The organism is Humibacter soli, assembly GCF_054779035.1.
This window is the reverse complement of sequence record NZ_BAAGYX010000001.1, coordinates 1,987,602-2,832,420: the sequence shown is the minus strand read 5'-3', so window position 1 is coordinate 2,832,420 and position 844,819 is coordinate 1,987,602. Positions and strand designations below refer to the sequence as shown.

The 844,819-nt window shown below is 67.7% G+C and carries 757 protein-coding genes, 6 tRNA genes, 5 pseudogenes and 1 riboswitch (1 of these 769 running past the window's edge); of the genes and pseudogenes, 459 read left to right on the top strand and 309 right to left on the bottom strand.

What is annotated here, in order from left to right:
- A pseudogene (locus tag ACYVDN_RS13145) lies at positions 1-118 on the top strand (carbohydrate ABC transporter permease); the annotation flags it as partial.
- 173 nt (positions 119-291) lie between these two features.
- On the opposite strand, the gene ACYVDN_RS13140 reads toward ACYVDN_RS13145, so the two are convergent.
- Positions 292-1,230 (bottom strand): 5'-3' exonuclease, encoded by a 939-nt coding sequence (locus ACYVDN_RS13140; protein ID WP_460572161.1) that lies wholly within the window; start codon positions 1,228-1,230, stop codon positions 292-294.
- Positions 1,231-1,430: 200 nt separating this feature from the next.
- Here ACYVDN_RS13140 and ACYVDN_RS13135 point away from each other — a divergent pair, with 200 nt between their 5' ends.
- The 12 genes from ACYVDN_RS13135 (at position 1,431) to ACYVDN_RS13080 (ending at position 12,147) form a co-directional block, all read left to right on the top strand.
- Entirely contained in the window at positions 1,431-2,357 is a 927-nt protein-coding gene (locus ACYVDN_RS13135; RefSeq protein WP_460572159.1) for a TroA family protein, read from the top strand.
- A 28-nt stretch (positions 2,358-2,385) separates the two neighbouring features.
- Entirely contained in the window at positions 2,386-3,483 is a 1,098-nt protein-coding gene (locus tag ACYVDN_RS13130) for a metal ABC transporter ATP-binding protein (protein WP_460572157.1), read from the top strand.
- Positions 3,480-4,397, top strand: coding sequence for a metal ABC transporter permease (locus tag ACYVDN_RS13125; protein WP_460572155.1), 918 nt, complete (start codon positions 3,480-3,482; stop codon positions 4,395-4,397). The genes ACYVDN_RS13130 and ACYVDN_RS13125 overlap by 4 nt, the downstream gene beginning before the upstream one ends.
- Positions 4,397-4,780, top strand: coding sequence for a Fur family transcriptional regulator (locus ACYVDN_RS13120; RefSeq protein ID WP_460572153.1), 384 nt, complete (start codon positions 4,397-4,399; stop codon positions 4,778-4,780). The genes ACYVDN_RS13125 and ACYVDN_RS13120 overlap by 1 nt, the downstream gene beginning before the upstream one ends.
- A 194-nt stretch (positions 4,781-4,974) precedes the next feature.
- Positions 4,975-5,211 carry a 50S ribosomal protein L28 gene (gene rpmB, locus ACYVDN_RS13115; protein ID WP_210895839.1) on the top strand — a complete coding sequence of 79 codons (237 nt, stop codon included), beginning with the start codon at positions 4,975-4,977 and terminating at the stop codon, positions 5,209-5,211.
- Complete coding sequence (gene rpmG / locus ACYVDN_RS13110; RefSeq protein WP_146321261.1) at positions 5,211-5,378, top strand: 50S ribosomal protein L33; 168 nt, start codon at positions 5,211-5,213, stop codon at positions 5,376-5,378. The genes rpmB and rpmG overlap by 1 nt, the downstream gene beginning before the upstream one ends.
- Positions 5,379-5,380: 2 nt before the next feature.
- Entirely contained in the window at positions 5,381-5,686 is a 306-nt protein-coding gene (gene rpsN / locus ACYVDN_RS13105) for an uS14 family ribosomal protein (protein WP_460572151.1), read from the top strand.
- Between the two features lie 543 nt (positions 5,687-6,229).
- A complete protein-coding gene (locus tag ACYVDN_RS13100; protein ID WP_146321257.1) occupies positions 6,230-6,517 on the top strand; it encodes an HU family DNA-binding protein in 288 nt (95 codons plus the stop codon).
- A gap of 217 nt (positions 6,518-6,734) precedes the next feature.
- Positions 6,735-8,780, top strand: coding sequence for a cytochrome c oxidase assembly protein (locus ACYVDN_RS13095; RefSeq protein WP_460572149.1), 2,046 nt, complete (start codon positions 6,735-6,737; stop codon positions 8,778-8,780).
- On the top strand, positions 8,777-10,060 hold the full coding sequence (locus ACYVDN_RS13090; RefSeq protein ID WP_460572147.1) for an ATP-dependent DNA helicase: 1,284 nt from the start codon (positions 8,777-8,779) through the stop codon (positions 10,058-10,060). The genes ACYVDN_RS13095 and ACYVDN_RS13090 overlap by 4 nt, the downstream gene beginning before the upstream one ends.
- A 177-nt stretch (positions 10,061-10,237) precedes the next feature.
- Positions 10,238-11,578 carry a serine hydrolase domain-containing protein gene (locus tag ACYVDN_RS13085; RefSeq protein WP_460572145.1) on the top strand — a complete coding sequence of 447 codons (1,341 nt, stop codon included), beginning with the start codon at positions 10,238-10,240 and terminating at the stop codon, positions 11,576-11,578.
- Between the two features lie 50 nt (positions 11,579-11,628).
- Positions 11,629-12,147, top strand: coding sequence for a DinB family protein (locus ACYVDN_RS13080; RefSeq protein WP_460572143.1), 519 nt, complete (start codon positions 11,629-11,631; stop codon positions 12,145-12,147).
- A 100-nt stretch (positions 12,148-12,247) separates the two neighbouring features.
- On the opposite strand, the gene ACYVDN_RS13075 is transcribed toward ACYVDN_RS13080, so the two are convergent.
- From ACYVDN_RS13075 to ACYVDN_RS13060, 4 genes are all read right to left on the bottom strand, one after another.
- On the bottom strand, positions 12,248-13,429 hold the full coding sequence (locus ACYVDN_RS13075) for an OmpA family protein (protein WP_460572141.1): 1,182 nt from the start codon (positions 13,427-13,429) through the stop codon (positions 12,248-12,250).
- Between the two features lie 67 nt (positions 13,430-13,496).
- Positions 13,497-14,366 (bottom strand): hypothetical protein, encoded by an 870-nt coding sequence (locus ACYVDN_RS13070; RefSeq protein ID WP_460572139.1) that lies wholly within the window; start codon positions 14,364-14,366, stop codon positions 13,497-13,499.
- Positions 14,367-14,376: 10 nt separating this feature from the next.
- Positions 14,377-14,781, bottom strand: coding sequence for a hypothetical protein (locus ACYVDN_RS13065; protein WP_460572137.1), 405 nt, complete (start codon positions 14,779-14,781; stop codon positions 14,377-14,379).
- Between the two features lie 126 nt (positions 14,782-14,907).
- Positions 14,908-15,609, bottom strand: a complete 702-nt coding sequence (locus tag ACYVDN_RS13060; protein ID WP_460572135.1) for a hypothetical protein — start codon at positions 15,607-15,609, stop codon at positions 14,908-14,910.
- Between the two features lie 121 nt (positions 15,610-15,730).
- Here ACYVDN_RS13060 and ACYVDN_RS13055 point away from each other — a divergent pair, with 121 nt between their 5' ends.
- Complete coding sequence (locus ACYVDN_RS13055; RefSeq protein WP_460572133.1) at positions 15,731-16,204, top strand: hypothetical protein; 474 nt, start codon at positions 15,731-15,733, stop codon at positions 16,202-16,204.
- A 48-nt stretch (positions 16,205-16,252) separates the two neighbouring features.
- On the opposite strand, the gene ACYVDN_RS13050 is transcribed toward ACYVDN_RS13055, so the two are convergent.
- On the bottom strand, positions 16,253-18,655 hold the full coding sequence (locus tag ACYVDN_RS13050) for a cation-translocating P-type ATPase (RefSeq protein WP_460572131.1): 2,403 nt from the start codon (positions 18,653-18,655) through the stop codon (positions 16,253-16,255).
- 155 nt (positions 18,656-18,810) lie between these two features.
- A tRNA-Gly gene (locus tag ACYVDN_RS13045) sits at positions 18,811-18,884 on the bottom strand.
- A 286-nt stretch (positions 18,885-19,170) separates the two neighbouring features.
- Here ACYVDN_RS13045 and ACYVDN_RS13040 point away from each other — a divergent pair.
- From ACYVDN_RS13040 to ACYVDN_RS13020, 5 genes are all read left to right on the top strand, one after another.
- Positions 19,171-19,422: a type II toxin-antitoxin system Phd/YefM family antitoxin gene (locus ACYVDN_RS13040; RefSeq protein WP_460572129.1), complete on the top strand. Its 252-nt coding sequence runs from the start codon at positions 19,171-19,173 to the stop codon at positions 19,420-19,422.
- The gene (locus ACYVDN_RS13035; protein ID WP_460572127.1) at positions 19,419-19,679 is read left to right on the top strand and encodes a type II toxin-antitoxin system YoeB family toxin; all 261 of its coding nucleotides are present in this window, start codon (positions 19,419-19,421) and stop codon (positions 19,677-19,679) included. Before ACYVDN_RS13040 ends, ACYVDN_RS13035 begins: the two co-directional genes overlap by 4 nt.
- A gap of 379 nt (positions 19,680-20,058) precedes the next feature.
- The gene (locus tag ACYVDN_RS13030) at positions 20,059-20,763 is read left to right on the top strand and encodes an alpha/beta hydrolase family protein (protein WP_460572125.1); all 705 of its coding nucleotides are present in this window, start codon (positions 20,059-20,061) and stop codon (positions 20,761-20,763) included.
- 488 nt (positions 20,764-21,251) lie between these two features.
- The gene (locus tag ACYVDN_RS13025; protein ID WP_460572346.1) at positions 21,252-22,145 is read left to right on the top strand and encodes a formylglycine-generating enzyme family protein; all 894 of its coding nucleotides are present in this window, start codon (positions 21,252-21,254) and stop codon (positions 22,143-22,145) included.
- 182 nt (positions 22,146-22,327) lie between these two features.
- Positions 22,328-23,869, top strand: coding sequence for an arylsulfatase (locus ACYVDN_RS13020; protein WP_460572123.1), 1,542 nt, complete (start codon positions 22,328-22,330; stop codon positions 23,867-23,869).
- Between the two features lie 104 nt (positions 23,870-23,973).
- Here the strand turns inward: ACYVDN_RS13020 and ACYVDN_RS13015 are convergent, their stop codons facing one another.
- Complete coding sequence (locus ACYVDN_RS13015) at positions 23,974-24,792, bottom strand: CE1 family esterase (RefSeq protein ID WP_460572121.1); 819 nt, start codon at positions 24,790-24,792, stop codon at positions 23,974-23,976.
- Between the two features lie 202 nt (positions 24,793-24,994).
- Between ACYVDN_RS13015 and ACYVDN_RS13010 the strand changes: the two genes are divergently transcribed.
- Entirely contained in the window at positions 24,995-25,312 is a 318-nt protein-coding gene (locus ACYVDN_RS13010) for a hypothetical protein (RefSeq protein ID WP_460572119.1), read from the top strand.
- 53 nt (positions 25,313-25,365) lie between these two features.
- Here the strand turns inward: ACYVDN_RS13010 and ACYVDN_RS13005 are convergent, their stop codons facing one another.
- Together ACYVDN_RS13005 and ACYVDN_RS13000 are read right to left on the bottom strand one after the other, a co-directional pair.
- Positions 25,366-26,052, bottom strand: a complete 687-nt coding sequence (locus tag ACYVDN_RS13005) for a hypothetical protein (protein WP_460572117.1) — start codon at positions 26,050-26,052, stop codon at positions 25,366-25,368.
- Between the two features lie 154 nt (positions 26,053-26,206).
- Positions 26,207-27,901 carry a CocE/NonD family hydrolase gene (locus ACYVDN_RS13000; RefSeq protein WP_460572116.1) on the bottom strand — a complete coding sequence of 565 codons (1,695 nt, stop codon included), beginning with the start codon at positions 27,899-27,901 and terminating at the stop codon, positions 26,207-26,209.
- A gap of 185 nt (positions 27,902-28,086) precedes the next feature.
- Here ACYVDN_RS13000 and ACYVDN_RS12995 point away from each other — a divergent pair, with 185 nt between their 5' ends.
- From ACYVDN_RS12995 to ACYVDN_RS12985, 3 genes are all read left to right on the top strand, one after another.
- Positions 28,087-28,719 carry a TetR/AcrR family transcriptional regulator gene (locus ACYVDN_RS12995; protein ID WP_460572114.1) on the top strand — a complete coding sequence of 211 codons (633 nt, stop codon included), beginning with the start codon at positions 28,087-28,089 and terminating at the stop codon, positions 28,717-28,719.
- 96 nt (positions 28,720-28,815) lie between these two features.
- Positions 28,816-29,220, top strand: coding sequence for a VOC family protein (locus tag ACYVDN_RS12990; RefSeq protein WP_460572112.1), 405 nt, complete (start codon positions 28,816-28,818; stop codon positions 29,218-29,220).
- Positions 29,217-29,498, top strand: a complete 282-nt coding sequence (locus ACYVDN_RS12985; RefSeq protein WP_460572110.1) for a winged helix-turn-helix transcriptional regulator — start codon at positions 29,217-29,219, stop codon at positions 29,496-29,498. Before ACYVDN_RS12990 ends, ACYVDN_RS12985 begins: the two co-directional genes overlap by 4 nt.
- Here ACYVDN_RS12985 and ACYVDN_RS12980 read toward each other — a convergent pair.
- The 3 genes from ACYVDN_RS12980 to ACYVDN_RS12970 are packed head-to-tail and all read right to left on the bottom strand — an operon-like array spanning position 29,495 to position 33,256.
- Positions 29,495-30,967 carry an MFS transporter gene (locus tag ACYVDN_RS12980; protein WP_460572108.1) on the bottom strand — a complete coding sequence of 491 codons (1,473 nt, stop codon included), beginning with the start codon at positions 30,965-30,967 and terminating at the stop codon, positions 29,495-29,497. The two genes, ACYVDN_RS12985 and ACYVDN_RS12980, sit on opposite strands and share 4 nt — an antisense overlap.
- Before the next feature lie 48 nt (positions 30,968-31,015).
- Entirely contained in the window at positions 31,016-31,672 is a 657-nt protein-coding gene (locus ACYVDN_RS12975) for a GrpB family protein (RefSeq protein WP_460572106.1), read from the bottom strand.
- A 12-nt stretch (positions 31,673-31,684) separates the two neighbouring features.
- Positions 31,685-33,256, bottom strand: a complete 1,572-nt coding sequence (locus ACYVDN_RS12970; protein ID WP_460572104.1) for a molybdopterin-dependent oxidoreductase — start codon at positions 33,254-33,256, stop codon at positions 31,685-31,687.
- Between the two features lie 55 nt (positions 33,257-33,311).
- On the opposite strand from ACYVDN_RS12970, the gene ACYVDN_RS12965 reads away from it, so the two are divergent.
- Genes ACYVDN_RS12965 through moaA form a run of 8 tightly spaced genes read left to right on the top strand, consistent with a single transcriptional unit; the run spans position 33,312 to position 38,899 of the window.
- Positions 33,312-33,575 carry a MoaD/ThiS family protein gene (locus tag ACYVDN_RS12965; RefSeq protein WP_460572102.1) on the top strand — a complete coding sequence of 88 codons (264 nt, stop codon included), beginning with the start codon at positions 33,312-33,314 and terminating at the stop codon, positions 33,573-33,575.
- A gap of 39 nt (positions 33,576-33,614) precedes the next feature.
- Positions 33,615-34,139 (top strand): cyclic pyranopterin monophosphate synthase MoaC, encoded by a 525-nt coding sequence (gene moaC / locus ACYVDN_RS12960; protein ID WP_460572100.1) that lies wholly within the window; start codon positions 33,615-33,617, stop codon positions 34,137-34,139.
- Positions 34,136-34,639 carry a MogA/MoaB family molybdenum cofactor biosynthesis protein gene (locus ACYVDN_RS12955; RefSeq protein ID WP_460572098.1) on the top strand — a complete coding sequence of 168 codons (504 nt, stop codon included), beginning with the start codon at positions 34,136-34,138 and terminating at the stop codon, positions 34,637-34,639. The genes moaC and ACYVDN_RS12955 overlap by 4 nt, the downstream gene beginning before the upstream one ends.
- 60 nt (positions 34,640-34,699) lie before the next feature.
- Complete coding sequence (locus tag ACYVDN_RS12950) at positions 34,700-35,107, top strand: TOBE domain-containing protein (protein ID WP_460572096.1); 408 nt, start codon at positions 34,700-34,702, stop codon at positions 35,105-35,107.
- On the top strand, positions 35,104-35,916 hold the full coding sequence (modA, locus tag ACYVDN_RS12945) for a molybdate ABC transporter substrate-binding protein (RefSeq protein ID WP_460572094.1): 813 nt from the start codon (positions 35,104-35,106) through the stop codon (positions 35,914-35,916). Before ACYVDN_RS12950 ends, modA begins: the two co-directional genes overlap by 4 nt.
- On the top strand, positions 35,913-36,698 hold the full coding sequence (locus tag ACYVDN_RS12940) for an ABC transporter permease (protein ID WP_460572092.1): 786 nt from the start codon (positions 35,913-35,915) through the stop codon (positions 36,696-36,698). Before modA ends, ACYVDN_RS12940 begins: the two co-directional genes overlap by 4 nt.
- Positions 36,695-37,813 carry a sulfate/molybdate ABC transporter ATP-binding protein gene (locus ACYVDN_RS12935; protein ID WP_460572090.1) on the top strand — a complete coding sequence of 373 codons (1,119 nt, stop codon included), beginning with the start codon at positions 36,695-36,697 and terminating at the stop codon, positions 37,811-37,813. The genes ACYVDN_RS12940 and ACYVDN_RS12935 overlap by 4 nt, the downstream gene beginning before the upstream one ends.
- Positions 37,814-37,864: 51 nt before the next feature.
- Positions 37,865-38,899 carry a GTP 3',8-cyclase MoaA gene (gene moaA / locus ACYVDN_RS12930; RefSeq protein WP_460572088.1) on the top strand — a complete coding sequence of 345 codons (1,035 nt, stop codon included), beginning with the start codon at positions 37,865-37,867 and terminating at the stop codon, positions 38,897-38,899.
- 21 nt (positions 38,900-38,920) lie between these two features.
- Here the strand turns inward: moaA and ACYVDN_RS12925 are convergent, their stop codons facing one another.
- Positions 38,921-40,588 carry a ThiF family adenylyltransferase gene (locus tag ACYVDN_RS12925; protein ID WP_460572086.1) on the bottom strand — a complete coding sequence of 556 codons (1,668 nt, stop codon included), beginning with the start codon at positions 40,586-40,588 and terminating at the stop codon, positions 38,921-38,923.
- A 100-nt stretch (positions 40,589-40,688) separates the two neighbouring features.
- Between ACYVDN_RS12925 and ACYVDN_RS12920 the strand changes: the two genes are divergently transcribed.
- The 4 genes from ACYVDN_RS12920 to ACYVDN_RS12905 all read left to right on the top strand — a co-directional run bounded on the left by ACYVDN_RS12920 (position 40,689) and on the right by ACYVDN_RS12905 (position 43,681).
- Positions 40,689-41,975, top strand: a complete 1,287-nt coding sequence (locus ACYVDN_RS12920) for a molybdopterin molybdotransferase MoeA (protein ID WP_460572084.1) — start codon at positions 40,689-40,691, stop codon at positions 41,973-41,975.
- A gap of 121 nt (positions 41,976-42,096) precedes the next feature.
- Positions 42,097-42,690, top strand: coding sequence for a molybdopterin-binding protein (locus tag ACYVDN_RS12915; RefSeq protein ID WP_460572082.1), 594 nt, complete (start codon positions 42,097-42,099; stop codon positions 42,688-42,690).
- On the top strand, positions 42,687-43,427 hold the full coding sequence (locus ACYVDN_RS12910) for a ferredoxin reductase domain-containing protein (RefSeq protein WP_460572079.1): 741 nt from the start codon (positions 42,687-42,689) through the stop codon (positions 43,425-43,427). The genes ACYVDN_RS12915 and ACYVDN_RS12910 overlap by 4 nt, the downstream gene beginning before the upstream one ends.
- Entirely contained in the window at positions 43,427-43,681 is a 255-nt protein-coding gene (locus ACYVDN_RS12905; protein ID WP_460572077.1) for a DUF6510 family protein, read from the top strand. The genes ACYVDN_RS12910 and ACYVDN_RS12905 overlap by 1 nt, the downstream gene beginning before the upstream one ends.
- 40 nt (positions 43,682-43,721) lie before the next feature.
- On the opposite strand, the gene ACYVDN_RS12900 is transcribed toward ACYVDN_RS12905, so the two are convergent.
- Positions 43,722-44,477: an SDR family NAD(P)-dependent oxidoreductase gene (locus tag ACYVDN_RS12900; RefSeq protein WP_460572075.1), complete on the bottom strand. Its 756-nt coding sequence runs from the start codon at positions 44,475-44,477 to the stop codon at positions 43,722-43,724.
- Positions 44,478-44,608: 131 nt separating this feature from the next.
- Between ACYVDN_RS12900 and ACYVDN_RS12895 the strand changes: the two genes are divergently transcribed.
- Positions 44,609-45,247, top strand: coding sequence for a TetR/AcrR family transcriptional regulator (locus tag ACYVDN_RS12895; protein WP_460572073.1), 639 nt, complete (start codon positions 44,609-44,611; stop codon positions 45,245-45,247).
- Here ACYVDN_RS12895 and ACYVDN_RS12890 read toward each other — a convergent pair.
- Complete coding sequence (locus ACYVDN_RS12890) at positions 45,228-45,710, bottom strand: DUF6790 family protein (RefSeq protein ID WP_460572071.1); 483 nt, start codon at positions 45,708-45,710, stop codon at positions 45,228-45,230. The genes ACYVDN_RS12895 and ACYVDN_RS12890 overlap by 20 nt on opposite strands.
- 110 nt (positions 45,711-45,820) lie before the next feature.
- On the opposite strand from ACYVDN_RS12890, the gene dcd reads away from it, so the two are divergent.
- Genes dcd through ACYVDN_RS12875 form a run of 3 tightly spaced genes read left to right on the top strand, consistent with a single transcriptional unit; the run spans position 45,821 to position 47,941 of the window.
- Complete coding sequence (gene dcd, locus ACYVDN_RS12885) at positions 45,821-46,444, top strand: dCTP deaminase (protein ID WP_460572069.1); 624 nt, start codon at positions 45,821-45,823, stop codon at positions 46,442-46,444.
- A gap of 4 nt (positions 46,445-46,448) precedes the next feature.
- Positions 46,449-46,970 (top strand): hypothetical protein, encoded by a 522-nt coding sequence (locus ACYVDN_RS12880; RefSeq protein WP_460572067.1) that lies wholly within the window; start codon positions 46,449-46,451, stop codon positions 46,968-46,970.
- Positions 46,967-47,941: a Gfo/Idh/MocA family protein gene (locus ACYVDN_RS12875; protein ID WP_460572065.1), complete on the top strand. Its 975-nt coding sequence runs from the start codon at positions 46,967-46,969 to the stop codon at positions 47,939-47,941. Before ACYVDN_RS12880 ends, ACYVDN_RS12875 begins: the two co-directional genes overlap by 4 nt.
- A 6-nt stretch (positions 47,942-47,947) precedes the next feature.
- Here the strand turns inward: ACYVDN_RS12875 and ACYVDN_RS12870 are convergent, their stop codons facing one another.
- The gene (locus ACYVDN_RS12870) at positions 47,948-49,267 is read right to left on the bottom strand and encodes an MFS transporter (protein WP_460572063.1); all 1,320 of its coding nucleotides are present in this window, start codon (positions 49,265-49,267) and stop codon (positions 47,948-47,950) included.
- Between the two features lie 71 nt (positions 49,268-49,338).
- On the opposite strand from ACYVDN_RS12870, the gene ACYVDN_RS12865 reads away from it, so the two are divergent.
- Complete coding sequence (locus tag ACYVDN_RS12865; protein WP_460572061.1) at positions 49,339-50,550, top strand: ROK family transcriptional regulator; 1,212 nt, start codon at positions 49,339-49,341, stop codon at positions 50,548-50,550.
- 213 nt (positions 50,551-50,763) lie between these two features.
- Here the strand turns inward: ACYVDN_RS12865 and ACYVDN_RS12860 are convergent, their stop codons facing one another.
- The gene (locus ACYVDN_RS12860) at positions 50,764-51,822 is read right to left on the bottom strand and encodes a LacI family DNA-binding transcriptional regulator (RefSeq protein ID WP_460572059.1); all 1,059 of its coding nucleotides are present in this window, start codon (positions 51,820-51,822) and stop codon (positions 50,764-50,766) included.
- A gap of 258 nt (positions 51,823-52,080) precedes the next feature.
- Between ACYVDN_RS12860 and ACYVDN_RS12855 the strand changes: the two genes are divergently transcribed.
- From ACYVDN_RS12855 to ACYVDN_RS12825, 7 genes are read left to right on the top strand one after another with little or no spacing between them, the layout of a single operon-like run.
- Positions 52,081-54,753: a glycoside hydrolase family 27 protein gene (locus tag ACYVDN_RS12855; RefSeq protein ID WP_460572057.1), complete on the top strand. Its 2,673-nt coding sequence runs from the start codon at positions 52,081-52,083 to the stop codon at positions 54,751-54,753.
- Positions 54,754-54,807: 54 nt separating this feature from the next.
- Positions 54,808-56,496: an ABC transporter substrate-binding protein gene (locus ACYVDN_RS12850; protein ID WP_460572055.1), complete on the top strand. Its 1,689-nt coding sequence runs from the start codon at positions 54,808-54,810 to the stop codon at positions 56,494-56,496.
- Entirely contained in the window at positions 56,484-57,527 is a 1,044-nt protein-coding gene (locus tag ACYVDN_RS12845) for an ABC transporter permease (protein ID WP_460572053.1), read from the top strand. The genes ACYVDN_RS12850 and ACYVDN_RS12845 overlap by 13 nt, the downstream gene beginning before the upstream one ends.
- Positions 57,527-58,492: an ABC transporter permease gene (locus ACYVDN_RS12840; RefSeq protein WP_460572051.1), complete on the top strand. Its 966-nt coding sequence runs from the start codon at positions 57,527-57,529 to the stop codon at positions 58,490-58,492. Before ACYVDN_RS12845 ends, ACYVDN_RS12840 begins: the two co-directional genes overlap by 1 nt.
- On the top strand, positions 58,485-59,507 hold the full coding sequence (locus ACYVDN_RS12835) for an ABC transporter ATP-binding protein (RefSeq protein WP_460572049.1): 1,023 nt from the start codon (positions 58,485-58,487) through the stop codon (positions 59,505-59,507). Before ACYVDN_RS12840 ends, ACYVDN_RS12835 begins: the two co-directional genes overlap by 8 nt.
- Positions 59,504-60,487 carry an ABC transporter ATP-binding protein gene (locus ACYVDN_RS12830; protein WP_460572047.1) on the top strand — a complete coding sequence of 328 codons (984 nt, stop codon included), beginning with the start codon at positions 59,504-59,506 and terminating at the stop codon, positions 60,485-60,487. Before ACYVDN_RS12835 ends, ACYVDN_RS12830 begins: the two co-directional genes overlap by 4 nt.
- A gap of 8 nt (positions 60,488-60,495) precedes the next feature.
- The gene (locus ACYVDN_RS12825) at positions 60,496-61,287 is read left to right on the top strand and encodes an alpha/beta fold hydrolase (RefSeq protein ID WP_460572044.1); all 792 of its coding nucleotides are present in this window, start codon (positions 60,496-60,498) and stop codon (positions 61,285-61,287) included.
- Here ACYVDN_RS12825 and mraY read toward each other — a convergent pair.
- Positions 61,266-62,363, bottom strand: a complete 1,098-nt coding sequence (gene mraY / locus ACYVDN_RS12820; protein ID WP_460572042.1) for a phospho-N-acetylmuramoyl-pentapeptide-transferase — start codon at positions 62,361-62,363, stop codon at positions 61,266-61,268. The two genes, ACYVDN_RS12825 and mraY, sit on opposite strands and share 22 nt — an antisense overlap.
- A 95-nt stretch (positions 62,364-62,458) precedes the next feature.
- Here mraY and ACYVDN_RS12815 point away from each other — a divergent pair, with 95 nt between their 5' ends.
- Positions 62,459-63,727 (top strand): alpha/beta hydrolase family protein, encoded by a 1,269-nt coding sequence (locus tag ACYVDN_RS12815; protein WP_460572040.1) that lies wholly within the window; start codon positions 62,459-62,461, stop codon positions 63,725-63,727.
- A 20-nt stretch (positions 63,728-63,747) separates the two neighbouring features.
- Here ACYVDN_RS12815 and ACYVDN_RS12810 read toward each other — a convergent pair whose 3' ends face one another.
- From ACYVDN_RS12810 to ACYVDN_RS12795, 4 genes are all read right to left on the bottom strand, one after another.
- Positions 63,748-64,047, bottom strand: a complete 300-nt coding sequence (locus ACYVDN_RS12810) for a helix-turn-helix transcriptional regulator (protein WP_460572038.1) — start codon at positions 64,045-64,047, stop codon at positions 63,748-63,750.
- Entirely contained in the window at positions 64,047-64,328 is a 282-nt protein-coding gene (locus ACYVDN_RS12805) for a type II toxin-antitoxin system RelE/ParE family toxin (protein WP_460572035.1), read from the bottom strand. The genes ACYVDN_RS12810 and ACYVDN_RS12805 overlap by 1 nt, the downstream gene beginning before the upstream one ends.
- Before the next feature lie 165 nt (positions 64,329-64,493).
- A complete protein-coding gene (locus ACYVDN_RS12800) occupies positions 64,494-65,294 on the bottom strand; it encodes a sugar phosphate isomerase/epimerase family protein (RefSeq protein ID WP_460572033.1) in 801 nt (266 codons plus the stop codon).
- Between the two features lie 34 nt (positions 65,295-65,328).
- Positions 65,329-67,569 carry a glycoside hydrolase family 3 protein gene (locus ACYVDN_RS12795; protein ID WP_460572031.1) on the bottom strand — a complete coding sequence of 747 codons (2,241 nt, stop codon included), beginning with the start codon at positions 67,567-67,569 and terminating at the stop codon, positions 65,329-65,331.
- Between the two features lie 65 nt (positions 67,570-67,634).
- Between ACYVDN_RS12795 and ACYVDN_RS12790 the strand changes: the two genes are divergently transcribed.
- From ACYVDN_RS12790 to ACYVDN_RS12665, 26 genes are all read left to right on the top strand, one after another.
- Positions 67,635-68,276, top strand: a complete 642-nt coding sequence (locus tag ACYVDN_RS12790) for a TetR/AcrR family transcriptional regulator (RefSeq protein ID WP_460572029.1) — start codon at positions 67,635-67,637, stop codon at positions 68,274-68,276.
- 226 nt (positions 68,277-68,502) lie between these two features.
- A complete protein-coding gene (locus tag ACYVDN_RS12785) occupies positions 68,503-71,310 on the top strand; it encodes an MMPL family transporter (RefSeq protein ID WP_460572027.1) in 2,808 nt (935 codons plus the stop codon).
- A gap of 1 nt (position 71,311) precedes the next feature.
- The gene (locus tag ACYVDN_RS12780; RefSeq protein WP_460572025.1) at positions 71,312-73,090 is read left to right on the top strand and encodes a YhgE/Pip domain-containing protein; all 1,779 of its coding nucleotides are present in this window, start codon (positions 71,312-71,314) and stop codon (positions 73,088-73,090) included.
- Positions 73,091-73,142: 52 nt separating this feature from the next.
- Positions 73,143-73,445, top strand: a complete 303-nt coding sequence (locus ACYVDN_RS12775; RefSeq protein ID WP_460572023.1) for a putative quinol monooxygenase — start codon at positions 73,143-73,145, stop codon at positions 73,443-73,445.
- A gap of 13 nt (positions 73,446-73,458) precedes the next feature.
- Positions 73,459-74,091 (top strand): metallophosphoesterase, encoded by a 633-nt coding sequence (locus ACYVDN_RS12770; RefSeq protein WP_460572021.1) that lies wholly within the window; start codon positions 73,459-73,461, stop codon positions 74,089-74,091.
- A 199-nt stretch (positions 74,092-74,290) separates the two neighbouring features.
- Positions 74,291-76,162: an Hsp70 family protein gene (dnaK, locus tag ACYVDN_RS12765; protein ID WP_460572019.1), complete on the top strand. Its 1,872-nt coding sequence runs from the start codon at positions 74,291-74,293 to the stop codon at positions 76,160-76,162.
- A gap of 2 nt (positions 76,163-76,164) precedes the next feature.
- Positions 76,165-76,872: a nucleotide exchange factor GrpE gene (locus ACYVDN_RS12760; protein ID WP_460572017.1), complete on the top strand. Its 708-nt coding sequence runs from the start codon at positions 76,165-76,167 to the stop codon at positions 76,870-76,872.
- Positions 76,873-77,008: 136 nt separating this feature from the next.
- Positions 77,009-78,004, top strand: a complete 996-nt coding sequence (locus ACYVDN_RS12755) for a molecular chaperone DnaJ (protein WP_460572015.1) — start codon at positions 77,009-77,011, stop codon at positions 78,002-78,004.
- An 82-nt stretch (positions 78,005-78,086) separates the two neighbouring features.
- The gene (locus ACYVDN_RS12750; RefSeq protein ID WP_460572013.1) at positions 78,087-78,521 is read left to right on the top strand and encodes a MerR family transcriptional regulator; all 435 of its coding nucleotides are present in this window, start codon (positions 78,087-78,089) and stop codon (positions 78,519-78,521) included.
- A 56-nt stretch (positions 78,522-78,577) separates the two neighbouring features.
- On the top strand, positions 78,578-79,273 hold the full coding sequence (locus tag ACYVDN_RS12745; protein ID WP_460572011.1) for an SGNH/GDSL hydrolase family protein: 696 nt from the start codon (positions 78,578-78,580) through the stop codon (positions 79,271-79,273).
- A 47-nt stretch (positions 79,274-79,320) separates the two neighbouring features.
- Positions 79,321-79,593 carry a glutaredoxin family protein gene (locus ACYVDN_RS12740; protein WP_460572009.1) on the top strand — a complete coding sequence of 91 codons (273 nt, stop codon included), beginning with the start codon at positions 79,321-79,323 and terminating at the stop codon, positions 79,591-79,593.
- A 243-nt stretch (positions 79,594-79,836) separates the two neighbouring features.
- Complete coding sequence (locus ACYVDN_RS12735) at positions 79,837-81,222, top strand: LLM class flavin-dependent oxidoreductase (protein ID WP_460572007.1); 1,386 nt, start codon at positions 79,837-79,839, stop codon at positions 81,220-81,222.
- Between the two features lie 313 nt (positions 81,223-81,535).
- Complete coding sequence (locus tag ACYVDN_RS12730) at positions 81,536-82,792, top strand: class I SAM-dependent methyltransferase (protein ID WP_460572005.1); 1,257 nt, start codon at positions 81,536-81,538, stop codon at positions 82,790-82,792.
- Between the two features lie 296 nt (positions 82,793-83,088).
- A complete protein-coding gene (locus tag ACYVDN_RS12725) occupies positions 83,089-83,820 on the top strand; it encodes an NAD(P)H-hydrate epimerase (RefSeq protein WP_460572003.1) in 732 nt (243 codons plus the stop codon).
- A gap of 110 nt (positions 83,821-83,930) precedes the next feature.
- Positions 83,931-84,413 carry an SRPBCC family protein gene (locus tag ACYVDN_RS12720; RefSeq protein ID WP_460572001.1) on the top strand — a complete coding sequence of 161 codons (483 nt, stop codon included), beginning with the start codon at positions 83,931-83,933 and terminating at the stop codon, positions 84,411-84,413.
- Positions 84,406-84,909: a MarR family winged helix-turn-helix transcriptional regulator gene (locus ACYVDN_RS12715; RefSeq protein ID WP_460572000.1), complete on the top strand. Its 504-nt coding sequence runs from the start codon at positions 84,406-84,408 to the stop codon at positions 84,907-84,909. The genes ACYVDN_RS12720 and ACYVDN_RS12715 overlap by 8 nt, the downstream gene beginning before the upstream one ends.
- Before the next feature lie 78 nt (positions 84,910-84,987).
- Positions 84,988-88,440: a DEAD/DEAH box helicase gene (locus ACYVDN_RS12710; RefSeq protein WP_460571998.1), complete on the top strand. Its 3,453-nt coding sequence runs from the start codon at positions 84,988-84,990 to the stop codon at positions 88,438-88,440.
- A gap of 72 nt (positions 88,441-88,512) precedes the next feature.
- On the top strand, positions 88,513-88,860 hold the full coding sequence (locus tag ACYVDN_RS12705) for an ArsR/SmtB family transcription factor (protein ID WP_460571996.1): 348 nt from the start codon (positions 88,513-88,515) through the stop codon (positions 88,858-88,860).
- The gene (locus ACYVDN_RS12700) at positions 88,860-89,381 is read left to right on the top strand and encodes an SRPBCC family protein (protein ID WP_460571994.1); all 522 of its coding nucleotides are present in this window, start codon (positions 88,860-88,862) and stop codon (positions 89,379-89,381) included. The genes ACYVDN_RS12705 and ACYVDN_RS12700 overlap by 1 nt, the downstream gene beginning before the upstream one ends.
- A gap of 1 nt (position 89,382) precedes the next feature.
- Positions 89,383-89,943, top strand: a complete 561-nt coding sequence (locus ACYVDN_RS12695; RefSeq protein WP_460571992.1) for a dihydrofolate reductase family protein — start codon at positions 89,383-89,385, stop codon at positions 89,941-89,943.
- A 94-nt stretch (positions 89,944-90,037) separates the two neighbouring features.
- Positions 90,038-90,484, top strand: a complete 447-nt coding sequence (locus ACYVDN_RS12690) for a MarR family winged helix-turn-helix transcriptional regulator (protein ID WP_460571990.1) — start codon at positions 90,038-90,040, stop codon at positions 90,482-90,484.
- 139 nt (positions 90,485-90,623) lie between these two features.
- Complete coding sequence (locus tag ACYVDN_RS12685) at positions 90,624-92,069, top strand: MATE family efflux transporter (protein ID WP_460571988.1); 1,446 nt, start codon at positions 90,624-90,626, stop codon at positions 92,067-92,069.
- Between the two features lie 120 nt (positions 92,070-92,189).
- Positions 92,190-92,525: a YciI family protein gene (locus ACYVDN_RS12680; RefSeq protein WP_460571986.1), complete on the top strand. Its 336-nt coding sequence runs from the start codon at positions 92,190-92,192 to the stop codon at positions 92,523-92,525.
- A 2-nt stretch (positions 92,526-92,527) separates the two neighbouring features.
- Positions 92,528-93,790, top strand: coding sequence for an RNA polymerase sigma factor (locus ACYVDN_RS12675; protein ID WP_460571984.1), 1,263 nt, complete (start codon positions 92,528-92,530; stop codon positions 93,788-93,790).
- Between the two features lie 109 nt (positions 93,791-93,899).
- Entirely contained in the window at positions 93,900-95,057 is a 1,158-nt protein-coding gene (locus tag ACYVDN_RS12670) for a hypothetical protein (protein WP_460571982.1), read from the top strand.
- A gap of 543 nt (positions 95,058-95,600) precedes the next feature.
- On the top strand, positions 95,601-96,347 hold the full coding sequence (locus ACYVDN_RS12665) for a PadR family transcriptional regulator (RefSeq protein ID WP_460571980.1): 747 nt from the start codon (positions 95,601-95,603) through the stop codon (positions 96,345-96,347).
- A gap of 93 nt (positions 96,348-96,440) precedes the next feature.
- On the opposite strand, the gene ACYVDN_RS12660 is transcribed toward ACYVDN_RS12665, so the two are convergent.
- Positions 96,441-96,878, bottom strand: coding sequence for a YchJ family protein (locus tag ACYVDN_RS12660; protein WP_460571978.1), 438 nt, complete (start codon positions 96,876-96,878; stop codon positions 96,441-96,443).
- Complete coding sequence (locus ACYVDN_RS12655; protein ID WP_460571976.1) at positions 96,875-97,243, bottom strand: hypothetical protein; 369 nt, start codon at positions 97,241-97,243, stop codon at positions 96,875-96,877. Before ACYVDN_RS12655 ends, ACYVDN_RS12660 begins: the two co-directional genes overlap by 4 nt.
- Positions 97,244-97,384: 141 nt before the next feature.
- On the opposite strand from ACYVDN_RS12655, the gene ACYVDN_RS12650 reads away from it, so the two are divergent.
- Positions 97,385-98,749, top strand: coding sequence for an O-acetylhomoserine aminocarboxypropyltransferase/cysteine synthase family protein (locus ACYVDN_RS12650; protein ID WP_460571974.1), 1,365 nt, complete (start codon positions 97,385-97,387; stop codon positions 98,747-98,749).
- 172 nt (positions 98,750-98,921) lie between these two features.
- A complete protein-coding gene (locus ACYVDN_RS12645; protein ID WP_460571972.1) occupies positions 98,922-100,283 on the top strand; it encodes an LLM class oxidoreductase in 1,362 nt (453 codons plus the stop codon).
- Between the two features lie 98 nt (positions 100,284-100,381).
- Here ACYVDN_RS12645 and ACYVDN_RS12640 read toward each other — a convergent pair whose 3' ends face one another.
- On the bottom strand, positions 100,382-102,034 hold the full coding sequence (locus tag ACYVDN_RS12640; RefSeq protein ID WP_460571970.1) for a SulP family inorganic anion transporter: 1,653 nt from the start codon (positions 102,032-102,034) through the stop codon (positions 100,382-100,384).
- A gap of 218 nt (positions 102,035-102,252) precedes the next feature.
- Between ACYVDN_RS12640 and ACYVDN_RS12635 the strand changes: the two genes are divergently transcribed.
- Complete coding sequence (locus ACYVDN_RS12635; RefSeq protein WP_460571968.1) at positions 102,253-102,717, top strand: hypothetical protein; 465 nt, start codon at positions 102,253-102,255, stop codon at positions 102,715-102,717.
- A 120-nt stretch (positions 102,718-102,837) separates the two neighbouring features.
- On the opposite strand, the gene ACYVDN_RS12630 is transcribed toward ACYVDN_RS12635, so the two are convergent.
- Positions 102,838-103,668, bottom strand: a complete 831-nt coding sequence (locus tag ACYVDN_RS12630; protein WP_460572344.1) for an EamA family transporter — start codon at positions 103,666-103,668, stop codon at positions 102,838-102,840.
- Positions 103,669-104,088: 420 nt separating this feature from the next.
- Positions 104,089-104,460, bottom strand: coding sequence for a hypothetical protein (locus ACYVDN_RS12625; RefSeq protein ID WP_460571966.1), 372 nt, complete (start codon positions 104,458-104,460; stop codon positions 104,089-104,091).
- A 201-nt stretch (positions 104,461-104,661) separates the two neighbouring features.
- Here ACYVDN_RS12625 and ACYVDN_RS12620 point away from each other — a divergent pair, with 201 nt between their 5' ends.
- Positions 104,662-105,795: a glycoside hydrolase family 3 N-terminal domain-containing protein gene (locus ACYVDN_RS12620; RefSeq protein ID WP_460571964.1), complete on the top strand. Its 1,134-nt coding sequence runs from the start codon at positions 104,662-104,664 to the stop codon at positions 105,793-105,795.
- Between the two features lie 248 nt (positions 105,796-106,043).
- Here the strand turns inward: ACYVDN_RS12620 and argG are convergent, their stop codons facing one another.
- The gene (gene argG / locus ACYVDN_RS12615; RefSeq protein WP_460571962.1) at positions 106,044-107,480 is read right to left on the bottom strand and encodes an argininosuccinate synthase; all 1,437 of its coding nucleotides are present in this window, start codon (positions 107,478-107,480) and stop codon (positions 106,044-106,046) included.
- A 119-nt stretch (positions 107,481-107,599) separates the two neighbouring features.
- On the opposite strand from argG, the gene ACYVDN_RS12610 reads away from it, so the two are divergent.
- Positions 107,600-108,112 carry a glycine cleavage system transcriptional repressor gene (locus tag ACYVDN_RS12610; RefSeq protein ID WP_460571960.1) on the top strand — a complete coding sequence of 171 codons (513 nt, stop codon included), beginning with the start codon at positions 107,600-107,602 and terminating at the stop codon, positions 108,110-108,112.
- Between the two features lie 71 nt (positions 108,113-108,183).
- Positions 108,184-108,396, top strand: coding sequence for a DUF4287 domain-containing protein (locus ACYVDN_RS12605; RefSeq protein ID WP_460571958.1), 213 nt, complete (start codon positions 108,184-108,186; stop codon positions 108,394-108,396).
- Positions 108,397-108,472: 76 nt separating this feature from the next.
- Here ACYVDN_RS12605 and ACYVDN_RS12600 read toward each other — a convergent pair whose 3' ends face one another.
- A complete protein-coding gene (locus tag ACYVDN_RS12600) occupies positions 108,473-108,856 on the bottom strand; it encodes a sigma-70 family RNA polymerase sigma factor family protein (RefSeq protein ID WP_460571956.1) in 384 nt (127 codons plus the stop codon).
- 104 nt (positions 108,857-108,960) lie between these two features.
- On the bottom strand, positions 108,961-109,839 hold the full coding sequence (ppk2, locus tag ACYVDN_RS12595; RefSeq protein ID WP_460571954.1) for a polyphosphate kinase 2 family protein: 879 nt from the start codon (positions 109,837-109,839) through the stop codon (positions 108,961-108,963).
- A 205-nt stretch (positions 109,840-110,044) separates the two neighbouring features.
- On the opposite strand from ppk2, the gene ACYVDN_RS12590 reads away from it, so the two are divergent.
- Entirely contained in the window at positions 110,045-111,208 is a 1,164-nt protein-coding gene (locus ACYVDN_RS12590) for an inorganic phosphate transporter (protein ID WP_460571952.1), read from the top strand.
- A 23-nt stretch (positions 111,209-111,231) separates the two neighbouring features.
- Positions 111,232-111,618, top strand: coding sequence for a hypothetical protein (locus ACYVDN_RS12585; protein WP_460571950.1), 387 nt, complete (start codon positions 111,232-111,234; stop codon positions 111,616-111,618).
- Between the two features lie 63 nt (positions 111,619-111,681).
- On the opposite strand, the gene ACYVDN_RS12580 is transcribed toward ACYVDN_RS12585, so the two are convergent.
- The 5 genes from ACYVDN_RS12580 to ACYVDN_RS12560 all read right to left on the bottom strand — a co-directional run bounded on the left by ACYVDN_RS12580 (position 111,682) and on the right by ACYVDN_RS12560 (position 115,624).
- Positions 111,682-112,278 carry an acetyltransferase gene (locus tag ACYVDN_RS12580; RefSeq protein ID WP_460571948.1) on the bottom strand — a complete coding sequence of 199 codons (597 nt, stop codon included), beginning with the start codon at positions 112,276-112,278 and terminating at the stop codon, positions 111,682-111,684.
- Positions 112,279-112,319: 41 nt separating this feature from the next.
- Entirely contained in the window at positions 112,320-112,622 is a 303-nt protein-coding gene (locus ACYVDN_RS12575) for a hypothetical protein (protein ID WP_460571946.1), read from the bottom strand.
- A 148-nt stretch (positions 112,623-112,770) separates the two neighbouring features.
- The gene (locus tag ACYVDN_RS12570; RefSeq protein WP_460571944.1) at positions 112,771-113,898 is read right to left on the bottom strand and encodes a DNA-3-methyladenine glycosylase 2; all 1,128 of its coding nucleotides are present in this window, start codon (positions 113,896-113,898) and stop codon (positions 112,771-112,773) included.
- 57 nt (positions 113,899-113,955) lie between these two features.
- Positions 113,956-114,930: an NADP-dependent oxidoreductase gene (locus tag ACYVDN_RS12565; RefSeq protein ID WP_460571942.1), complete on the bottom strand. Its 975-nt coding sequence runs from the start codon at positions 114,928-114,930 to the stop codon at positions 113,956-113,958.
- Positions 114,931-114,985: 55 nt separating this feature from the next.
- The gene (locus ACYVDN_RS12560; protein ID WP_460571940.1) at positions 114,986-115,624 is read right to left on the bottom strand and encodes an HD domain-containing protein; all 639 of its coding nucleotides are present in this window, start codon (positions 115,622-115,624) and stop codon (positions 114,986-114,988) included.
- A 96-nt stretch (positions 115,625-115,720) separates the two neighbouring features.
- Between ACYVDN_RS12560 and ACYVDN_RS12555 the strand changes: the two genes are divergently transcribed.
- Positions 115,721-116,737, top strand: coding sequence for a GlxA family transcriptional regulator (locus ACYVDN_RS12555; RefSeq protein WP_460571938.1), 1,017 nt, complete (start codon positions 115,721-115,723; stop codon positions 116,735-116,737).
- A gap of 17 nt (positions 116,738-116,754) precedes the next feature.
- On the opposite strand, the gene ACYVDN_RS12550 is transcribed toward ACYVDN_RS12555, so the two are convergent.
- Both ACYVDN_RS12550 and ACYVDN_RS12545 read right to left on the bottom strand, forming a co-directional pair.
- Positions 116,755-117,393 carry an HD domain-containing protein gene (locus tag ACYVDN_RS12550; RefSeq protein ID WP_460571936.1) on the bottom strand — a complete coding sequence of 213 codons (639 nt, stop codon included), beginning with the start codon at positions 117,391-117,393 and terminating at the stop codon, positions 116,755-116,757.
- Between the two features lie 51 nt (positions 117,394-117,444).
- Entirely contained in the window at positions 117,445-118,083 is a 639-nt protein-coding gene (locus ACYVDN_RS12545; protein ID WP_460571934.1) for an HD domain-containing protein, read from the bottom strand.
- 131 nt (positions 118,084-118,214) lie between these two features.
- Here ACYVDN_RS12545 and ACYVDN_RS12540 point away from each other — a divergent pair, with 131 nt between their 5' ends.
- Together ACYVDN_RS12540 and ACYVDN_RS12535 are read left to right on the top strand one after the other, a co-directional pair.
- Positions 118,215-118,610 (top strand): DUF302 domain-containing protein, encoded by a 396-nt coding sequence (locus ACYVDN_RS12540; RefSeq protein ID WP_460571932.1) that lies wholly within the window; start codon positions 118,215-118,217, stop codon positions 118,608-118,610.
- A 150-nt stretch (positions 118,611-118,760) separates the two neighbouring features.
- Positions 118,761-120,917: an ATP-dependent Clp protease ATP-binding subunit gene (locus tag ACYVDN_RS12535; RefSeq protein WP_460571930.1), complete on the top strand. Its 2,157-nt coding sequence runs from the start codon at positions 118,761-118,763 to the stop codon at positions 120,915-120,917.
- An 18-nt stretch (positions 120,918-120,935) separates the two neighbouring features.
- Here the strand turns inward: ACYVDN_RS12535 and ACYVDN_RS12530 are convergent, their stop codons facing one another.
- Complete coding sequence (locus ACYVDN_RS12530; protein ID WP_460571928.1) at positions 120,936-121,442, bottom strand: MarR family winged helix-turn-helix transcriptional regulator; 507 nt, start codon at positions 121,440-121,442, stop codon at positions 120,936-120,938.
- A gap of 148 nt (positions 121,443-121,590) precedes the next feature.
- On the opposite strand from ACYVDN_RS12530, the gene ACYVDN_RS12525 reads away from it, so the two are divergent.
- The 8 genes from ACYVDN_RS12525 (at position 121,591) to ACYVDN_RS12490 (ending at position 131,690) form a co-directional block, all read left to right on the top strand.
- Positions 121,591-122,964: an MFS transporter gene (locus ACYVDN_RS12525; protein ID WP_460571926.1), complete on the top strand. Its 1,374-nt coding sequence runs from the start codon at positions 121,591-121,593 to the stop codon at positions 122,962-122,964.
- Positions 122,965-123,052: 88 nt separating this feature from the next.
- Positions 123,053-125,521 (top strand): GMC oxidoreductase, encoded by a 2,469-nt coding sequence (locus ACYVDN_RS12520; protein WP_460571924.1) that lies wholly within the window; start codon positions 123,053-123,055, stop codon positions 125,519-125,521.
- Positions 125,522-125,552: 31 nt separating this feature from the next.
- Positions 125,553-127,433: a metallophosphoesterase family protein gene (locus ACYVDN_RS12515; protein ID WP_460571922.1), complete on the top strand. Its 1,881-nt coding sequence runs from the start codon at positions 125,553-125,555 to the stop codon at positions 127,431-127,433.
- On the top strand, positions 127,426-128,475 hold the full coding sequence (locus tag ACYVDN_RS12510) for an esterase/lipase family protein (protein ID WP_460571920.1): 1,050 nt from the start codon (positions 127,426-127,428) through the stop codon (positions 128,473-128,475). Before ACYVDN_RS12515 ends, ACYVDN_RS12510 begins: the two co-directional genes overlap by 8 nt.
- On the top strand, positions 128,472-129,413 hold the full coding sequence (locus ACYVDN_RS12505) for an acetoacetate decarboxylase family protein (RefSeq protein WP_460571918.1): 942 nt from the start codon (positions 128,472-128,474) through the stop codon (positions 129,411-129,413). Before ACYVDN_RS12510 ends, ACYVDN_RS12505 begins: the two co-directional genes overlap by 4 nt.
- Entirely contained in the window at positions 129,410-129,907 is a 498-nt protein-coding gene (locus ACYVDN_RS12500) for an anthrone oxygenase family protein (RefSeq protein ID WP_460571916.1), read from the top strand. The genes ACYVDN_RS12505 and ACYVDN_RS12500 overlap by 4 nt, the downstream gene beginning before the upstream one ends.
- Positions 129,904-130,353: a hypothetical protein gene (locus ACYVDN_RS12495; RefSeq protein WP_460571914.1), complete on the top strand. Its 450-nt coding sequence runs from the start codon at positions 129,904-129,906 to the stop codon at positions 130,351-130,353. Before ACYVDN_RS12500 ends, ACYVDN_RS12495 begins: the two co-directional genes overlap by 4 nt.
- The gene (locus ACYVDN_RS12490; RefSeq protein ID WP_460571912.1) at positions 130,350-131,690 is read left to right on the top strand and encodes a patatin-like phospholipase family protein; all 1,341 of its coding nucleotides are present in this window, start codon (positions 130,350-130,352) and stop codon (positions 131,688-131,690) included. Before ACYVDN_RS12495 ends, ACYVDN_RS12490 begins: the two co-directional genes overlap by 4 nt.
- Positions 131,691-131,716: 26 nt before the next feature.
- Here ACYVDN_RS12490 and ACYVDN_RS12485 read toward each other — a convergent pair whose 3' ends face one another.
- Entirely contained in the window at positions 131,717-132,238 is a 522-nt protein-coding gene (locus tag ACYVDN_RS12485; RefSeq protein ID WP_460571910.1) for a GNAT family N-acetyltransferase, read from the bottom strand.
- Between the two features lie 195 nt (positions 132,239-132,433).
- Between ACYVDN_RS12485 and ACYVDN_RS12480 the strand changes: the two genes are divergently transcribed.
- The 3 genes from ACYVDN_RS12480 to ACYVDN_RS12470 are packed head-to-tail and all read left to right on the top strand — an operon-like array spanning position 132,434 to position 134,098.
- A complete protein-coding gene (locus tag ACYVDN_RS12480) occupies positions 132,434-133,186 on the top strand; it encodes an SDR family NAD(P)-dependent oxidoreductase (RefSeq protein WP_460571908.1) in 753 nt (250 codons plus the stop codon).
- A 58-nt stretch (positions 133,187-133,244) separates the two neighbouring features.
- Positions 133,245-133,592, top strand: a complete 348-nt coding sequence (locus tag ACYVDN_RS12475; protein WP_460571906.1) for an ArsR/SmtB family transcription factor — start codon at positions 133,245-133,247, stop codon at positions 133,590-133,592.
- 2 nt (positions 133,593-133,594) lie between these two features.
- Positions 133,595-134,098 (top strand): SRPBCC family protein, encoded by a 504-nt coding sequence (locus ACYVDN_RS12470; RefSeq protein ID WP_460571904.1) that lies wholly within the window; start codon positions 133,595-133,597, stop codon positions 134,096-134,098.
- Between the two features lie 127 nt (positions 134,099-134,225).
- Here ACYVDN_RS12470 and ACYVDN_RS12465 read toward each other — a convergent pair whose 3' ends face one another.
- From ACYVDN_RS12465 to ACYVDN_RS12455, 3 genes are all read right to left on the bottom strand, one after another.
- The gene (locus tag ACYVDN_RS12465) at positions 134,226-134,834 is read right to left on the bottom strand and encodes a nitroreductase family protein (RefSeq protein ID WP_460571902.1); all 609 of its coding nucleotides are present in this window, start codon (positions 134,832-134,834) and stop codon (positions 134,226-134,228) included.
- Between the two features lie 321 nt (positions 134,835-135,155).
- On the bottom strand, positions 135,156-136,697 hold the full coding sequence (locus tag ACYVDN_RS12460; RefSeq protein ID WP_460571900.1) for a serine dehydratase alpha family protein: 1,542 nt from the start codon (positions 136,695-136,697) through the stop codon (positions 135,156-135,158).
- Between the two features lie 88 nt (positions 136,698-136,785).
- Entirely contained in the window at positions 136,786-137,856 is a 1,071-nt protein-coding gene (locus ACYVDN_RS12455; RefSeq protein ID WP_460571898.1) for a threonine aldolase family protein, read from the bottom strand.
- A gap of 130 nt (positions 137,857-137,986) precedes the next feature.
- On the opposite strand from ACYVDN_RS12455, the gene ACYVDN_RS12450 reads away from it, so the two are divergent.
- The 5 genes from ACYVDN_RS12450 (at position 137,987) to ACYVDN_RS12430 (ending at position 142,136) form a co-directional block, all read left to right on the top strand.
- Positions 137,987-138,898, top strand: coding sequence for an SPFH domain-containing protein (locus ACYVDN_RS12450; RefSeq protein ID WP_460571896.1), 912 nt, complete (start codon positions 137,987-137,989; stop codon positions 138,896-138,898).
- Entirely contained in the window at positions 138,895-139,092 is a 198-nt protein-coding gene (locus tag ACYVDN_RS12445; RefSeq protein WP_460571894.1) for a type II toxin-antitoxin system antitoxin, read from the top strand. The genes ACYVDN_RS12450 and ACYVDN_RS12445 overlap by 4 nt, the downstream gene beginning before the upstream one ends.
- 73 nt (positions 139,093-139,165) lie before the next feature.
- Entirely contained in the window at positions 139,166-139,990 is an 825-nt protein-coding gene (locus ACYVDN_RS12440) for an ABC transporter ATP-binding protein (RefSeq protein WP_460571892.1), read from the top strand.
- A complete protein-coding gene (locus ACYVDN_RS12435) occupies positions 139,983-140,774 on the top strand; it encodes an ABC transporter permease (RefSeq protein WP_460571890.1) in 792 nt (263 codons plus the stop codon). Before ACYVDN_RS12440 ends, ACYVDN_RS12435 begins: the two co-directional genes overlap by 8 nt.
- A 78-nt stretch (positions 140,775-140,852) precedes the next feature.
- Positions 140,853-142,136 (top strand): glycosyltransferase 87 family protein, encoded by a 1,284-nt coding sequence (locus ACYVDN_RS12430; protein WP_460571888.1) that lies wholly within the window; start codon positions 140,853-140,855, stop codon positions 142,134-142,136.
- A 69-nt stretch (positions 142,137-142,205) separates the two neighbouring features.
- Here the strand turns inward: ACYVDN_RS12430 and ACYVDN_RS12425 are convergent, their stop codons facing one another.
- Positions 142,206-143,624, bottom strand: a complete 1,419-nt coding sequence (locus tag ACYVDN_RS12425; protein ID WP_460571886.1) for a DUF6421 family protein — start codon at positions 143,622-143,624, stop codon at positions 142,206-142,208.
- A gap of 171 nt (positions 143,625-143,795) precedes the next feature.
- On the opposite strand from ACYVDN_RS12425, the gene ACYVDN_RS12420 reads away from it, so the two are divergent.
- The 3 genes from ACYVDN_RS12420 (at position 143,796) to ACYVDN_RS12410 (ending at position 147,315) form a co-directional block, all read left to right on the top strand.
- Complete coding sequence (locus ACYVDN_RS12420; protein ID WP_460571884.1) at positions 143,796-144,917, top strand: calcium:cation antiporter; 1,122 nt, start codon at positions 143,796-143,798, stop codon at positions 144,915-144,917.
- 500 nt (positions 144,918-145,417) lie between these two features.
- Entirely contained in the window at positions 145,418-146,299 is an 882-nt protein-coding gene (locus ACYVDN_RS12415) for a lysozyme family protein (protein WP_460571882.1), read from the top strand.
- 251 nt (positions 146,300-146,550) lie between these two features.
- On the top strand, positions 146,551-147,315 hold the full coding sequence (locus tag ACYVDN_RS12410; protein WP_460571880.1) for a DNA alkylation repair protein: 765 nt from the start codon (positions 146,551-146,553) through the stop codon (positions 147,313-147,315).
- A 1-nt stretch (position 147,316) separates the two neighbouring features.
- On the opposite strand, the gene ACYVDN_RS12405 is transcribed toward ACYVDN_RS12410, so the two are convergent.
- Positions 147,317-147,523 (bottom strand): hypothetical protein, encoded by a 207-nt coding sequence (locus ACYVDN_RS12405; protein WP_460571879.1) that lies wholly within the window; start codon positions 147,521-147,523, stop codon positions 147,317-147,319.
- 80 nt (positions 147,524-147,603) lie between these two features.
- On the opposite strand from ACYVDN_RS12405, the gene ACYVDN_RS12400 reads away from it, so the two are divergent.
- From ACYVDN_RS12400 to ACYVDN_RS12380, 5 genes are all read left to right on the top strand, one after another.
- On the top strand, positions 147,604-148,926 hold the full coding sequence (locus ACYVDN_RS12400) for an ABC transporter substrate-binding protein (RefSeq protein ID WP_460571877.1): 1,323 nt from the start codon (positions 147,604-147,606) through the stop codon (positions 148,924-148,926).
- A 12-nt stretch (positions 148,927-148,938) separates the two neighbouring features.
- Positions 148,939-149,898, top strand: coding sequence for a carbohydrate ABC transporter permease (locus ACYVDN_RS12395; protein WP_460571874.1), 960 nt, complete (start codon positions 148,939-148,941; stop codon positions 149,896-149,898).
- Positions 149,895-150,779, top strand: a complete 885-nt coding sequence (locus ACYVDN_RS12390; protein WP_460571872.1) for a carbohydrate ABC transporter permease — start codon at positions 149,895-149,897, stop codon at positions 150,777-150,779. The genes ACYVDN_RS12395 and ACYVDN_RS12390 overlap by 4 nt, the downstream gene beginning before the upstream one ends.
- A gap of 34 nt (positions 150,780-150,813) precedes the next feature.
- Positions 150,814-151,578 carry a VOC family protein gene (locus tag ACYVDN_RS12385; RefSeq protein ID WP_460571870.1) on the top strand — a complete coding sequence of 255 codons (765 nt, stop codon included), beginning with the start codon at positions 150,814-150,816 and terminating at the stop codon, positions 151,576-151,578.
- Between the two features lie 63 nt (positions 151,579-151,641).
- A complete protein-coding gene (locus ACYVDN_RS12380) occupies positions 151,642-152,013 on the top strand; it encodes a tautomerase family protein (protein ID WP_460571868.1) in 372 nt (123 codons plus the stop codon).
- Here the strand turns inward: ACYVDN_RS12380 and ACYVDN_RS12375 are convergent.
- Genes ACYVDN_RS12375 through ACYVDN_RS12360 form a run of 4 tightly spaced genes read right to left on the bottom strand, consistent with a single transcriptional unit; the run spans position 152,010 to position 158,122 of the window.
- A complete protein-coding gene (locus ACYVDN_RS12375; RefSeq protein WP_460571866.1) occupies positions 152,010-153,227 on the bottom strand; it encodes an ROK family transcriptional regulator in 1,218 nt (405 codons plus the stop codon). The genes ACYVDN_RS12380 and ACYVDN_RS12375 overlap by 4 nt on opposite strands.
- A gap of 50 nt (positions 153,228-153,277) precedes the next feature.
- Positions 153,278-155,821, bottom strand: a complete 2,544-nt coding sequence (locus ACYVDN_RS12370) for a GIY-YIG nuclease family protein (protein ID WP_460571864.1) — start codon at positions 155,819-155,821, stop codon at positions 153,278-153,280.
- A 4-nt stretch (positions 155,822-155,825) separates the two neighbouring features.
- The gene (locus ACYVDN_RS12365) at positions 155,826-157,457 is read right to left on the bottom strand and encodes an Eco57I restriction-modification methylase domain-containing protein (RefSeq protein WP_460571863.1); all 1,632 of its coding nucleotides are present in this window, start codon (positions 157,455-157,457) and stop codon (positions 155,826-155,828) included.
- Positions 157,454-158,122, bottom strand: a complete 669-nt coding sequence (locus ACYVDN_RS12360) for a DNA methyltransferase family protein (protein ID WP_460571861.1) — start codon at positions 158,120-158,122, stop codon at positions 157,454-157,456. The genes ACYVDN_RS12365 and ACYVDN_RS12360 overlap by 4 nt, the downstream gene beginning before the upstream one ends.
- 70 nt (positions 158,123-158,192) lie before the next feature.
- Between ACYVDN_RS12360 and ACYVDN_RS12355 the strand changes: the two genes are divergently transcribed.
- Positions 158,193-158,471 (top strand): helix-turn-helix domain-containing protein, encoded by a 279-nt coding sequence (locus ACYVDN_RS12355; protein WP_460571859.1) that lies wholly within the window; start codon positions 158,193-158,195, stop codon positions 158,469-158,471.
- Between the two features lie 73 nt (positions 158,472-158,544).
- Entirely contained in the window at positions 158,545-159,381 is an 837-nt protein-coding gene (locus ACYVDN_RS12350; protein WP_460571857.1) for an SDR family oxidoreductase, read from the top strand.
- Positions 159,382-159,420: 39 nt separating this feature from the next.
- Here the strand turns inward: ACYVDN_RS12350 and ACYVDN_RS12345 are convergent, their stop codons facing one another.
- Positions 159,421-160,236, bottom strand: a complete 816-nt coding sequence (locus ACYVDN_RS12345; RefSeq protein ID WP_460571855.1) for an alpha/beta fold hydrolase — start codon at positions 160,234-160,236, stop codon at positions 159,421-159,423.
- A 216-nt stretch (positions 160,237-160,452) separates the two neighbouring features.
- Positions 160,453-161,304: an exodeoxyribonuclease III gene (locus ACYVDN_RS12340; RefSeq protein ID WP_460571853.1), complete on the bottom strand. Its 852-nt coding sequence runs from the start codon at positions 161,302-161,304 to the stop codon at positions 160,453-160,455.
- Positions 161,305-161,422: 118 nt separating this feature from the next.
- Here ACYVDN_RS12340 and ACYVDN_RS12335 point away from each other — a divergent pair, with 118 nt between their 5' ends.
- From ACYVDN_RS12335 to ACYVDN_RS12325, 3 genes are all read left to right on the top strand, one after another.
- Positions 161,423-162,091, top strand: a complete 669-nt coding sequence (locus tag ACYVDN_RS12335; protein ID WP_460571851.1) for an HAD family hydrolase — start codon at positions 161,423-161,425, stop codon at positions 162,089-162,091.
- Positions 162,092-162,293: 202 nt separating this feature from the next.
- Positions 162,294-163,133: a phosphosulfolactate synthase gene (locus ACYVDN_RS12330; RefSeq protein WP_460571849.1), complete on the top strand. Its 840-nt coding sequence runs from the start codon at positions 162,294-162,296 to the stop codon at positions 163,131-163,133.
- Positions 163,126-163,524: a VOC family protein gene (locus ACYVDN_RS12325; RefSeq protein ID WP_460571847.1), complete on the top strand. Its 399-nt coding sequence runs from the start codon at positions 163,126-163,128 to the stop codon at positions 163,522-163,524. The genes ACYVDN_RS12330 and ACYVDN_RS12325 overlap by 8 nt, the downstream gene beginning before the upstream one ends.
- Positions 163,525-163,542: 18 nt before the next feature.
- Here ACYVDN_RS12325 and ACYVDN_RS12320 read toward each other — a convergent pair whose 3' ends face one another.
- Positions 163,543-165,420 (bottom strand): DUF2207 domain-containing protein, encoded by a 1,878-nt coding sequence (locus tag ACYVDN_RS12320; protein WP_460571845.1) that lies wholly within the window; start codon positions 165,418-165,420, stop codon positions 163,543-163,545.
- 78 nt (positions 165,421-165,498) lie between these two features.
- Between ACYVDN_RS12320 and pyrE the strand changes: the two genes are divergently transcribed.
- Both pyrE and ACYVDN_RS12310 read left to right on the top strand, forming a co-directional pair.
- Positions 165,499-166,047 carry an orotate phosphoribosyltransferase gene (gene pyrE / locus ACYVDN_RS12315; RefSeq protein ID WP_460571843.1) on the top strand — a complete coding sequence of 183 codons (549 nt, stop codon included), beginning with the start codon at positions 165,499-165,501 and terminating at the stop codon, positions 166,045-166,047.
- Positions 166,047-168,560, top strand: coding sequence for a septum formation family protein (locus tag ACYVDN_RS12310; RefSeq protein ID WP_460571841.1), 2,514 nt, complete (start codon positions 166,047-166,049; stop codon positions 168,558-168,560). Before pyrE ends, ACYVDN_RS12310 begins: the two co-directional genes overlap by 1 nt.
- Here the strand turns inward: ACYVDN_RS12310 and ACYVDN_RS12305 are convergent.
- Positions 168,507-169,532: a hypothetical protein gene (locus tag ACYVDN_RS12305; RefSeq protein ID WP_460571839.1), complete on the bottom strand. Its 1,026-nt coding sequence runs from the start codon at positions 169,530-169,532 to the stop codon at positions 168,507-168,509. The two genes, ACYVDN_RS12310 and ACYVDN_RS12305, sit on opposite strands and share 54 nt — an antisense overlap.
- A 109-nt stretch (positions 169,533-169,641) precedes the next feature.
- Entirely contained in the window at positions 169,642-170,442 is an 801-nt protein-coding gene (locus ACYVDN_RS12300) for an HAD-IIA family hydrolase (protein WP_460571837.1), read from the bottom strand.
- 227 nt (positions 170,443-170,669) lie between these two features.
- Here ACYVDN_RS12300 and ACYVDN_RS12295 point away from each other — a divergent pair, with 227 nt between their 5' ends.
- The 3 genes from ACYVDN_RS12295 to ACYVDN_RS12285 all read left to right on the top strand — a co-directional run bounded on the left by ACYVDN_RS12295 (position 170,670) and on the right by ACYVDN_RS12285 (position 172,161).
- A complete protein-coding gene (locus tag ACYVDN_RS12295; protein ID WP_460571835.1) occupies positions 170,670-170,936 on the top strand; it encodes a hypothetical protein in 267 nt (88 codons plus the stop codon).
- 71 nt (positions 170,937-171,007) lie between these two features.
- A complete protein-coding gene (locus ACYVDN_RS12290; protein WP_460571833.1) occupies positions 171,008-171,688 on the top strand; it encodes an RNA methyltransferase in 681 nt (226 codons plus the stop codon).
- Between the two features lie 140 nt (positions 171,689-171,828).
- On the top strand, positions 171,829-172,161 hold the full coding sequence (locus ACYVDN_RS12285) for an SdpI family protein (protein ID WP_460571831.1): 333 nt from the start codon (positions 171,829-171,831) through the stop codon (positions 172,159-172,161).
- 24 nt (positions 172,162-172,185) lie between these two features.
- Here ACYVDN_RS12285 and ACYVDN_RS12280 read toward each other — a convergent pair whose 3' ends face one another.
- Positions 172,186-173,073, bottom strand: a complete 888-nt coding sequence (locus ACYVDN_RS12280; protein ID WP_460571829.1) for a metallophosphoesterase family protein — start codon at positions 173,071-173,073, stop codon at positions 172,186-172,188.
- Positions 173,074-173,236: 163 nt separating this feature from the next.
- Positions 173,237-174,016, bottom strand: a complete 780-nt coding sequence (locus ACYVDN_RS12275) for an SDR family NAD(P)-dependent oxidoreductase (RefSeq protein ID WP_460571827.1) — start codon at positions 174,014-174,016, stop codon at positions 173,237-173,239.
- Between the two features lie 424 nt (positions 174,017-174,440).
- Here ACYVDN_RS12275 and ACYVDN_RS12270 point away from each other — a divergent pair, with 424 nt between their 5' ends.
- A complete protein-coding gene (locus ACYVDN_RS12270) occupies positions 174,441-175,061 on the top strand; it encodes a hypothetical protein (RefSeq protein WP_460571825.1) in 621 nt (206 codons plus the stop codon).
- A gap of 122 nt (positions 175,062-175,183) precedes the next feature.
- On the opposite strand, the gene ACYVDN_RS12265 is transcribed toward ACYVDN_RS12270, so the two are convergent.
- From ACYVDN_RS12265 to ACYVDN_RS12250, 4 genes are read right to left on the bottom strand one after another with little or no spacing between them, the layout of a single operon-like run.
- Positions 175,184-177,124, bottom strand: a complete 1,941-nt coding sequence (locus ACYVDN_RS12265; RefSeq protein WP_460571823.1) for a YhgE/Pip family protein — start codon at positions 177,122-177,124, stop codon at positions 175,184-175,186.
- On the bottom strand, positions 177,121-177,927 hold the full coding sequence (locus tag ACYVDN_RS12260) for a hypothetical protein (RefSeq protein WP_460571821.1): 807 nt from the start codon (positions 177,925-177,927) through the stop codon (positions 177,121-177,123). Before ACYVDN_RS12260 ends, ACYVDN_RS12265 begins: the two co-directional genes overlap by 4 nt.
- Complete coding sequence (locus tag ACYVDN_RS12255; protein WP_460571819.1) at positions 177,924-178,577, bottom strand: TetR/AcrR family transcriptional regulator; 654 nt, start codon at positions 178,575-178,577, stop codon at positions 177,924-177,926. Before ACYVDN_RS12255 ends, ACYVDN_RS12260 begins: the two co-directional genes overlap by 4 nt.
- A 58-nt stretch (positions 178,578-178,635) precedes the next feature.
- Positions 178,636-181,332, bottom strand: a complete 2,697-nt coding sequence (locus tag ACYVDN_RS12250) for a DUF4062 domain-containing protein (protein WP_460571817.1) — start codon at positions 181,330-181,332, stop codon at positions 178,636-178,638.
- A 150-nt stretch (positions 181,333-181,482) separates the two neighbouring features.
- Here ACYVDN_RS12250 and ACYVDN_RS12245 point away from each other — a divergent pair, with 150 nt between their 5' ends.
- Positions 181,483-181,989 (top strand): DUF3151 domain-containing protein, encoded by a 507-nt coding sequence (locus tag ACYVDN_RS12245; protein WP_460571815.1) that lies wholly within the window; start codon positions 181,483-181,485, stop codon positions 181,987-181,989.
- Between the two features lie 63 nt (positions 181,990-182,052).
- Here the strand turns inward: ACYVDN_RS12245 and ACYVDN_RS12240 are convergent, their stop codons facing one another.
- Entirely contained in the window at positions 182,053-182,286 is a 234-nt protein-coding gene (locus ACYVDN_RS12240; RefSeq protein WP_460571813.1) for a three-helix bundle dimerization domain-containing protein, read from the bottom strand.
- 111 nt (positions 182,287-182,397) lie between these two features.
- On the opposite strand from ACYVDN_RS12240, the gene glgX reads away from it, so the two are divergent.
- Entirely contained in the window at positions 182,398-184,479 is a 2,082-nt protein-coding gene (glgX, locus tag ACYVDN_RS12235) for a glycogen debranching protein (protein WP_460571810.1), read from the top strand.
- A gap of 64 nt (positions 184,480-184,543) precedes the next feature.
- On the opposite strand, the gene ACYVDN_RS12230 is transcribed toward glgX, so the two are convergent.
- The 9 genes from ACYVDN_RS12230 to ACYVDN_RS12190 all read right to left on the bottom strand — a co-directional run bounded on the left by ACYVDN_RS12230 (position 184,544) and on the right by ACYVDN_RS12190 (position 197,932).
- Entirely contained in the window at positions 184,544-185,311 is a 768-nt protein-coding gene (locus ACYVDN_RS12230) for an SDR family NAD(P)-dependent oxidoreductase (protein WP_460571808.1), read from the bottom strand.
- Between the two features lie 14 nt (positions 185,312-185,325).
- The gene (locus ACYVDN_RS12225) at positions 185,326-188,046 is read right to left on the bottom strand and encodes a glucosidase family protein (protein WP_460571806.1); all 2,721 of its coding nucleotides are present in this window, start codon (positions 188,044-188,046) and stop codon (positions 185,326-185,328) included.
- Positions 188,043-189,287, bottom strand: a complete 1,245-nt coding sequence (locus ACYVDN_RS12220) for an MFS transporter (protein WP_460571804.1) — start codon at positions 189,285-189,287, stop codon at positions 188,043-188,045. The genes ACYVDN_RS12225 and ACYVDN_RS12220 overlap by 4 nt, the downstream gene beginning before the upstream one ends.
- Before the next feature lie 52 nt (positions 189,288-189,339).
- Entirely contained in the window at positions 189,340-190,893 is a 1,554-nt protein-coding gene (locus tag ACYVDN_RS12215; protein WP_460571802.1) for a GMC family oxidoreductase, read from the bottom strand.
- Between the two features lie 39 nt (positions 190,894-190,932).
- A complete protein-coding gene (cydB, locus tag ACYVDN_RS12210; RefSeq protein WP_460571800.1) occupies positions 190,933-191,988 on the bottom strand; it encodes a cytochrome d ubiquinol oxidase subunit II in 1,056 nt (351 codons plus the stop codon).
- A gap of 13 nt (positions 191,989-192,001) precedes the next feature.
- Entirely contained in the window at positions 192,002-193,411 is a 1,410-nt protein-coding gene (locus ACYVDN_RS12205; RefSeq protein WP_460571798.1) for a cytochrome ubiquinol oxidase subunit I, read from the bottom strand.
- A 300-nt stretch (positions 193,412-193,711) separates the two neighbouring features.
- Complete coding sequence (locus ACYVDN_RS12200; protein ID WP_460571796.1) at positions 193,712-195,604, bottom strand: amino acid ABC transporter ATP-binding/permease protein; 1,893 nt, start codon at positions 195,602-195,604, stop codon at positions 193,712-193,714.
- Positions 195,601-197,433, bottom strand: a complete 1,833-nt coding sequence (cydD, locus tag ACYVDN_RS12195) for an ABC transporter ATP-binding protein/permease (RefSeq protein ID WP_460571794.1) — start codon at positions 197,431-197,433, stop codon at positions 195,601-195,603. The genes ACYVDN_RS12200 and cydD overlap by 4 nt, the downstream gene beginning before the upstream one ends.
- A 160-nt stretch (positions 197,434-197,593) precedes the next feature.
- The gene (locus tag ACYVDN_RS12190; protein WP_460571792.1) at positions 197,594-197,932 is read right to left on the bottom strand and encodes a YciI family protein; all 339 of its coding nucleotides are present in this window, start codon (positions 197,930-197,932) and stop codon (positions 197,594-197,596) included.
- A gap of 434 nt (positions 197,933-198,366) precedes the next feature.
- Here ACYVDN_RS12190 and ACYVDN_RS12185 point away from each other — a divergent pair, with 434 nt between their 5' ends.
- The 3 genes from ACYVDN_RS12185 (at position 198,367) to ACYVDN_RS12175 (ending at position 201,634) form a co-directional block, all read left to right on the top strand.
- A complete protein-coding gene (locus ACYVDN_RS12185) occupies positions 198,367-199,173 on the top strand; it encodes a methyltransferase domain-containing protein (RefSeq protein ID WP_460571790.1) in 807 nt (268 codons plus the stop codon).
- 309 nt (positions 199,174-199,482) lie between these two features.
- The gene (locus ACYVDN_RS12180) at positions 199,483-200,769 is read left to right on the top strand and encodes an adenylosuccinate synthetase (RefSeq protein WP_460571788.1); all 1,287 of its coding nucleotides are present in this window, start codon (positions 199,483-199,485) and stop codon (positions 200,767-200,769) included.
- Between the two features lie 43 nt (positions 200,770-200,812).
- The gene (locus ACYVDN_RS12175; protein WP_460571786.1) at positions 200,813-201,634 is read left to right on the top strand and encodes a phosphatase PAP2 family protein; all 822 of its coding nucleotides are present in this window, start codon (positions 200,813-200,815) and stop codon (positions 201,632-201,634) included.
- Positions 201,635-201,643: 9 nt separating this feature from the next.
- Here ACYVDN_RS12175 and ACYVDN_RS12170 read toward each other — a convergent pair whose 3' ends face one another.
- Positions 201,644-202,792 (bottom strand): citrate synthase family protein, encoded by a 1,149-nt coding sequence (locus ACYVDN_RS12170; RefSeq protein WP_460571784.1) that lies wholly within the window; start codon positions 202,790-202,792, stop codon positions 201,644-201,646.
- A 62-nt stretch (positions 202,793-202,854) separates the two neighbouring features.
- Here ACYVDN_RS12170 and ACYVDN_RS12165 point away from each other — a divergent pair, with 62 nt between their 5' ends.
- Genes ACYVDN_RS12165 through ACYVDN_RS12150 form a run of 4 tightly spaced genes read left to right on the top strand, consistent with a single transcriptional unit; the run spans position 202,855 to position 206,422 of the window.
- On the top strand, positions 202,855-204,123 hold the full coding sequence (locus ACYVDN_RS12165) for a citrate synthase (RefSeq protein WP_460571782.1): 1,269 nt from the start codon (positions 202,855-202,857) through the stop codon (positions 204,121-204,123).
- Positions 204,124-204,127: 4 nt separating this feature from the next.
- Positions 204,128-205,135, top strand: a complete 1,008-nt coding sequence (locus ACYVDN_RS12160; RefSeq protein WP_460571780.1) for a lactonase family protein — start codon at positions 204,128-204,130, stop codon at positions 205,133-205,135.
- A gap of 17 nt (positions 205,136-205,152) precedes the next feature.
- Entirely contained in the window at positions 205,153-205,479 is a 327-nt protein-coding gene (locus ACYVDN_RS12155; protein WP_460571778.1) for a chorismate mutase family protein, read from the top strand.
- 16 nt (positions 205,480-205,495) lie between these two features.
- Positions 205,496-206,422 (top strand): SDR family NAD(P)-dependent oxidoreductase, encoded by a 927-nt coding sequence (locus ACYVDN_RS12150; RefSeq protein ID WP_460571776.1) that lies wholly within the window; start codon positions 205,496-205,498, stop codon positions 206,420-206,422.
- A 32-nt stretch (positions 206,423-206,454) separates the two neighbouring features.
- Here ACYVDN_RS12150 and ACYVDN_RS12145 read toward each other — a convergent pair whose 3' ends face one another.
- Positions 206,455-206,925, bottom strand: coding sequence for a MarR family winged helix-turn-helix transcriptional regulator (locus ACYVDN_RS12145; RefSeq protein WP_460571774.1), 471 nt, complete (start codon positions 206,923-206,925; stop codon positions 206,455-206,457).
- Positions 206,926-207,061: 136 nt separating this feature from the next.
- On the opposite strand from ACYVDN_RS12145, the gene ACYVDN_RS12140 reads away from it, so the two are divergent.
- Positions 207,062-208,495 (top strand): MFS transporter, encoded by a 1,434-nt coding sequence (locus ACYVDN_RS12140; protein ID WP_460571772.1) that lies wholly within the window; start codon positions 207,062-207,064, stop codon positions 208,493-208,495.
- 28 nt (positions 208,496-208,523) lie between these two features.
- Here ACYVDN_RS12140 and purL read toward each other — a convergent pair whose 3' ends face one another.
- The gene (gene purL / locus ACYVDN_RS12135) at positions 208,524-210,902 is read right to left on the bottom strand and encodes a phosphoribosylformylglycinamidine synthase subunit PurL (RefSeq protein WP_460571770.1); all 2,379 of its coding nucleotides are present in this window, start codon (positions 210,900-210,902) and stop codon (positions 208,524-208,526) included.
- A 57-nt stretch (positions 210,903-210,959) separates the two neighbouring features.
- Entirely contained in the window at positions 210,960-211,994 is a 1,035-nt protein-coding gene (locus ACYVDN_RS12130) for a LacI family DNA-binding transcriptional regulator (RefSeq protein WP_460571768.1), read from the bottom strand.
- 91 nt (positions 211,995-212,085) lie between these two features.
- Between ACYVDN_RS12130 and ACYVDN_RS12125 the strand changes: the two genes are divergently transcribed.
- The 4 genes from ACYVDN_RS12125 to ACYVDN_RS12110 all read left to right on the top strand — a co-directional run bounded on the left by ACYVDN_RS12125 (position 212,086) and on the right by ACYVDN_RS12110 (position 217,220).
- A complete protein-coding gene (locus ACYVDN_RS12125) occupies positions 212,086-213,003 on the top strand; it encodes a carbohydrate ABC transporter permease (protein WP_460571766.1) in 918 nt (305 codons plus the stop codon).
- The gene (locus tag ACYVDN_RS12120; protein WP_460571764.1) at positions 213,003-213,932 is read left to right on the top strand and encodes a carbohydrate ABC transporter permease; all 930 of its coding nucleotides are present in this window, start codon (positions 213,003-213,005) and stop codon (positions 213,930-213,932) included. Before ACYVDN_RS12125 ends, ACYVDN_RS12120 begins: the two co-directional genes overlap by 1 nt.
- 57 nt (positions 213,933-213,989) lie before the next feature.
- Positions 213,990-215,339: an ABC transporter substrate-binding protein gene (locus ACYVDN_RS12115; RefSeq protein ID WP_460571762.1), complete on the top strand. Its 1,350-nt coding sequence runs from the start codon at positions 213,990-213,992 to the stop codon at positions 215,337-215,339.
- Positions 215,340-215,426: 87 nt separating this feature from the next.
- On the top strand, positions 215,427-217,220 hold the full coding sequence (locus ACYVDN_RS12110; RefSeq protein WP_460571760.1) for a glycoside hydrolase family 35 protein: 1,794 nt from the start codon (positions 215,427-215,429) through the stop codon (positions 217,218-217,220).
- Between the two features lie 46 nt (positions 217,221-217,266).
- On the opposite strand, the gene ACYVDN_RS12105 is transcribed toward ACYVDN_RS12110, so the two are convergent.
- The 3 genes from ACYVDN_RS12105 to ACYVDN_RS12095 all read right to left on the bottom strand — a co-directional run bounded on the left by ACYVDN_RS12105 (position 217,267) and on the right by ACYVDN_RS12095 (position 219,091).
- Positions 217,267-217,794 carry a hypothetical protein gene (locus tag ACYVDN_RS12105; protein WP_460571758.1) on the bottom strand — a complete coding sequence of 176 codons (528 nt, stop codon included), beginning with the start codon at positions 217,792-217,794 and terminating at the stop codon, positions 217,267-217,269.
- Between the two features lie 326 nt (positions 217,795-218,120).
- On the bottom strand, positions 218,121-218,816 hold the full coding sequence (gene purQ / locus ACYVDN_RS12100; RefSeq protein ID WP_460571756.1) for a phosphoribosylformylglycinamidine synthase subunit PurQ: 696 nt from the start codon (positions 218,814-218,816) through the stop codon (positions 218,121-218,123).
- Positions 218,816-219,091 carry a phosphoribosylformylglycinamidine synthase subunit PurS gene (locus tag ACYVDN_RS12095; protein WP_460571754.1) on the bottom strand — a complete coding sequence of 92 codons (276 nt, stop codon included), beginning with the start codon at positions 219,089-219,091 and terminating at the stop codon, positions 218,816-218,818. The genes purQ and ACYVDN_RS12095 overlap by 1 nt, the downstream gene beginning before the upstream one ends.
- Positions 219,092-219,274: 183 nt before the next feature.
- On the opposite strand from ACYVDN_RS12095, the gene ACYVDN_RS12090 reads away from it, so the two are divergent.
- The 4 genes from ACYVDN_RS12090 to ACYVDN_RS12075 all read left to right on the top strand — a co-directional run bounded on the left by ACYVDN_RS12090 (position 219,275) and on the right by ACYVDN_RS12075 (position 223,844).
- Positions 219,275-220,063, top strand: a complete 789-nt coding sequence (locus ACYVDN_RS12090; protein ID WP_460571752.1) for an HAD family hydrolase — start codon at positions 219,275-219,277, stop codon at positions 220,061-220,063.
- Between the two features lie 271 nt (positions 220,064-220,334).
- Entirely contained in the window at positions 220,335-220,889 is a 555-nt protein-coding gene (locus tag ACYVDN_RS12085; protein WP_460571750.1) for a PadR family transcriptional regulator, read from the top strand.
- Between the two features lie 69 nt (positions 220,890-220,958).
- Positions 220,959-222,479, top strand: a complete 1,521-nt coding sequence (locus tag ACYVDN_RS12080; protein ID WP_460571748.1) for an efflux MFS transporter permease — start codon at positions 220,959-220,961, stop codon at positions 222,477-222,479.
- Positions 222,480-222,536: 57 nt separating this feature from the next.
- Positions 222,537-223,844, top strand: a complete 1,308-nt coding sequence (locus ACYVDN_RS12075) for a hypothetical protein (RefSeq protein WP_460571746.1) — start codon at positions 222,537-222,539, stop codon at positions 223,842-223,844.
- Here ACYVDN_RS12075 and ACYVDN_RS12070 read toward each other — a convergent pair.
- Positions 223,808-224,719: a phosphoribosylaminoimidazolesuccinocarboxamide synthase gene (locus tag ACYVDN_RS12070; RefSeq protein WP_460571744.1), complete on the bottom strand. Its 912-nt coding sequence runs from the start codon at positions 224,717-224,719 to the stop codon at positions 223,808-223,810. The two genes, ACYVDN_RS12075 and ACYVDN_RS12070, sit on opposite strands and share 37 nt — an antisense overlap.
- A 307-nt stretch (positions 224,720-225,026) precedes the next feature.
- Here ACYVDN_RS12070 and ACYVDN_RS12065 point away from each other — a divergent pair, with 307 nt between their 5' ends.
- Both ACYVDN_RS12065 and ACYVDN_RS12060 read left to right on the top strand, forming a co-directional pair.
- On the top strand, positions 225,027-226,289 hold the full coding sequence (locus ACYVDN_RS12065; protein ID WP_460571742.1) for an FAD-binding oxidoreductase: 1,263 nt from the start codon (positions 225,027-225,029) through the stop codon (positions 226,287-226,289).
- Between the two features lie 60 nt (positions 226,290-226,349).
- Positions 226,350-226,937 (top strand): hypothetical protein, encoded by a 588-nt coding sequence (locus ACYVDN_RS12060; protein ID WP_460571740.1) that lies wholly within the window; start codon positions 226,350-226,352, stop codon positions 226,935-226,937.
- A gap of 10 nt (positions 226,938-226,947) precedes the next feature.
- On the opposite strand, the gene purD is transcribed toward ACYVDN_RS12060, so the two are convergent.
- Positions 226,948-228,243 carry a phosphoribosylamine--glycine ligase gene (gene purD / locus ACYVDN_RS12055; RefSeq protein WP_460571738.1) on the bottom strand — a complete coding sequence of 432 codons (1,296 nt, stop codon included), beginning with the start codon at positions 228,241-228,243 and terminating at the stop codon, positions 226,948-226,950.
- A gap of 71 nt (positions 228,244-228,314) precedes the next feature.
- On the opposite strand from purD, the gene ACYVDN_RS12050 reads away from it, so the two are divergent.
- Both ACYVDN_RS12050 and ACYVDN_RS12045 read left to right on the top strand, forming a co-directional pair.
- Complete coding sequence (locus ACYVDN_RS12050) at positions 228,315-228,677, top strand: sterol carrier family protein (protein WP_460571736.1); 363 nt, start codon at positions 228,315-228,317, stop codon at positions 228,675-228,677.
- A gap of 78 nt (positions 228,678-228,755) precedes the next feature.
- Positions 228,756-229,277 (top strand): hypothetical protein, encoded by a 522-nt coding sequence (locus ACYVDN_RS12045; protein WP_460571734.1) that lies wholly within the window; start codon positions 228,756-228,758, stop codon positions 229,275-229,277.
- 84 nt (positions 229,278-229,361) lie between these two features.
- Here ACYVDN_RS12045 and ACYVDN_RS12040 read toward each other — a convergent pair whose 3' ends face one another.
- The 3 genes from ACYVDN_RS12040 to ACYVDN_RS12030 all read right to left on the bottom strand — a co-directional run bounded on the left by ACYVDN_RS12040 (position 229,362) and on the right by ACYVDN_RS12030 (position 232,555).
- Positions 229,362-229,880, bottom strand: coding sequence for an RDD family protein (locus ACYVDN_RS12040; protein ID WP_460571732.1), 519 nt, complete (start codon positions 229,878-229,880; stop codon positions 229,362-229,364).
- Between the two features lie 189 nt (positions 229,881-230,069).
- On the bottom strand, positions 230,070-231,530 hold the full coding sequence (purF, locus tag ACYVDN_RS12035; RefSeq protein ID WP_460571730.1) for an amidophosphoribosyltransferase: 1,461 nt from the start codon (positions 231,528-231,530) through the stop codon (positions 230,070-230,072).
- 119 nt (positions 231,531-231,649) lie between these two features.
- Complete coding sequence (locus ACYVDN_RS12030; RefSeq protein ID WP_460571728.1) at positions 231,650-232,555, bottom strand: sigma-70 family RNA polymerase sigma factor family protein; 906 nt, start codon at positions 232,553-232,555, stop codon at positions 231,650-231,652.
- 97 nt (positions 232,556-232,652) lie between these two features.
- Here ACYVDN_RS12030 and ACYVDN_RS12025 point away from each other — a divergent pair, with 97 nt between their 5' ends.
- Positions 232,653-233,504, top strand: a complete 852-nt coding sequence (locus ACYVDN_RS12025) for an SDR family oxidoreductase (protein ID WP_460571726.1) — start codon at positions 232,653-232,655, stop codon at positions 233,502-233,504.
- 132 nt (positions 233,505-233,636) lie between these two features.
- Here ACYVDN_RS12025 and ACYVDN_RS12020 read toward each other — a convergent pair whose 3' ends face one another.
- The gene (locus ACYVDN_RS12020; protein WP_460571724.1) at positions 233,637-234,146 is read right to left on the bottom strand and encodes a carboxymuconolactone decarboxylase family protein; all 510 of its coding nucleotides are present in this window, start codon (positions 234,144-234,146) and stop codon (positions 233,637-233,639) included.
- Between the two features lie 47 nt (positions 234,147-234,193).
- On the opposite strand from ACYVDN_RS12020, the gene pdxR reads away from it, so the two are divergent.
- The 7 genes from pdxR to ACYVDN_RS11985 all read left to right on the top strand — a co-directional run bounded on the left by pdxR (position 234,194) and on the right by ACYVDN_RS11985 (position 240,985).
- Positions 234,194-235,615 (top strand): MocR-like pyridoxine biosynthesis transcription factor PdxR, encoded by a 1,422-nt coding sequence (gene pdxR, locus ACYVDN_RS12015; protein ID WP_460571722.1) that lies wholly within the window; start codon positions 234,194-234,196, stop codon positions 235,613-235,615.
- 145 nt (positions 235,616-235,760) lie between these two features.
- Positions 235,761-235,967, top strand: coding sequence for a hypothetical protein (locus tag ACYVDN_RS12010; RefSeq protein ID WP_460571720.1), 207 nt, complete (start codon positions 235,761-235,763; stop codon positions 235,965-235,967).
- Between the two features lie 73 nt (positions 235,968-236,040).
- A complete protein-coding gene (purM, locus tag ACYVDN_RS12005; RefSeq protein ID WP_460571718.1) occupies positions 236,041-237,150 on the top strand; it encodes a phosphoribosylformylglycinamidine cyclo-ligase in 1,110 nt (369 codons plus the stop codon).
- 217 nt (positions 237,151-237,367) lie between these two features.
- Positions 237,368-238,417: an ABC transporter ATP-binding protein gene (locus tag ACYVDN_RS12000; protein WP_460571716.1), complete on the top strand. Its 1,050-nt coding sequence runs from the start codon at positions 237,368-237,370 to the stop codon at positions 238,415-238,417.
- Entirely contained in the window at positions 238,414-239,157 is a 744-nt protein-coding gene (locus ACYVDN_RS11995) for an ABC transporter permease (RefSeq protein WP_460571714.1), read from the top strand. Before ACYVDN_RS12000 ends, ACYVDN_RS11995 begins: the two co-directional genes overlap by 4 nt.
- Positions 239,154-240,374: a sensor histidine kinase gene (locus tag ACYVDN_RS11990; protein WP_460571712.1), complete on the top strand. Its 1,221-nt coding sequence runs from the start codon at positions 239,154-239,156 to the stop codon at positions 240,372-240,374. The genes ACYVDN_RS11995 and ACYVDN_RS11990 overlap by 4 nt, the downstream gene beginning before the upstream one ends.
- On the top strand, positions 240,371-240,985 hold the full coding sequence (locus tag ACYVDN_RS11985; protein ID WP_460571710.1) for a response regulator transcription factor: 615 nt from the start codon (positions 240,371-240,373) through the stop codon (positions 240,983-240,985). Before ACYVDN_RS11990 ends, ACYVDN_RS11985 begins: the two co-directional genes overlap by 4 nt.
- 195 nt (positions 240,986-241,180) lie before the next feature.
- On the opposite strand, the gene ACYVDN_RS11980 is transcribed toward ACYVDN_RS11985, so the two are convergent.
- Positions 241,181-241,375 carry a DUF3073 domain-containing protein gene (locus ACYVDN_RS11980; protein WP_460571708.1) on the bottom strand — a complete coding sequence of 65 codons (195 nt, stop codon included), beginning with the start codon at positions 241,373-241,375 and terminating at the stop codon, positions 241,181-241,183.
- 154 nt (positions 241,376-241,529) lie between these two features.
- Here ACYVDN_RS11980 and ACYVDN_RS11975 point away from each other — a divergent pair, with 154 nt between their 5' ends.
- Positions 241,530-242,594 carry an NAD(P)-binding domain-containing protein gene (locus ACYVDN_RS11975; RefSeq protein WP_460571706.1) on the top strand — a complete coding sequence of 355 codons (1,065 nt, stop codon included), beginning with the start codon at positions 241,530-241,532 and terminating at the stop codon, positions 242,592-242,594.
- A 127-nt stretch (positions 242,595-242,721) separates the two neighbouring features.
- Here the strand turns inward: ACYVDN_RS11975 and ACYVDN_RS11970 are convergent, their stop codons facing one another.
- Genes ACYVDN_RS11970 through ACYVDN_RS11955 form a run of 4 tightly spaced genes read right to left on the bottom strand, consistent with a single transcriptional unit; the run spans position 242,722 to position 248,023 of the window.
- Positions 242,722-244,614 carry a glycogen debranching N-terminal domain-containing protein gene (locus ACYVDN_RS11970; RefSeq protein WP_460571704.1) on the bottom strand — a complete coding sequence of 631 codons (1,893 nt, stop codon included), beginning with the start codon at positions 244,612-244,614 and terminating at the stop codon, positions 242,722-242,724.
- A gap of 55 nt (positions 244,615-244,669) precedes the next feature.
- Positions 244,670-245,572: a carbohydrate ABC transporter permease gene (locus ACYVDN_RS11965; RefSeq protein WP_460571702.1), complete on the bottom strand. Its 903-nt coding sequence runs from the start codon at positions 245,570-245,572 to the stop codon at positions 244,670-244,672.
- 8 nt (positions 245,573-245,580) lie between these two features.
- Complete coding sequence (locus ACYVDN_RS11960; protein WP_460571700.1) at positions 245,581-246,768, bottom strand: carbohydrate ABC transporter permease; 1,188 nt, start codon at positions 246,766-246,768, stop codon at positions 245,581-245,583.
- A gap of 4 nt (positions 246,769-246,772) precedes the next feature.
- Complete coding sequence (locus ACYVDN_RS11955; RefSeq protein ID WP_460571698.1) at positions 246,773-248,023, bottom strand: sugar ABC transporter substrate-binding protein; 1,251 nt, start codon at positions 248,021-248,023, stop codon at positions 246,773-246,775.
- A gap of 430 nt (positions 248,024-248,453) precedes the next feature.
- Here ACYVDN_RS11955 and ACYVDN_RS11950 point away from each other — a divergent pair, with 430 nt between their 5' ends.
- Complete coding sequence (locus tag ACYVDN_RS11950) at positions 248,454-249,464, top strand: LacI family DNA-binding transcriptional regulator (RefSeq protein WP_460571696.1); 1,011 nt, start codon at positions 248,454-248,456, stop codon at positions 249,462-249,464.
- 181 nt (positions 249,465-249,645) lie between these two features.
- Here the strand turns inward: ACYVDN_RS11950 and ACYVDN_RS11945 are convergent, their stop codons facing one another.
- Positions 249,646-251,853, bottom strand: a complete 2,208-nt coding sequence (locus tag ACYVDN_RS11945; RefSeq protein ID WP_460572342.1) for an APC family permease — start codon at positions 251,851-251,853, stop codon at positions 249,646-249,648.
- Positions 251,854-252,096: 243 nt separating this feature from the next.
- Here ACYVDN_RS11945 and ACYVDN_RS11940 point away from each other — a divergent pair, with 243 nt between their 5' ends.
- On the top strand, positions 252,097-252,348 hold the full coding sequence (locus tag ACYVDN_RS11940) for a hypothetical protein (protein WP_460571694.1): 252 nt from the start codon (positions 252,097-252,099) through the stop codon (positions 252,346-252,348).
- 84 nt (positions 252,349-252,432) lie between these two features.
- Here the strand turns inward: ACYVDN_RS11940 and ACYVDN_RS11935 are convergent, their stop codons facing one another.
- Positions 252,433-253,065, bottom strand: a complete 633-nt coding sequence (locus tag ACYVDN_RS11935; protein WP_460571692.1) for a PadR family transcriptional regulator — start codon at positions 253,063-253,065, stop codon at positions 252,433-252,435.
- Complete coding sequence (locus ACYVDN_RS11930; RefSeq protein ID WP_460571690.1) at positions 253,062-253,934, bottom strand: DUF4097 family beta strand repeat-containing protein; 873 nt, start codon at positions 253,932-253,934, stop codon at positions 253,062-253,064. Before ACYVDN_RS11930 ends, ACYVDN_RS11935 begins: the two co-directional genes overlap by 4 nt.
- 227 nt (positions 253,935-254,161) lie before the next feature.
- Here ACYVDN_RS11930 and ACYVDN_RS11925 point away from each other — a divergent pair, with 227 nt between their 5' ends.
- Both ACYVDN_RS11925 and ACYVDN_RS11920 read left to right on the top strand, forming a co-directional pair.
- Entirely contained in the window at positions 254,162-254,518 is a 357-nt protein-coding gene (locus tag ACYVDN_RS11925; protein ID WP_460571688.1) for a YciI family protein, read from the top strand.
- A gap of 91 nt (positions 254,519-254,609) precedes the next feature.
- Positions 254,610-255,404: a MerR family transcriptional regulator gene (locus tag ACYVDN_RS11920; protein WP_460571686.1), complete on the top strand. Its 795-nt coding sequence runs from the start codon at positions 254,610-254,612 to the stop codon at positions 255,402-255,404.
- A 146-nt stretch (positions 255,405-255,550) separates the two neighbouring features.
- Here the strand turns inward: ACYVDN_RS11920 and yczE are convergent, their stop codons facing one another.
- The gene (gene yczE, locus ACYVDN_RS11915) at positions 255,551-256,300 is read right to left on the bottom strand and encodes a YczE/YyaS/YitT family protein (RefSeq protein ID WP_460571684.1); all 750 of its coding nucleotides are present in this window, start codon (positions 256,298-256,300) and stop codon (positions 255,551-255,553) included.
- Between the two features lie 62 nt (positions 256,301-256,362).
- On the opposite strand from yczE, the gene yczR reads away from it, so the two are divergent.
- Complete coding sequence (gene yczR / locus ACYVDN_RS11910) at positions 256,363-257,790, top strand: aminotransferase-like domain-containing protein (RefSeq protein ID WP_460571682.1); 1,428 nt, start codon at positions 256,363-256,365, stop codon at positions 257,788-257,790.
- Between the two features lie 129 nt (positions 257,791-257,919).
- Positions 257,920-261,225, top strand: a complete 3,306-nt coding sequence (locus tag ACYVDN_RS11905) for an efflux RND transporter permease subunit (RefSeq protein ID WP_460571680.1) — start codon at positions 257,920-257,922, stop codon at positions 261,223-261,225.
- 193 nt (positions 261,226-261,418) lie between these two features.
- Here ACYVDN_RS11905 and ACYVDN_RS11900 read toward each other — a convergent pair whose 3' ends face one another.
- A complete protein-coding gene (locus ACYVDN_RS11900) occupies positions 261,419-263,749 on the bottom strand; it encodes an arylsulfatase (protein WP_460571678.1) in 2,331 nt (776 codons plus the stop codon).
- Between the two features lie 432 nt (positions 263,750-264,181).
- Here ACYVDN_RS11900 and ACYVDN_RS11895 point away from each other — a divergent pair, with 432 nt between their 5' ends.
- Positions 264,182-266,284, top strand: coding sequence for a DEAD/DEAH box helicase (locus ACYVDN_RS11895; protein WP_460571676.1), 2,103 nt, complete (start codon positions 264,182-264,184; stop codon positions 266,282-266,284).
- Positions 266,285-266,483: 199 nt separating this feature from the next.
- On the opposite strand, the gene ACYVDN_RS11890 is transcribed toward ACYVDN_RS11895, so the two are convergent.
- The 5 genes from ACYVDN_RS11890 to ACYVDN_RS11870 all read right to left on the bottom strand — a co-directional run bounded on the left by ACYVDN_RS11890 (position 266,484) and on the right by ACYVDN_RS11870 (position 271,476).
- Positions 266,484-267,200, bottom strand: a complete 717-nt coding sequence (locus tag ACYVDN_RS11890; RefSeq protein ID WP_460571674.1) for an AAA family ATPase — start codon at positions 267,198-267,200, stop codon at positions 266,484-266,486.
- A 234-nt stretch (positions 267,201-267,434) separates the two neighbouring features.
- The gene (locus ACYVDN_RS11885) at positions 267,435-267,851 is read right to left on the bottom strand and encodes a GlcG/HbpS family heme-binding protein (RefSeq protein WP_460571672.1); all 417 of its coding nucleotides are present in this window, start codon (positions 267,849-267,851) and stop codon (positions 267,435-267,437) included.
- A gap of 44 nt (positions 267,852-267,895) precedes the next feature.
- Positions 267,896-269,056 (bottom strand): aldolase/citrate lyase/malate synthase family protein, encoded by a 1,161-nt coding sequence (locus ACYVDN_RS11880; protein WP_460571670.1) that lies wholly within the window; start codon positions 269,054-269,056, stop codon positions 267,896-267,898.
- Between the two features lie 9 nt (positions 269,057-269,065).
- Positions 269,066-270,076, bottom strand: coding sequence for an aldolase/citrate lyase/malate synthase family protein (locus ACYVDN_RS11875; protein WP_460571668.1), 1,011 nt, complete (start codon positions 270,074-270,076; stop codon positions 269,066-269,068).
- Positions 270,073-271,476: an FAD-binding oxidoreductase gene (locus tag ACYVDN_RS11870; RefSeq protein WP_460571666.1), complete on the bottom strand. Its 1,404-nt coding sequence runs from the start codon at positions 271,474-271,476 to the stop codon at positions 270,073-270,075. Before ACYVDN_RS11870 ends, ACYVDN_RS11875 begins: the two co-directional genes overlap by 4 nt.
- A 238-nt stretch (positions 271,477-271,714) precedes the next feature.
- Here ACYVDN_RS11870 and ACYVDN_RS11865 point away from each other — a divergent pair, with 238 nt between their 5' ends.
- The gene (locus tag ACYVDN_RS11865) at positions 271,715-272,953 is read left to right on the top strand and encodes an AGE family epimerase/isomerase (protein ID WP_460571664.1); all 1,239 of its coding nucleotides are present in this window, start codon (positions 271,715-271,717) and stop codon (positions 272,951-272,953) included.
- Here the strand turns inward: ACYVDN_RS11865 and ACYVDN_RS11860 are convergent.
- Positions 272,950-273,732 carry a DeoR/GlpR family DNA-binding transcription regulator gene (locus ACYVDN_RS11860; RefSeq protein WP_460571662.1) on the bottom strand — a complete coding sequence of 261 codons (783 nt, stop codon included), beginning with the start codon at positions 273,730-273,732 and terminating at the stop codon, positions 272,950-272,952. The genes ACYVDN_RS11865 and ACYVDN_RS11860 overlap by 4 nt on opposite strands.
- 143 nt (positions 273,733-273,875) lie before the next feature.
- On the opposite strand from ACYVDN_RS11860, the gene ACYVDN_RS11855 reads away from it, so the two are divergent.
- The 7 genes from ACYVDN_RS11855 to ACYVDN_RS11825 all read left to right on the top strand — a co-directional run bounded on the left by ACYVDN_RS11855 (position 273,876) and on the right by ACYVDN_RS11825 (position 281,202).
- Complete coding sequence (locus ACYVDN_RS11855) at positions 273,876-274,787, top strand: carbohydrate kinase family protein (protein ID WP_460571660.1); 912 nt, start codon at positions 273,876-273,878, stop codon at positions 274,785-274,787.
- Positions 274,784-275,716 (top strand): aldolase, encoded by a 933-nt coding sequence (locus ACYVDN_RS11850; protein ID WP_460571658.1) that lies wholly within the window; start codon positions 274,784-274,786, stop codon positions 275,714-275,716. Before ACYVDN_RS11855 ends, ACYVDN_RS11850 begins: the two co-directional genes overlap by 4 nt.
- Before the next feature lie 203 nt (positions 275,717-275,919).
- Complete coding sequence (locus ACYVDN_RS11845; protein ID WP_460571656.1) at positions 275,920-277,239, top strand: ABC transporter substrate-binding protein; 1,320 nt, start codon at positions 275,920-275,922, stop codon at positions 277,237-277,239.
- Positions 277,236-278,201, top strand: coding sequence for a carbohydrate ABC transporter permease (locus ACYVDN_RS11840; RefSeq protein ID WP_460571654.1), 966 nt, complete (start codon positions 277,236-277,238; stop codon positions 278,199-278,201). Before ACYVDN_RS11845 ends, ACYVDN_RS11840 begins: the two co-directional genes overlap by 4 nt.
- A gap of 11 nt (positions 278,202-278,212) precedes the next feature.
- A complete protein-coding gene (locus ACYVDN_RS11835; RefSeq protein WP_460571652.1) occupies positions 278,213-279,028 on the top strand; it encodes a carbohydrate ABC transporter permease in 816 nt (271 codons plus the stop codon).
- A gap of 36 nt (positions 279,029-279,064) precedes the next feature.
- Positions 279,065-280,201: a Gfo/Idh/MocA family protein gene (locus tag ACYVDN_RS11830; RefSeq protein ID WP_460571650.1), complete on the top strand. Its 1,137-nt coding sequence runs from the start codon at positions 279,065-279,067 to the stop codon at positions 280,199-280,201.
- Positions 280,202-280,209: 8 nt separating this feature from the next.
- On the top strand, positions 280,210-281,202 hold the full coding sequence (locus ACYVDN_RS11825; RefSeq protein WP_460571648.1) for a Rossmann-fold NAD(P)-binding domain-containing protein: 993 nt from the start codon (positions 280,210-280,212) through the stop codon (positions 281,200-281,202).
- 5 nt (positions 281,203-281,207) lie between these two features.
- On the opposite strand, the gene ACYVDN_RS11820 is transcribed toward ACYVDN_RS11825, so the two are convergent.
- The 5 genes from ACYVDN_RS11820 to ACYVDN_RS11800 form a co-directional block, all read right to left on the bottom strand.
- A complete protein-coding gene (locus ACYVDN_RS11820) occupies positions 281,208-282,212 on the bottom strand; it encodes an Ldh family oxidoreductase (RefSeq protein ID WP_460571646.1) in 1,005 nt (334 codons plus the stop codon).
- Positions 282,209-283,210: a hydroxyacid dehydrogenase gene (locus tag ACYVDN_RS11815; protein ID WP_460571644.1), complete on the bottom strand. Its 1,002-nt coding sequence runs from the start codon at positions 283,208-283,210 to the stop codon at positions 282,209-282,211. The genes ACYVDN_RS11820 and ACYVDN_RS11815 overlap by 4 nt, the downstream gene beginning before the upstream one ends.
- Before the next feature lie 2 nt (positions 283,211-283,212).
- On the bottom strand, positions 283,213-284,640 hold the full coding sequence (locus tag ACYVDN_RS11810) for an NAD-dependent succinate-semialdehyde dehydrogenase (protein WP_460571642.1): 1,428 nt from the start codon (positions 284,638-284,640) through the stop codon (positions 283,213-283,215).
- 66 nt (positions 284,641-284,706) lie between these two features.
- On the bottom strand, positions 284,707-285,870 hold the full coding sequence (locus tag ACYVDN_RS11805) for a UxaA family hydrolase (protein WP_460571640.1): 1,164 nt from the start codon (positions 285,868-285,870) through the stop codon (positions 284,707-284,709).
- Complete coding sequence (locus ACYVDN_RS11800) at positions 285,849-286,157, bottom strand: UxaA family hydrolase (protein ID WP_460571638.1); 309 nt, start codon at positions 286,155-286,157, stop codon at positions 285,849-285,851. The genes ACYVDN_RS11805 and ACYVDN_RS11800 overlap by 22 nt, the downstream gene beginning before the upstream one ends.
- A 131-nt stretch (positions 286,158-286,288) precedes the next feature.
- Here ACYVDN_RS11800 and ACYVDN_RS11795 point away from each other — a divergent pair, with 131 nt between their 5' ends.
- Positions 286,289-287,038 (top strand): FadR/GntR family transcriptional regulator, encoded by a 750-nt coding sequence (locus ACYVDN_RS11795; protein WP_460571636.1) that lies wholly within the window; start codon positions 286,289-286,291, stop codon positions 287,036-287,038.
- A gap of 204 nt (positions 287,039-287,242) precedes the next feature.
- On the opposite strand, the gene ACYVDN_RS11790 is transcribed toward ACYVDN_RS11795, so the two are convergent.
- A complete protein-coding gene (locus tag ACYVDN_RS11790; RefSeq protein ID WP_460571635.1) occupies positions 287,243-288,541 on the bottom strand; it encodes a YeiH family protein in 1,299 nt (432 codons plus the stop codon).
- A 70-nt stretch (positions 288,542-288,611) separates the two neighbouring features.
- On the opposite strand from ACYVDN_RS11790, the gene ACYVDN_RS11785 reads away from it, so the two are divergent.
- Positions 288,612-289,520: a LysR family transcriptional regulator gene (locus ACYVDN_RS11785; RefSeq protein ID WP_460571633.1), complete on the top strand. Its 909-nt coding sequence runs from the start codon at positions 288,612-288,614 to the stop codon at positions 289,518-289,520.
- 294 nt (positions 289,521-289,814) lie between these two features.
- Here ACYVDN_RS11785 and ACYVDN_RS11780 read toward each other — a convergent pair whose 3' ends face one another.
- From ACYVDN_RS11780 to ACYVDN_RS11760, 5 genes are all read right to left on the bottom strand, one after another.
- Entirely contained in the window at positions 289,815-290,282 is a 468-nt protein-coding gene (locus ACYVDN_RS11780; RefSeq protein WP_460571631.1) for a MarR family winged helix-turn-helix transcriptional regulator, read from the bottom strand.
- A 9-nt stretch (positions 290,283-290,291) separates the two neighbouring features.
- On the bottom strand, positions 290,292-292,148 hold the full coding sequence (locus tag ACYVDN_RS11775; protein WP_460571629.1) for an MFS transporter: 1,857 nt from the start codon (positions 292,146-292,148) through the stop codon (positions 290,292-290,294).
- Positions 292,149-292,305: 157 nt separating this feature from the next.
- A complete protein-coding gene (locus ACYVDN_RS11770; protein WP_460571627.1) occupies positions 292,306-292,983 on the bottom strand; it encodes a copper resistance CopC family protein in 678 nt (225 codons plus the stop codon).
- Entirely contained in the window at positions 292,980-293,708 is a 729-nt protein-coding gene (locus ACYVDN_RS11765) for a YcnI family copper-binding membrane protein (protein ID WP_460571625.1), read from the bottom strand. The genes ACYVDN_RS11770 and ACYVDN_RS11765 overlap by 4 nt, the downstream gene beginning before the upstream one ends.
- Positions 293,709-293,942: 234 nt before the next feature.
- Positions 293,943-294,545 (bottom strand): hypothetical protein, encoded by a 603-nt coding sequence (locus ACYVDN_RS11760; RefSeq protein ID WP_460571623.1) that lies wholly within the window; start codon positions 294,543-294,545, stop codon positions 293,943-293,945.
- A gap of 82 nt (positions 294,546-294,627) precedes the next feature.
- Here ACYVDN_RS11760 and ACYVDN_RS11755 point away from each other — a divergent pair, with 82 nt between their 5' ends.
- The 4 genes from ACYVDN_RS11755 to ACYVDN_RS11740 all read left to right on the top strand — a co-directional run bounded on the left by ACYVDN_RS11755 (position 294,628) and on the right by ACYVDN_RS11740 (position 299,223).
- Positions 294,628-295,146 carry a helix-turn-helix transcriptional regulator gene (locus ACYVDN_RS11755; RefSeq protein WP_460571621.1) on the top strand — a complete coding sequence of 173 codons (519 nt, stop codon included), beginning with the start codon at positions 294,628-294,630 and terminating at the stop codon, positions 295,144-295,146.
- Positions 295,143-296,567 (top strand): MFS transporter, encoded by a 1,425-nt coding sequence (locus tag ACYVDN_RS11750; RefSeq protein ID WP_460571619.1) that lies wholly within the window; start codon positions 295,143-295,145, stop codon positions 296,565-296,567. Before ACYVDN_RS11755 ends, ACYVDN_RS11750 begins: the two co-directional genes overlap by 4 nt.
- A gap of 249 nt (positions 296,568-296,816) precedes the next feature.
- Positions 296,817-298,649: a DNA helicase RecQ gene (recQ, locus tag ACYVDN_RS11745; RefSeq protein WP_460572339.1), complete on the top strand. Its 1,833-nt coding sequence runs from the start codon at positions 296,817-296,819 to the stop codon at positions 298,647-298,649.
- A gap of 64 nt (positions 298,650-298,713) precedes the next feature.
- Entirely contained in the window at positions 298,714-299,223 is a 510-nt protein-coding gene (locus tag ACYVDN_RS11740; RefSeq protein WP_460572337.1) for a putative immunity protein, read from the top strand.
- 236 nt (positions 299,224-299,459) lie between these two features.
- On the opposite strand, the gene ACYVDN_RS11735 is transcribed toward ACYVDN_RS11740, so the two are convergent.
- From ACYVDN_RS11735 to ACYVDN_RS11725, 3 genes are all read right to left on the bottom strand, one after another.
- Positions 299,460-300,284, bottom strand: coding sequence for an MBL fold metallo-hydrolase (locus ACYVDN_RS11735; protein ID WP_460571617.1), 825 nt, complete (start codon positions 300,282-300,284; stop codon positions 299,460-299,462).
- Positions 300,285-300,481: 197 nt separating this feature from the next.
- Positions 300,482-301,096, bottom strand: a complete 615-nt coding sequence (locus ACYVDN_RS11730) for a YdeI/OmpD-associated family protein (RefSeq protein ID WP_460571615.1) — start codon at positions 301,094-301,096, stop codon at positions 300,482-300,484.
- The gene (locus tag ACYVDN_RS11725) at positions 301,093-301,647 is read right to left on the bottom strand and encodes a DUF1697 domain-containing protein (RefSeq protein ID WP_460571613.1); all 555 of its coding nucleotides are present in this window, start codon (positions 301,645-301,647) and stop codon (positions 301,093-301,095) included. The genes ACYVDN_RS11730 and ACYVDN_RS11725 overlap by 4 nt, the downstream gene beginning before the upstream one ends.
- A 54-nt stretch (positions 301,648-301,701) precedes the next feature.
- On the opposite strand from ACYVDN_RS11725, the gene ACYVDN_RS11720 reads away from it, so the two are divergent.
- Entirely contained in the window at positions 301,702-302,670 is a 969-nt protein-coding gene (locus ACYVDN_RS11720) for a DUF4436 domain-containing protein (RefSeq protein WP_460571611.1), read from the top strand.
- Positions 302,671-303,167: 497 nt separating this feature from the next.
- Complete coding sequence (locus tag ACYVDN_RS11715; RefSeq protein ID WP_460571609.1) at positions 303,168-305,288, top strand: acyl-CoA dehydrogenase family protein; 2,121 nt, start codon at positions 303,168-303,170, stop codon at positions 305,286-305,288.
- Between the two features lie 69 nt (positions 305,289-305,357).
- Here the strand turns inward: ACYVDN_RS11715 and ACYVDN_RS11710 are convergent, their stop codons facing one another.
- The 4 genes from ACYVDN_RS11710 to ACYVDN_RS11695 form a co-directional block, all read right to left on the bottom strand.
- Positions 305,358-305,804 (bottom strand): SRPBCC family protein, encoded by a 447-nt coding sequence (locus ACYVDN_RS11710; RefSeq protein WP_460571607.1) that lies wholly within the window; start codon positions 305,802-305,804, stop codon positions 305,358-305,360.
- Positions 305,805-305,899: 95 nt separating this feature from the next.
- On the bottom strand, positions 305,900-306,241 hold the full coding sequence (locus tag ACYVDN_RS11705; protein ID WP_460571605.1) for an ArsR/SmtB family transcription factor: 342 nt from the start codon (positions 306,239-306,241) through the stop codon (positions 305,900-305,902).
- A 28-nt stretch (positions 306,242-306,269) separates the two neighbouring features.
- Entirely contained in the window at positions 306,270-306,734 is a 465-nt protein-coding gene (locus tag ACYVDN_RS11700) for an SRPBCC family protein (protein WP_460571603.1), read from the bottom strand.
- A gap of 355 nt (positions 306,735-307,089) precedes the next feature.
- Positions 307,090-308,403, bottom strand: a complete 1,314-nt coding sequence (locus ACYVDN_RS11695; protein ID WP_460571601.1) for an ion channel protein — start codon at positions 308,401-308,403, stop codon at positions 307,090-307,092.
- A gap of 151 nt (positions 308,404-308,554) precedes the next feature.
- On the opposite strand from ACYVDN_RS11695, the gene ACYVDN_RS11690 reads away from it, so the two are divergent.
- The 3 genes from ACYVDN_RS11690 to ACYVDN_RS11680 all read left to right on the top strand — a co-directional run bounded on the left by ACYVDN_RS11690 (position 308,555) and on the right by ACYVDN_RS11680 (position 311,354).
- Positions 308,555-308,905 (top strand): hypothetical protein, encoded by a 351-nt coding sequence (locus ACYVDN_RS11690; RefSeq protein WP_460571599.1) that lies wholly within the window; start codon positions 308,555-308,557, stop codon positions 308,903-308,905.
- 65 nt (positions 308,906-308,970) lie between these two features.
- On the top strand, positions 308,971-309,804 hold the full coding sequence (locus ACYVDN_RS11685; protein WP_460571597.1) for an ABC transporter ATP-binding protein: 834 nt from the start codon (positions 308,971-308,973) through the stop codon (positions 309,802-309,804).
- Positions 309,786-311,354, top strand: a complete 1,569-nt coding sequence (locus ACYVDN_RS11680; protein ID WP_460571595.1) for a transporter — start codon at positions 309,786-309,788, stop codon at positions 311,352-311,354. Before ACYVDN_RS11685 ends, ACYVDN_RS11680 begins: the two co-directional genes overlap by 19 nt.
- Positions 311,355-311,398: 44 nt before the next feature.
- On the opposite strand, the pseudogene ACYVDN_RS11675 reads toward ACYVDN_RS11680, so the two are convergent.
- From ACYVDN_RS11675 to ACYVDN_RS11660, 4 genes and pseudogenes are all read right to left on the bottom strand, one after another.
- Positions 311,399-311,617: pseudogene (locus tag ACYVDN_RS11675) on the bottom strand (type II toxin-antitoxin system RelE family toxin); the annotation flags it as partial.
- Positions 311,614-311,790, bottom strand: coding sequence for a type II toxin-antitoxin system Phd/YefM family antitoxin (locus ACYVDN_RS11670; protein ID WP_460571593.1), 177 nt, complete (start codon positions 311,788-311,790; stop codon positions 311,614-311,616). The pseudogene ACYVDN_RS11675 and the gene ACYVDN_RS11670, both read right to left, overlap by 4 nt.
- Before the next feature lie 115 nt (positions 311,791-311,905).
- Positions 311,906-312,919, bottom strand: coding sequence for a malate dehydrogenase (locus ACYVDN_RS11665; protein WP_460571591.1), 1,014 nt, complete (start codon positions 312,917-312,919; stop codon positions 311,906-311,908).
- A gap of 269 nt (positions 312,920-313,188) precedes the next feature.
- Positions 313,189-313,764 carry an HhH-GPD-type base excision DNA repair protein gene (locus ACYVDN_RS11660; protein WP_460571589.1) on the bottom strand — a complete coding sequence of 192 codons (576 nt, stop codon included), beginning with the start codon at positions 313,762-313,764 and terminating at the stop codon, positions 313,189-313,191.
- A gap of 170 nt (positions 313,765-313,934) precedes the next feature.
- Between ACYVDN_RS11660 and ACYVDN_RS11655 the strand changes: the two genes are divergently transcribed.
- On the top strand, positions 313,935-314,600 hold the full coding sequence (locus tag ACYVDN_RS11655; RefSeq protein ID WP_460571587.1) for a VOC family protein: 666 nt from the start codon (positions 313,935-313,937) through the stop codon (positions 314,598-314,600).
- Between the two features lie 26 nt (positions 314,601-314,626).
- On the opposite strand, the gene ACYVDN_RS11650 is transcribed toward ACYVDN_RS11655, so the two are convergent.
- The gene (locus tag ACYVDN_RS11650) at positions 314,627-315,346 is read right to left on the bottom strand and encodes a hypothetical protein (RefSeq protein WP_460571585.1); all 720 of its coding nucleotides are present in this window, start codon (positions 315,344-315,346) and stop codon (positions 314,627-314,629) included.
- Between the two features lie 88 nt (positions 315,347-315,434).
- Between ACYVDN_RS11650 and ACYVDN_RS11645 the strand changes: the two genes are divergently transcribed.
- The 5 genes from ACYVDN_RS11645 to ACYVDN_RS11625 all read left to right on the top strand — a co-directional run bounded on the left by ACYVDN_RS11645 (position 315,435) and on the right by ACYVDN_RS11625 (position 321,226).
- Positions 315,435-315,953 (top strand): MarR family winged helix-turn-helix transcriptional regulator, encoded by a 519-nt coding sequence (locus ACYVDN_RS11645; protein ID WP_460571583.1) that lies wholly within the window; start codon positions 315,435-315,437, stop codon positions 315,951-315,953.
- Positions 315,954-316,016: 63 nt separating this feature from the next.
- Entirely contained in the window at positions 316,017-316,472 is a 456-nt protein-coding gene (locus ACYVDN_RS11640) for a universal stress protein (protein ID WP_460571581.1), read from the top strand.
- 103 nt (positions 316,473-316,575) lie between these two features.
- The gene (locus ACYVDN_RS11635) at positions 316,576-317,643 is read left to right on the top strand and encodes a LacI family DNA-binding transcriptional regulator (RefSeq protein WP_460571579.1); all 1,068 of its coding nucleotides are present in this window, start codon (positions 316,576-316,578) and stop codon (positions 317,641-317,643) included.
- A 235-nt stretch (positions 317,644-317,878) separates the two neighbouring features.
- Complete coding sequence (locus ACYVDN_RS11630) at positions 317,879-319,192, top strand: ABC transporter substrate-binding protein (RefSeq protein ID WP_460571577.1); 1,314 nt, start codon at positions 317,879-317,881, stop codon at positions 319,190-319,192.
- A gap of 3 nt (positions 319,193-319,195) precedes the next feature.
- Positions 319,196-321,226, top strand: a complete 2,031-nt coding sequence (locus ACYVDN_RS11625) for a GMC family oxidoreductase (protein WP_460571575.1) — start codon at positions 319,196-319,198, stop codon at positions 321,224-321,226.
- Between the two features lie 4 nt (positions 321,227-321,230).
- Here the strand turns inward: ACYVDN_RS11625 and ACYVDN_RS11620 are convergent, their stop codons facing one another.
- Both ACYVDN_RS11620 and ACYVDN_RS11615 read right to left on the bottom strand, forming a co-directional pair.
- The gene (locus tag ACYVDN_RS11620; RefSeq protein WP_460571573.1) at positions 321,231-322,595 is read right to left on the bottom strand and encodes an MFS transporter; all 1,365 of its coding nucleotides are present in this window, start codon (positions 322,593-322,595) and stop codon (positions 321,231-321,233) included.
- Positions 322,592-325,564 (bottom strand): alpha-mannosidase, encoded by a 2,973-nt coding sequence (locus tag ACYVDN_RS11615; RefSeq protein ID WP_460571571.1) that lies wholly within the window; start codon positions 325,562-325,564, stop codon positions 322,592-322,594. Before ACYVDN_RS11615 ends, ACYVDN_RS11620 begins: the two co-directional genes overlap by 4 nt.
- 148 nt (positions 325,565-325,712) lie before the next feature.
- On the opposite strand from ACYVDN_RS11615, the gene ACYVDN_RS11610 reads away from it, so the two are divergent.
- The 5 genes from ACYVDN_RS11610 to ACYVDN_RS11590 all read left to right on the top strand — a co-directional run bounded on the left by ACYVDN_RS11610 (position 325,713) and on the right by ACYVDN_RS11590 (position 328,473).
- Positions 325,713-326,132, top strand: a complete 420-nt coding sequence (locus ACYVDN_RS11610) for a pyridoxamine 5'-phosphate oxidase family protein (protein WP_460571569.1) — start codon at positions 325,713-325,715, stop codon at positions 326,130-326,132.
- Between the two features lie 16 nt (positions 326,133-326,148).
- The gene (locus ACYVDN_RS11605) at positions 326,149-326,835 is read left to right on the top strand and encodes a histidine phosphatase family protein (RefSeq protein WP_460571567.1); all 687 of its coding nucleotides are present in this window, start codon (positions 326,149-326,151) and stop codon (positions 326,833-326,835) included.
- Positions 326,836-326,899: 64 nt separating this feature from the next.
- Positions 326,900-327,457 carry a DUF3090 family protein gene (locus tag ACYVDN_RS11600; protein ID WP_460571564.1) on the top strand — a complete coding sequence of 186 codons (558 nt, stop codon included), beginning with the start codon at positions 326,900-326,902 and terminating at the stop codon, positions 327,455-327,457.
- Positions 327,454-328,254, top strand: coding sequence for an SCO1664 family protein (locus tag ACYVDN_RS11595; protein ID WP_460571562.1), 801 nt, complete (start codon positions 327,454-327,456; stop codon positions 328,252-328,254). Before ACYVDN_RS11600 ends, ACYVDN_RS11595 begins: the two co-directional genes overlap by 4 nt.
- A 45-nt stretch (positions 328,255-328,299) precedes the next feature.
- Positions 328,300-328,473: a hypothetical protein gene (locus tag ACYVDN_RS11590; RefSeq protein ID WP_460571560.1), complete on the top strand. Its 174-nt coding sequence runs from the start codon at positions 328,300-328,302 to the stop codon at positions 328,471-328,473.
- Positions 328,474-328,515: 42 nt separating this feature from the next.
- On the opposite strand, the gene ACYVDN_RS11585 is transcribed toward ACYVDN_RS11590, so the two are convergent.
- Genes ACYVDN_RS11585 through ACYVDN_RS11575 form a run of 3 tightly spaced genes read right to left on the bottom strand, consistent with a single transcriptional unit; the run spans position 328,516 to position 331,014 of the window.
- Complete coding sequence (locus ACYVDN_RS11585) at positions 328,516-329,289, bottom strand: Clp protease N-terminal domain-containing protein (RefSeq protein WP_460571558.1); 774 nt, start codon at positions 329,287-329,289, stop codon at positions 328,516-328,518.
- Between the two features lie 31 nt (positions 329,290-329,320).
- Positions 329,321-329,824 (bottom strand): ATP-dependent endonuclease, encoded by a 504-nt coding sequence (locus tag ACYVDN_RS11580; RefSeq protein WP_460571556.1) that lies wholly within the window; start codon positions 329,822-329,824, stop codon positions 329,321-329,323.
- A 38-nt stretch (positions 329,825-329,862) separates the two neighbouring features.
- On the bottom strand, positions 329,863-331,014 hold the full coding sequence (locus ACYVDN_RS11575; RefSeq protein WP_460571554.1) for a pyridoxal-phosphate-dependent aminotransferase family protein: 1,152 nt from the start codon (positions 331,012-331,014) through the stop codon (positions 329,863-329,865).
- 171 nt (positions 331,015-331,185) lie between these two features.
- Between ACYVDN_RS11575 and ACYVDN_RS11570 the strand changes: the two genes are divergently transcribed.
- The gene (locus ACYVDN_RS11570; protein ID WP_460571552.1) at positions 331,186-331,923 is read left to right on the top strand and encodes an IclR family transcriptional regulator; all 738 of its coding nucleotides are present in this window, start codon (positions 331,186-331,188) and stop codon (positions 331,921-331,923) included.
- Positions 331,924-331,932: 9 nt separating this feature from the next.
- On the opposite strand, the gene ACYVDN_RS11565 is transcribed toward ACYVDN_RS11570, so the two are convergent.
- Complete coding sequence (locus tag ACYVDN_RS11565; protein WP_460571550.1) at positions 331,933-333,168, bottom strand: MFS transporter; 1,236 nt, start codon at positions 333,166-333,168, stop codon at positions 331,933-331,935.
- An 82-nt stretch (positions 333,169-333,250) separates the two neighbouring features.
- Positions 333,251-333,523 (bottom strand): hypothetical protein, encoded by a 273-nt coding sequence (locus tag ACYVDN_RS11560; protein WP_460571548.1) that lies wholly within the window; start codon positions 333,521-333,523, stop codon positions 333,251-333,253.
- A 121-nt stretch (positions 333,524-333,644) separates the two neighbouring features.
- Here ACYVDN_RS11560 and ACYVDN_RS11555 point away from each other — a divergent pair, with 121 nt between their 5' ends.
- Positions 333,645-334,220 (top strand): TetR/AcrR family transcriptional regulator, encoded by a 576-nt coding sequence (locus tag ACYVDN_RS11555; protein ID WP_460571546.1) that lies wholly within the window; start codon positions 333,645-333,647, stop codon positions 334,218-334,220.
- 124 nt (positions 334,221-334,344) lie between these two features.
- On the top strand, positions 334,345-335,112 hold the full coding sequence (locus ACYVDN_RS11550) for a Rossmann-fold NAD(P)-binding domain-containing protein (RefSeq protein ID WP_460571544.1): 768 nt from the start codon (positions 334,345-334,347) through the stop codon (positions 335,110-335,112).
- 113 nt (positions 335,113-335,225) lie between these two features.
- Here ACYVDN_RS11550 and ACYVDN_RS11545 read toward each other — a convergent pair whose 3' ends face one another.
- The 3 genes from ACYVDN_RS11545 to ACYVDN_RS11535 all read right to left on the bottom strand — a co-directional run bounded on the left by ACYVDN_RS11545 (position 335,226) and on the right by ACYVDN_RS11535 (position 337,577).
- On the bottom strand, positions 335,226-336,257 hold the full coding sequence (locus ACYVDN_RS11545) for a DNA topoisomerase IB (protein ID WP_460571542.1): 1,032 nt from the start codon (positions 336,255-336,257) through the stop codon (positions 335,226-335,228).
- 107 nt (positions 336,258-336,364) lie between these two features.
- Positions 336,365-336,592 (bottom strand): hypothetical protein, encoded by a 228-nt coding sequence (locus tag ACYVDN_RS11540; protein ID WP_460571540.1) that lies wholly within the window; start codon positions 336,590-336,592, stop codon positions 336,365-336,367.
- A 22-nt stretch (positions 336,593-336,614) separates the two neighbouring features.
- Positions 336,615-337,577, bottom strand: coding sequence for a quinone oxidoreductase family protein (locus ACYVDN_RS11535; protein WP_460571538.1), 963 nt, complete (start codon positions 337,575-337,577; stop codon positions 336,615-336,617).
- 83 nt (positions 337,578-337,660) lie between these two features.
- On the opposite strand from ACYVDN_RS11535, the gene ACYVDN_RS11530 reads away from it, so the two are divergent.
- The 3 genes from ACYVDN_RS11530 (at position 337,661) to ACYVDN_RS11520 (ending at position 340,194) form a co-directional block, all read left to right on the top strand.
- Entirely contained in the window at positions 337,661-338,278 is a 618-nt protein-coding gene (locus ACYVDN_RS11530) for a TetR family transcriptional regulator (protein WP_460571536.1), read from the top strand.
- Positions 338,279-338,360: 82 nt separating this feature from the next.
- Complete coding sequence (locus ACYVDN_RS11525; RefSeq protein ID WP_460571534.1) at positions 338,361-339,125, top strand: response regulator transcription factor; 765 nt, start codon at positions 338,361-338,363, stop codon at positions 339,123-339,125.
- The gene (locus ACYVDN_RS11520) at positions 339,118-340,194 is read left to right on the top strand and encodes a sensor histidine kinase (RefSeq protein ID WP_460571532.1); all 1,077 of its coding nucleotides are present in this window, start codon (positions 339,118-339,120) and stop codon (positions 340,192-340,194) included. The genes ACYVDN_RS11525 and ACYVDN_RS11520 overlap by 8 nt, the downstream gene beginning before the upstream one ends.
- A 25-nt stretch (positions 340,195-340,219) precedes the next feature.
- Here ACYVDN_RS11520 and vanX read toward each other — a convergent pair whose 3' ends face one another.
- From vanX to ACYVDN_RS11505, 3 genes are read right to left on the bottom strand one after another with little or no spacing between them, the layout of a single operon-like run.
- The gene (gene vanX, locus ACYVDN_RS11515) at positions 340,220-340,828 is read right to left on the bottom strand and encodes a M15 family metallopeptidase (RefSeq protein ID WP_460571530.1); all 609 of its coding nucleotides are present in this window, start codon (positions 340,826-340,828) and stop codon (positions 340,220-340,222) included.
- Positions 340,825-341,865, bottom strand: a complete 1,041-nt coding sequence (locus tag ACYVDN_RS11510) for a D-alanine--D-alanine ligase family protein (RefSeq protein ID WP_460571528.1) — start codon at positions 341,863-341,865, stop codon at positions 340,825-340,827. The genes vanX and ACYVDN_RS11510 overlap by 4 nt, the downstream gene beginning before the upstream one ends.
- On the bottom strand, positions 341,858-342,874 hold the full coding sequence (locus tag ACYVDN_RS11505) for a D-isomer specific 2-hydroxyacid dehydrogenase family protein (RefSeq protein ID WP_460572335.1): 1,017 nt from the start codon (positions 342,872-342,874) through the stop codon (positions 341,858-341,860). The genes ACYVDN_RS11510 and ACYVDN_RS11505 overlap by 8 nt, the downstream gene beginning before the upstream one ends.
- 212 nt (positions 342,875-343,086) lie before the next feature.
- Between ACYVDN_RS11505 and ACYVDN_RS11500 the strand changes: the two genes are divergently transcribed.
- A complete protein-coding gene (locus ACYVDN_RS11500; protein ID WP_460571526.1) occupies positions 343,087-343,641 on the top strand; it encodes an LbetaH domain-containing protein in 555 nt (184 codons plus the stop codon).
- A gap of 382 nt (positions 343,642-344,023) precedes the next feature.
- Here the strand turns inward: ACYVDN_RS11500 and proS are convergent, their stop codons facing one another.
- On the bottom strand, positions 344,024-345,445 hold the full coding sequence (gene proS, locus ACYVDN_RS11495) for a proline--tRNA ligase (RefSeq protein ID WP_460571524.1): 1,422 nt from the start codon (positions 345,443-345,445) through the stop codon (positions 344,024-344,026).
- Positions 345,446-345,707: 262 nt separating this feature from the next.
- Here proS and ACYVDN_RS11490 point away from each other — a divergent pair, with 262 nt between their 5' ends.
- On the top strand, positions 345,708-348,587 hold the full coding sequence (locus tag ACYVDN_RS11490) for a lamin tail domain-containing protein (protein ID WP_460571522.1): 2,880 nt from the start codon (positions 345,708-345,710) through the stop codon (positions 348,585-348,587).
- 1,924 nt (positions 348,588-350,511) lie between these two features.
- Here ACYVDN_RS11490 and ACYVDN_RS11485 read toward each other — a convergent pair.
- Positions 350,512-351,165, bottom strand: coding sequence for a fasciclin domain-containing protein (locus tag ACYVDN_RS11485; RefSeq protein WP_460571520.1), 654 nt, complete (start codon positions 351,163-351,165; stop codon positions 350,512-350,514).
- Positions 351,166-351,380: 215 nt separating this feature from the next.
- On the opposite strand from ACYVDN_RS11485, the gene ACYVDN_RS11480 reads away from it, so the two are divergent.
- The gene (locus tag ACYVDN_RS11480; RefSeq protein WP_460571519.1) at positions 351,381-353,093 is read left to right on the top strand and encodes a cytochrome c biogenesis protein DipZ; all 1,713 of its coding nucleotides are present in this window, start codon (positions 351,381-351,383) and stop codon (positions 353,091-353,093) included.
- A 30-nt stretch (positions 353,094-353,123) separates the two neighbouring features.
- On the opposite strand, the gene ACYVDN_RS11475 is transcribed toward ACYVDN_RS11480, so the two are convergent.
- A complete protein-coding gene (locus ACYVDN_RS11475; RefSeq protein WP_460571517.1) occupies positions 353,124-353,927 on the bottom strand; it encodes an anti-sigma factor in 804 nt (267 codons plus the stop codon).
- A complete protein-coding gene (gene sigK / locus ACYVDN_RS11470; RefSeq protein WP_460571515.1) occupies positions 353,924-354,541 on the bottom strand; it encodes an ECF RNA polymerase sigma factor SigK in 618 nt (205 codons plus the stop codon). The genes ACYVDN_RS11475 and sigK overlap by 4 nt, the downstream gene beginning before the upstream one ends.
- A 121-nt stretch (positions 354,542-354,662) precedes the next feature.
- Between sigK and ACYVDN_RS11465 the strand changes: the two genes are divergently transcribed.
- On the top strand, positions 354,663-355,076 hold the full coding sequence (locus ACYVDN_RS11465) for a DUF4383 domain-containing protein (protein ID WP_460571513.1): 414 nt from the start codon (positions 354,663-354,665) through the stop codon (positions 355,074-355,076).
- 18 nt (positions 355,077-355,094) lie between these two features.
- Positions 355,095-355,628, top strand: coding sequence for a hypothetical protein (locus ACYVDN_RS11460; RefSeq protein ID WP_460571511.1), 534 nt, complete (start codon positions 355,095-355,097; stop codon positions 355,626-355,628).
- A 667-nt stretch (positions 355,629-356,295) separates the two neighbouring features.
- Here ACYVDN_RS11460 and ACYVDN_RS11455 read toward each other — a convergent pair.
- From ACYVDN_RS11455 to ACYVDN_RS11435, 5 genes are read right to left on the bottom strand one after another with little or no spacing between them, the layout of a single operon-like run.
- Positions 356,296-357,369 (bottom strand): ABC transporter ATP-binding protein, encoded by a 1,074-nt coding sequence (locus tag ACYVDN_RS11455; protein WP_460571509.1) that lies wholly within the window; start codon positions 357,367-357,369, stop codon positions 356,296-356,298.
- Entirely contained in the window at positions 357,366-358,187 is an 822-nt protein-coding gene (locus tag ACYVDN_RS11450; RefSeq protein WP_460571507.1) for an ABC transporter permease, read from the bottom strand. Before ACYVDN_RS11450 ends, ACYVDN_RS11455 begins: the two co-directional genes overlap by 4 nt.
- Positions 358,184-359,113, bottom strand: coding sequence for an ABC transporter permease (locus ACYVDN_RS11445; RefSeq protein ID WP_460571505.1), 930 nt, complete (start codon positions 359,111-359,113; stop codon positions 358,184-358,186). The genes ACYVDN_RS11450 and ACYVDN_RS11445 overlap by 4 nt, the downstream gene beginning before the upstream one ends.
- 19 nt (positions 359,114-359,132) lie before the next feature.
- Positions 359,133-360,302 (bottom strand): ABC transporter substrate-binding protein, encoded by a 1,170-nt coding sequence (locus tag ACYVDN_RS11440; protein ID WP_460571503.1) that lies wholly within the window; start codon positions 360,300-360,302, stop codon positions 359,133-359,135.
- Positions 360,303-360,351: 49 nt separating this feature from the next.
- Positions 360,352-360,516 carry a hypothetical protein gene (locus ACYVDN_RS11435; RefSeq protein WP_460571501.1) on the bottom strand — a complete coding sequence of 55 codons (165 nt, stop codon included), beginning with the start codon at positions 360,514-360,516 and terminating at the stop codon, positions 360,352-360,354.
- Between the two features lie 157 nt (positions 360,517-360,673).
- Between ACYVDN_RS11435 and ACYVDN_RS11430 the strand changes: the two genes are divergently transcribed.
- Both ACYVDN_RS11430 and ACYVDN_RS11425 read left to right on the top strand, forming a co-directional pair.
- Positions 360,674-361,450 carry a GntR family transcriptional regulator gene (locus ACYVDN_RS11430; protein ID WP_460571499.1) on the top strand — a complete coding sequence of 259 codons (777 nt, stop codon included), beginning with the start codon at positions 360,674-360,676 and terminating at the stop codon, positions 361,448-361,450.
- The gene (locus ACYVDN_RS11425; RefSeq protein ID WP_460571497.1) at positions 361,447-361,581 is read left to right on the top strand and encodes a hypothetical protein; all 135 of its coding nucleotides are present in this window, start codon (positions 361,447-361,449) and stop codon (positions 361,579-361,581) included. Before ACYVDN_RS11430 ends, ACYVDN_RS11425 begins: the two co-directional genes overlap by 4 nt.
- Before the next feature lie 141 nt (positions 361,582-361,722).
- Here the strand turns inward: ACYVDN_RS11425 and ACYVDN_RS11420 are convergent.
- From ACYVDN_RS11420 to ACYVDN_RS11410, 3 genes are all read right to left on the bottom strand, one after another.
- A tRNA-Phe gene (locus tag ACYVDN_RS11420) sits at positions 361,723-361,798 on the bottom strand.
- A gap of 62 nt (positions 361,799-361,860) precedes the next feature.
- Positions 361,861-361,934, bottom strand: a tRNA-Asp gene (locus ACYVDN_RS11415).
- Positions 361,935-361,965: 31 nt separating this feature from the next.
- Positions 361,966-362,038: transfer RNA gene (locus ACYVDN_RS11410), tRNA-Glu, on the bottom strand.
- Positions 362,039-362,248: 210 nt separating this feature from the next.
- On the opposite strand from ACYVDN_RS11410, the gene ACYVDN_RS11405 reads away from it, so the two are divergent.
- Positions 362,249-363,487, top strand: a complete 1,239-nt coding sequence (locus ACYVDN_RS11405) for a peptidoglycan DD-metalloendopeptidase family protein (protein WP_460571495.1) — start codon at positions 362,249-362,251, stop codon at positions 363,485-363,487.
- Positions 363,480-364,877: a C40 family peptidase gene (locus tag ACYVDN_RS11400; RefSeq protein WP_460571493.1), complete on the top strand. Its 1,398-nt coding sequence runs from the start codon at positions 363,480-363,482 to the stop codon at positions 364,875-364,877. Before ACYVDN_RS11405 ends, ACYVDN_RS11400 begins: the two co-directional genes overlap by 8 nt.
- A 213-nt stretch (positions 364,878-365,090) precedes the next feature.
- Here ACYVDN_RS11400 and ppa read toward each other — a convergent pair whose 3' ends face one another.
- Positions 365,091-365,582, bottom strand: coding sequence for an inorganic diphosphatase (gene ppa / locus ACYVDN_RS11395; RefSeq protein WP_460571491.1), 492 nt, complete (start codon positions 365,580-365,582; stop codon positions 365,091-365,093).
- A 435-nt stretch (positions 365,583-366,017) separates the two neighbouring features.
- On the opposite strand from ppa, the gene tilS reads away from it, so the two are divergent.
- From tilS to ACYVDN_RS11315, 16 genes and pseudogenes are all read left to right on the top strand, one after another.
- The gene (tilS, locus tag ACYVDN_RS11390) at positions 366,018-367,058 is read left to right on the top strand and encodes a tRNA lysidine(34) synthetase (protein ID WP_460571489.1); all 1,041 of its coding nucleotides are present in this window, start codon (positions 366,018-366,020) and stop codon (positions 367,056-367,058) included.
- A gap of 296 nt (positions 367,059-367,354) precedes the next feature.
- Positions 367,355-367,906 carry a phosphoribosyltransferase gene (gene hpt, locus ACYVDN_RS11385; protein WP_460571487.1) on the top strand — a complete coding sequence of 184 codons (552 nt, stop codon included), beginning with the start codon at positions 367,355-367,357 and terminating at the stop codon, positions 367,904-367,906.
- Between the two features lie 98 nt (positions 367,907-368,004).
- Entirely contained in the window at positions 368,005-370,008 is a 2,004-nt protein-coding gene (ftsH, locus tag ACYVDN_RS11380; RefSeq protein WP_460571485.1) for an ATP-dependent metallopeptidase FtsH/Yme1/Tma family protein, read from the top strand.
- Between the two features lie 25 nt (positions 370,009-370,033).
- Positions 370,034-370,606 (top strand): GTP cyclohydrolase I, encoded by a 573-nt coding sequence (gene folE, locus ACYVDN_RS11375; RefSeq protein WP_460571483.1) that lies wholly within the window; start codon positions 370,034-370,036, stop codon positions 370,604-370,606.
- On the top strand, positions 370,603-371,493 hold the full coding sequence (gene folP, locus ACYVDN_RS11370; protein WP_460571481.1) for a dihydropteroate synthase: 891 nt from the start codon (positions 370,603-370,605) through the stop codon (positions 371,491-371,493). Before folE ends, folP begins: the two co-directional genes overlap by 4 nt.
- Positions 371,490-371,876 (top strand): dihydroneopterin aldolase, encoded by a 387-nt coding sequence (folB, locus tag ACYVDN_RS11365; protein ID WP_460571479.1) that lies wholly within the window; start codon positions 371,490-371,492, stop codon positions 371,874-371,876. The genes folP and folB overlap by 4 nt, the downstream gene beginning before the upstream one ends.
- Before the next feature lie 17 nt (positions 371,877-371,893).
- The gene (gene folK, locus ACYVDN_RS11360; protein ID WP_460571477.1) at positions 371,894-372,466 is read left to right on the top strand and encodes a 2-amino-4-hydroxy-6-hydroxymethyldihydropteridine diphosphokinase; all 573 of its coding nucleotides are present in this window, start codon (positions 371,894-371,896) and stop codon (positions 372,464-372,466) included.
- Entirely contained in the window at positions 372,463-372,936 is a 474-nt protein-coding gene (locus tag ACYVDN_RS11355; protein WP_460571475.1) for a DUF3180 domain-containing protein, read from the top strand. Before folK ends, ACYVDN_RS11355 begins: the two co-directional genes overlap by 4 nt.
- A 72-nt stretch (positions 372,937-373,008) precedes the next feature.
- The gene (locus ACYVDN_RS11350; RefSeq protein WP_460571473.1) at positions 373,009-373,467 is read left to right on the top strand and encodes a helix-turn-helix transcriptional regulator; all 459 of its coding nucleotides are present in this window, start codon (positions 373,009-373,011) and stop codon (positions 373,465-373,467) included.
- A 9-nt stretch (positions 373,468-373,476) separates the two neighbouring features.
- Positions 373,477-373,881, top strand: a complete 405-nt coding sequence (locus tag ACYVDN_RS11345) for a VOC family protein (RefSeq protein ID WP_460571471.1) — start codon at positions 373,477-373,479, stop codon at positions 373,879-373,881.
- 180 nt (positions 373,882-374,061) lie between these two features.
- Positions 374,062-374,544, top strand: coding sequence for a PH domain-containing protein (locus tag ACYVDN_RS11340; RefSeq protein WP_460571469.1), 483 nt, complete (start codon positions 374,062-374,064; stop codon positions 374,542-374,544).
- Between the two features lie 7 nt (positions 374,545-374,551).
- Positions 374,552-376,258: a PH domain-containing protein gene (locus ACYVDN_RS11335; protein WP_460571467.1), complete on the top strand. Its 1,707-nt coding sequence runs from the start codon at positions 374,552-374,554 to the stop codon at positions 376,256-376,258.
- Positions 376,258-376,965, top strand: a pseudogene (locus ACYVDN_RS11330) (Rossmann-like and DUF2520 domain-containing protein); the annotation flags it as partial. The gene ACYVDN_RS11335 and the pseudogene ACYVDN_RS11330, both read left to right, overlap by 1 nt.
- A 167-nt stretch (positions 376,966-377,132) precedes the next feature.
- Positions 377,133-377,984 carry a 4-phosphopantoate--beta-alanine ligase gene (gene panC / locus ACYVDN_RS11325; protein ID WP_460571465.1) on the top strand — a complete coding sequence of 284 codons (852 nt, stop codon included), beginning with the start codon at positions 377,133-377,135 and terminating at the stop codon, positions 377,982-377,984.
- A 158-nt stretch (positions 377,985-378,142) separates the two neighbouring features.
- Entirely contained in the window at positions 378,143-379,705 is a 1,563-nt protein-coding gene (lysS, locus tag ACYVDN_RS11320; protein WP_460571463.1) for a lysine--tRNA ligase, read from the top strand.
- Between the two features lie 227 nt (positions 379,706-379,932).
- Entirely contained in the window at positions 379,933-380,763 is an 831-nt protein-coding gene (locus ACYVDN_RS11315; RefSeq protein ID WP_460571461.1) for an endonuclease domain-containing protein, read from the top strand.
- A gap of 202 nt (positions 380,764-380,965) precedes the next feature.
- Here ACYVDN_RS11315 and ACYVDN_RS11310 read toward each other — a convergent pair whose 3' ends face one another.
- Positions 380,966-381,886, bottom strand: coding sequence for a cytochrome c oxidase assembly protein (locus tag ACYVDN_RS11310; RefSeq protein WP_460571459.1), 921 nt, complete (start codon positions 381,884-381,886; stop codon positions 380,966-380,968).
- Positions 381,887-382,084: 198 nt separating this feature from the next.
- On the opposite strand from ACYVDN_RS11310, the gene ACYVDN_RS11305 reads away from it, so the two are divergent.
- The 3 genes from ACYVDN_RS11305 to ACYVDN_RS11295 all read left to right on the top strand — a co-directional run bounded on the left by ACYVDN_RS11305 (position 382,085) and on the right by ACYVDN_RS11295 (position 385,286).
- On the top strand, positions 382,085-382,306 hold the full coding sequence (locus tag ACYVDN_RS11305) for a hypothetical protein (RefSeq protein ID WP_460572348.1): 222 nt from the start codon (positions 382,085-382,087) through the stop codon (positions 382,304-382,306).
- 135 nt (positions 382,307-382,441) lie between these two features.
- A complete protein-coding gene (cls, locus tag ACYVDN_RS11300) occupies positions 382,442-383,905 on the top strand; it encodes a cardiolipin synthase (protein WP_460571457.1) in 1,464 nt (487 codons plus the stop codon).
- Positions 383,906-384,017: 112 nt separating this feature from the next.
- Positions 384,018-385,286: a hypothetical protein gene (locus ACYVDN_RS11295; protein WP_460571455.1), complete on the top strand. Its 1,269-nt coding sequence runs from the start codon at positions 384,018-384,020 to the stop codon at positions 385,284-385,286.
- A gap of 25 nt (positions 385,287-385,311) precedes the next feature.
- Here ACYVDN_RS11295 and ACYVDN_RS11290 read toward each other — a convergent pair whose 3' ends face one another.
- Positions 385,312-386,349 (bottom strand): pirin family protein, encoded by a 1,038-nt coding sequence (locus tag ACYVDN_RS11290; protein WP_460571453.1) that lies wholly within the window; start codon positions 386,347-386,349, stop codon positions 385,312-385,314.
- Positions 386,350-386,516: 167 nt separating this feature from the next.
- On the opposite strand from ACYVDN_RS11290, the gene ACYVDN_RS11285 reads away from it, so the two are divergent.
- The 4 genes from ACYVDN_RS11285 (at position 386,517) to ACYVDN_RS11270 (ending at position 391,033) form a co-directional block, all read left to right on the top strand.
- Positions 386,517-386,951, top strand: a complete 435-nt coding sequence (locus ACYVDN_RS11285) for a hypothetical protein (protein WP_460571451.1) — start codon at positions 386,517-386,519, stop codon at positions 386,949-386,951.
- Positions 386,952-387,111: 160 nt separating this feature from the next.
- The gene (locus tag ACYVDN_RS11280) at positions 387,112-389,628 is read left to right on the top strand and encodes an ATP-dependent Clp protease ATP-binding subunit (RefSeq protein WP_460571449.1); all 2,517 of its coding nucleotides are present in this window, start codon (positions 387,112-387,114) and stop codon (positions 389,626-389,628) included.
- A 67-nt stretch (positions 389,629-389,695) separates the two neighbouring features.
- Complete coding sequence (locus tag ACYVDN_RS11275; protein WP_460571447.1) at positions 389,696-390,238, top strand: amino-acid N-acetyltransferase; 543 nt, start codon at positions 389,696-389,698, stop codon at positions 390,236-390,238.
- Positions 390,239-390,376: 138 nt separating this feature from the next.
- Positions 390,377-391,033, top strand: a complete 657-nt coding sequence (locus ACYVDN_RS11270) for a hypothetical protein (RefSeq protein ID WP_460571445.1) — start codon at positions 390,377-390,379, stop codon at positions 391,031-391,033.
- Between the two features lie 67 nt (positions 391,034-391,100).
- Here the strand turns inward: ACYVDN_RS11270 and ACYVDN_RS11265 are convergent, their stop codons facing one another.
- From ACYVDN_RS11265 to ACYVDN_RS11255, 3 genes are all read right to left on the bottom strand, one after another.
- A complete protein-coding gene (locus ACYVDN_RS11265) occupies positions 391,101-391,460 on the bottom strand; it encodes a hypothetical protein (protein WP_460571443.1) in 360 nt (119 codons plus the stop codon).
- A gap of 149 nt (positions 391,461-391,609) precedes the next feature.
- Positions 391,610-392,962, bottom strand: coding sequence for a DNA repair protein RadA (gene radA / locus ACYVDN_RS11260; RefSeq protein WP_460571441.1), 1,353 nt, complete (start codon positions 392,960-392,962; stop codon positions 391,610-391,612).
- Between the two features lie 144 nt (positions 392,963-393,106).
- Positions 393,107-393,871: an SGNH/GDSL hydrolase family protein gene (locus tag ACYVDN_RS11255; RefSeq protein WP_460571439.1), complete on the bottom strand. Its 765-nt coding sequence runs from the start codon at positions 393,869-393,871 to the stop codon at positions 393,107-393,109.
- Positions 393,872-393,943: 72 nt separating this feature from the next.
- Here ACYVDN_RS11255 and ACYVDN_RS11250 point away from each other — a divergent pair.
- A tRNA-Ser gene (locus tag ACYVDN_RS11250) sits at positions 393,944-394,030 on the top strand.
- A 312-nt stretch (positions 394,031-394,342) separates the two neighbouring features.
- Here the strand turns inward: ACYVDN_RS11250 and ACYVDN_RS11245 are convergent.
- Complete coding sequence (locus ACYVDN_RS11245; protein ID WP_460571437.1) at positions 394,343-394,492, bottom strand: hypothetical protein; 150 nt, start codon at positions 394,490-394,492, stop codon at positions 394,343-394,345.
- Between the two features lie 77 nt (positions 394,493-394,569).
- On the bottom strand, positions 394,570-395,730 hold the full coding sequence (locus ACYVDN_RS11240; RefSeq protein ID WP_460571435.1) for a tyrosine-type recombinase/integrase: 1,161 nt from the start codon (positions 395,728-395,730) through the stop codon (positions 394,570-394,572).
- Positions 395,731-396,198: 468 nt separating this feature from the next.
- Between ACYVDN_RS11240 and ACYVDN_RS11235 the strand changes: the two genes are divergently transcribed.
- On the top strand, positions 396,199-396,504 hold the full coding sequence (locus tag ACYVDN_RS11235) for a hypothetical protein (RefSeq protein WP_460571433.1): 306 nt from the start codon (positions 396,199-396,201) through the stop codon (positions 396,502-396,504).
- 216 nt (positions 396,505-396,720) lie between these two features.
- On the opposite strand, the gene ACYVDN_RS11230 is transcribed toward ACYVDN_RS11235, so the two are convergent.
- From ACYVDN_RS11230 to ACYVDN_RS11220, 3 genes are all read right to left on the bottom strand, one after another.
- Positions 396,721-397,392 (bottom strand): DUF6338 family protein, encoded by a 672-nt coding sequence (locus ACYVDN_RS11230; protein ID WP_460571431.1) that lies wholly within the window; start codon positions 397,390-397,392, stop codon positions 396,721-396,723.
- Positions 397,393-397,487: 95 nt separating this feature from the next.
- On the bottom strand, positions 397,488-399,707 hold the full coding sequence (locus tag ACYVDN_RS11225; RefSeq protein ID WP_460571429.1) for a S8 family peptidase: 2,220 nt from the start codon (positions 399,705-399,707) through the stop codon (positions 397,488-397,490).
- Positions 399,697-400,830: an AAA family ATPase gene (locus tag ACYVDN_RS11220; protein ID WP_460571426.1), complete on the bottom strand. Its 1,134-nt coding sequence runs from the start codon at positions 400,828-400,830 to the stop codon at positions 399,697-399,699. The genes ACYVDN_RS11225 and ACYVDN_RS11220 overlap by 11 nt, the downstream gene beginning before the upstream one ends.
- A gap of 968 nt (positions 400,831-401,798) precedes the next feature.
- Here ACYVDN_RS11220 and ACYVDN_RS11215 point away from each other — a divergent pair.
- Positions 401,799-404,546, top strand: a complete 2,748-nt coding sequence (locus ACYVDN_RS11215) for an AAA family ATPase (protein ID WP_460571424.1) — start codon at positions 401,799-401,801, stop codon at positions 404,544-404,546.
- Here the strand turns inward: ACYVDN_RS11215 and ACYVDN_RS11210 are convergent.
- From ACYVDN_RS11210 to ACYVDN_RS11165, 10 genes are all read right to left on the bottom strand, one after another.
- Positions 404,531-404,935 carry a hypothetical protein gene (locus tag ACYVDN_RS11210; protein WP_460571422.1) on the bottom strand — a complete coding sequence of 135 codons (405 nt, stop codon included), beginning with the start codon at positions 404,933-404,935 and terminating at the stop codon, positions 404,531-404,533. The two genes, ACYVDN_RS11215 and ACYVDN_RS11210, sit on opposite strands and share 16 nt — an antisense overlap.
- A gap of 351 nt (positions 404,936-405,286) precedes the next feature.
- Positions 405,287-406,702, bottom strand: a complete 1,416-nt coding sequence (locus tag ACYVDN_RS11205) for a DUF2130 domain-containing protein (protein ID WP_460571420.1) — start codon at positions 406,700-406,702, stop codon at positions 405,287-405,289.
- Between the two features lie 61 nt (positions 406,703-406,763).
- The gene (locus tag ACYVDN_RS11200; RefSeq protein ID WP_460571418.1) at positions 406,764-409,913 is read right to left on the bottom strand and encodes a type I restriction endonuclease subunit R; all 3,150 of its coding nucleotides are present in this window, start codon (positions 409,911-409,913) and stop codon (positions 406,764-406,766) included.
- Positions 409,910-410,623: a TIGR02391 family protein gene (locus ACYVDN_RS11195; RefSeq protein WP_460571416.1), complete on the bottom strand. Its 714-nt coding sequence runs from the start codon at positions 410,621-410,623 to the stop codon at positions 409,910-409,912. The genes ACYVDN_RS11200 and ACYVDN_RS11195 overlap by 4 nt, the downstream gene beginning before the upstream one ends.
- Positions 410,620-411,738 carry a restriction endonuclease subunit S gene (locus ACYVDN_RS11190; protein WP_460571414.1) on the bottom strand — a complete coding sequence of 373 codons (1,119 nt, stop codon included), beginning with the start codon at positions 411,736-411,738 and terminating at the stop codon, positions 410,620-410,622. Before ACYVDN_RS11190 ends, ACYVDN_RS11195 begins: the two co-directional genes overlap by 4 nt.
- Entirely contained in the window at positions 411,731-413,296 is a 1,566-nt protein-coding gene (locus ACYVDN_RS11185) for a class I SAM-dependent DNA methyltransferase (RefSeq protein ID WP_460571412.1), read from the bottom strand. Before ACYVDN_RS11185 ends, ACYVDN_RS11190 begins: the two co-directional genes overlap by 8 nt.
- An 89-nt stretch (positions 413,297-413,385) precedes the next feature.
- The gene (locus ACYVDN_RS11180; RefSeq protein WP_460571410.1) at positions 413,386-415,230 is read right to left on the bottom strand and encodes an AAA family ATPase; all 1,845 of its coding nucleotides are present in this window, start codon (positions 415,228-415,230) and stop codon (positions 413,386-413,388) included.
- Positions 415,227-416,126: a hypothetical protein gene (locus ACYVDN_RS11175; protein WP_460571408.1), complete on the bottom strand. Its 900-nt coding sequence runs from the start codon at positions 416,124-416,126 to the stop codon at positions 415,227-415,229. The genes ACYVDN_RS11180 and ACYVDN_RS11175 overlap by 4 nt, the downstream gene beginning before the upstream one ends.
- A complete protein-coding gene (locus ACYVDN_RS11170; protein WP_460571406.1) occupies positions 416,123-417,136 on the bottom strand; it encodes a hypothetical protein in 1,014 nt (337 codons plus the stop codon). The genes ACYVDN_RS11175 and ACYVDN_RS11170 overlap by 4 nt, the downstream gene beginning before the upstream one ends.
- On the bottom strand, positions 417,121-417,510 hold the full coding sequence (locus ACYVDN_RS11165; RefSeq protein ID WP_460571404.1) for a hypothetical protein: 390 nt from the start codon (positions 417,508-417,510) through the stop codon (positions 417,121-417,123). The genes ACYVDN_RS11170 and ACYVDN_RS11165 overlap by 16 nt, the downstream gene beginning before the upstream one ends.
- Positions 417,511-418,505: 995 nt before the next feature.
- On the opposite strand from ACYVDN_RS11165, the gene ACYVDN_RS11160 reads away from it, so the two are divergent.
- Positions 418,506-421,337, top strand: coding sequence for a DUF5979 domain-containing protein (locus ACYVDN_RS11160; protein ID WP_460571402.1), 2,832 nt, complete (start codon positions 418,506-418,508; stop codon positions 421,335-421,337).
- A gap of 84 nt (positions 421,338-421,421) precedes the next feature.
- On the opposite strand, the gene ACYVDN_RS11155 is transcribed toward ACYVDN_RS11160, so the two are convergent.
- Entirely contained in the window at positions 421,422-422,234 is an 813-nt protein-coding gene (locus ACYVDN_RS11155) for an AraC family transcriptional regulator (protein WP_460571400.1), read from the bottom strand.
- Positions 422,235-422,364: 130 nt separating this feature from the next.
- Here ACYVDN_RS11155 and ACYVDN_RS11150 point away from each other — a divergent pair, with 130 nt between their 5' ends.
- The gene (locus ACYVDN_RS11150; protein WP_460571398.1) at positions 422,365-423,213 is read left to right on the top strand and encodes a phytanoyl-CoA dioxygenase family protein; all 849 of its coding nucleotides are present in this window, start codon (positions 422,365-422,367) and stop codon (positions 423,211-423,213) included.
- Positions 423,214-423,387: 174 nt separating this feature from the next.
- On the top strand, positions 423,388-423,687 hold the full coding sequence (locus ACYVDN_RS11145; RefSeq protein WP_460571396.1) for a hypothetical protein: 300 nt from the start codon (positions 423,388-423,390) through the stop codon (positions 423,685-423,687).
- 82 nt (positions 423,688-423,769) lie between these two features.
- Here ACYVDN_RS11145 and ACYVDN_RS11140 read toward each other — a convergent pair whose 3' ends face one another.
- The 6 genes from ACYVDN_RS11140 to ACYVDN_RS11115 form a co-directional block, all read right to left on the bottom strand.
- Positions 423,770-424,876, bottom strand: coding sequence for an ABC transporter ATP-binding protein (locus ACYVDN_RS11140; RefSeq protein WP_460571394.1), 1,107 nt, complete (start codon positions 424,874-424,876; stop codon positions 423,770-423,772).
- Positions 424,877-424,973: 97 nt separating this feature from the next.
- A complete protein-coding gene (locus ACYVDN_RS11135; protein WP_460571392.1) occupies positions 424,974-425,663 on the bottom strand; it encodes a maleylpyruvate isomerase family mycothiol-dependent enzyme in 690 nt (229 codons plus the stop codon).
- Between the two features lie 199 nt (positions 425,664-425,862).
- Positions 425,863-426,240, bottom strand: a complete 378-nt coding sequence (locus ACYVDN_RS11130) for an MmcQ/YjbR family DNA-binding protein (protein WP_460571390.1) — start codon at positions 426,238-426,240, stop codon at positions 425,863-425,865.
- A 175-nt stretch (positions 426,241-426,415) separates the two neighbouring features.
- Positions 426,416-427,573 carry an MFS transporter gene (locus tag ACYVDN_RS11125; protein WP_460571388.1) on the bottom strand — a complete coding sequence of 386 codons (1,158 nt, stop codon included), beginning with the start codon at positions 427,571-427,573 and terminating at the stop codon, positions 426,416-426,418.
- A gap of 157 nt (positions 427,574-427,730) precedes the next feature.
- Positions 427,731-428,552, bottom strand: coding sequence for an isocitrate lyase/PEP mutase family protein (locus ACYVDN_RS11120; RefSeq protein ID WP_460571386.1), 822 nt, complete (start codon positions 428,550-428,552; stop codon positions 427,731-427,733).
- 95 nt (positions 428,553-428,647) lie between these two features.
- Entirely contained in the window at positions 428,648-429,373 is a 726-nt protein-coding gene (locus ACYVDN_RS11115; RefSeq protein ID WP_460571384.1) for a LysE family translocator, read from the bottom strand.
- A gap of 17 nt (positions 429,374-429,390) precedes the next feature.
- On the opposite strand from ACYVDN_RS11115, the gene ACYVDN_RS11110 reads away from it, so the two are divergent.
- A complete protein-coding gene (locus tag ACYVDN_RS11110) occupies positions 429,391-429,927 on the top strand; it encodes a CGNR zinc finger domain-containing protein (RefSeq protein WP_460571382.1) in 537 nt (178 codons plus the stop codon).
- A 79-nt stretch (positions 429,928-430,006) separates the two neighbouring features.
- Here the strand turns inward: ACYVDN_RS11110 and ACYVDN_RS11105 are convergent, their stop codons facing one another.
- Positions 430,007-430,987 (bottom strand): DNA-3-methyladenine glycosylase family protein, encoded by a 981-nt coding sequence (locus ACYVDN_RS11105; RefSeq protein WP_460571380.1) that lies wholly within the window; start codon positions 430,985-430,987, stop codon positions 430,007-430,009.
- Positions 430,988-431,111: 124 nt separating this feature from the next.
- Between ACYVDN_RS11105 and ACYVDN_RS11100 the strand changes: the two genes are divergently transcribed.
- Both ACYVDN_RS11100 and ACYVDN_RS11095 read left to right on the top strand, forming a co-directional pair.
- Complete coding sequence (locus tag ACYVDN_RS11100) at positions 431,112-431,570, top strand: hypothetical protein (protein WP_460571378.1); 459 nt, start codon at positions 431,112-431,114, stop codon at positions 431,568-431,570.
- A 4-nt stretch (positions 431,571-431,574) separates the two neighbouring features.
- Positions 431,575-432,210, top strand: a complete 636-nt coding sequence (locus ACYVDN_RS11095; RefSeq protein WP_460571376.1) for a TetR/AcrR family transcriptional regulator — start codon at positions 431,575-431,577, stop codon at positions 432,208-432,210.
- A gap of 11 nt (positions 432,211-432,221) precedes the next feature.
- On the opposite strand, the gene ACYVDN_RS11090 is transcribed toward ACYVDN_RS11095, so the two are convergent.
- Positions 432,222-432,842: a TetR/AcrR family transcriptional regulator gene (locus tag ACYVDN_RS11090; protein ID WP_460571374.1), complete on the bottom strand. Its 621-nt coding sequence runs from the start codon at positions 432,840-432,842 to the stop codon at positions 432,222-432,224.
- Positions 432,843-432,930: 88 nt separating this feature from the next.
- Between ACYVDN_RS11090 and ACYVDN_RS11085 the strand changes: the two genes are divergently transcribed.
- A complete protein-coding gene (locus ACYVDN_RS11085) occupies positions 432,931-433,842 on the top strand; it encodes a ferritin-like domain-containing protein (RefSeq protein ID WP_460571372.1) in 912 nt (303 codons plus the stop codon).
- Here the strand turns inward: ACYVDN_RS11085 and ACYVDN_RS11080 are convergent.
- Positions 433,808-434,521, bottom strand: a complete 714-nt coding sequence (locus ACYVDN_RS11080) for a TetR/AcrR family transcriptional regulator (protein WP_460571370.1) — start codon at positions 434,519-434,521, stop codon at positions 433,808-433,810. The genes ACYVDN_RS11085 and ACYVDN_RS11080 overlap by 35 nt on opposite strands.
- Positions 434,522-434,570: 49 nt before the next feature.
- Positions 434,571-435,455: a LysR family transcriptional regulator gene (locus tag ACYVDN_RS11075; RefSeq protein ID WP_460571368.1), complete on the bottom strand. Its 885-nt coding sequence runs from the start codon at positions 435,453-435,455 to the stop codon at positions 434,571-434,573.
- A gap of 138 nt (positions 435,456-435,593) precedes the next feature.
- Between ACYVDN_RS11075 and ACYVDN_RS11070 the strand changes: the two genes are divergently transcribed.
- From ACYVDN_RS11070 to ACYVDN_RS11050, 5 genes are read left to right on the top strand one after another with little or no spacing between them, the layout of a single operon-like run.
- A complete protein-coding gene (locus ACYVDN_RS11070) occupies positions 435,594-437,006 on the top strand; it encodes an MFS transporter (RefSeq protein WP_460571366.1) in 1,413 nt (470 codons plus the stop codon).
- A 48-nt stretch (positions 437,007-437,054) separates the two neighbouring features.
- The gene (locus tag ACYVDN_RS11065; RefSeq protein WP_460571364.1) at positions 437,055-438,680 is read left to right on the top strand and encodes an amidase; all 1,626 of its coding nucleotides are present in this window, start codon (positions 437,055-437,057) and stop codon (positions 438,678-438,680) included.
- Positions 438,677-440,074, top strand: coding sequence for a dihydroorotase (locus ACYVDN_RS11060; RefSeq protein WP_460571361.1), 1,398 nt, complete (start codon positions 438,677-438,679; stop codon positions 440,072-440,074). Before ACYVDN_RS11065 ends, ACYVDN_RS11060 begins: the two co-directional genes overlap by 4 nt.
- Positions 440,071-441,504, top strand: coding sequence for an amidase (locus ACYVDN_RS11055; protein ID WP_460571359.1), 1,434 nt, complete (start codon positions 440,071-440,073; stop codon positions 441,502-441,504). Before ACYVDN_RS11060 ends, ACYVDN_RS11055 begins: the two co-directional genes overlap by 4 nt.
- A complete protein-coding gene (locus tag ACYVDN_RS11050; RefSeq protein ID WP_460571357.1) occupies positions 441,501-442,382 on the top strand; it encodes an HpcH/HpaI aldolase/citrate lyase family protein in 882 nt (293 codons plus the stop codon). Before ACYVDN_RS11055 ends, ACYVDN_RS11050 begins: the two co-directional genes overlap by 4 nt.
- Before the next feature lie 48 nt (positions 442,383-442,430).
- Here ACYVDN_RS11050 and ACYVDN_RS11045 read toward each other — a convergent pair whose 3' ends face one another.
- The 4 genes from ACYVDN_RS11045 to phnF all read right to left on the bottom strand — a co-directional run bounded on the left by ACYVDN_RS11045 (position 442,431) and on the right by phnF (position 445,827).
- Positions 442,431-444,020, bottom strand: a complete 1,590-nt coding sequence (locus ACYVDN_RS11045; RefSeq protein ID WP_460571355.1) for an MFS transporter — start codon at positions 444,018-444,020, stop codon at positions 442,431-442,433.
- Between the two features lie 10 nt (positions 444,021-444,030).
- Positions 444,031-444,468, bottom strand: coding sequence for a VOC family protein (locus tag ACYVDN_RS11040; protein WP_460571353.1), 438 nt, complete (start codon positions 444,466-444,468; stop codon positions 444,031-444,033).
- Between the two features lie 287 nt (positions 444,469-444,755).
- Entirely contained in the window at positions 444,756-444,986 is a 231-nt protein-coding gene (locus tag ACYVDN_RS11035) for a hypothetical protein (RefSeq protein WP_460571351.1), read from the bottom strand.
- Positions 444,987-445,092: 106 nt separating this feature from the next.
- Positions 445,093-445,827 (bottom strand): phosphonate metabolism transcriptional regulator PhnF, encoded by a 735-nt coding sequence (phnF, locus tag ACYVDN_RS11030; protein WP_460571349.1) that lies wholly within the window; start codon positions 445,825-445,827, stop codon positions 445,093-445,095.
- Between the two features lie 170 nt (positions 445,828-445,997).
- On the opposite strand from phnF, the gene phnG reads away from it, so the two are divergent.
- From phnG to ACYVDN_RS10980, 10 genes are read left to right on the top strand one after another with little or no spacing between them, the layout of a single operon-like run.
- Positions 445,998-446,492, top strand: a complete 495-nt coding sequence (gene phnG, locus ACYVDN_RS11025) for a phosphonate C-P lyase system protein PhnG (protein ID WP_460571347.1) — start codon at positions 445,998-446,000, stop codon at positions 446,490-446,492.
- The gene (phnH, locus tag ACYVDN_RS11020) at positions 446,489-447,271 is read left to right on the top strand and encodes a phosphonate C-P lyase system protein PhnH (RefSeq protein WP_460571345.1); all 783 of its coding nucleotides are present in this window, start codon (positions 446,489-446,491) and stop codon (positions 447,269-447,271) included. The genes phnG and phnH (ACYVDN_RS11020) overlap by 4 nt, the downstream gene beginning before the upstream one ends.
- 1 nt (position 447,272) lies before the next feature.
- The gene (locus tag ACYVDN_RS11015) at positions 447,273-448,382 is read left to right on the top strand and encodes a carbon-phosphorus lyase complex subunit (protein ID WP_460571343.1); all 1,110 of its coding nucleotides are present in this window, start codon (positions 447,273-447,275) and stop codon (positions 448,380-448,382) included.
- Positions 448,379-449,266 (top strand): alpha-D-ribose 1-methylphosphonate 5-phosphate C-P-lyase PhnJ, encoded by an 888-nt coding sequence (locus ACYVDN_RS11010; RefSeq protein ID WP_460571341.1) that lies wholly within the window; start codon positions 448,379-448,381, stop codon positions 449,264-449,266. Before ACYVDN_RS11015 ends, ACYVDN_RS11010 begins: the two co-directional genes overlap by 4 nt.
- Positions 449,263-450,057 (top strand): phosphonate C-P lyase system protein PhnK, encoded by a 795-nt coding sequence (gene phnK, locus ACYVDN_RS11005; RefSeq protein WP_460571339.1) that lies wholly within the window; start codon positions 449,263-449,265, stop codon positions 450,055-450,057. Before ACYVDN_RS11010 ends, phnK begins: the two co-directional genes overlap by 4 nt.
- A 7-nt stretch (positions 450,058-450,064) precedes the next feature.
- A complete protein-coding gene (gene phnL / locus ACYVDN_RS11000) occupies positions 450,065-450,895 on the top strand; it encodes a phosphonate C-P lyase system protein PhnL (protein WP_460571337.1) in 831 nt (276 codons plus the stop codon).
- A complete protein-coding gene (locus tag ACYVDN_RS10995; protein ID WP_460571335.1) occupies positions 450,892-451,623 on the top strand; it encodes a DUF1045 domain-containing protein in 732 nt (243 codons plus the stop codon). The genes phnL and ACYVDN_RS10995 overlap by 4 nt, the downstream gene beginning before the upstream one ends.
- Positions 451,620-452,810, top strand: a complete 1,191-nt coding sequence (locus tag ACYVDN_RS10990; RefSeq protein ID WP_460571333.1) for an alpha-D-ribose 1-methylphosphonate 5-triphosphate diphosphatase — start codon at positions 451,620-451,622, stop codon at positions 452,808-452,810. Before ACYVDN_RS10995 ends, ACYVDN_RS10990 begins: the two co-directional genes overlap by 4 nt.
- The gene (locus ACYVDN_RS10985; protein WP_460571331.1) at positions 452,807-453,598 is read left to right on the top strand and encodes a phosphonate metabolism protein/1,5-bisphosphokinase (PRPP-forming) PhnN; all 792 of its coding nucleotides are present in this window, start codon (positions 452,807-452,809) and stop codon (positions 453,596-453,598) included. Before ACYVDN_RS10990 ends, ACYVDN_RS10985 begins: the two co-directional genes overlap by 4 nt.
- On the top strand, positions 453,595-454,299 hold the full coding sequence (locus ACYVDN_RS10980) for a GntR family transcriptional regulator (protein ID WP_460571329.1): 705 nt from the start codon (positions 453,595-453,597) through the stop codon (positions 454,297-454,299). The genes ACYVDN_RS10985 and ACYVDN_RS10980 overlap by 4 nt, the downstream gene beginning before the upstream one ends.
- 238 nt (positions 454,300-454,537) lie before the next feature.
- On the opposite strand, the gene ACYVDN_RS10975 is transcribed toward ACYVDN_RS10980, so the two are convergent.
- From ACYVDN_RS10975 to ACYVDN_RS10950, 6 genes are read right to left on the bottom strand one after another with little or no spacing between them, the layout of a single operon-like run.
- The gene (locus tag ACYVDN_RS10975) at positions 454,538-455,812 is read right to left on the bottom strand and encodes an alpha-D-ribose 1-methylphosphonate 5-triphosphate diphosphatase (protein ID WP_460571327.1); all 1,275 of its coding nucleotides are present in this window, start codon (positions 455,810-455,812) and stop codon (positions 454,538-454,540) included.
- A complete protein-coding gene (locus ACYVDN_RS10970; RefSeq protein WP_460571325.1) occupies positions 455,809-456,705 on the bottom strand; it encodes a phosphonate C-P lyase system PhnL family protein in 897 nt (298 codons plus the stop codon). The genes ACYVDN_RS10975 and ACYVDN_RS10970 overlap by 4 nt, the downstream gene beginning before the upstream one ends.
- Positions 456,706-456,716: 11 nt before the next feature.
- The gene (locus tag ACYVDN_RS10965) at positions 456,717-458,573 is read right to left on the bottom strand and encodes an alpha-D-ribose 1-methylphosphonate 5-phosphate C-P-lyase PhnJ (RefSeq protein ID WP_460571323.1); all 1,857 of its coding nucleotides are present in this window, start codon (positions 458,571-458,573) and stop codon (positions 456,717-456,719) included.
- 16 nt (positions 458,574-458,589) lie between these two features.
- A complete protein-coding gene (locus ACYVDN_RS10960) occupies positions 458,590-459,735 on the bottom strand; it encodes a carbon-phosphorus lyase complex subunit PhnI (RefSeq protein WP_460571321.1) in 1,146 nt (381 codons plus the stop codon).
- A gap of 1 nt (position 459,736) precedes the next feature.
- A complete protein-coding gene (phnH, locus tag ACYVDN_RS10955) occupies positions 459,737-460,501 on the bottom strand; it encodes a phosphonate C-P lyase system protein PhnH (RefSeq protein WP_460571319.1) in 765 nt (254 codons plus the stop codon).
- Positions 460,498-460,947, bottom strand: a complete 450-nt coding sequence (locus ACYVDN_RS10950) for a phosphonate C-P lyase system protein PhnG (RefSeq protein WP_460571317.1) — start codon at positions 460,945-460,947, stop codon at positions 460,498-460,500. The genes phnH (ACYVDN_RS10955) and ACYVDN_RS10950 overlap by 4 nt, the downstream gene beginning before the upstream one ends.
- Before the next feature lie 215 nt (positions 460,948-461,162).
- On the opposite strand from ACYVDN_RS10950, the gene phnD reads away from it, so the two are divergent.
- From phnD to ACYVDN_RS10910, 8 genes are all read left to right on the top strand, one after another.
- A complete protein-coding gene (gene phnD / locus ACYVDN_RS10945; RefSeq protein WP_460571315.1) occupies positions 461,163-462,170 on the top strand; it encodes a type 2 periplasmic-binding domain-containing protein in 1,008 nt (335 codons plus the stop codon).
- Positions 462,171-462,229: 59 nt separating this feature from the next.
- On the top strand, positions 462,230-463,129 hold the full coding sequence (gene phnC / locus ACYVDN_RS10940) for a phosphonate ABC transporter ATP-binding protein (protein ID WP_460571313.1): 900 nt from the start codon (positions 462,230-462,232) through the stop codon (positions 463,127-463,129).
- Positions 463,126-464,904, top strand: a complete 1,779-nt coding sequence (locus tag ACYVDN_RS10935; protein WP_460571311.1) for a PhnE/PtxC family ABC transporter permease — start codon at positions 463,126-463,128, stop codon at positions 464,902-464,904. Before phnC ends, ACYVDN_RS10935 begins: the two co-directional genes overlap by 4 nt.
- Before the next feature lie 333 nt (positions 464,905-465,237).
- Entirely contained in the window at positions 465,238-467,568 is a 2,331-nt protein-coding gene (locus tag ACYVDN_RS10930; RefSeq protein WP_460571309.1) for a chitobiase/beta-hexosaminidase C-terminal domain-containing protein, read from the top strand.
- 77 nt (positions 467,569-467,645) lie between these two features.
- The gene (locus ACYVDN_RS10925; protein WP_460571307.1) at positions 467,646-468,659 is read left to right on the top strand and encodes a LacI family DNA-binding transcriptional regulator; all 1,014 of its coding nucleotides are present in this window, start codon (positions 467,646-467,648) and stop codon (positions 468,657-468,659) included.
- A gap of 219 nt (positions 468,660-468,878) precedes the next feature.
- Positions 468,879-470,180, top strand: a complete 1,302-nt coding sequence (locus tag ACYVDN_RS10920; RefSeq protein WP_460571305.1) for a S53 family peptidase — start codon at positions 468,879-468,881, stop codon at positions 470,178-470,180.
- A gap of 199 nt (positions 470,181-470,379) precedes the next feature.
- Positions 470,380-471,054: an HAD family hydrolase gene (locus ACYVDN_RS10915; protein ID WP_460571303.1), complete on the top strand. Its 675-nt coding sequence runs from the start codon at positions 470,380-470,382 to the stop codon at positions 471,052-471,054.
- A 94-nt stretch (positions 471,055-471,148) separates the two neighbouring features.
- Positions 471,149-471,511 (top strand): hypothetical protein, encoded by a 363-nt coding sequence (locus tag ACYVDN_RS10910; protein WP_460571301.1) that lies wholly within the window; start codon positions 471,149-471,151, stop codon positions 471,509-471,511.
- A gap of 7 nt (positions 471,512-471,518) precedes the next feature.
- Here the strand turns inward: ACYVDN_RS10910 and ACYVDN_RS10905 are convergent, their stop codons facing one another.
- Both ACYVDN_RS10905 and ACYVDN_RS10900 read right to left on the bottom strand, forming a co-directional pair.
- A complete protein-coding gene (locus tag ACYVDN_RS10905; RefSeq protein WP_460571299.1) occupies positions 471,519-471,902 on the bottom strand; it encodes a response regulator transcription factor in 384 nt (127 codons plus the stop codon).
- A 202-nt stretch (positions 471,903-472,104) separates the two neighbouring features.
- Positions 472,105-472,737: a ScbR family autoregulator-binding transcription factor gene (locus ACYVDN_RS10900; protein ID WP_460571297.1), complete on the bottom strand. Its 633-nt coding sequence runs from the start codon at positions 472,735-472,737 to the stop codon at positions 472,105-472,107.
- A 139-nt stretch (positions 472,738-472,876) separates the two neighbouring features.
- Between ACYVDN_RS10900 and ACYVDN_RS10895 the strand changes: the two genes are divergently transcribed.
- The 4 genes from ACYVDN_RS10895 (at position 472,877) to ACYVDN_RS10880 (ending at position 479,130) form a co-directional block, all read left to right on the top strand.
- On the top strand, positions 472,877-473,677 hold the full coding sequence (locus ACYVDN_RS10895) for a response regulator transcription factor (RefSeq protein ID WP_460571295.1): 801 nt from the start codon (positions 472,877-472,879) through the stop codon (positions 473,675-473,677).
- A 410-nt stretch (positions 473,678-474,087) separates the two neighbouring features.
- A complete protein-coding gene (locus tag ACYVDN_RS10890) occupies positions 474,088-476,136 on the top strand; it encodes a sensor histidine kinase (RefSeq protein WP_460571293.1) in 2,049 nt (682 codons plus the stop codon).
- Positions 476,137-476,309: 173 nt separating this feature from the next.
- Positions 476,310-477,125 carry an AfsA-related hotdog domain-containing protein gene (locus tag ACYVDN_RS10885; protein ID WP_460571291.1) on the top strand — a complete coding sequence of 272 codons (816 nt, stop codon included), beginning with the start codon at positions 476,310-476,312 and terminating at the stop codon, positions 477,123-477,125.
- 457 nt (positions 477,126-477,582) lie between these two features.
- Entirely contained in the window at positions 477,583-479,130 is a 1,548-nt protein-coding gene (locus ACYVDN_RS10880) for a serine hydrolase domain-containing protein (RefSeq protein ID WP_460571289.1), read from the top strand.
- Between the two features lie 4 nt (positions 479,131-479,134).
- On the opposite strand, the gene ACYVDN_RS10875 is transcribed toward ACYVDN_RS10880, so the two are convergent.
- The 3 genes from ACYVDN_RS10875 to ACYVDN_RS10865 form a co-directional block, all read right to left on the bottom strand.
- Entirely contained in the window at positions 479,135-480,352 is a 1,218-nt protein-coding gene (locus tag ACYVDN_RS10875; protein WP_460571287.1) for a cation:proton antiporter, read from the bottom strand.
- 68 nt (positions 480,353-480,420) lie between these two features.
- Positions 480,421-481,014 carry an NADPH-dependent FMN reductase gene (locus ACYVDN_RS10870; protein WP_460571285.1) on the bottom strand — a complete coding sequence of 198 codons (594 nt, stop codon included), beginning with the start codon at positions 481,012-481,014 and terminating at the stop codon, positions 480,421-480,423.
- Between the two features lie 70 nt (positions 481,015-481,084).
- Positions 481,085-481,708 (bottom strand): TetR/AcrR family transcriptional regulator, encoded by a 624-nt coding sequence (locus tag ACYVDN_RS10865; RefSeq protein WP_460571283.1) that lies wholly within the window; start codon positions 481,706-481,708, stop codon positions 481,085-481,087.
- Between the two features lie 58 nt (positions 481,709-481,766).
- Here ACYVDN_RS10865 and ACYVDN_RS10860 point away from each other — a divergent pair, with 58 nt between their 5' ends.
- Positions 481,767-482,474, top strand: a complete 708-nt coding sequence (locus ACYVDN_RS10860; protein WP_460571281.1) for a DUF998 domain-containing protein — start codon at positions 481,767-481,769, stop codon at positions 482,472-482,474.
- On the opposite strand, the gene ACYVDN_RS10855 is transcribed toward ACYVDN_RS10860, so the two are convergent.
- Positions 482,378-483,241: a helix-turn-helix domain-containing protein gene (locus tag ACYVDN_RS10855; RefSeq protein WP_460571279.1), complete on the bottom strand. Its 864-nt coding sequence runs from the start codon at positions 483,239-483,241 to the stop codon at positions 482,378-482,380. The two genes, ACYVDN_RS10860 and ACYVDN_RS10855, sit on opposite strands and share 97 nt — an antisense overlap.
- Before the next feature lie 101 nt (positions 483,242-483,342).
- Between ACYVDN_RS10855 and ACYVDN_RS10850 the strand changes: the two genes are divergently transcribed.
- Entirely contained in the window at positions 483,343-484,032 is a 690-nt protein-coding gene (locus ACYVDN_RS10850; protein ID WP_460571277.1) for a Rossmann-fold NAD(P)-binding domain-containing protein, read from the top strand.
- Between the two features lie 28 nt (positions 484,033-484,060).
- On the opposite strand, the gene ACYVDN_RS10845 is transcribed toward ACYVDN_RS10850, so the two are convergent.
- The 7 genes from ACYVDN_RS10845 to ACYVDN_RS10815 all read right to left on the bottom strand — a co-directional run bounded on the left by ACYVDN_RS10845 (position 484,061) and on the right by ACYVDN_RS10815 (position 490,033).
- Complete coding sequence (locus tag ACYVDN_RS10845) at positions 484,061-484,888, bottom strand: alpha/beta fold hydrolase (RefSeq protein ID WP_460571275.1); 828 nt, start codon at positions 484,886-484,888, stop codon at positions 484,061-484,063.
- On the bottom strand, positions 484,878-485,531 hold the full coding sequence (locus ACYVDN_RS10840; RefSeq protein WP_460571273.1) for an SRPBCC family protein: 654 nt from the start codon (positions 485,529-485,531) through the stop codon (positions 484,878-484,880). Before ACYVDN_RS10840 ends, ACYVDN_RS10845 begins: the two co-directional genes overlap by 11 nt.
- A complete protein-coding gene (locus ACYVDN_RS10835; protein WP_460571271.1) occupies positions 485,528-485,902 on the bottom strand; it encodes an ArsR/SmtB family transcription factor in 375 nt (124 codons plus the stop codon). Before ACYVDN_RS10835 ends, ACYVDN_RS10840 begins: the two co-directional genes overlap by 4 nt.
- Positions 485,903-485,975: 73 nt before the next feature.
- Positions 485,976-487,616 carry a SulP family inorganic anion transporter gene (locus tag ACYVDN_RS10830; RefSeq protein WP_460571269.1) on the bottom strand — a complete coding sequence of 547 codons (1,641 nt, stop codon included), beginning with the start codon at positions 487,614-487,616 and terminating at the stop codon, positions 485,976-485,978.
- The gene (locus tag ACYVDN_RS10825) at positions 487,613-488,548 is read right to left on the bottom strand and encodes an HAD family hydrolase (protein WP_460571267.1); all 936 of its coding nucleotides are present in this window, start codon (positions 488,546-488,548) and stop codon (positions 487,613-487,615) included. Before ACYVDN_RS10825 ends, ACYVDN_RS10830 begins: the two co-directional genes overlap by 4 nt.
- A 312-nt stretch (positions 488,549-488,860) precedes the next feature.
- Positions 488,861-489,199: a hypothetical protein gene (locus ACYVDN_RS10820; RefSeq protein WP_460571265.1), complete on the bottom strand. Its 339-nt coding sequence runs from the start codon at positions 489,197-489,199 to the stop codon at positions 488,861-488,863.
- Between the two features lie 99 nt (positions 489,200-489,298).
- Positions 489,299-490,033 carry a glutamine amidotransferase gene (locus ACYVDN_RS10815; protein ID WP_460571263.1) on the bottom strand — a complete coding sequence of 245 codons (735 nt, stop codon included), beginning with the start codon at positions 490,031-490,033 and terminating at the stop codon, positions 489,299-489,301.
- 109 nt (positions 490,034-490,142) lie between these two features.
- Here ACYVDN_RS10815 and ACYVDN_RS10810 point away from each other — a divergent pair, with 109 nt between their 5' ends.
- Entirely contained in the window at positions 490,143-490,388 is a 246-nt protein-coding gene (locus ACYVDN_RS10810; protein ID WP_460571261.1) for a hypothetical protein, read from the top strand.
- Positions 490,389-490,549: 161 nt separating this feature from the next.
- Here ACYVDN_RS10810 and ACYVDN_RS10805 read toward each other — a convergent pair whose 3' ends face one another.
- The gene (locus ACYVDN_RS10805) at positions 490,550-491,467 is read right to left on the bottom strand and encodes an aminoglycoside phosphotransferase family protein (protein WP_460571259.1); all 918 of its coding nucleotides are present in this window, start codon (positions 491,465-491,467) and stop codon (positions 490,550-490,552) included.
- Between the two features lie 76 nt (positions 491,468-491,543).
- Here ACYVDN_RS10805 and ACYVDN_RS10800 point away from each other — a divergent pair, with 76 nt between their 5' ends.
- The gene (locus tag ACYVDN_RS10800) at positions 491,544-492,455 is read left to right on the top strand and encodes an SDR family oxidoreductase (RefSeq protein WP_460571257.1); all 912 of its coding nucleotides are present in this window, start codon (positions 491,544-491,546) and stop codon (positions 492,453-492,455) included.
- Positions 492,452-494,140, top strand: a complete 1,689-nt coding sequence (locus tag ACYVDN_RS10795; protein WP_460571255.1) for a class I adenylate-forming enzyme family protein — start codon at positions 492,452-492,454, stop codon at positions 494,138-494,140. The genes ACYVDN_RS10800 and ACYVDN_RS10795 overlap by 4 nt, the downstream gene beginning before the upstream one ends.
- A gap of 141 nt (positions 494,141-494,281) precedes the next feature.
- Here the strand turns inward: ACYVDN_RS10795 and ACYVDN_RS10790 are convergent, their stop codons facing one another.
- From ACYVDN_RS10790 to ACYVDN_RS10780, 3 genes are all read right to left on the bottom strand, one after another.
- The gene (locus ACYVDN_RS10790; RefSeq protein WP_460571253.1) at positions 494,282-495,763 is read right to left on the bottom strand and encodes an aldehyde dehydrogenase (NADP(+)); all 1,482 of its coding nucleotides are present in this window, start codon (positions 495,761-495,763) and stop codon (positions 494,282-494,284) included.
- A 99-nt stretch (positions 495,764-495,862) separates the two neighbouring features.
- Positions 495,863-496,717: a fumarylacetoacetate hydrolase family protein gene (locus ACYVDN_RS10785; RefSeq protein WP_460571251.1), complete on the bottom strand. Its 855-nt coding sequence runs from the start codon at positions 496,715-496,717 to the stop codon at positions 495,863-495,865.
- 27 nt (positions 496,718-496,744) lie between these two features.
- On the bottom strand, positions 496,745-498,460 hold the full coding sequence (locus tag ACYVDN_RS10780; protein ID WP_460571249.1) for an IlvD/Edd family dehydratase: 1,716 nt from the start codon (positions 498,458-498,460) through the stop codon (positions 496,745-496,747).
- A gap of 263 nt (positions 498,461-498,723) precedes the next feature.
- Between ACYVDN_RS10780 and ACYVDN_RS10775 the strand changes: the two genes are divergently transcribed.
- A complete protein-coding gene (locus tag ACYVDN_RS10775; RefSeq protein WP_460571247.1) occupies positions 498,724-500,085 on the top strand; it encodes a S1C family serine protease in 1,362 nt (453 codons plus the stop codon).
- A 243-nt stretch (positions 500,086-500,328) separates the two neighbouring features.
- Here the strand turns inward: ACYVDN_RS10775 and ACYVDN_RS10770 are convergent, their stop codons facing one another.
- On the bottom strand, positions 500,329-501,105 hold the full coding sequence (locus ACYVDN_RS10770) for a DNA-formamidopyrimidine glycosylase family protein (RefSeq protein WP_460571245.1): 777 nt from the start codon (positions 501,103-501,105) through the stop codon (positions 500,329-500,331).
- Positions 501,106-501,167: 62 nt separating this feature from the next.
- The gene (locus tag ACYVDN_RS10765; protein ID WP_460571243.1) at positions 501,168-506,009 is read right to left on the bottom strand and encodes a DEAD/DEAH box helicase family protein; all 4,842 of its coding nucleotides are present in this window, start codon (positions 506,007-506,009) and stop codon (positions 501,168-501,170) included.
- A 203-nt stretch (positions 506,010-506,212) separates the two neighbouring features.
- Here ACYVDN_RS10765 and ACYVDN_RS10760 point away from each other — a divergent pair, with 203 nt between their 5' ends.
- Both ACYVDN_RS10760 and ACYVDN_RS10755 read left to right on the top strand, forming a co-directional pair.
- Positions 506,213-506,917, top strand: a complete 705-nt coding sequence (locus ACYVDN_RS10760; protein ID WP_460571241.1) for an alpha/beta fold hydrolase — start codon at positions 506,213-506,215, stop codon at positions 506,915-506,917.
- A gap of 108 nt (positions 506,918-507,025) precedes the next feature.
- On the top strand, positions 507,026-507,655 hold the full coding sequence (locus ACYVDN_RS10755) for an NUDIX hydrolase family protein (protein ID WP_460571239.1): 630 nt from the start codon (positions 507,026-507,028) through the stop codon (positions 507,653-507,655).
- A gap of 10 nt (positions 507,656-507,665) precedes the next feature.
- Here ACYVDN_RS10755 and ACYVDN_RS10750 read toward each other — a convergent pair whose 3' ends face one another.
- Positions 507,666-508,175, bottom strand: coding sequence for a GNAT family N-acetyltransferase (locus tag ACYVDN_RS10750; protein WP_460571237.1), 510 nt, complete (start codon positions 508,173-508,175; stop codon positions 507,666-507,668).
- Between the two features lie 149 nt (positions 508,176-508,324).
- On the opposite strand from ACYVDN_RS10750, the gene ACYVDN_RS10745 reads away from it, so the two are divergent.
- From ACYVDN_RS10745 to ACYVDN_RS10735, 3 genes are all read left to right on the top strand, one after another.
- The gene (locus ACYVDN_RS10745) at positions 508,325-508,807 is read left to right on the top strand and encodes an FBP domain-containing protein (RefSeq protein ID WP_460571235.1); all 483 of its coding nucleotides are present in this window, start codon (positions 508,325-508,327) and stop codon (positions 508,805-508,807) included.
- 212 nt (positions 508,808-509,019) lie between these two features.
- Entirely contained in the window at positions 509,020-510,699 is a 1,680-nt protein-coding gene (gene pgi, locus ACYVDN_RS10740; RefSeq protein WP_460571233.1) for a glucose-6-phosphate isomerase, read from the top strand.
- Positions 510,700-510,750: 51 nt separating this feature from the next.
- Complete coding sequence (locus tag ACYVDN_RS10735) at positions 510,751-511,584, top strand: SDR family oxidoreductase (RefSeq protein WP_460571231.1); 834 nt, start codon at positions 510,751-510,753, stop codon at positions 511,582-511,584.
- 72 nt (positions 511,585-511,656) lie between these two features.
- Here ACYVDN_RS10735 and ACYVDN_RS10730 read toward each other — a convergent pair whose 3' ends face one another.
- A complete protein-coding gene (locus ACYVDN_RS10730) occupies positions 511,657-513,315 on the bottom strand; it encodes a DEAD/DEAH box helicase (RefSeq protein WP_460571229.1) in 1,659 nt (552 codons plus the stop codon).
- Positions 513,316-513,606: 291 nt separating this feature from the next.
- Between ACYVDN_RS10730 and ACYVDN_RS10725 the strand changes: the two genes are divergently transcribed.
- Together ACYVDN_RS10725 and ACYVDN_RS10720 are read left to right on the top strand one after the other, a co-directional pair.
- Positions 513,607-515,877: a HelD family protein gene (locus tag ACYVDN_RS10725; RefSeq protein ID WP_460571227.1), complete on the top strand. Its 2,271-nt coding sequence runs from the start codon at positions 513,607-513,609 to the stop codon at positions 515,875-515,877.
- A gap of 43 nt (positions 515,878-515,920) precedes the next feature.
- Positions 515,921-516,730 carry a 2-phosphosulfolactate phosphatase gene (locus tag ACYVDN_RS10720; RefSeq protein ID WP_460571225.1) on the top strand — a complete coding sequence of 270 codons (810 nt, stop codon included), beginning with the start codon at positions 515,921-515,923 and terminating at the stop codon, positions 516,728-516,730.
- Positions 516,731-516,813: 83 nt separating this feature from the next.
- On the opposite strand, the gene ACYVDN_RS10715 is transcribed toward ACYVDN_RS10720, so the two are convergent.
- Positions 516,814-517,908: a zinc ribbon domain-containing protein gene (locus ACYVDN_RS10715; RefSeq protein ID WP_460571223.1), complete on the bottom strand. Its 1,095-nt coding sequence runs from the start codon at positions 517,906-517,908 to the stop codon at positions 516,814-516,816.
- Positions 517,909-518,047: 139 nt separating this feature from the next.
- Here ACYVDN_RS10715 and ACYVDN_RS10710 point away from each other — a divergent pair, with 139 nt between their 5' ends.
- The gene (locus tag ACYVDN_RS10710) at positions 518,048-518,350 is read left to right on the top strand and encodes a DUF427 domain-containing protein (protein WP_460571221.1); all 303 of its coding nucleotides are present in this window, start codon (positions 518,048-518,050) and stop codon (positions 518,348-518,350) included.
- A 9-nt stretch (positions 518,351-518,359) separates the two neighbouring features.
- On the opposite strand, the gene ACYVDN_RS10705 is transcribed toward ACYVDN_RS10710, so the two are convergent.
- The gene (locus ACYVDN_RS10705) at positions 518,360-519,346 is read right to left on the bottom strand and encodes a hypothetical protein (RefSeq protein ID WP_460571219.1); all 987 of its coding nucleotides are present in this window, start codon (positions 519,344-519,346) and stop codon (positions 518,360-518,362) included.
- Between the two features lie 96 nt (positions 519,347-519,442).
- Here ACYVDN_RS10705 and ACYVDN_RS10700 point away from each other — a divergent pair, with 96 nt between their 5' ends.
- Positions 519,443-520,087 (top strand): TetR family transcriptional regulator, encoded by a 645-nt coding sequence (locus tag ACYVDN_RS10700; RefSeq protein ID WP_460571217.1) that lies wholly within the window; start codon positions 519,443-519,445, stop codon positions 520,085-520,087.
- On the opposite strand, the gene ACYVDN_RS10695 is transcribed toward ACYVDN_RS10700, so the two are convergent.
- Both ACYVDN_RS10695 and ACYVDN_RS10690 read right to left on the bottom strand, forming a co-directional pair.
- The gene (locus ACYVDN_RS10695; protein WP_460571215.1) at positions 520,084-520,731 is read right to left on the bottom strand and encodes a CGNR zinc finger domain-containing protein; all 648 of its coding nucleotides are present in this window, start codon (positions 520,729-520,731) and stop codon (positions 520,084-520,086) included. The two genes, ACYVDN_RS10700 and ACYVDN_RS10695, sit on opposite strands and share 4 nt — an antisense overlap.
- Positions 520,732-520,900: 169 nt before the next feature.
- Positions 520,901-521,362 carry a SprT-like domain-containing protein gene (locus tag ACYVDN_RS10690; protein ID WP_460571213.1) on the bottom strand — a complete coding sequence of 154 codons (462 nt, stop codon included), beginning with the start codon at positions 521,360-521,362 and terminating at the stop codon, positions 520,901-520,903.
- Positions 521,363-521,552: 190 nt separating this feature from the next.
- On the opposite strand from ACYVDN_RS10690, the gene ACYVDN_RS10685 reads away from it, so the two are divergent.
- Positions 521,553-522,311 (top strand): LamB/YcsF family protein, encoded by a 759-nt coding sequence (locus ACYVDN_RS10685; protein ID WP_460571211.1) that lies wholly within the window; start codon positions 521,553-521,555, stop codon positions 522,309-522,311.
- Positions 522,308-523,918, top strand: a complete 1,611-nt coding sequence (locus tag ACYVDN_RS10680; protein ID WP_460571209.1) for a 5-oxoprolinase subunit B/C family protein — start codon at positions 522,308-522,310, stop codon at positions 523,916-523,918. Before ACYVDN_RS10685 ends, ACYVDN_RS10680 begins: the two co-directional genes overlap by 4 nt.
- Before the next feature lie 10 nt (positions 523,919-523,928).
- Here the strand turns inward: ACYVDN_RS10680 and ACYVDN_RS10675 are convergent, their stop codons facing one another.
- Positions 523,929-524,786 carry a spermidine synthase gene (locus ACYVDN_RS10675; protein ID WP_460571207.1) on the bottom strand — a complete coding sequence of 286 codons (858 nt, stop codon included), beginning with the start codon at positions 524,784-524,786 and terminating at the stop codon, positions 523,929-523,931.
- A gap of 165 nt (positions 524,787-524,951) precedes the next feature.
- Between ACYVDN_RS10675 and ACYVDN_RS10670 the strand changes: the two genes are divergently transcribed.
- The 30 genes from ACYVDN_RS10670 to ACYVDN_RS10525 all read left to right on the top strand — a co-directional run bounded on the left by ACYVDN_RS10670 (position 524,952) and on the right by ACYVDN_RS10525 (position 563,200).
- Positions 524,952-525,500, top strand: a complete 549-nt coding sequence (locus tag ACYVDN_RS10670) for a hypothetical protein (protein WP_460571205.1) — start codon at positions 524,952-524,954, stop codon at positions 525,498-525,500.
- Positions 525,501-525,659: 159 nt separating this feature from the next.
- Complete coding sequence (locus ACYVDN_RS10665; RefSeq protein ID WP_460571203.1) at positions 525,660-526,880, top strand: sensor histidine kinase; 1,221 nt, start codon at positions 525,660-525,662, stop codon at positions 526,878-526,880.
- A 63-nt stretch (positions 526,881-526,943) separates the two neighbouring features.
- Positions 526,944-527,657 (top strand): response regulator transcription factor, encoded by a 714-nt coding sequence (locus tag ACYVDN_RS10660; RefSeq protein WP_460571201.1) that lies wholly within the window; start codon positions 526,944-526,946, stop codon positions 527,655-527,657.
- Between the two features lie 305 nt (positions 527,658-527,962).
- A complete protein-coding gene (gene rpoB, locus ACYVDN_RS10655; protein WP_460571199.1) occupies positions 527,963-531,490 on the top strand; it encodes a DNA-directed RNA polymerase subunit beta in 3,528 nt (1,175 codons plus the stop codon).
- 59 nt (positions 531,491-531,549) lie between these two features.
- On the top strand, positions 531,550-535,431 hold the full coding sequence (rpoC, locus tag ACYVDN_RS10650) for a DNA-directed RNA polymerase subunit beta' (protein ID WP_460571197.1): 3,882 nt from the start codon (positions 531,550-531,552) through the stop codon (positions 535,429-535,431).
- Between the two features lie 464 nt (positions 535,432-535,895).
- Positions 535,896-537,047, top strand: a complete 1,152-nt coding sequence (locus ACYVDN_RS10645) for a hypothetical protein (protein ID WP_460571195.1) — start codon at positions 535,896-535,898, stop codon at positions 537,045-537,047.
- 36 nt (positions 537,048-537,083) lie between these two features.
- Positions 537,084-537,560, top strand: a complete 477-nt coding sequence (locus tag ACYVDN_RS10640) for a DUF6121 family protein (RefSeq protein WP_460571193.1) — start codon at positions 537,084-537,086, stop codon at positions 537,558-537,560.
- 170 nt (positions 537,561-537,730) lie between these two features.
- Positions 537,731-538,216, top strand: coding sequence for a PadR family transcriptional regulator (locus ACYVDN_RS10635; RefSeq protein ID WP_460571191.1), 486 nt, complete (start codon positions 537,731-537,733; stop codon positions 538,214-538,216).
- 1 nt (position 538,217) lies between these two features.
- Positions 538,218-539,159: a permease prefix domain 1-containing protein gene (locus ACYVDN_RS10630; RefSeq protein WP_460571189.1), complete on the top strand. Its 942-nt coding sequence runs from the start codon at positions 538,218-538,220 to the stop codon at positions 539,157-539,159.
- A 104-nt stretch (positions 539,160-539,263) separates the two neighbouring features.
- Positions 539,264-540,319, top strand: a complete 1,056-nt coding sequence (locus ACYVDN_RS10625) for an ABC transporter ATP-binding protein (protein WP_460571186.1) — start codon at positions 539,264-539,266, stop codon at positions 540,317-540,319.
- A complete protein-coding gene (locus ACYVDN_RS10620) occupies positions 540,316-541,131 on the top strand; it encodes an ABC transporter permease (protein WP_460571184.1) in 816 nt (271 codons plus the stop codon). Before ACYVDN_RS10625 ends, ACYVDN_RS10620 begins: the two co-directional genes overlap by 4 nt.
- Before the next feature lie 224 nt (positions 541,132-541,355).
- Positions 541,356-545,861, top strand: a complete 4,506-nt coding sequence (locus ACYVDN_RS10615; RefSeq protein ID WP_460571182.1) for an FtsK/SpoIIIE domain-containing protein — start codon at positions 541,356-541,358, stop codon at positions 545,859-545,861.
- Positions 545,862-546,014: 153 nt separating this feature from the next.
- The gene (locus ACYVDN_RS10610; protein ID WP_460571180.1) at positions 546,015-546,557 is read left to right on the top strand and encodes a hypothetical protein; all 543 of its coding nucleotides are present in this window, start codon (positions 546,015-546,017) and stop codon (positions 546,555-546,557) included.
- A 218-nt stretch (positions 546,558-546,775) separates the two neighbouring features.
- A complete protein-coding gene (locus ACYVDN_RS10605; protein ID WP_460571178.1) occupies positions 546,776-547,102 on the top strand; it encodes a hypothetical protein in 327 nt (108 codons plus the stop codon).
- Positions 547,086-548,723: a putative T7SS-secreted protein gene (locus ACYVDN_RS10600; protein ID WP_460571176.1), complete on the top strand. Its 1,638-nt coding sequence runs from the start codon at positions 547,086-547,088 to the stop codon at positions 548,721-548,723. The genes ACYVDN_RS10605 and ACYVDN_RS10600 overlap by 17 nt, the downstream gene beginning before the upstream one ends.
- A gap of 37 nt (positions 548,724-548,760) precedes the next feature.
- Positions 548,761-549,354, top strand: coding sequence for a hypothetical protein (locus ACYVDN_RS10595; RefSeq protein WP_460571174.1), 594 nt, complete (start codon positions 548,761-548,763; stop codon positions 549,352-549,354).
- Positions 549,351-549,980: a hypothetical protein gene (locus ACYVDN_RS10590; protein ID WP_460571172.1), complete on the top strand. Its 630-nt coding sequence runs from the start codon at positions 549,351-549,353 to the stop codon at positions 549,978-549,980. Before ACYVDN_RS10595 ends, ACYVDN_RS10590 begins: the two co-directional genes overlap by 4 nt.
- A 26-nt stretch (positions 549,981-550,006) precedes the next feature.
- On the top strand, positions 550,007-550,636 hold the full coding sequence (locus ACYVDN_RS10585) for a DUF3592 domain-containing protein (protein WP_460571170.1): 630 nt from the start codon (positions 550,007-550,009) through the stop codon (positions 550,634-550,636).
- Positions 550,637-550,703: 67 nt separating this feature from the next.
- Positions 550,704-551,003, top strand: coding sequence for a WXG100 family type VII secretion target (locus ACYVDN_RS10580; RefSeq protein WP_460571168.1), 300 nt, complete (start codon positions 550,704-550,706; stop codon positions 551,001-551,003).
- A 158-nt stretch (positions 551,004-551,161) separates the two neighbouring features.
- Positions 551,162-551,842, top strand: a complete 681-nt coding sequence (locus tag ACYVDN_RS10575; protein ID WP_460571166.1) for a hypothetical protein — start codon at positions 551,162-551,164, stop codon at positions 551,840-551,842.
- On the top strand, positions 551,835-552,593 hold the full coding sequence (locus ACYVDN_RS10570; RefSeq protein WP_460571164.1) for a hypothetical protein: 759 nt from the start codon (positions 551,835-551,837) through the stop codon (positions 552,591-552,593). The genes ACYVDN_RS10575 and ACYVDN_RS10570 overlap by 8 nt, the downstream gene beginning before the upstream one ends.
- Positions 552,594-552,943: 350 nt before the next feature.
- On the top strand, positions 552,944-553,318 hold the full coding sequence (gene rpsL, locus ACYVDN_RS10565) for a 30S ribosomal protein S12 (protein WP_460571162.1): 375 nt from the start codon (positions 552,944-552,946) through the stop codon (positions 553,316-553,318).
- Positions 553,318-553,788 carry a 30S ribosomal protein S7 gene (gene rpsG / locus ACYVDN_RS10560; RefSeq protein WP_460571160.1) on the top strand — a complete coding sequence of 157 codons (471 nt, stop codon included), beginning with the start codon at positions 553,318-553,320 and terminating at the stop codon, positions 553,786-553,788. The genes rpsL and rpsG overlap by 1 nt, the downstream gene beginning before the upstream one ends.
- Positions 553,789-553,938: 150 nt before the next feature.
- Positions 553,939-556,053, top strand: a complete 2,115-nt coding sequence (gene fusA, locus ACYVDN_RS10555) for an elongation factor G (protein ID WP_460571158.1) — start codon at positions 553,939-553,941, stop codon at positions 556,051-556,053.
- 189 nt (positions 556,054-556,242) lie between these two features.
- Positions 556,243-557,436: an elongation factor Tu gene (tuf, locus tag ACYVDN_RS10550; protein WP_460571156.1), complete on the top strand. Its 1,194-nt coding sequence runs from the start codon at positions 556,243-556,245 to the stop codon at positions 557,434-557,436.
- 278 nt (positions 557,437-557,714) lie between these two features.
- Positions 557,715-558,254 carry a hypothetical protein gene (locus ACYVDN_RS10545; protein WP_460571154.1) on the top strand — a complete coding sequence of 180 codons (540 nt, stop codon included), beginning with the start codon at positions 557,715-557,717 and terminating at the stop codon, positions 558,252-558,254.
- Positions 558,255-558,321: 67 nt separating this feature from the next.
- Positions 558,322-560,145: a DUF4012 domain-containing protein gene (locus ACYVDN_RS10540; RefSeq protein ID WP_460571152.1), complete on the top strand. Its 1,824-nt coding sequence runs from the start codon at positions 558,322-558,324 to the stop codon at positions 560,143-560,145.
- A 113-nt stretch (positions 560,146-560,258) separates the two neighbouring features.
- Positions 560,259-560,540, top strand: a complete 282-nt coding sequence (locus ACYVDN_RS10535; protein ID WP_460571150.1) for an LPXTG cell wall anchor domain-containing protein — start codon at positions 560,259-560,261, stop codon at positions 560,538-560,540.
- A 286-nt stretch (positions 560,541-560,826) separates the two neighbouring features.
- Positions 560,827-562,329: a sugar transferase gene (locus ACYVDN_RS10530; RefSeq protein ID WP_460571148.1), complete on the top strand. Its 1,503-nt coding sequence runs from the start codon at positions 560,827-560,829 to the stop codon at positions 562,327-562,329.
- A gap of 67 nt (positions 562,330-562,396) precedes the next feature.
- Complete coding sequence (locus ACYVDN_RS10525; RefSeq protein ID WP_460571146.1) at positions 562,397-563,200, top strand: phosphatase PAP2 family protein; 804 nt, start codon at positions 562,397-562,399, stop codon at positions 563,198-563,200.
- A gap of 2 nt (positions 563,201-563,202) precedes the next feature.
- Here the strand turns inward: ACYVDN_RS10525 and ACYVDN_RS10520 are convergent, their stop codons facing one another.
- The 6 genes from ACYVDN_RS10520 to ACYVDN_RS10495 all read right to left on the bottom strand — a co-directional run bounded on the left by ACYVDN_RS10520 (position 563,203) and on the right by ACYVDN_RS10495 (position 569,671).
- Positions 563,203-564,474 (bottom strand): hypothetical protein, encoded by a 1,272-nt coding sequence (locus ACYVDN_RS10520; RefSeq protein WP_460571144.1) that lies wholly within the window; start codon positions 564,472-564,474, stop codon positions 563,203-563,205.
- A 228-nt stretch (positions 564,475-564,702) separates the two neighbouring features.
- A complete protein-coding gene (locus ACYVDN_RS10515) occupies positions 564,703-565,713 on the bottom strand; it encodes a glycosyltransferase family 2 protein (RefSeq protein WP_460571142.1) in 1,011 nt (336 codons plus the stop codon).
- Complete coding sequence (locus ACYVDN_RS10510; protein ID WP_460571140.1) at positions 565,701-566,354, bottom strand: PIG-L deacetylase family protein; 654 nt, start codon at positions 566,352-566,354, stop codon at positions 565,701-565,703. Before ACYVDN_RS10510 ends, ACYVDN_RS10515 begins: the two co-directional genes overlap by 13 nt.
- Positions 566,351-567,529, bottom strand: coding sequence for a polysaccharide pyruvyl transferase family protein (locus ACYVDN_RS10505; RefSeq protein ID WP_460571138.1), 1,179 nt, complete (start codon positions 567,527-567,529; stop codon positions 566,351-566,353). The genes ACYVDN_RS10510 and ACYVDN_RS10505 overlap by 4 nt, the downstream gene beginning before the upstream one ends.
- Complete coding sequence (locus tag ACYVDN_RS10500) at positions 567,529-568,320, bottom strand: glycosyltransferase family protein (RefSeq protein WP_460571136.1); 792 nt, start codon at positions 568,318-568,320, stop codon at positions 567,529-567,531. Before ACYVDN_RS10500 ends, ACYVDN_RS10505 begins: the two co-directional genes overlap by 1 nt.
- Position 568,321: 1 nt before the next feature.
- Positions 568,322-569,671, bottom strand: a complete 1,350-nt coding sequence (locus ACYVDN_RS10495) for a PLP-dependent aminotransferase family protein (RefSeq protein WP_460571134.1) — start codon at positions 569,669-569,671, stop codon at positions 568,322-568,324.
- Here ACYVDN_RS10495 and rfbG point away from each other — a divergent pair.
- Together rfbG and ACYVDN_RS10485 are read left to right on the top strand one after the other, a co-directional pair.
- Positions 569,591-570,793, top strand: coding sequence for a CDP-glucose 4,6-dehydratase (gene rfbG, locus ACYVDN_RS10490; RefSeq protein ID WP_460571132.1), 1,203 nt, complete (start codon positions 569,591-569,593; stop codon positions 570,791-570,793). The genes ACYVDN_RS10495 and rfbG overlap by 81 nt on opposite strands.
- On the top strand, positions 570,790-571,350 hold the full coding sequence (locus ACYVDN_RS10485) for a dTDP-4-dehydrorhamnose 3,5-epimerase family protein (RefSeq protein WP_460571130.1): 561 nt from the start codon (positions 570,790-570,792) through the stop codon (positions 571,348-571,350). The genes rfbG and ACYVDN_RS10485 overlap by 4 nt, the downstream gene beginning before the upstream one ends.
- A 44-nt stretch (positions 571,351-571,394) precedes the next feature.
- Here ACYVDN_RS10485 and ACYVDN_RS10480 read toward each other — a convergent pair whose 3' ends face one another.
- Entirely contained in the window at positions 571,395-572,543 is a 1,149-nt protein-coding gene (locus tag ACYVDN_RS10480; RefSeq protein WP_460571128.1) for a hypothetical protein, read from the bottom strand.
- Positions 572,544-572,594: 51 nt separating this feature from the next.
- Positions 572,595-573,785, bottom strand: coding sequence for a glycosyltransferase family 4 protein (locus tag ACYVDN_RS10475; RefSeq protein ID WP_460571126.1), 1,191 nt, complete (start codon positions 573,783-573,785; stop codon positions 572,595-572,597).
- Positions 573,786-573,854: 69 nt separating this feature from the next.
- Here ACYVDN_RS10475 and ACYVDN_RS10470 point away from each other — a divergent pair, with 69 nt between their 5' ends.
- Complete coding sequence (locus ACYVDN_RS10470) at positions 573,855-575,021, top strand: glycosyltransferase family 4 protein (RefSeq protein ID WP_460571124.1); 1,167 nt, start codon at positions 573,855-573,857, stop codon at positions 575,019-575,021.
- Here ACYVDN_RS10470 and ACYVDN_RS10465 read toward each other — a convergent pair.
- Complete coding sequence (locus ACYVDN_RS10465) at positions 574,967-578,212, bottom strand: glycoside hydrolase 5 family protein (RefSeq protein ID WP_460571122.1); 3,246 nt, start codon at positions 578,210-578,212, stop codon at positions 574,967-574,969. The genes ACYVDN_RS10470 and ACYVDN_RS10465 overlap by 55 nt on opposite strands.
- Before the next feature lie 254 nt (positions 578,213-578,466).
- On the opposite strand from ACYVDN_RS10465, the gene ACYVDN_RS10460 reads away from it, so the two are divergent.
- The 3 genes from ACYVDN_RS10460 (at position 578,467) to ACYVDN_RS10450 (ending at position 581,370) form a co-directional block, all read left to right on the top strand.
- Positions 578,467-579,237, top strand: a complete 771-nt coding sequence (locus tag ACYVDN_RS10460; protein WP_460571120.1) for a ferredoxin--NADP reductase — start codon at positions 578,467-578,469, stop codon at positions 579,235-579,237.
- 148 nt (positions 579,238-579,385) lie between these two features.
- Positions 579,386-580,342 (top strand): CE1 family esterase, encoded by a 957-nt coding sequence (locus tag ACYVDN_RS10455; protein ID WP_460571118.1) that lies wholly within the window; start codon positions 579,386-579,388, stop codon positions 580,340-580,342.
- Positions 580,343-580,386: 44 nt separating this feature from the next.
- Positions 580,387-581,370 (top strand): glycosyltransferase family 2 protein, encoded by a 984-nt coding sequence (locus ACYVDN_RS10450; protein ID WP_460571116.1) that lies wholly within the window; start codon positions 580,387-580,389, stop codon positions 581,368-581,370.
- Here the strand turns inward: ACYVDN_RS10450 and ACYVDN_RS10445 are convergent.
- Positions 581,359-582,273, bottom strand: a complete 915-nt coding sequence (locus ACYVDN_RS10445; RefSeq protein WP_460571114.1) for a glycosyltransferase family 2 protein — start codon at positions 582,271-582,273, stop codon at positions 581,359-581,361. The two genes, ACYVDN_RS10450 and ACYVDN_RS10445, sit on opposite strands and share 12 nt — an antisense overlap.
- A gap of 134 nt (positions 582,274-582,407) precedes the next feature.
- Here ACYVDN_RS10445 and ACYVDN_RS10440 point away from each other — a divergent pair, with 134 nt between their 5' ends.
- The gene (locus ACYVDN_RS10440) at positions 582,408-583,358 is read left to right on the top strand and encodes a glycosyltransferase family 2 protein (protein WP_460571112.1); all 951 of its coding nucleotides are present in this window, start codon (positions 582,408-582,410) and stop codon (positions 583,356-583,358) included.
- Between the two features lie 8 nt (positions 583,359-583,366).
- Here the strand turns inward: ACYVDN_RS10440 and ACYVDN_RS10435 are convergent, their stop codons facing one another.
- Genes ACYVDN_RS10435 through ACYVDN_RS10425 form a run of 3 tightly spaced genes read right to left on the bottom strand, consistent with a single transcriptional unit; the run spans position 583,367 to position 586,687 of the window.
- On the bottom strand, positions 583,367-584,185 hold the full coding sequence (locus ACYVDN_RS10435) for an ABC transporter permease (RefSeq protein ID WP_460571110.1): 819 nt from the start codon (positions 584,183-584,185) through the stop codon (positions 583,367-583,369).
- A 2-nt stretch (positions 584,186-584,187) separates the two neighbouring features.
- Positions 584,188-585,411, bottom strand: a complete 1,224-nt coding sequence (locus tag ACYVDN_RS10430; protein WP_460571108.1) for an ABC transporter ATP-binding protein — start codon at positions 585,409-585,411, stop codon at positions 584,188-584,190.
- A gap of 28 nt (positions 585,412-585,439) precedes the next feature.
- The gene (locus tag ACYVDN_RS10425) at positions 585,440-586,687 is read right to left on the bottom strand and encodes a hypothetical protein (RefSeq protein ID WP_460571106.1); all 1,248 of its coding nucleotides are present in this window, start codon (positions 586,685-586,687) and stop codon (positions 585,440-585,442) included.
- 185 nt (positions 586,688-586,872) lie between these two features.
- Here ACYVDN_RS10425 and ACYVDN_RS10420 point away from each other — a divergent pair, with 185 nt between their 5' ends.
- The 3 genes from ACYVDN_RS10420 (at position 586,873) to ACYVDN_RS10410 (ending at position 589,895) form a co-directional block, all read left to right on the top strand.
- Complete coding sequence (locus ACYVDN_RS10420; RefSeq protein ID WP_460571105.1) at positions 586,873-587,799, top strand: class-II aminoacyl-tRNA synthetase family protein; 927 nt, start codon at positions 586,873-586,875, stop codon at positions 587,797-587,799.
- 28 nt (positions 587,800-587,827) lie between these two features.
- Complete coding sequence (locus ACYVDN_RS10415; RefSeq protein WP_460571104.1) at positions 587,828-589,552, top strand: hypothetical protein; 1,725 nt, start codon at positions 587,828-587,830, stop codon at positions 589,550-589,552.
- A gap of 88 nt (positions 589,553-589,640) precedes the next feature.
- Complete coding sequence (locus ACYVDN_RS10410) at positions 589,641-589,895, top strand: acyl carrier protein (RefSeq protein WP_460571102.1); 255 nt, start codon at positions 589,641-589,643, stop codon at positions 589,893-589,895.
- A gap of 53 nt (positions 589,896-589,948) precedes the next feature.
- On the opposite strand, the gene ACYVDN_RS10405 is transcribed toward ACYVDN_RS10410, so the two are convergent.
- Positions 589,949-591,181, bottom strand: coding sequence for an ATP-grasp domain-containing protein (locus ACYVDN_RS10405; RefSeq protein WP_460571100.1), 1,233 nt, complete (start codon positions 591,179-591,181; stop codon positions 589,949-589,951).
- 200 nt (positions 591,182-591,381) lie between these two features.
- On the opposite strand from ACYVDN_RS10405, the gene ACYVDN_RS10400 reads away from it, so the two are divergent.
- Positions 591,382-592,656: an ATP-grasp domain-containing protein gene (locus tag ACYVDN_RS10400; protein WP_460571098.1), complete on the top strand. Its 1,275-nt coding sequence runs from the start codon at positions 591,382-591,384 to the stop codon at positions 592,654-592,656.
- A gap of 37 nt (positions 592,657-592,693) precedes the next feature.
- Positions 592,694-593,866, top strand: coding sequence for an acyl-CoA dehydrogenase family protein (locus ACYVDN_RS10395; RefSeq protein WP_460571096.1), 1,173 nt, complete (start codon positions 592,694-592,696; stop codon positions 593,864-593,866).
- Between the two features lie 67 nt (positions 593,867-593,933).
- Here the strand turns inward: ACYVDN_RS10395 and ACYVDN_RS10390 are convergent, their stop codons facing one another.
- Positions 593,934-594,314 (bottom strand): holo-ACP synthase, encoded by a 381-nt coding sequence (locus tag ACYVDN_RS10390; protein WP_460571094.1) that lies wholly within the window; start codon positions 594,312-594,314, stop codon positions 593,934-593,936.
- A 142-nt stretch (positions 594,315-594,456) separates the two neighbouring features.
- Here ACYVDN_RS10390 and ACYVDN_RS10385 point away from each other — a divergent pair, with 142 nt between their 5' ends.
- From ACYVDN_RS10385 to ACYVDN_RS10365, 5 genes are all read left to right on the top strand, one after another.
- Entirely contained in the window at positions 594,457-595,509 is a 1,053-nt protein-coding gene (locus ACYVDN_RS10385; RefSeq protein WP_460571092.1) for a glycosyltransferase family 4 protein, read from the top strand.
- Positions 595,510-595,540: 31 nt separating this feature from the next.
- Entirely contained in the window at positions 595,541-596,719 is a 1,179-nt protein-coding gene (locus ACYVDN_RS10380) for a glycosyltransferase family 4 protein (RefSeq protein ID WP_460571090.1), read from the top strand.
- Positions 596,720-596,787: 68 nt separating this feature from the next.
- Positions 596,788-598,224 (top strand): O-antigen ligase family protein, encoded by a 1,437-nt coding sequence (locus ACYVDN_RS10375; RefSeq protein ID WP_460571088.1) that lies wholly within the window; start codon positions 596,788-596,790, stop codon positions 598,222-598,224.
- A gap of 31 nt (positions 598,225-598,255) precedes the next feature.
- Positions 598,256-602,446, top strand: a complete 4,191-nt coding sequence (locus ACYVDN_RS10370) for a glycosyltransferase (protein WP_460571086.1) — start codon at positions 598,256-598,258, stop codon at positions 602,444-602,446.
- Between the two features lie 44 nt (positions 602,447-602,490).
- A complete protein-coding gene (locus ACYVDN_RS10365; RefSeq protein WP_460571084.1) occupies positions 602,491-603,588 on the top strand; it encodes a glycosyltransferase family protein in 1,098 nt (365 codons plus the stop codon).
- Positions 603,589-603,622: 34 nt separating this feature from the next.
- On the opposite strand, the gene ACYVDN_RS10360 is transcribed toward ACYVDN_RS10365, so the two are convergent.
- A complete protein-coding gene (locus tag ACYVDN_RS10360; protein WP_460571082.1) occupies positions 603,623-604,261 on the bottom strand; it encodes a low molecular weight phosphatase family protein in 639 nt (212 codons plus the stop codon).
- A gap of 2 nt (positions 604,262-604,263) precedes the next feature.
- The gene (locus tag ACYVDN_RS10355; protein WP_460571080.1) at positions 604,264-606,003 is read right to left on the bottom strand and encodes a polysaccharide biosynthesis tyrosine autokinase; all 1,740 of its coding nucleotides are present in this window, start codon (positions 606,001-606,003) and stop codon (positions 604,264-604,266) included.
- Positions 606,004-606,874: 871 nt separating this feature from the next.
- Here ACYVDN_RS10355 and rpsJ point away from each other — a divergent pair.
- From rpsJ to truA, 31 genes are all read left to right on the top strand, one after another.
- Positions 606,875-607,183 (top strand): 30S ribosomal protein S10, encoded by a 309-nt coding sequence (gene rpsJ / locus ACYVDN_RS10350; protein ID WP_005050520.1) that lies wholly within the window; start codon positions 606,875-606,877, stop codon positions 607,181-607,183.
- Positions 607,184-607,193: 10 nt separating this feature from the next.
- Entirely contained in the window at positions 607,194-607,853 is a 660-nt protein-coding gene (rplC, locus tag ACYVDN_RS10345) for a large ribosomal subunit protein uL3 (RefSeq protein ID WP_460571073.1), read from the top strand.
- A 4-nt stretch (positions 607,854-607,857) separates the two neighbouring features.
- Positions 607,858-608,508 carry a 50S ribosomal protein L4 gene (gene rplD / locus ACYVDN_RS10340; protein WP_460571071.1) on the top strand — a complete coding sequence of 217 codons (651 nt, stop codon included), beginning with the start codon at positions 607,858-607,860 and terminating at the stop codon, positions 608,506-608,508.
- Positions 608,508-608,807 (top strand): uL23 family ribosomal protein, encoded by a 300-nt coding sequence (rplW, locus tag ACYVDN_RS10335; RefSeq protein WP_460571069.1) that lies wholly within the window; start codon positions 608,508-608,510, stop codon positions 608,805-608,807. Before rplD ends, rplW begins: the two co-directional genes overlap by 1 nt.
- Positions 608,808-608,824: 17 nt before the next feature.
- Positions 608,825-609,664: a large ribosomal subunit protein uL2 gene (rplB, locus tag ACYVDN_RS10330; protein ID WP_460571067.1), complete on the top strand. Its 840-nt coding sequence runs from the start codon at positions 608,825-608,827 to the stop codon at positions 609,662-609,664.
- A 13-nt stretch (positions 609,665-609,677) separates the two neighbouring features.
- Positions 609,678-609,959, top strand: coding sequence for a 30S ribosomal protein S19 (rpsS, locus tag ACYVDN_RS10325; RefSeq protein ID WP_022900930.1), 282 nt, complete (start codon positions 609,678-609,680; stop codon positions 609,957-609,959).
- A 25-nt stretch (positions 609,960-609,984) separates the two neighbouring features.
- Positions 609,985-610,383: a large ribosomal subunit protein uL22 gene (rplV, locus tag ACYVDN_RS10320; RefSeq protein WP_460571065.1), complete on the top strand. Its 399-nt coding sequence runs from the start codon at positions 609,985-609,987 to the stop codon at positions 610,381-610,383.
- The gene (rpsC, locus tag ACYVDN_RS10315; protein ID WP_460571063.1) at positions 610,383-611,141 is read left to right on the top strand and encodes a small ribosomal subunit protein uS3; all 759 of its coding nucleotides are present in this window, start codon (positions 610,383-610,385) and stop codon (positions 611,139-611,141) included. Before rplV ends, rpsC begins: the two co-directional genes overlap by 1 nt.
- A gap of 2 nt (positions 611,142-611,143) precedes the next feature.
- Positions 611,144-611,563 (top strand): large ribosomal subunit protein uL16, encoded by a 420-nt coding sequence (rplP, locus tag ACYVDN_RS10310; RefSeq protein ID WP_460571061.1) that lies wholly within the window; start codon positions 611,144-611,146, stop codon positions 611,561-611,563.
- The gene (rpmC, locus tag ACYVDN_RS10305) at positions 611,563-611,889 is read left to right on the top strand and encodes a large ribosomal subunit protein uL29 (RefSeq protein WP_460571059.1); all 327 of its coding nucleotides are present in this window, start codon (positions 611,563-611,565) and stop codon (positions 611,887-611,889) included. Before rplP ends, rpmC begins: the two co-directional genes overlap by 1 nt.
- Positions 611,889-612,239: a small ribosomal subunit protein uS17 gene (gene rpsQ / locus ACYVDN_RS10300; protein ID WP_460571057.1), complete on the top strand. Its 351-nt coding sequence runs from the start codon at positions 611,889-611,891 to the stop codon at positions 612,237-612,239. Before rpmC ends, rpsQ begins: the two co-directional genes overlap by 1 nt.
- 33 nt (positions 612,240-612,272) lie before the next feature.
- The gene (gene rplN, locus ACYVDN_RS10295; RefSeq protein ID WP_022900924.1) at positions 612,273-612,641 is read left to right on the top strand and encodes a 50S ribosomal protein L14; all 369 of its coding nucleotides are present in this window, start codon (positions 612,273-612,275) and stop codon (positions 612,639-612,641) included.
- A 4-nt stretch (positions 612,642-612,645) separates the two neighbouring features.
- A complete protein-coding gene (gene rplX, locus ACYVDN_RS10290) occupies positions 612,646-613,008 on the top strand; it encodes a 50S ribosomal protein L24 (protein ID WP_460571055.1) in 363 nt (120 codons plus the stop codon).
- Entirely contained in the window at positions 613,008-613,601 is a 594-nt protein-coding gene (rplE, locus tag ACYVDN_RS10285; RefSeq protein WP_460571053.1) for a large ribosomal subunit protein uL5, read from the top strand. The genes rplX and rplE overlap by 1 nt, the downstream gene beginning before the upstream one ends.
- Before the next feature lie 193 nt (positions 613,602-613,794).
- Positions 613,795-614,193, top strand: a complete 399-nt coding sequence (gene rpsH / locus ACYVDN_RS10280) for a 30S ribosomal protein S8 (RefSeq protein ID WP_460571051.1) — start codon at positions 613,795-613,797, stop codon at positions 614,191-614,193.
- Between the two features lie 4 nt (positions 614,194-614,197).
- Complete coding sequence (gene rplF / locus ACYVDN_RS10275; protein ID WP_460571049.1) at positions 614,198-614,734, top strand: 50S ribosomal protein L6; 537 nt, start codon at positions 614,198-614,200, stop codon at positions 614,732-614,734.
- 2 nt (positions 614,735-614,736) lie between these two features.
- Positions 614,737-615,096 (top strand): 50S ribosomal protein L18, encoded by a 360-nt coding sequence (gene rplR, locus ACYVDN_RS10270; protein WP_460571047.1) that lies wholly within the window; start codon positions 614,737-614,739, stop codon positions 615,094-615,096.
- Positions 615,097-615,122: 26 nt separating this feature from the next.
- Positions 615,123-615,806, top strand: a complete 684-nt coding sequence (gene rpsE, locus ACYVDN_RS10265; protein WP_460572333.1) for a 30S ribosomal protein S5 — start codon at positions 615,123-615,125, stop codon at positions 615,804-615,806.
- Complete coding sequence (gene rpmD / locus ACYVDN_RS10260; RefSeq protein ID WP_210416002.1) at positions 615,806-615,988, top strand: 50S ribosomal protein L30; 183 nt, start codon at positions 615,806-615,808, stop codon at positions 615,986-615,988. Before rpsE ends, rpmD begins: the two co-directional genes overlap by 1 nt.
- 2 nt (positions 615,989-615,990) lie before the next feature.
- A complete protein-coding gene (gene rplO, locus ACYVDN_RS10255; RefSeq protein WP_460571045.1) occupies positions 615,991-616,653 on the top strand; it encodes a large ribosomal subunit protein uL15 in 663 nt (220 codons plus the stop codon).
- A 112-nt stretch (positions 616,654-616,765) separates the two neighbouring features.
- The gene (gene secY / locus ACYVDN_RS10250; protein WP_460571043.1) at positions 616,766-618,088 is read left to right on the top strand and encodes a preprotein translocase subunit SecY; all 1,323 of its coding nucleotides are present in this window, start codon (positions 616,766-616,768) and stop codon (positions 618,086-618,088) included.
- Complete coding sequence (locus tag ACYVDN_RS10245; protein ID WP_460571041.1) at positions 618,085-618,720, top strand: nucleoside monophosphate kinase; 636 nt, start codon at positions 618,085-618,087, stop codon at positions 618,718-618,720. Before secY ends, ACYVDN_RS10245 begins: the two co-directional genes overlap by 4 nt.
- 8 nt (positions 618,721-618,728) lie before the next feature.
- Positions 618,729-619,562, top strand: coding sequence for a type I methionyl aminopeptidase (gene map / locus ACYVDN_RS10240; RefSeq protein ID WP_460571039.1), 834 nt, complete (start codon positions 618,729-618,731; stop codon positions 619,560-619,562).
- Between the two features lie 70 nt (positions 619,563-619,632).
- Positions 619,633-620,496, top strand: a complete 864-nt coding sequence (locus tag ACYVDN_RS10235; RefSeq protein ID WP_460572331.1) for an aminodeoxychorismate lyase — start codon at positions 619,633-619,635, stop codon at positions 620,494-620,496.
- Between the two features lie 171 nt (positions 620,497-620,667).
- The gene (gene infA, locus ACYVDN_RS10230) at positions 620,668-620,889 is read left to right on the top strand and encodes a translation initiation factor IF-1 (RefSeq protein WP_021759551.1); all 222 of its coding nucleotides are present in this window, start codon (positions 620,668-620,670) and stop codon (positions 620,887-620,889) included.
- 90 nt (positions 620,890-620,979) lie between these two features.
- Complete coding sequence (rpmJ, locus tag ACYVDN_RS10225; RefSeq protein ID WP_022900911.1) at positions 620,980-621,096, top strand: 50S ribosomal protein L36; 117 nt, start codon at positions 620,980-620,982, stop codon at positions 621,094-621,096.
- Positions 621,097-621,251: 155 nt separating this feature from the next.
- On the top strand, positions 621,252-621,626 hold the full coding sequence (gene rpsM / locus ACYVDN_RS10220) for a 30S ribosomal protein S13 (RefSeq protein ID WP_460571036.1): 375 nt from the start codon (positions 621,252-621,254) through the stop codon (positions 621,624-621,626).
- Positions 621,627-621,662: 36 nt separating this feature from the next.
- Complete coding sequence (gene rpsK / locus ACYVDN_RS10215) at positions 621,663-622,061, top strand: 30S ribosomal protein S11 (RefSeq protein WP_022900909.1); 399 nt, start codon at positions 621,663-621,665, stop codon at positions 622,059-622,061.
- A gap of 127 nt (positions 622,062-622,188) precedes the next feature.
- The gene (locus ACYVDN_RS10210; RefSeq protein WP_460571034.1) at positions 622,189-623,178 is read left to right on the top strand and encodes a DNA-directed RNA polymerase subunit alpha; all 990 of its coding nucleotides are present in this window, start codon (positions 622,189-622,191) and stop codon (positions 623,176-623,178) included.
- A 64-nt stretch (positions 623,179-623,242) separates the two neighbouring features.
- The gene (gene rplQ, locus ACYVDN_RS10205; RefSeq protein WP_460571032.1) at positions 623,243-623,827 is read left to right on the top strand and encodes a bL17 family ribosomal protein; all 585 of its coding nucleotides are present in this window, start codon (positions 623,243-623,245) and stop codon (positions 623,825-623,827) included.
- Between the two features lie 108 nt (positions 623,828-623,935).
- On the top strand, positions 623,936-624,868 hold the full coding sequence (gene truA, locus ACYVDN_RS10200) for a tRNA pseudouridine(38-40) synthase TruA (RefSeq protein WP_460571030.1): 933 nt from the start codon (positions 623,936-623,938) through the stop codon (positions 624,866-624,868).
- Between the two features lie 22 nt (positions 624,869-624,890).
- Here the strand turns inward: truA and ACYVDN_RS10195 are convergent, their stop codons facing one another.
- Genes ACYVDN_RS10195 through ACYVDN_RS10185 form a run of 3 tightly spaced genes read right to left on the bottom strand, consistent with a single transcriptional unit; the run spans position 624,891 to position 628,480 of the window.
- Entirely contained in the window at positions 624,891-626,243 is a 1,353-nt protein-coding gene (locus ACYVDN_RS10195; RefSeq protein ID WP_460571028.1) for a DUF6716 putative glycosyltransferase, read from the bottom strand.
- Positions 626,244-626,294: 51 nt separating this feature from the next.
- Entirely contained in the window at positions 626,295-627,167 is an 873-nt protein-coding gene (locus ACYVDN_RS10190; protein ID WP_460571026.1) for an N-acetylneuraminate synthase family protein, read from the bottom strand.
- Positions 627,164-628,480: a cytidylyltransferase domain-containing protein gene (locus tag ACYVDN_RS10185; RefSeq protein ID WP_460571024.1), complete on the bottom strand. Its 1,317-nt coding sequence runs from the start codon at positions 628,478-628,480 to the stop codon at positions 627,164-627,166. The genes ACYVDN_RS10190 and ACYVDN_RS10185 overlap by 4 nt, the downstream gene beginning before the upstream one ends.
- 330 nt (positions 628,481-628,810) lie before the next feature.
- Here ACYVDN_RS10185 and rplM point away from each other — a divergent pair, with 330 nt between their 5' ends.
- From rplM to ACYVDN_RS10160, 5 genes are all read left to right on the top strand, one after another.
- Positions 628,811-629,257, top strand: a complete 447-nt coding sequence (gene rplM, locus ACYVDN_RS10180; protein WP_460571022.1) for a large ribosomal subunit protein uL13 — start codon at positions 628,811-628,813, stop codon at positions 629,255-629,257.
- A 50-nt stretch (positions 629,258-629,307) separates the two neighbouring features.
- Positions 629,308-629,802: a 30S ribosomal protein S9 gene (gene rpsI, locus ACYVDN_RS10175; protein ID WP_460571020.1), complete on the top strand. Its 495-nt coding sequence runs from the start codon at positions 629,308-629,310 to the stop codon at positions 629,800-629,802.
- A 26-nt stretch (positions 629,803-629,828) separates the two neighbouring features.
- The gene (glmM, locus tag ACYVDN_RS10170) at positions 629,829-631,190 is read left to right on the top strand and encodes a phosphoglucosamine mutase (RefSeq protein ID WP_460571017.1); all 1,362 of its coding nucleotides are present in this window, start codon (positions 629,829-629,831) and stop codon (positions 631,188-631,190) included.
- 115 nt (positions 631,191-631,305) lie between these two features.
- Positions 631,306-631,539, top strand: a complete 234-nt coding sequence (locus tag ACYVDN_RS10165; RefSeq protein ID WP_460571015.1) for an AbrB/MazE/SpoVT family DNA-binding domain-containing protein — start codon at positions 631,306-631,308, stop codon at positions 631,537-631,539.
- On the top strand, positions 631,523-631,939 hold the full coding sequence (locus ACYVDN_RS10160) for a type II toxin-antitoxin system VapC family toxin (RefSeq protein WP_460571013.1): 417 nt from the start codon (positions 631,523-631,525) through the stop codon (positions 631,937-631,939). Before ACYVDN_RS10165 ends, ACYVDN_RS10160 begins: the two co-directional genes overlap by 17 nt.
- On the opposite strand, the gene ACYVDN_RS10155 is transcribed toward ACYVDN_RS10160, so the two are convergent.
- The gene (locus tag ACYVDN_RS10155) at positions 631,936-632,364 is read right to left on the bottom strand and encodes a hypothetical protein (protein ID WP_460571011.1); all 429 of its coding nucleotides are present in this window, start codon (positions 632,362-632,364) and stop codon (positions 631,936-631,938) included. The genes ACYVDN_RS10160 and ACYVDN_RS10155 overlap by 4 nt on opposite strands.
- A 349-nt stretch (positions 632,365-632,713) precedes the next feature.
- Here ACYVDN_RS10155 and coaA point away from each other — a divergent pair, with 349 nt between their 5' ends.
- The 9 genes from coaA to ACYVDN_RS10110 all read left to right on the top strand — a co-directional run bounded on the left by coaA (position 632,714) and on the right by ACYVDN_RS10110 (position 641,463).
- Positions 632,714-633,655, top strand: coding sequence for a type I pantothenate kinase (coaA, locus tag ACYVDN_RS10150; RefSeq protein WP_460571009.1), 942 nt, complete (start codon positions 632,714-632,716; stop codon positions 633,653-633,655).
- A 185-nt stretch (positions 633,656-633,840) separates the two neighbouring features.
- Positions 633,841-635,688, top strand: coding sequence for a glutamine--fructose-6-phosphate aminotransferase (glmS, locus tag ACYVDN_RS10145; protein WP_460571007.1), 1,848 nt, complete (start codon positions 633,841-633,843; stop codon positions 635,686-635,688).
- Between the two features lie 33 nt (positions 635,689-635,721).
- On the top strand, positions 635,722-636,093 hold the full coding sequence (locus ACYVDN_RS10140; RefSeq protein WP_460571005.1) for a holo-ACP synthase: 372 nt from the start codon (positions 635,722-635,724) through the stop codon (positions 636,091-636,093).
- Complete coding sequence (alr, locus tag ACYVDN_RS10135; RefSeq protein WP_460571003.1) at positions 636,090-637,214, top strand: alanine racemase; 1,125 nt, start codon at positions 636,090-636,092, stop codon at positions 637,212-637,214. Before ACYVDN_RS10140 ends, alr begins: the two co-directional genes overlap by 4 nt.
- Positions 637,201-637,713 (top strand): tRNA (adenosine(37)-N6)-threonylcarbamoyltransferase complex ATPase subunit type 1 TsaE, encoded by a 513-nt coding sequence (gene tsaE, locus ACYVDN_RS10130; protein WP_460571001.1) that lies wholly within the window; start codon positions 637,201-637,203, stop codon positions 637,711-637,713. Before alr ends, tsaE begins: the two co-directional genes overlap by 14 nt.
- Positions 637,714-637,770: 57 nt before the next feature.
- Positions 637,771-638,391: a tRNA threonylcarbamoyladenosine biosynthesis protein TsaB gene (gene tsaB / locus ACYVDN_RS10125; RefSeq protein WP_460570999.1), complete on the top strand. Its 621-nt coding sequence runs from the start codon at positions 637,771-637,773 to the stop codon at positions 638,389-638,391.
- Positions 638,388-639,941, top strand: a complete 1,554-nt coding sequence (tsaD, locus tag ACYVDN_RS10120) for a tRNA (adenosine(37)-N6)-threonylcarbamoyltransferase complex transferase subunit TsaD (protein WP_460570997.1) — start codon at positions 638,388-638,390, stop codon at positions 639,939-639,941. The genes tsaB and tsaD overlap by 4 nt, the downstream gene beginning before the upstream one ends.
- A 213-nt stretch (positions 639,942-640,154) precedes the next feature.
- Positions 640,155-640,652 (top strand): DUF4190 domain-containing protein, encoded by a 498-nt coding sequence (locus ACYVDN_RS10115; protein ID WP_460570995.1) that lies wholly within the window; start codon positions 640,155-640,157, stop codon positions 640,650-640,652.
- A gap of 106 nt (positions 640,653-640,758) precedes the next feature.
- Positions 640,759-641,463: a DUF4190 domain-containing protein gene (locus tag ACYVDN_RS10110; protein WP_460570993.1), complete on the top strand. Its 705-nt coding sequence runs from the start codon at positions 640,759-640,761 to the stop codon at positions 641,461-641,463.
- A 25-nt stretch (positions 641,464-641,488) separates the two neighbouring features.
- Here the strand turns inward: ACYVDN_RS10110 and ACYVDN_RS10105 are convergent, their stop codons facing one another.
- Positions 641,489-642,676 carry a class I SAM-dependent methyltransferase gene (locus tag ACYVDN_RS10105; protein ID WP_460570991.1) on the bottom strand — a complete coding sequence of 396 codons (1,188 nt, stop codon included), beginning with the start codon at positions 642,674-642,676 and terminating at the stop codon, positions 641,489-641,491.
- Positions 642,677-642,814: 138 nt separating this feature from the next.
- Here ACYVDN_RS10105 and groES point away from each other — a divergent pair, with 138 nt between their 5' ends.
- The 7 genes from groES to ACYVDN_RS10070 all read left to right on the top strand — a co-directional run bounded on the left by groES (position 642,815) and on the right by ACYVDN_RS10070 (position 649,699).
- Positions 642,815-643,111, top strand: coding sequence for a co-chaperone GroES (groES, locus tag ACYVDN_RS10100; protein ID WP_170024899.1), 297 nt, complete (start codon positions 642,815-642,817; stop codon positions 643,109-643,111).
- Between the two features lie 225 nt (positions 643,112-643,336).
- On the top strand, positions 643,337-644,326 hold the full coding sequence (rarD, locus tag ACYVDN_RS10095; protein ID WP_460570989.1) for an EamA family transporter: 990 nt from the start codon (positions 643,337-643,339) through the stop codon (positions 644,324-644,326).
- 55 nt (positions 644,327-644,381) lie between these two features.
- The gene (locus ACYVDN_RS10090) at positions 644,382-644,762 is read left to right on the top strand and encodes a hypothetical protein (RefSeq protein ID WP_460570988.1); all 381 of its coding nucleotides are present in this window, start codon (positions 644,382-644,384) and stop codon (positions 644,760-644,762) included.
- A 281-nt stretch (positions 644,763-645,043) separates the two neighbouring features.
- On the top strand, positions 645,044-646,546 hold the full coding sequence (guaB, locus tag ACYVDN_RS10085) for an IMP dehydrogenase (protein ID WP_460572329.1): 1,503 nt from the start codon (positions 645,044-645,046) through the stop codon (positions 646,544-646,546).
- 344 nt (positions 646,547-646,890) lie between these two features.
- Positions 646,891-648,087, top strand: a complete 1,197-nt coding sequence (locus ACYVDN_RS10080; RefSeq protein WP_460570987.1) for a thiolase family protein — start codon at positions 646,891-646,893, stop codon at positions 648,085-648,087.
- Positions 648,084-648,827: an enoyl-CoA hydratase/isomerase family protein gene (locus ACYVDN_RS10075; protein WP_460570985.1), complete on the top strand. Its 744-nt coding sequence runs from the start codon at positions 648,084-648,086 to the stop codon at positions 648,825-648,827. The genes ACYVDN_RS10080 and ACYVDN_RS10075 overlap by 4 nt, the downstream gene beginning before the upstream one ends.
- On the top strand, positions 648,824-649,699 hold the full coding sequence (locus tag ACYVDN_RS10070; protein WP_460570983.1) for a 3-hydroxyacyl-CoA dehydrogenase family protein: 876 nt from the start codon (positions 648,824-648,826) through the stop codon (positions 649,697-649,699). Before ACYVDN_RS10075 ends, ACYVDN_RS10070 begins: the two co-directional genes overlap by 4 nt.
- Before the next feature lie 13 nt (positions 649,700-649,712).
- Here the strand turns inward: ACYVDN_RS10070 and ACYVDN_RS10065 are convergent, their stop codons facing one another.
- Positions 649,713-650,096: a PaaI family thioesterase gene (locus ACYVDN_RS10065; RefSeq protein WP_460572327.1), complete on the bottom strand. Its 384-nt coding sequence runs from the start codon at positions 650,094-650,096 to the stop codon at positions 649,713-649,715.
- A 210-nt stretch (positions 650,097-650,306) separates the two neighbouring features.
- Between ACYVDN_RS10065 and paaZ the strand changes: the two genes are divergently transcribed.
- The gene (paaZ, locus tag ACYVDN_RS10060) at positions 650,307-652,388 is read left to right on the top strand and encodes a phenylacetic acid degradation bifunctional protein PaaZ (protein WP_460570981.1); all 2,082 of its coding nucleotides are present in this window, start codon (positions 650,307-650,309) and stop codon (positions 652,386-652,388) included.
- Positions 652,389-652,408: 20 nt separating this feature from the next.
- Here paaZ and ACYVDN_RS10055 read toward each other — a convergent pair whose 3' ends face one another.
- The gene (locus ACYVDN_RS10055; RefSeq protein WP_460570979.1) at positions 652,409-653,098 is read right to left on the bottom strand and encodes an aspartate/glutamate racemase family protein; all 690 of its coding nucleotides are present in this window, start codon (positions 653,096-653,098) and stop codon (positions 652,409-652,411) included.
- A 95-nt stretch (positions 653,099-653,193) separates the two neighbouring features.
- On the opposite strand from ACYVDN_RS10055, the gene ACYVDN_RS10050 reads away from it, so the two are divergent.
- Entirely contained in the window at positions 653,194-653,559 is a 366-nt protein-coding gene (locus ACYVDN_RS10050; RefSeq protein WP_460570977.1) for a hypothetical protein, read from the top strand.
- On the opposite strand, the gene ACYVDN_RS10045 is transcribed toward ACYVDN_RS10050, so the two are convergent.
- From ACYVDN_RS10045 to paaI, 3 genes are read right to left on the bottom strand one after another with little or no spacing between them, the layout of a single operon-like run.
- The gene (locus tag ACYVDN_RS10045) at positions 653,545-654,153 is read right to left on the bottom strand and encodes a TetR/AcrR family transcriptional regulator (RefSeq protein ID WP_460570975.1); all 609 of its coding nucleotides are present in this window, start codon (positions 654,151-654,153) and stop codon (positions 653,545-653,547) included. The genes ACYVDN_RS10050 and ACYVDN_RS10045 overlap by 15 nt on opposite strands.
- Positions 654,154-654,187: 34 nt before the next feature.
- Positions 654,188-655,495 (bottom strand): phenylacetate--CoA ligase, encoded by a 1,308-nt coding sequence (gene paaK, locus ACYVDN_RS10040; protein ID WP_460570973.1) that lies wholly within the window; start codon positions 655,493-655,495, stop codon positions 654,188-654,190.
- A gap of 26 nt (positions 655,496-655,521) precedes the next feature.
- Positions 655,522-655,923: a hydroxyphenylacetyl-CoA thioesterase PaaI gene (paaI, locus tag ACYVDN_RS10035; protein ID WP_460570969.1), complete on the bottom strand. Its 402-nt coding sequence runs from the start codon at positions 655,921-655,923 to the stop codon at positions 655,522-655,524.
- 97 nt (positions 655,924-656,020) lie between these two features.
- On the opposite strand from paaI, the gene paaA reads away from it, so the two are divergent.
- From paaA to ACYVDN_RS10000, 7 genes are all read left to right on the top strand, one after another.
- Complete coding sequence (gene paaA / locus ACYVDN_RS10030) at positions 656,021-657,010, top strand: 1,2-phenylacetyl-CoA epoxidase subunit PaaA (protein WP_460570965.1); 990 nt, start codon at positions 656,021-656,023, stop codon at positions 657,008-657,010.
- Positions 657,010-657,321, top strand: coding sequence for a 1,2-phenylacetyl-CoA epoxidase subunit PaaB (gene paaB / locus ACYVDN_RS10025; RefSeq protein WP_460570961.1), 312 nt, complete (start codon positions 657,010-657,012; stop codon positions 657,319-657,321). The genes paaA and paaB overlap by 1 nt, the downstream gene beginning before the upstream one ends.
- Positions 657,318-658,139, top strand: coding sequence for a 1,2-phenylacetyl-CoA epoxidase subunit PaaC (paaC, locus tag ACYVDN_RS10020; RefSeq protein WP_460570957.1), 822 nt, complete (start codon positions 657,318-657,320; stop codon positions 658,137-658,139). Before paaB ends, paaC begins: the two co-directional genes overlap by 4 nt.
- On the top strand, positions 658,139-658,648 hold the full coding sequence (gene paaD, locus ACYVDN_RS10015) for a PaaD family protein (protein ID WP_460570954.1): 510 nt from the start codon (positions 658,139-658,141) through the stop codon (positions 658,646-658,648). The genes paaC and paaD overlap by 1 nt, the downstream gene beginning before the upstream one ends.
- Entirely contained in the window at positions 658,648-659,802 is a 1,155-nt protein-coding gene (paaE, locus tag ACYVDN_RS10010; protein WP_460570949.1) for a 1,2-phenylacetyl-CoA epoxidase subunit PaaE, read from the top strand. The genes paaD and paaE overlap by 1 nt, the downstream gene beginning before the upstream one ends.
- Positions 659,803-659,851: 49 nt before the next feature.
- On the top strand, positions 659,852-660,616 hold the full coding sequence (locus ACYVDN_RS10005) for an enoyl-CoA hydratase/isomerase family protein (RefSeq protein ID WP_460570945.1): 765 nt from the start codon (positions 659,852-659,854) through the stop codon (positions 660,614-660,616).
- Between the two features lie 267 nt (positions 660,617-660,883).
- Positions 660,884-661,489 (top strand): HD domain-containing protein, encoded by a 606-nt coding sequence (locus ACYVDN_RS10000; protein WP_460570940.1) that lies wholly within the window; start codon positions 660,884-660,886, stop codon positions 661,487-661,489.
- A 29-nt stretch (positions 661,490-661,518) separates the two neighbouring features.
- Here the strand turns inward: ACYVDN_RS10000 and ACYVDN_RS09995 are convergent, their stop codons facing one another.
- From ACYVDN_RS09995 to ACYVDN_RS09960, 8 genes are all read right to left on the bottom strand, one after another.
- A complete protein-coding gene (locus tag ACYVDN_RS09995) occupies positions 661,519-662,865 on the bottom strand; it encodes a dihydrolipoamide acetyltransferase family protein (protein ID WP_460570936.1) in 1,347 nt (448 codons plus the stop codon).
- A gap of 5 nt (positions 662,866-662,870) precedes the next feature.
- On the bottom strand, positions 662,871-663,890 hold the full coding sequence (locus tag ACYVDN_RS09990; RefSeq protein ID WP_460570931.1) for an alpha-ketoacid dehydrogenase subunit beta: 1,020 nt from the start codon (positions 663,888-663,890) through the stop codon (positions 662,871-662,873).
- Positions 663,887-665,044 carry a pyruvate dehydrogenase (acetyl-transferring) E1 component subunit alpha gene (gene pdhA / locus ACYVDN_RS09985; protein WP_460570926.1) on the bottom strand — a complete coding sequence of 386 codons (1,158 nt, stop codon included), beginning with the start codon at positions 665,042-665,044 and terminating at the stop codon, positions 663,887-663,889. Before pdhA ends, ACYVDN_RS09990 begins: the two co-directional genes overlap by 4 nt.
- 292 nt (positions 665,045-665,336) lie before the next feature.
- Positions 665,337-665,807: an Lrp/AsnC family transcriptional regulator gene (locus ACYVDN_RS09980; RefSeq protein WP_460570923.1), complete on the bottom strand. Its 471-nt coding sequence runs from the start codon at positions 665,805-665,807 to the stop codon at positions 665,337-665,339.
- 52 nt (positions 665,808-665,859) lie between these two features.
- Entirely contained in the window at positions 665,860-666,597 is a 738-nt protein-coding gene (locus tag ACYVDN_RS09975; RefSeq protein ID WP_460570919.1) for an aminoglycoside phosphotransferase family protein, read from the bottom strand.
- A 7-nt stretch (positions 666,598-666,604) separates the two neighbouring features.
- Positions 666,605-667,060, bottom strand: a complete 456-nt coding sequence (locus ACYVDN_RS09970; protein WP_460570916.1) for a DUF1707 SHOCT-like domain-containing protein — start codon at positions 667,058-667,060, stop codon at positions 666,605-666,607.
- A gap of 55 nt (positions 667,061-667,115) precedes the next feature.
- A complete protein-coding gene (locus tag ACYVDN_RS09965; protein WP_460570911.1) occupies positions 667,116-668,711 on the bottom strand; it encodes an FUSC family protein in 1,596 nt (531 codons plus the stop codon).
- Positions 668,712-668,786: 75 nt separating this feature from the next.
- Positions 668,787-669,947 (bottom strand): MalY/PatB family protein, encoded by a 1,161-nt coding sequence (locus ACYVDN_RS09960; RefSeq protein ID WP_460570907.1) that lies wholly within the window; start codon positions 669,945-669,947, stop codon positions 668,787-668,789.
- 90 nt (positions 669,948-670,037) lie between these two features.
- Here ACYVDN_RS09960 and ACYVDN_RS09955 point away from each other — a divergent pair, with 90 nt between their 5' ends.
- The 9 genes from ACYVDN_RS09955 to ACYVDN_RS09915 all read left to right on the top strand — a co-directional run bounded on the left by ACYVDN_RS09955 (position 670,038) and on the right by ACYVDN_RS09915 (position 679,316).
- Positions 670,038-670,328 carry a DUF2277 domain-containing protein gene (locus tag ACYVDN_RS09955; protein ID WP_460570903.1) on the top strand — a complete coding sequence of 97 codons (291 nt, stop codon included), beginning with the start codon at positions 670,038-670,040 and terminating at the stop codon, positions 670,326-670,328.
- A gap of 116 nt (positions 670,329-670,444) precedes the next feature.
- Entirely contained in the window at positions 670,445-671,566 is a 1,122-nt protein-coding gene (locus ACYVDN_RS09950; protein ID WP_460572325.1) for a GuaB3 family IMP dehydrogenase-related protein, read from the top strand.
- A 113-nt stretch (positions 671,567-671,679) separates the two neighbouring features.
- Positions 671,680-673,329: a glycerol-3-phosphate dehydrogenase/oxidase gene (locus ACYVDN_RS09945; RefSeq protein ID WP_460572323.1), complete on the top strand. Its 1,650-nt coding sequence runs from the start codon at positions 671,680-671,682 to the stop codon at positions 673,327-673,329.
- 150 nt (positions 673,330-673,479) lie between these two features.
- Complete coding sequence (locus ACYVDN_RS09940; RefSeq protein WP_460570900.1) at positions 673,480-673,992, top strand: cation:proton antiporter regulatory subunit; 513 nt, start codon at positions 673,480-673,482, stop codon at positions 673,990-673,992.
- Positions 673,993-674,042: 50 nt separating this feature from the next.
- On the top strand, positions 674,043-675,410 hold the full coding sequence (locus ACYVDN_RS09935; protein ID WP_460572321.1) for a cation:proton antiporter: 1,368 nt from the start codon (positions 674,043-674,045) through the stop codon (positions 675,408-675,410).
- A gap of 67 nt (positions 675,411-675,477) precedes the next feature.
- Entirely contained in the window at positions 675,478-676,317 is an 840-nt protein-coding gene (locus tag ACYVDN_RS09930; protein ID WP_460570896.1) for an SURF1 family protein, read from the top strand.
- 4 nt (positions 676,318-676,321) lie between these two features.
- Positions 676,322-676,858 carry a DUF3817 domain-containing protein gene (locus ACYVDN_RS09925; protein WP_460570894.1) on the top strand — a complete coding sequence of 179 codons (537 nt, stop codon included), beginning with the start codon at positions 676,322-676,324 and terminating at the stop codon, positions 676,856-676,858.
- Positions 676,854-678,437: a glutamine-hydrolyzing GMP synthase gene (guaA, locus tag ACYVDN_RS09920; protein ID WP_460572319.1), complete on the top strand. Its 1,584-nt coding sequence runs from the start codon at positions 676,854-676,856 to the stop codon at positions 678,435-678,437. The genes ACYVDN_RS09925 and guaA overlap by 5 nt, the downstream gene beginning before the upstream one ends.
- 72 nt (positions 678,438-678,509) lie before the next feature.
- Positions 678,510-679,316 (top strand): ZIP family metal transporter, encoded by an 807-nt coding sequence (locus tag ACYVDN_RS09915; RefSeq protein ID WP_460570892.1) that lies wholly within the window; start codon positions 678,510-678,512, stop codon positions 679,314-679,316.
- Between the two features lie 11 nt (positions 679,317-679,327).
- Here ACYVDN_RS09915 and ACYVDN_RS09910 read toward each other — a convergent pair whose 3' ends face one another.
- Genes ACYVDN_RS09910 through mftR form a run of 3 tightly spaced genes read right to left on the bottom strand, consistent with a single transcriptional unit; the run spans position 679,328 to position 682,373 of the window.
- On the bottom strand, positions 679,328-680,176 hold the full coding sequence (locus ACYVDN_RS09910) for a class I SAM-dependent methyltransferase (protein WP_460570890.1): 849 nt from the start codon (positions 680,174-680,176) through the stop codon (positions 679,328-679,330).
- Positions 680,173-681,762, bottom strand: coding sequence for a Rossmann-fold NAD(P)-binding domain-containing protein (gene mftG / locus ACYVDN_RS09905; protein WP_460570888.1), 1,590 nt, complete (start codon positions 681,760-681,762; stop codon positions 680,173-680,175). The genes ACYVDN_RS09910 and mftG overlap by 4 nt, the downstream gene beginning before the upstream one ends.
- Positions 681,759-682,373, bottom strand: a complete 615-nt coding sequence (gene mftR, locus ACYVDN_RS09900; RefSeq protein WP_460570886.1) for a TetR/AcrR family transcriptional regulator — start codon at positions 682,371-682,373, stop codon at positions 681,759-681,761. Before mftR ends, mftG begins: the two co-directional genes overlap by 4 nt.
- Before the next feature lie 77 nt (positions 682,374-682,450).
- Here mftR and mftE point away from each other — a divergent pair, with 77 nt between their 5' ends.
- The 13 genes from mftE to mftD all read left to right on the top strand — a co-directional run bounded on the left by mftE (position 682,451) and on the right by mftD (position 694,289).
- On the top strand, positions 682,451-683,212 hold the full coding sequence (mftE, locus tag ACYVDN_RS09895; RefSeq protein ID WP_460570884.1) for a mycofactocin biosynthesis peptidyl-dipeptidase MftE: 762 nt from the start codon (positions 682,451-682,453) through the stop codon (positions 683,210-683,212).
- Positions 683,209-684,639, top strand: a complete 1,431-nt coding sequence (mftF, locus tag ACYVDN_RS09890; protein ID WP_460570882.1) for a mycofactocin biosynthesis glycosyltransferase MftF — start codon at positions 683,209-683,211, stop codon at positions 684,637-684,639. The genes mftE and mftF overlap by 4 nt, the downstream gene beginning before the upstream one ends.
- A gap of 98 nt (positions 684,640-684,737) precedes the next feature.
- The gene (gene mftA / locus ACYVDN_RS09885; RefSeq protein WP_460570880.1) at positions 684,738-684,839 is read left to right on the top strand and encodes a mycofactocin precursor MftA; all 102 of its coding nucleotides are present in this window, start codon (positions 684,738-684,740) and stop codon (positions 684,837-684,839) included.
- Complete coding sequence (mftB, locus tag ACYVDN_RS09880) at positions 684,829-685,122, top strand: mycofactocin biosynthesis chaperone MftB (protein WP_460570878.1); 294 nt, start codon at positions 684,829-684,831, stop codon at positions 685,120-685,122. The genes mftA and mftB overlap by 11 nt, the downstream gene beginning before the upstream one ends.
- A complete protein-coding gene (gene mftC / locus ACYVDN_RS09875) occupies positions 685,119-686,411 on the top strand; it encodes a mycofactocin radical SAM maturase (RefSeq protein WP_460570876.1) in 1,293 nt (430 codons plus the stop codon). The genes mftB and mftC overlap by 4 nt, the downstream gene beginning before the upstream one ends.
- A gap of 165 nt (positions 686,412-686,576) precedes the next feature.
- On the top strand, positions 686,577-687,392 hold the full coding sequence (locus tag ACYVDN_RS09870) for a mycofactocin-coupled SDR family oxidoreductase (protein WP_460570873.1): 816 nt from the start codon (positions 686,577-686,579) through the stop codon (positions 687,390-687,392).
- Positions 687,393-687,448: 56 nt separating this feature from the next.
- Positions 687,449-688,312 carry a mycofactocin-coupled SDR family oxidoreductase gene (locus tag ACYVDN_RS09865; protein WP_460570871.1) on the top strand — a complete coding sequence of 288 codons (864 nt, stop codon included), beginning with the start codon at positions 687,449-687,451 and terminating at the stop codon, positions 688,310-688,312.
- 78 nt (positions 688,313-688,390) lie between these two features.
- Positions 688,391-689,224, top strand: a complete 834-nt coding sequence (locus ACYVDN_RS09860) for a mycofactocin-coupled SDR family oxidoreductase (RefSeq protein ID WP_460570869.1) — start codon at positions 688,391-688,393, stop codon at positions 689,222-689,224.
- 36 nt (positions 689,225-689,260) lie between these two features.
- The gene (locus ACYVDN_RS09855) at positions 689,261-690,097 is read left to right on the top strand and encodes a mycofactocin-coupled SDR family oxidoreductase (RefSeq protein ID WP_460570867.1); all 837 of its coding nucleotides are present in this window, start codon (positions 689,261-689,263) and stop codon (positions 690,095-690,097) included.
- 105 nt (positions 690,098-690,202) lie between these two features.
- Positions 690,203-691,015, top strand: coding sequence for a mycofactocin-coupled SDR family oxidoreductase (locus tag ACYVDN_RS09850; RefSeq protein ID WP_460570865.1), 813 nt, complete (start codon positions 690,203-690,205; stop codon positions 691,013-691,015).
- A gap of 39 nt (positions 691,016-691,054) precedes the next feature.
- Positions 691,055-691,969 carry an AAA family ATPase gene (locus ACYVDN_RS09845; protein WP_460570863.1) on the top strand — a complete coding sequence of 305 codons (915 nt, stop codon included), beginning with the start codon at positions 691,055-691,057 and terminating at the stop codon, positions 691,967-691,969.
- Between the two features lie 24 nt (positions 691,970-691,993).
- A complete protein-coding gene (locus tag ACYVDN_RS09840) occupies positions 691,994-692,947 on the top strand; it encodes a vWA domain-containing protein (RefSeq protein ID WP_460570861.1) in 954 nt (317 codons plus the stop codon).
- Between the two features lie 139 nt (positions 692,948-693,086).
- Entirely contained in the window at positions 693,087-694,289 is a 1,203-nt protein-coding gene (mftD, locus tag ACYVDN_RS09835) for an alpha-hydroxy-acid oxidizing protein (RefSeq protein WP_460570859.1), read from the top strand.
- Positions 694,290-694,769: 480 nt separating this feature from the next.
- Here mftD and ACYVDN_RS09830 read toward each other — a convergent pair whose 3' ends face one another.
- Positions 694,770-695,627, bottom strand: coding sequence for a Bax inhibitor-1/YccA family protein (locus tag ACYVDN_RS09830; protein ID WP_460570857.1), 858 nt, complete (start codon positions 695,625-695,627; stop codon positions 694,770-694,772).
- Between the two features lie 146 nt (positions 695,628-695,773).
- On the opposite strand from ACYVDN_RS09830, the gene ACYVDN_RS09825 reads away from it, so the two are divergent.
- Entirely contained in the window at positions 695,774-696,793 is a 1,020-nt protein-coding gene (locus tag ACYVDN_RS09825; RefSeq protein ID WP_460570855.1) for a PI-PLC domain-containing protein, read from the top strand.
- Positions 696,794-696,872: 79 nt separating this feature from the next.
- Positions 696,873-698,363 carry a carboxylesterase/lipase family protein gene (locus tag ACYVDN_RS09820; RefSeq protein ID WP_460570853.1) on the top strand — a complete coding sequence of 497 codons (1,491 nt, stop codon included), beginning with the start codon at positions 696,873-696,875 and terminating at the stop codon, positions 698,361-698,363.
- A gap of 64 nt (positions 698,364-698,427) precedes the next feature.
- On the opposite strand, the gene ACYVDN_RS09815 is transcribed toward ACYVDN_RS09820, so the two are convergent.
- Positions 698,428-699,138: an alpha/beta fold hydrolase gene (locus ACYVDN_RS09815; RefSeq protein WP_460570851.1), complete on the bottom strand. Its 711-nt coding sequence runs from the start codon at positions 699,136-699,138 to the stop codon at positions 698,428-698,430.
- A 54-nt stretch (positions 699,139-699,192) separates the two neighbouring features.
- Positions 699,193-699,975 (bottom strand): class I SAM-dependent methyltransferase, encoded by a 783-nt coding sequence (locus tag ACYVDN_RS09810; RefSeq protein ID WP_460570849.1) that lies wholly within the window; start codon positions 699,973-699,975, stop codon positions 699,193-699,195.
- 77 nt (positions 699,976-700,052) lie between these two features.
- Here ACYVDN_RS09810 and ACYVDN_RS09805 point away from each other — a divergent pair, with 77 nt between their 5' ends.
- Entirely contained in the window at positions 700,053-702,542 is a 2,490-nt protein-coding gene (locus ACYVDN_RS09805) for an ATP-dependent helicase (RefSeq protein WP_460570847.1), read from the top strand.
- Positions 702,543-702,764: 222 nt separating this feature from the next.
- On the top strand, positions 702,765-703,697 hold the full coding sequence (gene murQ, locus ACYVDN_RS09800; protein WP_460570845.1) for an N-acetylmuramic acid 6-phosphate etherase: 933 nt from the start codon (positions 702,765-702,767) through the stop codon (positions 703,695-703,697).
- 18 nt (positions 703,698-703,715) lie between these two features.
- On the opposite strand, the gene ACYVDN_RS09795 is transcribed toward murQ, so the two are convergent.
- Entirely contained in the window at positions 703,716-704,075 is a 360-nt protein-coding gene (locus ACYVDN_RS09795) for a nuclear transport factor 2 family protein (RefSeq protein WP_460570843.1), read from the bottom strand.
- A 210-nt stretch (positions 704,076-704,285) separates the two neighbouring features.
- Between ACYVDN_RS09795 and ACYVDN_RS09790 the strand changes: the two genes are divergently transcribed.
- On the top strand, positions 704,286-704,495 hold the full coding sequence (locus ACYVDN_RS09790; protein ID WP_460570841.1) for a hypothetical protein: 210 nt from the start codon (positions 704,286-704,288) through the stop codon (positions 704,493-704,495).
- 48 nt (positions 704,496-704,543) lie between these two features.
- On the opposite strand, the gene ACYVDN_RS09785 is transcribed toward ACYVDN_RS09790, so the two are convergent.
- Entirely contained in the window at positions 704,544-704,924 is a 381-nt protein-coding gene (locus ACYVDN_RS09785) for a hypothetical protein (protein ID WP_460570839.1), read from the bottom strand.
- 50 nt (positions 704,925-704,974) lie between these two features.
- Positions 704,975-705,784, bottom strand: coding sequence for an oxygenase MpaB family protein (locus ACYVDN_RS09780; protein ID WP_460570837.1), 810 nt, complete (start codon positions 705,782-705,784; stop codon positions 704,975-704,977).
- A 264-nt stretch (positions 705,785-706,048) separates the two neighbouring features.
- Here ACYVDN_RS09780 and sucC point away from each other — a divergent pair, with 264 nt between their 5' ends.
- Both sucC and sucD read left to right on the top strand, forming a co-directional pair.
- Positions 706,049-707,212, top strand: coding sequence for an ADP-forming succinate--CoA ligase subunit beta (gene sucC / locus ACYVDN_RS09775; protein ID WP_460570835.1), 1,164 nt, complete (start codon positions 706,049-706,051; stop codon positions 707,210-707,212).
- A gap of 33 nt (positions 707,213-707,245) precedes the next feature.
- On the top strand, positions 707,246-708,148 hold the full coding sequence (gene sucD / locus ACYVDN_RS09770) for a succinate--CoA ligase subunit alpha (protein ID WP_460570833.1): 903 nt from the start codon (positions 707,246-707,248) through the stop codon (positions 708,146-708,148).
- 155 nt (positions 708,149-708,303) lie between these two features.
- On the opposite strand, the gene ACYVDN_RS09765 is transcribed toward sucD, so the two are convergent.
- Entirely contained in the window at positions 708,304-708,525 is a 222-nt protein-coding gene (locus ACYVDN_RS09765; protein ID WP_460570831.1) for a tautomerase family protein, read from the bottom strand.
- A gap of 229 nt (positions 708,526-708,754) precedes the next feature.
- On the opposite strand from ACYVDN_RS09765, the gene ACYVDN_RS09760 reads away from it, so the two are divergent.
- Positions 708,755-710,278, top strand: coding sequence for a hypothetical protein (locus tag ACYVDN_RS09760; protein ID WP_460570829.1), 1,524 nt, complete (start codon positions 708,755-708,757; stop codon positions 710,276-710,278).
- Positions 710,279-710,380: 102 nt separating this feature from the next.
- Positions 710,381-711,817, top strand: a complete 1,437-nt coding sequence (locus tag ACYVDN_RS09755; RefSeq protein ID WP_460572317.1) for a cell division protein PerM — start codon at positions 710,381-710,383, stop codon at positions 711,815-711,817.
- Between the two features lie 123 nt (positions 711,818-711,940).
- Here ACYVDN_RS09755 and ACYVDN_RS09750 read toward each other — a convergent pair.
- Positions 711,941-713,149, bottom strand: a pseudogene (locus ACYVDN_RS09750) (MFS transporter); the annotation flags it as partial.
- Between the two features lie 355 nt (positions 713,150-713,504).
- On the opposite strand from ACYVDN_RS09750, the gene purN reads away from it, so the two are divergent.
- The 3 genes from purN (at position 713,505) to ACYVDN_RS09735 (ending at position 716,708) form a co-directional block, all read left to right on the top strand.
- Positions 713,505-714,101, top strand: coding sequence for a phosphoribosylglycinamide formyltransferase (purN, locus tag ACYVDN_RS09745; protein ID WP_460570827.1), 597 nt, complete (start codon positions 713,505-713,507; stop codon positions 714,099-714,101).
- Positions 714,098-715,696, top strand: a complete 1,599-nt coding sequence (gene purH / locus ACYVDN_RS09740) for a bifunctional phosphoribosylaminoimidazolecarboxamide formyltransferase/inosine monophosphate cyclohydrolase (protein WP_460570825.1) — start codon at positions 714,098-714,100, stop codon at positions 715,694-715,696. Before purN ends, purH begins: the two co-directional genes overlap by 4 nt.
- Positions 715,697-715,823: 127 nt before the next feature.
- A complete protein-coding gene (locus ACYVDN_RS09735) occupies positions 715,824-716,708 on the top strand; it encodes an amidohydrolase family protein (RefSeq protein WP_460570823.1) in 885 nt (294 codons plus the stop codon).
- A gap of 329 nt (positions 716,709-717,037) precedes the next feature.
- Here the strand turns inward: ACYVDN_RS09735 and ACYVDN_RS09730 are convergent, their stop codons facing one another.
- Positions 717,038-718,399: a hypothetical protein gene (locus tag ACYVDN_RS09730; RefSeq protein WP_460570821.1), complete on the bottom strand. Its 1,362-nt coding sequence runs from the start codon at positions 718,397-718,399 to the stop codon at positions 717,038-717,040.
- Between the two features lie 34 nt (positions 718,400-718,433).
- On the opposite strand from ACYVDN_RS09730, the gene ACYVDN_RS09725 reads away from it, so the two are divergent.
- The 6 genes from ACYVDN_RS09725 (at position 718,434) to ACYVDN_RS09700 (ending at position 757,310) form a co-directional block, all read left to right on the top strand.
- Positions 718,434-750,152, top strand: a complete 31,719-nt coding sequence (locus ACYVDN_RS09725) for a hypothetical protein (RefSeq protein WP_460570819.1) — start codon at positions 718,434-718,436, stop codon at positions 750,150-750,152.
- 123 nt (positions 750,153-750,275) lie between these two features.
- Complete coding sequence (gene ddaH / locus ACYVDN_RS09720) at positions 750,276-751,484, top strand: dimethylargininase (protein WP_460570817.1); 1,209 nt, start codon at positions 750,276-750,278, stop codon at positions 751,482-751,484.
- Between the two features lie 486 nt (positions 751,485-751,970).
- On the top strand, positions 751,971-753,041 hold the full coding sequence (locus ACYVDN_RS09715) for a Glu/Leu/Phe/Val dehydrogenase family protein (protein WP_460572315.1): 1,071 nt from the start codon (positions 751,971-751,973) through the stop codon (positions 753,039-753,041).
- A 219-nt stretch (positions 753,042-753,260) separates the two neighbouring features.
- Positions 753,261-753,401: a hypothetical protein gene (locus ACYVDN_RS09710; RefSeq protein ID WP_460570815.1), complete on the top strand. Its 141-nt coding sequence runs from the start codon at positions 753,261-753,263 to the stop codon at positions 753,399-753,401.
- A 220-nt stretch (positions 753,402-753,621) separates the two neighbouring features.
- The gene (locus ACYVDN_RS09705; protein ID WP_460570813.1) at positions 753,622-755,496 is read left to right on the top strand and encodes an ABC transporter ATP-binding protein; all 1,875 of its coding nucleotides are present in this window, start codon (positions 753,622-753,624) and stop codon (positions 755,494-755,496) included.
- Positions 755,496-757,310 (top strand): ABC transporter ATP-binding protein, encoded by a 1,815-nt coding sequence (locus tag ACYVDN_RS09700; protein ID WP_460570811.1) that lies wholly within the window; start codon positions 755,496-755,498, stop codon positions 757,308-757,310. The genes ACYVDN_RS09705 and ACYVDN_RS09700 overlap by 1 nt, the downstream gene beginning before the upstream one ends.
- A gap of 220 nt (positions 757,311-757,530) precedes the next feature.
- Here the strand turns inward: ACYVDN_RS09700 and ACYVDN_RS09695 are convergent, their stop codons facing one another.
- The 6 genes from ACYVDN_RS09695 to ACYVDN_RS09670 all read right to left on the bottom strand — a co-directional run bounded on the left by ACYVDN_RS09695 (position 757,531) and on the right by ACYVDN_RS09670 (position 765,019).
- A complete protein-coding gene (locus ACYVDN_RS09695; protein ID WP_460570809.1) occupies positions 757,531-758,541 on the bottom strand; it encodes a LacI family DNA-binding transcriptional regulator in 1,011 nt (336 codons plus the stop codon).
- A 103-nt stretch (positions 758,542-758,644) separates the two neighbouring features.
- Entirely contained in the window at positions 758,645-760,978 is a 2,334-nt protein-coding gene (locus tag ACYVDN_RS09690) for a discoidin domain-containing protein (RefSeq protein ID WP_460570807.1), read from the bottom strand.
- Between the two features lie 213 nt (positions 760,979-761,191).
- Entirely contained in the window at positions 761,192-761,539 is a 348-nt protein-coding gene (locus tag ACYVDN_RS09685; RefSeq protein ID WP_460570805.1) for an MGMT family protein, read from the bottom strand.
- 9 nt (positions 761,540-761,548) lie between these two features.
- On the bottom strand, positions 761,549-761,998 hold the full coding sequence (locus tag ACYVDN_RS09680) for a GNAT family N-acetyltransferase (protein WP_460570803.1): 450 nt from the start codon (positions 761,996-761,998) through the stop codon (positions 761,549-761,551).
- 204 nt (positions 761,999-762,202) lie between these two features.
- Entirely contained in the window at positions 762,203-764,404 is a 2,202-nt protein-coding gene (locus ACYVDN_RS09675; protein WP_460570801.1) for an NADP-dependent isocitrate dehydrogenase, read from the bottom strand.
- Positions 764,405-764,593: 189 nt separating this feature from the next.
- A complete protein-coding gene (locus tag ACYVDN_RS09670; protein ID WP_460570799.1) occupies positions 764,594-765,019 on the bottom strand; it encodes a hypothetical protein in 426 nt (141 codons plus the stop codon).
- Between the two features lie 223 nt (positions 765,020-765,242).
- Here ACYVDN_RS09670 and ACYVDN_RS09665 point away from each other — a divergent pair, with 223 nt between their 5' ends.
- Positions 765,243-766,463, top strand: coding sequence for an ROK family transcriptional regulator (locus ACYVDN_RS09665; protein ID WP_460570797.1), 1,221 nt, complete (start codon positions 765,243-765,245; stop codon positions 766,461-766,463).
- A gap of 7 nt (positions 766,464-766,470) precedes the next feature.
- Here ACYVDN_RS09665 and ACYVDN_RS09660 read toward each other — a convergent pair whose 3' ends face one another.
- Both ACYVDN_RS09660 and ACYVDN_RS09655 read right to left on the bottom strand, forming a co-directional pair.
- On the bottom strand, positions 766,471-767,775 hold the full coding sequence (locus ACYVDN_RS09660; protein ID WP_460570795.1) for a 6-phospho-beta-glucosidase: 1,305 nt from the start codon (positions 767,773-767,775) through the stop codon (positions 766,471-766,473).
- Entirely contained in the window at positions 767,772-768,524 is a 753-nt protein-coding gene (locus ACYVDN_RS09655) for a DeoR/GlpR family DNA-binding transcription regulator (protein WP_460570793.1), read from the bottom strand. Before ACYVDN_RS09655 ends, ACYVDN_RS09660 begins: the two co-directional genes overlap by 4 nt.
- Positions 768,525-768,728: 204 nt before the next feature.
- Between ACYVDN_RS09655 and ACYVDN_RS09650 the strand changes: the two genes are divergently transcribed.
- Positions 768,729-769,724, top strand: a complete 996-nt coding sequence (locus ACYVDN_RS09650) for a carbohydrate kinase family protein (RefSeq protein WP_460570791.1) — start codon at positions 768,729-768,731, stop codon at positions 769,722-769,724.
- Between the two features lie 14 nt (positions 769,725-769,738).
- Here the strand turns inward: ACYVDN_RS09650 and ACYVDN_RS09645 are convergent, their stop codons facing one another.
- Positions 769,739-770,737 carry a Gfo/Idh/MocA family protein gene (locus tag ACYVDN_RS09645; protein ID WP_460570789.1) on the bottom strand — a complete coding sequence of 333 codons (999 nt, stop codon included), beginning with the start codon at positions 770,735-770,737 and terminating at the stop codon, positions 769,739-769,741.
- Positions 770,734-771,720: a Gfo/Idh/MocA family protein gene (locus ACYVDN_RS09640; protein ID WP_460570787.1), complete on the bottom strand. Its 987-nt coding sequence runs from the start codon at positions 771,718-771,720 to the stop codon at positions 770,734-770,736. The genes ACYVDN_RS09645 and ACYVDN_RS09640 overlap by 4 nt, the downstream gene beginning before the upstream one ends.
- A gap of 313 nt (positions 771,721-772,033) precedes the next feature.
- Between ACYVDN_RS09640 and ACYVDN_RS09635 the strand changes: the two genes are divergently transcribed.
- From ACYVDN_RS09635 to ACYVDN_RS09595, 9 genes and pseudogenes are all read left to right on the top strand, one after another.
- Positions 772,034-773,377, top strand: coding sequence for a type 2 periplasmic-binding domain-containing protein (locus ACYVDN_RS09635; RefSeq protein ID WP_460570785.1), 1,344 nt, complete (start codon positions 772,034-772,036; stop codon positions 773,375-773,377).
- 10 nt (positions 773,378-773,387) lie between these two features.
- Positions 773,388-774,332 carry a carbohydrate ABC transporter permease gene (locus tag ACYVDN_RS09630; protein WP_460570783.1) on the top strand — a complete coding sequence of 315 codons (945 nt, stop codon included), beginning with the start codon at positions 773,388-773,390 and terminating at the stop codon, positions 774,330-774,332.
- Positions 774,333-774,334: 2 nt separating this feature from the next.
- Complete coding sequence (locus ACYVDN_RS09625) at positions 774,335-775,171, top strand: carbohydrate ABC transporter permease (protein WP_460570781.1); 837 nt, start codon at positions 774,335-774,337, stop codon at positions 775,169-775,171.
- A gap of 72 nt (positions 775,172-775,243) precedes the next feature.
- Positions 775,244-778,258, top strand: a complete 3,015-nt coding sequence (locus tag ACYVDN_RS09620; protein WP_460570779.1) for an alpha-mannosidase — start codon at positions 775,244-775,246, stop codon at positions 778,256-778,258.
- A 263-nt stretch (positions 778,259-778,521) separates the two neighbouring features.
- Positions 778,522-779,658: pseudogene (locus ACYVDN_RS09615) on the top strand (DUF222 domain-containing protein); the annotation flags it as partial.
- The gene (locus ACYVDN_RS09610) at positions 779,656-779,964 is read left to right on the top strand and encodes an HNH endonuclease signature motif containing protein (protein WP_460572313.1); all 309 of its coding nucleotides are present in this window, start codon (positions 779,656-779,658) and stop codon (positions 779,962-779,964) included. The pseudogene ACYVDN_RS09615 and the gene ACYVDN_RS09610, both read left to right, overlap by 3 nt.
- A gap of 118 nt (positions 779,965-780,082) precedes the next feature.
- Entirely contained in the window at positions 780,083-781,540 is a 1,458-nt protein-coding gene (locus ACYVDN_RS09605; protein WP_460570777.1) for an acyltransferase family protein, read from the top strand.
- 5 nt (positions 781,541-781,545) lie between these two features.
- A complete protein-coding gene (locus ACYVDN_RS09600) occupies positions 781,546-783,522 on the top strand; it encodes an FUSC family protein (RefSeq protein WP_460570775.1) in 1,977 nt (658 codons plus the stop codon).
- Positions 783,523-783,711: 189 nt separating this feature from the next.
- Positions 783,712-784,329, top strand: coding sequence for a bifunctional 4-hydroxy-2-oxoglutarate aldolase/2-dehydro-3-deoxy-phosphogluconate aldolase (locus ACYVDN_RS09595; RefSeq protein WP_460570773.1), 618 nt, complete (start codon positions 783,712-783,714; stop codon positions 784,327-784,329).
- 129 nt (positions 784,330-784,458) lie between these two features.
- Here the strand turns inward: ACYVDN_RS09595 and ACYVDN_RS09590 are convergent, their stop codons facing one another.
- A complete protein-coding gene (locus ACYVDN_RS09590) occupies positions 784,459-786,114 on the bottom strand; it encodes an amidohydrolase (protein WP_460570771.1) in 1,656 nt (551 codons plus the stop codon).
- A gap of 162 nt (positions 786,115-786,276) precedes the next feature.
- Between ACYVDN_RS09590 and ACYVDN_RS09585 the strand changes: the two genes are divergently transcribed.
- Entirely contained in the window at positions 786,277-787,878 is a 1,602-nt protein-coding gene (locus ACYVDN_RS09585; protein ID WP_460570769.1) for a beta-N-acetylhexosaminidase, read from the top strand.
- A gap of 81 nt (positions 787,879-787,959) precedes the next feature.
- Here ACYVDN_RS09585 and ACYVDN_RS09580 read toward each other — a convergent pair whose 3' ends face one another.
- The 6 genes from ACYVDN_RS09580 to ACYVDN_RS09555 all read right to left on the bottom strand — a co-directional run bounded on the left by ACYVDN_RS09580 (position 787,960) and on the right by ACYVDN_RS09555 (position 794,329).
- Entirely contained in the window at positions 787,960-788,787 is an 828-nt protein-coding gene (locus tag ACYVDN_RS09580) for an SDR family oxidoreductase (protein ID WP_460570767.1), read from the bottom strand.
- Positions 788,788-788,826: 39 nt separating this feature from the next.
- The gene (locus tag ACYVDN_RS09575) at positions 788,827-789,678 is read right to left on the bottom strand and encodes an enoyl-CoA hydratase/isomerase family protein (protein WP_460570765.1); all 852 of its coding nucleotides are present in this window, start codon (positions 789,676-789,678) and stop codon (positions 788,827-788,829) included.
- Between the two features lie 109 nt (positions 789,679-789,787).
- Positions 789,788-790,729, bottom strand: a complete 942-nt coding sequence (locus tag ACYVDN_RS09570) for a carbohydrate ABC transporter permease (RefSeq protein WP_460570763.1) — start codon at positions 790,727-790,729, stop codon at positions 789,788-789,790.
- Entirely contained in the window at positions 790,726-791,700 is a 975-nt protein-coding gene (locus ACYVDN_RS09565; protein ID WP_460570761.1) for a carbohydrate ABC transporter permease, read from the bottom strand. The genes ACYVDN_RS09570 and ACYVDN_RS09565 overlap by 4 nt, the downstream gene beginning before the upstream one ends.
- Before the next feature lie 28 nt (positions 791,701-791,728).
- A complete protein-coding gene (locus ACYVDN_RS09560) occupies positions 791,729-793,054 on the bottom strand; it encodes a type 2 periplasmic-binding domain-containing protein (protein ID WP_460570759.1) in 1,326 nt (441 codons plus the stop codon).
- 162 nt (positions 793,055-793,216) lie between these two features.
- Entirely contained in the window at positions 793,217-794,329 is a 1,113-nt protein-coding gene (locus ACYVDN_RS09555; RefSeq protein ID WP_460570757.1) for an ROK family transcriptional regulator, read from the bottom strand.
- Positions 794,330-794,545: 216 nt separating this feature from the next.
- Here ACYVDN_RS09555 and ACYVDN_RS09550 point away from each other — a divergent pair, with 216 nt between their 5' ends.
- From ACYVDN_RS09550 to nagB, 3 genes are read left to right on the top strand one after another with little or no spacing between them, the layout of a single operon-like run.
- A complete protein-coding gene (locus ACYVDN_RS09550; protein WP_460570755.1) occupies positions 794,546-796,162 on the top strand; it encodes a glycoside hydrolase family 3 protein in 1,617 nt (538 codons plus the stop codon).
- Positions 796,159-797,067, top strand: coding sequence for an ROK family protein (locus ACYVDN_RS09545; RefSeq protein ID WP_460570753.1), 909 nt, complete (start codon positions 796,159-796,161; stop codon positions 797,065-797,067). Before ACYVDN_RS09550 ends, ACYVDN_RS09545 begins: the two co-directional genes overlap by 4 nt.
- Positions 797,068-797,095: 28 nt before the next feature.
- Positions 797,096-797,875, top strand: a complete 780-nt coding sequence (gene nagB / locus ACYVDN_RS09540) for a glucosamine-6-phosphate deaminase (RefSeq protein ID WP_460570751.1) — start codon at positions 797,096-797,098, stop codon at positions 797,873-797,875.
- Between the two features lie 295 nt (positions 797,876-798,170).
- Here nagB and nagA read toward each other — a convergent pair whose 3' ends face one another.
- From nagA to purU, 3 genes are read right to left on the bottom strand one after another with little or no spacing between them, the layout of a single operon-like run.
- On the bottom strand, positions 798,171-799,325 hold the full coding sequence (nagA, locus tag ACYVDN_RS09535) for an N-acetylglucosamine-6-phosphate deacetylase (RefSeq protein WP_460570749.1): 1,155 nt from the start codon (positions 799,323-799,325) through the stop codon (positions 798,171-798,173).
- Complete coding sequence (locus ACYVDN_RS09530) at positions 799,322-799,684, bottom strand: YrdB family protein (RefSeq protein WP_460570747.1); 363 nt, start codon at positions 799,682-799,684, stop codon at positions 799,322-799,324. The genes nagA and ACYVDN_RS09530 overlap by 4 nt, the downstream gene beginning before the upstream one ends.
- A gap of 60 nt (positions 799,685-799,744) precedes the next feature.
- Positions 799,745-800,623, bottom strand: coding sequence for a formyltetrahydrofolate deformylase (gene purU, locus ACYVDN_RS09525; RefSeq protein ID WP_460570745.1), 879 nt, complete (start codon positions 800,621-800,623; stop codon positions 799,745-799,747).
- Between the two features lie 103 nt (positions 800,624-800,726).
- On the opposite strand from purU, the gene ACYVDN_RS09520 reads away from it, so the two are divergent.
- Complete coding sequence (locus ACYVDN_RS09520) at positions 800,727-801,983, top strand: MFS transporter (protein WP_460570743.1); 1,257 nt, start codon at positions 800,727-800,729, stop codon at positions 801,981-801,983.
- A gap of 9 nt (positions 801,984-801,992) precedes the next feature.
- On the opposite strand, the gene ACYVDN_RS09515 is transcribed toward ACYVDN_RS09520, so the two are convergent.
- The 5 genes from ACYVDN_RS09515 to ACYVDN_RS09495 form a co-directional block, all read right to left on the bottom strand.
- Positions 801,993-803,930: a sigma-70 family RNA polymerase sigma factor gene (locus tag ACYVDN_RS09515; RefSeq protein ID WP_460570739.1), complete on the bottom strand. Its 1,938-nt coding sequence runs from the start codon at positions 803,928-803,930 to the stop codon at positions 801,993-801,995.
- Positions 803,931-804,365: 435 nt separating this feature from the next.
- Positions 804,366-805,151 (bottom strand): DeoR/GlpR family DNA-binding transcription regulator, encoded by a 786-nt coding sequence (locus ACYVDN_RS09510; protein WP_460570737.1) that lies wholly within the window; start codon positions 805,149-805,151, stop codon positions 804,366-804,368.
- Positions 805,148-806,002, bottom strand: coding sequence for a class II fructose-bisphosphate aldolase (locus ACYVDN_RS09505; protein WP_460572311.1), 855 nt, complete (start codon positions 806,000-806,002; stop codon positions 805,148-805,150). The genes ACYVDN_RS09510 and ACYVDN_RS09505 overlap by 4 nt, the downstream gene beginning before the upstream one ends.
- A gap of 17 nt (positions 806,003-806,019) precedes the next feature.
- The gene (locus tag ACYVDN_RS09500) at positions 806,020-807,105 is read right to left on the bottom strand and encodes an ROK family protein (RefSeq protein ID WP_460570735.1); all 1,086 of its coding nucleotides are present in this window, start codon (positions 807,103-807,105) and stop codon (positions 806,020-806,022) included.
- Positions 807,102-808,034 carry an SIS domain-containing protein gene (locus tag ACYVDN_RS09495; protein WP_460570733.1) on the bottom strand — a complete coding sequence of 311 codons (933 nt, stop codon included), beginning with the start codon at positions 808,032-808,034 and terminating at the stop codon, positions 807,102-807,104. Before ACYVDN_RS09495 ends, ACYVDN_RS09500 begins: the two co-directional genes overlap by 4 nt.
- A 277-nt stretch (positions 808,035-808,311) precedes the next feature.
- On the opposite strand from ACYVDN_RS09495, the gene ACYVDN_RS09490 reads away from it, so the two are divergent.
- The 4 genes from ACYVDN_RS09490 (at position 808,312) to ACYVDN_RS09475 (ending at position 812,271) form a co-directional block, all read left to right on the top strand.
- A complete protein-coding gene (locus ACYVDN_RS09490) occupies positions 808,312-809,283 on the top strand; it encodes an aldo/keto reductase (RefSeq protein ID WP_460570731.1) in 972 nt (323 codons plus the stop codon).
- Between the two features lie 49 nt (positions 809,284-809,332).
- Positions 809,333-809,463, top strand: a riboswitch (ZMP/ZTP riboswitch).
- Positions 809,464-809,507: 44 nt separating this feature from the next.
- Positions 809,508-810,833 carry a serine hydroxymethyltransferase gene (gene glyA, locus ACYVDN_RS09485; RefSeq protein WP_460570729.1) on the top strand — a complete coding sequence of 442 codons (1,326 nt, stop codon included), beginning with the start codon at positions 809,508-809,510 and terminating at the stop codon, positions 810,831-810,833.
- Positions 810,834-810,841: 8 nt separating this feature from the next.
- Positions 810,842-811,717 carry a bifunctional methylenetetrahydrofolate dehydrogenase/methenyltetrahydrofolate cyclohydrolase gene (locus tag ACYVDN_RS09480; RefSeq protein ID WP_460570728.1) on the top strand — a complete coding sequence of 292 codons (876 nt, stop codon included), beginning with the start codon at positions 810,842-810,844 and terminating at the stop codon, positions 811,715-811,717.
- Between the two features lie 65 nt (positions 811,718-811,782).
- Positions 811,783-812,271, top strand: a complete 489-nt coding sequence (locus tag ACYVDN_RS09475; RefSeq protein ID WP_460570726.1) for a YbaK/EbsC family protein — start codon at positions 811,783-811,785, stop codon at positions 812,269-812,271.
- Positions 812,272-812,310: 39 nt separating this feature from the next.
- Here the strand turns inward: ACYVDN_RS09475 and ACYVDN_RS09470 are convergent, their stop codons facing one another.
- Complete coding sequence (locus ACYVDN_RS09470; protein WP_460570724.1) at positions 812,311-812,712, bottom strand: RidA family protein; 402 nt, start codon at positions 812,710-812,712, stop codon at positions 812,311-812,313.
- A gap of 25 nt (positions 812,713-812,737) precedes the next feature.
- Here ACYVDN_RS09470 and ACYVDN_RS09465 point away from each other — a divergent pair, with 25 nt between their 5' ends.
- Both ACYVDN_RS09465 and ACYVDN_RS09460 read left to right on the top strand, forming a co-directional pair.
- A complete protein-coding gene (locus tag ACYVDN_RS09465) occupies positions 812,738-814,102 on the top strand; it encodes an alanine racemase (RefSeq protein ID WP_460570722.1) in 1,365 nt (454 codons plus the stop codon).
- Positions 814,103-814,104: 2 nt separating this feature from the next.
- On the top strand, positions 814,105-815,769 hold the full coding sequence (locus ACYVDN_RS09460) for an N-acyl-D-amino-acid deacylase family protein (RefSeq protein WP_460570720.1): 1,665 nt from the start codon (positions 814,105-814,107) through the stop codon (positions 815,767-815,769).
- On the opposite strand, the gene ACYVDN_RS09455 is transcribed toward ACYVDN_RS09460, so the two are convergent.
- Genes ACYVDN_RS09455 through galT form a run of 3 tightly spaced genes read right to left on the bottom strand, consistent with a single transcriptional unit; the run spans position 815,766 to position 818,605 of the window.
- Entirely contained in the window at positions 815,766-816,305 is a 540-nt protein-coding gene (locus ACYVDN_RS09455; RefSeq protein WP_460570718.1) for a gamma carbonic anhydrase family protein, read from the bottom strand. The two genes, ACYVDN_RS09460 and ACYVDN_RS09455, sit on opposite strands and share 4 nt — an antisense overlap.
- A 21-nt stretch (positions 816,306-816,326) precedes the next feature.
- Entirely contained in the window at positions 816,327-817,487 is a 1,161-nt protein-coding gene (galK, locus tag ACYVDN_RS09450; protein ID WP_460570716.1) for a galactokinase, read from the bottom strand.
- A complete protein-coding gene (gene galT, locus ACYVDN_RS09445; protein WP_460570714.1) occupies positions 817,484-818,605 on the bottom strand; it encodes a galactose-1-phosphate uridylyltransferase in 1,122 nt (373 codons plus the stop codon). The genes galK and galT overlap by 4 nt, the downstream gene beginning before the upstream one ends.
- A 57-nt stretch (positions 818,606-818,662) precedes the next feature.
- Between galT and ACYVDN_RS09440 the strand changes: the two genes are divergently transcribed.
- The 3 genes from ACYVDN_RS09440 to ACYVDN_RS09430 are packed head-to-tail and all read left to right on the top strand — an operon-like array spanning position 818,663 to position 821,540.
- Positions 818,663-819,505 carry a DeoR/GlpR family DNA-binding transcription regulator gene (locus tag ACYVDN_RS09440; RefSeq protein ID WP_460570712.1) on the top strand — a complete coding sequence of 281 codons (843 nt, stop codon included), beginning with the start codon at positions 818,663-818,665 and terminating at the stop codon, positions 819,503-819,505.
- A 40-nt stretch (positions 819,506-819,545) separates the two neighbouring features.
- Positions 819,546-820,502, top strand: coding sequence for an aldose 1-epimerase family protein (locus ACYVDN_RS09435; RefSeq protein ID WP_460570710.1), 957 nt, complete (start codon positions 819,546-819,548; stop codon positions 820,500-820,502).
- Between the two features lie 30 nt (positions 820,503-820,532).
- Positions 820,533-821,540: a zinc-binding alcohol dehydrogenase family protein gene (locus tag ACYVDN_RS09430; protein ID WP_460570708.1), complete on the top strand. Its 1,008-nt coding sequence runs from the start codon at positions 820,533-820,535 to the stop codon at positions 821,538-821,540.
- Between the two features lie 69 nt (positions 821,541-821,609).
- Here the strand turns inward: ACYVDN_RS09430 and ACYVDN_RS09425 are convergent, their stop codons facing one another.
- The 3 genes from ACYVDN_RS09425 to ACYVDN_RS09415 are packed head-to-tail and all read right to left on the bottom strand — an operon-like array spanning position 821,610 to position 825,586.
- A complete protein-coding gene (locus ACYVDN_RS09425) occupies positions 821,610-823,574 on the bottom strand; it encodes an acyltransferase family protein (protein ID WP_460570706.1) in 1,965 nt (654 codons plus the stop codon).
- A 60-nt stretch (positions 823,575-823,634) separates the two neighbouring features.
- Positions 823,635-824,390, bottom strand: a complete 756-nt coding sequence (locus tag ACYVDN_RS09420) for an NADPH-dependent FMN reductase family protein (protein WP_460570704.1) — start codon at positions 824,388-824,390, stop codon at positions 823,635-823,637.
- Positions 824,387-825,586, bottom strand: coding sequence for an LLM class flavin-dependent oxidoreductase (locus tag ACYVDN_RS09415; protein ID WP_460570702.1), 1,200 nt, complete (start codon positions 825,584-825,586; stop codon positions 824,387-824,389). The genes ACYVDN_RS09420 and ACYVDN_RS09415 overlap by 4 nt, the downstream gene beginning before the upstream one ends.
- A gap of 228 nt (positions 825,587-825,814) precedes the next feature.
- Here ACYVDN_RS09415 and ACYVDN_RS09410 point away from each other — a divergent pair, with 228 nt between their 5' ends.
- Entirely contained in the window at positions 825,815-826,384 is a 570-nt protein-coding gene (locus tag ACYVDN_RS09410; RefSeq protein WP_460570700.1) for a class I SAM-dependent methyltransferase, read from the top strand.
- Positions 826,385-826,438: 54 nt separating this feature from the next.
- Here ACYVDN_RS09410 and ACYVDN_RS09405 read toward each other — a convergent pair whose 3' ends face one another.
- Positions 826,439-827,272, bottom strand: coding sequence for a quinone oxidoreductase family protein (locus tag ACYVDN_RS09405; protein ID WP_460570698.1), 834 nt, complete (start codon positions 827,270-827,272; stop codon positions 826,439-826,441).
- A 190-nt stretch (positions 827,273-827,462) separates the two neighbouring features.
- Here ACYVDN_RS09405 and ACYVDN_RS09400 point away from each other — a divergent pair, with 190 nt between their 5' ends.
- Complete coding sequence (locus ACYVDN_RS09400) at positions 827,463-827,903, top strand: MarR family winged helix-turn-helix transcriptional regulator (protein WP_460570696.1); 441 nt, start codon at positions 827,463-827,465, stop codon at positions 827,901-827,903.
- A 15-nt stretch (positions 827,904-827,918) separates the two neighbouring features.
- Here ACYVDN_RS09400 and ACYVDN_RS09395 read toward each other — a convergent pair whose 3' ends face one another.
- From ACYVDN_RS09395 to ACYVDN_RS09370, 6 genes are all read right to left on the bottom strand, one after another.
- Positions 827,919-828,875 (bottom strand): alpha/beta hydrolase, encoded by a 957-nt coding sequence (locus tag ACYVDN_RS09395; protein ID WP_460570694.1) that lies wholly within the window; start codon positions 828,873-828,875, stop codon positions 827,919-827,921.
- Positions 828,850-829,374, bottom strand: a complete 525-nt coding sequence (locus tag ACYVDN_RS09390) for a beta-class carbonic anhydrase (protein ID WP_460570692.1) — start codon at positions 829,372-829,374, stop codon at positions 828,850-828,852. The genes ACYVDN_RS09395 and ACYVDN_RS09390 overlap by 26 nt, the downstream gene beginning before the upstream one ends.
- A 10-nt stretch (positions 829,375-829,384) precedes the next feature.
- The gene (locus tag ACYVDN_RS09385) at positions 829,385-830,314 is read right to left on the bottom strand and encodes an alpha/beta fold hydrolase (RefSeq protein WP_460570690.1); all 930 of its coding nucleotides are present in this window, start codon (positions 830,312-830,314) and stop codon (positions 829,385-829,387) included.
- Between the two features lie 11 nt (positions 830,315-830,325).
- Positions 830,326-831,504 (bottom strand): epoxide hydrolase family protein, encoded by a 1,179-nt coding sequence (locus tag ACYVDN_RS09380; RefSeq protein ID WP_460570688.1) that lies wholly within the window; start codon positions 831,502-831,504, stop codon positions 830,326-830,328.
- Between the two features lie 113 nt (positions 831,505-831,617).
- Complete coding sequence (locus ACYVDN_RS09375; protein ID WP_460570686.1) at positions 831,618-832,616, bottom strand: Gfo/Idh/MocA family protein; 999 nt, start codon at positions 832,614-832,616, stop codon at positions 831,618-831,620.
- Positions 832,617-832,690: 74 nt separating this feature from the next.
- Positions 832,691-832,763, bottom strand: a tRNA-Lys gene (locus ACYVDN_RS09370).
- Positions 832,764-832,881: 118 nt separating this feature from the next.
- Here ACYVDN_RS09370 and ACYVDN_RS09365 point away from each other — a divergent pair.
- Positions 832,882-833,520 (top strand): DNA-directed RNA polymerase subunit beta, encoded by a 639-nt coding sequence (locus ACYVDN_RS09365; protein WP_460570684.1) that lies wholly within the window; start codon positions 832,882-832,884, stop codon positions 833,518-833,520.
- Positions 833,521-833,740: 220 nt separating this feature from the next.
- On the opposite strand, the gene pstB is transcribed toward ACYVDN_RS09365, so the two are convergent.
- The 8 genes from pstB to ACYVDN_RS09325 form a co-directional block, all read right to left on the bottom strand.
- Entirely contained in the window at positions 833,741-834,520 is a 780-nt protein-coding gene (pstB, locus tag ACYVDN_RS09360) for a phosphate ABC transporter ATP-binding protein (protein ID WP_460570682.1), read from the bottom strand.
- Between the two features lie 34 nt (positions 834,521-834,554).
- Entirely contained in the window at positions 834,555-835,661 is a 1,107-nt protein-coding gene (gene pstA / locus ACYVDN_RS09355) for a PstA family ABC transporter permease (protein ID WP_460570680.1), read from the bottom strand.
- Positions 835,658-836,851 carry a phosphate ABC transporter permease subunit PstC gene (gene pstC / locus ACYVDN_RS09350; RefSeq protein WP_460572309.1) on the bottom strand — a complete coding sequence of 398 codons (1,194 nt, stop codon included), beginning with the start codon at positions 836,849-836,851 and terminating at the stop codon, positions 835,658-835,660. The genes pstA and pstC overlap by 4 nt, the downstream gene beginning before the upstream one ends.
- Before the next feature lie 91 nt (positions 836,852-836,942).
- Positions 836,943-838,061, bottom strand: a complete 1,119-nt coding sequence (locus ACYVDN_RS09345; RefSeq protein WP_460570678.1) for a phosphate ABC transporter substrate-binding protein PstS — start codon at positions 838,059-838,061, stop codon at positions 836,943-836,945.
- A 245-nt stretch (positions 838,062-838,306) separates the two neighbouring features.
- Positions 838,307-839,251: an NUDIX hydrolase gene (locus ACYVDN_RS09340; protein WP_460570676.1), complete on the bottom strand. Its 945-nt coding sequence runs from the start codon at positions 839,249-839,251 to the stop codon at positions 838,307-838,309.
- Positions 839,248-841,428 carry a polyphosphate kinase gene (locus ACYVDN_RS09335; protein ID WP_460570674.1) on the bottom strand — a complete coding sequence of 727 codons (2,181 nt, stop codon included), beginning with the start codon at positions 841,426-841,428 and terminating at the stop codon, positions 839,248-839,250. The genes ACYVDN_RS09340 and ACYVDN_RS09335 overlap by 4 nt, the downstream gene beginning before the upstream one ends.
- Positions 841,429-841,563: 135 nt before the next feature.
- Complete coding sequence (mshD, locus tag ACYVDN_RS09330; protein WP_460570672.1) at positions 841,564-842,451, bottom strand: GNAT family N-acetyltransferase; 888 nt, start codon at positions 842,449-842,451, stop codon at positions 841,564-841,566.
- A gap of 4 nt (positions 842,452-842,455) precedes the next feature.
- On the bottom strand, positions 842,456-843,127 hold the full coding sequence (locus ACYVDN_RS09325; protein WP_460570670.1) for a response regulator transcription factor: 672 nt from the start codon (positions 843,125-843,127) through the stop codon (positions 842,456-842,458).
- 106 nt (positions 843,128-843,233) lie between these two features.
- Here ACYVDN_RS09325 and ACYVDN_RS09320 point away from each other — a divergent pair, with 106 nt between their 5' ends.
- From ACYVDN_RS09320 to ygfZ, 3 genes are all read left to right on the top strand, one after another.
- Entirely contained in the window at positions 843,234-843,515 is a 282-nt protein-coding gene (locus tag ACYVDN_RS09320) for a hypothetical protein (protein ID WP_460570668.1), read from the top strand.
- A gap of 127 nt (positions 843,516-843,642) precedes the next feature.
- Positions 843,643-844,278 (top strand): nitrobindin family protein, encoded by a 636-nt coding sequence (locus tag ACYVDN_RS09315; RefSeq protein WP_460572307.1) that lies wholly within the window; start codon positions 843,643-843,645, stop codon positions 844,276-844,278.
- 5 nt (positions 844,279-844,283) lie between these two features.
- On the top strand, positions 844,284-844,819 hold the start of the coding sequence (gene ygfZ / locus ACYVDN_RS09310; RefSeq protein WP_460570666.1) for a CAF17-like 4Fe-4S cluster assembly/insertion protein YgfZ. The gene runs 628 nt beyond the window's last position; 536 of the gene's 1,164 nt are visible here — the first part of the coding sequence; its start codon is at positions 844,284-844,286; its stop codon lies beyond the right edge, outside the window.

The window sequence follows — 844,819 nt, the reverse complement described above, 5'->3', positions numbered from 1 at the left end:
CTGGGGACTCGTCATGGCCGTCGCCGTCATCATGATGCTCCCACCCATCATCATCTTCTCCGTCCTCAACCGCTTCTTCTCCGTCGGCGGCATCGGAGGATCCCTTGCCGGACGCTAAACCCACCACCGGACCCGCCCGGGCCCCGTCCGGCGGCACCCGTTTGGAAGTCGAATAGTGTCAACGCTCGGGCGCGGATTCGCGCCTTTTGACTTTCAAACGGAGTTTGCCCTTGGCCCGCCGGCAGTGTGAGACCGTGACGTCGACGAGCCGCAACGCGACACCGTTGCGGCTCAGGCCGACGTCGCGGCCACGGTGAGCGCCTTCAGGGCGCGATCCAGCGAGCCGCCGAGGCCGTAGCGGTCGCCAAGGGTGCGCACGGATGCCTCCGCGGTGGCATCCAGAGGGCGGATCGCGGCGTCCACCTCGGGCAGCGTCACGCGCTCGCCCACAGCGATGACGGGGACCGCGCGCTCCAGGTACTCCGACGCGGCGGCCAGCTTCGTCCTCACCCCGGCCGCCATCGCGGTGGACGCGTCGGTCGCCGCGGCGAGGATTCCGTCGAGATCGCCGAACTCTCGCAACAGGCCGGCCGCAGTCTTCTCCCCGATACCCGCAACTCCGGGCAGGCCATCGGACGGGTCGCCACGGAGAGCGGCGAACGCCGCGTACTGGCGGGGCGAGATGCCGTACTTGGCGTGAACGACGTCATCCGTCACGAGCTCGAGCTTGCTCATGCCCCGAGCGGTATAGATGATGCGCACGCCCGTCGCGTCATCCACGAGCTGGAAGAGGTCGCGGTCACCGGTGATGACGTCGACCGGCTGTGCCGAGCGCCGGGCCAGGCATCCGATCACGTCGTCTGCCTCTGCCTCCTCCGCACCGACGACCGGGATGCCCAGCGCGCCCAGCAACTCGCGGATGACCGGCACCTGCACAACCAGTCCAGCCGGCGTCTCCTCGACATCCACACCGCCGGGCACCGCCTGCTCGACGCGGTGCTGCTTGTACGTCGGGATCAGGTCGACCCGCCAACGGGGACGCCAGTCGTCGTCCCAACAGGCGACGATGTCCGTCGGCTCGAAGTCCGCGACCAGCCTGGCGATGATGTCGAGGAGCCCGCGAACGCCGTTGATCGGCATCCCGTCGGGCGAGGTCACGCTCTCGGGAACCCCGTAGAACGCGCGGAAGTACAGAGAAGCGGTGTCGAGCAGCATCAGTCGGCCGGCCATGCTGTCGATCCTCGCACTACCCGCCGTCGCTCGCCTCCCGTCCGCGCCTCCCGTCGCCCGCGTCCCCTCGCGGGACAGCCGGTCACGGGCCCGTGTGCACGGTCGTTGCTGTGTTTGAGTATCATTATCAATAAGCGTCGACGGAAGTCGGCGCCACACAACAACCCCCGACGCTCACCCGAGCTAGACAGGCACCAATCATGAAGCGCTCCGTCTTCGCCCTTCCCGTCGTGGCAGCTGCCGCCGCACTCGCCCTCGCGGGATGTTCCGCAGCAGGCGCCGACACTGCGTCATCCCACAGCACATCCGGCCCGATCGCGGTCGTCGCCTCCACGAACGTGTGGGGCGATATCGCCAAGGATGTCGGCGGCGACCGCGTCTCGGTCACCTCGATCATCGACGACCCCAACAAGGACCCGCACGACTACCAGGCCAGCGCGCGCAACCAGCTCGCCATCTCCGATGCGCAGCTCGTCGTCACCAACGGAGGCGGCTACGACGACTTCGTCACCACGATGGTGAAGGCTGCCGGCACATCGCCGACCGTGTTGAACGCCGCGACCATCTCCGGCTACGACCAGCACCCGTCGACCGGCGACTTCAACGAGCACCTCTGGTACGACTTCCCGACCGTCGACAAGGTTGCGCAAGAGCTCGCCGCCGCGTACTCCAAGGCGCGTCCGGCAGACGCGGCGACGTTCCATGCGAACGAGAAGAAGTTCGAGGCGTCGGTCGCGAAGCTTGCTGCGACCGAGGCGCAGCTGAAGCAGAAGTACGCGGGCAAGGGTGCGGCCATCACCGAGCCGGTGCCGCTCTACATGCTGAACGCGATCGGCCTCGACAACAAGACGCCGCAGAAGTTCAGCGAGGCGATCGAGAACGGCACGGATGTCGCACCTTCGGTCCTCGAGCAGACCCTCGGGCTCTTCTCATCGCACGCAGTCGCGCTGCTCGCCTACAACGAGCAGACCACCGGCCCGCAGACCCAGCAGGTGCTGACCGCAGCCAAGTCGGATGACGTGCCTGTCGTGCCCGTCACGGAGACTCTCCCGAGCGGCAAGACCTACCTGACCTGGATGGCCGCGAACCTCGACAACATCGGGGCCGCGCTCGCGAAATCGCAGTGAGCCTGAAGGGAGTGAGGCTGGTGCAGCGATGACTGCGACGGGAACGCGAGAGCGCGGAGGTGGCGTAGGGTCCGAAGTCGTGACGACATCCGCGCAGCCGACGGACGCGACGTCCGAGGTCGCAGACCCCAGCGTGCGCGCCGCGTCCCTCGAGACGGTCCTGCGCCTGCGTGATGCGACTCTCGGCTTCGCGAACCGGCCGCTCTGGTCCGGTCTCGACCTCGACGTGCACGCCGGTGAGTTCATCGCGGTGCTCGGTGCGAACGGATCGGGCAAGACGAGTCTTCTCAAGGTCATCCTCGGACAGCAGCGGCTGCTCTCCGGTTCGGTCGAGTTCGTGGGCGGGCCCGTGACGCGCGGCAATCGGCGCATCGGGTACATCCCCCAGCAGAAGCTCGCAGACGAGGACACCCCGCTGCGTGCCCGCGACCTCGTGGGCCTCGGGCTGGATGGGCATCGGTGGGGCATCCCGTGGCCGTCGAAGAAGCGGCGGCAGCGCATCGACGGACTGCTCGATGCGGTCGGTGCCACTCCTTATGCGAACGTTCCGATCGCAACGCTCTCCGGCGGTGAGCAGCAGCGGCTGAGGGTCGGTCAAGCGCTCGCCGGCGACCCTCGCCTGTTGCTCTGCGACGAGCCGCTGCTGTCCCTCGACCTCGCCCACCAGCGTGCGGTCAGCGAGCTCATCGACCGTCACCGCCGCGAACGCCAGCTCGGCGTGCTTTTCGTGACGCACGACGTGAACCCCGTGCTCGACCTCGTCGACCGCGTGCTGTACCTCGCCGGCGGACGGTTCCGCATCGGCACCCCCGACCAGGTGCTGCGCAGCGAGGTGCTCAGCGAGCTCTACGGCTCCCCCGTCGACGTGATCTGCACCCGGGGCCGCATCGTGGTGGTCGGCACCTCGGATGCCCCAGGTGCACACCCCGACGGGTCGCACGCCCACCACGACGAGCAACACGACCCGGGCCACGACGCCGAGTTCGTTCCCGACGCAACAGCGCCATTTGCGCTCAGCAGCGCCACTTCGGCTGGCGCAATCAAGCGCAAGTGGCGCGGTAGTGATGCCGTCGATGGTGCCGGGCGCGGTACTGACGACAGCGATGACGAGAAGGAGGAGCAGTGAACACCGTCGACTGGTGGTCGCAGATCTTCAACTTCACCGACTACGGGCAGCTCCTCGTGCTGTTGCGCAACTCGATCCTGGCGGGCGCCGTGCTCGGCATCGTGGGAGGCCTCATCGGGGTGTTCGTGATGTCGCGCGACATGGCCTTCGCGGTGCACGGCATCAGCGAGCTGTCATTCGCCGGGGCATCGGCCGGGCTGCTGTTCGGGGTCGGCGTCGTGCAGGGTTCGATCATCGGATCGCTGATCGCGGCCCTGCTCATCGGACTGCTCGGCTCCCGAGCACGAGAACGCAACTCGATCACGGCGGTGCTCATGCCGTTCGGGCTCGGGTTGGGCATTCTCTGCCTGGCCCTCTATCCAGGTCGCTCTGCGAACAAGTTCGGGCTGCTCACCGGTCAGATCGTCGCCATCGACAATCCGCAGGTCGGCGCGCTGCTGGTCATCTCGGCCATCGTACTGGTCGGCCTCGCGGTCGTGTGGCGTCCGCTGATCTTCGCGAGCGTGGATGCCGACGTCGCCTCGGCGCGCGGCGTTCCGACCCGCGCCTTGTCGATCGTCTTCATGCTGCTGCTCGGCCTCGCCGTCGCGGTGTCGGTGCAGATCGTCGGTGCGCTGCTGGTGCTCTCGGTGCTCGTCACCCCGTCGGCCGCGGCGCTCAAGGTGTCGTCCTCCCCGCTGTGGGTACCGTTGCTCGGCGTGATCTTCGGCGTGGTGTCGATGGTGGGCGGCATCATGCTGGCCCTCGGCGGCACGGTGCCGATCAGCCCCTACGTCACCACGATCTCGTTCCTGATCTACGTGGTGTGCCGCGTGATCGCGTGGGCTCGAAAGCGCCGTGGCATCAGCGGACGACGGATGCCCGCGCCGGCGCTCGCACCTCAGCACGCGCCGGCACCGGTGGAGGTGCCGTGATGAAACGAAACACCTGGCAGCGGGAGGCGGTGCGTGAGGCACTGGCATCCAACGACGGGTTCGTGAGCGCGCAGAGCCTGCACACCGGGCTCCGCGAACATGGATCGCCGATCGGACTCGCCACCGTCTATCGTGCGCTCGCCGACCTGGCGTCGGAGGGCGAGGCGGACTCGCTGCAGTCAGAGGGCGAGGCCCTCTATCGCGCGTGCTCCACCGGTCACCACCACCACCTGATCTGCAGGCGATGCGGAACGACGGTGGAGATCGCGGCGGATGACGTCGAGCAGTGGGCCCAGCGCGTGGCATCCGAGCACGGCTTCACCGATGCCCGCCACGTCGTCGACGTCTTCGGCCTCTGTGCTGCCTGCACGGCCGGCGCGTAGTCTTGCGCCCCCGTCCCCGCCGGGCCGATTTGAGCTGACGCGGCGCGTCGCGTAAACTATCTCTTCGTCTGTGCAGACTCCTCTGCGCAGTTCGCGCACACAATCCCCTCTTACGCGAAAGCGGCGTGCGATTGTGCGCGTCGACAAGAGATCTTGGGAGAGGCATCCGCCTCTCGGTATTGATGGAGGAACCAATGGCAGCAGTGTGCCAGGTGACGGGAGCCGTACCCGGCTTCGGTCACAACATCTCGCACTCGCACCGGCGTACCAAGCGTCGTTTCGACCCGAACGTTCAGAAGAAGACGTACTACGTGCCGTCGCTTCGCCGTAACGTCACCCTGAACGTGAGTGCCAAGGGCATCAAGGTGATCGACGCCCGTGGCATCGAGGCAGTGGTCAAGGACATCCTTGCCCGTGGGGAGAAGATCTGATGGCCAAGCAGCAGGACATCCGCCCGATCATCAAGCTCCGCTCGACGGCAGGCACCGGTTACACCTACGTGACCAAGAAGAACCGCCGCAACGACCCCGACCGTCTCGTGCTCAAGAAGTACGACCCCATTGTGCGCAAGCACGTCGAATTCCGCGAGGAGCGGTAAGCATGGCAAAGAAGAGCAAGATCGCGCGCAACAAGCAGCGCCAGGATGTCGTCGACCGCTACGCCGAGAAGCGCGTGGAGCTGAAGAAGGCCCTGATCAACCCGAACTCCACCGACGAGGAGCGCGAAGCCGCCCGCGTCGGTCTGCAGAAGCTGCCGCGCAACGCGTCGCCGGTGCGTCTGCGCAGCCGCGACGCCGTCGACGGTCGCCCCCGCGGCGTGCTGACCAAGTTTGGCATCTCGCGCGTGCGCTTCCGCGACATGGCCCACCGCGGTGAGCTTCCGGGCATCACGAAGTCGTCCTGGTAAGCCGGGAAGTCATTCGCCTAGAAAGGGCGTCGTCCTCTGGACGGCGCCCTTTCCGCATCCCCGGCCTGCAACCCGCGCGCCCGCCCATCCCTTTCTCCGCGAGCCACCACTCCTCGTCGAGCCACCCCCTTCTCGCCGAACCACCACCTTCTCGCCGAACCACCACCTTGTCCGCGCGGTTTCGGTGGTGGTTCGACGGCAGAGTGGTGGTTCGGCGAAGGTGGTGGCTCCGCGTGGGTGACGGGGCTGTGGGGCGTGGGTGACGGGGCTGTGCGCCATGGCGCCGCGCCGCACGGCGAGATGAAGCCCCCACCTGTGCATAACCCGCCCGAATCTGTGCATAACCCCGCCGAGAACGTCGTGTCGCATCGGGAACGGCCCGAGATCCGGTCGAAAAGCCCGGAAATCCGCGGAATTACGCGGCTGGATGGTACCGTGAGGGCGGTTTACGGGGCACTTCCGTGAACCGAAACCATGCGGCTCTAGCCGTGAACTTCAACACCAATCGCTGCTCAGCAGCAGAACGTCCGAGGAGGACACTCAATGGCTGACAAGTCGCTGAACAAGACCGAGCTCGTTGCAGCAGTCGCTGCGTCGACCGGTCAGAGCCAGGCCGCCGTGGGGGCTGTGGTCGACGCTTTCTTCGCGACCATCGCCGAGACCGTCGCAGGTGGGGGCAAGGTCACCATCCCGGGCTGGCTCGCCGCAGAGCGCACGTCGACGGCTGCTCGCACTGGTCGCAACCCGCAGACCGGCGCCGAGATCAAGATCCCGGCCGGTCACCGCGTCAAGCTGACCGCGGGCAGCAAGCTCAAGGCTTCCGTCAAGTAGTCTCAGCACCTCACGAAGAGGGGATGCCGGTTCGCCGGCACCCCCTCTTTCGCATTCCGGGCCGTCTTCGCGTTACGGGCGCCCTCTTCGCGTTCACGCGCGTCCTCCTTGCGAAACCAGTTCCTTCTTCGCGTTCACAGCGCCGACTGAGAGTTCGACCTCCACAGGCGTCGGCGGTCTCGCCGGACGTCAAGGAACGCGCGACTACTCTTGATGGGTGAGCAGAGTACAGCGCGTCGCGGGTCCCGTCGCGCTGGTGGTCTTCGCTCTCATCGCGATACTGGTCGCGCTGGCATACGGTGGCGGGGCGGCCGCTCCCGCCTTGCTCGACCCGGGGCCCGTCGTGCGCTGGGGACTCCCCATCGCGAACCTGTTCGTCAACCTCAGCGCGGCCGCCATGATCGGCGCACTCGTCTTCGCGTGCTTCGGCCTCAGCCCGAACGAGCCCGAATACGACAGGGCACTGGATGTCGCGGCAGCCTCGGCTGCGATCATGACCATCGTCAGTGCTATCACGGGCGTGCTGACGTACCTGAACGTGACCGGCTCTCCGCTCGCGTTCATCCAGTCGTTCAGCGACGGCATCAGTGAGTTCGCGACGCAGATCTCCATCGGACAGGTGTGGCTGGCGATCACGCTCATCGCCGCAGTCACCACCGTGCTCTGCTTCGCGGTGCGCAACCACACCGCGCTCGTCTTCGTCACGATCGTGGCCCTCTTCACCCTGCTGCCGATGGCGCTGAGCGGTCACGCGGCAGGCACCGCCGGCCACGATCAGGCGATCACCTCGCTCGGTCTGCACCTGATTTTCGCCTGCGTCTGGCTCGGCGGGCTGCTCACCCTCGTGCTCATCCGCAAGGCGCTCCACGGCGAACGTCTCGTCACCGTTCTCGAGCGCTATTCGACGTTGGCGATCATCTCGTTCGTCGTGGTCGCGTTCTCCGGCATCATCAATGCCGATCTGCGCATCGGCACCCTGCAGAACCTCTTCACCGCATACGGCGTGCTCGTGCTGGTGAAGACGCTGGCTCTCGTCGTGCTCGGCCTCTTCGGCATGTTCCAGCGCCGATACCTGATCGGCCGACTCGGCCGCACGGGCGGACGCCGATTCTTCTGGTGGATGGTCGCAGCCGAACTCGCCTTCATGGGCATCGCAGAGGGAGTCGCCGCCGCGCTCGCCCGCACGCCGACACCCATCGCCGACGTGCCGGTGTCCGCGCCGACGCCGGCGGAGGTGCTGACCGGCGAGCCTCTCCCCGCTCCGCTCACCCTCGCCAGATACATCTTCGGGGTGAACGTCGACCCGCTCTGGCTTATCGGATGCTGCTTCGCCATCTTCTTCTACCTCGCCGGCGTCGTTCGCCTTCACCGTCGTGGCGACAAGTGGCCGATCGGCCGCACGATCTCGTGGGTGGCGGGCATCCTGGCGCTGCTCTGGGTCACGAACGGCGGCATCAACGTCTACGAGAAGTACCTCTTCTCCAGCCACATGCTCGCCCACATGCTGCTCACCATGGCGGTGCCGTTGCTGCTCGTTCCGGGCGCACCCGTCACCCTCGCGCTGCGTGCGATCAAGAAGCGCACGGACGGGTCCCGTGGCGGACGCGAGTGGATCATGCTCATCGTGCACTCGAAGGTGGCCGCCTTCCTCACGCATCCGATCACGGCGGCAGTTCTGTTCGCCGGGTCGCTCTGGGTGTTCTATTACTCCCCGCTGTTCAGTTGGGCGACCACCGACCACATCGGGCACGAATGGATGATCATCCATTTCTTGATCGTCGGATACCTCTTCGTGCAGTCGCTGATCGGCATCGATCCCGTGCCGTACCGGTTCCCGTATCCGCTGCGGCTCGTGCTGCTGCTCGGCACGATGGCGTTCCACGCCTTCTTCGGGCTCTCGATCCTCACCACCAACGGGCTCTTTCTCGCGAACTGGTTCGGCGCCATGGGCCGAACGTGGGGAGCCACCCCGCTCGGCGACCAGCAGCTGGCCGGCGGCATCGCCTGGAGCATCGGCGAGATCCCTACCGTGGTACTCGCGATCATCGTCGCCGTGCAGTGGAGCCGCAGCGACGCGAAGGAGACCAAGCGCCGAGACCGCAAGGCGGATCGCGACGGTGAAGCCGACCTGATGGCGTACAACGCGATGCTGCAGCGCATGGCCTCCAGCGATCCCGACGATCGAGCCGCGCCGTCGCGCGAGCAGACCGATGGCGCGACTCCTCGATCGAAACCGGATGTCGCGAAGGAGCCCCAGCGTTGAGCGCTCTCACCCTGACCGCGGAGCAGTCCGCCGTGTTCGACGCGATCGAGCACACCAGGGACCACGTGTTCGTGACGGGGCGAGCGGGCACCGGAAAGTCCACGCTGCTGAACCACCTGAGCTGGAACACCGAGAAGCAGCTCGTGATCAGCGCTCCGACCGGTGTGGCCGCGCTCAATGTCGGCGGGCAGACCATCCACTCGTTGCTGCGTCTGCCGATCGGCGTGATCGCCGACCACGACCTCGACCAGCCGCGCGAGCTCGTCACCCTGCTGAACTCCATCGACACGCTCGTGATCGACGAGGTCTCGATGGTGAACGCCGACCTGATGGATGCCATCGACCGCGCCCTGCGCCAGGCGAGGCAGCGCAAGCTCGAGCCGTTCGGCGGCGTGCAGATCGTGCTGTTCGGCGATCCGTACCAGCTCGCGCCGGTTCCCGGCGACTCCGAAGAGCGTGCGTACTTCGCCGACCACTACCGTTCGATGTGGTTCTTCGACGCGAAGGTCTGGGAGCAGACAACGCTGCGCAGGTTCGAGCTCAGCGAGATCCACCGTCAGCGCGAGCTGGACTTCAAGCTCATGCTCAACGCGGTGCGGCACGGACGGGTCACCAAGGAGATCGCCGACCGACTGAACGGCATGGGCGCTCGTCCGGCACCGGATGACGGAACCATCACCCTCGCCACGCGCAACGACTCCGTGAATCGCATCAACGCCTCCGCACTGGCCAAGCTGCCAGGCCGCGCCCTCACCGCGAAGGCAGAGGTCAACGGTGACTTCGGCGCCCGCAACTACCCGGCCGACGAGACCCTGGAGCTCAAGGTGGGAGCGCAGGTGATGTTCCTGCGCAACGACACCGGCCAGGGCGGAGACGGTCCTAGATGGGTGAACGGCACCATCGGCACGGTCGTGCGCATCGACTCGACGGTGTTCGTGGATGTCGACGGCGACGTTCATGAGGTCGATCCGGCGGTCTGGGAGCGCTACAGGTACACCTACAACCCGCTGACGAAGAAGCTCACCAAAGACATCGCGGCAGACTTCACGCAGTTCCCGCTGCGGCTGGCGTGGGCGGTCACCATCCACAAGTCGCAGGGCAAGACCTACGACAGGGCGATCGTCGACCTCGGCGCGCGGGCATTCAGCCCCGGCCAGACCTATGTCGCGCTGAGCAGGCTCACCTCGCTCGAGGGCCTTTACCTGACCCGACCGCTGCGGCCCAGTGACGTGCTCGTCGACCGCGACGTCGACCGCTTCATGAGCAACCGCGAGGCCTGACCTTCATCGGATGCCGCGCTGTGGTCGCACATGTGGTCCGACCACAGCGCCATGCGTGTCATCACAATGGATGATTTCTCGACGGACGTTGCCGTCTCGTTACCGTTCGCTGCCTGTCAGCGGCGCGGGCGCGCTTAGAGTGAAGAGGAGGACCGGGGGGACCGTTGGGGGAATGCCATGTCGTGGCCTAGGGGGCGCAGCCGCACACTGAGGCTGATCGTCGCTGCCTCCGCCATGGCCGTCGCGACGGCACTTGCGCTCTCGGGGTGCACCCAGGGCGGTGACGCGTCGTCGACGCCGTCGCAGACATCCAACACGCTTCCCTCCGCCGAATCGAACTCGATCAAGGCGGCCGTCACCGACGCCATGAAGCTCGTCGGTGCACCTGGCGCGATCGTGGGCGTGTGGGCGCCATGGGCAGGCGACTACGAGGCGGGCCTCGGAACCACGACCCTCAAGGGCAAGGAGCCCGTGACCCCGAACATGCCGTGGCGCGTCGGCTCGGTGACCAAGTCGATGACCTGCACCGTGCTGCTCTCGCTCGTGCAGAAGGGCGAGGTCGCGCTCAACGATCCCGTCTCGAAGTACCTGCCCCGAGTGGTCGGAATCGACGGGCTCACCCTCGGCCAGCTCTGCCAGAACACCTCGGGCCTCGGCGACTACATGCACGCGCTCGGCCCGCAGTTCGTCGACAACCCGCAGCGTCCGTACGTGCCGATGGAACTTCTCTCCGACGGAATGGGCGAGCCCCGTGCCGGCGCCCCCGGCGAGCGCTGGGCGTATTCGAACACCGGGTACATCCTGCTCGGCATGGCGCTGCAGGCCGCGACCGGCCAGGACTGGCAGTCGCTGTACAACAGCGAGGTCTTCGGTCCGCTCGGCATGTCGTCGTCGAGTCTGCCGAGCGGAACGAGCATCCCTGGCTCGGCCCTGCACGGCTACGCCACCTCGCTGGACGCCGTCACCGGGGCTTCCCAGTGCGGAACCGTGATGGATGACACACAGCTCGCCCCGAGCGCGACGTGGACGGCCTCCGGCGTGGTCTCCTCGCTCTCCGACCTGAAGACGTTCGCGCAGTCGTTCGCGTCGGCGTCCCTGCTGAACGGCGACGCGAAGAAGGCGGCGTGGACGACGGTGCCGGTAGCGTCCGATGCCGCGACATGGCAGACCTACGGAATGGGCGGCATCCAACTCGGCCCGATGCGCGGACACGACGGAGCGGTCCCCGGCTTCATCACGTCGATGCTCAGCGACCCCGCGTCCGGCCTCACGGTCGTCGTGATGCTCAACAACTCGACCTCGGGCGCCGACTACGCACAGGCGCTGGCGATGCGGATCGCCGCAATCGCCGCCGCGTTCAAGCCCGCTGCCGGTCAGAAGGCGCCGACCATCAAGCTTCCCTGGACCGCTGACGCCGCCGCCGCGACAGTTGATCGACTCGCGGTGTGTCGTGCGGCCGGTACCAAGCCCACAACGGCAGCGGGCCCCGCCGGTTACCACTCGCTGCCTTCCAACTAGGTCGATCGGCGAGCGTGACCGCACCTGCCGGGCGGTCATAGGCTCTACCCATGCCGATCGTTCCGGAGACCAAGAGCTGGACCTGGGTGCTCGAGCGCCCCTGCCCCGAGTGCGGGTTCGATGCGAGCACGGTTGCGTTCGCCGACATCCCTGCGCTCACCAGGGAGAACATCGTCGCCTGGCCGCCGGTGCTCGAGCGGGACGACGTGCGGGTGCGGCCCGACGACAGCACCTGGTCCCCGCTGGAGTACGCCGCCCATGTTCGCGACGTGTTCCGAGTGATGGCCGGTCGGCTTCGTCTGATGCTCGACGAGGATGACCCCGAGTTCGAGAACTGGGACCAGGACGCCACCGCCGTCGCCGAGCGCTACGACGAGCAGAACCCCGCCGAGGTCGCGTTCGATCTGCAGGAGGCCGGCCTCGCGATCGCGGACGAGTTCGAGCGCGTGCCCGACACGGAGCTCGGTCGCAGCGGCCGTCGTAGCGACGGATCAGTCTTCACCGTCGAGACGCTCGCCAAGTACTACATCCACGACCCGGTGCACCACCTCTGGGACGTCACCCACTGACGGGTCGGTCACGTCACGTCCCGTCTATTGCGCCACTTGCGCTCTATTCGGCCACTCTTGCTGGCGCAATAGAGCGCACATGGCGCGGTAGCGGGCTGGATCAGCCGCAGAGCGGGACGCCGGGAGACGTCAGGATGACCGAGCGATTCTGCTCGGCGAGGGCATCAGAGTACTTGCCCGAGGCATCCGTCTCGGTCTTGAACCCGCACCACTCGTGACCGACGCCTGCCGTGGCGAGCAGTGACGCGGAGACGCCGAGGGTCACGAGTGCTTGCTTGACGGCATCCGCCCGCGATTTCGACAGCACGAGATCGGCCGTGTTGGTGGTCGCCTGGTCCTTCGACGCGGTGCCGGTGATGGTGATCAGCTGGCCGTTCTGCTCGATGGACGGCACGAGTCCCGCCAGCACCTGCTGCGCCTTCGACGGGTCGGAGAACGTCGCGGTGTTCTTCACGAACAGCAGATCGCTGTCGCGCACCACGATCGGCTTCGACCAGTTCGTGTTCGTCGCTGTCGCGGGCACCGGAACGGCGGTCACAGCTGGCAAGCCGGGTGCGGCCGAACCCGACGCCGTCTCGGGAAGCACGGAGAGGGTGCCGCCCGCGGCCGTGATGATCGCCGCCCAGATGGCCTGGAGGTTGCTGCGGGCGGTGATCGTCAGTGGTTGCTGGTCGCCTGCGACATCTCCGAGCCCCGACCAGTACACGGTCACCCCGGAGAGGTCGGTGGGCAGCTCGCCCTTGGACTTCAGATCGGCGACGACCTGCGACGGGTCGGCGGTGAGCAGCCCGGTCACCGCGAAGTTCAGCGGGTCGACGGTCTGCAGGCCACTCCCGGCCACCATCACGCCCATCGAGTTCTTGCCGAGGCTCTTGGCTGCCTGGTCGATGGAGTCGAGGAAGTCGACCTCGCCGTTGGATGCCTTCAGTCCGTTGATGTAGCTCGTCACCTGGGTGAGCTTGTTGCCCTGGTCGCTGCGGCAGACGATCGCGTCGTTGGCGGTGGATCCGAGCAGCGTGGTTCCCATCGCCTGAGGCTTGCCAGACGGGATGACGATGGTGACGCTGCCGTTCGTCTCTCCCGCGGCCTTCAACTGGGCGGTCGCCGAGGCGGGCAGCTGGGTGGCAGGAGCGTTCGCCGTGCTGCCGGCGACGACGCCGATGTTCCTCTTGTCGGATTGGCTGCACGGACCGGTGCTCGACGACGAGGAGCATGCCGCGAGTGCCGCAGCCACCAGGCCGGCTGCGACGATGGGTGCGACGATGCGGAGTGGGGAGCGCACAGGGTTGTTGTCCTCTCGGTGACGGGGAGCGACGGGGACGGGCAGTAGAGGGGGCGTCGACTCGGGATCAGTCGGCGGAGCCTGCCGGGGCGGCCGTCGGCGCGGGCGTGAGGTTCTCGCGTGGTTCGCGGCGCAGCTGCAGCTCGTGGATGATCTGGCTGGTGCCCTGCGGATCGCGCTGCCGTTGGGCGAGCTTCACAGCGAGTCGCGCGCGAAGCTGCTCGAGGTCGTAGCGCAACGTCTCCTGAGCCAGCGCGTAGCGTTCGACATCGGCCGGTTCCTGCGCGGCCTGCTGAGCGATGGCATCCGCCGCCTTGAGCTGCTCGGCGAGCAGCCGGTCGCGATACCGGCGCAGCTGCGCGACACGACGCCAGCCGCGCTCGACGGCGGTGACCAGCGGGCGGGTCGTGAGCCACGCGGTGACAAAGCTCAGGGCGCCGGAGGTGACGAGCACGCCGAGCATGAGGAACGCCATGATCGTGTCGGGCGCGGTCCAGGAGAAGCCGACGGCAGTCGTCTGCTGCTGGCCCACGAGTCCGGTGAGGCCGCCGGCGTTCTGCGCGTCGAGTCCCGCCTTGATGCGGGCGAGGGTGATGACGAGCAGGATGGCAACCCACAGGATGCCCAGCCCGATCACCACGCTGACCCAACCGCGCGTGGTGATGCCGCTCTCGATGCGTCGCACGAGCACGGCCACGATGTGCGGGATCGTCACGATCGCGGCCGAGATGCCCGCCGTGATGATGTACATCATCGTGCCGATCGAGCCGTACTGACTGTCGTTGCGCAGCAACAGTGTGAGCGTCTGGGACAGCAGGTAGTAGTCGACGGCGATCATGCCGATCAGCAGCACGTAGACGAACACGTGCGTGACGGGCGAGAGCCGGCCGAGCCGGGGTCCGCTGCTCGGCGGCTTCATGACGATGTCGCGTGCCATGGTCATCCCCCTACGCGTAGCTGTGGAACTTCGGGTCGCGATCGGCGAGCTTGCGCTCGAGCATCGCGGCGTCCGCCTCTGCCTTGACGAGATCGGCGTGTGCGGCGTTCAGGGCGCCGTTCACGAGCTCGACCCTGGCGCGGGCGATGGTCTGCAGCGACTCGATGGTCGAGGCGTGCCTGGTGCGCTGTCGCGCGAGATCGGAGAGGCCGGCGTTCTCGAACGCCGAGATCTCGTGCTCGAACACGTCGAGCGTCTCCACGTCGAGCGAACGCCTCATGCGCCAAAGACGCCAGCGCAGCCTGCGAGAGAGTCGCCGCACCTTGGGCAACGTGTACTCGACGGCCTCGAGGCCGAACGCGTCGTGCGTATCGACCACCGCGACCACGGCGCCCTGTCGATTGCGTGCCGCCATGTTTCCCTCCCTGCTTTCCCGGTCGCATCTGCGACCCGGCCCCCTTGACCCGTGGCGAGACGCGCCGCGGCTCATCAAGCTTGCTGGCTGCTCCCTGCCGTTTGCTGAACGATAGATGGGCGTCGGCTATGGCTGACGCGGCGAACCCGCCTGTGGGCCGGCGTCGAGCGCCGCACCGCCGAAGATGTCGCTACCGTGCCAGAGCTCGAGGGCGCGGTAGTTGTCGTCCACCGTCAGCCACGTTGGACGCTGCAGCGCCGGCGGCCGATCGCTGATGTTCTCCGCTGCCGGATGCTTCCGACGCAGGGTGCCCCAGTACAGAGCGACCTTCTCGTCCGAGTAGTCGAAGTAGCGGCGAGCCCGCAGCCTCGCGACGGTGAAGCGCGTGTGGATGATCGCCTTGAGGTGGTCCGATCGGCGAAGGTCTCGTTGGATGCGCCGCTCCAGACGACGAATGTCTTCGTGTGCCGGACTGGTGTCATCCTGCGCAGCGGTCGCCGCCGCCCGTTCGAGGGCGCTGGTGCGATCCACGTACTCGCGCTGCTCGCGCGCGACGGTCTCGGAGAGCGCCTCGTACTCGACCCACTGGCTGCGCACGTCGGTGAGGAAGCGCTGCGCCTCCCGCTGGGTGTAGGTCGCGGCGTGCGCTTGCAGCACCTGCACGGTCGGGGTCGGCTCGCCGACCGGCTCCGCCTCGTAGGCTGCCCGTGGAACTCCGGCGCGGGCATCCCGCTTGGCGAGGCGGTTCAGGTGGGCTCGAGTGAACACGCCGACGCGGAGCGGCGAGCGGGGCGAGCGCGGCGGGCGAAGAGCGCGGGCGTCGGACACAGGGGTCCTCCTTACGGATTCGAGGAGTAACACAGTAGGGCGCTCTTCCGACAGTCCGCCTTGAACGGGATGTGCGAAAGGTTCCCTGTCCAGGCCTTCGCGCGCGTCATAAAGTGTGACCATGACCACGGGAATGCCCGCGAGCCCCGCGCCCAAAGCACGTCGTCGGCACAAGCCGCCGACCGAGCTGATCGTGATCGTCGTGTTCACGTATGTGGCGGGATTCCTCTCCATCGGGGTGGGTCTGCTGTTCATCCTGCTGCGGTACGTGGCCGACATTCCGAGCCTCGGCGGGCAGTTCGGGGTGACGCTGATCGGCGCCGGCGTGATCCTGCTCGGGCTGTTCATCCTCGCGCTCGCGTCGGCACTGAGCCGCGGCAAGCACTACGCGCGCGTGCTGCTGACGATCGTGCTCGGAATCGAACTGCTGCTCGCCGTCGCGTCGCTCATCGTCGACGCGGACTATGTCTGGCCCGAGGTGCTGCTCATCGTCGTGAGCGTGCTGATCATCCTTGCGCTGTGGCTCGGGCGTCCCCGCCAGTACTTCGCGCACGTGAGCGAGCGCGAGGCCGAGGCGCGCAAGACCGGGTTGTGAGCTGGGTCGGGTTGTGAGCAGGTCCGCCGGCCGCGCGTTGTGCGAGGATCAGTAGTCGCCGGTGCCCCCGTGGCGGCGCACATAGCGACGGTGGATGAACCGCACGATCTCGATGCCGACGATGGACACGAACGAGATCCCGATCACGAGCAGCGTGTCGGTCAGCGAGGGGTCGACGAGACCTAGGAACTCGCGGATGATCGGCACCGCGTAGACCAGCACGAGGCCCAGCATCATGGCGCCGATGATCACGATCTTCCAACCGTCGATCGGACGTGACAGCACGACGAGAACCCACAGCCCGACGATCGTGAGGATGAGGGTCGCGCCGGTGCGCAGCTCGTCCTGCGGGATGCCGGCCCCGGTCGCCGCCGCCGAGTACCACCACAGCATCAGGCCGATGATCACGCCGGCCGGGATGGCGAAGCTCAGCGACCGCCGCAGGAACCCGGGGATGTACCGCCGGTTGTTCGGCATGAGCGCGAGGAAGAAGGCAGGGATGCCGATCGTGAGGCCGTCGATCACGGAGAGCTGACGAGGCAGGAACGGGAACTGCATGATCGTGACGCCGAAGATTACCGCGAGCACTGTGGCGTAGGCGGTCTTGGTGAGGAACAGCATGGAGACGCGCTCGATGTTCGCGATCACCTGCCTGCCCTCGGCGACCACGCCTGGCAGGTGCTCGAACTTGCCGTCGAGCAGCACGATGCGGGCGACCGCCTTCGTCGCCGCGGAGCCGGACTCCATGGCGATGCCGATGTCGGCCTCCTTGATGGCCAGCGCGTCGTTCACGCCATCGCCGGTCATCGCCACGGTGTGACCCCGCGACTTGAGCGCCTGCACGATCCCCTTCTTCTGATCCGGGGTGACGCGTCCGAAGACCGTGTGCTGCTCGAGCAGCTCGGCGAGGGCGGCCGGGTCGTCGGGCAGTTCGCGTGCGTCGAACCCGCTCTCGACATCCAGTCCTACCTCGCGGGCGATCGCAGCGACGGTCTGCGGGTTGTCGCCAGAGATGACCTTGACGTCGACGCCCTGCGACGCGAAGTAGCCGAGCGCTTCGCCTGCGTCGGACCGCACCTGCTCGCGGAAGGTGAGGAGCGTGACGGCGTGCAGCTCGTCGGGCAGCGACTCGGCCTCGAGTTCGTCGTGGCCGAGGGTGTGGCGCGAGTGACCGAGCACGAGTGTACGGCGACCGGTTGCCGCGAGCTCCGCTGATCGCGCGTGGAGCCAGTGGTGATCCCCGCTGGGGAACACCATCTCGGGGCCGCCGAGCACCCAGGTGCCGCGGGCTGCGTCGTCGAACGACACAGCGCTCCACTTGCGGGCGGAGGAGAAGGGGATGCGCGCGACGGGCTCGAGGGCACCGCCGGTCTCGTATGCGGCGGCGAGGCACCGCGCTGTGGCGTTGGCGTCGGGTTCGGCGCCGTACCAGGCGAGGGCGTCGCGCCAGCCGGAAGGGGCGTCATCCACCACAGGATGTGCCGCGTCGAACACGATCTCGCCCTCGGTGAGGGTGCCCGTCTTGTCGAGGCAGATCACGTCGACCCGCGCCAGGCCCTCGACCGCCGGCAGCTCCTGCACCAGCACCTGGCGAGCGGCGAGCTTCACTGCACCGACGGCGAAGGCGATGCTCGTCATCAGCACGAGTCCGAGCGGGATCATCGCGATGACGGCTGCGATAGCGTTGACGGCAGCTTGCCGCCACTGGCCGCTCTGGATCGCCTCCGGCCAGCCGCCGAAGACGAACATCTGGGCGTTGAGCACGAGGAGCGCGACCGGTCCGATGATGTAGGCCTGGAACTTCAGCACCTGGTTCACCGAGCGACGAAGCTCGCTCGAGACCAGTGAGAAGCGCTTCGCCTCGCTGGCCAGCTTGTTGGCGAACGAGTCAGCGCCGACGCGGATGACCCGCGCTGCCCCCTCGCCGCCGACGACGATCGAGCCGCTGAGGGTCTCATCGAGAGGCTGTTTGTCCACGGCATCCGATTCGCCGGTGAGCATCGACTCGTCCACCTGCAGCCGCGACGACGAGAGCACGAGGCCATCCGCCGCGATCTGGTCGCCGGCACGCAGGATCAGAATGTCGTCGAGCACCACCTCGGAGACCGGTACCTCGTGCATCGTCCCGTCGCGCAGCACCCGCGCGTTCGGCGCGTGCAGCAGGGCCAGCTTGTCGAGGGCGGCCTTGGCGCGGAACTCCTGCACCGACCCGATGATCGTGTTCGCGATGGCGCTCAGGCCGAAGAGGGCGTCCTGCCACCTGCCGAGCACGAGCAGCACAGTGAAGCACGCCACGATGATGCCGTTGAACAGCGTGAAGACGTTGGCGCGGATGATGCTCCACGCCGAACGGCTCGTCGGGTCGGTGTAGGCGTTGGTCTTGCCGGCGGCGACGCGGTCGGCGACCTCGGTTTCGGTGAGGCCGTGGAGCACGTCATGCGTGTCCGTCATCCTCGATCGCGTCCCCCGTTTCGCGCCGACACCGCGGCAGAGAATGGATGCCGTCGCGCACGTCGACCGCGATTTGGAGCCTACTGGACGCCGGTGCCGAACCGGTGGGTTCGCTGACGGGTTCGCGGGTGCGTCGCGGTGCCGGATGGGGCGAGTGGAGCCGATGACGGGAATCGAACCCGCGCTGTCTGCTTGGGAAGCAGAAGTTCTGCCATTGAACTACATCGGCGAAGCCTTGAAAACACTGGGATCGTGGCTCTAGCGAAGCCTTGGTTCCCACATAGCTATGGCGTCCTTGTTACAGGAGCCACAGCCATCTTACGGGTATCCAAGGTCCGCGCCCGGCGTCAGGATACCCGCGGGCTCGTCGAGCTCAGGTAGAGCAAGGTCGAGTTCGGATTCTAAGGAGAGGTTTCAACTCCCGCCGTGCCGCCGGCGAGCATGTTGCAACAGCGGATCCGTGTGGCCGCCGGAGTGGAGTGGTACGATATTGCGTACCACTTGAGGAGGTAGTCGTGTCAGCGATCACAGCGTCGGAAGCCCGCAAGAGCCTGTTCGGTCTCATCCAGCAGGTCAACGACGACCACACCGCCGTCGAGGTCGTCTCACGACATGGCAACGCCGTCATCCTGTCGAAGGACGATTACGACGCGATGACTGAGACCGCGTACCTGCTGCGCAACTCCACCGGAGCCCAGCGGCTCGTCGAGGCGATCGAGCGCGCCCGTCGGGGCGAGTTCGAGCAGCACGATCTGCTCGACGCGTGAGCCGCAGTCTCGCGTTCGACCGCAATGGGTGGGAGGACTACCTCTACTGGCAGACCCAGGACCGCAAAACGCTGAAGCGAATAAACCAGCTCATCACCGACGTCCTACGCGACCCCTTCACGGGCATCGGCAAGCCCGAACCCCTCAAACACATCCTGACCGGTGCATGGTCACGTCGAATCGATGACGCAAACCGCCTCGTCTACTACGTCACCGACGAGCACATCATCATCCTGCAAGCACGGGACCACTACTAACCCGACGCTCACCCCACAGGAGAACGCAAGCGGATCGCCTATCGCGCGTTGACTTTGTGCCCTACCACGAGCCTTACAAGGCCGCTGCCGACCCCACCACAATCAACTTGCCGCCTTGGTTTCGCCCGGGCCGCCCCGGTGAGGTGCCTCCCGGGGCTCATCCTCGGTCACCAAGAAGGTGACGGCGTTGGCGCGACAGGTGGCGCGGGGTGTAGCTCAGGACGCGGTCGCCACCGGCGAGGGAGGGCTGCGACACTCGCCCTCGCTGTAACGTCGGCCGCTCCGCCCTGGGCGATCATGATGGTCGACGCGGCGCGCTGCTCCGGGCTTGCTTCGTCGGCGACAGCCTCTGAGCGTCCGCATGCGAGATGATGCGGGGGTGGATGAATCCGCTTCGATGCGGTTGACCGTCGCGCTGCCGGCGGCCGAGGTGGACGTGTCGGCCGAGTTGCATCTCCAGGCTGACCCCTGGGCCGCGATCGGCGTTGCGCACGGCGCCGGGACGCGCATGGAAAGTCCGTCCCTCGTCGGCTTCGCCGGGGCGTGCGCGAGTCTTGGCCTTGCCGTCCTGCGCTTCAACTTCCCCTACTCCGAGGCGGGCAGGCGAGTGCCGGGCCCCGCTTCCCACGCGATCGTGACATGGGCTGCGGTCGACGAGTTCCTGCGCGATCAGATCCCGGGCGTCCCGATCGTCGCCTGCGGCCGCTCGTACGGCGGGCGTATGGCGTCGATGGCCGCGTCCGAAGGCGTCATCGCCCCTGATGCGCTCGTCTACCTCGGCTACCCCCTTCATCCGCCCGGCCGGCCGGAGAATCCGCGTGTCGAGCACCTGCCTGCGATCGCCGCACCGCAGCTCTTCCTCTCCGGGGAGACCGACCCGTTCGTCGCCCCGCACGAACAGCTCACGGACGCGGTCGCGACGTGCCAGGACGCCACACTGGAGTGGATACCGGGCGACCATGGCTTCGTCGTCAAGGGCGCCAAGCAGCCTGCGGCCGAGATCGGTGCGGGGTTGGCGGCACGGACCGTCGCCTTCCTGCGCGCCCGCCTCGGTGCGTCGGCCAGTACGCCTGACCGGAGTTGATGGGCACTGTGCGGTCAACCCTCACTACTTTGTGAGATGTGCACATGTGATCGCTGCCCCGAGCAGTAGTTGAACATGTCTCCAGTGGACGCGGCAGCAGTGGATCGAGTGGCGGCTCTCGCAGGCGCCCCAATAGGAATGGTCGCTTAGCCAGGCAGATTCACTGCCCCATGACGAGATGGTCCGCGGCATGGTGAGCGTGAACTTCGCTGCCCCAAAGTGCCGTGTCGCGCTCGCGCGCGCTGTTCGAGCCGATAACAGCGATGCAGCGACCAAAGACGAAGAATCAGTTCGCGCCCGTCCGCACCTGGCCCTGCTGCAATACACAATGTTCGCCCAGCCCGTTTCGCCAGTGCCGACTCAGCTGGCTGCTGAGCTGCTTCTGAATGGGGGCGGGGAACGACGTCTGCAGATCCGTCGGGCGAGGTGCTGCCTGGGCGCGCGCGAATGCCCCGGGCGCTACGTTGGCTGTCGTGGTGGAACGGGACATGGTGTTGTTGCCTGGCGGCACATTCCGGATGGGGTCGGAGAAGTTCTACGCCGACGAGCGCCCGATGCACGAGCGTGAGGTCGTTTCGTTCTGGGTCGATCGCTACGAGGTGACGAATGAGGACTATGCCGAGTTCGTCGACGACACGGGGTACGTCACGGTCGCGGAGCGCGAGCTCGATCCGGCGAAGTTCCCCGGTGCTGATCCAGCGGACCTGGTTCCGGGGTCCATGGTCTTCACGCCCACCTCGGGCCCGGTCGATCTGCGTGATTGGCGCAATTGGTGGCGCTGGCAGCCGGGGGCTTTTTGGCGCAAGCCGTTCGGGCCGGGGTCCTCGTTGGAGGGGCGGATGCAGCATCCGGTCGTCCACGTCGCGTACGAGGACGTCTCCGCGTATGCCGCGTGGGCCGGGGCGCGCCTTCCGACCGAGGCCGAGTTCGAGTACGCCGCTCGTGGTGGACTCATCGGTAAGGATTTCGCATGGGGTGACGAGCCGTATCCTGGCGGCGCGGCGATGGCTAACTCCTGGCTGGGCCACTTTCCCTACGACAACCAAGGAGTGGGCAGCACGGCGGACGTCGGATCGTATCCGGCCAACGGGTTCGGTCTTTTCGACATGACCGGCAACGTGTGGGAGTGGACGAGCGACTTCTACACCCCGCGTCATCTCAGGTTGTCGGACAAGCCGGTGAATGCCGGGAAGCGAGAGAACCTGCTTGCCGTGGCCAGCGCGCAAGAGGGATTTCCCGACATCCCGCGCCGTGTGCTCAAGGGCGGGTCGCACCTGTGCTCACCGGAGTACTGCCTGCGGTTCCGTCCCGCGGCACGTTCGCCTCAGGCTGAGGACACCGGGATGTCGCATATCGGGTTCCGCTGCGTGCGAGACCACTGACCGAGGGGCCCTTCCAGTGCCGGTAGAGAGCCGGCTACCGATGATTCCTACGAATGGCGACCTGTCGCCCCGCGCGGGTGATCTGCCGGCGTCCAGGCCTGGTCGAACGCTGGCCTGCCTAGACTTCGAGCATGGTTCGACGGTGAGCACCGTCGAGGGGTGCGGTCGACAGGGGGACTGTGATGCCGAACGGCAAGCCGAACATTCTGGTCATCTGGGGGGACGATATCGGGATCTCCAACCTGTCCTGCTACAGCGACGGGTTGATGGGGTACCGAACGCCGAACATCGACCGCATCGCGAACGAGGGCATCCGGTTCACGGATTCCTACGGTGAGCAGAGCTGTACCGCAGGGCGTTCTTCGTTCATCACGGGTCAGAGCGTGTTCCGGACCGGTCTGAGCAAGGTCGGTGTGCCGGGCGCTGACATCGGGCTCAGTGCCCAGGACCCGACGATCGCGGAGCTTCTGAAGCCGTTGGGGTACGCGACAGGCCAGTTCGGCAAGAACCACTTGGGCGATAAGAACGAGTTCCTGCCGACGGTGCACGGGTTCGATGAGTTCTACGGCAACCTCTATCACCTGAATGCCGAGGAGGAGCCGGAGTGGCCGAACTGGCCGTCGCAAGAGGACTTTCCCGAGTTCAACGCGATGGCCCGTCCGCGGGGTGTGATCCACTCCTGGGCGACCGATGAGGACGACCCAACGGTCGATGGTCGGTACGGGCCGCGAGGAAAGCAACGCATCGAGGACACCGGGGCGTTGACGAAGAAGCGCATGGAGACCGTCGATGAGGACTTCGCCGAGGCAGCACAGGACTTCATCGGCCGCGCAGTCGATGCGGACACGCCCTTCTTCGTGTGGATGAACACGACGCACATGCACTTCCGCACCCACACCAAACCGGAAAGCATCGGTCAGGCCGGGCGGTGGCAGTCCAACTACCACGACACGATGATCGACCATGACAAGGTCGTGGGCTCACTGCTGGACCAACTCGATGAGCTCGGGATCGCCGAGGACACGATCGTGATCTACTCCACCGACAACGGGCCGCACATGAACACCTGGCCGGATGGCGGCATGACCCCGTTCCGCAGTGAGAAGGACACCAACTGGGAAGGTGCCTTCCGGGTGCCTGAAATGATCAGATGGCCGGGCCACATCGAGGCGGGAAGCATCTCGAATGAGATCGTTCAGCACCACGACTGGCTGCCGACGTTTCTCGCCGCAGCCGGTGACACGACCACCGTCGAGGAGCTGAAGTCAACGAAGACGATCGGCGACAAGAACTACAAGGTGCATATCGACGGGTACAACCTGTTGCCCTACCTGACCGGAGAGGTCGCCGAAAGCCCTCGCAAGGGAATGGTGTACTTCTCCGACGATGGCGACGTGCTGGCGCTGCGATTCGACAACTGGAAAGTCGTGTTCATGGAGCAACGTGTCAAAGGGACGCTGCAGATCTGGATGGAACCGTTCGTCCCGCTCCGCGTTCCCAAGCTGTTCAATCTGCGCACCGATCCGTTTGAGCGCGCGGATCAAACGTCGAACACCTACTTCGAGTGGGTCCTTGAGAACGATTACCTGATCCTGGCCGCCACCACGGTGGTCAGCCGCTTTCTCGCCACCTTCGCCGAGTTCCCACCACGACAAAAAGCAGCGACTTTCAGCATCGACCAAGCCGTCGAGAAACTTCAGTCCTTCCTGGCCGGAAAGGACTGAACGACATAGCCCGCACAATGTCCTCGTCATCGAGCGCCGCACATTTCGCCAACCGGCCCGACGAGGTGGCGGGCCGTCCCAGGCCGCACGTGAGGGCCCCGTGGTCAGGGACGTGGATGCGCGGCGAAGAAGGCCATGATCTCCGGCGCCGCATCGAACCCCTGGGCGTCGGCCAAGGGGATCTGATGGTCCATACCGTCGATGGTGACAACCTCGACGTTTCGACCATCCGCGCAGTCTGCGATCGAGCGGTGGATGCTCCCGCTCTGCGTCACTGTTGGTGGTCCGCAGTCGTCGGACTTGCGCCACGGCGCGTCCGACTCGGGGTCGAACGCCACGTCACCGTCGGTCAGTCCGTGAATATGCAGCACCGACGCCGCGGCGGGATGGTCGCAGGTGGTCTCCACATCACCGGACATCGGCGCGATCGCGGCGAACAGCTTCGCCTCGCAGCCGAGCCGGTACGTCATCATCGCCCCGTTGGAGAATCCGGTGGCGTAGACCCGTTTCGGGTCGATTCTCGTACGCGCCTCGACCTGCTTGACGACCGAGGTGAGGAATGCGACGTCGTCGGTACCGTTGTCTGCCGCGTCGCCGCAACAGCCACCGGCATCCCATGAGCCGTCGAACCCGTCGGGGTAGACGGCGACGAACCCATCTTTGTCCACGAGCGGATCGAAGCCGTAGCCCATCGCCAACGCGCCGTTTCCGGGGTACTCGTGCAGGACCAACACCAGCGGCGCAGGCACGACGAGATGATCCGGCACGTGGACGGTCACCAGCCGGCCGCCCTTCATGGTGAGGGCGTGGATCCCGGGCTTGAGCGGCGGTGCGGCGGGAGCGGGCGCCGAGCATCCGGCGAGCACACTGCTGAAGAGCAGGATCATCAGCACGGCGGCGACCGCACGCAGCTTCGCAGGCATCACTGAACTCCACTCTCAGGCGTTGGTTCGGGCCTAATCGTGGAGTGCCCGAAGAGCCGCGTCAAGCATTGGCTGCCCGGGCGCCGTGGACTCGTGGAGGGTGTGACGCCAGGCATGATCGTGCTCGGCACATCGAGTAGGGATGCGAACCGTCCTTGTCAAGGCCGAGCGCTCATCGCCACCTGAACCTAATGTGGTGCGGATGAAGCAGCTGGTTGTGGCGGGTGCTGCGTTCTTGCTGGGTGATGACGCGGCGGACACGGTAGTGGACTACGTCACGGTGCTCACCAGGCTCTCCAGCGCGGACGCGATCGAGCTCAGAGCACGCACCATGGATGGTCGCGAGACAACGATCTACTTCGTCGTGAACTCTGCAACCTCCGTGCTCGCTCAAAGTGTGTCGGAGGACGGTCCGGAACCCGACAACCGCGCTCCGGTCAACTACATGCGTCAAGCGATTCAACGCATCGACCCCAGCACGGAGTCCTACCTCTGGGGACCGGAGTCGGCGGACGAGTAGGCGCGGACGGACGGCCTTGCCATGGCGTTGACGCTGATCGGGGCGGGCACCCGTCAGCCGAATTGGGCGACGGCGTGAGCGATGACCAGGGCCAGCATGACGAATCCGGTGAACGACTCGAGTGCCATCAGCGCCTTTGCCCTGGTCGTGAGCGGCATCGTGTCGGTCGGGCTGAACGCCATGGCGTTCGTCAGCGAAAAGTAGAGGTAGTCGACGAACGTGGCGGCCCAGTCGCTCTTCGCCGATGATCCGATCGCTACCTCGACGACCGTGTCGTGGTCTTCGTCCTGGGGAAATCTGAAATCCGCCTTCTGCAGCTTCGATCTCGGCTGGGTGGCGCGCGCGACCGGACCGCCTCGGTCCAGGCACCAATACAGCACGGCGAATGCGATCACGTTGGTGGCCCACACCTGCAATGAGGCGAGCAGGAGAGTTCCGCCCTGGTTGGACTTGTGGGTGAGTTGGAGGATCAGCAGCACGAGCGTGACCTGGTTAGCCGCGACGATCAGGAGCGCAAGGCCGACCTCGCAGAGGCGGGACAGGCGGGTCTCTCTCGTGTAGTGGTGCGGATTGAGGATGATCAACGGAATCAGCACCAGCACGCCGATCGCGACCACCACGTATCGCTGAACCTCGAAGAGGCCGCTCGGCAGGAACGTGTAGAGCGCGAGCGCGACGAGCACGGCGATGACGACCGGCCAGCGGTGTTCGGGTCGCGCGGTTCTTTCCTCACGATCCATGCGCACGTCCTCCGTCCTCGAGGCACCACCCGATCTCGCCGGAGCGGTACCCACCAGAGGAGGACGCTATTCGCTCCGAGCTGCGGGAGGAATCCCTTGACACGCTGCCCGCGGGTGCCGCGCACTGAGGCGAGCGTGACGCAGCAGGTTACGGTCACGGGCGAGTTGCCGGGATGACGGGGATCTCGAGGGTGGAGGCGTGTGCGGGAGTCCATACGATCGTCGCGTTGCCGTTCCTGCTCGGCTCGTAGTGGGTGGGGAAGTGTCCGAAGAAGGGGTTGCGGGGTTGGAGGTAGCGACCGGCAACCATGAGTCGTAGGCTCTCGCCGGCCCTGAAGAGCGTCGAGGAAGAGCTGAGCGGGATCACGATTTCCATCAGTTCTCCGTCACGGACCGGCAGGAGGGTGCGGAAGGTGTGTTCCGGCTGGTGCGGCAGGCTGAGCTCGGTGTCGAGTTCTCGCAGGGCGAGGCGCAGTCTGCCCTGGGCGACGTGGTCGCGGCCGTACCCGTATGAACCCTCGAACGGGATGGGAGTGCCGTTCGTCCGCTTCTCGATCCCGACGAAGAGGCGTGGGTCGTTGGCGCCCTCGGTGGACAGGTGGACGCGTAGTGTCATCGGGCCGCTGAGTTCGGTGTCCTCCTCGAAGCGGTAGTCGAATGCGGCCGCGTTGCTCTTCAGGTCGAAGGTGACGCCGCCGTTGTCGGTCGGTGCGGTCGTGGTGAGTTCTCCGTTCGGTCCCAGGTGCAGTTGACGCCATTCGGTCCGTGCCAGTGGCCACTCCTGTTCGGCGCGGACCTGGATGATGTGGCTGCCACGGTCGCGTACTTCCAGGCGCATGGGCGGCAACTCGGGCACGTCCTCATGGCGGAGGTAGCGGTCGAAGAAGGCGAGCTGGTGTCGGCGGGCGTCATCGCCGTAGAACGTGGCCCATTTCGGGCCACGGTGCGCGTAGGCGTGTCGGTGTTCAGAGCCGACCTTCTGGAAGGCTCGCATCGAGCCCACGCTGTGCAGGTTGTCGTCGGAGAAGCTCGTGCACTCCAGGATCGGCACGGTGATCTTGGGCAGGTCTGGAGTGAGTTTGTCCCACCACTCGTCGCGGAGCGGATGCTTCTTGCGCTCGATGGCGACGTTGGTGTTGAGTTTGGCGACCTTGTTGGTGAGGAAGAGCCAGATTCGAGCGAAGCCGTCCTCGACGACGCCGCCGGGGGTGAAGAAGTCGCGGTATGCGTCGGTGAAGCCCTCCCACGGGCAGATGGCCTTCAGGGCGGGGGGATTGAGGGCGGCAACCTTGTATTGAGAAAGCGCGAGGTAGGACACTCCGAGCATTCCGACCTGCCCGCTCGACCAGGGCTGAGCGGCCGCCCACGCGATGACCTGCGAGATGTCGTCGGCCTCCTGGTCCGAGAGGAGATCGCCGCGGCCTTCCGAGTGACCGCCGCCGCGGGTGTCGAGATTGATGACCGCGTAGCCGTGCTGCGCCCACCAAACGGGGTCAGGGGCCTCCCAGCTGGTCTGATCGGAGATCCGCAGCGGTGCCGGCTGGTTCATGATTCGGAACTGCGGGTTCAGCGACCACTTGCCGCGCTTGAGCTTCGGAACAGAGTCTTTGCCGTATGGATGCGCAGACAACAGAACCGGGAGCGGGTCGTGTACGCCGGCCGGGCGGAACAGGTTCAGGCGCAGGGTGACACCGTCGCGCATCTTCACGGGAACGTCCTCGTCCTTCCGGACGTCGGTGCCCATCTCGTAGACGGTCACCGGTGGGTGCAGGGCCGCCCTGCGCCGGCTTGTGGCGTAGGCCGCCTTACCTGGACGCTTCCATGGCTTGTCGATCGAGGGGTTCTTCATGATGGAGCCTTCCAATGTGATATTGAGTGACGTTCTGTAGCTCTTGAGCGGCACTCTATATCACAGAAGCGATGCTGTCCATATGAATATGAGCGTCGCTCTAGATCATGATGTAGAGTGCATCCATGGCCGTGGATCCAACCGCTGATAGCGACAGTCGCAGCCGTCAAAAGCGTGTGGGCGAGATGCTCCGGGAAGACACTCGCCAACGGTTGCTCGAGGCCGCCGCAGTGGAGTTCCCGGCTCACGGTTACGCGGCGACCACGGTGACCCGACTCGCCGCGGCAGCAGGCGTGTCCTTGCAGACCCTGTACCTCGCCTGGGGCAGTAAGCGTGCCCTGCTCCGCGCATACATGGAGACTGCACTCGCTGACGGCGCCAGCTCACCCGAAGATGCGGCTCAACGATTCCCCGCCGACATGCCGCCGCGTGAACGCCTTGACGAACTCGCAACCCTCGTCAGCGAGATCGCCGAACATGCCTCGACCGGATGGACCCTCTACCGCGACGCAGCAGCCGTCGACCCCGAGATAGCCGACGACTGGAACGAGCTGCAATTACTGCGACACGGTCTGTTCACTCGCATCATCGGCGCCATCCCCGACCAGGCCCTTGCGCCCGGCCTGACCAGGGAGTCCGCGATCGACACCGCCTGGGCGATCGCCAGCCCTGAATCCTTCGAACTCCTCACCCATCGCCTCCGCTACACCAACCACGAGTTCACCGCCTGGATGAAACGAACCCTCCCCGCAGCACTCCTCGCGCCTCCTACGTCCATCGCAGAGTACTCCGCTGTCACCCAGCCGCCCCGCCACTAAGGACTTCCCATCGCTGACTGCTGACGTGGTGCAGGCATTATGGATGGTCGCGAGACAACCCTTGACACGGCACTTCTATTTTAGAAGTATCAACGCATGAGCCTTTTCATCACCTGCCCGGTCGAGAGCGTCGAGCGCGCGACGGCCTTCTACGCAGCTCTCGGCTGGACCCTCAACGCCGAGATGTCCGATCACAACGTGTCCTGCTTCTCGATCGCACCCGAGCAGTACGTCATGCTCGGCAGTCGCGAGATGTACGCGAGCGTCGGCGCCACCGAGGAACGGGTGGGTGGGCCAGACACACCCTCGAAGGTGACGGTCTCGTTCGACCTCGCCAGCCGCGAGGCGGTCGACGAGCTCGTCGACCGCGCCGCAGCAGCAGGCGGACGGGTCGGGGACACGGATGACTACCCGTTCATGTACCAGCGCCAGTTCGACGACCCCGATGGGTACCACTACTCGCCGTTCTGGATGAAGCCGGACGCCGATCAACCAGCGTGAGCGATCTCAAGGCCGCCCTCGACATCCTCGGCCCACGGTGGGCACTTCTTATCGTGGAGCGCCTGCTCGACGGGCCTCAGCGATACGGCGACCTCCAACGTGACCTCGGAGCCGGCACGGCCATGCTCGCGACCCGCCTGCGCGAGCTCGAGGAGGCAGGGGTTCTCTACCGCCTGCCCCTCCGGCACAACACGCGGGCCTACGCGCTGACAGAACGCGGGCTCGCCTTGCGCGAGGCCATCCTCGCGCTCGGGCGCTGGGGTGCCGAGGTGGTCTAGGCGCTCGCGGCACGGCGCGCGTCACTGCCTGACGGCCGGCCAGGATCCTTGCGGTTCACAGGTCCGTTGAACAGGCGCACGACCTCTTCGACCGAATGGCCTTTCGTCTCCGGCAGGAAGAAGTAGACGAAGACCACCCCGATGACGCACAGGATGGCGAAGATGATCATCACCCATCCCAGCCCGATCCCCACTTGCAGGATGGGAAAGACCAGCACGAGCGCGTAGTTCGCGAGCCAGTCCGCCGCGGCGCCAAGACCCGAAGCGCGGCCGCGAACAGCCGTGGGGAAGACCTCGCCCTGGAGCAGCCATCCGGTCCCGCCGATACCGATCGCAAAACATGCGATGAACAGCGAGAACGCCACCAGGATGACCACGAGCTGCGGCACACCGCTCATGAACGACGCACCGTATGCGCCGATGAGGAGGAACACGGTCATCCCGGTGTAGGCGCCGATGGCGAGCCGTCGACGTCCGACGCTGTCGATGAAGCGGAACGCGAAGTACGTGGCGACGACGTTCACGACGGCGAGGATGCCCGCCGCGTACACGCCGAAGACCTCGGACTGAACCGCCGACGTGCCCGGGTGCGCGAAGTACGGGGTGAGCAGGTGCGGTCCGTAGTAGAACGCGACGTTGATGCCGGTGATCTGCTGCAGAACGAAGAACACGCAGACGATGAGGAGCGCGCGCCGCACCGGCTTCGTCCACTGGGTCTGCCCGACGGTGCGTTCCTTCTCCTCGTGCACAGCGAGCGCTTCGGCGTGGACTTGCTCCGGCGTGACATCCAGCCCGAGAGCGCCGAAGGCCTTGACGGCCTTCTCCTCCTTGCCGCGTTCGAGGAGCCACCTGGGTGACTCGGGCATGCGGGCTCGCATGACGAGCGAGACGATCGCGGGGATGAACCCGATTCCGAGGAGGATGCGCCAGTCGACTGTGGATGCCGACCCCGGTGCGATCAGCAGCACGATGACCGCGATCACGTATGCCGAGAGGATGCCGATGGTGATCATCCACTGCTGGATGATGGCCAGCGAACCCCGTCGGCGCTTCGGAGCGAACTCGGAGATGTAGGCGGTGGCGATAGCCGAGTCGGCGCCGATGGCGATGCCGATGATGAGTCGTCCGACGGTGAGCGTGACCGGCTCGAACGCGAATGCCGAGATGAGCGAGCCGACCGCGAACAGCCCGGAGTCGATGAGCAGGAGCGACTTGCGCCCGAATCTGTCGGTGAGTGGACCCGCGGCGAGTGCCCCCACGAATGAGCCCAGCGACGCCCCGGCGACGATGATGCCGATCGCCACGGGGCCGAGGGCGAACGGGAGGAAGACCAGCGCCGAGCCGATGTTCGAAGAATCGAATCCGAACAGGAACCCGCCGATGGTAGCCAGCACGGCCAGGTAAATGTAGAACCGGCCGATGTCTCGTGTGTCGAGCGTCTCAAGGAGCCCGGGCTTCGTGCTCTCCATGAACCGGACGCTACGCCCATACCCCCAACTCGGGGGACATTGCCATCCCTATTCGGGTCGGGGCGCCCATCCTTCCGCGGGCCACGCGGGGTGGGCCTGGGGCGGCGCGGCGAAGATGCGGCCGTAGATGTCGTCGATGACGGTGTTCTTGTCGAGGTTGTAGGAGTCAGGGTTGTCGGCGGTCTCGACCGCCAGTCGCCGCTTCGCCGCGGCGTACAGCTCGCGGTCGTCGTCGTGCGTGCGGAGCCAGTCGCGGAACAGCAGGTGCCGGAGGGGCTCGGGCGAGCCGGCTTGGAAGACGTGGAGGTTCACGCCGCCATCCGCGCGCACCAGCATGCGGTGCCCGTTCCACCACGGTTCGCGCAGCACGTGGCGATACCCCGCTGCCTCAAGTGCGGGCACGTATGCGGCCTCGTCTGCCGGATCCGCGACCTGCACGTCGACGTCGATGATCGGTTTCGCCGGTAGCCCGGGAACGGAGGTCGAGCCGACATGCTCGATGCGGATGATCGTCCCTCCGAGCGTGCCGATGATGAGCTGTGCTGCACGCGCATACTCCGACGGCCACGAGGGGTCGGGTTCGACGATGACGATCGGCTCCGTGCCCGGGGCGTTGTCGCCGACCCAGCGGGCGAGTTGGTGGTCCTCGTCGCCGACGCGGCGCTCGACCAGCTCGGGCGGATAGGAGTCAGGGTTGATCGGCACTTCTGAATCCTGTCACCGAACGGTGACGTCGATCGTGTGCCATCCCGTCGCGCCGGTCGGAGGCGGCGGCGCGACGACGGAGGTCTGCGTCTCGCCGTCCGCGTTCGTGGCACGCACCTGAAGCGTGTGGTGGCCGCTCGCGGCATCCCACTCCAGCACCCACTGACGCCAGGTGTCGGCCGATACTGTGTCGGCGAGGCGGGCCTGCTGCCACGGGCCGTTGTCGACGCGCACCTCGACGGCGCGGATGCCGGTGTGCTGGTCCCACGCGACCCCGGCGACGGCGTAGCGTCCGGCCGCGATCGATCCGCCGTTTCGTGGTCGATCGATTCGGGACTCGGTCTTGATCGGACCCTTCGCCGCCCATCCCTTGTCGGTCCAGTACCCCATCGCCCGGTCGAAGCGGGTCACCGTGAGCTCCGTGAGCCACTTGGTCGCAGAGACATACCCGTAGAGCCCTGGCACCACCATCCTGACCGGGAAGCCGTGCTCGAGCGGCAGCGGTGAACCGTTCATGCCGACCGCGATGAGCGCGTCGGTGCCGATGTCCGTCAGCACATCGAGGGGAGTGCCAGCGGTGAAGCCGTCGACACTGCGGGACAGCACCATGTCGGCGGATGACTCCGGTTTCACCCTGCTCAGCAGCTTGCGCACCGGATATCCAAGCCAGGTGGCGTTTCCCACCAGGTTGCCGCCCACCTCGTTGGAGACGCACGCCAGGGTGATCGTGTGCTCCTCCAGCGGCAGCGCGAGCAACTGCGCGAAGGTCAGGGTGAGCGGTTCGCCGACCATGCCGTCGATCGTCAGCTTCCACGTGTCGGGGTCGACCGCCGGAATCTGCAGCGCCGTGTCGATGCGGTAGAAGCCGGCGTTCGGTGTGACATACGGCGTGAGGCCGCTCAACCGCAGATCGCTGCCTTGAGGGATGGCCGGTGCCGGCTTCACCGGCTTGGGGAGTCGTACCAGTGCGCGGGCGGAGGTGACCGCGATGCTGCCGGCGTTGATGACGCGCGCGATCGTTCCTGCGACCACGGCGACAGCGCCGACGCCGATGCCGAAGGCGAGGAACGACCGACGGGAGGGAGCGCCGCTGCCCGGCACGCGCGACGGCTGGGAGTCGCGCATCCAGGTGCGCAACCGGTCGAGCAGCGTCACGAGCACATACACGCCGACCAGGGTGCCCGCGACCGTGGGGAGCAGCCACCAGTAGTTCGCATCGGCGCGCGTCATGACCGCGACCAGGGCGATCGCCCCGACCGCACCCAGAAGGACGGCGCCGAACGGACGCCTGAACAGCTCGAGGATGCCGGCCAGACCCGCCACGATCAGCACGACAAGTCCGAGACAGACGAAGAGGACGACCTTGTCACCGGTGCCGAACAGCGAGATGACCAGCTCTTTGAACCAGGCTGGTGTGAGATCGATCACCCACGAGCCGACCGCGAAGAGCGGTGAGGATGGCGCGCCGACGAACGCTGCAGCGACTTCGGACACCGCCCAGCCCGCGACCGCCGCGACGAGCCCGCACGCCGCCGCCGTGAGGTACAGAACGCGACCGCGTGGAGCGAGTGCGACGGTCGACATGAGCCACAGCATAGGTCGGCGGCCCGATGGAAGAGCCGTGGGCGAGAATGAGTGAATGGCATTCGCAGCAGAGGGTACGCACGTGAGCGTGCGTTACTTCGCTGCCGCCGCAGAGGCGGCGGGGCGCGAGGAGGAGGCCCTCTCCGTCGAGCCCGCGACCGTCGGCGCGTTGCGCCAGCTTCTCACGGAGAGATACGGCGAGCCGATGACACGGGTGCTGGCATCCGGCTCCTTTCTCGTCGACGGTGTCGCCACCCGTGATGCGTCGCGGATCGTCGAAGCGCGCGTGGATGTGCTGCCTCCGTTCGCCGGCGGCTGAGACGCCTGCGAACCGATGCTCACGGGGCAGGATGGTGGGATGACCACCTCCCCCGACGAAAGGCCGAACCTCACCCACGTGCGAGAGGACGGCACCGCCCACATGGTCGACGTGGGCGAGAAACCGGTGACCGCCCGTCGCGCGAGTGCCGAAGCGACGCTGATCACCCGGCCGGATGTCGTGGCGGCGGTCTTCGACGGGTCGCTACCGAAAGGTGAAGCGGTCGGCACGGCCCGGATCGCCGGCATCATGGCAGCCAAGCAGACCTCGTCGCTCATCCCGCTGTGTCATCCGATCGCGCTGACGAACGTCGACGTCGAGCTGACGGCCGCAGGTGACCGCGTGTTGATCACCGCCTCCACGGCGACCACGGCGCAGACCGGCGTCGAGATGGAGGCCCTGACGGCGGCGAGTGTGACGGCGCTGACTCTGTACGACATGATCAAGGCGGTCGACCGGGAGGCGGTCATCACCGACATCCGCGTGGTGGAGAAGCACGGCGGCCGAAGCGGCGATTGGCGCCGCGCAACCATGGCCAAAGAGGTAGATGAGGGCGACCGATGACGGATGGCGTTCGCCGCGCTGTCGTCATCGTCGCGTCGACCTCGGCGGCAGAGGGGACGGCGCAGGATGCCACCGGCCCGGTTCTCGTGCGCTGGCTCGCCGACCGTGGCTGGACGGTCACAGGCCCGGTCATCGTCGCGGATGGCGAACCGGTCGCTGCAGCGCTGCGCACGGCGATCGAGGACAGCGTGACCCTCGTGCTCACGACCGGAGGAACGGGGCTTTCCCCGGACGATGCGACACCAGAGGCTACGAGTGCCGTCATCGACCGCGAAGTGCCCGGCATCGCCGAGGAGCTGCGGAGGAGAGGCGCTGAGCACACGCCGCTCGCGTTGCTCTCGCGCGGCGTCGTCGGGGTCGCCGATCGCACGCTGATCGTGAATCTTCCCGGCTCATCCGGGGGTGTGCGCGACGGTCTGGAGGTACTCGACGGGGTGCTCGACCACGCTGTTGCGGTGATCGGTGGCGCGGCACGTCACGGCGACCGATCGGTCCCCTGACTCGAATACGCAATAAAGAGGTCACATCTACCCGCGGATGCGGCGCTAACGTCATAGTTCATGACGCAATATCGCATCAGCGAAGCGGCCGAGCTGCTCGCCGTCAGCGACGACACGGTACGTCGCTGGATTCGTGACGGACTCGTGGCAGGGTCCACCGACGACGCCGGCAAGCAGGTGATCGAAGGGCCGGAGCTCGCCAGATACGCGGTGGAGGTCGCAAAGGCGCCCGCGGACACGACGGGCGTGCTGCGCAGTGCACGCAACCACTTCGTCGGCATCGTGACGAAGGTCGTCAGCGACACCGTCATGTCCCAGGTCGAGCTGCAGTGCGGCACGGCCCGCGTCGTGTCTCTGATGTCCACCGAGGCCGTCCGTGACCTCGGGCTCGAGGTCGGCTCCCGTGCCGTCGCCGTCATCAAGGCGACGATGGTGGTCGTCGAAGCCGCGAAAGAGGAGAACGAATGAACCGCAGAATGCTCGTCGGCCCGGCCGTGCTGATCGCCGCCGCGGTGGCACTGACCGGATGCGCCGCGCAGGGCACCGGAGCGGGATCCGCATCGCATTCGGCCTCCGACCCCACCTCGAACGAGGCTCTGAGCGGCGACCTGACCGTCTACGCGGCCGCATCTCTGACGGCTTCGTTCAACGAGCTGGCGGCGAAGTTCCACGCCGCCCACCCGAACGTCACCGTGAAGCCCATCGACTACGACGGCTCGCAGATCCTCGCGACCCAGATCGTGCAGGGCGCGCCCGCAGACGTGTTCGCCTCGGCGGATCAGCAGACGATGGCCACCGTGCAGAAGGCGGGTCTGACCGCATCCACACCCAAGGTCTTCGCGACGAACACCCTCGAGATCGCCGTGCAGCCTGGCAATCCGGAGAAGATCACGACCCTCTCGCAGCTGGCGGACCCGGGCATCCAGACCGTGCTGTGCGCGCCGGCGGTCCCATGCGGCGCAGCGTCACAGACGCTGCTGAAGGCAGACGGCGTGAAGGTCACTCCGGTGAGCGAGGAGCAGAACGTCACCGCCGTCGTCACCAAGGTGTCGACGGGTGCGGCTGACGCCGGACTCGTCTACGTCACCGACGTCAAGGCAGCGAAGGGAAGCGTTGCGGGGGTGGTGATTCCCGATGCTGACAAGGCCATCAACAAATACCCGATCGCCGCGGTGAAGAACGCGCCGGACGCCGCGATCGCCAAGGCGTTCGTCGCGTACGTGCTCTCCCCCGCCGGACAGAAGGTACTGCACGCGTACGGCTTCGGGGCTCCGTGAGCGGTCCGCGCTGGTTGATCGTGCCGGCCGTTGTCGGGTTGGCGCTGATCGTCCTGCCGCTGGTCGCGCTGATCGCGAAGCTCGATTGGGCATCCGTTCCCGCCGCGATCGTCTCGCCTGAGGCACTCTCCGCGTTGTTTCTCTCCCTGTTGACTGCCGCGGCCGCGACGGTGGTGTGCGTCGTGCTCGGCGTGCCGCTCGCGCTACTGATCGCACGCACCACGTCGCGGGTCGCGGGAGTGCTGCGCGCCGTGGTCACACTTCCTCTCGTGCTTCCGCCGCTCGTCGGTGGGATCGCGCTGCTGTTCCTGCTCGGGAGGACCGGCCTGGTCGGTGCGTCGCTCGACGCTGTGGGCATCCGGATTCCGTTCACTACAGGGGCGGTCGTCATCGCCCAGTCGTTCGTGGCCATGCCGTTCCTCGTCATCGCGGTGGAGGGTGCGTTGCGTTCGGCAGGTGTGCGGTACGAGCAGGTGGCGGCGACGCTCGGCGCATCGCCTTGGACGACGTTCCGTCGCGTCACGCTCCCGCTCGTCGGGCCGAGCCTGATCGCCGGTATCGTGCTCTGCTTTGCGCGGGCACTCGGCGAGTTCGGGGCAACGGCTCTGTTCGCCGGCAATCAGGAGGGCGTCACGCGCACGATGCCGCTGGCCATCTACACCGCGTTCAACGGTGGTGGGGTCGGGCAGAACACCGCCATCGCGCTCTCTCTGCTCCTGGTCGTCGTGGCCGTGCTCGTGCTGCTCGCGATGCGGAGTTGGAGAGGGGATGTCGGGCTGTGAGCGCTTTGGTGGGGCATCCTGATTCCGGTCTCGTCGTCGATGTGTTGACAGGACGAGGTGCCTTCGAACTCGAGGTCGCGTTGCATGCTCCGGAGGGACACGTGCTCGCCGTGCTCGGCCCGAACGGAGCGGGCAAGTCGACGCTGTTGGATGTCGTCGTCGGGCGACTGCGGCCGCAGCGAGGCGGCGTGCGCATCGGCGAGCGCGTGCTGGCCGATGTCGGCTCGGGCGTGCATGTCGCGCCGGAACACCGCCGAGTCGGCCTGCTCAACCAGGCTCCGTCGCTGTTTCCCCACTTGTCTGCACTTGAGAACGTCGCCTTCGGCCCGCGTGCTGCCGGAGCGTCGCGTCGCGAGGCTCACGTCGACGCCGCACGGATGCTGGACGAGGTCGGGCTGCGCGGCTTCGAGCGCGCTCGACCGGCACGGCTCTCCGGCGGGCAGCAGCAGCGTGTCGCCCTTGCCCGTGCGCTTGCCGCTCGACCGGACGTGCTGCTGCTCGACGAGCCGTTCTCGGCGCTCGATGTGACCACAGCAGCCGACATGCGGATGCTCACGGCAGAGACCTTGCGAGATTCGGGCACCACGGCGGTGATCGTCACGCACGACGTGGTCGACGCCCTTTCCCTCGCCGATTCCTGCGTCGTGCTCGATGCAGGACGCGTCATCGACGGCGGACGTATCGACCAGGTGCTGGGGATGCCGCGATCACCGTTCGTGGCGGCGCTCGCCGGCATGAACCTCGTCGCGGGCACGTTAGTCGGAGACGGTGTGCTGCGAACGGATGACGGGTGGATGCTCCGAGGCCGAGAGTCCGAGCCGTTGCGTGCCGGAGTCAATGCCGTCGCGGCGTTCGCACCGTCATCGGCACACCTCGTTCCGGCGGGCGAGGCGGGCGTGCCTGGTGAGGCGACCACGTTGAAGGGCACCGTCGATCGATGGGAACGCGGCGTCGGCGGCGTGCAGGTTCGTCTCGTCGGAGGGCTCGCTGTCGACGTGAACCCCGCCGAGTTCGCGACGCTCGGACTCAGACGCGGCGAGGAGGTTCGGCTGCGCGTCCTCGCTGATGACGTCGCCGTGTATTCAGCCGATCGTGGTGCATCCATGCCCGCCTGACGTTTCCCGAGCGAGTCAACGATCCCGGCGCCGTGAGGTTACGGTGAACGGATGACCGCGGAACGCATCGGAGGCCGCATCGGCGATCTGCGTGGTCGTGCGCTGCGCGACCTGCGCATCTCGCTGACCGATCGCTGCAACCTGCGTTGCGTCTACTGCATGCCTCGGGAACTCTTCGGCCCGGACCACGTCTTTCTCCCCGCCGACCGCCTGCTCACATTCGACCAGATCGAGCGCATCGCTCGCGTCGCAGTGGACGGAGGCGTGACGAAGCTGCGGTTGACGGGCGGTGAGCCGCTGCTGCGCGCTGGCGTGACCGATCTCGTCGCACGGCTGAGTCGTTTGCGCCGTCCCGACGGGGGCGCCGTGGACCTGGCGCTCACGACGAACGGAACGGCTCTCGCTCATCTCGCACAACCGCTCAAAGAGGCAGGACTCGACCGGGTGACCGTCTCACTCGACAGCCTCGACGACGGGGGTTTCGCCCGGATCAGCGATACCAGGATTCCGCTGGCGCGAGTGCTCGACGGCATTCACGCGGCTCAGACGGCCGAGCTTGCCGTCAAGGTCAACACCGTGGTGCGCCGAGGTCTCAACGACGGAGAGATCGTGTCGATCGCGGAGCACTTCCGCGGCACGGGCGTGACGGTGCGCTTCATCGAATACATGGACGTGGGAACGACGAACGGATGGCGGCTCGACGACGTCGTCCCGTCGGCCGAGGTGATCGGACTGATCGGACGACGGCATGCGCTCGTGCCGGTCGAGGAGCGCGGAAGCGCGACGGCGTCGCGATTCCGCTATGCGGACGGATCGGGCGAGATCGGTGCCATCTCCAGCGTCACCGAGCCGTTCTGCGGTGCATGCACCCGGGCGCGACTGTCGGCGGACGGACGGCTGTTCACGTGTCTTTTCGCCTCGGACGGCGTCGACCTGAGGCCCGCGGCATCCCAGAGCGACGAAGCCGTCGCCGATGTGCTGTTCGGCGCGTGGCGCAGGCGTGACGACCGCTACTCCGAGTTGCGCGGCGCCGAGACGGCAGATCGTGATCGCACCAAGGTCGAGATGTCGTTCATCGGCGGCTGAGCCGACCGAGGCCCATCCGATTCAGCGCCCGGCCATGGCGGCCGAAGCGGGACCGGCGCTCCCGTGGTCCAAGCCGACCCACTCCGAGGTGCCGTCATCGAACCGCTGCCGCTTCCAGATCGGCACTCCCGCCTTGATATCGTCGACCAGCTCTGCACAGGCCTTGAAGGCCTCCGCGCGGTGCGCCGACGCCACGGCCGCAATGAGCGCGACATCGCCGACGGCGAGCTCACCCACCCGATGCGACGCAGCCACCCGCAATCCCGTCGCGTCGGCCACTCGACGGCAGCACTCGTAGAGGAATCGCTCCGCGTCCGGGTGCGCCGAATACTCCAGCGCTGTCACTCGCCTGCCACCGTCGTGGTTTCGCACCACGCCGAGGAACACGACGACTGCGCCATCCGACTCTGCGCCGACGGCGTCCCGCACCGCCGACTCGTCGAGCGGCTCCTCGCTGATCGTCGCCAGGACGACCGGGTCGTCGTGCTCGACGTCCGTGGCGTTCGTGCCGTGTGCCGCGAGCGCGGCGTCGAGGGCGAGGATGCCGCCGTCGAGGGATGACAGGCCTGGTGCGCCGGCCTCGGCGAGCGCCAGTACCGCACGTCGCGAGCGCACTCCGACCGTGCACACCACCACGACCTCGGCACCATCACGCTTCGCGGCCGCGAGCCGAGCAGCGTGCTCGGGCAGTCGCAGAGATCGCCGCTCGAGCTCGTCCATCGGCACGCACAGTGCATCGGGGAGGGACCGCAGCGCACGCTCCTCCGGGGTGCGCACGTCGACCAGCACGGGCGGATGCGCCGAGCTGAGCCGCGACAGAAGGAAGCCCGCGGTGACCGTGGCGACCGCATCCTCTCGTTCGCCGAGCCCCCCGGCCGAATACACGTCGTCGGTCAGCCCGATGACCGCCTTGGTGTCCGGACTGCTCTCGAACGGGACCTCGCGAACGCGCGCCGTTCGGGCGTCGTAGGCGAGCATGCGCCCGACGAGCGGCGTGCCGACCGCGGTGATGAGCTTCACGACCTCGGCCACGACGAGTCCGCCGATGACGGAGCAGACCGACGGGAGCACGCCGCCGACGGCGCAGTCGAGCACGTCGTCCGGATCGGGCGGTGTCGGGAAGAGGTCGCGATAGGTCGGTCCGGTCGGCCATGACACCCCGACCTGGCCGTCGTAGCGCAGTACGGCTCCCCAGACGAGAGGGATCGACGCGAGCACGGCGGCGTCAGAGCTGAGGTATCGGGTGGCGAAGTTGTCGCTGCCGTCGATCACGACGTCGTAGTCCCGAAGGATGCGCTCGGCGTTGTGGACGTCGAAGGGCACTGCATTGCCGATGAAACGGATGTCCGGGTCGATCTCCGCCACCGTGTCGGCCATCGAATCGACCTTGAGCCTGCCGACGTCCGACATGCCGTGAGCGGTCTGCCGGTGGAGGTTGGAGAGTTCGACGACGTCGGGATCCAGCACTCCGATGGTCCCGACGCCCGTTGCAGCCAGCGCGGGGACGATGGCGCTTCCGAGCCCGCCGGCTCCGATCACCAGCACCCGTGACGCTGCCAGAGCTCGTTGTGCGTCGGGGCCGAAGCCGGGCAGGACGATCTGTCTGCTGTACCGTTCCCGGGCATCCGGCGTCAGATCGTCGCCGACCAGATGCGGAGCGTCCGCGCGCGCTGAATCGGGCGGGACCATCGTTCGCCTCCTGCTGGTTCGTGGCGTTCCCCGATCCTACGAGGCGGGGCGAGGAATCGCGCCGCCGCGCTCGCCGTCGCAGCACGCCTACCGTGGTGACATGACAGCTTCCGAATCTCGTGACGTCGAGCCGCTCACCGTCGAGGAGTGGCAGGAGCTGGTTCTTGCGGCGTTCGAACCCTCTGCGTCGGAGAGGGTGCCGCTCGCCGAGGCGCTCGGGCGCACGATCTCAGCGGATGTTCGCACCAGACATCCCGTTCCGCTCTTCGACAACTCCTCCATGGACGGCTACGCCGTGCGGTTCGAGGATGTGCGTGCCGCATCCGCCGACAGAGCGATCGAGTTGACCGTCGTCGCCGATGCGCCTGCTGGGTCGGGGGCCGATCCCGACCTGCCGGCAGGTTCAGCCGTTCGGGTGATGACCGGGGCGCCGGTCCCCTCCCTCGCCGATGCCGTCGTTCCGGTCGAAGACACGGCCGAGCACCGCGAGTCGGGTCGGTGGGTCGCGCCTTCGGACGACTCACCCGTTGTGCACGTCGTAGCGTCGCCGGTGCCTGGCCGGTTCATCCGTCGCGTCGGTGAGGATGCCATCGAGGGCGCCGTCGTCCTGTCGGCTGGAAGCGTCGTCACGTCACGCGGTCTTGCCTCAGTCGCGGCTGCGGGTCTCGGCAAGGTGCAGGTGGCGAGACGTCCGCGCGTTGCCGTCGTGTCGACGGGGAGCGAACTCGTCGAGCCCGGGCAGGAGCCGGCACGCGGGATGATCCCCGATTCGAACACCTCGCTGCTCAGCGGACTCGTCGCCGAGGCAGGCGGGGTGGTCACTCAGCGCTCCATGGTGGGTGACGATCCGGGACCACTGCTCGACCTGCTCGACGCACTCGACCCGAGCGCGGTCGACGTGGTGCTGCTCTCCGGCGGCGTGAGCGCAGGAGCGTTCGACGTGGTGAAGGAGGCCCTGTCGGGGCCTTCCGTGAGGTTCGCACGACTGGCGATGCAGCCGGGGAAGCCTCAAGGCTTCGGGCGCCTAGGGCAGGGCATCCACGTGTTCTGTCTCCCCGGCAACCCGGTGAGTGCCGCGGTGTCGTTCGAGTTGTTCATCCGTCCCGCGCTCGCGAGGATGCTCGGCCGCAGAGTCGAGCTGCCGGCCGCGCTGCGCGGTGTCGCCGAGGTCGGTTGGTCATCGCCCGTCGGCAGGCGACAGTACATCCCGGTCGTCGTGCGGCGTGATGAGGTGACGAACGGCATCGTCGTACGGCCGTCCGCGGCCGGAGGCTCCGGCTCCCATCTCGTGGCCAGTCTCGCGGCAGCTGACGGACTGGCGGTCGTGTCCGAGCGGACGGCCGAGGTTGGTCCGGGTGATCAGGTCGATGTAGTCCTCTTTGCTTGATTGGTTCCTTCGCCGATCCGGTCCAGTGCCTTCTTCGGTGTTCCGTTGCCGTCGCCACTCGGGAATACTGGTGAACGGCGAGGTCCACTGTGGCTCGTCGAATGGGAAGGCGGCACGGCACATGGCGCTGATCACTCGCGGATTCGGCAGCAGGTCGCACGGGCGAGACTCCCGTCTGCCTCCCGGGCAGACTCAGGTCGAGGACTGGCCGGTCCTCACGGCGGGCGCAACGCCGCAGGTCGCGCAGGACATCTGGGAGTTCACGGTCACGACGGAAGGCGGCAAGACCACTCGGTGGGACTGGGACTCGTTTCGTGCACTCGGGCTCGAAGACTTCACGGTCGACATCCACTGCGTGACGCACTGGTCGAGGCTCGGGATGTCGTGGCGCGGCGTGCCACTGGACACGGTCTTCGAGCACGTCGACACCTCGTACGACTACGTCATGGCGCACAGCTATGGCGGATACACCACCAACGTTCCGCTCGATGAGCTGCTGGACGGAAAGGCCTGGATCGCCTTCGAGGCAGACGGCAAGCCGCTCGAGGCGGAGCACGGCGGCCCAGCTCGTCTGGTGGTTCCGCACCTGTACTTCTGGAAGAGTGCCAAGTGGGTGAATGGGCTCGAGATGATCCCGAGGAACCAGCCCGGATTCTGGGAGGAACGCGGCTACAGCCTGCACGGTGATCCCTGGAACGAAGAGCGCTATTCGTGATCGCGCACGCGTCGTGGCACGTCGCCACCGTGTCTGCAACCCGTCCAGAGACGCCGAACGCGCGGCGGATCGTCCTCGACGTCGCTGACTGGCCCGGTAACACGGCCGGGCAGCACGTCGACATCCGGCTCACCGGCGAAGATGGTTACCAGGCGAGCCGGTCGTACTCGATCGGCTCGTCGGGAGACGCGCCGTCGATCGAACTCGCCGTAGACCGGGTCGCCACCGGTGAGGTGTCGCCCTTTCTCGTGGATGACCTGATGGTCGGCGATCAGCTGGAGGTGCGCGGACCGCTCGGCGGCTGGTTCGTGTGGAAGCCCGATTCCGCGCACCGACCCGTTCAGCTCATCGCGGGCGGCTCCGGCGTGGTGCCTCTCGCAGCGATCGTGCGCGCGCACCGAGCAGCGTCGGATGTCACGCCCATCCGACTGCTGTACGCGGTGCGCACTCCCGACGATGTGTTCTTCCGCACGGAGCTCGAACAGGCGGCGGCCGATACCGGTCCGACGGGCGTGCGCGTCGACTACGTGTTCTCCCGGCGTGCGCCAGACGACGCAGCACGACCGACGGGTCGACTGACGCGGGAACTCCTCGCAGACCTCGTTCTGCCGCCTGAGCAGAATCCGTTGGTCTATGTGTGCGGATCGACACCGTTCGTCGAGCGCGTGCTCGGCTGGTTGCAGGAACTCGGGCACGAGGTCGACGATGTGCGTGCCGAGCGGTTCGGAGGTTCGTGATGCAGAAGCTCGATGGCAACGTGCTCGCCGGTCCGATGTCTCAGGTGATGACCGGGGATGCGACGTCGGCCCGCGGCCGGTGCGTGCACTGCGGCGACGTCGCAGCCCTCGCGCAGGCCGTGGTCTATTCCGACGGCGGCTGGTACGTTGCGCGGTGCAGGCGGTGCGACAACGTGCTGCTCACGATCGTCGAGGCCGACGACGACGTTCGTCTCACGATGACGGGTATCACCGCGTTCACCATGTCGGTGTGACGAGGTACGAGCTTCGGCGTCGTCGGCCCGTTGAGGAGCGTCAGACGACCGACCAGCCGCCGTCGCTCGGGAGGATGGCGCCGTTGACGTTCGCCGAGTCGTCGCTCAACAGCCAGGTGATCGCGGCGGCGAGCTCCTCGGGCTGAGCGGCGCCGGGGATGTTCGTCTGCATGATCGGCCCGACGACACCAGCTGCGAACTCCGACTTGAACGGCGCCTCGATGTTCGTCATCACGGCGCCGGGAGCGACCGCATTCGCACGGATGCCCTGCTTGCCGTAGAAGAAGGCGATCGACTTCGTGAGGCCGACGACCCCGTGCTTCGATGCGGTGTACGAGACGCCTGCGGCTGATGCCTTCAGCGCGGCTTCCGATGCGACGTTGACGATGGCGCCCTTGCCGGCATCCAGCATGCGGGGAAGCACGGCGCGAGCGAGGCGCATCGGGCCGGTCAGGTTGACGTTCAGCACCCGCTCCCAGGTGGCGTCGTCGACCTCGGCCGGCGGGAGGAAGGCGTCCATGATGCCCGCGACGTTGGCGAGTCCGTCGATCGTGTCGCCTGCCGCAGCGATGATCGCGTCGATCGTCTCGGCGGATGCGACGTCACCCGTCACCGTCGTGACGTCGAAGTCGCTCAGCTCCTTTTCGAGGTCAGTGAGACGGTCGGCCACCACGTCGGTGCCGATCACTCGAGCGCCCTCGCGCGCAAGCCGGGTCGCCGTCGCCTTTCCGATGCCGCTGCCCGCACCCGTCACGATGATCGTCTTGCCCGAGAACCGGGCCGAAACCTCTGCCATCAACGACTCCTTCATCTGTCGTGCGCTCGCACATCCCGTGCGCCGCGCCTCGTTCGTTCTCATTGGTCGAACGTTCGATGCAATTGTAACACTCAGTGCCATAAATGGTTGTGCGAGCCTAGACTGTCGTGATGGAACGCTCAGCGGCACCCGTACCGGCTTCGACGCCCAACGAGGTCGCCTCGCGGCGCGGGCGTCCCGTCGAAGTGCAGCCAGACCAGATCGCGCTGGCAGCGCTCCGGCTGTTCGACGAGCGCGGCTACGCTGCCGTGTCGATGGATGACGTCGCTCGGGCCACCGGAGTGAGTCGTCGCACCGTGTTCCGCTACTTTCCGCGCAAGGCCGACCTCGTGTGGTCGGGCGCGGCCGAGGCGCAGACCGACATCCGCGCCGGCCTCGCGGAGACCCCGGACGACGCCACGACGATCGACGCCGTGCGGACGGCGTACGCGAGGGCGCTGGACTTTCCGGTGGAGCAGTGGGAGGCGACGCGTCGCCGGTTGTTGCTCATCCAGGGGCATCCTGCGCTCTACGAGACGGTGCGCGGACAGCTGGATGAGCAACGCGCGCTGCTGCTGTCGTTCATCGCCCAGCGCGAGGGCCTCGAACCCGGGTCGCTGCGCGCCCACGTGCTGACGGATGCCGTCTCGGCGGCCTCGTTCTCGGCGCTCGTCTGGTGGGCCTCAGCAGGCGACGAGCGACCGCCCGCCGAGGTGGTCGACGCCGCGCTCTCCGAACTGCAGAAGGCCTTCAGCTCACAAGGCTCGTGATCGCGAACACCAGCAGCAGGGCCCCGACGAGAAGGTCGGTGATGCAGGCCACCCATTCCTTGCTGCCCTTGCCCTGCTTGAAGATGTGGCGGATGCCGGCGGCGAACAGGAACACCCCGCCCGCCAGGGCGGCTGCGGCCGTCCAGCCGCCGTGCGTCGTGCCGCCGGCCCACGGTGCGACGATGCCCACCACGCCGAACGCCAGGTTGGCGAATCCGAGCTCCTGAACGACGTGATTCGTGCCCTCGTTCGCCTCGTTCCCCAGGATGTTCTGCGCTGTGAACGACGGGCGCACGATCTGGCTCACCCCGGCGAGGAAGAGCCGCACTCCCATCGCCCAGAACACGAACCACTTGCCGATCAAGGCGAGGGCGTCCGGCGTCCATCCCGAGGCGAACCCCTCGATCAGTACCGACGCGATCGGCAGCACGAGCATGAGACCGATGACCATCACCCAATACATGCGTCCCCCTTGACGTGACCAGTGCGTGACTTCGGACTGAGGTGAGCGTATCGCCGCCGGGCCTCGACACGGGCGAGACGGCCCGGATGGGGGTCGGATAGTCTGGCAACGTGCTGCTCTCTGATCGCGACATCACGGCCGAACTCGGCGTAGGGCGCATCGCGCTGGAGCCTTACGAGCCCGAGATGATCCAGCCGTCGAGCATCGACGTGCGTCTCGACCGCTTCTTCAGGCTGTTCGACAACCACAAATACGCGTTCATCGATCCCGCGCAGGACCAGCCGGAGCTCACCCACCTCGTCGAGGTGGATGGCGACCAGCCGTTCATCCTGCACCCTGGCGAGTTCGCGCTCGGGTCGACCTTCGAGCGCGTTACCCTGCCCGACGACATCGCGGCGCGGCTGGAGGGCAAGAGCTCCCTCGGGCGCCTCGGTCTTCTGACGCACTCGACCGCAGGGTTCATCGATCCCGGCTTCACCGGCCACGTCACGCTCGAGCTGAGCAATGTCGCGACCCTGCCGATCAAGCTCTGGCCCGGTATGAAGATCGGCCAGATGTGCTTCTTCAGGCTGTCGTCGCCCGCCGAGAAGCCCTACGGCTCCGCCGCATACAGCTCGCGGTATCAGGGGCAACGGGGACCGACCGCATCCAGGTCCTTCCTGAACTTCCACCGCACCGACGTCAGCGGCTCGACCGCTGGCGAACCGGCCGCGGCGAGCCCTTCGAGGGGATGACGTCATGACGGATGACCCGCACGGCAGCCCGCAGTTCGCCGACGCTCTCATCAGCGCGGGACCATCGCGGGAGCATCCGAAGCGGATGACGCGATTCGGCCAGCTCGTCGGATCGTGGACCGTGCACGGTACCCGGCTCGACGAGTCGACCGGTGAGTGGTTCGACCGCGACTTCACGTGGATCGTGCAGTGGGTGATGGACGGCCGTGCGGTCGAAGACCTCGAGGTCGTCGACACCGCAGAAGGGCCCGTGACCGCGGCGATCGCGCTGCGGGTGCACGACCCTGCGGCCGGGCTCGTGCGGGTGAGCTACTTCTCCCCGACGACGAACCAATACGCGAACCTCGTCGCGCAGGGCTGGCGTGACGGCATCCGCGAAGACGGGTCGCAGAACGACGGCAGGCCCATCCGCTGGAACTTCAGCTCGATCACCGACGAGTCCTACGAATGGGACGGCTGGGTCAGCGACGACGAGGGCGCCTCATGGAAGCTGGTCGAGCACCTCGAGGGCGCCAGGCTGCGGTGACCGTCGCCATCGTCGGACCGGGCACGATCGGCGCGGCGCACGCCGCCGCCTGGCGCGAGGTCGGCGCTGAGGTGTCGCACCTCGTCTCGCGTCGACCGGACGCCAGGCTCGCGGATGCCCCGCACGCCGTCACCGTCACCGACTACGCGACAGTGCTCGCCGACCCGACCGTCGACATCGTCACGATCTGCACGCCGACGCCCACTCACCGCGAGTTCGCGATCGCGGCCCTTCGCGCGGGCAAGCACGTGCTGCTGGAGAAGCCGATAGCACTCACCATCGATAACGCTCAGGCCATCGCACGAGAGGCCGAGGGGAGCGACGGCGTGCTGATGGTGGCGCACGTCGTGCGGTTCTTCGACGGGTACGCGCGAGTTCGCCAGGCGGTGGCGGATGGCCATGTCGGGCATCCACTGCACGTGCGCGCCGAGCGCGCCATCGCCCCACCCGACACGCCGTGGTGGTACGAGGAGGACCGCTCCGGCGGGGTTGCGGTCGACCTGGGCATCCACGATCTCGACCAGGCGAATCTCTTGCTGGGCGAGCCGATCGCGGTGCGGGCGACGGCGACGGATGCCCTCGGCCCGGTCGAGACCACCGTCGAGTACGCCGGCGGCGGCCTCGCCCAGGTGCTGAGCCACGCACGGATGCCTGCGCACACCCCTTTCGCCACGTCGATCCGTGTGCTCGGCGACGCGGGGCTCGTCGAGCACCGTCACACCGGCGGGCAGCACGCGACCGACGCGTACCTGTTGCGGGGCACGGACGGAGTGAGCGTGGAGGACCGGGACGGACACGAGGCGGATGCCCGCGACCCCTACGCGACGCAGGCCGCACACTTTCTGGAGTGCGTGGCATCCCCCTCGGCGTCGACCGTGGCGCCGACGGCCGACGCGATCGTCGCACTCAGGGTCGCGCTCGCCGCGCGGGACTCCCTGCACGCGGGCGGCGACTGGCTGCGGCTGGACTGAGCCGGCTCAGGGGGTTCGGGGCTGCGTCTTCACCGGAAGGAGCAGCAGAAGGCCGACGAAGATCACGAGCACGATGCCGAGGACGCCCCAGTACTGCGCGCCGCCGATCGCGATGAAGAGCGTGAACATCGCAGGAGCGATGAACGTCGCCGCCCGTCCGGTCGTCGCGTAGAGCCCGTAGATCTCACCCTCGCGGCCAGGCGGGATGAGTCGGCCGAGGAAGGTACGGCTGCACGACTGTGCTGGACCGACGAAGAGGCAGAGGGCGAGGCCGAGTGTCCAGAACACGATCTGCCCGTTGGCGTGCAGCAGGAACACGAGCGTGCCGCACACGACGAGGCCGATGAGGGACGTCACGATGACGGGCTTGGCGCCGAGGCGATCGTCGAGCGCGCCGACCGCGATGGTGGAGATGCCGGCGACCACGTTCGCGGCGATGGCGAAGATGATCACCTCGCCGGCCGAGAACCCGAAGGTGCCGGCGGCGAGCACGCCGCCGAACGTGAACACCCCGGTCAGACCGTCGCGGAAGACCGCGCTGGCGACCAGGAAGTAGACGGTCTGCCTGCTCGACTTCCAGAGCCTGGCGATGTCCCTGCCGAGCACCGCGTACGAGCGGAAGAAGCCCACCTTCGGGCGTCCGACGGACTCCAGTGCCGTGTTCTCCGGCACGGCGAAGAGCACAGGAAGAGCGAATACCGCGAACCAGATCGCGGCGATCAGCATCGAGACGCGCACCGAGAGGCCGTCTGCACTCGTGACGCCGAACCACCCGACATCCGGGCTGATGAATCCGAAGTAGACGATGAGCAGCAGCACGATGCCGCCGACGTAGCCCATGCCCCAGCCGAGGCCGCTCACCTTGCCGATGTTCTTCGAGGTGGAGACCTGACGCAGCATGCCGTTGTAGTTGACGCTGGCGATCTCGTAGAAGACCGTGCCGACGGCCACCAGCCCCATGCCGAACAGCGCGAACTGCGGCGCGGCCCTGACGAAGAACATCAGGGCGAGGCAGACCACGACGACGGCGGTGTTCACGCCCAGCCACAGCTTGCGGTGGCCCGTGGTGTCGGTGCGCTGGCCGAGAACCGGTGCCAGCACCAGCACGACGAGGCCGGCGAGCGTGATCGCCAGGCCGAGCTGCGCCGAGAGGTTCGCCGGGTCGCCGAACGACTTTCCGGTGAGATACACGGTGAACACGAACGTGGTCGCGACCGCGTTGAACGCAGCAGAGCCCCAGTCCCACGAACCCCAGGCGAGCACTCGGCCGAAGCCCGTGCTGCGGGGAATCAGGGCGACGTCGGTCGCGGTCACGTGGTCGGTCATGCGCACACCCTAGGGCATCGCGGGGAACAGCACGCACTTACTCCCTCTAGACGTTCGCTTAGCATGGGTCGATGCAGACTGTTCGCTCCACGACGGTGCGCGACCTGCGCACGAGGAACAGGTCGCGCACGCTCAGGGAGCTCTACCTGCACGGCCCACTCACCTACCAGGAGCTGGCGTCGGCCTCCGGCGTCAGCCTCGCCACCGTGTCGAACGTGGTCGGCGACCTGCTGCGCACCGGCGCGATCGTGGAGGTCGGCTCTGAGGGGTCCAACGGCGGGCGCCCGCGCGGGCTGTTCCACGTCAGGCCGGATCACGGCTACGTGATCGGCGTCGACGTCGGCGAGACCGCCGTGATGGTGGAGCTGTTCGATCTGGGAATGCAGGCGCTGGCATCCCACAGGTCCCTCACCCGGCGCATGAGGCTCGACCCCGCTGAAGTCGTCGACAGGGTGATCGAGGGCATCGAGGCCGTCGTCGCCGAGGCAGGCATCGACGAGGCGAACGTGCTCGGGGTGGGTGTCGGCGTTCCGGGGCTCGTCGAGCAGGACGTGGTGGACGGACAGGATGACGGCGCCATCGTCTACGACCAGAGCATGGGCTGGGGTGTCGTGCAGATGGAGCGCATGCTGCGCGAACGCACGTCCCTGCCCATCACGGTCGACAACGGCGCGAACACCCTCGGACAGGCCGAGCGCTGGTTCGGCGCGGCCCGCGAACAGGACGACACGATCATCGTGCTGCTCGGCGCAGGCGTCGGTGCGAGCATCCTCTCCGGTCCCGGCCGTGGCTCTGGCACGATCGCGGCAGAGCTCGGGCACACGAAGGTGGTGGCCGGCGGTCGCGTGTGCGTGTGCGGCGCGAAGGGATGCCTGGAGGCCTACGCGGGAGCCGACGCGCTCGTCTGCCGGTACGACCAGCTCAAGCAGCGCGGCGCGGGGAATCCGCGCGAGGTCGAGGAGCGGATGGCGGCCATCCTGTCGGCCGACGACGACGATGCCGCGACCTGCGTGATCGATGAGTTGGTGGAGTACCTGGGCGTCGGCCTGGGCAACCTCGTCAACCTCTTCACACCGGAGCGGATCGTGATCGGAGGATGGCTGGGACACGCGCTCCCCGACGCGGTGCTGCCGCGCATCCGCGACGCCGCCGGCCTGAACGCGCTCGCGCGCCCGTTCGAGCGGCTCGAGGTCGTGCGGGCGCAGCTCGGCACGGATGCCGTCGCGCTCGGCGCCGCCACCCTGCCCGTCGCCGCGTTCCTCGCCAGCGGCGGGGTGCGGTAGGGACATCCCCCGGGGCTGTCCGTCCCGCTCGGCACCAACCCGCTCCGTCGTCCCACGTGGCACGGACCCGTTGCGAGAACCGGAGGATGCGGCGAAAACCGGAGGTTTTCTGCGGTATTCGGCGCGAGAGCGCGACCACTCCTGTTTTCGGGGGCGGGTGGAGGTCGGCGGAGCGGGTGGTGGGTGGCGGGGTCGGCGCGGGCGGGTGCGGGGTCAGCGGCGGGGGGCCGTGCTCTTGCGGATGACGAAGGCGGGGTCGAGCAGCGCGTGCTCGGTCTGCTCCTCGCCGCCCTCGACGCGGGCGACCAGAAGCTCGATGGCACGGCGGCCGACGGAGCGGAAGTCCTGCTGCACCGTGGTCAGAGGCGGGTTGTAGTACGGGGCGTCATCCCCGTCGTCGAATCCGACAACGCTCACGTCGTTCGGCACCGAGAGCCCTCGCTCGCTGAAGGCGAGCATCAGGCCGAGCGCCATCTGGTCGTTGCTGGCGAAGACGGCCGTCAGGTCGGGGATGCGCGCGAGCACCTGGCCGGCTTCGTATCCGGATTTCGCCGTCCAGTCGCCGACCATCGGCATCGGTACTTCGGCGCCGGCGGCCTCCAGCGCTGCGCGCCATCCGGCGAGGCGGTCCTGGGTCTGCATCCACTCCGCGGGCCCGCGCACGTGGAACACCGTCTCGTGGCCGAGCCCTAGCAGGTGCTCGGTCGCCGTGCGGGCCCCGGCGAACTGGTCGATGCCCACCGTGGAGAAGTCTCCGCCGCCGCCCTCGATGGCGACGACCGGGAGGTGCGGGGGGACGGATGCCAGGGCATCGGCCGTCGCATCGATCGGGGCGATCACGAGCAGACCAGCGATCGACTGCTCGGCGAGACGGCCGACGGTCGCCTGCACGGACGTGCGGTCGACGGCATCCACGGCGCCGATGCCGACGAAGTATCCGAGCTCGCGGGCGCTGTGCTCGATGCCGTACAAGGGGGTCAGGCCCTCGCTGTCGGCGACGTCGAGCACGAGCACGCCGAGGGTGCGCGACCGGCCGGTCACCAGGGTGCGTGCCGCGTTGCTGGGGCGGTACCCGAGCTCGTCGACCGCGCCGAGCACGGCCAGCCTGGTTGCCGGACGCACGCTCGGATGCCCGTTGAGCACCCGAGAGACGGTCTGGTACGACACGTTCGCGAGGGCGGCCACGTCGACGATCGACGGCGGCCTGCCCGCTCGGGCCGAGACATCTTTGGCGCGGGTCGTCGCGGGCTCAGCGCCCTTGCTGGTCGTCATGCGTCACCCCCGGCTCGATGGTAGAGCGCAGCGGGGCGTTGGATGCCCGGCGATGGGTCGATTCCCCATGAGTGAACGTTTCCTTTCGCCGAACGATGATGCTGATTTCCATTCTATCCGCTGAATCAGGGGAATTCGAGACCAAGTGCCGCTGGACAAATCGAATGAGTGCGCCTACCGTGTGAACGTACACATTTGGCGAGAGTCACTCGCCGTATGTACGTGCTCCCTCAAGGATGAGGAGACGGGAACCCGAAGATGCGTAAATCCACGACACTGAGCGTGCTGTTCGCCGCCGCCCTCGCGGCCGTCGCTGCATGGGGCACCGCCGCGCCGGCCGCAGCTGCAACAGCGACCGGATCGGGCGACGCTGCCGCGAGCTCTGCGACGCACCGGGCAGCCCTTGCCGCGACGTCGACGAAGCAGACCTCCGACGCCACACCGCCGATGGGGTGGAACAGCTACAACGCCTACGCGTGCGACAACGGCGCCCATAACATGGAGGCCGTCGGGAGGTTCATCCACGACTCGGGTCTCGAAGCCGACGGCTACACCTACGTGAACAGCGACGGTTGCTACGACGACCTCGAGAGCCTGGGCAGCCCGAACACCTACGGCATCTCGGCGCCGACCGCGCAGAACGCCGAGACCTGTGGGGCGATCAACGGCAGGCTGCCGGATGGCGAGCTCTACGTGAACTCCTACGACTTTCCGCCCAGCACGCCATGCGCCAACGACGGGTTCGCACTCGTCGCAAACGACCTGCACTCCATAGGACTCAAGCTCGGCGTCTACCTCGATGCAGGCAACAACTGGAACTGCGAGGAGATCCCCGGCAGCTATGGCTTCGACAGCACGGACGCCGCGACTCTCGCGTCGTGGGGCGCGGACTACGTGAAGCTCGACTGGGGCTGCGGCGACACGTTGGTGCCGCCCGCGAGCAACGCGCCGACCGGATACACCGGCATCGACGCGGCACCGGGAAACCAGGGATTCGGTGGCCCGACGTTCTCGACGAACCCGGCGTACGACACGAACCAGGAGCAGACCCAGATCAGGATGTACACGGCCCTGGTGAACGCGATCCGCGCACAGAAGCGGCCGATCACCGTGAGCATCGCGGGCGCGGGCACCATCGACTCGCAGACCTGGGGTCTCGCTCTCGGCGACCTCGACCGTCCGACGGGTGACGCCAACGCGAACTTCACCGCGACCGGCAAGCACGCAGCGGGCAGCGTCGTCGGCATCGTCAACGCCGACGCGCAGACCTACGAGTCGCTGACCGGGCCCGGCCACTGGGTCGACCCCGACGCGATGGAGGTCGGCAACGGCTCACTCACTCCCGCGGAGGACCGCTCTGAGATGTCGATGTTCTCCGAGATGGCCGAGCCATTGCTCATGTCGACCAACCTCTGCCCTGGCAACTGCGGTCCCGACACCACTCCGGCGACCAAGGCGCAGCTCGACCTCGCGGTGTCGGTCTTTGGCAACAAGCGCGTTATCGCGGTCGACCAGGATGCCCTCGGTGCGCCGGCGCACATCGTCGGCACCTTCGACGGAACGCACCTGACGATGACCAGGCAGCTGAAGAACGGCGACGTCGCAGTGACGATGTTCAACGAGAGCACCACGGATGCCGCGACGATGTCGGCAACGGCAGCAGACCTCGGTCTGCCAACCGCCTCGAGCTACAGCGTGCAGGACCTCTGGAGCGGGGCGACGACGACCTCGACCGGGACGATCTCCGCAACCGTGGCGCCCACCGAGACCGTGATGTACCGCATCACCCCCGCGAAGGGCTCGACGCACGGAGTCGGGTCCGGCGGGCAGGGCCTGGGCCAGAACGGCCAGGGCCAGAACGGCCAGGGCCAGAGCGGCAACGGCCACGCCCAGAACAACGGCGGCTCATCCGGAAAGGTCGACGGGGCATCCGACACGCACTCCAGCACCACAGTGCCCGCGAACCTGACCTCGGTGTCGTGCGCGACCGCCGGCAGCTGCGTCGGCGTCGACGAGTTCGGTGCAGCGGTGACCTTCGACCCGGCGCATCCCGCCAGGGCGAAGCGGCTGAACCTCGACAACGGGCAGTCGCTGGCATCCGTCTCCTGCCCGACGGGCTCCGCACAGTGCACGGCGATCGACGGGCGCGGCGTCGCGTTCACCTTCGCAGCATCAGGAAAGGGTCACGTCACGCGGCTCACGGTCGACCCGAACGGCCGGCCGACAGCGATCGACTGCGTCAGCGCGCGCCAGTGCACCGTCGTGGACGGCAAGGGCGTCGAGATCACGTTCAACCCGTCGACGGGAAGGATGATCGGCCACGGGTCATCCGTCGATCCGTACACCTACCTCGCCGCGGTGGCGTGCTCCTCTGCCACCCAGTGCACGGCGGCCGGCGGTGGCGGCAACAACGGCGACACCGAGGTCACCTTCGATCCGACGACGGGTGCGGTCGGTCCGGCAGGGGTCACGACGCTCGACCCCGACACCGTGAACGGCGTCTCCGCGGTCGCATGCCCGACGCTCGGCCAGTGCACGGTGGTCGACGGCGCAGGCAACGAGGTGACATTCGCACCGGCATCCGGCACAGTGGTCGGCGGTGGACCCGTCGCTCTCGAGGGTGACGCGCTGCCCGCTGGACTCGGTGTGATGAAGTCCGTAGCCTGCGCGGATGCCGACCATTGCGTCGCCGTCGACCTCAGTGGCAACGCCGTCGCCTTCGACCCGGCGACGGGAGCGACGGGAGGGACCGTGACGATCGACCCGAGCGGAAGAGGGCTCGAGTCGGTGACGTGCCTCACGGCATCGAGCTGCGTCGCCGTCGACCTCGGCGGCCGCCAGGTCTCCTTCTCCCCCGGCGCCACCGCCGGCTCGGCCCGCTCGGCCCTCATCGATCCCCCGGTGCGCTGGACCTCGCGCATCAGGGTCTGAGCGCGGCTGCCATCCCCTCTCCGTATGCCCCACCATCCCGACGGGAAGAATGCAATGCGAACCCTCACCAAGTACCTGGTCTCCGTCGTCGCGGCGACATCCCTCCTTGCCCTGGCGGCGTGCAGCAGTGATTCGAGCACGGACACCAACGCCGGCTCGGGCGGACAGCACACGGGCGGCACCCTGTACCTGGTGGCTCAGTCCGCCGGCGGCACGCTCGACCCGCAGGTGAACTACACGTTGCAGTACTGGCAGCTGTACCAGGGCACCTACGATGGCCTGCTCACCTACGCCAGGGTCGGCGGCAAGAAGTCGGAGGACATCGTGCCCGACCTCGCGACCGCGCTGCCGAAGGTGTCGTCGGACGGCAAGACCTACACGTTCCAGCTGCGCAAGGGCATCAAGTTCTCCAACGGCAAGACCGTGACGACGGCGGATGTCGTCGACTCGTTCCAGCGCCTGTTCAAGGTCTCGAGCCCGAACGCCGGGTCCTGGTACAACGTGATCGTCGGTGCCGACGCCTGCCTCAAGACTCCGGCATCGTGCACGCTCGACGGAGGAGTCGTCGCCGACGCCTCGACGAACACGATCACGTTCAACCTCACGCAGTCCGACCCGGAGTTCGCTGCGCAGGTCGCCATGCCGTTCGCCTCGGTGCTGCCGGCCGGAACGCCGGGCAAGGACGAGGGGACGACACCGATCCCCACGACCGGCCCGTACTACTTCGCGAGCTATTCGCCGAACAAGGCACTCGTGATGAAGCGCAACAAGTACTTCACGTCGTGGTCGCCGCAGGCGGCGCCCGTCGGGTATCCGGACGAGATCGACGAGACCTTCGGTCTGACGGCCGAGGCCGAGGTGACGGCCGTCGAGAACGGGCAGGCGGACTGGATGTACGACACACCGCCTGCTGACCGCCTCGGTGAGATCTCGTCGAAGTACGCGTCGCAGGCCCACGTGTCTCCGCTGACGGCCATGTGGTACGTCGCTCTCAACTCCAACATCGCACCGTTCAACAACGAGAAGGCCCGCCAGGCCATCAACTGGGCGGTCGACCGTTCGGCGATGGTGAAGCTGTACGGCGGCACCTCGCTCGCGGCGCCCGCGTGCACCATCCTTCCCCCAGACTTCCCAGGCCACACCGACTTCTGCGACTACACGAAGGGCGGAGGAACGACCTGGACGGCGCCCGACGTCGACAAGGCCAAGCAGCTCGTGCAGCAGTCCGGCACGGCGGGGCAGTCCGTCGGCGTTGTGGTGCAGAACGACAGCGTCAACAAGGGCATCGGGCTCTACCTGGTGAGCCTGCTGAACCAGCTCGGCTACAAGGCGACCCTCAAGGCGCTGTCGAACAACATCCAGTACAACTACATCCAGAACACCGGCAACCACGTTCAGTTGAGCCTCACGCAGTGGTACCAGGACTACCCGGCGGCGTCCGACTTCTTGCAGGTGCTGCTGTCGTGCGCGTCGTTCCACCCGAACAGCGACAGTTCCATCAACATCTCGGGCTACTGCAACCCCGGCCTCGACGCTCAGATGACGAAGGCGGACAACGAGGGTCTGACCGATCCGACGGCGGCCAACGCGAGCTGGGGCGACATCGACAAGGCGTACATGACCGAGTCGCCGCTCGTGCCGCTGTTCAACCCGAAGCTGATCGACTTCACCTCGAACCGGGTCTCGAACTACCAGTTCAGCGACCAGTACTACATGCTCGTGGACCAGCTGTGGCTGAAGTGAGCGTCGCGATCGCGGCGTCGGAACGCGGGACGCCACGATCGCGACGGTCGGCCGGGCCGTGGCGCGTCGCCTTCACCCAGATCGCGCACAACCCGGTCGCCATCGGGTCGGCCATCGTGCTGGTCGTCATCATCGCGCTCTGCCTTCTCGCGCCGCTCTACGCACAGCTCATCGCGCACACCGATCCGTTCCAGTCGAACGTCAACGGCACCACGGTGATCGACGGTCAGAAGGTCGCCATCCTTCAACAGCAGACGAAGGGGCTGGGTCTCGGCGTCGAGCCGATCGGGCCGACCTGGAATCTCGGCGGCTTCTTCCTCGGAGCCGACAGCCAGGGCAGGGATGTCTTCGCCCGACTGCTCTTCGGCGGCCGAACGACCCTGCTGATCGGGTTCTCCTCCGCGGTGATCTGCTGCGCGCTCGGCGCCCTGGTGGGCATCGTCGCCGGCTACTTCGGCGGTCCGATCGACTGGGTGCTCTCGCGGCTGATGGACATCGTGTGGGCGTTCCCGGTCTACCTGCTCGCGATCTCGCTCTCCGTCGTGCTGCTCACCGGCGGCCTGAAGCTGGGCCCGATCGTGATCGGTCCGTCGAACCTTCTGCTGCCGATCATGATCATCGCGCTCATCTACGTGCCGTACGTCGCGCGTCCCATTCGCGGTCACGTGCTCTCGCTGAGGAACCGTGAGTTCGTGAAGGCCGCCATCGGGCTGGGAGCGAGTGACTGGCGCATCCTGCGTCGCGAGATCCTGCGCAACGTGCTGCCGACCGTGATCGTATTCATCCCGCTGATGGCGGCGCTCAACATGCTCACCGAGGCCGCACTGTCGTTCCTCTCGATCGGCGTGCAGCCGCCGAACGCCAGCTGGGGAACGATCATCAACGACGGCCTCGACCTGCTGTACACGCGGCCGACGGTCGCGCTCGCACCCGGCATCATGCTCGTCATCACGGCGGTGGCCCTCAACCTGCTGGGCGACGCCGTGCGCGATGCGCTCGATCCGAAGGCGAAGCTGCGAGGTGCCGCCTGATGCTGTTCGTCGCCAAGCGGCTCGGCTCAGCCGTTCTCGTCATGTTCGCCATCAGTGTCGTGGTGTTCCTGATCTTCTTCGCCACGCCGGGGGTCGACCCTGCAGCGCGGCTGGCCGGTCGCGGGGCATCCCCCGAGGTGCTCGCCCAGGTGAAGCACGCGTTCGGCTTCGACCAGCCCTTGCCTGTGCGCTACGTGCTGATGATGGATCACCTCTTCGTCACGAGGGACCTCACGTCGTACGTGAACATCGGCGACCGCGTCGTGCCGCAGATCATGGCAGCCGCGCCCGTCACTCTGTCTCTCGTACTCGGGGCCGCGATCATCTGGATTCTGCTCGGCCTGGGCGGAGGCCTGCTCGCCACGCGTTTCCGGGGCAGCGTCGTCGACCCGGTCATCATGATCATCGGCATCGCGGCGGTCTCGCTCCCGGCGTACTGGGTGGGCGAGGTGGTCAACCTCGTCACCCAGGACCGGCTCCACGACTCGGTCTTCTCGTGGGTGCCTCCGCTCGGCTACGTGCCGTTCTCTCAGGACCCCGGGCAGTGGGCGTTGCACCTGCTGCTGCCCTGGATGACCCTCGCGCTGCTCTACGGCGGCATCTACGCCCGCGTCCTTCGCGCCGAGCTCGTCACGGCGATGGGCGAGGACTACGTGAGAACGGGCAGAGCGAAGGGGCTCTCCGAGCGGCGCATCCTGCTGCGGCACGCGCTGCGCGGCTCGCTCTCCCCCGTCGTGTCGCTCTTCGGGCTCGACCTCGGGTCGCTGGTCGGCGGTGCCGCGCTGCTCACCGAGGTGGTCTTCGGCCTGCCCGGCGTCGGCAAGCTCACCTGGGACTCGCTGCAGAACCTCGACCTGCCCGTGATCATGGCGTGCGTGCTCTACGCGGCGTTCTTCGTCGTGGCCGCGAACGCCGTTGTCGACCTGCTCTACGCCGTGATCGACCCGAGGGTGCGCCGTGCCTGAACGCGAGAGGGAAGCCATGACCCCGTTGCTCGAGGTGGATGACCTGCGGGTCGCCTTCCGCACCAGGGACGGTGTCGTGAACGCCGTCAACGGGCTCTCGTTCTCGGTCGGTCGCGGCGAGGTGCTCGGCATCGTCGGCGAGTCGGGCTCCGGCAAGTCGATGGCGATGTACTCGATGATGGGACTGCTCGACAACCCGAACGCCTCGGTCACCGGGTCGGCCAGGTTCGAGGGCACCGAGCTGATCGGGATGCCCCTCCCGAAGCTGAACCGGCTGCGGGGCAGCAGCATCGCGATGATCTTCCAAGACCCGATGACCGCGCTGACGCCGGTGTACACGGTGGGATGGCAGATCGTCGAGCAGATCCGCACGCACGAGAACGTGTCGTCGCAGGCCGCGTGGAAGCGCGCCGTCGAGTTGCTCGACGAGGTGGGCATCCCCGACGCCGCACGGCGCGCGAAGTCGTACCCGCACGAGTTCTCCGGCGGCATGCGGCAGCGGGTGATGATCGCGATGTCGCTGGCGTGTCATCCGTCGCTCCTGATCGCCGACGAGCCGACGACGGCGCTCGACGTGACGACGCAGCGGCAGATCCTGGAGCTCATCCGCGAGCTGCAGGCCAGGTACGGGTCGTCGGTCATCATGATCACGCACGACATGGGCGTGATCTCCGAGATCGCGGATCGGGTCATCGTGATGTACGCGGGACGAGCGGTCGAGCTGGGTGGCAAGTCGCAGGTGGTGCGCACGCCCCGGCATCCGTACACCTGGGGCCTGCTCGGCGCCATACCCCGGCCTGGGCAGCGCAGACAGCGGCTGTCCACCATTCCGGGCCTGCCCCCAGGGCCGCACGACGATCAGACGGGATGCCCGTTCCGAGCCCGCTGCCGCTTCGCCATGGAGCAGTGCAGCGAGCTGCCGCCGCTCACGGCGACCGCGGGCGATGCCGAGCACCTCGATGCGTGCTGGCTGCCGGGCGACGCCAGGCAGTCCCTGCGAGAGGAGATCGCATGAGCGACGACATCATCCTGTCCGCCGATTCAGTGGTGAAGCAGTTCGCCCTGCGCGGCAAGCAGAAGGGAACCCTCACTGCGGTGGACGGCGTGAGCCTTCAGGTCAGGAAGGGCGAGACGCTCGGCATCGTCGGCGAGTCCGGCTGCGGAAAGTCGACGTTCGGGCAGTGCCTCACTCGGCTGATCGACGTCACCAGCGGCACGATCCGGTTCGAGGGGACCGATATCTCCAGGATGTCGCGCCGGCAGCTTCGGCCGGTGCGCAGTCGCCTGCAGATGGTGTTCCAGGACCCGTATTCGTCGCTGAACCCGAGGATGCGCGTCGCTGACATCGTGGCCGAGCCCCTGCGCATCCACAAGACGGGCGATCGACGCGCCATTCGATCCAGCGTCGCCGATCTGCTCGAGCGAGTGGGATTCGACGCGAGCATGGCGGAGCGGTTCCCTCACGAGTTCTCCGGCGGCCAGCGGCAGCGCATCGGCATCGCGCGGGCGCTCGCTCTGAATCCGAGCGTGCTCGTCGCCGACGAGCCGGTCTCGGCCCTCGACGTCTCTGTACAGGCGCAGGTGCTCAACCTGCTCTCCGACCTGCAGGAGGAGTTCGGGCTGACCTACGTGTTCATCGCGCACGACCTCGGCGTCGTCGAGCACATCTCCGACCGCGTCGCCGTGATGTACCTGGGCGAGATCGTCGAGCTGGCCGAGGCCGAGTCGCTGTACGCGTCGCCGGCGCACCACTACACGGCGGCACTGCTGTCGGCCATTCCGCAACTCGACGGGGAGCCGGAGCGCGAGCGCATCGTGCTCACCGGCGACGTGCCGAGCCCTGCGAACAAGCCGACGGGATGCCCGTTCAACCCGCGCTGCCCCGCCGCGACCGAGATCTGCCGCACCGAGCGGCCGGTGCTGCAGCACGTGGGTGACAGAGCCGTCGCCTGCCACCATCCGCTGCCGCTGCGCGTGCTGTCGAGCGCGGAGTAGGCGGCATCGTGGGCTACATCACGGTGTCGGGGGTCGACGTGTATCACGAGGTGGCCGGGGATGGCCCGCCTCTGGTTCTGCTGCACGGCGGATACTGTTCCATCGAGACCATGCGGGCGCAGATCCGGGACCTCTCGGAGGGCTTCCGCGTCTACGCGCCGGAGCGGCCGGGGCACGGGCGCACCGCCGACCGGGAAGGACCCATCACGTACGACGGGATCGTGCGCGACATCCTCGACTATATGGATGCCGTCGGTCTCGACGACGCTCACCTGCTCGGCTTCAGCGACGGCGGCATCGCCGGTCTGCTGCTCGCCATCGACCACGCGCGACGGGTGCGCTCCCTCGTCGCGGTCGGGGCCAACCTCGACCCGTCGGGGCTCGTGGAGGGTGACGACGCGATCGACAAGTCGGGGGCGGACGGGCACCTGCCCGCAGATCCACTGGTGCGCGAGCTCGAGGAGCGGATGCAGGCCGACTACGACCGGCTCAGCCCGGACGGGCCGGAGCACGCGGAGGTCATTCGGCAGAAGCTCGCCCGACTGTGGCGCGACGAGCCGTTCATCCCGGTCGAACGACTGCAACAGGTGACAGCGCCGACCCTGGTGATGGCGGGCGACCGAGACTCGATCACGACGGAGCACACGGTCGGCATCGCCGAGGGCATCCCATTGGCGCAGCTCTGCATCGTGCCCGGCTCGAGCCATCTGGTGATGATGGAGCGGCCAGACCTGGTGGACCGGATCGTGACGGAGTTCCTCACCGGGGTTGCGAGCCGTCAGCCCAGCCATTCGAGGTAGAACACCCCGAGGCCGAGCGCGACGAGCAGGCCGGCGATGGTCCAGAACCGCACGACGATCGTCACCTCGCGCCATCCCATCAGCTCGAAGGTGTGGTGGATCGGGGTCATCAAGAAGATGCGTCTGCCGCGGGTGGCCTTGAAGTAGGTGCGCTGGATGATCACCGAGCCCGCCTCGATGACGAACAGGCCGCCGATCAGGAGGAGCAGCAGTTCCGTGCGGGTCTCGATCGCGAGGGCGCACAAGGCGCCGCCGAGTCCCAGCGATCCCGTGTCGCCCATGATGATCTTCGCCGGGCTGGTGTTCCACCAAAGGAAGCCGAGGAGTCCGCCGCAGATCGCTGCGGCGACGATGGCGAGCGAGAGCGGGTCATCCGTCGTGTAGCAGGTGGCCCTGGCGCCCGTCCCCGTGCAGTCGGACTGGTTGAACTGCCAGAACCCGATGAAGATGTACGAACCGATCGCGAGAATGGATGCCCCCGTCGCGAGCCCGTCGAGTCCGTCCGCGAGGTTCACCCCGTTGGTCGCGGCGGCGGCGAGCAGGTTGATCCAGGCCAGGTAGAGCACGATCCCGATCAGGGGAACGGCGGTCGCGATCTTCGCCAGATCGAGCACAGGGATGTCGCGCACGGCCGAGATCGCCATCGACGCCGGGGTTTCGCCGTCCGCGTTCGGAAACTGCAGTGCGAGCAGGCCATACACCGTCGCGACGATCACCTGCCCCGCGATCTTCGCCCAGCCGCCTAGGCCGAGGCTGCGCTGATTGCGCACCTTGAGGAAGTCGTCGACGAAACCGACTGCGCCCATGCCGACCAGCATCAGCAGCACGAGCAGGGATGGTGCGGAGATGCCGTCGCCGTCGTTCAGGAGAGCAGAGACGAAGAACCCGAACAGCGTCGCCAGGATGATGACGATGCCGCCCATCGTCGGAGTGCCACGCTTCGCATGGTGCGACTCAGGGCCGTCATCCCGAATGAACTGCCCGAACCCCAGCCTCGTGAACAGCCGGATGAACAACGGCGTCAAGAAGAGCGAGAAGGCCAAGGAGAGGGCGCCTGCGGTCAGTAGCGTCCTCACGATGACGACTCTGGCAGGAGCCGGGGCAGCACAGTGGTCGGCACGGCGACGAATGTGTCGTTCGTTGAGTGGATGTCTGACCGTAGAATCTCCCCATGATCGGCTGGGGGCGAGCCATCGGCATAGTCGCGGTCGCCGCTGTCGCGGCGGTCGCGATCGTGATCGCGCCGCTTGCTGCCCGGGCTGTGCCGAACACCGAGCTCGAGAAGCTCTGGACGATGACACCCAAGCAGGCGCAGGCGTACCTGCAGAAGCATCCGGAGACCGCTGTCGACCTCGCGAACTCCGACAGCTCGTACGTCGACGAGATCTGGCACAGCGCGACTCCAGCGGAGCGGCGAAGCGCAGTGCGTGCGGCGCCCGAGCTGATCGGCAACCTCGAGGGTGTCGACTACGCCTCGCGCGACCGGGCGAATCGGGCGTATCTCGCGGCCGCGCTGGTCGCCGCGAAGAAGCGGGTCACGGCGCGTGCGAACGACGAGACCGCGACGTTCCGGCTCAAGGCGCTCAAAGCCGTGAAGGCGTCGCTTCGGACCTCAGGGTCGACGCGCAGATACCTCGTTGAGCTCACGCCGGCCCCGCGCCCCCTCGCGGCGGTCGCGGTAGGGGACCCGGACACCGCCGCGCAGGTCACGTTCGACGTGCCCGGCATGGGCACGTACTCCGACGACATGCAGCTGTGGGCGCAGGCTGCGCAGAACGTGTACGACGAGCAGGGGAAGGCCGGTGCCCCGGCGGACCGGTCGGTAGTGGCCTGGATCGGGTACGTCACGCCGCCTCCCGGCATCGACGCGACGCTCGGTGAGTACGCCGCGCGTGGTGCTCCGCGACTCGTGTCAGCGATCCAGGGCTTCATCGCGGCGAGGAACGGAGCGACGGATGTCGATCTGAGCGTCATCGCGCACTCGTACGGCACCACGACGGCGGCGGATGCGCTGGCATCCGTTCGCCTCGGCGTCTTCGCGTTCGTCATGCTCGGATCGGCGGGCATCGAGGAGGCCATCAGGAACGTGCGCTCGCTTCACGCTCAGCACGTCTACGCAGGCGAGGCGGCGGGCGACACCCAAGCGCAGTGGGGACGTACCTCGCGCCGCGACCCCCGTGCACCGTCGTTCGGCGCGACGATTCTGAACGTGGAGGGCAATGGCAGCAGACTGCCGGTCACGAACCACGAGCCGATCAAGCACTCCAACTGGAACAACGACCCCACGTCGGCCGCCTACGCGAAGTTCACCCAGATGGACGCGCTGGCCAGAAAGTACGGAGAGCACGTGACGACCTTCGGCTACCTGGATGCCGGCACCGAGTCGCTTGCGAACGCGGCGACCGCGACCGTGCAGAATCCAACCCGCAAGCTGACCTGAGTCGCGGCGGTGCCGTCGAGTCAGGCGGCGGTGTTGATGGGGGTAATGCTTGAAACGTCCACGTCGCGGGTCCGCCATAGGTCGTAGTTGGTCTGGAGCGTCAACCAGAAGCGTGGCGTCGAGCCGAATGCCTTGGCGAGTCGGGCGGCCATCTCCGGACTGAGATGGCTCGTTCCGTTGAGCAATCGGATGATCGTCGACGGTGCGACGCCGAGACGACCGGCAAGCTCCCGGCCGCTCATACCGAGCGGCTCGAGGTAGACCTCGGTAATGAACTCGCCCGGGTGCGGCGGGTTGAACATGGGGTTGAGCTCGTCCATCAGTGGTAGTCCTCGTAGTCCAGCACGTAGGCGTCCCCGTTCCGGAACTCGAACGTGATTCTCCAATTCCCTGTGACGGTGATGGACCACCGCCCTGTCATCTCGCCTTTCAACGGATGCAGTCGCCAGCCCGGCGCCTGCGGGACTTCGTCGATGCCATTCGCGGCGTCGAGCGCAGCCAACTGCATCCGAAGCCGTTTCGCGTGCGCTGCCTGAACGCCCGCGGTGCTTCCGGTCTCGAAGAAGAGCCGTAGCCCTTTGTGCCGGAAGGACTTGATCACCTTTGTCATTGTAGCGTGATGCGCACCGCGAATCATCCGCAGCGCGAATTCCGACTTCGGGCCTGAATCGTCGAATGTGCCGCCCAACACGGTGAAGCGCCGGGGCCTCCTTGAGGGAGAACCCCGGCGCTTCGTGCCCTGTGGTGCGGGCCAGATGTCAGGACGTCAGGCGTCGTTCTCCGCAAGCCACGCGAGGGACTGCGCGATGCCGTCGAAGACGTCGCCTTTGTAGGCGTCGAACTCGACGACTCGCAGCGCGTTCGGTGCGGCCTGAAGGATCGCCTTCACGTCGACGTCGCCCTGTCCGGCAGGCATCTGGTTCTCGAAGGCGGCCTTGAGCGCCTCGGGAACGATCAGCGCGCTCTCGCTGCTGGGCAGCACGTTGAGGATGTCGTCGGTGATCTTGCCGTCCTTGATGTGCAGGGCGCGCACGCGGTCACCGAGCGAGCGGAGCACGGCGGGGGCATCCGCGCCGCCGACGGTCGCCCAGAAGGTGTCGACCTCGAGCACGGTGTCGGGACCGAGCAGCTCGATGAACAGGTCGTAGACCGGGCGGCCGTCGACCTTGTTCGTGAACTCCCACTGGTGGTTGTGGTAGCCGAACTCGAGGCCGCGAGCCTTGGCCTGCTCGGTGAGCTCGTTCACGCGGTCGGCGATGCGGTGCACGTCGTCGGCGGTCTGCCACCGGTCGGTCGGGATGAACGGGTCGATGACCGTCGTCATGCCCAGTTCAGCCGCGGCGTCGAAGATCGAGCCCGCGTCATCCGAGTCGATCACGGGCGCATGTCCCGTCGGGGCAGTGAGGCCGGTCGCCGCGAACGCGCGCACGTAATCGGCGGTGCGCAGGTGGAACGCGTACGGCTCGACCTTGGTGAACCCGATCTCGGCGACGCGGGCGACCGCACCATCGAGGTCGGCGTCGATCGCATCGCGCACCGAGTACAGCTGGACGGAGGGGTTGGACACTGAGTGCTCCTTCGTTGTGATGGTGGATGTCGCGTCAGGCGTCAGCCGCGACGGTGAACTCTGCGTGTGCCCGGGCACCGGCGTCGCCGCCGACCCAGACGTCGAAGACCGTGGCATCGAGCACCCAGTCCTGCGTCGCTGCACTCCAGTATCGGCGCTCATCGGGTCCGACCTCGAATGCGACCGTCTTCGTCGCTCCTGCTTCGATCTCGACGCGACGGAACGCCTTCAACTGCCGCAGCGGCCTCGACGACGTGCCGTACCGCTGGTGCAGGTAGAGCTGCACCACCTCGACGCCGTCGCGCTCGCCCGTGTTGGTGACGTCGACGGAGACGGCGATGGTTCCGTGCGGCCCCGTGCTTTGCGCACCGACGGTCACGTCGCCGTACGCGAACGAAGTGTAGGTCAGGCCGTGGCCGAACGGATAGAGCGGGGTGCTCTCCTCGTCCCAGTAGCGGCGGCCCTGGTCATCCGGTGCGTGCGAGCGGGTCACGGCGTGGTGGATCGGAACCTGGCCGACCGTGCGAGGCCAGGTGAAGGGCAGCTTGCCGGCCGGCGCGGCGTCGCCGAACAGCAGGCTCGCGACCGCCGATCCGCCCCGAGTTCCGGGGTACCAGGCGTCGAGGATGGAGGGAACATTCTCTGAGACCCAGCGGATGTCGAGCGGGCGCCCGTTCATGAGGACCAGCACGACCGGGGTTCCGGTGGCCACGACCGCCTCGAGCAGCCGCTGCTGATCGCCGGGCAGCGAGAGGTCCGACCGGGAGGCGTTCTCGCCGATCATGTCCTGCTGCTCGCCGAGCACCAGGACGGCGACATCCGCCTCGGTTGCGGCGGCGACGGCGCGGTCGAACGCTGCCTCCGCGTCGAAATCGGCGGGAGCGCTGGGGCTGCTGTCGCCGAACATCTCGAACATCGACGGGAACGTGCGCTTGGGCTCCGCGACTCCCGACTCGTAGACGACGGATGGCCCACCGGCGAGCCGCTCACGGATGCCGTCCACGATCGTCACAGTCTCATCGAGGTCGAAGTCGAACACCCACGGCCCGATGGTGTCGCGCTTCGAGCCGGCGAGCGGGCCGAGCACGGCGACCTTCTGCACGGCGTCGGCGTTCAGCGGCAGGAGCCCGCCCTCGTTGCGCAGCAGCACGGCTGCACGCTCCGCAGCTCGCTGGGCTTCGTCGCGGTGCGCCGGGTCGGCCAGCACCTCGCCGGCCTTCTGCACGTCGACGTATGGCTGCTCGAAGAGTCCGAGCTTCTCCTTGACGATGAGGATGCGTCGCACGGCCTCGTCGAGACGCGCGACGTCGACCCGTCCGTCACCCACCGCAGCCACGAGACTCGCGAAGGCGGGCTGGAAGATGGCCATCTCCATGTCGACGCCGGCGTTCACGGCGCGCACCGCGGCGTCGGCATTGTCGGCGGCGAAGTGGTGAGTCGTGAGGTCTCGTGCGGCGTTCGCGTCGGTGACGACGAAGCCGTCGAAGCCGAGGGCGTCGCGCAGTACCTCGGTCAGCAGCCAGTGGTTGCCGGAGGCCGGCACGCCGTTCAGGTCCATGTACGCCGACATGATGTTGCCGGCGCCCGCGTCGATCGCGGCCTTGAACGGCGGGAGGTAGGTGTTCCAGAACTCCTGGTCGGAGAGGTCGACCTCGTCGTAGTCGCGTCCGCCGAGCGCGGCCCCGTAGCCCGCGAAGTGCTTGGGCCCTGCGACGATGCGTTCCGGCGCACCCAGCTCTTCGCCTTGGAACCCCCTGACCTGCGCGGCGGCGACCATGGCGCCCAGCAGCGGGTCCTCACCCGCGCCCTCGATGATGCGTCCCCAGCGCGGGTCGCGGGCGATGTCGACCATCGGAGCGAACGCCCAGTGGATGCCCACCGCTCGGGCCTCTCGTGCTGCCACCGACTGGGCGCGTTCGATGGTGTCGGCATCCCACGACGCGGCGAGCGCGATCGGAACGGGGAAGATGGTGCGCAGCCCGTGGATGACGTCGAATCCGAACAGCACGGGGATGCCGTGCGCGTTGCCCTCGATCGCGAGCTTCTGCAAACGGTTCGTCTGCTCGGGGTCGGTGACGAACAGCAGCGATCCGACGCTGCCGTCTGCCAGCGCAGCCTCGACCATCTTCGGCTGCGCGGCCATGCCGGGGTCGGCGCCCTCTTGGCCGGCCGGAATGGAGAAGTAGAAGTACTGGATGAGCTGTCCGACCTTCTCCTCGGAGGTGAGCTCGGCGAGCAGTGCGTCGACTCGCGACGACGCGGCGTTGTCTGTCATTCGGGTTCCTTCGGTGGGCGTTCTGGGTGGGTGGTGGCGACGATGGGGCGGCCTACGATGTCAGGATGAGCGACGGCGGTACCCCCGAGGGAGCGACCCCGCGACGGTCGTACGCGAAGGGCATCGCACGCCGCAGGCAGATCATCGAGAGCGCCATCGCCGAGTTCGCCGACCACGGGGTCGACGGAACCTCGCTGCGGACGCTCGGGGACGCGATCGGCGTTTCGCACGCCACCCTGCGCCACTACTTCGCGTCGCGAGACGAGCTGCTCGTCGAGGTGTACCGGGCGCACGAGGAGAGCTCCGTCGGCGCGGCGTTCGACGCGGAGGTCTCCGACGAGGTGACGGCCGTCGAGGCGATGGCGCTCAGCGCCGACCGCAACCGGTCGATCCCCGGGCTCGTGCGGCTCTACGCGACGCTCTCCACTGACGCGCTGCAGGAGGGGCATCCGGCGTCCGAGACGTTCATCCGCGAGCGGTTCGAGCGGCTGAGGAACATGCTGGCCGAGCGGATCCGCAGTGACCAGGCCGCCGGGCTCATCGCAAGCGACATCGACGCGATGGATGCCGCAGCACTCGTCATCGCCGCGTCCGACGGGCTGCAGGTGCAGTGGCTGCTCTCCCCCGACACCGTCGACGTGCGACGTTCGCTGGCGTTGCTCGAGCGCATCCTTCCGGCCGCTGACGGAGAGCGCGCGGGCGCCTGACCTCGCCGTCGTCGTCATACCGGCACCCCTCGTCGTCGCTGCATCCGGCCGCCACGCACGATGCTACACAACAAAACCTGCCGTTGTAAGGTTTTTGTCGACCGGTGTCGTGCGACTGGGGACGGTGGGTCGCTGAGGGGGCTGAGCGCGTTGCCCCGCATTCGGGGGCAGGCGGCGGCTTGCCGGGGCGGCCTACATTCACAGGGTCACGGCTAGGGGGCCGAGCATGTCGTCCTTTCTCTACAGCGTCGGTCGATGGGCCTTCCGGGCCCGCGCACTCGTGGTTGTCTGCTGGCTGGTAGTGCTCGCGGCAGCGATAGGCTGTGCCGCTCTGTTCGGCACCGGAACCCAGAACACCTATGCGATCCCCGGAACGGAGTCGCAGCAGGCGCTCGACGCGCTGGCACGCACCTTTCCGCAGATGAGCGGGGCGACGGCGCAGATGGTGGCCGTGGCGCCGAAGGGCTCGTCGGTGAAGGACTCGACGTTCGAGTCCGCGATCGACGACAGCGTGAAGCGGCTCTCCGCGCTGCCTCAGGTCGCCTCCGTCACGTCCCCCTACTCCTCGACGTCGAGCGCGAACATCAGCTCGGACGAGTCCGCAGTCATCGTGCCCGTGCAGCTCGCGGTGGTGCAGAGCCAGGTCGCGCCATCCACCGCCGACGCGTTGCAGGCTGAGGCCCACCGGCTGCAGACGCAGCTCCCCAGCGGGTCGCAGGCCGCCATGGGTGGACAGCTGTTCTCGCAGACCGCGGCAGGGATCAGCGTGACCGAGCTGCTCGGCATCGCCGTCGCGTTCGGCGTGCTCGCCCTCACGTTCGCCTCACTTCTCGTCGCGACGATGCCGCTCGTGACATCTCTGCTCGGGGTCGGGGTGGCACTGTCGGTGATCCTTGCCCTGACGTCGGTGACGACGATCACCTCCACGACCCCGCTCCTCGCCCTGATGCTCGGTCTTGCCGTCGGCATCGACTACGCGTTGTTCATCACCTCACGACATCAGGACCAAGTGCGCAGCGGCATCGATCCTGAGGAGTCCGCCGCCCGCTCGGTCGCAACGGCGGGATCGGCTGTGGTGTTCGCCGCCGTCACCGTGATCATCGCCCTCGTCGGGCTCAGCGTTGCGGGCATCCCTTTCCTCACGACGATGGGAGTGGCCTCTGCCGGTGCCGTGGCGCTCGCCGTGCTGGTGTCGCTCACCCTCACCCCGGCACTGCTCGGGTTCGCGGGATGGCGCGTGGTGCGCCGTCGGTATCGGCCGGGCGAATCCGCTCGGATGCCGCGCTCGAAGCGCGCGCGGGAGCGCAAGGCGCGCAGGGACGCGGCGGCCGCGCTCGGCGAGACCGATCGTCCGCCGCGCTTCTTCGTCGGCTGGGTGCGCGGTGCGACCAAGTGGCCGGTGCTCACGATCGTGGTCATCGTCGCAGCACTCGGCATACTGACTGTGCCCATCACGCAGCTGCGGCTCGCGCTTCCCGACGCCGGATCGCTCCCCGCCGGAGAGCCCGGCAGGGTGACGTACGACCTCATCGACGAGCACTTCGGCCCCGGATACAACGGTCCGCTGATCATGACCGGCTCGGTCATCCAGAGCAAAGACCCCGTTGGACTCATGAACGACCTCGGTGCGAGCATCGCGAAGGTGCCTGGAGTGGTGGCCGTTCCGCTCTCCACCCCGAATCAGGACGGCGACACCGGGGTCGTGCAGGTCATTCCGAACGGCTCGCCGGACTCCGTCGCGACCGAGCAGGTGGTCGCGCGGCTGCGCGCGATGCACGACACATTCCAGAAGCAGTACGGCGTCGACCTTGCGGTGACCGGGTACACGGCTGCCGGAATCGACGTGTCGGAGAGGCTCGGGCAGGCGCTGCTGCCGTTCGGCATCCTGGTCGTCGGGCTGTCGCTCGTGCTGCTCGCGATGGTGTTCCGATCCATCGTCGTGCCCGTGACGGCCGCGCTCGGCTACCTGCTCTCGATCGGAGCCGCCTTCGGCATCACGAGCCTCGTCTTCGAGAGCGGGTTCCTGGCCGGGCCGCTCGGCGTGGAATCGCTCGGGTCGGTGATCAGCTTCATGCCGATCATCCTGATGGGCGTGCTGTTCGGGCTCGCCATGGACTACGAGGTGTTCCTGGTCAGCCGCATGCGCGAGGACTATGTGCATCACGGCGAGCCGAAAGAGGCGATCACCAGGGGTTTCCTCGGCTCCGCCAGGGTGGTCACCGCCGCGGCGATCATCATGTTCGCGGTGTTCGCCGCGTTCGTTCCCGAGGGCGATGCCTCGATCCAGCCCATCGCGCTCGGCCTCGCGGTCGGCGTGGCGATCGACGCGTTCGTGGTGCGGATGACGCTCATCCCCGCCGTGCTCACCCTGTTCGGAAGAGGCGCCTGGTGGATGCCGCGAGCGCTCGACCGGGTTCTTCCGCACTTCGACGCCGAAGGCGAGGGCATCGCGAACGAGATCGCGCTCGCCGGCTGGCCGGACGACGCGGACGAGCTCGCCGTCGCGGCGGAGGATGTCACGATCGAGAAGTCGGGTCTCGAGCTCGTCTCCGGGTTCACGGCGCGGGTTCCGTACGGCGGGGTGCTCGTGGTGCGATCGGATGACCGTGTCGCGGGCGCCGCGCTCGTTGCTGCGCTCTGCGGGCGTGCTCCCGTGACATCCGGGCGGCTCAGGGTCGACGGCCGGGTGCTCCCGTCGCGTTCCGGTGCGGTGCGAAGCCACTCGGGCGTGGTGACCCTGCGTGGGGCATCCGACCCGCTTGGCGCCGTTCGCCTCGTTCTGGGCGACGACGTCACTCTGATCGGCCTCTGCGATGTCGAGGGGATCGTCGACGCTCGGGACCGTGCTGCTGTTGCGGACGTGCTGCGGAGAGCCCGCGCCGCGAGCGGAGGGCGACTGACCGTTGTCGCGTCCTGCTCGCCGGATGCCGACGTGGATGACGTCGTCGGACTCGACGGGGTGCAGGAGTCGACCCTCGGGGCGTGGTCAGGCGTTCCCGATACCGCCGCTGCGATGGAACCGGAGGTGAGCTGACATGCCGCGGAATCCGCTCTCTGCGATGTCGGGCACCGAGCGCCCGGGAGGGGCGCTGGTCGCGTCGGTGCTGCTCCTTCCCCTGCTCGTCGGGGTGCTGCTCATGTGGGGGCTCTCGACGCCCGCTCTCCATCTCGACCGGGTGCAGGCGGCGATCGTGAACGACGATGTGCCCGTCACGATCAACGGCACGTCGAGCCCGCTGGGGCGCCAGTTCGCCGCGGGACTGATAGCCGGTTCGAGCCCGAACGAGGATGCCCCGGTGCAGGCGACCAAGGTCGGTTCCAACTTCGACTGGGTCTTGACGAACGACCAGGATGCGACCGACGGCCTGGCAGACGGTCGGTACGCGGCCGTCGTGACGATCCCCGAGTCGTTCTCCACGTCGATCAGCTCACTGTCCGGCCCGGCACAGAGCGCAGTGCAGACACTGGTGCAGGTGAAGACCAGCCCGACCTCGGCGCTGCTCGACCCCGCGCTAGTGCAGGCCGTCACGGCCACGGCGACCACCCAACTCAACCAGCAGATCATCGACCAGTACCTGCAGGGCGTCTACCAGGGGTTCAACTCGGTGCACGACCAGATCGCGCAGGCGTCGACGGGCGCGAGTCAGGTGGCGTCGGGCGCCGACTCGGTATCCAGTGGCGCGCAGCAGCTGAACTCGGGTGCACAGTCGCTGTCGTCCGGACTCGACACGCTCTCGTCGCAGTCCGCGAGCCTGCCCTCACAGACGGCACAATTGGCCGACGGCGCTGCACAGGTCAGTGCCGGCACGCAGGGAATCTCGTCATCCCTCTCCGACGCGGTCACCTCGTTCACCGGTGTCGTCGCCCAGATCTGCCAGCGTCCAGGCCCGCTGTGCGACCAGGCGACCGCAGCGCTCGGCAAGCTGCAGGGCGCGGCGTCGAGCGCCGGCCAACTGGCCTCGGGTGCCGACGCCGTGGCATCGGGCGCATCGGCGCTCGCCGACGGGATGCCCCAGCTGGTGAACGGCATCGACCAGGCCGCCTCTGGGGCATCGTCGCTCGCCAGCGGTGAAGCCAACCTGGCCTCCGGCGCCCAGCAGGTGGCGAGCGGTGCGGATCAGCTCGCCGCCGGGCTGGGGCAGGCCGTCGACAAGATTCCGTCGTACTCCGACTCGGACATCCAGGTGCTGTCGTCGACAGCGTCCCAGCCGGTGGTGGTCGATCCGCGCTCGGCGCCTTCGGGCATCCAGGCCGTGCCGCTTTTCACGGTGCTCGGCTTGTGGATCGGCGCACTCGTGCTGGCTCTGGTGCGCAGGTCGGTCCCCGAGTCCCGGCTGCTCACGAGCGCGTCGTCGCTCGCCCTCGCGGCGCGGTCGGTCGGCATCGGCGCCGCGCTGGGTGCTGCCCAGGGTGTGGTGCTCGGTTCGGTGGTGGTCATCGGGCTGGGCCTCGCTCCGGCGACGTGGGTCGGATACGTCGGGGTCGCCGCTCTCGTCGGCGCCGTGTTCGCCGTGGTGAACCAGGGACTCGTCGCCGTTCTCGGTGCCTTCGGCCGTCTGCTCGCCGTGCTGATCGGTGTCGTGGCGCTCGCCGTCGGCGTCTCGTCCACCGTGCCGGCCGGCCTGGTCTCGATCGCCTCCGTGCTGCCCACTTCGCCGGCGCTCGCCGCGCTTCGAGGGGCGGTGACGGGTGAGCCGGCGCTCGCCATCCAGGCCTGCGTGCTCGTCGTGCTCTGGGGGGTCATCGGGGTGGCGCTCGTGCTCGCGGGCGTCGTCGCACGGCGTCGGCTTCGGTTGCGGGCCCAGGCGGCATGACGGCGAGCAGACAGCGGCCTCAGCGACGGCGGTCCTCGGTACGGTGGTGACCATGATCTTCGCGAACGTCGGCACGCTGGGCGCGGTTCCCGGCAAGCGCGACGAGCTCGTCCGGCACCTCACGCAGCGCAGCGATGCTCTCGCCGGCATCGGCTGCCGTGCGTATGAGGTGGGAGTCAATGACGACGAGCCCGACACGGTGTTCGTGATGGAGCTCTGGGAGAGCGCCGAAGCGCATCGCGCGTCGCTCGCGTTGCCCGCCGTTCAGGCGTCCATCGCAGCGGCGCGCCCCTTGCTGTCGGGGGTGTTCGGCGGATTCCGGTTCGACGTCGTTGGATCGCCGCTGCGCGACTGAGCCCGTCGCGGTCATGAGCGAGTACCCGTTGTTCGACTTCGACCAGGTCGACTTCGTGACCTCGGACACGCACTTCAGCCATGCCCGCATCAGCGAGCTGGCCGGTCGGCCGTTCTCCACGGTCGAGCAGATGGATGACGAGCTCATCCGCCGCTGGAACAGGTTGGTCCGCCCCGACGACGTCGTGCTCCACCTCGGTGACCTCGCGCTCGGGCCCATCGCGGAGTCCCTGCCGCTCACAGCCGCGCTGAACGGGCGGCGGCTGCTGGTGCCCGGCAACCACGATCGGGTCTCCGCCGCGACGCAGAGCCAGAAGATGGTCGAGAGGTTCAGGCCGCTCTACGAGGCCGCAGGGTGGGAGATCCTTCCCGAGATCGTCGAAGGGACCCGCCATGGGCACAGGCTGCTCGCCAGCCACTACCCCTACCGAGGCGACTCGCAGGAGGAGGAGCGGTACCGCAGCCTGCGACCGAGGGATGACGGACTTCCGCTCATCCATGGGCACATCCACGCCCGCGACCATGGCGCCGACGGCAACCAGTTCCACGTCGGAGCGGACGCGTTCGACTACGCGCCGATCCCGTTCTCGGTGATCGACGGTTGGCTGGATGGTCGCGGGAATACAGGGGTATCGGTTCAAAGTTGATATGAGTGCGCTCAACTTTTGGGGTTTGAACTTGACAGTCATCCAGCCCCTCGCATAAGTTGAGTCTGCGAGGCTCAAGTCTTTCGAGCTTCGACCACAGACTTCGACCACGGTTCTAGAACACACAGGCTTCGGCCGCGGGCGCACACGGCGCCGGGCCATCAGGGTGTCACGCACTCGAGGAAGGGAAACACAACACATGTCACGAGCAGTAGGTATCGACCTCGGAACGACCAACTCCGTCGTCTCGGTTCTCGAGGGCGGCGAGCCCGTCGTCATCGCGAACGCCGAGGGCTTCCGCACCACCCCGTCGGTGGTGGCGTTCACCAAGGACGGCGAGGTGCTCGTCGGCGAGACCGCGAAGCGCCAGGCAGTCACCAATGTCGACCGCACCATCTCGTCGGTCAAGCGCCACATGGGCACTGACTGGACGCAGGAGATCGACGGCAAGAAGTACACCGCGCAGGAGATCTCGGCGCGCATTCTGCAGAAGCTCAAGCGCGACGCCGAGCAGTACCTTGGCGACACGGTGACGGATGCCGTCATCACCGTCCCGGCGTACTTCAACGACGCCGAGCGCCAGGCCACCAAGGAGGCCGGTGAGATCGCGGGCCTCAACGTGCTGCGCATCATCAACGAGCCGACCGCTGCTGCCCTCGCATACGGCCTCGACAAGGGCAAGGAAGACGAGCTCATCCTGGTCTTCGACCTCGGTGGCGGAACCTTCGACGTCTCCCTGCTCGAGGTGGGCAAGGACGACGACTTCTCCACGATCCAGGTGCGCGCCACCGCCGGTGACAACCGCCTCGGCGGCGACGACTGGGACCAGCGCGTCGTCGAGTGGCTGATCAAGAAGTTCAAGGACACCACCGGCGTGGATGTCTCGGGCGACAAGATCGCGCTGCAGCGTCTCAAGGAGGCCGCTGAGCAGGCGAAGAAGGAGCTGTCGAGCTCCATGTCGACCAGCGTGCAGCTGCCCTACCTCTCGCTGACCGAGAACGGCCCTGCGAACCTCGACGAGACGCTCACCCGTGCTCAGTTCGAGCAGATGACGAGCGACCTGCTCGACCGCACGAAGAAGCCGTTCCAGGACGTGATCAAGGAAGCCGGCATCAAGGTCGGCGACATCGCGCACGTCGTGCTGGTCGGTGGTTCGACGCGCATGCCGGCCGTCTCCGACCTGGTGAAGCAGGAGACCGGTGGCAAGGACCCCAACAAGGGCGTCAACCCCGATGAGGTCGTCGCCGTCGGCGCCGCGCTTCAGGCCGGCGTGCTGAAGGGCGAGCGCAAGGACGTCCTGCTGATCGACGTCACCCCCCTGAGCCTCGGCATCGAGACCAAGGGCGGCATCATGACCAAGCTCATCGAGCGCAACACGGCCATCCCGACCAAGCGCAGCGAGACCTTCACGACGGCAGACGACAACCAGCCGTCTGTCGCGATCCAGGTGTTCCAGGGCGAGCGCGAGTTCACCCGCGACAACAAGCCGCTCGGCACGTTCGAGCTGACCGGCATCGCACCGGCCCCGCGGGGCATCCCGCAGGTCGAGGTCACCTTCGACATCGACGCGAACGGCATCGTGCACGTCTCCGCGAGAGACAAGGGCACCGGCAAGGAGCAGTCGATGACGATCACCGGCGGCTCGTCGCTGCCGAAGGACGACATCGAGCGCATGGTGCGCGAGGCCGAGGAGCACGCGGCGGAAGACAAGAAGCGTCGCGAGTCCGCCGAGGTGCGCAACAGTGCCGAGCAGCTGGTCTACTCGATCGAGAAGCTCATCAAGGACAACGACGACAAGCTTCCGACCGACGTGAAGGATGACGTGCAGGGCGACGTCGACGCGTTGAAGTCGGCTCTCGCGGGCGACGACGACGAGGCCGTGAAGACGGCGTTCGACAAGCTGAACGCCAGCCAGCAGAAGCTGGGCGAAGCCATCTATCAGTCGGCGCAGGCTGAGGCATCCGCTCCTCAGGGCGACGCCTCAGACGAGTCGGGCGAGTCGGAGTCGTCGGCGTCGGATGACGACGTGGTCGACGCCGAGGTCGTGGACGACGAGGATGAGAAGAAGTAGTCATGGCGAAGAACGACGATCCTTCGACGGGCTCAGGGCCCGGCGACGAGCACGAGGAGCCGGTCGTCCGCGACAAGCGGCGGGTCGACCCCGACACGGGAAAGGTTCGTCAGCCTGACGGCGACGCGACGCAGGACGACGCGGCGGGGTCGAGGGACTCCGCCGCCGGGTCCGACGACCTCGAGCACGAGCAGGTGATCGACACCGGCGAGGGCTACGAGGGGCCGGATGTCGAGACATCCCTCTCCGACGCGGACCTGGACTTCCTGTCAGGGCAGTCCAACGCGGAGGAGCTCGCGGCCGAGCGGCTCGCCGACCTGCAGCGCGTGACCGCGGAGTACGCGAACTATCGCAAGCGCACCGAGGCGAACCGCGAGGCGGAGAAGGAGCGCGCCGTCGCCGACACGGCGAAGGCGATCCTTCCCGTGCTCGACGACCTCGATCGCGCCGAGAAGCACGGCGACCTGGAGGGTGACAGCCCGTTCGCGACGATCGCCGCGAAGCTGCGTGCCGCGGCATCCGAGAAGCTCGGCCTCACCACGTTCGCGGTCGCAGGCGAGCCCTTCGACCACAACGTGCACGAGGCGATCTTCCAGCAGCCGACCCCGGGCGTCACCGAGCCGACCGTCATCGACGTCGTCGAGGTCGGCTACACACTCGGCTCCACGCTGGTGCGGGCCGCCAAGGTCGTCGTCGCGGTTCCGGCCTAGGCGAAACGACCGATCCAGCCACACCGATTCACCCGGCTATAGCGCCACTTGCGCTCAATAGCGCCACCCCAGCTGGCGCGGTAGAGCGCAAGTGGCGCAATAGCGGGATCGAGATCATCAGGAAGGGAGGTGCCGGGTGGCCAGTCAGGACTGGTTCGACAAGGACTTCTACAAGGTGCTCGGCGTCTCCAAAGACGTCTCGCAGGCCGATCTGAAGAAGACGTATCGCAAGCTCGCGCGCCAGTATCACCCCGACTCCAACCCCGGTGACGCCAAGGCCGAGGCGAAGTTCAAGGAGATCAGCGAGGCCTACTCCGTGCTCTCCGACGAGGAGGAGCGTAAGGAGTACGACCAGATCCGCGCGATGGGCTCCGGCGCACGGTTCACGGCGCCCGGCGGCGGCAATGGCGCTGGCGGCTTCGAGGACGTCTTCGGCGGCATGTTCAACCAGGGCGGCCGCGGGCAGAGCTACACGTTCCAACAGGGCGGTCAGTACGACGACCTGCTCGGCGGCCTGTTCGGAAGCGGTCGGTTCGGCCAGACGACCGGCGGATATCGCGGCTACGGCGGCCCGACACCCGGGCAGGACGTGTCTGCGACAACGACCATCGACTTTCAGACGGCGGTCACCGGCGAGACCGTGCACCTCACCGTCGACGGCGAGACCGTCAAGGTGCGCATCCCGGCAGGGGTCGCCGACAAGCAGCGCATCCGCGTGCCCCGCAAGGGGAGACTGTCGCCGGATGGCGGCGAGCGTGGAGACCTCTACCTCACGGTGACGGTGCGCAGGCATCCCGTGTTCGAGCGCGATGGCCTGAACCTCCGCGTGAACGTGCCCGTCACGTTCGCGGAGGCGACCCTCGGCGCCACCATCGAGGTGCCGACGCTGAGCGGCGACACCGTGCGCCTGAAGGTCGCACCAGGGACGCCGAGCGGCCGCGTGCTTCGCGTGAAGGGCCGTGGCGTCACCACGAAGAAGGGCACGGGCGACCTGCTCGCAGTCGTGCAGATCGTGGTGCCCTCGCACCTCAGCAAGGACGGCGAGGAAGCGCTGAAGGCGTTCGAGGCGACTCTTCCCGACGAGAACCCGCGCGAAGACCTGCTCGCGAAGGCCAGAGCCGCCGCGCGGTGACGCGAGGTCGGCGTGCCGACGCGTGAGACCCTTGGCCGAGAGAGTTGGCTCGGCCGTGGGAGTCACCTGAGCGCACGAGTTGATGGGGGTGGTGAACGTGGAACTGGATGAGACGACTCCGGTCTTCGCGATAGCCGCCGCCGCCGAGCTGGCGGGCATGCACCCGCAGACGCTGCGCCAGTACGACCGGCTCGGACTGGTGAGCCCTCGACGCACGGCTGGGCGCTCGCGTCGGTACTCGATGCGCGACGTCGTGCAGCTGCGCGAAGTGGCGCGACTCGGTGCTGAGGGTGTGAGCCTGGAGGGCATCCGGCGCATCCTCGAGCTCGAGAACCACGTCAGCCGGCTGACGGACCGCGTGCGCGAGCTCGAGTCTGCGCTCGCCGATGAGATGCTCAACCGCCCCGGGCGCCGCGTGTTCGCGGCCGGCTCGGAGGGCGAGGTCGTCTCTCTTCGTGCCGGCACCCGGGTGCGCCGCAGCAACCAGGTGGTCGTCTGGCGTCCGCTCGACCGCTGATCCCTTTCAATGCAGGTGCGCAGCCTGTGGAGAAGTTCGTGTTCTAGGGTCCCCGCATGAAAAGACGGACGCCCACTGCAGCCGCCTGGCTGGGCGTGTCTGCGGCCTTCCTGGTGCTCGGCGGCTGCGCGCTCGCGATCGCGGCGTCGCTGTCGGCTGATGTGCACGCGCATCCGGTCACGGCCGATCCGCCCGCTGACGCCGGCACGGTCGTCGCGATCGGGGACTCGATCATGGATGGCCACGGCCTCGAGCCGGCTCAAGCCTGGCCCGCCGTAGTCGCCGGCTACAACGGATGGCACCTGGTCAACCTCGCGACCGACGGCGCCGGATTCGTCACCAGGGGGAACGACGGCTCGATCTTCGCCGACCAAGTGGAGGAGGCCGTCGAGCTCGACCCGTCGATGGTGGTCATCTCGGGAAGCAGCAACGACCTCGGTGTGCCCGAGTCCGACGTGCAGGAGTCGATCATCTCCGCGATGGACATGCTGCGGCACGACCTGCCGCACGCGACGATCGTCGCCGTCAGCCCGGTCTGGAACGAGAAGGAGCCGCCGGCCCAACTCGACAGCATCAACGACGACATGGAGTCCGCCGTGAAGTCGGCGAACGGAATCTACATCAGCATCGGCAAGCCGCTGCTCGGGATGCCGGGCTACCTGCAGTCGGACGACGTGCATCCGACCGTGGACGGCCAGCTCGTCATCGCCGCCGCCGTCGAAAAGGGCCTGGAGTCGGCGCACATCGTGTAGGCGGCCCCGCCCGGGCAGGGCTCAGGCATTCCGCCTACGCTGAAGTGATGCCCGCGAACCTCACCGAAGCTCCTGTCGACCGCATCACGATGTTCGGCGCCGCCTGGTGCGGTGACTGCCGTCGCTCGAAGGCGCTGCTCGACCGGGTCGGCGCCGACTACGAGTACATCGACCTCGAGGCGACGCCCGAGCAGGCGGACCTCGCCCACGCGATCAGCGGACGCACGAACATCCCCGTCGTCGTTTTTCCCGACGGCACCCACTTCGTCGAGCCGACCGACGCGGAGCTGCAGCAGAAGCTGGACGCCCTCCCCGCGTAAGCCCGGCGTCCCGCGCCTGCGCGCCCGCGCGCACCGCGAATCGCCGAGCCACCACCGGCTCGCCGAGCCACCACCTTGTCCGCGCGGATAGCGTGGTGGCTCGACGGCTGGGTGGTGGTTCGCTGCTCGCGCTGCGGGATGAGGTCCCGCCGGCCCTACCCGACCGGCGAGAGTGGCGGCGCTATGTGACGTAATGTTGCGGCTCTTTGCGATCCGTACATCTCCCTCGGCGAGCATGGACGGATGCCACGACAGATCCGCTTCAACGCCTTCGACATGAACTGCGTCGCCCACCAGACCTCCGGTCTGTGGAAGCACCCGGATGACCGGGCCGACCACTACAAGGACCTCGAGTACTGGACCGAGCTCGCGAAACTGCTTGAGCGCGGAAAGTTCGACGGCATCTTCATCGCCGACGTGCTCGGCACGTACGACGTGTACGGCGGAACCAACGAGGCCGCGATCCGCAACGGTGCGCAGGTGCCGGTGAACGACCCGCTGCTGGTCATTCCCCCGATGGCATATGTCACGGAGCACCTCGGATTCGGGGTGACCGCCGGAACGGCGTACGAGCATCCCTATCCCTTCGCACGTCGCATGTCGACGCTCGATCACCTGACCAAGGGCCGCATCGGCTGGAACGTCGTGACCGGCTACCTGCCCTCGGCCGCACGCAACATGGGTCACGACGACCAGATGGAGCACGACGACCGCTACGCCCACGCCGATGAGTACCTCGAGGTGCTCTACAAGCTGTGGGAAGGCTCGTGGGAAGACGACGCGGTCGTGAAGGATGTCGACAACGGCGTCTTCACCGACCCCGCCAAGGTTCACGAGATCGGCCACAAGGGCACGCACTTCACTGTGCCGGGCATCCACATCGCTGAGCCGTCGCCGCAGCGCACCCCGGTGATCTACCAGGCTGGGGCGTCCTCACGTGGTGTGAAGTTCGCGTCGGAGAACGCCGAGGCGATCTTCATCGCCGGCCCGACCAAGGACGTCGTCGCCGCGACCGTGAAGAAGATCAGGGACGGCCTCGAGGCTGCAGGCCGCGACCGCTACGCCGCGAAGATCTACACGCTGCTCACCGTCATCACCGATGAGACCGAGGAGAAGGCGCAGGCCAAGTACCAGGACTACCTCAGCTACGCCAGCGAGGAGGGCTCCCTGGTCTTCATGTCCGGCTGGATGGGCATCGATCTGTCCACCTACGCGCTCGACGAGCCGATCGGAAACGTGAAGTCGAACGCCATCCAGTCCACGGTCGCGGGCTTCCAGGAGGCGAACCCCGACGGCAAGGAGTGGACCGTCGGTGACATCGCCCGTCACGGCGCCATCGGCGGGCTCGGACCGTTCGTCGTGGGATCCGGCGAGCACATCGCCGACCTGCTCCAGCAGTGGGTGGAGGAAACCGACGTCGATGGTTTCAACCTGGCATACGTCGTGACGCCCGGCACGTTCGAGGACATCGTCGAGCACGTCATCCCCGTCCTGCAGGAGCGCGGCGCATACCCGACCGAGTATGCAGAGGGCACGCTGCGCAACAAGCTCCACGGTGAGGGCGACCGTCTTCCGGATGACCACCGCGGCGCCAACTACCGCGTCGGGCAGTTCCCCCGGAACGTCTGAGCGGTCGGTCCCCGGCAACCGCGCCACTTGCGCGCTATTGCGCCACTTGGGTTGGCGCGGTAGAGCGCACGTGGCGCAAATGCGTGGTCGGGCCCTGCTGGCCCGCGTGGCCCGCGCATAACTCCTGCAGATTCCCGGCAGTCCTCTGCGGCTGCCGCGGAATCTCGGGGTCGGCTTCTGTCCGGCCGGCCGAATTGCAGGAGTTATGCACGCACGGGGTCGGGCTATGCGGGGTCTGTGTACGCGCGGGTCCGGGGTATGCGCCCGGTCTGTGGCCCGGGCCTCGGCCGTCGGCCGGCCGTAGGCTGGGCGGGTGGCTCAGTTCGAGTGGGCACGGCTGCGCCGGTGGCCGGATGCCGAAGCCGGGAATCTCTTCGCCTCCGATGCCGCCGACCGGCTGATCGCCGACACTGCGACGGATGTGCTCGACGGGGTGATCTCGGGTGGGGTGGCTCGCGACGGGGTGATTCGGGACGGGGTGATCTCGGGTGAGGCGACTCGCGACGGGGTGACTTGGGACGGGGCGACTCGGGACGACGTGGCCGTCGTCGGCGACTCGTACGGGGCCTTGACGCTGTGGGCCGCCAGCACGGTGTCAGAGGGCGGCGTCATCCGGGTGCACCAGGATGCCGTCCTGGCCGAGCGCGCGCTCGACGCGAACGCGGAGCGGCTGGGGCTCAGCGGCGCCTACCGGTCATACGGCCTCGACGTCGACCTGGTACGGGGCGCACGGGTCATGCTGCTGCGCCTGCCGAAGAGCCTCGACGCCCTCGACGAGATCGCGGGCGTCATTGCTGCGAACGCCGATCCGGCCGTAACCGTCTTCGCTGGTGGAATGCAGAAACACCTGACCGTGGCGATGAACGACGTGCTGGCGCGCCACTTCGAGCGTGTCGACGTCGGGCTCGCACGGCAGAAGGCGCGGGTGCTGACGGTGACCGGACCGAAGACCGACGTCGCACAGGCGAACGCTGCGGCCGCAGCGACGACTGCGGAGCCATGGCCGCGGCGGCAGTTCCACCCCGACATCGCACCCGGCGTGTGGGTGTGCGCACACGGCGGGGCGTTCGCGGGAACGCGCATCGACATCGGCACGAGGTTCTTGCTGAGCCACCTCGACGAAGCGCGGCCGGATGCCCAGGTCGCCGTCGACCTCGCCTGTGGCACCGGCGTGCTCGCGACGACCCTCGCACTTCGCAGACCCGGCGTGCGGGTGATCGCGACAGACCAGTCGGCGGTGGCGGTGGCATCCGCTCGGGCGACCGCAGAGGCGAACGGCGTGGCGGATCGAATCGAGGTGCGCAGGGAGGACGCGGGAGACGGCATCCCGGACGCCTGCGCCGACCTCGTGCTGCTCAATCCTCCGTTCCACAACGGCTCAGCCCTCGACCTACGCGTCGGACGGATGCTCGTAGCCGCCGCCTCCCGCATGCTGGCACCCGGCGGCGAGCTCTGGACGGTCTACAACTCGCACCTCGACTACAAGCCCGTGCTGCGCGACCAGGTAGGACCGACCCGGCAGATGGACCGCAACGCGAAGTTCACGATCACGGTGTCGACGCGGCGCTAGTCCTTCCGTGGGTTGAGGATCGCGCGGAGTGGGCGTTCCTTCCGTGGGTTGAGGAGCGCGCGGAGCGGGCGGTCCTTCCGTGGGTTGAGGAGCACGCGGAGTGGGTGTTCCTTCCGTGGGTTGAGGAGCGCGCGGAGCGAGCGTCTCGAAACCCCTCGCAGCGCCGTGGGTGTCGGGTTTCGAGACGCGCACGACTGCGTCGTGGGCTCCTCAGCCGGCGGAAAGGGACGCGCACGACTGCGTCGTGGGCTCCTCAACCGGCGGTGGCGTCGGCACGCCCGAACGGGGCGGCGCGCGTGGCGCCACGAGAGGGTGCGCAGGGTATCGTCGCGAACGTGATCCGCGGATATTCGGCCGAGCAGGTGCGTGCTGCCGAGGAGCCGCATCTCGCGGCTGGCGAACCTCTGATGGCGCTTGCGGCGGCGGGGCTCGCGGGCGTCATCCGCGAGGAGATCGCCGAACTGGACGATCCCGGTGCGCGAGCAAGCGTTCTGCTCCTGGTCGGCTCGGGAAACAACGGCGGCGATGCGCTGTTCGCAGGGGCGGAGTTGGCGGCATCCGGATTCCTGGTCGCGGTCGCGGAGCTCGGGACCCGCACGCACGCTGAGGGCCTTGCTGCTGCGCTCGAGGCAGGCGCGTCGATCGTGGAGCTCGGCGATGACCCGGTGGGTGCAGTCACCGATGCCGCCATGAACGCAGATGTGCTCGTCGACGGCATCCTGGGCACGGGCGCGTACCGAAGCCCCGCGCTGCGCGGGCTCGCGCGCGAGGTCGTGGCGGCGCTGCGACCCCTTGCGGCATCACCGCGGCGACGTGTAGTCGCCGTCGACCTGCCGAGCGGAATCGACCCCGACACCGGAGCGCTGCCCGACGAGATCGTGCTCCCTGCCGACGTGACCGTCACGTTCGGCGCGTACAAGGCGGGGCTGCTGCGCAATCCCGGAGCGATGTACGCCGGTCGCATCGTGCTCGTGGACATCGGGCTTCTGCCCGACCTGGAGGGGATCGAGCCCGTCGTCCTCGGCTGAACTGCGTGAGATCCTTGCCATTTAGTCTGTGCACGGATAATCTGTGTACAGATCATCACGCGGACACGGGATGCCCGGCACGCGGATGACGCGGACGAAGGGACAGCACCATGTGGAGCACCGAGTACACGGCGGAGGCCGACCTGCAACCGGAGGCGGTGTGGGCAGCACTGCGAGCGCTTCACGAGGGGCGACTCACCTATGAGGGCGCTGACGACTTCGCGCTGCACGGACCGTTCGCCGTCGGCACGCGCGTGTCGGTGACGCCGGCGGGCCAGGAGACCTTCGACTCGACCATCGTCGACCTCGTCGAAGGGCGCACGTACGCCGATGAGACGATCTTCGGCGACCTGACGCTCACGTTCCGTCACACGCTCGAGGCGACGGAGGGCGGAACGCGCGTGACGCATCGGCTCGAGATCGATGGCGTCTCCGCCGACGAGATCGGGCCGGAGCTCGGCGAGCAGATCGCGGGGGACTTCCCCGAGTCGATGGCGCAGCTCTTCGCGGCGGCGGCGAGCCCCGAGCTGTACGTGATCGGCGAGCAGGCCCACGACGGGGAACCGGCACGGAACACCGGCACGGATGACTGAGCCCGACGAGGTCCCGACACCCCGGGCATCCACGACGGAGAGCACCGGCGGAACCCGCTTCAGCGGCGGCCCGGGCGAGAGCCCCGGCTTTCTCCTCTGGCGGGTGACGGGCGCGTGGCAGCGGGCGATGGCGTCAGCTCTGACTCCGCTCGACCTCACGCACGTGCAGTTCGTGCTGCTGGCCTGCGCGTGGTGGCTCGGCGGGTCCGGCGAGTTGCCCAACCAGGCGCGCGTCGCCGCACAGGCCGGGGCCGACGTGAAGATGGCGTCGGAGGTGTTCGCACGCCTTGTGGCGAAGGGGCTGCTGACGCGGGAACCCGACCCGTCCGACTCACGGGCCAAGGTGGTGCGCGTCACCGCCGAGGGGGAACGGATCGCGCGCCGGGCGGTGGCCGTCGTCGAGGAGGCGGATGCCCGGTTCTTCGAACCCGTCGATGCCGACTCTCTGCTCCCCGCACTTCGACTGCTCGGCGGCATGGAGGCGCCCGGCGCGTAGAGGCGCGACCGCGCGAACCGTGTCCGGTGACACGCACCGACGCGCCACGCTGTCGGCGCCCCGTGAGAGCATGTGCGGGTGCCCGGCTCCTGGTTTCCGCTCGTGGAAGTGGGGGCGGTGCGGGAGTTCGTCGGAGAGTCGGTGCTGCAGCGGGCGCGGTCGTACGCGCGCGACGCCGTGGCCGACCTGGCCTGGAAGTCCGGAACGCTCGAGGCCGAGGTCGCGGGAACGTCGAGCCGTCCGTACCGCTGCTGGGTGACGCTCGTGCCGTCGGCCGGGCCGGGATCGAGCTATCGCCCGACTGCGAGCGGATGCACCTGCCCGGTCGGCGCGAGGTGCAAACACGTGGCGGCGGCCTTGCTGGCGAGCCGCGAGCGTCACGGTCATCCTGCGACGAAGCCCGCCGGCGATCGCGCCGGATGGCGCTCTGCCGTGCTCGCGCTGACCTCCGACACCGACGCCGCCCGCGAGTTCACCCCTCTCGCCCTGATCGTCGAGGTGCGCGAACGGGTGCGACGTCGTTCGCAGGGGCGTTGGTCGCGCACGACCGACACGTTCCAGTCCGCCACACGGGCGTCGGATCGGCTGGAGCTCACCGCCCGGGTCGGTGCTCCGGGCAAACGGGCCTGGGTGAACGCGCAGGTCGGCTGGGGAAGCCTCAACTACCGCACCTACGAGTTCGGCTACGACCCGGTTCAGCTGCGTTGGTTCGTCGAGTTCGAGACGCTCGCCCGCGCAGCTCCCGGCCGCTACTTCACGGGCGACGGCACGCGGATGACGCTCGGCGAGTTCGCCAGCCCCCTGCTGTGGAGATTGCTGGCTGATGCACCGACCCGCGGCATCCGCATCGTCTCCGGCGACAAGAACGGCACGGTCGCGGTCGCCGGGGGCGCCGAGTTCGAGCTGGCCGCCGGCACCAGGGATGACGGCGCGATGACCCTGCGGCCGCGGATCGTCGTCGACGGTGCCCAGGTGGATGCGACAGCCGTGCATCCGATCGGCGATCACGGCATCGCGGTGGTCACCTGGCAGACAGGCGCGACCCCGTCGGGCACGGAGCCGGGACCGGCGGTCATCCTCGCGGCGACCGCGACCCCGCTGACGCCCGAGCTGCTTGCGCTGGCTCGCGGCGAGGTCATCGACGTGCCCGCCGAGGAGGTAGCTGAGTTCACGCGCGACGCATATCCGGCGCTCGCGAGGACAGTCGGCGTGCGTCCGGAGGACCCGTCGACGCGACTCCCCGAGCTCGCGCCGCCGACGCTCGTGCTCACGGTCGAGTTCAAACGCAAGCAGACGATCGCGCTGAAGTGGGCGTGGGAGTACGCGACGGGCGGCAGCGCTCGGTCGTTCCCCGCGGCAGAACGCGTGAACGACCGGCGGCGGGATGAACGTGCCGAACGTGCCATCGCCGAGGAGCTGCTCGCGCGGGTTCCGCTGGCCGACGCGCGCCCACCCGAGGACGGCGGGGTCGGCGACGCACACGTCGCGACCGCTCCCGTCCCGACGAGTCCGACGCCGGCGGGAGCACTCGCCGATCGAGTGCTGACCGGCATCGACGCCGCCGAGTGGGCCGCGAAGGTGCTGCCCGAGATCGAAGCGCTCGACACGCTGGGGGCCGAGGGGCACGCGGCGGGAGGCATCCGGGTCGACGTCGTCGGTGAGCGCGTCGACTACACGGAGTTGACAGAGACGCCGGAGCTCACCGTCACGACCGTGCCGACCGACCAGCGCGACTGGTTCGACCTCGGCGTGCTCGTGACGGTCGCAGGCCGCACGATCCCGTTCATGCCGCTCTTCACCGCGCTCGCCACCGGCCGCCAGAAGCTGCTCCTCGTCGACCACAGCTACCTTTCGCTGAAGCAGCCCGTGTTCGACCGCCTCAAGGAGCTGCTCGCCGAGTCGGAGGCCCTCGCGGAGTGGGAGACCGGGCCGCGGATCAGCCGATACCAGGCATCCCTCTGGTCCGACTTCGAGGATCTCGCCGACGTGTCGCGCCCGGCCGTCGAGTGGCGCGAGAGCGTCGAGGGTCTGTTTGCGCTGACGACGGATGTCCCCGCCCTCGTGCACCAGGCGCCGCTGCCGACCGGCCTCGCCGCCGAGCTCAGGCACTATCAGCGTGAGGGATACGACTGGCTCGTGTTCCTCTGGGAACACGGCCTCGGGGGTGTGCTCGCCGACGACATGGGACTCGGCAAGACCCTCCAGACCCTCGCGCTGATCGCCCATACGCGTGAGATCGCCACGGGTGGGGCATCCCTGCTCCATCGCGCGTTCCTCGTGGTCGTGCCGTCGTCGGTGGTGGCGACCTGGGTCGGTGAGGCGGCGAGGTTCACGCCGGGACTGCGCGTGGCATCCGTCACCGCGACGCGGCGCAAGCGCGGCACGACGCTCGCCGACGCGGTCGAGGGCGCCGACATCGTCATCACCACATACGCGGTCTTCCGGCTCGACAACGCCGACTTCGCCGCGCTGCGGTGGAGCGGGCTCGTGCTCGACGAAGCGCAGTTCGTGAAAAACCACGCCTCGCAGGCGCACCGGCTCGCGCGCGACCTGAACGCGCCGTTCAAGCTCGCCGTCACCGGTACTCCCCTGGAGAACAACCTGCACGAGCTCTGGGCGATGTTCTCGATCGTGGCACCCGGCCTGTTCCCGTCTCGTCGGATGTTCACCGAGGAGTACGTGAAGCCGATCGCGGCGGCCCAATCCCCGGTTCACGGCACGGATGCCGCATACGGTGCAGGCCGCCTCGCACGCCTGCGCCGTCGCATCCGCCCGCTCATGCTGCGTCGCACGAAGGACCTCGTCGCGCCGGAGCTGCCGCCGAAGCAGGAGCAGGTGCTGCGCATCGACCTCGACCCGAAGCATCGGCGCATCTACGACACCTGGCTGCAGCGCGAGCGGCAGAAGGTGCTCGGCCTGCTCGCCGATCTCGACCGGCAGCGCTTCATCGTCTATCGTTCGATCACGCTGCTGCGCATGCTCGCGCTGGATGTCGCACTCATCGACCCTGACGCGGGAGACGTGCCCTCCGCCAAACTCGATGCCCTGATCGAACGGCTCGGCGACCTTGTCGCGGAGGGACATCGTGCGCTGGTGTTCAGCCAGTTCACGTCGTATCTGCACCGGGTCGAAGAGCGGCTCGACGGTGCAGGCATCGCCTACGCATACCTGGACGGGTCGACGCGACGGCGTGCGGATGTCATCCGCGGGTTCCGCGAGGGCGATGAGCCCGTCTTCCTGATCAGCCTCAAGGCCGGCGGGTTCGGGCTCACGCTCACCGAGGCGGACTATGTCTTCCTGCTCGACCCGTGGTGGAACCCGGCGGCCGAGATGCAGGCGATCGACCGCGCCCACCGCATCGGACAGTCGAAACAGGTGATCGTGTACCGCATGGTCGCCAGCGACACGATCGAGGAGAAGGTGGTGCGGCTCGCCCAGCAGAAGGCGGAGCTCTTCGATGCCGTCTTCGACGACGACGGCGCGTTCTCCTCGACGCTGTCGGCAGACGACATCCGCGCGCTGCTGGCGTAGTTCGGGTCATCCTTGACCTCCGTGACGGCTGCTCGTACATTTAACGCATTCGTTAAATGAGTGGAGATGGGTGTGGCCGGCACGGATCAACTCAGCGCCGTCTTCGCGGCGCTCGCGGACCCGACTCGGCGGGCCATCCTCGCCGACCTCGCGGAGCGCGACGCCACGGTGACCGAACTCACGGAGCCCCTCCCCATGTCGATGCCCGCTGTGTCGCGTCACCTCAAGGTGCTGGAGAGGGCCACGCTGATCTCGCGTACGCGATCGGGCAAGTGGCGAGCCAGCCACCTCGAAGCGGCACCTCTGCGCGAGGCCGCCGACTGGATCGAGCGCTACCGCAGGTTCTGGGACTCGTCACTCACCCGCCTCGACGCACACCTCGCCGCCGTGCAGGCCGAGGCAGACCACAAGGAGCCCTGATGCAGACAGAAACTCCGCAGCTCGACATCTCGCGGGTCGTCGACGCGCCGCGAGACCTCGTCTATCGGGCGTTCACCGATCCGGAGCATTTCGCCGCCTGGTGGGGTCCGGTCGGCAATTCGCTGCCGCGTGACGAGATGGACTTCGACGTGCGCTCGGGCGGTCACCAGCGATGGACCGAGCTCTCCGCGGCCGATCCCGGCGTCCGTGTGCACGTGAGCCTGGACCTCACGGATGTCACGCCTGGCGAACTCCTCGACGGTCTGATGCACGTCGCCGGCCGACTCCCCGACGGCATCGCGCCGTTCGAGACGAGGGTGCGGATCGAGTTCCACGACGAGGCGGACGGGCGAACGCGTCTCGAGATCCGCCAGTGGCTCCCGGCGCACCAGGCGAGCAATGCCCTGCAGGGGTGGCGTGAATCGTTGGGCAAGCTGGACGCCGCGCTGATGGCGACCCCGGGCGCGCCATCCGGAACCGAGCCGTCCGGAACCGAGCCATCCACCACGGGGGTGCGGTGAGATGTCCAAGCTCATCTACGTGACGAACGTCTCGCTCGACGGCTACATCGAGGACGAACAGGGGTCCTTCAACCTCTTCCCGCCGGACGACGAGGTGTTCGCGGCTCACACCGAGGGCATCCGCTCGGCCGGCACGCTCCTCTACGGACGACGCCTCTACGAGACGATGGCCCCCTGGGAGACCGATGCCGCCCTAGCCGCGCAATCCGAGCTCATGGCAGAGTTCGCGGCAGCCTGGCAGGCGGCGGACAAGATCGTCTTCTCCACGACTCTGACTCAGCCATCCACAGCCAGGACTCGGATCGAACGACACTTCGACGCCGGCCTGGTACGGGAGCTGAAGGCCGCGGGCACGAGTGACCTCACCGTCGGCGGCGCGAATCTGGCAGCACAGGCGATCGCGCACGGGCTGGTCGACGAGTGTCGGCTGTTCGTCTGGCCGAGCATCCTCGGCGGGGGTAAGCCGGCTCTGCCGAGCGGATCGCGTGTCGACCTCGAGCTGCTCGACGAGCACAGGTTTGCGAACGGCGTCGTGCGTCTGCGGTATCGCCTGCCGGCATGACTCGGCGGGTTCCGGCTTTCCGCCTCACGACACGACGACGGCAAATTCAGTTAGAGGCTTGATAGTTAGATCTCTAACTGTTAGAGTCTTGACTATGAACGAACCGGAGCTCGAAGGTGCCAGCGGCCTCCAGCTGCTGCGCTGGATCGGCTGGGCGCAGCGCAAGGCCGCAGACGACTGGATCCGCGAACGCGGAATCAGCTTCGAGCAGGGCTTCGTGCTGGGCTACCTGGCGCAGGAGCCCGGTGCGATCCAACGCGACATCGCGCGGATGACCCGCACGAGCGCCGCGAGCGTGTCGAGCATGCTGCAAGGGCTCGAGCGCCGCGGACTCGTGGAGCGCCGCACGGAGGCCGGCGACGAGCGCAGCAAACGTGTCTACGCGACATCGGAGGGCGCAGAGCTGATCGCCGGATTCGAAGAAGCGATGGTCGCAGCGGATGAGACGATCCTCGCGCCGCTGAGCAAGGCCGAGCGAGCCGAGCTCGATCGCATGCTGAAGAAGATCACCGCGGAGCTGCCGCCGCCCAGCCGCGACTAGCTCCCACCCCGAACCACCAACTCACACCGCCGGCCCCGTCGGCGTCATCCGTCGCGCCCGGGCAACCCCGGCTCCGCTCCGCACCGCCCACTGCAGTACCGCACGGCGGCGCCCCGCCATGCCCTCGAAGGGAGCAATCATGAGCACCACCACTGAAGACATTCCCCAGAACTCCACCGCGGCGGGCACCAACCGCTGGTACCTGTCAGCCGCGCCGATCGTGCGCGCGCTCGTTCACCTCTGCGTGCCGATGGCCGCCGCGATGGTCGTCGGCGCCGTCTACAACGTCATCAATGCCGGATTCATCGGCTCGCTGCACGACTCCGCACTGCTCGCCGCCATCACCTTCGGCACCCCGTTGCTCGGCCTGGTCATGGCGGTCGGCGGCGTGTTCGGCGTCGGTGGAAGCGCCCTGATCTCCCGGCTGCTCGGCTCGTCCGAGCACGACGCGTCGCAGGCCGGTGAGATCAAGCACGTCTCGTCGTTCTCGCTCTGGGGCGCCGTGATCGCAGGGGCAGTCCTCGGCGCCATCGGTCTCCTGTTCCTCAATCCCCTCGTCGCGGTGCTCGGAGCGGATGCCGCAGCCACGTCGGCGACGACGGCCTACGTCGCCGTGATGCTCGCTTTTGTCCCCGTGCTTGCCGCCGCCTTCTGTCTGGAGCAGCTTGTGAGGGCCGAGGGTGCTGCGCGCCAGTCGATGATCGGGCTCATCGCGTCGACGGTCGCGAACCTGGTGTTCGATGTGCTGTTCATCCTGGTGCTGCACTGGGGCGTCGCCGGCGCGGCGCTCGCGCTCGGCCTGTCGAACCTGGTCGCCGTCGCCTACTACGCGTGGTGGCTGCAGACGCACAGCGAGCACGTCAGCCTTGCGCCGCGCTGGTTCACCCTGCGTGCGAGCATCCTGAAGCCCGTCTTCGGGGTGGGCTCGGGCGAGCTGGTGCAGTCCGCCTTTCTGATCGTGACGAGCCTCGTGCTCAACAACCTCGCCGCCGCATACGGTGACGGGCCGCTGGCGGCAATGGGTGTCGCTGTGCGTATCGCCCAGGTTCCCGAGTTCCTGATCATGGGCGTCACCATCGGTGTGCTCCCCCTGCTCGCCTATTCGTTCGGAAAGGGAGACGGCACGCGGCTCTGGTCGGCGATGAGTACCTCAGCGGTTGCGGTCGGCGGGATCGCCCTGGTCTTCTCGGTCGTCGTCTTCGCCTTCCGCGACCAGGTCTTCTCGATCTTCTCCTCGGACCAGTCCCTGCTCGCGATCGGCGTGACCATCCTCACCGCGCAGCTCGTCGCCATGATCGGCAACGGGTTCACCGGGCTCATCACGTCTCTCTTCCAGGCGACCGGGCGTGCAACAGCTGTGGTCGTGATGTCGATGGCGCAGGGAATCCTGTTCATCCCGATCGTCATCCTCGGCAACCTCTGGTTCGGACTGCCCGGCATCATCTGGTCCCTGACCGTCACCGAGCTCATCGTGCTCGTCATCGGTGTCGCGACGTGGCTGGTGTCCCGTCGGGCGATCGCGCGAGGTCTTGCGCAGGGCAGTGAGGAGCGTGCAGACCAGACGCTCGAGCAGGCCGAGGCCTGACATCCGAAAGTCGCGACCGAGGCTGTCGATCTCACCGAGAGGTGCGCGTCGGTATGAATGAGCCCCAATCCGGGCCCGATCGACAGGTTCGATCGCGACAGAAGAGACGAGGATGACCTCATGGCCGAATATCTGCTCCTGATCAACACCGCCGAAGCGGTCTACGCCCAGCCCGACCTGGACATGGGCGCTGATCACGACGCGTTCCGTGCGCGGCACGCCGACGTGATCCTCGGCGGAGCCGGACTGTTCCCCTCCGACACCGCCACCACAGTCCGCACCAACGAGTCGGGCGACGTCGTCGTCACCGACGGCCTGTTCGCCGAGAGCAAGGAGGTCATGGGGGGCTACTACCTCATCGACGTTCCGGACCTCGACGAGGCGATCGCCATCGCCAAGGACGTGCCGTTCTACGGCGGGGGCATCGAGATCCGTCCCGTCATGGTGCGGAACTGACCGTGGCCGCCGGCACGAACACCAGCTCGGAGGTGGCAGCGGCAGTCGCCGACGCTCACCGTCGCGAGTGGGCGTTCGTGCTGGCGGCGACGGTGCGCGTCACCCGCGACCTCGACGACGCTGAGGAAGCGGTGCAGGATGCCTACGCCCGCGCCCTCGAGACGTGGCCGATCCGGGGCATCCCGGCCAACACCGGTGCGTGGCTGACCACCGCGGCGAAGCGTCGAGCGCTCGATCTGCTGCGCAGAGCGGATGTCTCGCGCCGAGCCCTCCCGAAGCTCGCGGGAGCCGATCCCGGACTCGTCGACGAGAACGGACCGGTTGCGGATGACCGACTCCGACTTATCTTCACGTGCTGCCACCCTGCCCTGGCGTTCGAGTCGAGGGTCGCACTCACCCTCAGGATGGTCTGCGGCCTCAGCACCACCGAGGTGGCGCGCGCCTTCCTCGTCTCCGAGCCGACGATGGCAGCGCGGATCACCCGGGCGAAGCGCAAGATCGCTGCTGCGGGCATCCCGTACGCTGTGCCGGCTGCGGCGGACATCCGCGAGCGCGTCACCGGAGTGATCGACGTCGTGCACCTGGTCTACACGACCGGCCACACGGCTCCGGAGGGTGCGACGCTGTCCCGACGCGAGCTGACCGAGCGCGGTATCGAGCTCGCCGAGCTGCTGCGACTGCTGCTGCCCGACGACCGCGATGTTGCCGGGCTGCTCGCGCTGATCTACCTCACCGAGGCTCGGCGTGCGGCGCGAACCGACGCCGACGGCGACGAGGTGATGCTCGAATACCAGGACCGATCGCGCTGGGATCGCACCTACATCGACAAGGGGCTCGGGCTTCTGGCGACCGCGGTGGACGGCGCGGCGCCATCGCGGTTGACCCTGCTTGCGGCGATCGGCGCCGTGCACGACTGCAGCCCTACGTGGGAGCAGACCGACTGGCGGCGCATCGCGCTGCTCTACGACACGCTGCTCGCGGTGTGGCCGTCGCCCGTCGTCGAGCTCAACAGGGCGATCGCGATCGGCTTCGCGGATGGCCCGCAACACGGCCTCGATCTGCTGGACGCACTCGCGGCGGAGCCGACCCTCGTGCGGTATCCGTATCTGCAGGCTGCGCGCGGCGGAATGCTGACCCGGCTCGGACGAGGTGACGATGCTGTGCAGGCATATGACGAGGCAATAGCGCTGTGCGGCAACGATCGTGAGCGAGAGCAGCTGCGTCTACAACGCGACGCGGCACACCGATTCCCCACATTAGGGTGACTTCCAGATAACGGACCGATAACATGGTCTGCATTGTGCCGCCGACCCGCGTCACAAACCCGCCCCCGAAACGTCTCTGCCCCTGAGCACCTGCCCCCGGAAAGCCTCTGTGTCGAATCCGCCGTCCGAACTGCGCCCGCTAGAGGGCTCGGCCGCGACGACGAATGCGGATGAGCCGCAGGCCTTCCTCAGCCGCAGAGAGCGTCGGGCGTACGAAGAGGCGCAGCGGCTCGCTAACGAGGCCGCTTCGGGTGCTTCCGGCGCGAAGCAGGCACGTGCCCTCGAGGCGACGCAGGGTGCGACCACCGATGTGAGGGCGACGGATGCCAGGCTCGACGAGCCTCGTCGGTCATCCCACGGCTCCCGGTCCCACCGAGTGCAGGCGATCGAGGCTGCTCCCCAGACCGGTCGAGTTCGGCTGCAGCCCCAGGATCTGACCGCCGCTCCGCAGGTCGCGCCGCGCACATCGACTCCCCCACGGCGGGTCGTTGCGCCGGTCGCCGCTCCCGCGGAGAAGCGTCGCCGGTTCTCGCCCGCGAAGCTCATTGCGAAGCTCGGCATCATGGTCACCGCGATCGGACTGGTCGCGACCACGGCGGTTCCCGCCTACGCGCGGCTCGACGTGCCGACCGTCGTCGACATCGCGGCCGGGCGAACGCAGACGCTCGCGGTCGGCACGGTGGCCGACGGCACCGTTGCGCGCGACGACTACGGGGCGCACACCCAGTCAGCGGCGCTCGACTCGACGCTCGGAACCGTCGTCGCGCCCGAGGTTCAGGCGCTCGCGCAGCAGCTCATGACCGCCGTGGCGCAGGGTCGGCTGGTGGGGAGCACGCCGGACCATATCCCCGAGATCCGCTACCTCGCCGAGGGCCAGGTGGTGCCGGATTGCGGCATCGACTATCGCGTGCTGCAGACCATCGCGTTCGCGCTCACCAAGTTCAACTCCGTCGGCATCAGCGACATCAACCGGCTCTGCACCGGACAGATCGAGGGCGCCGGTGTCTACTCGCCCCACTACACGAACGGCGGGGGCCACGCCGTCGACTTCTACCTGCTCGACGGGCACTCGCTGAGCGGTGGCGACCCGTACTCGTTGCAGCTCATCCAGGATCTGGATGCCGTCGTACCCACCGACTCCACCGTCGGCCAGCAGGAGTGTCGCTCGACCATGTCGTTCGCGCACTTCCAGCAGATCGATGACACGTGCAACCACGTGCACATCGACTTCGGCAACGCAGAGGGCACCAGCCTCCTAGGCGGCTGACGCGCGCTTTCGCCTCCTTCCCCGTGCGTTGAGGAGCGAGAGCCGGAGGCCGCGTCTCGAAACCCCGCCCAGTACGACGCCTGCCAGGTTTCGAGACGCGCCGCTGCGGTGCTCCTCAACCAGCGGGGCGAGATGCTTCGTCGTCGCCATCCGCTCCCGGCCCCGGCTTCTCGTTTCGATTGCAGAAAACGCGGTTCGTCTCTTCGGGAACAGCGTTATTTGCACTTGAAACGGCGTCTGGGGTGTGAAGGGGCGGGACGGGCGAGGACGGTGTGACCGGTTTCGAGACGCTCCGCTGCGCGGTGCTCCTCAACCAGCGGGACGTGAGAGTGCCTGGGCCAGGACACCGTTTCAAAGTCACACAATGCGAATCGCGAGGCCGAGGTTCGCGTTATTTGACTTCCAAACGGGTTGCGACTGCGACTGCGACGGCGACTGCGATCGCGACGGCGCGTGACCCCCACGTCCGCCGCGAGTCTTGCGGAATAGTTCTTAACGATATATCGTTGACGTGTCTTAGATAGTCCAACGATAGGAGTTCTCATGCGAGACGACTACTTCCCCGGTGACGCGCATCGTCGCCATCACGCATATCAAGATCGCGCCGAGAGGTGCGGTCGCGGCCAGGGGCCGCACCGGTTCCACCACGATGACGCCCGCGGTGCCGAGCACCACGGTGCAGGCAACGGCGGACCCCACGAACACCCCGAAGGCGGCCACGGGCCTGGGCCCCGCGAGCAGGGCGGCTACGGCTACCCGGGTGGCTACGGTCGCCGCGGGTTCGGCCCGTCGTTCGACCCGCGCGGCTTCGACCCAGCGGCATTCGCCCCGTTCGGACCTCGCGGTCGCAAGCGTGCGTCGCGCGGAGACATCCGGGCGGCCATCCTGAGCCTGCTCGCCGACGGTCCGAAGAACGGCTACGCGCTCATCAAGGCGATCGCCGAGAAGACCGACGGCCTCTGGAAGCCGAGCCCCGGCTCGGTGTACCCGACGCTGCAGCAGCTCGTCGACGAAGAGCTCGTCGAGGCGACCGGTGACGGCCGCCGCACCGACTACGAACTCAGCGAGGCGGGCAAGGCCTACATCGCCGAGCACCAGTCGGAGCTCGACGCCGCCTGGCAGGCCACCCCCGGTCGCACGGAGACGGATGCCGCGCTGCACGAATCCATCGGCAAGCTGATGGGCGTCGTGCACCAGTTCCGCTTCGCAGCCAACGAGGAGCAGCGCAAGCAGGCCGCCGAGAAGATCGACGAACTGCGTAAGGCGCTCTACCTGATCCTGGCCGAGTGACCCGGGATGGCGGAGTGAATGAACGGATGCCCGGGCAGCAGTTTTCCGGGCGCTGATGCCCCGACCGCGGATTCCCCGGCCGGGGCATCGCCGTCAGCTCAGGATGTCGCCGTCGACGTAGAACCAGCGGCCGCCCTCACGGCGGAAACGGCTGCGCTCGTGCAGCACACCGCCGTCCCGATCACGGCCCAGCCGCGGCAACACCCGCCAATAGGCGCGGAACTCCACCTCACCCGAATCGTCGTCAGCGCCTCCGCGCGTGGTGTCGAGGATGTCCAGCCGTCGCCACTGCAGCTCGGCGTCGAGCTCCAGCTCCGCCGGCCGCGTCGACGGGTGCCACGTGTTCAGCAGGTAGGCGGCATCCCCGACGGCGAAGGCCGTGTAGCGCGAACGCATCAGGCGTTCGGGCGTAGGGGCGACATCCTCACCACGCAGCAGGGGCGCGCAGCACTCCTCGAACGGCCGGCCGCTGAGGCACGGACATCCATCGCCCGGCCGCACACCGCTGTGGCGCTCGGGACCAGCGCTCACTCCTTCTCGCGCAGCCAGTGCGACCGGCGGAACGTGCGACCCCACCACGCCGTGAGCCCCTCGCCCTGATACTGGGTGGGGTCGGCGGACAGCACGGCGCTGCCGTCCGGCTCGGGCAGCGACGGAACCTCCGACTCCTCGAACGACGTCGTCACTCCGGCCGTCGTGATGGTCGTGACGTGGTCGGCATCCACGAAGCGCACGCCGTGCGCGGTCTGAACGACGAGCCCGTCGAAGAGGTCGAGCGAGGCTTCCTGCAGCACGTGCTCGACGGTTCCGATGCGCTCGCCGTCTTTCGTGGTCACGACCGCTCCCTTCTGGAGTGCGCCGTAGGCGATGGGCTCGGGTGCTGTGGGATGTGCCACTGCGGCTCCTTCTGCTCGGATGCGTGAGACGTGGGATGCGCGCCGGTTCGGATGCGTGCGACGCAGCGAGCATACGCCGCGTCGGTAACACAGGTTCATGGCGATGCAGGGGATTCGGCCTACCGCGCGCACCATGGACCGGTGACAGCAACACCAGCCTTCCCTTCCCGCGGCGTGCTCGACGACGAGCAGCTGGGCTTCGCCACCGCGCAGATCCACGCCGGAACCGAGCCGGATGCCGCCTTCGGGTCGCGCATCCCGCCCATCTATGTGAGCGCCGGCTTCGTCTTCGACGACTTCGAGCACGCACGTGACCGCTTCGCCGGTGACGACGACGGATACACCTACTCCCGCGTCGGCAACCCGACGACGTCGTCGGTCGAACGACGCCTCGCCGCGCTCGAGGGTGCTGCGGAGGCGATCGTCGTCGCCAGCGGACAGGCCGCGCTGTCTGTGGCATTCCTGGGCATCCTGCAGGCCGGCGACCACGTCGTCTCGGCCAGCAGCATCTACGAGGGCAGCCGGGGCCTGATCCGCGACAACCTCGGCCGTCTCGGCATCGAGGTCGACTTCGTGACCGACGCGGAGGACCCGGATGCCTGGCGCCGCGCCCTGCGCCCCACGACGAAGGCGATCTTCGGAGAGCCCATCCCGAACCCGAAGAACGACCTGCTCGACCTCGAGGCCGTGGCGGCGGTTGCGCACGAGGCAGGCATCCCGTTCATCGTCGACAACACGCTCGGCACCCCTTACCTGCTCCGGCCGATCGAGTTCGGCGCGGACATCGTGGTTCACTCGGCGAGCAAGTTCCTCTCCGGACACGGCGCGGCGCTCGGCGGTGCGATCGTGGATGCCGGCCGCTTCGACTGGGGCGCCCGTCCTGAGGCGTTCCCGCACCTGAACTCGCCGCAGCGGGCGCTCGGCGGCAAGAGCTACGTCGAGGCCTTCGGACGCGCGGCCTACGCGGTGTACGCGCGCGAGGTCGTCGCATCGCGGTTCGGTCCGACGCTGTCGCCGTTCAACGCCTTCCTGCTGCAGCAGGGCCTCGAGACGCTGTCGCTGCGCGTGGCCGCGCACTCCGCCAATGCGCTCGCCGTCGCCGCATGGCTGCAGGTGCAGTCAGAGGTCGTGTCGGTGGACTACTCGGGATTGGCATCCAGTCCCTATCACGAGCTCGCGGGCAAGTACCTGCCGCGCGGGCAGGGCAGCGTGTTCTCGTTCACCCTCGTCGGCGGCGAAGACGAGGCACGTGCCTTCTACGACGCCCTGCGACTGTTCAGCCGGATGACCCACCTCGGCGACGTGCGGTCGCTGGTGCTGCATCCCGCGTCCACAACCCACGCGTTGCTCACCGAAGACGAGCGGCTGGCCGCCGGCATCGGCCAGGGCCTCCTGCGCCTCTCGATCGGCATCGAGGATGCCGACGACCTGATCAAGGATCTCGCGAGAGGACTCGAGGCCGTGCGGGAGCTGCGCGACGAGAGGCTCGCCCTCGCCGCGAGCTGAGGGTCGAGGACGGCTGTGGACGGGTGCGTCTCTCGTGGGTTGAGGAGCACGCCGAAGGCGAGCGTCTCGAAACCCGCTCGTCGTCAGCCGCTGGGTTTCGAGACGTGCACGGCTTTGCCGTGAGTTCCTCAACCATCGGTACAGACATCAGCAGCCCAGAAGGGAACACCCCATGACACGACAGCAGCACTTCGGCTGGTTCTTCTCGCGCGGCTTCGGCCCGCAGGCGTGGGGTCGCCCCGACTGGCGATGGGGGTACGACTGGACAAAGCCCGACCTCTATCAGCACTCCGTGCGCGAGCTCGAGCAGGCCGGCCTCGACCTGGTCATCATGGAAGACGCCATCTCGATCGGCACGCCCGAGACCCTCGACCTGCGCGTGCGCTCCGCCTACGGCGGCCCCAAGCACGACCCTCTGCTGCTCGCGCCCTACCTCTTCCAGGCCACGAGCCGCATCGGCATCGTTCCGACCATCAACGCCGGCGCTACGCCGCCCTACCTCGCCGCGCGCCAGGCCGCGACCCTACAGCACCTCAGCGACGGCCGGTTCGGCATCAACGTCGTCACCGACGTGAAGTCCGCACGGCACTTCGGGCTCGAGGAGCTCTCGCATGACGCCGCGTACGACCGCGCTCAGGAGTGGCTCGACGTCGTGCGCGAGCTCTGGCACAGCTGGGACGACGGCGCCTACATCGCGGATGCCGCCACCGGACGTTTTGCGGACGGGTCGCGCATCCGTGCGACGAGCCACGATGGCGAGTACTTCAAGGTCGCTGGGCCGTTGAACGCGATCCCGTTCGGCTCATCGACCGGACCCGGCCTGTCGGAAACCTTCGGCACGAACAACGGCGACCCCGCGATCGTCTCCCCAGGCGGATCGGGGCGCGGGCTGGGATTCGCGGGCGCGAACTCCGACGTGCAGCTCGCGCTCGCCCCGCTGAACGTCGACGCCGTGCGGGCATACCGCGCGAAGGTCGTGGAGGCCGCCGAGGCGGCCGGGCGGCGGGCATCCGACATCAAAACGCTCTTCGTCTTCAAGCCGGAGATCGTCGCGAGCGAAGACGAGGCGCGGCGGGTGGTCGAAGCGTCGCGTCACCCATCGGACGACGAGCTCCGCGCAGTGCTGCTCGGCCAGTCGAGCGACTCCGAGACCGACCTCACGGGGCTCGACCTCGACGAGCCGCTCGACCCATCGGTGTTCGGTCCGCACGTGTCGCGCGGCACGATCAACGGGCTGCTCGGAGGCGCGCCGAGCTTCGACGCCCAGCCGCTGCGCGATCTGCTCGCGAAGAAGGCGCGCAAGGGTGCCGTCGAAGATCGCACGGGGTTCGTCGGAACGGCGGGACAGCTCGCGGACTTCATCGAGGAGCTGGGTGAGGATGCCGGCAACGACGGCTTCATCTTCTCCGGCGACCTGCACCCCGTGACCGTGCACCGCATACTCGACGACCTGGTGCCGGAGCTGCGGCGCCGTGGAATCCTGCGCACGTCGTACGCCCCTGGCGGCCTGCGGGCGAACCTCACCGACTTCTAGGCCAGTCCGCGGTGGACGCGCGCCTGCGGCGTGCTCCTCACCCCGCGGACGCGGTGGTTGCGCGCTTGGGGTGCTCCTCGACCCGCGGTGGGTGCGCTTCAGTGCTCGCCGGCGAGGGCGGCCAGCGCCGCGCGGTTCGTGTCGTAGAACGTCTCATCGTCGAGGATGCCGAGCTGGCGCATCCTGTCGACGAGCGGCGGGCGCGCGCGGCTGAACCCGAGGGTGACGTTGCGGTCGTGCAGCCACTTCCTGAGGGAGTCGAAGCTCTCGGCGGCGGTCACGTCGACATCGGTCACGGACTCCAGGTCGAGCACGACATGCGTCACCTGCGGGTCATCCCCGGCAATCACCGCACGCTTCACCGCGTCTGCGAACACCGTGCCGTTCGCGAAGAACAGCGGTGCCGCCAGGCGGATCACGACGACGCCCGGCGCGGTCTCTTCGCCGCTCGGGGCGGTGTCCAGCAGCGAGTGCTGCGGGTTGTCGTCGGCGGCGAGAACATCGATCGCGGGCTTCGAGGCACGACTCACCAGGTTGATGAGGGCGAGCACGAACGAGACGACGATGCCGGGGATCGCGCCGATGAACAGTGTCGAGAGAAAGCAGACGGCCCCGATCACGAACTCGAACTTGTCCTGTCTCCAGAGCTGAACGAAGTCGCGGATGCCCAGGAGAGGCAGAACCGCGACGGCGACGATCGCCCCGATCGCCGGCGAGGGGACCTCCTCGAGCAGCGCGGTGCCGAACAGCACGAGCAAGAGGGTGGCGACAGCTGCGACCAGCGACGGCAGTTGGGTTCGCGACCCCGCCTGATCCATCGCGGCCGTTCGCGACGTGGATGACCCCACCACGAATCCGCCGGTGGCGCCCGCTGCGATGTTGGCGACGCCGAACGCGAAGAGGTCCTGGTTCGGTTCGGTGCTGTAGCCGCGCTTCTCGCCGTAGCTCCGCGCGACGAGGAGACCCTCCGCCATGGTGACCAGCAGAAGCGCGATCGCCGACGGCACGAGGTTCATCCACTGGGTCCACGACAGCACGGGCCAGGTCAGCTGCGGTGGTCCGGCCTCGACCTTGCCGAGAACGGCCACGCCTGCGTCATCCAGGTTCGTCACGACGGTGACGAGCGTGGCGAGCACGAGCACGATGAGCGCCCAGGGAACGATGCGCGCGATGCGCCTGCCGACCATGAGAATGACGACGGCGACTGCCGCGATCAGCACGGACCACCAGTTGAGCGTGCCGAGGTTGCCGAACAGCTGCCCGACCTTGTCGACGAACTCGGCGCCGGAGTCGATCTTGACGCCCAGCATCTTCGCGATCTGGCTGATCAGGATGTCGAAGGCCAGTCCTCCGACGAAGCCGACCAGGATCGGCTTCGACAAGAAGTTCGCCAGGAACCCCAGTCTGAACACCGCGGTCAGCAGGAACAGCACGCCGCAGATGATCGCCTGCGCGAGGGCCATCGTGATGTAGCCCTGGCTGCCGGCCGCCGCGAGGCCGCCGATGGATGACGCCACGAGAGCGGCTGCAGCGGCATCCGGCGACGCCACGAGCTGTCGCGACGATACCGTCAGGGCGTAGATCGCCGCAGGCACGATGAGGGCATAGAGCCCGGCGGTCGGTGGAAGGCCGGCGATCTGCGCGTATCCGATGTTGAGCGGCACGGCGATCGCCACCAGGGTGACGCCGGCGAGCAGCTCGCGTACGAGGTTGCGGGGGGTGAGCCCGGTAAGGGGTCGCACGATGCGCATCGGTTCGCTCCTCGTCGTTCGCACAGCCCGGCGGAACGGATGACGCAGGCCCGTCATCCAGGCCGACCGGCGTCCTCGCGAGTCCCATTGTGTCCCATGCCTGGTCATCCGTGGCGGGGCGCCCCGCGACACCGCACCGCGTGGCCACACCGCGTCCCCGCGTCCCGGGCGCCCACCGCCCGTCACTCGGCAAGCCTGGACCCGGGTAGGGTTCACGTGTGCCAGAGCCCGAACCGCACGTCGACGTGCTGCGCCCACTGCCCGTGACGCGTCGCGGCTATCTCGTGGGTGGCCTGTTCGTCGCCGCGATCGGCGTGTTCCTCGTCGTGGTCGGAATTGTGCTGCGCTTCGAATCGACGCTCATCTGGCTCATGGCGGCGATCGGCGTCGTGCTCTTCGTCTACGGGCTGGTGGTCGCGGTGCGCGGACGAGCGCTCGCGGTCGAGCTGACCCCGGATGCCGCGGTCGTGCACGGACTGCTCGTCACGACGAGGGTGCCGCGGGCGAGCATCCAGAAGGTCACGAACCGGCCATCCCTCGAGTGGACGGATGCCGCAGGTCAGGCCCACAGCACTCGCATCACGGCGCTCAACTTGGGCAACCGCGCGGGCACCGCCCCGGCCGTCGTGAAGCATGTCGACGAGGAGTACCTGCGGCTCAAGGCCTGGGCGCGCGCCCGCTGAGGGCGGTCCGTTGGCTGGCCTCCGAGGCTCAATTGCGCCACGTGCGCTCTATCGCGCCAGCCGAAGTGGCGCAATAGCGCGCACATGGCGCGGATGCCGGACGGTGGCTGTCGGGGCGCTCTACGCCACCTCGGCCGCTGACTCCGGGGCCGGTTCGTGCCCGCGGGCGGACCACACGGCCCCGATACTCGCGCAGATGACAAGCCCCACGGCGATCGCGCCGACCCAGTCGAAGGTCTGCCCAAGAAGAACGAGTCCCGCGATCGCGGCGATCGCCGGCGCCAGGCTGGTCAGGATGGCGAACGTCGCGTGGTGCAGGTGTCGCAGCGCGAGCAGGTCCAAGCCGTACGGCATCGTGGAGGACAGCAGCGCGACGGCTGCCCCGAGCAGAAGCACCTCCGGGCGCAGCAGCACAGCCCCCGCCGAGGCGATACCGAAGGGAGCCGACGCCAACGCGCCGATCGCCATCGCGATAGCGAGGCCGTCGAGCCGGGCGAAGCGCCGTCCGGTCTGGCGCGACAACAGGATGTAGAACGCCCACGCGACACCGGCCCCTGCCGCCAGCAGCACTCCGACCGGGTCCAGCTGGCCGAAGCTGCCCTCGCCGAGCAGCGCGACTCCGAGCGCTGCGAGCCCCGCCCACAGCCAGGCGATCGCGCGCCGCGCGGCGACGACAGAGAGAACGAGCGGTCCGAGCACCTCGATCGTCACGGCGGCCCCGAGCGGGATGCGATCCAACGACAGGTAGAACAGCGCGTTCATCAGCGCCAACACGAGCCCGAACCCGATCACGGTCATCCACGCGGCGCCGCGAATGCCACGCAACCGGGGACGCGCGATCGGCAACAGGATGACCGCCGAGAACAACACCCGCAGAAAGACCATCCCGAGGGCGCCCACCTGCGGAAAGAGCAGCACCGCGATCGACGCCCCGACCTCCTGGCACATCATGCCGGCGACCACGAGCCCCGCGTACCGGGAGCCGCCAGCGGTCCGGGGATCTGTCACCGTTCGAACCTACTGCGCGCGGTGCGCTGTGCCGTCCTGTGCGCCGGTCCCGCCCGGCGTATCGCTGTTCGCTGGGCGGATGGTTGCGACCGGCGGCGACACAGCCCCGCCTATCTGGAGCGCGGCGCGATTCGGAGCCGTCGCTTCGCCCCATGGCGGGCGTCGATCGCGTGCGGCCTGTTTCGGCCGGATGCCGAAGTCTGCCCCCGTTCGAAGCCGACCACCCTTTCGAAGTCTGCCCCGTTCGAAGCCGACCACCCTTTCGAAGTCAAAAGATGCGAACCGAGCAGGGGACGTTCGCGTTATTTGACTTTGAAACGGCGCTGCGAGGGGCGCGACAGGTGTGCTGTGGCCGTTGCGCCCTCAGGCGTCTCCTCGCCAGAGTCGGGTGCCGCTCGGAGGCTCGCCCCGCAGCCGGGTCAGGGCGTCGACGAGGGGCTGCAGCGACGCAGTCTCCGCTCGGAAGCGATACACGCTGCGCGCGATCGTCACCGTGAGGATCCCCGTGCCCGCGCTGTCCAGAAGTTGGGCATCCACACCGCCGTCGAGCAACAGAAAGTCGGGTGCGTCGTGCGGGTCCCCCGTGGCGAACACCAGCCACTCCTCGGTGAGGCCCAGCTCGCCATCCACCCAGCGCCCCCCTCGCAGTGCGGATGACGGCACCTCCTCCACGACCAGGTACTGGTTGCGCGGCAGAACGTTGGCGACGTGTGCGCGCCGGATCGGCTCGGTCATGCTCGTCCCATGAGCGTCATGGGCGAAATCCTAGGACCGCGCGCTTCGAACCCAGCCGTCTACTCATCTGCGCAGCCACGGAATACACCCCTTGACACCCGAATAGGGGCGGTGGGAGCGTTGGCGAGGCTCCGCAGAGTGGCGGAACCGTGAGGAGTGAACATGAATCGGGAACCATCTCTTCCATCCGACCGTTCGGGGATGTCCCGCCGAACGGTGCTGACCGCCGGCGTCGGGGCCGTCGCCGGCATCGCGCTCGCGAGTGCGGGCGTCGTCGGAGCCGGTGTCGTGCCTGCCGCCTTCGCCACACCACCCTGGTGGGCCAAGCTGTCGTCGAGGCAGCAGGCCGGCCAACGGATCATCTTCTCGTATTCAGGCGCCGTCCCGCCGCAATCCCTCTTGGATGCCATCGCAGCCGGCACCGTCGGCGGCGTGATCTTCTTCGGCGAGAACATCCTGAGCCTCCCCCAGATCGCCGACGTCGTCTCGCAGCTGCGTGCTGCACAGGCATCCTCACCCGTCAAGGAACCGCTGCTCTTCATGACCGACCAGGAGGGCGGCCTCATCCGCAGGCTCCGCGGCCAGGAGCCCGTGCTCTCGGAGAAGCAGATCGGGCTCGCCGCCGACCCGGATGCCGCCGCCACGGCCGCCGGCGCCGGTGCCGCCGCTGCGCTCCGCAACGTCGGCATGAACCTCAACCTCGCTCCTGTGCTGGATGTCTTCCGCACGCCAGGCAACTTCGACGACCAGTTCCAGAGGTCGTACAGCTCGGATCCCGTGATCGCGGGCCGCCTCGGCGCGGACTTCGTGCGGGCGCAGCAGGGAGCCGGAGTCGCCGCGACCTCGAAGCACTTCCCCGGCCTCGGCGCGGCGACGGCCGCCGAGAACACCGATCTCGGACCGGTGACCCTTACACAGCCCCTTGCGGAGTTGCAGGCTGTTGACGAGTCGGCCTTCTCGCCGGCGATCGCGGCGGGCGTGCAACTCGTCATGACGTCGTGGGCGATCTATCCCGCGATCGACGCGACGTATCCGGCGGGCATCTCGTCCGCCATCGTCGAGGGCGAGCTGCGGGGACGTCTCGGGTTCAACGGTGTGACGATCACCGACGCGCTCGAAGCCGGCGCCCTGAACGCGTTCGGAGCCACCGGCAACCGCGCGCTGCTCTCCGCACAGGCCGGCATGGACCTGCTGCTGTGCTCGGCTCGCGACATGCAACAGGGCATGGATGCCCTCGACGCGATCACCGCGGCGGTGGACGACAAGACCCTGAACCCCGGCCACTTCAAGCAGTCGCTGAGCCGGGTGCAGTCCCTGCGCTCCAGCCTGTTCTGATCGACGGGGTGTCGCGCCTCCTGACCGCGGGTTGAGGAGCTCGCGGCGCAGCCGCGCGCGTCTCGAAACCGCACCACTCACCGTCGGTTGAGGAGCACCGCCTAGCGGCGCGTCTCGAAACCTGTAGTCCGCTCGGGCTGGGTTTCGAGACGCGCGCCTGTGGCGTGCTCCTCAACCCACGGTGACGCGTGCGCGTGTGTGGCGTGCGCTTCTAGCCCACGGTGAGGCCGATCGCGGCCGAAGCCGTATCAGTCGGTGCCGAGGTCGAAGGCGGCGGCCTCGTTGGCCTCGTTCAGCTCGGCGAGGTCGGTGGTCTCGTCATCCGATGCGTCTCCGGCGCTGATCTCGGCGGACTCGCCGCTGCCGAGATCGCCGACGAGCAGCGCCGTCGCGCCGCCGATGACACCGGAGGCCGAGTACTGCTCGAGCCTGGCGCGCGAGTCGGCGATGTCGAGGTTGCGCATCGTGAGCTGCCCGATGCGGTCCTCGGGCTCGAACGCGGCGTCTCCGACGCGCTCCATCGAGAGCTTGTCGGGGTGGTAGCTGAGGGCCGGGCCCGTGGTGTTCAGGATCGAGTAGTCGTCGCCGCGACGCAGCCGCAGTGTGACCTCGCCGGTGACGGCCGAACCGACCCAGCGCTGGATGCTCTCGCGCAGCATCAGGGACTGCGGGTCGAACCAGCGGCCCTCGTACATCAGGCGCCCGAGGCGGCGACCCTCGTTGTGGTAGTTCGCCACCGTGTCTTCGTTGTGGATCGCGTTCAGCAGTCGCTCGTAGGTGATGTGCAGCAGCGCCATGCCCGGAGCTTCGTAGATGCCGCGGCTCTTCGCCTCGATGATGCGGTTCTCGATCTGGTCGCTCATGCCGAGGCCATGGCGTCCACCGATCGTGTTCGCCTCCAGCACGAGCGCAACCGGGTCGTCGAACTCGACGCCGTTCAGCGCAACAGGACGGCCCGCCTCGAAACGCACCGTGACGTCTTCTGAGGTGATCTCGACGTCGTCGCGCCAGAACGGAACGCCCATGATCGGCTCGACGATGGTCATCCCCGTGTCGAGGTGCTCGAGCGTCTTCGCCTCGTGGGTGGCGCCCCAGATGTTGGCGTCGGTCGAGTACGCCTTCTCGACGGATGCCCGGTACGGCAGATCACGAGCCTGCAGCCACTCGCTCATCTCGGTGCGCCCGCCGAGCTCGGAGACGAAGTCGCGGTCGAGCCACGGCTTGTAGATGCGCAGCCGCGGGTTGGCCATCAGGCCGTAGCGGTAGAACCGCTCGATGTCGTTGCCCTTGTAGGTGGACCCGTCGCCCCAGATCTCCACACCGTCGTCGAGCATGGCGCGCACCAGCAGCGTTCCGGTCACAGCGCGGCCGAGCGGGGTGGTGTTGAAGTACGTCTTTCCGCCCGAGCGGATGTGGAAGGCGCCGCACTGCAGAGCGACGAGACCCTCCTCGACGAGCGGGAGCTTGCAGTCGACGAGTCGCGCGAGCTCGGCGCCGTATTGTGCAGCACGGCTGGGAACGGCATCCACATCGGGTTCATCCGGCTGACCGAGGTCGGCGGTGTAGGTGCAGGGCACCGCGCCCTTCTCGCGCATCCAGGCGACGGCGACGGAGGTGTCGAGACCTCCGGAGAAGGCGATGCCGACGCGTTCGCCGACGGGGAGGGATGCGAGCACCTTGGACATGCCTACAAGGATATGTGCCGCGCGTGCGCCCATTCGCCCTCGTTCGGTCCATGAGGACAGCCCGTTCGGTGCACTCGGTGGGGAGGGCGAGTGGGAGAGGCGCGGCCTATGCTCGGGGTATGACCAGGCTGGTGCTGACCGTCGTCGGAGACGATCGAGCGGGGCTCGTGCAGTCCGTCGCGGATGTCGTCAGCGAGCACGGCGGCAACTGGGAGACGAGCGAACTCGCCGAACTCGCGGGAGCCTTCGCCGGCATCGTGCTCGTCTCGGTTCCCGATCTGCGCCTGGACGAACTGACAAGGGCGCTGGAAAATCTCGACGGCCTGCTGCGCATCACCGTGCACGGCGGCGGCGCGGTGGTGGATGCCCGCCCGGGTACGCGCTTCACGTTCAGCGTGCTCGGCAACGACCGGCCGGGCATCGTTCGCGATGTGACGGGCATCCTGACCAGGCACGGCATCACGATCGACCTCTTCTCCAGCCAGACACGGGAGGCTCCGATGGCCGGCGGAACGCTCTTCGAGGCGACCGTGACGGCCAGGATTCCGGACGACACGGACGTGTCGCAGGCCATCGCCGACCTCGAACTGCTGGCCGGCGAGATCCAGGTCGACCTGAGTGTCGCCGAATAGCTCCGCTCGCTCGGCGGAAGCGTCTCGCCCCCGTCTCGTGTGCGCCAGCCCAAGCCTGCGATACTTGCGGCATGTCTGACGAGAAGGTGACCGGACCCGCCTCGTACTTTCCGTCCATCGAGAAGAAGTACGGACACCCCATCGACTATTGGATGGCCGAGCTCGACAAGGTCCCCGACCTGAAGCACATGGAGCAGGTCGCCTACCTGAAGGACAACTTCGGCATGGGACACGGCCACGCGAACGCGCTCGTCGGATGGCACAGGTCGCACCAGGCATCCTGAGCCCCTGCCGCCCTCCTTCCCGAGCGGAAGCCGTCCAACCCACAATTCGCTGACTGGCGAGTGGTCGAGTGGCGGGCTACACGTGGTGCCAGCGGCGCAGTTGCTCGGGATGGAGCCGGATCCACACCACGCTGACGAGGTGCGCCGAGAAGTCGATCGTGATGGCGGCGATCGCCTGGCCGCTCCGACGCAGCATCAGCCCCGCCTGCGCGTTGACGGCGTCTTCTTCCACGACGACATCCGGCTCGGTCGCGAGGCCGTGGATCAGGGCCATCAGCGCATCGTCGACGCCGCGGATCACCCTGAGCATCGGGAATGCATCGCCGCCATCGATCACCACGGCGACGTCGGGTGAGAGCAGCGTGCGGAGCCGCGCGGAGTCCCCGTCGACGGCCGCCGCACGAACCTCGTGCACGGCGCGGTGATGAAGTGGAGCGATGAGTCTCGATGTGGATGGCATGACGTCCTCCGCCCGGCGAGATCGATTCGCCGACCCCTCCAGCATGCGCGACCGCACGCGAACTTGGGGCTCGCTCACAGGAAACAGACGAGTCGTCCCGAGGATCAGAACTCTTCGCCGACGCCGATGACCGCGGATGCCGGCCCGACGATCAGCGGGTCGAGGTCGCCCACCAGCTCGTGGTCCTTGTTCTCGTAGTCGAAAAGGCTCAGTACGTGCCGCATGGCGCCGAGCCGTGCACGTTTCTTGTCGTTGGACTTCACGACGGTCCAGGGCGCGCGTCGCCGATCGGTGCGGGCGAACATGCGTTCCTTGGCGCTGGTGTAGGCATCCCACTTGTCGAGCGACGCGAGATCCATGGGCGAGAGCTTCCACTGTCGCACCGGGTCGATCTGGCGGATCGCGAACCGGGTGCGCTGCTCCGATCGGGTCACCGAGAACCAGAACTTCACCAGATCGATGCCGTCATCGACGAGCAGCCTCTCGAAGGCGGGCACCTGCTCGATGAAGCGGTCGTACTCTTCGTCGGTGCAGAAGCCCATCACGCGCTCGACGCCGGCGCGGTTGTACCAGGACCGGTCGAACATGACGATGTCGCCCGCCGCCGGAAGGTGCTCGACATAGCGCTGGAAGTACCACTGCGAACGCTCGCGCTCTGTCGGCTTCTCGAGTGCGACGACGCGAGCTCCGCGCGGGTTGAGGTGCTCGGTGAACCGCTTGATGGTGCCGCCCTTGCCGGCCGCATCGCGCCCCTCGAACACGATCACAAGGCGGCGATCGGTCGCCTTGATCCACTTCTGCAGCTTCAGCAGCTCGATCTGCAGCAGGTGCTTGTCGCGCTCGTAGAGTTCGCGGTCAAGGCGTGCGTCGTACGGGAAGTCCTCGCGCCAGGTGTCGATCGCGGCGCCGTCCGGCGAGAGCAGCACGGGGTCGTCGTCATCGTCGTCCAGAACGGTGAAACCAGGCGTCGCAAGCGTGTCCACGCGGTGAGGGTACGCAGGACGAAGTGAATCGCAGGTGAACGCGTCGACACGACCCTGCCCAGTCGTCGGTCGACCAGCCTGTTCACGGACCGTTCACGGCACGTTGCGACGGGATCAGCCCGGCCGCCGTAGTGTCGCTGGCCAGTGCCCTTGCGACGGCTGTCGAGGCTGCGCGACAGACGCCCCAACACCATTGGAGAGTCGGATGGATGTCTTGATCCCGGTCCTGCTCGTGATCGCCGCGTCGATCTTCTTCGACTTCACGAACGGGTTTCACGACACCGCGAACGCCATGGCGACCTCCGTCGCCACCGGGGCACTGCGTCCCAAAGTGGCGGTGCTGATCTCCGCCGTGCTCAACCTCGTGGGTGCTTTCCTCTCCACTGCCGTGGCGAAGACCGTGTCGGAAGGCATCCTGAACGAGAGCGCTAACACAGGGCTGCCGAACATCACTGTGCCGCTGATCTTCGCGGGACTCGTCGGCGCCATCCTGTGGAACCTCGGTACCTGGCTGCTCGGTCTGCCGTCGAGCTCGACGCACGCGCTCTTCGGCGGTCTGATCGGGGCGGCGATCATCGGCGCCGGCGTGAACTCGGTCAACTGGGTGGGCGTCGTCTCCAAGATCATCCTGCCGGCGGTGCTCTCACCGTTCATCGCGGGGGCGGTCGCGCTGGTGGCGACCTTCCTCGTCTATCGCATCACGCGCATGGCGACGGCAGCCGGATCGACCACGGCATTCCGGCGCGGTCAGACCGTGTCGGCCTCGATGGTCTCGCTTGCGCACGGCACCAATGACGCTCAGAAAACGATGGGCATCATCACGCTTACCCTCATCGTCGCCGGATATCAGCAGGCGGCAACGGGTCCCCAGATCTGGGTCATCTTGCTTTCCGGTCTCGCGATCGGGCTCGGCACCTACCTCGGCGGCTGGCGGATCATGCGCACCGTCGGGAAGCGCATCACAGACGTGCGCGCGCCACAGGGCTTCGCCGCCGAGACGAGCTCTGCAGCGACCATCCTCACGTCGTCGGCTCTCGGCTTTCCGCTTTCGACGACTCAGGTCACGTCGGGTGCCGTGGTCGGCGCCGGACTGGGCAAGAAGCTGGCATCGGTGCACTGGGGCATGGTGAGCAAGATCGTCACGGGGTGGGTCATCACCCTTCCCTCCGCCGCAGTGGTGGGCGCACTGGCCGCGTGGCTAGCCAGCACCGGTCCGATCGGGCTGGCGATCGTCGTAGTCGCTGCCGTGCTGGCAGCGGTCGGCATCTTCGCGCTGTCCCGTCGCAAGCCGGTGACAGCCGAGAACGTCAACGATGTCTCGGATGACGCGGATCGCCGCCTCGCCACCGCCCTCGGCGCCGAGAACTAACCAACGATTTTCACGGAGACACGATGATGCAGACCCTGAGCGTGTTGATCTCGAGCAAACTGGCCTCGAGTCCGTTGGCGGCGACCGGCCAGTCCGCTGCGGCGGCTCCTTCGCCGGCAGGCTGGCTCGGCGTCGACTGGGGTTCGATCCTCCTGGTCTTCGTCGCCGGTATGGCGGTGACGGTCGTCATCACAGTGTCGTACGCATTCGGCACCCGCTTGCTCGCGGTGGGCGCTCCCGACGTGGTCGTCCCTGCGGGTTCGGAGCCCGACAGCCCTGACGCCGTGCAGCCGCCGCGCACTACGCAGCGACCTGTGGTGGCCACGATCGGAGCTTGGCTCTGCTTCGCTGTCGGCATTGTCGCGGCGGCATACGGTCTTTACCTCGTCATCCCCGCCTTCCACAGCTGAGGGAACCCACTGCCGGTGTCGACGGCGAAGCAGCTCGGGGCATGCATTCATGGATCGCCCCGATCATGGGTGCCGCAGGGTGAGCCATTCCTCGTCGATCCGGTATCCGACCGACGCGTTCGCCGCCATGCTCGCGACATTCTCGCTCGACCCGCCCGTGCGGAAGCGCGTCACCCCGGAAGCCAGCAGTGCCAAGACGGACGACGCCTTGACCGCGGTGCCGAGTCCGCGCCCACGCCAGTCGCGCCTGACCACGGTGAAGTCGGTCTCCGCCGAAGGAAGGTCGATGTCGACGTAGGTCACTGCGGCGAGGTCGTTCTCTGCAGTGAGGGCCCCGAACGCGCGTCGTGTTTCCGACGTGGCAGCCGTCTGCTGCGTGAGCGCCGCATGTCCCGTCGCCGGACCTCCCGGATAGTCGTCGATTGTCGCCGCGTCGAGGGCGAGCACAGCCGTGACGTCGCTGTTCCCGAGCTCGCGCAGCTGCCCGTGGTGGCGTGCTCTGGCCACGAGCTCTCTGAGCCGGTTGGCAAGCCGATCGGTGTCCGCCCCGCCGGCGTCGAGCTCGGCGCCCCACGATCGCGCCGTCAGCCGCCATCCCTCGTTCATCAGGGTGCCGACTCGCGGATCATCCGATCGCAGCACGCGTACGTCAATCGCCACCCGTCAAGCTTGGCAGGGTCGGCTTCGGTGCGGCCGACGCGTTATCTGTCGTCGCCGTCGCCACCGAAGGTGCGGCGGAACAGTGTGCGAACGTCGCCCTCGAGCCCCTCGACCTTGCGCTCGACGCTCTCCAGTCGACGTCCGACCCCATCGATTCGGATACCCATCGCGGTGAACTGTGTCGTCATCTCACCGCGGAGCGCCTTCATCTCGGTGCGGAGTCCGCCGATTTCGGTGCGGAGTACGCGGATGACCATGGTGGACATGAGCGTCATCATGCCGAACACGGCGACGGGGAGCGTGGCGATCACGGTCCAGGCCTGGGCTTCGGTCAGGGTGAACACCTCGTCATCTTCTCGCTGATGTCTCGAGGATTCCAAGAATCGAAAGCCTCGGTCTCCACGCCAGCGAGATCTGTGGGGTGTACGCACCGGAGGCCCGCTGGGGAGGAGCAGCGCCGGTTACGGCGGTGGCTCAGCGGGCTCAGCAGCCTCAGTCGGGGAGCCGGTTGATGGGGTGCTGTCCGGTGGCCCAGAGGTACTGCACCGCGTATGCACGCCAGGGGCTCCAGGCCATGGAACGGCGACCGAGGGCTCCTGCGGCTTCGGGGAGGCCGAGCGTCTTGGCGGCGAGGCGGATGCCCAGGTCGGTGGCGAGGAACGCGTCGGGGTCGCCGAGAGCACGCATCGCGATGGACTCGATGCTCCACGGACCGAGTCCCGGCAGCTTCGCGAGCGCCTCGCGCGCCGTAATGCTGTCGGCGCCGGCGCTCAGGTCGATGTCGCCGCGGGCGAGCGTCGCCGCGAGCGTGGTCAGCGTGACGCGGCGCGTTCGCGGCATGGCAAGGGTCTCCGGATCGATGTCCGCAAGGGCATCCGGTTCGGGAAACAGGTGGGTGAGGCCCCCGACAGGGTCGTCGATCCTCTCGCCGTGCGCCAGTACCAGTCGTGATGCGTGCGTGCGTGCGGCGGCGGTCGACACCTGCTGGCCGAGGACGATGCGAACAGCGAGCTCGTTGCCGTCGACCGTGCGAGGAACTCGACGCCCCGGGCTCTCGGCGATCAACGGGGCGAGCACGGAGTCGCGGGCAAGCAGCTCGTCGACGGCCACAGGGTCGGCGTCGAGGTCGAGCAGCCAGCGCGACCGGCTGATGGCCACGGGCAGGTCACGAAGATCCGTGAGGGTCAGCTGGCAGGCGATGTGGTCAGGCATCGGGCGGAGGGAGACGATGCCCCAACCGTTGCGCAGTCGAAGGGTGCGCCGATACGCGCCATCCCGCCACTCTTCGACGCCCGGCACGGCGGTCGCGGCGAGGTGTCCGAACAGGTTCGAGGGCGCCAATGGCGCCCGGAACGGCAGGCGCAGAATGAGCGTCCCGGAGGAGACGGCCTGAGGATGACGCTTCACCCGTGCGCGCAGCTCGCTCGGGCTGAGGGAGAAGACCTCGCGGACCGTGTCGTTGAACGTGCGGATGCTGCTGAACCCGGCCGCGAATGCGACATCCGCCATCGGGAGCGTGCTGGATTCGATCAGCACCCGCGCGGTCTGTGCCCGCTGGCCACGGTCGAGCGCGAGCGGCCCAGCACCGAGCTCAGCGACCAGCTCGAAATCCTCATGCACTCACGACAGTCTGGCTCATCGGATGACGGCCTCCTAGCGAAAATCCGACATGACCCTTCAGCCCTCCCGCACTCGGAGCACTGTCTTTCCCGGCGCTTTCGCGGCGCTCCTGCTGGCGTAGGCCGGCGCTCCCTCGGCCAGCGGAAAGGTCTCGGCGATCGCAACCGCGGTGTCGCCGGCGGCGAGCACCTCGGCGAGCCGACCGAGAGCTGCGGCATCCGCGGCCACGACGAAGAACCGTGCGTCGACCCCGTACTTCGCGGCCAGGTCCGTCGACGGCGGCTCCTGCAGAGTGACCAGGCGACCGCCCTGACGCACCGCCGCGTAGAGCCACTCGGGCGTGCCCGCGCCCACTGAATCGATCGCGCCGTCGAAGCTCGCCGCCGCGAGGTCGTCCGTCTCGCTGCCGACGAGCGCGGTCGTCGCACCTAGCTGCCGTACGCGATCGGCGGCCTCGGACGAGCGCACCGTGGCGGTCACGTCGATGCCTCTGCGGTGCGCGAACTGCACGAGGAATGCGCCAACACCACCGGTGCCACCGCGGATCAGCAGGCGTCCGCCCGGTTCGATCCCGAGGTGGTCATCCAGTGCCTCCATCGCCGTCAGCGCTGGCAGAACGGCGGCAGCGGCGGCGGCATCCGTGATGTTCGTTGGCGTGTGCGTGATCGAGGATGCCGGCACGAGCACGTACTCCGCGGCTGCGCCGTCCCGGTTGAACGGCACGAGGCCGAAGACCACGTCGCCGACGGCGAATCCCGTTGCGTCCGGTCCGATCGCGACGACAATGCCCGAGAACTCGTGCGACGGGATGATCGGGGTGCGGTCCGCGCCGTCGGCCTCCCAGGTGTCGGGCCAGGTGAGCTCGTCGAACGTGATCCCTGCCGCGGAGACTCGCACCAGCACGTCCGTCCCCGTCGGGTCGTGCGGCACAGGAGCGTCCTCGTAGACGAGCTGCTCGGGGCCGCCGCGTGCGTGGGCGCGGAGCGCCTTCATCTGTGCGGGGCGCGACTCGGGGGTGTCACTGATGGTCATTCGTGTGCCTTCTTCGTGATGGGGATGGTGGCAAGTGCGCGTGCGAGCGTGGGGATCATGCCGCCCACGGCGAGTTCATCACCCGGTCGACCATGCTCGCGCGGCGGAAGTCGGGAACGAACCGCTCGAGAACATCGGCGTTGACCGTGCCGTAGGTGGTGTCCGGTCGATGCTTCAGCCCGTCGTGGAAGGCGCGCATGAAGCCGTTCTTGAAGTCGCCGCGGGGGTGGGCGGCGACGATCTCGTCGATCGTCTCGGGCGGGAGGTCGTCGAAGCGCACTCCGAGCGCGTCGGTGAGCACGCCCAGATTCGTGAGCGCGATCTCGGGTGCCATGCGACCGGGGATGCCCGGCGTCGTGTGCAGCGCGATCGCCGACCACACCAGTGCGGCGTCTTCAGGACGTGCACCGTGGTCGAGGAGGAAGCGCTGGGCGTTGTCGGCGCCGTCGACCTCGAACCGCTGCACCGCGTCGGTGGCCGGCGTGTGAAGACCCGTGTCGTGGAACATCGAGGCGACGTACAGCAGCTCGGGATTCGGTGAGAGCCCGAGCGTGCCGGCGTGCAGCGACGCGAACAGGAACACCCGCCGCGAGTGGTGGAAGAGCAGCGGACTCGAGGTCTCGGCGACCTGGCGCGTGGCGTCTACTGCGAGCGCGGTGTCGGGTATCTCGATCCCTGCGATGATTTCGGACATGGGTGCTTCGCTTTCTGAGCGGTGTGTGGTGGCGGACTTTTCGTCCTGCCTCAACGGTGCGCCGCGCCCGGTGCCCTGTGCCGCACGGGTTCGGTCATGAATCACCCGATTCCGGACATCCGTGAGCGCAAACTGCGTGGCGGCCCCCACCGGGTCGGGATCCTGGTCTTCGACGGCGTCAAGCTGCTCGACGTCGCAGGGCCGGCCGAGGTCTTCGCCGAGGCGAACCGTCTTGGTGCCGAGTACGAAGTCGAACTCGTCTCGGCCACCGGCGAGGACGTCACCACCTCCGTCGGGATCAAACTCGACGTCACGACCTCCGTCGCGGACTTCGAGCCGGCGGGCACCCTGCTGATCGCGGGCGGCGACATCTACCCGAGCACGCCGGTCTCCCCCGAGCTCTCCGCCGCCGCCCGAGAGCTCGCAGGCAAGTCGACCAGGGTCGCGTCGATCTGCACGGGGGCGTTCATCCTCGCTGCTGCAGGCGAACTCGACGGCAAACGTGCCACGACTCACTGGCGCGTGGCATCCCAGTTGGCGAGGCGGTACCCCGAGGTCACCGTCGAGCCCGATGCGATCTACATTCGTGACGGCAACACGTACACCTCCGCGGGGGTCAGCGCCGGCATCGACCTCGCTCTCGCCCTGGTCGAGGAGGACCACGGCGCCGAGCTCACCCGTGATGTGGCGCGAATGCTGGTCGTATATCTGCAGCGCGCCGGCGGTCAGTCGCAGTTCTCGGTGCCGCTCGCGGTCGACCCGCCGAAGACGCCTGCGCTGAGGCAGGTGATCGAGCTGATCACGGATGACCCGGCAGGCGACTTCTCCCTCGCTGCGCTCGCAGCGCGACTCAACGTCAGCCAACGACACTTGACGCGTCTCTTTCACGAGGAGCTCGACACCACTCCGGCGCGCTACGTGGAGTCCGTTCGGCTCGACATCGCGAAGGCGCTGCTGAGCCAGGGCCACACCGCCACCGAGGCGGCTGCGCGCGCGGGTTTCCCGAGCTACGAGAGCCTGCGCCGGGTGTTCGCCCGTGAGCTCCACATGTCGCCCGCGGCGTATCAACGCCGGTTCCGCACTGCCCTCCGGCACGCAGCCACCGAGGCCTAGTGCAGAGCGGAGCGGCGCTACTCCGGCCAGGCGCTGTTCAGGATGACGTCGACGAAGTCCTCGCGGACGAAACCGGGTGCATACCGCGCCAGCACATCGGCGTTCACGTTGCCGAACGTCGACTCCGGGCGGTGCTCGTTGCCGTCCGTGAAGGCCTTCAGGATGCGGGTCTTGAACAGCGGGCGGGGGTGGGCGGCGACGATCTCGGCGCGCTCCTGCTCGCCGATGTGCCGATACCAGATGCCGAGCACGTCGGTCTCGACGCCTCCGGTGACGAGCGCCACCTCCGGTGAGAGGAACTCGGACACGCCGGGCGTCGTGTGCAGCGCGATCGACAGCCACGTGTTCTCCGCACGACCGGGTTCGACGCCGCGCTCCAGGAGGAAGTCGCGGGCGGCGTTCGCACCGTCGACCTCGAATCGCAGCCGCGACGAGCGGTACCCGGCAGTGAGGCCGATGTCGTGGAACATCGCTCCCGCATAGAGCAGTTCCGCGTCGACATCCAGTCCGCGCTCGCGGCCCATCAGCGAACCGAAGAGGAATACGCGACGCGAGTGGTTGAACAGCAGCTCATCCTCGGTGTCACGAATGTAGTCGGTGATCTCCCGCACGAGAGCGGTGTCGGGAATCTGGATGCCTGCGATGGTCTCGATCACTGAGGTGTCCCTTCTCTTCTTCGGTCAGTCGGGGCTCGTTCAGTCGGTGGCTCACTCTGCCCACGGCGAGTTCATGACGCGCTCGACGAGATTGATGCGCCGGAATCCGGGCGAATGGTGTTCTAGGGCGTCGGCGTTGATCGCGCCGTACGTCGTGTCGGGGCGGTGCTTCACGCCGTCGTGCAGCGCGCGGATGAACCCCTGCTTGAAGTCGTCGCGAGGATGCACGGCGACGATCTCTCTCACCGCATCGGCCGGCAGCTGATCGAGCCCGAAGCCGACCACGTCGGTCAGCACTCCGAAGCTCGTCAGCGCGATCTCCGGCCGCATGCGCCCTGGGATCTCCGGCGTGCTGTGCAGTGCGACCGCTTGCCAGGCGATGTCGGCCGAATCGGCGGAGAACCCGTGCTTCAGCAGGAAGTGCCTGGCGTGGTCTGCGCCATCGATCTCGAAGCGCTGAACCTTCTCCGGGTAAGGGGTCTGCAGCCCGACGTCGTGGAACATCGATGCGACGTACAACAGCTCGAGGTCGGGCTCCAACCCCAGTCTCTGGGCGTGAAGGGCGGCGAACAGAAACGTGCGCCGTGAGTGGTCGTAGAGCAGCGGGCTCGACATCCCTTCGACGAGGCGGGTGGTGTCTGCCGCTGCCTCGGTCTCGGGAATCTGGATGCCTGCGATGTTGTCGGTCATGGGGATTTGCCTTCTTTCTCCTTTCTACGGTGCGTCCGGACTGTCCGTCCCCATCGCCGCGATCCGGCCAGGAACTACCCGATTTCGGACATACCGTCGACGCCTCGGCCCGCAGGACGCATGATGGGCGCATGACCGATGGCGGCACGCTCACCCTCAAACACAGCGACAAAACCTTCGATGAGGTTCTGACGGCACTCCGCGCGGCCGTGGAGCGGCGCGGCATCACGGTGATGGCCGAGATCGACCATGCGGCGGCGGCGCGCGACGTCGGACAGCAGCTGGCGGAGGAGACCGTCGTGATCTTCGGGAATCCCGCCGTGGGCACCGCGATCATGACCGCCGATCCGCGCGCCGGCCTCGATCTGCCGCTCAGGGTGCTCGTGCGTGAGCAGCAGGTCGGTGCCGAGCTGGTCTACCGCGATCCTCGTTCGCTCGCCGACGAGTTCGACGTCGGGGCAGCGATCGACACGTTGGAGACCCTGGCGCACGTGCTCGACGCGATCGCGTCGGACGCGATCGCGTAGCAGCACCGATTCCGGAATACCCGTCGCGCCATCGAAGTTGAGCCATATAGACTCAAGTTTGTAGGGGCATTCTTCGGTGGTCGTCGACGACGTCAACGTCGTCCGATCCGGGGTGGATGCCGCGCCACCGTGAAGGGGAAAGAGACACAGATGGCGAACATGCAGGGCGCACCCTCCAGCCAGGAGGAGCAGAAGAGCGCGCTCGAACAGTACGGGATCGACCTCACCGCGCTTGCCAAGGCGGGCAAGCTCGACCCGGTGATCGGGCGCGACTCCGAGATCCGCCGCGTCAGCCAGGTGCTGACCAGGCGCACCAAGAACAACCCGGTGCTCATCGGCGAGCCCGGCGTGGGAAAGACTGCCGTCGTCGAGGGCCTCGCTCAGCGCATCGTCGCGGGAGACGTCGCCGAGTCGCTGAAGAACAAGCGGCTCGTCTCGCTCGACATCTCAGCGCTGGTCGCGGGCGCCATGTACCGCGGGCAGTTCGAGGAACGCCTCAAGGCCGTGCTCAAGGAGATCGACGAGTCGAACGGACAGGTCATCACCTTCGTCGACGAGCTGCACCTGCTGATGGGCGCGGGCGGCGGAGAGGGGTCGGTCGCGGCAACCAACATGCTCAAGCCGATGCTGGCCCGCGGCGAGCTGCGTTTGATCGGCGCCACCACGCTCGACGAGTACCGCGAGTACATCGAGAAGGACGCCGCGCTGGAGCGCCGCTTCCAGCAGGTGTACGTCGGCGAACCCAGCGTCGAGGACACCATCGCGATCCTGCGCGGGCTCAAGGGGCGCTACGAGGCCCACCACGGCGTGACGATCTCGGATGCCGCACTCGTCGCATCCGCAGCGCTCTCCAATCGCTACATCACGTCGCGCCAGCTGCCCGACAAGGCGATCGATCTGATCGACGAGGCGATGAGCCGGCTCAAGATGGAGATCGACTCGTCCCCTGTCGAGATCGACCAGCTCAAGCGTCAGGTCGACCGCATGAAGCTCGAGGAGCTCGCCCTCAAGAAGGAGAAGGACGATGCCTCGAAGGAGCGTCTCGCCAAGCTGCGCGAGGAGCTCGTGACGCACGAGCGAGACCTCGCCGACCTCGAAGCCCGGTGGGCCCGCGAACGCATGAGCCTCAACCGTGTCGGCGATCTCAAGAAGAAGCTCGACGAGGCCGTGACGGAGCGCGACCGTGCGCTGCGCGAGGCCGACTACGCCAAGGCGTCCAAGCTCGAGTACGAGACGATCAAGCAGCTGGAGCGCGACCTCGCCGAGGCCGAGCGCGCCGAGAACGCGCCCGGTGAAGAGCGCATGGTGAACGAGCAGGTCACCGAGGAAGACATCGCCGCAGTGATCGCGGCCTGGACGGGCATCCCAGTCGGCCGCCTGATGCAGGGCGAGGTCGAGAAGCTGCTGCACCTGGAGACGGAGCTCGGCAAGCGGCTGATCGGCCAGAAGCGTGCCGTGCACTCGGTGGCGGATGCCGTGCGTCGGTCGCGAGCAGGCATCAGCGACCCGAACCGTCCGACCGGCTCGTTCCTGTTCCTCGGCCCGACCGGCGTCGGCAAGACCGAGTTGGCGAAGGCGCTCGCCGAGTTCCTCTTCGACGACGAGCACGCCATGGTGCGCATCGACATGTCGGAGTACGGCGAGAAGCACACCGTGTCGCGCCTGGTCGGTGCCCCTCCCGGATACATCGGCTACGAGCAGGGCGGCCAGTTGACCGAAGCGGTGCGTCGTCGGCCGTACGGCGTCATCCTGCTCGACGAGGTCGAGAAGGCGCACCCGGAGGTATTCGACATCTTGCTGCAGGTGCTCGACGACGGACGTCTCACCGACGGACAGGGACGCACGGTCGACTTTCGCAACACCATCCTGATCCTCACCTCGAACCTCGGGTCGCAGTTCCTCGTCGACCCGTCGCTGACGTGGGCGGAGAAGGAGGAGGCTGTGCAGGCGCTCGTCCGCCAGGAGTTCAAGCCCGAGTTCGTCAACAGGCTCGATGACATCGTGGTGTTCTCCGCGCTCAGCGAGGAGGAGCTCGGCGAGATCGTCTCGCTGTACATCGACCGGCTGCAGGCGCGGCTGCACGAGCGCCGCCTCGAGCTGGGCGTGACGCCGGATGCCCGTGCCTGGCTCGCCGAGCGTGGCTACGACCCGATCTACGGGGCACGCCCGCTGCGCCGTCTGATGCAGCACGAGATCGACGACCGTCTCGCGACGGCGCTGCTCGACGGGCGCATCCGCGACGGCAGCGTCGTGCGGGTCGACCTCGCGATCGACGGCGACCACCTGGAGGTCACCCCGGTCGAGTGACCGGGGTGCGGCCGACCGCTACGCGTCGACGTCGTCGAGGCGCGCGATCACCACTTCGAGGAGGCGGGCGAGCTCGCCCCGCTCGGCGTCGCTGAGGTCTTGCAGCACGTCGGACTCCACGACGTCCGACCCGCGGATCGCGAGGCCGAACAGCTCCCACCCCTCGTCGGTGAGGCTCACGAAGATACGGGTGCGGTTGCCGGCATCCGGGGTGCGCTCGACCAGTCCGCGCTCGGCGAGCTTGTCCAGCCGATGCGTCATGGATGACGGAGCGACGTTCGTCAGATCGGCGAGCTGGCTCGGGGTGAGCGGCTCACCGGCCTTCGCGAGGGCCGTGACCACCGACCATTCCCCGGCGGCGAGGTCGAGGTCGGCGAGCTGCCGCGCGTACCACTGGTCGAGCTTCTTCGTGAGGCTCTGAACGGCCGTGATCACTCGTTGCACAGACTCCTCGCCGCCCGCCGCGACGTAGGTGGCGACCGCCTGACGATGCAGTTCGGGGGCACTCGGGGTCTTTTTCGGCATACGGGAATTCTCGCACGCCTTCTTCGGTTGCTAATATTTCGATATCGAACACTTCAGGTTCGAAACGTAAGTCGTCGAAGTTCCGCATCGTCAGAGTTCCGCACGAGCCTCGTGCCCGACGACCAGAGACCCAAGAGGGGGTGCCATCATGCGCGCGATGCTTCTCGTGCTCGCGTCAGCCATCGGATCGCTCGGGTGGGGAGCCGTACTCCCCTTCCAGTACGCGTATGCGGCGGATACCCGCGGATGGGGCGCTCTCGTCGCGGCCGGAGCCTCCTCGCTGTTCTCGGTCGGCGCTCTCGTCGCCGCGCCGGTGGCAGGCAGGCTCGCCGACCGGTTCAACCCCGTGGTCGTGGTCGTCGTCTCGCAGCTGATCGGTGCTGCGGCCGTCGGATCGCTCGTCTTCGTGAACCAGCCGGGGCCGTTCCTCGCCGGAATGCTGGTGTTCGGACTCGGGCTCTCCGCCGCGGTGCCCGCCAAGCAGGTGCTGGCGCTGAGGTGGTCATCCCATGCGGATCGCCGCAAGATCTTCGCGTACAAGTTCACCGGAGAGTCGCTCGGCATGGCCGCCGGCGCCTTCCTCGCCGGTCTGGTCGTCGACCTGAACCGCACGAACGGGCTCGACATCGGCTTCGTGATGGCCGCGGCCGGCTTCGTGCTGTCCTCCGCGATCATCGCGGTCGCCGGGGCGCGGGTCTGGTCGCGCGGACCGATGCCGGAGGTCGTGGACGAGGTCGTTGCGGTGAACGTCGCCGGTGCGGATGACGAGGGTCGGGCATCCGCTCGCGCTCTCGGCGCCGTCGACGCCGAGACCGGGGCCATCGCCGTCATGGACCGCGAAGACGCCGACCCGGGCAGGCGGCGCTTCGGTGGCGCGCTCCGAGCGATCTTCGCCGAGCCGGCCATGCGCTGGACGGCCGTCGTGACGATCACGCTTGCGCTGGGCTTCTATGCCCAGTTCGAGTCGGGACTACCCGCCTATGCGCTCACGACGCTGAGGCTCGACCCCTCCGCGATCGGCACCGCGGCGGCAGTGAACTGCCTCGTGATCGTCGCGATCCAAGTGGTCGTCGTGAAGCTCACCGCCAAGCGGACTGCGCCCGCGCTGCTGATGGCGGTCGGCGGCATCTGGGCGGTCTCGTGGGTCATCCTGTCCGTCGCGCAGTTCATGCCTGGCATCGCGTCGGCACTCTTCGTGATGACGTTCGGCGTCTTCGCGGTCGGCGAGACGATCTACAGCCCCGTGCTCAACCCGCTCACGGCGTCGCTGGCGCCGAAGGGCATGGTGGGGCAGACCCTCGGCACGGTCGCGGCGCTGCAGACGGCGTTCTCCGCGGCGGGCCCGCTGGTGGCGGGGGTGCTGCTGGGTGCAGGGCTTGCCGACGTGTTCCTGGTCATCCACCTCGTGATCAGCCTGTTCGCGGTGTTCGCAGCGTGGCGGGTGAAGCGTGCGCTGGTCGCGCGTGGCCCACGTGAGCACGCCGCCGAATCCGACGTGCGACATCCGGCTCCGGCAATGTGATTGCAGGGCGCCACCGCCCGGGCGTACGATGACGATCACCCGAAGCTATGAGCTTCTCAAGGTTTGTCTGTGCCTGGGGGGTCCCGTCATGGGGGATTCAGTCGAGTACGCCGACGCGGTGATCGTGGGGTCGGGTTTCGGGGCATCCGTCGCCGCGTATCGGCTGGCGGATGCCGGCAAATCCGTCGTTCTGATGGAACGCGGCCGCCCCTACCCGCCCGGGTCGTTCGCGCGCACGCCCGCGGAGTTCGGCCGCAACTTCTGGGACCCGAGCGAAGGGCTCTTCGGCCTCTTCGACACCTGGACGTTCCGCGGTCTGGAGGGACTCGTCTCGAGCGGCCTCGGCGGCGGGTCGTTGATCTACGCGAACGTGCTGCTGCGCAAGGATCCCGCCTGGTTCGTGAAGTACTCGCCACTGCCGGGCGGAGGATACGAGAACTGGGCGTTCGGGCGGGATGACCTCGACCCGCACTACGACCGTGTCGAGGCCATGATGGGGGCGACGCGGTATCCGTACCACGACACTCCGAAGACGGAGGCGGTCGAGAGCGCGGCGCGCGCGGCTGGACTCAGCGCGGAGCGTCCGCCCCTCGCCGTCACCTTCGCCCTACCCGGCCACGATGCGCAGCCCGGTCGTGAGCTCCCGCTTGCGGCCTACGGAAACCTCCACCACGCAACGCGCCTGACGTGCACACTGTGCGGAGAGTGCGACATCGGCTGCAACAGCGGTGCGAAGAACACCCTTGACCACACCTACCTCTCGGCGGCCGTCGCGGCACACACTCCTGCAGACGTGCGAACCCTGCACGAGGTGCGCGGCATCCGGCGGCTGGATGACGGGGCGTGGGAGGTTCGGTACGTCATCCACGATCCGGGCGAGGCGGTCGCGACCCGTCATCTTGACGAACGCGTGATCAGGGCGTCGAAGGTCATCCTCGGTGCAGGCACCTTCGGTACGACTTACCTGCTGCTGCGCAACCGCGCGGGCCTGCCCGGCCTGAGCGACGCGATCGGCACCCGGTTCAGCGGCAACGGAGACCTGCTCGCCTTCCTGCTCGATGCGACGAAGGCAGTCGCGGGCGAGAAGCAGCCCTACCCGATGAACGGCAGCCGGGGGCCGGTGATCACCACTGCGGTGCGCGTCGCCGACGAGCTCGACGGCGACGGCGCACCGGGTCGTGGCCACTACGTGGAGGACGCCGGGTTCCCCGGCTTCATCGACTGGCTGATGGAGGTGTCGCAGCTGCGGCAGGCCGTTCCCCGCTTTGCACGGCTGGCGGCACGCATCGTCGAGAACCGGCTGTTCGCCGAGGGGCGCACGAACCTCTCGTCCGACCTCGCCGCCGCGTTGGGATCCGGCGTCTTCTCCGAGACCTCTGTGCCGCTGCTGGGCATGGGAAGGGACGTTCCCGATGGCGTGATGTCGATCCACGACGACAACCTCGCCGTCGACTGGACGCTGGCCACCAGTGAGAAGTACTTCGCCGGCGTGCACGACACGATGAGGGCGCTCGCCGAGCAGATGGGTGCCGACTTCCAGGACAACCCGCTGTGGTGGGCGAAGCGCGTCATCACCGTTCATCCGCTCGGCGGTGCGCCGATCGGAGCCAACGATCGCGAGGGGGTCTGCGACCCGTATTCCGAGGTGTACAACCAGCCGGGACTGTACGTGGTCGACGGCGCTGCGATGCCCGGTCCGGTCGGTGCGAACCCTTCGCTGACCATCGCGGCGCTGAGCGACCGTGCGTGCGACAGGATGCTCGAGACGGCGTGGAACGCACCGAACGCTCGCACCCGCGGCGCCAAGGGGCGGGCCACATCGTCGAAGGCGGCAGCGACGGGCGCAGCATCGGCAGCCGAAGCACCGACTGCCGCACCACCGGAGGCGCCGACCGTCCCGACGCCAGGGAGCACCTCCGTCGCCTTCACCGAGGAGATGAAGGGACACTTCACGCTCGGCGACGGCGACCCCCGGTCGGCGGCGGCCACCGCGCGGCTTCGGCACGAGGACATGATGTTCCACCTCACGATCACCGCCACCGACATCGACGCATTCACGGCGGATCCTGTGCACCCGGGAACCGCGGTCGGCTACCTCGACGCCGATCTGCTCGGCGGCCGTCTCGTGGTCGAGCGCGGGTGGTTCAACCTCTTCGTGCATCCGACGGGCGATTCGGGCAGAAGGATGCTCTACCGACTGCATGTCACGGGTGAGGGCGGCAACCCGATGACGTTCGTCGGATACAAAGACGTGCACGACGACCCAGGCTTCGACGTCTGGGGCGACACAACCACGCTGTACGTGCAAGTCCTGTCCGGGCACCTCGACCCGGACATCCCGCAAGAGACCGCTGATCTCACCGGCCTGCTCGCAGCATCGGACAACCGGGTGCTCGGGGCGGGGGTGCTGCACATCGAGCCGCTGGACTTCGCACGTCAGCTGACCACCTTCACGACGTCCGGTCCGCTCGGCTTCGCTGCGATCGAACGGTTCGGCGGGCTCTTCCTCGGCGAGCTCTGGTCGACCTACGCGGGCATCGCCCACGCCAGGCGGTGACGTCATGCGCGAGGGGGCGAAGCGGCACGGGATGACGCAGCGTGACCTCTCACGCGACGAACACGAGCGCGAGCTCGGCTTCAAGCCGCGGCCCGCCGTGCGCTGGCTCTCGCTCTCGCAGCTCGTGAGCGCCGGACTGCAGGTGGGCACCGCGACCCTGTTCGCCGACTTCTCGGATCGCAGGGAGAGCCAGGCCATCTTTCCGCAGCGCGTCATTCCACTGCCGCAGTCCGACGAGAACGTGGAGCTGTGGCTCGACTTCGCCGCAGACCTCGGCGATGGGTTCGACGCGACGCTCACCGTTGCATCCCTGCTCGGACGGCCCGAGCTCGCGATCACGACGCCAGAGGGCGGCACCGTGACGCTTCCACGGGGCGCCGCGCTCGTGCTGGGCGGGGACGAGGTGTACCCGACGGCGTCGGCCGAGGCGTACGAGGACCGCATGCTCGGGCCGTACCGGGCGGCTGCGCCGGCGGGCGAGCATCCGGATGCCCTCCTCTTCGCACTCCCCGGCAACCACGACTGGTACGACGGACTCACGTCGTTCCTGCGCATCTTCACCCGTCGGCAGGTGGTCGGGTCGTGGCAGACCGTGCAGTCGCGCAGCTACTTCGCGCTCAAGCTGCGGCCGGGATGGTGGCTGGTCGCGCTCGACAGCCAGCTGGGCGAATACATCGACGGGCCGCAGCTCGACTACTTCGACGAGGCGCTTCGCGACCTGAAGCCGGGCGACTCGATCGTGTTCTGCTCGGCGTCGCCGACCTGGGAGACCACGGCCTACGACGCGGACGCTTTCAACTCGCTGCACTACTTCGCGGAGAACTACCTGCTGAACAGAAGGGATCCCGACACGGGCGCCCTCATGCCGACAGGTGCCGAGATCCGGCTGTGGCTGAGCGGTGACCACCACCACTACTCGCGGTACGAGGAACGGCCTCCCGGCGCGCAGGGCGCTCCCGTGGCACACGACCCGCGGGCGACGCAGCTGATGGCCTGCGGGCTCGGCGGCGCCTACCTGATGGGCACCGACAGGCTGGCCGAGTCCCTCGAGCTGCCCCCGAGGGACTCGCGCATGAAGACCAAGAGCAGCACGGTCACGGACTACGACCGCGGCGAGGTGCGGTTCCCCGACCCCGCGCTCGAGAGGCGGTTGCACTGGGCATCCGCGAACCCGTTCTCGAAGTACTGGCTGCCGACCAGGAACCCGTGGTTCGGCACCGGGATGAGCGTGTTGTACCTCGTGCTGTTCGTCGTGCTCGCAGGCATCAACGCCGGCGTGCACGGCACGTCGCTCGGCTGGGCCGTGAAGCAGGCGACGGTCGCGGATGCCGCATGGCTGGTGGCATGGGCGGTCGCTCTGCCCGTCATCGTGCTTCTGGTCGTGTGGGTCGTGAACGCACTCCGCACCGGAAGGCGGCCGGGCGGCGGGCAGGTGATCGTCGGGGTCCTCGTGCAGCTCGCCCTGGTCTGCGGCCTGTTCATCGGCATGCGCTCGCTGCCGTGGTGGGACCACGTGTGGCTGGCCGTGCCGCTCCTGATCGTCGCCGTGCTCGGGTATGTGATCGGCAGCGAGGCGTTCGCCCTGTTCGTCTGCCTGGTACCGCCGGGTTCGATCGGCGACTACAAGATGACGGGGCTCGCCTACGAAGACGGCAAGGGCTTCGTGCGCATGCACTTCACGGCCGAGGGCGACCTCGAGCTGTATCCGATCCTGGTCGACGAGGTGGTTCACGAGTGGACGCTCGTGGATGACGAACCGCGCGGTCTCAAGCCCGCCCCGGCGTCGGGCCTTCCCCAGCCGCGTCTGCTGGAGCATCCGATCCGCATCGCGCGACACGGGTTCGGCTCGACCGGCACCGACGCCCCGGCGACAGCGGAGAGAGCAGAGAGAGCGGAGCCGACGGATGCCTGACCTCACGACTCGCGCAGACCACGTCACCGAGCTCGTACCGCTCACCGCCCGCGACGGCCGGCCGCTCACGCTCGTGCACGTGACCTCCTCCCGACGCCCGGACCCCGGCCGAGGACCCGTGCTGCTCGTGCACGGAGCAGGGGTGCGCGCCGAGATCTTCCGGCCCCCTATCCCCCGCACGCTCGTCGACGCCCTTCTCGACGACGACTGGGACGTGTGGATGCTGAACTGGCGCGCCTCGATCGACCTGCCGCCCGTTCCGTGGACCCTCGACGAGGCCGCGGCGTACGACCACCCCGCTGCGGTCGACGCCGTGCTTGCCGCGACAGGCGCGGAGTCCCTGCCCGCTTTCGTGCACTGCCAGGGCTCGACCTCCTTCACGATGGCGGCAATCAGCGGGCTGGTGCCGCAGGTGACCACGGTCGTCACGAACGCGGTGTCGCTTCACCCCGTCGTGCCGACCTGGTCGCGCCTCAAGATCAGGGTCGCCACCCCCACCGTCGCGAAGCTCACGCCCGACGTCTCGCCGCGCTGGGCGTACAAGTCGCAGGGGTACTTCTCGCGCATCGTGCGCACGGGGGTGCGCGCCACCCATTGGGAGTGCGGCAACGCGGTGTGCCACATGGTGAGCTTCGCGTACGGCAGCGGGCATCCTGCCCTCTGGTCGCACGCGAACCTCGACGAGGCCACCCACGACTGGATCACCGGCGAGTTCGCCGGGTCGCCGGTGTCGTTCTATGAGCAGATGTCACGGAGCGTCGGCGCAGGACATCTCGTTCCGGTGGACGAGGCGACGGGCATCCGTGACGACCTCGCGCAGGTGGCGCCGCAGACCGACGCACGCTTCGTGTTCCTGGCCGGTCTCGACAACCGCTGCTTTCTGCCGGAGAGCCAGCGGCGCAGCTTCGAGTTCTTCGACAAGCACCGCCCCGGAAAGGATGCCTACCGCCCGCTCGCCGGCTACGGGCACCTCGACCCCATCTTCGGCAAGAACGCCTGGCGTGATGTGCATCCGCTGATCCTCGAGGAGTTGAGATCGTGAACCTGCTGCTCCCGCCGCTGCGTGCGGCGATGAACCTCATGCCTTCGGCCATCCCGGCACGGCAGCGCCGCATCGCGGGAACGGCGGCGACGGTCGACGGCATCGATTACGTGATGCCCGTCAATTCCGAGCCGTCGCCGGTGCTGATGGCCGCCTTCCCCACCGATGCGCGACAGGCCGCCGCCCTGCTGCCCGGCGAGGAGCTCCACCCCTTCCTCATGCCGAACGGCCGCGCCCTGCTCGTCGTGACGGTCATCGATTACCTCGCCACCGACATCGGCTCGTACATCGAGTACTCGCTGGCGATCGCCGTCACTCACACGGCCGGCGCTGCGCCGCCGCTCCTCCCCCTGCTGCTGCGCAACACGTTCCAACTCGGCCAGTACGTCGTCGACCTGCCCGTCTCGACCGAGGTGTCGGTCAAGGGCGGCAAGGGCATCTGGGGTATGCCGAAGCATCAGGCGAGCCTCGACTTCCGGGTGACGGAGGGCAGTGTCTCGAGCGCCTACGAGCTCGACGGCGAGCCGGGATGCCTGATCCAGATCAAGCGTCCACCGGCGACGCGGCTGCCGCTGAAGATCGGCGCGGTGAACTTCTGCTCGTTCCGCGGCATGCTCTACAAGTCCACGATCTATTTCGCCGGAACCGCCGACATCGCGCTCGGACGCAACGCGAAGGCCCGCCTCACGTTCGGGTCTTTGCCGCAGGTGGCGGCGCTCGCCGCCCTCGACGTGTCCCCGAGCCCGATCTTCACCATGTACATGCCCGACTCGCACGGCGTGCTCGACGACCACACCGAGCAGTGGTTCCTGTTCGGAAAAGGCGAGGCGCCAGCATCCGGCGAGGGGCTGCAGAGCGTGGTGAACCTCGGCTACGGGCAGGAGTGGCCGCCAGCGCCGAACCGGGCGAGCGCCGAGCTCGAGAACCAGACGTCATGACCACCTGGTGGGGTGTGCTCGCCGTCGTCAACGCCGGAGTCACGCTCTTCGGCGCGACCATCTACCTCGGCACGTTGTGGGTCGTCGAGCTCTTCTTGAGGCCGACCTGGTCGTCGCTCACCCTCGACTCGGTCGAGGTGCGGTTCACGATGCCCATCAAAGCCGCGACCACGTTCTTCCGCGCGGCCGTCATTCCCCTCCTCGTCAGCGGGCTGCTGCTCGTCTGGTCGTCGTGGGGCAATCCGGCAGCCACGGTCTGCGCCGTCGTCGCGCTCGCCTGCTACGTCGCGATCGCGCTCTGGTTCCAGTTCGTCATGCTGCCGATCAACACGGCGGTGATGGCCGGAACGGCCGCAACAGACGACGAGCTGCGCGAGCAGATCCACAAGTGGGCATCCATGAACGTCGCACGGTTCTGGATGGCTGCCGGGTACTGGTTGGCCTCTGCCGGCTTTCTCGTCACGACCGGACAACTCTGGGAGGCGCTGTCATGACTGCTTCGACGACCGAAAGGGATGTCGCTCCCTCGCTCTCCCGCGATCCGTTGCGCATCATCGCGTTGGCGATCGGCGTGATCACCATCATCTCGGGCGCTGCGCAGGTCGTCGCTCCCTGGTTCGTGCTGGGCATCATCGGCGCCGACGTCACCGCGACGACGAATCAGCTCTTCGCCACGGTCGGCGCGTTCATGGTGATCGTCGGCGGTGCCCTCACGCATGCGACCATCGTCGGCGGTCCTCAGCCGATTGTGCTGCTGTGGAGCGTCATCCAGAAGGTGGTCGCCGTCGTGCTGGTCGTCGTCGGCGTCATCGCCGGAGTCTTCGGCCCTCTCGCCCTCGGCGTGGCGAGCTTCGACCTGCTCTCCGCCGTACTGATCGCCGTCTTCGCCGTCGTGAACATGCGCAGGTGGGCGGCACGGCGGGTGGCACCCGGCCCATGAGATCGCTTGTGTTGGCCGGTGGCGGCATGCGGGTGGCCTGGCAGACGGGAGTGATCGCGGCGCTCGAGGAGGAGGGCATCCGGTTCGACCACATCGACGGGTCATCCGGGGGCATCATGACCGCCGGCATGATGCTCTCCGGGCTGAGCGCGCCGGAGATGCTCGAGCGGTGGCTGCATGTACACGTGCCCGACTTCTCGTCGATGCTGCCGCTCAAGGACTACCTGACGGGACCGTGGAACCTGCCTGCGCTCAGCGGCCCCGAGGGCATCGTCGACAAGGTGTTCCCCGCGCTGGGCATCGATGTCGACGCCATCCGCTCATCACCGCTGCAGGGTACGTTCAACGTCACCGACTTCACCGAGAAGCGGTGCGTTCCCATCGACGCGCACGATATCGACGCCGAGCTGATGGCGGCCGGAATGAGCCTGCCCATCTTCACCACACCGCTCCGGCGAGACGGAAAGGTGTGGACGGACGCCGCGTGGATCAAGGACGCGAACGTGGAGGAGGCGCTGCGTCGCGGGGCCGACGAGGTGTGGCTCGTGTGGTGCATCGGGAACTCGCCGTACTGGGGCGATGGGCCGCTCGAGCAGTACGTGCACATGATCGAGATGAGCGCGGCAGGCGGACTGCTGGCCGACTTCGCGTGGGCTGAGGCGGGCGGGCGCGAATTCGTGCTGCACGTTGTGAAGCCCGAGCATCCGCTGCCACTGGATCCCGAGTTCTACACCGGCCGCATCGACGCGCACGCCCTGATCGGCATGGGGTACCGCGATGCCAGGCGCTACCTCTGCGGCCGAACGAGCGCAGGCGTCGCCCCGGACGTGAACGCAACGGCGATGACAGATGCCCCACCCGGCGCCCGCTGGCGGGAGCGGCTCACCGGTGACGACGTCGTGCTCACGCTCACCGTCGAGCTGCCGTCGGACGTCGCCTCGCCCGGTTCGGTCACGGGCACGTTACGCCGCGGACCGAAGCCCGAGTCGGCGCCGGCCGCGCTGTTGGCGCGCGGCGAGGTCGAGATCGACCCGGATGCCGACACCTGGACATATCGCGGGGCCTTCCGCGACCGCGGTTCGACGACCGAGCACGAGCTCGCCGTCGTGCGCCGCCTCGGAAGCGGAGGTGTGGCCGCACTGCACGACGCGATGACCGCTCGCCTGCTGATCGACGGCGTCGATGACCGAGAGCTGCACCTGCGCACCGCCGACGCCCTCGCGATGGTGGAGTCGCTGCAGTCCACCTCGGCTCACGGGCTGATGGCCCGCGCAGAAGCTGTGGCCGCGGTCGCGGGCAGAGGACTTCACGCCCTGGTCACCGGCGACGTCGAGTAGGCGCCAGACCGAGTCAGTGCGTGGTGTCAGGCGGCGACGTCGACGTGCGGCGTGACGACCAGACGGCCGTCGTGGCCGGTCACGGTGAAGCCAACGCGCTCGAGAAAGCCGCGGCAGTCCTGCGTGCCGGCGCCGGCGGGAAGCCAGATGCGACATCCGTGCTCCTCGGCGATGCGCGCAAGGCGTCGCATCGCGCTCGTGCCGATGCCCTTGCCGCGATACTCCCGGAGCACGCAGAGTTGCACGAGCTGCAGACCACGGCCGCGCATCACCGTGAGCAGCCGACCGCAGAGCACCCCGTCGTACTCGATCGCCAGGTCGACGGCATCCGGGAACTGCGCCCGATTGCGCATGTGCTGCTCGACGTACTGCATCGACGCGAGCGCGTCACGCGTCTCGGCGTCGGCGGCGAGAGTCGCGATCTCGTCCGCGCAGATCTGTTGGAACAACCGGAAGAGTGCGGGCCCGTCACTGTCCACGATCGGGCGATACCGCAACTCGCCGCGGCGCAGCTTTGCGCGCGGCGTCCCCAGGTTTTTGTCCCCCATGTCGTCGCTCCCCCAGCGTTCACCGACAAAGTATGCTCGCCACCCTATGGCTGTCGGGCAGTCGAGCGGAAGAGCCGAACCAGCCCGATTTCGGAGAATTGCGAACGTGACCGGCGTGTCGCGGGTGGATGCCCGCGTGTCGGGTTGTACCTCCGTACGAACTCACCCGGTGAGAGGTGGCCCTAGGGTCAGAGGATGGAAGAGGATGACCGCCCCGTCGCGATCGTGACCGGTGGCTCTCGCGGCATCGGTGCAGCGATCGTGCTGCGGCTGGCGCGGGCGGGATACGACGTGGTCGCCACCTATCGGACCGACGCGGACGCTGCCGAGCGGGTGGGGGCATCCGCTCGGGAATCAGGATCGACGGTGGAGTTCGCGCGGGCGGACCTCGGTGAGGATGCTGGCATCGAGGTTCCGTTCGCGGTGGCACGGGAACGGTTCGGGCGGCTCGACGCGGTCGTGAACAACGCCGGCATCACGACGAGGTTCGCACCACTCGCGGAGACTCCCGTCGACGAGATCAGGCGCACGATCGATGTGGACTTCACGGCCACCGTGCTCACCTCGCGTCTCGCGGTGCAGGAGTTCGTTCGCACGGGCACGGCAGGAGTGATAGTGAACCTCTCGTCGGGAGCCGCGACGATCGGCAGCCCCGGCGAGTATCCGCACTACGCGGCAGCGAAGGCCGCTGTCGACGCGTTCACCTTGGGACTCGGCAAGGAGGTCGGGCCGCTCGGGATCCGTGTTGTCGCGGTTGCTCCGGGTCTCATCGCCACGGAGCTGCACGCGGCGACGGGCGACCCGGGTCGGATCGAGCGCATGACGTCGGGCATCCCGCTTGGGCGTCCAGGAGAAGCGGACGAGATCGCGGCTGCGGTCGAATGGCTGCTTTCCCCAGGTGCCTCCTATGTCACGGCCACGACGTTGCGGGTGGCCGGCGGCCGGTGAGGGCGGACATAAAGCTCAAACTATTTGCATGATGGCGTAATTACGTTATCGTGTAAGTATGTCTGAGAGTGAAGCGAGCGATCCGCTCAGCGCGGTGTTCTTCGCCCTCGCCGATCCGACCAGACGCTCGATCCTCGGGCGGCTGGCGAACGGGCCCGCCAGCATCGGCGAGCTCGCTGCTCCCTTCAACCTCTCGCTGGCGACCGTTTCGAGGCACATCACCGTGCTCGAGCGCGCCGGTTTGGTGGGCAAGGAGCGCAACGCGCAGTGGCGCACCGTGCACCTGGAGACCGTGCGGCTCGAGCAAGCGGATGCCTGGCTCGCGCCCTACCGCGCGTTCTTCGAGCAGCGGATCGACGCGCTCGATGCCCATCTGAAGTCGATGACGACAACAACGGAGGAATGACCATGTCGACGACACTCTTCGGCCAGACCCTGACCGAGACGAACCGCAGCTTCACGCTCACACGCGTGCTTCACGCCTCTCCCACCGAGGTCTATCGTGCCTGGACGGAGGCGGCCCGCCTCACCTGGTACTTCAACCCCAGCCGACCCGTTCCCGACGAGCCGATCGTCGTGGATGCCCGACCGGGCGGCACCTTCCGCGTGATGATGGACGAGGAAGACGGCAAGCGCTACTGGTCGGGCGGCCGGTACCTGGAGCTCGTGCCCGGCGAGCGGATCCTGTTCGAGTGGGGTGCCAGCGGCGGATGGCCCGACCTCGACGAGATCCCTGCCGAACGGCGCATTCACTGCACGATCGCGCTCGCTCCCGTGGGCGACGGGTCGATGACCGAGCACGTCTTCACGTGCGCGTTCCCGGCATCCATGACCGACGAGGAGATCGCATCCTGGGTCGCCGTAGGCATGCGCGAGGGATGGGCCATCACGATCGACCGCCTCACGGCATGACCGTCATGACCTGAGCGTCATGGCCTGAGTCGTGTGGCCGCGGCTCTGTTGCGTAAACCTCGTCGCCGACGCGGCCGCTCTCGGGACTACGCCCGACGGAGCGCTCGCCGCGCCGGCGACGTGCATGTTACGCGTTGACGAGGAGGATCTCGTCGAGCGGAAGGCGCGTGCGAGGTGCACGCTCGCGGTCGCGGCTGTCCTCAGGCAGAACGTCGAGGTCGCCCAGCACTCCGACGGCGGTGACGCTGACCGGCTCGAAGCGGTCCTCGACACCGAACGCGGCACGGATGCCGTCGACGTCGAAGCCGCCCATCTGGTGCACATGCAGGCCGTCGTGGTGCGCCTGCACGCTGAAGTGCGCGAGTGCCTGACCGAGGTCGTACTGCGCCCAGCGCATCGGCCTGCCCTCGGCGTTGACGGTCTCGGCGAGTGCGACGATGAGGGCTCCCGCGTTCACGGCCCACACCTGGTTGAAGCCGGCAAGGGTCGCGGCGATCGAGTCGAACTCCGGTGTACCGCGGCGGGCCACGATGAAGCGCCACGGCTGCGTGTTCGCCGCGGAGGGCGACCAGCGCGCGGCCTCGAGGGCGGCGACGAGCCTGGTCTCGTCGAGGGCGGCATCCACGTTGTAGGCGCGCGGGCTGTAGCGATTGGCGAGCACCTCGTGGATCGGGGTGCTGGTCTGCGCAGGGCTGTGCGGCTTCGAGGTGTGGGCGTTGTCGAGCGTCAGAGACACAGGGGCTCCTTGGGATCGTGCGAATGGGGATGTCGGCGACGCTGCCGCTGCCGCGTTCTCACGCGACCGTTACATGCGAACGCATGTGCAGGGCGCCCTATTCCGAATCCGCCAGACCCGATCCGGCCCGGCCCACTCCCGCTCGCCCACTCCCGCCCACTCCGCCCACTCCGGCCCGTCCCAGCTACAGCGCCACTTGCGCTCTATTGCGCCAGCCGAAGTGGCGCAATAGAGCGCAAATGGCGCAGTTGGGCAGACGGTCGGGGTCGCCGGGCCGGCCGTGCAGTCGGGCCGTGCAGTTGGGTTGGAAGGGGACGGCCCTCAGCACTCGATGACGTTCACCGCGAGGCCCGCTTCGCTCGTCTCCTTGTAGCTGGTCGACATGTCGATGCCGGTCTGGCGCATGGTCTCCACGACGGTGTCGAGCGACACATAGTGCGATCCATCGCCGCGCAGTGCGAGGCGGGCAGCGGTCACCGCGGTGGATGCCGCGATCGCGTTGCGCTCGATGCACGGAATCTGCACGAGTCCGCCGACCGGATCGCAGGTCAGTCCGAGGTGGTGCTCCATCGCGATCTCCGCAGCGTTCTCGATCTGCCGGTTGGTGCCGCCCATCACGGCGGTCAGCCCGCTGGCGGCCATGGCGCACGCCGAGCCGACCTCGGCCTGGCATCCGCCTTCCGCGCCGGAGATCGACGCGTTCGCTTTGAACAGGCCGCCCATGGCCGCGGCCGTGAGCAGATACCGGCGGATGCCCCGCCGTCGGTTCGCCTCGACGATGGCCGCCTCATCGAGGAGCTCCTCGTCGGGCTCTTCACTGTCGAGGCCGTCGCCGGGCTCGTCCCCTCCGCCGAGCTCGTGCTGTGCGTGACCCCCGAAACCGAGCAGGGCACTGCCGACCAGTTCTCCGTACGGGGTGACCGCGTTGCCCGCGCCGAGACCGGAGTCGGCGAGAAAGCGCCACCAGTACATTCCGACGGCCGGAACAATGCCCGCAGCGCCGTTCGTCGGCGCCGTGACCACACGGCCGCCGGCAGCGTTCTGCTCGTTCACCGCCAGCGCGAACGCGCCGAGCCACTCCTCCGGGAGCGGGTCGTGGCCGTCCCGTTCCGACTCCTCCAGCTGCTCCCGAATGGACGCCGCCCGCCGCTTCACGTTCAACCGGCCCGGCAGCGTGCCACCGGTGTGCAGGCCCGCCTGGACGCATCCCGCCATCGCATCCCAGATGCGGTCGAGCCCGGAGGCGACCTCCTCTTCGCTGCGCAGCGCCTCTTCGTTGTGGCGTGCGGCCTCGGCGATGGTGATGCCGCGCTCGTCGCACAGCTCGAGCAGTTCGTCGGCCGAGCTGAAGGCGAGAGGGAACGGATGCGCTGCGACGCGCGAAGGTTCGCCTTCGCGCCGGATGAACCCACCGCCGATCGAGTAGTACGTCTCCTCCGAGACGACGTCGCCTGCGGCATCCCGCGCGGTCAGAGTCATCGCGTTCGGATGCCCAGGCAGTCGTGTGCGCGGTGCGAACGCGACGCACTCCCTCTCGAACGGCACGGGGTGGGTGCCGTCGAGTCGGAGCGCGCGGCCGTCGGGCCAGCCCGTCCAGGCGGCGCGCACGACGTCGGGGTCGACCGTCTCCGGTTCGAGCCCCTGGAGGCCGGCGACCACCGCGTCGGGTGTTCCGTGGCCGATGCCGGTCGAGCCGAGGGATCCGTACAGGATGCACGACACGGCGTGCATCCGATCGAGCAGCCCCTGCTCGCGCAGTCGTGCCGCGAAATCGCGGGCAGCCCGCATGGGACCGACGGTGTGGGAGCTCGAGGGTCCTACACCGATGGAGAACAGCTCGAACGCCGAGACGTATGCGCTCACCGATCCAGCGTAATCGGTGCGGCAGCGGGGTTTCGAGACGCTCGCGACTACGTCGCGTGCTCCTCAACCGACGGGAGGCGAGGGGGCGTCAGGCGGCGAGCGCCTCCACGACCGCCGCGACGAAGCCGTCGACATCCTCTTCGGTGGTGTCCCACGAGCACATCCAGCGCACCTCGCCGCGGGCGGCGTCCCAGTCGTAGAACCGGTACTGCTCGCGCACCCGGTCGGCCGCGTCGTGCGGAAGCGCGGCGAACACGCCGTTCGACTCGGTCGCCTGCGTGAACGACAGCCCGGGCGCGCGACCGGATGCCACGGCCTCCTCCAGCGATGAGCGAAGCCTCGTGGCCATCGCGTTGGAGTGCTGGGCGCTGCGCAGCCAGAGCCCGTCGGTGAGCAGTGCGATCAGCTGAGCGGAGATGAACCGCATCTTGGAGGCCAGCTGCATGTCGAGCTTGCGCAGGAAGTTCAGGCCGTCGGAGGCCTCCGGATTGAGCACGACGACGGCCTCGCCGAACAGCAGGCCGTTCTTCGTGCCGCCGAAGCTGAGCAGGTCGACGCCGGCGCTCGAGGTGAAGGCACTAAGCGGGGCATCCAGGTGCGCAGCGGCGTTGGAGATGCGGGCGCCGTCCATGTGCACGCGCATGCCGAGCGAGTGGGCGTGGTCGGTGATGGCGCGCACCTCGTCGACCGTGTAGCAGGTGCCGAGCTCGGTGGTCTGCGTGATCGAAACCGCCAGCGGCTGCGCACGGTGCTCGTCACCCCAACCCCACGCCTGCTTGTCGATCAGCTCCGGGGTGAGCTTGCCGTCCGGTGTTTCGACCGTCAGCAGCTTGAGCCCGCCGACACGCTCGGGAGCGCCGCCCTCATCGGTGTTGATGTGTGCGGTACCCGAGGTGACGACCGCGCCCCAACGCGGCACCATCGACTGCAGTGCCGTGACGTTGGCTCCCGTGCCGTTGAACACGGGGAACACCTCGACCTGGGTGCCGAACTGCTCGGCGAACACCTCGTGCAAGCGCTCGGTATAGGCATCCTCGCCGTAGGAGATCTGGTGCCCGCCGTTCGCGGCGGCGATCGCGTCGATAATCTCGGGATGAGCGCCCGCATAGTTGTCCGAGGCGAACGCGCGTGATTCGGGGTCGTGCAGTCGTGTGGTCATCGTTCACCATTGTCGTCCGTCGCAGGCAGGTTCGCAGACCGTGCAGGCGACCGCAGCACAATCACTTCCGCGCCGCCCTCCGCCCCGCCCGCGTAGAGTGATATCACTTTAGGATCGGGGAGGGGATGACATGGGGGATGAACAAGGTCGGTCGGACTCGGCGCCGTTCGCGCACTCCGGATCGCGGGTGACCGTCGAAGAGCGCCCGGCGTGGTCGGTGAGCGGCGGCTACGGCGTCGCGGCGATCGCGGTGCTTCTCGTGATCGGCATCGTGCTGATCGTGACGGGGCAGCCGAGATTCCTCGCGGCTCCCATCGTGCTGATCATCCTTGTGGTCGGTTCGCTGGTCGTCGTGCAGCCCGGCGAGACCAGGGTGGTGCAGTTCTTCGGCGGGTACGTCGGCTCGGTACGTCGCACGGGGATGTCGCTGGTGGCGCCCTTCTCCACGCGACGCAGGGTCAGCGTGCGCATCCGCAATTTCGAGACGCGTCACCTGCGGGTCAACGATGCAGAGGGCAACCCCGTTGAGATCGCGGCGATCGTCGTCTGGCAGGTCAGCGATACGGCGAAGGCCGTCTACGCGGTCGACGACTATGCCGACTTCGTATCGGTGCAGGCGGAGTCCGCCCTTCGGCAGATCGCGACGACGTATCCGTACGACCCGGCCGGAACGGGCGAGATGTCGCTGCGCGACTCCACGGATGTCGTCGCAAGCGAGCTCTCCCACGAGGTGACGGCACGGGTGGCGGTTGCGGGCATCGAGATCGTCGAGGTGCGCATCAGCCACCTGGCGTACGCGCCGGAGATCGCCCAGGCCATGCTCCGACGGCAGCAGGCAGGAGCCGTCGTGCAGGCGCGCTCGCGCATCGTCGAGGGAGCGGTCGGCATGGTGGAGATGGCGCTCGACCGCCTCAACGAGAGCGACTACGTCACCCTCGACGACGAACGCAGGGCCGCCATGGTGAGCAACCTGATGGTCGTGCTCTGCAGCGACCAGCCGGCAGCACCCGTCGTCAACACCGGAACGCTGTACTCGGCATGAACGCCGAACGCAAACAGGTGCTGCTGCGCCTCGACCCCGCCGTGCACGACGCCATCTCGCGCTGGGCGGCAGGTGAACTGCGCAGCGTGAACTCGCAGATCGAGATCCTGCTGCGCGACGCTCTGAAGAAGGCCGGACGGCTGCCGAAGGATGTCGCACCGCTGCCACGGCGTGGCCGGCCGCCGCGAACCTGAAGATCCCCGCAGCCAGCCTGATCGCCGATCGATCCCCGTTCAACCCTCGTCGTAAAGTGATATCGTTTTTTGCGTGACAGGGAATGAACCCTCGCCGGCGTCGATGGAACCAGAACCGGAGCCGACACCCGTGCCGGAGCCGGCACTCCAGGTCGCCGGTCTGACGGTCGCGTACGGGCCGAAAGTCGCCGTCGACGGGATCGACTTCCAGATCGAGCGCGGTGAGATCTTCGGGCTGCTTGGCCCGAACGGCGCGGGCAAGACCAGCGCGCTCGGTGCCATCGAGGGCCTGATCAGCCCCCGGGCAGGCACCGTGCTCGTGGACGGCATCGACGCGCGGCAGCACCCGATCGACGCCAAGGCTCGGCTCGGCGTGCAGTTGCAGTCATCCAGCTTCCAACCGGAACTGAGCATCGAGCAGATCGCCATGCTCTACGGCGGGCTCTACGGAGCGAGGCTGACCACGGCGCAGGTCAGGGACGGGCTGGAAGACATCGGCCTCGGCGAGGAGCGCGGCAAGCGCTTCAAGCAGCTCTCCGGCGGGCAGCAACAGCGACTCGCGCTCTACATCGCGACCATCCACGACCCGCAGATCCTGCTGCTCGACGAGCCGACGGCCGGGCTGGACCCGCAGTCGCGGCGCTCCCTGTGGAGCCGTATCGAGCGCATGCAGAAGGCAGGCACCAGCATCCTGCTGACGACGCACTCGATGGAGGAAGCCCAGGCGGTCTGCCACCGGGTGGCGATCATCGACCACGGCAAGCTGCTCACGGTCGGAACCCCGACCGACCTCATCGAACACCACAGGGACGATCCCCGTGTGCTCGACGTCGCGCACGGCGAGGTGACGCTCGAGGATGTGTTCATCGGCCTGACGGGAAGTGACCTTCGTGACTGAGACTGCGGCATCCACCACCTCGCCGCCCGTCGGTCGTCCGCCGCTCGGGATCGCTCTTCGATCGCTTCTGCGCGCCGACACGATCGTGCTGCTGCGCAGCAGGGTCGCGACCATTCTGAGCCTTGCGCTGCCCGTGGTGATCCTGATCGCGACGGGCATCGGGGGCCGCACCGGGCAGCGACTGGGCGGATCCGACCTCGTCATCGCGCTCGCGCTGACGCTCGGACTTCTCACCTCGTGCCTGCTCGGCTACAGCCTCACGCTCGCGCACGATCGCGAGGTCGGCGTGCTCAGAAGGCTGCGCGTCACACCGGCGCCCACCTGGGCCATCATGACGAGCCGCATAGGGGTGCAGGTGGTGACCAACCTGGTGTCGTCGCTGATCGTCGTGATCGTCGGCGTCATCCTGCACGGCCTCACGTTCGACCTCGCGCAGTACGTGTTCATCGTGTTGATCGCCGGACTCGGCGCAGCGGTGATCCTCGCGATCGGGCAGGCGATCGTCGGCCTCGTGCCGTCGACCGGTGCGGTGAACGCGATCGGGCGCATCCTCTTCATCGTGCTCGTGCTGCTGGGCATCCTCGGCAGCTCCGGAATCCTCGGCGACACCATGAAGACCGTCGCCCTGTGGACGCCGGTCGGCGCGCTGATGACCATGTTCGCCACTGTGATCGGTGGAACACCGTGGGTCGACCAGGACTGGTACGGGCTCATCGCGTGCATCGGCTACGTCGTGGTGTTCGCCTTCATCGGCATCCGCTGGTTCCGCTGGGAGAGTCGCTGAGTCGCCCCACGTGAAGGTCCACACAGGATGAGCGGAACCTGACCGGTTTTCGCTGCCGGGCCTGCCTACGATGCGTCCATGCCCCTCTCCCGCGTCGCGAGTGGCTCGCTACTGCGACAGCGGCTGATCGCGGCGAGCGACTCGCGCGTCGCTCTCTGGTGCGCCTTCGGCGTGGTCCACGTGGCTCTCGCGGTGCTCGTGTTCACAGCGGATGGCACGCGTCTCGGCGACGTGCTCTCGCACTACCTGCCGTGGGCGGAGCGCGCGGTTCACGGGCACGGAGTGGTGGGCATCCACTCGGCATGGGTGTATCCGATCGCCGCGATCGTTCCCGTCGTGGTCCCCATGCTGTTCGGCGCGCACGCCTACGGGGCGATGTGGGTGCTGATGATCACGGTGGCGGATGCCGTCGTCGTGTACCTGCTCAGCTATCGCAGGCTGCGGCCGCGCATGGTCGCCGCGTGGTGGTGGCTCGCGTTCCTCCTTCTGCTCGGGCCCATCTCGATCGTTCGTCTTGATGCCGTCTCGGCCGTGATCGCGATCGTCGCCGTCCTGTGGCTGGCGTCCCGCCCGCGGGTGGCGGTGGTGCTGCTCACCATCGCCACCTGGATGAAGGTGTGGCCGGCTGCGCTGCTGCTTCCCGTCCTTGTCATGGTGCGGGGGCGCTGGAGAACCATCGTCGCCATGGTCGCGACGACCGTGGCGATCGTCGCCGTGCCGCTCCTCGTGGGGGCCGGCGCCAACGTGCTCAGCTTCGTCGGCATGCAGGACTCGCGAGGGCTGCAGGTCGAGGCGCCGATCGCGACGTGGTGGATCTGGTCGGCCGCGCTCGGCCGTCACGGCTTCTACGTCGAGTACATGCGGGCGCTCAACACGTACCAGGCGGCAGGGCCGGGCAGTGCCCTGGTCGGCGATGTCATGACGCTCCTGCTGGGCGTGGCCATCATCGCGATCGCGTTGCTGGGCATCCGCGCCACCCGCCGCGGCGACGCCGATGCCCTCCCCGCGCTGATGCTCGCCTGCGTCACCGCGCTGATCGTGTTCAACAAGGTCGGGTCGCCGCAGTACATCACGTGGCTCGCCGCCCCGGTCGTGTACGGCATCGTGCAGAACCGACGTGAGTTCAGGATGCCCGCCCTCCTCGTGCTCGCCGCGGCAGTACTCACCCAGTCGTTCTATCCGTACCTGTACCACTTCGTGATCACGGCGGCTCCGCCCGTGCTCGCCCTGGTCGCCTTGCGCAACGCGGCGCTCTGCTGGCTGCTGGCCTGGGCGGTCGTGCGCCTCTGGCGCGGTGCGCCCGTCGACGTGGCTCCTCTGCCGACACCCGAGCCGCACCGGGCGACTTCGCTCGTCGAGTAGCACGCCGCACAGCCCGGTCTCGATACGCGTCGACCTACGGTCGGCGCTACTCGACCAGCGGAGGCCGCGCTACCTGCCCGTGATGCCCTTCGTCGACTCGATGGTGTCGCCCATCTTCTTGTTCAGCGCCTCGTAGAACATCGAGAGCGGGAACTCGTCGTCGAGCACGGCGTCGGTGTAGCCCTTCGGCGCGCCTGCGAGCACCTCGTCAGGCAGCCCTTTCGCCCAGACGGACGCCGGGTTCGGCGCGAGCACACCGCTCACGAGCTCGTACGCTGCGAGCCAGTGCGCCGTCTTCGGGCGGTCGATCGACCGCCAGTAGAGCTCGTTGATGGCATCCGACAGAGCGACAACCGCGTCACCGACGGCATCCCAATCGATGGAGAGCTGGGTGTCGGTCCAGTCGAGCACGTGGTGCTGGTGCAGCCACGCGAACAGCAGCTGACCGCCGAGGCCGTCGTAGTTGCGCACGCGAGTGCCCGTGATCGGGAAGCGGAAGATGCGGTCGAACAGGATGGCGTAGCGCACGAGCTTCGCGTGCTCGAGAATGCTCGCCTGGTCATCCGACAGCTCCTCGACCGGGAGCGCGCCCAGCGTCTGCTCCAGCCGGAACGCCTCCCGGTAGGCCGTGAGGTCGCAGCGCAGCTCTTCGAGGGAGTACAAGAAGTAGGGCATCCGCTGCTTGATCATGAACGGGTCGAACGGCAGATCGCCTCGCATGTGGGTGCGGTCGTGGATGATGTCCCACATCACGAACGTCTCTTCGATGAGCGACTGGTCGTCGAGCAGCCGGGCCGCGTCGTCTGGCAGGTCGAGCTTGGTGATGTCGGATGCCGCCCGCACCACGACCCGGTAGCGAGCCGCCTCACGGTCCTGGAAGATCGCACCCCACGTGAACTTCGGCAGCTCCCGCATGGCGACGGTCTCGGGGAACAGCACGGCGGAGTTGGTGTCGTACCCGCTCGTGAAGTCGATGAGCCGCAGCGAGACGAACAGCTTGTTGCCGTAGTCGGTGCGCTCCAGCTCCGCGACGAACTCCGGCCAGATCGTCTCGACGATGAGGGCCTCGAGGTGGCGGTCGGGCGAGCCGTTCTGCGTGTACATCGGGAACACCACGAGGTGGCGCAGCCCGTCCACACGATTCTGCTGAGGCTGGAAGGCGACGAGGGCGTCGTAGAAGTCCGGGATGCCGAAGCCGTCGTGCGCCCAGCGCATGAGGTCCGCCCGCACCGCCGCGAGGTAGTCGGAGTCGTGGGGGAAGAGCGGTGCAAGGTCGTCGATGGACGCGACGATGGTGTCGACGTGCGTGCGGGCATCCGCGTGCCGTGCGGTGTCGGGAATCGAGCCGTCCTTGACCTGGTCGGCCTGGATGCCCGTCGCGGCGTCCTTCAGTGCCAGCCATGCGGGGTCGGCGGTGATGTCTGCGAGACGGGCGCCCGCATCCGCGTCGAGGGCCTCGTCGGCGCCGGTGGGAAGGGTGATGGACATGACAAGGCCTCCTCTTTACGGTGATTGTCTTGCGTCTGATTCGAGGGTAACGACGAAGTTCGGGGTCGAGTTCGCCGATGTGCGGCTCCACGTTGTGCATTCTTACGGATTCACGCAATGGTTTTGCGCTGGATGGATCGGAGCCGCGATCTGCGCTGACATGATGGAACGGTGACGGCCTTACGTGCGATCGGCAGGTGGGTGCCTGTTGCTGTACCCGTGCTCGCGGCGATCATCCTGGTGATCGCATGGGGCTCGAAGCCCGGCATCGCTGTGGCGGTGCTTCTCGCCATCGTTCTCGCCGCCACCGTGCTCACCGCAGTGCATCACGCCGAGGTGATCGCCCACAAGGTCGGGGAGCCGTTCGGCTCGCTCATCCTCGCCGTCGCGGTCACCATCATCGAGGTGGGGCTCATCGTCACGCTCTCGGCCGGCGGCGACGAGCATGCGGCGACGCTCGCCAGGGACACCGTGTTCTCGGCGTTCATGATCACCACGACCGGTGTGATCGGGCTGTCGATCCTGATCGGCGCGATCAAGTTCGGCACGGTGCGCTTCAACTCGGAGGGCTCAGGCGGTGCACTCGCCACCCTCTCCACCCTCGCGGTGCTCTGCCTCGTGGTGCCGGACTTCACCGAGACCTCGGGGCCGCGGTTCTCGCCGACGCAGCTCACGTTCGCGGCCGTCGCCTCGCTGGCCCTCTACGTGCTGTTCGTCATCACCCAGACGATCTCGCATCGCAAGTTCTTCCTGCCCGTGCCGGTCAACACTGCGCCCGTCGACACGCGCTCCTCCGCGCAGGACGACGAGGATGGCGAGCACTCCGAACCTCCGACGATGGGCGCCACCATCCTCAGCCTCGTGCTGCTGGTCGTCGCGCTCGTCGCGGTGGTCGGCCTGGCGAAGCTGGAGTCACCGTCGATCGAGGGCGGCGTGGTTGCCCTGGGGCTGCCGGAGTCCGTCGTCGGTGTGATCATCGCGTTGGTCATCCTGCTGCCGGAGAGCATCTCGGCGATCAGGGCAGCCCAGCGCAACCACATTCAGACCAGCCTCAACCTCGGACTCGGATCGGCGATGGCCAGCATCGGGCTCACGATTCCCGCGGTGGCGGTGGCGTCGATCTGGCTGCCGGGACAGCTGGTGCTCGGGCTCGGAGCCACGCAGATCGTGTTGTTGCTGCTGTCGATCGTGGTGAGCATCCTCACCGTCGTGTCGGGGCGCGCGACCATGCTGCAGGGCGGCGTTCACCTGGTGATCTTCGCCGCGTTCCTGTTCCTCTCGGTCTCGCCGTAGTCCTTCGTCGTTGCCGTGCACGATGCGGCTCCTGTGAGCGCGGCGTGCGCGTTTTCCGTTCCTGTGACCAATGGGGCAGAACGCCCGGTCTGCGACTTGCGGTTTTGAGGCAACTCTGATTTTCGGGCCGAAAACCGCGTGATTCCGCGGCAAAATCGCCCTCAGTGCCCTTGGAGGGTCTGTGCACACCCTGTCCAGAGCGATTGCGTAGCGTGGCGGAGTCGCTCGCGCGATACCGACTGGATCCCCCCGGGTCGAGGTGTTGCGAGGGCGACCGCCCCGAACCCGACAGGTGCGATCCGTCGCATCAGCGGGGCTTGCGACCGGCCCGCCTCTGCGTGCCGTCGATGCCTGCTGCGCTCCCCCCGGCGTAGCGGTGAGGGGTGTCCAGCCCGCCCGGATGAGCCTGCGTGAATGCGCTGTGCGGCATCCGTTGCCTGGTCGAGCGTGCGCGCAAACCCGGGTTGACGATGCGGGGCAGCACAGAGCATTGGAACCCTTTGACCTTCCTCACCCGTCTCACCCCCGACAACCTCAAGAACTCCCTTCGAACCCTCGGTCAGAAGACCTCGCGCCGCAGTCGTGTCGTTATGATCTCGGCCACCGCCGTGGTCGCCGCGGGCGCCCTCGTCACACCGCTGGCCGTGCAGAGCGCGCAGGCCGAGCCGGCCAGGAAGCCCGCCGCGGTCGACACCGACAAGAGCGGCTGGACTGCCCCGGGCGCCGGCGAGCACTTCGCCGCTCAGGCATCCTTCGGAGCCCTGGCCCTCGCCCAGGAGACGCGGGGCAAGGTGCAGGGCCGTGCCAATCCGGCCGGCCTCGACACCGCCATCCACGCTCTTCAGGCCAATTACTCGTCCAACGCGAAGACGTTGACCACGCTGACCAACGCGGCCGAGACCGCCGTGTTCGAGGCGAACAAGGCAGCGGCTGCGCATGACGCCGCCGTCGCAGCCGCCAAGGCAAAGGCCGAGGCGGAGGCTCGGGCACGGGCTGCCGCCGCCGCCGCAGCTGCAGCGGCCGCCGCTCAGGCGCAGGCCGCAGCGCAGGCTCAGGCGCTGGCGGGGTCGAACACCGTCAGCGGCGCTCAGGCCACCGCGCAGTCGATGATGGCGAGCCAGTACGGCTGGGGCGCCGACCAGTTCCAGTGCCTCGTCAGCCTCTGGGATCGCGAGTCGGGCTGGAACTACCAGGCCTACAACGCGGGCAGTGGCGCTACGGGCATTCCGCAGGCGCTCCCCGGATCGAAGATGGCGAGCGCCGGCAGCGACTGGGCCACCAACGCCGCGACCCAGATCGCCTGGGGCCTCTCGTACATCGCCGGCTCGTACGGCACCCCGTGCGGGGCATGGGGTCACTCCCAGTCCACCGGCTGGTACTGACCCACCTCCTGCGCCGCTGGTTGAGGAGCACGCCGCAGGCGAGCGTCTCGAAACCTCACGTCCTCGTGGCGAGGGTTTCGAGACGCTCGCGGCCGCGCCGCGTGCTCCTCAACCCACGGGGGACGCTCGCGGCTGCGCCGCGTGCTCCTCAACCCGCGGGGACGCTCGCGGCCGCGCCGCGTGCTCCTCAACCCGCGGTGGACGCGCGGTGAAACGTGGCGAGTGTCGGCAGTGCACGGTTGACTTGACACATGGCATCCGTCGCGTCGTCCTCCACGAACTCCGCAGAAGACGTCATGGTGGCGCTCGCCGCGGTGTCGAATGCGGACGACATCCCCGTGCTGCAGCGGTTCTTCAAGACCGGCCAGGGCGAGTACGGCGAGGGCGACGTCTTCATCGGCGCGCGCGTGCCCGCCGTCAGGGCTGTGGTGAAGCGGCTGAAGCCTTCGCTCGAGGCGATCACCGGCCTGCTCGAAAGCGACGTGCACGAGCATCGTCTCGCCGCACTGATCGCGCTGAACACGTTGTTCGCTGCCGCCTCCGCCGGGCGAACCCGCGACGACGACGAGCGTGAGCGGCTGGCCGCGTTCTATCTCGGAGCTGTTCGGGCCGGTCGCGTGAACAACTGGGACCTCGTGGATGCCTCCGCCGAGTTCGTGCTCGGCGAGTATCTCTTCGACCTTCCGCGGTTCATCCTCTTCGAGCTCATCGAGTCGCCCGATCTCTGGTGGCGTCGCGTCGCCATGCTCTCGACGTTCGCGTTCATCAAACGCGGCGACGCCTCGACGACGCTCGAACTGGCGTCCCTGCTGCTGGATGACGGCGACCGACGAGACCTCACCCAGAAAGCCGTCGGGTGGATGCTCCGCGAGGTCGGCAAGCGCGTCGATCGTGAGCTGCTCGTCGGCTTCCTCGACGCGAACGCGGGCCGCATGCCTGCCGTCATGCTCTCCTACGCCACCGAGCATCTCGACGCCGAGACTCGTCTCGCGTACCGGGCGCTGCGCCGCGGTTGAGTCAGGCCGGATCGAGGTCGTCCGGGTAGACGATCTCGATCTCGGTGATCGTGCGAGGGAAGTCCTTGCGGTTGTCGGTGAGAAACCGTTCCGATCCAGCCGCGATAGCGGTCGCGAGGTGCGCCGAATCGGCCGCGCGTAGTCGGTAGGACACCGAGAGCACCGGTGCGAGGCGTGCCGTCGCCTTGTCGGACGTGGTGTCCTTCATTGACAAACTTCCTTACCTTCAGATAGAAAGTAGAAACTGACAGCACTGACCAGCACCGACTCAACGAGGAGTAGTAGAGAATGCCAAGCAATCGCGGGTCCTCCTTTTTCACCAACGCGGCCGACACCCAGCTCAGCCGGCGCGGCCTTCTGAAGGCGACGGGTGCGGGCGCGGCGGCGGTCGGGCTGACGAGCCTGCTCGCGGCGTGCTCCGGCGGAGGCGGCTCGTCCTCAGGCGGAAAGACGACGGTGCGCATGTGGACCTGGTACACGGACATCAAAGACGCACTGCCCAAGGTGATCGCCGACTTCGAGGCCAAGAACCCGAACATCACGATCGAGAACCGCATCTTCGGCACGCCTGACCAGTACCTGCCGGCGCTGACGGCGGCGGTCTCGGGCGGAGACGTACCAGAGATCTTCGCCCCGCACGTCAGGGCGATCACGTACGGACAGCAGGGCATCTCCGCCGACCTGAAGAAGGACCTCGGCAGCGACTTCCTGAAGCAGTTCTTCCCGGCGACGAACCAGGAGTACACGTCGGACGGAAAGCAGTACGCGGTCGGCTTCGAGGCGCAGACCTTCGGTATCTTCTACAACCCCGACCTCTTCGCTGCCGCCGGAGTCGATGGTGAGCCCGAGACCTGGGATGACCTGATCGAGGTCGCCGCAAAGGTGAACGCCACCGGCAAGTCCTCCGTGGCGTTCAGCGCGAACCCCGGCACGAGCGCCCTCGACTTCTTCCTGCCGCTCATCACCCAGGTCACCGACGACCCGACCTGGTACCTCAAGCTCGACCAGCTTCAGAAGGGCTACACGTACACCAGCAAGCCGGTGATCGAGGCGCTCCAACTGAACGACAAGATCGTGAAGGCAAAGGTCTTCCAGCCGTCGACGACGGGTACGGGCGGAGACCAGGCGCAGCAGCTCTTCTTCACCGAAAAGGCTGCGATGTTCTTCGCCGGATCGTGGACCCCATCGGGCCTGATCACGAACGCGCCCCCCGCGTTCGTGAAGAAGTACAAGATCATGAAGACCCCTGCGATCTCCAGCGGGGCCAGGCACTGGACCGCGGATCAGGCGGGTGCAGGGCTGGCTGTCGCAGATGGCAAGAACAAGGACGCCGCCCTCACATTCCTCAAGTACCTGTACCAGCCAGAGGTCTACTCCACGCTGATGAACGCGGCCAACGCCATGCCATCGACCTCGGCAGCCACCGAGAGAATCCAGAACGAGCAGGTCAAGCTGATGGCCACCTGGCTGCCGGACGGATGCCCGCACATCCCGTTCGGTCCGGGATCGTCGGCCGCAGGAGACCCGCTGCAGAAGATCTTCGACCAGACCGCTTCGCCGGCCGAGGTCGCGAAGATGATGCAGACGGCGGTCGAGAACGCCAAGGGCTGAGCCGTCGATCGCATGACTGCCTCATCATCGACACTGTCCGTCGGGGCGCGGTCACGGCCGCGCTCCGGCGCCCGGCTCTGGAAGCTGCAGCGCTCCGAGCGCGTCGCCGGCTACGGATTCGCCTTCCCGATCGCAGTGCTGTTCGCCGTGTTCGTCGGCTGGCCGATCCTGTTCGCCATCTACCTCAGCTTCACCAGGTGGAGCGGCTTCGGGGTGCCGCAGTTCATCGGGGTCGACAACTACACGCGCATGCTCAGCGACCCGGTCGCCTCGGTGGCGTTCGTGAACACCATCGTGTGGGCGCTCTCGGTCACCGTGCTGCAGACCGTCATTCCGCTGGTCGTCGCCGTGCTGCTGAGCCGAGTGTGGAACGGCCTCAGCGTCGTCGTCCGAACCCTGCTGTTCATCCCGGGCATCGTCTCGTTCGTGGTCTCCGGCGTGCTGTGGAAGCTGATCTACGACCCCAACCTCGGCACCCTCAACAACCTGCTCGAATCCATCGGGCTGGGTGCCCTGAAGCAGGACTGGCTCTCGAACCCGGCGCTCGTGCTGCCGTGCATCCTCGTCGTGTCGCTGTGGGGAGCGCTGGGGATGAACATGCTCATCTTCTTCGCCGGCATTCAGGGGGTCGACGTCTCGCTGTACGAGGCGGCGCAGGTCGACGGTGCGTCGGCGTGGCAGCAGTTCCGCTACGTCACCATCCCGAGCCTGCGGGTGGTCACGGCGATCGTCGTCAGCCTCAACCTGATGAACGGGTTCAAGATCTTCGACCTGATCTTCGTGATGTCGTCAGGCGGCCCGAACCACGCTTCTGAGGTGCTCGGCACCTATCTGTACAGTCTGGCGTTCGGCTCGACCTCGGGGTCCATACCCCAGCTCGGGTACGGAAGCGCCTTCAGCGTCGTCGTCATGTTGCTGTGCGGCGTTGCCGTGCTCGTGCAGATCGTGCTGTCGAGGAGGGCGAGCCGATGACCACCGTTGCAACGCGTGCAGGCGCATCGTCGCCGACACGAGCGAGGGATGCCCGGCGCAGGCGCTTCCCGACGGCGAAGTCGTTCGTCGCGTTCATCCTGCTGGCGATCGCGGCCTTCACGATGTTCCCGTTCGTGTGGCTCATCCTGACCTCGATCCGTCCTGCGAACACCGTGTTCAGCGGAGGCTTCTGGCCGACATCGGTCTCGTTCGACGCCTACGTGAAGGCCTGGAACTCGACGGACTTCGGCCTGCACTTCGCCAACAGCATGTGGATCACGCTGGTCACGGTGATCGGCGTCGTGGCGTTCGCATCGCTCTCGGGCTACGCCTTCGCCAAGCTGCGGTTCCCGTTCAAGAACCTCATCTACGTGCTGCTGTTGGCGACGCTCATGATGCCGGCGACGTCGTTGATCATCCCGCTCTACCTGCAGTTGAAGGACCTCGGCCTGCTCAATACTCAGGCGGGACTGATCGTGCTCTACGTCTCGAGCTCCGCGCCGTTCTCGATGTTCTTGATGCGTGCGTTCTTCGAGACACTTCCGGACGAGCTCGTTCAGGCCGCCCGCATCGACGGGGCGGGCGAGTTCGAGATCTTCTGGCGCATCATGCTGCCGCTCGCGCGGCCGGGGCTCGCGACGGTGATCATCTTCCAATTCCTCGCGACCTGGAACGAGTTCATCTACGCGAACACCGTGCTGCAGAACACCGACGAGCTGCCGCTCCAGCCCGTGCTCTTCGGGCTGGTCGGGCAGTACCAGACGGACTGGCCGACGCTGTGCGCGGGGCTCACGATGTCCATCGTGCCGGTCATCCTCGTCTACGTCTGGATGCAGCGGCAGTTCGTCGCGGGCATGACGCTCGGCGCAGTCAAGAACTGATCCATCCCCCAACCCCACCATCAAGAGGAGAAGCATGCCCATCGAGAACATCCAGCTCAACGTCGCCGACGTCGCACGTTCTGTCGAGTTCTACCGCGATCACCTCGGCGCAGTCCCGGTCGGAGACGCGACGGACGAGCGCGCGTTGCTCGACGTGGTGACCGCGACGATCGAGCTCGTGCGAACGGCGCCGGGCGCGGAGTCAACGTGGTCGAGTGACGATCTGCAGCGGGGCTTCCGTCACGTGGGGTTCAAAGTGGACGACCTGGATGCCCTCGCCGGGCGTCTGCGCGACGCCGGAGTGCCCTTCCACCTCGACCCGCTCGAGGCAGAGGGGGACGTGCGCATCACGTTCTTCTTCGACCCGGACGGCACGCTGCTGGAGCTCGTCGAGCGCGACCTGAACTATCACACCGTCGTCGACGACGAGCTGGTCGCGGCGGAGTACGCGCTCGGTACTCCCGAGCGTCCGCGATTCGACCACATCGCGCTCACCGTCGGCGACTTCGAGGCGACGCGCGACCACTACCTGCCGTTCGGGTTCCGCCACCACGGCACCATCCGGCAGCCGCACGATCCCCGTGGCTTCCGCATCGACTACCTCAAGGGCGGCGACACCGTGCTCGAGGTCTTCACCTACGAGACGGCCACGACGGTGCCCACCCCGCAGACCGATGCTCCCGGGTATGTCGCTGCACGCCTCGCCGGTGCAGCGACGGGCGACGTCGTCGTCGGCGAGGGCACGGATGGCGCGATCTACGCCGACTCCGACGGCTTCGCCTACAGCGTGCGCAGCTGACGTCGTCGTCGCCGCTCCGCATCAGCACTCATTCACTCACGCACACCCCAGAAGGAGACATCCATGCCCCTCGTCCGCATCGACCTGCACGCGAGCCTCGCCGACAAGCGGCAGGCGATCAGCGCAGCGGTCCACGACGGACTCGTCACCGGGCTGCCGATGCCTGCCGACGACCTGTTTCAGATCTTCCGGCTGCACGAGCCTGGCGAACTGGTCTACACGACGACGTTCCCCGATGCCGCTCGCACCGACATCGTCTACATCCAGATTCTGCTGGCGAACATCTACCAGCCCGAGGACAAGAAGCGCATGTACGACGCCGTCGTCGGCAAGCTCGTCGAAGCCGGCATCAAGCCGGACAACGTGCTCATCGCCGTGACCGAGAACGCCGGATCGGATTGGTTCGCACCGTCGAAGGACTGGGTAGCGAGCTAACCCCGCAGGTGGTGCGGCGTGAGGTGGCTGTGCAGCACGACGGATGCCGCCCCTTGCGCCGCGGCCCCCGGCCCCGTCTCCCCCATCGTCACCTCGACGGTGTGCACCGCCCGCATGAAGGCGAGGCGGTCGAGCAGGTCGCGCACGACCTCGAGATAGATCGGCCCCGCCGTCGCGAACCCTGGACCGGCCAGGTAGATGCGCTCCAGGTCGAAGATGTTGGTCAACCCGAGCACTGCGGTCGCCACGTAACGGGCGGAGCGCCTCACCAATGCCTCTGCGGCCTCATCTCGGTTCATCGCGGCCGCGGCGATCGTCGCGAACGACGTGCGCACATCCTCGCCCTCGCGATCCTGCAGCCCGAGTCGCTCCCAGAGCTCGGAGTCCTCTCGGGCGTTGCGCACCACTGCCGCCGGCGCCGCAAGAACCTCGAGGCAGCCGGTCGCTCCGCAGTAGCATTCCGGCCCGTCGACATCGAGCGGCAGGTGACCGATCTCGCCGGCATTGGAGGACGCTCCGCGATACACGTCACCGTTGACGAGCAAGCCGCAGCCGATGCCGGTCGCCATGTAGATGGTCGCGAAGTCGTGGGCGGTCGACACCCTGCTCGACCAGAACTGGCCGAGGGCTGCGCAGTTGGCGTCGTTCTCCAGGATGACCGGCATTCCGGTGGCGTCTCCGAGCGTCGCCTCGATGGCGAACTCCTCCCAGTCGCCCGACTGTCGCGACGATCGCAGGACGCCTCCAGAGGCATCCAGCCGCCCTGCGCCGGACACGCCGACCCCGATCACATCGGCGCGAGCGATGGCGTGTCTGTCGAGGAACCGATCGATCTCCCTGGCTGTCCGGTCGATCACGGTCTGCGGCTTGCTGCGGCCGGCGCCCGCGATCGAGTGACTGTACAGCACAGTGCCGTTGATGTCGCAGAGCACGAGCGAGATGCGCGCGTAATCGAGCGAGACGCCGAGCGCGTAGCGGGATGCCGTATTCAACTCGAGCAGCACAGGGCGCTTGCCGCCGGTCGACTCCGCGAATCCGGCCTCGACCACGAGCCGGTCGATGATCAGGGCGCGCACGATCTTGGAGATGGTCGCCTCGGTGAGACCGGATTTCTCAGACAGTTCGATGCGGCTGACCTGACCGCTGGAGCGGATGAGGTCGAGGATGGCACTACGCGTGTCGGCGGAGGACGCCCCTTTGAGTCGACGAGCCATGAGAACCACCGATCCAAGACATTACTTACCTTAACGAAGTATATTGATGCTCATGCGAGTTGCCTGACTTCGACGACGGTGTCGTACAGCCCGTAGCGCCGGAGTCCCTTGTGCGAGTCGATTCCGGTGTACGAGAGGGAGGCATCCTCGTAGCGGCGGAAAGCGAAGACGGCCTGGTTCATGTGGCCCGCGTTGAAGACGCCGAGCGAGACGAGCAGGTTGAAGTCCTCGACCGTCAGGCCGGTGACCGTGCGGAACAGATCGGGTTCGATCTTGGTGATGACGTCGTAGAGCGTGTTCTCGCGAAAGTCGGTCAGGTACATGAACGCCGGAATACGTGTGGCGAACTTGATCAGCTTCTCCTGAATCTGCTTGCTCTTGGATTTGTAGTCCTTCTCCTCGTCCGTGAGGCCCTTCTTCTCGGCCGGCGTGATGTCGTCGCCCTTCTGCCGCTTGGCATCGGCGACCGATTCGCTCTTGTTGACGACCGTCTCGAAGATCCCAGACCCCAACGCTCTGAAGCCCTCGATGTTCATGACGGCCTTCATCGCCGCATCGCTCGCCATGATCTTCTTCAGCGTCAGGTTGTCGACGTTGACGAGCACGGCCGACTCCCATTTGCGGGCGAGCAGGGTAGCCGAGGTTCCGGCCATCGCGATGTCGAGAATCCCCGCGGCATCCACCTGCGTCATGTGCGATCCGTCGTAGGCGAGAACGGGCAGGAACCCGACGAGTTCCTCGACGGCGCGCTCTGGGTTGGGGCTCTCCGGAGCGAGACCTCGCCCGTATTCGCTGATCTGACGCAGCGCCCGGGTCGGCGCGAAGTCGAACACGAAGCAGACCGGCTTGAAGATGGTCTCCTCGTGAGGATCGTCACCATTCGGATTGCGGATGGCCCACGGTGACTGCACACGGAATGCCGCCTGAAAGTAGGTCTCGGGTGACTGCAGGTTGCGCAGCATGAGGATGGACGACCACTGCGGCACGGTCACGCCGGTCGTGAGCTTGCCGACGGTGAGCGTGATCGTCTTGGTGTCGAAGCCGCTGCCGATCGCCGCGCGAACCGGTGGGAGCGCCTCGAGTCCGACCCCGATTCCTGGTGCTGACACGTTGATCACGCGATAGTCACGCCAGAAGGCGTTCTGCGGCTCGGCCAGTAAATTCACCATGGCGGCGCAGGACGCCTGTCGTGGCAGCATCCAGAGCGAGTGCTGCAGGTACGGAAGCAGCCGGGTGTCCGAGTACGGGAACGGTGGTCGGGTGCCCGCCTTGAGTGCATCGACCTGCGTCGGCAGAGAGGAGCCGCGAATGATGTCGAGCCATTTCTGCACGTCATCCTTATGCACGAATTCGGCGTTCGAGCCGGAGCCTTTCGCCTCGAAGAATGCGTTCAGATCGAACTCGTCGAATTCGCCCTGGTGCGCGATCGAGATGAGCTCGTCGGGCATCTGGTAGGTGAGCAGACGCATCTGCGGAAGCGTGGCGTAGGGATTGGGAGCGTCAGGATGTCGGACAGTGAACTCTGCTTTCGCACGCTGTTCGTCCGTGTAGGTCCAGTTGAAGATCTGCTCCTCGATGAAGCGGCCCTCGCGGAGCACCTTGAACGGGGTGCCGGAGAGGTAGAGGTAGGCGCGGGCCTTGATGGGCACGAAGGCGTCCTCGTCCGCACTGTTCTGCTCCAACTCCTCTGCGAAGGTCTCGAGATCTCTGCCGAACTCCTGTTCCGTCTCCTTCTTCTTCGTCGCGTCGTCCTCGCCTTCGAAGAGCTCCATCGCGGTGTCGCGCCAGGCGCCGAAGTGGTACTCGTCGAAGACGACCAGGTCCCAGCTCAGCTCGGTGAGCCAGCGATGCTTGCCCTTGAAGTTGCCTGCGGCATCCCGACCCATGAGGTCTTGGAACGAGCCGAAGAACACCAGCGGCAGGTCGGGGTCGACGGATGCCGGGTCACCGCCCGTCTTGCGCGACAGGTACTGCCATCCATCGAAGTCGACATGCGTCTTGAGGTCGGTGTCCCAGGCATCCTCCACCGCCGGCTTGAACGTGACGACCAGGATGCGCGCGGCGCCGAGCTTCTTGGCGAGCTGATAGGTCGTGAACGTCTTGCCGAAGCGCATCTTCGCGTTCCAGAGGAACTCCGGAACGGCATCGGCGTCGTCCTGCCACACGGACTCGAAATAGGCGGCGGTGCGTTCGACGGCGACGCGCTGCTCGTCGCGCATCGGAAAGTCCGCGTGGTGGGTGCCGGTATACGACGTGCCGGTGCGGAGTTCGGCGATCGCGGTTCGCACGTCTTCGACGGAGCAGCGCATCCACTCCAGGGTCGGGTTCTCGAAGCCCTTCTCCTTGAGCCGGTCGCGCACGTCGAAGTCGCGGAAGACGCTTCCGTCCGGTCGGTCAGCAGGTTCGTCGAGCTCGATCGTGTAGTTGGCGATGGCGGCCGTCTTCACCTGCTGCTCGATGCGGGTCTTCACCTTCTGGGTCGTCATGCCGACCTTGAGCAGGCCGGCGTGAGGGTCGTCGGCGATCGAGTAAGCGTAGATGCGCAGCCGGGTCGCGGGCTTTTCGGGGAGAAGGTCTTCGATCGGTGTGGGCATCGGCTTAGACGGTGTCGTCATCCATCGGGCGCACCATGCTCTCGATGAAGGCGATCTCTTCATCTGAGATGCCGTACTTCGCGTAGAGGTCCGCATCCGTCCATGCGCGCGAGAAGTCCTGCGTCGGAACGAACGTGTACACCCGCGGCGTCGCGTCCTGCGTCGCCTTGTGCAGCAGCACGAGGAACCTGAAGAAGCGGGTGCGGATGTACGACATGACGTTCCGCGCGACGTCGCTCGTCTCGAAAGGGCCGATGTACATGTAGGTCCACGACGAGATCGAGCCCGGCTCACCGAGAAACGGACGGCCGAGGATCGAGTGCGGGAAGGCGTCGCTGCCGCTACCGGCGCGAGGGACGAAGACCTTCCAGAGGTCGACGACATGCAGCTCTTTGGTCTGGCTCGCTCGAGGGAGGTAGCCGATCCCGCCGTTGCGGTAGACCTTCAGGTCGCCGGAGCCGGTCGGAGACGAGGAGCCCCTGAACGTCGAGTCGAGCCCGAATGCGCCGATCGGGCTCACGAGGCGTACGAACTGCTTCGCGTGCGGCAGCGTGAGGGTGTCCGTGTCGTCGGCGAACTCCACCTCGGCGACCTTGCGCAGGATCGAGACACCCTGGTTGTAGCGCACGAAGACGTCTGTCCCCGGTTCGACGAGGCGCCTGGTCGCAGTGGAGACCTTCTCGCCCTTGTCGTGGGTCGTCACGCGCACAGGGCCGGGCGAATCGCGGTCCCAGAGCCAGTAGGAGATGCCGCCCTTGATCTGGGTGCCAGGGAACACCTCGTTGGAATCGGGGAAGTCCTCGATGACGCGAAGTCGGGCATCCTTCAGCATCGACTGCCGGTAGGTGTCGAGGCCCATGCCGCCGGAAAACCAGCGCGACGGGGTGACGTTGACGATGTAGCGCGGCTCGAGCTTCTTCGCCTGCTCGACGAAGAGGTTGTAGAGCGGCTTCGCCTGCACGCCCGCGCCGCCGGAGCTCCCGGTGCTCAGCTGATACGGCGGATTGCCGATGATGACGTCGAACTGCATATCGGCTCCAAACATGCGCGCGAGCCGCGCCTTGATGTCGGTGGTGTGGATGAACGCGTAGGCGTGGGTCTCGAGGTCGTCCGCCCGGTCGTATGCCGCCTTGGCGGCGCCGCAGTACGCGCACCTGTCGCCGGCCCAGACGTGATCGGTGCGCTCGAACCAGATGTTGCCCCAGTCGCGGTCGAACGAGGTCGCGACGGAGTGCGGACCCCTGGCATCCTTCGAGCAGTAGACGCTCCGCCTCGCCAGCATCGCGGTGAGCCGGGTGATGCCGATGCCGTGGACCTGCTTCGTGAGTATGTGGTCGACACGGGTTGCGAGGTCGGGGATCGCCGTCTCGAGACCCCTGCTCAGCCGCGAGACGATCTCGCGCAGGAAGACGCCCGACTTGGTGAACGGGTCGAGGAACGTCACCGTGGGATCCGCCCAGATGTCCGTGCCGCCGTTCGACTCGGCCCAGGCGAATTCGAGCGTGTCCAGCATCTGGTTCGCCAATTCGGGCGGAGTGAACACCTCGTCGTTGGAGAGGTTGGCGATGCAGGTGAGCACGTCGGGGTTGTGACCACGCAGTGCGAACGGCGCCTTGGTCGCGGGAGCGTCGGTCATGCGGCGATCTCTCGCGCGGTGAGTGGTGGATAGGTGCGGATCGGTCTGAAGACGTCGTGCTCGTCGAGTGCGCCGAAGAGGGTGCCCCGAATCGACGCGCGCTGGGTGAGGTGGTCGTAGCGGAAGTCACGGCGCTGGTACTTGCCGCGACCGAGGTATCCCCACTCAGGGAACGTGATCGGGATGCCCGACGCATCCGTCAGCTGCAGCGCGTCACCCTGCACGATGTTGACGGCGAGCACCGCTGCGGCCGCTCTCGTCCACACGTCATCAGTCGGCGGGTCCTCCGTCGTCGCTCGATCCGGCCCGTCGAGGAAGCGAGAGAAGGTCGCCGACAGATTCGCCCGGCATTCGGCGGCATTGTCGGCGAGCAGCTCGATGCCGTAGACGCACATCAGTGCGAAGAGCGCATAGTGCTTCTTCTCGAAGTCGCTCCCGCCGTGGCGCGCCTGCACGGCGGCGAGCTTTCGTTGGAGCACCGGAACCAGAAAGTTGCCCGATCCGCAGGCGGGCTCGAGGAAGCGGGAGTCGATGCGGTCCGTCTCGGGTCTGACCAGGTCGAGCATGTCGCTGACGAGCCATGCGGGCGTGAAGACCTCGCCGTGGTCGGCGACGCGGCGCTTCGACTTGACGAGCCGTTCCGACGGCGCGGTCTGCGAGGTCATGACAGAAGCGTACAAGTACCCGGACACATTCGCCCTGGTACACGTGACCGGGCATCATGATGCTTGAGCGGTGTCCCGCGTCCCCTCCGCCGCTGCAGCCCACATCGGGCGCCTCATGGTGGAGCGTCGGCTCGCGCTGGGCGAGACGCAGGACGAGGTCGCGGTGAACAGCGGGATCGACTCGTCGAACATCCGTGCCTACGAGAGCGGGCGGGCGATGCCCAACGTGCAGTCGCTGGTGCGGGTCGCCGTGGCCCTCGACCTCGAACCGGGCGAGCTTCTGCGGGGCCTCACCCCCGACCTCTTCGCCGTGAACGACGAGGACGGGCGGCGGCGGCGCCCGCGCTGACGGCCGCAGCCATCACCCGGGCTGGGGTGACCGGTGCGTCGTCGCGTCGCGGGCGACCCGCGACAATGGAGGGATGTCACGAACGGTACGAGGCGCGCGCATCCTGATCACGGGGGCGGCGAGCGGCATGGGCCGGCTCTACGCTGAGCGCGCCGTGCTGGAGGGTGCGAAGTCGGTCATCCTGTGGGACGTCGACAAGACATCCCTCGCAACCCTCGCCGAGGCGCTGCGCACGGTCGCCGATCCCGGAACCGCCGTGTACGAGTACACGGTCGACCTCAGCGAACTCGGTGCCATCGCGCAGACGGCTCATCGCGTGCGCAAGGAAGCCGGCGACCCGGACATCCTGATCAACAACGCCGGCATCGTGCGCGGTTCGCTGTTCTGGCACCACGACAACGGCGACGACACCCGCAAGATCATGCAGGTCAACGCGCTCGCGCCGATGTACGTGACGAGGGAGTTCCTGCCGGCGATGCTGAGGGACGGCTACCGCGCCAAGCGCATCGTCAACGTCGCGTCGGCCGCCGGGCTGCTCTCGAACCCGCGCATGAGCGTGTACACGGCGTCGAAGTGGGCAGTGATCGGGTGGAGCGACTCACTGCGGCTCGAGCTGCAGCGTGAGGACCACACCAACGTCAAGGTCACCACGGTGGCTCCGAGCTATGTCGACACGGGCATGTTCGCAGGCGCTCGCGGACCCCTGCTCACCCCGGTCATGCGGCCGGAGTACGTGGTTGATCGCGTGTGGGATGCCATGCTCGCCGGTCGTCCGCTGCTGATGCTGCCGAAGTCGGTCGCGCTGGCCAAGGCGCTCAAGGGCATCCTGCCGGTCAGGGCATGGGATGTCGTCGCCGGCCCCGTCTTCGGTGTCTACTCCTCCATGGACGACTTCACCGGCCGTCGCTGAGCCCGCTCCGCCCGCGAGCCCTTTCTCGTGGCGTGAGACCTACAGTCCGTGCTTGGCCAGCCAGCCGGTGAGAACGTCGTTGAACTCCTGCGGATGCTCGACGCTCGGCAGGTGCGCCGTGTCGCTGAAGATGTACCCCTCGGCCCCGCGCACAGTGTCGACGAGGAACTGCTGGGCCGCCAGTTCGAATGACAGGTCGAACTCGCCCACTGTCGCGAGGAGTGGCACGTCGAACTCGGCGATCCGCTCGTACGCAGGAGGCTCGAGCGGGATCGAGACAGGCGCCTCGCCGCGGTGCGTGGCGTTGGGTCGGTGCAGCGCGTAGGCGGTCGCGACGAATTCGGGGTCGAGATCCGCCTCGCTGCGCGTCGGGGCGATCGCCCACAACGCGGTCTCGAGCTCGGTGAGACGGGGCCAGTCCTGGTCCTCGTATGCATCGTCGAGGGCGTCGAACCCGGCATCCTCTTCGTCCGTCAGCTCGGTGTCGGGGAACCCGCCGGGATTCGACCCGACGGTGACGATCCCGGCGACGCGGTCGGGCGACTCAAGCGCGAGGTCGATGGCGATGCGCCCGCCGCGCGACGCCCCGACGATGCTCGCGCGCTCCACGCCGAGATGCTCGAGCACGTCGCGTGCGTCGTCGCGGTCGCTGAACCGGACGTCGTCCGTCGAGGTGCGGCCGAACCCGCGGCTGTCGAACCGCACGACGAAGTGGTCGGCGGCGAGGGCGGGCACGAGCGGATCCCACATGCGCAGCGACGCGATGCCGGCATGGATGAGCAGCACGGCCGGAGCGGATGCCCGCCCCTCGGCTTCGTAGTACAGCTCAGCTCCAGGCACGCTCACGTGAGGCATGCCCCGAGCCTACGGCGAGGCCGCTGTCGTCTCTACCGCGTGGCCGCCGCTGTCTCTACCGTGCCCGTCGTCATCCGCACCGTCGGCCGTCGTCATCCCTACCGTCGGCCGTCGCCATCCGTTACGGCCGCCATCGCTCTCGCGCCACTTGCGCGCTATTGCGCCAGTCTGGTTGGCGCAATAGCGCGCACATGGCGCTGTTGCCCGTGGGCGAGGTCAGCCGAAGATCATCGGGCGGTCTTCGTCTTCATCGTCTCCGCGCACCGAGAGGTCGAGGTCGACCAGCACGGGCACATGGTCGCTGGGCGCCTCGCCCTTGCGCTCGTTGCGGTGGATGCTCGCATGCGTCACCAGGTCGGCGAACGGCTGCGACCCGAGGATGAAGTCGATGCGCATGCCCTCGTTGCGCGGGAAGCGCAGCTGCTTGTAGTCCCAGTAGGTGTATCCCTCTGGTTGATAGGGACGCACCACGTCGGCGAGACCGAGGGTCTCGAACTCGGCGAACGCTTCGCGCTCGGGCGCGGAGATATGAGTCGAGAGGCCGGGCAGCACGGTGGGGTCGCCGTTGTCGGCATCCGTCGGCGCGATGTTCCAGTCGCCCATCAGTGCGAGCGGCTGGTCGGGGTTGTCGGCGAGCCAGGTGCGAACATCGGCCGCGAGGGTGGCGAGCCAGTCGAGCTTGTACGCGTAGTGCGGGTCATCCAGCGAGCGGCCGTTGGGCACGTAGAGGCTCCAGAGCCGCAGACCGGCGACGGTGATGCCCATCGCCCGTGCCTCGACGGGAAGGTCGGCGCCCTCCTGGCCCTTCGCGAACCCGGGCATGCCCTCGAACGAGGTGACGAGATCTTCGATGGGCAACCGCGACGCGAAGGCGACGCCGTTCCATTGATTGAGGCCGTGGATGGCCAATTCATAGCCTGCGTCTTCGAAGGCCTCGCGCGGAAACTGCTCCGGCTTGCACTTGATCTCTTGCATCGCGAGCACGTCGACGTCTTCGCGCACGAGCCACTCGACGGTGCGACCCACACGGGCGCGGATGGAGTTGACGTTCCAGGTGGCCACACGCATGCCGCAAATCTATCGGCTGCCACCGACACCGCGTCGCGGGCCGGTGCGCTCGCCGTGCTCGCGCGGGATGACCGGTAGGTGGGGCGACCCGGGGCGCGGCGGGTGCCAGGATCGAAGCATGCCCCAGTCACAGGATGCCCCCACTCGTCGCGTAGACGCCGTCATCCTCGATATCGGCGAGACCGTGCTCGACCGCACGCGGGAGTATGCCGCGTGGGCACGCTTCTTCGGGGTGCCCGCGCACACGTTCTCGGCGGTGTTCGGTGCCATGATCGCCAGGGGCAGCAAGGTCGCCGAGGTTGTGCAGTCGTTCGCACCCGACACGCCATACGCCGACCTGCTCGAGGCTCGCCGGGTGGCCGGCCTCGAGGTCGGCATCGAGGAAGCCGACCTCTACCCAGACGTTCGAAGCGCGATGGCCGAGCTCGCGGCATCCGGAATCGTGGTCGGCATCGCGGGCAACCAGCCGGCGCGCACCAGCGAACGGCTGCAGGCACTCGACCTCGGCGCGGCCTTCATCGCGTCGTCGACCGACTGGGGCGTGGCCAAGCCATCGGCCGAGTTCTTCGTTCGCGCGGCGACAGAGGCCGGCTCGTCACCGGAGCGCACCGTCTACGTCGGCGATCAGATTCGCAACGACGTGCTGGCACCTCGCGCGGCGGGCCTCGAGACCATCCGCATCCGCCGCGGCCCATGGGGCTTCATAGAGCGCGACGACGAGGCGGAGAAAGGATGCCTGGCCGTCGTCGACTCGCTGAACGAGCTTGCGGGCATCCTGGTCCGCTGACCATGTTCCCCTGACCCATGTGCCGCCACCTTTCCCGACCGGGCTGCTGACTCGGGTCGTGCGCAGCGCTGCGCCGGACCGGACTCCGTCGCCGCATGCATGGCGGAGGCATAGACTCCGGCTAGGAAACATAAGGGCTGCACGACGAAGGTGGGCTCGACGCGTCTCCCGGTGCACTGCCGGTGGACGCCAGGAGGATCCAATGCACGGAACATCGCTCGCGCTTCCCGCGCGCCAGACCAAGCCGCGAGCACGCGGTCGAACGATGATGATCGACGGCGGCATCCCTACCGCCCAGTTCATCGACATCATCGAGAGCCACCGCGACCTCGTCGACGTCGTCAAGTTCGGCTGGGGCACCGCGCTCGTCACGGCGCAGCTGCAGAAGAAGATCGACGCGGTTCACGCGAACGACGTCGACTTCTACTTCGGCGGAACCCTGTTCGAGAAGTACGTGTCGCAGGACCAGTTCGACGAGTGGCGTGCCTTCGTCGACGGCTTCGGCGCGCGAACCGTCGAGATCTCCAACGGCACGATCGCGCTGTCGAACAGTCGCAAGGCCGACTACATCGCCCGTGTCGCCGGCGACTACAAGATCTACAGCGAGGTCGGCTACAAGGAGTCGGAGCGCTCGGAGACCATGCGGCCCGAGCTCTGGGTCCGCTACATCAACGAAGACCTCGCCGCCGGCGCAGACACCGTGATCACCGAGGCCCGCGAGAGCGGCAAAAGCGGCATCGCAAGAGCGAACGGCGAGGTGCGATACGGGCTGATCGAGGAGATCCTCGAGTCGGGCATCGACGTGAACCGCATCATGTTCGAGTCACCGACGAAGGACCTTCAGACCTACTTCGTGCGCCGGGTCGGGTCCGACGTGAACCTCGGCAACATCGCCCACTCCGACCTCGTGCCGCTCGAGACGCTCCGGCTCGGCCTGCGCAGCGACACGCTGCTCGCACTCGACGCCGCCATCGATCCCGACCTCGTATCCGCCGACGGGCCGACCGCCCCCGAACTCCAAGGAGAAGACACCAATGCGTGAACCTCGCGACGCTTTCCACCTCGCCATCCCCGCTCGTGACCTCGACGAGGCATACGACTTCTACGTGAAGGGACTCGGCTGCAAGCTCGCGAGGCGCTACGACGACCGCATCACCCTCGACTTCTTCGGCGACCAGGTGGTGTGCCACCTCTCGGAGAACTACGACCTCAACCCGAGCATGTATCCGCGGCACTTCGGCGTCACGTTCCGTGAGGCGGATGACTGGCGCAGGCTCGTCGCCCTCGCGCGCACGCGCGAGCTGGAGTTCTTCGAGGAGCCCTTCCACCGCTTCGAGGGCCGCGTCGAAGAGCACGAGTCGTTCATGCTGAAGGACCCGTCGGGCAACCTGCTGGAGTTCAAGTACTACGCGGATCCCCGCATGATGTACTGACTCGCGGTCCGGCGCGCCCTACCAGCCGCCGCCCCCGCCGCCTCCACCGCCGCCCCCGGAGAAGCCGCCGCCGCCCGAGCCGCCGAACGAGCTCGAGCTTCCGCTGCTCGACGATGGCGTGGTGGCGAAGCTCGAGCTGGAGACCGCTGTCGACAGGTAGGCGAGGCCGATGAACGGCGCCGACCCGTCGTACCAGCCGGGCGACTGCTCGCCGGTGGTGGCGTAGCGGTCCTGCAGCACCTTCACCCACTGCTCGGAGACGCCGAGCACCATCGCGTACGGCAGCACCTTCTCGTAGAGCTTGACCACCGCTGTCGAGTCCTGAACGTCGATGCGCTCGGCGGTCTGGGGCGACTGCAGGAACTTCAGGCGGTCGGCCTCCGCGAGCTCGATGTACACGCGCAGGCCCTTGAGGTGATCTCGCACCTCCGCTCCCTGGTCGGTGACGCGGGCGCGGGGCGCCATCAGGAACAGGAGCACGAATGTCCCGATCGCCACCGCGAGATCCGGCACGACCACCCACCACACGCCTGCCTTGTTCATCGCGGCGAGGATGAGATGCCCGATCGACACCACGATGAGCAGGAACGCGAGCGGGAACATCCATCGGTTCGCCCGCACCTTCGGCTTGGCGCGCAGTCCGAGCTCCGTGACGCGAGCGGGAGCGGATGACCGCTGTGCGGCTATCGCGTCGCCCAGAGTCCGATCGGTCTGATCAAGCACCCGGTTGTGGCCGACTGCGGGCTTCGGGAACAGAGCGCCGAGAAGCTTCTTCTCGGACGTGTCGAGCCCGGACCACTCCGTGTTCTGAAGTGTGACCGAGTATCGGGAGCTGGCAGGGGCATCCTGCTTCTCCGAGATGGTGATGTACTTGCGCACCGCGAGCCCGACGAGCTCCGCGGAGAACGCGGTGCTGCCCCTGCGCAAGAAGTCTGCGGCGAGCATCGGCCAGACGCCTGGCGGGGCGTCGTACTCGGCCACGATGATGCCGCGACCCTTGGCATCCCGATACGGTCCGGTGCGCAGATAGATGACCCAGGCCAGCAGCCCGAGCAGGGGGAGGAAGAGCAGCCACGGGATGACCGTCCACTGCCACGCCTGGCTCGCATGCTGCGGCTCCGCGAAGGCGCTGTTGTCGAACCCGATGGCGACGGTCAGGGAGTAGTACGGGTTGAGCTGCTGTACCGAGGAGACGATGGTGTCGCCGTCGCGGCTGATGGTGCACGGCTGCGCAGACGCGGACGGCTCCGACGCCGATGGATAGCACGCCATCTGCCCGGTCAGATCGCTCGAGATGGCGTCGTGCAGACGGATGCGCGCCGAGGTGTCGCCGATCGACGTGTCCCATCCGGTTCCGTTGATGTCCCAGTAGAGCTCGGCGTCACCGGTGTCGGAGAAGTGCCGCACCACGTTGTCGAGGGTGTAGTGCAGCACGTAGGTCTTCGCGCCGTGCACGTAGGTGTTCTTGTCGCCGATGCGCAGCACGAGCATGTCGTCGCCGTAACCGGCATCGCTGGAATCGACCGTTGCGTACGGCTGAGCGACACCCGCACCGTCGGTGATGCTCGTCACGTGGGGGTGCAGCGCGATGTCGTCGTTGTACGTCGGGATGGCCCGCTCGATGCCGTGGTTCACATCGGCGTCGGGGAACCGCACGCTGATCGTCTCGGTGACCTTCATGCTCGACGCCTTGTTCGAGTCGCGGTACAGGTCGTAGACACCGTCGAAGCGATCGATGGTGAGGGATGTCACCGGGTCATCTGCGAAGACGCTCACGGCGGGCCATGTCGTTGTCGATGTCGGGGCGTGAGCCTGCGCCATCGCGGGGGCTGAGCCGGCAGCGCCGAGGGCGGCGACGGCGAGAAGCAGAGCGGCGGATGCGTGGCGAAGGCGCATGAGCCCAGGCTAGCCGGGGTGATCTCCTGCACTCGCGACAGAGGAAGTGGACAGAACGGGTCAGTAGTCTTGTTGCTTGTGACCGACACGCGCCAGCAGCTCATCGACTACATCAAGGCCGACGCCGTCTTCCACGGTGACTTCACCCTCACCAGCGGCAAGAAGGCCTCCTTCTACGTCGACCTGCGCAAGGTGAGCCTCGACCACAGGGTCGCTCCCCTGATCGGACAGATCATGCTCGACCTCATCGTCGATATCCCCGACGTGGACGCCGTCGGCGGGATGACCATGGGCGCCGACCCCATCGCGGCGGCCGTGCTGCACCAGGGTGCCGCCCGCGGGCTCGCCTATGACGCCTTCGTCGTGCGCAAGGAGCCGAAGGACCACGGCCGTGGAAAGCAGGTCGAGGGTCCCGAGCTGGCCGGAAAGCGCGTGATCGTGCTCGAAGACACCTCGACGACGGGCGGGTCTCCGCTGAAGGCGGTCGAGGCGCTGAAGAAGGTCGGCGCCGAGATCGCGGCCGTCGCCGTTGTCGTCGATCGCAACACGGGAGCGCGTGAGGTCATCGAAGAGGCCGGCTACCCGTACTACGCGGCCATCGGACTGGAAGACCTGGGCCTGGCGTAGTGACAGCGGGCTTCGGCAACGGAAACGACGGATCCGACGACGACATCTCCTCGTTGTTCGGGGGCCTCGACGACGATTCCGACGCGGATGACGCTGCCGCACGCCCCCCCAGGCGCGGTGAGCATCCTCCCGTAGTCGAGTCGGGGGATGACGCCCCGGCGACCCCCGCGGACGATGCGACTCCGGCCGACCCCGTCGTGCCTTCGCGCGCCGCCCCTGCGGTGCCGCCCGCTCCTGCGGTGCCGCCCACCCCGGCCGTGGCGCCCACCACGGCGGTGCCGCCGCCGACGCCTGCTGCTCCGGTCACCCCGCCGCCCACCGTTCCTTTCACGCCGCCCGCTGCGGAACCGACCTTCGACATCCCCGAACTGCACATGCCCGTGCGGCCCCGGCCCGAGCCGGAGCCGCGTGGCCCGTCGACGTCGATTCCCGGTGAGACCGGCCGAGCGTTCTTCTGGGGTCTGACGCCGAACGACGAGCCGGATCCGCTCGTACACGGGGCCAAGGAGCACGACGAGCAGGCTGAGCCTGCGGCGACGAACCCGCCGAGGACGCGTGGTCTGGTGCCGCCGACCGTTCCACTCGCGCCTTATGTGCCGGTCGCCTTCAAGGAGACCGCTGTGGAGACGCCGCCCGCGGCGCCTGAGCCGGTGGCACCAGAACCCGCGGCTCCCGCCGAGCCGGCGCCGCCAGTCGTCCCGTCGGCGACGCCGGTGGTCTCAACGCCGACTCCGGCCGAACCGAATCCGCCCGCACCAGCGGAGCCGAACCCTGCCTCACCGGTCGAACCGAACCCGGTATCACCGGTCGAGCCCGGTCCGACGACGGCGGCACCGTCGTCACCGCACGAGCCGCCCGTGAACCAGCCGCTGCCCACGGTGTCGCTGCCGTGGCTGCAGCCCGCCGATCCGTCGCTGCCCGACCCGGTCGACGCTGAACCGCCCACCTTCGAGCCTCCGCGGCCGACCGACGTGACGGATCCGGTCGGGTACCGATTCCCGTGGGAGATGCCGAGCCAGTCCCGGCCCGTGCCGGAACTCGAACCGGAGCCCGAGCCTGAGCCTGAGACCCGCCAGGAGCCGGACGCTCGACAGGAGCCGGAGCAGGATTCGCAGACGACGATGTTCCCGTCGCCGGCGTCTGCTGCGTTCATTCCGCCGGCGCCACCAGCCCCGGCCGAATCCGCGATCCCGCCGATCGTGGAGCCTCCCGCGGAACCCGTTCTTCCGGCGGAATCCGCCCTTCCCTTCGCGCCTGTCGTTCCTGCCGTGCCCGTCGTTCCTCCCGAACCCGTCGTCCCGGTCGAACCGCCGCCTCCGCCCTCGTCGTGGTCGCTCTTCGGCGATGTCGCCGACCATCAGGCATTGTCCGAGCCGACGCCGGTCGTGGACGACGCGGCAGCACATCCCACGTCCAACCCGAGCGAGCTCCCGCCCGGCTCGCCCATCGAAGGCGCGGCAACGCCCGACGGGCAAGCGGTCTCGAACGGCGAACCCGCCTCGTCCGACGCACCACCAGCAGCGGCCGACCAGACGGCGCCACTGATCGACGAGCGGCCGCAGTCCGACATCTTCGCAGCATTCGCCGCCATGTCCGCTGCGACGAACGTGCCGGGCACCTCGGCGGGCGAAGCGGCAGCATTCGACTTTCCTCAGGATGACGACGACGCCGAGCCGGATGCCGCAGTCGACGACGGATCGGACGCCGCCTCCGCCGGCGCTGCGACCGCCGCCGCCGCCGTGGGATCCGGCTCGGCGGTAGGCGCCGGCACCGCGTACCGACGTCGGGCGGGCGGACGCCGTGCCGCGCGTGAGGCGCAGTCGCAGTCAGCCGCTCCGGGTATCCGGGGTACCACTGGCTCCGGCGGGTCGGGATCCGGAGGCTCTGGCGGCCCCGGGGGAAGCGACATCGACGAGGGCGGCCCCTCCCCCCGAGCGCAACGGATCATGCTGATCGTCGCGGGAGCGATCCTGCTCGTTCTCCTGATCATCGCGATGTTCATCGTGGGGCGCGCCGTGTCGAGTCCGGCTCCCTCTCCGACCCCCACCCCTTCGGCGACGACCGCCAAGCCGACTCCCACCCCGACGCCGACTCCCACCCCGACCGTCGCGGCGACGGGCCCAGTGGCGCCTGGCGAGCATCCTTGGGATGCCCTGCGTGGCGGCGAATGCCTGCAGCCGTTCACCACGCCGTGGGCCAACACCTTCACCGTCGTCGACTGCGCCACCCCGCACGCGGCCCAGATGGTCTATACCGGGGTGTTCTCCACCGATCCCAAGGCGGCGTTCCCCGGCGCCGATCAGCTCGCGTCGCAGATCAACGTGCTGTGCTCGAGGCCGGGCATCCTGAACCTCGACGCGGCCGCTCAGTACACCGACGCGCAGATCCAGGGCGCCTATCCCGTCACCGCCGAGCAGTGGAACGCCGGGCAGCGCTCCTACTACTGCTTCGTGAACCTCTCATCTGGCCAACCGATCACGGGCAGCCTTGCCGGGCCAGGTCCGCAGCAGTAGCGACTCGTCGCGCGATGAGGCGGCACGCTCGCGCAGGCGGCGTACGCAGATCACCGCGAGCACTCCGAGGGTGATGAGCACGATCACGACCTGTTCGACGACCGCCGCCGGGCCGGTGGGGATCGCGTGAAGCAGGATGCCGACACCGCAGTACGTCAGGATCGCGCCTGAGGCGAAGCCGAGGGCATCCGGCCGGGCGCGGAATGCGAACAGGATGCCCGCGCCGAGCACCACGATCATCGCGGCGACCGTGACCCACGGCGACAGCGTTTGCAGCAGGTCGAATGCCAGCTGGAACGCGGCGCTCAGTACGAGTCCGGCGACGAGTGAGACCACGAAGCCCGCGCGCGGGCGCTGCTGCTCGGTCGACGCGCGCCCTCGAAGAACCGTGAAGGTCAGGATGACGAGCGCGAGTGCGACCAGCGCGCTGACCCCCAGCTGCCATCCGCTCGCCATGAACCCGCCTGACCACCACGACACGACGAAGATGGCGGCCCCGCCGAGCACGTAGAGCACCGCGGGAACGGCGAGCCAACCGGCGTGGCGCACCCAGGGCTGCTCTCCGAATGCGCCCTCCATCACGGCGATCGGCGATCCGATGCTCCACACGACGTGCAGCGTGAGCACGAGGATCAACCACGGTCCGCCCGTGCCAAGCAACGGGATGTATCCGTACGCGAGCAGATGTTGCCCCACGTAGTCCGGGTTGAACAGCGACTGCGTCGCGATGCCCTCCTCGAGCACCCCGAAGGCGAGGGCGAGCGTCAGGATGCCCGGCCATCCGACTCCGGCCCGCCTGCCGAGCTCGCGGATCAGCACCGCTGCCGAGCCGTAGAACGCGGTGAACAGGATCAGCTGGGGGATCTGCTGCGAGGCGGGCGCCATGCCGCCGAGGTATTGATCACCGAGCAGGAACTCGGCAGTGACGGCGGATGCGACCGCCAGCGACAGTGTGCGCAGGAACGTCTTCATGCGGCCAGGTTGACGCAGGCGAGCCCGCCGACCATGCGGCATCCGTCACGAACGCGTCACGGCATCCGTAACGCGCACCCCGTGACATTCGTCACTGCGTGCCGTGTGGCTAAAAGGAGTCGGACTCCACGGGGTCGGACGAGACCAGTTGGTACACGCCGTCGAGAACCTCGTCGGGCCTGAAGGGGTACTTCTCGATCTCGGCCTTGTCGCTGATGCCGGTCAGCACGAGCACGGTGTGGAGCCCGGCTTCGATTCCGGCGACGATGTCGGTGTCCATGCGGTCGCCGATCATCCCGGTGTTCTCGGAGTGGGCGCCGATCTTGTTCATCGCCGAGCGGAACATCATCGGGTTGGGCTTGCCGACCACGTAGGGCTCGCGACCGGTCGCCCTCGTGATGAGCGCGGCGATCGCGCCGGTGGCGGGGAGCGGCCCGTCGGCGCTCGGTCCTGTGGCATCCGGATTCGTCACGATGAAGCGCGCGCCGCCCACGATCAGGCGGATTGCCTTGGTGATCGCCTCGAACGAGTAGTTGCGGGTCTCGCCGACCACGACGTAGTCGGGGTTGGTCTCGGTGAGGATGAACCCCGCTTCGTGCAGCGCCGTCGTGATGCCGGCCTCACCGATGACGAACGCGCTGCCGCCGGGGATCTGCGACTTGCAGAACGACGCGGTCGCGAGGGCGGATGTCCAGATCGACTCCTCGGGCACGTCGAGTCCGGAGGCGCGCAACCGGGCCGCGAGATCGCGCGGGGTGAAGATCGAGTTGTTGGTGAGAACCAGAAACGGGGTGCCGGTGTCTCGCCACTGGTCGATGAGCTGTGCTGCGCCGGGCAGCGCCTCGTTCTCGTGGACGAGCACGCCGTCCATGTCGGTGAGCCAGCACTCGATCTCGTCGCGGTTCGCCATGTTCGCCCTTCGTCGTGTCGTCCCAGGGTAACGGCGCGGAGGATCGGTCAGGTTTCGGGGCGATTGATGACCGCTGAGCGTTCGCGCCGCGACGTTCTCGGCCGCCGCGGCTGTTCCTCCCCACTCTGCTGATCCGAACGTTGTTCACGTGCTACCGCGACCGCAGGCTGACGTGGACCGGCGGCGCCCTAGCCTGGCGAAACACCGCATGGGATGCTGAGGAGGTGATGACACTGAACGACGCACAGACCTGGACCATCATCGGGGTGCTGGTCGCGGGATTCGCAGCGTTCCTGACAGTGATCATGACGATGTTGAACCGCACGCTCGCCGCCGAGCTGCGAGCGATCCGGTTCGAGATCGCGGCGGTCACGACCAGGGTCGACGGAATGGGCGCCGAGATCAGTTCACTGCGAACCGAGATGGCAAGGCGACTCGACCTTCTCGACGCCGAGGTGGCCAACCTCGCAAGGAAGGTTTTCGGCCAGCACTAGGCCGTGCCGCCGAGCCGTGGCTCGCAGGATGACGGCGGGCGCTCCCTTGCGACGTGTCTAGGCTGAACCCCGTGCCGCACGCCGAACCCGCTCCCGATCCGGCTTCCACTCCGGAGCAGTCGACCGAGCAGTCGACGCACGGTGTCGGGCCCTGGCCCGGCGGACCTCACGCGTGGCCGAGCGACGACCGCTACGACCCCGAGCTGCTGGCGAACGGCGATACCCGCAACGTCGTCGACGGGTTCAGGTATTGGCGCATGGAGGCGATCGTCGCGGAGCTGGATGCCCACAGGCATCCCTTCCATGTCGCCATCGAGAACTGGCAGCACGATATGAACATCGGGTCGATCGTGCGAAGCGCCAACGCGTTCCTCGCCGAGGCGGTGCACATCGTGGGGCGTCGCCGCTGGAACAAGCGCGGCGCCATGGTCACCGACCGCTACCAGCACGTGGTGCATCACGACACGGTGGCAGAGCTCGTCGCGTGGGCCCGCGATGAACGGATGCCCATCATCGCCGTCGACAACGTCCCGGGCAGCGTGCTGATCGAGACCTTCTCCCTGCCGGAGCGTTGCGTCCTGCTGTTCGGACAGGAGGGCCCGGGTCTCTCTGAGGAAGCGATCGCGGCGGCGGATGCCGTGGTCGAGATCGCCCAGTTCGGCTCGACCCGGTCGATCAACGCGTCGGCCGCGGCCGCGATTGCGATGCACGCCTGGATCGTGCAGCACGCGGGCGTCGCGGGTGGCGAGTGAGCCCACCACCACCAAGTGGTCGCCACTTGTGGTGGATTCGTGGGTGGCCATCCCGCAACAACTGGCGACGACTTGCGAGTGCGCCGGGCGGAGGGACGGAGAAATAGACGAGCGGATGGGGTGCGGTGTAGCGTGCTCACGTGATCATCGGAGCCGTCATCGTGGGAATCCTGTCGGTCGCGATCGTGGTGTTGATCCCGTTGTGCGCATCCGGGCGCATTCCCCGTAACCCGTACATCGGCATCCGCATGCCGGCGTTCTTCGTCTCGGACGAGACCTGGAAGGCGGGTCATCGTGCCGCTGTGCTGCCCTGCATCTGCGGGGCCGTCGTCGGCATCATCGGGAGCGTTCTCGTCATCGCGGTGCCGACGTTGGCGAACGTCTGGTTCGCCGTGGCCGCGGGCGGGGTGCTGGTCGGCGTGATCATCGGCGCCGTCGTCGGCATCCGCGCGGCGGAGAGCGTCTCGTCGTAACCGAGGCCGATACTCCGCTGTCGGTTACTCCGTCGCGGGAGCCTCGGTTGCGACAGGCGGCGGAACGGGTGCGCCGAACGCCTCGGCGATGCGCTGGATGCCCGCGGCATCCAGCTCGAACACCAGCTCGCCGTCTCGCTCGCTCGGCGCCGACACGATCGACACCTTCGGCGCGCCAGAGGCCGGCAGATCGATCAGCGCGAACCCCGCGCCGATCGTTGCCCGTTCCATGTCGGATGGCGCTGTGACATCCGACGTGTTGGTGACGCCCGGCGCCACAACGACCGGGATGCCCCGCTCGAGCGTCACGAGCGAGTGGTGGTAGTGCCCGCTGAGCACGATCCGCGCATCGGATCCCTCCAGCACGTTCAGCAGCGCGTGCGGGTCGTCCAGCTCGAGCAGGCGCAGCAGCGGAGTCACGGCACGGGTCGGCGGGTGGTGAAGCACCACGACCGTGCCGAGCTCTGCCGGCTCGGCGAGCACCTCGGCCAGCCACGCCAGCTGTTCCGCTGAGATCGAGCCGTATGCCGCGCCAGGCACCGACGAGTCGAGGGTGACGATGCGGTAGCCGCCGAGTTCGAGCACGCGTCGACGCTCGCCGAGCACCTCGCCGAAGGCATCCGGCAGATCGTGATTGCCCATCGCGTAGACCACCTCGGCGCCGCGCTCGGCGGCCCACGGTGCGATCCGATCGCGGAGTCGCAGGTAGGACTCAGCGGTGCCGTCGTCACTGAGGTCGCCCGACAGCACGACGAGGTCGATCCCCTCGATCTCGGATGCCTGCGCGAGCACCCGGTCGAATGCCGCCGTGGTGTCGACGATGCCGTAGTGCAGCGTTCCGTCGCCGTAGAGGTGCGTGTCGCTGATGTGCAGAATGCGGAGCGCGCCGCTCCGGTCATGGGATGCCGTCACGCGGGCCACGATATCGGCGACTGAGCTCAGAGGAAACCGAGCCCGAACCCCGCGCCCGCTTCGAGACCCCGTTTCACAGTCACAAGATGCGAATTGCCGGGCGAACGTGCGCGTTTTTTGACTGTGAAACGGGTCTTGGGCGGGTGGGTGGTGGGTGCACCAGCTAGCGGTGGCCGCCCAGTACGTGCTCGAAGACCGTGCGGGGGCCGGCGAGGCCGCCGCCGTCCACAGGGAGGGTGACGCCGGTGATCCACGATGCGTCATCGGATGCCAGGAACGCGATCGCGGAAGCGATGTCGGCCGGCTCCCCGATCCGGCCGAGCGGATACAGCACCGCAAGACGATCCGGGTCGTCCTGCCAATCCCAGGTGCGGGTGCGCACGGTGCCGGGCGCGACCACGTTCGCACGCACGCCGTAGGGCCCGAGCGAGACGGCGAGGTTCTTGGCCAGGAGTGTCAGGCCGGCCTTCGCAGCGCTGTACGCAGGCTCACCCCACGCGGCGATGCCGTTCACCGAGCTCACGATCACGATCGAACCGCGACTCTCGACGAGCGCGGCTCTGCAGGCACGGATGACCCGCACCGGCCCCTGCAGATTCCAGTTGACGATGTCGTCCCAGTGCCCGTCATCGAGGTCGTCCTCGGTGACGTGCTCACCGCCGGCCACGCACGCCAGCGCGTCGATGCGGCCGAAGCGCTCCAGGGCGCCGCCGACCGCGGAATCCACGGAGGACGTATCGAGCACATCGCACGCGAAGACTGCCGCACGCGCATCAGGCGCTTCGACGTCGACTCCTCGCTCCGCGAGCCGCCGAGTCGCGGTCTCGGGCTCGAGGTCGAGGATGGCCACCCGCGCACCCTCGTCGAGCAGTCGCTCGACCGTCGCCCAGCCGATCCCGTTGGCACCACCGCACACGACGGCCACTCTGTCGTCGAATCTCATGCGCACACGCTAGCGCGGGCATCCGCCATCGCGACCGCCGGAAGCCGTTTCGTGTGCAGAAAACGCTGTTCCGCTCGGCGCGAAGAGCGTTTTCTGCATACGAAACGATGGAGCTGGCGGCTGAAGTCGGTGGGAGGCGATGGATGCAGGAGTGGGATGCACGGTGTCGCCGGCCCAGCGAGTCATCCGCGGGAGCTGGTTGGGGTGGCAGGTGTCGGGCGTCGGGTGGCAGGTGGCAGGTGGCTGGCGGCAGGTGGCCGGTGGCCGGTGGCCGGTGGCCGGCGGTCGGCGGCGGGTGGCGGGAGTCCTGGGGTGCGGTGTCGTGCGGTGCGCGGACGACGCTCGCCTGCTGATGCGGCGACACGGGAGGGGGCCCGGCGATAGCCTGGGCGGCGGAATCGGGTGCGAGACGGTGGGGTGTCGGATGGGTTTCTTCAGCAAGATCAACGAGGCGTTCGGGGGGACCGACTCCGAGCTGATGAACAACGGGATCCCCGGGGTCGCGCGCATCACGAGCCTGGTGCCGTCGGGCGGCACCGTGCAGATCGCCGGCGGACTCGTGGAGCGCACCTGCGACCTTCAGCTCATGGTGATGCTGAACGGGGCGGTCCCCTATGCGGCCGCAGCGCGACAGCGTCTCCCTGAGGTCTACCTCGCCCAGATCGCAGCGTCGACCGTGGCCGTGCGGGTCGACCCGAACAATGCTCAGCGGGTCGCCATCGCCGTGGGCGCGCCGCTCCCCGAGGTGCGCCTCGCGCAGTCGACCGGGCCTGGGACGGCGGCCTACATCCGCGAGACCGGACGCGACGGCACCGCCGTGATCGTCGCCTTCACGCCGCTCGGGTACATGAACTACCTCGGGCATCCGATGCACGCCTTCACGTGGACGGTCGTCGACGGCGCCCCGCAGCCGTACCAAACGCAGTCCGCATCGGCCGTGCCGCCCGAGGCGCTCCCGTTGCTGTATCCGGGCTCGAAGGTGCACGTCAAGATCGGCGCCCAGCCGCACGAGGTCGTTGCCGACTTCGACAAGGGCGCCGCCTGACGCAGCGGAAGAGGGGTTTCGAGACGCTCGCCGTCGGCGTGCTCCTCAACCAGCGGGAGGTTTCGAGACGCTCGCCGTTGGCGTGCCCCTCAACCAGCGGGAGGGGTGACGGCAGGGGTGGCTCAGCCGATCAGGCTGGGCTGCAGGTCGCGCAGGGTGCGTCGGTGGGTCATCCGGATGACCCCGACCGCCGTCACCGCCAGTGAGATCACCAGCCACACGGCCAGGAACCCCGCGTCTCCCCACGCCAGCGACGAGCTTCCGCCGTACATCGTCTGTCGTATGCCGTCGACGGCATACGACATCGGTAGCCCATGGTGCAGTACGGCGAGCGGGCCTGGCAGCGTCTGCCACGGGAACGTGCCGCCCGCGGTGACGAGCTGCAACACCATCAGCACGAGGCCGAGGAACTGTCCGACGCTGCCCAGCCAGACGTTGAGGGCGAGGATGACCGCCGCGAACGTCACCGACGCGAGCGCCATGATGCCGAACGTGCCCACCGGGTTGCTCACCCCGAATCGCAGGGCACCCGCGACGATCGCATACAGCCCGATCATCTGCACCACGCCGAGAAGTGCCGGCGTGAGCCATCCCGCCAACGTGATGCGGAACGGTGAGCGCAGCGCCGTGATCGCACGCCGCGATACCGGCTTCACGATGAGGAACAGCGCGTAGATGCCGATCCATGCCGACAGCGCCATGAAGAACGGGGCGAGCCCTGCGCCGTATGTTCCTGCGTTCGTGACCTTGGAATTGTCGAGCTTCACCGGGTCCGCGATGGTCTTCGCCTGCGCCGCGCGCTGCTCGGCCGTGCTGGCGGGAATCTGCTTCACGCCGTCATCGAGCCCGCTCTGGAGCTTGGACGTGCCGTCGGCGAGCGTGCCGAGGCCTTCATGGAGTGAAGCGGCGCCGGCAGCCGCCTTGGCCGAGCCGTCGGCCAGCTGGGATGCCCCACTCGCCGCCTGCTGAACGCCGTTCGCCAGCGCCGGAGCAGATGCGGCGAGCTGCGACGCCCCGGCCGCCACCTGTTCCGACCCGTTCGACAGCTGGTTGATCTGACCGACGGCACTCTGCACCTGCGCGTTGCCGTCGGTGACCTTCGTGCCGAGAGCGTCGAGCTGGGCGAGGATCTGCTGCTGCGTCGCCTGGTCGATGCCGTGGGCGTTCATCTCGTCGATGATCTGTGCGCGAACAGAGGGCACCGCATCCGCTGCCTGCTGCGCCAGCGAGCCGGCCTGGTCCGCCACGCCGGCCAGCTGCTGGTTGCCGTCGGCGACCTGTTGGGCGCCCGACGCGAGCTGGGCGGTCTGCGAGGGAAGCGACGCCGTCTGCGACGCCATGGTGTTCAGGCCGTCACGGAGAGTGGCGGACCCGGTGGCCAGCTGCGAGGTGCCGTCCGCAAGGGTCGCCGCGCCGCTCTGGGCGGTCTGCGTGCCATCCAGCAGCTTGCCGGCGGCATCCGCCGCGGTGGACAGGCGGGAGCGGATGTCCGACAGGGCCACCAGGAAGCGGCTCGCCGCCTCCTGGTTGACCTCCTGCACGATGGAGGTGCGGATCGTCTGGGCGGCCTGCTGCCCGATGGTCGAGGCAAGGTAACTGTTGGTGTCGTTGGTCGTGAGAGTGACGGTGGCGCGCTGCGGGTCATCCGTCGAGGCGCTCGCGAGCTGCTGCGAGAAGTCGGCGGGGAACGTGATGGCGAAGTCGTACCGTTGGTCGTCGAGGCCCTTGGCCGCGGCGGATGCCGAGACGATGTGCCAGTCGAAGGTGCCGTCATCCACGAGACGGTTCGCGACCTTCTTGCCGTAGTTCACCGCGGTGTCGCCGCCGGTCGTGTCGCTGGCTGTCGTCGCGGTCGCGCCGGTGCCGCTCGTCGTTGTGCCCTCGTCCGCGACGACGATCGCCGCGGGAATCTGGTCGAGCTTGCCGTACGGGTTCTGGTTCGCCCAGAGGTAGAGGGCGCCGTAGATGACGGGCACGCACATCAGCGCGATCAGCGCGATCGAGGCCATGCGGCTGGCGGTGAGGCGGCGCAGCTCGGCCGCGATCATCTGGGGGACTTTCATTCGGCACTCGATTCGGGAGCGGTCGGGCCAGCGGATTCGGGAGCGGTCGTGTCAGCCGACCCGAGAGCGGCGGAGTCGCTTTGCTCGGAGGCGGTGCGGATGACCGGCACGGGCCGCGTGATCACGTCGGGGAGGTCGAGGAACGACACGTCGGAGTCGTCGCGCGTCGGGTCGGCGTCGGGAGTGGCATCGTCCCACGACGTCTCGAGGCGCTCGACGAGCGAGTTCGCGGCGATCGCGGCCGCGGAGGCGTCCCCGGCGATGACCAGCACCGCAAAGCCGCGCGACGCCACATCGAGGGCGATGCGCCACCAGGCGTTCGGGTCGCCGCCGTGCCTGTCCGGCGCGGTGATCACCACGCCGCGGACGCCGTCGCGCAGCAGCGCGAGCTCGACGAGCAGCCGGATGCGCACGGTCGGCGGCACCTGCCCGATCGCGTCGCGCGCGTGGGCGGCGACGCCGAGCGAGGCCAGCATGCGCTTTGTCGCGGCGGGCCCGGAGGGCCGACCGGCGAACATCAGCTCCTCGGAGGTGACGCCGGCGACCGTCACGTTCGGCGCGGGGTCGCACACGTCCGGGGCGTCGACCAGGGCGATGGAGCGACGGATGACGCCGGCATCCTCGCTGCCGTCGATCGTGACCGTTCCTGCTCCCGGCTTCATGCGGCCCGACGCGATCAGGCCCAGCACGCTCGGCCGTTGCTCCGTCTCCGCGCGAGCCAGCACAGCCTCGCCGGTGCCGTACGTGAGCGACACCGAGTCGAGTGCGGGGCGCTTGGAAACGCCGCTCAGGGTGATCCTCATCGGTCGGATGCCTCCTCGTACGCCAGCTCCGGGGTGCCGGCGATCAGCTCGTCCGCCTCGCGCCAGCCGAGTCCTGCGACGCTCAGCGCCGCGACCATCACCAGAGTGTGTCCTGCGCGGTCATCCAACCCGTCGTGCGTGGCCTCTGCCAGCACATCGAGCGCCACGCGCTCGATCAGCCGCGCGAGCCGGTCGGGGGCGATGTCGCCGCGCAGCACGGCCTCGTCCACCCCACGCCGCACGGTCGCCCGCAGCTTGGCCCTCGCGGGTTCGAGCGCCTCGGCGACGAGTGCCACGTGCGGGCCGCGCACCGCGAACTCCGCGGTGACGCTCGCGTGCTGCACCTCGCGCCACAGCGTCGCTCCGTAGAGGGCGATCTCGACGCGGGGGTCTGCATGCTCGATGGGAAGGATGGATGCCGCCATCCGCGCCGCCCCGAGCGTGAGCACCTCGCGCACGAGGTCGTCGCGCGTGGCGAAGTGTCCGTAGACCGCGCGTCGGGTCAGCCCCGCTTCTGCGGCTATCGTCTCCAGTGAGCCGTCGACGTCTCGATCGAGCACGCGGACGGCCGCGGCGATGAGTGCCGCACGATTCTCTGCCGCGTCCTTGCGGGGCGCGCGGGCGCGCGGCTGCTGGATGGTCGGTGGCATGTCCCCAGCATACTAAGTTGCACACATGTGTGCAAAATAATCTGGCGATCTCCCAGCTTTACTTGCCGATCAGCGCCGCAGCGGCTGCCTCCTGCTTCTCCGGCGGAAGCGCGAGCCGCATGACGTCAGATGCCCGCATCCGCCTGCCGCGCTCCTCGGCGTCGCGCATCAGGTCGGGGAACGCCGTGCGCAGCGGCTCGAGGTATCTCTGGTGATAAACGAACAGCGGGGTGTCGTACATGCCCGACTTCTGCCGCATCTCCTGTGCTGCGCCGGCCAGGATGCCCGCCCTCTCAGCCTGCCCTCGAACGGCCGCGATCGCACAGAGCCCCTCGATGCCGTACGCGGCACCCTCCAGGTGCCCGAGGGTGGCGGAGACGTAGGCGGCGTCGACGAAGGCCGGCTCGGCCTCGTCGAGCCGGCCCTGGAACAGCAGCAGGCGGGCGACATGGTGCTCGGTGATCGTGATCGCGAAGGCGTCGTGGGTGCGCCGCGATACCTCGGCACCGTGCTGATAGTGCTCGAGCGCCGCGTCGTTGTCGCCCTCGACCATGTCGATGCGGCCCATGGTGACCCAGGCGACGGCTTCGCCCCAGCCATCCCCGAGCCGCTGGAAGATCTCGATCGCCCTCGTCAGCTCCGCGCGGGCCCGGGCGCGATCTGAACCGGGGATCTGTGCTCGCGTCATCGCCACGGTGCCGAGCACGACCGCCGTGCCGTCGTCGTCGCCGAGCGACTCGAACACGGCACGAACCTCGTCCAGCCCGTCGGCCACCTCCTGTGTCGGCCCCTGCCACATGCCCATCCACAGCACGTAGAACCGGGCGATGGCCGCCGCCCGCTCCGAGATCTCGTCGTCCGAGTCGAGCAGCTCCTGCATCCAGATGCGCACCTCGCCGAAGAACCCGCCGATCCACCAGAAGACGAGCAGGTTCCACGCGAAGGCCGTGGCGCTGTCATCCTCTCCCGTGTAGACGAGGTGGCGCACCGCTGTTCGCAGGTTGGACCGTTCGCGCTCGAGCCTGGCGAGGGCATCCACCTGTCCTGCACCCTTGAGCTCCGGCCCGAGCTGTTTCGCGAGCCGCAGGTAGTACCTGGCATGCGCGCTGCGCACCTCGGCCTCCTGACCGGTCGCCCTGAGCTGCTCGAGGGCGTACTCCCGCACGGTGACGAGCATCGAATACGAGGGATGCCCCTCGACCTCGTGCTGCCTGACCAGTGAGTTGTCGACGAGGATGTCGAGCCCTTCGATCTCCGTGCCGCCCCACTGCCGCTCCGTCCCGAGTGCCTCGACCGCCTCGAGTGAGAACTGCAGTGAGAACACTGCGAGGTCGAACATCAGCGCGCGTTCCCGCTCGCCGAGCAGGTTCGCGCTCCACTCGATCGTGCTGCGCAGAGTGCGCTGACGCTCGGGCAGGTCGCGAGGCGCTCCGACCAGCAGCGGGAGCGTCTTGTCCAGTCGCTCGAGCATGCCCTGCGGCGTGAGCACACGCATGCGCGCGGCGGCGAGCTCGATCGCGAGCGGAAGGCCCTGCAGCGTCCCGCAGATGCGAGAGACGGTGTCGGCGTTCGACTCGTCGAGAGTGAAGTCGGGACGTACTGCGGATGCCCGCGCCGTGAAGAGCTGCACGGCACCCGACATCCGTGCGTCGTCGAGGCTGGCTCGACCCTCCACGACGCTGAGCCCCTCGACGTCGTAGACGCGCTCACCGCGCACCCTGAGCACCGTGCGGCTCGTCACGAGGAACTGTGCGTCTGGCGCAATGGCGTACAGCCTCACCAGGGTCGGACCGGCCTCGACGATCTGCTCGAAGTTGTCGAGCGCGATCAGCACCCGCTTCCCTGCGAGCGCGATGCCGAGGCGGTCTTCGAGCGATACCTCGCCGGTGTCGCGCACGCCGAGCGTGTAGGCGATGGTCGGCAGCAGCAGCCTGGGCTCCAGCACGTTCTCGAGCGGCACGAAATAGGCGCCGTCGGCGAAGTCGTACCTCGCCCGGTCGAGCACCTCAAGCGCGAGTCGGCTCTTGCCGACCCCTCCCGGACCGACGAGGGTGATCACCCGGTGCGGGCCCTCACGCAGCAGAGCGGCGACCTCCGCGACCTCGCGGTCGCGCCCGATCAGTGGGGAGACTGCCTGCGGAATCGGCCGGGCTGCGCTCAGCGGTGGAGGTTCGGTCGGCGTCGCGGGCGGTGCAGTAGTCGGCACCGCGGGCGGCACGTCGGAGACGTCGTGCGCGATGCCTCGGGATGCCGCGGCCGCGGGACTCGCGTCGCGGCTGTCGTCGAAGCGCTCCGCGAGGAGCGTCGCCAGATCGGATGACAGCAGCTCGGCGAGCTGTCGGTCCGTGGAGAACGAGATGTAGGAGGCGTTGTCGTCGCTGCGGATGCGGTCGATCAGGTGCTTCAGCCGCTCGTCGCGCCGATCGGATGCCTTGATGTAGATGAGCTTGGGCATGCGCGGGTCGGCGAGGTTGTACTCGTCCTCGAGCCCTGAGACCTCCTCGCCTGGCGCGACCCAGCCGTAGCTCTCCCAGTAGATGCCGACGAACACGTCGCTCTGGTCGAGGTACGCGCGATACAGCGAACGAGGTGGATGGGGTCTGGCGCCGAGCTCGAACATCACGGGCGCGAGCCGCAGGCGCTTGATTGCCGTGCGAACGGCCTTGCGCTCTGGCTCCAGCTCGCGGAGAGTCGAGCTCACGAACACCCGCAGCCGTTGATCGGGCGTGCGGATGGCCCCTCGCACCGTTGCCATGCTCCATTATGAGACCCTGAGAATCTCTCAGACAAAGGGTTGGTTGCGCCGGGTGCGAGACCGGGCAGTGCGTCCCGAGCCTGTGATTCCATCCAGCAGTGTGACGGGAGGTCTCAGAGCGACCGGCGGCCCCGGCGATACGATGACGGAATGACCGCCGAAAGCCTGCTTCCCGAGCCTGAGCATCAGCCAGAGATCCGCCTTGACGTCGAGCGGAACACGGTCATCGAGCTTCTCGACGCCGGCGGGGAGCCGAGCGTTCTGAAGCTGGTCGTGGCCCGGTATCCGCGGTCCAGCCTCGCATGGGCGAAGCTCTCCGACGCGACGTTCGACCCCGACTCGCCTCTCGAGTCCTACGCGTACGCGCGGGTCGGCTATCACCGCGGGCTCGACGCCCTGCGTGCCGCCGGGTGGAAGGGTCGCGGCTCGATCCCGTGGTCGCACGAGCCGAATCGGGGCGTCCTGCGCTCGCTCTACGCCCTGCGCAGAGGGGCTGCGGCGATCGGCGAGACCGACGAGGTCGAGCGCCTCACCGAGTTCCTCAACGACGCCGACCCCACGGCCGCTGCCGAGATCGAGGCGTCGCGCACCGCACCCATCCCGGTGCACAACCCGGCGCCACCGACCGAGACGATCGTCATCCGCGGCGAGGACTGAGCGCTCCGGGACGCACCCCGCTACTCGACCAGCGGAGGTTGCGCCATTCGATCGGCGGAAGAGTCACAGCAGGTCGCCCTGCTTCGCCTTCTCCGACCGCAGGCTCTGCTTCACCGCATGCTCGACGAGAACGGGGATGTGCTCGCGCAGCTTGGCATTGCGAAGTTGCTCGTACTCCCGGGCGACGAGCTCACGGATGAACGCCTGATTGACCTCGGGATGCTTCGCGATCAAGCGATCGGCGACGTCGTCGATAGCCTTCCGCTCCGCGTCGTCTTCGGCGCCGTCCTCAGACATGGGCACAGTCTCCGCACTCGCATGGTGCGATGTCAATGAATTTTTCGTGCGAGACGGCCGAACGCTCGCCTGGCCCTGCCGCACGCCCCACCCCGTCGATAGCCTGAACCCGTGCAGGTCACGATTCGTCCAGGTCGTCCTTATCCGCTCGGTGCCCGCGTCATGCGTGGAAGCGTGAACTTCGCGATCGCCGCGCCAGACGCCACAGGCGTCGAGCTGTGCCTCTTCGATCCGGAAGGCAACGAGACACGCGTCGAGCTGCCGGTCTGCGAGGCAGGCATCTGGCACGGTCTCGTCACCGGCATCGAGCCGGGGCAGCGCTACGGCTACCGCGTGCACGGCGACTGGGATCCCGCGCGGGGCAAGCGGTTCAATCCGGCCAAACTGCTGCTCGATCCGTACGCCCGCGCGATCGACGGCGAGGTCACGTTCACCGCCGCGGCATACGGGCACGACGCGAGCGACCCGAGCAAGCCCGACTCTGCCGATTCGGCGTCGGTGATGCCGCGCAGCATCCTGGTGGCCGATCCGGAGCCTGTGGACGACGCGGTGGATGCCCCGCAACGCCGCTCCCTCGCGGACTCGGTCATCTACGAGGTACACGTGAAGGGCTTCACTGCCACCCACCCCGACATTCCGGAAGACATTCGCGGCACGTACGCAGGGCTCGCACACCCAGCGGCCATCGCCCACCTCACCGCGCTCGGCGTCACAGCGGTCGAGCTGCTGCCGGTGCACCACAGCGTTCCAGAGGCGTTCCTCGTCGCGGAGGGCCTCACGAACTACTGGGGATACAACACAGTCGGGTACTTCGCCCCGCACGCCGCCTACTCGTCGGCGGTGCGACAGGGTACGCTAGGCGGCCAGGTGGCCGAGTTCCGCGATATGGTCGCGGCGCTGCACGGAGCAGGGCTCTCGGTCATCCTCGACGTCGTCTACAACCACACGGCAGAGGCAGGCGCCGACGGCCCGACGATCTGCTTCCGCGGCATCGCCAACGAGCACTACTATCGGCTCTCACCCTCCGACCTGAGTAGCTATGTCGACACGACGGGCTGCGGCAACTCGCTCAACGTCGGTGACCCGATCACGCTGCGCCTCGTGATGGACTCGCTGCGGTACTGGGTGACCGAGATGGGGGTCGACGGCTTCCGCTTCGACCTCGCTCCGAGCCTCGCACGTGCTGATGGCTCATTCTCGTCGGTCGCCGCGTTCTTCGACCTCGTCGCGCAGGACCCGGTGCTCGCACAGGTCATCCTGATCGCCGAGCCGTGGGATGTCGGGCAAGGCGACAGCTACGATCTCGGCCGCTTCCCTGCGGGCTGGAGCGAGTGGAACGGCCGCTTCCGCGACACGGTGCGCGACTTCTGGCGCAGTCACGAGGGCATGCTCCCCGACCTCGCCCAGCGCCTCACGGGTTCGCCCGACCTCTACACGCGCCACCGTCGCGGACCGGATGCCTCCGTCAACCTCGTCACCGTGCACGACGGGTTCACGCTGGCCGACCTCGTCTCGTACGACCGCAAGCACAACGAGGCGAACGGCGAAGGCAACAGGGACGGCACGGACGACAACCGATCCTGGAACAGTGGCGTAGAGGGGCCGACCTCCGACCCGGAGATCCTCGCGCTTCGTGCGAGCCAGCGGCGCGCCATCCTCTCGACGCTCCTGCTGTCGCGCGGGGTGCCGCTCCTGCTCGGCGGCGACGACATCGGACGGACGCAGGGCGGCAACAACAACGCGTACTGCCTCGACAACTCCGTCACCTGGTGGGACTGGACCAACGTGGACGACGACCTGCACGCGTTCACCGCGCAGCTCGTACGACTCAGACACGGTCATCCCGTGCTGCGGCGCACGCGATACCCCGACCACCCGGATGCCGTGCGCTGGTTCACCCCCGGCGGCGACCCGATGACGGATGGCGACTGGTCGGACACCTCGGCGAAGAGTGTCGCGCTCGTGCTGTCCGGCGGCATCGACCCGGATCACGACGATACGGGCGCACCCCTGGTCGATGACGACCTGGCGCTGCTCGTGAACGCCTGGTGGGAGCCGCTCGACTTCGCGCTGCCGTGGGCCGACGAAGTCAAAGTGGAGTCGGACAGCTTCGACCCGAAGCGCGCGGGCACGGCCGCGTCGGGCACCATCACGGTCGGGCCTCGATCCCTGATGCTGGTCGCCCTGAGCTGATACCGCTGGTTGAGGAGCACCGCTGCGTCGCTTCGCGCTCTCCTCAACCAGCGAGGGCAGCGACCTACAGGCCGGGGCTCGAGTGCATCAGGCCGCCGTCGACGAAGACCGTCGTGGCGTTGAGGTAGGAGCCGCCGTCCGAGGCGAGGAACGCGATCACCTTCGCGATCTCCTCGGGCTGAGCCATGCGCCCGAGCGGGATGGCGGCGTCGAGCGTCTTCATCTTCTCGGGGTCGGCCATCGTCGAGGTGTTGATGGGGGTCGCGACGGCACCCGGTCCGACGTTGACGATGCGCACACCGTGCGGGCCGAGCTCCTGACCTGCCGTGCGGGCGAGCATGCGAGCGCCGCCCTTCGACAGGCAGTACGCCGTGTTGCCCGGCATCGGCCAGTCCTCGTGCACGGAGCTGACGTTGAGGATGCACCCGCCGTCGCCCTGCGCGATCATCTGCTTCGCAGCGATCTGCGTGCCGAAGAACGCGCTCTTGAGGTTGACGTCGAGCACGAAGTCGTACTGCTCTTCGGTCGTCGTCAGAACGTCGGTGCGTGTCTCGACACCGGCGTTGTTGACCATGATGTCGAGGCGGCCGAACGTCGACACCGCAGTGTCGACGAGCTTCTGAAGGTCTGCGACCTTGCTGACGTCGGCCTCGACCGTCGCCACCTTGTCGCCGAGAGCGACGAGCTGCTGCTCGAGCTCGTCTGCGGCCTCCGGGTGGGTGACGTAGTCGATGACGACCGATGCGCCCTGGGCGGCGAGCTCCAGCACGATGGCCTTGCCGATCCCGCTGTTGCCGCCCGTCACGATCGCGACTTTTCCGTCGAGGTTCATGGTGCTGCTCCTGTTCATTTCTTCTTACCGGTCTTCTTCTGTGCCGCCTTGGCCGCCTTCGCGGCCGTAGGGGTGGTCATGATGAGGTGGGCGACCAGGGCCGTCCATCCCGTCTGGTGTTCGGCTCCCAGGCCCATGCCCGTGTCGCCGTGGAAGTACTCGTGGAACGGCAGGTTGTCCTTCCACCGGGGGTCCGTCGCGAGCAGGTCGTACCAGCCGTGCACCGGACGGCGCCCGTCTTCCCCTGGGAGGAAGATCGAGACGAGCCGCCGAGCGATGTCATCCGCCGACGCCGCGAGCGTCTGCCTGTTCCCGGACCCGGCAGGGTAGTCGGTGGCGAACTCGCCCGGCGACAGCTTGTCGTAGTCGCGCAGCGCCTCGACGAGCAGCACGTTCAGGGGCATCCACACCGGCCCGCGCCAGTTGGAGTTGCCGCCGAAGAGGTCTGTGGTGGACTCCGCAGGCTCGTAGTCGACGGTGGCGATGTTCGATCCGACCTGCATCGAGAACGGGTGCTCCCGGTGCCACGCCGAGATGGCCCGGATGCCGTAAGGCCCGAGCAGCCCCGACTCGTCGAAGAGGTTGCCGAGAAGTCGCTCCAGCCGCTCCGGTGGCACGAGGGCGAGCAAGCGGTGCCGTACGCCATCGATGTCGCGCGTGTGGAACAGGTGCGCGTCCTCCGGGTGGTTCGACAGCCACCACAGACCTCGTGCCCTGAAGTCGGGCAGAGCCTCTGCGACGCCCTCCACGTCGTAGGCGAGCGCCGCCCGCAGCGGAACGAGACCCACCAGGGATTTCACCTTGACGGGGATGTCGACGCCGTCCGAGCGGTGGAAGACGTCGTAGTAGAACGCATCCTCGTCATCCCACATGATGCCCGCGTTCGCGGCGGTGGCGATGGTGGTGAAGTGCTGCAAGAACTTCGTCGCGATGTCTTCGTACGCGTTGTCGTGCATCGCGAGCCGGAGGGCGATGTCGAGCAGGTCGAGGGCGTACATCGCCATCCAGCCCGTCGAGTCGGCTTGCTCGAGATATCCGACATCCGGGGACAGCGTCGAGCGGTCGAGCGGCGAGATGTTGTCGAGGCCCATGAAGCCGCCCTCGAACAGGTTGTCGCTCTCCTTGTCCTTGCTGTTGACCCACCAGGTGAAGTTGAGCAGCAGCTTGTTGAACACCCGCTCCAAGAACTTGAAGTCCGACCGGCCGTCGATCTCGAAGACCCGCACTGCGGCCCATGCGTGCACCGGCGGGTTGACGTCGGAGAAGTTCCACTCGTAGGCGGGCAGCTGGCCGTTCGGGTGCATGTACCACTCGCGCAGCAGCAGGATGAGCTGGTCCTTCGCGAACTCGGGATCGATGTGGGCGAGGGTGACGCAGTGGAACGCGAGGTCCCATGCAGCGAACCATGGGTACTCCCACGGGTCCGGCATGAGAATGACGTCGTGGCTGTCGAGGTTGGTCCAGCTGCCGTTGCGGATGCGTCCGCGTCCCGCCGGCGGCGGCGGGTAGCCGGGGTCGCCCTCCAGCCAGCGCGCGACGTCGTAGTGGTAGAACTGCTTGCCCCAGAGCAGGCCGGCGAACGCCTGCCGTGCGACCCGGTATTCCTCTGAGCGCCGGCCGGCCGGGATCGTCGCGCTGTAGAACGCGTCGGCCTCTGTTCGGCGCAGCTTGAGGATGTCGTCGTACTCGGCGGTGACGATCGCCTCGTCAGGCGTCGAGTCTTCTGGCTCGTCGTCGGAGGGTGAATCGACGCCGACCAGGCGTACCCGCACGCGCGCCGATCCGCCGGCGGGGACCGTCAGCGTGTAGTGGAGGGCGGCCTTGGTGCCCGTCTGCTCGGGGTTGACGGTCTGCGCACCCTGCACGATGTGGTCGTTGATGCCGTCCTTGGGGAACTCGGGTGAGTCGTCATCGCCGTAGAGACGCGACGTGTTGGTCTCGTTGTCGCAGAACAACAACTCGGGGTCGCCCTCACCACTGAATACGAGCGATCCCGACCGCGGGCTCTGCCCCTTGACCCGGCCGCCGTCGGCACGGAGCACCGGCTTGCCGTCGTTGCCCGGATTGCCCCACGACCAGGTGTTGCGGTACCAGAGCGTGGGCAGCACGTGGATGGTCGCCTCCTCGGGCCCCGCGTTCTCCACCGTGATGTTCATCAGCAGGTCGTGCGGGCCGGCCTTGGCGTAGTCCACCGTCGCGACCCAGTACCGGTTGTCGGCGAAGGCGCCGGTGTCGACCAGCTCGTACTCTGGGTCGAGCTTGCCCCTGCGAGCGTTCTCCTCGACGAGGTTCTCGTAGGGGAAAGCGCCCTGCGGGTAGTGGTAGCGCCACGTGTTCCAGGAGTGCGTCGGGGTGCCGTCGAGGTACCACCAGTACTCCTTGACATCTTCGCCGTGGTTTCCCTGCGGGCCGGTCAGGCCGAACATCCGCTCCTTGAGAATGGGGTCGACGCCATTCCAGAGCGCGAGCGAGAGGCACCACGACTGACCGTCGTCGCAGAAGCCGGCCATACCGTCTTCGTTCCAGCGGTACGTGCGCGAGCGGGCATGGTCGTGGGGGAAGTAGTCCCACGCGTTGCCGTCTGTGCTGTAGTCCTCGCGCACGGTTCCCCACGCGCGCTCGGAGAGGTAGGGCCCCCAGTCGCGCCACTGGGCTTCGGCGGCCTCCGCGAGGCGGATGCCTTCTGCGGTGCGCGCGGCAGAGCTGTGGGAGGGAGGGATCTTCGGCATGGTCATGACTCCTTGGGACTGGTGGCGACGGAGGGAGTGAAGCGTATGGCGCGTCCGCGGGAGATGGTGATCGCGGTGGCGGCGAGCAGCACCCCGACGCCTGCACCGACCACGTACACGGAGCCGATGGTCATGCCGGTCGCGGCGGTGAGCGGCGCCACTCCGAACGCGGCGATGCCGTAGCCCACCTGGTATCCGGCGATGAGTTCGCCCGACGAGGTCGATCCCCAGCGGGCGAACTCACGCTCGGCGAAGCTCACCGAGAGCGGGAGCATCGCCGAGCAGGCGAGGCCGGCGGCGGCATAGGCGAGCACGGCGGCGGTGGGAGCGCTCGCCGAAGCCACGGCGAGACTCGAGAGGGCGATCAGGAAGGGCAGCAGGATGTAGACGGCCCACGACGGGACGCGCGCAGGAAGTAGCGCGACGATGACACGGCCGATGGTGACGAACGCCCAGAACGCGGCAAGGGCGGCAGATGCGGTCGCGACCGGGAGCTGACGCTCGCCGGAGAGGTAGAGGCTCGACCAGTTGCCGAACAGGGTCTCGCAGACGCCGTAGAGCACGACCGCCGCGACGTACCACCAGAAGCGGGCCGGCAGAGGCGGGCGACGTGCGCCCGCCGTTGCCTGCGATGCCGTCGGGGCCGGCGAGCCGGGGTCGAGCCGGATGCACCAGGTCGCCACGAGCGCGACGACGAGCGCCGCCGAGACGAGGAGGGGAAGGATCCACCAGTCCGGCAGCAGGATGGCGATCAGAACGGGTGCGAGCGCCGTTCCAAGGCCGAGCATGACGTTCAGCGTGAGAACGCTGCGGTCCTCACGTCCGGGCCGGAGCGCCGCGGCGAACTGGTTGAGCGACGACACGCACGCGCCGAACCCGATGCCCAGGCATCCTGTCGCGAACAACAGGATGACGTAGGCGAGGGTCGACGGCGCCGGCCAGAGGCTGACGACCAGGAGGAGCATGGCGAGCAGGTTGGCGACCAGACCGATGCCGAAGACGCGCTGCAGCGACCACGTGCGGGCGAGCACGGGCGTCAGCGCGGCAGCCGTGATCGCGAGGATGACCTGCGGGGCGAACATGAAGCCGTACTGCGTCGCCGAGAGGGCGTAGCCGCTCGACGAGGTGAGCACGGATGCTGCGGCGGGGAAGCAGACCAGCGCGAGTCCCTGCGCGAGCCCAGCGCCGTACACGAGAGGGGAGGCGCCGCGCGCCCCCCTTCCCGCGTGTACCGTGGCGTCGCTCATGTCAGCCCAGCGTCCATGTCAGCCCAGTGTTCATCTCAACCCTGCACTCATCTCAACCCAGTCGCTCCAGCAGGTGATCGCCGACGCGGAGAGCGTTCGCGGCGGCGGTGAGCGCCGGGTTGACCGCGCCGATCGACGGGAAGAAGCTCGTGTCGACGACGTACAGGTTGTCGAGCTCGTGCGCCTTGCAGTTCGTGTCGAGCACGGACGTCGCGGGGTCGGTGCCGAACCGTGCGGTGCCGGCCTGGTGCGCGCATCCAGCGATCGGCACCTCGTTCTTCATGTACGCGTTGCGCTCGACGATGTTGTGCTCGTCGAAACCGAGGTGGTTGAGGCGGTGCTTGATGCGGTGGTACAGCTCGTCGAGCGGCTTGCGGTTGTTCTGCGTGTAGCTCAGCGTGATGTTGCCGTCGTCGGCGAGCGTCACCCGGTTGTCGGGCAGCGGCAGGTCCTCCGTCGACAGCCAGAAGTCGACGGCGTGGGTCGCCAGCTCGGTGAGGGCGAAGGTCGGAGCCAGCTTCGTCTCGATCGGCTTCTCCCCTCGGTACATCGGGGCCGAGCTCTTGCCGACCATCTGGATGTTGCCCATCGGGTACGGGAACTCGTCGTCGCCGAAGTAGTAGTCGTTCACGGCGAGCGTCTTCTGGAAGCGCGTGTCGTTGCGCTCCTTCGAGATGGCGAGGAAGGCGATGCTGTTGTGGAACATGTAGTTGCGGCCGACCTGGTCGGAGCCGTTCGCAAGCCCGTTCGGGTGCTTGTCGTTCGCGCTGCGCAGCAGAAGCTTCGCGGTGTTCGCTGCGCCCGCCGACACGACGACGATCGAGCCGGCGAAGTGCTGCTCCTCGCCGTCGACGGTGGCGACGACCTCGGTGACGACGCTTCCTGCGTCATCCGTCACGAGTCGCGTGACCTCCGCCTTGCGCACGAGCGTCACGTTCGGGTGCTCGATCGCTGGGCGAACGGCGACGACCTCTGCGTCTGACTTGGCGTGCACGAGGCACGGGAACCCGTCGCAGGTCGCGCAGCGGATGCACCCGCCGAAGGCCATGTCGGCCTCGTTGAGCATGACGCCCGCCGGTGCGTGGAACGGGCGAAGGCCCGAGCTCGTGAGGTCGTCGAAGAGCTGCTGGATGCGCGGCTCGTTCGACACAGCAGGCCACGGGTACGGCGCGCTGGTCGGCGGCTCAGTCGGGTCCTCGCCTCGAACGCCGTGCACCTGGTAGAGCTCCTCGGCCTGCGTGTAGTACGGCTCGAACGCGTCGTACGGGAGCGGCCAGGCGGGCGAGATGCCGTCGTAGTGCTTCAGCTCGCCGAAGTCCTCAGCGCGCAGCCGGTACAGTGCGGCGCCGTAGAGTTTGGTCGCCCCGCCCACGTTGTAGTGCACCTGAGGCTGGAAGGCCTTGCCCTTTTCGTCGTACCAGGTGTCCTTCGAGACGTACCTGTTGCGCACGAACACCTCTGTGGCATCCCAGTTCTGCGTCTCGCGGGGCAGCCAGTCGCCTCTCTCGAGAATGAGGATGCGCTTGCCGGATGGCGCCAGCCGGTGGGCGAGCGTGCCTCCGCCCGCTCCGGAACCGATGATGATGACGTCGTACTCGTTGTTCATGCGGATGCCTTTCCTAGCGGGATGAGGGATCGAAGCGGCCTACGCCGAGCTGCTCTCCGACGGGAGGGTCGCGGCGGGGGCCGTGCTCTCCGACGGGACGGTGACCGCGGGCGCCGTGACCCGACGGCGGAAGACGATGTAGCTCCACACCTGGTACGCGATGACGATGGGCACCATGATGAGCGCTGCGATGCTCATGACCTGCAGCGAGTAGTGGCTCGACGACGAGTTCGTGACCGTCAGGGTCGCCGCAGAGTCGGTCGTGGAGACGAGCAGGTTCGGGTAGAGGTGAGCGAAGAGGGTCACCATGGTGCCGCCGATCATGACGGTCGTCGCGATGAACGCGAGGCGAGACGCCTTGCCGGTGAGGCCCGTGAAGCAGGCGATGATCGCGCCGAGGATCGGAAGGGCGGCGGCCAGGATGCCCCAGAAGCCGTTCGGCGCGAGCACCACCGTCCAGACCGCGACGACGACGGCGAGCACGGCCGCAGGAATGACGAGGACTCTCATGGCGCGGCGTGCTCGAGAGAGCACGGTGTCGGTGGTGCGCAGGGTGAGGAAGGCGGCGCCGTGCAGCAGGCACAGCACGACGAGCGTGATGCCGAGCACGATGCCGAACGGGGTGAGCAGGTCGGCGAACGAGCCGGTGAAGTCGCCGTTCACATTGACGGGCAGACCGGCGAGCAGGTCGCCGAGGCCCAGCCCGATGAGCAGAGGGGCGAAGATCGAGCCGATCGTGAGCGTCCAGCTCCAGGTCGCGCGCCATCCGGCGCCCTGGAACTTGTTGCGGAACTCGAACGAGACGCCGCGCAGGATGAGGGCGGCGAGCAGCAGGAAGACCGCGAGGTACAGCGCAGAGAGCCAGGTCGCGTACCAGCCGGGGAAGGCGGCGAACATCGAGGCGGCGGCCACGATGAGCCAGACCTCGTTGCCGTCCCAGACCGGTCCGATCGTGTTGATCACGACGCGGCGCTCGATGTCATTCCTGCCGATGATCTTGTGCAGGGCGCCGACGCCGAAGTCGAACCCTTCGAGAACGAAGAAGCCGGTCCAGAAGAAGGCGACGATGACGAACCACAGCGTTGGAAGCACCATGAGCCGGCTCCTCTCAGTACGTCAGCGACGGCGTCGCGTCGCTCGATCGGTCCTGGTCGTCTGGCGAGGACTCGGCTGGTTCATCCGGGATGCCGCGCCGAGCGTGGCGGATCATCAGCACCGTCGCGACGATCCCGATGGACAGGTAGAGCACGCCGAGGATGATCAGGCTCGCTATGATCTGCGCCGCCGACCCCGACCCCGATAGCCCGTTCTTGGTCAGCATCAGACCTTGCACGATCCACGGTTGGCGGCCGTTCTCGGTGAGCAGCCATCCGGCGGTGGCTATGAAGAACGGCGTGACCATCACCCAGCTGGAGATCCAGAGGAACACCCGGGCTGACGGAAGCTTGCGCCGCCACATCAGGAAGAGGCCCCATGCGCCGAAGATCGCGAGCAGCGTGCCGCCGTACGCCATGACGCGCATCGACCAGTATTGGATCGCGACCGGCGGGATGTAGTCGCCTTGGCCGAACTGCTGGTTGTACTGCTCGTTGAGCGGAGTGAGGCCCTGCACCTTGCCGTTCCAGGTGCCGGTGGCGAGCACCGAGAGCAGGTGCGGGATCTCGATGATCTTGGTCGGCGGGTCGCTGGCCGTCCAACCGCCGATCTGAAGCACGGAGAACGAGCAGGGCTGGCAGGTCGTCCAGTTGGCCTCTGCCGCCGCGATCTTCATCGGTTGGTAGGTGGTCTCGTTGATGCCCAGGCGTCCGCCGACCGGGAACTGCACGAGTGCCGCGATGAAGACGATCACGATGGCCAGCTTCGCCGTCGACGTGAATTCGGCGACGTTCCGCTTCTTGCGCAGGTGCCATGCGGAGACCGCGAGCATCAGGCACCCGCCGAAGATCAGGGCGGCCAGGATGACGTGGATGTAGCCCCAGATGAAGACGGGGTTCGTGAACAGGGCGCCGATCGAGGTGAGCTCTGCGCGGCCGGTCTGCGAGTTGACGGTGTAGCCGGTCGGGTTCTGCATCCAGGAGTTGGCGGCGATGATGAACACGGCGGAGAGGCACGCGCCGACCGGGACCATCCAGGCGGTCAGCAGGTGCAGGCCTCGCGGCAGCACGCCGAAGCCGAAGAGCCAGAGGCCGAGGAATGTGGACTCCAGGAAGAAGGCGACGAGACCTTCCATGGCCAACGGCGCACCGAAGACGTCGCCGACGAAGCGGGAGTACTGCGACCAGTTGGTGCCGAACTCGAACTCCTGCACGAGGCCGGTGACCACGCCGACCGCGACGGAGATGAGCATGAGGCCGCCGAAGAAGCGCAGCACGCGCTTCAGCTCGGGAGTGCCCTTGCGGTGCCACCTCGTGTGGAGGATGGCGACGAGGATGGCCATGCCGATCGTCATGGGCACGAAGAAGAAGTGATAAATGCTCGTGAATGCGAACTGCATCCGCGCCAGGTCTAGATCGCTCATGCGTCGCCCCACCTCTAGTGCACGCCCGCGTCCCCCGCGAACTCCTGCGGCCGGCACCCCGCTGGGTATCGGCGCGTGGATTCAACGCTACTGGCGGCCTCCGCGGCGGCTTCATTCACAAAAGGTGAATGTTCGGTGGCCGAGACGGAGCGCGTCTCGGCTGAGATTGCGCGGATTCTGGGCTGAGGCTGAGCGGCTCCTCGGCCGAAAGCGAGCGGCCTCTGGGCTGGGGCGAGTGGCTTCTGGGCTGGGGGTGGGCGGCTTCTGGGCTGGGGCGAGTGGCTTCTGGGCGTCGGTTCGCTATCCGATGAGGCGGCCGGACTCGATTCGTACCTCACGGTCGACGAGGTCGCGCCGCACGTCGACATGCGAGATGAGCACGATCGCGCGGTCGGTGGGGACGGCGCCGAGCAGATCCGCGAGCAGGGCGTCCGATGCCGCGGGGTCGACGCCGGCGGTCGGCTCGTCGAGGACGAGGACAGGGAATTCCGCGAGCAGGGCGCGGGCGAGCGCGATGCGCTGTGCTTGGCCGCCGGAGACGAGCCGGCCGCGCTCGCCGACGCGCGCGTCGAGTCCGCCGCGTTCCTGCGCCCATTCGGCGAGTCCGACGCGGTCGAGCGTGCGCAGCAGGTCGTCGTCCGAGGCGGTGTCGTGCGCGAAGAGCAGGTTCTGCCGGATGGACTCATCGAAGAGATACGGCGTCTGCTCGCACAGGCCTACCGTGCGCCTTACGTCGTCGGACGCGAGGGATCTGGTTTCCACACCGCCGATCTCGTACGTGCCGTCGTGCTCGAGGAAGCGCACGAGCGCGTGTGCCAGCGTCGTCTTGCCCGCGCCGGTCGGCCCGGTGACGAGCACGCGCTCGCCGGGCGCGATGGCCAGGTCGACGTCGATGAGGCGCCCCGCGTCCGCGTCGAGCGGAGCATCGGCGGTGTTGGTGTTGGTGTTGGTGTTGGTGTTGGTGTTGGTGCCGGTGCCGGCGGAGTCGCGGGACGTCACGGCGATAGTGCCGGCGGTCACGGCGGCGGTTCCCGCTGTGTCGTCCTCGGCGCCCTTTCGTGCCGGCCACTGTGCCGACATGCCCCTGAGCACGATGCCGGACCCCAGCGCCGGGCCGATGCCCGTTGGCGACATCGTCTCCCGTGGAAGCTCAGCGGGGACGGTGGTGGGGACCGTCTCCGCGATGCGCTGCGCGGCGCCGCGCACTTGCCGCCAGGACGCGAGTGCGAGCGGCACGGGTCCGAACACCTCGAAGACCGCCATCGGCAGCAGTACGACGACGGCGAGCTCGGGCCCGGTGAATCCGACGGTGCCCGAACCGCCGATGACGAGGCCGGGCATGGCGACGGCGAGCGCGGCGAGAGATGCCGCTCCCGCGAGCAGCGACACCGCACCCATCGTCAGACCCTGGGCGGTGGCGCGCCGCACGGTGGCCTGACGCAGGGCTTCGTCTGCCCGTCGCACACGGTCGGCGGCGGCATCCGTCGCGTCGTACGCGGTGAGCACCTCGAGCCCCGTCAACTCATCAAGGAGTGCGTCGGTCAACCGTGAACGCAGAGGCGCGAGGGCGCGCTCGGCGCGCGCTCCGGAAGCCCAACCGAGCCAGACGGCCAGCGCGAAAGCGGCGATGAGGCAGACGGCGAGCGCCACGGCGGCCGGCACGGAGAGGAACGCCACGAAGACGATGCTCCCGAGCGCCGCGAGCCCAGCGACGACCAACGGCTGTACGACCCGAAGCGGAAGATTCTGCAACTCGTCGACGTCGTCGACGAGGTTGGAGAGCAGCGCGCCACGCTTGGTGCGGCCGAGTCCGTCAGGCGCGAGCGGCACGAGACGGCGAACGAGGCCGGCCCGCACGGTCGCAAGTCGGCCGAGTGCGGCGTCGTGGCCGGAGAGTCGTTCGAGATAGCGGAACACTCCACGGCCGATGGCGAAGGCGCGCACAGAGACGACCGCGACGGAGAGGTAGATGAGCTCTGGTTGCTCCGACGCTCGCACGATGAGCCAGGCGCTCGCGGCCAGCAGTGCGATGGCGCTGCCCGCCGTGCCGAGTCCGGCGAGCACGGCCCATACGAACTTGCGCGCGGGGGGCTGCGCGGAGCGCAGGATGTCGCGCACCTCCGCACGTGACGCGCTAGCACGCCCTGCCCGGTCCGTGCCGGCAGCTACGACGCTCGTCCTCGGGGTGCTCATGCTGGCTCCCGTTCGGACGTGCCGTGGACCGCGGCTGAGTTGGGGTCGTCGATCCCGAGGTATTCGGCGGGATCGATCGGAGTGTGGATGTCTGGATCGCGCCGCGTGCGGGTCGCGGGATCGAGGCGGACCACGCGGTCGGCGATGGCCCGCGCGGAGGTGCGGTGCGAGATGAGCAGAACGCCGGCTCCGGCATCCGCTTCGGCGCGGAGCGTATTCCACAGTGCGGTCTCGGTGGCGGCGTCCAGTGCGCTCGTCGGCTCGTCGAGCACGAGGACGCGCGCCCGTGCGCTTCGGAGCCGGTAGAGCGCCCTCGCGACCGCGACTCGCTGAGCCTGCCCGCCGGAGAGGCCGGCCCCGCCTGTGCCGACCTCAACGGATGCGTCGATCTCAGATGCCTGTGCCGCGGCAAGGCACGCGACGGCCAAGGCGTCGTTCGGCTCGTGGCCGCCGATGGTGACGTTGTCGCGCACAGAGCCGGACAGCAGTCCCGGACGCTGCCCCGCCCAGGCCATTGCGCTGCGAGCGTCGGCCGCGGGGGCGCCGTCGACGAGGATGCTTCCGTCGTGGTCTGCGAAGCCGAGGAGCGCGTCGATGACGCTCGACTTTCCCGCGCCGCTCGGTCCTTCGAGAAGCACGATCTCACCCGATCGGATGGCGAGATCGACCGGCCCGATCGTGATGGCACCCCGCGGTATGTGCAACTCTCTCGTCTCGAGGATCGGCACCGCCGTGTCGGAGTCCGCTGGGCCGGGCTCCGCTGGGCCGGGCTCCGCGACGTTGGGCGGGGCGAGGGGGTCGAGAGTCGAAGAGGTGGGTGGAATGTCTGCGGCGGCATCCAGAACGGCGAAGATCTCCTCGGTAGCGGCGACACCCTCGGACGCGGCATGGAACTGCGCACCGACCTGCCGCACGGGCAGATACGCCTCAGGAGCGAGCAGCAGCACGACGAGGCCGACCTCGAGCGGCATCTCCCCGGCGAGGAGCCGGAACCCGATGGTGACGGCCACTATGGCGACCGAGATGCTTGCGAGGAACTCCAGCGCGAAGCCGGAGAGGAACGACACCCGCAGCACGGTCATCGTCTCGCGTTTGTAGGAGGCAGTGACCCGCTCGATCGAGTCGGCGGCGCGGTGCTGCCTGCCGAAGATCTTCAGGGTGCCGAGTCCTCCGACGGTGTCGGCGAACCGGGTGGCGAGCCGTCCGAGTGTGGCGTATTGCCTGCGCTGCACGGCGCGGGTGGCAAGTCCGATGAGCACCATGAAGATCGGGATCAACGGCATCGTCACGATGACGGTGATGCCGGAGATCGGGTCCAAGATCAGGATGGTGAGGACGAGCAGCGGCGTAGCGATCGCCGTCGCCACCAGTTGCGGGAGGTATCGGCCGAAGTAGGCGTCGAGCGCCTCGAGGCCGTGTCCGGCGGTGACGGCCATCGAGGCTGCGCTGCGCTGGGCCAGCCATCCTGGCCCGAGTTTCTCGATCGCGGCGACGAGAGCAGATCTCAGCTGTAGCGAGGCGCGCGCTGCACCCTGCGCCGACATCCGTTCGGAAACGACGATGAGGCATCCGCGCGCAGTCACGAGCACCATTGCCAACGCGATCAGCGGGAGGATGTCGCCGAGCGGCGCCCCGTGGATCGCGGAAACGAGCGCACGGGTGAGCAACCAGGCGAAGCCGATGACGACAGCGGTCTGAACGACTACCAGCACGCCCGAGCGTATGAAGAAGCCACGGGTCGCTCTGCTGTACCTCAGGAGTCTGCGGTCGATCGGGCCGGACACGGAACGACGCGGAGCTGCCTTTGCTGCGTCATCCGTCTCGTCCATGCACCCGATCCTGCCTGAGTGACGCGCGGTGCGTGATGTGCGAGGCACTCGATGTGAACGAATTCGATTCGGCGGCGCCTGTGGACGCAATCAGGTGACCACGACGCGTATCGGGCGGTGGATGCCCCATGAGGGCGCGAGGTGGATGGCGCGACGCGAGTCAGCTCGCCGGGTCGTACATGAACTCCCGGAGCTCCTGAGCGCAGCGGCACGAAGCGGCGATCTTGCGAGCCCATTCCTCGGCCGAGGCGCGGTCGGGTAGCTCGAGCACGGTGAATCCGCCCTTGATCGTGCTGCCGGGGTAGGTCTCGGAGCTGACGGTGCCGTCTGCGTGCACCAGAACGGGGTCGACGGACTCTTCGATTCCGCCGCCGAAGACGTAGACGCCGGCTGCCTTGGCCTCCTCGATCACTGCGTGGGATTCTGCGGCGACGACCGGAAACTCCTCTTCGGTGAGCACCATGGCCTCGCTGGGGAAGGAGATGAGGTACTTGGTCATGGCTCCATCGTCGTCTCGGGGATGCGCGCGGGCAAGGCGTCGGGGTCGCCATGCACCCCACCAGGTGCAAAGTGATCGCCAGTTGTTGAGGGGTGGCCACCCACGAATCCACCACAAGTGGCGACGGCTTGGTGGTCCGGGGCGGGTGGGGTGAGGACGAACGCGGGGGCAAAGACTCCCGCCGACATGGAGAGCGCGGTGGCTCGGGGTTCAGCAGCAGGGCGAAGGTGTGGTTCATTCCGCCTGCTTGGCTCGACCCATCCCGAACGCCGCGTCTAGGTGGCAGGGCCCGGTATGACCTCGTCGCGTGATCGCCGCGAAGGCGCCGGAGCGATCGGCGCAGATGGTGCGGCGCCTCCTGCCCTGGTCCGGAGGGCGGGTCGTGGGAGGGCGAGTCACGGGAGGGGCGGGCGACCGCTCGATAGGGTGGCCCGATGGCGACGGACTGGGCAGGCATGGCGCCGGCATACGCCGCGTCGTTCGGGCGGCTGTGCAGCGGGACGGTCCCGGCGATCATCGACGCTGCGACTGTCGTGCCCACGGGCGGGAAGGCGCTCGACGTCGGCACGGGAATCGGCACAGTGGCCGCGGCGCTGGACGCTGCGGGATTCGACACCATCGGTGTGGATGCCGACGAAGGCATGGTGGGCTTCGCATCGGGCGCACACCGGGGGTCGAGGTTTGTCGAGGGTGCGCTGCCCTCGCTGCCGTTCGTGGACGGCGAGTTCGACCTCGTGGTGGCGAACTTCGTGGTGAACCACACGCTCAAGCCGCGGGCTGCCGTGCGAGAGCTGGCCCGGGTAGCGAAGGCGGGCGCGGTCGTGATTGTCGCGATCTGGCCGGCCGTACCGGTGAGCCCGATGAACGGGCTCTGGGGTGATGTGATCCGGGATTCAGGCGCCGTTGTGCCCACGGGCACACGGCTGCCGGCACAAGACGACTTCGAGCGAAGCAGGGACGGCCTCGGCGCGCTGCTCGCCGAGGCGGGGCTCGCGGACGTGCGAGTGGATGAGCCGTCGTGGGACTTCACGATCAGTGCGGCAGATCTCTGGCGAGGCGTCGAGGCCGGAATCGCGAACATCGGTGCCACGTATCGGCACCAGGACGAGTCCGGTCGCCGAGCGATGCGCGGAGCGTACGGCGCCCGCACGGGATGGGGCGACCTCAGCTTGCCCGCCTCAGCACTCGTCGGCGTGGCGCGTGCCGGTGTGGCGCGTTCCAGTGGGACCGAGGCTCGCTGACGGCCATCGTGGGGCGACTGGGTGCGCGGTGGCTGGGTGCACGGCGGCTGGGTGCGCGGTCGCTGGGTGCGCGGCGGGTGGGCGCGCAGCGGCTGGTTACGCGAGGGCTGGGTGCGCGGGTGCGGCTGGGGTTGGCGCCGGTGCGCCGATAGGCTGGACAAGTCGCGGCGTCGTGAACGCAACCCGCTCTGCGAGGCGGCGGCGTGTACGTCGCCGAACCCGGCCACATGGTCTGCCGACCGCGGCGCGCCGGGCGGGGACCGGCGCGCCAGACAGCGCGGACCGGCGCCAGATAAACAAGGAGCTGCAATGCCCGCAAGTGTGATCGTCGGCGCCCAGTGGGGTGACGAGGGCAAAGGCAAGGCAACCGACCTTCTCGGCGGCCGCATCGACTACGTCGTCAAGTTCAACGGCGGCAACAATGCGGGCCACACGGTCGTCATCGGTGACGAGAAGTACGCATTGCACCTACTGCCGTCGGGCATCCTGACCGATGGGGTCATCCCGGTGATCGGCAACGGCGTGGTCGTCGACCTCGAGGTGCTGTGCGAAGAGCTCGACGGACTGGTCGCCCGCGGTGTGGATGTCTCACGCCTCGTCATCTCGTCGAACGCGCACATCATCACGCAGTACCACCGCACGCTCGACAAGGTGACGGAGCGCTTCCTCGGCAAGCGGCAGATCGGCACCACAGGGCGCGGCATCGGGCCGACCTACGCAGACAAGATCAACCGGGTGGGCATCCGCGTGCAGGATCTCTTCGACGAGGGCATCCTGCGCCAGAAGGTCGAGGGTGCGCTCGACCAGAAGAACCACCTGCTCGTGAAGGTCTACAACCGCCGCGCGATCACGGTGGACGAGATCGTCGATGACCTGCTCTCGTACGCCGAGCGAGTGCGTCCGATGGTCGCCGACACCTCGCTTCTGCTCAACAGGGCCCTCGACGAGGGCAAGCAGGTGCTGTTCGAGGCTGGACAGGCGACGATGCTGGATGTCGACCACGGCACGTATCCGTTCGTCACGTCATCCTCATCGACCGCCGGAGGCGCGGCCACGGGCTCCGGCGTGGGGCCGAACCGCATCGACCGCGTGATCGCGATCGTCAAGGCGTACACGACACGTGTCGGCGCAGGCCCGTTCCCGACCGAGCTCGACGACGAGCAGGGCGAGTGGCTGCGTCAGCGCGGAGCCGAGTTCGGCACCACCACCGGACGTCCCCGCCGCACGGGCTGGTACGACGCACCGATCGCCCGTTACGCGAGCCGCATCAACGGCGTCACCGACTTCGTGCTCACCAAGCTCGACACGCTCACGGGCCTCGAGCGCATCCCGGTCTGCGTCGCCTACGACGTGGACGGCGTGCGGTTCGACGAGGTGCCGTCGTCGCAGTCCGACTTCCACCACGCGGTGCCGATCTACGAGGAGTTCCCCGGATGGAGCGAGGACATCCAGGGCGCCCGGTCCTTCGACGACCTGCCGGCGACCGCGCAGGACTATGTGCTGGCGCTCGAGCGGATGTCGGGCGCACGGTTCTCCGCGATCGGTGTCGGCCCCGCCCGCGACGCCATCGTGGTCCGTCACGACCTGCTGAACTGAACCTTTGCGCATCTCCACAGGCGGGAGATGAAACGGTAGACCGGTGACGGCAACGGTTCGGACACGTGGCTTCGTGGTGGCGGCCATCGTGCTGGCTGCTGCGTTCGTCGTCACCTACCTCTTCTTCGTGCGCACCTACGTGGGCCAGATCGTCGACGAGCGCGCCTTCAACGGCGCAGCCGACCAGCACGCGCTCATCGTCAGGCTCTCCGGCGCGTTCCTCGGAAACGTCGCATACGTGGCGATCGGCGGCGGTCTCATCCTGACGCTCCTCATCGGCGGAATCACGCGTCGCCCGAAGCACATCGTGGTGGCACTGGCATCCGCAGTGGTCGCGCTCGGCTTCGCCGAACTGTCGAAGTACGTGTTCCTGAGCAGGGCGCAGACCGGTGCGACGGATGTCTTCAACAACTCGTTCCCATCCGGTCACGCCACCGTGGCCGCCGCAGCAGGCCTCGCGGTGTTCCTCGTCTCGACGCCGAGGTGGCGCCCGCTCGCTGCCGTGCTGGGCGGCGGATTCGCGGTGCTCACCGGCATCATGGCCGTCATCAACCAGTGGCACCGGCCCAGCGACGTGGTTGCCGGGTTCATGCTCGTCGGCGTGTGCGGATGTCTCGCAGGTGCGACCCTCGTGCTCTGGCACGTCCCTGCCGCGACACGAGCCGCGCGATCGCTGACAGCCCTCTGGTGGATCAGTGGAGCCTCTGCCTTCGTGTCGCTCGTGGCTTTCGTCTTCGTCTACCAGGCTGTGCAGCAGCACGGCAGCCACCAGGAGATCGCCTACATCGGCGGCAGCGCGGCCATCCTCGCGATCGGAAGCGGTTTCGCGGCGGCCGGGAATCGGCTGTTCCGCAACGTGTCGTGATCGGCTGAGTCAGGCGGCCGACACGTACCGCGACGACGGTCGGATGATCTTCGGGTCGCGCGCCTGTTCCAGCACGTGCGCACTCCAGCCGACGATGCGCGCCATGGCGAAGGTCGGCGTGAACAGCTTGCGAGGGATGCCGCACTGCTCGAGCACGACGGCAGCGTAGAACTCCACATTGGTGTGCAGGTCGCGGCCCGGCTTGTACTCGTTCAGCAGTCGCTCAGCGGTCTGCTCGTACTCGATGGCGAGCTCCACCCTCTGGCCACCGAACTCGAGCGCCACCTGTCTGAGCAGGAGTGAGCGCGGGTCGACGGTGCGGTAGACCGCGTGGCCGAAGCCCATCAGGCGTCGGCCGGCGGACAACTCGCCGCGGATGAACGGCTCGATGCGCTCTGGCGCGCCGACGGCATCCAACGCCTCCAGAGCCCGGCTCGGCGCACCGCCGTGCAGCGGGCCCGAGAGCGCACCGAGCGCACCGACGACGCAGGATGCCAGGTCAGCCCCGGTCGAGGCGATCACGCGCGCGGTGAACGTCGACGCGTTGAACCCGTGGTCGAGCGTGGCGATGAGGTAGGCGCTGAGGGCGCGGATGGCCCGGGCATCCGGCTCCCGCCCCGTCACCTGCAGCAGGTAGTCGGCCACGACGCCGAGGTCATCCCGCGGCTGCCGCACGACGGGGTCGAGTCCTGCTCGCGCGCGAGGGAAGGCGGCGAGGATGCCCGGAGCGGCCGCTGCGATCGCGAGTGCCTCCTCGACCCGCTCATCCTCGTTCAGGTCGTAGATCGGCCGGGATCCGCGTGCTGCGGCCAGCACGGGCAGGGTCGCCTGCAACCCACGGAGGGGATCGAGCGCGGTGCCACCGGCGATCGCGGTGGCGGCAGTTGTGCCGACGAGCTCCTGGACGGCGGAGGGGAGCCGCCTCAAAGGCGCGATGCGCGCGCGGAACGCGGCGGCGGCATCCGCGTCGGGCAGTGTGCCGAGCACGAGAAGCTGCCAGGCGCGCTCGAAGTCGCCTGCGCGGGCGAGCTCGATCGCGTCGTGACCGCGGTAGTGGTAGCGGCCCTCAGTGCCGAGCACGTCGCCGACGGACGTCTCCGCGACGACAACTCCGGCGAGGCCGCGCGGTGCATCCAGAGTGGGGCTGATGGTGGTCATGACTTCAGGGTGAGACTTGATCACCGATTCGTCAACGTTGATTGGATCAATATGATGGTGAGATGGATGACGCACTTCCGCGACTGACAGCGGCACAGGCTGCGGCTCGGCTCGGGGTGAAGCAGCAGACCCTCTACGCCTATGTCTCCCGCGGGCTTCTGGGTCGCGAGCGGGACGCCAACGGATCCAGCTTCGATCCCCTCGAGATCGAGGAATTCGCGAGCGGCCGCCGAGCCCGTGCAACGCCGAGGCCCGACGGGCGGACTGCTCAGGGTGCGCCGCTCATGGTGCTCGACACCGACATCGCCCTGATCGAGGACGACGAGCTCTACTTCCGCGGCGTGCCGGCGGAGACCCTCGCGAGGTCGGCGTCGTTCGAATCCGTCGCACGGTGGCTGTGGGATGACGAGCGCGGGCCGGTGCCGCAGCAGGCGCAGCAACGGGCATCCAGCTTCGTCGCCGACCCGGATGCCGTCAGCTCTGCCGCACCAGCCCTCGCGTTCCTCCCCGCCGCTGCGACGCACCTCGACCGCATCCAGGCCTCCGTGCCGATGCTCGGAGCAGCGGATGCCACCCGACACGACCTCGACCCGGATGCCGTGCGCGCGGCGGGCGTTCGCCTGATCGCCGGCGTCGTGGACGTGCTCGGCGGAGGGACGGAAGCCGCTGTACGCACCGCGGGCGAAGGATCGACCATCGCCGACCGGCTGTGGAGCGCGCTTCAGGCGCGGGACGCCGACGCCGCAGAACTGCACGCCCTGAACGCCGCGCTCGTGCTGCTCGTCGACCACGACCTCGCGGTCTCGACGCTGGCGGTCCGAGCAGCCGCCAGCGCCCGCGCCACCCCCTACGCCGCCGTGTCGAGCGGACTCGGCGCGCTGGACTCCGCACTGCACGGCAACGCGAGCGTCGCCGCGGCCGAACTGATCGGCCTGGTGCTCGACGGCACGGATGCCCGCACCGCCGTCGCCCAGACCGTCGCACGCACCGGCCGCGCGGCCCCCGGGTTCGGACAGCCCCTCTACAGCGGCACGGATGCCCGAGCTCGGGCGCTCCTTCCCCTCATCGCCGAGCTCCCGGGCTGGCAACCGGTCGCCGCAGCAGTCGACGATCTCGCTGCCGAGGTCGTCGGGCACACCGGTCGGCATCCGAACGTCGATCTGGCATTGGCCGCGCTGGTGCTCGCGACCGGGCTGCCCTCCGACGCCGGAGTCGCGATCTTCGCCGTATCCCGCATGGTCGGATGGATCGCGCACGCGCTCGACGAATACGGTCGTCGCCCGCTTCGGCTACGTCCGAGGGGTCACTACGTCGGTCCGCTGCCAGACTAGAGGGATGACCTCATCGCTCTGGCTCGGCACGTACACGGGGGACTCAGGCGGTCACGGCCGTGGCATCGGCCGCGTCTCACTCGTCGACGACGGCGGGATCACCGCGGTGCGCACCGCCGCGACGGTCGACTCGCCGTCGTTCGTCGCAACGCACCCGACGCTCCCCGTCGTCTACGCGGTCGAGGAGTTCGCCGGACGCATCGCCGCCTTCCGGCTCACGTCCGCCGGGGACTTGGAGCCGCTCGGCGACGCCCATCCGGCAGGCGAGGCCGTCTGCCACGTCTCCGTGGCGCCCGACGGGGCCTTCGCGGTCGCGACCTGCTGGGGCGACGGGCGCGTGCTGGTGTACGAGCTCGACGAGGAGGGGGCGATCGTCGCGCGAACGGAAGCCCAGGCATCCGTCGATCCCTACCGCGAAATCGCCGAGGAACCGCGCCGCAGCAGGGCGCACACCTCGCTGTTCCTGCCGGACGGGCGCGTACTGACGACCGACCTCGGACACGACACCGTGCGCATCTGGCGCGCAGAGGGTGCGACGCTCGTGCCGGTCTCCGAAACCGTGCTGCCGTTCGGCAGCGGCCCGCGGCACCTGGCGCTGCACCCGGATGGCCAGGTCTACGTGATCACCGAGCACTCGATCGAGGTCGCCGTTCTCGATGCACAGACCCTGGCGCTGACGGATGTCGTGCCCGCGATCGTGCCGTACGAGCGCAACGGCCACGCGGGAGCCCACATCTCCTTCGACGGCGGGAGCCATCTGCATGTGACGGTGCGCGGCGCCAACGTCATCGGCGTGCTCGAGATCGCGGATGGCGGCACGCGTCCGACGGTCGTTGCGGCGGTCGACTGCGGTGGCAACTGGCCACGTCACCACCTGCAGGTCGGCGACAGACTGTACGTGGCCAACCAGCTCAGCGAAGACATCGCCGTCTTCAGGCTGATGGACGGGATGCCCGTCCTGGAGACCACCGTCGGCACCGGGTCGCCGACGTGCCTCGTGCCCGTGGCCTGACCGGATAACCTCGTCACATGCCCGAGAACGACCAGCAGGATGACCGCACGCGCGCGATCGAGACGCTTCACGGCATCCGCGAGAGCATCGACAACATCGACGCGGCGCTGATCCACCTGCTCGCCGAACGCTTCAAGTTCACGCAGCAGGTCGGCGGGCTGAAGGCCGAGCACGGACTGCCTGCCGCGGATCCCGACCGGGAGCGCGAGCAGATCAAGCGACTGCGTGCCATCGCGGTCGAGAGCCACCTCGACCCCGAGTTCGCCGAGAAGTGGTTCAACTTCGTGGTCGCCGAGGTGATCCATCACCACGTGCGGGCCGGCGCAGCACCCGCGACAGACTGACCGGCGCGGTCGACCCATGAGCTCAGCGCGTCTGCGTGACCAGAGGGGCAAGACCGCCGTGGTCACCGGCGCGAACTCCGGCATCGGCTTCTTCACCGCCGTCGGGCTGGCCGCCGCAGGCGCACATGTCGTGCTCGCGTGCCGCCACCCGGAGCGAGCGGATGACGCAGCACGCGCCATCCGCGCCCGCTCGGCAGCCGACGGTGTGACCGCATCCACCGAGGTGCTGCTGCTCGACACGTCCAGCCGTGCCAGCGTCGCTGAGGCTGTTGCGAACCTCGCCGCCCGCGAGCACGTCGACATCGTCGTCGCGAACGCCGGCGCAGTGCATCCGCCCCGAACCCGTGAGACCACCGTCGACGGAGACGAGCTCGTGCTCGGCACGAACGTGCTGGGGTATTTCGCGCTGCTGGCCGGCATCATGCCGGTGTTGCGACGCTCGCCTGGTGCACGCGTCGTGAGTCTCGGCAGCATGGCCACGCGCCTCAGCACGCTTCTGCTCGACGACCTTCAGTTGGAGCACAACTACACGCCGTGGCGGGCGTACGCGCAGTCGAAGATCGTGCTGGAGTCGATCGGGTTCGAGCTGGATCGCAGGATGCGCGCCGCCGAGCTCTCGGCGCGAAGCATCGTTGTGCATCCCGGCTACTCGATCAGCGGACGCACCCCGCGCGTTCCCGGTGTGAACGAGCCGAGCCGAGGAACCGTCTTCGTCGACTCGCTGCAGGCTCCGTTCACGCAGAGCAAGCAGGACGGAGCCCGGCCGGTGCTCGCGGCGGCGACACGAAGGGATGCCGTCGGCGGCTCCTACTGGGGGCCACGGTGGCGGGTCAAAGGCGAGCCGGCACGGCAGGATCCGAGCCGGGTGTCGAGCGATCCAGAGGTCGCGCGCCGGGTGTGGGAGTTCGCCCAGGAGGCGACGGGAGCAATCTTCACCGTGTGAGGGTTTCGAGACGCGCCGCTTCGGGGTGCTCCTCAACCCGCGGTGGGGCGGGCGTCGTCAGCCGTGCCACCACGAGTGGGCGGAGGGAGGGCTCCGGAGAGCGCCTCGAGCGCGGGCAGCACCTCGATGATCGCGGCCCTCTGGGCGTCGTCGAGACGCTCGAGACCGTCGGCGATCACCTGACCCTTCTGCTGCTTCACGCGCTCGTGGGTCTCGCGGCCCTCTGTCGTCAGGCGTACGAGCGTGACCCGCAGATCGGTGCGGCTCGGCTGTCGTTCGATGAGTCCGAGCTCGTCGAGGTGGCCGATCACACGGGAGACCATCGTGGGGTTCAGGCCCTCGAGGGTCGCGACATCCGTCAGCGACATCGGCTCACGGAAGGCGATCAGGCTCAGCACGGATGCCTGGGTCGGCGTCAATCCCTCGTGTCGCGCCGACGCGTTGAACTGGCGCGACAGGCGGTTGACGACTCCGCGGAGCCGTGCCGTGGCGTCGACATCCATGCTGTCTTCCCTTTTCGTGTCGATGGGTCGCTAGTCGAGGGTATCGGTCGGCGGCGTCAGTAATTGCTTGCCGGCAAGCATATACTCGGGTGGGTCGACCATTCGATCCATTCTCGTCACCAAGGCGGCCCACCACATGACTCGTGAACGTTCGGACGCACCGCCGGAGGTCGCGCCCGTTCACGTCGGCGAGCCGCGGGGGGTCGTGACAGAGGAGCGCACTCACAATCGCGGGCTCATCTTCGCGATCGTCGCGATGGCCCTCTTCATGGCAGCCGTCGACGGCACCATCGTCGCGACAGCGCTCTCGACGATCCAACACGAGCTGCACGCAGGCATCGAGTGGAGCGGCTGGATCATCACCATCTACGCCCTTGGACAGATTCTGATCATGCCGCTGGCGGGCAAGCTCGCCGACATGTACGGCCGCAAGCGCGTCTTCCTCATCGCCGCGGTGCTGTTCACGGTGTCCTCCCTGTGCTGCGGCCTGGCTGGGAACATCTACGTGCTCGTCGCCCTTCGGGCCGTTCAGGCCATCGGAGGCGGCGCCTTCATGCCGTCGGCGAGCGGAATCGTCTCCGACCACTTCGGCCGCGACCGGGACAGGGCGCTCGGCATGTTCTCGAGCATCTTCCCGATCGGCGGCATCGTCGGCCCCGTGCTCGGCGGCATCTTCGTCGTGACGTGGTCGTGGCGAGGCATCTTCCTCGTCAACGTTCCGATCGGCATCGCGCTGATCATCCTCGGCCTCATCTTCATTCCGCGGGGGATCGAGCGGAAGGGCGGACGCCTCGACTTCGTCGGCGTCGGCCTGATGGCCGTACTGCTTCTCGGAGCGATGCTCGGCGTCACCTATCTCGGTGACAAGGGCACCTCGATGCTCAGCGCGGGCTTCATCGTGCCAGAGGTCATCGCGCTCGCCGCCGGTGTCGGGTTCGTGCTGCACGCGAAGTATGCGGTGGCGCCGTTCATCCCGTTGCGGCTCCTCTACGGTCGCGGCTTCGGCGTGATGAACACGATCAACCTCATTCTCGGATCGGCGGCGCTCGGCTTCGGTGCGCTCGTACCGCTCTATGCGGAGGACCGCTTCGGAATCCCGGTGCTGCAGGCAGGCACCCTGCTCACGGCGAGGGCGATCGGCATGGTTCTGGTCGCCGGCCTCGCCACCATGGCGTTGCGGCGCACCGGCTACCGCAAGCCGATGGTCCTCGGCTTCTCCATCGTGATCATCGGGCTCCTCGGCCTCAGTCTCGTTCCGCAGGGGGCATCGCCGTACTGGTGGCTCTCCGTCGCGGGAGCGATCACCGGCATCGGAATGGGGCTCGCGATGCCCGCCGCCAACAACGCGACCATGCACCTCGCGCCCGAGAACATCTCAGCGATCGCCGGCCTGCGCGGCATGTTCCGTCAGACCGGCGGCATCATCTCAGTGTCGATCGTGACGGCGGTGCTCGCGCGAAGCGCCGACCAGGGGATGGCTCTCGCCATCTCCTTCATCGTGCTGGCCGGACTTCTGCTTGCCGTCATGCCGCTGATCCTGATGGTGCCGGATCAGCGGGGCAGCTGGTGAGGCGCCGGCACCCTCCGCGGAGCGGGGCTCAGGCGCCCGGCGTGTAGTACTCCTCGGCGGAACCCTGTCCGACGACGGGACCGAAGTGCTCGGCGAGGGTCGCCTGGTGGGATGCCCGCAACTCCTCCAGACCCACGGTGAAGACATCCTGCACCTCGAGCACGGGCTGCTGGCCCACCACCGCGTCCGTGACGCCGATGCGCAGCACGGGGTAGCCCCTGCCCTCGCACAGCCCGCGGAACTTCACGTCGTCCTCGCGCGGTACCGAGACGATGACGCGCCCGGTGGACTCGGAGAACAGCGCGGTAGCGGCATCAACGCCGTCGCGATCCATGATCTCGGTGAGCCACACCCTTGCGCCGACGCCGAAGCGCAGCACGCTCTCGGCGAGTGCCTGCGCGAGGCCGCCGTCTGAGAGGTCGTGCGCCGACGCGATGAGGCTCTCCAGCGACCCGGCCTGGAGTAGTTCGCCCAGTCGCTTCTCGCCGTCGAGGTCGACCGCCGGCGGCAGTCCGCCGAGGTGGCCGTGCACCGAGCCTGCCCACGCCGATCCGTCGAGCTCCTCGCGGGTTACGCCGAGCAGGTAGATGTTGTCGCCCGCGTCCTGCCACCCGGAAGGGATGCGCCGCGCGACGTCGTCGATCACGCCGAGCACGCCGGCGACGGTGGTCGGGAAGATCGGGGTGGCCCCGGTCTGGTTGTAGAACGACACGTTGCCGCCGGTGACCGGGATGCCCAGCTCGAGGCAGGCATCCGACAGGCCCTCGACGGCTTCGGAGAACTGCCACATCACCTCGGGGTTCTCCGGCGAACCGAAGTTGAGGCAGTCGGTGACCGCGGCAGGCACGGCTCCCGTGACGGCGACGTTGCGGTACGCCTCCGCAAGGGCGAGGCGTGCGGCCTGACGCGGGTCGAGCTGGCCGTAGCGTCCGTTGGCGTCGGTCGCGATGGCGAAGCCGAGGCCGCTCTGTTCATCGACGCGGATCATGCCGCCGTCGTCCGGGAACGACAGCGCGGTGTTGCCGCCGACGTAGTAGTCGTACTGGTTCGTGATCCAGCTCTTGTCGGCCAGGTTGGGCGAGCCGACCAGCGCGAGGAACTGCTCGCGCAGCTCGGCGCGGCCCTCCTCCGTTGTGCCGTCGGGCCGGGGCAGAGCTGAGGCGGAGGACGCCCGAAGCGCGTCGATCCACGACGGATACGCGACGGGGCGGTCGTACACGGGGCCGTCCACCGCGACCGTGCGAGGGTCGACGTCGACGATCTTCTCGCCGTGCCAGTCGATGATGAGCCGCCCGGTGTCGGTCACCTCGCCGAGAACGCTCGTCTCGACATCCCACTTCGCGGTCACCGCGAGGAACGCGTCGAGCTTCTCAGGCGTGACGACCGCCATCATGCGCTCCTGCGACTCCGACATGAGGATCTCCTCCGCCGTCAGAGTCGGGTCGCGCAGCAGCACGGCGTCGAGCGAGATGTACATGCCCCCGTCGCCGTTGGAGGCCAGCTCGCTCGTTGCACACGAGATGCCGGCAGCGCCGAGATCCTGGATGCCCTCGACGAGCTTCTTCTCGAACAGCTCCATGCAGCACTCGATGAGCACCTTCTCGGCGAACGGGTCGCCGACCTGCACGGCCGGGCGCTTCGTGGGACCGCCGGATGCGAAGGTGTCGGACGCCAGAATGGATGCCCCGCCGATGCCGTCCCCGCCGGTGCGCGCACCGAACAGCACGACCTTGTTGCCCACGCCCGAGGCGTTCGCCAGGTGCAGGTCCTCGTGGCGGAGCACGCCGACGGAGAGGGCGTTGACGAGCGGGTTTCCCTGGTACACCGGGTCGAAGTAGGTCTCTCCGCCGATGTTCGGCAGGCCGAGGCAGTTGCCGTAGAACGAGATGCCGCCCACGACACCGTGTACGACGCGAGCCGTGTCGGCCTCGTCGATCTTGCCGAAGCGCAGCTGGTCCATCACGGCGACCGGGCGGGCGCCCATCGAGATGATGTCGCGCACGATGCCGCCGACGCCGGTCGCTGCGCCCTGGAACGGCTCGATGTAGCTGGGGTGGTTGTGCGACTCGACCTTGAACGTGACGGCCCAGCCTTCGCCGACATCCACGACTCCGGCGTTCTCGCCGATGCCGACCATCAAGTTCTTCTTCATCTCGGGCGTGACCTTCTGCCCGAACTGCCGCAGGTACTTCTTGGAACTCTTGTACGAGCAGTGCTCGCTCCACATCACGGAGTACATCGCGAGCTCGCCGCTGGTGGGCCGGCGGCCGAGGATCTCGCGGATGCGCGCGTACTCGTCGTCCTTCAGCCCGAGCGCCGCGTATGGCTGCTCCTTCTCGGGCGTCACGGCGGCGTTGTCGACGGTGTCGAGGCCGGTGGCGGCGGGCGTGGTAACGGGCTCGGTCACGCGGCAGACTCCTCAGGGATCACGGGCGCAGAACCCCTCAAGTCTAGGTCGTGACCCTCAGTGCTCTGTCGGGGCCGCGGTGCTGGAGCGCACCACGAGGTACGTCGGTACGACGAGCGTTCCCACCTTGCCCGGTCCGTCCTCGATCTCCGCCAGCAGCGTCTCGACGCTGCGCTGTCCGACGGCCTCGAAGTCCTGGTGCACGGTGGTCAGCGGCGGCCAGAACGACTCGGCCTCCGGCATGTCGTCGTAGCCGACGACGCTGATGTCGCCAGGCACGTCGCGGCCGAGCTCGTGGAAGGCGCGCATGAGGCCGAGGGCCATCTGGTCGTTGGCGGCGAACACCGCCGTGACGTCGTCGCGAGCACCCAGCTCGAGGCCCGCCTGGTAGCCGGCCATCGTCGACCAATCGCCGTGCCGCACGGGAGGGATGGTGCGTCCGGCGCGGGTGAGAACCGAGCGCCACTCGTCGAGCCTGCGGGTCGCCGAGTACGACGGCTCCGGCCCTGCCAGATGCCACACGGTCTCGTGTCCGAGGTCGAGCAGGTGCTGCGTCGCGAGCCGCGCGCCGCCCGCCTGGTCGTTGTCGACGACCGGGTAGTCGGAACGCGTCACCGAGTCGACGACCACAACGGGCAGTCCTGCTGGCAGCTCGACGACCGCCGCGTCCGCCAGGTGCGCCTCGATGACGATCAGGATGCCGTCGACGCCGTGCTCCAACAGCCGGTCGAACGCTGCGCTCACGTCGTGTTGGGTCGGCTTGCCGACCAGCACAAGGGTGAGCGAGTAGCCGCTGTCGGCCGCCGCGGATGCCACGGAGTCGAGCATGCGCATGTTGCCGTACGACGACAGCGTGAACATCGCGACGCCGATGCTCTGGAAGCGGCCAGAGCGCAGCGCCCTCGCTGCCTTGTTGGGTCGGTAGCCGAGTGCCTGCATCGAGTCGAGCACTCGCTTGCGGGTCGAGTCCTCGACGTTCTGCAGCCCGTTCGCGACGCGGGACACGGTCTGCGAAGAGACGCCGGCGTGCTTGGCCACGTCTTGCATCGAAGGGCCCCTGCCCGGCAGGCCGCCTCGTCGCTCCTCCGTCATCGATTCACCCTCGTCTCGCGCATGTTGACGTGAACATGTTAGGGTACAGCGACGATGTTCACGCAAACATCGGAAAGAGAGTTCTCCACACATGACGACGTTGTCTGCCGCACGGCGAAACGGCACGGCATCCGGCCCCCGGCGAGATCGCAGGGACTGGAAGGGCTGGGCCTTCATCGCACCGTTCGCGATCGTGTTCCTCGCCATGATCATCGTGCCCGTCGGCTACGCGATCTATCTGAGCCTGTTCCGCGACCAGATCATCGGTGGCAACGCGTTCGTCGGCTTCGCGAACTACGTGCAGGTGCTCACCGACCCGAAGTTCTGGAACGCACTCGGACGGGTCACCCTGTTCCTGGTCATCCAGGTGCCGATCATGCTCGTGCTCTCGATGATCGCAGCGCTCGCCCTCGACAGCGCTCGTTTGCACGGCGCGGGCATCTTCCGCATCCTGATCTTCTTGCCGTACGCCGTTCCCGGTGTCGTCGCGGCGCTGATCTGGGGCTTCATCTACGGCCCCCAGTTCGGGCTGAGCGCGAACCTCAACGACCTGCTCGGCACGAGCATCAACCCGCTCTCCCCCCAGTGGATCCTCGCCTCGATCGGCAACATCGTCACCTGGGAGTTCATGGGCTACAACATGCTGATCTTCTACGCGGCGCTCAAGGTCATCCCGACCGAGCTGTACGAGGCGGCCGAGATCGACGGCGCAGGAGCCATCCGCACCGTGTTCAGCATCAAGATCCCCGCCATCCGGGGCGCGATCGTGATCGCCACGATGTTCTCGGTGATCGGAAGCTTCCAGCTCTTCAACGAGCCTCAGCTGCTCAAGCCGCTGGCGCCGAACGCGATCAGCACCTTCTTCACCCCGAACATGTACGCCTACAACCTGTCGTTCGCTGGGCAGCAATACAACTTCGCGGCAGCCGTCGCCATCGTGATGGGCATCATCACCGCCGTGATCGCCTACGTCGTGCAGCTGCGCGGAACGAGTCAGGAGAACCGCTGATGACCACCGCAACCACTCGCACGGCGACCCGTGCACCGTCGCGCGCGGCCCGCCGGTCGCGCTCTGCCTCGAAGAACACGGCACCGCGATCGAAGAAGTCGATCGTTCTCACCATCGTCATGGTGCTGTTCGTGATCTACTCGATCGTTCCGCTGCTCTGGCTCATCTTCAACGCCACGAAGACCCAGGGCCAGCTGTTCTCGTCGTTCGGACTCTGGTTCGGCAACACCATCGTGCTCTTCCAGAACATCGGCCAGACGTTCACCTACGACCACGGCATCTTCCTGCAGTGGTTCGGCAACACCCTGTTCTACGTCGTCGTCGGCGCGGGTGGCGCAACGCTGCTCGCGACCATCGCGGGCTACGGCATGGCGAAGTACCGGTTCCCTGGCAGGCGTGTGGTCTTCGCCGTGGTGCTCGGCGCCATCGCCGTGCCCGGTACGGCCCTCGCGGTTCCGACGTTCCTGCTGTTCAGCCAGGTCGGCCTCACGAACACGCCGTGGGCGGTCATCCTGCCGTCCCTGATCAGCCCGTTCGGCTTCTACCTCATCTGGGTGTACGCCTCAGAGGCCGTTCCGACCGAGCTGCTCGAGGCCGCCCGCGTGGACGGCGCAGGCGAGTTCCGCACGTTCTTCACGATCTCGATCAGGCTGCTCGGGCCCGGCATCGTGACGGTGCTGCTGTTCGCGATCGTCGCGACCTGGAACAACTTCTTCCTGCCGCTCATCATGCTGAGCGATCCCAACCTGTACCCGTTGACGGTCGGCCTCAGCCAGTGGAGTGCCCAGGCCAACGGCGTCTCGGCCGCCCCGATCTACAACCTCGTGATCACGGGCTCGCTCATCATGATCATCCCCGTCGTCGTGATCTTCCTCGTGCTGCAGCGCTTCTGGCAGTCCGGCCTCGCAGCAGGAAGCGTCAAGCAGTAGATCTCACCTCCCAGGGCGTCCTGCCCTACTCCTCCCAAAGAAGCGAAAGGAAACCCCATGAAGAACGGACTTCGCTCCGCTCGGACCTGGCGGCGCATCTCCACAGTGATCGCGGCCTCCGCCCTGGTCGGCGGCGCGCTCGTCGCGTGCTCGTCGAGCGGCAGCTCGTCAGGCGGCAGCTCGGATGACGTCGCGTCGGCGCTCGCCAAGGGCGGCACCATCACCTACTGGACCTGGACCCCGTCGGCCAAGGACCAGGTCGCCGCGTTCGAGAAGGCGTACCCGAAGGTGCACGTCAACCTCGTGAACGCCGGAACGGGCAACGACGAGTACACCAAGCTCCAGAACACGATCAAGGCGGGCTCCGGTGCTCCGGATGTCGCGCAGATCGAGTACTTCGCGCTCCCCCAGTTCGCCCTCGGAAAGTCGCTCGTCGACCTGAACTCGTTCGGCTTCGACAAGCTCAAGAGCGACTACGCGAGCGGCTCGTGGAACGACGTGAACTTCGGCGGCGGCCTCTGGGGTCTTCCCCAGGACTCCGGCCCCATGGCGCTGTTCTACAACAAGTCGGTCTTCGACAAGTACGGCCTCACCGTCCCCACCACGTGGGATGAGTACGTCGCCGACGCCAAGAAGCTGCACGCGGCCAACCCGAACTCCTACATCACCTCGGACACCGGAGACCCCGGCTTCACCACGAGCATGATCTGGCAGGCAGGCGGCCACCCGTTCACCACGGACGGCACCAAGGTCAGCATCAACCTGCAGGACAAGGGCTCCAAGCAGTACTCCGCGATGTGGAACCAGCTCGTCGAGCAGAAGCTCGTCGCACCGATCGCCGGCTGGAGCGACGACTGGTTCAAGGGTCTCGGCAACGGCACCATCGCCACCCTCGTGACCGGCGCCTGGATGCCCGGCAACTTCGAGGCCTCGGTGCCCGACGGCTCAGGCGACTGGCGCGTCGCTCCGATGCCGACCTACGACGGTCAGGCCGCCAACGCCGAGAACGGCGGAAGCTCGCAGGCCGTCATGAAGCAGAGCAAGAACCAGGCGCTCGCCGCAGGGTTCGTCAAATGGCTGAACGACAGCAAGGACTCCACGGGCATCTTCGTGAAGTCCGGCGGCTTCCCGTCGACCACCGCCGACCTCGAGTCCAGCTCGTTCCTCGATCTCGCGCCCGCCTACTTCGGCGGTCAGAAGATCAACCAGGTGCTCGTCGCCGGTTCGAAGAACGTTCTGCCCGGTTGGTCGTACCTGCCCTACCAGGTATACGCGAACAGCATCTTCAGCGACTCGTTCAGCAGCGCATACACCAACGGCACGAGCCTCGACCCCGCGCTTCAGTCGTGGCAGAAGGCGCTGGTCAGCTACGGCAACCAGCAGGGCTTCACGGTCACCGGCAAGTAAGAGGCACAGCACACAGCACGATCCATCAGGAGTCGGTCGGCCGCACGCTCGGCCGACCGACTTCTGTCATCACGAAAGCACCATCGCATGAGCACTTTCGGTATCGAGGGGGACGACTTCGTTCTCGACGGCCGTCCCTTCCGCATCCTCTCGGGCGCCATCCACTACTTCAGGGTGCACCCAGACCACTGGGCCGACCGGGTGGCTAAGGCCAAGAGCATGGGTCTCAACACCATCGAGACCTACGTTCCGTGGAACTTCCACGAGCCGGAACCGGGCGTGTGGCTGGAGACCGGGCGGCATGACCTCGCGCGGTTCATCCGCGTGGTCGCCGATGCCGGCATGTACCTGATCGTGCGACCTGGACCGTACATCTGCGCGGAGTGGGACAACGGCGGGCTCCCCGCCTGGCTGTTCCGGGATGCCGAGGTGGGTGTCCGACGCAGCGAGCCGAGGTTCGTCGCCGCAGTGACGGGCTACCTGCAGCGTGTGCTGGGGATCGTCGCGCCGCAGCAGATCGACCGGGGAGGTCCGGTCATCCTGGTGCAGGTCGAGAACGAGTACGGCGCGTACGGCGACGACCACGACTACCTGCGCGAGCTCACCGACGTGACGAAGGCAGCCGGCATCACGGTGCCGCTGACCACCGTCGACCAGCCGACGGACGCCATGCTCGCCGCGGGCACTCTTCCCGACCTGCTCACGACCGGATCGTTCGGATCACGCGCAGCGGAGCGCCTCGCCGTGCTGCGCAGGCACCAGCCGACCGGTCCGCTGATGTGCTCGGAGTTCTGGGACGGCTGGTTCGACGACTGGGGCGCGCACCACCACACGACCTCCGTCGAGCAGTCCGCGGCAGACCTCGACGAGCTGCTCGCCGCCGGGGCGTCAGTGAACATCTACATGTTCCACGGCGGCACCAACTTCGGTCTCACGAACGGCGCCAACGACAAGGGCGTCTACAAGCCGATCGTGACGAGCTACGACTACGACGCGCCGCTCAGCGAGTCCGGCGATCCGACGGCCAAGTTCTGGGCGTTCCGCGAGGTCATCGCACGCTACGCGCCGGTGCCCGACGAGGTGCCGGATGTCGCGCCGGCCGCACCCGCGTTCGAGGCATCCATCGACCGCGTCGTGCCGTTGACGGCTGTGGCCGAGCGACTCGGCATGGCGCACAGCAGCACCACTCCGCCCACGCTCGACGAGCTCGGGCACTACAGCGGCTTCGCGCTCTACTCCACCCACGTCGACCTTCACGCGGATGCCGTTCTCTCGCTCACCGAGATGCGCGACCGGGCCCAGGTGTTCGTCGACGGGCGTCCGATCGGGGTTCTCGCTCGCGACCATCACGAGAGCACCCTCGTCGTGCCGGCGGGAGCGGGGCTCCTCACGCTGCTCGTCGAGGACCAGGGCCGTGTCGACTACGGTCCGAGGATCGGCGAGCCGAAGGGGCTGATCGGCCCTGTGTTGCTCGGGGGTGAGCAGCTCACCGGCTGGGACGTGCGCCCGCTGAACTTCGACGCGCTGTCGGGGGTGCTGGATGACGCCCGCGCGTCAGGCAGTGGCGGGACGGCGGCAGCGAACGCGTCCTCGGAGGCCGGTGGCGTGCGCGGCCCCGCGTTCGCCCGCGCCCGATTCGACCTCGACGGAGACCCCGCCGACCTCTTCCTCGACACCTCCGGGTGGGGCAAGGGCGTCGTCTGGGTGAACGGCTTCAGCCTCGGCCGCTACTGGTCGCGAGGCCCGCAGCAGACGCTCTACGTTCCCGGTCCGGTGCTGCGGCACGGCGAGAACGAGATCATCGTGTTCGAACTGCACTCGTCGGTGCGCGAGACGATCGAGTTCGTTCCAAGGGCGGAGCTGGGGCACACTGAGGCGTAGGGCGCTACGCAGCATCCGGTGGGGGCGGCACGTGCCGATTCGGTGGCTACGTACTCGCTGGGGCATCCGTGCCGCGGTCCGGGCGCGGGAACGTCGCGCGCATGTGGTCGGAGTCCAGGTAGTCGGCCACGCCGATCAGGATCAGGCTGAACACGATCTGCTCCGTGACCATCCAGAGCGGGTACAGCCCGGGGATCGCCGCCAGCACCAGCGTGATCACCGGGAAGATCTTGCTGAACAGCCGAAGCCGCGAGTACCCCCAGTAGTAGCCGAGGGATGCGCGCCACGCGAAGTAGAACAGCGTGGCGGTCATCCCGAGCACGACGACCGTGCGCATCCACACCGACCACTGCACAGGGATGCCGTCCGCCGCCAGCACCAGAGCGATGACGACGGCGGCGATGCCGATCGCGAACTCGACGACCAGGAGCCAGACGATCGCGACGAACGCTCTTCTGGTGCGCGGATGTGCGAGCAGCTCGGCATCGATGCGCAGATCGGAGTAGCGCCCGCCCGCCAAACTGTCGAGTCGACGGAACAGCGGCTCCAACCGCTCAAGCAGCGCGTTCGCCATCGCGTCCTCCTCCGGTGCCGGCATATTCGAGACACCCTGTCTCTATCGTAGGCGCCAGTCCCTGTCGGCGCCCTGTGCGTCGTCGCCCGCGCCGGTCACCGTCGCCCGCACCGTCGCTGTCGTCTGTCGTCGTCTCGCACTAGCGCCACTTGCGCTTAACTGCGCCACCTGTACTGGCCCAATTGAGCGCAAGTGGCGCTAGTGCGAGACCAGCGCGTGAGCGCTGGCGTACGAGTGCGAACGCCGGCTTGCGAGTGCGAACGCTGGCTTGCGAGCGCGAGCGCCGCGTGCGAGTGTGCGGGCTCGGGCTCGGACCGTGGTGCGGGCTACGCGGCCTGCAGGGCCGCGATCGCCGAGGTGAAGAACGTCAGCCCGTCGACGCCGGAGCGCATCGCTGCCCTGGTGTCGGGGCCGAAGCCGGGCTCCGTCGCGTGCTCGGGGTGCGGCATCAGGCCGACGACGTTGCCGCGCTCGTTCGTGACACCTGCGATGTCGTTGATCGACCCGTTCGGGTTGACGCCCAGGTAGCGGAACGCAACGCGCCCATCGCCCTCGAGTCGCTCGATCGTCTCGGCGGAGGCGACGTACTCGCCCTCGCCGTTCTTCAGCGGGATGACGATCTCCGCGCCGGTCTCGAACCCGTTGGTCCACGCGGTCGAGGCGTTCTCGACGCGCAGGCGCTGGTCGCGGCGGATGAACGCGCCGTGGTCGTTGCGGATCAACCCGCCGGGAAGCAGGTGCGCCTCGGCCAGCATCTGGAACCCGTTGCAGATGCCGAGCACCGGCATCCCCTTGTTCGCGGCGTCGATGACCTCGCTCATGATCGGCGAGAGGCTGGCGATCGCACCGCAGCGCAGGTAGTCGCCGTAGCTGAACCCACCGGGCAGCACGAGCGCGTCGACACCCGCGAGGTCGTGATCGCCGTGCCACAGCGCGACGTCCTCGGCGCCTGCCGCGCGAACCGCACGTCGGGCATCCCTGTCGTCGAGGGAACCCGGAAAAGTGATGACGCCGATGCGCATCAGGCGACCTCGACCGGCTGGGCGCTCTGGGCCTCGACCACCGTCACGCCGACGACGTCTTCGATGACACCGTTCGACAGCACGTCGGCGGCGATCTCCCGAACGGATGCCAGCAGCTCGTCGGTCACAGGCGCATCCGTCGTCAGCTCGAAGCGCTTGCCCATGCGCACGTCGAACGTGCCCCGACCCGTGCGGGCGAGGGCGCCGGCGATGGCCTTGCCCTGAGGATCGAGCAGCTCTGCCTTCGGCATGACGTCGACGACGATGGTGGGCATGGCGAACCCCCTGAAGGTTGCGGGACGGATGCCGCAATTCTACCGGTGCCTGGATCGGTGATCGCTCGACATCCGTTCACCTCGCCGCAACCGGCGGCTGGTCGGGCGTTCCCGGCGCCTGCCTAGTCTGTGTAGCCGGCGAGCGCCGTCTCTGCGTCGCCGGCAGGGCCGAGGGAGTCTTCGATGAGCACACACGACGTCGTCGTCAGCAGACGCGCGGCGGAGCAGTCCGCCTTCCACGACCTCGACAACCTGCCCGACGAACAGCTCGACGACTTCGACGAGGTCGAGGAGATCGAGGTCGAGCTCGTCGTACTCGCCCTCGCCGGAACCACCGTGGTGGATGACGGACTCGTCGAGCACGCATACGAGCGGGCGATGGACCGCGCGGGCATCGCGACCGCAGCAGAGGAGCGTGTCGCAGCACTCGCGTTCGTGCGCGAGAACATCGGTCGTGCGAAGTGCGACGTGTTCGCCGAGCTCGCCTCCGACGACGACCAGGCCGGACGTGCTGTCAGCGAGTTCGAGGGCGCGTTCTCCGAGCTGGCAGAGCGCGAGGGGCTCGAAGCTGTCCCCGGCGCCGAGCGCACCATCCGGGTGCTCCGCGAGAGCGGCGTTCGCGTCGCGCTCACCACCGGCCTGACGAGGCGCACGATGGAGACGATCCTCGGCGCGCTGTCGTGGGAAGGCCTCGCGGATGTCGTGCTCTGCTCAGACGACGTCGGACGCGGACGGCCGTTCCCCGACATGGCCCTCACCGCGTTGCTGCGCACAGGGGCATCCTGCGTCGACTCGATGATCGTGGTCGGCGACACGATCTCGGACATCGAGAGCGGACTCGCGGCCGGCGCAGGCGTCACCGTCGGAGTGCTCACCGGATGGCACGACGAGCGCGCACTCATGCTCGCGGGCGCCGACGCCGTGATCGACAGCATCGCGGATCTCCCCACGCTGCTCGGCCTCCCCGCCTGACGCCTCCCCGCCCCGGCCCCGGCTTGTCCGGGCACCCCACGGCGCATCTCGCCGTGCGAAAACCGGAGAGATCGCACTCTTCCTTCGAATACCGACGAGGTTCTCCGGTATTCGATGCCATCGCCGGTTTTCGGTGCGCTGGATAAGCGGGCGGAGGTGCGTGAGCGGACGGATGGATCTGGCCGCTTGCATTCGGCGTACTCCGTGCGTAATATTCCACGTGGAATAATTGGCACGGAGTAATCGACCCAAGCAAGCGAGAGGATGACGCATGTCGGCACTGACCCCCTTGGCGATCGCCGTGCTCGGCCTCCTGCTGGAGCGCCCGATGCATCCGTACGAGATGTTCCAGACGTTCATCACCCGGTCGGAAGACCACATCGTCAAGGTGCGGCCCGGGTCGCTCTACCACGCGGTCGAGCGCCTCGAGCGCGACGGCCTCGTGCGTGCCATCGGCACCGAGCGCGAGGGCAACCGACCCGAGCGCACCACCTACGAGATCACGGATGTCGGACGCGACCGCATGCTCGAGCGTGTCACCGAGATGCTCGGCGAGTGGAAGTACGAGTACCCGGAGTTCCCAGTGGCGATCGCCGAGGCGCACAACCTGCCGGCCGATACCGTGATCCGGCTCCTCGAGCGGCGGATGCTCGCACTGGGCGCCCAGCTCAAGCTTGTCGGTGGTGCGGTGGATCATGTCGAGGGCAAGCAGCTCGAGCGCAAGTACTGGCTGGAGGCGTCGTACCTGCGGGTCATCGTCGAAGCCGAAGCGGCATGGGTGCAGAACCTTCTCGACGAACTCAGGAACGGAACCATCGAGTGGTGACTGTCGATTCGACATCCGCTCATACGTCGTAACTGACGTACCCCACGACGCAGCACTGAAGGAAAAAACATGGAAAAGCAGACTCGTCCATGGCCGGCGCTCTGGGCGCTCGTCATCGGATTCTTCATGATCCTGGTCGACACCACCATCGTGTCGGTCGCCAACCCCAAGATCCTCGAGGGTCTGAACACCGACATCAACTCGGTCATCTGGGTCACGAGCGCCTACCTGCTCGCCTACGCGGTGCCGTTGCTGGTCACCGGACGTCTCGGTGACAGGTTCGGCCCCAAGAACATCTACCTGATCGGCCTCGTGCTGTTCACCGGCGCCTCGCTGTGGTGCGGTCTCTCCGGATCCATCGAGCTGCTCATCACAGCCAGGGTCGTTCAGGGCATCGGTGCGGCGCTGATGACGCCGCAGACCATGGCCGTGATTACCCGCACCTTCCCGCCGAACAGGCGCGGTGCAGCGATGGCACTGTGGGGCGCGACCTCCGGCGTCGCCATGCTGGTCGGCCCACTGCTCGGCGGCGTGCTCGTCGACGGCCTCGGCTGGCAGTGGATCTTCTTCATCAACGTGCCGGTCGGCGTGATCGGCTTCATCGCGGCCGCCATCCTGGTGCCGAAGCTCCCGACGCATCAGCACTCGTTCGACATCCTCGGCGTCATCCTGAGCGCCGTCGGCCTCTTCCTCGTCGTCTTCGGCATTCAGGAAGGCGAGAAGTACGACTGGGGAACCATCACCGGACCGATCACCGTCTGGGGCTTGATCATCACCGGCATCGTCGTGCTCGCGGGCTTCGTGGCGTGGCAGGCCTTCAACAAGGGCGAGCCGCTGATGCCGTTGAAGCTGTTCCGCGACCGCAACTTCTCGCTGGCCAACCTCGCTATCTCGACCGTCGGATTCACCGTGACGAGCATGACGCTGCCGCTGATCTTCTTCGCTCAGCTCGTGCTCGGGTTCACGCCGACGCAGTCGGCGCTGCTCATGGTGCCGATGGCCGTCGTGGTCATCCCGCTGGCGCCCGTCGTCGGACGCCTGGCCGACCGCGTGCATCCGCGGTACCTCTCCTTCACCGGGTTGTTCCTGATGGCCGTGGGGCTTCTCTGGTACTCGGCATGGATGAACCCGGATGTCGACCTGTGGCCCCGCCTGCTCATCCCGAGCCTGGTGCTCGGCGTCGCGAACGCGTTCATCTGGGCACCCCTGTCGGTCACCGCGACGCACAACCTTCCGCCGGCCCAGGCCGGTGCAGGGGCCGGTGTGTACAACACCGTGCGTCAGATCGGCAGCGTGCTCGGAAGCGCGGCGATCGCGGCCTTGATTCAGGCGCGGCTCACGGCCAACGGCCTGCACTCGAGCTCGTCGGGCGCGGAGTTCAGCGGCGCCAAGCTGCCGACCTTCGTGCAGCAGCCCTTCACGGATGCCATGGCCCAGTCCATGCTCATGCCCGCGATCGTCGCCCTCGCCGGTGCCATCGTCGTGCTGTTCTTCGTGCGACCGCGTGACAACTCGGCGTGGTCGGCGACCCATGGCACCCCGGTCGCCGTGAAGCAGGATGACCGGCCGGTCGCGCCCGTCGCGGAGTAGCAGCGAAAGAGGCTGCTGATCTAGTCTGCCGTCGACAATCCCCGTATCGTCTACCCCGTGCGTATACGGGGGAAGGCGCTGGCGGTCGCGATCGCGTGTGGTGCCCTGGTGATCACAGCGGCCGCGCCCGCCTCGGCGGTGCCTGCGGGAACGATCGGCTCGTTCCCGACCTGGACGATGTCGGGCTCGCCCAACTCGTTCACGGGTACCGCCTCGTTCACGAACCCCACCGATGCGAACGCGACCGTCTCGACCGACTCCGTCTCGCTCACGGCACCGAGTGGCGAGTCGGCGTATCTCGGTGCGAACACGGCCTTCGGTCAGGAGTTCGGGTCGACTCGCAAACAGCCCTATCTCACGCTTCGGCCGCGCACCGGTGCTCCTGCCCCGACGCCGCCGTCGACCAGCACGCCCCCGCCGTCGACGACCACCGTGATGTTCAACGCGGCTCCGACGGCGGGATGGGGGTTCGCCGTCGGCGACATCGATGCCGATTGGGTGTTCATCCAACCGCTCGATGCATCGGGAAACCCGCTGCCCACGGCTGACCTCGGCGAGCAAGGCGCGGGGAACTACTGCGAGAACGCATCGCCGAAGCCGTCTGCCTGTGCCGGCGCCACGGCACCCTACGACGTGCCGAACTGGGTTCCGGGGCCGGCCTCGCAGACAGTTGCATACGGCGCATCGTCGATCACGTACACACCGGGAACGGTGTACGGCAACGTCAACGACACAGCGGGGGCATACGTCTGGTTCATGCCGTCGGCGGCGGTGCGGGGAATCAAGCTGCTCTACGGCGCGCTCTCGGGCAGCCCGAACTATCAGCTCTGGCTTGCCCAGCCGGCGCCGGCCACCACGATCACCGGCCAGATCGCGCTTGGAGGGGCGGACACATCGCAGCCCGTTCCCCCTGGAACGAGCGTTGAACTGCAGTCCGCCGACGGAACCCCCGTGCAGGCCATCGACGATGCACCCGTCACTGTTCCCGTGAACAGCGACGGTACCTACGAGATCGTCACCGAACAGCGGGACGAATATCAGATCGCCGTTCTGCCCCCGGCCGGGTACGAGACGCCGGCACCGATCGTCGTGCCGGCGCTGGCCGCGGAGGTCACCGCTCCCGAGATCGTGATGGCGCCGGTGCCGGCGTCGTCGGCTCCCGTCGGGGCGACCGCACCCGCTGCGGCGACCGGGAACACGACGACCGCGACGACGGGAGAACTGGCCGATTCAGGCTCGGACGCGATCGATGGCGTCTGGACGGCAATCGCCCTAGTCGCCGCAGGTCTGCTGCTGTTCGCGCTGCGTCAACGTCGCGCGCTCACTCCTCAGTCGCCTGTGAGGCGCTCGAGGAGCTCGCGGTAGCGGGCAGCGGTGCGCTGCACGATGTCGTCGGGGAGGGCCGGCGGAGTGCCGTTCTTGTCCCAGTTCGCCGCCAGCCAGTTGCGCACGATCTGCTTGTCGAAGCTCGCCATGCGCTCGGCGGGAGTGGTGCCGGTGCGCCAGGCCGAGGCATCCCAGTAGCGGCTGGAGTCGCTCGTCAGCACCTCGTCCGCCAGGGTCAGCTCACCTGTGGAGCGGTCGGTGCCGAACTCGAACTTGGTGTCGGCGAGGATGAGGTCGCGCTCCTCGGCGATGGCGGCCGCGCGCCGGTACACGTCGAGGGATGCGTCGCGAAGGGCGGCCGCGACGTCGGCGCCGACCAGTTCCTCGGTGCGCTCGAAGCTGATGTTCTCATCGTGCTCGCCCTGCGGTGCCTTGTACGCCGGGGTGTAGATCGGCTCCGGCAGGCGGTCTCCGTCGGTGAGCCCGGCCGGGAGCGGCACACCGCACACGCTCTGGGTCCGCTGGTACTCGAGCCATCCGGTGCCGGTCAGATATCCACGCACGACGCACTCGATCGGATACATGTCGAGCGGCTTGACGAGCATCGCGCGCCCGGCCACGGCAGACGGGATGCGGTCACCACCGTCGAGACGGTGGTCGGCGAGCAGGTGGTTCGGCACGTCATCCAGTCGGTCGAACCACCAGAGGGACAGGGTCGTGAGCAGCTCACCCTTGCCAGGGATGCCCGGCTCGAGCACGAAGTCGAACGCGCTCACGCGGTCGCTCGCGACGACCAGCAGCGCGTCGGCCGTGGCGAGCGTGGCGCCATTCGGCACGTAGAGGTCGCGCACCTTGCCGGAGTACGCGTGGGTCCAGCCGGCCAGTGCTCCGTATGGCGGGGTCGTCGCAGTCACCGTCCCATCGTAGAGGCGGGCGGGAGGCGAGCGGGCGGGAGGCGAGCGGGTGGGAGGCGAGCGGGCGGGCGGCGAGGTAGGGGTCACCCGCCGGTGCATAACTCCTGCAGATTGCGGACCGCGGCTCGAATCCCCGCGTGATACCGCGATACGGTGAGCGGCGCCGCGCGAATTGCAGGAGTTATGCACATCGGCCGGGCGGGCCGGACCGCCGGCGGGTCGGGACGGACTGTGGCGTAGGGTGCCGGGACGTGCATAATTGTTCGTAATCACAACAAACCGGGGTGGACCCGATAGGAGAGGCGACGTGGCCGAATCGGCAGGAACGAACTGGGCGGGCAACTACACGTATCGGTCGGCGGGGCTCGTGCATCCGTCATCGGTGGAGGATGTCCAGCGCGCCGTCACCGACGCCCTCGAGGCCGGCACCACCGTGCACGCCCTCGGCACGCGGCACTGCTTCAACGACATCGCGGACTCCGCAGGGACCCAGCTCGCGATGACCTCGCTGCCGCCGCGCTTCGAGCTGGACGAGGCCGCCCGCACCGTCACTGTCTCCGCCGGTGCGCGCTACGGCGACATCGCCGAGCAGCTGCACGCCGCAGGCTGGGCGCTCCCCAACCTCGCGTCGCTTCCGCACATCTCCATCGCGGGCGCCATCGCCACCGCCACCCACGGCTCCGGTGAGCGCAACGTCAACCTTGCGGCCGCCGTCGCAGGGCTGGAGCTCGTCAACGGAACAGGTGAGCTGGTCGCGCTCCGCAGAGGTGACGCGGACTTCGCCGGCGCCGTCGTGGGTATCGGCGCCCTGGGCCTCCTCACGAGCGTCACCCTCGACATCGTGCCCACCTTCGAGGTGGCGCAGACCGTGTACACCGGCCTCGACTGGGACACCGTGCTCGACAACTTCGACGCCATCACCGCGTCGGCGTACAGCGTCAGCATGTTCACCGACTGGGTCGGCGGCGTTCAGCAGGTCTGGCTCAAGCGCAAGGTCTCGGAAGGTCCTGCCCCCGAGACGGTCTTCGGAGCGGCGAAGGCGACAGAGAAGCGGCATCCGCTGCCCGGCGTCGACGCCACGGCCTGCACCGACCAGTTCGGTGTTCCCGGACCCTGGTACGACCGGCTGCCGCACTTCAAGCTGGCGTTCACGCCGTCGAACGGCGAGGAGATCCAGAGCGAATACCTCGTGCCGCGCGAGCGGGCGGCCGACGCCATCCGGGCACTGCTGCCGCTGGCCGAGCAGATGGCGTCGGTGCTGCAGGTGACGGAGCTGCGCGAGGTCGCCGCCGACGACCTGTGGCTCAGCTCGTGCTACGAGACCGATGTGCTGGCCCTCCACTTCACCTGGAAGCGCGAGCAGGCCGCCGTCGAGGCCGTCCTCCCCGCGATGGAGCAGGCGCTGTTCCCGCTCGGCGCACGCCCGCACTGGGGCAAGCTCTTCATCGACGCAGACGGCGTGGTGCCATCGCTGTACCCGAGGTTCGACGACTTCCGCGCTCTGGTGGCGAAGTACGACCCGAAGGGCGTCTTCCGCAACGCATACCTGGAGCGCGTGCTCACCTACTGAGTCGTCTCGGGTGGCGGTCCCATCGATGGGGCTGCCGGCCTCGGCTCTAGGGTGAGAGGCATGGCTTCAGGCAGCGGCACAGACGCGAACGCCGCAGCGATCGAGCGCATACGAGCCGGGTTGGTGGATGCCACTGCCCGGCTCGCTGCGGCCGGCGCACGTACCGAGGCGCTCGCCGAGTACGAAGCCCCCGGCCGGGTGCTGCTCATCCCGCGGGCCGAGCGGCTGCGGCCCATCGGTCGGGTGTGGCGGCTCGGCGTCATCCTGCTCGGCGTGACCGGCGGCCGTGCGGATGGCGGCGGGGATGACCACGGCGCGGATGCCCCGCCGACCGTCTACGCGACGGGCTCCGTCACCCGCTCGCACGAGCCCGGACGCCCGACGTACCAGGCCGCGTCCGCCGAGCGCAGACGCCAGCTGCGGGTCGCGGCGTATCGCGGACGTTTCGCACAGGGCGAGTCCGTGAACTACGACGCTGAGCCGATCGCGCTCGACGAGAGCCTCGTGGGGTCATCCGGAGTGCTTACGGTCATGGACGGACACGCCCTCGTTCGCTGGTCGCCTTCCGACCCGGGTGCCACGACCGACTTCGACGGTTACGTCGCCGACCGCGTCGGCCTGCTGGTCGACCCGCCAGCCGGCGCCTAGAGCCGCCGCCCTAACCCGCGGCGGATGCCGCGACAGCGGCCGCGATGTCGGTGCGGTACTGGCCACCATCGAGCTTGATCGCGTCGATCGCACGGTAGGCGCGCTCGCGAGCCTCGTCGAAGGTGGAGCCGAGCGCCACCGCGGTCAGCACGCGGCCTCCCGTCGCGACGAGCGACTCGGTCGCCCAGCTCGAGGTGGCATCCGCGCTCAGCGTCTGCACCTCGGTGGCTGCGTGCAGAATCTGCACCTCCGGATCTGCGGATGCCGCGTCGAGGCCGAGCAACGCGTGTCCCGTCACCGGTGCGACCGGGTACCCCTCGCTCGCCAGCACGACGCCGACCGCCACGTCGAGCGCGAACTCGGGCCGAGGCACGCCGCCGAGCTCGCCGGTCGCTGCGCCATAGAGCAGTCCGGAAAGCGGCGTGAGCAGCCGGGGCAGCACGACCTGGGTCTCGGGGTCTCCGAAGCGTGCGTTGAACTCGATGACGCGCACGCCGGCATCCGTCACGATCAGGCCGCAGTAGAGCAGTCCGACGAACGGGGTCTGCTCGGCGGCCATCGTGCGCACGGTCGGAAGCGCGACGGTCTCGAGCACCTCGTCGACGAAGCCCTCGTCGAGCCACGGCAGCGGCGAGTACGCGCCCATGCCTCCCGTGTTGGGCCCCTCATCGCCGTCCAGCAGGCGCTTGTAGTCCTGAGCAGGGGCGAGCGGCAGCACGTGCTCGCCGTCGCTGAGCACGAAGAGCGACACCTCCTGCCCCTCGAGGAACTCCTCGACCAGCACTGTTCCGTGCTCCAGCCACTCCGTCGCGTGTGCAAGCGCCGCAGACCGGTCCTCGGTGACCAGAACACCCTTGCCGGCGGCCAGGCCGTTCGCCTTCACCACGTAGGGGGCGCCGAACCTGTCCAAGGTCGCTTCAGCTTCAGCGAGCGTTCCGACGACCTCAGCGCGACCGGTCGGTACTCCGGCGGTCTCCATGATGCGCTTCGCGAAGGCCTTCGAGCCCTCGAGCTGCGCGGCGGCCTTGCTCGGGCCGAATACCGCGATGCCGCGCTCGCGGAGGGCATCCGCGACGCCGGCGACCAGGGGCGCCTCCGGTCCGACGACGACGAGCTCCACTCCGTGCGCCTCGGCGTACGATGCAACGGCGACGCCGTCGAGCGGGTCGACACCGATGGTTCGCACGTCGGCGGCGATGCCGGCGTTGCCGGGGGCGGCGGTGATGTCGTGGTCGGCATCCTCGGCGAGCAGCGCGCGGATGATGGCGTGCTCCCGCGCGCCGGAGCCCAGAACGAGAATCCTCATTCCGCCCATGGTAGTCAGGGCGGGTCGGGCGCCCGAGGGTGTCGTCGGTGGCGACGGCGAGAATGGGATGCATGGCACGGGCACGCATCTCTGAGCTTGACGGCATGACGGCGGTGTCGACGGCGTTGCAGGCATCCGCCACGCGCGATGCCACGGCGACCGCCGTGCGCTACCTGCTGCAGGCGCTCGCCGACAAGGTGCCGGGCAACACCGTCGAGGTGCGCATTCCGCCGTTCGGCGCTGTGCAATGCGTCGAGGGGCCTCGGCACACGAGAGGCACTCCGCCGAACGTGATCGAGATGGATGCCGCAACGTGGCTCTCCCTCGCGACGGGCAGCGCCACGTGGGCCGACGCCGTGGGGTCGGGAGCCGTGCACGCCTCAGGCACGCGGGCCACCCTCGAGCCGTACCTTCCGGTGAATCGGCCCCGCTGATTCGTGGGCGCGTCGTGTCGCTGTGCACCGGGATGACAGCGGAGCAGACGTACAACGACGGTGCGCGACAATGGATACGTGCCACGCGATTCCCACGACCCCGTCACGCCCGCCGTCGACTCCGCCGACAGCCCGGCCGACGACGAGCTCGTCGTAGCCGACGATTCGGAGCAGGCGTCGAGCGAGGCATCCGACGACGAGCCGATCCGCGAAGAGGTCTCGATCGAGTCGGCGCACGAGGTGCGCGTGCGGCGCACGCCGCGGTACGGCCGCTTCATGATCCTGGGCGGCGCCGTGTTCGCAGTTGCGGCCTTCATCGCGACGTATTCACTGCCGCAGGAGGCGGGATACGACCGCAACGTGGTGTTCGGGTTCGTGCTGCTGGGCGCTGTCGCCATCGGAGTCGGACTCGGAGCCCTGGCAGCGATCGTGGCCGCCGCAGCGACGAAGCACACCGAGCGCACCGTCGTCGCCGACCGTATCGACGTGCGCCAGGTCGACGGCCCGGCCGACGACGAGGCGCAGCCCGACCTGGGCGAGCTGCCTGCGAAGGTCGAGGGCGACGAGTCCGCCGAGCGACCGAATCCGCCGAGCGCGTAGCTGACGCGGCGGGGCGGGGTTTCGAGACGCACGCCTTCGGCGTGCTCCTCAACCGGCGGGAGACGCACGCCTTCGGCGTGCTCCTCAACCGGCGGTACGGCTGACCCGGGTGCCTGACGCCGCGTCGTAGGGAGTGCGCCCGCGGCGCACGAACAGGGCGACGATGTAGACGATCGGCAGGGCGTATGCCGCGATCGTGATCACCCACACCCAGGGCGGAATCGCGTCTGAAGTGCTGGCGGAGTAGATCGCGATCACGGCCGCATGTCCGATGGTCCAGGGCAGTGCCACCTTGAGGGCGTTGCGCAGCAGGGCGACCCAGAAGGATGGCCGCGCCACGTCGCGCGCCTGCACGCGGAGTCGGAGCATCCGCTTGCCGAGTGTGGCTTGCCATCCGCTCGACTCGAGCGCGGCTAGGGTGAGAGTCACCGGAACGACGATCGTGGCGGCGGCGATCACGTTGAGCGTGACGTCATCGACGTTGCGCGTGACGCCGGCGAGATACAGCGGAACACCGACCGCCGCGACGACGCCGGCCCACACGAGGATGCACACCCAGTCGATGAGCCAGGCGACGAGTCGCCGCCAAGGATGCCGCTGCACCCGTCGACCCTACAAGCCCCAAGTCCCGCGGATGCCTCAAGCATCCGCCCGGCGCACCCCCGGCGAGCCGACCAACCGGCCACACGGACAACGCAACCCGCTCCACGATTCGGCGGCTTCGCCGGCGAACCACGCCCGGCCGATCGCCCAGACGACCGCGGCGCGCCGGGCGGGGACCGGCGCGCAAAATCAGGACAGTTGCGTGCGCTCGACCCACTCGAGGTACTCGGGCGTGACCGTGCCGGTGACATAGTCGCCGGTGAAGCAGCTCATCTCCAGATCGGTGACGAGGCTCTGGCCGTCGAGGATGGCATCCTTCATGTCGCGCACCTCTTGGTAGATGAGGCTGTCGGCGCCGAGTTCGACCGCGACCTCGGGGATCCTGCGCCCTGCGGCGATGAGCTCTTCGCGGCTCGGCATGTTGATGCCGTACACGTGCGGGAAGCGCACCGGGGGAGCCGCTGAGGTGAACGTCACCTTGTTGGCGCCGGCCGCCCTCGCCATGTCGACGATCTCTTTCGAGGTCGTTCCGCGCACGATCGAGTCGTCGACGATGAGCACGTTCTTGCCGCGGAACTCGCTCGACATGGCGTTCAGCTTCTGCCGAACGCTCTTCTTGCGCTGCGCCTGCCCCGGCATGATGAACGTGCGGCCGACGTAGCGGTTCTTGTAGAAGCCCTCGCGGTATTCGATTCCGAGCTTCTGGGCGACCTGGGATGCCGCGGGTCTCGACGAGTCGGGAATAGGCATCACCACGTCGATGTCGCCGGTCGGTGCGTAGCGGGCGATCGTGTCGGCGAGCCGGTTGCCGAGTCGCAGGCGTGCCTCGTACACCGAGATGCCGTTCATGACGGAGTCCGGACGTGCGAGGTACACGTACTCGAACGAGCACGGCACCAGAACGGGGTTCTTCGCGCACTGCTTCGAGTACAGCTCGCCGCTCAGAGTGATGAAGACTGCTTCGCCCGGTGCGACATCCCGAACGACCTCGTAGCCGAGCGCTTCGAGCACCACGGACTCCGATGCGACGATCCACTCGTCGCCGACCAGTCCTGCGGGCTTGCGGCCGAGGATGAGCGGGCGGATGCCGAACGGATCGCGGAACGCCAGCAGCCCTTGGCCCGCGATCATCGCGATCGCCGCGTATGCGCCTTCGACCCGCTCGTGCACCTGCGAGACGGCCTTGAACACCTGCTCAGGGTCGAACTCGAGGCCGGAGATCTGTCCCTGCAACTCCGTGGCGAGCACGTTGAGCAGCATCTCGGTGTCGCTCGTGGAGTTCACGTGCCTGCGGTCGATGTGGAAGAGCTCGTCGGCGAGCTCGCGCGTGTTCGTGAGGTTTCCGTTGTGCACCAGGATGATGCCGTACGGCGCGTTCACGTAGAACGGCTGAGCCTCCTGCTCGTTCGCCGCGTCGCCCCTCGTGGCGTACCTGGCGTGCCCGAGTCCCATCGTGCCGAGCAGCGAGCGCATGTCCCTGGTGCGGAACGCCTCGCGCACCTGGCCCTTCGCCTTGTGGATGTGGAACGTGCTGCCCTCGGCTGTCGCGATTCCGGTCGAGTCCTGACCACGGTGCTGCAGAAGAAGGAGGCTGTCGTAGACCAGTTGGTTGACCGCCTCGGTCGAGACGATGCCGACGATGCCGCACATGCTGGAAGTGTGCTCCTGAGGGTGGGGATTGCGCCCGCGATTCCGGGTCCGTCCAGTCTCTCATGCGCGCGCCTGGGCGTCGGCTGGTCGAAACCTGAGCAGGATGTCGGAGCCTGGCGTCAGCTGAGCAGATCCTCCGGCAGCAACCCGGGCAACCGCTCGGGGTCGGCGATCACCTGGATCTCGACGACCCGGTCATCCACGACCGTGAACGCCATGACCGAGATCGGACCGTGCGGCCCGACGATCGCGACCCCGGCTGCGTCGTTGATCCACGCCGGGCGGCGATACGGAGACAGCGACGTGAACATGACGGCCTGGCTCGCGATGGCCCGCGGTCCGCGCAGCACGGCGGTGGCCGATGCCCGCAGCGCGCCGCCGTCCGACCGCAGCACGACGTCGGGATGCAGCACCTTGAGCAACCCGTCGAAGTCGCCCTCCCGTGCGGCGGCGAAGAACGCGTCGACGGCCGCGCGCTGCCTGCGTCGATCGGGGTCGGGGGTCGGCGCGGTTCGCACCTTGGCCCGTGCGCGACTGGCGAGTTGGCGTGCCGCTGCCGGCGTGGAACCGAGAATGTCGGCGATCTCGTCGAACGGCACCGCGAACGTGTCGTGCAGCACGAACGCGAGGCGCTCGTCCGGCGTGAGGGTCTGCAGAACGATGAGCATCGCCAGTCCGATCGACTCGGATGCCACTGCCTCGCTCTCGGGCGTGCGCTCGGCCGACACGATTGTCGCGTCGGGAATTCGCGTCGTCTCTGCCGCCGACGGGTCGGTATCCAACGGCGTCTCCCTGCGGGTGGCCCTGGAGCGCAGCATCATCAGGCAGACGCGGCCGGCCACCGTGGTGAGCCAGGCGTCCAGGTTGCGCACGTCGGCGACATCCGCCCGCGACGCCTTCAGCCAGGTTTCCTGCACGGCGTCGTCGGCATCCGCGAAGGACCCGAGCATGCGGTAGGCGAGCGAACGGAGCCGTGGCCGCATCGCCGCGAATGCATTGTTCAGTCGGCTGGGCGTGTCGGTCACCTGTCACATTCTGCTCGGCCCGCGCATCGTGAGTGTGTAGGCAGAACGAGAAGCAGGATCGCAGAGCAGAACAACAGAAACAGAGAGGCATCAGACCATGACACCGTCCATCCCCGATCAGGGTGACTCCACACCGCTCGAAGCCGACAGCGGCACAGGGCTTGTGCTTGTGACAGGAGGGGCCGGCACGCTCGGGTCGCTCGTCGTCGAGCTGTTGCGTCGGCACGGGCATCCTGTGCGTGTCGTCAGCCGTCGCGGAACGGGGCCGCGCGACGACGTCGAGTACCTGAAGGGCGACCTCGACACGGGCGAAGGCATTCAGGATGCCGTCGCCGGAGTCGCCACTGTCGTGCACTGCGCGGGCAGCCAGAAGGGCGATGGCGACAAGGCGCGCAACCTGGTCGCTGCGGCTCGCACGGCCGGCGTGAGGCACCTCGTGTACATCTCGGTGGCGGGAGCGGATCGCATCCCCGTGCACTCGAGGGCGGATCACGCGATGTTCGAGTACTTCGCACAGAAGCGCGAGGGCGAGCTGGCGATCGAGTCGTCCGGCATCCCGTTCACCACGCTACGAGCGACCCAGTTCCACACCCTCGCGTTCGTCGTCGCGGAGGCTGCGGCGAAGTTGCCGGTCATCCCTCTTCCGAAGCGGATGCGCGTTCAGCCCGTCGCCGCCGAAGAGGTCGCGGAGCGACTCGTCGCGCTCGCCGAGGGTGAGCCTGCGGGGTACGTGCCGGAGTTCGGAGGGCCGGAGGTGCACACGTCCCACGAGCTGGAGCGCGCCTACCTGAAGCGCGTCGGCAAGCGCCGCTGGATCGTCTCGATCGGGCTGCCCGGCAAAGGCGCGAAAGCGGTGCTGAGCGACGCGATCCTGTCGAACGGGGCCGAGCGTGGTGTGCAGACGTGGGAGCAGTACCTCCAGGGGCGGATCGGGGTGGCGAACCAGTAGGGAGTTGCTGGCGGTCCCGCGCCGGCAATTGCGCCATGTGCGCTCTAGTGCGCCACTCCGGCTGGCGCACTAGAGCGCACGTGGCGCAGCAACGAGGCGGTCCTGCTGGAGGCGACCCGCCGGCGCAGCCGCTCAGCGCGCCAGGCGCGGACGCCAGCAGCGAGCGGTCACCCCGATCTCGTTCCAGGCGTTGATGGAGACGAGCAAGGCGAGGAGTGCCGCGACCTGCTCGTCGCTGTAGTGGGCGCGAGCCTCAGCGACCACGTCGTCGGGCACGTGCGTCTCGGAGAGGCGGGTCACCGCGTCCGTGAGGGAGAAGGCTGCGCGTTCGGCCGCGGTGAAGAAGTTCGACTCGTGCCAGACGGCCACGGCAGCGATGCGCTGCAGCGGCTCGCCCGCGGACTGCGCCGCGCTCGTGTGGGTGTCGACGCAGTACGAGCATCCGTTCAGCTGGGATGCCCGCAAGCGCACGAGCTCGCGGATGCCCAGGTCGATGCCGGTGCGGTCGAGCTCCGCGATCGCGGCGTCGTCCAGCGCGCTCACCGCACGGGAGAAGGCTGGGACGAGGCCGTCGAAATCGAGGCGACGAGCGGGGGCGATGGCGGTGGCTGTGATCGTGTTGCTGCTGGTGTTCTCTGTCATGCCCATCACGCTACGGACCACGTGGACCCTTGCTAATGTCCAATGACATGAGAAACGACTGGGCCAATTCCGGATTGGATCTCCACCTTGCGATCGACCCGCGCCGCAAGGCCGCGTCGCTCGAGGATGCCGTGCGCACGGCCATCCGCGACGGACGGCTGGCGACGGGAACCCGGCTGCCGGCATCCAGGAGCCTGGCGCGCGATCTCGGCATCGCGCGCAACAGCGTGGCGGAGGCATACTCGCGGTTGGTGGCGGAGGGGTGGCTCGAGGCACGCGTCGGGTCCGGCACGAGCGTCGTCGATCGCACGTTCGCGCCCGCCGCAGAGACGCGACCGCCGGCCGAGCGCACGTTCCGGCTCGACCTGCGTGGCGGCATCCCGGATATCTCCGGTTTCCCGCGCGCGGCGTGGGCCGCCGCGGTGCGCACCGCGCTCGCGAACGCGCCGGCGCCCACGCTCGGCTACCAGGATCCGCGCGGTGTCGAGGTCGCGAGGGCGGCGCTCGCCGCGTACCTCGCCCGTGCCCGGGGGGTCTGGGCATCGCCGGACCAGCTCGTCATCACCCCTGGCTTCGGCGGTGCGCTCGGGCTGGTCACGCGTGCGCTGGCGAGGAGGGGCGCGCGTCGCATCGCCGTCGAGGAGTATGGGCACGCGCTGCACCGAGAGATCCTCTCCGACGCGGGACTGCTGCCGGTGTCGTTGTCGGTGGATGACCAAGGAGCAGTCGTCGACCGTCTCGACGAACTCGGCGTCGACGCGGTTCTGCTGACGCCTGCGCACCAGTTCCCGACCGGCGTCGCGTTGAGCGCCGCCCGCCGCGCCGCCGTCGTGCGCTGGGCGGAACGCACGGGTGGCATCGTGATCGAGGACGACTACGACGGCGAGTTCCGCTTCGACCGGCGAGCGATCGGCGCGCTGCAGGCGCTGGCGCCGCAACACGTGGTCTACGCGGGAACGGCCAGCAAGGCACTCGCACCGGCGATCGGCCTCGGCTGGTGCGTTCTTCCCTCTGCGCTCGTCGAGCCGGTGCTCGAGCAACGACGTCTCGCCGGCGGGGCGACGGATGCCATCACCCAGCTCGCGCTCGCGGCGTTCATCGACGCGGGAGGGTACGACCGCACGGTGCGGGCATCCCGCCTGCGCTATCGCGCTCGCCGCGAGCATGTGGAAGAGGTGCTGCACGAGCGGATGCCCACCGCCCGCCTCATCGGCATGGCCGCCGGGCTGCACTCGTTGCTCGACCTCCCCGATGGCGTCGAGGAAGCGGATGTCGCCGAGCGGGCGGCATCCTCAGGTCTTCGTCTCGAAGGGCTGCAGACCTACTGGGCCGGCGGCACGGACGAGCCGTCAACGCGTCGCCCCGCCATGGTCGTCGGATTCGGAGCCCCGCCGGACGCCCGCTTCGAGGAAGCCGTCGGCGTCGCTGTGGCAGCCATCGCCGCCGCGGCACTAGGCGCTGCGGGTTGAACTCTGCGCCCACAGTTTCCAACCCCGTGAAGCTGTGCACCACTGAGGCGGCTTGGAGCCTGCCGTCCGGCCGATGTCCGTAGCGTCAGCAGTGGCGGCTCGCCGAGGTGGTGGGCAGAATGGCAGGGTGTTTGTGTCCCCTGACGTGATCGGCATGATCGTCGCGCTGTTCGCCTTCACCCTGACGGTGCTGGGCGGCGTGGCGGGAATGCTCGCCCGGCAGACGAGGGTGATGGATGCGCGGCTGGCGACGCTTGATGCTGACGTGGCCGGCATCAAGGAAGAGCTCGTCGGCATCAAGGTCGCGATCGCCCGGCTCGAAGGGCCCTTTCCGCACTTTCAGCGGCCGTAAGGCTACCGGTACCGATCGCCTCGACCGAGCGCACGCAGGGGAATGCGGTCCCCGCCGCACTTAAGCTGTTCTGGTGACCGAGAACTCCACCAGCACGTACCGCGAGGCCGGCGTCGACACGGCGGCGGGCGACCTCGCCGTCGAGCTCATGAAGTCCGCGGTGGCCAAGACCCATGGGCCGGAAGTGCTGGGCGGCGTCGGCGGCTTCGCCGGCCTGTTCGACGCATCGGCACTGCGTTCCTACCGTCATCCGCTGCTGGCGACCTCGACCGACGGGGTCGGCACCAAGGTGGCGATCGCACAGGCCCTCGACAAGCACGACACCATCGGGCAAGACCTGGTCGGCATGGTGGTCGACGACATCGTCGTGGTCGGTGCCCGCCCGCTCTTCATGACGGACTACATCGCGTGCGGCAAGGTCGTCCCTGAACGCATCGCCGACATCGTGCGCGGCATCGCCGCGGCCTGCTCCGAGGCGCGAACCGCGCTCGTCGGAGGAGAGACGGCCGAGCATCCGGGGCTCCTCGGTCCCGATGATTACGACGTCGCCGGCGCGGCGACCGGTGTCGTCGAGGCGGACGCCGTGCTCGGCCCTGAGAAGGTGCGGAACGGCGATGTCGTGCTCGCGCTCGGCAGCTCCGGTCTTCACTCGAACGGCTACTCGCTGGTGAGGCACATTCTCGCCAAGCGCGACATCGCGTTCACCGATCGGCTCGATGAATTCGGCGGTGTCGTCGGCGAGACGCTGCTCGAGCCCACCAGGCTGTACACCGCGCCGCTGCTGAGGGTGCTGGCTTCGCCGAGCGGGGCATCCGTGCACGCCCTGTCCCACGTCACGGGTGGCGGCATCGCGGCCAACCTCGCCCGCGTGCTGCCGCGCGGGTCCTGGGTGGATGTCGACCGCTCGACCTGGTCACCTTCGCCGGTGTTCCGCGTGCTGAGCGACCTCGCCGGCACGACGCTTCAGAGCGCCGAGGGCACCTGGAACCTCGGCATCGGCTTCTTCGCCGTCGTCGAGGCGAATGCCGCGGCATCCATCGTCTCGACCCTCGCGGTCGACGGCATCCCCGCGTGGCAGGTGGGCGCGGTCTCCACGAGCGAGCACGACCTCGCCGGCTACGAGCAGGGCGCCAAGGGCGTCGACGGCGGCGCCGTGCAGCTGGTTGGGGATTTCGCCGACTGAGCGGGCTGGGCGCGCCGCGGCCCAATCTCGGAGATTCGCCGCGACACGCCGTCCCCGGAGGCCGACACGCCGGGGTAAGCCGCATATCTCCGATTTCCGGCAGGCACAGGCCGGGGGGCCGGCAAGTGGTGGACGGAGCCTGGCGGCGTCTGGGTGACAAATGTCACCTCCGCGACGTGATGGGCGACGGATGCGCAGGCATCCAGGTTCCGCTTCGATGGGAAGCGTGAACACGACACCAGCCACCGGGGCCCCGACTGCACAGCGCAGCGAGCCCGCGGCCATCCGCCTCACGGGCCTGAGCAAAACGTTCGGGCCTCTCACCGCGGTCGACGGCATCGACCTCTCCATTCAGCCCGGCGAGGTCGTCGCGCTGCTCGGGCCGAACGGCGCGGGCAAGTCCACGACGATCGACATGGTGCTGGGACTCGCTACGCCCACCGCCGGGGAGGCCGAGCTGTTCGGCGGCACACCCCGCGCGGCGATCGAGACCGGCCGCGTCGGCGCCATGCTGCAGGGCGGCGCGTTGCTGCCGACCATGACCGTCGCACAGTCGGTCGCGCTGATCGCCGCGGCGCACAGGCATCCGCTCAGTGTGCAGGAGGCGCTCGAGCGAGCCAAGTGCACCGAGATCGCCAAGCAGAAGGTGAGCAAGCTCTCCGGTGGGCAGATGCAGCGGGCGCGGTTCGCGGTCGCCATTGTGTCGAACCCCGACCTGCTCATCCTCGACGAGCCGACCGCGGCGATGGATGTCGAGGCGCGTCGCACCTTCTGGCAGTCCATGCGGGAGTTCACGGATGCCGGTCGCACTGTCGTCTTCGCCACCCACTACCTCGACGAGGCGGATGCCTACGCGGACCGCATCGTGATGATGTCGGCTGGGCGCGTGGTCGCCGACGGGACCCCTGGTGAGGTGAAAGCGGTCGTGAGTGGCCGCCGCATCCGGGCATCCTTCGACTTCGCGTGGAGCGCCGAGATCGAGGCCGAGCTGTACGAGCTGCCCGGAGTGCGCAGCGTCGACCACCGCGGCGACGTGCTCACCGTGGTGAGCGACGACTCGGATGCCGCCCTTCGCACCCTGCTGTCGCACCACGCCGACCTGCACGACATTGAGGTCACGGCGCATTCGATGGATGACGCCTTCCTCGCCCTCACCCAGGCCCGCGACACCCCGCCGGCCCCGGAACGCGCCGCAGGCGCGCATCTCGAAACCGCAGACACCAGCCTGAAAACCGCCGACACCGCGCTGATCGGAGACCGCTCATGAGCATCGCATACCTGGGACTGGAGTCCCTCCGTCAGCTGAAGAACGTGCGCAACACCGTCTTCACGTTCGTCGTGCCGCTCGTCATGCTGCTGCTTTTCGGCAGCATCTACGGGGCGGGCGGCCAGGTCGACCCGTCGACGGGACTCCCGTGGATCGTCGTCACCACCGTGCAGATGGCCGGCTACGGCGGCATGATGGCTGCGCTCGGTCAGGCCTTCACGATCGTGACCGAGCGATCCGTCGGCTGGAACCGCCAGCTGCGGCTCACCCCGCTCAGCGGCATGGGCTACCTGATCTCCAAGGTCGTTGCCGCGTTGGCCGTAGCACTGGTGAGCATCGTTGCGCTGATCGTCATCTCGGTGATCGTCTTCCACGCGTCGCTGAGCCCGGCCGGGTGGGCCATGGCCGCGCTCGGACTGTGGCTCGGGGTCATCCCGTTCGCCTTCATCGCCGTCCTGATCGGGCAGTTCGCCAAGCCGCAGTTCGCACAGCCGCTGTTCATGGTGATCTTCCTCGGCATGGCGATCCTCGGCGGGCTGTGGGTTCCGCTGTCGGTCATGCCGTCGTGGATGACCAACATCGCCCAGGTCGTGCCGTCGTACTGGCTGAACCGGCTCGGCCAGATGGGCGCCCATCTCTCCGGCGACGTGATGGAGCCCGCGCTGGTGCTGCTGGCCTGGACCATCGTGCTCGGCGCCTTCATCGTCTGGCGTTACCGCCGCGACGCTGCCCGGCAGTGAGCGCCACCTCTACGCTGAACACCATGGCGAGCGGCAGCGGTGCAGTCGCGGCGGACGGACATCCGTTCGCCGCGGCGTGGCGGGATGCCGTCGCCCGGGTGTTCGCACCGGGCGCCCGCAAGTGGTACTTCGGCTCGCTCTGGGGGCTGGCGTATCTCTCGATCCCGATCATCCTCACCTGGGCGAGCGGGGCAGACCCGGTCACCGGAACTCTGCTGACGATCCACATCGTGGTGCTCGCCGCCGCCTACGTCGTGCTCCCACCACTCTTGTGGGGCCGGCGTTGGCAGGTCGCGGCGGTGGCATTCGCCGTCTTCTTCGCCTACACCTGCCTCGCGTTCCCGCTGATCGGCGTCAACACGATCTGGCTGTGGATGTACGTGCCGATCATGGCCGCGATGAGCTGGCTCCCCACCGCCCTCACCGTGACCGTCATCACTGTGGTGGTTGGCGCGCAGCTCGTCGTGCTCGCGGCGACCGACTCGTTCGTCGAGTACTGGTACGCGGCGGCGTTGACGGCGTCGATCTCGATCATGATGTTCGCGTTCGGTCAGCAGATCAAGGCGATCAGACGCCTGCGGGATGCCCAGAGCGAGATCGCGCGCCTCGCCGTGGTGGACGAGCGGGAGCGTTTCGCCCGTGACATGCACGACGTGCTCGGGCACTCGCTCACCGTGGTCACGGTGAAGAGCGAGTTGGCGCGCAAGCTCGTCGCGCGCGATCCGCGTCGCGCCGAGGAAGAGCTCGCGGACATCGAGCGGTTGTCGCGGTCCGCGCTCGCCGACCTGAGGGCATCCGTCGCCGGCTACCGCGCCATGACGCTGGAGACCGAGCTCTCGGCAGCACACGCAGCGCTCGTCGCCGCGGACATCGTGCCGCATCTGCCGTCATCCGGCGATGTCGTCGCCCCTCAGTTGCGCGAGGCGTTCGCCTGGGTGCTGCGCGAGTCCATCACGAACGTGGTGCGGCACTCCGCTGCGAAGAACTGCTGGGTCGGTCTTGAGCGACGCGCCATCATGATCGGCGACGATGGCAGAGGGATGCCGGCGACGGCGAGCCGCGCAGCGAACGGCACGCACGGTGATGCGCCGGGCGGAGCGCAGAGCAACGGACACGGGCTCGCCGGCATGAGGGAACGCGCCGCAGCGGTCGGCGCAACGTTGACGATCGAACCGAGCGAAGACGGCGGCACGCTGATCGCGGTGAGGGCTGAATGAGCGACCCGATCCGGCTCCTGCTGGCCGACGACCAGGCACTCGTGCGCGGAGCTCTCGCCGCACTGCTCGAGCTGGAGAGCGACCTCACGGTGGTGGCGCAGGTCGGGCGCGGCGACGAGGTGCTGGATGCCGCGCGCGACTCGAATGCCCAGGTGGCCCTGCTCGATGTCGAGATGCCGGGGCTGGACGGCCTTGCGGTCGCCGAGCTGCTGCACAAGAGGCTGCCGCAGTGCCGGTCGCTCATCGTCACGACGTTCGGCCGACCCGGCTATCTGCGCCGGGCGATGGAGGCCGGCGCGAGCGGGTTCGTCGTGAAGGACACCCCTGCGGCTCAGCTTGCGGATGCCGTGCGTCGCGTCGCCCAGGGTCTGCGAGTCGTCGATCCGGCGCTCGCGGCCGAGTCGCTGGCATCCGGAACCTCACCGCTCACCCAGCGTGAGACCGAGGTGCTGCGGGTGGCGCTGCGTGGCGGCTCCGTCAACGAGATCGCCAGGGAGCTGCACCTCTCGGAGGGCACGGTGCGCAACCACCTTTCAGCGGCGATCGGCAAGACCGGGGCCCGCAACCGAGCGGATGCCGCGGCCCAGGCCTCAGCGAACGGCTGGCTCTAGCCACCACCCGAGCGTCGAGCCACCACCCGAGCGTCGAGCCACCACCGAAACCGCGCGGCGAAGGTGGTGGCTCGACGACAAGGTGGTGGTTCGCGGGAGGATGCCGCGCCGGTGGACGTCGCGGGCCGCGCAGCGCAGACGGCGCAACGCAAAGCGCGCACCCCGATGGGATGCGCGCCGCGATGTGCTCGAGGCTCAGCCCGCCGAACGCTCCTGGTAGTCGTCTGAGCGACTCTCGGGCTCGTAGTCCTCCCACGCCGCATAGCGGTCGTCGTTGTGGGAGTGACCGGTGAGCTCGCGCTCCAGCTGGTCGTAGTCGACCGACGGGCTGTAGGACTTCAGCTCGCGCGCGATCTTGGTGTGCTTTGCCTTCTGACGGCCGCGCCCCATGCGAGACCCCCTCACGATGACAGGCCCGGGGCGGATCACGCTCAACCGGGTGGGAGAACAGGGATTGAAAACTAGCGACCAGTTTAGCATGCAGGCCATGCTCAGCCTGGGTAGTCGTTCACAGTCATGCGTGATGGGATATATCGTGTCCCCAGTGTCTGAACGCGCCCAGGTGGTGGTCATCGGCGCGGGTCAAGCTGGGCTCGCCGTCGCGTATTACCTCAAGCGTTTTCAGCTGGAACCCGGCGTCGACTTCGTGATCTACGACCGCGGCCCTGGCACGGGCGGTGCATGGCAATTCCGATGGGACGCCCTCCGCCTCGGCAGTGCACACAAGGTGCACGACCTGCCGGGTATGCAGGAGCTCGGCATCAGCTTCGACACCGCCGATCGCACTCTCCCCGCCAAGGACATCGTCGCGGGCTACTACCGCCGCTATGAGGATCACTTCGGTCTTCAGGTGCGTCGTCCGGTCACTGTCTCATCTGTCGTCAACCAAGGCGCTGACCTCGTCGTGCAGCACTCCGAGGGTGAGACGGCGGCTCAGGTTCTGGTGAATGCGACGGGAACGTGGGGCTCGCCGTTCGTGCCGTACTACCCGGGCGCATGTACATTCCGCGGACGGCATGTACACACCAACGGGTACATCTCCGCCGAGGAGTTCCGCGGTCAGAACGTCGTCGTGGTCGGTGGCGGAACCAGCGCGGTCGGCTTCCTTCTCGAACTCGAGAATGTGGCGGATGTCGTGTCGTGGGCATCCCGTCGCCCCATCGACTTCACCACGGAGCCCGAACCGACGATCGAGGGTGGCGTCGCGGCGGTGCGCGAAGCGGACGCCGCAGCACGCGCCGGCCGAGCCCTCCCCAGCATCGTGAGCACCACCGGCGTTCCGCTCACCCGCAAAATCGCGGCAGGCATCTCGCGCGGGCTGCTCAAGGAGCGCCCGATGTTCGAGCGCGTCGAGCCGGACGGCGTGCGTTGGGGCGACGACTCCTTCACCCCGGCGGACGCCATCATCTGGGCCACCGGGTTCCGCCCGGAACTGCGTCACCTCGCTCCGCTCAAGCTGCGCGAGAAGCAGGGCGGCGTCACCGTCGAGTCCGGACAGGTCTGGACCGACGCCCGCATCTTCCTCGCCGGCTACGGCCCCTACGCGTCGACGATCGGTGCGAACCGCTCCGGCCGCATCATCGCGCGCCACATCATGGCCCAGCTCTGACGTCGCGCTCCGCTGCGCCCCTACTCCCGGCGCCCCGGAATACCGAAGGGTGCGACGAATACCGACGTATTCATTCGGTGTCCGCGCGGAGAGCGCGATCACTACGGCGCTCGGGCGGCAGAGGGTCTCAGCCCCGATGGGGCCGGAGGCCCTCGCGGACGGCCAGCACCTGGATGGCGGCGGCGGCCGACCACGCCTGCGGACGGCATGCCGCGGGATAGGGCGCCGGCGCAGGGGTGTCTGAGGCGGCGTCGCCGGAGTGAAGCTCGGGCATCCTGAAGTCGAAGCGCTCCGCCGCGCGAAGCAGCCCCTCGATCAGGCCCTCCGCTCGCTCGGGCATGCCGGCGCGGGCGAGGCCCCTGATGGCGATGGCGGTGTCGTGCGTCCACACGGAGCCGCCGTGGTAGCTGAGCGGCCAGAATCCGGCCGCGTCGGTCGACAGCGTGCGCAGGCCGAACCCCGAGTCCAGCCGTGGCGACGTGACGAGGTCCGCGACGATCCGCTCTTCGTCAGCAGACAGGATGCCCGTGCCGAGCAGATGCCCGATGTTGCTGGTGAGCGAGTCGACGGGCCGCTTGCGGGCATCCAGCGCGACGGCCGGATATCTGCCGCTCGGTCCGTCGACCCAGAACTCTTCGCGGAAGCGCTCCTTCAGGCGATGGGCCCAGTCGCGCCATCCGTCTGCATCCCGACCGAAGCGCTCGAGCAGGTCCGCGCCGTGCATGGCGGCCTCGTAGGCGTAGGCCTGCACCTCGCAGAGCGCGATCGGGCCCTCGGCGAGAGTGCCATCGCGCCACTGGATCGAGTCGCCCGAGTCCTTCCACCCCTGGTTCGCGAGTCCGTGTCCGGTCGTGTCGACGTACTCCAGAAAACGGTCGCCGTCGCTGTCGCCACTGTCGCGCATCCAGGCGAGGGCGGCCTCCAGGTGGGGCAACAGCGGCAGGATGTCCGCGTCGGGCGCACCCCAGGCCCACGCGTCGTGCAGCAGGCACACCCACAGCGGGGTCGCGTCGATCGTGCCGTAGTACAGCGGCGGCAGCGTGACGCCCTCGGGAAGGGCGAACGAACCGGCTCGCAGCTCGTGCATGATCTTGCCGGGCTGCTCGGCGGTCCGGGGGTCGTCGCGCGTCCCTTGGAATGCGGCGAGCACGCGCAAGGTCGACAGTGCGGGTTCGACCGACACCGGCAACAGGAACCGTGCGGCCCAGATCGAGTCCCGGCCGAAGAGGGTGAAGAACCACGGTGCCCCCGCGGCCAAGAACTCGTCATCGGATGACCGTGCCGTCGTCATCCGCAGCGCGTCGAGGTCCGAGAGGGCCGCCGTCACCCAGCGGTCCAGCCGCCGGTCACCGGTCCGGGCGGCGAAGCCCTCCCACACCGGCGGTCGGGAGGTTCCGGCCACGACGGGCGACGCGTCCGTCATCGCAACCCTCCAGCCGAGCTCGACCGTGCCGTGCGGCGGCACCTCGATCGACCACGCGACCTCGGTGTCGGCGCTCGCCGTGCTCACCTTCGCGCCGGGCGCACGCAGCACAGCGGTCGTCGTGGCGTTCGACCACGTGACGCCATCCTCGCTCGCCGTCGTGCTCCACTGGCGCGCCAGATGGATGCCCGCCTTCACGTCCTGCATCGGTGTGAACGCCGGCGCGAGTGCCACCTCGACGCGAGCCGGCAGGGATACCCCGCGTGCCGATCGCACGACGATGCGCTCCTCGACGGCATCCGTCGTCGCGACCCGCTCGCGGTCGATACGCACCCGCGGGTCGGCGCCTTCCCCGTCGAGACCCCGCACCACCCCGGTGAAGGTCGTGACGGATGCCCCGCGCGGCGCAACCGAGATCCACTCGGGCCGCTCGCCGTCCACGGTCAACGTCACGCCCGAGATCACCCGCACATCCCCGTGGTACAGGCCGTGGATGTCCGCGGCACCGACATCTCCCGTGTGGTCGGACCACACTTGGGTCGGCGCCCGCAGCACGATGATCTGGTCGTTCAGCAGCGGCTGGCGGTTGTGGGGCATGGCTTCCTTCGGAGGTCGGTCTGCGAGTGGGCGTGAGGCTGACGCTGTGGCGGCGCTACTCCTTCACCGCGCCCTCGCTGTTGTTCATGATGCGGCGCTGGAAGACGAAGAACATCGCTGCGACGGGGATGGTCATGATCGCGGCGGCCGCCAGCTTGAGCGGGTACTGGTTGCCCTGCCCGAGCTGTCCGCTGGTCAGCGAGGCGACGCCTTTCGTCAGCGTTGTCAGCGACGGGCTCTGCGCAGAGATGATGAATTGCTCCAACTCGTTCCACGAGCCCTGGAACGACAGGATGATGATCGTGATGAGCGCGGGCCGCGCCATCGGCAGCACGACCGACCAGAACAGGCGGAACGTGCCTGCGCCGTCGATGCGGGCTTGCTCCTCGACGCTCACGGGGATGGACTCGAAGAACCCCTTCATGATGAAGACGCCCGCGGCGTCGACGAGCAGCGGCAGGATCATGCCGGTGTACGAGTCGTAGATGCCGATCTGGTTGATCACCAGGAACTTCGGGATCATCAGTACAACGGCCGGTACGGCCATCACGGCGACCAGGCCCGCGAACACCACGTTCCGACCGCGGAAGTGCAGCCTGGCGAGCGCGTATCCGGCGAGGGAGTCGAAGAACACCCTGCCGAGGGTCACGATGATCGTCACGATCGCGGAGTTCATGAACCAGATCGGGAAATCCGAGTTGGCGAAGAGCTCTTTGAGCGCCGCCGTGCTCCACGGCACGGGAATCAGCGCGACCGGATTGGCCGTGGCGTCCGCGTCGGTCTTGAAGGCGGTCGTGACCTGCAGCAGGAACGGATAGATGTAGACGATCGCGAGCACGACGAGGATCGCGTAGATCACCGAGGTGGCGATGATGGCCCTGCGCGAGCGCGGTCTGCGCCTGCGGCGCCACGGTGTTCCCGTCGCGGCCGTCGTGATCGGCAAAGTTCTGACATCCATGCCGGCGCTCATCGCACGCCTCCCTGAAGCGTCGTCTCTCGCTGGGTCGTGGTGTTCGGCAGATAGGGGCGCATGCGACGCTTCGAGACCTTGCGCTCTCGCAGAATCCAGCGCTGCAAGATCGTGAACGCCACGATGATGACGAACAGGATGAACGCGATCGCCGCGCCCTGGCCCCACGCCTGGTTCGTGAACGCTGACGTGTACGAGAGGTAGGCGGGCGTCAGCGTCGTGTTCGCCGGGGCGCCCTGAGTGCCGGTGTAGATCTGGTCGAAGACCTGCCAGCATCCGATCAGCCCGAGGGTGAGCACCGTGAACAGCGTCGGGCGCAGCTGTGGAAGGGTGATGCGCCAGAAGCGCTGCCACCCGTTCGCGCCGTCGATCATCGCAGCCTCCTGGATGTCGCCGCCGAGGTTCTGCAGCGCGGCGATGAACAGCAGCATGAACGTGCCGCTCGTGGTGAAGATCGCCATCAGGATGAACGCCGACATCGCCACGGACGGGCCGGCCAACCAGTCCCACCAGGTGATGCCGAGGAAGCCGCTCGAGGTGAGCGCGGCGGGTCCGGTCTGCACTCCGAACAGGCCGAGGAACAGGTGCACTATGCCGTCCGGATCGTTGAACCAGTTCGGCCCGTTGATCCCGACCCAGGAGAGCGCCTTGTTGATCGCGCCCGTCGTGCTGAACAGGAACAGCCACAACACGGTGATCGCGACGGAGCTCGTCACGGACGGAAAGTAGAACGCCGTGCGGAAGAAGCCGCGCCCTCGCAGCACCGCCCGGTTGACCATGACGGCGAGGAACAGCGCGACGGCGGTCTGGATCGGCACGACGAGCACCACGTACCAGGCGTTGTTGCGCAGCGACGTGCCGAAGTTCTGCTCAGCGAGGCCGCCGCCGCTGAGGATGGTCTGGTAGTTCGCCGTGCCGACGAAGTGCACATTGCCCGAGAACGGGCTGCCGTTGCCTCCCCAGTCGGAGAAGCTGACCCACAGCGCCATCAGCACGGGGATGACGAGGAAGAGCCCCAGCAGGATGAGCATCGGGGCGGTGAACAGCCACCCCGACGCCGCCTCACCGCGCCGGATGCCCGAGTGTCCGGAGCGGGGATGCCGGCGACCCGGCTTCCCCGAGCCCGGATGCCCGGGGTCGGTGCTCCCGGCGCCGGCGCGATGAGGTCGGATTGTGGTGGTCATGGCACTACTTCAGCAGCGCCTGGAGGTTCTTCTGGGTCTGGTCGAGGATCGTCTTCGGATCGCTCGTCTTGAGGCTCTCGAGCTGCGAGTCGAGGTTGGTGACGACATCCGCAGAGCCCTTCGCCGTCGGCACACCCTTCGCGTACGCTGCGCCGTCGAGGAATGCGGCCGCCGCGGGGTTCTCGCTCTTCCACTCCGATGCAGCCGACTTGATCGACGGCATCACGCCGAACGCCTTCGAGAAGGCGAGCTGGTCCTGCTTGGTGGTGAGCTGCTCGACCAGAGCGAGGGCCGCCTTCTGGTTCGGGCTGTCAGCGGAGATGCCCCAGCAGTTGGTGAACTGAAGGGTGCCCGTGCCCGCCTGACCGGCAGGCAGCTGCACGACCGCGTACTTCACGTTGGGGAAGTCGCTCGACAGCTCGCCCTGCACCCAGTTGCCCTCGACGGTCATGGCTGCCTTGCCCGATCCGAGCGCTTGGCCGCCATCACCCTCACCGAGGTCTTTCGCGGTCTTCATGACTCCTTCGTTGAGCAGCTTCTTCAGGTAGGTGAGTGCGTCGACGTTGGCCTGGCTGTTCGCGGTCGCCTTGGTGCTGTCCGCGTTCATCAGGTTGCCGCCCGCCTGCACCATGAAGGCGCCCATGCGCTCGTACTGGCCGTTCATGCTGAGCCCGATGTGACCAGACGTGGTGAGCTTCTTCGCCACCGCTTCGAGCTGGTCCCAGGTCTTCGGATAGTCGGAGGCGGTCAAGCCTGCCGCCTTCCACATGTCGGTGTTGATCACGAGCTGCAGCGTCGAGAAGTCCTTCGGTGCGCAGTAGAGCTGCCCGTCGTAGGTGAACGACTTCACGAGGCTCGGGTAGAAGTCGCTCTTGTTGGAGAGCTTGTCGCCGTAGGAGAGCAGATCTCCGTTGGAGGCGTAGCCGGCGAGGGATCCCGTGGAGAGGTAGAACACGTCGGCCGGCTTCTTGGCGGCGAATCCCTGGGCGAGCTGCTGATCGAGGTTGTTGGCGGCGAGCACCTTGGCATCTGTGCCGGAAGACTTCGACCAGTCCGACACCGCCTTGGTGACGGCCGTGGTCTCCGCCGGCCCGCTCGAGCCGATCAACACGGTCAGCGGCTTCTTCGATGACGAGAGCGCTCCGCTCGTCGACGTGCTGTTGCCGCTGCCGAACCCGGAACCGCAGGCGCTCAGAGCGAAGGCGGTTGCCACCGCGAGCGCTGCGGATGCCAGCCATCGTGTGCGTCTTTGCATGGTGTGACTCCTTGTGTGTTCTCTTGTGTGCACGGACATGTGTGCCTTGTGCGCAGGGACCGCGCGAACGCGTTTGGGGGGCGAAGCGCGGCGTTAGAACGATCAAAAATCAACCCGAAACCAGATTTGATCGTTCAAATTCGTGTACTGTCAAGCTAACCCCGCGGCGGATGACTGTCAAGGAGCGCCGACGGCCCGTGGCTCGCACCCCGAGCCCGGACTCGACGCCACACCTGACATCCACCCGACGCTGTACCTGACCGCGAGACTGCATCTCCACGCCGAGACGCAGGAAGAACCCACCGCGATGGTGTGGGGATGCGGTCTCGCGGGTGGAGGGCGCGGGCCTTGGGGACGTAAGGGCCGCCGGCGCCGACTGGATGTCGGGGTCGTAGGGATGCCGGAACGCCGGCGGACGAGAGGAGTGCCGATGTCGCGACTACCCACCGTGCACGACGTCGCGCTGGCCGCCGGGGTCTCCCGGCAGACGGTCTCGAACGTGCTGAACTCCCCCGCGATCGTTCGCCCCGACACCAGGGAGCGGGTGCTCGAGGCGATCGACCGACTCGGATACCGCCCGCACGCCTCCGCCAGACGACTTCGCACGCAGAAGAGCTCGACCATCGGCATCCGCCTCGATCCCATGCTCGACGGCATCTCGGGCTCGGTGCTCGACAGGTTTCTGCACGCCCTCACCGAGCAGGCGGATGACGTCGGCCTGCGCATCCTGCTCTTCACCGCCACCGGGCCGGAAGACGAGATCAGACAGTTCGGACGACTGTTAGATGGCTCCGACGTCGACGCCTTCGTGCTGACCTCGACGTTCCACGGCGACCCGCGCACCGAGTGGCTCATCGAGCACGAGCAGCGGTTCGTCACGTTCGGACGGCCGTGGGGCATCGACGACATGAACGACCCGCGGCACGCGTGGGTAGACGTGGATGGCCGCGCAGGGGTGCGTGCAGCGACCGAATCGCTGCTGCAACGAGGGCTCAGGCGCATCGGCTTCGTCGGCTGGCCGGAGGGCTCCGGCACGGGCGACGAACGCAGGGGCGGCTGGGTCGACGCGATGAGCGAGGCTGGGCTCGCCGAGCAGCTCCCGACGTTGCACGAAGAAGCCGTCGACACGGTCGCGGCAGGCAAGGATGCCGCAGCACGACTCCTCGCGCGCGTTCCCGACCTCGAGGCGGTGGTCGCTTCGAGCGACAGCCTTGCGCTCGGGACCGTGGTGGGAGAGAAGGCGGCGGTGCCCGTCGTGGGATTCGACAACACGCCTGTCTCGGCGGCGATGGGATTCTCCAGCGTGGATCAGCGACTCGGCGAGGTGGCCGAGGGCGTGCTCGCCCTGCTGGAGGGTGCGGCGGATGACACCACGCGCCACCGCCTGGTGACACCCGAACTCGTGCTCAGGTCGCCCCCGCATGTCCTACCGGAGGGGTGACCTCTTCCCCTCGCCTCGCTCTTCCCGGCGCCTCGCTCTTCCCGTGCGCATAACTCCTGCAGATTCGCGGCGAGGGCCCGGATCCCGCCCGGATTTCCGCGGTAGTGCCCAGCGGTCTCCTGCAATTTGCAGGAGTTATGCGCGCGAGGGTGCTCGTCTCCGGGCTGGACGCCGGGAGGACTCAGCGGCGGCCGACGCGCGTGGGGGTCGGCTTGTCGCCCTTCTTGCCGCCCTGCTGGGTCTTCGTGCCGTCGGGCTGACCTGGCTTGCCGGCGGACTTGCCCGCCGAACCCGGGTTCTGCTGGGTGGACTGCTCGTCGCCCTGGGCGCGGCGCGCAGACTCTGCCGTCTGGGGCGCCGACTGCGAGGCATCCCTTCGTCCCCGCGACGCGCTGGTGGCGGCCGCCGGTGCGAGCGGCCTGCGGGGGATGGCGCGGATCGGCTCTCCGCGTCGGTCCTGCCCGGGGAGCGGACGCGAGCGGCGACCGTAGATGAGCTCCGAGGAGTCGAGCAGCCACGGCACGAGCGCGATCGTCACGCCGTGCACCATCATCAGCTGCCGAGAGATGCGCCGCGCCCTGTGGTTGTGCAGGAACGACTCCCACCAGTGCCCGACGATGTACTGCGGCAGGTACACCGTGGTGACCTCGGAGCCGTGCTCCTCGCGACGGTGCTTGATGTACTTGATCAGCGGAATACCGAAGTCGCGGTAGGGCGACTCGATGATCGTGAGCGGCACGTGGATGTTCATGTCGTGCCACTGCTGCTGCAGGACGTCCGTCGACTCTTCGTCCATCGAGATGTGCACGGCCTCGATCGACTGGTGCCGTGCGGCGATCGCGTAATCGAGCGCCTTCAGAACCGGCTTCTGCATCTTGCCCACCAGCACCACAGCGTGGTCGCCGCTCGCACCGAACGTGGTGGTCGGGTCGACCTCGACCTCCTTGGCCACGTCGCGGTAGTAGCGGTTCACGCCGAGCATCAGCAGGAACAGGATCGGCATCATGATGAACACCAGCCACGCACCGTGCGTGAACTTGGTGATCGTCACGATGATCAGCACCGTGAAGGTGAGTAGAGCGCCGAACGCGTTGATCGACATGCTGCGGATGATGGTGCCGCGATCCTTGGCCTCGCGCCGGGCATCCTTGTCTCTCAGCATCGTGATCCAGTGCTTCACCATGCCGGACTGGCCGAGCGTGAACGACACGAAGACGCCGATGATGTAGAGCTGGATCAGGTTGGTGAGGTTCGCCTCGTAGATGACCAGCAGGATGATCGCCGCGAGCGCCAGCGCGATCACACCGTTCGAGAACACCAGGCGGTCACCGCGTGTCGACATCGCCTTCGGTGCGTAGGACTCGCGGGCGAGCACCGAGCCGAGCAGCGGGAACCCGTTGAACGCCGTGTTGGCCGCCAGCAACAGCACGACGGCCGTCGCGGCTTGTATCACGTAGAAGGCGATGGAGCCGTTGCCGAACGTCGCAGACGCCAATTGTGCGATGAGGGATGGCTGTGGCTGGGTGCTGCACTGCGTCCAGCCGATCAGGTCACAGGGGTTCTCGACGTAGTGCACGCCGCTGATCAGCGCGATCGCCATCAGACCCGCGAACAGGAAGATCGCGATGCCGCCCATCAGCAGCAGGGTCGTGCGCGCGTTGCGGATCTTCGGGGTGCGGAACGCGGGCACCCCGTTGGCGACGGCCTCGACGCCGGTCAGGGCGGAGCATCCGCTCGAGAACGCGCGCAGCAGAAGCAGCACGGTGCCTGCCTGCACGATGCTCTCCGGCTTGACCGCGTACTGCGCCGACTCGGCGACCGGCGGGTATCCGAGTGCGGTGCGCACGATCGCCGTCACGATCATGATGCCGATCGAGGCGATGAAGACATACGTGGGGATGGCGAAAGCCTTGCTCGCCTCGCGAACTCCACGCAGGTTCATGGCGGCGATCAGGATGACGAAGCCGACGGCCAGCTCGACGCGGGCTCCGTTCAGGAACGGCAGCGCCGAGATGATGTTGTCAACGCCGCTCGCCACCGACACGGCGACAGTCATCACGTAGTCGACGAGAAGGGCGGACGCCACCACGAGTCCGGCCTTCTCGCCGAGGTTCTTGTGGGCGACCTCGAAGTCGCCGCCCCCGGAGGGATACGCCTTCACCAGCTGGCGGTACGACGCGACCACCGTGAGCATGAGCACGACGACCGCGAGAGCGATCCACGGTGAGAAGGTGAGGAACGCTGCACCGCCGATGAGGAGCACCATCATGAGCTCCTGCGGCGCGTACGCCACAGACGACAGCGCGTCGCTCGCGAAGATCGGCAACGCCAGATGCTTCGGGAGGAGCTGCCCCTCGAGCCTCTCGCTGGGTAGAGGTTCCCCGATCAGCCACCGTTTAGCGGTGCGACCGTCTAACCCGGGGACCTTCCCCTCATTTGTCACGAGGGACGACACTACTACCTGCCTAATGACTGTCAAGTCAGCGCGTCTGGTCGCCGAGCGAACCCCCAGCGTAGTAACGGCAGACCCTACGATTCGTCCGTTTTCCGGCACCTTTCGTGACCGGATGACGCTGCCATGCGCGGACGAGTGCGCGGCGCCTTTCCGGGACCCAAGGCTCAACCTGGCGCCATGCCACGAGACAAAGGTGGCGCAACGGTCCACACGCACGGCTTGACCCACGCGGCCGAGTGGCTGGACGACAAGTTGATCCCGCTTTTGGGACCACCGCCGCTCGGCCCCTACGACGCTGAGTCACCGCACGCGACGACGTGTCCGCTCTGCGGTCAGCCGCTCGCCGGTCATCGCACGGAGAAGGAGGAGGGGCGCGTGTTCCTGCACTGCCCCACCGGAACCGTGACCGAGACCGGGCGGGCCGCTTGACCGCGTAACGGTGCACGCCGTCCGCGATCGCGACGCCGCAGAACCGACAGCGCAGAGCGACTGCGCGAAGCCGCTACGCCTGGCTCAGAGCGAGAGCCGGCGCATGAGGCCGTCGCGCACCTTGGCCAGGTCGCCTCGCAACTCGCCGACCACGGCATCGGGAATGCCGCCCAGACCGGATGCCCGGCGAAGGTCGGCCCGCACCTGCTGACGGAACTCGTTCAGCACGATCTCCGCCTCTCGCAGCGCCAGCCGCGACTCGGCCTGCAGGTCGAACACCCTGGACTGCGCGTCGGCCCCGCGTCTGGCCCGCTCCCTGGCATCCTCCTTCGCCTCGCGCGCTGCAGAGGCGAGGTCGGCGCGAAGGCTCTTCATCGCCTCGGTGACGCCCGCGCGCACCTCGTCGGCCATGCGGCGCAGCGAGTCGGTGACCTCGTTCTCGATGTCGTCGAGCTCGGATGCCCGTGACGTGAGTTCTGCCCGGCCCGCGTCGGTGATCGCGTACACCGTCTTGCGGCCGACGGTGGTCTTCGTGACCAGGCCCTCTTCTTCCAGCTTCGCCAGCCGCGGATAGATCGTGCCTGCACTAGGGCTGTACGTGCCGCCGAACCGGTCGCTCAGCGCCTGGATCAGCTCGTAGCCGTGTTTGGGCGACTCGTCGAGCAGGCTGAGCAGGTAGAGCCGCAGGCTTCCGTGTGAGAACACCGCGGGAGTCATGCTGCGCCGTTCGCGGCATCCGTGCTCGTCTGGCGGGCGCTCGCGTCGTGCACGTTGGAAGCCGCCGGGCGTCGCACCACCGAGAGGTTGCCCGACACCGAGTTGACCGACATGTCGACCCAGCGGCCCTCGAGCGTTCCGGTCTCGTGGGTGAACGTCTTGCCCATCGACCCGCGCACGATGGTCGTGCCGTCGAGGTGGGCGACGCCACTGACCGTGTTGATGCGGTAGCGCACGCCGAGCCCGTCATCGATGCGTGCGGTGACGTCGCCGGAGACCGTGTTCGTGCTCACGCTGTATGGCACGTCGAAGAGGTCGAGGTAGACGTTCGCGCTGACGCTCTCGACCGAGAATTTCGGCACGCTGCCCGAGACCGTGATATCGCCCGAGACGGTGTGAGCCGTGATCTCTCCGCGGTGGTCGCGCGCTGTCAGCTCTCCGCTGACGGTGTTGAGGTCGAGGTCGCCGATCAGGCCGTCCGCCGTGATCTCGCCGTTGACCGTGTTGAGCTTGGCGTCCGTGACCAGTCCGCTGATCAGGGCCGTTGCGGACACCACACCGAGCTTGAGCGACACGTCGCGCGGAACGAGGATGGTGACATCCGCCCGCGCCTTGCCTCGCCAGGAACGGAACACGTCGATGAAGTTGTCCCACCGCCACTGCGGGTGGTCGACCTCGAGCGTGTCGCCGTCGATGGAGATCTTGATCTCCTTGCCCTCGACGTCGTTCACCTCGACGCGGGCCGTCGGCTCGTCGTGTCCGATCACGTCGACCTGTCCGCCGACCAGGCTCACCTTGAGCTTGCGGACCACCTCGAAATCGATGGTCTTGCTCTCACCTGGCATCACGAGCCAGCGTTCCTGTGCCATGGTTTCCACCCTTCCCAACGCTTGCTCGATCGAGATATATCGCGACCGATGAGAACACGATATATCGCGTTCCGCATTTCTGCAACAGGCGTAGGAAATTGCAACTCTTGCGCAGGCGTCCTGCATCGCACAGGCTGGCGTCGACGGGTCGGAGACTGCTGGTGCGTCAGGAACGTGGGATGACCACTCTCGGCGCTGTTGCAGCCATGAGTACGGAGGTGTGAGACGTGGACGAGCCCCTGATGCTGCGCGACATCGACGACGACGAGATGCGAACTCATCTCTCCGAGACCCGCGGCTACACCGTCGTTCTGCTGCACCCCGGGCCGAACTATCACGCTCCCGATGCTCGCGCGATCATCTGGGAGCACGGTCGACGCAACATGCAGCTGCGCGACGCGGGAGTGCTCGTTGTCGTGTTGCCGGTGCGCGACGGCGGCGAGCTGGCGGGTGTCGGCATCTTCGACGCCTCCGTCGAGAAGACGACCGCGATCATCGACGGCGATCCGGCAGTGGCAGCCGGTGTGCTCACTGCCGAGCTGCACGAGGCGTCCGGATTCCCGGGCGACGCACTACCGCGCTAGCGCGCCGAAGTCCGCCCGTTCATCTAACGATCGCTTCGGAACGATCGCCGTGCTTGACATTGACGCGACGTCAACGTTTACCGTCGAAGACATGACGGATGACGCGGATGACGGCGGAGCTGTCGAGCACGAACGCTCGATCCAGCAGCTCGCCAGGCTGACCGGGACGACGAGTCGCACGCTGCGGCACTACGACGACGTCGGACTGCTGCCACCGAGCCGCATCGGCTCGAACGGCTACCGCTACTACGACGGCGCGGCGCTCGTGCGACTGCAGCGCATCCTGCTGCTGCGCGGGCTCGGGCTCGGACTGCCGGCCATCGCCGACGTGCTGGAGCGACAGACCGACGCGGTCGGCGCGCTGCAACACCATCTCGACTGGCTGAAGGCCGAGCGGGACAGGCTGGCGCGGCAGGCGGCATCCGTCGCATCCACCATCGAGGCACTGAAGAGAGGAGAGCCGATCATGGCAGAGACAGCATTCGACGGATTCGATCACACACAGTACAAGGAAGAGGTCGAGGAGCGCTGGGGCAAGGCCGCGTACGCGAAGAGCGATGCGTGGTGGCGCGGAATGAGCGACGCCGAGCGTGCCGAGTGGCAGCAGCGGCAGCAGTCGCTGAGCTCCGACTGGCAGAATGCCGCCGCGCGCGGCATCGACCCCGCCGGCGACGAGGCGCAGGCGCTCGCCGCGCGCCAGGCCGAGTGGCTGGGCAGCGTGCCGGGAACGCCGGGGAGTGAGAGCGGCCGCCCGACGAAGCAGTACTTCATCGGGCTCGGCGAGATGTACGTCGCCGACGAGCGATTCGCCGCCCACTACGGCGGGGCGGAAGGGCCCGCGTTCGTGCGCGACGCGATGCGCGTCTACGCCGAGCGCGAGCTGTAGGGCGTCCCGTCCCGTCTGCCCTCCCGCATCTCCGTGGGTTGAGGAGCACGCGGCAAAGCCGCGAGCGTCTCGAAACCCGTCGTCCGCGCGGGCGGGTTTCGAGACGCGCGCCTGCGGCGTGCTCCTCAACCAGCGGTGGTGTCGCGCTACCGACGGGCGAACGGCCACGAGTCGCCCTGCGCTGTTCGGGCGCGGGATGCGGCATCCGACTCGACGACGCGATCGAGCTCGGATGCCGCTCCCGTGTCGCTGTCGTCGTCGGTGTTCATCCCGCGTGACGGCACCCGCAATGCGAACAGCGGAATGGTCACGTGCACGAGCGGCCCGATGAACACGACCACCGCGAGGGTGCCCCAGCCGACGTTGCCGCCGAGCAGCCATCCGATCAGCAGCACGCCCGCCTCGATCACCGTGCGAACCAGCCAGATCGGCCGGCCGGTGCGGGCGTGCAAGCCGGTCATCAGCCCGTCGCGCGGGCCGGGGCCGTGCTGCGCTCCGATGTAGAGGCCGGACGCGATGGAGATCAGCACGAGGCCTCCGGCGAACAAGAGGATGCGCGCCCAGAGTTCCTGCGGCTGCGGGATCGCCCACAGGCCGAACTGCGCGGCCGGCCCGATGAGCAGCACGTTGAGCACGGTGCCGATACCAGGACGCTGTCGCAGCGGGATCCAGAGCACGAGCACGGCGAGCCCAACGATGTTGGTCACGAGGCCGAACGGGATGCCCGTGTGCAGCGTGATCCCCTGTGCGAGCACATCCCACGGCTCGATGCCGATGTGGGCCTGCATCATCGCGGCGATCGCGATGCCGTAGAGGAAGAGACCGATGAGCAGCTGTGTCATGCGCACAGCGCGCGTCGCCGGCCGACGGTGCCACCTCTCGAGAATCTGCTGCATGAAAGAGATCCAATCCCACGATTGGCCTAGTACAACAGTGCCAATCCGCATATTGTGGACTGATGGCATCCACTCCGATCGGATCCAAGACCCTCATCGGCCTGCTCGGCGAATGGCGCACCGACGCTGCGGCGTACGAGGCTCTCGCCGACCGCATCCGTCTGCTGCTCATCGACGGCAGGCTCCCGGGCGAGAGCCGGCTCCCGGCCGAACGCGACTTCTCCGAGCGACTCGGTGTGAGTCGCACGACCGTCGCGGCCGCGTACCAGCGGTTGCGCGAGCTCGGCCTCGCTCAGAGCGTGCGTGGTTCCGGCACCGTGGTCGGACTCGGCTCGTCGCCGGCATCCACTCCCATCGCAGATGGGCTGCTCGACCTCGTCAAGGCGGCGCCTCCCGCCACCAGGCTGCTGCCGGAGGCCCTTTCCAGGGCGGTGCGCGACCTGCCCGCCTACCTGGTGGGCTCGGGCTACGAAGCCCTCGGGCTCCCCTCGCTGCGTTCCGCCATCGCAGACCGCTTCACCGAGCGCGGCCTGCCGACCGACGCCGACGAGATCCTCGTGACCACCGGAGCGCAGCAGGCCATCAACCTCGTCGCCCGGGTGTTCCTCACCCGCGGCGATCGTGTGCTCATCGAGTCGCCCACGTACCCGCACGCGTACGACGCATTCCAGGCGGCCGGAGCGAGGTTCGTCACCGTTCCGGTGTCGACCGACACGGAGGCGGGATGGGACGTAGGGGCGCTCGTCGCCGGCATCCGTCGCGCGAGCCCTGCCCTCGCGTACGTCATGCCCGACTTCCAGAACCCGACGGGTCGCGTCATGCCGGCGTCCGTGCGCAGGGAGCTACTGGACGCTACGGGCGCACAGGGCACGCTCGTGATCGCGGACGAGACGCCCGCGGAGCTGGCAATCGACCCGCACGTCGTGATGCCGCCTCTTGCGGCGGGCGCGAAAGGCGTCTCCGTGATCACGATCGGCTCGGCGAGCAAGACGATGTGGGGAGGGCTGCGCATCGGCTGGATCAGAGCAGAGCGCCAGCTGATCCGAAGGATGCTCTCCACCAGGGCGAACATGGACCTCGGAACGCCGATCCTCGAGCAGCTCACGACGTCGTACCTGATCGAGCGGATGCCCGAGATCCTCGCAGAACGCCGCGCGACTCTTGCCGCTGGCCGCGACGCCCTCGTTCGCGAGCTGGCTGAGCATTTCCCGAACTGGACGGTTCCGCACATGACCGGCGGCCTCGCCGCGTGGGTGGGGATCGGCGAGCCCGTCAGCTCCCAACTCGCGCTCGCGGCCCGTTCGCACGGGCTGCTCATCACCGCCGGCCCGCGGTTCGGGATCGACGGGGCGTTCGAGCGCTTCCTGCGCTTTCCGCTCACCTCGGCGCCCGACGCGATGTCGCGCGCCGTGGCGACTCTCGTGACGGCGTGGCCGGAGGCATCCAGGCAGCCGTTCGGCGAGCAGGGCGGCCTGAGCGCCGTCGTCTGATTCGACGGTCTGAGCGGTGCGTGGTTGACAAACGTCAACCACACAGCGAGGAGTGTGATAATCGCACAGTTCGGCGGAGTTGCCGACGTCCTGCACATCGCGTCGCCACCGACCTGAAATGGATCCAGCGTGCACTCCCTTGCCGTTCTGAGCATGAAGAACCGAGCGCTCATCGCGCTCGTCACGATCGTGGTCGCCGTCTTCGGTGCCATCGCGTTGACCAACCTCAAGCAGGAGCTGACGCCGTCGATCGACTTTCCCGAGCTGGTGATCGTCACCAGCTATCCCGGCGCATCGCCGAAGGTCGTCGAGAACGACGTGAGCTCGCCCATCGAATCGGCCATCCAGAACGTGCCGAACCTCGACAGCACCTCGGCAGTGAGCAGCACGAACCAGTCGCTCATCACCGCCAAGTTCACCTACGGCTCAGACCTCGACACGGCCGAGCAGAAGATCAACCAGGCCATCGGCAACATCTCCTCGAGGCTGCCCTCCACGGTGCAGCCGCAGGTCTTCGCAGGCAGCATCTCCGACCTCCCCATCCTCGAGCTCGCCGTCACCAGCAACGAGAGCCGCAAGCAGCTCGCCGCCGACCTGAACCGCCTGGTGCTGCCCGACATCACGAAGATGGATGGCGTCGCCTCGGCTCAGCTCATCGGTGAAGTCGGCCAGCGGGTCACCATCACACCCGACCCGGCCAAGATGGCGGCCGATGGCGTGAGTGTGCAGTCGATCCAGAGCTCGCTGCAGCAGAACGGCGTGCTCACCGGCGCTGGATCCATCACGAGCGACGGCAAGACGCTCTCGGTGCAGGCGGGCGAGACCGTCACCTCGGTGGACCAGATCGCGGCGCTTCCCCTGGTCCCATCGGCATCGGCCGGTGGGGCGAGCGCGGCTGCGAGTGGCGGTGCGGCTGCGGCCGGTGGTGCAGGTGCGGCCGCGGGCGGCTCCGGTGGGGCATCCTCACAGGAGGCGGCGGCAGCCGCGGCTGCAGCGGCGGCCGCGACCCCGACGGTGTACACGATCGGCGACGTCGCGACGGTGGCCATCACGGATGACCCCATCACGTCCATTTCGCGGGTCAACGGCAAGCCTGCGCTGACCATCGCGGTCACGAAGACCCCGACCGCGAACACCGTCGAGGTGTCGAACGCGGTCAAGCACCAGATTCCGAACTTCGAGAAGTCCGTCGGTCACGGCGCGACGTTCACGAGCGTGTTCGACCAGGCGCCGTTCATCCAGCAGTCCATCAGCTCGCTGGCCGAAGAAGGCGCGCTCGGGCTGTTGTTCGCCATGGTCGTCATCCTGATCTTCCTGTTGTCGATCAGGTCGACCCTGGTCACGATCATCTCGATCCCGACCTCGGTGCTCATCACCTTCATCGCCATGTGGGCGAGCGGCTACACGCTCAACATCATCACGCTCGGCGGTCTGACGATCGCGATCGGGCGCGTCGTCGACGACTCGATCGTCGTCATCGAGAACATCAAGCGACATCTCGTGGCCGGTGTCGACCGGGCGAAGACGATCGTGGATGCCGTGCGCGAGGTCGCGGGCGCGATCACCGCGTCCACGATCACGACCGTCGCCGTCTTCCTGCCGATCGCCTTCGTTGGCGATGTCACAGGGGAGCTCTTCCGACCGTTCGCCGTCACCGTGACGATCGCGCTGCTGTCGTCCCTGCTGGTGGCGCTCACCATCGTGCCGGTGCTCGCGTACTGGTTCCTGCGGGCGCCGAAGCCGAAGGTGAAGAAGGGTGAGACGGCGGAGGAGCTGGCGGATGACGAAGCCAGCCACATGTCGATCGGTGATGCCGTTGCGAGCGGACACGACGAGCTCGAGCATCCTTCCCGTCTGCAGAAGGGCTACCTGCCCATCATCAACTTCACGCTGAAGCACTCGGCGGTGACGATCATCGTCGCCGTTCTGGTGATGGGCGGAACGCTGGCGTTGGCGCCGCTGATGAAGACGAACTTCCTCGGCTCGAGCGGACAGAACACGCTCACCGTTACCCAGTCCTTCCCGCCGGGCACCAGCCTGGAGGCCGAAGACGCCGCGGCGACCGTCGTCAACAAGAAGCTGCAGTCCATCGACGGTGTCGAGACGGTGCAGCTCTCCATCGGAACGTCGGGCAGCGCACTCGCCGATGCGTTCGGCGGAGGGGCGAACAGTGCGACCTTCTCGATCACGACGGATGAGAAGGCCGACCAGGACGCGCTTCAGTCCACCGTGCAGAAGGAGCTGAAGGGGCTCGACGTCGCTGGCGACATCACGGTCTCGTCGAACGCCGGTTTCGGCGGCTCCAGCAGCATCGAGGTGGATGTCACCGCATCGAACCAAGCCGATCTCACGAAGGCGACGGACTCGGTCGTCTCGCAGCTCGACAAGCTGAGCTCGGTGAACCAGGTGACCAGCAACCTGAGCCCGACGCTGCCGTACATCGCGGTCACCGTGAACCGCACGACCGCCGCCCAGTACGGCCTCAGCGAGGTCGCGGTGGGATCTCAGGTGTCGCAGGCGATGCAGCCGACCCAGGCCGGCACGGTGTCGATCAACGACACGTCGCTCACCGTGTACATCGCGGACAAGAACCAGCCGACGACCGTCGACGAGCTGAAGAACCTGCCGATCCAGACCACGCGCGGGCCGCAGCCGCTCTCCACTCTCGCCGACGTGCACGACGCGAAGGGTCCGGCGACGGTCACGACCCAGAAGGGTCTCCAGAGCGCGACCATCACCGCCAACCCCGTGGGCAACGACCTCAGCAAGGCCAACACCCAGGTGTCGCAGGCGGTCGCGAAGGCGAACCTTCCGACCGGGGCATCCGCATCCATCGGCGGCGTGACGGCAAGCCAGGGCAGCGCCTTCTCGCAGCTCGGCATCGCGATGCTGGCGGCCATCCTGATCGTCTACGTCGTCATGGTGGCCACGTTCAAGTCGCTGCGTCAGCCGCTGCTGCTGCTCATCTCCATCCCGTTCGCGGCCACCGGCGCCATCGGGCTGCAGATCATCTCGGGTGTTCCGCTCGGTGTGGCATCCCTCATCGGCGTTCTGATGCTGATCGGCATCGTGGTGACGAACGCGATCGTGCTCGTCGACCTCGTGAACCAGTACCGAACGAAGGGGCTGTCGGTTCCGGAGGCCGTGCGGCACGGTGCGTCACGCCGTCTGCGTCCGATCCTCATGACGGCGCTGGCGACGATCTTCGCCCTGCTGCCGATGGCGGTCGGGCTGACGGGTCAGGGCGGGTTCATCTCGCAGCCGCTGGCCATCGTCGTGATCGGCGGACTGGTGTCATCCACCGTGCTCACGCTCGTCGTGCTGCCGACCCTGTACAACCTCGTGGAGGGTGCGCGCGAGCGGCGCATGGCGCGCAAGGCGGCGAAGCGCGGCGACGGCGGGACTCCAGCCGAGGTACCCGCTCTGGTCGAGTAGCGCGTTCCCCGTGGGCCAGGAGCGAGCCGAAGGCACGCGTCTTCCCGTGGGTTGAGGAGCGAGCCGAAGGCCCCGCGTCTCAAAACCCCGAGCTGGTGGGGTTTCGAGACGCGCGCGGCGGTGGCGCGTGCTCCTCAACCCACGGGATGGACGCGCGCGGTGGTGCCGCGTGCTCCTCGACCCGCATGGGTCGTCAGTCGCGCGACATCGCGGCCTGGAAGTCGCTCTCCAGGTTCACGTAGGAGTCGTCGCCGATGCTGATCTCGACCACGGTGATCGTTCCTCCCGTGAACGCGAACTCCGGCGAGTACTCCTTCGAGACCGAGTCGTCGGCGTCGCGGCCGACGGAGAGGCCGTCGCCGACCAGCGCGAACTGGCCGTTCTGCGTCTTCCACGGTGCGTTCGCCACTGCCTGGTCATCCACGTGCAGGATCGCGGTGCCGAGGGCCTCGTGATGGTCGCCGAGCCCGGACTTCTGGAACTCCGCGCCCAGCACGTGCTTGCCGACGGTGAGGTCATCCGGTGACACGAGCTGCTGCTCCGGCGGGATGCCGATGAAGTTGTTCACGTACCAGAGCTTGTGGTTCTTGATGAACAGCGAGTGACCTCCGAAGCGCGACCCTGTCGAGAAGATCACCCCTTCGGCGTCCGGGTCGGTGAGCTCGACCTGGGCGAGGATCTTGAATGACCGTCCGCGAACGGGCGCCGCCGCGAACTCCGGTACGGCCGTCGCGCCCGGGTAGTAGCGATACATGCCGTCGGACGGAAGGTCTGCCATCGGGAGGTTGGCGATGAGTTCCGCCACGGACCGATTGTCCAGCGGGAGCACGTCGTACTTGCCGGCCTCGACGTACCAGAGTCGCTCCAACTCCTTCACCTTGTCGGGGTACTGCTCGGCGAGGTCGTTCTTCTCCGCTCGATCCACCTCGGAGTGGTAGAGCTCCCACGTCTCGTTGATGTAGTCGGATGCTGTCGCACCCTGCATTGGGGCGCGCTGCGCGACGATGTGCCACCCGTCGTGCCAGAGCGCCCTGGTGCCGAACATCTCGTAGTACTGGATCTTCTTCTGCGTAGGAGCGTCGGCGGCTTCGAAGGTGTACTTCATCGAGACGCCGGGGAGCGGAGTCTGCTCGAAGCCCTGCACCCGGTCCGGCATCTCGACGCCGGTGCACTCCAGGATGGTCGGCACGATGTCGATCGCGTGGTGGTACTGGTTGCGCACCTCGCCGCGAGCAGCGATGCCCTTCGGCCACGAGATCACCAGAGGATCGGCGACGCCGCCCTGGTAGGTGTATCGCTTGAACATCTTGAACGGAGTGGAGAACGCGGAGGCCCATCCCGTCGGGTAGTGGTTGTACGTGTCGGGGCTGCCCAGCTGGTCGATCATCGCCAGGTTGTGCTCGATGTCGTCGGGGTAGGCGTTGAACAGCTTGTTCTCGTTGACCGATCCGTTGGGGCTGCCTTCACCGGACGCGCCGTTGTCTGCGCAGTACATGATCACGGTGTTCTCGAGCTGGCCGAGCTCTTCCAGGTGGTCGATGATGCGCCCGACCTGGGCATCCGTGTACTCCGAGAATCCGGCGTAGACCTCCGCCATGTGCGCGAACAGCCTCTTCGCGTCGTCGTCCAGCTCGGCCCACGGGCGCACGTGGTCCATCTCCGTTGCGGCATCGCCGGGCAGCGGGTTGATGTCGGAGAACTGGGTGTCTTCCGGCACGATGCCGCGCTCGATCATCCGCGGCAGTACCCACTCGCGGTAGGCCTCGTATCCGTCGTCGAACTTGCCCTTGTACTTGTCGATGTACTCCTGGGGCGCGTGGTGCGGGGCGTGGTTCGCGCCGGGGCAGAACCAGAGGTACCAGGGCTTGTTCGGAGCCGTCGTCACGCTGTCGGTGATGAAGCTGATGGCGTGGTCGGCCAAGTCCTTCGAGAGGTGGTAGCCCTCCTCGGGAGAGTACGGCTGCTCGACGTAGTGGTTGTCCTCGACCAGGGTCGGATACCAGTTGTTGGTCTCGCCGCCGATGAATCCGTAGAACCGGTCGAAGCCTCGGGCGAGCGGCCAGTTGCGCTTCGTCGCACCCATCGACCACTCGTCGATGGGCACGTTGTGGTTCTTGCCGACCCAGAAAGTGTTGTACCCGTTCTCACGGAGCACTTCGCCGACCGTCGCGTTCTCCATCGGGATGTGGCCGGTGTGGCCGGGGAATCCCATCGCGCCCTCAGCGATCTGAGCGAACCCGTTCTGGTGGTGGTTGCGTCCAGTCAGCATGCAGGAGCGGGTCGGGGAGCAGAGTGCCGTGGTGTGCCACTGGGTGTAGGTCAGGCCGTTGTCGGCGAGCCGCTGCATGGTCGGCATCTGGATGCGACCGCCGTACGGCGACCAGGCCGCCATGCCGGTGTCGTCGTAGAGCACGACCAGAACGTTCGGCGCGCCCTCCGGCGCCGGCTTCTCCCGGAAGGGTGTCCAATCGGGAACCGAATCCCGCACATCGAGATTCACGACTCCCTTGAACGGCTCGGCCATGTCTGCTTCCTCCCCCTCAGCCCGCGGCCCGGTGTCGCAGGGCAGTTGTTCCTCATAGAACCAGGGCCGCCGTCTTCAGGGAAGACCTCGGGCGGATTGATCGTCGATGCGGCCTCGGCGGGTGTCGGTGTGCACAGCGCTAGGCGCACAGCACACTGCCAGCCGCGCATCCTGTACCCTTGATAGGTCGGCTCTGGACACCGCGCGGTGCGCGGATGGGTTTGTAAGTCCGTTGGGCCGGTTCCGCTGGTGCATTCGCACCGACAGCCCCGATCGACGCGGCAGCGGATGACCACTGTATGCCTGTGTCGAATGAGATTCAGGGGCCCTCACGGTGGCGGCGAGCTCTGCCGTCTGCCCAAGGTTCTGCAAGGACGCGACGCTGTGTCGCGGGTTCTGCCATGCACACCGAGAACAACCCAGAGAACGATCATGCCCAAGAACAAGAAATCTGCCGGTCGACCGAACTTCGACCCGAGCTACGCCAAGAAGTCCGGCCACAAGCCGTACGCGAAGTCGGGCTCCAAGCCCGGCAGCCGTAGCGCCGGCCACCGCGGCTACCGCCCGGAGGACGCGGACTCCACCAAGAAGCGCCGCTGGACGGCCGACGAGCGCGCAGCCCGCGGCCTCGCCGCCGAGCGCCCGCGCGGGGGCTCGCAGGGCGAGCGCTCCCGCGACGACCGCCCGCGCGACGACCGTCCGTACCGCGGCCGCGACGAGCGCGCATCCCGTTCGTACGACTCGTCGACGCGCTCGGCACGCAGCGGCGACCGCCGCCAGTATGAGGACCGCCCGCGTCGCGACTACGGTGACGACCGTCCGCGTCGCCAGTACAGCGAGGACCGTCCGCGTCGCCAGTACGACGACGATCGTCCGCGTCGCCAGTACGACGACGCTCCTCGTCGCCGCAACGACGATGGCCCGCGCCGTTCCTACCGCGATGACGCTCCGCGCCGCGAGCAGCGTGACGACCGTCCGCGCCGTGGATACAACGAGGACCGTCCGCGTCGCGAGTACAGCGAGGACCGTCCCCGCCGCGAGTACAGCGATGACCGTCCTCGCCGTGACTACGGTGACGACCGTCCGCGCAGGCAGTACAGCGAGGACCGCCCGCGTCGCCAGTACGACGATCGTCCCCGCCGGACCCACGACGACGAGCGCCCCCGCCGCTCGTACAGCGAAGACCGCCCCCGCCGTCGCTTCGACGACGACCGCCGCACGGATGCCCCGCGCGAACGCCGCGAGTCCTCGTTCTACCCGAACCGCGACGAGCGCCCTGCGTTCACCTCGAACGACGACGTCGTGCTCGAGCGGCTCGAGGCGGAGGCCATCCAGGCGTCCGACGTCGACGGTGTGACCTTCGGCGACCTCGGCCTCGGCGGCAACATCGTGCGCGCCCTCGCCGAGCTCGGCGCGGAGTCGCCGTTCCCGATCCAGGCAGCGACCATCCCCGACGTGCTCTCCGGCCGCGACGTTCTCGGCCGCGGCCGCACGGGAAGCGGCAAGACGATCGCCTTCGGCGCGCCGCTCGTCGAGCGCCTCATGCAGCTCTGGGCCGAGTCCGGTCGCGCCAACGGCAAGCGCACCATGGGCCGCTCGCCCCGCGCGCTCATCATGGCGCCGACCCGCGAGCTCGCCCTGCAGATCGACCGCACCGTGCAGCCGATCGCGCGCAGTGTCGGCCTCTTCACCACGCAGATCTACGGCGGCGTGCCCCAGGCTCGCCAGGTCGGTGCTCTTCGTCGTGGCGTCGACATCGTGATCGGAACGCCCGGTCGCATCGAGGACCTCATCGAACAGGGACACCTCGACCTCAGCGAGGTCGTCGTCACGGTTCTCGACGAGGCCGACCACATGTGCGACCTCGGCTTCCTCGAGCCGGTGCAGCGCATCCTGCGTCAGACGAGCGACGGCGGTCAGAAGCTGCTGTTCTCGGCGACTCTCGACACCGGTGTCGCCGCACTGGTGAAGGAGTTCCTCGTGGAGCCGGCTGTGCACGAGGTTGCCGGTGAGGATCAGGCATCCGGCACCATCGACCACCGCGTGTTCGTGATCGAGCACCGCGAGAAGAGCGCGATCGTCGAGCAGCTGGCCGACCGCGACGGCAAGACGCTCATCTTCGCGCGCACCCGTGCCTTCGCGGAGCAGCTCGCCGACCAGCTCGACGACGCGGGAATCCCCGCTGTGTCGCTGCACGGCGACCTGAGCCAGTCGCGCCGTCAGCGCAACCTCGACAAGCTCTCGAACGGTCGGGTCTCGGTGCTGGTCGCGACGGATGTCGCCGCGCGCGGCATCCACGTTGATGACATCGACCTGGTCATCCAGGCCGACGCCCCCGACGAGTACAAGACGTACCTGCACCGCTCCGGCCGCACGGGTCGCGCGGGCAAGCCCGGAACCGTCGTGACGCTGATCCCGCGTCAGCGTCGTCGTCGGATGACCGAGCTGCTCGGCCGCGCCGAGATCGAGGCCGCCTTCGAGGAGGTCGTGGCAGGAGACGCCCGCATCAGCGATGTGATGGTCGTCGCGGAGTAGTCTCCGGCCTCCTGGCCCGCGCCACTGCTCGCACCGGCGTCCCGCACTGAAAACAGCCGAAGTCCTCCAGAACAGGAGGACTTCGGCTGTTTTCGTTGCGAGAGCGCGATTCCTGCTGTTTTCGGAGCAGGTGACGGGGAGTGGGGCTCGGAGGAGGTGACGGGGAGTGGGGCTCAGGGGAGGTGACGGGGAGTGGGGCTCAGAGGAGGTGGCGCAGGTAGCGCTCGGGGGCGTCGAGGTACGAGCGCCAGTGCTGAACGAGCTCCAGGTCATCCCATGACGTCTGGCGCAGTCCCCAGTCGCCGATCTCCAGGATGTTCGCGTCCGGCAGCGCGGCGAGCACCGGCGAGTGCGTGGCGCAGAGCACCTGCCCGCCCTCGTCGACGATGCGCTGCAGGGTCGCGATGAGGGTGAGCGTCGAGCTGAACGAGAGTGCGGCCTCCGGCTCATCGAGGCAGTAGAACCCCGGCGAGTCGAAGCGGGTCTCGAGGATGGCCAGGAACGACTCCCCGTGGCTCATGTTGTGGAAGGCGGGGTCCCGCGGGCTGGGGTGGCCTTCGAGGTATGTGTAGAACGAGTGCATCGTCTCTGCGCGCAGGAAGAATCCCCAGCGGCCCGCTCCGATGCCGCGTTGCAGCTGCAGCCACTCCGACAGCGGGGACTCGCTGCGCCGCGTGCTGTGCTGGGCGAAGGCCGACCCGCCCTCCGGCGAGAATCCGTACGCCATCGCGACGCCCTCGACGATGGTGGACTTGCCCGAGCCGTTCTCTCCTACCAGGAATGTCACGCCCGGCGGGAGGCGAAGCCCGTCATCCAGCAGCTGCGACACAGCAGGCACCGTGCGCGGCCAGGTGCCCGGCCGGTCATCCGCATCGTCTCGACGACGGATCGCCACGACGGGCGGCTGAAAGTCCACGTGCGGAGTCTGCCAGACACCCCTGTCGCCCACCCCCCGGGGCACCCCCACCCCGGTCACCCCACGCGAGAACCGGAACATGCACCGAGAACCGGAGAATTCCGTCGGTTTCGTAGCGAGAGCGCGATCACTCCGGTTTTCAGAGCCGGTGGAAGTCCGCATGCGAGCCGGTGGATGTCCGCGAGTGGGGCCGGTGGATGTCGGCGGTTGGGGCGTGGCGCGGCGGGGCGCGACCTACGCGTCGGCGCCGACGGCCTGGAGGACGGCTCGGGCGATCGTCTCGTCCTGGTCGGGGGTGCCGCCCGCGACGCCCAGGCCGCCGAGCAGGCGTCCCTCGAAGACCAGAGGGAAGCCACCCTTGATGTTGGTCAGCAGGTTGCCGGAGCCCAGCGGAAGCATGACCGCGAAGTCGCCCTGCATCCATCCGCTCGGACGACGCGTGGATGACGCCGTCTGCGCCTTGCGCCTGCTGGTCTCCGCGCTGTGCGGCGTCGTCCCGTCCGCGCGGGCGTATGCGACGACGGCCATCGCCGGATCCGTCACCGTCACGGCGACGTTCACCCCCGCCCTTGCGCCTTCGTCGATGGCGGTCTGCACGATGTGGAGGGCGAGTTCGTGGCTGATCGACACGGTCTCGATGGCTTGCTTCACTGTTGTCTCCTGCTGTGTCTGGTCGGTCACGTGTGTCTGGTCGGTCACGCGTCGCGTCGCTTCGCCTCACGCCGGCGGCGATGAAGGATGAACTCCGTGTACCCGTTCGGCTGCGCGGCGCCTTCGAACACCAGGTCGCATGCCGCCTGGAAGGCGATGCTGCCCTCGAGGTTCGCGGTCATCGGACGGTAGGCGGGGTCGTCGGCGTTCTGGGCATCCACGATCGCTGCCATCCTGATGAGGGATGCCCGCACGTCGTCCTCGGAAACGATGTCGTGGCGCAGCCAGTTGGCGAGCAGCTGGCTCGAGATGCGCAGCGTCGCGCGGTCTTCCATCAGCGCCACATCATGGATGTCCGGCACCTTCGAACACCCGATGCCCTGATCGATCCACCGCACCACATAACCGAGCAGGGATTGCACGTTGTTGTCGACCTCTTCGCGGCGTGCTGCCTCGTCCCACGTGGCGGGATCGCCGAGCGGGACGGTGAGGAGTTGGTCGAGGGTTCCGCGGCGTGCCCCTGCGAGCTCATCCTGCCGTGCACGCACGTCGACGCGCAGGTAGTGCAGCGAGTGCAGGGTGGCTGCAGTCGGCGACGGCACCCACGCGGTAGACGCCCCTGCGCGGGGATGGCCGACCTTCTGCTCGAGCATCTCGACCATCTGGTCGGGCGCGGCCCACATGCCCTTGCCGATCTGGGCGTGGCCGGGCAGACCGACCTCCAGTCCGATGTCGACGTTCTGGTCCTCGTACGCGAGCATCCACGGCTGCGTGCGCAGATCGCCCTTGCGGACGATCGGGCCCGCCTCCATCGACGTGTGGATCTCGTCGCCCGAGCGGTCGAGGAAGCCGGTGTTGATGAAGACGAGACGGCTGCTCGCCTCGCCGATCGCCGCCTTGAGATTGGCGCTCGTGCGGCGTTCCTCGTCCATCAGACCGAGCTTGATGGTCTCGGGAGCGAGGCCGAGCAGCCGCTCGACACGCTCGAAGATGCGCACCGTGAACGCGACCTCGGCGGGCCCGTGCATCTTGGGCTTCACGATGTAGAGCGACCCCGTCGCGGAGTTGCGCTTGGGGTTCGCAGGGTCGAGCCCGGGCACCGCGCACAGGGTCGTCATAACAGCGTCGAGGATGCCCTCGCCGATCTCCGCGCCGTCGGCGTCGAGCACCGCGTCGGTCATCATGTGGTGTCCGACGTTGCGCACGAACAGTAGCTAGCGGCCGCGAAGAACGAGATCGGATCCGTCGGGGGAGACGTAGTGTCGGTCATCCGCCAGCCGTCGGGTGAGGGGCTTGCCGCCCTTCTCGAAGGTCTCGGTGAGGTCGCCCCGGTTCAGGCCGAGCCAGTTGCGGTACGCGAGGACCTTGTCGGAGGCGTCGACGACGGAGACCGAGTCCTCGAAGTCGATGATGGTGGTGAGTGCAGCCTCGGCGATGACGTCGCTGACGCCCGCTGCGTCTGCTGACCCGATCGGAGAGCCCGCGTCGAAGCAGATCTCCCAGTGGATGCCGTTGCGGCGGAGCAGCACCGCCTCTGGATGACCGGCCTCGCCTCGCACACCGCGGAGGGCCCGTGGCCTGCGGAGACCCGTCGCACCGGAGGGCGTGGTGACGACGAGGGCGCCGTTCTCGACGGCGTACCCGGTGGCGTCGGCGTGGCTGCCGTTCTCGAGCGGGAAGAACTCGTCGAGCAGCTCGCGCACCGCGGCGATCACCTGTGCGCCCCGGTCCGGGTCGTATCCGCCGGGCTTCGCCGCCCCCGGCAGCGCGTCGGTGCCGTAGAGGGCGTCGTACACCGATCCCCACCGCGCGTTCGCAGCGCTCAGCGAGTACCGGGCGTTCGTGATCGGCACGACGAGCTGCGGCCCGGCGAGTTCGGCGATCTCGGGGTCGACGTCGGCGGTGGTCACCGTGACGTGTTCGGGCTCCGGCAGCAGATATCCGATCCGCTCGAGGTGGGTGCGGTACTCGGTCGCGTCCCAGTCGCCGCCGTGCTGCCGGTACCAGTCATCCAACTCGGCCTGCAGCCGGTCGCGATCGGACAGCAGACGATGGTTGGTGGGCATGAGGTCGGTCAGGATGCCCTCGACGCCGCTCCAGAACCGGGCCGGGGTCATCCCGCTCGCCGCCAGGCCGCTCGCCGGCAGAGCCTCGTTCGCGACGAAGTCGTGCAGCTCACGGGCGAGCTGCAGCCCTCCGATGCGGATGCGGTCGTCTGCTGTCATGCGCGGGTCTCCTCGAAGATGGTGCCGGGGTTGAGCAGGTGCTCCGGGTCGAGCGCCGTCTTGATGCGCTGGGCGAGCTCGAGCGCGTCGTCGCCGATCTGGCGGGAGAGCCATGGGCGCTTGAGTCGTCCCACGCCGTGCTCGCCCGTGATGGTGCCGCCGAGGTCGATCGCCAGGGTCATGACCTCGCCGTAGGCGTTGGATGCCCGTGCCTCGTGCTCGGCATCCGTGGGGTCGACCACCACGAGGGGGTGGGTGTTGCCGTCTCCGGCGTGGGCGATGAAGGCGATCTCGACCCGGTTGCGTGCCGCGATCTCCTCGACGCCGTGGATGAGGTCGGCGAGCCGGGGGATCGAGACGCCGACGTCTTCGAGCAGCACCCTGCCGCGCTGCTCGACAGCAGGGATCGCAACCCGGCGGCCGTGCTCCAGTGCGGCGCCGACCTCAGGGGTCGTCTCGTAGGCCGAGATCGGGTCGCGCCTGGCGAAGGCGTCGAGCATGAACGCGATGTCCTTGCCATCGGGGTCTGCGTCATCGCTGCCTGCGAGCACGAAGGCCGCGGCATCCCGATCGAGTCCGATTCCGAGCATGTCTTCGACGGCGTTCACCGCCGTGCGGTCCATGTACTCGAGCATGCTGGGGCGGATGGAGCAGGCGATCTCGGCGATGGCCTCCGCAGCGTCCTCTGTGGTGCGGAACCAGGCCGCGAGGGTGCGATGCGGCGGCTGAGCCGGGAGGAGCCGCAGGGTGATCTCGGTGATGATGCCGAGGGTGCCCTCGCTGCCGACGAACAGCTTGACGAGGTCGAGGCCGGCGACATCCTTGATCAGCGGGCCACCGAGACGCACGGCACGCCCGTCGGCGAGCACGACCTCGAGCCCGAGCACATAGTCGACGGTCACGCCGTATTTCACGCAGCACAGACCGCCGGCGTTGGTGGCGATGTTGCCGCCGATCGAGCAGATCTCGTAGGACGCGGGGTCGGGCGGGTACCAGAGGCCGTGAGCGGCGACGGCCGCCTTGAACTCGGCGTTGAGCAGCCCGGGTCGCACAACGGCCATTCGTGTCTGATCGTCGATGGATACCTCGCGCATGCGCTCCGTCGTCAACACGATGCCGCCGGTGACGGCGCTGGCCCCGCCGGAGAGCCCGGTTCCGGCGCCGCGGGGGACGACGGGCACCTGGTGCCGAGCGGCCCAGCGCATCACCGCCTGCACCTCGGCCGTCGAGGTCGGTCGGGCCACCGCGATCGGCACGCCGGCGTCCGGGTCGGCTGCACGATCACGGCGGTACGGCTCGACCCCGTCGCCGAGGATGAGCCCGTCGGGCGACAGCTCAGCCCTGAGCTCCTCGATGCGCGGGTCCGTGGCGCGTCCGTCACTGCTCGGGTGCTCTGTCACGTCTGTCTCCCGTTGATCTCCCATCGAACCTATTCCTGGTTTATTCCGCGATGTGGAATTCAAATAGCGCGATGTGGACTTGAGCATAGAGTCGCGGCACCGTGGATGCAACGCGGAGGGGGCGACTAGTGGCTATGAATGGTGAGTTTCAAACATGAATGATTGTTTTCCAACACTATGGGGTTAGGCTCGAACCGGCGCCGGCTGGCGCGGCTACTTCTGCGAAGGGACTCACACGATGACATGGTTGCGCAGCGCCTCGCACGCCCACTGGCTGGAGACGGAAACCGACCGCATCTTCGACTTCGGTCGACGATCCAGAGTTGCGACCGGGTTCGGATGGCTCGACAACAACGGATCTGTCGTCACCGAGAAGCCGACCCAGCTCTGGATCACCGCTCGCATGACGCACAACTTCTCCCTCGCGGCCCTCATGGGCCGACCGGGAGCGAATCAGTTGGTGGACCACGGCATCCGTTCTCTTCAGACCGTGTTCCGTGATGATGAGTTCGGCGGATGGTTCGCAGCCGTGGATGACGCGGGCGTCGTCGACGACTCGAAGTCGGGTTACGCGCACTCGTTCGTACTTCTCGCGGCCGCGAGTGCGGTCGCCGCCGGCAGGCCGGGAGCGCGCGAGCTGCTCGACGATGCGCTGGTCGTGGCAGATGGAAGGTTCTGGGACCACGACGCGAACATGTGCTTCGACTCGTGGAACCGCGACTTCAGCATGACTGAGCACTATCGAGGCGGCAACGCGAGCATGCACTCCGTCGAGGCCTACCTGATCGTGGCGGATGTCACGGGCGAGGTTCGGTGGTTGGAGCGGGCTCTGCACATCGCCGAGGTGCTCATCCACGGGTTCGCACGCAACAACGGCTATCGGGTGTTCGAGCACTTCGACCCGGACTGGAACCCACTGCCGGAGTACAACACCGACAACCGGGCGGACCGGTTCCGTGCCTACGGCAGCACCCCTGGGCACTGGACGGAGTGGGCGCGGCTGCTGCTTCATCTCGGGGCGGGGCTTCAGGCGCGGGGCATCCAGGCGCCCGACTGGCTGCTCGAAGACGCACGCGGCCTCTTCGACGCGGCGTGCCGCGACGCGTGGGAGCCGGACGGTCATCCCGGATTCGTCTACTCCGTCGACTGGCAGGGCAGACCGGTGGTCACCTCTCGCATCAGATGGGTTCCCGTCGAGGCCATCGGGGGAGCCGCCGCCCTCTACAAGGCCACGGGGGACGAGCGCTACGCGCAGTGGTACGAGCGCATCTGGGACCACGTTTACGAGCACTTCATCGATTACGAGAACGGCTCGTGGTGGCAGGAACTCGACGAGAACGGAACGGTCTCCTCGAGCGTCTGGGACGGCAAGGCAGATATCTACCACCTGATGCACTGCCTGATCATCCCGAGGCTACCGCTCGCGCCGGGCCTGGCGCCGGCGCTAGCCGCGAACCTGCTCGACGCCGAGCGCTAGGGGGTCAGGAGCAACTCGACGTCTGCGGCCTCGAGCGCCCTCGTGACCTCCGGTCCGGGATCACGATCGCAGACGACGACGTCGATCTCGTCCCACGAACAGAGTCGCACGGGCGCGAACGACTCGAACTTGCTCGAGTCCAGGAGCACGACTACTCGGTCGGCTGCGGCCATCAGCGCGAGTTTGCTCGGTCGCTCGATGTCCGCGGCGACGTACAGGCCTTGTTTGTCCGCCGCCCCTGCCCCCAGGAACAACGTGCGGAACCTCAGGCCCTCGATCGCCGCGACGGCTGCGGGGCCGACGAATGCCTGGCTCGCCCGGTAGAGGTCGCCTCCGACGGCGACAAGATGTATCCGGTCTCGCTGTGCGAGTTGCAGAATGACCGGCACCGATCCCGTGACGACGCTGCCGAGAAACCCGGCGGGCAGTGCAGCCGAGACCTCGAAGGTCGTGGTGCCCCCGTCGATACCGATGGTGTCCTCGTCGGCGACAAGGCCTGCGGCCACCTCTGCGATGGCGCGCTTCGCGGGCGCGTGCTCGACGGCGCGAACTTCGTAACCGCTGGCGGTCGCCGGGCCGGGCGGAAGGCTCGCGCCCCCGTGCACGACCCGAACGGCGCCGGTTTCCTGCAACTTGCGCAGGTCGCGTCGCACGGTCATGTCAGAGACGTCCAGCTGACTGGCCAGTGAGGAGACCGTCTGGAACCCCGTGAGACGAAGCGCATCGAGAAGCCTTTGATGCCGTACGCCAACCTCGCGCACCCCACGCACCTGCGCCATGCCCCGCCGTCCCTTCGCGTGCCAGCGTAGCCCGGCGTGGTGGCGTCTTCACGTCATCCGCCTGCCAACGCACAAACATGTTGCATTCTCACCATTAATGGTGAAATATGACCATATCGTAATCCACTAGGAAGGGACCTGGGATGACGGCTCCGATCGTCTTCGTCGGTGTGGCGACCTACGACGCCATCAGCCTCGTGCCTCGGTACCCCCGTGCGAACGAACGTGTGGAGGCCACCGCAGTCGTGTTCGCCGGTGGCGGGCCGGCCGCGACCGCAGCCGTCGCAGCGCGCAGACTCGGCGCGGCCGTCGAGCTCATCGCTCCGGTCGGCGACGACCCTGTGCACGATCTCATCGCCGAAAGCCTTGAACGCGAGGGCGTCGGTCTGCACCTGCAGCTCGACGCGGAACGCGCCTCCCAGGCCAGTGCGATCATCTGCGCGTCCGACCAGTCGACCCGCGCGATCACAACGCTCAACATGCGACCGTTTTCCCTCACGGAGCGCCATGCCGAGCTCGTACGCGGCGCGGAGTGGGTGCATGTCGACCACCTCGGCTGGCCGGCCGTCGCGCGAGCCCTCTCGAGCGTGCCGGCGGACCGCCGTCCCAAGATCAGCGTCGACGCCGGGCATCCGATCATCGGCGACGCAGCCCTGTGCCGCCCCGCCGAAACCGCCCTCTTCGTGCCGCCGTTCGAGAACCTCGTCGCGAATGAAGGCGAGAGCGACCCCGACGTGCTCCGCCGCGTCGGAGCCGACGCCGTCGTCGCGACCAAAGGCGGATCCGGTTGCGTCGGGCTCTCGCCGGACGGCCGCTTCCATTCCATCGGCGGAGTGATCGTGCCTGAACTCGGCAGCACGCTCGGCGCAGGCGATGTGTTCCACGGTGCGCTTGCCGCGGCCGAGCCCTTCGATCACGCCATGCGGTTGGCGAACGTCGTCGCCGCCCTCAGCTGTCGGGGAGTCGACGGCCGCAGCCGCATTCCCGACCTTGCCGAAGCCGACGCCTTCCTGACCGCGACCACAACGAACCCTCCTGAGGAGAGATCCCGATGACCGATGCCGACACGACGACCGACCGCACCGCCCCGCTCAGACGCGAATCCGGCGCATTCGCGATGCTGGCCGTGGACCAGCGCGAGGCCATGCGGCTGATGTTCGCAGGCGACGCCGCCCCCAACCCCGACGGCTCGGTGCCGCAGGCGGTGCTCGACGTCGTTCCGGATGACACCCTGATCGACTTCAAGCTGCGAGCGGCGCGAGCGCTGACTCCGTTCGCCTCCGCTGTGCTGCTCGACAGACAGTTCGTGTGGGACCGTGCGATCGCGGAAGGCGTCATCGATCGGGCGTGCGCGCCGATCATCAGCGCGGATGAGTTCATCCCCGGCAGCGGCGAGGCGGTCAACCGGGTGAGGATCGACGAATCGGTCGTTCCCGCCGACGCGGTGACGCAGGGCGCAAAGGCCTTGAAACTGCTCGTCATCTATCGCGAGGACGAGTCCGCCACAGAGCGCGTGGCCATGGTGCGCGACTTCGTCGGGCGATGCGACGCCGCCGGTGTCGCGAGCATCATCGAACCCGTCTGCAAGGCTCCGCGAAGCGGTGGCGGATGGGACTGGGACGCGGGAGTGCTTGCGGCCGCCCACGAGCTCGGTCATCTCGGCGCCGACCTGTACAAGGCCGAGGTGCCGCTCAAGGGAAAGGGTGGCGACGACGAGATCCGAGAGTCCTGCGCAGCGCTCGACGATGCGATCGCATCGCCGTGGGTGGTGCTCTCCAGCGGTGTGGCCCCTGATGACTTCCCCCGCGCTGTGCGTCTCGCGTGCGAGGCCGGTGCATCCGGCTTCCTCGCCGGGCGCGCGGTCTGGCGAGCGTGCATAGGCGCACCCGATCTCGATGCCGCACTCCGCGACGACGCGGTGCCCCGCCTGCAGAGGCTCGTCGCTGTCGTCGACGACGTCGTGTCATCGCGTTCCGGCAATTAGCCCGACCGTGTCGACAAGAGGTCTGACCAATGTCAACTCGCAATCCGATCTTCACCACTATGCGGAGTAACACGAAAAGAACGAAATGAATCCAGCGGTGGTAAGACCTCTTGCCATTCACAATGACACATAGCTACCATCGCAGGGAACCGCGAGAATCCACCCCCGTCGCACACGCGAGATCCACTCAAAGGAGAGAAATCATGAGCGTCATGAAAGACCCGACTCGCACTCAGATCACACGCAGACACCTGCTTCAGATGGTGGGTGCGGGAGCCGCCACTGCCGCCCTCGCGGGCTGTGTCGGACCCGGTAGCGTCAAGCCCGCGTCGAGCGCCGCGGCTACCGACGCCTTCAGCGGCAAGGCAGCCGGCACCGTCAACTTCTATCACTACCGGGGCCAGGACAAGGACGCCTTCAGCGCTCTCATCCAGCGATTCGAGAAGAAGTACCCGGCCATCACCGTGACGCAGACGATCACCACGTCGACCGACTACAACGCAAACGCACTGCAGAAGGTCAAGGCCGGCGGCGTCGGCGACGCGCTCCCCGCGCTGCGCGGGCCGCAGTTCGCGAGCTTCGTGCAGGCTGGCGTCTTCACCAGCCTGGAGGGTCAGCCGATCGTCGACAACTACGACAAGGCGCTCCTGCTCGCGGGCGCCAACAAGGGCACGCAGTGGGGTCTGCCGTATCAGATCCTGCTTCTCCAGCCCCTGCTCAACGAGGACCTCTTCGACAAGGCGGGGGCCGAGTTGCAGCCCACCACCTGGGACGGCTTTCTCAACGTCTGCGAGAAGCTGAAGTCGAAGGGGATCACGCCCATCGCATTCCCCGGTGGCGACGTCGGGAACAACCCACAGATCTTCAGCTCGATGGTCTTGGCCGACGAGCCATCCGTCGACGCGTGTGCGGGATTCGATACCGGCAAGCAGAAGGTCACGGATGACTGGTTCATCCAGGTGCTGAAGAAGTACCAGACGCTCGGTCAGTACTTCCAGCCGAACTTCATGGGCACCTCCCTCAATTCGGCCGATCAGATCTTCGCCAGCGGACAGTCCGGCATGCTCTCGACCGGCAGCTATGACATCGCGACAACGCGCACCCTCGGTGGCAAGTTCCCGATCAACACGATCTTCCCGGTGACGCTGGCCAAGGCCAACCCGGACTGGTATAAGGGCGTCTACAACGCGACGTTCATCTTGGGCGTCAACTCACAGAGCAGCGTTAAGCCTGCAGCTCTCCAGTGGCTCGAGTTCCTCTCCGAGACCGAGAATGCCTCGTACTACGCCAACACGACGGCGCAGTGGACGACGGTCAAGGGCGTCACCTACGAGAACCCCGACCTCAAGAAGCTCAGCCCGCTCTTCAAGGAGAAGCTCTCGCTCGGCGCTCGCTATCAGATCTTGAACAGCAACATCGCCACCGCCGTCTATGCATCGTGCACGAACGCCGCGCAGGGGATGAATGTCGAGCAGGCGGCTGAGAACGCGCAGAAGATCATCGACCAGGCGCTCACGCAATGACTGAAGCACGTGCCGGGGTCGCGCGCGGGAGGGTCAGTGTCACCGGCGGCGCGGATCGAGTCGCGCCGCACCGCCGGCGACGCAGTCCGACTCGCGTGCACTGGACCATCTATCTCTTCCCCGTTCCGGCCCTCGCGTTCACGGTGGCCTTCCTCCTCCTTCCGCTTGTGCAGTCGTTCGAGTACGCGGCAACGAACTGGAACGGCTACAGCGCCGCGTTCGACTGGGTGGGCATCCACAACTTCGTCAACGCGTTCGTTAACGACACGTTGTTCGTGAACTCTCTGGCCAACACGCTGAAGTTCGCGCTTGTGGTCGTCATCGTGCAGACCGCGCTGTCGCTGCTGCTGGCAGTGCTCCTGGTGCGCAATACCCGTCCGGCGGTGTGGCTGCGCTCGCTGTACTTCTTCCCGACCATCCTCTCGGCGGTCGCCATCGGCTTCATCTGGCAGTTCATCTACGACCCGACCTTCGGGCTCATGCGCTCGTTGCTGCACTCGGTGGGCCTCGGAGCGTTGTCAGGGAGCTATCTCGGGAGCCCGACCTTCGGCATCTACCTGGTGGCGCTTACTCAGGTGTGGGCGCACGTCGGTCAACTGATGGTCGTCTTCATCGCGGGCCTGCAGCTGATCCCCCGCGAGCTCTACGAGGCGGCCGAGATGGACGGCGCAGGCAAGTGGCACCAGTTCCGCAGCATCACGTGGCCGATGATCGCGCCGGCCATGACGATCGTCGTGGCCTACACGACGATCCAGTGCTTCAAGGCGTTCGACCTGATCCTCGGCATCGCCGGTCAGCCGACGCCGCTCAACCTCGACATCCTCTCGACGCGCATCTACTCGTCCTTCGCGAACGGCCAGTACGGCTACGCGTCAGCGGAATCCATCATCTTCATGGTCGTGATCGGAATCGTCATCTTCGCTCAGCGATGGATTCTTCGGCTCACGCAGGCTTCGGACTAAGGGAGTTTCGCATGGCTGGAAAATGGGGTCGGCGTGTCGTTCTCCTCGTCTACGCCGTCATCATCATCGTTCCTCTCGTCATCGTCGTCTTCGGCGCGTTCAAGTCGACCCAACAGCTTTTCGCGTCGCCGTTCGGCTTGCCGACGAGTCCCTCCCTGAAGAACTTCGACTCGCTCTTCACCACCGCCAACATGGGCGTTGCGTTCGTCAACAGCGTGATCGTGACGGTCTCGACCCTGGTCATCACGATCGTGGTCGGCAGCCTCGCCGCCTACGGTGTTGCGCGGATCAGGGGATGGAAGGGATGGCTGATCTGGGGCGCTCTCGTGCTCGGGATGAGTATCCCCGCCCAGACCAGCTTGGTGCCGCTCTACGTGATGTTCGAGCAGATGCATCTCACTAACACGCTCCAAGGGCTCATCCTGGTTGAGACCACGCACGCGATTCCGGTCGCGGTGTTCATCCTCGGCGGGTTCATGCGCACGCTTCCGCGTGAGGTGTACGAGGCATCGGAGCTCGACGGATCGAGCACGTGGCGCACCTATCGAGAGATCGTCCTGCCGCTCTCGACCCCGTCGATCGCGGCCACGACGATCTTCCTGTTCGTGATCGTCTGGAACGACCTGTTGTACCCGCTGATGTTCACCTCGAGCCCGAGCGTTCAGACCCTGCCGATCGCGATGCTGAGCTTCCAGGGCGAGTTCCAGACCAACTATCCGGCCATCTTCGCCGGCGTCATCATCGCGTCGATTCCGGTCGTCGTCGCCTACGTCTTCCTGCAGCGGTACTTCGTCGCAGGCATGACGGCGGGTGCGACCAAGGGCTGACACGGCGACGGAAACCACCCCAACTGAAAGGACACCATGCCAGTACAGACCACACTGAGGACCGCGATCGTCGGCCTCATCCAGGGCCTCGAGAACGTCTACACCGTACTGAACCATCCGCGGTACACCCTTGTCGCCCTATGCGATGTCAATCGCAGGCCGTGGGAGTGGCTGACCGGCGAGCGTGACATCAAGAAGGAAGCCGAAGAGGCCGCGGTCTACGCGCACCACATCACGTGGACCGAAGATGCCCGCAACCACCCCGACTTCGGGGCGGTCGAGTTCATCGAGGACTACGACGCCGTGCTCGCGCGCGACGACATCGACGCGGTCATCCTGATCCTCCCTGACAGCCTTCACCGCGATTTCGCCGTGAAGGCGCTCGAGGCGGGAAAATACGTGCTCTCCACGAAGCCGCTCGCGACGACGATCGAGCAGGGATTCGAGATCGCCGACGTCGCCCGCGAGCACCCGAACCACTTCTTGCTGGGGTATCAGCTCACGTACAGCCCCTTCACGACGGGCATCCTCGACATCATTCGCAGCGGCGAGATCGGCACCCCGCACATCGTGCGGTTCGACTACAACCGCGGCCCATGGCGTCCGGTGCACCGCAAGAAGTACACCGAAGTCGACGGCTCCATGATCAAGGAGGGCGGTCACTGGCTCGACCTCTTCTACCGGCTGAGCGGAGAGCTTCCCTTCAAGGCGATGGCGGGGTTCGCCGCCCTCGACAAGCCCGAGAACGACTTCGAGTTCGAGGACGACGGGGTGCTCATCATCGACTTCGAGGGATTCAGGGCTGCGCACAGCTTCACGTACTTCAGGCGCGTTGCGACCACGCCTGAGGACTTTCTCCTCGCAGGGGAGAAGGGAACCATTCGCGGCACGTTCGCCCGGTACACGGTCGAGACGGATAACGGCGTCCGCGAGGTCGAGGTGCCGCCGAACGTGCTGCCTCACCAGCACCACACCGGCTACTACGAGATGCACGACGAGTTCGCAGCCATGGCGCTCGACGACCGAGCACCGTACACGGGATGGGAGACCAGCCTTGAGAACATGCTCATGAGTCACGCGGCCCAGCTGGCGGTCGCCGACGGCCGGGTCGTGACGCGCGAGGAACTGGCCGAGCTCGACTGGCGCCTGCGGTACGCGAAGATAGGTGGCTGAACGCACGAATGACCGGTCGCAGGCTGCTCTTCCTGGGCGGAACGGGGACTGTCAGCGCCTCCTGCGTTCGGCAAGCCGTTCGGGACGGACACGACGTCACGGTCGTCAATCGCGGCACCGGACGGCGCCCGCTCCCTGAAGGAGTGCGGCGCGTCGTCGCGGACATCCGTGACAAAGAGTCGATCGTCAGGAGTCTGCGACGGTGTCATTTCGACGCCGTCGCAGACTTCCTCTCGTTCACCCCCGACGATGTTCGGTCCACGCTGGACTGCGTCGAGGGGATGCTCGACCAGTACGTCTTCGTGAGCTCGGCTTCGGCATACGAGAAGCCGCCGAAGCGGCTGCCGATCACCGAATCGACCCCGTTGCGCAACCCGTACTCGCCATATGCGCAGAACAAGATCGCTTGCGAGGACCATGTGATGGGCGCGTTGCGCGACCGTGGGCTGCCCGCAACGATCGTGCGCCCTTCTCACACCTACGACGAGCAGCTCCCGCCGACGATCGGCCGATGGACCGACATCGCACGCATGCGGATGGGTCTGCCGATCGTCGTCCCGGGCGACGGCACCACTCTGTGGACGATTACCCACGCTGACGACTTCGCGGTGGGTTTCGTCGCATTGCTCGGCAATCCGGCCGCCGTCGGAGAGGTGTATCAGATCACAGGTGACCACGCCCCGACGTGGAATCGAATCTATCGTTGGCTAGCGGAGGCGGCGGGCGTCACGGAACCTGTCGTCGTGCACGTCGCCTCGGAGACTCTGATCGCGTTCCAGCCCGAGCTCGAAGCGAAGCTCCTGGGCGACAAGGCGCATTCGATGGTTTTCGACAACACCAAGATCCGCTCAGTCGCGCCACAGTTCCGGCCGTCCGTGACGTTCGATGTAGGGGCGCGGCAGATCGTGGAGTACTTCGACACGCTGCCCGAATCAGACCGCATCGATCAGGCGTTGGACGCGCTCTTCGACGCGGTGATCGAGCATGTCCGGCAACGGTGAGCCGTTCAGCTCGCACGCCACGCCCTGAGCTCCTCGAGGAGAGAACCGTCCACGCTGAGCTCCGTGTCGGGGGCGACATCCTCTGGCAACGTGCGGGCTGCACCAGGAAGTCGACCGCCATCGTCCACTAGCGTCGCGAGGCGGTCGAGACGGGCCTGTACCGCGCCTGGACTGTCGAATCTGTTCGGGTCGATCGTGATCAGGGTGTGGCCGATGCGCTGGGGCGACGCGTCGTCGTCCTCGTCGAACATGTCGGGCACGTCGACGGCAAGGTTCGGCCCGGCGAGGCCGCCCGACATCGCCTCTACCATGAGTGCGAGCGCATACCCTTTGGGGCCGCCCAGCGGGGCGAGCAGGCCGTGTAGCGCCTCCTGCGGATCCGTAGTCGGACGGCCGTCAGCGTCGAGCGCCCACCCTTCGGGAAGTGACTCACCGCTGGCCGCACGGGCCGCGATCTTCCCGCGGGCGACTGCGCTCGTCGCCAGGTCGACGATGGTGGGACGCGGACGCGTCGGGATTCCCGCTGCCAAGGGAGAAGTCGAGAGGATCGGGTGTGAGCCGCCCCATGCAGGCATCACCGCGGGGCCGTTCGAGAAAGCGAGAGTGAGGTGGCCGCTGGCAAGACCGGGCACCGTGTAAAGGCCGAGGGCGCCGCAGTGACCCGAGTCGGAGACCGTGACGACCGCCACGCCGAACTCCGTCGCCCGCTCGACCGCGATGTTCGCGGCGCGCCAGAGCTGAGCGTGGCCGAGTCCGCCGCCTCCGTTGAATGCGACGACGGGTCCGGTGTCGTATCGGATCTCCAACGACGCTCTCGGGGGATACCCGCCCGCCGCCATGCGCCGCAGGTAGTGCGGAAGTCTCAGTAGCCCGTGAGAGGCGATGCCCCAGACATCCGCCATCACGATGCAGCGAGCGGTGAGGACGGCATCGCCGTCTAGCATGCCCTGGGCCGCCAGCAGGCCCCTGGCGAGCCGTTCCGCCTCGGCCACCGTGATGATCGCCTTCATCGTCGTGCCGCCTTCACCGCACCGACGGCGGATGCTGCCTCGGCACCGGACAGGACGGCTTCGATGTCATGAGCGAGCACCTCGAGGATGCGCTCCTGGCTCTGATCGGTGATGCCGGCGATGTGCGGGGTGAGGATGACATGGTCGAGCGCCTCCAGTCGTCCGAGCTCGGGGGGCTCGACCGCGCGAACGTCGAGAGCTGCACCGCCCAGACGGCCGTTCTCGAGCGCGTCGGCGAGCGCATCTTCGTCGATCACCTCGCCTCTTCCGACGTTGATCAGGATGGCATGCGAGGCGAGCCCGGCGAGCAGTTCGGAGTCGACGAGGCCGTTGGTGTCTTCCGTCGCCGGGAGGTGGCACGAGAGCACGTCGGCGCGCGCGATGACCTCGTCGAGGGATGCAAGTCGGATTCCCGCGGCCGCCAACCGGCTGTCGGCGGGGTCGAGATATGGGTCGTAGGCGAGCACGCTCATCCCGAGGGCACTCGCGAGGCGGCCGCACGCTCGCGCCGTTGCCCCAGCACCCAAGAGACCCCAGGTTCCGCCGGAGAGTTCGCGACCAGCCCTGCGGTTCCATCGGCCGGCACGACTCTCCCTGTCGAGTTCGAGGGTGTGGCGTGAGAGCGCGAGCGCGAGGCCGAGCGTGTGCTCGGCGACGCTCACGGCGTTCGCCCCGAGGGGAGCGGACACGACGATGTCCAGTCGATCGGCAGCGGCGACGTCGATGTTGTCCAGCCCAACGCCTGCGCGGGCGATCACCCGGAGCGCGGGAGCCGAGGCAAGCAGGTCTGCAGAAACTCTCGTTCGGTTGCGGACCACGAGGGCGCGGACCGACTCGACAGCGGCGGGCAGTTGCGGGTCATCCCAGAGCGAAGGGCTGCGGGTGACAGACCAGCTGGCGGCGAGTCGCTCGAAGGGCTCGCCCCAGACATCTTCGGTGATCAGCACGTCGGTGGCCACAAGAGCGTCATCCCTTCTGTACTTCTCGGCGTCCGACACGGTCAGACGCCGATGGCGAGGTAGCGGGTCTCCTGGAACTCCTCGAGACCCACATCCGCGCCTTCTCGCCCGAGCCCGGACTGCTTGGTGCCGCCCATCGGGGCGAAGCACACCGTCGGCAAGGGGTTGTTGATGCCAAGGATGCCCACGTCGAGTCGCTCCGAGAGGCGCCACACGCGGGATTGGTCGCGAGTGTAGAAGTATCCGGCGAGACCCATCTCGGTGTCGTTCGCACGGGCGACGACCTCGTCCTCATCGTCGAAGCGGAAGATCGCGGCGGCGGGGCCGAAGACCTCCTCTTTGGCGAGCGCGACGTTGTCCGGCACGTCGACGAGCAGGGTGGGGGCGGCGAAGGATGGCCCTGGAAGGTCGAAGTCGCGGGTGATCTTCGCGGCGCCCGCGTCGATGGCCTCGGCGATCATCCCCTCGACGGAGCGCACCCGGTTGGCGTCGATGCACGCCGCGAGGTCGGGCACGGTCGTCGCGCAGCCGTCTCCCACCGTCATCTCATTCACCCTTGCCGAGAGCTTCTCGGTGAACTCGTCGACGATCGCGGAGTGCACGAAGAATCGGTTGGCACCGATGCAGGACTGGCCCGTGTTGCGGAACTTGGCGATCATGGCGCCTTCGACAGCGGCATCCAGATCCGCATCGTCGAAGACGATGAAGGGGGCATCTCCGCCGAGCTCCATCAGCGGACGCACGACCCGCTGGCTCGCCTTGGCGATGATCGAACGGCCGACGCCGGTCGACCCGGTGAACGTCACGACGCGTACGGCCGGATGCTCGAGATAGGCGTCGGTGATTGCGGACGCCGGTCCGTGCACGAGGTTGACGACGCCGTCAGGGATGCCGGCGTCGACGATGCACCGGATCATCTCGGTGACAGCGAGTGGCGCCTTCTCCGAGACGCGCGCCACCACGGTGCAGCCCGCCGCGAGAGCCGGCGCGAGCTTGCGTGCCTGGATCGAGCAGGGGAAGTTCCATGGGGTGAGAGACGCGACGACCCCGGCGGGACGGTGGATCGTCAGGTGCCGGCTCGCTGGACTCTCGTTCGGGTGGAGTGCGCCCGACGGGCGCCGCGCCTGCTCGGCGAACCAGCGGAAGTATTCCGCCGAGAAGCGCACCTCGCCGACTGCCTCCGGCAGGCGTTTGCCTGCCTCTCTGGCGAGCAGCAGCCCGATCTCGTCCGACCGCTCCGTGATGAGGTCGGCGGCGCGTCGCAGGATGTCGCCGCGAGCCCGCGCCGGTGTGTCGGCCCAGCCGGGGAACGCCGCGGCCGCCGCGTCCGCCGCTGCCCGGGCGGTCGACGCATCGCCGTAGCCGATAGTGCCGACCACACTTCCGTCGACCGGATTGCAGACCTCGCGCTCGTCGGGGAGCATGACCCACGCCCCGTCGATCAGATTCGTCGCCAGTGATTGGGCCACACCGTCCTCCTTGTTCATGTCGAAATGGAAGATGGGGCCGGGGAAGCTCATCCCGGCCCCATCACATCAGGCGCTCTGGTACAGACGCGTGAACACGTACTCGCGGTGGCCCATCGCCTCCGCGCCGGTGAGCCTTCCCCGGATCGTGCGGTCGATGACGGACATCAGTCGGTCGCCCGCCTCGGTCAGCGAGTAGTCCCTGCGAAGGAGGCCGGAGCAGTCGAGGTCGATGTGTTCGGACATCGTCTCGGCGGTGATCGGGTTCGCCGTCAGCTTGATGACGGGCTCGATCGGGTTGCCGATCACGTTTCCCTGACCAGTCGGGAAGAGGTGGATCGCAGCTCCGGCCGCCGCCATCAGGGTGATGCACTCGGCTGCCGCTGACGAGGTGTCCATGAAGTAGAGGCCGGGGCCGGATGACGGGACCTCGGCCGGCTCGAGGGCGCCGACGACGGGCTTCGACCCGGTCTTGGCGATGTTCCCCATCGCCTTCTCCTCGATCGTGGAGAGACCGCCTCGGATGTTCCCCTGCGTGGGCTGCGAGCCGAGCAGGTTGGCGCCGGTGCGGTCGATCATCTCGATGTATGCGTCGTAGATGGACTGGAACTTCGCGCGGACCGCGTCATCGACGCAGCGCTCTGCGATGAGGTGCTCTCCGCCGGTCAGCTCGCTCGTCTCACCGAAGAGCACCGTACCGCCGGCATCCACCCAGCGGTCCACTGCCTCGGCGGTCGTCGGGCAGGAGCCGAGGCCGCTCGTGGTGTCGGACTCTCCGCATTTGATCGACATCATGATCTCGCCGCGATCGACTGCGGACCGCTCGAGCTCGGAATCCTCCTGCAGGAAAGCTGCGGCGACCCGCGCCGCGCGCTCGATGGTCTTGAGGTCGCCGTTGCGCTCGATGGAGAAGCCCTGCACGCGCTTCCCTGTCTTGGCGATGCCCTCGACGACCCGGTCCGTCCAGTTCGGCTCGATGCCGATCACGACGACCGAGGCGACATTGGGGTTCGACCCGGTGCCGATGAGGGTCTGGAACGTCAGCTCGAGGTCGGGCCCGAACTGGAGGCGACCGTAGGCGTGCGGCAGTGCGAGGGTGCCGGGCACCACTCGCGCGACGGCCTCAGCGGCCGCATTCGAAAGGTCGTCGACCGGCAGGATGACCGTGTGGTTGCGGATGCCGACCGATCCGTTCTCCCGCCGAAAACCGGTCAGGCGATGCTGTTCTGCCACCGTGCGCTCCTTACGTTGTGGACGTGTACGTAGCTCCCCTTCGAGATGGGCTGGGTCGCGACACCGACCTGCAGTCCGTACTCCGTGATCGCCTGCCCTTCGGCGATGTCGACGAGCGCGAGCTTGTGCCCGAGCGGCACCTCGTCGAGCACGTCGACGACGATCGAGGCCGGCCCGTGAAGGTAGCCGCCTGTGTAGGAACCAGGTACCAGGTCTCTGATGGCCACTGCGACGACATCCCCGTCGTCATGGGCCAGGAACCCGGCAACTGATGCGTTGTCGGACATCAATTACTCCTTGGCTAGAGGTCTTACCACTGACGGATGCGATGGTAGCACAAGAGCGGCGAGTCGAGAACTGACCCCGGATGCCCGTGGTAAAGTGGCCAGGCCAGTTGCCCGGATGAAAGCAGGATGCTGTGGCCTCTTCCGTGTGGAAACCCGTTCGTCAGGGCAACGTCTCCGATCTGATCGCCGAGCGAATTCTCGAGGTGATCGAGAGCGGAAGCCTGAGGCCGGGCGACCGGCTACCGCCCGAGCGCGAGCTCGCGACTCTGCTCGGAACGAGCCGTCCCTCCCTGCGGGAGGCGATGCAGCGGCTCAAGGCGCAGGGTCGAGTCGATGTGCGGCATGGAACGGGCGTCTTCGTCGCGGAGAACCCGACGACACGCAGCCTGCAGTCAGCGGTGGCCAACGAACAGATGACGCTCACCGAGCTGTACGACATGCGCGAAGTGCTGGAGCTGCCGGCGGCGGCGTGGGCTGCAAGCAGCCGTCGGCCGGAGAAGCTGGCACAGGTTCAGGCCGCCTTCGACGCACTCATGCGTGCGTCGGAACGAGATGAGATCGACTGGCGAGAGCTCCAGACCTTGGACGCGGCCTTCCACATGAGCATCGTCGAGGCGGCGGGCAACCGGTTCCTGATTCGCACGCTCGGCGTGCTGCAGCAGATCCTCGCGGAGGGCATGGAGACGACGCTGCAGATCCCCGGACGACTCGAGCAATCCAGAGAGGATCACCAGCGCATCCTGAACGCCGTGCTTGAGGGTGACCCGGTGGCAGCGCGTGAGGCCGCTGCCCGGCACGTCGACGGCGCGCGGCGGGCGGCACTCTCCCGCGTCACCCGTCAGCTGGCCGACCGCGAGGGCAACCAGGCCGAGGGCGCCTGACCCACTTCTTCCTCGGCGCTCCCTCCACCCTTTCGGCTCCGTCATTCCGCTCTTCCCTCCGCTGGATTTCGGAGTTCTGCGGCGACGCGCCGGGGAGGCCCCTCGACACGCCGGGCATCCCTGCAGATCTCCGATTTTCAGCACCGGCTCGCGCGGGGCACGGCTCGCGCGGGGCGCGGGGCCGTGAATGTGGGCACCCCACGCTCAGATGGTGCCGGTGAGCACCTGCAGGCCGAGGCTGGTCAGCGCGACGAGCGCCCAGAGCAGTCCGCCCAGCAGTAGCGGGCGGTGCCCCGCCGTGCGGATGGTCGCCCAACGTGTGCCGAGACCGATACCGGTCAACGCCATCGTGATCATGAAGGTGCTCAGTGTCGACAGAGGAGCGTGCCACGACGCCGGGATGAGCCCGAGCGTGTCGAGCGCGCTCGCAGCGAGGAACCCGACGAGGAACAGCGGAACGACCTTCTTCCAGGGCACGCTCCGCCAAGTGGACTTCCGAGGCCGCGCGGCCGGCGCGGCGGCAGGGGCCGGCCCGGCGGCGGGGTCGGGGGTGGGGGCAGGTGACGCGGCGGATGCTGAAGCGGGGGCGGATGCTGACGCGGCGGATGCCGAAGCGGGCGCTGAGGCTGAGGGCCGGGCATCCACCGCGGGCATTGTCGCCGGCTGCAATCGCGCCTGCCGGCGAGCGGTGGTGAAGGCCAGCACCAACGAGATGGGGATGATCATCAGCGTGCGCGTCAGCTTCACGACCACGCCGTAGGAGGCGGCGGCCTGCCCGTACACGGTCGAGGCGGCCACGACCGACGACGTGTCGTTGATCGCGGTGCCCGCCCACAGGCCGAACGCGTGCTGCGACAGACCCATCAGGTGCCCGAGTGCCGGAAAGAGAAGCACGGCGGCGATGTTGAACGTGAAGATCGTGCCCATGGCGTAGGCGACTTCCGCCTCGGTCGCGCCGATCACCGAGGTGGTCGCCGCGATGGCCGACGCCCCGCAGATTCCGGTGCCGACGCCGATCAGCGTGCGGATGTCCCCGTTGACCCTGAGCGCCTTGCCGATCAGCCAGGCTCCGAGCAGAGCGACGGCAAGGGTGCCGAGCATCACCGGAAGGGATGTCGCGCCGACGGTCAACACCTGCCGCAGCGAGAGCCCCGTGCCGAGCACCACGACGCTCGCCTGCAGAACCCGCTTGCCCGCGATGGCGGCGCCGGGGCCGATGGCGGACGGGCCCCGAAACACGGCGGCAACGATCACGCCGAGCACAATGCCGAACACCGGTGCGCCGACGACGGGTGCGAGGGTGCCGAGCCAGGTCGCCACCGCGGCGATCACGATGACCACCGCGAGGCCAGGCACGAGGCGGAGCCCGCGGCGCTGCCACCAGCGCAGGTCGGAGGCAACGGATGGCTCCGAAGCGGTCTCCTTCGTGTCCGCGCCCGCGGGGGTGTTCTTCGTGCCGGACGACGACGCGACGGGCTCGTCCGATGGGTGTTCCTCTGGCATAGCTTCCAGACTCGGCGACCGTGCGCAATCGGAGAAGACCCGGTTCCGGTCATCGACATAAGATCGCCTTATGCCCAGGATGATCGACCAGTACCCCGACATCGCGGGACTGGCGCTGCTCGCCGAGGTGAGCGCCGCGGGCAGCGTCGGCGCCGCGGCTGCGCGGTTCGGCATCAGCCAGCCGGCGGCCAGCCAGCGCATCCGTGCGCTGGAACGCGCGCTCGGGGTCATCCTTCTCGATCGCCGTGCGACGGGTTCCCGCCTGACCACAGCGGGCTCGGTCGTGCTCGACTGGGCCGCACCGCTTCTGACCGCCGCTTCCGAGTTCACCGCTGGGGCCGCCACGCTCTCGGCCGAGGGTGCCAACCACGTGCGCATCACGGCCTCGCTCACCGTGGCGGACTACCTGCTGCCGAAGTGGCTGCAGTCGCTTCGCAGGCTGTTCCCGGACGTCTCCGTGTCACTGCAGGCCGGCAACAGCGAGGTAGTCGCCAGGGCGGTGCGCGGCGGCGCGGCGGACATCGGCTTCGTCGAGGGGCCGGAGGCTCCGAGCGGGCTGCGCTCACGCGCGATAGCGGATGACGTGCTGGTCGTCGTCGTCGGGGCATCCCATCCGTGGGCGCAGCGGATGACTCCCATCACAGCAACCGAGCTCGCACACGCACCGCTGGTGCTTCGCGAGGAGAGCTCGGGAACCCGCGGCGTGCTCGACCACGCCCTCGCCGAGTTGGGACTGGCGCCGGAGCCGATCATGGAGCTCGGGTCGACCATGTCGATCAAGCTGGCGGTGCGCGACGGTGCGTACGCCACCGTGATCAGCAGGCTCGCTGTCGAGGCGGAGCTGGCCACGGGGGAGCTCGTCGAGGTTCCGGTAGGAGGCGTCGACCTGGGTCGCAGGATCCGCGCCGTCTGGCGCCGTACCTCCCCGCCGCGAGGTCTCGCCGGAGCGCTCCTCGCGATCAGCGCCGTCGCTGAGTGAGGACCGACTCCACCTCGCGGGTTGAGGAGCACCGAGAAGCGGGGCCCACCGTGGGTTGAAACCCCGTCGCGGCATTCGACGCGGTGCGGTTTCGGGACGTGCGCCTGTGGCGTGCTCTTCAACCCGCGGTGGGACGTGCGCCTGTGGCGTGCTCTTCAACCCGCGGTGGGACGTGCGCCTGTGGCGTGCTCTTCAACCCGCGGTGGGACGTGCGCCTGTGGCGTGCTCTTCAACCTACGGTGGGACGTGCGCCTGTGGCGTGCTCTTCAACCCGCGGTGGGGCGGCGGTATGCGTTAGCGACCCGCGACCGCCTTCTCGGGCACGTACGCCGCGGTGATCTCCAGGGCGCCGAGCGCCGCCGCCACGGTCGCGAGCTGCTCGTCATCCAGGCCTGCAAGCAGCACCGAGATGCGTTCCGACCGCTCGGCGCGTGCCGCGTGCACCGCAGCGGCGCCGGCGTCGGTGGCGCTGACGAGCGAGGAGCGTCCGTCGAGCGGATCGGCCTCGCGCCCGACGAGCCCGCGCGACTCGAGCTCCGCGATCACCCGGGTGGCGCTGGGGGCGGCGATCGACTCGAGCCGGCCCAGGTCTCCAGGGCGCAGCGGACCCTTGCGCACGATGCTCGACAGTGCGGAGAGCTGCGCCTGGGTCAGGCCCTCGCCGACCGGTCGGATGCGGCGGTTGATCCGTCCGATCGCCACAGCAAGCCGGGCGGCCGTCTCGGCGCGGTCCAGTGGCGCCGGTTCGGATGTGGCGGACATCCCTCGATCCTAATCCGCGGCTCTGCCGCGTCCAGCGGTGTCGATGCTCGGCGACGAGGCTTCGGTCGCCGTCACGACCACGGGGGTCGATGCGGTGCGAGGAGCCGTGCTCGAGGCCGAGCCGTGCTTGTGGCTCGAGTGGGGCAGGTGCGTCGGGGTGGTGTCGACGTGAACGTACTTCTTGCCCCGGCTGAACGATGCGATGGCACCGATCAGCGACATGATCGCGGCGGCGGTGAAGACGACGACCAGGCCGTTGTGGAACGCATCCTGGATGAGCTGCGGGAAGAACTCCTTGCCGGTGAGTGTCGCGGCGTCCGCCGCGGGCAGCTTGGCGAGCACGCCCGTCGGTCCGAGCAGGCTCTGGATCGGGTTGTACCCGAGGAACGCGGCGAACACGCTGCCGACCGGCGGAAGCTCCGCGATCTTGTGTGCCGCGGCCGCCGGCACACCGTGCGAGGTCAGACCGTTGTAGAGGGCGCTCGGCAGCGAGGCGGCGAGGCCGGCGATGAGGAGCGAGAAGAACAGGCCGATCGACAGCGACGTTCCGGCGTTCTGCACCGTGCCCGCCATGCCGGATGCCGAACCCCGCTGATTCGCCGGCACGCTGTTCATGATCGCTGTGCGGTTCGGGGCACCGAACATGCCGGAGCCGATTCCGGAGAGGCCGGTGATGATGGCGAACTGCCAGTACTCGAAGTTCACAGGGATGAGCAGCAGAAGCACGAACGTGATGGCGACGAGCACCAGGCCGGCGGTCGCGAAGAAGCGAGCGCCGAAGCGGTCGGAGAGCACACCGGAGAGCGGTCCGGCGATCAGGAACCCGATCGTGATCGGCAGCATGTAGATACCGGCCCAGAGTGGCGTGTCCACATAGTTGAAGCCGTGCAGCGGGAGCCAGATGCCCTGCAGCCAGATGATCAGCATGAACTGCAGTCCGCCGCGTCCGATGGAGGCGAGAAGTCCCGCCAGGTTCGCCATGGCGAAGGCGCGGATTCTGAAGAGCCGCATGTTGAACATCGGCGCCTTGGAGTGCAGCTCGATGAACGTGAACACGACGAGCAGCGCGATACCGCCGACGATGCCGCCGATGACCCACGGGTTCGTCCAGCCCGTGGTGCTCCCGCCATAGGGCTGGATGCCGTACGTGATCGCGGTCAGCAGCGCCGTCAGACCGACGGCGAATGTGATGTTGCCCGGCCAGTCCAGCTTGCCCGGGTTCTTGGTGCCGACCTCCTTGAGGGAGATGTACGACCAGATCGTGCCGATGATGCCGATCGGAACACTCACGAAGAAGACTGCCCGCCAGTCGATCACGGCCAGCAGACCGCCGACGATCAGGCCGATGAAGCTACCCGCGATGGCGGCGACCTGGTTGATGCCGAGCGCCATGCCGCGGCGGTTGGAGGGGAAGGCATCCGTCAGGATCGCTGTCGAGTTGGCGAACAGCATCGCGCCGCCGATGCCCTGCACGAACCGCCATGCGATGAGCCACATCGCGCCTGCGCCGCTCGTGAACGGGTCGAAGGCCAGAGCGATCGAACCGAGCGTGAAGACCACGAAGCCGAGGTTGTAGATGCGCACCCTGCCGAACATGTCGCCCAGGCGGCCGAACGTGACGACGAGCACAGCGGTCACGAGCATGTACCCCATGAGCATCCAGAGCAGGTAGCTCACGTTGCCGGGCTCGAGGGGGTTGAGACGGATGCCCTTGAAGATGGCCGGCAACGAGATGATGACGATCGACGAGTTGATCGTCGCCATCAGCATTCCGAGCGTGGTGTTGCTCAGGGCGACCCACTTGTAGCGGGGGTGGTCCTTGGTGAAGAGGGCGCGGGAGGGCGGCGGTGTGGTGGCGGTGGTCACGTGACTCCAGGAACGTTACGACAGAATTAGTTGCTTGCCGTGAAGCAACTATACTCCGATGCTCGCGTTCTCGTGCCCATCCGCCGGTCGAGTAGCGTGCCGGGTCTCGATACGCGTCGACCTTGCGCCGGCGCTACTCGACCAACGGAAGTGGGTCTCAGTCCTCCTGGCTCTTGCGGCGGGTCAGCACGATGACGAGCACCGCGACCAGGGCGAGCACCACGATCGCGACGGCGATCACCACGACGACGACGATCGCGCTGGAGCTCACCGTCCCCTCTGGAGTGCCAGCGCCCGCGGTCGCCGCTGCGGTCGATCCTGCGCCCTTGCACGGGCTGACGGATGAGCCGGCAGCCTCCTTCGTTCCGGCCGGCGGTCGATACGTGAAGGTGATCGAGTCCGAGACGACGTGGCCGTCGGCCGACACGATCTGCCACGTCGCCTTGTAGACACCGGGGCCGCCGAGGGCGACGGGGGCCGACACGTTGCGATCGCTCACCGTCGGGCATCCTGTCTCGAAATGCTTCGAGCCGGAGCCCGGCCCCGTGACCTGCAGCAGCGCAGAGGGGCCGGTCTTCGAGAGGTCGAGCACGACGTCGTCGAAGGTGAGGCTCACCTCGTGCGGCGGCGTGGTCACCGTGGACCCGGCCTTGGGGGTGCTCGCAACGAGGTAGTCGTGCGCGCTCGCCGGGGCCGCGACGAAGACGCCGAGCAGTGCGGTCGCGCCGAGCGCGGCCGCGGCCGCCAGGGCAGCGAGCCGCGCGTGCACGACGGAGCGGCGCTGACGCGGAGCGGCAGTCCGTGCCTGCGTGGTGGCGTTCCTCGCGCGCATCATGCCTTCCGTCTGGTCAGCGCGAGAACCGCGATGACGAGCGCGATGGCACCGAGCGCCAGGCCGCCGATTCCGAGCCCGATGCCGACGGCATCCGTCGACGACAGGTCGACCGTCGTCGAGTTGTCGTCACCGCTGGGGGACGTGGTCACCGTGGGAACCGAGGCGACCTGCGATCCGGGCGGCGGATCGTTGATGTAGAGCGTCGGCGCTGGATGCTCGGGCTCCTGTCCCGATGCAGGCGTCGGCTGATCCCACTTCACGACCGTGCCATCCGAATAGGTCTGCGTCGCCGGCAGCTCGACCTTGCCGGTGTTCGGCACGATGCCTGCTGACACGCTGAACTGCTGGAACTGACCAGGCGCGATCTGCACGCCGTGGTCGGCGGTCCACACGACCTTCGTCGGAGCCTCCGTCACTGTGGCGCCCGCGATCTTCACGGGCTTCGCGAGCTTCGACGTGGTCACTACGGCCGACCAGCCGGGCACGGGCTGATACGAGACAGAGGTGAACGGCGTGGTGGTCGGAAAGTCGACCTCGAGCTTGACCGTGCCGGCTGTCGCCGACTCGGTAGGAACGCGGAACGTCAGCACGGCGTAGCTTCCGGCCGCCGCCTGGTCCGGGTCGACGCGAACGTGCGCGCTCGCCGCCAAGGGTGCGGCCAGTGCGAGTGTTGCTGCGACGATGACGGCCGCTCCAGCGGTCGCGAGTCTTCTTCGTATTGTCATTGCTCTCTTCATATGCCTGCTCGCGCATATCTCCGCGCGGGCGTGGAAAGTGGGGTGGGTGAAGGCCGCGGCTGTCTCACGCCGCGCATCCACTGGAATCGCCGAATGGCCCACCAGACTCCGGGCCTCTTCGTGTCGCATCCAGGCGGCGGTAGCGACGGAACGGGACCAGAATTCGGGGCAGGCGGCGAGGTGCGCTCGGGCATCACCCGAGGCGGGATCCGGGATGCGCGGTCAGGCCGCGAGCGCGAGCGTCGGTGGACCGCGGTGACGCAGTGAGCCGAGCACCAGCCTCGGCGTACGAAGGGTGAGGGGGCGCGTCTGCACGGGCATCCGCACCGCTGACGGCATCGGGACGACGACGATCCTGCTGATCGAGGTGACCAGCAGCGCCGTGAAGTTGGCGAGCGCGGTGAGGGTCCCCTCGCCGTGTCGCAGCGCGATGACGGTCACGACCGCCGCGGCGGCATGCGAGATCAGCATGGCGGCACTGTCGTCGTGCATCGCGACGGCGTGACCTGCGGTGAGTCCGATGTGCATGCCGGCGTGCAGGTGCCCGGCCGGTGCCGTGAGCATGGTGCCGGTCGAATCTCCGCCCAGTCCGAACAGAAGGTGCAGCAGCAGCTGGCTGACACCGACGGATGCCGCCTGGCGCCAGAGCGCCATGTGCCGCCCGGCCAGCGCGATGCAGAGCGGAGTCGCGAACGCGAGCGAAAGCGCCACGGCAAGCGGCGAGGGGAGTCCGCCACCCGCGGCGTCGTGGAAGAGCGCGGCGACGAAGACGGCGAAGCCCGCGGCCGCGATGCCGCGGAGAGTGCGGATGCCGCGTGGTGTCATGCCGGTCCTCAATGCGAGTGGGTGACATCCAGGCTATGACATGATGTGTTCATCCAGTTGTACCTATGTCAAACTGGACTACATGTCCTACATCGACATCGTCGTTCTCCGCCACCTCAGTGCCCGGCCGACGCACGGCTACGAGTTGCGCAAGAACGTGGAGCGCACCACCGGCTTCACCTTGCACAACAACGCGCTGTACCCGGCGCTCCGCAGATTCGAAGAGGCGGGCGCTGTCGTCAAACGGGTAGAGGAGCAGAGCGGCAGGCCCGCTCGCATCGTGTACGAGATCACGGATGTCGGCCGAGAGGTCCTGCATGACCTCATCGCCGACCTCCCCATGGATCAAGCGGGAGACGACCTCGAGTTCCTCACCCGCATCGGCCAGTTCGATCTCATCGAGCCGGACGAGCGTGCCGAGGTCGTGCGGCGGCGCATGGAGGCACTGCGAGCGCAAGTCGCCCACCTGGACGAGGTCGAGGCCCGCGCGCACAACGACGTCTGGGGACTCGTCGTGCTGCACGAACTCGTTCGTCGGGCGGAGCAGGAGTTGGCCTGGCTCGATTCGCTCGACCTCGGAGTCTCCGCGGCAGGCTCATGACGACGGATGCCCGGACCCGCCTCGGCGCGACGGTGCAGTTCGCGCTCCTTGCCGGTCCGCTGCTGACGATGCTCGACTCCAGCATCGTCAACGTCGCCGTCGCTCCCATCGCGCGAGAGCTGAATGCGGGCCTCGGCGAGGTGCAGTGGGCGGTCAGCGGGTACCTCCTCGCGCTCGGCGTCGGTCTGACGACGACTCCTTTCCTCTCGCGACGCTTCGGCGTCATCCCGGTGTATCGCGTCGCACTGGTGGCGTTCACCGTGGCATCCGTGCTGTGCGCGGTGTCGCCGTCGATCGGGGCGCTGGTCGCGGCCCGTGTCGTACAGGGCCTCGCCGGAGCTCCGCTGGTGCCGCTGGCGATGAGCATGCTCCTCGGCGGCTCCGGCGCGCGAAGCGCCGTGTCGCCGGTCGCGGGCGTTCTGCTGTTCCTCGGCCCCGCGATCGGGCCGACCATCGGCGGGCTCCTCATCGGGGCGGGCGGCTGGCGGTGGATCTTCCTCATCAACCTTCCGATCGGATGTCTCGCGGCGCTCGCCGCGTGGCGCCTCCCGTCGGGCCTGGCGCCGACCCCGCCCGATCGTGCGGCGCGCTTCGACGCGGTGGGATGGCTGCTCCTCGCTCTCGGCCTCACTGCGCTGCTCTACGGCGCGAGCACGGGAGGCACGGCGGGATGGGGCGCTCCCGCCACCGTCGTTGCGGTCACGGTGGGGGCGGTCTTGCTGGTGGCGTATGCGCTCGTTGCGCGTCGCGCCCGACATCCCGTCGTCGACCTCAGGCTGGTGCGCACGCGAACCGGATGGCTTTCCCTCCTGCTCTGCGGCATGGCGACCGTCGTCACGTACGTCACCGTTTTTCTGCTGCCGGTGTTCGCGCAGCAGGTGCGGGGCGTATCCGCGCTCGAAGCGGGCTGGGCGATGCTGCCGCAGGGCATCCTCACCGGCCTGAGCATGGGGCTGGGTGGGCGGCTGCTGCGATGGTGGAGCATTCGCTGGACCGTCATCGCCGGCTTCGGACTGCTCGCGCTCGCCGGGACAGGCGTGCTGTTCATCCAGGCGTCAACACCGCTCTGGCTGATCTCGCTCGTGCTCGCGTGCCGTGCAGCCGCCCTCGGCCTCGTCGTCACGCCGCTGCTGACGGCCATGATCGAGCCGCTGCCAGAGCATGCCCTTCCCGATGCGAACAGCCTGTTCAGCATCTGGCAGCGCGTGATCGGCTCGTTCGGCATCGGCCTTCTGGCGTCGTTGTACGCGACGTCGGCGGATGTCGCGGGTCCGGTTTCGGCGCTGCACGAGGTGGGTGCCGTCTTGGTCGTGATCTGCGTCGCCGCCGCTCTCGGGGCGATCGCACTCCCAGGGACTCGACTTGCCAGTCTCTCCCGCGATCGCCCTGTGGAGAACCCTCCCTCCCCCGCCAGCCCGTGAGGACGCCATCGCGTCGTGGGGTCCGCGTACCCTGGACCGGTGAGCATCCCCGACCGCTTCGATCCCGTCCCGCTGGACGGCGGTTCGTGGGGTACAGACGACGACGTGCCGCCCGACGACGAGTACGGGCCCGAGTTCCTGTCGGGTGGCGGCGGCAGGGCTGATCGCGGGTCGAGCGGCGGCGTTGGCGACGCGCCCGATGTCGTCGACGACTTCGAGGCGCGATTGGAACAGACATCCGTGCGCCGCATGGTCGGCGCAGAACCGCTCGACGTTCTGCACACCGTGTGGGGATACGACGCGTTCCGGGGCGAGCAGGGCGAGATCATCGACCGGCTCATCGATGGGGGCGACGCCGTCGTGCTGATGCCGACCGGCGGCGGCAAGAGCCTCTGCTACCAGGTGCCGTCGATCGTCCGCGAGGGCACGGGCATCGTGATCTCTCCGCTCATCGCGCTCATGCACGATCAGGTCGAGGCTCTCACGGCCGTCGGTGTTCGGGCCGCGTTCCTGAACTCGACTCAGGATGCCGGCGAGCGGGCATCCGTCGAGCGCGCCTACCTGCACGGTGAGCTCGACCTCTTGTATGTGGCTCCCGAACGGCTGGCGTCGGAGCAGACCAAGCAGCTTCTCGGCCGGGGACGCATCGCCCTGTTCGCGATCGACGAGGCGCACTGTGTGTCGCAGTGGGGTCACGACTTCAGGCCGGACTACCTCGGGCTCTCCGAGCTCGCTCAGCGGTGGCCGGAGGTGCCGCGCATCGCGCTCACCGCGACGGCCACCGAGGCGACCCACAAGGAGATCACCGAGCGGCTGCGGCTGCAGAACGCGCAGCACTTCGTCTCGAGCTTCGATCGGCCGAACATCCAGTACCGCATCGTCGAGAAGAACGACGTGCGCCGTCAGCTCGTCGACTTCATCCAGGGGGAGTTCGCCGGCCCGGCAGACGGTGGTCCGGCTTCCGGCATCGTCTACGCGCTCAGCCGCAACTCGGTGGAGCAGACCGCCGAGCACCTGAAGAAGCAGGGCATCGACGCCATGCCGTATCACGCTGGTTTGGATGCCGGCACTCGCGCCCGCACGCAGTCCCGCTTCCTGCGGGAAGACGGCGTCGTCATCGTGGCGACCATCGCCTTCGGCATGGGCATCGACAAACCCGACGTACGGTTCGTCGCGCACATCGATCTGCCCAAGTCGGTCGAGGGCTACTACCAGGAGACGGGCCGCGCCGGTCGCGACGGCGAGCCGGCGGTCGCGTGGCTCGCGTACGGGCTGCAAGACGTGGTGCAGCAGCGCCGCATGATCGAGCAGTCACCTGGCGACCTCGCGCATCGTCGTCGCATGTCGGCGCACCTCGATGCCATGCTGGCTCTTTGCGAGACGGTGCACTGCAGGCGGCAGAACCTGCTGCAGTACTTCGGTCAGCCCTCGGAGCCGTGCGGCAACTGCGACACCTGCCTCAACGCGCCCCAGACCTGGGACGGCACCATCGCAGCACAGAAGCTCCTCAGCACGGTGGTGCGCTTGAAGCGCGAGCGCAACCAGCAGTTCGGGGCTGGGCAACTCGTCGACATCCTGCGGGGCAAGCGCACGCCGCGGGTCGAGCAATATCGGCACGACGAGCTCAGCACCTGGGGCATCGGCGACGACCTCAGCGAGCAGCAGTGGCGCGGCGTGGTGCGGCAGCTGCTCGCGCAGGGGCTGCTCGCGGTGAACGACGACGGCTACGGCACGCTGATCATCACGCCGGCCAGCGCCGAGGTGCTGAACGGATCGCGCACCGTGCTGCTCCGACAGCAGGCCGACCGCCCTGCTTCGCGCTCCCGTGCGGCGAAGGCGAGTATCGCGGAGCTGCCGGATGCCGCGCATCCGCTGTTCGAAGCCCTCCGTGCCTGGCGCGCCGAGCAGGCGAAGCAGCAGGGGGTCCCGGCCTACATCGTCTTCGGTGACGCCACACTGCGGGGAGTCGCGGCGGCGCGCCCAGAAACGCTCGACGAGCTCGCCCAGATCTCCGGCGTCGGCGCGAAGAAGCTGGAGACCTACGGCGAGCAGCTTCTCGCCGTCGTCGCCGCGGCCGCCTGACTCCGGAGCCGATGTCGTGGCATCGTCACAGACCCTCAGCGAAGCCGATCGGCGTCGCTGAGGGCTGTGGGCGGCCGACTGCGCGGAACGCGTTCTACCGCTGTTCGAGGCCGAGGCGCCGGACGACGATCGCGCCCGAGACGGCATCGAGCGTGCGAGGGCGTTCGGCCGTGGGGAGCTCGACACGGCCGGCGAGGTTCGGCGACGGTTCGTCGCGGGTCGTGCGATCCACTCGGTGAAGAGTCCCGCGGCAAGGGCGGCCGCGCACGCCGCGGGGCAAGCCTCGGGCGTTGCGCACATGGGCGCGCATGCCCTGGGTGCGGCGGCGTACGCGGCGAAGGCTGCCGCTCAGGCTGCGCCCGACGCAGAGGTCGGCCGGGCGGAAGAAGTTCGGTGGCAGCTCAGGCGCATGACGATCGACGTCCGAGAGGCCCTGCGCCTGTTGCCGCCACTCGGCGACGACTCGTCAGGACCCCTGGGTCCCGGGCTGCTCACATCCGGCATGCTCGCCGCGACCATCCGCGAGATCCAGGCGGACCTGTCGCGACCGCAGACTGCCGATTCCTCAGACTGATCCGTCAGCCCGCCCACTCCCCCCGCACCCGTACCGTTTCGAGCACCCGTACCGTCTCGATTGCCCGTCCCCTTTCGAGCACCCGTACCGTTTCGATTGCCCGTCCCGTTTCGAGCACCCCTACCGTTTCGATTGCAAAAAACGCGGTTCCCGCGCTGGTCAAGCGCGTTTTTTGCAATCGAAACGACATCGCGAGACGGGCGCGCTCAATGGGGAGCCGCACGCACTCGTCGCCGCTACGTCAGGTCGTCGTGATCGCCGCGCACCCACTCGATGTAGTGGTCGGCCGAGCCGCGGACGACGGCGTGGGCATCCGACGGCACGCTCCGGCCGAAGTTGTTGTAGAGCCGGTCGAACCGCAGTGCCAGCGCGCTCGACGCGACCCGCTCGACGACCGCCGCGGAGAGCGGTACGAGGTTGGGGAAGCTGCGCATGAACGACACCGACGTACCGTTCGGGTTCGGGAAGATCGCGTCGCCCGCGAACAGCACGCCCTTGCCATCCGCGCCGGCGTCCCACAGCAAGGCGGTGCTGCCCTTGAAGTGCCCACCGAGGGTGTGCAGCGTGAGGCCCGTGGCGAGTTCGAGGGACCCCTCGAACTCCCGGATGCTCGCGTCCGGCCTGCGCACCCACTCGGCGTCCGCGGCGTTGACGTACACCGGTACGTCGCCCAGTGCTCGGGACCACGACACCTGTGCGCCGTACATGTGCGGATGGCTGGCGACGATGCCGATCACCGGACCGTGCTCGAGCACGCGTGCCGCGGCATCGTCATCGACGTAACCGATCGGGTCGAACAGCACGTTGCCGCCAGGCGTGGTCGCCAGCATGGACTGCTGGCCGATGCCCACCGACGGCTGACTGGTCAGGGCGATGAGGCCGGGCTCGATCTCCTCGACCGCGACTCGGATGCCGGCGGCACGCAGCTCATCTGCCGTCGTCCAGGCCTGGCCGGTGCGTGGCACCCACTGCCGGTCATCGCTGCAGATGATGCACTCGGCGGGTGGCGTAGGAGTGTCGGCGTGCTCGACGCCGCAGGTCGCGCAGATCCAGATCGTCATATCAGTCCATCTCCTCCGCGGGGGTTCCCGGCTGCTCAACTCGCCTCAATTGCGGGTGTTCGCGGCTGTCGCCGCTCAACCCGCTGCAATCGGCTCGGCGATGAAAGCAAGCTTTCACCGCTCTCGCCTCAATTGCGGGTGTTCGCGGCTGCCGCCACTCAACCCGCTGCAATCGGCTCGGCGATGAAAGCAAGCTTTCACCGCTCTCGCCTCAATTGCGGGTAAATCGTGTCGCCGCGCTCCAGCATCGCGACATACTCCGTGATCTTGCGCGCCCTCGTCTCCGCCCGCTTCACGTTGCCGATGCGGAACAGGATGGCGAACCTGTTCTGACTCGTCAGCGTGGCGAACATCGCGGTGGCCTCCGGACTGGCCGCCAGAGCCGCGGCCAGATCGTCAGGCACCTCGATCGTGCTCGATCCGGCGTAGGCGGCATCCCACCGGCCGTCCGCCTTGGCGCGCTCCACCTCGGCGCGACCGGCGTCGGTCATCCGGTTCTCCGTCTCGAGCCGGGCGATGTGCTCCCTGTTTCGTTGCGACCAGATGCTCTTGGCCGTGCGCGGGGTGAAGATCTGCACCCACTCCGTGTCACTCATGCCTTGCTTGCGCCCGTCGATCCAGCCGAAGCAGAGCGCCTCGTCGAGCGCCTCCGCGTAGCGGATGCCGGCGGCGGAGCCCTTCGCCAGAACGAGTTGCACGCCCTTGCTGCTCGCGTGGTTCGCTTCGAGCCACACGCGCCAGGCATCCGCGTCGGCGACCCGCAGCACGGGGCGCTCGGACGAGGAGGAGCCGCCCGAGGTCGCCGGGCTCACAGCAGCTTTCCCAACGTGTTCAGGTTGCGGCTCGTGGTGAGGGCCTTGCCGCGGGCGGTGCCGAGTCGCTTGCCGACGACGCTGTCGAGGGTGTGGCCGCGTTCGACCGTCCAATAGAGCACCGATCCGCCGTCGGCGATCTGCTCCAGTGCCGGATCGAGCTCGAGCTCGAGCGCATTGTGGACGATCTCGTCGAGCTCCGCGGGACGCTCGGTTCCCACTCCGCCCGGCGCGGCGCCGATCAGGAAGACGACATAGCGATGCCAACCGTCACGCGCTTCGAACTGATACGCATCGATCGTCGCTGCAAGCGCATCCGTGTCGAGCACGTGCGCTCTCGCGTCGTACTCGAAGCGGTCGCCGAGCGCCTTCTCGATCTGCGACCGCAGAGCCGAGGCCCCGCCATCCGCCTCGAACACCACGTTGCCGCTTGCGAGCACGGTCTTCACGCTCTCGTATCCGAGCGAGCGGAACACATCGGCCAACTCTGCAGACTTGATCGTGCGGCCGCCGACGTTGACGCCACGCAGCAGGGCGATGAAGCGGGTCATGAGATCCAGCATGGCAGTGCCCACCGACGTTCGGCGCGCCGTAGGCTCTCACGCGTGGGGGACGGCGCGAACACCGACGCGAGTGACGACTCGACGCGCACGAATCCTCTGCGACGGCGACCTCGCGTCTCCCGACTGCTCATCATCATCGTCGGATCGTTCATCGTCGTGTACGCGGTCGTCGTCACTCTCTACGCGCTGAGCGGCCGGGTGGAGGGGTTCGGACCGACGGAACCGGAGCCGGCTTCCGGTGGCGTCACCGTCGTGCTCAAAGTCGAACGGGTGGATGCTGCGGCGCAGCGCATCGGCATGAACGTCGCTATCGACCCGTCGGACTCCCTCTACACCGGCGATCACTTCTCCCTTTCCACCGACATCCACGTGATCGTCTCGCCCGTTCAGGGCAGCCAGGCGATCGTCTTCAAGGCGCAATCGGCTCCGTCCACTCAGCCGGTCGAGCTGCTCACGAGCGGCGAGATCGAGAACTGGCCGTTCGACGTCTACCGCGCGAACCCCATGACGGTCCTCGCGTACGTCGTCTCCGACGGGGTCGCGCGCCCGATTCCCACGCATGTCTGGCTGACCGGCGGGGTTCCGGGGTGGACCGTCGACGCGCAGCAGATCGGCAAGGCGCCGGCTGAGATGCCGCAGACGCTGCCGGAGGCTCTCAACACCACGCCGACCATCGATCTGTGGGCGCCTCGCTCCGGCAGCACGATCGCCTTCGCCGTCGTGCTGCTCGCCCTCCTCGTCACCATGCCGTGTCTCGTGCTGTACGTGGCGATCATGGCGTTCCGCGGCAAGCGCAAGCTCGAGCCGTCGTTCATGGGGTGGATGGGCGCAATGCTCTTCGCCACCATCCCGCTCCGCGGGTTCCTGCCCGGATCGCCCCCGATCGGCTCCTGGATCGACTTCACCGTCGTGCTCTGGGTCGTCTTCGGCCTGATCGCCGGGCTCGTGATCTATGTCGCTGCGTGGTCGCGCTGGTCGCGTCCGAACCAACCGCCTCCCGGCGGCCCCTGAAACCTTCCTCGGCCTCAGCCATCTCCCTCGGCTTGGCCCTCTCCGTCGGCCTCAGCCCGCTCCCTCGGCTTGGCGGCCGACCCGGTTCATAACTCCTGCAGATCTGCTGACGCCGGGCCGGCGTCCCGCGTGATTCCGCGGCCGCGGATGGCGGCCCGTCCGTTTTTGCAGGAGTTATGCGCGCCCGGGGTGGTGCAGGGACCCGGCGGGGGCTGGATCGGCGGGGGCTGGCCCGGCCGGGGCCGGCGGGGCCGGGGTCGGCAGGCCCGGGCGGGGGCTGGTGGGCGCGGTTGCGCAATCCCACAGGCATCCGGCGGTCGCCCCGAACCGCGTTTGTCGCATCCGTACGGCGAACTGGCCGCTCACAGACTGCCGACCTACCGTGATGGGAAGAAACGGGATGTCTGCCCGCTGCACCGCGCGCGGCATTCCGTGAACTCGCCGCTGCCGCACCCGCCGGCATGTCCCCGACCAACCCCACGGAAGAAGGCCTTGCGATGGTTGACACCGCCTCGACGCCCGCGACCGAGCGCACCACGCGCCCTCAGCGCACTGACTACACGGCTCAGACCGGCCCGATCGACGTCGATGCGCCGCCCGCGACCATGGATGTCGCCGAGCTCGGCCGTCGGCTGATGGGCACGTGGGCCGACATCCGCATCGCCGCTCGCGAGCTGGCCAAGAACCCCGACATGCAGCGCATCGAGGGGCTCAGCCTCGACGAGCACCGCACCAGGGTCTTCGGCCAGCTGAAGCTGCTCGTCGAGAACGGACAGGTGCATCGGGCCTTCCCGAAGTCACTTGGCGGAGGCGACGACCACGGTGGCAACATCGCCGGGTTCGAAGAGCTCGTCACCGCCGACCCGTCCCTGCAGATCAAGAGCGGCGTGCAGTGGGGCCTGTTCGGTGCCGCCGTGCTGCACCTCGGCACAGCGAAGCACCACGAGAAGTGGCTGCCGGGCATCATGAGCCTCGACGTGCCAGGCGCGTTCGCCATGACCGAGACGGGTCACGGATCGGATGTCGCATCCATCGCCACCACCGCCACCTACGACCCCGCCACCCAGGAGTTCGTCATCGACACTCCGTTCCGCGGCGCGTGGAAGGACTACCTCGGCAACGCGGCGAAAGACGGCATCGCCTGCACGCTCTTCGCACAGCTCATCACCAACGGCGTCAACCACGGGGTGCACTGCTTCTACGTGCCGATCCGCGACGCGGCGACGGGCGAGTTCCTCCCGGGAATCGGGGGAGAGGATGACGGCCTCAAGGGTGGTCTGAATGGCATCGACAACGGGCGCCTGCATTTCACCGGTGTGCGCATCCCGCGCGAGAACCTGCTGAACCGCTACGGCGACGTCGCGGAGGACGGCACGTACACCAGCCCGATCGCGAGCCCCGGCCGCCGCTTCTTCACGATGCTCGGCACCCTGGTGCAGGGTCGCGTCTCGCTCGACGGCGCCGCGACGCTCGGCGCCGCGATGGGTCTCACGATCGCGATCACCTACGGCAACCAGCGCCGCCAGTTCACGGCGGGCAGCGACACCGACGAAGAGGTTCTGCTCGACTACCAGCGTCACCAGCGGCGGCTCATCCCTCGCCTCGCCACGACCTATGCGCAAGCCTTCGCACACGACAAGCTCCTGGTGAAGTTCGACGAGGTGTTCAGCGGCAAGGCCGACTCCGACGAGGACCGCCAAGATCTCGAGACACTGGCTGCGGCGCTCAAGCCGCTGTCGACGTGGCACGCGCTCGACACTCTGCAGGAGGCGCGCGAGGCATGCGGCGGAGCGGGGTTCCTCGCCGAGAACCGCATCACGGGCCTGCGCGCCGATCTCGACGTGTACGTCACGTTCGAGGGTGACAACAACGTGCTGCTGCAGCTCGTCGCCAAGCGCCTGCTGACCGACTACTCGAAGAAGTTCGCGAAGGCGGATGCCGGTGCGCTGGCCCGCTACGTCGTGGGTCAGGCCGCCGACCGTGCCTACCACGGCAGCGGACTCCGCCGACTGGCTCAGACGGTCGCCGACTTCGGCTCGACGGCGCGCTCGGTCGGCCAGCTGCGCGACCCGGAGACCCAGCGAGAGCTGCTCACCGACCGCGTGGAGACCATGATCTCCGAGGTCGCCACGCGCCTGCGCAACGCGAACAAGCTGCCGAAGGACAAGGCCGCCGACCTCTTCAACTCGCAGCAGAACGAGCTGATCGAGGCTGCTCGCGCCCACGGCGAGCTGTTGCAGTGGGAGGCGTTCACCGAGGCGCTCGACACGGTACAGGATGCCGGCACCAAGCAGGTGCTGACGTGGCTGCGTGACCTCTTCGGGCTGGGACTCATCGAGAAGCATGTGGCATGGCACATCATCCATGGCCGTCTGTCGCCCCAACGCGCCCAGGCCGTCTCGGCGTACATCGACCGGCTCGTCGCCCGACTTCGCCCGCAGGCGCAGAGCCTGGTGGATGCCTTCGGGTTCGAGCAGGAGCACCTGCGCGCGAAGATCGCGAGCGGTGCCGAGGCGGAGCGTCAGACCGAGGCGCGCGAGTACTTCCGGCAGCAGCGCTCCTCCGGCACCGCCCCGATCGAGGAGAAGGTGCTGCACAAGGCCCAGCGGGAGGGCTGAGCCGCCGCGCCGCCTTCCCGCGAGGGTGGCTGGGTGGCGCGCCCGGCCCGCCGCTGCGTGCGGCAGCGCTCAGTGCCAGTCGCTGACCTTCAGGTCGTCCGGTGCTGGCGCGCCGGCGCCGGTCTCGAGCAGTTCCTTGAGGCTGACCAGGAAGGTCGCCCACTTCGTGCTGCAGTGGGACATGAATTCGACCTCCTCGCGCCATCCGCGGTGGGCGAAGAGCACGATGGTGAAGTCCTCGGCGTCGTGCAGGTCGAAGCCGATCGTGGTGCCGATCCACTCCTGGGGCCCGTCGATGACTTCCCAGAGCACGCGCTCGCCGGGGACGAGCTCGACGACCTTCATGTCGAAGCCGCCCTGGTCGAAGCGGAACGCGACGACCCCGCCGACGCGATCCGGCTCGCCCGTGGTGTCACGGGTCCACCAGCCGCTCAGGCCGTCGAGGGTGGTGAGTGCCGCGTAGGCGGCGCCGCGCGAGGAACCCTTCGCTCCGACGCGGTGGATGATGTCGACCATGATGCTTCCTTTCGTGTTGTGCGGGCGCGCTGGTGCGCCCCGCGTGCCGCGTGCAGGCGGCGGGTGGTGAGGCGTACTGGGTGGGGCGGTGCCGGTCAGCGCTTCCGTTCGCGCTGGATGCCCTCGGCGATGCGCTTGATGCGGTCGAGCCGGGCATCCCACGCCGCTCCGACCGCCTCGAGCTGTGCGGCCGCGCGGGCGAGCTGAGCTCGATCGACCTCGAAATGACGCTCCCGGCCGACCGTCGTACCGTGCACCAGTCCGACGCCGTCGAGCACGACGAGGTGCTTGGCGACGGCCTGGCGCGTGATGGGGAAGTGCTCGCTGAGCGAGGTGGCGGTGCCCGGGCCCGACGCGAGAAGGATGTCGAGCATCCGTCTCCGCGTCGGGTCGCCGATCGCCGACCAGAGCTCCTCGTCGATCGTCGGCTCGTTCACAGCGTCTCGCTCATCGGGGATTGCTCGCTCATCGCAGGCTGACCGCCCTTGGCGCGTAGTCGACCAGGCGGGGCAGGAAGTGGTCCCAGCCCTCGACGTGGCTGAGGTAGGCCGCTTCGAGCACCGCGACCTCCCAGCCCTGCTCGCGAAAGCCGATCTCGGTCATCCGCAGCGCGGTGCCTTCGCCGGACGGCGTCAGCTCGAACGTGACGAGAAACGAGTTGCCTCGCTCGGGCTCGGCGCCGAGCGGATACGCCCAGCGGAACGCGAAGAGCCGCGGCGGGTCGGACTCGACGACGGTCATCGGCTGCACCATCGCTCCGTCGTCCCCGTGTGCGTTCCAGCGCAGCTCGCCGGTTCCGCCGACCGCGGAGTCGAGGTCCGCGTCGTCCGGCCACCACTCGCGCAGGTGCTCCGGCCGGCTGACGACCTCGAAGACGATGTCGGGTGTCGCGTCGATGTAGATGTCGCGTTCGATGCTGCCGTACTCCACGGGTCCTCCTCGGATGTGCAACTAGTGGTTGCGTATCACTGTACGTCGACATGATCGGATGCGCAACAATGAGTTGCACGTCGCGCCGAGTCGCCCGCCGGTCTCCGCCGCTGGTTGAGGAGCTCGCGGCGTCGCCGCGCGTCTCGAAACCCGTACCCGTAGCGTTGGCGGTTTCGAGACGCGCACCTACGGTGTGCTCCTCAACCAGCGGGAGGGAAGGACGCACACTGCGTGCACTCGTCAACCAGCGGGAGGGAAGGGCGCGCACTGCATGCACTCGTCAACCGGCGGGAGGGAAGGGCGCGCCCTCCGCGCGCTCCTGGACCAGCGGGAGGGGGAGGACGCACAGTGCGTGCTACTCGACCAGCGGAGTGGGTCCGGCTTTCAGCCCGCTCTTCGGCCGGATCTCGAACGGCGGCGCGTTCCTGATCAGCAGCCACGTCGGCAGCGTGATGACGCACAGGATCGGCAGCAGCGTCAGGTCGCTCGTGAGTGCGACGCCGAGGAACAGCGGGATCCAGCCGTCGTGCGTCTCGACCATCACGATGCCCATGGCTCCGCACGCGATCGCGAGCCCGAGCGGCATGCCGGGGATGACGGCGTGGCCGAGCAACCCGATGGCCACCCCGATGAACACGGCGGGGAAGATGCGGCCACCGCGGAACCCCGCGCTCGCCGCGACGAGCAGCGCGACGATCTTGACGATGGCGAAGAGCGCGAGTGTGCCTGCAGAGTACTTGTCGGGATGCTCGATGAGCTCACCGGTCTGCTGCAGCCCCTTGAAGAGGGTCAGCGGACCGCCGACGATTCCGAGCAGGCCGAGCACGAGGCCGCCGAGGGTCGTCATGATCACCGGGTTCCTCAGCGCATGGAAACCGCGGTGCAGATACGGAAAGACGAACGCCCCGGCGATGCCGACCCCGGCCGAGACCGCGGCGACCAGGATGCCCGTGACGAGGTCGATCGCATGTGGCGTGCCGTACGGCGTCACGTGGAACGCCAGTCCTGGCGACCCGAGCAGGTGCATCGTCAACGATCCTGCGGCAGCTGCAGCGATCGGCAGAAACAGCTTGTCCCACAGCGACCCGTGACCCCTGATCGCCGCCACGGTGCTGGTCAGCACCAGCGCGGCGGCCACGGGGGTGCCGAAAAGTGCGCCGATCGTGCCTGCGGAGGCGATCAGGATGATCAACCCTGGCGGAATCCTCGTGGCGAAGCGTGCGGCAGCGGCGACGGCGAGCGCAGCGTTGATCGCGATGATCGGGTTCTCCGGTCCGAGGCTCACACCACCGGCCAGACCGAGCAGCACGACGAGGGCGATGCTCGGGAGCGTGCCGATCGGCGGTGGCGGCGACGAGAGACCGGTGGTCGCGGAGTCGGGACCGCCGTGTCCCGGCATCAGCCAGACCACGAGTCCGACGGCGAATCCGGTGACGGTCAGCACCGTCAGGATCCACCACGGATTGTTCGTGCCGATGCCGATCGCGTGGGGCAGATCGGTCCAGAGCGCCGTTTCGAGCCACTCCGAGAGCGTGTCGAGGAGCCACAGCACGAAGCCGGACGCCACCCCGATGACGATCGCCGGAATCGACAGCAGAAGCAGCACTCGGATGCTCGGTGTCGCGTCATCCGCCGCCGTAGCCCGCCTGCCCGCACCCGCGTCTGTCATGGTCGCCCCTCGCCCGGCCGGTCCTCGCAGGGCTGTCGGCGCCGCGTTCCGGATGCGACATACCGTAACGACTCTTCGGCCTCGTCGGGGGCTCCTGTGCGTGCCCTCGACCGCCGACGTCGCGTGGTAGACAGCGCCGTAGACTCGCTCCATGACCACACCATCAGCGAATCAGCCGCCGATCGTGTGGGACATCGTCCTCTCGATCGTGGTGTGGGTGATGACCGGTGCGCTGATCGGCATCGCGACGTTCGTCGCGCTGTTCGGGCTGGCCTTCATCGACTACTGCCCGCCGGCGTCGTGCAGTGCCAACGGTGCGCTGTTGTCGCTGATGGTCGCGGGCGTGGCATCCGTGGTGGTCGCGCTCGCCGGGCTCGCCGGCGGCCTGGTGCTCATCGTGCAGCACCGCATCTCGTGGTGGGTCACGGTCGGCGCCTTCGTGCTGTGCCTGGCCTGCTGGGTGGCGGGCTTCGTGGGCGCAGCCAAAGCGGTGGGCTGGTAGGCGGCGCCCGACCTGCGGGAGGATGGGGCGCGAGACGTGCTCACGACGACAGTGCGAAGGACCAGATGACCGACGTGAACCCGCCGACTCCGCCTCGGCCGACTCCTCCGACATCCACCCCCGTCGCTTCGCCGGATCCGGATCCGGCCGCTGCCCTGTCGATCCGCACGCTGTACAAGTCCTTCGGTCAGAAGCGCGCGGTCGACGGCATCAGCCTCGACGTTCCCGCCGGAAGCTTCTACGGCCTGGTCGGCCCGAACGGTGCGGGCAAGACCACCACGCTGAGCATGGCGACGGGTCTGCTGAGACCCGACGCCGGCGTTGTGACCGTGCACGGAGTGGATGTCTGGCAACGCCCCCTCGAGGCGAAGGCGCAGGTCGGCGTGCTCTCCGACGGCGCCCGCCTCTTCGACCGCCTCACCGGCGAACAGCTCGTCATCTATGCAGGCCTGCTCAGCGGAATGGACCGCCCGACCGCGGTCTCGCGCACCGCTGACCTGCTGCAGCTCCTCGACCTTCAGACGGCGGCCGGAACGCTCGTCGTCGACTACTCGGCTGGCATGACGAAGAAGATCGCGCTGGCCTGCGCCATGGTTCACGCGCCGCGGCTGCTCGTGTTGGATGAACCGTTCGAGTCCGTCGATCCCGTCTCGGCGGCGAACATCCGCGACATCCTCGGCGGGTTCGTACGCGGAGGCGGAACGGTGATCGTCTCCTCCCACGTCATGGACCTCGTGCAGCGCATGTGCGATCACGTCGCGGTCATCACGAACGGCCAGGTCGTCGCATCGGGCACGGTCGACGAGGTGCGGGCCGGTGCCGACCTCGAGGACCGCTTCGTCGAGCTCGTCGGCGGACGACGCGTGCAGGAGGGTCCCGAGTGGTTGCGACGCTCGTAAGGCTGCGTCTGCTCGTTCTGCGCAACAGCCTCAAGCGCAGCGTCGGACAACTGATCGCCGTGATCATCGGCGGTCTGTACGGGCTGTTCGTGCTCGGCCTGGTCGTTTTCGGGCTGTTCGCGCTGAACTTCGCGCCGGTCGAGGTGCTGCGCACCGTCGTGGTGCTCGCCGGCTCGGTGCTGACCCTCGGGTGGGCCATCGTGCCGATCTTCCTGCCGATCGAGCAGACCCTCGACGCTCCGCACCTCGCGGTCTACCCGATTCCCCTGAACACCCTCCTGACCGGACTGCTCATCTCCGGCGTCGTCGCGATCCCCGGTGCCATCACGATGATCGCGTCGGTCTTCACGTTCGGATCGTGGTTGCGGATGCCCGGCGTGGCCGTTCTCGCACTGGTGTGCGGCATCGCGGGCGCCCTGTTGTGCGTGATGCTCTCCCGTGCTGTGACGTCGGCGGCGACCGGGCTGTCGTCGGGGCGGCGGTTCCGCGAGGCGGCGGGCATCCTCATCTTCATTCCTCTGGTGCTGCTCGGTCCGATCATCGCCGGAACCGCGTCAGGGCTGCAGCACTCCAAGGATGTGCTGCCGAATCTGGCCGACGCGATGTCGTGGACCCCGCTCGGCGCCATCTGGGCCATCCCTTCGCAGGTGGCGCTCGGGGACCCGCTCGGGGCCGTGCTGCGGGCGCTGATCGGGCTCGCAACGATCGCCGTCGTGTTCCTGGTGTGGCGCTGGGGGCTCGCCCGTGCGCTCGTCACTCCGGTGCACGCGACCTCGCGGGTGCGCGCTCAGGGCAAGCTGGGGCTCTTCGGCCGGTTCCCCGACACCCCGGCAGGTGTCATCGCCGCGCGCTGCCTCACCTACTGGTTCCGCGATCCGCGTTACCTGCGGCAGCTCGTCATCATCCCTGTGCTGCCGCTGCTGTTCTGGTTCTACTCGTCGATCAGCCATGCGACGTTCCTGCTGCAGATCTCGGGTCCGCTCGTCGCGTTCGTGCTCGGCGGCGCACTCATCGCCGACGTCTCTTACGACTCGACGGCGTTCGTACTGCACATGAGCAAGGCGGTGCCCGGTCGTGCCGATCGGTGGGGACGGGCATCCGCCGTCCTGATCTTCGGGCTTCCGGCGGTCGTTGCGATCACCCTCATCACGGCGACGGTTGCAGACAGCTGGATGCCCGCGCCTGCGCTCCTCGGCCTCGCCATGGGTCTGCTGCTCGGTGGCCTCGGCGTCTGCTCGGTCACCTCGGCCGTCGTGGTCTTCCCCGCGCCTGCACCGGGGGACAACCCGTTCAAGACGCGTCCGGGCGCGAACACGGCGCTGCTCGGCTCGACCTTCATCACGTGGGGCGCGCTCGCGGTGATCAACCTGCCGGAGATCGTGCTGCTCATCGTCAGCCTCACGACGGGGCAGCAGCTCTGGGGCTGGATCTCCCTCGTGGTCGGCATCGTGCTCGGCCCGATCACGCTCACGATCGGTGCGCGGCTCGGCGGGCGCATCCTCGACCGGCGCGCGCCCGAGCTGCTCGTGCAGCTGCAGAAGGACGCGTGACTTCGCCAGCGCCACCGCTCATGCACGTCCCTGCGATGGCCGTGCGTGACCACGACCACGAGGAGCACATCGTCGTGCACGGTGTAGACGATGCGGTAGCCGCCAGCGCGCAGACCGGGCCGGCCACGTAGCGCCTTGGCACCGGGCGGCCGAGGGTCTTGGCCGAGCAGCTCTATCGCTCCACGGATGCGGTCGCGGTCCTGGTGGTCGATTCGCTTCAGCGCGCGTACCGCCGCGGGTCGCAGCTCGACCCGGTAGCTCACGTCCAGCCCAGGTCTGCCCTGACCCGGGCCCAGGGGATGTTCTCGCCTTCCTCCGCAATCGCTTCGTCGTAGGCGGCGATGTCTTCGACCTCTTCGACTGCTTGCAGCATTCGCTCATAGGCCTCGGGGCTGACGACCACCGCCGCCGGGCGCCCACGACGCTCGATGATCATCTAGCTGATGCACATGTTCACCTCTGCGAGTTGTGGGCCCTTGTTGTTGCCATGCGGAGAGGTGACGACACGACGCGACCACAATGAGGGGCCAGGCCCCAGTGGATGTGTGGCGCTACAGGAGGCCGAGTGCCCGCACGGCGTCGCGCTCCTCGACGAGCTCCGTGATGGAAGCGTCGACGCGAGCCCGCGATCGCGCTTCGACGGCCAGGTCGGGCACGACGACCCACTCGCCATGCTCCGCTCGCACCGGCAGCGAGCACACCAGTCCCTCCGGCACGCCGTAAGCCGCCGCGACCTCGGCGTTCGGCCCGCTCGTGGTGACCCCCGCCGACGTCCAGCGCCCGCCGGTGCCGTTCACCCAGTCGTGCACGTGATCGATGGCCGCGCTGGCAGCGGATGCCGCACTCGACGCCCCGCGCACCTCGATGATCTGCGCGCCTCGGCGCGCCACCCTCGGCACGAACACCTCGTCGAGCCATTCGGTGTCGACCAGCTCGGGAATCGGACGGCCGTCGAGGGTGGCGTGCGAGACATCCGGGAACTGAGTCGCCGAGTGGTTGCCCCAGACGACGACGCCGTCGATCGAGGCGACAGGGGCATCCAGCTTCTCCGCGAGCTGCGCGACTGCGCGGTTGTGGTCGAGCCGGGTCATCGCGGTGAAGCGCTCGGCAGGCACGTCGGGCGCGTGCGACGCGGCGATGAGAGCGTTCGTGTTCGCCGGGTTGCCGACGACGAGCACTCGGATGTCGGATGCCGCGTGCTCGTTGATCGCAGCTCCTTGCGGCGCGAAGATCGCAGCGTTGGCCTCCAGCAGGTCCGCACGCTCCATGCCTGCGGATCGCGGGCGTGCCCCGACCAGCAGCGCGACGTTGGCGCCGTCGAAGGCCTTCGACGCGTCGTCCGTCACCTCGATCGACCGCAGCAGGGGGAACGCGGAGTCGAGCAGTTCGAGAGCGGTGCCCTCAGCTGCGCGAAGGCCCTGAGGGATCTCCAGGAGGCGAAGGCTCACGGGAGTATCGGGCCCGAGCAACTGCCCTGAGGCGATGCGGAACAGCAGCGCGTAGCCGATCTGCCCTCCTGCTCCGGTGACGGTCAGGGTGACGGGTTCGCGGGAAGCGGCGGCCATGCGGCCAGCCTACGGCTGGGGCCCGCGCGGTGCTGGATGCAGGAAATCCCCGAGCACGCGAGACGGCGTACTCGGGGATCCTGGGCGCGGCTTCAGAAGAGCCGCTCGCCTGCCGAGGGGTTTTGGGGGGATATCCCCCGGCCAGGGCTTCAATCTATGGACACTACCGGGATGAACGCTGAAATAACTCTGACGCCACACTGATAGAAATCTATGTGCTCACTGAGAGGAGTGAGGATGCCTGCCGGCGCGTCGCCGCTGGCTCGACCTCACGCGGTGCGTGCGGCCGTCTTGATGGCCTTCTTGGTCTCGCGGACCCGTGCGAGCGACGCCTCGTCCACGATGTCGGCGACCGAACGGTACGACCCCTCTTCGCCGTACGCACCGGCGGCCTCACGCCACCCGGCGCCGTCGAATCCGTACTGCTTGCCGAGCAGCGCCACGAAGATGCGCGCCTTCTGGTCGCCGAAGCCGGGAAGCGCCTTCAGTCGCTTGAACACCTCGCGACCATCGGGTTCGTCGCGCGTCCAGATCGTCGAGGCGTCGCCGTCCCAGTCGTCGACGATCGCGCGGCACACGGCCTGGATGCGCCCCGCCATCGATCCCGGATACCGGTGGACGGCCGGCGGGGTGGAGCAGAGCTTCGCGAAGGCATCCGGATCCGCGTCGGCGATCGCGGCGGCATCGAGCCCGCCCATGCGGTCCCGGATCTTCTCCGGTCCGCTGAACGCGGTCTCCATCGCCACCTGCTGGTCGAGCAGCATGCCGATGAGCAGGGCGAGCGGGTCGGCCGACAGCAGTGCGTCGGCGGCGTCGTCTCCGGTGATGTGCAGGGTGCCGGTCATGCGGTCCATCCTCGCACTCGCCACCGTCGCGCGGGCGGCGGGATGACCGTTCCCGTGCGGCAGAGACCACGTTGTGCACAGCCGATTGACGATGTCGGTGGTGAGGTCTTGCATGGGGGTGACCGGCGTCGGCATGCAGAGCGTGCGCCGGTGCGCATAGGGAGGCATCCATGGTCCAGGCGATCTCGACCCGACAGTTCCACGACGCAGTGCCTGGGGATGACTGGCATCGTGTCTACGGCGGCGCGACCGCCTACTTCGCGACGGGTTCGTTCGCCACCGGCCTCGAGCTCGTGAACGCGGTCGGCGAGCTCGCCGAGGCCGCGAACCATCACCCCGACGTCGACCTGCGCTACGGCGCCGTGGTCGTGCGCCTGCAGACGCACGAGGCGCACGGGCTCAGCGACCGCGATGTCGCGCTCGCCCTGCAGATCTCGGAGGTCGCACGCGGGCTGGGCATCGCCACGGAGTCCCGCCAGCTCCACACCGTGCAGATCGCGATCGATGCGCTCGACATCCCGAAGGTGCTGCCGTTCTGGGAGGCCGTGCTGGCGTACGACCGGCGGGGGGACGAGGTCCTGGTCGACCCTCGCAGGCTCGGGCCGTCGGTGTGGTTCCAGCAGATGGACGCCCCACGGCCCCAGCGCAACCGCATCCACATCGACCTCGCGCTGCCTCGTGCGGAGGCGCAGGGCCGCATCGCTGCAGCGCTCGCCGCTGGCGGCGCCGTGGTGAGCGATGAATTCGCGCCGCACTGGTGGACGCTCGCCGACCCCGAGGGCAACGAGATCGACGTCGCGCCGTGGGTCGACGACACGAACCCCGAGGACACCTGAACTCGCTGGCTTTCAGCTCCAGCGCGCTACTCGACCAGCGGGGTCAGGGCGTGGTTCCGCGTGATGTCGCGACGGTCCCTCGGCAGAAGGAACCCGACGACGATGAGCCAGAGCAGCCCGGCGAACCGGCCGATCGGCAGCAGGATGCTCACCGGCGGCCAGATCAGTGCGAAGAACGAGAGCTCCGAGACGGCCGCGATCACAAGTCCGGTCCACGCGAACCAGCGGGGTGTGAGCCGCAGGACCAGCGACGGCACCGCGGCGCCGGCGATCAGCAGTCCGATGCCGCCGACGAAGCCGACGCCACCGAGCGCGTAGGCCAGGTACGCGAACGTGTGAACAAGAGCCGGGCTCATGCCGGTGACGGATTGACCGAGCACCCAGGTGACGAGGCCGGACGTTCCGAGGAAGACGGAGGCGGCGATGCCGCCGTAGTAGCCGATCGACGGACCCGGAACGCGGATGCCGAGCCGCAGCATCCGTGCGTACGTGGTCGCCGCGTAGATGCCGAGCGGCACAGACGCGCCGAACGTGAAGAACCCGGCGAGCGTGGCGGCGACCGGGTCGTGCGTGTAGTACGCGGCAACCTCCGACGTTGCGCCCAACGGCGAGGGCAACGTGCCTCCCGCGATGGCCGCGCTGATCGCGATGCCCGCGAGCGTGAGCACGGTCGTCACGATGGCGAGGATGCCCGGGTTGGGTCCGTCTGGACGACGCACCGCACGGGTGGTGGTGGGCGATGTCATGGTCTCGCTCCTTCCCGGTGTTTGCAGTACTTACGACACGTAATGATTACATTTCAGAATTATTCTGTCAACGCTGTATTCTTGAAGCGTGCCATCCCATCGACCAGCGCGCATCGGCTTCCTGCTCAGCCAGCTCGGCGCCCACGCGTCCCGCCGCTTCGACGAGCGCGTCGCAGAGCTCGGCCTCACCGCGCAGCAGGCAGGGGTGCTGCGCATTCTCGGCAGGCAGCCGGGCGTCAGTCAACGGGATCTCGCCGACCGGCTCGGGCTCGTGCAGAGCCGTATGGTCGCACTCATCGACGGTCTCGAACGGGACGGTCTCGTGGCTCGCACTCGCAGCGAGGTCGATCGGCGCAGCTACCGGCTCACCCTCACCGACCAGGGAACGGCAAGGCTCGACGAGCTTCGCGCCGTTGCCGAAGCGCACGAGGCAGAGCTCGCCGGGCAGCTCACCGCCGGCCAGCGCGACGAACTCTACGGCCTGCTGCGCTCGCTCGCGGGGTCTCTCGACGTCGACGTCGAGGTTCACGAGGGGTACCGCGCCTTCCGGGAACAGCAACCGGAGGCCGGGGCCGTAGACAGGACAGCGGGGCGCAGGGCGCAGTAGTCCATCGGGCGATCGAGCGGCGAGGTCCGTGCGCACCAGTGCACCGCGGGCCATGCTGGAGGCATGACCGATACAACGCCAGCAACGGACGCCACCGAACAGCCCACCGGACCGCGGATCCTCGTCGGAGTCGACGGCTCCGATCCATCGCTCGACGCACTGCGGCAGGCCGCGCGATTCGCCCCGCTGCTCGGTGCGAGCATCGAGGCCGTCACCACGTGGACGTATCCCGTGATGACCGGGCCGTTCGCGATGGCCGAGGCTCCGTCGTTCGAGGACTTCGCGAAGGAGACGCTCGAGCAGGCTCTGAAGGACGCCTATGGAGACGATCGCCCTGAGAACCTGCTCGCAGAGGTGCGGTTCGGCCACCCCGCACAGGTGCTCATCGACCTCAGCGAGGGCGCAGAGATGCTCGTGCTCGGTTCGCGAGGGCGCGGCGGCTTCGCCGGCCTGCTGCTTGGATCGGTCAGCTCCGAATGCGCTTCGCACGCGAAGTGCCCCGTGCTGATCGTGCGCTGACGCCGGCCGTGCGCCGTGGTCCGTTCGCGGGCTGAGAGGCGATCGTCGCCGGGCGGTGGACGCCTCCGACCGCTCGGCGACGCGAAACGCTAGGGTTCCTCATATGTCGGCCCGAGTGACCATCAGAGATGTGGCACTCGCCGCCGGGGTCAGCAAAGGAGCGGCATCCAACGCCCTCAACGACCGCCCCGGCGTCTCCGACGAGACTCGCGAGCGCGTGAAAGAAGCGGCGCGACAGCTCGGATGGTCCGCGAATCGGATCGCGCGGGCTCTCTCGGGCTCGCGGGGTGATTCGATCGGGTGGGCGATCGTGCGCAGCGCCAAGACCCCGGCGATCGACCCCTATTTCACGGAGCTGTTCTCGGGCATCGAGCTGGAGCTCGAGTCCGGCGAGCTGTCCCTGGTCGCCAAGTTCGTGGCGGATCGCGAAGCAGAGGCGGCGCTCTATCGGCGATGGATGTCGGAGGGTCGGCTCGCCGGAGTGCTGGTCTCCGACATCAATGTCGACGAGCCCCGCTTCGCCCTTCTCCAGGAGCTCGAGACCCCCTTCGTCGCGTTCAGGAGCACTGTCGCCGGCGAAGGCGCGATGCCTGCCGAGCTGCGGGTGACGACCGTGCCGGAGGGATGGCAGGTTCCGACGGTGTGGTTCCAGGAGCGCGGCGCGGTCACCGCCCTGCTCGACCACGCCCTGTCGTTCGGGCACCGCCGCATCGCCTGGATCAGCGGTGATCCTGCGAAGGCAGCCGTGCTGCTGCGGGAACGTGCCGCCGATAGATGGGCCGGCACCAACGGCGTCACGGTGAACACGGTGTACACGGACTACAGCCCGAGCTCCGGTGCGCAGCGCGCCGTCGAACTCGTTCGCGAGCGGGTCGCGCCGACGTTCATCGTGTTCGACAGCGACGTGATGGCTCTCGCCGGTTTGTCGGCCCTCAGTGCGGCCGGCCTGGCGGTGCCGCGGGATGTCTCGGTGGCGTCCTTCATCGACTCGACGCTCTGCGAGGTCGCCCTGCCACCCATCACCGCGCTCGCCCATCCGGTCGTGGAGTACGGGCGGGTGTTCACGCGGCGGCTCGTCCAGCTGATCGACGACGGCAAGGGCGCTGATGCGTGGCTCGACCCGCCGACCCTGGTGCGTCGCGCGAGCGTCGCCTCCGCGCCGACGGAGTGACGTAGCGCCGGCGGTGGCACAGCGTCTCGCGGTCCATCTTCCGTTCGCACCCACCAGCACCGGCACCCCGCGACCCGCAGCCAATCACCCTCCGGAACAGAACAAAACCGGTTCGGGTGTTGACTACTAAACCGGTTCTGTAATACCGTCGGGCGCGAGTCCGATGCCGATCCGGCAGACGAGGCCGTGACGCACGGACCGTGACACGACATCGCCGCAAACGAAGGAGTTTGACATGCAAACCGGTGCAACCAGCAGTCTGAGTCGACGCGGCTTCCTCGCCGGCAGCGCCGCGGTGGCGGTCGGTTTAGGCCTGAGCGCCTGCAGCGCCGCCTCCAGCGGCCCGAAGAGCACGGGCGGGCCGATCACCTTCTGGGACATGGTGTGGGGAACGGGTACGACCTACACGGCCAAGGCGCGCGGCATCGCGAACGGGTATCAGCCCAAGGGCAGCGACCGCGGGGTGAAGTACCAGTCCATACCGTGGGCGAACTGGAACCAGACGTTCACGTCGGCTGCGGCATCCAAGACCACGCCCGCCGTGGCGTCCGGTGCGGCGTTCCTGCCGTTCTACCTGCTCGAGCAGGGCTCCGTCGTCCCCGCCGACAACCTGGTCAAGACGCTGGACAAGAACGGCACCAACGACTTCCTGCCAGGCCTGCTCCAGCAGATGAAGACCAGCAAGGGATACGCCGCACTGCCGTGGTCGATGGACCTCCGCGTGCTGTGGGTGCGCAAGTCGTTGCTGGAGAAGGCCGGCGCCGACATCCCGACCGACTGGGACTCGTTCATCAAGGCGGGCGAGGCTCTGCAGAAGCAGGGGCTGGTCGGCCTCGGTCTCGCAGCGGGCACGACCACCACCGACGCGCAGCACACGGTGTCGGCGCTGATGATCAACAACGGAGGCGGCATGTTCGACGAGAACGGCAACCTCGACTGTGTCACCGATCGCAACATCGAGACTCTGGACTTTCTGAACGAATGCGTGAAGAAGGGCATCATCGACCCCCACGCGATCGGCTACACGAACACGAACCTCGCGGATGACTGGACATCCGGTCGCGTCGCGATGGGGTTCAACCAGACCGGGCTCGACAAGACCTTCAAGCCGGACGAGCAGTCCGACCTCGAGGTCATCGATCCGCTGAAGGGACCACACGGAGACACCGGAACCGTGTACTACATCAACCCGCTCATGATGTTCGACACGTCGCCGTCGCAGGATTCGTCGGAGGCCTTCCTCGCTTGGTATCTCGACCAGATCCACCAGTACTGGACCAGCGGGGTCGAGACGGACCTACCCGTCAAGAAGAGCATCACGAAGCTGCCGGTGATTCAGAACGACAAGAACCTCGTGAAGTCGGTCGACGTCTGGCAGCCGATCGGCAAGACGATCGGAGCGCGCACGGACCACGCCTTCGCGGCGCTGAACACCGTGGACGGCGGCTCCGCTACCGCGACGTTCGTGCAGCAGATCGCCCAGGGCCAGCAGTCGTCGAAGCAGATCCTCCAGACTCTGCAGTCGTCGCTCGAGTCGGTCATCAAGTAGCCCGTGGGCGTCGAATCCGAGGTGGATGCCGTTCTCCGCGACGGCGCGTTGGTCACCCTTGTCGATCTGGTGGTTCCTGCCGACGACTGGCCGTCTGCGTTCCAGGCGGGGGCTACGGCGTTTCTCACCGGGATGCTCAACGAGAGGCCGGAGTGGGCGGGGCGCATCCGCTCCCTTCTCGACGCCGAACGGCCGACGGAGCACCCCGAATGGGAGTGGTTCGCCCAGCTCGTCAGCGGCGGCTTCTACGCCGACCCCGCCAATGGCGGCAACGCCGGCGCTGCATCGTGGCGGATGGTGCAGTGGCGCCCTGAGCCCGTCGGCGGCTGGCCCGCCCTGGCGCCGGAGTCCGACAAACGGCACGTGCTTGCTGGCCCGGGATGGCTTCGCCCTCGGTACGACGCCATCGTGATCGGTTCTGGCGCTGGCGGTGGCGTCGCGGCCGCCGAGTTGGCGAAGAGCGGGCGCGAGGTGCTCGTCGTCGAGGCCGGATCGTGGCCGACGACCGACCGGCTCGACTCCGACCACCTGCGCAACCCGCGCTCGGACTGGGGCCTCCCGGTGCTGAGCGGCCCCGTCGACGCCTCACCGCGTGTGCTCAGCAACGAATCCGGTGACCACCTGCTCGGGCCGTCCGACGCTGGATGGGGCAACAACGCCTTCACCGTGGGAGGTGGCACCCGGGTCTACGGCGCCCAGGCGTGGCGGTTCTCGCCGATCGACTTCCGCATGGCGACGACATACGGAACGCCGCAGGGGAGCGCTCTCGCCGACTGGCCGTTCGGCTACGAGGAGCTCGAGCCCTACTACCAACGTGCGGAGTGGGAGATGGGGGTGAGCGGCTACGACGAGGCGAGCCCCCACGACGGCCATCGCTCGGGGCCCTACCCCATGCCGCCCCTCCGCGGCGGGGTTGCCGACACCGTGCTGGGCCGAGGTGCCGCAGCACTCGGCATCCCGACGGTGCCGCCGCCGCTCCTCATCAACTCCAGGCAGTACCTCGGCAGGGCGGCGTGTGCCCAGTGCGCCATGTGCGTCGGCTTCGCCTGCCCAGTCGGCGCCAAGAACGGCAGCCAGAACACGACACTGGCTGAGGCACTCGACACCGGCAGGTGCACCATGATCGTCGAGGCATCGGCGCAGCGGTTGCTCACGGATGACCGGGGTCGGGTGGACGGCGTTCGCATCGCGGGCATCCGCGACGGCTCCGTCTGGACGGCAGAGGTGCGCGCCGACGATGTCGTGCTGGCCGCAGGGGCGATCGAGTCCGCCCGTCTCCTGTTGAACAGCCCGACCGACCGCGAGCCGAACGGCATCGGAAACGACGCCGACCAGGTCGGCCGCCATCTGCAGGGTCACCTCTACGGCGGCGCCACAGCGATCTTCGACCGCGATGTCGTCGATCTGCTCGGCCCTGGTCCGTCGATCGCGACGACGGCGTACCGGCACGGCAACCCCGGCATCGTCGGCGGAGGGATGATCGCGAACGAGTTCGTGCCGACGCCGTCGAACACCTACCGGTACCTGGTCGCCGCGGGGTTCATCCCGTCGTTCGGCCTGGAGTCGAAGGCCGGCATGCGCGCGTTGGCGAACCGGATGATGCGGGTCATGGGACCCATTCAAGAGGTCACCTCCAGCTCGTCTCGGGTGCGGGTCGCCCACGATGTGACCGACGGGTTCGGGGCACCGGTCGCACGGCTCAGCGGCGGAAACCACGACGAGGACTACCGGGCTCGCGACTTTCTCACCGACCGTGCGGCGGAGTGGCTGCGGGCATCGGGCGCCAGCGCCGTCGTGCCGCTCAGCAGAGATCGGAGCCGCTGGGCCCCGAGCTCGGGTCAGCATCAGGCCGGCACCTGTCGAATGGGGGATGACCCCGCGCGCAGCGTCGTCGACCCGGTCGGCCGGGTCTGGGGGCACGACAACCTGCGCATCGCGGATGCCTCGGTGCACGTGACCAACGGCGGGGTGAACCCGGTGCTCACGGCGATCGCGAACGCCTACCGCACGATGGACAAGATGCTGGCGGAGTAGCGCGTCAGGCCGCCTGCATGAGAACCGGTGCGCGTCCGCCAAGGCGGTAGAAGAAGAACGGCACGGCGGAGAGCAGGCAGCTCGCGGCGGGCACCAGTGTGATGCCGATGAACACGGCGTTCTCCATCTCGGGGGTCACCGTGACACCGTCCTGGTATCCCGCGGCGACGATCACGAGACCGAAGGCGAGCACGGACAGTGCCGTCATGATCTTGGAGACGAACGTCAGGGTGGCGAACGAGATGCCGTCGTTGCGCACGCCGGTGCGCCTCTCGACGTCGTCGACGGCATCCGCGATCATCGTCGCCTGCACCACGAGGAACGCGCCGAGCGTCAGGCCGGTGAGGAAGATGAACACCGTGATGGCGACGATGCTGTCGTAGCCCACGAAGTACATCGCGACGTACAGCACTGCTGCGGCGAACGAGCTGCCGATCGCAACCGTGCGGCCGGTCATCCAACGCATCAGCAGCGGCGTGGCGAACGAGGCGATGACCAGACCGGCGATGATGGCCCCACCGATCAGGGTGAAGAGGTTCTCGTCGTGATACGCGATCACGACGAACACGGCCCCGCCCGCCTGCACGATGTAGCGGCCGAAGCCCAGCACCGATCCCAGCAGCACCATGAGCAGGGGAGTGTTGTGCGCAAGGGTGGTGAAGAGCTGTCGGAAGCTCAGCCGGGTGCGCGCCGCCTTCGACTGCCGTTCGCGCCCGAAGAAGAAGGCGAGCAGGTAGAGCGACATGCCGACGACGGCGACGAGCCCCACCGCGAGCGACCAGCCGGCGCCCGTCGTGGTCGGGCCGAAGCTGAGCGCGCCTGCGAGCCATGGCATGCCGAGCGTCGCGAGCCCGAGCGAGATCGCACCGAACGCGCGCACGTTCGAGACGACGCGATTGCGGATGACCGGCTCGGCGAACGCCGACCCGATGAGCCCCCACAGCGGAACGTCGCAGGCGGTGTACGCGAGGCCCCAGAGCAGGTAGACGACACCGAAGTAGACGAGCTGCACGCTCTCCGCCGTGTCGGGCACGGTGAAGAGCAGCGTGGTGAGCAGGGCGACGGGCGCGGCGGAGAACAGGATGTACGGTCGCAGCTTGCCCCATCGCGTATGCGTCATGTCGATGATGCTGCCCATCACGGGGTCGCTGACGGCGTCGAACACCTTCGCGACCGCGATGATGCCGGTCGCGATCCCGATGCCCGACGTGCTGAGGTGGGCGAACTGCAGCAGGTAGACGAGCATGAACGTCGTGACCGTCGTCAAGATCGCGTTCTGGCCGAATCCGGCGGCCACGATCGCCGTTCGCTGCACACGCGGCGATGGGATGCTGCCGGCGTCGCCCGCCGAGATCGTCTGCTCGGTCATGTCGTCTCCAGCAGGATCGTCTTGATCTCGAAGGGGCCGAACGAGAGCCGCTCGAGATCGATCGGGCCGATCGGCTCCTCCATGAGATTCGTCTCCATGGCGGGGCCATGGGCGAATCCGGTGCTCAGCGAGGTCGCCGTCGTGCACCCGAGGCTTTCGTAGAGCCGCAGCACGACGCCGCGTGTGTTCTGCGCCGGCTTGATCGTCTCGATGACGACGCCGGCGTCGGAGGTTCTCGCCATGCACTCAAGAGTGCGCCCACCAACGGGCAGCAGCGGGTTGTTCAGGCGGTAGCCGTCGCGGATGACCGGCCTGAGGTCCCCGCTCTCGAAGGCCCGGAACGCGTACGTGAAGTGGTGCGTGCCCCTGTCGGCTGTCTTGTCGGGGAACGTCGGCGATCGCAGCAGGTTGATGCTGAGCAGCCCGTTCTTGGCGCGATGCCCGTACTTCGAGTCATTCAGAAGGGCGAAGCCGCCCTTCGCGTCCTCGGTCGCGATCCACTTGTGGGCGCACGTCTCGAACTGGGCGAGCTCCGTGGGGTTGTTCTCCGTCGTCGGGCGGGCGATGTGGCCGAACTGGATCTCCGAGACCGCCGTCGGCCCGAAGTGCGTCGGCCGGAACTCGGCGCGGAGCATCTTGCGTCGCTCGTGCCAGTCGACCGTCGTCTCGATGCGCACCAGGTCGCTGCCGGCTTCGAGCACGATGCGTTGGGAGATGGATGACCGTCTGGTGCGGAACGTGTGGTGGCGCACCGCCGTTGGGCCGTCGACTTCGGCACGGACATCCGTCGCCGTCAGCGTGCGCGGCGTGCGCTTGGTGTAGCCGGCGCCGATGTCCCACGCGTCGAAAGGGAACTGGAACGGATCGCGGTGCAGAACGAGCCGGTTGAGTCCGGATCCTGCGTGCTCGTGTCCATGCGTGTCGCGGAACGACACGATCTCGCCCGTCGGCCCGAACCGCAGGGTGATGAGCCCGTTCGTGAGGGTGTCGTCGGTGTCGCCGAGCTCGGGGTAGGACGACCTCGCGGGGGTGAGCGGTGCGGAGGCGTACGGTTCGGCATCCACCTCGTGCCACCGGCCCGCGACGCGCACGTGCTCGCGTCGCGGAAAGCCGGAGAGGTTGAGCACGGATGGCGCGGGGGAGGCCGGCAGCCGTTCGGTGAGCGAGGCGGTGAAGCCGTCGAGCGTGCCCTCGACGCGTTCGTACAGCTCGATCGCCTCGCGGTTGACGCGGGTGATCGACGACCCGGGCAGTACGTCGTGGAAGTGTGTGAGCAGCACGTCGCGCCAGAGCGGTTCGAACGTCGCGCCGTCGTCTCCCACCGCCGCAGCCACCGCCTCTGCATCGTGCAGCTTGCGCTCGATCAGCCGGTTGCGACGCTTGAGCTCGGCCTGCACGGTGTACGTGCCCTGGTGAGTCTCGAGGTAGAGCTCGCCGGTGTGCGTGTGCTCGACGGGCATCCGTTCGAGGCGGCGGAAGAAGTCCGTCGCGGTGGAGTACTCCACCTTGGGTAGACCGCGCAGGCTGTGCTCGCGCTCGGTGACCTCGAGGTGGATCTCGCCCGGTCCACCCCCGCCGTCGCCCGACCCGTAGACCAGCAGCGCCGTGCCGAGCGCCTTCTCCGGATACCGCCGCAGCCCGGTGAGCAGGTTGTCGGCTGCTGCCCTGCTGTTGTAGTCGCCCTCCGGTGGCATGTGCACGAGCACGCTCGACCCGTCGATGCCCTGCCAGGTGAAGGTGCGGTGCGGGAAGACCGTCACCTTGTTCCACGCCAGCTTGATGGTCATGAACCAGTCCATGCCGCTCTTCGAGAGGAGCTGAGGCAGGTTGCCGCTGTAGCCGAAGGTGTCGGGCAGCCAGCACAGGCGCAGCTCGTCTGGCGTGCGGCCGAACTCCTCGGCCAGGAAGCGTCGGCCGACCAGCGCCTGACGCACCAGCGACTCGCCGCCCGGAAGGTTGGTGTCTGTCTCGACCCAGAACGAGCCCTGCAGCTCGAGCCGTCCGCCGTCGACGGCCTGCTTCAGCCGTTCGAAGAGGGCAGGATGCTCGTCCCTCATCCACTGCAACTGCTGCGGCTGGCTCGTGCCGTACACGTATCCGGGTCGCTCAGCGAGGTTGCCGAGCGCCCGCGCATAGGTGCGAGCAGCCTTGCGGCGGGTCTCCCGCCACGGCCACAGCCAAGCCATGTCGAGGTGGCCGTGCCCGACCGCGCTGTAGACGAAGTCGCTCGTCGATTCCACGGCAAGGAGGGGTGCAAGCTCGGCGCGGGCGGCCTGCGCATCGCCGGCGGTGAATCGGCGCCATGCTCGGTCGAGTCCGGACCGCAGTTCGGCACGGAGGTGGTCATCCTCGGTCGCCGCGGCGAGCACCACGAGGGTCAGGTAGTCGTAGTAGAGGCCGTACGCGATCGGGTCGCGTCTGGCGAGCATGGCGCCGTGAAACCGACCCCGACCGATCGGGTAGAGCAGCCATCCGTTGTAACCGAGATCGACATAGAAATCGACGGTTCCACCGCTGGTGTCGACACCACGAACAGGACGGAATCGGCCGCCGCTGTGCGGCAAGTCGCCCTGCTGGAACACCGTGCTGACAGCGTCGAGCACCTCGCCATCCGCCGAGTAGACGAGCCCTTCGCCGCCGATGCCGAGCAGGATGACGAGGTCATCGTCCTCTGCCTCGAGGGTCCTGGGCGCAGAGGTACGGGCCCCCGCCGAGGTCTGGGCAGGCACGGCGCCGTGCACGTGCAGCCACGCGCAGTCACCCGTGCGCCCCCACACCGCACCCGGTCGAACGGGCGCGAACGCGTCGCGGTCGAGCTCGGCGAAGGGGATCGGCTCAGGGGAGGCGATCAGCTCGGCATCCAAGCGGCCGATCGAGGTGTAGACGTGTTTGCGAATGCGCGTGAGCCGGCGGTACTGCCGTGGCTGCTGGGCCGCCAGCCCGACCAGCCAGTCGGCGAAACCGAACACGTGCGCCTCCTGCCGCGCGCCCGGCCGTCGGGTCGGATTGCCTCGATGCCGCGCCGCTTGCGACCAGCCTATGGGGGACAGGGTGAGGCACCGGGCCCTAACCTGGGATGGTCGGGGATGGCCCCTGAGAACCGGGCGAGGGGGACGCATGGACGACAGGACCGATCGGGCGCGCACCGGTCACGTCTCGGTTCTGAGTGAAGACGACTGCTGGCGGTTGATGGCGACCCAGGAACTGGGCCGTCTCGCCATCGCCGCGGATCGCATCGAGATCTTCCCAGTCAACTTTCTCGTGCACGAGAGGGCCGTGTACTTCGCCAGCGCTCCCGGCGCGAAGCTCGCCGAGTTGATCGGCCGCCCGGAGGTCGCGTTCGAAGCGGATGGCGAACACGAGGGACTGCTCTGGAGCGTGGTGCTCAGGGGTCGAGGTGTGAGGCTGGCCGCCGACAGCGACATCGAGAGCTCGGGCATCCTCACGCTGCGCGGCTGGCATCCGACCGTGAAGCACAACTACGTGCGCATCGCGCCCGGCGAGATCACCGGCAGGGCATTCCGCAGGGCCGCCTGAGAATACGCTTGCCTGCATGGGCACGGTGATTCTCGTTCGGCACGGCCGCACCGCTGCCAATGCGCGCGGCATCCTGGCGGGTAGAACGGCGGGGGTCGCCCTCGACAAGACCGGACGAGGACAGGCAGAGCGGATGGCCGAGCGGCTGGCCGTCGTGCCGCTCGTCGGCGTGGTGTCGAGCCCACTGGAGCGATGTCGTGAGACATCCCGCGCCATCCTCGACCGGCAGCAGGAGAGTCCGGCGCTGCGCATCGAGCGCGGGATCACGGAGTGCGACTACGGGGAATGGCAGGGGCGCCCGTTGAGCGAGCTCGCACGGGAGCCGCTCTGGGCACAGGTGCTGCGCAACCCGGCGTCCGTCGTCTTCCCGGGAGGCGAGTCCATGGCGGGCATGCAAGCGCGTGCCGTCGCCGCCATCCGATGCCAGGACGACGCGTTCGTGGCGCAGCACGGGCCAGGTGCGGTCTGGGCGGCGGTGAGCCACGGCGACCCGATCAAGTCGATCCTGGCCGACGCGCTCGGCATGCACCTCGACCTGTTCCAGCGCATCACCGTCGGGCCGGCATCCGTCTCGATCGTTCGATACGGCGACGGCCACCCCGAGGTGGTCGTGACCAACACCGACGCGGGCGACCTCTCCTGGCTGCGGGAGACCACACCGCGAACGGATGCCCCGGTCGGCGGCGGCTCGCACGGCCACTGACCGCAGGGGACGGTGACTGACGGCGGGGCTCACGCGAGCGGGCCCCGCCTCTTAAGATGGGGCCATGCCCACGGTCGTCCACGGATTCGACTGGCCAGACCGCGTCGTCGTCGGCACCATCGGTCATCCAGGATCACGCACGTTCTACCTGCAGGCCCGCGAAGGTCGCAGGGTGATCAGCGTGCGCCTCGAGAAGGAGCAGTCGGCGGCGCTCGCCGAAAAGATCGAGCAGATCCTCGACGAGCTGATGGCCGAGGATGGCAACCCGCTCGGCATCCCGGCCGAAGCGATGCCCGAGCTGGTCGACACCGCACCGCTGGAGCCCGTCGACGAGCAGTTCCGCACCGGCGTGCTCGGAGTGGGATGGGACCCCTCGACGGCACAGGTGATCGTGCAGGCCTCGTCGTTCCCCGAACTCGACGACGACATCGACCTCGAGTCGGTCGATGTCTCGGAGCTCGAACCCGACGAGGCGATGCAGGTGCGGATGCCCGTCGGCACCGCCCGCGCATTCGTGCACGCCACCCGCGAGATCGTCGCCGCAGGGCGTCCGTCGTGTCCGCTCTGCGGGCAGCCGATGGACCCGGAGGGCCACGTGTGCACGTTCTCCGACGAGCCGTGACCACCTCCGACGTGGATGCCGGGTCGGGCGACCTCGGTCGTGGTGAGCTCAGCGGCGAGCTCGAACTGCTGGGCCGCATCACCGTGGCATCCAACGAGACGTTCCTCGCCAGCGTCGACGGCATCCAGGTCGTCTACAAGCCATCGGCAGGGGAGCGCCCGCTCTGGGACTTCCCCGACGGCGACCTCGCCGAACGTGAGGTTGCCGCATACCTCGTCTCGCAGGCCATCGGCTGGAACATCGTGCCCCGCACCTGGATGCGCGACGGGCCGTTCGGACCGGGCATGGTGCAGCTCTGGCAACAGATCGACCCTGAACAGGATGCCGTCGACGTCGTCCTCGCCGACGCCGTACCCGACGAGGGATGGCGACTCGTGTTCGAGGGCATCGACGAGGAAGACCGCCCCGTCGCGCTCATCCACGAAGACACTGCGACTCTGCGACACATGGCCGTGTTCGACGTGATCGTGAACAACGCCGACCGCAAGGGCGGGCACATCCTCGCCATGCCAGACGGCCACCGCTTCGGAGTCGACCACGGCCTGACGTTCCACGCCGAGCACAAACTCCGCACCGTGCTGTGGGGCTGGGCAGGCGACGCGCTTCTGGATGACGAACTCGACGGCATCCGCCGCGTGAAGGCAGGCCTCGACGGCGAGCTCGGAGCAGCGCTCGCCGAACTGCTCGACGCGGAAGAGCTCGACGTCCTCGCCGCACGCTGCGACAGGATGCTCACCCGCCGCCGCTTCCCCGCCCCCAGCGGCGAGATGCCCGCGACGCCTTGGCCGCTGTTCTGATGTGCGCGCCGGTCCCCGCCCGGCGCGCCGCCGTCGGGTAGGTGCATGGGTGCGTTCGGCACCGGCATAGCCGCCGCCTTGTGGAGCGTGTCGCCTTCGCTGGTTGAGTTGCACCTGCCGCAGGGCGTCGCGTATCGAGACCTGTCCGTTCCGCTGGTCGAGTGGCGCCGGCTGCAGGTCGTCGCGTATCGAGACCTGTCCGTTCCGCTGGTTGAGTAGCGCCGCCCGCGGGCGTCGCGTATCGAAACCCGCCGCCGACGACTACTCTGCGGTGGCGCGCTTCGTGTGCTCGGCCAGGAGTTGCTCGATGTGCTGCTTCAGCGGATCGACGCCGAGTCCGAGGCCGGTGAGCGGCTCTGCAGTCGGACCGGCTGCCGCAGCGGAAAGCAGCAGGTGCTCGGTGCCGATGTAGTTGTGGCCGTAGTGCAACGCGATGTCCAGACTGCGCGCGATCAGCTCCTTCGACTCATCATCGAACGCCACCGTGCGCACCTCGGCAGCAGGTGCATCCGCGTCGGACGCCGACACGTCGGACCGCGGAAGACCCAGCGCATCCAGCACCGCTCCGCTCGCCACACCGAGCCTCTCGATCGCGCGGGCCGCGATGCCCTCAGGTTCGCCGAGCAGTCCCGCCACGATGTGCCGAGGCTCGACCGGCACTGGAGTCGCCGTTTCGTCCGAAGATGACCCATCCTGCGCAGCCAGCGCGCGGGCCGCCACCAGGGCAGCGCGGGCTCGGGCCGCGAAGCGTGAGAACAGGCGCTCGGAACCACCGGGCACGAGGTCGACTGCACGGGTGACGAATCTCTTCTGGGCCGCCTGCTTCGTGACGCCCATGCTCTCGCCGATCTGACTCCACGAGGCGCCGGAACGCCGAGCCTGATCGACGAAGTGTCCGATGAGCGAGTCCGCCTGATCCTCCAGGCGGGTCGAAACGCGAACCGCGTCCGACAGGTGAGCCAGAGCGTCCCCGTCCGGATGCACCGCACGGACGAACGCGATCAGGTTGTCGAGCGAGATGGGGAATTGTTCCATGCGTCAACTCTAGGTTGACGCAGATGCATCGTCAACCCTGTGTTGACGCGGCGTCCCCGCTCGCCGCCTCCAGCAGCTCGCGGATCGGCATCGGGACCGCCTCGAGCGGCATCGCCTCGGCCAGGAGCTTCGCGTAGCGTGCCTTGTTGCCGCTGCGGCCGCCGAAGAAGCGGGCGAGCTGGGCTTCGACCGCGCGGTCGCGCTGGGCGGGCTGGTGCTGCATGCGGCGAAACGACTCGACCTCGTGCTGCGCGGCGATCACGGCCTCGACCGCTGGAACGCCGAGCGCGCGGATCAGCTCACCCTCCAGATCGGGATCGCAGACGAACACCCTGTCGAGCACCCGTTCGAAGTCGGCGCGCTGGTCGACATCCACGAGCCCTAAGAGTCGTTCTCCGACGAACTCCTCGGCCCCGCGTCGTGCGCCCTTCGACCCGCCGACGGCGACGACGGGAGGGAGCGAGAGCCCGAGCCTGCTGCCGAAGGTCTCGAGAGCGATCCTGTCGCTCTCGCCCTCGACGAGGATGACGGTCATGCGCGCTCCCGCCTGTCGTGCCCGCCGGGTGCCGAAGGTCAGGCGTGTTCGATGGCGTCGGCGAGGGCCGTGAGGATGAGTGCGACGGAGTCCGGCGAAGCGTTCGGCCCCATCAGCCCGATGCGCCAGACCGAGTCGGCGAAGCGGCCGACGCCGGCGCCGATCTCGATGTCGTACCGGTCGAGCAGGTAGCCCCTGACGGCCTTGGAGTTCACGCCCTCCGGAACACACACTGTCGTCAGGCTGGGCAGCCTGAACCCCTCGGCCGCGAAGAGCTCCAGGCCGAGGCCCTCGAGTCCATCTCGGAGCTGAGCCCCGGCGAGCTCGTGACGGCGCCACACATTCGGCAGTCCCTCGGCGAGGATCCTGGACAGTGCCGCGTGCAGCGACATCACCATCGCGATGGGTGCCGTGTGGTGGTAGGTCCTCGCCGCGCCGGATGCCGCCCCGACGTATCCGCCGAGCAGGCCAACGTCGAGATACCACGAGCGGGGGTCGACGACGCGTCGCTCGAAGGCGGCGTCCGACATCGTGAAGGGTGCGAGCCCCGGAGGCACGCCGAGGCACTTCTGCGTTCCGCTGTAGCCGATGTCGACGCCCCAGTCATCCGCCGCGACCTCGACACCGCCGAGCGAGGTCACCGCGTCGACGATGAGGAGGGCGTCGCCCTTGCCTGCGCCGAGCGGTGCGAGGTCCGACAGCACGCCGGTCGAGGTTTCCGCGTGCACCGCTGCGATCACCTTCGGCGCGGGATGAGCATCCAGCACGCGCTGCACGTCGACAGGCTGCCCCCACTCGTGGTCGACGCGAACCACCTCGGCGCCGGTGCGCCGTGCGACCTCGCACATGCGCTCGCCGAACAGTCCGTTGACCGCGACGACCACCGCATCGCCGGGGTTCACGGAGTTGACGAAGGCGGCCTCCATGCCGATGGATCCGGTGCCGCTCAGCGGCAGGGTGCGCGCGTTCTCGGTACCCCACACTCGGCGGAGTGCGTCGCACGTGTCATCCAGAATCTCGATGAAGAGCGGGTCGAGGTGGCCCAGGAGCGGTTGGCTGAGTGCGAGGGATGCCTCGGCGTACGCCTCGGTGGGTCCGGGGCCGAACAGGTGACGACGGCGAAGCGGTCGCGACACGATGACGCCCTCGCCCTCGCGAAAGGACGTGCTCGTTCCCTGGGTGAGTGTCATGATCGTTCCATCCCTCTCGGCGGGCATCCCGATGCTTCCTGGCCGGCGACTCGACCACCATCATTCCACACGGCTATTCCACACTATGGAATGATGATTCCGTTATGCGGACCGAGAGTAGCACGTGAGCTGACCACGTCAACTGCGGTGCTGTTGCGGAAGGGGAGCCACATGAGCGGGGATGTTCAATCGGTCGTTCGCGCCGCGCTGGTGCTGGAGCGACTTCGCCAAGACGGTCCTCTCGGCGTCAACGAGCTCGCCGAACGGCTCAAGCTGCCAGGAGGAACGGTGCACCGACTGGTGCGCACCCTGGTGTCGATCGGTCTCGTACAGCAACTCGGCGATCGCCGGTACGGGCTGGGCGTGCGACTCGTCGCCCTGGGAGCCGCAGCCAACACCGTGCTCGGACAGCGTGCTCGCCCGGTGCTGGTCGAGCTGGCGCACTCGGTGGAGGAGTCGGCGAACCTCGCCATGCTGAGCGGCGCGCGCGTCGAATACATGGCACATGTGGCCGGCCCGCTCGCCATGCGCATGTTCACCGAAGTGGGCAGCCGGGTGCCGCTGCACTCCACCGGGGTGGGCAAGGCGATCCTCGCCGGCCTCGACGATGCTGCCGTGCGCGACATCCTCGACCGTCAGGGCATGCCGCCCGCCACGGCGAAGACCATCGTCGACCCCGATGCGTTCCTCGCCGAGCTCGCCGTCATCCGCACCCGTGGATTCGCGATGGATGACGAGGAGATGGAACTCGGCGTGCGATGCGTCGCCGCCGCCTTCCATGGCCCGGCCCCGATGGCGGTCTCCATCTCGGGGCCGTCCGGCCGGCTGCACGCCGACGCGCTCGACCGTGCGGCGAGCAAGGTGATGCTGGCGGCGCGAGAGCTGGACGCGATCTTCGCCGCGGGCTAGCCGCGGGCGCTAGGCCCCTGCTGGGTCCGCGGTCGACACCTCGGGCGGCCGGTTCCCCAGGCCCTTGAAGGCGCGGGAGCCTGCGAGCACCAGCAGGAGCGGCAGCGCCGAGGTGCACGCGACGACGGCGAAGGCGGTGTGCGGCCCGGCCGCGTCGTTGATGAGGCCGCCGAGGAACGAACCGAGCGACATCCCGCAGATCACCAGGGTGTTCAGCCACGCCAGCGCCTCGGTCACGATCGCCGGCGCGACGATCTCGTGCGCCACGTGATTCACAGAGATCATCAGCGGAGCGATCGTCGCTCCCGCGAAGAAGCCGAGCGGGTAGAACCACCAGATGGTCGGGGCGAACGCGAGGGATGCCCAGGTGACGAAGAGCGCGAGCGAGGTTCCGACCAGCATCTGCCGGGAGCTGAGCCTGGTGGACAACGCGCCGAAGATGAACCCTCCCGATGCGCTGCCGATCGAGTACGCGGTGAGCACGGTGCCCGCGAGTTCTGGCACGCCGCTGGACGTGGCAAGCGAGACGATCGACAGGTCGTTGATGCCGAAGCCGATGCCCGTTGCGAAGCTCATCACGAGCAGGATGAGGAACGGCGCCGAGCGCAGCAGCTGGCCGGGACGGTGGGCGTGCTCCGTCCTCGGCAACGGCTTCGCGTCGGGCATGGCCCGCAGGAAGAGGGCGCCGAGCGGGCCCAGGATGCCCGACAGGACCAGTCCTCCCGCCGGGGCGATGCCCGCGGCGAGGAACGCCGCCACCGCGGGGCCGAACACCCAGACGATCTCATCCGCGACCGCCTCGATGGCGAACGCCGTGCGCAGCAGGAAGCCGTCCTCGACGAGTGTGGACCACCTGGCGCGCATGAACGCCCCGACCGGAGCGACGGTCACGCCGCAGAACACCGACATGATGACGAGTCCCACCATGGAGCCGAGGTATCCGCAGAGGATCGCGCCCGCGATGGCGATCGGGTGCGTGATCGCGGATGCCAGGAGCAACTGCCGTTGCCCCCGGCGGTCGGCGACGCGTCCGGCGAGCGGCCCGATGAGGCCCATCGAGGCGATCGCGAGCCCGGAGGTGAGACCGCCGAGCGCGTAGGAGCCGGTTGCGGCATGGGTGAAGTAGAGGAAGCCGAACCCGAGCACCGCGATCGGCGTGCGCGCGAGGAGCCCCGCGGCCACCATCAACGTGCGCGAAGGAGTGGAGAGCAGCTTGCCGTAGGCGCGGAACCCTGGCTCGCTCACGAGACGATCCGCGTGTTCAGCAACAGCCCCAGCGCCATCTCGTCGACTCCTTCTTCGTCATCTCCGAGACGACCGAATCATCCTATTCGTACGCGGCGAGCAGCTCCCACCGATCACCGTCGCGCACGACGTCGACCACGTGAACGTCTTCGGGATCCGTCACGCAGGTGACCTGGAATCGCCACCCTCGCAACGGCCTCAGGGGATGAGTGAGGGCGGGATGCAGCACCTCGTCCCCTGGCAGCGGGGTGGGCGAGTCCGTGACCACATATCGTCTGCCTTGCCACACCATTCGCACCGGCCGACCGCCATCCATCCACAGCGCCACCGAGTCGGCCGCATGAAGAACGCCCATGACCACCTCCCACCGAACAGTGATTCGAGGGCTTAACCGTACAACATTCGAATCTATGTACCAATGGGCAAAGGAGCAGATAATATGTCGTGCAACATACATAAGGGATGGGATCCGAACGATGCCACGGCGAAGCGATGCCCGACAGAAGATGATCGACGCGGCGCGAGGGCTGATCCGCGAGCGCGGCCTGACCGCCACGGCGATGTCGGACGTGCTCGAACGCAGCGGCGCGCCCCGAGGCTCGGCGTACTTCCACTTCCCGGGCGGCAAAGCCGAGCTCGCGGTCGAGGCCGCGGCGTCTCACGCCCACGAGCAGGTCGAGCTGATCGACAAGCTGGCCGCAGATTCCTCTTCAGCTGACGGGCTCATCGAGCGATACGTCGACGCGGGCCGTGAAGGGATGATCGCAAGCGGCTATTCGCGGGGGTGTGGCATCGCGCCGCTCGTCATCGACGGGATGTCCGATGCGGACTCGATCTCCGAGGCCGGCCGCCGCGGATTCGCGGAGATGACCGACAGGTTCGCGTTCCATCTCCTCTCGTTCGGCGTCGAGCGCTCGTCTGCCCGGTCGCTCGCCGAAGCGGTGATCGCCGGCGTCGAGGGTGCCATGATCACCTCGCGTGCCTCGCGCAGTGCTGATCCTTGGGCATCCGTCGACGCGTCGCTTCGCGTGTACGCGAAGTCCCTCTCCTGAGTCTCTTTGTTCTGCGCCGAGGCGGCGGTGTTCAATCTTTCTATGTATAGTGACCGACATAGTAAAGATCGTGATGACGGGATCGCGACCGCTGGATCGGATCGTTGGGTGAAGGGACTTGACCATGGCACGTGTGCTCATCACGGGAGCATCGCGAGGCATCGGACGCGGCATCGCTGAAGAGCTGACGAGTCGCGGGCACGAGGTGATCGCCACCGCGCGGGACCTCTCCTCGCTGGACGAGGTCCCCGCCGCACAGCGACTGCAGCTGGATGTCACGGATCAGGCCTCGGTCGATGCCGCCGTCGCGGCGGCAGGGCAGATCGACGTGCTGATCAGCAACGCGGGTGCGACCGTTCGCGCCCCGCTCGAGACGGTGCCACTGGAGGAGGTCATCCGCCTCTTCGAGCTGAACACCTTCGGAGCCATCCGAGTCGCGCAGGCGGTTCTGCCGCAGATGCGACAGCGCGGCTCAGGTCGGCTCGGCTTCGTCTCGAGCGTTCAGGGACGGGTGGCGATCCCGCTGATCGGCCCCTACTCGGCATCCAAATGGGCGCTCGAAGGCTTCGCGGAGGGGCTCGCCATCGAGGTGCGTCACTTCGGTGTGGAGGTGCAGATCTTCCAGCCGGGGGCGGTCTTGTCGGGCGGCAGTGAGCGCGCGAAGGTCTTCCTGGGCGAGGATGACCCCTACTTCGCCTTGTTCGAGCAGGTCGCTGCCTTCCGTACCGCCCCGGTCACCGTGGAGCACGTCGCGAACGTCGTCGCCGACGCGCTCGAGGCGCCCGATGTGCTGTTCCGCATCCCGATCGGCGAAGCTGCGGCGGCTCAGCTCGCGGCACGCAAGGCGGCCCCTGAAGACGAGCCGTTCGTCGCCGCGCCGATCGACTGGTGACGACGACGACGGTGCACCGGCCTGCTAGCGTGCCACGGCGTGCTCGCGTTGGCGCCGATCTGCAGGCGCCGCCTGAGCCGATGTCCTCCTGCGCCTGCGTTCCTCGCAAACGCTCAGTGAGACGTTGTCTGCAACTCCCGCAGCACGGCGGCTTGAACGGCGTCGTCCCGGTTGATGAGGGCGAAGTCGTCAGTCCCGGACTCGTCGATCGCGGCGCCGACGGCCGTTTTCACGATCGCGGACGACCCGATGCGTTCGGCGTCGGGATGCACGTACGAGGCTCGCGCGACGGTCGGGGTGTCTCCGAGCAGCTGCGCAGCCCCGTCGTACGCGTAGAGGGCGACGTTCCGGCGCGTTCTCTGCGGATCTGCCAGGCGTGCGCCCGCGAAGATCGTGCACGCGGCGACGGTGGCGCCCCAGGTTCGGAAGACCTTGGCGGTCGCGGCGCACCCGCCGTAGGTGTGCAGGTAGGAGTTCACGGTCGCACTGTCGACCAGGCGCCAGACAGGAGGATCGAGAAGGGCGAACACCCGTCCTTCCGGATGCGGCTCCTGGCGCAGGAGCCCACCGACGACGGCGGCGGTCCGGTCATCCTCGACCGTGATCCGATGCGGAATGTGCTCCTTGCCGACGAAGGTGAACGTCATCTGCGGGCCACCGACCTCGACGTGCTCTCGCCGCAACGTGGTCAGGCCGTACGTGTCGTTGTCGCGTGCGTATCGCTCGTTCCCGACCCGGAACAGCCCGCGGTCCAACAGCCGCACCACCGCTGCGGTCGATCGTGCGACCTCAGCGGAGTCGGTCGTCGCGGCATCCCGCAGGTGTCCCTTCACCGCCTGGCGGATCGCCGGAAGCGCAGCAGCGAACTCGACCATGCCGGTGAACTTGTCCCGCTCGGCGTCGGCTCGCGCTTCGTCCGAGTAGCGGTACTGGGTGCGGCCCCGAAGATCGACTCCCGTCGCTTGCACCCGGCTGCCGGCATCCGACGACGCCCACACGTTGGTCCATGCGGGTGGGATGACCAGCCGTGCGAGTCTCGCCAACTCGGCCGGCTCGGTGAGCCGCTCCCCCGAGGAGTCGACCCATCGCTCCGGCCGAGTACCCAACCGGTGGTACCCGTACGGTCTGATCACGTGACGGTACATGGCGATGCTTTCCGGGCGGCTTCACCGTCAACCTACTAGGCGGCGCCGACAGGCATGTACGCGGACCACCTGCAGGTGACCGACTCATCGACCTTCAGGTGGTCGACTCAGCGATCGGCGCGGACGAGGCGCGCGATGCGGTTCTGCCAGGCGACGAGCACGCGAGGCGGGTCCTGGTGGTGGCGGTTGGGGCTCCGAAGAGCTGTTCCCTGGTGGCCCGTGCCGTGCGCTCGACGTGCGGCCTGACGGCTTCGGGTGTTGGCTCCGTTCGAGTGCTCGGGAACGCCGGGCATCCGGTGCGTGAGGGCGTGAAGAACGTTCGTGACAGTATTCATGGCGATTATCTCCTATCGGTGTTCAGTCGGGGATGATGACGAGTCGGCGTCCGCGCAGGTCGTTGCGCGTCCAGGCTTCTGCGATGCTGCTGAGGGGCATGGTCTCCACGGCGATCGTCAGCTCGCGGCCGCGCACCCAGTCGACGACCTGCTGGTAGGCGGCACCCATGCCCGCGGCGGCACCCCTGGCGGCGCCGTAGACCTCGAGCCCAGACGTTCGCAGCGAGTCGGCGGTGAGACGGATGTCCCGGCCGGCGGCCTCACCGATCTGAACGAGTCGGGTCGGCGTGCCGAAGGAGAAGCTCGCGGGGATGAGCGCACGGGTGAGCAGCTCGGTCGGACGCCCCCAGAGGTAGTCGATGACGACGTCGTAGCCGTCGCCGGCTTCGTCGGCGAACGCTTGGATCAGCGCGTCGTCGTCGACGGCGGTGTTGATCGTCGCGTCGACGCCGAGCTCGCGTAGCTTCTCGAGCGCATCCTCGTCACGCCCCGTGGCCACGATCCGATCGGCCCCGAGCAGCCGCGCGATCTGGATGGCGAGCCGTCCTGCGACTCCGGTGCCGCCCTGCACGAGCACGGTCTCTCCGGGCTTGATGCCGGCGGCGCTGCTCAGGCCCAGCATGCCGCTGATTGCCGACGACAGCGCTGCGGCGACGGCCGGCGCGATCCCCTCGGGGATCGGCGCGGTGTACGCCGCGGGCACGGCGACGCGCTCAGCCAGGGCGCCGGCCGGCGGCTTCAGCCCGCCGAAGCCGACAAGTGTGCCGTCCGGAAGGCGCCCGATGCCGTCGAAGCAGGGAACTGCCGGCAGTGCTGCTTGAAAGTCGGCCGAGGTGTAGTGAGTGCCGGCGACGATGGCGCGGTCCACGTTCTCGACCGCCACCGCCTCGACGGTCAGCACGACCTCGCCGTCGTGTGCGTTCGGCTCCGGCCAGTCGCGGTACTCCGGGATGCCTCCGCGGAGTTCGACCACTGCTGCTTTCAACGCTCAATCCTCTCTTACAGTGTTAGAGAACGAGATATGTCTAACATTGTTAGAGACGATGCGCAAGACCCGAGGGGACGACGATGCCGCTGAACCGGGGGCGTGTGCTCGACGAGGCGCAGCAGCTCGTCGACGACGACGGGTTGGACAAGCTGAGTCTGCGCGGCCTCGCCACCCGGCTGAACGTGCAGGCGCCGACGCTCTACTGGCACGTGAAGAGCAAGGCGGAGCTGTTGGATGCCCTCGCCGACGCGATCATGGACGAGGCGATCGCCGCGACGCCTCAGCCCGAGGATGACGGCGACGGGCGTGCCTGGCTGCTCGAAGCGCTCGGCGCGTTGCGCTCCGCCCTGCTGAGCCATCGTGACGGGGCGCGCGTCGTCTCCGGATCCCGCGATTCGCTCCGACGCGGAGACTTCACCGAGCTGGCGATGGCGACCCTCGTCCGGCACGGAATGGACCTTCAGCGCGCACGCCTGCAGGTGCTCGTCGCCGAGCGGTTCACGGTCGGCTGGGTCCTCGAGGAGCAGGCGCCTCCTCCCGATGGTCAAGGGCCGGCCCCGGAAGAGCTGCTGGCCCGATTCCCTGTCGCGACCAAGGCCATCGGTGACTACTTCAGCGGCACCGGCCGCACGCGCGACGACCTGTTCCGAGACGGAGCGCGGCTCGTCCTGCAGCTCCCCGCGCCGACGGCGGAGTAGCTCGACGGCGTGGTGAACCGTTCGGCCCATGACCGAGATCGCATACGCGGGCGATATGCGGTGATGCGTAGGATTCCTGCCGATGCGTGTTTTGGTGGTGGAGGACGAGCCTCTGATGGCCTCCGCGATCCGTGATGGCCTGCGTCTAGCGGCGATCGCCGCGGACGTCGCCGGTGACGGTGACACCGCGTTGGAGCTGCTGAGCATCAACGGCTACGACATCGCGGTGCTCGACCGGGACATCCCCGGGCCCTCCGGTGATGAGATCGCTGCGAGCATCGTCGCGTCCGGATCGGGGATGCCCATCCTGATGTTGACGGCAGCGGATCGGCTGGATGACAAGGCGTCCGGGTTCGGAGTCGGGGCGGACGACTACCTCACGAAGCCGTTCGAACTCGCAGAGCTCGTCATGCGGTTAAGGGCGCTCGACAGGCGGCGCGCGCACATGAGGCCGCCGATCAGGGAGCTGGCCGGTCTGCGACTGGATCCGTTCCGCCGGGAGGTCTACCGCGAGGCCCGCTACGTGGCGTTGACCCGCAAGCAGTTCGCCGTGCTCGAGGTACTCGTCGAGGCGGAGGGTGGTGTGGTCAGCGCGGAGGAACTGCTGGAGCGCGCCTGGGACGAGAATGCCGATCCCTTCACGAACGCCGTCCGCATCACGATGTCGGCGCTGCGGAAGCGTCTTGGTGAGCCATGGGTGATCGCGACCGTGCCGGGTGTCGGGTATCGCATCGACATCCCGCACGCCGACAGCCCTCGCTCCGACAGCCCTCGCTCCGACAGCCCTCGCTCCGACGTCCGTCATTCTGACGTTGACCCGGCTGAAAAGGACGCCTCGCATGAATAGGGAGCCGGGGATGAGCGTGCGGCTGAAGCTCGCGCTGAGCTACGCCGCCTGCGTCGTGATCGTCGGCGTGCTCCTTCTGGCCGTTGTGTGGGTCTTTCTCCTGCGCTACGTTCCGCCGAATGCCGTCCCCACCATCGGGGGATTCACGCCCGGTCGGGATGACCTCATCCGGGCATTCGTTCCGGCGGCGGCCTGGGCCATGGTCTTCCTCCTGGTGTTCGGCTCCTTGGGCGGCTGGCTCCTCGCGGGCAGGATGCTCCAACCGCTGTCGAAGATCACTCGTGCCACTCGGATCGCCGCCGGCGGATCCCTCTCGCACCGCATCGCGTTGAAGGGGCGCGACGACGAGTTCCGCGAACTGGCTGACGCGTTCGACGTCATGCTGGCGCGCCTTGAGGTGCAGGATGCCGAACAACGCAGATTCGCGGCGAACGCATCCCACGAGTTGCGCACCCCGTTGGCGATAACTCAGACCCTTCTCGACGTGGCCAGGAGCGACCCGGAGCGCGACTCAGACGAGCTGATCGAACGGCTCAGGGTGGTGAACGACAGGGCGATCGACCTGACCGAGGCGCTGCTGCTGCTGAGCCGCGTCGAGCAGCGATCGTTCGTCGCCGAGGATGTCGACCTTTCACTTCTCGCGGAGGAAGCGGTCGAGACGTTGCTTCCGCTGGCCGAGAAGCACGGCATCGAGCTCGAGGTCTCAGGAGAGGTGGCGCCCACGGTCGGTTCGCCTGCGCTCCTCCTGCAGATGGTGACGAACCTTGTGCACAACGCGATCGTGCACAACCTCCCCGATCACGGGATCGTGCGGGTGAGCACCTCTGCCGACATCGACACTGTGACCGTGATCGTGGAGAACACGGGCGAACAGCTGAGCGCGCAGTTGGTGTCCACGCTCACTGAGCCGTTCCAGCGCGGGAGGGCCCGTGTGCACCGCGACCACGCCGGAGTGGGCTTGGGGCTTGCGATCGTGAAGAGCATCGTGTCGGCCCACGACGGGACGTTGTCGCTCGCCCCGCGCGCCGAAGGAGGCCTGCGTGTGACTATCGAGCTGCCGGCACAGTGAGCGCGCCCGCGTCGGGCATCCGCTGCTAGTCGATCGGAAAGTCGTAGTACGTGTGCGGATGGGGCTCGTTCCGCAACGTGTAGTGCCACCACTCGGCCGGATACGACACGAAGCCACTGCGCTCCATGACGGACCGCAGTGCGTCCCTGTTGCGCGCCTCGAGGTCGCCGATTCCTGCGGCTCCGTGGTGGGAGCACCGATCCATCAGGTCGTGACCTCCGCCCATCGCGGTCAGCGCACCCGTTGCCAGGTTGTAGAGAGTCAGATCGACGGCGCTGCCCCTGCTGTGCCCCGACTTCGTCGCGACGTATCCGAGGGTGAACATGTCGGAGCGTTCGATGTTCGGGTAGTGGCGCTGTTTGGTCATCCCGTCCTCCGGCTGCCTCGACCACCGTACGAAGTCGTCGACCGCTCGCTGCGGACGGTAGCCATCCCAGAGGAGCAGCCCGAACCCGCGGGCTTCGGCTTCTTCCGCGGCTCGTGAAAGGGCGCTGCAGAGCGCCGTGGTGCCGACGACCCGGTTCGCACGATACCCGTCGACGGGCTTGCCGACGAAGTTGTCCCAGGTCGCATACTTGGCGTCCCACCGGATGCCGGGGACCAGGTCATCCACGTAGACGAAGTCCTCGGTCATCGCGACTCTCCCCTCATCGCGAACGAGATGAGGCGGTCAAGGAGGTCCGGAAGCGGGATGCCGGCAGCCGCCATCATGCGCGGGTACCGGCTGTACGACGTCATGCCCGGGAACGTGTTGACCTCGTTCAGGATGACCTCGCCGGACTCCGTGACGAACAGGTCGACGCGCGCCAGGCCTCGGCACCCCAGAGCTCGGTAGACCACCCGTGCCGTGTGCTGAACGCGATCCCGCAGAAAGGGAGGGATGTCGGCAGGCACCACGACGGTCGAGTTCTCCGACTTCCTCTCCGGCTCGTCTTCCTGGTGGATGCGGAAGAACCCGTGCGAGAGCCGGATCTCGTCGACCTCGCCGACGATCAGGCCGTCCGTCGTCTCGAGCAGCGCGCATCCGATCTCACGACCCACGACGGCTTCTTCGATCAAGACCTTGCTGTCGAACTGCTGCGCCGTCGCTACCGCACCCTGGAGCTCTTCGCTGCGGTCGACGCGGGTGACGCCGAAGGATGACCCAGAACGCGCCGGCTTCACGAAGACCGGGTAGGTGAGTCGTTCCGGATCGCAATGCCCGTCACCCGTCACCGTGCGGAACTTCGGGGTCGCGACCCCCGCGCTGCGCGCCACGAGGTAGGTCAGCGATTTGTCCATCGCGAGTGCTGAGCTCGTCACACGGCATCCCACGTACGGGATGCCGGAGAGCTCCAACAGGCCCTGGATCGCACCGTCCTCGCCGAACCGGCCGTGCAGCACGGGCAGAACGGCGTCGAGTCGGATGGTCCTGTAGCGGCCGCCATCCCGCAGCATCAGGCCGTGAACCTCGCGATCGGGGGAGAGGACCACGGGAGGGCGATCGGAGCCGTCCCCGTCCTGGCCGGGGCTACTGCAGAGCCTCCAGTCGCCATCCCGCGTGATCTCGATGAAGACCGGATCGTACTTGGCGGGATCGAGGTTGCGGGCGATCTCCCGTGCCGACTTGATGGAGACGGGATTCTCTTCCGACATGCCGCCGAAGAGCACCCCGAGCTTCAGCTCAGGCATGCCGGCTCCGTTCGAACTCGATGCAGTTGCGAAGCGTGTTGGTCACTGTGTCGCTCAGCGCGTTCTCCGTGTAATACGCCGTGTGCGGGGTGACCACGACGTTCGGCATGCGAAGCACCCTGCGGAGTGTCTCGTTCTCGATCGACCGGCCCCGGCGATCGGTGTAGAAGATTCCGTCCTCGCCCTCGACGACATCAAGCCCCGCTCCGCCGAGTCGGCCGTCCTCGAGGGCGTCGACGAGGGCTTCGGTGTCGATGAGTGCGCCCCTGCCGGTGTTGATCACGAATGCGCCGGGTTTCATCAGCGCGATCCGGTCGCGATTGAGCAGGTGGAACGTCTCCGCGGTCAGCGGGGTGTGCAGGGTGACGATGTCGCTCCGGCTCAGCAACTCGTCAAGGTCGACGTGCTCGGCGGCCGACTTCGCCGTGCGGTCGTGGGTGAGGATGCGACATCCGAACGGACGCAACCGGTCGACGACCGCGCTGCCGATGCGGCCGGTGCCGACGACGCCGACCGTCAGGTCGTGCAGCTCTTTGCCGCGCACGCCGGCCAGCCGGAAGTCCCCGACCTCGGTGCGCGTGATGACGGATCGCGCGTTGCGCAGAGCCATCAGCATCAGCATCACCGTGTAGTCGGCGACGCCGTCCGACGAGTACTCGACGCCTTCCACCGTGATGTCGAGCTGCCTCGCGACGTCGACGTCGATGTGATCGGTGCCCGCGCTTCGCGTGGAGATGAAACGGATGCCCGCGTCCGCCAACCCCTGAAGCGTTGAGCGAGACACCGGAGCCTTGTGGCTCACACTGATGCACCGGTTGCCGCTGGCGAGGTCGATGGCGGACCCCGATGCGGCCAGGTCGGTCATCCTCAACGTCACGCCGAACTGCGGCGCCAGCTGCCGGAAGAGAGCCTCCTCGTCGGGTGCGCAGTCATAGACGGTCAGGCCGACGAACGGCTCAAGGGTGGCCGCGTTCCACGGCCGCCGATCACGTCGGCTCGAGTTCCGCATCCAGGACGGGCCGCGTGAGAGCACGGAACTGTCCGTCCCGATCGATGCCGATTCGCTGTGGGTCATGCATCCAGTGCACCGGGACGGCCGTTGCCAGGGCGTATCCGATTATCGATACGTCCGCGATATGCGCGGGCATCCTCAGCGCGCTCGCGTGCGACACGCCTGCATCAGCGATGGGCGACCGGTGTCGACCGAGAGGATTGTCGTCGATGCGAAACGAACGTCTCATCCCCAGGCGCACTCCCGAGTCGAGGGCGGCAACCGAGCGCACGCAGGTCGTCATGGACCTGACCTCGCGCCTCAACGTGCTTCGCCACAACGATGTCGAGGGGCGCGCCGCGATTCTTCGCGAGATCTTCGGCCGGGACGTGCCAGAGACGCTGACCCTCTTTCCGCCGTTCTACTGCGACTTCGGCCTCAACCTGGAGTTCGGGGAGCACGTCTTCGTGAATCAGAACTGCTCGTTCTTCGACATGGGCGGCATCTCGATCGGGGACCGCGCGCTGATCAGCCCAGGGGTGACGCTCGCCACGGCGGGTCATCCCGTCGACCCCGCGAAGCGATTCGACGGGATCACCGTCGCACCGATCGTCATCGAGGCGAATGTCTGGATCGGAGCCAACGCCACAGTCGCCCCTGGGGTGACCATCGGAGCCGGGGCCGTCGTCGCGGCCGGCGCCGTCGTGGCGAAGGACGTGCCCGCAAACTGCGTCGTCAGCGGCCACGGCCACATCGTGCGTCGGGACTTCGGCGTGACGCCGTAGGCAGCCAGAGCCTCGGCTGGATTTCGCGTCGGGTGCATCAAAGCCGACAGATTCGGCACCTTAGAAGTAGGAGTCCTTCAGCCGATGAGTCGACTCCGTTCAACCCGACAGCTGCACCCAGCAGCAGGCGATCGGAGACCACCATGGCAGCGCGTAGCGACCCGACGGCCGATGGCAGGTGGATCGTGTGCTGTGTCGAGTGCGACCTACTTCCCTCCGACGACACGGCAACCGACTATGAGACAGCGGAGCGCGAAGCTGCCGTTCACAACGTCCACGTCCACACCCGGTTCGACGGGCCCGAGTGGGAGGAGGTCCTGGTGTGGTCGAGCGAGCACGTGTCCACGGGCCTCATGGCGCGACAGGCCCGTGCGTCTTCGATCTAATAGCTGCGGGCGACGATCGCGTACAGCTCCTCCGTGGTGTCGGCGGTCGGCAGCTCGCCGTCCGGCGTTTGAAGACAGCGGACGGTGATTGCGTTGGCAGCGAGCTCGTCTTCGCCACTCTCCCCGAGCGTCGCGTAGGGGATCCGTGCGAAGCCGCTGGCCGCGGCGGCGACGGCATCCGCCACCGTGTCGACGTCGGCGGTGCTGCCGTTCAGGCGCTGCGTCGCCTGCGCGAACATTTCTGCCTGTATGTCATCGAGCAGCGCGGGCACGGATGCGCTCAACCGATCGAGCGGCAGCGTCGCCTTCGCGGGCTCGTCACGGCGTGCGATCGTGGCCTGCTGGGCATCCAGATCCCGCGGGCCGACCTCGATGCGCAGGGGGACGCCCTTGAGTTCCCATTCGACGACGCGGCGGCCGAAGCCCGGGGTGCTGCGTGCGTCGAGTCGCACCCGCACGCCGGCATCCGTCAGCTCATCGACGATCGCGGATGCCGCCGCCACCGTTCGCTCGTCGTCTTTCACCGCGATGACGACCGCCTGTATCGGTGCGATTCGTGGAGGAATGCGGAGCCCGCCCTGATCGCCGTGCGACATGATCAGGCCGCCCATCATGCGGGTGCTCGCACCCCACGAGGTCGTCCAGCACGTCTGCACCGTGCCCGAGGCATCCGTGTAACCGATGTTGAAAGCGCGCGCGAAGTTCTGGCCGAGCTCGTGGCTCGTCGCCATCTGCAGCGCCTTGCCGTCGCCCATCATGGCCTCGCAGGTCATGGTGTTGATCGCACCGGCGAAACGCTCCCTGGGGCTCTTCACCCCAATGAGGACGGGGATCGCGAGCGTGTCCTGCAGAAAGTCGCGGTAGACCTCGAGATGGATGCGGCGTGCATAACTCGTGGCGTCCTCTGCGGTCGCGTGCGCGGTATGGCCCTCCTGCCAGAGGAACTCGGTCGTGCGCAGGAACAGCCGCGGCCGCAGTTCCCAGCGCACCACGTTCGACCACTGGTTCAGCAACATCGGAAGGTCGCGGTGCGACTGCACCCACTTGGCCATCAACTCGCCGAAAACCGTCTCGCTCGTCGGGCGAACCACGATCGGCTCGCTCAGCTCCTTACCGCCGGCGTGCGTGACCACAGCGAGCTCGGGGCTGAACCCCTCGACGTGCTCAGCCTCACGTTCCAGGTACGACTGCGGGATGAAGAGAGGGAGGTAGACGTTCTCCGCGCCGGTGCGCTTGATGCGGGCATCCACGTCGGCCTGCATCCGCTCCCAGATCGAGTACGCATACGGTCGGATGACCATGGTGCCGCGCACCGGACCGTTGTCGGCAAGCTGTGCCTTCTCCAGCACGTCCTGATACCAACGAGGGAAGTCATCGCGCACCGACGCCAGAACGCCGGAGCCGCCTCTTTCAGCCATCCCCCCACGATATGGGGAAACCCACCGGCGTTCGCACGAAGGGTGCAACCGCAGGTGTCTGGCTGTTGAAGTCGCGTTTACTCACCGTTTCCCTCGTCGTCGCCTGCGGTTAGCGGGCGCTGCTTCCCTGATGAGGTTGTGTCGACTCTCCGCTGGAGAGTCGAGTCGTCTCAGGCATGCGGGAGTCTTGGTGAACTCGTTATCTCTTAGCCCAATGGGCAGCGCGCGGCGGTTGACTCGAAAGGTCGCACTGATTTCTGCGGTGGCAATCGCGGCCGTGGCTTCGGGCACGTTCACCGCCGTCGCGGCACACGCTGCTCCCTCGGGTTCGGGTGAGATTCGCATCACCGAGCTCGCCTACGGCGGCAAGATCAGCTCCAGCACCGGCGACGGGGAGTACGTCGAGCTGACGAACATCGGTTCGGGAACCCAGAGCTTCGCGGGCTGGACCTACACGGGCAAGCCGGGAACGGCCCCGTTGGCGCTGGATGACTTCGGTACTCTCGCGCCTGGCGAGTCGGCCATCATCACGGATGTCACACCCGGAGAATTCCGCACCGAGTGGTCGCTGCCGAACTCGCTCAAGATCATCGACGACAGCGCCAACGGCAACTCCACCACGCTCGACAAGGGTCCAGACACGCCGACCGTCTACGACGGGACCGGCACTGTTGTCGACTCCGTCTCCTACGCGGCCGGGTTCTTCTCCGGCAAAGGCGTCTCCGCGTGGCCCGATGCCGCCGCCCTCGGCGCGAAGTCGGGTACGGCCGGGTGGAACATCTCGACGGTCGGCGATGCGGAGGGCTCGCGGACGAGCGCTTCGGGCGCGGTCGGCTCGCCGGGCGTCACGAGCTACGGCACGAGGACGGCAGACATCCGCATTACCGAGCTCGCCTACGGCGGCCTGATGAGCAATGCCAGCGGTGACGGGGAGTATGTCGAGCTGACGAACGTCGGTACGGCGCCGCAGAACTTCACGGGCTGGACCTACACCGGCAAGTCCGGTTCGGGCACGCTGCCGCTGGACGCGTTCGGATCGGTGGCTCCCGGGCAGTCCGTGATCATCACAGACGTGGATCCCGCGTCATTCCGCACCGAGTGGAATCTGCCCGACTCGGTCGAGATCGTTCAGGATGACGCAAACGGGTCCAAGGTGACCTTGGACAAAGGCCCTGACACTCCGACCGTTTATGACGCCACCGGCGCTGTCGTCGACTCGGTCGCGTACGCCGCCGGTTACTTCCCGGGCAAGGGCTACTCGGCATGGCCGGACTCGGCCCACGTCGGCGCGAAGGGCGACACCACCGGTTGGACCATCTCGACGGCTGGCGACGCGGAGAACTCGGCCACCAGCGCGTCGGGCGCCGTCGGCTCGCCCGGCAGCTACGTCTCGGCTGCCGCCGGAGCCAGCACCGGCGGCGGTACCCCGGGCGGCGGCAACCCCGATGGGCAGCCCTTCCCCGGCCCTGCCGGCACCGAAGCGAACGCGTCCACCTACAACTTCGGTCAGAACCTCTCCGGCCTGTTCTACGTCGCAGGCGCTACCAGCTCGCAGGACTACATGTGGGGCGTTGAGAATGGCGACTCCGGCGCACCGCTGAACACCGGCGGGTCGACTCTCTGGAAGCTGACTCAGGACCAGAACGGCAAGTGGAGTCCTGCCGACAGCAGCTGGGATTCGGGCGTCAGGCTCCACTACCCCGACGGCAGCGGCCAGCCCGACTCTGAGGGTGTCACCGCGGTCGGCGGCCAGGTGTTCGTCTCCACTGAGCGCGACAACGACAACAACGGCGTCTCGCGCACCTCGATCCTGCAGTACGACCCCAGCGCGATCTCGGGCGGCTCCTGGAACGCCACCCGCGAGTGGAACCTGGAGCCCGACTTCAATCTGCCGACCGCAGATGCGAATCTCGGCCTTGAGGCCGTGACCTTCGTGCCGGACAAGTATCTGGTCGCCAACGGCTTCAAGACGGATGCCGGAGCGCTTTACGATCCGAGCGCATACGGAGACCACTTCGGCGGCGTCTTCTTCGCCGGCCTCGAGGCCAACGGCAACATCTACGCCTACGTACTGCAGGCCGACGGCGGGTTCCACCGTCTCGCTGAGTTCTCGAGCGGCTTCAACCAGATCATGGACGCCACGTGGGATCCGGCCCAGGACGCGCTCTGGCTGGATTGCGACAACGGATGCCAGGAGCAGACGTCGATCGTCAAGCTGGACACGACCAAGGGTGACCCGAACCAGGGCCACTTCGAGCTCGACAAGATCTACAACGCTCCCGACGGCATGGCGACCACGCTCAACAACGAGGGATTCACCCTGCAGCCGGCGAGCGAGTGCGACTCGACGACCAACACGCGCTCGGCATGGTGGTCCGACGACAACAACGACTCCAACATCGCGTTGCGCACGGCCAAGGTGAACTGTGTCACCCCGATACCCGGCCAGGTCGGAGCGACCGTCTCTGTCGCATACACCCAGCAAGGCAAGGCGGCACCGGCGGTCACGAACGGGGCCGGCGCGTACACCACGCCGCTGACCGCGCACTTCACCTGCACCGACGTGGACGCGGTTCTGAACCAGGCCTGCCCGGCAGCGGTCGACATCACGACCAGCCAGCCGGCGACTACTGTCGAGACCCTCACGGACACTCTTGGCAAGGTCTATCAGGCCCAGATTCCGGCGATCACGATCGCGAGCGGAACCACGACCACCCCGTCGTCCGCGACGTTGTCACTGTCCGCCGGCTCGGGCAAGGTCGGTGACATGATCACCGTCTCGGGCACGAACTTCACTCCGGGTGACCAGGTGTCGTTCGAGTTCCACTCGACCCCGGTCGACCTGGGAACCGCTAAGGCAGGATCGGACGGAACCGTGACGTTCAGCTTCGCAGTGCCGCAGGTGGACCCTGGTGCCCACTCGATCACCGCATCGATCAATGGCGATGTCGTCTCCTCGGCTGCGTTCACTGTTGCCGCCGCGTCGAACACCGCCTCATCGAGCACGCAGGCCGATGCCCTCGCGTCGACCGGCTCCGTCATCAGTCTCACCGCGATCATCGCCGCCGTCGCACTGCTCGTAGCAGGCTTCGTCTTCCTGATGCTTCGCCGACGGAAGACGGACAAGGTCACCGAGATCTAGACGAACGCACCGACCGTCACACGGATCTGACCGGATCGGAGCATCCAGGCTGAACGGACGGAGGCCCACCCTTTTCGCGGGGTGGGCCTCCGTTGCGTGCCATGATTCCCAGGGTCTCAGCGTTGCACCCGGAAACGCAAAAACCCCCGGCCACCCGGGGGGTTCTATTGGTGGCACCGACCGGCATCGATCCGGTGATCTTTCGATTTTCAGTCGAAACTGGCGCTCTTGTGATACCAGGCGGAGAGCCCAAAAGCCGCGTGATTACGCGGATTTTGAGTGATCTTGGCACCACTTGAATGCAGTCGGTTTCGGCACAGTTTGTAGTCAAAATGTAGTCACGCCGAGTTGGCGCGAGACAGGTGCGGATAGGGCCCGCTTGTCGATTCCATCGAGGGGTCGCGCTTCCAGTATCAAGGAACTGATCGAGAGGGTGTGGCCGCGAGGGGTGGCCCTAGTGGCCGTCCCCCCAGCTATTCGTGGACGCCCGCAGTCCCTGTAGCGATCGTGCCGGTACGTGTCGACCAGCGCCGCGGCGAGGTGGCGATGTGAAGCTTCGACCCGTGTTTCATCATCTGATTGATGGGCTTCACCTGCGGGGTCGTATCACCATCCGTCGTAGCGTCGCGCGGGAGACGAAATGCGGCCGCACGCGAAGCGAGTGTTCACGGGGTGCGAATCCGATTCCATGGAGCCCCTTCGTGATGATCGCGTCCCTCCGCTTCGAGAGCTTTGGGACCGGGGCGACGAAATCTGATCCGAGCTTCGCAGGGTATGGACGACCGGCAAGAGCCACCCAGATGGCTGCAATGGACCACCGTCGTAGGAACAACCAGTCGGATGCAAAGAATGCGGAAACGAAGTACAACGCCAGTGCGGACAAGCCACAAATCAACATCCAGATCTCATCTGTACTGACCAGAGACACGACATACAGCACCACAGACACGAAGAGACCTACGCACGCCCAGCCGAGGCGCGATGCGTACCACGGGCACATCGACTTCGCGACGATGTAAAGTCCGCGATCGTCGAGGAGCCTCTTTACCGCGGAGTACGGCGGGGTGCCAGGTACCAGGGACCTGAGCAACTCCGCGAGTGCTTTCGCCTGTCCCCGCGATGAAACCGCTTGACCCCAGAGTGTGAGGAGGGTGCCGATGGCCACAGCAACGCCCAACATGGCGAGCAGGTTGGTCTGCCACCACGGCGATGTTTGCTGCGCTGCAACCACCATCAGCACATGCACATCATAGGCACAGGATGAGCAAATCTCGCCTATCTGTCACCGAGGCGTCGCAGACCCCAAACGCAGTCTTTCGGAATCACCCCGACCATCCGTGCCGTCTAGTTGTCTCGATCCGTTGTTTTGGACCGAGACGCGTCCTCTCCTTGTTCTCCTTCGTCCCGTCGCGCCTTCGCCGTCCTCGTCTTTGAAGAACGTTTCTCCGGCCACTCATCGCCGGCGCTCGACTACTGGGCTGGGCTCGATGCGGCCGAAGTCGGTCAGATGATGCGGGACTGGCCGGGACGCAGAACCGTCTTCATCTCATTTCGGTGGAGTCTGGATGGCGAGCGCCGTTGAGAGAGACCGAGGTGACATCGGCCGGTCCGTTCAGCCCTTCCTTCCGCAGCCAGAGGTGGTCGCGTTGAGCGCGCTCTTGATCAGGCCCGAACAGGTCCACGTGAAAGCCGCGCCCTAGGGAGCCATCGACTCGGGGTATTGCAGCAGGTGCGGGCGGACTACACCGTCGTACCGGAGAGCGACAGACGGAAGTAGTGGGATAGGTGGGGCGTATCGTGGCCGGTCGGCAGCTTGGCGTTGGCGAGGCGTGCGCGGCTCTCTGGAGTATTTCGCCGCGCACGCGCTGCCGGTTGATCCCAGAACCGAGCCCCGATCAAACCCGGATCCCCGCGGGCCGCCGAATCAGCTTGCCGGCGGCATCAGCACCGTGTCGATGAGGTACACGGTCGCGTTCGCCGTGTGGACGCCACCGCACACCACGGCCGCATTGTTCACCTTCATCGTGTCGCCGTTGCCGGTGACAGTGAGGTCTTGACCCTCGACGGTAGCGTGCGAGCCGTCGATGGCGTCGGGAGCGATCTGCCCCGCCACCACGTGGTAGGTCAGCACCTTCTTCAGGGTGTCAGCACCAGCGGGCGTACCGAGGGAGGCGAGCGTGGCCGGATCCAATTTCGCGAACGCGGAGTCGACAGGGGCGAAAACCGTGAACTGGCTGCCGTCGAGTGTGTCGACGAGGTTCACGCTGCTGTTGAGCTTTCCGGAGACGGCCTTCACCAGGGTGGTCAGCATCGGATTGTTCGACGCCGCGACCGCGACCGGGTCCTGTGACATGCCTTTGATCGAGCCGGCACCGCTCGGGACCTGCTTGGCGTAGGCGGCACATCCCGGTCCGACCAGGTCGGCAGCAGGGTCGGCGGAAGCCGTTGCGCTGGACTTCATGTCTTTCGTCGGACTCGCTTGCCCTGAGCTCGTGCCGCTGCCGGAGCATCCTGCTAGGCCGAGCACCGCAAGTGCTGCGATTCCCACTGCCACGGTGTTGCGCTTCATGATTCGCATTGGAATCTCCTTCGTCCGCTGTGCATGTGAGACCGCGGCTTCGCGGCCCTCACCGCGTTGTTCGGAGCTCAGGGCCGATCGGTTTGGATCGCATCGAGATCCGGCGGCAACAGCTCGGCGTCGGCTCTTGAATCGATCGCGAACACGATGCGGCTCAATCCGCAACACGCCCCTGCGCCGAATACCTGCCGACACCGACACACAGGAGGGCCGACGTGTATCTGACACTCACGCTCATCGGATTTCTCGGCGGGCTCGTCACCGGCATCTCGCCGTGCATCCTGCCGGTCCTTCCGGTGATCTTCTTCTCGGGCGGCGTGCAGTCCTCCAGCGCGACAGCGGCCGCCCCCGTCTCGCGGTGGCGGCCATACCAGGTCATCCTCGGCCTCGTCGTGAGTTTCAGCGTCTTCACGCTCGTCGGGTCCCTGCTGCTGGCGCTGCTGCACCTTCCACAGGATGTTCTGCGCTACGCCGGCATCGTCGTGCTCGTGCTGATCGGGATCGGCCTGATCGTCCCTCGTTTCGAGGCGATTCTGGAGAAGCCGTTCTCGTGGATCCCGCAGCGCAACGTCGGCACGAATCGCGGTGGCTTCGTGCTCGGAATCGCACTGGGCGCCGTCTACGTTCCGTGCGCCGGCCCTGTTCTGGCTGCAATCACGGTCGCCGGCTCGACGGGCAGGATCGGCCCGGAGACCATCGTGCTCACGCTGTCGTTCGCGATCGGCGCAGCCATTCCGCTGCTGATCTTCGCCTTGGCGGGACGTGGCGTTGCCAACCGGGTGAGATCGTTCCGGGTCCATCAGAAGGGCATCCGGATGACGGGCGGCATCCTGATGATCGGGCTCGCCGTCGCACTCACGCTCAACCTTCCGCAGCTGCTGCAGACCCTCGTGCCCGACTACACCGCCGGACTGCAGAACGGGTTCTCCACGTCGAAGCAGGTCTCGAAAGCGCTCGACCTCGGTGGCATCGTCAACGCTCAGAACAAGAACCTCTCGAAGTGCGGCAACGATGAGACCGAGCTGCAGTCGTGCGGGACCGCACCCGATATCACGGGCATCCAGCAGTGGTTCAACACTCCAAACGACAAGCCGGTCACTCTGAAGAGTCTGCGCGGCAAGGTCGTGCTCATCGATTTCTGGGCCTATTCGTGCATCAACTGCCAGCGTTCGGTACCGCACGTCGTCGCATGGAACAAGGCATATGCGAAAGACGGGCTGCAGGTGATCGGCATCCACTCGCCCGAGTACGCCTTCGAGAAGGTCGTAGACAACGTGAAGTCGGGGGCGAGTCGACTCGGGATCACATACCCGGTTGCAATCGACAACGACCTCTCCACCTGGACGAACTATCGCAACCGCTACTGGCCCGCTCACTATCTGATCGATGCGAAGGGTGTCGTGCGCAATGTGCAGTTCGGAGAAGGAGACTACGCCTCGACGGAATCGATGATCCGTACCCTCCTGAAGGATGCCAACCCAGGCATCCACCTTCCGGCACCGACCGAAGTGAAAGACGACACCCCCACAACACCCACCACGCCCGAGACGTACCTCGGCACGACGAAGCAGGTGAACTACAGCGGCAAACAGGTCTATTCGACGAAGACCGCGTCGCCGTTCACGCTGCCGTCGTCGCAACCGAAGAACACCTTCGCCCTCGAAGGTCGATGGTCGCTGCAGACCCAGTTCGCGACACCGCGCGACGAGGATGCGCGCATCCGGCTGACGTACACGGCCTCCCGTGTGCAGATGGTGCTGGGCGGCAAGGGCACCGTCACGGTGAGTGACGGCGACCATAACGTCACCCTGCACGTGTCTGGGGTTCCGCGCGAGTACACGGTTCGCGCGCAGAGCACATCGTCGACGTCGACACTCACCGCCACTGTCTCGCCAGGCGTCGACGCGTACTCGTTCACCTTCGGATGACTCGACGTGACGGCCACCGCCGCCACGGGGTCAGCTGACGATCGTGACGACCGGCTTGGTCGTCGGCTGTTCCGACCCGCCACGGGGCTCGACCGTCAGGCCAACAGTGTCGCCCTTCTGCAGCGTGCCCGCCAGCACCTGCCAGGCTCCGGACATCAGCCCGGCCGACGTCGCGTCACCATTGCGGATGTACCACAACTGGTACGTGTGCCCGTCGGGAGCCGCGCTCAACCCGTCGACGATCATGGCCGACTTGCCGAGAGATTCCGACCAGACGAGGGTGGCCGTGCCGCCGCCGGTGACGGGGCTTGTGGCGCGCTGAGCATCCGGCGCAGACGTGATCTGTGCCAGCGAGTCGGCCTGTGTGCTGACGACGGCATGCTGCGAGATGCCGAAGCCGACCGCCGCTCCGCCGGCGAAGATCACGACGGCTGCTGCCGCCGCGATGACGATGGCGGCCGGTCTCCTGTACCAGCGAGCTGCGGCTCGTCGTTCGGACGGCCTGGGGGGCGGCGGCGGTGCGTCGTCAGGATCGACAACAGTGCCGGCATCCGTCCCGACCTCGGACTGGGCAGACTGCTGCTCGGTGACGGCGATTTGCGTCATGAGACGTGCTTTGAGATCTGACGGGGGCTGCGCGAGCGGAGGCGCGGCGTTCAGTACGTCGGCGACCGCGCTGAACTGCTCGCGTTCGCGTGCCGCGTCGTCCGATTCGCCGACAAGGTGTTCGTAGCGCGCCCGTTCTTCGGGTGTGAGCGAGCCGAGAGCGTAACCGGCGGCCAGATCGCGTGCTCCGTCGACTTCGTCGGAGTGCGCGTCATCTCGTTCGCTCATGCCGTCACCCCCAACTCGTCCCTCAGCCGAATCATGCCATCGCGCAACCGAGTCTTGACTGTGCCGATGGGCACGACTAGCAGCTCGGCGATCTGCGCATGGGTGTATCCGCCGTCATAGGCGAGCGCGATCGCCTGACGTTGCACGTCGGACAACCGCTCCATCGCCCTCGCCACCCGCTCACGCTCCACCGAGAGCTCGGCTGTCTCTGCCACGTCGTCTTCCACCCGGTAGTCGCGGATGCCGACCCGCAGATCGCGATCGCGTGCGGACTGCGCCGATCGGATGCGATCGATCGCCCTTCGCTTCGCCATCGTCATGATCCATCCGATCGCTCTCCCCTTATTCGGATCGAAGGTCGGTGCGGATTGCCAGACTTCGAGGAAAACCTCCTGGGCGACTTCTTCGGACTGCGCACTGTCGATCAGCAGCCGCTGAATGGTCCCGAGCACTCGAGGGGCGATCACGTCGTAGAGTTCGCCGAATGCGGCCTGATCGCCGGCACCCACACGCAGTAGAAGCGTCTGCGCCGGGTCGACGGTGTCAGACGCCTCGCCGGCCGGCTCGGCTGTCGGGTCGGAGTGCACGGGCTCCAGCATCGCAGGTCTCGGCATCGTCGAGACAGGGGTGGACATTGTCGACCGAATCGCGGACTGACGAAATCCGGCAAACCTGGTGCCTCCGAACCACCAGCACAGGCGAACGACATCGCCAACGATTGCTAGGAGGCATTCCATGAAGTCATCCCCGAATCGCATTGTCGCGACCGTCTTCGGCGCGGTCTACCTGTTGGTCGGCGTGCTCGGCTTCTTCGTGACGTCGGGTGTGGGGTTCGTCTCCACTCATGGGGGACTGTTGCTGGGTATCTTCGAGGTGAACCCGTTGCACAACGTGGCCCATCTTCTGATCGGCGCGGCACTGCTGATCGCCGGCCTGACCTCCGTCATCGCGGCGAAGACCGTGGACATCGTCGTCGGTGCCGCCTATCTCCTGCTCGGAATCGTCGGGTTCTTCATCGCGAGCACGCCTGTCAACGTGCTCGCACTGAATACCCCCGACCACTTCCTGCACCTCGCGAGCGCCCTCGTGCTGCTGGCGGTCGGACTGAGCGCCGATCGAGTGTCCAGCCATGCGGCGGCCACGGCCTGACGAGTCATGCGCGGACTGATGCGAACGTGGCCGGCGCTGTGTGCTCTTGGCGCCGGCCTTGTTCACCTCGCCGTTGCGGCGTCGTCGCCATGGTGGTGGGCTCTGCCGCTGATCGCGGCCGCCGTGGTCGGGCTGGCATGGTCGCTAGCGTTCCTGATCCGCGACGCTCCGGTCCTTCCACAAGGCATGCTGGCGGTCGCACTCGTACCTGTCGCCGCCCTCGGCGTGTCGACCACGATCGACATCATGGTGGAGCATGACTCGACCATGGCGATGGGCTCGGGGATGACCATGGCGGTCGCACCGCCGATCTTCCCGCTGATCGCCGCCTCGACGCTCGACCTGGTCGTCGCCGCATTCTGCGCCATGTATCTGCGGCGGATTCGCGCCGTGTCGGCCTCAACGAAGACCGCGTCGACCGCAGGGGGTGCGGGGCCGCTGCGCACGATCACCGGGATACTCCTCGGTGCGACACTCGTCGCACTGATCACTGTGCCCGCGATGGGATCCACCGATGTCGGGCACCAGGCGAGTCAGCACATGACGATGTGAGTGCGCCGCGACCCTGACGGTGCGTGTCGCCCAAGCGTCCGCAGAATGAATGAGCACACGAACGTGGAGTCGACCTGGGCATCCGTCGCGCCACGGCATCTTAGATCGCCGAGAGCACGGAATCGGGTCTTCAGCGATCGGTGCGACGCATCCAATATCCCGGACGGCGCCTTTCGTGCGTGTACCCGATGACGACGATTTCGTCGTCGAGCTAGAGATAGATGACCTGGAACGGGAAGCCGGCAACGCCGCGAGAGTAGACCTGTGGCCTGCTCGGCTTGTCGCCACAGAAACTCCAATCGATGGTTGGATCGAGGATTGCTCTCGATCGCTGTGTCGACGGCAGCCATGAAGGACTCGCCCGACCCAGATCGAAGACGAGCGAGGTGTCGTATTACTCCTCGATGCCGGGGAACCACACCCGTCCGGAAAGGCGGGTGGTGGTTCCCACAGGCGAGCCCGCGTGCAGGCGCAGTGTGCAAGTCCTTGAATGGCTGGAAACGGAGGACGAAGACGGTCACTCCCAGGCAGCGCATCCATCAGATTTCGCGCCAATCTATTGCATTCTCTAACGTCGTATAACGTCGTATATACGGACTTTTAGGGGGTCACAGATGCCGGAGGCGAACCCGTTCGAGCGGGCGAACCACCGTTCGCTTGAGGACTCCTAGTCCCGCGGCGCTACAGAGACCGGGCGCCCCTTGAACCGCAGTGCGACGGCGTCGCCCGGCTCCGGCTGATCGCTCACGTCATGCTGCACCGCGACGATGGCCTCGTCGACCAGACGCACGAAGGTGCGACGCAGCGATCCGAGGAAAGTCGTCGACACGACGGTGGCGGACAGGCCGGCATCCGCGAACGCGATGTCCTCGGGGCGCACGAAGGCTGTCACGGGCCCGGGCGTCGGGGCATCGCCGAGCACGTTGAGCGGCTGGCCGTAGACGGTCACCACTTCCCCGACGACGGTGCCCTCGAGCTTGTTCGACAGCCCGACGAAATCCGCGACGAATGCGGTGCGCGGCGTGAGGTAGAGCTCTTCAGGGGTGCCGATCTGCTCGATGTTCCCTGCTCGCATCACGGCGACGCGGTCGGCGACGGCAAGCGCCTCTTCCTGGTCATGGGTGACGAACAGCGTCGTGATGCCGAGGTCCTTCTGGATGCGGCGGATCTCGTCGCGCAGGCTGACACGGACCTTCGCGTCGAGAGCTGAGAGGGGCTCGTCGAGCAGCAGTACGCGCGGGCGGGTCACGAGGGCGCGCGCGAGCGCCACGCGCTGCTGCTGGCCGCCTGAGAGCTGGTGCGCGAAGCGCTGCGAGAGGTGCCCGAGGCCGACCATCTCGAGGCCCTCGGTGGCGCGCACTGCCCGCTTCGCACGAGCGACGTGGCGCATCCGCAAGCCGAACTCGACGTTCTGCTGCACGGTCAGGTGCGGGAACAGCGAGTACGACTGGAACACCATGCCGATGTCGCGCTTGTTGACGGGTACGGTCTCGACGTCGATGCCGTCGATGCGGATGCTTCCCGCGTCGATCCGCTCGAGTCCGGACAGGGCGCGCAGCGCCGTGGTCTTCCCGCAGCCCGAGGGCCCGAGTAGTGCCACGAACTCACCTGGCTCGAGCCGCAGGTTGATGCCGTCGAGCGCCCGGCTGCCCGAATACTCCTTGACCACGCCCTCGAGCTCGACGGCGATGCCGGTGTTCGAAAGTCGCTCGGTCGACGAGATTTCAGCGGTGCTGGTCATGATGAGGCCTTTCGGGCACGGCGGATCGACCCGAGGGAGCCGATGAGCACCAAGAGGAGGAACACGAAGATGAGTGCGGCGAGCGCGAAGGCGGTCGCGACATAGGGGTCGGTCTGCTGCAGCAGGAACAGCGCTGTCTGAAAGGTGTTCTGGCTGAGGAACGCGGCGATCGTGTATTCACCGAGCACCACGGAGACAGTGAGGAGGGCGGCGGTGAGAATGCCGCGGCGCAGGTTCGGCAGAATTACGTGCCACAGTGAGCTGAACCAGTTGGCTCCGAGCGAACGCGACGCCTCGTTGAGGGTCGTCAGGTCGAGCGCCGAGATGTTCGACTGGATCGGGCGGTACGCGAACGGAAGCGCGATGATCCCTATCGCGAACGCGAGCGTCCATGTGGAGTTCCCTGCCGTGCGCCAGATTGCCTGGTAGACGGGGATGAATCCGATCGCCAGCACGACCGTGGGGATCGTGATCGGCAGCAGGCAGATGAACTCGATCGTCTGCCGCATCTTCGGGAATCGGAGCGACGCGAGGATCATCGTCGGCAGCAGGATCACGAGGACGATGGCGACGGTCACGAGTGCGATGACCAGCGAGGCTGTGAGGCCCTGGAAGAGCTGGTCGTAGATGTACTCCTGGGCAGGGTCGATGATCGCCTTGAGGTGGATCAGCGTGAATCCGGACGTGCTGTCGACGGGACGGAAGATGAACAGCGTCATGGCGTACAGCGGAAGCACGAACGCGATGGCCGCGATCACCAGGATGATGGTGCTGGTCACCCGGCTCGGCACCGCTCCGGTGCGCGGCGTGCGGCTCATCGCTCCCACCTTCGCGAGCGGCGCTGCAGCAGCGAGTAGAGCCACATGATGACGACCATGATCACGATCATTCCGAGGGCGAGGACGCCCGGCGTGTTGGCGACGTTCGGGATCGTCTCGCTGCTGAGCTCCTGCTTCATTGCAAGCGGCACCAGGACTCCCGAGTTGATGAGCGCCGCCGCCGTTGCGAAGGACGAGAACGCGTTGGCGAACAACAGGATGAGGCTTCCGAAGAAGGCGGGTGCGAGCACCGGGAATGCGACGCGCAACCAATAGGTGAACCGGCCGCCGCCGAGGGTCGCGACGGCCTCGCCCCACTGCGGCTTGAGCCCCTCGAGGGCAGGCATGAAGCTCAGCACCATGAGCGGGATCGAGAAGTAGAGATACGGGTAGATCAGACCGGACACCTGGTACAGCAGCGGGCCGGCCTTCTTGTCGAAGGCGAGGTCGTTGATGTCGAAGTGCAGGTAGTGCTGCAGCCAGAGCGTCAGAAGACCCTGCTGACCGATGAGGGCGATGAAGGCGAAGGCGAGCATGACGCCGCCGAACTGCGCGAACACGCTGCTGAGCGAGTCGACCACGTTGCGCAGCAGGCCGTTCGGCTTCGTGCCCAGCATCGCCACGCAGATGACAGCACCGATGACGGCGCTCACGGCGGCGACCAGCGCCGACAGCCAGACCGAGTTCCAGAACGCCTTGAGGATGAAGGGGTCCTTGAAGGCGGCGAAGTTGTGCAGGGTGAAGGCACCGCTGCCGTCCAGGAATCCGCTCGCGACGGCCCAGACCGTCGGAATGGCGAGGAAAATCAGGATGTAGACGGCGAAGGGCGTGAAACCGAACACGGCACCCGAGCGGCGCCGGGGCTTGAGAGCCCCGGCACCGTGGGTAGTGCCGGCTGACGCGATCGCGCTCGAGGCAGCGGTCATGAGCCGAGGTGTCGCTTCGCTATCCGACAGCCTTGGACCAGCCGGCGGTCAGCGCCGCCGCGGCCTTGGTGGCCTGGTCGTCGGTCAGCTGGACGAGGCCGGCCGGCGGGGTGCCGACGTCCTTCTGAGCGGTCTTGTCGACCGTGCCGTTCTTGGCCATGGCGTCGAGAGTGGCCGGGTAGGCGCCGGCCTGGTAGTAGAGGTTCTGCGCGGTGGGCGAGTAGATGAACTCCTCCCAGAGGCGCGCGGCGGCCGGGTCGGCAGCGTTCGGGCTGACGGCCTGGTTGTAGTACGAGCCGAGCGAGCTGCCGTGAAGGATCACGGTCTTCCAGTTCGGGTTGCCCGACGAACCGGCCGCGGGGCCCCACGCCACGTTGTTGTACGACCACTGGATGACGACCGGGGTCTCACCCGAGTTCACCGTCGCTTGCGTCGGAAGCGTCGTCAGGTAGTTGCCCGCCGACTTGAGCTTGCCGAACCAGTCGATCCCGGGCTGCACGTTGTCGGCCGAGCCGCCCGACTGGAGCGCCGCGAGGTAGACGGCCGAGGCGGCCTCGTTCGCCTGCGTCGGGTCGCCCTTGATCGCGACCTTGCCCTTGTAGTCCGATCCAAGCAGGTCCGAGAGCGACGTCGGGGCGGTCTTGATCTTCGACGAGTCGTAGCCGATCGACATGAGACCGGTGTAGTCGTAGACCCACTTGCCGTCGGGGGCCTTGAAGTCCGCGGGGATGTCCGACCAGTTCTGGACCTTGTACGGGGTGACCAGGCCGAGGTTCTGGTTGAGGACAGCCGTGCCGACGTCGAGCGTGTCGGGCGCGGTGCTCTGGCCCACGGTGGACTTGACCGCGTTGAACTCGTCAGCCGACGAGCCGTTCGGGTTCTCGTCGTTGATCTTGATCTGCGGGTACTTCTTCTCGAACGCGGCGATGATCTTGCCGTAGTTCGCCCACGAGGGCGGGTCAGCAATCAGGTTGAGGTGGCCCTCTTTCTCGGCCGCCGCGGCGAGGCAGTCGAGGCCGCCGAAGGCGTCAGCCGAGGTGGCCTTGGACGCCTGAGCTGTGGTCAGGGTCTTGCAGTCCTTCGCGGAAAGACTGGATGCGCTGCTGTTGCTTGAGCATGCGGTCAGCGCAACGGCTACCGCAGCCACCAGCACGAGGCCAGAGGCCGCGCGGCGGAGCTTGCTGTTCATTGTTCTCCTTGGTTGCAGGGGGATGTGGAGGTGTAAGTCGAGAACCGGGTCAGTCGAGAACGGATGCCACGAGCCCAAGTGCCGTCGTCATGCCGATGCCGCTGGTGACGGACACGGCGGTGACGCTGGGCGCAGGGGTTGCGACCAGGTAGGTCCCCTTCGGGCCCACGGCGACGTCGTAGTGGGCAGCGGTATCGCCGAGCACGGAAGTCACGACTGCCACTGTGGACGATCCGGACAGCCCGATTCCACGAAAACCGGCACTTGTCATGAGAAGTTCAATCGCTAGACCGTGAGGGTAACGATGCGTGAACAACCCTCGTCTCGGGCTTGCGGCACAAGTTCGGGCCACTTGTATTAACACCGTGCGAGTGCCTCTACACGCCGTCGTCGCCGACGCACTCCGCGAGCGCATCCGCTCCGGGGACCTGGCGATCGGTGCCCCGCTTCCGTCCGAGTCCGACCTCAGCGCGCTGTTCGGCGCGAGCCGCGGACCCGTGCGCCAGGCGCTCGCTCAATTGCGCAACGAGGGACTGATCGAGACGAGCCAAGGCCGGGTTCCGACCGTGCTCGGGCGACCGCTGGCGCACTCGATCGACGACTTCTTCTCGTTCAGCGCATGGGTGCAGGCGACCGATCGGACGCCGGGGCAGCACACCATCGAGCTCGCGTGGCGGGTGCCTCCCACCGACGTCGCCGCGAAACTGGAGATCGCGGCGTCCGATCGCGCCGTCGTCGTCGTTCGACTCCGCTCGATCGACGGCATCCCGGTCATGCTCGAGCGCAGCTGGTACATCTCCGAGGTCGGCCGCGAGCTCTTCACCTTCGACCCGGACGAAGGCTCGATCTTCGGCACACTCATCGAGCGCGGGGTGGCGCTCGACGTCGGAACCCACACGATCGACGCGGTAGCGGCCGACGAGCTCGACGCCGTGCAACTCGACGTGCCTCTCGGTTCGCCACTGCTACGGGTCGAACGCGTCACGTCGACCAACGCCGGTCTGGTGCTCGAATACGCCGAGGACCGCTATCGGACGGACCGGGCCAAGCTCGCCATGCGCAACTCGCGCAGCACCTCGGCCGTGTCGCGACCAAGCATCGCCCGCCTCGCGCCCGCGCTGGCACCCCCGGACAGAAGCGCCACATGAGCGTCCGTCTCGCGTCCTTCGACATGGCCGGAACCACCCTCGCCGAGCAGCGCATCGTCTACGACGTGCTGCGCTCGACGGTCGAGAAGGTCACCGGCCGCACCAACGACGATGCGCTGCTCGCGAAGTGATTCGGCCATCTCTCGTGAACAGCCGGTCTGCAGCGCTACGGCGACGCCGCGTCGCAGTCAGTTGTAGTCAAACGCCTCACGGAGGTGCCATCCGTCGAGACGAAAAAACCCCCGAATCCCAGTGGGATCGGGGGTTTTGCTTGGTGGCTCCGACCGGCATCGATCCGGTGACCTTTCGATTTTCAGTCGAACGCTCTACCAACTGAGCTACAGAGCCGAGACATCCATACGGATGCCCACTGGAGAAGAAGCCCTCCATATAGAAGGGCTTCTCCAGCGCGACCCTGACGGGACTTGAACCCGCGACCTCCGCCGTGACAGGGCGGCACGCTAACCAACTGCGCTACAGGGCCTTGATGTGTATTCGATTTTCCAGTGTAGTCGTGACCCCAACGGGATTCGAACCCGTGCTACCGCCGTGAAAGGGCGGCGTCCTAGGCCACTAAACGATGGGGCCGTCTGCGCCCGTGACGCCTGACTACCGAGGGTCAAGCCTAAAGGAACCCTCGGCAATTGCCAAACCGAGACCGGCGGGCTCCGGCATCCGGCGCATCCGAATCCCGCGACGGGCCCGGAATGGCGCGGAAACCTGCCGAACCGAGCGTTACGGTGGCTCGAGTTCCGAGCATGTCGACCGGCGGCCGGCGGCCAGCCGAGGAAGCGAACGATGACGCGAGACCCCCGCAAGCGACGGCGCGCGCGCCTTGGAGTCGTGCTCACAGGCATCCTGATCGCTGCCCTTTGCGGCGGCATCGCTCAGCCTGCCTATGCCGACGAGTACCCGAGCTGGCAGGACGTGCAGAACGCCAAGGCGAACCAGGCAGCGGCGCAGGCCGAGGTGACCAAGATCCAGGGGCTCATCTCCAACCTCCAGACCAGGGTGGAGCAGACGCAGGCCGCTTCGGTGCAGGCCGGCGAGGAATTCAACCAGGCGCAGCAGAAGTTCGACCTCGCTGATGTGAAGGCGCAGACGTTGCAGTCGCAGGCATCCGATCTGACCAAGAAAGCGACCGACGCCACGACGCAAGCCGGACGTCTCGCCGCCGAACTGTACCGGTCCGGTGGCGAGAATCTCACGGCCAACCTCTTTCTGAGCGGCTCGAAGAACCCGAAGGATGCCGACAAGCTGCTCGATCACCTCGGTTCGGCCTCGAAGCTGGTCGAGAACACCAGCGGCATCTACGCGCAGGCGGAACAGGCGCGCAACACGGCGAAGGCCATGAGCGATCAGGCGAACGCCGCGCGCACCGAGCGCGAGAAACTGCGGATCGACGCCGAGGCCGCGCTGAAGCGTGCGGTCGCGGCGGCTACTGCCGCGAGGGAGGCGCTCACCACTCAGCGGGCGAAGTCCGTCGTGCTCAAGGCCCAGGTGGCCGCTCTGCAGGACAAGACGAAGACCACGGTCGCCGGCTATGAGAAGGGCGTCGCCGCCCGTGCCGCCGCCGCTGCAGCCGCGCAGAGCGGCGCCGGTCTACCTGGAGGGTTCGTCGGTCCCCAAGGCTGGGCTGTGCCAGCGTACGGGCCGATCACCGACGGGTTCGGACCACGTGTCGCGCCGTGCGACGGGTGCTCTACGTTCCATGAGGGCGCCGACATCGGAGCATCCTGCTACTCCACCATCTACGCCGCATTCTCCGGTGTCGTGAGCTATGCGGGGCCCAACGCTGGATACGGCAACTTCATCCTGCTCGACAACGGGGGTGGTGTTTCGACGGCGTACGGACATATCGTGAACGGAGGCACCCTGGTCGGCATCGGCCAGAGCGTAGGGGCGGGGGAGCCGATCGCGAAGGTCGGCTCGACCGGCAACTCGACCGGGTGTCATCTGCACTTCGAGGTGCGGATCAGCGGGAGCGCGATCGATCCGATCCCGTTCATGGCGCAGCGGGGGGCACCACTTGGCTGAGAACACGAAGCGCGCTTCAGAGCGCGAGCATTCGGGCGCGCGGTCGCGATCCGCTGCAGGCAAGACCGGACCCATCCGTCCCATTGCCGTCGGTGCTGCTGCGGTCGGCGTCATCACGGCCTCGATCGGAATCGTCGCGCCGCCGGCGCACGCCGACGAGTATCCGAGCTGGAACGACGTGCAGCACGCGAAGCAGAACGTCCAGGCTCAGCAGGCGCTTGTCGACAAGATCACCGGCCTGGTCGCCGAGCTTCAGTCCAATGTGGATGCCGCAAACAAGGCAGCCGACATCGCCGCGGAGTCCTACCTCGAGACCAAGATCAAGTTGGATGCCGCCACGACGACCGCTCACGATCTCGCCTCGAAGTCGAAGGCTGCTGAGAAGACGGCGAAGACCTCGGCGATGCGGGCGGGCCTTCTGGCGTCTCACCTGGCGAAGGCCGGCGGGGACTCGTCGATCAACCTGCTGCTCTCGGGCGGCAAGGTCGACGAGTCGAACCAGCTGCTCTACCAACTCGGCACGATGAGCCAGCTCACCGAGCAGTCGACGACCATCTACCGGCAGGCCGTGAGCGACAAGAACGCCGCGGACTCGCTCGCAACACAAGCCGCATCGGCCGAGAAGACCAGGGAGTCGTTGGCGGCGGATGCCAGCACGGCGCTCGACAAGGCGAAGGCTGCGGCGAACGACGCGCAGTCCGCCCTCTCGCAGCAGCAGTCGAAGGAGACGGAGCTCGTGTCGCAGCTCGCGACGCTGAAGAACACGTCGGAGCAGGAAGCGTCGCAGTACCTCGTCGGGAAGCAGAAGGCCGAGGAAGCTGCGAAGGCGGCCGAGGCTCAGAAGGAGGCGGCTGCGGCGCAGCAGGCAGCGGCTCAACCGCCGGCGTCGGGTGGCGGCTCAGCGAGTAACGGGGGCGGTCAACCGGCCGGCGGCTCTTCCGGGGGCGCACCTCAAGGTTCCGGCTCCTCGGGAGGCGGGCCGGCTCCGTCCGGCGGCGGGTCGGCGGGGGCGCCCAACAGCAGCGCCGTCGAGACCGCGATCGCGTACGCATATGCGCACATCGGCGCCCCGTACGACATCGGCGGCCAGGGGCCGGTCTACTACGACTGCTCAGGGCTCGTGATGATGGCCTACAGTGCTGCAGGCATCTACGTGGGCGACCACAGTGTGACGTCGCAGTTCTACACGGCGCAGGGACGAGGACAGCTCGTCCCGCTCAGCCAGCGCCAGCGCGGCGACATCATCTTCTGGTACGACGGCGGCTTCTACCACGACGCCATCTACCTCGGCGGCGACCAGATCATCGCGGCTCGCGACTACGGTGAGCCACTCGCGGTGCAGTCCCTCTGGGGATCCCCGTACCCCTACGTGGCCCGTCCCTCGGCCTGACCCCGGTCGCGCCGTGCGCCGGCGTCGTGCCAGCTGCGACAGCCCCGGCCGGGGACGGCTACCGCAAGGACGACGACGGTACCGCCAGGCGCGCCCTCGACCACGTCGGTGCAGTGATAGGCCTGGGGGTTCGGCGGCGTCTGCGCCGAACCGATCGCAACCACGTGTCCGGCCGACTGCAGCGCGCCGGGCGGGACCGGCGCGCAAGACAGCTCAGTGCTTTTCTGCGGCGAGCCTTGCGATGGCTTCCTGCACGAGCTTGTCGGCGTCGGCGGCGTTGCCCCAGGCATCCACCTTCACCCACTTGCCGGGCTCCAGGTCCTTGTAGTGCTCGAAGAAGTGCTGGATCTCCTTGCGCGTGTACTCGGGGATGTCCTCGACATCCTGAATCCACGTCCACCGCGGGTCCTTGTACTGCACGGCGATGATCTTGTCGTCGCCGCCCGCCTCGTCGCTCATGTGCAGAACGCCGACCGGGCGCACCTTGACGCCCACGCCGGGGAACAGTGGGTAGTCGAGCAGCACGAGCACGTCGAGCGGGTCGCCGTCCTCGCCGAGGGTGTTCTCGAAGAAGCCGTAGTCGGTGGGGTAGCTGAAGTTCGTGTACAGCACGCGGTCGAGGAAGACGCGACCCGTCTCGTGGTCGACCTCATATTTGTTGCGGCTGCCGCGCGGGATCTCGATGATTGCGTCGTAGTCGGCCATGCGAGTGCTCCATTCGTCGATGCGGCCACGCCGCCCCACCAATCTACCCATCCCCGCCCGCCCAACGTGGGCGCCCCCGTGGTCCCGACGCGGTCGCCCCGGCGCCGCCCAACGTGGGCGCCCCGGCCTCGACGCGTCGCCCCGTGCGACCCGAAGTCGTCGCCACTTGTCGTGGCATCCATCGGGGGAAACCCGCACAAAGTGGCGACGCGATGGGATAACCCCATCCGGGCGTCGCACCGACGCTGGTCCTCCATCCCAAGTGGTCGCCACTTGTCGTGGCATCCCGCGCGGCGAACCCGCACGAAGTGGCGACGACTCGGGGGTGGTGGGTCCAATGGGCCCACGCGCGCGGATGACCCACGTATGGATGACCCAACCCACGCATGGATGACCACGCGCATGGATGACCCACGCATGACCTAGCGTTGGGGGATGACCGAAGCCGAGCGCCGACCACGGCTCACCCCGCCGATCGCGGACGTCCGGCGCGCGGTGCGCGGTGCGTTCGCCTCTGCAGGGCTCGACCAGGGCGCCTTCGTGCTCGTCGGCCTCAGCGGCGGGGCGGATTCACTCGCGCTGGCAGCAGCGGCGGGCTTCGAGGGGCCTCGGGCGGGCATCCGCGTCGGGGCGATCATCGTCGACCACGGGCTGCAGGATGCCTCAGCCGAGATCGCCGACCGCGCACGCGAACAAGCGGTGGCCCTCGCACTCGATCCGGTGGTCGTCACGAGCGTCGAGGTGCCCCCGGCGGCCGAGGGCGGCGGCCCCGAGAACGCCGCACGGGATGCCCGCCGCGCAGCCTTCGCCGAAACACTCACCACGACAGGTGCGACCCATGTGCTGCTCGGGCACACCCTCGACGACCAGGCGGAGACCGTGCTGCTCGGCCTGGCACGCGGTTCTGGTGCCGCGAGCCTGCAGGGCATGGCCCCGGTCACCGACACGGTGTTGCGGCCGTTGTTGGGCATCCGCCGCGAGACGACCAGGCAAGCATGCCTCGACGCTGGCCTCACGCCGTGGGATGACCCGCACAACACCGACCCCTCTTATACGCGCGTGCGCGTCAGGACCCAGGTCCTTCCCGCGCTGGAGCGAGAGCTCGGACCGGGCGTCGCCGAGGCGCTGGCGCGCACGGCGGAGCAGCTGCGCGAAGACGCGGAAGCCTTCGACGAGATGATCGAGGAGGTCATCGAAGACATCTGCGCGCCGGCCGAGGCGGGAATCGCGGTTTCGGTGGGCGCGCTCGAAGCCAATCCGCCGGCGTTGCGCAACCGGATCATCCGGTACGTCGTCTTCAGCGAGTTCGGCATCGCGTTGGAGCGTGTGCACGTGCTCGCCGTCGCCCGTCTGGTCACCGACTGGCACGGCCAGAAGCCGCTCGACCTTCAAGGCGGAGTGAGTGCGGCGCGATCCGGTGGGTACGTCGTGTTCTCCACGACCGGGTCGACCTCGGTGCTGCCCCACGAGCACTGACCGGCACCGTGACCTCCGCTGGTTGAGGAGCGTGGCGAAGCAACCTGTTCGGAGACCGCACCTGGCGGCGGGGGTTTCGAGAGGCGCGCCTTCGGCGAGCTCCTCAACCAGCGGTTGGGGAGGGCAGGGGCGGGCACGGCAATATCCGACCGCCGAGACGGCGGTCGGCGCTGGGCCCCACGAGCCGGTTCCGGGCGGCGCTGTTCCGCCGTCCGGCCGAGCAAGAGGGAGCGTCGCGGCGAAGGCCAGAAATGGCCTTCGCTTAAAGCTCCAGCGCGCATGCGAGGATTGGCTTCATGCTTCCCGAAGACATCGAAGGCGACCTCACCCAGGTGCTCGTAACCGAGGAGCAGATCAAGGAGCGGCTCGATCAGCTCGCCACCGAGATCGATGCCGAGTACGCAGGCAAGGACGTGCTGCTCGTCGGCGTTCTCAAAGGCGCCGTCATGGTGATGGCCGACCTGGCGAGGGCGCTGACCATCCCGATCAACATGGACTGGATGGCCGTCAGCTCGTACGGCGCCAGCACGAAGTCGAGCGGTGTGGTGCGCATCCTGAAGGACCTCGACTCCGAGCTCGCCGACCGCCACGTGCTCATCGTCGAGGACATCATCGACTCCGGCGTCACCCTGTCGTGGCTGCGCGAGAACCTGCTCTCGCGTGGACCGGCATCCGTCGAGATCTGCGCGCTGCTGCGCAAGCCGGATGCCGCCAAAGTCGAGGTGGATGTCAAGTACGTGGGGTTCGAGATCCCCAACGACTTCGTGGTCGGTTACGGCCTCGACTTCGCCGAGCGGTATCGCAATCTGCGTTCCGTCGGAGTGCTCGCTCCGCACGTGTACGAGTAGGGTCTCTGCGTCCACAGGGTTTTGCTGAGGAAGCATTAGCACGCCGTCGGCGAACACGCAGATTGCCTCCAGCACCGTAGCGGTACCCTGACAGCACCATGAACCTGAAAAAGATCTTCCGTGGCCCCATTCTGTGGATCGTGCTTGCGGTCGTCATCGTGTGGATCGGCTCGAGCCTGATCACGATGTCGGGCTACAAGGGGATCACCACCGAACAGGGCCTGCAGCTGCTGAAGGACGGCAAGGTCTCGACGGCCACCATCGTCGACACCGACCAGCGAGTCGACATGACCTTGACCAAGCCTGACGGCAACAACGGCACCGAGGTGCAGTTCTACTACGTCAGCCCGCGCGGCAAGGATGTCGTCAACGCGGTCACCGACGCGAACCTCGCCAAGGGGTACAACGACCAGGTTCCCCAGCCGAGCTGGTGGCTGTCGGCGTTGAGCATCCTGCTCCCCGTCATCCTGATCGGCGCCTTCTTCTGGCTCATGCTCTCCGGCATGCAGGGCGGCGGCAACAAGGTCATGCAGTTCGGCAAGTCGCGGGCGAAGCTCGTCTCGAAGGAGAGCCCGAAGGTCACCTTCGACGACGTCGCCGGCAGCGACGAGGCCATCGAAGAGCTTCAGGAGATCAAGGACTTCCTCAAGGAGCCGGCCAAGTTCCAGGCCGTGGGTGCACGCATCCCCAAGGGTGTTCTGCTGTACGGCCCTCCCGGTACCGGTAAGACGCTGCTCGCTCGCGCCGTTGCGGGTGAGGCGGGCGTGCCCTTCTACTCCATCTCGGGTTCGGACTTCGTCGAGATGTTCGTCGGTGTCGGCGCGAGCCGCGTTCGCGATCTGTTCGACCAGGCGAAGCAGAACGCGCCGGCCATCATCTTCGTCGACGAGATCGACGCAGTGGGTCGTCACCGTGGCGCAGGCCTCGGCGGCGGACACGACGAGCGCGAGCAGACGCTGAACCAGCTGCTCGTCGAGATGGACGGCTTCGACGTCAAGACGAACGTCATCCTCATCGCGGCGACGAACCGCCCCGACATCCTCGACCCGGCGCTTCTGCGCCCCGGTCGCTTCGACCGTCAGATCGGCGTGGATGCGCCCGACCTGCTGGGCCGCAAGAAGATCCTCGAGGTGCACGGCCGTGGCAAGCCGCTTGCCGCCGGTGTCGACCTCGAGGTCGTCGCCCGCAAGACGCCGGGCTTCACCGGTGCCGATCTGGCCAACGTGCTCAACGAGGCCGCGCTGCTCACCGCGCGCTCGAACGCGCAGCTGATCGACAACCGCGCTCTTGATGAGGCCATCGACCGTGTGATCGCCGGCCCGCAGCGCCGCACCCGTGTGATGAAGGACCAGGAGAAGCTCATCACCGCGTACCACGAGGGCGGTCACGCGCTCGCTGCTGCGGCGATGCGGCACACCGACCCGGTGACGAAGATCACGATTCTGCCGCGCGGTCGCGCCCTCGGCTACACCATGGTGCTTCCCCTCGAGGACAAGTACTCCGTCACCCGCAACGAGCTGCTCGACCAGCTCGCCTACGCGATGGGCGGGCGCGTCGCCGAAGAGGTCGTGTTCAAGGACCCGACGACCGGCGCGTCGAACGACATCGAGAAGGCCACGGGCATCGCCCGCAAGATGGTCACCGAGTACGGCATGAGCTCCGACATCGGGTCGGTCAAGCTCGGCCAGTCCTCCGGCGAGATGTTCCTCGGTCGCGACATGGGTCACCAGCGCGACTACTCGGAGCGCATCGCGGAGCGCGTCGACTCCGAGGTGCGGGCGCTCATTGAGAAGGCGCACGACGAGGCGTGGCAGGTCATCAACGACAACCGCGAGATCCTCGATTCGCTGGCGCGTGAGCTGCTCGAGAAGGAGACGCTCGACCACCACCAGATCGCCGAGATCTTCAAGAACGTGAAGAAGCTGCCGGAGCGTCCGGAGTGGGTGTCCGCCGACAACCGCGTCTCGCCGGGCATCCCGCCGATCGCGTTCCCGGAGCCCGCGACGGCGCCGATCGATCCGGGCATCGTGGATGGCGACATCGATTCCTCGCCCAAGCCGAAGCGTTCGCGTCAGATCAAGCCCCGCCCGGCTACGGCGTAGGCCAAGGGCGTAGGCACAGACGCAGATGGCCGTCGACCGCGCGCGTATCGAAGCGGCCGTCGCCGAACTTCTCGCCGCGATCGGCGAGGACGTGACGCGGCCGGGTCTCGAGCAGACTCCGGCCCGCGTCGCGGCGTCGTACGACGAGTTCTTCGGAGGCCTGGCGCTCGACCCGGTCGAGCCGCTTCGCGACAACGTGCCGCTCGGCGAGAGCGATCCCGAGACGGTGTTGCTGCGCGACATCCACTTCCGCTCGATGTGCGAGCATCACCTGCTGCCGTTCGAAGGTGTCGCGCATCTCGCCTACCTGCCCGGCGACCGCGTCGTGGGGCTGGGCAGGCTGCCGAAGGTCGTGGAGATCCTCGCCGCGCGGCCACAGGTGCAGGAGCGGCTCACGGAGGAGATCGCCGACACGATCGTGCAAGGCCTGGACCCGCGTGGTGTGCTCGTCGTGCTCGATGCGAGGCACGCCTGCGTGACCAGTCGCGGCGCTCGCCAGTCGGATGCCACAACGGTGACGATCGCAAGCCGCGGGCAGCTCAGTGACCCGGTCGTGCGTGCCGAGCTCATCACCCTGATCGGCCGAGGCGTGAAGTGACGCGCATCATGGGCGTCCTCAACGTGACGCCCGATTCGTTCAGCGACGGCGGACGATGGGCGTCGACGGATGCCGCGATCGACCACGGTGCGGAGCTCGCGCTGCAGGGGGCCGACATCGTGGACGTCGGCGGGGAGTCGACCCGTCCGGGCGCCGAGCGGGTGCCCGTTCCCGCTGAGCTGGGGCGGGTGCTGCCCGTGGTGCGAGAGCTGGCCGCGCGGGGCATCCGCGTCAGCATCGACACCATGAACAGCGAGACGGCCAGAGCCGCCGTCGACGCGGGGGCGACCCTCGTCAATGATGTCTCGGGCGGGCTGGCCGACCCTGCGATGGCGCCGTTCGTGGCCGAGAGCGGTGTGGACTACATCGTGATGCACTGGCGCGGGCACAGCGATCGCATGAACGACCTCGCCACCTACACGGATGCCGCACGCGAGGTCCGTGAGGAGCTGCTGCGACGCGTGGACGACCTTCGCCAGAAGGGTGTCGCGGTCGAGCACCTCATCATCGACCCAGGGCTCGGCTTCGCGAAGAACGCCGATCACAACTGGGACGTTCTGCATCACCTGCGGGAGTTCGAGGCGGCGGGACTGCCAGTGCTGGTTGCGGCATCCCGCAAGCGGTTTCTCGGCGAGCTGATGCCCCAGGGGGCATCCGTTCAGGATCGCGACCTGCCAACGGCTGTGATCACGGCGCTCGCCGCGCGCGAGGGCGTGTGGGGCGTGCGGGTGCACGACGTGATTTCGACCCGCATCGCTCTCGACGTCGTTCGCGCCTGGGACTCCGGTTCGGCCGCCGCGGCGCGTTCGGCCGCCGAGCGATCGAGCGAGGCCGATCGGAGCCGGAAGTCCCTCGGGGAACCCAGACGCGAGAAGATGGACGGATGACCGGCGACCGCATCACCCTGACCGGCCTGCGCGTGCGCGCGAACCACGGGGTCTTCGACTTCGAGCGCGAGAACGGCCAGGACTTCGTCATCGACGTGACCGCGTGGCTCGACCTCGGCCCTGCCGCCAGAGGCGACGAGCTGGCGGCGACCGTGCACTACGGGGAGTTGGCCGAAGCGGTGACGCAGGCGGTGGCATCCGACCCGGTCGACCTCATCGAGACCGTTGCGGAGCGGGTCGCGCGGGTCGTGCTGTCCTTCCCGGCCGAGCGAACGGAGGTGACCGTGCACAAGCCGGATGCCCCGATCCCGGTACCGTTCGGAGACGTCGCCGTCACCGTCGTGCGCGACCGCGCCTGGTACGAGAGCGGCCTCGCCTCGTGATGGCGAAGCCTCAGCGGATGCGCCCCCTCGAGCCCGCTGTCGTGGCGTTCGGCAGCAACCTCGGCGATCGTGCGGTGACGATCCGAGCCGCACTGGACGATCTCGCGGTGACGCCCGGCGTGCGCCTTGACGCCGTCTCACCCTTCATCGAGACCGCCGCCGTGCGGCTCGACGGCGTCGACGAGGATGCCCCACGCTACGTGAACGGAGTCGCCCTGGTCTCCACAGCACTCGACCCGCACGCGTTGCTCACCGAGCTGCATCGCATCGAGGATGCCCACGGTCGAGTGCGCACGGAACGCTGGGGGGACCGCACCCTCGACCTCGATCTCATCGCGATGGGAGACCGCCAGGTGGACGACGACGTGCTGCAGCTGCCGCATCCCCGTGCATCCGAGCGGGAGTTCGTGCTCGAGCCGTGGCTCGCCGTCGACCCGGACGCCGAGCTGCCGGGGCTGGGACGGGTGGACGCGCTGCTCGCGCAGCTGAGGGCATCCTCTCCGGGTGAAGACGGGCAGACCCGCGAGAGCGGGCGGTCCGAGGCCGGGCAGGCCAGGGACGGCCAGCCTCGCGACGGCGGTGCCTCGTGAGGCGCACAGGGCCCGGCGCGCTCGTCCTGCTCGGCGTCGTCGGCATCGCGATCGGGTATCTGCTCGAGGTCGCCCTGGTGGCCGCGGCGGCGGCGACGCTGATCCCGCCCATCGCGCTGTCGATCACGCTGGTCGCCATCGCGCTGATCGTCGTGCTGCTGGCGATTCCGATCAGGCGGGCCGTGCGCAGCAAGGTGAAGGTGCACATCGATCCGTTCAGGGCGATGCGCATCGCTGTGCTCGCCAAGGCGTGCAGCCTTGCAGGTGCGCTGCTCACCGGCACGGGCATCGGCGTGGTCGTCTACGTGCTGACCCGCCCCGCGATGTCGTCCGGCGCGGTGTGGCTCAGCGTGATCGCGGCCGTGAGCGCGGTCATCCTGCTGGTCGGCGGCCTCGTCGCGGAGTCCTTCTGCACGCTGCCCCCATCGGATGACGACAAGGAGCACGCCGACCACGCTCCAGCGCGCTAGGCGGTGGCACCCGTCCCGCTCCTCAACCACCGGGAGAGGGCGATTGCCGGTGGCGTGCACCACACTGGTCTTATGGGCGTTGACCTGGGGGAGTTGCGGCGGCTGAGGCGTGCGCGGGACAGGATGGACCGCGAGTTCGCCGAGCCGATCGACGTTGCGGCCCTCGCGAGCACGGCGCTGATGTCGCAGGCCCACTTCAGCCGCCGGTTCAAGGAGACCTACTCCGAGACGCCCTATTCCTACCTGATGACGCGGCGCATCGAGCGGGCGAAGGCGATGCTTCGGTCGACCGACCTGAGCGTGACGGATGTCTGCTTCGCCGTCGGCTGCACCAGCCTGGGTTCGTTCTCCAGCAAGTTCACCGAGCTCGTCGGCGAGACCCCGACGGACTACCGGGCTCGCAATCACGATGAGCTGCGGCTCTTCTCGCCGTGCCAGGTCATGGTGTTGACCAGGCCCCGCATCACGCGCAACGGGGAGGGCACCCAAGTGAGCAGTTTCGGAGAAGCGCCGGCGGCATCCCGCGCATAGCTTTGAAGCATGTCAACTTCACTCAGCGGCGTGCACATCGTGGTCGACGACCCGGATGCCGCCCTTGCCTTCTACCGTGACACCCTCGGCCTGACCGTGCGCAACGAGGTCGCCAACGGCGGTTTCCGCTGGATCACTCTCGTCACCGACAGCCAGCCCGAGGTGGAGATCGTCCTCGAGCAGCCGCATGCCGGGCGTTCGCCGGAGAACGGGGATGCCGTCGCCGCCCTCCTCGCCAAGGGGGAGCTCCAGATGGTGCAGTTCCGTTCGGATGACCTCGACGCGACCTTCGAGAAGGTTGCAGCGTCGTTCGGCGCCGAGGTCGTGCAGGAGCCGACCGACCAGTTCTGGGGTGTGCGCGACTTCGCGGTGCGCGACCCAGCGGGCAACATGGTGCGCATCGCCCAGGCGTAGCCCTTCGGGTGAACGCGTGACCGCGCCGGTTCGCCGGAGCAACTCGTAACAGCGCCACTTGCGCTCAACCGCGCCAGCACGACTGGCGCAATAGAGCGCAAGTGGCGCTGTTACGTTCGCGGTGTGCGCGGAGGCGCGCTCAGTACGATGGTGTGCACCGAATCAGAGGCGGGGAGCACAGTGTCGCAACGACTTGACGTGGCCGCGCAGTGGCGTCGGGTGTCGCCGAAATACGTGGTGGTCGTGGTGGTGAGCTCCCTCATCGGAGGCGCGATCGGCGCGGCGATCGCCCTGTTCGCCTGGCTCGGGCTCGGCTGGTCGTGGGCATGGATCGCGCTCGTGATCATCGTCGCCATCGCGGTCGTGCAGCTGATCATTGCGCCGCGTCGCGCCAAAGCGATCGGATACCAGCTGCGCGACGACGATCTGCTCATCCGCCGCGGCATCATGTTCCAGCGCTTCGTCGCCGTGCCGTACGGGCGCATGCAGCTGCTCGACATCGAGCGAGGGCCGATCGACCGCATGCTCGGTCTGGCCGAGCTGAGGTTCGTGACCGCGGCGGCGTCGAGCAGGGTCTCGATCCCTGGGCTCGTCGACACGGACGCGGCCTGGTTGCGCGACCGTCTCGTCGAGCTTGCGGAGTCGCGCAGGACGGGGCTCTGAGCTCGTCGTGACCGAGTCGTTCACCGCCGCCACGGGACTCGCCGACGGCGAGTGGCACCGCATGCACAAGGCGACCCCGCTGTTGCGCGGGGGGATCGCCATCATCGCGATCGTCGGCATCATCATCGCGAACCTGCGCGAGCGCATCATCAACTTCGTGCTCGGAACGCCCGACTACCCTTCGGGCGATCCGATCGACGCGATCGTCAACCACAACCTCGAGCTGCCCGCGATCGGCATCGCCGTCGTCGTGATCGCGGCATGCGTCGGCGTGTTCGCCCTGTCGTGGCGGGTGCAGACGTTCCGGGTGACTCATCAGGCTGTCGAGCTGCGCAGCGGCATCCTTCGCAGGCAGGAGCGCAAGGCCAGACTCGATCGCATTCAGGGCATCAATGTGCACCGGCCGGTCTTCGCTCGGCTCTTCGGCGCAGCGAAGCTCGAGATCGTGGTCGCGGGCCACGACGCCAACCTCGACCTCGCTTACCTCCCGTCGGGCGTCACCGAGACGTTGCGGCGCGAGATCCTTCGCTTGGCGTCAGGTGCGCTGGAGGAGGAAGCTCACGAGGCGCGTGATGCGCAGGGGGCGGCAGTGGCAGGCTCGGCCACCGCGGGGGCGGTCGCCACGCCCGACCGCACTGCGGCTCGTGACCTCATCTCGGATCGCGTCGACGAGTTCATCCTGCGTCCTGCCGATCTCGATCCGGATGCCGCACCTCCGGCATCCGTCGTGCGCATGCATCCAGGCCGACTCGCCGGATCCCTGCTTCTGAGCGGGCCGAGCATCGCGCTGATCCTCATCGTGCTCGCGATGATCGGCGGAACGCTTACGGGGCGCCCATGGCTGATCATCCTCATCTTCCCGATCGTGCTGAGCCTGGGCGGGCTGTACATCCGTCGGTTCACCAAAGCTCTGCGCTACAACATCGCGGGCAGCGACCAGGGCGTACGCATCGGCTTCGGGTTGCTGACGACGAGCAGCGAGACAGTGCCGCCGCGGCGCATCCATGCGGTCGAGCTGGTGCAGCCGCTTCTGTGGCGACCGTTCGGGTGGTGGCAGGTGCGGATGAACACCGCGGGCCATACCCGAGGCAAGAACTCGGCCGGCGAGGCCCGCACCACGACCCTTCCCGTCGGCAGCCGTCGCGACGTGCAGCGCGTGCTCCCGCTGCTGCTGCCCGGCATGGATGACAGGGTGCGGGATGCCATCGCGCACGCCGGGATGACGGCGCGTGCCGACCAATCCGCGTTCTCACGAGCGCCACGTCGGGCCGCGTGGCTGCGCCCGTTCTCGTGGCACAAGACCGGTTATACGATCGCGGACGGTGTGATCGTCGTGCGGCACGGCGCCGTGTGGCGACGAGTGGTTTTCGTGCCGCTGGCACGCATGCAGAGCGTCGAGGTGGAGCAGGGGCCGGTGCGGCGCATCCTCGACCTGGCATCCGCGGACGTGCACGTGATCGACGGGCCTGTGCACGCCAGACTGCCCGTCGTCGACGTGCGCGCAGCCGAGGAGCTCTTCGCGCTCGCCGGGGCGGGGGCCATCGCATTCGCCGATGGCGCGCGCTGGAGCTTGGAGCAGAGGCCATTTCTGGCCTCTGCCGCGACGCCAGCGCCGTCCGCCGTCTCGGCGGACGGGTCAGACGATGAAGCCGAGTACCCCGTGCCCGACCAGATGACGCACGACACCGACCCCATCACAGGAGAGGATGCCTGATGGTCGCCAGATCGGGACGCCTCGGCGTCGGCATCATCGGCGCCGGCCGCGTCGGACCCGTGCTCGGGGCTGCCCTCGCCGGAGCGGGTCACGCCGTCGTCGGCATCGCGACCTCGAGCGAACAGAACAAGGAGCGTGCGGAGGCGCTGCTGCCCGGCGTCCCCGTGCTGTCGGTGCCCGACGTGATCGAGCGCGCCGAGCTGGTGCTGCTCGCTGTCCCCGGCTCGGAGCTGCCGTCGCTGGTCAGCGGGCTGGCGCTCGCCGGCGCCTGGCAGCCGGGGCAGCTCGTTGTGCACACCGCGCCCGAGTACGGCGTCGACGTGCTCACGCCGGCGCTGCAGCGGGGCGGCATTCCGTTGGCCATCCATCCGGCGATGGTGTTCAGCGGCACCAGCCTCGACCTGGCGCGGCTCGCCGAGAGCTACTTCGCCGTGACAGCTCCGGCACCCGTTCAGCCGATCGGGCAGGCGCTCGTCGTCGAGATGGGCGGCGAGCCGGTGATCGTGGATGAACGCGACCGCGCCGCCTACGCCGAGGCGGTCTCCACCGCCACGACGTTCTCGCGGTCGATCGTTGAGCAGGCATCCGGGATCCTCGCCGCCGTCGGCATCGAGAACCCGGGTGCGTATCTGTCGTCGCTCGTGCGCTCATCCGTCGACGAGGCGCTGCGCCGTGCGGGTGCGCCGACCGAGCTCGACGCCCTCGACATGCCCGAGCTGCTCAGCGAAGGCCTGCACGGCACGACAGGGCTGGGCGGGCCGGCTGGCGACATCCACGGCCTCGAATCCGACGGACCCGACGGCTCTGACCTCAACGACCGCGACGGCGCCAACCCTGACGGCAACGACCGCGACGACCCCGACCAGGAGGACACATGACCCCGCCCCGCGTGGTGCACACGATCGCGAGCCTGCGCGAGATGGTTCGGGATGCCCGTGCCGATGGCGCCCGCATCGCGCTCGTGCCGACGATGGGCGCGCTTCACGCAGGGCACCTGTCGCTCGTACGCCGTGCGCGCGAGCTCGCCGACGTGGTGGTCGTCTCGGTCTTCGTGAACCCGCTGCAGTTCGGGCCGAGCGAGGACTTCGAGCGCTACCCCCGCACGTTCGACGCCGACCTCGCCGCGCTGAGCACGCTCGCCGACACCGTGTTCGCGCCCGCGGTGAGCGAGATGTATCCGAGCGGTCCGACGCAGACACGGGTCACCGGCGGAGAGGTGGCCGGGTTGTTCGAGGGGGAGTCGAGGCCCGGACACTTCGACGGCATGCTCACCGTGGTCGCGAAACTGCTGAACATCGCGCAGCCCGACGTCGCGCTTTTCGGGCAGAAGGATGCCCAGCAGGTGTTCCTCGTGCGGCAGCTGGTCACTGACCTGAACCTCTCGGTGTCGATCGAGGCCGTTCCCACCGTGCGCGAGGAAGACGGCCTCGCCCTTTCCAGCCGCAACCACTATCTCGACGCCGACGGACGACAGGCCGCTGTCGTGCTCTCGGCAGCGCTACAGGACGTCGCTGCGGCCGGACACCTCGGCGCGGCGACTGCACTCGACGCCGGGCTGGCGCGCATTGCCGCCTCGGCGACCGTTAGGCTTGACTACCTGGCCATCGTCGACCCGCAGACCTTCCGTTCCGTCGAAGACTCCTTTCGCGGACCCGCCATCGCGCTGATCGCGGCACGAGTGGGCGAGACGCGACTCATCGACAACGCGAACGTCATCATCGGGTAGGCGATCCCACCGTGGGTGAGGAGCACGCCGAAGGCGCGACTACCGTGGGTTGAGGAGCACGCCGAAGGCGCGCGACACTCGTGGGTTGAGGAGCACGCCGAAGGCGCGCGTCTCGAAACCCGGCCACACACCGTCCGACTGCACAACGAAGAGGAACCATGGCGAGCGACGTGACGCCCGAGACGCCCGGTACGACCGAGCTGAGCGCCGAGGAGATCGGCGAGCAAAAGGCCGTGCGGCTCGCCAAGCGCGAGCGGCTGATCGCCGAGTCGGATGTCGCGGGTGGCGCGTATCCCGTAAGCCTCCCGGTCACCGACACGATCGCAGAGCTACGCCAGCGCTACGACTCGCTCGCGGCCGACGAGACCACGGGGGTCTTCGTCGGGGTCGCCGGACGTGTCGTGCACCTGCGGAACACCGGCAAGCTGTGCTTCGCCGCGCTGCAGGCCGGTGACGGTTCGCGCATCCAGGCGATGGTCTCGCTGGCGTCGGTCGGCGAGGAGTCGCTCGCGCGCTGGAAGGAACTCGTCGACCTCGGCGACCACGTCTTCGTGCACGGCGAGGTCATCTCGTCCAGGCGTGGAGAGCTCTCGGTCATGGCCGACGAGTGGGCGATCGCATCGAAGGCGATCCTTCCGCTGCCCAACCTGCACAACGAGCTCTCCGAAGAACTGCGGGTGCGCAACAGGTACCTCGACCTCATCACGCGCGACCAGGCGCGCGTCAACGTGCTGAACCGTGCGAAGGCCGTCGCCTCACTGCGCGCCACGTTCGATTCGCGCGGCTACGTCGAGGTGGAGACGCCGATGCTGCAGACGATGCACGGTGGGGCATCCGCACGGCCGTTCGTCACGCACTCGAACGCCTTCGACACCGAGCTGTTCCTGCGCATCGCGCCCGAGCTGTTCCTCAAGCGTGCTGTTGTGGGTGGCATCGACCGGGTGTTCGAGATCAACCGCAACTTCCGCAACGAAGGCGCCGACTCGACGCACTCGCCCGAGTTCGCGATGCTCGAGGCGTACGAGGCCTACGGCGACTACAACACGATGGCGGAGCTGACGCAGACGCTCATCCAGGATGCCGCCTGGGCGACTTGGGGTGGCCACGTGGTCACCTGGGCAGACGGCACCGAGTACGACCTCGGCGGCGAGTGGGACTCCATCTCCATGTACGAGAGCCTCACGGATGCGCTGACCGAAGCCGTGGCATCCGGTCGCGTCCCGTGGACGGGCGGCACCGACATCACGCCGGAGACCCCGCTGAACGAGCTCGCCGCTCTGGCCGAGCTGCTCGAGATCGACGTGAAGCACCCGATCGAAGGCAAGTACGTCGAGGAGCTGTGGGAGCACTTCGTGAAGGGCGGCCTGGAGAGGCCGACCTTCGTGCGGGACTTTCCGCTGGACACGTCACCGCTGGTGCGCGCGCACCGCTCGAAGGCCGGTGTGGTGGAGAAGTGGGATCTGTACATCCGCGGGTTCGAACTCGCCACCGGATACTCCGAGCTCGTCGACCCCGTCGTTCAGCGGGAACGCTTCGTCGAGCAGGCCAGGCTGGCGGCGCAGGGGGATGACGAGGCCATGCGCCTCGACGAGGAATTCCTTCGCGCCCTCGAGTTCGGCATGCCCCCCACCGGCGGCATGGGCATGGGCATCGACCGCCTGCTGATGGCCCTCACCGGCCTGGGCATCCGCGAGACGATCCTCTTCCCCCTGGTGAAGTAGCGCCGCACCGGGCACCCCGCCCCACCGGGCCGCCCCCCTCGACGCGTCGCGAAAACAGCAGTGATCGCGCTGTCGCGCTCGGAACAGCAGGATGTCTGCTGTTCCGAGCGACATCTGCTGTTTTTCCGAGGGCTGACCTTCCGTACCCAGCAATGGGTCTGTTGGCGTAATCCACCGATCGGTCGGCAGCCCGGTGATGCCGAGCGGGCAGCTGGCATCTTTGCGGCATGGATGTCGCACGCGCACTCGCGCAGTTCGGTGGCCTTGCCACCCGAAGCCAGCTCCGTCGGCTCGGATGCAGCGACAGATTGATGCGCGCATATGGGGAGTCGGTCGGCAGTGTGCTGCGGCGGTCGTGGATAGCGGCGCCCGATGCCGACCCGAACGCGGTACGTGCCGTCGCGCTGGGCGGAATCCTCGGCGGAGAGAGCGCGCTGCGCTCGCTGGGCGTCTGGGTCTCGTACGACACGGGGCTCTGCGTAGCCGTCAAACCCGGAATCAGCAGGCTTCCTCGCCTTGCAGACGGTGAGTATCGGATCTATCCGCATGACTACACGTGGCCGAACGGCATCCGCTGGCGTGCTGATCCCGTGAGCGCCCTCGTCCAGCTCGCGCTCCGTGTGGAATGGCAGCACTTCGTGGCCTCAGCCGAAAGTGCGATGCACTCTCGCGTCATCCCTGCCACGCGGCTGGACGACCTCTTTGCGCGACTGCCGCGCCGACTTGCTCGACTTCGATCGATGCTGGATGCCCGCGCTGAGTCCGGGATCGAGTCGCTGTTCCGTGTCGCTGCGCTGATGCAGGGCTGGTCCGTCGAGGTGCAAGTGTTCATCGACGGGGTGGGACGGGTGGACTTCGTCATCAACGGCTGGCTGGTGATCGAGGTGGACGGCGATCAGTGGCACTCCACCCGCGAGCAGCGTGCGCGCGATCGGCTCCGCGAGGCCGAACTCGTGCGTCGAGGTATGGGGTCGCACCGCTTCAGCTACGACCAGGTGATGAACGACATCGATGGGTGCACCGATGTCGTCCGGACGCTGCTCGCCAGTCGGGCCTGAATCGGTGTCGCCGCTTGGGATCGTGGTGTCGTCGAAACAGCAGATGTCACCTGAAACCGCAGACATCCTGCTGTTCTCAGCGCGAGAGCGCGACCCCTGCTGTTTTCGGGACGCGTCGGTTGCCGGTTGCCGGTGGCCAGTGGCAGGTGGGCTGCGGGCCGCCGTGCTGGGGGTGGCGCTGACTGGGCTGAGGAAGGAGGGACTAGTGCTGCTGGTAGCGACGGAGGTGCTCCTGCGTGAGGGCATCCATCTCTTCGTCGGTGAGGTCGTCCATCTTCTTGGCCTCGCGCCGATCGCTGTGCATCCAGCGGACGAAGAGAATGATCAGCACGGGGATATCCGCGATCTCGGCGATGAACCACAGAAAGTCGCCCGAGAGGTGCTGATCGTGCAGCGCATTGGGGAACCAGGGCGGCAGGGCCCCGGTGACCCGGGAGGCGTGGTCGAGAACCGTCTCGTTGAGGCGCAGCAGGATGCCCGGGATGGCGTCCAGCACGAGCTCGACGAATGCGAGCATGAACTCCGCCGTGATGAACAGGCTCGTGCGCACCAGGCCGCTGTCCGTGATGGGCAGCACCATCAAGGTTCCGACGAGCGGCACGCCGACGGAGATCGCCGCTTCCCAGCCGGGATCGAGTCGCAGCGCGGCGGCGAACGGCGTGAGGAAGAGGCTGAATCCGATGAGCGCGACGATCGGGGCGAACATCGCGTTTCCCATGAGACGCACCGGCCAGGAGTTCAGGATGCGTTCGAGCACCTTGGCAGGCAGACCGGACAGCGCGGCGCGCGCCAGGCTCACCGGCTTTCCGAGCGAGACCAATGCGGGCACGATGAACAGCAGGAACGCGATCCTGGTCGTGAAAGCCCAGCGCAGTTCGACGCTCCAGGTGCCGAGGAAGCCGAACTCGACCCACGCGTAGAAGCCGAGCCCGAGAACGTAGAACGCGATGGTCGGCCACGCGGGCCACCTCACGCCGTTGCGTCGTGCGAGGTAGATGCCCAGTCCGTAGCACGAGGCCGCGATGACGATCGCGACGAAGGCATACGCGTTGAACGAGTACGTGGTGAGGAAGGTCAGTACGTCAGGCGTGGCGGGCTCCCGGTTGCAGGGCGGTAAGGCCATTATCCGTCGCGTTCCTTTGCACGCGATCCGGGTGGGATTCGAGCCCGCACCCGTGTGGGATGTCAGCGGTGCCCGGTGCTGGATATGAGCGGTGCCCGGAGCTGGATGTCAGCGGGGCCCGGTGCTGGATGTCAGCGGTGCCCGGTGCTGGGTATGAGCGGTGCCCGGGGGCGGCGTACGAGCCGGCATCATGTGCGGATGGGGCGGCGCAAGGTCACAGGAGCGGCGCGTATCCTTGATGACATCATGAACGGCGTTTGGGAAGGCATCGTCTGGGCGCTCGCGCCGACCATTCTGGTCGGCCTGGTGTTCTGGGTCGTGATGCGCGCGATCGTGCGCGCCGACCGAAGCGAGCGAAAGGCCTACGCCGAGATCGAGGCCGAGGAGCGTGCGCGCCGCGGCCTGCCGAGCAAGCCGTAGGCACGGGCATCCCATCTCGCGCCGGCCATAGCTCCATGCACCACTGACAGGGCTGTTCGCGGCACCGTTCGGTGGTTCCTACTCCAACGCCCAGCTGAGTGCTAGCCTCAGGGCGCGGTGCACGAGGGGAGCGGCATGGACAGTGGCACGGTGACGTGGATCATCATCGTCGTGCTTCTCGTCATCGACTTCGCACTCCGCATCGTCGCGATCATCATCATCCCGCGCAATCGACGTCCCACCTCGGCGACGGCGTGGCTGCTCGCCATCTACTTCATCCCGTTCATCGGGTGGGTCTTCTTTCTGCTGATCGGCACGTTCAAGCTCCCCAAGGAGCGGCGGCTGAGGCAGCAGCAGGTCAACGAGTTCATCCTGGAGTCGACTGACGGCATCGAGCTCGTGAGGCGAGATGCGCCCTGGCCGCCGTGGCTGCGGTCGGTGGTGACGCTCAACCGCAATTCCGGCTCGATGCCGCTCGTCGGAGGCAACCGGTCATCGCTCATCGGCGACTACCAGGGCTCGTTGGATGCCATGACCGACGCCGTGAACAGCGCGGAGCGTTATGTGCACGTCGAGTTCTACATCCTGAGCTGGGATCAGACGACGGGGCCCTTCTTCGACGCGCTCGAGGCGGCGGTCAAGCGGGGCGTGATCGTGCGGGTGCTGCTCGACCACGTCGCCTCGCTGCGCACCCGCGACTACCGGCGCACGATCAGGCGTCTCACCCGAATCGGGGCGCAGTGGCGGCTCATGCTGCCGATTCAGCCGCTGAAGGGCAAGTACCAGCGACCCGACCTTCGCAACCACCGCAAGCTCCTCGTTGTGGACGGTCACGTCGGCTTCATGGGCTCGCAGAACGTCATCGACCGCAGCTACAACAAGAAGTCGAATCTCAGGCGTGGCCTGAAGTGGAAGGAGCTCGTCGCCCGGCTCGAGGGGCCGATCGTCGCCGGGCTCAACGCGATCTTCATCACCGACTGGTACCTCGAGACGGGCGAACTTCTCGACAGAGAGCGGGATGTCGCCGAGCCGGTGCGATCCGACGACGAGATCGACTGCCAGCTCGTGCCGAGCGGTCCGGGGTTCGCGGGCGAGAACAACCTCAAGCTGTTCCTCGCCCTGCTTTACTACGCGACAGACCGCATCATCATCACGTCCCCGTACTTCGTGCCCGACGACGCCATGCTCACCGCTCTGACCACGGCGGTGCAGCGCGGCATCCACGTCGAGCTGTTCGTCTCGGAGATCGGCGACCAGGGACTCGTCTACCACGCGCAGAGGTCGTACTACGAGCAGCTCCTGCGGGCGGGAGTCACGATTTGGATGTACAAGGCGCCGTACATCCTGCACGCCAAGCACTTCACCATCGACGACGAGGTCGCGGTGATCGGCTCGAGCAACATGGACATGCGGTCGTTCCAGCTCAACGCGGAGATCTCGCTGATGGTGCGCGGCCACTCGTTCGTCGCCGAGATGCGGCGCGTCGAGGAGGGCTATCGCGAGGCCAGCACGCAGTTGAAGCTCGAAGACTGGCTCAAGCAGCCGTTGCGCTCTACCGTGTTGGACAACCTCGCGCGCCTCACCTCCGCGCTGCAGTGACTACTCCTCCCCAAGGCGCTCAATTGGATGTCGCCCCACAGGTCTCGCGTCGCATCATCGACCAGCACCCGATACTTCGATACTCTGGCGGCTCGACGACAAGGAGACCGCCATGGCGTTCGACGGCACTCAGATCCACGACCCCCACGGCAACGGCCAAGGTGGGATTCAGGGCGCAACGGGCAGGCGCACCAGCGTGCTCGGGGTGTGGGGAGCGCGTATCGTGCTCATCGTCGTCGGAGTGTGTGCCCTCATCTCCGTCGTCTTCATCCTCTTCGGCGCGAGCGGAGGCACGCTCAGCAGGGTGATCGGCACGGATGTCGCACTCATCCTCTTCGCGCTGCTGGTCTGGCTCGACACGGTCATCGGTGCCCACCGGCCCGAGTGGTTCGAGTTCGCGTCGCTCGCGACCGACGCCTACGTGTTGCTGCTCTGGATCCTGATCATCTGGACCGACCCGAACAGTGGCGTCTTCGATCTGCCGATCGCGATCTGGCACGGCATCCTGTGTCTGATCTTCATCAGGGGGATGGTCGCCCTGGCAGACCTGGTGCGGTTGCTCTTCCGCACGTGGTGTTCGACCGTCACCAGGGTGCTCGCCTACATCGCGTGGTGCACGTTCGGCGTTCTGGCCGTCATGGTGACGATCCCGGCGCCGTACCCTCTCAACGGTCTCTGGGACTACGACATCTACGGGCGCATCGTCGCCGCGCTCGCCGTGATCGGCGGGGTCGCGCTCGTGCTGATCCCGCTCTGGGGGCTCCTGATCAACCGCAACCGCGGGGTCCGTCGATCCGCTCCGGTGCCGTATCCGGCATACGGGGCGCCTTACGGCGGCTACCCGCCGGCGCAGGCACAGCAACAGGCGACGGGGTATCCGCAGACGCCCGGTTATCCGCAGACACAGGGGTATCCGCAGGTGGCGGGGTACCCGCCCGTGCCCGGGTACCCTCAAGCGCAGCCGCAAGCCGCCTTCGTCGCGACTCCGGGTTCTGCGGTGCCGCCCGTGCCGGTGCCGCCCGCTGCGCAGGTGCCGCCCGCCGCGCAGGGTCCGGCAGCCTGGCAGGTTCCGCCGTATGACCCGGCGTCAGCTCCCGAGGCTTCCGCACCGCAGGAGCCCGCAGTAGTTCCCGCAGCTTCCGCACCGCAGACGCCGGCAGCGCCAGCAGCCCCGCAGGCGCCCGCCGCCACTCCCGAGGCCGCGCAGGCGTCGCACCCGCCTCTGGCATGGCCCAAGCTGCGTGACGGTCGTCCAGTGCCGGCCGGATACGACGGCAAGCCTGACTTCGCTGCGGTCGCCGGCGCCCCGCTCGCCTGGCCGACCCACCTCGACGGGACTCCAGTCCCAGCATCGCCGGACGGACGGCCGCTCTACAGCTGAGGGGCCCGGGCCACGGCCGCGCGCCTCACTCCCGCGGCTTGAGCCGCACTGTCGGCATCACCGGTGCCGGGAGCGGCTTCCCCGGGTAGTCCGCGACCGTGCCGAAGCGACCTGCGGCATCCGCTCCGTCGATCACCTCGTGCTGCCACTGCTCCCGAGAGGCCTCGACGTCTTCGTGCGTGCGGCCGATGAAGTTCCACCACATCACGATCTGCTCGCCGAGCGGCTCGCCGCCCAGAAGCAGCACCCGCGCGCCGCCGACGGACGACAGCCGAAGCAGCCCTCGTCCAGGCGGAACGTAGGCGAGATGGCGATGCGGCACCTCGACGCCCTCCACCGTGATGTCGCCGAGGTCGAGCAGGATGCCGTGCTCGAAGTCCGCCCGCACGTCGAGCAGCACCGACGCTCCGGCATCCAGATCGAGCTGAGCGCCGAGCAGGGGACTGAACACCGTCGCCTCTGCCGTCGCTCCTGCTAGCTCGCCGATGAAGACGCGTGCGACGACATCCCCGATCCGTGTCGGCGTCGGCACCGTGCGCTCGAAGAAGGGTGCCTGATCGCGCCAGGAATCCGGCAGGGCGAGCCACAGCTGTGCACCGTGGAGCACGGTCGTCTCGGGCGTGGAGTCCTCGGAGTGGCTGATGCCGTGGCCCGCTGTCATCAGGTTGAGCTCGCCGGGTCGCACCATAGCGTGCGAGCCGACGCTGTCGCGGTGCTCGATCTCCCCCTGGAACAGCCAGCTCACGGTCTGCAGGCCGGTGTGCGGGTGCGGGGGCACGCGCATACCGCCCGTGATCGACACGTCGTCCGGTCCGTAATGGTCGAGGAAGCACCATCCGCCGATCGTGGACTTCTTGCGCTGCGGCAGCGTGCGGTGCACGGGCATCGCACGGGGGCCGCCGAGGGGGACATCCCGTGGCTCCAGCAGGACGACGTCGCCGATATCCGACCGGTCCAGCGTGCGCTCGCCGCCAAGGGTCTCGCTCCCCGCAGAGCCCTCCGCCGCCCGCGGTGCGTCGCACTGTGCGACGAGTTCGGCGGGATGCCGCACGAGGTTGCTCATGTGCGGCATCCTAGGCGCGCCGACGTGCCGCGCGCGGTCCATCCGCGTCGCAGCCGAATGGCCACGGTGACCCGGCACTGCGGACTGGGTCACAGGGCCCTAACGAACTGGGCAGACAGCCCGTTTCCCCCGTGGTCCGAGGGGCCTCTCACCCCTACGATTGACACATGCCGCGCCGCCGCCTCGCTCACGTTGTCATGGCCTCTGCCGTCGCCCTTCTGACCGTCGCGGCACTGGCCGGATGCGCAGAGAACTCCACCAAGGCCGTCACCAACTACAAGGGCGAGCCGAAGGGTGTCGAGGCGCCCCCGAGCAGCGCAGGCGGAGCACCGTTCTCGGTCTGGCTCAAGGGCGGCGACCAGTTCACCGTCACGCTGTACGGCAGCTCGACGTGCCCGCCGGTCGCGAGCAGCTACAAGCTCACCGGCCACAACAAGGTAGAGCTCACCATCCCGCTCCCCGACGCGAGCAAGCCGTGCACCATGGACTACGTGCCGCACACCACGGTGTTCGCCACGTCGAACACGATCGACCGCAAGGCGGATGTCTCGATCAGCGGCCAGGGCCAGAGCTGGGTGCTGAAGGCGATGTCGTCGAAGTAGGACACGTCCTTAACGCCGACGGCGAACACCCGCATCGGCGAGGCTCCCGCTCATTACTCTCGAAGTATCGGAGCCGACGTGCGGGCATCCGGATGCACGCGAGCGAGTCACGCGAGCATCCCGCCGGCACTCCGCCAGCGGCTCTGTGAGGAGTGACCACATGTTTGAGAGATTCACCGATCGAGCCCGTCGTGTCGTCGTCCTGGCCCAAGAAGAGGCCAAGATGCTCAACCACAACTACATCGGCACCGAGCACATCCTGCTCGGGCTGATCCATGAGGGTGAGGGCGTCGCGGCGAAGGCCCTTGAGTCGCTGGGGATCTCGCTGGATGCCGTGCGCGAGCAGGTGCAGGACATCATCGGGCAGGGCCAGCAGCAGCCCACCGGGCACATCCCGTTCACGCCCCGTGCCAAGAAGGTGCTCGAGCTCTCGTTGCGCGAGGCGCTGCAGCTCGGCCACAACTACATCGGCACCGAGCACATCCTGCTCGGCCTCATTCGTGAGGGCGAGGGAGTGGCGGCCCAGGTGCTCGTCAAGCTCGGCGCCGATCTCAACCGGGTGCGCCAGCAGGTCATCCAATTGCTCTCCGGCTACCAGGGCAAGGAGCAGGTTCAGGTGGGAGCGAACGAGCAGCAGGGCGCCCAGGGCGGCAGCCAGATTCTCGATCAGTTCGGCCGCAACCTCACGCAGGCCGCGCGCGAGAACAAACTCGACCCCGTGATCGGGCGCGAGAAAGAGATCGAGCGCGTCATGCAGATCTTGTCGCGCCGCTCCAAGAACAATCCGGTGCTCATCGGTGAGCCCGGCGTGGGCAAGACCGCCGTCGTGGAGGGGCTTGCCCAGGCGATCGTGCGCGGCGACGTGCCCGAGACGCTGAAGGACAAGCAGCTCTACACGCTCGACCTCGGCTCGCTGATCGCCGGCTCCCGCTACCGCGGTGACTTCGAGGAACGCCTCAAGAAGGTCACCAAGGAGATCCGCACGCGTGGCGACATCATCACGTTCATCGACGAGATCCACACCCTGGTGGGTGCCGGTGCCGCCGAGGGCGCGATCGACGCGGCGAGCATCCTGAAGCCGTTGCTGGCGCGCGGTGAGCTGCAGACCATCGGTGCGACCACGCTCGACGAGTACCGCAAGCACTTCGAGAAGGATGCCGCACTCGAGCGCCGCTTCCAGCCCATCCAGGTTGCCGAGCCGTCGCTGCCCCACGCGATCAACATCCTCAAGGGACTGCGCGACCGCTACGAGGCGCACCACAAGGTGTCGATCACGGATGGCGCGATCGTCGCGGCCGCGAACCTCTCCGACCGCTACATCAGCGACCGCTTCCTTCCTGACAAGGCGATCGACCTGATCGACGAGGCCGGCGCCCGCCTGCGCCTGTCGATCCTGTCGGCGCCGCCGGAGTTGCGCGAGTTCGACGACAAGATCGCCAAGGTGCGCGAGCGCAAGGAAGCCGCGATCGAGGAGCAGGACTTCGAGAAGGCGGCATCGCTGCGCGACGAGGAGAAGAACCTGCTCGGCGAGCGGCTTCGCCTCGAGAAGCAGTGGCGCTCGGGTGACGTCAAGACCACGGCCGAGGTCGATGAGGGACTCATCGCCGAGGTGCTGGCCCAGGCGACGGGCATCCCCGTCTTCAAGCTCACCGAGGAGGAGTCCAGCCGGCTCGTCTTCATGGAGAAGGCGCTGCACCAGCGCGTCATCGGTCAGGAGGAGGCCATCTCGGCGCTCTCCCGCACGATCCGCCGTCAGCGCGCAGGCCTGAAGGACCCGCACCGCCCGAGCGGCTCGTTCATCTTCGCCGGCCCGACAGGTGTCGGAAAGACCGAGCTGGCCAAGGCGCTCGCCGAGTTCCTGTTCGACGACGAGTCGGCGATGATCTCGCTCGACATGTCGGAGTACGGCGAGAAGCACACCGTCTCCCGCCTGTTCGGTGCCCCTCCCGGGTTCGTCGGTTTCGAAGAGGGCGGACAGCTCACCGAGAAGGTTCGCCGCAAGCCGTTCAGCGTGGTGCTGTTCGACGAGATCGAGAAGGCACACCCCGACATCTTCAACTCGCTGCTCCAGATTCTGGAGGAGGGACGTCTGACGGATGGCCAGGGTCGCGTCGTCGACTTCAAGAACACCGTCATCATCATGACGACCAACCTCGGCACGAAGGACATCTCCGGCGGCCCCGTCGGCTTCCTGGTCGAGGGCGACACGCAGACCGATTACGACCGGATGCGCGGCAAGGTGAACGAGGAGCTGAAGAAGAACTTCAAGCCCGAGTTCCTCAACCGTGTCGACGAGATCATCGTCTTCCCGCAGCTCGACAAGAGCGAGCTGCTGCAGATCGTCGATCTCTTCATCAAGCGCCTGAGCGACAGGATGCTCGACCGCGACATGACCATCGAACTGACCACTCCCGCGAAGGAGAAGCTCATCGAGGTGGGCTTCGATCCCTCGCTGGGCGCACGGCCGTTGCGCCGCGCGGTGCAGCACGAGGTGGAGGACCGTCTCAGCGAGAAGATCCTGCACGGCGAGCTCAACGCCGGCGACCACGTGACCGTCGACTTCGTGAACGGCGAGTTCGTGTTTACGACCGCAGCACGCAAGGACCCGGTGGGTGCGCTCGCAGCCGGCCCTGTAGGCACCGGCTCGGTGACGCCGGACCTCGCCGCCGGACTGTAGACATCCACTCCAGAAAGGGGTCGGCCCGTTTGGGCCGGCCCCTTTCTGCATCCCTAGACTGGAGCGCGTGCCAGACCTCCATACCGAGCCCATCTCGACCGTCGAGACGCAGGGGTTCAGGGTGCGACGAGCGCACACGGGCGACGTGCCGGGCATCCAGCGGCTCGTTCAACCGCTGGTGGACAGCCGCATCCTGCTCGGCAAGGAGCGCGTCGCGCTGTACGAAGCGGTGCAGGAGTTCCGGGTCGCGGTGGATGCCGCAGGAAACCTGATCGGATGCGGCGCCCTTCACGTGCTCTGGGAAGACCTGGGCGAGGTTCGCACGCTCGCGGTGGCCGACGAGTGGCGAGGACGCGGTGTCGGCCACGCGATGCTGGAGCGCCTCGAGCACGACGCCGTCGGGCTCGGTCTGAGCCGGCTGTTCTGCCTGACGTTCGAGGTGCGATTCTTCTCGCAGCACGGATTCGTCGACATGGGCCACGAGACCGTCGATCCGGATGTCTACAACGAGCTCCTGCGCAGCCGCGACGAGGGCGTCGCGGAGTTCCTCGACCTGGCGAGGGTGAAGCCGAACACGCTCGGCAACACCCGCATGATCAAGCTTCTCTAGGTCCGGTCGCCGGCCGCCCGAAGGCCGGAGCCGGTGACGCTCAGGGTCATCCGCGTTACCACGACCGCGGCCTGCGATTGCGCCTTGCGACCGGCGAGTTGCCACAGGTGCCGCACTGCTCGCGCTTAACCTGTCTGCATGTCGAGCCTGAAGCATCCGGTCGGCCCCCAGTCGGGGAGGGTGTATTGGCGTCGACGACTCGTGGTGGGGCTGGCGCTCGTCGCGATCATCGTGGTGGTGCTCCTCATCGTGTTCGCTCCGCGAGGCAAGTCGGATGCCAGCGCACCGGTCGCCACGCACACTCCGGTCACTTCTGCCTCGACCTCGACCTCGCCGAGGCCGACCACGAACCCCACGACGGTTCCGACGACCCACGCGACAGCGAGCGGCAAGGCGTGCGACACGTCCGCCGTGGATGTCGAGGCGATCACCGACTCGAGCAGCTACAACGCGACCACTCAGCCGAAGATGTCGTTCTCGATCACGAACACGGGATCGAAGCCATGCACCTTCGACGTGGGGACGGCCAAGCAGGTGTTCACGATCACGAGCGGCAACGAGGTGTACTGGACGTCGACCGACTGCCAGACCGGAGCGAAGAGCACGGTCGTGATGCTGGAGCCGGGCAAGACGCTGACGTCGGTGCCGATCGCGTGGGACCGTACCCGCTCTGACCCCTCGACCTGCAAGGCGACGAACCGCCCGCCGGTTCCGGCAGGGGGAGCCTCGTACCACCTCAAGGTTCAGGTGGACGGCGTCACCTCGACGACGACGAAGCAGTTCCTGCTGTACTGACGGCGAGCGACCCGCAACCGGCTGTGCCAGCGGCGCCGGCTCGATCCGCGCTTGGTGGATGGCTCAATCAGCGGTTCGCGCGATGCTGGGCGACCGCAACGCGGTACGCCTGCACCATCGCCCAAGCTTCGGGGCGCTCGCTCTCACCGTCGCCCTTGTGGGCGTGCGCGACCTGCCATGAGTCGAGCGCGCTTGCGTAGTCCCGAGCCACTCGCGCGGCCGACACGATCGTCTTGGTCTTGCAGATCGGCTCGCCGTCGGTGGTATGAACCTCGTACTCATCGGCCCGCTCAGTCGCGACGTCGTAACCCACTTCGGTGATCACGGCGACCGGCTGGTGATTCCTGCCGCCGAGGTAGCTCCACCTGGTGGGCCGGCAGTTGGCCCGAAGGCTCATCAGCTCTTGCTCGTCGGCGTTCTGGCTCACGTAGGCAGAATACGGAGGGCAGCCGACATCGGCGCCCCTGGATTTGTCCCAGGTTCTGCGGCCGTCCCAGGGCGGCAGCCCTGCACCGACTGCTCGCCAGCGCGTGGCGGTTTCACAACCGGATGCTGCCGATGATCGCTCTCGCGATGTCAGAACGCGGCGTCGAGTTCACGCTCCCGTGGGCTCAGCCCCGAGGCGAACGCGGTGCGCAGCGCCTGGCTGATGCTGACGGCGCTGGAGTCGACGTGGGTGCGGAAGCCGAGGCGTGACGCCTCCGCAGCGCGGTGGCGCGCGGCGTTCACCGTGCGCACCTCACCGGCGAGGCTGATCTCGCCGAACGCGACCGTGTCCTGTCCGATGGGTTTGTCGCGCACGGCCGAGGCGACGGCGATCGCGATCGCGAGGTCTGCTGCCGGCTCGGTGAGGCGCACCCCGCCCACCGTCGAGACATACACGTCTTTGTCGGAGACGCGGATGTTCGCGCGGCGCTCCAGCACCGCCAGCAGCATGGCGAGGCGTGCGGCATCCACACCGCTCGTGACACGTCGTGGGTTCGGTGCCTGTGTGTCGATCACCAGGGCCTGGATCTCGACGGGAAGGGCACGGCGGCCCTCCATCGCGACGGTGACGCACGTGCCGGAGACCTGGGTGGCGTTGCGGCTGAGGAACAGTCCGCTCGGGTCGGGGACCTCCGCGATGCCATCGCCCGTCATCTCGAAACAACCGACCTCGTCCACCGGACCGAAGCGATTCTTCAGCGCCCTCACGAAGCGCAGCGCGGTCTGGCGATCGCCCTCGAACTGGCACACGACGTCGACCAGGTGTTCGAGCACTCTCGGACCGGCGACCTGCCCATCCTTGGTGACGTGGCCGACGATCAGGATCGGAAGGTTGCGCTCTTTCGCGACCCGGATGAGTGTGGTCGCCACTTCGCGCACCTGGCTCGGTCCTCCGGCGAGACCGTCGAGCGCGCTGTTCGAGACCGTCTGCACCGAGTCGACGATGACGAGCTGGGGATCGACGGCGTCGATCTGTCCGATCACGGCCGACAGATCGGTCTCCGCCGCGAGGAACAGGTTCGCGTGCAGCGCCCTGGTGCGTTCCGCGCGCAGCCGGACCTGCCCGGCTGACTCCTCGGCCGAGACGTAGAGCACTCGCGACTTCGCAGCGGCCGCCCGCGATGCCACCTCGAGGAGCAGGGTTGACTTGCCGACGCCCGGCTCGCCCGAGAGTAGGATAGCGGCTCCCGGGACGATGCCACCGCCGAGGACCCGGTCGAACTCGTCGATGCCGCTGGGCCAGTGGTAGACGGCATCCGTCGACACCTCGGTGATGGGCGTGGCTGTGCGCTCATCGGCGATGCGGGCAGACACGACGCGACCGGACGGCTGGGTCACCTCGGTCATCGTGTCCCAGGCCTGGCAGTCACCGCACTTGCCGACCCATTTCGCCGTCATCCACCCGCATACCGTGCAGCGGTACCCGCCCTGCGCTTTTGCCATCGTCGCTCCGACCTGCCCTGCCTTGCCTCTGACCCCGCCGCTGACGTTACGGCACACCGCCGACGCTGCAGGCGGGAGCGCTCCGTGGTGTGCGGAACCCACCGGTCGTCCGGTATGAGGACGAGGAGATCGAAAGGTCGAGGCTCAGGCGTCCGCTTGCCCGATCGGCTGGTTTGCAGTGATGAGCTCGTCAACGCGTTCGTCGACCAGCGGCGCGAACGCGGACGCCCACAGTGCGTAACCGGCATCGTTGGGATGGAACCGATCGCCGGCGAAGAGGGTGAACACGCCGAGCAAGCCGGCCCGCTTCGTTACGGCGTGGAGGGGTGCGACGCGCAGCCCGCGGGCATCCGCCAGTCGTCGGATGAGTCGATTCGCCACCGCGACCCTGCGCTCGCTGCGCGGCAGGTAGAGGTAGGGGAGATCAGCGACGATCGCTCCGGTGGGCAGCGCGTGGAGGATCTCCGTGATGCCGGCCGCGAACGCGCGTTCGTTCCATGCGGCGAGGTCGTTGACGCCGATCGCGAGGGTGACGATGTCGGGCTGAAGCTTCATCAGCCGTGGAAGCTGGTAGCCGACGGCATCCGTCGTCGTCGATCCCGACACGCTCAGGTTGACCGTGCGAACCGATCGGCCACTTCGCTGCGCGATGCGGCGGAGCAGGATGCCGACGTATCCATCATCCGGCGCCGTTGCCCCGATGCCCTGAGCCGAGCTGTCGCCGAGCGCGACGTAGAGCAGCTCGCCCTGTTCCTTCGCGCGGGCTCGCCACCATGCGGAGTGCACCGGGAGCGTCTCGTTCAGCACGGCCGAAGCGCGTCTCCTCGCCGTGAGGAAGCGACGAACCCAGAGGCCGATGGTGACGACAAGGCCGAGCGCCGACAGCAGGATGACCGGACGCACGCGCATCCACCCACCGTACGTCGTGCGGCGACAGCGCTCGATTGGCCCAGCGGATGCGCGTCGCGTACAGTAGACGGCGGTACCGTGTCCGAGCGGCCGAAGGAGCATGTCTCGAAAACATGTGTGGGGGCAACTCCACCGTGGGTTCAAATCCCACCGGTACCGCCGCGAAGAGCCCCCGCGATCCCAGTGTTTACAAGGGATCCGGGGGTTCTCGCTTCTCCCGGACACCGCGTTTGCCCACAATTTGCCCACACTTTTTCGACGAGTGGCCAGGCTTAGTCGCCCCGCGACGACCTGTCGAGGTCACTCGGAGCGGCGGCGGAAGGGCGTTCAAGAGGGTTTCGGCTGGACAGTTCTCCGGCACTTGACGTCGCCGTGCCGGCTCGGCGTCGCGATTCGATCCGCCGAGGCTTCCGGAAATAGCGACATCCGTCTGCGACCGGCGGTGCTGGTCGCAGACGGATGTTGTGATGCTCAGTCCACGTCGTGGCGGTTCCAGCGCCGTCCGTGTCCGGTCTGGCGGCGGACCTTGAAGGGTGCGCGGTAGGCGTCGCCGTTACCGGCGTGCTTGTAGGGCTTGCAGAGCTGGCAGCCCTTCCAGCGCCTTCCCGATGTGCGTGCCATGAGTGTTCCTCTCCGAGTAATTGCCCCACCCGGACGGGCGGGGTTGGAGGAACTTCGGCGCGGTCATACGCGGAAGGCTACTCCGAGAGTCTGCGCTCTGAGCTCGGCACCGCAGAGTCCGCCTGCTCGGACAGCGACGCGCCAGAGAAGCCGCGTGCACCCACGCCCGACATTGAGCGCGCTGTATCGAGAGCGTCCGAGACTGCATCCAAGTCGTCGTCGAAGAGATCTGCGTACGTGTCCAAGGTCATAGCGGCGGAGGCATGACCCAGCATCCGCTGCACCGCTTTCACATTCGCTCCAGCAGCGACCGCCAAGCTTGCCGCCGTGTGCCGGAGATCGTGAAGCGTCAGGTCGCTCGGCACGTTGCTTCGGCTCTTCGCCGACGCATACCAGCCCTTCCGCTGGTCCGGGCGACGCTGATGGTTATGTCCATCCCCGAACACGAGCCCTCGCCGTGGCTTTCCCGCGCAGAGTTCGGCGAGCTCGTCGGCGAGGAAGCGCGGGAACGGAACGCTTCGACGCTTGTGCGTCTTCGGCGTGCCGACGATGATCTCGCCGCCGACGTTTACGGCGTTCTCGTCCACCTGGAGCCGGCGTCGTTGGAGATCGACGTTCTCCACCCGGAGGGCCACGGCCTCGCCCCAGCGGAGGCCGGTGTAGGCCAGGAGTCGGACCAGCGGTCCGTGCTCGCGTGACTCAGACGCGAGCTGCTCAACCTGCTCATGGGTGAGGTAGGGATGCCGTTTCTTGTCCTTGCGAGGCAGCGCGACGCCGCGGCACGGGTTGCTCGGAATACGACGGTCACGCACGGCCGTGTCCATGATTCCGGCCAGAATTCCGTGCGCTCGAATCGTTACGGCGGGGCTGCGGATCTGGGCCAGCTCCGTTACCCACTCCTGCACATCCGAGAACCAGACGTCACTCAGCGCGACGTCCTCCCAGACCGGCGCGACATGCAACCGCCACGTAATCTCCAGCACCCGGTACGCCGAAGGCTTCAAGGTCGCCTTCTTCGCGTTCAACCAGGACGCATGACGTTGCCCGACCGTCGCTCTCGCAAGCGAAGGATCGATGTACTCACCAGTTGCCATGCGAACCGATACTGACGAGAGAAACAATTCGGCATCACGCTTGGTACGGAAGCCGCGCTTCTCCTTCTGCCGGTGCGTCTTATCACGCCACCGCACCCGGTAGCGCTTACCCGCCGCAGCCTCGTAAGGCTCAATGCTTCCCATGTTGTGCCTCCGCAGCACTTACACGCAGGCAACCACAGGCCCACGACAACCTGACGGAGAAGCCCCGGGCCAGGCGACGCCACGACACGGTCTGCGCGATACTGCACGACCGTAAGACCTTCGCGTCGACCACCACTCATGAGCGGAGCCGCGTTGCGGCTCTGACCTCGTCGTGTCGTCCCGCTGCGCCGGGGGCTGCTTCTTCGCGCGTTCTGTTTACCTTCCGGCCGATTGAGCATATGTGGTGCTTTCCCCCGCGCCCAACGGCTTTCGCGGCATATCCTCCCGCCGCTGCGCTCTAGTCCGGTATTCCACGGTCCGTTGATCGCTCCTCCAGCACCACAACTGCTCCCTCTTGCCGGAAGGCAAACAAAGCGGCAGAGGGATTTAATTCGAATCTTGAAGTCTCTCCGCCGTGACCGCCAGAAGAAGGCACCCGGCCAAACCGAAGATCAAGGAGAGGGAATAATGAAAGCGGAACTGGTGAACTTGGTCACCACAGGCGGCACCGAAACAGCCGTCCTTCTAACCACCGAACTCGACGAACTCACACCAACCGAACACGTCCGAGCACTCGAACTCACCATCTGGTTGGTCGACGAAGGATGGACCGTAACGACCACTACCGGCTCGCCACTCGCATCCGTTGTCCGCAAAGGCGCCGAAGCAATGCACGGTACCTACCATGCGATTCCGGACCTGACCCTTACCCGCATCCAACGGTCCAGACACCACTTACCTCCACGGTTGGGTATCCGACTAATGGCCCCCTGAAGGACATGATGCTGATTCCCAGGGACATTGCCCGGTCGACGCCGCGTCTGCGGAAACGCACCCGCCCACGAGACCGTCGGGAAGCCTACTTGCCGCCAGAGGGTTTAGCTATGCCAGACGGTGTCTTCGGCGGCGGCGGTGCCGGCTTGTGATCGTTCGGCGCAATGCCGCGAAATGTTTCGCGCCGTGGCGGTGGCGGGGTGGGCTGTCGATCGTTCATTCTTCGTTCTCCTTTAGCGGGGCGATCCACTCCACAATGTCGCTGTCCTGGATGGTTATCCAAAATCCTTGACCAGGAAGTGGCCCGCCGATCGTTCCAGCCGCATCTATCTCAAACTGCTGATCTAAGTAGATGCTCCGCGGTTCCGGGTACGAGGTCATGAACGAGCCACCCGTGTACCAGCCTGCAAGGCGTGACCCGTCGGCGCGAGTAACCCTAATCCAGTTGTTCTGCCGTGTGCTGGCGGCGAAGTCCCACGCTGTGGGAATGTCCGAGCGTCCTGTCTTCGACCTGGGCAGCCGAATCCATGAGGGCCCACGACTAACGCCAACCCACTCAATGTCTGAATGGTGGACCGCAATTGAGATCGCCAATGGAACTATCACATACAAGACAAGGACCGCGAGCCCGACCAACTGCGGGGCCTTGATCGCTACTTCGCCCGTGGGAGAGATGCTAATCAATCCACTGACGACTGACCCGAACAGAAATGCATAGAAGGCCGAAAGGGCAACAGCGAACACAATGCCGCGAGCGAAGGACAGCCCAACATCACGATCTCCTGATCGTTCCCCGCCCGCCCAACGTCGTACGCTCGCATACGCGAGGGCTGGGACAGTAAGGACGATGATCGCCAGCACCGCGAAACCTGTCGTCGGTATGCTCACATGTGCTCCTTTTCCGCCTTACCCGCAGAGCTCGCTTCACGGCGTCGTGCAGTTCGTGAGAGGAGGCGTCGAGCGGTCCTCCCGCCGCGTTCGCGCTATACGCGGATCGGCAGCTCGACAATTGGCTGTAATGCTTCTAGGCGGCCGGCGAATGCACGTAGAACGCGATCGTAGAGGTCGACTGTCCGCGTCGATTCCACGGTTACTACCAGCGCGTAGGGGATAGCACGCGGCGATTGCGCATTGGCTCCGTTAGCGCGGGCGTTGTAGTGGACGTCGAACACAGGATTGCGCAGCCCCGATCCTCGCATCGTTCGGGAGCTGTTTAGTGTCGTCTCCCAAAGTTGCGCATCCCGCCGAAGGGTGCCTTCGGTGTCGTAGCCACTGCGACGGAAAAAGGGGCCGGGCTTCGGATCCACTGCTTCTGACGTGGCGAAGGTTAGATCATGGGGACGGAAGGTGATGTCCAGCCCAGCGCGGCTGTAATTCCCCGGGTCCTCTGGATCGGTCTCGGTCGCGAATGTAAACGTCGCGCCGATCTTGACATTGCCTTGCAACTGCTCGGCAGGCAATGGGATCTGTGCGCGTAGATACTGCGCCGGCGTAAGGGTGCCCTGATAGATAACGCGCACCTGTCCATCGGCACACGTCATGATCTGCTGGAGATCGGGTGGTATCCGGCCCCAGCCGACTTCGGCGCGCGAATGCCCGATCCCGTTTGCCGTGTGGAGTAAGAGAGCTTTAATTCCAAGCGGTGTAAGCCGTTCGCCAAAGTGTGCCCGCAACGCGATACCACGACGCAATGCGCTCGGAGCGGCAAAAGAGGTCCCTGTCGTTATTGCGACATTACCCCGGGTCTGCAGATCGGAAACGACGAATGGTTCGGTAGGGCTGCCCCCGAATTCCAGTGCGTCGGGCTTCACGAAGCCGGGTGCACGTCCTGGACCCACCGCGCTGTAGCCAGCCCGCCGCCATCCGTCTCGGGTGGAGTCCGCGGCACCAATCGCGAGGCCGTTGAGGCAGTCAGACGGCACCTGGATCCGTTGGTCCGCTTCGTCGGGAGACCCCCCATTATTGCCGACAGCGATCGAAACGAGGATCTGCCCGGTTGACATATGAGCGTCGAGCAGTGCTGTCCAGGGATGTACGTCGTCATCTTCGACACTCATATATGGGCCGATGCTGAGGTTGGCGAAGTCGTACTTCTTCTCGCTCAGGACGGAGTCGATGCGTTGCAGCACGTCGTAGAGGTCGAACGGATCCTCCTGGGCCCGAGCATCGAGCACGCGGTAGTGATCTACTCGGGCGAATGGAACCGATGCTGCAACTCCGGGCGTCAAGGTGCCGAAGAGTACTGCCGAGCAAACGTCATGACCGTGCTGCTCAAGAGCCGCGACGGACTCCCCCAGCCCCGGCAGATCGATACCGTTTACCCAGTGCGCGAGTGGGCTGGACTCCGGGAGTCCGCCGTCGAACACCGCCACCCGAATGTCGCCGTCGACCACCCCGCCGCCCGGCAGCGGAGCTGCCGCGAGGCTCGGCATCGAAGTGGAACGTTCGACGGCGGGTACTCCGCGTAGCCGCGAAAGCGGCCGCGCAACGCGTAGGAACGAGAAGAGTGCGAGCTTCTCCAATTGCTCGGCTGTCGCCTCAGCAGGGATGAAGCACAAGCCGCCGGCGAAGAGTCGGCGGTCCACGCGCGCGTCGACACCGAGGGTGCTCGCGTATTCCGTGAAGCCCTCCAGAATGTACGCGTCCGTCGCGGCGGCGTGCAGCAAGAGTTCGACGAGGAGCGCGTCGCCCGTGCGCTCGGCTTGATCGAGTTTGCGCAGGCGTTCAGTGGTCTCCGGTGCTCTGACGCTCTCGACCCGTCGGACGGCTTCATGGATGCGCAGTGGAACAGTAGAGAAGTCTTCTGCCCATCGATCAAACGAATTCCTGTCACCAGCGATGTAGAGCTCAGTGGAGTGGCTTAACTCCGGTTCACCCTTTTTTGTCCATTTCTCAGGAAGGATCTCGATCGGACGTGAACCTACCTGACGGAGGTTGTACTGCCCGAGAAGTCGTGTCGGATGATAAGACTTCGCCAACGATTGGGGATGGAGCGTCATCACGGCGACGGCCTCGTTATCAGGACACGCATCGGCAGGAAGCGCTTCGAGCGCTTCCGCCGTCTGAGTAACGACGGGAGCGAGCCGCTGGATAGCCTCTTCAAACTCGTACGCGGGACCTGGCGGAGGTCCGCCGTGCGGTGCTGGGACGGGGCCTGTCAACCGCTCGCCATATCCGAGCAAGAATCGTTCATCAGCTGCCATCGCTCTCCCCTACCTTGACCTGGCCGACATATTTCCGCAGGGTGTCACGGCTAACGCCCGTGATCTCATGAACTGCACGTTGGCTCAAACCCGACAATGCCATCAAACGTGCCGCGGCCGGGCCACGCTCACTGGGTGGCATTCGTGAGAACCGCTCTCTGGCGAAACCAAGGAGTGAATCAACCGGTGATCCGCCGTTCATTGCCGCGAGGCGGCGCGCACGAAACACGTCTCGTTCGAGTCGGCTAAGTGTCTCTCCGCGGTAAAGGCGGGCGATGAGTGCAGCCGCGGATGGGTCGGTGTTGGGCTCGTCGAGGAAGCTCATCACGCCCTGCGTAAGGGAGCTCTCGTCGGGGAGAGGAAAGTCGAGGATGACATCGAATCGGCGCCACACGGCGGGGTCCAGGAGGTTGGCGTGATTGGTTGCCGCGAGTAGCAAAGCTCCATCGGGCCACGCGTCAATCTCTTGCAATAGGACAGTAACCAGCCGCTTCAGCTCGCCGATCTCTGACGAATCATCTCGCCGTTTCGCAACTGCGTCCAACTCATCAAGGAGCAGGACTGCAGGAACGGAACGCGCATAGTCCAAGACACGACGGACGTTGCCGCCCGTGCGACCAAGGAAGCTGCTCATGACTGCCGAGAGGTCCAAAACGAGGAGAGGTAAACCGAGCTCACGCGCAATCCAGCGCGCCGCCAGCGTCTTCCCGACACCTGGTGGGCCAACTAAGAGAGCGGTGCGAGTCGGCGAGAGGCCCGACTCAAGGAGTCGCTCGCGACTGTGATGCTCATCGGTAATCTGTTGAAGCGCCGCCGCAACCCCCTCGTCCAGGATTGGCTCGTTGGCGATCACGACGGGATCCTCTTCACGAACCAGCGGAAGCCGGCTGTCAGCGTCGATCGGTTGGTCGATGGAGACACCGGATCCAACTGCGCGGAGCGGACCATCGCGCAGGGTCTCAACAATCGCGCGCGCGAAGTTCGGAGCCGATGACTTGTACTTGCGCGCAAGCCGCCTTAGCAAGGCGTGGGCACCGGAAGCGTTGCCCGCTGCGGCAAGTCGCATGACTTGGACTACATCCGATTCTTGTATCGCACTGTCTTCCATAGCCACGCCACTCATATACCTATTCTACCGTCAGGCATGGACGAGTTGCGAGCCCAATGAGGATTTTAGTCCACTCCGAATCCAAGGACGAGCGTCTCCTGGCCCGAGGCTCACCGTCAAACGTTCACCGTCAAACAAGGACGGGCGTCCGGTGCGTGGTCCGCGGCGCGAGGCGTCGACGCGGATCCCTGGCGGTCTGCCTCCGACGGCCGGCCACGGTTGGGCCAGCTGAAGGACAAGCAGCGGGAGCAATGAAAACAGAACTCGCCAACGTCGTCACCACAGAAGGCCACGAAAACTGTCGCCCTCCTAGCCACCGAACTCGACGAACTCATCCCCATCGACCCCGTCCGAGCGCTCGAGCTCACCAATTGATCCTCGCCTGAGGCCGGAGAGTCAGGACGACGATTGGCTCACGACTCGAATTGGTGGTGTGAAAGGTGCCGAAGGAATCCGCGGCACCACCGAGTGATCGATGACGCCAGATCGAGCGGTCATATCACGAGCTGCCTCCGACATTTGCGAGAAGGCGGATCGGGGCACTGAAACGCAGCTGGCGCCACTACTGGGCACCCTGCGGGCTGTGTTTCGCAACTGACGTTGCCGTGCTCGTGATCGCGCAGCTGGAGCAGGACAGCGAGTAGGGCGACGATCTCCCAGTTCGCGTCGAACCTTCCCGATTAGCTCTAGGAGCTGGATTACCGGCGTCTAATGCGGTTTCCAGCTTGCAACGCGCTCTCAAGATGCTCACGGGCGCGCCCAAGCTTCAACGCCGCCGCAGGAGTCGGCGTGTCCTGGCCAACAGGGTTGGCGCGGATTCTCGACAGATGGACAGCGGATCTGACGGAGGAATCAGGGACGGGGACGAGATCAAGGTGGAAGGAAAACAAGACGGGCAGAACGGACGAAGGAGTGAAGAAGGTTGAGGGCGAAAAAAGGGTAAATGCACGCAGGCACTTTGCAGTGAGAGGTACGATGGGATCGTGCGTGGGGGTGTGGCGCGGTGGAAGCGTGGGGTTGCTTCGCAGGGTGTGAAGCAAGCGGTCGCGTACGCCTTCGGCGGGGTTTGTGACGCCACGTTGACCGCCAAAGACGCGGCCGGTGTGGTCGCGGCGGCCGACTATGCGGACGCTGTGATGACACGGTACATATGTGAGAACGGGTCCATCCGCGACGACCTCCTCACCCGCAAGCAACTCCGTGCGTGGGTTGACGGTGTCGATCCGCTCATCGGTGAACGACGCGGTCGTGACTTGGAGTCTCCGGTGGCGGATTTGGTGTTGGATGCGACGGTGAACGCCCCGAAGTCGTTCTCGATCGCGGCTCTCCTCGACGCGGAGTTGAACGCGGCGTATGAGGATCTGCAGGACCGGTTACGGGACCGGATCATCCACCTCTGGCAGAGCGAACTCAACGCACGCCGCGGTGCCGGCGGCCTCATCCGTGAGGACCTCGCCCGCGTGGAAGTGGTCGAGCTGAAGCACGAGCGGTCCCGGTCGTTGGATCCGCACAAGCATCGCCATCTGTGGTTGAACGTCAAAGTCCAAGGCCAGGACGGGAAATGGTCGAATCTGGATACGCGGGTGGCGTTGCGGTTCCAGAATGTGGTGAACGCGGAGGGTGACCTCGCCGCACGGACTGATCCTGCGTGGGTCCACGCGTTGGCCGCGAAGGGGTACACGCTGAACGCGGACGGGGAGATCGAGCAGCTCACGCATTTGGTGCGGCCGTTGTCGAAGCGGTCAGCGCAGATCGAAACCAACCGTGCCGCCCGTCTCGAGTGGTGGCGAGAACAGCATCCCGGTGAAGAGGCGTCGCGGGATGTATTGAACCAGATCGACCGGTGGGCATGGGCCACCGACCGCCCCAACAAACCCCGCGACCTGGACGAGGACGGCTGGGCGGCCATCATCCGTGACGAGATCCGTGCCGCCGGTGTTGACATGACCGCGCGATCCGCGGTGGTCGTGACGCCGGTCGACGTGGCGGACATTGACCTGGATCTCGTGGCCGCGCGCGGGGTGGTGGATGCGGATGGCCGCTCCACTGGAACGGGTGGCCGGTTCAGTGTGTTCGATGTCCGCGCCGGCATCCTTCGCGCGTTGTCCTCTTCGGGCTTGATGACCGATCGCGATGACCTCACCTCGATGGTCGATGAACTCGTCCTGAGGGCGGTTGCCGCTCACACGGTCCGCCTTCTCGACCGGGAAGAGGTCGTGCCCGATCACGTGAAGCACCTCGCGGCCACCGAAACGGTTGTGGCGAAGTACTCGCTCGCCAACCAGCTGTCGCTCTTCCCCGAGACTGGGGAACCGCTCCCGCCCGAAGCGGTGCAGAAGATCGCAGCCGTCGTCGATCCTGGTCGTGTCTTGGACTCCGGCCAGATCGATGGTGCGCGCGTGATTTCCGGCACGAGCACTCTCGTGACGGTGATCGGCGCAGCCGGGACCGGTAAGACGACGATGTTGAAGGTGGCCGCCGCGGCGCTCAAGCTTCAGAACCGTCGGATCGTCGTGGTCGCGCCGACAAAGAAAGCCGCCACCGTGGCCGGCCGGGAAGTCGGCAGCGAATCCTCATCCCTCCACCAACTGCTGCACACGTACGGGTGGAGGTGGAGCGAAGACGCCAGCGGACGCACCGTATGGTCACGACTCAACATCGGTGAAATCGACCCGACCACGCAGCAACCGTTCGAGGGCGTCCGGGATCGTGTGTTACGCCCGGGAGATCGGGTCGTGGTGGACGAGGCCGGCATGCTCGACCTCGATGCCGCCAACGCGCTCGTCAAACTCGCGCACGAAACAGGTGCTGGTATCGCAGCAGTCGGTGATCCGAAGCAAGCGTTGCCGGTCGGTCACTCCGGCGCCATGGAACTCATTTGGCGCCGGAGTAGGGATTCGGTTGAGCTTCTGGATGTGCATAGGTTCAAAGATCCGGAGTGGGGACGATTCACGCTTGAGCTAAGACGTTCCGAAACGGAACAGGACCGGAACGACCTGGCAGCCCGCCTCGTGGAGACTGGACACGTCCAGCTGGTCAACAACACCCGTGCAGTCGAAGGAGCGATGACCGACGCGTGGTTCGAGGCAACGAACCGGCGCGAGACCATCTCCCTCGTTACCGCGACACTCAGCGAAGCTCAGGCAGTGAATGAGTCCATCCAGGCCCGACGTGTCCAGACCGGTGCACTCACAACGGGTAAGGTCGCTGTCGGGCAGGCCGGGCAAACCCTTCTGCAAGGCGACATCGTGCAGACGCGTCGCAACAACCAGCCCTCGGGAGTCGAGAACCGGCAGAACTGGATTCTCCACCAGATCACCAACGAGGGTCTCGTGCTGGCCGGTCTGAACGACTCGACCCAGTTTCGGAAAGTCAGCCACGACTACGCCGCACAGCACATTCACCTCGGCTACGCCTCCACCGTCTACGGTGCGCAAGGTGAAACCACAGACCGTTCGATCGTCGGACCCGGTGTTGACGCCGCGGGGCTCTACGTCGGTCTCACCCGCGGACGACTCTCCAACAACATCATCCTCACCGCCCCCACACCGGAGGCAGCGACCGCTGAGCTCACTGAGATGATGCAACGCGGGACCATCGAACCCACCATCGAAGCGTCCCGCAACGCCGCACGCGAAGAACTCAACCGCTCGGCCGCGCTGGTGACCCCTAGACAAGCGGCGCCAGCTGGGGTTTCCGTGCAAGGCCCACCCCTCTACGGCAGACGGTAGGAACGGCAAATCGGTACGGCCACCCGATTTCGTGCCGCAATATCACCCGACTGCGACATGTACGTGATCAGTGCGATCCCGTGCGCGTCCGCAAGTCGCGCGGCGTCGATGAGGCAGCCCCCGGAGTGGAACACCAAGGCGCGGCGTCCATCGGCCGTACCCAGGGCTATCGCCCGCTGTACGAGAGGAATCTCGATGTTTCCGATCCGGTTCTGAACCAGCGCGACGTAGCGTGAGCTGTACAGATCACAGATCGCAGCCGTCTCGCCCGACGCGATGACCGTGTCATCCTCGCCGAGATAAACCATCCACTCTTTGCAGAATTGAACCGCAGCGCTCCCAGACGATCCGACCTGTCGGGGCAACGGACGCATAACGTAGTCGACCACAGGTCAAGAATCCTCTCAATCTCGGACACATGGGGGGCCTCCGGAGCTTTCATTCATTCGTGACATGGGCATTAACCACGCCATATCGCCCATTCTCGCGTTGCAGATGTGGGGGGAGAGACCTCGGTGCTGCCCAGTAAACAGGGCCGTCGAAGCATCCGCGCTCGGGATGCTGAACGGGTCCACGCAATAGTCGTTGGCCGGGCGGAGTCGGCAGGGTGATTGGAGGGAACGCTTGCCAGGCGGAGGGCGCTGTGCGGCCGGAGTCAGTAACGAGTGATTGGACCGTGCGGCGCAATCCGTTGGGGGTGCCCCACGCCCAAGACGGAACGAGGAGCACCCCTGCGGATGTCAGGCTGCTTCGGGGGTCTCCGGACCTTCGAGCTCGGCGAACTTGGCCTTCATAGTTTCGTTCCCGCGCGTGAGCCTCTTGATCGTGAGTTCCTCGGACTTGTCGTTGGCGAGACGGAGGTTATTCGCCGACTTGTGCAGCGCCTCCTTCGTCTTTTCCAGGTCCTTGATGGCCTCGTCGATGCGCTTGATGGCTTCCTCGAACCCGTCGGACGCGAGGCGCCAATTGCGCCCGAATGCCTTCTTAAAGTCGTCGAGGCTCTGCTCGAACATTGTGATGTCGATGTTCTGCTGCTTGACCTGCTCCAGTTCGGCGCGAACCGAGATCGTCTCCTGCGCTGCACCCCTGAGCAGCGCGATGATGGCGAGGAAGAACTGCGGCCGGACGACGAACATCTTCGGGTACTCGTGGGAGACGTCGGTGATTCCGGTGTACAGGTCGGAGCCTTCTTCGAGCATGGACACGAGCACGGCGTACTCGCAGCCCTTGTCACGGCGATCCTTGTCGAGCTTCGCGAAGAAGTCGATGTTCTTCTTCTTGGTCGACGTGGTGTCGGCCTCGTTCTTCATATCGAACATGATCGAGATGTACTCGACCCTGTCGTTGCTGAAGTCGCGGAAGATGTAGTCGCCCTTGGTGCCGGTGGAGATGTCGTTGTCCTTGCCGAACTTGGCGTTGGGGAACGCCATCGCTCGGACGCGGTTGAACTCGGTCTCGCAGTGCTGTTCGAGCGACTCGCCGAGCAGCTTCACCGACTGTCGCGCCTTGAAGTCGCGGTACTGCTCGACCTGCTCCTGGAGGAGTGCAACCTCCTTGGAGTGCAACTCCTTTAGTGCCGACTCCTTTACCTCCTGCTCGGCGGCATGGAGCTCGAGTTGACTCTCAGCCGAGGTGAGTTTCTGCTGCAGCTCCGAGACGGCCCTCGTGACGGCCAGCTCCTGGCTCGTGCCAGCCTTCTCGACTTCGCCGCGCAGCCGCATGATTTCGGTGTCCTTCTCGGCCGCCGTCCTCTGTGCCTCCTCGGAAGCCTTCGTAACGGCGAGCTGCTGCGCGGTACCCGCGCCGTCGATCTCGGCCCTGAGCCGCTCGATCTGCGCGTCCTTCTCGCCGAGCGCCTTCTGTGCCTCCTTGGCGGCCTCGGCGATGGCGAGTGACTGGGCCTTCCCGGCGCCCTCGACCTCGTTCCTCAGACGCTGAATCTCAGCGTCCTTTTGAGTGGCAGCCTGCTGCGCCTGCTGGGCGACCTTCGCCTCAGCCAGTTCGATCTCGGTCTGCTTGGCCTTCTCCGCCTCGGCGAGCCGTGTATGGAGTTCCTGGTCGAACTCCTTCGTACGCACCTGCGCGACGATGTTGGCATACTGCGCCTCGCCCATGGTGAACACTGCTCCGCAGTGCGGGCACTTGATCTGCTCCAATGGCTACCTCCTTCCTGTGTCACATAGGTCAATCCGGCCTGACCAGGAGGATGTAAAGGCCTCAGAAGGAGAAGTCCTCGTCGTTCGCGGCGAAGATCTCAGCCTGTTCGACCACAAGCTCGATCGCCTCGAATTCGGCGTCGGGCGGGTAGTCGTAGCGGACCAGGATGCGCCGGACAGCGGAGCGCATCTTGGCGCGCACGCTCTCCTTGACGTCCCAGTCAATGGACCAGTTGTCGCGGATCGTGTGCACGAGGTCACGGGCAATGGCCTTCAAGGTCTCGTCGCCGAGTTCGGTGACAGCCGACTCGTTCTGCGCGACGGCGTCGTAGAAGGCGATTTCGTCCTCGCCCAGCCCGAGCACCTCGTAGCGCTGGATATCGGCGCGCATCTGCTTGGCGAGCGTGACCAGTTCGGCGATGATCTCGGCGGATGTCAGCGACCGGTTGTTGTACCGGTTGATCGCCTCGTCCAGCATCTCGGAGAATTTCCGGGTCTGCACGACGTTGGTTCGCTTGATCGTTCGGATGCGGTCGTCGAGAAGGCGGCGCAGCAGCCCGATCTGGAGGTTCGGCTTGTCCCTGTCAGCAAGCCCGTCGAGGAACTCATCGGACAGGATCGACAGCTCAGGAGTATTGACTCCGGCGAGTTTGTAGATGTCAATGACCTGATCGCCGGAGACAGCCTCGTTGACCAGCTGCCCGATCGCGGTGTCGACATCGACCGCCCCTGAGCCGCTGCGTCCCGAATCGGGGTCGAGCACCTTGAGGATGGCGGCCCGCACGTCGATGAAGAGTCGCACATCGTTGCGGATGGCGACGGCCTCGTCACGCGCGCCGCAGAGCGCGAACGCCTTGGCCAGCGCGAGCACCTGGTCGTTGTAGCGCTTCGTACGATCGGGGTCGGCCATCACGAAGTCGAGTACCTTGGCGTACTGCGCCAGGCGGTCGGCAGCGGTGAGGTCGGGAGAGGAGTCAAAGGTGACACCGTGCAGGAGCGACGTGACGATGTCGTGCTTCTCCAGCATGACGGCGACCATCTTGTCGATGGGCACGCCAGCCTGGTCGCGATCGGAAGGCGAGTAGACCTTGAGCGCCTCCTGGAGGCTGGCGTACACGCCGACGAGGTCGACGATGAGCCCGCCCGGCTTGTCGCGAAACGTGCGGTTGACCCGGGCGATCGCCTGCATGAGGCCGGCACCCTGCATCGTCTTGTCGACGTACATCGTGTGCATTGCCGGAGCGTCGAAGCCGGTGAGCCACATGTCGCGCACGATGACGAGTTCCAGCTCGTCCTCGGGGTTCTTGGCGCGGAGCTGGATCTCCTTGCGGGTGGCTTTGTCGTACAGGTGCGGCTGGTACTCCTGCGGGTCGGCCGCAGACCCCGTGATGATCACCTTGATCTTGCCGGTCATGTGATCGTCGCTGTGCCAGTCGGGCCGCAGCGCAACGATCTTTTCGTAGAGCTTGACCGCAATGCGGCGGCTCATGGAGACGATCATGCCTTTGCCGATCATCGACTCGCGGCGCTTCTCCCAATGCTCGACGATCTCGCTGGCGACCAGGTCGAGGCGCTCTTCCGCGCCGACGATTGCCTCGAGTCGCGCCCAACGTGACCTCGCGGCCGAGGCCGCGGTCTCTTCGACCTGTTCGGTGATTTCGTCGGCGAGGTCGTCGAGGTCGGCCTCGATCTTCTCGCTGAGCCCGACTTTCACGAGCTTGGGCTCGTAATAGATCTTGACGGTCGCCCCGTCCTCGACAGCGCGGGTGAGGTCGTAGATGTCTATGTAGTCGCCGAACACGGCGCGCGTCGACTTGTCGGTCGTCTCGATCGGGGTGCCGGTGAAGCCGAGGCAGGTCGCGCCGGGGAGTGCGTCACGCATGTGCTTCGCGAGGCCGACCTTGAGCCGCCCCGCGGAGTCGAGGGTTTCGGTGAAGCCGTACTGGGAGCGGTGGGCCTCATCGGCCACAACGATCACGTTCCGCCGGTCGGTGAGCACTGGGTTCGTGTCACCTTGCTCGTCGGGGGCGAACTTCTGCAGCGTGGAGAAGATGATGCCGCCAGATGCGACCCTCAGCAGCTCGCGCAGGTGGGCACGGTTCTCCGCCTGGACGGGACGCTCCGGGAGGATCGTCGCCGGGGCGAAGGTCTCGCCGAAGAGTTGGTCGTCGAGGTCGTTCCGGTCGGTGATGAAGACCAGGGTCGGGTTTTCCATGCGCGGGTCCCGCATGATCTTGGCCGCGTAGAAGACCATCTCGAAGCTCTTGCCGGAGCCCTGGGTGTGCCACACCACGCCGCCGCGCTTGTCGCCGTCGGGGCTCGCCGCCTTCACGGTCGACTCGACGGCGGTGTTCACGGCCCAGTATTGGTGGTACTTCGCGACGCGCTTGACGAGCGAGCGCATCGGCTGGCCGGTTACCTTGTCGGTGACGGTCTCGTCACTGAAGACAATGAAGTTCCGCAAGATGTCGAGGAACCGCTTCGGTTCGAAGACGCCGCGGATCAGCACCTCCAGCGCAGGCCGGTCGGGAACGACGGTGCGCCCGTCAATCGTCTTCCACGGCGCGTAGTGCTCGAAGGCTCCCGTGAAGGAACTCATTGCTGCGCTTGCGACGCCGTCAGAGATGACGGTAAGCGCGTTGTAGTCGAAGATCGGGGCGATGTCGGTCCGGTAGGTCTGGACCTGATTCCAGGCGCCCTTCATGTCGGCGTTCTCGTCCGCCGGGTTCTTAAGTTCGAAGAGGGCGAGCGGCAATCCGTTGACGAAGACGGCGACGTCCGGCCGGCGATTCTTGCCTTCCTTCACGATCGTGAACTGGTTGACCGCGACCCAGTCGTTCGCTTCGGGGGTGTCGAGGTCAATGAGCTTCACCCGGACGGTGCGGGTCTGCCCGTCAGCGCCGCGGTGCTCGACCGGAACGCCCTCAATTAGGAAGCGGTGGATGCGGTAGTTCTCGTCGATCGGGTTCTGCGATTCGGGCCGGAGCAGTCGCCTAATCGCCTGGTCGATGACGGCGGGCTCTATGCCCTGATTCAGCCCGCGGACCGTCGGCACGAGTCGGTCGATCAGGACGGCGTCGGCAAACGAGTCGCGGAGCTGCGGTCCGTCTCCACCTGGCGCGATGTTGGGCCCATAGAAGGTCTGGTAGCCGAGATCGGCAAGCCACTCCAGCGCGGCCTGCTCGACGACGGATTCGTTGAAGGAGCTCATGATGCGGTCTCCAAGGTGGCGTCATCGACCGAGCGGACAAGCACACTCAGGGGAGCGAGGTATTCGAGGGCCCGCTGCTCCGACATCTCGTGGTGTACCACGTGAGCCAGCGGGTGTCGGATGCCCGCGAAGACACCCCCCGCGAATGTGCGCGCGCCACGCTGGACTGACTTGAAGGTGGTGCTGCTACCGTCCTTCATGCGGTGAAGCCGAGGCTTCCCAGCTGCCGGAGGCTGCTCGCTGAACGCCTGATTGAAGAGGTCGGTCACGCTGATGTCGCGGCGGCGAAGCTTGTTCTGAGCCTCTGCATTGGGCTTCCGAATCGCGCCCTCGACAGACTCTCGATAGTGTCCAGACTGCCAGAGCGACGATGCGACGCTCCAGATCCACAGATGGAAGTCGCCAGCCGAGATGTGTGGGGCCGAATCACCAAGCCTTTCCCGAAGTTCGTCCCGACGCTTGAGGGCGGCGATCCCGCGGCTCGCCGCATCACGCAGCGGTGCCCGCCGGTCGCAGTCCCGGAACTTCCGCGACCGCTCGTATCCCCTAGTCCGCCAATCACAAAGAACTCGATCAAGAATCTGCTCGGTTACGTGAGCGTGCTCCGCGACCACCTCGTCCGACTCCCGCTGATACATGCCGTCCATGCCTGATGCATAGACGGATGCCTCAAGCTCCGCGATTGCCCAGGCGACATCGAGCTCACTCATGCTTCCGCCTCCACAGGGACACGGATACGGCCAGATAGGAGCTCCGGAAGAAGCGCGTCTCGCGTTGCTACGAGCATTTGAGTCTCCCGACGCCTCGCCTCGACTAGCCTCAACAAGTCGGCGGCCAAAGCAACGTTCGGCCCGTCAAGCTGGGACACATCCGGCACCTTTACGGAGAGCAAATCGTCCGGCCGTATCCGCTGGTGGCTTCCGGACGTACCAGTCACTCGTCTGGTGATCTCACCCCGGAATCGCTCGTCCCTGACCGCCAGCCACAAGGCGGCGAGGGTCACGCCCGGCTTTGGTAGCAGAGCGGCAAACTCCGTTGAAGCTAGCGCAACTGCGTCGCGCTGCGGAACCGCCCACCATGTCCTGTTTGTCTTCGGATTCAGACGTGATACCAGGAGGGTCGTGCTGCCAAGGCTGAGCTTGTTGCTCTTGATCTTGGATGCTTCAACTCGCTCCGGCAGACAACCGAGGTCGAAAGCCGGAAGGCTGAAATGGTCAACCAGCGAGTCGCCTAGGGGCGCCGGATCGGCCGTCGCCTTGCTGAGTTTGGCTAGTTCACCCAGCGGCCGAGAAGCGAACCATAGCCCCGCCCGGCTTGAGAGTGCGTCGAGCAGTTCCTGCAATTTCTCAGCAATCCGCCGATTTGACTGGATCTTGTCATCGAAGGCAGTCAGGGTGTCAGCGATGGCTGTCTGCTCAGCAAGGTCTGGCGCTGAAATCGGAATCTGATTGAGGGCCGACTGACTCAGTTTCGGCTGAGTCGACCCCGTGATGTAGGCCGACACGTCGCTGGACTCAAGTGCGTAGGCGAGGTACCGGAGATCATTCGCAGGATTCGCCTGTAACACGTGAGCGTGGTTATTTACCCAGAATTGACCGTCCGCAAGGAAAGCAATGGGTGTCTTCCGGGAACGAAGGTTCTCACCGTCCTCCGCAACAAGGAGATGCAGGCCCTCGAAAATAAAGTCATCGACCCAATCAACAACGCCGCTCGCACCGTAGTACGGAAATGGGCCCCGACGCCGGTCCGTGCCCGTGACGGGAATACGTTGGCGGTCATGGTTCACGGTGCGGTCCCGAAGAGGCTGCGTCACCCACTCACTCACCAAGCGCCTCCAGTCGTCGCCTGACCTCATTCTCAAACTCTTGGTTACGATCGAACTCCGCGAAAAGCTCCGAGGTGAGGCGCTCGATCTTCTCATCAATCGGCTCGTTGTCGGCCTCGGGTTCCTCGGTTCCGACGTAGCGGCCAGGGTTCAGCACGAAGTCGTGACTGGCAATCTCGTCCAGGGTTGTGGCCCTAGCGAATCCCGGGATGTCCTCATACCTTCCGTCGTGATTGCGCCAAGAGCGGTAGGCCCCGGCAATTGCCTGGATGTCGGAGTCACCAAGCTCAATGACTTTGCGGCTCACCGGATGCCCCAACTTACGGGCGTCGATGAAGAGAACCTCACCATCACGCTTGCGGTGGCCGTTGCCGCCTCGATCCTTGGAAACGAACCACAGCGAGACCGGAATCGGTGTGTTCAAGAAGAGCTTTGGGGGCATTGCGACAATGCAGTCCACCAGGCTGGCCTCAACCAGCTTGCGGCGAATCTCACCTTCCCCACTCTGCTTCGAGCTGAGCGATCCGTTGGCCAGGACGAAGCCTGCCGTGCCGCGAGGGTTCAGGTGGTAAAGGAAGTGCTGCACCCAGGCGAAGTTGGCATTGCCTTCGGGCGGGGTGCCGTACTTCCAACGCGGGTCGTCGGTGAGCTTCGCGTTCCACCAGTCGGAGACATTGAACGGCGGGTTTGCGATGACGTAGTCTGCACGGAGGTCTGGATGGAGGTCCTGGGAGAAAGAGTCCGCCGACCTGTCCCCGAGGTCGGCGTCGATGCCGCGCAGGGCAAGGTTCATCTTCGCGAGCTTCCAGGTGGTCGCGGTGAACTCCTGGCCGTAGACAGAGATGTCGTTGCGCTTTCCGCCGTGGGCCTTCACGAACTCGGCGGATTGCACGAACATGCCGCCTGAACCGCACGCCGGGTCATAGACGCGGCCGTGGTAGGGCTCTAGCATCTCGACCAGGGTCTTGACGATGGAACGGGGAGTATAGAACGCTCCAGCGTCCTTGCCGGTCTCCTTGCCGGCGAATTGGCCGAGAAAGTACTCGTATACGCGCCCAAGCACGTCGTCAGAACCGTGGTCGTCGCTGCGCGTGAAGCCGATCGAGCCTATGATGTCGACTAGTTGGCCGAGGCGGCCCTTGTCGAGGTCCTCGCGGCCGTAGTTGCGAGGCAGGACGCCGCGGAGCGACGGGTTCTCGCGCTCGATGAGGTCCATCGCGTTGTCGATAGACTCGCCAACTTCGGGTTGCTTTGCGGCCCTTTGGATGACGCTCCACCTTGCGGCCGCGGGAACCCAGAAGACGGAATGGCTGGTGTACTCGTCGCGATTCTCGACGAGGCGCTCAACCTGCTCGGGGTTGAGGCCGTCGGCGAGGAGTTCGACCTCGATCTCTTTACGCCGACCCTCGAACCGGTCGGAGATGTACTTGAGGAACACCAAGCCGAGCACGACGTGCTTGTACTCGCTCGGCTCCTGATTTCCGCGCAGAGCGTCGGCGGCATCCCAGAGCTTCTGCTCCAGAGTCTTCGTCTCGGTCTTACGTGCAACTCGCGCCATACGGCGCCTCCCTTCTTCCTGGGTGTCATTGCCTCTCGGCCCGACGTCAAGACCAATCCGGCTTGGCTCGGCGGTTGTGAAGGAGGTGGCTACTCGGCCCCTGCGGCCTTTGCGCGGCGCTTCCTGACCGCTGCGGAGAGGATCGCGTGTTCCTCCTCGGTAGCCTGGTCGAAGAAATTCTCCGGCCACTTATCGATGCCGCCGAACTCGTTCTGCTGGACGAGTTCGTAGGTGGTCGCACCCTCCACGCGCTTGGCGAAGTAGATGCCGATCGTCTCCTGGAGCCTGTCCATCTCGTCCTCTGCGACTCTCCTGCGGAGCCGCGAGATGAGGTACTCGCTGTGCGTCTCGACGATCAGGTGTCGACCGCTCTGCGCCATCGCCAACAGGAAGTCGGCCAGTCGTTGCTGCACCCTCGGGTTCAAGTGAAGTTCGGGCTGCTCGATAAGCAGGAGCGAGCCCGCAGGGGCCTGCACGCACATCACGATCACGGGCAGCAACTGGCTCACGCCAGTGCCGACGCTAGTGAGGTCGAGGTCGCCCTCGACATCCGCCTGCCGCACCTGCATCTGGATGCCGAAGCGCCCCTGGTCAGAGACCGAAAAGCTCTCGCCGATGTCGAGGTATTTCGTCCAGCGGCTCACTGCGGTCATGAGCTGAATCGGGCGGCGCGGGGTCTTGATCGCTCCCTCATCGTCCGGGGTCGGGACGCTGACCTTGCGGTCACCATGGCGTTGCAGCACGGATGCGGTGAACTCACCCTTGGAGCCGACATAACTGTCGTCGCCTTCGGGCGAGTCGGCGTAGGCCGCACGCGGTTCCTCACGGAGTGGGCCGAGGTACCGAATTCCACTCCTGAGGTACGAGGACGCGAGATTCGACGCCCTGCCGAGATCGTCCAGACGATGAGGGAAAGGGACCTCGCCCTGCACGCCACCCTTCGTCAGTTCCTTGACCACCTCATCGCCGAAGCTCTCCGCCGATGCGATGTTGAGGTCGAACCTTGTGCGCGTTTCGGGTGACTTCGAACTCAACTCGAATCGAACCGCATCGGCGTACTCGCTCGTGGCTTCCGCGACGGCGGCGTGCACCTCCAGAAGTATCCGGCTCACCTCGTCGATCGCGTTCACGACCGTGAGCAGGTCGTGCTCGACCTCGTCACGCCCGTGGATCGAGCGGCGCAGCAGCATTTCGCGCCAGGTCTCGAAGAGGACTTCAGCGCGGGGACGCATCACCGACGCGTCCAGCGGAAAACCGCCTTCGACGAGGATGTCCACGACCTCAAGGAGGTTGCCATTCGCCCCAGCGAACTGGCCAGAGAAATAGTGCGGGATTGAGCGCGCATCGTCGTCCTCGTCCAGCGGCACCAGATCCTCGGCGTCGTCGTCAGCAATCGCGAGCACCCATGCCCGATCAAGACGAGGCGCTTGCCGCGGGAGCGTGTCGTGATCTGCTGGTTTCAAATCGACGTTGAGGCGTTCGATCTTCGCGATGCCCTTCTGCCGCGACGACTCGCCAAGCTTGACCTCCCACGACAGAGTCGCAAGCACCGGAGCGGTTTGCGTAGAGCCAATAGCCCTTCCGTCGCGATAGATCCCGCGAGGCGCCTGAATCTCAAAGTCCGCTCCGATAATGAGCGGTTCCTCGTCGCTGCTCGGACCGCGGTATTTGACTTCGGAGACCGTGCCGAGCCGAACCCCGCGTCCATTGAGCGGGTAGAGGTATCCGGCCGTGCCCGTTGCTTGGCTTGCCGCACGAATGCTCTGGAGGAGCGTGCTCTTGCCAGCGCTGTTCGCACCGACAACTACGGTGAGCGGTCGGAGCTCAACCTCGGCATTCCGCACGGACTTGAAGTTCTGGAGGCGCCACCGCCGAAGGCTGATTCCGCGTCGCGTCGCGAACGGCACGCGGCGCTCGAAGATGGGATTGCTCATGCGTAGACCTCCCGGTACTGGGTGACGTGCGCGATGGTGGAGACGAGGGCGACCTGGATGAGGCGACCGGCCTGCGTGCGCGCCGGGCGCGCCTCTATCGGCCCGTGAATGTCAGTCGACCGGCCGAGTAGCCAAATGTTTGAGTAACCCGCCGACGCGGCGTATTCGACCTGAAGTTCCGCATACGCGCCGAGCGTCGTCCTGGTTGGCGCCCTGCTGGGAACGCTTGCGGTGTCCGCGTACTTCATCAGAAGGCGAAGCGCGTTGAACAGGCCGGCCGCGCGGTACGCGTCTCGGAGCTCCTCGTCAATGGCGATCTCGACAAGCCATCCAGGAATCCGAGCTGCTCCCCGCTCGACTTCCTCGACCGCCCCGACGACGAACTCCTCGAAGGCTTCCTTCTCCGCCTCGGTCTCCGGCACCCGCAGCGCGTTTGCGTCGATTTCCGGGACCCGATCGCCATCGATGAGGTCGTGCGTGCAGTCCGCTGTGAGAGTCTGAAGCCGCTTCAGTTCGTGAACCTTGAAGCTCCACCGTGGGTCCGTCCGCTCGACTACAGGCGGTCCTGCGAGCGGTCGGTCAACGGCTTCCTCGTCGCGAAGAGCATCGAGTGCTTGGAGTACGTCCGTGTCCACGCGTCCGACGCGTCGATCGAGCTGCACGAACCAGGCGTACCCGAAGATGTCCGATTCAGCGAGCAGGTCGTAGGCGCGGCCGATCTCGTCGCCTGTCAGGACAAGGTCGGTATTGCTACCGAATTCCATGTCGGGGCTGAGGAGCGTGACCGTTGTGGACTGCGTGGATGTGTCAATGTCGGTCACAAGTACGAGCGCGGAAGGCGAGTTCCTGTCCATCGCGACCGCGCGGTAGATACCGCCGACTTCGATCTCGGTCATGCGGCACCTCCTTCTGCCTTGCGGATGACGAGCGACTGAAGCCGCCCGAATGCTTCGCTGATGAGTGCTTCGGTCTGGTCTGCCAGCTCAGCACGAACTTTCTCGAACGCGGAGTCCTTGTACTTGGCAGCAGTGGGACGGCTAACTCCAAGGCGGCGCGCGATGTCGCCATCCGAGTCGCCGATCCACTTACCAGCCAGCATGGTTGCTTCCTCCTTGGTGAGCGCCGCGACGATCCGCTCCGCCAGATCGTTCGCCAGGGTCAGCTCGCCCGGGTCGAGTTCGGCGGACCGGTCCTGAGCACCAGCGTCATTAGAGACAACCTCTGCTGTTGCGAAGACTGTCAAAGCTTCGTCGAAAATCCTCTTGAGATCGGACTCCTCGACCTCGCCGACAGCACCACACAACAGGGTAAGCGCATCAGTCATCGTCTCTGCTGTCCAGAGCGCACTCGCCCTCTCGGCACCGTTACCAGGCAGGCGGGGGAGCGCCGCAAGCGATGCGGTAAGCCGGCTGGTATACGGAATAGGTTCCGCTTCGGAGCCGATAAGGCGCCAGGACCTCGGCTTCTTCCTCACCTGCTCGAACGGCGCCGCACCGAGCCGATCGACAGCCCGGTCGTACAGGTTGTCCACGACAGTCCGTTGTCTCCGGTCGATGAGGGTCATCCGTACCTGGCGATAGATCAGCGCCCGTGCGTGGTCGAAGTCGTTCGCAGCGTCACAGATGTACTCGGCTTGGCCCTTGGTGATCATGCGCTCAACGACGTCCTGAACGAGGTCGTTGATCGCATCGTCATCCCAAGCCGAGGAGCGCGCGTAGTAACCAGGGCTGTAGCGACGTGCGACACGCGGTGTCGCTTTCCTGATCTGGTAGAGCCAGAGGGTGCCGAGACCCTGTCGGGAATGCTCGTCGATTAGGGCTTGCAAGTCACCGGCTTCGACATCGGCGAGGTCGATCTCCTGGTTGACGTCCGCGAGCGGGCCTCCAGGAATCACTTCGTCTGCCACCGCGCTGCTTTCACCGAGTCGATGGTTGCTTGGTCGTCCTCACTACACAGACGGTGTGACTCATCGAGTGCATCCGTGGCAACAGGGAGCGGGCGCGAGACGACGATGTTGCCCTCGTCGCGCAGCCAGCACCTCGGCCATTCCTCATGGTGGTCATGCCCAGGGTTGCGCACCTCGACGCGATCGAGACTTGATGTGCGCGCGAAGACGTATGCCAGCGGACCAGACGGGGGCGAATGGCGCACAATGATCGGGCGCATCGCGTGCGGCTTCTGCGGAGCGAACCCGACGACAGCTTCGGTCTGCTGGTACCACGCGTACATGAACGGACCCATGTTGAGCAACCCTGCTAGGTCCGCGAGACCGATCCCCACTGAAATCCTCCGCTGCCGAAGCGGAGCTCGGCCGTTTGCGCCATCGTGGCATCGTGGCATCGACCAGCGTATCGAGTTGGCCGGCCGGACCAGGGCGAGGGTAACGAATGTGCCTTGAACTGGGTACGGCGTCGGTCGGCCATGTAGCAGCCCCGCGCTCATTTGGTGGCGACTCGAAACGATCGTCATATTCCGATACTCCCTGGCGAGGAAGTCCCGTTACCGATCCGAATGCGTATCCTCGACTATGGCCTCTGCCTCCGCTTACCAGCGCCTCGTCATCGGACCGGCCTGGGCGGTTTGCCCACACTTTGCCCACAATTGTTCGAATTCTTAGCCGATCGTGCAGCGTCGCAGTAATCTAAAAACACCGAACTATCAGGTATTTAAAGTTCCTCCTCAACCGGGTATTGGGATTTGATTCGATTTCAAATCTCACCGGTACCGCCGCGGCTAAGGCCCCGAATCCCTTGAAAACACTGGGATGTCGGGGCCTTTGCTTTAGGTACTCGCCCATTCGGTGCAACTGCGCTTCCGTTGCGGAACTGTGGGCGAACGGCTGGCACTGAGCGGCCGCTCGAAGCCCATGCGAAGCGTCTCGGTGGCGTGTATCGGATGCGGAAGGAGGGGCTCTCCAAGGTCGAGATGAAGGACCGGGTTGGGCAACGGTCGAGGGCTCGTGTACCCGTACGACAGGATCCTCGACGCGGTGACGTCCGCGGCGTGACGTGAGCGCACGCCGCTGAGGACATGTCCACCGACGGGCCCGATGCCCTCTGTCTGGGATGCCCGGCATGCCCTCGGTCCGTTTACACTCGTATGCACCCGGGCTCGCGCCCGGCTGCATCCTGTGGGGGGCCATGCATACGTCTAGGACCCGAAGAGCCCTTTCTGTTCTGTCAGCAGCGTTGCTGGTCGGGGCGATGTTCTCGGTCGCCGAAGCCGCATCAGCACCCACGGCGGCACATGCCGCGGACCCGACGATGGTCAATCCGATGACCGTCAATGGTGGTTTCACCGTCTATTCGCGTGGTGACGCGACTCTCTCGAACAGTGAGACGGAGGGCAGCATCGCCGTCGGCGGCGAGCTCACCATGGGCACGTCGGCGACGTATCAGATCGCGCACGTCATCGCCGGCACAGGGGCATACATCCCGCCGACGATCGACAACGATCCGACACGACTGCTGATCGGCAGCTACAACCCGAATCCGGCGCAGAATCCGGGCCGCATCAACATCACCAATGCCGGGGCGACGGAGCCGTCGCAGATCGGCGATCTCAAAGTCGTCGAGCGGAACACACTATTCACCTCGTTCGCGCGCGGCGGCTTCCTCAGATACGGACTCAACCCGGCCGACGCTGACGCACCGCCGCTCATCGACTCGCAGAACCAGACCTATCCTGCCGATGCCACACCGCCGACCACCTCCGCTGGCAACGGCAGCATCTTCACCTACAACACCACGGCGGGCGGCACGAGCACGGAGGATGTCGTCGCCGACTACGTCGGGCGTAACGCGCAGGCCTCTATGGACCAAGTTGCTCAATGCTTGGCGAACATTCCCGCTCCTGGAGGCACTGGACATCAGCTGACCGCGGTGGATGCCGGCGGAGGGCGCTTCGTCCTCTCCGAGCTCACGCCTGGTGTGCCCAATTACATCGACTACACCGACCTCATCGGCGCAGACAAGATTCAGTTCGCCGGCACCGTGCCGGATGCCACGACACCGCTGATCATCGTCGTTCCGGCGGGTACGACGGATATCCCAGGCCCCTCGATCGATCCGCAGGGCACGTACTCGCCGTTCGTCTTGTGGGATGCGTCTCGCGTGACAGGTCCCCTGAACATCCACAGCGGTGGGCGCGTCGACGGATCGGTCTACGCGCCCAACGCCGACCTCACCATCTCTGCCGCCCCGTGGGACGGTCAGGTGCTGGGAGGAACGGTGAACCTTTCGGGCGCTGGGGAGATGCATTCGTACATGTTCTCGAGCGCGATTCCCTGCGACATCAGTGGCCAGAGCGGTACGTTCTCCGTGGCGAAGGCGCTGGCGGGCGTAACAGCAGGTGAGCTCTTGTCGACGACCTTCACGGTCGGCTACGTCGCCACGTATCCAGACGGATCGGTGCATCCAGGCACACTCCAGATCGCGGCGGGCGCCGCGCCAGCGAGCCCGGGCATCGAGTTCCCCTACGGCACGACGATCGCTGTGGCGGAGGTACCGCCGGACGGCTCGATGCTCCCGCCTGGACTGGCATGGACGGACGTCACGTGGAACGGCGACACGACTTTCACCATTGACGCGACCCATCCGTCGGTCGCCCTGGTGGTGACGAACACGGCGTCCTCGACCCCGGCCGGATTCACCGTGACCAAGACGGTCGCCGGCAGCGGCGCGACCGTCGTGCCGTCGGACACCGAGTTCGGTCTGGAATACCGCATCAACGGCGGCGACTGGATTCCACTCACCGTGAGCCCTGAGAATCCTGCGGAGGTCAGCGGTCTCGATCCGTCGGACACGATCACGATTCGCGAGACGACGATGCCGCCTGTCACGGGCGTCTCCTGGGGGACCCCGGTGTGGACCGTCAACGGGGGTTCGGTCGCTCCTGACGCCGACGGGAACGTGACGTTCTCGCTCACTGGAGGAGACACAGTCGACATCGGACTGGAGAACGTGGCGACGGCCGTCGGCTCTCTGACGGTCTCGAAGCAGGTGGCCGGCAGCGCAGTCGACGACGTCGCCGACGTGGACTACACCGCGACCTACAGCGTCAACGGCGGTCCGGAACAGACCATCACGTTCCACGGCGGCGACTCGGCGACTATCGATGACATCCCCGCGGGCACCACCATCACCGTGCATGAGGGTCCACTACCCGACCTTCCCGGCATCGAGTGGTCGACGCCGGCCTGGACGCTCGACGGCGTCCCACTGGCTCCGGATGCCGATGGCAACGTCACGATCGTCATCCAAGGCGGCGAGACGATCGGCCTGATCCTGACCAACACCGCCAACGGATTCGGCACGCTTCAGGGCATGAAGACGGTGACGGGGGACGGTGCATCGTCGGTGCCCGCCGATACCCAGTTCACCGTGCTCTACCACGTGGACAATGGACCCGAGCAAACGCAGCTCGTCCAGGTGGGCGTGCCTGTCGTCTTCGGACACCTGAACACCGGCATCACCGTTCACGTCAAGGAAGGCCCGATGCCGGACATCGCAGGCATCACCTGGGGCACACCGCTGTGGACGATCGACGGGCAGCCCGTTGAACCGGGTCCCGACGGTTACGTGAGCTTCACAGCGGAGACCGGTACACGGATCGCGCTCAGCCTGGAGAACGTCGCCTCTCTGACACAGACCGGCGGATTCAGCGTGACGAAGACGGTGTCGGGGAGCGCGGCACCCGCTGTTCCGAGCGACACGCGGTTCACGGTGACCTACACCGTCGACGGCAGTCCGTCCCAGACTCTCACCGTCACGCCAGGGGACGCGTCGACTGTGAGCGGAATCCCGACAGGATCCACCGTGACATTCGTCGAGGCGACTCCGCCGGACATCGCGGGCGTCACATGGGGTACGCCGACGTGGACCGTCGACGGGAGGGTGATGACGGATCCCACCATCACGATCGGCACGGATCAGACCATCGCCCTCTTGCTGACCAACGCGGCCGATGCGCCAAGCGGCGGCTCCGGCGGCGGCACCCTGCCGGACACCGGATCGGATGTCGTCGGCTGGCTCTTCGGAGCATTAGCGGTGACCATCGCGGGCGGGCTGACCCTGCTGATCGGAAGGTCCCGGAGACGATCGGCCTGATCGGACAGGCCGCAGACTCGGCCACACACGTCCGAGGTGACACCGCAGGGACGATCTGATCGGCCGTCGCCACGGGGAAGTAAGTCATGCGTCTGTGACGAGTGAGCCCTCTGATTCGGGACGGGGTATTCGGCGCTGCGCTTGGCGGAACCCGCTCGGCGAGATGCCTCTCCGTCGAGCGAATTGGCGGGTGAAGTATGCCGGATCCGTGAACCCTACCCGTGCAGCTATGGCGTTGACTTCGAGATCGGTCTCCGCAAGCAACGACTGCGCGCGTGTTATTCGGGCCTCGATCAGCAGCTGAAGCGGGGTGAGCCCCGTTGACTCAATCGTCGACTTCCGCAACTCAGCCACGGACATCCCCAGCATTCGCGCTCGCTGCCCCATCGGCATCGCTCTGGAAGACTCGCGGGTGAATGTCTCCACGACGTTTGGGGCGGACGAACGCATCGAGGGTGCTGCGAGATCGGCGATCCAGGAGTAACACAGCGCGGACGACCGGAGAACGCCGACCGAACTGGTGTCGTCGAGCGCCGTGCGAAGTTCCGAGAACGTACTGGCGAGCGTCGGCGGGATCGCGTTCAGTCCGACCACGGGCGCGGAGCGCCTCCAAGCCGCGAGTTCGTCGAGCGCGTGTGTCGCCGCACCACCGAACAGGACCCAGTGCTCCGTCCAGCCGTCGACCGCGGGCCAGTAGCCGTGCTCGGCTCCTGGAAAGAGCCAGATCAACGTTGGCGCCGAAAACGCAACCACACCCGCTACGTCGCTGGAATACCAGCCACGGCCGGCGGAGACCACGACGGCTCCGTGTGACGGCAGCTTGCGGCCGCGAAACTCGGCGGCGGTTCCGGTGAACTCGCCGGCTCCGAAGCATGTCAGTCCGAGCCCGGCGAACACCGTGCTCGGATTCGCATACGCAGCCCAATTGCCCACAATCGTCCAAGTATGGAAGACGCGGCAGAATAATCCAACAATTTCGGACGAGAATCCATAGACGAATCATCCAATCGCCCTCGAACATGGACTCATGCTCACCTCAAACGGCTACGTCCTCGACGAGAGCCCACGGCGCCTAGGGCGGCTCGAACCGACACCGCGCGACGTGCGAAATGACAAAGACGCGCTCTGGCGACGACTCCGTCGCGACGGATACCTCTATCTCACCGGGCTCCTGGATCCGGCCGTCGTATGCGACTTTCGCGCGTACTACTTCGGCAAGCTTGCCGTCACCGGTCTGGTGTCGCCGGAGGGCATCTCGGAGGGCATCGACTCGGGAGGTGAAGTCGACCGCGCGCTCGTCCGTCGTGCCCTGTTCGACGAGATCGTCCCCGGCGATCAATACTCCGCGCTAACGGCGCATCCCGTCATTCGTGCCTGGTTCGAGTGGTTCCTCGGTGATGACGTGCACCTTCACAAACGTCGCATCATCCGTCACATCCGACCCGGGGAGAGCGGAATCGGCACCGCAACACAGGCCCACTATGACCTTGTGTATCTCCGCGAGGGAACCGACCGGGTGCTCTCGCTGTGGGTTCCGCTCGGCGACGTTCCCCTCGAAGTCGGCGGTCTCGCCTACCTCGAAGGAAGCCACCACCGGGTCATGGCGCAAGAGCGCGCAGGCGTACTGAAGGCGCCGGCGGCATCGATCACCGCCGACCTTCCCGGACTCGCGGACGAATACGATTCGCGATGGCTGGTCACGGACTACCGCGCAGGCGACGTGGTGGTGCACTCCGCCCATATCGTGCACGCCTCCACCGACAACGTCGATCCACGCAATCGGATCCGATTGTCCACGGATATTCGATACCAGCGTGTCGCTGATCCAATCGACTGGCGTTGGCAGGAGCACTGGAACGACCTCGACGGTCTGTGACCGATGGCGAAGTCACGGTGACGGCGGTCGTCTGGACAACGCCGATCGGCGTCCGGCGCGACGTAACTTCAAAGTCTGGCCCGACTGTTCACTCTGTGGCCGAGCTCAATGAGCGCCTCACGTCACCCTGTCAACCGGATGGTGGCCGACGCTCAAGAGGCCTACGTTCATGCCATGGCAGAGACACGAGAAGGATCACGAACAAACATTGATGGACTGCCAACCAGCACGGTTGCGCACGTCATTCACTACGGCAAGCAGAGCTTCACGCTCGACCAAGCGCAGGGCAACGAGACGTTGGGCCGCATCCGCACACTGTTGCGCGACGGATCCAGTGACGTAGTCGCCGTTGCGCACAAGGACGGACTGAGTTGGCTCGCGGTCGGGCCGGGCATCCCGATCGTGATCGATGAGATTGCACCCCAGCAAGGTCAGAGTGACCGCAAGGCGCTCAAGGAAGTCGGACTCGCCTAGTCGACGCCGCTTCGGCCAGCGAGGGGGAGTATCAGCGGGACCCGTCTTGCCAAGGAAGTTGCGACGAGGATGCCCAGCCCCTTCACCCGACGCGGTCGACCTCGTAGAGCACCTCGTGGGCGCGGACCGTTCCGATGAGGCGTCCGTCGTCGTCGGTGATGATTCCGCGGCTGCTCGGGGCCGACAGCGAGGCATCGAGCGCCTCGCGAAGGCTGCCCGATCGGCGGGCCACAGTGCCGCCGAGGTTGACGGCTTCCAGGCTCACCACCTCACTGCCGGATGTCTCGGCGATGCTCACACAACTCGCCGACAGCCAACCGAGAGGGCGCTCATCATCGTCGACGACGATGGCCCAGCCATCCTCGAGCGACAGCGCCGCCTGCTCGATCGACTCGCCGAGGGTGATCGCGCTCTCGACGTGGATCGGCAGGTCTGCTGCCGACTTGAAGCTCAGGCCGCGGTAGCCGCGGTCGCGTCCGACGAACGCTGCGACGAAGGCGTCGGCCGGGGCGTTGAGGAGCTGCTGCGGAGTGTCGAGCTGTGCAAGAACTCCTCCGGGCCGGAAGACCGCGATCAGATCGCCGAGCTTGATCGCCTCGTCGATGTCGTGGGTGACGATGACGATGGTCTTGGCGATCTTGTCCTGCAGGGCGAGCAGCTCGTCCTGCAGCTGCGCCCGCACGATCGGGTCGACGGCGGAGAAGGGCTCGTCCATCAGGAGCACGGGCGGGTCCGCGGCCAGGGCGCGGGCAACGCCGACGCGCTGCTGCTGTCCGCCGGAGAGCTGGTTGGCGTAGCGGCTGCCCATCTCGGGCGTGAGTCCGACGAGTTCGATCAGCTCGGCCGCGCGGTCCTCGGCCTTCTTCTTCGGCCACTTGAGCAGGTTCGGTACCGTCATGATGTTCTGCGTCACCGTCTGCGTCGGGAACAGTGCTGGGGACTGCAGCACGTAACCCATTCGCCTGCGCAGCGTGATCGGGTCGATCCGCATGGTGTCGACGCCGTCGAACGTGATGACGCCGCTCGTTGGCTCGATGACGCGGTTGATCATCCGCAGCGTCGTCGTCTTGCCAGAGCCTGACGAGCCGACGAGGGCGGTGATCCTTCCTGCCGGGATGTCGAGGCTGAGGTTGTCCACGGCCACCGTGCCGCCAGGGAACCTCTTGGTGACCTTGTCGAAGGTGATCATGGTGCATCCCCCAACCGAAGTGACGTGATGCCCAAACCTTGCAGCACAGCGGAAACACCAGGTGAACTCGATGGTCCAGTTTCCTGGTCGGTGCGCGTCATGAAGCGGGAGCTGAACCCTCCAAGCGATCGCGGATGACCGACACCCCGTCACCCTCGAGGTCGTCGATGAACGCGGTGCGACCCGCCATGGTCATGATGAGAGCGAGCGTGGAACCTCGCACCAGTGGGCCGTCACCGTACCTGAACGGGGCGTCGGTGGATCGGCCGTCGGCGGGCTGGTCGTCGGTGGATTCGAGATGCAGGCCGCGGATCGTCTTGTTCGAGGGCACCGCTGCGTTGGTGCGCGCGTAGAACGCGGCGACCGTGGTGAGTACCTCCGCGGGAGGCTCGTGGTGCAGCCCGAGCGGACGCCGGATGTCTGTTGAGTGCACCACGATCTCGCCGAGGGATGCCGCGGGAGGCACGGGAGCGGACGTGCGGCTGTCGATCACACGGCGAAAGCGCTCGAACGTCTCCGCCGGGGTCGCGCCTAGGTGGTCATCCTTGCGCCGTTCGTTGTGCAGATCGAAGTCGAAGCGTGCGCCGATCACGCTGCCCATCCAACGTACGGGACCGACGCTGGCAGAGGCGGTGAGGTGGGCGACGACGTCTTCGACGGTCCACTCACCGCAGAGCGACGGGATGGCCCATTGTGCGTCATCCAACGTGGTGAGGTCGGCCGCCAAGGCCGTGCGCTCGGCGCGCACCGCCGACCAGATTCTGTCCTTCGAGGGTGTCGCAGCCATGGGACATTGCTACCAGCACGAGGTATCCGCGAGGTTTCGTCGTGGCGGGGACCCGTTCGGCCCAAGTGGTCGCCAGTTGTTGTGGGATCGCGGGGGTGGATTCCGCGATAAGAGGCGACGACTTCGGGTGGTGGTGGGGTGCCTGGGGCAGGCATGGTGTGTGTGGTGTGGGTGGGGCGCCGAGGCCGGGCGGGATGGGTTACGCGGCGGCCGGGGGTGGGGCGTCGGGGCGCCGGGCGGGCGGGAGGCCCTCGGCCACGAGGCGGTAGGAGTCCAGTACGAGGCCCTGCAGGAGCTCCTCGTCGAGGTCGCCTCCGGCCTCGGCCGTGATCCAGTGCTTCTTGTCCATGTGGTAGCCGGGCGTGATGTCGGTGTACTGCTCTCGAAGGGCGATGGCGTCATCCGGATCCGCTTTCAGGACGACGACCGGATGCCCGGGCAGATCCGTCATGAGCATGAACACCTTGCCGTGCACCTTGTGGCGTGTCCAGTTCGGGTGCGACTGCACCTCAACCGTCGTCTCGGGCAGCGCCGAAGCGTATCCGGCCGCCTTCTGCTGGAGTGCGTGCTCTTCCACGTCGATCAACTCCTTATGTCGAATTCGTTCCGGTGGTGGGGTGGGGAAGTCGGGGGTGCGTGGGGTGGGAAGCGTTGAGTGGGGCGGGGAAGTCGGGGGTGGGGCGGGGAAGCGTTGGGCGGTGCGTGGCCGGGGGCGCCGGAAGGGTGCCGCGCGTCATCCCGCGTGCTGACGTTCACCCGCGCATGCGTGCCACGATGACCGCCGAGACGGCGGCGAGAACGGCCGAGGCGAGAATGATGATGCCCGCCGTGAGAAAGAGGGCCTGCAGGCTCGTCGTGCTGATCAGGATGGCGCCCAGTCCCGATCCCGCGGCGAGGGCGATCTGCAGGTTCGTCACGTTCACCGCGGATGCCGCCTCAGGGGCATCGGGCGCCGAGTCGAGCATCCACACGAGGGTTCCGGGGTTCACGATTCCCCAGAACAAGCCCCACAGGATGAGCAGCAGGCCGGCCAGCCACGGCACGGGTGTCGTGCACGCCAGAAGGATGACCAGGATCGCTACCACCGCTGCGGCACCGGCGAAACTGCGGATCACGCCCCGCTTGAAGAGCCATCCGGCGAGGACCGACCCGGCGATGCCGCCACAGCCGTAGATGACGAAGAGCACGGAGATCGTGTCGCTCGACAGGTGCGTGTGGCTGATCAGAAAGGGCGTGACGTAGGTCCACGCGGCGAACTGACCGATGAAGACGATCGCGCCCGTGATCATGCCCAGGCGGGCGACGGGTCGCTTGACCACGCCGATCAGATCGCTCAGCCGGGTGTGACCATCGGCCGGCAGGCTCGGCAGTACGATCAGCTGCGCGACCACGACGACGAGAGTTGCGATCGCGGCGACCGCGAAGGTGAGCCGCCACCCGATGAGGTTGCCGAGGAACTGGCCGGCAGGCAACCCGACGACGGTTCCACCTGAGATGCCCGCGGCGATGATCGTGATCGCCCGGGTGCCGCTCGCACGCCCGACGAGCTTGGGCCCGAGCGGGGACACGACCGTCCAGAAGGCCCCGAGGGTGGCGCCGAAGAGCATGCGGGCGACGAGCACGAGCACGAAGCTCGGCGCGATCGCGACGACGGCGTTGGAGATCAGCACGGTGACGCCGAGCAGCAGGATGAGGGTGCGCCGGTTGATGCCGCCCGAGCCGAGGAAGAACAGAGGGGCCGCGACGGCTGCGGCGAAGCCCGGCACGAGAATCAGCAGACCGGCCAGGGCCAGCGACGTGCCGAGGCCGGACGCGACCTGGGGGAGAAGCCCGACCGGGAGTGTCTCGGTCATGACGATGATGAACGCGCCGAGCGCGACGGCCCCCGACGGATGCCCACCCGCGCGCACTGTCGGGCCGCTCGGTAGCCGGTGTGTCCGGCCCGGTGAGAGGGACGGCGGCCGTGCACGTCTGCCCGGACACGACCTGCACCACGGGGGTGCGATCGGTGGTCGTGCCCGCTTCGATCATGTCGTCTGGTGCCGTGCGCCGGGTCGGATGGCGCGATCAGCCCTTGATGAGTTCGATGATGTGGCCGAAGCCGAGCTGCGACTCGAGGGCCGTCAGGTCACCGCTCGCCAGCTTGGCGGCGCCGCTCCTGGCGGCGTCGAGTGCGTGCGTGTAGGGGTCGACGCCGAGGCTGATGCGGCGCACGCCGATCTCTCGCAGCTCGTCGAGGCTGCGTCCATCGGTCGGACCGACGAGGAGGTTCACCGGCTTGGGCGCGACCGCCTCGACGACGGCGCGGATGGCCGCGGTGTCGGGCAGGCCCGGAGCGTAGAGCACGTCGGCACCGGCCTCCGCGAAAGCGGTGAGACGTCGGATGGTGTCGTCGAGGTCGTCGATGCCCCACAGGAAGTTGTCGGTGCGGCCGGTCAGCACGATCCTTCCGCGTGCGACCGACGCCGCTGCCTGCATGCGGCGCACGGCGTCGTCGAAGTCGCGGATGGGGTGCTCGGGATCCGCCGAGGTGTCCTCGATCCCGATTCCGGCGAGGCCGCGGTCGATGGCCGCCTCGACGGTGGCGGCGACGTCCTCGGGAGTGGTGCCGTAGCCATCCTCGAAGTCTCCGTTGATCGGAAGGCCGGAAGCCGAGGTGAGCAGCGCCGCGTGGTCGAGGTGCGTCTCGCGGCTGACCGCGTGGATGCCGTCGATGCGGCCCAGCGTCGCGGCGAAGGCTGCGGAGGAGGTGGCGATCGCACCGAATCCGGCCTCCTTGAAGAGGAGCGCGGAGGGGACATCCCACACGTTGGGCATGATGAACGGCTCCGAGCGACGGTGGAGCTCGGCGAATCGCTCGTACTTCTCGTGGGCTGTGGTCTCAGACATGGCACTTCCAGACTAGAACTAATGGGACCAAATGGTCCAGTGGTGGTGTGAATCGAGCGGGTGGGCAGGCGAATGCGGTGTGGGCAGCCTCACCGTCAGAGTCGAGCGGCCTGTGGCACCTCTCGTGCCAGCAGGATCGCGACGGCTCCGAGCAGAGTCCCTGTGATGCGACGCTGCCACTTCGTCCATGCTGGCCGAACCTTGAGGAATGTCGCTATGGTTCCGGCGGCGAGCACGATCAGCGCGTTGACGATCATGCTGACCGTGATCTGGATGCCCCCCAGCGTGAACCCCTGCGCGGTGGTGCTGCCCGTCGCGGGGTCGATGAACTGAGGGATGAGCGCGAGATACATCACCGCGGTCTTGGGGTTCAGCAGGTTGGTGACCAGACCCATGCGGAAGAGCTTCCATGCCGAGTCATCCCTGAGGGAGCGCGCCTCGAAGAGGCCGGTTCCGCCCGGCCGCAGTGCCTTCCACGCGAGCCAGGCGAGATAGAGCACGCCAGCGGCCTTGAGCCCGATGTAGAGCCACGGGACGACAACGAACACGACCGCCAGCCCCAGGTTCGCCATCGTCAGGTAGACCAGGAACCCCGTCGCGGTGCCCGCCAGCGAGATGAGCCCTGCGGTTCTGCCCTGCGAGGTGCTGCGCGAGACGAGGTAGATCATGTTCGGGCCGGGCGTCACCACCATGATGAGGGCGGCGACCGCCATCCCGCCCGCCGCCGCCCACGACACCCCACTGCCGAGTACTCCGCTGCCCAGCACCCCACTTCCCACCACCGTCATGATCGTTCCCTCCTCTTCGCGCTTCCTTTCCACGATGCTGTAATGGTCTTATGCATCTCAACCCTTACGGCGAGTACGCGGTGCTGCTCGCCGCATCCTTGGCGAACGACTGGCCGGATGATCGCGAGGGCGTCGTCGAGCGAGCGCGGTCGTTCGGGATGCAGATGCCGTTCGCACCGGCGCAACAGTCGGACCATGCGGGTGTTCGGCGCGTGATCGACGACTGGCTGACTGTCGTCGACGAGCCGGTTCCTGAGCGGAGAGCTGCACTGCTCAACGGGCTCCTCGCGCAGGCGGCCGCCTATCCGCGGCTGACGGACCACGATGGCGAGGGATGGCACCTGCACTACCGCGACGCCGACCAGGGTCTTCCGCACGTGCTCGAAGCGGTGATCAGCGTGGGGACCGCGCTGCACCTGACGACGCGCGGTATGAGCCGGCTCCACCGATGCGCGGCAGGAGACGATCCCGGAGACGCGTGCCGCAACGTTGTTGCCGATGTCACGCGCAACGGGCGTCAGCGGTACTGCAGCGTTCGGTGCGCGAACCGCGCCGCAGTGCGGCGACATCGGGCGCGCCAGGTGTGACATCCACTCGGCGATCGGACTCGACGATGGTCGGTTGGGCCGGTTGGCGAGTGCTGCCGGCTGGCGTCGCTGACGGTTGTCAGTTGCCTCGGTGGTCCTGGATGGTCAGCCGCGGCGCCTGCCTCGGCCTGCGCAGACCACCCGCGTAGATGAGGCGGATGACACGCTGCCGGTCCCCGCGCCAGGGCTCGAGCAACTCGAGCATGCCGTCGTCGTCGACGGGTCTGCCGATGAGAGCCCATCCGACGTCCTTGGAAAGGTGGTAGTCGCCGACGCTGACTGCGTCTGGATCGCCGTGCGACACCTGCGTCGTCTCGGCCACCGTCCACGCGCCGACGCCAGGGATGCTTCTGAGTCCAGCGCCCAGCTTCTCGTCGGCGGGGTCGAGCGTCGCCAGTCGCTCGAGGGATGTCGCACGAAGGGCGGCAGCAACGGCGGTGCGCGACTGGCTGGACTGAACACCCGCGCGATGCCACGCCCACGACGGGATACGGCTCCACTGCTCCGCGCTCGGCGGGACCATCAGTCCCGACGGTGCAGGGCCGGGCGCCGCGGCGCCGTGGCGGGTGACGAGGTACCGCCACGAGCCGCGCGCCTGGCGGCCCGTCGTCTTCTGGCCGAGCACGGCGCCGACCAGGGCAGGGAAGACGAGCCCGGTGCGCGTCAGGAACAGGCCGGGGTTCTGGCGTCGGACCTCCGCCAGCTTCGGGCTTCGCGAGAGATCGAGGTGACTCCAGTCGTCGCGGGCGCCGAGCAAGTCCGGTGCGGACGAGCGCGCCCACTGCGCGCCGGGCCCCCAGGATTCGATCCGGAAGGCGCCGCGGTCCGCTCCCGTTCCCGCCTGCACCCGGAGCGTCGCGGGGCCGTCAGGGGTGAAGACGCCCCGCCAGAACCCTTCGGCGGTGAGCCGGAACGTGGGGTCGGCAGCGCCGTAGCCGAGGGGTCGCGCCGTCTGGCGCAGGTCGACGGGATGACGTGGCCGATAGACATCCATCTCGTCTGCCTCGCTCGTCATGACCCGTTCACCTCCGTTCTCTTCTGCCACGATCACTTCGGTCATCCCGTTCAGTCCTGAAGCTAGTCATCGGGCGCTGTCAGCGGTACAGCGGGGCGGTTGCGAAGTGTCTCACTTGGAAGAACGTGGTATCTGGACTGCATAGTCCCGTATTGGGTAACCTTTCGACATGGCCCAGATCAGCGAGCGGCGCTCGCCGCTGACGGCATCGACGAGTACCCCGCACGACGAGCCCTACCGCAGCGCGCTCTGCCGCGATCGTCACGAGCTCGCCGGCGTCGAGGGCGTGGCCGATCTGTACCGGTGGTGCGATCGCCTCGTCGACGAGCTGGTCTGTCCGGACTCTGCACACGCCAAGGCGATGAGCCCCGCCGTATCGAGGGCGAACATCCACGAGCCGCCGCGGACGGCTTTCCTCGACGAGTGGACGACCCTGGTCGAGGGGACGGTCGGGCGGCTTCAGTGCCAGGGCACGATAGCGAGCACGCGTGCTCCGGGGAACGTCGCCACGGCGTTGCTGGCCGGTATTCAGGGCGGGATGCTGCTTGCCAGGGTGACGCGTGACGCGGAGACCCTGCGTGACGCGATCCGGTTTCCGTTGGATCAACTGGACCGCTCAGTACCATAGGAACATGTCTGACGCGCCGGAGAGTGGGCCCAATCCACGCCTGACCCCGCGCGGTGCGCAGACGCGAGCGCGCATCGTCTCCGCCGCGGCCGAACTGATGCGCGTGAAGGGCGTCGACGCGACGACGCTGGATGACGTGCGTGCGGCATCCGGCACCAGCAAGTCTCAGCTCTACCGTCACTACCACGACAAGAGCGAGCTGGTCAGGGACGTCATCGAGTTCACCGGCGACTTCGTCATCCGGCGTGAGCAGGAGCGCCTCGGGCGCGTCTCGAGTGTCGCGGGGCTGCGTCGTTGGCGTGATGCTCTGGTGCAGGCGAACGACCTGCAGCACGGTGCCTACGGGTGCGCGCTCGGATCGCTCGCCGGCGACGTGGCGGATCACGACGCGCTCGCGCGGGAGCAGCTGTCGCGGCTGTTCGGCACCTGGACGACCTTGATCTCCGGGGCGCTCTCTCGCATGCAGGAGCGCGGGACGCTCGGCCAACAGGTCGATGCCGATTACGTCGCCAACGGACTGCTCGCTGCACTTCAGGGCGGTTACCTGCTCGCGCAGGCGGCTGGAGACTCCGCTCCGATGGCGTCGGCCATCGACATGGCGCTGGACTACATCGACAGCCTGGCCGTGAAGGCCAGCTGACCCTTGTTCACCTACTCCGCGAAGCTGCGCACGTAGCTCAGCGCGGAATCCAGCGCTCCCTCGAGCGGGGCGGCGTCCCTGCGCGTCTGGCACAGCAGCAGGCCACCCTGCAGTGAGCTGAGCAGGAACGTCGCCAGGGGGGCCACGTCCGTTCCGGGACGCAGGTGGCCGGCCTCGAGCATGCGGCCCAGCCCGATCTCGAAGCCGCGCTCCCATCGGTCGAAGCCCTCGTTGAGCGCCGTGCGCGCCGACTCGTCGGAGTCGGCCAGCTCGTTCGCCAGCGACCCGAGCGGGCATCCGCCGATGAAGCCGTTTCGGCGTTGTATCGCGACGATCCGGTCTTTCCAGGCGTCCCAGTCCGCCCAGGATGACATGCGCTCGAAGTCTGGCTCGTGCCCACTCATGACCCGTTCGGTCTCGAATTCGATGACGCCGCGCACGAGCTCCGACTTGTCTTCGAAGTAGTGATAGATCTGCGATTTGCCCACGTCGGCGGCCGTGCAGATCTCCTCGACCGTCGTGGCGTTCGCTCCGTGATCGAGCATCAGGTCCGCTGCGATCCGGATGATCCGCGCTCGCGTCTGCTGCCCCTTCGGCGTGAGCGCTGCACGCCTCCCGGACGCGACAGACATGGGCACCTCCGGCTGCGCTTTGTACTCGATATTACATTTCGGGCTTGCTAGGAATGTACCGAGCCGACCAGGAAGGCAGACGAAACACATGTCAGACAACCAGTTCCTCAACGACGCGGCCGCGCGCAGCGCGGAGACGTCCACCGACGCCGAGCAGCTCGACAAGATGGTCGCAGTGGCCGCGGGCGACACCGAGTCGAACGACTTCGACCCGAATGCGATCAGCGACGCGTCGATCCTCAACTTCGCGCTCAACCTCGAGTACCTCGAGGCGGAGTTCTACCTGCGGGCATCCACCGGCGAAGGCCTTCCGGCCGACCTCGTCGGCGGAACGGGCACGCCCGGCGACGTCTCGGGCGGCAAGCCGGTCGACTTCCAGAGCGTTCTCGTGCGCAACATCGCTCGGGAGATCGCCATGGACGAGAAGGGCCACGTGACCTTTCTGCGAGGCGCGCTCGGTTCCGCTGCCGCATCGCGGCCGGCGATCTCCCTCGACCAGAGCTTCACCGCTGCCGCCCAGGCCGCGGGCCTGATCAAGGAGGGGGAGACGTTCGACGCCTACGCGAACGACCTGAACTTCCTCTTCGCCGCGTTCCTCTTCGAAGACGTGGGAGTCACCGCGTTCAAGGGCGCCGCGCCGTTCATCTCCAACCGCACCTACCTGGATGCAGCAGCCGGCCTGCTGGCGACCGAGGCCTACCACGCGGGCATCGTGCGGGCGACCCTCTTCAACGAGGGCCTGCTCAACGACGACGTCTTCGCGGCGATCGACAAGATCTCGAACGTGCGCAAGGCCGTCTCCGGACCGGCTGACGACGACCAGGGCATCGGCAACGCCGCAGAGGCGAACCTGATCCCCACCGACGACCATGGAGGAACGTTCGGTCGCAGCCCCGAGCAGATCCTGAACATCGTCTACCTGAGCCCTACGCCGGCGACCTCCGGCGGTTTCTACCCCAACGGGCTCAACGGCGAGCTGCGGATGAGCGGGGGTCAGTAGTCGCGTACTCGGCGATGTGGTCGATGGCGAGGTCGAGCGCGACCTCCATCGGCCTGATGTCGTGGGCGGTCTGCGCAAGAAGATAGCCGCCCTGGAGTGCAGCCATGAGGCCGACCGCGAGTCTTTCGGGGTCGGCCTCGGGTGATAGCGCACCTGTGGTCTGCATCCGCTCGAGTCCACGGGCGAGAAGCTCGTCCCATTCCACGAAGGTGTGCGCGAGAGTCTGCCGAGCCGTCTCGTTCTGATCGGCGATCTCGTTCGCCAGTGAGCCGATGACGCATCCGTATGCACCGCTCTGCAGCGTGTTCTGCTGAACGATGGCATCCCGCCACCGCCGCAGTCCGTTCAGAGACTTCACGGAGCGCAGCCGAGTGGTCTCACGCTCCAGGACGACCTGCGATTGCGATGCGACGACCTCGTCGACGAGGGCATCCTTGTTCGCGAAGTGCTGGTGGAACTGCGACTTGCTCGTGGTCGTCGCGCGCAGCACGTCGTCGATCGTTGTCGCGCTGACTCCTTTGACGCGCATGAGGTCGGCTGCCGCGCGCACCATGCGCTCTTTCGTCGCTGCGCCGCGGGCGGTCACGCGACGCGTCGGCACCGTGCCGTCGTTGTGTGTTGTGCCGTCGTCGTGCACCGTACCGCCGTCGCGGACGGTGCTCTCACGCTGCTCGGGCATGCGGTCAGCCTAATTGCGACATGTACCGTCGTATAGAAGGGACCCGCACTCAGATTCTCAGGTCGCTGTTTCCTCGCGCGAGCGCGTGCTCCACGAACGCCGCCGCCGCGCGTGTGAGCGGCTTCGCCCGATGGATCAGGTGCACGTCGTAGCGCTCCGGGGGAGAGACCTGTCGGACGACAGCGCCTCGGCGTGCGGCATCCTTCGCGACCGACTCGGTCAGGAAGGCACTGCCGACACCCTCGAGGATGAGGGGCACGATGGCCTCGCGGTGCGGCGTCTCGACCGCGACGTTCAGCGGGATGCCCTGCTCGAGCACTCGATCGAGCAGGGCTCGGGTGCGCGTCCCGGTGAAGCCGCTGATGAAGGTGCGGCCGCCGAGCTCGTCGAGCGTCACGGGACCGCCGGCCGGGGAGCCGGGCGGGCTCACCAGCATGATCTGGTTCGCCGTGAACGCGTGTGCGACCAGCTCGGAGGAGGCGACCGGGCGGTCGACGAGAGCGATCTCGCACTGAGCAGAGAGCACGGCCTCCGCCGCGATGGCGCCGTCTTCGGCGGGGAAGAGCGCGACGACGACCTCGGAGTGATCTCGGCGGAAGCCGCCGATGAGGTGGGCGAGCGGGTCGACGGTCAGCCCGGGAGGCGCCGCGATGCGCACCTTGCCGCCGTGCAGGCCGCGCAGAGCGACCATCTCGTCGCCGGCCTCCTTGATCTCCTGCAGGATGTGCCTGGCGTGCGGCAGCAGGGTCAGCCCTGGCTCGGTGAGGACGACGCCTTTGCCGCCGCGATGGAACAGCGGTGCCCCCACCTCGGTCTCCAGGCGACGGATGCCCTCGGAGAGCGACGGCTGCGTGACATGCAGGGCATCCGCTGCCGCGGTGAAGCTGCCGCGCTCGCTCGCGGCGACGAAGTATTCGAGGAACCGTACTTCCATAGGCACAGTCTATGAGAGTCATCGACAGAATAGGCTGGCGCTTTGTCATTCGGGGAGCTTTGATCGTTGGGAGCTGGTTCGCCAGCCGTGCGCGCTGACCCCCAAACGCGCGTACCCTCACACTGATCAGGAGTGACCATGAACAACGGAGTTACCGTCATCCGCTCCAGGGACGATGTCGTTCGGGAGGTCAACGAGAGTCCGCGGCACGCGGGTCTGACCCGGATGATCGGCATCATCGCCCTCGGCGGGTTCTTCATCGATGCGTACGACTTCACCAGTCTGAGCGCAGGCGCCGTGCAGTTGAAACAGGAGTTCGGGCTGAGCGACGCCGTCTTCGGCGCTGTCACCGCCGTGATGGCGCTCGGCGCGGTCATCGGCGCTCTCTCGGGCGGATACTTCGTCGACCGGTTCGGACGGCTCCGTATGTTCATGGTGAACATCCTGCTGTTCGTGGTCGCGACCATCGGGGCCGCGCTGGCCCCGAACTTCGGCGTGCTGATCGTCTTCCGCTTCCTCATCGGCGTCGGCGTGGGCCTCGACGTTCCGGTCGCGATGGCCTTCCTCGCCGAGTTCATGGCGATGAAGAAGAAGGGCCGCTGGGTCGAGTCGGCCGCCGTGATGTGGTCGGCAGCAACCATCACCGGTCTGCTCGTCGCGCTCATCCTCAACGCGGCAGGGGTCGGGAACGAGCTCTGGCGGTGGGCCATCGGGCTCGGCGCAATCCCCGCGGTGATCATCCTGATCCTGCGCTACCGCTACATGGCGGAGAGCCCGATGTGGGCGGCGAGCCGTGGCGACCTTACCGAGGCAGCGCGCATCCTCACCCGCGTCACCGGTCGTGCGTACGAAGTGGACCCGAACGCCGAGGTGGCGGCACGCGAGGCCGTGAAGCCGAAGGGCTACGGAACGGTTGCGCGCGAGCTGTTCTCCTCGAAGTTCCGCAGCCGGAGCATCCTGATCGCGATCATGAGCTTCACGCAGAGCATCCAGTTCTCCTCTGTCGGGTTCTACATGCCGCTCATCGTTTTCTCGTTCATCGCTCAGAACGTGCAGACCTCGCTGCTCGCCTCGATCGGCTCCAACGCCTGTGGCCTGGTCGCCGCGCTGCTGGCGAGCTACATGGTGAACCGTCTCGGCCTGCGCACACTGTCGATCATCGGGTTCACCGGCGTCGCGGTCATCCTGATCCTGCTCGGCGTCTTCGGCCCGTCGCTGCCGGTGTTCATCGGACTTGCGCTGCTCGCGCTGTTCGTCGGCTTCCACACCTTCGGCCCCGGCTCCACCGCTCAGTCGTACTCGGCACTCTCGTACCCGACGGAGATCCGAGGTGCAGGCGCCGGCCTCTCGCAGGCGTCGAACCGCACAGGAAGCCTCATCGCCCTGTTCCTCGTGCCCGTTCTGCTCGGTGCGTTCGGTCTGTACACGACCTTCCTCGTGCTGCTGATCGCTCCGGTGATCGGCCTCATCGCACTGTGGGCGATCAAGTGGGAGCCGATCGGCAAGAACCTCGAGGGAGAGGCGGAGAACGTCTCGCTGCTCGCTCACTGATCCGGCGACCCGGCCACCACGACGAACCTGAGGACGAGACGAGAGACGATGAACCGCAAGACGCTGCTGACCATTCTGAAGCCCCAGCTGGACGACGTCCACGCCGAAGGTGCAGGCCAGTTGCTCGATGCGGTCGCCGCGTACCTCGACGACGTCGGACCGACACGGCTGACGGATGACCCGCCGGCGTTCAGCTTCGATCCGGAGGCCGCGTCGTCGTTCCACCCCGCACCGGTCGACCTCCCGGCCGCCGAGGCGGGCAGCGGTACTCAGGCCGCCGAGGTCGAGCCGGAGTGGATGGATCCTGCGCAGCTCGCGGAGGCGATCCGCGCCGGGGTGCTCGATCGGCTCGAGGTACTGGAGCGGTTCCAGACGCGCATCGCCGAGCTGGACCCGGTGCTGAACGCGTTCGCGCGGGTCACCCTCGACCCCGCTGCGGGCGCGGACGGCACGCTCGGCGGTGTGCCGATCGGTGTACAGGACATGATCGGCACCGCGGGGGTTCCGACGTCAGCAGGGTCGCGCCTGCTCGACGGGTACGTGCCCGATGTGGACGCGTCCTCCTGGTCGGCGCTCGCCGCAGAGGGTGCAGTGCTGGCCGGCAAGCTCAACACCCAGGAGTTCGCGGCGGGCACGAGCGGTGAGAACGAGTGGTTCGGCGCGGTGCGCAACCCGTGGAACCCGTCCCGGCTGGCCGGGGGAGCCGCGTCCGGTCCTGGTGCGGCGGTGGCGGCTGGCCTGGTCTCCGCCGCGATCGCGACCGACCCGGGCGGGTCCATCCGGGTGCCTGCCTCGCACTGCGGGGTGGTCGGGCTCAAGCCGACCTACGGCGCGATGGACCGAGCGGGAACCATCCCGCTGACCTGGTCGACCGAGACTCTCGGCGTGCTCGCCCGCACGACACGCGGCGCCGCCCAGCTCTCCGACCTGCTGCTCGACGGCCGTGCGCGCACCCGGTGGGGCACGAGCTGCGAGACCGCCGCACAGGCGGGCGCCGCATCCGGCCGCGTGCCGCTGCGCATCGGCGTGCCGTCGACCTGGCTCGCGATGGGCCTTGACCCCGAGGTCTCGGCGGCGTTCCAGAGCGCGCTCGACGTGCTCGTCGGGCTCGGCGCCACGATCGTCGACGTCGACCTCCCCGATGCCGCGAAGATCGCGCCTGCGCACCGTGCGATCGCGTTCTCCGAGGCGTCGAGCATCCACGAGGAGTTGATCCTCACCCGTGCCGACGGCTACGGCGAGGTCATCCGCGACCGCCAGGAGGCCGGCCGGGGTGTGATGGCCAGCGAGTACCTGAAGGCGTGGCGGCTGCGCGGGCAGTTCATCCGTCACTTCTCGGAAGCGTGGCGGCAGGCCGACGTCATCGCGCTCCCGACTTCTCCGGTGCCCGCCGCCGAGCCGGGGACGACGACCTTCACGACCGGTTCGCGCGGACCCGAGCCCGTTCACACGGTCTACACGCGCTACTCGGCCCCGATGAGCACCCTCGGACTCCCCGCGCTCTCCGTGCCGTGCGGCTTCACGGTCGACGGTCTGCCGATGGGGCTGCAGCTCACCGGGCCGCCGCACGCGGAGCCGCTGCTGTTCCATGTCGCCGGGGCGTATGAGGCCGCGGCCGGGTTCGCGGGAGCACACCCGTTCCTGGCCACCGAAGAAAGGACGGAAGCGATATGACCGACACCTTCGACACCGTCATCGCGGGCGGAACCGTTGTGACGCCGTCCGGCGAGGTTCAGGCCGACCTGGGGATGCTCGGCGAGATGATCGCCGAGATCGGACCGGAACTCGCGGGCCGCGCACGCCGGGTGGTGCGCGCGGACGGCAAGATCGTGCTCCCCGGTGTGATCGACGCGCACGTGCACGTTCGCACCTGGACCGACCATGCCGACGAGCTGATCGACAGCCACCGTTCGGCGGCGTTCGGCGGGGTGACGACCGCGATCACGCAGATCCGTGCTGCGGCGCACATGTCACCCGGCGAGGCCATCCGGACCTTCATCGAGGAGGGCGAGCGGGACTCCGTCATCGACTTCGGGCTGCACACCATACTGCGGCCGGAGCACCACTACGAGTCGGCCATTCCCGAGGTCGCCTCGCTGGGCAGCCCCTCCGTCAAGTTCTTCATGTCGTACAAGGACAACGGCATCATGACGCCGGACTCCCGCCTGCTGCGCGGGTTCGAGGTCGCACGCGACAACGGCGCGCTGACGATGGTGCATGCCGAGGACGGCGAGCTCATCGCCCGTCTGATCGAGGACTCCCGCGCGGCGGGCAAGGTGCGCATCGAGGATTTCCTGCCAGCGGAGCCGGCCTCGTCCGAGGACCTCGGTACCGTCAAGGCGCTGACGTACGCGGCCGCGATCGGCAATCCGCTGTACATCCTGCACATGACCACCGCGGGCGCGGCACGTGCGCTGCGCGAGGCGCAGCAGGCCGGGCAGCGAGCATGGGGCGAGTCGTGCCCGAAGTACCTGCTGCTGACCAACGACGACCTGATCGAGAAGGGTCCGCTGGCCAAGGTCGGCCCTCCGCTGCGAACCACGGCCGACAACGACGCGCTCTGGGATGCCATCGGCGACGACGTCATCTCGGTGATCGCCAGCGATCACGCTCCGCGCGTGCGCGAGAGCCTGACCACGACGACCGACATCTTCGACGAGCCGTACGGCGCACCCGGGACCGAGACGATGCTGCCGGTCATCTACGACGAGATGGTCGTGCGCCGCGGCCGCTCGCTGACCGAGCTGGCGCAGGTGCTGGCAGCGCACCCCGCGAAGATCTACGGCCTGTATCCCCGTAAGGGAGTGCTCGCCGTCGGTTCCGACGCCGACGTGGTCATCCTCGACCCGAATCGCCCGACCACCATCCGCGCGCGCGACCTGCACTCGACCGCGACCTACAGCCTCTACGAGGACCGCACAGTCGCAGCGTGGCCGACGCACACGTTCGTGCGAGGCCACGCCGTGCTCGCTGACGGCGCTCTGCAGCAGCAGCCGGGCTTCGGCGGCTACCTGCCTCGCCGCGCAGAGGACCTCGTGCAACTGGAACCGGGTGCGTCAGCACTGTGACCGACGCGCTCTGGCGGCTCTCCGCACGTGAACAGGCTCGCGGCATCGCCGCTGGTCAGTGGACGGCCGAGGAGCTCACCGGATCGGTGCTCGAACGGATCGGCGAGGTGGATGCCTCGATCAATGCGGTCTGCACGCTCAACGACAACGCGCTCGACCACGCCAGGGCGGCCGACGAGGCGGTCAGGCGCGGCGTTCCACTCGGCCCGCTGCACGGCGTGCCCTTCACGGTCAAGGACCTCATTCCGACGGCAGGCATCCGCACGACGCTCGGCAGCCTAGCGCATCGCGACTGGGTGCCCGACGATGACGAGCTCGCCGTCGCCCGGCTGCGCTCTGCGGGAGCCGTGGTGGTCGGCAAGACCAACGCGCGCGAGCTGGGCTACGGCGTCGTCACCGACAACGCCGTGTTCGGCGCCACCCGCAACCCGTGGGACGCGAGGATGACCGCCACGGGCTCGTCCGGCGGTGCGGCCGCGGCCGTCTCCGCGGGCATGGGTTCCCTCGCGCTGGGCAGCGATGGGGGCGGCTCCCTCCGCGTGCCGGCGGCCGCGTGCGGCGTCTTCGCCATCAAGCCCACGTTCGGCGTCGTGCCGCTCTATCCCTCATGCCGGGTTCCGCTGCGGATCGGGCTGGACTCGTGGGAGAGCCTGGAGTGCATCGGCCCGATCACGCGCACCGCAGACGACGCCGCCCTCGCGCTCGGGGTCATCGCGGGCTTCGACGAGCGCGACCGGCACGCGGCACCCGACTGCAGCTCGCGCTTCCGCGCCCCCGACCCTTCGAGGGCCTGCCGTCTACGGGTCGTTTTCAGCCCGAACCTCGGCATCGCGGAGGTCGCCTCCGAGATCCGGAACGTCGTCGCGGACGCGGTCGCCAGGCTCGCGTCCGCTCTCGACTGGGAGGTCACCGTCGGCGCTCCCGACCTTGCGCCGCTGCGCGAGCTGCGGGAGACCTTCCAGGCGACGATGGCGATGGACACCGATCGGACCGCGCTGCGCTACCTCGCCGACCGGTTCGAGGTCTCGCCCGACATCCGCGAACTGGTGGACCGTGAGTGGACCACGACGGACTTCGACCGTGCTCGAGTCGCTCGCCGTCGAGTGCACGACGCGTTCCGCACCGCGATGGGCTCGATGGACCTGCTGATCACCCCCACAACGGCGACGACGGCGTTCCCGCTCGGTCTGCGCTTCCCGGCCGATGGTGTGGCGGGCATCCGCGACGGTAGGCAGTGGTCGCCGTTCGCGTTTCTCGCCAACCTGACCGGGCAGCCCGCGGTGAGCATCCCGGCCGGCCTGGCGGCATCGGGGCTACCGGTCGGGCTGCAGGCGATCGGCCGACGGTTCGACGACATGCTGCTGCTCGATGTGGCCGCGGCCGCCGAGGAGATCATCGGCACGCAGGTGCCGTGGGAGGACGAGTCATGAGGGTCGCGGAGATGCACGACACCCAGCTGGATGCGGCGCGGGAGGCACGAGAGACCTCGCGGGTCGGTGCGGCGGATGCACGATCGTGGCTGCTGCTGTCGGCCCTGGCCGCCGAGCGGTTCGACGCCGCACAGCTGTCACGGGCCGATCAGGTCATCCTCGACCTCGAGGATGCGGTGGACGGCTCGCTGAAGGATGCCGCGCGGTGCGGGGTCATCGACTGGCTGGAGGGCGGTGGTAGCGCGTGGGTGCGGATCAACGACCGCACCTCGCCGCACTGGGCGGACGACATGGCCGCGCTGACGCGTGCGCCGGGTCTTCACGGAGTCATGCTCGCCAAGGCGGAGGCCGCCGAGCAGGTCACGGACACCTTCCAGCGACTCGGCGGGGCCGTTCCGGTGATCGCGCTGATCGAGTCGGCGCTGGGCATGGAGGAGGCCGCCGCGATCGCGCGGGCCGCGGGAACGGCGCGGCTCGCGTTCGGCAGCGGCGACTACCGGAGGGACACCGGCGCCTCCAACGACGATCTGGCGATGGCGTACCCGAGGTCGCGTCTCGTCGTCGCCAGTCGGCTCGGCGGGCTGCCCGGCGCGATCGACGGCCCCACGGTCGCGACCACCCATGCCGTGCTTCGGGAGCAGAGCGGCGTCACGGTCGCGATGGGGATGACCGGCAAGCTGTGCCTCGACCTGGAGCAGCCCGACGTGGTGAACGAGTGCCTCAGCCCGAGCCCTGCAGATGTGCGATGGGCGCTGGACTTCCTCGACGCGTTCGAGGCGGGCGGGCGCATCATCCGCGACGGGAGCGACAAGCCGCGACTCGCCAGAGCAGAACTGATCAGGACGCGGGCCGAACGGTTCGGCATCCTGCCGTCCTGATCGCGCGGCGGCGGTGGGACAGTCGGGCACCCTCCCGCTGTGCGAGGGTCAGGCCTGCTGCGGCGGAAAGTAGTGCGATTCGGTCGGTGGCTCGGCCACTTCGCTGAGCGCCGCGCCGATGATCTCGCGGTCGCGCCCGGTCAGCCGCTCAGTGTTCTGCCTGCGGAACTCGCCCCACGACGGCACGACGAAGCTCTCCCGGTACCGGTCGGGGTGGTCGCCGTCGCAGTAGAGGCGCCAACGGGATGCCCCGGTGCGCTGCCTGCTCTTGTGCACACCCCGCATCGCACGCTCGAACGCCGCCCGGTTCTCCCGCGCCACGGTGTAGTCGATCATGATCGTGACCGGTCCGTCCGTGGGCTTCGGGTCGAACACGAGCGTGGGGGTCGGCCACGTGAAGTCGATGGTGCGATCGATCTGCCCGGTGTTCCGGCGAAGCGGGACCAGCGGGACGCTCGCCGCGACCAGGACCAGCGCGATGGCGGCGATGGTCAGGCTCACCGGTGTGGTGAGCAGGTTGCCGAGCCACCCCCAGACGACCGATCCGAGAGCCTGAGCGCCCATGAAGATGAGGAGATAGACGGCGACACCGCGCGACCGCACCCACTGCGGCAGCGTCAGCTGCAGCGCGGCGTTCAGAACCGTCAGCGTGCCGATCCACGCGATGCCGGAGACGATGAGGAGCAGGACGGTCAGCGTCAAGGGGAACCAGGCTGCTGCTGCGGTTCCGAGGGCGAAGAGCGCGGCGCTGGTGCCGAGGATGACGTTGTCGGACACCACTCGTCTGGCGAGCGGCAGAAGGAAGACGCCGGCGACAGCACCGACTCCGAGTGCGCCGAGCAGCAGACCGTAGCCGGCGGACTGCAGGTGCAGACGCTCGGCCGCGAGCGGCAGAAGTGCCCAGAGCGCGCTCGCAGGGAGGGCGAAGAGGGCCGAGCGCAGCAGGATCCGTCTGATCAGGCCGGCCGAGGCGACGTAGCGCACGCCGGCGCGAAGGGCATCCCAGAAGAACTCGCGGTTCTCCAGCCCGGCCTGGGGCGGGCGTCGCCAGCGCCACACCGCGAAGGCCGCCACCGCGAACGACAGCCCGTTGATGGCGAACACCACCGCCGGACCGGCGAGGGAGACGAGGATGCCCGCGAGTGCCGGCCCGATCGCGCGCGCACCGTTCACGGTGACGCTGCCGAGGCCGCTCGCAGCGGAGATCTGCTCGCGGGGAACGAGCTCCGGTTGGATGGCCTGCCACGCCGGCGAGGTCAGCGAGGCCACCGAGCCGAGCACGAAGGTGAACGCGAGAAGCACCCAGGGGCTCAGCGCACCCGCGACGGTGACGACCGTGAGCACCGCGGCGATCAGGGCGCTGAGCAAGGAAAGGATCATGATCAGCTTGCGTCGGTCGAGCACATCCGCGAGCACGCCGGCGGGCAGCGCGAAGATCAGCGATGGCGCGAGGGTGGCCGTCTGCACGAGGGCGATCAGCAGGGCTCCCGCATGGGCGTCTACCAGGAACCACTGGGCGCCGACCGACTGCATCCAGGTGCCGATGTTGCTGCCGAGCTGCACGAGCCACAGGGTGCGGAACGTGCCGTTGGCCAGTGGGGCCCACGCCGATTGCCGGGAGGCGACATTGCTGCTCATGCAGGCCGTCTCAGCCCTTCCGCAGCTCCTGCGCGAGCATCACGAGGATGCCGCTCGGCCCGCGCAGGTAGGTCAGCTTGTAGACGTCCTTGTAGGTGGCGACGCCGCGAAGCGGGTGACATCCATGCCGCGCGGCGATCTCGAGGGCCTCGTCGATGTCGTCCACCGAGAAGGCGACCCGGTGCATGCCGATCTCGTTGGCGAGCGTCGGATGCGTCTCGATGGCCTCCGGGTGGATGTACTCGAAGAGCTCGATCTGCCCGTGACCGTCAGGCGTCTGGAGCATTGCGATCTTGGCGTGGTTGCCGTCGAGGCCGACGGCGGTGTCCGTCCACTCGCCGCTGACCGTGTCGCGGCCCACGATCGTGAGGCCCAGGTCGGTGAAGAAAGAGATGGTCTCCTCGAGGTCGCGCACGGCGATGCCGACGTTCTCGAACTTGATGCCCATGCGCCGAATGCTACCGATTCGGTCGTCTGCGGAGGCGTGCCCGGTCCGACCGGCCCGGCTCGCCGGGCCAGGGCCGTGCCCAGGCCGCGCGACTTGCCGGGCCGGGCCGTGCCCAGGCCGCGCGACTTGCCGGGCCGGGCCCAGGCCGCGCATAACTCCTGCAATTTCGGTGGCCAGGCCTGCGAGATCGGCCAAGACACAGCGATCCCGTCCCAGCGCGCCCGGAAATTGCAGGAGTTATGAAGGCGGGGGGAAGGGGGGGCGGCAGTTCGCTGCTCCTTGCTTCGCTACTCCTTGTTTTCGCTCGCGGCTCCCGGAGAGCCTGGGAACAGGCGGCGCGCGGCGCCTTCTTCACCGTGCAGCCGCTCCTCGACCTGATCGGGGTCATCGGCGTTGCCTTCGAGCCCTTCGATGATGCCGTTCGTCTGGTCGAACGGATGTGCGGCATCCCTGGCCAAAACGCTCAGGTCTGCCTCTGAGTCGTCAGGCCGCTTCGTGGTGTTCTCTGCATCAGACATACGCGAAACGTGACACGGCGGAACGTGCTCCGCAAGGACTTGACGAGGGTTTCTTACCGGCTCAGACTCAAGGTGCTGGATGCCCCCGAATGGGGGACATCTGTCATCAGAGCGTGTGCTCGACGTCGAGCTCGACGCGGGATGCGGCGAAGCGGGTGATGCCGACCTGCAAGGGCGTGCCGTCGGGGAGTGCGTCGACGGCACGAACGACCAGGAGCACGGCGCCGGCGGCGAGGCCGAGCAACTCGGCCTCGTCGGCCGTGGCGTGGCGGCCGCTCACCGAGGTGGCCACCCGTACGTAGTCGGCGATGCCGATCTCCCGCAGTGCGCCCGTGATGGTGCCGAGCTCGCGGTAGCGCTCGGCGAGTCCTGGCACCAGGTCGGCGACCCACCACTGGGTTCCGACAGAGATCGGCGTGCCGTCGACGGCGCGGGTGCCCTCGATGCGCAGAGCAGGGCGTCCCTCGAGACCGAGCCGTTCAGCGATCGCGGCGGGTGGGTCGGGCTCGATCGCCCAGTCGAGTAGCCGTGAGGTGGCGGTGCCGTTGCGGCCGAGACTCTGGCTGAGGCGGGTGCGGGTACCGATGCGGTGAACGAGGATCGTGTGGTCGGCCACGAAGGTGCCGCTTCCGCGCCGTGAGACGACGAGGCCGTCGATCACGAGTGCCGCGACCGCCTGGCGCACGGTGTTGCGGTGCACCTCGAAGCGCTCGGCCAACTCGTGCTCCGGTGGCAGCTTGCTGCCGACCGGCCACCTGCCGTCGGCGATCTCCTGGCGCAGCTCCTCGGCGATGAGTCGCCACGCCGAATAGCCGCTCGGCGATCTGCTCTGTGTCGACATGGTGCTCCGAACTCTATACGTCTGACGAGGTGCGGTCGGATGTCGTCGGCGGGTGCGGCATCCGTCTTCCGATGGCCGACATTCGTTAGTCCTTCGTTCACCCTCGGCCGGGCGTGCGGGGCTAATGTTCAGTTATCTAGATAACTAGACAACTTTGCAATGGAGGACGAATGGCGCACACGACAGAGCCGGGAGCCCCGGATGCCGACGGCATCCGGCTGCGGCAGCGGTGGATGCACGCCCTGGCGATGGCGGAGACTGACGCCCTGGCATCCGCATGGCAGGACTGGACGCCGAAGCCCGAGGTCGACGCGATCCGTGGTCCCGAGGCCGGCCTGGTGATGGTCCGCAGCCGCATCGATGCCGGAGGCGCCCGCTTCAACCTCGGAGAGGCGACCGTCGCGAGGGCGACCGTTCGCCTGCACGGATTGCCGCTCGAAGACGACGTGCTCGGCACGTCGTACCTGCTCGGCACCGACCTCGAGCACGCCCGGCTGGCGGCCATCTTCGACGGGCTGCTCGTCGACGACGGACAACGCGAGCGGGTGCTCGACGAGGTCATCGTTCCGCTCGAACAGGTGCAGGCCGACCGCGATGCCGAGCGTCGCGCCGATGCCCGCGCCACGCTCGTCGACTTCTTCACGGTTTCAAGGGAGCACGCATGATCATCACGACTGAGGTGGCTCCGACGAGTGCCGCTATCCCGAGCCCCGGCTTCGCCGATCCGACACGGGATGCCCAGTCCGCGTTCCGCGCGCTGCTGGACGCCCTCGCCCACCCGACCCGCGACTACCCGCTGTCCGGACCGGCCGAGCCGCCGATCGGACTGGGCCGGGGGCTCGCCGCAGTCGCGCTGACCGTGCTCGACGAGGACTCGACCGTGTGGCTCGGCGCGCTCGCCGACGACGCGGAGGTCGTGGCGTGGCTGGACTTCCACACCGGTTCTCGTCGCGTCGCCGACGTCGGCGAGGCGGACTTCGCGTTCGCGACGCCGGCAACCGCGCCGATGCTCGCCGGGCTGCGGCTCGGCACCGACGAGGCGCCGCACCTGTCGACCACCTTGGTGCTCGACGTGCGCCAGGGTGTCGATGGCACTCAGCCCACGGACGGCGCGGCGGATGACACCCCGCGGTTCGTCGCCGAAGGGCCGGGCGTCAACGGGCGGGCGGAACTCGCTGCTTCCTGGATCGGTAGCTGGCGTGCCGGCAAGGACCAGGCGGCCGCACCGGACGCAGGCGCCGCCGAGTTCCTCGCGGAGTGGCGCGCCAACGGTGCTCTCTTCCCGCGCGGTGCCGACCTGCTGATCGTCGGCGACGACTCGGTGAGTGCCCTACCGCGCACGACGCGGCTGACGGCATCCGGCTCGCACGAACCCGCGGCTCGGGCATCCAGTTCACGGAAACCAGAGGCATCGGCATCCGCATCGGACGAGAAGGAGGCGTGACATGTACGTCGCGGTGAAGGGCGGCGAGAAGGCGATCGCCAACGCGCACGCGCTGCTGGCCAAGGAAGGGCGCGGCGACGAGAGCGCCGAGCGCATCGCGCACGAGCAGATCGCCGGGCAGCTCGCTGTGCTCGTTGCGCGCGTGATGAACGAGGGGTCGCTGTACGACCCGGCGCTCGCGGCGCGGGCGATCCTGCAGGCGCAGGGCGATGCCCTCGAGGCCGTCACCCTGGTGCGCTCCTACCGCACGACGTTGCCGCGTTACGGGTACACCGAGCCGCTGGACACCGCAGGGCTGCCGCCGCAGCGACGTGTCTCGGCGACGTTTAAGGACATCCCTGGGGGGCAGCAGCTCGGCGCGACCTTCGACTACACCCACCGGCTGTTCGACGACGGTGGGTTCGAGGGGCTCGAGTTCGACGACGATGAGCACGACGACGAGGTCATGCCCCGCGTCGCCGACCTGCTCGGCGTCGAGGCACTGATGGAGCCGGAGCGTCCGGAGGGCTTCACCGATCCCGACCCTGCGGACCTCACCAGGGAGCCGACCGTGTTCCCGATGAGCAGGGCCGAGCGGCTGCAGGCACTCGCCCGCGGCGACGAGGGCTTCCTGCTCGGGCTCGGGTATTCGACGCAGCGCGGGTTCGGCCGAACCCACCCCTTCGCGGGCGAGATCCGCGTCGGCGAGGTCGAGGTGGAATACGTCGCACCGGAGCTGGGCTTCCCCGTGCCGCTCGGCCGCATGGAGGTGACCGAGTGCCAGATGATCAACCAGTTCACCGGCAACGCCGAGACCGCCGCGCAGTTCACCAGGGGCTACGGTCTCGTGTTCGGCCGGGCCGAACGCAAGGCGATGTCGATGTCGCTCGTCGATCGGGCACTGCGCGCCGACGAGTTCGGTGAGCGCATCGTCGCCCCGGCTCAAGACGAGGAGTTCGTCATCAGCCACGCCGACAACGTGGAGGCGACCGGCTTCGTCGAGCACCTCAAGCTGCCGCACTACGTCGACTTCCAGGCGGAGCTCGGGCTCGTTCGTCGCTTGAACCGCGAGTTCCAGGAACGGGTCGCCGCAGAACGACGGGTCGCAGAAGAAGTGGAGACCGACGCATGAGCATGCTGCCCAGCTACAACATCGGCTACCTCGACGAGCAGACGAAGCGGATGATCCGCCGCGCCCTGCTCAAGGCGGTCGCCATCCCCGGATTCCAGGTGCCCTTCGCCTCCCGCGAGGTGCCCATGCCACGCGGCTGGGGAACAGGAGGCGTTCAGGTGACCGCCGCGATCATCGGCGAGTCCGACACTCTGAAGGTCATCGACCAAGGAGCGGATGACACGACCAACGCCGTCTCGATCAGAGCGTTCTTCGCCAAGGTCGCCGGCGCGAAGACGACGACGAACACCGAGGCCGCGACGATCATCCAGACCCGCCACCGCATTCCGGAGGCAGACCTCGGCGAGGGGCAGACCATGGTCTACCAGGTGCCGATCCCCGAGCCGCTGCGGTTCCTCGAGCCGCGCGAGACCGAGACGCGACGCATGCACGCGCTGGAGGAGTATGGCCTCATCTACGTGAAGCTCTACGAGGACATCGCCAAGTTCGGCCACATCGCCACCACGTACGCGTACCCGGTGATCGTGAACGGGCGCTACCTGATGGACCCGTCGCCGACGCCGAGCTTCGACAACCCGAAGCTGCACCAGAGCCCCGCGCTGCACCTCTACGGCGCCGGCCGCGAGAAGCGCATCTACGCGGTGCCGCCGTACACGGATGTCGTCAGCCTCGGCTTCGAGGACCACCCATTCCAGCCGCAGGTCTTCGAGCAGCCGTGCGCGGTCTGCGGCTCCACCGGCGTGTACCTCGACGAGATCATCACGGACGACGCGGGCGGCGTGATGTACGCCTGCTCCGACACCGACCACTGCGAGCGCACGGTCGCGGCGAACGCCGCTCGCGAGCACATCACCGAACCGCAGGAAAGCGAGGTCGTGTCATGACGACGCGAACGGATGACGACGAGCGGCCCCTGCTCGAGGTGCGGGGTGCCGGCCACAGCTACGGAGACCGGTTCGGCTGCCGCGACGTGAGCTTCGAGCTGTGGCCCGGAGAGGTGCTGGCCGTCGTCGGCGAGTCCGGCTCGGGCAAGTCGACACTGCTCGGCGCGCTGTCGCAGCGGCTGAGCCTCACCGAGGGGGGCATCCGCTACCGCCTCGCCGACGGCGATGTCGTCGAGCTCGCCGACCTGAGCGAGGCGCGGGTTCGTCGCCTGTGGCGCAGCGAGTGGGGCTTCGTGCACCAGAACGCGGCCGACGGGCTCCGCATGCACGTCAGTGCCGGCGGCAACGTCGGCGAACCGCTGATGGCGACCGGTTGGCGCCACTACGGCAAGATCCGCGCGGCAGCCGCCGAGTGGCTGGAGCGGGTGGAGATCCCGGCCGACCGCATCGACGACACCCCGGCATCCTTCTCCGGCGGCATGCGGCAGCGGCTGCAGATCGCTCGCAATCTCGTGGTCTCTCCGCGGCTGGTCTTCATGGACGAGCCCACCAGTGGCCTTGACGTCTCCGTGCAGGCCAGGCTGCTCGACCTCATCCGTTCGCTGGTCGCCGAGCTGGGCCTCGCCGTCGTGATCGTGACCCACGACCTCGCCGTCGCGCGGCTCATCTCGCACCGCACGCTCGTGATGAAGGACGGCCACGTGATCGAGTCCGGTCTCACCGACCGCGTGCTGGATGACCCGCAGGCCGCATACACGCAACTTCTCGTCTCTTCCATTCTCCAGGGGTGATTACGCAGTGACTCTCACAGACCAGATCGCACCGACCGCGGCCACGACCGACCGGGCGGCTCCCGTTCTGACCGTCACCGACGTGCAGAAGACGTTCACCATGCACCTGCAGGGCGGCGCGCAGCTTCCCGTGCTGCGCGAGGTCTCGTTCGAGGTGCGTGCGGGGGAGTGCGTCGTGCTCGGCGGTGCGTCGGGTGCCGGCAAGAGCTCGATCCTCAAGATGGTCTACGGCAACTACGCAGCCGACCGCGGCTCGATCGTGCTGGATGCCCGTGCAGGGGCTCGCGAAGGGGCCGGTGCTTCCGCCTCGGGTGCCGCCGTCGACCTCGCGACTGCCGACCCGCGCCGGGTGCTTGCAGCCCGCCGCGACACCATGGGATACGTGAGCCAGTTCCTGCGCTGCGTGCCGCGCGTCCCCGCCATCCAGGTCGTCGCCGAACCCTTGGTCGAGCGGGGTGTCGACGTCGCCGACGCTCGTGAGCGCTCGGCCGCGATGCTGAGGAGGCTGGGCATCCCCGAGCGCCTCTGGTCGCTGCCGCCTGCCACGTTCTCCGGTGGTGAGCAGCAGCGCGTGAACATCGCGCGCGGGTTCATCGCCGAGCTGCCGATGCTGCTGCTGGACGAGCCGACGGCATCCCTCGACTCGCGCAACCGGGACGTCGTCGTCGATCTCATCGCCGACAAGCGCGAGCAGGGCGTCGCGATGCTCGGCATCTTCCACGACACGGAGGTGCGCGAGCGGGTCGCCGACCGCGTCATCGACGTCGAGGCGTTCGCTCCCGTCGTCGCGAGCCCCTTCGGCGCCGGGACCGCAGCAGCCGACGGAGCGGCGGCGTGACCCGCGTCGCGATCTACGCCGCGCCCGGTGCCATGGCTGCGGACGAGACGTGCGTCGACCCCGGTCACATGCTGCTCGACCGCGCCGAGTCGTGGCTGGGCCGCAGCACCTCGGGACGCCAGGTCGAGCGGACGGCACCGGCGGGCTGGAGCCGCGAGGACGTCGACGCCATCACCGTCGACGCTCGCCGGTACGGGTTCCACGCGACGCTCAAGGCACCGTTCCACCTGGCGGAGGGGCGCACGCTCGACGAGCTGGACGCGGCTGTGGCACTGTTCGCCGCCGAGCGTCCGGTCGTGTCGATGCCGAGCCTTTCGCTCAGCCGAATCGGGCGCTTCTTCGCCCTGACGCCCGGCGATCGCGCCGACGCGCTGTACTCACTCGCCGAAGAGATCGTCAGGCGATTCGACGAGTACCGCGCGCAGCCGTCCGAGGCGGAGCTCGCACGCCGCAACCCGGACGGCATGACGCCGAGGCAGCGCGAGCTCTTCGAGCGGTGGGGCTACCCCTACGTGCTCGACGAGTATCGCTTCCACCTCACGCTGACCGATCGCATCCCGCCCGAGCGCCAAGCGGATGTCGAAACCGTACTCGAACAGTGGTTCGGCGACTCGATCGGCGCCACCCTTCCGGTGAACGTGCTCGCCCTCTTCACCGAGGCCGAGCCCGGAGCACCCTTCGAGCTGTCCTCCGTACACCCGTTGACCTTCACCAAGGAGACCCGATGAGCCGCGAGACCGTCCTCACCAACGCCCGACTCACCCTTGAAGACGGGGTCGTCACCGGATCCGTCGTCGTGCGGGATGGGGCGATCGCCGACATCCACACCGGCACGTCATCCCTCGGCTCGTACTCCGGCGCGGCCGTCGAGGACCTCGAGGGCGACTACCTCATGCCAGGCCTCGTCGAACTGCACACCGACCACCTCGAATCGCACATCGAGCCCCGGCCGGGCACCCACTGGGACCCGGTGCCCGCCGTGCTCGCCCACGACGTGCAGGTGAGCGGAGCCGGGGTCACGACCGTGTTCGACGCCGTGCGCATCGGCTCGATGGGTGGTCGCGAAGATGCCACGGCGTTCGCAGCGCAACTCTCCGAGGCGATCGGCTACGCAGCAGACGCAGGGATGACCCGCGCCGAGCACTTCATCCACGTGCGGTGCGAGGTGTCGGCGCCCGGCGCGGTCGACGAGTTCGACGCGTTGAGCGAGATCGCGAACATCCGGCTCGCGTCACTCATGGACCACACACCCGGCCAGCGCCAGTACGCGGACATCGAGGCCTTCCGCACCTACATGGTCGGCAAGGGACGGCTCACGGACGAAGGGTTCGTGAAGTTCGTCGCCGAGCTGAAGGACGTGGCGGCCGTGCACTCGGTCCCGAACAGGGCGCAGATCGCCAAGCGCGCGAGGGAGAGGGGCATCTCGCTCGCTGCCCATGACGACGCGACGGTCGAGCACGTGGACGAGTCCGCCGGTTTCGGGGTGCTCATCTCGGAGTTCCCGACCACGAAGGTCGCGGCCGAGGAGGCGCGCCGTCGAGGGCAGCTCATCGTGATGGGGGCGCCTAACATCATGCGCGGCGGCTCCCAGTCGGGCAACGTGGCGGCCAGCGACCTGCTCGGGGACGGTCTGCTCGACATCCTGTCGTCCGACTACGTGCCGGCGAGCCCGCTGCAGGCGGTCTTCCTGCTCGACGCGGAGGGCGCGCTGCCGCTGCACGAGGGCGCCAAGCTCGTGGCGACGAACCCGGCGCGTGCCGTCGGGCTGGATGACCGAGGTGCGATCGACGCCGGACGCCGCGCCGACCTCGTGCGCGTGCGTGCCCACGACCTGCCCGCCAGCGAGAAGCGCCCGAACGGGCACCGCGTTCCCGTGGTGCGCAGCGTGTGGCGCGAGGGGGTGCGGGTGTCGTGAGCGAGTCCCTTGGCGATTCGCTGGGACGCGTCCCGGACGAGTCGGCGGGCGAGACGGCGGGTGCCGTCGCCACGGCGGCGATCGGGCCGGGCGCGTTCGTCGCGATCGTCGGCGCGAGCGGGGCCGGGAAGGACGCGCTCATGTCGTATGCGCGCGCCCACTTGGCCGCGGAGTCCGGCCTCGCGGCGGAGTCTGGCCTTGCGGTGGAGTCGGGCCTTGCGGTGGAGTCGGGCCTTGCGGCGGAACCGACCCTTGTGGTGGAGTCGGGCGTTGCGGTGGAGTCGGGCCTCACGGCGGACTCGACCCCTGCCGCCGAACCGACGGCGGGGGTGTTGTTCCCCCGCCGCGTCATCACGCGGCCGGCCGGGGCGGGGGAGGACTTCGACTCCGTCGACGAGCACTCGTTCGTGGATGCCGTCGTAGAGGGCGGCTTCGCCGTCTGGTGGCGTGCGCATGGGCTCGGCTACGGCATTCCGGCCTCCGTCGACGAGCACGTCCGCCGTGGTGGCGTCGTCGTCGTGAACGTCTCCCGCGGTGTGCTGGACGCCCTCGCCGGTCGGTACGACCGCCTGGTGGTCGTACGCATCTCGGCGTCGGATGAGGCACGGGCATCCCGTCTGCTCTCCCGAGGAAGGGAAGCGGAGCACGACATCAACAGTCGTCTTGCGCGTAAGGACCCGGCGCCGGACTTCCCCGTGGATGCCGAGATCCACAACGACGGCACGCTCGCAGAGGGCGGCGAGCAGCTGCTGCGCATCATCGCGGGAGCTCTGGAGCCGGTCCGATGACGCGCTACCAGCAGCTCGCAGGGGAGCTTCGCACCCGCATCACCGACGGGGACTTCGCCGTGGGTACGCTGCTGCCGGCAGAGCACGCGCTCGCTGCGGAGTACGGGGTGTCGCGGGGGACCGTGCGCAACGCGCTCGGGTCGTTGGCGCTGCGCGGGATGGTCGAGCCGACGCGCGGCAACGGCTGGATGATCTCGTCCGCGCTGCAGACCCGCGAGCTGGGCTCGATGAGCACGTTCGCCGAGTGGGCGCATCAGCAGGGCCTGCGTCCCGGCGGCCTCGTCGTGGAGTCGGGTCGGGACGCGCCGACCGCGGTCGAGGTGCGCGCCCTGCGCATCAACCGGCGCGATCCGGTGCTGCGCATCACCAGGGTTCGCACCCTCGACGACCGGCGCGTGATGATCGAGCGCAAGGCGTTCGCGCCGTGGGTGACACCGCTCATCGAGTCCCTGCCGGCGGACGAGCCCTCCATCGTGCGGGTTTTGTCGCGAGAGGGCATCCGCTCGGCGCAGGCCACTCATCGCATCGACGCGATGGCGGCGACGAGCGAGGATGCCCGCCTGCTCGAGGTTGCACGCTCCAGCCCGCTGCTGCGGGTGCGCCACGAGCTCGGCGACAGCCGCGGCCGCATGATCGAGGTCGGCGAGGACCGCTACCTCGGTGGTGCGATCGCCTTCGCCGTAGACGCCTTCGCCGGCTGACCGCGCCCCGTCGCCCCCACCCACAGCACCACCGAAGTCGTCGCCACTTCATGCGGGTTCCCGCGCGGGGATTCCACAACAAGTGGCGACCGCTTCGGGTGCCCACCGGCGTCGCCCCGCACACCGTCCCCCTCCAAGTCGTCGCCACCTCGTGTGGGTTCCCGGACGGAATCCCGCGACAAGTGGCGATGACTTCGGGATGGGTGGCGCGGCAGGTGGGGGATGCCCCACCGCGCGGCTACTCCGGGTTCGCGAAGAGGGTGGTCACCACTCGGGGCCAGGTGGCGGTGTCATCGACGAGGGCGAAGTCGGCGCGGAGGCCCCGCTCGATGCGTCCGCGGTCGGTGAGTCCCCCGACGGCTGCGCCACCCGAGGTCACCAGGGCGACCGCGTGCGGCAGATCGAGGAGGCGGTCGCGCACGACCACGGTGACACACCCGAGCAGGCCGCTCGGCAGGTAGTCGGAGGCGATGGCATCCACCAGGCCCTCCCTCACCAAGTCGACGGCCGAGACGTTGCCGGAGTGCGAGCCGCCGCGCAACAGGTTCGGCGCCCCCGCGACGATGAGCAGCCCGCGCTCGCGAGCACGCCGCGCCGCCTCCATGGTGGTGGGGAACTCGGCGATCACACCGCCGCGCTCGACCAGCTCGTCGATCGCCTCAGGGGAGTCGCAGTCGTGCCCGAGCAGGCGCGCCTTGCCGGTGCGCGCAAGCTCGCCCGCCCATGCCAGGTTGGCATCGCGGATGTGGTCGGTCGCCCTCGCCTCGGCGATGCGCTCCTGCACCCGCCTGGTCGCCTCGTCCCTGTCCTCCCCGCCGGCGACGAGGAAGTCGATGTGGTGCTGGATGTCGGCGTACTGCCCCTGCCCTGGCGTGTGGTCCTCGTGCGAGAGCTGGATCGGCAGCTTGTCGGCCGGCAGTCCCTCGATGCGCTGCTTGATCATGGCAGCACCCTCGTCAGCACGCACGTTGAAGCGGTGCAGCACGCGGTGGTCGACGCGCACGCTGGTGGTGGCATCCACGAGCTCTGCCTGCTCGAGCGCGCCGAACGGGGTGCGGCGGGCGCCGTCGGAGACCTTGTTGTGGAAGCCAGCTCCGTGGAACATCGTCGTGACGCCCGCTGCGGCGATCTTGGCCTCGAAGGATGCCATCGCGAAGTCCCACGGAAGGGTCGCGGTCGGCCGGGGCATCCGCTCCTTCTCCAGGGCGTCGCTGTGCGTGTCGACGAGTCCGGGCATGAGCAAAAGGCCGTTGCCGTCGAGGTCGCCACGGATGCCGGATGACCCCTCGATCACCTCCGCGATGCGTCCGTTCTCGACCACGACCGTCGCGCGATCGGTGACGCGGTCGCCGAGCACGACGCGAACGTCGGTGACGACGTACGCCGACGGGGTGCGGTCCAGCGGCCACCCCGAGCGCAGGTCGCTGCTCGGCGCCGTTGTGCCGGCGATGTCGGTCGAGCCGTCCACGTCCGGGGTGTCAGCGAAGTCGGTGGTGTCGGTCAGAATGCTCATGCAACTAGCTCCTCGAGTACTGCGTGGCCGGCGTGCAGCACGTCTTCTGGCGTGCCGTCGGCCGCGATGACCCCGTCCTGCATGAGCAGTACGCGGTTCGCGACCCGCCGGATGATGTTCATGTCGTGGTAGATGGCAAGCACCGTCACGTCGTGCCGGTGCAGGTCTTCGATCACCTCCAGCGCGAGCGCACGGTTGGCGGGGTCGAGCGCGGAGACGGGCTCGTCGAGGAGAAGCAGCGCAGGCGGGCTCACCGTTCCCGCGGCGAGGTTGACCCTCTGCCGCTCTCCACCCGAGAGAACGCTGCAGTCGACGTCCCACAGCCGCTCCTCGATGCCGAGACGCAGGAGTGACTGGATGGCCGCGTCCCGAGCCTCCTCGTGCCCGAGACCGCGCCGCACGGCCGCATTCGTCACGAGGCGAAGCGGGCCCTGCCGCGGCGGCGCCTTGAGGAACTGCGAGACGTAGCCGATGCGGCGGCCGCGCAGACGGGCGAGGCTGCGGTCATCCAGCGCCGTGAGGTCGATGTCGATGCCCTCGGCGGTGGTGCCGTCGGTCTCGGTGCCGGTACGCGCCGTGTCGATGCGGTCCGTGCCCGCGCGGTCGTGGAACACGACGCGCCCGCTGTCCGGCAGGTAGTTGCGCGTGACGCAGCGCAGCAGGCTCGACTTGCCCGCCCCGCTCGCGCCGGCGAGCGCCAGGTGCTCGCCCTCGTAGAGCGTGAAGCTCACCGAGCGCAACGCCTCGACGGAGCGGTGGATGGCGTGCAGCGTGAACGACTTCGTGAGGTCCTCGACGGTCAGCACCGGTCTCGCCGAAGCGGCGGTGCGGTCCAGTCCGCCGCCCGCGAGCGCCGGCGAAGCGAGGTGCCGCCCTGAGGTCTGCTCTGTCATGTTCTCCTCCATCAGATGCGCGCCGCCGCGACGAGCTGCTGCGTGTACGGGTGGTGGGGGTCGGCGAAGAGCTGGTCGGTGAGGCCGGCCTCGATTACCCGACCCTGCTTCATGACGATCGCGCGGTCGGTGAGCGCGTCGATCACCGAGAAATCGTGGCTCACGACGACGACCGCGAGCTCGCGCTCCTCGAGCAGCTCGGTGAGCAGGTCGAGCACGCCGGCCGCGACCGAGGCGTCGAGCCCCGTGGTCGGCTCGTCGAGCAGCAGCACCTGCGGGTCGGTCGCCAGCGCCTTCGCGATCTGCACGCGCTGGCGCATGCCGCCCGAGAACTGCCCGACGACGTCATCCATGCGGTTCAAGGGCACCTCGACACGCTCGAGCAGCTCTGCCGCCCGACGACGGATCTGGTGGTACGACCGCCAGCCTGCCGCGATGAGCGCGTCGGCGATGTTGCCGCCTGCGGAGATGCCGAGGTCGAGGCCGAGCGCCGGGTCCTGGTAGACGACGCTGAGGATGTTCGTGCGCAGCCCACGCCGCTCCGGCGCGCTGAGCTCGAGCAGGTTCGTGCGTCCGTCGTCGACGGCGCCGATGCGGATGCTGCCGGTCGCCTCCAGCTCGTCGCCGATGATCACCTTCATGACCGTCGACTTGCCCGACCCGGACTCGCCGATCACGCCGAGCGCTTCGCCCGGTGCGACGTCGAACGAGACATCCTCCGCCGCGATCACCTCGGAGGATCCGCGGCGGCCCTGATACACCTTGCCGAGGCTCTCGACCTTCAGCGACCAGTCGGCGCCCGGTGCTGTGATGCCGGCCGGCGCCGCCGGGTGTGCGGCGGGATCGACCTCCAGCCGCTCGCGTGCACGAACGCGCCTGGCCGGGTCCGGGTAGTAGCGGCGCGGCACGAGGGCATCGTGCCTGGCGGCATCCGCGACGCCCGCCCGCACCTTGAGGCACCACTGCACGTCGGAGCAGATCCAGTCACCGGTCTTCGTCTCGACCATGAACGCCTCGTCGCTGCCGCACTTGGAGCAGCGGATGCCCGCGCTGTACTCCACCTCGAACGGCACGTCGTCGAACGAGAGCGGCTCCACCTTCGTGTACGGCGGCACCGCGTAGATCTTCTTGTCGCGTCCGTGGCTCAGGATCGTGAGGTGGTCGCTGAGGTGCAGCCGCGGGATGTCCCAGCGCGGAATCGGGCTCGGCGCCATCAGGTACCTGTCGTGCACCATGACCGGATGCCCCGCGCCGCTCCCCATCACGCCGGTGAGTGCGAGCCGCTCGTACAGGTGGACCCACATCTTGGCGTAGTCGGCCTCTGAGTGTCGGCGCTTGCACTCGAACACCGACTTCTCCACGACTCGCAGCGGCTCGGACTGGGGAACCTGCAGCACGAGGGTGGTGTCGTTCGACATCCACTCCTCCGGCACACGGTGGCGTGACTGCACGATGGTGGCCTCGTCGGTGTCGGCTGTCGCGGCGCTGCCAAGGGTGCCGACGATGAGGCGCCGCAGGTTCACCGCGTTGACACCCTCCTCGTCGCCCTGGTCGATCACCTTGACGACGTCGTCCGTGCCGCCGATCGCGAGCGTGACCTGGAGGCCGCCGGATCCCCAGCCGCGTGCGACGGGCATCTCGCGCGAGCCGAACGGCACGATGTAGCCGGGAATGCAGATGCCCGACAGGATCGCCCTTCGTACCTCGCGCTTGGCCTGCTCGTCCATGACGACGGGCCGACCGCCGTTCGGTTCCTCCGGCATGAGGGAGGTCAGGATGTCGATGCCTGCGTCGTCCGCACGCGCGGGGTTCCGGCCACCTGGCCTGGCACCCGTTGCCTGCACGACCGGGCTCTCAATGGTGCTCATTGTCGTTCTCTCCCGATCAGTGCTCGTGGCCGTCATGCTCGTGGCCGTCGTGGTCATCCGCATCGTCGTCGAGCAGCCGCTCGAGCTGTGCGGTGGCCTCCTCGCGGGCGGCCATCGCCGCGTCGAGTCCCGACTGGAACGTCACGAAGTGCGGCAGCTTGAGGTGCTCGAGGAAGCCGCTCGCCGCGAGGCCGTCCGTGGTGTGCAGCAGCACCTGCTCCACCTCGTCGCCCATCGCGGTGCCGCGGAAGCGCCACGCAACGATGTCCATGCACGCCGCAGCGATCGCCTTGCGCTCGTTGTGCCCGAGCGCCATCGAATAGCCGACGTCGTAGGTGGTGGGATCCTCGCCTCGCTCCGACCCGAGATGAGCGACGGCCTCGGTCTCGGAGACGCGGATGCGCCCGACCTCGACGTTCTCTCCAGTGTGCGGGTGCGCGACTCGCAGCGGGACGCGCCCGTGCCGCACCTCGCCGAGCGTGACGCTCTCCGAGGGATATCCGCTCGGCCCGAGCACGCCCTGGTACCAGATGTTGATCAGGGCACCGGTGTCGGCCTGCGCCAGGTACGACAGCCACGCGGAGCGGGTGGCAGGCAGCTGCGCTGCGACCATCTGGATGTCGAACGGTTCGTCATCCGTCTCGACCTTGCGATCGACGAGCACGCCCTTGTCGGACAGGTAGTCGCGGAAGCGTCGGAAGGGCTCGTCCGCCGGGTGCTCGATCGGGGTGTCGTCGTGCTCGTCGACGATCGGCAACGGCAGCTCGTCGCCGTCGTGCAGGATGCGCGCCGTGTAGTCGACCGTCTCGCCGAGCAGGATCGGGCCGTCCGGCTGCCGCTGCGTGGAGACCACGCGGCGCAGAATCTGCAGCTCGCGCGGGTTCAGCGGATGACTGAACGCGAGCCTCGGAAGCGTCGATCGGTGCGCGCGGATCAGGTGCACGGCCTCGGTGATGTCGCCGTTCGCCTGGAGGAACGCAGATGCCGCCGTCGCCTCGTCCCAGAGGCCGCCTTCGCCCATGATGCGGTCGATGGCGAGGGGGAAGCTCTCGACAACTGTGGCGGCGTCGAGGCCGGAGCCCAGTCGCGCCCTGCGGTCGAGCACCAGGCGCTCGGCGGCGATGATCGCCTCCGTGCCGCCCTTGTTCGTGCCTGCGTACATGTCAGCTCGCCCCGTTCTGCGCGGTGCGGCCGGGCATGGTGCCGTCGGCGTGTGCGACTCCAGGCTGCGCGCTGTCATCGACCACGGTGATCACGGTCGTGCGGGAGAGCCCAACCACGTCGCCCCGGTCCGTGACAAGCAGAACGTCGATGCCCGACGGGTAGTCGCTCACGCGTTCGGCACGCTGGGAGACGAAGCGCTCTCCGAGGCCGCCTACGTGCAGCAGCACGGGTTCGCCGGGCTTGACGCCGGGGCCGGTCAGCCGCCAGATCGCGCCGTCGCGGTCATCCGCGCCTGCACGCTCTTCGGCTTTGTCGCCCGCGACGACGTGGATGCCCGTGACCCGCTGGAACAGCATGGCGCCGGCCTCCGGCGACCAGTGCGATCCGCGGTTGAGTGCGCAGAGGTCGTGGGGCTCCGCGAAGGCGAGGCCGAAGCGAGCGGATGTCGGCGCTGTCGCCTTCGCAGCGACCAGTCGGGAGATCACCGTGATTGCATGTGCGGCGAGGTCGTCGTCGTCCGAGTCGATCGCCGCGATGGGCGTCATGATGTCCGCCAGCGCGAGCAGCGGAGCGACGACGGCCGGCACCCGCGAAGGAACCGCCCCTGCGGGGAGACGGTGCACGGTCCCTGGGCGGGCGAAAGCCTCCATCGTCGCGTGGAAGGCGCGCTGGGCGGTGTCGCCGTCGAGCTCGCGCAGCATGGGCCACTCGGAGACGGGAGCTGGCCGTGCGGCCGCGTCGAGTCGTGTGTCTGCGATGGTCACGGGATCTCCTCGAACTCGACGATCGACGGTGCGAGCCGCTCCCACTCCTCTGCACGGGCGAGGCGACGGGTCTCGGTCGCTCGCTCGACGAGCTCCTCGATCTCCGCACTGCGAGGACCGGCCGCGACCCATTCGGCCTCGAGGATGGCCGCCGACAGCGCAGCCATCCGGTCGGAGCCGAGCCGCATCGCCCAGCCGAACGCCCCACGCCGCTGCACCTCTGCCTGGGTGACCATGACGTCGCCGAGGATGAACCGCTCCTCTGCGACGACCTCGCGCACCTGGGTCACAACCACACCGGTGACCGGTGGGCGAGTAACGGTCAGCTCCGGGTCATCCGCGAGGCACAGGGACGCGAGGGCGATGACCTCGCCCCCGTCCGCCTGGTTCAACTCGGAGCTGATCCGCGACCGCTCGCCTGCGGACGTCGGGGGAATGTCGGTCATGAACGGCCTTTCGAAGGTGGGGACCATTCGAGGATGCCGGTTCCTCAGCCCGCTTCATCCGGCGTTAACCGACACCTGACGACAGCGGTTCGACTAACTCACGGTTGCTCAACTGCGGTTTGTCGTGCGTTCACATTCGCCGGAGACCGTGATGAACGTCCGTCGGGTCTCACCCCCCATCCGAGGCCCACATCCCATTCGAAAGGCGCATTCCGATGCACTTCCGCATCCGCACCAAGAACATCGCCCTCGTGGCCGCGAGCGCAGCGCTCGTCGCCCTGCTCGCGGGCTGCGCGTCATCCGCGAACGCTGACAGCACGGCGGCCGCGAAGGACCAGGGCACCTACGCCCAGGACTCGAAGACGCTGGTCTTCAGCACCCTCCCCTCCGAAGACGGCACCGACAGCAGCAAGCCGGTCGAGGACTACATCGCCAAGGAGACCGGCCTCACGGTCAAGTACGTTCCGACCACCTCGTACAGCGCGCTCATCGCCGCTGCTCTCGCCGGCAAGGTCGACATCGCCAACTTCGGCCCTGCGAGCTACGCGACCGCGCTGAACAAGGGCGCGAAGCTCACCGTCGTCGCCGGTGAGAAGTCCGAGGCCGACCAGACCGACCCCGGCTACTACTCGGGTGCGATCGTCGCAACCAAGAACGCGCCCAAGTACCAGACGGTCTCGCAGTTCAAGGGCAAGAAGATCTGCTTCGTCGACCCGACCTCCACCTCGGGCTTCCTGTACCCGATCGTCGCCCTGAAGGCAGCCGGCATCGACGTGGTTCCCAGCGGAACCGACGCCTCGGGCAACCCGACCTTCAAGGACTTCACGGCCTACTTCGCCGGTAGCCACGACAAGTCGGTTCAGGCCGTCGCCGATGGTCAGTGCGACGTCGGATTCGCCGACAACTACTCGTACGACGCCGCGAACTCGGGTGTCACCACCATCAAGGACGCCAAGACCGCCGGTGACGGCAAGGGTGTGCAGCTGGTCCCCGGTGATCCGATCGTCGTGGCCACCGCACTCCCCGCCGCGATGAAGACCAAGCTGGCCGGCCTCCTCGGCGGCCTCACCCCGGCGAAGATCAAGGCGGCAGGCATCGACGTCCCGGCCAACTCGCCGTTCGTCGGCTATGCGGCAGAGACGAAGGACTACTACCAGCCCATCTACGAGGCGTGCACGGACAAGGACGTCGCGAAGGCGGCGACCGCGGTCTGCGGCGGCTGAGCTCACCCCGCACATCCGACCCTTCCCTCACACGCACTGACGAGACCAGGTAGAAGCAGATGAGCGCCACGACGACCTCTCCTCGCACGACCGATTCAGACACAACGGCGAATCCGGTCATCACCCTCTCCGGAGTCACAAAGGACTTCGGCTCGACGATCGCCCTGAGCGACGTCGACCTGACGGTGAACAGAGGGGAGGTCGTCGTGCTGCTCGGCCTCTCCGGGTCGGGCAAGTCGACCCTCCTCCGTCACATCGACGGCCTCGAACGACCCACCTCGGGTGACGTTCGGGTGCTCGGCCAGCTCGTGCAGAAGCTGAGGCCGAAGCAGCTGCGACGCCTGCGCGGGCGCGTGGCGATGATCTTCCAGCAGTTCGAGCTCGTGCCGTCTTTGACGGTGCTCGAGAACGTCGCCACCGGCGCGCTCGGGCGGCTTCACGGTCCCCGGCTCGGGCTCGCGATGTACCCCAAGTCCCTCAAGAAGCAGGCGCTGCAGCACCTCGACCGCGTCGGCCTTCTCGAGAAGGCGTACCAGCGCGCCGACCAGCTCTCTGGCGGCCAGCAGCAGCGTGTGGCCATCGCCCGTGCGCTCATGCAAGACCCCGAGATCCTTCTCGCCGACGAGCCGGTCGCATCGCTCGACCCGGAGTCGTCGAGCCAGGTCATGCGGCTCATCCGCGAGATCGCAGCGGATGACGGCCTCACCGTGGTCTGCTCCCTTCACCAGGTCGACCTCGCGCTCGGCTGGGGCGACCGCATCGTGGGGCTCCGGCACGGGTCCGTCGTGCTGGACACCCCCGTTCTCGGCCTCTCCAAGGAGCAGGTCATGGAGATCTACGGCCGCGTCGCCACCACCACGACCGAGCTCACCGCCATCGACGCCGAGCTCGTCGCCGCTGACCTCGTGGATGTCTCGCGCGTGGCCGAGCCGGCCGCCATGAGCGGCAGCACCCGATGACCACGGTCGAGGCCGCGGCTCGCGCGACAGCGTCCGCTGCTCCTGCTTCCTCGGCGACCCCGCCGCGTCGCAAGGTCTCAACACAGCGCATCGCCGGCTGGATCGCCATCGCGCTCATGCTGGCGTTCGGTGTGTACTCGCTGAGCCAGCTCGGCCTCAACTTCGACTACTTCGCCACGGCAGCTCAGAAGGTGCAGACCTTCTTCGGCACGGCGAACAACACCATCAGCTTTCCGTCGCTCGGCGACCTCTTCTACCTGATCGGTCTCACCCTCGGTGTCGTCGTGCTCGGCACGCTCGTCGCGGCGCTCATCTCCGTCCCTGTCGCGTACATTGCGGCGGCGAACACGGCGCCGACGCCCTGGCTGCGGGCGGTGGGCCGCACCATCGGCGTCATCACCCGGGCCATCCCCGACGTCGTCATCGCGTTCTCGTTCGCGCTGATGTTCGCGCTCGGCAGCACCATCCCGGGTGTGATCGCCATCGGCCTGCACTCGATCGGCATGATCTCCAAGCTCTTCGCCGACGCCATCGAGCAGATCGACGAGGGACCTCGTCAGGCCATCCGCGCGGCCGGCGGGTCGAAGTCGCAGCAGTTCTGGGCCGGAGTGATCCCGCAGGTCATGCCGTCGTGGATCGCGACCACCCTGCACCGCTTCGACATCAACCTGCGCGGCTCCGCCATCCTCGGATACGCGGGCGTCGGCGGACTCGGCTACGCGATGTCGCTCTCGTTCAACCAGTTCAACTACGGCCGCGGGCTCGGCATCGCGCTCGTCATCTTCCTGATGTGCGTGCTGCTCGAGATCGTCTCCTCGACGATCCGTCGCAGTCTGCTGGGCGTGCAGCCGTCCGGCAAGGGCATCGGCGACCGCATCGTTCGTGCTGCGACGAAGAAGCGCGGTGCATCCACTGCCTCGACGGATGCCGGAGCCCCGCTCTCCTCCAGGCGCAAGGGCTCAGACGCCGGGCGCATCGCGCTCACCGTCGAGGCATCCATGCACCGGCCCTGGACGCGCAGCCGCATTCGCACCTGGGCGTGGATCGTCGTCACGATCGCGTTCATCGTGCTCTCGGCATGGTGGGCGCAGATCAACCCGAATCAGATCATGTGGAACCACGTGATCACCGGGCTGGAGGCCTTCTGGCCGCCGTCGCTCGGCACAGCAGGGCCGATGACGTTCGTCGACGGTCTCTTCGTGACGCTGCAGATCGCGTTCGCAGCGGCGACCATCTCGCTCGTGCTGTCCTTCGTGATCGGCTCGCTCGCCGCGAGGAACGTGGCACCGAACGGCATCGTGCGCAACACGTTCCGGGTCATCCTCACGATCCTTCGTGGCATCCCCGAGCTGATCGTTGCGCTGTTCCTCATCGTCATCGTCGGCCTCGGCGCCGTCCCGGCGCTGATCGCGCTCGCGATCGGCGGCATCGGCCTGCTCGGCAAGCTCATCGCCGACTCGTTCGAGGAAGTGCCGAACGGCCCGGAGACCGCGCTGAGCGCCGCAGGTGCCACCCGCGGTCAGCGCTTCCTCTCGGCGACGCTGCCGCAGGGCCTGCCGTCGCTCATCGGCAACTCGCTCTACCTCGTCGACACGAACATCCGTGCGGCCACGCTGCTCGGTGTGGTGGGCGCGGGCGGCATCGGCTACTACCTCGCTGTCGCGGCCGGACAGGTCGATCAGCACAACCAGGTGACGACGCTGGTGGGAATCCTGGTGGTCGTCGTGCTCATCATCGAGGGCATCGCGGCATGGCTTCGGAGGGTCTTCAAGTAGCAGTTGTGTGAACGTTCCAGCGCGACCCGGGCCTCGCGACCCGGGTCGCGCTGCGGCTCACTCGAACGCGCCCTCGGCTCGTTCAACCTCTTCTTTGGCCTTCTCCTCGTCGACGGAGATCTCCTTCTTGGTGGAAATGTCGTCATGCAGGGAGCCGACTCTTCCCTGCCGTGCAAAAATGCGCAAGCATTTGCACATCTCAGAGTGGAACATCGCCCAGGGTAAGTCAATCCCTCCCGGCCTGTCATTGACAGTGCCCGAGAGCGGATCTACTCTGGCCGAACCCCGCGATTTCGCGTGTCTTCCACCATTTTGAGAACGACGGAGTTCATTGTGAAGGTTCGATCGTTATCCATCGCGACCACGCTCGCCCTGCTCGGCGCGTTAGCCATACCCACCTCTGCGCAATCACTTGCGCGACATAACGACAACGGCGGTGGCGCCAAGTCCACAGTGGCCTCGGCCGCCCCGCCGACCGTCTGTCCGGCCGCAACGCCCAATCCGACGACGGACAACGTGACCGACTACCAGCTCGACTCGAACGTGGTCGGCGCCGGCCGTTGGTCGTACGAATCCATCGACGGCAACACGGTCGGGATGCTCCACAAGGGCGGCACCGGAGCTTTCGCCGCCGACGAGTGGGCGGCCGACACGGCCAAGCCCGAGCACGCCTGGTTCGTGAAGGCCGACGGCTCGATCGGCACCGACTACCGCGCGATCTCGGAGACGTACACGGTTCCGGACGTCGCGGACGGCAAGAACGTGCACATCACCGGCTCCTTCACCTCGCCGGGCGGACGGTTCCGCGTGCTGCTCTCGCACGACGGCGATCCGAACACCATCGGGAGCCCGAGCGCATTCACGCAGCTCTTCACCTACACCGGAGTGTCGACCACGTTCGACCTCAACGTCACGGCGGCGAAGGGTGACGACATCCTGTTCGTCGACGACGGCGTCACCACCTGGTGGGTGCCCGGCAAGCTGAAGGCGTCCGTGACGACCGAGGTCTCGACACCGCCCGCGCCGGTGACCTCGACTCCGGGCCAGGGCTCGATCGACTCCGGCGACGCCGTCAAGCTGTCGACGACGAGCGGCGGCGCCTGCATCGCCTACACGACGGACGGCACCGACCCCATGACCTCCGCAACGGCGAAGGCGTACGGCAAGCCCATCACGATCACGGCGGACACCGACATCAAGGCCGTCGCCATCGCAGCCAACGGCGCCCCCAGCGCCGTCGCCGATCTGCCCTTCGTGCTCAACGAGCCGTTCCGTGCTTTCGCAGGCGTGAACCAGGCGGGCACCACGGGTCTCGTCGACAACCTGCAGTGGTCGCGTCAGGACTTCGACTGGGGCACGGTCGAGCCGGCGAAAGGCCAGATCGACAAGGCGGCGCTCGCCGAGTACGTGCGGCAGTTCACCGAGGCCAAGGCGCACGGCGAGACCATCCTGCCGGTGCTCGACTACACGGCACCGTGGGCCGCGAACCGCACCGGCTACACCTACGACTTCCACGGCAAGACGTACGTGTACGGTCCCGTCACTGCTGAGCAGAACGGCAACTTCACACGCCAGCTCGTGACGAAGGATGCCGACGGCACGGTTCTCTCGACCGAGACGGTGCAGACCAGCATCGGCCGCACTCCGCCGCAGGATCCCGCCGACTGGGCGAACTTCGTGAAGATCGCCGTCGACGCTCTGAAGCCCATCGGCATCACCTACTTTCAGGTGTGGAACGAGGCGTACCCAGGCTCGGGCTTCTGGGAGGGCGGCATGGATCAGTACATGCAGGACATCCAGTTGCCTGCTGCGAAGGTCATCCACGCTGCGGGCGTCAAGCTCGTCTATGGCGGCTGGATCTGCGGCGCGCCGCTGAGCGAGTACATCGCGCTCCTCGACAAGTGGAACGCGTGGAAGACGGTCGACGTCTACGACATGCACTACATGCCGATCGGCACGATGCAGACCATCTACGCCGCCGCCAAGAAGCACGGCATCAAGAACCCGTCGGTCTGGCAGACCGAGCTCGGTTTCACCACCGAGGACAAGTTCTTTGCCGACGTCTACCCCCGAGCGTTCGAGTGGGCGCTCTCGAAGGGCGGCACGAACCTCAACCAGTTCAAGCTGCTCTACTTCGCGAGCTGGTCGCCGGATGACCCCGCTTCGTACGGCTACAACCGCACGGTCTACAGCGGCGACTCACTGAGCACCAAGGGCAAGACGCTCGTCACGCTGGCGAACCTGCTGCGGGGGAGCAAGGCGGAGGTCTACAACGACTTCACGACGTCGCCCGACCTGAAGCCGCAGCTCAACGAGGCGCTCTCGACGGCGAACGGCTTCCGGCTCGACGACAACCATGTCGTGCTCGCGATCGACCTCAAGCGTCAGAATCAGGCGGACATCTTCGAGGATCAGGAGACCGGTGACACGATCCACCTGAACTTCGGCGATCCGACCATCACGGTCACCCTGCGCGACGTGCACAACGTGAGGTCGTTGAACAGGGTCGACCTGTTCGGCAACACGACCCCGCTCACCTGGAAGAGCGTCGGCAAGAACGCGATCCAGGCGCAGGTGCCGATCATCGATGCTGACAAGACGGTGCACGACCTCAACCAGACAGAGAACGAGGACGTGTTCTACCTCTCGCTCCAGCAAGGCTGACGCCTTCGCCAGGCTGGCCCGCCCGCAAACCATGCAATCATTCACAGGCAGGAGGATCGATGGCGAAGCGGGCCAGCATGAGCGACGTCGCGAGGGCGGCCGGGGTCTCGCTGACCACGGCATCGCGTGCGCTCGGGGGAGTCGGCCGGGTTTCCCCGGAGACCCGCGCCAGGGTGATCGAGACAGCTGAGCGGCTCCAGTTCCAGCCGGACATGATCGCCCGCTCGTTCGTCACCGGCAGGAGCTTCATCGTCGGCGTGCTCGCCGAGGCCGCGCACGGACGCTTCAGCATGCCGCTCATCGTCGGAGCGACCGACTACCTCGGCCGAGAGAACATCGCGGCGGTGACGCTGGACGCGCACGGCACCCCACGAGTGCTCAACGACTACCTCAAGCGGCTCAGGTCGCGTCGCATCGACGGCGTGCTGGTGGTCGGCGACGACCCGAACAGGGCGAGCCTCGTGCTCTCCGAGGACTTCGGCGCCCCCGTCGTGTTCGCGTCGTCGTCGGCCACCCCGGAGACGGACTACGTCGTCGCGCCCGACAACAGGGGAGCGGGTCGCCTCGCCGCCGAGCACCTGATCGGACTCGGGCGTCGGCACATCGCCCACGTCACCGCTGCGGTGCACGAGCCGGCGGTGGATGCCCGGGCATCCGGATTCACCGAAGCGATGGCGACAGCCGGCATGCCGATCGCCATGGGTGCCCCGCTCTACGGCAGCTACCTTCAGAGATGGGGTACCGACGCCGCTGAGCGCATCATCGCCAGCGGAGAGCCGGTCGACGCGGTCTTCGCAGCGAACGACGAGATCGCGATCGGGCTCTTCGCCACATTCCACAGGCGCGGCATCCGGGTGCCCGACGACGTCGCGATCGTCGGGTACGACAACCGCCTGGCGGGGGTGCGACGCCCGGATGACCCGCTGACCACGTTCGACCCCGAGCTCGACCGCGTCGGCGAGCGGGCTGCGCAGCGACTGCTCGAGGCGATCGGCGGTAGCGGAGAGCCGGGGGTCGAGTTCGTCGAGCCGAGGTTCATCCCGGGGCGCTCCACGGTGGGCCCGACGCTCGAGCCGTACGACCTGCTGTAGCGGCAGCGGCTGGTCATCCCTCTCCACTCCCTTGCTGAAGATCGGAGATCTGCCCCGACACGTCGCCGCCGGAGCATCACGGCCCGCGTGTCGCCGCAAATCTCCGAAATCCGACAGGTGAGCACCGCGATCATCCGACCCCTATTCAGGGGGGCAGGACGAGCGTAGTGTTCCGCTGGGCCGTCGCGACGACGCGGCGGCGGGACAAGGAGCAAACCCATGAAGCGCAGAACGCTCGTCTCATTCACCATCGCCGTCTTAGGAGCCGCCACCCTTGCGGTCTCCGCCTCGGCTCCGGCATTGGCGGCCACGCCGAGCGCGGCCAGCCCTGACACCAGCGGCACCTACACGGTGCATCCGTTCGTCGAGAAATCGACGCTGTCGACGAGCGCGATCAAGCCCTCGCTGACACCCGCCGACTGCCTTGCGCAGACCGGCGGAGCCGTCGCGTGCCAGACCCCGGACAGCATCCGTGCCGCGTACAACATTCCGGCGACGGTGAATGGCGTGCCGGCGGGCACCGGGCAGACGGTCGTCATCGTCGACGCGTTCGGCAGCCCGACGGTGCAGTCCGACCTCACGACGTTCTCGCAGACCTTCGGCCTCCCGGCGCCGAACCTGACGGTCTACTACCCGGGCGGCAAGCCGACGTGGAACGGTCGCGGCACGCAGACCGGCTGGGCTCAGGAGACTTCCCTTGACGTGCAGTGGGCGCACGCGGTGGCACCCGGCGCGAAGATCGCGCTCGTCGTCGCGGCGAACGACCACGGCGCCACAATCGACAACGCGGTGAAGTACGCGGTGAACAACCACCTCGGCAACGTGCTGTCGATGAGCTACGGCGAAGCGGACAACCTCATCTCGTCGCCGAACGCGAACAACGGGCAGACGAAGCAGGCGCAGAAGTCGTTCGTCCAGGCGGCAGGCCAGGGGATGTCGCTCTTCGCGTCCTCCGGCGATGAAGGTTCCGACAACGGAGCCGGCTTCGCGAACTACGGGTTCCCGGCCTCCGACCCCAACGTCACGTCGGTGGGCGGAACCAACCTGTGGACGGGCAGCGGACTGAGCCTGCCGCAGGAGACGGTCTGGGGCGACTACGCGAACTGCCCGCTCACCTGTGCTTTCGGCGTTGTCGGTGAGACCGGCGGTGCGCAGAGCCTGTTCCTCGCGAAGGGCGGGTCGGATGTCTCGTACAACGCCAGCGTTTACACCGGAGTTCTCACGTACCTCGGGTTCATGGGCGGTGACGCCAACGGGTTCTACTACTTCGGCGGCACCTCGGCGGGATCACCGCAGTGGGCAGGAATCACCGCCGACGTCATCCAGGCCGTCGGTCACACGGTCGGCAACGTCAGTCAGTACGCGCAGGGTTGGGCATCCAAGGGCCTTCTCTTCGACGTGACGCAGGGCAGCAACTCGACCGCGACGTTCAGCGGCGGCTTCTCCGGCGCTGTCGGCTGGGACCGTCCGACCGGATGGGGCACGCCCGACGTGAACGGCATCATCGCCGCACTGAAGTGACGGCAGTCCTCTGATCTGACATCCGCCGGCGCGTGGCACGTCCATCGCGTCGGCGGATGTCTGTGTCCCGGGTGCACGCCCTGTAGGCACCCGAGGCGGGCACGACACCCCGCCGTGCTACGGTCGGAGACCGGTCTCGTCGCCGCGCCGCCGCCCGTGAAGAAAGGCGCCGCCCACGAGCCAGTGAGGAGCGAACACGATGTCCAGCCCCCGTGGCGTCGCCTTCTTCGACGTCGACGAGACGTTGGTCTCCGTGCGCACGCTCGAGTCGTTCCTGCTCTATTACCTGAAGCGCGTGCCCTCGATGGTCTCCCTCGAATACCTGGGGGAGCTACGACAGCGGGTCCTGGAGCTGAGCCGCGCAGAGTTCAACGCCCTCTACTTCCGCGTCTGGGCCGACCAGCCGCAGGCCGACGTGCTCGAAGCGGGTCGCAGCTGGTTCGCCGAGGCGTCCTCTCAACCCGGCTTCTACCGCCAGAACGTGCTCGCTCGCCTGCTGGAGCATCAGGATGACGGACACGACATCGTGCTCGTCTCCGGATCCTTCGAGGGTCCGCTTCGACCGCTCGCCGCGGCGCTCGGCGTCGACGGGCTCTACTGCACGGGCCTCGAGGTGCGGGACGGCATCTACACCGGCGAGATCAGCGCGGCGATGATCGACGACGACAAGCGCCACGCCGTCGAGGCCTACCTGTCGACTCGTGACCCGGAGACACCGAGCTGGGGATACGGCGACCACCCCAGCGACCTCCCGCTTCTCGAGCGCGTCGGCAACCCCGTCGTCGTCGGGTCGGATCCGGCACTCGTCGCACTGGCTGAGGCACGCGAATGGCCGATCATGCAGATAGACCAACCCTTGGCGCCGCGCGCCTGAATAGCGAGATGATGCCGCCTGAACCCCTGTCGCGGCGCACACGGTACGCGGTACCTTGATCATTACCCCGCAGTTTTCTATGCGAAGGATCCGCATGCCATCGATCTCAGCTGCCCTGTACGACCTGATCAACGAGCAGGAACTCTCGGTCGAGGATGCCCTCGATCGGCACTTCAGGCCGGAGTTCCGACAGAGCACCAACGGCGACTGGATCGACAGAGCCACCTTCGCCGAACAGATGACCGGGCTCCGGTCCTTCGTCGACCACGTCGAGATCGAGGTGGTGACCGAGCTGACGCAGGGCGGCACCTACGCAGAGCGCCACGTTCTCACGGCCACCCAGCGAGACGGTGGGACGGCGAGCCAAGAGGTCTTCCTCTTCGGCGACATCGCCGAGGATGGCCGGTTCGCGTCCCTCGAGGAACTCGTGCGGCCCCTGGCCAGTTCGCCGGCCTAGGTCGCGCTCACTGCTCGGAAAGATCGCGCAGCCTCGCCTGCACGTGGCGCTGTAGATCACGGGGCCGGAACGGCTTCACCATGTAGACGTCGGCGCCGGAGTCGAGGCTGTCGATCTCATCCCTCTCCGCGCCGCTGGCACTCAGCACCACGATGAGGGCGTCGCTGATCGACCGCACCTGCCGTGTGGTCTCGATGCCGCTCATACCGGGCATGCGGATGTCGACGGTGACGACGACGGGATCGCACTGCTGTACCGCCGCGATGCCGTCGCGACCGTTGGTGGCGGTGATGACCTCGAGACCTGCACGCTCGAGGACGACACGGATGAGAGAACGGATTCCGTCGTCGTCCTCGATGACGACAGCATTCCGATGCGTAGCCTGAGTCACCTCGGTCCTGATCCGTTCCCGCGTCGCTCTTCGGGTTGAGATTCCGACGGGAACGATAGCCGTCGATCGCGAAAGAGTCTAGGCGGCAGCATCCGCGGACTGTTCACGCGATGGGCTCCTTCTGCTCGACACAAGACTCGAACATCCAATCTAGACGCCCGTCTTATATGCCGAAACCCCCAGGAGTGGGGACGAGCATCGCTCAGTATGTGTCGGATTCGTTCCGGAGGCGCTTGACTCGCTCCGGGGCATCCTCGATGCCGAGGGCCGGAAGCATGATGAGCCAGAAGTGCGAGACGCGCTGATGGATGTCGCGCGCCTTCGTCAGCCGGTGTGCAACCTGCTGCAGCCCGGTGAACGCCTCGACCAGAACCTCGGCTGTCGAGTCGATGTCGATGCCGGCGGGAAGCCTCACGCTCGATGCATCGTCGGTGAGCTGCGCGCGAACGATCTCCATCCAGCCGACGAACGGCACGGGGAGGTCGACACCGTGCAGACCCGCGTCGTGCTGGAGACGGATGCCTGCACGGATGAGAACGTCGTCGCGGAACCGGCGAGATACGATGAAGGAGAGCATGACGACCGCGTCGATACCGGAGTATCCGGCGTCTCTGATGTTGGAGACCACCGCGTCCCACTGCTCGTGAGGGTGCGCTGCGATCTCTTGCGCCAGCGACGCCTTCGACGAGAAGTGATAGCTCATCGCGCCCTTGGTTCTGCCCAATCGCGCGCCGATATTGGAGAGGGACGCTCCCGCGTAGCCCATCTCATCGAACTCGGCGGCGGCAGCACGCACGATCTCATCCCGTCGTGCGACGGCCCGCGCCTGTGTCATCCTATAAAGCCTAGGGGTTCCCGACGCCGCAGAGAAGAGGGAACGCCTACGTGGCAATGCTCTCAGAGGAGCGTCGAGGGTATGACATGGCGCCCTGGGCGCGAGCTATCGAGGTAGTGCGATTGCTACGCTTCAAATCATGGGAGCGGTTGAGGGGGACTGTGTCGTTGTCATCGAGGATGACGACGGCATACGCGAGCTTGTCGGCACCGTGTTGGGGCAGCTCGGTCTGGAGGTGATCGCTGTCTCGAACGGGGTGGACGGCGTCAGTCAGGTGGAGCGACGGCAGCCGGTGCTCGTGACGGTGGATGTCAGCATGCCGGGCATCGACGGGTTCGAGACCGCCAAACGCATCCGTGCGATCAGCAGCGCCTACATCATGATGCTCACGGCCAGGGACGAGGAGATCGACGCCCTTCAGGGTCTCGGCGCAGGCGCCGACGACTACGTGCTGAAGCCGTTCCGCCCGCGTGAACTGCGGGCGCGCGCAGAAGCGATGCTTCGTCGGCCGCGCAACGTGGAGCGCCCGTCGTCTTCAGGGGCGTCCGCCGCTGGGGCGACCTCACCGGCCGGTGCCGACACCGCTGAGGCCCCGGTCTCGCTGCACACCGCCGCACTACGGCACAACGGCGTCGTTCTCGATCCCGACACACACATCGTCGAACGTGACGGGCACGAGCTCGACCTCACGCGCAGTGAGTTCGAGATCTTGCAGGCCCTGCTCCGGTCGGGTCGCACGGTACGCAGCAAGGATGACCTGGCGCGTCTCTTGCGTGGCGACGGTTACGTCACGAACCCCTACGTCGGCGATGCCGACCGACGCGGAGTCGAAGTGCATGTCGGCAATCTGCGCAAGAAACTCGCGGATAACGCGGCCTCTCCCTATCTGATCGAGACCGTCAGGGGCGTCGGATATCGCCTCGCCGCATCGCAGGACTAGGGGTCGTTCGGGTGTCGACCCCCGTTTACGGGGTATGTCAAGGGATTTCGGTTGTCTAATGTGTGGATAACTCCAGGTGGGGGCAGATACCCTGGAGTTCTCCGCACCGCTGTCTTATGACGTGCAGTGTGCCGAGAGACCACACATTCGGGTTGAGGTACGTCTCGGACTTTAGGGAGGGGGGCACCTTCATTCGGGTTGAAGGTGCCCCCATCAAAGGCCTTCGCGCTTCGGCCTCGCGGCCTTCGCTCTTGGGCGACATGAACAGTCTGCAGGCCGACTCGACGGATTGAGCGCGGGGAATGCTCAAGAGTGGCTCAGGACCGGTGGCCGCAATGGATGACAGCGGTGATGCTGCAGTGCCGCAGATGCCGCGATCATCTAGCGTTGCCGTGAGAAAGGAGCGTGCGATGTCGAGGTCTACCGCTTCCACCACCGCCCCAACACCGGATATCACCCGGGATCAGGAGAAGAACGGGGGCGCCGGCGCGAATCCGCGCAGCGTCCTGGTGCTCGCGACGAGCGCCACCGCAGCAGCAGCCGCGCAGTCGGCGCTCGACGACGCCGGCATCGGCCCCGAGGTCGCGAAGGTCGAGAACGAGCTCGAACCGCGCACCCGTCGCCCCGTGCTCGTCGTCGCCGAGTCCGCCGACGAGCTCGACGATGCGCTTGTCGTTGCGTCGGTCGATCGCGACTTCGTGTTGCTCGACGATGTGCGGCAGGCGCTGCCGGTGCGCGTGAGGCTCCTGATGGAACGCTCTCTCCGAAGGCGAGAACGACTTGAGAACGCCGAGGAGCTGCGCGGGCAGACGATGCGGCTCACGGGCGCAGTGCACAAGGCAGAGACCCGCGAGGAGCTCGCTGCCACCGTGACGGAGGGCATTCGCCGCATCTTCAAGGCGCACGCCGTCTCGCTGATCATCCCGGCCGACCCTGGCCGCGGCGAGGATTCGACTCTCGCCTGGACCACCAGCGGTCGTGGCTCATCTGCGCTGGCAGCGACGATGGAGTCGCTCGCAAGGTCGCACACGCGGCACGACGGGCGTTCATCCGTCGACTCGAGGCTCGACGATCTCATCGTCGACCTCAGGCGAGAGCACGACGCCTCGACGGTCGACTCGCTGTTCGACGCGGACGTGCAGCACATCATGCTGGTGCCGATCACCTTCGAAGACGCCGCCGCGGGCGCACTGCTGGTCGCGGACTCGGCAGGGGCGGCACGCCGTACCGCATTCGAGCGCGCACTCATCGCGTACCTCGGAGTGCAGGTGGGACGTGCGACCTCGGAGCTCTGGCTGTACGACCGCCAGCTGGCATCCGAGGAAGAGCTCCACCGCACGTCGGCGGAGTTGCGTGAGTTCGTGAGCCAGATGGATGACCTCGGCGTGGTCATCCGATCGATCGCCGACACCGTCAACGTTGGCGTCATCTTCTACGACAACGAGAACCACCCCAAGCTGCGCAACGGCATGGTCGAGCGGCTGCTCGCGCTCGCGGGCTTCGATCCGGAGACCGGTCTTAGCACGCACGTCTACGGGTCCGACCGGCGCACCAGGGTCAAACAGGGCAAGAACATCGTCTCCGAGACGCTCGAAGGCGATCAGCGCGGCCTCATCTACTGGATGGGCGATCCCGAGGGCGAGCAGCGTGCCGTCGTGACCGAAGCCCACACGATCGTCAAGCCGACCGGCGAGCAGCTGGGATCGGCGATCGTCACATATGACGTCACCGATCTGGCGAACGCCATCGAGATCAGGGAGGAATATCTCGCCACCGTCTCGCACGAGCTGCGCACGCCTCTGACCTCTATCGTCGGGTACCTCGACCTGATCGACGACGGCTTCGACGTGGAGGAGCTCGGCTTCGGCAAGGAGTTCCGGGTCATCCAGCGCAGTGCAGAGCAGATGCTCGCGCTGATCAGGGACCTGCTCAGCACCAGCACGCAAGAGCTCTCGCTGCATGTGGAGCCGGTGGATGTCTCTTCGCTGCTCAAGCTGTCGGTCTCCACTCTTCGGCCGGTCTTCGAGGCTGCGCACCAGACGTTGCGCCTCGAGGAGCCCGCGACCACGGTGCTCGCGCACCTCGACGCCGCCCGCATCAGGCAGGTGGTCGACAATCTCATCTCGAACGGCTCGAAGTACACGCCGGACGGCGGAGAGATCACGGTCGGGCTCGAACGCGACGACGACACCGTCGTGATCACGGTCGCCGACACCGGGCGAGGCATCAGCAAGGCCGACCAGGCGAGGTTGTTCGACCGATTCTTCAGGGCGCGGGATGCCAGAGAAGACGCGATCCAGGGCGTCGGCCTCGGGCTCACCATCGTGAAGACGATCGTCGAAGCCCACGACGGCACCATCTCCGTGCAGAGCGAACCCGGCCATGGTTCCACCTTCACCGTGCGACTTCCGATGCGCGCCGAGGGTTCGCCGCTGCCGACGCTGCCGATGGAGCCGTGACCCCTCAACAGGGCTTTTCATGCGATTTGTGCGTTTGTGCAACAGCGCCGACCGTTAGTGTGGAGTCACCCTCGCGAGGCCGTACCCGAAGCGGTCACAAGGTGCCCCGAACTGTGCCACGGTTTTCAGGCGCAGCCCCCGGAAGCGAGCAGAACAAGTTAAGGGTGCGTCACTTGCCTCTCATCGACAGTAGCGCCGCTCATCGTTCCACGCGCTCCGAGACCCTCGTCTGGGCGATCGAACGCGCGTCGGAGCACCTCTGGTACGCCGACGTCGAGATTCCGCGCAGTCACTGGCTGTGCCATCCGGTTCCCGATATCGTGCCCGTCACCCTGCTGGCCGAAGCCTTCCGCCAGGCGGGCCTCGCGATCTGCGTGGCCGGGCTCGGCATGGGGCAGTCGGTGCACTTCGTCGTGTCCAGGATGACCGTGAACGTCGAGGTCGAGGCGCTCCACTTCCCCCGCTTCGGCGCCCTCGCCGGACGGCTCGAAGTGACCTTCGCCGACATCGGTTACCGCAAGGGCGTGCCGCACGTGCTCGACGTCGACTACGTGCTGCCGGGCTTCGCGTCCGGCCATGTCGATGCGCGCATCCTGACCGACCACGACTACCAGGTGCTACGGCGCAACGCGGCGCCTCTTGACGAGGAGATCCAAGGCTCGGTCGAGAAGCTCGTGGATGTCATCGAGCGCGACGGCTCGCACCTCGTCGCACGCCTCGGCCTCAACGAGTCCGACCCGTTCTTCTTCGACCACCCCGTCGACCATCTGCCGGGAATGCTGATGCTGCACTCGGCCGCGCGGGTTCACGAAGACGAGTTCGGGGTCGCTCCCCGCTTCCTGACGATCGAGTTCCCTGCGTTCGGCGAGTTCCGCATGGAGACTGACCTCACCGCCGACCTCACCGAGCACGGCGCCGACATCACCTTCGGGCAGGGCGGCCGCGAGATCGCCAGGGCCGTCACCGACACCTGCATTCTGGGGCGGTAAAGGCCCGGGCGGTCAGCCGGCGGGCCCGCGAGGTGGAGAACCGACCGGTTAAAAGACTGTGGTGCCGGGCCCGTCCAGATCACGCTTTCAAAGCGAGTGACGGGCCCAGCACCGACCACGACCTCAGGACTTGCGTCCCTCGGACGAGGCGGTCCCATTCGGGTTAGGACCGCCTATTCGAGTTGGTCCCATTCGGGTTAGGACCGCCTCAGTTCGGGGTTGAGGTTTCCGCGTCTAACGCGGTAAAAGCCATGCTGCCAGGGCACTTGACAACGAGAACGCGGGAATTCCTCAAGATTTACTCAAGCCGATCGTGCGGCGTGAAAAGGGCCTCCGAATGGGGGTCGGAATCACCCTCCAACGAGGGTCGAACCTACCACGATCGCACGGTTCGGAGCACCATCGAGGCCACCGTGAGAGGCTCGGAGCAGACGACGAAGGCGACGAGAGGATGCCCGTGACGACCACGACCGAGAACACCAGCGACCTGCCAGCGACTCGCAGGTGGCGAACGAGCACGGCCGGGGCGCAGGGCGTCGATCCGGCGGGCATCCGCGCACTGATCGAGGATTACGACGCTGACGAGTCGCAGGATCCGCACGCGATCGTCGTGGTGCGTCACGGCGCGGTCATCGCGTCGGCGGGGTGGGCGCCGTACGCGGTGAGTCGACCGCAGCTGGTCTACTCGCTGAGCAAGAGCTTCACCAGCACGGCTGCAGGGTTCGCGGTCGCAGAGGGGCTTCTCGACCTCGACACTCCGGCGGTCGACTACTTTCCGGAGTACGCCGACAGCATCGCAGAGGCGAGCCGCGGCATCCTGGTTCGTCACCTCGCCTCGATGGCGACCGGTCACCTGAACGACATGATCACGTCGTTCGACGTCGACCCGCAGCATCCCATCAGGGCGTTCTTCGCGACTCCGCCGGAGCGCGAGCCCGGCTCGGTCTTCACATACAACCAGCTCGCGACCTACACGCTGGGTGCGATCATCCAGCGTCGTTCAGGACTGCGGCTGAGCGAGTACCTGCGCCCACGCCTGCTCGAGCCGCTCGGCATCGCGCCGCTCGGATGGCAGCAGCAGCCCGCCGAGGTCGAGCTCGGGTTCTCCGGGCTGTTCGCCCCGGCGGAGGCCGTTGCGAAGCTCGGTCAGCTCTACCTGGATCGCGGGGTATGGAACGGTGAGCGACTGCTCTCCGAGGAGTGGGTGCGCCAGGCGACCAGCTTTCAGGTGGACAACGCGACGCCAGGCGACCCAGACGTGGCGTCGTCGGACTGGGATCAGGGCTACGGGTTCCAGTTCTGGATGGCGCGCCACGGCTATCGCGGCGATGGAGCATTCGGCCAGTTCTGCATCGTTCTGCCTGAGCACGACGCGGTGGTCGCCATCACCTCACAGACGCTCGACATGCAGGATCAGCTGAACCGAGTCTGGAAGCACCTGCTGCCTGCGTTCCGCGATATGGCACTCGAGTCCCAGCCCGATGGTGCCGACGACGGAGGTGACCTGCACGGGATCGTGCGGCAGATCGGATTCCCGTCGTCGCTCGCCTCGCTTGACGGGCTCGACGAGGATGCTCAGGGTGAGTACGCCAGGGCGGCGGACGCCGAAGCCATCGCCGCGTTCGAGAGCCTGACGGTCGCGACCCTGGAGCGCGATGGCGAGCGCTGGAGGCTCACGCTGCGTGAGGACGGCACGGGAGCCCCAGAGGCCGCCGCATTCCGCGGCACGGCGGGCGGCCTCATCGGAGTCGGCGAATGGCTGACGACCGAGGGGAACGCCTCGGGCAGCCTCGGCGTGCCGGTTGCGCTGAGGGGCGGCATCCTGCCGGATGGCACTTTGCACGTGGACGTGGCGTTCATCGATACGCCGCACCGGCTGACCCTGCTGTTCGACGCGGCATCGCGCACTGTCGTGCCGCGCTGGCAGACCCGCCCACTGCGACTGCTCGGCATGCGGGAGTTGCGTGCCCTGCAGCCGGGGGAGCGTTTCGAGCTCGCCGGGTAGTGCGCTACCCCTCGACGGGCACGTGAATCTCGTCCGGCGGCCGTAGACCGCCGTCGGACGAGCGCGCCCGCACAGCAAGGGCGATCGCGGGGAAGAGGAGCACCGAGAGCATTCCGGCGCCGACGAGCGCGCTGGCGGTGCCCTGGGTGATGTCGTGCTGCTGCAGTCCGATGTTCGTGACCGCGACGATGATCGGCAGCCCGGTCGCGGAGAACAGCGTGAGCGCCGAGAGGTCGCGGCCCGTCGATCCGGGCGGCGCGGCGAGCAGCCCAGGCAGCCCGCGCACGATGAGAAGCATCAGCACGAAGATCGGCAGCAGGATGAGCGCCCGCGAGTCTGAGAGCAGCCCGCGCAGGTCGAAATTGACGCCGGTGGCGATGAAGAAGATCGGCACGACGACGCCGAACGCCACGGCCTCGAGCTTGCCTTCGATCTGCACCGCGTCCTCCTCCCGCGCGCCGGAGAGCAGCACGCGCGCGAGCACTCCGGCGGCGAAGGCGCCGAGCAGCATGTCGAGGCCGAGGGCGAGGCTGAGCCCGACCAGTGCCGCGATGATCGCGATCACGAAGCGCACTGCGAACTGACCGCTGGTGTGCAGCGTGGCCCGGATGAGGCGGTGGAACCTGTCGTTGGTGCCGCGTGAGGCCAGCCAGATGCCGAGAACCGTGATGATCACGAAGCCCGCAAGCACGAGCGCCGCCGACAACGGCGTGCGCCCCGACAGGAACAGCGAGATGGCGACCAGCGGCCCGAACTCGCCGACAGCGCCGACCGCGGTCACCGCGATGCCGAACGGCGTCTTCATCTCGCCCGTGTCGCGCAGCAGAGGCAGGAGCGTGCCGAGGGCGGTCGAGCAGAGCGCGATGCCCACGTAGACCCCTGCGATCGGGGTCGGTGCGAGCAGCACGCCGAGCACGACTCCGACGACGAGCGAGATCAGCCAGCCGAAGGTCGCGCGCCGCAGCGGCCGTCCCTTGATGGTGCTGAAGCTGATCTCGTTGCCGGCCATGAAGAAGAGGAAGGCGAGCCCGAAGTTCGAGATCATGTTGAGGCCGTCCGACTTCGGCACCCAGCCGAGCACGCTCGGGCCGACGATGATGCCGAGCACGATCTCGAAGACCACGAGGGGTATCTTCACGATCCGGCCGACGAGCGTCGCGAGAATCGGGGCCACGACGGCCAGAACGGGAATCAGCACGATCGGAGCAATGGTCGCGGCCATGATCAGGATGCTACTGCCACGGCCGCGCGCGTCCGGGAGGCTGATTCCCGCTCAGCGGTGAGTCAGGGTCAAGGGCGAGGGATGACCGTGAGCACGCGCAGTGTGTGCTCGAAGAACTTCTCCATGAAGTTGCGAAGGAACACCTCTGTACGGTCCTCGGTGATGGTGCCATCCGACTCGATGAGACCGGGCGTGAACTGAATGTAGGCCTCCGGCGCGGTCATCTGGCGCGCATTCAAGAAGCTCAGGGTGGCGCGCAGGGACTGCTGTGCGAGCGCTGTTCCGATGGCGCCGGCCGAGGCGCCGATCACGCCGGTTGGCTTGTCGGCCCAGGCGTTCTGGCCCCAGGGCCTGCTGCCCCAGTCGATCGCATTCTTGAGGGCACCGGGGATGGAGCGGTTGTACTCGGGGGTGACGAAGAGGATGGCGTCCGCACTCGCGACGGCTGCCTTGAAGTCGAGCGCGACCTGCGGGTAGTCGGTGTCGTAGTCATAGCTGTAGAGCGGCAGGTCGGCATACGAGATCTCGAAGAACTCGAACTCCGACGGTGCGACCTTCTCCAGTGCGTTGGCGAGCTTGCGGTTGATGGATTCGCGCGCCAGGCTGCCGATGATGACGCCGACGCGGTAGGGCGGCTCGTGCTCCAGGATGTCGATCTTCATGTTTTCGACTGTACCGGGGTGCCCCAATGCGTTCGCATGCATCTGCGGGCATCCTGCCGTCAGGATCGAGCTAGTGGCGATCGGCGGCCCCACGCGCGTTCGCCCGGAGGAAGGCGTCGACCGTCGACTCGACGTGGGAGTGGATGGCGGTCGCCGTCGGTGCCGGCTCGTCGGGAGCCAGCAGCGCGCGATCCTGCAGCGGGCCGACGAGCGCGTAGGCGAACTGCGTAGCGGCCTCTCTGGTCTCTGGGACGACGAGCTCGCCGGAATCGCGCATGCGCTCGAGATGTGCGGTGAGCAACTCGACGGTCGACGCCGGTCCATTACGCCAGTACTCGGTGACGGCCGTTGGGAATGCGGATGCCTGCGCGATCGCCAGCCGCCGCAGGCTCAGCACCTCGGGACGCAGAACGCCGTTCACCAGAGCAGTGCCGACAGCGATGAACCTCGCCCGAAGATCGCCGTCTCCCTCGAGTCCCGCGGTCGTTCGCCGGAGGATGACGGTCGCCTCGGCCGTGACCGCAGCGAGCAGAGCGACGAGCAGGGCGTTCTTGTCGGCGAAGTTGCTGTACACGGTCGCCTTCGAGACGCCGGCTGTCGACGCGATCGCGTCGATGGAGGTCGCGCCGAACCCGTCTCGAAGGAAGAGCTCTCGCGCCGCGGCGAGGATCTCGGAGGACTTGCGTTCGCGCACGGTCGGAGCCTAGCATCAAACCAAACTAAACCGGTCAGTATTGATTGAAGGTGACGTCATGTCCTCCTCGATGCGTTACGACTGCACGCCAGAGGCCCGGGTCACGAAGTCGTTGCTGGGATACGGGGTGATCGCAGGCCCGTTCTATGTGGTGGCCTCCATCGTGCAGGGGCTGCTCACTCCGGGGTTCGATTTCGCCAGCGACAGCTGGAGCCTGCTCTCCCTCGGTACGGCGGGCTGGGTGCACATCGTGGTGTTCATCCTGACCGGTCTGATGATGATCGCGGCCGCGATGGGCGTGCACCGCCACGTCGCAGAAGGCAGAGGCAGAACCGCCTGGATCTACCTGGTCGTGTACGGCGCGCTGCTCGTGCTCGCTGGAGCCTTTCTGCCTGACCGGCCGGGTGGCGGGTTCACCGCGCATGGCATGCTGCACCTGCTGGTCGGCGGACTCGGCTTCGTCGCGTTCGCCGTCGCCGCGTTCCTTCTCGCGAGGAGGTTCGCCCCCGCGTCGCGAGCGCTCGCCGTGTCAAGTGTGATCGCCGGAGTGCTGCTTCTCGTGGGTTTCGTCGCGATCGCGTCCAGCGGCGGGAGCGTCGTCGCGAACCTGGCGTTCACCGTCGTCGTGATCCTCGCCTGGGCGTGGTTCAGCTGGGCGTCTGTGGTGTTCTACCGCGAGGCAGCGATCGAGGGCCGCATCGAGGTGACGCGGCCCCGAAGCTCGTCGAGCAGGTCGGCGTCGCGGGTGTCGGGCGACGCAGAGTAGAGCACGATGCGCAGGTCGCTGCCCTCGATCGTGAGCACGTCGCAGTCGAGGGTGATCGGGCCCAGCTCGGGGTGCACCACAGTCTTGTGAGTCGGAACGCTCTGCACCGTCTCGTAGCGGTCCCAGAGCTCGGCGAATCGGCTGTTCGCCTCACGGAGGGCGGCGATGAGCTCCGAAATCGCGCGGTCGTCAGGGTAGCGATCGGCGGCGCGGCGCAGATCGGACACCATCTCGCGTTCGAAGGCGTCGACGTGACGGTCCGTCCACTCGACGCGGGACGCCGTGTGACCCGTGACGAAGTGACGCCAGATCAAGTTGCGGGCCCGCCCGTCGAGCGCGAGCGGGTCACCGAGCAATGCGGTCCACAGCGCGTTCCGTTGCACGGTGTCCCAGGCCGCGGTGAAGACGGCGAGCGGGGTGTCGACCATGCGATCGATCATCAGCTGCACGCCGCGGGGAATCGTCGTCGGCAGCGAACCCGACGACGGTGCCGTCGACCCGCCGAGGCGATAGAGCAATTGGCGCTCGCCGCCCGAAAGCCGCAACGCGCGCGAGAGTGCCGCGAGAACCTGAGCCGACGGGGTCCGCGCCCGACCCTGCTCGAGGCGCACGAGATAGTCGACCGAGATGCCGGCCAGAAGCGCGAGTTCTTCGCGCCGCAGACCAGGCACACGCCGGTCGCCGCCGACAGGAAGACCTGCCTCTTCGGGCGTCATCCGGTCACGCCAGGCCCGCAGGGCCGCGCCGAGCTGAGTTGCGGATGTCACGGCTCAAGTATGCGCCGCACGATGGACCACCGGCTGGTACCACCAGTCCCAGGGAGTGCAGGGACCTGGGAGATCCGCGGCAGTCGGCTGAGCATCGAGACATGACCATCACTCTGATCACAGGAGCCAACAAGGGGCTCGGTTTCGAAGCCGGCCGTCGTTTGATCGCGGAAGGCCACGAGGTGTGGATCGGCGCGCGCGACACGGACCGCGGTCAAGCCGCCGCCGCGGAGACGGGCGCTCGATTCGTTCAGCTCGATGTCACGGATGACGCATCGGTCGAGCGTGCGGTCGACACCGTGCGAGCCGAGGCGGGCCACGTCGATGTGCTGATCAACAACGCAGGCATCAGCGGGGGAGGGACGACTGCACCGGATGTCACGGCTGACGACATGAGACGGGTCTTCGAGACCAACGTGTTCGGGGTCGTGCGCGTCACGCACGCGTTCCTGCCGCTGTTGCAGGCAGCGACCGCGCCGTCTGTGATCAACGTCTCCAGCGGGCTCGGCTCGTTCACGATGGTCACCGAGACCGATGCCGGTCGCTTCCGCACCCTGGCGTACAGCTCCTCGAAGTCGGCCTTGACCATGCTCACCATTCAGTACGCGCACGCCCTGCCGGGCATCCGCTTCAACACGGTCGATCCCGGTTACACCGCGACCGATCTCAACGGGCTCACCGGCACCCAGACCACCGAGGAGGGAACAGACGCGGTCGTGCGTCTTGCGACTCTCGGAGACCTGACACCGACGGCCACCTTCACCGACCGCAACGGCACGGTGCCCTGGTAGCCGACTCGCTCCTTCGCGGGGCGGAACGTCACGGCCGCAAGAAGCCCCGGATGCGTGCGGCGAAGACGGCGGCATCCACATCGTGGGTCTGCCCGGGCAACACGTCGAACGTGCCGCTGCCGCAGGCTGAGCCGACCTCACGGGCGCCGTATTGCAGCATCACGTTCGCGTCGCCGGCCAGCGCGAGCACAGGCACGGAGATCGACGCGACGAGGTCGACGGGCACCCTGCTGTCGCCGAGCACGGCGTCGTCGTACGCGAGGGTCGGCGCGATGCCGGTCATCCCCTGCCATGCGGGACTCTGCCGCATGCCCGCGATCGCCTGCTCGGGCATCCCGACCCTGCCGAGGAAGAGGGCGAGCGCCGTGTCGCGGTCGCCGGATGCCAGTGCCTTGCCGAGCGCCTCCGTGTAGTCGCGCGCGCCATCCACCAGGTCGTCGGGCATGAACGGCGGTTCGTAGACGACGACCGAGCGCACGCGATCGCCGAAGCGCGCTGCGGCGCGCAGGGCGAGGGCGCCGCCCGAGGAGATGCCGACGAGCGCCGGCGGGCTCGCCGAGCCTGCGGCCTCGGTCAGCGTGCGGAGGAGCACGTCGAGGTCGTCGAGCTCGCGGTCCACCGAGTGCGGCTGCGTGTCGGCGCTCTGCCCGCGCCCGCGGCGATCGTAGATGAGCACCGTGAAGTCCTCGTCGAGCTGCGTGCAGATCGGTCGCATCGGTCCGCCGTCGCGGAAGCACATCGCGCCGTCGATCAGGATGACGCCCGGCCCGTCGCCGTGCATCTCGTAGGCGATGGCGGTGCCGTCGGCGGAGTGTGCGACGGTGGCGTGCGCCTGGGTGGCGGGTTCAGTCGACATCGTGCGATTCCCTTCGGTCTGGATGGCTGTCGGTCGGCCGCTCCTGCGGGTGGCCGTCGAGCTGGGTGAGCACCGGCCCGAGCTGCTCGAGCGCGGCGGAGAAGCCCTTCTCGACGCCGTTCGCGACGGCTCGATCTCGTTCGAGCGGCGAGACGAAGACCAGGTGCACGTCCATCCGCGTTCCCCCTGCGACGGGCGCGTTCTTGACGGGTGAGAGCCGGGAGGGCGTGATCCGGGTTGGGGCCAGTGACACCGTGACGACCGAAGTCGGTCGATCGTGGACGACGCGCGCGTCGGCATCCGACCCGGTCTCCGCATAGACGAGCCGCTCGTCGGGAACGATCTCGCGGTAGACGGCACGACTCCAGTGCTCGGTGCCGTCGGGGGAGAGCAGGCGATAGTGCCAGAGCCCGCCGACCCTGAAGTCGACGCTGCACTCGACGACCCGGCAGTTCGGCGGCCCCCACCAACGCATCAGGTGCTCCGGCTCCGAGAGCGCGCGGAAGACGGTGCGCGGCGACGCGGCGAACGTGCGGCTCAGCGAGATGCCGCTCGCCGTGCGCCGCACCGTCGTGACACCGAGGGGGGCCTTCGTCCGGCCGTCGACTCTCATGCCGGTCGGCTGGGTCGTCGTGTCTGTCATCGCGCGACCTCCGCGTCGAGGCTCGTCAGATAGTCGTCGAGTCCGTCGAGGCTGCCCGCCCAGAACCGCTCGTACCGCCTCGACCATTCCGCAAGGCTGGTGAAGCCGGTCGGCTCGAGCCGACAGACCCTCCGCTGAGCGTCGCGCTGTCTGGTGACGAGTCCGGCGCGCTCCAGCACGGTGAGGTGCTTCGAGACGGTAGGAGCGCCGAGTCCGATCTCATCGGCGAGCGCGCCCACCGTCGACTCGTGGTCGTGCAGCACCTCGACGATGCGGCGCCGAGTGGCGTCTGCCAACGCGGCGAACACCGCGCCGATGTCCTCTACCGTCGAGCCCGGCTCGTTGTATTTTCCTTCGATGGAAATTGCCACATGAGGAAAATACGACGCAATCACGGAGCCGTCAAGTGCTGCTCGCCGTTCGGCGGTGTGGGATGACCCGCGGTCAGACCACCGCGGCCATGGCGTCCGCGACCGTCGCGTGCGTCCGTCCGGCCGCCTGCATGCCCTGATACCACGCCAGCTTCGCCGCGACGTCGATCGAGCGCTGTGGCATGCACGCCACGTGGAGCGTGATTCCCTTCGCCGCGAGCTCGCGGTCCAGGTCTTCGAGCCCGTCGAGCACCGTGATCGTCACGATGTAGAGGCGCTCGACGTTGAGCACCAGGAATCTGATGGGCGGTTGCTGCTCGACCGCCAACGCGATGATGGCGCGTTCGTTCTCCATGACGTTGGCGGTGTACAGGCCTCGCGCGAGGTGAATGGCGATGGCGTCGCTCCTGCGCTCCTCGACCTCGAGGAAGGGAGTGTTGAGCTCCTTCAGCACCAGAACCAGAGTGGCGACGACGCCGACGAGTACCGCGGGGAGCAGCCCGAGGGTGAGCCCGACCGCGGCCGTGGCGAGCGCTATCCAGAAGTCGCGCGGGCTGATCTTGGCGAGGCGCAGCAGGCCCTTCACGTCGATCAGGCCGAGCACCGCGACGAACACGAGCGAGGCCAGGGTCGCCTGGGGCAGCAGCGAGAGCACCGGGCCGAGAAAGAGCGCGACGAGGACCGCGAGGATGACCGTCGTCGCCTGAGCGAGCTGTGATCGAGCACCCGAGTTCTGGTTGACGGCGCTCTGCGAGAACCCGCCGGCCGCCGGAAGCGTGTAGAAGAACGAGCCTGCGATGCTGGCGGCCGAGATGGCGAGCAGCTCGCGATTGCTGTCGATCTGCGGGTCATCCGATCCGCGGATGCCCCGTGCGACCGCGACAGTCTCGAGGAACGCCATCAGGGCGATGCCGAACGCGCCGGGCAAGAGGTCGATGGTGTGGGTGAGATCCGGCAGATGCGGAACGGGCAGGCCCTGCGGCACCTGCTGAATGAGCGCGACGCCCTCGTGTTGGATGCCGGCGATCGCGACGAGCAGGATGCCGCCGACGACCACGATCAGCGCGGCGGGCACCGTCGGGGCCAGGCGCTTCAGCACCAGAAGCAGCGCGACCGACACCACCGATAGCACCGTGGTCGGCCAGTTCGCACCGGGTAGCGCCTCGACGACCGCGACGATCGAGCGGATGAACCCGTGTCCCGTGAAGTTCGTGTCGACGCCGAACAGCTTCGGCAGCTGGCCGACGGCGACCGTCGCGCCGACACCGCACTGCACCCCGATGATGGTCGCCTTGCTGATGTTCTCGACCAGGGAGCCGAGCCTCAGCAGTCTCATGAAGAGCAGGATTGCGCCCACCAGCAAGGTCAGCGTGATCACCGAGCCCTCGGCGTCCTTCGAGCCGGCGGCCACGCCTGCGGTGACCAGGGTCGAGGCGGTCAAGGTGGCGATGGTCGAGGTCGTGGACACGCTCATCGCGCGCGAGCCGCCGAGGAACACGTAGACGAGCATCGGCACGATGCACGTGTAGAGGCCGACCTGCACCGGCAGATTCGCGATGGTGGCATACGCCATCGCCTGCGGCACGACGACCGCGCCCGCAGAGAGTCCGGCGAGCAGGTCCCTCGCCAGCCATCGCGGCCGGTACCCGCTCATGCTGGGGAACAGCCACTGCGGCGTCCTGCGAGTGGCTCGGGCGGTGGTCGCCCCGCTCATGAGGCGTCGGGGTCGACGAAGATCGCGCTCCAGTCATCCTTCACGCTGACGACGGTGTAGCCGCGCTCGTCGGCAGCAGACAGCGCCTGCTCGGCGCCCGTGTCGTACGGAATGTCGTCACGGCCGTCGTCGTCGTGACGGATGAGCAGCGCGGCACCGTGCGGTCCGCGGCGCGCATAGTCGAGCATCTGCATGTCACCGTTCGAATTGCCGACCGCGAGGAGTGGGCGGCGGCCGACGCGGGTCCAGATGCGCAGCGGCTTCTGCTCCCCGTCGTCGAGGAAGCCCAGTGACGCCGAGTAGCGCACCTCGGCCGCCTCCTCGTCGTAGCTCAGTCCGTATGCGGAGCCGACGACGCGCTCGGGCGGGATGCCGTAGTAGTCCTCCGTCATAGGGCGCATGAAGTCGCGCTCACCACCGGAGACGATGTAGCACGCGAACCCGTTGGCCTCGAGGTAGCGCAGCAGCTCGATCATCGGACGGTAGACGGTGTAGGCGTACGGACGCTTGAGCGTCAGGTGCCGAGCGGTCTCGTAGAACGTGCCGACCGACGCTGCGTACTCCTCGACGCTCATGTCTTCGGTGACCGCCGTGATCGCATCGACGAGCTCGCGAAGATCGCTGTCGTCGCCCGCGTAGTGCTTGTCGATGGCCTCGCCGAGCCATGCGAGCTCCCCGGTCGCCACCGCCTTGTACGGCTGACGCTCGGCGAGCGCCGGGTCGGCCTTGACCGCCTCGGTCCACTGCTGCACGAGATAGTGCAGCTGAGTGGGCATCGGCTTCTCGGCCCAGAGCGTGCCGTCATTGTCGAAGACCGCGACGCGTTCCTCTTCCGGGAGAGCGTCCGGTCCCGTCGTCACTGACGCGACGAACGTCTCGATCGCTCTGCGCGTCGCAGTGTCACGCCATGACGACAGATCTGTTCCGGCCACGGTCCGCCCCCTCGCTCGCCGACCTCGCGAGCCGCGGGAAGGCGTTTCACGCGAGATCATCCCATGGACGGGTTGCGGCGAGGAGCCGAACAGGCGGGAATCCTGGAGACGGATGACCCGAACACCCTGCCGCCAGGATTCCCTATTCCCTATGGACGCCACCGGGAAACGCACCGCTCGCCCCCATCGAGACGGTGCCGCCTTCTTGGGTTGCTCGGCGCCACATCCGGTGACTGTACCTACAACCTAGCGCACTTTTGCCCCCCTATAGGGGGGATTGACGGTGAATTCTTTCTGTGATTTTGGCACCGGTCAGCCGTCGACGAGCGTGCGGGAGCCGCCGGGTGAGGCTGCCTCCGCACGCTCGTCGCGGACGAGCCTGACTCGCAGCGAGATCACTCCGGTTCGCACCGCACGAAGCCGTGGCAGCAGTGCGCGGGCCGTGGAGGAGGCCCGCGCCATCGCCGTGGATGAGCTTGGCGCGTTCACCACGAGAACGGCAGTGACACTGCGGTGCGACCTGTCGTGGCGCACGCCACAGACCCCTTCGGAATCCTGGAGAAAGGGGACCAGCTGGCGGCGGAGCATCCGGAACTCCGAAGCCGAGAAGCCTTCACCGGAATACTCGATCTCCGCTGCGTAGTCAGGCACGTCTCCCATGCTGTGCGAGGTCGTTCGGCGTGGGGTGTGGGAGGGCTATGACCTCTCTACGTCCGTGCGGGCCACGCTGTACATCCGCTCAGCGTGGCATCACCGGGCGTAGCGCAGCGCGAACGCCCGAAGCAGCGTGCTCGGCCAGGTGACAGGAGGAGCTGAGCGGATGCCCGTGACGGTGTCATCCAGGGCCGAGGGCTCGAAGTATCCCTCGTGGCGATACGCGCGCACCCGCTCGACGATGCCGTCGGTAGTCAGCTCAGGGTGGAACTGCGTCGCGTAGAGGTTCGCTCGAATGCGGAAGGCCTGCACCGGGCACGCGGCGCTCGTCGCGAGCAGAACGGCGCCGGGAGGCAGCGTCGTCACGGCCTCCTTGTGACCGACCCAAGCGCGGAAGGTCGAGGGGATGCCCGAGAAGAGCGGATCGTCACGCCCGGCCGCGGTGAGGGTGACCTCCACCGCACCGACCTGCTCGCCGTACGTGCGGTCGATCAGGCCTCCCTGGTGCACTCCGAGCGTGCCGACGCCGTAGCAGGCGCCCAAGAAGGGGAAGTCTGCGGCGACGACCCGGTCGAGCAGCGACGCCGTCTCGCGCTCGACGCGCAGTTGAACGTCGCTCTTGGCATCCATCTGATCACTGGCGTTGAACGGGCTGCCTCCTACGAAGAAGCCCGAGTAGTCGTCGAGGTCGATGGTCGGCATCGGCTCCGACTCGAGACGCACACGCACCAGCTGCTGAGGTCCGAGCCCGGTGAACTCCAGGAACGCACCGTACTCCGCGTCGGCGATCGCGTCGTCGGAACGCGTGGCGAGCAGCAGGAACGGGCGCACGGGTTCCAGAGTAGGGGCGGAACGGCACTCATGGTCTACTCAGGAAGCGTTGGGCCCGGCCTCGGCTTTGACACAGAAGAGGCATGGGTTCGCGGCCCATCATGGAGTCATGAGAAAGACGCGAGGTGAGCAGACCTTCCACCTGGGACAAGAGGTCGAGGCGCTCGGCCGTCGCGGAATCGTCGTCGCCATCCTCACCATTCCGTCGTGCATGGTGCGGTTCCCCGACGGCAAGAGGTACATCATCCGGCAGAGCGCTCTCCGCCCGGTGCCTGCGCACTCCGCGCCGGTCGCGATCACGCCCGAACGGCGCTCATCCGGCCACGACGGCCCGTTCCTGCGCCGCACCGCCTGAGCCTTCCCGCGGCGCATGCTTGGCTACAGCGCCATTTGCGCTCAATAGCGCCAGCCCAAGTGGTGCAGTAGAGCGCAAATGGCGCAGTTGGGCTGGCGGCCACTTGGCGGGTCCGTTCCGTGGGTTGAGGAGCACGCCGAAGGCGCGCGTCTCGAAACCCGTCACTCGCCGTGGAAGATGAGCTGCCCGAGCACGTGCGACCCGAGTGACGACATCCGTTCGCTGTCGTCGCTCGCCGTCGCCAGGGCGGTGCCCATGCAGAGCGCCCATCCGCGCGCACGGAGCCACGTCGCGTCATCCGTCCGCGTCGCGTCGTCGATGAGGGCGCGGAACACCGCTCGCGACTCCGGCCGGAAGGTGAGCCACGCCGTCGCCAGGTCGGTCGCCGGGTCGCCGGCGGTCAGATCGCCGAAGTCGATGACTGCGGCGAGATCGCCACGGTCGTCCAGCAGCAGGTTGCCAGGGTGAAGATCGCCGTGGATCCAGATCGGCGGACCCGACCACACGGGTGCGGCGAGCGATTCCTCCCACAGCTCGGTGAGCAGTCCGGTGTCGTAGTCGGTGCGCAGCTCGCGGAGTCGTCCACGCACGGCGGCGTCACGTGAGCTCAACGGCACACCACGCACCGGGTTGAGCGGGATGTCGGGGTGCAGCCGTCCGTCGGCGCTGTGCGGCGCAGGAACGTGCAACGCGGTGACGAAGCGGGCGAGCGGAACGGCGAGCGACGTGCGAGCTGATGCTCCGACATCCGCTCCGTCGACACCGTCGATCCAGCGCACAACACTCCACGGCCAACGGAACCTCTCGCTCGGCACGCCCACCCGAACGGGAACGGGGACCGGCACAGGGAGCCCGGGCGCGAGCAGCGGAAGCCACCGCTGCTCGTGCGCGATCAGGTGCGCAGCGACGCCGCGACGCGGCACGCGAACGGCGAGGTCGTCGCCCAGCCGGTAGATGGCGTTGTCCCAGCCGTTGGTGACCAGTTCGAGGTCGCCGGTGAGGTCGGGATGCTGCTCGGTGAGCAGGCTCCGAACGAGCGAAGCGTCGACGCGGAGGTCTGCTGAGGGTGTGGAGGCCATGGCCTCACCAGGGTACGCGGCATGCGACGTGAGGTCGGTACCCCGGCACTAGGCTGGCGGAACCCGACGCCGGGCGGTGCGCCCGACGGCTTCGTCCCGTTGGGAGCACCACGTGCCAGAGCCTTCAGCTGACGCCACCACTGCGTCTTCTCGCGTGCCGCGCGCACTCGTGACCGGAGGGTCGCGCGGGGTGGGGGCACGGATCGCGGCTCTGCTCGCCGCCGACGGAGTGGACGTCACGCTCACCTACCGACGGTCTGCCGATGCAGCGGAGGAGGTCGTGGCCGGCATCCTCGCCGCGGGTGGCACCGCGAAGGCCGTTCGGGCGGAGCTGGAGTCTGCTGAGGACATCGACGCCCTGTTCGCGGATGACCGGCCGTACGACCACCTCGTGGCGAACGCGGCTGCCTCCGCCTTCAAACCCATCGAGCAGCTCTCCACCGGAAACCTGCAGCGTTCATGGCAGACCAACGTGCGGTCGTTCGTACTGCTTGCGCAGCGTGCGGTGAGCAGGATGCCCGACGGCGGCCGCATCGTCGCCGTCACCAGCTACGGAGCGCAGCGAGCGTTCCCCGCGTATGGCGCCATCGGCGCGGACAAGGCCGCCCTCGAATCGTGGGTGCGGCACATGGCGGCCGAGTTCGGCGAACGCGGCATCACGGTGAACGCGGTCAACGGGGGCCTGATCGACACCGACTCGTTGCGCCACTTCTACGCCGGCCCCACACTGCCCGACCTCGAGACCATGGCCGAGCGCATCCCCCTCGGCAGGGTGGGAAGCGCCGACGACCTCGCTCACGCGGTGCGCTTTCTGCTCTCACCGCAGGCCGGGTACATCACCGGCCAGACCATCGTCGTCGACGGCGGTCTCACGATCGTCGCACCGCCCTACTGGTCGGAGGTGCGTGCTGCTTCGCGCCGGGACGACCCGGCGTCGCACGACGGCCCGAGACGGCCGCTGGAACAGGAGGAGAAGAGACAACCATGACGGCAGACGGCAACGGCGAGCGCGCAGGCAACACCGAATACGACCCGGGCGACCTGCAGCGGGTGTTCGAGGAACACTTCACCTGGGCCGCCTCGTTCGAGCGCAACACCCATCGCTACGCCAACCGACCGGCCCTGACCGACCCGCCGACGGGCAGGTCGTACACGTACCGCGAGCTCGGCGAGGTCACCGGTCGGCTCGTCGAGGGGCTCAGGTCTCGCGGCGTCGGCGTCGGCGACATCGTCTGCTACCAGCTGATGAACGTGCCGGAGTTCGCCTTCCTCTACATCGCGGCGCAGGGGTTGCGTGCCGTCAGCTCGCCGATGAACTTCCGCCTGGCGCCTGCGGAGACGGCGCACATCCTCGACCAGGCTCACCCCGCGGTCTTCGTGTACGACACGGCGGACTCGGCGAACGCCGCTTCGGCGCTGGGCATCGCGGGCCACGCACCACGCATCGTCGCAGGGGTCGGCGACGGCGAACTGCTGCCGGGCGCCGTGCGCTTCGACGACCTGCTGGCGGATGCCGCACCGAGCTTCCACGCACCTGCCGACGCCAGCACCTGGGACGAGACCTCGCGCCTCTACACCTCAGGCACGACGGGGATGCCGAAGGCGGTGCCACTCACCAGCCTCAACGAGGTGCTCACCGCACACGATGTGATCATGCACTTTCCCCTCGCGCCCACCGACAAGACCATGAACATGTCGCCGTGGTTCCACCGCGGAGGAAACTACTGTGCAGGGCCGAACACCGCGTTCTTCGTCGGCGCCGAGGTGGTGACGCTGCCGCGATTCGATCCCGACGTCGTGCTCGACAGCGTGCAGGATCACCGGCTGACCTACGTGATCGGGGCTCCGACCAACCTCGAGCGTCTCGCGGATGCCCAGGAGGCACGACCGAGAGACCTGTCATCCCTTCACGGCATCGTCACCATGGGCGCGCCTCTCGACCGCGCGGCGGCGCTTCGCTACCAGAGCGTGCTCACGTCGCGCATCGCCAACGGATACGGCACCACCGAGGCGTTCTGGAACACCTACCTGCGGCCGGATGACCTGCCGGACGCCGCCGGCGCGGCCGGGCGCGCCTGCCTCGACGACGACGTCGCGGTGGTGAAGGTCTACAAGGAGGGCATCGCCGCGCCGGACGAGCACGCGAAGAAGGACGGCCAGGAGATCGGCGAGGTCATCATGCGGTCGGTGAAGAGCGGGTACGCCTACCTGGGCAACCCGACGGAGCAGGCCGAGAAGTTCCGCGACGGCTGGGTGTACCCGGGCGACCTCGCGACCTGGGACGAGAACGAGATCGTCACGATCGTCGGGCGCAAGGACGACATGATCATCTCCGGCGGCGAGAACGTGCATCCCGTGCAGGTCGAGGAGGTGCTCGCCGCACACGAGGGCGTCGCCGACTCGATCGTCGTCGGTCTGCCCGACCAGCAGTGGGGCGAGCTCGTCGTCGCCTATGTGCAGCCCCGCGACGGCGAGCTCGCGGATGCCCCGGCCGCCGCTCGTGAACTGGACGCCTATCTGCGCGCGAGCGTGGCGCTCGCCGACTACAAGCGTCCGCGCCGGTACACGTTCGTGACGGAGCTGCCGTACACCGCCACCGGCAAGAAGCAGCACTTCAAGCTCAAGGAGCAGGCGCCGCAGGATGCCGCGGACGGGCGGTTCGTCGCGCCCTAGGCGCTGGCCCCGTTGGTTGAGGAGCTCCGCGTAGCGGCGCGTCTCGAAACCTAGTCCGCTGTCGGGCAGCGGGTTTCGAGACGCGCGCCTGTCGGCGTGCTCCTCAACCGGCGGTGTGACGCGCGCCTGTCGGCGTGCTCCTCAACCAGCGACGGGCGCCGGCTCCACGTGACCGTCGACGGTGCGCGGGATGCCCAACGGGTTCGCGTCTTGCAGCGACGGCGGCAGCGCGGCATCCGGCACATCCTGGTAGGCGACGGGGCGCAGGAAGCGGTCGATGGATGCCGTGCCCACCGACGTGAAGTGCGGTGCGGTCGTCGCGGGGTAGGGGCCGCCGTGCTGCTGTGCGTACGTCACGGAGACGCCGGTCGGCCATCCGTTCCAGAGCACACGCCCGGCCTTGTCGGCGAGCACGGAGACTAGGGCTGCGGCATCCGCGTCGTCGTCCTCACCCTGCACGGTCGCCGTCAGCTGGCCGTCGAGCGCGTCCGCGATCGCGACGGCCTCCTCGGCCGAGTCGTATCGGACCAGCAGGGCGGCGGGACCGAAGTGCTCCTCGAGCAGCTCGTTCGGGTGGGCGAGCAACGAGGCGGCATCCGTCGCGTAGAGCGTCGGAGTCGGCACCTCTGCGCTGGTCGGGTCGCCTGCGAGCAGCTCGACGTCGGAGCGGTCGGCGAGGGTGCCGAGGCTGGTGAAGAACCCGTCGCGGATCTTGTCGTCGAGCATGACGCCGCCGCTGGATGCCTTCACAGCGTCGACGACGAGCAGCTCGAGTCCTGCGTCGCGCGGCACGAGCAGCACGCCCGGCTTCGTGCAGAACTGGCCGACGCCGAGAGTCATCGAGCCGGCGAAGCCCGTAGCGATCTGCTCTGCGCGCGCCGCGGCGGCGTTCGCCGTGACGAACACGGGGTTCACGCTGCCGAGCTCGCCGTAGAAGGGGATCGGCGTCGGGCGGGACGCTGCGAGGTCGAACAGGGCGCGTCCGCCACGAACCGACCCGGTGAACGTCGCCACCGTGAGGTCGGGGTGCAGCACGAGGTCGCGGCCGGTCTGCAGGCCCTCGACGAGAGCGAAGGTGCCCTCAGGGGCGCCGGATGCCCGAAGGGAGTCCTCGATGCGCTCGGCGACCGCGCGTGAGAGCTCCGGATGCGCAGGGTGAGCCTTCACGACGACGGGGCAGCCGGCAGCGATCGCGGCCGCGGTGTCACCACCGGGAACGGAGAACGCGAAGGGGAAGTTGCTCGCCGCGTACACAGCAGCGACCCCGAGCGGGCGCATCACGCGGCGCAGGTCGGGACGCGGTCCCATGCCCCAGGTGGCATCGGCGTGGTCGATCGTTGCCTCGAGGTAAGCGCCGCGCTCGAGCAGCTCGGCGAAGAGCCGCAGCTGGAAGGTCGTGCGCACGAGCTCGCCGGTGAGGCGCTGCTCGAGCAGGTGGCTCTCGCGCATGGCGAGCGGCACGAGCGTCGTCGCGTCGGCGTCGAGGGCGTCCGCGATGGCGCGCAGCCACCCTGCGCGTTCCGTCGGAGCGGTGGCCGCCAGTACGGGCGCCGCCTTGACGGCTGTCGCCATCACCTCGTCCAGCTCGGGGTTTCGCTGCGTCTCGGTCGTGCTCTCGCTCATCGCGTCTCCTCCATCGGTGTCGCCTGCTGGTTCGCCCGCTCGGTCATCCTGACGCCGCACCGCGTCAGAAAACGTTTGCTGACTCTATTGTGGCCGAACTCACCGTCCGACGCTGATCACCGGATTCGTGAGCGTACCGACGCCGTCGATGCCGATCGTCACCTCGTCGCCGGGAGTAAGCGTGAAGTCCGCGCCGGGCACGACGCCGGTGCCGGTGAGCAGGAACACGCCGTCGGGGAAGTCGAGACCGCGCAACAGCCAGTCGGCGAGGTCGGGCAGCGAGCGAGCCATGGCATCCGTCGAGGTCGTGCCCTCGAAGACCGTCACGGAGTCGCGCGCGATCGCCATCGAGATCTCGAACGGCGCATCGACGAGCCATGCGGGCACGATCTCGGGTCCGAGAGCGCACGACGCCGTGTAGACCTTGGCCTGCGGCAGGTAGAGCAGATTCTCGCCCTCGATCGAACGGCTGCTCGCGTCGTTCCCCGGCACGTAGCCGAACACTTCACCGGCCGCGTCGAGCACGAGGCCGAGCTCCGGCTCCGGCACGTCCCAAGTGGAGTCCGCACGAACGGCGACCGGGTCGCCTGCAGCCACGACGCGACGACCTGTCGCCTTGAAGAAGAGCTCCGGTCGCTCTGCGACGTACACGCGATCGTACGGCGAGCCATCCGTCGCCTCCTCGATGCGTCCGTCGCGGCTTCGCAGGTAGGTGACGCCCGCGGCCCACACCTCCTGCGCGTCGTCGATCGGGGCGAGCACTGCGTCGACGACGAGCTGTGCGGATGACTGCGCGGCCTCATCCACGACGGCTCGGGCATCCGCCGCAGACAGCCGCAGCAGCTCGCTGAGGGTCATGCCGAGAGCGGCATACACCTCGCCGTGGCGCACGGCCCACTGGATGTCGCCGCCGGAGCGGACTCGGGCGATGGCTACCGGAGGGGTGGTGGTCATGGGAGTCATCCTTTCGTAGGGGTGGGCTCAGTGCGATTCGCGCGTCACCGTGGAGCCGCTGGAGCCGACCAGGAAGTCGAGGTCCGCGCCGGTGTCGGCGCCCTGCACGTGGTCGATGTAGAGCCGCTGCCAGCCGCGTTCCGGGTTGGCGAAGGCCCCGGTCTCGCGGAACGGCGGCTTGCGAGCGGCGAGCTCGGTGTCATCCAGCTCGAGCTGCAGGCTACGGTTCGGCACGTCGAGCGAGATGATGTCGCCGTCGCGGACGAGCCCGAGGGTTCCGCCCGCTGCAGCCTCCGGCGCGACATGCAGCACCACCGTGCCGTATGCCGTGCCCGACATGCGTCCGTCGCAGACCCGCACCATGTCGCGCACGCCCTGCTTGAGGAGTTTGGCCGGGAGGGGAAGGTTCGCGACCTCGGGCATGCCCGGATATCCCTTCGGGCCGCAGCCACGCAGCACGAGCACCGAGTCGGCGTCGACCTCCAGGTCGGGGTCGTCGATACGGGCGTGGAAGTCCTCGATCGAGTCGAAGACCACTGCCTTGCCCCGGTGCACCAGCAGTCCGGGGGTCGCGGCCGCCGGCTTGATGATGGCGCCTCGCGTGGCGAGATTGCCACGCAGCACGGCGATTCCTGCGTCATCCTGCAGCGGGTCTTCCCGCAACGAGATCACGTCGCGGTCCCACACCGGGTGGTCGCCCAGGAACTCGGTGAGTGCCGCGCCCATCACGGTCTGCGCCGACGGGTCGAGCAGGTCCTGCACCTGGTCGAGCACGGCGAGGAAGCCGCCGGCACGGAAGAGGTCCTCCATGAGGTACTCGCCGGCCGGCTGAAGGTTGACGAGCAGCGGCACGTCCTTGCCGATGCTGTCGAAGTCGTCGAGCGTCAGATCGATGCCGAGCCTTCCGGCGATCGCGAGAAGGTGAACGACGGCGTTCGTCGATCCGCCGATCGCGGCCAGCGCGACGATCGCGTTGTGGAAGGACTCCTTCGTGATGACCGTCGAGATGCGACGGTCCTGGCGCACCAGCTCGACGGCGAGGCGACCGGTCGCATGGGAGGCTTCGAGCAGGCGGCTGTCGGGGGCCGGGGTGCCGGCGACTCCCGGGATCGTCATGCCGAGCGCCTCGGCCACGAGCCCCATCGTCGAGGCCGTGCCCATCGTGTTGCAGTGACCCTTCGAGCGGATCATCGATGACTCGGAGCGCTCGAACTCGGCCTCACTGAGGGTGCCGGCGCGCACCTCCTCGCTGAGTTGCCACACCCCGGTGCCGCATCCGAGCAGCTCCCCGCGGAAGTGACCGTTGAGCATCGGTCCGCCGGGCACGACCACGGCGGGGATGTCGACGGATGCCGCACCCATCAGCAGCGCGGGAATGGTCTTGTCGCAGCCGCCGAGCAGCACGACGGCATCGACCGGGTTGGCGCGCAGCATCTCCTCGACCTGCATCGCGGCGAGGTTGCGCCACAGCATGGCTGTCGGCTTGACCAGCGTCTCACCGAGACCCATCACGGGGAGCTCCAGCGGGATGCCGCCTGCCTCGTACACACCGTTCTTCACGTACTGAGCGACCTCGCCGAGGTGCATGTTGCACGGCACGAGGTCGCCACCGGTGTTCGCGATCGCGATCTGGGGGCGCTTGCCGCCGAAGGCGTCCGAGGGGATGCCGCGGCGCATCCACGCGCGATGGATGTAGGGGTCGCGGCCTTCGCCGCCGTACCAGTCCTGGCTGCGCAGGGTCACGGGCAAGCTCCTTCGCTTCTGCTGCATGCGTCCCGACGCTGGACGCAGACCCAGTCTGCCCAATTTGTTCTGGCTTCACGCAATTGGGCGCGATGGACGACCCAGTGCAGTGCATCCAGTGAACTCCCAGCTGGGGCTCACCATTCATAGCTTTTACATGGAGGAGTCAAAGAGGTTTTCCGCGTGAGCACGGTCCACTTGAGCAATCGACCACGGCACCAAGGCCGTCGAACACGGACCATCACATCAGAACAGGACTTGTCATGAGCAACCAGAAACAGCGCCGGCACCTGGCCGGTTGGATCGTTGCCGGCGCTGCAGCGACCGCGATCTTCACCGCCGGAGGGGCGGCCCTGAGCTACACAGCCGTGAACACAGTGGCTTCGGCCCTGTCCTCGGCGTCGGCCTCGCACAGCTCGAACCAGCGTGCCGGCTACAACCCCTACACCGGGTCGGGCAACGGGTCGTCCAACGGCTCGACCACCGATCCCTTCGGCGGCTCGACGGGCACCGACCCGTTCGGCGGTTCGAACGGCGGCTCCAACGGCGACCAGTCGGGTCAGAGCGGATCCGGCTCAACGGGCCCCGTTGCGACCGCGAACGAGGCGAAGGGCGTCGTGCTCATCGACACCGTGCTGCAGTACCAGGGCGCACAGGCTGCCGGAACGGGCATCGTCCTCACCTCGAACGGCGAGATCCTCACCAACAACCACGTTGTCGAGGGCTCCACCAGCATCAAGGTGACCGTCGCCTCCACCGGCAAGAGCTACACGGCAGACGTGGTCGGCACCGACGCAACGGATGACGTCGCCGTGCTCAAGCTCGAGGGCGCTTCCGGTCTGACGACCGCCCCCCTCGACGCGAGCGGCAACGTCTCGGTCGGCGACAACGTCACCGCCGTCGGCAACGCAGGCGGAACCGGCACCCTCACCTCGGCGAGCGGCAGCATCACCGGCACCGACAAGACCATCACGACGCAGGCTGAGGACGCCGTCGCCTCCGAGACCCTGAACGGGCTGATCGAGACCGACGCCGACATCCAGGCCGGCGACTCCGGCGGACCGATGTTCAACTCGAACGGCAAGATCATCGGCATCGACACCGCCGCATCGTCCGGCTCGTCGACTCCCGACGGCTACGCCATCCCGATCGAGGATGCCCTGAGCATCGCCCACCAGATCGACAACGGCAATGCGAGCTCCACCATCACCATCGGTCTCCCCGCCTTCCTCGGCGTCGAGGTCGGCGCCGACAGCTCGACGGGCGGCTCGTCCGACGGGTCGAACGGGGGCCTCGGCGACGGATCGAACGGCTTCGGCTTCGGTGACGGCAGCGGCAGCAGCAACAGCTTCGGCTACAGCGACGGCTCGGGCAACGGCTACTCCTCGAGCGTCGCTGGTGCTCAGATCTCGCAGGTCATCGACGGCACGGCAGCGGCGAACGCCGGTCTGCAGGCCGGCGACACCATCACCGCGGTGAACGGCAACGCCATCTCGTCTTCCAGCGACCTGACGACAGCGCTGTCACAGTTCAAGCCGGGCCAGAAGGTGCAGATCACCTACACCGACGGCAACGGTTCGTCGAACAATGTGACGGCGACGTTGGGTTCCGGCCCCGCCGCCTGATCCCGCTCCACCCCAGTGGTGGCTCGCCCGCGAGCACCTGACTCCCCGCGAGCCACCACGCCCCAACCCCGCACTCGACCGGCGAGCCACCACTCAACCCGCGAGCCACCACCCAACCGACGAGCCACCACCGTAACCACGCAGATTCGGTGGTGGCTCCGCGGCACGGTGGTGGCTCGTCGCATGTGGGGTGCTCGCGCGGTGTGAGGGGCCGCAGTCGGGTTGGTCGCGCCGCGGAGGCTGCTAGCTCTGGCAGGTCGGGCAGAACCACGTGTCGCGCAGCTCGAGCTCGTTACGCCCCAACCGTAAGTGCTCGACCGGCGTTCCGCAGCGGCGGCATGGCATCCCCTCTCGGCGGTGCACGTACGACGTGCGACCACGCCTCGTCTCTCCAGTAGTCGAGCGGATGACGCGGTCTTTGTTCGCCACGATCATGCGGTGCGCCAACGCGACGGTCCTCGGCAGGTCGACCTCGCGCACGGGGCGAGTGGGCAGCGTGCCGCGCACGAAGCAGACCTCGTTGACGTACTCGTTGCCGAGGCCGGCGAGGTTGCGCTGGTCGAGCAGCGCGACGGCGATCGGAACGTCGGGATGTTCCGCAAGACGCCGAACCGCCTCGCGCTCATCCCAGTCGGGACCGAGCAGATCGGGGCCCAGATAGCCGACGACATCCACCTCGCGCGCTGTCGGGACCACCTCGAGCAGACCCAGCTCGAAGCCGACCGCCTGCGCCTGCGCCGTGCCGAGCACCGCCCTGGCCTGGAACGCCGGTCGGCGCCACGGCTGGCCGGGCTCGTAGACGCGCCACTCGCCTTCCATCTTCAGATGGCTGTGGATGGTCTGCTGTCCTACCCGGATGAGCAGGTGCTTGCCGCGGCTGACGACCTCGTGAACGAGCTGTCCGCTGAGGTCGACGGTGGCGAACGCCGGAACCCGCAGATCGCAACGGGTCAGCACCTGCCCGGCGAGTGCCCGGTGGAGCATCCGTGCCTGCTGGTAGACGGTGTCACCCTCAGGCATCCATCACCGCGGCTCTCCGCTACGACCGCATCGAAAGCGCGCCGGCCCGGCTGCGACGAGGCTCACGAGCGCAACCTCAGGCCACGCGGCGTCGGGTTGAACCCGGCCGCGGTGAGTGCCTCTCCGAAGGGCGTGCCGAGCACGAAGTCGCCGCCGACGGTCTCGATGGTCAGTGTCGACATGCGACCCCGATGGATGACGTCGGCCAGCGCCCTCGCCGCTGGAGCCATCACCTCCTCCGCGTGGTCGAAGAGAAGCGTGGTCTTTCCGCCGCGCTCGACGTAGAGCACCAAGGCGCCGTCGACGAGCACGACGATCGCGCCCGCCTTGCGCCCTGGGCGGTGTCCGGTTGCCGACACGGCGCCGCCCGAGGCCGATGCCTGTGGCCAGGGCAGTGCCCCACCGTACGGGTTCGCCGGGTCGGTGGCGGCAAGCGCGATCGCGGCGCGCGGCGGCTCGAGTGTGCTGTCGAGCGTGAAGGTGCGCAGGCGATCAACGGTCGCGCCGGTGGAGAACTGGGCTGCTCCCAGCGTCTCGACGAAGTAGCCACGACGGGCGCGGCCGGACTCCTCGAATCCGCTGAGCACCCGGTAGGCGAGGGCGAAGCCGCCCGGCTGGTTCTCGGCCATCACGGATCCGCGCGTCACGACGCCGTACCGCTCGAGCAGGGTCTCCGCTGCGGCTTTGGCTCGGACCGTCGCGTCGGGTTCGGAGTTCGACAGGGGGAGGGGAAGGATGGACCACCTTCCCGCGGTCGTGGGCGGGCCGGAGCGCGCCGATGCCGCTCGGAGACCGTCCGCGAACGTCGGTCGTCCGTAGCCGCGCGGTGCGCGCATCCGACCACGCGGCGTTGCGCGTTGGGGCTTGTGCGCACCGCTTCCCCCGGTGAGCGCGCGCAACGGAGCGAACGTGTCGTTGGTGACAAGGCCGGCCCAGACGAGATCCCACAACGCGGTAGTGAGGGCGGCGTCGTCGAGCGAGCCGACCGCGTCCGATAGCTGACGGAAGAAGAACGCGCCCCCAGCACCGAGCGCCGAGAGCACCTCGCGCTGCAACTCGTCGGTCGCATGCTCGGGCGGCGGGATCATGGTGAGGGCGGCGCTGTCTGCGAGGTGCAAACTCACCCATCCGTCATTGCCGGGCAGCGATCCGCTGCCGCTCCAGAGCACCTCGCCGCTCGCCGTGAGCTCGTCGAGCATGGTGGGCGCATAGTCGGCGACACGCGAAGGCAGGATCAGGCTCTCCCACGCCGACGCCGGGACACGAGCGCCGGCGAGTTGCTCGATGACCGATGCGACGGCATCCACACCGCGCAGACCACCGCCGACGTGCTGCCACTGGGGAAGGAATCGTGCGAAGGTCTTCGGATCGACGGGCTCCACCTCGTGCCGCAGTGCAGCGAGCGACATGCGGCGGAGCCTGCGCAGCACCTCGGAGTCGCACCACTCGGTGCCGCTGGCGTTCGGTCGGAACTCGCCTTCTGTGACGCGACGGTCTTGCGCAAGGCGTCGGAGGGCGTCGTGTGCGACGACCGCGCCGAGGCCGAATCGGGATGCCGCCTCGGGGACCGTGAACGGACCGTGGGTGCGGGCGTATCGACTGAGCAGGTCGCCGAGCGGGTCGACGACGGGCTCGATGAACGCCGTCGGGACGCCGATCGGGAGCGGCACGCCGAGGGCATCGCGCAGCCGGGAGGCGTCTTCGACCGCTGCGTAATGCTCGGCGCCGGCGATGATGACCCGAAGCGCGCGCTTCGCCGCGACGAGCTCGTCGAGGGTGGAGCGCACTTGTCCCGCTGGTTGAGGAGACGGCGCGGCCGGGGTGTCGGCTTCGTGATCGCCACGCTCCAGGGACCAGCGTTGGGCGACCTCGTCGACGGTGAGGGGGCCGAGCAGCCGCAGAAGGTCTGCTGCTCCCTCGAGGCCGAACATCCTGCGCTCCGGCGTCAGCCGTTGCACCTCCCGCTCCACCCTTTCGATCACGGCCGGGTCGAGCAGCTCTCGCAGCTCGGCGCGGCCGAGCAGCTCGGAGAGCAGCGATGCATCCACGGACAGGGCCGCGGCGCGGCGCTCGGCCAGCGGAGAGTCGCCCTCGTACATGAAGGCGGCGACATATCCGAACAGCAGCGAACGGGCGAAGGGCGACGCCTCTTCTGTACCGACCTCGATGATGCGGATGTCTCTGCTCGCGATCCGCGCTGCGACCGTGCGCAGCGCGGGCAGGTCGTACACGTCTTGCAGGCACTCGCGCATGGTCTCGAGGATGATCGGGAACTGAGGGTGCCGACGTGCGACATCCAGAAGCTGGGCCGCCTTCTGGCGTTGCTGCCACAGCGGCGAACGTCTGCCCGGGTTGTACTTCGGGAGGAGCAGTGCACGTGCTGCGCACTCGCGGAAGCGAGACGCGAACAGTGCCGAGCCGCCGACCTCGTCGGTCACGATCTGCTCGAGCTCGTCCGATTCGAAGACGAAGAGGTCGGCTCCAGGGGGCTCGGCCTCGGTGTCGGGGATGCGCACCACGATGCCATCGTCGCTGGCGATGCACGAGCCCTCGACATTCAGCCGCTCCCTCACACGCGCAGCGACCGCGAGAGCCCATGGGGCGTGCACTTGCATGCCGTACGGGGAATGCAGCACGATCCGCCAGTCGCCGAGCTCGTCCCTGAAGCGCTCGGCAACGAGCGTGCGGTCGGTGGGGAGGTGGCCTGTCGCCTTCTTCTGCTCGTCGAGGTAGGCCAGCAGGTTGCCCGTGGCGAACTCGTCGAGGCCCGCGTTCGCGGTGCGGGCACGGGCATCCTTCTCGGACGCCGCGGCGACCTCACGCACGAACCCGCCGACCGCTTCACCCAGCTCTGCCGGACGCCCGATGCCGTCGCCCTTCCAGAACGGCAGCCGGCCGGGTTCGCCGAACGCCGGGCTCACGAGAACGCGGTCGTGCGTGATCTCCTGGATGCGCCAGCTCGTCGCCCCGAGCGCGAACACGTCGCCGACCCGGGACTCGTAGACCATCTCCTCGTCGAGTTCGCCGACGCGGCGGCCGCCCTTCGCTGGGTTGGTCTCGTCGGTCGACCCGACCATGTACACGCCGAAGAGTCCGCGGTCGGGGATGGTCCCGCCGCTGGTCACCGCCAGCCGCTGCGCGCCGGGCCGCCCGGTCAGGATGCCCCGGTCGCGGTCCCACACGACGCGCGGACGCAGCTCGGCGAACTCATCACTCGGATAGCGGCCAGCGATGAGGTCGAGCGTGGCGTCGAACGCGCTGCGGGGGAGAGTCGCGAAGGGCGCGCTGCGACGCACGGTGTCGAACCACTCGTCGACGTCGACAGGGTCGAGGGCGGTGGCAGCGATGGTCTGCTGCGCCAGGATGTCGAGGGGGTTCGCGGGAACCCGCAGCTTCTCGATGAGGCCCGTGACCATGCGCTCGCTCGCGACCGCGGAGTTGATCAGATCGGAGCGATGCTTCGGGAACATCACTCCCTTCGACACTTCGCCCACCTGGTGACCGGCGCGGCCGACACGCTGCAGGCCGGACGCCACGGACGGCGGAGCCTCCACCTGCACGACGAGGTCTACCTCGCCCATGTCGATTCCCAGCTCGAGACTGCTGGTGGCGACGACGCATCGCAGGCGACCGCTCTTCAGGTCATCCTCGATGACAGCACGCTGCTCCTTGCTCACCGAGCCGTGGTGCGCACGCGCCAATATGCCCGAGTCGGCATGTTCGTCGCCGGCCGTGCTTTCGGCGGTCCATTCCCGGGGCTGCCTGCGTTGCTCGACCGTCGCACGGACAGCAAACGGATCGACGGATGCCCCGGCACGACTCGCCTTCGTCTGCCCGCTTGCACCGATCAGCTCGGCCGGCGCGCGTGTCGCACGTCGGGTTCCGAGCTCGTCGAGAACCTGTCCGACGGGAACGGGGTCGCCGGGCTGGTGATCGCGTTCGGAGGCATCCAGCAACCGTTCCTCGTAGATCTCGTTCATGCGCGCCGTCAGCCGCTCGGCGAGCCTGCGAGAGTTGGCGAACACGATGGACGACCGGTGCTCCAGCACCCTGTCGACGATCGCCTCCTCGACGTGCGGCCAGATCGACCCACCTGCCGGACTCGAGTCGTCTTCGTGGGCAGCGGGGCTCAGGTCGCGCATGTCCTCAACAGGCACGATGACCTTGAGATCGAAGCGTTTCTGCGAGGGCGGCGCGACGATCGTCACGGGACTGCGGCCGCCGAGGAAGCGCGCGACCTCCTCGGGCGGACGCACTGTCGCCGACAACCCGATGCGCTGAGCAGGCTTCGGCAGCATGGCGTCGAGCCGCTCGAGCGAGACGGCCAGGTGCGCGCCGCGCTTGGTCGCAGCGACCGCGTGCACCTCGTCGACGATGACCGTCTGCACCTCTGCCAGCGTCTCGCGTGCCTGCGAGGTGAGCATGAGGAAGAGGGACTCGGGGGTCGTGATCAGGATGTCCGGCGGCTTCGACAGCAGCGCGCGCCGGTCGTTCGCCGGGGTGTCGCCGCTGCGCACCCCCACCGTCACGTGCGGCGGTTCGGCGCCGAGCCGCTTCGCGGTCTGCGTGATGCCGACGAGGGGCGACCGAAGGTTGCGCTCGACATCGACGCCGAGGGCCTTGAGGGGGGAGATGTAGAGCACGCGCGTGCGCGGGATGGCTTTCGGCTCCGAGGCCCTCGGCTCGGCGGGTGTCGGCCCCACAGCGCTCTCGTGCATCAGCCGGTCGATCGACCAGAGGAACGACGCCAGCGTCTTGCCAGACCCGGTGGGAGCGATCACGAGGGTGTGCTCGCCGCGGGAGATGGCATCCCATGCACCGAGCTGGGCGCTGGTCGGTGCGTCGAACGCGCCCTCGAACCACGCGCGCGTGGCGGGGGAGAAGCGGTCGAGCACGTCTGTCACCGTCTCATCTGAACACAAACCACCGACACCGTCTTCACCTCCCCATGGGCGGCTAAGGTATGAGGCTGTTGTGTCGCAGATGAGGGTGCCGAGTTTCGGAGATTCGCCTGCGTCGCCGGCGAGTCGCGGTGCGGCGTCGGCGAGTCGCCGCGAATCTCCGAAATCCGGTACGAACGACGGTGGCCATGGCTATCGTCGGCCGCATGCATACCTTTCTCATTCCAGGACTCTGGCTCGACGCATCGTCGTGGGAGGGCGTGACCCCTGCGGTCGAAGCGGCCGGCCACGACGCGCATCCGCTCACGATGCCCGGACTCGAGTCGGATGCCGCCGACCGCTCCGGGATCACCCTCGACACCCACATCGACTACGTCGTGCGGCTCATCGACGACGTGCCCGCCGGCGAGAAGGTCGGGCTCGTCGCGCACAGCGGCGGTGCCCTAGTGGCGCACGGTGCGATCGACCGGCGTCCCGACCGCGTCGAGCGCGTGGTCTACGTCGACAGCTGGCCAGGCGGCGAGGGGTCGATCGTCAACGACGACCTGCCGTACGACGACGCCGACATGCCGTTCCCCGGGTGGGACGCCTTCGACGAGAACGACGTGCGCGACATCACGCCGGAGCTGGGAGACGAGATCGCATCCCACGCCCACATCTCGCCGGCTCACGCCGCGGTCGACCCGCTGCACGTGAGCGACGAGCGGCGCCTCGAGGTGCCTGCCACCATCATCCTGTCGACGATGCCGAGCAGCGACATGCGCGATCTGATCGCTCGGGATGTCGCCTGGCTCGGCGACACCGGTCACCTCCGCTCGTTGCGTCTCGTCGACCTGCCGACCGGGCACTGGCCGCAATACACCAAGCCAGACGAGCTGAGCACCCTGATCGTCGAGGGGCTCGCCGGCTGACGGATCCTGGACCAGTGACCGAGCGTCCACAGGTCGGGCACCTCGCCGCTCGTCCACATCGTCGTGCGGTGCGGATGTCCGGCCACGGGTCATCCGTATGATCAACCCATGGCGGTGCGAACTCCCGATCCCGATCCGGAGGACTCCGGGCCTCTGGGCGATGGATCCTTCGGCGGACCATTCGACGGTTCGGCCTTCGACGACGGCACACTGCCCGGCGTGGGACCGGGCTGGCTCAGCGACATCGAGCTGGAGCAGGCACGGCACCGATTGCCCATTCTCTACGTCGAGGCGGTTCCGGTTCGCGTCGACGGGCTCGGTCAGGTCATCGAGGTCGGGCTCCTACTGCGAGCGAACGCCGTCGGCGAGATCACGCGAACGGTGGTCTCCGGCCGCGTGATGTACGGCGAGACGCTGCGTGACGCGCTCTTCCGGCACCTCGAGAAAGACCTCGGGCCGATGGCCTTCCCGCAGCTTCCGGCCAGTCCTGTGCCGTTCATGGTCGCCGAGTACTTCCCGATCCCCGGTGTTTCGGCGTTCACGGATGACCGGCAACACGCGGTCTCGCTCGCCTACGTCGTTCCCGTCACCGGCACGACGGAGCCGCGGCAAGACGCCCTCGAGCTCACCTGGCTCTCACCCGCCGAGGCCGCCTCCCCGCAGGTAGCCGCCGAACTGGAGGGCGGACGAGGCGCCCTGGTCAGAGCAGCACTCGCTTCCGTCGGCGTGCTTCCCTAGGCAGAACCCGTCACTGCGTGCGGACGGGCCGCACCATCCGCACCTCGTGCGCCGGCTCTCCACCGAAGGTGTCCACCTTCGCGGCGCCGTCAGGCGCGAAGCCGTTGCGTCGGTAGAACGCCTGTGCGCGAGGGTTGTCGGCGAGCACCCACAGGTACGCCGCGGAGTCGCCCAGTGCGGCATCAAGCAGCCGTTGCCCCGCTCCGCCTCCGTAGTGATCGCGCAGCACATAGATGCCCATCAGCTCGACCGGCGCCGGACCGTCCTCGTCCCGTGCGGTTCCCGCGGACGCCCAGCCGACGACTTTGCCGCGGGACTCGGCCACCCAGACCCGAACACCGTCGCCGATGGTGCGTTTCCAGCGTGCGGCTCGGGTGTCGACATCCAGGGTCTCCAGCAGGTGAGCCGAGAACACGTGCACGTAGGCCTCCCGCCATGAGCGCACGTGCACCCTTGCGATGCCGCGCGCGTCGGCGACGGTCGCGCGTCGCACCGTGACGGATGCTTCCCCCTCATCCACAACAGGGACGATAACAAGGAGTGCACTGCGTTATCGGTGACCCGTGGTTAAGCTGTTGCGGTCGTGCCGAGCACACCCGTATCGCCGCGATCGCCGCTCGCAAGATCGCCGTCGCACATCGTGGCCGCACACTTCGTGGAGGGAACCGCGTGAAGCCGCTGACCGAGGATGACATCCGCTCGTCGTTCGTGAACGCCACCACCGAGCAGGTCGAGCGGCTGCCCATTCCCGGCATCCACGAGACCCTGTGGGACGAGCGCGAGTACCTCGGTTGGCGCGACCCCCAGGCATCCCGTCTCGGTTACATCGTGCACTGGATGGATGGCCGACCGACCGGCATCCTCGTGCGTGCGGCGACAGGTGGCCTGCGGCCGGGCATCGCTGCGATGTGCTCGTTCTGCCACTCGTCACAACCGGCGACCCAGGTGCGCATGTTCAGCGCGCCGCGCGCTGGCGAGGCGGGCCGCAACGGCAACACCATCGGCTCGTACATCTGCGAAGATCTCGCGTGCTCGCTGCTCATCCGCATCACGCCGCCGCACGCGCAGTCGTCCGAGCACATCGCCGAGCGCGGAGCAGCTCTTCTCTCCAGGGTGCAGAACTTCACCGCGACCGTGATGAAGACCGCCTGAGCTCGCCGCCCCACGCTGGTCGAGTTGCGCGCCGACGACACGCGTATCGAGACCCGTGCCGTCAGGGTCTCGATGCGCGTCGGCCTGCGGTCGGCGCTACTCGACCAGCGACATCGCCACTATCGCCGCTGACGCGGCTCACCGACTCAATCGCCGTGGCGATACGAGCAAGCTCGTCCCGCCAAGGCTCAATCGCCGATAGCGTGGAGGCTGTGAACGCACCCGTCGACGCCACCACCACGTCCGCCTGGGCCGAGCTCGAAGCCCACCGCAGCGCCTTCGCGCCCGATCTGCGCGGCTGGTTCGCCGCGGACGCCGGTCGTGTCGAGCGCCTGAGCTTCACGCTCGCCGACCTGCACGTCGATCTCTCCAAGAACCTGGTGACCGACGGCATCCTGGCTTCCCTCCTGCGCCTCGCAGAGCAGGTCGGCGTCGCCGAGCGGTTCGGCGAGATGCTCGCGGGTGAGCACATCAACACCACCGAGGACCGCGCCGTGCTGCACACCGCGCTGCGCAGGCCGAGGGATGTCTCGCCCGAGCTCGTCGTCGACGGCCAACACGTCGATTACGACGTTCAGGAGGTGCTCGACCGCATCGCAGCGTTCGCCGAACGGGTGCGCTCCGGCGAGTGGAGCGGCGTCACGGGCAAGCGGGTCGCCACCGTGGTGAACATCGGCATCGGAGGGTCCGACCTCGGCCCCGTCATGGTCTACGAAGCGCTGAAGCCCTACGCGGATGCCGGCATCGAGGCCCGCTTCATCTCGAACATCGACCCGACCGACCTCGCGCAGAAGACCGCAGACCTCGACCCGGAGACCACACTCTTCATCGTCGCGTCGAAGACGTTCACGACCCTGGAGACGCTGACCAACGCGCGGCTCGCCCGCGACTGGCTGTGGGAGGGCCTGGCAGCTTCCGGCGCGATCGGCGACGACGAGCAGAGCAAGAAGGATGCCGTCGCCCACCACTTCATCGCCGTGTCGACGGCGCTCGACAAGGTGTCGGCCTTCGGCATCGACCCGCAGAACGCGTTCGGATTCTGGGACTGGGTCGGCGGTCGCTACTCGGTCGACTCTGCGATCGGAACGTCGCTGGCGATCGCGCTGGGCCCGCAGAACTTCACAGACTTCCTGGCCGGCTTCCACGCCGTCGACGAGCATGTGCGCACGACCCCGCTCGAGCGCAACGTGCCCGTCCTGATGGGCCTGCTCAACGTCTGGTACTCGAACCTGCTTGGCGCACAGTCGCACGCCGTGCTGCCGTACGCGCAGCAGCTCCACCGCTTCCCCGCTTACCTGCAGCAGCTCACGATGGAGTCGAACGGCAAGTCGGTGCGATGGGATGGCTCTCCCGTCACGACCACGACCGGCGAAGTCTTCTGGGGTGAGCCCGGAACGAACGGTCAGCACGCGTTCTACCAGCTGATCCACCAGGGGACGCGCCTCATCCCCGCCGATTTCATCGCGTTCGCGAACCCCGCCTACCCGCTGTCGGATGCCGGGCGCGACGTTCACGGACTGTTCCTCGCCAACTTCCTAGCCCAGACCAAAGCGCTCGCCTTCGGCAAGACGGCCGAAGAGGTCGAGGCGGAGGGCACAACCGGACCGCTCGTCGCTGCGCGCACGTTCGCGGGGAACCGGCCGACGACATCCATCTTCGCGCCAGCACTCACGCCCCGCGTGCTTGGCGAGCTCATCGCGCTCTATGAGCACATCACCTTCACACAGGGTGTCGTGTGGGGCATCAACTCGTTCGACCAGTGGGGTGTCGAGCTCGGCAAGCAGCTCGCACTGCAGATCGCGCCGGCGATCGAGGGCGACACGGACGCGCTCGCTGCACAGGATGCCTCGACCCGAGCCCTGCTGGAGTACTACCGAGCGCACCGCAGCTGAGTCGCCAGACCGGTGCCGACGCACTCGCGGCCAGCGCAATAGCGTTGGAGCATGGCTGACGAGAACAACAAGGTCTGGTTCATCACGGGTACCTCGCGCGGCTTCGGTCGCGTGTGGGCCGAAGCCGCGCTCGAGCGCGGCGACCGGGTAGCGGCGACCGCGCGCGACGCCTCATCACTCGACGAGCTGGTGGAGAAGTACGGCGACCGCGTGCTGCCCCTTCAACTCGATGTGGATGATCGCGAGGCGGACTTCGCCGCGGTTCGAGCGGCTCACGAGCACTTCGGTCGGCTCGACATCGTCGTGAACAACGCGGGCTACGGCCACTTCGGATTCATCGAAGAGGTGACAGAGCGCGAGGCGCGCGCCCAGCTGGACACCAACCTGTTCGGCGCGCTCTGGGTGACCCAGGCGGCGTTGCCGTTCCTTCGGGAACAGGGCTCCGGACACATCATCCAGGTGTCGTCGATCGGTGGCATCTCGGCGTTCCCGCTCGTCGGCATCTACAACGCGTCGAAGTGGGCGCTCGAGGGATTCAGCCAGGCGCTCGCGCAGGAGGTGGCGCCGTTCGGCATCCACGTGACGCTCGTCGAGCCCGCAGCGTTCGCCACGGACTGGGCGGGGTCGTCGTCGAAGCACTCCGCCGAGCTGCCGGATTACGCCGACGTGCACAGTGCCGTTCAGGAGGGCCGCAAGCAGCGCAACGGCACGCCGGGGGATGCCGCCGCTTCGGGTGAAGCGATCCTCAGGGTCGTCGACGCCGAGCAGCCGCCGCTGCGGGTGTTCTTCGGCACCGGTCCGCTCTCGATCGCGAAGGCCGACTACGCGTCGCGCCTCGCGACCTGGGAGGAGTGGCAGCCGGTCGCCGAGCTGGCTCAGGGCTGAGTCCGGGCACACGCGAAGGCCGGTGCGGCGTCATTCCGCCCGGCCTTCGCGTGTCGGTGTCAGTAGTCGGTGTCAGCCGCGGGCGCGACGGCTTCCGTTGCCACGGGAGGTGCCTGCGTTGGGTCGAACGACGTCGCCGACGCGGATCGGTCGACCACTGCGGCCGCCCTGGCTGCCTCCGCGAGCGCCCTGGCTGCTCTGCGTGCCCTGCGCGCCGCGCGCCTGGGTCGAGCGACTCTGATTGCCGCGTGTCTCGGTACTGCGACCCTGGTTGCCGCGTGCCTCCGTGGGGCGGCCCTGGGCCGAGCGACCCTGGGCCGAACGACCTTGGGTGCTGCGACCTTCGGAACCGCGACCCTGCACATCCACGCCCTGACCGTCGCGTCCCTGCGAGCGACTGCGCCCGCGACCGCGCGTGCCGCGAGTGCTCGAATCACCGGAACCTGAACCGCCGTTGCCGCGGTCGGAGCGCGTCGTGTTGCGCGAACCGCGCCCGCCCTGCGAGCCGCCCTGGGGCCGCCCGCCACCGTTGACCGCCTGACGCGGCGCCGGCTTCACGTACGCCGCCGGCTCCCCGACGAGCGTCGTCACCTCGGCCGAGGTCGCCGTCACCTGAACGGGAGTGACGCTGATCGCGGCCTTACGCAGAACGTCGCGCAGGTCGCGACGCTGCTCGGGCAGTGAGATCGTCACCACGTCGCCCGTCGCACCGGCCCGTGCGGTGCGGCCCGAACGGTGCAGGTACGCCTTGTGCTCCATCGGCGGGTCGACGTGCACCACGAGCTCGACGTCGTCGATGTGCACTCCGCGGGCCGCGACATCCGTCGCCACCATGACGCGCACGCCACCGTCGCCGAACGCCGCGAGGTTGCGGTCGCGCTGCGGCTGCGACAGGTTGCCGTGCAGGTCGACGGCCGGGATGCCGGAATCCGTGAGCTTCTTCGCGAGACGCTTGGCGTGGTGCTTCGTGCGCATGAAGAGGATGCTGCGACCCTTGCCGGAGGCGAGCGCACGCACGAGGTCGTTCTTGCTGTCGACCGAGTCGACCTCGAACACGTGGTGGGTCATCCGATCGACGTGGCTCGTCTCGTCATCCACCGAGTGCAGCACCGGCGAGTGCAGGAACCGCTTCACGAGCTTGTCGACGCCGTTGTCGAGCGTCGCCGAGAACAGCAGTCGCTGGCCATCCGTCGGCGTCTTGTCGAGGATGCGCGTGACGACGGGCAGGAATCCGAGGTCGGCCATGTGGTCGGCCTCGTCGAGCACGGTGATCTCGACGGCGTCGAGAGAGACGAAGCCCTGCTTCATCAGGTCTTCGAGACGGCCGGGGCAGGCGACGAGGATGTCGACACCCGCGTTCAGCGCGTCGACCTGGCGCTTCTGGCTGACGCCTCCGAACACCGTGGTGGTGCTGAGGTCGTATGCAGCGCCGAGGGGCTCGAGGGTCGCCGCGATCTGCGTGGCAAGCTCCCGGGTGGGGGCGAGCACGAGGGCGAGCGGATGCCCGGCCCTGCGACGTCCGCCGGCCAGACGGGTGCCGAGGCGGGCCGCGATCGGGAGCGCGAAGGCGATGGTCTTGCCCGAGCCGGTCTTGCCGCGACCGAGCACATCGCGCCCGGCGAGGGTGTCGGGAAGCGTGTCGGCCTGGATCGGGAACGGCTCGCTCTTGCCGTCCGCGGCCAGAACGGTCACGAGCGGCGCGGGCACGCCGAGGGAGGAGAAAGAGGTCATGGGGGTGCCTTTCCGAGGCAGCCTGTCGTCGCGGGCGCGACGGACAGGATCGAACAATGGCGAAGGCGCCGGTCGGCGCATCCGTTCGCCGTGAGAAAGAATCTTCGTGCCGCGGCCACATGGTGATTCTGGGCGGCGTGCACCGGGTGATGCGCTCTGACGACGCAGGCGGATCCCGTCAGCGGGACCGCAAGATGACTCAGATTAGCAGGCTGTCCTTGGCTCGGCTCACAGGTCTGAGCAGGGGCCCGCCGACTAAGCTTGTTGGTCCTGGCGTCGAACGGGGGTCGCGTGAACGATTCGGAACTCGATCGTGAACGCCATGTTGTAGCTGGTCTGTATCGCCTTCTCGATCGTCTTCGCGACGACACGGCGCAGCGGCTCGCTGCCGTACGCAGGCAGACCGCGGGCGGCACGCACCAGGCCCGAAGCGAGCGGGATGCCTATGCCCGCCTCTACGAAGACCGCATTCTGCAGCTTCGCGACGTCGACCCGCGGCTGGTGTTCGGCCGACTGCAGCTGGAGGCTCCCGCCGCCGGCGCGGCCGACCCGCTTCGCGACCCGCGGCTGAGGTACGTCGGACGCATCGGGCTGCGCGACGACGACGAGCACACCGTGCTGCTCGACTGGCGTGCCCCGCAGGCCAGCGCCTTCTACCAGGCGACCGCCGCCAACCCGCTCGGCGTCGCGGCACGACGACGCCTCACCATGCGCGACCGCGAGGTGCTTCGGGTGGATGACGAGCTCTTCGACACCCACCTGCTGGCCGAGGCCGGTGAACGTCCGGACGAGGTATCGGGCGACGCCGCGCTGATGGCGGCGCTCGTCGCTCAGCGCACCGGCCGCATGAACGACATCGTGGCGACGATCCAGGCTGAACAGGACGCGATCATCCGCAGCGAACTGCGCGACGCGCTCGTGGTGCAGGGCGGACCTGGAACCGGCAAGACCGCTGTGGCACTGCACCGCGCCGCCTACCTCCTCTACGCGCACAGGCAGAAACTCGAGACCTCCGGCGTGCTCGTCGTCGGCCCGACGCGCGCCTTCCTCACCTACATCGAGGAGGTGCTGCCATCGCTCGGCGAGACCGGCGTGGTGATGCAGAGCCTCGGCGAGCTCTACCCGGGGGTGTCCGCCGACACGGACGACCCCCCTGCGACGGCCCAGCTCAAGGGCTCCAAGCAGATGACGACCCTCCTCCGCACCGCTGTCGAATCCCGTCAGAAGGTGCCTGCTGAGGCATCCACCGTCGAGGTCACCGGCGAGCGCCTCGTCGTGCAGCCCGCTCTGATCGCGGATGCCCTGCATCGCGCCCAGCGCACCGGCAAGCCGCACAATCTTGCCCGCGTCGTCTTCGTGAAGCAGGCCCTCTCCGCGCTGACCGCACAGCTCGCAGATCAGCTGCGCGCGAGGGGCGGGACCCTCGACGATGAGGACCTCGTCGTGCTGCGCGAAGACGTTCGCACCAGCTACGACGTGCGCGTGCTCCTCAACACCGCATGGCTGCCGCTCACCCCGCAGAAACTTCTCGCCGACCTCTACGCGAGGCCGCAGTGGCTCGCCGAGTTGACGCCGAAGTGGAGCGACGAGAAGCGGTCGCTGCTGCGTCGTTCACGTGATGCCGCTCTCACGATCAGCGACATCCCCTTGCTCGACGAGGCCGCCGACCTGCTGGGCGAGGCGCCGGAGGCGCAGGATCAGGCATCCAAACAGCGTGCAAAGGAGCAGCGCAAGCGCGACCTGAGGATGGCCCGCTCGGCCATCGCCGACGCCGGCGCAGGCGGATTCGTCACCGCCGAGCAGCTCGTCGACGAGGCGACGCACGGCGACGGACTCACCACGGCGGAACGCGCCGCCGCCGATCGCACCTGGACGTACGGGCACGTCGTCGTCGACGAGGCTCAGGAGCTGAGCCCGATGCAGTGGCGGCTGCTGGTGAGGCGTTGCCCGATGAAGTCGTTCACCATCGTCGGCGACATCGCTCAGTCGTCATCCGCTCGATCGACGCTCGCCGGCGGAGGCCGGAGCTGGGCGGATGCCATCGGTCCTCTCTTCAAGAACCACTGGCGTCTCGAGCAGCTCACGGTCAACTACCGCACGCCTGCTCAGATCGCGCGCGAGGCGGAGGCCTTCGCGCGGGCCGCCGGCCTGCCGATCACGCCTGCTCGGGCGGTGCGCGAGGGCGACTGGCCGGTTCGCGAGGTTCGGGCTGCGGGCCGAGCAGAGACCAGCGACGCGCTCGCCGCGGCGACCGTCGGTGCGATCGAGGATGACCGGGCCATCGACGACACAGGAACCCTCGCCGTCATCGTGCCGATCGACCTTGCCGACGACATCGCCGACGCCGTCGCGCAGCGCTTCGGCGTGGACGCGGGACGCGGGGCCGCCGGCCTCGTCAAGCCGATCGTTGTGCTGACCGCCCAGGATGCGAAGGGCCTCGAGTTCGATTCGGTCGTCATCGTGCATCCTGACGGGGTGGTCGCGGAGTCGCCGCGTGGGTCATCCGCCCTCTACGTCGCCATGACGAGGCCGACGCAACGCCTGACGATGGTGAGGCCGTAGCGCGCGGCCGAGCACGCAATGGGCGCGCCGATACGATGGCCGAGTGAAGACGCCGCTCAGTCCAGACGACCCCACGCAGCAGAACTACGAGGTGCGTTTCGACTGGGGCAGGGATGGCCTGCGCGGCATCGCGCCGACGGCCGGGGTGATCGTCGTGGTCGACGCCATCTCCTTCACCACCACGGTGGAGATGGGCGTCGCGTTGGGCCTCGAAGTGCAGCCGTATGACGGCGTTCGTCACGAGGCGGAGGCAGCGGATGCCGCTGGCGACTTCGGTGACGCCCGCCTCGCCGGCAGACGCGGTGCGCCGGGCGTCTCCCTGTCGCCGTCGAGCATGACCGAGCAGAACGTGGCCGAGTTCGGCGCGCGTCGGGCAGTCGTGCCCTCGCTGAACGGATCGCGGCTGACGGCGCTCGCTGAGACTTACGGGGTGCCCGTCGTCGCGGCAAGCCTGCGCAACCGCATGGCCGTCGCTCGGTGGATCCTCGACTACCAGACCCGCATCGGCCAGCGTGCGATGGTCGCTGTTGTCGCGGCCGGAGAGGTGCGCACCGACGAGTCCGTGCGGTTCGCCGTCGAAGACCTCCTCACGGCAGGCGCCGTGATCGACGCCCTCGGCAAGGTGGGCATCGACGCGTGCTCCCCGGAGGCCGCCGCGGCGTGCGCCGCTTACACGGGCTTGGCGCGCGGCATCCGTCACATGTTCACGGCCTCGGTGTCGGGTGTCGAACTGGCGCAGGACGACCAGCGAGCCGACGTCGAGGTCGCCTACCAGACCGATGTGTCCGCCACGGTTCCCGTGCTGTTCGACGGCGCATACGTGGACGCCGAGCGCGCAGCGGCGAAGGCCTGAGTCTCCGGGTCATCCAGCTGCTCGAGGCCGGCAGATCTTCGGCGGAGTCGGGATCCGCAACCCGTTCAACTGACGTCGGTAGGTCAGGCGCTCGGGAGCGAGGCCCTGCCAGACCAGTCGACCGAGGTGAAGATCGCGTTCCCGCTCTTGTCGAAGCCCGTGATCTCACCGGAGACCGCCACGGGTACCGGTGCCTCGGAGAAGAACGTGCCCGTGCTGCCGTCGGAGGCCGAGGCATCCGCGAGGAAGGTCGCCGATCCTTTCGCCGTCGTGTCGACGATCCAGCCGTGGCTGCCCCAGTCCCCGATCGTGAAGGTGGGTGCCGTGACGAGCGTCCACTTCTGATTGGACAGTTGGATGCCCGGGTAGTCGTTGATCAGCCCGAAGCTGCAGCCCGCCGGCTGGAGTGCAGGGCTTGCGACGCACGCGGCCACCCATGCGTTCACCGCGGCGGACGCCGCCTTCTTGCCCGTGTCGGTGAGGGTGGCCGCCAGGGTGACAGTCCGTGCGGACGAGTTGGAGGAACCGACGAGGCTCGTGACCGTGGTGCTCTCGCCAGGCGCTGAGTAGTCGGCATTCGTCGCCATCACCACGTCGTAGCGGCCGGGGAGCACTGGGAGAGAAGTGCTGCCGCCGTGATCGACGCCGATACTCGCGTTGTTGACTCGCACGGACGCGGTGTCGGGTCCATCGACGGCAACGGCGAGTCTCGGCAAGGTCACCGGTTCGAGAACCCACTTGGTGAAGAAGAGCATGTCCTTGCCGGAGTTCTTGAGCTGCAACGTCTCCGAGTAGCGATGCCCGCCGAGCTTGTAGCCGACGACGACGCTCGCCGTCGCGGAGCCGGTCGTTCCTCGTGCGATGGAAAACGCCGTGATGTGGTCCTTCGTCTGCGAATAGACCTTCTGCGTGACGAGCACACTGGTGTCGTCGATGTTGCCGGCCTGCAGTGCCCCTGCGACATCGCCCTTGACCAGCGCCCGCATGAAGGGCTCCGCCGCGGCCTGCGGCGTGTGTGCTGTCGTCTCGAGGCCGAACCACACCCCGCAGGCAACAAGAAGGGCGAGCACGAGCACGCCGCCGCCGATCAGACCGATCAGGAGTCCGGAGCGCTTCCTCTTCAGGACCGCCGGCGCTGCCGGGCCTTCGCTTTCAGATCCAGCGCGCGGATCGGTCATGTAACACTCCGTTGGGGGTCGAATCGCGGCGCGCATCGCCGCGAGCGAGCACAGCCTATACGATCGACCAGTCGCAGCACATCAGGGAATTGCATCCGCTCGCGCGACGTTTGCCAAGAGCGAAGGAAGGGATGAAACCGTGAAAGCTGTCGTGAACGGAACCGTCATCGCCGAGGCCCCCGTCGAGGACCTCATCAAGATAGAGGGCAACTGGTATTTTCCGCCGGCCAGTGTGAAATCCGAGCTACTGGAGAAGAGCCCGACCCCGTACACCTGCCCATGGAAGGGCGAGTGCCAGTACTTCACCGTGAACGCGGGCGGCCAGCGTCTGCAGGACCGCGCGTGGAGCTACCCGACGCCGTACCCGACCGCGTTCGACCGGGTCGGCAAGGACTTCAGCGACTACGTCGCGTTCTGGAAAGAGGTCCAGGTAGAGGACTGAGCGTCGACGTCATCCGGGGACGATGACGGATCGCACTCCGGACAACGACGCGGCTGTCCATGCCTCACCGATCCCGCTGAGCGGGAACGTGCGGGTCTGAACCCGAACGGTGCCATCGGTGATCAAGCCCAGATAGACGGGCAGCTGTCGCATGATCTCGGCAACCGATCCGCTTCCCGCGCCGGACCCCGAGATGCGGATGCGGGTGCTGCGCAGAAGAGATGCAGGCAGCGATGCCCGCGGCCCGGCGAGCTGGCCGATCTCTATGTAGGCGGTGTCACCTTCGTCCTCGTCCAGACCGGCGCGCGAAAGGGCATCGAACGCGGCCTCGGCCGGTTCGCCCCAGACGAAGTCGAGAACCGTGGAGGGGTTGAGGCCGTCGAGCACCGTCCGCATGGCAGCGGCGTCGGTGTCGAGGTCGCCAGTCAGCGCAAGGGTCTCCGCGCCGCGCTCCGCCGCGAGCAGGAGCCTTTCCGGGTCGCGCCCTGCGCCGATCACTCGAGTCGCGCCGAGGGCGAATGCATTCTGAACGGCGAGCATTCCCGCTGTGCCTGTGACACCGAGCACGAGCACAGTGCCGAGCGCGGAGGCGTCATCGGCGCGTGCGAGCTCGTCTCTGCGGGCGAGCAGAGGCATCCACGACGACAGGCCCGGATTCATGCCCGCGGCCACCTGAACGGGGTCCGCGCCTTCTGGCAACTCGATCCGCATCCCTCCAGGCACGGCGAAGCGCTCAGCCAATGTGCCGTACGGAGCTGAGACGTAGCCGGTGTAGATCAGGGCGCCGTCGGAGGTACGCGCGACGGCGTCTACGCCGGGAATCGAGGGGAAGATCCCGTGCGACCCGTAATGCTTGCCCGTCGCCATGGCACGCACGATGGGGTGGATGCCTGTGGCGACCAGCGACACGAGCTCGTGCCGAGCGTCGAGCCCCGGCTCCGCGAAGTCCGCAAACCGCGGGGTGGACCCGGCCGAATACACGACTGCTGCCTTCATGATCATTCTCCTTAACGTTGTTAAATTCGATCATCACTTAACGTTGTTAAGCTGTCAAGGACGGTTCCGGCGCACCGTCACGGCGGAGAGGCGATCATGGCGAAAGGGCTGACCAAGGCGGTCATCGCGAACGAGGCGCTCGCCCTGCTCGACGAGGTCGGCATGGACGGCCTCACGGTGCGTGCGCTCGCAGCGCGGCTCGACGTCAAAGCGCCCGCGCTCTACTGGCACGTGCGCGACAAGAACGAACTGCTCGATGAGATGGCGACGCAGGTGTGGCGCGGGATCGGCGCGGAGCTCGCTACGGGATCCGGCCTAGCGGACTGGGAAACCGATCTGCGACGTTTCGCCGATGTGCTGCGCGCGGCTCTGCTCGAGCATCGGGATGGCGCCAAGGCGTTCAGCGGCACCTACATGACGGATGCCTCCGTGCTCGCCGAGCAGGAGGACGGCCTCCGGCGATGGATGACACAGGGCTTCGCGCTCGCCGCGGTGGTCCGTGCCTTCACGCTGATGAGCAGCTTCGTGGTCGGGTTCTGCATCGAGGAGCAAGCCGTCGCTCAGTCGGACGACCGCCAGCAGTACGACCCGGCGACGCGTGCGGCGCGGGTCGGCGAAGCGGAGCATCCGTTGGTCGTCGAGGCTGGAGGCGAGATCTTCGGCGATCGCGACGCGCAGTTCGCCTCGCTCGTCGACCTCATCGTGGATGCTGTCGGCCGGCTCCGCTCCGCCGCCCCTTAGGCGCCGGCGGCCTGTCGTGCGCGGTGCGCGCGCACCTTGGCGCGATTCCCGCACCGCTGCATGGAGCACCAGCGTCGGTTGCGGCTGCGCGAAACATCCAGGTAGACCATCGAGCAGTCGCCTGCACCGCACTCCCTGATGCGCTCTCGGGCGTCGGAACCGAAGACGGCGACGGCGTCGCGGGCGATGGCGCTGAGCGCCTGGGTGGCGCGCGGGCGCGTGCGGCCCGCCTGGCGGCTGCCGCCGGCGAGGGCGGGCGGCAGATCCGGTGTCGACGCGTAGAGGTTCACGATGTCGACGTCGCGGGCGGCGTACGGATGCCGGCCCAACGCTGCGTAGGTCAGGTTGGCGATCGCATCGCGCAGCGTCACGGCATCCCGAAGCTCGTGATCGGCGCAGGTGGCGTCGATGGCTGGGAAGCGCTCGTGCAGCCACGCCTCGAGGTCGTGCGGCGTGCTCAGTCGTTCGCCGATGGCCCCCCACGGTGCCACGCCGGTCAGATGCCCGGTGTAGGCGAAGTCGAGGCACAGGCATCCGGAGTCGAACCACCAGCGCTGTCCGTCGGACCCCTCGAGCCATTGACCCGTCATGGCGGCTGGGCGTGGCTCCGAGGCCGTCAGCGGGTCGTCGGCGGTCGTGGTCACGGGTCTCCTGTCAGATGTGTGCGCTCTCAGCGCGCTGCGGGACGGATGTAACCGTTGTGATCGGTTACCGCGCAAGCCTAGCGATTCCGGGGGACGGCGCTCGTCAGGCGATCGGCCCGGTCATCCGGATCGCGGCCGGGCGAACCCGGGCGTGGGCGAACAACACCGGCTAGGCCCGTGCGGCTCGAGACTCCCAGACGATGAGGAACTCCCGCGAGAACCTGCGAGAGCACTTCGCGCACGACATCTGTCTGGTCGGCCGTCGATAACGGTAGTGCAGATGGCCGTGGGGGCAGTGGCCGACCCACGGGGCGAGATCTTCGGCGACCGGCTTGTCGAGTGTGCGGCTGCCCACGTATCCGAGCTCGCGCGCGATGCGCCGCCACGTCGCACCGTGGCCCGCCGAGGGACCGGCGAGGGCATGGGCCACCTCGTGAAGCAGCACCTGGTGGATCTCGTCGTCGTCGAAACGCGCCGCGAGATGTCGCGACACCGTGATGCGCTTCGTCGAATGGTTGCACTGACCTCCGCGGGTCTTGGCGTTGTCGAAGCCGAAGGTCCAGACGCTCGGATCGAGGTGCATCACGATGAGTGCCTCTGCCCATCTGCGAACGCGAACCAACTCAGCCACTCTTCGAGGCTAACGAGCGCGGCCGACGCCCGGGGCGACGCGCCGGGAGCGTGGGGAGAGCCGATCGTCGCGACATCCTGTGGGCGCGTGGACGTGGACGCATGCACGTGGACGTGAACGCATGCACGTGGACGTGTGGATCTGAAAGTGGGGCCGCCGCGCACACCGGAAGCGCGGGCACAATGAGGGGATGCGCACGATCGACGTGAACTGCGACCTCGGAGAGTCGTTCGGCGCCTGGACGATGGGCGATGACGCTGCGATGCTCGACCTCGTCTCGAGCGCGAACGTGGCGTGCGGATTCCACGGTGGGGATCCCGCGACCATGGTCACCACCTGTGCGACGGCGCGCGAGCGCGGCGTCGTGATCGGAGCCCACGTCTCGTACCGCGACCTCGCAGGGTTCGGTCGGCGCTTCGTGGATGCCGGCACGAGCGAGCTGCACGCCGACGTGCTCTACCAGCTGGGCGCTCTCGCCGGGGTAGCGGCATCCGTCGGCGCGGAGGTGCGCTACGTGAAGCCGCACGGTGCTCTGTACAACCGCATCGTGGCGGACCCCGTTCACGCGGAAGCCGTGGCGGATGCTGTCGCGGCGTACCCCGCCGACCTCCCCGTGCTCGGCCTTGCGGGCAGCGCCATCGAACGCGCGTGCCGGGAGCGTGGCGTGCCGTTCGTGTACGAGGCGTTCATCGACCGTGCCTACCTCTCCGATGGGTCGCTCGTGCCGCGCAGCCGCCCTGGCGCCGTACTCGGCGCGGACGACGGTGTCGCCGAGCGCGCGGTGCGCATGGCCGTCGAGGGTGTCGTGCAGACCATCGACGGCGAGATGATCGAGCTGGATGCTGCGTCGCTGTGCGTCCACGGCGACAGCCCCGATGCGGTCGCGATGGCGACAGCGGTGCGCGCGGCTCTCGAGGCTGCAGGGGTACGAGTCGAGGCCTTCGGGTGAACGCCGGGTTCGACATCCATCGCCTAGGCGATCGAGCCCTGCTCGCCGAACTGCACGATCTCGACACCGTTCTCGCAGCCCGCGACGCCCTCGACGCCACGCGACCGGACGGCGTCGACGACATCGTGCCGGCGGCGCGCACCGTCGCGGTGCTGTTCGATCCCCGCGAGGTGCGGCTCGATGCGGTGCGCACCTGGTTGGACCGCACCCTCAGCGAGGTGACGGCGCACGAGAACGACACGGCGGGGAACGCGGCTCCCGAGGTTGTCATCGAGGTCGTGTACGACGGCGAGGACCTCGCGGAAGCCGCTCGGCTCGCGGGCGTCGAGGTCGACGAGCTGGTTCGACGCCACGGCGAGGAGGTCTGGCGGGTCGCGTTCGGCGGCTTCGCTCCCGGTTTCGGCTATCTCGTGGCAGAGGGGGAGTGGTTCGAGATTCCGCGCCGGTCCAGCCCGCGCACAGTCGTACCCGCCGGTTCGGTCGCGCTCGCCGGCGGCTTCAGCGGGGTGTATCCACGCGAGGGGCCGGGCGGCTGGCAGCTGATCGGCCGAACGGATGCCCCGCTCTGGCGCCCCCGATCGTCGCCCTCCGCGCTGCTCACGCCAGGAACCGTGGTGAGGTTCCGCGCGGTCGACTCGCTCGCCTCGGGAGAGCCGACGCGCAGTTCGTCACCGCTTCAGGCTGCCGTCTCGTCAGCTGAGCAGGATCACGCAGCGCCACCCGCGTCGCCTCACTCGATCACCGTGCTGCGCGCCGGACCGCAGCTGCTCGTCGAGGACCTCGGTCGCACGGGCACGGCCTCCATCGGAGCCGGGCGCTCGGGGGCGCTCGACCGTGGAGCCCTGCGGCTGGCGAATCGACTCGTCGGAAACGCCGAACACGCGGCGGGTCTCGAGGTGGTGGTCGGCGCCGAGCTGCGATTCGAGCGGCCGACGTGGTTCGCGGTGACGGGCGCGAGGGGTCGGTTGCGCCTCGGTGGTCATCCGATCGAGCCGGACGTCGCGGTACTCGCCGATGCAGGCGACGTGCTGAGCCTCGGCATCGCCGAGCACGGGTTGCGATACGTGATCGCGCTGCGCGGCGGAGTGGATGTCCCACTCGAGCTCGGCTCGGCGTCGACCGACATCGGTGCAAGGCTCGGCCCGGTAGCGCTCGCCGACGGAGACACGATCGTCGTCGGCGGGAACGCGAAGGGCGACATCCCTGCTGTGGATGCGCTCACGATCTCGTCACCGCCGGATGCCGAGGTGGACGTGCACGTCGTGCCCGGTCCCCGCGAGGCCTGGTTCGCCGACGAGGCCGTCGAGGCGTTCTACGACACCGAGTGGGAGGTCACGCAGCAGTCGAACCGCGTCGGGGCGCGACTGCGGTCACCGAGCGGGGCGACCCTCACCCGGGCGGAGACGCGCGTCGGCGCAGAGCTCGCGAGCGAGGCGATGGCGCCGGGCGCCATCCAGGTGCCGCCCTCAGGCGAGCCGACCGTGCTGCTCGCCGACGGGCCTGTGACGGGCGGATATCCGGTGATCGCCGTCGTCACGGATGCCGACCTCGACGCCTTCGCCCAGCTGCGGCCCGGCCAGCGCCTGCGCTTCCGCCATTCCCGCTAGGGCTGATTCTCTAGTCGCGCAGCTGGAAGACCGAGCGGCCAGGCAGCGGAGAGGCGACGGCTGTGTCATCCGTCACCACGGGTGCTCCAGCGACGAACTGCCTGAGCTCGTCGCCCGCGACAGCCTTCGCCGGGTGCGGCCCGCTCGCCAGCAGTCGCGGCAGCCAGTCCATCGGCAGTGCGGCGTTCGACCCGACGAGCACGACGTTGCCGAACCGCTTGCCTTTCAGCACCTGCGTCTCCGCGAGCGCCGCGACATGCTCGACGACGGAACGCAGAGTGGATGCCTGCCCTCGCGCGAACGAGAGCGGCGGCCCGTCCGCAACGTTGACGAGCACCACCCCCTGCGGCGCGAGCAGCGACACGGCCTCGCGGTAGAACTCCACGCTCGTGACGTGCGCCGGGGTGCGGGCGCCGCTGAAGATGTCGACGATCAGCAGGTCGACAGTGCCCCGCAGCCCGGCGGGCAGCTTGGCGACGACCTCACGGGCATCCCCGTGCCGCACCCGGATCTGCGCCGACTTCGGCAGCGGAAGCTCCGCTCGCACCAGATCGACCAGGTCGCTCTCGAGCTCGATCACCTGCTGACGCGAGCCCGGACGCGTCGCCGCGACGTACCTGGGCAGCGTCATCGCGCCGGCGCCGAGGTGCACAGCGGTGATCGGCTCGCCCGGCTCGCCCAGCAGGTCGATCACGTTGCCCATGCGCTGCACGTACTCGAAGAACAGCCTTGTCGGGTCGTCGAGGTCGACGTGCGACTGAGGCGTGCCATCCACGACCAGCTCGAAAGCACCTGGTACCCAGCGATCCGGCTCGATCACGGCGCGCAGGCCGCTGTGCTTCAGGACGACCGACGGATGCTCACGCACGCACCCAGCCTATGGGCGTGCATCTCCACCCGCTCGTCTCGTGCAGATCTCCACCCTCGTCTCCACCCGTGGGAGGTGGGACCGACGCCGGGTTCCCGGGAGAGTTGATGCATCGAGAGCGAGACCATCCGCTCGCAGATCCATCAGAACGAAATAAGGAGCATCGTGTCCATCCAGCTCGTCACCAATGCGATCGTCATCATCGCGCTCGTCATCTGGGTCGGCTACCGCCAGATGACCTGGCGTGCCGTCGACCCCGGTCGCATGTGGCGACTGCCCGCAGTGCTCGCGATCGTCGGCATCATCACCATCGGCAGCATGACCAAGGTGTCGGCGATCACCGGAGTCGACATCGGCGTGCTCCTCGTCGAGGTCGTGGTCTCGCTGGGCATCGGTGCGCTCATGGGCGCCATCGCGACGATCCGGCCGCTGACCGACGACGGCGTGCGCCTCTACCAGCAGGCCCACGCGAACGACCGCCGACCGGGCAGCGCCCTCGTGACGCTCGAGACCCGCACCGGATGGCTCGGCATGCTGCTCTGGGTGGTGTTCATCGTCGTGCGCGTCGGTGTCGACTTCCTCGCCACAGCAGCAGGTTCGGCGCTGGCGGCGTCGACGGGGGTCATCCTGCTGATGGTCGCCGCGAACCGCATCGCTCGCGTCGGGGTCATCCTGTACCGCGCCAACCGTCTCGCTGCCCCGGCACGCGTCTGACACCGACCTGCACCCATGACGATGCGGCAGGATGATCGCAAGGCCGCAGCCACGACATACGCCCGTCCGGCCCAGCCCGGACGGGCGTTGTCCGTGCAGGCGCCTTCGCGAGAGGTTCGGGCCGGCAGTGGGGTCCGATCGGCGATGGAGGGGGCGAGGATGACCGTGAATGGGCGGTCCTCGCGCCTGGGGCGCACCGGCTTCGGCGTCACGCTGAACGCCCTCGGCATCCTCGTGGTGTGCACGTACCTGGTCGCCGAGCGAGTCGGCGGCCACCTCGAGCTGTGGCCGATTCCGTTCGCCGTCGTCTCGGTGCTGGCGTGGGTCGTCCTCCTGCTCGTTCCCGACAACGGCCGGTTCGTCGTGCTGGTGCGCGTGCTCCTTCTCATCATGATCGTGTTCGGGGCTCTCACCGCCTGGCCGACGAACGGGCTGATGATCGTGCCGGTGATCTCCGCCCTGCTCGCGATGACCGGCACGAGCGACGAGCCGGCGTGGCTCGGCTACCTGTACGCGCTGATCGCCGCCGGGATGGTGGCGGCCGTGCCCGTTGTGGCCGCCGCGACGGGCAGTGCGAGTGTGTCGGTGGAGGGCATCCTGTCCCTCGAGTTCGCGGTGGCGATCGCGGTGCTCGGAGGTGCCAACCGGCGGCAGTCGAGAGCAAGGCAGGATGCTGCGATCGAACTCGCGGAGAGCGCAGCGAACATGCGGGAGGAGCAGGCGAAGGCCGCCACCCTCGCTGCGCGGCAGGCGCTCGCCCGCGACATGCACGACGTGCTCGCGCACAGCCTCGGCGGCCTCGTGATCCAGCTCGACGCCGTCGACGCCCAGCTCGAGGCAGGCAAGACGGATGCCGCACTCGCCCGCCTGCACGACGCCCGCTCGATGGCCGCCTCCGGCCTGGCCGAGGCCCGTCGAGCGGTCGAGGCGTTGCGGTCCTCGGCGGATGCGTCGGCTCCCGTGCCATCCACCGACCTGGCCGCGTCCCTGATCGACCTCGTCGACGCCCACGAGCGCTTGGGCGGCCGTATCGATTTCGAGCAGCTCGGCTCCCCGCGTGATGTGCCGAACGCGCTCGCGACCGCCCTGCGGCGAGCCCTGCAGGAGTCGCTGAGCAACGCGCGCAAGCACGCGCCGGGCGAGCCCGTGACGGTGCGCATCACCTGGGGCGATGATCGCGTCGAGCTCGATGTCAGCAATTCGGTGTCGAACGGCTCGCCCGCCGGCGCGCTCGCCGCCTCGGGCTCCGGTCGCGGTATCGACGGCATGCGCGAGCGATTCGCCGAGCTCGAGGGGGGTAGCGTTCAGATCGAGCGACAGGGCGACTCGTTCACGGTGCACGCGGCCGCGTCGCTTGCTCCCGTCGGCTCCGACAGCTGACGCGGTCCGCACAGCGGAGACCACCGATCCCGTCCATGACCCCTCGTCGAAGGGAGCCCCGAGATGACCGCAAATGACGTCATCCGCGTGGTCGTCGCCGACGATCAGGCGATCGTGCGCGACGGGCTCGTCACCGTGCTCGACCTGCTCCCCGACATCGACGTCGTCGGGGAGGCCTCCGACGGCGAAGAGGCATTCCGGCTCGTCTCCGAAGTGCTGCCGGATGTCGTGCTGATGGACCTGCGGATGCCCGTGCTCGACGGCGCGGGCGCGACGGCTCGCATCGTGGCGGAGCACCCGTCGGTCGCTGTGCTCGTGCTGACGACGTATGCCGACGACGCATCAGTGATGGGAGCGTTGCGCGCAGGCGCCCGCGGATACCTCACCAAGGACGCCTCTCGCTCCGAGGTGGCCGCTGCTGTGCGTTCCGTCGCGCGCGGCCAGACCACGCTGTCCGGCGACGTCGGCGCGCGCCTGATCGGCGGCCTCACGGGCGTGCCCGCGACGGTCGAGCCCGAGTCCGGCGCTTCCGGTGCACCCACCCGGGCCGACGCGCGCGCGGGGGCGCCATCCGCCGAGGAGCTGCGGGAGCGTCATCCGCAGCTCACCCAGCGCGAGGCCGAGGTTCTCGCTCTGGTGGCGGAGGGCCGCAGCAACGCCGAGATCGCGTCATCCCTCTTCGTCAGCATGGCGACCGTGAAGACCCACATCAACGCGCTGTTCGCCAAGCTGCAGGTGCGCGACCGAGCGCAGGCGATCGCCTTGGCCCGCTCCTGAGGAGGGAATAATCCGACCCGAAGCTGCGCTTATACCCCTAGTCGTGTCTCAGGTCAAGAATCTAGTAGACACGAACGAGTGAATGCGCATATACTCGTACTTTGCGCTCCCACACACTCATGCCTTCATATTGCGGTCGGCTCGGCGTGTCTTCTCGTGTGTATACGGGCTCGGCTCCTCGGCGCAGGAGCGGGTCAGATAGAGCACATCGGCAAGCCACCACTGTAGCGGGAGTCCTCGTCCACACCACAACCTGACCGACAGTCACCCGCGGTTCCTCGTGGAACCCCATGGAGGTTATTTCCTTGGCTGCTGCGCGCAACGCATCTTCCACTCCCACACCCAAGAACGGACGAGACCACTCTCGTCTTTCGTTCGCCAAGATCACTGACACCCTCACGGTTCCGGATCTCCTCGCCCTTCAGACGGAGAGCTTCGACTGGCTGGTCGGCAACGACGCGTGGAAGGCGCGCGTCACCGAGGCCGAGGCACAGGGTCGTCAGGATCTGCCGTCTCACAGCGGCCTGGAGGAGATCTTCGAAGAGATCTCTCCGATCGAAGACCTCAGCGAGACCATGCAGCTGAGCTTCACCAACCCCTTCCTCGAGGAGAAGAAGTACTCCATCGACGAGTGCAAGGAGAAGGGCAAGACCTACTCCGCGCCTCTCTACGTCGAGGCGGAGTTCATGAACCACATCACGGGTGAGATCAAGACCCAGACGGTGTTCATGGGCGACTTCCCGCTGATGACCGAGAAGGGCACGTTCATCATCAACGGCACCGAGCGTGTCGTCGTGTCGCAGCTGGTCCGCAGCCCCGGCGTGTACTTCGAGCGCACCCCTGAGAAGACCTCCGACAAGGACATCTACTCCGCGCGCATCATTCCGAGCCGTGGCGCATGGCTCGAATTCGAGATCGACAAGCGCGACCAGGTCGGCGTGCGCATCGACCGCAAGCGCAAGCAGTCCGTCACGGTCTTCCTCAAGGCGCTCGGTCTGACGAGCGAGGAGATCCTCGAGGAGTTCAAGGGCTTCACGTCGATCGAGCTCACGCTGGAGAAGGACGCCATCCTTACGAAGGAAGAGGCGCTCAAGGACATCTACCGCAAGCTGCGTCCGGGCGAGCAGGTGGCCGCAGAGGCCGCACGCGCGCTGCTCGACAACTTCTACTTCAACCCGAAGCGCTACGACCTCGCCAAGGTCGGCCGTTACAAGATCAACCGCAAGCTGGGCCTCGACGCCCCTCTCGCGGACTCGGTGCTGACCAACGCGGACATCATCAAGACGATCAAGTACCTGGTCGCCCTGCACGACCCGACAGCGCCTGTCGTGAAGCAGCTCGGTGAGAACACCTACGCGATCGACGGTGTGCGTCACGGCAAGGCGGCGGACATCCGCCTGGATGTCGACGACATCGACCACTTCGGCAACCGTCGCATCCGCGCGGTCGGCGAGCTCATCCAGAACCAGGTGCGCACTGGCCTCAGCCGCATGGAGCGCGTCGTTCGCGAGCGCATGACCACGCAGGACATCGAGGCGATCACCCCGCAGACCCTGATCAACGTGCGCCCCGTCGTCGCCGCGATCAAGGAGTTCTTCGGAACGAGCCAGCTGTCGCAGTTCATGGATCAGAACAACCCGCTCGCGGGCCTGACCCACAAGCGCCGCCTGTCGGCGCTCGGCCCCGGTGGTCTTTCGCGTGACCGCGCTGGTGTCGAGGTGCGCGACGTTCACCCGTCGCACTACGGCCGCATGTGCCCGATCGAGACGCCTGAAGGCCCGAACATCGGTCTGATCGGCTCGCTCGCGTCGTTCGCGCGCATCAACTCGTTCGGATTCATCGAGACGCCGTACCGCAAGGTCGTCGGCGGCAAGGTCACCGATCAGATCGACTACCTGACGGCATCCGAGGAAGACGACTTCGTCGTCGCCCAGGCGAACGCGCCGCTTCAGGCGGACGGTCACTTCTCGGAGGACCGCGTTCTCGCCCGCCAGAAGGGCGGCGAGGTCGACCTGGTCCCCGCCGACCAGATCGGGTACATGGATGTCTCGCCGCGCCAGATGGTCTCGGTGGGCACCTCGCTCATCCCGTTCCTCGAGCATGACGACGCGAACCGCGCCCTCATGGGTGCGAACATGCAGCGCCAGGCCGTTCCGCTTCTGCGCAGCGAGTCGCCGAACGTCGGAACCGGTATGGAGGGCTACGCGGCCATCGACGCCGGTGACGTGCTCACGGCCGAGAAGGCCGGTGTCGTCTCCGAGGTGTCGGCCGACGCCGTCACCATCCAGCTCGACGAGGGTGGAACGCAGACCTACTACCTGCGCAAGTTCGACCGCTCGAACCAGGGCACGAGCTACAACCACCGCGTGATCGTCAACGCCGGTGAGCGCATCGAGGCCGGCGAGGTCATCGCCGACGGTCCCGCGACCGAGAACGGCGAGCTCGCGCTCGGCAAGAACCTGCTCGTCGCGTTCATGCCGTGGGAGGGCTACAACTACGAGGACGCGATCATCCTCAGCCAGAACCTGGTGAAGGACGACACCCTCTCCTCGATCCACATCGAGGAGTACGAGGTGGATGCCCGCGACACCAAGCTCGGCAAGGAGGAGATCACCCGCGACCTGCCGAACGTCAGCCAGGACCTGCTGGCCGACCTCGACGAGCGCGGCATCATCCGCATCGGTGCCGAGGTTCGCCCCGGCGACATCCTGGTCGGAAAGGTCACGCCGAAGGGCGAGACCGAGCTGTCGGCCGAGGAGCGCCTGCTGCGCGCCATCTTCAACGAGAAGAGCCGCGAGGTGCGCGACACCTCGCTGAAGGTTCCGCACGGTGAAGAGGGCACCATCATCGGCGTCAAGGTGTTCGACGCTGTCGACGGAGACGACGAGCTCGGCTCCGGCGTGAACCAGCGCGTCGTGGTCTACATCGCCCAGAAGCGCAAGATCACCGCCGGCGACAAGCTCGCGGGACGCCACGGCAACAAGGGCGTCATCTCGCGCATCCTCCCGGTGGAAGACATGCCGTTCCTCGCGGATGGCACCCCTGTCGACGTCATCCTCAACCCGCTCGGTGTTCCCGGCCGCATGAACTTCGGCCAGGTGCTGGAGATCCACCTCGGGTGGGCCGCCAAGCAGGGCTGGAAGGTCGACGGCAACCCCGACTGGGCCAAGGCCCTTCCGGAGGCCGCACGCGAGGCCGCCCCGAACACCAAGGTGGCGACGCCGGTGTTCGACGGCGCGCTCGAGGAGGAGATCGCAGGTCTGCTCGACTCGACGCTGCCGACTCGTGACGGTGAGCGCCTCATCGACCACAGCGGAAAGACGCAGCTCTTCGACGGCCGCTCCGGCGAGCCGTTCCCCGAGCCCATCTCGGTCGGCTACATGTACATCCTCAAGCTGCACCACCTGGTCGACGACAAGATCCACGCGCGCTCGACCGGACCGTACTCGATGATCACCCAGCAGCCGCTCGGTGGTAAGGCGCAGTTCGGTGGCCAGCGCTTCGGTGAGATGGAGGTGTGGGCGCTCGAGGCATACGGCGCCGCTTACGCACTGCAGGAGCTCCTGACCATCAAGTCCGACGACATCCTTGGCCGCGTGAAGGTGTACGAGGCCATCGTCAAGGGCGAGAACATCCAGGAGCCGGGCATCCCGGAGTCCTTCAAGGTTCTCATCAAGGAGATGCAGTCGCTGTGCCTGAACGTCGAGGTGCTCTCGGCAGACGGCACTCCGGTGAGCCTCCGCGACACGGATGACGAGGCGTACCGCGCAGCCGAGGAGCTCGGCATCAACCTTTCCAGCCACTTCGAGTCTTCGTCGATCGACGAGATCTGACGCTTCGCAGCTCAGCTCTCGAATACGACTACTGACGAACTTTCTTACGAGGAGAGAAATTGCTCGACGCAACAACTTTTGACGAGCTTCGTATCGGCCTGGCCACGGCAGAGGACATCCGTCGCTGGTCCCACGGTGAGGTCAAGAAGCCCGAGACCATCAACTACCGCACCCTGAAGCCCGAGAAGGACGGTCTGTTCGGTGAGCAGATCTTCGGGCCGTCCCGTGACTGGGAGTGTGCGTGCGGAAAATACAAGCGCGTGCGCTTCAAGGGCATCGTGTGCGAGCGCTGCGGCGTGGAGGTCACCAAGTCCTCCGTGCGCCGCGAGCGCATGGGCCACATCGAGCTCGCCGCTCCGGTGACGCACATCTGGTACTTCAAGGGTGTGCCCAGCCGCCTCGGCTACCTGCTCGACATGGCTCCGAAGGACCTTGAGAAGGTCATCTACTTCGCCGCCTACATGGTGATCGACGTGGACGAGCAGGGTCGTCACGACGACCTGCCCGGACTCGAGAACGAGCTCCGCCTCGAGATCAAGGCGCTGACCGACCAGCGGGACTCCCGCGTGGCCGACCGTCTCGCCAAGCTCGAGGGCGACCTCGCCGCTCTTGAAGAAGAGGGTGCGAAGGCCGAGCAGAAGCGCCGCACCCGCGACGGCGCCGAGAAGGAGATGTCGCAGATCCGCAAGGGCTTCGACGAGGACATCGCCAGGCTCGAGCGCGTGTGGGACTCGTTCCGCAACCTGAAGGTGGGCGACCTCAAGCCTGAGGACGCCGACTTCAACGAGCTCGTCGACCGCTACGGCCTGTACTTCACGGCCTACATGGGCGCCGAGTCGATCAAGAAGCGTCTCGAGGCCTTCGACCTGACCGCCGAGGCCGAGCTGCTCCACGACCAGATCGCCAACGGCAAGGGTCAGAAGAAGATCCGCGCCATCAAGCGCCTCCGGGTCGTGAACTCGTTCCTGCAGACCGGCAACTCGCCGGCCGCCATGGTGCTCGACGTCGTGCCGGTCATCCCGCCGGAGCTCCGCCCGATGGTGCAGCTCGACGGTGGCCGCTTCGCGACGAGCGACCTGAACGACCTGTACCGCCGCGTGATCAACCGCAACAACCGCCTGCGTCGTCTGCTCGACCTCGGTGCTCCCGAGATCATCGTGAACAACGAGAAGCGCATGCTGCAGGAGGCCGTCGACGCGCTGTTCGACAACGGCCGCCGCGGTCGTCCCGTCACGGGTACCGGCAACCGCGCCCTGAAGTCCCTGAGCGACATGCTCAAGGGAAAGCAGGGTCGCTTCCGCCAGAACCTGCTCGGCAAGCGCGTCGACTACTCGGGCCGTTCGGTCATCATCGTGGGCCCGCAGCTCAAGCTGCACCAGTGCGGTCTGCCGAAGGACATGGCGCTCGAGCTGTTCAAGCCGTTCGTCATCAAGCGCCTGATCGACCTGCAGCACGCGCAGAACATCAAGGCCGCGAAGCGCATGGTGGAGCGCGCCAACCCGCAGGTGTGGGATGTGCTCGAGGACATCATCCGCGAGCGCCCCGTTCTGCTGAACCGTGCACCGACGCTGCACCGTCTGGGCATCCAGGCGTTCGAGCCGCAGCTCGTCGAGGGCAAGGCGATCCAGCTGCACCCGCTCGTGTGTGCCGCGTTCAACGCGGACTTCGACGGTGACCAGATGGCCGTTCACCTTCCGCTGTCCGTCGAGGCTCAGGCCGAGGCGCGCATCCTGATGCTCGCGTCGAACAACATCCTGAAGCCGTCCGACGGCCGTCCGGTGACCCTGCCCGCACAGGACATGATCATCGGTCTGCACCACCTCACCACCGTCCGCGAGGGCGCTGAGGGTGAAGGCCGTGCGTTCTCGTCGGTCTCCGAGGCGATCCTCGCCAAGGACCAGGGTTCGCTCGACCTGAACGCCAAGGTGAAGATCCGTCTCGAGGGTCTGTACCTCGCTGAGGAAGACGCCCCTGAGGGCTTCGTGCAGGGCGGAACCGCGCTACGCGAGACCACGCTGGGCCGCGCGATCTTCAACGAGACCCTTCCGGTGGACTACCCGTACGTCGAGGCCGTCGCCGACAAGGGCAAGCTGTCGTCGATCGTGAACGACCTGGCGGAGCGCTACCCGAAGGTGGAGGTCGCTGCAACGCTCGACCGCGTGAAGGATGCCGGTTTCTACTGGGCCGCACGGTCCGGTGTCACCGTCGCCCTGAGCGACATCGTCACCCCGCCCTCGAAGAAGGACATCATCGCCTCCTACGAGAAGAAGGCCGCGAAGGTCCAGAGCGAGTACGAGAAGGGTCTGACCACCGAGGCGGAGCGTCGCCAGGAGCTGATCAAGATCTGGACCGACGCCACCGATGAGGTCGCCAAGGCCATGCGCGAGAACTTCCCGGAGCACAACACCATCAACCGCATGGTGTCCTCCGGAGCTCGTGGTAACTGGCTGCAGGTGCGCAACATCGCCGGTATGCGTGGTCTGGTGAACAACCCGAAGGGTGAGATCATCCCGCGTCCGATCATCTCGAGCTACTCCGAGGGACTCTCGGTGGCCGAGTACTTCATCGCGACGCACGGTGCCCGCAAGGGTCTGGCCGACACGGCTCTCCGTACGGCCGACTCGGGTTACCTCACCCGTCGTCTGGTGGATGTCTCGCAGGATGTCATCATCCGCGAGGAGAACTGCGGCACGACCAAGGGGCTCGACCTCTCGATCGGTGCTCGTGACTCCGAGGGTGTGCTCATCCGCGACGAGAACGTGGAGAACTCCGTGTTCGCCCGCACCCTCGCCACCGACGCTGTGGACGAGAAGGGCACCGTGATCGCCGAGGCCGGTGAGGATGTCGGTGACGTCCTGATCGACAAGCTGATCGCGGCCGGCATCGAGACGATCCGCGTGCGCTCCGTGCTCACGTGCGAGTCCGCCGTCGGTGTCTGCGCCCAGTGCTACGGCCGCTCGCTCGCAACGGGCAAGCTCGTGGACATCGGCGAGGCCGTCGGCATCATCGCGGCCCAGTCGATCGGTGAGCCCGGAACGCAGCTGACGATGCGTACCTTCCACACCGGTGGTTCGGCATCTGCAGACGACATCACGCAGGGTCTGCCCCGCGTGCAGGAGCTGTTCGAGGCGCGCACCCCGAAGGGTGCATCCCCGATCGCCGAGGCCCCCGGCCGCGTCACGATCGAGGACACCGAGAAGGCCCGCTACGTCGTGCTCACCCCCGACAACGGCGACGAGGAGCACCGTTACCAGGTGCTCAAGCGCTCGACGTTGCTCGTCGAGGACGGCGACCACGTCGAGCTCGGTCAGCAGTTCATCGTCGGCACGGTCGACCCGAAGGAGGTGCTGCGCGTGCGCGGCATCCGCGCGGTGCAGGAGCACCTCGTCGGCGGCGTGCAGGGCGTGTACCGCTCGCAGGGTGTTCCGATCCACGACAAGCACATCGAGGTCATCGTTCGCCAGATGCTGCGCAAGGTGACCGTTGTGGATCACGGTGAGACCGACCTTCTGCCCGGTGAGTTCGTCGACCGTGCGAAGTACAACGAGATCAACCGTGCTGCGCTCGTCGAGGGCAAGAAGACGGCATCCGCTCGCCAGGAGGTCATGGGTATCACCAAGGCCTCGCTCGCGACGGAGTCGTGGCTGTCGGCCGCGTCGTTCCAGGAGACCACGCGTGTTCTCACGCAGGCCGCCATGGAGGGCAAGCGCGACCCGCTGATCGGTCTCAAGGAGAACGTCATCATCGGAAAGCTGATCCCGGCCGGTACCGGTCTGCAGCGCTACCGCAACGTGGCCGTCGAGGCCACCGAGGAAGCGAAGGCGGAGCGTTACCCGAACCGCATCTTCACCGATGACACCGTGTTCAACGAGAACGACCTGAGCTTTGTCGACTTCGACAGCTTCAGCTCGGACGACTACACCCCGGGTACCTACAACTGACCAAGGTGAGAGCAAAGCGAGCCTGCTCGCTTTGCCGAACCGCGGGAAGTTGTGAGCCGCGAAGCGGCGATACAACTGATTGAGGCTCCCACCCACCAGAAGCCCCGCGCCACTCGGCGCGGGGCTTCTGTGCATCTCCCACCACCCCCACCACCCGCAGCCCCCCGCCAGCGGCAGCGAAAACAGCAGATGGCGCCGAAAACAGGAGGATTTCTGCGGTATTCGGTGAGAGAGCGCGATCCCTGCTGTTTTTACGGCGGCCGTAGCGGGGGTGGGTGACGCCGCTGGCGTGGTGGCCGCGTGGCGGTGAGGTGGGTGCGATGGGGCGGGTGCGGCGGTGCGCCAGGGTGGCGGTGCGCCAGGGCGGCGGTGCGCCTGCTGTGCCTGAGGCCGGGGCGTTGCTACGGTGGCTGCAGCAGTCTGGGTACGGCGAAGCCGCGAGCACCACCGGCCGGGGAGGCACCATGAGCAACGAAACGCAGGGTCCCAACGAGGGGACGGGCGAGCCGGTCGACGGCTCAGAGGCGACGGGCTCAGTCCCTGTCGAGCCCGCGGAGTCGGCCGAGTCCGAAACTGCCGAGTCCGGCGATCCGGGAGCAGAGCCCGGCGCGGATGCCGAAGCGGCCGAACCTGTCGCCGCGGCTTCCGCAGCACAGAACGGACCTGCCGAGCCGGCTGCCGCTTCGGCGGCCGAGCCCGCCGAAGCGAAGGCCGAGTCCGCCGGAACGGAGGCTGCGGCTGCCGGAGCGGAGGCTGCGCCTGTGGCATCCGAGCCCAAGTCCGCGGCACATTCCGAGCTACCGGCGGATGACGAAACTCGGCGGATCGACGAGATCCCCGTGGATGTCGGCGAGCCGGAGCCGGCTGTCGAGTCATCCGACGTCATGACGGGATACGACAGGCGTACCGAGTATGGGCAGGAGCCGTACGCGGGCTACGACGCGGCGGCGACCGAGACCTACCCGGCCGAGTACGCCGGTGCAGCAGCAGGGGGCGCAGCTGCCGGAGGCGCAGCAGCCGGCGCCACAGCGGCCGGCGCCGAAGCGGCCGCCCCGAGCGTGACGCCGACGCCGGTGTACGTCACCGCGCCCACACCGCCGAAGGCCAAGGGCAACCGACTGATGGGCATCCTGATCGCGGTCGTGGGGGCCGTCGCGTACGCCGTGGTCTTCGCCGTGGTGACACTCGGGCTTTTCGCGCTCCGCCAGCCCCGCGGGTCGGTCACCCTCTGGGAGAACTACCTGCAGACGGCGGGCTTCTGGGTGCCTGTCGTGGTCTTCTTCCTCGCCTTCGTTCTGCTGATCGTGATCGTGAATCGCGGTGGTTGGTGGGCGTACGGCATCGGGTCGTTCTTCGTCGGCGTGATCGTGTACTTCGGCTATGTCGGCGGAGCACTGCTCACGGTGAGCGCGTGGAAGTTCAGCTCGGGCGAGGTCACGCAGTTCCTCGGAACGCTGTGGTCCAGCCCGCTGACCTTCGCGGCGGCCGTCGTCGCCCTGGAGACGTCCCTGTGGTTCGGTGCATGGGTTGCGGCACGAGGACGTCGGGTGCGCGAGCGTAACCTTGAGGCGCAGCGCGACTACGACCGTCGCATCCAGGCAGGTCCGACGGCCTGACCCCGCAGTTTCGGTCCAGCGTCGTCGCGTCACACCATGGACTTTCGTCGCTACGCCGCAACCCTCGCCGCCTTCGCAACGGTGCTGTACGGCGCGCTGTTGATCGCGGCGCTCGGGGTGCTGAGCGTGCTGCTCGAACGCGACGTGATCGATGACCCGAATGCGGGCATCCTCGCCGGTCCGATCGCCGTTGCCGTCGCCGTCGCCGTGGTCTTCGCCGGCCTCCTCGTGCGGGCACTGCGTGTGCCGCCTCATCGACACGACATCGCGATCGGCGTCGCGCTGCTGCTCGGGGTCGGCTCGTATCTCGGCTACGCCGTTGGCGGGGGAGTCGTCGTCGGCATAGCCGATCCCTACGCGGTCGGCCCGTTCGTGGTGGAGCAGCTCATCGGTCCGTTCGCGGCGGCTGCGGGCATCCTCTCGTTCATCGTCGTACTGCTCGACATGATCGTGCTGGCCTCGCGTGTCGACCAGCGCGGACGGCCCCGCTGGCCGTGGGAGAAGCGCGACTAGGCGCCTCAGTCCCGCACTTCTGCTGTGGCGCCATGCCGGTTTCGGAGATCTGCGGCGCCACGCCGCTGAGCGGAGACGACTGGCCGCGCATCCGGGCGAATCTCCGAGATCCAGCACGGTCTCGGATAGGTATTGACAGCATGAGTACTTGATCTGTTACAGTACTTCACATGGACCACAACATCGATCGAGCGCACGGCGAAGGCGGCGAACTGGGGAGCCCCGGCGCAGCGTCGAGCGGCGACCAGGGGAGGCGCCCCGGCGCAGCGTCGACCGCCGACCGAGCATCGAGCGCCGCGGCACAAGACGACGCGACATCCTCAGCGTTCGCAGCCGACCTGCTTCGCGGCCACACCGACACCATCGTGCTCGGAGTGCTGCGCCGCGGAGACAGCTACGGCTACGAGATCCACAAGGCGATCCGGGATGCCACAGGCGGCGGCTACGAGATCAAGGAGGCGACGCTCTACGCGAGCTTCCGCCGCCTCACCAAAGACGGACTCGTGGAGCCCTACTGGGGCGACGAGACGCAGGGCGGCCGCCGCAAGTACTACCGCATCACGGATGCCGGCCGTGCCGTCTACCGACGCAACGTCGGCGACTGGGTCGCCACACGACGCATCATCGATTCCCTCCTCGACGTGAAGGAAAGCTGACATGAACACCGACATCCACCGCCTTCTCGACGAGGCATTCGCGGGAGTCGAGATGACCCCGGAGACGCAGGACCTGAAAGAGGAGGTCCGCGCCAATCTGGTGGCGCGGGTCGACGACCTCGAGGCCGCAGGCGTGTCGCCAACAGACGCCGCGAGCCGTGCCATCGCGGAGCTCGGAGACGTGCATGAGCTGCTGGGTGAGCCGGAGGCGGCATCCGCCCGAGCGGCATCCGGAACTCCCGCAGCAGTCGCCCAGAACGGCTACACCGCCCTCGCCCTGCGCAACAGGGTGCGACCGAAGCCGGGGTTCGTGGTGCGCACCGTCGTCTGGTCGGTCATGATCGTCGCCGGCGTCACCCTCGCCATCCTGGGCGCGACGGCGGTGCTGCCGCTGCCGGCTGGTCCCGTTATCGCGCTGCTGGGAGTGGCATCGACAGGGCTCGGCCTGCTGGTCGGCGACGCGCTCTCGCAGGAGACGACGACGAATCACCCGATGCCGCAGAACCGCGCGGCCGGCTATGGCCTCGCCAGCTTCCTGACGCTGTACGGACTCGGCTTCGCCGGACTCGTCGCGCTCGGGGCTCTGCCCGTGTGGTGCATCGTGTTCGCCGCGCTCGGGGTCATCGCCGCGATCATCCTGTACGCGTTCCTCGGGGCGACGCAGACCAACCGGCACAAGGCGTGGACTCGCACGGCGCGCGACACGATGCCGCCTGACCGCTTCACGGAGCACCCGGAGGTGGCTGCCCGCTTCGGCATCTACACCGCAGTCATCTGGATCGTGACCTTCGCGATCATCGCCATCCTGGTGTTCACCGTCGGATGGTGGTGGGCGCCGGTCGCCTTCGTCGGAGGCTTCGCCGCGATGCTCCTGCTGCTCGCGCGCATGCTCTTCGGCCACACCGACAGCGATCACACCGAAAGCGATCACTCACACCGCTGACACCACACCGCTGACACCGGCCGCACCACCGCGGCCCCTTCGACGCCCGACGGCTCAAGCGCAGCCGCCACACACGAACCCTCAATCGGAAAGGGATGCTCGTCATGCCCGGAAACTCCAACGCGATCGTCGTCGACGACCTCGTCAAGACCTACTCATCCGGCCGCCGCACCAAGGTGCACGCCCTGCGCGGCCTCACCTTTCAGGTGCAGCCCGGCATCGTGTTCGGCATGCTCGGCCCGAACGGCGCCGGCAAGTCGACAACGACCAAGATCCTCACCACCCTCAGTCGCCCCACCGGCGGATCGGCTCGCGTCGACGGCATCGACGTCGTCGCGAAGCCCGCCGAGGTGCGCACCCACATCGGGTACGTGTCGCAGGGCGCCAGCACCGATCCGCTCCTCACCGGCCTCGAGAACCTGGTGCTGGCTAGCCGGCTTCGCGGCATGACCTCGGTGGATGCCCGGGCACGGGCATCCGCTCTGTTGAGGGAGTTCGGCCTGGGTGACACCGCCGACCGCCCCGTAGGAAAGTTCTCCGGCGGCATGCGGCGCAGGCTGGATGTCGCGGCCGCCCTCGTGCACGCCCCGCGCGTTCTCTTCCTCGACGAACCGACCACCGGGCTCGACCCGGAGTCGCGTGCTGCGATGTGGGGGGAGATCCGCAGGCTTTCCGCGGAGCGCGCCATCACGGTCATCCTCACCACGCACTACCTCGAGGAGGCCGACCGTCTCGCCGACGACATCATGATCATCGACCGCGGCACCAAGGTGGTCGGCGGCAGCCCCGACGAGCTGAAGGCGTCGCTGAACGGGGATGCACTGCGTGTCGCCCTCGTCGAGCCCGACGCCGACCGGGTTCGCCGCGCCGTGGCATCCGTCGTCGGTCTGCGCGATGTCGTCGTCGAACTCCAGGGCACCAGCGGACAGCTCATCGCACGCACCGACGACGCGTCCGCCGCCGTCGCGCCCACCATCGCGGCGCTCGAAGCCGCGGGCATCGTCTTCGGCGCGGTGTCGGCTGCCCGGCCGAGCCTCGACGATGTCTACCTGCACTACGCGGGACGCTCCTTCGACCCGGCAGACGCTCGTGCCGACGGCACGGATGCCGGTGCCGAAGGACAGACATCCGACTCAGACCTGAAAGGACAAGCAGCATGACCACCGCAGTCGCCACCCCCGTCAGCGCCCGCCCGGCGCGCGCGGGATGGCTCACCCAGACCGCCCAGATCACGGGCCGTTGGCTCATCAACGTGCGCCGCCAGGCATGGGGCGCAGCGTTCTCCCTCGTGCAGCCGATCGTGTGGATCCTGCTCTTCGGACAGGTCTTCTCATCGCTCGGCACTCTGCCGGGATTCGGCGGCGTCGGATACGTCACCTTCCTCGTGCCGGGCGTGCTCATGATGACCGTGCTCTACAGCGGCGCGTGGGCAGGCACCGGGTACATCGACGACATGAAGTCCGGCGTCATGGACCAGCTGCTCACCGCTCCCGTCGCCCGCACGGCGATCATCACCGGGCAGCTCATCCAGCAGCTCATCATCTGCCTGGCGCAGTCGATCGTCGTACTCCTGATCGGATGGCTCGGCGGCGCCGGCTATCCGGGAGGCGTCGGCGGCATGGCCCTCGCGCTGCTCACCGCGTTGCTGCTCGCCACTATCTTCTGCTCGCTCTCGACAGCGGCCGCGCTCACCGCGCGCAACCAGGTCGCGCTGATCGGCATCTCGCAGATCGTGGTGCTGCCGGTGACCTTCCTCTCGACGACGATGATGCCGGCATCCCTGATGCCCGAATGGGTACAGAACGTGTCGAAGTACAACCCGATGACGTGGGCTGTCGACCTGGCGCGCAACACCCTCGCGGGCACGGTGGATGACGCCGCGATCTGGCAGGTGGGAGGGCTCGTGGCCCTGGCGGTGCTGGCCTACATCTGGTCGGTGAGAGCGCTTCGGGGGTACCAGCGCTCACTGTAGGCACCACCACAGCCTCCGGATTTCGGAGATCTGCGCCGCCACGCCGCCGAGGTGATACGACACGCCGGCAGGCAGCTCAGATCTCCGATTTTCGGCATCCGGGGCAGCAGGCGCCGGGGGTTGACCGGGCTGTCGATATCCTTGAGGGGCACGCGCCACGGCCGCAAGGGCAGTGGCGCTTACGTCCGGTCGGTACGACCGCCGCTCGAGGAAGATCCGCCAGCATGCGCCTCAAACTCACCCTGAACCGTCCGTCAGGAGTGCCGGCCGACATCGTCGTCACAGCGGATGCCGCTGCCAGCATCTCCGAGATCGCCTCGGCGATCGCGCGCCTCGACCCGGTGAACAACGGCGTGGCGAAGGCGAGCGGGATGACCGCCCTCACGCTCCACGCAGCCCTGCCCGGCCAGACGGAGTGGGTGCTGCTCCCGCCTGACGCCCCCGTCGGCGAGGCGTGGATCGCGAGCGGCGCCGTCGTGCAGCTCGCCGACGCCGGACTCCACTATCAGCCGAAGAGCCTCGGCCAGGGCGTGCAGGTCGCCACCCTGCGTGTCGTGAACGGACCGGATGCCGGCAGCGAGTTCCCCATCACGCTCGGCACGACGGTGCTGGGCCGCGACGCCGGCTGCGACATCGTGCTGCACGACGAACTGGTCTCGAAGCGTCACGTGCGGTTCGAGGCGTCGGACGCCGTCGAGGTCATCGACCTCGGCAGCGCGAACGGCATCGTCGTCGACGGCGGCATCGTGCCGCGCCTGCGCGTGACCCGCCAGGAGACCATGCTGATCGGCGACTCCGAGGTGGTGCTCACCGTCACCGACCGGCAGGCGCTCGCCGGGGTTGCGCCGAAGGCGGGCCCGGTGTTCTTCAACCGCTCGCCGAAGGTGGAGGCGCGCTACGCCGGCCAGGAGTTCGGCGCCCCGGCCGTCCCAGCCAAGAAGGACGCGCCGCCCTTCCCGCTGCTGGCGATGATCGCGCCGCTCTTGATGGGCGGCGTGATGTTCGCCATCTCCGGGCAGGCCACGTCGCTGCTCTTCGTGCTCATGTCGCCTCTGATGATGGTGGGCAACGCCATGACGGCGAAGGCTCGAGAGAAGCGCAGACTCACCAAGTCCATCGCCGAGTTCGACGACGGGCTGACAAGCCTTGCGGACGAGCTCAAGACCGAGCGGATGACCGAGCAGGACGTGCGCACGAAGGAGTCACCGTCGACGCAGCACGCCATAAGCGAGGCCGTCGCCCGCGGCCCGCTGCTGTGGACGAGGCGCCCCGAGCACTGGTCGTTCCTCAACGTGCGCCTCGGCGTCGGCGCCATGCCCAGCCGCAACACCATCAAGACCGGCGGCCGTGGGGAGATCCTCAAGCCATACCAGGAGCGTCTCGACGAGGTCGTCGATGCGCACAAGACGGTCGACGACGTTCCCATCATCGACAACCTCTTCGACTCCGGCGCACTGGGCATCGCCGGGTCTCCGCAGCAGGCGATCGGCAGCGTCAACTCGATCATGGTGCAGCTGACTGCACTGCACTCGCCTGCGGAGCTCGCCGTCGCGGCGATCGTCTCGCCGCGCTGGTCGCAGGAGTTGGAGTGGCTCAAGTGGATCCCGCACACCTCGAGCGCCCAGTCGCCGATCGAGACCGTGCACCTCGCCGACAGTGCGGCGAGCGGTTCGAACCTGCTGTCGGCGCTGGAGGGCCTCATCGACGACCGCCTCGCCGCGAACACGAAGGTGCAGCGAAGGGGTGCCATCCAATCCGACTCGGCGGCGCTGGAGCGCGGCGCCGAGGTCGGCATGGATTCCGGCGCGAACGGCACCCAGTCGCCGATCCCCGCCGTTGTGGTGCTCATCTCGGATGACGCCGCGGTCGACCGCGCCCGCCTCGTGCAGATCGCGGAGCGTGCCGCAGACGCGGGCGTCTACCCGATCTGGATGGCGAGCGACGTGTCATCCCTCCCCGCCGTGTGCCGCACGTACCTCGAGCTCGGCGACGAGCCGGGGCGCGGGCGCGTCGGATTCGTGCGCCTCGGCGAACACGTCGACGACGTCGCGGCGGAGACGGTCGACGGCGCTCAGGCGCTGGAGTTCGCGCGCCGCATGGCCGCGGTGATCGACGCGGGCGCCCTCGTCGCCGACTCGTCCGACCTTCCGCGCAGCGTCTCGCTCGTCACCCTGCTCGGCCACGACCTGGTCGAGTCCAGCGACGCTGTCGTCGACCGCTGGCGGCAGAACAACTCGATCCATGACCGCAGCGGGGCGGCCCCGACGCCTCGCCGTGCCGGCTCGCTGCGTGCGACCGTCGGCTCCGGCGGCGTCGACTCGATGCACCTCGACCTCCGATCCCAAGGTCCGCACGCTCTCGTCGGCGGAACGACCGGCGCCGGCAAGTCGGAGTTCCTGCAGGCCTGGGTGCTCGGAATGGCCGCCGAGTACAGCCCGGACCGCGTCACGTTCCTGTTCGTCGACTACAAGGGCGGGTCGGCCTTCGCCGATTGCGTCAGCCTGCCGCACTGCGTCGGCCTGGTCACCGACCTCAGCCCGCACCTCGTGCGCCGCGCGCTCACCAGCCTGCGTGCCGAGCTGCGCCACCGCGAGCACCTGCTCAACCGCAAGAAGGCGAAGGACCTGCTCGAGCTCGAGAAGCGCGGTGATCCCGACAGCCCTCCGGCGCTCGTGCTCGTGATCGACGAGTTCGCCGCTCTGGTCGGCGAGGTGCCGGAGTTCGTCGACGGGGTCGTCGATATCGCGCAGCGCGGCCGTTCGTTGGGGATCCACCTGATCATGGCGACGCAGCGCCCGGCAGGCGTCATCAAGGACAACCTGCGCGCGAACACGAACCTGCGGGTTGCGCTGCGCATGGCCGACGAGTCGGACTCCGACGACGTGGTGGGGACGAAGGATGCCGCACACTTCGACCCGAGCATCCCAGGACGCGGCGTCGCGAAGACCGGACCGGGCCGCCTCACGCTGTTCCAGTCGGGCTACGCGGGCGGATGGACGAGCCGCGAGCCCGAGCGTGCAGGCATCGAGGTCGCGGAGTTGCGGTTCGGCGGCGAGGTGCGCTGGGAGGAGCCAGGCGGCGACGCGGATGTCGACCTGAGGCGTGACCCGGGCCCGACCGACCAGCAGCGTCTCGTCTCGGCGATGATCGGCGCACAGCAGGCAGGCGGCATCCCCGCTCCTCGTCGCCCGTGGCTCGACGAGCTCGCGCCCGCCTACGACCTCAGCCTGCTGCGCCAGCGCACCGACGCTGAGCTGCTGCTCGGGGTGGCAGACCTCCCTGAGCGCCAGGAGCAGTCGCCGGTGTACTTCCAGCCCGACGTGGACGGCAACATCGCCATCTACGGCACGGGTGGCTCCGGTAAATCGACGGTTCTGCGCACGCTGGCCTGCTCCGCGGCCATCACCCCGCGCGGCGGTCCCGTTCAGGTCTACGCCCTCGACTTCGGGGCGGGAAGCCTGAGGATGCTCGACCAGCTTCCGCACGTCGGCGCGGTGATCAGGGGCGACGACGTCGAACGCGTCGTCCGGCTGTTCCGCAGGCTGCGGGCGGAGCTCGATGACCGTGCCCCGCGTTTCGCGGCGGCGAACGCGTCGAACATCACCGAATACCGGCAGCTCGCCGGTCGACCGGACGAGCCGCGCATCCTGCTGCTCCTCGATGGCTTCCCGAGCTTCAGGGAGGACTTCGAGGTGGCCGCCAACAGGGCACCCTGGTACGAGGTGTTTCGTGACGTGCTGACCGACGGACGCCAGCTCGGCATGCACGTCGCGTTCACCGCCGACCGCGCAGGGGCCGTGCCGAGCTCGGTGGGCTCGAGCGTGCAGCGCAGGGTCGTTCTGCGGCTTGCTGACGACGGGTACAGCCTGTTGGATGCCCCGGGAGACGTGCTCTCACCGTCGTCGCCTCCCGGCCGAGCCATCATCGACGGCATGGAGACGCAGATCGCGGTGCTCGGCGGCACCCCGAGCGTGTCTGAGCAGTCGATCACGGTCGGCAAGTTGGCAGAGGCCATGACGCGGGCAGGAGTCAAGGCCGCACCTCCGATCGGCGCCATGCCGACCGAATATCGGCAGTCGATGCTTCCCGACCGGGTGCGCGAATTCCCCGCGCTGGGCATCGGCGAGAGCGACCTCGAGCCCATCGGGTTCGACCCGACGGGGACGATGGTGCTCGCGGGGCCGCCCGCGAGCGGCAGGAGCACCGCCTTCCTGGCGATCGCGACCGCGTTCCACCGCTTCGACTCCGGCGCCCAGCTGTACTACATCGGCAACGCGCGCTCGCCGCTCGTGCGCTCGTATCCCTGGACGGATGCCGCAACGACCGTCGATGAGGTGGCGGGCATCGCGCGCGACCTGCTCGGCGCTGTAACCGATCAGGATGCCGTCGATCGCTACGGCATCTTCATCGAGTCGATCGGCGACTTCCTGCAGTCCGCGGCGGATGCCCCGCTCGTCGAGCTCATCAAGGCGGTGCGCAGGAGCGACCACTTCCTGCTGGCCGAGGGCGAGACCAGCGGATGGGGCTCCAGCTGGGGGCTCATGGCCGAGGTGAAGAACGGAAGGCGGGGCATCCTGCTGCAGCCGGAGAGCATGGAGGGCGACCTGCTGCTCAAGACGCCGCTGCCGCGCTTCGCCCGCAGCGAGTTCCCGCCGGGCCGCGGCATGTACATCGCGAAAGGCACCTACGAGCGGGTGCAACTGCCGCTTGCGGACGCGCTGGTCGAGTAGCGCGCCGCAGACACGCGTATCGAGACCCCGTGTCAGCAATGCCGAGTCACGCAGACTGCGTGATGCGGCGGTATCCGGGCTGTCTTAGCGTGGCGCTCGGCGGCCACAGGTCGCCGGGTTGTCCAACCACAAGACCATAGGGGGTACCCACCCATGTCCAAGCCCACCACCGTCGCCGTCGCGACGTACAAGGACCGCGACTCAGCGGTGAAGGACTACGAAGCGGTCCGCGAGGCCAAGCACCACGGGCAGTTCGACCACCTGGCCATCGCCGTCGTGGAGAAGGACGCCGACGGCAAGCTCAAGATCGACCGTCACAACACGTCGGCGAAGCACCTGGCATGGGGCGGCGCGATCGTCGGCGCGACCCTCGCGGTTCTGGTTCCGCCGGTGGGCATCACGACCCTCGCGGGCGTCGCGGCTTCCGGTGGCGTGCTCGCCGGGGCCGGCGGCATCATCGGGCACCTCCACCGCAACATCCCCAAGTCGACTGTCGACCAGATGAACGAGCTCATCGAGTCCGGCAACGCAGGCCTGGTCGTCGTCGCGGTCAACCCGAAAGGCAGCGACCTCGGCGAACTGCTCGCCGGTGCGGAGAAGAAGATCGTGACCGACGACATCGAGGGCAACGGCAAGGAAGCGGACGACGCCTTGGACAAGGCGTTCGAGGCCGCCGACGCCGAAGAAGCCGCCTAGTCGCGTCATCCCTGAGCCGGGCACGGCGGACCTCCTCCACGGTCTGTCGTGCCCGGCTCCGTCGTGTCCGCAGTCGTGTCCGCAGTCGTGTCCGCAACCGAGCCCTGCAGGCGGCATGGGGAGTCCTCCCCATCGCCCGGCGCGAACGGCGACCGATACGCTTCCCATGCGCCGGAATCGCGGTCTCCGGCGCGATGGGGAACGAACGAGGGGTTGATGTGAGCGATCTGAAGATCACCGACGGTGTCCTCGACGAGTTGCAGTCCGGGCTGAAGTCGATCGTCGACCAGCTGCGTGACTCCACCCAGTTCTCGGATGACATCGGGAACCTCGTCGGACATGACGGCCTGTCCGGGCACGTGCACGATTTCGCCAGCGACTGGTCAGTGCACCGCGGCAAGATGATCGACGGCACGACGGGCATCCACGACCACGTCGCCGTGATCAACACCGGGTTCACCCAGGCGGACGCCGATCTGGCGAAGGCCTTCGACCAGCCCGCCGCCTCGAACTCGGAAGGGGCTGGGCATGGCAGGGCACAGTGAGCTGGCGCCGCTTCCCGGCGACCCGTCGGCGCTGAAGGCGAAGGCCGACGGCCTGTCGTCGGCGGCAGAACAGATCCAGCAGGCGATCGACCACCTGCGCCAGCTCGCCGATCGGGACCAGACGGTCAGCCTCGCCGTCGATTCCGTTCGCGGCAACGCGAGCGACGTCGCCGACAACATCACCAAGGCGCAGATCCGATACGCGGGAACCGCGAGGGCGCTGCAGGACTACGCACCCAAGCTGGAGAGCGGTCAGCAGCGCGCCCTGCGTGCGATCTCCGCATACAACAGCGCCCAGCAGCAGGTGAGCTCTGCGCAGACGAGCCTCCAGCAACAGCAGGAGCAGTACAACCACGACCAGTCGAGCGCGCCCGCGCCGGCCCCCGGTGCCGAAGCCCCGAAGACCTTCGGTGAGACGCCCGCTGGGAACCGCGCGAGCCAGGCGGTGACGGATGCCAACGGCGCCGTCTCCGATGCGATGAGCGAGTACAACGGTGCGATCGCCGAGATCGACGCCGCCGCACAGGTGGCCATCTCGCAGATCAAGAAGGCGATCAGCGACAGCGGCCTCAACGACGGGTTCTGGGACAAGCTGGGGCACGCGCTGGAGAGTGCGTGGAACGATGCGGTCGCCTGGGCGAAGAAGTACCTGGCGCCCGTGCTGGATGTCATACAGAAGGTGGCAGCGGCGATAGCCGACATCGGCGGATACATCTCGATGGTGCTGAACATCCTCGCGGTCTTCATACCCGTTCTCGCACCGATCGCGGCGGCCGTCGACATCATCGTGCTCGCTGCTGCCGCTGTGTCGTTCATCGCGACGGCCGCCCTGGTCGTGTTGGGGGATCGCACCCTCGGTGACCTGCTCAACACGGGGATCACCCTCGTGATGTCCGCCCTGCCCATCAAGGCGGATGCGGCGGCGCTCAAGGGCGTCAAGGGGCTGGGCGGCTTCAGCAAGGTGGCCGACAAGCTCGCAGCGCACGAGGGTGCACTGGGCAAGACCTTCGGGCTCGTCGAGAAGGCGGGCAACGGCCTGAACAAGTACAGCGGGCTCGAGAAGCTCACGGACTACGTCGGCACGAAGGGCAAGGCGCTCGGCGAGGCATACGGCAAGGGATTCGGCGGTGTCGCCGGAGACGTCAAGGGGTCCGTCGCGGGTGTGAAGGAGTTCATGAGCAGCCGAGCGGGCGGCGACGGCATCTTCAAGTCGCTCGGGAATGCCGGCCAGCAGTTCCGCACGACAGCCGCGGAGACGCTCCAGCACTGGACCGAGCACGGCGCGGAGCAGGGCGAAGCCGCAGCAGTGGGCGCCGTGCGCGGTGTCGTCTCGGTCTCCGCAGGCAACAACCTGGCAGGCGGGGTCGACTACGCCACGCAGAACTGGCTGGCGCCGCACGCGAGCTTCTTCAACCACTTCCAGGAGCACTCGGCGCTGAGCATCACCCCTGTCACTCCGAACCTGTCGCTCGTCGGCTCGCACGGTTTCGACATGGCGGCATCGAGCACCGGTTCGCCCGCCACGCTCGTTCACGGCCTCGGCGACTTGGTCACCAAGGCGCCGGTGGCGGCCTACCACGCGTCGTTCCAGGCCGGGTCGGTCGATCTGAGCAAGCACTAAGCTCGCCGCGGAGACAAGTGAGCGGAACGGGGGCGTCGTGGCGCTGACATACACCTGCGTGATCCAGGGGCAGTGGTTCGAGGTGCCGCGAACGCTCGACGGCTTGGCGGAGATCTCCGACGAGCTCGACTCCCTCGTGGACGGCGAGGCAGCGCGTGCGACGCTCCAGGCCGCAGCTGAGGCCCTCGTTGCCGACGTCGGCAGCACGGATGACGACCCCGACCGTCACACGTGGGGTGGAGTCGGCGAGCGAGAGGTCGGCGCCATCGTGGCGGTCATGACCATTCAAGGCATCAAGCAGCGGGGGCTCGACCTCGACGCCATCCTCGCCGACTGGTCGACGACCGAGTCCGATGGGGGTGTGGATGTCTGGCTACGCGACTACCAGAAGAAGGAGCTATCGGGCAGACCCGCCGTCTCAGGGCACGACATCACCCAGCTTCCCGCCGGCGAGAGCGGGGAGCGCTACCTTCGCGAGACCTACCGCGCGGCGATTGCTGCGCCCGGCCTCTCGACCTTCATCTTCATGGTCATCACGACCGATGATCTGACGGTCTTCGACGACATCACCTCGTACGGTGACACCCTCGCCGACACGTTCGAGTTCGGAAGCGCGAGGGGGGCGGCATGAGCGCGAAGGCGAAAGCACCGGGGGTGCAGATCGTGCTGCCCGGCAGCTGGTGGAACATCCCTGTGCACGACCCGGACGCCTCGAAGCGCGCGATCCACGCCCTCGCGAACCGGGTGACGAATCGCATGGACTCGTTCGCACGGCTCCGCGGCGATCTGCGATCCCAGCTGACCGAGCTCGCCGACAAGGCACGCGAGGGCGGCGCAGACCAGGTGTATCTCGCTCTCGAGATCGTGCCAGGAGCGATGCTTCCCATGTCTCTCGCCGTGTCGTGGCCCGACATCGACGTGCTCGGCTCCACCCCGTCGAAGTCGCAGACGGTGATCGACCTCGTGCGCATCGCCCTCGAGTCGCTGCCGGACGCCGCGGACTACACGGATGTCGAGGCCGCCGAGCTCGGGGGAACGGCCACCCTGCGTCGCTGCAGGACCGTCGAGCATGCGGCAGACGGCGATGTCGGCTCGTACGAGTCGTTGATCGTCGACTACTGGATCGCCGTGCCAGGCACGCAGAACGTGGCGCTTCTCACCTTCTCCACGTCGATCACCGAGGAGCGGGAGCTCGTATTGCAGCTCTTCCGTGTGATGATCGAAACGCTGCGCTGGGCACCGCCCGAGTCGCTGTAGTCGAGAACACCGAGGAGACACCGAGCATGACCGACCGGCCCGAACGCGATCCGCAATCGAGTTCGGAGACGCCCTTCGCGAACCCCGGCTACTCGCAGCAGGACTACGAGGACGGCGCCGCCGGACAGGCATCCGCGACCGCCAAGGCTGCGGCATCCACCGCGGAGAAGGCGAAGCCGAGGAAGCCGGGCCCCGGGTACACGGCATCGATCTTCTGGCTTGTCGTCGGGGTGGCGGTGTTCGCGGTCGGCCTGTTCGTCGGAGTGCTCCCGCAGCTCATCCTGAACTCCCATTCCGCCACCACCACGGCGACCGTGACCGGCTACCACACCTACAACGACAGCGGAAAGGGAAGCTGCGGCGGAACGGGTTACGACCCCGTCGTGGCGTTCACGACGACCGACGGCGGGCACGGCAGTGCGACGCTCACGAATGTCAAGATCTGCGCCGCGCCCTCGAACGGTGCGACGTTCACGATCAGGTACGACACGACCGATCCCGCCAACGCCGAGGTCGACTCGGCGCAGAACTGGACCTTCCCGATCGTCGCGCTCGTGGTCGGCCTGCTGCTGGTGCTGATCGCCCTCGGGATGCTCCGCAGCACTCGGAAAGCCCGGCGTGCGGATGGGGACCACTCCCCATTTCACGCCCCTTGAGCCTGCGATAGCGTCGAGTCAACGAGGTCGGCCTAAGGGGGTTGGCCGGAAGACCAAGGAGAATCTCATGGCGAACATGAACGTCACCTACGGCGACATGACGAGCGCCGCTGGCCGTCTTACCAGCGGCAAGGAAGACCTCGTCTCGAAGCTCAACGAGCTGCAGACCCTGGTGAACCAGCTGGTCGGCGACGGCTTCGTGACGGACTCGGCGTCGGGTGCGTTCCACGATTCGTACACGCAGTTCACGACAGGTGCGACCAATGCGGTCAACGGTCTCGACGGAATGTCGCAGTTCCTCACGAAGGCGGCCGACACCCTGCAGCAGACCGACTCCTCGCTGGCATCCAGCGTCGGCGGACACTAGTCGCCGACCGGTTCTCAGGGGGGAACCACGACACGACACGATGGCCGTGATGCGGACGATGGCTCCGCATCACGGCCATCGTGCATGTGGCGGCGGCACCGCCCTGTGCACGCTCGTCGGTATCGTGCTGTTGGCGTCCGAGTTCGAAAGGCAGCCGAGTGGACTACTCCGTCAACCCGTGGTGGGTGTACGTGCTGGCGGTCGTCGGCACCTTCGCGCTGGTCATCGGTCTTCCGCTTTGGGGCATCGCTGCCGGGTCCCGACGCGCTAGGCGACAAGCGGTGGTCATCCAGAACGGCACGGTGACGGTGACGGACGCCGCGTACGGCGGCACGAAGACCATCCATCGAGAACGCATCGGCACCGTTGTCTACCTGCCGGAGATCGAACGGGCGACGACCCTCACGCCGCTCACGTCCATCCCGCTCGCCGCATCGGATTCGCCGCAGGGGGAGGACTACCGGGCAACGCAGGCTCGCGCCATCGGCAACGGCGCGAACATGTTCGCGACGGGCGGTCTGATCATCCTCGACACCCGCGGTCGCATGGTCGGGCACCTCGCCTACGAGGTCGGCTCCCATGCCCCGCTGGCCACCGTCTGGAAGCAGATCCCCGCGCAGAGCTACGTTCAGGCTCCGACGAAGAAGTCGGGAACGGGATACTCCCGCGCGGCCTTCAAACGGGCGTTCCCGCGCGCGCTGCGCTTCGGCCAGCTGTGGGGCGCTTCACGGTGGACCTGGACCATCCTCGGCCTCGTCTTCATCGCTGCGCCCCTGTTCGCGGCGGTCGTCGCGTTCGTCTGGATCTTCATCGCGGTCTGGATCGACGTCAATGGCTGAGAACGGCGCTGTTCCCGACCCGCACGATGGGCGCGACGCCGTGCCGGCACCCGAGGGGGTGAACCTGCTCGGCACTCCCCAGCGGGTGCGAGAGAACACGGACGCAGCACGACGGCGCTATGCGATAGGCCCGTTCGGCCAGGCTTGGCTGTGGACGATGGGCGCCATCCTGACCATCACCGGCCTGTACAAGCTGATCGCCGGCCCGTTGCTCGCGAAGACGCTGCCCACGACGGACGGCACCGTGCTCGGATGGATCACCATCCCGGCACGCACGATCACCTACGCGCCGAGGATCGGGTACGAGGTCGACGGCAAGGCGTACGAGTTCATCGCCGGCTCGGTGGTGTCCACCCTGACGAACGCGCCGAAGGCGGTCACGGTCAGCTATGTGCCGTTCGATCCTTCGGCGGCCATCTGGAACAGCGGCGAATGGTGGGCGTCCTTCACCGACGTGTATCTGATGGTCACGCTCATCCTCGGGATCATCCTGTTGTGCGTCGCGATCTATCAGCGGCGCATCCGCGACTACTGGGTGGCGAAGAACCCCGGCGCGGGACTCGCCGGTCGGCATGTGCTGATCTGGGCGGGCGTCCTGGTCGCGATCGTGGGCTTCGCGTGGCTGCTCTCCGGCTACCTCTCGCCGGCATCTTGGTTCATTCCGCCAGAGCCGAACGCGATCGCGGCATTCGTCGCCGCGATGGGAACTGGTCTGCTGTCCGCCGGGTTGCACTACCGACGGGTTGCCTGAAGCAGGGACCTACAGGTGATCGCCGCGTCGTGACGCTTCGAGTGCGCGCCGACACTGCTGCCTACGGTGCGAGGGATGCCCGCGACGCGTAGCCGAAGTGCATAGCGCATGGTGCGCCGCGCGTTTGTCGCGACACGCTGCATCGGGTAGGGTAGATGAGGTGTGCGCTCTATGCGCGCCTGAACCGTGCCTTCGGGTCGGTTCGCAACGAACAGGGAGCCTTGCATTCGCGGGCTACCCCCACGGCATACCCACCACAACAAAGAGGTCGCTTTTCTGCGGCATCCGGTGGGTCGCGATGTGAAACAGATCATCAACGCTGTCACCGTGCAGCACAAACAGGAGAAATAGTGCCAACCATTCAGCAGTTGGTCCGCAAGGGCCGCTCGCCGAAGGTCGCGAAGACCAAGGCGCCGGCCCTCAAGGCCAACCCGCAGCAGCGCGGCGTGTGCACCCGCGTGTACACCACCACCCCGAAGAAGCCGAACTCCGCGCTCCGCAAGGTCGCTCGTGTGAAGCTCTCCAACGGCACCGAGGTCACCGCCTACATCCCCGGTGAGGGCCACAACCTGCAGGAGCACTCGATGGTGCTCGTCCGCGGCGGTCGTGTGAAGGACCTCCCCGGCGTGCGCTACAAGATCATCCGCGGCGCGCTCGACACGCAGGCCGTCAAGAACCGCAAGCAGGCTCGTAGCCGCTACGGCGCGAAGATGGAGAAGAAGTAATGCCTCGCAAGGGTCCCGCTCCTAAGCGTCCCGTCGTCGCCGACCCGGTCTACGGTGCACCGGTCGTCAGCCAGCTCGTGAACAAGATCCTGAAGGACGGCAAGAAGTCCCTCGCAGAGCGCATCGTCTACGACGCGCTCGAGGGTGTAGCCACCAAGAACGGTCAGGATGCCGTCGCCACGCTCAAGAAGGCGCTCGACAACGTGCGCCCCACGATCGAGGTCAAGAGCCGCCGCGTCGGTGGTTCGACGTACCAGGTCCCCGTCGAGGTCAAGCCGCACCGCGCGAACACCCTCGCACTGCGCTGGCTCACCAGCTACGCGAAGGCCCGTCGTGAGCGCACGATGACCGAGCGCCTGACCAACGAGATCCTGGATGCCAGCAACGGCCTCGGCGCCGCTGTGAAGCGTCGCGAGGACACGCACAAGATGGCCGAGTCGAACCGCGCCTTCGCCCACTACCGCTGGTAACCACCGCCCTCGATGCCGGAAGAAAAACGGCCCGAAATGCGTTGTGAATAAACGGATGCACGGGGCGGCAGGAAACCCTTCCCCGCCCCGCGCACCGGCCGAAAGTCGCCGGCAGCAAACCCCCTTCAAGAATCCTCCGGAGGAAACCCCGTGGCACAAGACGTGCTCACCGACCTGAACAAGGTCCGCAACATCGGCATCATGGCGCACATCGATGCCGGTAAGACCACGACGACCGAGCGCATCCTGTTCTACACGGGCGTCAACCACAAGATCGGCGAGACGCACGACGGTGCCTCGACCACCGACTGGATGGAGCAGGAGAAGGAGCGCGGCATCACCATCACGTCCGCCGCGGTCACCTGTTTCTGGAACAAGAACCAGATCAACATCATCGACACCCCCGGTCACGTGGACTTCACCGTCGAGGTGGAGCGCTCGCTGCGCATCCTCGACGGTGCTGTCGCCGTGTTCGACGGCAAGGAGGGCGTTGAGCCCCAGTCCGAGACCGTGTGGCGTCAGGCCGACAAGTACAACGTTCCGCGCATCTGCTTCGTCAACAAGATGGACAAGCTGGGCGCAGACTTCTACTTCACCGTCGACACCATCGTGAACCGCCTCGGCGCCAAGCCGCTCGTGCTGCAGCTGCCGATCGGCTCCGAGAACGACTTCGTCGGCGTCGTCGACCTCATCGAGATGCGCGCGCTGGTGTGGCCGGGTGACGCGAAGGGTGACGTCACCATGGGCGCTCACTACGAGATCGAGGAGATCCCGGCCGACCTCAAGGAGAAGGCCGCGGAGTACCGCAACGCCCTCCTGGAGGTCGTTGCGGAGACGAGCGACGAGCTGCTGGAGAAGTTCTTCGGTGGCGAGGAGCTCACGGTCGCCGAGATCAAGGGCGCCATCCGCAAGCTCACGGTGAACAACGAGATCTACCCGGTTCTCTGCGGTTCGGCGTTCAAGAACCGCGGCGTGCAGCCGATGCTGGATGCCGTCGTCGACTTCCTCCCGAGCCCGCTCGACGTGCCCGCAGTTCAGGGACACGACGTGCGCGACCCCGAGAAGGTGCTGGAGCGTCACGCCGACGCCACCGAGCCGTTCTCCGCGCTGGTCTCGAAGATCGCCGTGCACCCCTTCTTCGGTCGTCTGACCTACATCCGCGTCTACTCGGGTCACCTCGACTCCGGCGCGCAGGTCATCAACTCGACCAAGCAGAAGAAGGAGCGCATCGGAAAGATCTTCCAGATGCACGCCAACAAGGAGATCCCGGTCGATTCCGTGACCGCCGGCCACATCTACGCGGTCATCGGTCTGAAGGACACGACGACGGGTGACACCCTGTGCGACCCGCAGCAGCAGATCGTGCTGGAGTCGATGACCTTCCCGGAGCCCGTGCTGAAGGTCGCGATCGAGCCGAAGACCAAGGCCGACCAGGAGAAGCTGGGAACAGCCATCCAGAAGTTGGCAGAAGAGGACCCGACGTTCCGCGTCGAGCAGGACCAGGAGACCGGCCAGACCGTCATCGGCGGTATGGGCGAGCTTCACCTGGACATCCTGGTGGACCGCATGAAGCGCGAGTTCAAGGTCGAGGCGAACGTCGGAAAGCCGCAGGTTGCCTACCGCGAGACGATCCGCAAGACCGTCGAGCGTCACGACTACACCCACAAGAAGCAGACCGGTGGATCCGGTCAGTTCGCGAAGGTGCAGATCGCCCTGGCTCCGCTGGAGATCACCGCAGAGACCACGTACGAGTTCGAGAACAAGGTCACAGGTGGCCGCGTTCCGCGCGAGTACATCCCGTCGGTCGACGCTGGCATCCAGGACGCCATGCAGGTCGGCGTGCTCGCCGGCTACCCGACGGTCGGTGTCAAGGCGACTCTGCTCGACGGTGCGTACCACGAAGTGGACTCCAGCGAGATGGCGTTCAAGATCGCCGGCTCGATGGCGTACAAGGAGGCGGCTCGCAAGGCCAACCCCGTGCTTCTCGAGCCGCTCATGGCGGTCGAGGTGCGCACGCCCGAGGAGTACATGGGCGACGTGATCGGCGACCTGAACTCCCGCCGTGGCCAGATCCAGGCCATGGAGGATGCGCAGGGCGTCAAGGTCGTCCGCGCTCACGTGCCGCTGTCGGAGATGTTCGGCTACATCGGCGACCTGCGTTCGAAGACGTCTGGTCGTGCCGTGTACTCGATGTCGTTCGAGAGCTACGCGGAGGTCCCGAAGGCTGTCGCCGACGAGATCATCCAGAAGAGCAAGGGCGAGTAATCTCCCATGCTCCACAGCTTCGTGACCCTCGCGAGCACAGCTCGCACGGCGCTGGGGTCGCGGCATAGGCACACCGTGCCTTTGCTCCAAGCCCCGTCGCGCCCGTAACATATACAAGATCCCCGTAGAATGTCCGGCCGGTGAACGCCGCCCGCAGCTTCTACACGAGAGTCCTGAGGAGGACCCACAGTGGCTAAGGCCAAGTTCGAGCGGACTAAGCCGCACGTCAACATCGGAACGATCGGACACGTTGACCACGGCAAGACGACGCTCACCGCGGCGATCTCGAAGGTGCTCGCCGACAAGTACCCGTCGAACGTGAACGTCCCCCGTGACTTCGCTTCGATCGACTCCGCTCCTGAGGAGCGTCAGCGCGGTATCACGATCAACATCTCGCACGTCGAGTACGAGACTCCGAAGCGCCACTACGCGCACGTCGACGCCCCGGGTCACGCGGACTACATCAAGAACATGATCACCGGTGCCGCTCAGATGGACGGCGCGATCCTCGTGGTCGCGGCGACCGACGGCCCGATGGCTCAGACCCGTGAGCACGTTCTGCTCGCCAAGCAGGTCGGCGTGCCGTACCTGCTGGTCGCGCTGAACAAGGCCGACATGGTCGACGACGAGGAGATCCTCGAGCTCGTCGAGCTCGAGGTTCGCGACCTCCTGTCGAGCCAGAACTTCGACGGCGACAACGCTCCGGTCATCCGCGTCTCCGGCCTCAAGGCCCTCGAGGGCGACGAGCAGTGGACGCAGTCCATCCTCGACCTCATGGACGCTGTCGACGAGTCCATCCCGGACCCGGTGCGCGACAAGGACAAGCCGTTCCTGATGCCGATCGAGGACGTCTTCACGATCACCGGTCGTGGAACGGTCGTCACGGGCCGCGCCGAGCGTGGCACGCTGAAGATCAACTCCGAGGTCGAGATCGTCGGCATCCGCCCGACGCAGAAGACCACCGTCACGGGTATCGAGATGTTCCACAAGCAGCTCGACGAGGCCTGGGCCGGTGAGAACTGTGGTCTGCTTCTTCGCGGTACCAAGCGCGAGGATGTCGAGCGCGGCCAGGTCGTCGTGAAGCCGGGTTCGGTCACGCCGCACACCGAGTTCGAGGGCACCGCGTACATCCTGTCCAAGGACGAGGGTGGACGCCACAACCCGTTCTACGCGAACTACCGTCCGCAGTTCTACTTCCGTACCACCGACGTCACCGGCGTCATCTCGCTGCCCGAGGGCACCGAGATGGTCATGCCCGGCGACACCACCGACATGACGGTCGAGCTGATCCAGCCCATCGCCATGGAGGAGGGCCTCGGTTTCGCGATCCGTGAGGGTGGCCGCACGGTCGGCGCCGGAACGGTGACCAAGATCATCAAGTGAGTCGGTAGGGCTCGATGCGCGAAGCGCGTTGAGCCCGAACGACTCAGATCGAGTAGGCGGCGGAGCCGCCGTGTCGAGATCTCGTGCAAAGGGGTCGGGCCTTCGGGCTCGGCCCCTTTGTCGTACGCGCGCCGTCTTCTTGCCCCGCCCCGACATTGCTCCTCCACACCCTTCGAGGGCCGCTGTTCATCCCCAGAACGCTCTTCAGGCCAGGGCGAGCGGCACCCACCGACGTAGCGTTGCTCGCGCCCGTCAGACGCGGCAGGCAGAATGGAGGCGTGTACGTGTCCGCTGAGGTGATCGCGATCGTGATCAGCACCGCCACCCTTTTCGTGGGTCTCGGCGGCTCCTTCGCGGCGGCGTTCGCCTGGATTGTGCGGCGCACGGATGCCCAGCACACCGAGCTCAGGCGCGAGGTCAGTGAGCGCATCTCTGGTGTGGAAGTGTCGCTGGAACGCCGCATCAGCGAGCGGATCGCGGGGTCCGAGGCCTCGTTTGATCGTCGGATCGGTGAGCGGCTCGCCGAGTTCGAGTTGTCGCTGGACCGTCGGATCGATGAGCGGATCTCCGGGGTGGAGAGTTCCCTTGGCGAGCGGATCTCCGCGGTGGAGACATCCCTGGGCGAGCGGATGTCTGGGATGGAGCACTCGCTTGGGCAGCGGCTCTCTGCGGTCGAGCACTCGCTCGGGCAGCGGCTCTCTGCGGTCGAGCACTCGCTCGGGCAGCGGCTCTCTGCGGTCGAGCACGAACTCGTCGATGTGAAGATCGCCATCGCGCGCATCGAGGGGCCTCCGCGGCATCTCACGCCCATCCGCTGAGCGTCGTATACCGGGCTCACAGGCGCCGTTCGAGTAACCCTCAAGAATCGTCTGGTTGAATACCCGCATGCCCGAATCCACCCCTGCGTCCGCGCGCTCAGCGAAGCGCACCAGGCGACGCATCGTGTGGTGGTCGGTGGTGGGTGTCGTCGTACTCCTGATCGCATGCGGTGTGTGGGTGGCGGTGCGCGCAGTGCAGGCCAAGTCGGAGCTGCAGGCCGCCCTCCCGCTCGTCGACAAGGTGCAGTCGCAGATCTCCTCCGGCGATGAGACGGGGGCTGCGGCGACGACCAGCACTCTGTCGACGCATCTGCGAGCGGCTCGCGCCGAGACGAGTGATCCGATCTGGAGGGCAGCGGAGCTCATACCGGTTCTCGGCGGCAACCTCACCGCTGTTCGGCAGATCGCGCAAGCGGCATCGGATGTCACGGATCGGTCCATCATCCCTCTGGCCCATCTGGCAGGAACGATCAGCCCGAAGAGCTTCACCCCTGTTGACGGCAAGGTGCCGTTGAAGCCGCTCGTCGAGGCTGCGCCCACCGTCACGAAGGCGAACGCCGCCTTGCAGTCCGATCTCGCCATCGTTCGCGGAATCAACACCTCGGGAACCGTCGGCATGGTGACCGACGCCGTCCACAAGCTGAGGGACGCGCTCGAGAAGGCAGGAGCCGTGACGGATGCCGCGAGCAGGGCTGCTCGCCTCATGCCCGACATGCTCGGGGCCAACGGTCCCCGCGACTACGTGCTCGTCTTCCAGAACAACGCCGAGGCGCGCTCCACGGGCGGCATCGTCGGCGCTCTCGCGCTGCTTCGCGCGCAGGACGGAGCCGTCTCGCTGGTCAGCCAGGCGTCAGCGGCCGATCTGCCGCCTCTGTCGAGCCCTGCTATCCCCCTGTCCGCTGACACGCGCAAGCTGTACGGAGATCTGCCTGGCGAGTTCATCCAAGACGTCACCCTCACTCCGAACTTCCCGACCTCTGCTGAGGCGGTGCGTGCGATGTGGGAGAAGCGGTTCGGTACCAAGGTCGACGGTGTGCTGTCGGTGGATCCGGTCGCGCTGAGCTACCTCCTCGAGGCGACGGGTCCGGTAGACATCGGCGGCGGTGAGCAGCTGACGAGCGACAACGCCGTCAAGGTGCTCCTGAGCGAGTCCTATGCCCGATTCGAGGACCCCAAGCAGCAGGACGCCTTCTTCGCCGCTGCGGCCGCGGCCGTCTTCACGAAGGTCGCCAGCGGCCGGTTTGACCCGAGCGCGATGCTCTCCGCCGTGACGCGCGCGGGAGGCGAGCGACGGGTGCTGCTGTGGAGTGCGAACGCGCGCGAGCAGTCGATCGTCGCCGGGACGACGCTCGCCGGGGGTCTGCCGAAGAGCTCGGCCACCCACGACACGTTCGGGGTCTACCTGAACGACGCCACCGGCGCGAAGATGGACTACTACCTGCACACCGGCGTCGGACTCGGCCGTGCGGAGTGCCGCGCTGACGGTCGCGCGAACTATCTGGTGCGCGTGACGCTCTCCAGCGATGCGCCTGCGGATGCCGCGCAATCCCTGCCGGGGTACGTCACCGGCGCCGGCCTCTCCGGGGTGCCGGCAGGGGACACCTACACGACTGTCGCGGTCTACGCGCCGAAGGGATTCGTGACCGTCGGAGCGACGAGCGGCGGACGCGACGTCACCATCCAGAGGGGAGCAGACGAGGGGCGCAGCGTTGCGCATGTGCTCGTCAAACTCACCCCTGGGAAGACGGCGACCTATGACTTCCAGTTCGTCGGGGCGCCGGCATCGGGGTCGCAGTCGACGACGAGCGCGCTCGGAGCCGTGACGACGCCGGGCGTCTGGCCCACGGATGTGGGCCACGTCGGCTTTGCATGCTCAGACGTGCTGCGCTGATCCCGCGGAAACCTTTGCCCAATACACCCCATCGGGGGAGTGGCGCAAGTAGTTCGGGTCGATAAACTCTTAGCAACCCGAATATGCCTCCCCTACCCGAAGGTTGGCTTCCCATGAAACGCCGCTATTTGGCGTGCCTCGGTGGACTCGGAGTGGTGGCTGCTGTCACGCTCTCCGGGCCTCTCGCTGCGGCCGCCGACAGTTACGTACCCATCGATCCCTGCGAAACATCCTGCAGCAACGTCACGGTGACGGTTCCCGACTCCCCGACCTCAGGACTCGCAGACACCGGTAGTTCCATCTCGTGGCCTCTCATCGGCCTGGCTGGAGCCGCTGTGGTCGTCGGCGGAGGCGCAGTCGTCGTGTCACGACGTCGCGCTCGTCGAGCGAACTGACCCACTGACCAAGGAGCTGTTCGGCTCGTGTCAGCGGCACTGCCCATATGCCCCTAAGTAGGGACATGAGCTTTGCTCACCAATCGATAGAATTCCGTTATTGAGAGTTCCTCGCCTATCCCGGGGCTGAAGTTGGGCCGGCGAGGAACCTCACAGGGCTTCAACCCGCTTACCCGAACCCGAGGTGCCAAGTGGCCTCATCGACTTGGGCCGTGCACAACACCCGAAGTGTGCACCGCCACGATGCGCTGTTCCACCAGGCAATCGCCTGCTGTGAGTGTGAATCATGACCGAACTCGACGATCTCCGATCGGTCGCGCTCGGCCGTCCCCTGCCGCGGGTCAAGACGACCGGTCGCGGTGGCGAGCTGTCGGCGGAACAGCGTTGGAGCCGCAGCTACCGCACCCGTCTGGTCATCAGCGACGCGCTGATCGTCGCAGCATCGGTCGGCGCCGCCTTCGTGCTTCGCTTCGGTTTCAAGAACGATGACCTCGGAGGCCTCGACGAGCTCTACTGGGTGATCGCCTTCGTCGTCGTCGCGACGTGGCTCGTGATGCTGTCTGCGTTCCGTACCCGTGACCCCCGCGTGATCGGCGTTGGGTTCGCCGAATATCGCCGCGTCGTCAGCGCGAGCGCCTTCACCTTCGGAGCGCTCGCCATCGTCTTCCTCGTCGGCAAGATCGAGGTGGCACGCGGGTTCTTCGTGCTCACCCTCCCCATCGGGCTCGTGGCCCTGGCGATCAGCCGGTGGATGTGGCGGCGCTGGCTGTCGAAGCAGCGCACCAATGGCCGCTACCTTTCTCGTGCCCTGGTGGGTGGGTCCGCCAGCGACGTCGCCTATGTCGTCGATCAGCTCAAGCGCAAGACCGGAGCCGCCTATCACGTGGTCGGCGCCGCGATCGATGGCACAGATGCCACCACCGACCCCAACGACCTGGGAACACCGGTCGTCGCCGACCTGTCCAACCTTGCGATGGCGGCCGCGAACCTTCGCGTCGACACCGTGATCCTGGCGGGCCAGCCGAGCGATGACCGCGGTTTCGTTCGAGACCTCAGCTGGCAGCTAGAGGGTGCCGCGACCGACCTGGTGCTTGCCGCAGGACTGACCGATGTGGCCGGCCCGCGCATTCACTTCCGTCCGGTCGAGGGGCTGCCGCTGATCCACGTGGAGATCCCGCAGTTCGACGGAGCGAAGCACGCGCTCAAGCGCGCGCTCGACGTCGTGCTCTCCGGCATGGCGCTCCTGGTGCTCTCACCGCTCTTCCTGGTGCTGGCGGCTCTCGTGCGTCTCGACAGCGCGGGCGGCGCGATCTTCTCGCAGAAGCGGGTCGGTCGAAACGGCGAGACGTTCACGATGTACAAGTTCCGCAGCATGGTGACGACGTCGGAGGCGGAGCTCGCGCAGCTCACCGACGCGAACCAGGGCGCCGGAGTGCTTTTCAAGATGAAGTCCGACCCGAGGGTCACGCGCGTCGGTCGGGTGATCCGCAAGTACTCGCTCGACGAACTGCCCCAGCTCTGGAACGTGTTCGTCGGCAACATGAGCCTCGTGGGGCCTCGGCCTCCGCTGCCTCGTGAGGTCGCGGCCTACGAGAACTACGTTCACCGCAGGCTCTTCATCAAGCCGGGCCTGACGGGAATGTGGCAGATCAACGGGCGCAGCGACCTGAGCTGGGACGAGAGTGTGCGTCTCGACCTGTACTACGTCGAGAACTGGTCACTTACCGGTGACATCATCATTCTGTGGCGCACGGTGAAAGTGCTCGTGCACCCGGTCGGGGCGTACTAGCACGGCACGGGGTTAGTTCCCCTTCGCGGCGAGCCGACAGGAGTCGTCGCCGCAGAAGGGGGAACCGGTGAGCAGATCGGACGTGCGATCGCTGCTTCGGCTGGCGGCGTTCATCGTCGCCCTCGGGGGCACGTACTGGGTGTTCATCCGGGTTCCGTACGGCCGCGCGATCGACGGCGCGTCGTACAGTGCGGCGGCGCACTTCGGGGGTCTTGTCGACGCCGGCAATCTGTTCCGGCTCGTCGTGCCCGTGCTCATCGTCCTCGTCGCGATTGCATTCGGCATCGTGGCCCTGGTCGCGCGACGGTGGGCGGATGCCTTGAGAGCATCCGCGATCGTGGTGGGCTCCTTTCTCCTGGCCGAAGCGTTGAAACTCACACTTCCCGGCCCGACGATGGGTGCGGCAGGTCAGGCAGGCAACACATTCCCGAGCGGCCACGTGGCTGTGGCGGTGTCCGGCGTGATCGCGCTGGCCGTGCTTCTTCCGTGGAGACCGTGGCGCTGGCCCGTCGTGGCACTTGCCACCGTCGCCACGGTCGGCGTGGCGTGGACATCCACGCTGTCCTTCGCCCACCGCCCGAGCGACGTCATCGGAGGCGCGTTGGTCGCTGGAATCATGGCGAGTGCCGTGCTCTGGCGTGGGGTCGCCATAGTCGACAGGAGCCGCATTCTGGCCGTCGTGGTGAGCTGCGCCGTGATGGGCTCCGCGGCGCTCGTCGTCCTCGGTGTTGTGGCGGCTGGGAGGCTGAACGCGGCCGACCCAGATGTGTCTCTGTGGGCGTGGATGCTCGTCAGCGCCGTCGCCGTCATCGCCGCGGTCGTGGTGGCACCAGGGTCTGGGCCCGCGCGCGGCCGGCCCGGCGGGGCTTGAGCTCAGTTGGTGAGAAGGCGCCTGTCTTCGTGGGTTCGATCCTGAGCGCTTTCCTTGAGCCGTGTGACGATCGACTCGAAACTCTGGGCGCGCAGGGTGTCGATGCGGTTTCGCACGACAGCGAGAGACTCTGGGGTCCGCAGCAGCTCGATGACGCGGCGGACCTCCTGTGGGCCGCGGCGCCGAAGTCCTTTGAGGCTCACGATGAGCCCGAGCGCCTCGAGCTGCGAGTACAGGTCGATTCGCTTGTCCCTGCGCATGTTGGGCTCGCCGGAATTCACGCTCCAATCCGCGCCGCCTTCGTCGACCAGGCACACCGCGGGCACGCCCTGCGCCCAAGCATTTATCGCCAGATGGTAGGTGTCGGTCAGCACGACGTCGTAGTTGCTCAGACCGAAGATGAGGTCTCGCAGGCTGGCGGGTGCGGGCGACGGTTTGGGTACACCGCGTAGCGCCGCGACCGACGTGCGCACGAGGTCGGTCCGAGACGGGGCGGCCTCTTCTCGCTCGAGGGCAGGCCACGCTGCGCGGAATCTGCGGCGCGAATCCACGGGCCAGAACGCGGGAGCGGTTCCCCAAGGGATCCAAGTCGCTCGCAGATCCAGGCCTTTCGCGAGCTGCCGCCCGAATGTGGCGACCACCTCGGGTTGCACGGCCGACCGCCCGATGAATACGCCCAATCCGTTGCCGCCATGCTGAATGCCGTCGTGCAGCAGGAAGGCGGCATCGAGAGCCTGCGCCGTTCCTCGCTCCTGGCCCCTGATGCTCCGCGCCACCTGGGCAGAATACGGATCGCGAAGCCACACCCGGTCGGCACCGTCGATGAAGTGCTCGAGATCCCGGCCGTACCGCGATGCGTAGTCCTGCCACGTGTTCATGCTCAGCGTGCTTCCATAGGACAGCACGCGGCCGAGGGCCGGCGCGTCCGAGCCGCGAAGCAGCTGGACGTTCGCGACCAGCTCGTCGGCCTCTTCCTCGGAGCAGAGACCTATCCGCCGCGCGAGCACGTCGGACATGTGGTGCTGGTAGACCGCCATGTGCATGAAGTCGCCCCAGAACACGACCCGATCGGCATTCAGCACCTCGTCGAGGCGTCCGCGCAATGACTGGTAGGTCATTCCGGTGTCCGGATCGAGATAGGTCGTCGACGCCGGCAAAGGAACGTCGCCACGGAACTCGCGCCATTCGCTGACATCCCAGAGGCGCCAGTAGGTCACGTCCGTCAGACCGGCAGCATTCGCGACGTTCGCGAATGCGAGGTCGACCGACGTCATTCCGGGGTTCCGACCATTGGGCGGAGCACAGATGACGTTCACCCTGCGACTGGACGCGGCCATGGTGCTCCCGATCATGAAAGAATGAGCGGCGCTTATCATAACTCGCGCCTCGGCGCGAATTTCTGAGTTCGGATATCCCTTTCTGAAGGTTCATTCAGATTCAGTGAGTAATCGTCATCTTGTGCAGGATGCCTCATCGACGGTGCAGCGCGACCGGTGTCCTCTTCAGCTGTCGGTCGAAGAGCCCGGGGTGTTATCGCTCTCTGGACGGATCCCACCGTCGACATCTGGAGGGGTCGGCGCTGTGTCGTGCGAGGGCCGCTGAGCGCGTGCTTGCGCCTGCTGCTGCTCGCGCAGTCGTCCCGCACTCGGGCTGACTCCCACAGCATTCGCGACGTCGCGTGCCATGGCCCGCCAGCGCGGAAACACCCACGACGGTCCGAGCGTCGCCCAGGTCCTCAGCTTTTCCATGAACGGCAGGTCGCTGTGCGCGACGCCCCGATACAGCTCGATGTTCGTACGCGTCTCAGCGAACGATCTGTTGCCACGTTGCCCTGGGGCGAACCAGGTCGACGAGCTCGAGCCTTGTACAGAGACCTGCGCATCGTGTCGCCGCTGAAGGAATGTCTGCTCGGGAGCAGTCGCCATCTTGCCAGCGCACAGCAACTCGACGAGCAGCACCATGTCGTCGCCCAGCGTTGACCGGATGCCCCTGGTCTTGTGTAGTGCCGACATGCGGATGACGCCATACATCGGATGCGATGCCTGGGCCCGCAGGAGGTTCCGTACACGCTCGTGCGCCATCGGCCTGGCCAACCCCATGTCGGCGTCGTTGAGATCCTCGTAGATGACACCATCGGCATTGATGATCCGCGTGCGGGGACACGCGAACGCGACTTCGGGCCCGCCGGCGTCGAGCGCGGCGATCGTCGTGCGGGCAAAGCCCGGCAGCTTGATGTCGTCGGCTGCCATCCAACTGAACAGTTCGGTGTCGCACAGCGCCATGACGTTCTGATAGTTCCAGATACCGCCACGGTTCACGTCGTACCGGTGGTATTCGATGCGCTCGTCTTTCGCTGCAGCGGCACGGCACAGAGCTTCTGTCCCGTCGGTCGAGCCGTTGTCGGAGATGACGATGCGGATGTCTGCAAGATCCTGATCCTGCACCGAGGCGAGTGCCGCCGGAAGGAACCTCTCGCCGTTGTAGACCGGGATACCGAAGGTCAGGCGGGCCATGTCGGCTCCAGCGTGATCGAGAGCTTGGTCGCTGTAAAGGCCTCGGCATAGCGGCTCTGGGTCTCCGCGCCCCGCAGACGAAGGAGGCTCAGGAAGAACTCGTCATCCCACCAGTCCCTGCCGTGTTGCGACGGGAATGACGCATTCAGCAGCTCCACCTTGCGGCTTGCGATGGAAGGTGAAAGCGGAACGTACACGTTCGGCCGGCCGAGATCGCCATCCCACTTGGGGATCTCATAGTGGAGCACGAGCGGTCCACGCCACACCGTAGGGGCCAGCTGTCCTAGCAGTCTGTGGTCCTGATGCGCGTCATCCGGCCGAGGGACCAGGACGAGGTCGGGTCGCGGGCTCGACTCACGGAAGGCATGCAGGGCCGTCTTGACCTGCGCCCAGTGCTCAGGGAGACGCGCATCTGGAAGACCGGCGAACACAGGCGCCGTCTGGATGCCGAATCCTCGAGCGGCTTGCCGCGCTTCGGTCTCTCGCTCTGTAGTCCCGGTGAGCACGAGCGAGCGCAGCTCGACGTCTTTTCGCTCTCCGAGCAGCAGAAGCGTTCCACCGCACCCGATCTCGATATCGTCGGGGTGCGCGCCGATCGCCAGCACGTTCAGGCGACCGTCCGGAAGGGTGAGGCTGGTCATCCGGCCGAGTCCTTTCTCGCCGCCATCGCCCTGTGGACGGAGGGCCATTGCGCGTTCAGCCGGTCCTTGGCGTCATCCACGGCACTCAGGATGAGCGGCGACGTCGTCGCGAAGTCATCCGCCTCCTTGATCGCCAGTTCCGCTACCTCTGCTGGGTCGAAGCTCTCTGTGTCGCGATGCGTCTCCGGCAGATGGAATTGACGCAGCATCGAGGGGTGCTTCGCTCCATAGCCGATCGACACGGTCGGCGTACCGCTCAACAGGGCCATGATCAGCGTGTGATATCGAGTAGCGATGACGACGGGCGCCGACGAGAGCACCTTGGTGAGCTCCGAGGTCGTCTCAGCGCGATGGATGACGAGTCCGGCACCGTCGACGCGCTCGTCGACGAGACGGGCCATTTCGAGGTCACCGTCGTCCCCTCCCACGAGCTCGACGGTTCTGCCGCGACCGATCAGGTCTTCGATGAGGGCCACGCAGCGAACGACGAATGCCTCGTGTGCGTCGGCGGCGCTGAGCAGGCTGTCACGCCCCCAGTAGTCCATGACACCGACGATGATCTTGTCTGAGTCGCGGACGCTCGCCTGCTGCGGGTCGAGCGCGAATACCATGTCGGTCACCACGATGTCGTCGAGGGCACTCGTGCGCGCCATGGCCCGTGCGTTTGTGCGGGACGCTTCGTCCCGATACGAACGATAGGTTGCGGCGCGAACTGCATGGCGTGCGAAGACGCGTGCAAGTCGACGGGGCAGGTATTCGACGCCGATGTCGAGCAGTATGAACGGCTTGCGCCTGACCTGGCACGCGATCGCCAGTGACCAGACCTCGAACGGTGTTCCGAACGACCCAGCGCCATAGCGCTCGAGGCCGCCGCTGCCCGCGATCACGATGGCGTCGAGCCTGCCGGCGGCACGGATGGCTGCGGCGAGGTAGCCGAGCCTGTTGACCATCGTCGTGACCATGCGCCAGACGGAGTGCCCCGATGATGAGACGGCGTTGCCCAGTCTGAGGGCGGGGACGCCGTGCAGCCGAGACGCTGACTCCGGAGCCTCGGTCAACAGCACGGGCGAATAAGTTCGCCGATCCAGCTGTTCCAGGAAGGCCGACAACGCGGCCTCATTGCCGTAGTTTCCTCGTCCGTACACCCCCCAGATGCCGACGCGCACGAGTGACATCAACGAATACCGTGCGGGCTCGGCCGCCAGATCTCCCAGGGAGCGTGGCCGGACGCATGCAGTTCCTCGAGCTGCGCCCTTTCTTTGAGGGTGTCCATGCACGCCCAGAAGCCTTCGTAGCGGTTCGCGCTGAACCTGCCCTCGGCGGCAGCCTTGATGCATCCGTCCATCACGAGGTCCTGGCCCTCGTCGATGTAGTCGAAAATGCCCTGGCGCAGAACGAAGAATCCTCCGTTGATCCACATGTTCATGGAGGCGACCGGGACGATCCCCGTCATGCCGCCGTCCTGGTCGAGTCCGACCACGTGAAAGGAGTCTTGCGGCGGAACGGCGAGCAGGCTGCCCACGTGGTCGTTCGGCAGGGCATCGATCAGAGCGTTCATATCGGCGTCTGAGACGCCGTCACCATAGTTGGCGAGGAAGACCTCGTCGCCATCGAGATACGGCCGCACTCTGCGGAGACGCTCGCCGATCGCGGTCGTCAGCCCGGTGTCGACGAAGGTGATCTTCCAGTCGGAGATGTCGGATTCGAGCAGCTGGATGTCGCGGCCGGCGTCGCTGAGCACGAAGTCGTTCGAGGCCGTCTCTCGGTAGTTGAGGAAGTAGTCCTTGATGACGTTCGCCCCATAGCCGAGACAGAGGATGAACTCCGTGTGGCCGAAGTGCGCGTAGTAACGCATGATGTGCCAAAGGATCGGACGGTCACCGATCGGCGTCATGGGCTTGGGTGCCGACTGATTGTCTGCGCGGATGCGCATGCCCATCCCGCCGCAGAACAGTACGACCTTCATGTCAGACCCCCAGACGCCGCGGGGCGGCGAACTCTCGTACGGCGGGAGCGACCGGCCGGCCCTCGAGATAACCGTCGGTCGTCTTCGACTCGATCGCCCGAGCGTACACACGCGCGGCGGCCGCGAATGCATCGGTCGTCACGTCGATGTCATCGTCGCTGTGCGCAGCCGAGACGATCAGCGATTGGGCAAGCACGCCGTGGCGCAGCAGCTCCTGGATGAAGAGGGTGCGGAACGGCTGCGATGGCTTGCCCTCATGATCCTTGGTGCCGAACACGAGGGCCGACGGCCGACCGAGGATGGCGATGTTGTCGCTCAGTCCCGCCTCGGCGATGACGGAGACGAGTGCGTTCTTGAGCTTGAGGCCCTGAGACTCCATGAGTCCTATGACGTCTCGTTGCTCGTAATCGTCGGCTACCGCGAGATACGCCGCGAGACCTGTCGTCTCTCCTCCGTGGGTAGTGGACAGAAGGAAGACACGAGATGCGTCGGTATTCAGACCGCCGAGTTCCATCAGATCGCGCTTGCCCGCGAGGGCGGAGATGCTGAACCCGTTTCCCAGCGCCTTGCCCCACGTCGAGAGGTCAGGCGTCACGCCATAGACCGAGTGGGCACCCGCGGAAGACCAGCGCATCCCCGAGATCATCTCGTCGAAGACGAGCACGAAACCGTCCTTGTCCGCGAGGTCACGCACGCCCTCGAGGAATCCTGGAGCGGGCTCGGTCGTTCCGGTAGCCGGCTCCATGATCACAGCGGCGATCTCGCCGGGATGCTCCGCAAGGACGGCCTTCAACGAATCGAGGTCGTTGTATGCGAACGTGACGGTGAGATCGCGCACCGCCTGGGGGATGCCAGCCGCCATCGGGGTGGTGGCCATGAACCAGTCGTCCACCGAGAAGAACGGCTGCGTACGGCAGATCGCCACCAGGTCCCTGCCCGTCGCGGCGCGGGCGAGCTTGATGGCCGCCGTGGTCACGTCGGAGCCGTTCTTGGCGAACTTGACCATCTCGGCCGTAGGGACCATCTGGAGGAACCGCTCGGCGGCGCGAAGTTCCCAGACCGAAGGACGCGAGAACCCGACGCCCTCGTGAGCAGCCGCCGCGACTGCATCCGCGACCGGCCGGTAGCCATATCCGAGTGTCACTGCCTTGGCACCCAGCCCGTACTCGACAAGCCAGTTGCCGTCGAGGTCGAGCACTCGCGCGCCGTCACCGCGCACGATGATCGGCGTCATCGCCTCCGGATACTGGTCTGAGCCCCGCGCGTTGGTATGCGCGCCACCGGGCACCAGCTCGTGCAACCGCGCCTGCGCGGCCTTCGATTCCTCAAAACTGCGCACACGGTCCCCCACGGCTCGCTCCAATGGTGTCGATCGGCGCGCTCATGTCGGGAAGCGTCGATGTCCTACTGTTTGAGTATGGACACAGCGTACTGGCAAGGACGCTCGGTTTTCATCACGGGTCATACCGGATTCAAAGGTGCCTGGCTGTGCGTGCTGTTGAATCGATTGGGCGCCCGCGTCCACGGCTACGCCCTCGAGACACCTTCGACGTTCCTCTATTCACGCGCATCGGTCGGGTCCCTCCTTGAGACCGACGTGCGGGGGGACATCCGTGATGCGGACCGGGTCATGCAAGCCATCCGTGATTCCGGCGCCGAAATCGTCCTGCATCTTGCGGCTCAGTCGATCGTGCGAGAGTCATATGCCACCCCGCGTGAGACATTCGCGGTGAACGTCGACGGCACGCTCTCCGTGCTGCAAGCAGCGCGCGCCGTCGACGCCGTGGAGCGGGTCGTCGTGGTGACGACGGACAAGGTCTACCGCAACAACGAATGGCCATGGGGGTACCGCGAGGTCGACCATCTCGGTGGAGACGACCCTTACAGCGCCAGCAAAGCCGCGGCCGAGCTCGCAAGCCATTCGTTCGCCGTGTCGTTTCCACGCGCGGGATTCAGCGTGGCAACGGCTCGCGCCGGCAACGTGATCGGTGGGGGCGACGCAACTCCGGATGCTCTCATCCCAGAGTTGATCAACGGGTTCGCGGACGGGCGACCCGCACGGCTGCGGCGTCCGCACGCCACCCGGCCATGGCAGCACGTCCTCGAGCCGCTCAGCGGCTACCTCACTCTCGCTTCCAGGCTCGATGCCTCGAAGAACGACACGGCATGGAACTTCGGACCTGCCGCGGAAGATGGGCTCACGGTCGGAGGCCTTGCCACCGAGGCCGCGAGACTGTGGGGCGATGGGGCGACCTGGATCGACGAGGATGACGGGGGCCCGCACGAAGCCGGGCTGCTCATGGTCGACTCGTCGAAGTCGCGGTCCGCCCTCGGCTGGCGGCCGGCCCTGCGAGTTCCGGACGCCATCGGGCTCACGGTGCAGTGGGAGAAGCGCGTGCGGGCAGGGAAGTCCCCGCTCGACGTCACGCGCGACCAAGTCGAGTTCTACATCGAGCGAGGGGCAGGATCGTGATCGTCAGCAGGTCGACCATCGAAGGAGTCGTGCAGTTCCAGCCGACGCCGATTCACGATCACCGCGGATTCTTCACGCGCACGCTCGACGTCGCGGTCCTCGCGTCCGCGGGAATCGATCCCGCCTCGTTCAAGCAGGAGAACCAGTCGAGGTCTTATCTCGGCGGGGTTCGGGGATTGCATGGTCGGCTCGGAGAAGGCGAAGCGAAGCTGGCCAGGTGCGCGAGGGGAAGCGTTCTCGACGTCGTGCTCGACGCCCGCCCGGGTTCAGCGACGTTCGGGATGATCGAGACCTTCGTGCTCGACGACGTCGACCACCGTCAGGTCTATGTGCCTGCCGGATGTCTTCACGGCTATCAAGCCACCAGCGAGGTCGCCGACTTCTGCTATCGCTCCGATCGGTTCTACGAGCCGGGTGAGGTCGGAGTCAATCCCTACGACCCGGAGCTGGCCATCGAATGGCTGGAGCCTCGGGGCGAGCTGAGCGAGAAGGATGCGGCCAGCCCGACCTGGCGGGAGTTCGTTCGCGACACACTCGGGATCACCGAGGGTGCCTGAGGGGCCACCCGCAAGCGTCCTGGCTCCGCGGGTGGCCGTCTCGACTAGATCGGGTCGACCTCGTGCGGAGCCGGCTCCATGAGGACCCAGCGTCCACCGTTCGCCTCGATCTCGGGATAACTGCGTCGCACCTCGTCGAGCAGATCCGGCACGAACAGGAGCACGCGATCGGGTCGAAGGTCGATCAGCTCTTGCGGAGACACGATCGGGATCCTGTTCACCGGCATGGAAAGGCCGTGCTTGCCAGGCGCCCCATCAGCGATGACGAACATCTTCTCACTGGTGATGTCGGCAGCGCAGAGGAGTGAAGCTGTCCTGGATGCCGCACCATAGCCTGCGACACGGAGGCCCTTTGCGGCGGCGTCCGTCAGATATCCGTCGATGGCGGCCACGCTCTGGGTCACGGCGGTGTCGAGGCTGGCGACGTATGCGGGATCGGTGATTCCCTCGGCCAGCTCACGATCGATCATCGCTGTCACTGTCTCGCCCTGGTCGTCGCCCCACTTGCTGCCCTTTCGGGCGAACGCGATGAGAACAGTCCCGCTGTACAGGGGGTATTCCCAAGCGTTCAGCGCAACGAGGCCGAGCTCTTCTGCCATGCCGACAAGCACCGGCGTCGAATAGAGGGCGTAGTGGCCGAGCTTGAGCGAGTTCCACATGCCGTGTCGCACGACGGCCGCCACATTGTGGTACTGCAGCAGGAGAACGCCGTCCGGACCGAGGTGGGAGACCCGCTCGACCAGCGCGCTCTTCTGATCGCGATCGTGCATGATGCCGAAGTTGTCGATGACGACATCGACCTGATCGGTCTTGACCGATTTCAGTCCGCGCTCGGCGAGCTGCGCCGTCCAGGAGCCGCCGTGGGGGCTCGGATACTCGAAGACGCGCTCGCCCGCGACGAGGTAGCCGGCCTCTGCAGCCTGAGCGACCGCCGCTTCCGCCTGTTCGACGACGGCCTTGGGCTCGATGCCCAACACTTCCTCCGGCGTCGTCGGGTCATCCTCGAGCTGGATCAGACCGCTTGTCGTGCTGAACACCATGCGCAGGGGATATCGCGGGTCGGGTCCCGGGGCGTCCGGACGGGGAAAGAGATCGGAGGCGGGCTGGAGCCCGAGATCGAGCACGACGTAACCGCCGGGTTCGCCGCTCCAACGATCGCGCCACGAGGGAATCGGTGCTGACAATTCGGGCATTGCAGTCTCCAAGAGTCGAGGGATGCACGTGTCGATGAACGCGCAATCAGACTAGACGCTGCGGGTGACGCCGTCTCGCCACCCTCGCAACACGGTGCGAGCCGTCTGGGCGATGGTGAAACGTCGATGGGCGTCATCGCGCGCTGCCTGAGCGCGGCTTGACGCGGAGACAGGATCGTCGAGTACCGACTCCATGGCCTGTGCAAGTGCCATCGAGTCGCCCGGCAGCACCAGCACTCCCGTCGCCGTCGTCCACCACAGGGCGTCCGATGCGCCGCCGTTCTCGTCGAGGATCTCCGGCACCCCGCCGGCCGCGGTGGCGACGACCGGCACGCCTGCCGCCATCGCCTCGACGATCACCTGGCCGAACGGCTCGGGCGTGGGCGACGCGTGCACGAGCAGGGTCAGCTCGCGAAGGCGGGCGGGGGCATCCGACACCCAGCCCGTGAACTCGACGCGGTCGGCGACGCCGAGTCGCTCGGCAAGGTCACGCAGTTCGGCCTCGTAACCGTCCTCGCCGAAGAGGGCGCCGCCGATGACGGTGAACCGAACGTCCTCGCGGGCGGCCGCCACGATCGCTGCAGCCTCGAGGAACTCGCGCTGTCCTTTCGTGGGGCTGATGCGGCCGAGGATGCCCACCACGACGTCTCCCGACGCCGGTTCGGCACGCGTGAACGCCTCCGGCGGGAGACCGGGATAGGCGACGACCGCCTTGCGTCTGGCGCTGGCGGGAAGAGTCTCAAGCGTCGCGCGCGAGTTGACGACGATGGCGCGCGGTCCCAGTACGGCGATCAGTCGAGTGGCTGCGACCAGGGGTGCAGGCAGGTAGTCGGTCGCGAGGCGGTCATGCAGCTGCCACACCCACCGCCGTCCGGCGAGCGGGGCCGCGAGAAAGGCGAAGACCGCGGATTTGAGCGAGTTCGCAACGACCACGTCGGCGTGGGAACCACGGATTGCTCTGGCCAGCCGCGGAACGTACTTCGCTGCGCTCAGCGCGGATCTGGCGGCGCCAGCGATGATCCGATCGCGAGAGGCGGTCGCGATGCCCTCGTCGAGGGGCAGTACGGCGGTCTGCACTCCTGCCGACACGAGCCGCGCCCTCAACGGTCCGTCTGAGAAGAGGAGCACGCGCAGCTCGAGGTCGTCGTCATTGCGAAGCACCTCGGCGACACGAAGCAACGCCAGTTCTGCCCCGCCTTCCTGAGCGGTGTGGTCGAGCTCGAGCACGCTCAGTCGGCGCATCGTTCCCCCTTCGCTCGCGACACGTCAACCTTAGGGCGGGCAGTAGCGTTGGAGTGTGGCGGTGGCATCGTGAGGATCGCGCTGGCGACGAGTTCGTACGACCCTTATGTCGGCGGCGTCGAGGAGCATGTGCGCAACGTCGCGCGCATCTTGCGCGGCCGCGGGCACGCGGTCGTCGTATGGACGATCGACCGCGAAGGGCGATACAGCGTGCGCGAGGTCGACGGCATCGAGGTGCGTGATCTGCCAGCGCCCCTGCCCGCACGCTCGGCCAGGGCCATGCTCGGCTTCGCCTGGCGGATGCCCTTCGCTGCCGCTCGCTGGCGTGCGGCGTTCCGCTCGCATCGGCCCGACATCATCCACGTGCACTGCTTCGGCCCTAACGGCACGTACGCCAGACGACTCGCGAAGCGCACAGGCACTCCGATGATCATCACGGCGCACGGCGAGACCCTCGCCGATGACGAAGGCGTGTTCTCGCACTCACGGTTCGCAACCGACAGCCTGCGCAAGGGGCTGGCCTCCGCCGCGGCCGTCACCGGATGCTCGAAGGTCGCGCTCGACGACCTGGTGGCTCGGTTCGGGCTGGCCGACGGTCGAGGAATCGTCGTCTTCAACGGGATCGACCCCGACGAGACGGTCGGCCCTCCGCCGGAGGGCGCCGACGGTCGCTATATCGCCGCCGTCGGCCGGGTCCAGCGGCTCAAGGGCTTCGACCTGCTGGTGGAGGCGTTCGCGCGCGCTGAGCTGTCGGATGACGTGCGCTTGGTGATCGGCGGGGGAGGACCCGAGCTCGGAGCGCTGCGCGAGCAGGCCGACCGGCTGGGGGTGGGAGAGCGGGTCATCCTGCCCGGCTGGCTCGATCGGCCAACCGTGGGCGGATTGCGCCGTGGTGCGATAGTCGGGGTGGTGCCGAGCCGCACCGAGCCGTTCGGGATCGCCGCCCTCGAGGTGTGGCGCGCCGCCTCTGCGCTGATCGCGACGACGCGCGGCGGGCCACCGGAGTTCGTCACCGACGGCGTCGACGGCCTGCTCGTCGATCCAGAGAACATCGACGCCTTGGCGACGGCGCTTCGCGACCTCGTCGAGAACCCCGGGCGGGCGACGGCGATCGGTGTGGCGGGCGCTGTGCGGGTTCGCGAGTTCACCTGGGATCGCACCGTCGACGCGTACGAGTCCCTCTACCTTGACCTCGCCGGCGCCCAGGCCGACACCGCCGACACCGACATCACGTAGTCGCTCTCGGTCTTGAGCCCCATGAAGGGCGGTGGAAGGCCCCCGACGAAGCCCGTGTAGTTCATGTCGAGAACCTTGACGCCGCGGATGGTCGTCCATTCGGCGCTCACCCTGACCGCCTTCGCGGCGACAGGAGCGAAGTGGAACACCACTGTTCGAACCCAGAACTGATCAGTCGGGCTGGCGACGACGTGCCACGATCCGTCTGCCTTCTGCACCGACACCGTGTACGTACGCAATCCCGCCTCGCAGCACGCGATGTTCCCGGTCGCCACAGCCACGCGATCGATCGTCGTCGTAGCACTCAGGGGGATCGTCACGGTGGGCTCGGCATCGACCTTGCCGCCAACGGAGCCGGAGCGCCACGGACGGTACGGGTCGGCAGTGCCCGAGGTGATCACCTGTGGATTCGAGCCGGTGTGCGTGGACGATGCTGTGACGGTCTGCTCCTTCAGCAGGTCGTCCCCGTATGGCTCCGGCGCTCCGAGCTTGATCGCACTGCCCTTGGGCGCCTGGAAGAACTGCGGCGTTGCCGTCAGCGTCACTGAGGCTGCCCCGCCCGAGAGGTGGATGTCGCTCGTCCCACCGTATTCGTCCGTAGCGCGCACCGACGAGGCGTCGGTGGTCAGCTTCGCCGTCATCCGTGCCTCATCGGTCCACGCCACAAGCATCGTGTCGTCGCCGGGCACTCTCATGACGTGAGTGAACGGGATGCCGGCACTCACGGATACAGGTTTGCCGCGCCCCTTCAGCAGCCGGGAAACCGTGGCATAAGCGAGGCCGCCCGGTTTGACGTAGGACCGATTCTGAATGAGTGACCAGCTCGAGTCGTTCTCTCCCCAGCCGCCTTCGCTGAAGAAGTACGTCCAGCCGGCGATGCCGTCCTGCTGGTACCACAGCAGTTTGCGGGCGACGTTCGAGCCCTGATCCCAGTACGCCACCGCGCTGTCGGAAGTCCAGCCCGACTCGGTGTCCCAGAGCGGGAGCCGGGCACACGAGGGCCCGAGCGCCTTCGTCAGCGCCTCGAACCCCGCTCCATTCTTTTCGAAGCCCTCTTCTTCCCAGGACCTGTTCCACCCGGTGTACGGGTGCACGCCGATCGCATCGACGTGGGAGCAGACGCCGTCGGCAGCGGCCCTCTTCCACCAGTCCGTCTCGAAACCGAGGGTGTTGCCGGCGATCACGTACGACGTCGAGCGGGCGGCATGGGCGGCGTCGGCAAACGGTATCTCCACGTTCTTCCAGTACGCGTCCGCAGAGTCCATGAAGTTGTTCGGCTCGTTGTACGCCTCCCACGAGGTGATCGCCGGGGCCTGGCGTGCGAACTCCGCGATGATGAGCTTCACCCAACCTGCCCAGGTGCCGGCGGCGATGGCCGCCGTCTCGGCGTCCCCGCCGCTCGCCACCTGCACGATCAGGCGCACCCCGTGGCTCGCTGCATACGCGCCCGCCTCGCGGAGGTTCTGGAAGGGATCATTGTCGGGATCGTCCGAGAGACCCGCACCCGGCAATGAGTCCCAGCGGAGGGACGTCGCGTTCGGGGCCGACTTCGGATCGGGCACGATGCCTCCGAAGTCCAGTTGCACGCGGTCGCTGCCGATGCCGAGGATGTCGGCGAGCTGCACGCCGCGCAGCGGACCCGGTCCACCCCAATCGGCACCGGCGGCGAGGTCACCGAGCCCGAGCTCCGCCCCCGGCGCCCCCACCGAGTAGTGCAGGCACGAACCCGACAACACGGCGCCGGACGACGTGTCGACCACGGCGAGGCTGACCTCGTATGGTCCCGGCCTGGTCGGCGGAAGCCGTAGAGCGGTCTCGCCGCCTCCCCATGGGATCGCGACGCTCTTCTCTGCCGACGACACGGGATTCGCCAGGGTCGGATCCCCTGTCACGGTGTAGCGCACCTCGATCGCTGGTCTTGCGGCGCCAGGGGCCTCACCCCAGCCCTTCTCGGTGCGGAGGTAGACGGCCGGCTTCTGACCGTCCTCGAAGTGGTTGAAGGGCACGCGAGTCACGGCACCGATCCCCAAGCCGAGCTGAGCGAGATCGGGCTCGACATCGGCAGTGAGGAGCATCGGCGACGCAAGGCGGGCCTTCATCTGCTCGGCAGTGAGGGTTGCCACCTTCTCGACCGCGTTGTCACCTGTGGTCACGAACGTCCAGTACCGGCCGTCGGCCTCGACCATCGACGCGGGCTCCGCAGGCGAGAAGCCGTCCTGCCCCGCGAGCCATACGCCCTTGCGTACACCGATGTCGTCGACCCACTGCACCCCGTACGGGGTGCTGAGCAGAAAACCGTCACCACCCGGGCCGCGCACGACGGAGTTCAGCCGGTAGGGCGATGGCGTGACTGGTACAGCGTGATCATCGGAATCCTCCCCGTTGTCCGCGGGATACACGGCGTGCAGCTGCGTGGCGCGTGAGGCGAGATCCACGACATCCAGGGTCGTGGTCGGCGTCGATCCGCCCGAGGTGGAGTAGCCGGCGATCACGCCGGCGTCGAGGCTGCCGGTGATCACATCGGGAGCGCCCTTCAGCAGGCCGAGATCTTCGCCGGTCGGACGCATGACGTGCACCGTGTGCTCGCCCTCGCCGATGAGAAGCGCGGCAGAGCCTTCGTACTGCGGCACCCACACGAGGTACTCCAGATCGAGCGGATTTCCGGTGGTCTCACTGCTCTTCGGCACCTCGAAGGAGCCCAGTCGCGACCCATCGGCCGCGAGGTGCACGATCCGGCGCGTCGAGCCGTGGTAGGAGTCCACGACGAAGAGCGAGCCGTCGTCGGCCAAAGCCCAGCGGCCCTCGTGCTTGATCGGGACATCGGTCGTCCCCTCGCTCTTTCCTTCGAGCGAGAATCGTAGGAATTGAGAGGATCCGTTGTCGAGGTCGCGATCGACGACGACACTTCCGCCGTTCACGGCCAGGCCACCGAGCGTGCCCTTGCCCCCGATCTTCCACGCGGGGAGCGCCGGCGGGCTCTTGTCGGCAGGCCGATCGGCGGTCAGCTTGCTCACGAGGTCACCGTCGAACCCGCAGACCGGCGTTGTGGCCGAAGACGGGACGATCAGCGGGTCGGAGGGGGATGACGCGGCATCGTCCGAGGTTCGGCCGATCACCACCAACGACACGGCGACGACGACCGCCACCGTGGTCCCGGCGGCCAACAGGCCCCACCAGTGTCGCGCAGGCATCGGGTTCCCTCGCGGTCGCCGCTACGAGGGGAGGATCCCCTCTCGCCGTGGGAGGCGACGGCACATCATCAAGTATGCGCGCACCCGATCGGCGTCGGGCCGCCCGAACTGGGGGACGACGCCGAGCGATCGCCCTGTTAGCCTGAGATGTCCGCAGTCGCGGGCGCTCCGGAGTGGCGTGCCGAAGGCGCGAACATTGCCCGAGGGCAACGGTCGTCGCGGAAGGCGCGCGGTCGTTGCGGCAGGGGTATCGGATGTCAGGGGACTCGGTCACCGACACGATGGTCGCTCCGGCTCTGTGGCTGGAAGCGACGCTCGTCGACGTTCTCGCGATGGAGGCGGGGATGCGAGAGATCGTGCTCGACGTCGGCGACTGGCCCGGGCACCTCGCCGGTCAGCACGTGGACGTGCGCCTGCCAGGAGGAGGTCGGTGGGATCGGCCGCACAGCTACTCCATCGCGAATGCGCATAGATCAGCCATGGATTCGCCGACACGGGTGCACCTCGTGGTGTCGGCGGAACTGGTTTCCGGCCTCGGACCCGGCATGTCGCTGCAGATCCACGGGCCCAAGGGCGAGCGGATGGCGTGGACCCCCGAACAGACGGGCGACCGTCCGCTCCTCCTGATCGCCGGCGGAACCGGAATCATCCCTTTGATCGCGATCGCCAACACCTGGGCGACCCAGCCTGGCGGGGCTCCGCTACACGTGATCTGCTCCGTGCGGTCGCCCCGACAGCGGCTCCGGGTCGACAACATGGCCTTGCTCGCGGAGGAAGACGGCGCAAAGGTGACCTGGGTGGTCACCGGAAGCGGGTCGCCGGCCCGGGCATCGGGAAGCAGCGGTCGAATCACCGCCCGCGACCTGGAATTCTTCGGACTGCCGCCCGCAGACGAACCGGAGTGCTTCGTCTGCGGCTCGCCCTCGTTCGTTGAGTCGGTCGCCGGACTTCTCGCGGAAGCCGGTCACCCTGCCGCTCGTATCCGCACCGAGTGGGAGATCCCCCTGATGGGCGCGGTCGCATAAACCTCACGAAATGGGTCGCGTCCGTCTCCCCGTTCATTCCGGACCGGGCCAGGTGCTTCTCAAGCAAGCAACAGGATCGCCACAGCAGCAAAGGTGATACTGACGATGACGGTCATCGTCATTGGTCCTTTCAGGTGGGGATGGTCGCATGCGTCGTGGTCGAGTGATCGTGCTCATCTCCTCGCTCCTGGCTCTTGCTCTCTGCGGAACGGTCGTCTGGCTCGCCTCGGGCGTCTTCGGTGCGCCTACGGCGCACAAGAGTGCAACGTCCACCCCGATCACCGCCGCCCCCTCCTCCTCCGCCACCCCTTCACCGACCGCGGAAGGGCTCGCACCTGGTAACCATCCCGTGACGATCGAGGTGCAGGGGCACGAGCGCACGTTGACCCTCCATGTCCCGCCAGCAGCGGCGACGCACCACCCGCTTCCTCTCGTGCTGGCATTCCACGGAGCATACGAGACCGCATCGGACTCGGAGAAGGAGACGGATCTCACCTCAACAGCCGACTCGCGTGGCTTCCTCGTCGCGTACATGCAGGGCTACCAGGACACCTGGAACGACCTCAACGGGCACACCGCTGCCCAGACCGCGGGCATCGACGATGTGGCGTACACCACGGCGGCGTTGAAGGCCGTCGAGCAGCAGACCTCGGTCGACTCCGCTCACGTTATCGCCGCTGGCTTCTCCAACGGCGCGCTCTTCACAGATCTACTCGGCTGTGCGTCGGCCGCGCCGTTCACCACCCTCATCATCGCGGAGGGACAGTTCTCGTCGACGGTGTCCGCATCGTGTCACCCGAGCAAGCCGATATCCGTGATCCAGATCAACGGCACCGCCGATCCCACGATTCCGTATGGCGGTGGGTCCGTGACATTGTCAGGCAGCACCGTCGACATCCTTTCCGCTCGCGATGCAATCGCCACGTGGGCCCACCTCGACGGATGCTCCGGCGACCCCCAGCAGACCTCTCAGGGATCGACGGTGCACGTGGAGACCTACCAGACGTGCCGGAATGGGGTGACGGTACAGCTGCGTACGGTCGACGGTGGGGTGCACAGCTGGCCGTCGGACATCGGCGCGCTTGTTGCGAGTGCGCTGGGATGACCGGCGACGGGGGTGGTGACGCCGCCGACCGATAGTCTGTGCGCGTGTCCAAGTCGTCGACCACTGCCGCCGTTCTCATCGCGACGTATAACCGGCCGGCCTATCTGAACACGTGCCTGGAGCATCTCGAGCGTCAGACGGTTGCTCCGATGCAGATCATCGTCGTCGACTCCTCACCCGATGATCGCTCCGAAGTCATCGCACGCAAGTTCGAGGTGACGTATCTGCGCAATCCGCTCGGGCGGGGGCACACGGCCACTTCGCGCATGCTCGGCGTTGCTGCCGCCGACGACGTCGATGTGATCGCGTTCCTCGACGATGACGCCTACGCAGAGCCCGATTGGCTCGAGCAGCTTCTGAGCCGGTATGACGATCCCGGTATCGGCGGCGTGGGCGGACGTGCTTCGAACGGACAGCCGGGTGAGGAGCATCAGGGGCTCGACGCGATCGGCAAGTTCCTGCCAGACGGCACCCTCACCGGCAATTTCGCCGCCGACCCCGGCATCGACGTGTCTGTCGACCACTTTCTCGGTGCGAACATGTCCCTCAGACTGTCCGCGGTCCACGCCGTTGGGGGCATCCAGGATTACTATCCCGGCACCTGCCTTCGGGAGGAGAGCGAGATCGCGCTGAGGCTTCGCCTTGCCGGGTACCGCCTGATCTACACGCCGGCGGCGCTCGTGGAGCACGTCGGGGGTACGTACGCCAAGGGCAAGCGGTTCAACGCCAGATATTCGTATTACGCGCAGCGCAACCACTTCGTGCTCCTCGCCCGAGTGCTCGGCCCTCGAGACCCTCGGTTCCACCGGTACGTCGGCGTCGCCTTCCATCAGCTCGGCGCCGAACTCGGCTATGCCGCTCGCGCGCTGGGCCGACGACGGCTTTTCGGTGAGGAGTCTGTCGTCTCGGGCGTCGGCCGAGGCCTCACGAGGGCAGCGAGCATCGGCGCGGGAATCGCGTCGGGCCTGGGGCTCATCAGCCTTGGCCGCGTACCGCGCGCCGTTCCCCCGACGGCCTTATCCGCGTGACCGCTCTTCAGGAGAAGGATAATGACGCTCGGTGCCTTCGAGGCGTCGTAGTTCGCGGATGAAGGCAAGGCGCGCGATCCGGCGAAGTTCGGTGTCGGACGGATGCCCTCCCCTGGGAACCCGGCGTACGGCAAGGTCGGCACCGTAGACGAGCTCCTTGAGCTTCAGATGCGGGGCGTCTCCGTGCAGCCAGTGATGCCAGACATAGGCCTCGCACCGCCCCATGGTCTCGGCCAGGCTGATGAGCGCAGGTGTCTCGAGACGCGCCCGATCGAAGAGGTGCTTGATCGGCTCGCCCCGAACGCCCCGCACTCGAAGATGACGCTCCCGAGCTTGCACCCAGAAGAAAGCGTCCTCCTCACGTTGATACGGGGGTGCGCCCAGGTTCTCGTCGAATGGCAACTCCTGCAGCACGGCGGTTCGAGCCCCGAAATTCGCTCCCACGACGAACGCGTTCTCCTCCGACGGCTCCGGGTGGTGTGCGAACTGGGCGAGTAGCCATGGCGACATCCATGGCTCATGCAGTGCCTCGTCGACCTCGATCCCACCGACGACCACATCCGCCGAGCCAGCGAGAAGCGGCTCGGACATTCGATCGACCCAGGAGAGCGGCACCTCGACATCGTCATCCGTGAAGAGCACGACCCGCCCACGCGCCGCGGCGACGCCTGCATTGCGCGCCCGCGCGAGACCGGCACGTGGCTCGGAGACCACGCGCGCCTCCGGCGCGACCTCGCGTGCCGCGGTCGCGGTGTCGTCGGTGGAGCCGTTGTCGACAACGATCAGTTCTGCGGGGGAGGAAGCGCCGCCTACCGACGCGGCAATAGTCGACAGATGTGCGCGAAGATGGGCTGCCCCGTTCCGAGTGCAGACGACGACCGTTACCTCGACCGCAGGTCCCATCTCGACAGCACCCGCTCCCTGGCCGACCCGACGAAGGCGCAGGCGAACGAGAACGCCGCGACCTTCGGATATGCTACCAGCGAGCGAAATCCCTGCCGTCACACGGCGTGATGACGAACCTAGGAGTCGACTGCGTGCCGCGCTTCACTGTCGTCATCCCAACGTACCGTCGAGCCCATCTGCTCAAGGATGCGATCGACAGCGTGAAGGCGCAGCGCCGACCGGCGGATCAGATCGTGGTCGTCTCGGACGGCCCCGACGAGAAGGCGGCGGCAGCGGCGGCAGCGGCGGGCGTCGAGTTCGTCGAGGTCCCGCACGGCGGCGTGGCGCGTGCGCGCAACGCGGGAATCGAGGCGGCGACCGGAGACTGGGTCTGCTTTCTCGATGACGACGACCTCTACCATCCGGACTTCCTTGCGGAACTCGCCGCCTATCTTGGCGACCATGCTGAAGCCGAGGCGGTGAACACCGAGTATTGGGTCTTCGCGTCGACTTCCCGCCCTCGTGTCGACGTGATCGGAACGCATCTCGATGACCTCGTGGAGGCGTCAGCGACCGCGGTCCCGCAGACCGATATGGCATATCTCAAGATCGAGGGCCGTAGCTATGACCGTCTCCTGGGCGGTCTCCTCGGCAATCTGAGCAGTTCCGCGGTGAGACGGGATCGTCTCCTCGCGGCCGGGTGCTTTCCGGAAGGGCTGGTGTGTGCAGAAGACTGGACGATGTTCATCAACGTGGCTCGCTATACGGAGTGGCACCTGATCGAGCGTCGCCTTGTGTTCATGCGCCTACACGACGGAAACAACACGCATAGCCGCGCCGTGCTGAACGGCTTGCATACGCTCACGGCTTTCCGAAACGTCTGGCGGGATCGATCGAGGCCGACGCCGCCCCACCATCCATTGGATGGATATCGCCTTGACTATCGCTTCATGCTACGAAGCGCCCTCGACGCTGCTCGCGAGGCGCGGGATTGGATGGCGTACCGAGACATGCTCCGTGTGAGCCGCGATCTTCTGCCGCGTCGCCGCGATCGCCTTCGTGCGATGGTGCCGCATCACATCCGTGGACGGTTCACCAGCTGACATTCTGCTCAGATCACGTCGGCGAACTCGCGTTCGTGGCTTTGGAAATAGAGCGTCCCCACGAAGAGCACGACGAATGCCACGATGAACAGGCCGATGATCTGCCACGGTGGCGGTGCGGCGGTCCCCACCAACGACCAACGGAACGCCTCGAGGAACCACGTGATCGGGTTGATCTCGAACACCCACTTCAGGTTGGCCGGCACCGAGGAGAGCGCGTACGCGACCGGGCTCGCGTACAGAAGAATCTGCAGCAGCCAAGGAAGCATGTAACCGACATCGCGATACTTGACCATCATCGCGGAGGCCGCCATACCGAGGCCGATGCCGATCATCGCGATCAGGACCGCCCAGACAGGGATGAGCACAACGGGCCAGCCCGGATTGACCCGGTAGACGAACAGCAGAATCACTGCGACGACGAGGCCCACGAGGAAATCCAACGTCACGCTCGCGACCGTCGAGATCGGAACGAGGATGCGAGGGAAGAAGACCTTCGACACGAGTGCCTGGTTCGAGACCAGGGAAGCGGAAGCACGTGACAGTGTGCCGTTGAACAGGTTCCATGCGAGCATGCCCGCCAACGAGAAGAGGAAGTAGGGCAGTCCGTCACTGGAGAGGCCCGCGACTGTGCCGAAGACGAGGGAGAAGACCCCGGCGGACATCACCGGCTGGATCACGACCCACGCGACACCCAGGACCGTCTGCCGGTAGCGCACGATGATGTCTCGCTGGGCGAGCCGCGCCACCACCTCGCGGGCCTGCCAGAGGTCGGACCAGCGGGGAAGATTGAGTCGCCGCGGCGGCTCGATGACGGTCGTGCGCATTGTCAGTTCACCCCGTATTGGAAGTCGGAGAGGACGACCCCTGCCGAGGTGGCCTCGGCGGTCGCAAGGGACTGGTAACGGAGATCGGGCATGATCTCGAACCGCCACGCAGCATCCCAGGCGTCCGGAAGATCGCTCTGCTGACACGCGAACATGTCGACCGTGTACGTTCCCGGCTTGAGCCAGAGGTTCTTGACCGTCAGCTGTCCTCGATGGGCTTTCGTGCTGTCCAGCGTGATGCCGTTGAGCCTCGAGTCGCACTGTGCGATCACCGTTCCGCCTTCATCGACGATGTGCGCCGACACCCAATAGTCCGGAACCGCCAGTGGTCGGGATGCCGCAGGCACCTCGAAATGGATGTCGAAAGGCTCTCCGGACGGGATGTGGTCGTCGTCCATCCAGACTCGGTCGAAGCGGACACCTCCGGAGCCTTGACGGTTTCGAGGATCTGACTGGTCTTGCGCGTAACGATCGAAGCTCGCGGTGTACGCCTGAAGTGTGGAGTCGACGGTGCCGTGATGCACGAGTCGTCCGCGTTCGAGCAGGATGGCGGAGGTGCAGAGCGTCTTCACCGTCTGCAGCATGTGGCTCACGTAGAGAACGGTGCGACCTTCTTTAGCCGCCTGCCTCATCTTGTCGAGCGATCGACGCTGGAAGTCCGCGTCTCCCACCGCAAGCACCTCATCGATCGCGAGGATCTCGGTCTCGAGATGCGCGGCGACTGAGAAGGCCAGCCGAACGTACATGCCCGACGAATAGCGCTTGACCGGTGTGTCGAGGAAGCGCTCCATGCCGGAGAAATCGACGATCGCGTCGAACTGGCGCAATATCTCGCTCCGTGTCATGCCGAGCAGAGCACCGTTGAGGAAGATGTTCTCCCGCCCCGTCAGCTCGGGATGAAATCCCGTGCCGACCTCGAGCAGGCTGCCCATTCGCCCACGGAACTCCATTCGCCCGCGAGTGGGGGCTGTCACTCGCGTCAGGATCTTGAGGAGCGTCGACTTGCCGGCGCCGTTTCGTCCAACGATCCCCAGCGCCTCACCGCTGGGGATCTCGAAGCTGATGTCGTCGAGCGCGTCGAACTTCCTGCTCGTCGTCTCGGCTTTTCCGGGCCGCAGACGCGCGAACACCGATTCAGCCAACGTGGAATGGCTGGCTTTGCTGACTCCGAGCCGATAGGTCTTACCGATGCTCTCGGCCTTGACTGCGTACGAGCTCTGTGGCATGCCAATACCCTACCGGGGCTGACATGTGTCATCGTCGGCCGGCGAGCCGCGCGGCGAACGCCCGCATTCTCCAGGCGGTGAGGGTGATCAGTCCTCGCGCTCTGGCGGCAGGCGCCCAGGTGCGCCGGGCGGGCCGCACGGGAGGCAGTCCCTCGGAAGCACCCAGATAGAGGTCCATCTGCGAAGCGAGCAACGGATCGCGAGCGTACTCGTCGGCCGCATGTTCGGACCGCGAGCGGTCGACCTTCCAATGCGTGCTGATCGGCCGCAGGTGCCAGTATGCGATCGGTGACGTCGGCATCGTCACGTCGTGCGCGCCGTGCACGACCAATTGTGCGCGACGGGGGAGGCGTGACGGAACGGCGCACCACTTCGTCGCGGCATCCGGGTCGCCGGCTCGCGTCCAACGGCAGTCCGCGTGTCGGAGCCGCTTCGGGTCGGCATCATCGGGGTCGGCGTAGGCCCAGGTTCCGGCGAAGAGTACAAAACCCTGCGGTGACTCCTCGGCGCACTCGTACGCGGTGCGAACGCCTTTCGAATAGACGAGCTCATCGATGTCCACCGACAGCATTCCGGCCGAGTGTCGAAGTAGTCGGCGGCGCGCGTGCTCGATGGCGCCGTACTGCGTGTAGTCGGAGTCCCAGGGGAGCTCGCTGCTTCCTTGGGGGCCGTATCGGAATCGCCAGTCGACGACCGCTGCCACGCGGATGCCCGGCACACCTATGGCGTCCAGGATGTCGGTCAGGGCGTAGCGTTTCGAGCCGTTGTCGTAGACCACGACCGCGTCGGTTCCCTGAGCGGCCACGTGCCAGCGGACCCAGTCGCGGATCCACTCGAGGTCGTTGTCGAGCTGGAGGGTCATCAGGGCTCTCGTGCCGGCGAACACGGATGACAGATCGGTGCCGATCGGAACCGTCTGATCGGACGATCCGGCCGAGATAGTTAGCTCGCGTGCGTCGCGTGGGGCTCGGAATCGGGCACGGTGCGATCGATCAAGGGTGGTGATGGCTGGCCTTGTGATGGGCTCGCCGTCCGAGTGGAAAGTCCAACTCGGCAGTTCCGTCTCGAGGTTGAGTAGTGGCGGGCCCATGGCCACGACCTGGTCGCCCGCGCGGAATACATCGAAGAAGAGCGTTTCCGAATCGAACTGATCCTCGTAGCCGAGCGGTCGAAGGGCGATGGGACGAGGAGGTTCCCGGTGGGGGGCGGAGGCAGGAATCGTCACCGCACTGGGGTGCACCACCAGTCGGACGGGGGCGCGCCACTCGTCGTCCATGTCGTCCTCGCAAGGTCGGTTCGGTCGTGCTCGACGGGAGCAGCCCAGAGCGTTAGGACCGATCATAATGTTGCCGTGGTCCTCGGATCGCCCTGGGGAGATCGCCACCGGGGCTGCGCAGGGGGCATAATAATGTTTCATTGCTCACGCCGTGGGTCGATACAGCGCTTCCAAAGGGGACGCACATGCCGGAGTCGGAGACGATTGTCGAGTCGGAGCGTCGGGAGTTCCGAGACGAACTGATCTCGGGTGGCATTCTGGCCGCGACTGGCGTCGACGGCCTCTATCACCGGTCGGGAGTGTTCGAGCGAATCGTCCGGGGGATCGAGGACTACGTCTCACGGGCAGGTGCCGCCGAGGGCGCCGAACAATACTTCTTCCCACCGATCACGGCGAAGGACGCTTTCGAGCGCACGGACTACGTCCGCTCCTTCCCCGATCTGCTCGGGGCCATTGAGATCTTCCGAGGCGGGGATGCCGAGCACGCGGAGATGCTGCGGGAGTTCGAGGCTGGTGAAGACTGGACCCGTTCTCTGGTGCCGGCCGACGTGGTCATGGCGTCGGCTGCATGCCACCCTCTCTATGCCCGTCTGACGGGCGTGGTTCCCGAAGAGGGGAAGCGGTACGAGGTGCAGGGATACTGCTTCCGCCACGAGCCGAGTATCGACCCGACACGAATGCAGAGCTTTCGCATGCACGAGTTCGTGTACGTGGGCGATGCGACGGGGTCGCTCGAGCACCGCGCGCGGTGGCTCGACCGGGCCGTGGATTTGCTCACGGGTCTTGGACTCGATGTCGGCGTCGAAGAGGCCAACGACCCGTTCTTTGGGCGCGCGGGCCGCATGCTGGCGGCAAATCAGCGCGCCGGCGCCGCCAAGTACGAAGTGACCTGCGCGGTCAGCTCGACGCAGGTGCTCACCGCGATCGCTTCCGCTAACTATCACGAGACGCATTTCGGCGACGCCTTCGATATTCGAAGTGCGGACGGTGAGGTCGCACGCTCCGCCTGTGCGGCATTCGGTCTCGAGCGGATCGCGCTTGCGCTGCTGAGGAGGCACAGTCTCGATGTGGCCGCATGGCCCGCCGAGGTCCGGGCTCGGCTCTGGCCGTGACGGCGACGTCACGTCGTCGATGCGGACCATGACTCACGAGGACAAGACCCGTGGCAACGAGCGTCTGGAGTTGCGAAACGACGGGGTCGTCGAGACGCCGACCTGGTTCGGACCGAATGATCGACCGTTGTTCGGCTGGTTTGTGCTTCCGGCCGAAGGGGCTGTGCGTGGTGCGGTCGTGCTCTGCCAGCCGATGGGCGAAGAGGGCGACAAGACATACCGGACCTTCCGTAGGCTGTCGCAGAAGCTCGCGCGTGCGGGGTTGATCGCGCTGAGATTCGACTATGACGGCACAGGTGACAGCGCTGGGCGCTTCGACGATCCCGATCGCGTGAGCGCATGGATCACTTCGATCGAGCACGCCGTGTCGGAGGTACGTCGGGCCGGCGTCGACCACGTCAGCGTCGTGGGAATGCGCCTTGGCGCGACGATCGCGTACGCCGCCGCGGCCCGCGGCCTCGACCTCGAGGATCTCGTGCTGTGGGATCCGTGCGTCAGTGGACGTGCGTTTCTCCGCGAGCAGCAGCTCCTGCACGCCTCGTGGTTGGACGTCGATCAGGCCGACCCGGAACGCTGGATCGAGACCCCCTCATATCGCTATCCGGTAGCGGCAGCAGCGGAGATTCGCGCTCTCGCGATCGATGGGCGGGTGGTGCCCTCCGCGCTCGCAAAGCGGGTGACGGTCCTGGTCCGCCCCGACCGGGCTCCCGCCCGCGGCCTGGAGCAGGCCCTTCCGACAGAAGAAGTCGTGCGGGGCGACACGATCGGACAGGATCTTCTTCTCGATCGCCGCACGCTCGACGCGATCGTTCCCGACGACGGGATCGCAGATCTTGTCTCGCGCCTGACCTCGCATCTTCCAGAGGAGTCCGTGATCCCGCAGCCGGAACAGACGCTGTCAGCGAGCTGGCCGGAATCGGGAAGCGTGATCACAGAGACAGCAAGGTTGGTGGGGCCAGAGGGACGCCTCTTCGCCATGGAGACACACGGAGCCGTCAATGACAGCGCGCTGCCGCGTGTATTGATGGTCAACGTCGCCGCCGAGCGGCACATCGGTTCGGGTCGGATCTGGGTACGACTCAGCCGCGAGATCGCTGCCGAGGGCTTCTTGTCATTGCGAGTCGATCAGAGCGGCGTCGGCGATAGTGCGACGGCGGACGGCGGTCACGACGACGAACTGCTCTCTGAGCGGTGGATGGAGGATGTCCCTGCGGTCGTGCGAGGGCTCTCGTCTCAGGCCGGCGTGATCGGTCTCGGGTTGTGCTCCTCGGGGGTCTCGGTGCTTGAGGCGTCGCTTTCGGGCACCGTGCGGGAAGCGATCTGTGTGAATGTGCCTTTGCGGGTGACGCAGGCGAGCTACATCACGACGATGTCGCGGAAGTGGACGGCGTTCAGCCACATGCCGACCGTGTTGAATCGGCTCTCCATCCGTCATGCCCGTACGGCGCGGATGCTCTGGGACGCGTGGGACATGATCGTTCCGCAGTCCTCCCCGCTGTGGGTGCCGAGACGAATCGTGCGGGGCGGGAGCCGGCTGACCTTCTTGATGGGTGTCGGTGAGCGAGACGAGATCGTCGAGACGCGGGCCTGGTCGGCACTCTGGGGTCGCCCGTTGTCGGATCCACGTCGCTTCCGCTCCGTTGCGCTGCCGAGCGCAGACCATTCCCTTCGTGCTGGCAAGGGACAGGATGAGGCGATCAGTGCAATCCGCGGACGCCTGGACGAATACCGTGCCGACGCCATCGCATCCTGATGTGCTGGACGGTCAGGATAGAGTCGAGGCGTCCGCGTTCCGCACCGGATCGGACGCGGAAGTCGTGAGAGAAAGACCCTGGGAAACTATGAGCGACACGATCGACGCGAGGATCCGCGAAGTGCTCGACGGCCATGCCAAATTGCGGGGTCCCGCGGCGGATCTCGCCGCCGACGACGACCTCTATCGTGCTGGCCTGACCTCTCACGCCAGCGTCAGCGTGATGCTCGCGCTGGAGGACGGCTTCGAGGTGGAGTTCACCGACGAGATGCTCCGCAAGAGCACCTTCCAGTCCATCGCCGCCATCCGCCAGGCGCTCCTACAGGTCGGTGTGACCGAGTAGGCGACGTCTTCAGGTCGTTCAGGACAAAGGCTGGCCCTTCACGGTGCCCGCAGTCATTCCCGCTCGTACTCGAGTCGTAGCGTCTCATGCAGCCGGCCCACCAAAGAACCGAGGCTGCCGTGATCGGGGACGGCTCCTCGCACCGTCACGACTTGCCCGTCAGTGCCCTCGCGCCAGTCGACGCCCTGGCCCATCGCGCGTTTGGGGTCGACCAGGCTCACGCCCGGCAGCGCCGCCGCCTCGTCCAGACCGTCGAGGGTGGTCAGAGTGCGCGCGTCGACAGGCGGCTGGATCATCAGCCAGAATCCCACCCCGCTCAGTGGGACCAGCCCGTCGAGCTCAACCGGAACGCCAGCCGCCACCCGACAAGCGATCGCGAAGAGGTTGACGTCACTGACCTCGGCGAGCACGAAGCCGGGACGACCACCGAGCCGGCCGTTGATCTCGATCAGGCGTGGACCGTCGGGTGTCAACTTGATCTCGGTGTGCAGCACGGAGTCGCGCACTCCGAGGGTCGCCACGGCCTGGTCCACCATCATCAGCAGCTGCCCGCGGAGCTGCTCGTCCGCCAGCGCGGGGATGAAATTCCCGGTCTCGCGGAATGGCGGCTCAAGCGGAAACCGCCCGGTCAACGCCACATGATGGGTGACACCCGAAGCGACGACAGTCTCGACGGAGAGATAGCTGGCCGCCCAGCCAGGTAGACCGTCGCGGTCGGGAAGAAACTCCTCGACCACGTGGTCGATCGGATCTCCTGCCAGCTCGAGCAGCTCCTCGCGATCTCGCAACAGCCGGATACCACGGCTGCCCATCCCCGACACCGGCTTGAGCACGACGGGGAAAGAGGAGAGGTCTGCGATCGCCTCCAGGGTCTCGCGAGAGCTGGCCGCCGGAACGCGAGAGTAGGAGGGCTCCGCTACGCCGCCGTGCGCGAGGGCTTCGCGTTGCGCGCCCTTGTCGGTGAGGATCCGAGCGAGCTCCGGACTGTGGTAACGCAGGCCGAGCCGGCGAGCGAGCTCGGCCGCCCGCGGAATCTGATCGTCGACGAAGCTCAGAATGCCATCCGGCGACTCCCGGGCGATCCGGGTCGCGGCTTCGTCGTCGTCCAGACCGGCGATGTCCACGACGGTGCCGAGGCGTCGAAGCAGCCGACCGATCATGGGATCGTCCGCGAAGGCATCGTCGAGCACCCAGATCAGCTCGGCAGTGTCGCGAGTGCGCTGGAAGAGATCCATCGGGAAGAACGAGCGGGCATGATGAAGCACCGCGATGCGGACCGAGGACATCGGCATACTCCAGTCTCGCAGCGCGCGCTACGGGGTCGGCGGATCTCCGGCGATGGAGGATCGGGCAGCCAACAGCCGGCCCTCACCCGACAGGGTAGTGGGACGCATGCTGTTTGACCCATCCGCGTTGATGTGCGCATGCGGCTCGGCATCGGAAGCCGGCATGGAACGGTCGCAACACGGGAGGGCATACTGGCGTGATGGTGCCATCCGAATCGAGCAGTCAGCTGCCGGTGCTCGCCATCGTCCTTGACAGTCCAGAGCGCGAGTTCTTTCCACTCACCTATGTGGAGGCGGCCGCCGGTGTGTGCCGACCCCTATGGGTCACGCTTCGCGACGACGCTGAGACCCTGCGCTATGCCCGCATCCTGCGCCGTTCGGGCGTTGTCGTCGACGTGTCCGGACTCGCGCCCGAGGCGGCAGCGGCAGTCGTCGCAGAGCACGATCCGATGGGAATCGTCGCCTTCAACGAAGCCAACGTGCCGTGGACGGCGGAGGTTGCCGGCATCCTGAGGCTGCCTTATCACAGCCGACGAACCGCGGCTCAACTGGCGGACAAGTTCGAGCAGCGCACGGCGCTGCGTGACCACGGGATGCCAACCCCGCGATTCTGGGATGTCGACACGCTGAAGGGGGATGCGGAACGGCTCGTGGACGTCGAGGCGAGCGCCGTCTTTCCTCTGGTGCTCAAACCCCGAGTCGGTAGGAGCAGTCGCGACATGGCTCGGGTGGACACGCCGGAACGGTTGCGGGAGGTCCTATCGCATACCTGGCATGACTCGATGATGATCGAGGAGTTCATCCCCGCCCCCTCCCAGGCGGTCACCGGTCCGGACAACGCCGCCTATGTCTCGGTAGAGGTGCTGGTCAGCCACGGCGTTGTGAGCACCCTCGGTGCCACCGGCCGTCATCCCCTCGTCGAACCCTTCCGCGAGGCCGGGCTGTTCTTTCCCGCCGAGGTGTCCGCCCAGCTCTACAGCGAGCTCGTCGCGGCCGCGGTCTCGTCCGTACGTGCGCTGGGCATCGCGTTCGGCGCTCTGCACGTTGAGCTCAAGGTAACCGACGCAGGGCCCGTCGTGATCGAAATCAACCCGCGACCAGGGGGCAGTGCTCTTCCGGATCTCCTCCAGCACGCGCTCGGCATCAATATCTTCCAGGCGGCGATGCGGATCGCAGTGGGCGAGCTCCTCGTCTTCGAGGACCTGCCCAGCCCGACCGACGTCGGGTACTCGGTCTACGTGCTGCCTCCGGCCGAACTGCGGCATATCACGTCGGTCGAAGGCCTCGAGACCCTCGGCACGATCGATGGCGTGGAGTCGGTGGTCCCCAAGCGCGGTGCCGGCGATGACATCGACCCGCACGAAGGGATGATGGAGTATGTCGTGCGAGTGTCCGGTACCGCACCCGACCATGACGCACGCCGAAGGGTGCGCGAGCGGATCTTGTCCCAGGTAGTCGTGACCGGCACATCGTGAGTGCGTCACGGGCGTCCTGTCGATAGCCTTGGCTTTCATGGAGAACATGAGGGAACCGGGGTCTCCGGACGAGGCGTCTCGGGACGAGAGCCTTATGGCGATTGCGTTGCGGATCGGTGAAACCGTGGCGGGTCCGGCCGCCCGGGATGTCGATTCTCAGGCACGATTCCCTGCCGAGACGATTGCGGCCCTCCGGGAGGAACGACTGCTGTCCGCCGTCGTACCGACGGAGTTGGGCGGCCTGGGCGCCACCGTCGGTGAGATGTCTGACGTCGTGCGCGTCCTGTCGCACTACTGCACGTCGAGTGCCCTGGTGCTTGCGATGCACACGATCGAGGTCTACACGTTGGCTCGCCACGGGGACACTCCTTGGCTCAGGAGCCTGCTTGCCCAGGTCGTCGACCAGCAGATCCTTCTGGCCAACGCGACCAGCGAGCGTCCGACTCCGGACGGCGGCGGCGCACTCGTCACGGAAGACGGTGCCGCGCGAATCGACCGCACGACGCTGGCGTGCTCATACGGGCTGAATGCCGATGTGATCATGACCCACGTGCGCCGCGCCCCGGACGCCGCCAGCGACGACCGGCTCTACCTGGCCGTCCCCGCCGCGAGCGCCGACCTCGAGCAGACCTCGACGTGGAACACCCTCGGACTACGTGGAACGTGCAGCTACGGCTTGCGGATCCAGGCGAACATCGAGGAAGGGGCAATCTTCCCTGCGCCGTGGTCGGAAGTGATGAACGGCGGCTTCATCCAGGCACGCCACGTGCTGGCGGGCTCCGCGTACGTCGGGATCGCTGAGGCCGCCCTCCGCGAGGCGCACACCGCAGTGCGCGCCGAGGCTCGACGGTCCGTAGGGACGACGCCGCCGAGCGCGAACCGCTTGGCTGAGCTCCTGCTCGAAGTTGAAAAGGTGCGAGGCATCCTTGCCGCCGTCGTGTCGCGGTTCGAGCGGCTGGAGGCCGAATCACGCCTTGACGACATCTCGTTCCTCTCGAGCCTGAGGAATCTCAAGGTGGCGAGCACCGCCGTCGCCACCGAGACTGCGAGCAAGGCGCTGCAGATCTGCGGCATCGCGGGAATTCACCGCGACGGCGGCATGGTCATCGAGCGGATTATCCGAGATGCGCACGCGGCACTCGTCATGTTCGGCAATGACGGGCTGTTGCGGCAGAATGCCGGGGTCCTCGTCGCTCGGAAAGAGATCTAGAAGCGCCCATGCGCGCAGCCGGCGGAGTCGTCCACACGTGATGTCGCTTTTCACCTGAGGGCGACATCTACTCTGCCGAGATGACCACGGCGATGGCGAGTTCGGCGGTGTGGGTGAGCGAAACGTCGAAGGCGGTGAGCGACGCCTCCTCTGCGAGCTCGGCCGCCACCCCTCGAAGTCGAAGCGAAGGCGAACCATCGGGCCGGTGCACGACTTCGATGTCGGTCCAGGGCGGCACTCGGTCGCCGACACGCAGCACCTTCAGAGTCGCCTCTTTCGCTGCGAAACGAGCGGCAAGTCCCTCCGCGGCATCTTCCGGTCGGGCGTCGGGCCCACCGCATGCATCGATCTCCACCGAGGTGTAGATGCGACGGCGATAGCGGTCGCCGAACTCCTCGAGTGCCCGGTACACGCTCGAGACAGGCTCCGCATCGATTCCCACTCGCATCGATGTCCCTCCGTTGTCCAAGGACTCCCAACTCCTGCCGGAGAGCGTAGTGGCAATCTCACCCCTCCGACTGGTTACCCTGGGACGCGACGGTTCCGCGTTCTGCGTCCGTCCGACTTGCCTACAGGGGGCTCGGTCTGGCATGAATCGTCTTGCGATCGCAACCGCGGCGAGTGCTGCGCCGATGGGTGCTCAGGTCTATGAGCACGAGATCGGAACTCGAGCCGCAACAGCGCTGGCCGCGACGGGCGAGGACTGGGCCGTCGAGCATCTCGTGGTCAGGTCGCTTCGATCCGAGCTGCCCGGCAACCGGCGCATCCCCGTCGGTGTGCTGGAGCGCGCCGGTACGGGCGTGCGCCGCGCATTCGGGCGGATCGTGTATCCGAGAGGCGCGTTGGTGCATCGCATGAGCCTCACGTTGCCGCCGACTCCCGGCGAGATAGTCACGCTGCACGACGTCGTCGCATGGCGCTTTCCAGACGAGGGAACACCCATCGCGACCGCACCGGAAGAGCTGCGTGCGGCAGCGGCAGTCGTGTGCGTTTCGCAGGCGACAGCAGCGGACGCCGTCGAGATGTTCGGCCTCGACAACACGCGTGTGGTGCATCTCGGTGTGAATGACCGATTCCGCGACCCGGCCGCCCTGGATGCTGCGGCGCTTCAGCGCATCGGGCTCGAAGGACCGTACATCCTGCATGCAGGTGGCGCCAGCGAGCGCAAGAATCTGGCCGCGCTGGCGGAGGCATGGCGCCGGATTGCTGGAAAGCATCCGGAGGTCAGCCTCGCATTGTCCGGCCCAGCCCATCCGCGTCGGACCGAACTCTTCCGTGACCTGCCGCGGGTCGTTCTGCTTGGGCGTGTCGAAGGGGATCTGATTCCGGGACTCATCGCGGGAGCCGAAGCGGTGGTCGTGCCATCGCTTCACGAGGGCTTCGGGCTTCCCGTCTTGGAGGCGATGGCTGCTGGCACCGTAGTCGTGGCGGCGGAGACCAGTTCTCTGCCCGAGGTGGCCGGGGGCGCCGCGGTACTGGTGGCACCTACAGGTGAAGGGATCGCTGACGGCATCGCTGCTGTGCTCGGAGGGGACGTGGACCGCGAGGGCCTGCGCGCCAGGGGACGTGCGCGAGCGGCCGAGTTCACCTGGGAACGATGCGCCGCGGAACATGCGACGATCTGGAACGAGGTCGCGGGCTGAGCCGGCGCCCGCCCTCCCTTACGATGGGCGCATGACGGCAGGCGGCGAGCGAGATGTGCGGCCCGTTCCGATCTATCACGTGATCACTCCCGGTGATCACTTCTCGCCGCGCACCGGCTCCGCCATCCCCACCGTCGTGCACGGACTCGCCACCGGAGCCACCATCGTTGGGGATACCGAGCGCCACCCGCAGCGCGTCGTGCTGCAAGACGACACCTACAGCCCGCGCTACGACTCGGCCGCCATCGTCGACTACGTCGGCGTGCCCGCACCAGGGTCTCGCACGAGAATCGTCGACGCCGGGCTGGCGCGTATCGGGATGCCGCGACGAGGTGCTGCTGACTACTTCCGCCCTGCCGCGGAGAGCCTGCGAGACCAGCCGGACGGAATCGTGCTCGCCCACAACGCGCCGATCGTCCCGTGGCTGATGCGCGAACAGCGGCACGCGACGGTGCTCTATGCACACAACGACGTGCTGCGCAGCTACTCGCGGGCAGAGGCATCTCGCGTTCTCGGAGACGCGGCCCGCATCGTGAGCGTGAGCGACTCGCTGGCGGCCCAGCTGCGCGAGCACTTGCCGCGCTCGCTGCACGAGAGGGTTCGCACGGTCATCAACGGCGTCGACACCGCCCAATTCACACCCACTGACATCCGGCTTCCTGGCCCCCTCCGTGTGATGTTCCTCGGCAGGGCGATCCCAGAGAAGGGCGCGGACATCCTGCTGGAGGCCGCGGCCGTGGTCGACAACCGTGACGTCGAGTACATCGTGGTCGGCAGCCACGGATTCGACCCGAAGGCGGTGCTGTCCCCTTACGAGCAGAGGCTTCGTGAGCTGGCCGGCTCGGCGCGGGGGACGGTGCGGTTCGAGCCGTTCGTCGACCGTGAGCACTTACCCGAGCTGGTGAGGCGTGCCGACATCCTGGTCATCCCGTCGCGCTGGCCCGACCCCTGCCCGCTCACCGTCGGGGAGGGCATGGCTGCAGGCCTTCCCATCGTCGCTGCCCGCAGCGGAGGCATCCCCGAGTTGCTCGGCGACGCCGGCGTGCTCTTCGACTCGGCGCGTCCTGAGGAGCTGGCGGATGCCATCGGCAGGCTGGTCGCGAGCCCCGAGCTGCGTGCGAGCTATGCGACGGCCGCTCGGGCTCGCGCCGTCGAACGCGACTGGGCGTGGGCGTGGCGGAATCTCGTCGACGTGCTCGACGAGATCTGAGCCTTGCAGCATCGGGCGGTGCCCAGAAGGGGACGGGAGCGTTGGCCGCCGATCGCTAGCATGTGTGCATGGATCGCGCGAGGATGAAGGTCGCTGCGATCGCTCCGATGCTGATCGCCATCGGCGCCTTCGCGACGGTCGTCGGCGTAGCGCTCGGTGTTCTCAGCGTGCACAGCTCTTTGCTTGCGCTCGCCGTGGGCATCGTCGTGCTGTTCGCGGGAGTCGCGGCGACCGACTACACGATCATCCCCGTTCTCGCCGTTCCCGCCACCCTCGTTCTCACCAGAGTCGGCGGCGCGCTCAGCATCTCCGACGTCGTGCTGGCGCTCGCATCCATCGTGTCGCTCTTCCACCTGAGAGGACGCGGTGCCGGAGTCCTTCGACCACTGGTCTGGGCGGGTGTGTTCTACCTGGCAACAGCGATCCCGACTCAGATACTCAACCGCTACGGGTCGAACGCGGTCGAGTGGGTGCACGAAGTGTTCCTCGTGCTCGGTAGCCTGATCGTCGGATTCGTGATCGGCCGCGCCGACCGGGCTCGCCTCGCGCTCACCCTCTACGTGCTGGGATGCTGCGGCATCGGCGTCGTGACGATCTTCGTCTCGCTCTCGACCTACCTGCACACGCACGAGTTCCAGCCGGTCTTCCTCACCGACCTGAACAAGAACACGATCGGCGGCATGCTGGGGGCGGCGGCCGTGATCGCCTTCGCGCGACCGATCTGGTTGCGCTGGTCTCGCGGATGGTCGTGGCTGGCCGTCATCATCTGTTCCGTGGCCGTCATCGCTGCGCAGTCGAGGCAGGGCCTCGTGGGCGAGATCGTGGGCATCCTCATCGTCAGCATCCGTGCCCGGCCGCAGACCGGTAGACGGGTGCGCATCGTCTGGCTCGCCGCCATCCCCGGCATCGCATGGGTGATCAGCGCCTTGACCTCGCAGCTTGCGTCCGACAACCAGTTCAACTCTGCCCACCAGCGCGTCGACTGGTACGCCCAATCGGTGCAGATCTGGCTGAAGTCGCCGATCTTCGGCGTCGGAATGCGCTGGTGGTACACGGGCCGATTCGCGGGCGAGTTCCAGTCCTTCCAACCACCGAACGCCGAGCTGGAGGTGCTCACGACGGTCGGGGTCTTCGGTCTGATCGGATTCCTGACGTTGTTCGCGGTGGCCGGCTGGTACCTGTGGAAGATGGACCCTGTCTACGGCACGGTCGGAGTCGCCGTGGTGGCGATGCGCTTCACCCAGGCTCAGTTCGACCTGTACTGGGTGGCCGGGCAGGCATCCCTGCTGTGGATCGTTGCGGGCATCTGTTACGGCGTCAAGGCCTTCGACGACGATCGGCGCGCCCGAGGCGAGCCAGTGACATGGGAGCTGCTGAAGCCGTCGAAGCATTCGCGGCCTGGGCGCGGTGTTCCGTTGCCGACGCCAATCGTCCCGGTGAAGCCGGCAGTGCCGCGGATGACGGGCCCAGCGCAGGGGCGGGGCGGCGCCGCGCCGTTAAGGTAGAGAGGATTCGTCACCTACCCCGAGGACAGCCATGAAGGTGCTCCGCATCGCCCATCACGCAGTGGTGTCCGCGTGGCGACAGCGTGAGCGTGAGCTCCGCGAACAGGGTGTCGACGTCGAGCTCATCTCGGCGAGGGTCTGGAACGAGGGCGGCCGCGACGTGCGGCTCGACGCCGAGGAAGACGGGTTCGTGCGGGGCGCGCGCACGATCGGCAGGCATCCAAGCGTGTTCGCCTACGACCCGCGGCCGATCTGGCGTGCGATCGGCAGCAAGCCCGATCTCATCGACCTTCATGAGGAGCCGAACGCCCTGGCGACGGCAGAGGTGCTGCTCATCAGGCGCCTGAGGGGGAGCAAGGCGCCCTACCTGCTCTACTCGGCGCAGAACATCCGCAAGCGGTACCCGATGCCGTTCAGATGGTTCGAGCGGATCGCTCTACGCGGTGCTGCTGCCGCGTACGTCTGCAACCGCGAGGCCGGCGAGATCCTCACGGCGAAGGGGCTCGCCGGGCCGGCCGTCGAGATACCGCTCGGCGTCGACGTGCGAACGTTCGAGCCCGCCGATCGCATGCCGCCGGCCGACAGCGTGAAGACCATCGGCTACGTCGGACGGCTGGAGGCACACAAGGGCGTCGACGTGCTGCTGCACGCCGTCGTCGGCCACGACGATTGGAGTGTGGAGCTCACCGGCGACGGTCCTCAGCGTGCAGAGCTGCAGGCCCTCGCGATCAACCTCGGGATCTCCGATCGCGTGAGGTTCCTCGGCTTCGCGAGCGGTGAGGAGCTCGCCGAGCGGTACAGGAACCTCGACATCCTCGCCGTCCCTTCGCTTCCGCGGCCGAACTGGCTCGAGCAGTTCTGCCGGGTCGCTGTGGAGGCGATGGCCTCCGGCGTTCCCGTCGTGGCGAGCGACTCGGGGGCCATTCCCGACGTGGTCGGCGATGCGGGTGTGCTCGTGCCGCCCGGCGACCCGGCGGCGCTCGCTGTCGCCATCGAGCGTGCGCTCGACCCTGGCCGCTGGCACGAACATCGGACGGCCGGGCTGGAGCGATCCGCACGGTTCACCTGGCAGAACGTGGCGACGCTGCAGCGCGAGCTGTACGAGTCGATCCTCGGCGACGCCGATGCCGGCGCGACCACCGGACCGCACGTACTCATCGTCGCGTACGGCTCGCCGGATCCGCTCGTCGGGTGCCTCGCCGAGCTTGGCGACGGTCTGCCCGTGACCATCGTGGACAACTCGTCGCTCCCCGAGACGCGGGAGCTGGCTGAGCGGCACGGCGCCCACTACGTCGATGCTGGCGCGAACCTGGGCTTCGCGGGGGGCGTGAACCTCGGGCTCGACACGATCGAGGCGGCGGGCGACGGTGAGCGAGATGTGCTGCTGCTCAACCCCGACGCCCGCCTCGGCCGTGAAGGCATCGATCGGATGCACGAGCTGCTGCACTCCACACCGCGCCTGGCAGCAGTCGGTGCGACGCAGACCGAACCTGAAACGGGAGCGCGGGTTCGCGTCTGGTGGCCCTTCCCGACGCCGGCCGGCGCGTGGATCGAGGCGGCCGGACTCGGCGGGCTGCGCCGCAGCCACGACTTCGCGATCGGCTCGGCGCTCTTGCTGCGACGTGCGGCGTTGGATGACATCGGTCGGCTCGACGAGCGGTTCTTCCTCTACGCGGAGGAGACCGACTGGCAGCGACGCGCGCGCTCGCGCGGCTGGGACATCGCGGTGGCCGACGTGGACGCGACTCACGAAGGCGCGGGCACCGGCGGCGATCCTCGGGTGAGGGAGCGGCACTTCTACGGCAGTGCGGAGCGGTACATCCGCAAGCACTACGGCGCGGGCGGATGGCAGCTCTACCGTGCTGGCACCTACCTGGGCGCGGCGGCCAGAGGCGCAGTGCTTCCCGGGGAGCGCGGTGCCGCCGCCCGGCGAAGAGCTGCGCTGTTCCGGCACGGACCGGTAGCCGTCGAGACCGGTGCGGTCGGCCCGCGACGCGCGGCCGCTCGGAGAACGGGCGGCCTTCACGTCGTGCACGTGGTGTGCTCTGAGGCCTTCGCCGGTGTCGAGCGCTATGTTCTGCACTCGGCGCTCTCCCTGCACGATGCCGGCTGTCGGGTGACCGTGATCGGCGGCGGTCTCGACACGATGGGGACCGTGCTGCAGAAGGCCGGCATCACCTGGCGCGCCGGCGCGACAGCGGCGGTCGCCTACCGGGCGCTTCGGCGCATCCCTGATGCCGATGTGATCGTCACACACATGACGATCGCCGATCTGGTCGGCACGGCGCCGGGCATCCGTCGGGCTCCGGTCGTCAGCGTTCGCCACTTCGCCGCGCAGCGAGGCGGCAACCCGGTGAATCGGGTTCTCGCGAAGTCTGCCGGTCGGCGGATGGCCGGCCAGCTCGCCATCTCGCGCTTCGTGGCGGCGAACGTCGAGGGCGACAGCGTCGTCGTGCACACCGGGGTGGCCGACGTCCCCGACGTCGACGAGGCTGCACGCGAACCCATCGTGCTCGCCCTGCAGCGTCTGGAGGCGGAGAAGCGCACAGACATCGCCATCCGTGCATGGGCCGTTGCTCAGCGTCCCGAGGGGTGGCGCCTCGTGATCGCGGGTGAGGGCGCCGACGAGGCGGGGTTGCGCGATCTCGCCGCCCGGCTCGGCGTCGCCGACACCGTGGACTTCGTCGGGTTCCAGACAGACGTGGCCGGATGGCTGTCCAGGGCATCCGTGTTGATCGCACCGACACCGCGCGAAGGACTGGGCCTCGCAGTACTCGAGGCGATGTCGTACGGGCTTCCCGTCGTGGCGGCAGCGGGCGGTGGTCATCTCGAGACCGTCGGGTCGGTGGAGGGGGCTGCCCTCTTCGCCGTGGACGATGCGCAGGAGGCCGGCAGCCTGCTCTCCGGGCTGATCACCGACCCCGAGCGGCGAGCAGAGTACGGCCGCGCCCTCCGATCGAGGCAACGCGAGGCGTTCGGCACGGCCGGTCAGACGGCCGCGACCATGCGGCTGCTCGACGAGGTCGCACGTGCGAAGGCCGGAGTGACCACGAGAGACACCACGGGCGCGGAGGCGCGGGCAGCACGAGGCGCGTCGAAGCACCTGGTGGTCGCCTCGCTCGAGGCGTGGAACGAGGTCTGGCGCCGCAACCAGTACGTGATCGATGGCCTCCTCGCCTCCGTCCCGTCGCTCGAGGTGCTGTTCATCGAGCCGCCCGCCGACCCGCTCTTCGCCCTGGCGTCCGGCCGACGGGCCGCGCTGGGCAGCGGGCTGCGCACGGGAGAGGGCTACGACGGCCGGCTGCACCTCTACCAACCGACGAAGGCCCTGCCGCGTCGCGCCGGTCGCATCGCCGACGATCTGGTCACGGCGGGCATCCGTCGTGCTGTCTCGAGGCTCGGATGGCGAGACGGAGTGCTCTGGATCAACGACCCCGGCCAGGCATCCCTCATCGACGCATTCGGCTGGCCGAGCCTCTACGACATGACGGATGACTGGGTCGCAGCCGAGCGCGGGGAGCGCGAGCACGACCGCATCGCGGCGGCCGACGCCGAGCTGCTGCGACGCTGCGACGAGGTGGTGGTGTGCTCGACGGGGCTGGAGCGTACCAAGGGCGTCTTCCGTCCGGTACATCTCATTCCGAATGCCGTGGACGTGGAGCGATACCGTCGCCCGGCCCCTCGGCCTGCCGACCTGCCGGACGGCCCGGTCGCGCTCTACGTCGGAACCCTGCACGAGGACAGGCTCGACGTCGACCTCGTCGTGCGAACGGCGGATGCCGCCGGGAACGGCACCGTCGTGCTGATCGGCCCGAACGCGCTGACGCCCGCGAACAGCGCGAGGCTCTCCGCGCATCCTCGCATCGTGGTGGCCGGTGCAAGGCCGCGCGACGAGGTGCCGGGGTACCTGCAGCACGCGAACGTGCTGATCGTGCCGCACGTGGTCGATGACTTCACCGAGAGCCTCGACCCCATCAAGCTGTACGAGTACCGCGCGGTCGGACGGCCGACGGTCAGCACTCCGGTTGCCGGTTTCCGTGACGCGGAGGGTGTTGATGCTGTTCCGTCCGACGCGTTCCCCGCGGCCGTCGCGATGCGTCTCGAGCGCTGGGAGGCGACGGTACTCGCCGGCGACGTGCCGGACTGGAAGGACCGTGTCGCCGACTTCGGTTCCGTGCTCGGCGGACTCGGCGTCGGTGGGCCCGGCCTTGGCCGGGACTGAACGGTGAAGCCCGGAATGGGGGAGCGTGGAATGGGGGAGCGCGAGTGACCGGTGTGATCGTGCACGAGTGGATGGAGTCGGTCGGCGGCGGCGAACGGGTGGTCGACGCCCTCGCCGAGGCGTTCCCCGATGCTCCGATCGTCTGCCCGTGGGACGACGTCGACGACCGGTACGGACCTGGGCGCGTCAGCCAGAGCTGGCTCGCGCGCACGCCGCTACGCGACCACAAGGCGGCATCCATGCCGTTCCTGCTCGAGTGGTGGCGCAGGCTGCCTGCCGTACCCGACGCCGAGTGGCTGCTCTGCTGCACCCATCTCTTCGCGCATCATGCCAGGATGCGACGGCCCGAGCGCGACGTGCCCAAGTTCGTCTACACCTACAGCCCCGCCCGCTACATCTGGGAGCCGGAGATCGACCAGCGCGGCGCGGGAGCGCTCGCTCGGGCCGTCGCGCAGCCGCTGCGCTCGATCGACCGCCGCCGCGCGCAGGAGCCCGTGAAGATCGCCGCCAACAGCAGATTCATCGCCGAGCGCATCGAGCGGTGCTGGGACCGCGAGAGCACCGTGATCTACCCGCCGGTCGACCTCAGCGTGTTCCCGGGTAGCGACGACGAGCTCACCCCAGATGAGCTGGCGATCCTGGATGCCCTTCCCTCCGGTTTTCTGCTCGGCGCGTCGCGCTTCGTGCCGTACAAACGCCTCGACCTCGCGATCGAGGCCGGCGTCGCCGCCGACCTGCCGGTGGTGATCGCGGGAGACGGACCTGAGCGTGAACGCTTGACGGCGCTCGCCGCCGAGCACCCCGGCCGTGTCACGTTCGTGACGCGGCCATCGAACGCCCTGCTGCGCGCCCTCTACCGCAGGGCCGCTGTCTTCTTCTTCGGACCCATCGAGGACTTCGGCATCATGCCCGTCGAGGCCATGGCCGCGGGTACCCCGGTGGTCGGCAACGCCATCGGCGGCGCAGCGGAGACCGTGCTCGACGGCGTCTCCGGCTCACTGTTCACCTCCACCGACCCTGCGGAGCTGCGTAGGGCCGTCGAGGTCGCGCTCTCGATGGATCCGGAGGACTGCCGTCGGCGTGCCAGGCTCTTCGACGGCTCGACGTTCGGCGACCGCATGAAGGACTGGATGGGCGTCTAGCGCCGGATACGGAACCCTGTTCTCTGAACCCTGTCTATTGAACCCAGGTCATCCGCTGCACGTTCTCGCGCCCTGGCACCAGGTGCTCCGCGACACGGTCGATCTCCCTGGTGAGCTCCGCGACGAGGTCATGCCACGCCTCTGGCGGCTCGTCGACGGGGTCGGCGATGTCGTCATCCGAGCTCGACCCGATCATGTCGGAGCGCGGTCGATCGGCAGCCTCCTGCTCGATCCACCCGCGCAGCGACACGTGCCTGCGCGGCGGGTGGTCATCGAGCCATCTCACGAACTGGGGCAGGGTGAACACGCGGGGCCAGAGCTCGCTGTCAGCAGCGACGAGCTCGCGCACGTGCTGCCTCGTCATGGTGAGTATGACGTCCCAGCCGCCAAGGGCGCGGGTGTCTGCGCGCTTGCTGATGTGGGATGAGGTGTCGTACCCCCACTCCCTCGCGACCATCACTCCGTTCGGCGGCATCGACCTGCCGCCCTCGATGAGCCCGGCCGACGCGAAGACGAACGGCAGACCGGAGAATCGCCTGCGGGCGATGACCTCGGCCATCACCGAACGGCACTGGTTCGCGGTGCAGATGAAAAGGATGCTCGTGACATCCGCCCCGACGCCCTGCTCGAGGTCGGGTCCGTTCACCTCGTCGGCGTACGACGAGCCGCTCACGATCAGACCTTCTCGCCCTCAGCCGAGTCGTGCCCACGGTCGGCAGGAGCAGGGTCGTCGGACGGCGACGAGATGTCAGCGGCGCGCGTCGGATCGACGTCCGCGTTCGCGATGTCGATGAAGCCCTCGTCGAAATCGTCTTCGGGCGCAATAGGCACCACCTGTGCCGGAACCTCGTCTCCCTGGGCGATCACGGTCGGGCGACGCCGGTTCTTGTTCGAGGCGCCGTAGTACGCGGAGTACGACTTGGGGATGCGCCGGCGAGACCGATTGGCCACCGTTCCCAGCACGGTGATGCCGTTGCTCGCGAGCGCGCGCAGCGTCTCCACGAGCAGCTTGCGCCGTGTGCGGCGAACGGATGCCACGAGCACCGCACCGTCCGAGTGCGCGGCGAGCAGGCTGGCGTCGACCAGCGCGAGGGCCGGGGGAGAGTCGATGACCACGATGTCGCACAGCGAACGCAGCGAAGCGATGATGTCGCCGAGCCCGTCGACGGCGAGCAGGTCAGCAGGGTCCCACGGTTCCGAGCCTGCAGGCAGGATGCTCAAGCCTCTGAATTTCGTGGCGTTCAGGCTGTCAGCGATCTCTTCGCGGCTCGGCGCGGCACCACGGATGGCCGCCGTCTGCAGCAGCTCGGTCAGCCCTCGCCCTGTGGCAACATCGCCGAAATACTCGTCGAGCCCCGGCTTGCGCAAATCGCCGCCGACCAGCACGACGCGCTTTCCCGTCCTCGCCCATGCGAGGGCGAGGTTCGACGACACGAACGTCTTGCCGTCGCCGGGCTCGACGCTCGTCAGCACGACGACATCGTTGCCCTGCGGCAGAAGCACCTGCAGGGTCGTGCGGAGTGCCCGTAGGCCCTCGTTCAACGACGTGCGCTTGCGGCCCGCGGCCGGCAACCAGTCGCCGCGGCGCAGCATCCGCTTGTCGAGGGCCAGCTCGCCGAGTGCAGGCAGACCGGTGAGGGCCTCGAGCTCTTCCTCACCGCGGAGTCGGTCGTCGAAGGCATCCCAGATCAAGGCGATGCCGATTCCCGCGATGAGCCCGGTGACGAGAGCGACCGCTATCGCGATGAGCGGACTCGTCCCCTGGAACTCGCCGGGCGTCGCGGTCTGGGTGACGGTCAGCGGCTTGCCGGCGCTGTCGATCTTGTTGATGGTGTCTGTGGCATTTCCCAGGGAACTGATGGCGTTGGCGAGGTTGGACTGCGCGATGGAGTTCGCGGGATTGGCCGTGACCTGCGCCTGATATACCTCGGCGGTGGCCGTCCATTTCGCCTGCTGCGCCTCCGCCGCCTTCTTCGCGATCTCCATCTGGCCCGTGAGGTAGGTGTTGTAGGACTCTGCGACAGCCGTCGCCCGCTCCTGAGACTGAGCGGAGTTGCGACCTTCCGCCGTGATGATGATCACCGTCGGTTGGTTCTGCGATGTCGTCTGGCCAAGGGAGTAGCCGACGCCCCACGTCGCGCCGGCGACCGCCGGCTCACCGACCTTCTTCGCGGCTGGCCCCAGAACCGCGGGCGAGGTGATGCTCGCCGGGTCGAAGTCCACGGCGGCTGTGCCGATCTGCCCACTGGCGGCAGCCGAGGTGGCCAGCGAGCTCATCCGCACGGTGATCGATGAGGTGTACACCGGCGTCTGACGCAGCAGGAACACGGCAGCGACCGCCACCGCCAGCACCACGACCCCGATGATGAGAAGCCGTCGTTGCCAGATGGCGTTCAAAGCTTGCCGAAAAGTCACTTCGTCTCCCGCTGGCGTGCCGATCGCGCGACAACACTACCGGTCGCAGTCCTACTCATCATGCATGCCCCCTGGGCGGCGCTGCGACGGTTGTCGCGCCCGAATCGCCTGCCCGCACGATCGCCGTCGATCCAGGGATGACCGTGGTCGCTCCCAGCGATGGAGATGTGTCCACACAATCTACCTTCGCCCGGTGCGAGAACGCCTCTTTTTCGGGCTCAGAAGAATATGCAGTCGACCCCCCGAAAGAGACAGTTGACGTTTGCTCAGATTTGCCTACGCTGAAAGGGCTAGACGAGGTGCACGCGAAGTGGCTCTGGCGCCTGCGTTGCACCGACGGTGGTCTTGAGTACCCCCCTGGAGACACCGTCACGGATGCCCCGCCGTACCCGAAACACGGCGGGGCATCCCCTTTTCTCCGGCGGGTCCTGTGGTCATGTAGCGGGTGGTCTGCAGCCGCGACACGCCCGAGTTGCACGAGACCCAAATATCCGGCATACTTTTCTGGTTCAACATTTCGGTGAGGCGCGCCCCCGTGCCGCCATCCGAATCACTGCCAGGCAGTGCATAGCCGCTTCAGACGGGCCGATCGAGTCGGCCGGGAGAGTTCAGGCTAGGCCGCGGGCAGAAGGACACAGCTTAATCGACACCCCGACGCCCATGGGTCATCCATGTGCCCGCGACGGCGACACGCCCGAGCGCGGGGGCCGGTGAAGAGTGAGGGATGCCTCGGCGTGAGCCACGGCATCCCTTGCCTTGACAGAAGAACAGCGGTGCGACACACGTGGTGCCGGCAAGCGTGAGAACGCGACTGCGTCCAATGCGGCTCTGACTGCCGTATGACGCCTGAACAGTAGAGAGAGAGTCAGATATGGCGGGACAGAAGATCCGCATTCGGCTTAAGTCGTATGACCACGAGGTCATCGACACCTCGGCGCGAAAGATCGTCGACACGGTGACCCGTGCCGGCGCGACCGTCGTCGGGCCGGTGCCGCTCCCCACCGAGAAGAACGTGGTGTGCGTCATCCGTTCGCCCCACAAGTACAAGGACAGCCGCGAGCACTTCGAGATGCGCACGCACAAGCGGCTGATCGACATCATCGACCCGACGCCGAAGGCCGTCGACTCGCTCATGCGTCTCGACCTGCCGGCCGACGTCAACATCGAGATCAAGCTGTAGGGGTCCATCCATGTCTACTACTGAGACCAAGACCGTCAAGGGTCTGCTCGGCAAGAAGCTCGGCATGACCCAGGTGTGGGACGAGAACAACAAGCTCATCCCCGTCACCGTCGTCGAGATCACGCCGAACGTCGTGACCCAGATCCGTACGCCCGAGGTCGACGGCTACAACGCCGTGCAGATCGCCTACGGCTCGATCGACCCTCGCAAGGTGAACAAGCCGGCGAGCGGCCACTTCGAGAAGGCAGGCGTCACGCCGCGCCGTCACCTCACCGAGGTTCGCACCGCTGACGCTTCCGAGTACGCGCCCGGCCAGGAGCTGACCGTCGAGGGCACCTTCGAGGCCGGCCAGAAGGTCGACGTCGTCGGAACCTCGAAGGGTAAGGGCACCGCCGGTGTCATGAAGCGCCACAACTTCAAGGGCGTCTCCGCTTCGCACGGTTCGCACCGCAACCACCGCAAGCCCGGTTCGATCGGCGCCTCCTCGACGCCGAGCCGTGTCTTCAAGGGCATGCGCATGGCCGGCCGCATGGGCGCAGAGCGCGTGACCGTGCTCAACCTCACGGTGCACTCGGTCGACGCCGCCAAGGGCCTGCTGCTCGTCAAGGGCGCGGTTCCCGGTGCTCGCGGTCGCATCGTCTTCGTCCGCAACGCAGTGAAGGGAGCGTAGTCACATGGCTACCTCGATCGACGTTTTCGACGCCGCCGGCAAGAAGTCCGGCTCCGTCGACCTTCCCGCGGAGATCTTCGACGTTCAGGTCAACATCCCGCTGATCCACCAGGTCGTCGTTGCGCAGCTCGCCGCCGCCCGCCAGGGCACGCACAAGACCAAGACCCGCGGTGAGGTCTCCGGTGCCGGCCGCAAGCCGTTCAAGCAGAAGGGCACAGGTCGCGCTCGTCAGGGCTCGATCCGTGCGCCCCAGATGACCGGCGGTGGCATCGTGCACGGCCCGACTCCGCGTGACTACGCACAGCGCACCCCCAAGAAGATGATCGCCGCCGCACTGCTCGGTTCGCTCAGCGACCGCGCCCGCGGTGCGCGCGTGCACGTCGTCGAGTCGCTCATCGCAGGCGAGGCGCCTTCGACGAAGGCCGCCGTCGCGCTTCTTGACGGAATCGCAGCGTCCAAGCACGTTCTGGTCGTCACCGAGCGCGGCGACGAGCTGGGCGTGAAGAGCGTTCGCAACATCCCGACGGTGCACACGCTGGTGTTCGACCAGCTGAACGCCTACGACGTGCTCGTCTCCGACGACATCGTCTTCACCAAGGGTGCCTTCGACTCCTTCGTGGCATCCAAGACGAAGAAGGAAGAGGTGAACGCGTAATGGCCGCCATCAACAAGGACCCGCGCGACATCATCATCGCTCCGGTCGTGTCCGAGAAGAGCTACTCGCTCATCGACGAGGGCAAGTACACCTTCCTCGTCGACCCCCGCTCGAACAAGACCGAGATCAAGCTCGCGATCGAGAAGATCTTCAAGGTCGAGGTCGCATCCGTCAACACGTTGAACCGCCAGGGCAAGACCCGCCGCACCCGCTTCGGCGCCGGCAAGCGCAAGGACACCAAGCGCGCCATCGTCACCCTGAAGTCCGGTTCCATCGACATCTTCACGGCTGTCGGCTAGGGAGCAAGGGAACAACTATGGCTATTCGCAAGTACAAGCCGACGACCCCGGGTCGCCGCGGCTCGTCCGTGGCCGACTTCGCCGAGATCACCCGGTCGACGCCTGAGAAGTCGCTGCTCAAGCCGCTGTCGAAGACCGGTGGCCGCAACAACCAGGGCCGCATCACCACCCGCCACATCGGTGGTGGCCACAAGCGTCAGTACCGTGTCATCGACTTCCGTCGCAACGACAAGGACGGCGTCAACGCCAAGGTCGCGCACATCGAGTACGACCCGAACCGCACGGCGCGCATCGCTCTGCTGCACTTCGTCGACGGCACCAAGCGCTACATCATCGCTCCGGACAAGCTCCGTCAGGGCGACATCGTGGAGTCCGGTCCGAACGCCGACATCAAGCCGGGCAACAACCTGCCGCTGCGCAACATCCCGACCGGTACGGTCATCCACGCCATCGAGCTCAAGCCGGGTGGGGGCGCGAAGATCGCCCGCTCGGCAGGTGCATCCGTTCGCCTCGTCGCGAAGGACGGCCCCTACGCCCAGCTGCGTATGCCGTCCGGCGAGATCCGCAACGTCGATGTGCGCTGCCGCGCCACCATCGGCGAGGTCGGCAACGCCGAGCAGTCGAACATCAACTGGGGCAAGGCCGGCCGCATGCGCTGGAAGGGCGTCCGCCCGACCGTGCGTGGTGTCGCGATGAACCCGATCGACCACCCGCACGGTGGTGGTGAGGGCAAGACCTCAGGTGGTCGCCACCCGGTCAGCCCGTGGGGCCAGAAGGAAGGCCGCACGCGTCACCCGAACAAGGAAAGCGACAAGCTGATCGTCCGCCGCCGTAACGCCGGCAAGAAGCGCAAGTAGGAGTAAGTAGAAGATGCCTCGCAGTCTCAAGAAGGGCCCCTTCGTCGACGAGCACCTGCTTACCAAGGTGGTTCGCGCGAACGAGTCCGGCAGCAAGAACGTCATCAAGACGTGGTCCCGCCGCTCGATGATCGTCCCGGCCATGCTCGGCCACACGATCGCCGTGCACGACGGACGCAAGCACATCCCGGTCTTCGTCACAGAGACGATGGTCGGCCACAAGCTCGGGGAGTTCGCCCCGACCCGCACCTTCCGGGGACACGTGAAGGACGACAAGAAGGGTCGTCGCCGCTAGTCGGTGACAAGAGGAGGAGAGAGAAATGGTGGAGTCGATCGCCCGCGTGCGACACATCCGCGTCACGCCTCAGAAGGCTCGTCGTGTCGTCGATCTGATCCGCGGCAAGCAGGCTCAGGAGGCCCTGGCCATCCTGAAGTTCGCCCCCCAGGGCGCGAGCGAGCCGGTGTACAAGCTCGTGGCATCCGCAATGGCAAACGCCCGTGTGAAGGCCGACGCGACCAACGAGTACCTGGACGAGCGCGACCTCTACGTGAGCCGCGCATTCGTCGACGAGGGCACGACGCTGAAGCGTTTCCAGCCCCGTGCACAGGGCCGCGCGTTCCGCATCAACAAGCGCACCAGCCACATCACGATCGTGCTGGCCACCCCCGAGGAGGCCGAGGCGACGAAGAAGCAGGGCACGAAGAAGGCGAGCAAGTAATGGGTCAGAAGGTCAACCCCTACGGCTTCCGTCTGGGAATCACCACGGACCACGTGTCTCGCTGGTTCTCGGACTCGACGAAGCCCGGTCAGCGTTACGCCGACTACATCGCCGAGGACGTCAAGATCCGCCGCCTGCTGGCGACGCAGCTCGACCGTGCCGGTGTCTCGCGCATCGAGATCGAGCGCACCCGTGACCGCGTGCGTGTGGACATCCATACCGCCCGTCCCGGCATCGTGATCGGTCGCCGTGGTGCAGAGGCCGAGCGCATCCGCGCCGACCTCGAGAAGCTCACCGGCAAGCAGATCCAGCTGAACATCCTCGAGGTCAAGAACCCCGAGGCGGATGCCCAGCTCGTCGCTCAGGGAATCGCCGAGCAGCTCTCCGCCCGCGTGGCCTTCCGCCGCGCGATGCGCAAGGGTCTGCAGGGCGCGCAGCGCGCAGGCGCCAAGGGTGTCCGCATCCAGGTGTCCGGTCGCCTCGGCGGCGCCGAGATGAGCCGTTCGGAGTTCTACCGCGAGGGTCGTGTGCCGCTGCACACGCTGCGCGCGAACATCGACTACGGCTTCTACGAGGCCAAGACCACCTTCGGCCGCATCGGCGTGAAGGTCTGGATCTACAAGGGCGACATCACCAACAAGGAACTCGCGCGCGAGCAGGCCGCTGCCAAGAGCGGCCGCCCCGAGCGCAGCGACCGTCCGCGCCGTGCGCCTCGCGCCCAGGCCGAGGCCCCAGCGGCAGAAGGAGCCAGTGCATAACCATGTTGATTCCCCGCAGAGTCAAGCACCGCAAGCAGCACCACCCCGGCCGTAGCGGCCAGGCGACCGGTGGCACGAAGGTGACCTTCGGCGAGTACGGCATCCAGGCCATCACGCCCGCTTACGTGACCAACAGGCAGATCGAGTCCGCTCGTATCGCCATGACGCGTCACATCAAGCGTGGCGGAAAGGTGTGGATCAACATCTACCCCGACCGTCCGCTCACGAAGAAGCCTGCCGAGACCCGCATGGGTTCCGGTAAGGGTTCCCCCGAGTGGTGGGTCGCGAACGTCAAGCCGGGCCGCGTGCTCTTCGAGGTCGCCGGCGTCAACGAGACGCTGGCGCGCGAGGCACTCACCCGTGCCATCCACAAGCTGCCCCTCAAGGCACGCATCATCAAGCGCGAGGAGGGCGACGCGTAATGGCGATCGGAACCAAGGAGCTCGCTACCCCCGAGCTCGACACCTTCGACGACGAGAAGCTCGTCGACGAACTGAAGAAGGCCAAGGAAGAGCTGTTCAACCTGCGCTTCCAGTCGGCGACCGGCCAGCTCGAGAGCCACGGCCGTCTCCGCGCCGTCAAGCGCGACATCGCCCGCATCTACACGGTGATCCGCGAGCGCGAGCTCGGCATCCGTGCGACGCCGGCCCCGGTCGAGGCTCCTGCCAAGGCCGAGAAGAAGACGAAGTCCACCAAGAAGGCAGATGCCGCTGAGGCGCCGGCCGAGACGAAGGAGGAGGCGGAGTAATGGCTGCCACCAAGGCCAAGGCCGCCGAGGCTCAGTCCGAGACTGAGACCGTCGCCGCCGGTCACGAGCACGCTGCGCACGACGTCAAGGAGGCGGGCGCCCGCGGCTACCGCAAGGCGCGTCGCGGTTATGTCGTCAGCGACAAGATGGACAAGACCATCGTCGTCGAGGTCGAGGACCGCGTGAAGCACCCGCTGTACGGCAAGGTCATCCGCCGCACCACCAAGGTGAAGGCGCACGACGAGCTGAACACCGCCGGCATCGGCGACCTCGTGATCATCAACGAGACCCGTCCGTACAGCGCTACCAAGCGCTGGCGTCTGGTCGAGATCCTCGAGAAGGCCAAGTAAGCCTCGGGCTTGCTTGTGAAGGAGTTGTAAGAAGTGATTCAGCAGGAATCCCGACTCAAGGTCGCCGACAACACCGGCGCCAAGGAGTTGCTGACGATCCGTGTTCTCGGCGGCTCGAAGCGCAAGTACGCCGGCCTCGGCGACACGATCGTTGCGACCGTGAAGGATGCCATCCCCGGCGGCAACGTGAAGAAGGGCGACGTCGTCAAGGCGGTCATCGTCCGCACCGTGAAGCAGACGCGCCGTGCAGACGGCTCGTACATCAAGTTCGATGAGAACGCCGCGGTGATCTTGAAGAACGACGGCGACCCCCGTGGTACCCGCATCTTCGGACCGGTCGGTCGCGAGCTGCGCGACAAGAAGTTCATGAAGATCATCTCGCTGGCACCGGAGGTGATCTGACCCCATGGGAGCGAACATCAAGAAGGGTGACCTCGTGCAGGTCATCACGGGCGCGAGCCAGGCCCGCGGCGGAGACCGCGGCAAGCAGGGTCGCGTTCTCGAGGTGCTCGTCGAGCAGGACCGCGTGGTCGTCGAGGGCGTGAACTTCGTCACTAAGCACGTCAAGGTCGGCCAGACCCAGCGCGGATCGAAGACCGGCGGCATCGAGACGCAGGAAGCTCCGATCCACGTGTCGAACGTGGCGCTCGTCGACCCCGAGACGAAGAAGCCGACCCGCGTCGGCTTCCGCGAGGAGAAGGTGACGAAGGACGGCGTCACGAAGACCGTCCGCGTCCGCTACGCCAAGAAGTCAGGTAAGGACCTGTAATGACCGACACCGCAACTGCCGCGCAGGCTGGCACGCCCAACCGGGTCCAGCCGCGCCTCAAGCAGAAGTACAAGAACGAGATCGCCGCGAAGCTCACCGAGCAGTTCGGCTACGCCAACGTGCACCAGGTTCCGGGTCTCGTGAAGATCGTCGTGAACTCGGGCGTCGGTGACGCGGCCCGCGACAGCAAGATCATCGATGGTGCTGTCGCCGACCTCACCAAGATCACCGGCCAGAAGCCGCAGGTCACGAAGGCCCGCAAGTCCATCGCGCAGTTCAAGCTGCGCGAGGGTCAGCCGATCGGCGCGCACGTCACCCTTCGTGGCGACCGCGCGTGGGAGTTCCTCGACCGTCTGCTCACGCTCGCGCTTCCGCGCATCCGTGACTTCCGCGGTCTCTCCGACCGTCAGTTCGACGGCAACGGCAACTACACGTTCGGTGTGACCGAGCAGTCGATCTTCCACGAGATCGACCAGGACAAGATCGACCGCGTCCGCGGTTTCGACATCACCGTCGTCACCACGGCGAAGACGGATGACGAGGGTCGCGCCCTGCTGAAGGCGCTCGGCTTCCCGTTCAAGTCGAACGACTGACATCCACGACTCACAACCGAATACCGACGCCGCTCTTGACCACTGCCCGGAGCTGGAACCGTGCGAGCGCAGCTCGCCCGGCGCTGGCGTCGCGACGATGATCCACCGGATCATCGCTTCCAGCTCCAGCGCGCATCTACGGTCGGTTCTCTTGTAAAGGGCCCCGATACCGGATGAACAAAGGAAACAACCCATGACCATGACAGATCCGGTCGCAGACATGCTGACCAGACTGCGCAACGCGAACTCGGCGTACCACGACACCGTGTCGATGCCGAGCTCGAAGCTGAAGTCGCACATCGCCGAGATCCTGAAGAGCGAGGGCTACATCTCCGACTGGGCCGTCAGTGACGCCCGCGTCGGACAGACGCTCACGCTGAACCTCAAGTTCGGTCCGAACCGCGAGCGTTCCATCGCGGGCATCAAGCGCGTCTCGAAGCCCGGACTCCGCGTCTACGCGAAGTCCACTGAGCTGCCCAGCGTGCTCGGCGGCCTCGGCGTCGCCATCCTGTCCACCTCCTCGGGTCTGCTCACGGACCGCGAGGCCGAGAAGAAGGGCGTCGGCGGGGAAGTCCTCGCCTACGTGTGGTAGCAAGATGTCCCGAATCGGAAGACTTCCCATCGACATCCCGACCGGCGTCGACGTCAAGGTCGACGGCCAGGATGTGACCGTCAAGGGCCCGAAGGGCGAGCTGTCGCTCACCGTGGCCCAGCCCATCCAGGTGAAGATCGAGGAGAACAGGGTTCTCGTCTCTCGCCCGGATGACGAGCGCACCTCGCGCTCCCTCCACGGCCTCACGCGCACGCTGATCAACAACCAGATCATCGGAGTCACGCAGGGCTACTCGAAGGGCCTCGAGATCGTCGGCACGGGTTACCGTGTCGCGCAGAAGGGCTCCTCCATCGAGTTCGCCCTCGGGTTCTCGCACCCGGTCACCGTCGAGCCGCCGGCCGGCATCAGCCTCACGGTGGAGGGCAACAACAAGGTCACCGTCGCCGGCATCGACAAGCAGGCCGTCGGCGAGGCCGCCGCGAACATCCGCAAGATCAAGAAGCCGGAACCGTACAAGGGCAAGGGCATTCGCTACGCAGGCGAGGTCGTCCGTCGTAAGGCCGGAAAGGCTGGTAAGTAAGCATGAGCGTCAAGAGCAAGTCAGCGGCACGCGACCGCCGGCACGCACGCCTTCGCAAGAAGGTCGTCGGCACGGCTGGTCGTCCCCGTCTGGTCGTCACGCGCTCCGCGCGTCACGTCTTCGTGCAGGTCGTCGACGACGCGAAGGGCCACACGCTGGCCTCCGCGTCGACCCTCGAGGCAGACCTCCGCGGCTTCGACGGTGACAAGACCGCCAAGGCCCGCAAGGTCGGAGAGCTTGTCGCCGAGCGCGCCAAGCAGGCCGGCGTCGCCGAGGTCGTCTTCGACCGCGGCGGAAACAAGTACGCCGGTCGCGTCGCCGCGATCGCCGAAGGAGCCCGGGAAGGTGGGCTGAGCCTGTGAGTGAGAACGAGACGAAGGAGCAGGACGTGGCCGCCGAGCAGACGACTGCGGAGAAGCCGGTCGAGACCGCGGCCGGAACGGACACCACGAGCCGTGACGCCCGCGACGGACGCCGTGGCGGACGTGACCGCAATCAGGGTCGCGACCGTGGTGGACGTGACGCGGACAAGAGCCAGTTCCTCGAGCGCGTCGTGACCATCAACCGCGTTTCCAAGGTGGTCAAGGGTGGTCGTCGCTTCAGCTTCACCGCACTGGTCGTCGTCGGTGACGGCAACGGCCTCGTGGGTGTCGGCTACGGCAAGGCCCGCGAGGTGCCGCTGGCGATCTCGAAGGGCGTCGAAGAGGCGAAGAAGAACTTCTTCCGCGTGCCTCGCGTCGGCAGCACCATCCCGCACCCGGTGCAGGGTGAGGCCGCTGCCGGTGTCGTGTTGCTGCGTCCGGCCGGCGCCGGTACCGGTGTTATCGCCGGTGGCCCGGTGCGTGCCGTGCTGGAGTGCGCAGGCATCCACGACGTGCTGAGCAAGTCGCTCGGCTCGTCCAACACCATCAACATCGTGCACGCGACCGTAGAGGCGCTGCAGCAGCTCGAGGAGCCTCGTGCCGTTGCCGCCCGTCGTGGGCTCGACTTCGATGAGGTCGCTCCCCGCCGGCTGGTCCGTGCAGAAGCAGAGGCGGCAGAGGCCGCCCGAACCGCGAAGGCTGGTGCGTAATGGCGCAGCTCAAGGTGACCCAGATCAAGTCCAAAGTAAGTGAGAAGCAGAACCAGCGCGACACGCTTCGCAGCCTGGGACTGAAGCGCATCGGTGACGTCGTCGTTCGTGAGGACACCCCTCAGAACCGCGGCTACGTCAAGACCGTCGCTCACCTGGTGAAGGTCGAGGAGATTGACTAATCATGGCTGACGAGAAGACCGAGAAGAAGGTCCCCGCCGAGGCCAAGGCCAAGGCGCCCGCGAAGGCGACCACGAAGAAGGCTGAGGCCGGAACGGCCGAAGCATCGAGCGCAGCCGCCGGCACGGCAGCTGCTGCGAGAAAGACCAGCACAGCGTCCAGCGAGAAGACCGCTGCGAAGGCTGAGAAGCCTGCTGCGAAGAAGACCGCCGATGTCCCTGAGAAGCGCGAGCCGGTTCTCAAGGTGCACCACCTGCGTCCGGCCGCCGGCGCCAAGAAGGACCGCACTCGCGTCGGACGCGGTGAGGGCTCGAAGGGTAAGACGGCGGGTCGCGGTACCAAGGGAACCAAGGCGCGCTACCAGGTGCGCCCCGGCTTCCAGGGTGGTCAGCTGCCGTTCCACATGCGTTCGCCGAAGCTGCGCGGGTTCAAGAACCCGTTCCGCATCGAGTACCAGGTCGTGAACCTGGAGAAGCTGGCCGAGCTGTACCCGGCCGGTGGCGACGTGACGGTGAGCGACCTGGTCGCCAAGGGCGCCGTTCGCAAGAACGAGAAGGTCAAGGTCCTGGGCAACGGCGACATCGCCGTGAAGCTGAACGTCGAGGTCGACAAGGTCTCCGGTTCGGCCGAGCAGAAGATCGTCGCGGCCGGAGGCTCGGTCAAGTAGTCCCCGACCCCGCCGGATTCCAGGCATCCGGATTCACCCCGTAAAGTAGTCCAGTCGGGTGGCCACCTCGGCCACCCGACTGACTCCTTACCCCCGGAAAGCAGGACGTCACTTGTTCAACGCCATCGGGCGGATCCTCCGCACCCCTGATCTTCGTAGGAAGATCGGCTTCACTCTGGGGATCATCGCGCTGTTCCGTCTGGGGTCGTTCATCCCGGCCCCGTTCGTCGACTTCAGCAACGTTCAGGCGTGTCTGGCGGCGAACCAGGGCACCACCGGCCTCTACGAGCTGGTCAACCTCTTCAGCGGCGGCGCGCTGCTGAAGCTCTCCATCTTCGCGCTGGGGATCATGCCGTACATCACGGCGTCGATCATCGTGCAGCTGCTGAGGGTGGTCATCCCACACTTCGAGGCTCTCTACAAGGAGGGCCAGGCGGGCCAGTCGAAGCTGACCCAGTACACCCGCTACCTCACCATTGCGCTGGGTGTCCTTCAGTCCACCACGCTCATCACGGTCGCTCGCAGCGGTGCCCTGTTCGGTTCGAACAGTGCGTCGCAGTGCTCGCAGCTGATCACGAATGACGCCTGGTACGCCGTGCTGCTCATGGTCATCACGATGACCGCAGGCACCGGCCTCATCATGTGGATGGGCGAGCTGGTGACCGAGAAGGGCATCGGCAACGGCATGTCGCTGCTGATCTTCACCTCGATCGCCGCGCAGTTCCCCGCCTCCCTCTGGGCCGTCGAGCAGACGCAGAGCTTCGAGATCTTCCTGATCGTCATCGTCATCGGCTTGTTCATCGTCGCGGCCGTCGTGTTCGTCGAGCAGTCCCAACGGCGCATCCCCGTTCAATACGCGAAACGCATGGTCGGCCGTCGAACGTACGGCGGCAACAACACGTACATCCCGATCAAGGTCAACATGGCCGGTGTCATCCCGGTGATCTTCGCGTCGAGCCTCTTGTACCTTCCTGCTCTGATCGCGCAGTTCAACCAGCCGGCTCCCGGCAAGGAACCGGCACCGTGGGTCACCTGGGTCACGAACTACCTGACGCAGGGCGACCACCCGCTCTACATGCTGATCTACGCACTCCTGATCATCGGCTTCACGTACTTCTACGTCGCGATCACCTTCAACCCCGAAGAGGTCGCCGACAACATGAAGAAGTACGGCGGCTTCATCCCCGGCATCCGTGCCGGACGTCCGACCGCCGAGTACCTCGACTACGTGCTCACGCGCATCACGCTGCCCGGCTCGATCTATCTGGCTGTCATCGCGCTCATCCCGCTGGTGGCCTTCGCGCTGCTCGGCACCAGCCAGAACTTCATGTTCGGCGGCACGTCGATCCTCATCATCGTCGGCGTCGGCCTCGAGACGGTCAAGCAGATCGACTCGCAGCTGCAGCAGCGCCACTACGAAGGGTTGCTCCGTTGACCGAAGCGCACGAAGAGCGAAACCGAGAGCGCGGCGCGCGCCTGCTGATCGTCGGCCCTCCCGGGTCGGGCAAAGGCACCCAGGCCACGTTCGTGGCCGACGCGTTCGACATTCCGGCGATCTCCACGGGCGACATCTTCCGTCATCACATCACCCACCAGACCGAGCTCGGCGTCAAGGTGAAGGCGATCGTGGATGCCGGCGACTACGTTCCGGACGACCTGACCAACCAGCTGGTGGCAGCGCGTCTGTCCGAGCCGGATGCCGCAAAGGGCTTCCTGCTCGACGGTTACCCGCGCACGCTGGACCAGGTGGAATTCCTCGACGAGCTTCTGGCGTCGGATGGCAGCCTCGAGGCGGTCATCCGCCTCACCGCCGACAAGGACGAGCTCGTGAAGCGGCTGACCCACCGTGCTCATGAGCAGGGCCGCGCGGACGACACCGAAGAGGCGATCCGTCACCGTCAAGACGTCTACAACGCGCAGACGGCGCCGATCATCGAGGTGTATCGGGAGCGCGGGCTCCTTGCCGAAGTCGACGGTCTCGGCTCCGTCGACGACGTCGCCGCACGCATCCGCGAAGCGCTGGCCGCACGCGGGATCGGCGAGGCCGACGGCACAGCCGCCGCCTGAGCGACGACGTGCCAGGCATCCGGCGATCGATCTACAAGTCGCCAGCGCAACTCAGGCTCATGCTCGAGCCCGGTCTCGCGACCGCTGACAGCCTCGACGCCGTTCGGGCGGCCGCTCGGCCGGGCGTGACGACGCTCGAGCTGGACGCGCTGGCGGAGCGTGCGATCGAGGCCAGGGGCGGAAAGCCGAACTTCAAGCTCGAGCCCGGATACCGCCACACCATCTGCGCCTCGGTGAACGACGAGATCGTGCACGGCATCCCGGGGGATCGCGCACTGCAGGCGGGCGACATCCTGTCGATCGACTCCGGCGCCATCCTCGGCGGATGGAACGGTGACGCGGCGTTCACCGTCGTGATCGACGACCCGGCGCGTCCCGACCTCGTGGCGGAACGACGTGCGCTCGCCGACGTGACGGAGCAGTCGCTCTGGCACGGCATTGCGACGCTGGCGAAGGCGTCGCACCTGAACGAGGTAGGGGATGCCATCGAGGCGTACATCCTCTCGCAGGGCGACTACGGCATTCTCACCGATTACATCGGGCACGGAATCGGCCGGCGCATGCACGAAGCGCCTCCGGTGTTCAACTACAGCGTGCGGCAGAGGGGCCCGGAGGTTCGGCCAGGCCTCGTCGTCGCGATCGAACCGATGGTCGTCGCCGGATCGCCCGACACCTACGTGCACGACGACGGATGGACCGTGGCGACCGAGGACGGATCGGCTGCTGCGCACTGGGAGCACTCCGTCGCCGTCCACAAGGACGGCATCTGGGTGCTCACGGCGCACGACGGAGGCGCTGCAGGGCTGAGGCCGTTCGGCGTCACCCCTGTGCGCCCTGCGTAGCGTCGCACCCCGCTGCCGGTTCCAGCGGGCTCGGGCCGTTGCCGGTTAGGCTCGAACGGTGCCCGTCTTCATGATCGACGTACTGCCGGCCGATGCAGCAACCGACCCCGCTCCGACAGTCCGGCGCTTCGACGAGGGAGTGCCGACACTCGACGTGCGCGACCTCGGTGCCGCACGCGGCGACGGGGTCTTCGAGACGATCGGTGTGGTCGGCGGGCACCCGCAGGCACTCGAGGCGCATCTCAGCAGGCTGGCGAGCTCCGCGACGCTGCTCGACCTGCCGGAGCCCAACGAGGCACAGTGGCGGCACGCCATCACGGTGGCCGCGGCGTCGCTTCCGACCGATCGGCAGGGCGGCCTCAAGGTGGTGTTCACCCGCGGTATCGACGGTGCGGCTTCTCCGACCGGCTGGATCGTGGCGACGCCGGCCGCGGGGGAGTTCGCCGAGCGGGAGACGGGCATCCGTGTCGTCACCCTCGACCGCGGCTACACCAGCGACGTCGCAGAGCGCGCGCCGTGGCTCCTTGCCGGCGCGAAGACCCTGTCGTACGCCGTGAACATGGCGGCGATCAGGGAGGCCCGTCGGCGAGAGGCCGACGACGTCATCTTCGTCAGCTCCGATGGCTACGTCATGGAGGCGCCGACCGCGACCGTCATCCTCTTGTTCGGCGACCGGGTCGTGACGCCTCGGACCGACATCGGCATCCTGCCTGGGACGAGCCAGCTGAGCGTCTTCGACTTCGCCTCCTCGCGCGGACTTCGCACAGAGGCGGTGCTCGTTCCGGCATCCGACCTGACGAAGGCGGATGCCGCATGGTTGGTCTCGAGCGTGCGCCTCGCGGCTCCCATCACGAGCATCGACGGCGTCGAGCTGCCCGTCGACGTCGAGCTCACCCGCGACATGAACGCCGCACTGCTCGCCCGTGAGGACTGAGGGCTGGGACTATAAGGGCGTCGCGACGCCGAGTGGCGAAGACGCGCCGCATGGCCTAAGATAGATCTTTGGTGTCTTGCACCCGTTTTGCGGTGCGCGCCTCAGGGCGCATCCGACACCATCCATCCACCGCACGACCGGCACTGGAGTGCCTGAAGCGATAGTGAGGCTATGGCCAAAAAAGACGGCGTAATCGAGATCGAGGGATCCGTGGTCGAGGCGCTGCCCAACGCGATGTTCCGCGTTGAGCTCACCAACGGACACAAGGTTCTGGCCCACATCTCGGGCAAGATGCGTCAGCACTACATCCGCATCCTCCCTGAGGACCGCGTGATCGTGGAGCTGAGCCCCTACGACCTCACCCGTGGCCGAATCGTCTACCGCTACAAGTAATCCAGGCGTCGGAAAGTAACGGCCCACGACGACGGAAGCGTCAGCATCCGCCTGCCGTGGCGCACGACGACAGCGATAAGGAATATCACCATGAAGGTCAACCCCTCCGTCAAGCCCATCTGCGAGCACTGCCGCGTCATCCGCCGCAACGGCCGCGTGATGGTCATCTGCTCCAGCAACCCGCGTCACAAGCAGCGCCAGGGTTAGTCGGCTCCCCGTTCCGCTCTGAGAGCGGGACGCCGGAAAAACAGAACAGCGAGAACGCCAGCATCAACAAGCGGTGAAAGCCGTGGACACCTCGGGTTGGAGGCCCGGGCACCGATGCTGGTCCACACCTCCACACACTCACAGGAGAAGCCAGAATGGCACGTCTAGCAGGCGTCGACATCCCGCGCGAGAAGCGCGTGGAAGTCGCACTCACCTACATCTACGGCATCGGCCACACTCGTGCGCTCGAGACGCTGCAGGCCACCGGGGTCTCGGGAGACATCCGCGTCAAGGATCTCACCGACGACCAGCTCGTCGCGCTGCGCGACCACATCGAAGGAACCTACAAGGTGGAGGGTGACCTTCGCCGCGAGGTCGCCGCCGACATCCGCCGCAAGGTCGAGATCGGTTCGTACCAGGGCCTGCGCCACCGCCGCGGCCTTCCCGTGCGCGGTCAGCGCACCAAGACCAATGCGCGCACCCGCAAGGGACCGAAGCGCACCGTCGCCGGCAAGAAGAAGGCCCGCTAGGCCACCGGCTAGCGCTCGAGATCTCAGGAGTAGAACATGGCAGCACCCAAGTCGGCCGTTCGCAAGCCGCGCAAGAAAGAGAAGAAGAACATCGCCGTGGGCCAGGCCCACATCAAGTCGACGTTCAACAACACGATCGTCTCGATCACCGACACCAACGGTGCAGTGATCAGCTGGGCGTCATCCGGCGGTGTGGGCTTCAAGGGCTCTCGCAAGTCGACGCCGTTCGCCGCTCAGTTGGCCGCCGAGTCGGCCGCCCGCCAGGCGCAGGAGCACGGCATGAAGAAGGTCGACGTCTTCGTCAAGGGTCCGGGCTCGGGCCGCGAGACCGCCATCCGCTCGCTGCAGGCCGCCGGCCTCGAGGTGGGATCGATCAACGACGTGACGCCGCAGGCGCACAACGGTTGCCGCCCGCCGAAGCGTCGTCGCGTCTAGTAGCTGTGACACTTTCCGCTCACGCGGACGGCGGTCGCTTCGCAGCCGTCGTCCGCGCGCGGATATAACTCAATACCTGTACAGAGCAAGCGTCATATAGCGGACGCTTAGCCGAAAGGAATCAACAGTGCTCATCGCACAGCGCCCTACGCTCACCGAAGAGAACATCTCGGAATTCCGCTCGCGGTTCGTCATCGAGCCGCTCGAGCCGGGCTTCGGATACACGCTCGGTAACTCCCTCCGCCGCACGCTGCTGTCGTCCATTCCGGGCGCTGCGGTCACGAGCATCCGCATCGACGGTGTGCTGCACGAGTTCACGACCATTCCGGGCGTGAAGGAGGATGTCACCGAGATCATCCTGAACATCAAGGGACTCGTCGTCTCCAGCGAGCACGACGAGCCGATCACCGCCTACCTGCGCAAGCAGGGTTCCGGTGAGGTCACGGCGGCCGACATCTCGGCTCCGGCGGGCGTGGAGATCCACAACCCCGAGCTGGTCATCGCGACGCTGAACGAGAACGCCCGCTTCGAGGTCGAGCTGACCATCGAGCGCGGTCGCGGTTACGTCTCTGCTCAGCAGAACCGCAACGAGTACAGCGAGGCGGGCCAGATCCCGATCGACTCGATCTACTCGCCCGTGCTCAAGGTCACGTACCGCGTCGAGGCGACGCGTGCAGGTGAGCGCACCGACTTCGACCGCCTCGTGGTGGATGTCGAGACCAAGCCGGCGATTAGCCCGCGCGACGCCATCGCCTCAGCAGGCCGCACGCTCACCGAGCTGTTCGGTCTCGCCCGCGAGCTCAACTCGCAGGCCGAGGGCATCGAGATCGGCCCGGCGCCGGTCGACGCCGTGCTGAGCTCCGAGCTGTCGATGCCGATCGAAGACCTCGAGCTCTCGGTTCGCTCGTACAACTGCCTCAAGCGCGAGGGCATCAACAACGTCAGCGAACTGGTCTCGCTCTCCGAGACGCAGCTCATGAACATCCGCAACTTCGGTCAGAAGTCGGTGGATGAGGTCAAGGACAAGCTGACGGAGATGGGCCTGTCGCTCAAGGACTCGGTTCCCGGGTTCGACGGCACCCACTTCTACAGCGCCAACGACGACGAGTACCGCTGATTCGTCGCGGCCACACCACCTGATCTGACAACGGCCGACCGGCCACACAAACGGAGAAACGACAATGCCTAAGCCGACCAAGGGCCCCCGCCTCGGAGGCGGACCCGCACACGAGCGCCTGCTGCTCGCGAACCTGGCTGCCGCCCTTTTCACGCACAAGCGCATCACGACGACCGAGACGAAGGCCAAGCGCCTGCGTCCGCTCGCCGAGCGCCTGATCACGTTCGCCAAGCGTGGTGACCTGCACGCCCGTCGCCGGGTGCTCGGTGTCATTCAGGACAAGGGCGTGGTCTACGAGCTGTTCGACGTCATCGCGCCGCAGGTGGCCGACCGTCAGGGTGGCTACACGCGCATCACCAAGATCGGCAACCGCAAGGGCGACAACGCCCCCATGGCCGTGATCGAGCTCGTGCTCGAGCCCGTCACCCCGAAGCGCAAGGCTCCGGCGGCGCCGAAGTCGCCCGCCGCGAAGGAGGCGGAGAAGGCTGAGGCAGCTGCCGCAGCTGAGGCCGTCGAGGAGACCACGGCAGACGAGACCGCTGTCGATGCCGAGGCGAACGACGAGGCCGAGGAGGCAGTCGAGGCCACCGAGACCGACGACGAGAGCATCGACGCCGGCGAGGCCGAAGACGAGGCCGAGGCCAAGTAGCCGAGCTCGGACGCATTCAACGAGGCGCCGGACGGAGTATCCCTCCTTCCGGCGCCTCGTTCGTTGTCCTGTGGCAACCGGCATTGCCGTCACCCGGGGCTTCCTAGGATGGAGTGCGTGACGCAGGCGGGGGACACGACGGCCGAGAGCACGACGGCGGGCGCGACGAGCAATGGCACGCGCATCCGTCTCGACATCTCCTACGACGGCACGCACTTCAACGGCTGGAGCAGACAGCCGGGCCTGCGCACCGTGCAGGGCGTGCTCGAAGAAGCTCTGCGCACGCTGTTCCGCAGGCACGAGCCGGCTCCGACGCTGACCGTCGCAGGCAGGACGGATGCCGGCGTGCACGCCCGCGGACAAGTCGCCCATCTCGACCTGACGCCCGAGCAGTCCGCGTCGCTCCTTCGCCCGCGCAAGGCTCGCAACGCGGCCGACGACGTGGATGCCGCGGCCGCGCTGTGCAGGCGGCTCATGGGCATCCTCGGCTCATCGGACTCCGACGTGGTCGTCACGGCCGCGTCGATGGCGGAGCCGGGTTTCGACGCCCGATTCTCGGCGTTGTGGCGGCGGTACGAGTACCGCGTGGCGGATGCCTCGACCGTGCGGAACCCGCTGACCCGAACGAGCACCGTGTGGTATCCGTCTATGCTCGACCTCGACGCGATGGACGAGTCGGCCGGCACGCTGCTCGGGCTGCACGACTTCGCGACCTTCTGCAAGCCTCGCGAGGGGGCCACCACCATCCGCACGCTGCAGGACTTCGCCTGGCGGCGGAATGACGACGGCGTGTTCATCGCCGAACTGCGTGCCGACGCGTTCTGCCACAGCATGGTCCGAGCGCTCGTGGGCGCCTGCGTCGCGGTGGGGGAGGGCAAGCTGGCCGGGAAGGACCTCGCCCTGCTGCGCGACGTCGGCGCGCGCACCAACGCGTTCAAGGTCATGCCGGCGAAGGGCCTCACGCTGATGGAGGTCGGCTACCCGAGCGGAGCCGAACTGGCCGCACGAGCCGAGCAGACCCGCGCACGGCGGGTGCTGTAGCCCCCACCGTTCCATGGGGCGCTCAGGACGTCGTGACGCTGTCCTGAGTCGGCTCGTGCCGCGTGCCTGCGTCGACGGTTCCGGACTCGAGTGCGTCGACGCCGAAGGCTCCGGCCTCTGCGCCGTGCTCGACGAGCGTGTCGACCGGCTCGGCGGGCGTTGTGTTCGGCATCGCCGCGCGCGCGACGTTGCGGGCGAGACGGAGCGGAGCACCGACTGCCAGCGCGACGTATCCCATCGTGCTGTGATCGTGCTGCCCGAATGCGCGCTTGCGCTCCCACGCTCTCCGAAGCGGCCCACCCCGACTGACCCGCACTGTCGGACGAGTGGGGAGCAGGGATGCCTCACGCAGGGCCACCAGCATGCCGAGCTGGTCTGCCCAGTCGTCATCGGCTGCCGGGTGGAAGTAGTTGTCCTCGCGCCATCCGTCGACGACTCGCTTGAACCGTGCCGCGATCAGGTCGCGGGAGGTGCCGAGCAGCCCGCTGCCCATGAAGACCTCGTTGATGAGCTTGCCCGTCACGCCGAAGTCGGCGAGCACCAGGGATGGCACGTCGTGAGCGATCGCCTCGAGGGTGGCGGTGGAGCTCACCGTGACGAAGCCGACCGCCCTGGCGAGGTGATCGCCCATCGCACCCGTCTCGACGACGAGGTTCGGCGGGGCATCCTCCGGCAGCAGATCCGCGAACGGATACCGCTCCAGGTGCGTCTGCCCCTCTCCTCCGACGGCTCTGATCTTGACGACGACCCTGAGCTCGGGGTTCTCTCGTGCCGCGTCCGCCAGCCAGCCCATGAGCATCCGACGCGCCTCGATGCCGGCGGGAACCGTCGGCTGCGCAGCGAACACGATGCTGTCGCGCGTCACGTCGGAACGTATGCCCGAGACGGCATGCAGGAACGGGAGAGTCGAGAGCCCGAACCGGTGCGTCATGTCGTGCTCGGCCGCCAGCGCACGGTACTCCCGGATCTCCCGGTGACTGTGCAGCACGAAGAGGTCGGCCTGGGCCCTCAGGAACAGACCCTTCCACTTCGCCGGCGTCGAGATGCCGGGAAGCCCGGTCACGAGCACCGGGCGATGCGACACCCGCCGGATGATCTCGCCGATCAGCACCTCGGCGATCGGTCCTCTGGTGGCGACCAGCACGGCATCCGGTCGTTCGGAGCGCACCTTGTCGATGATTTCGCCCAGTTGCAGCCGCTCGATCGTCACACCGTCCGGTCCGACAGCGCTCACCAGCTGCGCATCGCTGGCGGTGGCCGCAGTGTTCACCGCGACCAGGGATGACTCCCAGTCCTCTGGCAGCGTCGCAAGGAGGGTCGCCCCCCACTTGACGAACGAGTCGGAGTCGACGATGCCGAGGATTCTGCGAGTCACAGGATGGCCAGATCTTTCAGGTCGTGTGCGGTGGTGCCGGCAGGGGGAGCTCTACGCCTCGACGCGGCGCAGCTTGGCGAGCGGGGCGAGCTCTCCGGGGAAGACGCGCTTCACGCCGTCACCCATGGCCTGCTCGATGATGCGGATGTCGCGGATGAGGTGCTGCAGCCCCTGGGGCTCGAGCGATGCTGCGTGGTCGCTTCCCCACATGGTGCGGTCGAGGGTGATGTGGCGCTCGACAGCGGTGGCGCCGATGGCGACGGCCGCGAGGGAGATCTGCAGGCCGGGCTCGTGTCCCGAGTAGCCGATCGGCACGCCGGTGAAGCGCTCGCCGAGGGTGTGGATCATGCGCAGGTTGGCCTCTTCGGCCGGGAGCGGGTAGGTCGAGGTGGCGTGCAGGACGACCAGGGGTGAGCCGTCGAAAACCGCGACCGCGCGGTCGATCTGCTCCATGGTCGACATGCCGGTGGACAGGATGACCGGCTTGCCCGTCGCACGCATCGCCTCGAGCAGCTCGAGGTCGGTGACCGACGCCGACGCGACCTTGTATGCGCAGACGTTGAGGTCTTCGAGGAACTCGACGGATGGCACATCCCACGGGGAGGCGAACCAGTCGAGGCCGCGCATCGTGGCGTAGTCGCCGAGCTCGACGTACTGGTCGTGGTCGAACTCGACCCGGTACCGGTACTCGAGGTAGGTCATCTCGCCCCACGGCGTCTGTCGCGGCGTGTTCTTCATGTGCTCGGGGGTGGAGATCGCGGGCGTGCGCTTCTGGAACTTCACGGCCTGCGCGCCGGCGTCGGCTGCGACGTCGATGAGCCGCTTGGCGATCTCGACGTCGCCGTTGTGGTTGAGCCCGATCTCGCCGATCACGTAGACCGGGTTGCCGGTGCCGATGACGTTCGAACCGATGGTGACTGTCATGACTTCGCTTTCTCTTTCAGGATGAGTTCCGCGAGTTCGCGCACCGCACCGGCACCGCCGGGAGATGCGAGGACTCGTCGTGATGCGGCAATGGCTTGCGGGTGCGCGTCGGCCACCGCGAACGGCCAGCCGACGGCGCCCAACGCGCCGAGATCGTTCACGTCGTTGCCGAGGTAGGCGACGCGCTCCAGCGGGATTCCCGCCCGCGTGGCCCATGCGGCCAGCGCGGTGGCCTTGTCGTCGATGCCCTGCAGCACCTCGACGCCGAGCTTGGCGGCACGTGCTCCGACGACCGGGTTCTTCTCCGTCGACAGGATCAGCACGGGAACACCCGACTCGCGCAGCAGACGCACCCCGAGCCCGTCGCGGCGGTTCACGGTCACTGACTCGACACCGTTCTGATCCACCTGCACCCGGTCATCCGTGTGCACCCCGTCGAAGTCGGTGACCACGGCTTCGACGACCGCAAGACCGTGCGCGGATGCCCGCGCGTCGAGTTCTGCGTCGAGCCCGGAGCCTGCGGCGAGATCGTCGAACGTGTCGGCGTTCCAGCTCGTGCCGCCATCCGTGGTGCGCGCCGGGACCGGGCCTCCTACCGAGGCGGCGACAGCGGCGCGGGAGTATGCCTGAGCACGAGTGCCTGCGACGGCGTCGGCGAGGGTCAGATCGTTCTCGGTGTCGATGTCGATGGAATCCGGGATGACCGCGACGCCCACTCGCCCGAAGAAGCGGTACCCGGTGCGACGGAACCCCTCGGCGTTCATCGCGTAGAACGCGCCCGTCTCCTGGTACTGCGGCTCGCGGTCCTGGCGCATCGGACGGAACGACGGGTCGTGGTTCACACCCTGCGCGTCGCCATCCGCGTCGAGGCTCCACAGGAAGGCGTGCGTCTCGACCGCGGCGAACACCACGTCGCGCTCGCCGGAGCGCACCCTCGACACGGCCTCGTCGATGTCTTCGGAACGGGTGAACGGACTGGTGGCCTGGAGGAACACGACGACCTCGGGCGTGACACCGTCGTCGGCGAGCACATCGAGGGCGTGCGTGACAGCACTCTCGCTCGATGCGGTGCCCGTTGACAGCGCGGCGGGCCGGATGACCACCTCGGCGCCGGCCGCCGACGCCACCTCCGCTATCTCGGCACCGTCAGTGGAGACGACGACACGGTCGACCGACGGCGCGGCTAGTGCGGACGCGACGACCCTTGCGACGAGAGGGACACCGCCGACCTCGCGCAGGTTCTTCCCCGGCACGCCGACGGAGCCCGCCCTGGCAGGGATCACGGCGACAACGCGATCGGAGGCAGACGACATGCGGTCACGCTAGGAAGCCAGCTGGTCACGACGGTGGCGCCTGAGTGAACGGACAGGAAAGCGTGCATGGCCGTATGCGCTCTCCCAGCTTGCCCATAAGCAGCGGCACGGCTACGCATAGGAGGCGGCAGCGTATGGGTCATCGCCGCCTCGATTGGACGGGAGTGGATGCCTCGCGTACGATTGACCTTTGGTGTCCGCTCCACTGCGGTGCGGCATCCGTAGTTGAGCCCTCCATCTGCGGCGTTACCGGTTCATCGAATCGGCAACACCCGACCGGAGCGGGATTCACGAGCCACCCAACCACGAGACAAGAAAGCAGCCACTACTGTGACGCGCACTTTCAGCCCCAAGGCATCCGAGATCCAGCGCGACTGGGTCGTCATCGACGCCACCGATGTCGTGCTCGGCCGTCTGGCCAGCCACACCGCGGCCATTCTCCGCGGCAAGAACAAGCCGACGTTCGCTCCGCACGTCGACACCGGTGACTTCGTCATCATCATCAACGCAGACAAGGTGGCCCTCACCGGCCAGAAGGCTCTGCAGAAGAAGGCCTACCGCCACTCGGGCTACCCGGGTGGTCTGTCGGCCGTCACGTACTCCGAGCTTCTCGAGAAGAACCCGGTCCGCGCCGTCGAGAAGGCCGTTCGCGGCATGCTGCCGAAGAACTCCATCGGTCGTGCCCAGCTGCGCAAGCTCAAGGTCTACACCGGTTCCGAGCACCCGCACGCCGCTCAGCAGCCGACGCCCTACACCCTCGACCAGGTCGCCCAGTAAGCGCCGGTTCCCAGAACTCTTCTCTTCTTTCAGACAAGGACTAAACCATCGTGGCGAAGATCTCCGACCAGCTCGAGGCGCAGGACGCCCTGCAGAGCTTCACGACCGAAACCCCGGCAACCGAGGCGCCCGCGGCGACGCCCCGCCCGGTTCTCAACGTTCCCGGTGCGGCCGTCGGCCGTCGCAAGCAGGCCATCGCCCGCGTGCGCCTCGTTCCGGGCTCCGGCTCCATCACGGTCAACGGCCGTGAGTTCGCGGACTACTTCCCGAACAAGCTGCACCAGCAGCTCATCACCGACCCGTTCAAGGTGCTCGACCTGCTCGGCAGCTACGACGTGATCGCCCGCATCACCGGCGGTGGCCCCTCCGGCCAGGCCGGCGCCCTGCGTCTCGGCATCGCCCGCGCTCTCAACGAGATCGACGCGGAGAACAACCGTCCGACCCTCAAGAAGTCCGGCTTCCTGAGCCGCGACGCCCGGGTCAAGGAGCGCAAGAAGGCTGGTCTCAAGAAGGCCCGCAAGGCACCGCAGTACTCGAAGCGCTGATCCAGCGTTCGTCGGCTACGGCATCGATGGCACGGCTCTTCGGTACGGATGGCGTTCGCGGTCTCGCGAACGCGGAGTTGACGGCGGACCTCGCGCTGGGCGTTGCCCAGGCGACGGCCGTCGTCCTCGGGCAGGGACGCAGCGCGGAGGCACGACGCGCCCAGGGCAAACGCCCTGTGGCGGTCGTGGCTCGCGATCCTCGTGTTTCGGGTGAGTTCCTGATCGCAGCGGTCGCTGCCGGGCTCGCGAGCTCTGGCGTGGACGTGCTCGACGCGGGGGTCATCCCGACGCCCGCGGCGGCGTTCCTGATCGCCGACATCGGCGCGGACTTCGGCGTGATGATCTCCGCCTCGCACAACCCCGCGCCCGACAACGGCATCAAGATCTTCGCGCGCGGCGGCACGAAGCTGCCCGACATCGTCGAGGACCGCATCGAGGCCGCGCTCGACAAGCCGAAGCTCACACCGACGGGTGCCGACGTCGGGCGCATCCGTCGCTTCGCCGATGCAGAGGACCGTTACGTTCTGCATCTGCTCGCCAGCCTGCCGCACCGGCTGGATGGCATCCACGTGCTGATCGACTGCGCGAACGGTGCTGCAGCCGGCATCTCGCCCGAGGTGTTCACTGACGCCGGCGCACGCGTCACCGTCATCGGCGACGATCCGGACGGCATCAACATCAACGACGGCGTCGGGTCGACTCACATCGACAAGCTCGCCATCGCTGTCGTCGAGCACGGCGCCGACGTCGGGATCGCCCACGACGGAGACGCCGATCGTTGCCTCGCGGTCGATGCGGACGGCAACATCGTCGACGGCGACCAGATCATGGCGATCCTGGCGCTCAGCATGGCCGAGCGCGGCAAGCTGAACCAGAACACGCTCGTCACCACGGTGATGAGCAATCTCGGCCTGAGGCTGGCGATGACCAAGAACGGCATCGACGTCGTGCAGACCAGCGTCGGTGACCGGTACGTGCTCGAGCGGATGAACGAGAACGGCTTCTCGCTCGGTGGCGAACAGTCCGGTCACGTCATCATGAGCGAGTTCGCGACGACGGGCGACGGCATCCTCACCGGACTACATCTGGTGAGCGAGATGGCGCGCAAGGGCAAGCCGCTCTCCGAGCTGGCCGCCAGCATGACCGTGTACCCGCAGATCCTGGTCAACGTGCGCGGGGTGGACCACCTTCGCCTGCACGAAGACGAGGTCATCGCGCAGGCGATCGCGGATGCCGAGGCCGAGCTGGGCCAGACCGGACGCGTTCTGCTGCGTCCTTCCGGCACCGAGCCGATGGTTCGCGTCATGGTCGAGGCCGCCGATCAGGCCACCGCCGACCACCACGCGCACACCCTCGCCGAGGTCGTGCGCGTTCGGCTCACTCTCTGAGTCGCACGCAGCGTCGATTTGTCGGCCCGTCGTGTCGCTTGCACGCGTGGAAGCGACACGATGCGACCACTTTCATGCCGGATCGGGGACGGTATCGCGATGGTATTCTGATGCCATGCTCACGACCATGGACAAGGCGGGCCGGGTGATCATCCCGGCTTCGTTGCGCGCCAGGCTCGGTCTGGTGCCCGGACCTGTCGACATCGTCACCGACGGTGCAGCGGTCATCATCGAGCCGGTTGCGGTCGATCGGCTGGTCGAGCGCGACGGTCGGCTGGTGATCGACGCGGAAGGCGAGGCTGTGACCGCCGACGACATCAGAGAGCTGCGCCTTGCCGACCAGCGCTGACCTGCTGCTCGACACGAGCGTCGCCGTCGCGCTCTCCCTCTCGACTCATGCCCGCCATGACGAAGCGATGACGCGCACGCGCGGCCAGGTCCTCGGGCTTGCCGGGCATGCCCAGTTCGAGACCTATTCGGTGCTCACCCGGTTGCCCGCCGAGCAGCGGTTGTCGGCCGGCTCAGCTCTGCGTCTCATCGAGACGAACTTCCCTCAGAGCTATCAACTGTCCGCGAAGGTCTCGTCGCATGCGCTGCGGACGCTTTCGGACGCAGGCATCCACGGCGGCACCGTCTACGACGGTTTGGTCGGGCTCGCCGCACGAGAAGCCGGTGTGATCCTGCTCACCTGCGACCGTCGTGCGCTCGCGACCTACTCGGCGCTCGGTGTGTCCGTGGAGTTCCTCTAGCCACCCCACGCGCCGAGGGTGACCCCGGGCGGCGCCGTTGCGCATGTGGCGTTCGACGGCACCACGAGCGCGTCGGCACGGATGCCCGCGCCGGTGCCCGCCGCCGTGACCTCGTAGACCAGGCCGTTCTGCACGTACGGGTCGGCGGAGTACTCGACGATGTCGGCGCTCACGTTCACATCCCCGGCGGCGTTGCTGCTCGTAACCTCCTTCAGCGTCAACCCCTGCGGCGGATGCGTCTTGAGAAAGTCCACGACCGCAGAGGGAGAGGCTCCGGGCACGATCCAGTATCCGGTGACATCCGCCATCGGCTCGCACCAGAAGTTCAGTGCCAGCGCTGAGGCCACGTCGTCGGGGCGGGTTGCGCTGGCCACCGCACCTGGTGGGACGACGACGTGGGCAAGGCGATCCTTCGCTGTGTCCATCGCGGCAACGTCAGGAGTGGTGCTCGGCGTGGGTGACGGGAACGTCGGGTCCTGCTCCGGGATGGGGATCGAGGGGGAGGCCGTAGGCGGATCTGTCGCCACGCCTGTTCTGCCCGATGCAGGCCCAGCGACCGCACAGCTTGTCAAAGAGGTGGCGAGGCCGACACTGCAGAAGATCGTGAGAACAAAGGTGATGGCTCGGCACCGAATACTCGATGCAAACACGGCACTCCAAACCGGATATCGATGGTTTCGACCGGCAGCGGTCGCGCCGTAGCCTAGTCGTTCGTCTATCAGCTCCGGCGGCCGGATTCAGTACCGCCGCGCGGTGACCCTAAACTTGTGGCCCATGGCGAAGCACGGTGACGAGCACACGACGCCGTTCCTCGAACTCTCCCGTTCTGACTGGGCGGATCTGGCGCAGAGCACCCCGCAACCTCTCACCGAGGCGGAGATCGTTCAGCTGCGCGGTCTCGGCGATCCGCTCGACCTGCGCGAGGTCGCGGAGGTCTACCTGCCGCTCAGTCGGCTGCTCAGCATGTACGCGGAGGGCACGCAGCGTCTGCACCGAGCCACGAGCGACTTCCTCGGAGAGCGCACCGGTCGCACGCCGTTCGTGATCGGCGTCGCCGGATCGGTGGCGGTCGGCAAGTCCACCACAGCACGCCTGCTGCGGGAGCTGCTCACCCGCTGGCCGACCACGCCGCACGTGCAGCTCGTCACGACCGACGGGTTCCTCTACCCGAACGCCGAGCTCGAACGACGTGGGCTCATGGAGCGCAAGGGCTTCCCCGAGTCCTACGACCAGAAGGCCCTGCTGCGTTTCGTCACCGCCATCAAGAGCGGCGCCGACGAGGTGCGTGCGCCCTTCTACTCCCACCTGAGCTACGACATCGTCCCGGATGCACAGGTCATCGTTCGCCATCCCGACGTGCTCATCGTCGAGGGGCTCAACGTGCTGCAGCCCGCGACAGGCAAGCGGCCACTCGCGGTGAGCGACCTGTTCGACTACAGCGTCTATGTGGATGCCCGACGACGAGACATCGAGCGCTGGTACGTCGAGCGGTTCCTGAAGCTCCAGCGCGGAGCCTTCGCCGACCCGAAGTCGTACTTCCACCGCTACGCGAGCCTCAACGAGGAGCAGGCGCGCGAGCGTGCGCTGTCGATCTGGCAGGCCATCAACGAACCGAACCTGCTCCAGAACATCCGGCCGACGCGCGCGCGCGCCAAGCTGGTGCTTCGCAAGGGCGGCGACCACACGGTGTCGTCCGTGCTCCTCCGCAAGCTGTAGCTGGTCGGCAGCCTCGTACCGTCTCGCGGCCTTCCCCGCCACCTCTCCTGCCCCGCCCCACCACCTCTCGCGACCGCCTCCGCCGCCAACCGCGCCACTTGCGGACTATTGCGCCAGCAGGGGTGGCGCAACAAAGCGCAAGTGGCGCAATAGCGAGGGAGGGGTCGCCGGTAGACTCGGACGCCATGTGCGGAATCGTCGGATACGTCGGCAGCGACCGGTCCCTTGAGGTGCTGCTCGGCGGGCTGAAGCGGCTGGAGTACCGCGGCTACGACTCCGCGGGCGTCGCTGTGATCGACGGATCCGGCGAGTTGAATGTCGCCAAGCGTGCCGGAAAGCTCAGCGTGCTCGAGGACGAGCTGCAGCGGCATCCGATCGCCGACGGCACCACCGGCATCGGCCACACGCGCTGGGCGACGCACGGCGGACCGACCGACCGCAACGCGCACCCGCACCTCGGCGACGACGGCAAGCTCGCGGTCATCCACAACGGCATCATCGAGAACTTCGCAGCGTTGCGGGAGGAGCTCGCGGGCGAGGGCTTCGAGTTCGCCAGCGAGACCGACACCGAGGTGGCCGCTCTGCTGCTCGGGCGCGAGTACCGCCGCACGGGTGACCTGGTCGAGGCCTTCCGCGCCGTGGCGTCCCGCCTCGACGGTGCCTTCACGCTGCTCGCCGTGCACCGCGACCGGCCCGGCGTCGTGGTCGGCGCCCGCCGCAACTCTCCGCTGGTGATCGGCCTGGGCGACGGCGAGAACTTCCTCGGCTCGGACGTCGCGGCCTTCGTCGAACACACCCATCGCGCCGTCGCGATCGGCCAGGACCAGATCGTGGTCATCACGCCGACGGACGTGACCGTCACAGACTTCGACGGGAACGGCGTCGATGTCGAGCCGTTCGAGGTGGCATGGGACGCCTCCGCCGCCGACAAGGGCGGCTGGTCCAGCTTCATGGCGAAGGAGATCGCTGAGGAGCCGGATGCCGTTGCCAACACGCTGCGCGGGCGCATCCACGACGACGCGGCGGTGATACCCGAGCTGGCGGACCTCGACGAGCTGCTCACCGACATCGACCGCATCACGATCATCGCCTGCGGCACCGCGTCGTATGCAGGGCAGGTCGGTGCGTACGCGATCGAGAAGTGGGCACGAATTCCGGTCGAGGTCGAGCTCAGCCACGAGTTCCGTTACCGCGACCCGGTCATCACGCCATCGACGCTGGTCGTATCGATCAGCCAGTCCGGCGAGACGATGGACACCCTGATGGCGGTGAAGTTCGCGCGCGAGGCCGGCGCGAAGACGCTGTCGATCTGCAACACGCAGGGCGCGACCATCCCTCGTGAGTCGGATGGCGCCGTGTACACGCACGCGGGGCCGGAGGTCGCCGTGGCGTCCACCAAGGCGTTCGTCGCGCAGATCACCGCGCTCTACCTCTTCGGACTGCACCTCGCCAGGTTGCGTGGCACGCTGTCGGCCGCCGAGCAGACCGCACACCTCGCAGAGCTCACCGCCATTCCGCGCAAGCTGGAGCGCGTGCTGGAGTCGAGCGACTCAGTCGCTCAGCTGGCGCGCTGGATGAGCGACACCCGCGCCGTGCTGTTCCTCGGCCGCCACGTCGGCTACCCGATCGCGCTGGAAGGCGCGCTCAAGCTCAAGGAGCTGGCGTACATCCATGCAGAGGGCTTCGCCGCCGGCGAGCTGAAGCACGGGCCGATCGCGCTCATCGAGCCCGGCCAGCCCGTCTTCGTCGTGGTGCCCAGCCCACGAGGTTCGGACGAGATGCACAAGAAGGTGGTCTCGAACATCCAGGAGATCCGCGCCCGCGGCGCCCGCGTGCTCGCGATCGCCGAGGAGGGCGACGCGTCCGTGCTGCCTTTCGCCGACGAAGTCGTGCGCATCCCGCTCGCCGGCCCGCTGTTCGAGCCGCTCCTGGCCGTCATCCCGTTGCAGATCTTCGCCATGGAGCTCGCTGCGGCGAAGGGTCTCGACGTCGACCAGCCTCGCAACCTGGCCAAGTCGGTCACGGTGGAGTAGCCAGCGGATGTCGCACACTCGACGAGGAACAGCGTGATCGCCGGCATCGGCGTCGACATCGTCGACCTCGCCCGCTTCGACCGCGCGATCGAGCGCACCCCCAAGCTGCTCACCCGGTTGTTCGCCGAGAGCGAACGAGGGCTGCCGATGCACTCGCTCGCCGCACGGTTCGCGGCGAAAGAGGCGGTCATCAAGGCGCTGGGTCGTCCAGACCTGGTCACCGCCATCGACGTCGAGGTGGTCAGTGACGAGCACGGCAATCCCGATCTCGTGCTGCACGGACGCGTCGGTGAGGTGGCGGCCGAGCGGGGAATCCTGCGCTGGCACCTCACCATGACTCACGACGCCGGGGTCGCGTGCGCGTTCGTCGTCGCGGAGTCCGGTGACGGCGGAGGTGAATCGTGAGCGAGCCCGCGCCGCTGCGTGAGGCCGTCATCGACCTCGACGCGGTGACCGACAACGTGCGCGTGCTGCGCGAGACGATCGGCACCGAGCACCTCATCGCTGTCGTCAAGGCGAACGCGTACGGGCACGGTGCGGTTCCCGTCGCACGCGCTGCTCTGGCCGGCGGAGCCGACCGGCTCGGCGTCGCCGACCTGGCGGAGGCGCACGAGCTGCGCGCAGCGGGCATCACCGCTCCCATGCTCGCCTGGCTGCACGACCCTGACGCGGACTTCGACCGTGCCATCGAAGCGCACGTGGAGATCGGGGTCTCCTCGCTCGAACAACTGCACTCGGCGAGGGATGCCGCAGCCCGAGTGGAACGCCCAGCGGTCATCCACCTCAAGCTCGACACCGGACTCAGCCGCAACGGCGTCCCGGCGGATGCCTGGCCCGGCGTCGTGCGCGCCGCCCGCGCAGCGGAGAACGACGGCCTCATACGCGTTGTCGGCGTCTTCAGCCACCTGTCCGGCACCTCGTCCGAGGCTGACCTCGAACAGGGTGCCGCCTTCGACCGCGGACTCGCGCAGGCATCCGCCGCCGGCCTCGACCCGGAACTCGTACACCTCGCCGCCAGCGGTGCGGCGCTCACGCTTCCCGCCACCAGGTACAACACGGTGCGCACGGGCATCACGATCTACGGACTCTCCCCGTTCCCCGAGCGCGAGCCGTCGGAGTTCGGGCTGCGTCCGGCGATGACGCTGCGCTCGCGCGTCGTCGCGGTGCGTCGCATCGAGCACGGTCAGGGCGTGTCGTACGGCCACACCTACCGCGCGAACGGCGCGACGAATCTCGCCCTCGTGCCGGTCGGCTATGCGGACGGCGTGCCGAGGCAGGCATCCGGTGCCGCTCCCGTGTCGATCGGTGGAGAGCGGTTCCTCATCGCCGGACGTGTCGCCATGGACCAGATTGTGATCGCAACCGACGACAGTCCCGTCGCGGTCGGCGACGAGGTGATCCTGTTCGGTGATCCTGCGACGGGCGCACCGAGCGCCGAGGACTGGGCGCGTGCAGCGGGAACGATCGGCTACGACATCGTGACAAGGCTCGGGGGGCGGGTGACGCGGCGCTATGTCGGCGGATGACGGGCGGATGCTCCTCGCCGGCACGCGCAGCATCGCGACCTCCGACGAGATGGAGGCGCTCGGACGCGAGCTCGCTGCTGTCGTGCACGCCGGCGACCTCCTGGTGCTCACCGGGCCGCTCGGTGCGGGAAAGACCACCCTCACGCGCGGCATCGGCGAGGGGATGAACGTACGCGGCCCCGTCACCAGCCCGACGTTCGTGCTGGCGCGCACGCATCCGTCGCTCTCCGGCGGAACCCCGCTCGTGCACGTCGACGCCTATCGCCTGACGGACGCGCTGGAGCTCGACGATCTCGACATCGACTTCGCGGAGTCGGTCGTCGTCGTGGAGTGGGGCAGTGGGATGCTCGACGGCGTCGTCGACTCGTGGCTCGACATCGTGATCGAACGGCCGACCGGTGCCGACGACGCGGGTGTCGATCCAGCCGACGATGCGGATGCCGCCCCTGAGGAACCCCGAACGGTCACGATCACCCCGCACGGCCCCCGCTGGGCCTGACTGGCGCACGACCCGTCGCTGGAAGTGGCACCGACCTCCGCTGACTACGCTGGAGGGATGCTCCTCGCCATCGACACCTCGGCAGGCACGTCCGTCGCCGTGGTCGACCGCGACGGCGGGGTGCTCAGCGAGCTGACGACGACCGACACCATGCGGCACGCCGAGGTGATCGGCGGCATGCTGCGGGATGCGCTGGCTCAGGCATCCATTGCGCCCTCACGCCTCTCCGGGGTCGTCGCCGGCATGGGGCCGGGGCCGTTCACCGGTCTGCGGGTGGGCATCGCCGCGGCGAAGGCGTTCGCGCTCGGTGCAGGCAAGCCCCTCGTGCCGATCGTCAGCCACGATGCCGTCGCGCTCGAGCGGTACGGCGCCGGCCACACCGGACCCCTCTTGGTCGTCACGGATGCCCGCCGCCGCGAGCTCTATTGGAGCGAGTACGGCGGGGTAGACGAACTCGGCATTCCGCTTCGCATCGGCGGCCCGGGGCTGTCGAAGCCGGCCGACCTGCCGCGCTCGGACCTGCCGAGGTACGACGCCGCATCGGTCTCCGCGGGGCAGCTCGGACTGCTCGCCGAGTGGCTCTTCGCGCACGGTCGTTCGTTCGCCGAGGACCGCCCGCTCTACCTGCGCTCGCCCGATATCACACCGTCGAGCGGTCCGAAGCGGGTCACGGCATGAGCCCGGATACGAACCGCGCGCCGGAGCTCAGGCGGGCCACCCTCGACGACCTCGACGCGATCATGGCGCTCGAGACGTCGACGTTCGTGACTGATGCCTGGTCGTCCGCCATGATGCGCAGCGAGCTCACCGGCGAGCACTCCCACTACCTGGTAGCCGTGCGCGACGGTCAGGTCGTCGGGTACGGGGGCCTGAGGTCGGTGCGTGGATCGTCGGATGCCGACATCCAGACGATCGCCGTCGCTCCTACGGCCCGCCGCGTGGGTCTCGGCCGCTCCCTGATGCTCGCGATGATCGACGAGGCAGAACGACGGGGCGCGGGCGAGGTGTTCCTCGAGGTGCGGGCCGACAACCCTGGCGCCCAGCGGCTGTACCGCTCGCTCGGATTCGAGCAGCTCGCCGTGCGCCCGCACTACTACCAGCCAGACGACGTCGACGCCCTCGTGATGCGGCTGACGCTCCCGGTTCTCGACTCCAGAGTGCACATGCCAGCGGGAGAGCCTTTGGTTCTCGGCATCGAGACGTCGTGCGACGAGACCGGCGTCGGCATCGTGCGCGGCACGCGCCTGCTCGCGAACGTGATCGCCTCGAGCATGGACGAGCACGCCCGCTACGGCGGCGTCGTGCCCGAGGTCGCCGCGCGGGCTCACCTGGAGGCGCTGGAGCCCACCATCAACGAGGCGGTGGCGCGCGCGGGCATCCGGCTCGACGAGATCGACGCCGTCGCCGTCACGAGCGGACCGGGACTCGCAGGCGCCCTGATGGTCGGAGTCGGCGCGGCGAAGGCGCTCGCCGTGGCGCTCGACAAACCCTTATACGGCGTGAACCACCTGGTCGGCCACGTCGGCGCCGACCTGCTCGACGCCGACGGCGGCGACGGTCGCGAGATCGAGCTGCCCACCATCGCGTTGCTGGTCTCCGGCGGGCACACGTCGCTGCTTCACGTGCGCAGCCTCACCGACGACGTCGAGCTTCTCGGCGAGACCATCGACGATGCTGCGGGCGAGGCCTTCGACAAGGTCGCCCGCGTGCTCGGCCTGCCCTACCCGGGAGGGCCGCAGATCGACCGGGTCGCGGCATCCGGCGATCCGAACGCCATTCGGTTCCCCCGCGGACTGACGCTTCCCAAGGACATGGCGAAGCATCGCTATGACTTCTCCTTCTCCGGACTCAAGACGGCCGTCGCCCGGTGGGTGGAGAAGCGGGAGGATGCCGGCGAGCCCGTTCCCGTCGCGGATGTCGCCGCGAGTTTCCGCGAGGCCGTCGTCGACGTGCTGCTGCGCAAGGCCGTGGCGGCGTGCGTCGACCGCGATGTGCCACGGCTCTTGCTCGGTGGCGGCGTGGTGGCGAACGCGCGCTTCCGGGAGCTGGCGAAGGAGCGAGCAGAGACAGCCGGCATCGACCTGCGCATCCCGGCGCTGTCGCTCTGCACCGACAACGGCGCGATGATCGCGGCTCTCGCTGCCCAGCGGATCACCGCAGGCCATGCGCCGAGCGGCCTCGACTTCGGCGCAGACTCGACGCTCCCCGTGACCGACGTGCAGGTCTGAGCCCCCGCACAGGCATCGTCGACCCACGCCGTGAGGCCGCAAGGTCGCATTATGTGATGTTGCGATGGATGACACGCCATGCCGCGGCACCCGTTGACACTCCAATCCCGTGATGTCAGAGTTGGCATACACAGCTTTCGCTCAGGAAACATGATGAGCGAATCCATGATGTGGATCTATAGAGGTCCGCTCCATCCGAAAGGATCAACGAATATGTCCGATCCCAACGCTCCGCAGAATCCGTCCGGCACCCCGCAACAGCCCGTGCCGCCGCAGCAGCCGGTGCCGCCGCAGCAGCCGGCCGCCCCGCAGCAGCCTCCGGCGTATGGCGCGCCGCAGCAGCCGCCCCCGCCGCAGCCGCCCGTTCCGCCGCAGGCACCGCCCGCGCCCAACTACGGCGCTCCCGCAGCTCCCGCCGCCCCGCAGTACGGCCAGCCGTACGCGCCCGTGGCGCAGAAGTCACCGATCCTCAGCATCCTGTCGCTGATCGGCGGCATCATCGGCATCGTCGGATCGTTCTTCTACTTCGGAGGACTTTTCGCGATCGCCGCCGTCGTGCTCGGCTTCATCGGCCGCAGCAAGGAGCCGCAGGCCAAGGGATTCTGGCTGACGGGTATCATCCTCGGCTTCGTCGCGATCGTGATCGAGATCATCTGGGTCATCGTCATCGTCGCCATCCTGGCCTCGGTGGGCAACTCGCTCACGTACTGATCTGCGCAGATGAGGCGGGCCGTCGACAAGGCGGCCCGCCTCATCGACGCCGTCGCGCTGCACGGCCGCACCACCGGTCGGGGCGACACCAGAAGGGAACAAGTTCATGTCCGATCCGAACGTTCCGCAGAACCCCGAGCAGGTTCCGTCGGCGTCTCAGCCTCCCGTGCCGCCCGAGCAGCCTCCTGTTCCGCCTGAACAGCCTCCCGTTCCTCCGCAGACGCCACCGGCGCCCGAGCAGCCTCCCGTGCCGCCGCAGCCGCCGGTTCCTCCCACACCGCAGGCGCCCCAGTACGGCGCCCCCCAGCAGCCGCCGACCTACGGGCCGCCGCAGCCGCCCGTTCCGCCGCCTGCGCCGCAGCCGCCGTATGGCACTCCGCAGCAGCCGTACGGTGCCCAGCCGCAGTCGCCGTACGGTGCCCCGCAGCAGCCGTATGGCGCACCCCAGCAGCCCTATGGCGCACCGCAGTCACCGTACGGTGCCCCGCAGCAGCCGTACGGTCAGCCGGTCTACGGCGCCCCGCAGTACGGCCAGCCGTACGCGCCCGTCGCGCCGAAGTCGCCCGTGCTGAGCATCCTCGCCCTGATCGGTGGCATTCTCTCGGTCGTCTCGCTCGGCTGGGGTGTGCTGTTCGGTATCGCCGCCATCATTCTCGGCTTCCTCGGCAAGAGCCGCGAGCCGCAGGCCAAGGGGATGTGGCTGACCGGCATCATTCTCGGCTTCGTCTCGGTCGGGCTGATCCTGCTCTGGATCTTCTTCATCGTCCTCGGCATCATCGCTTCGGCAAGCGTCAACTACGGCTCGTACTGAGTCCGCGAGCTGATCCGGCGAAGCGTCAGCAGCGTTCGACGAGCAGCGCCGCGTGGCGCGCGCCGATTCGCGTGAGGACCAACGTCGCCGATCGGTCGCCCTTCAGCCTCAATCGGCTTCGGAGGGCGGCCGGATCGACATCCGCCCCGCGCTTCTTGATCTCGAGGATGCCGATGCGGCGCGTCGCCAGGGCGGCGCGCAGCTCCGACTCCTTGTAAGGGAGTTCCTCGAGCACCCGGAAGGCCGTCGCGAAGGGCGTCCGCGTGGGATCGTCGGCCGTGAGGTAGGCGATGTCGTGGCGCAGCATCCGTGCGTCCAGCTGCCGGGCGAGGTCGCCGATCAAGCGGGCGCGGATGACGGAGCCATCGGGCTCGTAGAGGTACGCGCCGAGGTCTCCGGCGGGCTCATCGGCCGCGACATCCGCGCCGGTGAGCTCTGCGGCGCCATCCTGCCCGATCACGAGGGCGGCGCGGCGAATGCCCTCGCGTGCCAGCTCTCCGGTCCAGACGCCGACTTCGACCACCTGGCCGTCGACCGAGACCCACTGCGCCTCGGCATCGCGCGGCAGGAGGGACCGGTCGATCCCAGGGCCGAGCTTGACGCCGACGGGCAGGCGATCGGCCAGCCCGAACACGAAGTCGAGGCCGGGGGACCACTCTGCTGGGTCCGCGAGGCGTCTCGTTGCGGAGTGGCCGGAAGTGCGTCGTGCCGGATCGAGGTATGCGGCATCCTGGCCCGCGAGGTCGACCTCTTCGGCGCGTGCGTTCAGCACGGTCGTGCCAGGGAAGGGTGCGAGGTTGTAGCTCGCGATCGCCGCGGTAACCTCGTCGGCGTCGACGGCCGTCACCTGCAGTTCGAGCGCTGCCATGGCCATCGCGTCACCGCCGATGCCGCAGCCCAGATCGGCGACTCGGGTGAAGCCCGCCTGGGCGAACCGTGCCGCGTGCCGTGCGGCGACGGAGAGCCTCGTCGCCTGCTCGAGCCCCGCCTCGGTGAAGAGCATGCGCGAGGCGAACGGGCCGAACTTGGCGGCCGCCTTTCCGCGAAGCTTCGACTGCGTGAGCACCGTCGCGACGAGCGATGCAGGATGCCCCTGCTTGCGCAACGCGCTCACCGTGCGCACCACGTCCGCCGCGCTCTCGTACGGAGGAAGGGAGTCGAGCAGAGCGAGACCCTCGGGGCTCAGCAGTTCGACCAGTTCCGCACGTTCCACTGCGCCAACCTATCGCGCGCCCCCGAGGGTGGCACTCACGTTGCGAGAGTGCCAACCGTGCGCCTACACTCTCATTAGCACTCTCACTGTCAGTGTGCTAACCACGTCTTCAGTACAAAGTACAGAAAGAGGTCAACCGTGTCGGTCTCCATCAAGCCGCTCGAGGATCGCATCGTTATCAAGCAGGTCGAGGCTGAGCAGACCACTGCGTCGGGTCTTGTCATCCCCGACACCGCCAAGGAGAAGCCGCAGGAGGGCGAGGTCATCGCTGTCGGCCCCGGCCGCATCGACGACAACGGCAACCGCGTGCCGCTCGACGTGAACGTCGGCGACAAGGTTCTCTACTCGAAGTACGGCGGAACCGAGGTCAAGTTCGGTGGCGACGAGTTCCTCGTGCTGTCGGCCCGCGACGTGCTGGCGGTCATCGAGCGCTGACGCTTGCGAGCGCGTCTGACGCGCACACTGCTTCGAAGAGGTCCGGATGCCTGTGCATCCGGACCTCTTTCGTCCCCCGCCGTTCGTCCCTCTCCTCTACAGCGCCACTTGCGCTCTATAGCGCCAGCTGGAGTGGCGCAGTAGAGCGCAAGTGGCGCTGGTAGGGGGTCCCGACGGCAGAGCGGCCGAACGAACACCGAATCGAATAGCGAATACGATGAGCCGGTGCCTTCCGCCTCCACGCCAGTAGCGCGCGACTCCTCGAGCGAGCCGCTCAGCTCGCGCGGACTCGGCTTCGGCATCGCCGCCTACGTGCTCTGGGGCTTCCTGCCGATCTACTTCATCGCGCTCGAGCCGGCAGGGCCGTTCGAGATCGTCGCATGGCGGGTGGTCTTCTCGCTGGTGTTCTGCGCCATCGCTCTCGCCGTGACACGTGCGTGGCGCGCATTCGGCGCCATCCTGCGTCGGCCCCGCATCGTGCTCATCATGGGCGTCGCCGGCGTGCTCATCTACATCAACTGGCAGACATACGTGTACGCCGCGTTGTCCGGTCAGGTGGTCGAGGCGTCACTCGGCTACTTCATCAACCCGATCGTCACGATCTTCCTCGGCGTGATCATCCTGCGGGAGCGTCTTCGCCTGACCCAGTGGATCGCGATCGGCATCTCGATCGTCGCCGTCGTGGTGCTCACGGTCGGCTACGGCCAGCTGCCGTGGATCGCTCTCGTGCTCGCCTTCTCGTTCGGCTTCTACGGTCTCGTCAAGAAGCAGGTCGGAAAGGACGTGGATGCCGTCAGCGGGCTCACCCTCGAGACCGCGTGGCTCACCCCGATCGCCATCATCCAGCTGGTCGTCGTCGGCCTGACGACCGGCATCACGTTCGGCCACGGGAGTGTGTGGCACTCGATCGCCATCGTCGGCGTCGGTGTGGTGACGGCTGTTCCGCTGCTGCTGTTCGCGGCGGCCTCCAGGCGCCTGCCGCTCGTCGTGATGGGGTTCATCCAGTACTTCGCTCCCGTCCTGCAGTTCCTCGTCGGCGTCGCGATCCTGCACGAGCCGATGTCGCCGGAGCGGTGGTTCGGCTTCGCGCTGGTGTGGGTGGCGCTCATCATGCTCACGGTGGACATGGTCGTCACCGTGCGGCGCGAGCGCGCAGCCGGTCGCGAGCTTCCCGACGCCACCGATGCCGTGTCTGGCGACGTGCTGCCGGAGTGAACTCCTTTCCTCCGGCCTGGGAGCGTTCGTCGGGGGACCGGCGCATAGTTGAGTCATGTCCCTGGCCGAGCTGGCGCTGCTGTGCGCGGTTCTCCTCGCGAACATCGCGGAGACCATCGCGCTCACCACGTATCGGCGCGCGGTGCGCGGATCCCACGTGCGCTACGTCTGGCGCTCCCGGTACATCATCTTCTCCCTCGTGGTCGCGGTGCTGGCTCTCGTTCTTGCGGTGATCGACGCGGCGAACGGCGACACCGCGTTCGCGGCTCTGTGGCTGGCCATCACGGCGATGCGCGTCGTGACGCTCATCCTGAACCGCGACAAGGATGACGACGACTGGTTCAAGAAGGCCGGACGCGGCATCCGTTCGGCGGTCAAGAAGGCGGTGGCAGCTCTCACGCCCCAGCCTGGTGCTGTCGCTCCCGCGCCGGCCTGAGCAGCAGGGATGACCGTGAGCGATGACCGGCGGGGATGACCGGGCCGGGCATCCGCACATCCGAGCACAGCACCCGGAATTCTGCCAAGGTCGCTGGCGTTACCATGGATCATCCGATCGCGCCGGTGCAGGGGGATTGCACCACGATCCGCCCGCCCGACGCCGAGGGTGACGGCAGCAGCAGCACCACGACTCGCGTGGCCCGACCGCGTTCGACGACCTCGACACCGGGCGTACGCACGGACAGCGCAAGCGACAGCTTCAGTGCAGACAGGGGAGAGATGGACCAGGCGGACCCGTTCGGCTTCATGGGATTGACCTACGACGACGTGATGCTGCTTCCCGCGCATACCGACGTGATTCCGAGTGAGGCCGACACGTCCTCGCGGCTCTCCAAGCGCATCACCGTCGCGACGCCGCTGCTCTCCAGCGCGATGGACACCGTCACCGAGGCGCGCATGGCCATCGCCATGGCTCGACAGGGCGGCCTCGGCGTTCTGCACCGCAACCTCTCGATCGAAGACCAGGCGACCATGGTCGACAAGGTCAAGCGCAGCGAGTCAGGCATGGTCAGCAACCCGGTCACCACGACGCCCGAGGCGACCGTTGCGGAGGTCGACGCCCTGTGCGGCCAGTTCCGCGTCTCCGGACTCCCCGTCGTGGACGCGGACGGCACGCTCGTCGGCATCATCACGAACCGCGACATGCGCTTCGTGTCCCAGTTCGAGAAGTCGACGACCCTCGTGCGCGACGTCATGACGACGACACCGCTGATCACCGCACCGGTCGGCGTTGACCCCGACTCGGCGATCGCCATCTTCGCCCAGCACAAGATCGAGAAGCTTCCGCTGGTCGACGCGGCGGGCAAGCTTCGCGGCCTCATCACCGTGAAGGACTTCGACAAGAGCGAGAAGTATCCGGACGCCACGAAGGATGACGAGGGTCGGCTCCGTGTCGGCGCCGCGGTCGGCTTCTTCGGCGACGCGTGGGATCGCGCGATGAGCCTCGTCGACGCGGGTGTCGACGTGATCGTGGTCGACACCGCGAACGGCGACAGCAAGGGCGTGCTCGAGATCATCCACCGTCTGAAGCACGAGCCCCGTGCGGCGCACGTCGACATCATCGGCGGCAATGTCGCGACCCGCTCAGGCGCCCAGGGACTCATCGACGCGGGCGCCGACGCGATCAAGGTCGGCGTCGGCCCTGGCTCCATCTGCACGACCCGCGTCGTTGCCGGTGTCGGCGTTCCGCAGGTGACGGCCGTCTACGAGGCATCCCTCGCCGCGCGCGCTGCAGGCGTTCCGCTCATCGCGGACGGCGGCCTGCAGTACTCGGGCGACATCGCCAAGGCGCTCGTCGCGGGCGCGGACACCGTGATGCTCGGCTCGCTGCTCGCCGGCTGTGACGAGAGCCCTGGAGATCTGGTCTTCGTGAACGGCAAGCAGTTCAAGAACTATCGCGGCATGGGATCGCTCGGCGCCCTCCAGACCCGCGGCAAGAAGACGTCGTACTCGCGCGACCGCTACTTCCAGGCGGATGTCCCGAGCGACGACCAGCTGATCCCCGAGGGTATCGAGGGACGCGTCGCCTACCGGGGTCCACTCGCATCGGTGGCCTACCAGCTCACGGGCGGCCTGCGACAGTCGATGTTCTATGTCGGCGCGCGCACCATTCCGGAGCTCAAGGAGCGCGGCAAGTTCGTGCGCATCACCCCGGCGGGCCTCAAGGAGTCGCACCCTCACGACATCCAGATGGTCGTCGAGGCGCCGAACTACACCCGCTGAGGCGGGGCTTCCGACTGCCGCGTCCTCCCGCCCCTCCATGGGCCCCGGAGCGCGCGGCGTAGATGCGCGCGTCTCGAAACCCGTGGCGCCACTATGGGTGGGTTTCGAGACGCGCCGCTTCGCGGGGCTCCTCAACCCGCGGTGGACGCTCACTTCGCGGAGCTACCGGTTGCCGCCAGCGCTCGCGCGTGCGTCACTGAGCCCGATTGACCGCGTGCGGTCGCTCTGTCAGAATTACTACCCGAACGGTCGGTAATGTAATCGAGATCGTTCGCGACTCGTGAATGCCGATCCGACGGGTATGGCGGTGCGGTGAGTCCTGGCGCGGTGAAGGGCGGGCGACGATGGCCGACGCATTCCTCGTCTCCGGCGTGCGAACGCCGGTCGGACGGTACGGCGGAGTGCTCTCAGGTGTGCGTCCTGACGACCTCGCCGCACTCGTCGTGCGGGAGGTCATCGATCGAGCCGGCCTGCCTGTGGATGCCATCGACGAGGTGATGCTCGGTGCGGCGAACCAGGCAGGGGAGGACAACCGCAACGTCGCGCGCATGGCGGTGCTGCTCGCCGGTCTGCCCGATCAGGTGCCGGGCGTGACGATCAACCGGCTCTGTGCATCCGGGCTCTCCGCCGTCACCATGGCCGCCCAGGCCGTGCGGGCGGGCGATGCCGATGTCGTCGTGGCAGGCGGCGTCGAGTCGATGAGCAGGGCCCCGTGGGTGCAGGCGAAGCCGGAACGGGCGTTCGCGAAGCCGGGCGCCCAGTTCGACACGTCGATCGGGTGGCGCTTCGTGAATCCCGCGATCGCCGCCCGTGACAAGGCGACGTTCTCGATGCCCGAGACGGCGGAAGAGGTCGCCAGGGTCTACGGCGTGAGCCGTGAGGATGCCGATGCCTTCGCCCTGCGCAGCCACCGGCGTGCCGTCGCGGCGATCGACGCAGGCCGCTTCGACGACGAGCTCGTCGCGGTACCGACGCGGTCCGGTCTCGTCGCCGTCGACGAGGGTCCGCGCCGTGACACGAGCCTGGAAGCGCTGGCTGGCCTGCGGCCCGTCGTGGCAGGGGGATCGGTGGTGACGGCCGGCAACTCCAGCGCGCTGAACGACGGCGCCTCTGCCGTGATCGTCGCCAGCGCGGAGGCCGTCGAGCGTTACGGTCTCGTGCCGCGCGCTCTGGTGACTGCCGGCGCGAGCGTCGGTGTCGCTCCCGAGGTGATGGGCATCGGCCCGGTGCCTGCGACGCGCAAGACACTGCAGCGCAGCGGGCTGACGATCCATGAGCTGGACGCGGTCGAGTTGAACGAGGCGTTCGCGACGCAGTCGCTGGCCGTGATGCGCGAGCTGGGGCTGGATGACACGAAGGTGAACGCAGACGGCGGGGCGATCGCGCTCGGGCATCCGCTCGGCTCAAGCGGCTCGCGACTCGTGGTCACCCTGCTGGGGCGCATGGAGCGAGAGGATGCCCGCTACGGCCTGGCCACGATGTGCGTCGGAGTCGGTCAGGGCTCCGCGCTGATCATCGAGCGGGTGGGCGGCGCAGCATGAACTCCCCAACCACCATCCGCGTCGAGGGGGGCGCCGATCGCGTCACCGTGATGCTGAACCGCCCCGAGGTGCGCAACGCGATCGACCGCCGCATGGTGGATGAGCTGCACGACGTGTGCGCCGAGTTGGAGCGGGATCCCAGGATCCTCATCGTCGCGGGTGGCGACGGTGTGTTCGCGTCGGGTGCCGACATCGCCGAGATGCGGGAGCGCACGGCGGAGGACGCGCTCGCCGGCATCAACATGAACCTGTTCATCCGCATCGCCGCGCTGCCGATGCCGGTCATCGCCGCCGTCGACGGTTACGCCCTAGGTGGTGGTGCCGAGCTGGCGTACGCCGCGGATTTCCGCATCGGGACGCCACGCACGGTGTTCGGCAACCCGGAGACGGGGCTCGGCATCATCGCGGCGGCCGGGGCGTCCTGGCGGCTGCGGGAGCTCGTAGGCGAGCCCCTTGCGAAGCAGGTGCTGCTCGCCGGCCGCAGACTCTCGGCGCAGGAGGCGCTCGCCGCGGGGCTGCTCGGCGAGGTGGTCGAGCCTTCGGAACTGATGGCGGCCGCGAACGCGCTCGCGGACCGCATCACGGCGCTGGACCCTGCGGCGACCCGTGCCACCAAGGCGGTGTTCGCTGCGCCAAGGAACGAGCATCCACGTGTTGATCTCGAGGCGCAGGCTGTGCTGTTCGAGTCGCCGGAGAAGCGGCGCCGCATGACGGAATTCCTCGAACGGAGGAACCGGTGACGACTGTGTCGCACGAAGAGCTGCCCGCCGCGGTCGGAGTGCTCGGCGGGGGCACGATGGGTGCGGGCATCGCGCACGCGTTCCTGGTCGCCGGATGCCGCGTCTACGTCGTCGAGCGAGATGCTGAGCTGTGCTCTGCGGCATCCGCCAGGGTGCTGCGCGCCGCAGCCGCGAGCGTCGAACGAGGCACCACGACGGAGACCCTCGACGCGCTGAGCGCTCGGCTCACGGCAACGACGGACGACTCCGCCTTCGCCGGGTGCGGCCTTGTGGTCGAGGCTGTGCCGGAGTCGTTCGAGCTGAAGGTCGCGTCCCTCGCGCGCGTCCGTGCCGCAGCGCCGCAGGCGGTGATCGCGAGCAACACGTCGTCCATCTCGATCGACGACCTCGGTGCGACCCTCGGCGACGCCTCCCGGTTCCTCGGGCTGCACTTCTTCAACCCGGTGCCCGCGTCGAAGCTCATCGAGGTGGTGTGGGGGAGCGCGACCTCACCAGCGGTGGTCGAGGTGGCGCAGGGCTGGGTCACCGCGATCGGCAAGACCGCTGTGACGGTGCGAGATGCGCCGGGGTTCGCTTCCAGCCGCCTCGGCGTCGCGCTCGGACTCGAGGCGATCAGGATGCTCGAGGAGGGCGTCGCGAGCCCTGAAGACATCGACGCGGCCATGGAGCTCGGGTACCGTCATCCGGTCGGGCCGCTGCGGCTCACGGACATCGTCGGTCTCGACGTGCGGCTCGGTATCGCCGAATACCTCTACGAGCAGCTCGGCGAGCGGTTCGCACCACCTCGGCTGTTGCGCGACAAGGTCGCCGCGGGGGAGCTGGGGCGCAAGAGCGGACGCGGATTCTACGAATGGCCGGAGGCCGCGAGGTGATCCGACGGCGGCATTACCCCTCGAGAACCTCAGGGCGCCGCTCGATCTGCGGGGCCGCGTCGACGATGAGGTTCGTGATGCGTGCCGTGCAGAGCAGGCGGCCGTCATCGTCGGTGATCGTCACCGCATGCGAGGTCACGCGGCGGCCGAGGCTGATCGCCTGGGCGACGCCTGTGACGCGTCCCGATCGTGCCGAGCGGTGGTGGGTCGCGTTGATGTCGATGCCGACCGCCGACTTTCCCGGTCCGGCATGGATGACCGCAGCCCACGAGCCCAGCGCTTCGGCGAACGCCACGGATGCCCCACCGTGGAGCATCCCGAACGACTGGCGGTTGCCCTCGACGGGCATGGTCGCGACCACGCGCTCCGCTGACTGCTCCACGATCTCGACGCCCATCTTGACGTCGAGTTCGCCGAGCACGATGCGCCACGTGCCGTCGTCACCTGTCGTGCCCGCCGTTGCGTCCGTCACGGTCGCAGGCTACCAGCGCCACCGCCCACACTCCCCGCGAGACTGCGTCCCCACGCCATCACAGCGGGTCAACCCCGCACGTTCGGCGCGGGCGTGCAGTCTCGCGGGATCTTCGCGCCGACAAGGAGGCATCCGATGACCGACATTCTGCCCAGCTACGTGCAGGGTTCGTGGTGGACCCCTGTCGACGGCGCCGCGGATGACCCCGACGTCGTCACCGTGCGCGACGCGTCGACCGGGGAGCCCGTCACCCGGGTGAGCACCGCGGGACTCGACCTTGCAGGGGCCCTCGAGTACGCGCGGACGACGGGTCAGGCATCCCTCGGCCGCCTCACGTTCCACCAGCGCGCGCTTCTCCTCAAGCAGTTCGCGCAAGCCCTCACCGCGCGCAAGGACGAGCTGTACGAACTCTCCGCCCGCACCGGCACCACGAAGACGGATGCCATGGTCGACATCGACGGAGGCATCGGCGTGCTGTTCACCTACTCGTCGAAGGGCAGGCGCGAGCTGCCGAATACGCAGCTCGTCGTCGACGGACCGCCAGAGCAGCTGTCGAAGGACGGTACATTCCTCGGGCGGCATGTATTCTCGCGGTTGCCCGGTGTCGCTGTGCAGATCAATGCGTTCAACTTTCCGGTCTGGGGATCGCTGGAGAAGTTCGCGCCCGCATTCCTCGCCGGGGTGCCGTCGCTCGTGAAGCCCGCGACGCCCACGGGGTACCTCGCAGAGGCGTACGTGCGCATCCTGGTCGAGTCGGGGCTGCTCCCGGACGGCACCCTGCAGCTCGTCTCCGGCAGTGTTCCCGGCCTGTTCGATGCGCTCAGACTGGGCGACATCGTGTCGTTCACCGGCTCGGCGTCGACCGCGGCAGGGCTGCGTGCCAACGACAGCGTTCAGACCGGTGGTGTGCGGTTCACGAGTGAGACCGACTCGATCAATGCCTCGGTGCTCGGCATGGATGCCGCACCGGGCACCCCCGAGTTCGACGCGTTCGTGCGGGGAGTCGTCACCGAGCTCACGGTGAAGGCCGGTCAGAAGTGCACGGCGATCCGCCGCATCATCGTGCCGGAGCGGACTCGCGGTGCTGTGATGGCCGCGATCGGGGACAGGATCGCGCAGCGCATCGTGGTCGGCGATCCTCGCGCGGACGGCGTCACGATGGGACCGCTGGCCTCCACCGAGCAGCGCACCGAGGTGCTGCGCCAGGTCGGGCGGCTTCTCGACGCAGGTGGACGTCTCGTGCTCGGGTCGCTCGACGTGCCGGAGGTGGTCCGAGCCGACGGCAGTCACGGGGTCGACCCCGACGGCGCGTTCGTCGCGCCCATGCTGCTCGAGTTCGAGGACGCGTGGACCGATGCGGTGCACAGCGTCGAGGCCTTCGGGCCGATCGCGAGCGTGATCGGCTACACGGGCACAGCGGATGCCGTCGCACTCGTCGCCGCCGGACGCGGTTCTCTGGTGACGAGCGTGGCGTCGCACGACCCGGCAGAGGTCGTCGACCTGGTGAGCGGCATCGCCGCCTACAACGGCCGCGTGCTCGTGATCGATCGAGAGGATGCCCGTACCTCGACGGGACACGGATCGCCCGTCCCGCATCTGGTGCATGGCGGGCCAGGCCGGGCAGGCGGCGGCGAGGAGCTGGGAGGCATCCGTGCCGTCCTGCACCACATGCAGCGCGCCGCGATCCAGGGCTCGCCCGACATGCTGACGGCGATCACCGGCGTGTGGCACGCCGGCGCAACAGTTCGTTCGGCGTCGGAGCAAGGGGAGCGGCATCCGTTCCGAAAGCCGCTGTCGGAGCTCCGCATCGGCGACCGGGTGTCGTCGGAGTCGCGTGAGGTCAGCCTCGACGACATCGAGCATTTCGCCCACTTCACCGGCGACACCTTCTACGCGCACATGAATGAGGAGGCCGCGGCGGCGAACCCGTTCTTCCCTGGGCGAGTCGCTCACGGATACCTGCTCGTCTCTTTCGCAGCGGGTCTTTTCGTCGATCCCGATCCGGGGCCGGTGCTGGCGAACTACGGGCTCGAGAACCTGCGCTTCCTGACACCGGTGTCGCCGGGAGACAGCATCCGAGTCGACCTGACGGCCAAGCAGATCACGCCGCGCGAGGCGGACGACTACGGCGAGGTGCGCTGGGACGCCGTGCTCACCAACCAGCGCGACGAGACGGTCGCCACCTACGACGTGCTCACTCTCGTCGCGAAGGAGTAGCGCTCGAGACGACTGCTCGTCTACTGCTCCGCGGCTGCCAGAGCGGCGGCAACGTGCAGCGCTGTCGTGGGGAACACGGGAACGGGCGAATCGGATTGTCCGACGAGCAGTTCGATCTCCGTGCAGCCGAGGATGATCCCCTCGGCTCCCACGTCGACGAGCCGGCCGATCACGTCCCGGTACGCCCTGCGCGATTCCTCGGTGACAATGCCGTGCACGAGCTCGTCGTAGATGATGCGGTGCACCGTCGCCCGGTCTTCGCCGTTCGGGATCAGCGAGGTGATGCCGTGTCGCGCGAGCCGTTCGCGATAGAACGCCTGCTCCATCGTGAACGCTGTGCCCAGAAGACCTACCGTGGAGACGCCGGCGCCGGTGATCGCCTCGGCTGTGGTGTCGCCGATGTGGATGAACGGAATCTCGATCGCGTCCGTGATCTGGTCGGCCACGAGATGCATCGTGTTGGTGCACAGCACCACCAGACCGGCGCCGGCCGCCTCGAGCCCCTTCGCGTGGGCGGCGAGAACGCGGCCGGCGGCATCCCAGTCGCCAACCGCTTGCAGCGCCTCGATCTCCGCGAAGTCGAGGGAGTCCAGAATGATCGGAGCCGAGTGGTAGCCGCCGAGCCGATCGCGCACCTGCTCATTCGCCAGCCGATACCACTCCAGCGAGGACTCCCAGCTCATTCCACCGAGCACGCCGATCGTCTTCATGTCGCTCAATCTAGCCGTGGGCGCATCCGCTTCTTGCGGCATGGACCGGTGCGCGCGCAGCGACGCCGAGGGCTTCGATCGGGCACAATCGTGGGGTGGATGTCGCACGCAAGCTCCAGCTCAAGCCGGGAGTCACCGTCGCAGTGCTCGGTGCGCCGTCAGGGGTCGACCTGGGACTCGACGCGGACGCCATGGTCGGCGACGCTGCGAGGGCGGACGCCGTCATCGCGTTCGTGACCGACTCGTCCGCCATCGACTCCGTCGCCCGCCCAGCGATCGCGGCGGCACTGGAGGAACGCCTCGCCTGGATCGCGTACCCGAAGGCCGGCCAGCTCGGAACGGACCTCAATCGCGACAGTCTCGCGGCTCGTGTCATCGCGCTGGGAGGCCGCCCGGTGCGTCAGGTCTCGATCGACGACGTCTGGTCCGCCCTGCGCTTCCGCAGCTCAGCGAGCGCCTGAACCGGGCACGCGCAGCCCGTCGAGGGCGACGGTGAGCACGTCGTCGGCGAGCTGGTCAGCGCCCTCCGCTCCTCCCGGCCGGTACCACTCCACGATGGAGTTGACCATGCCGAAGAGCAGGCGGGTGACCACGCGTGGGTCGACGTCGGAGCGCAGCGACCCCTCGTTCCGTGCATCGACGACGAGCGCAGCCACCGATCGGTCGAACGCCCGACGGCGGGCGAGGGCGTCTCGCTCGACATCCGTGTTCCCCCGCACGCGGAGCAGCAGGGTCACGTACGGAAGCTTGTCGACCAGCACGAGCACGGCACCGCGGATGACGTACGCGAGGCGGTCCGCCGCGCTCCCGTCGCGCGCCCCGGACTCCGCAAGGACGCCCTCGAGCCCAGCGAGCGCCTGGTCGAGCGCCGCGCGCAGCAGCTCTGCCTTCGCCGGGAAGTGGTGGTAGATCGCGGCCTTCGTGATGCCCAGCCGCTCCGCCAGCAGTCCCATCGACGTGGCGTCGTAGCCGTGCTCGATGAACGCGGAGACCGCGACGTCGAGCACCGCCGCCTGGTCGTAGCCCGGCCGCCCGCGTCTCGCCGTCTCAGTCATCGCCCTCCAGTCTGGCAGCCGCTTCGAGGCGGCCTCAGCGCAGGTCGTACACCCGCTTGTACTTGCCCTCGCTGCGCGGCAGCGTTCCCGGCTCCTCGAGCCGCACCTCCACGCTCGATCCGATGTGCACCTTGATGCGCTGCGCCAGCACCACGGCCGCCGCCTCGCAGGTCTCACGCGGGAGGTCGGGATGCCGCTCGATGCGCACGGTCATGACATCCAACTGCCCAGCCTTGGTCAGCTCGAGCACGAAGTGCGGCGTCAGCGTCTCGATGCCGAGAACGATCTCCTCGATCTGGGTCGGGAACAGGTTCACGCCTCGAAGGATGATCATGTCGTCATTGCGCCCGGTGATCTTCTCGATCCTGCGCATGGCGGGCCTCGCGGTTCCGGGCAGCAGCCGCGTGAGGTCGCGGGTGCGGTAGCGCAACACGGGGAACGCCTCCTTCGTGAGCGACGTGAAGACGAGCTCGCCGTGCTCGCCGTCGGGCAGGGGGTTGCCGTCGTCGTCGATCACCTCCGGCAAGAAGTGGTCCTCCCAGATGTGCGGGCCGTCCTTCGTCTCGACGCACTCGTTGCCGACGCCGGGCCCCATCACCTCACTGAGCCCGTAGATGTCGACCGCATCGAGGTTCATGCGCCGCTCGATGGTGCGTCGCAGCTCGTTGGTCCAGGGCTCGGCGCCGAGGATCGCGACCCGCAGACTGGTGCTGCTCGGATCGACACCCGCCGACTCCATCGCGTCCGCGATCGTGAGCAGGTAGCTCGGGGTGCACATGATGACGTCAGGCTCGAAGTCCTTGATGAGCTGCACCTGCCTCGCGGTTTGGCCACCGGAGACCGGGATGACCGTCGCCCCCAGCCGCTCGATGCCGGCGTGCGCCCCCAGACCGCCGGTGAAGAGCCCGTACCCGTACGCGTTGTGCACCTTCATGCCCGGCCGCACGCCGGATGCCCGCAACGACCTCGCGACCAGGTCGGCCCACCGGTCGAGGTCTCCGACGGTGTAGCCGACCACGGTGGGCCGGCCCGTCGTGCCGCTCGAGGCATGGATGCGCACCACCTTCGACATCGGCACGGCGAACATGCCGAACGGATACGTCTCGCGCAGATCCGCCTTCGTCGTGAAGGGCAGCAGGCGAACGTCGTCGAGCGTGCGGATGTCCGAGGGACTCACCCCCGCCTCGTCGAGTTTGCGGGTGTAGAGCGGCACGTTCTCGTACGCGTGCCGCACGGTCCACCGCAGGCGTTGCAACTGCAGGCCGTGCAGCGAGTCAGCGTCCATGCGCTCTTCGGGATCGAGCGCGGCATCCGTTGCGGGTGCGTGTGTCGTCGTCGACATCGACGTCTCCTCGTCATGCAGTTGCGTCAGGCCGCGGGTGCTGTGCGGCGTGTGGTGATCGAGCGACCGCGGAACTCAGCGACCGCATCGCCGGTCTCGTCGACGATGCTGACGTCGTAGAGTCCGGTGCGTCCGCTGAGCACGCGTCTGCGTGCGGTGGCGGTGAGCACGGCGCCCGAGGTGGTGGACTTCAGGAACGTGATGTCGGCGCCGGCGGCGACCGTGACGTTCTCGTCTTCGTTGCAGGCGATCGCGAATGCGGTGTCGGCGAGGGCGAACACGATGCCGCCATGGATGATGTCGAATCCGTTGAGCATGTCGTCGCGCACGGTCATCCGCACCAGGGCGTAGCCGGCCTCGTCGGCGAGCACTTCCATGCCCAGGCCCGCGGATGCACGGTCGCGCCGCATCATCGTCTGGCTGCTCATCCCATGCTCCTCGTCGAACATCGCACGACCGTTGTCGGCCCTCAGGAATCGACTATATACTAACCAAACGACCGGTTAGTAATGAACGGAGTCGATGATGACGACAGCGAGCGGAACCGCAGCCCAGGCTGCTGTGCCGACGCCGGAGGAGCTCGAGTTCCAGCGCCTGATCGACGAGGACTCGCGCGTCGAGCCGACGGACTGGATGCCGGATGCCTACCGCAAGACCCTCGTTCGGCAGATCTCCCAGCACGCGCACTCCGAGATCATCGGCATGCAGCCGGAGGGCAACTGGATCACGCGTGCGCCGAGCCTGAAGCGCAAGGCGATTCTGATGGCGAAGGTGCAAGACGAGGCAGGCCACGGCCTCTACCTCTACTCGGCGGCGCAGACCCTCGGCACCGACCGCGAGACGATGTACGACCAGCTGCTCTCCGGCGCTGCGAAGTACTCGTCGATCTTCAACTACACCACTCCCACGTGGGCCGACATGGGGTCGATCGGATGGCTGGTCGACGGTGCTGCGATCTGCAATCAGGTGCCGCTGTGCCGGGCATCCTATGGTCCTTACGGCCGCGCGATGGTGCGCATCTGCAAGGAGGAGTCGTTCCACCAGAGGCAGGGCTTCGAGATTCTGCTCACGCTGATGCGCGGAACGGATGCCCAGCGTCGCATGGCTCAGGAGTCGGTGAACCGCTGGTACGCGCCGGCCCTGATGATGTTCGGCCCGCCGGACGGGGAGTCGCCCAACTCGCAGCGCAGCATGGCGTGGAAGATCAAGCGGTTCAGCAACGACGACCTTCGCCAGCGGTTCGTCGACATGATCGTGCCGCAGGCCGAGATCCTCGGCGTGACGCTGCCCGACCCCGACCTGAAGTGGAACGAGGAGCGCGGGCACTACGACTTCGGCGAGCTGGACTGGAACGAGTTCTACGAGGTGCTCGCGGGTCGTGGGCAGGCCAACACCGTGCGTTTGGCGAACCGCCGCGTCGCCCACGAGGAGGGTGCGTGGGTGCGCAAGGCGGCGAGGGCGTACGCCGCTCGTGAGGATGCCGAGCGCTCCACCCGCCTGGAGAGGGTCGCCTGATGGCCGCGCCGGGAGCCGAAGCCGGAGCGCGCGAGACGTGGCCGCTCTGGGAGGTGTTCATCCGCTCGTCCCGCGGCCTGTCGCACGTGCACGCGGGGTCGCTGCACGCGCCCGACGCCGTGATGGCCGTGCGCAACGCCCGCGACCTGTACACGCGACGCGGCGAGGGCGTCTCGATCTGGGTGGTGCCGTCGTCCGAGATCACCACGTCCGACGTCGACGCGCGCGGCGGCTTCTTCGAGTCGGCCGAGGGCAAGGAATTCCGGCACGCGACGTACTACACGGCCTCGGAAGAGGTGCCGCACCTGTGAAGCACACGAACCGCGCCATCTCCACCGCTGTCTCTGCGGAGACGATCGAGCGGGAGCTCGCCGACGGCCTCGACCGCCCGGGTGACGACGTCGCGCGGTACGCGCTCGGGCTCGGCGACGACGCGCTCATCCTGGCGCAGCGGCTCGGGGAGTGGATCGCGCATGCCCCGGAACTCGAAGAGGATGTCGCCCTTGGCAACATCGGCCTCGACCTGCTCGGCCACGCGCGCTCCTTTCTCACATATGCCGGCTCGGCGTGGGGGGAGACCGAGGACGACCTCGCGTACTTCAGGGACGAGTCGGCCTTCCGCAATCATCAGCTGTTCGAGCGTCCGAACGGCGACTTCGCACACACCATCGCCAGACAGCTGATCGCCTCGGTGTACTTCGACGCGCTGTACCGGCGCCTGCAGGACTCGACGGACGCGACGCTCGCCGCGATCGCCGCCAAGGCCGCGAAGGAAGTCGACTACCACGTCGACCACAGCGTGCAGTGGGTGCGCAGGCTGGGACTCGGCACGGACGTCTCGCACGAACGCATGCAGGCGGGCATCGACGCGATGTGGCCATTCGTCGACGAGCTGTTCCGCGTCGACGAGTCGGTCACGGCGCTCGGCGGCGTCGCCGTTCCGCCTGAGACCCTGCGCGACGTGTTCGATGGCACCGTGCCCGAGGTGATCCGCCAGTCGGGTCTGGAGGTGCCCGAGCTGCAGCCGGCGCGTGGCGGCGGACGCGACGGCGTGCACACCGAGGCATTCGGCCACCTGCTCGCCGAGATGCAGGTGCTCGCGCGTCAACATCCGGGGGCGACCTGGTGATGGAAACGACCACCGAACGCGCGGTGTGGGCGCTCGCCGCGACGGTGTGCGACCCCGAGGTGCCTGTGCTCACGATCGAGGACCTCGGGGTGCTGCGCTCCGTGCGGGTCGACTCACCTGGCGAACGGGCGTCTGGCGGGGCATCCACTGTGACCGTCGAGATCACGCCGACGTACTCCGGGTGCCCGGCGGTCGACGCGATGCGCGACGACATCCTCAGCACACTGCACGACGCGGGATACGCCGACGTGACCGTGCGCACGGTGCTGGCTCCTGCATGGACCACCGATTGGATGACTGCGGCGGGCAAAGCGAAGCTGGAAGAGTTCGGCATCGCGCCGCCCGCGCCGCGCGGTGACGGGCGCGTAGGGCTGGGGCTGGGCATCCGGTGTCCGCGCTGCGGATCGCTCCACACGCGGGAGCTGTCCCACTTCGGTTCCACCTCGTGCAAGGCGCTCTACGTGTGCCAGCGGTGCGGTGAACCCTTCGACTACTTCAAGGCGCACTGATGGCTGCGTCCGTTGTTTCAGGCCGAGCTGGACATCCTGTCTCTGATCCTCTTCCCTCGCAGTCCAAGCGGCGCGGCGCGTTCCACACGCTCGAGGTCTCGGCCGTGCGGCAGCTGACCCCGGACGCCATCGAGGTCACGTTCACCGTGCCAACCGAGCTCGCGCACGCGTACGACTACGAACCGGGGCAGTACATCGCCATCCGCACCCGCATCGGCGATGACGTGCTGCGGCGCAGCTACTCGATCTGCCAGGCCCCCGCTCCCGGCGAGCTCAAGGTGGGGATCAAGCGCGACCTCGGAGGCGTCTTCTCCGGTTGGGCGTTGGAGCACCTCGCGCCGGGGATGACCCTCGACGTGATGAGCCCCGAGGGCAGGTTCACCTCTCAGGTGCTGCTGCAGAAGCCGGGGCACTACGCCGCGATCGCCGCCGGCAGCGGGATCACCCCGGTGATCGCCCTGGCGCAGAGCGTGCTCGCCGCGTCGGACACCAGCCGCTTCTCACTCGTCTACTCCAATCGCACGGCGATGGACACGATGTTCGTGGATGACCTCGCCGATCTGAAAGACCGGTATCCGGCTCGTCTCGCGCTGTACCACGTTCTCACCAGGGAGCGGCGCAGCTCCGAGCTGCTGAGCGGGCGTCTGGATGCCGGCAAGATCCAGCAGCTCCTCGACGCGCTCGTGCCCGTGGATGACGTGGACGAGTGGTTCCTCTGCGGACCATTCGAGCTGGTGCAGCTCTGCCGCGACACGTTGGCGGAGCGCGGGGTGCCGGTGGATCGCATCCGCTACGAGCTCTTCACGACGGGCGAGCCGGGAGCGCCTGCACCGCAGCACGGCCGGCCGATCGTTGTCGACCCCGGTGACGAGGTGCGCACGATCGCGTTCCGGCTCGACGGCACGACCTCGACGGTGACGAGCGCGGTGCATTCGCAGGAGAGCATCCTCAATGCCGCGTTGCGGGTGCGTGGCGATGTGCCGTTCGCGTGCGCAGGGGGAGTGTGCGGCACCTGCCGGGCCGTGCTGCGCGAGGGCACGGTCGACATGGTCGAGAACTACGCACTGGAGCCGGAGGAACTTGAGCGCGGCTACGTTCTGACGTGCCAGTCGATCCCCACCAGCGAGCGCGTCGAAGTGGACTACGACACGTGACCGCCCACTCATGCTCCTCAACCCGCGGTATTGAGAAAGCGACGAACCCATGCCCATACGCGTAGACGGTGACGGTGACGTCGTCGAGGTCATCCTCGACTGGCCGGAGAAGCTGAACTCCCTCGACCTCGACGCGCTCCACGAGCTGGATGACGTCCTCGGGTCGGCTGCCGGCGCACGCGCCCTCGTGCTGCGCGGCGAGGGACGGGCCTTCTGCGCCGGTCGGGACGTGTCGCACGTGGATCCAGCGACAGATGACGCCCGCGGCTACCTCGACACTCTCACCGCATTGCTGCGTCGGTTGGCGGACTTCCCCGCTCCGACGTTCGGCGTGGCGACCGGCGCATGCCTTGGCGTCGGCCTCGGTCTTTTGATCGCGTGCGACGTCGTCTACGTGGCCGACAGTGCGAAGATCGGATCCCCGTTCGCCGGCCTCGGCGCCGCGCTCGACTCCGGCGGCCACGCTCTCTTCGTTGAGCGCCTCGGCACCCACCGCGCGCTCGACCTCATCTACACCGGCGAGCTGATGAGTGGAGCGGATGCTGTGTCATCCGGCCTCTTCAGCCGAGTCGTCCCCGCCGACGAGGTGCTCGCCTTCACCCGCGAAAAGGCCGCTGTGGTCGCGGCGGGTCCCACTGCCGCGTTCGTCGAGGAGAAGCGCCTCGTCGCGCGGATCAGGGACGAGCGCGTCGGTCTCTGGGCATCCATCGCTGACGAGACGGATGCCCAGGTCACCCTCTCAGTCACCGCAGACTACGCCGAGGGCTTCGCAGCCTTCCGCGAGAAGCGTCGCCCCCGCTTCACCGGGCGCTGAGAGGCCCGCCGCCCTCGCGGCCCTCGCCTCCCTCAAGTGGTCGCCACTTATCGCGGAATCGCCGGCAGTGATTCCGCACGAAGTGGCGACCACTTTGCTTGGTGGGGTGGGGTCGTGAGGTGGGCAATCCGGTCAAGTCGTCGCCACTTGTTGCGACATCACGGGAGGTGATTCCGCACGAAGTGGCGATCACTTCGCATGGTGGGGCGGCGTTCAGCTCGCCCGGCCCCCCTTGCTCTTTCCGTGCCGACCTCGAAGGATCGAGCCATGCACATCGCTGACTTTCCGCGGCCTGACACCCTGGCAGCACGCGGCGCGCTCACCCTTGCCGAGGCGTACCAGTCCACCGCGATCACCGAGCACGCGATCCGTTCGTGGCTCTGGGCCGAGGCGTTCGCGGTCGACGAGGATCTGCACGGCGTCGACCACGAGCTCTTGTACGTCGCCGCGCTCCTGCACGACATCGGCATCGTGACGGAGTACGACAACCACACGATCGCCTACGAGGATGCCGGTGGTCACGTCGGCGTCGCTCTCACCGCCGGCGCGGGTTGGGAGGCCGACCGTCGCCAACGAGTGCTCGATGTGATCATTCGCCACAACTGGCCGAGCGTCGACCCGGAATTCGACCTCGAGGGTCACCTGCTCTCAACGGCCACGGGCCTCGACATCTCCGGTGCCAGGGCGGACGCACTTCCGGAGGAGTTCCTGCGCGAGGTGCTCGCGGCCCATCCGCGGGGCACTCTCGCCGAGGAGTTCGGCGCGTGCGTGACGGAACAGGCCGCCCGCAAGCCGACGACGTCGGCGCGTCGCCTCGTGGATGGCGGTGTCGTGCGCAAGCTGCGGGACAACCCGCTCGAGCGGCTCCGCTGAGGCACAAGGCGAGACGATGCTCGAACGCCTCACAGCTCCGCGAGAACCAGCAGCGGCTCCTGGACGCAGCGCGCGACGTACGTGAGGAACCCGGATGCGACATCCCCATCGCACACTCGGTGGTCGAACACGAGCGAGAGGGTTGCGACCTTGCGCACTGCGAGTTCGCCGTCGACGACCCATGGCCGGTCGATCACGCGGCCGAGGCCCAGCATGGCGGCCTCCGGGTGGTTGATGATCGGCGTCGATCCGTCCACCCCGAACGCGCCGTAGTTGTTCAGGGTGAAGGTGCCCCCGGACAAAGACGCCGGCGGGTAGTCGCCCCGCTCGGCGTGTGACACGAGCTCGCCGATCGCGTCGCGCAGGGCACGCAGGGACATCCCTTGCGCGTCGTGGATGACCGGGACCATCAGCCCGCGCGACGTCTGGGCTGCGATCCCCAGGCCTACCTCGCCGTGCTGCACGATCTCGCCGGCCGTGTCGTCGACCGACGAGTTCAGCACCGGATACTTCGCCAGCCCAGCGACCACGAACCGGGCGACCAGCGTCGTGAGGCTGTAGCGCTCGCCGGTTGCCGCCAGCAGGCGCTCCTTCGCGTGCACAAGCTCGGTGGCGTCCACGTCGAGCCAGATCGTCGCCTCCGGGATCGTCTGGCGCGACAGCGTCAGGTGGTCCGCGATGAGCTTGCGCATGCCGGTCAGCGGAATGCGCAGATCGGATGGCTGTGCCGCAGACCCCGCAACGCCCCCCGGCGTCGCGGCATCGGTGACCTCTGTGGAACTCCGGGCGGCGATCGCCGCCTCGACATCCTCCCGCCTGACGAGCGTTCCGGGCCCGCTGCCGGCGAGTTGCGACGCGTCGAAGCCGTTCTCTCTGGCGAGCCTGCGCACGATCGGCGAGACCACCGGAGAGTGGCGCGACTCGTCGAGCAGCGCACCCGTCGCGCTGCCCGTGCCGACCGCGACAGCCGCCGCCGGGCGCGTGGTCTCTCCGCTGTGCCGACGTCCTCGCCCGAACCGGACTCCCGCAGGTCGCCCTAGCCGTCGTGTCGACTCCGTCACGCCGTACCCGACCAGCACAGGCCCGGATGTCGAGGATGACCCACCCTCGACATCCGCCGTGTCATCGGCGACAGCACCCACAGCGACAGTGATGAGCACTCCGTCCTTGTGCACGACGTCGCCGACGGCCGCGCACAACTCCTCGACCCGCCCGGCGAACGGGGAGGGCAGCTCTACCGACGACTTCGCGGACTCCACCTCGACCACCGGCTGGTCCACCGCGACCGTGTCGCCCGGCTGCACCAGCCATGTGACGATCGTCGCCTCGGTGAGGCCTTCGCCGAGGTCGGGCAGCAGGAATCGTTCGGTCGCCACGCGGCTCACCACTCCCAGGTGTCGAGGGCGGCGAGCACGCGCTCTGCGGTCGGCAGGAAGTACTCCTCGAGCTTCGGCGACGGGAAGGGCACGTCGAACCCGGCGATGCGCAACACGGGCGCGGCAAGGTGGAAGAAGTTGCGCTCCGTCACGCGGGCGGCGACCTCCGCGCCGTATCCGCCGAATTGCGCGGCCTCGTGGATGACGGCCGCACGCGACGTCTTGCGCACCGACGCGCTCACCGTCTCGTCGTCGAACGGCGACAGGGTTCGCAGGTCGATCACCTCGACCGAGAGATCCTCCAGCTCGGCGAGAGCTGCGGCATCCAGCGCGGTTTTCACTGTTGGGCCGTACGCCATCAGAGTCACGTCGGTGCCGGTGCGGATGACCCGAGCCCGGTTCAGCGCCGCGACCGGGGTCTCCACGTCGACGGCATCCTTCATCCAGTACCGGCTCTTCGGCTCGAGGAAGATCACCGGGTCATCGCTCGCGATCGCTTGACGGAGCATCCAGTAGGCGTCTGAGGGGTTCGACGGCGTGACCACCGTGAGGCCGGGCGTGTGCGTCCAGTAGGCCTCTGAGGAGTCGGAGTGATGCTCGACGCCGCCGATCCCGCCCGCGTAGGGGATGCGCACCACGACGGGCAGCTCGATCGCGCCCCTCGTGCGGTTGCGCATCTTGGCCAGATGCGACGTGATCTGCTGGAACGCCGGATAGCTGAACGCGTCGAACTGCATCTCGACGACCGGGCGCATGCCGTTCATCGCCATGCCGATCGCGGCGCCGACGATGCCGGCTTCGGCGAGCGGGGAATCCCACACCCGGTCATCCCCGAAACGGGCGCTCAGCCCGTCGGTGACCCGGAAGACGCCTCCGAGCGGGCCGACGTCCTCACCGAAGACGACGACGCTGTCGTCCTCGACCATCGCGTCGGCGAGCGCGGCGTTCAACGCCCCGGCGATCGTGAGGGATGTCGGTGCCTGCTGCAGTTCTGCAGGCGCGTTCGTGTCGTGCGCGATGGTCATGACAGGTGCCTCGCTTCGCTGGAGTGGAGTTCGGTTGCCAGGTATTCGCGCTGCTCGGCCAACGCGGCGCGCGGGGTCGCGTACACATGGTCGAACAGCTCGAGCGGGTCGAGGTGCGGGGACTCGTTCATCGCGTCACGAGTCTCCGCCGCGAGCTGCTCGGCGGCTTCGGCGATCTCTGCGCGCAGCTCCGCGGTGAGCACGCCATCGCGCGTGAGGTACGACTCGATGCGCGAGATCGGGTCGAGGGCGCGCCACCTGTCCACCTCGTCCGAGCCGCGGTACCGCGAGGGGTCGTCGGAGTTGGTGTGCGCCTCCATGCGATACGTCAGCCCCTCGATCAGGGTCGGGCCGCCGCCGTTCCGCGCACGATCGAGTGCGCCGGTGATCACGGCGTACATGGCGGCGACGTCGTTGCCGTCGACGTAGTGACCGGGCATCCCGTACCCGATCGCCTTGTCGGCGAGGGTGCGCGCGTGCGATTGCTTGGCGAACGGCACGCTGATGGCGTAGCCGTTGTTCTGCACGACGAAGACCGTGGGTGCCTGCCAGACGGCCGCGAAGTTGAACGCCTCGTGGGCCTCGCCCTCGCTCGTCGCCCCGTCGCCGAGGAAGGTGAGGGTTGCCATCCGTTCGTGCCGAAGTCTGGAAGCCGTCGCGAATCCGACGGCGTGGAGCGCCTGGGTCGCGAGGGGTGTGGTCTGCGGGGCGATGCGGTGTTCCCGCGGGTCGAATCCGGAGTGCCAATCCCCGCGGAAGAACGACAGGATCTCGACAGCACGGACTCCGCGGCTGAGGAGCGCGATCGAGTCGCGATAGGTCGGGAACAGCCAGTCGTCGTCGGCAAGCGCGGCAGCGGCGGCGATCTCGCACGCCTCCTGGCCGAGCGCACTGGGGTAGGTGGCGAGTCGACCCTGCCTGGTGAGGGCGCTGACCTGCACGTCGAAGCGGCGGGCGAGCACCATGCGGCGGTAGAGGTCGAGCAGGATGTCCGTGCTCGGCATCTCGAAGCCCGCCGCGCGTTCTGCTGGCGCGACCTCACCTCGTTCGTCGATCAGCCGGATGGGTTCCGCCGTCGGCAGCGCGGGCCCGGCCGCGGCCTCATCGGCCGCGCGATGGTCGCGCGCAGGCATCGTGACATCGTCGTCGCTCACACTGTCATGGTGAGGCCGGATGACGGCGCAGGACCCTCCGTGCCGGAAGGTCGGAACGGACGGCGCGAGTGACCGTCGAATCGGGCCAGACGGTCACGGAACGACCCGTCGATCGGGCCATTCGTCCGGGTTTCGAGACGCGCCGCTTCGCGGTGCTCCTCAACCAGCGGTGGAGACGGGCCGCTTCGCGGTGCTCCTCAACCAGCGGTGGAGACGCGCCGCTTCGCGGTGCTCCTCAACCAGCGGTGGAGACGCGCCGCTTCGCGGTGCTCCTCAACCCGCGGGAGGCGCCTCAGTCGCCCCAGGTGTCGCGGGCGATGCCCGGCGCTGTGCCCTCCCACGACTCCAGCACGATGTGCGACCGGGTGGAGAGCACGCCGTCCACCTCGTGCAGCTGCCGCATGATCACGTCGCTGAGCTGCTCGTGGTCTGGGGCGCTGACGGTGAGCACGAAGTCGATGTCGCCGCTCACGGCCGCAACCGACTCGACGAACGGGAGAGCGGCGAGCGAGGTCGCGACATCTTTCCACTCGTGCTGCCCGGCGGTCTTCACGATGACGAGCGCCGTCACGTGCAGCCCGATCGCCTTGCGGTCGACCCTGGCGCCGAACCCGGTGATCACGCCCTCGGCGATGAGCCGTTGCAGCCGACCGGCGACGGCCGTCCGGGAGCTGTGCACGCGCTCGGCGAGGGCGCGCACCGACAGACGCGAGTCGGCGCTCAGCTCCGCGATGATCGACCGGTCGACCTTGTCCAGGTTCATCGGTGAGCAGTTTACGTTGGCGCGGATCGGGCCGTCGTGCTCCGCGCCGCGCCTACATCCGTGCTCTCAGCACGTCGACCTCGGCGCCGGGTGCGAACGGATCGAACCCGTGCTCCGCCAGCCATCTGATCGCTATCAGGCTTCGCAACGACCACCATGCGCGCACCACCTCGCGGTCGACGTCGCCGCCGTAGCCGGCGATCACGTCGTCGAGATGCTCTTCGTGCCCCAGCGTCAGCGTTGCGAGGTCGAACATGGCGTTTCCCCGACCGGCCTCCGACCAATCGATGACGCCCGTGACGACATCCGCCTCGACGAAGACGTGGGTGAGCTGGAAATCTCCGTGCATGAACACGGTCTTCGACGGCTCGAGCGCGGTCAGCGCGACCTCACGGTTCCGCGCCACGATGTCTGCCGGGAGAAGTCCGCTGCCGACCAACAGGTCGCACTCCTCGTCGAGGCGGGACGCGATGCCCACGAGGCTTCGGCCGGGCCAGGGAGGCACGGGAGAATCGTGAAGCGTGCGCGCCGCCGCCCCCGCCGCTGACCATGCCGGCGGCGATGCGGGAGACGGCTCGCCGAGCCGACCGAGTGCGCTTCCTGCCACAGCGCTGATCGCGAGCACGGACGGCTGTCGCCACAGGATCGCCGGCGTCGGGATCGGCGACAGCCCGATCGCCATCACCTCGTTGTCGAGGTTCTGCTGATCGGAATCGATCTTCAGGAACGTGTCGCCGACGCGCAGGGTCACTCGCGCCTCATGGGCGACGACGACTTCGACGCCGTCCATGCCGGGCTCAGCGCCGGTTGCGGTACTGGGCGCCAGGGCCGTAGATGATCGCGCCGGCGATCGGGATGATCAAGAAGAACAGCCACCCCCACGCCCAGCCGTCGAAGACGAACCCGGCGATGAAGAAGAGGCCGAGCGCGAGGAAGGGCACGAGCGACATGATCGTGGCGCCCCACGCCCCGCCGAGCGCTCGGGAGCCGTGATCCCGGTCGCGACCGTAGTAGCGGTCGCGATAGCGGTCGTCGTGGTCGTGCTGGTCGATGGATGCCCGTGGCAGGTCGGTGAACAGCGGGCTGAGATCGCTCCACAAGACAGCCGACCTCGCGGATGCCGAACGCTGATCGAACTCGTCAGACGTGAGACGTCCCTCGTCGCGGGCCTGCGTGAGTGCCACGATGGCTTGCGCTCGGTCGCGATCGGCGAGGCGCTCGTTCGGACGAAGGGGATTCGCGTAGTCGACCATGCCTTTAGACTGCCCGTTCCATGGCGCGGATGCCAGTGTTTCGCCGCCGGCCGGTTCAGCTCGCAGTGCGTGCGACCGTCGACAGCGGTGCGCCGAGCCCGTCGACGGCAGCGCCGAGCTCGGAGAACGCGGCAGTGTCCCCACCTGGCTCAGGGGCCGGCGCCCCGACGAGCATCCGTCGATAGTCGCCGAGCCTCCTCGTGATGCCGCCGAGTGCCTTCGCGTCGGGCCCCGAGAGCGGATGCCCGCGCTCGACGACCGCCGCGATGGCGTCCGCAGAAGCCCAGCATCCCCTCACGGCGGGGATGACGTCGGCTCGGTGATCCGCCGCGCGACTCCTCGTGCGAGCGGCGCGTTCCAGCCGCAAGGTCGGCCCCAGCTGTTCGAGCTTCGCAAGCGCGTCGTCGAGCGCTGCGCGGCGAGGGGCGAGGCCATCCGGTTCGCGGATGCACCCGATGAGAAGGTCAGACAGTGCCGCCAGCGCGTCCGCCGTGCGTCGTCGCAGCACATCTCCGGTGCGCACAGGAACGACCCACCACGCGATAGCCGTCGCCAGCACGCCGCCCACGACGATCGCGACGAGCCGGATGAGCATCGCCGAGTCCGCGGCAGTGCCGGTCAGCTCATGCAGCAGCGACAGCATGGCGGTCATCGCGGCGGCCCACCAGCCATAGCCTGCTGGGCGCAGCCAGAGACCGAGGGCGAGGATGACCGCGATCGCGATCACCGTCGCACCCGCCGCGCCGCCGGTCACCTGTGCAGGTGCAAGCAACGCGAGGAGTGCGGCCAGAACCGTTCCCGCGCCCGCGCCGATCGTGCGGTGGATGCCCTTGTACAGCACGTCCCCTCTGCCACGGTTGCCACTGGCCACGATGAAGGCGGTCAGCACAACCCAGAACCAGTGCTCGCCGAAGACGAGGTTGCCCAGCAGGAAGGCGGCGGTGAGCGTGATCGCCATCTGCAGGGCCATCCGGGTGCTGGCGGGGAGGGTTCTCGTCGGCGCAGCGGCGGCCGGCGCAGTTGAGGCCTGCGCCGCGGCGGGCCGTGCATGGGCGGGCTGTGCGGTCTTCTGCGGAGCGGATGACGCATCCCTGCTCATCCCTCGGGTACGTGGCGCCGGCGTGACGCCCGTCGCCCTGGCCAACCACTGCACGCCGAAGGACACCAGCGCGACGAACAACGCGACGACCGCAGCCCAGAGCACGAAGCCGCTCGCCGGACCGGCCGGGGCAGGGACGACCAGCACGGTGATGAAGGGAAGCGAGACCAGTGTGCCGATGCGGGCGGCGACCTGACCGAACCTACGGATCCAGATCGCGCCGGAGACGACGATCACGAAGAGGATGTCGCCGACGAGCGGCACCGTGAACAGCAGAGCTGCCACCGCTCCGGCTGCGATGCCCGCGACGGGCAGCACGACGAGGGATGTCAGGCGCTGCGCCATGCCCGTGCCGCTGCGCTCCGCGGTGAACGTGATGGACAGCATCACCGCGAGAACGACGATCGAGGCGCCGAGGTCGAAGCGCACCGAAACCAGCGCGGCGGCGACCCCGCCGATCAGCGCAGTGACATAGGTGACGGCGGCGGCGCGCAGTCGAAGCAGCCCAGGGTCGGCCAGGCTGCGGAGCAGTGTGGCGGCAGTTCGTCGCACCGTTCTATTCTGCTGTTCCCTGAACTCGCAGTGGGCCCGGAGCGCGCGGCAAAGCCGCGCGCCTCGCGGTGCTCCTCAACCAGCAGCGGTGACGCGCGCCAGCCGGTCGATCGCCTCGGTGAGCACCTCGGAGGAGCATCCGATGTTGAGTCGCACGTGGCCGGCGCCCTGCTTGCCGAATGCGAGTCCGGTGTTCATGGCGACGCGGGCCCGCTCCAGCGCGACGACGGACGGGTCGTCGCCCCAGCCCAACGCCGTGAAGTCGAGCCAGGTGAGGTAGCTCGCGCGCGGCTCGCGGTAGCGCACGCCGGGCAACCGTTCCGCCAGGAGGGTGCTGAGCAGCCTGCGGTTGTCCTCGATCGTGGCGATCACGCCGTCGAGCCAGGCGTCACCGCACTCGAAGGCGGTGGTGGTCGCGATGCGGCCGAAGAGGCTCGTGCGGGACTGCACCTCTGACGGCATTCCGCGTACGAGGCCGGTCATCCGGTCTGATCCGGTGACGAACAGGGCGCACTTGAGTCCGGCGAGATTGAAGGCCTTGCTGGCGGAGTGCGCGGCGATGGTGTGCTCGCGGGCGGCATCCGACACCGTGAGGTAGGGCGTGAAGGTCGCGTCGTGGTGGGTGAGCGGGGCGTGGATCTCGTCGGAGACCACCACGGCGCCGTGTCGCTGGACGACCTCGGAGAGCGCAGCAAGCGACTCACGCGAGTGCACCAGCCCGAGCGGGTTGTGCGGGTTGCACAGGAGAACGGCCTTGGCACCGGCGGCCAGCGCGGCGTCGACCGCGTCGAGATCGATCGAGTAACCGTCGTCGGCGGAGAAGGCGAGGGGCGCCTCGACCACGCGGCCTCCCGCCTCGGGGATGAGCTCGAAGAACGGCGGATAGATCGGAGGCATGATCACCACGCCGTCGCCGGGCTCGATGAGCACTCGGAGTGCCTCGACGATCACCACGCTCACGTCGGTCGTGGTGCTCACGCGCTCGGGATCGACGTCCCATCCCCAGTGGCGCTGCGCGAAGTCGGCGAACGACCTGGCCGTCGCACCACCGTCTTCGCCGATGTAGCCGGTGTCAGAACGGGTGATGGCCGCGGTGAGGGCGGTCGCGATGGGCTCGGCGAGCGGAAAGTCCGACTCGGCGACGAACAGCGGCAGCACGTCGGGCGGGAACGCTGTCCACTTCTCGCTGGTTCGGGTACGGAGCAGATCGAGGCTCTGGGCTGGGACGCGTTGCATTGTTTCAGGATGCCATCGGCATCCGTCGACCCATGACGCGAGTGGCGCCGGCAGTGGACCTTTCGCGTCATGGTGCCTATCGTCGGCGTCATGTGCCGCAACATTCACACTCTCCACAACTTCGAGCCGGCCGCCACCTCCGACGAGGTGAACGCCGCCGCGCTGCAGTACGTGCGCAAGATCGCGGGGACGACGAAGCCGTCGAAGGCGAATCAGGATGCCTTCGACCACGCCGTGCACGAGATCGCACACCTCACGCAGCACCTCCTCGACGACCTCGTCGCCACGACACCGCCGAAGAACCGCGAGGAGGAGGCCGCGAAGGCAAGGGCCAGGGCGGTGCGCTCGGGTCGTTACGCGGCTGCGCCCGTCGCCTCCTGACGCGCTCGGTCCCCGGTAGACGGGTCTCGATACGCGTGCCTTTGGCGCGCTACTCGACCAGCGCGATGCGCGCCGATGGTCGCAGCCGTGCCGCTCGATAGGCTTGACGGGTGAGCATGGACATGGAGATCGGCCGGGCCAAGCGTGCACGTCGCGTGTACTCGTTCGACGACGTCGCGGTGGTTCCGAGCAGGCGTACGCGAGACCCCGAAGACGTCTCCGTCTCATGGACGATCGACGCGTACACGTTCGAGATCCCGTTCCTCGCCGCCCCGATGGACTCCGTCGTCTCCCCGGAGACCGCCGTGGCGATCGGCCGACTCGGCGGACTCGGCGTGCTCGACCTCGAGGGCGTCTGGACCCGCTACGAAGACCCGGAGCCGGTGCTCGCCGAGTTGCGCGGCCTGCCGAACAGCGAGGCCACCAAGCGCCTGCAGCAGATCTACGCCGAGCCGATCAAGGCCGAGCTGATCCGCGATCGCCTCGCCGAGATCAGGGCCAGCGGCGTCACCGTCGCCGGATCGCTCTCACCGCAGCGCACCCAGGAGTTCTACAAGACGGTGGTCGAGGCGGGTGTCGACATCTTCGTCATCCGCGGCACGACCGTGTCGGCCGAGCACGTCTCGAAGAATCAGCAGCCGCTCAACCTCAAGAAGTTCATCTACGAGCTCGACGTGCCCGTCATCGTCGGTGGCGCCGCGACGTACACCGCGGCACTGCACCTGATGCGCACCGGCGCAGCAGGGGTGCTCGTCGGATTCGGGGGAGGCGCAGCGTCGACGACGCGCACCACCCTGGGCATCCACGCCCCGATGGCCACTGCCGTTGCCGACGTCGCGGGTGCACGGCGCGACTACCTCGACGAGTCGGGCGGCCGTTACGTTCACGTCATCGCCGACGGCGGTCTGGGCTCCTCGGGAGACATCGTCAAGGCGATCGCCTGCGGTGCGGACGCCGTCATGCTCGGCACCACCCTCGCCCGGGCCGCTGAGGCTCCGGGCGGCGGATGGCACTGGGGTGCGGAGGCGCACCACCCGCAGCTTCCGCGCGGGCACCGCGTGGCCGTCGCGCAGACCGGAACGCTCGAGGAGATCCTGTACGGCCCGGCTCGGGTGGCCGACGGCACGGCGAACCTCGTCGGAGCGCTCAGACGATCGATGGCCACCACCGGGTACTCCGATCTCAAGGAGTTCCAACGGGTCGAGGTCGTCGTCGCGCCGTACGAGGTGAGCCGATGAGCCCCAAGGAGCCGAACGGCGCGAAGCCGAACGGCGCCGAATCGAACGGAACAGAGCCGATCTCCCAGTCCGCGACGCTCGGACCGGCGGCGCGAGCCGACGCGATCGCAGCGATGAAGGTCGAAGAGCTCGACGTGCTCGTAATCGGCGGCGGCATCGTCGGAACCGGCTCGGCGCTCGACGCCGTCACGAGGGGCCTGAGTGTCGGGCTCGTCGAGCAGCGCGACTGGGCATCCGGCACATCGAGCCGTTCGTCGAAGCTCGTGCACGGCGGCATCCGCTACCTCGAGCAACTCGACTTCAGGCTCGTCCGCGAGGCGCTGATCGAACGCGGCCTGCTCCTGCAGCAGCTGGCTCCGCACCTGGTGAAGCCGGTGCGCTTTCTGTACCCCCTGAAACGTCGCATCATCGAGCGCTTCTACATCGGCAGCGGCATGCTGCTCTACGACCTCTTCAGCTACACCGGCGGACGCCCGCCCGGTGTGCCGCACCACAGGCACCTGACGCGCGCGCAGGTGCGCAAGCTCTCGCCGTCGCTCGCTCCCGACTCCTACGTCGGCGGTATCACCTACTACGACGCGCAGGTGGATGACGCACGCTACGTCGCCTCGCTCGCCCGCACGGCTGCGCACTACGGCGCCCACGTCGCCAACCGGGTTCGGGTCGAGGGCTTCATCAAGGTCGGGGAGCGGGTCGTCGGGGTGACGGCCCGCGACAAGGAGACCGACGAGCTGTTCGAGATCCGCGCGAAGCAGGTCGTCAACGCAACGGGCGTGTGGACGGATGACACGCAGTCTATGGTCGGCGAGCGGGGCAAGTTCAAGGTGCGGGCGTCGAAGGGCATCCACCTCGTCGTGCCGCGCGACAGGTTCCAGTCCAGCGCCGGTCTGCTGCTGCGCACCGAGAAGAGCGTGCTGTTCGTCATCCCGTGGGGGCGCCACTGGCTGATCGGCACGACCGACACGGACTGGCAGCTCTCGAAGTCGCATCCGGCCGCGACGGCGGCCGACATCGACTACCTGCTGGCCCATGTGAACGACGTGCTGGGCATCCCGCTCACCCGCGAAGACGTCGAGGGCGTCTACGCCGGTTTGCGCCCGCTGCTCGCGGGGGAGTCCGACCAGACGTCCAAGCTGTCGCGCGAGCACATCGTGGCGCACGCCGTCCCTGGGCTCGTGGTGATCGCCGGCGGCAAGTGGACCACCTACCGGGTGATGGCGAAGGATGCCATCGACGCGGCCGCCAGCGCCCTGGACGGCAAGGTGCCGGCTTCCGCCACCGCCGAGATCCCGCTCGTCGGCGCGGAGGGGTACCGCGCCGCGTGGAACCGACGGGCACGGATCGCGCGCAGGTCGGGCATCCACGTGACCCGCGTCGAGCACCTGCTCAACCGGTACGGGACGCTCGCCCAGGAGGTGCTCGATCTGATCGCGGCGCGTCCCGAGCTGGCCGAGCCGCTGCCGGGCGCCGACGACTACCTGGCCGCCGAGGTCGTGTACGCGGCATCGCACGAGGGAGCCCTGCACGTGGACGACGTGCTCGCCCGCCGCACGCGCATCTCGATCGAGGCGTGGGACCGGGGTGTCTCCGCTGCACCGGTCGCCGCGAGGTTGATGGGCGACGAGCTCGGCTGGGACGAGGCCCGCGTGGAGCGTGAGATCGCGTACTACCTGCGCCGTGTCGTCGCCGAGCGGGAGTCGCAGCTGCAGCCGGATGACGCCTCGGCGGACCGCGTGCGGCTGGAGGCCCCCGAGATCTCGTAGTCCTCGAGACCCTAAGCCGCGAGATCTCGCAGGACCTGACCGCGTTCACCGAGGGCGGAGCGCTCACCGGGAGCGTGTCGTGGCCGGCTGACTAGACTTTGTTCAGACGCAGATATACGGGAGTCCTTGACAATGGTTGACGTTCGACGGGTGAAGCTTCCCGGAGTGGGTGTGCTGCACACGTTCGTCACCGACGACGGCGGCAAGGTCGGCGTGATCGCGCACCGCTCCGGGCATTCAGACCTGATCACTTTCTCTGACGATGAAGACACGGCCAACGTGACCAAGGTGTCGCTTCGTCTGAGCGAAGACGAGGCGCACACCCTCGCGGAGCTGCTCGGTGGCACGCAGATCACCGAGTCCCTGACCGCTCTCGACCAGATCCCCGGGCTTTCGATCGACTGGTTCACGGTCGACTACGAGGACTACATCGCCGGGCAACGACTCGGCCGACCGGCCGAGCTCGGCATGGTCGGGCTCACCGTGGTCGCCGTCGTGCGCGGTGACTCCACGAACCCCGCGCCTGCTGCCGACTTCAAGGTGTTCCCCGGCGACACGCTCGTCGTCGCGGGCGCGCCGGAGAAGGTCGCCAAGGCGTTCACGTACTTCCGCACGGGTGAGGTCTTCAAGCCGGCCCTGGCCGACTCACCGCCCGGAGTGTGACGGTGACGACCGCCGCCGCGCACGCCTCGGACTCGCTCCCAACCGATCTGATGGTGCTCGGCGCGCTCTTCGTGATCGCGTATGTTCTCGGACGCCTCGGCAAGCTGATCGGGCTGCCCGCCATCCCGATCTACATGATCGTCGGGCTGCTCGCCAGCCCGAACACGGGCTTCTTTCCGCTCAACTTCGACTCGGGCGACATCGGCCTGATCGCCGTCTTCGGTCTGATCCTGCTGCTGTTCAACCTCGGTCTCGAGTTCGATCAGGACGAGTTCTTCGGGAACGCGGGACGCCTGCTCATCTCCGGCGGCACGTACATCGTGCTGAACATGGGCATCGGGTTCCTCTTCGGCGAGTTCGTCGGCTGGGGCACTCGCGAGGCGCTGATCATCGCGGGAATGGTCGGCACGTCATCCAGCGCCATCATCACCAAGATGCTCATCGAGCTCGGTCGGCTCGCCAACAAGGAGACGCCGGCCATCCTGGGTGCGACGGTCATCGGCGACGTCTTCATCGCTGTCTATCTCGCGATCGTGTCCGTGGTGTTGAGCGGAAAGACCGAGTTCTGGCCGATCGTGCTGCAACTCTCTGTTGCGGCGGCGTTCCTCGTGGTGATGTTCCTCGTCGCACGATGGGGCGGCCGCTTCGTCTCCACGCTCTTCCGAACGCGCGACGACGAGCTCTTCACGATCCTGTTCTTCGGCCTCGCCATCCTGTTCGCGGGTCTCGGCGAGCTGATCGGGGTGACGGATGCCATCGGCGCGTTCCTGATCGGCCTCGTTCTCGGCGCCACCCGCTTCTCCGGAAAGATCGAGCGCATCTCGATACCGCTGCGCGACGTCTTCGCCGCGTTCTTCTTCCTCAACTTCGGCCTGGCGCTGAACATCGCCCAGTTCGGCAGCGTGGTGTGGGTCGTGATCATCGCCGTACTGCTGACCGTGGTGCTCAACGTGGTCTCCGGTGAGCTGATAGCGCTCTTCAACAGAATGGATGCCAGAGCGGGCATCAACATCGCAGCCATCCTGATGAATCGCGGCGAGTTCACGCTGATCCTGGCGACGCTGTCGCTCGCGGCCGGCCTGAACGAGAAGCTGGAGCCGTTCGCAGGTCTTTATGTGCTGATCATGGCCATTCTCGGACCCGTTCTCGCAGCCAACTCTGAGAAGATCGGCACTGCCCTCATTCGCCCCATCCGTCGGCGAGCTCCGAAGTCGCGCAACCCTGTGCTCGACGAGGAGATCGCTCTGGTGGATGCCGCGACTCAGGGGCAGAACGACGGCGACCTGCGCGACGGCGACGTGACCGAAGAGCCAGACGAGCAAGACGCGCAGACCCGCGCCGCGATCGATCGCGTCGTCGAAGAGGCGATGCGACAGACCAGCAGGTCGGACAAGACCGACAGACGAAAGCAGAACTGACATCTCCGGCAACACCCAGCAGGCGGTACGCCCATCACCGCCGCGTATCGAGACGCTCGCACGCACGATGGTGCGACCGAAGTGGATCGCCGCTCTCCTTCTCGCCCTCGTCGTCGCAGGCGTCTTCGCCGGACTCGGCCAGTGGCAGCTGGAACGCGCCGTGCAGTCGGGTCACGTCGTCGAGCGCGCGACAGAGACCGCGAAGCCGCTGAACCAAGTGGCCACGGTGAACGGTCCGCCTGAGACCGCCGACGAGGGCCAACTCGTGCGCACGGCCGGCACCTACGCGCCGGGAGACTACGGGATGCTCGTCGGTCGCCTCAACAACGGGGCGACCGGGTACTGGGTGACTGCCCGCTTCACGCCGACCGCGAAGGACAAGGACGGCAAGACCGCCCAGCTCGCCGTCGCACGCGGCTGGGCTCCGACCGAGCAGAAGGCGAAGGATGCCATCGCGCGGCTGAGCGCGCAGCCCGCCGCGACCGTCACTCTCGTCGGCCGCCTGCTGCCGAGCGAAGCGCCCCAGGCCCCCAAAGCAGGCGGTGACCCGTTCGCGATGAACACCATGTCGGTTGCCGCCCTCGTGAACCTGTGGCACGGCATCGGCGACTCCGACATCTACAGTTCGTACCTCGTCGAGCACGGCACCCCGCCGGCGGGCCTCACCGCGATCTACTCGCCGCGACCGGTCGAGCAGGCCACCGTCGACTGGCTGAACATCTTCTACGCGGCAGAGTGGGCGATCTTCGCCGGGTTCGCGATCTTCCTCTGGTACCGCGTCGTCAAGGATGCCTGGGAGAAGCAGCGCGAAGACGCTGAGGCCGAGTACGAAGCCGCGATGTCCGCGTGGGAGGCGGCTTCGGGCACGGCTCCCAGCGAGTCGCAATCGGACCGCACCGTAAACTAGCGACATGCCCAATCCCCCCGCGAACGAGGACGGCGGGAGCCTCCTCAAGCGCACCATCGAGCAGCTGCGATCGGCCAATTCGGCTCGGCCGCGCACGGTGGACATCCCCAAGATCCCAGGGGCGCTGAAGTTCTACCAGGTCACCGCGTACATCACCGGTGTCATGCTGCTGCTGCTCGTCGCCGAGATGATCCTCAAGTACGGCGTCGGGTACTCCGTGTACGCGTTCGCGCCTGGGCAGCCGGTCATCTCCCTCGTGCCCTACACCCCGCAGAACGCGAACATCGGCGGGTTCGACGTGTCGACGGCCATCCTGATCGCGCACGGATGGCTCTACGTGCTGTATCTGATCGCCGACTTCCGGCTGTGGTCTCTGATGCGCATGTCGTTCACGAAGTTCGTGCAGATCGCCCTCGGTGGCGTCGTTCCGTTCATGTCGTTCATCGTCGAGCACTACATCAGCAGGCAGGTGCACAAGTTCCTCGCCGAGAACCCCGTTCCGGCCAAGTCGTCGCAGACCAAGGTGGAGGCATCCCATTAACGACCAGGGCGCGTCAGCGAGCAAGCACCCGGTTCTCGTCGTCGACTTCGGCGCGCAGTACGCGCAGTTGATCGCACGACGCGTGCGCGAGGCATCCGTGTACTCGGAGATCGTGCCGCACACCATCACGGCGGCGGAGGTCGCGGCGAAGGACCCGGCGGGTATCGTGCTCTCCGGTGGTCCGTCGAGCGTGTACGAAGAGGGGGCGCCGAGCTTCGACCCGGCCATCTTCGACCTCGGCGTTCCCACGCTGGGCATCTGCTACGGCTTCCAGGTGATGGCGACGAGCCTGGGCGGCGAGGTGTCGAAGACGGGCGCCCGTGAGTACGGCTCCACAGAGGTGCGCGTGTCGGGTGCCGGCACGCTGTTGGCCGACCAGCCTGTGGACCAGACGGCATGGATGAGCCACGGTGACTCCGTCACGAAGGCGCCTGCCGGCTTCGACGTTCTGGCCTCCACCGACTCCACGCCGGTCGCCGCGTTCGCGAACGACGAGCGGCGGCTGTACGGCGTGCAGTGGCACCCCGAGGTGAAGCACTCCGCTTACGGCCAGGCCGTGCTGGAGAACTTCCTGCACAGGGCGGCGGGCATTCCCGCCGAGTGGAACAGCGAGAACGTCATCGAGCAGCAGGTTGCTGCGATCCGCGCCCAGGTCGGCGGCGGCCGCGTGATCTGCGGGCTCTCCGGTGGCGTCGACTCCGCCGTCGCTGCAGCGCTCGTGCACAAAGCGGTCGGCGACCAGCTGACCTGCGTGTTCGTCGACCACGGCCTGCTGCGCCAGGACGAGCGCGAACAGGTCGAGAAGGACTACGTTGCCTCGACCGGCGTTCGGCTGGTCACGATCGACGCAGCGGATGTCTTCCTCGACGCCCTCGCAGGCGTCAGCGACCCCGAGCAGAAACGCAAGATCATCGGGCGCGAGTTCATCCGCACGTTCGAGCGCGCCCAGGCCGAACTCGTCGCCGAGGCGGCGGCGGACGGCGACCCTGTGCGCTTCCTGGTGCAGGGAACGCTCTACCCCGACGTCGTCGAGTCGGGTGGCGGCACGGGAACGGCCAACATCAAGAGCCACCACAACGTCGGCGGACTGCCTGAAGATCTGCAGTTCGAGCTGGTCGAGCCGCTGCGCACCCTGTTCAAGGACGAGGTGCGTGCCGTGGGCCGCGAGCTCGGTCTGCCCGAGGTGATCGTGGGGCGACAGCCGTTCCCGGGACCGGGCTTGGGCATCCGCATCGTCGGCGAGGTGACGCGCGACCGGCTCGCGCTCCTGCGCAAAGCGGATGCCATCGCCAGGCACGAGCTGACGGCCGCAGGTCTCGACGGCGACATCTGGCAGTGCCCCGTCGTGCTGCTGGCCGACGTGCGGTCGGTCGGTGTGCAGGGGGATGGACGTACCTACGGGCATCCCATCGTGCTGCGCCCTGTGAGCTCCGAAGACGCGATGACCGCCGACTGGACGCGCCTGCCGTACGACGTGCTCGCGCGCATCTCGAACCGCATCACCAATGAGGTGGATGAGGTCAACCGGGTGGTTCTCGACGTCACGTCGAAGCCGCCGGGCACGATCGAATGGGAGTGACCGCTACCGTGGCGAGTGGAGCGGCCGAGGCCCAGTAAGATAAGGCTTGCCTAACCTTACGGAGCAAGCCCCATGGCCCTTTCCACGACCCTGCTGCTCGGCTTCCTCGCCGGGGCGACGATCATGCTCGGCATGCCGCTCGGTCGCCTGCGCGCCCCAGCACCGACGCTGCGGACCATGCTCAACGCGATCGCGGCAGGAGTGCTGCTGTTCCTGCTATGGGACGTGCTCGCGCATGCGTGGGAGCCGATCGATGTCGGCCTCGGCGAGATCCACTCGGGCAAAAACGATCTCGGCGCCGTCGTGGGGTACGGCCTGCTGTTCGCGGGCGGTCTCGCTGTGGGGTTGCTCGGCCTGGCCTGGTACGAGCGCTGGATGGTGCGGCGCTCTGGCGAGGAGCACCTTCCGCCGCGCAAGCTCGCGCTGCTGATCGCGGTCGGGATCGGCCTGCACAACTTCGCCGAGGGCCTCGCGATCGGGCAGTCGGCGGCATCGGGTGAGCTTCAGCTCGCCGTCGTTCTCGTCATCGGATTCGCTCTGCACAACGCCACGGAGGGCTTCGGCATCGTCGCCCCGCTCTCGGCCGACGTCGACGAGCACGGGCGGCGGCGCATCCCGTCGTGGGCGCAGCTCGTGCTGCTCGCGGTGATCGGCGGCGGTCCGACGTTCTTCGGCACCTGGGTCGGCACGTTCTTCTCGAGCGATGCCGTGAGCATCGTCTTCCTGACTCTGGCGGCCGGCTCGATCCTCTACGTCGTGATGCAGATGATCGGAACCGGCAGGAGATCGCGTCGCAGCGACCTTCTCGCCTACGGTGTGCTGATCGGACTGCTCGCGGGCTTCGTCACCGACGCGATCGTGACGGCCGGCGGCGCCTGACCGCCCCTTCGTCAACCCTCGGCGGTCGGAGGACCCGGGACGACGAACCGGCTGCGAAAGCGCTCGACGACCTCGCCTGGCATCGTCGTGGCGCGGACGTCGCGTGTCGCGACGACCGAAGGCCAGCCATCCCACCACAGAGCGTCCAGGGCATCATTCGCCGTCGCGCGGGCGAGGATGCCCTCCGGTATGCGTTGCGGGTCCGGCGCCTGGATGTCGGCGAGGAGGTCGCCGTAGGCATCCGTCAGCACCGGCGAGTCCGGGTCGAGCCCGACGACGACGAGCGTTCCGGTCGGGGCGGTGTTGACCAGCGCGCACGCCAGATCGGGCCGCCGATCGCGCAGGATGCCGACGAGCTTGTACACATCGCCCGTCCAGTTCTCGCTCGCCCGCTCGCGAGCGGCCTCCTCGGCGCGCCGCGGCAGCACGTCGTCGAACACCACCACCGTGCCCGGCCCGGCGAGGCGCTCGACGTTGGCGAAGTCGCGCAGCGCGAACTCCGCGAGGTGCATCCCGTCGATGAAGACGAGATCGGGCGGCACGCCCCGAAAGGATGCCAGCGCATCGTCACGGGCGAAGAACTCGTCGCTGGTCTTCCGCACCACCTCGACCTCCGCCGGAAGCGTGCGTGAGATGCGCGGCTCGGGGTCGACCCCGATCGTCACCGCCTTCGAGAGCTCGAGCCCGAAGCCCTCCGCCACGCCGATCTCGAGGTAGGTGCGGGGCTTGAGCACGAGGTGCAGACCGGAGAGGAACTCGTGCCTGGTCTGCCGTGGTGCGGGGAACCGGGTCGGGTCGACGCGGTAGATCGGGTACCCGTCCTTCGAGACGCCCTCGACGTCAGGGGATGGCGCGCTCATACGGCCGTGCCGATACCGGTGGCGGCGCCGGCGTGCGAGTCGGCAAGGGCGCGGCCGACGATCGCGCCCACGAGCAGCGCCGCGACCGCAGGCCCACGAGTGGGTGCCGTCGGCAGGATGGACGTATCCGCCACGACGAGCCCGTCGACGCCGCGAACGTGCCCAAAGACGTCGACCGGGGCGGCGTCGTCTCCGAACGGGATCGTGCCGCACGTGTGCAGCGACGTGCCGAGATGCTCGCGTACCCAGGCATCCAACAGAGCATCGTCGGCGAGAGTGCGGGGATCGGGAGCGGTGTCGCGCGCCGAGCCTTTGCTCCACGCCGTCGTTCTGAGCAGTTCGACGCTCAGGCGAACGGCATCTCGCATCCGTCGCCTGTCCTCGCCGGTCGACAGATAGTGATAGTCCAGCCGCGGCGGCTCGTCGGGATCGGCGGACCTCAGCCAAACCACTCCGTGGTTGCTCGGGGTCATCACGCTCGTCATGAGCGCAAGCGGGCTTTCGTCGTCGGCGTGATCGGCATCCAGCAGCGCCGCCATCGGTTTGAGCGTGCCGAGCACCTCGACGCCGTCGGTGTGCAGTGCACCCCCGAGCCATCCGCCTGGTGGAGCGGATGTCGGACGCTCGGGCTGCCACTCGATCACCACCTGCGGATGATCGCCGAAGCTCTGGCCGACCCGCGACGCGTCGACCACGACGGGCACGCCGAGCGCCGACAGCCTTCGCTCGGGCCCGATGCCGGAGAGCATCAACAGCTGCGCCGACTTCACGGCGCCCGCGCACATCACGACCAGCGGCGCGCGCACGACTCCTCTGACGCCTCGGCCGTACGAGCCTGGACCGCGAACCTCGACGCCCACCGCACGTCCGTGCTCGACGAGCACTCTGACGACGGTCGCGCCGCCACGCACCGTGAGATTGGGGCGGCGGAGCGCCGGCAGCACGAATGACATGCCCGCGTTGCGCCGTACGCTGAGCGAGACGTTGCAGGGAACGGGGCCGAAGCCGGGTGGTTCCTCGGCGTTCTTGTCGGGGTCGTCGAGGAATCCGAGCTCGGTCGCGGCGGCACCGAACAGTGCGGCGGCGGGATGACCGAGGTCGGTCCGCTCGACGGGTATCGGCCCACCCCTGCCGTGGATCTCCCCGGCGTCGCCGGCACGACTGGGCGGCGCGTCGCGGTCATCCTCGAGCGCGATGAACTCGCCGAGAGTCGCCGCAGGACTCCACTGTTCGCCGCCGAGGCGGGCCCAGGCCTCTAGATCGGAGCGCCGAGGGCGGATGAAGTAACCACCGTTGGTGGTCGACGAGCCGCCGAGGATGCGCCCCCTGACCGTTCCGTATGGACGGTCCGAGGTCAGCAGAGCAGGGAACGTCCACGAGTGGGCGCCGTCCGGTGCCGCGCCGCGTACCGTCCCGGCATCCAGCAGCTCGGGTGGGAACTCCGACTCGGCTCTCGGCACCACGCCGGACTCCAGCAGAAGCACCCGCCGACTGCCGTCCGCGGAGAGCCGGTCGGCGACCACGCAGCCTGCTGAGCCGGCGCCGACGACGATCGCGTCGTACTCGTCGGTCGTTCGGCCGATCACTCGGAGAGCCTGCCTGGCAAGCCGCCGAACAGCACCTCGAGGTCGGTCAGAGCCCTGTCGAGAACCTCGACCAGATCGCGGTCTCTGTCGCGCAGCCACTGCTCGTACGACGCGAGAGAGACGGCGAGGTAGATCCACGCGATCTCCTGCGGGCGCAGGTCGAGCGGATCGAGGTCGAGGCGTCTTGCGGCGAATTCGGCGATCACCGCTCGCCACGACGCGTACCGCAGGGTCGAGTGCGCGACGAGGGACGGCACGTTCAGCAGCAGCTGCATGCGCTCACGGTGGTACCCGAGCTCGTCATCCGGGTAGCGGTTGAACTCGAGGATGGCGTCGTGCAGCGCCTCGAACATCGGCACGTCGCGCGGAACGCCGGCCAGGCGCTCACGCATCTCGTCGACGAGGATGTCGAACTCACCCCACGGCAGATCGTTCTTCGACGCGAAGTAGCGGAAGAACGTTCGGCGCCCGATACCGGCCGCCGCCGCGATGTCGTCGACGGTGGTCGCGTCGAACCCGCGCTCGAAGAACAACTCGAGGCCGACGTGGCTGAGGTGGGCGATCGAGGTTGCACGTCTCCCCGAGGCGGGGGAGATGGTCTGCGCAGCCATGATCGCAATTCTTGCGCAACCGAGAGCGGGTGGCACCAAGTGTCATCCACGTGTCGTCACGACGGTAGGTTCGTTGGATGGACCTCGTCGACGCGAGATGGGACTGGATCGAGCCCGGCTCGCTCGTGCTCGTGCCGGTCGGCTCGACCGAGCAGCACGGGCCTCATCTGCCGTTCGACACCGACACCCTGATCGCCGAGGCCGTCGCTCGAGGGGTCGCCGGGCGGATGCCGCCGGGCAGAGCCGTGCTGGCCCCGTCGGTCGCCTACGGGGCGAGCGGGGAGCATCAGGACTTCCCCGGCACGGTATCGATCGGCACCGAGGTGCTGACCTCCGTGCTGATCGAGCTCGGCCGCTCGATCGCCACCTGGGCCGGCCGCATCGTCTTCGTGAACGGCCACGGCGGCAACGTCGAGGCGACGACGTCGGCGGTCGACCGGCTGCGGTTCGAAGCTCGTGATGTGGCGTGGGTTCCGTGCGTGCCACCCGGCAGCGACGCCCACGCCGGTCGGGCGGAGACGTCCCTTCTGCTGTACCTGCACCCTGCGCGGGTCGTGCCCGATCGTGCGGCGTCCGGGCCCGTCGACAGCATCGACGCCCTTCTTCCCGAGTTGCGCGAGAAGGGCGTGCGGGCGGTCTCGCCGAGCGGTGTCCTCGGCGACCCGCGCGGCGCGTCCGCCGCGGAGGGCAAGCATCTTCTCGAACGGATGATCTCGGATGCCACCCGTCGCGTTCTGCGCGGCGGACAACTTCGCTGGTCGAATAGCGTCGATCGAAGGTCGACGCGTATCGAGACCGACCGCGGACAAACCGCCGCCGATGGGGAAGGGCGGGCATGACCGGCCTTCCCGATGGCGCAGTGCTGCGGTTGCGAGCCGACGTGCGGGTCAGCGACGGCGGACGCGCGCTCGTGGGCGGCGCGCCCACCAGGGTGCTCTACCTGAAGGACGCCGCCCAGCGGCTGATCGAGAACCGCCGCCTGACGGTGCGCGACGCTCCCTCGAGGGCGCTGGCGGACATCCTGATCGACGCCGGTCTTGCGGACCCCGTGCTGGAGTCTCTGCCGGCACCCGCCGTGGGCAACGAGGACGTGACGTTCGTCATCCCTGCCTACGGTCGGGCGGAGGGGCTGGACCGGCTGCTGGCGAGCGTGCCTCCCGGTCATCCCGTGATCGTCGTCGACGACGCGTCGCCCGAGCCGGGGCCGATCGCAGAGGCTGCTGCACGGCACGGTGCACGCCTCGTCGTGCTCGACGAGAATCGCGGCCCGGGGGGCGCGCGCAACGGCGGCCTAGACCAGGTCACGACGCCCTTCGTCGTCTTCGTCGACACCGACGTGGTCGTCGACGAGAAGGTCGTGCCCGCCCTGCTGCGGCACTTCGCGGACGAGCGGATGGCCGTCGTCGCACCCAGGGTTCTCGGTCTGCGAGACGGCGAGGGCGCGAACTGGATCGAGCGGTACGAGGCCGCGCGATCGTCGCTCGATCTCGGCCCGACCGGCGGTGCGGTGAAGCCGCGCGCACCGATCTCGTGGGTGCCTGCAACATTCCTGCTCGCCAGGGTGGATGCCCTCGGCGACGGCTTCACGCCGGGCATGCGTGAGGGGGAGGACGTCGACCTGGTCTGGCGGCTCGTCGCCGAGGGCCGCCGCGTGCGGTACGAGGCCGGCGCCGTCGTGTGGCACGAGCACCGCACGACGATGCGGGACTGGATGTCGCGCAAGGTGCTCTACGGATCGTCGGCGACTCCGCTCGAGCGCAGGCACGGCAACCTCATCGCGCCCGCGGTGTTCGCACCGTGGAGCCTTGCGTTCGTGATCGCCCTCCTCGCGCAGCGCAAATGGTCACCGTTCGCCGCGCTGGCGATCGCAGCGTGGGCGACGGTACGCATCGCGCGCAAGCTGACCCGTAGCGGTCATCCCTACCGCGACGCCTCGCGTCTCACGGCGAGCGGTGTCGACGCCGCCGTCAAGCAGACCATGGCGCTTCTCGTGAGGCACTGGTGGCCCGTCGCGGTGCTGGCGGCGTTGTTCTCCGCACGCGCGGGACGGGCGCTCGCCGTGGCCGCCGTCGCGGATGCCGCCCTCGAGTACCGCCGCACGAGCCCGCAGCTCGACTTCGCCAGGTTCGCGCTGGCGCGCAGGCTCGACGATCTCGCGTACGGCTTCGGCGTGTGGAAGAGCGCGGTCAAGGGCCGCTCGATTCGAGCGCTGCTCCCCGACATCGTGCTCCGTCGTCGCCGGCGTGGTTCCGCCGATCTCCACTGAGGGTCTTGCGAGTGGCACTTAGTGCCACATAGAGTGGGAAACGTCGCGGAGAACTCCACGATCGACCACGATCGCTGCACTGTCGCAAGGAGTGACACATGGATGCAACGCATGCACCTGAAGACGCCACCACCGATGTCGTCGAAGCCGACACCCTCGTCGAGGAGGTTTCGATCGACGGGATGTGCGGTGTCTACTGAGTCGCACGCAGACGTCATCGACCTGGGGCGTGCATGGCGATTGCACCCCCAGGTCTCGGTGCGACCGGAGCCTTTCGGCGCACTGCTCTACCACTTCGGCACTCGTAAGCTCTCGTTCCTGAAGGACCGCCGTCTGCTCGCGGTCGTCGAGGCGCTTCCCTCGCAGGACACGGCGCGTGACGCGTGCCTTGCTTCGGGCGTCGCAGAGGGCGAGCTGCCGAGGTTCAGCCAGGCCCTCGATGCGCTTCGCAGGTCGGACATGCTCGTGGAGGCCGCGTCGTGACCCTTCTCGAGACGCCCGTTGCGACATCCCATGCCGCGACGGATGCCCGGCAGCACGCATCACGCGCGACGGGCACTCGCCTCGTCGACCTCTTCGAGTACGGGCTGGACTCGCCGATCTGCCTGACGTGGGAGCTCACCTACGCGTGCAACCTCTCGTGCGTGCACTGCCTGTCGAGCTCCGGCCGGCGCGATCCGCGAGAGCTCACCACCGAGGAGTGCAAGGCCGTCGTCGACGAGCTGGAGCGCATGCAGGTGTTCTACGTGAACATCGGCGGCGGAGAGCCGACCGTGCGCAGCGACTTCTGGGAGATCGTCGATTACGCGACGGCCCATCACGTCGGCGTGAAGTTCTCCACGAACGGCGTCAAGCTCACGCCGGAGCGAGCACGCCAGCTGGCGGGGAACGACTACCTCGACATCCAGATCTCACTCGACGGCGCGACGGCCGAGGTCAACGACTACGTGCGCGGACCGGGGTCGTACGACACCGCCATGCAGGCGATGCAGAACCTCAAAGACGCTGGCATGAAGAACTTCAAGCTCTCCGTCGTCTGCACCCGGTACAACATTCCCCAGCTCGACGAGTTCAAGGCCATCGCCGACAGGTACGGTGCGCAGCTACGGCTCACCCGCCTCCGCCCGTCGGGCAGGGGAGCGGACAGCTGGGACGATCTTCACCCGCTTCCCGAACAGCAGCGCGAGCTGTACGACTGGCTCGTCGCGCACGGCGACGGCGTGCTCACCGGCGACTCGTTCTTCCACCTCTCCGCGTACGGCCAGGCACTGCCGGGCCTCAACTTGTGCGGCGCAGGTCGCGTGGTGTGCCTGATCGACCCGGTCGGCGACGTCTACGCGTGCCCGTTCGCGATCCACGAGGAATTCCTCGCAGGCAACGTGCGGATGCCGGGCGGTTTCAAGCAGGTGTGGCGCGAGTCCGAGCTGTTCCTGAGGCTGCGTGAGCCGCAGTCCGGCGGGGCATGCACGTCGTGCCAATTCTTCGACACGTGCAAGGGCGGCTGCATGGCCGCGAAGTTCTTCACGGGACTGCCCCTCGACGGGCCGGACCCGGAATGCGTTCAGGGGTACGGCGAGGAGCTCCTGAAGAACGCGAAGGCCAAGGAGCGTTCGGCTCCCCGGTCATCCATCGATCACTCGCACCGAACGTCACCACCCAGACCGGTCTCAGGACCGGGCCCGGTGCGTCTCACGCTCAAGCGGCGTGACGAGCTCGGCAGGCAGTCGGCCAACGCCTGCGAGCCCGACCCCCTGGCAGGCTTCACCGGCTGACAGCCAGCACCACCGACGAACAACGCCGCAGAGCGGCGACCACACGAACACATCGCGACCCGGGCACCCAGCCAGGGGCGGTTCACTGCGCCCTCGAGACGCGGATCACTCGCCGCCGCATGCCGACCGGCATCCGACGGGGCGAACAAGAGAAGAGGAACAGAAATGGGAGTTCTCGAAGGCAAAGTCGCCTTCATCACCGGTGCGGCCCGCGGGCAGGGCCGGAGCCACGCCGTGCGCCTCGCCGAAGAGGGCGCCGACATCATCGCCGTCGACATCGCGGCTCAGATCGAGACCGTTCCTTACCCGATGTCGACGCCGGAGGATCTGGCGGAGACCGTGCGTCTCGTCGAGGCCCTCGACCGCCGCATCTACTCGCAGGTCGCCGACGTTCGCGACAAGGCAGCGTTGCAGAGCGCGTTCGACGCCGGCACCGCCCAGCTCGGCTCCGTCGACATCGTGCTCGCCAACGCAGGCATCGCGCCGATGTCGATGCACCCGGTGCAGCAGGAGTGGCCCGACGTCATCGCCACGAACCTCACCGGCGTCTACAACACGGTCGAGGTCTCCAAGCAGTCGCTGATCGACGGCGGCAAGGGCGGCGCGATCGTTCTCACCAGCTCCACAGCGGGGCTCACCGGAATCGGCGGAGACACCCCTGGCGGACTGGGCTACACCGCAGCCAAGCACGGCGTCGTGGGGCTGATGCGCTCCTACGCCAACTACCTCGCGCAGTACTCGATCCGCGTGAACACGGTGCACCCGACGGGTGTCAACACGCCCATGGTGGTCAACGACGTCATGCAGGAGTTCCTGCAGAACGACCCGGCGATGGGTCAGGCGATGGCCAACGCCCTCCCCGTCCCTCTCGTCGAGGCCGTCGACATCTCGAACGCGATCGTCTGGCTCGTGTCGGATGCCGCGCGATACGTCACGGGCGTCACGCTGCCGGTCGACGCCGGATTCGTCAACAAGCGATAGCACGAACGAGCCCCTGCCGGCATCCGTTCCGGCAGGGGCTGGAAGGAAGGCACGACATGGGAATGCTGGACGGCAAGGTTGCCCTGGTGACCGGCGGCTCGCGAGGACAGGGGCGGGCGCACGCCGTGACCTGTGCTCGAGAGGGCGCCGACGTGATCATCGTCGACACGCTCAGCCAGATCGGAAGCGTCGTCTACCCGATGGCGCAGCAGGCCGACTTCGACGAGACGGTCAAGCAGGTCGAGGCATTCGACCGCCGCATCATCGCCTTGGAAGGGGATGTCCGCAAGCAGGCCGACCTGGACCGTGCGGTGGAACGCGGGGTCGCGGAGTTCGGACGCATCGACATCCTGATCGCCAACGCGGGCATCTTCTCGCTCGCACCGGCGCACGAGCTCACCGACGAGATGTGGGACGACATGATCGGCGTCAACCTCACCGGGGTGTGGAAGTCGGCGAAGGCCGTTCTGCCGCAGATGATGGCGCAGGGCGGCGGCTCGATCGTGATGACCTCGTCGATCAACGGGTTGGAGCCCGGCGAGAACTACGTGCACTACTGCGCGGCGAAGTTCGGCGTCGTCGGCGTGATGAAGACGCTCGCCTTGGAGTACGCGAAGTACGGCATCCGCGTCAACGCCGTGCATCCAGGAGCCATCCTCACGCCCATGACGAGCTGGCAGGGCGCGTGGGACATGATGTCGGGCAAGCCGGCGGGTGAAGGCACGGAGGCCGACATGCTCGAGGCCGGCTACTCCTTCCACGCCCTGAAGGGGAACGGATTCCTCTCGCCGCAGCGCATAGCGGATGCCGCACTGTGGCTGAACTCGGACCTGGCGTCATCCGTCACCGGCATCTCGGTGCCCGTCGACGCAGGCCATCTTCTGATGCCGGGCTACAACAGCGCACCGGTCAAGGACTGACGAGCGCCGCCCGATCGGCGACGCGACAGAGACGCGACAGAGACGCGAGAGAGACGCGACAGAAAGGGAGCACGGATCATGGCAGGACGCGTAGAGGGCAAGGTGGCCTTCATCACGGGAGCAGCACGCGGGCAGGGACGCAGCCACGCGGTGAGGCTCGCACAGGAGGGCGCCGACATCATCGCCGTCGACCTGCTCGAGGACATCCCGGGAGCGCCGTACAAGGGTGCGACCGAGGCTGACCTCGCGGAGACCGTTCGGCAGGTCGAGGCGCTCGACCGCCGGATCGTGGCGAGCAAGGCCGACGTGCGCGACTTCGACGGCCTGAAGGCCGCGGTCGACGAGGGCGTCGCACAACTCGGCCGGCTCGACATCGTTTCGGCCAACGCGGGCATCTCCACGCAGATGGCGCCGACCGACGAGCTGTCGGAGGACATGTGGCAGAACATGATCGACACCAACCTCACGGGGGTGTGGCACACGGTGAAGGCCGCGCTGCCTCACCTCAAGGCGGGTGGCCGCGGCGGGTCGATCATCCTGACGAGTTCCGAGGCCGGCATCCGCGGCTACGGCAACATCGCGCACTACGTGTCGGCGAAGCACGGCGTCGTCGGGCTGATGCGCACCCTCGCGCTGGAGCTGGCGCCGCAGAGCATCCGCGTCAACAGCATCCACCCGACGCAGGTCGACACCGACATGATCCAGAACACGGCCACCTACGACCTGTTCACGGGCAAGCAAGGGTCGACGAAAGAAGAGTTCGCTGCCGCGTCGGAAGCGGTGATCGCGTTGCCGATCCCGTGGGTCGACGCTGTGGACATCTCCAACGCCCTGCTGTTCCTCGCCTCCGACGAGGCGCGCTACATCACCGGCGTGCCGCTGCCGGTCGACGGCGGCAACTTCCTGATCTGACACGCGAGACGAGTACGAGAAGAGAAGAGACGAATCATGGCAGGACGTGTTGAAGGCAAGGTCGCACTCGTCACGGGCGCGGCGAGGGGACAGGGACGCAGCCACGCGCTGCGGCTCGCGCAGGAGGGCGCCGACATCATCGCCGTCGACCTCGCAGGGCAGATCGGCAGCGTGCCCTACGCGATGTCGACGACTGCGGACCTCGACGAGACGGTCAGGCAGGTCGAGGCGCTCGACAGGCGCATCGTGGCGAGGCAGGCGGATGTCCGTGACTTCGGCGCGCTGAGCACCGCTGTCGACGAGGGAGTCGCCGAGCTCGGCAAGCTCGACATCGTGTCGGCCAACGCGGGCATCTTCAGCTTCGGAACCCTCGACGCCCTCACGGACGAGGAGTGGAACGACATGATCGCCGTGAACCTCACGGGGGTCTGGCACACCGTGAAGGCCGCCATTCCGCACCTTCGCGCGAACGGCGGCGGGTCGGTCATCCTGACCAGCTCCACTGCGGGGCTGCTGGCGATCGAGAACATCGGACACTACGTGTCCGCGAAGCACGGCGTTGTCGGGCTGATGAAGACTGCGGCCCTGGAGCTGGCCCGCGACGGCATCCGCGTCAACTCGGTGCATCCGACGAGCGTGAACACCGACATGATCCAGAACGCCGCCACGTACGAGCTGTTCGCGCCCGACCTGCCGCCGAACGAGCGCACGAAGGATGTGCTGGCGCCCCGGTTCCAGACGATGAACGTGCTGCCCGTTCCGTGGGTCGAGCCTGTCGACATCTCCAACGCCGTGCTCTGGCTGGCCTCGGACGAGGCCCGCTACGTCACGGGACTCGAGCTGAAGGTCGACGCCGGCCAGACACTGAAGTAGCGCTGGGCCCGCTTCACCACAACCGCTTCACCACAACCGCTTCACCACAACCGCTTCACCCGAACAACCGCTTCACCCGAAGATCGAAAGCAGAAGGAGAACACCATGGCAGGACGCGTTGAAGGCAAGGTCGCCTTCGTCACCGGCGCCGCGCGAGGACAGGGTCGCTCGCACGCCGTACGGCTCGCGGAGGAGGGCGCCGACATCATCGCGGTCGACCTCATCGACCACATGCCGAACGTGCAGTACCCGTCGGCGACCCAGGCCGACCTCGACGAGACCGTGCGTCAGGTCGAGGCCCTCGACCGCCGGATCATCGCGAGCAAAGCCGACATCCGCGACCGCGCAGCCCTGAAGACGGCTCTCGACGCCGGAGTCGCCGAGCTCGGCCACCTCGACATCGTCGTCGCCAATGCAGGCATCTGCGTCATCGCCGGCTGGGACGAGACGACCGAGGACATCTGGAACCAGACCATCGACACGAACCTCACCGGCACTTGGAACACCGTGAGCCTCGCGGCGCCGCACCTGATCGCGGCGGGCGGCGGGTCGATGATCCTCACCAGTTCGGCGGCCGGCATCAAGGGACTTCCGTTCCTCAGCGCCTACGTCGCAGCCAAGCACGGCGTCGTCGGCCTGATGCGAGCCTTCGCGACGGAGTTGTCCGAGTACGACATCCGCGTGAACACGCTGCACCCGACGGGTGTCGACACGCCGATGGGCGACATGGCGGAGAACCCGTTCGGGCCGCTGCTGGAGAAGCACCCGAAGCTCGGCGGAATGCTCGCCAACCTGCTGCCCATCGAGGTCACGCAGCCGCGCGACCAGTCGAACGCCGTGCTGTTCCTCGCCTCGGACGAGGCGCGCTACATAACGTCGACCGAGCTGACGGTGGATGCCGGCAACACGCAGTACTGATCGCGGCCCCGCGCGGGCGGTAGAAAGACGAGGGATTCGATGGCCGATGGTGTGAGCGACGACCTGCGTCACCGCATTCTCTCGCGCGTCGTCGGCCGCGAGCGTGAGCTGGAACTCGCGCTCGCGGCCGTCGCCGCAGGCAGAGACGTGGTGCTCGAAGGGCCGCCCGGGACGAGCAAGACGACGATGCTCAAGGCGATCACGGCCGAGTGGGGCATCCCGTTGCTCTTCGTCGAGGGGAACGGCGACCTCACCCCGGCCAAGCTGATCGGGCACCACAACCCCGCCAGAGTGCTGCGCGAGGACTACAGTGCCGAAAACTTCGTCGCCGGGCCGCTGGTCGAGGCGATGGAGAAGGGCGGGTTCCTCTACATCGAGGAGTTCAACCGAGCGCCGGAGGACACGCTCAACACCCTGCTGGCGGCGATGGCCGATCGTGCGATCGAGGTGCCGAGGGTCGGGTCCATCCAGGCCGGCCCCACGTTCCGTGTCATCGCCTCGATGAACCCGTACGACAACGTCGGAACGACCAGGCTCTCCACGAGCGTGAGCGACCGCCTGAATCGCATCGTCATCGACTACCAGGACGCCGACAGCGAGGAGCGCATCGTCGCCCTGCGCTCCGGCATCACGGACGAGCCCGCTGAGCGCATCGTGCCCGATGCCGTGGCGGTCACAAGGGCAACGCGCAGGCATCCTGCCGTGCGACAGGGCAGCAGCGTGCGAGGCGCGATCGACTGCGCTCTGATCGCTGCCCAACTCTGCGAGCTGCGCGGGGTCAGGGATGCCGGTGACGAGGGTTACCCGCAGCTGATGTTCGACGCCATGCTGGTCGCGCTGTCCGGCCGCATCCGGCTCGACGAGGCGGCGGAGACCACGCCGGAGGCGGTCCTGCGCGAGATCTGGGAGGACCGGTTCGTGCTGGAGCCCGCCGCATACGCAGGGCCGACGTGAAGAGCCGTCCCTGCGGATTCCCCGGTGCAGCGACGCCGCGAGGAGGTGTCGACGCGTCCGCTGCGCCGCACGCCGAAGCAGCTCAGCGAGGAACCGACCGTGTTCGAGTCGCGCGTGGGTAAAGGTGGGTTCGCGCTGCGCGCCGGTCAACGCGGCGCGGGCGCGACGGCGAAGCAGCTGCCTTCCGTGCAGGAGGCAGGCTTCACCGACGAGCCCGGCGCTGTGGTGACGATCGAGGAGCAGATCGCGGCGGAGCCTGCTGTTCGAGAGCGTGCGCGACGCATCGCCGCACGCCTGGCGGTGCCGCGGCCGCGCGCCGAGCGCTCGGCGCGGCGAGGGCAAGGCGTGCTGGCGAGCCTGCCGTATCGGGGAGTCGCTGACGACATCGATCTCGACGCGACCATCGAGGTGCTCGCCGAACGTCCGGTGCCGGAAGACGAAGACATCATCGTGCGGGATCGCATCCGCACCGCACGTGCGGTCGTGCTGGCAGTAGACGTGTCAGGGTCGGCGAAGGGCGAGCGCATCCGCACGGCCGCTGCGACGGTTGGCGCGCTCGCCGGCGAACTCGAGCGGGACAGGCTCGGGGTGATCGCCTTCTGGTCGGATGCCGCGATCCTGTTGCGTCTCGGCGAGCCGATCAAGCCCTTCGACCTGCTGGACCAGCTGCTGCGCATCCCCGCCCGCGGCCTGACGAACGTGGCCTTTCCGCTGCAGCTCGCTGCCGATCAGCTCGCAGGCGCTTCGGAGAGGGATGCGCGGGTCGTGCTGCTGTCGGACTGCGTGCACAACGCCGGCCCCGACCCGCGGCGGATCGCGGCGGTGCTGCCGAGGCTGGACATCCTGCTCGACGTCAGCGGAGAGAAGGACGTCGAGCTCGGGAAGGACCTCGCGCGAGCGGGGCGGGGACGTCTGCGGCTCATCCGCGACTTCCACGATGTACCGCCGGCGATCACGGAGATCTTCCGCGACGGATGACCCCGCGTGCGCCATCCACCGGCGCACGCGCCACAGACACGGGCGCACCGGCCCACCAAGGCGGTGCACCATACGCCCCGTCACCACCCCGGGCGATGCACCATACGAAGAGACGAAGACGAGAAGAGGGAGCAAGACGATGCCCTGGAAGCAGAACCCGTGGTTCGAGACAGTGCTGGAGGCGCAGCGGCGCGCGAAGAAGCGGCTGCCGCCCTCGGTCTATGCGGCCCTCGTCGCCGGATCCGAACGCGGCAAGACGCCGGAGGACAACATGAACGCGTTCGGCGAGCTGCAGTTCGCGCCGCACGTCGCTGGGCACCAGACCGACCGCGAGCTCGGCACGACGGTGCTGGGCATCCCGATCTCACTCCCGGTGCTCATCTCGCCGACGGGTGTGCAGGCCGTTCATCCGGATGGTGAGGTCGCCGTCGCGCGTGCCGCCGCGAACCGGGGAACGATCATGGGGCTCAGCTCGTTCGCGAGCAAGCCCGTCGAAGAGGTGGCTGCGGCGAACCCGAACACGTTCTTCCAGATGTACTGGACGGGCACGAGGGAAGCCATGGTGCAGCGCATGGACCGGGCGCGAGCCGCTGGGGCGAAGGCGTTGATCGCCACGCTCGACTGGTCGTTCTCGATCGGACGTGACTGGGGGAGCCCGGCGATTCCCGAGAGGCTCGACTTCAAGGCGATGGTGGACTTCGCACCCGAGGCCGTGACGCGTCCGAAGTGGCTCACCGCCTACCTGAAGTCGCGTCATCTGCCGGACCTGAGCGCCCCCAACCTGCAGCCGCCTGGCGGCGTGGCGCCCACCTTCTTCGGCGCCTACTACGAGTGGCAGCAGACCCCGCCGCCCACGTGGGAAGACGTCGCGTGGCTCCGCGAGGCGTGGGGCGGCCCGTTCGTGCTCAAGGGGATCACGAGGGTCGACGACGCGAAGCGCGCCGTCGACGCCGGTGTGGATGCCATCTCCGTGTCCAACCACGGCGGCAACAACCTCGACACCACGCCCGCGACCATCAGGTGTCTGCCCGCCGTGGCCGAGGCCGTCGGCGACCAGGTCGAGGTGCTGCTCGACGGGGGGATCCGTCGAGGCGGTGACGTCGCAAAGGCCCTGGCCCTGGGTGCTCGCGCCGTGATGATCGGCCGAGCGTACCTGTGGGGTCTGGCCGCGAACGGGCAGACCGGAGTAGAGAACGTGCTCGACCTGTTGCGCATGGGCCTCGACTCGGCCGTGCTGGGCCTCGGACACAAGTCGATCAACGAGCTGAGCCGCGAGGACCTCTACATTCCAGAGGGCTTCGAGCGCACCCTCGGTGTGCCGCAGGACGCCCCCACCCCCTGAGCGAGTACGCCCCCGGGCGGCGCCGAGCCGCCACCCCACTCATCACTCACCCACACCGGGCGTCGAGCGACCACGCTGCCGTCGAGCCACCACTCTGCCGCCGAGCCACCACCAAATCGGCGCGCATAAGTGGGTGGCTGGGCGACTGAGTGGTGGCTCGTGGAGCGGCGGTCGCTGATCCACCCTCTGACCCAACGTCGTAGACCCCACCACCCTGCCGTCGACCCACCACACACGCCCACCGGCGTCGACCCACCACTCGCTTGCCGACCCACCACCTTGCCGCCGAACAACCACACTGTCGCCGAGCCACCACCGAATCCGCGTGGATAAGTGGGTGGCTCGGCGAGTGGGTGGTGGGTCGCCAAGCAAGTGGGACGCTCGGCGAAGGGGTGGTGGTTCGCGGAGCGGAACTCGATGGTCTGCCGCAAAGGAGAGAGGCTCCATCCCGCGTGGGACGAAGCCTCTCGTTCTTTGGGATCAGTTACGGGCGCCGCCGGACATGATCGCGAACAGGCGCAGGAACTCGACGTAGAGCCAGATGAGCGTGACCACGAGGCCGAACGCGCCGTACCAGCCCATCACGCGCGGTGCGCGGTTGCGCACGCCGTTCTGGATGAAGTCGAAGTCGAGCACGAGCGAGTACGCGGCGAGCAGCACTGCGACGATTCCGATGATCACGCCGAGCGGAATGTCGAACAGCCACGGAATACGCATGGAATAGATGCCGAACGGTCCGCCGGTGGCCGACTGGCTGAACCCGCCGAACAGCATGACGACCAGGTTCACGATGCCGAACAGCGCGTAGCCGATCAGCGCGACGAGGAACACCTTCGTCGCGCGAGCGGATGCCCGTACCTTGCCGAACGAGAACAGCACGAGTGTGATCGCGAAGACGGCCAGGGTCGCGATCACCGCCTGGATGACGACGCCGTTCCACAGGCTCTCGAAGATGGCTGAGAGGCCTCCGATGAAGAGACCCTGTGCGGCGCCGTACAGCAGGATGAGCGCCGGGGACGGCGAGCGCTTGAACGCGTTGACCATTCCAAGCACGAGGCCGACGATGGCGCCGGGCCATGCCAACACGGGGAAGAACCAGCCGACGGTCGCCGTCGCGAGCAGCACGACGAACAGCAGAACCGTCTTGACGATGGTGTCTTCGTAGGTCATCCGGCCCGTGTCCGCCGACTTCGCGGCGGGTGCCTCGTAGAGGGACTGGATGCCTTCTGCTGTGGAGAGCGCATTGGTCTCGGTCGCGGTCGAGACGGTCGCGCCGTCGACCGGGGAGTTCGGCTTGAACGCCGGATTGCGCGAGAAAGCGGGGTTGGAGAGGGCCATGAAGCAACGTTACCGGACCGTGCCGCGGTCACGGCTGGGGTTCCGCTGAACAATCAGGTCATCCCCGAGCCCTTCGGTCTCGCTGCGTGCGACCGCGCGCGGTGGTGTTGCGGTGTGCGGACATCGCGACCTCGTATGATCTGCGCATGCCCAGCCCGTCCTCGCCGCTCGTGATCGGCCATCGGGGTGCTCCCGGCTACCGGCCCGAGCACACCCGAGCGTCTTACGAGCTGGCGTTCGCTCTCGGAGCCGACGCCGTCGAGCCGGACATCGTCGCGACGAAGGACGGCGTGCTCGTCATCCGGCACGAGAACGAGATCTCCGCGACGACCGACGTTGCGTCGCGCGACGAGTTCGCGCACCTGCGCGCCACGAAGACCGTCGACGGCGTGCGGCACACCGGTTGGTTCACCGAGGACTTCACGTGGGCGGAGCTGTCGACGCTTCGCGCCATCGAACGGTTGCCGGGGCTCAGGCAGGCGAGTTCCAGCTTCAACGGGGCGTATCCGCTGATGCGCCTCTCTCAGCTGCTCGAGCTGGTCGACGTGCAGTCCGATCGGGCGGGACGGGCGCTCGGCCTGGTGGTGGAGCTGAAGCACGCCACGTACTTCGAGGGGCTCGGCCTGCCGCTCGACGAGCTGTTCGCCGATACCGTTCGGGACTCCGGGTGGAAGGACGACGCCGGCCGTCTCGTTGTCGAGTCGTTCGAACGCACCGTGCTCGCAGGCATCCGACGGCGGGGCGTTCGCGGCAAGATGGTCTACCTCATCGAGGCGACAGGAACCCCTTACGACGCCGTGGCTCGCGACGGCGCATCGGCGCGAACGTACGCGCAGGAGATCGACGGCGCAGGGCTCTACGCACTCGCCACGGCGACCGGGGATGCCGCGATCGACGGCATCAGCGTGAGCAAGACGCTGCTGCTGGATGCCGCGGGAGACGGCACCACCGATCTGGTAGACCGTGCGCACGGCGTCGGCCTCGAGATCTACTCGTGGACGCTGCGCCCCGAGAACCGGTTCCTTTCCAAGCGATTCAGGCGCGGCGGAGCTGCGGATCGCTTCGGGGACTGGCAGCGCGAGTTCGAGGTGATCATCTCCACCGGTGTCGACGGGGTCTTCGCCGATCATCCCGACCTCGCGGTCGTCGCGCGTGACGCGATCTGATCGCGAGGCAACGCAGGGACCATCACACCGCGGGTCATCGCACCGTCGTCATCACACCGCGGAGAAATCAAGGAGCAGAATGCCTGAGCGAAGCGTCGAAGAAGACGTCATCGTCGAGACCACGAGCGGGAGCGTGCGGGGGAGGTGGCGCGGTGCTCCGGAGAGCCCTGGCGCGTCGGCGGCCTTCCTGGGCATCCCGTTCGCAGAGCCGCCGGTCGGGGAACTTCGCTTTGCGGCCCCCGTGCCCCATCGGCCGTGGCAGGGCGTGCGGGATGCCCTCGACTACGGTGCGACAGCCCAGCGCGGCGACCCAGGTGTCACCCTCATTCCCGAGCCGAGCATTCCTGGCGACTCGACGCTGAACGTCAACGTCTTCACCCCCGCGCCTGCCACCTCAGCGTCTCTTCCTGTGCTGGTGTACATCCACGGCGGCGGCTTCTTCGCTGGATCGCCCGCGAGCCCCTGGTACGACGGCGCAGCATTCAACCGGGATGACGTGGTGACGGTCTCCATTTCGTACCGCCTCGGCTTCGACGGCTTCGGGTGGATCGAGAATGCCCCGCTGAACCGCGGGGTGCTCGACTGGCTGCTCGCCCTCGCTTGGGTGCGCGACAATGTGCGCGCATTCGGCGGCGACCCCGACCACGTCACGATCGCGGGCCAGTCGGCGGGTGGCGGCGCGGTGCTCACACTGCTCGGGATGCCGGCCGCTCAGCCCTACTTCCGTGCGGTGTACAGCATGTCGGGCATCGCGGCGCAGACGTCGCTCACCGACGCCGAGGCGTTCGGGCGTCGTCTCGCTGCGACCGCGGGGGTCGAGCCCACGAAGGAGGGATTCTCCTCGTTGAGCGAGGAGCGCGTCCTCGAGTTGCAGAAGGAGCTGACCGCGCCCCCATCGAAGGGTGGGATCGGCGCGATGCGCTCGTCGATCGACGACGGGCTCGTGCTCACGCCGGTGATCGACGGGGACCTCGTCGCGCAGACCGCCCTCGCCGCCTTCTCGCAGGGCGTCGGGGCGGACAAGGCGCTCGTGCTCGGCGCGACCGACGACGAGTTCTCGATGGTGATGGACGCCGCGAAGGACAAGCTGCGCTGGATCCCTTCGAGATATCTGCTGGGCAAGCTCGGGCTGCGCGGCGAAGCCCGATCCACCTACCTCGCTGCGAATCGTGAGGTGGTCAAGCGCGGAACGGCGGGTGTCCTCGGCCGCTACCTGAGCGACCGCACGTTCCGCACCTACGCACTCCGGGTCGCAGAGGCGCGCGGGGCCGCGCCGACCTGGCTCTACCGGTTCGCCTGGCGGTCGCCGAATTACGGCATGGCCGTGCACTGCAACGACGTTCCGTTCTTCTTCGACTGCCTGAAGGCGCCGAGGGTCGACGCGATCGCCGGCGACCGCCCGCCGCAAGCCCTCGCGGACGACATCCACAGCGCGGCCGTCGCCTTCGTGCGGGACGGCGACCCGGGATGGCCACGGCATTCCGAGCGAGGCGAGATCCGCGTGTTCGATACGCCGTCGACGGACATCACGGACGGTTACGCGGAGGTGCGGCCTTTGCTGGCGAGCTAACGCGGCCGCTGCTGGCGCGCTAGCACGGCCGCTGCTGGCGAACCAGCCTGCCACTGCTTGCGAGCTAGGCCGTTGCGGCGATGGCCGCGGCCGTCTCTTCGGGACGCGACCACATCGGCCAGTGTCCCGTCGGGACATCCACGTAGTCGACCGACTCGAAGCGGGTCAGTTCGACGAACCACGGATGCCCGGCATCCGTCATCGCTCGCACCTGCTCCGCGGGGAACGACGAGCAGATCAGCGTCACGGGTATCGCATGTCGTCGATCGTCCCTCAGCCGAAGAGGCTGACGCGCCGGGCCTGCCGGATGCGGGACCGCGCGGGAGCGGAATCGCTCGAGCGCGCCGTCGTCCAGATCGCGGAGGCTCGAGCCGTTCGATTCCAGTTCGTCCCACGATGGAAGCGGAAGCTCCGTCACCTCGTCACCGAGGCCCGGAGAGCCGACGAAGCCGTCCGCGGCCGGCCCACTGTCGACGAAGACCAGACCGGAGATGGACTCGGGAACGGCATCCGCCGCCCCCGTGATGACCTCACCGGCACCGCTGTGCCCCACCAGCACGACGGATGAGCCTGCAGCATGAACCGCGTCGACCACCGCGCCCACGTGGTCCGCGAGCGTCACTCCCGATCGATCGGCGTCGACGGACTTCAGGCCGGGCAGCGTCAGGGAGACAACGCGCGAGCCGTGTGCGCGCAGCCTGTCGGCTACGGCATCCCACGCCCACGCGCCGAGCCAGAATCCGGGGACGAGAACGATGGTCGTTGTCTCGGTCATGCCGTGATCGTGCCTCGCACCACCGACATTTCCGTGGCGGTCAGGCGGTAGTGATCACAGCGGGCGTCCCACGGCGAGCACGAGCGACCCGTCGAACTCGGGCGTGGTGCGCAGGGCGCCGTGCCTGGCATCCCACGATCCGTCGGCAAGGTCGGCCGAGAGCCGGTCGACGAATCGAGTCTCGACGTCGTCGCCGACGAAGCTCCACGCGGAGTTCGCCAGCCGCGCGCCGGGGTCGAGCAGTGCCTCAGGGCGTCCGTAGTACGCCTCTCCGAACCCGTCTGTGCAGTCCAGCGGAACGGGAACGGGGAGCACGGATGCCCGTTCCTCGCCGCCCAGCGCGGCGACAAGCCGCTCCATCGTGGGGTAGCGCCCGGCTTCTGCCGCGAGCACCTCAGGTGCGTACTCGTTCAGCCAGAACCGCGTGAGGCGCGTCGGGTCGGCGGTGAGCACGACGATCGGGCCGCTGGTGACGCGTCGCACCTCGGCGAGACCCGCATCGAGGTCGGGCCACTGGTGCACCGTGAAGGTCGCCATGGCCGCGTCGAAGGTGCCGTCCTCGAACGGCAGGTGCTCGGCGTCCGCGTCGACGGCGGTGGCCAGGTGCGCTGGGCGCTGCGCACGCATGGTGGCCGACGGCTCGACCGGGGTGACGTGGAGGTCGGTCGGCTCGTAGGAGCCCGCTCCGGCGCCCACGTTGAGCAGGGTTCCGGCGTCGCCGAGGGCATCCCTGATGCGTGCGGCGATGCGGGGGTCGGGTTGCCGATACCTGGCGTAGTCGGTGCCGATCGTGCCGTAGTCCGCGTCGCCGGCGCTGCCGTCAGTGAGTCTCGTCATCCCGCCATTCTTTCGTGGTCGGCACGGTCGCCGTCGACGACTGTCTGTCGGGGGTCGCACCTAGACTTGGACCACCCATGACGACCCCTCTGCAATCCGATGTCGCGCGAGAGCCCGACGCCTTCCGCGCCTCTGCCCCGATCATCCTCGATGGTGTCGACGTCGGCGCCGATGAGCACTCGTTCCGTCCGCAGATCGGCGGCGACAGCCTGCTCGACGGCCTGAATCCTGAGCAGCGCGAGGCTGTCGAGTACCGCGGACGTGCGCTGCTCATCGTGGCGGGAGCCGGTTCGGGCAAGACCCGCGTGCTGACGCACCGCATCGCGAGCCTGCTGGCGAACCGCGAGGCGTGGCCGAGTCAGATCCTTGCCATCACGTTCACGAACAAGGCGGCAGCGGAGATGCGCGAGCGTGTTGAAGCGCTCGTCGGCGAACGCGCGCAGGGCATGTGGATCTCCACCTTCCACTCGGCGTGCGTGCGCATCCTGCGCCGCGAGGCCGAGCACTTCGGCTACAACCGCAGCTTCACCATCTACGACTCCGGCGACTCGAAAGCGCTGCTGAAACGCATCATCAAGGAGCTCGAGGCCGACACCTTCGGGTTCACGCCGGGCGGCGCAGCTGCACGCATCTCGAAGCTCAAGAACGAGCTGTCGGATGTCGAGTCCTTCGCCCGAACAGCCAACCGTTCGGACCCCAAGGAGGCGATGTTCCTCGAGATCTTCCGGCAGTACAGCAGAGAGCTCGAGCGGGCCAACGCCTTCGACTTCGACGATCTGATCAGCCAGACGGTCTACCTCTTCCGCGCCTTCCCGCGCGTCGCTGCGCTGTACCAGCGCCGGTTCCGGCACATCCTCGTCGACGAGTACCAAGACACCAACCACGCCCAGTACGAGCTCATCCACGTGCTCACCCAGCCGATCGAGCCCGAAGAGGTCGCCGACCTCGAGTCGCACGACTTCACCATGCGCGGGCTGGTGGATGCCACGGGTCGCGTTCCAGGGGCATCCCTCACCGTCGTGGGCGACTCCGACCAGTCGATCTACGCGTTCCGGGGTGCGGACATCCGCAACATCTCGGAGTTCGAACGGGACTTCCCCGGAGCCAAGGTGGTGCTGCTCGAACAGAACTATCGCTCGACCCAGAACATCCTCTCCGCGGCCAACTCGGTCATCTCCAACAACTTCGATCGCAAAGACAAGAAGCTGTGGTCGGCGGGTGGCGACGGCGAGAAGATCACCGGCTATACGGGATACTCCGGCCACGACGAGGCGCAGTTCGTCGCCGACGAGATCGAGAAGCTGCATAGCGGCGGCATGGCCTACAACGAGATGGCCGTGTTCTATCGCACCAACTCGCAGACGCGAGCGCTGGAGGAGATCTTCATCCGCTCGGCGCTGCCGTACCGCATCATGGGCGGCACGAAGTTCTACGAGCGCGCAGAGATCAAGGATGCGATGGGGTACCTCATCGCGGTCGCGAACCCCTTCGACGAGATGGCCTTGCGGCGCATCCTCAACACGCCCAAGCGCGGCATCGGCCCCGCCACCATCACGCAGCTCGCCGGTTACGCCGAGGCGAACGGGTTCGAGTTCAGGCAGGCGATGCGCGACGCGGCATCACTCGGGCTCGGCCCGAAGGTGACGAAGGCCATCGTCGACCTGGCGACCCTGCTCGACGAGAGCGCGGCGATGGTCGACCCCGAGAACCCCGCAGGACCGGCGACGGTGAGCGATGTCCTGGTGCACCTGCTCAAGGGCTCGGGGCTCGTGGATGCCCTGCGCGCGAGCCGCGATCCGCAGAACGAGGCACGAGCGGAGAACGTCGAAGAGCTCGTCGCCGTGACCAAGGAGTTCGAGCGCAACAACCCGGGCGGCGGCCTGGTGGAGTTCCTCACCGAGGTGTCGCTGGTCGCGGCCGCCGACGAGATCGACGACGCGAGCGGCACCGTCTCACTCATGACGCTGCACACCGCGAAGGGTCTGGAGTACGACGCGGTGTTCATCACCGGCGTCGAGGAGGAGCTGCTTCCGCACCGCATGTCGGCGAACGAGCCGGGCGGTCCCGCCGAGGAGCGGCGGCTGTTCTACGTCGGCATCACCAGGGCACGCAAGCGGCTGTACCTCTCGCTGGCCATGACGCGAGCCCAGTTCGGCGATGTCGCGGTCGCGCTGCCGAGCCGGTACCTGCAGGAGATCCCCGCCGAGCTCATCGACTGGAAGCAGTCGCCCGGCTTCGCGAACTCGCGCGGCGGCACCCAATCACGTGCGCTGAACGCCAGACGTCCTGAGCGGGGTCCCGATCGCGGTCTCACCGGCGCAGGCGGGTCTTTCGGGGCAAAGCCGGAGATCCCGGCGAACGCGTGGCCCAACCGGGTAACGGCTCAGGTGCGCGACAACGGCGACCTCACGCTCGAGCCGGGCGATCGCATCCGCCACGTCGACTTCGGCGAGGGACGCGTCACAGCGGTGACCGGCGAGGGTACGAAGCGGGTCGCCCACGTTCAGTTCGATTCGGCGGGCGCGAAGAAGCTGCTGATCAAGATCGCCCCGATCGAGAAGCTGTAGGCGCGAGCCCCCTTCCGCGGCACCCGGTCGCCGCCCCGCGCGCCCTGTGCCGCGCCGGCATGATCTGTCCTCGCCTCGGCGGGCCCGTGTCGTCGAACCACCACTTTCTCGCCGAACCACCACCGAGTCAGCGCGGGGACGGTGGTGGCTCGACGCGCGGGTGGTGGCTCGGCGCGAAGGTGGCGGCGCGAAGGGCGCCGCTGGACGCGCCATGATGGACCCATGGATGACGCGCACGGTGAGCTCCGCAGCAGCCTCGAGGCCTACGCCACGGAGGGTGTGAACCCGGCGACGCGAGAACTCGACCTTTTGCCGCTGTCGGAGCAGATCGCCCTGATGAACGCCGAGAACGCGACGATTGCCGACGTCGTTTCCGCGTCGGCGCTCCAGATCGAGCAGGCCATCGGGCTCGTGGTCGACGGGATGCGCGCGGGCGGGCGGCTCCTCTACGTGGGTGCCGGCACACCGGGGCGGCTCGGGGTGCTGGATGCGAGCGAGATTCCGCCGACGTACGGCATGGACCCCTCGCGAGTGGTCGGAGTCATCTCGGGTGGTGACACCGCCATCCGCACAGCCGTGGAGAACGCCGAAGACGATGACGTGGCGGGCGGCGCGGCAATGGATGACCACGCAGTCGGCGAGCACGACACCGTGATCGGCATCTCTGCATCCGGCCGCACGCCGTACGTGCTCGGCGCTCTGCGCAGGGCGCGGGAACGCGGTGCCGCCACCGTGGGGTTCGCCTGCAACGCCGGGTCGGCGATCGGCGAGGCATCCGACGTGGCGATCGAGACGGTCGTCGGCCCAGAGGTCGTGACCGGCTCGACGCGTCTCAAGGCCGGCACGGCGCAGAAGCTCGTGCTGAACATGATCTCGACGCTCGCGATGGTGCGGCTCGGCAAGGTGTACGGCAACCTCATGGTCGACGTGCGCGCCACGAACGAGAAGCTGCGGGCGCGATCGGAGCGCATCGTGATGCTGGCCACCGGCACGGACGCCGCGACCGCCGCGTATGCGCTGGCAGAGGTGAACGGCTGGGTGAAGGCGGCGATCCTCGTCGTGACGACGGGGCTCGACGGCGATGCCGCCGTGCGCACCCTGAACGAGCACGACGGGATGCTGCGCGACGCGATCGCTGCCGCCTCACGCGGCTAGAGCCACTCGGCGGCTGGGTCACTCCTCCGGTTCGGACTGATCCATCCACCACTCGGTGAAGGCGGCCGCACGGCCATCCGGTGCGAAGTCGATCACCCACAGATTGCTGAACGTGGTGGGCTCGTACACGGTCGTGCCCTGGACGAAGACGCGGTCACCGTCTTCGCCGATCTGCTGCCACGTGAAGGATGCGTCGCCCGGCTCGTCGCGTCGTTCCAGCCACTGCTCCACGATGTCGGAGGCTCCGCGCCACGGCTCGCGGAACGGCGCGGTCAGATACGTGGCGTCGTCGGTGAAAAGGGCTCGGATGTCTGTCGGCTCGTTCGAATTCCACGCGGTGAGGTAGCCGTCGATCCACCGCTCCACACGTTCGCTCATGTGGCCCGGTCTACCACGGGGCACCGACATCGCCGCCGGCTTCGGCGGGTCGGGCGGGCGCGTGCCGCCGAAAGCGAGCTTTCGCGGCACGCCTCAATCGAATGTGCTCGCGGCGCTGCCGCTCAACATTTCTCAATCGGTATGCCGCCGAAAGCGAGCTTTCGCGGCACGCCTCAATCGAATGTCGGAGGCTCGTCGCAGCATGGAGTCATGACCAAGGACGAGCAGTTCATCATCGAGAACGCGGAAGCCGACGACGACCTCGACGTACTGCTGGCGACTCATCGCTGCGCCGACTGCGCAGAGCCCGCGTTCCTGCAGGTGGAGGACCAGGACGGTCGCTCCGTCTGGCTGTGCGTCGGGTGCGCGGAGGAGTCCGAGCGCGAGTCCGCATTCTTCGTGGTCCGCCACGCGGCGTGACGTCGAAAGGCTGCGGTCCCAGCGACGCGGTCGCCGCTTGGATCGGACCTAGCTCTCCAGCGTGCCGGTGAGCACACCGGCCTCCGTGAGTGCGTTGTAGATCGCGCCGGCAGTCTGAGCGAAGGCGTTGTCGATCTTGCTCAGTCCCCAGACGCCGCCCTTGAAGAAGCCGCCCGCGACGTTCTTGTCCAGGCGCGCGACGAGCTGACCCCGGTCATCCACGAAGAACTGCACGCCGAACGTGACCTGGAAGTTGTCTCCGGCGAACGCCCCGACGAACACGGTGGTCGTCATGTTGCCGCGCTTGGCCAGCCAGTTGTGGTCGGGCTGCACCTCGACGACGAAGCCCTGGGAGTTCAGTGCGTTGGCGATCAGATGCTTGGCGGTCTCGTGGTCGCCGGCGATGAAGCTGTCGTAGTACGTGGACACGGGCGACAGCCTATTGGCTCGGTGATGCCCAGCAGACGCCAGGGCGAGAGTCACTCCGTGGCGGCGTCGCGGGCACGCAACCTGCGCAGCAGACCGTCGCGCAGCAGGTGGCGTACGCGGAGAGGCAAGCGCGGGTAGATCGCGGCCGTGACCGACATCATCCGCTCGTACCGGCGCCGGTTGCGCTCGGTGAGCTTGAGGCCGAATCCAGCCCGAACGGTCTCGGGCAGCAGCGCGACGGTCGCCAGGCGAGCCCACGGCATCACTGCGCGCATCCATACCGGCGCCGAGCGTGCCTGCAGAAGTTCGTGCGCGACGGCGCGCGCCTGCTGGGTGACCCGCAGCGTGGTGACGGCGTCGTCCCAGTACGTCGCGAAGGCGGCGCGATCGGCCGGCCACGCGTCGGGAGGCAGCTGCAGGGAGGTGCCGACCGCGGAGAACTCCCGATAGAAGGTGTCGGCCGAGGCGTCATCCAACGGCCCGAAGACGCGCTCGTGCACACGCTCGGCGGTCCAGTACAGGGTCGCCGTGACCCAGAGCTGCAGGCCGCTGTTGAACGCCGAATATGCCGGGGAGCAGTCCGTGGCATCGCCGCGCACGGTCGCATGGGCTCGACCCACCGAGCGTCGGACGGCACGGATGTCCGCCTCGTCGCCGCACGCGACCGCCGTCACGTAGGTGAGCGTGTTCACGAGCCGGTCGTACGGTCGCTCGGCGAAGTCGCTGTGCTCCGCGACGCCGCGCCCCACGGAGGGCTCGGCGAGCTGCAGCAGGATGGCGCATCCGCCACCGATCGGCATGATCCACTCGCCGCCGATGTCGGCGAGCCCCTTCGGCTCTCGGGTGCGCTCCTGGATCATGCGGCAACGGTAACTGGCGAGTCTGGATGCGAGTCTGCGCCGGATCGCACGTGGAGGGACCGGTTACCGGGCTCGGGTAGGCTGTCGCTGGCAATTTGTCTCGGCGTCGAGCTATCTGACTGATGTGTCCATCCGCACGGCGTTCGTGAGCGCGACGCCCATGAGTTCGCGGTGTTGGTGGGCGCAGTGCCCTCAGCCGCTTGTGCCTTCAGGCTCTATGGCACGCACCGACTGGCAATTCACTCGCACACGGATTGGGAAGCAGTGGATCTTTACGAGTACCAGGCACGTGACCTGTTCGAAAAATACGGGGTCCCGGTACTGCCGGGCATCGTCGCAGACACCGTCGAGGAGGTGCGCGCGGCATCCGAGAAGCTCGGTGGCGTGACCGTGGTCAAGGCCCAGGTCAAGACCGGCGGTCGGGGCAAGGCCGGTGGTGTGAAGGTCGCGAAGACGCCGGATGACGCCGAGGAAGCGGCAAAGGCCATCCTCGGTCTCGACATCAAGGGCCACGTCGTGCGCCGCGTGATGGTCGCAGGCGGCGCGAACATCGCCCGCGAGTTCTACTTCTCGGTGCTGCTCGACCGCGCCAACCGCTCGTACCTGTCGCTGGCCAGCGTCGAGGGCGGCATGGAGATCGAGCAGCTCGCCGTCGAGAAGCCGGAGGCGCTCGCCCGCGTCGAGGTCGACCCGCTCCAGGGCATCGACCTGGCCAAGGCGAAGCAGATCGCGAAGGCCGGCGGATTCCCCGACGACCTCGTCGAGAAGGTCGCCCCCGTGCTCGTCAAGCTTTACGAGGTGTACAAGGGCGAGGACGCCACGCTGGTCGAGGTCAACCCGCTGGTGCTCACCGGTGAAGGCGACGTCATCGCCCTCGACGGCAAGGTGTCGCTGGACGGGAACGCCGACTTCCGTCATCCCGACCACGAGGCCCTCGAAGACAAGGCCGCCGCCGACCCGCTCGAGGCGAAGGCCAAGGAGCACGACCTGAACTACGTCAAGCTCGACGGACAGGTCGGCATCATCGGCAACGGCGCCGGGCTCGTGATGAGCACGCTCGACGTCGTCGCCTACGCGGGTGAGAAGCACGGCGGCGTCAAGCCGGCGAACTTCCTCGATATCGGAGGCGGAGCGTCCGCCGAGGTCATGGCAGCGGGACTGGATGTCATCCTCAACGACCCGCAGGTGAAGAGCGTCTTCGTCAACGTCTTCGGCGGCATCACGGCGTGCGACGCCGTGGCGAACGGCATCGTCGGCGCGCTGAACACGCTCGGTGCCGAGGCGAACAAGCCTCTCGTCGTGCGCCTCGACGGCAACAAGGTCGAGGAAGGCCGCGCCATCCTGAACGGCTACAACCACCCGCTCGTCACTCTCGCCGAGACCATGGACCAGGGCGCCGACAAGGCGGCCGCGGCGGCCGCCGCGTAACGCCGGCTTCGCCGAGAAAGGACACCGAACAACATGTCGATCTTCCTCAACAAGGACTCCAAGGTCATCGTGCAGGGCATCACCGGCGGCGAGGGCACCAAGCACACGGCGCTCATGCTGAAGGCCGGCACCCAGGTGGTCGGCGGCGTCAACGCCCGCAAGGCAGGCACGACCGTCGCCCACACCGACAAGGACGGCAACGCCGTCGAGCTTCCCGTCTTCGGAACGGTCGTCGAGGCCATCGAGAAGACCGGTGCAGACGTCTCGATCATCTTCGTTCCGCCGGCGTTCGCGAAGGATGCCATGCTCGAGGCCATCGAGGCCGAGATTCCGCTGCTCGTCGTGATCACCGAGGGCATCCCCGTTCAGGACAGCGCCGAGGCGTGGGCAGAGGCCAAGGCCAAGGGCAACAAGACCCGCATCATCGGGCCGAACTGCCCCGGAATCATCACGCCGGGGGAGTCGCTCGTCGGCATCACGCCGGCGAACATCACGGGCAAGGGGCACGTGGGTCTCGTCTCGAAGTCCGGCACGCTGACCTACCAGATGATGTACGAGCTGCGTGACTTGGGCTTCTCCACCGCCATCGGCATCGGGGGAGACCCGATCATCGGAACGACGCACATCGACGCGCTCGCCGCGTTCGAGGCCGACCCCGAGACCAAGGCGATCGTGATGATCGGCGAGATCGGCGGCGACGCCGAGGAGCGTGCCGCCGACTTCATCAAGGCCAATGTGACGAAGCCGGTCGTCGGCTACGTCGCAGGATTCACCGCGCCCGAGGGCAAGACGATGGGCCACGCCGGCGCGATCGTGTCCGGCTCGGCCGGCACCGCGCAGGCCAAGAAGGAGGCCCTCGAGGCTGCGGGCGTCAAGGTCGGCAAGACGCCGAGCGAGACCGCCGAGCTCCTCCGCCAGGTCTACGCCGCCCTGTAGGCGGTTGTCGCTGGTTGAGGAGCACCCCGTCAGGCGCGCGTCTCGAAACCGGGCCACTTGGTGTGGGGGTTTCGAGACGCGCGCGGCTGTGCCGCGTGCTCCTCAACCGGCGACGACGCGCGCGGCCGCGCCGCATGCTCCTCAACCAGCGGAGCTCATGCGCCGAAGCGCGACACCACGGCCGTGCGCGTCGGGTCCTCGCTGGCGAGCACCCCGCCGTTGGCGACGAAGTCGGCGGCGACCTCTTCGAACATGATCCGCACGTCCTGCTGACGAGCGCCGAGCTCCGACACGGCGGCCTTGGTCACCTCTTCCGCGAAGCGGCGACGCTGTTCGACGGTGCGCCCTGGAAGAAGTTCGACCCTGATGTTCGGCATTCGTAGCCCTCTCGATGGTGGGGATGTCGAGAACACCCTAATAAGAGGTCGGAGCGCGGACGGCGTCGGCAGGTTGGAAGCACGAGTCGGCGGGTTCATCTCATACGGATGACGACGAAGGCCAGGCTCGAACCTAGAGTGTGTCCCAGCGGCACGAGTGTGCCGTCGCGGTGGACAGGGGCCTCGGGCACGACGTCGTACCGCTCGCGGTCGTGTTGTAGGGGATGTCATGGCGCGCTTGACCAACCAGGAGCTGCAACAGCAGGTCGACGAGCTCGCCGCTGCGAACGAGGAGCTCGCACAGCAGCTCGAAGCCAGGCAGGCCGAGCTCGAGCGCGCGAACGCCGACGCGGAGGCGGAGCGTGCCGCATCGGAGCAGGTGCGTGCGGATGCCGAGGCCGAGCGCGAACGTGCAGCCGAGGCGGTGCAGGCGGCTAAGGCCGAAGCCGCGGCCGCCGTCGCGAAGAGCGCCGAGGCGGCGAGCACCGGCACGACATCCGTGAAGAAGAAGCGCGGGTGGGGCTGGACACTGCTCTCCACGGTTCTCATCGTGATCGCGTCGCTGCTCGCACCGGTGTCTGTGGTGTCGACGTGGGCGCAGCGCGAGCTGACCGACACCAACTACTTCGTCAACACGTTCGCCCCGCTCGCGGAGAAGCCCGCGGTGCAGAACCTGGTCATCGACCAGTCGGTCAAGGCCATCGAGGCGAACATCGACATCGAGGGCATCACCTCGGATGTCATCAACGGCATCGACGGCCTCGGACTGCCGCCCCGCGCATCCACAGCGCTCAACGCGCTGCAGGCGCCCCTGGTGGCAGGCATCAAGGGGCTCATCAACTCCACTGTCACCAATTTCGTGACATCCGACGCCTTCGCCGCGATCTGGAAACAAGCGCTCACCACGACGCACACTCAGTTGCTGCACACTCTGAACGGCGACAAGAACGCCGCCATCACGGTGGGGCCGAACGGACAGATCGGGCTGCAACTCGGGCCCATCATCGCTGCGGTCAAGAAACAACTCGTCGATCAGGGGCTCACGTTCGCGTCGAGCATCCCCGACATCAACAAGACGATCGTGATCGCGCAGGAAAGCAACGCCACCCTCTACATCGGCCTCTACAACACGATCGTCGCGGTAGGCACCTGGCTGCCATGGGTGGTGCTTCTGCTGCTCGCGGCCGGGGTGCTGGTGGCCAGGCGGCGGGTGATCGCGTTGATCTGGGCGTCCTTCGCCCTCGGTCTCACGATGGTGCTGGTCAGCGTCGGAATCTCGGTGGGCAAGACGATCTTCCAACTATCCGTCTCGAACGTGATACCGGCGGATGCCGCGGGAACGCTCTACAGCGGCATTCTGCAGTTCGTGCAAAGCATCGTGCTCGCCGTCGGCGTGCTCGCGTTCACGGTGTTCGTGATCGCTGTGCTCTCCGGCCCCTTCCGGTGGACGTCGGCCCTGCGCGGCTACGTCGGCTCCGGTTTCGCTGCGGCCAGACGCGGCGCGGAGAAGCACGGAATCACCACGGGCAAAGTGGGCGACTGGATGTACCGCCAGCGCGTTCTGCTGCGTGTGGTCGTCGGCCTGATCGCGGCAGTCATCATCGTCTTCGGCAGGCCGCTCACCCCGCCGCTGATCATCTGGACCGCTGTCATCGCCGTCGTCGTGGTCGCTGTGCTCGAGCTGCTCTCGCGTCCACCGGTCGAGCAGCAGTCAGAGGATGACACCACGCCGCTCGTGCCGACCGCGGCCTGAGGCAGAGGTCGGCCAGCGCGCCTGAGAGCCGACCTGACAGGTATCCGGCGTCGGGCGCGCCACCCCTGTCATGACCTGTGCCGCCGGTAGGGTCAGTGCCGCATGAACCGCATCACCGTATCCCTGCTCGCCGCGCTCGACGCGGTCATCGCGGTCGGCATCGGGGTCGCCATCCCGCTCGTGCCGCTGACCGTGATGTGGGGTGTGCAGTTCGACCTGGCCGGTGACTGGATGTCGTTCTGGCGCGCTGCGTGCGACGTGTGGCTGCTGGGAAACGGTGTCGACCTCACCTTCACCCTCGATCCGGCGACAGCGGCTGGGTTCGGCCTGAGCGGGCAGACGGTGTTCACCGTGACGATCGCAGCGCTCGGCTTCGCGCTCTTGACAGCCGTGCTCGGGTCGCGCACCGGGCGCCGCGCGTGGGCGACGGAGCACGCGATCACGGCGTCGATCACCGGCGTCGTGGTGTTCGCAGCTCTCTCCACGTTCGTCACGCTCACTGCGCACACCGGTCCGGTCGTCCCCTCCCTGCTGCAGGGTGCGCTACTGCCCGCCGGGGTCTTCGCACTCGGGATCGTCATCGGTCTCGCTGCGGCGGAGACACGTGACCGCGCCGACCTCGGACGACGCGGGGGCTTCGGTGCGACGGCGCCCATCGGCACCGCATCATTCGGCAGCGGCCACTCAGGAACGGGCCGCATCGGCGCTGGACACCCCGGCACAGGCCGCATAGGCGCAGCCCACCCCGGCGCGACGCGCGAACCGGAGGCACGGGCATCCCTGCCGTGGCCGGTCGATCGCTGGAGCCCATCGACCCGCGCCGTGCTCGCAGCGTCGTTGCGCGGCGGAGTGGCGGCATCCCTCCTGATGGTCGCTGTTTCTGCCGTGCTGCTGACTCTGCTGATGGCGCTGCGCTACGGCAGCATCGTCGGCCTCTACGAGGCGCTGCAGCCCGGTCTGCTCGGCGCTCTGGGGCTCACGCTCGCGCAGCTCGCATTCCTGCCCAACGCCGTGATCTGGACGGCGTCGTGGCTCGCCGGCCCCGGCTTCGCGCTCGGCACGGGCTCGTCCGTCGACCCGACGCAGACCCTGGTCGGACCGTTGCCGAACGTTCCCTTGCTCGGCGCGCTTCCGCAGGGTGACCCGGCCTTCGGGCTCATCGGGGTGCTGGCGCCCGTGCTGTGCGGTGTCGCGGCCGGGGTTCTCACCCGTCAACGATTGAACAGGATGTCGGGGCTCGGCACCCTTCGCGGCGCTCGTTCCGACGACTGGACGGCCGGTCGCCTCTCGCTCGTCGTGCTCGGAACGGCTGTCTTCTGCGGCGCGATCGTCGGTCTTCTGGCGTGGTGGTCGGCCGGTGCGATCGGGCCCGGTCGGCTTCAGCACGTCGGCCCGAACGGGCTGTTCGTCGCGGGAGCCGTCGCGCTCGAGGTGCTCGTCGGCACGGCGATCGGCATCGCGGTGCGCAGGCAGAGCGACGACGATGACGCGCCGATCGCTCTGCGGGACCGGCGTGAGATGGCGTCCCGCAGGCCGTAGCCGAGCCGTCGTGCCCGCCGGATGGAGGCCTAGGCTTCCGCGCCGGAGGGCGGTTGAGCGTCGGCGCCAGTGGCGGGCTGAGCCTCGGCGTCGGCCGGGGGCGCCGAGCCGGTCATCCACTCCGTTCTCGGCGGACCGCTTCGAACGACGCGCCATGACGGCGAGTCCGATCACGGCGATCACCCCGTACGCAGCGGGCAACAGGAACACCAGCGGCAAGCCGAGCACGGCGACGCCGATCCCGCCGGTGAGGCCACCGAGCGCGCTGGCGATCGCCGTCGAACTCATGAAGATCGCGGATGCGGTCGCCACAGCCTGCGGCAGCAGACGCTGGGCGAGGATGATGCCGAGCGCCGCGAACACGCCCCAGACACCGCCCATCAGAATCTGTCCGGCGAACATGCCCGCCCCCCTCGAGGTCAGCGCGAAGCACAGGTTCGCTGCGACGCCGAAGGCCGCGCCGACCACCATGAGCGGCAGGATTCCGATGCGCCTGCCGACGATCACGCTGAGCGGCATGAGGAGCAGCTCGATGAGGGGCTGGATGCCGATCACGGCTCCGCTCACGACAGCAGGCAGGTGAAGGTCGTCGTTCATGTAGATCGGCAGGAAGCCGTACTTGATCGGCTCTCCCGCGTAGACGAGAACGTAGAGCCCGGTGAAGGCGAGGAGTGGTGTCATCGCCCGCAGTCCGGGGCGGTGGGTCGCAGGTGTTCCTGCGGGTTCCGTGCGCCGCTCCGTCTGAGTGTCCGCCAGTTCGGCGACCGGCGGCTCCTCGATGGTCAGCGGGTCGATCGGCGAACGGGTGACGGCGAGGGTGTCATCCCGAAGGAATCCCAGCGGGATGATCTGCGCCAGGTTGCACGCCGCGATGACGAACAGCATGGAGTGGTAGCCGACCGATGCGGCGAGGAACGAGCCGAGAACCGGGCCGATGACCCAGCCGGCGGTGAGCGCCATGCGCACGATCGCGATGACGCCCTCGCCGTCGTGGTGCGCCTTGAGGTGGTCGCTCAGCGCGGCGAACAGCTGCGATCCCGCTGCTCCGGAGAACGACAGGATGACTGCGCTGATCAGGAACACCATCCACACCTGGGTGGAGAACGCGATGCCGAGCCAGCCGACGAATCCCGCGAGGGCGCAGAGTCGGAAGAGGTTCAGCCGCCGCCCCGTGCGATCGGAGCGGGCGCCGACCAGGTATCCGGCGATGGGTGCCGTGAGGTTGGTCAAGTAATACAGACCGGCGGTCGTGAGGGATGCGTGCAGGTCGTTGACGAGAAAGGAAGCGATCTGCGGTGCCGCGGCCGACATGCCGAGGCCGGACAGGAACATCGCGAGCGTCGCACCACGAAGCAGCGGCGTCGACATCGTCGCGGACAGCGCTGACCGGGGCTTGCCGGCGGGGGCGACAGCAGACACGGCACTCCTCTGTGCGATCGGCTCTGTGCGATGGGCGGGACTCCCGCACCTTACAACAGCTCGGCAGGCGGAGTCGAATCGATTCGATAGCCGTCGCCCGTGCGTCTCCCGTTGGTTGAGGAGCGCGTCGAAGGCGCGCGTCTCGAAACCCAGCCGGCGTTCGGGTTTCGAGACGCGCGCGGCTGCGCCGCGAGCTCCTCAACCAGCGACAGCGAGCTCCGCACGCCACGGTATGAGGGGTCGGGCACTGCGCCATTAGGCTTGGGGGGTGCTGTCGCTCGTCGTACTGGTCTCCGGCCAGGGGTCCAACCTGCGTTCGCTTCTCGAGGCCTCTGCCGACGCGGAGTTCCCCGCAAGGGTCGTCGCCGTCGGCAGCGACCGTGATGACGCGGGTGGCCTGCAAGTCGCGGAGGAGTTCGGCATCCCCACGTTCACCGTGGCGTTCTCGTCGTTCGGCGACCGCGCGGAGTGGGGTGACGCTGTGCTCGAGCAGATCGTGCAGTGGCGGCCCGACCTGGTCATCCTCTCGGGCTTCATGCGGCTGTTCCCGCCGCGGGTGGTCGGTGCGCTGAGCCCGAACATGATCAACACCCACCCCGCGTTCCTCCCCGAGTTCCCCGGTGCCCACGGAGTGCGAGACGCGCTGAACGCGGGTGTCTCCCAGACAGGTGCGAGCGTGATCGTCGTCGACAACGGTGTCGACTCCGGCCCCATCATCGCCCGCGAGCGCGTGCCCGTTCTGCCCGGTGACACCGAGGCGAGCCTGCACGACCGCATCAAGATCGTGGAGCGCCGGCTGCTCATCCAGGCCGTGCTCGACATCGCCAACGGACACATCGACCTCAAGGAGCTTGCCACAGCATGAGCGCACCGCACGCCGCAGATCCGAGCCTCTACCGCGAACGCGACGTCATCCCGGTGCGTCGCGCCCTGCTCTCCGCCATCGACAAGACGGGCATCGTCGAGCTGGCGACCGCGCTGAAGGCGGCAGGCGTCGAGCTCGTGTCGACTGGCAACACCGCCCGGGTCATCCGCGAGGCAGGCATGGACGTGACCGACGTCGCCGACCTGACCGGCTTTCCGGAGTCGCTCGACGGCCGTGTGAAGACGCTGCACCCCGCCGTTCACGCCGGACTCCTCGCCGACCTGCGCCTCGAGGACCACGAGCGTCAGCTCGCCGAGCTCGGCATCGCGCCGTTCGAACTCGTGATCAGCAACCTGTACCCGTTCGCGCAGACCGTCGCCTCCGGCGCCGAGGCGTCTGAAGTCGTGGAGAACATCGACATCGGGGGCCCGGCCATGGTGCGTGCCTCCGCGAAGAACTTCGCCAACGTCGCGATCGTGACCTCGCCCTCGCGTTACGCAGAAGTGATGGATGCCGTGGCCTCTGGCGGCACGACGCTCGCGTTCCGCACCGCGCTGGCGCGCGACGCGTTCCGGCACACCGCCGGTTACGACGTCGCTGTGGCCTCGTGGCTGGGCAGCACGATCGCGGCGGATGACGAGGGCACCGGATTCCCGGCGTGGGTCGGCGCCACCTGGCAGCGCAAGGCATCCCTTCGCTACGGCGAGAACAGCCATCAGAACGCCGCGCTCTACGCGAGCGCAGGCGGCAACGGCATCGCTCAGGCCGAGCAGCTCGGCGGCAAGGAGATGTCGTACAACAACTACGTCGACGCGGATGCCGCCCTGCGCGCAGCGCACGACTTCACCTCGCCGGCGGTTGCCATCATCAAGCACGCGAACCCGTGCGGCATCGCGGTGACGGGGGAGCCGGATGACATCGCCGAAGCCCACAAGAAGGCGCACGAGTGCGACCCGCAGTCCGCGTACGGCGGGGTGATCGCAGCGAACCGCACCGTCACCCTGGCGATGGCGCAGTCGGTGAAGCCCATCTTCACCGAGGTGATCATCGCGCCGGACTACGAGCCTGAGGCGCTCGAGCTGCTGCAGACGAAGAAGGACCTGCGCATCCTGAAGCTCCGCCCCGACTACGCGCTGCCGGTCACCGAATACAAGCAGCTGTCGGGCGGAATGCTCATGCAGGTCGCGGACCACCGGTTCACGCCGGCCTCGGAGTGGACGCTGGTGTCGGGAGAAGCCGCCGATGACGGGACGCTGGCCGACCTCGAGTTCGCGTGGACGGCGTGCCGTGCGGTGAAGTCGAACGCCATTCTGCTGGCGTCTGGCGGGGCATCCGTCGGCGTGGGAATGGGGCAGGTGAACCGGGTCGACTCGTGCGACCTCGCGGTCAAGCGTGCCGGCGACCGCGCCGCGGGTTCGGTCGCCGCCTCCGACGCCTACTTCCCGTTCCCGGACGGCGCCGAGATCCTGATCGCGGCGGGCGTGAAGGCGATCGTGCAGCCCGGCGGGTCGATCCGGGACCAACTCGTGATCGACGCGGCGAAGGCCGCTGGCGTCACGATGTACTTCACGGGCGAGCGCCACTTCTTCCACTAGGGAATGGGCCCACGGAGAGCTGAGTTCTCGTGCGCCTGTCTCGAAAGTGGTCGCATCCTGATCACCCTCCCCGCCGTGGGGATTCACGAGGTCGTGGCCTTCGAGTGACCAAGAACGGAGAGCCCGCATGGTGATGATCGACGCCCACCAGCATGTCTGGAACCTCGAACGGAGCCCCTACCGATGGCTCAAGGCGCCCCAGCTGGCGGCCATCGACCGGTCGATCTCGTTCGACGACGGGGTGGCGCATCTCGACTCGGCCGGAGTCGACGGGTCGGTGCTCGTGCAGGCGGATGACGACGACGGTGACACCGACGTGATGCTTGAGACGGCGGCGGCCGAGCCACGTGTCGTCGGCGTCGTCGGATGGGTGCCGCTGAACGACCCGGAACGCGCCGAAGATCGGCTGCGCGAGCTCGCCTCGCCGGTGTTCGTCGGGGTGCGTGCCCTGATCCACGACCTGCCCGATCCGGACTGGATCCTGCGGCCGGAGGTGGACGAAGGGCTCGGCGTTCTGGAGCGGCTCGGCCTCTCCTTCGACTACGTCGCGGTGCTCCCTCGCCACCTCGAGAACGCGGTGACCGTCGGCGAACGGCATCCGGGGCTGCGCATCGTCATCGATCACCTCGCCAAGCCGCCGATCGGCCTTGCCGACCGTGAGCCGTGGTGGAGCCTGATCGCCCGGGTCGCAGAGAATCCCCTGGTCAGCGCCAAACTCTCGGGGTTGTACTCCGCCACATCGGACGTCGCCGCTTGGACCGTCGACGAGCTCGATCCGTTCGTCGATCGAGCGCTCGAGGTGTTCGGTCCGCTTCGGCTGATGTACGGCGGCGACTGGCCGTTCTCGATTCCCGCCGGGGACTATCCACGCACCTGGGCCGCGGCGAAAAGGGTGCTGGATCGTCTCGGTGATGACGATCGTTCGGAGGTTCTGGCAGGCACGGCCATCCGCCACTACCGGCTCGATGCCGGGCTGATCGCTGCCGCTGTCGACGAGGCCAAAGATCGATGAATTACAGTTCCGAAGTTCGCCAGATGTTGAGACCCACAGGCCGCCTGCATCGAACGTGTGTTCGCAGAGAGTGCCGATTCCACCGTCGGCGCGGCGGGGTGGTGCCGAACTACCGGCAATGACCCCCACTTCGGGGGAACCGGGGTACGCCCCGGCGACCGGAGTTCGGCGGCCCGCCGCGCGACACGCCGTCGGGGCATATGACGGCAGGATGCCCGTGCGCGCGTCACCCCCAAGAAAGTCATTGCACCCCTGACGAGCGGGGGTCTAGCGTCACCGATGTCGGCTCCATGGGGTCGCGGTGTTCGGGTCATCGCGCGTGGAGTCCGTCAGCTCGGGGTAGCCGTGACAGGGCGAAAGCGCATGTCGACGGATCGGGATGCCGATCGCGTCGCCTCCGGCGCACCCGTCCGTCGCCGGTCGGCCATCGTCGCATTCGCGGCGGTGATCAGCGCTTTCGCGCTCGCCCTCGCGCAGTCCGTCGTGACCGGACCCGCCTTCGCGGAGACCGCGCCGCCCGCGACGCACACCATCACGGTGCACGTCTCAGTGCCGGCGCAGCCGGTGCAGACTCCCACGTCGACGCCCACTCCGACGACGACCACCACGACCACGCAGGTGCCGGCGCCCGTCGTCTCGCAGCAGGTGGTGCAGCAGGTCGATCCCTCGTTGCTCGCAGCGCTGCTCGCGTCGCTGGCCGCTTCGCAGCAGAGCGTGCCCGCAACGATCAGCACGCCTGCAACGAGCAAGCCCAGCCACACGTCTGGGCAGAGCACGTCTCCGTACGGGTCGAACTGCCACATGACCAAGGGCGGCTCGACGCCGACCACGACACCGACGACCACGGTCGATCCGACGACGAACACCGTGACGAGCTCGTCGTCCACCAGTACCTCCAGCAGCACGCTGGTCTGCGGACCGGGCACAACCGGACCCACCTCGGTGGGTGGTTCGACCCAGACCGGAGACCCGTCGTCGACGCCGACTCCCACGCCGACGCCGACCCCCACGCCCACCTCGACCCCCACGCCGACGCCGACGCCGACGCAGACCAGCGATCCGACGCCGACTCCCGACCCGTCGCCCTCGTCGGACCAGGGCAGCACCGACACCCCGAGCAGCGACTCGACTCCTGAGCCGAGCGCCGACGGCGGTGTCGTGCTGCACGGCGGCCTCGGAGCATCCGTCGGAATCGCATTCGTGTTCGATGCGACGGATGCCTCGACTCCGGCGGACACCTCGACCCCGGCTCCCGCAGCCACCGACCAGTCGACGCCGAGCGCCGACCCGACGAGCACCGACCCGACGAGCGCCACTTCGACCGACACGGGCTCGACCAGCACGCCCCCGGCGAGCGACGCGAGCCAGGGCACCGACTCGACCGGCGCGACGTCGGCGACGGGGTCGGACCCGAGCGGCGCCGGCGCAACAGCGACCGACCCGTCGACCCAGCAGCCGTCGCCGTCGGGTGGCGCGGGCGCCACGACCTCCGGCTCGACGACGTCCGGCGCATCTGCAGCCGGCTCGACTCCGGCGGCGGGCGGCGCAGCGACGACCGACCCGTCGACCCAGTCTCCGGGCGACGGCACACCGGCCACGAGCACCGGCACGACCGGAGCCGCCGCACAGTCTGCGACCCAGTCATCGCCATCGGCCACCCCGGTCGCAACCTCGACGCCGAGCGCGTTCACCTACACGGCCAACACCTCGGCGACGACCCACAGCGTGCGCGTCTATGTCGACGGCGCCGATCTGGTCATCGACGACAACGGCGTGCTCACCCGGGTGCCGCTGGCGTCACTGACCTCGGCGACGATCACCGGCAGCGGCGCACACGGCGTGACGCTGACGATCGACACCAGCGCAGGTCCCGTCACGGTCCCGATCACGTTCTCCGGGTCAGGATCCGACTCGGTCGCCGTGATCGGCAACGGCGTGAACTGGACGGCCGACTCGGTGAGCGCAGGCAGCGTGGTCGCCCATGGCCTGACATCCCTCGCCTACAGCGGCGTGCGATCGATCAGCGCGACGGGAGCAGGCACGTTGCTTCACGGGCCCACCGCCGACACGACGTGGAACGTCACCGGGCACGACTCGGGATCGCTCGCCGCGACGGCGGGCGGAGCGTCGACCGGCTTCACCGGCTTCGACAACCTGCTCGGTGCTGCAGACAACCGCGACACGTTCGTGTTCGGCTCGAACGGATGGCTGGGCGGCGGCATCGACGGCGGCGCGGGCGGCTACGACACCGTCGTGGTGCACGCCGCGGGCGGACGCATCGTGTCCACCCCGAACGGACCGTCGAGCGGCACGCTCGCCTTCGCCGGACACACTCTGAGCTACGCAGGTCTCGAGCCGGTCACCATCACCGGCGTCACCGACGTGGTCGTCAACCCGTCCACCGCGAACGACACGGTCACCGTCACCTCGGACGGCGCCGGCCACATCATCGTGAGCTCGCCCGCGATGGAGACGCAGACCATCGACATCCCGAGCGGATCGCTGACCATCAGCGCGACGGCGTCGGGCGTGACCGTGACGGTCACCGGCGACCTCGATCTGCCGGGCGCACGGCTCGAGATCGACGCGGCAACCATCACCGTGACGCAGGGCGTGACCATCGACACCCGCTCGGCGACCGGCGCCGGGAACGTGACCTTCGCCGCGACGGATGCCGAGACCGGGGCGCCCGCATCCGCATCCGTCACGATCAACGGGGCGACGGTGCACGGCGGAACCATCACCCTCTCGGCCACCGCGACGCAGACGCCGTCGGGATCACCGGTCGCCGGTCAGAACGTCGTGTCGGCGACCTCCGCCGCACTGGTCGCCGTGATCGGCGCCGCGCTCCTCGACGCCGCCGGAGACGTCGCACTGAACAGCTCGTCGTCGGTGACCGCGAACATCACCTCGACCGGCACAGGAGCAAGCAGCGCCGCGGACGCCGCGATCGCCACCGCCACGATCGACAGCACAGCGACGACGAAGGTCAGCGATACCGCGACCGTTCACGCGAACGGCGCGCTCTCGTTGATCGCGGCGAACAACACAGCGGTGACCACCACCGCCGACGCAACCGCGGCGACTGCCGGAGCAGGCGTCGCAGTCTCGAGGGTGACGAGCAACACTGCCGCCTACATCGACAGCGACAGCACCCTCGGTCTCGCCGCAGGCAGCGTCAGCGTCGCTGCCGACTCGAACAACGTCGTGGTCACGGTCGCCAAGGCGAGCCCGGGCGGCTCGACCGCGAACGACTCATCGCCCGACTCCACGACCGACGGTCACGCCCAGGCCCCCGGGGGCACGATCGACGTGGCCGGTGCGCTGTCGTACACCGACCTTCAGCAGTCGACCCACGCGTACATCGCGCCGATCGGCGGCGGATTGGTCATCGCGGTCACGGGCACCAGCGGCTCGGGTGGGGCGGCGCCGATCGACGTGCACGCCGGCAACCAGGGATCGTCATCGGCCTCCGCCGACGGCAGTGCGGCGGCGAGCGATCCGAACGGGGTCGGTGTCGCCGTCGCGGTGAACACCGCGAACGTCACGACAGATGCGCATGTGTCGGGAGTGACGGTGACGACGCCTTCGATGAACGTCGAGGCGGTGACGAAGCCGACGGCGAGCGGCGCGACCAACACCTTCGGTGCGAGTGCGACATCCGGTGCAGGCGGAGGAACGAACGTCGGCGTCGCCGGTGCGGTCGCCGTCAACATCGTGACGCTCAACACCACCGCGACACTGACGGGTGCGCTCGTCACCGCGTCCGGCTCCGACGTGACGCTGGCCGCCACCTCGAACGACACCGATAACTCGACCGCAGCACCGGGCACCGACGGCACGGGAGCGGCGACCGGCATCGGGGCATCCGTCGCCCTCAACATCATCAACGACACCACGGCGGCGGGCCTCGGGGCCGGCTCCGCCCTCAGCGGAGCGCATAACCTGACGATCACCGCCGACTCGGTGTCGCCGGCGACCACGGTCTCGAAGGGCGCGGCGTACTCCAAGGACGTCGCGGTCGCGCCGGTGTACGCGCTGACCACCTCCAACGTGCGGACGACGGCGAACAGCGAGACGGGAACCCCGCTCATCCTCACCGGCACCTACACGGCGACCGCCCACCAGGTCTCGAGCGTGACCACCACGGCGACCGGCGAGGCTCAGGCGGACGGGTCGCTCGGCGTAGCGATCGCACAGACCTACGCGAACCACTTCGTGCAGGCGACCACGCATCGCGACGTGACGGCAGGCGGCGCGTTCAGCCTCACCGCGAACGGCGCCTCCGGCGTGACCACCACCGCCACTGCTTCCAACACCGGAGCCCCCGGCACGGACGCCTCACCGGCGTCGCCAGGAGACCTGGCCTCAGGTGCACGCACGTTCGCGGACAACGCGGCCCCGACGAGCGGTGGCGCCCTCCCGAACGGATCGGGCGGAAGCGGCGACAACCCAGGACCGGGCCAGCCCGCCACTCCTGCCGGAACGGTCAGCGTCGCCGCGGCGATCGCGATCACGGTCCACAGCGCGAACGCCGACGCCTCGATCGACGGCGTGACCATCGTCGCGAAGACCATCGGGCTGACCGCTACCGAGAACGTCTCGGCCGCCACCATCGCCTCCGGCGGCCCGTCGACCCGTGCCCCACCGGGTGGCGGAACGAGCATCGCAGCCGCCGTCGCGGTCACCATCGCCGATGTCGCCGTCACCGCGAACGTCGGACCCAACACCACCCTCACCACCACCTCCCTCGGCATCACCGCCGGCGTCGGCTCCACGAACGCCGCCGGAACCGCGGACCCGTCCGATCGGTTCGCCACCACCTCCACAGCTGGAGCCGGTACCAACGGCTCGCTGGGAATCGCCGGCTCCGTCGCCGTCCAATCGGCGACCGTCACCACGTCGGCCTCGCTTCTCACCGACGGCACCTCGTCTCCCGTCGTCAGCCTCACCGGCTCGCTCTCGGCACAGGCCTCGTCGTCCGTCGCCTCGACGGTGTCGGCACTCATGGGCGACAGCGGATCAGGCACTCCGACGACCGGCATCGGCGTCTCCTTCGCCCTCGCGCTGCAGAACGACACCACGACCGCCGCGATCGCGAACGGCTCCGTCGTCACCGGCGCCACCGACGTAACGCTCACCGCGACGACCCACGACGACGCGACAGTCACCGCGAAGGCGGGCGCGGCATCCACCGGCGTCTCGGTCGCACCGTTCGGCTCGGTGCTCGCGGCCAACGTCACCACGACGGCGCTCATCGGAACCGGCGCGACGCTCACGGCGACGGGAGCCGTGCACCTCACCGCCGAGCAGCACGCGTCGGCGACCGCCGTTGCCGATGGCACCGTGCAGGGCGGCGCGAAGGCCGCCGTCGGCGCAGGGCTCGCCCTCGTCATCGCCGTCGACAAGGTGGCGGCCACCGTCGCGAGGTCGATCACGGCGGCATCCATCGCGGTCGGCGCGACCGGATTCAGCTCGAGCACGGCGACGGCGACCGCCTCGGCATCGGGCGCACCGTCGAGCGGCTCGGCCGGCGGGGCGGGCAGCGGTGTCGACGACACCGTCACCGGAGCGAAGGGCACGGCGACCGATCTCGCGGCGCAGACCGGCAGCGGCGCACCCGGTACGACGAGTGCGCCGAGTGCGTCGACGTCCCAGGGCGGCGTCGCCGCAGCGGCAGCGATCGCGGTCGTGGTCTCCACTCCGACCGCGCAGGCGGCTGTGGTCGGAACCGGCGTCACGCTGACGGCATCCGGCGCGGTCACGATCTCCTCCGCACAGAACGCCGACGCCTCCACCACAGCGGACGGATCCGCCGTCTCCACAGCCGACCTCGTCATCGGCGCGGCCGTCGCCGTCACCCTGCTGCACGCGGTGAACACGGCGTCGCTGCCCGCGGGCGATGCGGTGAAGGCGACGTCGCTCGTGCTCTCCGCCACCGTCGCGGTCGACGGGGCAGACACCGGCTCGACCGTCGGGGCATCGGCGACCAGCGGCGCGGGCGGAGGCAGCGTGTCCGTTGCCGGATCGCTCGCGCTCGCCGTCGTGACCCCCCTGACCCAGGCGTCCCTTGCAGGAGCGGTGACCCTCACGGGCGGCGCCCTGACGGTCACAGCCGCGTCGGATGTCACCTCGACCGTGACCGCGGAGCCGACGCCAGCGGGCGTCACCGCGACGAAGGCGGGCATCGGGGCATCCGTCGCCCTCGACCTGGTCACCGATCAGACAACCGTGACGATCTCCGGAACGGTGAGCGGCGCGACCGACGTGACGCTCACCGCGACCACCAAGGATGCCGCGACCACCGAGGCGAAGTCCGGCTCGTCCGGCGGCGGGGTCGCCGTGGCCCCAGCGGTCGCGATCACCCTCTCGACGGTGCAGACCTCGGTCGCTGTGCTCGCCGGCGCGACCATCACCGTGACGGGCGCGTTCACGGCAGGAGCGACGCAGAACGCATCCGCGTCGACCACAGCGGGCTCCGCGGTGAGCGACGCGTCGTCGGCGGCAGTCGGCGTGAGCCTCGCACTGACCGTCGTGAACCACAGTGCGACGGCGTCGACGGCACGCTCGCTTGCGGCGGGCGGCGACCTGTCGCTCACGGCATCGGGCGTCTCCGCCTCCAGTTCGCAGGCGACCGCCTCCGTCGGTGGCGCCCCCGAGAACGGCTCGGGCGGATCGTCCGGCACCGGCGTCGACCAGCAGCTCGCCGACCAGCGCGGTTTCGCCGACACCACCTCTCAGGCCAACGGGGGCGCGAAGTCCGACTCAACGGGCACGCCTTCCGCGTCGACCAGCGATGGCGGCATCAACGTCGCGGCCGCGGTCGCGGTGACCGTCGTCGACACCAACTCCTCCGCCACGATCGACCCGACAGCGACGGGCATCGACCTGAAGTCGGGAGGCACTGTCACCCTCGGCTCCGCCGCGAACACCGATGCGGCGTCATCCGCCGACGGCTCCTCCGTCGCCCCTGGGTCCGCGTCGATCGGCGCCGGTGTGGCGATCGCCTTCGCGCACGTCGTCGACACCGCGGTTCTCCCGACGGGCGACACGATCCACGCGCACGCGGCCACCGTGTCGGCGGGCATCACGCCGAACGGTGCAGACACGACAGACACCTTCGCCGCTCAGTCGGCGAGCGGTGCGGGCGGCGGCAAGGTCTCGGTCGCCGGCTCGCTGGCCCTCGCCACGATCGACCTCGACACCCTCGCAGAGATCGGCGGTGCGGTGACCCTCACCGGCGGCGACCTCGGGGTGACGGCGAACAGCGCATCGAGCTCCACCGCGAAGGCGGAGCCGGTCGGCGCGGGTGTGAGCGGCGGGAACGTCGGCGTCGGGGCATCCGTCGCCCTGAACCTCGTCACCGACTCGACGGTCGCACGCATCGACGACGGAGCGAGCGTCACCGGCGCCGCGAATCTCTCGCTCACCGCGGGGTCGACGGACGCCGAGACCACAGAGGCCAAGATGGGCGCCTCCGGTGGCTCGGTCGCCCTGACCCCCGCGATCGCCGTCACGCTCACGAACATCACCACGACCGCCCTGGTCGGCGCCCTCGGTTCGGCGACCGCGGTGACCGGCAACCTCACGATCACGGCGTCGCAGACGGCGACGGTCTCCACGACCGCAGGTGCTGTCTCGACCGGTGCCTCGACCGCAGCAGCGGGGATCGCCCTCGCGCTGACCATCGCGAACGACGCGGTTCTGGCACAGACGGCGCGCAGCCTCACCTCTTCTGGCGACCTCACGCTCGCCTCGACCGGGCTGTGGTCGTCGGCGTCGTCGGCGACCGCCTCGGCGTCGGGAGCCGCCCAGACCACCGGATCGGGCGGCGGCGCCGGCTCCGGAGTCGACGACCAGGTGTCGAAGCAGCGCCAGCTCGCGGGCGACACAGCCGACGCCAACCACATCACCTCGGGAACCACGCCGACAGGCACCACGTCGACGCCGTCGGCGTCGACCTCGGGCGGAAAGGTGGATGTCGCAGCAGCCGTCGCCATCGTGGTGGCAACTCAGAGCTCGACCGCCACCGTGCTCGCCACGGCCCCGGCAGTGACGCTCACCGCAGGCGGAACCGTCGCCCTGACCTCCTCGCAGAACACGGACGCGGCCACCACCGCCGACGGCTCAGCCGTTGCGGGCGGAGCCGCGGCCATCGGCGCCGCGGTCGCCATCACCCTGGCCGATGTGTCGAACAGCGCGGCGCTTCCCGCGAACACCACGGTGGCGGCCAAGTCGCTCACGGTGTCGGCGACCGAGGCGACGAACGGCGCGGACTCCGTCTCGGCGTTCGGCGCACAGTCCACCAGCGGAGCGGGCGGCGGCAAGGTCTCCGTCGCCGGTTCGCTCGCCCTGGCGATCGTCAACCTCGCCACCCAGGCACAGCTCGCAGGCACCGGCCACCTGACAGGGGGCGCAGTGCTCGTCACCGCGAATGACGACACCACCTCGACCGTGAAGGCGGAGCCCAGCGGCGGCGGAGTCAGTCCTTCGAACATCGGCGTCGGGGCATCCGTCGCACTCAACATCGTCACCGACACCACGTCGGCGGTCATCGCGAACGGCGTCGCGCTCACCGGAGCAGGCAGCCTCACGCTGACCAGCACATCGACGGATGCCGCCACCACCGACGCCACGATGGGAGCGTCGGGCGGGAGCGTCGATATCGCGCCGGCGGTGGCGGTCACGCTCTCGACAGTGACGACAACGGTCTCGCTCGGCACCGGCGCGGTGCTCACCGTCACGGGTGACGTCAGCGCAACGGCCACGCAGAACGCGTCGGCGACGGCGACCGCGGGGGCTGCCGTGGCGGGGGGAACCACGGCAGCCGTCGGTGTGGCACTCGCGTTGACGATCGCGAACCACACGGTGTCGGCGACCACGGCGCGATCCGTGTCGGCCGGCGGCGCCATCAGGTTGCGGGCATCCGGAATCTCGTCGTCCTCATCATCAGCCACGGCATCCGCGTCGGGCGCCAAGGACAACTCGTCCTCCGGCGGCGGGGGAGCCGCCGGCGACGGGGTCGACCAGCAGATCTCGAAGGAGCGCACCAACGCCGACCAGGTCGCAGCGGAGAACAACGGGGCGTCATCCGGCACCACGTCGACTCCGAGCGCGTCGACCTCGAGCGGCAAGGTCAACGTGGCGGCGGCTGTCGGTGTCGTCGTTGCGACCGTGAAGTCCACAGCGACGGCGATCGGCACGGGCGTGACGCTGACCGCGGGCGGCGCCGTGACGCTGGCGTCGAGCCAGAACACGGACGCGACATCGGCGGCGGACGGCTCGGCATCCCAGGGTGCGACGGCCACGATCGGCGCGGGCGTCGCGATCACTCTCGCCCAGGTCGACAATGTCGCTGCCCTACCCGTCGGCGACACCGTCGACGCGCACGGCCTGACGATCAGCGCCACCGAGACCGTGAACGGTGCGGACACCACCTCGACGTACGGCGCGCAGGCAACCAGTGGGGCGGGCGGCGGGTCCATCTCGGTCGCCGGGTCGCTCGCGCTCGCCGTGGTGAACCAGAACACGCTTGCACAGCTCGCGGGCACGGCGACACTGCACGGAGCGAACCTCGCCATCTCCGCCGGAAGCGCGGCGGCGACGACGGTCAAGGCAGAGCCGACGGCCGGTGGCGTGATGTCCACGAACGTCGGTGTCGGCGCCTCCGTCGCACTCGCCATCATCACAGACACGACGAGCGCGGCGATCGCCAATGGCGTGTCCGTCACCGGAGCAGGCGGCCTCACGCTCACGAGCACGGCGGCGGATGACGCGACGACCGAGGCAAAGATGGGGGCCTCCGGCGGAGGAGTGGCGCTGTCGCCCGCGGTCGCCGTCACACTGTCGACCGTCACCACGACGACCACCATCGGCACTGGCGCGCTGCTGACGCTGACCGGAGCCCTCGCGGCCACGGCCACGCAGAACGCGTCGGCGAGCACGACGGCCGGATCCGTCGTGACGGGCGCCTCGTCCGCGGCGGTCGGCGTCGGACTCGCGCTGACTCTCTCCAACCACACCGTGACCGCGACCACGGGACGCTCGATCACCGCGAGCGGCGACCTCGCCTTCACGGCTGCCGGAACCTCGGCTTCCTCGGCGCAGGCGACCGCGTCGGCGGGCGGGGCATCGGAGAACGGCGGCTCAGGTGGCTCCGGCGGAGACGGGGTCGACCAGCAGATCTCGAAGGAGCGCACCAACGCCGACCAGGTCGCTGCCGAAAACAACGGCTCGTCATCCGGCGACACCGCGGCGCCGAGCGCGTCGACCTCCAGCGGCAAGGTGAACGTCGCGGCCGCCGTCGCGGTCGTCGTCGCGACGGTGACGTCCACCGCCACCATCGTCGGAACCGGCATCACCCTCACCTCGGGCGGCACCGTCACCCTTGCCGCGAGCCAGAACACGGACGCGGCCACAACGGCCGACGGCTCGGCAGTCGGCGGCTCGAGCGCGAACATCGGCGCCGCCGTCGCGATCACGCTCGCCGACGTCGACAACGACGCGGTGCTCCCGACCGGCGACAGCGTGCGCGCCCGCGGGCTGACCATCTCGGCGACCGAGACCGTGAACGGCGCGGATGCCACGAGCACCTACGGCGCACAGTCCACGAGCGGCGCGGGCGGCGGCAAGCTGTCGGTGGCCGGTTCTCTCGCGCTCGCCGTCGTCAACCAGCACACCCTCGCAGAGGCTGCGGGAGCCGTGACGCTCACCGGCGGGGACGCGAGCATCACGGCCGGCAGCGCAGCGGCATCCACCGTGAAGGCGGAGCCGACGGCGGGCGGCGTGGCGGCCACCAGCGTCGGCGTCGGAGCGTCGGTCGCCCTGAACCTGATCACCGACACCACGCTCGCGACACTCGACGACGGCATCGCACTCACGGGCGCCCGGAACGTCTCGCTCACCAGCTCCGCGACAGACGACGCGGTGACTGAGGCGAAGATGGGCGCCTCCGGCGGAAGCGTCGACATTGCGCCCGCCGTCGCCGTCACCCTCTCCACCGTCACCACGACGGTCGTCGTCGGCAAGCCCGGCGGCGTGCTCACCCTCACCGGCAGCTTCACGGGAGCTGCCACCCAGCACGCATCGGCGAGCACCACGGCGGGCGCCGTCGTCTCAGGCGGATCCACCGCGGCGGTCGGTGTCGGCCTCGCCCTCACGATCTCGAACCACACGGTCAGCGCGACGACGGCACGCTCCATCGCGGCGACCGGGGATGTCGCACTGAAGGCATCCGGCGTGTCGACTTCGTCGGCCTCGGCCCAGGCATCCGCCTCGGGCGCCCCGGAGAACAGCGCGGACGGCTCCGGCGGCGTGGGCAGCGGTGGCGGCGCGGGCGACGGCGTCGATCAGCAGATCTCGAAGGAGCGCACGAACGCCGACGACACTGCCGCGGCGAGCGGTGGCGCGAAGTCCGGGTCGACAGCGACACCGAGCGCCACGAGCTCCAGCGGCAAGGTGAACGTCGCAGCGGCCGTCGGCGTGGTCGTCTCGACCGTGCAGACCACGGCGACCGTGATCGGCACCGGCCTCGACCTCAAGGCGGGCGGCACGGTGACGCTGGCGTCGAGCCAGAACACCGATGCGGCCTCCTCCGCCGACGGGTCGGCCTCGCAGGGTGCGACGGCGACGATCGGCGCGGCCGTCGCGATCACTCTGGCTGACGTGACGAACCACGCGATCCTCCCGACCGGCGACACGGTGCACGCACGGGCACTGACCGTGTCGGCCACGGAGACGGTGGACGGCGCGGATGTCACGAGCACCTACGGTGCGCAGTCCACCAGCGGTGCGGGCGGCGGCAAGGTGTCCGTTGCGGGTTCCTTCGCTCTGGCGGTCGTGAACCAGGAGACGATGGCCGAGCTCGCGGGCGCGGTGACTCTGACGGGTGGCGATGCGAACGTCACCGCGGGCAGTGCGGCATCTACAACGGTGAAGGCGGAGCCGACGCCGGGCGGTGTCAGTGCGACGAGTGTGGGCGTCGGGGCATCCGTCGCTCTGGCTTTGATTCAGGATGACACCACGGCGTCACTCGACAACGGCATCGCCCTCACCGGTGCCGCCAACGTCTCACTGATCGCTACGGCGCAGGACGACGCGGTGGTCGAGGCGAAGATGGGTGCGGCCGGCGGCAAGGTCGACCTCTCGCCGGCAGTGGCGATCGCTCTCTCGAACGTGACCACCCAGGCTCTCGTCGGCACCCTCGGAACGACGGCCCTCACCCTGACCGGCAACTTCACCGGCACGGCGACCCAGAAGACCTCGGCATCGTCGACCGCCGGCGCGGTGGTCACGGGAGCGTCGAGCGCCGCGGTCGGTATCGGCCTCGCCCTGACGATCGCGAACGACACCGTCAACGGCACCACGGCGCGCAGCATCGCGGCCGGTGGCAACGTCACACTGGGCGCCTCCAGCGTCTCGGTCTCGTCCGCCTCCGCTTCGGCTTCGGCGGCCGGCGCGCCCGAGAACAGCGCCGACGGCTCCGGCGGAGCCGGCACAGGTGGCGGAGCCGGCGACGGGGTCGACACGCAGGTGCAGGGTCAGCGCGACTTCGCAGACACCTCCGCGGCGAGCAACGGCGTCAAGGGTACGGGCAGCGCGAGCACCCCGAAGGCGACATCATCGAGCGGCGGGGTCAACGTCGCAGCGGCGATCGGAATCGACCTCGCCACCGTGATCGCGAGCGCCACGATCCTTGGCACCGGCCTCGACCTGAAGGCGGGCGGCACGGTGACCCTGGCGTCGAGCCAGAACACCGACGCGGCGTCCTCCGCGGACGGTTCGGCGACGAGCGGCGGCACGGCGAACATCGGGGCGGGCGTCGCGATCACGCTGGCGGATGTCACGAATGACGCGATCCTTCCCGCCGCCGACACGGTGCACGCTCGCGCGCTGACAGTGAGCGCGACGGAGACGCCGAACGGCGCCGACACCACCTCGACCTACGGTGCGCAGTCCACGAGTGGTGCCGGCGGCGGCAAGGTGTCCGTTGCGGGTTCCTTCGCTCTGGCGGTCGTGAACCAGGAGACGATGGCCGAGCTCGCCGGAACGGTGACGCTCACCGGAGGCGACGCGAACGTCACGGCGGGCAGCGCGGCGTCCACGACGGTGAAGGCGGAGCCGACGCCGGGCGGTGTCAGTGCGACGAGCGTGGGCGTCGGGGCATCCGTCGCTCTCGCGCTGATTCAGGATGACACCACCGCCAAGCTCGACAACGGCATCGCGATCACGGGCGCGGCGAACATCTCGCTGACCGCTACGGCGCAGGACGACGCGGTGGTCGAGGCGAAGATGGGTGCGGCGGGCGGCAAGGTCGCTCTCGCCCCTGCGGTGGCGATCACCCTCGCGAACGTGACGACCCAGGCGCTGGTCGGAACGCTCGGCGGAACGCTGACCCTGACCGGATCGTTCACCGGGTCGGCCACGCAGAAGACCTCGGCGTCCACGACCGCCGGCGCGGTGGTCACGGGAGCGTCGAGCGCCGCGGTCGGTGTCGGCCTCGCACTGACGATCGCCAATGACACGGTCAACGGCACGACGGCGCGCAGCATCAACGCCGGCGGCGGAATCACCCTCGGCGCATCCAGCGTCTCGGTGTCGTCGGCGTCGGCCTCGGCGTCTGCCGCCGGTGCTCCTGAGAACAGCGCTGACGGCTCAGGCGGAGCGGGTACTGGCGGGGGTGCAGGCGACGGTGTCGACAGCCAGGTGCAGGGTCAGCGCGACTTCACCGACACCTCCGCCACCAACAACGGCGTGAAGGGCTCGGGCAGTGCCAGCACCCCGAAGGCCACCACCTCCGACGGCGGTGTCAACGTCGCTGCGGCGATCGGGATCGATCTCGCCACCGTCGTCGCCACCGCGACGATCGTCGGCACGGGCCTTTCGCTGACTGCGGGCGGAACGGTGACGCTGGCGTCGAGCCAGAACACCGACGCGGCGTCCTCCGCCGACGGCTCGGCGACGAGCGGCGGCACCGCGAACATTGGCGCAGGCGTCGCGATCACCCTCGCGGACGTCACCAACCACGCCGTTCTCCCCGCCGGCGACACCGTGCACGCCCGAGCGCTGACGGTCAGCGCCAGCGAAACCGTCGACGGTGCGGACGTCACGAGTACATACGGCGCGCAGGCGACAAGCGGTGCAGGCGGCGGCAAGGTCTCCGTTGCCGGCTCCTTCGCACTGGCGGTCGTCAACCAGGAGACGCTGGCACAACTCGCGGGCACGGTCACCCTGACCGGAGGCGACGCGAATGTCACGGCCGGCAGCGCAGCAGCGACCACGGTGAAGGCGGAGCCGACGCCTGGCGGAGTCACCGCGACGAGCGTGGGCGTCGGTGCATCCGTCGCCCTGGCGCTGATTCAGGATGACACAACGGCCACACTGCTCGACGGCATCGCGATCACGGGTGCGGCGAACATCTCGCTCACGGCGACAGCGCAGGACGACGCGACCGTCGAGGCGAAGATGGGCGCCGCCGGCGGCAAGGTGGACCTCGCTCCCGCGGTCGCGATCGACCTCTCGAACGTCACGACCACTGCGTCGATCGGTACGTTCGGCGGCACGCTGACGCTGACCGGCAGCTTCACGGCGACGGCGACGCAGAAGACGTCGGCGAACACCACCGCCGGCGCCGTGGTCAGCGGAGCGTCCAGCGCGGCCGTCGGCGTCGGCCTCGCGCTGACGATCGCCAACGACACGGTCTCGGGCACCACGGCACGCAGCATCAACGCCGGCGGCAACGTCACGCTGGGCGCGTCGAGTGTCTCAGGTTCGTCGGCCTCGGCCTCGGCGTCTGCCGCCGGTGCACCCGAGAACAGCGCTGACGGTTCGGGCGGAGCGGGGTCCGGCGGTGGCGCCGGCGACGGCGTCGACAGCCAGGTCAAGGGTCAGCGCGACTTCACCGACACCTCCGCCACCAACAACGGCGTGAAGGGCTCGGGCAGTGCCAGCACCCCGAAGGCCACCACCTCCGACGGCGGTGTCAACGTCGCTGCGGCGATCGGCATCGATCTCGCCACAGTGATCGCATCGGCAACCATCGTCGGAACCGGCCTTTCGCTGACCGCGGGCGGAACGGTGACGCTGGCGTCGAGCCAGAACACCGACGCGGCCAGTGCGGCGGACGGCTCGGCGACCAGCGGTGGCACCGCGAACATCGGAGCGGGCGTCGCGATCACTCTGGCGGATGTCACGAACCACGCGATCCTCCCGACCGGAGACACGGTGCACGCGCATGCGCTGACCGTGAGTGCCACGGAGACGCCGAACGGTGCAGACACGACGAGCACGTATGGCGCCCAGTCCACCAGCGGTGCCGGTGGCGGCAAGGTCTCCGTCGCCGGATCCTTCGCTCTCGCGGTCGTCAACCAGGACACCATGGCCGAGCTTGCGGGCAACGTCACTCTCAACGGCGGCGACGCGAACGTGACGGCCGGCAGTGCAGCAGCGACGACCGTGAAGGCGGAGCCGACGCCGGGAGGCGTGACCTCGACGAATGTGGGCGTCGGTGCATCCGTCGCTCTCGCGCTGATTCAGGATGCCACCACGGCGACGCTCGACAACGGAATCGCTCTCACCGGTGCAGCGAACATCACACTGATCGCCACGGCACAGGATGACGCCACCACCGAAGCGAAGATGGGCGCGGCCGGAGGCAAGGTCGCCCTCGCCCCTGCCGTCGCGATCACGCTCTCCAACGTCACCACCCAGGCCCTCGTCGGCACCCTCGGAACGACTGTCCTCACGCTGACCGGCAACTTCACCGGCACGGCGACGCAGAAGACCTCGGCATCCACGACCGCCGGCGCGGTCGTCAGCGGTGCGTCGAGCGCGGCGGTCGGCGTCGGCCTCGCACTGACCATCGCGAACGACACGGTGAACGGCACGACGGCGCGCAGCATCGCCGCAGGCGGCAACCTCACGCTCGGCGCCTCCAGCGTGTCGGCATCGTCGGCGTCCGCCTCGGCGTCTGCCGCCGGTGCACCCGAGAACAGCGCTGACGGCTCCGGTGGAGCGGGCACGGGCGGTGGCGCAGGCAACGGCGTGGACAGCCAGGTGCAGGGTCAGCGCGACTTCGCCGACACCTCGGCGACCAACAACGGCGTCAAGGGCTCGGGCAGCGCCAGCACCCCGAAGGCGACCACCTCGAGCGGCGGCGTGAACGTCGCGGCGGCGATCGGCATCGACCTCGCCACCGTGATCGCGACCGCGACCATCGTTGGCACCGGCCTCGACCTCAAGGCGGGCGGCACGGTCACCCTGGCGTCGAGCCAGAACACCGATGCAGCCAGCGCGGCGGACGGCTCGGCGACCAGCGGCGGAACGGCGAACATCGGAGCAGGGGTCGCGATCACGCTGGCCGACGTCACCAACAACGCCATCCTGCCGAAGAACGACACGGTGCACGCCCACGCCCTCACCGTGAGCGCGACCGAGACCGTCGACGGCGCCGACGTCACGAGCACCTACGGCGCCCAGTCCACGAGCGGTGCCGGCGGGGGCAAGGTCTCGGTGGCCGGCTCCTTCGCCCTAGCGGTCGTCAACCAGAAGACTCTGGCCGAGCTCGCGGGCGTCGTGACCCTGACCGGCGGCGACGCCGCGATCACCGCGGGCAGCAACGCAGCGACGACGGTGAAGGCGGAGCCGACGCCGGGCGGAGTCACCGCTACGAACGTGGGCGTCGGAGCATCCGTCGCGCTCGCTCTGATCGAGGATGACACCACGGCGACCCTCGACGACGGCATCGCGCTCACCGGCGCTGGCAACGTGAGCCTGACCGCCTCCGCTGGCGACGTCGCATCTGCCGAGGCGAAGATGGGCGCGAGCGGCGGCAAGGTCGACGTGGCCCCCGCTGTGGCGATCACGCTCTCCAACGTGACGACGACGGCGCGCATCGGGTCGCTGGCCACGCCGATCACCCTCACCGGATCGTTCACCGCTCAGGCCACCCAGGTCGCGGGCGCCTCCACCACGGCGGGTGCGGTTGTCGCGGGTGGATCCAGCGCCGCGATCGGCGTCGGGATCGCGCTGACCATCGCGAACGACACCGTGAGCGCCACCACCGACCGCAGCATCAAGGCGGGCGGGGATGTCACGCTGAGGTCGTCGAGCGTCTCCGGTTCGTCGGCGACCGCGCAGGCGTCCGCATCGGGCGCGCCAGAGTCGAGCGGTTCGAGCGGCGGCGCGGGCGACGGCGTCGACAGCCAGGTGCAGGGTCAGCGCGACTTCGCCGACACCTCGGCTGCGAACAACGGCGTCAAGGGCTCCGGTGCGATGGGCACTCCGAGCGCCTCCACCAGCGACGGCAAGGTGAACGTCGCAGCGGCCATCGCGATCGACCTCGCCACCGTGAACACGACGGCGACGATCGAGCACGACGGACTCGACCTCACGGCCGGTGGCGTCGTCACTCTGGCGTCGAGCCAGAACACGGATGCCGCGACGAGCGCCGACGGCTCTGCATCGCATGGCGCCACCGCGACGGTCGGCGCCGCGGTCGCCATCACGCTCGCGAACGTCACCAACCAGGCGGTGCTGCCCACCGGCGACACGGTTCACGCCCACGGCCTCACGGTGTCGGCGACCGAGACCACGAACGGCGCGGACGTCACGAGCACGTACGGTGCGCAGTCCGCCAGCGGCGCCGGCCAGGGCAAGATCTCGGTCGCCGGGTCGTTCGCCCTTGCGATCGTCAACCAGAACACGCTCGCGGAGCTCTCCGGTGTCGTCACCCTGACCGGCGGCGACGTCACGGTCGCGGCGGGCAGCAACGCGACGAGCACGGTGAAGGCCGAGCCGACGCCGGGCGGAGTCAGCGCGAGCGACGTGGGCATCGGAGCATCCGTCGCCCTGAACCTCGTGACCGACACCACCACGGCGAAGTTGGATGACGGCATCACCGTCACCGGTGCACACGACTTCACCCTGACGTCCTCCGCCACCGACCTCGCGACGACCGAAGCGAAGATGGGCGCACAGGGCACGGGCAGCGCCAAGGTCGCCGTCACCCCGGCCATCGCCATCACGATCTCCGACGTGACGACCTCGGCGACCATCGGCACCCTCACGACCGGCGGCCTCGTCATCACGGGCAGCTTCGCGGCGGACGCTTCGCAGACCGCGGGCGCGACCAGCTCGGCCGGTGCGGTCGCCGCCGGCGGCTCGACAGCCTCGGTCGGCGTCGCGTTCGGGCTCAACCTCGTGACGCACACCGTGACCAGCACGACGGGCCGGAACATCACAGCAGGCGGGTCCATCACCTTCCAGGCGTTCGGCTCATCGGCCGACGGGGCGTCCGCCTCGGCTTCGGCCAGCGGTGCACCGGGTACGAGCGACCCCAACGCGCCGTCCGGCGGCGTCGACGGTCAGGCCCAGCAGCAGCGCACCTTCGCGAGCGACACCTCGAGCACATACGGCGGCGGCGGTGCGAACGGCAGCGCCAACCCCTCGGCATCCACCTCGGACGGCAAGGTCGCCGTCGCCGCCGCCATCGCGATCAACGTCGCCGACGTCACAGCGACCGCCACCCTTCCCGACGGACTCACCCTCAAGGCCGGAGGAGCGGTCAGCCTGGCCTCCTCGGAGAACACCGACGGCATCGTCAAGGCCGACGGCACAGCAGTGCAGGCCAGCAACGTCGGCGTCGGTGCGGCCGTCGCCCTGAACCTCGTGGCGCTCGTGAACCGGGCCTTCCTCGGCGCTCGCACGACGGTCACGGCGAACGGCTTCTCCGAGAGCGCCACGATGACGAATGTCGCCGGCGACACCACGCACACCTTCACCGTCGAAGCGGATGCCGGAGCGGGGTCGCAGAACATCGGCGTCGCTGGCGCGGTCGCCCTGAACCTCGTCACCGACTACACCGAGGCGTATGTGCCGGGCACCGCCGTCGTCGGCGCGGGAACGGGCGACGTCAGCCTCGTCGCGCAGAACCTGCGCACCGACTCCGCGAAGGCGAAGGCCGACGCGAGCATCGGTGGTGGCGGCAAGGTGGGCGTCGGGGCATCCGTCGCCATCAACGTACTTACCGACAACGTGACGCGCGCCGAGGTGGAGGACGGAGCGGTGCTCACGGGAGGCCGCAACGTCACGCTCAGCGCAACGAGCTCCGACCCCGTGACCAACTCGGTGACGGCGGGCTCCGCCGGATCGAGCGTCGCGGTCAGCCCGGCGGTCGGCATCAACATCGTCAGCCCGGTCACGATCGCGCGGCTCGGAACGGGCGGCGCGCTGACCGCGACCGGAGCGGTGCAGCTCACCGCAACCCACACCGGCTCTGCCTCGGTGACCGGCGACGCGAACGCTGCAGGGAACGGCGTGGCCGTCGGGGCGATCATCGCGCTGAACATCCTGACCGTGACCACGACAGCAGCGACCTTCCGCAACATCACGGGCACGTCCGTTCTGATCTCCGCGTCCACGACGACGGCGGGCGAAGCGGATGCCACGGCCAGCGCCCAAGGATCGGCGAAGGGCACCGGCGGCAACTCCGACTCGCAGGCGTCTCAACAGCTGAACGGCACGCCGAGCACCGCGGGCAAGTCGGGACCGCTGCCCTCATCCAGCGACAGCGTGAGCAGCGCGAACAGCCAGTCCAGCAGCCAGTCGGGTCAGTCCGGCCAGGGCGTCGGCGTCGGCGCGGCCGTCACCGTCAACTGGGTGGTCGACACCACGACCGCCAGCGTCGCCGACGGGCTCACCATCACGGCATCGGGCGCGGTCGTCGTGTCGTCGACGAACAGCACAGACGCCACCTCGAAGGCGATGGGCACCGCGCTCAAGCAGGGCAGCACGAACATCGGCGCAGCGATCGGGCTTAACGTCGCGACCGTCGTGAACAAGGGATCGATCGGCGTCGGCGCCCACATCACCGGCGGCAGCGTCGCTGTGCAGGCACTGACCCCGGCGAACGCCGAGAACGACTTCGTGGTCTGGGGCATCTCGGCATCGGGCGGCGACGGCCAGGCGAGTGTCGCCGGTTCTGTCGGGGTTCAGGTCATCGACTACGAGACGACGGCCGTGATCGGGGCAGGCTCGACGGTGCGTTCGACGGGGGGCGTCGCCGTGCAAGCGAGCAACCCGATGGGGCTGCAGAACATCGCGGCGGCCGGCGGCATCTCGCTCGACGGCTCGGGCGTCGGCGCAGCGGTGGTGGTGAACATCCTCACCGTTCCCACGCTCGCGTACATCGACTCCAGCGCCACTCAGCGCACGGTGATCGACGCTGGCGGTGCCATCGTCGTCACGTCGACGGCGGGCATCGCGGCACTCGCGCCGAACCTGCCGAAGATCACGGTGCCGAACGTCACCTCGGTCGCGATCGCGGGCGGCGCGGGCACCAGCGGCGTCGCTATCGGCGGGTCCGTGATCATCGACGTGATCAACCTCGCGACCCGCGCCTACATCGCCGACCACGCCTCGATCAACCAGAACGTGCCGGTGAACTCGGCGCAGTCGATCACGATCTCGGCGCAGGACACGACGACGTTCGTGCAGCTGGCCGGTGCGATCGCGCTCACGGCCGGCGAGGTCGGCGTCGGACTCGGCCTGGTCGTCGACGTGTTCAACAAGGATGTGCGGGCATCGATCGGCGCCGGCGTCGCGGCACGGGTCGGCGGCTCGGTCTCGATCGCCGCGTCGGCATCAGAGTCGTTCACCGTGCTGGCCGTCGATGCCGCGGCATCCACGAGCGCGGCCGTCGCCGGCTCGATCATCGTGGTCGTGGTGAACCAGGGCGACGACGCCCCTGGGACCAGGGCGTACATCGACGGCGGAGCCCAATCGCCGAGCACCGTGCTCGCGGGCGGCGACGTGAGCCTGCAGGCCTCGGACACGGTTCCGACCCTGTCGCTCTACGCCGGCAACCTCAGCATCGGCGGCAGCGCGGGCGTGGGCGTCTCGTCTGCGGTGCTCGTGCGCACCGGCATCGTGGATGCCTACATCGCGGCTTCCGACACCCTCCAGGCCCACGGTACGAGCGGCCTGTCTATCGGTGCGACGCAGTCGGAGGATGTCACGCTTCTCGCCGTGGGCGGTGCCGGCGGCGGCAGCGCCGGAGTCGCGGGCTCGGCCACGGTCGGCGTGCAGAACGACACGACCCACGCCCACATCGATGCGGGCGTGACCGTCAACGGCGACAACACAGGAGCCGCGGCCACGGAGGGCATCGCACTCAGCGCCTCAGACACCACCACCCTCAAGGGAGTCGCGGGCCAGCTCGCGATCGGCGGCGCGGCCGGAGTCGGCGCGGGTGCCGACGTGGAGGTGCTGAACAAGAGCACCCAGGCGTGGATCGCCCCCGGAGTCACCGTCGCGGTGCGTGGCAACGCAACGATCGATGCGGTCTCGAGCGAGAACGTGACGTCGATCTCGTCCGGCGGTTCCGGCGGTGGCGCCGTCGCCGTCGCCGTGAACGCCGCGGTGCCGGTCTTCACCATCGTGACCCAGGCATGGATCGGCGGCATCTGCTCGGCGAAGCCGGCAACCCCCGCGGCGTGCGCGAGCTCCCGCTCGGTCGTGAACGCGGGCGGCAACGCGCGGGTGGCCGCGACGGAGCAGCTGACGATGACCGTCGTGGCGGGCGCTATCGCCGTCGGCGGATCGGTCGGTGCCGGTGTCGCCGCCGCCGTTCCCGTGATCACCAAGACCACGACCGCCTACCTCGGCGACTACTCGGTGCTGAACGCGCTCGGCAACGGCACCGGGCTCACGGTCGCGACCGGCGGCTTCACCACAACGGGCGTCGACACGAGGTTCACGCCGTCGACGGCCATCCAAGCGGACGGCATCACGCTGCACCTCCCGTTCTCGAACGGCTTCACCGACGGCGAGCAGGTGATGTACGACACCGGCGGCGGGGACCCGATCGGCGGCCTGACGCAGGGCCAGGTGTACTACGTGCAGGTCGTGTCGCCCACCGACATCCAGCTCTCGCTGACCCCGGGCGGCGCTCCGATCCACCTGACGGCCCCGAGCCGCGGTGGCGAGTCGCAGCGACTCAACCCGACTGACAAGGCCACGCCGCCGACGAGCACGGCACCCTACTTCCAGCCGTCGGATGTCTCAGGCACCGTCATCACCCTGCCGTACGATCTCGACCTCTCGCTCGGCGACCCGATCATCTACAGCTCGGGCGGCGGCACCCCAATCGGCGGGCTCGTCGACGGCGGCGAGTACTACGTCATCCCGGGCGCTCCCGGATCGCACCAGATCCAGCTGGCCGACTCCCTGTGCCACGCCGACCCGAGCGCGACCGGATGCTCCGGCTCCGTGCAGCAGGCCATCAACCTCGACCCGTCTGTGGCCACCGGCAGGGCGCACAGCATCGTGAAGCAGGGCGATCAGCCGTCGCCCGACCCGTCGGCGACCCTCGGCATGCACACGGTCACCGGCAACACCCAGACCGGATTCCACGGTGTGGCGATCACCGCGAACAACAGCGACGACATCTCCGCCGCAGGCGTGACGGCAGGGTTCGCGGGCATCGCGGGCGTCGGGGTGGGCGGCAGCGTCAATGTCGTCACGGCGACGACGACCGCGTTCGTCGGCAAGCTCGCCCAGGTGAACGCCACCAACACCGGGGCGAACACGGCTCAGTCAGTGCTCGTGGATGCCGGCAACGCGTTCAACCTGCTGATGGTCTCCGCGGTCATCGCAGGTGGAACGGTCGGAGTCGGCGCCAGCGCCGCGGTCGGCGTCGTGAAGCTCACCACCGACGCCTACCTCGACCAGAGCTCGTACGTCGGTGCGGCGCGTGACGTCGGCGTCGTCGCGACGGGCACGGATGCCGTGACCTCGGTCTCCGCGACAGGTTCGGTCGGCTTCGTCGGGGTCTCCGGTGCTGCGTCCGTCGTCGTGCTGACCACGCACACCTACGCGGACACCGGACTCGCCGCCACCATCGCCGCCGGCAACAACGTGCTGATCGCCGCGCACGACGACACGACGGTGATCGCGGTCGGCGGTGGCGTCGCCGGCGGCTTCGTCGGCGTCGGCATCGGCGTGACGGTCACCTCGATCACCAAGGACACCAGGGCGTTCATCGGAGCCGGCAGCATCGTCGACGCCAAGGCGACGCAGCCGACCACCCAGCTGAGCGGCGTGTACGACGGCACCTTCCACGGCGTCGGGTTCGGCACAGCGCCGTTCAACGGCCTGGCCGTGCAGGCGGGATCGAGCGAGAATATCTTCGGCCTGGCCGTCGCCGTCGGCGCGGGCGCCGTCGGAGTCGCGGGCGGCATCGACGTCACGCTGCTGCACGCCACGACGGCGGCATTCATCGACAGCGACATCCTGAACCGCACCAAGGTGAACACCGGGGCGGGGGCGGGGTCCATGCAGTCGGTGAACGTCTCGGCGGCAGACGCCACGAAGGCGCTCACCATCGGCGGCGGCGCTGCCGGCGGTTTCGTCGGAGTCGCGGGCGGCATCGACATCGGCATCGCAGACACGACGACCCAGGCGTACATCGGCGGATACGCGACCGTGTACGCGGCGCGCGACCTGATGCTGAACGCGCTCGCCGCGAAGTCGATCTCCAGCTACGCGCTGAGCGTCGGTGTCGGAGCCGTCGGCATCGCGGCATCCGTCTCGGTCTGGACCGTCGGCACCGACCCGACGACGTCGTACAACTCGGGCGCGAACGGCACCGACCGCGGCACGTGGTCGTCCGCCGCGACCTACAACAAGGGGGACGTCGTCACGGCATCCGACGGAAACCGGTACGGCGCCCTGGTCGACCACCCGACGCTGAACCCGGTCAACGACACGTCGCACACCCAGTGGGAGGGCGCGGCCGACGCCCTCGCTCCGTCCAGCGGCGCCACCGCGCAGAGCCAGTCGGGCGCTACGGCCAACGGCTCGGGAGCTGGCGGCTACCAGAGCATCCTCGACGGGGCGATCAGCGGCTCGACCGACAAGACGAACCAGCGCATCGCGCCGACGCTGACCGGGGCATCCGGCTCGGTGCATGACGCGGCACCCAGCAGCGATCTCGTGAACAACGAGTTCAGCAACCCGCAGCTGCCTGGCGGCACGGCGAGCCAGATCGGCATCGGCGCCGTGATCGTCATCGGCGGTGCGCTGCGCATGCGGGCAGACGAGCAGAACTCCTACTTCGGCGTCGCTGGCACGGTTGCCGGTGGCATCGCGGCGGTCGGCGGCTCGGTCGTCATCGCGAACCTGACGAGCAACGCCGACGCCGGCGTCTCCACCGGAGCGTCCATCACCGCGGGCGGCGACGTGAGCGTGCGCGCCGACACCACCGAGAACAGCGAGGGCGTCGCGTTCGCCGGTCAGGGCGGCCTGATCAGCGTCGGCGCGCAGGTGGTCGTCATCACCAGCCACGCCGTTCAGAACGCGCACATCGACACCGGGGCGGTCATCCCTACCGCAGGCGGAACCGTGGATGTCGAAGCACACGCCACCCGCACGGTCAACCCGCTCGCCATCGGCATCGCTGTCGGTGCAGCTGCTGTCGGCGCGGCGGTCGCGGACGCCGAGGTCGACGGCGACACGACGGCGACCATCGGTGTCGTGACCATCGGCGGCGCGGCCCCGGCGGGCGGCGTCAAGGAGCTGGCACAGTCATCCATCACCGTCCCCACCGAGGCGTACTCGGTGCAGGGCGGCATCGGGGTCGGCATCACCGGCGCCGGCGCCGTCGCGCACATCTCCGGCACCACCTCCGCCGACTTCTACGGCCACGCGACGCTGAGCGGTGGCCTGTCCGTCGCCGCCTCTGCCTCGAATACGGCCTCCGGTGTCACCCTCGGCGTGGCCACCGGCGTGATCGCGGCCGGCATCATGGTCGTCACCGCTCGTGACGACCGCACAACGTTCGCCCGCATCGACTCCGGCTCCTCCGTCTCGGCCGGCGGCCAGGTCGCGGTGAGCGCCACCTCGGCGAACCACGCGACGGTTCTGGCGCTCGGCGGCACGGTGAGCGGCGTCGGCATCACGCTCCTGCTGCCGATCGCCAGTGTGACGGGCACCACCGAAGCGCACCTCGACGGCGTCGTGACGTCATCCGGTTCGATCGCGGTCTCGGCGACCGGGCAGAACCAGGTGAGCGCAGAGGCCGACGTGCTGAGCATCACGCTGCTGGCCGGCGGGCAGGGCACGTTCCCGGTCGCGATCGTCGCGCTGACCGCGAAGATCCTGGCGAGCATCGGCTCTGCGTCGCCGAGCGTGCGCAGCACCGGCCTCGTCTCGGTCGCGGCGAACGTCACGGTCGACGGCAGCGGTCACGGCAACTACGCGTACGCCAAGGTGCTCGGCGGAGCAGGCGGCTTCCTCAACGCAGGGGCCTACACGGCAGCGGCCGAGCTGCTCGCCCCGACCACCGCCGAGCTGCGCACCACGGTGCTCGGCTCTGGCGGAGTCTCCGTCACCTCGAATGCGACCAACACCGCAGATGCCAGCACGGTCGTCGGCTCGATGACCTTCGCCGGCGTCACGCTCGCCGGCGTCGTCGCCCAGGTCGCCTCGACGGCCGCCACCACAGCGACGGTGCTCGGTGGAACGATCGCCTCCACCGGAAAGGTGACGGTCTCCGCAGGCGCGACCAACTCGTCGAGCGTCGACACCGAGGTCGGCAGCATCGGCGTCTACACCTTCAGCGCGTCGCTGCCGTTCGCACACGTCGAGGCGCCGACCGGCGCCGAACTCGGCGACCCGGTGCTCAGCGCCAACGGCCTGACGGTGAGCGCGAACGCGACGAATACTGCGACGGCGAACTCGCACCTGCTCGGCATCGGCATCCTGAGCGGGGCGATCGGCGGAGCGGATGCCGAGATCACTCAGTCCGCAGCCATCACCGCCGTCGTCGACGCGACCGCCACCACGGTGAACGCCGGCTCCGGCGCGCTGACCGTCTCCGCGACCTCCGTGAACCACGCGACAGCGACCCCGTCGCAGCTCTCGGTCGGTGTGGTCTCACTCGGCGGCCTCGCCCCGACCGCGATCATCGCGGCCCGCACGAACGCGGAGTTCGACGGCCGAACGACCACCTCAGGTGCTTTCAGCGTGACGGCCTCCGGCCAGAACGCCGCGAAGGCGACGGTGAGCGCCGACAACTTCAGCGTGATCGGCGTGAGCGGTGCGCTCGCCGACGCCGAGGTGCAGTCGACGGCCGGTGTCACCGCGTCGGTCAGCTCCGCGACGTCGCTCACGGCCTCCGGGCTCGTCGCGGTAGGAGCATCCCTCGCCACCGGCGGAGACTCGGCAGACGCCGAGATCACCTCGACCGGCGGCGGACTCATCCACGGCGGCGTGTTCTTCGCCAAGGGCATCGTGGCTGCGCCGGTCTCCGCGACGTTCAGCGGCAGCGTCCTCGGCTCGACGGGTGCCGGCATCACGGCATCCGGCGCCAACACCGCCACCGCGATCACGGAGTCGCTCGGAATCGGCCTGGCCAGCGTCACCGGTGCGGCGGTCGATGCCGAGGTGCTCGCATCGGCGAGCGTCAGCGCCACCTACGGCTCGGGCTCGCTCGTCACCTCGGGCGCCGTCACCGTGTCGTCGACGAGCGGCAACACGGCGACCTCCAACACCGACACGCTCGACGGCGGCCTCATCGCCGGCAACGAGAGCATTCCGATCGCCCGCGTCGCCTCCGGCACCAGCGCCGAGTTCGACGGCCACCTCACCGGCGGCACAGGCCTTGCGGTCTCAGCGACGTCGACCTCCGCAGCCTCGTCCACTTCGGGTGCTCGGGCGTTCGGCCTCGCGGGGGCATCCGATTCCTCGCCGTCCGCGATCATCACGAGCGGTGTCGTCACGCAGGCGAACATCGGGGCATCCGCCCTGCTGAACGCACCGAACGGCGCGGTGTCGGTGGTCTCCACCGCCACGAACTCGGCCATCGCCCGCGGCGGGTCGACGAACGGCGGTCTCGGCTCCATCTCGAGCGCCAACCCTGCGGCGACCGACAACGGTCACACCTTCGCCCGCATGCTCGGCGGCGCGCACGGCGCAACCGCCAAGACGCCCGGTGCTCTCTCGATCCAGATCCTCGCGACCGGCGGCGACAGCGCGACGGCGCTGATCAGCGACACCAGCGTCGGCGGTCTCTCCGTCGCGAACGCCGGCGCGGTCGCCACGACGATCACCACAGTCGAGACCGACTTCGGCGCATCGGGCGCACCGATCGCCACCGTGCACGACATCAAGGTCGGCGTCTCGTCCAACCCCGTCTCCATCTCGTCCTCGGAGAGCGAGCACGTCGGCATCGCCCTCGACCTTGCACACAACTCGGCCTCGGTGACCACCAACCCGACGGTCAACCTGCTCATCGGCCAGGGCGCGCAGATCTACGCAGGCGGAACCATCACGGCCACCGCGCAGCAGAACACGCAGGCGCCGCCGTCGCCCAACTCGAGCGAGTTCGACGGGGCGACCGGCGTGAACACGACAACGAACGTCATCACGCTCACGGCGCAGCACAGCTTCACCACAGGCAGCACGGTCACCTACGACGCCAGGGGCGGCACCCCGGTCGGCGGGCTCACCAGCGGCCTGAACTACAACGTGATCGTCATCGGCGACAACTCGGTGCAGCTCGGCTCGCTGTTCAACGGCTCCGAGATCGACACGGCGACCGACACGATCGCCTTCGGCACGACCATCGGCGGAAGCTTCGTGCCGCTCAACCACAACCTGCACGAAGGCGACATCGTCGTCTACGTCGTCCCGAGCGGCGGCACGGCCATCCCGGGTCTCATCGCCGGGCACCAGTACCGGGTGCACGTCGTGGATGCCTCGCACATCCAGCTCTTCGACCCGACCGTGTCGCAGACGCCCGTCACCGTCACCGGGTCGAACGTCACAGGCGGCAACACCTTCACCGTCGGCAACACCTACAAAGACGGCAACGCCGTGGTCTACCACGCGGGAGACCCGCTCGTCAGCTTCTCCAGCCAGGGCGTGAACATCGAGACCGACAGCAACGGCCAGCCGGTCATCACGGGGAACCCGCCGCAGCTCGTCAACCAGGACAACAACGTCATCGTCGTGCAGGGCCACGGGCTCACCACGGGCCAGGCCGTCGTCTACGAGGGAGCGTCCGACCCGATCGGCGGTCTCGTGAACGGCCACACCTACTACGTCATCGTGCTGAACGCCAACGACATCCAGCTCGCCGCAACGCTCTGCGAGGCCACCGGCGGATGCACGGACGGCGACAACAACCCCATTCCGGTCACCCCGATCACGCTGACCCCCGACAAGTCGGCTGCCGGCGAGGCCGTGACGCACAGCCTCTGGATCCCCGGTCAGCAGCCGATCCAGGGACTCGACGACGGTGCCACCTACTACGTCGTGAACTCCTCATCGACGAGCTTCCAGGTCTCCACGACGCCGGGCGGAGCGGCCATCCCGCTCGACGGCACAGGGATCACGGGTCTCGGCAACTTCGTCCCTGCACCGGTGCAGCTCGGCACCGGTGGCAGCGACGGCCAGGAGCTCGTCATCGACCTCACGTCCACAGGCAGCGGAACTCAGTCCCTGACGGCCCTCGGCATCGGAGGCACGACGCCCGGCGGCGGACAGAAGTCCACCGCGACGGTGGACGGCTCTGGTGGCGGCTTCATCTCGTCCTCCAACGCCACCCCGACGGCGAGCGAGACCGCAGCGGTCACCGTCACGATCGGCAGCGGAGCGACTCTCACCGCCGGCGGCAGCATCACGGTGACCACGAACTCCAACGCCGGAGTCGATGCCAACGCGTCCAACAGCGGAGGCGGCCTCGTCGCGATCGGCAGCGCAGAGGGCACCTCGACCGTGACGACGTCGACCATCGTCACCGTCGGCACCGGCTCGACGCTCACCGCGGGAGACGACATCACGATCGCCCCCGTCACGGTCGGGCAGGCGGACGCCTCCAGCCAGTCCAGCGCCGAGGGGCTCGGTTCCGGCGTCGAGTCCGACGCGGGCGCAACCCTCACGATCACCGCGACGACGAACATCGCAGGACACCTCACGGCCGGCAGGGCGGCGAACCTCGGCGCGCAGAGCCAGGCGTACTCCAACGTGAGCACGCACGCGGAGGCCGGAGGCCTCGGAGCCGATGCCAACGCCGGGCGGTGCGGCGGACCCGGCTGCGACATCAACGTCACCGACAACACCACCGTCGACATCCAGCCGGGCGCAGCGATCACTGCGGACACCGTCAACCTCACCTCCGACGTCAGCGGCATGACCCTGAACAACCAGGGATACACACACGCGACGGCGCTCGGCGCAGGATCACGGGCATCCGCGAACGTCTACGTCACCTCGAACTCGACGCTGCTGATCGAGACCAACACCAAGATCGTCGGCTACGAGTCGGTCACGCTCACCGGCGCCCACGACAACATTCTGCTGATCGCCCACTCCAACGCGAACTGCGGCTGCTTCGGCGGCGACACCGACTCCGACGCCACGAACAACTACCAGAGCACGTCGAACGTCACTGCGCAGGCGGGGGCCGTCATCCGCACTGGCTTCCTCGACGTCGAGGCACTGCAGAACGAGCTCGGCTGGACCTGGCAGCGCGACCGCGACGGAGCCGTGTTCGACGGCGGAGGACGTGGCGGCAGCGACACCAACAACGCGCAGCGCACCATCGTGTGGAACGCGACCGTATACCTGCATGCGCCAGACCCACAGCTCGAGATCGATGCGAGCGGCACCATCACGAAGCTCGACGGCGTGGTCGTGAAAGACGATCTGGGGAACACCTATGCCCTCGGCTCGACCATTCCGATCGGACGCATCATCGAGGTGCAGAACATCGCGAACACCGGCGGTGCGACCGTGATCTTCCACGCCAACACGCCGACGACGCAGCCGAACAACGCAACGGCACCGGCCAGCACGCTCACCGGCACGGCAGGCACGTTCACCGTTCAGAACACCTTCGACTTCGTCAGGCTCTACAACCACTCCAACCGCAGCATGGTCGTGCACGGTGTCGGCGTCGTGAACCTGAACGGCACGGCGGCGACCATGCAGATCGAGGTGGTGGACAGCTCGGCGTTCCGCTTCAGCGTCGGCACCCCGATCTTCACGCCCACAGCTGTCGACATCGAGAACTTCCTCGACGGCGGCGGAACACCGCAGCTGGTGATCGACGGCTGGATCTACAACCCGATCGGCTCGACACACGTCGACAACCAGCACGGCGACATCCTCGCCGGCCCCGACTCGCCGATGATCACCACCAACACACTGGCGATCTACGCGGATGCCGGAACCATCGGCACCTACGCGACGGTCGGCGGCACGACGGTGCGGGTGCCCATCCCCGTGCAGCTGGTTCAGAGCGACTACCTCGTCGACAACGTCGACCCGACCAGGCTCGTCGGTCTTGTTGCCGACGCTCTTGTCGACGTCGTGCTCGACATCACGTCGATCCTGCGCGGTGCCGCAGTGCCGTTCACTCCGACGCTCGGACCGATCCACGCCGGCCACAACATCGACCTCGTGCTCGGCGACAGCCTGCAAGGCAACGACGTGCCAGCCATCTCGTCCGACTACCTGCAGGTGAACGTCTACAACACCGACCACATCGGCACCACCTTCCCGCCGACCGGACAGTACAAGGTCTACTTCCACCCCGACCAGACGCCGTCGTACGACCTTTCGCTCGTGCTCACGGCCTTCGGAACGTCGAACCAGCCGTATGACAGCACCTACGTGTTCCCGGACCTCAGCGCCGGCAACGACATCCGGGTCATCCACGCGGCCGCCATGGCGAACCTGAACCTTCAGGTCACGACCAACGTCGACGCGACGCTCACCGGGGCCGAGTTCCCCGTTCCGTTCTCGACGCAGGACGGCGTCGGCGAGATCGACCTCTACACGAACGGCTCGATCGTCGACACCGAGACGGTGAGCGACCTGCGCATCGGAACCATCACGTCGACGAACTCGGATGTCACCCTCGTCGCCGCCGACTCCGCCGGCGCCTCCATCTTCGATGTCGACGCCATCCACGACGGCAGCGCCCGCGTGACAGGAAACACGATCACGATGATCGCGCTGTTCGGCGGGATCGGCTACGTGACCCCGAACGCGAACTACCTCGAGATCCACTCCTCCAACGCCGCCCGCGGCAGCGTGCTCGCCCTCGCGAACAACGGCATCTACCTCACCCAGACCACCGGTGACCTCTACGTGGCGCTCGTCGACTCCTTCACCGGCGACGTGGCGCTGACGAACAACGACGGCTCGATCCTCGACAACGACCCGACCGACGCCGTGCAGGTCTCCGGTGCGAACATCGACCTCATCGCGCACAACGGCTCGATCGGCGCGACGGGGGCCACCTTCAGGATCGACACCGCTGCCGACGGTCGGCTGTACGCCCTCACCGACCGCACCCCGTCGCTCCCGGTCGGCGCCGACCCGCCGGCCGAGATCGACATCACCGAGGTCGCAGGCCCGCTCACGGTGCTCCGCGCAGAGTCGATGTTCGGCAGCGTGCGACTGGCCGTTCCGTACGACGGCAGCGGAACGTCCGACCTCACGATCGTGAACGACGGTCAGACCCTCGACGGAGCGGATGTCGTCACGCAGGGTCGCATCGTGGCGGGAAGCGCCCTCGCGCAGGCTCCTGGCACCGACATCCTTCTGCAGGTCGGCGACGACCTGTTCGAGCCGGCCGGCGCGATCATCCAGGGTTCCACCGTGACCATCTACGCCGAGTACGGGCAGGATCCGTCAGCCCCGGTCGGATCGACCCTCTACTTCGGCGGAACGCTCAGCGGCGAGCCGACCCAGATCTTCGGCGGCGCAGGCAACGAGACGTTCGTCTTCGACCACACTTACCTCGGCGGGCAGACGGATGTCTACGGCGGGCCCTCAGCGGTCGCCGGGGTTCCCGACGGGAACGACACCTTCGTCGTCGACCACCTGCAGACGATGACGACCACCCACCTCGACACGTCGGGCGACCCGTATGACGGGCAGCAGGTCCGCGACACACTCCACCTCGACGGCGAGCTCGGCAACAACACCTACGTCGTCACGACCTGGGGCAGCGTGGATTCGCTGAACCACGACTACCGCATCGAGGTGCTCAACACAGGAGCGCGCGGCGGGCTCAACACGCTCACCATCAACGGGTCGGACGGGCCGGACGTGTTCCTGCTTCGCGGGTCGTCCATCATCCCCGACGAGCCGCAGGCGCAGCAGCCGGCGTTCGTCGCGCTGCTGCACTCCACGCTGGCGGCCGAGCGCATCGACTACGACGACCACATCAACGCGCGCCTGACCGTGAACGGGCTCGGCGGCAACGACCTGTTCGCGGTGGATGACGACAGCACAATCACCACGCTGAATGGCGGTGCCGGCAACGACACGTTCATCATCGGCCAGGTCTACACGGTGCCGCGCGTCGCTCCAGACGTGCACCCTGAGGACTCGTTCCCGACGATCAAGACCGGGTTCGGTTACGTCAGCGACGGCGTCAGCTTCCCGACCACCATCTACGGCGGGCTCGGAAACGACACGTTCATCGTCAACCACAACCTCGCCGAGCTGCGGCTCGAGGCGGGCGGCGGCAACGATTCGTTCGTTCTGCGCACCCTGCAGTCCGGCTCGACGTTCCTGACGAACGGTCTTGTCACCGCCGACGGCGGCTCGGGCGTCAGCACCGTGCGACTCGACATCATCGGCGGCCTCGGGCACGTCTCCTCGAACATCAACGGGGCCAAGGGCGACGGGCTGAACCTGCAGATCCGCAACTTCCGTTCGGCGCCATCGCGCGAGCACGCCTCGCCGATCACGCTGCTGCCGACCCTGCTTCCCAACGAGGACCCGCCGGTGTTCCCGGTGATCCCGGTCGTCGACCCGTTGGCCGGCGGCGGGCACATCATCGTCACCGAGACGGGTGGTCGCACCGTCATCCGCGAGACCGGACAGACCCAGGCGACGTACACGATCCGGCTGGCGACCGCCCCGATCGCGGATGTCTACATCACCATCTCTGTCGCGTACGGTCCTGGCGCCCCCTACGCGCTCGTCTCGCTCGACGGCATCACCTACTCGACGATGGTCATGCTCGTCATCCCGGCAGGCGACACGACGGCGCACACCATCTATCTGCGGTACGAGCCCGGCACCGTGATCGACCCGAACGAGGTCGTCGAGACGGTGAGCCACGCCAGCGAAAGCGACGACCCGGCGTTCGAGCACGCGGCCATCGCGAACGTCTACATCAACATGCAGCCTGCGCAGATCATCCCGAACCCGCCGAAGCCGCCTGTTCCGCCGAAGCCGCCGGTACCGCCGACACCGCCCGCACCGCCGACGCCATCCGGCGGGGGAGCGGGTGGCGCGACGGCCGCGGGATCCGGTCTCGCGCCGACGGGCTCGGACACCGCGCCGGCCATCGCACTCGTGTTCCTCACGCTGCTCTCCGGTCTGGTGCTGCTGCAGGTGCGTCGTCGCCGCGCCCGCTGAGCGCACACTTCTACCGCTGGTTGAGGAGCACGCGAAGCGAGCGTCTCGAAACCCGCACGCGACCCTCCCACCGGCGCGAACATCCAGCCGGTCCATAGCGTCCACTCGGATAGTGTCGTAACCATGACCATCCCTTGGGGCCGCAGGATCGTGGCCGCCGTTCTCACCGGATTCGTCGTCGCACTTCTGGTGCACGTGGGAACGGTGGTGCTGACCAACGAGGCGTTCCTGCTGCAGGGCGCCGGATGGGCCGCTGTTGCATCCTTCAGCGGGTTCTTCACGCTCGCGTCGGTCTTCACGTTCGTGCTGATCGGCGTGGCCGCACTCTTCGACGTGCTCGCCACCTGGTGGGGTGCCCTGATCACGGGCTTTGTCGTCGGAGTGATCGCGACAACGGTCAACACCATGATCTACCTGGCCACGAACGGCCAGAAGCCCGACGTCTCGTTCCTGTGGACGCTGGCGGGCGAGCGCAACCTGCTCTTCATCCTGCTGGTCACCGTGCTGACGCCCACGATGGGCCGCTGGCTGTACCGCACGATCGCGGCCTACGACCGTGCGGCGGTCACCGGGCGCAAAGTGGCGTTGGTGCGCATCCCCGCCACCAACCTCGCCGAAGGAATCGTCAGCAACATCGACCGAGTGCCCGTCGACCCGACGAAGGCCGACGAGCAGTGGGATGCCTACGTCAGCGCCCTCTCGGAGGCGGGCTGGGACACGGTCGAGGTGGCGTCCGCAGAGGTGCTGCCCGACTCCGTGTTCGTCGAGGACACCGCTGTGGTGTTCGACGGGCGCGCCATCATCGCCCGCTCCGGCGCCGAGCAGCGCCGCGGCGAGACGCCCGGTACCGAGGCGGTGCTCACCGACCTCGGGGTGCGCATCGACCGCATCGAGGAGCCCGGAACGCTCGACGGCGGCGATGTGCTGCGCGTCGGCGACACCATCTACGTGGGCCGCAGCGAGCGCACCAACGCCGAGGGCGTTCGCCAGTTGCGTGTGTTCGCGGCCGAGGAGGGCTACTCCGTCGTCGCCGTGCCGGTGGCCGGGGCTCTTCACCTCAAGTCTGTGGCGACGGCGCTGCCGGACGGCACCGTGATCGGCGACGCCTCGCGCATCGCCGACACCAGCATCTTCGACCGCTTCCTCGCCGTCCCGGAGCCGGCAGGTGTCGCGGCGGTCGTCCTGTCGGCGGACTCGGTGCTGGTCGCGGCCTCCGCTCCGAAGACGGCCGAGCTGATCGCCGACCTGGGCTACAAGGTCGTCACCGTCGACATCTCGGAGTTCGAGAAGCTCGAGGGCTGCGTCACCTGCCTGAGCATCCTCATCGGCTGACCACCTCCGCCGGCTGCCCCCACGCGCCGCCGCGCGCATAACTCCTGCAGTTTGGTTCGCGGCCGGGTGGACGACTGCGAGATTCCGCGGAGTCTGCCGACCGTGTCGGACAGATTGCAGGAGTTATGCGCTCCGCACCCCTCGCACCGCGCATGGCACGCGTCGCGGCCGGTACCCGCACCGGACCGCGCGCGCCGGTCGGGCGCCCACCGGCCGGTGCCCGGCCTAGACTTCGCCGACCCCAGCCGTCCCGCCTGGTGAAAATCGGAGATCTGCGGTCAGCCCTGCCGTGTCGGCCACCCGCTCGGCGTGTCGCCCCGGATCTCCGATTTCGAGCACGGTGCTGGCCGTGGGTAGCGGCAGTTCGCCGGTGCTCGGCCCGGCGTCTCCGTGGCACAATGGGGCTGTACGCCCCGCCCATGAGGTGGGGCGCGCTCGTGACACACCACCCCGCTGCCACAGCCTAAGGAGACACCGTTGTCCGTCATGCCCGATCTCGTCGCGTCGACCGGAACAGACCTTCCCCACGAGAAGGTCGTGATCGTCAGGGGTCCGCGAAGCGGGCTCACCATCAGCGTCGCCGTCCATTCGACCCGCCTCGGCCAGGCGCTCGGCGGATGCCGGCTGTGGACCTACGACAACTGGCTCGAGGCTGTGCACGATTCGCTGCGCCTCGCCGAGGGGATGACCCTCAAGAACGCTGCTGCCGGCCTGAACCGCGGCGGCGGCAAGTCCGTCGTCTACCTGCCGCACGGCGTGCAGCTCGATGCCGAGCGACGTCGCGACGTCATGCTCGACCTCGGCGACACCATCGCAAGCCTCGACGGCGCGTACATGACGGCGGAGGATGTCGGCACGAGCGCCGAAGACATGGCCATCGTTGCCGAGCGCACGGCCGACGTGTGCGGGCTGCCCTCCGACAAGGGCGGAGTGGGCGAGCCGAGCGACGCGACGGCGCACGGTGTGTATGCGGGCATCCTCGCCACCGTCGAAGCGGCCTTCGGAGTTCGTTCCGTCGCCGGTCGTCGGGTCACGGTGCTCGGTCTCGGCCATGTCGGGTCGCTGCTCGCCACCCGGCTGGCAGACGAGGGCGCGACCCTCACCGTCACCGACGTCAACCCGGCGAAGCGCGGACTCGCCGCTCACCTCGGCGCGCACTGGGTCGAGCCCGATGAGGCCGTTCTCGTTCCGGGTGACGTCTTCGTGCCGGCCGGAGTGGGCGGCATCCTCACGTCCGATGTGATCGAGGCGCTTCAGGTGAAGGCCGTCGTCGGTCCCGCCAACAACCAGCTGGCGGAGCGCAGCGGCGCCGCTCGACTGCGTGAGCGGGGCATCCTGTGGGCTCCGGACTTCGTGGTGAACGCGGGCGGCGTCATCTTCCTCGACACGCTCAGCCGTCCGGGTGCCTCAGCAGAGGCGACGAGGGCCAGGGTCGAGCAGATCGGCGACACGGTCACGCAGATCTTCGCGGATGCCGCGGAGCGCGACACCACCACCCTCGCGGCAGCAGAGGCACTGGCGCTCGATCGTCTCGACACGGTGCCCGCCCTGGTCTGACTTCCCACAGATCTTCTTGCGCCAAATGCGCTCTATTGCGCCACTCTGGCTGGCGCAGTAGAGCGCACATGGCGCAATTGCGTGGTCGGCGCTCACGCCGCGTTGCGCACAGCACATTAACAGGTATAGCCTGATCTGCTGTCGCGTTTTCGCCTGTCGCAGGGGTGCCAGGGCCGGGGTCGCGACGCACGGACGCGGTTCGATGCTGAGGAGGACGACATGACGAAGACCGAGATGACCACGCGGATTCGCGGGGGTGTCGAGGGTCGCCTCGTGCTGTCCGGCGTCGGGGGGTATACCGTCGGGCCGTTTGCCGCCGTCGACTTCGGCGCCGCGCGGCATTGGGGAAACGATAGGTAGAGCCGAAAGGCTTCCACCCTCCCGATTCCTCACGGCCGCACCGACGGCCCACGAACGTCCGACCCGCGCGGGGCGGCACAGGCCACGGCCGGTGCTCGCGATCTCCGCAGTCCGCTCGGACCTCTTCCGATCCACGTCGACCCTTCGGGCGACCATCTGCGCAAGGCCGCTTGCGCACCTTTCTCTGTGAACACCACCTATCAGCCAGAAACGGTGATCCATGTCTGCCTCACAGGCAAACCTGTCCCGCCCACCTGAACGACATGCCGAGCACATCGGCGGTGAGAAGCGGTTGAGCACGTTCCGTTCGCTCGCTCGCATCTACCCGTACGCCAAACCGGCCATGCCGCGCATCTATCTCGGCATGGTCGCGGCGATCGGGGCGTCCATCGTCGCCCTGCTCATCCCGATCGTGCTGCAGGCGCTCGTCGACGGCCCGATCCAAGACGGGGACCCGACGCAGGTCATCCCTTCGGCGGTGCTCGTGCTCGTGCTCGGCATCGCCGAGGCGGTGCTCATCTCGCTGCGCCGTTGGTTCGTGCTGACGCCGGGCACGAAGGTCGAGGCCGACCTGCGCAACGCGTTCTACGCCAAGCTGCAGGACCTGCCGGTCAGCTTCCACGATGGATGGCCATCCGGCCAGCTGCTGAGTCGTGCCGTCAGCGACCTCAACCTGATCCGTCGCTGGATCAGCTTCGGGTTCGTGCTGCTCTTCGTGAACATCGCGACGATCATCATCGGATTCTTCGTGCTGATCGCCTGGAACTGGCTGCTCGCGCTCATCTTCATCGTCTGCTCGATCCCGCTGTGGATCTACGGCTACATCTTCGAGAGCCGCTATTCGGTGATCGCAAGGCGCAGCCAGGACCAGGCCGGCGACCTCGCGACGTCGGTCGAGGAGTCGGTGCACGGCATCCGGGTGCTCAAGGCGTTCGGCCGCGGCCGGCATGCACTGCGCAACTTCGAGAAGCAGGCGGAGGATCTGCAGGGAACGGAGATCGCGAAGGCCAAGGCGGTCGCCGGAATCTGGCTCTGGCTGTTGCTGGTGCCCGACGTCGCGTTCGCGCTGTGCCTCGTGGTCGGCGTCTGGCTGGTCTCGCAGAACACACTGCAGGTCGGCCAGCTCCTGGCGTTCTTCGCCACAGCGACGGTGCTTCGGTTCCCGATCGAGTCGATCGGCTTCCTGCTGTCGATGACCTTCGACACCCGCACGGCGGCCGACCGGTTCTTCGACGTGATGAACACGCCGAACTCGATCGGCGACCCCGAGCAGCCGAAGACCATCACCGACCCGAAGGGCCGACTGGTCTTCCGTGGCGCGCACTTCCGCTATCCGGACACCCCTGAGGGGTATCCGGACCTGCTCGACGGCATCGACCTCGAGCTGGAGCCTGGAGAGACCATGGCGCTCGTCGGCCTCACCGGATGCGGCAAGTCGACGCTCACCGCGCTCACCACGCGTCTCTACGACGTCACGGGAGGCGCGGTCGTGCTCGACGGCGTCGACATCCGCGACCTCACGAGGGGCGAGTTGCGCACCCACATCGCCATGGCGTTCGAGGATGCCACGCTGTTCTCGGCTTCGGTGCGCGACAACGTGCTGCTCGGCCGCGCCGACCTGATCGACGACGACGAGAAGACGAAGGCTGCGGCGGAAGCCGTGCTCACCGAGGCCTTGCAGGTCGCTCAGGCCGGCTTCGTGTACGACCTGCCGGAAGGCGTGGAGACGAAGGTCGGCGAGGAGGGGCTCAGCCTCTCCGGTGGCCAGAGGCAGCGACTGGCGCTCGCGAGGGCCGTCGCGGCGAACCCCGAGGTGCTCGTGCTCGACGACCCGTTGTCGGCGCTGGATGTCGACACCGAGGCGCTCGTCGAGGCGGCACTCCGGCGAGTACTCGCCTCCACGACGGCGCTGATCGTCGCGCATCGCCCCTCGACGGTGATGCTGGCGGACCGCGTCGCGCTGCTCGAGGACGGCCGCATCACGGCGGTCGGAACGCACAGCGAGCTGCTGGCATCCAACGAGCACTACCGGTTCGTCATCTCGAGCCTTGAAGACGACGAAGAAGAAGAGATCCTCGAGGAGGTGAACCTGTAATGACCACCGCAACCGTTCAAGGTGTCGCAGGCGAAGAGCGCAACGACTTCTCCAAGGAGGAGTCGCGGCAGATCCGCCGGCGATCGCTCAGGCTGCTGGGCACGCTGCTGCGTCCGCTGCGCGGGAAGGTGGTGTTCGCTCTCCTGGTGATCGTGGTCTCCACGCTCGCCCAGGTGATCGGCCCCACGCTGATCGGTATCGGCATCGACCAGGGCATCTCAGCCCTGCAGACGCAGAACTGGTGGCCGATCACGCTGACCGGTATCGCGTACCTGGTCACCGGCGTGCTGGGCGCCGTGACGGTGTCGTGGTACACGGTGCAGTCGGCGCGCATCAGCCAGGCGATCCTGCTCGACCTGCGCAAGCGGGTGTTCCTGCACACCCAACGGCTGAGCCTGGAGTTCCACGAGTCGTACACGTCGGGTCGCATCATCTCGCGGCAGACGAGCGACCTCGACTCCATTCGTGAGCTGCTGGATTCCGGTATCAACCAGCTCGTTCAGGGTGTTCTGTACTCCGGGTTCATCGCGGTGTTCATGTTCATCAACGACTGGGTATCGGGCGTCATCCTGTTCGTCTCGCTCGTGCCGTTGTACTTCCTGACCAGGTGGTTCCAGAAGCGCTCGCAGGTGCTGTTCCGGCGCTCGCGCGTTGCCTCGGCGAAGCTCATCGTGCACTTCGTGGAGACCATGACGGGCATCCGTGCCGTGAAGGCATTCCGCAAGGAGAAGCGCAACGAGAAGGAGTTCGGCGACCTCGTCGAGGACTACCGCGACGTCAACGCGAAGACCATCCAACTGTTCGGCATCTTCGACCCCGGTCTGGTGCTGATCGGCAACGTCACGGTGGCCATTGTGCTGCTGGTCGGCGGGTTCCGCGTCGCGACCGGAGCGCTCCCCATCGGCATCCTGCTCGCCGTGCTGCTCTACACCCGTCGGTTCTTCGACCCGATGGAGGAGATGGCGATGTTCTACAACTCCTACCAGTCGGCTGCGGCCGCGCTCGAGAAGATCTCAGGCGTGCTGGAGGAGGAGCCGAGCGTGCCGGACCCGGCGCATCCTGTGGACCTGTGGCAGGCATCCGGTCACGTGAAGTTCGACGAGGTGAAGTTCGCCTACAAGAAGGACAGGGTGATCCTGCCGGAGTTCACGCTCGACGTGCCATCCGGGCAGACGATCGCGCTGGTCGGTTCGACCGGTGCGGGCAAGTCGACGCTCGCCAAGCTCATCGCCAGGTTCTACGACCCGACGGAGGGCTCTGTCACGCTCGATGGCGTCGACCTGCGCGACCTTCACCCGAAGGACCTGCGCAGGGCCATCGTCATGGTCACGCAGGAGGCGTACCTGTTCTCCGGAACGGTCGCCGACAACATCGCGCTCGGCAAGCCGGGTGCGACGCCTGAGGAGATCAGGGCCGCGGCAGTCGCTGTCGGCGCCGACACCTTCATCGAGGGCCTGCCCGACGGGTACGACACCGACGTGAACAAGCGAGGCGGACGCGTGTCGGCCGGTCAGCGGCAGCTGATCTCGTTCGCTCGTGCGTTCTTGGCGAACCCCGCGGTGCTCATCCTCGACGAGGCGACGAGCTCGCTCGACATCCCGAGCGAGCGCCTGGTGCAGGAGGCGCTGCAGACCCTGCTGAAGGACCGCACGGCGCTGATCATCGCGCACCGCCTGTCGACCGTTGCGATCGCCGACCGGGTGCTCGTGATGGAGCACGGCAGGGTCGTGGAGGATGGCTCGCCCGCCGAGCTCATCTCCGGCACCGGCCGCTTCGCGCAGCTGCACGCCGCGTGGAGGGACTCCCTGGTGTAGTCCCCACCTGCCAGCACCCCCTGCTGCCACCACCTGCGGCCAGCATCACCTGCGGCCAGCACCTGCCGGAAATCGGAGATTCGCGGTTGCTCTCGGCGCGTCGACCCCCGCGGTCGGCGTGTCGGCGCGGATCTCCTATTTTCGGCATGGATGACGGATGTCGGCCGGCTGATAGCGATAACGCAGCACCCAGCTCGGCTCCGCTCGAGACCGGGGCCGGCTACGCAGGCGGGGGTGCCGTGCTCGCACGCACCACGAGGACCGGCTCGATCGCCTGGTCGGTCGTGACGACCTCGGGGTCGCTGATCGTGCGCAGCAAGTGCTCGACGGCGAGACGTCCGACGTCGCGGAACGGCTGGGCGATCGTCGTCAGCGGTGGCGAGCAGTAGGCGGCGAGCGGGATGTCGTCCACGCCGATCACCGAGACGTCCTCCGGCACCCGCCTGCCCTGCTCGACGAGTCCGCGGATGACTCCGAACGCCATCTCGTCGCTGGCGACGAACACCGCTGTCGCGTCGGGCACTCGTGCGAGGATGAGCCCATTGCGGTGACCGGACTCCGGTGACCAGTCCCCTTGGAGCTCCGGGGGAGGGGTGATGCCGGCGTCCGCGAGCTCCTCACGCCAGCCCTCGGCTCGGGCGGCGGCCTCGAGCCAGGCGGACGGACCGGCGACGTGCCAGACGTTCTCGTGTCCGAGGTCGAGCAGATGGCGCGTCGCAAGCCTGCCGAGCGCACGCTGGTCGATGGCGAGCACGTCGGTCGACGGCGTGCGCGACCCGTCGATCGCAACCGTGGGCAGGCTCTCGGTCAGCGCCTCGATGGCGTGGTTCGTGGAGATGAGCGGAACGGCGAGCACGATGCCCTCGACGCCCTGGTCGGCCAGCCGTGACAGCGCGGCCTCGATCGCCGACGCCTCCAGCGATGCGGTCGTCGCCGTCGAGACCGCGTAGCCGGCCTCGGTCGCGGCGGCCTCGATCCCGACGATGAGTGCCATGCGCGAAGCGAACCCCGTCTGCAGAGTGACGACCCCGATGGTGCGACTGCGGCCGGATGACAGCGCTCTCGCCGCGCTGTTGCGCCGGTACCCGAGCTGCTCGACCGCCGCCATCACCTTGGCGCGAGTCTCCGCCTGCACGTTCGGATGCCCGCTCAGCGTGCGCGAGACGGTCTGCGCCGAGACCCCGGCGAGGCGGGCGACGTCGGTCATGCCCGGTGGGCGTGTTGCGTTCACGGCAATGATGCTACCTGCGGATGTCGAATGTGCTATCGCTAACATTGCTCCAACGCGTGTCGGGACCCGCCACAACGGACGGGTCCCGACACGCGCGCGGAGCCTAGTGTCCGAAGGCCGAGTGGTTCGACTTCGTGAGCGTCAGCGTCTGCTGCGCCGCGAGGGGCAGCGTGTCGACGGTGCTCGATGCGATATCCCAGCTGCGACCTGGCGTCGTCTGCACGGTGCCGCTCTTGCGGTTGCCCGACATGCCGAGCACGAGACCGCTGTAGCGGTTCACCAGGCGGAAGCCGCCCGTCGCCTTGCCCGTTGTCGCATCGGTGTTCGGCACGACGAACCACTGCTGGCCGACCGTAGGCGTCGACGTCGCCGCCGACACGGTCGGCACCGTTCCCCACGCTCGGTTGGTCGTGGTCGACGAGTCGATGCCCAGCAGCTCGCCCGATCCGGCGTTGGCGAGCGTGTACGCTCCGTCACCGGTGGGTGTGAACGTCCAGGCACTCCAGACCGAGTTGCCGATCGACCCTGACGTCACCGTCGTCGGGTTGTCGGGCACCTGCGAGAGCACCTGTCCGCTGCCGTTGCCGATGCGGTAGGTGCCGCCGGCCGTCACCGGGGATGCCGGTGCGTTGGTGTCCACCGTGATGTTGGCGTACTGGCCGCTTGCTCCGCCGTTGCAGGAGAACGAGCAGTAGGAGCGGAACGACTTGCCGACGACCGCTGTCGTGGATGCCGTCGCGGAATCCATGAACCAGCGGTACCACGACGCGGTCAGGAAGGCGCCACCCGAGTCGCCGAGCAGGAACCACTTGGGATCGCTGAGGCTCTTGCTCGCGTAGTACTGCTGCGGGTCGTTGCCTGTCTGGTTGGGGTTCTGCGGCTCACCGATGTAGAGCCCGAGGTAGGCGTCGTAGGTGATGTCCATCACGAACAGCGGCGACGTGTTCGGCGTCAGGCCGGCGACGATCTGCTGGGTCGCGTTACCGGGGTTCGCCGGGTTGTACTCCTGCGAAGCCGGCGTGTAGCCCGTGCTGTTGGTCGCGCTGATCGGCACCAGGTTGCTCTCCTTGCCGCCGACGCCGGGCTGCGACCACGTGCCGTCGTAGTACTTCTGCCATGAGCCGGTCGCCATCTTGTCCGCGATAGGGGCGCGTGCCACGTGTTCGTAGAACGCGACCCAGCTGCCGCTCTTGTTCACCACACGGGAGCCGTAATAGACGTAGAAGTATCCGGATGCCGTGTCGACGTAGAGTCGCGGATCACCGTCGCCGTAGTAGTAGGTCTGCTGCGGGAACGCCCCCGTGTCGCCTCGCGTGGTGCTGTACGGCGAGGTGATGGCGTGACCCACGATCGACCAGGTCTTGCCCTGGTCGTGCGAGACCGCGTAGTCGAGTGCGTCGTAGTGCAGGCCGTCGCCGAAGGGCTGCGGAGTGAACTCGTTGTGCACGACACCGTACCAGTCGCCGGTGTCAGGGTCGACCCAGAGCTGTGTCAGGTCGCAGAAGTTGCGCTGCGAGTAGCTCGAGCCTGCCGGGGCGTATGTCGACTCGACGCCGGTCGGGCTGTTGTTGCAGCGTGCGGTGGTGTCCGCATTGGAGTCGGTCGGATCGGCCGGGTTCACCGCGTTGTTCAGCGTCTTGTCGGCCTTGGCGGTGTCGATGGTGGTGCCGGTGTTGAACTGCCACGCCCTGCCCTGCGTTGCTCCGTAGAGGGAGTGCGAGTTCTCGGCGTAGAAAGTTCCGTCCTTATCGATGTAGGTGCTCTCTGGGGTGTCGTCGACGAGCTTCGAGGTGCCGAGCGAGCCGGTGGTCACGCTGTAGAGCGGGTTGCCGGCCGTGCCCTCGGCGAGCAGCCGGAGCTCGGATGCCGATGCGAGCTGTCCTCCGCCGATCGCACTCAGCGCCACGAACTTCACGTAGCGCGCGGTCACCGGCTTGGTGAAGGTCGCCTCCTGGATCTGGGTGTTGGTGGTGGGCGCCTGGAACGTGCCCGTCGCGACCGGGTCTCCCCAACCCGAGCTTGCGGCATCCTTGGCCACCGACGCGTCGTTCGTCGCGTAGACGGCGTAGTCGGCGACCTCGCCGTTGCCGCGCTTGACGGAGTAGTCGAGCCCCGTCATGAGATAGCTGCCGCCTGCGTCGATCGTCAGGTAATGCGGCATCGGCGACTGGGTGCTTCCGCTGTACGCCGAGGTCCACTCCGTCGTGTAGTCGCCGTCGATCGCGCCCTGTGCGGTGCCGTCGACCGAGGGCGGAGCCGGGTAGGCGGGGGATTGCGAGTCGAAACCGACCAGTGAGTACTGGGTCTGCGGGATCGGCATGCTCTGGGCATCCGCCGCCGCATTCGCAGGGGTGACGGAGCCGATCGCGAGTGCCGCGATCGTGGCGCAGAGCGCCGTTGAAGCGACGAGCGCTCTACCGCGCGTTCGTCCCCTCATATCAGAAGTGCGATGTGTCATGAGCGTTCCTGCTCCCTCCATTGGGGCCCGAATCAGGGGACGGGTGCACGCTACCGCGGATGGCAGCGATATCACAAGGGGGACGAGACGGAGTTTCCAGTATTCAGTGGCACAACAACGTTGAGGGTAGCTCGGAGGTTGTTAGCGATGCCAACCGCGAGTGGCGGCACCTGCGCCCGGTCGGTGGAACGGTCAGCCCAGTTCCGGCGACCAGCGCGCCGCGACGAGGTCGACGCGGTACCGCCCGGCGACTCCCGTTCTGGATGCCTGTTCCGCAGTCATCCCGACGAGCGGCGTCTGCTCCTCGAGGTAGTGCTCGAGCGCGCGGTCCTCGTGCCCGAGGGGCGCCTCGCCGCTGGCACGGATGACGCGCCACCACGGAACGTCCGACCCGTACAACGCCATCACCTGGCCGACCACCCGCGCACCGCGCGAGCCGAGAACGGCAGCGATCTGGCCATAGGTCATGACGCGCCCGGGTGGGATATCGGCCACCACCTCGAGAACAGCGTCGACGAACGACTCCGCCGGGCCCGGCATCGGTGCGTCTTACAGGTCCATCGCGCCGATGACCTCGCCGTACTGCGTCTCGCCGACGGCGCTGAATCCGGCGCGGAGGAAGAACTCCTGGGGGCCGAGCTCGCCGAGCTCCCAGATGACGTAGAGCTTGTCGAGGCCGCGCTTGCGTGCCTCGTCGGCGAGTCCGTCGACGGCGAAGCTGCCGACGCCGCGGCCCTGGTCATCCGCGTCGACGTTGATGCGCCACAGGATGGAGCGGAACTCGTCGTCGGCGTCGGGGTCGAAGCTGCCCATGATGAAGCCGACCACCTCGGTGCCGTCGACGACGACGCGCTGCCACGTCGTGTTCGGGTCGTTCACCGCTGCCGCAGCCGAGTACGACACGGGGGTGATGAACTGCTCTTGGCCCGGCTTCAACGTCAACGCGTTCGCCGCGGAAATGTTCGAAGCGGACAGTTCCTCGAGTCGGAGCTCAGCCATAGAATCAGAGTACCGGCGCGCGAACGAGCGGTCCACCGTCTGAGCACGATCCATAGACGAACGATCAGATGTTCGTCAGCCCTCCGTACCGACAACAGCGCCACTTGCGCTCTACCGCGCCAGCCGAAGTGGCGCAGCAGAGCGCAAGTGGCGCTGTCAGGGGTCGGGGGTCAGGTTGGGTCGGGGGCGGGAGGGCCCTTATGGCTACAGGGCGGCGAGGGCCTCGTTGAAGGTCGCCGACGGGCGCATCACAGCGCTCGCCTTCGCGGGGTCCGGCAGGTAGTAGCCGCCGATGTCGACAGGCCGGCCCTGCACTGCGAGCAGCTCGGCGACGATGGTCTCCTCGTTCGCAGTGAGCGTCTCGGCCAGCTTCGTGAAGGTGGCGGCGAGCTCGGCGTCCTCCGTCTGCTTCGCCAGCTCCTGCGCCCAGTAGAGGGCGAGGTAGAAGTGCGATCCACGGTTGTCGATCGTGCCGAGCTTGCGGCCAGGGCTGCGGTCGTCGTCGAGGAATGTGGCTGTCGCCCTGTCGAGGGCGTCCGCGAGCACCTTGGCGGCGGGAACCCCGGCGAAGTCGGCGTACTTCTCGAACGACGGCACGAGGGCGAAGAACTCGCCGAGCGAGTCCCAGCGCAGGTAGTTCTCCTGCACGAGCTGCTGCACGTGCTTGGGGGCCGATCCGCCGGCGCCGGTCTCGAAGAGTCCACCGCCCGCGATGAGCGGCACGACAGAGAGCATCTTCGCTGACGTGCCCAGCTCGAGGATGGGGAACAGGTCGGTGTTGTAGTCGCGAAGCACGTTGCCGGTCACCGAGATGGTGTCCTCACCCCTGCGCATCCGCTCCAGCGAATACGCGGTCGCCAGCTCGGGGGCGAGCACCTCGATGGTGAGGCCAGAGGTGTCGCCGACCAGCTCGGTGTCTGCCAGGTAGGCGTGCACCTTCGCGATGAGCTGCGCGTCGTGGGCGCGGGTCTCGTCGAGCCAGAACACCGCAGGCGAGCCGGTGGCCCGGGCGCGGCTCACGGCCAGCTTGACCCAGTCGCGGATCGGGATGTCCTTGGTCTGGCACGCGCGCCAGATGTCGCCGGGCTCGACCTCGTGCTGCAACAGCACCTCGCCTGCCTTGTTCAGCACCTTCACCGTGCCGGCGACCGGAATCTCGAACGTCTTGTTGTGCGAGCCGTACTCCTCCGCCGCCTGCGCCATCAGGCCGACGTTCGACACCGAGCCGATCGCTGCCGGGTTCAGCGGCCCGTTCTTCTTCACGTCCTCGACGGTCGTGGCGTACACGCCGGCGTACGAGGAGTCGGGGATGACGGCGAGGGTGTCATCCTCACGCCCTTCGCCGTCCCAGAGCTTGCCGCCGTTGCGGATGAGCGCGGGCATCGATGCGTCGATGATGACGTCGGACGGCACGTGCAGATTGGTGATGCCCTTGTCGGAGTTGACGTACGACAGGCGAGGGCCCGCGGCCAGCGCGATGTCGATCGCCTCGCGGATCTCTGCACCGTTCGGCAGTGCGTCGAGTCCGGCGAGGATGGCGCCAAGACCGTCGTTCGCCGACAGACCGGCGGCAGCGAGGTCGTCGCCGTACTTCGCGAACACGTCCTTGAAGTAGGCGCGCACGACGTGACCGAAGATGATCGGGTCGGAGACCTTCATCATGGTCGCCTTGAGGTGCACGGAGAACAGCACGTCCTCTGCCTGTGCGCGGGCCATCGCGTTCGTGAGGAACGCGTCGAGGTGGGATGCCGACAGCACGGTCGCATCGATGACCTCGCCTGCGAGCACGGGCAGCCGCTCCAGCAGCACGTTCTGCTCGTGGTCGGCGGTCTCGAGCACGATCGTGAGGGTGTCATCGGCGGGGATCGTGACCGACTTCTCGTTGCTCTTGAAGTCGTGCTCGCCCATCGTGGCGACCGACGTCTTCGAGCCCTCGCCGAACGGCTTGTTGGTGTGCGGGTGCTTCTTCGCGTACGCCTTCACCGACTGGGGCGCCCGGCGGTCCGAGTTGCCCTGGCGCAGCACGGGGTTCACGACGGAGCCGATCGCTTTGAAGTACTTGGCGCGGACGGCTGCCTCGTCGTCGTTCGCGGGGGAGTCCGGGTAGTCGGGAACGTCGTAGCCCTTCTCCTGCAGCTCCTTGATCGCCGCCTTGAGCTGCGGAATGGAGGCGGAGATGTTCGGCAGCTTGACGATGTTGGCCTCGGGGGAGGCGGTCAACTCGCCGAGCTCGGACAGTGCGTCATCCGCCAGGTCGAACTGGGCGAGGATGCGTCCGGCCACGGAGATGTCCCTGGTCTCGAATTCGATGCCCGCCTTCTCGGCGTAGGCGGAGACGATGGGGAGAAAGGAGTAGGTCGCCAGCAACGGCGCCTCGTCGGTGTGGGTGTAGATGATTTTCGCCATCGTGGTCTGCGCGCTCCTTTTCAGGGGAAATCTGTGCGGAAAATAACTCGACGTCAAGATAAATTGTCTCGGTTAGACCCTACCCGACGTGCGTGTACGGCTGAAACGCCGATGACGAGCAAGGCCTCGACGGAACTGGTCCGTCGAGGCCTTGCTCGTCAAGCGGCGCGGGAGCGCCGAGTCCATGCTCTACTTGGTGTTGCAGACCGAGCTCACGTCCGACGCCGCGGTCGAGAGGGCGGTCGCGTCGCTCGACAGTGCGCTCGGGTCGGAGCCGGACGGATCCTTCGCGTACGCCTGGAAGTCGGTGGCGAACTTCGTGTAGGCGGCCGACATGGCCTGGGCCTTTGCCTTCACGTCGGCGTCGGTGATCTTCTTCACGGTCGCGTCGAACTTGTCGGCCCCGCCGGCGAGCTTGTCAGCGGCCGCAGCGGGGTCGCTGGTCGCGCTCGACATCGCGTCGTTCGCGGTCGTGCTCAGAGTGTTGGCCGCCTTGGCGAGCTCGAGGCATCCGGCGGCCTTGCTGAGCCCCGCCGCAGCGCTGCAGCCGCTGAGCATGGTGCCCGCGAGCACCGCCGCCGCGGCGATCATGGCGATTCTGTTGCTGGTCTTCACTGTTTCCCTTTCCCCCCACCGGTGAACGGCGGACCTTCGATTCGCCCGTCGAGTCGCGTCGCGGGCCTCGCACACCCTATCGGTCTGCTGTGAACCGGCGGGGCCGCGAGTGAACATTCCGTCGGTTCGGAAACGCGCGCCGCCTGGTCGTCAACCGGGGGACGTTGTGACGATAGTGTCAGCAGACACGCCGTGCGGCGTGCCGGAAAGGATGGCGGGGGCCATGCGTGCGGGAAGCAATCTTCCTGCCGTCGGGGGCTACAACCAGGCGGTGATTCTCGACGCCGTCCGGCGTGCGCCCAACGGGGTCAGCCGCGTCGAGGTGGCGGAGAGCACTGGCCTGTCCGCGCAGACCGTGACGAACATCGTGCGACGCCTCATTCAGGAGGGCCTCGTCGTCGAGGCGGGAACACGCGGCAGCGGGGTGGGCAAACCGCGCACAATCCTGCGCCTCGAACCTCGCGGCCGCATGGCGGTCGGCGTGCACCTCGACCCGTCGGTCATCACCATCGTTCTGCTCGATCTCGCGGGCTCCGTGATCTCCCACCGAACCCTGCAGACGACGTCGACGGCGAAGGCCTCTCGCACGGTCGCCCGCATCGTGCGCGGGGTCAAGTCACTGGTGGGAGAGAGCGGCATCGACCCCGAGCGGGTCATGGGAGTCGGCATCGCAGCACCCGGGCCCATCGACATGGGCTCCGGCGTCGTGCTCGACCCGCCGCTTCTCACCGGATGGCACGACGTACCGATCCGCGACGAGCTCGCCGAGGCCCTCGACCTGCCCGTGATCCTCGAGAAGGATGTCACGGCTGCCGCGATCGCCGAGCTCTGGCTCGACACGGCAGGCGAGCGCAACGACATGGTGTTCTTCTACTGCGGCACGGGAATCGGCGTGAGCATGGTGTCGCGAGGGGAGGTCATCCGCGGCTTCTCCAACAACGCGGGAGACGTCGGCAGCGTCGTCGTCGGCGGAGACCCGCGCTCGCCGCAGGGTCGTCGCTGGCGTCTGGGGAGCTCGCTGATGCCGCGGCTGATGGTCGCTGACGCGATCGCCGAGGGGATCATCCAGGGCGATCCGGATTCCATGACGGCCGCTGAGGTCGGCCCGCTCTTCGCCGAGCTGATCGCTGACACGAGCGACCCGCGGGCGAAGAAATTCGTGGATGCTGTCGTCGACGATCTGTCCGAAGGGCTGCTCATGCTCGCCAACCTGCTCGACATGGACCACGTCGTGTTCGGCGGCCCGTTCTTCGCCCCGCTGCGCGACGCCGTTCTGGAGCGCGTGCCTCCGTTGGTGATGGGGTCGCCGTCGTACACGCTGCCCCACTCGATCACGTTCACCGAGTCGGCGATCGGAGATGACGTCGCCGCCATCGGCGCGGCATGTCTGGTGCTCGACGACATTCTGTCGCCCAGGCCCCAGGCGTTCCTGATCGGGCGCTGATGCGGGGCTATTGCGCGTTCGCCCGGTAACTCTCGAACAGCTCGCGCGCAACGGCGACGGAGTCCACGAGCGGGTGAAGTGCGATGGCCCGATATGCGAGCTCGGGGTCCTGCTCGAGCACCGAGCGGATGGTCAGCCTCTCGACCTCTTTCATGCGCATCATGAGGCTGAGCTCCGCGGCGGGCGGCTCGGCGGTGGCGAGCGGGTGCGCGCCTGCAGTGTCGACCACGCACGGCACCTCGACGACGGAGTCTTCGGGGAGCGACGGCAGGGTGCTCCCATTGCGCACATTGAGGATCATCGGCCGGTGGCCGCCTCCGACGATCGCCGACATGAGCGAGAGGGCGACACGTTCGTAGCCGCCGCCTGCGACATCCGGGCGCTCCTCGTCCTTCTCCCGCGACTCCGCCATGTAGCTGGCCTCGCGTTGGTCCCTCGTCTGCTGCCAAAGCGCGAGGGCTGCGTCGGTGTTCTGTTCGGCATCTCGATAGAACCGAGCCTGCTGGGCGAGCAGGAACTCGCCGCGGGTAGCGTCGCTCTCGGTGATCGACCGCACCGCCTCGCGGTTGAAGTAGTAGTAGTACAGATACTCGTTGGGCAGCATTCCGATGGCGCGCAGCCAGTCGGCACCGAAGACCTTGCCCTCCTCGAGGCGCGAGAGGGCATCGTCGTCGGCCAGGATCTCCGCGACCAGGTCGCGACCCCGGAACCAGGCGTGGCGCAGCCATCCCAGGTGGTTCAATCCGACGTAGTCGAGGGAGAGTTGGGTTTCGTCGGCGCCGTACAGCGCGCCGAGGCGCTTGCCAAGGCCGCTGGGCGTGTCGCAGATTCCGATCACCCTGCTGCCCAGCACGGTCTGCATGAGCTCGGTGACGATGCCCGCCGGGTTCGTGAAGTTGATCACGAAAGCGTTCGGGGCGTGCTCCTTCACAGTGCGGGCGATCTCGAGAGCGACGGGCGCGGTACGCAAAGCGTACGCGAGGCCGCCCGGCCCCGTGGTCTCCTGGCCCAGCACACCCAGGGCGAGTGCGGCTCGCTCGTCGGCGACCCTGCCGCTCAGCCCGCCGACGCGCACCGCGGAGAACACGAAGTCCGCCCCGCTCACGGCCTCGGCGAGATCAGTCGTGGCATGGATGACCGGCCCTTCACACTCCGGATCGAGCTGGCGGAGCACCGTGGTGATCACCGACAGGCGAGAGGCCGAAGTGTCGTACAGCGACAGCTCCGTGATGAGCCTCGACGGGTCATCCAGAAGGGCTCCGAACACGAGGGGCACGCGGAATCCGCCGCCGCCGAGCAGTGCGAGTTTCATGCCACGATCACCTTTCCCCCTGCGCCGCTGCACAGGGCAAGAGTTGCGTCGTCGGCGTCGGCCGACGTGATCAGGTAGTCGAGCTGCTCGACGCGGGCGATGCGCAGCGACCCCTTGCCGGGAAACTTGGTGCCAGCGGCGACCAGCGCCGTGCGCTCGGCCGAGGTCACGACGGCTCGCTTGATGGTGGCCTCCTGCGAGATGTCGTCGACGACGCTGCCGTCGGGGCGCACCCCGGTGCACGACACGAACGCGAGATCCGGGCGCACCAAGGTCAGCGCCTCTTCGGTCAGCGGACCGACGAGGGTCTGGTAGTTGCGGCGCAGCGTCCCCCCGAGCAGCACGAGCTCGACAGCGTCGTCGTTGCGGAGAACGTCGAGCACAGCGAGGGAGGAGGTGATGACCGTGACGTCGCGTCCGCGCAGGTGGTGGGCGATGCGCATGGTGGTGGTGCCGATGTCGAGGAAGACCACGTCGCCGTCGGCCACGATCGCGGCGGCACGAGCGGCGATGAGGTCCTTGGCCTCGGCATCCTCCTGCATGACCTCGGGAAAGGGCTGCTCGGTCTCGTCGCGATAGAAGGCACCGCCGTGGACGCGCGAGAGCCTGCCTTCGCCCGCAAGACGCTCGAGGTCGCGGCGGATCGTCGCGACACTGACCGAGAGCGCGCCTGCCAGGTCGACGGCCGATGCGCCGCCGTCGCGCCTCAGCAGCTCGACGATGCGCTCGTCGCGTTGGCGTGGAAGCATGTGGTGAGCATATGCGCGAATTCGCTCATCTACAAGCCCGCTCGTACGCCCCACCGTAGCTTTTTGGACTCAGATGAGCGAAAGCGTGCAGAATGGAGAACTGGTTGATCACATCTTGTCAACTGCGATCACGCTCGTTACAGTGGCCGAAACCGCCCGGCTGACCGAAGCCGCCGGGCTCGCGAGCCCGAACCCCGGAGGACCATGTCCGCACTCGAAGTCGACGCCGACAACCGCGTCGACGCTCTCGTCGTCGGAACGGTCTTTCTCGACGTCGTGTTCTCGGGCGTCGCGGACGCCCGAGCCGGGACCGAGTCGTGGGCGGATCGCCGCGAGCTCTGCCCTGGCGGCATCGCCAACAATGCTGTCGCTCTGGCGCGTCTGGGGCTCTCGACCGGACTGATCGCCCCGATCGGCGATGACGCTCCGGGGGAGCTGGTCGCGTCGTGGCTGCGTGGTGAGCCGGGGCTCGACCTCTCCGGCCTCGTCGTGACCGACGGCGTCGACACCCCGATCACGGCCGCATTCGGCGACGGCAGCGACCGTGCTTTCGTGAGCCACGGCGTGCTCGACCCCGTGCCGGTGCAGTCGCTCGTCTCGGGCATCCCTCGGTCCGCGCAGTGCTTCGTGAGCTTGCGCCCCGAGCCGTGCGAGTGGGCGGCGGTCGCCCGTGCTGACGGCTCGCGGGTGTTCGCCGGCGTCGGCTACGACGAGCGGCACGGCTGGTCGCACGAGGTTCTGGAGAACTTCGCCTCGGTCGACGTACTCGTGCTCAACGAGTTGGAGGCCACCGCGTACGCGCGGGAGCCGGATGTCGAGGCAGCGGCGCGTGCCCTCGCACGACTGGTCCCGACCGTCGTCGTCACGCGCGGGCGGAACGGCTCGCTTCTCGTCGACGACGGCGAGGGTGTGATCGACAGCCGCGGCCTCTCCGTTCATCCGGTCGACGCCACGGGCGCCGGCGACGTGTTCGTCTCCGCGCTCATGCGGGCGACTGCGGCGGGGATGCCGTTCGGGCAACAGCTGCGGTTCGCGAACCTCTGTGCAGCCATGTCGGTCGAGGGACTCGCGGGTGCGGCATCCGCTCCCCGTCTCTCCGAGGTGCTCCTGCGTGCCGAGGGCGTCGTCGACCCCGAGCTGGCGATCGAGCCGGAGTGGCTCGCCGCGCTGGCCGAGTCGGATGCCCCGACTGCGGCCTAGCGCGGCGAGCGGTGTCAGCCGACGACGTCGAGCACCGGTGCGATGCTCTTCTCGCTGGCGCTCTCGTAGGCGGCGAGGAGCATGCCGAGCACCTGGATGCCCTCCTCCTCGGTGTGCGGCGGGCGAGTGCCGTTCGTCAGGCACTCCGCGAAGCAGCCGATCTCGGCCACGAAGGTGTCGACCGGCTCGTACGTGAACGACTCCTCCTCGCCACTGCGCAGGCGGTAGCTCACGGTCGTGCCGTCGCTGGTGAGCGACCCGAGCTCGCCGACCGCTGAGAACCGCTCGGTCGAGGTCGCAGGCTCATATGCCCAGCTCGTGACCAGCTGCCCGACCACGCCGTTGTGGAAGCGGATGAGCACCTGGGCGCTGTCCTCGCCCTCCATGAACGTCAGGCGGTGCGTGGAGAGCATCGCGGTCGCCTCGACGGGCTTGGCCCCTGCGAGGTGCAGCATCAGGTAGCTCGGGTGGTAGCCGGTGTCGATGAGCTCGCCGCCGCCCGAGGTGGAGGCGTGCGCACGCCAGCCCATGTTCGCGGGGTCGAAGTCATTGAAGAACGAGTCGGTGGTGCGCACCTCGTAGACGGTGCCGATCGCACCGGAGTCGAGGAGCTCCTTCGCCTTCGCGACGGCCGGCATGAAGAGCTGGTTGTGGGCGCACATCAGGATGACGCCGTTCGCCCTTACCGCGTCGTTGACCCTGCGCGCCTCGTCCGGCGTGAGGCACAGCGGCTTCTCGCACAGCACGTCGAGCCCGGCATCCGCTGCAGCCACGATCGCGTCTGCGTGCAGGTGGTGCGGCAGGCAGATATCGACGGCGTCGAGCTCTTCGTTCGCGATCATGTCGCGATAGTCGGTGTATGCGGTGGCGCCGAGCTCCTCTGCGCGGCGCTTCGCGGTCTCCTCGAAGGCGTCGGCGACCGCGATGATGCGGATCGCGTCGCTGTGGGCCTGGTAGCCGCGGATGTGGGCACTCGCGATGCCTCCGCCGCCGATCAGTCCGACCTTGATCATGAGTAGTTCTCCCTGGTTCCTGTGCGTGCTGCACTGTTGGCGGCGACCACGAGCCTCGTGAGCTCCACGGCGCGGTCGAGGTTGTCGTCGGCCCGGGTGCCGTTCGCGATGTGGCCGACCCACTGCTCGAAGGCGGACGGCAGGTCGGCGGGCACGGGGATCCGCTCGATCTCGCCGTCCTTGACGGCGACCAGCACGTGGTCGTCGTGCTCGGAGTAGCTGAGCCAGCCCTTCGTGCCGCCGATCTCGATGACGAACGGGTCGGGCGAGACGACGCCGGACTCGATCACACCGATCGCGCCGTTCTCGTAGGTGACGGTGACAACGGCGTTGTCCTCGACGTCGCAGCCCGTCACGTACGTGTACGCCGATGCGATGGTCGCAGGATGCGCACCGAGGAACAGCTGCGTGAGGTAGACCGGATGGCACCCGAGGTCTGCCAGGGCGAGACCGTAGGTGATGTCGAGGTCGTAGAACTGCTCGGGCAGCCAGCCAGCGATCGCTCCGTCGTGGGAGAGGCGCACGCGCGAGTAGTTGACGTCGCCGAGCGCGCCATTCGCCAGCACCTCCCGAACGGCCTGCGTGTAGCCGTGGTACAGGCGGGGAAGCGAGACGATCAGCTTCACGCCGTTCTCGTCGCAGGTGCGGATGATCTCCTCCGCCTCCTCGACGGTCGGGGCGAGCAGCTTCTCGGTGAAGATGTGCTTGCCGGCCTGAGCGGCCTTCACCATGACAGCGCGGTGGTCCTTCGTCGAGGTCGTGATGGTCACGGCATCCACGTTGTCGCGCGCCAGCAGTGCGTCGAGATCGGGCTCGAACTCCACGCCGAACTGCGCGGCTCCCGCGCGTCCACGTGCTTCGTCGTCATCCCACACGGCGACCAGTTCGGTCCCCGGATGCTCCGTCGTCGCTCTCGCGTAATCGCCTGCGTGCACGTGCCAGAAGCTCAGCACGGCAACTCTGAGCCGGTTCTCGGCCGACATCATCGTCTCCTTCTCGTCGATGGGGCGTCATCCATGACGGGGCCGGATATCGGCTCCGCCGGTGGTGCGCTGCAGGCCATCCTCGGGGAGTCCACGCAATCAGTCAAGTCATTTGATGAATTGCCGCCTGTCGCGCACCGCCGCCGAATTCATGAGTTCTTGTCATGTCAAGGGCCTCATGGTCACGGCTTCACATCGGTCTCGATGACTTTGTCCTGACATGTTGACAGTAATAAATGCAGATGATTTACTAACGACGTTCATGCCGCGCGAGAGCCCGGCATCACCTTGCACCATGAGGCAAAGGAGCATCATGAAGAAACGGATCATCTCCGCCATCGCGGTGGGAGTGGTGGCCGCCGCCGCGCTGACGGGCTGTTCGTCGGGCGGCAGCGGTGGTAGCAAGACCATCACGATCGCCTACGAATCGTACGGCGGCAAGCAGATGCAGAACTACATGCAGCGCATCGCGACGCAGTACGACAAGAAGTACCCCGGCTACACCGCCAAGCTGGTGCCGATCCAGGCGGCGGAGAACGACTACTACACGAAGCTCGCCCTGATGAACAAGTCGGCGTCGACCGCGCCCGACGTGCTCTACGAGGACACCTTCCTCATCAAGTCGGACGCAGCGGCCGGTTACCTCGCGCCACTCGACAGCTACGTGAAGAAGTGGAGCGACTGGTCGCAGTTCCCGGCCAACGCTCGTCAGGCCGGTGAGGGCGCCGACGGCAAGCTCTACGGCATCCCGATGGGCACCGACACCCGGGCGCTCTGGTACAACAAGGACGTCCTTCAGAAGGCCGGCGTCTCGGTGCCATGGCAGCCGAAGAACTGGCAGGACATCATCGACGCCGCGAAGAAGATCAAGGCGGCCGAACCCGGTGTGATCCCTCTCAACGTGTACTCCGGCAAGGGCACCGGTGAGGGATCCACGATGCAGGGCTTCGAGATGCTGCTCTACGGCACCCAGAACCAGCTGACCAACAGCGACGGCAAGTGGGTCTCTGGCTCGACAGGGTTCAAGGACTCGCTGCAGTTCATCAAGGACGTCTACGGCGGAGGCATCGGGCCGTCGGCCCAGCAGGCGCTCGACCCGAACTGGTCGAACCAGACCCCCGCGCTGCTCTCGCAGAACAAGCTCGGCATCAGCCTCGACGGCTCATGGGTCTCCAGCAACTGGGGAAGCGCCGGCGTCGCGCCGTGGACGAATTGGAACTCCGTGATGGGCCAGGCCAAGATGCCGACGCAGGACGCAGCCGACCCCGGTGCGACCAGCATGTCGGGTGGATGGACGCTCGCTCTCGGCTCGAAGTCGAAGAACCCCACCGCCGCGTGGAACTTCATCGCCCTCGGCCTGAACAAGGACAACTCGCTCTTCTACGCGACGAGCAACCAGAACATCCCTGTTCGTACGGATGTCGCCACCGACCCGACCTACATCAAGTCGAACCCCACCAACGCGTTCTTCGCCGACCTGGTGAAGATCACGCACTTCCGTCCGGCGACGTCGTCGTACCCCGCGGTGTCGAACAACATCCAGGTCGCGATGGAGTCGGTGATGACCGGTCAGCAGTCGCCGGCTGCGGCGCAGAAGGTCTATGACCAAGCGCTGCCGCAAGCCGTCGGCGGCACGAAGAACGTGGTAACGCAGTAGGCGCACGGTCATGACGTCGCTCACACAGACCGCTGTGGCGACGGGCCGCCAAGGGCGGGGAGGGGCTACCCCTTCCCGCCCGCACCGCGCTCGTCGTGCGTTCGGTCGCACCCTGCCACTCATCCCCGCGATGGTGATGGTCGCCATCTTCCTCGTCGGGCCCGTCATCGAGTCGTTCTACGGCTCGTTCACCAACATGGCGCTCACCGGGAGCGCGGCGCAGAACGCCGAGTTCGTCGGGTTCCAGAACTACGTTCAGCTGTTCCAGAATCCCGACTTCTGGCAGTCCATCTGGCTGACCATCATCTTCGTGATCGGCAGCGCGGTCATCGGGCAGAACGTGCTCGGTCTCGCGCTGGCCATGCTGATGCGGTCGGGCAACAAGATCCTCGTCGGCGTCGTCGGCACCCTCGTCGTGACCGCATGGGTGGTTCCGGAAGTCGTCGGTGCGTTCTGCTCGTACGCGTTCTTCAGCGGCAACGGCACGCTCAACGCGATCCTTTCGGGTGTCGGCATCACCGGGCCGGACTGGCTCTTCGTGCTGCCGATGGTGTCGGTCATCCTGGCCAACATCTGGCGTGGAACGGCGTTCTCGATGATGGTCTACTCGGCGGCGATCTCGGAGGTTCCCGAGGAGATCACCGAGTCGGCCCAGCTCGACGGCGCCAGCGGTGTGAAGCGGCTGATGTACATCACGCTGCCGATGATCCGTCGGAGCATCTCGACGAACCTCATGCTGACCACGCTTCAGACCCTGAGCGTGTTCGGACTCATCTACATCATGACCGCCGGTGGTCCGGGCACTGCGAGCTCGACGCTCCCGGTGCTCGCGTACCAGGAGGCGTTCAAGTTCTCGCAACTCGGGCTCGGCACGGCGATCGCCGTGATCATGCTCATCATCGGTGCCGTCTTCTCGATCATCTACATCAGGGCGCTCCGACCGGAGGTGGACTGACCATGAAAATGACCTCCCCATCGGGCCGCGGCCTCCGTGTGGTCTCGAACACCGTGCTGGTCGTCATCGGCCTGTGCTTCCTGCTGCCGCTGCTGTGGCTGCTGGTGTCGTCGTTCGACGGCACGGCGAACCTGACGTTGAAGATGCCTGCGCCGTTCACCTTCGACAACTTCACGTCGGTGCTGACGCCCAGCCTGGCCTTCGGGCCGCTCTGGAACAGCGTGGTGATCTCGTTCGGGTGTGCCATCTTCACGGTGATCGCTGCTGTGCTCGCGGCCTACCCGCTGTCGCGCTACCGCATGCGGATCAACAAGCCGTTCATGTACGGCATCCTGTTCGGCACGTGCCTGCCGATCACGGCGATGATGGTCCCCGTCTACACGCTCTTCGTGTCGCTGAACCTGCTGGACTCGCTCTGGGGCACGGTGCTGTTCATGGCCGCGACGAGCCTTCCGATGGCCATCTGGATGATGAAGAACTTCATGGACTCGGTGCCGATCTCGCTCGAAGAGGCGGCGTGGACCGACGGGTCGTCGATGATGTCGACGCTCATCCGCGTGGTGGTGCCGCTCATGCGGCCGGGCCTCGCCGTCGTGTTCATCTTCGTGTTCGTGCAGGCATGGGGAAACTTCTTCATCCCGTTCGTGCTATTGCTGAGTCCGGACAAGATGCCGGCCTCGGTCAGCATCTATCAGTTCTTCGGCCAGTACGGAGCTGTCGCCTACGGCAAGCTCGCTGCGTTCTCGCTGATCTACTCGATTCCGGTGCTCGGCCTGTACGTCGTCACGTCGCGGTTCCTCGGCGGTGGCTCAGCGCTCGCCGGCGCCGTGAAGGGATGACCGAAGGCACCGTCATCCCGCCAACACAGCACACAGCACCCGAACCCGCACCACACCACAAGGAGCACCACCTTGCACGATGACTCGCGCCTCGTTCTCGAGCGCATCAACCGCTTTCTCGGCGAGCGAATCTCGCCAGCCGTCTACCCGGAGCGCGTGCCGCTCGCCCTGACCGCGTGGGACGTGCCGGACGAGCCCGTACCGTTCGCCGAGGCGATCGAGCAGCGGTTCGAGCCGTTCGCACCTGGCACACCGTGGAGCAAGCCGTGGGGCACGACGTGGTTCCACGTGACCGGTGGCGTTCCGGATGGCTGGCGCGGGGCATCCCCTCGGCATGCCGTCGAGCTCATCGTCGACCTCGGATTCCAGGGAGACCACCCCGGGTTCCAGGCCGAGGGTCTGGTCTTCGCACCGGACGGGTCGACGGTGAAGGCGATCGAGCCGTTCAACTCGTTCGTCGAGATCGCGGGCGACGATGTCGACCTCTATATAGAGGCGGCCTCCAACCCGAACGTCGGCGGCTCGTGGCGCTGGGGCACGACCCCGATGGGCGACAAGTCCACCGCGGGAACCGACCCGATCTACACGCTGCGCTTCGTCGATCTCGCACTGCGGGATGTCACGGTGTGGGAGCTGGAGCGCGACGTGTGGACCCTTCTCGGGCTGCACGCCGAGCTGCCGGCGACCTCCAATCGGGCGGCCCAGATCCTGCGGGCGCTTGAGCACATGTGCGACAGCGTCGACCCGCACGATGTTGCGGGAACGGCCGACGCGGGCCGCGAGGCGCTCGCCGGGGTGCTCGCCGTCGAGGCTGCAGCGGGCGCTCACCGCATCAGCGCCGTCGGTCACGCCCACATCGACTCGGCCTGGCTGTGGCCGACGAGGGAGACGATCCGCAAGTGCGCCCGCACGTTCTCCAACGTGCTTGCGCTCATGGACGAGCATCCTGATTTCGTGTTCGCCTGCTCGTCCGCTCAGCAGTACGCGTGGATCAAGCGGTTCTACCCCGAGCTGTTCGAGCGCATTCGCGCCAGGGTGGCCGAGGGTCGCTTCGTGCCGGTCGGCGGCATGTGGGTCGAGTCGGACACCAACATGGTCGGCGGCGAGGCGATGGTTCGGCAGTTCGTCGCGGGTCAGGGCTTCTTCGAGCGTGAGTTCGGCAAGCGGTCCGTGACGGGATGGCTGCCCGACTCGTTCGGCTATACGGGGGCGCTTCCGCAGATCCTCGCGGGCGCCGGCATCGAGCAGTTCGTGACGCAGAAGATCTCGTGGAACGACACCGACCGGTTCCCTCACCACACCTTCCTGTGGGAGGGCATCGACGGAACGCGCATGTTCACGCACTTCCCGCCGATGGACACCTACAACTCGATCCTCTCCGGCGAGGAGCTTGCCCGGCAGGACAGGCAATACGCGGAGAAGGGTGAGGCCAACTCGTCGCTCGCCCTGTTCGGGCACGGCGACGGCGGTGGGGGACCGACGCGCGAGATGATCGCCGCGGCACGGCGCACGGCATCGCTGGACGGCTCACCGCGCGTGGCGGTCGAGACACCCGAGACGTTCTTCGTGCGGGCGAAGGCCGAGTACCAGCGTCCGCCCGTGTGGTCAGGCGAGCTGTACCTCGAGCTGCACCGCGGCACCTACACTTCGCAGGCGCGCACCAAGCAGGGCAACCGCCGCAGTGAGCACCTGCTGCGTCAGGCCGAGCTGTGGGCGACGACTGCCACCGTGCGAAGCGGTGCCGAGTATCCGTACGAGGAGCTCGAGGCGGCGTGGCAGACGGTGCTGCTGCAGCAGTTCCACGACATCCTGCCTGGCTCGTCGATCGCCTGGGTGCACCGTGAGGCTGAACGCAACTACGCCGAGCTGGCCGGCCAGGTCGGTGTGCTGATCGACTCGGCGCTCGGTGCGCTCGGTGGAGCCGCAGAGGTGACAGAGAGCTCGGACGCGCCGTCCGGCGTGATGGTCAACGCGGCACCCGTTGCAGTGAGAGGTGTGCCGGCGCTCGGCGCCGGGGTGCCGGTGGATGCCCGGGCATCCGTTCGTCGCGAAGGAGACAGCGTCGTGCTCGAGAACGACCGAGCGAGGTTCGTCCTCGACGGGACGGGCCGGGTGGTCTCCGCTGTCGATCTGGCGAGCGGCCGCGAGGCGATCGCGCCGGGCGCCTCTGCCGGGTTGCAGCTCTTCCGCGACACCCCGAACAAGTGGGACGCATGGGATGTCGACGAGCACTACCGCAGACATGAGACCGACCTCGACCAGCAGGTCTCGCTCGACATCGACGAGCAGCGCGGCTCCGTGCGGGTCGCCCGCAGCGTTGGGGAGTCCACGATCGAGCAGGAGTTCACTCTTTCCCCGGGTGCGGCGACCCTCGAGGTCACGACCCGCGTCGACTGGCACGAGCGCCAGAAGCTGCTGAAGTTCGCCTTCCCGCTCGATGTGCGGGCCGAGCGTGCGGCATCCGAGGTTCAGTTCGGGCACGTGTACCGTGCGACGCACGAGAACACCTCATGGGATGCCGCCCGCTTCGAGACCTCTGCGCATCGCTGGGTGCACGTCGGCGAGCCGGGCTTCGGTGTGGCCGTCGCGAACGACTCGACGTACGGACACGACGTCACGCGGCAGACGCGCGAAGGTGGCGGCACGACCACGCTCGTGAGGCAATCGCTGCTCCGTGCGCCGCTGTTCCCCGACCCGGAGGCCGACCAGGGCGAGCACGTCGTGCGGTCGTCGCTGACCGTGGGTGCCGAGATTCCGGATGCCATCGCTGCCGGTTACGCGCTCAACCTTCCGCTCCGTGCGGCAGCGGCCCCGATCGATCCGCTGGTGGCGGTCGACGGGGACGGTGTGCTCGTGGAGGCCGTGAAGCTTGCCGAGGACCGCTCGGGCGACGTGGTGGTTCGGCTGTACGAGGCGTACGGGCGACGTACGACGGCGCGTGTGCGGTTCGGGTTCGACGCGGCGTCCGTGGTGCAGACCGATCTGCTGGAGGGCGCGCTGGCGGAGCCTGACGCGTATGACGCCGGCACGGGCGTCCTGTCGCTGCGTCCGTTCCAGATGGTGACGTTGCGCGTGCGTCGGGGGTGAGGTCGTGGCCTCGGCATTGCTATACGCGAGAGCGTGACAGCATGCCGAGACCGTGAATGCGCGATGAGACCGTGGGTGACCCCCACGGTCTCATCTTTTTTCCTCCGCTTCTTCACCAGGTCTCGCCTTCGCTTCCCGGCGAACGCCATCGAACCGGCGGTCTCTGCGTCCTCAGGGTGCGTGTTGTGGGGGTTGTGCACAGGGTTAATGTCCTGGTCAGTGGCATGTTTGGAATGTCTGTGGGTGCTGGTTGACTTGGTGACATGAACACCCCGACCGTTTCTGAAGCCGGCCTTTCCGTGGCCGCCTCAGAGGTGACAGCCGAAGCCGTGACGGCGGTGTTCGACACGTTGGCAGCCGCGTTGGAGGACGCGTTCACCGGCTCCGAGGCGCGGGGCCTGGATGATGAGGGTCTGCTGGCGGCGATGCGTGGTGTTGAGGCCGTGGGTCGTCGGGTGGATGCGTTGCGTGTACTCCTGGCGGGGGAGGTCACGGAGCGTTCCCCGAAAGGGCTCGGTGGTCAGCGGTTGTCGGCGCGGATGGGATGTCGTACCCCGGCGGAGCTGATCGCCCGAGTGACGGGGGTGTGTGAGGCGACGGCGTCGCGGCGTGCCCGTCTGGGTGCGGCGGTGGCAGCCCGCGACTCGTTGACCGGTGAGGTGTTGCCGGCACGGTTCCCCGCGGTGGCGGAAGCTCTGGCATCGGGGGCGCTGGGGGAGGATTCTGCACGGGTGATCGTGTCCGAGCTAGGGGGTGTTGAGCATCGTGCGGATCCGGGGGACTGGGCCGCTGCTGAAGCGGCCCTGGTGGCGGATGCGGTGGCCGGGTTCACGGCGGATCAGACCAGAGTGTAGGCTCTGGTGTGGAAAGCCGCCTTGGATCCGGATGGTGTCGAGGTGGATGCCGAGGAAGCGATGCGGCACCGCACCCTGGTACGGCTAGGCAGCAGGGATGGCCTGGTGCGGTATCGGATGGAGTTGATGCCGGAGATCTCCGCCCGGTTGGAGCAGGCGATCGCGGCGGTGGTGTCCCCGAAAACCTCGCCGGTGTTCCTCACCGACCAGGAAGCGCTGGAGCAGGGCGTTCCGGATGAGCGGTCGTCTGGTCAGGTGCGGCATGACGCGTTCGCGTCCCTGATCGACGCCGCCACGCGCTCCGCCGACATCGCCTCCATGGGTGGTGCCGCACCCACCGTGCTGGTCCGCGTCGAGGAACACGATCTGGTGGCTGGTCGTGGTGCGGGATGTATCGACGGGGTGGAGGACCCGGTGCCGATGGCAGCGGTCACCCAGTTCGCGTGCGCCGGCGGCATCCAGAAACTCCTCATGAACGGTGAAGGCCGGATTCTGTCGCTTGGTTCCCCTGAGCGGTGTTTCACGCCGCAGCAACGTCGTGCGATCGCTGCCCGTGATGGTGGGTGCGCGATCCCCGGATGCCGGATCCCGGCCTCCTGGTGCGAAGTCCACCACGTCCAGGAACACTCCCGGGGTGGACCCACCCATACCGACAACGGTGTCACGTTGTGCTGGTTCCACCACCGCACCATCAACACCAACGGATGGGCCATCCGTATGCGCCACGGCGTCCCCCATGTCCAAGCACCCGGCTGGATCGACCCCACCCGACAATGGCAGGCGGTCGGCACGACACACCACCAACCACACACCACGGCGCCGCACACCACAGCGCCACACCCCGACGGATAACCGACCCCGAGGCCGATGGCCGCACACCGCTTGCTGGCAGTCTCCAAACGACTCGCACTCCGTCCCCAAATGACCCACATTCGGGGGATACAGAGGTTGGCCCGATAACGTCGCTACGATGCGATCGGCAACGAGACCATCGACCGCGCAGGCGACTCGGGAACCTGTTGCGGCCCCCGAGTCGGCCCTTGACAGGACTGCGGTCCCGGAGCAAGCAGTGCCCGGGCCGGAATCCGCCCCTTCACGATCAGCCGCGCCAGGGGCGACCCCATCCGGTCCCGCCGAATCCGGCTCGGCCCCGTCACACCGAGTCGCACAACAGCCGCCTTCGTCGGGCAACCGGCTCCGATCCCTCGACGGGCTGCGAGGTGTCGCGGCGGGCATCGTGCTTCTGCATCACCTCTCGATGACCATCCCAGCGGTCTCGAACGGATACGACAGCGCCTCGAACCTCGTGCCCTTTTCGCTGCCGTGGTGGTTGGTCGCGACACCGCTGAAGATCTTCGTCGCCGGCCCCGAGGCCGTGCTGGTGTTCTTCGTGCTCAGCGGGTTCGTGCTTGCGCTCCCGCCGCTGAAGAACGTGGGCATGTCGCACGATCGCGCACGCTACGACTGGTGGGCGTACTATCCGCGGCGCATCCTGCGGTTGGGCATCCCTGTCGTTGCGGCGATGGCACTCGCATACGTGGTCATCACGGTCTTCCCGCATCCATCGGGCACGGGAGACGGGTCGTGGCTGGCCAGGCAGTCGCACCCCGACACGAGCCTGCACAACGTCTGGACCGAGACGATGCTGATCGTCGACCCCAATCATCCGTCCATCGATCCTCCCCTGTGGTCGCTGACCTGGGAGATGTGGTTCTCGCTGCTGCTGCCGATCGTCGTGCTGCTCGCGCTGTGGAGCCGACGGCGGCCGCTGGTGCTCGGGGCGCTGTTCGCCGGAGTCAGCGTCTGGGGATACCTCGCACATGTCGAGGCCGCGCAGTTCCTGCCTGCCTTCGCGCTCGGTGCGGTGCTGGGCGCGAACGCCGATCGTCTTCGTGCCGTCGCCGACAGGTGGAAAGGTCATCGCGCCACCACGCCGGTATTCGTCGCGATCGCGGCATCCGGCGCACTGCTGACCATCTGTTACTGGCTGGCGCGGCCCATGCTCGGCTCGACCGGCGGTGACCTCGCGATGGCGATGCGGGTGCCGGGTGCACTGCTGCTGGTGGCAGCGGCCGCGTTCTGGCCCGCCGCCGGCCGCGTCTTCTCCGCGAAGCCGCTCGCAGCTCTTGGCGCCGTGAGCTTCAGCCTCTACCTGGTGCACTCGCCGATCGTCGTGCTGTTCGGCCTCGACTTCACCGGTGCCGATTGGTGGATCGGTGCCGCACTCGCGGTTGTTACCAGCTTCACGCTCGCGATCGGAATGTACGTGCTCGTCGAACGCCCGTCGCGGCGACTGGCCGGCTGGGCCGGTCGCCGCGTGTCGGCGATGGCCGAGACGGTCACACGTCCGATCGACGTCGCCGTCGAGCTGGAGGAATATCGCGTGCGCGCGCTGGCGCACTCAGCGACCCTCGAACGCGTACCGTAAGCACCATGTCGTCACCCCCGGGAGCACCGAGCAGCTCCTGGGTGCGTGAGCTGGTGCGACCGCGAAAGGCACCGATCCCATGGGATCTCGCGGTGCTCACCGCGGTCGCCGTCGCGACTCCGGTCGGCGTCGCCGTCGCTCTGATGGCCGGCGATCCCGCGCTGGGCGTCTCGGCGCTCGGGATCGGGGTGCTGATCTCCATGGGCGCCCTGATCGCATCGGTGTCAGACCGCGGCGGGCCGGGGGTCGACCGGTTCCGGCGCATCCTGATGACCTCGATCTCCGCCGCGATCGGGCTGACGGTCGGATCCTTGGTGTTCGGCAACGAGGCAGCCACCCTGATCGTCGTCACGGCTGCGGCGCTGGTGTCGGGCATCGCGGGCGTGATCAGCGCCAACGCGTCACAGGCGGCACTCCAGTTCCTGATCTACTCGATCGTGGGATCGGGCATCGACTTCGGACTGCACCCCATCTGGCTGACGCCGCTGATCTTCCTCATCGGGGCCGCATGGCGACTCGCGCTCACCGGCATCGCGATCGCGGTCGGCGGCGGTCGCACCCGCGCACCCGAACGGCACGCCGTCGCGAGGGTCTATCTCACCATCGCCGCCCAGCTCGACGCCGCGGGCACAGGCTCGGCGGACCAGGCGCGTCGCGACGTGACCACGGCGCTGAACGACGCGTACGACCTGATGGTCGCCGCCCGCACGACGCTCGCCGGACGTGATCCGCGCTGGCGCAGCCTGGTCACGCTGCTCAACGCGGCCACGCCGATCGTCGAGGCCGTCACCACGATCGTTGCCGAGCGTGCATCCGTGCCTGCGGAGGTGCCGAACGCGCTCCGATCGATCGCCAGATCCATCGAAGAACAGCACGCGCCGTCGCCCGTGCTGCCGCCGCCCGACCGCTCCACGCCGGGTCGGGCCGCGCTGTCGTCATCCCTGAGGCGGGTCGGGTCGCTGCTGGCAGGCGAGGACCCCGCGACGACGACAGTGGCCATCCAGCGACCGGACTCGATCGGCCTGCCACGCCGCACCCCGGGCGAGTGGCTGCGTTCGGTCTACGATCACCTCTCCAGCGGCGGTGAGACCTGGTCGGCCGTTCTGCGCCTTGTGCTCTGCGTCGCGGTCGCCGAGGCCGTGAGCGTGTTGTTCCCGCTCGAACGCCCGTACTGGATCACCCTCACGGTCGCCGTCGTCATGAAGCCCGACTTCGGCTCGGTCTTCGCGCGGGCGGTGCAGCGCGGACTCGGCACCGTCGTCGGCGTGCTGATCGGCGCGGTCGTCGTCGTCGCACTGCCACTCGGATGGCCCCAGGTGGTCGCGCTCGCCGTGTTCGCGGGGGCGATGCCCATCGCCATCCGCCGCAACTACGGCCTCTTCGCCACCTTCATCACCCCCGTCATCGTCATCCTGCTCGACCTCACCCACCGCGGCGACGTCGGGCTCATCATCAGCAGGGTCACCGACACCCTCATCGGCTCGGTCATCGTGATCGTGGTGGGATACCTTCCCTGGCCGTCGACGTGGCGGTCGGCACGCCAGCTCGGCAGCAGAGTCGCGGATGTCGTCGGTGACGTCGCCGGATACCTCACCGTCGCGCTCGCACCTCCCGACACGGGAGCCCGCGACCGCTACGCCGCTCGCCGCGCCACCTACCGCAGGCTCTCCGATCTGCGCACCCTCGTGCAGCAGACCCTCGCCGAGCCTCCTCCCATCAGCACTTCCGCCGCAGCGTGGTGGCCCCAGATCGTCTCCCTCGAGCGCGTCACCGACGCGATCACCTCGACCGCGGTCAGCGCCGCCCAGTCACGACAGCAGGCCGACCCCGACACCGTCGCCGACATCGTCAAGGCGTTGGACGACCTCGCCGACGCCATCCGCACCCGCCGTCCGCCGACCCCGGTCGACCTCCCCGACGAGGGCCTGCTCGGCCCGATCGGCGCGGAAGTAGGGGCTGCCAGAGCCGTGCTGGCCTCCTAGAGTCATCCACCCCTACTCACCCCTGCTGGATTTCGGGGATCTGCCGCGACACGCCGCCGGAGCCCGTTGGCACGCCGGGGCGGGCGCAGATCTCCGATTTTCAGCGCGGGGAGGGTTTTCAGCAACAGCGATGAGTGGGGGCTGGGGTGGCATGGCGCCGCTGTCGGCGGCGGAGGATACTGTGCACTCATGCCCACGATCGACATCATCGGCGACGACCGGGCGATGGCGCTCATCAGGGCGAGCGTCATCCCGGACGCCGCCGCACTCGCCGAGACCCTCGTCGCCGGTGGCATCCACGCGATCGAATTCACGTACACGACGCCCGACGTCGAATCCCACATCACCAGGGCTCGCACCACGGACGCCGTGATCGGTGCGGGCAGCGTGCTCACGACTGCACAGGCGCGCAGCGCGTTGGATGCCGGCGCACAGTTCCTCGTCACGCCGGGGCTCTCACCCGCCGTCGCCGAGGTGGCTGCAGAGGCCGGTGTTCCGATGATGATGGGGGCGTTCACCCCGAGCGAGGTCATGCAGGCGCTCGGGTACGGAGTCTGGGCTGTGAAGGTGTTCCCTGCGCAGACGGCCGGACCGGAGCACTTCACCCACCTGCTCGGACCTCTGCCGTCGTCGCGCCTGATCGCCTCAGGCGGTATCGAGGCGCACAACGCGGGATCATTCCTCGACGCGGGTGCCTACGCAGTGACCGCCGGATCGTCCGTCGTGCCCGCCGAAGCGCTCGCCGAGTCGGATTGGTCCGACATCCGTCGCCGCGCCGCCGAGTTCACCGCGGCGCTGCCTCGCTGACCTGCACCGCACCGCACCGCACCGCACCGCACCGCACCGCACCGCACTGCACCGCACTGCCAGAGCCTGCCGTCTCGGCACCCGGGCTTCGGCAAAGGAGCTGTCTCACCGAACGCGCGGGTGCGGGGGCTATGAGCGCAGATAGACCGGTTCGCCGTCGATCCAGGTGGACTGCACGGTGGCGGTGTGGATGTCGCCCGGTGCGAGTTCGAAGGGGTTGGGCGAGATCACCGTGAGGTTCGCGAGGTAGCCGGGGCGGATGCTCCCCGTGTCGTGATCTCGGTGGTTGATGCGTGCGCTGCCCGAGGTGTAGGCCGCGAACGCAGTGGCGAGCGTGATCCGTTGGGCCTCTCCGCCGAGCGGAGGATGCTCGGACCCCGGGTACGCGCGGTTCACGGCGATGTGGATCGCCGCGATCGGCGAGGCGTCCGACACCGGCCAGTCGCTCCCGGCGCAAAGCTCGGCTCCGCCGCGCACGAAATCACCGAACGGGTAGTGACGGGCCTCCGCCCCTTCGCGCAGGAACGGCAGGGTGAGGTCGTCCAGCTGGTCCTCGTGCGTCGCCCAGAGCGCCTGGATGTTCGCGGTGGCGTTCAGCTCGGCGAAACGCTGCACATCCCGTTCGTCGACGACCTGCAGGTGGGCGAGGTGGTGGCGGCGGTCGGTGTCGCCGTTGGCAGCGCGGGCGACCTCGACCGCGTCGAGAGCCTCGCGCACAGCACGGTCGCCGAGGGCGTGGAAGTGCACCTGGAAGCCTGCGGCATCGAGCGCCGTCACGTACTCCTTGAGCCGCTCCGGATCGACGAAGCTGAGCCCGACGTTGTCGGTGACGTGCCCGTGCCCGTCGCGGTATGGCGTGAGCATCGCCGCCGTGTGGTTCTCCGCGACTCCGTCGACCATGATCTTGGTGGTGCCGAGGCTGAGCTTGCCGCCCGTGTCGAGCGCGGCGACCTCGCCGCGTCGCACGGCCATCCGTTCCACCTGCTCGATGCCGCCAGAGCGCTCCCACCACTGCGCGCCGACGACGTGCACCTTGAGCACGCCATCGGCCATGGCGCGCAGATACGCGCCGAGGGGGTCGACCATGCCCGCGGAGCTGCCGATCATGGCGTCCTGCCACCCGGTGATGCCGAGCGCCGTCAGCTCCTCCTGCGCACGCAACAGGCCACGGTAGGAGAGCTCGTCGTCCGGTGCCGGCCGGTGGCCGCTGAACAGGTCGCCGGCGCCCTCGTGGAACGTGCCGGATGGAGTGCCGTCCGGATGCCGAACGATGACGCCGTCAGCCGGGTCCGGGGTCGACTCGTCGATGCCAGCGCGGCGGATCGCATCGCTGTTGGCCCACACGCTGTGGTGGTCGCGGCTCATCAGGGTCACCGGGCGATCGGGCACGACGGCGTCGATGAGGGATGCCAGCGGATTTCCGCCCGCGTAGTGGTCCATCGACCACCCGCCGCCCGAGATCCACTCGACGTCGGGGTTCGCCGCGGCGTAGGCCGCGATGCGGGCGACGGCGTCGTCGGCATCCTCGCTCTCGCTGAGGTTGCACTGGAGCAACTCGATGCCGCCGCCGACCGGATGCACGTGCGCGTCCTGGAACCCCGGACTGAGGAGTGCTCCGCCCAGCTCGACGACCCGTGTCTCTGCTCCTCGGTAGTCGTCGATCTCGGTGGACGGAACGATCGCCGTGATGCGTTCCCCGCTGACCACGACCGCCTGGCCGTCGAGCGGTTCGCCGGACCCGGTGAAGACCGCGCCGCCGGTGAAGATGATGTCTGCCGTTGCCATGTTGTCCACTTCGTCGTGTCGGCCGGTTCGTTGCGTCTGCGACTATACGTTGCCGTCGCCAGGCGAAACGACTGAGCTCTGATACCCCAGTGAGGTTGCGAGCAGGCGACATGTTCCCGGCGGGCTCGCGGGGAACACCCGAAACCTGGAAAGCTAGTGCACATGCTTGTTCCGCGGCCCACCTCCCTCGTCATCGGCGAAGGCGACTTCGAGGTGACACGATCCACCCGCATCAGCGCTCCGGCGGAGCTGTCGTCCGCAGCGTCGTGGTTGCAGGGAGCGCTGCGACCGGCGACCGGGTACCCACTTGAGACCGCGCACGACGGCGCGATCGTGCTCGAGTGGAACCCTCAGCTGTCGCCGGAGGGATACACCATCGAGGTGACTCCGACCGAGGCGCGCATCGCGGGCGGCGGCCCCGCCGGCGTGTTCTACGGATGCCAGTCCCTCGTTCAGCTGCTGCCGCCGCAGATCTACCGCAAGGGTCGCGTGCTCGACGTGGCGTGGACCATCCCCGTGCTGCAGATCGAGGATGCCCCGCGATTCGGATGGCGCGGCGCCATGCTCGACGTCGCACGTCACTTCATGCCGAAGCACGACGTGATGCGGTTCATCGACCTGATGGCCATGCACAGGCTGAATTCTCTGCACCTTCACCTGACGGATGACCAGGGATGGCGCGTCGAGGTGAAGCGCTACCCCCGGCTCACCGAGGTGGGGTCGTGGCGACGCGAGAGCCAGCTCGGTGCGGCATCCTACGCCCGCGGCGACAGCCGTCCCCATGGCGGCTTCTACACGCAGGACGACCTGCGCGAGATCGTCGCCTACGCGACGGAGCGCTCCATCAACGTGGTGCCCGAGATCGACATGCCGGGGCACACCCAGGCGGCGATCGCTGCGTATCCGGAGCTCGGGCTGGGCCGCGAGGACACCGAGCCGTTGGGGGTCTGGACGCGCTGGGGCATCGACGACAACGTCATCAACCTCGAGGAGTCGACCGTCGACTTCTTCACGAACGTGCTCGACGAGGTCATCGACATCTTCCCCTCTCCGTACATCGGGGTCGGCGGCGACGAATGCCCGAAGACCGGCTGGCGCATCGACGAGCGCACTCAGCAGCGCAAGGCCGAGCTAGGGCTGGCCACCGAGGAGGAGCTGCAGAGCTGGTTCATCCGTCGGCTCGACGACCACCTCACCCGCCGCGGACGCCGGCTGTTCGGCTGGGACGAGATTCTCGAGGGCGGTCTGGCCGACGGTGCGACGGTGGCGTCGTGGCGCGGCATGGCGGGAGCCATCGCGGCGGCCAAGGCGGGGCACGACGTCGTCTCCTGCCCCGACAACCAGGTGTACCTCGACTACCGGCAGTCCGACCGGGCGGACGAGCCGATCCCGGTCGGCACCGTGCTGACCATCGCCGACGTCTACCGCTTCGACCCGGTGCCGCCCGAGCTGACGCCCGAGGAGGCCACGCACATCCTCGGCGGCCAGGGCAACATCTGGACCGAGCACATGGACTCGCCGCGCACCGTGGACTTCTTCGCGTTCCCTCGGCTGTGCGCGCTCGCCGAGGCGCTCTGGCTCGACGGCGAGCGAGATTACGACGAGTTCGCCGGCCGGCTCGATCAGCACCTGGCGAGGCTGGATGCCTTCGGCGTCGAGTACCGACGCTCCAGCGGACCGCTGCCGTGGCAGGAGCGCCCAGGGGTGACAGGTCGCCCGGTGACGCCGGAACGCCGCCCGGTGCTCTATGACCCGCTGGCCTGAGGCCCTCTCCACGCGTCCCCGCTGGTCGAGGAGCCCGCCGCGTGGTGGCACGCGTCTCCCTCCGCTACTCGAGCGAGATCCCTACAGGAAGATGTCAGGGAACAGCTCGTCCTCGGAGACCCCGGGGGAGTACGGCGAGAGGTCGGTGACGCCCGCGTCGGCGAGCACGTCCTCGACGATGAGGGACCGGCCGGTGAGCTCACGTGATGGCGCGGTGAGCACCTCGTATGCGGCATCCGCGTAGATCTCCGGCGTGCGGCTCTTCGCCATCAGCTGCTCGCCGCCGAGGATGTTGCCCACCGCCGCCGTCTTGATCGTGGTGCGGGGCCACAGGGTGTTCGCGGCGATGCCGTCGCGCGCGAACTCCGCAGCCAGCCCCAGCGTGACCATGCTCATGCCGTATTTGGCGAGCGTGTAACCGGTGTGCGCGCCCAGCCACTTCGGGTCGAGGTTGATCGGAGGGCTGAGGGACAGGATGTGCGGGTTGACGCCATCCCGAAGGTGGGGGATCGCCGCCCTTGACAGCATGAACGTTCCGCGCACGTTGACGTCTTGCATCAGGTCGTAGCGCTTCGGCTCGAGGTCGAGGGTGCGCGCAAGGTTGAGCACGCTCGCGTTGTTCACGACGATGTCGATGCCGCCGAACTCGGCGACCGTCGCCGCCACCGCGCGGGCGATGTCGTCGTCGCTTCGCACGTCGCCGACGATCGGCAGGGCGTTGCCGCCTGCGGCCCGGATGTCGTCAGCGGCCGTGTGCACGGTGCCGGGCAACCTCGGGTCGGGGGTGTCGGTCTTCGCCAGCAGCGCGATGTTCGCGCCGTCGCGGGCCGCGCGAACCGCGATCGCGAGGCCGATGCCGCGGCTTCCGCCCGACATCAGGATCGTGCGGCCGTGAAGGGTGTTGGTCATGCGTCCATCTTCGTCGGTGACGGGCTTCATCGGTGGGTGTCAGTCGGGAAACCGAGGCAGCGTAGTCGCCTCGGCGCTGGCGTCGTGGCGAAGGCCCACCGGGCCTTCGCTTTCAGCTCCAGCGCGCGCAGCAGAGCGAGCCACGAAAGCCGCGATACGGGCACGGGCATCCTGTGAATCGAACGCAGCGCCTATCGTGCGAGCCTCGTCGTCGAGCCCGTCGGCATAGCTGCGGCCGACGCTCTCGCGCACCAGCCGCTTCGCCTGTCCGAACGCCCCGGACGCACCGGCCAGCCAGTGCTCCGCGATGGCCCTGGCTCGGGTGGTGAGCAGCTCGTTCGGCACTACCTCGGCGACCAAGCCCCACTCGAGCCCTTCGACTGCGGTGAGCACGCGGTCGGTGAGCAGCAGCTGCAGCGCACGTCGTACGCCCACGGCCTGGGGGAGCAATGTGCTGACGCCGCAGTCAGGGGTGAGACCGATGTCGGCGTACTTCGAGACGAAGAAGGCGGCCTCGCCGGCGACGACGTAGTCGGCGACCAGCATGAAGCCGAGTCCACCGCCCGCCACGGCGCCCTGCACGGCGGCGACGATGGGCTTCGGCGTCTCGCCGAACACGCGGTGACCCTCGTGGATCACGTCTGCGAGCTGAGCCACCGCCGCGCCGCCTCCGCCCTGCTCGGACATCGCTGCGACATCCCCGCCCGCGCAGAACCCGGTTCCGGCGGCGTCGAACAGCACGGCACGGATGTCGTCGCGCTCGGCAACCTCATGTGCGAGGTCGCGCCACCTGTACGCCGCGGCCGGGTCGATGGCATTGAGCCTCTCCGGGCGGTTCAGCGTGACGTGGGCGAGACCGTCGGAGACCTCGAACAGGATCGTGTCGCTCATGGGGCAGCAACCTACCCCGTGCGGAGGATCGACGCGACACGCCGGCCAGCCGCCTGATGTGGCGGCGTGTCGCGTCGAGCCTCCGCGCGGAGGGTCACTGGGGGCACGGTCATCCCTTCACGGCACCTGCGGACATTCCGGAGACGAGGTTGCGCTGGATGATCAGGAAGAAGATCACCACCGGCAGCGAGAACAGCACGGAGGCCGCCATCTGGCCGCCGAAGTCCGTGCCCGTAGTCGGCGTGGTGAACGTCGCCAGCCACACCGGGAGCGTGTACATCGACTGGTCGTTCATGAACGTGTAGGCGACGAGGTAGTCGTTCCATGCTGCGATGAACGCGAAGATGCTGGTCGAGATGATGCCGGGCGTGACCAGGGGGAAGAGCACACTCCACAGCACCCGCCAGTTGCCTGCGCCGTCCACTCGCGCTGCCTCTTCGACCTCGATCGGGATGGCGACGAAGAACCCCCGCATCACCCAGATCGAGAACGGCAGGGTCGCCGCGACGTAGGCGAGGATCAGGCCGAGGTAGTTGTTGGTGAGCCCGAGCTGGTTGAAGACGAGGAACTGCGGGATGAGCAGCGCGGTGCCCGGCAGCATCTGGACGGCGAGGATGACCACCAGGATCGTGCGGCGGCCGCGGAACCTGAACCGCGAGAGCGCGGCCGACGCCAGCGCGCCCAGCACGATAGCGAGGATCAGCGTGCCGAGCACGACGATGACGCTGTTGCGCAGGTTCACCAGGAACGAGCTCTCGGTGATGGCCGCGACGAAGTTGCTCAGCGTGGGGGAGTGCGGAAAGAAGATGGGCGTCGCGGACATGACCTCGTCGCGCGGCTTGAACGCCGTGTTGATCATCCAATAGACCGGGAAGATCCACACGACCGCCAGCACGACGGCGATGACGTTGGAGAGGATGCGCGGCCTGCGTCGCCTGCCGTCTCGGCGGCCTCCACCGGGGCGCCCTTGGCCGGTGCGCACCGCCGCTGTACCCGACACGGTCGTGTCGGTCAGGGCGTTCATCCCGACCGGTTCGTCGATGGTGCTCATAGCTCTTCTCCCGACCGCAGAAGGTTGCGGATGTAGAACCCGGTGACGATCATCAGCAGCACTGTCGTCACGACGGTGACCGCTGCGCCTGTTCCGACGTGGGTGCTGACGAATGCGGTCTTGTACGCGAAGATGCCCAGCGTCGACGTCGCGTTGTTCGGGCCGCCCTGCGAGACCAGCCAGATCTGGTTGAAGACGTTGAAGTCCCAGATGATCGACAGGATCGTGATGAGCAGCAGCGTCGGCTTGAGGAACGTGAGCACGATGCTCCAGTAGATGCGCAGCTCGCCCGCGCCGTCGATGCGGGCGGCCTCGACGTACGCGGGGTCGACCTGGGTCTGCGCCGCGTACAGGGTGAGGGCGATGAACGGAACGCCGCCCCACACGATCAGGAGCCAGATGCACACGTAGGCGAGGAACGGGTTGTTCGACCACGCGACGTTCGTCATGTCGCCGAACAGGTGGGTCTGAGTGAGCAGCCAGTTGACGACGCCGTAACCGGGCTGGAAGAGCCAGTTCCAGACCTGGCTCGACGCGACGGTGGGCATCGCCCACGCGAGCACGAGCACGATCGTGAGGATGTACCGCATGGCCGTGCCCAGCCGGGTGAGCAGCTGCGAGATGCCCATGCCGATGACGATCGTGCCGATCACCATCGCTGCCGTGAACAGCACGGTGCGTGCGACGGACCACCAGAACTCCGGGTCGGTGAAGATCGTGGCGTACTGCTCGACACCGACGAAGTCGAACGCGCCGGTGAACAGGGAGCGCTGGTCGTAGTCGGTGAAGGAGGTGAACACCAGGAAGGCGATCGGGACGACGACGAGAGCCGCCATCACGATGCCGGCCGGTGTCAGCAGCCAGGCGATGAAGGGTCGTGTGCCGTCGCGGCGGCGGGAACGCGGTTGCCGCGGGATCGCCACGGCAACCGCGCCCTCGTCCGCAACGAGCGTTGCAGAGGAAGAGCTCATTGTTTCTTCTGTGCCCGGATCGGGAGGGCTACTTCGCGTTCAGCGTCGAGTCGAGGGTGGCGTCGAACGACTTCGCCGCTGCCTCGGGCGTCGCGGTTCCCGATGCGATCGAGGAGAAGAACTGGTTGATCGCCTTCGTGCTCTCGATGGTCGCCCAGTTCGCCGACGACGGGGTCGACTTCGAGTTCTGGGCCGCGGTGAAGAAGCCCTTCTGGATCTCGGGCAGACTCGGGTCGGAGGTGGCCTTCTTGGCGCCCTCGACCGTGTTCGGGATCCACTTCTGCACGCCGTACACGTACTTGTCCTGGATCGACGGGCTGGCTGCGATCTTCGACCACACCAGGGCGAGCTGCGAGTTCTTGCTCTTCACCGGGATGCTCCACACCGAGCCGCCCAGCATGACGGGCTGGTTGTTGCCTGAGGTGCCGGGGAAGGGGAACGAGCCGAGGTCATCCTGCGTCAGCGCCTTGTTGTCGCCGGTGATCACGCCGATCTCCCAGCCGTTGCCGAGGATGGCGCCCGCCTTGCCGTCTGCGAACAGCTGGTCCTGGTCGGGCTTGTCGGTGTCGAGGGTACGAGCCGATGACACGGTGTAGGCGTTCTCGAACGTCTTGAAGTCGTTCAGGCCCTTCTGGGCGTCGCTCGAGCCGAAGCCGCCCTTCCAGATCTTGCCGCTCTGAGTTGCGATCTCGCCACCGGCATCCCACACGAACTGCACGCCCGCGTACCAGTTCTGGCCGGGCAGGTAGAAGGCGGAGAAGTCGGACTTCGAGGCGTTGGCGGCCTTGACCTTGTCGAGATCCGCAGTGAGCTCGGCGTACGTGGTCGGTGCGCTGGTGACTCCGGCGTCCGCCCAGATCTTCTTGTTGTAGATCACGGCCCTGGTGCCCGCGAACGACGGAACGCCGTAGAGCTGGCCGTTCACGGTCGCCGGGTCTTCGAGGCCGCCCAGCCAGGTACCGCCCTGCTCGAGGTCGGTCTTGTACTTCGTGATGTCGAGAAGACCGCCGTTGGCCGCGTAACCGGCGACCTGGGTGTTTCCGACGTCGAGCACGTCCGGCGGAGTGGAGGTCGAGAGGGCGGTGGTGATCTTGGGGCCGATGCCGTCCCACTGCTGGAGCTGCACCTTGACCTTGGCGCCGGTCTCCTTCGTGAACTCCTTGTTGATGGCGTTCAGGGTGTCGTTGGTGAGGTCACCGTTCATCGCCCAGACGGTGATGGTCTTGCCCTTGCCGTCGACGTTGCTCAGACTCTCAGAACCGGTCTTGCCCGACCCGTTTCCGGAACAGGCGCTCAGCGCCAGTGCCGCGGCGATGCCGACGGCACCGACCGCGAGAATGCGTGACTTGCGCAATGTATCTCCTAGTGTTGTGAACGCGGACGTTGAAGCGTCCTATGGAGGGATTGACGTCCGCGTCGCAACACGGACATATGGTGCGAGTGATCGACAACGCTCGGTCGCGATCACCAACTGGGATGTGAGCCCAGTCGTCTGTGGCGGGCTGGGGGTGCCGTCTCATGACACCCCCAGTTCCGCGGAGAGAACCAGCACTGCGGCGCCGAGCAGAACGAGGTCGTGGCTGTCCGCCGCGATCCTCATGTGGAAGCCGTTGCTGACGGCGGAGAGCGTGCGCTCCCGCACGGTGCTGAGTGCGGAGTCGAGGAACGGGCCCTCGACGAGGTCCCCAGGGCCGGAGAGCACGACGTCGCCGAGGCCGAGTGCGGCGACGACGGGGGCGAGGGCCACGCCGAGCGATCGTCCTGCGTCGATGAGGACGCTCTCGCGGGCATCGTTGCCCGCGGCGGCCAGTCGTGCTCTGAGGTGCGGAACGGCGATGGCGAGCTCGAGGCACCCGGTGCGCCCGCAGGCGCAGCGCTCGCCGTGCTCGTCGACGACGACGTGGCCGATCTCGCCCGCCGTGGAGTTCTCGCCGTCGATCAGCACGCCGCCGATGATGAGCCCCGCGCCGACGCCGTGCTCGATCGCCACGAGCATGAAGCTCTGGCCGGCGTCCTGGAAGGTGTGAAGGGCGAGTGCTGCCGTGTTCGCGTCGTTGCCGACGTGAACAGGAACCCCGAACTCGGCGCGGAAGGCACCTGCGAGGTCGAGGTCCGACCAAGCCAGGTTCGGGGCCTGGCGCACGACGCCGCCCGGGTCGACGATGCCGGGGGTGCCGATGCCGATGCCGAGCAGGCGCACGGTCGATCGCTTCACGAGGTCGCGGGTGAGGTTCATCGCCTTGCTCAGCGCGTCGGCGCCCGATGCGTCGTCGAGTGGAACCTCGAGACGGTGCACGATCTCTCCGCGGATGCCGACGACGGCGCCGACGAACCGGTCGTCCGCTGACAGGTCGAGGCTGACGACGTGATACGCGTTCTCGTCGAGGCCGATCAGCTGTGCCGGCTTGCCGACATGGGCTCCTGCACGCGGGCCGAGCTCGCTGATGAGCCCCTCCGAAGCGAGCTCGTTGACGAGGTCAGAGACGGTGACGCGGGTGAGTCCGGACTCGCGGGCAAGATCCGCCCGGCTCATCGGTCCGTCGTGGAAGAGGGTCTGGAGGAGCAGGGACCGGTTGTGCTGCCGGTTGTGCTCGGGCAACGCCTTCGACGTCACGCGCAGCTGCGCCATGCTCACCTCGATCCGTAGCGTCTTTGCGACGACGGGGCCTTCGGGTCCCGATGGTTTGTTAGTGAATCTGCCTTACAAACGTGTTGTCAAGTTGACGTTTGTAAAGAATTGATAACGCGCCGCCGTCATCCGCTGTGTGGCGATGGTGGAGCACGGTCTCGACGGCTTGCCGGTCGGGCTTGCGGCAGGAGATGTTCGTAAGCTTTACTAACAAACATGTCCGAGTCAGAGGTGCCTCCGCACGACCGCCGCAGCCCTGCCCCGTCACCGTCGATCGACATGAGCGATCCGGATACCAGGGCACGCGCCATCGCGACGACGCTGTTGCCCGGGTTCGTCGGCACCGAGCTGCCCGACCTGCTGCGCCGGCGACTGACCGCGGGCCTCGGCGGTGTGTGCGTGTTCGGCCCGAACATCCGGTCCACCGAAGAGCTCCGTGCACTCGACGAGGACATCCTCAGTGCGAACCCGCTCGCCGTCATCGCGATCGACGAGGAGGGCGGCGACGTCACCCGGCTGAACTACGCCGACGGTTCGCCGTACCCGGGCAACGCCGTGCTCGGAAGGCTCGACGACATCTCGCTCACCGAGGCCGTCGGCCGGGACGTCGGCTTCGCGCTGCGCCGTGTCGCGTGCACCCTCGACTTCGCCCCGGACGTCGACGTCAACTCCAACCCCGACAACCCCGTGATCGGCGTGCGCAGCTTCGGCGCCACGGCGTCGCTCGTCGCCCGGCACGGCGCAGCATGGACGGCGGGGCTGCAGTCGACCGGCATCGGCGCGTGCGCCAAGCACTTCCCAGGGCACGGCGACACCGCACTCGACTCGCACCTCGCCCTGCCGGTGATCGACCGGTCGATCGACGAACTGCGGGAGCGCGAGCTGGTGCCCTTCCGTACTGCCATCGCCGCAGGGACCCACACCATCATGACCTCGCACATCGTGCTGCCGCAGGTCGACCCCGGTGTGCCTGCGACGTTCTCGCCGCGCATCCTGCAGGGCATCCTTCGCGACGAGCTCGGCTTCGAGGGCGTCATCGTCACCGACGCGCTCGACATGAAGGGTGCGAGCGGCGAGATCGGCATCCCCGAGGCTGCGGTGCGTGCGCTCGCCGCCGGCTGCGACCTGCTCTGCATCGGCACCGAGACCACGGAGGAGCTGCTCGACGACATCGTGCGCGTCGTCGGCGACGCCATCGACTCCGGTCGACTCAGCGCGGAACGAGTTGCGGATGCGGCACGACGGGTTCGCACCATGGCGAGTGAGCTCGCGGTGCTGCGGGCGGAGACTCCCGTGCCGGACGACGCCGGCGAGACATCCGCAGTGCCCGCCGAGCGGCTGATCGGAGCCTTCGAGATGCGCGAGCCTGCCTTCGCCGCGCTGCGCTCCACCGACCATAGCGCGCCCGCTCGGTTCGCCGTCGTGCGCATCGAGACGGAGGCGAACATCGCCGTCGGCGTCGCGCCGTGGGGCCCATTCGCGCAGGTTTCCGCCAGCCCGGATGCCGCGGACTCGATCGCCTGGGCAGGTCATCCTCAGTTCGTCGTCTCCGAGCGCGACGCGTCAGACGGTCGCGTTGCCACGCGGGTCGAGGAGATCCTCGGACAGATCGCGGATGACCAGGGCGTCGTCGTGGTCGGCAAGGCGCTGCACCGCTACGGGTTCGCGCGTGAGGCGGTCGACGGCCTGCGTGCCGAGCGCACGACGCTCGCGGTCGACATGGGATGGCCGTCGGATGACCGCGCCTACGCGGACATCGCCACATTCGGTGCCTCGCGGTCGGTCGGCCGCGCCCTGATGACGCTGCTCGCCGCCCCGGAGAATCGACGGTGAGGATCGGGCTCGACATCGGAGGCACGAAGACCGACGCGGTGGTGCTGGATGCCGAAGGCGGCGTCCTCCAGCGCGTGCGGGTACCGACGGGCAACGGCCACGACCAGGTGCTCGATTCAGCAGAGCGCGCCGTTCGCGAGGTGATCGCGCTGAGCGGATCCGGCACGGGTGATTTCACGTCGATCGGCGCCGGCATCCCCGGCGTTGTCGACAGCGAGTCCGGCAGGGTGCACCACGCCGTGAACCTCGGCGTCGACGACCTCGACCTCGCCGGCCTGCTGAGGCAGCGGGTCGACGTGCCCGTCCGAGTGGAGAACGACGTCAAGGCCGCAGCACTCGGTGCGTACCACCTGCTCGGGCTGGAGGGTTCGGCGGCGTTCCTCAACCTCGGCACGGGGGTGGCGGCAGGCATCGTCGTCGACGGTCGCCTCCAACGCGGCTCTCGAGGGGGCGCCGGTGAGATCGGCCACATCCCGATCGACCCCCACGGCGCGGTCTGCTCCTGCGGCCAGCACGGCTGCGTCGAGACCACCGCATCCGGTTCTGCGGTCGCCCGCATGTGGCCCACCGCAGCCGAGCTGCCCGCTCTCGAGCTGTTCGACGCGGCGGACGCAGGAGACCGTCTCGCGTGGAGCGTTCGACACACGATCGCGACGGGTGTGGCATCCGCCGTGCGCATTCTCGTGCTCACCGTCGACGTCGAGACCGTCGTGATCGGGGGCGGTCTCAGCAACCTCGGGGTGCGTCTGCTGGCGCCGGTGACCGAGGTGCTGCAAGGCTGGGGTGTGGACTCGCCGTTCCTGAGGTCGCTGAGGCTCCCGGAGCGCGTGCGCATGCTCGCGCCCGATCTGTCGGCAGCGGCAGTGGGGGCTGCGCTCGTCGGCGCGGCCGAGTCCGTCGTCTAAGCATCACGTTCACGCAAGGGAGATATTCGTGGAGGTCGTCATCAAGAAGACCGCGGACGAGGTCGGCGCGCTCGCTGCCGATCTGGTCGGTCGCGTCGTGGAGTCGAAGCCGCGCGCGGTGATCGGTCTGGCGACCGGGTCGTCGCCGTTGGCGATCTACGCCGGTCTCGCCAAGCGTGTCGAGGCGGGCTCGCTCGACTTCACGGGGGTGCGCGGGTTCGCGCTCGATGAGTATGTCGGCATCCCGGAAGACCACCCGCAGAGCTATGCGTCGGTGATCAGGCACGAGGTCATCGAGCCGCTGCACATGGACCCGACGCTGGTGCAGGTGCCGGACGGCCGGGCCGTGGACGTCGAGGTGGCGTGTCGCGAGTACGAGCAGGCGATCGTGGATGCCGGGGGAATCGACATCCAGATCCTGGGCATCGGCGCCAACGGCCACATCGGCTTCAACGAGCCGACGTCGTCGTTCGCCTCACGCACCCGCATCAAGACCCTGGCACCGAAGACGCGCGCAGACAACGCGCGGTTCTTCGACTCCCTCGACGACGTGCCCACCCACTGCGTCACGCAGGGACTCGGCACCATCATGCAGGCGAGGCGGCTCGTGCTGGTCGCGCAGGGCGAGGGCAAGGCCGACGCCATCGCAGCTGCCGTCGAAGGCCCCGTCGCCGCGATCTGCCCCGCGTCGGTGCTGCAGTTCCACGAGCACGCAACGGTGATCATCGACGAGGCGGCGGCGAGCAAACTGCGCCTCGCGGACTACTACACGTACACGTACGACAACAAGCCCGCCTGGCAGCTGTGAGCTACGCGCGCACCTGCCACGCGGGCTGCAGACTGTGCTTGTTTGGCCCGCCGCCTAGGGGCGGCGTGCGCCTGGCGGCTGTGAGCTACGCTCGCACCTGCCACGCGGGCTACAGACTGTGCTTGTTTGGCCCGCCGCCTAGGGGCGGCGTGCGCATGGCAGCTGTGAGCTGACGCGCGCCGCTGGTCGAGTAGCGCCGACCGCAGGTCGACGCGTATCGAGACCACCCATCGATCGGGCACGGGTCTCGATACGCGTGCTGCTGCGCGGCGCGCCAATCGACCAGCGGAGGCGTCTAGCGCAGCTGCCGGCCCGCCGCCCAGACGTGCTGCACGGCCCAGTCGCCGTCGAGGAGCACGGCGTCGGCGAAATAGCCGACGGCCAGCCTGCCGAGTTCGTGATCGAGGCCGAACGCGCGGGCGGGCGTGAGCGTGAGCGCCTCGACGGCACGTGCGGGCGCGACGCGGGTGCGCTGCACTGCAATGCGCAGCGCCGTGTCCTGGGTGAGGGTGGAGCCGGCGATCGAGGTCGTCCCCGAGAGCACGGCGAGCCCGTTCGACACGGTCACGTTGAGCGAGCCGAGCCGGTAGTCCCCGTCGGCAGCGCCGGCGGCCGCCATCGAGTCGGTCACCAGCGCGATGCGCCCAGGAGCCTGCACGAAGGCGAGATGCGCGACATCCGGGTGCACGTGCAGTCCGTCCAGGATGAGCTCGATCGTGACGCGGTCATCGTCCAGTGCGGCGACGATCGGACCGGGAGCCCTGTGCTGGATGCCCGGCATCGCGTTGAACGCGTGCGTGAGCATCCTCGCGCCACGGTCGAACGCCGCAGAGGCTTGTTCCTCGGTGGCTTCGGTGTGACCGACCGCCACGACCACCCCGGCCTCGACGAGCACGTCGATGGCCTCCATCGCGCCTGGCAGCTCCGGTGCGATCGTGATCTGGCGCAGTGTGCCGCGGGAGGCGGCGATGAGCTGCTCGACGAGCTCAGGGTCATCGGGCGTGCGGAGGAAGTCCGCGTTGTGGGCTCCTCGACGCTCCGGGTTCAGGAACGGGCCCTCCAGGTGAGCGCCGAGCACGAGCGGGTCCTCTTCGGCGAGGTCCGCGATGTCTTCGAGGCTCTCGCGAAGCTCGGCGAGCGGATTGGCGACCAGGCTCAGCACCGAGCGGGTCGTTCCGTGCTGCCTGTGGGTCTCGAGGGCGGCGGCCATGTCGTCCGGCCCGTCCTCGTAGCCGTGACCACCTGCGCCGTGCGAGTGCACGTCGACGAATCCGGGGGTGAGCCAGCGTCCCTCGGCATCCACGACCTCGGCTCCGTCGGCAAAGGCACGCCATCCGATTCCGTCGCCCGTCGCGGTGATGCGGTCACCGGAGGTCGCGAGCCAGAACTCGTCGACCTGGCCGTCGGCATCGAGCTTTCGCGCGCCGTGGATGACGCGCGCGGCGCTCACGCGAGCTCCCTACGGCCGCTGATGATGCCGCTCACCAGTGCGAGCACCGCGAAGGCGACGGCGACGATCGGCTGGCCGAGATCCCACCAGGCGAATGCGGCTGCCGTCATGACGATGATCTCGACGATGGCCTTGCCGAACGTGTCGACGCGGATGACCGCCTTGGGCGACCGGAACAACGCCCAGAGCACGATCGCGAGCAGCGGTGCGCCGATTCCGACGACGATGTTCCACGGGAACGCCCAGGCGATGAAGCCCCAGACGGCCAGGCTCACGAACGCGAACAACTCGATGAGGAAACGCACCACGTCCCAGAAGCCGATCTGGACGCGCGCGTGCTCGGTACTCTGCGCAGACATCCTCTTCATGATATCGGGGGTCGCGCGGGCTCGGCGCGGCCGGCGCGGGGCCGTACAGCGTCAGCGGAAGATGATGGTGCGCGCCCCGTCGAGCAGGATGCGGTTCTCGGCGAACCACTTCACGGCCTGGGTGAGCGTTCGGCTCTCTTCGTCCTGACCGATAGCGACGAGCTGCGACGGCGACTGGGAGTGATCGACCCGCACGACGTTCTGCTCGATGATGGGGCCCTCGTCGAGGTCGCTGGTGACGAAGTGGGCCGTTGCGCCGATCAGCTTCACGCCGCGAGCGTGCGCCTGCTTGTAGGGGTTCGCGCCCTTGAACCCGGGAAGGAACGAGTGGTGGATGTTGATGCAGCGCCCAGCCAGCGCCTCGCACAGCTCTGGGGAGATGATCTGCATGTACCTCGCGAGCACCACGAGCTCGATGTCGTGCCGCTCAACCTCCTCGAGCACCCTTGCCTCGAAGGCGGCCTTGCCCTCGGCATCCGTGACGGGGAGCGAGTCGAACGGCACGCCGTAGAACCCGGCCAGCTCGCGCAGAGTTCCGTGGTTGGAGAGCACGAGCGGGATGTCGACCGGGAGCTGTCCGGCGCGCTGACGGAACAGCAGGTCGTTGACGCAGTGCGCCGCGGTCGAGGCGAGCACGAGGGTGCGAAGCGGTCTGCCGACCCTGTCGAGGTTCCAGGACATGTCGTACGTCTCGGTGACCGGGGCGATCGCGGCCTCGAACTCGTCGCGGTCGGCAGGCGACTGGATCTGCAGCCGCATGAAGAACCGCCCGGTGTCGGAGCTCGAGAACTGCTGGCTCTCCGTGATGTTGCCCCGCGCTTGCACGACAGCGCCGCTGATGGCGTGCACGATTCCGGGGCGGTCGGCACAGATCAGGGTCAGCACCCAGTGCGTGATGGGCCGGGTGGATGCCGGGCTCTGCGAATCCATGAGGTTCAGGTTAGGGCACGCGTCGCCCTCGGCACACACGAACAGGTGCGACGACCGATACGCTTGGAGGTTCTGCCAGATCGCCATTGCCAAGGGGGTTTCCGTGTCGTCAGAGCCGTCAACGTCGGCCGCGTCGGGTCCGACGTCGCGCACCGAGAAGCCCTTCCCGTGGGTGGGGATGCTCGCGCTCGCCGCGGCCGCGTTCCTCGCCGTCACGAGTGAGACGCTGCCCACCGGGCTCCTGCCCGAGATCGCCGCTGGGCTGAACGTGACGGCTCCGCAGGCCGGTCTGCTCGTCTCGGTGTACGCCTTCACGGTGGTCATCGCCGCGACACCCCTGACTGCGCTGACGAGGCGCATTCCGCGACGCCTGCTCGTGGTGATCGTGATCGTCGTGATCGGCCTCAGCTCGTTGCTCCTGGCGGTCGCGCCGAACTACGGCGTCGCCGTCGTCGCGCGCATCACCGGCGGCATGGCGCACGGTGTCTTCTGGGCGGTGACCGGCGCCTACGCGGGCCACATCGTGGCTCCTCGCCAGCTCGCACGTGCGATCTCGATCACGTCGGGCGGCGTCTCGCTCGCCCTCATCCTCGGCGCACCGCTCGCGACGATCGTCGGGCACGCGTACGGCTGGCGCTTCGCTTTCGCGATGGTGGGATGTCTGCTCGTCGTCGGCGCTGTCGTGGTGGGCATCATGCTGCCGAAGGCGCCGCGCGAGCCGCTTCCGCTGACGACGGGTGCGACGGTCGTGGTGCGCGGCTCCAAGCGGGACGCGAGCATCGTGCCGGTCATCCTGATCTGCGTGCTCACCGGGCTGATCACGCTCGGAAGCTTCACCCTGAACGCCTACATCGCACCGTTCGTGATCGAGGCGATGCACCTCGGTGCCGGCGCGGTCGGCCCGATGCTCTTCGTCGGCGGCGTGATGGGGGCGGTGGCGGTGGCGCTCGTCGGCACGGTCCTCGGCCGCATCCCGCTCAGCTCGATCTCGGTCGGACTCGTCCTCACGGCCCTCGGCATCGCGCTCCTCGGCGCGTTCGCGGGCCTGCCTCCCGTTGCGATCGCGGCGTTCGCGCTGTGGGCGCTGGCGTTCGGCGTGCTGCCTCCTCTGCTGCAGACCGAGCTGCTCCGGGTGTCTTCGGCGCGATTCCGCGACACGGCGAGTGCCCTGTACACGACAGCATTCAACGTCGGGATCGGCGGCGGAGCGATCGTCGGAGGTGCCATCTATGCGGTGCTGGGCATCGACGCCGTACCGTGGGCGGCGCTGGCGATCCTGGCTCTCGCGGTCGTGATGCTGGTCATCACGATGTGGCCCGGCTCGCCGGTCAGGACGGCGAGGGCACTCGCGGTCGCGTGACCGCGCCGCTCAGAGCCCTGCCGCGATGGATGTCTGGCTGCCCGGCCCGACCCTGCCCGCGCCGTCTGCATAGCGAGTCTCGACGGTGTGGGTGCCCGGGCCGACGAGGAGATAGTCGGTGTACCTGCCCGCCCCGTTGAGGGTGAACGCGTCCCGGCTCGCCCCGTCGACGAGCAGTTCCACCCGGGCTTTCGGGGCACCGCTCACTGTCGCCTCGACGAAGAACCCGCCCTGACGGAACAGGCCGTGCGCGGATGCCTGGGGTGCGGTCAGCGCGAACGACGAGGTCGTCGCCGCCGACGAGAGCCCTGTCGCTGGGTCGGTCTGCGTCACCGAGACGGTTCCGGTGCCTGCCCCGTAGCCATCGAGCGCGGAGTCGAGGCGCCACGCGCCGCTCGCGTCGGCCTGCACGGTGACGGTCGAGCCCGCACCGCTGACGGTGACCGTCGCGCCCGGAGCCGCGCTCCCCGACACCAGCGGGAAGTACTTGCCGTCACCGGTGTCGACAGTGCCGATCGACGGCGCGGCGGGCGGCTCGGGGTCGGCAGGGGGTGTTCCGGGGTCGCCCGGCGTCGAGGTGCCAGGACCGCTCGGCGTGCTCGGCCCGGTCGGCGTGCTCGGTGCAGTCGGCGTGCTCGGGGAGCTGGGCGCCGCCGGCGTTCCTGGATTCGTAGACGAGCCAGGGTCGGCGGAGGTGCCCCCGCCACTCGAAGCGCCGGGATCGGTGGATGCGCTCTGGTCGCCCGCGGGCGGGGCAGCCCGTGGGGCAAGGGGCGCGGGGAGCGTCGGCGTCGCGCTCGGCGAGGGCGAAGGAGCGGGGGATGACCGGGTGGGCGTCTGCGCCGTCGACCCGTTCGACGTCGTCGACGAGGATGCCGAACCGGCGTCCACCGACGTGGTGTCGCTGTGCGCGGCAGGGGTGGCGAAGATCGCCACGCCGGCGACCGCTGCCGCCCCGACCACGACGACGGCGGCAGCCGAGCCGATGACGATGCCTGTCACGCCGCTGAAGATGCTTCCGGCGCCCGTCGCGGTTCCTGCGGACCCACCGGCGGCACCGCCCGAGCCGCCCGCCGCGCTCGATGCGCTCGTGCCTGCACCCGCTGCAGCACCTGCGCCGGCCGCGCCCGCGACGACGCCCGCCGTGCCGCCGTGCAGTGTCGCGAGGTAGGCGGTCGCACCGGCTGCCCCGATCGCAAGGGGCAGCAGAACGAGAGCGAGGCGGTCGCCGACATCCTTCGCCTCTTCGGCCACCATGGTGCACTTCGCGCAGGTGGCGAGGTGGGCCTCGACCCTGGATTGTTCGCGCTTGCCCAGCCTGCCGCGCGTGCGGGCCGCGAGCCGGTCAACTGTCCACGAGCACTCCGGGCTCAGGTCGGGGGAGGTCAGGTGCGCCCGGATCCACGCCTGCCGCAGACCCTCGCGGGCTCGATAGCACAGCGCAGCGGTGGCCTGCGCGCTGAGACCCACGAGCGGGGCGATGCGTGCCGGCGTCATCCCCTCGACTTCGCTGTACCAGAGCGCCTCCTGCCAGCGGGCCGGGAGTGACCGGAACGCCTTCGCGGTGAGCGAGCGGTCGATGGCGGCGAGGGGGTCATCCGTGTCGAGCTCGAGCTCCTCGAATTCCTCGGGGTCGAGCGCGACCGTGTTGGCAGACGACCGTCCCCACGATGCTGCGACGTTGCGCACCGTCGTGAACAGATAGGGACGGAAGGCGGCGGTCGGACCGTTGCCCGACTTCAGCGCGTTCAGAACGCGGGTGTAGGCCTCCGAGACCAGGTCGTCCGGGTCGAAGGTGCTCGTCACCGACCTGGCGACCGCCGCGGCCGCCGACGCGTGCCGTCGGAACAGGGCCGCGTAGGCAGCGGAATCGCCCTTGCGCGTGAGCGTGATCAGCTCGGCATCACCGGCGCGCGACAGCCTGCGCTCGGCGGTGTGCGCTGACATTCGGGCTGCTTTCGATGCGGGGGAGCGGGATGACCGGGAACTCCGATTGTCCGGGAGTCGCCGCGCATCCGCAATTCCGACGGGGGCTTCAGGTCGCCGACTCCCTCTCGATCTCAGGTCGCTCGGCGTAGAGAAACTCTGCGGAACTTCATGTCGCGAAACACTGATCGACCAAATAGACGAACGATTCTTAAAAGGCGCATCATGATCTGGTGGGTGCCACGTCTTCTTCAGTGGAACTGATCATCACCGCGTCTCATTCGGCTTTGGGCGCGGTGACCCTGGCATGCCGCCCGAAGCGGCCAGGGGGTCGCGCGGATCGGATGGGGGCATCGTCCGCGCGGGCGTCAGGGTCCGGATGCACTGACATCCGGGCCCGACGCCGCTTCTCGCGGTCTGCAGGCGTGTCGGGTGCGGCAGCCAGCGCAGGGTCCGTCAGGCGACGATGACGCGCACGCCGGCATCCTCGAACGCGGCGCGCTGCCGTGGGGTGATGCCGCTGTCGGTGATGAGCGTGTCGAATGCGCCGGGCTCGCCGACTGCGGCGAACGCACGGCGACCGATCTTGCTGGAGTCGGCGATCAGCACCGAGCGGTCGGCCCTGCGCGCCATGAGCGCGTTCACCGCTGCCTCGTGCTCGTCGTGCACGGTCGGGCCGACGACGGGGTCGACGCCGTTGACGCCGACGAACGCGAAGTCGAGCGTGATCTGGCCGAGCACCGAGTCGGTGTAGGGGCCGACGAGCTCGTACGACCTGGCGTGCACGACGCCTCCGGTCATGACCACTTTGATCTGCGGTCGCATCACGAGCTGCGCGGCGATGTTGATCGCGTTGGTCACCACGGTGAGCGTCGGGTTGGGGGAAGGGGTCGCGACATCCTGTCGGGCTCCGAGGACGGTCGCCACAGCGGTGCTCGTCGTCCCGCCGCACAGGCCGACCACCGAGCCGCGCGACACGAGCGCGCTCGCGGCCTGGGCGATCGCCTGCTTCTGCGCGGCGTGCTGTTCCTTCTTGTACCTGAGCGGAAGGTCGTAGGCGACCGACTGCCCGGTCGCGCCTCCGCGGGTGCGGGCGAGCAGCTGCTGCGCCGCCAGGGCGTCGAGGTCCCTTCTGGCGGTCGCCGGCGAGACGCCGAGCCGCTCGACGATCTCGTCGACCTCGATCTGTCCCGTCTCGGCGAGCAGGTCGAGCACGACCCGCAGCCGCTCCGTGCGGTTCATCGCGTCGCTCCGTCGCCCGCGACGCCCGCCGGGTTGCCGGCCCTTGCGCTCGCGAACAGCCGGAGCAGCCGCTCGGCCTCTCCGCTCAGCGCGTCCCGTCCGGCTCTGACGTATTTGCGCGAGTCGACGACCTCGGGATTCGCGGCGAGGTACTCTCTGATCGCCTCGGTGAAGAAACGATTGAGGTGCGTGGAGACGTTGATCTTGGTCATCCCCGCGCCGATCGCGGCGACGATGGTCTCGTCCGGCACCCCAGACGACCCGTGCAGCACCAAGGGCACGCCGAGTGCGCCGTGCAGGCGTGCGATCAGGTCGAGGTCGAGGGATGCCTCACGAGTAGCCATCGCGTGCGACGAGCCCACCGCGACGGCCAGGGCATCCACACCGGTCTCCCCGACGAACCGCTCGGCCTCCTGCGGATCCGTGCGCACACCGGGTGCGTGCGCGCCGTCTTTGCCGCCGATCTCGCCGAGCTCGGCCTCGACGTACACGTCGTTCGCGTGTGCGTAATCGACCACCCGCAGGGTCGCGTCGACGTTGTCCTCGTAGTCCAGGGTGGCGGCGTCGAACATCACGGAGCCGAACCCGAGGTCGACGGCCCGCCTGGCGAGCACCTCGTCCTCCGCATGGTCGAGGTGCACGGCGACGCGGGCCGACGACGCGTGCGCCACAGAGAGACAGGCGAGCCCGATCGGCTCCAGCCCGCCGTGGTAGGCGACGCAGTTCTGCGAGATCTGCAGGATGACCGGCAGCTCGGCACGCTCGGCGGCGGCGACGATCGCCTCCGCGGTCTCGAGGTGGATGACGTTGAACGCGCCGATCCCCGTGCCCGCGGAAGCGGCGTCGGCCATCAGCTCGCCTGTCGCGATCAGCGCCACGACGCGTCTCCGATCGTGGTGGTCGCGAGGGCGTCGCGCGCGGTCAGCGCAGAGCCGATCAGGCCGGCATCAGCACCGATGCTCGCCTTGATCAGCAGGGGACGACGATGGAAGGTGAGGATGCGATCCAGCCGTTCGCGCAGCGGCTGCAGAAGCTCCTCCCCGGCCCCGGAGAGTCCGCCGCCGATGACGATCGCCTGCGGCGCCAGCAGGGCTACCGAGTGCGAGAAGCCGAGCGCGAGGGCGTCGATGGCGGAGTCCCAGACGGCCGCGGCGTTCGCGTCACCCTTGTGCATCCGCTCGAGAACCTCGCGGGCGCCGGTGACCTTCGTGCCTGTTCGCAGGCTGTAGCGGCGTGCGATGGCCGCGGCCGATGCGACGGCTTCCATGCATCCGCGACCGCCGCACGCGCAGATCGGACCTTCGGCGACGCGGTCGTGGCCGATCTCCCCGGCGAGGCCGCCTCCGGTGTGCAGCCGTCCGCCCACGAACACCGCGGCCGCGATGCCCGTGCCGATCGTCACGATGAGCACGTCGTCGAACCCCCGTGCTGCGCCAAGCCGGTGCTCTGCCTCGCCCGCGCCGCGCACGTCGTGGCCGAAACCGACGGGAACCCCGAGCGCCTCCGACCCGCGGTCCCGGAAGGGGTAGTCGTGCCATCCGAGGTTCTCGGCGAAGACACCGATGCCGCGCACGTCATCCACGTGGCCCGGAACGAGGATGCCGGCAGCGGCCGGGACCACATCTGCATGGCGCTCGCCCAGCTCCCGAGCCAGCTCTGCTGCTCGCTCGACGACCCGTTCGCCCGTGTGCTCGCCATCGAGCGGGGTCGGAACGCGCATCGACTCCCTGAGGCGCCCTTCGTCGTCGATGATGGCGGCCTTCATGTCGGTTCCACCGACGTCGAACGCCAGCACGGACCGGCCCGGCCCGATGAGCAGCTCGTCATCGCCTCCCAGCCGGTCATCGCCTCCCAGTCGGTAGGCGTCGTCTTCTCGCAGCTCGTCGGCGTCATTGCCGCGCAGCTCGTTCATGATGACCTCGGTGGCTCGTTCGGTCGAGAGTGGGATGGTCACGGCCGGTCCAGAATGACGGACCGTGTCAGGTTGCGCGGGCGATCGGGGTCGAGGCCCTTGCGGCGCGCACGCTCGAGGGCGACCCTGTGAAGTCGTACCAGGTCGGCCATCGGGTCGATCGTGGCGTGTTCGAAGCGAGCCCCCGTCGCCTCGGTATCGGCTGCGATGCCTGCCGGGAGCGCACCGAACGCCCAGGTCACCCGGCCGGGCGCGGCGATCGCGATGGGGCCGTGCCGGTATTCCTTCGCCGGGTAGGACTCGGTCCAGGATTGAGACGACTCGCGCATCTTGAGCGCGGCTTCGTGGGCGATTCCCACACTCCATCCCGACCCGAGGAAGGTGTACTGGTCGGCGTCGACGAGGGCGTCATCCAGCGGCCTGGCGAGCACGTCGCGCGCCTGGGCGATCACGCTGCCGAGATCTTCGCCGAGGGATGCCCGCAGCAGCGCGAGCGCGCTGGTCGCGAACCGCGTCTGCACGACCGATCGCTCGTCGGCGAACGGGAGGGCGACGACGTCGTCCACGAGATCGACCAGCGGAGTGTCGGGGTCGCCGATGACGCCGATCGTGCGCGGGGCGTCGTTGCCGGCGCGAGCGGCACTGTTGCGCACGGCATCCAGCAGCTCCAGAACTTCGGTGGTGGTTCCGGACCGGGTGATCGCGACGATCGCGTCGTATCCGCGGTCGACGAACGCCTCGGATGCGGCGAACGCGTCGGTCTCGCCGTGCCCGCCGCTCTCACGCAGGTTGGCGTAGGACTGCGCCATGAACCACGACGTGCCGCAGCCGACAACGGCCACGCGCTGTCCGTCGGCCGGAAGCACGCTTCGCTCGGCCACCAGGGAGGTCGTGCGCTCCCAGACATCCGGCTGCGAGGTCAGCTCGGTTTCGAGATCGGCGCCGGGCATTCGTACGGTCTCATCACTCATACCTCAATGATCGAACATGATCGTAACGTGTGTCAAAGGCGCACTTTCGAGCGTAACTCCATCAACCGCGCACCACGACGTGCGCGCATGGCACCCACATGACGCGGCGTGGTGCCCCACGTGACGCGGCGTGGTGCCCCACGTGACAAGTCGTCGCCACTTGTTGCGGCATCGACGGCGGGCATCCCGCAGAAACTGGCGATGACTTCAGGCAACATTCCACGATGGCTCCCCGGGGCATCCCACGAAGTCGGGCCGTGTCGGTACGGTCGACACCATGCGATATGTACGACTCGGATCGACTGGACTCGAAGTCTCCGCCGTCACGCTCGGCTGCATGAGCTTCGGCGACCCGTCACGCGGTGGTCACCCCTGGGCTCTGGGAGAGGATGCCTCGCGACCGCTGATCAAGGCGGCGCTCGAAGCCGGCATCACGTTCCTCGACACCGCGAACGTGTACTCGGGCGGGAGCAGCGAAGAGATCGTCGGGCGTGCGCTGCGCGACTACGCCAAGCGAGAGGATGTCGTGCTCGCCACCAAGGTGCACGGGCGGATGCGCCCCGGCCCCAACGGTGCCGGCCTGTCGCGCGCGGCCATCCTCGCCGAGATCGACAACAGCCTGCGGCGGCTCGGCACCGACTATGTCGACCTCTACCAGATCCACAGGTGGGACTACGCGACGCCCATCGAGGAGACGATGGAGGCGCTGCACGATGTGGTGAAAGCCGGCAAGGCGCGGTACATCGGTGCGTCATCCATGTGGGCGTGGCAGTTCGCGAAGGCTCAGTACACCGCCGACCTCGGTGGCTGGACGCGGTTCGTGTCGATGCAGGACCACTACAACCTGATCTACCGCGAGGAGGAGCGGGAGATGCTTCCGTTCTGCCTCGACCAGGGTGTCGGCGTCATCCCGTGGAGCCCGCTCGCACGCGGCAGGCTCACCCGCGACTGGGAAACCGCGTCGAACCGCAGCGAGACGGATGAGTTCGGCAAGACCCTGTACCGCGACGAGGACCGCCAGGTCGTCGAGCGCGTCGCCAAGGTCGCCTCGGAGCTCGGAGCGCCGCGCGCGCAAGTTGCACTGGCCTGGATCATGGCGCAGCCGGCCGTGACGTCGCCGATCGTCGGTGTCACGAAGGCGTCGCACATCACGGATGCCGTGGCCGCTGTCGACCTCGAACTGACCGATGAGCAGCTGGCCCGCCTCGAGGAGCCGTACCGACCGCACGAGGTCGCAGGGTTCCAGTAGGCGCAGGTGCCAATGGGCGCCTGAGAGCCCAGCGCTCTCACGGTATGCTTGGGCACGTCGCAACTGGCGTATCGGCGTGTGTCGGGCATCCTTCACGCGTCGCGGATGGTTCACCATCGGGGAGCGACCCCTAGCTCTGAGATTCGAGGGCGGATTCGGCCGCGCGCCTGGGCCGACGCGAACAACCCGTGCACACGTTCGCCCCACATGACGAGGAGCCAGGCATGACCGTTTCCGACACCTTCAACGCGCCCTTGGCGGAGGTCGACCCCGAGATCGCCGAGGTGCTGAACCTCGAGCTGGGTCGTCAGCGCGACTACCTCGAGATGATCGCGAGCGAGAACTTCGTTCCGCGTGCCGTGCTCGAGTCGCAGGGATCCGTGCTCACGAACAAGTACGCCGAGGGCTACCCCGGTCGTCGCTACTACGGCGGATGCGAGTTCGTCGACATCGCGGAGACCCTTGCGATCGAGCGCGCCAAGTCGCTCTTCGGTGCGGAGTTCGCGAACGTGCAGCCGCACTCCGGCGCGTCGGCGAACGCCGCTGTGCTCTCCGCGATCGCTCAGCCCGGCGACACCATCCTCGGTCTCGAGCTCGCGCACGGCGGACACCTCACGCACGGCATGAAGCTCAACTTCTCCGGCAAGCTTTACAACGTCGTGTCGTACGGGCTCGACCCCGAGACGTTCCGTGTCGACATGGACGTAGTGCGTCAGAAGGCTCTCGAGCACAAGCCGCGCGTCATCATCGCCGGTTGGAGTGCGTACCCCCGCCACCTCGACTTCGCCGCCTTCCGTGCGATCGCCGACGAGGTCGGCGCCACCCTGTGGGTCGACATGGCGCACTTCGCGGGCCTGGTCGCCGCGGGGCTGCACCCGTCGCCGGTTCCCTACGCGCACGTGACGAGCTCGACGGTGCACAAGACCATCGGCGGTCCGCGTTCGGGGTTCATCCTGAGCAACGACGCCGACATCGCGAAGAAGCTCAACTCGAACGTGTTCCCCGGCCAGCAGGGCGGACCGCTGATGCACGTGATCGCTGCGAAGGCGACCGCGTTCAAGCTTGCGGCGACCGACGAGTTCCGTGAGCGACAGGAGCGCACCATCAGCGGTGCCCAGCTGCTCGCCGAGCGTCTCACCGCCGCCGATGCCCGCGAGGCCGGTGTGGACGTGCTGACCGGAGGCACCGACGTGCACCTCGTGCTGGTCGACCTGCGCACCTCCGAGTTCACCGGCAAGGAGGCGGAGGACCGCCTGCACGAGGTCGGGATCACCGTGAACAAGAACGCCGTGCCGTTCGACCCGCGGCCGCCGATGGTCACCTCCGGTCTGCGCATCGGCACGCCGGCGCTTGCGACTCGCGGTTTCGGCGATGCGGAGTTCACCGAGGTGGCCGACGTGATCGCTCTGGCGCTGAAGCAGGATGCCGACATCCCGGCTCTGCGCGCGCGGGTGCGCACGCTCACCGATGCCTTCCCCCTTTACCCGGGTCTCGGTCCGTCTGGTCAGCCGGCGGAGAACGTCGAGCTCTCGTCGAGCATTCAGGGCTGAGGCTGCCGATGACCGCCATCAAACTCGACGGCAAGGCAACGGCCGCAGCCATCAAGCACGAGCTGACCGAGCGTGTCGCGGCGCTGAAGGAGCGGGGCATCGTTCCTGGTATCGCGACCGTGCTGGTCGGAGCCGACCCGGCGTCTCAGCTCTACGTCGGCATGAAGCACAGGCAGTCCGAGGCGATCGGGATGAACTCGATCCACGTGGAGCTGCCCGCGGATGCCACGCAGCAGGATGTCGAAGCCGCGGTCGACCGCCTCAACGCCGACCCCGCGTGCCACGGATACATCGTGCAGCTGCCGCTGCCGAAGCACCTCGACACCGATGCCATCCTCGAGCGCATCGATCCTGCGAAGGATGCGGACGGCCTGCATCCGACTAACCTCGGTCGACTCGTGCTCAACGTGAACGGACCGATCGAGACGCCGCTGCCGTGCACGCCGCGCGCCGTGATCGAGCTGCTGCTGCGCAACGACTACGACCTCAAGGGCAAGCACGTCGTCGTGGTCGGCCGCGGTGTGACCATCGGCCGCTCGATCGGGCTGCTGCTCACGCGTCGCGCGATCAACGCCACCGTGACGCTGACCCACACCGGAACGCAGGATCTGCCGTTCTACCTGCGGCAGGCGGATGTCATCGTCGCGGCCGCCGGTGTGAAGCACCTCGTGCGTCCAGAGGACGTCAAGCCCGGTGCCGCCGTGCTCGATGTCGGGGTCACTCGTGAGGACGATCGTGACAGCGGCAAGTCCAAGGTGTACGGCGACGTCGCGCCCGGAGTCGATGAGGTCGCAGGGTGGCTCTCACCCAACCCCGGCGGCGTCGGCCCGATGACGGTCGCGCTGCTCATGACGAACGTGGTGGAGGCCGCTGAACGACTGTAGCGGGCAGTCGGGCTCTCAGGGGATCGCGCCATGGCCCGGCTGCCCCCAGCCCCTAGGCTTGGCGGATGGCCATCGACACGTCCCACGCTGCGGTGCAAGCTGTCGAGCGCGAACTGCGTTCGCACGGAATCGGCGGCGAGGTGCGCTGGCTCGACGACGCGACACCGACCGCTGCGGCTGCAGCTGAAGCGATCGGCATCGACGTCGGCGCCATCGCGAACTCGCTCGTCTTCACGCTCGACGGTGAACCCGTGCTGGTCATGACGTCCGGCGGGCACCGCGTCGACACCGGCTACCTCGGCGAGCTGCTCGGCGGCACCCTCAAGCGGGCGTCGGCCGAGACGGTCCGCGAAGCGACCGGGCAGGTCATCGGGGGAGTCGCCCCGACCGGACATCCGCGCCCGCTTCGCACGTGGGTGGATGTCGCGCTCGATGCATACCCCGAGGTCTGGGCCGCTGCAGGGCATCCGCACACCGTGTTTCCGCTGAGCTACGCCCAACTCGTCGAGCTCACCGGCGGCGTCGAGATCGCGGTGGAGCGCACAACGGAGTAGTCGCGGCCGCACGCACAGAGCAGCGTGGGGGCGGGTCGCCTACTCCACGACCGCCAGCGCGTCGATCTCCACGAGCATCTCCTCGCGCGGCAGACCGGTGAAAACGGTCGTGCGCGACGGCAGCACGCCGCTCGGCGTGTGCTCGGCGACGAAAGCGCCGTACGCCTCGTTCATCGCGGCGAAGTGCGCCCGGGTCGTGAGGTAGACCCGCAGCATGATCACGTCGTCGAAGGATGCCCCACCCGCCTCCACGATGGCTTTGACGTTCTGCAGCACCCGAGTGGTCTGCGCGGCGACATCGCCCGGATACAGGTACTCGTTCGTCCCAGGATCGACCGGACCCTGCCCGGACACCTGCAGCAGCGGCCCCTTCCGCACCCCCTGAGAGAAGGTGAAGGCGGGGGCGGGGGCATCCGTCGTCGTGATGCGCGTCTTGGTCATGAAGCCCCACGCTACCGTGGAGACCATGTCCTCGCCGAGCGGATCGTCGTCGTCTTTGCCGTCACAGCACACCCCGTCATCCCGCGTGCTCACCGAACGCGACAAGTCGATCCCACCGCTCGCTCACGGCAGCAACGTGGGAGCTTTCCTCGCCTCTGCGCCCCGCGTCTCCGACTTCCTCACGCCGATCCTCACGCTCGACCGCGGGGCCCTCGACCACAACGTGCGGGTCATGCGGGAGTGGCTCGCCGACAACGGCTTCCAGATCGCACCGCACGGCAAGACGACGATGGCGCCCGCGCTCTGGCATGACCTGATGGATGCCGGCGCATGGGGCATCACCGTCGCGACGGCATGGCAGGCGGGGGTGGCGCGCGCCGCCGGCATCCACCGCATCATGATCGCGAACTCTGTCGTCGACCCCGTCGCCGTTGCGTGGCTTGTGGATCTCAGCCGCGCTGCAGACGGACCCGAGGTGATCTCGTGGGTGGATGACCAGCGCACGGTTCGCATTCTCGACGCGGCGGCAACTCGAAGGGGCCGTCGCATCCCCGTCATCGCCGAGCTGGGCGGAGCAGGAGGGCGCACCGGCGTCAGGGGAGTGGGCGCAGCGCTCGCGATCGCGCGAGCCGTCGCGGCATCCGCGAACCTCGAGCTCGCCGGCGTCGGTGGTTACGAAGGGGCCGTGGGTCACGACAGGTCTGCAGAGGCCGTCGCCCGAGTGGACGCCTACCTCGACGAGCTCCGCGCTCTGCACGCAGCCGTCGCAGCCGAAGGTCTGTACCGACAATCGCTCGACGGTGAACGACTCCCCATCATCACGGCGGGCGGCAGCGCCTACCTCGACCGCGTCGCGGCACGTCTCGGTGGTGCTGCAGGCAGCGGTGGGGTCGAGGGCAGCGGTGGTGGGAGCACCGGCCGCATCGTGGACGCCGACGTCGTGCTGCGCTCCGGCGCATACCAGGTGCATGACGACGGCTACTACTCGCGCATCGGCCCGATGGGAATCCTGACCGGCACCAAGCCGTTCCGCTCCGCCATGCACCTGCGAGCACGGGTCGTGTCACGTCCCGAACCGGGACTCGCCCTGCTCGACGCGGGCAGGCGCGACCTGCCGTTCGACGAAGGGCTGCCCGTGCCGCAGGCGATCATCGGGAATGCGGATGACGACGCCGTACTCGCCGACGCGGAGATCACGGCGGTCAACGACCAGCACGCCTTCCTCCGCATGCCGAGCGCCGGCGCCGACGACCTCCCGGTCGGCTCTGTGGTGCGGCTCGGCCTGTCGCACCCGTGCACGGCCCTGGACAAGTGGCGGCTCATCCCTGTGGTGGATGACGGGCTGGACGACGACCCGCGCGTGATCGACCTCGTCGAGACGGTGTTCTGAGCGTGGCGGCACGGGACGACCGTGTGCTCTTCGCGGGCGCGACAGTGGTCGACGGAACAGGCGGCGAGCCATACGAAGCGGATGTGCTCGTGACCGAGGGAAGGATCGCGGCGATCGACCGCCGCCCGGCGGAGGCTGCGGCAGAGGTGGCGATGCACGCGCGGACTGATGCGGCGACGGGTACCGCACGCATCGTCGACGCCCACGGCCTCGCACTGGCACCGGGCTTCATCGACATGCACGCGCACTCCGACCTTGCCGTGCTGAGCGATCGCGACCACCTCGCCAAGCTCGGGCAGGGCGTCACGACGGAGCTGCTCGGCCAGGACGGGATCGGGTACGCCCCAGTCGACGACGGTGCGATGCACGACATCCGTACCCAGATCGCCGGCTGGAACGGCGAGCCGCAGCTGGACTACGCCTGGCGCAGCATGGCCGAGTTCCTCGCCCGGCTCGACCGCGGGGTCGCGGGAGCGGGAACTCCCACCAACACCGCCGTGCTCGTGCCGCAGGGCAACCTCAGAATGCTCGCCGTCGGACAGGATGACCGGCCGGCGACACCTGTCGAGCTCGACCGCATGCGGGGCATCCTCGCCGACAGCATGGATGCCGGTGCCTTCGGCCTCTCCAGCGGACTCACGTACGCGCCGGGAATGTACGCCGACCGGGCCGAGCTCACCGCACTCGCCGAAGTGGTCGCGGACCGCGGGGGATTCTACGTGCCGCACACCCGCTCGTACGGAGTCGGGGCACTCGACGCTTACCGCGAGGTGGTCGACATCGCGACGACCACCGGATGCGGCCTGCACCTCTCGCACGCCACCCTGAACTTCGCGACCAATCGGGACACGCTCCCGCAATTCCTCGACCTGATCGACGACGCGATCGCGAACGGCGTCGACCTCACGCTCGACAGCTACCCCTACCTGCCTGGCGCGACGACGCTCTCCGCGCTCCTGCCGAGCTGGGCTGCCGCAGGGGGCCCAGAGGCGCTGCTGGCGAGGCTGAGCAGCGGCGACGACAGAGACGCGATCGCCGCGGCGTTCGAGGCGGGGTCGGACGGCTTCCACGGCGAGCGGGCGGACTGGGGCGTCATCCAGATCGCGGGAGTGCGCTCGCCCGAGCTCGAGGGGATCGTCGGCTCGACGGTCGCCGAGCTGGCGGATGATTCCGGTGAGGACCCGGTCGACGTCGTCATCGACCTGTTGCTCAGGGACCGGCTGGGCACGAGCATCCTGATGCACATCGGCCATGAGCGGAACGTGCGCGGCATCATGCGGCACCCGGCGCACTGCGGCGGGAGCGACGGCATCCTCGTCGGTTCGAGGCCGCACCCGCGCGGCTGGGGCACCTTCGCCCGCTACCTGGGGCATTACGTGCGCGACGAGGGCGTGCTGACTCTGGCCGAGTGCGTTCGACACCTCGCCGCGACGCCCGCGCGACGGCTCGGGCTCACCGACCGCGGACTCGTGCGCGAGGGGTACGTGGCCGACCTCGTGCTGTTCGACCCGCTCACGGTGCGGGATGTCGCCACCTTCGACGACCCCCGCCGGCCGGCGGAGGGCTTCGGCATGGTCATGATCGGAGGAGAGGTCGTGCTCGACGACGGACGGCGAACGGATGTCGTCGCGGGGCGCGTGCTGCGTGCAGGCGTGGCCACACCCTAGACCCGCGTGCCTCCGCGATGCAGCTCGAGGTGCCCCAGGTACACCTCGGCGTTGTGGCGGATTTCCGCCACCTCGTCGTCGCTCAGCTCGCGTCGCACCTTCGCGGGAACGCCCGCGACGAGCGACCGAGGCGGCACGATGGTGCCCGCGGTGACGAGCGCACCCGCAGCGACGAGCGATCCGGCACCGATCACGGCGCCGTTCATCACCGTCGCGTGCATGCCGATCAGCACGTCGTCCTCGATGGTGCATCCGTGCAGCACTGCGTTGTGGCCGACCGAGACGCCGTTGCCGAGCGTGAGCGGAGCGCCCGCGTCGACGTGGCACGAGACGTTGTCCTGCAGGTTGGACCGCTCACCGATCATGATCGGCTCGTTGTCCGCGCGCAGCACGGCGTTGTACCAGACGCTCGCACGGTCGCTCAGGGTGACCGCCCCGATCAGGCTTGCGCCGGGCGCGACCCACGCGGTCTCTGCGACCTCGGGAGTCGGGCGGCCGGGCAGAACGATCAAGCGGGCATCGGCGTCGACGGTCATGCTGCCAGGCTATGCCAGGTGCTACTCGTCCCGGTGGGCTCCGTCGGCCGGCACGACCGCGAACAGGTCCGGCTGGGTGTAGCCGTGTTCGGCGAACGCCCCGTCCACCGCAGCCTCCACCTGCGAGATCAGCTCGCGAGGCACGAGGGCGATCGCCGATCCGCCGAAGCCGCCGCCGGTCATCCTGGCGCCGATCGCTCCGTAGTTCTGCGAGATCTCCACGGCGAGGTCGAGCTGCGGAACGGAGACCTCGAAGTCGTCGCGCAGAGACCGGTGCGAGGCATCCAGCAGGTCTCCGATCGCCCGCGGGCCCTGCTCGCGCAGCGTGCGAACGGTGTCGAGCACGCGTTGGTTCTCCGTGACGACGTGACGCACCCGCCGGAAGGTCTCGCCGTCGAGCACCTCGCGCGCCTTCGGGAGATCGGCGAGGGTGATCTCGCGCAGCGACTCGACGCCGAGCGCCCGAGCGCCGGCCTCGCAGGATGCCCGCCTCGCCGCATATCCGCCGGCGGCATGCTCGTGCTCCACTTTGGTGTCGATGACGAGCACCTCGAGCCCCGCCTCGTCGAACCCCAGCGGGATGACCTCGCGCTCCAGACTGCGGCAGTCGATGAAGATTCCGCAGTCCGCGCGGCCGAGAAGGGAGGCGGACTGGTCGAGGATGCCCGTCGGCGCACCGACCACCTCGTTCTCAGCGATGTGACCGGCCTTCACCAGGCCGACTCGATCGAGGTCGAGCCGCCAGACGTCGTTGAGTGCGACGGCGACGGCCGACTCGATGGCGGCCGAGGACGACAGGCCTGCCCCGACCGGCACGACCGAGTCCAGGTAGAGGTCGAAGCCGGGAACGGCACTCAGGTCGGCGCCGAGCTGGCCGAGCGCCCACGCGACGCCGAGCGGGTAGTTCTGCCAGCCGCGCTGGGCCCCTGGCCCGATCTCGGAGAGCGACGTCTCCACCACGGAGTCGGCGAACGACGACGCTACCCGGATCTGTCGGTCGTCGCGCAACGCGAGAGCCCCGACGGTGCGGCGGTCGATCGCGAACGGGAAGACGAACCCGTCGTTGTAATCGGTGTGCTCCCCGATGAGGTTCGCGCGGCCCGGCGCCGACCAGACGCCCTGCGGCGCGCGTGAGAACAGCTCGGTGAAGCGGGCGCGAGCCGCGGCGACGAGGTCGGTCATACGGGTGTCTCCTTGTCTGCGACCGCGATGGCCGCGCGGAGCGACTCCGCCTGCTTCTCGGGAGGCACGTCGCCGATCCATGCTCCCATGGCCGACTCGCTGCCCGCCTGGTACTTGAGCTTGTCCGCCGCCCGACGCGGCGACGTCAGCTGCAGGTGCAGGCGCACGTCGTCACGGTGCTCGTTCACGGGCGCCTGGTGCCATGCGGCGATGTACGGCGTCGGGGTGTCGTAGAGCCTGTCAACTCCCCGCAGCAGACGCAGGTAGAGGGTGGCGAGCTCGGTGCGCTCCTCCTCGCTCGTCTCGGCGAAGTCGGCGACCTGCCTGTGCGGCATGAGCTGCACCTCGACGGGCCAGCGTGCGGCGAAGGGAACGAAGGCGCTCCAGTGCTCGCCCGTCAGAACCATCCGCTCGCCCTTCGACTCGAAGCTCAGGATGTCCTCGAACAGCGTCGACCCGTATGCGTCGATCGAGGAGAGCAGTCGCTGGGTACGCGGTGTGATGTAGGGGTAGGCGTAGATCTGACCGTGCGGATGACCGAGCGTGACGCCGATCGCCTCGCCTCGGTTCTCGAACGGGAACACCTGCTGGATGCCGGGCATGGTCGACAGCGCTGCGGTGCGGTCCGCCCACGCTTCGATCACCGTGCGTGCCCTCGAGGCGCTGATGCTGCCGAACGACCCCGTGCGCTCCGGGCTGAAGCAGACGACCTCGCAGCGGCCGATCGCGGTGCGCACCCTGCCGATGCCGACCTCGGCGAGGTCGGGGAGCCCGTGCGGGGCCTCCGGCGAGTCCAGCAGCGGGCCGAACGAGGGGGATCGGTTCTCGAAGACCGCCACGTCGTAGTTGCTGGGGATCTCCGAGGGGTTGCCCGGTGCCTGCGGTGCGAGCGGGTCGAGCTCCGCTGGCGGCAGCATCACGCGGTTCTGACGCGCGGCGGCGATGGAGATCCAGTCGCCGGTGAGCGGGTCCTGCCGCATGCCCGCGGTCGCCGGCCGCGCGGCGAGCTCGCGCAGATCGGGAGCCCGGTCTGGCGGCAACGTCGAGTCGGCGTCGTCGAAGTAGAAGAGGTCACGGCCGTCGGCGAGGCTGTACTCGCGCTTGGTGATCGAACTCACGAAGACACGATAGCTTACGGATTGACAATGAAACAAAAGCAAACGTAAGTTCAGGCTATGGTCGACGTTCCGGACTCCGTTCCCGGCTCCGTTCCCGACGCAGGAGCTCCAGCGACGATCAGGCGGCAGCGCATGCTGACCCTGATCGGCGAGCGTGGCTTCGTTCGGGTCGGCGAACTGAGCGAGACATTCGGGGTGTCAGAGGTGACCGTGCGAGGCGACCTCTCGGTGCTCGAGAACCTCCAAGGGGTGCGCCGCGTGCACGGCGGAGCCATGCCGAGAGTGACGGGTCCATTGCACGAGCTCTCGTTCGAGGAGTCGCTCGAAAGCCTCGCCGAGGAGAAGCAGGCGATCGCGCGACGTGTTTCCCGGCTCGTCGAGCCCGGCATGAGTGTGATCGTCGACGTCGGAAGCACCTGCATGGCCGTCGCGCGCGAGCTCGTGCGGCGGGATGACCTGCACGACGTCACCGTGATCACGAACGGTCTGACCACGGCTCTCGAGCTCGAGAACGCCGTGCCGCGCGTGCAGGTGATCGTCACCGGCGGGACCCTCCGCCCGCTTCAGCATTCGCTCGTCGCGCCACTGGCCTCCGCCATGTTCGAGCACGTGCGCGCCGACCTCGCCTTCATCGGATGCAACGGTGTGGATGTCGCAGGAGGAGTCACCAACATCAACCTCCCCGAGGCCGAGCTGAAGCGGGAGATGGTGCGCGCGTCGTCCCGCGCTGTCGTCGTCGCCGACGGATCGAAGGCCGGCCAGGTGCATCTCGGCCGCGTCGGCGACCTCCGCGATTTCGAGGCCGTCTACCTCGGCGGTTCGGCCCCGGACGACGTCGTCGCGCAGCTCAGAGCAGTGGGCGAAGCGGAGATCGTGCGAGCCGACTCCGACGCGCCGTGAACCCGTGCCGGATGCGCCGCGAAACCCTACGCTGGGTACCATGCGCGCACCCACCGGAGACCAGTACGAGCTGAGCTGCGACACACCGGATGGCAGGGCGCGAGCCGTGATCACCCAGGTCGCCGCGGGCATCCGCACATATACCGTCGACGGCATAGATCTCACGGAGCCGTTCGATGAGGCATCGACGCCGCCGTCAGGATGCGGCATCGTGCTCGTCCCGTGGCCCAACCGGGTCAAGGATGCCACCTGGTGGACGCGTGACGGTTCGGGTTCGGTCACTCAGCAGAAGCTGGCCGTCACGGAGCCGGCGCGTGGCAACGCCATCCACGGACTGCTCCGCTATTCGCCCTATCTACCGACTCTGCGCACCCGCGACTCGGTGACCCTCGCGGCGACGGTGTTTCCGCAGCTCGGCTACCCGTTCCTGCTCGACACGACGGTGCGGTACGCGCTGAGCGATGAGGGACTGAGGGTGACGCACACCATCCGCAACGTCGGAGAAGGGGATGCCCCGGTCGCGGTCGGCGCGCACCCCTACCTCAAGATCGGTGACGTGCAGACCGCCCGCCTCGTGCTGCGCGTTGACGCCACGACGCACTTCGAGGTCGACCAGCAGATGAACGTGCTGGATGAGCGCCCCGTGCACGGAACCGAGTACGACCTTCGCGCGGGAATAAGGGTCGGCAACCTGACGCTCGACGACGGCTTCGGCGGTGTGCTGCACAGCGGCGGAAGGGCGCAGCACTCTCTCACCGCGCCCGACGGACGCTCGGTCACGCTCTGGACCGACGACGCATTCGGCTTCGTGCAGGTTTTCACCCACCGGTCGTTCGCCACGCTCGCACCCGGCGAGGTCGCCGTGGCCGTCGAGCCGATGACTGCGCCCGCGAACGCGCTGAACAGCGGACAGGGCCTGCGCTGGCTGTCACCGGGGGAGACGTTCACCGCCACCTGGGGCATCACGCCGAACCTCGCCAGGGTCGGGCAGCGCTGATTCGGCGCTGAACGGGCGGAGGGGATCCGGATGTCCACCATGCACGCGGTCGCGCTGACGCGCGGCCTCCCGATCGATGACGAGCAGAGCCTGATCGATGTCGAGCTAGCGGTGCCCGAGCCCGGACCGCGTGACGTGCTGGTCGAGGTGCGTGCGGCATCCGTGAATCCGGTGGACGTGAAGCAGCGAGCAGGCAGCGGCGTTCTAGATGCACCACGCGTGCTCGGCTTCGACGGCGCGGGAATCGTGCGGTCGGTCGGCTCCGACGTGACACTGTTCGCGCCGGGCGACGAGGTGTGGTGGGCAGGACAGCTCGATCGGCAGGGATCGGATGCCGACCTTCAGCTCGTGGATGAGCGCATCGTCGGAAGAAAGCCGGGCTCGCTGGGCTTCGCCGAGGCCGCCGCGCTGCCGCTCACCACGATCACCGCGTGGGAGTCGCTGTTCGACAAGCTCCGGCTGAGCGGAGCAGACGAGGGAACCCTTCTCGTCGTCGGCGCGACGGGCGGTGTCGGGTCCATCCTGCTTCAGCTCGTGCGCGAGTTGCTGCCGTCGGTGCGCACGATCGCGACGGCCTCGGGCGTCGAGAACGAGGCGTGGGTGCGACGCCACGGCGCGGACGACGTCGTCGACCATCACGACGACCTGGCTTCGCAGGTGAAGCACATCGCACCGGAGGGAGTCGACTGGATCTTCTCCGCACACAGCGGCGGGCGTGCAGCCGACTTCGCGGCGATGCTGCGGCCGTTCGGCGGTGTCGTCGCCATCGATTCCGGCAAGGATGTCGACCTCGACGCACTCAAGCCCAAGAGCCTCAGCTGGCACTGGGAGTACATGTTCGCCCGTCCGGTGCAACGCACGACCGACATGATCGTGCAGCACGAGCTTCTGAACGCCGTCGCCGCTCTGGTCGACTCGGGCCGCGTGGTGTCCACGGTCACCACGGTGCTGCACGGATGGGACGCCGCGACCTTCCGCGAGGCCCACCGGCTGGTCGAATCGGGGCACACTGTCGGCAAGGTAGTCGTGGAGCGCTGACGCTGGGCCACTCAGCCGCTCCCGTGGGTTGAGGAGCACCGCGAAGCGGCGCGTCTCGAAACCCGCCGCTCAGCCGAGTCGATCCAGCGCGTCCGCCACGCACGCCGCGTAGATCTGGCCGCCCGTGCCGCCCGGGTGGATGTGGTCGGGTGCGAGCACGTCGACGTGCGGCGCGATGGCATCGTGCCAATCCGCAAGGGCGGTCTGGCCAGGATGCGCGGCGACGAACGCTGCCAGGTCGCCGTCGACCTCGCCGAGCCACGGCTCGTCCGCGTAGATGTTGACGAAGACGATCTTGCGGTCGGGTCCCGCCGCCGCCAGAACCCGGTCGAGGGTTCCGGTGCCGAGATAGCCGTTCGTGCCGAGCCCGATCAAGATCACCGACCTCAGCTTTCCCGCGGCCGCCTTCTGCGCGATCAAGTCGGGCGCATCCCTCGGTGAACGTGAGACGACGGCGTCGATGTCGATGCCAGGGAACGCGCGAAGCAAAGCCGGCGCGGACGCGAGCATCACAGAGTCGCCGATCGCCGTGATGTCGCTGCCGTCACGCGGGGCGGGAGCTGCGGGGATGGCCGGCAGGGCAGGCGTGCCGGATCGGGACGGACTCGCCGATGGCGACGGCGTCGGCTTCGCCGATGGTGACGTGGTCGGTCGCGCCGACGCTGACGCAGTCGGATTCCCCGTCGGCGTCGGCGTCGCGTGCAGCGCCTCGGAGCGCGCTCTGTCGATCGCGGCCTGCCCGCTGGCGACCTGCCGCTGAGCCGTCGACACGTACGAGACGCTCTTCATGGCGGCGGCCGAGGTTGAGGCCACCCCGACCATCAGAAGCACCAGTGCGGTGCATCCGGCCACGAAGGCGGCGGGATGCGCGCGCCGTATGTCGCTGCGGAACGGCTGGATGAGCACGCCGAACCCGCGCGTGCGAATCGGTGTCTCCACGAAGCGGTACGACAGCCACGCCGCCGCCGCGGTCAGTGCCAGCGCGACGACGACCTTGCCGGCGGCCGTCGGCCAATCGTGCGATAGGGGCCAGACGAGTCCCAGCAGGACCCAGATCGGCAGGTGCCAGAGGTAGATGCCGTAGGAGCGCACACCGACCGCGCGGAGGGGTGGTGCGTCGAGCATCCTGCCCATGGTCGCCCTGTGCCTGGTCGCCGACCAGACGATGCCGACCGAGGCGACGGATGCCAGCACCAGCCCTCCGTCATACGGGAACGCCGCCGTGTCGTGCACGAGCAACACGAAGGCGGCCAGCCCGATCAGGGAGACGATCCCGACCAAGGGCGCCCAGCGAGCCTCGAGCCGCCCGGCGAGACGAGGGCGGCCGTACTCGTCATAGCGGGAGAGACCGTCGAGCGCGAGTGCGAGGGCTGCGCCGAACGCGAGGCCGAAGAAGTGGGTGTCTGTTCCGTAGTAGACCCGGCTCGGGTCGGAGCCAGGCACATACAGCAGTGCCATCGCGATCGCGGACGCGGCACCGAGCACGAGAGCCGCCATGGGACGTGCTCCGCGCGGCAGCACGGCCACGATGAGCAGCATGATGAGCGGCCAGACGAGGTAGAACTGCTCCTCGACCCCCAGCGACCACAGGTTGCGGAACAGCTCGGGCGATGTCGACGCGAAGTAGCTCTGGTCGAGCGCGATGTCGACCCAGTTGCTGCTGAACGTGACGGCACCCAGCACCTGAGCGCCGAGGCCGACCAGCACGTCGCCGCCGATCAGCACCGCGACCGTGCTGCAGAGGATCACGACGATCAGAAGCGCCGGCAGCAGACGTCGCGCCCGTCGTGCCCAGAAGCGCTTCATCGGCTCTTTGCGTCGGATCGCGCCGAGTAGGAGCGTCGTGATCAGGAATCCGCTGATCACGAAGAACACGTCGACGCCGATGAAGCCGCCGGGGAACGCGGTGGGCAGGAAGTGGTATCCGATCACAGCGAGCACCGCCAGCGCGCGCAGCCCGTCCAGCCCGCCGATGCGGGTTGGAGCCGCCGATTCAGGCGGCACGGGCGGACGAGTCTGGAGCTTCACGGACATCGTCGGGCGAGTCTAACCGGCACGGGTGACGGTTATGGCGAGACCCGCTGACCGGCTTCCTCAGTCCTCGTCGATGCCCGCGATTCCGGCGTTCTCGGGAGCGAGCGACCCGCCGGTCGCGAGCCGCATCAGGTCGCTGTTCAGGTCGATCGACAGCTCGGATCCGCCCGCGCTGCCGTACTCGTGCTGGTACCTGCGCCACGACTCTCCGCGCACCGAGCGCTCGAATCCGCTCTCCATCAGCAGCACGAGCTCGAAGGCCGCACGATCGATGCGGGAACCGAGAGATTTGTCCTGCCAGTCCTCCGTCGATGCGAACACCGACGTCGGCACGGTCAGCGCGCGAAGGTAGGCGAAGAGCGACCGCATCTGCTCGTCGACGACGAGCGCGTGCCGTGCCGTCCCCGCCGTCGCACCGAGCGCAACAGGCTTCGCGATCAGCAGATCGTTGTCGAGCACCTGGAAGAACGAGCTGAAGAGCCCGCTCGGTCCGGCCTTGTAGACGGGCGTGCTGGCGATCACGCCGTCGGCCTCCCGCAATGCCTCGACTGCGGCGGTGAAGCGCGGGCCGAGCAGGCCGGATGCCAGCGCACCGGACAGCTCGGGAAGAAGTTCCCGCAGCTCGACCGTCGCGATGGACACCGTGCTTCCGCGCTGCTCCGCAATGTCGCGCGCCGACTGGGCGATGCGGTCGCCGAGCAGCTTCGTCGACGACGGGTCGCTGATGCCGGCGTTCACCACCACGAGCCGGAACTCGCGCTGAGGCATCCTCATGCTCACGTCCTGCCCCCGATCCTCGTTTCTGCTGCCGGTCACGCGTCGACCTCTGCTGTGTGGCCGTCGGCGCTCTCGTCGTCAGCCGTGTCCTGATAGGGGGATCCACCGGTCACGTTGTCACCGCGGTTGGCGTTCGGCCGGGGCTGACGCGGCTCGTCGTCACCGTACTTCGCCTTCACCAGGCTCTGGTGGGTCGGCGCATCCGGCACCTCGGGGTCGCGGCGAGCTTCCAGCTCCGCGCGCAGTACAGGGACGACCTCGCCGCCGAGCAGCTCGAGCTGGTCGAGCACCGCACCGAGCGGCAGCCCGGCGTGGTCGATCAGGAAGAGCTGGCGCTGATAGTCGCCGACGTAGTCGTGGAACGACAGCGTCTTGTCGATGACCTCCTGCGGGCTGCCTACCGTGAGCGGTGTCTGCTGGGTGAAGTCCTCCATGGTCGGGCCGTGGCCGTAGACCGGCGCCTCGTTGAAGTAGGGCCGGAACTCGCGTGCGGCATCCTGCGAGGTCTTCGCGATGTATGTCTGCCCACCGAGCCCGACGATCGCCTGCTTGGCGCTGCCGTGCCCGTAGTGCTCGAAGCGCTGACGGTAGAACTCCACCATGCGCTGGGTGTGCTCCTTCGGCCAGAAGATGTGGTTCGCGAAGAAACCGTCGCCGTAGTACGCGGCCTGCTCAGCGATCTCCGGGGTGCGGATCGACCCGTGCCACACGAACGGTGGAACGTCGTCGAGTGGCCGCGGAGTGGAGGTGAAGCCCTGCAGCGGGGTGCGGAAACGTCCCTCCCAGTCCACGACGTCTTCGCGCCACAGGCGGTGCAGCAGGTTGTAGTGCTCGAGTGCGAGGGGGAGGCCCTGCCGGATGTCCTGCCCGAACCACGGGTAGACGGGCGCCGTGTTGCCGCGGCCGAGCATGAGGTCCATGCGGCCCTGCGAGAGGTGCTGCAGCATCGCGTACTCCTCGGCGATGCGCACCGGGTCGTTGGTGGTGATCAGCGTCGTGGAGGTCGTGAGCACGAGGCGCTTCGTGAGCGCGGCGATGTGCGCGAGCAGCGTGGTGGGTGACGAGGAGAAGAACGGCGGGTTGTGGTGCTCGCCGATGGCGAAGACGTCGAGGCCCACCTCCTCTGCCTTGACCGCGATCTTCACGGCCGCCGAGATGCGCTCAGCCTCGCTGGGCGTCTCTCCGCTGACCGGGTCGCGAGTGATGTCGCTGACCGAGAAGATTCCGAACTGCATGAGGATGACCCCCTGTTTGTAGGACCGTGCTGGGCGAACGCCGCGATCCGATTGCCGTTATATGCGTTTGCATTGATTATGAACACCCGGGGCACGGCAATCATTCCCCGGTCATGATGTATGAAACCCACATCACGTGCCCGCCGCAACCTCTGCACGGGCGGACCGTTCCGCATGCGACCGTCCCATCGTCGAGTCAGTGTCGGAGGTCGGTCCTAGCGTGGCGTGATGGGTCGGGAACTTTGGGATGACGCCGCCGAGACTTTCGACGACGCGGCGGACCATGGGCTCGCGGATCCGCGAACCCGGGCCGCGTGGCGCGATCTGCTTCTGGAGGCGCTCCCCGGTGCGCCGGCGCGAGTGGCCGATATCGGATGCGGCACGGGCACATTGACTCGTCTCTTGACCGACGCCGGGTATCTGGTCGATGGCCTCGACTTCTCCCCGGAGATGGTCCGTCGTGCACGGCAGAAGGTGCCAGAGGCGAGGTTCGTGATCGGGGACGCGGCCGCTCCGGGTCTCGATCGGGCCGGCTACGACGTCGTCTTGTGCCGGCACGTCTTGTGGGCGATGCCTGATCCTGCCCTGGCAGTGCGCAGATGGGTCGAGCTTCTGAAGCCGCAGGGGGTCATGGTGCTCATCGAGGGGCGGTGGGGCTCAGCGGGTCTCACGGCGCGCGAGGCGCAGCGGATCGTCCTTGGCAGCCGGAGAGAAGCGTCCGTTCGCTCGATGTCCGAACCCATCTACTGGGGCAAAGTGATCGACGACGAGCGTTACATGATCGCCAGCAGGCGCTGAGCAACGAGCCAGCGATTCAGTGGCGCCCGCAGCCGGACGCGTCCCTGATCACCGTCATTCTGATGTGGTGAGAACGAGTCGGTCGGTCGATCCGGTGCTCTCCTGCCACGCTTGCTGAACGTGACGAAGGGCGACTGGCCGTGCCGAAATGACGAAAGCGGCGTCGCTCATGGCGGCGGTGAGGGCAGAGAGCTCGGTGACGATGTCTCCGGTGGTGACAGATCCCTGCCCGCTGCCGATCAGCTGCAGCTTCGTGGCGCGGAGCGCCGCGGAGGGGATTGCCGCGTCCGCTCCTGCGACCGACCCGACCTGGATCCAGGTCAGCTGCCGTTCGTCGTCTTCGCGGCGGGGGACGATGGCGCGGAGGGCGTCACTGGTTGGCGCCCCCCAGAGGTAGTCGAGCACGATATCGATCTCCGTTCCGGCGTCGCCAAGTACCTCGGCCACTTCGTGCTCGTCTCCGTCGAGCGAGACGATCGCGTCGGCGCCCTGTCCCGTCAGCCTGTGCGCACCGCGGCCGACAGCGGTCACGTTTCCTGCGCCGAGATACTTCGCCACCTGGATCGCCAGGCGACCTGCGTTTCCCGTGGCGCCCAGGACCAGAACGTTCTGGCCCGGCTGAATAGCGATGCGACGCCGAAGTGCGACCCAGGACGACATCGCAGGGTTCATGGCGGCGGCGATCTGAACGGGGTCGACTCCTGCAGGGAGCGAGATGCTGCGGCGACGGTCTATGACGGTTCGTTCAGCCATAGACCCGAGCGCGGAATCGGGAAGGATGAAATAGAGCAGCTGGCCTTCCGCGGTGCGGCCAACACCGTCGATGCCCGGCACCAGGGGAAGCTCGTCCGTGCTGGTGTAGTGCGCTCCGGCTGCCTGGGATCGCACGCGCGGATGCAGACCGGCGGCGAGAACATCGACTATCTCCTGATGCGGACCGAGTTCCGTAGGAAGTGGGAATTCCTCGAATCGTGGTGGCCGGTCGAACCGACTGACAACAGCTGCCTTCACGACCCCTCCTGATATAGTTGGTAATACGAACTAACCTAGTTCGTATTACGTACCAATGCAAGGAGGCATGTTGCCCTCTCTCGAGCGCGGCGCCGGGGCGCCCGACTTCACGGCGGGACTCGTCGACGCTCTGTCCCAGATGGCCTTCTGGATGATGGGAGCACTGACCAAGCTCGCGGCGGACAACGATCTTTCGCTGACTCAGCTGCGCGTGCTTGCAATCCTTCGCGACCGACGCCCTCGAATGTCGGACCTGGTCGATCATCTCGGTCTAGAAAAGTCGACGTTGACCGGGTTGGTCTCTCGCGCCGAGGCACTGGGGCTTGTCACTCGAGCCCCCAACCCAGTCGACAGGCGTGCTGTCGACGTGATGCTCAGCGACGAGGGCGCGAGGCTGGCTGAGCAACTCACCGACGAATTCACCCGCACACTCCAGTCGATGCTTGGCTCGCTCGACCCGAGTGAGCAACGGGCACTCGGCCAACTACTCGCCAAGGCGCTCACCTAACCGGTTTTTCGATGGTCAGGCGACTCTTTGATGCAGAAAGCGGCCGATTCTCGCAGTAGCCGCAGCAGCCTCGGGAGTGCCGAGCATGAGCGGATAGACGTGAGGGAGGCCATCACCGATCTGCAGCTCGACCTCGACGCCTGCGTCTGAAGCGGCCTTCGCCAATCGTTCGGAGTCGCTGAGAAGCAGATCGGCGGTTCCGACCAGGATCAGGAGTGGCGGTAAGCCGTTGAGCGGCGCGAACAGCGGGGAGGCGAGGGGTGTTCGGGGGTCTGCGCCGGCGAGATAGTCGGCAGCGAGCTCGTGAAGGAGGTCCGGCGTCGAGATCGGGTCCTGATCGATCCGCTCCGACATCGACGCGCCCGAGCTCGTCAGATCGACGGTCGGCGACATGAGCACCGCCGCCCGGGCCTGGTTCCCGCCGTCGTCGCGTGTTGCGACGAGCAGTGCGACAGCGAGGCCACCGCCTGCCGAGTCACCGGCGACCGCTGCGGTGCGCGGGACTGTCCCTGGCCCGGTATGCAGCCAGCTCCATACGGTCAGAACGTCATCGATGGCAGCCGGATACGGATGCTCGGGAGCCAACCGGTACTCGACGAACAACACGCGCATCCCCGCGGCACGCCCGATGCGCGCCGCCAGCTCGCCATCACTGCGGATCGAGCCGAATCGATACCCGCCGCCGTGGAGAAACAACAGCACCCGGTCGTGGTCCGCTCCTGGGGCATCCAGCCAGTATGCGAGAACCCCGTCGGCCGACACCTCGGTCACCGTGACGTCGTCGGGGATCGGGTACACAGGACCCGCCGGGGCGAAGTTCGCGCGCTCGTCCGCGAGCGACGGCGGCGAGGGAGGGGATTCGGCCTGGCGTTGCTTCAACGAGCGCAGAAGGTGCTGCATCGCCTCGCTCGGCTGTCGCGAGTCGCCCGGCACGATCGGACCCCCGTCACCCGACGTCGCTGGACGCGTCATCAGCGGTCACCTCGGACAGCAACCCTGTGCTGACGTCGAAGATGAATCCGCGAACGGGCACGTCGGCGGCGATCCACGGATGCGATCGCGTTTTGCGTACCTGCTCCCGCGTGTTCGCCACCGGGTCCGTGAAGCTGAAGAATCGGGCAGGGGCGATCGGCCACTGACCGGACTCCGAACGCAGACGCGACTCGAGGGCTGAGTCGGTGAAGGTGGTCATTCCGCATCCGTCGTGGTTGATGATCATGATCTCCTTCGTTCCAAGGACACGCGTCGAGATCACCAGCGACCTGATCGAATCGTCGTCGATCACCGTGCCGACGTTTCGGATCATGTCGACGTCGGCCTCATCCAATCCGAGCAGTCCGAGGATGCCGCTGAGGCGGGGATCCGCGCAGGTCACGATCGCGATCTTGGGCTTCGGCGGCCCTCCACGGCTCGCGTCGTATCCGGCGGCTGCGGCCGCATTGGCCGCCAGTGCGTCGTCGATCATGCTCATCGCTCTTCTCCTATCCACCTGTTGCAGTCACGTGGGCTGCATCGCCGGATCGCGACGCCACGTCGAGGATGGCGTCGACGAACTCCTGTGGTGCCTCCTGCGGCAGATTGTGGCCGACCCCACCTCCGACCATGCGATGGGAGTACCACCCCGAGAACTTCGCCGCGTAAGAACTGGGGTCCGGATGCGGTGCGCCGTTCGCGTCGCCTTCCATCGTGATGGTCGGCACAGTGATCGTGGGAGCCGACGCCAGCTGCGCCTCGAGGTCGGCGTACTGAGGCTCTCCTTCGGCCAGTCCCAGCCGCCACCGGTAGTTGTGGATGACGACTTCGACGTGATCGGGACTGTCGAACGCCGCTGCGCTGCGGGCGAAGGTCGCGTCGTCGAATGCCCACTTCGGTGACGCGGTGCGCCAGATCAGCTCGGCGAATTCGCGGGTGTTCGCGGCGTATCCCGCGCGCCCGCGCTCGGTCGCGAAATAGAACTGATACCACCAGAGCTGCTCGGCGGCCGGAGGCAACGGCGAAGCGCCACTGGCCTGACTGCCGATCAGATAGCCGCTCACCGAGACCAGCGCGGCGCACCGCTCCGGCCAGAGTGCCGACATCACGTCGGCAGTTCGGGCACCCCAATCGAACCCGGCGACTATCGCCGTCGGGATGCCCAGGGCATCCATCAGATCGATCGCATCACGTCCCAAGGCCGCCGGCTCGCCGTTGCGCACAGCGTCGTCGCGCAGAAACCGGGTCGAACCGTACCCGCGCAGATAAGGGACGATGACCCGGTACCCGGCGTCCGCGAGCTTCGGGGTCACCTCGTCGAATGCGTGAATGTCGTAGGGCCAGCCGTGCAAGAGAAGCACGGTCTGCCCGTCGACGGGCCCGTCCTCCACGTAGCCGACGTTGAGCACACCGGCGTCGATCTGCTTGATCCGGAGCACGAGGTCCGCCTTCAGCGCAGCGTCTTGAAGGACTCGCGCATCTCGCTCACGAACGCGTCCGACTGCTCCCAGGCCGCGAAGTGGCCGCCCTTCGCCAGCCGGTTGTACCGGAGCAAGTTCGGATAGGCGGCGCGCACCCAGCTCTCGGGAGCTGTGTAGATCTCCTCGGGGAACGCGCTGACCGCGGTGGGCAGCGTCACGCCCTTCGGGCCGAAGAACGACAGGTTGCTCTCCCAGTAGAGCCGGGCGGATGAGACGGCCGTCTTCGTGAACCAGTACAGGTCGACGTTGTCGAGCACGTCATCCATAGAGAGACCCTCCGTGCCACCGGCGAAGACCCGCGCGATCATCGCCTCGCTGGCCGGGTCGTGGTCGAGCATCCAGGAGGCCAGGCCGATCGGGGAGTCCTCGAGGGCGTACAGCGTCTGCGGTCGGCCAGCCATCTCCTGCGCATAGCCGAGGCCGTGCAGCCAGAAGTAGACCAGCTGATCCCATGCCTGCTTCTCATCCTCGGACAAGCCCGCCGGTTCTGGACCACCTGGAACGATCGCCGAGATCGCGTCGGGCTCGGCCGCGGGCATGTTGGTGTGGATGCCGATCAGGCCGGGCGGCTTCTGCAACGCCAGTTGCTCCGTCACCGCGTTGCCCCAGTCGCCGCCCTGAGCCACGTATCGGGTGTAGCCAAGGCGCGACATCAGCGCGGCCCATGCCGACGCGATCCGGATCGGATCCCAGCCCGTGACAGTCGGCTTGCCCGAGAATCCGTGGCCGGGCAGCGAGGGGATCACCAGGTGGAACGCGTCCGCCGGGGTGCCCCCATACGACTCGGGATCGGTGAGCGGCTCGATGATCTTCAACTGCTCGATGACCGAGCCGGGCCACCCGTGGGTCACGATCATCGGCAGGGCATCCTCGTGCCTCGAACGCACGTGTAAGAAATGGATGTCGACGCCGTCGATCTCGGTGAGGAACTGGGGGAACGAGTTCAGCCGCGCCTCGACCTTCCGCCAGTCGTGGCGGGTGGACCAGTAGTCGGCAACGGCCTGCATCGTGGCCAACTGGACGCCCTGGGAGGCATCGCTGACCGTCTCTTTCGTCGGCCATCGCGTCGCCCGAATCCGGCGATTCAGATCGTCGAGCTCCTCCTGAGGAATCTCAACACGGAATGGACGGATCTCGTTCGAGCTCATACCTGGCTCCTGACGGTCGCAGCTCTCCCAAAATACGCCTGAGGATTGCTCACGACAAGCGCTGGCGGTGCCGCGCGGCGCGGTGATCGCTATGGGAGTGGCTTCAGTGCCGCTCATTCGCCGGGTCGGATCGGCAGTCCCGCGGCGGTGTAGGTCGCGTCGATGATCTTCATAGTCGCTACTGCGTCGTCCGGGTCGGTGATCACGGGGCGGCCGTGCAGCACTGCGTTGCGGAAGGCTTCCAGCTGGGCCGCATAGCTTGAGCGATGTTCGGCGCGGTCGACGGTTCGGCCGGTCGGGGTGTGGATCACCGCCTTCCCGAGCAGTTGCGGCATCAGCGGGTTGCGCACGTGCATCTCACCCTGTTCGCCGATGACGTGAAGACCCATCGTGAGAAGGCGTCCGGACCACATCGCCACGCTGAATCCGCCCATCGCGCCGCTTGGGAACGCGACCTCGCCGCGCATCCAGCGATCCACCGACCCTTTGCGCCAGGTCTTGGCGGCAGCAGAGACGACCTCGGGTTCCTCTCCGATGACGTGCCGAAGCATATGGGCGGCATACGATCCAAGATCCATCATCGAGCCGCCTGCGAGGTCGAAGCTCCACCGGATGTCTTTGCCCGGTGGGATCGGCGCGTGAAGAACGACTTCGATCGACCGGATCGCGCCGAGCTCGCCCGAAGCCACGACTTGGCGGATGCGCTCGGTGAACGGGTGGTACCGGTAGTGGAAGGCCTGCATGACGATCTTGCCTTCTCCGGCGACCGCAGCGGCAACGCGTTGCGCTTGGGCTGCGTTCGACACGAACGGCTTCTCGCACAGAACGTGTTTGCCTGCTTCGACCGCTTTGAGAACCCACTCGGCGTGCAGGCTGTTCGGCAAGGGAATGTATACGGCGTCCACCTCGGGGTGCTCGAGCACACGGTCATACCCAGTGACCGCCGCTGGGATGCCGTACTTGCGGGCGTGCGCCGCCGCTCTCTCCCCGTCGCGCGCGCCGATGACGGTCACGTCTACGCCCGGGATTCCGGCGGCAGGCGTGATCAGTGCATGGTGGACGATCCGAGCCGCGCCGAGCACACCGATACGAAGATTGTTGACGTTAGACACGTGGCCGGCTCCAATCCCAGATTCGAGAAGGCTGATTCAGTCACGCACGGGCCGGGATCCCAGTGATTCATCGGTGCCCCCCGCCGGGCTCGAACCGGCGACCCGCGGATTAAAAGTCCGATGCTCTACCAACTGAGCTAGAGGGGCGTCAGAGAACAATCTACCCGGGGCGGTACGGCGTCCCGAACCGTTCGCTGCCTCATCCGCCGCCCCGCCCACCGCATCAGCCCCTGCGGCACCGGTGCGCATACGGGATGCTGGAGGGATGACCGACGAGAGCCGCCCGTTCCACAAGCCGACCAAGTTCTCCGGCGGCAAGTTCGAGACCTTCCACGGTGCGGACGACCCGGCGGAGGCCAGCCGCGTGGCACACGAGACCGCCGCGGCGCTGCTGGAACGCGTGCGCAGGCATCCGGATCCCGAGGTGGTGTCGCGGCTCGTCAACTACACCGACGAGAACGGCATCGACGCCATCGCCGAGCTGTGGTCGCAGGCGGGCGCTCGCAGCCTGCCCGGCGCGCTCTGGCGCATCTACCTGCTGCGGTTGGCGATCCGCGAGGATCCGCACGCGGCGAGCCTGCAGTATCAGCGAGGGGCGGACATCCTGCAGTCCATCGACCCCGTCGTCGCGGGGGCCGAGTTGCCGACGGGTCCGAGCGAGATCATCGACCTCGCCGACCGTATTCTTCGCGGCGTCTTCGAGGGTGACTTCGCCGTCGCCCTCGAGCGCGCCGCGGCCTTCTGCCGGGTGAGCGCCTCGGGATGCACGAGCCTCGCGGATGACGCCGAGCCGACCGAGCCCGAGCGTGCAACGGTGCTCACGCGTCGCGCCCTGCGCTTCTCCCAGTTCGCCGCAGAGCTCACCGCCGCAGCATCCCTCTGGCGAGGAGACTCCTTGGATTGATGTGATCCGGGCACAGCCCGGATCACATCAAGTACGGCCAGGCCGCAGAACGCCTCTCGGCGCGAGGCCGCTCGGAGCGGCGAATGATGGAGCCCGGGGTTACTGCGGCCCGGCCGCTGACTAGTTTACCGAACCGTCGCGAGACTGCACGCCCACGCCGAAGCTGCGGGTATTACCCACAGTCGTCGCGCGGGCGTGCAGTCTCGCGGTACGAGCCGGCTTATCCGAAGCGGCCGGAGACGTAGTCCTCGGTGGCCTGCACCGTCGGCTTCGTGAAGATGGTCGCGGTGTCGTCGTACTCGATGAGCTTGCCCGGCTTGCCGGTTCCCGCGATGTTGAAGAACGCCGTCTTGTCCGAGACGCGGGTCGCCTGCTGCATGTTGTGCGTGACGATCACGATCGTGTACTCGCGCTTGAGCTCCTCGATAAGGTCCTCGATCGCGAGCGTCGAGATCGGGTCGAGAGCCGAGCACGGCTCGTCCATCAGCAGGATGTCCGGGGAGACCGCGATCGCACGCGCGATGCACAGACGTTGCTGCTGTCCGCCCGAGAGACCAGAGCCCGGCAGGTGGAGGCGGTCCTTCACCTCGTTCCACAGGTTCGCGCCCTGCAGCGACTTCTCGACGAGGCCGTCGGCGTCGCTCTTGCTGATGCGCTTGCTGTTCAGCTTGACGCCGGCGAGCACGTTGTCGCGGATGGACATGGTGGGGAACGGGTTCGCCCGCTGGAACACCATGCCGACCTGCCGACGCACCAGCACGGGGTCGACGCCCGGCGCGTAGAGGTTGTCGCCGTCGATGAGCACATCGCCCTCCACGTGTGCGCCGGGGATCACCTCGTGCATGCGGTTGAGGGTGCGCAGGAAGGTCGACTTGCCGCAACCGCTCGGGCCGATGAAGGCGGTGACGGTGCGCGGCTCGATCGTCATGCTCACGCCTTCGACGGCGAGGAAGTCGCCGTAGTAGACGTTGAGGTCGTTCACGTTGATGCGCTTGGACACGCTTGCTCCTACTGGTTCTGAGTGGTCCCGCGCGTCAGCGCAGGCCCTTGGGGGCGAAGACTCTGGCGACGATGCGCGCGATCAGGTTGAAGATGACGACGAGCAGCACGAGGAGCAATGCAGCACCCCACGCCGACTGGTACGACGCCTGGATGTCCGTCGATGGGAACTTGTAGTCCGCGTACGCCATGACGGGCAGCGTCTGCATCGGACCCTCGAACGGGTTGGCGTTGAAGTTGTTGGTGAAGCTCGCCGCGATGAAGATCGGCGCGGTCTCACCGATGACACGCGAGATCGCAAGCATGACACCGGTGATGATGCCCGCGATGGCCGTCGGCAGCACGATGCGCACGATCGTGGAGAACTTCGTCACGCCGAGCGCGTACGACGCTTCGCGCAGGTCGCTGGAGACGAGCTTGAGCATCTCCTCCGTCGACCTGATCACGATCGGGATCATCAAAACGGACAGGGCGATCGATGCGGAGAATCCGCTGAATGCCTTCGGCCCGACGATCAGGGTGAACAGCGAGAACGCGAACAGACCGGCGACGATCGAGGGGATGCCCGTCATGACGTCGACCAGGAAGGTGACCGTGCGCGCCATCCACTGCTTCGGCTGAGCGTATTCCACCAGGTAGATGGCGGCCAGGATGCCGATCGGAATCGAGATCACCGCCGCGATGCCGGTGATGATCAGCGTGCCGACAACGGCCTGCCACGCGCCCTGGATGACCGTGACCTTGAGGGTCTGCGGGTCGAAAACGCTTCCGCCGGTTGTGGTGATGAACTGCCAGGTGAGCACCGGTGCACCGCCGGCGATCACCGTGATCAGCGTCGAGATCAGCGGAATCAGCGCGAGAAGGAACGCGATGGTGACGAGGCCGCGCACGATGCGGTCTGTCGCCTTGCGCCTGTTCTCCACGACGCTGGACAGGATGCCGATGCCGAGCAGGTAGATCACGGCTGACAGCACGAGCCAGCCGGCGATGTTGAAGCCGATGAGAGCGAGGATGATCGCACTGACGGCCAGCGCCCCGATCAGTGCGTACAGCTCGAAGAACCGGGGGAGCTGCCCTGAGACGAGTGCGTTGGGTACGGGGCCGCGGGGTCGGCGGCTGTTCGGGATGGCGGTGGCGCTCATCGGTCAGCGTCCTTTTCTGCAAGGGCGGCACGGGCTTCGTCCGCGGCGAGGTCGCTCGGATCACCGACTTCTAGGTCTTCGGCGGCGTTCTCCGACCGGACCTTCAGCGGGCTGTCCGTCGCGTCCGCCGTGAGCATGGAGGTCGGGTCGGACGGCGGCAGCTGCTTCGCCCGCTTCTTCTTGCCCCCTGCCTTGCCGGCATCTGCCCGCCCGACGACCCATCTGGCGATGAAGTTCACGGCGAACGAGATGATGAACAGGGTGAGGCCGGTCGCGATCAGCGCGTCGCGCTGCAGCGGGTTCGACTCGGGGAAGTTCAGGGCGGTGTTCGCCGCGATGGTCTGCGAGTTCTTGGTGTCGGTGATCAGGTGGATCGAGTAGATCAGCGAGGGCGAGATGATCAGCGCGATGGCCATCGTCTCACCGAGCGCGCGACCAAGGCCGAGCAGGGTGGCGCTCACGATGCCGCTTCGGGCGTAGGGGAAGACGGCCAGTCTGACCATCTCCCACTTCGTGGAGCCGAGGGCGAGTGCGGCCTCTTCGTGAAGGCGCGGGGTCTGTAGGAAGATCTCGCGTGAGATCGAGGTGATGATCGGAAGGATCATGACGGCCAGCACGATGCCACCGGCGAGGATGGTCGATCCGGTGTGAGACACGGGGCCGCCGAAGAGCGGGATCCAGCCGAGGTACTGGTTGAGCCAGTCCTGGAACGGGATGATGAACGGCCGGATGACGAAGATGCCCCACAGGCCGAAGACGACGGACGGCACGGCGGCGAGCAGATCGACCAGGTAGCCGAGAACGCTCGCCAGGCGGCGCGGCGCGTAGTGCGAGATGAAGAGGGCGATGCCGATCGCGACCGGTGCACCGAGCACGAGCGCGATGAAGGATGACCAGAGCGTGCCCCAGATGAGCGGGCCGACGTAGTTGAGGAACGACGTGTGGCCCTGGGTGGTGCCGTGGCTCAGGTCGGGGTTCGTCGCCCAGTTGGCGCCGATCGCCGGAATGGCCTTGATGATCAGGAACAGGGCGACGCCCGCCAGGATCACCATGATGAGACCGGCGGAGCCGGTGCTCAGGGTACGGAAGATGCGGTCGGCCGGACGGGCTTTGACACGGGCCGTCCCGGCCCCCCTGCGGGGGGAACCGGGACGCTGGGCGCCGTTACCGCCCGCCCGATCTTGCTTCACGTCGCTCAGTGGTGATCGCACAGCGGTGTTCTCTGTCACTTCACTCTTTCTGGGTGCGCGTCGGGTTGATCGGGCGGGCAGACGGCGGCTACTACTTGACGAGCTTCAGGCTCGCGGCCACGTCGGACTGGATGCCCGACGGAAGCGGTGCGGAACCGGCGTTGGCTGCCGAGACCTTCTGGCCGGTCTCGCTGGCGGCGAAGCCGAGGTACGCGGTGGTCAGCTTGGCCTGCGCGGAGTCCTTGAAGGTGGTGCAGACGACGTCGTACGAGAGCAGCGGGATCGGGTAAGCCGAGGTGCTGGTGATCTTCGTGTAGTCGATCTTCTGCAGCAGGTCACCCTTCACCTGCGGGGTGGCGGTTGCCGACTCGTCGAACGCCTGGGTGGCGCCGGCGGGCGAGTAAGCGACATAGGTCTTGGTGGTCTGCACCTGGATCTTCGCGGCCTGAGCCTTGCCGATCGAGCTGTGGTCGGCGTAGCCGATGGTGCCGGCGCCGGCGGTGACGGTGTTCACGACACCGGAACCACCCTGCTGGCCGCTGGTGCCCGAAACCGGCCATGCGGTCGAGACCGGGTAGGTCCAGATGCTCGGCTGGGTCTGGCTCAGGTAGCTCGTGAAGTTGGCCGTGGTGCCCGAGCCGTCAGCGCGCGACACGACGGTGATCGCCGAGGAAGGCAGCGTCTGGCCGGGGTTGTCGGCGGCGATCTCCGGGTCGTTCCACTTGGTGACCTTGAGGCTGAAGATGTCGGCGATGGTCTTGCTCGACAGCTGCAGCGTCACGCCCGGGAGGTTGTAGATGACCGCGACGCCCGAGAGGTACGTCGGCAGGTTCAGCGCGCCGCCCGAACCGCAGTTGGCCTGCGACTGGGTCTGCTGCTCGGAGGTGAGTCCGGCGTCGGTGCCCGCGAAGTCGTAGGAGCCGTTCAGCCAGTTGGTCACGCCGCCGCCGGAGCCCTGCGACTTGTCGTAGTTGACGGTCACCGAAGGTGCCTGCACCTTGAATGCTGCCGTCCACGCGGTCTGTGCGTTCGCCTGTGCGCTCGAGCCACCGGCGGTGATCGTGCCGGAGAGCGAGCTGTAGTCGACTGCCGCGCTCGTCTTCGTGGGCGAAGGCGTGCTGCCGCCGGTGTTGCCGCTCGAGCAGGCAGTCAGGGCGAGTGCGGAAGCAAGTGCGATGGCGCCCACCGCGGCTGCTTTGTTGAACTTCACTGTGTTCCCTTCGGAATCGGTCGTTGCCGCTGCGTCGAGCTGCGTGTGCCTCTTTGCGCAGCGGATGTTCGGGAGACGTACGGCGTCGGGGGCCGGTCCGGCCCGCTAGCGAAGCTATGCTCGCGTGCTGACCAGAGTCCCCCCGAACAGTGAACGGAAGGTGAACTAGGCGTTACCGGACTCCCCGCACGCCGATCCTCGCTGGGCGTGCCGCGGTCGGCCGTGGTAGGCGGTCGCGATTCCCGCTAGGTGCGGGGGCTGTGCGTCTCGATGGCGATGATGCCCGATGCAGGGTTCGTCGAGGAGAGGTGGACCACCGAGTACTCGCCGACCTCCAGCGAAGCGGCCTCGCGGATGTACGCGCCCATCGTCGTTCCCGTAGCGAGGGCGATCTCCCGCATGATGTCCGGCAGCACCGGCCCGTGGCTGCAGAGCACGGCGGTCTTGCGCACGCGCACGCGCTTGCCGATCACGTCGCGGATGCCCAGCGGTGAGGTTCCCGACTCCCAGGCATCCTGCGACAGCTTCGTGGTGCGCTTCGCCTCGATGTCGAACGCGGAGCTGAGAGGAGCGACCGTCTCGACGCAGCGCACAGCATTCGAGGTGACGATGCGCTTGGGACGCCAGGCGGCGATGGTTGGCACGTTGCTGGCCGCCTGCAGCTCGCCGAGCGTGGTCAGAGGCCGCCGGGCATCCTCGCCCTTCCACCCGGAGCGCGGAGTCGCCTTCGCGTGCCGCAGCACGATCAGCGCGAAGGTCTGCGTCACGCGCTCCTCGGCGAGCGCCGCCCACTGGTCGATGATCTCCACATCGCGCTTGTAGCTCAGGTATTTGCGCACCCTGCGCAGCGGCACCCATTCGATGCCGGCGATCTCGTCGTTCGGTACGAAGGTCGACGCGTGCACGGCTTCTTCGGTGACCTCCGCCGACCAGTAGTGCACGAACTTCTCCCTGCCACTGGAGATGACGTAGTTCGTCACTCCGAGGGGGACGCCGAGTGTCACGTCGAGACCGGTCTCTTCGCGCACCTCCCGCTGGGCGGCCTGCGGGAGCGTCTCGCCGGGGTCGACCTTGCCCTTCGGCAGCGTGACGTCGGCGTACTTCGTGCGATGCACGACCAGGATGTTGGGGACGCCGTCGAGGATGCGCCAGCAGACTGCGCCTCCCGCGTAGATCGCGGTTTCCGTCACCGGCGAGTGCCTGTGCGCGGCCGATGCGAAATAAGCTGCATGAGCCTATTCTGCAGGTCGTCGAGAGGCTTGCCGTCCTCGTCGAGACTGTGCCTGACCCAGCTTCCGTCCGATGTGAGCCACCACGACGAGGTGCGATCGTCCATCGCGCGGTCGAACAGGTCGGAGAGCTCTGCAAGGTGAGCGGGGTCGGTGAGGCGCACGAGAGCCTCGACCCTGCGATCGAGGTTGCGGTGCATCATGTCGGCGCTGCCGATGTACACCTGCGGGTCGCCGTCGTTCACGAAGGCGAAGACCCGCGAGTGCTCCAGGTACCTGCCAAGGATCGAGCGCACCCTGATGTTCGCGCTGTAATCCTCCTGCCCGGCCTTGAGGCCGCAGATGCCGCGCACCCAGAGGTCGATCGGCACACCGGCGCGGCTGGCTCGATAGAGGGCGTCGATCACCGCCTCGTCGACGATCGAGTTGACCTTGATGCGGATGCCGCTCAGTCGGCCGGCTTCCGCGTTGGCCCGCTCGTTCTCGATCGCCTTGATGAGTCCCTTGCGAAGATGAAGGGGGGCGACGAGAAGTCGTTTGAACTTCTTCTCGATCGCGTAGCCGGAGAGCTCGTTGAACAGCCTCGTCAGGTCCTTGCCCACCTGGTCGTCGTTCGTGAGCAGGCCGAGGTCTTCGTAGATGCGGGAGGTCTTCGGGTTGTAGTTGCCCGTTCCGATGTGGCTGTAGTGCTTCAGCACTCCGTCTTCTTCGCGCACGACGAGTGCGAGCTTGCAGTGCGTCTTGAGCCCGACCAGGCCGTACACGACGTGCACGCCTGCTTTCTCGAGCTTGCGGGCCCACTCGATGTTCGCCTGCTCGTCGAACCGCGCCTTGATCTCGACGAGCGCCAGCACCTGCTTGCCGCGCTCGGCCGCATCGATCAGCGCCTCGACGATGGGGCTGTCGCCGCTCGTACGGTAGAGGGTCTGCTTGATGGCGAGCACGTGCGGGTCGCGCGCAGCCTGCTCGACGAAGGCCTGAACGCTCGTCGCGAACGACTCGTACGGATGGTGCAGCAGAATGTCGCCCCGGGAGATCGACGCGAAGACGTCGGGCTTGGCGTTCGGCTCGCGCGGCATCAGCTGTGCGGCTGTCGTCGGCACGTGGTTCGGGTAGTGCAGGTCGGGACGCTCCACCTTGGAGAGCTCGAACAGGCCGCCAAGGTCGAGCGGCGCAGGAAGGCGGTAGACCTCCTGGTCGGTGATGTCGAGTTCACGCACGAGCAGACCGAGCGTGATGTCATCCATGTCCTGCGACACCTCGAGGCGGATCGGCGGACCGAACCGGCGACGCAGAAGCTCGCGCTCGAGCGCCTGGATGAGGTTCTCCGTCTCGTCCTCGTCGACCTCGACGTCTTCGTTGCGGGTCACCCGGAACACATGGTGCTCCACGACCTCCATGCCGGGGAAGAGGTCGCCGAGGTGATTGGCGATGAGATCTTCGAGCAGGATGAACCGCATCGCCTCCTGCGGGTCGCCCGAGTCGATGCGCACGAACCTCGGAAGCATCTGCGGCACCTTCAGGCGTGCGAACTGCTCCTTACCGGTGCGCGAGTTGCGCACCCGCACAGCGAGGTTCAGCGAGAGACCTGAAATATAAGGGAACGGATGCGCGGGGTCGACGGCCAACGGCATGAGCACGGGGAAGATGCGCTGCTGGAACGTCGTACGCAAGCGCTCGTGGTCCTCGTGCGACAGGCTGTCCCACGTCACGATCGAGATGCCTGCGTACTCCAGCGCAGGCAGCACGAGGTCGTGGTACGCGGCCGAGTGCCGAACCTGCAGTTCGTGCGCTTTCGCACTGATGTCGGCGAGCACGTCGGAAGGCACCCTTCCGACGTTCGTCGGCACGGCGAGGCCCGTGAGGATGCGCCGCTTGAGGCCCGCGACGCGCACCATGAAGAACTCGTCGAGGTTGCTCGCGAAGATCGCGAGGAAGTTCGCGCGCTCCAGCACCGGAATGAGCGGATCCTCCGCCAACTCGAGCACCCGCTGGTTGAACGCCAGCCAGCTCAGCTCGCGATCCAGATATCTGTCGGCGGGAAGCGTCGGATCGAGCTCCGGGTTCCACGGCTGGTCGAAGTTGTCGTCGAACTCGGTGCTCAGAGCGGAGCCGATCAGGATGTCCTCGCCGTCCATCCCCTCATCATGTCACCGGGGCGGGAACAGCGGGTTAACGGCAGCGCCCACCACCCGATCCGCGAGCCACCACCCGATCCGCGCGGACGAGGTGGTGGCTCGACGGCACGGTGGTGACTCGACGGCAATAGGGGATCAGGCGCGGCGGCGATAGTGGATGTCGACCTTGTGGTCGACGAAGCCCGCTCGACGGTAGAGCGCGAGGGCCGGGGTGTTGTCGCCCTCGACGTAGAGGGATGCCCTGGTGCGACCCCTGCTGCGCATCCGCCGCAGTCCCTCGGCGAGCAGCACGCTGCCGACGCCTTTTCCTGCGGCCTCCGGCGCGACCCCCAGCACGTAGATCTCGCCGGTGTCGGAGTCCGGCTCGAGCTTGAGCCAGTCGTAGCCGATCATCACGTCGTGGTCATCGCGGGCGATGAGGAAGTCCGCCGCGTCGAACCACGGCTCGGCCATCCGCTCGGCGAGGTCGGCCGCGGTGACGCCCCCCTGCTCAGGGTGGGATGCGAAGACTCGCGCGTTGAGGGCGACCCACTCCGCGACATCCGTCGTCGGGTCGAACGGCGTGATACGGATGCCGCGCTTGGCCGCAATGGACGACGGGGTCTCCCCTGTGGCGTCGTGACCCAGGTCGGGAAGCAGCAGTTCGAGCAGGGTGCGAACGGCCTCGAACCCGTGGGAGGCAGCGAGCGCCCGGGCAGCCGGATGATCGCCGTGCGACCACGCTGAGACATCCGACTCGAGCTCCGGCAACAGCCGCTCCAGGAGTGCTGTCCCGTAGCCTCTGCCGCGTTCCGCGGGCGCGACGACGAGGTCGAGCTCGCCGCCTCCCGTCACAGCGGCCGCGACCGGCCGCTCGCCCACTGAACCCAGGTGTCCCGTGCGCCGACCGGAGGCGAGATCGAGGCGGGTCTGCTCGTTGAACGCGTCGGTGCCGTCGACCTCGCGTGCGACATCCGCCACCGCTAGAACGCTCGAAGAGTGCTCGGGCTCGATACGTCGAACGGTCAGTGCATCGTCCTGCACCGGGTCAGCCTTCCTCGTCGTCGTCGATCACGTTGAAGCGGTAGCCCACGTTGCGCACGGTGCCGATGAGCGACTCGGAGTCGCCGAGCTTTGCGCGCAGCCGTCGCACGTGCACGTCGACCGTGCGGGTGCCGCCGAAGTAGTCGTAGCCCCACACCTCGCTGAGCAGCTGCTCTCTGGTGAACACACGGGAGGGGTGCGTCGCCAGGAAGCGCAGCAGCTCGAACTCCTTATAGGTGAGGTCGAGCGACCGGCCGTGCACCTTGGCGGAATAGCTCGCCTCGTCGATGGTCACGCCGGATGCCTGAATCTTGGTCTGCTCCGGCTCCGACGCCCTGCGGTCGATCGCCAGTCTGATGCGCGCGTCGGCCTCGGCCGGTCCTGCGCCCTCCAGCATCACGTCGTCGATGCCCCATTCGCCGGTCACCGCGGTGAGGCCGCCCTCCGTGAGCACGAGGACGATCGGAACGGACGAGCCGGCCGACGCCAGGATCTTGCAAAGCGCTCGCGCGCCGACGAGGTCGCGGCGGGCATCGACGAAGATGAGGTCGGCTCCTGGAGCGCTCACGAGCGCCGAGGCATCCGAGGGAATCTGCCGAACCTGGTGGCTGAGCAGGCCGAGGGAGGGAAGCACCTCGACGGCGGGCGTGGGCGTCAGCACCAAGAGTCGAGCCACGCGACCTCCCGCCGCTTCAGAAGTACCCCGATCCTATCCGAGGGCGCGGGCCCGGCTTCGGGCAGGCGGTTGCGCCGGGCAGCATGCCGCGGGGCAGAATGGTGGCGTGACCACCGACGCCCTTACCCCGACCATGAGATGGACCTCCGTTGTCTCGGTCTGGGCGGTGACTGCGGTCGCGGCCGTGCTGGTGGGCGTCTTCGCGACGGAGAAGGTCTATCTGGGCTGGCTCGGCATCGCGATGGGCGGCAGCATCCTCGTCGCCATGTGCGTGCAACTCGCCACGCAGGAGAAGCAGGGGTTCGTGATGCGGTTCGGCGCGACGCTGGCCGGCTCGTTCGTCATCCTCGCGCTCGCCACCGGGGTGCTCTTCCTCGTGCACGCGTAAGCCTCGGTAGACTGAGCACCATGCTTGTCACCCTCGAGTTGGTCTTCGTCGGCCTGTTGTCGCTCGCCGTGCTGGCGATCGCCGGCGTGTCCGTGCTCGTCGTCTACAACCTCTTCAGGGGCCAGCGCTGATCTCTCTGCCAGAAGGGCTCCCCGCCGAGCTCGTTCCGCTCTCCTGGCTCATCGGGGTCTGGGAGGGCACGGGCGTGCTCGACTACAAGGTCGACGACGACCACGTCGAGCGGGAGTTCGGTCAGCGCATCAGCTTCAGCCACGACGGGCTCCCCGCCCTCGCGTACAGCTCGTACACCTGGCTGCTCGATGAGCAGAACACGCCGCTCGCCACGGAGCTCGGCTACTGGCGGCTGAGCCGCACGTTGCTGCCCGAGGATGCCGGACCCGGCCTTCTCCCCGGTGCAGACGTTCGCCCGTTCGACACCGCCCAGGCCGTCGAGGCGCTGCGCACCTCGACCGGCGGCTTCGACATCGAGGCCCAGATTCTGCACCCGGACGGCATCTCCGAGCTCTATCTCGGACAAGTTAAGGGACCGCGCATCGACCTCGCGACCGATGCCGTGCTTCGCACCTCCGGCGCCAAGGATTACGCCGCGGCGACCCGGTTGTACGGGCTTGTCGAGTCGCACCTGCTCTGGGCGTGGGACATCGCAGCCCTCGGCCAGGACCTGCGAACGCATGCATCGGCACGACTCGCCCGCACCGATCTTGCGGGAGTCGACCTCGCGGGCACTGAGACGGGGGAGTGATCCGGTTGTCCGTCGAACTCCCGGCTTCGCCGTTCCTCGAACTCCCCGGTGCCGTCGCCTCGCCCGAGACGGCGTCCGATCCGGGAGTTCCGGCGCACTACGGCAACCCGCTCGTCGAGCAGCGCCGACTCGAAGCGGGCGAGGCGATCGTCGACCTGTCGAGCCGCGGTGTGATCGGCGTCTCCGGTGTCGACCGCTTGAGCTGGCTCGACTCGATGACGAGCCAGTCGCTGCGCACCCTGTCGCCGGGGCACTCGGCCGAGGCGCTCCTGCTCGACCCCGCAGGCCACGTCGAGCACGCTCTTCACGTGCTCGACGACGGTGAGACGACCTGGCTGCTCACCGAGCGTTCCGACACCGATGCGGTGCTCGCGTTCCTCACCTCCATGCGCTTCATGCTGCGCGTCGAGGTCACCGATCGCACCGCCGACCTCGCCACGATCGGCTCGATCGATGCTCCTGGTGCGACTGCTACGCCGGAGGCCGAGATCTCGAACGGCGTCGCCCTGGTGTGGCGCGACCCCTGGCCGGCCGTCGTCGC

Coding starts and splice junctions, on each gene's coding strand:
- ACYVDN_RS13140 (WP_460572161.1), bottom strand. CDS start 1,230: ATGGCCGGCCGACTGATGCTGCTCGACACCGCTTCTCTGTACTTCCGC.
- ACYVDN_RS13135 (WP_460572159.1), top strand. CDS start 1,431: ATGAAGCGCTCCGTCTTCGCCCTTCCCGTCGTGGCAGCTGCCGCCGCA.
- ACYVDN_RS13130 (WP_460572157.1), top strand. CDS start 2,386: ATGACTGCGACGGGAACGCGAGAGCGCGGAGGTGGCGTAGGGTCCGAA.
- ACYVDN_RS13120 (WP_460572153.1), top strand. CDS start 4,397: ATGAAACGAAACACCTGGCAGCGGGAGGCGGTGCGTGAGGCACTGGCA.
- rpmB (WP_210895839.1), top strand. CDS start 4,975: ATGGCAGCAGTGTGCCAGGTGACGGGAGCCGTACCCGGCTTCGGTCAC.
- rpmG (WP_146321261.1), top strand. CDS start 5,211: ATGGCCAAGCAGCAGGACATCCGCCCGATCATCAAGCTCCGCTCGACG.
- rpsN (WP_460572151.1), top strand. CDS start 5,381: ATGGCAAAGAAGAGCAAGATCGCGCGCAACAAGCAGCGCCAGGATGTC.
- ACYVDN_RS13100 (WP_146321257.1), top strand. CDS start 6,230: ATGGCTGACAAGTCGCTGAACAAGACCGAGCTCGTTGCAGCAGTCGCT.
- ACYVDN_RS13085 (WP_460572145.1), top strand. CDS start 10,238: ATGTCGTGGCCTAGGGGGCGCAGCCGCACACTGAGGCTGATCGTCGCT.
- ACYVDN_RS13080 (WP_460572143.1), top strand. CDS start 11,629: ATGCCGATCGTTCCGGAGACCAAGAGCTGGACCTGGGTGCTCGAGCGC.
- ACYVDN_RS13070 (WP_460572139.1), bottom strand. CDS start 14,366: ATGGCACGCGACATCGTCATGAAGCCGCCGAGCAGCGGACCCCGGCTC.
- ACYVDN_RS13065 (WP_460572137.1), bottom strand. CDS start 14,781: ATGGCGGCACGCAATCGACAGGGCGCCGTGGTCGCGGTGGTCGATACG.
- ACYVDN_RS13055 (WP_460572133.1), top strand. CDS start 15,731: ATGACCACGGGAATGCCCGCGAGCCCCGCGCCCAAAGCACGTCGTCGG.
- ACYVDN_RS13050 (WP_460572131.1), bottom strand. CDS start 18,655: ATGACGGACACGCATGACGTGCTCCACGGCCTCACCGAAACCGAGGTC.
- ACYVDN_RS13025 (WP_460572346.1), top strand. CDS start 21,252: ATGGTGTTGTTGCCTGGCGGCACATTCCGGATGGGGTCGGAGAAGTTC.
- ACYVDN_RS13020 (WP_460572123.1), top strand. CDS start 22,328: ATGCCGAACGGCAAGCCGAACATTCTGGTCATCTGGGGGGACGATATC.
- ACYVDN_RS13015 (WP_460572121.1), bottom strand. CDS start 24,792: ATGCCTGCGAAGCTGCGTGCGGTCGCCGCCGTGCTGATGATCCTGCTC.
- ACYVDN_RS13010 (WP_460572119.1), top strand. CDS start 24,995: ATGAAGCAGCTGGTTGTGGCGGGTGCTGCGTTCTTGCTGGGTGATGAC.
- ACYVDN_RS13005 (WP_460572117.1), bottom strand. CDS start 26,052: ATGGATCGTGAGGAAAGAACCGCGCGACCCGAACACCGCTGGCCGGTC.
- ACYVDN_RS13000 (WP_460572116.1), bottom strand. CDS start 27,901: ATGAAGAACCCCTCGATCGACAAGCCATGGAAGCGTCCAGGTAAGGCG.
- ACYVDN_RS12995 (WP_460572114.1), top strand. CDS start 28,087: ATGCTCCGGGAAGACACTCGCCAACGGTTGCTCGAGGCCGCCGCAGTG.
- ACYVDN_RS12990 (WP_460572112.1), top strand. CDS start 28,816: ATGAGCCTTTTCATCACCTGCCCGGTCGAGAGCGTCGAGCGCGCGACG.
- ACYVDN_RS12980 (WP_460572108.1), bottom strand. CDS start 30,967: ATGGAGAGCACGAAGCCCGGGCTCCTTGAGACGCTCGACACACGAGAC.
- ACYVDN_RS12970 (WP_460572104.1), bottom strand. CDS start 33,256: ATGTCGACCGTCGCACTCGCTCCACGCGGTCGCGTTCTGTACCTCACG.
- ACYVDN_RS12965 (WP_460572102.1), top strand. CDS start 33,312: ATGGCATTCGCAGCAGAGGGTACGCACGTGAGCGTGCGTTACTTCGCT.
- moaC (WP_460572100.1), top strand. CDS start 33,615: ATGACCACCTCCCCCGACGAAAGGCCGAACCTCACCCACGTGCGAGAG.
- ACYVDN_RS12955 (WP_460572098.1), top strand. CDS start 34,136: ATGACGGATGGCGTTCGCCGCGCTGTCGTCATCGTCGCGTCGACCTCG.
- ACYVDN_RS12950 (WP_460572096.1), top strand. CDS start 34,700: ATGACGCAATATCGCATCAGCGAAGCGGCCGAGCTGCTCGCCGTCAGC.
- modA (WP_460572094.1), top strand. CDS start 35,104: ATGAACCGCAGAATGCTCGTCGGCCCGGCCGTGCTGATCGCCGCCGCG.
- moaA (WP_460572088.1), top strand. CDS start 37,865: ATGACCGCGGAACGCATCGGAGGCCGCATCGGCGATCTGCGTGGTCGT.
- ACYVDN_RS12925 (WP_460572086.1), bottom strand. CDS start 40,588: ATGGTCCCGCCCGATTCAGCGCGCGCGGACGCTCCGCATCTGGTCGGC.
- ACYVDN_RS12920 (WP_460572084.1), top strand. CDS start 40,689: ATGACAGCTTCCGAATCTCGTGACGTCGAGCCGCTCACCGTCGAGGAG.
- ACYVDN_RS12915 (WP_460572082.1), top strand. CDS start 42,097: ATGGCGCTGATCACTCGCGGATTCGGCAGCAGGTCGCACGGGCGAGAC.
- ACYVDN_RS12905 (WP_460572077.1), top strand. CDS start 43,427: ATGCAGAAGCTCGATGGCAACGTGCTCGCCGGTCCGATGTCTCAGGTG.
- ACYVDN_RS12900 (WP_460572075.1), bottom strand. CDS start 44,477: ATGGCAGAGGTTTCGGCCCGGTTCTCGGGCAAGACGATCATCGTGACG.
- ACYVDN_RS12895 (WP_460572073.1), top strand. CDS start 44,609: ATGGAACGCTCAGCGGCACCCGTACCGGCTTCGACGCCCAACGAGGTC.
- ACYVDN_RS12890 (WP_460572071.1), bottom strand. CDS start 45,710: ATGTATTGGGTGATGGTCATCGGTCTCATGCTCGTGCTGCCGATCGCG.
- ACYVDN_RS12880 (WP_460572067.1), top strand. CDS start 46,449: ATGACGGATGACCCGCACGGCAGCCCGCAGTTCGCCGACGCTCTCATC.
- ACYVDN_RS12870 (WP_460572063.1), bottom strand. CDS start 49,267: ATGACCGACCACGTGACCGCGACCGACGTCGCCCTGATTCCCCGCAGC.
- ACYVDN_RS12865 (WP_460572061.1), top strand. CDS start 49,339: ATGCAGACTGTTCGCTCCACGACGGTGCGCGACCTGCGCACGAGGAAC.
- ACYVDN_RS12860 (WP_460572059.1), bottom strand. CDS start 51,822: ATGACGACCAGCAAGGGCGCTGAGCCCGCGACGACCCGCGCCAAAGAT.
- ACYVDN_RS12855 (WP_460572057.1), top strand. CDS start 52,081: ATGCGTAAATCCACGACACTGAGCGTGCTGTTCGCCGCCGCCCTCGCG.
- ACYVDN_RS12850 (WP_460572055.1), top strand. CDS start 54,808: ATGCGAACCCTCACCAAGTACCTGGTCTCCGTCGTCGCGGCGACATCC.
- ACYVDN_RS12840 (WP_460572051.1), top strand. CDS start 57,527: ATGCTGTTCGTCGCCAAGCGGCTCGGCTCAGCCGTTCTCGTCATGTTC.
- ACYVDN_RS12830 (WP_460572047.1), top strand. CDS start 59,504: ATGAGCGACGACATCATCCTGTCCGCCGATTCAGTGGTGAAGCAGTTC.
- ACYVDN_RS12815 (WP_460572040.1), top strand. CDS start 62,459: ATGATCGGCTGGGGGCGAGCCATCGGCATAGTCGCGGTCGCCGCTGTC.
- ACYVDN_RS12810 (WP_460572038.1), bottom strand. CDS start 64,047: ATGGACGAGCTCAACCCCATGTTCAACCCGCCGCACCCGGGCGAGTTC.
- ACYVDN_RS12795 (WP_460572031.1), bottom strand. CDS start 67,569: ATGACAGACAACGCCGCGTCGTCGCGAGTCGACGCACTGCTCGCCGAG.
- ACYVDN_RS12790 (WP_460572029.1), top strand. CDS start 67,635: ATGAGCGACGGCGGTACCCCCGAGGGAGCGACCCCGCGACGGTCGTAC.
- ACYVDN_RS12785 (WP_460572027.1), top strand. CDS start 68,503: ATGTCGTCCTTTCTCTACAGCGTCGGTCGATGGGCCTTCCGGGCCCGC.
- ACYVDN_RS12780 (WP_460572025.1), top strand. CDS start 71,312: ATGCCGCGGAATCCGCTCTCTGCGATGTCGGGCACCGAGCGCCCGGGA.
- ACYVDN_RS12775 (WP_460572023.1), top strand. CDS start 73,143: ATGATCTTCGCGAACGTCGGCACGCTGGGCGCGGTTCCCGGCAAGCGC.
- ACYVDN_RS12770 (WP_460572021.1), top strand. CDS start 73,459: ATGAGCGAGTACCCGTTGTTCGACTTCGACCAGGTCGACTTCGTGACC.
- dnaK (WP_460572019.1), top strand. CDS start 74,291: ATGTCACGAGCAGTAGGTATCGACCTCGGAACGACCAACTCCGTCGTC.
- ACYVDN_RS12760 (WP_460572017.1), top strand. CDS start 76,165: ATGGCGAAGAACGACGATCCTTCGACGGGCTCAGGGCCCGGCGACGAG.
- ACYVDN_RS12750 (WP_460572013.1), top strand. CDS start 78,087: ATGGGGGTGGTGAACGTGGAACTGGATGAGACGACTCCGGTCTTCGCG.
- ACYVDN_RS12745 (WP_460572011.1), top strand. CDS start 78,578: ATGAAAAGACGGACGCCCACTGCAGCCGCCTGGCTGGGCGTGTCTGCG.
- ACYVDN_RS12740 (WP_460572009.1), top strand. CDS start 79,321: ATGCCCGCGAACCTCACCGAAGCTCCTGTCGACCGCATCACGATGTTC.
- ACYVDN_RS12735 (WP_460572007.1), top strand. CDS start 79,837: ATGCCACGACAGATCCGCTTCAACGCCTTCGACATGAACTGCGTCGCC.
- ACYVDN_RS12720 (WP_460572001.1), top strand. CDS start 83,931: ATGTGGAGCACCGAGTACACGGCGGAGGCCGACCTGCAACCGGAGGCG.
- ACYVDN_RS12715 (WP_460572000.1), top strand. CDS start 84,406: ATGACTGAGCCCGACGAGGTCCCGACACCCCGGGCATCCACGACGGAG.
- ACYVDN_RS12700 (WP_460571994.1), top strand. CDS start 88,860: ATGCAGACAGAAACTCCGCAGCTCGACATCTCGCGGGTCGTCGACGCG.
- ACYVDN_RS12695 (WP_460571992.1), top strand. CDS start 89,383: ATGTCCAAGCTCATCTACGTGACGAACGTCTCGCTCGACGGCTACATC.
- ACYVDN_RS12690 (WP_460571990.1), top strand. CDS start 90,038: ATGAACGAACCGGAGCTCGAAGGTGCCAGCGGCCTCCAGCTGCTGCGC.
- ACYVDN_RS12685 (WP_460571988.1), top strand. CDS start 90,624: ATGAGCACCACCACTGAAGACATTCCCCAGAACTCCACCGCGGCGGGC.
- ACYVDN_RS12680 (WP_460571986.1), top strand. CDS start 92,190: ATGGCCGAATATCTGCTCCTGATCAACACCGCCGAAGCGGTCTACGCC.
- ACYVDN_RS12665 (WP_460571980.1), top strand. CDS start 95,601: ATGCGAGACGACTACTTCCCCGGTGACGCGCATCGTCGCCATCACGCA.
- ACYVDN_RS12645 (WP_460571972.1), top strand. CDS start 98,922: ATGACACGACAGCAGCACTTCGGCTGGTTCTTCTCGCGCGGCTTCGGC.
- ACYVDN_RS12640 (WP_460571970.1), bottom strand. CDS start 102,034: ATGCGCATCGTGCGACCCCTTACCGGGCTCACCCCCCGCAACCTCGTA.
- ACYVDN_RS12630 (WP_460572344.1), bottom strand. CDS start 103,668: ATGATGTGCCAGGAGGTCGGGGCGTCGATCGCGGTGCTGCTCTTTCCG.
- ACYVDN_RS12625 (WP_460571966.1), bottom strand. CDS start 104,460: ATGACCGAGCCGATCCGGCGCGCACACGTCGCCAACGTTCTGCCGCGC.
- ACYVDN_RS12620 (WP_460571964.1), top strand. CDS start 104,662: ATGTCCCGCCGAACGGTGCTGACCGCCGGCGTCGGGGCCGTCGCCGGC.
- argG (WP_460571962.1), bottom strand. CDS start 107,480: ATGTCCAAGGTGCTCGCATCCCTCCCCGTCGGCGAACGCGTCGGCATC.
- ACYVDN_RS12610 (WP_460571960.1), top strand. CDS start 107,600: ATGACCAGGCTGGTGCTGACCGTCGTCGGAGACGATCGAGCGGGGCTC.
- ACYVDN_RS12605 (WP_460571958.1), top strand. CDS start 108,184: ATGTCTGACGAGAAGGTGACCGGACCCGCCTCGTACTTTCCGTCCATC.
- ACYVDN_RS12600 (WP_460571956.1), bottom strand. CDS start 108,856: ATGCCATCCACATCGAGACTCATCGCTCCACTTCATCACCGCGCCGTG.
- ACYVDN_RS12590 (WP_460571952.1), top strand. CDS start 110,045: ATGGATGTCTTGATCCCGGTCCTGCTCGTGATCGCCGCGTCGATCTTC.
- ACYVDN_RS12585 (WP_460571950.1), top strand. CDS start 111,232: ATGATGCAGACCCTGAGCGTGTTGATCTCGAGCAAACTGGCCTCGAGT.
- ACYVDN_RS12565 (WP_460571942.1), bottom strand. CDS start 114,930: ATGACCATCAGTGACACCCCCGAGTCGCGCCCCGCACAGATGAAGGCG.
- ACYVDN_RS12560 (WP_460571940.1), bottom strand. CDS start 115,624: ATGTCCGAAATCATCGCAGGGATCGAGATACCCGACACCGCGCTCGCA.
- ACYVDN_RS12555 (WP_460571938.1), top strand. CDS start 115,721: ATGAATCACCCGATTCCGGACATCCGTGAGCGCAAACTGCGTGGCGGC.
- ACYVDN_RS12545 (WP_460571934.1), bottom strand. CDS start 118,083: ATGACCGACAACATCGCAGGCATCCAGATTCCCGAGACCGAGGCAGCG.
- ACYVDN_RS12540 (WP_460571932.1), top strand. CDS start 118,215: ATGACCGATGGCGGCACGCTCACCCTCAAACACAGCGACAAAACCTTC.
- ACYVDN_RS12535 (WP_460571930.1), top strand. CDS start 118,761: ATGGCGAACATGCAGGGCGCACCCTCCAGCCAGGAGGAGCAGAAGAGC.
- ACYVDN_RS12530 (WP_460571928.1), bottom strand. CDS start 121,442: ATGCCGAAAAAGACCCCGAGTGCCCCCGAACTGCATCGTCAGGCGGTC.
- ACYVDN_RS12525 (WP_460571926.1), top strand. CDS start 121,591: ATGCGCGCGATGCTTCTCGTGCTCGCGTCAGCCATCGGATCGCTCGGG.
- ACYVDN_RS12520 (WP_460571924.1), top strand. CDS start 123,053: ATGGGGGATTCAGTCGAGTACGCCGACGCGGTGATCGTGGGGTCGGGT.
- ACYVDN_RS12515 (WP_460571922.1), top strand. CDS start 125,553: ATGACGCAGCGTGACCTCTCACGCGACGAACACGAGCGCGAGCTCGGC.
- ACYVDN_RS12510 (WP_460571920.1), top strand. CDS start 127,426: ATGCCTGACCTCACGACTCGCGCAGACCACGTCACCGAGCTCGTACCG.
- ACYVDN_RS12500 (WP_460571916.1), top strand. CDS start 129,410: ATGACCACCTGGTGGGGTGTGCTCGCCGTCGTCAACGCCGGAGTCACG.
- ACYVDN_RS12495 (WP_460571914.1), top strand. CDS start 129,904: ATGACTGCTTCGACGACCGAAAGGGATGTCGCTCCCTCGCTCTCCCGC.
- ACYVDN_RS12490 (WP_460571912.1), top strand. CDS start 130,350: ATGAGATCGCTTGTGTTGGCCGGTGGCGGCATGCGGGTGGCCTGGCAG.
- ACYVDN_RS12485 (WP_460571910.1), bottom strand. CDS start 132,238: ATGGGGGACAAAAACCTGGGGACGCCGCGCGCAAAGCTGCGCCGCGGC.
- ACYVDN_RS12480 (WP_460571908.1), top strand. CDS start 132,434: ATGGAAGAGGATGACCGCCCCGTCGCGATCGTGACCGGTGGCTCTCGC.
- ACYVDN_RS12475 (WP_460571906.1), top strand. CDS start 133,245: ATGTCTGAGAGTGAAGCGAGCGATCCGCTCAGCGCGGTGTTCTTCGCC.
- ACYVDN_RS12470 (WP_460571904.1), top strand. CDS start 133,595: ATGTCGACGACACTCTTCGGCCAGACCCTGACCGAGACGAACCGCAGC.
- ACYVDN_RS12455 (WP_460571898.1), bottom strand. CDS start 137,856: ATGACCACACGACTGCACGACCCCGAATCACGCGCGTTCGCCTCGGAC.
- ACYVDN_RS12450 (WP_460571896.1), top strand. CDS start 137,987: ATGGGGGATGAACAAGGTCGGTCGGACTCGGCGCCGTTCGCGCACTCC.
- ACYVDN_RS12445 (WP_460571894.1), top strand. CDS start 138,895: ATGAACGCCGAACGCAAACAGGTGCTGCTGCGCCTCGACCCCGCCGTG.
- ACYVDN_RS12430 (WP_460571888.1), top strand. CDS start 140,853: ATGCCCCTCTCCCGCGTCGCGAGTGGCTCGCTACTGCGACAGCGGCTG.
- ACYVDN_RS12425 (WP_460571886.1), bottom strand. CDS start 143,624: ATGTCCATCACCCTTCCCACCGGCGCCGACGAGGCCCTCGACGCGGAT.
- ACYVDN_RS12410 (WP_460571880.1), top strand. CDS start 146,551: ATGGCATCCGTCGCGTCGTCCTCCACGAACTCCGCAGAAGACGTCATG.
- ACYVDN_RS12405 (WP_460571879.1), bottom strand. CDS start 147,523: ATGAAGGACACCACGTCCGACAAGGCGACGGCACGCCTCGCACCGGTG.
- ACYVDN_RS12400 (WP_460571877.1), top strand. CDS start 147,604: ATGCCAAGCAATCGCGGGTCCTCCTTTTTCACCAACGCGGCCGACACC.
- ACYVDN_RS12395 (WP_460571874.1), top strand. CDS start 148,939: ATGACTGCCTCATCATCGACACTGTCCGTCGGGGCGCGGTCACGGCCG.
- ACYVDN_RS12390 (WP_460571872.1), top strand. CDS start 149,895: ATGACCACCGTTGCAACGCGTGCAGGCGCATCGTCGCCGACACGAGCG.
- ACYVDN_RS12385 (WP_460571870.1), top strand. CDS start 150,814: ATGCCCATCGAGAACATCCAGCTCAACGTCGCCGACGTCGCACGTTCT.
- ACYVDN_RS12380 (WP_460571868.1), top strand. CDS start 151,642: ATGCCCCTCGTCCGCATCGACCTGCACGCGAGCCTCGCCGACAAGCGG.
- ACYVDN_RS12375 (WP_460571866.1), bottom strand. CDS start 153,227: ATGGCTCGTCGACTCAAAGGGGCGTCCTCCGCCGACACGCGTAGTGCC.
- ACYVDN_RS12370 (WP_460571864.1), bottom strand. CDS start 155,821: ATGCCCACACCGATCGAAGACCTTCTCCCCGAAAAGCCCGCGACCCGG.
- ACYVDN_RS12365 (WP_460571863.1), bottom strand. CDS start 157,457: ATGACCGACGCTCCCGCGACCAAGGCGCCGTTCGCACTGCGTGGTCAC.
- ACYVDN_RS12360 (WP_460571861.1), bottom strand. CDS start 158,122: ATGACCTCGCAGACCGCGCCGTCGGAACGGCTCGTCAAGTCGAAGCGC.
- ACYVDN_RS12350 (WP_460571857.1), top strand. CDS start 158,545: ATGTCACGAACGGTACGAGGCGCGCGCATCCTGATCACGGGGGCGGCG.
- ACYVDN_RS12345 (WP_460571855.1), bottom strand. CDS start 160,236: ATGCCTCACGTGAGCGTGCCTGGAGCTGAGCTGTACTACGAAGCCGAG.
- ACYVDN_RS12340 (WP_460571853.1), bottom strand. CDS start 161,304: ATGCGTGTGGCCACCTGGAACGTCAACTCCATCCGCGCCCGTGTGGGT.
- ACYVDN_RS12335 (WP_460571851.1), top strand. CDS start 161,423: ATGCCCCAGTCACAGGATGCCCCCACTCGTCGCGTAGACGCCGTCATC.
- ACYVDN_RS12330 (WP_460571849.1), top strand. CDS start 162,294: ATGCACGGAACATCGCTCGCGCTTCCCGCGCGCCAGACCAAGCCGCGA.
- ACYVDN_RS12325 (WP_460571847.1), top strand. CDS start 163,126: ATGCGTGAACCTCGCGACGCTTTCCACCTCGCCATCCCCGCTCGTGAC.
- ACYVDN_RS12320 (WP_460571845.1), bottom strand. CDS start 165,420: ATGCGCCTTCGCCACGCATCCGCCGCTCTGCTTCTCGCCGTCGCCGCC.
- ACYVDN_RS12305 (WP_460571839.1), bottom strand. CDS start 169,532: ATGAAGACGTTCCTGCGCACACTGTCGCTGGCGGTCGCATCCGCCGTC.
- ACYVDN_RS12300 (WP_460571837.1), bottom strand. CDS start 170,442: ATGGCGAACCGCGACGAGATCGAGTGCTGGCTCACCGACATGGACGGC.
- ACYVDN_RS12295 (WP_460571835.1), top strand. CDS start 170,670: ATGACACTGAACGACGCACAGACCTGGACCATCATCGGGGTGCTGGTC.
- ACYVDN_RS12275 (WP_460571827.1), bottom strand. CDS start 174,016: ATGAGATTCGACGACAGAGTGGCCGTCGTGTGCGGTGGTGCCAACGGG.
- ACYVDN_RS12270 (WP_460571825.1), top strand. CDS start 174,441: ATGGGTTTCTTCAGCAAGATCAACGAGGCGTTCGGGGGGACCGACTCC.
- ACYVDN_RS12265 (WP_460571823.1), bottom strand. CDS start 177,124: ATGAAAGTCCCCCAGATGATCGCGGCCGAGCTGCGCCGCCTCACCGCC.
- ACYVDN_RS12260 (WP_460571821.1), bottom strand. CDS start 177,927: ATGAGGATCACCCTGAGCGGCGTTTCCAAGCGCCCCGCACTCGACTCG.
- ACYVDN_RS12255 (WP_460571819.1), bottom strand. CDS start 178,577: ATGCCACCGACCATCCAGCAGCCGCGCGCCCGCGCGCCCCGCAAGGAC.
- ACYVDN_RS12250 (WP_460571817.1), bottom strand. CDS start 181,332: ATGGCAACGGTGCGAGGGGCCATCCGCACGCCCGATCAACGGCTGCGG.
- ACYVDN_RS12245 (WP_460571815.1), top strand. CDS start 181,483: ATGACCGCCGAAAGCCTGCTTCCCGAGCCTGAGCATCAGCCAGAGATC.
- ACYVDN_RS12240 (WP_460571813.1), bottom strand. CDS start 182,286: ATGTCTGAGGACGGCGCCGAAGACGACGCGGAGCGGAAGGCTATCGAC.
- ACYVDN_RS12230 (WP_460571808.1), bottom strand. CDS start 185,311: ATGAACCTCGACGGAAAAGTCGCGATCGTGACGGGCGGCAACAGCGGG.
- ACYVDN_RS12225 (WP_460571806.1), bottom strand. CDS start 188,046: ATGACCATGCCGAAGATCCCTCCCTCCCACAGCTCTGCCGCGCGCACC.
- ACYVDN_RS12220 (WP_460571804.1), bottom strand. CDS start 189,287: ATGAGCGACGCCACGGTACACGCGGGAAGGGGGGCGCGCGGCGCCTCC.
- ACYVDN_RS12215 (WP_460571802.1), bottom strand. CDS start 190,893: ATGAACAACGAGTACGACGTCATCATCATCGGTTCCGGAGCGGGCGGA.
- cydB (WP_460571800.1), bottom strand. CDS start 191,988: ATGGTGCTTCCAACGCTGTGGTTCGTCATCGTCGCCTTCTTCTGGACC.
- ACYVDN_RS12205 (WP_460571798.1), bottom strand. CDS start 193,411: ATGAGCGATCTAGACCTGGCGCGGATGCAGTTCGCATTCACGAGCATT.
- ACYVDN_RS12200 (WP_460571796.1), bottom strand. CDS start 195,604: ATGAGCACCCCGAGGACGAGCGTCGTAGCTGCCGGCACGGACCGGGCA.
- cydD (WP_460571794.1), bottom strand. CDS start 197,433: ATGGACGAGACGGATGACGCAGCAAAGGCAGCTCCGCGTCGTTCCGTG.
- ACYVDN_RS12190 (WP_460571792.1), bottom strand. CDS start 197,932: ATGACCAAGTACCTCATCTCCTTCCCCAGCGAGGCCATGGTGCTCACC.
- ACYVDN_RS12185 (WP_460571790.1), top strand. CDS start 198,367: ATGGCGACGGACTGGGCAGGCATGGCGCCGGCATACGCCGCGTCGTTC.
- ACYVDN_RS12180 (WP_460571788.1), top strand. CDS start 199,483: ATGCCCGCAAGTGTGATCGTCGGCGCCCAGTGGGGTGACGAGGGCAAA.
- ACYVDN_RS12170 (WP_460571784.1), bottom strand. CDS start 202,792: ATGACCACCATCAGCCCCACTCTGGATGCACCGCGCGGCCTCGCCGGA.
- ACYVDN_RS12165 (WP_460571782.1), top strand. CDS start 202,855: ATGGATGACGCACTTCCGCGACTGACAGCGGCACAGGCTGCGGCTCGG.
- ACYVDN_RS12160 (WP_460571780.1), top strand. CDS start 204,128: ATGACCTCATCGCTCTGGCTCGGCACGTACACGGGGGACTCAGGCGGT.
- ACYVDN_RS12155 (WP_460571778.1), top strand. CDS start 205,153: ATGCCCGAGAACGACCAGCAGGATGACCGCACGCGCGCGATCGAGACG.
- ACYVDN_RS12150 (WP_460571776.1), top strand. CDS start 205,496: ATGAGCTCAGCGCGTCTGCGTGACCAGAGGGGCAAGACCGCCGTGGTC.
- ACYVDN_RS12145 (WP_460571774.1), bottom strand. CDS start 206,925: ATGGATGTCGACGCCACGGCACGGCTCCGCGGAGTCGTCAACCGCCTG.
- ACYVDN_RS12140 (WP_460571772.1), top strand. CDS start 207,062: ATGACTCGTGAACGTTCGGACGCACCGCCGGAGGTCGCGCCCGTTCAC.
- ACYVDN_RS12130 (WP_460571768.1), bottom strand. CDS start 211,994: ATGACGGAGGAGCGACGAGGCGGCCTGCCGGGCAGGGGCCCTTCGATG.
- ACYVDN_RS12125 (WP_460571766.1), top strand. CDS start 212,086: ATGACGACGTTGTCTGCCGCACGGCGAAACGGCACGGCATCCGGCCCC.
- ACYVDN_RS12120 (WP_460571764.1), top strand. CDS start 213,003: ATGACCACCGCAACCACTCGCACGGCGACCCGTGCACCGTCGCGCGCG.
- ACYVDN_RS12115 (WP_460571762.1), top strand. CDS start 213,990: ATGAAGAACGGACTTCGCTCCGCTCGGACCTGGCGGCGCATCTCCACA.
- ACYVDN_RS12110 (WP_460571760.1), top strand. CDS start 215,427: ATGAGCACTTTCGGTATCGAGGGGGACGACTTCGTTCTCGACGGCCGT.
- ACYVDN_RS12105 (WP_460571758.1), bottom strand. CDS start 217,794: ATGGCGAACGCGCTGCTTGAGCGGTTGGAGCCGCTGTTCCGTCGACTC.
- purQ (WP_460571756.1), bottom strand. CDS start 218,816: ATGCGCATCGGCGTCATCACTTTTCCGGGTTCCCTCGACGACAGGGAT.
- ACYVDN_RS12095 (WP_460571754.1), bottom strand. CDS start 219,091: ATGCCCACCATCGTCGTCGACGTCATGCCGAAGGCAGAGCTGCTCGAT.
- ACYVDN_RS12090 (WP_460571752.1), top strand. CDS start 219,275: ATGAGCACACACGACGTCGTCGTCAGCAGACGCGCGGCGGAGCAGTCC.
- ACYVDN_RS12085 (WP_460571750.1), top strand. CDS start 220,335: ATGTCGGCACTGACCCCCTTGGCGATCGCCGTGCTCGGCCTCCTGCTG.
- ACYVDN_RS12080 (WP_460571748.1), top strand. CDS start 220,959: ATGGAAAAGCAGACTCGTCCATGGCCGGCGCTCTGGGCGCTCGTCATC.
- ACYVDN_RS12060 (WP_460571740.1), top strand. CDS start 226,350: ATGGCTTCAGGCAGCGGCACAGACGCGAACGCCGCAGCGATCGAGCGC.
- purD (WP_460571738.1), bottom strand. CDS start 228,243: ATGAGGATTCTCGTTCTGGGCTCCGGCGCGCGGGAGCACGCCATCATC.
- ACYVDN_RS12050 (WP_460571736.1), top strand. CDS start 228,315: ATGGCACGGGCACGCATCTCTGAGCTTGACGGCATGACGGCGGTGTCG.
- purF (WP_460571730.1), bottom strand. CDS start 231,530: ATGTGCGGCATCGTCGGCATCGTCTCGACCGAGGCGGTCAACCAACTG.
- ACYVDN_RS12025 (WP_460571726.1), top strand. CDS start 232,653: ATGACACCGTCCATCCCCGATCAGGGTGACTCCACACCGCTCGAAGCC.
- ACYVDN_RS12020 (WP_460571724.1), bottom strand. CDS start 234,146: ATGACAGAGAACACCAGCAGCAACACGATCACAGCCACCGCCATCGCC.
- pdxR (WP_460571722.1), top strand. CDS start 234,194: ATGAGAAACGACTGGGCCAATTCCGGATTGGATCTCCACCTTGCGATC.
- ACYVDN_RS12000 (WP_460571716.1), top strand. CDS start 237,368: ATGGGAAGCGTGAACACGACACCAGCCACCGGGGCCCCGACTGCACAG.
- ACYVDN_RS11995 (WP_460571714.1), top strand. CDS start 238,414: ATGAGCATCGCATACCTGGGACTGGAGTCCCTCCGTCAGCTGAAGAAC.
- ACYVDN_RS11985 (WP_460571710.1), top strand. CDS start 240,371: ATGAGCGACCCGATCCGGCTCCTGCTGGCCGACGACCAGGCACTCGTG.
- ACYVDN_RS11980 (WP_460571708.1), bottom strand. CDS start 241,375: ATGGGGCGCGGCCGTCAGAAGGCAAAGCACACCAAGATCGCGCGCGAG.
- ACYVDN_RS11970 (WP_460571704.1), bottom strand. CDS start 244,614: ATGCCCCACAACCGCCAGCCGCTGCTGAACGACCAGATCATCGTGCTG.
- ACYVDN_RS11965 (WP_460571702.1), bottom strand. CDS start 245,572: ATGGATGTCAGAACTTTGCCGATCACGACGGCCGCGACGGGAACACCG.
- ACYVDN_RS11960 (WP_460571700.1), bottom strand. CDS start 246,768: ATGACCACCACAATCCGACCTCATCGCGCCGGCGCCGGGAGCACCGAC.
- ACYVDN_RS11955 (WP_460571698.1), bottom strand. CDS start 248,023: ATGCAAAGACGCACACGATGGCTGGCATCCGCAGCGCTCGCGGTGGCA.
- ACYVDN_RS11950 (WP_460571696.1), top strand. CDS start 248,454: ATGTCGCGACTACCCACCGTGCACGACGTCGCGCTGGCCGCCGGGGTC.
- ACYVDN_RS11940 (WP_460571694.1), top strand. CDS start 252,097: ATGCCACGAGACAAAGGTGGCGCAACGGTCCACACGCACGGCTTGACC.
- ACYVDN_RS11935 (WP_460571692.1), bottom strand. CDS start 253,065: ATGACTCCCGCGGTGTTCTCACACGGAAGCCTGCGGCTCTACCTGCTC.
- ACYVDN_RS11930 (WP_460571690.1), bottom strand. CDS start 253,934: ATGGCACAGGAACGCTGGCTCGTGATGCCAGGTGAGAGCAAGACCATC.
- ACYVDN_RS11920 (WP_460571686.1), top strand. CDS start 254,610: ATGACGGATGACGCGGATGACGGCGGAGCTGTCGAGCACGAACGCTCG.
- yczE (WP_460571684.1), bottom strand. CDS start 256,300: ATGCAGCAGATTCTCGAGAGGTGGCACCGTCGGCCGGCGACGCGCGCT.
- yczR (WP_460571682.1), top strand. CDS start 256,363: ATGGCATCCACTCCGATCGGATCCAAGACCCTCATCGGCCTGCTCGGC.
- ACYVDN_RS11900 (WP_460571678.1), bottom strand. CDS start 263,749: ATGGCCGAGCCGTTCAAGGGAGTCGTGAATCTCGATGTGCGGGATTCG.
- ACYVDN_RS11895 (WP_460571676.1), top strand. CDS start 264,182: ATGCCCAAGAACAAGAAATCTGCCGGTCGACCGAACTTCGACCCGAGC.
- ACYVDN_RS11875 (WP_460571668.1), bottom strand. CDS start 270,076: ATGACAGCAGACGACCGCATCCGCATCGGAGGGCTGCAGCTCGCCCGT.
- ACYVDN_RS11865 (WP_460571664.1), top strand. CDS start 271,715: ATGACATGGTTGCGCAGCGCCTCGCACGCCCACTGGCTGGAGACGGAA.
- ACYVDN_RS11860 (WP_460571662.1), bottom strand. CDS start 273,732: ATGGCGCAGGTGCGTGGGGTGCGCGAGGTTGGCGTACGGCATCAAAGG.
- ACYVDN_RS11855 (WP_460571660.1), top strand. CDS start 273,876: ATGACGGCTCCGATCGTCTTCGTCGGTGTGGCGACCTACGACGCCATC.
- ACYVDN_RS11850 (WP_460571658.1), top strand. CDS start 274,784: ATGACCGATGCCGACACGACGACCGACCGCACCGCCCCGCTCAGACGC.
- ACYVDN_RS11845 (WP_460571656.1), top strand. CDS start 275,920: ATGAGCGTCATGAAAGACCCGACTCGCACTCAGATCACACGCAGACAC.
- ACYVDN_RS11840 (WP_460571654.1), top strand. CDS start 277,236: ATGACTGAAGCACGTGCCGGGGTCGCGCGCGGGAGGGTCAGTGTCACC.
- ACYVDN_RS11835 (WP_460571652.1), top strand. CDS start 278,213: ATGGCTGGAAAATGGGGTCGGCGTGTCGTTCTCCTCGTCTACGCCGTC.
- ACYVDN_RS11830 (WP_460571650.1), top strand. CDS start 279,065: ATGCCAGTACAGACCACACTGAGGACCGCGATCGTCGGCCTCATCCAG.
- ACYVDN_RS11825 (WP_460571648.1), top strand. CDS start 280,210: ATGACCGGTCGCAGGCTGCTCTTCCTGGGCGGAACGGGGACTGTCAGC.
- ACYVDN_RS11820 (WP_460571646.1), bottom strand. CDS start 282,212: ATGAAGGCGATCATCACGGTGGCCGAGGCGGAACGGCTCGCCAGGGGC.
- ACYVDN_RS11800 (WP_460571638.1), bottom strand. CDS start 286,157: ATGTCCGACAACGCATCAGTTGCCGGGTTCCTGGCCCATGACGACGGG.
- ACYVDN_RS11790 (WP_460571635.1), bottom strand. CDS start 288,541: ATGCCAGAGGAACACCCATCGGACGAGCCCGTCGCGTCGTCGTCCGGC.
- ACYVDN_RS11785 (WP_460571633.1), top strand. CDS start 288,612: ATGCCCAGGATGATCGACCAGTACCCCGACATCGCGGGACTGGCGCTG.
- ACYVDN_RS11780 (WP_460571631.1), bottom strand. CDS start 290,282: ATGTCCGCCACATCCGAACCGGCGCCACTGGACCGCGCCGAGACGGCC.
- ACYVDN_RS11770 (WP_460571627.1), bottom strand. CDS start 292,983: ATGATGCGCGCGAGGAACGCCACCACGCAGGCACGGACTGCCGCTCCG.
- ACYVDN_RS11765 (WP_460571625.1), bottom strand. CDS start 293,708: ATGACAATACGAAGAAGACTCGCGACCGCTGGAGCGGCCGTCATCGTC.
- ACYVDN_RS11760 (WP_460571623.1), bottom strand. CDS start 294,545: ATGACACCACGCGGCATCCGCACTCTCCGCGGCATCGCGGCCGCGGGC.
- ACYVDN_RS11755 (WP_460571621.1), top strand. CDS start 294,628: ATGTCCTACATCGACATCGTCGTTCTCCGCCACCTCAGTGCCCGGCCG.
- ACYVDN_RS11750 (WP_460571619.1), top strand. CDS start 295,143: ATGACGACGGATGCCCGGACCCGCCTCGGCGCGACGGTGCAGTTCGCG.
- recQ (WP_460572339.1), top strand. CDS start 296,817: ATGGTCGGCGCAGAACCGCTCGACGTTCTGCACACCGTGTGGGGATAC.
- ACYVDN_RS11735 (WP_460571617.1), bottom strand. CDS start 300,284: ATGACGATCTGGATCTGCGCGACCTGCGGCGTCGAGCACGCCGACACT.
- ACYVDN_RS11725 (WP_460571613.1), bottom strand. CDS start 301,647: ATGACCCGCTTCATCGCCCTGCTGCGTGGCGTCAACGTCGGCGGCCGC.
- ACYVDN_RS11715 (WP_460571609.1), top strand. CDS start 303,168: ATGGTTGACACCGCCTCGACGCCCGCGACCGAGCGCACCACGCGCCCT.
- ACYVDN_RS11710 (WP_460571607.1), bottom strand. CDS start 305,804: ATGGTCGACATCATCCACCGCGTCGGAGCGAAGGGTTCCTCGCGCGGC.
- ACYVDN_RS11695 (WP_460571601.1), bottom strand. CDS start 308,403: ATGACAGACGCGGGTGCGGGCAGGCGGGCTACGGCGGCGGATGACGCG.
- ACYVDN_RS11690 (WP_460571599.1), top strand. CDS start 308,555: ATGACCACACCATCAGCGAATCAGCCGCCGATCGTGTGGGACATCGTC.
- ACYVDN_RS11685 (WP_460571597.1), top strand. CDS start 308,971: ATGACCGACGTGAACCCGCCGACTCCGCCTCGGCCGACTCCTCCGACA.
- ACYVDN_RS11670 (WP_460571593.1), bottom strand. CDS start 311,790: ATGATCATCGAGCGTCGTGGGCGCCCGGCGGCGGTGGTCGTCAGCCCC.
- ACYVDN_RS11665 (WP_460571591.1), bottom strand. CDS start 312,919: ATGGCCGCCGCTTCCCGCGAACCCGTCACCCTGACCGTCACCGGAGCA.
- ACYVDN_RS11660 (WP_460571589.1), bottom strand. CDS start 313,764: ATGACCGGCACCCTGCACATCACCGGAGACGACGCCGCCGACGCACTG.
- ACYVDN_RS11655 (WP_460571587.1), top strand. CDS start 313,935: ATGGTCCAGGCGATCTCGACCCGACAGTTCCACGACGCAGTGCCTGGG.
- ACYVDN_RS11650 (WP_460571585.1), bottom strand. CDS start 315,346: ATGACATCGCCCACCACCACCCGTGCGGTGCGTCGTCCAGACGGACCC.
- ACYVDN_RS11640 (WP_460571581.1), top strand. CDS start 316,017: ATGACCGATACAACGCCAGCAACGGACGCCACCGAACAGCCCACCGGA.
- ACYVDN_RS11635 (WP_460571579.1), top strand. CDS start 316,576: ATGTCGGCCCGAGTGACCATCAGAGATGTGGCACTCGCCGCCGGGGTC.
- ACYVDN_RS11630 (WP_460571577.1), top strand. CDS start 317,879: ATGCAAACCGGTGCAACCAGCAGTCTGAGTCGACGCGGCTTCCTCGCC.
- ACYVDN_RS11620 (WP_460571573.1), bottom strand. CDS start 322,595: ATGACCGAGCAGACGATCTCGGCGGGCGACGCCGGCAGCATCCCATCG.
- ACYVDN_RS11610 (WP_460571569.1), top strand. CDS start 325,713: ATGGACGACAGGACCGATCGGGCGCGCACCGGTCACGTCTCGGTTCTG.
- ACYVDN_RS11605 (WP_460571567.1), top strand. CDS start 326,149: ATGGGCACGGTGATTCTCGTTCGGCACGGCCGCACCGCTGCCAATGCG.
- ACYVDN_RS11600 (WP_460571564.1), top strand. CDS start 326,900: ATGCCCACGGTCGTCCACGGATTCGACTGGCCAGACCGCGTCGTCGTC.
- ACYVDN_RS11590 (WP_460571560.1), top strand. CDS start 328,300: ATGGGTGCGTTCGGCACCGGCATAGCCGCCGCCTTGTGGAGCGTGTCG.
- ACYVDN_RS11585 (WP_460571558.1), bottom strand. CDS start 329,289: ATGGAACAATTCCCCATCTCGCTCGACAACCTGATCGCGTTCGTCCGT.
- ACYVDN_RS11580 (WP_460571556.1), bottom strand. CDS start 329,824: ATGACCGTCATCCTCGTCGAGGGCGAGAGCGACAGGATCGCTCTCGAG.
- ACYVDN_RS11575 (WP_460571554.1), bottom strand. CDS start 331,014: ATGACACTCACCCAGGGAACGAGCACGTCCTTTCGCGAGGGCGAGGGC.
- ACYVDN_RS11570 (WP_460571552.1), top strand. CDS start 331,186: ATGAGCGGGGATGTTCAATCGGTCGTTCGCGCCGCGCTGGTGCTGGAG.
- ACYVDN_RS11560 (WP_460571548.1), bottom strand. CDS start 333,523: ATGGGCGTTCTTCATGCGGCCGACTCGGTGGCGCTGTGGATGGATGGC.
- ACYVDN_RS11555 (WP_460571546.1), top strand. CDS start 333,645: ATGCCACGGCGAAGCGATGCCCGACAGAAGATGATCGACGCGGCGCGA.
- ACYVDN_RS11550 (WP_460571544.1), top strand. CDS start 334,345: ATGGCACGTGTGCTCATCACGGGAGCATCGCGAGGCATCGGACGCGGC.
- ACYVDN_RS11545 (WP_460571542.1), bottom strand. CDS start 336,257: ATGTACCGTCACGTGATCAGACCGTACGGGTACCACCGGTTGGGTACT.
- ACYVDN_RS11540 (WP_460571540.1), bottom strand. CDS start 336,592: ATGAATACTGTCACGAACGTTCTTCACGCCCTCACGCACCGGATGCCC.
- ACYVDN_RS11530 (WP_460571536.1), top strand. CDS start 337,661: ATGCCGCTGAACCGGGGGCGTGTGCTCGACGAGGCGCAGCAGCTCGTC.
- ACYVDN_RS11525 (WP_460571534.1), top strand. CDS start 338,361: ATGCGTGTTTTGGTGGTGGAGGACGAGCCTCTGATGGCCTCCGCGATC.
- ACYVDN_RS11520 (WP_460571532.1), top strand. CDS start 339,118: ATGAATAGGGAGCCGGGGATGAGCGTGCGGCTGAAGCTCGCGCTGAGC.
- vanX (WP_460571530.1), bottom strand. CDS start 340,828: ATGACCGAGGACTTCGTCTACGTGGATGACCTGGTCCCCGGCATCCGG.
- ACYVDN_RS11510 (WP_460571528.1), bottom strand. CDS start 341,865: ATGCCTGAGCTGAAGCTCGGGGTGCTCTTCGGCGGCATGTCGGAAGAG.
- ACYVDN_RS11505 (WP_460572335.1), bottom strand. CDS start 342,874: ATGCGGAACTCGAGCCGACGTGATCGGCGGCCGTGGAACGCGGCCACC.
- ACYVDN_RS11500 (WP_460571526.1), top strand. CDS start 343,087: ATGCGAAACGAACGTCTCATCCCCAGGCGCACTCCCGAGTCGAGGGCG.
- proS (WP_460571524.1), bottom strand. CDS start 345,445: ATGGCTGAAAGAGGCGGCTCCGGCGTTCTGGCGTCGGTGCGCGATGAC.
- ACYVDN_RS11485 (WP_460571520.1), bottom strand. CDS start 351,165: ATGCGAATCATGAAGCGCAACACCGTGGCAGTGGGAATCGCAGCACTT.
- ACYVDN_RS11475 (WP_460571517.1), bottom strand. CDS start 353,927: ATGAGCGAACGAGATGACGCGCACTCCGACGAAGTCGACGGAGCACGC.
- sigK (WP_460571515.1), bottom strand. CDS start 354,541: ATGCCGAGACCTGCGATGCTGGAGCCCGTGCACTCCGACCCGACAGCC.
- ACYVDN_RS11465 (WP_460571513.1), top strand. CDS start 354,663: ATGAAGTCATCCCCGAATCGCATTGTCGCGACCGTCTTCGGCGCGGTC.
- ACYVDN_RS11460 (WP_460571511.1), top strand. CDS start 355,095: ATGCGAACGTGGCCGGCGCTGTGTGCTCTTGGCGCCGGCCTTGTTCAC.
- ACYVDN_RS11455 (WP_460571509.1), bottom strand. CDS start 357,369: ATGACCAGCACCGCTGAAATCTCGTCGACCGAGCGACTTTCGAACACC.
- ACYVDN_RS11450 (WP_460571507.1), bottom strand. CDS start 358,187: ATGAGCCGCACGCCGCGCACCGGAGCGGTGCCGAGCCGGGTGACCAGC.
- ACYVDN_RS11445 (WP_460571505.1), bottom strand. CDS start 359,113: ATGACCGCTGCCTCGAGCGCGATCGCGTCAGCCGGCACTACCCACGGT.
- ACYVDN_RS11440 (WP_460571503.1), bottom strand. CDS start 360,302: ATGAACAGCAAGCTCCGCCGCGCGGCCTCTGGCCTCGTGCTGGTGGCT.
- ACYVDN_RS11425 (WP_460571497.1), top strand. CDS start 361,447: ATGAGCGTCCGTCTCGCGTCCTTCGACATGGCCGGAACCACCCTCGCC.
- ACYVDN_RS11405 (WP_460571495.1), top strand. CDS start 362,249: ATGACGCGAGACCCCCGCAAGCGACGGCGCGCGCGCCTTGGAGTCGTG.
- ppa (WP_460571491.1), bottom strand. CDS start 365,582: ATGGCCGACTACGACGCAATCATCGAGATCCCGCGCGGCAGCCGCAAC.
- tilS (WP_460571489.1), top strand. CDS start 366,018: ATGACCGAAGCCGAGCGCCGACCACGGCTCACCCCGCCGATCGCGGAC.
- hpt (WP_460571487.1), top strand. CDS start 367,355: ATGCTTCCCGAAGACATCGAAGGCGACCTCACCCAGGTGCTCGTAACC.
- ftsH (WP_460571485.1), top strand. CDS start 368,005: ATGAACCTGAAAAAGATCTTCCGTGGCCCCATTCTGTGGATCGTGCTT.
- folE (WP_460571483.1), top strand. CDS start 370,034: ATGGCCGTCGACCGCGCGCGTATCGAAGCGGCCGTCGCCGAACTTCTC.
- folB (WP_460571479.1), top strand. CDS start 371,490: ATGACCGGCGACCGCATCACCCTGACCGGCCTGCGCGTGCGCGCGAAC.
- folK (WP_460571477.1), top strand. CDS start 371,894: ATGCGCCCCCTCGAGCCCGCTGTCGTGGCGTTCGGCAGCAACCTCGGC.
- ACYVDN_RS11350 (WP_460571473.1), top strand. CDS start 373,009: ATGGGCGTTGACCTGGGGGAGTTGCGGCGGCTGAGGCGTGCGCGGGAC.
- ACYVDN_RS11345 (WP_460571471.1), top strand. CDS start 373,477: ATGTCAACTTCACTCAGCGGCGTGCACATCGTGGTCGACGACCCGGAT.
- panC (WP_460571465.1), top strand. CDS start 377,133: ATGACCCCGCCCCGCGTGGTGCACACGATCGCGAGCCTGCGCGAGATG.
- lysS (WP_460571463.1), top strand. CDS start 378,143: ATGGCGAGCGACGTGACGCCCGAGACGCCCGGTACGACCGAGCTGAGC.
- ACYVDN_RS11315 (WP_460571461.1), top strand. CDS start 379,933: ATGGATGTCGCACGCGCACTCGCGCAGTTCGGTGGCCTTGCCACCCGA.
- ACYVDN_RS11310 (WP_460571459.1), bottom strand. CDS start 381,886: ATGGCCTTACCGCCCTGCAACCGGGAGCCCGCCACGCCTGACGTACTG.
- ACYVDN_RS11305 (WP_460572348.1), top strand. CDS start 382,085: ATGGGGCGGCGCAAGGTCACAGGAGCGGCGCGTATCCTTGATGACATC.
- cls (WP_460571457.1), top strand. CDS start 382,442: ATGGACAGTGGCACGGTGACGTGGATCATCATCGTCGTGCTTCTCGTC.
- ACYVDN_RS11295 (WP_460571455.1), top strand. CDS start 384,018: ATGGCGTTCGACGGCACTCAGATCCACGACCCCCACGGCAACGGCCAA.
- ACYVDN_RS11290 (WP_460571453.1), bottom strand. CDS start 386,349: ATGAGCAACCTCGTGCGGCATCCCGCCGAACTCGTCGCACAGTGCGAC.
- ACYVDN_RS11285 (WP_460571451.1), top strand. CDS start 386,517: ATGCCGCGCCGCCGCCTCGCTCACGTTGTCATGGCCTCTGCCGTCGCC.
- ACYVDN_RS11280 (WP_460571449.1), top strand. CDS start 387,112: ATGTTTGAGAGATTCACCGATCGAGCCCGTCGTGTCGTCGTCCTGGCC.
- ACYVDN_RS11270 (WP_460571445.1), top strand. CDS start 390,377: ATGTCGAGCCTGAAGCATCCGGTCGGCCCCCAGTCGGGGAGGGTGTAT.
- radA (WP_460571441.1), bottom strand. CDS start 392,962: ATGGCAAAAGCGCAGGGCGGGTACCGCTGCACGGTATGCGGGTGGATG.
- ACYVDN_RS11255 (WP_460571439.1), bottom strand. CDS start 393,871: ATGCGCGTGCGTCCGGTCATCCTGCTGTCGGCGCTCGGCCTTGTCGTC.
- ACYVDN_RS11245 (WP_460571437.1), bottom strand. CDS start 394,492: ATGGCACGCACATCGGGAAGGCGCTGGAAGGGCTGCCAGCTCTGCAAG.
- ACYVDN_RS11240 (WP_460571435.1), bottom strand. CDS start 395,730: ATGGGAAGCATTGAGCCTTACGAGGCTGCGGCGGGTAAGCGCTACCGG.
- ACYVDN_RS11235 (WP_460571433.1), top strand. CDS start 396,199: ATGAAAGCGGAACTGGTGAACTTGGTCACCACAGGCGGCACCGAAACA.
- ACYVDN_RS11225 (WP_460571429.1), bottom strand. CDS start 399,707: ATGGCAGCTGATGAACGATTCTTGCTCGGATATGGCGAGCGGTTGACA.
- ACYVDN_RS11220 (WP_460571426.1), bottom strand. CDS start 400,830: ATGAGTGGCGTGGCTATGGAAGACAGTGCGATACAAGAATCGGATGTA.
- ACYVDN_RS11200 (WP_460571418.1), bottom strand. CDS start 409,913: ATGAGCTCCTTCAACGAATCCGTCGTCGAGCAGGCCGCGCTGGAGTGG.
- ACYVDN_RS11195 (WP_460571416.1), bottom strand. CDS start 410,623: ATGAGTGAGCTCGATGTCGCCTGGGCAATCGCGGAGCTTGAGGCATCC.
- ACYVDN_RS11185 (WP_460571412.1), bottom strand. CDS start 413,296: ATGGCGCGAGTTGCACGTAAGACCGAGACGAAGACTCTGGAGCAGAAG.
- ACYVDN_RS11180 (WP_460571410.1), bottom strand. CDS start 415,230: ATGAGCAATCCCATCTTCGAGCGCCGCGTGCCGTTCGCGACGCGACGC.
- ACYVDN_RS11175 (WP_460571408.1), bottom strand. CDS start 416,126: ATGACCGAGATCGAAGTCGGCGGTATCTACCGCGCGGTCGCGATGGAC.
- ACYVDN_RS11160 (WP_460571402.1), top strand. CDS start 418,506: ATGACCGTCAATGGTGGTTTCACCGTCTATTCGCGTGGTGACGCGACT.
- ACYVDN_RS11150 (WP_460571398.1), top strand. CDS start 422,365: ATGCTCACCTCAAACGGCTACGTCCTCGACGAGAGCCCACGGCGCCTA.
- ACYVDN_RS11145 (WP_460571396.1), top strand. CDS start 423,388: ATGGCAGAGACACGAGAAGGATCACGAACAAACATTGATGGACTGCCA.
- ACYVDN_RS11140 (WP_460571394.1), bottom strand. CDS start 424,876: ATGATCACCTTCGACAAGGTCACCAAGAGGTTCCCTGGCGGCACGGTG.
- ACYVDN_RS11135 (WP_460571392.1), bottom strand. CDS start 425,663: ATGGCTGCGACACCCTCGAAGGACAGAATCTGGTCGGCGGTGCGCGCC.
- ACYVDN_RS11120 (WP_460571386.1), bottom strand. CDS start 428,552: ATGTCTGAGACCACAGCCCACGAGAAGTACGAGCGATTCGCCGAGCTC.
- ACYVDN_RS11110 (WP_460571382.1), top strand. CDS start 429,391: ATGCATCTCAACCCTTACGGCGAGTACGCGGTGCTGCTCGCCGCATCC.
- ACYVDN_RS11105 (WP_460571380.1), bottom strand. CDS start 430,987: ATGACCGAAGTGATCGTGGCAGAAGAGAACGGAGGTGAACGGGTCATG.
- ACYVDN_RS11100 (WP_460571378.1), top strand. CDS start 431,112: ATGGCCCAGATCAGCGAGCGGCGCTCGCCGCTGACGGCATCGACGAGT.
- ACYVDN_RS11095 (WP_460571376.1), top strand. CDS start 431,575: ATGTCTGACGCGCCGGAGAGTGGGCCCAATCCACGCCTGACCCCGCGC.
- ACYVDN_RS11090 (WP_460571374.1), bottom strand. CDS start 432,842: ATGTCTGTCGCGTCCGGGAGGCGTGCAGCGCTCACGCCGAAGGGGCAG.
- ACYVDN_RS11085 (WP_460571372.1), top strand. CDS start 432,931: ATGTCAGACAACCAGTTCCTCAACGACGCGGCCGCGCGCAGCGCGGAG.
- ACYVDN_RS11080 (WP_460571370.1), bottom strand. CDS start 434,521: ATGCCCGAGCAGCGTGAGAGCACCGTCCGCGACGGCGGTACGGTGCAC.
- ACYVDN_RS11075 (WP_460571368.1), bottom strand. CDS start 435,455: ATGGAAGTACGGTTCCTCGAATACTTCGTCGCCGCGAGCGAGCGCGGC.
- ACYVDN_RS11070 (WP_460571366.1), top strand. CDS start 435,594: ATGAACAACGGAGTTACCGTCATCCGCTCCAGGGACGATGTCGTTCGG.
- ACYVDN_RS11065 (WP_460571364.1), top strand. CDS start 437,055: ATGAACCGCAAGACGCTGCTGACCATTCTGAAGCCCCAGCTGGACGAC.
- ACYVDN_RS11060 (WP_460571361.1), top strand. CDS start 438,677: ATGACCGACACCTTCGACACCGTCATCGCGGGCGGAACCGTTGTGACG.
- ACYVDN_RS11050 (WP_460571357.1), top strand. CDS start 441,501: ATGAGGGTCGCGGAGATGCACGACACCCAGCTGGATGCGGCGCGGGAG.
- ACYVDN_RS11045 (WP_460571355.1), bottom strand. CDS start 444,020: ATGAGCAGCAATGTCGCCTCCCGGCAATCGGCGTGGGCCCCACTGGCC.
- ACYVDN_RS11040 (WP_460571353.1), bottom strand. CDS start 444,468: ATGGGCATCAAGTTCGAGAACGTCGGCATCGCCGTGCGCGACCTCGAG.
- ACYVDN_RS11035 (WP_460571351.1), bottom strand. CDS start 444,986: ATGTCTGATGCAGAGAACACCACGAAGCGGCCTGACGACTCAGAGGCA.
- phnF (WP_460571349.1), bottom strand. CDS start 445,827: ATGTCGACACAGAGCAGATCGCCGAGCGGCTATTCGGCGTGGCGACTC.
- phnG (WP_460571347.1), top strand. CDS start 445,998: ATGGCGCACACGACAGAGCCGGGAGCCCCGGATGCCGACGGCATCCGG.
- phnH (WP_460571345.1), top strand. CDS start 446,489: ATGATCATCACGACTGAGGTGGCTCCGACGAGTGCCGCTATCCCGAGC.
- ACYVDN_RS11015 (WP_460571343.1), top strand. CDS start 447,273: ATGTACGTCGCGGTGAAGGGCGGCGAGAAGGCGATCGCCAACGCGCAC.
- ACYVDN_RS11010 (WP_460571341.1), top strand. CDS start 448,379: ATGAGCATGCTGCCCAGCTACAACATCGGCTACCTCGACGAGCAGACG.
- phnK (WP_460571339.1), top strand. CDS start 449,263: ATGACGACGCGAACGGATGACGACGAGCGGCCCCTGCTCGAGGTGCGG.
- ACYVDN_RS10990 (WP_460571333.1), top strand. CDS start 451,620: ATGAGCCGCGAGACCGTCCTCACCAACGCCCGACTCACCCTTGAAGAC.
- ACYVDN_RS10980 (WP_460571329.1), top strand. CDS start 453,595: ATGACGCGCTACCAGCAGCTCGCAGGGGAGCTTCGCACCCGCATCACC.
- ACYVDN_RS10975 (WP_460571327.1), bottom strand. CDS start 455,812: ATGAGCATTCTGACCGACACCACCGACTTCGCTGACACCCCGGACGTG.
- ACYVDN_RS10970 (WP_460571325.1), bottom strand. CDS start 456,705: ATGACAGAGCAGACCTCAGGGCGGCACCTCGCTTCGCCGGCGCTCGCG.
- ACYVDN_RS10965 (WP_460571323.1), bottom strand. CDS start 458,573: ATGAGCACCATTGAGAGCCCGGTCGTGCAGGCAACGGGTGCCAGGCCA.
- ACYVDN_RS10960 (WP_460571321.1), bottom strand. CDS start 459,735: ATGTACGCAGGCACGAACAAGGGCGGCACGGAGGCGATCATCGCCGCC.
- ACYVDN_RS10950 (WP_460571317.1), bottom strand. CDS start 460,947: ATGACCGACATTCCCCCGACGTCCGCAGGCGAGCGGTCGCGGATCAGC.
- phnD (WP_460571315.1), top strand. CDS start 461,163: ATGCACTTCCGCATCCGCACCAAGAACATCGCCCTCGTGGCCGCGAGC.
- phnC (WP_460571313.1), top strand. CDS start 462,230: ATGAGCGCCACGACGACCTCTCCTCGCACGACCGATTCAGACACAACG.
- ACYVDN_RS10935 (WP_460571311.1), top strand. CDS start 463,126: ATGACCACGGTCGAGGCCGCGGCTCGCGCGACAGCGTCCGCTGCTCCT.
- ACYVDN_RS10925 (WP_460571307.1), top strand. CDS start 467,646: ATGAGCGACGTCGCGAGGGCGGCCGGGGTCTCGCTGACCACGGCATCG.
- ACYVDN_RS10920 (WP_460571305.1), top strand. CDS start 468,879: ATGAAGCGCAGAACGCTCGTCTCATTCACCATCGCCGTCTTAGGAGCC.
- ACYVDN_RS10915 (WP_460571303.1), top strand. CDS start 470,380: ATGTCCAGCCCCCGTGGCGTCGCCTTCTTCGACGTCGACGAGACGTTG.
- ACYVDN_RS10910 (WP_460571301.1), top strand. CDS start 471,149: ATGCCATCGATCTCAGCTGCCCTGTACGACCTGATCAACGAGCAGGAA.
- ACYVDN_RS10900 (WP_460571297.1), bottom strand. CDS start 472,737: ATGACACAGGCGCGGGCCGTCGCACGACGGGATGAGATCGTGCGTGCT.
- ACYVDN_RS10895 (WP_460571295.1), top strand. CDS start 472,877: ATGGGAGCGGTTGAGGGGGACTGTGTCGTTGTCATCGAGGATGACGAC.
- ACYVDN_RS10890 (WP_460571293.1), top strand. CDS start 474,088: ATGTCGAGGTCTACCGCTTCCACCACCGCCCCAACACCGGATATCACC.
- ACYVDN_RS10875 (WP_460571287.1), bottom strand. CDS start 480,352: ATGGCCGCGACCATTGCTCCGATCGTGCTGATTCCCGTTCTGGCCGTC.
- ACYVDN_RS10870 (WP_460571285.1), bottom strand. CDS start 481,014: ATGAAGATCGACATCCTGGAGCACGAGCCGCCCTACCGCGTCGGCGTC.
- ACYVDN_RS10860 (WP_460571281.1), top strand. CDS start 481,767: ATGTCCTCCTCGATGCGTTACGACTGCACGCCAGAGGCCCGGGTCACG.
- ACYVDN_RS10850 (WP_460571277.1), top strand. CDS start 483,343: ATGACCATCACTCTGATCACAGGAGCCAACAAGGGGCTCGGTTTCGAA.
- ACYVDN_RS10845 (WP_460571275.1), bottom strand. CDS start 484,888: ATGTCGACTGAACCCGCCACCCAGGCGCACGCCACCGTCGCACACTCC.
- ACYVDN_RS10840 (WP_460571273.1), bottom strand. CDS start 485,531: ATGACAGACACGACGACCCAGCCGACCGGCATGAGAGTCGACGGCCGG.
- ACYVDN_RS10830 (WP_460571269.1), bottom strand. CDS start 487,616: ATGAGCGGGGCGACCACCGCCCGAGCCACTCGCAGGACGCCGCAGTGG.
- ACYVDN_RS10810 (WP_460571261.1), top strand. CDS start 490,143: ATGAGAAAGACGCGAGGTGAGCAGACCTTCCACCTGGGACAAGAGGTC.
- ACYVDN_RS10805 (WP_460571259.1), bottom strand. CDS start 491,467: ATGGCCTCCACACCCTCAGCAGACCTCCGCGTCGACGCTTCGCTCGTT.
- ACYVDN_RS10795 (WP_460571255.1), top strand. CDS start 492,452: ATGACGGCAGACGGCAACGGCGAGCGCGCAGGCAACACCGAATACGAC.
- ACYVDN_RS10790 (WP_460571253.1), bottom strand. CDS start 495,763: ATGAGCGAGAGCACGACCGAGACGCAGCGAAACCCCGAGCTGGACGAG.
- ACYVDN_RS10785 (WP_460571251.1), bottom strand. CDS start 496,717: ATGACCACCACCCCTCCGGTAGCCATCGCCCGAGTCCGCTCCGGCGGC.
- ACYVDN_RS10775 (WP_460571247.1), top strand. CDS start 498,724: ATGAGCAACCAGAAACAGCGCCGGCACCTGGCCGGTTGGATCGTTGCC.
- ACYVDN_RS10770 (WP_460571245.1), bottom strand. CDS start 501,105: ATGCCTGAGGGTGACACCGTCTACCAGCAGGCACGGATGCTCCACCGG.
- ACYVDN_RS10760 (WP_460571241.1), top strand. CDS start 506,213: ATGCATACCTTTCTCATTCCAGGACTCTGGCTCGACGCATCGTCGTGG.
- ACYVDN_RS10755 (WP_460571239.1), top strand. CDS start 507,026: ATGGCGGTGCGAACTCCCGATCCCGATCCGGAGGACTCCGGGCCTCTG.
- ACYVDN_RS10735 (WP_460571231.1), top strand. CDS start 510,751: ATGGCTGACGAGAACAACAAGGTCTGGTTCATCACGGGTACCTCGCGC.
- ACYVDN_RS10730 (WP_460571229.1), bottom strand. CDS start 513,315: ATGACCTCTTTCTCCTCCCTCGGCGTGCCCGCGCCGCTCGTGACCGTT.
- ACYVDN_RS10715 (WP_460571223.1), bottom strand. CDS start 517,908: ATGACCGATCCGCGCGCTGGATCTGAAAGCGAAGGCCCGGCAGCGCCG.
- ACYVDN_RS10705 (WP_460571219.1), bottom strand. CDS start 519,346: ATGAAGGCAGCAGTCGTGTATTCGGCCGGGTCCACCCCGCGGTTTGCG.
- ACYVDN_RS10700 (WP_460571217.1), top strand. CDS start 519,443: ATGGCGAAAGGGCTGACCAAGGCGGTCATCGCGAACGAGGCGCTCGCC.
- ACYVDN_RS10685 (WP_460571211.1), top strand. CDS start 521,553: ATGCGCACGATCGACGTGAACTGCGACCTCGGAGAGTCGTTCGGCGCC.
- ACYVDN_RS10665 (WP_460571203.1), top strand. CDS start 525,660: ATGACCGTGAATGGGCGGTCCTCGCGCCTGGGGCGCACCGGCTTCGGC.
- ACYVDN_RS10660 (WP_460571201.1), top strand. CDS start 526,944: ATGACCGCAAATGACGTCATCCGCGTGGTCGTCGCCGACGATCAGGCG.
- ACYVDN_RS10645 (WP_460571195.1), top strand. CDS start 535,896: ATGAGCAACGAAACGCAGGGTCCCAACGAGGGGACGGGCGAGCCGGTC.
- ACYVDN_RS10640 (WP_460571193.1), top strand. CDS start 537,084: ATGGACTTTCGTCGCTACGCCGCAACCCTCGCCGCCTTCGCAACGGTG.
- ACYVDN_RS10635 (WP_460571191.1), top strand. CDS start 537,731: ATGGACCACAACATCGATCGAGCGCACGGCGAAGGCGGCGAACTGGGG.
- ACYVDN_RS10630 (WP_460571189.1), top strand. CDS start 538,218: ATGAACACCGACATCCACCGCCTTCTCGACGAGGCATTCGCGGGAGTC.
- ACYVDN_RS10625 (WP_460571186.1), top strand. CDS start 539,264: ATGCCCGGAAACTCCAACGCGATCGTCGTCGACGACCTCGTCAAGACC.
- ACYVDN_RS10620 (WP_460571184.1), top strand. CDS start 540,316: ATGACCACCGCAGTCGCCACCCCCGTCAGCGCCCGCCCGGCGCGCGCG.
- ACYVDN_RS10615 (WP_460571182.1), top strand. CDS start 541,356: ATGCGCCTCAAACTCACCCTGAACCGTCCGTCAGGAGTGCCGGCCGAC.
- ACYVDN_RS10610 (WP_460571180.1), top strand. CDS start 546,015: ATGTCCAAGCCCACCACCGTCGCCGTCGCGACGTACAAGGACCGCGAC.
- ACYVDN_RS10600 (WP_460571176.1), top strand. CDS start 547,086: ATGGCAGGGCACAGTGAGCTGGCGCCGCTTCCCGGCGACCCGTCGGCG.
- ACYVDN_RS10590 (WP_460571172.1), top strand. CDS start 549,351: ATGAGCGCGAAGGCGAAAGCACCGGGGGTGCAGATCGTGCTGCCCGGC.
- ACYVDN_RS10585 (WP_460571170.1), top strand. CDS start 550,007: ATGACCGACCGGCCCGAACGCGATCCGCAATCGAGTTCGGAGACGCCC.
- ACYVDN_RS10580 (WP_460571168.1), top strand. CDS start 550,704: ATGGCGAACATGAACGTCACCTACGGCGACATGACGAGCGCCGCTGGC.
- ACYVDN_RS10570 (WP_460571164.1), top strand. CDS start 551,835: ATGGCTGAGAACGGCGCTGTTCCCGACCCGCACGATGGGCGCGACGCC.
- rpsG (WP_460571160.1), top strand. CDS start 553,318: ATGCCTCGCAAGGGTCCCGCTCCTAAGCGTCCCGTCGTCGCCGACCCG.
- ACYVDN_RS10540 (WP_460571152.1), top strand. CDS start 558,322: ATGCCCGAATCCACCCCTGCGTCCGCGCGCTCAGCGAAGCGCACCAGG.
- ACYVDN_RS10535 (WP_460571150.1), top strand. CDS start 560,259: ATGAAACGCCGCTATTTGGCGTGCCTCGGTGGACTCGGAGTGGTGGCT.
- ACYVDN_RS10530 (WP_460571148.1), top strand. CDS start 560,827: ATGACCGAACTCGACGATCTCCGATCGGTCGCGCTCGGCCGTCCCCTG.
- ACYVDN_RS10520 (WP_460571144.1), bottom strand. CDS start 564,474: ATGACGTCGGTCGACCTCGCATTCGCGAACGTCGCGAATGCTGCCGGT.
- ACYVDN_RS10515 (WP_460571142.1), bottom strand. CDS start 565,713: ATGGCCCGCCTGACCTTCGGTATCCCGGTCTACAACGGCGAGAGGTTC.
- ACYVDN_RS10510 (WP_460571140.1), bottom strand. CDS start 566,354: ATGACCAGCCTCACCCTTCCGGACGGTCGCCTGAACGTGCTGGCGATC.
- ACYVDN_RS10505 (WP_460571138.1), bottom strand. CDS start 567,529: ATGTCACTCGTGCGCGTCGGCATCTGGGGGGTGTACGGACGAGGAAAC.
- ACYVDN_RS10500 (WP_460571136.1), bottom strand. CDS start 568,320: ATGAAGGTCGTACTGTTCTGCGGCGGGATGGGCATGCGCATCCGCGCA.
- rfbG (WP_460571132.1), top strand. CDS start 569,591: ATGCGCGCCACCGGGCACCAGCTCGTGCAACCGCGCCTGCGCGGCCTT.
- ACYVDN_RS10480 (WP_460571128.1), bottom strand. CDS start 572,543: ATGCCCGAATTGTCAGCACCGATTCCCTCGTGGCGCGATCGTTGGAGC.
- ACYVDN_RS10475 (WP_460571126.1), bottom strand. CDS start 573,785: ATGCGCCGACTGAGCGTGCTCGAGCTCGACCACACCGCTCAGGAAGGC.
- ACYVDN_RS10465 (WP_460571122.1), bottom strand. CDS start 578,212: ATGCCTGCGCGACACTGGTGGGGCCTGTTGGCCGCCGGGACCACGGTG.
- ACYVDN_RS10460 (WP_460571120.1), top strand. CDS start 578,467: ATGTCAGGGGACTCGGTCACCGACACGATGGTCGCTCCGGCTCTGTGG.
- ACYVDN_RS10455 (WP_460571118.1), top strand. CDS start 579,386: ATGCGTCGTGGTCGAGTGATCGTGCTCATCTCCTCGCTCCTGGCTCTT.
- ACYVDN_RS10445 (WP_460571114.1), bottom strand. CDS start 582,273: ATGGGACCTGCGGTCGAGGTAACGGTCGTCGTCTGCACTCGGAACGGG.
- ACYVDN_RS10435 (WP_460571110.1), bottom strand. CDS start 584,185: ATGCGCACGACCGTCATCGAGCCGCCGCGGCGACTCAATCTTCCCCGC.
- ACYVDN_RS10430 (WP_460571108.1), bottom strand. CDS start 585,411: ATGCCACAGAGCTCGTACGCAGTCAAGGCCGAGAGCATCGGTAAGACC.
- ACYVDN_RS10425 (WP_460571106.1), bottom strand. CDS start 586,687: ATGGACGACGAGTGGCGCGCCCCCGTCCGACTGGTGGTGCACCCCAGT.
- ACYVDN_RS10420 (WP_460571105.1), top strand. CDS start 586,873: ATGCCGGAGTCGGAGACGATTGTCGAGTCGGAGCGTCGGGAGTTCCGA.
- ACYVDN_RS10415 (WP_460571104.1), top strand. CDS start 587,828: ATGACTCACGAGGACAAGACCCGTGGCAACGAGCGTCTGGAGTTGCGA.
- ACYVDN_RS10410 (WP_460571102.1), top strand. CDS start 589,641: ATGAGCGACACGATCGACGCGAGGATCCGCGAAGTGCTCGACGGCCAT.
- ACYVDN_RS10405 (WP_460571100.1), bottom strand. CDS start 591,181: ATGTCCTCGGTCCGCATCGCGGTGCTTCATCATGCCCGCTCGTTCTTC.
- ACYVDN_RS10400 (WP_460571098.1), top strand. CDS start 591,382: ATGGTGCCATCCGAATCGAGCAGTCAGCTGCCGGTGCTCGCCATCGTC.
- ACYVDN_RS10395 (WP_460571096.1), top strand. CDS start 592,694: ATGGAGAACATGAGGGAACCGGGGTCTCCGGACGAGGCGTCTCGGGAC.
- ACYVDN_RS10390 (WP_460571094.1), bottom strand. CDS start 594,314: ATGCGAGTGGGAATCGATGCGGAGCCTGTCTCGAGCGTGTACCGGGCA.
- ACYVDN_RS10385 (WP_460571092.1), top strand. CDS start 594,457: ATGAATCGTCTTGCGATCGCAACCGCGGCGAGTGCTGCGCCGATGGGT.
- ACYVDN_RS10380 (WP_460571090.1), top strand. CDS start 595,541: ATGACGGCAGGCGGCGAGCGAGATGTGCGGCCCGTTCCGATCTATCAC.
- ACYVDN_RS10375 (WP_460571088.1), top strand. CDS start 596,788: ATGGATCGCGCGAGGATGAAGGTCGCTGCGATCGCTCCGATGCTGATC.
- ACYVDN_RS10370 (WP_460571086.1), top strand. CDS start 598,256: ATGAAGGTGCTCCGCATCGCCCATCACGCAGTGGTGTCCGCGTGGCGA.
- rpsJ (WP_005050520.1), top strand. CDS start 606,875: ATGGCGGGACAGAAGATCCGCATTCGGCTTAAGTCGTATGACCACGAG.
- rplC (WP_460571073.1), top strand. CDS start 607,194: ATGTCTACTACTGAGACCAAGACCGTCAAGGGTCTGCTCGGCAAGAAG.
- rplD (WP_460571071.1), top strand. CDS start 607,858: ATGGCTACCTCGATCGACGTTTTCGACGCCGCCGGCAAGAAGTCCGGC.
- rplW (WP_460571069.1), top strand. CDS start 608,508: ATGGCCGCCATCAACAAGGACCCGCGCGACATCATCATCGCTCCGGTC.
- rplB (WP_460571067.1), top strand. CDS start 608,825: ATGGCTATTCGCAAGTACAAGCCGACGACCCCGGGTCGCCGCGGCTCG.
- rpsS (WP_022900930.1), top strand. CDS start 609,678: ATGCCTCGCAGTCTCAAGAAGGGCCCCTTCGTCGACGAGCACCTGCTT.
- rplV (WP_460571065.1), top strand. CDS start 609,985: ATGGTGGAGTCGATCGCCCGCGTGCGACACATCCGCGTCACGCCTCAG.
- rpsC (WP_460571063.1), top strand. CDS start 610,383: ATGGGTCAGAAGGTCAACCCCTACGGCTTCCGTCTGGGAATCACCACG.
- rplP (WP_460571061.1), top strand. CDS start 611,144: ATGTTGATTCCCCGCAGAGTCAAGCACCGCAAGCAGCACCACCCCGGC.
- rpmC (WP_460571059.1), top strand. CDS start 611,563: ATGGCGATCGGAACCAAGGAGCTCGCTACCCCCGAGCTCGACACCTTC.
- rpsQ (WP_460571057.1), top strand. CDS start 611,889: ATGGCTGCCACCAAGGCCAAGGCCGCCGAGGCTCAGTCCGAGACTGAG.
- rplX (WP_460571055.1), top strand. CDS start 612,646: ATGGGAGCGAACATCAAGAAGGGTGACCTCGTGCAGGTCATCACGGGC.
- rplE (WP_460571053.1), top strand. CDS start 613,008: ATGACCGACACCGCAACTGCCGCGCAGGCTGGCACGCCCAACCGGGTC.
- rpsH (WP_460571051.1), top strand. CDS start 613,795: ATGACCATGACAGATCCGGTCGCAGACATGCTGACCAGACTGCGCAAC.
- rplF (WP_460571049.1), top strand. CDS start 614,198: ATGTCCCGAATCGGAAGACTTCCCATCGACATCCCGACCGGCGTCGAC.
- rplR (WP_460571047.1), top strand. CDS start 614,737: ATGAGCGTCAAGAGCAAGTCAGCGGCACGCGACCGCCGGCACGCACGC.
- rpmD (WP_210416002.1), top strand. CDS start 615,806: ATGGCGCAGCTCAAGGTGACCCAGATCAAGTCCAAAGTAAGTGAGAAG.
- rplO (WP_460571045.1), top strand. CDS start 615,991: ATGGCTGACGAGAAGACCGAGAAGAAGGTCCCCGCCGAGGCCAAGGCC.
- ACYVDN_RS10235 (WP_460572331.1), top strand. CDS start 619,633: ATGATCGACGTACTGCCGGCCGATGCAGCAACCGACCCCGCTCCGACA.
- infA (WP_021759551.1), top strand. CDS start 620,668: ATGGCCAAAAAAGACGGCGTAATCGAGATCGAGGGATCCGTGGTCGAG.
- rpmJ (WP_022900911.1), top strand. CDS start 620,980: ATGAAGGTCAACCCCTCCGTCAAGCCCATCTGCGAGCACTGCCGCGTC.
- rpsM (WP_460571036.1), top strand. CDS start 621,252: ATGGCACGTCTAGCAGGCGTCGACATCCCGCGCGAGAAGCGCGTGGAA.
- rpsK (WP_022900909.1), top strand. CDS start 621,663: ATGGCAGCACCCAAGTCGGCCGTTCGCAAGCCGCGCAAGAAAGAGAAG.
- rplQ (WP_460571032.1), top strand. CDS start 623,243: ATGCCTAAGCCGACCAAGGGCCCCCGCCTCGGAGGCGGACCCGCACAC.
- truA (WP_460571030.1), top strand. CDS start 623,936: ATGGAGTGCGTGACGCAGGCGGGGGACACGACGGCCGAGAGCACGACG.
- ACYVDN_RS10190 (WP_460571026.1), bottom strand. CDS start 627,167: ATGACAGTCACCATCGGTTCGAACGTCATCGGCACCGGCAACCCGGTC.
- ACYVDN_RS10185 (WP_460571024.1), bottom strand. CDS start 628,480: ATGTCGTCTGCCTCCGATCGCGTTGTCGCCGTGATCCCTGCCAGGGCG.
- glmM (WP_460571017.1), top strand. CDS start 629,829: ATGGCACGGCTCTTCGGTACGGATGGCGTTCGCGGTCTCGCGAACGCG.
- ACYVDN_RS10165 (WP_460571015.1), top strand. CDS start 631,306: ATGCTCACGACCATGGACAAGGCGGGCCGGGTGATCATCCCGGCTTCG.
- ACYVDN_RS10155 (WP_460571011.1), bottom strand. CDS start 632,364: ATGGACACAGCGAAGGATCGCCTTGCCCACGTCGTCGTCCCACCAGGT.
- coaA (WP_460571009.1), top strand. CDS start 632,714: ATGGCGAAGCACGGTGACGAGCACACGACGCCGTTCCTCGAACTCTCC.
- glmS (WP_460571007.1), top strand. CDS start 633,841: ATGTGCGGAATCGTCGGATACGTCGGCAGCGACCGGTCCCTTGAGGTG.
- tsaE (WP_460571001.1), top strand. CDS start 637,201: ATGTCGGCGGATGACGGGCGGATGCTCCTCGCCGGCACGCGCAGCATC.
- tsaB (WP_460570999.1), top strand. CDS start 637,771: ATGCTCCTCGCCATCGACACCTCGGCAGGCACGTCCGTCGCCGTGGTC.
- tsaD (WP_460570997.1), top strand. CDS start 638,388: ATGAGCCCGGATACGAACCGCGCGCCGGAGCTCAGGCGGGCCACCCTC.
- ACYVDN_RS10115 (WP_460570995.1), top strand. CDS start 640,155: ATGTCCGATCCCAACGCTCCGCAGAATCCGTCCGGCACCCCGCAACAG.
- ACYVDN_RS10110 (WP_460570993.1), top strand. CDS start 640,759: ATGTCCGATCCGAACGTTCCGCAGAACCCCGAGCAGGTTCCGTCGGCG.
- ACYVDN_RS10090 (WP_460570988.1), top strand. CDS start 644,382: ATGTCCCTGGCCGAGCTGGCGCTGCTGTGCGCGGTTCTCCTCGCGAAC.
- guaB (WP_460572329.1), top strand. CDS start 645,044: ATGGACCAGGCGGACCCGTTCGGCTTCATGGGATTGACCTACGACGAC.
- ACYVDN_RS10080 (WP_460570987.1), top strand. CDS start 646,891: ATGGCCGACGCATTCCTCGTCTCCGGCGTGCGAACGCCGGTCGGACGG.
- ACYVDN_RS10075 (WP_460570985.1), top strand. CDS start 648,084: ATGAACTCCCCAACCACCATCCGCGTCGAGGGGGGCGCCGATCGCGTC.
- ACYVDN_RS10065 (WP_460572327.1), bottom strand. CDS start 650,096: ATGGGCGTCGAGATCGTGGAGCAGTCAGCGGAGCGCGTGGTCGCGACC.
- paaZ (WP_460570981.1), top strand. CDS start 650,307: ATGACCGACATTCTGCCCAGCTACGTGCAGGGTTCGTGGTGGACCCCT.
- ACYVDN_RS10055 (WP_460570979.1), bottom strand. CDS start 653,098: ATGAAGACGATCGGCGTGCTCGGTGGAATGAGCTGGGAGTCCTCGCTG.
- ACYVDN_RS10045 (WP_460570975.1), bottom strand. CDS start 654,153: ATGACTGAGACGGCGAGACGCGGGCGGCCGGGCTACGACCAGGCGGCG.
- paaK (WP_460570973.1), bottom strand. CDS start 655,495: ATGTCGACGACGACACACGCACCCGCAACGGATGCCGCGCTCGATCCC.
- paaI (WP_460570969.1), bottom strand. CDS start 655,923: ATGAGCAGCCAGACGATGATGCGGCGCGACCGTGCATCCGCGGGCCTG.
- paaA (WP_460570965.1), top strand. CDS start 656,021: ATGACGACAGCGAGCGGAACCGCAGCCCAGGCTGCTGTGCCGACGCCG.
- paaB (WP_460570961.1), top strand. CDS start 657,010: ATGGCCGCGCCGGGAGCCGAAGCCGGAGCGCGCGAGACGTGGCCGCTC.
- paaD (WP_460570954.1), top strand. CDS start 658,139: ATGGAAACGACCACCGAACGCGCGGTGTGGGCGCTCGCCGCGACGGTG.
- paaE (WP_460570949.1), top strand. CDS start 658,648: ATGGCTGCGTCCGTTGTTTCAGGCCGAGCTGGACATCCTGTCTCTGAT.
- ACYVDN_RS10005 (WP_460570945.1), top strand. CDS start 659,852: ATGCCCATACGCGTAGACGGTGACGGTGACGTCGTCGAGGTCATCCTC.
- ACYVDN_RS10000 (WP_460570940.1), top strand. CDS start 660,884: ATGCACATCGCTGACTTTCCGCGGCCTGACACCCTGGCAGCACGCGGC.
- ACYVDN_RS09990 (WP_460570931.1), bottom strand. CDS start 663,890: ATGACCATCGCGCACGACACGAACGCGCCTGCAGAACTGCAGCAGGCA.
- ACYVDN_RS09980 (WP_460570923.1), bottom strand. CDS start 665,807: ATGAACCTGGACAAGGTCGACCGGTCGATCATCGCGGAGCTGAGCGCC.
- ACYVDN_RS09975 (WP_460570919.1), bottom strand. CDS start 666,597: ATGGACGGCGTCGAAGTCGTCGTCGCCCATGAGGCGCGAGTGACCCTG.
- ACYVDN_RS09970 (WP_460570916.1), bottom strand. CDS start 667,060: ATGGTCGACTACGCGAATCCCCTTCGTCCGAACGAGCGCCTCGCCGAT.
- ACYVDN_RS09960 (WP_460570907.1), bottom strand. CDS start 669,947: ATGCAACGCGTCCCAGCCCAGAGCCTCGATCTGCTCCGTACCCGAACC.
- ACYVDN_RS09955 (WP_460570903.1), top strand. CDS start 670,038: ATGTGCCGCAACATTCACACTCTCCACAACTTCGAGCCGGCCGCCACC.
- ACYVDN_RS09950 (WP_460572325.1), top strand. CDS start 670,445: ATGGACATGGAGATCGGCCGGGCCAAGCGTGCACGTCGCGTGTACTCG.
- ACYVDN_RS09945 (WP_460572323.1), top strand. CDS start 671,680: ATGAAGGTCGAAGAGCTCGACGTGCTCGTAATCGGCGGCGGCATCGTC.
- ACYVDN_RS09935 (WP_460572321.1), top strand. CDS start 674,043: ATGGTGCTCGGCGCGCTCTTCGTGATCGCGTATGTTCTCGGACGCCTC.
- ACYVDN_RS09930 (WP_460570896.1), top strand. CDS start 675,478: ATGGTGCGACCGAAGTGGATCGCCGCTCTCCTTCTCGCCCTCGTCGTC.
- ACYVDN_RS09925 (WP_460570894.1), top strand. CDS start 676,322: ATGCCCAATCCCCCCGCGAACGAGGACGGCGGGAGCCTCCTCAAGCGC.
- ACYVDN_RS09915 (WP_460570892.1), top strand. CDS start 678,510: ATGGCCCTTTCCACGACCCTGCTGCTCGGCTTCCTCGCCGGGGCGACG.
- ACYVDN_RS09910 (WP_460570890.1), bottom strand. CDS start 680,176: ATGAGCGCGCCATCCCCTGACGTCGAGGGCGTCTCGAAGGACGGGTAC.
- mftR (WP_460570886.1), bottom strand. CDS start 682,373: ATGGCTGCGCAGACCATCTCCCCCGCCTCGGGGAGACGTGCAACCTCG.
- mftE (WP_460570884.1), top strand. CDS start 682,451: ATGGACCTCGTCGACGCGAGATGGGACTGGATCGAGCCCGGCTCGCTC.
- mftF (WP_460570882.1), top strand. CDS start 683,209: ATGACCGGCCTTCCCGATGGCGCAGTGCTGCGGTTGCGAGCCGACGTG.
- mftA (WP_460570880.1), top strand. CDS start 684,738: ATGGATGCAACGCATGCACCTGAAGACGCCACCACCGATGTCGTCGAA.
- ACYVDN_RS09870 (WP_460570873.1), top strand. CDS start 686,577: ATGGGAGTTCTCGAAGGCAAAGTCGCCTTCATCACCGGTGCGGCCCGC.
- ACYVDN_RS09865 (WP_460570871.1), top strand. CDS start 687,449: ATGGGAATGCTGGACGGCAAGGTTGCCCTGGTGACCGGCGGCTCGCGA.
- ACYVDN_RS09860 (WP_460570869.1), top strand. CDS start 688,391: ATGGCAGGACGCGTAGAGGGCAAGGTGGCCTTCATCACGGGAGCAGCA.
- ACYVDN_RS09855 (WP_460570867.1), top strand. CDS start 689,261: ATGGCAGGACGTGTTGAAGGCAAGGTCGCACTCGTCACGGGCGCGGCG.
- ACYVDN_RS09850 (WP_460570865.1), top strand. CDS start 690,203: ATGGCAGGACGCGTTGAAGGCAAGGTCGCCTTCGTCACCGGCGCCGCG.
- ACYVDN_RS09845 (WP_460570863.1), top strand. CDS start 691,055: ATGGCCGATGGTGTGAGCGACGACCTGCGTCACCGCATTCTCTCGCGC.
- mftD (WP_460570859.1), top strand. CDS start 693,087: ATGCCCTGGAAGCAGAACCCGTGGTTCGAGACAGTGCTGGAGGCGCAG.
- ACYVDN_RS09830 (WP_460570857.1), bottom strand. CDS start 695,627: ATGGCCCTCTCCAACCCCGCTTTCTCGCGCAATCCGGCGTTCAAGCCG.
- ACYVDN_RS09825 (WP_460570855.1), top strand. CDS start 695,774: ATGCCCAGCCCGTCCTCGCCGCTCGTGATCGGCCATCGGGGTGCTCCC.
- ACYVDN_RS09820 (WP_460570853.1), top strand. CDS start 696,873: ATGCCTGAGCGAAGCGTCGAAGAAGACGTCATCGTCGAGACCACGAGC.
- ACYVDN_RS09815 (WP_460570851.1), bottom strand. CDS start 699,138: ATGACCGAGACAACGACCATCGTTCTCGTCCCCGGATTCTGGCTCGGC.
- ACYVDN_RS09810 (WP_460570849.1), bottom strand. CDS start 699,975: ATGACGAGACTCACTGACGGCAGCGCCGGCGACGCGGACTACGGCACG.
- ACYVDN_RS09805 (WP_460570847.1), top strand. CDS start 700,053: ATGACGACCCCTCTGCAATCCGATGTCGCGCGAGAGCCCGACGCCTTC.
- murQ (WP_460570845.1), top strand. CDS start 702,765: ATGGATGACGCGCACGGTGAGCTCCGCAGCAGCCTCGAGGCCTACGCC.
- ACYVDN_RS09795 (WP_460570843.1), bottom strand. CDS start 704,075: ATGAGCGAACGTGTGGAGCGGTGGATCGACGGCTACCTCACCGCGTGG.
- ACYVDN_RS09790 (WP_460570841.1), top strand. CDS start 704,286: ATGACCAAGGACGAGCAGTTCATCATCGAGAACGCGGAAGCCGACGAC.
- ACYVDN_RS09780 (WP_460570837.1), bottom strand. CDS start 705,784: ATGATCCAGGAGCGCACCCGAGAGCCGAAGGGGCTCGCCGACATCGGC.
- sucD (WP_460570833.1), top strand. CDS start 707,246: ATGTCGATCTTCCTCAACAAGGACTCCAAGGTCATCGTGCAGGGCATC.
- ACYVDN_RS09765 (WP_460570831.1), bottom strand. CDS start 708,525: ATGCCGAACATCAGGGTCGAACTTCTTCCAGGGCGCACCGTCGAACAG.
- ACYVDN_RS09760 (WP_460570829.1), top strand. CDS start 708,755: ATGGCGCGCTTGACCAACCAGGAGCTGCAACAGCAGGTCGACGAGCTC.
- ACYVDN_RS09755 (WP_460572317.1), top strand. CDS start 710,381: ATGAACCGCATCACCGTATCCCTGCTCGCCGCGCTCGACGCGGTCATC.
- purH (WP_460570825.1), top strand. CDS start 714,098: ATGAGCGCACCGCACGCCGCAGATCCGAGCCTCTACCGCGAACGCGAC.
- ACYVDN_RS09735 (WP_460570823.1), top strand. CDS start 715,824: ATGGTGATGATCGACGCCCACCAGCATGTCTGGAACCTCGAACGGAGC.
- ddaH (WP_460570817.1), top strand. CDS start 750,276: ATGACCATCCCTTGGGGCCGCAGGATCGTGGCCGCCGTTCTCACCGGA.
- ACYVDN_RS09715 (WP_460572315.1), top strand. CDS start 751,971: ATGCCCGATCTCGTCGCGTCGACCGGAACAGACCTTCCCCACGAGAAG.
- ACYVDN_RS09710 (WP_460570815.1), top strand. CDS start 753,261: ATGACGAAGACCGAGATGACCACGCGGATTCGCGGGGGTGTCGAGGGT.
- ACYVDN_RS09705 (WP_460570813.1), top strand. CDS start 753,622: ATGTCTGCCTCACAGGCAAACCTGTCCCGCCCACCTGAACGACATGCC.
- ACYVDN_RS09700 (WP_460570811.1), top strand. CDS start 755,496: ATGACCACCGCAACCGTTCAAGGTGTCGCAGGCGAAGAGCGCAACGAC.
- ACYVDN_RS09690 (WP_460570807.1), bottom strand. CDS start 760,978: ATGAGGGGACGAACGCGCGGTAGAGCGCTCGTCGCTTCAACGGCGCTC.
- ACYVDN_RS09685 (WP_460570805.1), bottom strand. CDS start 761,539: ATGCCGGGCCCGGCGGAGTCGTTCGTCGACGCTGTTCTCGAGGTGGTG.
- ACYVDN_RS09680 (WP_460570803.1), bottom strand. CDS start 761,998: ATGGCTGAGCTCCGACTCGAGGAACTGTCCGCTTCGAACATTTCCGCG.
- ACYVDN_RS09675 (WP_460570801.1), bottom strand. CDS start 764,404: ATGGCGAAAATCATCTACACCCACACCGACGAGGCGCCGTTGCTGGCG.
- ACYVDN_RS09665 (WP_460570797.1), top strand. CDS start 765,243: ATGCGTGCGGGAAGCAATCTTCCTGCCGTCGGGGGCTACAACCAGGCG.
- ACYVDN_RS09660 (WP_460570795.1), bottom strand. CDS start 767,775: ATGAAACTCGCACTGCTCGGCGGCGGCGGATTCCGCGTGCCCCTCGTG.
- ACYVDN_RS09655 (WP_460570793.1), bottom strand. CDS start 768,524: ATGCTTCCACGCCAACGCGACGAGCGCATCGTCGAGCTGCTGAGGCGC.
- ACYVDN_RS09650 (WP_460570791.1), top strand. CDS start 768,729: ATGTCCGCACTCGAAGTCGACGCCGACAACCGCGTCGACGCTCTCGTC.
- ACYVDN_RS09645 (WP_460570789.1), bottom strand. CDS start 770,737: ATGATCAAGGTCGGACTGATCGGCGGCGGAGGCATCGCGAGTGCCCAC.
- ACYVDN_RS09640 (WP_460570787.1), bottom strand. CDS start 771,720: ATGTCGGCCGAGAACCGGCTCAGAGTTGCCGTGCTGAGCTTCTGGCAC.
- ACYVDN_RS09635 (WP_460570785.1), top strand. CDS start 772,034: ATGAAGAAACGGATCATCTCCGCCATCGCGGTGGGAGTGGTGGCCGCC.
- ACYVDN_RS09630 (WP_460570783.1), top strand. CDS start 773,388: ATGACGTCGCTCACACAGACCGCTGTGGCGACGGGCCGCCAAGGGCGG.
- ACYVDN_RS09625 (WP_460570781.1), top strand. CDS start 774,335: ATGAAAATGACCTCCCCATCGGGCCGCGGCCTCCGTGTGGTCTCGAAC.
- ACYVDN_RS09605 (WP_460570777.1), top strand. CDS start 780,083: ATGCGATCGGCAACGAGACCATCGACCGCGCAGGCGACTCGGGAACCT.
- ACYVDN_RS09600 (WP_460570775.1), top strand. CDS start 781,546: ATGTCGTCACCCCCGGGAGCACCGAGCAGCTCCTGGGTGCGTGAGCTG.
- ACYVDN_RS09595 (WP_460570773.1), top strand. CDS start 783,712: ATGCCCACGATCGACATCATCGGCGACGACCGGGCGATGGCGCTCATC.
- ACYVDN_RS09590 (WP_460570771.1), bottom strand. CDS start 786,114: ATGGCAACGGCAGACATCATCTTCACCGGCGGCGCGGTCTTCACCGGG.
- ACYVDN_RS09585 (WP_460570769.1), top strand. CDS start 786,277: ATGCTTGTTCCGCGGCCCACCTCCCTCGTCATCGGCGAAGGCGACTTC.
- ACYVDN_RS09580 (WP_460570767.1), bottom strand. CDS start 788,787: ATGACCAACACCCTTCACGGCCGCACGATCCTGATGTCGGGCGGAAGC.
- ACYVDN_RS09575 (WP_460570765.1), bottom strand. CDS start 789,678: ATGAGCGACACGATCCTGTTCGAGGTCTCCGACGGTCTCGCCCACGTC.
- ACYVDN_RS09570 (WP_460570763.1), bottom strand. CDS start 790,729: ATGAGCACCATCGACGAACCGGTCGGGATGAACGCCCTGACCGACACG.
- ACYVDN_RS09565 (WP_460570761.1), bottom strand. CDS start 791,700: ATGAGCTCTTCCTCTGCAACGCTCGTTGCGGACGAGGGCGCGGTTGCC.
- ACYVDN_RS09555 (WP_460570757.1), bottom strand. CDS start 794,329: ATGGCGCAGCTGCGCGTGACGTCGAAGGCGTTGCCCGAGCACAACCGG.
- ACYVDN_RS09550 (WP_460570755.1), top strand. CDS start 794,546: ATGTCCGAGTCAGAGGTGCCTCCGCACGACCGCCGCAGCCCTGCCCCG.
- ACYVDN_RS09530 (WP_460570747.1), bottom strand. CDS start 799,684: ATGTCTGCGCAGAGTACCGAGCACGCGCGCGTCCAGATCGGCTTCTGG.
- purU (WP_460570745.1), bottom strand. CDS start 800,623: ATGGATTCGCAGAGCCCGGCATCCACCCGGCCCATCACGCACTGGGTG.
- ACYVDN_RS09515 (WP_460570739.1), bottom strand. CDS start 803,930: ATGTCAGCGCACACCGCCGAGCGCAGGCTGTCGCGCGCCGGTGATGCC.
- ACYVDN_RS09510 (WP_460570737.1), bottom strand. CDS start 805,151: ATGAACCGCACGGAGCGGCTGCGGGTCGTGCTCGACCTGCTCGCCGAG.
- ACYVDN_RS09505 (WP_460572311.1), bottom strand. CDS start 806,002: ATGGCCGACGCCGCTTCCGCGGGCACGGGGATCGGCGCGTTCAACGTC.
- ACYVDN_RS09495 (WP_460570733.1), bottom strand. CDS start 808,034: ATGAGTGATGAGACCGTACGAATGCCCGGCGCCGATCTCGAAACCGAG.
- ACYVDN_RS09490 (WP_460570731.1), top strand. CDS start 808,312: ATGCGATATGTACGACTCGGATCGACTGGACTCGAAGTCTCCGCCGTC.
- glyA (WP_460570729.1), top strand. CDS start 809,508: ATGACCGTTTCCGACACCTTCAACGCGCCCTTGGCGGAGGTCGACCCC.
- ACYVDN_RS09480 (WP_460570728.1), top strand. CDS start 810,842: ATGACCGCCATCAAACTCGACGGCAAGGCAACGGCCGCAGCCATCAAG.
- ACYVDN_RS09475 (WP_460570726.1), top strand. CDS start 811,783: ATGGCCATCGACACGTCCCACGCTGCGGTGCAAGCTGTCGAGCGCGAA.
- ACYVDN_RS09470 (WP_460570724.1), bottom strand. CDS start 812,712: ATGACCAAGACGCGCATCACGACGACGGATGCCCCCGCCCCCGCCTTC.
- ACYVDN_RS09465 (WP_460570722.1), top strand. CDS start 812,738: ATGTCCTCGCCGAGCGGATCGTCGTCGTCTTTGCCGTCACAGCACACC.
- ACYVDN_RS09455 (WP_460570718.1), bottom strand. CDS start 816,305: ATGACCGTCGACGCCGATGCCCGCTTGATCGTTCTGCCCGGCCGCCCG.
- galK (WP_460570716.1), bottom strand. CDS start 817,487: ATGACCGACCTCGTCGCCGCGGCTCGCGCCCGCTTCACCGAGCTGTTC.
- ACYVDN_RS09440 (WP_460570712.1), top strand. CDS start 818,663: ATGGTCGACGTTCCGGACTCCGTTCCCGGCTCCGTTCCCGACGCAGGA.
- ACYVDN_RS09435 (WP_460570710.1), top strand. CDS start 819,546: ATGCGCGCACCCACCGGAGACCAGTACGAGCTGAGCTGCGACACACCG.
- ACYVDN_RS09430 (WP_460570708.1), top strand. CDS start 820,533: ATGTCCACCATGCACGCGGTCGCGCTGACGCGCGGCCTCCCGATCGAT.
- ACYVDN_RS09425 (WP_460570706.1), bottom strand. CDS start 823,574: ATGTCCGTGAAGCTCCAGACTCGTCCGCCCGTGCCGCCTGAATCGGCG.
- ACYVDN_RS09415 (WP_460570702.1), bottom strand. CDS start 825,586: ATGCAGTTCGGAATCTTCTCGGTCAGCGACATCACTCGCGACCCGGTC.
- ACYVDN_RS09410 (WP_460570700.1), top strand. CDS start 825,815: ATGGGTCGGGAACTTTGGGATGACGCCGCCGAGACTTTCGACGACGCG.
- ACYVDN_RS09400 (WP_460570696.1), top strand. CDS start 827,463: ATGTTGCCCTCTCTCGAGCGCGGCGCCGGGGCGCCCGACTTCACGGCG.
- ACYVDN_RS09395 (WP_460570694.1), bottom strand. CDS start 828,875: ATGACGCGTCCAGCGACGTCGGGTGACGGGGGTCCGATCGTGCCGGGC.
- ACYVDN_RS09390 (WP_460570692.1), bottom strand. CDS start 829,374: ATGAGCATGATCGACGACGCACTGGCGGCCAATGCGGCCGCAGCCGCC.
- ACYVDN_RS09380 (WP_460570688.1), bottom strand. CDS start 831,504: ATGAGCTCGAACGAGATCCGTCCATTCCGTGTTGAGATTCCTCAGGAG.
- ACYVDN_RS09365 (WP_460570684.1), top strand. CDS start 832,882: ATGACCGACGAGAGCCGCCCGTTCCACAAGCCGACCAAGTTCTCCGGC.
- pstA (WP_460570680.1), bottom strand. CDS start 835,661: ATGAGCGCCACCGCCATCCCGAACAGCCGCCGACCCCGCGGCCCCGTA.
- ACYVDN_RS09335 (WP_460570674.1), bottom strand. CDS start 841,428: ATGGACGGCGAGGACATCCTGATCGGCTCCGCTCTGAGCACCGAGTTC.